This is a genomic window from Pseudomonas sp. Arb-4-2C (assembly GCF_055755015.1).
The window spans coordinates 4,093,249-5,015,994 of sequence record NZ_CM146899.1 but is presented as its reverse complement, the minus strand read 5'-3'; the positions used below and the strand labels follow the sequence as shown (position 1 = coordinate 5,015,994).

At 59.9% G+C, this 922,746-nt stretch carries 816 protein-coding genes, 21 tRNA genes, 3 rRNA genes, 1 other RNA gene, 16 pseudogenes and 2 riboswitches (2 of these 859 cut by a window edge); of the genes and pseudogenes, 454 read left to right on the top strand and 403 right to left on the bottom strand.

The window, feature by feature from the left end; all coding sequences use genetic code 11:
• The 3 genes in view from hemL to AC0J41_RS22730 are tightly spaced (at most 32 nt apart) and all read right to left on the bottom strand, a layout consistent with a single transcriptional unit that may run on beyond the window.
• On the bottom strand, positions 1-99 hold the start of the coding sequence (hemL, locus tag AC0J41_RS22740) for a glutamate-1-semialdehyde 2,1-aminomutase (RefSeq protein ID WP_473013670.1). It extends 1,185 nt beyond the left edge of the window; the window shows 99 of its 1,284 coding nt (coding positions 1-99); the start codon lies at positions 97-99; the stop codon falls past the left edge of the window.
• A gap of 32 nt (positions 100-131) precedes the next feature.
• The gene (thiE, locus tag AC0J41_RS22735) at positions 132-755 is read right to left on the bottom strand and encodes a thiamine phosphate synthase (RefSeq protein WP_025108711.1); all 624 of its coding nucleotides are present in this window, start codon (positions 753-755) and stop codon (positions 132-134) included.
• Between the two features lie 18 nt (positions 756-773).
• The gene (locus AC0J41_RS22730) at positions 774-1,571 is read right to left on the bottom strand and encodes a hydroxymethylpyrimidine/phosphomethylpyrimidine kinase (protein WP_007960553.1); all 798 of its coding nucleotides are present in this window, start codon (positions 1,569-1,571) and stop codon (positions 774-776) included.
• A gap of 303 nt (positions 1,572-1,874) precedes the next feature.
• Here AC0J41_RS22730 and AC0J41_RS22725 point away from each other — a divergent pair, with 303 nt between their 5' ends.
• The 4 genes from AC0J41_RS22725 (at position 1,875) to AC0J41_RS22710 (ending at position 8,358) form a co-directional block, all read left to right on the top strand.
• Complete coding sequence (locus AC0J41_RS22725) at positions 1,875-4,223, top strand: 7TM diverse intracellular signaling domain-containing protein (protein WP_473013669.1); 2,349 nt, start codon at positions 1,875-1,877, stop codon at positions 4,221-4,223.
• Between the two features lie 97 nt (positions 4,224-4,320).
• Positions 4,321-5,970 carry an acyl-CoA dehydrogenase family protein gene (locus tag AC0J41_RS22720; protein WP_473013668.1) on the top strand — a complete coding sequence of 550 codons (1,650 nt, stop codon included), beginning with the start codon at positions 4,321-4,323 and terminating at the stop codon, positions 5,968-5,970.
• Positions 5,971-6,150: 180 nt separating this feature from the next.
• Complete coding sequence (gene amn / locus AC0J41_RS22715) at positions 6,151-7,650, top strand: AMP nucleosidase (RefSeq protein ID WP_473013667.1); 1,500 nt, start codon at positions 6,151-6,153, stop codon at positions 7,648-7,650.
• Positions 7,651-7,722: 72 nt separating this feature from the next.
• Entirely contained in the window at positions 7,723-8,358 is a 636-nt protein-coding gene (locus tag AC0J41_RS22710; RefSeq protein ID WP_025108716.1) for a pseudouridine synthase, read from the top strand.
• On the opposite strand, the gene AC0J41_RS22705 is transcribed toward AC0J41_RS22710, so the two are convergent.
• A complete protein-coding gene (locus AC0J41_RS22705) occupies positions 8,353-8,562 on the bottom strand; it encodes a DUF2788 domain-containing protein (RefSeq protein WP_003228500.1) in 210 nt (69 codons plus the stop codon). The two genes, AC0J41_RS22710 and AC0J41_RS22705, sit on opposite strands and share 6 nt — an antisense overlap.
• Positions 8,563-8,779: 217 nt before the next feature.
• Positions 8,780-9,259 (bottom strand): Lrp/AsnC family transcriptional regulator, encoded by a 480-nt coding sequence (locus AC0J41_RS22700; RefSeq protein ID WP_007909658.1) that lies wholly within the window; start codon positions 9,257-9,259, stop codon positions 8,780-8,782.
• Between the two features lie 455 nt (positions 9,260-9,714).
• On the opposite strand from AC0J41_RS22700, the gene AC0J41_RS22695 reads away from it, so the two are divergent.
• Positions 9,715-10,776: a DUF6515 family protein gene (locus AC0J41_RS22695; RefSeq protein WP_473013666.1), complete on the top strand. Its 1,062-nt coding sequence runs from the start codon at positions 9,715-9,717 to the stop codon at positions 10,774-10,776.
• Here the strand turns inward: AC0J41_RS22695 and AC0J41_RS22690 are convergent.
• Together AC0J41_RS22690 and AC0J41_RS22685 are read right to left on the bottom strand one after the other, a co-directional pair.
• Entirely contained in the window at positions 10,770-11,678 is a 909-nt protein-coding gene (locus tag AC0J41_RS22690) for a cation diffusion facilitator family transporter (protein ID WP_473013665.1), read from the bottom strand. The genes AC0J41_RS22695 and AC0J41_RS22690 overlap by 7 nt on opposite strands.
• Before the next feature lie 15 nt (positions 11,679-11,693).
• Positions 11,694-12,113 (bottom strand): polyribonucleotide nucleotidyltransferase, encoded by a 420-nt coding sequence (locus AC0J41_RS22685; protein WP_473013664.1) that lies wholly within the window; start codon positions 12,111-12,113, stop codon positions 11,694-11,696.
• Between the two features lie 363 nt (positions 12,114-12,476).
• On the opposite strand from AC0J41_RS22685, the gene hrpB reads away from it, so the two are divergent.
• Positions 12,477-14,996: an ATP-dependent helicase HrpB gene (gene hrpB / locus AC0J41_RS22680; protein ID WP_473013663.1), complete on the top strand. Its 2,520-nt coding sequence runs from the start codon at positions 12,477-12,479 to the stop codon at positions 14,994-14,996.
• Positions 14,997-15,191: 195 nt separating this feature from the next.
• On the opposite strand, the gene AC0J41_RS22675 is transcribed toward hrpB, so the two are convergent.
• On the bottom strand, positions 15,192-16,106 hold the full coding sequence (locus tag AC0J41_RS22675; RefSeq protein ID WP_025108720.1) for a LysR substrate-binding domain-containing protein: 915 nt from the start codon (positions 16,104-16,106) through the stop codon (positions 15,192-15,194).
• Between the two features lie 222 nt (positions 16,107-16,328).
• On the opposite strand from AC0J41_RS22675, the gene AC0J41_RS22670 reads away from it, so the two are divergent.
• The 4 genes from AC0J41_RS22670 to AC0J41_RS22655 all read left to right on the top strand — a co-directional run bounded on the left by AC0J41_RS22670 (position 16,329) and on the right by AC0J41_RS22655 (position 20,794).
• Positions 16,329-17,819, top strand: a complete 1,491-nt coding sequence (locus tag AC0J41_RS22670) for an aldehyde dehydrogenase (protein ID WP_473013662.1) — start codon at positions 16,329-16,331, stop codon at positions 17,817-17,819.
• Positions 17,820-18,170: 351 nt separating this feature from the next.
• Positions 18,171-19,157, top strand: a complete 987-nt coding sequence (locus AC0J41_RS22665) for an ABC transporter substrate-binding protein (protein WP_025108722.1) — start codon at positions 18,171-18,173, stop codon at positions 19,155-19,157.
• Positions 19,158-19,166: 9 nt separating this feature from the next.
• A complete protein-coding gene (locus AC0J41_RS22660) occupies positions 19,167-19,970 on the top strand; it encodes an ABC transporter permease (RefSeq protein WP_025108723.1) in 804 nt (267 codons plus the stop codon).
• Positions 19,958-20,794: an ABC transporter ATP-binding protein gene (locus AC0J41_RS22655; RefSeq protein ID WP_473013661.1), complete on the top strand. Its 837-nt coding sequence runs from the start codon at positions 19,958-19,960 to the stop codon at positions 20,792-20,794. The genes AC0J41_RS22660 and AC0J41_RS22655 overlap by 13 nt, the downstream gene beginning before the upstream one ends.
• Before the next feature lie 129 nt (positions 20,795-20,923).
• Here AC0J41_RS22655 and AC0J41_RS22650 read toward each other — a convergent pair whose 3' ends face one another.
• The gene (locus AC0J41_RS22650) at positions 20,924-22,003 is read right to left on the bottom strand and encodes an endonuclease/exonuclease/phosphatase family protein (RefSeq protein WP_473013660.1); all 1,080 of its coding nucleotides are present in this window, start codon (positions 22,001-22,003) and stop codon (positions 20,924-20,926) included.
• A 74-nt stretch (positions 22,004-22,077) separates the two neighbouring features.
• On the bottom strand, positions 22,078-22,752 hold the full coding sequence (locus AC0J41_RS22645) for a YciC family protein (protein ID WP_473013659.1): 675 nt from the start codon (positions 22,750-22,752) through the stop codon (positions 22,078-22,080).
• Positions 22,753-22,930: 178 nt separating this feature from the next.
• On the opposite strand from AC0J41_RS22645, the gene AC0J41_RS22640 reads away from it, so the two are divergent.
• The 3 genes from AC0J41_RS22640 to AC0J41_RS22630 all read left to right on the top strand — a co-directional run bounded on the left by AC0J41_RS22640 (position 22,931) and on the right by AC0J41_RS22630 (position 24,994).
• Entirely contained in the window at positions 22,931-23,686 is a 756-nt protein-coding gene (locus tag AC0J41_RS22640; RefSeq protein ID WP_473013658.1) for a DUF2076 domain-containing protein, read from the top strand.
• Positions 23,687-23,867: 181 nt separating this feature from the next.
• The gene (locus tag AC0J41_RS22635) at positions 23,868-24,347 is read left to right on the top strand and encodes a LabA-like NYN domain-containing protein (RefSeq protein WP_007949802.1); all 480 of its coding nucleotides are present in this window, start codon (positions 23,868-23,870) and stop codon (positions 24,345-24,347) included.
• A 41-nt stretch (positions 24,348-24,388) separates the two neighbouring features.
• Entirely contained in the window at positions 24,389-24,994 is a 606-nt protein-coding gene (locus AC0J41_RS22630; RefSeq protein ID WP_025108728.1) for a 3'-5' exonuclease, read from the top strand.
• Positions 24,995-25,130: 136 nt separating this feature from the next.
• On the opposite strand, the gene AC0J41_RS22625 is transcribed toward AC0J41_RS22630, so the two are convergent.
• A complete protein-coding gene (locus tag AC0J41_RS22625; RefSeq protein WP_025108729.1) occupies positions 25,131-25,583 on the bottom strand; it encodes an Lrp/AsnC family transcriptional regulator in 453 nt (150 codons plus the stop codon).
• Positions 25,584-25,746: 163 nt separating this feature from the next.
• Here AC0J41_RS22625 and yedA point away from each other — a divergent pair, with 163 nt between their 5' ends.
• Positions 25,747-26,688 (top strand): drug/metabolite exporter YedA, encoded by a 942-nt coding sequence (gene yedA / locus AC0J41_RS22620; RefSeq protein WP_025108730.1) that lies wholly within the window; start codon positions 25,747-25,749, stop codon positions 26,686-26,688.
• 65 nt (positions 26,689-26,753) lie between these two features.
• Complete coding sequence (locus tag AC0J41_RS22615; RefSeq protein ID WP_473013657.1) at positions 26,754-28,094, top strand: DEAD/DEAH box helicase; 1,341 nt, start codon at positions 26,754-26,756, stop codon at positions 28,092-28,094.
• Positions 28,095-28,211: 117 nt separating this feature from the next.
• Here the strand turns inward: AC0J41_RS22615 and AC0J41_RS22610 are convergent, their stop codons facing one another.
• Positions 28,212-29,453, bottom strand: coding sequence for a TIGR03862 family flavoprotein (locus tag AC0J41_RS22610; RefSeq protein WP_473013656.1), 1,242 nt, complete (start codon positions 29,451-29,453; stop codon positions 28,212-28,214).
• A 293-nt stretch (positions 29,454-29,746) separates the two neighbouring features.
• On the bottom strand, positions 29,747-30,667 hold the full coding sequence (locus AC0J41_RS22605; protein WP_473013655.1) for a histone deacetylase family protein: 921 nt from the start codon (positions 30,665-30,667) through the stop codon (positions 29,747-29,749).
• 96 nt (positions 30,668-30,763) lie between these two features.
• Here AC0J41_RS22605 and AC0J41_RS22600 point away from each other — a divergent pair, with 96 nt between their 5' ends.
• From AC0J41_RS22600 to AC0J41_RS22590, 3 genes are all read left to right on the top strand, one after another.
• Entirely contained in the window at positions 30,764-31,333 is a 570-nt protein-coding gene (locus tag AC0J41_RS22600; protein ID WP_473013654.1) for a GNAT family N-acetyltransferase, read from the top strand.
• Between the two features lie 105 nt (positions 31,334-31,438).
• Positions 31,439-32,308 carry an acyl-CoA thioesterase II gene (gene tesB / locus AC0J41_RS22595; RefSeq protein ID WP_025108735.1) on the top strand — a complete coding sequence of 290 codons (870 nt, stop codon included), beginning with the start codon at positions 31,439-31,441 and terminating at the stop codon, positions 32,306-32,308.
• Positions 32,305-32,898 (top strand): HAD family hydrolase, encoded by a 594-nt coding sequence (locus tag AC0J41_RS22590; RefSeq protein WP_473013653.1) that lies wholly within the window; start codon positions 32,305-32,307, stop codon positions 32,896-32,898. The genes tesB and AC0J41_RS22590 overlap by 4 nt, the downstream gene beginning before the upstream one ends.
• Before the next feature lie 115 nt (positions 32,899-33,013).
• Here AC0J41_RS22590 and AC0J41_RS22585 read toward each other — a convergent pair whose 3' ends face one another.
• Positions 33,014-33,967, bottom strand: a complete 954-nt coding sequence (locus AC0J41_RS22585) for an alpha/beta fold hydrolase (protein ID WP_473013652.1) — start codon at positions 33,965-33,967, stop codon at positions 33,014-33,016.
• A complete protein-coding gene (gene ypfJ / locus AC0J41_RS22580; RefSeq protein WP_025108738.1) occupies positions 33,968-34,861 on the bottom strand; it encodes a KPN_02809 family neutral zinc metallopeptidase in 894 nt (297 codons plus the stop codon).
• A gap of 297 nt (positions 34,862-35,158) precedes the next feature.
• Between ypfJ and AC0J41_RS22575 the strand changes: the two genes are divergently transcribed.
• Entirely contained in the window at positions 35,159-36,037 is an 879-nt protein-coding gene (locus AC0J41_RS22575) for a DMT family transporter (RefSeq protein ID WP_473013651.1), read from the top strand.
• A gap of 115 nt (positions 36,038-36,152) precedes the next feature.
• Here the strand turns inward: AC0J41_RS22575 and AC0J41_RS22570 are convergent, their stop codons facing one another.
• Entirely contained in the window at positions 36,153-37,466 is a 1,314-nt protein-coding gene (locus AC0J41_RS22570) for an MFS transporter (protein ID WP_371262549.1), read from the bottom strand.
• 287 nt (positions 37,467-37,753) lie between these two features.
• Between AC0J41_RS22570 and quiC the strand changes: the two genes are divergently transcribed.
• Together quiC and AC0J41_RS22560 are read left to right on the top strand one after the other, a co-directional pair.
• The gene (gene quiC / locus AC0J41_RS22565) at positions 37,754-39,655 is read left to right on the top strand and encodes a 3-dehydroshikimate dehydratase QuiC (RefSeq protein ID WP_473013650.1); all 1,902 of its coding nucleotides are present in this window, start codon (positions 37,754-37,756) and stop codon (positions 39,653-39,655) included.
• Positions 39,656-39,757: 102 nt separating this feature from the next.
• The gene (locus AC0J41_RS22560; RefSeq protein ID WP_025108742.1) at positions 39,758-40,435 is read left to right on the top strand and encodes a TetR/AcrR family transcriptional regulator; all 678 of its coding nucleotides are present in this window, start codon (positions 39,758-39,760) and stop codon (positions 40,433-40,435) included.
• Between the two features lie 116 nt (positions 40,436-40,551).
• Here the strand turns inward: AC0J41_RS22560 and AC0J41_RS22555 are convergent, their stop codons facing one another.
• Both AC0J41_RS22555 and aroQ read right to left on the bottom strand, forming a co-directional pair.
• Positions 40,552-41,406, bottom strand: coding sequence for a shikimate dehydrogenase (locus AC0J41_RS22555; RefSeq protein ID WP_473013649.1), 855 nt, complete (start codon positions 41,404-41,406; stop codon positions 40,552-40,554).
• Positions 41,403-41,852, bottom strand: coding sequence for a type II 3-dehydroquinate dehydratase (gene aroQ / locus AC0J41_RS22550; RefSeq protein ID WP_473013648.1), 450 nt, complete (start codon positions 41,850-41,852; stop codon positions 41,403-41,405). Before aroQ ends, AC0J41_RS22555 begins: the two co-directional genes overlap by 4 nt.
• 232 nt (positions 41,853-42,084) lie before the next feature.
• On the opposite strand from aroQ, the gene AC0J41_RS22545 reads away from it, so the two are divergent.
• Positions 42,085-42,477 carry a DUF2442 domain-containing protein gene (locus AC0J41_RS22545; protein ID WP_473016032.1) on the top strand — a complete coding sequence of 131 codons (393 nt, stop codon included), beginning with the start codon at positions 42,085-42,087 and terminating at the stop codon, positions 42,475-42,477.
• 55 nt (positions 42,478-42,532) lie between these two features.
• On the opposite strand, the gene trmA is transcribed toward AC0J41_RS22545, so the two are convergent.
• Complete coding sequence (gene trmA, locus AC0J41_RS22540) at positions 42,533-43,612, bottom strand: tRNA (uridine(54)-C5)-methyltransferase TrmA (protein WP_025108747.1); 1,080 nt, start codon at positions 43,610-43,612, stop codon at positions 42,533-42,535.
• Positions 43,609-44,904 (bottom strand): NCS2 family permease, encoded by a 1,296-nt coding sequence (locus AC0J41_RS22535; protein ID WP_473013647.1) that lies wholly within the window; start codon positions 44,902-44,904, stop codon positions 43,609-43,611. Before AC0J41_RS22535 ends, trmA begins: the two co-directional genes overlap by 4 nt.
• Positions 44,905-45,126: 222 nt before the next feature.
• Between AC0J41_RS22535 and AC0J41_RS22530 the strand changes: the two genes are divergently transcribed.
• Positions 45,127-45,576 (top strand): DUF4879 domain-containing protein, encoded by a 450-nt coding sequence (locus AC0J41_RS22530; protein ID WP_473013646.1) that lies wholly within the window; start codon positions 45,127-45,129, stop codon positions 45,574-45,576.
• 67 nt (positions 45,577-45,643) lie between these two features.
• A complete protein-coding gene (locus tag AC0J41_RS22525) occupies positions 45,644-46,195 on the top strand; it encodes a DJ-1 family glyoxalase III (protein WP_025108750.1) in 552 nt (183 codons plus the stop codon).
• Positions 46,196-46,292: 97 nt separating this feature from the next.
• Here the strand turns inward: AC0J41_RS22525 and AC0J41_RS22520 are convergent, their stop codons facing one another.
• Positions 46,293-47,531 carry an MFS transporter gene (locus tag AC0J41_RS22520; protein WP_473013645.1) on the bottom strand — a complete coding sequence of 413 codons (1,239 nt, stop codon included), beginning with the start codon at positions 47,529-47,531 and terminating at the stop codon, positions 46,293-46,295.
• Between the two features lie 554 nt (positions 47,532-48,085).
• Here AC0J41_RS22520 and AC0J41_RS22515 point away from each other — a divergent pair.
• From AC0J41_RS22515 to AC0J41_RS22505, 3 genes are all read left to right on the top strand, one after another.
• Positions 48,086-49,528 carry a cytochrome ubiquinol oxidase subunit I gene (locus AC0J41_RS22515; protein WP_473013644.1) on the top strand — a complete coding sequence of 481 codons (1,443 nt, stop codon included), beginning with the start codon at positions 48,086-48,088 and terminating at the stop codon, positions 49,526-49,528.
• 3 nt (positions 49,529-49,531) lie between these two features.
• Positions 49,532-50,539, top strand: a complete 1,008-nt coding sequence (gene cydB / locus AC0J41_RS22510; protein ID WP_025108753.1) for a cytochrome d ubiquinol oxidase subunit II — start codon at positions 49,532-49,534, stop codon at positions 50,537-50,539.
• Between the two features lie 84 nt (positions 50,540-50,623).
• Positions 50,624-50,791 (top strand): DUF2474 domain-containing protein, encoded by a 168-nt coding sequence (locus AC0J41_RS22505; RefSeq protein WP_473013643.1) that lies wholly within the window; start codon positions 50,624-50,626, stop codon positions 50,789-50,791.
• 74 nt (positions 50,792-50,865) lie between these two features.
• On the opposite strand, the gene AC0J41_RS22500 is transcribed toward AC0J41_RS22505, so the two are convergent.
• The gene (locus tag AC0J41_RS22500) at positions 50,866-51,990 is read right to left on the bottom strand and encodes a methyltransferase (RefSeq protein WP_473013642.1); all 1,125 of its coding nucleotides are present in this window, start codon (positions 51,988-51,990) and stop codon (positions 50,866-50,868) included.
• 146 nt (positions 51,991-52,136) lie between these two features.
• Positions 52,137-52,865 (bottom strand): autoinducer binding domain-containing protein, encoded by a 729-nt coding sequence (locus AC0J41_RS22495; RefSeq protein WP_025108755.1) that lies wholly within the window; start codon positions 52,863-52,865, stop codon positions 52,137-52,139.
• A 329-nt stretch (positions 52,866-53,194) separates the two neighbouring features.
• On the opposite strand from AC0J41_RS22495, the gene AC0J41_RS22490 reads away from it, so the two are divergent.
• Positions 53,195-53,971 carry a ferredoxin--NADP reductase gene (locus tag AC0J41_RS22490; protein ID WP_473013641.1) on the top strand — a complete coding sequence of 259 codons (777 nt, stop codon included), beginning with the start codon at positions 53,195-53,197 and terminating at the stop codon, positions 53,969-53,971.
• 41 nt (positions 53,972-54,012) lie between these two features.
• Here the strand turns inward: AC0J41_RS22490 and mscL are convergent, their stop codons facing one another.
• Positions 54,013-54,426 (bottom strand): large-conductance mechanosensitive channel protein MscL, encoded by a 414-nt coding sequence (gene mscL, locus AC0J41_RS22485; protein ID WP_025108757.1) that lies wholly within the window; start codon positions 54,424-54,426, stop codon positions 54,013-54,015.
• A 286-nt stretch (positions 54,427-54,712) separates the two neighbouring features.
• Between mscL and katB the strand changes: the two genes are divergently transcribed.
• Genes katB through radA form a run of 3 tightly spaced genes read left to right on the top strand, consistent with a single transcriptional unit; the run spans position 54,713 to position 58,262 of the window.
• A complete protein-coding gene (katB, locus tag AC0J41_RS22480) occupies positions 54,713-56,254 on the top strand; it encodes a catalase KatB (RefSeq protein WP_473013640.1) in 1,542 nt (513 codons plus the stop codon).
• 60 nt (positions 56,255-56,314) lie between these two features.
• Entirely contained in the window at positions 56,315-56,851 is a 537-nt protein-coding gene (locus AC0J41_RS22475) for an ankyrin repeat domain-containing protein (RefSeq protein ID WP_473013639.1), read from the top strand.
• A gap of 43 nt (positions 56,852-56,894) precedes the next feature.
• Positions 56,895-58,262: a DNA repair protein RadA gene (gene radA, locus AC0J41_RS22470; RefSeq protein WP_007963764.1), complete on the top strand. Its 1,368-nt coding sequence runs from the start codon at positions 56,895-56,897 to the stop codon at positions 58,260-58,262.
• Between the two features lie 45 nt (positions 58,263-58,307).
• Here radA and AC0J41_RS22465 read toward each other — a convergent pair whose 3' ends face one another.
• Positions 58,308-58,676 (bottom strand): PilZ domain-containing protein, encoded by a 369-nt coding sequence (locus AC0J41_RS22465; RefSeq protein ID WP_473013638.1) that lies wholly within the window; start codon positions 58,674-58,676, stop codon positions 58,308-58,310.
• A gap of 159 nt (positions 58,677-58,835) precedes the next feature.
• Here AC0J41_RS22465 and AC0J41_RS22460 point away from each other — a divergent pair, with 159 nt between their 5' ends.
• The 3 genes from AC0J41_RS22460 to yjiA all read left to right on the top strand — a co-directional run bounded on the left by AC0J41_RS22460 (position 58,836) and on the right by yjiA (position 62,244).
• Positions 58,836-60,902: a carbon starvation CstA family protein gene (locus AC0J41_RS22460; RefSeq protein WP_473013637.1), complete on the top strand. Its 2,067-nt coding sequence runs from the start codon at positions 58,836-58,838 to the stop codon at positions 60,900-60,902.
• Between the two features lie 15 nt (positions 60,903-60,917).
• On the top strand, positions 60,918-61,115 hold the full coding sequence (locus AC0J41_RS22455; protein WP_003228401.1) for a YbdD/YjiX family protein: 198 nt from the start codon (positions 60,918-60,920) through the stop codon (positions 61,113-61,115).
• 151 nt (positions 61,116-61,266) lie between these two features.
• Complete coding sequence (yjiA, locus tag AC0J41_RS22450) at positions 61,267-62,244, top strand: GTPase (RefSeq protein WP_473013636.1); 978 nt, start codon at positions 61,267-61,269, stop codon at positions 62,242-62,244.
• A 233-nt stretch (positions 62,245-62,477) separates the two neighbouring features.
• On the opposite strand, the gene AC0J41_RS22445 is transcribed toward yjiA, so the two are convergent.
• The 7 genes from AC0J41_RS22445 to morA form a co-directional block, all read right to left on the bottom strand.
• Entirely contained in the window at positions 62,478-63,188 is a 711-nt protein-coding gene (locus tag AC0J41_RS22445; protein WP_025108764.1) for a GntR family transcriptional regulator, read from the bottom strand.
• 24 nt (positions 63,189-63,212) lie between these two features.
• Positions 63,213-63,917 (bottom strand): FadR/GntR family transcriptional regulator, encoded by a 705-nt coding sequence (locus AC0J41_RS22440; RefSeq protein WP_025108765.1) that lies wholly within the window; start codon positions 63,915-63,917, stop codon positions 63,213-63,215.
• Between the two features lie 49 nt (positions 63,918-63,966).
• Entirely contained in the window at positions 63,967-65,280 is a 1,314-nt protein-coding gene (locus AC0J41_RS22435; protein ID WP_473013635.1) for a C4-dicarboxylate transporter DctA, read from the bottom strand.
• 268 nt (positions 65,281-65,548) lie between these two features.
• The gene (locus AC0J41_RS22430; RefSeq protein ID WP_025108767.1) at positions 65,549-66,103 is read right to left on the bottom strand and encodes a hypothetical protein; all 555 of its coding nucleotides are present in this window, start codon (positions 66,101-66,103) and stop codon (positions 65,549-65,551) included.
• Positions 66,104-66,179: 76 nt separating this feature from the next.
• Positions 66,180-66,752, bottom strand: coding sequence for a hypothetical protein (locus AC0J41_RS22425; RefSeq protein ID WP_473013634.1), 573 nt, complete (start codon positions 66,750-66,752; stop codon positions 66,180-66,182).
• 271 nt (positions 66,753-67,023) lie between these two features.
• Positions 67,024-68,277, bottom strand: a complete 1,254-nt coding sequence (gene glyA / locus AC0J41_RS22420) for a serine hydroxymethyltransferase (protein WP_007963781.1) — start codon at positions 68,275-68,277, stop codon at positions 67,024-67,026.
• Positions 68,278-68,703: 426 nt separating this feature from the next.
• Positions 68,704-72,552 (bottom strand): cyclic di-GMP receptor MorA, encoded by a 3,849-nt coding sequence (morA, locus tag AC0J41_RS22415; protein WP_473013633.1) that lies wholly within the window; start codon positions 72,550-72,552, stop codon positions 68,704-68,706.
• Positions 72,553-72,838: 286 nt separating this feature from the next.
• Between morA and ettA the strand changes: the two genes are divergently transcribed.
• Both ettA and gdhA read left to right on the top strand, forming a co-directional pair.
• Positions 72,839-74,503, top strand: a complete 1,665-nt coding sequence (gene ettA / locus AC0J41_RS22410; protein ID WP_025108770.1) for an energy-dependent translational throttle protein EttA — start codon at positions 72,839-72,841, stop codon at positions 74,501-74,503.
• A gap of 347 nt (positions 74,504-74,850) precedes the next feature.
• The gene (gdhA, locus tag AC0J41_RS22405) at positions 74,851-76,188 is read left to right on the top strand and encodes an NADP-specific glutamate dehydrogenase (RefSeq protein WP_025108771.1); all 1,338 of its coding nucleotides are present in this window, start codon (positions 74,851-74,853) and stop codon (positions 76,186-76,188) included.
• Here the strand turns inward: gdhA and AC0J41_RS22400 are convergent.
• The 4 genes from AC0J41_RS22400 to AC0J41_RS22385 all read right to left on the bottom strand — a co-directional run bounded on the left by AC0J41_RS22400 (position 76,185) and on the right by AC0J41_RS22385 (position 79,763).
• Positions 76,185-76,679, bottom strand: coding sequence for a GreA/GreB family elongation factor (locus AC0J41_RS22400; protein WP_025108772.1), 495 nt, complete (start codon positions 76,677-76,679; stop codon positions 76,185-76,187). The two genes, gdhA and AC0J41_RS22400, sit on opposite strands and share 4 nt — an antisense overlap.
• 70 nt (positions 76,680-76,749) lie before the next feature.
• Entirely contained in the window at positions 76,750-77,106 is a 357-nt protein-coding gene (locus AC0J41_RS22395) for a hypothetical protein (protein WP_025108773.1), read from the bottom strand.
• Positions 77,107-77,324: 218 nt separating this feature from the next.
• Positions 77,325-79,178, bottom strand: coding sequence for an Lnb N-terminal periplasmic domain-containing protein (locus AC0J41_RS22390; RefSeq protein ID WP_473013632.1), 1,854 nt, complete (start codon positions 79,176-79,178; stop codon positions 77,325-77,327).
• A 96-nt stretch (positions 79,179-79,274) separates the two neighbouring features.
• Positions 79,275-79,763 carry a DUF3015 domain-containing protein gene (locus AC0J41_RS22385; RefSeq protein ID WP_025108775.1) on the bottom strand — a complete coding sequence of 163 codons (489 nt, stop codon included), beginning with the start codon at positions 79,761-79,763 and terminating at the stop codon, positions 79,275-79,277.
• Positions 79,764-80,063: 300 nt separating this feature from the next.
• Between AC0J41_RS22385 and AC0J41_RS22380 the strand changes: the two genes are divergently transcribed.
• Together AC0J41_RS22380 and AC0J41_RS22375 are read left to right on the top strand one after the other, a co-directional pair.
• Positions 80,064-82,502 carry a Lon protease family protein gene (locus AC0J41_RS22380; protein WP_025108776.1) on the top strand — a complete coding sequence of 813 codons (2,439 nt, stop codon included), beginning with the start codon at positions 80,064-80,066 and terminating at the stop codon, positions 82,500-82,502.
• Between the two features lie 310 nt (positions 82,503-82,812).
• The gene (locus AC0J41_RS22375) at positions 82,813-83,142 is read left to right on the top strand and encodes a PA4575 family protein (RefSeq protein WP_007963794.1); all 330 of its coding nucleotides are present in this window, start codon (positions 82,813-82,815) and stop codon (positions 83,140-83,142) included.
• A 6-nt stretch (positions 83,143-83,148) separates the two neighbouring features.
• Here the strand turns inward: AC0J41_RS22375 and AC0J41_RS22370 are convergent, their stop codons facing one another.
• Positions 83,149-84,981, bottom strand: a complete 1,833-nt coding sequence (locus tag AC0J41_RS22370) for a hypothetical protein (protein WP_473013631.1) — start codon at positions 84,979-84,981, stop codon at positions 83,149-83,151.
• A gap of 175 nt (positions 84,982-85,156) precedes the next feature.
• On the opposite strand from AC0J41_RS22370, the gene AC0J41_RS22365 reads away from it, so the two are divergent.
• The 3 genes from AC0J41_RS22365 (at position 85,157) to AC0J41_RS22355 (ending at position 86,825) form a co-directional block, all read left to right on the top strand.
• The gene (locus AC0J41_RS22365) at positions 85,157-85,645 is read left to right on the top strand and encodes a TIGR00645 family protein (protein ID WP_025108778.1); all 489 of its coding nucleotides are present in this window, start codon (positions 85,157-85,159) and stop codon (positions 85,643-85,645) included.
• 135 nt (positions 85,646-85,780) lie between these two features.
• Entirely contained in the window at positions 85,781-86,086 is a 306-nt protein-coding gene (locus tag AC0J41_RS22360; protein WP_025108779.1) for a DUF6482 family protein, read from the top strand.
• A gap of 121 nt (positions 86,087-86,207) precedes the next feature.
• Entirely contained in the window at positions 86,208-86,825 is a 618-nt protein-coding gene (locus tag AC0J41_RS22355; RefSeq protein ID WP_007963802.1) for an FKBP-type peptidyl-prolyl cis-trans isomerase, read from the top strand.
• Between the two features lie 132 nt (positions 86,826-86,957).
• Here the strand turns inward: AC0J41_RS22355 and AC0J41_RS22350 are convergent, their stop codons facing one another.
• The 3 genes from AC0J41_RS22350 to AC0J41_RS22340 all read right to left on the bottom strand — a co-directional run bounded on the left by AC0J41_RS22350 (position 86,958) and on the right by AC0J41_RS22340 (position 88,914).
• Entirely contained in the window at positions 86,958-87,215 is a 258-nt protein-coding gene (locus tag AC0J41_RS22350) for a PA4570 family protein (protein WP_025108780.1), read from the bottom strand.
• Between the two features lie 205 nt (positions 87,216-87,420).
• Positions 87,421-87,762 carry a zinc ribbon domain-containing protein YjdM gene (locus tag AC0J41_RS22345; protein ID WP_025108781.1) on the bottom strand — a complete coding sequence of 114 codons (342 nt, stop codon included), beginning with the start codon at positions 87,760-87,762 and terminating at the stop codon, positions 87,421-87,423.
• Between the two features lie 183 nt (positions 87,763-87,945).
• On the bottom strand, positions 87,946-88,914 hold the full coding sequence (locus AC0J41_RS22340) for a polyprenyl synthetase family protein (RefSeq protein WP_007963807.1): 969 nt from the start codon (positions 88,912-88,914) through the stop codon (positions 87,946-87,948).
• A 241-nt stretch (positions 88,915-89,155) separates the two neighbouring features.
• Here AC0J41_RS22340 and rplU point away from each other — a divergent pair, with 241 nt between their 5' ends.
• From rplU to AC0J41_RS22315, 5 genes are all read left to right on the top strand, one after another.
• Entirely contained in the window at positions 89,156-89,467 is a 312-nt protein-coding gene (rplU, locus tag AC0J41_RS22335; protein WP_003228361.1) for a 50S ribosomal protein L21, read from the top strand.
• Positions 89,468-89,502: 35 nt separating this feature from the next.
• Positions 89,503-89,760, top strand: a complete 258-nt coding sequence (rpmA, locus tag AC0J41_RS22330; protein WP_003228360.1) for a 50S ribosomal protein L27 — start codon at positions 89,503-89,505, stop codon at positions 89,758-89,760.
• Between the two features lie 192 nt (positions 89,761-89,952).
• Positions 89,953-91,176 (top strand): Obg family GTPase CgtA, encoded by a 1,224-nt coding sequence (cgtA, locus tag AC0J41_RS22325; protein WP_016773122.1) that lies wholly within the window; start codon positions 89,953-89,955, stop codon positions 91,174-91,176.
• A gap of 137 nt (positions 91,177-91,313) precedes the next feature.
• Positions 91,314-92,432 carry a glutamate 5-kinase gene (proB, locus tag AC0J41_RS22320; RefSeq protein WP_025108783.1) on the top strand — a complete coding sequence of 373 codons (1,119 nt, stop codon included), beginning with the start codon at positions 91,314-91,316 and terminating at the stop codon, positions 92,430-92,432.
• Between the two features lie 12 nt (positions 92,433-92,444).
• Positions 92,445-92,912: a CreA family protein gene (locus AC0J41_RS22315; RefSeq protein ID WP_025108784.1), complete on the top strand. Its 468-nt coding sequence runs from the start codon at positions 92,445-92,447 to the stop codon at positions 92,910-92,912.
• 182 nt (positions 92,913-93,094) lie between these two features.
• Here the strand turns inward: AC0J41_RS22315 and rpsT are convergent, their stop codons facing one another.
• Positions 93,095-93,367 (bottom strand): 30S ribosomal protein S20, encoded by a 273-nt coding sequence (gene rpsT, locus AC0J41_RS22310; protein WP_003228351.1) that lies wholly within the window; start codon positions 93,365-93,367, stop codon positions 93,095-93,097.
• Between the two features lie 252 nt (positions 93,368-93,619).
• Between rpsT and murJ the strand changes: the two genes are divergently transcribed.
• The 6 genes from murJ to ispH all read left to right on the top strand — a co-directional run bounded on the left by murJ (position 93,620) and on the right by ispH (position 101,121).
• Positions 93,620-95,158, top strand: coding sequence for a murein biosynthesis integral membrane protein MurJ (gene murJ / locus AC0J41_RS22305; RefSeq protein WP_025108785.1), 1,539 nt, complete (start codon positions 93,620-93,622; stop codon positions 95,156-95,158).
• Between the two features lie 129 nt (positions 95,159-95,287).
• On the top strand, positions 95,288-96,226 hold the full coding sequence (gene ribF, locus AC0J41_RS22300; protein WP_003228347.1) for a bifunctional riboflavin kinase/FAD synthetase: 939 nt from the start codon (positions 95,288-95,290) through the stop codon (positions 96,224-96,226).
• A gap of 13 nt (positions 96,227-96,239) precedes the next feature.
• Entirely contained in the window at positions 96,240-99,071 is a 2,832-nt protein-coding gene (gene ileS, locus AC0J41_RS22295; protein WP_473013630.1) for an isoleucine--tRNA ligase, read from the top strand.
• Positions 99,064-99,576, top strand: a complete 513-nt coding sequence (lspA, locus tag AC0J41_RS22290) for a signal peptidase II (protein ID WP_025108787.1) — start codon at positions 99,064-99,066, stop codon at positions 99,574-99,576. The genes ileS and lspA overlap by 8 nt, the downstream gene beginning before the upstream one ends.
• 7 nt (positions 99,577-99,583) lie before the next feature.
• Positions 99,584-100,021 carry an FKBP-type peptidyl-prolyl cis-trans isomerase gene (gene fkpB, locus AC0J41_RS22285; protein WP_174245140.1) on the top strand — a complete coding sequence of 146 codons (438 nt, stop codon included), beginning with the start codon at positions 99,584-99,586 and terminating at the stop codon, positions 100,019-100,021.
• A gap of 155 nt (positions 100,022-100,176) precedes the next feature.
• Positions 100,177-101,121, top strand: coding sequence for a 4-hydroxy-3-methylbut-2-enyl diphosphate reductase (gene ispH, locus AC0J41_RS22280; RefSeq protein WP_025108788.1), 945 nt, complete (start codon positions 100,177-100,179; stop codon positions 101,119-101,121).
• On the opposite strand, the gene AC0J41_RS22275 is transcribed toward ispH, so the two are convergent.
• Positions 101,078-101,647 carry a GspH/FimT family pseudopilin gene (locus AC0J41_RS22275; RefSeq protein WP_473013629.1) on the bottom strand — a complete coding sequence of 190 codons (570 nt, stop codon included), beginning with the start codon at positions 101,645-101,647 and terminating at the stop codon, positions 101,078-101,080. The two genes, ispH and AC0J41_RS22275, sit on opposite strands and share 44 nt — an antisense overlap.
• 130 nt (positions 101,648-101,777) lie before the next feature.
• Between AC0J41_RS22275 and AC0J41_RS22270 the strand changes: the two genes are divergently transcribed.
• Genes AC0J41_RS22270 through thiO form a run of 7 tightly spaced genes read left to right on the top strand, consistent with a single transcriptional unit; the run spans position 101,778 to position 108,540 of the window.
• Entirely contained in the window at positions 101,778-102,251 is a 474-nt protein-coding gene (locus AC0J41_RS22270; protein ID WP_473013628.1) for a GspH/FimT family pseudopilin, read from the top strand.
• Positions 102,248-102,697: a type IV pilus modification protein PilV gene (gene pilV, locus AC0J41_RS22265; RefSeq protein WP_025108791.1), complete on the top strand. Its 450-nt coding sequence runs from the start codon at positions 102,248-102,250 to the stop codon at positions 102,695-102,697. The genes AC0J41_RS22270 and pilV overlap by 4 nt, the downstream gene beginning before the upstream one ends.
• Entirely contained in the window at positions 102,694-103,407 is a 714-nt protein-coding gene (locus AC0J41_RS22260) for a PilW family protein (protein ID WP_025108792.1), read from the top strand. The genes pilV and AC0J41_RS22260 overlap by 4 nt, the downstream gene beginning before the upstream one ends.
• An 11-nt stretch (positions 103,408-103,418) precedes the next feature.
• Positions 103,419-103,898, top strand: a complete 480-nt coding sequence (locus AC0J41_RS22255; protein WP_025108793.1) for a pilus assembly PilX family protein — start codon at positions 103,419-103,421, stop codon at positions 103,896-103,898.
• Positions 103,885-106,965: a pilus assembly protein gene (locus tag AC0J41_RS22250; protein WP_473013627.1), complete on the top strand. Its 3,081-nt coding sequence runs from the start codon at positions 103,885-103,887 to the stop codon at positions 106,963-106,965. The genes AC0J41_RS22255 and AC0J41_RS22250 overlap by 14 nt, the downstream gene beginning before the upstream one ends.
• Before the next feature lie 15 nt (positions 106,966-106,980).
• Positions 106,981-107,382 (top strand): type IV pilin protein, encoded by a 402-nt coding sequence (locus AC0J41_RS22245; protein ID WP_473013626.1) that lies wholly within the window; start codon positions 106,981-106,983, stop codon positions 107,380-107,382.
• A 57-nt stretch (positions 107,383-107,439) separates the two neighbouring features.
• On the top strand, positions 107,440-108,540 hold the full coding sequence (thiO, locus tag AC0J41_RS22240) for a glycine oxidase ThiO (RefSeq protein ID WP_025108796.1): 1,101 nt from the start codon (positions 107,440-107,442) through the stop codon (positions 108,538-108,540).
• A 115-nt stretch (positions 108,541-108,655) separates the two neighbouring features.
• Here thiO and AC0J41_RS22235 read toward each other — a convergent pair whose 3' ends face one another.
• From AC0J41_RS22235 to AC0J41_RS22220, 4 genes are all read right to left on the bottom strand, one after another.
• Positions 108,656-110,002 (bottom strand): sigma-54-dependent transcriptional regulator, encoded by a 1,347-nt coding sequence (locus AC0J41_RS22235; RefSeq protein ID WP_473013625.1) that lies wholly within the window; start codon positions 110,000-110,002, stop codon positions 108,656-108,658.
• Positions 109,999-111,588 carry a sensor histidine kinase gene (locus AC0J41_RS22230; protein ID WP_025108798.1) on the bottom strand — a complete coding sequence of 530 codons (1,590 nt, stop codon included), beginning with the start codon at positions 111,586-111,588 and terminating at the stop codon, positions 109,999-110,001. The genes AC0J41_RS22235 and AC0J41_RS22230 overlap by 4 nt, the downstream gene beginning before the upstream one ends.
• Positions 111,578-111,811: a PP0621 family protein gene (locus tag AC0J41_RS22225; protein ID WP_025108799.1), complete on the bottom strand. Its 234-nt coding sequence runs from the start codon at positions 111,809-111,811 to the stop codon at positions 111,578-111,580. The genes AC0J41_RS22230 and AC0J41_RS22225 overlap by 11 nt, the downstream gene beginning before the upstream one ends.
• Positions 111,812-111,936: 125 nt before the next feature.
• Complete coding sequence (locus AC0J41_RS22220) at positions 111,937-112,956, bottom strand: outer membrane protein assembly factor BamD (RefSeq protein ID WP_025108800.1); 1,020 nt, start codon at positions 112,954-112,956, stop codon at positions 111,937-111,939.
• Positions 112,957-113,107: 151 nt separating this feature from the next.
• On the opposite strand from AC0J41_RS22220, the gene rluD reads away from it, so the two are divergent.
• From rluD to AC0J41_RS22185, 7 genes are all read left to right on the top strand, one after another.
• On the top strand, positions 113,108-114,070 hold the full coding sequence (gene rluD / locus AC0J41_RS22215; protein WP_473013624.1) for a 23S rRNA pseudouridine(1911/1915/1917) synthase RluD: 963 nt from the start codon (positions 113,108-113,110) through the stop codon (positions 114,068-114,070).
• A complete protein-coding gene (pgeF, locus tag AC0J41_RS22210) occupies positions 114,067-114,789 on the top strand; it encodes a peptidoglycan editing factor PgeF (RefSeq protein WP_473013623.1) in 723 nt (240 codons plus the stop codon). Before rluD ends, pgeF begins: the two co-directional genes overlap by 4 nt.
• 131 nt (positions 114,790-114,920) lie before the next feature.
• Positions 114,921-117,485: an ATP-dependent chaperone ClpB gene (gene clpB, locus AC0J41_RS22205; RefSeq protein WP_473013622.1), complete on the top strand. Its 2,565-nt coding sequence runs from the start codon at positions 114,921-114,923 to the stop codon at positions 117,483-117,485.
• A 296-nt stretch (positions 117,486-117,781) separates the two neighbouring features.
• Positions 117,782-117,857 (top strand) — tRNA-Asn (locus AC0J41_RS22200).
• A gap of 9 nt (positions 117,858-117,866) precedes the next feature.
• A tRNA-Pro gene (locus tag AC0J41_RS22195) sits at positions 117,867-117,943 on the top strand.
• 5 nt (positions 117,944-117,948) lie between these two features.
• Positions 117,949-118,024: transfer RNA gene (locus AC0J41_RS22190), tRNA-Lys, on the top strand.
• 97 nt (positions 118,025-118,121) lie between these two features.
• Positions 118,122-118,198 (top strand) — tRNA-Pro (locus tag AC0J41_RS22185).
• 178 nt (positions 118,199-118,376) lie between these two features.
• Here the strand turns inward: AC0J41_RS22185 and AC0J41_RS22180 are convergent.
• The 4 genes from AC0J41_RS22180 to AC0J41_RS22165 all read right to left on the bottom strand — a co-directional run bounded on the left by AC0J41_RS22180 (position 118,377) and on the right by AC0J41_RS22165 (position 121,114).
• Complete coding sequence (locus AC0J41_RS22180; protein ID WP_473013621.1) at positions 118,377-119,675, bottom strand: NAD(P)/FAD-dependent oxidoreductase; 1,299 nt, start codon at positions 119,673-119,675, stop codon at positions 118,377-118,379.
• 63 nt (positions 119,676-119,738) lie between these two features.
• Positions 119,739-119,912 (bottom strand): DUF3094 family protein, encoded by a 174-nt coding sequence (locus tag AC0J41_RS22175; RefSeq protein WP_003228304.1) that lies wholly within the window; start codon positions 119,910-119,912, stop codon positions 119,739-119,741.
• A 51-nt stretch (positions 119,913-119,963) separates the two neighbouring features.
• A complete protein-coding gene (locus AC0J41_RS22170) occupies positions 119,964-120,491 on the bottom strand; it encodes an MOSC domain-containing protein (RefSeq protein WP_025108805.1) in 528 nt (175 codons plus the stop codon).
• Positions 120,488-121,114: a DUF1780 domain-containing protein gene (locus tag AC0J41_RS22165; RefSeq protein ID WP_025108806.1), complete on the bottom strand. Its 627-nt coding sequence runs from the start codon at positions 121,112-121,114 to the stop codon at positions 120,488-120,490. Before AC0J41_RS22165 ends, AC0J41_RS22170 begins: the two co-directional genes overlap by 4 nt.
• 118 nt (positions 121,115-121,232) lie before the next feature.
• Between AC0J41_RS22165 and AC0J41_RS22160 the strand changes: the two genes are divergently transcribed.
• Both AC0J41_RS22160 and AC0J41_RS22155 read left to right on the top strand, forming a co-directional pair.
• A complete protein-coding gene (locus tag AC0J41_RS22160; protein ID WP_473013620.1) occupies positions 121,233-121,922 on the top strand; it encodes an energy-coupling factor ABC transporter permease in 690 nt (229 codons plus the stop codon).
• A 65-nt stretch (positions 121,923-121,987) separates the two neighbouring features.
• The gene (locus tag AC0J41_RS22155; protein WP_007909901.1) at positions 121,988-122,203 is read left to right on the top strand and encodes a hypothetical protein; all 216 of its coding nucleotides are present in this window, start codon (positions 121,988-121,990) and stop codon (positions 122,201-122,203) included.
• A 6-nt stretch (positions 122,204-122,209) separates the two neighbouring features.
• Here AC0J41_RS22155 and yacG read toward each other — a convergent pair whose 3' ends face one another.
• Genes yacG through pilB form a run of 5 tightly spaced genes read right to left on the bottom strand, consistent with a single transcriptional unit; the run spans position 122,210 to position 126,821 of the window.
• The gene (gene yacG, locus AC0J41_RS22150; RefSeq protein WP_025108808.1) at positions 122,210-122,410 is read right to left on the bottom strand and encodes a DNA gyrase inhibitor YacG; all 201 of its coding nucleotides are present in this window, start codon (positions 122,408-122,410) and stop codon (positions 122,210-122,212) included.
• Positions 122,407-123,030, bottom strand: a complete 624-nt coding sequence (coaE, locus tag AC0J41_RS22145) for a dephospho-CoA kinase (protein WP_025108809.1) — start codon at positions 123,028-123,030, stop codon at positions 122,407-122,409. Before coaE ends, yacG begins: the two co-directional genes overlap by 4 nt.
• Positions 123,027-123,899, bottom strand: coding sequence for a prepilin peptidase (locus AC0J41_RS22140; RefSeq protein ID WP_473013619.1), 873 nt, complete (start codon positions 123,897-123,899; stop codon positions 123,027-123,029). The genes coaE and AC0J41_RS22140 overlap by 4 nt, the downstream gene beginning before the upstream one ends.
• Before the next feature lies 1 nt (position 123,900).
• Entirely contained in the window at positions 123,901-125,118 is a 1,218-nt protein-coding gene (locus tag AC0J41_RS22135) for a type II secretion system F family protein (protein ID WP_473013618.1), read from the bottom strand.
• Between the two features lie 2 nt (positions 125,119-125,120).
• Entirely contained in the window at positions 125,121-126,821 is a 1,701-nt protein-coding gene (pilB, locus tag AC0J41_RS22130) for a type IV-A pilus assembly ATPase PilB (RefSeq protein WP_473013617.1), read from the bottom strand.
• Between the two features lie 226 nt (positions 126,822-127,047).
• Here pilB and AC0J41_RS22125 point away from each other — a divergent pair, with 226 nt between their 5' ends.
• Positions 127,048-127,488: a pilin gene (locus AC0J41_RS22125; RefSeq protein ID WP_473013616.1), complete on the top strand. Its 441-nt coding sequence runs from the start codon at positions 127,048-127,050 to the stop codon at positions 127,486-127,488.
• 297 nt (positions 127,489-127,785) lie between these two features.
• Entirely contained in the window at positions 127,786-128,142 is a 357-nt protein-coding gene (locus AC0J41_RS22120; protein WP_025108814.1) for a BON domain-containing protein, read from the top strand.
• 183 nt (positions 128,143-128,325) lie between these two features.
• On the opposite strand, the gene AC0J41_RS22115 is transcribed toward AC0J41_RS22120, so the two are convergent.
• The 16 genes from AC0J41_RS22115 to dksA all read right to left on the bottom strand — a co-directional run bounded on the left by AC0J41_RS22115 (position 128,326) and on the right by dksA (position 149,294).
• A complete protein-coding gene (locus AC0J41_RS22115) occupies positions 128,326-128,622 on the bottom strand; it encodes a DUF2845 domain-containing protein (protein WP_025108815.1) in 297 nt (98 codons plus the stop codon).
• Positions 128,622-131,570: a DUF748 domain-containing protein gene (locus AC0J41_RS22110; protein ID WP_473013615.1), complete on the bottom strand. Its 2,949-nt coding sequence runs from the start codon at positions 131,568-131,570 to the stop codon at positions 128,622-128,624. Before AC0J41_RS22110 ends, AC0J41_RS22115 begins: the two co-directional genes overlap by 1 nt.
• 220 nt (positions 131,571-131,790) lie before the next feature.
• Positions 131,791-132,807, bottom strand: a complete 1,017-nt coding sequence (locus AC0J41_RS22105; RefSeq protein ID WP_473013614.1) for a class I SAM-dependent rRNA methyltransferase — start codon at positions 132,805-132,807, stop codon at positions 131,791-131,793.
• Positions 132,808-132,951: 144 nt separating this feature from the next.
• On the bottom strand, positions 132,952-133,824 hold the full coding sequence (locus AC0J41_RS22100) for an oxygenase MpaB family protein (protein ID WP_025108818.1): 873 nt from the start codon (positions 133,822-133,824) through the stop codon (positions 132,952-132,954).
• A gap of 51 nt (positions 133,825-133,875) precedes the next feature.
• Entirely contained in the window at positions 133,876-135,813 is a 1,938-nt protein-coding gene (acs, locus tag AC0J41_RS22095) for an acetate--CoA ligase (RefSeq protein WP_025108819.1), read from the bottom strand.
• A 214-nt stretch (positions 135,814-136,027) separates the two neighbouring features.
• Entirely contained in the window at positions 136,028-137,692 is a 1,665-nt protein-coding gene (gene pgi, locus AC0J41_RS22090) for a glucose-6-phosphate isomerase (RefSeq protein ID WP_025108820.1), read from the bottom strand.
• Between the two features lie 230 nt (positions 137,693-137,922).
• Positions 137,923-138,303, bottom strand: a complete 381-nt coding sequence (panD, locus tag AC0J41_RS22085) for an aspartate 1-decarboxylase (RefSeq protein WP_473013613.1) — start codon at positions 138,301-138,303, stop codon at positions 137,923-137,925.
• A gap of 198 nt (positions 138,304-138,501) precedes the next feature.
• Positions 138,502-139,362: a pantoate--beta-alanine ligase gene (gene panC / locus AC0J41_RS22080; protein ID WP_473013612.1), complete on the bottom strand. Its 861-nt coding sequence runs from the start codon at positions 139,360-139,362 to the stop codon at positions 138,502-138,504.
• A complete protein-coding gene (panB, locus tag AC0J41_RS22075; RefSeq protein ID WP_025108823.1) occupies positions 139,359-140,159 on the bottom strand; it encodes a 3-methyl-2-oxobutanoate hydroxymethyltransferase in 801 nt (266 codons plus the stop codon). Before panB ends, panC begins: the two co-directional genes overlap by 4 nt.
• A 328-nt stretch (positions 140,160-140,487) precedes the next feature.
• Complete coding sequence (gene folK, locus AC0J41_RS22070; RefSeq protein ID WP_473013611.1) at positions 140,488-140,973, bottom strand: 2-amino-4-hydroxy-6-hydroxymethyldihydropteridine diphosphokinase; 486 nt, start codon at positions 140,971-140,973, stop codon at positions 140,488-140,490.
• A gap of 3 nt (positions 140,974-140,976) precedes the next feature.
• Positions 140,977-142,377 carry a polynucleotide adenylyltransferase PcnB gene (locus tag AC0J41_RS22065; protein ID WP_025108825.1) on the bottom strand — a complete coding sequence of 467 codons (1,401 nt, stop codon included), beginning with the start codon at positions 142,375-142,377 and terminating at the stop codon, positions 140,977-140,979.
• Positions 142,378-143,111: 734 nt separating this feature from the next.
• Positions 143,112-144,548, bottom strand: coding sequence for a sigma-54-dependent transcriptional regulator (locus AC0J41_RS22060; RefSeq protein ID WP_473013610.1), 1,437 nt, complete (start codon positions 144,546-144,548; stop codon positions 143,112-143,114).
• Between the two features lie 22 nt (positions 144,549-144,570).
• Positions 144,571-147,525 (bottom strand): sensor histidine kinase, encoded by a 2,955-nt coding sequence (locus AC0J41_RS22055; protein ID WP_025108827.1) that lies wholly within the window; start codon positions 147,523-147,525, stop codon positions 144,571-144,573.
• Positions 147,509-147,685: a hypothetical protein gene (locus tag AC0J41_RS22050; protein WP_003176118.1), complete on the bottom strand. Its 177-nt coding sequence runs from the start codon at positions 147,683-147,685 to the stop codon at positions 147,509-147,511. The genes AC0J41_RS22055 and AC0J41_RS22050 overlap by 17 nt, the downstream gene beginning before the upstream one ends.
• Positions 147,686-147,762: 77 nt before the next feature.
• Entirely contained in the window at positions 147,763-148,659 is an 897-nt protein-coding gene (gene gluQRS, locus AC0J41_RS22045; protein WP_473013609.1) for a tRNA glutamyl-Q(34) synthetase GluQRS, read from the bottom strand.
• 191 nt (positions 148,660-148,850) lie between these two features.
• Entirely contained in the window at positions 148,851-149,294 is a 444-nt protein-coding gene (gene dksA / locus AC0J41_RS22040; RefSeq protein ID WP_003228250.1) for an RNA polymerase-binding protein DksA, read from the bottom strand.
• Between the two features lie 333 nt (positions 149,295-149,627).
• Between dksA and AC0J41_RS22035 the strand changes: the two genes are divergently transcribed.
• On the top strand, positions 149,628-150,800 hold the full coding sequence (locus tag AC0J41_RS22035; RefSeq protein ID WP_473013608.1) for a pyridoxal phosphate-dependent aminotransferase: 1,173 nt from the start codon (positions 149,628-149,630) through the stop codon (positions 150,798-150,800).
• Positions 150,800-151,513, top strand: coding sequence for a DNA/RNA nuclease SfsA (gene sfsA / locus AC0J41_RS22030; protein ID WP_025108830.1), 714 nt, complete (start codon positions 150,800-150,802; stop codon positions 151,511-151,513). Before AC0J41_RS22035 ends, sfsA begins: the two co-directional genes overlap by 1 nt.
• Here the strand turns inward: sfsA and AC0J41_RS22025 are convergent.
• Positions 151,510-151,827 carry a Rieske (2Fe-2S) protein gene (locus tag AC0J41_RS22025; RefSeq protein WP_473013607.1) on the bottom strand — a complete coding sequence of 106 codons (318 nt, stop codon included), beginning with the start codon at positions 151,825-151,827 and terminating at the stop codon, positions 151,510-151,512. The two genes, sfsA and AC0J41_RS22025, sit on opposite strands and share 4 nt — an antisense overlap.
• Positions 151,828-151,990: 163 nt before the next feature.
• On the opposite strand from AC0J41_RS22025, the gene AC0J41_RS22020 reads away from it, so the two are divergent.
• From AC0J41_RS22020 to AC0J41_RS22005, 4 genes are read left to right on the top strand one after another with little or no spacing between them, the layout of a single operon-like run.
• Entirely contained in the window at positions 151,991-152,863 is an 873-nt protein-coding gene (locus AC0J41_RS22020; RefSeq protein WP_473013606.1) for a heme/hemin ABC transporter substrate-binding protein, read from the top strand.
• A 50-nt stretch (positions 152,864-152,913) separates the two neighbouring features.
• A complete protein-coding gene (locus AC0J41_RS22015) occupies positions 152,914-153,897 on the top strand; it encodes a FecCD family ABC transporter permease (protein ID WP_177327303.1) in 984 nt (327 codons plus the stop codon).
• Positions 153,897-154,664, top strand: coding sequence for a heme ABC transporter ATP-binding protein (locus AC0J41_RS22010; RefSeq protein ID WP_473013605.1), 768 nt, complete (start codon positions 153,897-153,899; stop codon positions 154,662-154,664). Before AC0J41_RS22015 ends, AC0J41_RS22010 begins: the two co-directional genes overlap by 1 nt.
• A gap of 20 nt (positions 154,665-154,684) precedes the next feature.
• Positions 154,685-155,533: a ChaN family lipoprotein gene (locus tag AC0J41_RS22005; protein WP_473013604.1), complete on the top strand. Its 849-nt coding sequence runs from the start codon at positions 154,685-154,687 to the stop codon at positions 155,531-155,533.
• A 225-nt stretch (positions 155,534-155,758) separates the two neighbouring features.
• On the opposite strand, the gene AC0J41_RS22000 is transcribed toward AC0J41_RS22005, so the two are convergent.
• The 4 genes from AC0J41_RS22000 to AC0J41_RS21985 form a co-directional block, all read right to left on the bottom strand.
• Positions 155,759-156,559, bottom strand: coding sequence for a Crp/Fnr family transcriptional regulator (locus tag AC0J41_RS22000; RefSeq protein WP_473013603.1), 801 nt, complete (start codon positions 156,557-156,559; stop codon positions 155,759-155,761).
• Between the two features lie 16 nt (positions 156,560-156,575).
• Positions 156,576-156,848 carry a TfoX/Sxy family protein gene (locus tag AC0J41_RS21995; protein ID WP_003228231.1) on the bottom strand — a complete coding sequence of 91 codons (273 nt, stop codon included), beginning with the start codon at positions 156,846-156,848 and terminating at the stop codon, positions 156,576-156,578.
• Between the two features lie 286 nt (positions 156,849-157,134).
• Positions 157,135-157,479: a pentapeptide repeat-containing protein gene (locus AC0J41_RS21990; protein WP_025108837.1), complete on the bottom strand. Its 345-nt coding sequence runs from the start codon at positions 157,477-157,479 to the stop codon at positions 157,135-157,137.
• Positions 157,480-157,570: 91 nt separating this feature from the next.
• The gene (locus tag AC0J41_RS21985; protein WP_025108838.1) at positions 157,571-159,127 is read right to left on the bottom strand and encodes a bifunctional aminoglycoside phosphotransferase/ATP-binding protein; all 1,557 of its coding nucleotides are present in this window, start codon (positions 159,125-159,127) and stop codon (positions 157,571-157,573) included.
• Positions 159,128-159,243: 116 nt separating this feature from the next.
• On the opposite strand from AC0J41_RS21985, the gene mrcB reads away from it, so the two are divergent.
• Genes mrcB through AC0J41_RS21970 form a run of 3 tightly spaced genes read left to right on the top strand, consistent with a single transcriptional unit; the run spans position 159,244 to position 162,675 of the window.
• On the top strand, positions 159,244-161,568 hold the full coding sequence (mrcB, locus tag AC0J41_RS21980; protein WP_025108839.1) for a penicillin-binding protein 1B: 2,325 nt from the start codon (positions 159,244-159,246) through the stop codon (positions 161,566-161,568).
• Positions 161,569-161,584: 16 nt separating this feature from the next.
• Positions 161,585-162,340: a tetratricopeptide repeat protein gene (locus tag AC0J41_RS21975; RefSeq protein WP_473013602.1), complete on the top strand. Its 756-nt coding sequence runs from the start codon at positions 161,585-161,587 to the stop codon at positions 162,338-162,340.
• Positions 162,340-162,675: a YqcC family protein gene (locus tag AC0J41_RS21970; RefSeq protein WP_215502122.1), complete on the top strand. Its 336-nt coding sequence runs from the start codon at positions 162,340-162,342 to the stop codon at positions 162,673-162,675. Before AC0J41_RS21975 ends, AC0J41_RS21970 begins: the two co-directional genes overlap by 1 nt.
• Before the next feature lie 18 nt (positions 162,676-162,693).
• Here AC0J41_RS21970 and AC0J41_RS21965 read toward each other — a convergent pair whose 3' ends face one another.
• Complete coding sequence (locus tag AC0J41_RS21965; protein ID WP_473013601.1) at positions 162,694-163,110, bottom strand: DUF4124 domain-containing protein; 417 nt, start codon at positions 163,108-163,110, stop codon at positions 162,694-162,696.
• Between the two features lie 398 nt (positions 163,111-163,508).
• On the opposite strand from AC0J41_RS21965, the gene AC0J41_RS21960 reads away from it, so the two are divergent.
• From AC0J41_RS21960 to AC0J41_RS21895, 14 genes are all read left to right on the top strand, one after another.
• Positions 163,509-165,233, top strand: coding sequence for an acetolactate synthase 3 large subunit (locus AC0J41_RS21960; protein WP_025108843.1), 1,725 nt, complete (start codon positions 163,509-163,511; stop codon positions 165,231-165,233).
• A gap of 2 nt (positions 165,234-165,235) precedes the next feature.
• Positions 165,236-165,727, top strand: a complete 492-nt coding sequence (gene ilvN, locus AC0J41_RS21955) for an acetolactate synthase small subunit (RefSeq protein ID WP_003205610.1) — start codon at positions 165,236-165,238, stop codon at positions 165,725-165,727.
• A 48-nt stretch (positions 165,728-165,775) separates the two neighbouring features.
• Complete coding sequence (gene ilvC / locus AC0J41_RS21950; protein WP_003228216.1) at positions 165,776-166,792, top strand: ketol-acid reductoisomerase; 1,017 nt, start codon at positions 165,776-165,778, stop codon at positions 166,790-166,792.
• 148 nt (positions 166,793-166,940) lie between these two features.
• On the top strand, positions 166,941-167,798 hold the full coding sequence (pssA, locus tag AC0J41_RS21945; RefSeq protein ID WP_025108844.1) for a CDP-diacylglycerol--serine O-phosphatidyltransferase: 858 nt from the start codon (positions 166,941-166,943) through the stop codon (positions 167,796-167,798).
• Between the two features lie 63 nt (positions 167,799-167,861).
• Positions 167,862-168,875: a protein-methionine-sulfoxide reductase catalytic subunit MsrP gene (gene msrP / locus AC0J41_RS21940; RefSeq protein WP_473013600.1), complete on the top strand. Its 1,014-nt coding sequence runs from the start codon at positions 167,862-167,864 to the stop codon at positions 168,873-168,875.
• Positions 168,875-169,486, top strand: a complete 612-nt coding sequence (gene msrQ, locus AC0J41_RS21935; RefSeq protein ID WP_473013599.1) for a protein-methionine-sulfoxide reductase heme-binding subunit MsrQ — start codon at positions 168,875-168,877, stop codon at positions 169,484-169,486. Before msrP ends, msrQ begins: the two co-directional genes overlap by 1 nt.
• A gap of 553 nt (positions 169,487-170,039) precedes the next feature.
• Positions 170,040-171,576, top strand: a 16S ribosomal RNA gene (locus AC0J41_RS21930).
• 124 nt (positions 171,577-171,700) lie between these two features.
• Positions 171,701-171,777 (top strand) — tRNA-Ile (locus tag AC0J41_RS21925).
• A 9-nt stretch (positions 171,778-171,786) separates the two neighbouring features.
• Positions 171,787-171,862, top strand: a tRNA-Ala gene (locus tag AC0J41_RS21920).
• Between the two features lie 227 nt (positions 171,863-172,089).
• Positions 172,090-174,981 (top strand): 23S ribosomal RNA (locus tag AC0J41_RS21915).
• Between the two features lie 159 nt (positions 174,982-175,140).
• A 5S ribosomal RNA gene (rrf, locus tag AC0J41_RS21910) occupies positions 175,141-175,256 on the top strand.
• Together the 16S, 23S and 5S rRNA genes with 2 tRNA genes alongside form the textbook arrangement of a ribosomal RNA operon.
• Positions 175,257-175,404: 148 nt before the next feature.
• Entirely contained in the window at positions 175,405-176,064 is a 660-nt protein-coding gene (locus AC0J41_RS21905) for a paraquat-inducible protein A (RefSeq protein WP_025109385.1), read from the top strand.
• Complete coding sequence (locus tag AC0J41_RS21900; protein ID WP_473013598.1) at positions 176,051-176,674, top strand: paraquat-inducible protein A; 624 nt, start codon at positions 176,051-176,053, stop codon at positions 176,672-176,674. The genes AC0J41_RS21905 and AC0J41_RS21900 overlap by 14 nt, the downstream gene beginning before the upstream one ends.
• Positions 176,667-178,970, top strand: coding sequence for a PqiB family protein (locus tag AC0J41_RS21895; protein ID WP_473013597.1), 2,304 nt, complete (start codon positions 176,667-176,669; stop codon positions 178,968-178,970). Before AC0J41_RS21900 ends, AC0J41_RS21895 begins: the two co-directional genes overlap by 8 nt.
• A 208-nt stretch (positions 178,971-179,178) precedes the next feature.
• Here the strand turns inward: AC0J41_RS21895 and mksF are convergent, their stop codons facing one another.
• From mksF to mksB, 3 genes are read right to left on the bottom strand one after another with little or no spacing between them, the layout of a single operon-like run.
• Positions 179,179-182,019, bottom strand: coding sequence for an Mks condensin complex protein MksF (gene mksF, locus AC0J41_RS21890; protein ID WP_473013596.1), 2,841 nt, complete (start codon positions 182,017-182,019; stop codon positions 179,179-179,181).
• Positions 182,016-182,717 carry an Mks condensin complex protein MksE gene (gene mksE / locus AC0J41_RS21885; RefSeq protein WP_473013595.1) on the bottom strand — a complete coding sequence of 234 codons (702 nt, stop codon included), beginning with the start codon at positions 182,715-182,717 and terminating at the stop codon, positions 182,016-182,018. Before mksE ends, mksF begins: the two co-directional genes overlap by 4 nt.
• Positions 182,707-183,987, bottom strand: a complete 1,281-nt coding sequence (gene mksB / locus AC0J41_RS21880; RefSeq protein ID WP_473013594.1) for an Mks condensin complex protein MksB — start codon at positions 183,985-183,987, stop codon at positions 182,707-182,709. Before mksB ends, mksE begins: the two co-directional genes overlap by 11 nt.
• A 220-nt stretch (positions 183,988-184,207) precedes the next feature.
• On the opposite strand from mksB, the gene AC0J41_RS21875 reads away from it, so the two are divergent.
• Positions 184,208-184,954, top strand: a complete 747-nt coding sequence (locus AC0J41_RS21875) for a hypothetical protein (protein WP_025109379.1) — start codon at positions 184,208-184,210, stop codon at positions 184,952-184,954.
• The gene (rimI, locus tag AC0J41_RS21870; protein WP_025109378.1) at positions 184,947-185,399 is read left to right on the top strand and encodes a ribosomal protein S18-alanine N-acetyltransferase; all 453 of its coding nucleotides are present in this window, start codon (positions 184,947-184,949) and stop codon (positions 185,397-185,399) included. Before AC0J41_RS21875 ends, rimI begins: the two co-directional genes overlap by 8 nt.
• Positions 185,400-185,507: 108 nt before the next feature.
• Here the strand turns inward: rimI and AC0J41_RS21865 are convergent, their stop codons facing one another.
• On the bottom strand, positions 185,508-185,912 hold the full coding sequence (locus tag AC0J41_RS21865; protein WP_473013593.1) for a serine kinase/phosphatase: 405 nt from the start codon (positions 185,910-185,912) through the stop codon (positions 185,508-185,510).
• Positions 185,913-186,053: 141 nt separating this feature from the next.
• Between AC0J41_RS21865 and can the strand changes: the two genes are divergently transcribed.
• The gene (can, locus tag AC0J41_RS21860) at positions 186,054-186,698 is read left to right on the top strand and encodes a carbonate dehydratase (protein ID WP_003228196.1); all 645 of its coding nucleotides are present in this window, start codon (positions 186,054-186,056) and stop codon (positions 186,696-186,698) included.
• Positions 186,699-186,704: 6 nt separating this feature from the next.
• On the opposite strand, the gene AC0J41_RS21855 is transcribed toward can, so the two are convergent.
• From AC0J41_RS21855 to AC0J41_RS21840, 4 genes and pseudogenes are all read right to left on the bottom strand, one after another.
• Positions 186,705-187,220 carry an SET domain-containing protein-lysine N-methyltransferase gene (locus AC0J41_RS21855; protein WP_473013592.1) on the bottom strand — a complete coding sequence of 172 codons (516 nt, stop codon included), beginning with the start codon at positions 187,218-187,220 and terminating at the stop codon, positions 186,705-186,707.
• Positions 187,221-187,401: 181 nt separating this feature from the next.
• Positions 187,402-188,583: a hypothetical protein gene (locus AC0J41_RS21850; RefSeq protein ID WP_473013591.1), complete on the bottom strand. Its 1,182-nt coding sequence runs from the start codon at positions 188,581-188,583 to the stop codon at positions 187,402-187,404.
• Between the two features lie 119 nt (positions 188,584-188,702).
• A pseudogene (locus tag AC0J41_RS21845) lies at positions 188,703-190,387 on the bottom strand (acid phosphatase).
• 218 nt (positions 190,388-190,605) lie between these two features.
• Positions 190,606-192,024 carry a short-chain fatty acid transporter gene (locus AC0J41_RS21840; RefSeq protein ID WP_473013590.1) on the bottom strand — a complete coding sequence of 473 codons (1,419 nt, stop codon included), beginning with the start codon at positions 192,022-192,024 and terminating at the stop codon, positions 190,606-190,608.
• Positions 192,025-192,247: 223 nt separating this feature from the next.
• Between AC0J41_RS21840 and AC0J41_RS21835 the strand changes: the two genes are divergently transcribed.
• Complete coding sequence (locus AC0J41_RS21835; protein WP_473013589.1) at positions 192,248-193,561, top strand: MFS transporter; 1,314 nt, start codon at positions 192,248-192,250, stop codon at positions 193,559-193,561.
• Positions 193,562-193,567: 6 nt separating this feature from the next.
• On the opposite strand, the gene AC0J41_RS21830 is transcribed toward AC0J41_RS21835, so the two are convergent.
• Positions 193,568-194,938 carry a GntT/GntP/DsdX family permease gene (locus AC0J41_RS21830; protein ID WP_473013588.1) on the bottom strand — a complete coding sequence of 457 codons (1,371 nt, stop codon included), beginning with the start codon at positions 194,936-194,938 and terminating at the stop codon, positions 193,568-193,570.
• Between the two features lie 236 nt (positions 194,939-195,174).
• On the opposite strand from AC0J41_RS21830, the pseudogene AC0J41_RS21825 reads away from it, so the two are divergent.
• From AC0J41_RS21825 to AC0J41_RS21810, 4 genes and pseudogenes are all read left to right on the top strand, one after another.
• Positions 195,175-195,903, top strand: a pseudogene (locus AC0J41_RS21825) (PAS domain-containing protein); the annotation flags it as partial.
• Entirely contained in the window at positions 195,883-196,491 is a 609-nt protein-coding gene (locus AC0J41_RS21820) for a methyl-accepting chemotaxis protein (protein ID WP_256214621.1), read from the top strand. The pseudogene AC0J41_RS21825 and the gene AC0J41_RS21820, both read left to right, overlap by 21 nt.
• Before the next feature lie 168 nt (positions 196,492-196,659).
• Positions 196,660-197,259, top strand: coding sequence for a flavin reductase family protein (locus AC0J41_RS21815; protein ID WP_025109369.1), 600 nt, complete (start codon positions 196,660-196,662; stop codon positions 197,257-197,259).
• 75 nt (positions 197,260-197,334) lie between these two features.
• On the top strand, positions 197,335-197,967 hold the full coding sequence (locus AC0J41_RS21810) for a LysE family translocator (protein ID WP_473013587.1): 633 nt from the start codon (positions 197,335-197,337) through the stop codon (positions 197,965-197,967).
• An 80-nt stretch (positions 197,968-198,047) separates the two neighbouring features.
• On the opposite strand, the gene ggt is transcribed toward AC0J41_RS21810, so the two are convergent.
• The gene (gene ggt, locus AC0J41_RS21805) at positions 198,048-199,880 is read right to left on the bottom strand and encodes a gamma-glutamyltransferase (protein WP_473016031.1); all 1,833 of its coding nucleotides are present in this window, start codon (positions 199,878-199,880) and stop codon (positions 198,048-198,050) included.
• 262 nt (positions 199,881-200,142) lie between these two features.
• Between ggt and AC0J41_RS21800 the strand changes: the two genes are divergently transcribed.
• On the top strand, positions 200,143-201,255 hold the full coding sequence (locus AC0J41_RS21800; protein ID WP_473013586.1) for a M14 family metallopeptidase: 1,113 nt from the start codon (positions 200,143-200,145) through the stop codon (positions 201,253-201,255).
• A gap of 151 nt (positions 201,256-201,406) precedes the next feature.
• Here the strand turns inward: AC0J41_RS21800 and AC0J41_RS21795 are convergent, their stop codons facing one another.
• The 9 genes from AC0J41_RS21795 to AC0J41_RS21755 form a co-directional block, all read right to left on the bottom strand.
• Positions 201,407-201,658 (bottom strand): bacteriocin immunity protein, encoded by a 252-nt coding sequence (locus AC0J41_RS21795; protein ID WP_473013585.1) that lies wholly within the window; start codon positions 201,656-201,658, stop codon positions 201,407-201,409.
• Positions 201,659-201,691: 33 nt separating this feature from the next.
• Positions 201,692-201,961, bottom strand: a complete 270-nt coding sequence (locus AC0J41_RS21790; RefSeq protein WP_473013584.1) for a bacteriocin immunity protein — start codon at positions 201,959-201,961, stop codon at positions 201,692-201,694.
• An 8-nt stretch (positions 201,962-201,969) separates the two neighbouring features.
• Positions 201,970-203,217, bottom strand: coding sequence for an S-type pyocin domain-containing protein (locus AC0J41_RS21785; protein ID WP_473013583.1), 1,248 nt, complete (start codon positions 203,215-203,217; stop codon positions 201,970-201,972).
• Between the two features lie 236 nt (positions 203,218-203,453).
• A tRNA-Met gene (locus AC0J41_RS21780) sits at positions 203,454-203,530 on the bottom strand.
• An 86-nt stretch (positions 203,531-203,616) separates the two neighbouring features.
• Positions 203,617-205,071 carry an amidase gene (locus tag AC0J41_RS21775; RefSeq protein ID WP_473013582.1) on the bottom strand — a complete coding sequence of 485 codons (1,455 nt, stop codon included), beginning with the start codon at positions 205,069-205,071 and terminating at the stop codon, positions 203,617-203,619.
• A 61-nt stretch (positions 205,072-205,132) separates the two neighbouring features.
• A complete protein-coding gene (locus AC0J41_RS21770; RefSeq protein WP_473013581.1) occupies positions 205,133-206,179 on the bottom strand; it encodes an ABC transporter substrate-binding protein in 1,047 nt (348 codons plus the stop codon).
• A 27-nt stretch (positions 206,180-206,206) separates the two neighbouring features.
• On the bottom strand, positions 206,207-207,013 hold the full coding sequence (locus AC0J41_RS21765) for an ABC transporter permease (RefSeq protein ID WP_025109361.1): 807 nt from the start codon (positions 207,011-207,013) through the stop codon (positions 206,207-206,209).
• The gene (locus AC0J41_RS21760) at positions 207,013-207,933 is read right to left on the bottom strand and encodes an ABC transporter permease (RefSeq protein ID WP_473013580.1); all 921 of its coding nucleotides are present in this window, start codon (positions 207,931-207,933) and stop codon (positions 207,013-207,015) included. The genes AC0J41_RS21765 and AC0J41_RS21760 overlap by 1 nt, the downstream gene beginning before the upstream one ends.
• Before the next feature lie 15 nt (positions 207,934-207,948).
• Positions 207,949-209,067: an ABC transporter ATP-binding protein gene (locus tag AC0J41_RS21755; protein ID WP_473013579.1), complete on the bottom strand. Its 1,119-nt coding sequence runs from the start codon at positions 209,065-209,067 to the stop codon at positions 207,949-207,951.
• 226 nt (positions 209,068-209,293) lie between these two features.
• On the opposite strand from AC0J41_RS21755, the gene AC0J41_RS21750 reads away from it, so the two are divergent.
• On the top strand, positions 209,294-210,196 hold the full coding sequence (locus AC0J41_RS21750) for a LysR substrate-binding domain-containing protein (protein ID WP_473013578.1): 903 nt from the start codon (positions 209,294-209,296) through the stop codon (positions 210,194-210,196).
• Here AC0J41_RS21750 and AC0J41_RS21745 read toward each other — a convergent pair.
• On the bottom strand, positions 210,189-212,246 hold the full coding sequence (locus AC0J41_RS21745) for a methyl-accepting chemotaxis protein (protein WP_473013577.1): 2,058 nt from the start codon (positions 212,244-212,246) through the stop codon (positions 210,189-210,191). The two genes, AC0J41_RS21750 and AC0J41_RS21745, sit on opposite strands and share 8 nt — an antisense overlap.
• Before the next feature lie 333 nt (positions 212,247-212,579).
• Between AC0J41_RS21745 and AC0J41_RS21740 the strand changes: the two genes are divergently transcribed.
• Positions 212,580-213,797 carry an MFS transporter gene (locus AC0J41_RS21740; RefSeq protein ID WP_473013576.1) on the top strand — a complete coding sequence of 406 codons (1,218 nt, stop codon included), beginning with the start codon at positions 212,580-212,582 and terminating at the stop codon, positions 213,795-213,797.
• Positions 213,798-213,982: 185 nt separating this feature from the next.
• Here the strand turns inward: AC0J41_RS21740 and ychF are convergent, their stop codons facing one another.
• From ychF to AC0J41_RS21700, 8 genes are all read right to left on the bottom strand, one after another.
• A complete protein-coding gene (gene ychF / locus AC0J41_RS21735) occupies positions 213,983-215,083 on the bottom strand; it encodes a redox-regulated ATPase YchF (RefSeq protein WP_025109355.1) in 1,101 nt (366 codons plus the stop codon).
• A 22-nt stretch (positions 215,084-215,105) separates the two neighbouring features.
• Positions 215,106-215,690 carry an aminoacyl-tRNA hydrolase gene (gene pth, locus AC0J41_RS21730; RefSeq protein WP_473013575.1) on the bottom strand — a complete coding sequence of 195 codons (585 nt, stop codon included), beginning with the start codon at positions 215,688-215,690 and terminating at the stop codon, positions 215,106-215,108.
• 170 nt (positions 215,691-215,860) lie between these two features.
• The gene (locus AC0J41_RS21725; RefSeq protein WP_025109353.1) at positions 215,861-216,463 is read right to left on the bottom strand and encodes a 50S ribosomal protein L25/general stress protein Ctc; all 603 of its coding nucleotides are present in this window, start codon (positions 216,461-216,463) and stop codon (positions 215,861-215,863) included.
• Between the two features lie 142 nt (positions 216,464-216,605).
• Positions 216,606-217,547 (bottom strand): ribose-phosphate pyrophosphokinase, encoded by a 942-nt coding sequence (locus AC0J41_RS21720; RefSeq protein WP_003171603.1) that lies wholly within the window; start codon positions 217,545-217,547, stop codon positions 216,606-216,608.
• A 45-nt stretch (positions 217,548-217,592) separates the two neighbouring features.
• Positions 217,593-217,667 (bottom strand) — tRNA-Gln (locus AC0J41_RS21715).
• 36 nt (positions 217,668-217,703) lie between these two features.
• Complete coding sequence (gene ispE / locus AC0J41_RS21710; protein ID WP_473013574.1) at positions 217,704-218,555, bottom strand: 4-(cytidine 5'-diphospho)-2-C-methyl-D-erythritol kinase; 852 nt, start codon at positions 218,553-218,555, stop codon at positions 217,704-217,706.
• Between the two features lies 1 nt (position 218,556).
• Positions 218,557-219,174, bottom strand: coding sequence for a lipoprotein insertase outer membrane protein LolB (gene lolB / locus AC0J41_RS21705; RefSeq protein ID WP_025109351.1), 618 nt, complete (start codon positions 219,172-219,174; stop codon positions 218,557-218,559).
• A gap of 3 nt (positions 219,175-219,177) precedes the next feature.
• Complete coding sequence (locus tag AC0J41_RS21700; RefSeq protein WP_473013573.1) at positions 219,178-220,902, bottom strand: tetratricopeptide repeat protein; 1,725 nt, start codon at positions 220,900-220,902, stop codon at positions 219,178-219,180.
• 182 nt (positions 220,903-221,084) lie between these two features.
• Here AC0J41_RS21700 and hemA point away from each other — a divergent pair, with 182 nt between their 5' ends.
• The 6 genes from hemA to AC0J41_RS21670 all read left to right on the top strand — a co-directional run bounded on the left by hemA (position 221,085) and on the right by AC0J41_RS21670 (position 226,457).
• A complete protein-coding gene (hemA, locus tag AC0J41_RS21695) occupies positions 221,085-222,371 on the top strand; it encodes a glutamyl-tRNA reductase (RefSeq protein WP_025109349.1) in 1,287 nt (428 codons plus the stop codon).
• Complete coding sequence (gene prfA, locus AC0J41_RS21690) at positions 222,368-223,450, top strand: peptide chain release factor 1 (RefSeq protein WP_025109348.1); 1,083 nt, start codon at positions 222,368-222,370, stop codon at positions 223,448-223,450. Before hemA ends, prfA begins: the two co-directional genes overlap by 4 nt.
• A complete protein-coding gene (gene prmC / locus AC0J41_RS21685) occupies positions 223,451-224,281 on the top strand; it encodes a peptide chain release factor N(5)-glutamine methyltransferase (protein ID WP_473013572.1) in 831 nt (276 codons plus the stop codon).
• The gene (locus AC0J41_RS21680; protein WP_025109346.1) at positions 224,275-225,030 is read left to right on the top strand and encodes a molybdopterin-synthase adenylyltransferase MoeB; all 756 of its coding nucleotides are present in this window, start codon (positions 224,275-224,277) and stop codon (positions 225,028-225,030) included. The genes prmC and AC0J41_RS21680 overlap by 7 nt, the downstream gene beginning before the upstream one ends.
• Complete coding sequence (murI, locus tag AC0J41_RS21675; protein ID WP_473013571.1) at positions 225,023-225,826, top strand: glutamate racemase; 804 nt, start codon at positions 225,023-225,025, stop codon at positions 225,824-225,826. Before AC0J41_RS21680 ends, murI begins: the two co-directional genes overlap by 8 nt.
• Before the next feature lie 112 nt (positions 225,827-225,938).
• Positions 225,939-226,457 (top strand): acyloxyacyl hydrolase, encoded by a 519-nt coding sequence (locus AC0J41_RS21670; RefSeq protein WP_025109344.1) that lies wholly within the window; start codon positions 225,939-225,941, stop codon positions 226,455-226,457.
• Positions 226,458-226,588: 131 nt separating this feature from the next.
• Here AC0J41_RS21670 and AC0J41_RS21665 read toward each other — a convergent pair whose 3' ends face one another.
• The 12 genes from AC0J41_RS21665 to AC0J41_RS21610 all read right to left on the bottom strand — a co-directional run bounded on the left by AC0J41_RS21665 (position 226,589) and on the right by AC0J41_RS21610 (position 236,729).
• Complete coding sequence (locus AC0J41_RS21665) at positions 226,589-226,894, bottom strand: YkgJ family cysteine cluster protein (RefSeq protein ID WP_025109343.1); 306 nt, start codon at positions 226,892-226,894, stop codon at positions 226,589-226,591.
• Between the two features lie 67 nt (positions 226,895-226,961).
• On the bottom strand, positions 226,962-227,453 hold the full coding sequence (locus AC0J41_RS21660; protein WP_025109342.1) for a DUF2878 domain-containing protein: 492 nt from the start codon (positions 227,451-227,453) through the stop codon (positions 226,962-226,964).
• A complete protein-coding gene (locus AC0J41_RS21655; RefSeq protein ID WP_025109341.1) occupies positions 227,446-228,711 on the bottom strand; it encodes an SAM-dependent methyltransferase in 1,266 nt (421 codons plus the stop codon). The genes AC0J41_RS21660 and AC0J41_RS21655 overlap by 8 nt, the downstream gene beginning before the upstream one ends.
• Complete coding sequence (locus AC0J41_RS21650; protein WP_473013570.1) at positions 228,698-229,513, bottom strand: DUF1365 domain-containing protein; 816 nt, start codon at positions 229,511-229,513, stop codon at positions 228,698-228,700. Before AC0J41_RS21650 ends, AC0J41_RS21655 begins: the two co-directional genes overlap by 14 nt.
• Positions 229,510-230,757: an NAD(P)/FAD-dependent oxidoreductase gene (locus AC0J41_RS21645; protein ID WP_473013569.1), complete on the bottom strand. Its 1,248-nt coding sequence runs from the start codon at positions 230,755-230,757 to the stop codon at positions 229,510-229,512. Before AC0J41_RS21645 ends, AC0J41_RS21650 begins: the two co-directional genes overlap by 4 nt.
• Positions 230,754-231,536 carry an SDR family NAD(P)-dependent oxidoreductase gene (locus tag AC0J41_RS21640; protein WP_473013568.1) on the bottom strand — a complete coding sequence of 261 codons (783 nt, stop codon included), beginning with the start codon at positions 231,534-231,536 and terminating at the stop codon, positions 230,754-230,756. The genes AC0J41_RS21645 and AC0J41_RS21640 overlap by 4 nt, the downstream gene beginning before the upstream one ends.
• Positions 231,533-231,955 carry a nuclear transport factor 2 family protein gene (locus AC0J41_RS21635; protein WP_025109337.1) on the bottom strand — a complete coding sequence of 141 codons (423 nt, stop codon included), beginning with the start codon at positions 231,953-231,955 and terminating at the stop codon, positions 231,533-231,535. Before AC0J41_RS21635 ends, AC0J41_RS21640 begins: the two co-directional genes overlap by 4 nt.
• Positions 231,948-233,393 carry a deoxyribodipyrimidine photo-lyase gene (phrB, locus tag AC0J41_RS21630; protein ID WP_473013567.1) on the bottom strand — a complete coding sequence of 482 codons (1,446 nt, stop codon included), beginning with the start codon at positions 233,391-233,393 and terminating at the stop codon, positions 231,948-231,950. The genes AC0J41_RS21635 and phrB overlap by 8 nt, the downstream gene beginning before the upstream one ends.
• A gap of 11 nt (positions 233,394-233,404) precedes the next feature.
• Complete coding sequence (locus AC0J41_RS21625; protein WP_473013566.1) at positions 233,405-234,346, bottom strand: MerR family transcriptional regulator; 942 nt, start codon at positions 234,344-234,346, stop codon at positions 233,405-233,407.
• Entirely contained in the window at positions 234,346-235,308 is a 963-nt protein-coding gene (locus AC0J41_RS21620) for a YbgA family protein (protein ID WP_473013565.1), read from the bottom strand. The genes AC0J41_RS21625 and AC0J41_RS21620 overlap by 1 nt, the downstream gene beginning before the upstream one ends.
• A 222-nt stretch (positions 235,309-235,530) precedes the next feature.
• Entirely contained in the window at positions 235,531-235,746 is a 216-nt protein-coding gene (locus AC0J41_RS21615) for a TIGR02450 family Trp-rich protein (RefSeq protein WP_025109333.1), read from the bottom strand.
• Entirely contained in the window at positions 235,743-236,729 is a 987-nt protein-coding gene (locus tag AC0J41_RS21610) for an NAD(P)/FAD-dependent oxidoreductase (RefSeq protein ID WP_025109332.1), read from the bottom strand. The genes AC0J41_RS21615 and AC0J41_RS21610 overlap by 4 nt, the downstream gene beginning before the upstream one ends.
• Before the next feature lie 197 nt (positions 236,730-236,926).
• Between AC0J41_RS21610 and AC0J41_RS21605 the strand changes: the two genes are divergently transcribed.
• On the top strand, positions 236,927-237,829 hold the full coding sequence (locus AC0J41_RS21605) for a TIGR01777 family oxidoreductase (protein ID WP_473013564.1): 903 nt from the start codon (positions 236,927-236,929) through the stop codon (positions 237,827-237,829).
• A 13-nt stretch (positions 237,830-237,842) separates the two neighbouring features.
• Positions 237,843-238,868, top strand: a complete 1,026-nt coding sequence (gene hemH, locus AC0J41_RS21600; RefSeq protein ID WP_473013563.1) for a ferrochelatase — start codon at positions 237,843-237,845, stop codon at positions 238,866-238,868.
• 107 nt (positions 238,869-238,975) lie between these two features.
• Here the strand turns inward: hemH and AC0J41_RS21595 are convergent, their stop codons facing one another.
• Both AC0J41_RS21595 and upp read right to left on the bottom strand, forming a co-directional pair.
• Positions 238,976-240,250, bottom strand: coding sequence for a uracil-xanthine permease family protein (locus AC0J41_RS21595; RefSeq protein ID WP_025109329.1), 1,275 nt, complete (start codon positions 240,248-240,250; stop codon positions 238,976-238,978).
• 2 nt (positions 240,251-240,252) lie between these two features.
• On the bottom strand, positions 240,253-240,891 hold the full coding sequence (upp, locus tag AC0J41_RS21590) for a uracil phosphoribosyltransferase (RefSeq protein ID WP_007912842.1): 639 nt from the start codon (positions 240,889-240,891) through the stop codon (positions 240,253-240,255).
• A 163-nt stretch (positions 240,892-241,054) separates the two neighbouring features.
• On the opposite strand from upp, the gene AC0J41_RS21585 reads away from it, so the two are divergent.
• The 3 genes from AC0J41_RS21585 to AC0J41_RS21575 all read left to right on the top strand — a co-directional run bounded on the left by AC0J41_RS21585 (position 241,055) and on the right by AC0J41_RS21575 (position 242,624).
• Positions 241,055-241,612, top strand: coding sequence for a hypoxanthine-guanine phosphoribosyltransferase (locus AC0J41_RS21585; protein WP_016987197.1), 558 nt, complete (start codon positions 241,055-241,057; stop codon positions 241,610-241,612).
• A gap of 181 nt (positions 241,613-241,793) precedes the next feature.
• The gene (locus AC0J41_RS21580) at positions 241,794-242,273 is read left to right on the top strand and encodes a hypothetical protein (protein ID WP_025109328.1); all 480 of its coding nucleotides are present in this window, start codon (positions 241,794-241,796) and stop codon (positions 242,271-242,273) included.
• Positions 242,274-242,336: 63 nt separating this feature from the next.
• Positions 242,337-242,624, top strand: a complete 288-nt coding sequence (locus AC0J41_RS21575) for a PA4642 family protein (protein WP_025109327.1) — start codon at positions 242,337-242,339, stop codon at positions 242,622-242,624.
• 233 nt (positions 242,625-242,857) lie between these two features.
• Here AC0J41_RS21575 and mqo read toward each other — a convergent pair whose 3' ends face one another.
• Together mqo and AC0J41_RS21565 are read right to left on the bottom strand one after the other, a co-directional pair.
• On the bottom strand, positions 242,858-244,366 hold the full coding sequence (mqo, locus tag AC0J41_RS21570) for a malate dehydrogenase (quinone) (protein WP_473013562.1): 1,509 nt from the start codon (positions 244,364-244,366) through the stop codon (positions 242,858-242,860).
• A 709-nt stretch (positions 244,367-245,075) separates the two neighbouring features.
• Positions 245,076-245,309, bottom strand: coding sequence for a hypothetical protein (locus AC0J41_RS21565; protein WP_003228102.1), 234 nt, complete (start codon positions 245,307-245,309; stop codon positions 245,076-245,078).
• A 204-nt stretch (positions 245,310-245,513) separates the two neighbouring features.
• Here AC0J41_RS21565 and AC0J41_RS21560 point away from each other — a divergent pair, with 204 nt between their 5' ends.
• Positions 245,514-246,098: a YajG family lipoprotein gene (locus tag AC0J41_RS21560; protein ID WP_025109324.1), complete on the top strand. Its 585-nt coding sequence runs from the start codon at positions 245,514-245,516 to the stop codon at positions 246,096-246,098.
• Positions 246,099-246,291: 193 nt separating this feature from the next.
• Here AC0J41_RS21560 and AC0J41_RS21555 read toward each other — a convergent pair whose 3' ends face one another.
• Positions 246,292-246,498 (bottom strand): hypothetical protein, encoded by a 207-nt coding sequence (locus AC0J41_RS21555; RefSeq protein WP_473013561.1) that lies wholly within the window; start codon positions 246,496-246,498, stop codon positions 246,292-246,294.
• 194 nt (positions 246,499-246,692) lie between these two features.
• Between AC0J41_RS21555 and AC0J41_RS21550 the strand changes: the two genes are divergently transcribed.
• Positions 246,693-246,971: a hypothetical protein gene (locus AC0J41_RS21550; RefSeq protein WP_007967709.1), complete on the top strand. Its 279-nt coding sequence runs from the start codon at positions 246,693-246,695 to the stop codon at positions 246,969-246,971.
• 65 nt (positions 246,972-247,036) lie between these two features.
• Here AC0J41_RS21550 and AC0J41_RS21545 read toward each other — a convergent pair whose 3' ends face one another.
• Positions 247,037-248,200 (bottom strand): 1-acyl-sn-glycerol-3-phosphate acyltransferase, encoded by a 1,164-nt coding sequence (locus AC0J41_RS21545; RefSeq protein ID WP_025109322.1) that lies wholly within the window; start codon positions 248,198-248,200, stop codon positions 247,037-247,039.
• A 142-nt stretch (positions 248,201-248,342) separates the two neighbouring features.
• Between AC0J41_RS21545 and AC0J41_RS21540 the strand changes: the two genes are divergently transcribed.
• The 3 genes from AC0J41_RS21540 to AC0J41_RS21530 are packed head-to-tail and all read left to right on the top strand — an operon-like array spanning position 248,343 to position 249,455.
• Entirely contained in the window at positions 248,343-248,525 is a 183-nt protein-coding gene (locus AC0J41_RS21540) for a CPXCG motif-containing cysteine-rich protein (RefSeq protein ID WP_020799766.1), read from the top strand.
• Between the two features lie 9 nt (positions 248,526-248,534).
• Positions 248,535-248,795: a putative signal transducing protein gene (locus tag AC0J41_RS21535; protein ID WP_025109321.1), complete on the top strand. Its 261-nt coding sequence runs from the start codon at positions 248,535-248,537 to the stop codon at positions 248,793-248,795.
• A 36-nt stretch (positions 248,796-248,831) separates the two neighbouring features.
• Entirely contained in the window at positions 248,832-249,455 is a 624-nt protein-coding gene (locus tag AC0J41_RS21530; RefSeq protein ID WP_473013560.1) for an SOS response-associated peptidase, read from the top strand.
• Between the two features lie 98 nt (positions 249,456-249,553).
• Here the strand turns inward: AC0J41_RS21530 and AC0J41_RS21525 are convergent, their stop codons facing one another.
• Positions 249,554-250,297, bottom strand: a complete 744-nt coding sequence (locus AC0J41_RS21525) for a methyl-accepting chemotaxis protein (protein WP_371262557.1) — start codon at positions 250,295-250,297, stop codon at positions 249,554-249,556.
• A 111-nt stretch (positions 250,298-250,408) separates the two neighbouring features.
• Positions 250,409-250,606, bottom strand: a pseudogene (locus AC0J41_RS21520) (HAMP domain-containing protein); the annotation flags it as partial.
• A gap of 1,353 nt (positions 250,607-251,959) precedes the next feature.
• Here AC0J41_RS21520 and AC0J41_RS21515 point away from each other — a divergent pair.
• Positions 251,960-252,778 carry a M48 family metallopeptidase gene (locus AC0J41_RS21515; RefSeq protein WP_007967719.1) on the top strand — a complete coding sequence of 273 codons (819 nt, stop codon included), beginning with the start codon at positions 251,960-251,962 and terminating at the stop codon, positions 252,776-252,778.
• Positions 252,779-252,915: 137 nt separating this feature from the next.
• On the opposite strand, the gene AC0J41_RS21510 is transcribed toward AC0J41_RS21515, so the two are convergent.
• The 3 genes from AC0J41_RS21510 to AC0J41_RS21500 all read right to left on the bottom strand — a co-directional run bounded on the left by AC0J41_RS21510 (position 252,916) and on the right by AC0J41_RS21500 (position 255,750).
• Positions 252,916-253,500 carry a TMEM165/GDT1 family protein gene (locus AC0J41_RS21510; RefSeq protein WP_025109317.1) on the bottom strand — a complete coding sequence of 195 codons (585 nt, stop codon included), beginning with the start codon at positions 253,498-253,500 and terminating at the stop codon, positions 252,916-252,918.
• A gap of 88 nt (positions 253,501-253,588) precedes the next feature.
• Positions 253,589-253,713: riboswitch (yybP-ykoY riboswitch) on the bottom strand.
• Positions 253,714-253,752: 39 nt separating this feature from the next.
• Complete coding sequence (locus tag AC0J41_RS21505) at positions 253,753-254,751, bottom strand: methyltransferase (protein ID WP_473013559.1); 999 nt, start codon at positions 254,749-254,751, stop codon at positions 253,753-253,755.
• Between the two features lie 33 nt (positions 254,752-254,784).
• Positions 254,785-255,750, bottom strand: coding sequence for a 2-hydroxyacid dehydrogenase (locus AC0J41_RS21500; protein WP_473013558.1), 966 nt, complete (start codon positions 255,748-255,750; stop codon positions 254,785-254,787).
• Between the two features lie 242 nt (positions 255,751-255,992).
• Between AC0J41_RS21500 and AC0J41_RS21495 the strand changes: the two genes are divergently transcribed.
• On the top strand, positions 255,993-256,622 hold the full coding sequence (locus tag AC0J41_RS21495) for a LysE family translocator (RefSeq protein WP_003228086.1): 630 nt from the start codon (positions 255,993-255,995) through the stop codon (positions 256,620-256,622).
• 126 nt (positions 256,623-256,748) lie between these two features.
• On the opposite strand, the gene AC0J41_RS21490 is transcribed toward AC0J41_RS21495, so the two are convergent.
• On the bottom strand, positions 256,749-257,513 hold the full coding sequence (locus tag AC0J41_RS21490; RefSeq protein WP_473013557.1) for an AraC family transcriptional regulator: 765 nt from the start codon (positions 257,511-257,513) through the stop codon (positions 256,749-256,751).
• A 100-nt stretch (positions 257,514-257,613) separates the two neighbouring features.
• Here AC0J41_RS21490 and AC0J41_RS21485 point away from each other — a divergent pair, with 100 nt between their 5' ends.
• The 5 genes from AC0J41_RS21485 (at position 257,614) to AC0J41_RS21465 (ending at position 267,150) form a co-directional block, all read left to right on the top strand.
• On the top strand, positions 257,614-258,798 hold the full coding sequence (locus AC0J41_RS21485; protein ID WP_473013556.1) for an MFS transporter: 1,185 nt from the start codon (positions 257,614-257,616) through the stop codon (positions 258,796-258,798).
• Positions 258,799-258,944: 146 nt separating this feature from the next.
• Complete coding sequence (locus tag AC0J41_RS21480) at positions 258,945-260,627, top strand: fatty acid--CoA ligase (RefSeq protein WP_473013555.1); 1,683 nt, start codon at positions 258,945-258,947, stop codon at positions 260,625-260,627.
• A gap of 337 nt (positions 260,628-260,964) precedes the next feature.
• The gene (locus tag AC0J41_RS21475; protein ID WP_473013554.1) at positions 260,965-262,854 is read left to right on the top strand and encodes a DUF1302 domain-containing protein; all 1,890 of its coding nucleotides are present in this window, start codon (positions 260,965-260,967) and stop codon (positions 262,852-262,854) included.
• A 28-nt stretch (positions 262,855-262,882) separates the two neighbouring features.
• Positions 262,883-264,247 (top strand): DUF1329 domain-containing protein, encoded by a 1,365-nt coding sequence (locus AC0J41_RS21470; protein WP_025109310.1) that lies wholly within the window; start codon positions 262,883-262,885, stop codon positions 264,245-264,247.
• A 170-nt stretch (positions 264,248-264,417) separates the two neighbouring features.
• Complete coding sequence (locus tag AC0J41_RS21465; protein ID WP_025109309.1) at positions 264,418-267,150, top strand: winged helix-turn-helix domain-containing protein; 2,733 nt, start codon at positions 264,418-264,420, stop codon at positions 267,148-267,150.
• Positions 267,151-267,247: 97 nt separating this feature from the next.
• Here AC0J41_RS21465 and AC0J41_RS21460 read toward each other — a convergent pair whose 3' ends face one another.
• A complete protein-coding gene (locus AC0J41_RS21460) occupies positions 267,248-271,549 on the bottom strand; it encodes a M10 family metallopeptidase C-terminal domain-containing protein (protein WP_473013553.1) in 4,302 nt (1,433 codons plus the stop codon).
• Between the two features lie 205 nt (positions 271,550-271,754).
• Between AC0J41_RS21460 and AC0J41_RS21455 the strand changes: the two genes are divergently transcribed.
• Both AC0J41_RS21455 and AC0J41_RS21450 read left to right on the top strand, forming a co-directional pair.
• The gene (locus AC0J41_RS21455; RefSeq protein ID WP_473013552.1) at positions 271,755-272,399 is read left to right on the top strand and encodes an MBL fold metallo-hydrolase; all 645 of its coding nucleotides are present in this window, start codon (positions 271,755-271,757) and stop codon (positions 272,397-272,399) included.
• 113 nt (positions 272,400-272,512) lie between these two features.
• Entirely contained in the window at positions 272,513-273,247 is a 735-nt protein-coding gene (locus AC0J41_RS21450) for a YiaD family glycine zipper/OmpA-like lipoprotein (RefSeq protein WP_473013551.1), read from the top strand.
• Between the two features lie 228 nt (positions 273,248-273,475).
• Here AC0J41_RS21450 and AC0J41_RS21445 read toward each other — a convergent pair whose 3' ends face one another.
• On the bottom strand, positions 273,476-273,910 hold the full coding sequence (locus tag AC0J41_RS21445; protein WP_007961596.1) for a Z-ring associated ZapG family protein: 435 nt from the start codon (positions 273,908-273,910) through the stop codon (positions 273,476-273,478).
• 144 nt (positions 273,911-274,054) lie between these two features.
• On the opposite strand from AC0J41_RS21445, the gene AC0J41_RS21440 reads away from it, so the two are divergent.
• From AC0J41_RS21440 to zapE, 3 genes are all read left to right on the top strand, one after another.
• A complete protein-coding gene (locus AC0J41_RS21440; RefSeq protein ID WP_473013550.1) occupies positions 274,055-274,684 on the top strand; it encodes an alpha/beta hydrolase in 630 nt (209 codons plus the stop codon).
• A gap of 24 nt (positions 274,685-274,708) precedes the next feature.
• Entirely contained in the window at positions 274,709-276,064 is a 1,356-nt protein-coding gene (locus AC0J41_RS21435; RefSeq protein ID WP_473013549.1) for a tryptophan--tRNA ligase, read from the top strand.
• A gap of 90 nt (positions 276,065-276,154) precedes the next feature.
• Positions 276,155-277,249 carry a cell division protein ZapE gene (gene zapE, locus AC0J41_RS21430; protein ID WP_025109303.1) on the top strand — a complete coding sequence of 365 codons (1,095 nt, stop codon included), beginning with the start codon at positions 276,155-276,157 and terminating at the stop codon, positions 277,247-277,249.
• Positions 277,250-277,445: 196 nt separating this feature from the next.
• On the opposite strand, the gene AC0J41_RS21425 is transcribed toward zapE, so the two are convergent.
• Positions 277,446-278,342 (bottom strand): GlxA family transcriptional regulator, encoded by an 897-nt coding sequence (locus AC0J41_RS21425; protein WP_473016030.1) that lies wholly within the window; start codon positions 278,340-278,342, stop codon positions 277,446-277,448.
• Between the two features lie 250 nt (positions 278,343-278,592).
• Between AC0J41_RS21425 and AC0J41_RS21420 the strand changes: the two genes are divergently transcribed.
• Positions 278,593-279,729 carry an acyl-CoA dehydrogenase family protein gene (locus AC0J41_RS21420; protein WP_003228064.1) on the top strand — a complete coding sequence of 379 codons (1,137 nt, stop codon included), beginning with the start codon at positions 278,593-278,595 and terminating at the stop codon, positions 279,727-279,729.
• Positions 279,730-279,830: 101 nt separating this feature from the next.
• Here AC0J41_RS21420 and AC0J41_RS21415 read toward each other — a convergent pair whose 3' ends face one another.
• Entirely contained in the window at positions 279,831-280,871 is a 1,041-nt protein-coding gene (locus tag AC0J41_RS21415; RefSeq protein ID WP_025109301.1) for an NADP(H)-dependent aldo-keto reductase, read from the bottom strand.
• Between the two features lie 245 nt (positions 280,872-281,116).
• Here AC0J41_RS21415 and rplM point away from each other — a divergent pair, with 245 nt between their 5' ends.
• From rplM to AC0J41_RS21380, 7 genes are all read left to right on the top strand, one after another.
• Complete coding sequence (rplM, locus tag AC0J41_RS21410) at positions 281,117-281,545, top strand: 50S ribosomal protein L13 (RefSeq protein WP_003228062.1); 429 nt, start codon at positions 281,117-281,119, stop codon at positions 281,543-281,545.
• A 14-nt stretch (positions 281,546-281,559) separates the two neighbouring features.
• Positions 281,560-281,952, top strand: a complete 393-nt coding sequence (rpsI, locus tag AC0J41_RS21405) for a 30S ribosomal protein S9 (protein ID WP_003228056.1) — start codon at positions 281,560-281,562, stop codon at positions 281,950-281,952.
• Positions 281,953-282,221: 269 nt separating this feature from the next.
• Positions 282,222-282,815, top strand: a complete 594-nt coding sequence (gene petA, locus AC0J41_RS21400; RefSeq protein WP_003228055.1) for a ubiquinol-cytochrome c reductase iron-sulfur subunit — start codon at positions 282,222-282,224, stop codon at positions 282,813-282,815.
• A complete protein-coding gene (locus AC0J41_RS21395; RefSeq protein ID WP_025109300.1) occupies positions 282,815-284,026 on the top strand; it encodes a cytochrome b in 1,212 nt (403 codons plus the stop codon). The genes petA and AC0J41_RS21395 overlap by 1 nt, the downstream gene beginning before the upstream one ends.
• The gene (locus tag AC0J41_RS21390) at positions 284,026-284,808 is read left to right on the top strand and encodes a cytochrome c1 (RefSeq protein ID WP_401069895.1); all 783 of its coding nucleotides are present in this window, start codon (positions 284,026-284,028) and stop codon (positions 284,806-284,808) included. The genes AC0J41_RS21395 and AC0J41_RS21390 overlap by 1 nt, the downstream gene beginning before the upstream one ends.
• Before the next feature lie 146 nt (positions 284,809-284,954).
• Positions 284,955-285,572 (top strand): glutathione S-transferase N-terminal domain-containing protein, encoded by a 618-nt coding sequence (locus AC0J41_RS21385; RefSeq protein ID WP_007917025.1) that lies wholly within the window; start codon positions 284,955-284,957, stop codon positions 285,570-285,572.
• A gap of 16 nt (positions 285,573-285,588) precedes the next feature.
• Positions 285,589-286,002, top strand: coding sequence for a ClpXP protease specificity-enhancing factor (locus AC0J41_RS21380; RefSeq protein ID WP_003228047.1), 414 nt, complete (start codon positions 285,589-285,591; stop codon positions 286,000-286,002).
• A 51-nt stretch (positions 286,003-286,053) separates the two neighbouring features.
• Here the strand turns inward: AC0J41_RS21380 and AC0J41_RS21375 are convergent, their stop codons facing one another.
• From AC0J41_RS21375 to AC0J41_RS21360, 4 genes are all read right to left on the bottom strand, one after another.
• The gene (locus AC0J41_RS21375; protein WP_025109298.1) at positions 286,054-286,632 is read right to left on the bottom strand and encodes a BON domain-containing protein; all 579 of its coding nucleotides are present in this window, start codon (positions 286,630-286,632) and stop codon (positions 286,054-286,056) included.
• Positions 286,629-287,222 (bottom strand): phosphoheptose isomerase, encoded by a 594-nt coding sequence (locus AC0J41_RS21370; protein ID WP_025109297.1) that lies wholly within the window; start codon positions 287,220-287,222, stop codon positions 286,629-286,631. The genes AC0J41_RS21375 and AC0J41_RS21370 overlap by 4 nt, the downstream gene beginning before the upstream one ends.
• Positions 287,223-287,326: 104 nt before the next feature.
• The gene (locus AC0J41_RS21365; RefSeq protein ID WP_025109296.1) at positions 287,327-287,689 is read right to left on the bottom strand and encodes a YraN family protein; all 363 of its coding nucleotides are present in this window, start codon (positions 287,687-287,689) and stop codon (positions 287,327-287,329) included.
• Positions 287,689-289,500 (bottom strand): penicillin-binding protein activator, encoded by a 1,812-nt coding sequence (locus tag AC0J41_RS21360; protein WP_473013548.1) that lies wholly within the window; start codon positions 289,498-289,500, stop codon positions 287,689-287,691. Before AC0J41_RS21360 ends, AC0J41_RS21365 begins: the two co-directional genes overlap by 1 nt.
• Positions 289,501-289,677: 177 nt before the next feature.
• Here AC0J41_RS21360 and rsmI point away from each other — a divergent pair, with 177 nt between their 5' ends.
• The 18 genes from rsmI to lpxC all read left to right on the top strand — a co-directional run bounded on the left by rsmI (position 289,678) and on the right by lpxC (position 309,266).
• On the top strand, positions 289,678-290,583 hold the full coding sequence (gene rsmI / locus AC0J41_RS21355; RefSeq protein WP_473013547.1) for a 16S rRNA (cytidine(1402)-2'-O)-methyltransferase: 906 nt from the start codon (positions 289,678-289,680) through the stop codon (positions 290,581-290,583).
• Positions 290,584-290,656: 73 nt separating this feature from the next.
• Positions 290,657-291,010, top strand: an RNA gene (rnpB, locus tag AC0J41_RS21350) — RNase P RNA component class A.
• Between the two features lie 401 nt (positions 291,011-291,411).
• A complete protein-coding gene (mraZ, locus tag AC0J41_RS21345) occupies positions 291,412-291,867 on the top strand; it encodes a division/cell wall cluster transcriptional repressor MraZ (protein ID WP_003205355.1) in 456 nt (151 codons plus the stop codon).
• Positions 291,864-292,811 carry a 16S rRNA (cytosine(1402)-N(4))-methyltransferase RsmH gene (rsmH, locus tag AC0J41_RS21340; RefSeq protein WP_473013546.1) on the top strand — a complete coding sequence of 316 codons (948 nt, stop codon included), beginning with the start codon at positions 291,864-291,866 and terminating at the stop codon, positions 292,809-292,811. Before mraZ ends, rsmH begins: the two co-directional genes overlap by 4 nt.
• Positions 292,808-293,101 (top strand): cell division protein FtsL, encoded by a 294-nt coding sequence (ftsL, locus tag AC0J41_RS21335; RefSeq protein WP_007956777.1) that lies wholly within the window; start codon positions 292,808-292,810, stop codon positions 293,099-293,101. The genes rsmH and ftsL overlap by 4 nt, the downstream gene beginning before the upstream one ends.
• Positions 293,101-294,840, top strand: coding sequence for a peptidoglycan D,D-transpeptidase FtsI family protein (locus AC0J41_RS21330; RefSeq protein WP_177327312.1), 1,740 nt, complete (start codon positions 293,101-293,103; stop codon positions 294,838-294,840). The genes ftsL and AC0J41_RS21330 overlap by 1 nt, the downstream gene beginning before the upstream one ends.
• Entirely contained in the window at positions 294,840-296,303 is a 1,464-nt protein-coding gene (locus AC0J41_RS21325; RefSeq protein WP_025109291.1) for a UDP-N-acetylmuramoyl-L-alanyl-D-glutamate--2,6-diaminopimelate ligase, read from the top strand. The genes AC0J41_RS21330 and AC0J41_RS21325 overlap by 1 nt, the downstream gene beginning before the upstream one ends.
• Entirely contained in the window at positions 296,296-297,663 is a 1,368-nt protein-coding gene (locus AC0J41_RS21320) for a UDP-N-acetylmuramoyl-tripeptide--D-alanyl-D-alanine ligase (RefSeq protein WP_473013545.1), read from the top strand. The genes AC0J41_RS21325 and AC0J41_RS21320 overlap by 8 nt, the downstream gene beginning before the upstream one ends.
• Entirely contained in the window at positions 297,663-298,745 is a 1,083-nt protein-coding gene (gene mraY, locus AC0J41_RS21315) for a phospho-N-acetylmuramoyl-pentapeptide-transferase (protein WP_025109289.1), read from the top strand. The genes AC0J41_RS21320 and mraY overlap by 1 nt, the downstream gene beginning before the upstream one ends.
• A gap of 5 nt (positions 298,746-298,750) precedes the next feature.
• Positions 298,751-300,097: a UDP-N-acetylmuramoyl-L-alanine--D-glutamate ligase gene (murD, locus tag AC0J41_RS21310; protein ID WP_473013544.1), complete on the top strand. Its 1,347-nt coding sequence runs from the start codon at positions 298,751-298,753 to the stop codon at positions 300,095-300,097.
• A complete protein-coding gene (gene ftsW, locus AC0J41_RS21305; protein ID WP_025109287.1) occupies positions 300,094-301,311 on the top strand; it encodes a putative lipid II flippase FtsW in 1,218 nt (405 codons plus the stop codon). Before murD ends, ftsW begins: the two co-directional genes overlap by 4 nt.
• Positions 301,301-302,371: an undecaprenyldiphospho-muramoylpentapeptide beta-N-acetylglucosaminyltransferase gene (gene murG, locus AC0J41_RS21300; RefSeq protein ID WP_025109286.1), complete on the top strand. Its 1,071-nt coding sequence runs from the start codon at positions 301,301-301,303 to the stop codon at positions 302,369-302,371. The genes ftsW and murG overlap by 11 nt, the downstream gene beginning before the upstream one ends.
• On the top strand, positions 302,364-303,824 hold the full coding sequence (murC, locus tag AC0J41_RS21295) for a UDP-N-acetylmuramate--L-alanine ligase (protein ID WP_025109285.1): 1,461 nt from the start codon (positions 302,364-302,366) through the stop codon (positions 303,822-303,824). The genes murG and murC overlap by 8 nt, the downstream gene beginning before the upstream one ends.
• Complete coding sequence (locus tag AC0J41_RS21290; protein WP_025109284.1) at positions 303,821-304,795, top strand: D-alanine--D-alanine ligase; 975 nt, start codon at positions 303,821-303,823, stop codon at positions 304,793-304,795. Before murC ends, AC0J41_RS21290 begins: the two co-directional genes overlap by 4 nt.
• A 4-nt stretch (positions 304,796-304,799) precedes the next feature.
• Positions 304,800-305,666: a cell division protein FtsQ/DivIB gene (locus tag AC0J41_RS21285; protein WP_025109283.1), complete on the top strand. Its 867-nt coding sequence runs from the start codon at positions 304,800-304,802 to the stop codon at positions 305,664-305,666.
• Between the two features lie 15 nt (positions 305,667-305,681).
• Positions 305,682-306,941, top strand: coding sequence for a cell division protein FtsA (gene ftsA, locus AC0J41_RS21280; protein WP_003228014.1), 1,260 nt, complete (start codon positions 305,682-305,684; stop codon positions 306,939-306,941).
• A 104-nt stretch (positions 306,942-307,045) separates the two neighbouring features.
• On the top strand, positions 307,046-308,242 hold the full coding sequence (gene ftsZ, locus AC0J41_RS21275) for a cell division protein FtsZ (protein ID WP_025109282.1): 1,197 nt from the start codon (positions 307,046-307,048) through the stop codon (positions 308,240-308,242).
• Positions 308,243-308,354: 112 nt separating this feature from the next.
• Positions 308,355-309,266 (top strand): UDP-3-O-acyl-N-acetylglucosamine deacetylase, encoded by a 912-nt coding sequence (gene lpxC / locus AC0J41_RS21270; protein ID WP_007961638.1) that lies wholly within the window; start codon positions 308,355-308,357, stop codon positions 309,264-309,266.
• Positions 309,267-309,441: 175 nt separating this feature from the next.
• Here the strand turns inward: lpxC and AC0J41_RS21265 are convergent, their stop codons facing one another.
• The 7 genes from AC0J41_RS21265 to AC0J41_RS21235 form a co-directional block, all read right to left on the bottom strand.
• A complete protein-coding gene (locus AC0J41_RS21265; protein WP_473013543.1) occupies positions 309,442-310,950 on the bottom strand; it encodes a sensor domain-containing diguanylate cyclase in 1,509 nt (502 codons plus the stop codon).
• Positions 310,951-311,145: 195 nt separating this feature from the next.
• Positions 311,146-312,462 (bottom strand): OprD family porin, encoded by a 1,317-nt coding sequence (locus tag AC0J41_RS21260; RefSeq protein ID WP_473013542.1) that lies wholly within the window; start codon positions 312,460-312,462, stop codon positions 311,146-311,148.
• 197 nt (positions 312,463-312,659) lie between these two features.
• Positions 312,660-312,881 carry a hypothetical protein gene (locus AC0J41_RS21255; protein ID WP_473013541.1) on the bottom strand — a complete coding sequence of 74 codons (222 nt, stop codon included), beginning with the start codon at positions 312,879-312,881 and terminating at the stop codon, positions 312,660-312,662.
• A 153-nt stretch (positions 312,882-313,034) separates the two neighbouring features.
• Positions 313,035-314,399 carry a heavy metal sensor histidine kinase gene (locus tag AC0J41_RS21250; RefSeq protein WP_473013540.1) on the bottom strand — a complete coding sequence of 455 codons (1,365 nt, stop codon included), beginning with the start codon at positions 314,397-314,399 and terminating at the stop codon, positions 313,035-313,037.
• Positions 314,389-315,066 carry a heavy metal response regulator transcription factor gene (locus AC0J41_RS21245; RefSeq protein WP_025109277.1) on the bottom strand — a complete coding sequence of 226 codons (678 nt, stop codon included), beginning with the start codon at positions 315,064-315,066 and terminating at the stop codon, positions 314,389-314,391. Before AC0J41_RS21245 ends, AC0J41_RS21250 begins: the two co-directional genes overlap by 11 nt.
• 9 nt (positions 315,067-315,075) lie before the next feature.
• Positions 315,076-318,189, bottom strand: coding sequence for a multidrug efflux RND transporter permease subunit (locus tag AC0J41_RS21240; RefSeq protein ID WP_473013539.1), 3,114 nt, complete (start codon positions 318,187-318,189; stop codon positions 315,076-315,078).
• Positions 318,186-319,343, bottom strand: a complete 1,158-nt coding sequence (locus tag AC0J41_RS21235) for an efflux RND transporter periplasmic adaptor subunit (protein ID WP_473013538.1) — start codon at positions 319,341-319,343, stop codon at positions 318,186-318,188. Before AC0J41_RS21235 ends, AC0J41_RS21240 begins: the two co-directional genes overlap by 4 nt.
• Positions 319,344-319,624: 281 nt before the next feature.
• On the opposite strand from AC0J41_RS21235, the pseudogene AC0J41_RS21230 reads away from it, so the two are divergent.
• From AC0J41_RS21230 to AC0J41_RS21210, 5 genes and pseudogenes are all read left to right on the top strand, one after another.
• Positions 319,625-319,711, top strand: a pseudogene (locus AC0J41_RS21230) (DUF6124 family protein); the annotation flags it as partial.
• 238 nt (positions 319,712-319,949) lie between these two features.
• Positions 319,950-320,255: a type 1 fimbrial protein gene (locus AC0J41_RS21225; RefSeq protein ID WP_473013537.1), complete on the top strand. Its 306-nt coding sequence runs from the start codon at positions 319,950-319,952 to the stop codon at positions 320,253-320,255.
• Positions 320,256-320,366: 111 nt separating this feature from the next.
• Positions 320,367-320,606, top strand: a complete 240-nt coding sequence (locus AC0J41_RS21220; RefSeq protein WP_025109273.1) for a hypothetical protein — start codon at positions 320,367-320,369, stop codon at positions 320,604-320,606.
• A gap of 149 nt (positions 320,607-320,755) precedes the next feature.
• Positions 320,756-321,037, top strand: a pseudogene (locus AC0J41_RS21215) (PAS domain-containing protein); the annotation flags it as partial.
• Positions 321,038-321,241: 204 nt separating this feature from the next.
• Positions 321,242-322,345 (top strand): methyl-accepting chemotaxis protein, encoded by a 1,104-nt coding sequence (locus AC0J41_RS21210; protein ID WP_473016029.1) that lies wholly within the window; start codon positions 321,242-321,244, stop codon positions 322,343-322,345.
• Between the two features lie 140 nt (positions 322,346-322,485).
• Here AC0J41_RS21210 and AC0J41_RS21205 read toward each other — a convergent pair whose 3' ends face one another.
• From AC0J41_RS21205 to norR, 5 genes are all read right to left on the bottom strand, one after another.
• Complete coding sequence (locus AC0J41_RS21205) at positions 322,486-323,235, bottom strand: YkgJ family cysteine cluster protein (protein WP_473013536.1); 750 nt, start codon at positions 323,233-323,235, stop codon at positions 322,486-322,488.
• Between the two features lie 83 nt (positions 323,236-323,318).
• Positions 323,319-323,645, bottom strand: coding sequence for a hypothetical protein (locus AC0J41_RS21200; protein ID WP_473013535.1), 327 nt, complete (start codon positions 323,643-323,645; stop codon positions 323,319-323,321).
• A gap of 147 nt (positions 323,646-323,792) precedes the next feature.
• Entirely contained in the window at positions 323,793-324,251 is a 459-nt protein-coding gene (locus AC0J41_RS21195) for a GNAT family N-acetyltransferase (protein WP_473016028.1), read from the bottom strand.
• A 27-nt stretch (positions 324,252-324,278) separates the two neighbouring features.
• Positions 324,279-325,181 (bottom strand): chemotaxis protein CheW, encoded by a 903-nt coding sequence (locus AC0J41_RS21190; protein WP_473013534.1) that lies wholly within the window; start codon positions 325,179-325,181, stop codon positions 324,279-324,281.
• A 176-nt stretch (positions 325,182-325,357) separates the two neighbouring features.
• A complete protein-coding gene (gene norR, locus AC0J41_RS21185) occupies positions 325,358-326,914 on the bottom strand; it encodes a nitric oxide reductase transcriptional regulator NorR (protein ID WP_473013533.1) in 1,557 nt (518 codons plus the stop codon).
• Between the two features lie 164 nt (positions 326,915-327,078).
• Here norR and hmpA point away from each other — a divergent pair, with 164 nt between their 5' ends.
• The 11 genes and pseudogenes from hmpA to AC0J41_RS21130 all read left to right on the top strand — a co-directional run bounded on the left by hmpA (position 327,079) and on the right by AC0J41_RS21130 (position 336,705).
• Positions 327,079-328,260: an NO-inducible flavohemoprotein gene (gene hmpA / locus AC0J41_RS21180; protein ID WP_473013532.1), complete on the top strand. Its 1,182-nt coding sequence runs from the start codon at positions 327,079-327,081 to the stop codon at positions 328,258-328,260.
• A gap of 218 nt (positions 328,261-328,478) precedes the next feature.
• Positions 328,479-329,039, top strand: coding sequence for an ester cyclase (locus tag AC0J41_RS21175; protein WP_025109265.1), 561 nt, complete (start codon positions 328,479-328,481; stop codon positions 329,037-329,039).
• Between the two features lie 25 nt (positions 329,040-329,064).
• Positions 329,065-329,574 (top strand): disulfide bond formation protein B, encoded by a 510-nt coding sequence (locus AC0J41_RS21170; protein ID WP_025109264.1) that lies wholly within the window; start codon positions 329,065-329,067, stop codon positions 329,572-329,574.
• A gap of 825 nt (positions 329,575-330,399) precedes the next feature.
• The gene (gene cyoA, locus AC0J41_RS21165) at positions 330,400-331,341 is read left to right on the top strand and encodes a ubiquinol oxidase subunit II (RefSeq protein ID WP_025109263.1); all 942 of its coding nucleotides are present in this window, start codon (positions 330,400-330,402) and stop codon (positions 331,339-331,341) included.
• A 3-nt stretch (positions 331,342-331,344) separates the two neighbouring features.
• On the top strand, positions 331,345-333,372 hold the full coding sequence (gene cyoB, locus AC0J41_RS21160) for a cytochrome o ubiquinol oxidase subunit I (RefSeq protein WP_025109262.1): 2,028 nt from the start codon (positions 331,345-331,347) through the stop codon (positions 333,370-333,372).
• A gap of 3 nt (positions 333,373-333,375) precedes the next feature.
• A complete protein-coding gene (gene cyoC / locus AC0J41_RS21155) occupies positions 333,376-333,999 on the top strand; it encodes a cytochrome o ubiquinol oxidase subunit III (RefSeq protein WP_003227982.1) in 624 nt (207 codons plus the stop codon).
• A complete protein-coding gene (gene cyoD / locus AC0J41_RS21150) occupies positions 333,999-334,334 on the top strand; it encodes a cytochrome o ubiquinol oxidase subunit IV (RefSeq protein ID WP_025109261.1) in 336 nt (111 codons plus the stop codon). The genes cyoC and cyoD overlap by 1 nt, the downstream gene beginning before the upstream one ends.
• A 10-nt stretch (positions 334,335-334,344) precedes the next feature.
• Complete coding sequence (cyoE, locus tag AC0J41_RS21145; RefSeq protein ID WP_025109260.1) at positions 334,345-335,232, top strand: heme o synthase; 888 nt, start codon at positions 334,345-334,347, stop codon at positions 335,230-335,232.
• 126 nt (positions 335,233-335,358) lie between these two features.
• Positions 335,359-335,704 (top strand): annotated as a pseudogene (locus tag AC0J41_RS21140) (toxin).
• Positions 335,701-336,015: a helix-turn-helix domain-containing protein gene (locus AC0J41_RS21135; RefSeq protein WP_025109259.1), complete on the top strand. Its 315-nt coding sequence runs from the start codon at positions 335,701-335,703 to the stop codon at positions 336,013-336,015. The pseudogene AC0J41_RS21140 and the gene AC0J41_RS21135 overlap by 4 nt, the downstream one beginning before the upstream one ends.
• 198 nt (positions 336,016-336,213) lie before the next feature.
• Positions 336,214-336,705, top strand: a complete 492-nt coding sequence (locus AC0J41_RS21130) for a RidA family protein (protein ID WP_025109258.1) — start codon at positions 336,214-336,216, stop codon at positions 336,703-336,705.
• A gap of 68 nt (positions 336,706-336,773) precedes the next feature.
• Here AC0J41_RS21130 and AC0J41_RS21125 read toward each other — a convergent pair whose 3' ends face one another.
• The 3 genes from AC0J41_RS21125 to AC0J41_RS21115 all read right to left on the bottom strand — a co-directional run bounded on the left by AC0J41_RS21125 (position 336,774) and on the right by AC0J41_RS21115 (position 339,825).
• Complete coding sequence (locus AC0J41_RS21125) at positions 336,774-337,478, bottom strand: hypothetical protein (protein ID WP_473013531.1); 705 nt, start codon at positions 337,476-337,478, stop codon at positions 336,774-336,776.
• A 119-nt stretch (positions 337,479-337,597) separates the two neighbouring features.
• Positions 337,598-339,118 (bottom strand): sensor histidine kinase, encoded by a 1,521-nt coding sequence (locus tag AC0J41_RS21120; protein WP_473013530.1) that lies wholly within the window; start codon positions 339,116-339,118, stop codon positions 337,598-337,600.
• Complete coding sequence (locus AC0J41_RS21115) at positions 339,115-339,825, bottom strand: response regulator transcription factor (RefSeq protein WP_473013529.1); 711 nt, start codon at positions 339,823-339,825, stop codon at positions 339,115-339,117. Before AC0J41_RS21115 ends, AC0J41_RS21120 begins: the two co-directional genes overlap by 4 nt.
• A 151-nt stretch (positions 339,826-339,976) precedes the next feature.
• On the opposite strand from AC0J41_RS21115, the gene msrB reads away from it, so the two are divergent.
• From msrB to msrA, 3 genes are read left to right on the top strand one after another with little or no spacing between them, the layout of a single operon-like run.
• On the top strand, positions 339,977-340,495 hold the full coding sequence (gene msrB / locus AC0J41_RS21110) for a peptide-methionine (R)-S-oxide reductase MsrB (protein ID WP_473013528.1): 519 nt from the start codon (positions 339,977-339,979) through the stop codon (positions 340,493-340,495).
• Positions 340,496-340,538: 43 nt separating this feature from the next.
• Positions 340,539-342,347 (top strand): cytochrome c biogenesis protein DipZ, encoded by a 1,809-nt coding sequence (locus AC0J41_RS21105; RefSeq protein WP_473013527.1) that lies wholly within the window; start codon positions 340,539-340,541, stop codon positions 342,345-342,347.
• Positions 342,348-342,362: 15 nt separating this feature from the next.
• Positions 342,363-343,067 carry a peptide-methionine (S)-S-oxide reductase MsrA gene (msrA, locus tag AC0J41_RS21100; protein WP_473013526.1) on the top strand — a complete coding sequence of 235 codons (705 nt, stop codon included), beginning with the start codon at positions 342,363-342,365 and terminating at the stop codon, positions 343,065-343,067.
• A gap of 10 nt (positions 343,068-343,077) precedes the next feature.
• Here the strand turns inward: msrA and AC0J41_RS21095 are convergent, their stop codons facing one another.
• Entirely contained in the window at positions 343,078-343,479 is a 402-nt protein-coding gene (locus tag AC0J41_RS21095) for a GNAT family N-acetyltransferase (protein ID WP_473013525.1), read from the bottom strand.
• A 55-nt stretch (positions 343,480-343,534) separates the two neighbouring features.
• Complete coding sequence (locus AC0J41_RS21090; protein ID WP_473013524.1) at positions 343,535-344,440, bottom strand: LysR family transcriptional regulator; 906 nt, start codon at positions 344,438-344,440, stop codon at positions 343,535-343,537.
• 102 nt (positions 344,441-344,542) lie between these two features.
• Here AC0J41_RS21090 and AC0J41_RS21085 point away from each other — a divergent pair, with 102 nt between their 5' ends.
• Positions 344,543-345,715: an acetylornithine/succinylornithine family transaminase gene (locus AC0J41_RS21085; RefSeq protein ID WP_473013523.1), complete on the top strand. Its 1,173-nt coding sequence runs from the start codon at positions 344,543-344,545 to the stop codon at positions 345,713-345,715.
• A 126-nt stretch (positions 345,716-345,841) separates the two neighbouring features.
• On the opposite strand, the gene AC0J41_RS21080 is transcribed toward AC0J41_RS21085, so the two are convergent.
• From AC0J41_RS21080 to AC0J41_RS21065, 4 genes are all read right to left on the bottom strand, one after another.
• The gene (locus tag AC0J41_RS21080; RefSeq protein ID WP_473013522.1) at positions 345,842-347,761 is read right to left on the bottom strand and encodes an alkaline phosphatase D family protein; all 1,920 of its coding nucleotides are present in this window, start codon (positions 347,759-347,761) and stop codon (positions 345,842-345,844) included.
• A gap of 72 nt (positions 347,762-347,833) precedes the next feature.
• Positions 347,834-348,574 (bottom strand): hypothetical protein, encoded by a 741-nt coding sequence (locus AC0J41_RS21075; protein ID WP_473013521.1) that lies wholly within the window; start codon positions 348,572-348,574, stop codon positions 347,834-347,836.
• A gap of 117 nt (positions 348,575-348,691) precedes the next feature.
• Positions 348,692-349,870, bottom strand: coding sequence for a hypothetical protein (locus AC0J41_RS21070; RefSeq protein ID WP_473013520.1), 1,179 nt, complete (start codon positions 349,868-349,870; stop codon positions 348,692-348,694).
• A gap of 92 nt (positions 349,871-349,962) precedes the next feature.
• A complete protein-coding gene (locus tag AC0J41_RS21065; protein ID WP_473013519.1) occupies positions 349,963-350,328 on the bottom strand; it encodes a hypothetical protein in 366 nt (121 codons plus the stop codon).
• A 119-nt stretch (positions 350,329-350,447) separates the two neighbouring features.
• Between AC0J41_RS21065 and AC0J41_RS21060 the strand changes: the two genes are divergently transcribed.
• Positions 350,448-351,203 (top strand): hypothetical protein, encoded by a 756-nt coding sequence (locus tag AC0J41_RS21060; protein WP_473013518.1) that lies wholly within the window; start codon positions 350,448-350,450, stop codon positions 351,201-351,203.
• Between the two features lie 34 nt (positions 351,204-351,237).
• On the opposite strand, the gene AC0J41_RS21055 is transcribed toward AC0J41_RS21060, so the two are convergent.
• From AC0J41_RS21055 to AC0J41_RS21045, 3 genes are all read right to left on the bottom strand, one after another.
• The gene (locus tag AC0J41_RS21055; RefSeq protein WP_473013517.1) at positions 351,238-351,567 is read right to left on the bottom strand and encodes a hypothetical protein; all 330 of its coding nucleotides are present in this window, start codon (positions 351,565-351,567) and stop codon (positions 351,238-351,240) included.
• 283 nt (positions 351,568-351,850) lie between these two features.
• Positions 351,851-352,246 (bottom strand): response regulator, encoded by a 396-nt coding sequence (locus tag AC0J41_RS21050; RefSeq protein ID WP_473013516.1) that lies wholly within the window; start codon positions 352,244-352,246, stop codon positions 351,851-351,853.
• Between the two features lie 1,070 nt (positions 352,247-353,316).
• On the bottom strand, positions 353,317-354,690 hold the full coding sequence (locus AC0J41_RS21045; RefSeq protein ID WP_473013512.1) for a transposase: 1,374 nt from the start codon (positions 354,688-354,690) through the stop codon (positions 353,317-353,319).
• A 237-nt stretch (positions 354,691-354,927) separates the two neighbouring features.
• Between AC0J41_RS21045 and AC0J41_RS21040 the strand changes: the two genes are divergently transcribed.
• The 3 genes from AC0J41_RS21040 (at position 354,928) to AC0J41_RS21030 (ending at position 357,624) form a co-directional block, all read left to right on the top strand.
• Positions 354,928-356,454, top strand: coding sequence for a TIR domain-containing protein (locus AC0J41_RS21040; protein WP_473013515.1), 1,527 nt, complete (start codon positions 354,928-354,930; stop codon positions 356,452-356,454).
• A gap of 224 nt (positions 356,455-356,678) precedes the next feature.
• Positions 356,679-357,230 carry a hypothetical protein gene (locus AC0J41_RS21035; RefSeq protein WP_473013514.1) on the top strand — a complete coding sequence of 184 codons (552 nt, stop codon included), beginning with the start codon at positions 356,679-356,681 and terminating at the stop codon, positions 357,228-357,230.
• A 49-nt stretch (positions 357,231-357,279) separates the two neighbouring features.
• Positions 357,280-357,624: a hypothetical protein gene (locus AC0J41_RS21030; RefSeq protein ID WP_473013513.1), complete on the top strand. Its 345-nt coding sequence runs from the start codon at positions 357,280-357,282 to the stop codon at positions 357,622-357,624.
• Between the two features lie 460 nt (positions 357,625-358,084).
• Here the strand turns inward: AC0J41_RS21030 and AC0J41_RS21025 are convergent, their stop codons facing one another.
• Positions 358,085-359,119 (bottom strand): DUF262 domain-containing protein, encoded by a 1,035-nt coding sequence (locus AC0J41_RS21025; RefSeq protein ID WP_422495524.1) that lies wholly within the window; start codon positions 359,117-359,119, stop codon positions 358,085-358,087.
• Positions 359,116-359,712, bottom strand: coding sequence for a hypothetical protein (locus tag AC0J41_RS21020; protein WP_463548985.1), 597 nt, complete (start codon positions 359,710-359,712; stop codon positions 359,116-359,118). The genes AC0J41_RS21025 and AC0J41_RS21020 overlap by 4 nt, the downstream gene beginning before the upstream one ends.
• Before the next feature lie 249 nt (positions 359,713-359,961).
• Between AC0J41_RS21020 and AC0J41_RS21015 the strand changes: the two genes are divergently transcribed.
• From AC0J41_RS21015 to AC0J41_RS21005, 3 genes are all read left to right on the top strand, one after another.
• A complete protein-coding gene (locus AC0J41_RS21015) occupies positions 359,962-361,335 on the top strand; it encodes a transposase (protein WP_473013512.1) in 1,374 nt (457 codons plus the stop codon).
• 412 nt (positions 361,336-361,747) lie between these two features.
• Complete coding sequence (locus AC0J41_RS21010) at positions 361,748-363,085, top strand: S-type pyocin domain-containing protein (protein ID WP_473013511.1); 1,338 nt, start codon at positions 361,748-361,750, stop codon at positions 363,083-363,085.
• Positions 363,082-363,339, top strand: a complete 258-nt coding sequence (locus AC0J41_RS21005) for a bacteriocin immunity protein (RefSeq protein WP_339449037.1) — start codon at positions 363,082-363,084, stop codon at positions 363,337-363,339. Before AC0J41_RS21010 ends, AC0J41_RS21005 begins: the two co-directional genes overlap by 4 nt.
• A gap of 76 nt (positions 363,340-363,415) precedes the next feature.
• On the opposite strand, the gene AC0J41_RS21000 is transcribed toward AC0J41_RS21005, so the two are convergent.
• From AC0J41_RS21000 to AC0J41_RS20950, 11 genes are all read right to left on the bottom strand, one after another.
• A complete protein-coding gene (locus AC0J41_RS21000; protein ID WP_473013510.1) occupies positions 363,416-363,781 on the bottom strand; it encodes a histone-like nucleoid-structuring protein, MvaT/MvaU family in 366 nt (121 codons plus the stop codon).
• A 64-nt stretch (positions 363,782-363,845) separates the two neighbouring features.
• Positions 363,846-364,034: a hypothetical protein gene (locus AC0J41_RS20995; RefSeq protein WP_473013509.1), complete on the bottom strand. Its 189-nt coding sequence runs from the start codon at positions 364,032-364,034 to the stop codon at positions 363,846-363,848.
• 54 nt (positions 364,035-364,088) lie between these two features.
• Positions 364,089-364,952 carry a hypothetical protein gene (locus AC0J41_RS20990; protein WP_473013508.1) on the bottom strand — a complete coding sequence of 288 codons (864 nt, stop codon included), beginning with the start codon at positions 364,950-364,952 and terminating at the stop codon, positions 364,089-364,091.
• 88 nt (positions 364,953-365,040) lie between these two features.
• Entirely contained in the window at positions 365,041-367,959 is a 2,919-nt protein-coding gene (locus AC0J41_RS20985; protein ID WP_473013507.1) for a DUF927 domain-containing protein, read from the bottom strand.
• Complete coding sequence (locus tag AC0J41_RS20980; RefSeq protein ID WP_085655302.1) at positions 367,956-368,228, bottom strand: DUF3077 domain-containing protein; 273 nt, start codon at positions 368,226-368,228, stop codon at positions 367,956-367,958. The genes AC0J41_RS20985 and AC0J41_RS20980 overlap by 4 nt, the downstream gene beginning before the upstream one ends.
• Positions 368,225-368,509, bottom strand: coding sequence for a hypothetical protein (locus tag AC0J41_RS20975; RefSeq protein WP_085655303.1), 285 nt, complete (start codon positions 368,507-368,509; stop codon positions 368,225-368,227). The genes AC0J41_RS20980 and AC0J41_RS20975 overlap by 4 nt, the downstream gene beginning before the upstream one ends.
• Positions 368,510-369,040: 531 nt before the next feature.
• The gene (locus tag AC0J41_RS20970) at positions 369,041-369,346 is read right to left on the bottom strand and encodes a hypothetical protein (RefSeq protein ID WP_473013506.1); all 306 of its coding nucleotides are present in this window, start codon (positions 369,344-369,346) and stop codon (positions 369,041-369,043) included.
• Positions 369,343-369,609 carry a helix-turn-helix transcriptional regulator gene (locus AC0J41_RS20965; RefSeq protein ID WP_473013505.1) on the bottom strand — a complete coding sequence of 89 codons (267 nt, stop codon included), beginning with the start codon at positions 369,607-369,609 and terminating at the stop codon, positions 369,343-369,345. Before AC0J41_RS20965 ends, AC0J41_RS20970 begins: the two co-directional genes overlap by 4 nt.
• An 88-nt stretch (positions 369,610-369,697) precedes the next feature.
• Positions 369,698-370,618: a hypothetical protein gene (locus AC0J41_RS20960; protein WP_473013504.1), complete on the bottom strand. Its 921-nt coding sequence runs from the start codon at positions 370,616-370,618 to the stop codon at positions 369,698-369,700.
• Positions 370,619-370,862: 244 nt separating this feature from the next.
• Positions 370,863-372,104, bottom strand: a complete 1,242-nt coding sequence (locus AC0J41_RS20955) for a tyrosine-type recombinase/integrase (RefSeq protein WP_473013503.1) — start codon at positions 372,102-372,104, stop codon at positions 370,863-370,865.
• A gap of 164 nt (positions 372,105-372,268) precedes the next feature.
• Positions 372,269-372,353: transfer RNA gene (locus tag AC0J41_RS20950), tRNA-Leu, on the bottom strand.
• Between the two features lie 108 nt (positions 372,354-372,461).
• Here AC0J41_RS20950 and queA point away from each other — a divergent pair.
• From queA to AC0J41_RS20920, 6 genes are all read left to right on the top strand, one after another.
• Positions 372,462-373,526 carry a tRNA preQ1(34) S-adenosylmethionine ribosyltransferase-isomerase QueA gene (queA, locus tag AC0J41_RS20945; protein ID WP_025109227.1) on the top strand — a complete coding sequence of 355 codons (1,065 nt, stop codon included), beginning with the start codon at positions 372,462-372,464 and terminating at the stop codon, positions 373,524-373,526.
• Positions 373,527-373,540: 14 nt separating this feature from the next.
• Positions 373,541-374,656 carry a tRNA guanosine(34) transglycosylase Tgt gene (gene tgt, locus AC0J41_RS20940; RefSeq protein WP_161794909.1) on the top strand — a complete coding sequence of 372 codons (1,116 nt, stop codon included), beginning with the start codon at positions 373,541-373,543 and terminating at the stop codon, positions 374,654-374,656.
• 43 nt (positions 374,657-374,699) lie between these two features.
• The gene (yajC, locus tag AC0J41_RS20935) at positions 374,700-375,038 is read left to right on the top strand and encodes a preprotein translocase subunit YajC (RefSeq protein ID WP_003227923.1); all 339 of its coding nucleotides are present in this window, start codon (positions 374,700-374,702) and stop codon (positions 375,036-375,038) included.
• A gap of 64 nt (positions 375,039-375,102) precedes the next feature.
• Positions 375,103-376,974, top strand: a complete 1,872-nt coding sequence (secD, locus tag AC0J41_RS20930) for a protein translocase subunit SecD (RefSeq protein ID WP_025109226.1) — start codon at positions 375,103-375,105, stop codon at positions 376,972-376,974.
• Positions 376,975-376,983: 9 nt separating this feature from the next.
• Complete coding sequence (gene secF, locus AC0J41_RS20925) at positions 376,984-377,898, top strand: protein translocase subunit SecF (protein ID WP_025109225.1); 915 nt, start codon at positions 376,984-376,986, stop codon at positions 377,896-377,898.
• A 121-nt stretch (positions 377,899-378,019) separates the two neighbouring features.
• Entirely contained in the window at positions 378,020-378,568 is a 549-nt protein-coding gene (locus AC0J41_RS20920; protein WP_025109224.1) for a glycine zipper 2TM domain-containing protein, read from the top strand.
• A 245-nt stretch (positions 378,569-378,813) separates the two neighbouring features.
• Here the strand turns inward: AC0J41_RS20920 and suhB are convergent, their stop codons facing one another.
• Positions 378,814-379,632 carry a type III secretion system regulator SuhB gene (gene suhB / locus AC0J41_RS20915; RefSeq protein WP_003227916.1) on the bottom strand — a complete coding sequence of 273 codons (819 nt, stop codon included), beginning with the start codon at positions 379,630-379,632 and terminating at the stop codon, positions 378,814-378,816.
• 145 nt (positions 379,633-379,777) lie between these two features.
• Between suhB and trmJ the strand changes: the two genes are divergently transcribed.
• From trmJ to AC0J41_RS20810, 21 genes and pseudogenes are all read left to right on the top strand, one after another.
• Entirely contained in the window at positions 379,778-380,548 is a 771-nt protein-coding gene (gene trmJ / locus AC0J41_RS20910) for a tRNA (cytosine(32)/uridine(32)-2'-O)-methyltransferase TrmJ (protein ID WP_025109223.1), read from the top strand.
• A gap of 3 nt (positions 380,549-380,551) precedes the next feature.
• Positions 380,552-381,328, top strand: coding sequence for a serine O-acetyltransferase (cysE, locus tag AC0J41_RS20905; protein ID WP_025109222.1), 777 nt, complete (start codon positions 380,552-380,554; stop codon positions 381,326-381,328).
• 218 nt (positions 381,329-381,546) lie between these two features.
• Entirely contained in the window at positions 381,547-382,038 is a 492-nt protein-coding gene (iscR, locus tag AC0J41_RS20900) for a Fe-S cluster assembly transcriptional regulator IscR (protein ID WP_003227911.1), read from the top strand.
• Between the two features lie 47 nt (positions 382,039-382,085).
• On the top strand, positions 382,086-383,300 hold the full coding sequence (locus AC0J41_RS20895; protein WP_003227909.1) for an IscS subfamily cysteine desulfurase: 1,215 nt from the start codon (positions 382,086-382,088) through the stop codon (positions 383,298-383,300).
• Positions 383,301-383,384: 84 nt separating this feature from the next.
• Positions 383,385-383,771 carry a Fe-S cluster assembly scaffold IscU gene (gene iscU / locus AC0J41_RS20890; protein ID WP_003227907.1) on the top strand — a complete coding sequence of 129 codons (387 nt, stop codon included), beginning with the start codon at positions 383,385-383,387 and terminating at the stop codon, positions 383,769-383,771.
• Between the two features lie 28 nt (positions 383,772-383,799).
• Entirely contained in the window at positions 383,800-384,123 is a 324-nt protein-coding gene (gene iscA, locus AC0J41_RS20885) for an iron-sulfur cluster assembly protein IscA (RefSeq protein ID WP_003227904.1), read from the top strand.
• 8 nt (positions 384,124-384,131) lie between these two features.
• A complete protein-coding gene (gene hscB, locus AC0J41_RS20880; protein WP_473013502.1) occupies positions 384,132-384,653 on the top strand; it encodes a co-chaperone HscB in 522 nt (173 codons plus the stop codon).
• A gap of 51 nt (positions 384,654-384,704) precedes the next feature.
• Positions 384,705-386,570 carry a Fe-S protein assembly chaperone HscA gene (hscA, locus tag AC0J41_RS20875; protein ID WP_473013501.1) on the top strand — a complete coding sequence of 622 codons (1,866 nt, stop codon included), beginning with the start codon at positions 384,705-384,707 and terminating at the stop codon, positions 386,568-386,570.
• The gene (gene fdx, locus AC0J41_RS20870) at positions 386,570-386,911 is read left to right on the top strand and encodes an ISC system 2Fe-2S type ferredoxin (RefSeq protein WP_473013500.1); all 342 of its coding nucleotides are present in this window, start codon (positions 386,570-386,572) and stop codon (positions 386,909-386,911) included. The genes hscA and fdx overlap by 1 nt, the downstream gene beginning before the upstream one ends.
• A gap of 14 nt (positions 386,912-386,925) precedes the next feature.
• The gene (gene iscX, locus AC0J41_RS20865) at positions 386,926-387,126 is read left to right on the top strand and encodes a Fe-S cluster assembly protein IscX (protein ID WP_008084655.1); all 201 of its coding nucleotides are present in this window, start codon (positions 386,926-386,928) and stop codon (positions 387,124-387,126) included.
• Positions 387,127-387,214: 88 nt separating this feature from the next.
• Entirely contained in the window at positions 387,215-387,640 is a 426-nt protein-coding gene (gene ndk, locus AC0J41_RS20860) for a nucleoside-diphosphate kinase (protein WP_007916882.1), read from the top strand.
• A 28-nt stretch (positions 387,641-387,668) separates the two neighbouring features.
• Positions 387,669-388,817 carry a dual-specificity RNA methyltransferase RlmN gene (rlmN, locus tag AC0J41_RS20855; RefSeq protein WP_025109218.1) on the top strand — a complete coding sequence of 383 codons (1,149 nt, stop codon included), beginning with the start codon at positions 387,669-387,671 and terminating at the stop codon, positions 388,815-388,817.
• 12 nt (positions 388,818-388,829) lie between these two features.
• Positions 388,830-389,588 (top strand): type IV pilus biogenesis/stability protein PilW, encoded by a 759-nt coding sequence (gene pilW / locus AC0J41_RS20850; protein ID WP_025109217.1) that lies wholly within the window; start codon positions 388,830-388,832, stop codon positions 389,586-389,588.
• Complete coding sequence (locus AC0J41_RS20845) at positions 389,588-390,613, top strand: RodZ domain-containing protein (RefSeq protein ID WP_473013499.1); 1,026 nt, start codon at positions 389,588-389,590, stop codon at positions 390,611-390,613. Before pilW ends, AC0J41_RS20845 begins: the two co-directional genes overlap by 1 nt.
• Before the next feature lie 3 nt (positions 390,614-390,616).
• Complete coding sequence (gene ispG / locus AC0J41_RS20840; protein ID WP_025109215.1) at positions 390,617-391,726, top strand: flavodoxin-dependent (E)-4-hydroxy-3-methylbut-2-enyl-diphosphate synthase; 1,110 nt, start codon at positions 390,617-390,619, stop codon at positions 391,724-391,726.
• Between the two features lie 36 nt (positions 391,727-391,762).
• Positions 391,763-393,052 carry a histidine--tRNA ligase gene (gene hisS, locus AC0J41_RS20835; protein ID WP_007964435.1) on the top strand — a complete coding sequence of 430 codons (1,290 nt, stop codon included), beginning with the start codon at positions 391,763-391,765 and terminating at the stop codon, positions 393,050-393,052.
• A 41-nt stretch (positions 393,053-393,093) separates the two neighbouring features.
• Positions 393,094-393,735, top strand: coding sequence for a YfgM family protein (locus tag AC0J41_RS20830; RefSeq protein WP_473013498.1), 642 nt, complete (start codon positions 393,094-393,096; stop codon positions 393,733-393,735).
• Positions 393,728-394,879 carry an outer membrane protein assembly factor BamB gene (gene bamB, locus AC0J41_RS20825; RefSeq protein ID WP_025109213.1) on the top strand — a complete coding sequence of 384 codons (1,152 nt, stop codon included), beginning with the start codon at positions 393,728-393,730 and terminating at the stop codon, positions 394,877-394,879. Before AC0J41_RS20830 ends, bamB begins: the two co-directional genes overlap by 8 nt.
• Positions 394,880-395,091: 212 nt before the next feature.
• Positions 395,092-396,564 carry a ribosome biogenesis GTPase Der gene (der, locus tag AC0J41_RS20820; protein ID WP_025109212.1) on the top strand — a complete coding sequence of 491 codons (1,473 nt, stop codon included), beginning with the start codon at positions 395,092-395,094 and terminating at the stop codon, positions 396,562-396,564.
• Positions 396,565-396,697: 133 nt separating this feature from the next.
• A pseudogene (locus AC0J41_RS20815) lies at positions 396,698-397,846 on the top strand (pyridoxal phosphate-dependent aminotransferase).
• The gene (locus AC0J41_RS20810; RefSeq protein WP_473013497.1) at positions 397,834-398,625 is read left to right on the top strand and encodes an amidohydrolase; all 792 of its coding nucleotides are present in this window, start codon (positions 397,834-397,836) and stop codon (positions 398,623-398,625) included. The pseudogene AC0J41_RS20815 and the gene AC0J41_RS20810 overlap by 13 nt, the downstream one beginning before the upstream one ends.
• A gap of 176 nt (positions 398,626-398,801) precedes the next feature.
• Here the strand turns inward: AC0J41_RS20810 and leuA are convergent, their stop codons facing one another.
• From leuA to AC0J41_RS20790, 4 genes are all read right to left on the bottom strand, one after another.
• Positions 398,802-400,481, bottom strand: a complete 1,680-nt coding sequence (gene leuA / locus AC0J41_RS20805) for a 2-isopropylmalate synthase (protein WP_473013496.1) — start codon at positions 400,479-400,481, stop codon at positions 398,802-398,804.
• Positions 400,482-400,946: 465 nt separating this feature from the next.
• Positions 400,947-401,771, bottom strand: coding sequence for a peptidoglycan DD-metalloendopeptidase family protein (locus tag AC0J41_RS20800; protein ID WP_473013495.1), 825 nt, complete (start codon positions 401,769-401,771; stop codon positions 400,947-400,949).
• Positions 401,772-401,774: 3 nt separating this feature from the next.
• The gene (xseA, locus tag AC0J41_RS20795; protein ID WP_473013494.1) at positions 401,775-403,154 is read right to left on the bottom strand and encodes an exodeoxyribonuclease VII large subunit; all 1,380 of its coding nucleotides are present in this window, start codon (positions 403,152-403,154) and stop codon (positions 401,775-401,777) included.
• A gap of 76 nt (positions 403,155-403,230) precedes the next feature.
• Entirely contained in the window at positions 403,231-404,172 is a 942-nt protein-coding gene (locus tag AC0J41_RS20790) for a LysR family transcriptional regulator (protein ID WP_473013493.1), read from the bottom strand.
• A gap of 100 nt (positions 404,173-404,272) precedes the next feature.
• Between AC0J41_RS20790 and AC0J41_RS20785 the strand changes: the two genes are divergently transcribed.
• The 4 genes from AC0J41_RS20785 (at position 404,273) to guaA (ending at position 409,036) form a co-directional block, all read left to right on the top strand.
• Entirely contained in the window at positions 404,273-405,040 is a 768-nt protein-coding gene (locus AC0J41_RS20785) for a sulfite exporter TauE/SafE family protein (RefSeq protein ID WP_473013492.1), read from the top strand.
• Between the two features lie 183 nt (positions 405,041-405,223).
• Positions 405,224-405,772 carry a hypothetical protein gene (locus AC0J41_RS20780; RefSeq protein ID WP_025109205.1) on the top strand — a complete coding sequence of 183 codons (549 nt, stop codon included), beginning with the start codon at positions 405,224-405,226 and terminating at the stop codon, positions 405,770-405,772.
• Between the two features lie 116 nt (positions 405,773-405,888).
• The gene (guaB, locus tag AC0J41_RS20775) at positions 405,889-407,358 is read left to right on the top strand and encodes an IMP dehydrogenase (RefSeq protein WP_025109204.1); all 1,470 of its coding nucleotides are present in this window, start codon (positions 405,889-405,891) and stop codon (positions 407,356-407,358) included.
• A 100-nt stretch (positions 407,359-407,458) separates the two neighbouring features.
• The gene (gene guaA, locus AC0J41_RS20770) at positions 407,459-409,036 is read left to right on the top strand and encodes a glutamine-hydrolyzing GMP synthase (protein ID WP_025109203.1); all 1,578 of its coding nucleotides are present in this window, start codon (positions 407,459-407,461) and stop codon (positions 409,034-409,036) included.
• Positions 409,037-409,118: 82 nt separating this feature from the next.
• On the opposite strand, the gene AC0J41_RS20765 is transcribed toward guaA, so the two are convergent.
• Positions 409,119-413,774 carry a dermonecrotic toxin domain-containing protein gene (locus AC0J41_RS20765; RefSeq protein WP_473013491.1) on the bottom strand — a complete coding sequence of 1,552 codons (4,656 nt, stop codon included), beginning with the start codon at positions 413,772-413,774 and terminating at the stop codon, positions 409,119-409,121.
• Between the two features lie 213 nt (positions 413,775-413,987).
• Here AC0J41_RS20765 and AC0J41_RS20760 point away from each other — a divergent pair, with 213 nt between their 5' ends.
• Positions 413,988-415,364 (top strand): multicopper oxidase family protein, encoded by a 1,377-nt coding sequence (locus AC0J41_RS20760; protein WP_025109201.1) that lies wholly within the window; start codon positions 413,988-413,990, stop codon positions 415,362-415,364.
• Positions 415,364-415,861 carry a tRNA adenosine(34) deaminase TadA gene (gene tadA / locus AC0J41_RS20755; RefSeq protein WP_025109200.1) on the top strand — a complete coding sequence of 166 codons (498 nt, stop codon included), beginning with the start codon at positions 415,364-415,366 and terminating at the stop codon, positions 415,859-415,861. Before AC0J41_RS20760 ends, tadA begins: the two co-directional genes overlap by 1 nt.
• A gap of 130 nt (positions 415,862-415,991) precedes the next feature.
• Here tadA and cmoB read toward each other — a convergent pair whose 3' ends face one another.
• The 9 genes from cmoB to AC0J41_RS20710 all read right to left on the bottom strand — a co-directional run bounded on the left by cmoB (position 415,992) and on the right by AC0J41_RS20710 (position 428,410).
• Positions 415,992-416,948 carry a tRNA 5-methoxyuridine(34)/uridine 5-oxyacetic acid(34) synthase CmoB gene (gene cmoB / locus AC0J41_RS20750; protein WP_025109199.1) on the bottom strand — a complete coding sequence of 319 codons (957 nt, stop codon included), beginning with the start codon at positions 416,946-416,948 and terminating at the stop codon, positions 415,992-415,994.
• Positions 416,945-417,724, bottom strand: a complete 780-nt coding sequence (cmoA, locus tag AC0J41_RS20745) for a carboxy-S-adenosyl-L-methionine synthase CmoA (RefSeq protein ID WP_177327309.1) — start codon at positions 417,722-417,724, stop codon at positions 416,945-416,947. Before cmoA ends, cmoB begins: the two co-directional genes overlap by 4 nt.
• A 115-nt stretch (positions 417,725-417,839) precedes the next feature.
• Positions 417,840-418,337: a hypothetical protein gene (locus AC0J41_RS20740; protein WP_473013490.1), complete on the bottom strand. Its 498-nt coding sequence runs from the start codon at positions 418,335-418,337 to the stop codon at positions 417,840-417,842.
• 145 nt (positions 418,338-418,482) lie between these two features.
• Positions 418,483-419,115 carry a lysoplasmalogenase gene (locus tag AC0J41_RS20735; protein ID WP_473013489.1) on the bottom strand — a complete coding sequence of 211 codons (633 nt, stop codon included), beginning with the start codon at positions 419,113-419,115 and terminating at the stop codon, positions 418,483-418,485.
• Positions 419,116-419,117: 2 nt separating this feature from the next.
• A complete protein-coding gene (locus AC0J41_RS20730) occupies positions 419,118-419,510 on the bottom strand; it encodes a protease inhibitor I42 family protein (protein WP_473013488.1) in 393 nt (130 codons plus the stop codon).
• A 438-nt stretch (positions 419,511-419,948) separates the two neighbouring features.
• Complete coding sequence (locus tag AC0J41_RS20725; RefSeq protein WP_473013487.1) at positions 419,949-420,935, bottom strand: hypothetical protein; 987 nt, start codon at positions 420,933-420,935, stop codon at positions 419,949-419,951.
• A gap of 164 nt (positions 420,936-421,099) precedes the next feature.
• Positions 421,100-423,517 (bottom strand): endopeptidase La, encoded by a 2,418-nt coding sequence (lon, locus tag AC0J41_RS20720; RefSeq protein WP_025109193.1) that lies wholly within the window; start codon positions 423,515-423,517, stop codon positions 421,100-421,102.
• Between the two features lie 902 nt (positions 423,518-424,419).
• Positions 424,420-426,831, bottom strand: coding sequence for a glucose/quinate/shikimate family membrane-bound PQQ-dependent dehydrogenase (locus tag AC0J41_RS20715; RefSeq protein WP_473013486.1), 2,412 nt, complete (start codon positions 426,829-426,831; stop codon positions 424,420-424,422).
• A gap of 217 nt (positions 426,832-427,048) precedes the next feature.
• Positions 427,049-428,410 (bottom strand): carbohydrate porin, encoded by a 1,362-nt coding sequence (locus AC0J41_RS20710; protein ID WP_025112433.1) that lies wholly within the window; start codon positions 428,408-428,410, stop codon positions 427,049-427,051.
• A 300-nt stretch (positions 428,411-428,710) separates the two neighbouring features.
• On the opposite strand from AC0J41_RS20710, the gene AC0J41_RS20705 reads away from it, so the two are divergent.
• Both AC0J41_RS20705 and AC0J41_RS20700 read left to right on the top strand, forming a co-directional pair.
• On the top strand, positions 428,711-428,941 hold the full coding sequence (locus AC0J41_RS20705) for a VF530 family protein (RefSeq protein ID WP_003227831.1): 231 nt from the start codon (positions 428,711-428,713) through the stop codon (positions 428,939-428,941).
• A gap of 1 nt (position 428,942) precedes the next feature.
• The gene (locus AC0J41_RS20700; protein WP_473013485.1) at positions 428,943-429,581 is read left to right on the top strand and encodes a Pr6Pr family membrane protein; all 639 of its coding nucleotides are present in this window, start codon (positions 428,943-428,945) and stop codon (positions 429,579-429,581) included.
• A 105-nt stretch (positions 429,582-429,686) separates the two neighbouring features.
• Here the strand turns inward: AC0J41_RS20700 and AC0J41_RS20695 are convergent, their stop codons facing one another.
• Together AC0J41_RS20695 and AC0J41_RS20690 are read right to left on the bottom strand one after the other, a co-directional pair.
• Complete coding sequence (locus AC0J41_RS20695; protein ID WP_473013484.1) at positions 429,687-430,475, bottom strand: siderophore-interacting protein; 789 nt, start codon at positions 430,473-430,475, stop codon at positions 429,687-429,689.
• The gene (locus AC0J41_RS20690; protein WP_025112429.1) at positions 430,472-431,047 is read right to left on the bottom strand and encodes a PadR family transcriptional regulator; all 576 of its coding nucleotides are present in this window, start codon (positions 431,045-431,047) and stop codon (positions 430,472-430,474) included. The genes AC0J41_RS20695 and AC0J41_RS20690 overlap by 4 nt, the downstream gene beginning before the upstream one ends.
• Before the next feature lie 516 nt (positions 431,048-431,563).
• On the opposite strand from AC0J41_RS20690, the gene AC0J41_RS20685 reads away from it, so the two are divergent.
• From AC0J41_RS20685 to AC0J41_RS20665, 5 genes are all read left to right on the top strand, one after another.
• Positions 431,564-432,043, top strand: a complete 480-nt coding sequence (locus tag AC0J41_RS20685) for a CS1 type fimbrial major subunit (protein WP_473013483.1) — start codon at positions 431,564-431,566, stop codon at positions 432,041-432,043.
• A 110-nt stretch (positions 432,044-432,153) separates the two neighbouring features.
• The gene (locus AC0J41_RS20680) at positions 432,154-434,676 is read left to right on the top strand and encodes a CS1-pili formation C-terminal domain-containing protein (protein ID WP_473013482.1); all 2,523 of its coding nucleotides are present in this window, start codon (positions 432,154-432,156) and stop codon (positions 434,674-434,676) included.
• Between the two features lie 35 nt (positions 434,677-434,711).
• Positions 434,712-435,980, top strand: a complete 1,269-nt coding sequence (locus tag AC0J41_RS20675) for a hypothetical protein (RefSeq protein ID WP_473013481.1) — start codon at positions 434,712-434,714, stop codon at positions 435,978-435,980.
• 59 nt (positions 435,981-436,039) lie between these two features.
• The gene (locus AC0J41_RS20670) at positions 436,040-436,783 is read left to right on the top strand and encodes a molecular chaperone (RefSeq protein WP_473013480.1); all 744 of its coding nucleotides are present in this window, start codon (positions 436,040-436,042) and stop codon (positions 436,781-436,783) included.
• A gap of 60 nt (positions 436,784-436,843) precedes the next feature.
• Positions 436,844-437,338 (top strand): CS1 type fimbrial major subunit, encoded by a 495-nt coding sequence (locus AC0J41_RS20665; RefSeq protein ID WP_473013479.1) that lies wholly within the window; start codon positions 436,844-436,846, stop codon positions 437,336-437,338.
• 31 nt (positions 437,339-437,369) lie between these two features.
• Here AC0J41_RS20665 and AC0J41_RS20660 read toward each other — a convergent pair whose 3' ends face one another.
• Together AC0J41_RS20660 and AC0J41_RS20655 are read right to left on the bottom strand one after the other, a co-directional pair.
• Entirely contained in the window at positions 437,370-441,905 is a 4,536-nt protein-coding gene (locus AC0J41_RS20660) for a dermonecrotic toxin domain-containing protein (RefSeq protein ID WP_473013478.1), read from the bottom strand.
• A gap of 415 nt (positions 441,906-442,320) precedes the next feature.
• The gene (locus tag AC0J41_RS20655) at positions 442,321-445,434 is read right to left on the bottom strand and encodes a transglycosylase domain-containing protein (protein ID WP_473013477.1); all 3,114 of its coding nucleotides are present in this window, start codon (positions 445,432-445,434) and stop codon (positions 442,321-442,323) included.
• A 630-nt stretch (positions 445,435-446,064) separates the two neighbouring features.
• Between AC0J41_RS20655 and AC0J41_RS20650 the strand changes: the two genes are divergently transcribed.
• The 4 genes from AC0J41_RS20650 to AC0J41_RS20635 all read left to right on the top strand — a co-directional run bounded on the left by AC0J41_RS20650 (position 446,065) and on the right by AC0J41_RS20635 (position 451,275).
• Entirely contained in the window at positions 446,065-447,483 is a 1,419-nt protein-coding gene (locus tag AC0J41_RS20650; RefSeq protein WP_025112421.1) for an amino acid permease, read from the top strand.
• 165 nt (positions 447,484-447,648) lie between these two features.
• Complete coding sequence (locus AC0J41_RS20645) at positions 447,649-449,139, top strand: glucosyltransferase domain-containing protein (RefSeq protein ID WP_473013476.1); 1,491 nt, start codon at positions 447,649-447,651, stop codon at positions 449,137-449,139.
• Between the two features lie 115 nt (positions 449,140-449,254).
• Positions 449,255-449,614 (top strand): GtrA family protein, encoded by a 360-nt coding sequence (locus AC0J41_RS20640; RefSeq protein ID WP_473013475.1) that lies wholly within the window; start codon positions 449,255-449,257, stop codon positions 449,612-449,614.
• Complete coding sequence (locus AC0J41_RS20635; protein WP_473013474.1) at positions 449,611-451,275, top strand: glycosyltransferase family 39 protein; 1,665 nt, start codon at positions 449,611-449,613, stop codon at positions 451,273-451,275. The genes AC0J41_RS20640 and AC0J41_RS20635 overlap by 4 nt, the downstream gene beginning before the upstream one ends.
• On the opposite strand, the gene AC0J41_RS20630 is transcribed toward AC0J41_RS20635, so the two are convergent.
• Entirely contained in the window at positions 451,184-452,803 is a 1,620-nt protein-coding gene (locus AC0J41_RS20630) for an FMN-binding glutamate synthase family protein (protein WP_473013473.1), read from the bottom strand. The genes AC0J41_RS20635 and AC0J41_RS20630 overlap by 92 nt on opposite strands.
• 171 nt (positions 452,804-452,974) lie before the next feature.
• Positions 452,975-453,775, bottom strand: a complete 801-nt coding sequence (locus tag AC0J41_RS20625) for a helix-turn-helix transcriptional regulator (RefSeq protein ID WP_473013472.1) — start codon at positions 453,773-453,775, stop codon at positions 452,975-452,977.
• A gap of 125 nt (positions 453,776-453,900) precedes the next feature.
• On the opposite strand from AC0J41_RS20625, the gene AC0J41_RS20620 reads away from it, so the two are divergent.
• Positions 453,901-454,722, top strand: a complete 822-nt coding sequence (locus AC0J41_RS20620) for a carbon-nitrogen hydrolase family protein (RefSeq protein WP_473013471.1) — start codon at positions 453,901-453,903, stop codon at positions 454,720-454,722.
• Between the two features lie 208 nt (positions 454,723-454,930).
• A complete protein-coding gene (locus tag AC0J41_RS20615) occupies positions 454,931-456,256 on the top strand; it encodes an APC family permease (RefSeq protein WP_025112415.1) in 1,326 nt (441 codons plus the stop codon).
• Between the two features lie 7 nt (positions 456,257-456,263).
• Here AC0J41_RS20615 and AC0J41_RS20610 read toward each other — a convergent pair whose 3' ends face one another.
• The 5 genes from AC0J41_RS20610 to AC0J41_RS20590 are packed head-to-tail and all read right to left on the bottom strand — an operon-like array spanning position 456,264 to position 464,605.
• A complete protein-coding gene (locus tag AC0J41_RS20610; protein ID WP_473013470.1) occupies positions 456,264-457,667 on the bottom strand; it encodes an ATP-binding protein in 1,404 nt (467 codons plus the stop codon).
• A complete protein-coding gene (locus tag AC0J41_RS20605; RefSeq protein ID WP_473013469.1) occupies positions 457,664-459,478 on the bottom strand; it encodes a DAHL domain-containing protein in 1,815 nt (604 codons plus the stop codon). The genes AC0J41_RS20610 and AC0J41_RS20605 overlap by 4 nt, the downstream gene beginning before the upstream one ends.
• Positions 459,475-460,428, bottom strand: coding sequence for a cytochrome-c peroxidase (locus tag AC0J41_RS20600; RefSeq protein WP_473013468.1), 954 nt, complete (start codon positions 460,426-460,428; stop codon positions 459,475-459,477). The genes AC0J41_RS20605 and AC0J41_RS20600 overlap by 4 nt, the downstream gene beginning before the upstream one ends.
• A 44-nt stretch (positions 460,429-460,472) precedes the next feature.
• Positions 460,473-462,344: a putative bifunctional diguanylate cyclase/phosphodiesterase gene (locus AC0J41_RS20595; protein ID WP_473013467.1), complete on the bottom strand. Its 1,872-nt coding sequence runs from the start codon at positions 462,342-462,344 to the stop codon at positions 460,473-460,475.
• Complete coding sequence (locus AC0J41_RS20590) at positions 462,341-464,605, bottom strand: EAL domain-containing protein (protein ID WP_473013466.1); 2,265 nt, start codon at positions 464,603-464,605, stop codon at positions 462,341-462,343. The genes AC0J41_RS20595 and AC0J41_RS20590 overlap by 4 nt, the downstream gene beginning before the upstream one ends.
• A 251-nt stretch (positions 464,606-464,856) precedes the next feature.
• Between AC0J41_RS20590 and nosR the strand changes: the two genes are divergently transcribed.
• From nosR to AC0J41_RS20570, 4 genes are all read left to right on the top strand, one after another.
• Positions 464,857-466,218 (top strand): response regulator c-di-GMP phosphodiesterase, NosR family, encoded by a 1,362-nt coding sequence (nosR, locus tag AC0J41_RS20585; RefSeq protein WP_473013465.1) that lies wholly within the window; start codon positions 464,857-464,859, stop codon positions 466,216-466,218.
• 66 nt (positions 466,219-466,284) lie between these two features.
• Positions 466,285-466,719, top strand: coding sequence for an NUDIX hydrolase (locus AC0J41_RS20580; RefSeq protein ID WP_025112414.1), 435 nt, complete (start codon positions 466,285-466,287; stop codon positions 466,717-466,719).
• A 24-nt stretch (positions 466,720-466,743) separates the two neighbouring features.
• Positions 466,744-467,382 carry a LysE family translocator gene (locus AC0J41_RS20575; RefSeq protein ID WP_473013464.1) on the top strand — a complete coding sequence of 213 codons (639 nt, stop codon included), beginning with the start codon at positions 466,744-466,746 and terminating at the stop codon, positions 467,380-467,382.
• 2 nt (positions 467,383-467,384) lie between these two features.
• The gene (locus AC0J41_RS20570; RefSeq protein ID WP_473013463.1) at positions 467,385-467,882 is read left to right on the top strand and encodes a GNAT family N-acetyltransferase; all 498 of its coding nucleotides are present in this window, start codon (positions 467,385-467,387) and stop codon (positions 467,880-467,882) included.
• Positions 467,883-468,034: 152 nt separating this feature from the next.
• Here AC0J41_RS20570 and metR read toward each other — a convergent pair whose 3' ends face one another.
• The 3 genes from metR to AC0J41_RS20555 all read right to left on the bottom strand — a co-directional run bounded on the left by metR (position 468,035) and on the right by AC0J41_RS20555 (position 475,341).
• Entirely contained in the window at positions 468,035-468,952 is a 918-nt protein-coding gene (gene metR, locus AC0J41_RS20565; RefSeq protein WP_025112411.1) for a transcriptional regulator MetR, read from the bottom strand.
• Positions 468,953-469,075: 123 nt separating this feature from the next.
• Positions 469,076-474,244, bottom strand: a complete 5,169-nt coding sequence (locus AC0J41_RS20560; RefSeq protein ID WP_473013462.1) for a dermonecrotic toxin domain-containing protein — start codon at positions 474,242-474,244, stop codon at positions 469,076-469,078.
• Positions 474,245-474,408: 164 nt separating this feature from the next.
• The gene (locus AC0J41_RS20555) at positions 474,409-475,341 is read right to left on the bottom strand and encodes a hypothetical protein (protein ID WP_473013461.1); all 933 of its coding nucleotides are present in this window, start codon (positions 475,339-475,341) and stop codon (positions 474,409-474,411) included.
• Positions 475,342-475,564: 223 nt separating this feature from the next.
• On the opposite strand from AC0J41_RS20555, the gene AC0J41_RS20550 reads away from it, so the two are divergent.
• Both AC0J41_RS20550 and AC0J41_RS20545 read left to right on the top strand, forming a co-directional pair.
• The gene (locus AC0J41_RS20550; protein WP_424800445.1) at positions 475,565-476,584 is read left to right on the top strand and encodes an alpha/beta fold hydrolase; all 1,020 of its coding nucleotides are present in this window, start codon (positions 475,565-475,567) and stop codon (positions 476,582-476,584) included.
• 725 nt (positions 476,585-477,309) lie between these two features.
• Positions 477,310-477,975: a DsbA family oxidoreductase gene (locus tag AC0J41_RS20545; protein ID WP_473013460.1), complete on the top strand. Its 666-nt coding sequence runs from the start codon at positions 477,310-477,312 to the stop codon at positions 477,973-477,975.
• 11 nt (positions 477,976-477,986) lie between these two features.
• On the opposite strand, the gene AC0J41_RS20540 is transcribed toward AC0J41_RS20545, so the two are convergent.
• From AC0J41_RS20540 to AC0J41_RS20515, 6 genes are read right to left on the bottom strand one after another with little or no spacing between them, the layout of a single operon-like run.
• Entirely contained in the window at positions 477,987-479,378 is a 1,392-nt protein-coding gene (locus tag AC0J41_RS20540) for a sigma-54-dependent transcriptional regulator (protein ID WP_025112406.1), read from the bottom strand.
• Positions 479,368-481,140, bottom strand: a complete 1,773-nt coding sequence (locus AC0J41_RS20535; protein WP_473013459.1) for a sensor histidine kinase — start codon at positions 481,138-481,140, stop codon at positions 479,368-479,370. Before AC0J41_RS20535 ends, AC0J41_RS20540 begins: the two co-directional genes overlap by 11 nt.
• Complete coding sequence (locus AC0J41_RS20530) at positions 481,137-482,264, bottom strand: GNAT family N-acetyltransferase (RefSeq protein WP_025112404.1); 1,128 nt, start codon at positions 482,262-482,264, stop codon at positions 481,137-481,139. Before AC0J41_RS20530 ends, AC0J41_RS20535 begins: the two co-directional genes overlap by 4 nt.
• 50 nt (positions 482,265-482,314) lie before the next feature.
• Positions 482,315-483,193, bottom strand: coding sequence for an alpha/beta hydrolase (locus tag AC0J41_RS20525; RefSeq protein WP_025112403.1), 879 nt, complete (start codon positions 483,191-483,193; stop codon positions 482,315-482,317).
• Positions 483,190-484,584, bottom strand: a complete 1,395-nt coding sequence (locus tag AC0J41_RS20520; protein ID WP_025112402.1) for an aspartate aminotransferase family protein — start codon at positions 484,582-484,584, stop codon at positions 483,190-483,192. The genes AC0J41_RS20525 and AC0J41_RS20520 overlap by 4 nt, the downstream gene beginning before the upstream one ends.
• Positions 484,577-485,287, bottom strand: a complete 711-nt coding sequence (locus AC0J41_RS20515; RefSeq protein ID WP_025112401.1) for an HAD-IB family phosphatase — start codon at positions 485,285-485,287, stop codon at positions 484,577-484,579. Before AC0J41_RS20515 ends, AC0J41_RS20520 begins: the two co-directional genes overlap by 8 nt.
• A 230-nt stretch (positions 485,288-485,517) precedes the next feature.
• Between AC0J41_RS20515 and AC0J41_RS20510 the strand changes: the two genes are divergently transcribed.
• Positions 485,518-486,279, top strand: coding sequence for a MipA/OmpV family protein (locus tag AC0J41_RS20510; protein WP_025112400.1), 762 nt, complete (start codon positions 485,518-485,520; stop codon positions 486,277-486,279).
• 72 nt (positions 486,280-486,351) lie between these two features.
• Complete coding sequence (locus AC0J41_RS20505; protein WP_473013458.1) at positions 486,352-487,218, top strand: fatty acid desaturase family protein; 867 nt, start codon at positions 486,352-486,354, stop codon at positions 487,216-487,218.
• Positions 487,219-487,267: 49 nt separating this feature from the next.
• On the opposite strand, the gene AC0J41_RS20500 is transcribed toward AC0J41_RS20505, so the two are convergent.
• The 14 genes from AC0J41_RS20500 to AC0J41_RS20435 form a co-directional block, all read right to left on the bottom strand.
• Positions 487,268-487,690 carry a DMT family transporter gene (locus AC0J41_RS20500; RefSeq protein ID WP_473013457.1) on the bottom strand — a complete coding sequence of 141 codons (423 nt, stop codon included), beginning with the start codon at positions 487,688-487,690 and terminating at the stop codon, positions 487,268-487,270.
• Positions 487,683-488,057, bottom strand: a complete 375-nt coding sequence (locus AC0J41_RS20495) for a DMT family transporter (RefSeq protein ID WP_025112397.1) — start codon at positions 488,055-488,057, stop codon at positions 487,683-487,685. The genes AC0J41_RS20500 and AC0J41_RS20495 overlap by 8 nt, the downstream gene beginning before the upstream one ends.
• A complete protein-coding gene (locus AC0J41_RS20490; protein ID WP_473013456.1) occupies positions 488,054-488,974 on the bottom strand; it encodes an arginase family protein in 921 nt (306 codons plus the stop codon). The genes AC0J41_RS20495 and AC0J41_RS20490 overlap by 4 nt, the downstream gene beginning before the upstream one ends.
• A 109-nt stretch (positions 488,975-489,083) precedes the next feature.
• Positions 489,084-489,413 (bottom strand): GlpM family protein, encoded by a 330-nt coding sequence (locus AC0J41_RS20485; protein ID WP_178082099.1) that lies wholly within the window; start codon positions 489,411-489,413, stop codon positions 489,084-489,086.
• Positions 489,414-489,421: 8 nt separating this feature from the next.
• Complete coding sequence (gene aauR, locus AC0J41_RS20480; protein ID WP_025112394.1) at positions 489,422-490,750, bottom strand: two-component response regulator AauR; 1,329 nt, start codon at positions 490,748-490,750, stop codon at positions 489,422-489,424.
• Positions 490,747-492,648, bottom strand: a complete 1,902-nt coding sequence (gene aauS / locus AC0J41_RS20475; RefSeq protein ID WP_473013455.1) for a two-component sensor histidine kinase AauS — start codon at positions 492,646-492,648, stop codon at positions 490,747-490,749. The genes aauR and aauS overlap by 4 nt, the downstream gene beginning before the upstream one ends.
• A 163-nt stretch (positions 492,649-492,811) precedes the next feature.
• Positions 492,812-493,546: an amino acid ABC transporter ATP-binding protein gene (locus AC0J41_RS20470; protein WP_025112392.1), complete on the bottom strand. Its 735-nt coding sequence runs from the start codon at positions 493,544-493,546 to the stop codon at positions 492,812-492,814.
• On the bottom strand, positions 493,543-494,214 hold the full coding sequence (locus AC0J41_RS20465) for an amino acid ABC transporter permease (protein ID WP_003227756.1): 672 nt from the start codon (positions 494,212-494,214) through the stop codon (positions 493,543-493,545). Before AC0J41_RS20465 ends, AC0J41_RS20470 begins: the two co-directional genes overlap by 4 nt.
• Positions 494,214-494,960 (bottom strand): amino acid ABC transporter permease, encoded by a 747-nt coding sequence (locus AC0J41_RS20460; protein ID WP_025112391.1) that lies wholly within the window; start codon positions 494,958-494,960, stop codon positions 494,214-494,216. The genes AC0J41_RS20465 and AC0J41_RS20460 overlap by 1 nt, the downstream gene beginning before the upstream one ends.
• Before the next feature lie 193 nt (positions 494,961-495,153).
• Positions 495,154-496,080 carry a glutamate/aspartate ABC transporter substrate-binding protein gene (locus AC0J41_RS20455; RefSeq protein WP_473013454.1) on the bottom strand — a complete coding sequence of 309 codons (927 nt, stop codon included), beginning with the start codon at positions 496,078-496,080 and terminating at the stop codon, positions 495,154-495,156.
• 439 nt (positions 496,081-496,519) lie between these two features.
• Positions 496,520-498,055 carry a glycerol-3-phosphate dehydrogenase gene (gene glpD, locus AC0J41_RS20450; RefSeq protein WP_473013453.1) on the bottom strand — a complete coding sequence of 512 codons (1,536 nt, stop codon included), beginning with the start codon at positions 498,053-498,055 and terminating at the stop codon, positions 496,520-496,522.
• A gap of 322 nt (positions 498,056-498,377) precedes the next feature.
• Positions 498,378-499,133: a DeoR/GlpR family transcriptional regulator gene (locus AC0J41_RS20445; RefSeq protein WP_007916700.1), complete on the bottom strand. Its 756-nt coding sequence runs from the start codon at positions 499,131-499,133 to the stop codon at positions 498,378-498,380.
• Between the two features lie 95 nt (positions 499,134-499,228).
• Positions 499,229-500,731 (bottom strand): glycerol kinase GlpK, encoded by a 1,503-nt coding sequence (glpK, locus tag AC0J41_RS20440; protein WP_025112388.1) that lies wholly within the window; start codon positions 500,729-500,731, stop codon positions 499,229-499,231.
• Between the two features lie 78 nt (positions 500,732-500,809).
• On the bottom strand, positions 500,810-501,661 hold the full coding sequence (locus AC0J41_RS20435; RefSeq protein WP_473013452.1) for an MIP/aquaporin family protein: 852 nt from the start codon (positions 501,659-501,661) through the stop codon (positions 500,810-500,812).
• 362 nt (positions 501,662-502,023) lie between these two features.
• On the opposite strand from AC0J41_RS20435, the gene ybaK reads away from it, so the two are divergent.
• Entirely contained in the window at positions 502,024-502,494 is a 471-nt protein-coding gene (gene ybaK / locus AC0J41_RS20430; RefSeq protein ID WP_400497216.1) for a Cys-tRNA(Pro) deacylase, read from the top strand.
• Positions 502,495-502,589: 95 nt separating this feature from the next.
• Entirely contained in the window at positions 502,590-503,372 is a 783-nt protein-coding gene (locus AC0J41_RS20425) for a PhzF family phenazine biosynthesis protein (RefSeq protein WP_473013451.1), read from the top strand.
• A 116-nt stretch (positions 503,373-503,488) separates the two neighbouring features.
• Here the strand turns inward: AC0J41_RS20425 and AC0J41_RS20420 are convergent, their stop codons facing one another.
• Both AC0J41_RS20420 and argF read right to left on the bottom strand, forming a co-directional pair.
• Positions 503,489-504,598: an ABC transporter ATP-binding protein gene (locus AC0J41_RS20420; RefSeq protein ID WP_473013450.1), complete on the bottom strand. Its 1,110-nt coding sequence runs from the start codon at positions 504,596-504,598 to the stop codon at positions 503,489-503,491.
• Complete coding sequence (gene argF / locus AC0J41_RS20415) at positions 504,595-505,515, bottom strand: ornithine carbamoyltransferase (RefSeq protein WP_025112383.1); 921 nt, start codon at positions 505,513-505,515, stop codon at positions 504,595-504,597. The genes AC0J41_RS20420 and argF overlap by 4 nt, the downstream gene beginning before the upstream one ends.
• A 403-nt stretch (positions 505,516-505,918) precedes the next feature.
• Between argF and AC0J41_RS20410 the strand changes: the two genes are divergently transcribed.
• From AC0J41_RS20410 to grxD, 3 genes are all read left to right on the top strand, one after another.
• On the top strand, positions 505,919-506,209 hold the full coding sequence (locus tag AC0J41_RS20410) for a hypothetical protein (RefSeq protein ID WP_025112382.1): 291 nt from the start codon (positions 505,919-505,921) through the stop codon (positions 506,207-506,209).
• A gap of 137 nt (positions 506,210-506,346) precedes the next feature.
• Positions 506,347-508,452, top strand: coding sequence for a molybdopterin oxidoreductase family protein (locus AC0J41_RS20405; RefSeq protein WP_473013449.1), 2,106 nt, complete (start codon positions 506,347-506,349; stop codon positions 508,450-508,452).
• Between the two features lie 97 nt (positions 508,453-508,549).
• Positions 508,550-508,891, top strand: a complete 342-nt coding sequence (gene grxD, locus AC0J41_RS20400) for a Grx4 family monothiol glutaredoxin (RefSeq protein WP_473013448.1) — start codon at positions 508,550-508,552, stop codon at positions 508,889-508,891.
• Between the two features lie 193 nt (positions 508,892-509,084).
• Here grxD and bfr read toward each other — a convergent pair whose 3' ends face one another.
• On the bottom strand, positions 509,085-509,561 hold the full coding sequence (gene bfr, locus AC0J41_RS20395) for a bacterioferritin (RefSeq protein WP_473013447.1): 477 nt from the start codon (positions 509,559-509,561) through the stop codon (positions 509,085-509,087).
• A 201-nt stretch (positions 509,562-509,762) separates the two neighbouring features.
• On the bottom strand, positions 509,763-509,981 hold the full coding sequence (locus AC0J41_RS20390) for a bacterioferritin-associated ferredoxin (RefSeq protein ID WP_003227725.1): 219 nt from the start codon (positions 509,979-509,981) through the stop codon (positions 509,763-509,765).
• A 313-nt stretch (positions 509,982-510,294) separates the two neighbouring features.
• On the opposite strand from AC0J41_RS20390, the gene AC0J41_RS20385 reads away from it, so the two are divergent.
• Positions 510,295-510,897 (top strand): peroxiredoxin, encoded by a 603-nt coding sequence (locus AC0J41_RS20385; RefSeq protein ID WP_003227723.1) that lies wholly within the window; start codon positions 510,295-510,297, stop codon positions 510,895-510,897.
• Between the two features lie 78 nt (positions 510,898-510,975).
• Here AC0J41_RS20385 and rnt read toward each other — a convergent pair whose 3' ends face one another.
• Positions 510,976-511,653 carry a ribonuclease T gene (rnt, locus tag AC0J41_RS20380; RefSeq protein ID WP_007963973.1) on the bottom strand — a complete coding sequence of 226 codons (678 nt, stop codon included), beginning with the start codon at positions 511,651-511,653 and terminating at the stop codon, positions 510,976-510,978.
• Complete coding sequence (gene pyrC / locus AC0J41_RS20375; protein ID WP_473013446.1) at positions 511,650-512,696, bottom strand: dihydroorotase; 1,047 nt, start codon at positions 512,694-512,696, stop codon at positions 511,650-511,652. The genes rnt and pyrC overlap by 4 nt, the downstream gene beginning before the upstream one ends.
• Positions 512,697-512,856: 160 nt before the next feature.
• Here pyrC and AC0J41_RS20370 point away from each other — a divergent pair, with 160 nt between their 5' ends.
• Both AC0J41_RS20370 and AC0J41_RS20365 read left to right on the top strand, forming a co-directional pair.
• Positions 512,857-513,765, top strand: a complete 909-nt coding sequence (locus tag AC0J41_RS20370) for a flagellar protein MotY (RefSeq protein ID WP_473013445.1) — start codon at positions 512,857-512,859, stop codon at positions 513,763-513,765.
• A gap of 129 nt (positions 513,766-513,894) precedes the next feature.
• The gene (locus AC0J41_RS20365; protein ID WP_025112375.1) at positions 513,895-515,112 is read left to right on the top strand and encodes an argininosuccinate synthase; all 1,218 of its coding nucleotides are present in this window, start codon (positions 513,895-513,897) and stop codon (positions 515,110-515,112) included.
• Between the two features lie 154 nt (positions 515,113-515,266).
• Here AC0J41_RS20365 and AC0J41_RS20360 read toward each other — a convergent pair whose 3' ends face one another.
• A complete protein-coding gene (locus AC0J41_RS20360; protein ID WP_473013444.1) occupies positions 515,267-515,851 on the bottom strand; it encodes a hypothetical protein in 585 nt (194 codons plus the stop codon).
• 499 nt (positions 515,852-516,350) lie between these two features.
• Between AC0J41_RS20360 and AC0J41_RS20355 the strand changes: the two genes are divergently transcribed.
• The gene (locus AC0J41_RS20355; RefSeq protein WP_025112373.1) at positions 516,351-516,977 is read left to right on the top strand and encodes a response regulator transcription factor; all 627 of its coding nucleotides are present in this window, start codon (positions 516,351-516,353) and stop codon (positions 516,975-516,977) included.
• Between the two features lie 86 nt (positions 516,978-517,063).
• Here the strand turns inward: AC0J41_RS20355 and AC0J41_RS20350 are convergent, their stop codons facing one another.
• The 8 genes from AC0J41_RS20350 to metG form a co-directional block, all read right to left on the bottom strand.
• Positions 517,064-517,243, bottom strand: a complete 180-nt coding sequence (locus tag AC0J41_RS20350; protein ID WP_102354951.1) for a PA3496 family putative envelope integrity protein — start codon at positions 517,241-517,243, stop codon at positions 517,064-517,066.
• Positions 517,244-517,350: 107 nt separating this feature from the next.
• Positions 517,351-517,989 carry an endonuclease III gene (gene nth / locus AC0J41_RS20345; protein WP_473013443.1) on the bottom strand — a complete coding sequence of 213 codons (639 nt, stop codon included), beginning with the start codon at positions 517,987-517,989 and terminating at the stop codon, positions 517,351-517,353.
• Positions 517,986-518,567: an Rnf-Nqr domain containing protein gene (locus tag AC0J41_RS20340; RefSeq protein ID WP_473013442.1), complete on the bottom strand. Its 582-nt coding sequence runs from the start codon at positions 518,565-518,567 to the stop codon at positions 517,986-517,988. Before AC0J41_RS20340 ends, nth begins: the two co-directional genes overlap by 4 nt.
• A complete protein-coding gene (locus AC0J41_RS20335; RefSeq protein ID WP_473013441.1) occupies positions 518,564-519,169 on the bottom strand; it encodes an RnfABCDGE type electron transport complex subunit G in 606 nt (201 codons plus the stop codon). The genes AC0J41_RS20340 and AC0J41_RS20335 overlap by 4 nt, the downstream gene beginning before the upstream one ends.
• Positions 519,166-520,149, bottom strand: a complete 984-nt coding sequence (locus AC0J41_RS20330; protein ID WP_473013440.1) for an RnfABCDGE type electron transport complex subunit D — start codon at positions 520,147-520,149, stop codon at positions 519,166-519,168. Before AC0J41_RS20330 ends, AC0J41_RS20335 begins: the two co-directional genes overlap by 4 nt.
• The gene (rsxB, locus tag AC0J41_RS20325) at positions 520,136-521,356 is read right to left on the bottom strand and encodes an electron transport complex subunit RsxB (RefSeq protein WP_473013439.1); all 1,221 of its coding nucleotides are present in this window, start codon (positions 521,354-521,356) and stop codon (positions 520,136-520,138) included. Before rsxB ends, AC0J41_RS20330 begins: the two co-directional genes overlap by 14 nt.
• Positions 521,353-521,922, bottom strand: a complete 570-nt coding sequence (locus AC0J41_RS20320) for an electron transport complex protein RnfA (RefSeq protein ID WP_025112367.1) — start codon at positions 521,920-521,922, stop codon at positions 521,353-521,355. Before AC0J41_RS20320 ends, rsxB begins: the two co-directional genes overlap by 4 nt.
• 114 nt (positions 521,923-522,036) lie before the next feature.
• Positions 522,037-524,088, bottom strand: a complete 2,052-nt coding sequence (gene metG, locus AC0J41_RS20315; protein WP_025112366.1) for a methionine--tRNA ligase — start codon at positions 524,086-524,088, stop codon at positions 522,037-522,039.
• A 224-nt stretch (positions 524,089-524,312) separates the two neighbouring features.
• Here metG and apbC point away from each other — a divergent pair, with 224 nt between their 5' ends.
• On the top strand, positions 524,313-525,407 hold the full coding sequence (gene apbC / locus AC0J41_RS20310; RefSeq protein WP_025113573.1) for an iron-sulfur cluster carrier protein ApbC: 1,095 nt from the start codon (positions 524,313-524,315) through the stop codon (positions 525,405-525,407).
• A 192-nt stretch (positions 525,408-525,599) separates the two neighbouring features.
• Here the strand turns inward: apbC and AC0J41_RS20305 are convergent, their stop codons facing one another.
• Complete coding sequence (locus AC0J41_RS20305; protein WP_473013438.1) at positions 525,600-525,776, bottom strand: hypothetical protein; 177 nt, start codon at positions 525,774-525,776, stop codon at positions 525,600-525,602.
• Between the two features lie 110 nt (positions 525,777-525,886).
• The gene (locus tag AC0J41_RS20300) at positions 525,887-526,645 is read right to left on the bottom strand and encodes an SDR family oxidoreductase (protein ID WP_473013437.1); all 759 of its coding nucleotides are present in this window, start codon (positions 526,643-526,645) and stop codon (positions 525,887-525,889) included.
• Positions 526,646-526,809: 164 nt separating this feature from the next.
• Between AC0J41_RS20300 and AC0J41_RS20295 the strand changes: the two genes are divergently transcribed.
• The 4 genes from AC0J41_RS20295 to groL all read left to right on the top strand — a co-directional run bounded on the left by AC0J41_RS20295 (position 526,810) and on the right by groL (position 530,332).
• Positions 526,810-527,541: a HugZ family pyridoxamine 5'-phosphate oxidase gene (locus AC0J41_RS20295; RefSeq protein WP_473013436.1), complete on the top strand. Its 732-nt coding sequence runs from the start codon at positions 526,810-526,812 to the stop codon at positions 527,539-527,541.
• 65 nt (positions 527,542-527,606) lie between these two features.
• Positions 527,607-528,083 (top strand): FxsA family protein, encoded by a 477-nt coding sequence (locus AC0J41_RS20290; RefSeq protein ID WP_025111692.1) that lies wholly within the window; start codon positions 527,607-527,609, stop codon positions 528,081-528,083.
• A 259-nt stretch (positions 528,084-528,342) separates the two neighbouring features.
• On the top strand, positions 528,343-528,636 hold the full coding sequence (locus tag AC0J41_RS20285; RefSeq protein ID WP_473013435.1) for a co-chaperone GroES: 294 nt from the start codon (positions 528,343-528,345) through the stop codon (positions 528,634-528,636).
• Positions 528,637-528,685: 49 nt separating this feature from the next.
• Positions 528,686-530,332 carry a chaperonin GroEL gene (gene groL / locus AC0J41_RS20280; RefSeq protein ID WP_025111690.1) on the top strand — a complete coding sequence of 549 codons (1,647 nt, stop codon included), beginning with the start codon at positions 528,686-528,688 and terminating at the stop codon, positions 530,330-530,332.
• A 257-nt stretch (positions 530,333-530,589) separates the two neighbouring features.
• Here groL and AC0J41_RS20275 read toward each other — a convergent pair whose 3' ends face one another.
• The gene (locus tag AC0J41_RS20275; RefSeq protein WP_473013434.1) at positions 530,590-532,539 is read right to left on the bottom strand and encodes an LTA synthase family protein; all 1,950 of its coding nucleotides are present in this window, start codon (positions 532,537-532,539) and stop codon (positions 530,590-530,592) included.
• 203 nt (positions 532,540-532,742) lie between these two features.
• On the opposite strand from AC0J41_RS20275, the gene AC0J41_RS20270 reads away from it, so the two are divergent.
• From AC0J41_RS20270 to AC0J41_RS20250, 5 genes are all read left to right on the top strand, one after another.
• Positions 532,743-533,426 (top strand): response regulator transcription factor, encoded by a 684-nt coding sequence (locus AC0J41_RS20270; protein WP_025111688.1) that lies wholly within the window; start codon positions 532,743-532,745, stop codon positions 533,424-533,426.
• On the top strand, positions 533,416-534,690 hold the full coding sequence (locus tag AC0J41_RS20265; RefSeq protein WP_025111687.1) for a sensor histidine kinase: 1,275 nt from the start codon (positions 533,416-533,418) through the stop codon (positions 534,688-534,690). Before AC0J41_RS20270 ends, AC0J41_RS20265 begins: the two co-directional genes overlap by 11 nt.
• A 305-nt stretch (positions 534,691-534,995) precedes the next feature.
• The gene (locus tag AC0J41_RS20260) at positions 534,996-535,664 is read left to right on the top strand and encodes a class I SAM-dependent methyltransferase (RefSeq protein WP_025111686.1); all 669 of its coding nucleotides are present in this window, start codon (positions 534,996-534,998) and stop codon (positions 535,662-535,664) included.
• A 4-nt stretch (positions 535,665-535,668) separates the two neighbouring features.
• The gene (locus AC0J41_RS20255) at positions 535,669-536,382 is read left to right on the top strand and encodes a lipopolysaccharide kinase InaA family protein (protein ID WP_025111685.1); all 714 of its coding nucleotides are present in this window, start codon (positions 535,669-535,671) and stop codon (positions 536,380-536,382) included.
• 2 nt (positions 536,383-536,384) lie between these two features.
• Positions 536,385-536,612: a hypothetical protein gene (locus AC0J41_RS20250; protein ID WP_025111684.1), complete on the top strand. Its 228-nt coding sequence runs from the start codon at positions 536,385-536,387 to the stop codon at positions 536,610-536,612.
• A gap of 167 nt (positions 536,613-536,779) precedes the next feature.
• Here AC0J41_RS20250 and AC0J41_RS20245 read toward each other — a convergent pair whose 3' ends face one another.
• The 10 genes from AC0J41_RS20245 to AC0J41_RS20200 all read right to left on the bottom strand — a co-directional run bounded on the left by AC0J41_RS20245 (position 536,780) and on the right by AC0J41_RS20200 (position 550,733).
• Positions 536,780-539,815 carry a multidrug efflux RND transporter permease subunit gene (locus AC0J41_RS20245; RefSeq protein WP_473013433.1) on the bottom strand — a complete coding sequence of 1,012 codons (3,036 nt, stop codon included), beginning with the start codon at positions 539,813-539,815 and terminating at the stop codon, positions 536,780-536,782.
• A gap of 13 nt (positions 539,816-539,828) precedes the next feature.
• Positions 539,829-540,977, bottom strand: a complete 1,149-nt coding sequence (locus tag AC0J41_RS20240) for an efflux RND transporter periplasmic adaptor subunit (RefSeq protein WP_473013432.1) — start codon at positions 540,975-540,977, stop codon at positions 539,829-539,831.
• A gap of 157 nt (positions 540,978-541,134) precedes the next feature.
• Positions 541,135-542,235 carry a DUF1513 domain-containing protein gene (locus tag AC0J41_RS20235; RefSeq protein WP_473013431.1) on the bottom strand — a complete coding sequence of 367 codons (1,101 nt, stop codon included), beginning with the start codon at positions 542,233-542,235 and terminating at the stop codon, positions 541,135-541,137.
• Between the two features lie 14 nt (positions 542,236-542,249).
• Complete coding sequence (locus AC0J41_RS20230; protein WP_025111680.1) at positions 542,250-543,314, bottom strand: imelysin family protein; 1,065 nt, start codon at positions 543,312-543,314, stop codon at positions 542,250-542,252.
• Positions 543,315-543,341: 27 nt separating this feature from the next.
• Positions 543,342-544,769 (bottom strand): di-heme oxidoreductase family protein, encoded by a 1,428-nt coding sequence (locus AC0J41_RS20225; RefSeq protein WP_473013430.1) that lies wholly within the window; start codon positions 544,767-544,769, stop codon positions 543,342-543,344.
• A gap of 278 nt (positions 544,770-545,047) precedes the next feature.
• Complete coding sequence (locus AC0J41_RS20220; RefSeq protein WP_473013429.1) at positions 545,048-546,391, bottom strand: imelysin family protein; 1,344 nt, start codon at positions 546,389-546,391, stop codon at positions 545,048-545,050.
• A 139-nt stretch (positions 546,392-546,530) separates the two neighbouring features.
• Positions 546,531-548,582: a putative bifunctional diguanylate cyclase/phosphodiesterase gene (locus AC0J41_RS20215; protein WP_025111677.1), complete on the bottom strand. Its 2,052-nt coding sequence runs from the start codon at positions 548,580-548,582 to the stop codon at positions 546,531-546,533.
• Between the two features lie 368 nt (positions 548,583-548,950).
• Complete coding sequence (locus AC0J41_RS20210) at positions 548,951-549,547, bottom strand: superoxide dismutase (protein ID WP_025111676.1); 597 nt, start codon at positions 549,545-549,547, stop codon at positions 548,951-548,953.
• A gap of 176 nt (positions 549,548-549,723) precedes the next feature.
• Complete coding sequence (locus AC0J41_RS20205; protein ID WP_473013428.1) at positions 549,724-550,326, bottom strand: LysE/ArgO family amino acid transporter; 603 nt, start codon at positions 550,324-550,326, stop codon at positions 549,724-549,726.
• Positions 550,327-550,331: 5 nt separating this feature from the next.
• Positions 550,332-550,733 carry an ACT domain-containing protein gene (locus tag AC0J41_RS20200; protein ID WP_473013427.1) on the bottom strand — a complete coding sequence of 134 codons (402 nt, stop codon included), beginning with the start codon at positions 550,731-550,733 and terminating at the stop codon, positions 550,332-550,334.
• A 97-nt stretch (positions 550,734-550,830) separates the two neighbouring features.
• Here AC0J41_RS20200 and AC0J41_RS20195 point away from each other — a divergent pair, with 97 nt between their 5' ends.
• The 4 genes from AC0J41_RS20195 to AC0J41_RS20180 all read left to right on the top strand — a co-directional run bounded on the left by AC0J41_RS20195 (position 550,831) and on the right by AC0J41_RS20180 (position 554,836).
• Complete coding sequence (locus tag AC0J41_RS20195) at positions 550,831-551,718, top strand: LysR family transcriptional regulator ArgP (RefSeq protein ID WP_473013426.1); 888 nt, start codon at positions 550,831-550,833, stop codon at positions 551,716-551,718.
• Between the two features lie 109 nt (positions 551,719-551,827).
• Positions 551,828-552,820, top strand: a complete 993-nt coding sequence (locus tag AC0J41_RS20190) for an NAD-dependent epimerase/dehydratase family protein (protein ID WP_473013425.1) — start codon at positions 551,828-551,830, stop codon at positions 552,818-552,820.
• 116 nt (positions 552,821-552,936) lie between these two features.
• Positions 552,937-553,791, top strand: a complete 855-nt coding sequence (locus tag AC0J41_RS20185; protein WP_473013424.1) for an ATPase — start codon at positions 552,937-552,939, stop codon at positions 553,789-553,791.
• Positions 553,792-553,987: 196 nt separating this feature from the next.
• Positions 553,988-554,836 (top strand): cache domain-containing protein, encoded by an 849-nt coding sequence (locus tag AC0J41_RS20180; protein WP_473013423.1) that lies wholly within the window; start codon positions 553,988-553,990, stop codon positions 554,834-554,836.
• 125 nt (positions 554,837-554,961) lie between these two features.
• Here AC0J41_RS20180 and AC0J41_RS20175 read toward each other — a convergent pair whose 3' ends face one another.
• Positions 554,962-556,479, bottom strand: coding sequence for an MDR family MFS transporter (locus AC0J41_RS20175; RefSeq protein WP_025111669.1), 1,518 nt, complete (start codon positions 556,477-556,479; stop codon positions 554,962-554,964).
• A gap of 80 nt (positions 556,480-556,559) precedes the next feature.
• The gene (gene pobA, locus AC0J41_RS20170; RefSeq protein WP_473013422.1) at positions 556,560-557,753 is read right to left on the bottom strand and encodes a 4-hydroxybenzoate 3-monooxygenase; all 1,194 of its coding nucleotides are present in this window, start codon (positions 557,751-557,753) and stop codon (positions 556,560-556,562) included.
• 177 nt (positions 557,754-557,930) lie between these two features.
• Between pobA and AC0J41_RS20165 the strand changes: the two genes are divergently transcribed.
• Positions 557,931-558,815: a helix-turn-helix domain-containing protein gene (locus tag AC0J41_RS20165; protein ID WP_025111667.1), complete on the top strand. Its 885-nt coding sequence runs from the start codon at positions 557,931-557,933 to the stop codon at positions 558,813-558,815.
• Between the two features lie 74 nt (positions 558,816-558,889).
• On the opposite strand, the gene AC0J41_RS20160 is transcribed toward AC0J41_RS20165, so the two are convergent.
• Both AC0J41_RS20160 and AC0J41_RS20155 read right to left on the bottom strand, forming a co-directional pair.
• Positions 558,890-559,066, bottom strand: coding sequence for a hypothetical protein (locus AC0J41_RS20160; RefSeq protein WP_007964044.1), 177 nt, complete (start codon positions 559,064-559,066; stop codon positions 558,890-558,892).
• Between the two features lie 132 nt (positions 559,067-559,198).
• The gene (locus tag AC0J41_RS20155) at positions 559,199-560,104 is read right to left on the bottom strand and encodes a LysR family transcriptional regulator (protein ID WP_218187652.1); all 906 of its coding nucleotides are present in this window, start codon (positions 560,102-560,104) and stop codon (positions 559,199-559,201) included.
• A gap of 114 nt (positions 560,105-560,218) precedes the next feature.
• Between AC0J41_RS20155 and AC0J41_RS20150 the strand changes: the two genes are divergently transcribed.
• Positions 560,219-561,097, top strand: coding sequence for an MBL fold metallo-hydrolase (locus AC0J41_RS20150; RefSeq protein WP_025111665.1), 879 nt, complete (start codon positions 560,219-560,221; stop codon positions 561,095-561,097).
• Positions 561,098-561,142: 45 nt separating this feature from the next.
• Positions 561,143-561,757, top strand: coding sequence for an NAD(P)-dependent oxidoreductase (locus AC0J41_RS20145; protein ID WP_473013421.1), 615 nt, complete (start codon positions 561,143-561,145; stop codon positions 561,755-561,757).
• 124 nt (positions 561,758-561,881) lie between these two features.
• On the opposite strand, the gene AC0J41_RS20140 is transcribed toward AC0J41_RS20145, so the two are convergent.
• Complete coding sequence (locus AC0J41_RS20140; protein ID WP_473013420.1) at positions 561,882-562,763, bottom strand: LysR substrate-binding domain-containing protein; 882 nt, start codon at positions 562,761-562,763, stop codon at positions 561,882-561,884.
• A 229-nt stretch (positions 562,764-562,992) separates the two neighbouring features.
• On the opposite strand from AC0J41_RS20140, the gene AC0J41_RS20135 reads away from it, so the two are divergent.
• From AC0J41_RS20135 to AC0J41_RS20110, 6 genes are all read left to right on the top strand, one after another.
• A complete protein-coding gene (locus AC0J41_RS20135) occupies positions 562,993-564,630 on the top strand; it encodes a 5-guanidino-2-oxopentanoate decarboxylase (RefSeq protein ID WP_473013419.1) in 1,638 nt (545 codons plus the stop codon).
• Positions 564,630-566,078, top strand: a complete 1,449-nt coding sequence (locus tag AC0J41_RS20130) for an aldehyde dehydrogenase family protein (RefSeq protein WP_473016027.1) — start codon at positions 564,630-564,632, stop codon at positions 566,076-566,078. The genes AC0J41_RS20135 and AC0J41_RS20130 overlap by 1 nt, the downstream gene beginning before the upstream one ends.
• 217 nt (positions 566,079-566,295) lie before the next feature.
• The gene (locus AC0J41_RS20125) at positions 566,296-567,399 is read left to right on the top strand and encodes an ABC transporter substrate-binding protein (protein ID WP_025111660.1); all 1,104 of its coding nucleotides are present in this window, start codon (positions 566,296-566,298) and stop codon (positions 567,397-567,399) included.
• A 169-nt stretch (positions 567,400-567,568) separates the two neighbouring features.
• On the top strand, positions 567,569-568,477 hold the full coding sequence (locus AC0J41_RS20120) for an ABC transporter permease (RefSeq protein ID WP_473013418.1): 909 nt from the start codon (positions 567,569-567,571) through the stop codon (positions 568,475-568,477).
• The gene (locus AC0J41_RS20115; RefSeq protein WP_473013417.1) at positions 568,474-569,322 is read left to right on the top strand and encodes an ABC transporter permease; all 849 of its coding nucleotides are present in this window, start codon (positions 568,474-568,476) and stop codon (positions 569,320-569,322) included. Before AC0J41_RS20120 ends, AC0J41_RS20115 begins: the two co-directional genes overlap by 4 nt.
• Before the next feature lie 13 nt (positions 569,323-569,335).
• Entirely contained in the window at positions 569,336-570,391 is a 1,056-nt protein-coding gene (locus tag AC0J41_RS20110) for an ABC transporter ATP-binding protein (protein WP_473013416.1), read from the top strand.
• 135 nt (positions 570,392-570,526) lie between these two features.
• On the opposite strand, the gene AC0J41_RS20105 is transcribed toward AC0J41_RS20110, so the two are convergent.
• On the bottom strand, positions 570,527-571,456 hold the full coding sequence (locus AC0J41_RS20105) for an AraC family transcriptional regulator (protein WP_025112729.1): 930 nt from the start codon (positions 571,454-571,456) through the stop codon (positions 570,527-570,529).
• 337 nt (positions 571,457-571,793) lie between these two features.
• On the opposite strand from AC0J41_RS20105, the gene AC0J41_RS20100 reads away from it, so the two are divergent.
• Together AC0J41_RS20100 and AC0J41_RS20095 are read left to right on the top strand one after the other, a co-directional pair.
• Positions 571,794-572,147 carry an antibiotic biosynthesis monooxygenase family protein gene (locus AC0J41_RS20100; RefSeq protein ID WP_473013415.1) on the top strand — a complete coding sequence of 118 codons (354 nt, stop codon included), beginning with the start codon at positions 571,794-571,796 and terminating at the stop codon, positions 572,145-572,147.
• A gap of 43 nt (positions 572,148-572,190) precedes the next feature.
• Complete coding sequence (locus tag AC0J41_RS20095) at positions 572,191-572,433, top strand: hypothetical protein (protein WP_025112731.1); 243 nt, start codon at positions 572,191-572,193, stop codon at positions 572,431-572,433.
• Between the two features lie 6 nt (positions 572,434-572,439).
• On the opposite strand, the gene AC0J41_RS20090 is transcribed toward AC0J41_RS20095, so the two are convergent.
• Both AC0J41_RS20090 and AC0J41_RS20085 read right to left on the bottom strand, forming a co-directional pair.
• The gene (locus tag AC0J41_RS20090; RefSeq protein WP_025112732.1) at positions 572,440-573,069 is read right to left on the bottom strand and encodes a flavin reductase family protein; all 630 of its coding nucleotides are present in this window, start codon (positions 573,067-573,069) and stop codon (positions 572,440-572,442) included.
• A gap of 260 nt (positions 573,070-573,329) precedes the next feature.
• Positions 573,330-573,605: a hypothetical protein gene (locus tag AC0J41_RS20085; protein WP_025112733.1), complete on the bottom strand. Its 276-nt coding sequence runs from the start codon at positions 573,603-573,605 to the stop codon at positions 573,330-573,332.
• A gap of 341 nt (positions 573,606-573,946) precedes the next feature.
• On the opposite strand from AC0J41_RS20085, the gene AC0J41_RS20080 reads away from it, so the two are divergent.
• Positions 573,947-574,705 (top strand): COG4705 family protein, encoded by a 759-nt coding sequence (locus tag AC0J41_RS20080; protein ID WP_473013414.1) that lies wholly within the window; start codon positions 573,947-573,949, stop codon positions 574,703-574,705.
• 140 nt (positions 574,706-574,845) lie between these two features.
• On the opposite strand, the gene AC0J41_RS20075 is transcribed toward AC0J41_RS20080, so the two are convergent.
• The 7 genes from AC0J41_RS20075 to AC0J41_RS20045 all read right to left on the bottom strand — a co-directional run bounded on the left by AC0J41_RS20075 (position 574,846) and on the right by AC0J41_RS20045 (position 591,486).
• On the bottom strand, positions 574,846-576,165 hold the full coding sequence (locus AC0J41_RS20075; protein WP_473013413.1) for an MFS transporter: 1,320 nt from the start codon (positions 576,163-576,165) through the stop codon (positions 574,846-574,848).
• Between the two features lie 315 nt (positions 576,166-576,480).
• Positions 576,481-577,812 (bottom strand): sigma-54-dependent transcriptional regulator, encoded by a 1,332-nt coding sequence (locus tag AC0J41_RS20070; RefSeq protein WP_025112736.1) that lies wholly within the window; start codon positions 577,810-577,812, stop codon positions 576,481-576,483.
• Positions 577,812-579,572, bottom strand: a complete 1,761-nt coding sequence (locus tag AC0J41_RS20065) for an ATP-binding protein (protein WP_473013412.1) — start codon at positions 579,570-579,572, stop codon at positions 577,812-577,814. Before AC0J41_RS20065 ends, AC0J41_RS20070 begins: the two co-directional genes overlap by 1 nt.
• Before the next feature lie 78 nt (positions 579,573-579,650).
• On the bottom strand, positions 579,651-582,479 hold the full coding sequence (locus tag AC0J41_RS20060; protein WP_473013411.1) for an RHS repeat-associated core domain-containing protein: 2,829 nt from the start codon (positions 582,477-582,479) through the stop codon (positions 579,651-579,653).
• 27 nt (positions 582,480-582,506) lie between these two features.
• The gene (locus tag AC0J41_RS20055; RefSeq protein WP_473013410.1) at positions 582,507-585,278 is read right to left on the bottom strand and encodes an RHS repeat-associated core domain-containing protein; all 2,772 of its coding nucleotides are present in this window, start codon (positions 585,276-585,278) and stop codon (positions 582,507-582,509) included.
• The gene (locus AC0J41_RS20050; protein WP_473013409.1) at positions 585,275-589,783 is read right to left on the bottom strand and encodes a SpvB/TcaC N-terminal domain-containing protein; all 4,509 of its coding nucleotides are present in this window, start codon (positions 589,781-589,783) and stop codon (positions 585,275-585,277) included. The genes AC0J41_RS20055 and AC0J41_RS20050 overlap by 4 nt, the downstream gene beginning before the upstream one ends.
• A 179-nt stretch (positions 589,784-589,962) precedes the next feature.
• A complete protein-coding gene (locus AC0J41_RS20045) occupies positions 589,963-591,486 on the bottom strand; it encodes a fumarate hydratase (RefSeq protein WP_127648340.1) in 1,524 nt (507 codons plus the stop codon).
• 519 nt (positions 591,487-592,005) lie between these two features.
• Here AC0J41_RS20045 and AC0J41_RS20040 point away from each other — a divergent pair.
• Genes AC0J41_RS20040 through AC0J41_RS20030 form a run of 3 tightly spaced genes read left to right on the top strand, consistent with a single transcriptional unit; the run spans position 592,006 to position 594,819 of the window.
• Positions 592,006-593,112, top strand: coding sequence for a GGDEF domain-containing protein (locus AC0J41_RS20040; protein WP_473013408.1), 1,107 nt, complete (start codon positions 592,006-592,008; stop codon positions 593,110-593,112).
• Positions 593,105-594,040 (top strand): iron-sulfur-binding ferredoxin reductase, encoded by a 936-nt coding sequence (locus AC0J41_RS20035; protein ID WP_473013407.1) that lies wholly within the window; start codon positions 593,105-593,107, stop codon positions 594,038-594,040. Before AC0J41_RS20040 ends, AC0J41_RS20035 begins: the two co-directional genes overlap by 8 nt.
• Positions 594,041-594,069: 29 nt before the next feature.
• Positions 594,070-594,819 carry an enoyl-CoA hydratase-related protein gene (locus AC0J41_RS20030; protein WP_473013406.1) on the top strand — a complete coding sequence of 250 codons (750 nt, stop codon included), beginning with the start codon at positions 594,070-594,072 and terminating at the stop codon, positions 594,817-594,819.
• Positions 594,820-594,911: 92 nt separating this feature from the next.
• Here AC0J41_RS20030 and AC0J41_RS20025 read toward each other — a convergent pair whose 3' ends face one another.
• Together AC0J41_RS20025 and pyk are read right to left on the bottom strand one after the other, a co-directional pair.
• Positions 594,912-596,225, bottom strand: a complete 1,314-nt coding sequence (locus AC0J41_RS20025) for an NHL repeat-containing protein (protein ID WP_473013405.1) — start codon at positions 596,223-596,225, stop codon at positions 594,912-594,914.
• 197 nt (positions 596,226-596,422) lie between these two features.
• The gene (pyk, locus tag AC0J41_RS20020; protein ID WP_025112747.1) at positions 596,423-597,874 is read right to left on the bottom strand and encodes a pyruvate kinase; all 1,452 of its coding nucleotides are present in this window, start codon (positions 597,872-597,874) and stop codon (positions 596,423-596,425) included.
• Positions 597,875-598,062: 188 nt separating this feature from the next.
• Between pyk and AC0J41_RS20015 the strand changes: the two genes are divergently transcribed.
• From AC0J41_RS20015 to AC0J41_RS19990, 6 genes are all read left to right on the top strand, one after another.
• Complete coding sequence (locus AC0J41_RS20015; protein ID WP_025112748.1) at positions 598,063-598,449, top strand: tetratricopeptide repeat protein; 387 nt, start codon at positions 598,063-598,065, stop codon at positions 598,447-598,449.
• Positions 598,450-598,678: 229 nt separating this feature from the next.
• Entirely contained in the window at positions 598,679-599,038 is a 360-nt protein-coding gene (locus tag AC0J41_RS20010) for a PilZ domain-containing protein (RefSeq protein WP_473013404.1), read from the top strand.
• A gap of 634 nt (positions 599,039-599,672) precedes the next feature.
• Complete coding sequence (locus tag AC0J41_RS20005) at positions 599,673-603,032, top strand: Ig-like domain-containing protein (RefSeq protein WP_473013403.1); 3,360 nt, start codon at positions 599,673-599,675, stop codon at positions 603,030-603,032.
• On the top strand, positions 603,029-606,655 hold the full coding sequence (locus tag AC0J41_RS20000; RefSeq protein WP_473013402.1) for a Tc toxin subunit A: 3,627 nt from the start codon (positions 603,029-603,031) through the stop codon (positions 606,653-606,655). Before AC0J41_RS20005 ends, AC0J41_RS20000 begins: the two co-directional genes overlap by 4 nt.
• Before the next feature lie 46 nt (positions 606,656-606,701).
• Positions 606,702-610,769 carry a Tc toxin subunit A-related protein gene (locus AC0J41_RS19995; RefSeq protein ID WP_473013401.1) on the top strand — a complete coding sequence of 1,356 codons (4,068 nt, stop codon included), beginning with the start codon at positions 606,702-606,704 and terminating at the stop codon, positions 610,767-610,769.
• Entirely contained in the window at positions 610,762-615,444 is a 4,683-nt protein-coding gene (locus AC0J41_RS19990) for an Ig-like domain-containing protein (protein ID WP_473013400.1), read from the top strand. Before AC0J41_RS19995 ends, AC0J41_RS19990 begins: the two co-directional genes overlap by 8 nt.
• A 60-nt stretch (positions 615,445-615,504) precedes the next feature.
• Here AC0J41_RS19990 and AC0J41_RS19985 read toward each other — a convergent pair whose 3' ends face one another.
• The 6 genes from AC0J41_RS19985 to AC0J41_RS19960 are packed head-to-tail and all read right to left on the bottom strand — an operon-like array spanning position 615,505 to position 622,221.
• Positions 615,505-616,833 carry a DUF58 domain-containing protein gene (locus tag AC0J41_RS19985; protein WP_473013399.1) on the bottom strand — a complete coding sequence of 443 codons (1,329 nt, stop codon included), beginning with the start codon at positions 616,831-616,833 and terminating at the stop codon, positions 615,505-615,507.
• Positions 616,830-617,831, bottom strand: a complete 1,002-nt coding sequence (locus AC0J41_RS19980; RefSeq protein ID WP_473013398.1) for an AAA family ATPase — start codon at positions 617,829-617,831, stop codon at positions 616,830-616,832. Before AC0J41_RS19980 ends, AC0J41_RS19985 begins: the two co-directional genes overlap by 4 nt.
• Positions 617,828-618,991 (bottom strand): DUF4350 domain-containing protein, encoded by a 1,164-nt coding sequence (locus tag AC0J41_RS19975; RefSeq protein WP_473013397.1) that lies wholly within the window; start codon positions 618,989-618,991, stop codon positions 617,828-617,830. The genes AC0J41_RS19980 and AC0J41_RS19975 overlap by 4 nt, the downstream gene beginning before the upstream one ends.
• Positions 618,988-620,535: a DUF4129 domain-containing protein gene (locus AC0J41_RS19970; protein WP_473013396.1), complete on the bottom strand. Its 1,548-nt coding sequence runs from the start codon at positions 620,533-620,535 to the stop codon at positions 618,988-618,990. Before AC0J41_RS19970 ends, AC0J41_RS19975 begins: the two co-directional genes overlap by 4 nt.
• Positions 620,522-621,499 carry a stage II sporulation protein M gene (locus AC0J41_RS19965; RefSeq protein WP_473013395.1) on the bottom strand — a complete coding sequence of 326 codons (978 nt, stop codon included), beginning with the start codon at positions 621,497-621,499 and terminating at the stop codon, positions 620,522-620,524. Before AC0J41_RS19965 ends, AC0J41_RS19970 begins: the two co-directional genes overlap by 14 nt.
• Positions 621,496-622,221: an RDD family protein gene (locus tag AC0J41_RS19960; protein ID WP_473013394.1), complete on the bottom strand. Its 726-nt coding sequence runs from the start codon at positions 622,219-622,221 to the stop codon at positions 621,496-621,498. The genes AC0J41_RS19965 and AC0J41_RS19960 overlap by 4 nt, the downstream gene beginning before the upstream one ends.
• 181 nt (positions 622,222-622,402) lie before the next feature.
• Between AC0J41_RS19960 and sbcB the strand changes: the two genes are divergently transcribed.
• Positions 622,403-623,833, top strand: a complete 1,431-nt coding sequence (sbcB, locus tag AC0J41_RS19955) for an exodeoxyribonuclease I (protein WP_473013393.1) — start codon at positions 622,403-622,405, stop codon at positions 623,831-623,833.
• Positions 623,834-623,936: 103 nt separating this feature from the next.
• Here sbcB and mvaT read toward each other — a convergent pair whose 3' ends face one another.
• The gene (gene mvaT, locus AC0J41_RS19950) at positions 623,937-624,314 is read right to left on the bottom strand and encodes a histone-like nucleoid-structuring protein MvaT (protein ID WP_003227581.1); all 378 of its coding nucleotides are present in this window, start codon (positions 624,312-624,314) and stop codon (positions 623,937-623,939) included.
• A 339-nt stretch (positions 624,315-624,653) separates the two neighbouring features.
• On the opposite strand from mvaT, the gene purU reads away from it, so the two are divergent.
• Positions 624,654-625,502: a formyltetrahydrofolate deformylase gene (purU, locus tag AC0J41_RS19945; RefSeq protein ID WP_025112763.1), complete on the top strand. Its 849-nt coding sequence runs from the start codon at positions 624,654-624,656 to the stop codon at positions 625,500-625,502.
• 87 nt (positions 625,503-625,589) lie between these two features.
• On the top strand, positions 625,590-625,766 hold the full coding sequence (locus tag AC0J41_RS19940) for a hypothetical protein (RefSeq protein ID WP_473013392.1): 177 nt from the start codon (positions 625,590-625,592) through the stop codon (positions 625,764-625,766).
• On the opposite strand, the gene AC0J41_RS19935 is transcribed toward AC0J41_RS19940, so the two are convergent.
• From AC0J41_RS19935 to AC0J41_RS19915, 5 genes and pseudogenes are all read right to left on the bottom strand, one after another.
• On the bottom strand, positions 625,750-626,748 hold the full coding sequence (locus AC0J41_RS19935; protein WP_473013391.1) for a lysylphosphatidylglycerol synthase transmembrane domain-containing protein: 999 nt from the start codon (positions 626,746-626,748) through the stop codon (positions 625,750-625,752). The two genes, AC0J41_RS19940 and AC0J41_RS19935, sit on opposite strands and share 17 nt — an antisense overlap.
• Entirely contained in the window at positions 626,745-627,521 is a 777-nt protein-coding gene (locus tag AC0J41_RS19930; RefSeq protein ID WP_473013390.1) for a DUF2334 domain-containing protein, read from the bottom strand. Before AC0J41_RS19930 ends, AC0J41_RS19935 begins: the two co-directional genes overlap by 4 nt.
• On the bottom strand, positions 627,514-628,605 hold the full coding sequence (locus tag AC0J41_RS19925) for a glycosyltransferase family 4 protein (protein WP_473016026.1): 1,092 nt from the start codon (positions 628,603-628,605) through the stop codon (positions 627,514-627,516). The genes AC0J41_RS19930 and AC0J41_RS19925 overlap by 8 nt, the downstream gene beginning before the upstream one ends.
• Before the next feature lie 275 nt (positions 628,606-628,880).
• Complete coding sequence (locus AC0J41_RS19920) at positions 628,881-629,645, bottom strand: methyl-accepting chemotaxis protein (protein ID WP_473016025.1); 765 nt, start codon at positions 629,643-629,645, stop codon at positions 628,881-628,883.
• Positions 629,646-629,738: 93 nt separating this feature from the next.
• A pseudogene (locus tag AC0J41_RS19915) lies at positions 629,739-630,770 on the bottom strand (HAMP domain-containing protein); the annotation flags it as partial.
• A 187-nt stretch (positions 630,771-630,957) separates the two neighbouring features.
• On the opposite strand from AC0J41_RS19915, the gene AC0J41_RS19910 reads away from it, so the two are divergent.
• Positions 630,958-632,445, top strand: a complete 1,488-nt coding sequence (locus tag AC0J41_RS19910; RefSeq protein ID WP_025112768.1) for a helicase HerA-like domain-containing protein — start codon at positions 630,958-630,960, stop codon at positions 632,443-632,445.
• A gap of 125 nt (positions 632,446-632,570) precedes the next feature.
• Here AC0J41_RS19910 and AC0J41_RS19905 read toward each other — a convergent pair whose 3' ends face one another.
• Positions 632,571-633,026, bottom strand: coding sequence for a DUF721 domain-containing protein (locus AC0J41_RS19905; protein ID WP_473013389.1), 456 nt, complete (start codon positions 633,024-633,026; stop codon positions 632,571-632,573).
• Positions 633,027-633,334: 308 nt separating this feature from the next.
• Between AC0J41_RS19905 and secA the strand changes: the two genes are divergently transcribed.
• The 4 genes from secA (at position 633,335) to AC0J41_RS19885 (ending at position 639,156) form a co-directional block, all read left to right on the top strand.
• Entirely contained in the window at positions 633,335-636,070 is a 2,736-nt protein-coding gene (gene secA / locus AC0J41_RS19900; protein ID WP_473013388.1) for a preprotein translocase subunit SecA, read from the top strand.
• A gap of 122 nt (positions 636,071-636,192) precedes the next feature.
• Entirely contained in the window at positions 636,193-637,410 is a 1,218-nt protein-coding gene (gene argJ / locus AC0J41_RS19895; RefSeq protein WP_025112771.1) for a bifunctional glutamate N-acetyltransferase/amino-acid acetyltransferase ArgJ, read from the top strand.
• 172 nt (positions 637,411-637,582) lie between these two features.
• Positions 637,583-638,215: a glutathione S-transferase family protein gene (locus tag AC0J41_RS19890; protein ID WP_025112772.1), complete on the top strand. Its 633-nt coding sequence runs from the start codon at positions 637,583-637,585 to the stop codon at positions 638,213-638,215.
• Positions 638,212-639,156, top strand: a complete 945-nt coding sequence (locus AC0J41_RS19885; protein ID WP_473013387.1) for a Nudix family hydrolase — start codon at positions 638,212-638,214, stop codon at positions 639,154-639,156. Before AC0J41_RS19890 ends, AC0J41_RS19885 begins: the two co-directional genes overlap by 4 nt.
• Positions 639,157-639,279: 123 nt before the next feature.
• Here AC0J41_RS19885 and AC0J41_RS19880 read toward each other — a convergent pair whose 3' ends face one another.
• Genes AC0J41_RS19880 through AC0J41_RS19870 form a run of 3 tightly spaced genes read right to left on the bottom strand, consistent with a single transcriptional unit; the run spans position 639,280 to position 642,867 of the window.
• A complete protein-coding gene (locus AC0J41_RS19880; protein ID WP_025112774.1) occupies positions 639,280-639,864 on the bottom strand; it encodes a cob(I)yrinic acid a,c-diamide adenosyltransferase in 585 nt (194 codons plus the stop codon).
• Positions 639,865-639,867: 3 nt separating this feature from the next.
• Positions 639,868-641,904, bottom strand: coding sequence for a sensor histidine kinase (locus AC0J41_RS19875; protein WP_473013386.1), 2,037 nt, complete (start codon positions 641,902-641,904; stop codon positions 639,868-639,870).
• Between the two features lie 45 nt (positions 641,905-641,949).
• Positions 641,950-642,867: a putative 2-dehydropantoate 2-reductase gene (locus tag AC0J41_RS19870; RefSeq protein WP_473013385.1), complete on the bottom strand. Its 918-nt coding sequence runs from the start codon at positions 642,865-642,867 to the stop codon at positions 641,950-641,952.
• A 140-nt stretch (positions 642,868-643,007) separates the two neighbouring features.
• Here AC0J41_RS19870 and AC0J41_RS19865 point away from each other — a divergent pair, with 140 nt between their 5' ends.
• On the top strand, positions 643,008-643,493 hold the full coding sequence (locus AC0J41_RS19865) for a YajQ family cyclic di-GMP-binding protein (RefSeq protein ID WP_025112777.1): 486 nt from the start codon (positions 643,008-643,010) through the stop codon (positions 643,491-643,493).
• A 151-nt stretch (positions 643,494-643,644) separates the two neighbouring features.
• Entirely contained in the window at positions 643,645-644,487 is an 843-nt protein-coding gene (locus AC0J41_RS19860) for a mechanosensitive ion channel family protein (protein ID WP_102355034.1), read from the top strand.
• Between the two features lie 116 nt (positions 644,488-644,603).
• On the opposite strand, the gene AC0J41_RS19855 is transcribed toward AC0J41_RS19860, so the two are convergent.
• Entirely contained in the window at positions 644,604-645,953 is a 1,350-nt protein-coding gene (locus tag AC0J41_RS19855) for an OprD family porin (protein ID WP_025112779.1), read from the bottom strand.
• 893 nt (positions 645,954-646,846) lie between these two features.
• Here AC0J41_RS19855 and AC0J41_RS19850 point away from each other — a divergent pair.
• Positions 646,847-647,272, top strand: a complete 426-nt coding sequence (locus tag AC0J41_RS19850) for an HIT family protein (protein ID WP_473013384.1) — start codon at positions 646,847-646,849, stop codon at positions 647,270-647,272.
• 3 nt (positions 647,273-647,275) lie between these two features.
• On the top strand, positions 647,276-647,482 hold the full coding sequence (locus tag AC0J41_RS19845; protein WP_025112781.1) for a SlyX family protein: 207 nt from the start codon (positions 647,276-647,278) through the stop codon (positions 647,480-647,482).
• Between the two features lie 72 nt (positions 647,483-647,554).
• Here the strand turns inward: AC0J41_RS19845 and AC0J41_RS19840 are convergent, their stop codons facing one another.
• Positions 647,555-648,157, bottom strand: coding sequence for a cold-shock protein (locus tag AC0J41_RS19840; RefSeq protein ID WP_473013383.1), 603 nt, complete (start codon positions 648,155-648,157; stop codon positions 647,555-647,557).
• Positions 648,158-648,467: 310 nt separating this feature from the next.
• On the opposite strand from AC0J41_RS19840, the gene AC0J41_RS19835 reads away from it, so the two are divergent.
• The 19 genes from AC0J41_RS19835 to nadA all read left to right on the top strand — a co-directional run bounded on the left by AC0J41_RS19835 (position 648,468) and on the right by nadA (position 663,519).
• Positions 648,468-648,938 (top strand): Dps family protein, encoded by a 471-nt coding sequence (locus tag AC0J41_RS19835; RefSeq protein WP_025112783.1) that lies wholly within the window; start codon positions 648,468-648,470, stop codon positions 648,936-648,938.
• A 185-nt stretch (positions 648,939-649,123) separates the two neighbouring features.
• A complete protein-coding gene (locus AC0J41_RS19830) occupies positions 649,124-649,459 on the top strand; it encodes a ribbon-helix-helix domain-containing protein (RefSeq protein ID WP_473013382.1) in 336 nt (111 codons plus the stop codon).
• 133 nt (positions 649,460-649,592) lie between these two features.
• On the top strand, positions 649,593-649,814 hold the full coding sequence (locus tag AC0J41_RS19825; RefSeq protein ID WP_025112785.1) for an FmdB family zinc ribbon protein: 222 nt from the start codon (positions 649,593-649,595) through the stop codon (positions 649,812-649,814).
• A gap of 100 nt (positions 649,815-649,914) precedes the next feature.
• Positions 649,915-651,690: an aspartate--tRNA ligase gene (aspS, locus tag AC0J41_RS19820; protein ID WP_134176736.1), complete on the top strand. Its 1,776-nt coding sequence runs from the start codon at positions 649,915-649,917 to the stop codon at positions 651,688-651,690.
• Between the two features lie 128 nt (positions 651,691-651,818).
• Positions 651,819-652,565, top strand: coding sequence for a YebC/PmpR family DNA-binding transcriptional regulator (locus tag AC0J41_RS19815; RefSeq protein WP_007912738.1), 747 nt, complete (start codon positions 651,819-651,821; stop codon positions 652,563-652,565).
• Between the two features lie 156 nt (positions 652,566-652,721).
• Entirely contained in the window at positions 652,722-653,249 is a 528-nt protein-coding gene (gene ruvC, locus AC0J41_RS19810) for a crossover junction endodeoxyribonuclease RuvC (protein WP_025112787.1), read from the top strand.
• A 114-nt stretch (positions 653,250-653,363) separates the two neighbouring features.
• Entirely contained in the window at positions 653,364-653,972 is a 609-nt protein-coding gene (ruvA, locus tag AC0J41_RS19805; RefSeq protein ID WP_025112788.1) for a Holliday junction branch migration protein RuvA, read from the top strand.
• Positions 653,973-655,034: a Holliday junction branch migration DNA helicase RuvB gene (ruvB, locus tag AC0J41_RS19800; protein ID WP_025112789.1), complete on the top strand. Its 1,062-nt coding sequence runs from the start codon at positions 653,973-653,975 to the stop codon at positions 655,032-655,034.
• A 127-nt stretch (positions 655,035-655,161) separates the two neighbouring features.
• Entirely contained in the window at positions 655,162-655,629 is a 468-nt protein-coding gene (gene ybgC / locus AC0J41_RS19795; protein WP_047599520.1) for a tol-pal system-associated acyl-CoA thioesterase, read from the top strand.
• Positions 655,619-656,314: a protein TolQ gene (gene tolQ, locus AC0J41_RS19790; protein ID WP_003227517.1), complete on the top strand. Its 696-nt coding sequence runs from the start codon at positions 655,619-655,621 to the stop codon at positions 656,312-656,314. Before ybgC ends, tolQ begins: the two co-directional genes overlap by 11 nt.
• Before the next feature lie 23 nt (positions 656,315-656,337).
• Complete coding sequence (tolR, locus tag AC0J41_RS19785) at positions 656,338-656,790, top strand: protein TolR (protein WP_177327371.1); 453 nt, start codon at positions 656,338-656,340, stop codon at positions 656,788-656,790.
• On the top strand, positions 656,790-657,854 hold the full coding sequence (gene tolA / locus AC0J41_RS19780) for a cell envelope integrity protein TolA (RefSeq protein WP_025112792.1): 1,065 nt from the start codon (positions 656,790-656,792) through the stop codon (positions 657,852-657,854). The genes tolR and tolA overlap by 1 nt, the downstream gene beginning before the upstream one ends.
• 17 nt (positions 657,855-657,871) lie before the next feature.
• Entirely contained in the window at positions 657,872-659,152 is a 1,281-nt protein-coding gene (gene tolB, locus AC0J41_RS19775) for a Tol-Pal system beta propeller repeat protein TolB (protein WP_177327372.1), read from the top strand.
• 52 nt (positions 659,153-659,204) lie between these two features.
• The gene (gene pal / locus AC0J41_RS19770) at positions 659,205-659,702 is read left to right on the top strand and encodes a peptidoglycan-associated lipoprotein Pal (RefSeq protein ID WP_003178634.1); all 498 of its coding nucleotides are present in this window, start codon (positions 659,205-659,207) and stop codon (positions 659,700-659,702) included.
• 6 nt (positions 659,703-659,708) lie between these two features.
• Positions 659,709-660,542: a tol-pal system protein YbgF gene (gene ybgF, locus AC0J41_RS19765; protein ID WP_025112794.1), complete on the top strand. Its 834-nt coding sequence runs from the start codon at positions 659,709-659,711 to the stop codon at positions 660,540-660,542.
• A 167-nt stretch (positions 660,543-660,709) separates the two neighbouring features.
• A complete protein-coding gene (gene queE, locus AC0J41_RS19760; protein WP_207847997.1) occupies positions 660,710-661,357 on the top strand; it encodes a 7-carboxy-7-deazaguanine synthase QueE in 648 nt (215 codons plus the stop codon).
• A 1-nt stretch (position 661,358) separates the two neighbouring features.
• Positions 661,359-662,051 (top strand): 7-cyano-7-deazaguanine synthase QueC, encoded by a 693-nt coding sequence (queC, locus tag AC0J41_RS19755; RefSeq protein ID WP_473013381.1) that lies wholly within the window; start codon positions 661,359-661,361, stop codon positions 662,049-662,051.
• Between the two features lie 62 nt (positions 662,052-662,113).
• Positions 662,114-662,189, top strand: a tRNA-Lys gene (locus AC0J41_RS19750).
• 271 nt (positions 662,190-662,460) lie between these two features.
• Positions 662,461-663,519: a quinolinate synthase NadA gene (gene nadA, locus AC0J41_RS19745; protein ID WP_025112797.1), complete on the top strand. Its 1,059-nt coding sequence runs from the start codon at positions 662,461-662,463 to the stop codon at positions 663,517-663,519.
• Positions 663,520-663,655: 136 nt separating this feature from the next.
• Here nadA and AC0J41_RS19740 read toward each other — a convergent pair whose 3' ends face one another.
• From AC0J41_RS19740 to gcvH, 6 genes are all read right to left on the bottom strand, one after another.
• A complete protein-coding gene (locus AC0J41_RS19740) occupies positions 663,656-664,144 on the bottom strand; it encodes an RDD family protein (protein ID WP_025112798.1) in 489 nt (162 codons plus the stop codon).
• Between the two features lie 97 nt (positions 664,145-664,241).
• On the bottom strand, positions 664,242-664,454 hold the full coding sequence (locus AC0J41_RS19735; protein WP_007934683.1) for a cold-shock protein: 213 nt from the start codon (positions 664,452-664,454) through the stop codon (positions 664,242-664,244).
• Between the two features lie 403 nt (positions 664,455-664,857).
• Positions 664,858-665,982 (bottom strand): glycine cleavage system aminomethyltransferase GcvT, encoded by a 1,125-nt coding sequence (gcvT, locus tag AC0J41_RS19730; RefSeq protein ID WP_473013380.1) that lies wholly within the window; start codon positions 665,980-665,982, stop codon positions 664,858-664,860.
• 51 nt (positions 665,983-666,033) lie between these two features.
• Positions 666,034-667,410, bottom strand: a complete 1,377-nt coding sequence (locus tag AC0J41_RS19725) for an L-serine ammonia-lyase (protein WP_473013379.1) — start codon at positions 667,408-667,410, stop codon at positions 666,034-666,036.
• A 207-nt stretch (positions 667,411-667,617) separates the two neighbouring features.
• Complete coding sequence (gcvP, locus tag AC0J41_RS19720) at positions 667,618-670,470, bottom strand: aminomethyl-transferring glycine dehydrogenase (protein WP_473013378.1); 2,853 nt, start codon at positions 670,468-670,470, stop codon at positions 667,618-667,620.
• Between the two features lie 11 nt (positions 670,471-670,481).
• Positions 670,482-670,865 (bottom strand): glycine cleavage system protein GcvH, encoded by a 384-nt coding sequence (gene gcvH / locus AC0J41_RS19715; RefSeq protein WP_025112802.1) that lies wholly within the window; start codon positions 670,863-670,865, stop codon positions 670,482-670,484.
• A gap of 612 nt (positions 670,866-671,477) precedes the next feature.
• Here gcvH and AC0J41_RS19710 point away from each other — a divergent pair.
• A complete protein-coding gene (locus tag AC0J41_RS19710) occupies positions 671,478-672,440 on the top strand; it encodes an IS110 family transposase (protein WP_473013377.1) in 963 nt (320 codons plus the stop codon).
• A gap of 29 nt (positions 672,441-672,469) precedes the next feature.
• Here AC0J41_RS19710 and AC0J41_RS19705 read toward each other — a convergent pair whose 3' ends face one another.
• The 6 genes from AC0J41_RS19705 to arcD (AC0J41_RS19680) all read right to left on the bottom strand — a co-directional run bounded on the left by AC0J41_RS19705 (position 672,470) and on the right by arcD (AC0J41_RS19680) (position 679,528).
• On the bottom strand, positions 672,470-673,978 hold the full coding sequence (locus AC0J41_RS19705; RefSeq protein WP_025112803.1) for a sigma-54-dependent transcriptional regulator: 1,509 nt from the start codon (positions 673,976-673,978) through the stop codon (positions 672,470-672,472).
• Between the two features lie 213 nt (positions 673,979-674,191).
• A complete protein-coding gene (locus tag AC0J41_RS19700; RefSeq protein ID WP_025112804.1) occupies positions 674,192-674,554 on the bottom strand; it encodes a DUF5064 family protein in 363 nt (120 codons plus the stop codon).
• Between the two features lie 62 nt (positions 674,555-674,616).
• On the bottom strand, positions 674,617-675,546 hold the full coding sequence (gene arcC, locus AC0J41_RS19695; RefSeq protein WP_025112805.1) for a carbamate kinase: 930 nt from the start codon (positions 675,544-675,546) through the stop codon (positions 674,617-674,619).
• A 183-nt stretch (positions 675,547-675,729) separates the two neighbouring features.
• On the bottom strand, positions 675,730-676,740 hold the full coding sequence (locus AC0J41_RS19690) for an ornithine carbamoyltransferase (protein WP_025112806.1): 1,011 nt from the start codon (positions 676,738-676,740) through the stop codon (positions 675,730-675,732).
• Positions 676,741-676,809: 69 nt separating this feature from the next.
• On the bottom strand, positions 676,810-678,066 hold the full coding sequence (arcA, locus tag AC0J41_RS19685) for an arginine deiminase (protein ID WP_025112807.1): 1,257 nt from the start codon (positions 678,064-678,066) through the stop codon (positions 676,810-676,812).
• A 34-nt stretch (positions 678,067-678,100) separates the two neighbouring features.
• Positions 678,101-679,528 carry an arginine-ornithine antiporter gene (arcD, locus tag AC0J41_RS19680; RefSeq protein ID WP_473013376.1) on the bottom strand — a complete coding sequence of 476 codons (1,428 nt, stop codon included), beginning with the start codon at positions 679,526-679,528 and terminating at the stop codon, positions 678,101-678,103.
• 438 nt (positions 679,529-679,966) lie between these two features.
• Between arcD (AC0J41_RS19680) and arcD (AC0J41_RS19675) the strand changes: the two genes are divergently transcribed.
• Both arcD (AC0J41_RS19675) and AC0J41_RS19670 read left to right on the top strand, forming a co-directional pair.
• A complete protein-coding gene (gene arcD, locus AC0J41_RS19675; protein ID WP_025112809.1) occupies positions 679,967-681,394 on the top strand; it encodes an arginine-ornithine antiporter in 1,428 nt (475 codons plus the stop codon).
• Positions 681,391-682,254: a DNA-3-methyladenine glycosylase family protein gene (locus tag AC0J41_RS19670; RefSeq protein WP_473013375.1), complete on the top strand. Its 864-nt coding sequence runs from the start codon at positions 681,391-681,393 to the stop codon at positions 682,252-682,254. Before arcD (AC0J41_RS19675) ends, AC0J41_RS19670 begins: the two co-directional genes overlap by 4 nt.
• Before the next feature lie 108 nt (positions 682,255-682,362).
• On the opposite strand, the gene AC0J41_RS19665 is transcribed toward AC0J41_RS19670, so the two are convergent.
• The 9 genes and pseudogenes from AC0J41_RS19665 to gap form a co-directional block, all read right to left on the bottom strand.
• Entirely contained in the window at positions 682,363-683,709 is a 1,347-nt protein-coding gene (locus AC0J41_RS19665) for a CoA transferase (protein WP_473013374.1), read from the bottom strand.
• 188 nt (positions 683,710-683,897) lie between these two features.
• A pseudogene (locus AC0J41_RS19660) lies at positions 683,898-684,425 on the bottom strand (methyl-accepting chemotaxis protein); the annotation flags it as partial.
• A 330-nt stretch (positions 684,426-684,755) separates the two neighbouring features.
• Positions 684,756-685,763 (bottom strand): annotated as a pseudogene (locus tag AC0J41_RS19655) (methyl-accepting chemotaxis protein); the annotation flags it as partial.
• Positions 685,764-686,248: 485 nt separating this feature from the next.
• Positions 686,249-686,644, bottom strand: a complete 396-nt coding sequence (locus AC0J41_RS19650) for a YbaN family protein (RefSeq protein ID WP_473013373.1) — start codon at positions 686,642-686,644, stop codon at positions 686,249-686,251.
• A 163-nt stretch (positions 686,645-686,807) separates the two neighbouring features.
• Positions 686,808-687,404: a biliverdin-producing heme oxygenase gene (locus AC0J41_RS19645; RefSeq protein WP_473013372.1), complete on the bottom strand. Its 597-nt coding sequence runs from the start codon at positions 687,402-687,404 to the stop codon at positions 686,808-686,810.
• Between the two features lie 113 nt (positions 687,405-687,517).
• Complete coding sequence (locus AC0J41_RS19640) at positions 687,518-690,103, bottom strand: TonB-dependent receptor (protein ID WP_473013371.1); 2,586 nt, start codon at positions 690,101-690,103, stop codon at positions 687,518-687,520.
• Positions 690,104-690,225: 122 nt separating this feature from the next.
• Entirely contained in the window at positions 690,226-691,191 is a 966-nt protein-coding gene (locus AC0J41_RS19635; RefSeq protein ID WP_473013370.1) for a FecR family protein, read from the bottom strand.
• Positions 691,192-691,300: 109 nt separating this feature from the next.
• Positions 691,301-691,828, bottom strand: coding sequence for an RNA polymerase sigma factor (locus tag AC0J41_RS19630; RefSeq protein WP_025112817.1), 528 nt, complete (start codon positions 691,826-691,828; stop codon positions 691,301-691,303).
• A gap of 191 nt (positions 691,829-692,019) precedes the next feature.
• A complete protein-coding gene (gap, locus tag AC0J41_RS19625; RefSeq protein ID WP_473013369.1) occupies positions 692,020-693,021 on the bottom strand; it encodes a type I glyceraldehyde-3-phosphate dehydrogenase in 1,002 nt (333 codons plus the stop codon).
• A gap of 220 nt (positions 693,022-693,241) precedes the next feature.
• Between gap and edd the strand changes: the two genes are divergently transcribed.
• The 11 genes from edd to AC0J41_RS19570 all read left to right on the top strand — a co-directional run bounded on the left by edd (position 693,242) and on the right by AC0J41_RS19570 (position 706,944).
• Entirely contained in the window at positions 693,242-695,068 is a 1,827-nt protein-coding gene (edd, locus tag AC0J41_RS19620) for a phosphogluconate dehydratase (RefSeq protein ID WP_473013368.1), read from the top strand.
• The gene (locus AC0J41_RS19615) at positions 695,065-696,024 is read left to right on the top strand and encodes a glucokinase (RefSeq protein ID WP_473013367.1); all 960 of its coding nucleotides are present in this window, start codon (positions 695,065-695,067) and stop codon (positions 696,022-696,024) included. Before edd ends, AC0J41_RS19615 begins: the two co-directional genes overlap by 4 nt.
• 179 nt (positions 696,025-696,203) lie before the next feature.
• Positions 696,204-696,935 carry a response regulator gene (locus AC0J41_RS19610; RefSeq protein ID WP_025112821.1) on the top strand — a complete coding sequence of 244 codons (732 nt, stop codon included), beginning with the start codon at positions 696,204-696,206 and terminating at the stop codon, positions 696,933-696,935.
• Positions 696,925-698,394, top strand: a complete 1,470-nt coding sequence (locus tag AC0J41_RS19605; RefSeq protein WP_025112822.1) for an ATP-binding protein — start codon at positions 696,925-696,927, stop codon at positions 698,392-698,394. Before AC0J41_RS19610 ends, AC0J41_RS19605 begins: the two co-directional genes overlap by 11 nt.
• A gap of 281 nt (positions 698,395-698,675) precedes the next feature.
• Positions 698,676-699,947 carry a D-mannose isomerase gene (locus AC0J41_RS19600; protein ID WP_473013366.1) on the top strand — a complete coding sequence of 424 codons (1,272 nt, stop codon included), beginning with the start codon at positions 698,676-698,678 and terminating at the stop codon, positions 699,945-699,947.
• Between the two features lie 118 nt (positions 699,948-700,065).
• Positions 700,066-701,367 carry an ABC transporter substrate-binding protein gene (locus AC0J41_RS19595; RefSeq protein ID WP_473013365.1) on the top strand — a complete coding sequence of 434 codons (1,302 nt, stop codon included), beginning with the start codon at positions 700,066-700,068 and terminating at the stop codon, positions 701,365-701,367.
• A 156-nt stretch (positions 701,368-701,523) separates the two neighbouring features.
• A complete protein-coding gene (locus tag AC0J41_RS19590; RefSeq protein WP_007917874.1) occupies positions 701,524-702,432 on the top strand; it encodes a carbohydrate ABC transporter permease in 909 nt (302 codons plus the stop codon).
• Positions 702,425-703,270, top strand: a complete 846-nt coding sequence (locus tag AC0J41_RS19585; RefSeq protein ID WP_025112825.1) for a carbohydrate ABC transporter permease — start codon at positions 702,425-702,427, stop codon at positions 703,268-703,270. The genes AC0J41_RS19590 and AC0J41_RS19585 overlap by 8 nt, the downstream gene beginning before the upstream one ends.
• Before the next feature lie 2 nt (positions 703,271-703,272).
• The gene (locus AC0J41_RS19580; protein ID WP_473013364.1) at positions 703,273-704,433 is read left to right on the top strand and encodes an ABC transporter ATP-binding protein; all 1,161 of its coding nucleotides are present in this window, start codon (positions 703,273-703,275) and stop codon (positions 704,431-704,433) included.
• Between the two features lie 192 nt (positions 704,434-704,625).
• On the top strand, positions 704,626-705,975 hold the full coding sequence (locus AC0J41_RS19575; RefSeq protein ID WP_025112827.1) for a carbohydrate porin: 1,350 nt from the start codon (positions 704,626-704,628) through the stop codon (positions 705,973-705,975).
• 114 nt (positions 705,976-706,089) lie between these two features.
• Positions 706,090-706,944, top strand: a complete 855-nt coding sequence (locus AC0J41_RS19570) for a D-hexose-6-phosphate mutarotase (protein ID WP_473013363.1) — start codon at positions 706,090-706,092, stop codon at positions 706,942-706,944.
• A 52-nt stretch (positions 706,945-706,996) separates the two neighbouring features.
• Here AC0J41_RS19570 and AC0J41_RS19565 read toward each other — a convergent pair whose 3' ends face one another.
• Entirely contained in the window at positions 706,997-707,857 is an 861-nt protein-coding gene (locus AC0J41_RS19565; RefSeq protein ID WP_473016024.1) for a MurR/RpiR family transcriptional regulator, read from the bottom strand.
• A 226-nt stretch (positions 707,858-708,083) separates the two neighbouring features.
• Between AC0J41_RS19565 and zwf the strand changes: the two genes are divergently transcribed.
• From zwf to AC0J41_RS19545, 4 genes are all read left to right on the top strand, one after another.
• Positions 708,084-709,550, top strand: a complete 1,467-nt coding sequence (gene zwf / locus AC0J41_RS19560; RefSeq protein WP_025112829.1) for a glucose-6-phosphate dehydrogenase — start codon at positions 708,084-708,086, stop codon at positions 709,548-709,550.
• Positions 709,537-710,250 carry a 6-phosphogluconolactonase gene (pgl, locus tag AC0J41_RS19555; protein ID WP_025112830.1) on the top strand — a complete coding sequence of 238 codons (714 nt, stop codon included), beginning with the start codon at positions 709,537-709,539 and terminating at the stop codon, positions 710,248-710,250. Before zwf ends, pgl begins: the two co-directional genes overlap by 14 nt.
• Positions 710,251-710,267: 17 nt before the next feature.
• Positions 710,268-710,933, top strand: a complete 666-nt coding sequence (locus AC0J41_RS19550) for a bifunctional 4-hydroxy-2-oxoglutarate aldolase/2-dehydro-3-deoxy-phosphogluconate aldolase (protein ID WP_016773539.1) — start codon at positions 710,268-710,270, stop codon at positions 710,931-710,933.
• 187 nt (positions 710,934-711,120) lie between these two features.
• Entirely contained in the window at positions 711,121-711,846 is a 726-nt protein-coding gene (locus AC0J41_RS19545) for an intradiol ring-cleavage dioxygenase (RefSeq protein ID WP_025112831.1), read from the top strand.
• Positions 711,847-711,851: 5 nt separating this feature from the next.
• On the opposite strand, the gene AC0J41_RS19540 is transcribed toward AC0J41_RS19545, so the two are convergent.
• Both AC0J41_RS19540 and AC0J41_RS19535 read right to left on the bottom strand, forming a co-directional pair.
• Entirely contained in the window at positions 711,852-713,033 is a 1,182-nt protein-coding gene (locus AC0J41_RS19540; RefSeq protein ID WP_025112832.1) for an aminotransferase class V-fold PLP-dependent enzyme, read from the bottom strand.
• Between the two features lie 30 nt (positions 713,034-713,063).
• The gene (locus AC0J41_RS19535; RefSeq protein ID WP_025112833.1) at positions 713,064-713,300 is read right to left on the bottom strand and encodes a DUF3820 family protein; all 237 of its coding nucleotides are present in this window, start codon (positions 713,298-713,300) and stop codon (positions 713,064-713,066) included.
• A gap of 206 nt (positions 713,301-713,506) precedes the next feature.
• Between AC0J41_RS19535 and AC0J41_RS19530 the strand changes: the two genes are divergently transcribed.
• Entirely contained in the window at positions 713,507-713,974 is a 468-nt protein-coding gene (locus AC0J41_RS19530; protein WP_473013362.1) for a ferritin-like domain-containing protein, read from the top strand.
• Between the two features lie 120 nt (positions 713,975-714,094).
• Here the strand turns inward: AC0J41_RS19530 and AC0J41_RS19525 are convergent, their stop codons facing one another.
• Both AC0J41_RS19525 and AC0J41_RS19520 read right to left on the bottom strand, forming a co-directional pair.
• Positions 714,095-714,565, bottom strand: a complete 471-nt coding sequence (locus AC0J41_RS19525; RefSeq protein WP_003227420.1) for a MaoC family dehydratase — start codon at positions 714,563-714,565, stop codon at positions 714,095-714,097.
• 42 nt (positions 714,566-714,607) lie between these two features.
• Positions 714,608-715,552, bottom strand: coding sequence for a lysophospholipase (locus AC0J41_RS19520; RefSeq protein WP_473013361.1), 945 nt, complete (start codon positions 715,550-715,552; stop codon positions 714,608-714,610).
• Positions 715,553-715,794: 242 nt separating this feature from the next.
• Here AC0J41_RS19520 and fadD2 point away from each other — a divergent pair, with 242 nt between their 5' ends.
• Both fadD2 and fadD1 read left to right on the top strand, forming a co-directional pair.
• Complete coding sequence (fadD2, locus tag AC0J41_RS19515; protein WP_473013360.1) at positions 715,795-717,483, top strand: long-chain-fatty-acid--CoA ligase FadD2; 1,689 nt, start codon at positions 715,795-715,797, stop codon at positions 717,481-717,483.
• Between the two features lie 354 nt (positions 717,484-717,837).
• A complete protein-coding gene (gene fadD1, locus AC0J41_RS19510) occupies positions 717,838-719,535 on the top strand; it encodes a long-chain-fatty-acid--CoA ligase FadD1 (RefSeq protein WP_025112837.1) in 1,698 nt (565 codons plus the stop codon).
• Positions 719,536-719,685: 150 nt separating this feature from the next.
• On the opposite strand, the gene AC0J41_RS19505 is transcribed toward fadD1, so the two are convergent.
• Positions 719,686-720,063 carry a hypothetical protein gene (locus AC0J41_RS19505; RefSeq protein WP_007951149.1) on the bottom strand — a complete coding sequence of 126 codons (378 nt, stop codon included), beginning with the start codon at positions 720,061-720,063 and terminating at the stop codon, positions 719,686-719,688.
• A gap of 196 nt (positions 720,064-720,259) precedes the next feature.
• On the opposite strand from AC0J41_RS19505, the gene AC0J41_RS19500 reads away from it, so the two are divergent.
• The 3 genes from AC0J41_RS19500 to def all read left to right on the top strand — a co-directional run bounded on the left by AC0J41_RS19500 (position 720,260) and on the right by def (position 722,107).
• Complete coding sequence (locus tag AC0J41_RS19500) at positions 720,260-720,451, top strand: CsbD family protein (protein WP_025112838.1); 192 nt, start codon at positions 720,260-720,262, stop codon at positions 720,449-720,451.
• 163 nt (positions 720,452-720,614) lie between these two features.
• Positions 720,615-721,565, top strand: coding sequence for a YihY/virulence factor BrkB family protein (locus AC0J41_RS19495; protein WP_025112839.1), 951 nt, complete (start codon positions 720,615-720,617; stop codon positions 721,563-721,565).
• Between the two features lie 2 nt (positions 721,566-721,567).
• On the top strand, positions 721,568-722,107 hold the full coding sequence (gene def / locus AC0J41_RS19490; RefSeq protein WP_473013359.1) for a peptide deformylase: 540 nt from the start codon (positions 721,568-721,570) through the stop codon (positions 722,105-722,107).
• A 39-nt stretch (positions 722,108-722,146) separates the two neighbouring features.
• Here def and AC0J41_RS19485 read toward each other — a convergent pair whose 3' ends face one another.
• Positions 722,147-722,557: a GNAT family N-acetyltransferase gene (locus AC0J41_RS19485; RefSeq protein WP_025112841.1), complete on the bottom strand. Its 411-nt coding sequence runs from the start codon at positions 722,555-722,557 to the stop codon at positions 722,147-722,149.
• 324 nt (positions 722,558-722,881) lie between these two features.
• On the opposite strand from AC0J41_RS19485, the gene AC0J41_RS19480 reads away from it, so the two are divergent.
• From AC0J41_RS19480 to AC0J41_RS19465, 4 genes are all read left to right on the top strand, one after another.
• Positions 722,882-723,823: a fatty acid desaturase gene (locus AC0J41_RS19480; protein ID WP_473013358.1), complete on the top strand. Its 942-nt coding sequence runs from the start codon at positions 722,882-722,884 to the stop codon at positions 723,821-723,823.
• Positions 723,824-723,880: 57 nt separating this feature from the next.
• Positions 723,881-724,672: a phosphate/phosphite/phosphonate ABC transporter substrate-binding protein gene (locus tag AC0J41_RS19475; RefSeq protein WP_473013357.1), complete on the top strand. Its 792-nt coding sequence runs from the start codon at positions 723,881-723,883 to the stop codon at positions 724,670-724,672.
• Positions 724,673-724,786: 114 nt separating this feature from the next.
• Positions 724,787-725,314 (top strand): sigma-70 family RNA polymerase sigma factor, encoded by a 528-nt coding sequence (locus AC0J41_RS19470; protein ID WP_473013356.1) that lies wholly within the window; start codon positions 724,787-724,789, stop codon positions 725,312-725,314.
• Positions 725,311-726,324: an ABC transporter substrate-binding protein gene (locus AC0J41_RS19465; RefSeq protein WP_473013355.1), complete on the top strand. Its 1,014-nt coding sequence runs from the start codon at positions 725,311-725,313 to the stop codon at positions 726,322-726,324. The genes AC0J41_RS19470 and AC0J41_RS19465 overlap by 4 nt, the downstream gene beginning before the upstream one ends.
• A 114-nt stretch (positions 726,325-726,438) precedes the next feature.
• Here the strand turns inward: AC0J41_RS19465 and gstA are convergent, their stop codons facing one another.
• Positions 726,439-727,032, bottom strand: a complete 594-nt coding sequence (gstA, locus tag AC0J41_RS19460) for a glutathione transferase GstA (protein ID WP_025112846.1) — start codon at positions 727,030-727,032, stop codon at positions 726,439-726,441.
• 99 nt (positions 727,033-727,131) lie between these two features.
• Here gstA and AC0J41_RS19455 point away from each other — a divergent pair, with 99 nt between their 5' ends.
• The 3 genes and pseudogenes from AC0J41_RS19455 (at position 727,132) to AC0J41_RS19445 (ending at position 729,750) form a co-directional block, all read left to right on the top strand.
• Positions 727,132-728,022, top strand: coding sequence for a LysR family transcriptional regulator (locus AC0J41_RS19455; protein WP_473013354.1), 891 nt, complete (start codon positions 727,132-727,134; stop codon positions 728,020-728,022).
• A 408-nt stretch (positions 728,023-728,430) separates the two neighbouring features.
• A pseudogene (locus tag AC0J41_RS19450) lies at positions 728,431-729,207 on the top strand (PAS domain-containing protein); the annotation flags it as partial.
• A 3-nt stretch (positions 729,208-729,210) separates the two neighbouring features.
• Positions 729,211-729,750 (top strand): methyl-accepting chemotaxis protein, encoded by a 540-nt coding sequence (locus AC0J41_RS19445; RefSeq protein ID WP_256214240.1) that lies wholly within the window; start codon positions 729,211-729,213, stop codon positions 729,748-729,750.
• A 126-nt stretch (positions 729,751-729,876) separates the two neighbouring features.
• Here AC0J41_RS19445 and AC0J41_RS19440 read toward each other — a convergent pair whose 3' ends face one another.
• The 3 genes from AC0J41_RS19440 to AC0J41_RS19430 all read right to left on the bottom strand — a co-directional run bounded on the left by AC0J41_RS19440 (position 729,877) and on the right by AC0J41_RS19430 (position 732,585).
• Complete coding sequence (locus AC0J41_RS19440) at positions 729,877-730,437, bottom strand: hypothetical protein (protein ID WP_025112849.1); 561 nt, start codon at positions 730,435-730,437, stop codon at positions 729,877-729,879.
• 156 nt (positions 730,438-730,593) lie between these two features.
• Positions 730,594-732,018, bottom strand: coding sequence for an MFS transporter (locus AC0J41_RS19435; protein WP_473013353.1), 1,425 nt, complete (start codon positions 732,016-732,018; stop codon positions 730,594-730,596).
• A 126-nt stretch (positions 732,019-732,144) separates the two neighbouring features.
• The gene (locus tag AC0J41_RS19430; protein WP_473013352.1) at positions 732,145-732,585 is read right to left on the bottom strand and encodes a PACE efflux transporter; all 441 of its coding nucleotides are present in this window, start codon (positions 732,583-732,585) and stop codon (positions 732,145-732,147) included.
• Between the two features lie 120 nt (positions 732,586-732,705).
• On the opposite strand from AC0J41_RS19430, the gene AC0J41_RS19425 reads away from it, so the two are divergent.
• The gene (locus AC0J41_RS19425) at positions 732,706-733,578 is read left to right on the top strand and encodes a LysR family transcriptional regulator (RefSeq protein ID WP_473013351.1); all 873 of its coding nucleotides are present in this window, start codon (positions 732,706-732,708) and stop codon (positions 733,576-733,578) included.
• A 153-nt stretch (positions 733,579-733,731) separates the two neighbouring features.
• Here the strand turns inward: AC0J41_RS19425 and gntR are convergent, their stop codons facing one another.
• Positions 733,732-734,763 (bottom strand): HTH-type transcriptional regulator GntR, encoded by a 1,032-nt coding sequence (gene gntR / locus AC0J41_RS19420; RefSeq protein ID WP_025112853.1) that lies wholly within the window; start codon positions 734,761-734,763, stop codon positions 733,732-733,734.
• Positions 734,764-734,979: 216 nt separating this feature from the next.
• Between gntR and AC0J41_RS19415 the strand changes: the two genes are divergently transcribed.
• Both AC0J41_RS19415 and AC0J41_RS19410 read left to right on the top strand, forming a co-directional pair.
• Positions 734,980-735,513, top strand: coding sequence for a gluconokinase (locus AC0J41_RS19415; RefSeq protein WP_025112854.1), 534 nt, complete (start codon positions 734,980-734,982; stop codon positions 735,511-735,513).
• Positions 735,514-735,595: 82 nt separating this feature from the next.
• The gene (locus tag AC0J41_RS19410; protein WP_025112855.1) at positions 735,596-736,948 is read left to right on the top strand and encodes a GntP family permease; all 1,353 of its coding nucleotides are present in this window, start codon (positions 735,596-735,598) and stop codon (positions 736,946-736,948) included.
• A gap of 177 nt (positions 736,949-737,125) precedes the next feature.
• Here AC0J41_RS19410 and alaC read toward each other — a convergent pair whose 3' ends face one another.
• Positions 737,126-738,343 (bottom strand): alanine transaminase, encoded by a 1,218-nt coding sequence (gene alaC / locus AC0J41_RS19405; RefSeq protein ID WP_473013350.1) that lies wholly within the window; start codon positions 738,341-738,343, stop codon positions 737,126-737,128.
• Between the two features lie 137 nt (positions 738,344-738,480).
• Here alaC and AC0J41_RS19400 point away from each other — a divergent pair, with 137 nt between their 5' ends.
• The 3 genes from AC0J41_RS19400 to AC0J41_RS19390 all read left to right on the top strand — a co-directional run bounded on the left by AC0J41_RS19400 (position 738,481) and on the right by AC0J41_RS19390 (position 740,520).
• Complete coding sequence (locus AC0J41_RS19400; protein WP_025112857.1) at positions 738,481-739,143, top strand: LysE family translocator; 663 nt, start codon at positions 738,481-738,483, stop codon at positions 739,141-739,143.
• 69 nt (positions 739,144-739,212) lie between these two features.
• Positions 739,213-739,707: a GyrI-like domain-containing protein gene (locus tag AC0J41_RS19395; RefSeq protein ID WP_025112858.1), complete on the top strand. Its 495-nt coding sequence runs from the start codon at positions 739,213-739,215 to the stop codon at positions 739,705-739,707.
• 324 nt (positions 739,708-740,031) lie between these two features.
• On the top strand, positions 740,032-740,520 hold the full coding sequence (locus tag AC0J41_RS19390; protein ID WP_473013349.1) for a GNAT family N-acetyltransferase: 489 nt from the start codon (positions 740,032-740,034) through the stop codon (positions 740,518-740,520).
• 151 nt (positions 740,521-740,671) lie between these two features.
• Here AC0J41_RS19390 and AC0J41_RS19385 read toward each other — a convergent pair whose 3' ends face one another.
• Entirely contained in the window at positions 740,672-741,157 is a 486-nt protein-coding gene (locus AC0J41_RS19385) for a GNAT family N-acetyltransferase (protein ID WP_473013348.1), read from the bottom strand.
• A gap of 139 nt (positions 741,158-741,296) precedes the next feature.
• Between AC0J41_RS19385 and AC0J41_RS19380 the strand changes: the two genes are divergently transcribed.
• From AC0J41_RS19380 to AC0J41_RS19370, 3 genes are read left to right on the top strand one after another with little or no spacing between them, the layout of a single operon-like run.
• Positions 741,297-741,722: a YybH family protein gene (locus AC0J41_RS19380; protein ID WP_473013347.1), complete on the top strand. Its 426-nt coding sequence runs from the start codon at positions 741,297-741,299 to the stop codon at positions 741,720-741,722.
• 40 nt (positions 741,723-741,762) lie between these two features.
• Complete coding sequence (locus tag AC0J41_RS19375; RefSeq protein WP_025112862.1) at positions 741,763-742,107, top strand: YciI family protein; 345 nt, start codon at positions 741,763-741,765, stop codon at positions 742,105-742,107.
• On the top strand, positions 742,100-743,329 hold the full coding sequence (locus AC0J41_RS19370) for an RNA polymerase sigma factor (protein WP_025112863.1): 1,230 nt from the start codon (positions 742,100-742,102) through the stop codon (positions 743,327-743,329). Before AC0J41_RS19375 ends, AC0J41_RS19370 begins: the two co-directional genes overlap by 8 nt.
• Positions 743,330-743,451: 122 nt before the next feature.
• Here the strand turns inward: AC0J41_RS19370 and AC0J41_RS19365 are convergent, their stop codons facing one another.
• The gene (locus AC0J41_RS19365) at positions 743,452-744,177 is read right to left on the bottom strand and encodes an SDR family oxidoreductase (protein WP_473013346.1); all 726 of its coding nucleotides are present in this window, start codon (positions 744,175-744,177) and stop codon (positions 743,452-743,454) included.
• 111 nt (positions 744,178-744,288) lie between these two features.
• Here AC0J41_RS19365 and AC0J41_RS19360 point away from each other — a divergent pair, with 111 nt between their 5' ends.
• Positions 744,289-745,125 (top strand): LysR family transcriptional regulator, encoded by an 837-nt coding sequence (locus AC0J41_RS19360; protein WP_473013345.1) that lies wholly within the window; start codon positions 744,289-744,291, stop codon positions 745,123-745,125.
• A 94-nt stretch (positions 745,126-745,219) separates the two neighbouring features.
• Here the strand turns inward: AC0J41_RS19360 and AC0J41_RS19355 are convergent, their stop codons facing one another.
• Positions 745,220-746,074 (bottom strand): LysR family transcriptional regulator, encoded by an 855-nt coding sequence (locus tag AC0J41_RS19355; protein ID WP_473013344.1) that lies wholly within the window; start codon positions 746,072-746,074, stop codon positions 745,220-745,222.
• Positions 746,075-746,163: 89 nt separating this feature from the next.
• On the opposite strand from AC0J41_RS19355, the gene AC0J41_RS19350 reads away from it, so the two are divergent.
• Positions 746,164-746,601 (top strand): multidrug/biocide efflux PACE transporter, encoded by a 438-nt coding sequence (locus AC0J41_RS19350; RefSeq protein ID WP_025112867.1) that lies wholly within the window; start codon positions 746,164-746,166, stop codon positions 746,599-746,601.
• 42 nt (positions 746,602-746,643) lie between these two features.
• On the opposite strand, the gene AC0J41_RS19345 is transcribed toward AC0J41_RS19350, so the two are convergent.
• Entirely contained in the window at positions 746,644-747,402 is a 759-nt protein-coding gene (locus tag AC0J41_RS19345; protein WP_473013343.1) for an SDR family NAD(P)-dependent oxidoreductase, read from the bottom strand.
• A gap of 121 nt (positions 747,403-747,523) precedes the next feature.
• On the opposite strand from AC0J41_RS19345, the gene AC0J41_RS19340 reads away from it, so the two are divergent.
• Positions 747,524-748,420, top strand: a complete 897-nt coding sequence (locus AC0J41_RS19340) for a LysR family transcriptional regulator (RefSeq protein WP_025112869.1) — start codon at positions 747,524-747,526, stop codon at positions 748,418-748,420.
• Positions 748,421-748,979: 559 nt separating this feature from the next.
• On the opposite strand, the gene AC0J41_RS19335 is transcribed toward AC0J41_RS19340, so the two are convergent.
• A complete protein-coding gene (locus AC0J41_RS19335) occupies positions 748,980-750,593 on the bottom strand; it encodes an inorganic phosphate transporter (RefSeq protein ID WP_473013342.1) in 1,614 nt (537 codons plus the stop codon).
• A 246-nt stretch (positions 750,594-750,839) separates the two neighbouring features.
• Positions 750,840-751,862 carry a transporter gene (locus tag AC0J41_RS19330; protein WP_025112871.1) on the bottom strand — a complete coding sequence of 341 codons (1,023 nt, stop codon included), beginning with the start codon at positions 751,860-751,862 and terminating at the stop codon, positions 750,840-750,842.
• A gap of 276 nt (positions 751,863-752,138) precedes the next feature.
• On the opposite strand from AC0J41_RS19330, the gene AC0J41_RS19325 reads away from it, so the two are divergent.
• Together AC0J41_RS19325 and AC0J41_RS19320 are read left to right on the top strand one after the other, a co-directional pair.
• Positions 752,139-753,761, top strand: a complete 1,623-nt coding sequence (locus AC0J41_RS19325) for a methyl-accepting chemotaxis protein (protein ID WP_473013341.1) — start codon at positions 752,139-752,141, stop codon at positions 753,759-753,761.
• 109 nt (positions 753,762-753,870) lie between these two features.
• Complete coding sequence (locus AC0J41_RS19320; protein ID WP_473013340.1) at positions 753,871-754,320, top strand: hypothetical protein; 450 nt, start codon at positions 753,871-753,873, stop codon at positions 754,318-754,320.
• Between the two features lie 121 nt (positions 754,321-754,441).
• Here the strand turns inward: AC0J41_RS19320 and AC0J41_RS19315 are convergent, their stop codons facing one another.
• From AC0J41_RS19315 to AC0J41_RS19305, 3 genes are all read right to left on the bottom strand, one after another.
• Positions 754,442-755,617, bottom strand: coding sequence for a GAF domain-containing sensor histidine kinase (locus AC0J41_RS19315; protein ID WP_473013339.1), 1,176 nt, complete (start codon positions 755,615-755,617; stop codon positions 754,442-754,444).
• A gap of 160 nt (positions 755,618-755,777) precedes the next feature.
• Entirely contained in the window at positions 755,778-756,083 is a 306-nt protein-coding gene (locus AC0J41_RS19310; RefSeq protein ID WP_473013338.1) for a PepSY domain-containing protein, read from the bottom strand.
• A 138-nt stretch (positions 756,084-756,221) separates the two neighbouring features.
• Positions 756,222-757,349: a glycerophosphodiester phosphodiesterase gene (locus AC0J41_RS19305; RefSeq protein WP_025112876.1), complete on the bottom strand. Its 1,128-nt coding sequence runs from the start codon at positions 757,347-757,349 to the stop codon at positions 756,222-756,224.
• A gap of 222 nt (positions 757,350-757,571) precedes the next feature.
• Here AC0J41_RS19305 and AC0J41_RS19300 point away from each other — a divergent pair, with 222 nt between their 5' ends.
• Positions 757,572-757,898, top strand: a complete 327-nt coding sequence (locus AC0J41_RS19300) for a DUF2025 family protein (RefSeq protein ID WP_025112877.1) — start codon at positions 757,572-757,574, stop codon at positions 757,896-757,898.
• Between the two features lie 322 nt (positions 757,899-758,220).
• Here the strand turns inward: AC0J41_RS19300 and AC0J41_RS19295 are convergent, their stop codons facing one another.
• Both AC0J41_RS19295 and AC0J41_RS19290 read right to left on the bottom strand, forming a co-directional pair.
• A complete protein-coding gene (locus AC0J41_RS19295) occupies positions 758,221-758,535 on the bottom strand; it encodes an antibiotic biosynthesis monooxygenase family protein (RefSeq protein ID WP_025112878.1) in 315 nt (104 codons plus the stop codon).
• On the bottom strand, positions 758,532-759,233 hold the full coding sequence (locus AC0J41_RS19290) for a CTP synthase C-terminal region-related (seleno)protein (protein WP_473013337.1): 702 nt from the start codon (positions 759,231-759,233) through the stop codon (positions 758,532-758,534). The genes AC0J41_RS19295 and AC0J41_RS19290 overlap by 4 nt, the downstream gene beginning before the upstream one ends.
• Positions 759,234-759,308: 75 nt before the next feature.
• Here AC0J41_RS19290 and AC0J41_RS19285 point away from each other — a divergent pair, with 75 nt between their 5' ends.
• Positions 759,309-760,250, top strand: a complete 942-nt coding sequence (locus tag AC0J41_RS19285; RefSeq protein ID WP_473013336.1) for a LysR family transcriptional regulator — start codon at positions 759,309-759,311, stop codon at positions 760,248-760,250.
• On the opposite strand, the gene AC0J41_RS19280 is transcribed toward AC0J41_RS19285, so the two are convergent.
• The 5 genes and pseudogenes from AC0J41_RS19280 to AC0J41_RS19260 form a co-directional block, all read right to left on the bottom strand.
• The gene (locus AC0J41_RS19280; RefSeq protein ID WP_025112881.1) at positions 760,251-760,784 is read right to left on the bottom strand and encodes a DUF1003 domain-containing protein; all 534 of its coding nucleotides are present in this window, start codon (positions 760,782-760,784) and stop codon (positions 760,251-760,253) included. It lies immediately after the preceding gene.
• A gap of 161 nt (positions 760,785-760,945) precedes the next feature.
• A pseudogene (locus AC0J41_RS19275) lies at positions 760,946-761,383 on the bottom strand (methyl-accepting chemotaxis protein); the annotation flags it as partial.
• 108 nt (positions 761,384-761,491) lie between these two features.
• Positions 761,492-762,175: pseudogene (locus AC0J41_RS19270) on the bottom strand (PAS domain-containing protein); the annotation flags it as partial.
• 274 nt (positions 762,176-762,449) lie between these two features.
• Entirely contained in the window at positions 762,450-763,544 is a 1,095-nt protein-coding gene (locus AC0J41_RS19265; RefSeq protein WP_473013335.1) for a diguanylate cyclase, read from the bottom strand.
• Positions 763,545-763,678: 134 nt separating this feature from the next.
• Positions 763,679-764,287: a TetR/AcrR family transcriptional regulator gene (locus AC0J41_RS19260; RefSeq protein WP_025112884.1), complete on the bottom strand. Its 609-nt coding sequence runs from the start codon at positions 764,285-764,287 to the stop codon at positions 763,679-763,681.
• A gap of 216 nt (positions 764,288-764,503) precedes the next feature.
• Here AC0J41_RS19260 and AC0J41_RS19255 point away from each other — a divergent pair, with 216 nt between their 5' ends.
• Positions 764,504-765,559: an MBL fold metallo-hydrolase gene (locus tag AC0J41_RS19255; RefSeq protein WP_473013334.1), complete on the top strand. Its 1,056-nt coding sequence runs from the start codon at positions 764,504-764,506 to the stop codon at positions 765,557-765,559.
• An 11-nt stretch (positions 765,560-765,570) separates the two neighbouring features.
• On the opposite strand, the pseudogene AC0J41_RS19250 reads toward AC0J41_RS19255, so the two are convergent.
• From AC0J41_RS19250 to AC0J41_RS19240, 3 genes and pseudogenes are all read right to left on the bottom strand, one after another.
• Positions 765,571-765,690 (bottom strand): annotated as a pseudogene (locus AC0J41_RS19250) (transcriptional regulator); the annotation flags it as partial.
• Positions 765,680-765,979, bottom strand: coding sequence for an XRE family transcriptional regulator (locus AC0J41_RS19245; RefSeq protein ID WP_473013333.1), 300 nt, complete (start codon positions 765,977-765,979; stop codon positions 765,680-765,682). The gene AC0J41_RS19245 and the pseudogene AC0J41_RS19250, both read right to left, overlap by 11 nt.
• A 93-nt stretch (positions 765,980-766,072) precedes the next feature.
• Entirely contained in the window at positions 766,073-766,840 is a 768-nt protein-coding gene (locus AC0J41_RS19240) for an AraC family transcriptional regulator (RefSeq protein ID WP_473013332.1), read from the bottom strand.
• A 112-nt stretch (positions 766,841-766,952) separates the two neighbouring features.
• Between AC0J41_RS19240 and AC0J41_RS19235 the strand changes: the two genes are divergently transcribed.
• The 4 genes from AC0J41_RS19235 to AC0J41_RS19220 all read left to right on the top strand — a co-directional run bounded on the left by AC0J41_RS19235 (position 766,953) and on the right by AC0J41_RS19220 (position 770,147).
• The gene (locus tag AC0J41_RS19235; RefSeq protein ID WP_473013331.1) at positions 766,953-767,768 is read left to right on the top strand and encodes a sulfite exporter TauE/SafE family protein; all 816 of its coding nucleotides are present in this window, start codon (positions 766,953-766,955) and stop codon (positions 767,766-767,768) included.
• A 42-nt stretch (positions 767,769-767,810) separates the two neighbouring features.
• Complete coding sequence (locus AC0J41_RS19230; RefSeq protein ID WP_473013330.1) at positions 767,811-768,176, top strand: hypothetical protein; 366 nt, start codon at positions 767,811-767,813, stop codon at positions 768,174-768,176.
• Positions 768,177-768,209: 33 nt separating this feature from the next.
• Positions 768,210-768,896, top strand: coding sequence for a DUF6933 domain-containing protein (locus AC0J41_RS19225; RefSeq protein ID WP_473013329.1), 687 nt, complete (start codon positions 768,210-768,212; stop codon positions 768,894-768,896).
• A 114-nt stretch (positions 768,897-769,010) separates the two neighbouring features.
• Entirely contained in the window at positions 769,011-770,147 is a 1,137-nt protein-coding gene (locus AC0J41_RS19220) for a hypothetical protein (protein ID WP_473013328.1), read from the top strand.
• Between the two features lie 3 nt (positions 770,148-770,150).
• Here AC0J41_RS19220 and AC0J41_RS19215 read toward each other — a convergent pair whose 3' ends face one another.
• The 7 genes from AC0J41_RS19215 to AC0J41_RS19185 all read right to left on the bottom strand — a co-directional run bounded on the left by AC0J41_RS19215 (position 770,151) and on the right by AC0J41_RS19185 (position 776,395).
• On the bottom strand, positions 770,151-771,134 hold the full coding sequence (locus tag AC0J41_RS19215; protein WP_473013327.1) for a hypothetical protein: 984 nt from the start codon (positions 771,132-771,134) through the stop codon (positions 770,151-770,153).
• A gap of 256 nt (positions 771,135-771,390) precedes the next feature.
• Entirely contained in the window at positions 771,391-771,621 is a 231-nt protein-coding gene (locus AC0J41_RS19210; protein WP_473013326.1) for a DUF7683 domain-containing protein, read from the bottom strand.
• Positions 771,622-771,658: 37 nt separating this feature from the next.
• On the bottom strand, positions 771,659-771,892 hold the full coding sequence (locus tag AC0J41_RS19205; protein WP_473013325.1) for a DUF7683 domain-containing protein: 234 nt from the start codon (positions 771,890-771,892) through the stop codon (positions 771,659-771,661).
• On the bottom strand, positions 771,889-773,082 hold the full coding sequence (locus AC0J41_RS19200) for an S-type pyocin domain-containing protein (RefSeq protein WP_473013324.1): 1,194 nt from the start codon (positions 773,080-773,082) through the stop codon (positions 771,889-771,891). The genes AC0J41_RS19205 and AC0J41_RS19200 overlap by 4 nt, the downstream gene beginning before the upstream one ends.
• Positions 773,083-773,266: 184 nt before the next feature.
• Positions 773,267-773,980, bottom strand: coding sequence for an HNH endonuclease (locus tag AC0J41_RS19195; RefSeq protein ID WP_473013323.1), 714 nt, complete (start codon positions 773,978-773,980; stop codon positions 773,267-773,269).
• Between the two features lie 339 nt (positions 773,981-774,319).
• Positions 774,320-775,570, bottom strand: coding sequence for a ribonucleotide-diphosphate reductase subunit beta (locus AC0J41_RS19190; RefSeq protein WP_025112897.1), 1,251 nt, complete (start codon positions 775,568-775,570; stop codon positions 774,320-774,322).
• 564 nt (positions 775,571-776,134) lie between these two features.
• The gene (locus tag AC0J41_RS19185) at positions 776,135-776,395 is read right to left on the bottom strand and encodes a DUF2790 domain-containing protein (protein ID WP_003227290.1); all 261 of its coding nucleotides are present in this window, start codon (positions 776,393-776,395) and stop codon (positions 776,135-776,137) included.
• A 464-nt stretch (positions 776,396-776,859) separates the two neighbouring features.
• On the opposite strand from AC0J41_RS19185, the gene acs (AC0J41_RS19180) reads away from it, so the two are divergent.
• The 7 genes from acs (AC0J41_RS19180) to argR all read left to right on the top strand — a co-directional run bounded on the left by acs (AC0J41_RS19180) (position 776,860) and on the right by argR (position 784,918).
• On the top strand, positions 776,860-778,815 hold the full coding sequence (acs, locus tag AC0J41_RS19180) for an acetate--CoA ligase (protein ID WP_025112899.1): 1,956 nt from the start codon (positions 776,860-776,862) through the stop codon (positions 778,813-778,815).
• A 724-nt stretch (positions 778,816-779,539) separates the two neighbouring features.
• Positions 779,540-780,313, top strand: a complete 774-nt coding sequence (locus AC0J41_RS19175) for an ABC transporter substrate-binding protein (protein WP_025112900.1) — start codon at positions 779,540-779,542, stop codon at positions 780,311-780,313.
• A 91-nt stretch (positions 780,314-780,404) separates the two neighbouring features.
• Positions 780,405-781,094, top strand: coding sequence for an ABC transporter permease (locus AC0J41_RS19170; protein WP_003227287.1), 690 nt, complete (start codon positions 780,405-780,407; stop codon positions 781,092-781,094).
• Positions 781,091-781,789: an ABC transporter permease gene (locus AC0J41_RS19165; protein WP_003227285.1), complete on the top strand. Its 699-nt coding sequence runs from the start codon at positions 781,091-781,093 to the stop codon at positions 781,787-781,789. Before AC0J41_RS19170 ends, AC0J41_RS19165 begins: the two co-directional genes overlap by 4 nt.
• Before the next feature lies 1 nt (position 781,790).
• A complete protein-coding gene (locus AC0J41_RS19160; RefSeq protein WP_473013322.1) occupies positions 781,791-782,903 on the top strand; it encodes a M14 family metallopeptidase in 1,113 nt (370 codons plus the stop codon).
• A gap of 23 nt (positions 782,904-782,926) precedes the next feature.
• The gene (locus tag AC0J41_RS19155; protein WP_003227281.1) at positions 782,927-783,691 is read left to right on the top strand and encodes an ABC transporter ATP-binding protein; all 765 of its coding nucleotides are present in this window, start codon (positions 782,927-782,929) and stop codon (positions 783,689-783,691) included.
• A gap of 234 nt (positions 783,692-783,925) precedes the next feature.
• Positions 783,926-784,918 carry a transcriptional regulator ArgR gene (gene argR / locus AC0J41_RS19150; protein WP_473013321.1) on the top strand — a complete coding sequence of 331 codons (993 nt, stop codon included), beginning with the start codon at positions 783,926-783,928 and terminating at the stop codon, positions 784,916-784,918.
• A 12-nt stretch (positions 784,919-784,930) separates the two neighbouring features.
• On the opposite strand, the gene AC0J41_RS19145 is transcribed toward argR, so the two are convergent.
• A complete protein-coding gene (locus tag AC0J41_RS19145; protein WP_473013320.1) occupies positions 784,931-789,958 on the bottom strand; it encodes a dermonecrotic toxin domain-containing protein in 5,028 nt (1,675 codons plus the stop codon).
• 310 nt (positions 789,959-790,268) lie between these two features.
• Here AC0J41_RS19145 and AC0J41_RS19140 point away from each other — a divergent pair, with 310 nt between their 5' ends.
• The 7 genes from AC0J41_RS19140 (at position 790,269) to astE (ending at position 798,140) form a co-directional block, all read left to right on the top strand.
• On the top strand, positions 790,269-791,489 hold the full coding sequence (locus tag AC0J41_RS19140; protein WP_473013319.1) for an aspartate aminotransferase family protein: 1,221 nt from the start codon (positions 790,269-790,271) through the stop codon (positions 791,487-791,489).
• A gap of 226 nt (positions 791,490-791,715) precedes the next feature.
• Positions 791,716-792,735 carry an arginine/ornithine succinyltransferase subunit alpha gene (gene aruF, locus AC0J41_RS19135; RefSeq protein ID WP_025112905.1) on the top strand — a complete coding sequence of 340 codons (1,020 nt, stop codon included), beginning with the start codon at positions 791,716-791,718 and terminating at the stop codon, positions 792,733-792,735.
• A 51-nt stretch (positions 792,736-792,786) separates the two neighbouring features.
• A complete protein-coding gene (astA, locus tag AC0J41_RS19130; RefSeq protein WP_025112906.1) occupies positions 792,787-793,812 on the top strand; it encodes an arginine N-succinyltransferase in 1,026 nt (341 codons plus the stop codon).
• On the top strand, positions 793,809-795,278 hold the full coding sequence (astD, locus tag AC0J41_RS19125) for a succinylglutamate-semialdehyde dehydrogenase (RefSeq protein WP_473016023.1): 1,470 nt from the start codon (positions 793,809-793,811) through the stop codon (positions 795,276-795,278). Before astA ends, astD begins: the two co-directional genes overlap by 4 nt.
• Positions 795,279-795,417: 139 nt before the next feature.
• Entirely contained in the window at positions 795,418-796,764 is a 1,347-nt protein-coding gene (astB, locus tag AC0J41_RS19120) for an N-succinylarginine dihydrolase (RefSeq protein ID WP_473013318.1), read from the top strand.
• Positions 796,765-796,826: 62 nt separating this feature from the next.
• The gene (locus AC0J41_RS19115) at positions 796,827-797,117 is read left to right on the top strand and encodes a hypothetical protein (RefSeq protein ID WP_025112909.1); all 291 of its coding nucleotides are present in this window, start codon (positions 796,827-796,829) and stop codon (positions 797,115-797,117) included.
• Between the two features lie 12 nt (positions 797,118-797,129).
• Complete coding sequence (astE, locus tag AC0J41_RS19110; protein WP_473013317.1) at positions 797,130-798,140, top strand: succinylglutamate desuccinylase; 1,011 nt, start codon at positions 797,130-797,132, stop codon at positions 798,138-798,140.
• A gap of 146 nt (positions 798,141-798,286) precedes the next feature.
• Here the strand turns inward: astE and AC0J41_RS19105 are convergent, their stop codons facing one another.
• Positions 798,287-798,796, bottom strand: a complete 510-nt coding sequence (locus tag AC0J41_RS19105; protein ID WP_473013316.1) for a 6,7-dimethyl-8-ribityllumazine synthase — start codon at positions 798,794-798,796, stop codon at positions 798,287-798,289.
• Between the two features lie 101 nt (positions 798,797-798,897).
• A riboswitch (FMN riboswitch) is annotated at positions 798,898-799,068 on the bottom strand.
• 276 nt (positions 799,069-799,344) lie between these two features.
• Here AC0J41_RS19105 and ltaE point away from each other — a divergent pair.
• The 8 genes from ltaE (at position 799,345) to AC0J41_RS19065 (ending at position 805,454) form a co-directional block, all read left to right on the top strand.
• Positions 799,345-800,349, top strand: coding sequence for a low-specificity L-threonine aldolase (gene ltaE, locus AC0J41_RS19100; RefSeq protein ID WP_473013315.1), 1,005 nt, complete (start codon positions 799,345-799,347; stop codon positions 800,347-800,349).
• A gap of 146 nt (positions 800,350-800,495) precedes the next feature.
• Positions 800,496-803,114 (top strand): alanine--tRNA ligase, encoded by a 2,619-nt coding sequence (gene alaS / locus AC0J41_RS19095; protein WP_473013314.1) that lies wholly within the window; start codon positions 800,496-800,498, stop codon positions 803,112-803,114.
• 90 nt (positions 803,115-803,204) lie between these two features.
• Positions 803,205-804,446, top strand: coding sequence for an aspartate kinase (locus AC0J41_RS19090; protein ID WP_025112914.1), 1,242 nt, complete (start codon positions 803,205-803,207; stop codon positions 804,444-804,446).
• 185 nt (positions 804,447-804,631) lie between these two features.
• Positions 804,632-804,820, top strand: coding sequence for a carbon storage regulator CsrA (gene csrA / locus AC0J41_RS19085; protein ID WP_002554426.1), 189 nt, complete (start codon positions 804,632-804,634; stop codon positions 804,818-804,820).
• Between the two features lie 62 nt (positions 804,821-804,882).
• A tRNA-Ser gene (locus tag AC0J41_RS19080) sits at positions 804,883-804,973 on the top strand.
• A 107-nt stretch (positions 804,974-805,080) separates the two neighbouring features.
• Positions 805,081-805,157, top strand: a tRNA-Arg gene (locus AC0J41_RS19075).
• Between the two features lie 71 nt (positions 805,158-805,228).
• Positions 805,229-805,305, top strand: a tRNA-Arg gene (locus AC0J41_RS19070).
• Positions 805,306-805,377: 72 nt separating this feature from the next.
• A tRNA-Arg gene (locus AC0J41_RS19065) sits at positions 805,378-805,454 on the top strand.
• A 19-nt stretch (positions 805,455-805,473) separates the two neighbouring features.
• Here the strand turns inward: AC0J41_RS19065 and AC0J41_RS19060 are convergent.
• Positions 805,474-805,992, bottom strand: coding sequence for a cell envelope protein SmpA (locus AC0J41_RS19060; RefSeq protein ID WP_473013313.1), 519 nt, complete (start codon positions 805,990-805,992; stop codon positions 805,474-805,476).
• 321 nt (positions 805,993-806,313) lie between these two features.
• Between AC0J41_RS19060 and mgtE the strand changes: the two genes are divergently transcribed.
• Positions 806,314-807,756, top strand: a complete 1,443-nt coding sequence (gene mgtE / locus AC0J41_RS19055; protein ID WP_025112916.1) for a magnesium transporter — start codon at positions 806,314-806,316, stop codon at positions 807,754-807,756.
• Between the two features lie 183 nt (positions 807,757-807,939).
• On the opposite strand, the gene AC0J41_RS19050 is transcribed toward mgtE, so the two are convergent.
• Positions 807,940-808,266 carry an Arc family DNA-binding protein gene (locus AC0J41_RS19050; RefSeq protein WP_003178899.1) on the bottom strand — a complete coding sequence of 109 codons (327 nt, stop codon included), beginning with the start codon at positions 808,264-808,266 and terminating at the stop codon, positions 807,940-807,942.
• 389 nt (positions 808,267-808,655) lie between these two features.
• On the opposite strand from AC0J41_RS19050, the gene phnN reads away from it, so the two are divergent.
• Complete coding sequence (gene phnN, locus AC0J41_RS19045; RefSeq protein ID WP_473013312.1) at positions 808,656-809,225, top strand: phosphonate metabolism protein/1,5-bisphosphokinase (PRPP-forming) PhnN; 570 nt, start codon at positions 808,656-808,658, stop codon at positions 809,223-809,225.
• Here phnN and AC0J41_RS19040 read toward each other — a convergent pair.
• A complete protein-coding gene (locus AC0J41_RS19040; RefSeq protein ID WP_025112918.1) occupies positions 809,200-809,379 on the bottom strand; it encodes a PA3371 family protein in 180 nt (59 codons plus the stop codon). The genes phnN and AC0J41_RS19040 overlap by 26 nt on opposite strands.
• A 20-nt stretch (positions 809,380-809,399) precedes the next feature.
• Positions 809,400-809,630, bottom strand: coding sequence for a hypothetical protein (locus AC0J41_RS19035; RefSeq protein ID WP_473013311.1), 231 nt, complete (start codon positions 809,628-809,630; stop codon positions 809,400-809,402).
• Between the two features lie 294 nt (positions 809,631-809,924).
• Here AC0J41_RS19035 and AC0J41_RS19030 point away from each other — a divergent pair.
• Together AC0J41_RS19030 and AC0J41_RS19025 are read left to right on the top strand one after the other, a co-directional pair.
• Positions 809,925-810,001: transfer RNA gene (locus tag AC0J41_RS19030), tRNA-Arg, on the top strand.
• 113 nt (positions 810,002-810,114) lie between these two features.
• Entirely contained in the window at positions 810,115-811,455 is a 1,341-nt protein-coding gene (locus AC0J41_RS19025; RefSeq protein ID WP_460063676.1) for a hypothetical protein, read from the top strand.
• Here the strand turns inward: AC0J41_RS19025 and AC0J41_RS19020 are convergent.
• Positions 811,433-812,050, bottom strand: a complete 618-nt coding sequence (locus tag AC0J41_RS19020; protein WP_256808928.1) for a recombinase family protein — start codon at positions 812,048-812,050, stop codon at positions 811,433-811,435. The two genes, AC0J41_RS19025 and AC0J41_RS19020, sit on opposite strands and share 23 nt — an antisense overlap.
• Before the next feature lie 176 nt (positions 812,051-812,226).
• Between AC0J41_RS19020 and AC0J41_RS19015 the strand changes: the two genes are divergently transcribed.
• Positions 812,227-812,877, top strand: coding sequence for a hypothetical protein (locus AC0J41_RS19015; RefSeq protein ID WP_473013310.1), 651 nt, complete (start codon positions 812,227-812,229; stop codon positions 812,875-812,877).
• Between the two features lie 79 nt (positions 812,878-812,956).
• Here AC0J41_RS19015 and AC0J41_RS19010 read toward each other — a convergent pair whose 3' ends face one another.
• From AC0J41_RS19010 to AC0J41_RS18970, 9 genes are all read right to left on the bottom strand, one after another.
• A complete protein-coding gene (locus AC0J41_RS19010; RefSeq protein ID WP_473013309.1) occupies positions 812,957-813,223 on the bottom strand; it encodes a hypothetical protein in 267 nt (88 codons plus the stop codon).
• A gap of 134 nt (positions 813,224-813,357) precedes the next feature.
• Positions 813,358-813,978, bottom strand: coding sequence for a tail assembly protein (locus AC0J41_RS19005; RefSeq protein ID WP_473013308.1), 621 nt, complete (start codon positions 813,976-813,978; stop codon positions 813,358-813,360).
• Between the two features lie 3 nt (positions 813,979-813,981).
• A complete protein-coding gene (locus tag AC0J41_RS19000) occupies positions 813,982-814,344 on the bottom strand; it encodes a hypothetical protein (protein ID WP_473013307.1) in 363 nt (120 codons plus the stop codon).
• Between the two features lie 52 nt (positions 814,345-814,396).
• Positions 814,397-815,227 (bottom strand): hypothetical protein, encoded by an 831-nt coding sequence (locus AC0J41_RS18995; RefSeq protein WP_473013306.1) that lies wholly within the window; start codon positions 815,225-815,227, stop codon positions 814,397-814,399.
• Positions 815,224-815,442: a hypothetical protein gene (locus AC0J41_RS18990; protein WP_473013305.1), complete on the bottom strand. Its 219-nt coding sequence runs from the start codon at positions 815,440-815,442 to the stop codon at positions 815,224-815,226. Before AC0J41_RS18990 ends, AC0J41_RS18995 begins: the two co-directional genes overlap by 4 nt.
• The gene (locus tag AC0J41_RS18985; protein ID WP_473013304.1) at positions 815,429-815,860 is read right to left on the bottom strand and encodes a hypothetical protein; all 432 of its coding nucleotides are present in this window, start codon (positions 815,858-815,860) and stop codon (positions 815,429-815,431) included. The genes AC0J41_RS18990 and AC0J41_RS18985 overlap by 14 nt, the downstream gene beginning before the upstream one ends.
• Positions 815,857-816,273: a DUF5681 domain-containing protein gene (locus tag AC0J41_RS18980; RefSeq protein ID WP_085730375.1), complete on the bottom strand. Its 417-nt coding sequence runs from the start codon at positions 816,271-816,273 to the stop codon at positions 815,857-815,859. Before AC0J41_RS18980 ends, AC0J41_RS18985 begins: the two co-directional genes overlap by 4 nt.
• A 718-nt stretch (positions 816,274-816,991) precedes the next feature.
• Entirely contained in the window at positions 816,992-817,324 is a 333-nt protein-coding gene (locus AC0J41_RS18975) for a DUF7957 family protein (protein ID WP_473013303.1), read from the bottom strand.
• Positions 817,325-817,462: 138 nt separating this feature from the next.
• The gene (locus tag AC0J41_RS18970) at positions 817,463-818,836 is read right to left on the bottom strand and encodes a PIN-like domain-containing protein (protein ID WP_473013302.1); all 1,374 of its coding nucleotides are present in this window, start codon (positions 818,834-818,836) and stop codon (positions 817,463-817,465) included.
• Positions 818,837-819,469: 633 nt separating this feature from the next.
• Between AC0J41_RS18970 and AC0J41_RS18965 the strand changes: the two genes are divergently transcribed.
• Both AC0J41_RS18965 and AC0J41_RS18960 read left to right on the top strand, forming a co-directional pair.
• Positions 819,470-820,168: an AbiV family abortive infection protein gene (locus tag AC0J41_RS18965; protein ID WP_473013301.1), complete on the top strand. Its 699-nt coding sequence runs from the start codon at positions 819,470-819,472 to the stop codon at positions 820,166-820,168.
• Between the two features lie 253 nt (positions 820,169-820,421).
• Positions 820,422-820,661 carry a hypothetical protein gene (locus AC0J41_RS18960; RefSeq protein ID WP_473013300.1) on the top strand — a complete coding sequence of 80 codons (240 nt, stop codon included), beginning with the start codon at positions 820,422-820,424 and terminating at the stop codon, positions 820,659-820,661.
• Positions 820,662-820,723: 62 nt separating this feature from the next.
• On the opposite strand, the gene AC0J41_RS18955 is transcribed toward AC0J41_RS18960, so the two are convergent.
• Both AC0J41_RS18955 and AC0J41_RS18950 read right to left on the bottom strand, forming a co-directional pair.
• Positions 820,724-820,990 carry a DUF6953 family protein gene (locus tag AC0J41_RS18955; RefSeq protein ID WP_473013299.1) on the bottom strand — a complete coding sequence of 89 codons (267 nt, stop codon included), beginning with the start codon at positions 820,988-820,990 and terminating at the stop codon, positions 820,724-820,726.
• A complete protein-coding gene (locus AC0J41_RS18950) occupies positions 820,990-821,289 on the bottom strand; it encodes a YodC family protein (RefSeq protein ID WP_473013298.1) in 300 nt (99 codons plus the stop codon). Before AC0J41_RS18950 ends, AC0J41_RS18955 begins: the two co-directional genes overlap by 1 nt.
• Positions 821,290-821,357: 68 nt before the next feature.
• On the opposite strand from AC0J41_RS18950, the gene AC0J41_RS18945 reads away from it, so the two are divergent.
• The 3 genes from AC0J41_RS18945 (at position 821,358) to AC0J41_RS18935 (ending at position 822,103) form a co-directional block, all read left to right on the top strand.
• Positions 821,358-821,582 (top strand): hypothetical protein, encoded by a 225-nt coding sequence (locus tag AC0J41_RS18945; protein ID WP_473013297.1) that lies wholly within the window; start codon positions 821,358-821,360, stop codon positions 821,580-821,582.
• Between the two features lie 93 nt (positions 821,583-821,675).
• Positions 821,676-821,861 carry a hypothetical protein gene (locus AC0J41_RS18940; protein WP_473013296.1) on the top strand — a complete coding sequence of 62 codons (186 nt, stop codon included), beginning with the start codon at positions 821,676-821,678 and terminating at the stop codon, positions 821,859-821,861.
• Entirely contained in the window at positions 821,858-822,103 is a 246-nt protein-coding gene (locus tag AC0J41_RS18935) for a hypothetical protein (RefSeq protein ID WP_473013295.1), read from the top strand. Before AC0J41_RS18940 ends, AC0J41_RS18935 begins: the two co-directional genes overlap by 4 nt.
• 727 nt (positions 822,104-822,830) lie before the next feature.
• On the opposite strand, the gene AC0J41_RS18930 is transcribed toward AC0J41_RS18935, so the two are convergent.
• Together AC0J41_RS18930 and AC0J41_RS18925 are read right to left on the bottom strand one after the other, a co-directional pair.
• A complete protein-coding gene (locus AC0J41_RS18930; RefSeq protein ID WP_473013294.1) occupies positions 822,831-823,232 on the bottom strand; it encodes a hypothetical protein in 402 nt (133 codons plus the stop codon).
• Positions 823,233-823,543: 311 nt separating this feature from the next.
• Complete coding sequence (locus AC0J41_RS18925; RefSeq protein ID WP_473013293.1) at positions 823,544-823,744, bottom strand: helix-turn-helix domain-containing protein; 201 nt, start codon at positions 823,742-823,744, stop codon at positions 823,544-823,546.
• A 116-nt stretch (positions 823,745-823,860) separates the two neighbouring features.
• Here AC0J41_RS18925 and AC0J41_RS18920 point away from each other — a divergent pair, with 116 nt between their 5' ends.
• The gene (locus tag AC0J41_RS18920; protein WP_473013292.1) at positions 823,861-824,394 is read left to right on the top strand and encodes a hypothetical protein; all 534 of its coding nucleotides are present in this window, start codon (positions 823,861-823,863) and stop codon (positions 824,392-824,394) included.
• Here the strand turns inward: AC0J41_RS18920 and AC0J41_RS18915 are convergent.
• Together AC0J41_RS18915 and AC0J41_RS18910 are read right to left on the bottom strand one after the other, a co-directional pair.
• Positions 824,386-825,597 carry a tyrosine-type recombinase/integrase gene (locus AC0J41_RS18915; RefSeq protein ID WP_473013291.1) on the bottom strand — a complete coding sequence of 404 codons (1,212 nt, stop codon included), beginning with the start codon at positions 825,595-825,597 and terminating at the stop codon, positions 824,386-824,388. The genes AC0J41_RS18920 and AC0J41_RS18915 overlap by 9 nt on opposite strands.
• A gap of 253 nt (positions 825,598-825,850) precedes the next feature.
• Entirely contained in the window at positions 825,851-827,194 is a 1,344-nt protein-coding gene (locus AC0J41_RS18910) for a lysozyme inhibitor LprI family protein (RefSeq protein WP_473013290.1), read from the bottom strand.
• A 234-nt stretch (positions 827,195-827,428) separates the two neighbouring features.
• Between AC0J41_RS18910 and AC0J41_RS18905 the strand changes: the two genes are divergently transcribed.
• The 4 genes from AC0J41_RS18905 to AC0J41_RS18890 all read left to right on the top strand — a co-directional run bounded on the left by AC0J41_RS18905 (position 827,429) and on the right by AC0J41_RS18890 (position 832,622).
• The gene (locus AC0J41_RS18905; protein ID WP_473013289.1) at positions 827,429-829,033 is read left to right on the top strand and encodes a response regulator; all 1,605 of its coding nucleotides are present in this window, start codon (positions 827,429-827,431) and stop codon (positions 829,031-829,033) included.
• Positions 829,030-829,722 carry a sensor histidine kinase gene (locus tag AC0J41_RS18900; protein WP_473013288.1) on the top strand — a complete coding sequence of 231 codons (693 nt, stop codon included), beginning with the start codon at positions 829,030-829,032 and terminating at the stop codon, positions 829,720-829,722. The genes AC0J41_RS18905 and AC0J41_RS18900 overlap by 4 nt, the downstream gene beginning before the upstream one ends.
• Positions 829,723-829,922: 200 nt before the next feature.
• Positions 829,923-831,164 carry a glutamine synthetase family protein gene (locus AC0J41_RS18895; RefSeq protein ID WP_473016022.1) on the top strand — a complete coding sequence of 414 codons (1,242 nt, stop codon included), beginning with the start codon at positions 829,923-829,925 and terminating at the stop codon, positions 831,162-831,164.
• A gap of 69 nt (positions 831,165-831,233) precedes the next feature.
• On the top strand, positions 831,234-832,622 hold the full coding sequence (locus tag AC0J41_RS18890) for an MFS transporter (RefSeq protein ID WP_025112924.1): 1,389 nt from the start codon (positions 831,234-831,236) through the stop codon (positions 832,620-832,622).
• A gap of 115 nt (positions 832,623-832,737) precedes the next feature.
• Here AC0J41_RS18890 and AC0J41_RS18885 read toward each other — a convergent pair whose 3' ends face one another.
• The 4 genes from AC0J41_RS18885 to flgA form a co-directional block, all read right to left on the bottom strand.
• The gene (locus AC0J41_RS18885; protein WP_025112925.1) at positions 832,738-833,484 is read right to left on the bottom strand and encodes a flagellar brake protein; all 747 of its coding nucleotides are present in this window, start codon (positions 833,482-833,484) and stop codon (positions 832,738-832,740) included.
• 92 nt (positions 833,485-833,576) lie between these two features.
• Positions 833,577-834,044, bottom strand: coding sequence for a flagella synthesis protein FlgN (locus AC0J41_RS18880; RefSeq protein ID WP_025112926.1), 468 nt, complete (start codon positions 834,042-834,044; stop codon positions 833,577-833,579).
• Between the two features lie 48 nt (positions 834,045-834,092).
• The gene (gene flgM, locus AC0J41_RS18875) at positions 834,093-834,419 is read right to left on the bottom strand and encodes a flagellar biosynthesis anti-sigma factor FlgM (RefSeq protein WP_473013287.1); all 327 of its coding nucleotides are present in this window, start codon (positions 834,417-834,419) and stop codon (positions 834,093-834,095) included.
• A gap of 159 nt (positions 834,420-834,578) precedes the next feature.
• The gene (gene flgA, locus AC0J41_RS18870; RefSeq protein WP_025112928.1) at positions 834,579-835,340 is read right to left on the bottom strand and encodes a flagellar basal body P-ring formation chaperone FlgA; all 762 of its coding nucleotides are present in this window, start codon (positions 835,338-835,340) and stop codon (positions 834,579-834,581) included.
• Between the two features lie 82 nt (positions 835,341-835,422).
• On the opposite strand from flgA, the gene AC0J41_RS18865 reads away from it, so the two are divergent.
• From AC0J41_RS18865 to AC0J41_RS18835, 7 genes are all read left to right on the top strand, one after another.
• On the top strand, positions 835,423-836,355 hold the full coding sequence (locus tag AC0J41_RS18865; protein ID WP_025112929.1) for a chemotaxis protein CheV: 933 nt from the start codon (positions 835,423-835,425) through the stop codon (positions 836,353-836,355).
• Between the two features lie 46 nt (positions 836,356-836,401).
• The gene (gene cheR / locus AC0J41_RS18860; RefSeq protein WP_025112930.1) at positions 836,402-837,229 is read left to right on the top strand and encodes a protein-glutamate O-methyltransferase CheR; all 828 of its coding nucleotides are present in this window, start codon (positions 836,402-836,404) and stop codon (positions 837,227-837,229) included.
• Between the two features lie 372 nt (positions 837,230-837,601).
• Positions 837,602-838,009: a flagellar basal body rod protein FlgB gene (gene flgB / locus AC0J41_RS18855; RefSeq protein ID WP_025112931.1), complete on the top strand. Its 408-nt coding sequence runs from the start codon at positions 837,602-837,604 to the stop codon at positions 838,007-838,009.
• Between the two features lie 3 nt (positions 838,010-838,012).
• On the top strand, positions 838,013-838,456 hold the full coding sequence (gene flgC, locus AC0J41_RS18850) for a flagellar basal body rod protein FlgC (protein WP_003227217.1): 444 nt from the start codon (positions 838,013-838,015) through the stop codon (positions 838,454-838,456).
• Between the two features lie 15 nt (positions 838,457-838,471).
• On the top strand, positions 838,472-839,200 hold the full coding sequence (gene flgD, locus AC0J41_RS18845) for a flagellar hook assembly protein FlgD (RefSeq protein ID WP_025112932.1): 729 nt from the start codon (positions 838,472-838,474) through the stop codon (positions 839,198-839,200).
• Positions 839,201-839,230: 30 nt separating this feature from the next.
• Entirely contained in the window at positions 839,231-840,565 is a 1,335-nt protein-coding gene (gene flgE / locus AC0J41_RS18840; RefSeq protein WP_025112933.1) for a flagellar hook protein FlgE, read from the top strand.
• A gap of 600 nt (positions 840,566-841,165) precedes the next feature.
• Entirely contained in the window at positions 841,166-845,686 is a 4,521-nt protein-coding gene (locus tag AC0J41_RS18835; protein WP_473013286.1) for a beta strand repeat-containing protein, read from the top strand.
• A 159-nt stretch (positions 845,687-845,845) separates the two neighbouring features.
• Here AC0J41_RS18835 and AC0J41_RS18830 read toward each other — a convergent pair whose 3' ends face one another.
• Positions 845,846-848,740 carry a ribonucleoside-diphosphate reductase subunit alpha gene (locus AC0J41_RS18830; protein ID WP_029977849.1) on the bottom strand — a complete coding sequence of 965 codons (2,895 nt, stop codon included), beginning with the start codon at positions 848,738-848,740 and terminating at the stop codon, positions 845,846-845,848.
• Between the two features lie 850 nt (positions 848,741-849,590).
• Between AC0J41_RS18830 and AC0J41_RS18825 the strand changes: the two genes are divergently transcribed.
• Both AC0J41_RS18825 and AC0J41_RS18820 read left to right on the top strand, forming a co-directional pair.
• Positions 849,591-850,313 (top strand): response regulator, encoded by a 723-nt coding sequence (locus tag AC0J41_RS18825; RefSeq protein WP_102354197.1) that lies wholly within the window; start codon positions 849,591-849,593, stop codon positions 850,311-850,313.
• Complete coding sequence (locus AC0J41_RS18820; RefSeq protein WP_025112936.1) at positions 850,310-851,920, top strand: ATP-binding protein; 1,611 nt, start codon at positions 850,310-850,312, stop codon at positions 851,918-851,920. Before AC0J41_RS18825 ends, AC0J41_RS18820 begins: the two co-directional genes overlap by 4 nt.
• A gap of 117 nt (positions 851,921-852,037) precedes the next feature.
• Here the strand turns inward: AC0J41_RS18820 and AC0J41_RS18815 are convergent, their stop codons facing one another.
• Complete coding sequence (locus AC0J41_RS18815) at positions 852,038-852,763, bottom strand: 4'-phosphopantetheinyl transferase family protein (protein WP_473013285.1); 726 nt, start codon at positions 852,761-852,763, stop codon at positions 852,038-852,040.
• A gap of 144 nt (positions 852,764-852,907) precedes the next feature.
• Positions 852,908-853,699: a dienelactone hydrolase family protein gene (locus AC0J41_RS18810; RefSeq protein WP_473013284.1), complete on the bottom strand. Its 792-nt coding sequence runs from the start codon at positions 853,697-853,699 to the stop codon at positions 852,908-852,910.
• A gap of 143 nt (positions 853,700-853,842) precedes the next feature.
• Here AC0J41_RS18810 and AC0J41_RS18805 point away from each other — a divergent pair, with 143 nt between their 5' ends.
• From AC0J41_RS18805 to AC0J41_RS18795, 3 genes are all read left to right on the top strand, one after another.
• On the top strand, positions 853,843-854,448 hold the full coding sequence (locus AC0J41_RS18805; protein ID WP_025112939.1) for a membrane protein: 606 nt from the start codon (positions 853,843-853,845) through the stop codon (positions 854,446-854,448).
• Between the two features lie 168 nt (positions 854,449-854,616).
• Positions 854,617-855,294, top strand: coding sequence for a response regulator transcription factor (locus tag AC0J41_RS18800; RefSeq protein ID WP_025112940.1), 678 nt, complete (start codon positions 854,617-854,619; stop codon positions 855,292-855,294).
• Positions 855,291-856,637, top strand: coding sequence for an ATP-binding protein (locus AC0J41_RS18795; RefSeq protein WP_025112941.1), 1,347 nt, complete (start codon positions 855,291-855,293; stop codon positions 856,635-856,637). The genes AC0J41_RS18800 and AC0J41_RS18795 overlap by 4 nt, the downstream gene beginning before the upstream one ends.
• Before the next feature lie 121 nt (positions 856,638-856,758).
• Here AC0J41_RS18795 and AC0J41_RS18790 read toward each other — a convergent pair whose 3' ends face one another.
• Positions 856,759-857,757, bottom strand: coding sequence for an AraC family transcriptional regulator (locus AC0J41_RS18790; protein ID WP_473013283.1), 999 nt, complete (start codon positions 857,755-857,757; stop codon positions 856,759-856,761).
• 350 nt (positions 857,758-858,107) lie between these two features.
• Between AC0J41_RS18790 and AC0J41_RS18785 the strand changes: the two genes are divergently transcribed.
• Positions 858,108-859,442: a dicarboxylate/amino acid:cation symporter gene (locus tag AC0J41_RS18785; protein ID WP_025112943.1), complete on the top strand. Its 1,335-nt coding sequence runs from the start codon at positions 858,108-858,110 to the stop codon at positions 859,440-859,442.
• A gap of 144 nt (positions 859,443-859,586) precedes the next feature.
• The gene (locus AC0J41_RS18780; RefSeq protein WP_025112944.1) at positions 859,587-860,768 is read left to right on the top strand and encodes a CaiB/BaiF CoA transferase family protein; all 1,182 of its coding nucleotides are present in this window, start codon (positions 859,587-859,589) and stop codon (positions 860,766-860,768) included.
• Between the two features lie 107 nt (positions 860,769-860,875).
• On the opposite strand, the gene AC0J41_RS18775 is transcribed toward AC0J41_RS18780, so the two are convergent.
• Positions 860,876-861,370, bottom strand: a complete 495-nt coding sequence (locus AC0J41_RS18775) for a SprT family zinc-dependent metalloprotease (protein ID WP_025112945.1) — start codon at positions 861,368-861,370, stop codon at positions 860,876-860,878.
• A gap of 148 nt (positions 861,371-861,518) precedes the next feature.
• Positions 861,519-862,121 (bottom strand): Yip1 family protein, encoded by a 603-nt coding sequence (locus AC0J41_RS18770; protein ID WP_007917515.1) that lies wholly within the window; start codon positions 862,119-862,121, stop codon positions 861,519-861,521.
• 324 nt (positions 862,122-862,445) lie between these two features.
• Between AC0J41_RS18770 and ttcA the strand changes: the two genes are divergently transcribed.
• Both ttcA and AC0J41_RS18760 read left to right on the top strand, forming a co-directional pair.
• Positions 862,446-863,270, top strand: a complete 825-nt coding sequence (ttcA, locus tag AC0J41_RS18765; protein WP_025112946.1) for a tRNA 2-thiocytidine(32) synthetase TtcA — start codon at positions 862,446-862,448, stop codon at positions 863,268-863,270.
• Between the two features lie 134 nt (positions 863,271-863,404).
• Positions 863,405-864,079, top strand: a complete 675-nt coding sequence (locus AC0J41_RS18760; protein ID WP_473013282.1) for a DNA-3-methyladenine glycosylase I — start codon at positions 863,405-863,407, stop codon at positions 864,077-864,079.
• 90 nt (positions 864,080-864,169) lie between these two features.
• Here the strand turns inward: AC0J41_RS18760 and AC0J41_RS18755 are convergent, their stop codons facing one another.
• From AC0J41_RS18755 to arsC, 3 genes are read right to left on the bottom strand one after another with little or no spacing between them, the layout of a single operon-like run.
• A complete protein-coding gene (locus AC0J41_RS18755) occupies positions 864,170-864,595 on the bottom strand; it encodes a DUF2069 domain-containing protein (RefSeq protein WP_473013281.1) in 426 nt (141 codons plus the stop codon).
• 3 nt (positions 864,596-864,598) lie between these two features.
• Positions 864,599-865,195, bottom strand: coding sequence for an NAD(P)H:quinone oxidoreductase (gene wrbA, locus AC0J41_RS18750; protein WP_025112949.1), 597 nt, complete (start codon positions 865,193-865,195; stop codon positions 864,599-864,601).
• Entirely contained in the window at positions 865,192-865,545 is a 354-nt protein-coding gene (gene arsC, locus AC0J41_RS18745; RefSeq protein WP_025112950.1) for an arsenate reductase (glutaredoxin), read from the bottom strand. The genes wrbA and arsC overlap by 4 nt, the downstream gene beginning before the upstream one ends.
• 114 nt (positions 865,546-865,659) lie before the next feature.
• Between arsC and AC0J41_RS18740 the strand changes: the two genes are divergently transcribed.
• Positions 865,660-866,127, top strand: coding sequence for a TlpA disulfide reductase family protein (locus AC0J41_RS18740; protein WP_025112951.1), 468 nt, complete (start codon positions 865,660-865,662; stop codon positions 866,125-866,127).
• A 66-nt stretch (positions 866,128-866,193) separates the two neighbouring features.
• Here the strand turns inward: AC0J41_RS18740 and AC0J41_RS18735 are convergent, their stop codons facing one another.
• Together AC0J41_RS18735 and AC0J41_RS18730 are read right to left on the bottom strand one after the other, a co-directional pair.
• Positions 866,194-866,598, bottom strand: a complete 405-nt coding sequence (locus tag AC0J41_RS18735) for an META domain-containing protein (RefSeq protein ID WP_007968709.1) — start codon at positions 866,596-866,598, stop codon at positions 866,194-866,196.
• Positions 866,598-867,032, bottom strand: coding sequence for a hypothetical protein (locus AC0J41_RS18730; RefSeq protein WP_025112952.1), 435 nt, complete (start codon positions 867,030-867,032; stop codon positions 866,598-866,600). Before AC0J41_RS18730 ends, AC0J41_RS18735 begins: the two co-directional genes overlap by 1 nt.
• Before the next feature lie 133 nt (positions 867,033-867,165).
• Here AC0J41_RS18730 and AC0J41_RS18725 point away from each other — a divergent pair, with 133 nt between their 5' ends.
• Positions 867,166-867,624, top strand: a complete 459-nt coding sequence (locus AC0J41_RS18725; RefSeq protein ID WP_473013280.1) for a hypothetical protein — start codon at positions 867,166-867,168, stop codon at positions 867,622-867,624.
• An 11-nt stretch (positions 867,625-867,635) separates the two neighbouring features.
• On the opposite strand, the gene AC0J41_RS18720 is transcribed toward AC0J41_RS18725, so the two are convergent.
• Both AC0J41_RS18720 and AC0J41_RS18715 read right to left on the bottom strand, forming a co-directional pair.
• On the bottom strand, positions 867,636-868,625 hold the full coding sequence (locus tag AC0J41_RS18720; protein WP_473013279.1) for a 2-hydroxyacid dehydrogenase: 990 nt from the start codon (positions 868,623-868,625) through the stop codon (positions 867,636-867,638).
• Between the two features lie 84 nt (positions 868,626-868,709).
• A complete protein-coding gene (locus AC0J41_RS18715) occupies positions 868,710-871,463 on the bottom strand; it encodes a response regulator (protein ID WP_473016021.1) in 2,754 nt (917 codons plus the stop codon).
• 220 nt (positions 871,464-871,683) lie between these two features.
• Here AC0J41_RS18715 and AC0J41_RS18710 point away from each other — a divergent pair, with 220 nt between their 5' ends.
• From AC0J41_RS18710 to AC0J41_RS18680, 7 genes are all read left to right on the top strand, one after another.
• On the top strand, positions 871,684-872,406 hold the full coding sequence (locus AC0J41_RS18710) for a response regulator transcription factor (protein ID WP_025112956.1): 723 nt from the start codon (positions 871,684-871,686) through the stop codon (positions 872,404-872,406).
• Positions 872,393-873,817, top strand: coding sequence for a histidine kinase sensor domain-containing protein (locus AC0J41_RS18705; RefSeq protein WP_473013278.1), 1,425 nt, complete (start codon positions 872,393-872,395; stop codon positions 873,815-873,817). The genes AC0J41_RS18710 and AC0J41_RS18705 overlap by 14 nt, the downstream gene beginning before the upstream one ends.
• A gap of 367 nt (positions 873,818-874,184) precedes the next feature.
• Positions 874,185-875,087 carry a cysteine synthase CysM gene (cysM, locus tag AC0J41_RS18700; protein WP_025112958.1) on the top strand — a complete coding sequence of 301 codons (903 nt, stop codon included), beginning with the start codon at positions 874,185-874,187 and terminating at the stop codon, positions 875,085-875,087.
• Positions 875,087-876,463 (top strand): 23S rRNA (uracil(1939)-C(5))-methyltransferase RlmD, encoded by a 1,377-nt coding sequence (gene rlmD, locus AC0J41_RS18695; protein ID WP_473013277.1) that lies wholly within the window; start codon positions 875,087-875,089, stop codon positions 876,461-876,463. The genes cysM and rlmD overlap by 1 nt, the downstream gene beginning before the upstream one ends.
• A 101-nt stretch (positions 876,464-876,564) precedes the next feature.
• Entirely contained in the window at positions 876,565-878,808 is a 2,244-nt protein-coding gene (gene relA / locus AC0J41_RS18690) for a GTP diphosphokinase (protein ID WP_025112960.1), read from the top strand.
• A gap of 134 nt (positions 878,809-878,942) precedes the next feature.
• Positions 878,943-879,776 (top strand): nucleoside triphosphate pyrophosphohydrolase, encoded by an 834-nt coding sequence (gene mazG, locus AC0J41_RS18685; RefSeq protein WP_473016020.1) that lies wholly within the window; start codon positions 878,943-878,945, stop codon positions 879,774-879,776.
• 25 nt (positions 879,777-879,801) lie between these two features.
• Entirely contained in the window at positions 879,802-880,344 is a 543-nt protein-coding gene (locus tag AC0J41_RS18680; protein ID WP_025112962.1) for a DUF2058 domain-containing protein, read from the top strand.
• Positions 880,345-880,414: 70 nt separating this feature from the next.
• On the opposite strand, the gene AC0J41_RS18675 is transcribed toward AC0J41_RS18680, so the two are convergent.
• The 6 genes from AC0J41_RS18675 to AC0J41_RS18650 all read right to left on the bottom strand — a co-directional run bounded on the left by AC0J41_RS18675 (position 880,415) and on the right by AC0J41_RS18650 (position 887,949).
• Positions 880,415-880,603, bottom strand: a complete 189-nt coding sequence (locus AC0J41_RS18675) for a hypothetical protein (RefSeq protein WP_025112963.1) — start codon at positions 880,601-880,603, stop codon at positions 880,415-880,417.
• 392 nt (positions 880,604-880,995) lie between these two features.
• A complete protein-coding gene (fabB, locus tag AC0J41_RS18670) occupies positions 880,996-882,216 on the bottom strand; it encodes a beta-ketoacyl-ACP synthase I (protein WP_025112964.1) in 1,221 nt (406 codons plus the stop codon).
• Between the two features lie 11 nt (positions 882,217-882,227).
• Positions 882,228-882,743, bottom strand: coding sequence for a 3-hydroxyacyl-[acyl-carrier-protein] dehydratase FabA (gene fabA / locus AC0J41_RS18665; RefSeq protein WP_003227150.1), 516 nt, complete (start codon positions 882,741-882,743; stop codon positions 882,228-882,230).
• Positions 882,744-882,990: 247 nt separating this feature from the next.
• The gene (locus AC0J41_RS18660) at positions 882,991-884,895 is read right to left on the bottom strand and encodes an ATP-binding protein (RefSeq protein WP_473013276.1); all 1,905 of its coding nucleotides are present in this window, start codon (positions 884,893-884,895) and stop codon (positions 882,991-882,993) included.
• A complete protein-coding gene (locus AC0J41_RS18655; RefSeq protein WP_473013275.1) occupies positions 884,892-885,824 on the bottom strand; it encodes an ABC transporter substrate-binding protein in 933 nt (310 codons plus the stop codon). Before AC0J41_RS18655 ends, AC0J41_RS18660 begins: the two co-directional genes overlap by 4 nt.
• Position 885,825: 1 nt before the next feature.
• Positions 885,826-887,949 (bottom strand): TonB-dependent receptor plug domain-containing protein, encoded by a 2,124-nt coding sequence (locus AC0J41_RS18650; protein WP_473013274.1) that lies wholly within the window; start codon positions 887,947-887,949, stop codon positions 885,826-885,828.
• Positions 887,950-888,145: 196 nt separating this feature from the next.
• On the opposite strand from AC0J41_RS18650, the gene AC0J41_RS18645 reads away from it, so the two are divergent.
• The 9 genes from AC0J41_RS18645 (at position 888,146) to AC0J41_RS18605 (ending at position 896,128) form a co-directional block, all read left to right on the top strand.
• A complete protein-coding gene (locus tag AC0J41_RS18645; protein WP_007968955.1) occupies positions 888,146-889,171 on the top strand; it encodes an NAD(P)H-dependent glycerol-3-phosphate dehydrogenase in 1,026 nt (341 codons plus the stop codon).
• A gap of 18 nt (positions 889,172-889,189) precedes the next feature.
• Positions 889,190-889,537: a DUF4389 domain-containing protein gene (locus AC0J41_RS18640; RefSeq protein ID WP_025112968.1), complete on the top strand. Its 348-nt coding sequence runs from the start codon at positions 889,190-889,192 to the stop codon at positions 889,535-889,537.
• Entirely contained in the window at positions 889,534-889,986 is a 453-nt protein-coding gene (sixA, locus tag AC0J41_RS18635; protein ID WP_025112969.1) for a phosphohistidine phosphatase SixA, read from the top strand. The genes AC0J41_RS18640 and sixA overlap by 4 nt, the downstream gene beginning before the upstream one ends.
• A gap of 202 nt (positions 889,987-890,188) precedes the next feature.
• Positions 890,189-891,844 carry an AMP-binding protein gene (locus AC0J41_RS18630; RefSeq protein WP_473013273.1) on the top strand — a complete coding sequence of 552 codons (1,656 nt, stop codon included), beginning with the start codon at positions 890,189-890,191 and terminating at the stop codon, positions 891,842-891,844.
• Positions 891,845-891,875: 31 nt separating this feature from the next.
• A complete protein-coding gene (locus AC0J41_RS18625) occupies positions 891,876-892,319 on the top strand; it encodes a hotdog fold thioesterase (RefSeq protein WP_025112971.1) in 444 nt (147 codons plus the stop codon).
• A gap of 119 nt (positions 892,320-892,438) precedes the next feature.
• Positions 892,439-893,245 (top strand): alpha/beta fold hydrolase, encoded by an 807-nt coding sequence (locus AC0J41_RS18620; RefSeq protein ID WP_025112972.1) that lies wholly within the window; start codon positions 892,439-892,441, stop codon positions 893,243-893,245.
• The gene (locus AC0J41_RS18615; RefSeq protein ID WP_025112973.1) at positions 893,242-894,096 is read left to right on the top strand and encodes an alpha/beta hydrolase; all 855 of its coding nucleotides are present in this window, start codon (positions 893,242-893,244) and stop codon (positions 894,094-894,096) included. Before AC0J41_RS18620 ends, AC0J41_RS18615 begins: the two co-directional genes overlap by 4 nt.
• A 115-nt stretch (positions 894,097-894,211) precedes the next feature.
• The gene (locus AC0J41_RS18610) at positions 894,212-895,018 is read left to right on the top strand and encodes a DUF4892 domain-containing protein (protein WP_473013272.1); all 807 of its coding nucleotides are present in this window, start codon (positions 894,212-894,214) and stop codon (positions 895,016-895,018) included.
• A gap of 69 nt (positions 895,019-895,087) precedes the next feature.
• A complete protein-coding gene (locus tag AC0J41_RS18605) occupies positions 895,088-896,128 on the top strand; it encodes an AI-2E family transporter (protein WP_025112975.1) in 1,041 nt (346 codons plus the stop codon).
• A 1,098-nt stretch (positions 896,129-897,226) separates the two neighbouring features.
• On the opposite strand, the gene xopAW is transcribed toward AC0J41_RS18605, so the two are convergent.
• From xopAW to AC0J41_RS18590, 3 genes are all read right to left on the bottom strand, one after another.
• Positions 897,227-898,078, bottom strand: coding sequence for a XopAW family type III secretion system calcium-binding effector (xopAW, locus tag AC0J41_RS18600; RefSeq protein WP_473013271.1), 852 nt, complete (start codon positions 898,076-898,078; stop codon positions 897,227-897,229).
• A gap of 230 nt (positions 898,079-898,308) precedes the next feature.
• The gene (locus AC0J41_RS18595) at positions 898,309-899,358 is read right to left on the bottom strand and encodes a sensor histidine kinase (RefSeq protein WP_473013270.1); all 1,050 of its coding nucleotides are present in this window, start codon (positions 899,356-899,358) and stop codon (positions 898,309-898,311) included.
• Positions 899,358-900,107, bottom strand: coding sequence for a response regulator (locus AC0J41_RS18590; protein ID WP_025112978.1), 750 nt, complete (start codon positions 900,105-900,107; stop codon positions 899,358-899,360). The genes AC0J41_RS18595 and AC0J41_RS18590 overlap by 1 nt, the downstream gene beginning before the upstream one ends.
• Positions 900,108-900,403: 296 nt before the next feature.
• On the opposite strand from AC0J41_RS18590, the gene pyrF reads away from it, so the two are divergent.
• Positions 900,404-901,102: an orotidine-5'-phosphate decarboxylase gene (gene pyrF / locus AC0J41_RS18585; RefSeq protein ID WP_007968913.1), complete on the top strand. Its 699-nt coding sequence runs from the start codon at positions 900,404-900,406 to the stop codon at positions 901,100-901,102.
• Between the two features lie 125 nt (positions 901,103-901,227).
• On the opposite strand, the gene AC0J41_RS18580 is transcribed toward pyrF, so the two are convergent.
• Positions 901,228-902,232: an NADP-dependent oxidoreductase gene (locus AC0J41_RS18580; protein ID WP_473013269.1), complete on the bottom strand. Its 1,005-nt coding sequence runs from the start codon at positions 902,230-902,232 to the stop codon at positions 901,228-901,230.
• Between the two features lie 238 nt (positions 902,233-902,470).
• On the opposite strand from AC0J41_RS18580, the gene AC0J41_RS18575 reads away from it, so the two are divergent.
• The 4 genes and pseudogenes from AC0J41_RS18575 to AC0J41_RS18560 all read left to right on the top strand — a co-directional run bounded on the left by AC0J41_RS18575 (position 902,471) and on the right by AC0J41_RS18560 (position 906,870).
• A complete protein-coding gene (locus tag AC0J41_RS18575; protein WP_025112980.1) occupies positions 902,471-903,232 on the top strand; it encodes an SDR family oxidoreductase in 762 nt (253 codons plus the stop codon).
• 192 nt (positions 903,233-903,424) lie between these two features.
• Positions 903,425-904,794, top strand: a pseudogene (locus AC0J41_RS18570) (aminotransferase-like domain-containing protein).
• A gap of 108 nt (positions 904,795-904,902) precedes the next feature.
• Positions 904,903-906,009, top strand: a pseudogene (locus AC0J41_RS18565) (HAMP domain-containing protein); the annotation flags it as partial.
• Positions 905,989-906,870, top strand: a complete 882-nt coding sequence (locus AC0J41_RS18560) for a methyl-accepting chemotaxis protein (protein ID WP_473016019.1) — start codon at positions 905,989-905,991, stop codon at positions 906,868-906,870. The pseudogene AC0J41_RS18565 and the gene AC0J41_RS18560, both read left to right, overlap by 21 nt.
• A 961-nt stretch (positions 906,871-907,831) precedes the next feature.
• On the opposite strand, the gene AC0J41_RS18555 is transcribed toward AC0J41_RS18560, so the two are convergent.
• Positions 907,832-908,590 carry a hypothetical protein gene (locus AC0J41_RS18555; protein ID WP_029977851.1) on the bottom strand — a complete coding sequence of 253 codons (759 nt, stop codon included), beginning with the start codon at positions 908,588-908,590 and terminating at the stop codon, positions 907,832-907,834.
• 385 nt (positions 908,591-908,975) lie between these two features.
• Here AC0J41_RS18555 and AC0J41_RS18550 point away from each other — a divergent pair.
• The 7 genes from AC0J41_RS18550 (at position 908,976) to AC0J41_RS18520 (ending at position 910,721) form a co-directional block, all read left to right on the top strand.
• Positions 908,976-909,051, top strand: a tRNA-Glu gene (locus AC0J41_RS18550).
• Positions 909,052-909,053: 2 nt separating this feature from the next.
• Positions 909,054-909,129, top strand: a tRNA-Gly gene (locus AC0J41_RS18545).
• Between the two features lie 104 nt (positions 909,130-909,233).
• Positions 909,234-909,309 (top strand) — tRNA-Glu (locus AC0J41_RS18540).
• Positions 909,310-909,312: 3 nt separating this feature from the next.
• Positions 909,313-909,388, top strand: a tRNA-Gly gene (locus AC0J41_RS18535).
• A 148-nt stretch (positions 909,389-909,536) separates the two neighbouring features.
• Positions 909,537-909,612, top strand: a tRNA-Glu gene (locus tag AC0J41_RS18530).
• A 3-nt stretch (positions 909,613-909,615) separates the two neighbouring features.
• A tRNA-Gly gene (locus tag AC0J41_RS18525) sits at positions 909,616-909,691 on the top strand.
• Positions 909,692-909,971: 280 nt separating this feature from the next.
• Positions 909,972-910,721: a hypothetical protein gene (locus AC0J41_RS18520; protein WP_473013268.1), complete on the top strand. Its 750-nt coding sequence runs from the start codon at positions 909,972-909,974 to the stop codon at positions 910,719-910,721.
• A 115-nt stretch (positions 910,722-910,836) separates the two neighbouring features.
• On the opposite strand, the gene AC0J41_RS18515 is transcribed toward AC0J41_RS18520, so the two are convergent.
• The 4 genes from AC0J41_RS18515 to AC0J41_RS18500 form a co-directional block, all read right to left on the bottom strand.
• A complete protein-coding gene (locus tag AC0J41_RS18515; RefSeq protein ID WP_473013267.1) occupies positions 910,837-912,576 on the bottom strand; it encodes a dipeptidase in 1,740 nt (579 codons plus the stop codon).
• Between the two features lie 200 nt (positions 912,577-912,776).
• Positions 912,777-913,415, bottom strand: a complete 639-nt coding sequence (locus AC0J41_RS18510; protein WP_473013266.1) for a LysE family translocator — start codon at positions 913,413-913,415, stop codon at positions 912,777-912,779.
• A 1-nt stretch (position 913,416) separates the two neighbouring features.
• Positions 913,417-914,187, bottom strand: a complete 771-nt coding sequence (locus AC0J41_RS18505; protein WP_025112987.1) for a 2OG-Fe(II) oxygenase — start codon at positions 914,185-914,187, stop codon at positions 913,417-913,419.
• A 90-nt stretch (positions 914,188-914,277) separates the two neighbouring features.
• A complete protein-coding gene (locus AC0J41_RS18500; protein WP_025112988.1) occupies positions 914,278-914,904 on the bottom strand; it encodes a serine-tRNA(Ala) deacylase AlaX in 627 nt (208 codons plus the stop codon).
• Positions 914,905-914,994: 90 nt separating this feature from the next.
• On the opposite strand from AC0J41_RS18500, the gene AC0J41_RS18495 reads away from it, so the two are divergent.
• On the top strand, positions 914,995-915,993 hold the full coding sequence (locus AC0J41_RS18495; protein ID WP_025112989.1) for a LysR family transcriptional regulator: 999 nt from the start codon (positions 914,995-914,997) through the stop codon (positions 915,991-915,993).
• A 64-nt stretch (positions 915,994-916,057) separates the two neighbouring features.
• Here AC0J41_RS18495 and AC0J41_RS18490 read toward each other — a convergent pair whose 3' ends face one another.
• Positions 916,058-916,465 carry a PA2817 family protein gene (locus AC0J41_RS18490; RefSeq protein WP_008087850.1) on the bottom strand — a complete coding sequence of 136 codons (408 nt, stop codon included), beginning with the start codon at positions 916,463-916,465 and terminating at the stop codon, positions 916,058-916,060.
• A 74-nt stretch (positions 916,466-916,539) separates the two neighbouring features.
• Complete coding sequence (locus AC0J41_RS18485; protein ID WP_473013265.1) at positions 916,540-918,987, bottom strand: acyl-CoA dehydrogenase; 2,448 nt, start codon at positions 918,985-918,987, stop codon at positions 916,540-916,542.
• Positions 918,988-919,235: 248 nt separating this feature from the next.
• Between AC0J41_RS18485 and AC0J41_RS18480 the strand changes: the two genes are divergently transcribed.
• The 4 genes from AC0J41_RS18480 to AC0J41_RS18465 all read left to right on the top strand — a co-directional run bounded on the left by AC0J41_RS18480 (position 919,236) and on the right by AC0J41_RS18465 (position 922,404).
• Positions 919,236-919,895, top strand: coding sequence for a transglutaminase-like domain-containing protein (locus AC0J41_RS18480; RefSeq protein WP_025112991.1), 660 nt, complete (start codon positions 919,236-919,238; stop codon positions 919,893-919,895).
• Between the two features lie 43 nt (positions 919,896-919,938).
• Positions 919,939-920,562 carry a glutathione S-transferase family protein gene (locus AC0J41_RS18475; RefSeq protein ID WP_473013264.1) on the top strand — a complete coding sequence of 208 codons (624 nt, stop codon included), beginning with the start codon at positions 919,939-919,941 and terminating at the stop codon, positions 920,560-920,562.
• Positions 920,563-920,695: 133 nt separating this feature from the next.
• Entirely contained in the window at positions 920,696-921,628 is a 933-nt protein-coding gene (locus AC0J41_RS18470; protein ID WP_473013263.1) for an ABC transporter ATP-binding protein, read from the top strand.
• The gene (locus tag AC0J41_RS18465; RefSeq protein WP_025112994.1) at positions 921,625-922,404 is read left to right on the top strand and encodes an ABC transporter permease; all 780 of its coding nucleotides are present in this window, start codon (positions 921,625-921,627) and stop codon (positions 922,402-922,404) included. Before AC0J41_RS18470 ends, AC0J41_RS18465 begins: the two co-directional genes overlap by 4 nt.
• A gap of 140 nt (positions 922,405-922,544) precedes the next feature.
• On the opposite strand, the gene AC0J41_RS18460 is transcribed toward AC0J41_RS18465, so the two are convergent.
• A protein-coding gene (locus AC0J41_RS18460; RefSeq protein ID WP_025112995.1) for a DUF2062 domain-containing protein crosses the window boundary here: on the bottom strand, positions 922,545-922,746 show its final stretch. It continues 317 nt past the right edge of the window; the window shows 202 of its 519 coding nt (coding positions 318-519); its start codon lies off the right edge, out of view; it ends in the stop codon at positions 922,545-922,547.

Sequence of the window (922,746 nt, the reverse complement as noted above, 5' to 3'; positions counted from 1 at the left end):
CGGCGTGCCGCCCACGCTCTTGAACGCGCGAACCGGCGAATTCACGCCACCGGGAATGTGTTTCTGGGCATTGGCAAACAGGGTTTCGGAACGAGACATGATCGGGCTCTCAAATCAGATTTCTAAGCGACTTAAATAGAAAGCAGTTGGTTGAACGCGCGAGCGCGGCGGGTCACTTCGGCGGTGCTGTCGGCACCGAACAGGCCATGCACCACGGCGAGCAGGTCGACCCCGTGGGCCACCAGCGGTGCGGCGTTGTCGAGGGTGATGCCGCCAATCGCGCAGATCGGCAGATGCAGTGTGCGTTTGGCTTCGTCGAGCAGATCGAGGCCGCAACTTGGCGCGCCGGGCTTGGTGCTGGAGTTGAAGAAGCGGCCGAAGGCGACATAGCTCGCGCCTTCCTTGGCGGCTTGCTCGGCCAGTTCGAGTTGCGCGTGGCAGGTCGAACCGATGATGGCTTTGGAGCCGAGCAGGGCGCGGGTCGGTGACAGCGGGCCGTCGGTCTGGCCCAGGTGCACGCCGACGTTCAGGCGCGCGGCCAGTTCGGCGTCATCGTTGATGATCAACTGCGTCTTGTAGCGCTCGCACAGGTCGCGCAGCGCTTCGGCCTCGCGCAGACGGCGGGCTTCGTCGCTGCTTTTGTCGCGGTATTGCAGCAGGGTGACACCGCCTTCCAGCGCTGCCTCCACGTACGACAGAAACTTGCCCGCCAGCAGTGTGCTGTCGGTGATGGCATACAGGCCACGTAGTTTCATCAGGCAGACCTCACGACGTTACGAGCAAAAATCCAGCGGCAGGCGACGCGGCACGAACTGGCCTTTGCCCAGTTGTTCGGCATCGCGCAGGGTGCGCCAGGTGTAATCCAGCGCGGTGCGTACGGCGCTGGCGAGGTTTTCACCCTGGGCCAGACGACCGGCGAGGGCGCTGGCCAGAGTGCAACCGGAACCGTGATAACTGCCTGGCAAACGCTGGCAATAGAAGGTTTCACGCAGGCCATCACGGCTGTACAGGCGATTGTGGATTTCAGTTTCGTCGCCATGACCGCCAGTGATCAGCAGGTTTTTGACGAACGGCAGGAGTTTTTCAGCGCACTCGTCCGCCGTGCCTTCGGGCAGTTCGGCGAGGATCCGCGCTTCAGGGAGGTTAGGGGTGGCAATGATCGACAGCGGCAGCAGGCGCTCGCGCATTGCATAACCGACTTCGTCCTTGCCCAGGCGTCCGCCGCCGCCGGCACGCAGCACCGGGTCGCAGACCACTGGCAGGTGCGGGTGCGCCGAAAGCAGTTCGACAACGGTGTCGACCATTTCCAGCGAACCGAGCATGCCCAGTTTGACCGCAGCGACTTCGGAGTCGTTGAGCACGGCATTGGCCTGGGCCAGTACCCACTCACGGTCGAGGACGCGGAAGTCAGTGACGTTGACGGTGTCTTGCACGGTCAGGGCGGTGACGGCCGGAGCCGCATGGCAACCCTGCGCGAGCAGGGCTTCGATATCTGCCTGCAAGCCGGCGCCACCACTGGGGTCGTGGCCGGAGAGACAGAGGACAACGGGGCGGGAGCTGTAGATATTCATGGTGCGCGAGCTTACCACCAAACCTGATTTTGGGGTTCAGTCCCGATCAGGCTCGTCGCCACAAAAGGTATTCACATATCGGATGTTGTCGTGAGCTGACCGACTCAACAGCTCTAGCCCGCTGCTTTGCTCTGAAACGCCCGTTCTAGAGCCTTTGTCGTAAATATTTTAATGGTGCTCAATGGCCATCAACGGCTATGCTAGTCTGGATCCAAACCAATAACAGGTAATACCGGTTTTACGTCTACTCAAAGGGAATGGGGGGCTTCCTGACACAACCGGACGAGCCACGCTGGGGCTTCAATGCGCTATTTGCTGATGTTGCTGTTCTGCTTGCCCCTCTTCGCAAGCGCCGTCGAGTTCGACGAAAATACCCAGAGCCTTCCCCTGGGTCGCTCCTTGCAGGTGTTCGAAGACCCGAGCGGTCAGGCGAGCATCGCCGACGTCCGCGCCCAAGCGGCGGCGGGCAATTTCAAACCCCACGATAAAGCCACGCTCAATGCCGGTTACTCACGTTCGGCGTTCTGGCTGAAGATCGACCTGCATTACCGTCCGAACAACCCGGCCGCGCAGCGCACCTGGCTGCTGGAGCTGGCGTACCCGCCGCTCGATCATCTTGATTTGTACAGGGCCGACGCCAACGGTGACTATCGCCTGATCCGGCAGACCGGCGACGCCTTGCCATTCGCCAGTCGCGAGATCCGTCAGAACAACTACCTGTTCGACCTCAGCTTCACCCCCGACCAGCAGCAGACCCTGTACCTGCGGTTGGCCAGTGAAGGCTCGATTCAAGCGCCGGTGACGTTGTGGTCGAGCACTGCGTACCTCGAAGACCAGCCGGTGCGCCTGTATGTGCTGGGGATCATTTATGGCGTGCTGCTGGGGATGCTGGTCTACAACCTGTTCATCTACCTGAGCGTGCGCGACACCAGCTACCTCTATTACATTTTCTACATCGCCTCGTTCGGCCTCTATCAACTGTCGGTGAACGGCGCGGCGGTCGAGTATTTCTGGCCGGACAATCCATGGTGGGCCAACGCCGCCACACCGTTTTTCATCGGTTGTGCCGGCCTGTTCGGCAGCCAGTTCGCCCGCAGTTTCCTGCAGACCAAAACCCACAGCCGTTGGCTCGACCGCTTGCTGATTGCGCTGATTGCGTTCGGCGCGCTGGTGGTCGGCCTGTCGCTGATGACCAGCTACGCGTTGTCGCTGCGTCTGGCGACAATACTGGCGCTGACCTTCACCGTGGTGATCTTCGCCGCCGGGATCCTCGCCTGGTGGCGCGGCCTGCGCGTGGCGCGTTATTTCATCATTGCCTGGTCGGCGTTTTTGCTCGGCGGCATCGTCAACACGCTGATGGTGCTGGGCTTGCTGCCGAACGTGTTCCTGACCATGTACGCCAGCCAGATCGGCTCGGCGATTGAAGTGGCATTGCTGTCGCTGGCGCTGGCCGATCGCATCAACGCCATGCGCGAGCAGCAGGCACAAACGCTGTTCGACGCCGGGCAGAAACTCGAAGTGCTCAACCAGCAACTGGCCCACAGCAACAAGCTCAAGGACGAATTCCTCGCGACCCTGACTCACGAATTGCGCACGCCGATGAACGGCGTGATCGGTTCGCTGGAGTTGATGCAGACCGTCGAGCTGGAACCTGAGCTGGAGCAATATCAGCAAACCGCCGCCGGTTCCGCCCGGGACATGATGCGCATGGTCAACGGCATCCTGACCCTCACCGAACTGCAGGCCGGCAAGCTTAAGGCGACACCGGGCAGCTTCAGCCTGCGTGCGGTGGTCGAGGCCTTGCGCGTGCAGTTCGACGGCAATGCCGCGAGCAAGTCACTGGATTTCAAGGTCGAGGTGCTGCCGACCTTGCCCGACCGCCTGCATGGCGACAGTGCCAAGCTGGCGCAGTGCCTGGAGTGCCTGTTGGACAATGCGATCAAGTTCACCCGGGTTGGCGGCCTGGCCCTGCGGGTGACCGGCAAACCGGGGGCGGACAACCGCTTGGCGCTGTCATTTGCGGTGATCGACACCGGCATCGGCTTCACCGATCTGGGCGAGGCGACGATGTATCAACGTTTCTTCCAGCTCGACGGCTCGATGACTCGCGAATACGGTGGCCTGGGCGTGGGGCTGGCGATCTGTCGGCAACTGGTCGAGCTGCTCGGCGGCAAGCTCACCCATCGCTCCGAGCCCGGGCGCGGCAGCCGCTTTCAGCTGGATGTCGAATTCGAACTGCCGATGGTCGAGGCGGCGCCGAGCCCGCTGCATGACCGCATTCGTGCGCCGCAGGACTGCACGGTGTTGCTGGTGGACGACAACAGCGTCAATCAACTGGTGATGCGCGGCATGCTGCTCAAGCTCGGTTTCCGCGTGCGCACGGCCGACAATGGCGCGGCGGCAGTCGATTGCCTGCAACGGGAAATCTTCGACGCGGTGCTGATCGATTGCCAGCTGCCCAGCCATGAAGGGGCGTCGTTGTGCTGCCAGATTCATGCGTTGCCCGGCTGCGCCAATCTGCCGGTGTTCATGCTGGCGCTGGGCACGGATCGCGAGCAATGCGCGCCCGGTACGCGCATCGATTACCTCAACAAACCGGTGAAATTCGAAGACCTGCAGACCGCACTGGAGCGTCGAGTGCTTAGCGCCTGATAGGGTGAAAGCGCCGACAGTTCGGCGCATATGACACTTTGATCAGCCACGGGGCGGTGCTTAACTGGATTCCTTGGCTGACCAAAGGAGCCCCGTCATGAACCTGCATCAGTTCGCCGAAACCCACGAAGTCACCAACCAGCCACCGTCGCTGGACGGTGCCAACCTGTACCGCATCGACCTGCCGCTGCAGGAGTGGTCGCGGCGTTTCGGCGCCGGTTGGGCCGAGTCGCGGATCGATGCCTACGGTGCGCTGGCCGGCGGGCCACTGATGGAAGCCGGGTTCCTCGCCAATCAGAACAAACCGGTGTTCGTCAGCCATGATCGCTATGGTCATCGCATTGATCTGGTGGAATTTCATCCGGCCTATCACGAGCTGATGCGCACAGCGATTGAACATGGCCTGACCTCATCGCCATGGACCCGGCCGCAGGACGGCGCGCATGTTGCCCGCGCCTCCATGAGCTATCTGCACAGCCAGGCCGAAGCCGGTAGCGGTTGCCCGTTGACCATGACCTTTGCCAGCGTCCCGGCGATGCGCTTGCAGCCGGATCTGGCCGAACAGTGGCTGCCGAAAATCCTCGCCACCGAATATGACCCGCGCAACGTCGGCATGGCGCACAAGGCCGGCGTGACCATCGGCATGGCGATGACCGAGAAGCAGGGCGGCACCGATGTGCGGGCCAACACCACCAGGGCTTATCCGGTCGGTGCCAGTGGGCCGGGCCAGGCCTATGAACTGGTCGGGCACAAGTGGTTCTGCTCGGCGCCGATGTGCGATGCGTTCCTGACACTGGCGCAGACCGACAAGGGTCTGACCTGCTTCCTGCTGCCACGTCATCGTCCGGACGATACACGCAATCAGTTCTACATCCAGCGTCTGAAAAACAAGCTCGGCAACCAGTCCAACGCCTCCAGCGAAGTGGAGTTCCGTGGCGCGCTGGCGTGGATGATCGGTGAAGAGGGGCGTGGCGTGCCGACGATCATCGAGATGGTGGCGATGACCCGTTTCGATTGTATGGTCGGCTCCAGCTCGCTGATGCGTCAGGCGCTGACCCAGGCCAGCCACCACTGCGCGCACCGCAAGGTCGGTGGCAAACTGCTCAGCGAGCAACCGTTGATGCAGAACGTGCTGGCCGATCTGGCGCTGGAAAGCGAAGCCGCGCTGGCCCTGAGCCTGCGCATGGGCCAGGCGCTGGATCATCTGGATGATCGTCACGAAGCGCAATTCGCCCGACTGGTGACGGCGGTGGGCAAGTACTGGATCTGCAAGCGTGCGCCGGCAATGATCAACGAGGCTGCCGAATGCATGGGCGGTGCCGGGTATGTCGAGGAGAGCATCCTGCCGCGCCTGTATCGCGAGGCGCCGGTCAATTCGACATGGGAAGGCTCGGGCAACGTGCAGTGCCTGGACGTGTTGCGCGCACTCTCGAAGGAGCCGGGTGTACTCGATGTGTTGTTCAGCGAATTGGGTGATGGTCATGGCGACAAGCGTCTGGCCGCGCATATCCAGCAGTTGCAGGCGCAGTTCAAGGACACCAGCGATATTCAGTACCGCGCGCGGCAGTTGACCGAGGATATTGCGTTGGGGCTGCAGGCCAAACTGCTGCTGGAGGCGGGGAATTCGGCGGTCAGTGATGCATTTATTGCCAGTCGCCTGAGCGGCGGCGGCCGGGTCTATGGCGCATTGCCGCGGGGGCTGGATGTCGAAGCCATTGTCGCGCGCTCGACGCCGCAAGGTTTCTGACCCGCCACAAATCCCCTTGTGGGAGCGGGCTTGCTCGCGAAAGCGGTGTATCAGTCAAATGGTTGGTGGCTGACACTACGCTTTCGCGAGCAGGCTCGCTCCCACAGGGATCTTCTTTATTCTGAAGATTAAGGTACAGCCACAACGCCACTGTTCCCGTGAGACCGCGATGCAGGCAAGATGAATCTCTGCAAGTCAGAACACAGGAAGCTGATCGTGACCGAAGCGTTTATTGTCGTTCAAACCGCCGAACAAGCCGTGGACCGTCTGGCCGAGCTGCACGAGCGGGCCACCACTGCGCTGAACTCGGCGCTCAAGCGTTACCTCAAGGATCGCGTCGAGCCTGACGCTGCGCAGCGCGCTCTGTTTCGTTATCCCGAACTGCGTCTGACCTACCTGTGCCAGGGCGAAGTCCCGCAGACCACCCGCGCCTACGCCAAGGTGCAACTGCCGGGCACCTACAGCGTCACCGTCACCCACCCCAAGGCGTTCCGCAAATACCTGCTGGAACAACTGGTGCCGTTGATGCACGACTTCACCGTGACCGTGGAAGTCGGCGTCAGCCAGCAGAACATTCCGTACCCGTATGTGGTCGAGCAGGGCGATGAGCTGGCCGGCTCCGGCGTCACCGCTGCCGTGCTGGCGCGGGTGTTTCCGAGTACCGACCTGTCTGCTGCCACCGATGGCATCGCTGACGGCCTCTACGACTGGGAAAACACCGATCCGCTGCCGCTGGCGCTGTTCGACGCCGCGCGGGTCGATTTTTCCCTGCGCCGCCTGGTGCACTACACCGGCAGCGACTGGCGCCATGTGCAGCCGTGGATCCTGTTGACCAACTACCACCGCTACGTCGACCAGTTCATCGTCCATGGCCTGGAACAACTGCGCAAAGACCCGCGTTTCGTGCGCATGGTCCTGCCGGGCAACGTGATCATCGAGAAGGGCATGGATCACGGCGAAGCCTCGGCGATTGCCGCCGGCGTGGTCTGGCACCGCTACCAGATGCCGGCCTATCACCTGATCGCCAGCGATGGCCATGGCGTGACCCTGGTCAACATCGGCGTCGGCCCGTCCAACGCCAAGAACATCACTGACCACCTGGCGGTGCTGCGTCCGCATTGCTGGTTGATGATCGGCCATTGCGGCGGCCTGCGTCAGTCGCAGACCATCGGCGACTATGTACTGGCTCACGCCTACATGCGTCGTGACGGGATCCTCGACCGCGTTGTGCCGCCGAACATTCCGATTCCGGCACTGGCCGAAGTGCAGCTGGCGCTGCAACAAGCTGCGGCCAACATCACCGGCGAAAAAGGTGAGGAGCTGAAAAAACGCCTGCGCACCGGCACCGTGCTGACCTACGACGATCGCAACTGGGAGCTGCGCTGGGCCCAGGAGCGTCCGCTGATCAACCTGTCTCGCGCCGTGGCCGTGGACATGGAAAGCGGCACCATCGCCGCCCAGGGTTATCGCCTGCGAGTGCCATACGGCACGTTGCTGTGTGTCTCGGACAAACCGCTGCACAGTGAGATCAAGCTGCCGGGCTCGGCCAACGCGTTCTACGAACGTGCGGTCAGCCAGCACTTGAAGATCGGCATTGAAGCGGTGGATCTGCTGCGCACCGAACTCAACTCGCTGCACTCGCGCAAACTGCGCAGCTTCGACGAGCCGCCGTTCCGTTAACGGTTAGTCGTGGTCATTTGGCGGTCGGGGCACTAGCATTGTCAGCCCCGACCGTTAGATGTTCTTTTCGCCATGTCCCGTCCCCAACGTCCACCTTCCCGCCGCCCCGGCGCGAAGCCGTCCCCTTCAGCCCCGCGTCGTGTCGCCAAGGCGCCACCGGCCGAGCCGAAGCTGATCCTGTTCAACAAACCGTTCGATGTGCTGACGCAATTCAGCGATGGCGAAGGGCGAGCGACGCTCAAGGATTACATCGACGTTCCGGGCATCTACCCGGCCGGACGGCTGGACCGCGACAGCGAAGGTTTGCTGCTGCTGACCAATGACGGCCAGTTGCAGGCGCGGATTGCCGATCCGAAGCACAAGCTGGCGAAAACCTATTGGGTGCAGGTCGAAGGCGTACCGACGGCTGAGCAGTTGCAGCGTCTGCGTGACGGTGTCGAACTGAATGACGGCATGACCTTGCCCGCCGAAGCGCGGCAACTGGATGAGCCCGAGCTGTGGCCGCGCAATCCGCCGGTGCGCTTTCGCGCGACGATTCCGACAACCTGGCTGGAGCTGGTGATTCGCGAAGGGCGTAACCGTCAGGTTCGGCGGATGACCGCAGCGGTCGGGCTGCCGACGTTGCGGCTGGTGCGGGTCAGGATTGGCGACTGGACAATCGAAGGGCTCGATCAGGGCCAATGGAAAGAAGTGCCGGCGCGTCTATAGCGCGCCGGATTCGATCAGGCCGATCACCACGCTCTTGATGATGAACGCGGCCACGCCCAGGCCCAGTACGAAGAACAGAATGAACGAGCCGAAACGCCCGGCCTTGGACTTCTTCGCCAGATCCCAGACGATGAAACCCATGAAAATGATCAGGATGCTGACCAGGCCAGTCATCATCCACTCTTCGAATACTGCAGGATCCATCGGGCATCTCCGGCGCAGGCGCGGCTGAAAGGGCTCGGCGATTATACGCCGAGGGTGGCAATAGCCGCATTGACCTGCGTCGGTGTGCCGCAGTTATGGGGTGCCTGTACCGGCCCCTTCGCGAGCAAGCCCGCTCCCACAGGTGATCTCGGTGGTACACAAATTGTGTGCTCGACGAAGATCAATTGTGGGAGCGGGCTTGCTCGCGAAGGCGGTTTCAGCTGCGCAGATGCGTCAGCGGCAATTCAGTGCTGTTGAGCACCTGATTCAGCACAAAGCTCGAGCGCACGCTGGTCACGCCCTCAATCCGGGTCAGGTGCCCCAGCAGCAGCTTCTGATAGTGATCCATGTCCGGCACCACTACTTTCAACTGATAGTCGGCATCGACGCCCGTCACCAGGCTGCATTCCAGCACCTGCGGCAGGGTGCGGATTGCCGCTTCGAAGTTCTCGAAACGCTCCGGCGTGTGCCGGTCCATGCCGATCAGCACGTAGGCGGTCAGGCTCAGGCCGAGCATCTTGCGATCGAGCAGGGCGACCTGGCGCGAGATGTAGCCGTCGTCCTCCAGTTGTTTGACCCGGCGTGAGCAAGGGGAGGGCGACAGACCGATGCGCTCGGCCAGTTCCTGGTTGGAGATGCGGGCGTCGCGCTGCAATTCCGCCAAAATGCTCAGGTCGTAACGGTCGAGTTTGCTCATGAATCTGTCCTTGGTTGTAACTATTGCGGAGGATTATCTATCCAGGGTTAAAAATTGCGCAAGTGATGTTTATTTGAGCAATCTTCGCAATCCTCTGTCGCGGCTCGCGGCCTATTCTTATCACCAGAATCACTGCTCGGTAACACAGTCCACTGCGGCCCGCCCAATCAGGCCCGCCGCGGCCGCCACCCCCACCGGGGATGTGCCGGCCCCCGAGCTGCACACTGTCCAGAAGACGGCGTGAGGTGAGCCGACGTCAAAAGCGTCGAGCCAGGACGAAGTTCTCTAGAAGGGAGGCCGACGGGTCTCCCTTTTTTCTTGCCTGCGATTTTTGTGCCTTGCAGCGCCGCCATCCTCAATAAATAAGTTTCGTGACTGATAACCTGTCGCAGAACCCGGTGTGTGTATTCCCGGTCTTAGTTACAAGCCCCCTATTACCCGCAGTGAGGAAAAGCATGAAGTCGCGCATCTGGCGTCTGGCCGGTGTTGGTTTGCTGTGTGTGAGTGTCAGTGCGCAAGCGCTTGCCGACGAGCCACAGAACCGTGGCCCCGAGAATAACGGGCACGGTGGTGAACATCAGGGCAATCAGGGGCATGGCGGCGAACATCAGCCCCACGGGCAGAACAACCCGCCGCCGCAAAATCAGCCGCGGCCGCAGAACAACGAAATCATTCGAGGCGACAACAGTCGCCAGTTCGAGCACAACGGCCAGCAGCACAATAATAACGGTCAATGGCAAAACAACGGTCAATGGCAGAACCAGAACCGCGCGCCGAACCCGCCTGCTCCGGTTCATCAGGCGCCACCGCCCCCGGCGAACAATCTGCCGATCCAGCCTCGGCCCGACGCCGTGCGTCAGACCCAGGAACCGCGCCAGGGTTACTACCGCGACGAGCGTCCGCAGAATGGTTACCACAACCAGCAATGGCAAACCGGCAACCGGCCCAATGACAATCGCTGGCCGGGCCGCCCGGACGGGCATGGCAATGGCTGGGGCCCAGGCCCGCAGTACCGCCCGGGGCATGTGATCGATCGTTTCCCGGATCGCGAATACCGTGTGCCGTATCGCGGTCAGGATTACTTCTATTCCGGCGGCTACTGGTATCGCCCGCAAGGCCCGCGCTACATCGTCGTGCAACCGCCTCGAGGGATTCGGACCCAGTATCTGCCGGACTATGCGCGTGAAGTGTGGATCGGCGGTGCGCTGCTGTTCCTCGCTGCCGGTTCCTACTATGCGTATGAGCAATCCACCCAGGATTACGTAGTGGTCGAGCCGCCGGTGCAGCAACCGCCGCAGCCGCAATCCCAGGGTTATGACGTCGAGGCTTATCCCGCTAACGGTCAGTCGCCGGAACAGGTCCAGCAGGACGGTTACCAGTGCTACCAATACGCGGTGCAGCAAAGCGGTTTCGATCCGCGTACCGCGACCTATCAACCAGCGCCAGAAGTGGTGCAGGCGTACCGTCAGGCTCAGGGCAATTGCCTGAGCAGTCGCGGTTATCAGGTGTCTTACTGAAGCCGGGTTTGCGCCCGTTCGGTCTTGACCACTTCCTGCGGGTCGGCGTGCACCAGCACCTCGGCTCGCGGGTAGGCGGCGTGAATCGCATCCGCCGCCTGATCGCTGATGCCGTGAGCGACTGACAGCGTCAGTTCTCCCGGCAACTCCAGATGCAACTGCACGAACCAGTGATTGCCCGAAATCCGCGTGCGCAGATCATGCGCGCCCAGCACGCCGGGGACGCCGCAGGCCAGTTCGAGCATGTGCTGACTGACGTCCGTCGGCAGCTCTTCATCCATCAGCACCGAAAAACTTTCCCGGGCGATCTGGATCGCACTCCACAAAATGTACCCGGCAATTCCCAAACCGAACCATGCATCGAGCTGATGAAAGCCCATCCCGGCGAGGATCAGCGCGATCAGAATGCTGCCGTTGAGCAGCATGTCCGAGCGGTAGTGCAGCGAGTCGGCGCGCACCGCGTTGGAGCCGGTCTGCTTGATCACGCGATGTTGCAGTGTCAGCAACGCGGCGGTCAGCAGCAGGGAAAACACGATCACGCCGATGCTCAGCCACGGTGCGCCCAGCGGCTCCGGTTGCTGGATGCGTTCGTAAGCCTGAAAGGCAATCAACACCGCACTGCCACCGATGAACAGCGCCTGCGCCATGCCCGCCAGCGACTCGGCCTTGCCGTGGCCGTAACGGTGATCGTCATCGGCCGGGCGCAGCGCGTAATGCACTGCCAGCAGATTGAGCAGCGAGGTGACGCCATCCAGCGCCGAGTCGGTGAGGCCGGCGAGCATGCTCACCGAACCGCTGAGCCACCAGGCGATGGCTTTGGCGATAATCAGCGTGCAGGCCACCGCGACCGAGGCGCGGGTCGCCAGCCTCAGCAGGCGGGCGTGTTCGGGGCTGGTGGTCATGTGAGTGCGATTTCCTTATGCGGCAGGTTGCAGGCCAAACATCGCCAGTTGTTGAGTACTGCCCTTGTGCTGGATCAGACGTGGATCGTCCAGTGGCAGGTTGCGGCCCAGTTCAGTTTCGAGAATAGCCTGCAACTTGAGGTTATCGACCTGACCGTCCGGGCCGATGGCTTGTTTCAGTTTGGCCGGATCGACCTGGGCGGTGTGGCCCGGTTCGAAATAGATCGCGCCGGTGGTGAAGTCGATCGCGAATGCGATCAGGCCGGGGATGACGTAGAACAGCAGGCCCACGGCGTCGAGCACGGCAATTGCCGGGTCGATCTTGCCGTCAATCTGACCGCGCCGGTCCGGGTAGAAAATCGAACCGCAGGCGGTGAGTTGAGTGAGCAGGGTGGCGACCAGTACACCGCCGATCAGGCGAGAAGGTAAGCGCATGGAAAATCTCCTGAGTCATTTGAAAACGAAGCGTCGTCATTGGAAATTAAGACCCTGACAAACGCCCGGCAGTTCGCCGTTATACTCGCGGCTGGCAGGGCATGCCCACAGTAAATTGCGGCCTCGTCTCACCCCTACCGAAATATGTTGAGGATTGAAGTTGTTTTCTCCAGATCGACACCGCGTGAAGGCTGATGAATCCTGTCGGGGTTCGGCCCTCCGGGCTAAAGCTGTGAGCACGCCATGCTGCGTTGCGGGACTTGGCAAGGAAACGACCCTTACCTGCGTCCCGCGCCTTGCCTGGCACGCTCACAGCTTTAACGCGACTCGCAATTTACGGTGGACACGCCCTGGGGAGCCAGCATGATTTCTTTGCCGATCGATGAAGTTTTACCCGCCCTGCGTGAAGCGTTGGCGACACGCCACGAAGCCGTGCTCGAAGCACCGCCCGGCGCCGGTAAAACCACCCGCGTGCCCTTGGCCTTGCTCGATGAAGCCTGGCTGGCCGGGCAGACCATCCTCATGCTCGAACCGCGCCGTCTGGCGGCGCGTGCGGCGGCTGAACGACTGGCCAGCGAACTGGGCGAGAAGGTCGGTGAAACCGTCGGCTATCGCATCCGCCTCGACAGCAAGGTCGGCCCCAACACCCGTATCGAGGTGGTCACCGAAGGTATTCTTACCCGGCGCCTGCAGGACGATCCGGCGCTGGAAGGCGTGGGCCTGCTGATTTTCGACGAATTCCACGAGCGCAGCCTCGATGCCGATCTGGCATTGGCGCTTAGTTTGAACGGTCGTGAACTGTTCCGAGCTGAACAGCCGCTGAAGATTCTGCTGATGTCGGCCACGCTGGAAGGCGAGCGTCTGGCCGGGTTGCTGGATGACGCGCCGATCCTGCGCAGCGAAGGGCGCATGTACCCGGTGGCGATGCGTTGGGGCCGGCCATTCCAGCCCGGCGAATACATCGATCAGCGCGTGACCCAGACCGTCCTCGAAGCCCTGCACGATGAAACCGGCAGCCTGCTGGTGTTCCTTCCGGGGCAGGCGGAAATCCGTCGCGTGCATCAGCAATTGAGCGATGCCATTGGCGAGCGAAGCGATGTGTTGCTCTGCCCGCTGCACGGCGAACTGGATCTGAATGCGCAGCGCGCCGCGATCGATCCGGCTCCCGCCGGCCAGCGCAAAGTGGTGCTGGCGACCAACATCGCCGAGACCAGTTTGACCATTGACGGCGTGCGCGTGGTGATCGACGCCGGGTTGGCGCGGGTGCCGCGTTTTGACCCTGGCAGCGGCATGACCCGACTCGACACCCAGCGCATTTCCAAGGCCAGCGCCACCCAGCGCGCGGGCCGGGCGGGGCGTCTGGAACCGGGTGTGTGTTATCGCTTGTGGTCGCAGGATCAGCACGAACAACTCGCCGCTTACGGCAGTGCGGAAATTCTTTCAGCGGATCTGGCGAGCCTGGCCCTCCAGCTCGGACGCTGGGGCGTGACCCCGGGCGAACTGGTCTGGCTCGATGTGCCACCGGCGGCGGCTTATGCCCAGGCGCAGGATCTGTTGCAGCGCCTCGGCGCGCTTGAAGGCGAAACGCTGACCGCGCACGGTCAGGCCATGGCTGAACTGCCGGCGCATCCGCGCATCGCCCATCTGTTGCTGCGCGGTCAGGCGCTGGGGCTGGCGAACATGGCGTGCGACGTTGCGGCGCTGCTCGGCGAGCGCGATATCCTGCGCGGTGCCGGTGCGGATTTGCACAGCCGATTGGTCCTGCTCTCTGGCGAGGAGCGCGCATCGCGCGGTGCTCAGGGGGGCGTGCAGCGAGCGCGGCAACTGGCGCGACAATATCGGGGTTATCTGCGCGGCAAGGCGAGCGCGCCGGTCAGCGATCCCGATCACCCGCGCTGGCTCGGTGCGCTGCTGGCGCTGGCCTATCCGGATCGCGTCGCTCAGCAGCGCCGCGCCGGTGGTGCGGAATATCGTCTGGCCAATGGTCGCGCGGCACTGTTCGCCGAAGCCGACAGCCTGATGAAGGAGCCGTGGATTGTCATTGCCGACCTCGGCAGCCGTCAGGGTCAGCGCGAGGAACGGATTTATCTGGCGGCGGATTTCGATCCGGCGCTGTTCGATTCAGTGTTGGCCGAGCAGGTCAGTGGCGTCGATCAACTGGATTGGGACGAGCGCGAAGGCGTGCTGCGCGCCGAGCGCCAGCGCAAGGTTGGCGAACTGATCCTCAGCCGCGAGCCGTTGACCGGTCTCGACGAAGCGGCGCGCAGTCAGGCGCTGGTCAATCTGGTGCGGCGCAAAGGTCTGGAGTTGCTGCCGTGGACGCCGGAGCTGCGCCAGTGGCAGGCGCGGGTCGCGCTGCTGCGGCAACTGGATCTGGCGACACAGACCGACAGCCAGTGGCCGGATGTCAGCGACGCGACGTTGCTGAACACCCTCGAGCATTGGTTAATGCCTTATTTGGGCAAAGTCTCGCGGCTCAGCCATTTCGCCAATCTGGACCTGTCGAGCATCGTCCGCAATCTGCTGCCGTGGCCGTTGCCGCAACGGCTGGATGAGCTGGCGCCGCATCACATCAGTGTGCCGTCGGGCTCGTCGATTCGTCTGGACTACAGCGAGCAACCGCCGATTCTCGCGGTGCGCCTGCAGGAGTTGTTCGGCCTGGCGGAGACGCCACGTATTGCCGGCGGCCGGCAAGTGGTCAAGCTGCACCTGCTGTCCCCGGCGCGGCGGCCGGTGCAGGTGACGCAGGATCTGGCCAACTTCTGGCGCAGCACCTATGCCGAGGTGAAGAAGGATTTGAAGGGGCGGTATCCGAAGCACTATTGGCCGGATGATCCGTTGGTGGCCGAGGCCACGGCGCGGGCCAAACCGCGCGGCACGTGAAGGTCAAAACATCACAACCTGCCATCCATTGACGGTGCGACATCGATCTACTGTGGGAGCGGGCTTGCTCGCGAAGGCGGTGTGCCAGCTAACGCATCCGTTGCCTGACACACCGCCTTCGTCGGATCGCCGCCCGGAGCAAACCCGCTCCCACAGGTGTACGCGGCATGACCCGCCGGCGGCGATCTTTTGCTTTCAAATACGCGCCTTGCCCGTCAGTTGTTCCCGGCAGTAATCGGCGAACAATTGCGCCGGCTTGGTCAGTTGCCCACGCTTGAGCCAAGCCGCCACCAACCCTGAGCCGGTGACATCTTCGGCAATCTCCACGCACACCACTTTCTTGCCGTCATAGGTGCATTCCGAATGCGGTCGGGTGACCAGCACCGAGAAGCCAAAGCCCTGGCCGACCATGCCGCGGACCATCTCGATCGACGGCGAGCTGAACTCGATGCGCGGGGTCAGGCCCAGTTCTTCGAACAGGCTGACGAAGTAGGTCCGGCTCGGTTGTACGTCCAGCAGAATCATTGGCTCCAGACACAGGTCACGCAGCGACACTTGCTTGTACTGGGCGAAACGGTGGTCGGCCGGCAGCAACGCGTACGGCCGTTGCGCCGGCATCAGTGGCTCGGTCTGGATGGTGGCGTCGAGTTCGTGCTCATAGAGGATGACCAGGTCGAACGTGCCCGAGGTCAGGCCCAGCACCAGTTCCTGTTGTTCGCCGTCGCGGATGCGGATTTTCACCCCGGGGTAGAGCGCGGAAAACCCGGCGATCAATTGCGGCAAGTACAACGGGGCGACGGTTTCGAAGCAGCCGATGTCGATCTGCCCGGCGACGATGTCATTGTCGGCCAGGGCGTTCTGCTCGAACTCCCGGGCCATGCGCAACAGCTCCTGCGCCTTGCGGAAAAACCGCGCACCGCTGGGCGTCAGGGAGACGCCCTGGGCGTGATGGCGGATCAGCAGCTGCACGGCGAAGCTGTCTTCCAGCCCCTTGATTGCCGTGGAGATCGCCGGTTGCGCGATGTACAGCTTGCGTGAAGCTTCGGCAACGCTGCCGCATTCGACGGTGGTGATGAAGTATTTGAGCTGACGCAAATTGTAGGCGGCCACGGCAAACCTCAGGACGAGCGGACTCGACTTCCAAGCAATTTTTGCGCCGCCGCGTCCGCTGCGCGACGTTGTTTTTGTCCTTGAACCTTAGTCATCCGTGCAGGTTTTGGGGAAACCGATTGAGCAGTTTTTTCATTGCCTGCGAAGACATTTTTACTGGTTTTAGCCCGCCGGGGCCTGAGCGACCATCGACTGCACAATAACGTCCAAGGAGCATCCGACGTGTTCGAGCTTGCAGAGTGGCAGCGCCAGGCCGTTGCATTGAAGTTTCCCGATCAAGCCGTGATCAACGGTCAACACTGCGCCGCGCAATCAGGGCAGACCTTCGTTGCGATCAATCCCGCCACCGGCCAGTTACTGGCCAATGTCGCCGCGTGTGGCGAGGAGGATGTGGACGCGGCGGTGTGCAATGCGCGACAAGTGTTCGAGGCCGGTACCTGGGCGCAGCGCCCGCCCGCCGAGCGCAAGCAAGTGCTGCTGCGCCTGGCTGATCTGCTGATGGAGCATCGAGAAGAATTGGCCCTGCTCGATTCGCTGAACATGGGCAAACCGGTGATGGACGCTTACAACATTGATGTGCCGGGCGCCGCCGGGGTGTTTCGCTGGTACGCCGAAAGCATCGACAAACTCTACGACCAGATCGCCCCGGGTGCCGCCAATGTGCTGGCGACCATCACCCGCGAGGCGCTGGGCGTGGTGGCGGCGGTGGTGCCGTGGAATTTCCCGTTGGACATGGCGGCGTGGAAGCTCGCGCCGGCGCTAGCGGCGGGTAATTCGGTGATCCTCAAACCGGCCGAGCAATCACCGTTTTCCGCGTTGCGTCTGGCCGAGCTGGCGCTGGAAGCCGGCCTGCCGCCGGGCGTGCTCAACGTGCTACCGGGGCTTGGCGAACAGACCGGCAAAGCCTTGGGCCTGCACCCGGATGTCGATTGTCTGGTGTTCACCGGCTCGACGCAGGTTGGCAGATATTTCATGCAGTACTCGGCGCAATCCAACCTCAAACAAGTGTGGCTGGAGTGCGGCGGCAAAAGCGCCAATCTGGTGTTCGCCGATTGCCGCGATCTGGATTTGGCGGCGGAAAAAGCCGCGTTCGGGATCTTCTTCAATCAGGGCGAAGTGTGTTCGGCCAACTCGCGGCTGTTGGTCGAACGCTCGATTCACGACGAGTTTGTCGAGCGTCTGAAATCTCAGGCTGAGCGCTGGCTGCCGGGTGATCCGCTCGACCCGCAAAGCCGTGCCGGTGCCATCGTCGATCACCGGCAGACGGCGAGCATCATGCGCGCCATTCGCGGCGCCGAGCAGTCGGGGGCGGCCCGGGTGTGTGGCGGTCAGCAGCGGCGTTTCAATGGTTCGGACAACTTCATCGAGCCGACGATTTTTACCGGCGTCAGCGCCGACATGCCGTTGTTTCGCGAAGAGGTGTTCGGGCCGGTGCTGGCGGTGGTGCCGTTCGACGATGAAGATGAAGCGGTGCGGCTGGCCAATGACAGTGTGTATGGGCTGGCGGCGTCGCTGTGGACCGATGATCTGCATCGCGCGCACCGCGTGGCCCGACGGCTGCGGGCGGGCACGGTGTCGGTCAATACCGTCGATGCGCTGGACGTGACCGTGCCGTTCGGCGGCGGCAAGCAATCGGGGTTTGGCCGCGACCTGTCGCTGCACTCATTCGACAAATACACTCAGCTGAAAACCACCTGGTTTCAGTTGCGCTGATACCGCGTCGCCCCTTTTCGCGAGCAGGCTCACTCCTACAGTTGACCGCGTTCCACTGTGGCAGCGGGCTTGCTCGCGAACGCGGTGGGGCAGTCACAGAAAACCCCTGATCTGCCCCCCCTTTGAGCACCCCCGCAAACCGCGCCCTTTAGCAGTGCGCACTACCCAGTTTTTTCATCATTTGCTGCCAACTATTTCCTGATTTTCCTCGGCCCGCACATGGGCCACCATCGATCTCGCCAGCCCGATGTTTCACGCCAGAGTCCAGCAGAGACCGCAGCGTGGATTACATCATCGGTGCCGGCCGTACTGCCCATGACAAAACTAAATCAACAGCGTCGGGAGTGCTCCATGATCAAGTCCTTGTGTATCCGTCTCACCCATCCTCTGGCGATCACCGCCCTGGCGGCCACGGTTGCGACCAGCGCCCAGGCCGGCACCCTGTCCATCGGCCATACCACCTGGGTCGGCTATGGCACGCTCTATCTGGCTCAGGACCTTGGCTACTTCAAGGAAAACGGGTTGACCGTCGAACTGCCGGTAGTTGAAGAAGCTTCGATGTACATGGCAGCCCAAGCCTCCGGTCAACTGTCCGGCTCGGCCTCGACCATCGACGAAGTACTCAAGTACCGCCCGCAGTTCTGCTTCAAGGCGGTTGCGGCGCTGGATGACAGCCATGGCGGCGACGGCGTGCTGGTCGGCAAGGACGTGAAGTCATTGCAGGAGCTCAAGGGCCAGGCCGTGGCGGTCAACGAAGGCTCGACGTCGCAGTTCTGGCTGTCGTACCTGCTGAAAAAGAACGGCATGAAAATGAGCGACATCACCGTGCAGAACATGACCGCCGACGATGCCGCCACCGCGTTCATCGCCGGGCGTGTACCCGCTGCCGTGACCTGGGAACCGCACCTGTCGATGGTGCGTGACAAGCAGCAGGGCAAGGTGCTGATCGACAGCAGCAGTACCCCGGGGGTGATCGTTGATGTGGTGGCGCTCAACTGCAGCGTCATCGAAAAACAGCCGCAGGACGTCAAGGCGTTGGTCAGCGGTTTGTACAAGGCGGTCAAGTACACCCAGGAGCACCCGGACGAGGCCTACGCGATCATGGCCAAAGGTGTCGGCGGCTACCTCTCCGATCCGAAGGAACTGGCCGCTGCCGCCAAGGGCGTGCGCTTCTACGATCAGGCCATGAGCGAAAAACTCCTCGGCTCGCCGGGCAAACCGGGTGACAGCGCAGCGCTGATCAAACTGGCCAACGAAACCGCCAGCGAACTGCAAGGCAAGCCCTACAACGTCAGCCATGACGATCTGGTCGACAACCGTTTCGTCAGCCCGCTTTAGGAGGTCTGCATGTTCAAGCGCAAATCATGGCTGAGCCGCTGCCTCACGCCCAAGACCGGGTTGCCGGTGCAAGTGGTGTGGAGCGCCAGCGGTCTGGCCTGGGTGTTGCTGGTCGGCCTGTGGGCCGGGTTGTCCTACGGCGGCATCGTGCCGGGGATGTTTCTGCCAACCCCCGGCGCGGTGCTCGAGGCGGCCGTGCGCCTGAGCCGCGACGGTACGCTTGGCACCCACGTGTGGGCCAGCGTCGAAGTGGTGATGGTCGGCTTCATTGTCTCGTCGCTGGTGGCGGTGCCGCTGGGCTTGCTGATGGGCAGCTTTCGCATCGTCCAGGCGTTCCTCGAACCGCTGGTCAACTTCATTCGCTACCTGCCGGTGACCTCGTTCGTGCCGCTGTTCATCCTGTGGATTGGTATCGGTCTGGAGCAGCGCGTGTCGGTGATTATCTTCGGTGTGTTCTTCCAGCAACTGGTGATGATCGCGGACGTGTCCAAAGGGATTTCCAAGGACCTGATCAACGCGTCTTACACCTTGGGTTCCAGCCGCCGTGACGCGGTGCTGCATGTGATCGCTCCGGCCTCGGTGCCCGGTGTGCTCGACACCCTGCGCGTGACCATGGGCTGGGCCTGGACGTATCTGGTGGTGGCCGAGCTGGTCGCGGCCTCCAGTGGCCTCGGTTACCTGAGCCTCAAAGCCATGCGCGGCTTTCAGGTCGACGTGATTTTCCTCGCCATCGCGATCATCGGCCTGCTGGGTCTGGTCACCGATCAACTGTTCCGTTTTCTCCGCTTGAGGGTTGCCGCATGGGCTCAGTAACCGCTGCCAATCACCGTTTCCTCGAACCGCGAGCCGCCGCGCCGCAAGCCGCCGCGCGCCTGCAAGTGGACAAGGTCAGCCTGCGCTACAAGAAGCCCGATGGCGGCACATTCACCGCGCTGGAACAGGTGTCGTTCGAGGTGCCGGATCAGCAGTTCGCGGTACTCGTCGGGCCGTCGGGGTGCGGCAAGTCGAGCCTGTTGTACCTGACTGCCGGCCTGGCCGAGCCGACGTCCGGCGAGATCTACGTTGGCGGTCAGCAAGTGCAAGGCCCCGGTGCCGATCGCGGCATGGTGTTCCAGAGCTACACGCTGTTTCCGTGGCTGACGGTGCGCCAGAACGTCGAATTCGGCCTCAAGCGGCGCGGCATGCCGGCGGCGCGGCGCAAGGAAATCGTCGACTACTACGTCAACGAAGTGGGCCTTGCCGGGTTTGCTGACAACTACGCCAAGCAGCTCTCGGGCGGCATGATGCAGCGCGTGGCGATTGCCCGGGCGCTGGCCAATGATCCGCAGATCCTGCTGATGGACGAGCCGTTTGGCGCACTGGACAGCCAGACTCGCTTGCAGATGCAGCAGCTGTTGCTGCGGGTCTGGGGCAACAGCAAGAAGACTGTGCTGTTCGTGACTCATGATATTGACGAGGCGATCCTGCTCGGCGACCGGGTCTACGTGATGGGCGCCAAACCGGGGCGGATCAAGCAGATCCTCGACGTGCCGATCGAACGCCCGCGCTCGCTGGACATGGTCATGGAGCGCTCGTTCATCGACATGAAACGGGAGATCTTCGGGCTGCTGCATGACGACCTCGAAGAAGTGCACTGACTTGGAGTCATGCATATTTCCCTGTGTGTGGGCTTGCTCGCGAAGGCGTAGTGTCAGCCGCCATCAACTTTGCAGACACACCGCTTTCGCGAGCAAGCCCGCTCCCACAGGAGGTCTTGTGTTTGCTGGCTATGGGGTAGCCGGTAGCAAGAAACGGGCGATGACCGGCAAGTGATCGGAAACGCGCAAGGTATCGTCCTGCCGCACCCTGGCCTCGACCCGTTTGATTTTCGGGCTGTAGAACAGGTAGTCGACCGTGCGATCCGGGCCATTGAGGCCTGGGTCGTTGGGGTAGTGAGTCAGCCAGTGGGCGCGGTCGATGCCGCTGGCTTCGTTGTTGGTCGGGATCATCGGGTACTTGTCCCACAACAGGTGCAGCGCGCTGTCGATCGAGTAGGGCGTGCGCTGCTCGGCGGGCAGGCGCTGATACTGGCCCAGCGGCAACAGGTTGAAGTCGCCGCCGATCAGCCACGGCAGGCCCTGGCTTTCGTATTTGTCGAGCACTTTGGCCACCGCGGTCACTTGCGCCTGCAAGGTGTCATCGGGTTGTCTGGCGCGATCCAGGTGTGTGTTGAACACCGTCAGCTGCCCGCCGTCACTCAGCGGCAGTTTGGTGACAAGCAGGGCGTCCTTCGGTTGGAACTGGCGGCTGATGAGGTTCGCCGGGGGCACCGGCAGTTGCAGGCGTTCGGCGTGTTCGATGCGGTAGCGGCTCAGGGTCGCCAGTTGTCGGCCAACGCTGCCGAAGATATGCGGCTCGGGGACGAAATCGGCCTTCCAGTCGAAAGCGTGGGCGCTGCACGGGTAGAGGTCGGTGACCCGCTCCTGCAGCAGTTTGAGCTGATTCTGGTAATCACTGGCCTTGGCACCGTCATCCAGTTCCTGCAGCAACACCACGTCGGGCTGCTCGTCGCGAATCACCCGCGCCACTTCGTCGAGGCTGAAGGCCATGTCTTCCGGCGTCGGCGCTTCATCGTCGCCTTGGGCCAGGTCGTTCCAGAACACGTAGCGCTTGCCGGCGAGGTATTGCACGTTCCAGGTCATGACTTTCAGCGCCTGCCCGGGCACCAGGTTCGGCGGCGTACCGGTGCAGGTGACTGGCAGGGTTTCGCGGGCATCGGGGCGCCAGGTCAAGCTGTAGATCAGCCCGCCGATCAGGACGATGGCGAGCAAACACGGCAACAGGGTGTAGCGCAGCAGACGGGGCATGGCTCGGCTTATCGCGTTACAAAAGTGACCCCGAGCATACCCGACCGCAGACGCTTGGCCCAAGGGGCACGAGGTCAGGCCACTCCGTTGCGTTTGTCGGGCAATTCACTGATCAGCATGAACAGGCGGAACAGCACCACACTGGTAAACAGTTGCAGGAAGCTGTGTGCACTGTCGATCAGTACCGCGATCAGCGGATTCTGCGGGTCGGGATACACCGCCAGCGTCGCGCCCTTGAGCAGCCACAACGGCCCCATCACGCACAGAATGCACAGCAGGATGCGCCAGAAATGCCCACGGGTCAGGCGCAGGCTTTCCTTCATCGCCTGCAACGGCCCCATGCCGCGCAGCACCAGCAGGTATTCAGCGAACGCCAACATCACCATCAACATCAGCCCTGGCAGGAAATACAGGGACAACCCGAGCAGAATCAGCAGCGTATTGAGCGCCGTGAGCAGGGCGAAGCGCGGCCACAGGCGGGCGGACATCGCCAGCAGGTCAAGGGTGCGCGGGGCTCCGCCGCGGGTGCGGGCGTCGAGGAACAGGATCAGCGCGGCGGTGTACAGCGGGTACACCAGCAGACCGACCACGACACTGGCGGCGGAGAAGCTGTCCGGGTCGGTGACATGGTCCACCACTTGCTGCAGCGCCGCTTCGAAGATCACCAGTGGCAGGCACAACTGCACGATGCTGGCCAGATGGCGTTTGAAAAAATACAGAGAGTCACGCAGTACATCGAAGGCATTCATCAGTCGGTATCGCAGGTCGAAAACAGTGGCTCACTTTAACCGATGATGCGCGGGCCGACACAAACGTAAACATTCGGTAAAGGTCGTTGAAACATCCTGTCACTGCCTCCATTACGGAGGAGCGCCTTGTCCACAGTGGACACGGGCAACGTTATCCCCGGCAATCTACGAGGTCGCCATGAACAGCGAAGAGCAAACCCTGATCGATGGACTGTTTTCCCGGCTGCAACAGGCCGAAACGGAGGCAGCCCCGCGCGACGCCCAGGCTGAGGCGCGGATCAAGGAACACCTGACCCGCCAGCCGGCGGCAGGTTATTTCATGACCCAGGCGATTCTGGTGCAAGAGGCGGCCATCAAGAGCCTCGACGAACAGAACAAGCAGCTGACCCAGCAAGTCCAGCAATTGCAGGCCGAACTGCAAGCGGCCAAGGCCCAGACTGCGGCCCCGGCGCCAAGCGGCGGCGGTGGTTTCCTGTCCAGCATCTTCGGTGGCAGCTCGCGTCCGGCGCCGATCCAGAGCGCTCCGGCTTCTACTGGCGGCTGGCGTGAACCGGCACCGCAGCAGAACTACGCTGCGCCACCGCCACAACCGAACTATGCCGCGCCACCGCCCAACTACGCGCAACAAGCAGCCCCGGCAGCGGGCAGCAGCTTCCTCGGCGGCGCCCTGAAAACTGCCGCTGGCGTGGCCGGTGGCGTGATGCTGGCACAAGGCATCAGCAGCTTGTTCCATCACAACCAGCAGCCTGAAGAAATCGTTGAGGTGATCAAGGAAGAGCCGGCGCAAGTGGCTGACCAGAGCAACAATGACTGGGGCAACGACCAGCGTATGGCCGGCAACGACAGCTTCGGTAACGATCAGGGTGGTCTCGCCGACACCGATTACAGCGACGACAACTCGTCGTTCTTCGATGACGACGATTCCTTCGTCTGACTGATCAGCCGCCCGTACCAACCTGTGGCGAGGGGATAAATTCCCTCGCCACAATCCACCATCCGTCCGGAGTGGTGGGTTGATTATTCGCGCCACCTTCCTGTGGACTGGCATACTGGGCGCCTTTTTCGGGCCTGGCGCCTGATCCCGCTTCGTGCGCTATGCGCTCACAGGAATCCCGGTGAAAAAAATCGCAGTGTTCGCCGACGTGCAGAACCTCTACTACACCGTGCGTCAGGCCTATGGTTGTCACTTCAACTACGCCGCATTGTGGGCAGACATCAGCAAGGACGGGCAGATCGTCGAGGCCTACGCCTATGCGATCGACCGTGGCGACAGCAAACAGCAGCAGTTCCAGCAGATCCTGCGCAACCTCGGCTTCACCGTGAAGCTCAAGCCCTATATCCAGCGCAGCGACGGCTCCGCGAAGGGTGACTGGGACGTGGGCATCACCCTCGACATCATGGACGCGGCCGACCATGTCGACGAAATCGTCCTGGCCTCCGGTGACGGTGACTTCGACATGCTGCTCGAACGCATCATCAGCAAACACGGCGTACAGGCAGTGGCCTACGGCGTACCCGGCCTGACCGCCAATTCGCTGATCCGCGCCGCCAGCCGTTACGTGCCGATCGAAGGCGCGTTGTTGTTGAAGAATTAAGCTGTTACTGAAGAATTGATTTGTACGGAGTTGAACCCGGTTTGGAACGCATTGCAGTCATCGACTTTGAAACCACCGGCCTGTCGCCGAACAGCAGCTGCCGCGCCACGGAAATCGCCGTGGTCATGCTGGAAAACGGGCGCATCGTCGAGCGTTACCAGAGCCTGATGAACGCGGGTGTACGCGTCCCGGCCTTCATCGAACAACTGACCGGTATCAGCAACGCCATGCTGCGCACCGCACCCTCGGCCGAGCGGGTAATGGAGGAGGTCAACGAATTCGTCGGCTGCACGCCGCTGGTCGCGCATAACGCATCGTTCGACCAGAAGTTCTGGGACTTCGAGCTTGGGCGGATCAAACGTACCCGTCTGCAGAATTTTGCCTGCTCGCTGTTGTTGGCGCGCCGCCTGATGCCAGCGGCGCCGAATCACAAGCTCGGTACTCTCACTGCATTCGCCAGCCTGCCGCACACCGGTCAGGCGCACAGGGCGATGGCGGATGCGGAGATGGCGGCCAATCTGATGGCGCATCTGGCGCAAGAGTTGCGGCACAAGCATGGGGTGCGTGAGCTGAACCACGACCTGCTGTGCAAACTGCAGAAAGTCCCGGCAGCCAAAGTCAGCGAGCACCTGCAGCGCTACCGCTGATCCCGAACCCAACACAAAATCCCCTGTGGGAGCGGGCTTGCTCGCGAAAGCGGTGTGTCATTCGGCAAATATGTTGTCTGACACGCCCTCTTCGCGAGCAAGCCCGCTCCCACATTTGGATCGTCTGAGTGCCTGATTACTTGCCGTTGTTTTCGATGAGCCCCAGCGGCACGCGTTTCTCGATCGCGCTCGACAGCACAATCGAAGTCTTGCTGAAGCCGAACTTCGCCACGCGGTTGATCAGCTCTTCCAGCTCCGGCATCGAGCCCACCGCGCCCTTCATCATCACGCACGGATCGCCCGTCACTCGAAAGCACTCGGTCAGTTGCGGAATTTTCACCAGTTCGTCGTAGACCTTCTGACTGCCGTTCTGGTGCAGGCGCAATTCGATCATGCACTGGATCGGCAAGCCGATTTTCGACAGGTCGATGTTCGCCTGATACCCGGTGATCACCCCGCACGCCTCAAGCTTGGCCACGCGCTCGGCCACAGCCGGAGCCGAAAGGTTCACCTTGCGCGCGAGGTCGGCGTAGGACGCGCGACCGTTTTCCAACAGGGCGCTGAGCAGCATGCGGTCGTATTTGTCCAAGACCAGACTCCTGAAATTGCCAGACTTTCGAAATCACGGTTTATCCCGATGATCTCCGTTATTTCAAAAGTGTACCGGCGCTATAAACAGGTTTTGTAACTTATTTTTGCTCGCAGGCCTTTCTAGAATAATCCACACCCTGCCTCTGACTGTCGAGCTGCCCATGCCTGCCTTGCGCCGTTTTTCCTTGCCGTTGATCGCCGCGTTTTTCGCGCTGTACGTGATATGGGGGTCGACCTACCTGGTGATTCGCATTGGCGTCGAATACTGGCCGCCGCTGATGCTCGGCGGGGTACGCTTTGTGATTGCTGGCAGCCTGATGTACGCCTTCCTGCGCTGGCGCGGGGCACCGGCGCCGACGTGGGCGCAGTGGAAAGCGGCGGGGATCATCGGGATTTTGCTGCTCAGCTTCGGTAACGGCGCGGTCAGCGTGGCCGAGCACACGGGCGTGGCTTCCGGCGTGGCGGCACTGGCGGTGGCGACGGTGCCGTTGTTCACCTTGCTGTGCGGGTATTTCTGGGGTGCGCGCAACACTCGACTGGAATGGGCCGGGGTAGCGTTGGGGATTATCGGCATCGCCATGCTCAACATGGGCTCCAACCTGCAATCGAGCCCGATGGGCGCGGCGCTGCTGATTTTTGCGGCGGCGACCTGGGCGTTCGGCTCGGTGTGGAGTAAACACCTGCCGCTGCCGCAAGGGGCGATGGCCAGTGCCGTGGAGATGCTGGTGGGCGGCGTGGTGCTGCTGATCGGCAGCGCGGTGAGCGGCGAACACCTGCAAGCCGTGCCGCCGGTGGAAGGCTGGCTGGCGCTGGCGTACCTGATTTTCTTCGGCTCGATCATCGCCTTCAATTCCTACATGTACCTGCTCAAGCATGTGCGTCCGGCGGCGGCCACCAGTTATGCCTACGTCAACCCGGCGGTGGCCGTGTTGCTGGGGATCGTGTTTGTCGGCGAGACCATCGGCCTGGAAGAAGCGCTGGCGATGCTGGTGATCATCAGTGCCGTGGTGCTGATCGGTCTGCCGCAATGGCGGCGCCCCGCGCAGCCACCCGTCGTGGAGGCGCCGAAGACAGCCATTCCAGCAGAGCAACGTGTGAATTAGGGTAAACTGCGCGCAATTGCACTCCTGTTTTGCGCAACCGCGCTGATTTTTCCTACGGTACTCCCATGACTTTCGCCACCCTTGGCCTGATCGAACCCTTGCTGCGCTCCCTCGAGACGCTCGGCTACCAGACTCCAACGCCGGTCCAGGCGCAAGCCATCCCGGCCGTTCTGGCCGGTCGCGACCTGATGGCTGCGGCCCAGACCGGCACCGGCAAGACCGCCGGTTTCGCCTTGCCGCTGCTGCAGTTGCTGGCCATGGAAGGGCCGAAAGTCACCGCCAACTCGGTGCGCGCACTGATTCTGGTGCCGACCCGCGAGCTGGCCGAACAGGTTCACGAATCCGTGCGCCAGTACGCTGAAAACCTGCCGCTGCGCACCTATGCGGTGTACGGCGGCGTGAGCATCAACCCGCAGATGATGAAGCTGCGCGGCGGTGTTGATCTGCTGGTGGCGACGCCGGGCCGTTTGCTCGACCTGTTCCGCCAGAACGCGCTGAAATTCAATCAGCTGCAAACCCTGGTGCTGGACGAAGCCGACCGGATGCTCGACCTCGGTTTCTCCGAAGAGCTGGCGAACATCTATCGCGCGCTGCCGAAGAAGCGCCAGACCCTGCTGTTTTCCGCGACGTTCTCCGATGACATCCGCCTGCTGGCCGGGCAGATGCTCAACGATCCGCTGAGTGTCGAAGTCAGCCCGCGTAACGTCGCGGCCAACACCGTCAAGCAATGGCTGGTGACGGTGGACAAGAAGCGCAAGCCGGAACTGTTCGTGCACCTGATGCGCAAGAACAAGTGGAAGCAGGTGCTGGTGTTCGCCAAGACCCGCAACGGCGTTGACGCGCTGGTGGAAAAACTCCAGGGCCTGGGCGTGAATGCCGATGGCATCCATGGCGACAAACCGCAGGCGACCCGCCAGCGTGCGCTGGATCGTTTCAAACTCAGTGAAGTGCAGATTCTGGTGGCCACCGATGTGGCTGCCCGGGGTCTGGACATCGAAGACCTGCCGCTGGTGGTCAACTTCGACCTGCCGATCGTGGCGGAGGATTACATTCACCGCATCGGTCGTACCGGGCGCGCTGGCGCTACGGGCGAGGCGATTTCGCTGGTGTGCGCCGATGAAGTGAACATGCTCTCGGCGATCGAGATGCTCACGCGTCAGACCTTGAAGCGCCAGAACGAGCCGGACTTCGAACCTGAGCACCGCGTGCCGGATACCGATGCCAGCGGTCAGGTGATCAAAAAGCCGAAGAAACCGAAAAAGCCGAAGACCTCCGGCGGCGGTGGCGGCAAGCGTAATCTCGGCAAGTGGGTCGACAGTGGCGATACCCAGGCGCCGGAGCCTTCGATCAAGCCTGTGCGTAAAGTGCCGGTGTTCAATACCGGGCCGCGTAAGCGCAAACCTTGATTTGATGCGGCGTCTGTAAGGACGCCTTCGCGAGCAAGCCCGCTCCCACATGGGTCTTCAGTGAAATGGAGATATCCTGTGGGAGCGGGCTTGCTCGCAAAGGGCGCACCGCAGTCTTCAGCCCTTGCGCTGCAACCACTCCAGCAGCCCAAACCCCGCAGTCCGCCCACTGGCAAAGCACCCTGTGAGCAAATAGCCGCCCGTCGGCGCTTCCCAGTCCAGCATCTCCCCCGCGCAGAACACCCCCGGCAACGCCTTGAGCATCAAGCACTCATCCATCGCCTCGAACATCACGCCACCGGCGCTGCTGATCGCTTCGTCCAGCGGACGGGTTTTCACCAGGGTCAACGGCAATGCCTTGATCGCCCGGGCCAACAGCGCCGGGTCGGCAAAGGTTGTCGCGTCAGTCAATTCACGCAGCAGCGCCGCTTTCACCCCGTCGATTCCGACCTGACTGTGCAGATGCTTGGCCATCGAGCGCGAGCCTCGCGGTTTGCTCAACGCGGCCTGCAATTTATCCACAGGCCGGCCCGGCAGCAGATCGATGTGCACCGTGGCTGAGCCATGCGCGTTGATCGCCTCGCGAATCGGCGCCGACAGCGCGTAGATCAGGCTGCCTTCAACGCCCGTTGCGGTGATCACGCATTCGCCCAAGCGCGGCACATCGTCGTTCAAACCGATGGCGACGTTTTTCAGCGGTGCGCCAGCGAATTTGCTGACAAGCAATTCGCTCCAGGCCTGCACTTCGAAGCCGCAATTACTCGGCTGCAACGGCGCCAGTCCTACGCCTTTTTGCTCCAGCGGCAGCATCCACGCGCCGTCCGAGCCGAGGCGCGACCAACTGCCGCCGCCGAGGGCGAGCAGGGTGGCATCGGGTTTGACGGTGATGTCGCCGTCGGGGCCGGCGATGCGCAGTGCGCCGTGTTCATCCCAACCAAGCCAGCGATGGCGGGTGTGGATAACCACGCCGCAGTCGCGCAGGCGCTTGAGCCAGGCACGCAGCAATGGGGCGGCTTTCATGTCGGTGGGGAACACCCGACCGGAGCTGCCAATGAAGGTCTCGATACCGAGGTCGTGAATCCAGCGGCACAACGCATCGGCGTCGAAGGCGCGCAACCAGGGTGCGATTTGCGGTGCGCGTTCGGCGTAGCGCGAGAGGAACGCCGGGTAGGCTTCGGAATGGGTGATGTTCATGCCGCCGACTCCGGCCAGCAGGAACTTGCGCCCCACCGACGGCATGCCGTCGTACAGATCGACGCGCACGCCGGCCTGGCTCAGCACCTCGGCGGCCATCAGGCCAGCGGGGCCACCGCCGATGATGGCGACGTGAGCGGAGAGGGGGGCGGATGTCTGGGTCATGGCGTGCGCTGTGGTATGGCGGGATAAGGCGCGCATTCTAACAGCGCAGATCGATGTGGGAGATCCCTGTGGGAGCGAGCCTGCTCGCGAAAGCGATGGGTCAGTCACTTTTATGTCGACTGTGCCGACGTCTTCGCGAGCAGGTTCGCTCCCACAGGGAAATCATGGTGGGTTCGGTATCTGGTTAAAAAACAACCATCAAGCTGTACGCCATGTTCGCTGTGGCCTGTAGTCCCTTTCGCTCAGGTTATCCACAGGCCGTTCCACAGCCATTGTGGGTAACGCAGCACAACTTAATGACAACCCAGTGACTGCCAGACTCGTTGCGCGCTGTGGTGCAGGATGCCGTGGCGGCGGGCGAGGGCGTGGCGATCCTTGCTGTAGCCGCCACCGATGACCCCGACCACCGGGATGTCACGGCCCAGACAATGGCGCATCACGCTTTCATCGCGGGCGGCGACACCGGCGTCGGTCAGTTGCAGATAACCGAGGGCGTCGTCCTTGTGCACGTCAACGCCGGCGTCATACAGCACCAGATCCGGTTGATACAGCGGCAGCAGGTAGTTGAGTGTGTCATCCACCACTTTCAGGTAATCGGCATCGCCCATGCCTTTGGGCAGCGGAATGTCCCAGTCGCTTTCGGCCTTGCGTGCAGGAAAATTCTTTTCACAGTGCAGGGAAACGGTGATCGCCTCTGGCGTGTCCTGCAGGATTCGCGCGGTGCCGTCGCCCTGATGCACGTCGCAATCGAAGATCAGCACCCGGCTCACCCGACCGCTTTGCAGCAGGTAATGGCTGATGATCGCCAGGTCGTTGAAAATGCAGAACCCGGCCGGGTAATCGTAATGGGCGTGGTGTGTACCGCCGGCCAGGTGGCAGGCCAGGCCGTGCGCCAAGGCTTTTTCGGCCGCCAGAATCGAACCGCCGACAGCCCGCACGGTGCGTCGGGCCAGTGCTTCGTTCCACGGCAGGCCGAGGCGCCGCTGGTCTTCGCGGGACAACTCGCCGCTCATGTAGCGTTCGATATAGCTACGGTCATGGGCGAGGGCGAGGATGTCGTTGGGGCAGATCTCTGGACGCAGCAGATCAGCGTCGCGGGTCAGGCCGCTGTCGACCAGGTGATCGCGCAGCAAACGGAACTTGTCCATCGGAAAGCGGTGATCCGCCGGAAAGTCGGGGCTGTAGTCTTCGTGGTAGATCAGCGGCACTGGCATGGTGATTTCTTATCAGTACTTGGGGTCAGGAACGTAGGAAAGCGTGAAGGATCCTACCAGCGATGTAGACTTGCGGCATGGAAACGGAGGGGCACGATGGAGCCGATACAGGAACTCGAAAGCGCACGCCTGTTGATGCGCCAGTGGCGCGACGAGGATTTGCCGGCATTTGCTGTGATGTGCGCCGATCCTCAGGTGATGCGCTATTTTCCGGCGCCGATGAGCCGCCTGGAAAGCGCGTCGATGATCGGCCGCGTGCGCGGGCATTTTGCCGAGCACGGTTATGGCTTGTGGGCGCTGGAGCGCAAGGACAGCGGCGAGTTCATCGGTTTTACCGGCCTCGGCGTGGTCGGCTTCGATGCGCCATTCACCCCAGCCGTGGAAATCGGCTGGCGTCTGGCCAAGGAACATTGGGGCCTGGGTTACGCCAGTGAGGCAGCCTGGACGGCATTGCGCGCAGGCTTTGATCGGCTGGCGCTGAGGGAGATCGTGTCCTTCACCGCACAGAGCAATCTGCCGTCGGAGAAAGTCATGCAGGCGATTGGCATGCATCACGACCCTGCCGATGATTTCGATCACCCCAAACTGGCTGTCGACCACCCGCTGCGTCGACATCTGTTGTACCGCATCACCCGGGAGCAATGGCTGCAGACCTTGCATGGCTAAGCCGACACGGACGTTTACAATGGCGCGACAGTGGCTCGCGCCAGAACCTGAATGGGCCGCCGCAGCCAAGACTGCGCGGCATAGCGTTGTGTGAGGAGAGTCTGAATGAGCCAAGTGTTGGATGATCTGGTTGACCTGCTGACCCTGGAGCCGATCGAGGAAAACCTGTTCCGTGGCCGCAGCCAGGACTTGGGTTTCCGTCAGTTGTTCGGTGGTCAGGTGCTCGGTCAGTCGCTGTCGGCGGCCAGTCAGACGGTTGAAGAGGCGCGTCATGTGCATTCGATGCACGGCTATTTTTTGCGCCCCGGCGACGCCAAGTTGCCGGTGGTGTATTCGGTGGATCGCGTGCGTGATGGCGGCAGTTTCAGCACTCGCCGGGTGACGGCGATCCAGAAAGGGCATCCGATCTTTACCTGCAGCGCGTCGTTTCAGTACGACGAGGAAGGCTTCGAACATCAGAGCCAGATGCCGGTGGTGGTCGGCCCGGAAAACCTGCCGTCGGAGCTGGAACTGACCCAGCAACGCGCGCACCTGATCCCCGAGCACATGCGCGAAAAGCTGCTGTGCCCGAAACCGATCGAAGTTCGCCCGGTCACCGAAAAAGACCCGTACAACCCGCAGCCGGCCGATCCGGTGAAGTACGTGTGGTTCCGCGCTGACGGTGCGCTGGCCGACATTCCGGCGTTGCATAAATACCTGCTGGCCTACGCCTCGGACTTCGGTCTGCTGACCACCTCGATGCTGCCCCACGGCAAGTCGGTCTGGCAGAAGGACATGCAGGTCGCCAGCCTCGATCACGCGTTGTGGTTCCACAACGATTTGCGCGCCGATGACTGGTTGCTCTACGCGATGGACAGCCCATGGGCCGGCAATTCCCGTGGCTTCTCCCGTGGCAGCGTGTACAACCGCGCCGGGCAACTGGTGGCGTCGGTGACCCAGGAAGGCTTGATTCGTCACCGCAAGGACTGGGCATGAGCCTGAGCGATGTGAAGCACTGGGTGTTCGACATGGACGGCACCCTGACCGTCGCGGTGCATGACTTTGCGGCGATCCGCGTGGCGCTGGCGATTCCGCCCGAGGATGACATCCTTACCCATCTCGCAGCGCTGCCGGCCGATGAAGCGGCAGCGAAGCATGCGTGGCTGTTGGAGCATGAGCGTGATCTGGCGCTGGGTTCAAAACCGGCGGTGGGTGCGGTGGAGCTGGTGCGCGACCTGCACGAGCGCGGTTATCGCCTTGGCATCCTGACGCGCAATGCACGGGAACTGGCGCATGTGACGCTCGAAGCGATTGGCCTGGCCGACTGCTTCGCGGTGGAAGATGTACTGGGCCGCGATGAAGCTCCGCCCAAGCCGCATCCTGGCGGGTTGCTGAAACTGGCCGAGGCCTGGAACGTGCCGGCCAGCGAGATGGTGATGGTCGGTGATTACCGCTTCGATCTGGATTGCGGGCGAGCGGCCGGGGCGCGGACGGTGCTGGTGAATTTGCCGGATAACCCGTGGCCGGAGTTGACCGACTGGCATGCGCAGGATTGTGTGGTGTTGCGGCAGATGCTTTCGGCCTGAGATCCTCGGCGCCTGCCAGATTGCCTTCGCGAGCAAGCCCGCTCCCACCTATGGAATGCATTCCCCTGTGGGAGCGGGCTTGCTCGCGAAGAGGCCAGAGCGGCCACCGCAGGGATTACTGATCGAACAGGGCTTTCTGCCCCTGCGGCGATGTCAGCATCCCATCGCCGTTATGCCCCACCCCCGGCACTTCAACCAGCCGCTGATTGACCCCTTCCGGATGGCGGCGCAGCAGGTAGCCGAAAAACAGTTTGCCGCGCTCCAGGCGATAAGCGCCCTGGGCTTCGGCGGCGCAACGCTTGTCCAGCGCCGGATGCTGCGGGTCGATGTCCTGTTGGCCGAGCAGATAAATCACCTCGCGCTTGATGTAACTGCTTTCAAGCTGCAACGGCGTTTGCCCACCGGCGTACACCGGCATGTCGCTCAGACCGTACTTCCAGCGATTGAAACCCGGGCACTGCGCGTGATCGAACGCCACGGGCCGCTGTTCGTTGAAATAAGCATACGAAGACGGATTGGCCACGACATACCGCAGACGAATGCCGTTGGCCTTCAGTGCCGGCTGATCCTTGGCGAGCAGGGCATAGCGCTGCACCACTTGGCCGCCACCGGAATGGCCGAAAATCACGATCTGCTGCACATCCGGGAACTGCTTGCGATCGCTGACCCGCGAGACGATTTCGTCCAGTGCAGCGTAGGAGCTCAGCGGATTCGGCCCTGTGGATAACCCGCCACCCATCCACTCGTTGCCTTTCCAGCGCAACAATGTGTTGGGCAGGGAGTACAGGGCGACGTCACTTTCGTTGAGAAACTGCGGGGCGATCACCAGCGTGTGCGCGGTTTGCCCGGCCAGTTCGGCGGCGCTCTCGGCGCTTTTGCGGTAGGTCTCGGCGTTGCGCAGACGACCGTGAATGACGATCAGCACCCGTTCGATCTTCTCCGGCGCCGGGCCGAGGCCGACAGCCATTTCCCCGGCCTTCAGTTGCAGACGCCCGGGACTGATCGCGTCGACACCGGCGGCCTGGGCACTGCCGCCGATGATCAGTAAAGCCAAAAGCCATTTACGCATTTAGAGGTTTTTCGCGGCGAAGGTATCGCACTGGCCGACCTGGCCCTGGGCGAATCCGGTTTTGAACCAGCGCACTCGTTGCGCCGACGTGCCATGGGTAAACGAGTCCGGCACCACACGGCCCTGACCCTGTTGTTGCAGTCGATCATCACCGATGGCGTTGGCCGCGTTCAAGGCCTCTTCGACGTCACCGGGTTCCAGCCAGTTCAGGCGCTTCTGCGCATGGTAGGCCCAGACGCCGGCGAGGCAGTCGGCCTGCAATTCCTGACGCACGAGCAAACCGCCATCGCCTTGCATCTGCCGGCCCTGCTGGCGGGCGGCCTGGATTTTTGCCGAGACGCCGAGCAGCGTCTGCACATGGTGGCCGACTTCATGCGCGATCACGTAGGCCTGGGCGAAGTCGCCGGCGGCCTTGAAGCGCTGGGCCATTTCCTGGAAGAACGCCATGTCCAGATAGACTTTCTGATCCGCCGGGCAATAGAACGGGCCAGTGGCCGAGGTGGCGAGACCGCAGGCGGAATTCACCCGGTTGCTGAACAGCACCAGGGTCGGATCCTTATATTGGCGCCCGGCCTGCTGGAAAATCGCGCCCCAGGTGTCTTCGGTGTCGCCAAGAATCGAGCGGACGAATTCGGCCTGCTGGTCATTGGCCGGTGGCGCTTGACGGGTTTGCGTTGTAGCGGGTGCCGATTGCTCGGTCATTTGCCCGGTGAGCTGGCCGAGGATCTGCAAAGGATCCTGCCCGGTGATCCAGCCGATGCCGACGATCAGCAGGATCGCCCCGAGGCTCAGGCCCTTGCCGCCACCGAAACGCATGCCACCGCCACCGCTGTCGCCCTCATCACCCCGGGCGTCGACGACGTTGTCACTGCGTCGGCCTTTTTTCCATAGCATGTGGGAATCCTCTATCTGTACCGGGTGAAAGTTGCGTGGTGATGAGTGTTGCTGGTGCGCAGGAGCGGCGCCAGTCCGGTCGTCAGACAGCCGGGCGGCGCGACGGTTCTGTCGCCGCCAGATTAGCGTTTTAGCCGCGTGCCCGGGAAGGTATCGTGTGCAGTGCGGTGGTTTCTACTCTGTGTGGAAACGCGGTGCGGGTGAAGTCGTGCGTTGTTCGCCCAGTATTTGGTTTGTCGTGTGTGAGAGTCTGACGCCTGGCTCTAGATTGTTGCGCAGTATTTACAAGGAGAGCTCATGACCGTCAGCACACCGTTATCCGGCGTCAACCAACCCTTCAGAGGGATCTTGCTGATTGTCCTGGCGACCTTTCTGTTTTCCAGCCATGACGCGCTGTCGAAATACCTCTCGGGTTTCTATCCGATCGTGATGGTGGTGTGGGCTCGGTATCTGGTGCACACCTTGCTGATGGCGGGGATCTTTCTGCCGCAGTCGGGGTTGCGGGTGCTGCGCACCAAGCGACCGTTGTGGCAGTTGGCGCGGGCATTGTGCCTGTTGGGCACCAGTCTGTTTTTCACCACCGCGCTGCTGTACATCCCGCTGGCCGAAGCCACGGCGGTCAACTTTCTCGCGCCGGTGTTGGTGACCGCGTTGTCGGTACCGTTGCTCAAGGAGCGGGTGACGCGCGGGCAGTGGATCGCGGTGATCTGCGGATTCATCGGCGTGCTGATCATCGTCCACCCGGGAGGCGAATTGTTCACCCCGGCAGTGCTATTGCCCTTCTGCTCGGCGCTGTTCTTCTGTTTCTATCAACTGCTCACGCGCAAGCTCAGCGAATTCGACAGCCCGACCACCAGCAACTTTTTCGCCGGCCTGTGCAACACGTTGGTGATGAGCGCGCTGGTGCCGTTCTTCTGGCAGGTGCCGAGCGTGGGGCATGGGGTGTTGATGCTGGCGCTGGGCACCTGCGGGATGACCGCGCACCTGTTTCTGACCCAGGCGTTCCGCCACGCCGCGCCGGCCTTGCTGGCGCCGTTTGGCTACTGCCAGATCGTGTTTGCGGGGTTGTTGGGCTGGGTGGTGTTCAAGCACACGCCGAGTCTTTTGACGGTGATCGGGATCGCGGTGATCTGCTGCAGTGGATTGGCGGCAGCGTGGCAGCAAAGCCGTCGCTGAAGAAACCGAGAACCCCTGTGGGAGCGGGCTTGCTCGCGAAGGCGGTTAATCAGTCAACATCAAAGTTGAATGTCAGTGCGTCTTCGCGAGCAAGCCCGCTCCCACAGGGGCGGGGTTACTCGGTGATCGTCGGAATCTTGCGCGGCGCCAGGAAGTACATCCACGCCAGTGCGATGAAGTACATCGCCGGAATCAGCGTGAACAGCACCGTGTAGTTGTTGTGGGTGACGGTCAGGATGTGGCCGACGATCTGGGTCATGAACATCCCGCCGATCGCTGCGCACATGCCGCCGAAACCGAACACCGTGCTCATCATGTGCTTGGGCGTGTAGTCCATCACCAGGCTCCAGATGTTCGCGGTCCAGGCCTGATGCGCGCCGATCGCCAGGGAAATTGCCGCCACCGCGACCCACAGATTGCTTGAACCGGCCGCCATCACCACGCCGATGATGCAGCAGGCAAACAGGAACATCGACAGCAGCCGTGCCTTGATCGGGTTCATCCCGCGGCCAATCATGAAGGACGACAGGATGCCGCCGCCGACACTGCCGAAGTCGGCCGTGACGTAGATGATGATCAGCGGAATGCCCATCTGGGTCACGTTGATGCCCAGGTTGTATTGCTGATTGAGAAACGGCGGCAGCCAGTACAGGTAGAACCAGAACACCGGCGCGGTCATCGAGTAGGCGAGGGCGAAGGCCCAGGTGCCACGCATGCGCAGGATGCGCGAGAACGGTACGCGGGCCTGCTCCGGTTCGACTTCCTGCTGGATGTAGTCGAGTTCGGATTTTTTCACGCTCGGATGGTCTTCCGGGTTGAAGTACTTCAGCCCCCAGAGCAGCAGCCAGATCCCGCCCAGTGCCGACATGCACAGGAACGCCGCCTGCCAGCCCCACACATGGAGGATCAGCGGCAGCAGCATCGGTGTGAACATCGCGCCAACGTTGGTGCCGGCGTTGAAGATGCCGGTGGCGACCGCACGTTCACCGGCCGGGAACCACAGGCGCGTGGTTTTCACGCAGGCCGGGTAGTTGGCCGCCTCGGTCAGGCCGAGGATGAACCGGCAGACCATGAAGCCGACGGCCGAGGTCGCCAGGCCGTGAGCGCCGGTGGCCAGGCTCCAGAGCAGTACCGCGCAGAAGAACACGCGCTTGACCCCGACCCGGTCGATCAGTCGCCCCTGCAGGACGAAGCCGATCGCGTAGCCCACCTGAAACCAGAAGTTGATGTTGGCGTAATCCATCGCCGTCCAGCTCATTTCCTTGGCGAGGATCGGCTGCATGACGCCCAGGGCGGCGCGGTCGATGTAGTTCAGGGTGGTGGCAAAAAACACCAGCGCCAGCATGCCCCAACGGGTCTTGCCGACGGCCATGGCGCCGCGGATCTTGTCGCCGATGCCACCCGTGGCAGTGCTCATGGCCGGAGCCATGTGGGAAGTCTGTGAAGGAATCATTGTTCCACCCGTTTTTGAATTTGTTATGTGGTGTTGTTTGCAAGGCACTGCGACCGAGCGTTCACGTCCGGACTCAATGTGCAGTCGATGTTGGGCAGTGGACGAAAAATCGTCAATTCGTCGAAACGCCTTAGTGTTCGATAATCGCACGCAAAACTAACCGGGTAGTACACTTTAAATTGCTGTGCGCAGTCATGCAGCCAATAATTTGCAGACGATAAAAACATCCCTGAATCAGAGCAGTGCAGACCGGGAGTTCAAGCATGCAGCGTTCCATTGCCACCGTTTCCCTGAGCGGCACCCTGCCGGAAAAGCTCGAAGCCATTGCCGCCGCCGGATTCGACGGCGTCGAGATCTTTGAAAACGATCTGCTGTATTACGACGGCAGCCCTCGGGAAATCAGGCAGATGTGTGCTGACCTGGGCATCGCGATCACTCTGTTCCAGCCGTTTCGTGACTTCGAAGGCTGCCGGCGCGAGCGTCTGGCGCGTAATCTGGAGCGGGCCGAGCGCAAGTTCGACTTGATGCAGGAACTGGGCACCGATCTGATTCTGGTGTGCAGCAACGCCTCTGCGGACTGCGTTGGCGACCGGCAGATCCTCGTCGATGACCTGCGCCTGCTGGCCGAGCATGCGGGCGCCCGCGGGCTGCGCATCGGCTATGAAGCGCTGGCCTGGGGCCGGCACGTCAATACCTATCAACAGGTCTGGGACATCGTGCGCCAGGCCGATCACCCGGCCCTCGGCGTGCTGCTCGACAGCTTTCACACCTTGTCGTTGAAAGGCGATCCGAGCGCGATTGCCGACATCCCCGGCGACAAGATCTTCTTCGTGCAAATGGCCGACGCGCCGATCCTCGCCATGGATGTGCTGGAGTGGAGCCGGCATTTTCGTTGCTTCCCCGGGCAGGGCGAATTCGATCTGCCGGGGTTCCTCGCGCCGATCATTCAGAGTGGTTACACCGGGCCGTTGTCGCTGGAGATCTTCAACGATGGTTTCCGCGCCGCGCCGCCACGGGCCAACGCCGCCGATGGTCTGCGTTCGCTGCTGTATCTGGAGGAGAAAACCCGCCAGCGCCTGGAGCAGCAGAGAGCACCGGTGAGCAACCGCGAAATCCTCTTCCAAACACCGAAGGCCAGTGAGTACAACGGGATCGAGTTTCTCGAGTTCGCCGTCGATGAAAGCCTGGGCGCCAAATTGACGAACTGGCTGGAACGCCTGGGTTTCGCCAAGGCCGGGCAGCACCGCTCCAAGAACGTGAGCCTGCTGCGTCAGGGCGATATCAACCTGATCCTCAACGCCGAACCGTATTCGTTCGGCCACAGTTTTTTCGAGGCCCATGGCCCGTCACTGTGCGCCACCGCCGTGCGGGTCAAGGACAGCGCCAGCGCGCTGGCCCGCGCGGTCGCTTACAAGGGCCAGCCCTATCGCGGACTGGTCGGCCCCAACGAACTGGAACTGGCCGCCGTACGCGCGCCGGACGGCAGTCTGATTTATCTGGTGGATGAGGCCGCGGACGTCTATGGCACGGACTTCAATCTGTTGCCGAGCGCTCAGGCTCGTGGCGGCCTCAAACGCATCGACCACATGGCCATGGCGTTGCCGGCCGACAGCCTCGACAGTTGGGTGCTGTTCTACAAGAGCCTGCTGGATTTCGAGGCCGACGATGAAGTGGTGCTGCCCGATCCTTACGGTCTGGTGAAGAGCCGTGCGTTGCGTAGCCGCGACAGTTCGATCCGTCTGCCGCTGAACATCTCGGAGAATCGCAATACCGCGATCTCTCATGCCCTGTCGAGTTATCGCGGCTCGGGTGTGCATCACATCGCCTTCGATTGTGAAGACATCTTCGCCGAAGTCAGTCGCGCCAAAGAAGCTGGTGTGCCGTTGTTGGATATCCCGCTCAACTATTATGACGACCTCGCTGCACGCTTCGATTTCGATGACGAGTTCCTCAGCGAACTGGCCTATTACAACGTGCTCTACGACCGTGATGCACAGGGCGGCGAGCTGTTCCATGTGTACACCGAGCCGTTCGAGGGACGTTTCTTCTTCGAGATCATCCAGCGCAAGAACGGTTACGCCGGTTACGGTGCGGCGAACGTCGCTGTGCGTCTGGCGGCAATGGCCAAATCACGCAGCGGTGCGGTGCGCCAGGCGAAGTTGTAGGAAATTCGTAAACGCGGGATTAAACACGGGCCACGTGGCTTCCTTCACTGTGCGACGCGGCCCATAATCGCCCACCTGTGCAGTGATGGCCGTGAGCCCGCAATGACAATGACATCAGAACTCCCCGCCGCTCCCGTCGTATCAGGCATCGAGCCGCGCAAGAGTCGCAAGAACAACCCGGAAAAGACCCGCGAGAACATCCTCCAGGAGGCGATCGTCGAGTTCGTCCAGCAGGGGTTGTCCGGCGCCCGCGTCGACGCGATCGCCGAGCGCATCCACACCTCCAAACGCATGATCTATTACTACTTCGGCAGTAAGGAGCAGTTGTACGTCGAGGTGCTGGAGAAACTCTACGGCGACATCCGCAGCACCGAAAACCGCCTGCACCTGGCGGAGTTGCCGCCGGTGGTGGCGATCCGGCGACTGGTGGAATTCACCTTCGATCACCACGACCGCAACGTCGATTTCGTGCGCATCGTCTGCATTGAAAATATCCACAACGCCGAGTTCGTGAAGCGTTCCGACGCGATCAAGGCGATGAACAACACCATCCTCGATTCGCTGGGCGAGATTTTGCGCCGTGGTGCCGAGGAGGGCGTCTTCCGTGCTGGCCTCGATGCGCTGGACGTGCACTTGCTGATCAGCTCGTTCTGCTTCTATCGCGTCTCGAACCGCCATACGTTCGGTGAGATCTTTCAGATCGACCTGCCGGACGAAACCATCAAGCAGCGCCATCGCGAGATGATCTGCGAGTCGGTGCTGCGCTACTTGCAGCCGTAACACTATCCAATGCGGGAGCGGGCTTGCGCGCGAAGGCGGCGTGTCAGCCGAAACATCTGGCGCCTGACACACCGCTTTCGCGAGCAAGCCCGCTCCCACAGGTTTTATATTGTTCTTCAGCCATTCATGCTTTGAAAATGCGTGAGCATTCGCTGCGTATCAGGCACCACGCCGCTGAACAGTTCAAACGCCTTCACCGCTTGAAACACCGCCATGTTGCCGCCGTCCAGCGTGCGGCAACCGAGGGCGCGGGCGTTGCGCAGCAGTTCGGTTTCCAGCGGAAAGTAAACAATCTCCGCGACCCACAATTCTTTGCGCAACAGTTCGATAGGCACCGGCATGCCCGGTAGTTTGGCCATGCCCATCGGCGTGGTGTTCACCAGGCCATCAGCCTTGTTCAGTGTGCCCGGCAGGTCTTGCCCGGCGACAGCGCGACCGAAGCCGAAATGCTGGTTGAGGTTGTTCGCCAGACTTTCGGCGCGCTCGCGGTCGACGTCGAAAATGCTCAGTTGCCGCACGCCCTCACTCAGCAGCGCGTGGGCAACTGCCGCACCTGCACCGCCGGCGCCCATCTGGACCACACGCTCTCGGGCAGCATCCTTGAAGCCGCGACGAAAGCCTTCGGCAAAGCCCAGGCAATCGGTGTTGTGGCCGATGCGTTTGCCGTCCTTGAGCACCACGGTATTGACCGCGCCGATGCCCCGGGCTTCCGGCGACAGTTCATCGAGCAGCGCGATGACTGCCTGCTTGCACGGAAAGGTGATGTTCAGGCCCGTGTAGTTCATCCGCTCCGCCGCCAGCAGCAAGTCGGGCAGGGCGTTGCTGTCCAGTTGCAACTGATCGAGGTCGATCAGGCGATACAGGTAGCGCAGACCTTGGGCGTCACCTTCATGCTCATGCAGTGACGGCGTGCGCGAAGCCTGAATGCCGGCGCCGATCAGTCCGGCCAGTATCACGTGCTTGCGGATCATGCTGCGCGCCCCTTCAGCCGTTGACTGAAATGTTCCAGGGCCAGGCGATAACCATGGCTGCCGAAGCCACATATCACTGCTGTGGCGATGGCCGAAACGAACGAGTGATGCCGGAACGGCTCGCGTGCATGGACGTTGGACAGGTGCACTTCGATCACCGGCAACTCACAGGCAACTAGCGCATCGCGGATCGCCACCGAGGTGTGCGTCCAGGCCGCCGGGTTGATCACGATGCCGGCACAGCGCCCGCGTGCCGCATGAATCCAGTCGAGCAATTCGCCTTCGTGATTGGTCTGGCGAAACTCCACCGCCAGGCCGAACTCCTCGGCCGCGCGACCGCATAGGGCAGAGATATCGGCCAGGGTTTCGTGACCGTAGGTCGCCGGTTCACGGGTGCCGAGCAGGTTCAGGTTCGGGCCGTTGAGCACCAGAACGATAGGGGGCATGGGGGGCAAACTCCACTTATTGTTGTTGGCTTGGGCCGAGGGTTTCAGCCTGCGGAGATAAAATGTACCAGATGGTTACCGTGGTCAAATGAAGTGCTTGAGCCTGGGAGTTTTGTGTTCGGTGATCGCACGCAAGCCATTTTTGTGGGCAGGGTTGTTCTAATTGTAACGACAGCTTTGCTTACGTTTTCCTTCGAATGTTTACCGACTCCTGACCCTCGCCAACGTTAGCCTGAGAGTGGTGAGAAGCAGCGCTTGTTGTGCAGCTCCGGTCGTCGGATTTGCTGTTTCGGTGAGCTTTGAAAAACCATCGCTGGTCATCCGTTTTGAAGACGGTAGCGGTGTGTTACTGCCGGTGAATCAGTATCCGGAGTTCGACGGGTTTGAGGCAGGCGACTATGAGGGACTGACAATCGGTTTCGCAGGCACCGTGCTTTGCCACGAGGGCAAAGACCTCGATGTTTCCATTGCGGGGATGATTTCGGCGAACCCGTCACTCATGAGGGTGGCGGCTTCTGTGGTTGCTTCGCGCAACGGTCGTCAAAGCAGTGCGGCAAAATCCGAAGCTGCACGAGCGAATGGCAAAAAGGGCGGGCGCCCCCGCAAAACCGATATCGCACCGTGACACCCACAAAAAAGCCGTCGATCACGACGGCTTTTTTGCATCCGGGAACCGGCAATCAACGCCGGGTCAGCAACACGCCTGACTCCATGTGATGCGTCCACGGGAACTGGTCGAACAGCGCGCAGCGGGTGATGCGGTGCGTGTCGTGCAGTTGGGCGATGTTGGCCGCCAGGGTTTCCGGGTTGCAGGAGATGTACAGGATGTTGTCGAAGCGTCGGGTGAGCTCGCAGGTGTCCGGGTCCATGCCGGCGCGCGGCGGGTCGACGAAGACGCTGCCGAACTCGTAGCTTTTCAGGTCGATGCCTTGCAGGCGACGGAACGGGCGCACTTCGTTGAGGGCTTCGGTCAGCTCTTCGGCGGAAAGGCGTACCAGCGTGACGTTATCCACAGCGTTTTCACTGAGGTTGCTCAGTGCTGCGTTGACCGAGGTCTTGCTGATTTCGGTGGCCAGCACTTTACGCACGCGAGTGGCGAGCGGCAGGGTGAAGTTGCCGTTGCCGCAGTACAACTCCAGCAGATCGTCAGTGCGATCGCCCAATGCTTCGTACGCCCAGTTCAACATCTTCTGGTTCACGGTGCCGTTAGGCTGGGTGAACGCACCTTCAGGCTGACGGTAGCTGAAAGTACGACCGCCGACTTCGAGCTTCTCGACCACGTAATCGAGGCCGAGCACTTCGCGTTTGCCCTTTGAGCGACCAATGACGCTGACATTGAGATCAGCGGCCAACTGGGTAGCGGCGGCATGCCAGTGTTCGTCCAGCGGACGGTGGTAGCACAGGGTGATCATCGCATCGCCGGCCAAAGTGGTCAGGAACTCCACCTGGAACAGCTTGTGGCTGAGCGCCGAACTGGCTTGCCACGCGGCCTTGAGTTGCGGCATCAACTGGTTGATGCGCAGGCTGGCAATCGGGAACTCTTCGATCAGGATCGGCGTGCGTTTGTCGTCCTGGGAGAACATCGCGTAGTGCCGTTCGCCGGCCTCGCGCCACAGGCGGAATTCGGCGCGCAGACGGAAGTTCTGCAGCGGCGAATCGAACACGCTTGGCTCGGGGGCATCGAACGGCGCCAACAGGTCACGCAAACGCGTGACCTTGGCTTCAAGTTGCTCGGCGTAAGCCTGGGAATCGAAAGTCATGCGTTGAACCAACCCAACTTGATCACGAACAGAATCGACAGAATCACCAGCGCCGGGTTCAGCTCACGGGCGCGGCCCGACAGCAGCTTGATCACGGTCCAGGAAATGAAGCCGAACGCGATGCCGTTGGCGATCGAGTAGGTAAACGGCATGGCCAGCGCGGTGACCACGACCGGCGCAGCGACGGTGATGTCTTCCCAGTCTATTTCCGCCAGGCCCGACGTCATCAGCACGGCGACGAACAGCAGGGCCGGTGCGGTGGCGAAGGCCGGAACACTGGCCGCCAGTGGCGAGAAGAACAGCGCCAACAGGAACAGCAACGCCACGACCACGGCCGTCAGACCGGTACGCCCGCCCGCGCTCACGCCGGCAGCGGATTCGATGTAGCTGGTGGTGGTCGAGGTGCCCAGCAGCGAACCGGCCATGGCCGCGGTGCTGTCAGCGATCAGTGCGCGACCCATTTTCGGCATGTGGCCATCTTTGCCCATCAGGCCGGCGCGCTTGGCAACGCCGATCAGGGTGCCGGAGTTGTCGAACAGGTCGACGAACAGAAAGGCGAAGATCACGCTGACCAGACCGATGTCCAGTGCGCCCTTGATGTCCAGTTGCATGAAGGTCGGGGCCAGCGAAGGTGGCATCGAGGTCACGCCGCCGAACGGAGTGAAGCCCATCACGATGGACACGATGGTTACCGCGAGAATGCCGATCAGCACCGCACCGCGCACTTTCAGGGCTTCGAGGGCAACAATCAGGGCGAAACCGAGGGTGGCGAGGATCGGAGCCGGGGCTTTCAGGTCACCGAGGCCGACCATGGTGGCCGGGTTGCTGACCACGATACCGGCGTTGTGCAGGGCGATCAGTGCCAGGAACAGGCCGATACCGGCGGCGATCGCCGAGCGCAGCGGCAGCGGGATGCTGTTGATGATCCATTCGCGGATGCGGAAGATCGACAGCAGGAAGAAGCACACCGCCGAGATGAACACCGCGCCCAGCGCCACTTGCCAGGTATGGCCCATGTGCAGGACCACGGTATAGGTAAAGAAGGCGTTCAGGCCCATGCCCGGTGCGAGGGCGATCGGGTAGTTGGCGATCAGGCCCATGATGGTCGAGCCGATGGCGGCTGCCAGACAGGTGGCGACGAACACCGCGCCCTTGTCCATGCCGGTCTCGCCGAGAATGCTCGGGTTGACGAACAGAATGTAGGCCATGGCCAGGAAAGTCGTGATACCCGCAAGAATCTCGGTACGCACGTTGGTGTTGTGTGCCTTGAGTTGAAACAGCCTTTCCAGCATGTCTGCTCCCCGTGGCGCGCGTGGCGCCGTGAATGTATCGACCTCAACAGCAAAGCACAGACCGTCGCAAGCGCCTGGAAAATTGTGGTGGGCCGGAAAAAGCCGCGCATCATACCAGTAGCGTGAGGAATATGGCGGTTGTTGGTGCCGAACGTCGTCGAAGTTTTGCCACAGGGGTAACTGCGCCATACTGCGCGCTGATTTTTTCGGGATGGACAACGCATGAGCAAGCGCGCGATGAAGGCTTTGGGTTTGATGGCGGTGCTGATGGCCGGGGCTCCTGCGGCGCAGGCCGCCTCGGCGGCGCCGTTGACGCAAGTGAAAGTCATCAAGGTCCAGTCGCCGGCCTGTGGCCTTGAAGACATTGGCGATGGACAGTCGCAGACTCAATGCAATCACGCCGGACCAAGCATCAAGGTGTACGTACTGGAAGTCGGCTATGGCCAGAACCAGCCGCACGCCACGCTGGACGGTTTCGAAGTGAATGGCACCCGGGCCCCAGTGTGTGCCTTCGATAACGGCAATCTGACCGAGTGCACGCCAGGCCGTAGCACCGTCGGTTCGCTGTATACCTTCGATCTGGCGGGCAAGCAGGAAGGCACTTTCACCTTCAGCAACACCTCGCTCAACGCCCCGCGCAACACGCTGTCGACCCAGCTTTACATCAAGTAACGGCTGTCACCGAACAGGGCAGGGCAAAGCTGACTACGCTTGAAAGATCACCCAGCGGATGGCGGCCATGACCTTTAGAGCCCTGATTACCCTCGCCGAGGGCATCGATGATCTGCAATGCGTGACCCTGATCGATGTGCTGCGCCGCGCCGGCGTCGAGGTGGTAGCGGCCAGCATCGAAGGCCGGCGCATGTTGACCTGCGCGCGCGGCACGCGCCTGACAGCAGACGGCATGCTGATCGACGTGCTGGCGCAGGCCTTCGACCTGATCGTCCTGCCCGGTGGCGCCATCGGCGCCCAACATCTGGCGGCGCATCAACCGCTGCAACAATTGCTCAAGGACCAGGCCAGCGCCGGACGCCTGTTCGCCGCCATCGCCGAGTCCCCGGCCATCGCCCTGCAAGCCTCAGGTGTATTACGCCAACGGCGCATGACCTGCCTGCCGGGTGCCAGCCATCAACTGTCAGGTTGTACATTTGTTGATCAACCAGTGGTGGTCGACGGCAATTGCATCACCGCCCAGGGTTCGGGCGACGCATTGGGGTTTGCCCTGACGTTGGTTGAGCAGCTTGGCGGCAAGGCGTTGCGGGCCAAGGTGGCGGGGGAGATGTTGGTTTGAAGGGATCAGGCGTGGACGACAATAGGCGGGTTGTGCATGGGCATGAGCCCGCCTCCTGTCGGTGATCGTCCACATAATTTGATTTCGCTGATGTGACTCAGACCTTCGCTTCTTCCACCGGCACATGCATCCGGTCGCGTTTGGCCAAGGTGGGGAACAGTTTGATCCACGTCCCGGTGACCACCAGTGTGCCGATCCCGCCCATCACCACCGCTGGCACGGTGCCGAACCAATGTGCGGTGAGGCCGGATTCGAATTCTCCCAACTGGTTCGAGGCGCCGATGAACAGGCCGTTCACCGCGCTGACCCGGCCGCGCATTTCGTCCGGGGTTTCCAGTTGGACGAAGGAGGCGCGGATCACCATGCTGATCATGTCCGCCGCACCCAGCACCACCAGCACCGCCAGCGAGAACCAGAACGAGGTCGAGAGGCCGAAGGCGATGGTTGCAACGCCGAACACACCGACGGCGGTGAACATCACTCGGCCGACATTGCGCTCTACCGCAAATCGCGCCAGAAACAGCGACATCCCCAGCGCGCCGACCGCCGGTGCCGAACGCAGCAGGCCCAGACCCCATGGGCCGGTGAGCAGGATGTCCTTGGCGAACACCGGCAGCAGCGCGGTGGCACCACCGAGCAGCACGGCGAACAGATCCAGCGAGATCGCCCCGAGGATATCCGGGCGGCTGCGGATGAAGCGAATCCCCGCCAACAGCGAGTCCAGTGTGGCTTTGCTTTTGTTCAGTGGGGTTTGCCGGGCGGGCAGGTTGAGCATCAATGTGCAAGCGATGACGTAGAGCAACACGGTCGGGCCATAGACCCAGACACTGCCGAACGCATAGAGCAAACCACCCATCGCCGGGGCGACGATGGTGGCCGACTGTTGCGCCGACTGCGCGGCGGCGACAGCCCGCGGGAACAACGCCGTTGGCACGATACTCGGCAACAGTGCCTGAGTGGTGGGCAACTCAAAGGAGCGTGCGCCGCCGAGCAGGAAGGCGAGGATGAAGATCATTTCCCGGGTGATGTGATCGGTGGCGCTGCCAATTGCCAGTGCCAGGGCGATCAACGCCTGCAACGACTGGCAGATGGCCGCGACCCGGCGCCGATCATAGCGGTCGGCGACATGCCCGGTGTGCAGCATGAACAGTACCCGTGGCGCGAACTCGACCAGACCGACCAGACCCAGGTCGAGTACGTTGCCGGTCAACTGATACAGATTCCAGCCGATCGCCACAGTGAGCATCTGAAAACCGCTGGCAGTAAAGATTCGTGCAAACCAGAACGCGAGAAACGGACGGTGGTGACGTAACAGCAGGGGCTCTTGGCTGGGCATCTGAAGGCAGGTCTGGCTCGAGGGGAATGGCGAGGTTATCACCAGTCTGTAACAGGAAGTTGCTATGACAAAAAATTTAGTTAGCCAAACATCTATCGTGCCCGGCACGCCTCATTTCGCTGTGGCGAGGGGATTTATCCCCGATCGGCTGCGCAGCAGTCGTAAAAAATCGACGAAGCGACCAGAAGACGCAGCCTGGAGGGATGCATCCAAGGACTGCTCCACAGCCCATCGGGGATAAATCCCCTCACCACAAGGGATCGCGCTGTCTCAGGGAATGTATTTCAGATCATTTCCCCAATCCTGAGGCAACTTGTCACGCGGCAAACGACCACGCGGTTCTTCGTCGGAAATGGGACTACTCTTTCAACGTTGCTTGATCCAGATCAAGACCCTCCCGGGCCATGGTCTGGTGGCCCGTTGGCCAGACTCCCTGCGTTGCGATGGCTGTTAAAAAAGAACGAATCAGAATTCGCCGCACTCCATATCCGTGGGGGCAGTAGGTACAGGGGCCACGAGCCCCAACGCCGGTATTACCTGACAGAGGAAGCCATATGTTCGGTTTAGAGGCACTCGATCTCGCCCGAATTCAGTTCGCGTTCACCATCTCGTTCCACATCCTGTTCCCGGCCATCACCATTGGTCTGGCGAGTTACCTGGCGGTGCTCGAAGGCTTGTGGCTGAAAACCCATAACGACACCTACCGAGACCTCTACCACTTCTGGTCGAAGATCTTCGCCGTCAATTTCGGCATGGGTGTGGTGTCAGGGTTGGTCATGGCCTACCAGTTCGGCACCAACTGGAGCCGCTTCTCGGACTTCGCCGGTTCCGTCACCGGGCCGTTGCTGACCTACGAGGTGCTCACGGCCTTCTTCCTCGAGGCCGGTTTCCTCGGAGTGATGCTGTTCGGCTGGAACAAGGTCGGGCGCGGCCTGCACTTCTTCGCCACGGTAATGGTGGCCATTGGCACGCTGATCTCGACGTTCTGGATTCTCGCCTCCAACAGCTGGATGCAGACGCCGCAAGGCTTCGAAATCATCAACGGCCAGGTGATCCCGACCGATTGGCTGGCAATCATCTTCAACCCGTCGTTCCCGTATCGACTGATGCACATGGCGACCGCTGCGTTCGTTGCCACGGCCTTCTTCGTCGGCTCGTCGGCGGCCTGGCACCTGCTGCGCGGCAAGGACAACCCGGCGATCCGCACCATGCTGTCGATGGCGATGTGGATGGCGCTGATCGTCGCGCCGATCCAGGCGGTGATCGGTGACTTCCATGGCCTCAACACCCTCAAGCATCAGCCGGCGAAAATCGCTGCGATCGAAGGTCACTGGGAAAACGTCGGCAACGAAGCGACGCCGTTGATCCTGTTCGGCTGGCCGGACATGAAAGAGGAGAAAACCAAGTTCGCCGTGGAGATCCCGTATCTCGGCAGCCTGATCCTGACTCACTCGCTGGACAAGCAGGTGCCGGCGCTCAAGGAGTTCCCGCCTGAAGACCGGCCGAATTCGACCATTGTGTTCTGGTCGTTCCGGATCATGGTCGGCCTCGGTTTCCTGATGATCTTCACCGGTCTGTGGAGCCTGTGGCTGCGCAAGCGCGATTCGCTCTACACCTCACGGCCGTTCCTGTACCTGGCGCTGTGGATGGGGCCGTCCGGCCTGATCGCGATCCTCGCCGGCTGGTTCACCACCGAGATCGGTCGTCAGCCGTGGGTGGTCTACGGGCTGATGCGCACGGCGGATGCGTCCTCCAACCACAGCTTCATGCAGATGAGCATCACCCTGATCATGTTCGTCGTGGTGTATTTCGCGCTATTCGGTGCAGGTCTGGGCTACATGATGCGTCTGGTGCGCAAAGGGCCGAAAACCGATGAGGGCAAGGAAACCAACGACGGTGGTCCCGGCCAGAAACGCACGCCGGCCCGGCCGATGTCCGCTGCCGACGACGACGGCGCCGATGCAGACCATCGCCCCAGCCTGACCAAGGAGATTTGAATCATGGGTATTGATCTTCCGCTGATCTGGGCCGTGATCATCATCTTCGGCATCATGATGTACGTGGTCATGGACGGCTTCGACCTGGGGATCGGGATTCTCTTCCCGTTCATCCCGGGCAAGACCGACCGAGATGTGATGATGAACACCGTCGCCCCCGTGTGGGACGGCAATGAAACCTGGCTGGTACTGGGCGGCGCAGCGTTGTTCGGCGCGTTCCCGCTGGCCTATTCGGTGGTGCTCTCGGCGCTGTACCTGCCGCTGATCTTCATGCTGATCGGCCTGATTTTCCGTGGTGTGGCGTTCGAGTTTCGCTTCAAGGCCAAGGACGACAAGCGTCACCTGTGGGACAAGGCGTTCATCGGTGGTTCGGTGGCGGCGACGTTCTTCCAGGGCGTGGCACTGGGGGCGTTCATTGACGGCTTGCCGGTGGTCAATCGGCAATACGCCGGCGGCTCACTGGACTGGCTGACGCCGTTCACGATGTTCTGCGGGGCTGCGTTGGTAGTGGCTTACGCCTTGCTCGGCTGCACCTGGCTGATCATGAAGACCGAAGGCAAGCTGCAAGAGCAGATGCACAATCTGGCGCGACCGCTGGCGTTCGTGCTGTTGGCAGTGATCGGCATCGTCAGTCTGTGGACGCCGCTGGCGCACCCGGAAATCGCCACGCGCTGGTTCAGCACACCGAATCTGTTCTGGTTCATGCCGGTGCCGATTCTGGTGCTGGTCACGATGTATGGCTTGATCCGCGCGGTGGCGCGCAATGCCAACTACATGCCGTTCCTGTTGACCCTGGTGCTGATTTTCCTCGGCTACAGCGGTCTGGGCATCAGCCTGTGGCCGAACATCGTGCCGCCGTCGATCTCGATCTGGGACGCCGCCGCACCACCGCAGAGCCAGGGCTTCATGCTGGTGGGTACGCTGTTCATCATCCCGTTTATTCTGGGTTACACCTTCTGGAGCTATTACGTGTTCCGCGGCAAGGTCACTCATGAGGACGGTTACCACTGATCTGCGCTCTGCTCACCCAGTGTGAGCGAGCCTGCCCGCGATGGTGTCGTCAGTGACGCCATCGCCTGACGGAGGAACGATGCAATGAGCGGCAAACATTCCCTGCACGAGATTGAAGAGGCCGAAAAAAAGCCGCTGTGGCAGCGGCTCGGCTGGTTGGCCCTGATCTGGATCGGTAGCGTCGGCGCGCTGTTCATTGCGGCCAGCTTGATGCGCATGTTCATGAACGCGGCCGGACTGACCACGCACTGATACATCCCGTCCCGTTGCCCTTGGGCACGGATTTATGACCCTCTGTACCGCGGAGGGTTTTTTTTGCCTGGCGTTTACTTGCGCGCCTTGAGAATCACGAATTTAGGGGTTGCCGCCACTTGCTCGACGCCACGGAACAGCCGAGCCAGTTTGCTGTGATAACCCAGGTGACGGTTGCCGACAATGTAGAGCGCACCGCCCACCACCAGCGCCTCACGCGCCTGCTGGAACATGCGCCAGGCGAGGAAGTCGCCGACCACCTGCTGTTGATGGAACGGCGGGTTGCACAGCACCACGTCCAGCGATTGCGGCTCTTGCCCGGCCAGACCATCACCGGCACGCACGATCACCTCGCGTTCGCCGAGCGCAGCGTGCCAGTTTTCAGCGGCCGATTGCACGGCCATGAACGATTCGTCGACCAGCGTGTATTGCGCATCAGGGTTCTGCAGGGCACTGGCGATGGCCAACACGCCGTTGCCACAACCGAGGTCGGCGACGCGAGCGCTGCCAAGGTTCTTCGGCAGATGCGGGATAAAGGCTCGGGTGCCGATATCCAGCCCTTCGCGGCAGAATACGTTGGCGTGGTTGAGCAACTCGATGGCTGGCTCGTCGAGCCGGTAGCGTGAAGGATAGGGCGAGGTCGCCGCGGCTTTGGCCTCGGGCGTGGCGATCAGCAGGCGGGCCTTCTTGATTGCCAGCGAAGCCTGTACCGGGCCAATGTAACGCTCCAGCAGGTCGCCGGCTGCACGTGGCAGATGCTTGACCATGGCTGCCGCCACCACTTCGGCACCGGGCGCCAGTTGCCCTTGCAGGCGAATCAGTTGTTCTTCCAGCAACGCGAGGGTCTTGGGCACTCGAATAAGCACTCGGTCAAACGGACCGACCAACGGTTCACTGGCTGCAATGCCGCGCACCGCATCGAATGCCAGGCCATTGCGCACCAGATTCTTTTCCAGTGCCTGGAACGCCAGAAACGAATCGCCACTGCTGCTGACCTGAACCTTGCCTGCCAGACTTGCTGCCAACGCCCCAAAGCTGTCGTTGAGTACCAACACCCGGGTGTCTGCCGCCGGTTGCTGCGTGGCCAGGTGATTGAGCAGGTATTCGTCGGCCGCATCGAATGCTTGCAGCGGTTCATTCTGCTGTTCGGGCTGGCGGATCAGGTCGAGTTGGGCGAAGGGCGTGTCGAGCAAAGGCATGATGCGGGAACTCTGGTTAATCAACGGGTGGCCCGCAGCCCGGAGTGTTGCGCAGCGGAACCGTCCGAGTGGAATACGACGTTTGATGTCATCACTCAGGAAGGTCGCAAATGGTACGTTTTTTTACGTCGAAATACTTGCAGCTTTTACGGGTTGGGCGCGTCGAGAAGACCGCAGCGGCTGGCGGCAATGACGGCGGAAATCTTGTTGCAGACGTTCAATTTGAGGATCACGTTTTGCACGTGGTAATTCACGGTCCGTTCGCTCAGACAGAGGATCCTGGCAATTTCATAGGCCGTTTTGCCGAGTGCCGAGAGTTTCAGCACTTCCAGTTCGCGCGGTGAGAGGTGCGGGTGTTCGGGCTTTTTTGGCGGTTTGGGCAGGGTTTTGGCGAATAGATCACTCAGATGGCTGGTGGCGTAGAACATGTAGCCAAAATGCTCGTACAACTCGAGCGGAGTCAGTGCGCCATTTTTTCTGGCGAGACTGAGTATGCTGCACAATCCGGTGGCTTCATGGTGGAAAGACTGGGACCAGCCATGTCTCAATCCATGCACCTGTTGAGCGTCCCACAGCAGTGGGGTTGGCGAAAACAGTTCTTCGGTCCAGACAATGGGCAGCATGGAGCGATTGCAATGGGTGACTACTGGATCAACTTTTCTGTAGCTTTCATTTTCGTAGAGTTGGTTCCACTCTTTGGGGTAGTTGTTGATTTGCAAGATTTTAAAGTCGGCGTTCCGATTGTTTGATGTCAATGAGATAGCACAAAAATTGAAACCAATGTTTTGGGCAAATCGTAACAATATCGGATAAGCAGTCTCTATTTCTCTTGCGAAAGTCAGTTGCTTTAATTGCGACTCCTTCCACATTTCCATCACAAACGCTCCATGAGTCGTTATGGGGGTGCAGGTTTGGATCCAAAGGATCCTGCACGGAGCCGAGTGTAGGACATGTCTTACAATGGGCGTTGAATTTTTTTGCTATTTTGAGCGGAGTTTGGTTGTAAGAAAGTAATTAGCCCGCAACAAAGCATTGTATTTAAGGTGACATGCAAATTTAGTTGGAAATGTGAGTGTGTTGTCATTAGTTGTATCTGGTGTTCTTTCTCATTTGCTTTGCTCAATGAAAAGACATTACAAAAGCAGTGGTGTTTTATGGTGCCGGTTTGCGCGAAACTGGCTGGGTCCTTTCAGTGGAGTGGCCCATGACTGTCAGCGCAGAGAAATTTACCACCCAGACCTTGCTCGACGTGCAGCCCTTGACCCCCAGCCTGTTTACCCTGCGTACCACCCGTGACGCCGGTTTTCGATTCCGCGCGGGGCAGTTCGCCCGCCTGGGTGTCACCAAAACCGATGGAAGCACGGTGTGGCGTGCCTATTCGATGGTCTCGTCACCGTTTGACGAATTTCTGGAATTCTTCTCTATCGTGGTGCCCGGGGGCGAATTCACCAGTGAACTAAGCCGTTTGCAGACGGGCGATACTTTGCTGGTGGATCGCCAGGCCTTTGGCTACCTGACGCTGGATCGTTTTGTCGATGGCCGGGATCTGTGGCTGTTATCCACAGGGACCGGAGTCGCACCGTTTCTGTCGATCCTGCAGGACTTCGAAGTGTGGGAAAAGTTTGAGCGAATCATCCTGGTGTACAGCGTGCGTGAAGCGCGGGAGCTGGCCTATCAATCGCTGATCGCCGAACTGGCCCAGCGTGATTACCTGGCAGAACACGCCCATAAACTGCAATTCATCCCTACGGTTACCCGCGAACATGCTCCTGGTGCGTTGCACGGGCGTATCACCGACCTGATCGAAAGCGGCGAACTGGAACGCGTCGCGGGCGTGGAACTGACCGCAGAGCATTCGCGCGTCATGCTCTGCGGCAATCCACAGATGATCGATGACACCCGGGCATTGTTGAAAAAACGCCACATGAGCCTGAGTCTCACGCGGCGGCCGGGGCAGGTGGCGGTGGAAAACTACTGGTAGAAAAACGGCGCCATCAGGCGCCGTTTTCATTTATGCAGCCGTCAAGGCCGGTTGTTCTGGGCTTTGAGCAGATCACGGATCTCGCCGAGCAACTCTTCTTCCTTGGTCGGAACCGGTGGCAGGGAAGGGGCCACGGCTTCTTCGCGTTTCAGGCGGTTGATGGCTTTGACACCCATGAAAATCGCGAAAGCGACGATCACGAAGTCCAGAATGCTCTGGATGAATTTGCCGTAAGCCATGACCACTGCGGGGGCGCTGCCCTCGGCGGCTTTTAGCGTGATGGCCAGATCACTGAAGTCCACCCCACCGATCAGCAGGCCGATTGGCGGCATGATCACGTCACCGACAAACGACGAAACGATTTTGCCGAAGGCGGCACCGATGATGATACCGACGGCCATGTCGACCACATTGCCTTTGACCGCGAAGGCCTTGAACTCACTTAGCACGCCCATAGGTTATTTCCTTGTTACAGATGAGGTTGGTGTACGCAGTGTAAATCAGCAAAACGCGTCCTGCGCGAAACACCTTCTTACAATGCCCGTTTTTATCGACACATGAATCGACGATTAGTTTGCAAAGTGCCACTAATCGCGCGCGAAATACGCCGTAACTCGCTGATCGGGAAGCCAAAATTTTCAATCGTCGAGTTACGAACTTTCTATTTATGTTCGCGGATATAGCGCTCTAGCCTCTGTTTGGCGCACCTGGATGCGCCCAAAAGAACCAGAGGAACCTGATATGAATTCCACTCTTGGACTGGGGGCTTTTCCCCATCGCCGCACCCTTGGCGTACTGACCGCCAGCCTGTTGACCTTCTCCGTGCACGCCGCGCCCCTGACCCGGGACAACGGCGCAACGGTCGGCGACAACCAGAACTCGCAAACGGCTGGCGCCAATGGCCCGGTGCTGCTGCAGGACGTGCAACTGATCCAGAAGCTGCAACGTTTCGACCGTGAGCGCATTCCCGAGCGCGTGGTACATGCACGCGGCACTGGTGCCCACGGTACTTTCACGGTGACCAACGACCTCAGTGACCTGAGCAAGGCCAAGGTGTTTGCCGCAGGCCAGGTGACGCCGGTGTTCGTGCGTTTCTCCGCGGTGGTGCACGGCAACCACTCCCCGGAAACCCTGCGTGATCCGCGGGGTTTCGCCACCAAGTTCTACACCGCCGATGGCAACTGGGATCTGGTTGGCAACAACTTCCCGACGTTTTTCATTCGCGATGCGATCAAGTTCCCGGACATGGTGCACGCGTTCAAGCCCGATCCACGGACCAACCTTGATGATGACTCGCGCCGTTTCGACTTTTTCTCCCATGTACCGGAAGCCACTCGAACGCTGACCGAGCTCTACTCGAACTCGGGCACGCCGGCCAGTTATCGGGAGATGGATGGCAATGGTGTACACGCCTACAAGTTGGTCAATGCCAAAGGTGAAGTTCACTACGTGAAGTTTCACTGGAAGAGTTTGCAGGGCATTAAAAACCTTTCGCCAAAACAAGTCGCAACGGTTCAGGGTCAAGACTACAGTCATATGACCAATGACCTGGTAACCAATATTAATAAAGGCAATTTTCCTAAGTGGGACTTGTACATCCAGGTGCTGAATCCGCAAGATCTGTCCAAGTTTGATTTCGATCCATTGGACGCGACCAAGATCTGGCCCAATGTTCCGGAACGGAAAGTTGGACAAATGGTGTTGAACCGTAACCCGGCGAATGTGTTCCAGGAAACTGAACAAGTGGCCATGGCTCCGGCCAATGTTGTACCGGGTATCGAACCTTCCGAAGATCGTCTGTTGCAAGGCCGAGTGTTCTCTTATGCCGATACGCAGATGTATCGTCTGGGCGCCAATGCTCTGCAACTGCCAATCAATGCGCCGAAAGTTGCCGTCAACAATGGCAATCAGGACGGTGCGATGAACGTCGGTGGCACCCAGTCTGGTGTGAACTATCAGCCGAGCCGTCTGCAACCGCGCGAAGAGCCGCAAAGTGCGCGTTACAGCGAGCTGGCGCTATCGGGCAGCACGCAACAGGCGAAGATCCAGCGTGAGCAGAACTTCAAGCAGGCCGGTGATCTGTATCGCTCGTTGAGCAAGCAGGAGCGTCAGGACCTGATCGACAGCTTCGGCGGCTCGCTGGCGACCACCGATGACGAGAGCAAGCACATCATCCTGTCCTTTCTGTATAAGGCCGATCCGGAATACGGGACCGGCGTGACCAACGTGGCCAAGGGTGACCTGAGCCGGGTCAAGGCACTGGCAGCGAAACTGGTCGACTGATCTCGACGCCCTGCAAAGCGGGGCCTGACTCAGGCCCCGCTTTGCCCAAGGAGAGTACATATGCGTCCTTGTCTTTTACTGTTGCTCGGCTGTCTGTCCCTTACTGCACAGGCCGGGCAAAGCCCTGAGGCGATCAAGGTTCAGTTGCAGGATTACTACTTTGATGCCGCCCGGCGCGGTGACGTGCCAATGCTCGAGACCTTTATCGAATCCGGTTACGCCCTCGATACCCGTGACAGCAAGGGCTACACCGCGCTGATTCTGGCGGCGTATCACGGCCAGGGCGCCGCCGTGGACCACTTGCTGGCGGCGGGTGCTGATGCCTGCGCGCAGGATCAACGTGGCAACACGGCGTTGATGGGGGCGATTTTCAAGGGGGAGGTCCAGATCGCCCGGCGGCTGATGGCTACCGATTGCAGCCCCGATCAGCGCAACGGCGCGGGACAAACTGCCGCGATGTATGCCGGCTTGTTCAAGCGGCTCGAACTGCTCGATGCGCTCAAGGCCAAGGGTGCCGACCTCAATGCCGAAGATCCGCTGGGCAACAGCGCCGTGCGTCTGGCCAACGGCGAAATCCATACCGCCGCGCCGCGCTGACCGGCGGCTGCGTTATCATCGCGGTTTTTGCCGGGGGATCCAGATGGCCAAGGCCAAGCGCATGTACGGCTGCACCGAGTGCGGCGCAACCTTTCCCAAGTGGGCGGGCCAGTGCGGCGAGTGCGGCGCCTGGAACACCCTGACCGAAACCATGATCGAGAGCGGCGGTGCCACGGCGCCCACCGGTCGTACCGGCTGGGCCGGGCAGCAGGCGCAGATCAAGACGCTGGCCGAAGTCAGCATCGAGGAAATTCCGCGCTTCTCGACCGCGTCCGGTGAGCTGGATCGGGTGCTCGGTGGTGGTCTGGTCGATGGTTCGGTGGTGCTGATCGGGGGGGACCCGGGCATCGGCAAATCGACGATTCTATTGCAGACCCTGTGCAATCTCGCCAAGAGCATGCCGGCGCTGTACGTCACCGGTGAAGAATCCCAGCAGCAAGTGGCCATGCGCGCCCGACGCCTGGGGCTGCCGCAGGACCAACTGCGGGTGATGACCGAAACCTGTATCGAAACGATCATCGCCACTGCCCGTCAGGAAAAACCCAAGGTGATGGTGATCGACTCGATCCAGACCATCTTCACCGAACAATTGCAGTCAGCCCCCGGTGGCGTCTCGCAAGTGCGCGAAAGTGCGGCGCTGCTGGTGCGCTATGCCAAACAGAGCGGTACGGCGATTTTCCTCGTGGGTCACGTCACCAAGGAAGGTGCGCTCGCCGGCCCACGGGTGCTGGAGCACATGGTCGATACCGTGCTGTATTTCGAAGGCGAATCGGATGGGCGTCTGCGTTTGCTGCGTGCGGTGAAGAACCGTTTCGGCGCGGTCAACGAACTCGGTGTGTTCGGCATGACCGACAAGGGTTTGAAAGAAGTCTCCAACCCGTCGGCGATTTTTCTCACCCGTGCGCAGGAAGAAGTTCCGGGCAGCGTGGTCATGGCGACATGGGAAGGCACCCGGCCGATGCTGGTGGAAGTGCAGGCGCTGGTCGATGACAGCCATCTGGCGAACCCGCGTCGGGTGACCCTGGGCCTGGATCAGAACCGCCTGGCGATGCTGCTCGCGGTCCTGCACCGCCACGGCGGCATTCCGACCCACGACCAGGACGTGTTCCTCAACGTGGTGGGCGGGGTGAAGGTGCTGGAAACGGCGTCTGATCTGGCGCTGATGGCGGCGGTGATGTCGAGCCTGCGCAACCGGCCGTTGCCGCATGATCTGCTGGTGTTTGGTGAAGTGGGCTTGTCCGGCGAAGTACGTCCGGTGCCGAGTGGCCAGGAGCGCTTGAAGGAAGCGGCCAAGCATGGCTTCAAACGGGCAATCGTGCCCAAGGGCAACGCACCGAAAGAAGCGCCGCCGGGGTTGCAGATCATCGCGGTGACCCGCCTCGAACAGGCCCTCGACGCACTCTTCGAGTAACACAGTGCCGTTGTAAGAGTGAGCCTGCATTTGATCTGGCGGGTTCTAGATTTCGATCAGGGCGCCCAATTCGCGCTCCAGCTCGGCCTCATCTGCCAGATTCAGCTCGATCAAGCGCCGCAGGCACTGGATCGATTCCAGGCTGATATGCCGGCAGACAAATCCCAGTTGCCCGTGATCTTCATGGGCCAGGTGCACATCCATCTGAATATCCACGTCATCGCTCAGATGAATGTCGACATGAAAATCATGCTCCTTATCCCCAAGCCAAGGCTCCGGTCGTTCGATCAACAGCCCCTTGAGTGACAGATCGATCAGCTTCACCGGCCAGATGTATTGCCCCTGACTCAGTTCGGTTCTGGCATCGAACGCAATACGTTTGAAGCGACGACGGTTGGCTGGGTGCTCGCTCATGGCGCAATCCTCCAAAGGTTCGCTGACTATAGACCCGCATTCTTCAACCGTGCCAGTGCATACGGGCGTCTAGACCAATGTCGGGGTATGGTCTTTGCCGCCAGTAGCGCTAAACTCGGGGTGGCTGTCTTTCTTGTCCACCCTGGCTGGAATAATAAAATGAAAAATAATAATAGCCTGCTGCGCCACTTACCCTGGCTAGTGCTGGCAATCGTAGGAGCGTGCGCCCTGGGCGTAGTGGCATTGCGCCGAGGAGAGGCGATCAACGCCTTGTGGATCGTGGTCGCGGCAGTGGCCATTTATCTGGTTGCGTACCGTTACTACAGCCTGTTCATCGCAAACAATGTGATGCAACTCGATCCGCGTCGGGCCACCCCCGCCGTGCTCAACAACGACGGTCTGGACTACGTTCCAACCAACAAACACATTCTTTTCGGTCACCACTTTGCGGCGATCGCCGGCGCAGGACCTCTGGTCGGGCCGGTGCTGGCGGCGCAGATGGGCTATCTGCCCGGCACGCTGTGGCTGATTGCCGGGGTGGTGCTGGCGGGTGCAGTGCAGGACTTCATGGTCCTGTTCATGTCTACCCGTCGCAACGGCCGTTCCCTGGGCGACATGGTGCGTGAAGAAATGGGCCGCGTGCCTGGCACCATTGCGCTGTTCGGCTGTTTCCTGATCATGATCATCATCCTCGCTGTGCTGGCGTTGATCGTGGTCAAGGCGCTGGCGGAGAGCCCGTGGGGCATCTTTACCGTGATGGCGACCATCCCGATCGCGATGTTCATGGGCATCTACATGCGCTACATCCGCCCGGGCCGCATCGGTGAAATCTCGGTAATCGGCGTGTTGCTGCTGCTCGGTTCGATCTGGCTGGGCGGGCAGATTGCGGCTGATCCGGTATGGGCCAAGGCGTTCAGCTTCACCGGTATTCAAATCACCTGGATGCTGATCGGCTACGGTTTTGTCGCGGCAGTATTGCCGGTGTGGCTGATCCTCGCGCCACGTGACTACCTCTCCACATTCCTCAAGATCGGCACCATCATCGCGCTGGCGATTGGCATTCTGGTGACCATGCCCGAGCTGAAAATGCCGGCGCTGACCCAGTTCGTCGACGGCACCGGCCCGGTATGGAAAGGCGGTCTGTTCCCGTTCCTGTTCATCACCATTGCTTGCGGTGCGGTGTCCGGCTTCCACGCGTTGATCGCTTCCGGCACCACGCCGAAGCTGCTGGATAACGAAACCAATGCCCGTTACATCGGTTACGGCGGCATGCTGATGGAATCGTTCGTGGCGATCATGGCGATGGTTGCCGCTTCGGTAATCGAGCCAGGCGTGTACTTCGCCATGAACAGCCCGGCCGCCGTGGTCGGTGGTGACGTGGCATCGGTCGCGCAGATGGTCAGCAGCTGGGGTTTTGCGATCACGCCTGAGGCGCTGCAAGCAGTGGCTCACGACATCGGCGAAACCACTATCCTGGCCCGTGCCGGCGGTGCGCCGACGCTGGCGGTCGGGATTGCGCAGATCCTGCACAGTGTCCTGCCGGGTGAAAACACCATGGCGTTCTGGTACCACTTTGCGATCCTGTTCGAAGCGCTGTTCATCCTCACAGCTGTGGACGCCGGCACCCGTGCCGGACGTTTCATGCTGCAGGACCTGCTCGGCTCCTTCGTTCCAGCGCTGAAACGCACCGAATCGTGGACCGCCAACCTGATCGCCACCGCCGGTTGTGTGGCGATGTGGGGCTGGTTGCTGTACCAGGGCGTGATCGATCCACTGGGCGGCATCAACACCCTGTGGCCGCTGTTCGGTATCTCCAACCAGATGCTGGCCGGTATCGCGCTGATGCTCGGCACCGTTGTGCTGATCAAAATGAAGCGTCAACGCTATATCTGGGTGACCCTGCTGCCAGCGGCCTGGCTGCTGATCTGCACCACCACCGCAGGGTTCATCAAGCTGTTCGACGCCAACCCGGCGATCGGCTTCCTGTCGCTGGCCAAGAAATACAGCGATGCCCTGGCCAATGGTCAGATCCTCGCGCCGGCCAAGAGCATCGACCAGATGCAGCACGTGATCTTCAACGCCTACACCAACGCAACGCTTACCGCGCTGTTCCTGTTCGTGGTCTTCAGCATCCTGTTCTATGCGCTCAAGATCGGCATCGCCGCCTGGGGCAAAAAAGAGCGTACGGATAAAGAATCGCCATTCCAGGCTCTGCCGGACGCGTAACCAGAGGATTGCACCATGTTCAATGACCTGAGTCGCCTCGGTAAATACCTCGGTCAGGCCGCGCGCCTGATGGTCGGCATGCCCGACTACGACACCTATGTCGAGCATATGCAAACCAAACACCCGGACAAACCGGTGATGAGCTACGAGATGTTCTTTCGCGAACGTCAGGAAGCGCGTTACGGCGGCAAGGGTGGGCCAAAGTGCTGTTGAGCTGACAGCGCACGGTTGAGGTAATCCCCTGTGGGAGCGGGCTTGCTCGCGAACGCGGTATGTCATCGAGCAATGATGTCGACTGACACGACCCCTTCGCGAGCAAGCCCGCTCCCACATTTGTTTTGTGTTTCTTTCAGGAGATCGTGTTTTGTCCTCTCCCATACCCGTAACGGTACTCAGCGGTTTCCTCGGTGCCGGCAAGACCACCTTGCTGCGCCATTTGCTCAAGGCCGAGCACGGCCTGAAAATCGCCGTGATCGAAAACGAATTCAGCGACGCCGGCATCGACACCCAGTTGCTGGGTGACGAACCGGTGCAAGTCATGACCCTGGCCAACGGCTGCGTCTGCTGCACCATTCACGCCGATCTGACCAAGGCCCTGTACCTGCTGCTCGAACGTCTGGACAGCGGCGAAATCGCCTTCGATCGGCTTGTGATCGAGTGCACCGGGCTGGCCGATCCGGCCCCGGTGGCGCAGACCTTTTTCATCGATGAAGAACTGCGCGAGCGCTATCTGCTCGACGGCATCATCACTCTGGTCGACGCCGCCCATGCCGATCTGCACCTGACCCAGACCATCGCCCAGGCGCAGATCGGTTTCGCCGACCGCTTGCTGGTGAGCAAGACCGATCTGGTGGACGAGGCGACACTCACCGCGCTGAGCGAACGTCTGACGCGAATCAACCGACGCGCGCCGATTCGCGTGGTCGAGCATGGCAACATCGATCTGGCGGAATTGCTCGATGTGCGTGGCTTCAACCTCAACGCCGATCTTGGTGGCGGGGTCAGCCTGCGACCGGTGAGCAAGGCGCCCTCGATCGACCGTATTTCCAGCCTGGTGCTGCGCACTGAACAGCCGCTGGATATCGATCAACTCAGCGAGTTCATGAATGAGCTGCTCGAAGAGCATGGCAAGCAATTGCTGCGTTACAAGGGTGTGCTGAGCATTGCCGGTGAGGATCGGCGGCTGGTGTTTCAGGGTGTGTTGAAACTTTACGGTTTCGACTGGGATACCGAATGGGCCGAGGGTGAAGCGCGGGAAAGTGTGATTGTGTTTATTGCCGATGATCTGCCGGAAGAGAAGATTCGGGCGGGGTTTGCCCGAGTGGCTGCACAGCAAAACTGAATTTGTGGCGGCTGGAAGGGCCTCCGCGAGCAAGCCCGCTCCCACAGCAGACCGCATTCTGTCAGGAGGAATGCGGTTCATTGTTCGGGAGGTGCTTGGGTGGCTGCACAGCAAAACTGAATTTGTGGCGGCTGGAAGGGCCTCTTCGCGAGCAAGCCCGCTCCCACAGCAGACCGCATTCTGTCAGGAGGAATGCAGTCTACTGTGGGAGCGGGCTTGCTCGCGAAGGCGATCTAACCAACAACACAATATCCAGGCTCTGAACCCAGCAGTGCCTGCTCAAGATGATCCAGATGCCGATTCATCAGCATCCCGGCCCTGGAAGCATCGCCTCGTTCCACCGCCTCTACCAACGCCAAATGCTCGTGCCATGCGCAACAGCTGTGCGTCTGGCACTCGCTTCGCGCAATTGCCAATGATGTCAGCGGTACCAGGCTGCCAAGAAAATGCGCCAACGGTGCATTTCCGGCCATCTTCGCCAATTGCAGATGAAACTCCCCGGACAGGCGAATAGCCGCAGCGCGTCGATCTTTATCCACGGCCTGGCGCTCGCGTTCGATCAACGCGCGCAGGCGTTTCAAGTCATCAGGTTGCGCGTGCTGACACGCCAGTCGCACTAACGTGTTCTCGGTCAAGCGTCGTGCGTGCAGGGTCTGCCGCGTCTGCTCTGTATCGGGCGCAGCCACCCGCGGCCGGTGATTGGAACGCAGCACAATCACTTGCTCATGGGACAACTGCGTCAACACCCGACGCACGTCCGCGCGGCTGACGCCGAACATTTGCTTGAGGCTGTCTTCGGTGAAGCGGCTGGCAGCATCGAGACGTTGTTCGAGAATCGCATCGAACAGCCGGGGATACAGATCATCCACCGGCGCGTGCAGGCGGGAGAAGGGCAGGGCCGTCGACATCTGGCGATTGTGCGACGACGTGGCGAGGCTGTTCATGGCCGGTCTCCAGAGTGAGTAAATTCAGTGGCTCAAGTTGTCTTCCGGAATATTCAATTCGATGCCCATCCGCTGGCCTTCGCGCAGGATGTGCCGACGCATTTCGGCACTGGCCTGCGCGCTGTTCTTGCTGCGGATTGCGCGCACCACGGCTTCGTTTTCCTCAAGGCGTTCGGCCAGGTGCTCAGGCGAGTTGCGCAGCACTTCGGCGCTTTGCTTGAGGGCATTGCTGGTTTGCTGCACCACGCTCTGGAAGATCGGGTTCGAGGTCAGAGTGAACAGCTCTTCGTGGAAGGCGATGTAGGCGCTGACCCCGGCTTCGCTGTCGCCCGCTTCAAGCGCTTCGCGCATGTCCATCAGGGTCAGGCGCAGTTGCCCGACCTCCTTGCTGCTGATTGACTGCGCAACCAGACCGACAATGAACGGCTCAAGGGTGTAGCGCAGTTGCAGCACGTCTTCGAGGCTGGCGCCGGCCACAGCGCTGTCGTGGCTCTGGCTGTCACTGAGCTGGGCGTCGAGCACCACCACGCCCTTGCCCGGCATCGAGCGGACGAGGCCGAGGGTTTCCAGCACGATCACCGCTTCGCGCAGGCTCGGGCGGCTGATGCCCAGTTGCTCGGCCAGTTCGCGCTGGCCCGGCAGCATGTCGCCGGAGCGCCACTGACCACGGGCCAGTGCGGCGCGCAGTTTCTCTACCACTGAGTTGACGACGGTTGATGTAGTAATCACGTATTGGCTCCATGCGCCGTGCCTGCGGTGGTGCAGGCACGGCGGTCATTCAGAATTCTTTGGCCGCCGCCTGGGCGAGCGGTTTTCTCGGCTGAAAGGTATAGCCCTGCTCGCCGTTGAGCACCTTGTTCGCGCGCTGCACATCGATGTCCTTTTCCCAGCGGGCAATGGCGACGGTGGCGACGCAGTTGCCGATCAGGTTGGTCAACGCCCGGCCGATGCCCATGAACCAGTCCACCGCCAGCACCAGCACCAGCCCGACCACCGGGATCGCCGGAATCGCGGTCAGCGTCGCGGCGAGAATCACCAATGCCGAACCGGGAATGCCGTGGGCGCCCTTGGAGGTGATCAGCGACACCAGCAATATCGTCAACAGATCGGTCATCGCCAATGGCGTACCGGTGGCATTGGCGATGAACACAATGGCCAGGGTCAGGTAGATCGAAAAACCGTCGAGGTTGAACGAGTAGCCGGTGGGAATCACCAGCCCGACTGTCGAGCTGCCGATGCCCAGGTGTTCGAGTTTGCGCATGATCTGCGGCAGCACGGCGTCGGAGGAGGCGGTGCCCATGACGATCAGCAGCTCTTCGCGCAGATACTTGAGCAACGGCCACAGGCGCAGGCCGGAGGCACGCATCACCAGACCGAGGATCACACTGACGAAGGCCATGCAGGTCAGGTAGAACAAGCCGACCAGACTGCCCAGGTGTTGCAGCGAGTCTAGGCCGTACTTGCTGGTGGTGAAAGCGATGGCGCCGAACACGCCGATCGGCGCCAGACGCACGATCATGCCCATGATCCGGAAGATCACGTGGCTCAGTTCGTTGATCAGGCGCGAGATCCCTGAAGCCGCTTCACCGACCAGATTCAATGCACTGCCGAACAGCACCGAGAACAGCAGCACTTGCAGGATGTTGTTGTCGGCAAAGGCGCCGATCACCGAGGTCGGGATCAGGTCCATCAGGAATTGCGTGGTGGTGTGCATGTGCTGGCCGCGCTCGGCGATGTCGCCCATGTCTGCGGCGGAAAGCTGCTCCAGATGGATATTCGCGCCGCTGCCGATCCCGGTGCTGAAGGCGAAGACCAGACCGATCACCAGCGCGATGGTGGTCAGCACTTCAAAGTAGATCACCGACTTGAGGCCGATGCGCCCGACCTTCTTCAGGTCGCCGGCACCGCTGATACCGCTGACCACCACGCAGAACACGATCAGGCCGATAAGCATCTTGATCAGTTTGATGAAGCCGTCGCCGAGCGGTTTGAGCTGGGCCGAGTATTCAGGAAGGGTCAGCCCGCAGACGATGCCGAGCACCAGTCCGAGAACCACTTGGAGGAAGATTGAACGCGAGCACCATCTGAGCATGGGAGGAATCCTGGTCGGTGTCCTGGCTGCCGTGTGCGGGGCACATCAGATTCAGGACTTAATTATTGTGGTCTTACCGGTATGTCCAGTGCAGGCGCAGTCTACGCTGGGGTTTTTCTGGAATACAAGGGGAAAACACAAAAATGGCATGACCGGTCTGACCGGTGGTGCTCCGCTCAGTGATTGCGGGAAAGACGTTCGAAATGACGGAAGCCCGGCCATGCACACCGGGCTGTTTTGGTGCTGAGACTACTGGTTTTTAACCTGCTCAGTAGGGCACGTTGCGTTGCAGGATATTCAGTTTGAAGTCCAGAACACCTGCACTGCGATTGAAATCGGTGCGAACGAAAGTGCCCACTTTGGGATCGTGTTTATTGCGACTTTGCCCTGCGCACAGCAGAGCGCCGCCTCGGGTTTGTATTCTGACGCTGGGGGTATCCGTGTCGATCTGATCGAGGGTGATGATGTTGCCTTTGGCGTTCAGCAAGTTGAACGTGGTCTGATCTCCATCTTCGGTTGAATAAGCATTCAAGAAGTCTTTTTCTTCACGGCTGATGGTTCTGTAGTAATACGCGCCCGGTGTGAAAATGTAGAGGGTGTAATAATCGTCGAGGCACCTGAAATAAAAGGTCAAGGCGTCGGGCGCTACATCGGGCTTGAGAAACAAATAGTGTGAAACATCTAAATGGTGGGAGAAGGCAAAGGCCTCGTAATCCGGGCGCGGAGTACTGATTGCCCTGCCATAGGTCAACTTCGGAAAGTGAGGGTAACCAAAACGAGTGCTAAGGGTTGCAGTAAAAGAATTTTCCTGGTCGGTGCTCATAAGTGTTTTCTTTTTTAAGGCGAATAGATAAGTCGCTTGGACGCAAGTGCGCGCAAGCATTCGAATGCTTGTGTTGTCAGATTTCGTCTGGATCACTGAGGAACGATGCGCTGCGTTCCATGATTCGCAGCGTGAACGGAATTCCGTCGTTATTGGTCCCGGCCAGGTAGCTGTAGGGTGCGCCTCGGCGACGAACGGCGCTGATCTGTTCGCCATTGCGTGCCTTGAGCCGAACCCGCTGGATATCATGGCCCATGTCCTCAAGAGTGATGGTCCGATTGTCCAGACTCAGCAGGCTGAAAGAGCTGGTGTCGCCGCCTGCCGGCAAGAAAGCACCCAGCACGCCGGCGGCATCCTTGCTGATGCAATGGCCGGTATGAGTGGCGTGGGATCGGATGTAGAGGTGGTAATAGTCATCGGTGCAGCGGAAGTAAATGGTCATGGGCGGAGCATTTTTTACTTCCCCGTGCGGACGGCGACCCAGTAGATGAGCGTCATTGGATTTTCTGGATGCTCCGGTATAAAAGCCACCCGAAAAGGATGTGTCGGCGCGCAGGATTGATGTTTCATATAACGCCCCGAGGATATCCAGATCATGATGGTCAAGTTCCAGTGTTGCTATAAAGGATTTCTTCCTGTTTGTGGTCATGAGCTCTTCCTTGAGTTCTGAGTGTTATGGTTTTAGTAATTGTTAAGAGGCTGGTTTATGAGTTTTCCAGTTGTTACTGGGCTATTCGTTTGTCTCGGGCAAACACTAACAACTAAGTTGGTTGATGGTCGTGTTTTTACTTGAGTTTTTGTTTCAAGTTCCAGTTGCAGAAAATAATGAGCCCGGAAGAGAGGGGGTATCGTATTCCTGCAGGCGAAAAAAAACCGGCCATCACTGGCCGGTTTTTCATGCTGCGGTTTTAGCGTCGCAATTAAGCGCCGTAGACCGGCAGTTTCTTGCAGATGGCTTTGACTTTCTCACGAACGGCGTCGATCACCGCTTCGTTGTTCAGGTCAGCCAGGATGTCGCAGATCCAGCCAGCCAGCTCTTTGCACTCTGCTTGCTTGAAGCCGCGAGTGGTTACAGCCGGGGTACCGAAGCGCAGGCCGGAGGTGACGAACGGCGAGCGTGGATCGTTAGGCACGGAGTTCTTGTTCACGGTGATGAACGCTTTGCCCAGCGCGGCGTCGGCGTCTTTACCGGAGATGTCCTGCTTGATCAGCGACAGCAGGAACAGGTGGTTCTTGGTACCACCGGACACCACGTCGAAACCGCGCTCGATGAACACTTCGGCCATGGCCTGGGCATTCTTCACCACTTGTTCCTGGTAGGCCTTGAATTCAGGCTGCAGCGCTTCCTTGAAGCAGATCGCTTTAGCGGCGATCACGTGCTCCAGCGGGCCACCCTGGGCGCCCGGGAATACGGCGGAGTTCAGCTTCTTCTCGATTTCGGCGTTGGCGCGAGCCAGGATCAGGCCGCCACGTGGACCGCGCAGGGTTTTGTGAGTGGTGGTGGTGACCACGTCAGCGAAAGGCACCGGGTTCGGGTAGACGCCAGCGGCGACCAGACCGGCCACGTGGGCCATGTCGACGAACAGGTAGGCGCCAACCTTGTCAGCGATTGCGCGAAAGCGCGGGAAGTCGAGGATCTGCGAGTAGGCAGAGAAACCGGCCACGATCATTTTCGGCTTGTGTTCAACCGCCAGACGCTCGACTTCGTCGTAGTCGATCAGGCCGTTGGCGTCGATGCCGTACTGCACGGCGTTGTACAGCTTGCCGGAGGACGAAACGCTGGCGCCGTGGGTCAGGTGACCACCGTGGGCCAGGCTCATGCCCAGAATGGTGTCGCCACCTTGCAGCAGAGCCAGGTAAACCGCGGCGTTGGCTTGCGAACCGGCGTGCGGCTGAACGTTGGCGTAATCGGCGCCGAACAGCTCTTTGGCGCGGTCGATGGCCAGTTGCTCAACAACGTCGACGTACTCGCAACCACCGTAGTAGCGCTTGCCTGGGTAACCTTCGGCGTATTTGTTGGTCAGGACCGAGCCTTGAGCTTCCATCACCGCTGGGCTGGTGTAGTTTTCCGAAGCGATCAGCTCAATGTGTTCTTCCTGGCGCTGAGCTTCTTGCTCCATGGCGGCAAAAAGGTCGGCGTCGTACTTGGCAATAGTCAAATCACGGCTGAACATGGCGGTCCTCAAGGATCGGGGGCAGAAAAGGGGGGCATTCTAACCCAATGGGTTTTGGATGGCATATGAAACGACATCATGTCGCAGACAAGTGGCGTTCATGACAGATGTGCGGTGCTTTTGCCGGCCCAATCGCCAGCAGGCTGGCTCCCACATTAATCGCGACAGCCTGCAAATTCCCTGACCGGCATCAATCCTTGTGGGAGCCAGCCTGCTGGCGATGGCAGCGCCGCAGATTCTTCAGGCGTCGGTGCCGGCCCTTTCGCGAGCAAGCCCGCTCCCACACTCAACCCGGTTTCTTCAGCAGAGATGTGGTCAACTGTGCAAGCAGGCCACTCCCATGATTACCTGGTTTCTTCAGGGCGATGCGGTCAACGGTGGGAGCGGGCTTGCTCGCGAAGGCGTCATGGGCAGCACCGCAAAAACTCAGTCGAACATGAACAGCGCATCATTGCTGAACTGCGCCTCGAACCGGCTCGCCGGCATCGGCCGGCCGAACAGATAGCCCTGCACCTCATCGCAACCGTGCTCGCGCAGGAAGTCCAGTTGTTCATGGGTTTCCACGCCCTCGGCGATCACCGCCAGGTTCAGGCTGTGGGCCATGGCGATGATCGCGCGTGCGATCTGCGCGTCCTGCTCGCCGGACGGCAGGCCGTCGACGAAGGTGCGGTCGATTTTCAGCACGTCGATCGGGAACTGCTTGAGGTAGTTCAGCGACGAGTAACCGGTGCCGAAGTCATCAACCGCGATGCTCAGGCCAAGGTTCTTCAGCCCGGCGAGAATCTGCATCGCCTCGCTGACTTCGCGCATCAGGATACTTTCGGTCAGTTCCAGCTCCAGGCATGCCGGCGGCAGGCCGGTTTCCTTGAGGATCGTGGCGATGCGCGTACCGAGCTGACCGTCGGAGAACTGCCGCGCCGAAATGTTCACCGACACCTTGGGAACGCGCACCCGGTTCTGATGCCAGGTCTTGAGCTGGCGGCAGGCTTCACTGATCACCCAGTCGCCGACATCCACCACCAGGCCGAGTTCTTCCAGCACCGGAATGAAATCCCCTGGCGGCACCAAACCGCGACGCGGATGACGCCAGCGAAGCAGCGCTTCGGCGCCGGTCAGGCGTTTGCCGTCACCGCTGAATTGCGGCTGGTAGTACAGGACGAATTCATTCTGCTCCAGCGCGTGGCGCAAGTCGCTTTCCAGCTCCAGACGCTCCAGCGCACTGGCGTTCATGTCGGCCTGATAGAACTGGAAGTTGTTCTTGCCACGCTCCTTGGCGTGGTACATCGCGGTGTCGGCGTTCTTCATCAACTGGCTGAGTTCGTTGCCGTCCTGAGGGCTCAAGGCGATGCCGATACTGGCGGTAACGAAGAACTCGCGGCCTTCGAGCACGAACGGTTTGACCAGGCTGGCGAGAATCTGCTCGGCCACATGAATCGCCCGGTTCAGCGCCAGTTCGCGGCTGGAGCGGTGTTGCAGGAGCAGCGTGAACTCGTCGCCGCCCATGCGCGCCACGGTGTCGTCATCGTCGACGCAGGCCAGCAGGCGCGTGGCCATGTCCTTGAGCATGCGGTCGCCGGCGGCGTGGCCGAGGGAGTCGTTGATCGGTTTGAAACGGTCCAGATCGAGGAACATCAGTACCACCCACGACTTCTGCCGCTCGGCCGATTGCAGCGCAGTGTGCAGGCGATCCTGGAACAGCGTGCGGTTCGGCAGGTGGGTCAGGGCGTCGTAGTAGGCGAGGCGGTGGATGCGTTGCTCACTGGCCTTGCGCTCGCTGATGTCGCTGAAGAAGCACACGTAACTGGCCAGATCGCCTTCATCGTCGAGCACCGCGGTGATGCCGACCCACGCCGGATAGTGCTCGCCGTTGCGCCGCTTGAGCCAGACTTCGCCTTCCCAGGTGCTGTGCTGATGCAGTTGCTTGAGCACGTAGCGCAGGTGCGCGTCCTGTTGCTCGTCGACGGTGAGCATGTTCGGTAACTGGTCGAGGACTTCGCTCACCGCGTAACCGCTGACCCGACTGAACGCCTCGTTGGCCTGGACGATGTAACCGGCCGGGTCGGTGATCAGAATCGCCGAGGTCGAGTGCTCGAAAACCGTGGCGGCCATGCGCAGGTCTTTCTCGGCACGGCGCTGCTGGCTGATATCGCGACCGACGCCAAGCACGCCTTCGAACGCACCGTGCTCGTCCCACACCAGCACCAGACGCAGCTCGATCGGGATCTTGCGGCCATCGGCGCGCAGGCAGTCGAACAGGAACAGTTGTGTCTGTACCTGACTGCGCAACAAGGCCAGTTGCTCGGGTTTGTCCAGTGCCTTGCTGACCCGGTCCATCAGGGTGTAGATGCCGGATAGCTGCTGCGGGTTGGCGATGGTCGACTGCCAGCCATTCTGGAAAATCCACTCGGCGTCGTAACCCAGCACCGCTTGCACCGACGGGCTGACGTAGTTCAGCGACAGTTTGCTGTCGGTGGAGAAAATCACGTCGCTGATGCTTTCGGCGAGCATCCGGTAGCGCTGTTCACTGTCGCGCAGCGATTCGCTGGCTTCGATCTGCTCGGTGATGTCCTTGGCCACGCCGATGATCCGCGTGACCTGATCGTGCTTGTCCCGGGCCAGCGCCTGCTCACGGATGTCGAAGCGCCGCCACTTGCCGTCGCGATGGCGGAAGCGCAGCTGGCATTGCAGCAACTGGCTGTAACCGGCGTGACGCTGCATCTGCCGCGAGCGGTGGTAATAGTCGGCGTCTTCCGGGTGCAGGAGGATTTCCCAGAAATACTCGCCCATCTGGTGCAGTTCGGTGCGGTTGTAACCGAGGGTCTGGCCCAAGTGGTGGTTGCTGAAAATCATCCGCTGGCTGATCACGTCCTGCACGTACAGATGATCCGGCACGGTACGCACCACGTCCGACCAGAAGCCTTCGCGCTCCAGCAACGACAGCTCGATCAGCTTGCGGCTGGTGATGTCGTTGATGCTGAGGATCACAGCCTTGTAGTCGTGCTGCTCCTGCGGCAGGCGCAGCACCAGCCACAGGTGCTGGTCGCGACCGTTGATGTCTGGCAGCCTGATTTCCAGTTCCAGCTGCTTTTGCTGCTGCAGAACGGCGTCGAGCACCTGGTTGCCGATAGCGCATTGGTGGTGCGGTTGACCGTCGATCAGCAGTTGCCAGGCGTGCTCGCAGGAATTGACGTTGAGCAGTTGCAGCGCCACCTGGTTGACCTCGGTGACGCGCAGCTCTTGCAGCAGTTGCTGGCGCTGGGCCGATTGGTCGAGCCAGGCCTTGAGCTGGTCGCTGGTCTGGATCTGCGCCTTGTCGAACACCTGCTTGAGGCCGGACAGGTCGAGCACGCACAACGCCACGCCGGTGCCTTCGAAAATATCCTGATAGCGCCGGCGGCCTTCATGCAACTGACGCTGACGGCGGCGCATGTTGAGCAGGGCGATCACCGGCAGCAACGAGAACGCCAGGCCCAGCAAACATTTGCCGATGAACGCCGGCAGCAGTTCTTCGAGTACGCGCTGGCGGTCGAACAACCCGCGCAACTGCCAGTCGCTGCTGCTCAGGGGCACGGTCAGCACGGTGTTGGCCATGTCGTCCGGGCTCAGCACGCCAGGCCTGGCCGCAGGCAGTGCTTCGTCGCGACTGATGATCTGATGGTTGAGGCGGTTTTCCACCAGCCACAACGGGCGGATGCCGGTTTCGCCCTGTTTGGTCAGTGAGTCGAAGAAGGTCGGGGTCAGGCGCAACGCCCAGTAGCCGCGCGTGTTGCCACTGGCCTGATGCAATAACAGATGCACCACCGAACCGTCGTCGGCGTTGCTGAAGTAATGCGCCTGGGCGCGGCTGCGGCGAACCAGTTCGCTGAGGTAGTCGGCGTCGTGGCTGTCACCGGCACTGTCGCTGATGATTTTCCCGGAGGGGCTGAGCAGGGCCAGGCTGCGCAGGTCCGGCAGCGATTGTTGGAGCTTGCGCAGCAGTGCCTGCTGTTCGTCGGACGATTGTGGCTGTTCGACGATCGGTAGCAGGTTGAGGGCGATTTGCGCATTCAGCGACATGTTCAGGCTGACCTGCGAGGCGAGGTCGGCGGTGTAGTCGATGGTGTACTGGCGCTGGTTTTTCTGGGTTTCGCGCAGTTGATCGAGCAGTTGCCAGAACAGCAGTGCCAGCAACAACAGCACGAGGGTCGCCAGTGCGCCTTTCAATGTTCCGCGCAGGGGCGAGCCGGGCGCCGGTTGGGTGCTGCTCACAGAGGCTGGCGGAGTGACATTGGACAAGCTGTAATCCTGCGGTTTGGCTGGACTGGCGCGACGTGCACTATAAGCCGGACGCCCGAAGGGCGGCTAGCATGCCTTGAGTTGTGGCGAAGTGCCAGCCCCACTCGGCTGGACTGCCACCGGTCATTCAGGTAGCTTTGCCGGTTACGCGGGAGCGTTCCAGCTCCTAGAATCAGACTTTTTTCAGCGCGCACGCATTGATCACCATTAAGTGAACGACGCGCATGGTCTGGCCGGGCATCGCCTGCGCTCCAATCATTCATCTGTCACTGACCCAAGGTTCTCCATGGCTCAATACGTATTCACCATGCATCGGCTGGGCAAAGTTGTTCCGCCGAAGCGGGAAATCCTGAAAAACATTTCGCTGTCGTTCTTCCCCGGCGCCAAGATCGGCGTACTCGGCCTCAACGGTTCGGGTAAGTCCACGCTGCTGAAAATCATGGCCGGCGTCGACACCGAGTTCGAGGGCGAAGCCCGTCCGATGCCGGACCTGAACATCGGTTATCTGCCGCAAGAGCCACAACTTGATCCGACCAAGACCGTGCGTGAAGTGGTCGAGGAAGCAGTCAGCGTGATCAAGGATGCGCAAGCGCGTCTGGACGAGGTCTACGCCGCTTACGCCGACCCGGATGCCGACTTCGACAAGCTGGCTGCCGAACAGGCCAAGCTCGAAGCGATCCTGCAGGCCAGCGATGGTCACAACCTGGAGCGTCAACTGGAAGTCGCGGCCGACGCCCTGCGTCTGCCGGCCTGGGACGCCAAGGTCGAACACCTGTCCGGTGGTGAGAAACGTCGTGTGGCCCTGTGCCGTCTGCTGCTGTCCGCCCCGGACATGCTGCTGCTCGATGAGCCGACCAACCACCTGGATGCCGACTCCGTTGCATGGCTTGAGCACTTCCTGCATGACTTCCCGGGCACTGTGGTCGCGATCACGCACGACCGTTACTTCCTGGACAACGTTGCAGGCTGGATTCTGGAACTCGACCGCGGCGCGGGCATTCCTTATGAAGGCAACTACTCGGGTTGGCTGGAAGCCAAATCCGACCGTCTGGCTGCTGAATCCAAGCAGCAGTCGGCTCACGAAAAAGCCATGAAGGAAGAACTGGAGTGGGTGCGCAAAGGCGCTAAGGCCCGCCAGTCGAAATCCAAGGCACGTCTGCAACGCTTCGAAGAAATGCAGTCGCAGGAATTCCAGAAGCGCAGCGAAACCAACGAGATCTACATCCCGGCCGGTCCTCGCCTGGGCGACAAGGTCATCGAGTTCAAGAACGTCACCAAGGGCTACGGCGATCGCGTACTGATCGACAACCTGTCGTTCTCCATGCCTAAAGGCGCCATCGTTGGCGTGATCGGTGGTAACGGTGCCGGTAAGTCGACCCTGTTCCGCATGCTGATGGGCAAGGAAACGCCGGATTCGGGCAGCATCGAAGTCGGCGAAACCGTGCAACTGGCCTGCGTTGACCAGAGCCGCGAAGACCTCGACGGCAGCAAGACGGTGTTCCAGCAGATCTCCGACGGTTCGGACCAGATCCGCATTGGCAACTACGAGATTCCGTCGCGTACCTACGTCGGTCGCTTCAACTTCAAGGGCGGCGATCAGCAGAAGTTCGTCAAGGACCTGTCCGGTGGTGAGCGCGGTCGTCTGCACCTGGCGCTGACCTTGAAGGAGGGCGGTAACGTCCTGCTGCTCGACGAACCGTCCAACGACCTCGACGTTGAGACCCTGCGTTCCCTGGAAGAAGCCCTGCTGGACTTCCCGGGCGCTGCCATTGTGATCTCTCACGATCGCTGGTTCCTGGACCGCGTCGCGACTCACATCCTGGCGTACGAAGACGACTCGCAAGCCGTGTTCTTCGAAGGCAACTACACCGAGTACGAAGCCGACCGCAAAAAACGCCTTGGCGAAGCGGCTGCCCAGCCACACCGGGTACGCCACAAGAAACTGGCCTGATTCGGGCTGGTGGCATGAAAAAACGGAGCCTTCGGGCTCCGTTTTTTTTTGCGTTTTTTTCAGGAAGACCGAGGTGCGGCCTTCGCGAGCAAGCCCGCTCCCACATTTGAAATGCTCCCCTGTGTAGGCGTGAGCCTGCTCGCGATAGTGGTGTAACTGTTGGTGCAAGCCTTGGATCTGCACTCCCTGTTCAGGTGCAAAAAATCCCGAAAAATGGTCGGGATTTATATCCTGTGCACCATTTAATTTCATAACTGCGACATTTTGCGCTGTTCCTGTGCGCAATTCGTTTGTTACAGTCCGGCTCAATCTCTTCCAACGACAATAAATTTGCCGAGACTTTTCCCATGATCGAATCCGTCGAATCCTTCCTCGCCCGGCTGAAAAAACGCGACCCGGATCAACCCGAATTCCACCAGGCCGTCGAAGAAGTTCTGCGCAGCCTGTGGCCGTTTCTCGAAGCCAATCCGCATTACCTGACTTCAGGGATTCTGGAGCGCATCTGCGAGCCGGAGCGGGCGGTGGTGTTCCGCGTGTCGTGGGTCGACGATCAGGGCAAGGTTCAGGTCAATCGCGGGTTCCGCATCCAGATGAACAGCGCCATCGGTCCGTACAAGGGCGGCTTGCGCTTCCATCCTTCGGTGAACCTGGGCGTGCTGAAGTTTCTGGCTTTCGAGCAGACCTTCAAAAACTCCCTGACCTCGCTGCCCATGGGCGGCGGCAAGGGTGGCTCGGACTTCGATCCGAAGGGCAAGAGCGACGCCGAAGTCATGCGTTTCTGCCAGGCCTTCATGAGCGAGCTGTACCGGCACATCGGTGCCGACGTCGACGTGCCGGCCGGCGATATCGGTGTCGGTGCGCGGGAGATCGGTTTCCTGTTCGGCCAGTACAAACGCCTGAGCAACCAGTTCACCAGCGTCCTGACCGGCAAGGGCATGACCTATGGCGGCAGCCTGATTCGTCCGGAAGCTACCGGTTTTGGCTGCGTGTATTTCGCTGAAGAAATGCTCAAGCGCCGCGAACAGACCGTCGAAGGCAAGCGTGTGGCGATATCCGGGTCCGGTAACGTCGCTCAGTACGCGGCGCGCAAGGTCATGGACCTCGGCGGCAAGGTGATTTCGCTGTCCGACTCCGAAGGCACGCTTTACTGCGAGTCCGGCCTGAGCGAAGAGCAATGGCTGGCGTTGCTGGAGTTGAAGAACGTCAAGCGTGGACGCATCAGCGAGTTGGCCGCGGCGTTCGGTCTGGAGTTCCGCGCGGGGCAGTTGCCGTGGTCGCTGCCGTGCGACATCGCGCTGCCATGCGCCACTCAGAACGAACTCGACGCCGACGCCGCGCGCACCCTGCTGCGCAACGGCTGCGTGTGCGTCGCCGAAGGCGCGAACATGCCAACCACGCTGGAGGCTGTGGATATCTTCATCGACGCTGGCATTCTGTTCGCCCCGGGCAAGGCATCGAATGCCGGCGGGGTGGCGGTGAGCGGTCTGGAGATGTCGCAGAACGCCATGCGCCTGCTGTGGACGGCGGGGGAGGTGGACAGCAAGCTGCACGCGATCATGCAGTCGATCCACCACGCCTGCGTGCATTACGGCGAAGAGAACGGGCGGATCAACTACGTCAAAGGTGCGAACATCGCCGGCTTCGTCAAAGTGGCCGATGCGATGCTCGCTCAGGGTGTGGTCTAGGCCGGTTCGATGCGAATCACTTCAATCACCTGATCGCCGGCGGGGCGTTGCCACAACACTTCGTCATTGAGCCGGGCCCCCAGCAGCGCCCGGCCCAGCGGCGAGCCCCAGTTGATCAGGCCTTGGCTGGCGTCGGCCTGATCTTCGCCGACCAGTTGCACCCGACGCTCGGTGCTGTGTTCGTCGGCGTAGGTCACCCAGCTGCCGATCTGCACCTTGTCGGTGGATGACGCAGGCGCGGCGACCTGTGCGCTACTGAGGCGCTGATTGAAATAGCGCAGATCCCGTTCCAGATCTGCCAGCCGTTGCTTGTCGGCCTGTTCGCCGTTGGCCGACTGCTCGGCGTGCAGGCTTTGCAGTTCGGCGACCTTGGCCTGCAGCTGCGCCAATCCTTGCGGTGTGACGTAATTGGGCTGCGCGCTGACCTGCCGTTCGACGGGCTGATCGGCTTGCGCAGCGGCGTTGTCTTCGTTGACGAAAGCGCGGCTCATGGTGTCCTCCTGTTATAGGAATTGGTCCATGGTCGCCGACGTTTGGTTTCACTGGATGTCTGGAAGCGACCTATTGCGAGCGATAAGCCCGCCCGGCGTCCTGATCTTTCTGCTGCTGCCAGGCGCGCTCGCGTTCGTCCCAGTGTTCGTTGCGATACGCTTCACGATCCTTGTTCTCCAGCATCGCCTGACACTGGCGGAAGCCGTCGGTCCAGCCTTCGGCGTATTGCTTGTCCTTGAGATAGCGCGGCACGTTCTTGCGAAACTCGCCACTGATCGAGCCGGCAGCCTGTCGTCCGCTGATGCAGCCATCGTCAAAGCCGTCGGCGAAGGCCGGTGGATAACCTTTGGCGATCAAGTCTTCGTGGGTGGTCTGGCAACCCCCGAGAAACAGCAAAACACCCAACAGCCCCGCACACCGCCACATCGCACTCTCCCGCGCCGACTCTCGGCTGATAGGGAAAGTCTAGAAGCGGATTCGTCGGGCGTTGGTGAAAGACATGTGAGTAATTCGTTGAACACCGGAGCCCCCTGTGGGAGCGGGCTTGCTCGCGAAAGCAGTGTGTCAGGGAACATTTGAATCGCCTGACACGACGCCTTCGCGAGCAAGCCCGCTCCCACAAGGGTTACTGATTGGGCTTCAGATCAGTAGTGATACCACTTCACTTCGAGCATTACCTCGGTTTCCGGGGTCGCCACATGACTGAATTCACGCTGCGCACTCAGGCGCAAACCCAGATTGCGCGACAACGCCCATTGCTGGTTCAGGCTCAGGCTGCGGCGCACTTCGCCGTTGGTGAAGTAATCGCCCTTGGCCTCGACGCTGAGATTGCCCAGCGGGTTTTTCCACAGCACGCCGGTGTTGAAGCCGCCGGCCGGAGCGACGAACCCGGCGAAGTCATTGTTGTGCTCGATGCGCACAGTGCCGAGGGCAAAACCGAGCGTGTCTTCGCCCAGTTGCCAGGTGCCGCCACCGCCACCGTTGACGTGGCTGACCAGGGTTTCGTCATCGTGCTTGCCCGGCACGCGCTCAAGACCACCGGTGACTTGCCATGACAGTGGCTGCAGCAACTCATTGCGTGGGGTCAGCGAACGGATGGTCGCCAGGTCCAGTTGCTGGAACTGCCACTGGTTGCCTTCGTACTGACGCAGCTTCATCTGCAGGATTTCAATCTGTGCGCCGAGGGGGAAACTTTCGGCGTTGTCGTTGAGGTCGTGATAGGCCATGCGCAAGCCGTACTCGCCAAAGGCGCGATCGCCCCGGGTGCCGACGCCGGCCTGCCAGGTGCGCGATTCGTGGCCGTCTTCCGGCAGGCCCGGTTGGGGAATCTGCAACTCCGGTGCCGGGTTCTTGTTGATCGCCCGCAGCAGTTCGAAGCTGCGCTGCGCCCGTTGCGCATCACGTTCCTGACCGTTGGCGCGGTAGCGCTCCAGGCGATACGCGGCATCGATGATCAGCGCTTGGCGATCCCGAGGCAGGGCCTTGAAGGTCGGCTCCTGCAGCACCTGCTGATCGGCGCTGACCTTCAGCACCCATTGCTGTTCGTCGCTGCTCAACGGCTCGGCGCGGCTGAGCAGTTCACGCTCGCGGGACGGGCGGTATTCGATACTTTCCACCAGCCCGGCTTCTTTCACCGCTTTGACCGTGTCGGTGGGAATGGCGGTCAGCGGGAATTGCTCGGTCAGGCGCAGGCTCGGGCGCGCCACTTGCAGCAGTTCGAGCAGACGATACGAACAGTTTTCGTCGAAGAAGAAATAGTCGAACTGGATCTGCTTCAACTCCCATACATGCTCGACCATGCGCGCGGTTTCTGCTTGCGTCAGGTTCAGCCGGTATTCCCACAGGTCGCGGTTCTCCAGGCTGCGGTACTCGGAGAGCTTTTCCTGATACGGCACCAGCGCGAACAGCCCCGGGTAGCCGCCCATCAAGCCTTTCCAGGCGTAAAGGATGCTGTTGTCGGAGCCTTCGATGTAGGCGCCGAAGTTGATCGCGTAGCTGAGCAGCGAGGTCTTGTCGGCCTGCACGTCAGCCTGATCGATACGCAGCAGGGTGTGGCCGAACATCGACGACGGGCTGTTGAGGTAAGCCGCCGGGAAGATCATCACCGCGCTGTGCGGCGAGACGTCCTTGAACCATTTGTTGAATTCGGCGCAATCGGGCGTCGGCAGATCACTGAGGTTGAGCTGAGCTTTCAGCCAGCGCGTGCGCGCCGGATAGACGCATTGTGCGTGTCGTTCGCCGAGGCTGGCCGGGGCGTACAGCGCTTGCACGGTGGCGGCCAGTTCATGGTCGGGGTGTTCATTGCCGTCGGGGGCGAGGAAGAACTTCTTGTCGCTGACATAGCTGCGCCAGCCACCGAGCTTGGCGGTTTCGTAGTGGCCGAGGGAAATCCAGAAGCGATCGTTGGCCAGTTGCTGCAAACGTTGAGGGTCGACGTGAGGCGCGGCGGACAGCGGGGCGCAGACACAGAGCGCCAGCCAGGCAAGGCGTTTGAGCATAGTCGGCAACTTGAACAGGACAGAAATAAAGACCCAGGGAGGGACGGGCCGAAAAAATAAAACCCGCTTCCCGAAAGAAGCGGGCGGGGGTCGAGCTTAAGCCTGAGTCGCGTACTTGGCCAGACGAGGATCTGCTTTCAGTACAGCCAGGGTGTTGGTATGCACGTCTTCGGCGGTCACGTCAGCCTTGCTGAAGATCTGCTGGAAGTGCTCGTGAGTGACGGCAGCGAAATGCGCACGGTCTTCCGGCGCCACGCCCAGTACCACGGCATAAGTCGTCAGCGCTTCGCCGTTGCCTTTTGCCATGTCTTCGGACAGCTCGTTCATCATGCCATTCATGGCGAACCAGGATTTACCGCCGTAAGTCAGCGACGCGTTGGTCGAGCAACCGTTGGTGCCGGAAGTCATACCGAACGTGGCGTTACCGGAAGTGCCGTTGGTGGTGGATGCCAGGAAGTGTGCCGGGGTGCCACGCTGACCTTCGAACAGCATGTTGCCCCAACCGCAATCCGGACCGCCTGGCGCTTGAGCCATGGCATTGAGGGAAACAACGGTGAAGAGAGTACCGAGAAGAATCCGTTTCATAGCTTTGTTCTCTTTGTGTGCATACCAATGGACAGGGTTCTGGCCCCCAAGTGCTGCCTAGACAGACCCTTTCGAAGCCAGTGGGCCGGTTATTAGTTCCAGCCGCGCAGTTTGGAGTTTAGGCACGTTCCCGTGGTTCCGTGATTTTTTGCTGATTATTCGTTGAGACTCCCGGTTTCACGGGGGCGGCTGTGCGACAGGGCGCTTGTCTATGCTTTGTCGCATGGCGCGCCTTGCCAGTGGGGCACGGGCAGCGCCAGAATGCCGCTATCTGCCCCGCCTGATTGTTAAGGAAGCCCGATGCCTGATCCTGTTGCTGCCAGCTTGCGTCTTGCGCCCGAAGCGCTGACCCGTCCGTTTTCCGCTGAACAGTTCAGCTTCACTACCACCAATGATCTGGAGCCCTTTCGCGGTGTGCTTGGCCAGGAACGTGCGGTCGAAGCCTTGCAGTTCGGTGTGGCCATGCCACGCCCCGGTTACAACGTCTTTGTCATGGGCGAACCCGGCACCGGTCGCTTCTCGTTCGTCAAACGCTATCTGAAGGCCGAAGGCAAACGCCTGCAGACCCCGGCGGACTGGGTCTACGTCAACAACTTCGATGAACCGCGCGAACCCCGCGCACTGGAACTGCCTTCGGGCACGGCCGGCGCGTTCATCGGCGACATCAACGGCTTGATCGACAACCTGCTGGCGACTTTTCCGGCGGTGTTCGAGCACCCGTCCTACCAGCAGAAAAAAAGCGCCATCGACCGCGCCTTCAACCAGCGCTACGACAAGGCACTGGACGTCATCGAACGTCTGGCGCTGGAAAAAGACGTCGCCCTGTACCGCGACAGCAGCAACATCGCCTTTACCCCGATGCTCGAAGGCAAGGCGCTGGATGAAGCCGAGTTTTCGCAATTGCCTGAAGCCGAACGCGAGCGTTTTCACGAGGACATTTCCGGTCTCGAAGAACGGCTGAACGAAGAACTCGCAAGCCTGCCGCAGTGGAAGCGCGAGTCGAACAATCAGTTGCGTCAGCTCAACGAAGAAACCATCACCCTGGCCTTGCAGCCGCTGCTGTCGCCGCTGTCCGAGAAGTACGCGGAGAACGCCGCCGTCTGCGGTTACCTGCAAGCGATGCAGGTGTACCTGTTGAAAACCGTGGTCGAGCAACTGGTCGACGACAGCAAGACCGACGCCGTAGCGCGCAAGCTGCTGGAAGAGCAATACGCGCCGAGCCTGGTGGTCGGTCATCCGGCCAGCGGTGGCGCGCCGGTGGTGTTCGAGCCGCACCCGACCTACGAAAACCTGTTCGGCCGCATCGAATACACCACCGATCAGGGTGCGCTCTACACGACCTATCGGCAGTTGCGCCCGGGTGCGCTGCATCGCGCCAACGGCGGGTTCCTGATTCTTGAAGCGGAAAAAATGCTCAGCGAACCGTTCGTGTGGGACGCGCTTAAGCGCGCCCTGCAATCGCGCAAGCTGAAAATGGAATCGCCGCTGGGCGAAATGGGCCGTTTCGCCACGGTGACCCTCAACCCGCAGCACATTCCGCTGCAGGTCAAAGTGGTGATCATCGGTGCGCGGCAGTTGTATTACACGCTGCAGGACCTGGATCCGGACTTCCAGGAAATGTTCCGGGTGCTGGTCGACTTCGACGAAGACATTCCGATGGTCGACGAAAGCCTGGAGCAGTTCGCCCAGTTGCTGAAGACCCGCACTTCGGAAGAAGGCATGGCGCCGCTGACCGCCGATGCGGTGGCGCGCCTGGCGACCTACAGCGCACGGCTGGCCGAGCATCAGGGGCGTTTGTCGGCGCGTATTGGTGATTTGTTCCAACTGGTCAGCGAAGCGGATTTCATCCGGCATCTGGCCGGCGATGATATGACCGACGCCGGGCACATCGAACGCGCGCTGAAAGCCAAGGCCACTCGCACTGGCCGTGTATCGGCGCGGATTCTCGACGACATGCTCGCCGGGATCATCCTGATCGACACCGACGGCGCAGCGGTCGGCAAGTGCAACGGCCTGACCGTACTCGAAGTCGGTGATTCGGCGTTCGGTGTACCGGCGCGGATTTCCGCTACGGTGTACCCGGGCGGCAGCGGCATCGTCGACATCGAGCGTGAGGTCAACCTCGGTCAGCCGATCCACTCCAAGGGCGTGATGATCCTCACCGGGTATTTGGGCAGCCGATACGCCCAGGAATTCCCGCTGGCGATTTCCGCGAGCATCGCGCTGGAGCAATCCTACGGTTACGTCGATGGCGACAGTGCTTCGCTGGGCGAGGCCTGCACGCTGATTTCGGCGCTGTCGAAAACTCCGCTCAAGCAGTGCTTCGCGATCACGGGTTCGATCAACCAGTTCGGTGAAGTGCAGGCGGTCGGCGGGGTCAACGAGAAGATCGAAGGTTTCTTCCGCCTCTGCGAAGCGCGCGGGCTGACCGGCGAGCAGGGTGCGATCATTCCGCAGGCCAACGTCGCCACGCTGATGCTCGACGAGAAGGTGCTGGCGGCGGTGCGTGCCGGGCAGTTCCACGTGTACGCAGTGCGTCAGGCCGATGAAGCGCTGAGCCTGTTGGTGGGCGAGCCGGCCGGTGAGCCGGATGCCGAAGGCCAGTTCCCGGAGGGCAGCGTCAACGCGCGGGTGGTCGAGCGCCTGCGGGTGATTGCCGAAATGATCAGCGAAGAAGACCTCAAAGAGGCCGAGAAGGAAGCAGCCCAGGAAGCCTTGGCCGAAGCCAAACCGGCGTAAGCCTTAACCCGGGCAAACTGTAGGAGTGAGCCTGCTCGCGATGGCAATTCATCAGTCACTGTTGCTTTGTCTGATACACCGCTATCGCGAGCAGGCTCACTCCTACATGTGTTTTTGCGGTGATCTTCAGGAAAAGTGCCACTACTCTGACGCCAATATTCACACAGTGACCATTCGGCGCCTTCTGGTTCTATCCGGCTTGCGCGGCAGACTTTTCTTCTATTCTCAGCTCAAGGACATCGACAGTATCACTGGATCGAAACAGCCTTCGCGTGAAGGCTGAATACAGGCTTTACCGAGGGTCGCCGCCATGTCGCGCAACCTCTGCCTCACCCGTCAATGCCTGGGTCTTGTGACCCGCATCGAATGCGCCATCAAGCCGTTGGCCGGCGATAACGGCATGTGGACCTTGCTCTTCGCCGCCGGCATGGCCGGTGAACAACCTTCCGCCATCAAGGCCCAGGGCCCGTTTCACGGGCCGGTCGCCGCCGAGTCCATTCTGGACACCATTGTTGAAAGCCTGACGATGCACGGCTATGAACTGGCCGACGACCCGCAGATCTGGAGCCTGCACCTGCAGGCACAACTGCGCCAGATCAACGGTGGGCGTGGGCGTACGGTCGGCGTGTTCGACCATTAGGCGTGATCACGGCGCGGTGTCGGTCTGCTGCGCCTTGTCGAGCTTGACCTCAAAGCCGTATTGCACGGTATTGAGGTCGGTTCGCTGATAGGTCTCCACGTGCGTTGGACGGCCATAGAAGTAATGCACGCCGAACAGTGCCGGGCCTTCTGCACTCGCGTCGTGGCTGACCGAGAGAATCTGTTTCAGGTAGTTGCCACTGTCGTCCTTGACGAAGAATCGCCAGGCGTTGGCCGGGAACAGTTTCAGGTCCACAACAAGCGTGTTGTTCTTGATCTCCAGGCCTTTGGGCAGTGACTTGGCGTCGTAGGTTTTCTTGTCCACGGTGGCGAGAAACAACGGCATCGAGCCCACGGCTATCGCCGGGGTTTCCGGGAACAGATTCAAATCGTAAGTGATGGTCGCCTGCAGCGGATCGACCTGATACGCCTCGGGCGGCAGTTCGATCGGCTCATCGAGTTTGCCACTGCGTTTTTCGGTGAAAAACGTCACCGGGCTGTCGCCGGGGCTGAAGTCATCGCCGAGCAATTCATCGTTGAAGGTGCGTCGGTGGGAGAACTCGATACGCGCAGCGCTGGGCTCCTCCACGGATTGATGGATGCGGATGCCGGCCTTCAGCTCTTCTTCAGTGAGGCTCGCACCCTTGAGCCAGTTCGGTGCCAGATCGTCATAGACCACCACCGCCGGGTCCAGCGGCTGGATGGCTTTGTCCGTGGTGTGCTGACTGAAGGTGCGCACTGGCAGATCCAGCGCCTTGCGGGTCACGGTCGCCGAGGAGAAGTCGAGCACGCTGACTTCCAGAGTATCGATAGGGCCGCTGAAATAGACCTTGTTGTAACGGCGCGGATGCTGCTGCTCGAAGGCGTGCTGTTCGTCCTCCAGCTGTTTTTCCAGGGTATCGCTCCAGGTTTTCTGCTGTTGCAGATACGCCAGTTGTTTTTCATAGAAGGTCACTTGTGCCGGGCTCTCGTTGATCGAACCGGCACGCACCAGGTATTGCCCGGTGGTGTCACGGGCCTGAACGATCAGCGGGTTGAGCTGAGCCCCCTCGACCTCGGGGGCCAATGGCTGATTATTGCTGAATTCGACTTCGGCGTAGTTCTTTGCAAGCTTCAGCAGGGTGACGCTGAGGTTGTCATCGGTGCGGGTCTGGCCGACGTCCTTCTGACTCAGGTCGAAGCTGACCAGGCGGCGCGGCGCGATGACTTCAACTTTGCCTTGCAGGCTCACCGGTTGCGGCTGGCTCTTCCTGTCCACGTCCAGGCCCTCGATGAATGGGTAGGTCACGGTCAGGTCATCGGGGTTGTTGACGTTGGAGCTGGATGGGCTCAACTGGATGCCTGGATCGGTTTCCGACCACTCCGGTTGATAGGCAATCACGCGTTTGTTGCTCAGCGTCACCGACTGCCATTCCACGCCATGGGGAAACAGAAAGCCACCGGGAATATTGAGATTGAAGGGGAATACCGGTTGCAGGTCGGTGAGGTAGTCGGAACTGGCGTCCTTGTGCAGTACGAACAGGCCGTTGATGAAGGTGTCGACCAGCGCCTGTGGGGAAGGGTAGTGTTTGAGGATGCCGAGGGTGTCTTCGCCGTAGATGGTTTTCAGCGGTGTGCTGTCGAGTTTGAGCTGTGCGCGTTCGAGCAGCAGCAGCGAACCGCCGAGCTCTGTCACGGCATCCTTGAGTTTCGGATCGGTGATGGCGTCCAGTGAATGTTCGAACGTCGCTGTCTTGGCTTCGAGGCTGACCGCAGGCTTTTTCTCTTCGCCGGGAGAGCAGCCACCCAGCATCAGAACGAGGCAAATTCCGGCAGTCGTCAACGGCAATCGCACATCCATTTCCAGTCGTCCTGTCCACTTTCGCTAGGCGGTCAATGGTTTGGACAGTAGCAGAAAAAAAATCACATACACACACGCAGGTTGCGGTGATTGGAGGTGCAAGCCGGGCGGTTTCTGGCTGTCACAGGTGACTGTTATACTCGCCCCCGATTACAACCCCCTTGTGTGAGATTCAATGGAACGCTTTTTCGAAAACGCAATGTACGCCTCGCGCTGGCTGTTGGCGCCGATCTACTTCGGCCTGTCCCTCGGGTTGCTGGCGCTGGCACTGAAATTTTTCCAGGAAGTCTTCCACGTCATCCCCAACGTGTTCTCGATGGCCGAATCGGACCTGATTCTGGTGCTGCTGTCGCTGATCGACATGGCGCTGGTCGGCGGCCTGCTGGTGATGGTGATGATTTCCGGCTACGAAAACTTCGTCTCGCAGCTGGACATCGACGACAGCAAGGAAAAGCTCAACTGGCTGGGCACCATGGACTCTTCGTCGCTGAAGATGAAAGTGGCGGCCTCGATCGTGGCAATTTCCTCGATCCACCTGCTGCGGATTTTCATGGACGCCAAAAACGTCGATCCCGAACACCTGATGTGGTACGTGATCATCCACATGACCTTCGTGATCTCGGCGTTCGCCATGGGTTACCTGGACAAGGTCACCAAGCACTGATCAACGATTGATCGCTGCAAAAATACCGCCCGTCTGTTGTGAAACAGACGGGCGGTGTCGTTTGTGGCTTGTGCTTTGGTGCGCGCGGGCATATCCCTGTAAAGGTCTTGGCTCGCCACCGCACGAGGTGCGTTCATGAACCTGCAAGAGTTGAATGCGTTTGCCATCGCCAGAAAGGTCGATGAGCTGAACCTGATCTCCATGGAGGGCGGGATTTATCTGCTCGAGGCGCGAATGCATGGGGCGGCGTATCCGCTGAGTGATCTCAAGGGCGAGATGCTGAAGTTGCGTTCGGTGGAGCATGCGCGCGATGTGCTGCATAACTTTCCGGTGCTGCCGTTCAACCTTGTACACACCTCGGTACACGATGAAATGTGCGGTCTGGGCGGCAGCGTTGATGAAAGCCTGAAAGTGCCGCTTGCCTGGCGCTCGGCCCTGTAGGCCTTGCGCCCCATCACCGGGCATCTGTGCTAGTCTGCTCGCCCTTTTGGTTCCGGGCGCGCCGGGACGCGCTGTGCACGCACGGCAAGTCCTGTGGCCGTCCGCACAGCGGAGCAGTGTCATGTCCGAAGTAAATCTGTCCACCGACGAAACCCGCGTCAGCTACGGCATCGGCCGTCAGCTGGGTGACCAGTTGCGCGACAACCCGCCACCGGGCGTTAGCCTGGACGCCATCCTGGCCGGCCTGACCGACGCGTTCGCCGGCAAGGAAAGCCGTGTGGGTCAGGAAGAGATGTCCGCCAGTTTCAAAGTGATCCGCGAGATCATGCAAGCCGAAGCCGCCGCCAAAGCTGAAGCCGCTGCAGGCGAAGGCCGTGCTTTCCTGGCTGAAAACGCCAAGAAAGAAGGCATTACCACCCTGGCTTCCGGTCTGCAATTCGAAGTGCTGACCCAAGGCGAAGGCGCCAAGCCATCCCGTGAAGACACCGTGCGTACTCACTACCACGGCATGCTGATCGACGGCACTGTATTCGACAGCTCCTACGATCGTGGCCAGCCTGCAGAGTTCCCGGTTGGCGGCGTGATCGCCGGCTGGACCGAGGCCCTGCAACTGATGAATGCCGGCAGCAAATGGCGCCTGTACGTGCCGAGCGAGCTGGCTTACGGCGCTCAAGGCGTTGGCAGCATCCCGCCGCACAGCGTTCTGGTATTCGACGTCGAGCTGCTGGACGTTCTGTAATCCCGGGCCTGCCTTGATGGCGGGCTAATGCAGGCGTGAGCCTGCTCGCGATGGCGTGTTGTCAGTCGACTGCTCAGCTGGCTGACACACTGCTCTCGTGAGCAGGCTCACTCCTACAGTTTTTACCGTATTTCATACTTCGATCTTGTGATGCAGCTCACTGGTCGGGCGCAACGCCCGGGCATAGCAGAACAGGAACAGATTGCGCACCAGCTCCTTGAGCACCAGCGGTTCGCTGGAATTCAGGCTGCTGACGTCCAGATCGCCTTGATCCTGCAACTCATGCAGGGCTTCTTCTTCCAGTACCGCACAGACCTCTCCGGTTTCCCGATGCAGGATTCTGAGGTACGGGTGTGGGCGATCCAGCCAGGCGTCGATCAAATAAGTCATGGGTATCTTCTCCTTGAAAGGTTTCAATGAGAATAATTCTTATTCGTCAAATAGCAAGTGCCTATTGGCGGATTGCGATTTTTTCCGGGTAAAGATTGCGTAAGGTCAAAACGGCTGGCTTCTGGCTATTACGCGTATATGCGGGGGCAAAGCGAGGAGGGCGAAACACCATCCCGCGCCGGGCGCGGGATGGCTGACAGCAGAATCAGACTTTTCTGACGAACTCGGACTTGAGCTTCATCGGGCCGATGCCGTCGATCTTGCAGTCGATGTCGTGGTCGCCATCGCACAGGCGGATGTTCTTGACCTTGGTGCCGACCTTGACCACCAGCGAGGTGCCCTTGACCTTCAGGTCCTTGATCACGGTGATGGTGTCGCCATCCTGCAGGACGTTGCCGACCGAATCTTTCTTCACGGCATCATCTGACGCCACTTCGGCTTCGCCGCTGGCCGACCATTCGTGGGCGCATTCAGGGCAGATCAGTTGGGCGCCGTCTTCGTAGGTGTATTCGGAATTGCATTTCGGGCAGGGTGGCAACGTGCTCACTAAGACTCCTTGAGGGATGTGGTTCGCTAAAAGTCGCACATTGTATAAGGTTTTTGCGGCGGGAGGGCGTATCGCAGAAACAACTGTGGGAGCGGGCTTGCTCGCGAAGGCGGTGTGTCAGTCAACAGTGATGTTGAATGACAGGTTGCTTTCGCGAGCAAGCCCGCTCCCACAGAAGGCGGATCAGTGCGTGCGGGCGACCGCAAACTCGCTCAGTTCCACCAGTGCATCGCGGTATTCGCTGGCCGGCAGCGCGTCGAGGCACTTGATCGCACGGGCCACGTAATCGCGGGCCAGTTGTGCGGTGTACTCCAGCGAACCCGAGGCTTCCACGGCGATGCGGATGCTTTCGAGGTCTTCGATCCCGCCTTTCTGGATCGCCTGGCGCACCAGGGCAGCCTGTTCAGGGGTGCCTTCGCGCATGGTGTAGATCAGCGGCAGGGTCGGCTTGCCTTCGGCCAGGTCGTCACCGACGTTCTTGCCCAGGGTTTCGGCGTCGCCCTTGTAGTCGAGCAGGTCGTCGACCAGTTGGAACGCGACGCCCAGGTGGTCACCGAAAGTACGCAGGGCTTCGCTCTGCTCGGCGGTGGCACCGGCCAGCGCCGCAGCGCTGTGGGTCGAGGCTTCGAAGAGCATCGCGGTCTTGCCGCGGATGACCTCCATGTAGGTTTCTTCGGTGGTGCTGGCGTCGCGCACCTTGGACAGTTGCAACACTTCGCCTTCGGCGATGATGCGCGTGGCCTGGGACAGGATCTTCATCACCGGCATCGAACCCAGTTCGACCATCATTTCGAACGAGCGCGAGTACAGGAAGTCGCCGACCAGTACGCTTGGGGCATTGCCCCACATGGCGTTGGCGGTCGAACGGCCGCGGCGCATGCCGGACATGTCGACCACGTCGTCATGCAGCAGGGTCGCGGTGTGCAGGAACTCGATGGTGGCGGCCAGCAGACGCAGGTCGTCGCCTTCGCGGCCCAGCGCCTTGCCACACAGCAGCACCAATAAAGGACGCAGGCGTTTGCCACCGGCCGAGGTGATGTAATCGCCGATTTTCGATACCAGCGGCACTCGGGAAGTCAGCTGCTTCTTGATGATGCCGTCGACGGCGCTAAAATCGTCCGCCACCGCGCGGTAGAAAGCTTGGGGTTGCATCAGCGACAGTTGCTCCAGAAGGGTTGCGCGGCATGCTAGGACCCCCACCCGGGCCTGTCAAGGCGCGATGGACGGCCACTTGCATGGCTGCGGCAGCTTGCGTACAATCGCGCACCCTGAACTTCCTGGGCAGCACCTGCCTTACGCAATTGCACTTGGGCCGTTCCAGCCCCATGCAGCCATGCCAGCCAATACCTCTTCTTATAAAGAGCTGGGTGAGCAGGATTATCGGAGAAATACCATGTACGCAGTAATCGTTACCGGCGGTAAGCAATACAAGGTCGCTGAAGGTGAATACCTGAAGATCGAAAAACTGGAAGTCGCTACTGGCGAATCCGTGACTTTTGACCGCGTTCTGCTGGTCGCCAATGGCGACGACGTGAACATCGGCGCACCTGTTGTTGCTGGCGCAACCGTCAAGGCTGAAGTGATCTCCCAAGGTCGTCACGATAAAGTCCGCATCATCAAGTTCCGTCGCCGTAAGCACCACATGAAGCGTATGGGCCACCGCCAGTGGTTCACCGAGATCAAAATCACCGGTATTCAGGCTTAATTACAGCCTAATTCCTCACTAGGAGAATTGAACTCATGGCACACAAAAAAGCTGGTGGTAGTACCCGTAACGGTCGCGACTCAGAAGCCAAACGCCTTGGCGTGAAGATGTATGGCGGCCAGGTCATCAAGGCCGGCAACATCATCGTGCGTCAGCGCGGCACCCAATTCCACGCTGGCTACGGCGTTGGCATGGGTAAAGATCACACCCTCTTCGCGAAAATCGAAGGCGTGATCAAGTTTGAAGTAAAAGGCGCCTTCGGTCGTCGTTACGTGAGCGTTGTCGCGGCTTAATCGCGAGATCGCTGGAAGAGCCCTGTCTTGCGACGGGGCTTTTTCGTTTGTGGGGTGAGTCTCTTGCAAAACTGTTTGTATGGGCTGTCGGCGTGCGATGCAGGTCGTGTTTGGGGTCGCTGCGCTCATTTTTGCAAGAGTCTTATGTCTTGATTGTTTTTCGGCTCGTCCGTATGGCGAGAGGCGTTGGTTATGAAGTTTGTTGATGAAGTATCGATTCGCGTAAAGGCTGGTGACGGCGGCAATGGCGCCATGAGTTTCCGTCGGGAAAAATTCATCGAAAACGGTGGTCCGAACGGCGGTGATGGCGGTGACGGCGGTTCCATCTACATGATGGCTGACGAAAACCTCAACACCCTGGTCGACTACCGTTACACCCGGCACTTCGATGCTGAGCGTGGCTCCAACGGTGGCAGCACCGACTGCACCGGCAAGAAGGGTGAAGATCTGATCCTGCGTGTACCGGTCGGTACCACGGTGATCGACTCTGCCACTCAGGAAGTGATCGGCGACCTGACCAAGGCCGGCCAGAAACTGATGGTGGTGCAGGGCGGTTGGCACGGTCTGGGCAACACTCGCTTCAAATCCAGTACCAACCGTGCGCCGCGTCAGACCACGCCGGGCAAGCCGGGTGAGCAGCGCGACCTGAAGCTGGAAATGAAAGTGCTGGCTGATGTCGGTCTGTTGGGCTTGCCGAACGCCGGTAAAAGTACCTTTATTCGTTCGGTGTCGGCGGCCAAGCCGAAAGTTGCCGACTACCCGTTCACCACGCTGGTGCCGAACCTGGGTGTGGTCAGCGTCGATCGCTGGAAAAGCTTCGTCATCGCCGACATTCCGGGTCTGATCGAAGGCGCTTCTGATGGTGCCGGCCTGGGTATTCGCTTCCTCAAGCACTTGGCGCGTACGCGTCTGCTGCTGCACCTTGTCGACATGGCGCCGCTGGATGACAGCAGTGCGCCAGACGCTGCAGAAGTGATCGTCAACGAGCTGATCAAGTTCAGCCCGTCCCTGGCTGAGCGTGATCGCTGGCTGGTGCTGAACAAGTGCGACCAGATCCTTGAAGAAGAGCACGATGCTCGCGTCAAGGAGATCGTTGATCGCCTGGAGTGGACTGGCCCGGTCTACGTGATTTCGGCGATCGCCAAGATCGGTACCGAGCGTCTGTGTCACGACATCATGCGTTACATGGAAGACCGTGCTGATCGTCTGGCGGCAGATCCTGCCTACAAAGAAGAGCTGGCCGATCTCGATCAACGCATCGAAGACGAAGCCCGTGCGCAGTTGCAGGCGCTGGATGACAAGCGTGCGCTGCGTCGCAGTGGCGTGAAGTCGGTCCATGACATCGGCGACGATGACTGGGACGAAGAAGATGTGGATGATGAAGACGGTCCGGAAATCATTTACGTGCGCGACTGATTCGTTGCAGTAAACTTAAGCGCCGCTCAATCGAGCGGCGTTTTGGTATCTGGAAATCGATCGTTGGTCACCAATAGCCACGATTAACGTCACGGGCAGCGCTGGGTCGCGCTGTCCTCAAGCTAAGGTTGAAGATGATGCGGAGCAAAGTGACAGGTGCGCAGCGTTGGGTCGTGAAGATCGGCAGCGCTTTGCTGACGGCGGACGGCAAGGGGCTGGATCGCAAGGCAATGGGTGTCTGGGTCGAGCAGATGGTGGCCCTGCATGAGGCGGGCGTTGAGCTGGTGCTGGTGTCTTCCGGTGCAGTGGCTGCCGGCATGAGCCGTCTGGGCTGGACCGCACGACCCAGTGCGATGCACGAGCTCCAGGCCGCTGCTGCAATCGGCCAGATGGGGCTGGTGCAGGCCTGGGAATCGAGCTTTGCCGAGCATGGCCGGCACACTGCGCAGATTCTCCTGACTCACGACGACCTGTCCGATCGCAAGCGTTACCTGAATGCTCGCAGTACGCTGCGCGCCCTGGTTGAGCTGAAAGTCATCCCGGTGATCAACGAAAACGACACCGTGGTCACTGATGAAATTCGTTTCGGTGACAACGACACGCTGGCGGCGCTGGTGGCTAACCTGGTCGAGGCGGATCTGTTGGTGATTCTCACGGATCGCGACGGCATGTTCGATGCCGATCCGCGCAATAACCCCGACGCGCAGCTGATTTATGAGGCGCGTGCCGATGATCCGGCTCTGGATGCGGTGGCGGGCGGTACCGGTGGTGCGCTGGGGCGTGGCGGCATGCAGACCAAGTTGCGTGCGGCGCGTCTGGCGGCGCGTTCCGGGGCGCATACGATCATCGTCGGTGGTCGCCTGGAGCGAGTGCTCGATCGCCTGAAGGCTGGCGAGCGCATCGGCACTCTGCTGTCGCCTGAGCGCGGCATGCTGGCGGCGCGCAAGCAATGGCTGGCTGGTCATCTGCAAACCCGCGGCACGCTGGTGCTCGATGAGGGGGCGGTGTCGGCGTTATCGCAGGGCAACAAGAGTCTGCTGCCGGTCGGCGTGAAGCTGGTGCAAGGCAGTTTCCGTCGTGGCGAAATGGTGGTCTGTGTGGCGCCGGATGGTCGTGAGATCGCCCGTGGCCTGGCCAACTACAGCGCCTTGGAAGCGCAAAAGATCATCGGTCAGTCGTCGGATGCGATTGTCGGCGTGCTGGGCTACATGGCTGAACCGGAACTGGTTCACCGTGACAACCTGATTCTGGTCTAGGGAAAAAACGCGATGCGCATGGCAAAAGGATTGTTGGGTCTGCTGATGGCGTTGCCATTGCTGGCCTCGGCCGAGGAAATCGGTCAGGTGTCGACGGTGTTCAAGTTTGTCGGTCCGAATGACCGGATCGTGGTCGAGGCCTTTGATGATCCAAAGGTTGATGGCGTGACGTGCTATCTGTCGCGCGCCAAGACGGGCGGGGTGAAAGGTGGTCTGGGGTTGGCGGAAGATCGTGCCGAGGCTTCCATTGCTTGTCGTCAGGTTGGTCCGATCAAGTTCAAGGGCGAACTGAAAGACGGTGACGAGGTGTTCAAGGAGCGCACGTCGCTGGTGTTCAAGACCATGCAGGTGGTGCGATTCCTCGACAAGAAGCGCAATACGCTGGTGTACTTGGTCTATAGCGATCGCGTGATCGAGGGTAGTCCGCAGAACGCGGTGACCGCAATCCCGATTCTGCCGTGGGTGCCGGTCCAGCAATAACACCGCAAAAACCAACTGTAGGAGTGAGTCTGCTCGCGATAGGGGTGTGTCAGTCAGCAAATATTTGTCTGTCTAACCGCTATCGCGAGCAGGCTCACTCCTACATTTTTTTGCGCTGGATTTGTTAAATCACAGGCAATAAAAAACCGACCCTAAGGTCGGCTTTTTAATGACTACGTCGATTAAGCAGCTTCTTTCAGTGCCTTGACGTGGCCATTCAGACGGCTCTTATGACGAGCAGCCTTGTTCTTGTGGATGATGCCTTTATCGGCCATACGGTCGATAACTGGCACAGCCAGAACGTATGCAGCTTGAGCTTTTTCAGCGTCTTTTGCGTCGATGGCTTTAACTACATTCTTGATGTAGGTACGAACCATGGAACGCAGGCTGGCGTTGTGGCTGCGACGCTTCTCAGCCTGTTTTGCACGTTTTTTGGCGGAAGGTGAGTTGGCCACCGTCGAGCTCCTCGAAAGACTTTTTAGGAAATAGCAAACAAAATAGGCCGCGAATCATGCCGATGAAGAGAAGTCTTGTCAAGGGCGCTTGAAACGTTCCGCTAAGTGGTAGGTGTAAAGAGGCGGGATATTTATTTCCGGCGCTTGACCTGTAAACTCGCGAGCTTTGGCTCTGTGCTGTTGCGGCGCAGAGTATCGCACAAGTAGGCGCATTGTTCGCCTGCTGTTTATCGACAGGCACACATTCCCTCAATGAATCTGCTCAAATCGTTGGCCGCCGTCAGCTCTATCACGATGCTTTCCCGGATTCTCGGGTTCGTCCGTGACACGCTCATTGCCCGTACATTCGGCGCCGGAATGGCGACGGACGCCTTCTTTATTGCCTTCAAGCTGCCTAACCTGCTGCGGCGAATCTTCGCCGAAGGGGCGTTCTCGCAGGCATTTGTGCCAATTCTGGCGGAATACAAAAATCAGCAGGGCGAAGAGGCCACTCGTACCTTTATCGCCTACGTTTCCGGTCTGCTGACCCTGGTGCTGGCGCTGGTCACGGCGCTGGGCATGATCGCCGCGCCGTGGGTGATCTGGGCCACGGCCCCCGGTTTTACCGATACGCCGGAAAAATTCCAGCTCACCTCCGATCTGTTGCGGGTGACGTTCCCTTATATATTGCTGATCTCCCTGTCCTCGCTGGCCGGGGCGATTCTCAACACCTGGAACCGCTTTTCGGTGCCGGCCTTTGTGCCGACCCTGCTCAACGTCAGCATGATTGTGTTTTCACTGTTCCTGACGCCGTATTTCGATCCGCCGGTCATGGCTCTGGGCTGGGCGGTACTGGTCGGCGGTCTGGCGCAGTTGCTCTATCAACTGCCGCACCTGAAAAAGATCGGCATGCTGGTGCTGCCACGCCTGAACCTGCGCGATACCGGCGTCTGGCGGGTGATGAAGCAGATGCTGCCGGCGATCATCGGCGTCTCGGTCAGCCAGATTTCGTTGATCATCAACACCATCTTCGCCTCGTTCCTGGTGGCCGGTTCGGTGTCGTGGATGTATTACGCCGACCGTTTGATGGAGCTGCCGTCCGGCGTACTCGGCGTGGCGCTGGGCACGATCCTGCTGCCGACATTGGCAAAGACTTACGCCAGCAAGGATCGCCACGAGTACTCGCGGATCCTCGACTGGGGCCTGCGCCTGTGCTTCGTGCTGGTGCTGCCGTGTGCGCTGGCACTGGGGATTCTCGCCGAACCGCTGACTGTGTCGCTGTTCCAGTACGGCCAGTTCAGCGCCTTTGATGCTTCCATGACCCAGCGTGCACTGATTGCCTATTCTGTCGGTCTGCTGGGGATTATCGTGATCAAGGTCCTGGCGCCGGGCTTTTATGCGCAACAGAACATCCGCACACCGGTAAAAATCGCAATTTTCACCCTGATCGTCACCCAGCTGTTCAACCTGGTGTTGATCGGCCCGCTGGCCCACGCCGGTCTGGCGCTGGCGATCAGTGCTGGCGCCTGCCTCAATGCGGGGTTGCTGTTCTATCAACTGCGCAAGCAACAGATGTATCAGCCGCAACCGGGCTGGTACATGTTCGGATTCAAGTTGGTCGTAGCCGTGGCGGTGATGTCGGCGGTACTGTTGCTCGGCATGCATTTCATGCCGGCCTGGGATCAGGGGCACATGCTTGAGCGCTTCCTGCGTCTGGGGGCGCTGGTGGTTGCCGGTGTCGTGGCTTACTTCGGTATGTTGCTGCTGCTCGGTTTCCGCCTGCGGGACTTCAATCGCAAGGCCTTGAGCTGAGGTTTCACCCTTTATAAACGGGCATGGGCCGGCAGTTTTGTCGGCTCGATCACTTTGCGTTACGGTGTTGCCTGTCGTCGACCGCCGGGTGTGGTTATAATCGACCACTTTATGAGCAAGAAGCGCGTTATGCAGCTGGTTCGAGGCCTCCACAACTTGCGCCCCCAGCATCGGGGCTGCGTCGCCACTATTGGCAACTTTGACGGTGTTCACCGTGGTCACCAGGCTATCCTGGCCCGGCTGCGTGAGCGTGCGCTCGAGTTGGGCGTACCCAGCTGCGTGGTGATTTTCGAGCCGCAGCCGCGGGAATTCTTTGCCCCCGAGACTGCGCCGGCACGTCTGGCCCGGTTGCGCGACAAGCTGCAGCTGCTGGCCGCCGAAGGCGTGGACCGGGTCCTGTGCCTGGCGTTCAACCAGCGCTTGAGCAAGCTCAGCGCCAGCGAGTTCGTCGATACCATCCTGGTGGACGGTCTCGGCGTTCAGCATCTGGAAGTCGGCGACGACTTCCGTTTTGGCTGCGACCGCCTCGGTGATTTCGATTTCCTGCTGCAGGCCGGACAAGTCCATGGTTTCACCGTGGAAGCCGCGCAAACCGTCGAGCTGGACGGCATTCGCGTCAGCAGCACCCAGGTGCGCAACGCGTTGGCCGCTGCTGACTTTGCCTTGGCCGAACGCCTGCTTGGCCGCCCGTACCGGATCGCCGGTCGCGTGCTGCATGGCCAGAAACTGGCCCGGCAACTGGGTACGCCCACTGCCAACATTCAACTCAAGCGTCGTCGCGTGCCGTTCACCGGGGTGTATCTGGTGGATGTCGACATCGACGGCAAGACCTGGCCCGGCGTCGCCAATATCGGCGTACGGCCTACGGTACAAGGTGATGGCAAAGCCCACCTTGAGGTCCATCTTTTAGATTTTGCCGGCGATCTGTATGACCGGCGTTTGACGGTGGTTTTCCACCAAAAGCTGCGTGAAGAGCAGCGCTTCGCCTCTCTGGAGGCACTGAAAACGGCGATCAACGCGGATGTCGCCGCCGCCCGTGCACTAGCCGCACCTAGCGCCCATCGCTAATGAAGAGCCTTAAATGACCGACTATAAAGCCACGCTAAACCTTCCGGACACCGCCTTCCCAATGAAGGCCGGCCTGCCACAGCGCGAACCGCAGATCCTGCAGCGCTGGGACAGTATTGGCCTGTACGGAAAGTTGCGCGAGATTGGCAAGGATCGTCCGAAGTTCGTCCTGCACGACGGCCCTCCGTACGCCAACGGCACGATCCACATCGGTCACGCACTGAACAAGATTCTCAAGGACATGATCATCCGCTCGAAGACCCTGTCGGGCTTCGACGCGCCGTACGTTCCGGGTTGGGACTGCCACGGCCTGCCGATCGAGCACAAGGTTGAAGTGACCCACGGCAAGAACCTGGGCGCGGACAAGACCCGCGAGCTGTGCCGTGCCTACGCTACCGAGCAGATCGAAGGGCAGAAGTCCGAATTCATCCGTCTGGGTGTGCTGGGCGACTGGGCCAACCCGTACAAGACCATGGACTTCAAGAACGAAGCCGGTGAAATCCGCGCCTTGGCTGAAATCGTCAAGGGCGGTTTCGTGTTCAAGGGCCTCAAGCCTGTGAACTGGTGCTTCGACTGCGGTTCGGCCCTGGCCGAAGCAGAAGTCGAGTACGAGAACAAGAAGTCCTCGACCATCGACGTTGCCTTTCCGATCGCTGACGAGGCCAAACTGGCTGCCGCGTTCGGTCTGCCGTCGCTGGGCAAGCCTGCCTCGATCGTGATCTGGACCACCACCCCGTGGACCATCCCGGCCAACCAGGCGCTGAACGTACACCCGGAATTCAACTACGCGCTGGTCGACATCGGTGACAAGCTGCTGGTGCTGGCTGAAGAGCTGGTTGAAGCCTGCCTGGCGCGCTATGGCGTTGAAGGCTCGGTCATCGCGACCACGACCGGTAAAGAACTGGAACTGATCAACTTCCGTCACCCGTTCTACGACCGCCTGTCGCCGGTGTACCTGGCTGACTACGTCGAACTGGGCGCCGGCACCGGTGTGGTTCACTCCGCCCCGGCCTACGGCGTGGACGACTTCGTGACCTGCAAGAAGTACGGCATGGTCAACGACGATATCCTCAATCCGGTGCAGAGCAACGGCGTGTACGTGCCGTCGCTGGAATTCTTCGGCGGCCAGTTCATCTGGAAGGCCAACCCGGCCATCGTCGACAAGCTGACCGAAGTCGGTGCGTTGATGCACACCACCGTCATCGAACACAGCTACATGCACTGCTGGCGTCACAAGACCCCGCTGATCTACCGCGCCACCGCGCAGTGGTTCATCGGCATGGACAAAGAGCCAACCAGCGGCGACACCCTGCGTGTGCGCTCGCTCAAAGCCATCGAAGACACCAAGTTCGTTCCGGCCTGGGGCCAGGCGCGCCTGCACTCGATGATCGCCAACCGTCCGGACTGGTGCATCTCGCGTCAGCGCAACTGGGGCGTGCCAATCCCGTTCTTCCTCAACAAGGAAAGCGGCGAGCTGCACCCACGCACCGTCGAACTGATGGAAGAAGTTGCCAAGCGCGTTGAAGTCGAAGGCATCGAAGCCTGGTTCAAGATGGACGCTGCCGAGCTGCTCGGCGACGAAGCGCCGCTGTACGACAAGATCAGCGACACCCTCGACGTCTGGTTCGACTCGGGCACCACGCACTGGCACGTGCTGCGCGGTTCGCACCCGATGGGTCACGAGACCGGTCCACGCGCCGACCTGTACCTGGAAGGTTCCGACCAACACCGCGGCTGGTTCCATTCGTCGCTGCTGACCGGTTGCGCCATCGACAACCACGCGCCATACCGCGAACTGCTGACCCACGGTTTCACCGTCGACGAAGCGGGCCGCAAGATGTCCAAATCGCTGGGCAACGTGATCGCACCGCAGAAAGTCAACGACACCCTGGGCGCCGACATCATGCGTCTGTGGGTCGCTTCGACTGACTACTCCGGTGAAATGGCCGTTTCCGACCAGATCCTGCAACGCAGTGCGGACGCTTATCGTCGTATCCGCAACACCGCACGCTTCCTGCTCTCGAACCTGAGCGGTTTCAACCCGGCCACCGACATCCTGCCGGCTGAAGAAATGCTCGCACTGGATCGCTGGGCGGTAGACCGCACCTTGCTGCTGCAACGTGAGCTGCAAGAGCACTACGGCGAATACCGTTTCTGGAACGTCTACTCCAAGATCCACAACTTCTGCGTGCAGGAGCTGGGTGGTTTCTACCTCGACATCATCAAGGACCGTCAGTACACCACTGGCGCCAACAGCAAGGCTCGCCGTTCGGCCCAAACCGCGCTGTTCCACATCTCCGAAGCGCTGGTGCGCTGGATCGCGCCGATCCTCGCCTTCACCGCCGATGAGCTGTGGGAGTACCTGCCAGGCGAGCGTAACGAATCGGTCATGCTCAACACCTGGTACGAAGGTTTGACTGAACTGCCGGCCGACGTTGAACTGGGCCGCGACTACTGGGAGCGCGTGATGGCGGTCAAAGTAGCGGTCAACAAAGAGATGGAAATCCAGCGTGCGGCCAAAGCCGTCGGTGGCAACCTGCAAGCCGAAGTGACGCTGTACGCCGAAGACGCGCTGAGCGCCGATCTGGCCAAGCTGAGCAACGAGCTGCGCTTTGTTCTGATCACGTTGACCGCCAGTGTTGCGCCTTTTGTCAGCGCGCCTGAAGACGCGGTGGCCACTGAAGTCAGCGGCCTGAAGCTGAAGATCGTCAAGTCGGCCTTCCCGAAGTGCGCCCGTTGCTGGCACTGCCGCGAAGACGTCGGCGTGAACCCGGAGCATCCGGAAATCTGCGGTCGTTGCGTCGACAACATCAGCGGCGCTGGCGAGGTTCGTCACTATGCCTAATGCCGTTGGCCGTTTCGGACGGTTGAGCTGGCTGTGGTTGAGCTTGCTGGTTCTGGTCATCGACCAGGCCAGCAAGTTCTACTTCGAAAACAAGCTCGAAATGTTCCAGCAGATCGTGATCATTCCTGATTACTTCAGCTGGACCCTGGCTTACAACACCGGCGCTGCCTTCAGCTTCCTGGCTGACAGCTCCGGCTGGCAGCGCTGGCTGTTCGCCCTGATTGCGATCGTGGTCAGTGCGGTGCTGGTGGTCTGGCTCAAGCGCTTGGGGCGCAACGATACCTGGCTGGCCGTCGCCTTGGCGCTGGTGCTGGGCGGTGCGCTGGGCAATCTGTACGACCGCATTGCTCTGGGCCATGTGATCGACTTCATTCTGGTGCACTGGCAGAACCGCTGGTACTTCCCGGCGTTCAACTTCGCCGACAGCGCCATCAGCGTAGGCGCGGTGATGCTGGCACTGGACATGTTCAAAAGTAAAAAAACCGGAGAAGCCGTTCATGACTGAACAGGTATTGGCTGAGCAACGCATCGGCCAGAACACGGAAGTCACCTTGCACTTTGCATTGCGCCTGGAGAACGGCGACACGGTCGACAGCACCTTCGACAAGGCCCCGGCGACCTTCAAGGTCGGCGACGGTAATCTGCTGCCGGGCTTCGAAGCCGCGCTGTTCGGCTTCAAGGCCGGCGACAAGCGCACGCTGACCGTCGAGCCGGAAAACGCGTTCGGCCAGCCGAACCCGCAGAACGTGCAGATCATTCCGCGTTCGCAGTTCGTCGACATGGAGCTGTCGCCGGGTTTGCTGGTGATCTTCAACGATGCGGCCAATACTGAGCTGCCGGGTGTGGTGAAAGAGTTCGACGACACGCAAGTGACCATCGACTTCAACCACCCGCTGGCCGGCAAGACGCTGACCTTTGACGTCGAGATCATCAATGTCAAAGCGCTGTAACTGACCATACGTGGTCAAAAATGTGGGAGCGGGCTTGCTCGCGAATGCTGACTGACATTCAACATCGATGTTGTCTGACTTATCGCTTTCGCGAGCAAGCCCGCTCCCACAGTCGTTATTCACTGTTTTTTCGCGCGCAAGACACGAGGCACAGCATGCAAATCAAACTCGCCAACCCCCGTGGCTTCTGCGCCGGCGTGGACCGGGCGATCGAAATCGTCAACCGTGCCCTGGAAGTCTTCGGGCCGCCGATCTACGTGCGTCATGAAGTGGTGCACAACAAGTTCGTTGTCGAAGACCTGCGCAGTCGCGGGGCGATCTTTGTCGAAGAACTGGACCAGGTGCCGGACGACGTCATCGTCATCTTCAGTGCGCATGGCGTGTCCCAGGCCGTGCGTACCGAGGCTGCAGGCCGTGGCCTGAAAGTCTTCGACGCGACTTGCCCACTGGTCACCAAAGTGCACATCGAAGTCGCGAAATACAGCCGCGACGGCCGCGAATGCATCCTGATCGGCCACGCCGGTCACCCGGAAGTCGAAGGCACCATGGGCCAGTACGACGCCAGCAATGGCGGCGCGATCTACCTCGTCGAAGACGAGAAAGACGTCGCCGAATTGCAGGTACACAACCCGGAGAAACTGGCGTTTGTTACCCAGACGACCCTGTCGATGGACGACACCAGCCGAGTCATCGATGCCCTGCGCTCGCGCTTCCCGGCCATCGGCGGTCCGCGCAAGGACGACATCTGCTATGCCACGCAAAACCGTCAGGACGCGGTCAAGCAACTGGCTGACGAGTGCGACGTAGTGTTGGTGGTGGGCAGCCCGAACAGCTCCAACTCCAATCGCCTGCGTGAACTGGCCGAGCGCATGGCGACCCCTGCCTACCTGATCGACGGTGCCGAAGACCTGCAGAAGAGCTGGTTCGATGGCGTCGAGCGTATCGGTATCACCGCCGGTGCTTCCGCGCCGGAAGTGCTGGTGCGCGGCGTGATCCAGCAATTGCAGGCGTGGGGCGCGACCGGTGCCGATGAACTGGCCGGACGCGAAGAGAACATCACGTTCTCGATGCCGAAAGAACTGCGCGTTCGCTCGATTTGACGCTTTTCGCTTTCTCGCACAGCGCCTGTCCGGTTTTTTCCCGGGTCAGGCGCACCCGACCGGTCGCCGCCAGCACCACCTGGAGTTGGCTGACCGGCTCGTGTGCCGAGCAGAGATGTAACGTTCCTGCCTGAAATGCCCGCCCGGGCATCAGCGGTTGCCCCAGACCGCTGAACCGCACGTAACGACTCACCGCCCAATTGCCGACAATCGGTATTCGCGCATCACTTGCCTGTTCCTGTAGCAGGGGATTGTCGCGGTCCTGCGGCCCTTTGCCGCTGATGTCCAGAATGATTCGCCAGCCCTGACTCCAGTCGCCGTCGATGCCGTGGATCACCACGTTCTGATTGCGTGTGATGGCTTGCGTGCGGGCATTGCGAATGCCGTCGAGCAACGACTGGGCCGCCTGGTCACGATGAGTCGATTCGGTGAAGGCGGCAAACGCCGGACTGACCAGTGCCAGAACAATCGCGCCAATCGCCAGTCCCATAAGCAATTCAATCAGACTGAAACCCTGTTGCGGCATGAGCACTTCCTCCCTGAAGCATGAGGCCAGACGCAATCCTTGCGCCGGGCAGGGCAAATCAACCGGCGCAGGCCGGTTGAATGTTCTAGTTTGTAGAGGCAGGTATAGCCGACGGCAACGGAGGGCATCGATGAATCATCGTACAAAAGGTTTCACGCTGCCCGAACTGCTGGCCGCGGTCGCCGTGTTGGTGATCCTCATCACCCTGGCGGTGCCGGGGTTCACCCGTTCGATCCAGAGCAGCAAGGCCGACACCGAAATGGGCGACCTGCAACGCGCCATCAACTATGCGCGGCTGGAGGCGATCGATCGCTGCGTGGTCACGCGGCTGCGGCCGAGCGCCGGTGGCAGCGTGTGGACCGGCGAGTTGTCGGTCTACGACAGTACTGGCACACCGGCCAATGTATTGCGGGTTGTTCCAGCGATGAGCAGCGGCGCGACTCTGACGCTACCCTCAGGAGTGACCGCGCTGGATTTCAACAATCTGGGCGGTCTGGCGGCACCGTCGACGGCGGTGGTCATCAGTTACGTGCTGGGAACGCAAAGCAGGACGCTGAACGTGTGTCTGAACGGACGAATTCAACTGGGTGGAAGTTGCGGATGAGGGCAGGGAGTACGCAAGCACAGGAGGGCATGTCGCTGATCGAAGTACTGGTCGCGTTGCTGATTCTGACCGTCGGAATATTGGGCGCGGCAGCCGTTCAACTGAATGCGCTGAAGTACACCGACAGCTCGCGGATGACCAGCCAGGCGAGCTTCATCGCCTACGACATGATGGACCGCATCCGCGCCAACGCTGCCGCCGATTACACGGTCACGCCGCCGACTTCGGGCAACCTCAGTGTCGCCCGCGATCAGGACCTCTACGACTTCACCACCAACATCGTCAATTTCGGCGGGCCGACCGCCACCGGCACCATCACCCTCAATCAGCGCGTGTACACCATCACCATCAACTGGAATGACTCACGGGCCGCGAATGCCACGGGCACCACGCGCAGTTTCGTCCTGAGCAGTCGTGCCACGGTCGATCCGGTGGCCACGCCATGAAACATTCCAACCGTGGTTTCGGCCTGATCGAAATGCTCATCGCCCTGGCGCTCGGGCTGATCGTGGTGCTGGGTGTGGTGCAGACGTTCCTCGCCGCGAAAAACACCTACGTCAGCCAGAACACGGCGGCAGCGATGCAGGAAGACGCACGTTTTGTGCTGAGCAAGATGATTCAGGAACTGCGCATGGTCGGCATGTTCGGCTGCCTTGGCACCATTACCGACGCGAGTTCTGCGGGGGATTTCAATGCGGCGCAGATCACCCCGATCAGTTGGGACAACAGCAACCTCAAGCTGACCCTGGTCACCGCCGATGTTGGCGGCAATGGCGGCACACCAACGTGGACGGTGGTCTCCGATTGCCGTAACAGCGCCACGGCCTATACCGGGCTGCGAGCCGCAGCGAGCGGGCAGGTCGCCTTTCCAATCCGCCGTTTGATCTACAGCTTCAGCAACAACCAGATCCTCATGGGCACCGGCAGCGGCACCCCGGCCCAACAAGTGTTGGTGAACAACGTCAGTACGTTCACCGTCATGTTCGGTCTGGCCACGTCCGCCACCGATGTCGCGGCGTCCTCTTACAGCAGCAACCCCAGCGATCCGGCGCGTATCCGCAGTGTGCGTTTGAGCCTGACCCTCACCGACCCGAACAACCGGGTGGCCAATCAAACCTTCAACGTGGTTGCCGCTTTGCGCAACCGCTTGCAGTGAGGGCCGAGACGATGAGGATTTCTTTGCACCAGAGGCAAGCGCAACGCGGCATGGTGCTGCTGGTCAGTCTGGTGTTCCTGTTATTGCTGACACTGGTCGGGCTGTCGTCGATGCAGAGCGCCAACCTGCAGGAAAAAATGGCCGGCAGTGTCAGTTTGCGCAATCAGTCATTCCAGACCGCCGAGGCCGCGCTGCGTATCGGGGAAAGTGCGGTGCAGCTCGACAGTTATTCGCTGGCGGTGTGCGCCAACGCCACACAATGTGCGCCGCCGGCCGAGTCTTCGCTGGTCAGCGCAGCAGGGCTCAACTCGACCTCGGGGGTGACGTGGATCGCCGCCGGCAACGGCTTCTATGGTGTACAGAACATCGGCACCACCCTGACGGCGGTGAACGTGCCGAGCAACACCTCGGCCACGCTGTATCGGGTCACCGCGGTCGGTATCGCCGGCACTTCGCGCAGTGTGGTGGAGAGTGTCTATGCGAAGTATTGAGCGCTGCTGGACTCTGTTGACGGGCCTGCTGCTGGGGTTGTATCTGGCGGCGCCGGCGTATGCGTTCACCCCGTCTGATTCGCCACTCCTGAGTGCAGCGGCGGTTCCACCCAACGTGATGTTGTTGATCGACGACTCCGGCAGTATGAACAGCATCATTTACGCGACGGGATTCGATCCGACCGTCACTCGCACACCAGCCCGGCAATGTAACGCCTTGCTCGGGCTGTGCCTGAGTTCGACGGCCATCACCGGGGACCCGGTGTTTCTCTCGAATCTGCCGACCGCTGGTTGCTCCGGCGGCGCCTTTGCCTTCTACAACAACAGCCTGGTGCCGCAGTGCCTGAAGCTGCCGGACCCGGTCGGCAGCGGCAACACGCGCTACACCGGTGACTACATCGCCTATCTGGTCGGGTTGGCGAATGGCAGCAACCGCGACTTCACCACGGGCTCGATCCCCAATGACTACCGGATCAACGTCGCGCGCAATGTGTCCAACGCGCTGGTCGCCAGTAACCGTACCTTGCGCATCGGCCTGTCGACCTTCAATCCGGTGACCAGCAACAACCCCGGCAATGGCGGTTATATCGCCCGTGCCATCAGCGACCTGTCGCCGGTCTCCGGCAGCGTGACCCAGGCGCAGGCCGACGCCAACTACAACGCTCTGATTTCTTCGATCAACGCGCTGGGTGCAGTGGCCAATACGCCGCTGGCGGAAACCTATTATGAAATCACCCGCTACATGCGCGGCATGGCGCCCTACTACAACAGCACACCAACCACTTACACCAGTCCGATCCAGTACCGCTGCCAGAAAAACTACGGCGTGGTGATCACCGACGGCCTGCCGACCTACGACCGCACCTTTCCGAGTAACGACCCGCTGGGCGGCAGTCGTCTGCCGAACTGGGATGGCATCAACAATGACGGCAACAACCTCAATGGCGACAACGAAGGGGACACGTTGTACCTGGATGACATCGCCAAGTTCGCGTTCGACATCGACATGCGTTCGACAGGCACTGACCTCGCCGGCAAGAGCTGGAGCTCGGCGGATTTTCCCAAACAGAACATGAACACCTACACCGTCGGGTTCACGGCCGACAACGACATGCTCTCGGATGCCGCCAGCTATGGGCAAGGCAAGTATTACCAGGCGACCGACAGCACTGGCCTCAATACCGCACTGTCCTCGGCGCTGAGCGACATCACCTCCAAGGCCGGCTCAGGTGGTAGTGGCGTTACCAGCGGCACCACGCTGGCCAGTGGCACCAGTTATTTCCAGACCAGCTACGACCCCAAGGACTGGCGTGGCACGATCAAATCCTTCGGTTTCACCGCGGCCGGCGTGGTGAATACTTCGGTAGCCTTGTGGACCACCGACACCACCATCGTTCCGGGCGCCACTGCGCCGATCTATCAAGCGTGGAACACCACCAGCAACACCGCCATAACCCTGGCCTACGGCAACTTTTCTGCTGCCCAGCAGACCTCGCTCAGTCAGAGCCTGCCCTCCGGCATCAGCGGCAGTGATCTGGTGGAGTGGAGCAAGGGCACCAACAAGAGCGGCCTGAGGGTGCGCAGCGTATTGCTCGGAGACATCATCAACTCGCCGCTGGTGCTGGCTTCGCCCAGCGACAAAACCGCTTCCGACCTGTCGGGTGACACCACCTACACCACTTACCTGACCACCAAAGCGGCAAACATGAACCCCAGCCTGGTGGTGAATGCCAATGACGGCTTCGTCAACGTGATCAACTCGGCCAACGGCACCCGGCGCTATGCCTACATGCCTTCCAGTGTGCTGCCGTCGCTGCGGCTGATTGCCGACCCTGCTTACATCAACGGCGTCAGCCACAAGTTTCTGGTGGACGGTCAGGTCGCTGTGTATGACGCGCAACTCAATAACGCCTGGAAAACCCTGGCCATTGGTGGCTCCGGTGCCGGCGGCAAGACCTTCTATGCACTGCAGCTTTTCGACGCCTCGGCCGGCAATGTGCTCAGTGCCCTGTGGGAGGTCAGCGCACCCGCCACCGCCAACATTGCCAATGCCTTTAATGATCTGGGTTACGCCTATGCACGGCCGGAAGTGGCACGCTTGGCCGACGGACGCTGGGCAGCGTTCATCGCCAATGGTTATGGCAGCAACTCGGGCGTGGCGGCGTTGTATGTGCTGGATGTGCGTGACGGTTCGCTGATCAAGAAAATCGTGATCGACAGCACCGAAACCACCAATGGCCTGTCGTCGGTCAAGCTCAAGGTCAACTCCTCGAACGTGGTGCAGGCTGCCTACGGTGGAGATTTGAAAGGGCGCTTGTGGAAATTCGACCTCAGCGCGACCACGACCGACAGCTGGGGTGTGGCATTTTCCGGCAAGCCGTTGTTCACCACGGCCGGCGGGGCGACTCAGCCGATCACGGCGCAGCCGCTGTTGGCGGACAATGCGCTGGGGGGCAAACAGGTATTCGTCGGCACCGGAAAATTCAACGAAACAGCCGACAAGACCAACAAGGATCTGCAGGCGTTTTATTCGGTGTGGGACGCCGACGGCGGTTCCGGCCAACTGACCGTCAGCAGTCTGCAGGCGCAGGCGGTGACCGGGGTGTTCACCGGTAGTTCAGGACAATTTGCCACGACCACTCAGAACGACACGACCTATCCGGCAGAGAAGGGGTGGTATCTGCCGCTCGTGTATAACAACGCGTTGGTCGGTGAGCGGGTGATCAATCAGGCCAGCCTGGTGCTCGGACGCATTTTGTTCACCACTGCGGGTGTTGACACCACCGACCCGTGTGCCAGTTTCGGTACGGGCAAACTGGTCGAACTCGATGCGTTCGGCGGTAAGATGCTCAACTACGCGGTGCTCGATACTAACGGGGATGGTGTGGTCGACAGTAACGACACGATTTCCAGTGGTGTGATATTTACGGGCGGCATTCCAACCCTGAATGCCATCGTCAATGGCGCGACGCGCAAGATAGTCAACGATTCCAGCGGCAACATCACCACTCTGGTAGAAAAGGGTGGCGGTGGCAGCCGTCGTATCATGTGGCGACAAATACAGTAAGTGAGAGTTTGAGGCATGCGCAGATTCAACCGAGGCTTCACCTTGATCGAAATCATGATCGTGATTGCGATCATCGGGATCATCATCACCATCGCTGCACCGAGCTACACCGAGTACCTGAAAAAGGGCCGTCGCGCCGAGGTGGTCTCGCTGCTCTCGGAGCAGGCGCAGATCCTTGAACGCTTCTATACCAAGAGCAACGTCTACACCGGCATTACCGGTTTGAGCACGGGCAATGACTTCTACACCATCACTCCGACGATCGCTGACCAGACCTTCCTGCTGACCGCCACCCGCAAGACTGGCACGACCATGGCGACCGACAAGTGTGGGGACTTCACCCTGACCAACACCGGCGTCAGAAGCATGAACAACGCTACCACCGGGCTGACCACCAAGGATTGCTGGGGCCGCTGAGGTACTTTCTTTCAGGCGCCTTTTGCGCCCACTGTCTTTTTTACGGTTGGATCAAACATGACCAGGCAACAGCAAGTGGTGATTGTCGGTGGCGGGGTGATTGGCCTGCTGACCGCCTACAACCTCGCCTCCGAAGTGCGCAGCGTGGTGCTGCTGGATCGCTCGAGCGTCGGCCAGGAATCGTCCTGGGCCGGAGGTGGCATCGTTTCCCCGCTGTACCCGTGGCGCTACAGCCCGGCGGTCACCGCGCTGGCGCATTGGTCTCAGGACTTTTATCCACAGCTCGGCGAGCGATTGTTTGCTGATACCGGCGTTGATCCCGAAGTGCACACCACTGGCCTGTACTGGCTGGACCTGGACGATGAAGCCGACGCACTGGCCTGGGCCGAACGGGAGCAGCGTCCGCTGCGGGCTGTGGATATCTCGGCGGCACATGACGCCGTCCCGGTGCTGGGCGGCGGGTTCTCACGGGCGATCTACATGGCTGATGTGGCCAACGTCAGAAACCCACGGCTGGTGAAGTCGCTGAAAGCGGCATTGCAGGCACTGCCTAACGTGACCCTTCACGAGCAATGCGAGGTCAGCGGGTTTGTCCGTGAAGGCGGGCGCGTGGTTGGCGTTGAGACGTCCAAGGGCCTGATCAACGGCGATCAGGTTGTACTGACTGCTGGTGCGTGGAGCGGCGATCTGCTCAAGACGCTCGGCCTGACGCTGCCGGTCGAACCGGTCAAAGGCCAGATGATTCTCTACAAATGTGCGGCGGATTTTCTGCCGAGCATGGTTCTGGCCAAGGGGCGTTATGCCATTCCACGCCGAGACGGGCACATCCTGATCGGCAGTACGCTGGAGCATGAAGGCTTCGACAAGACGCCGACCGATGTGGCGCTGGAGAGTCTCAAGGCTTCGGCGGTCGAGTTGCTGCCAGCGCTGGCGGATGCCGAGGTGGTGGGGCATTGGGCCGGTTTGCGCCCGGGTTCACCGGAGGGGATTCCTTACATCGGGCGAGTGCCGGGCTTTGATGGCCTGTGGCTGAACTGCGGGCATTACCGCAACGGGCTGGTGCTGGCGCCGGCGTCGTGCCAGTTGTTCGCCGATGTGATGCTGGGGCGCGCGCCGATTATTGATCCTGCGCCGTATGCGCCAGAGGGCCGCATGTAGTCAGGTATTTCTGTTGAGCCTGGCAGACCGCTTTCGCGAGCAGGCTCGCTCCCACAGTGGATCTTTGTCGTTCACAAAATTCAATGTGGGAGCGGGCTTGCTCGCGAACTGGCCCTCAATCCAGACCGAGTTTCTTCAGCCGATAACGCATCGACCGAAACGAAAGACTCAGCCGCTGCGCCGCCGCCGTGCGGTTCCAGCGAGTCTCCTCCAGCGCTTGCAGAATCAGCTTGCGCTCGACGTTCTCCAGATAATCCTCAAGGTTGTCGATCTGTGTCAGATCGGCAATGCCGCCCTCTACCGCGCAACTGCCTTCGCTCAGGCGCAAGTCTTCGGCCTCGATTATTTGGTTTTCGCACAGCGTGTGCGCACGTTCGAGGACGTTCTCCAGTTCCCGCACATTCCCCGGAAAGCGGTAACTCTTTAGCGCTTCAAGTGCTTGTGGGTGCAGGCGTGCTGCCAGTTGGCCGCTACCGCTGGCCAGACGCTGGAGCATGTGCGCGGCCAGTACCTCAATGTCGTCGCGCCGTTCGCGCAAGGAAGGCACGCGCAGTTCGATCACGTTCAACCGGTAATACAGGTCCTGGCGAAAGCGTTCGGCGGCGACTTCCGCGTCCAGATCCTTGTGGGTTGCGCAAAGAATGCGCACATCGACCACGGTTTCCTGCTGGCCGCCAACGCTGCGAACGGCTTTTTCCTGAATCGCCCGCAGCAGTTTGACTTGCATCGACAGCGGCAGATCCGCCACTTCGTCGAGAAACAGGGTGCCGCCCTGTGCGGCTTGAAACAGGCCTGGTTTGTCTTCCATGGCGCCGGTGAAGCTGCCTTTGCGATGGCCGAAAAACTCGCTTTCCATCAGCTCCGACGGAATCGCCCCACAGTTGACCGGCACGAACGGCTGATTGTTGCGCGGTCCCTGTTCGTGGATCAGCCGCGCGACCAGCTCTTTGCCGCTGCCGGATTCGCCGCTGATGTACACCGGTGCCTGGCTACGGGCGAGCTTGTCGATCTGTTTACGCAGGTTGCGCATCGGTTGCGAGTCACCCAGCAGCCGTCGGTCGATCGAGGTGACGTTGCCGCCGGCGACAGGCATGCGCAGCGCGGTGTTGACCAGCTCGCGCAGGCGGGTGAGATCAACCGGTTTGGTGAGGAAGTCGAAGGCTCCGGCCTTCAAGGCGTTGATCGCGGTTTCCAGACTGCCGTATGCAGTGATCATCGCCACCGGCACTTGCGGATAGCGTTGCTGGATGTGCTGCACCAGTTCCAGCCCCGTGCCGTCCGGCAGGCGCATGTCGGTCAGGCACAGGTCAAACGCATTGCGCTGCAACAGCGCCTGGGCTTCGCTGAGATTGCGTGCACTGAAGGTGTCGAGTTTCATCCGTCCCAGGGTGATTTCCAGGAGTTCGCGGATATCCGGCTCGTCGTCGACGATAAGGATTTTTTGCCGTGGGCTCGTGTTCAACTTTGTTTCCGTCCGTGAGCAAAGGTGATGCGAAAGCAGCCGCCGCCTTGGCGTGGTTTGAAGTCTAGGCGCGCCTGGTTGCTTTCGCACAGCTCACGGGACAGATAAAGCCCAAGGCCGGTGCCTTGGCTGCTGGTGGTGAAGAACGGTTCGAACAGATGCGGTTGCTGATCCAATGGTACGCCGGGGCCATTGTCCTGGACTTCGAGCACTGCCAGCTGGCTGTCAGGATCGATGAACAGCGCCAGCCAGACTTCGGCCGGATCGTGCAGCAGGGCGCTGTGGCGCCAGCCATTGCGTAACAGGTTGTCGAGAATTTGCGTGAGCTGGCCAGGGTCCATCAGCGTGACGAAGTCCCCGGAATTGATCCGCAAATGAATCAACTGCCGATCAGTCGCCTGTTCGTGGCTCTCGGCGACGAACTGTTCCAGCCACGGCTTGAGATCCAGCCGTTGCGGGGCACTCTGCTGGCGACGTGACAGTTGCAGAACGTTTTCGATGACTCGGTTCATGCGCTGGGAGTGGTCTTGAATGATCTGCGTCAGACGCCGATCCGCGCTGTCGAGTTCCTCGGACTCAGCCAATAGCTGCGCGGCGTGGCTGATAGCGCCCAGCGGATTGCGGATTTCATGGGAGATGCCGGCGGTCAGGCGCCCGAGAGCGGCGAGCTTGAGCTGCTGGGCCTGCTGCGCGACCTGCGCCAGATCTTCGAGGAACACCAGGGTTTGCTGGTTGGGGCTCTGGTCGAGGGCGATGAAGTTCGGTTGCAGCTCCAGGCCGTTGCCGGGAATCTTCAGGCTCTGCGGGCGCAGGGTCGGATTGTTCATCCACAACTGCAGGCGATCGACCAGCGCGCTGGAGTAGTCGTCGATCAGATGGCCTTCAAGGTGCGACTGGGACAGCAGGCTTTTGGCGCTGTGGTTGGCCAGTTGCACCCGGCGTTGTTCGTCGAGCACCAGAATGCCGGTGCGCATGCGTTGCAGGATCAGGGCATTGAGGGCTTCGAGGCTGATGACTTCGCTGGCGCGCTGTTCGGCGAGGTGCTCGCTGACTTCCAGGCGCCGAACCAGGCCCTGGACCAGCAACGACGCCGCAAAGCACAAGGCACCAAGAGTGCCGGCTTGCAGGTAGTCATTGGCGCTCAGGGGATGGCTGAAACTCAGCAGGAAGCTTGAGCCGACAATTCCTAGCGCGCCGATGGCGGCAATCAACAGGCCGATGCGCCGGCGTAGCAGGGTGTTGGCAATCGCTACCGAAACAATCAGCAGGTTGCCGATCGCGCTGGCCACCCCACCCGCCGCGTAGAACAAGCCGCACAGCAGCAGGACATCCACCAGCGCCAGGCTGAACAGTTGCGCCGGACGCCGGGTGTTCTCCAGAAACACTACCAGCAGGATGTTCAACACCAGATACAACCAGCTGCCGCTGCGCAGCAGATCGTCGTCGGCCGACGTCAGCAGGCGGTTGTCCATATTGCTGGAGATCAGCAGCACCAGTGTGATGCCGACGCTTAAACGGTAGAGATGATAAAGGCGCAGCAGGCGCTGGGCCTGTTTGCTGTCGGCGTTGGCGGCCTCAGCGATCACTGGCACCCGGGCCTTGCTCAAGGTGAGCCTGGCTGCAATACCACTGTTGCTGAAGGTTCAGGGCGCGGTCGCGGGGCAGGTGCACGCCGCAATGAGCGCAACGCACCATCGGCGCCGCGTCTTGCTCGCGCGGCGGTTGTGCAGACGAGGCGGGCGCCTTGAATTTGCGCCACAGCCAGACCGCAGCGAAAATCAGGACAATCCAGAACAGTAAACGAAGCATGATGAGCGGCTTTTCGGCTAATGATTCGGCAGTTTAGCCAAGGAGCCGGCAGGCGCACAGACTATTAACGCGCAGCCATAAAAAAGGGAGATCCGCAGATCTCCCTTTTTGTGTTGCCGGTGTGATCAGTCGAACACGCCGAAGGTCATGTAGCTGAACCACGAACGGTCGTCGTTGTTGCCGGCCGCTTGATGTTCTTCTTCGATCACTTCGCCATTGTCGTCTTTAGGCTTGAGCTCGTTCGGGATCGCGTCTTTGGCGTCCTGGAACTGCTTCTGCACGTCCTGGTTGGCGCGGGTTTCTCCCGGCGGCAGCGGTGGACGCGATTCGATCAGGCCCAGAGTGGCCTTGCTCAGCCACGAGCGGTTGTCGGCTTCGGCAACCGAAGGCACGAACTGACCGTCTTTCAGGCTTGGATGGTTCGGGTAGTTGAGCTTCAGGGTTTCCAGACTGGTGGCAGCCAGTTCGTCCAGGTGCAGACGCTGGTAAGCCTCGGTCATTACTGCCAGGCCGTCGCCGACCGATGGCGTTTCCTGGAAGTTTTCTACTACGTAACGGCCACGGTTGGCGGCAGCCACGTACGCCTGACGGGTCAGGTAGTAGTCCGCTACGTGGATTTCGTAGGCCGCCAGCAGGTTGCGCAGGTAAATCATGCGCTGCTTGGCGTCCGGCGCGTAGCGGCTGTTCGGGTAGCGGCTGGTCAGCTGGGCGAACTCGTTGTACGAGTCGCGAGCGGCGCCCGGGTCACGCTTGGTCATGTCCAGCGGCAGGAAGCGCGCCAGCAGGCCGACGTCCTGGTCGAACGAGGTCAGGCCCTTGAGGTAGTAGGCGTAGTCCACGTTCGGGTGCTGTGGGTGCAAACGGATAAAACGCTCGGCGGCGGACTTGGCAGCTTCCGGCTCGGAGTTTTTATAGTTGGCATAAATCAGTTCAAGCTGTGCCTGATCCGCGTAGCGACCGAACGGATAGCGCGACTCCAGAGCCTTCAGCTTGGCTGTGGCGCTGGTATAGCTGTTGTTGTCCAGATCGGTCTGAGCCTGCTGGTACAGCTCGGCTTCGCTCAGGTTTTCGTCTACGACTTCCTTCGATGAGCAAGCAGCGGTCAATGCGAGGATGGCGATCAGCAGCAGGTGTTTCACTTGCATGGCGGCTTGCGTCCCTATGACGGCCGCTGTCTTGGGCGGGGCCGTCCTGTTATGATGAGCGCCCCGTTGAAAAGCCTCGGGGCAAAAGACGCCGTATTTAACCACAAGCGCGCAGCCGAAACCAAAGGCTGTGCCGACGCCCAGTCAGAGCATGTCCGATAAAATTGAACTTCGCGCAGAGGTGCCGTCCGATTTGGGCGGCCAACGCCTCGATCAAGTCGCCGCCCAACTCTTCGCTGAGCACTCACGCTCGCGCCTTTCCGCCTGGATCAAAGAAGGTCGCCTGACTGTGGACGGGGCGGTCATCCGCCCGCGCGACATCGTGCATGGCGGTGCCATCCTTGAGCTGACTGCCGAGCAGGAAGCCCAGGGCGAGTGGATCGCCCAGGATATCCAGCTCGACATCGTCTATGAAGACGACGACATCCTGGTCATCAACAAGCCTGCGGGCCTGGTGGTGCACCCGGCTGCTGGCCACGCTGATGGCACCTTGCTCAACGCCTTGTTGCACCACGTGCCGGACATTATCAATGTCCCGCGCGCCGGTATCGTGCATCGTCTGGACAAGGACACCACCGGTCTGATGGTGGTGGCCAAGACCATTCAGGCGCAGACCAAGCTGGTTACTCAATTGCAGAGTCGCAGCGTGAGCCGGATCTACGAGTGCATCGTGATCGGTGTGGTGACGGCCGGTGGCAAGATCAACGCCCCGATCGGTCGTCACGGCCAGCAGCGCCAGCGCATGGCGGTGATGGAAGGCGGCAAGCCTGCCGTCAGCCACTACCGCGTGCTGGAGCGTTTCCGTTCGCACACCCATGTGCGGGTGAAACTGGAAACCGGTCGCACCCACCAGATCCGTGTGCACATGTCGCACATCAACTTCCCGTTGGTCGGCGATCCGGCGTACGGCGGTCGTTTCCGCATTCCGCCGGCGGCGAACCCGACGATGGTCGAATCGCTCAAGCATTTCCCGCGTCAGGCCCTGCACGCGCGCTTCCTCGAACTGGATCATCCGACGACCGGTGAGCGCATGAGCTGGGAATCGCCGCTGCCAGAAGACTTCGTCTGGCTGCTGACCCTGCTAAAGCAGGATCGCGAGGCATTCATCGGATGAACTGGCTGACGCCGGACTGGCCCGCGCCGGCCAGCGTCAAGGCCTGTGTCACCACCCGCGAGGGCGGTGTCAGCGAGGCGCCGTTCGACAGCCTCAATCTGGGCGATCATGTTGATGATCGTCCAGAGGCTGTGGCCGAGAATCGCCGGCGTCTGACCGATTACTTCTCTATACAGCCTGCCTGGTTGCAGCAAGTGCACGGGATTGCCGTGGCCCATGCTGATCCGGGCGTGGTTGCCACCGCCGACGCCAGTTGGACGGACACCCCGGGCGTTGCCTGCGCTGCGATGACGGCAGATTGCTTGCCGGCATTGTTCTGCGATCGTGCAGGCACTCGCGTGGCGGCGGCTCATGCCGGTTGGCGCGGGTTGGCGGCCGGCGTGCTCGAAGCCACGCTCGACACATTGGATGTTCCCGCTGCAGAAGTACTGGTCTGGCTCGGTCCGGCCATCGGCCCGAAAGCCTTTGAAGTCGGCCCGGAAGTACGGGAAGTCTTCGTCAATCAACTCGCTGAAGCGGCATCCGCCTTCGTCCCAAGCCACAATGCTGGCAAGTTCATGGCCGACATCTACCTGCTGGCGCGCCTGCGTCTGGCTGCACGGGGTGTCACTGCTGTTTATGGCGGTGGTTTCTGCACCGTGACCGATCCACGCTTCTTCTCTTATCGCCGTGCGTCGCGCACCGGCCGTTTCGCCTCCCTGATCTGGCTCACCCGCTAGACTTGCCTGACCTGAATCAACTCTCCGACGCTTGAATCTTCCAGAATCGACCGCATCTATAGCGGTATCTGGCAGGTTTCTTTATTCAGGATGGTTTTTTAGGTCCGGCCTGCTCAAAAGGAAGGTGACCCATGCGTATAGACCGTTTAACCAGTAAATTACAGTTAGCCTTGTCCGACGCCCAATCCCTGGCCGTCGGCCACGATCATCCGGCCATCGAGCCGGCGCATTTGATGCAAGCCATGCTTGAACAGCAGGGTGGTTCGATCAAGCCTCTGCTGATGCAGGTGGGTTTCGACGTCAACAGCCTGCGCAAAGAGCTGACCAAAGAACTCGACCAATTACCGAAAATCCAGAACCCGACCGGCGACGTCAACATGTCGCAGGATCTGGCGCGCCTGCTCAATCAGGCCGACCGATTGGCCCAGCAGAAGGGCGACCAGTTCATTTCCAGTGAGCTGGTGTTGCTCGCGGCGATGGACGAGAACAGCAAACTCGGCAAGTTGCTGCTCGGTCAGGGTGTGAGCAAAAAGGCCCTGGAGAACGCGATCAACAATCTGCGTGGCGGCGAAGCGGTTAATGACGCCAACCACGAAGAGTCGCGTCAGGCGCTGGATAAATACACCGTTGACCTGACCAAGCGTGCCGAAGACGGCAAGCTCGATCCGGTGATCGGTCGTGACGACGAAATCCGTCGCACCATTCAGGTTCTGCAACGTCGCACCAAGAACAACCCGGTGCTGATCGGCGAGCCAGGTGTGGGTAAAACCGCGATTGCCGAGGGGCTGGCTCAGCGCATCATCAACGGCGAAGTGCCGGACGGCCTCAAGGGCAAGCGTCTGCTGTCGCTGGACATGGGCGCGTTGATTGCCGGTGCCAAGTATCGCGGTGAGTTCGAAGAACGCCTCAAGGCGCTGCTCAACGAGCTGTCGAAGCAGGAAGGGCAGATCATTCTGTTCATCGACGAACTGCACACCATGGTCGGCGCCGGTAAAGGCGAAGGCTCGATGGATGCCGGCAACATGCTCAAACCGGCACTGGCGCGCGGTGAGCTGCACTGTGTCGGCGCGACCACGCTCAACGAGTACCGCCAATATATAGAGAAGGACGCGGCCCTCGAGCGACGCTTCCAGAAAGTCCTGGTGGACGAGCCGAGCGAAGAAGACACCATCGCCATCCTGCGTGGCCTCAAAGAGCGTTACGAGGTTCACCACAAGGTGGCGATCACTGACGGCGCGATCATCGCAGCGGCCAAGCTCAGCCATCGCTACATCACTGACCGGCAGTTGCCGGACAAGGCCATCGACCTGATCGACGAGGCCGCCAGCCGTATCCGCATGGAGATCGACTCCAAGCCGGAAGTGCTGGATCGTCTGGAGCGCCGCCTGATTCAGTTGAAGGTGGAATCCCAGGCACTGAAGAAAGAAAGCGATGAAGCGGCAATGAAGCGCCTGGAAAAACTTCAGGAAGAAATTGTCCGCCTCGAGCGTGAATACTCGGATCTGGAAGAAATCTGGAACTCGGAAAAAGCCGAGGTGCAGGGTTCTGCACAGATTCAGCAGAAGATCGAACAGTCGCGTCAGGAACTGGAAGCCGCACGCCGTAAAGGCGACCTCAACCGCATGGCTGAATTGCAGTACGGGGTGATCCCGGACCTGGAGCGCAGCCTGCAAATGGTCGATCAGCACGGCAAGAGCGAAAACCAGTTGTTGCGCAGCAAGGTGACCGAAGAGGAAATCGCCGAAGTCGTTTCGAAGTGGACCGGCATTCCGGTATCGAAAATGCTCGAAGGCGAGCGCGACAAGCTGATGAAGATGGAAAGCCTGTTGCACCAGCGCGTGATCGGCCAGGACGAAGCGGTAGTGGCCGTGGCCAACGCCGTACGGCGTTCCCGTGCCGGGTTGGCGGACCCGAATCGTCCGAGCGGTTCGTTCATGTTCCTCGGCCCGACCGGTGTCGGTAAAACCGAGTTGTGCAAGGCTCTGGCCGAATTCCTCTTTGATACTGAAGAGGCGATGGTGCGGATCGACATGTCCGAGTTCATGGAGAAACATTCCGTGGCGCGGCTGATCGGTGCACCACCAGGCTACGTGGGCTACGAGGAGGGGGGTTACCTGACCGAAGCGGTACGCCGCAAGCCGTACTCGGTGATCCTGCTGGACGAGGTCGAGAAGGCGCACCCGGATGTATTCAACATTCTGCTGCAAGTGCTCGAGGATGGTCGACTGACTGACAGTCACGGACGTACGGTGGACTTCCGCAACACCGTGATCGTCATGACCTCGAACCTCGGATCGTCGCAGATCCAGGAATTGGTCGGTGACCGTGAGGCGCAGCGTGCAGCGGTGATGGATGCGCTGACCAGTCACTTCCGCCCCGAGTTCATCAACCGGGTCGACGAGGTGGTGATCTTCGAGCCTTTGGCGCGGGATCAGATCGCAGGCATTACCGAGATCCAGCTGGGCCGTCTGCGCAGCCGTCTGGCCGAGCGCGAGCTGAAGCTGGAGCTGAGCCCGGAAGCGATGGACAAGTTGATCGCTGTGGGTTACGACCCGGTTTATGGCGCACGTCCACTCAAGCGTGCGATCCAGCGCTGGATCGAAAACCCGTTGGCGCAGTTGATCCTGTCAGGGCATTTCATGCCTGGCGACACGGCAACCGGCAAAGTGGTGAACGACGAAATCGTTTTCGGCTGAGCGGCAAAGCCAATGAAATAAGGAAGGCCTCGCTTTGCGAGGCCTTTTTTTCGTTAGGCTGTTGAACTCTAAGGAAAAGGCTTGTAAAGTGCGCCCCGCAGTCAGTCACCGGCAGCGTTTCAACTCACTGGGTTGAAAACTGAAATAAGTTGCAAATCATTAACTTGAAAGCAATTTAGGGGGTTGACAGAGGTGTTCTAGGTTGTAGAATAGCGCGCCTCAGACACACGAACGCAGCGATGCGAACGAGTGGCTAGATGCAGTAAGTTTCACAGTTGTAAATTGAAATATGTAGTTCCGTGATAGCTCAGTCGGTAGAGCAAATGACTGTTAATCATTGGGTCCCAGGTTCGAGTCCTGGTCACGGAGCCAATTTCAAGCCGGGGTATAGCGCAGTCCGGTAGCGCGCCTGCTTTGGGAGCAGGATGTCAGGAGTTCGAATCCCCTTACCCCGACCATTTTTGGGTCGTTAGCTCAGTTGGTAGAGCAGTTGGCTTTTAACCAATTGGTCGTAGGTTCGAATCCCACACGACCCACCATTTTTGAAACCAGTTAGCGCTGGGATCGAATCTTAAGATCAGAGGCCAAAAGCGCTGATCGAAGAAGGCGATCTTTGAAAGGTCGCCTTTTTTTTACCGGGGTATAGCGCAGTCCGGTAGCGCGCCTGCTTTGGGAGCAGGATGTCAGGAGTTCGAATCCCCTTACCCCGACCATATTAAAAATCCTCGTATCGAAAGATACGGGGATTTTTTTTGCCTGCGAAATATTGAACTGCACCGCAGAAACAAATGTGGGAACGGGCTTGCTCGTGAAAGCGGTGTATCAGTCATGAATGAATTGACTGACCCACCGCAATCGCGAGCAGGCTCACTCCTACAGGGTTTACGCCAATCAGTGCAGCTTCAGGCGTGGCTCGGTCCCGCGACCGATCTTGCTGCCCAGCATCAGCATCGCCGTGCGGAATGGCCCGTACAGCGCCATCTGGTGCATGCGGTACAGCGACACATAGAACATCCGCGCCAGCCAGCCCTCAAGCATCACGCTGCCGGTCAGGTTGCCCATCAAGTTACCCACAGCTGAAAAACGTGACAGCGAAATCAGCGATCCGTAGTCGGTGTACTTGTACTCCGGCAGGGATTTGCCCTCGATGCGCAGTTTCAGCGATTTGGCGAGCAGAGAAGCCTGTTGATGCGCGGCTTGCGCACGTGGCGGGACGTTTCGGTCCGAACCCGGTTGCGGGCACGCGGCGCAGTCGCCGAAGGCGAAGATGTTTTCGTCGCGGGTGGTCTGCAGCGTCGGCAGCACCTGCAACTGATTGATACGGTTGGTTTCCAGGCCGTCGATGTCCTTGAGGAAACCTGGCGCACGAATACCCGCTGCCCAGACTTTCAGACTGGCCTTGATCTCGTTGCCATCGGCGGTGATCAGGCTGTCGGCGGTCACTTCGCTGACCGACGCGTTGGTCATCACATTGACCCCGAGTTTCTCCAGCGTCTTGTGCACCGGGCCGCTGATGCGCTCCGGCAGGGCTGGCAGCACCCGTGGACCGGCTTCGATCAGGGTGATGTGCATGTTTTCCGGTTTGATTCGGTCCAGACCGTAGGCCGCCAGCTCGTGCGCGGCGTTGTGCAGTTCTGCCGCCAGCTCGACGCCAGTGGCGCCGGCACCGACGATGGCCACGCTGATCTGCTCGACCACATCGGTCTGCCCGGCGTGGGCGCGCAGGTAGTGGTTGAGCAGTTGCTGGTGGAAACGCTCGGCCTGTTTGCGGGTGTCGAGGAACAGGCAGTGTTGCGCTGCACCCTGGGTGCCAAAGTCGTTGGTGGTGCTGCCGACGCTGATGACCAGCGTGTCGTACGGCACTTCACGGGCCGGGACCAGTTCTATGCCGTTCTCGTCGTAGGTGGCCGCCAACTGGATTTTTTTCTGCGCGCGATCAAGCCCGCTCATGCGCCCCAACTGGAACTCGAAGTGGTTCCATTTCGCCTGGGCAACATAGTTGAGTTCGTCTTCGGAAGAGTTCAGCGATCCGGCGGCCACTTCGTGCAGCAGTGGTTTCCAGATGTGCGTCAGGTTCGCGTCAACCAGCATCACACTGGCGGTGCCGCGTTTGCCCAGGGTCTTACCCAGACGGGTAGCCAACTCCAGACCGCCGGCGCCGCCGCCGACAATAACAATACGATGAGACATGGGGATAACTCGCAAGGTTTTTAAAGGAAATCGGTGCGGTTACCCGAGCGAGCGCGAGGCAGCTCATAGCGTCAGGTAACTGATAAGTCGGCTCAGCAGGCCCAGACCAATGGTCACTGCCAGCACCAGCACCAGGAGCATCCACGGCCGGAAAGGCCGGCGCTCGACACGGTGTTGGGACAACTGCAGGTACTCTTCGACATGTTTCTGGTCTTCGGGGTTCAGGCGGCTGGTCATAAAGGCCTCGTCAGGTAGACGTTGCTGAAGGTTGGGAAGCTACAGCGGTTTTTATCCCGGGTTGAACGCAGCATAGCCACTGGTCGGAACCGGTTCGACAGAAACACCGTCGTCGAGGCGAATGATCCCGCTTTGTAACACTCGCGCGGTAATTCCGCCATGCCCGCGCACCGCTTGAAAGGTGCCGGGGCCGAGGTTGTTTTGCAGGCGCGCGCAGGGCTGACACCAGCCGGTAGTCTCGAAAATCGCCTGGCCAATGCGAAAGCGTCGACCCTTGAGACTAAACAGATTGATACCGCTGATGACGAGATTGCGACGCAGATCTTCAGGCCTCACGGGTTGATCTTCAGACCGGCCCAGCAGCGCATTGATGACCGCCAGGTGTTCGAACTGAATCAGTGTCACTTGCCGCGCGTTACGCACCCCCGGGCGGGCGTGATCGCCAGTCAGTCCGGCTTCGAGCCGCGCCTCGACGGCATCGAGTTCGAGCATCGGGCCACGGGACTCCGGGCGTACGCCGATCCAGCGCACACGGCCGGTCTGCGGTACGTCGGCAATCAACTGCTGCAGCGGCGTCACAGGCTGATCCCGACATCGAAGACGATGCTGCGCCCCAGGTTGCTGCGCAGGAAGTCCGGCGCATCAGGATGGGCAAACAGCACCCGGGCGAAGGTCGGGCCGACCAGCGACAGCGAACGCCAGCCCTGGCGCAGATATTCGGTTGGCGGCGGGAAATGGCTGTTGAGGTCCAGCACTTCACGCTTGAGGCTGGCGAAGGCAATGATGTCCAGCTCACCCAGGTCCATGCCACGCTCTTTGTAGTTATGCGCCTTTTTGCGCAAGGTCGGGGCCAGTCGCAACAGAAACTCGTTGGCCGGGATCCGCCGTGGCTTGGCTTCACGACGCACCAACTGGCTGAGAGAAAACGCGCTGCGCCGCCGCTGCAGTTCGTCGCGCCATTCGTCGTTGAGCCGCCGCCCCTCATCGAGGACGAAGAACACCTCGAAGTTGGCGTCGCGAAACAGCACGTCCGGCGGCTCGCCAGCGGGCGCGAACTCATCGACGCGGTAGGGAATGTTCAAGCCTTGCAGCAGGCGTTGGCAGACCCAACGCTCACGCTCCCACTTGCGGGCATTGGACAGGAACGCGTTGGCTTGCTCGGCCGCGATGGTCAGCAGGCGTAAATAATCTGAGTCATCCATAAGCCCAAGCTTAGCGTTCAAATGCGACAAACAGTAAGCGTTGCATCGGCTGATGCTCTCAGGGCGGCGGTGTAGACTGCGACGAAGGATATAAACCCACGGAAAAAATGAGGGAAAGATGATCGGTGCCGAACTGTTGTCATCCATGAGCCTGACGCTCGGTTGGCTGATTTACCTGCCAGTGCTGGTCTGGGCGATCTGGCGCGCGCCGTGGGTCGAGTTGTTCAGTGACAGTCGTCGGCAACATTTGCTGTTCGGCACCGTGTTCGCGTTGTTCCTGCTGTGGATGGTGCGCAGGGATTTCGACACCGGGGTTTCTTACCACTTCATCGGCATGACTGCGGTGACGCTGCTGCTGGACTGGCCGCTGGCGATTGTCGGTGGCCTGGTGGCGCAGCTCGGGCTGGTATTGCTCGGTCGTCAGGATCTGGTGGCGCTCGGGGTCAACGGTACGCTGCTGGTCCTGTTGCCGGTGTTGATCACCGAATGCGTGGCGATCGTAGTCGAACGCGCCCAGCCGCGTAATCCGTTTGTGTATATCTTCTGTTCCGGATTCTTTGCGGCGGCGTTGTCGGCATTGTTGTGTCTGGTGCTGAGCCTCGGCCTGCTCTGGTACGACGGCTTGTTCGCGATGCCGGAATGGCTGGAAGACTTCATTGGCTATCTGTGGCTGCTGATCTTTCCCGAGGCGTTTATCAACGGCATGGTGATCAGCGCGCTGGTGGTGTTCAGCCCCGAGTGGCTGGAAACGTTCAACCGCACCCGCTACCTTTCGGCGCCCTGGAAGGACGACGATCCCAAGTCTTGATCCACATCAAATCCGCCCCCCTCGTGGCATTTCATGCTCGGCCAAATCCCTTCAGGAGCAGTGGCATGAGTGTGTATGAGTGGGCGAGGCAGGAAACGCGGCAGAGTCTGGACATGGCACAGGAGGTGGGCTTCGATCCGGGCCTGAGCCTGCGCGCCTTGCTCAGTGCGGTGGTGCAACAGAGCAAGGCCGTGCGCAACGCCGAAGACCTGGCCGACGAGTTGCGTTTTCTCGCGGAAAACCTCGACGACGATCAGGACTACGGCTTCATGCGGCCCTGATTGTGATCAGTGGCGCGGGTCGAAATCGCCGGAGAACATTTCGTCTTCGGCATCCGGGGCCACCGGAATCTTGTGCTCTTCGGACGCCCAGGCGCCGAGGTCGATCAGTTTGCAGCGGTCGGAGCAGAACGGGCGAAACGTGTTCTCGGGGATAAATTCCACGGGAGCGCCACAGGTTGGGCATTCTACGGTCGGGATCGGGCTCATGACTGGCCTCCGGATAAAGTCAGGTAAAAGTGATGCAGACGTTCGACTTCGCTGTGCAGCCAGGCGAGGTCGCGGTCGTTGACCACCACATCGTCGGCACGGCTCACGCGGTCTTCGCGGCTTGACTGGGCCTTGAGGATCGCCTGGACCTGCTGTTCGCTGGTCTGGTCACGCTGCAAGGTGCGTTCGATCTGCAGTTGTTGCGGGGCGTCTATCACCAGGATGCGTTGGGTCATCGCGTATTGCCCGGATTCGATCAACAGTGGCGAAACCAGGATCGCGTAAGGCGATTTTGCCAGCGCCAGGTGATGGGCGATTTCCTCGGCGATCAACGGATGCAGCAAGGCTTCGAGCCAGCGACGTTGCTCCGGTACTTCAAAGATCAGTTGGCGCAGGGCGGCGCGGTTCAGCGTGCCGTCAGCCTGCAACACGTCCTGGCCGAAGTGCTCGGCAATCTTCGCCAGCGCCGGACGCCCCGGCTCGACCACCCAGCGCGCCGCATGGTCGGCATCGACCACATGGATTCCGAGGTCGATGAAGTGCTGGGCCGCAGCGCTTTTGCCGCTGCCGATGCCGCCGGTCAGGCCGAGGATCCAGGGTTTTTCCACAGGGGTATTCATTTCAAACCGACAAACTGCCAATAGAAGTCGGTTATTTGACCACCCCAGAGCAAGGCAATCCAGCCGGCAATTGCCAGATAGGGGCCGAAGGGGATCGGCGTCGAGGTTTTCTGCTCGCGCAGACGTAGCAGAATCACCCCGACAACCGCGCCCACGAGCGATGACAGCAGGATTGTCAGCGGCAGGATCTGCCAGCCGCCCCAGGCTCCAAGCAGCGCCAGCAGCTTGAAATCACCATGGCCGATGCCGTCCTTGCCGGTCAGCAATTTGAACAGCCAGAACACCGACCACAACGCCATATAACCGGCCACTGCGCCCCACAGTGCTGCGTGCAACGAGACGAACAGTCCGAAACTGTTGACGATCAAACCCAGCCATAGCAACGGCAGCACCAGCACATCGGGCAGCAGTTGATGTTCGGTGTCGATCAGGCTCATCGCCAGCAGCCCCCAGGTGAGGACGATCAACAGACCGGCCGGCCAGCCGAAACCCAGATGCCAGGCGACGAATGCCGAGAGCAGGCCGCAGGCCAGTTCGGTCAGGGGATAACGTTTGCTGATGGGAGCGCTGCACGCCGAACAGCGCCCGCGCAGGAGCAGATAGCTGAGCAGCGGAATGTTCTCCCACGCACGAATCCGGTGGCCGCAGTGTGGGCATTCGGAGTGCGGCAGCATCAGGTTGTAGGTCGGCAGCGGCGTATCGCCTGGTAGGCCGAGGACGTCCTGTGCCTGCTGGCGCCAATCGCGTTCGAGCATTTTCGGCAGACGCCAGACCAGCACGTTGAGAAAACTGCCGACCACCAGACCCAGCAACAGTGCGGTGAATACAAAGGCCAGCGGATACAGACTGAAAAGTTCGTCGATAGGCATGTCAGATCGCTGAGCCGAGTTGGAAGATCGGCAGATACATGGCCACGACCAGACCGCCGACGATGACACCGAGCACCACCATGATGAAAGGCTCCATCAGGCTGGTGAGGTTGTCGACCATGTTATCCACTTCACCCTCATAAAAACCGGCAACCTTGTCGAGCATGTCATCCAGCGCACCGGACTCCTCGCCGATGGCGGTCATCTGCACCGCCATGTTGGGAAACACCCCGGTGCTGCGCATCGAAAAATTCAGTTGCATGCCGGTGGCGACGTCCTGCCGGATGCGCAGCACCGCGCGCTTGAACACCACGTTGCCGGTGGCCCCGGCCACCGAATCCAGCGCCTCCACCAGTGGCACGCCAGCGGCGAAGGTGGTCGACAGGGTGCGGGCGAATCGCGCCACCGCCGACTTGTACATCAGTGTGCCCACCAGCGGCAGTTTCAGTAGCCAGGTGTCTTTGCGGTCGCGCAATGCCTGGGATTTTTTCAGCGCGTGACGTGTACCGAAAAATACGCCAACCAGTGCGCCAAGCACCGCCCACCACCATTGCTGCATGAATTCGGAGATGCTGATCACCATCAGCGTGAAGGCGGGCAGCTCCGCGCCGAAGCCGGAAAACACCGCCTGAAACTGCGGCACCACCTTCACCAGCAAAATCCCGGTGACCACCATCGCCACCAGCACCACGGCGGTGGGGTAGGTCATGGCTTTCTTGATCTTGGCCTTCAGCGCTTCGCTTTTTTCTTTATAGGTCGCGACCCGCTCCAGCAACGTGTCGAGCGCGCCGGACTGCTCGCCGGCATCCACCAGGTTGCAATACAGCTCATCAAAATACTGCGGTTTCTTGCGCAGGGCGGTGGCGAAGCTGTTGCCGGCGGCGACTTCCTGCTTCACCTCGTCCACCAGTTTGCGCATCGCCGGGTTGTCGAAGCCTTCGCCAATGATGTCGAACGACTGCAGTAGCGGCACACCGGCCTTCATCATGGTCGCCATCTGGCGGGTGAACAGCGCGATGTCCTGGGCCTTGATGCGTTTGCCAAAACTCAGCAAGGAGGCAGATTTTTTGCACACCTTGCCGGGGTTGATCCCTTGCTTGCGTAGCTGGGCCTTGATCAGCGCGGGGTTCTGCCCGCTCAATTCGCCAGTGACCTTGCTGCCTTTGCGGTCTGTGCCTTCCCAGGCGTAGATGCTGATTTTCGCTGCCTTGACCGCCATGTTCAGTCCTTGGTGACCCGGTTGATTTCTTCCAGGCTGGTGATGCCTTGCATGGCCTTGTGCAGGCCTGAGGTGCGCAGGTCGTCGAAACCGTCGCGACGCATCTGGCTGTCGATTTGCAGCGAGTTGCCTTCGGCCATGATCAGCCGTTGCAGCTCGGGGGTGTTTTTCACCACTTCATAAATCCCCACGCGTCCCTTGTAGCCGCCGTTGCAGAGGTCGCAACCGACCGGCTCATAGATCGTGAAACTGCCGATCTGTTCCTCGGGAAAACCCTCCTTGATCAGTGTTTCGCGGGGGATCTCGATCGGTTTCTTGCAGTGACTGCACAGCTTGCGCGCCAGGCGCTGGGCGATGATCAGACTTACCGAGGTGGCGATGTTGAACCCGGGGATGCCCATGTTGTGCAGGCGGGTCAGGGTTTCGGCGGCGCTGTTGGTGTGCAGCGTGGACAACACGAGGTGGCCGGTCTGCGCGGCCTTGATCGCTATCTCGGCGGTTTCCAGGTCGCGGATTTCGCCGACCATGATCACGTCCGGGTCCTGCCGCAGGAACGAACGCAGGGCCTGGGCGAAATCCAGCCCCTGTCGGGGATTGACGTTGACCTGGTTGATGCCTTCCATGTTGATCTCCACCGGGTCTTCGGCGGTGGAAATGTTGATGTCCACGGTATTGAGAATATTGAGCCCGGTGTACAGCGACACGGTTTTCCCCGACCCGGTCGGGCCGGTCACCAGAATCATCCCCTGCGGCTGCTTGAGCGCGGCCATGTACAGGTCTTTCTGTGCCGGCTCGTAACCCAGGGCATCAATGCCGATCTGTGCGCTGGACGGGTCGAGAATCCGGATTACCACTTTTTCGCCCCACAGGGTCGGCAGGGTGTTGACCCGGAAGTCGATCGACTTGCTCTTCGACAGGCGCATCTTGATTCGCCCGTCCTGAGGTTTGCGTCGTTCCGAGATGTCGAGGCTGGCCATGACCTTCAGGCGTGCAGCGATACGGCCGGCCAGCTGGATCGGCGGCTTTGCGACTTCGCGCAGGATGCCGTCGGTGCGCACCCGCACCCGGTAGTTTTTTTCGTAGGGTTCGAAGTGCAGGTCGGATGAGCCACTCTTGATCGCGTCCAGCAGCATCTTGTGCACGAAACGCACTACCGGGGCGTCATCGGCATCGAGTCCGCCGATCGGATCCTGTCGGTTGTCGTCCATCGACTCGACATCCACGCCGTCGAGGTCGACGTCGGCCATCTCTTCCAGGCCGCTGGTGTGGGTGTCGAAAAATTTCTCGATGGCGTCGGTGAGCTTGTCGTCTTCTACCAGGATGGCTTCGGTGCTCAACCCGGTGCTGAACTGGATGTCATTGATCGCCTGGTGATTGCTCGGGTCGGAAATGCCCACGAACAGCTTGTTGCCGCGCCGCCACAAGGGCAGGGCGTGGTGCTGACGTACCAGCTTCTCACTGACCAGGCCTTTGGGCTGGGTCTCCTTGTCCAGGCCATTGAGGTCCATGAACGCCATGCCGAAATGCTCGGAGGCAATCTCGGCCACCTGTGAGCTCTTCACCAGTTTGTTCTGTACCAGGTAGCTGACCAGCGACAGGCGATTGCGCTGCGCCTGTTGCCAGGCCTGCTGGGCGCTTTTTTCCGTAAGCAGTTCGGCCTGGACCAGTTGCTTGGCCAGACCGCTCAGAGCGATGTCATTCATGGGGATTCCGCACGCTTGCTGTTCATGACTTATAGCCTAGTCAAGTGACAGCGCCAAACACGTCGGGTGCAGGTGACAAAAAGTGTCAGATAGTGCGGTTAGCGGTTGTAGGAAGCTGCCTTGCACTGCGTTTGTGCCCAGCGTGCGGGGCTGGCAGCGGGTTGGCATGGGCTGTGCTGAGTCCATTGCAGATCATGAGATTCCGACTCATGCATGGAGCGTGTCTATGAAAAAACAACAGGGCTTTACTCTGATCGAGCTGCTGATCGTCGTGGCGATCATCGGCATTCTGGCGACCATCGCCTTGCCGCAATACTCCAAGTACCAGGCACGTTCGAAAGTGACTGCGGGTCTGGCGGAGATCAGTGCACTGAAGGTGCCGTTCGAGGACACCATCAATCAAGGCACTGATCCAACGCTGTTACTGGTGGCCGGTAGCGCTTCAGCGACCACCTCCAACTGCACACTGGCGGCGTCGGGAACCGCCACGACCGGTGCCGGCACTATCACCTGCACACTGGTGAATGCCCCAGGTCCGGTGCTTGGTAAAACCATTACGTTGACCCGTACCGGCGCTGCCACTGGCAACACCTCCGGCGTCTGGAGCTGTGCGTCGACCGTCAACCCGGACTACGCGCCTAAGGGTTGCGCAGGCACCGGTGCCTGATTGAGTCAGCAAGCGTCCTGAGATGCCCCGCCATGCGGGGCATTTTTTGTTTTCGGCCTTCAAAAAAAGCTTGAGGAATTTCAGCGTGTTAGGAACTTTCCGAAAAGCCGCAACTTGCATGTCGATAATGCACTTGTCATGCAAATTGCATGATTCCGAAAATTTGCATAATTCATAACTTTTTGATTTATAAAGATTTATTGTCTTTCGAAAAGTTGGCACAGCCTTCGCAATATCTCCGGTAACCCTGCTGACACGACAACCAGCAGACTTTCCAGAAAAACAGGAGTTACTCGTATGAAGAAGTTCGCTATCACTGCCGCTGCTGCTACCGCGCTGACCCTGACCATGGCTTCCGGTGCATTTGCACAATCCACTCAGGCTACCCAGGCTCCAATGACTCTGGCTGCCGGTGAAATGACCAAGGCTAAAGAAGCTACTTCCGATACCTGGATCACTACCAAAGTGAAAAGCGACCTGGTAACCGAGAAGGGCATCCCAGGTACTGACATCAAAGTTGAAACCAACAAAGGCGTTGTGTCCCTGTCCTCCACTGTTGCAGTGACCGAGGCTCAGAAAACCACCGCAGTGGCTATTGCCAAGAAAATCAAAGGCGTCAAAGCAGTCTCCGCTGACGGCCTGAAAGCCGAGTAAGGCATGACTTCTCGCCTGGACCGGGAGAAGGCGCGACAGACGGGCCGAGCAATACGTCTGCCGCAACTTTAGAGTTCATGCGAACGGTCACACGGATGTGACCATTACAGGCCCCGGCACTTGTGTCGGGGCCTGTTCTATTTCAGGGACCACACAAAACATCTGTGGGACAGATGTTGTGCTTCAGTTACCGCGCTTGCTGTTGATCTGCCGCAGGCGATTGCCTTCAAAACGCAGGTACTGGTACATGCCGTTGCTCGGGCCGTAGGTCCATTCCTCGACCTGAAACTCTTCACGGCGGTTGGCACTGCGCTTGTAGCCAAGGACATCGCGGCTGACCGGTTCGCCACACTTTTGCAGCACTTCACTGGAGCGGTCACCGAGACTGACCAGTTGGCTGCCACAGCGCAGCGTATCGGAGGCGAGGGCAGGGCTGGCAGCGAGCATCAGTGTCAGCGCAACCAGCCACTTATTGTTCATTACTCGGCGTCCAGGTGCATTTGCGTCACGACCCGGCCATCGCTCTCGGCCTCGCCAAGGTTGGCGTCGATGAAGTACACCCGGTCATCGGCCAGTTGCCCCTTGTCGACCAGATAGTCCTTGATGCTGCTGGCGCGTTCCTGACCCAGTTGCCGCAGCAGCACATCGCTGGAACTCCAGAACTTGATTACGCCGTCACGCATTTTCGCCGTGCGTTCTTCCTTGCCCAGGTCCTTCCATTCGGCCGGTGGCTGGGTTTTCAGACGGGTGCGGTAGATGCCTTCGAGCAGCGGGCCTTTCTCGTTTTCCGGCACTTGCAGCAGGGACGCCTGAGCCGGCACCTTGTCGCCACGGCGCTGCAGCATCTTGTAGTAGTTGTACTGGTATTCGCGCTCCAGACGCTGTTCGGCAATCAACGGGCCGTCGCTGCTTTGCGCAGCAGTGCCTTCGATTTCCAGACGCAGGGCCGGACGTTCCTTCAGGGCTTGGGACAGTTTGTCGAGGGCCGACTCGGCATCCTTGCTCAGGTCACTCGAGCCTGCTGCGAAGGACACGGTCCCGAGGTCTTCGGATCCGCCACCGTTGATCAGCCCGCCGATCATCTTGAACGGCGCCGCAGCGGCCTTGACGATCAGGTTGCGCAGGGTCTGCCAGACAATCGGCATCACGCTGAACTGCGGGTTGTTCAGGTCACCGGTGACCGGCAGTTCGATGGAAATCTTGCCGTCGACGTCCTTGAGCAGCGCAATCGCCAGTTTCAGTGGCAGGCTCACGGCGTCCGGGCTGTCGACCTTCTCGCCAAGTTGCAGCTGCTCGACTACCACTTTGTTTTCGGCCTTTAGCTGGCCCTTGGTGATCAGATAATGCAGGTCGAGGTTGAGCCGGCCCTTGCGGATGCGGTAACCGGCGAATTTGCCGGAATACGGCGTCAGGGTGGTCAATTCGACCCGTTTGAAACTGGTGGCGATGTCGAGGCTGGCCATCGGGTCGAACGGGTTGACCGCCCCTTTGATCGTCACCGGTGCATAACGGTCGACCTTGCCCTTGATGTCGACGCTGGCCGGTTTCGCCTGACGGCTGTCGATGGTACCAATCTGCCCGTTGAGCTGTTGGATCGCGGTGGCGAAGTTCGGGGTCAGGCTGAAGTCGGCGAAGTTGGCCGAGCCATCGTTGATCGCAATCGCGCCGATGTGAATACCCAGCGGCTTGTCCTTGCTGGCGGGTTTGGCCGCTGCGGTTTTTGCACCGCTGTCGGCGGGCTGCGGGATCAGCAAGTCGTCGATGTTGGTGGTGCGGTCATCGTTGATCATGAACCGCGCGTACGGCTGGAACAGGTTGACCTTGTCGATCGACAGGCTGTCACCGTGCTGGTAGTTCAGGCCTTCGACCACCACTTGTTGCCACTTGAGGAAGTCGCGGGTTTTCAGGGTGTCGAGGGTGTGCAGTTGATCGATCTGCGCCCGCCCGGTCACGCTGAGTGCCAGTGGTTCGGTACTCTTGAGGTTGACCTTCAAGTCACTGCCGAGCATGCCGCTGCGCAGTTCCAGGCGAATGAACGGATTGATGTAGGACTGCGCGACCCGCAGGTCGATGTCCTGGGTTTTCACATTGAGCTGAGCCGTGACCGGGGCGAGGTTGACCACGCCGTCGGCGCTGACCTTGCCTTGTTTGCCCAGGCCGGTGTCGAGCCTGACCTTGAAGGGCGAACCGTTGAGGCTGTCGAAATCCTGCAGATCGATGTTCAGCGGTGTGACATCCAGTGCCACCGCGGGTTTTGCCGAACGGTCGGCCAGATGCACCGTGTAATTGCGCAACTGCACGTCCTTGAGCAGCACTTGCCATGGTTTGCTCGGCGCGGGCGGTGCTTTCGGCGAGTCGGCGGCTGCCGGGGCATTGGCAGGTTCCGCTGCAGCCTTGGCGGCCGGTTTGGACGGCTGGCTGGCGAACAGCTTTTGCCAGTCCAGCTGGCCGTCGGCTTCGAGTGCGGCCCAGGTTTCCAGTTTGTTGCTGCGGATCTTGCCCACCACCACTTGCTGCTTGGCCAGGTCCAGTGAAGTCTCGCTCACGTCCAGGCGTTCGAGTTTTGCCAGAGGGCGTCCGTCCGGAGCCTTGATCGCAAACGGCGCAATGCTCACTGCGATGTTGTTCAGCAGCAGTTCGGTTTCTTTCGACAGATTGAGTTTGTACTCGGTGCTGAGGTTGATCACACCGTCTTCGAGAACCAGTGGCACCGCGTCGCGCACGTAGGGCCAGAAGGCTTTCATCTTGCCATCGGTGATTTTCAGCGTGCCTTCGGAGGTGAACGGGATCAGGCTGAAATTGCCCTTCCAGTCGATCTGGCCACCGGCCGGGCCGATGGCCACCAGCGTCATGTCGGCATTGTCTTCGGGCAGGGTGCTGAGGTTTTTCAGCTCGAAGTCGAGTTTGTCGTAGAGGAACTCGATCGGCTCGCTTGGCCGGGCGTCCTCGAAATGCACATTGCCACCGGCCAGTTGGATGCGGTCGATGCGCAGCGGGAACGGCTTGGCATTCGGGTCGGCCGGGGTCGGCTCGCTCGCGGGGAGTTTGAACAGGCCCAGCAGATTGAGCTGGCCGTCCTTGGCGAAGAGGATTTCGGTTTTCGGCTTGTCCAGTTCGATATCGGCCAGGTGCAGCGCTTTGGTCCACAAGCTATCGATTTGCAGGTTGGCGTACAGCCGCTCGAAACCGACCTGCTCCTTGCCCGGCTCGCCAATCACCAGACCCCACAGGGTGACTTCGAGGCTGAACGGATTGAGTTCGATGCGCTGGATATGCGCAGGCACTGTGGCGTAGTTGGCCAACTGCTGGTTGGCAATGCGCAGGGCGATGCCCGGCAAAATCAGAAACCCCAGCAGGCTGTAAAGGGCCAGAGCAGTCAACAAGGCGCCAATCGCGCGAATCAATCCTTTGGTCATGTGCGGCTTCATCTGTCTGAATCGGAGTGCCTTGGAGTATGGCACGCGATTCTGGTTCCGAAGTACATCGCTTGGTGCAGGATTGTTCAGATTGTTCTGTAGGATCGCAAACCTTGTGGGAGCGGGCTTGCTCGCGAAGGCGGTTTGTCAGTCAACCTCTTTGTTAGCTGATGCACCGCATTCGCGAGCAAGCCCGCTCCCACATTGGACAGTTGTCAGCCGCAGAGGAGGGTTACAGCTGCAGGATCAGGGTTTTCAGTGGCGGCTGTTGGTCCATCGACGGGAAGTCGGCGCCCGGGGTCATCACGCTCCATTCGCGTACGGGGCGCCCGGCCTTCTCGGCGCAGCGCAGTACCTGCTCGCGCCAGTCATCCATGCTGACTTTCGCCAGGTTGTTGCAGCAGATCAGCACGCCATTGTCGGCGGTGGTCAGCAGGGCGGGCTTGAGCAGGCTCTGATAGTCGCGCAGCAGGTCAACGGTGCCAAACGCGCTCTTGGCCCAGGCCGGCGGATCGAGCAGCACCAGATCGTACTGGCGCTGTTCGAGGCGCTGATAACTCGGCAGTTTCTGCCCGCGCCGCTGGCTGATGGGCAGGCCGGCGAGTTGGCGGATGGCCGGGAAATAATCGGACTGGATGAACTGCATCTCGGGCAATTGCGGGTTGAGCAGACCGTTTTCGCGGCCAACCGCCAGGTTGCCTTCGGCGAAGTCCAGATTGCACACCTCACGCGCACCACCGGCGGCGGCACTCAGGCCAACGCCACAGGTGTAGGCGAACAGGTTGAGCACACTTTTGCCCTTGGCGTGCTCCTTGACCCAGCCGCGGGTATTGCGCAGGTCGAGGAACAGCAGCGGATCCTGCCCGGCATGACGCCCACGCACGCGGTAGTTCAGGCCCCATTCGTGGCCGATCAGGTCGGCCAAGGCGGCGTCATCGGCCTTGTAGACGCTGTCTTCGCGATCGATGCGCGAGTTGCCGCGAGAGCGGTCGTTGTAGACCAGCAAGGTTTCCAGGCCCAGCGTTTGATTGACCATGGCGTGCAGTTGCAGCAGGTCTTCACGCTCGAGCGTCTGGTGGAAGCTCTGCACCAGCAACTGCGGACCGTAGCGATCGATGGTCAGGCCACCGGCGCCTTCCTGGCTGCCATGGAACAGCCGGTAGCAATCGGTGCCCTGGCTGTGCATTGCAGCGAGCAGGTCCTGGCGTTGATCGAGGGCGGCGCGCAGCGCCTGATTCAAGGAAGACATGCGGGCGCCTTGCTGGTGAGAATTGGGGCGCGGGAGTTTAGCAGTTTGGCGGGCAACCGAGTTAAGCCCTTCGCGAGCAAGCCCGCTCCCACAAGGGGTCTGATTTACACCATGGATTCCCTGTGGGCTTGATCGCGAAGCTTTTCAGGTCAGCAGTCCCATCCGGCGTTTGGCCCGCTGCACCGAACCGTTACGCATCGCCCAGCGCAGCATCGGCGCACTGCGCTTGACGCTGGCGCGAATCAACTGGCGTTGCAGCGAACTCTGCCGCACATCGAGCATTTCGCTGGCCCAGTCCGGCAGCAGGTCGATGCCGGCCTTCATCATCAGATCACCAAACGGCCGCGCCAGCACACTGGGTGCCGGTGCGTCGAGCAGCAGGCGCAGGACTTCGCGGCTGCGTTCGTCGCACAACAACTGCGGGCGCATGCGTTGCAGATAATCGGCCACCGCTTGCCGTGATTTCGGTACGTCCCGCGCGCCCAGTTGCTCCGCGACCACGGCGATTTCCGTGTAGTAACGATCCTGATCCGCCAGCGACAGCTGTGGATTGCGGTAACGCAAATGCGCAGCGAGGAAGTTACTGACCTCCGCCACATGCACCCAGGTCAGCAGGTCCGGATCGCTGGCCGCATAGGGTCGGCCATCCGGCGCGGTGCCGACCACTTGCAGGTGAATGGTGCGCACCTTTTCGATCAACCATTCGGCGTCGCGACGCGAGCCGAAGGTAGTGCCGGAGACAAACTGGCTGGTGCGGCGCAAGCGTCCGAGCATGTCCTGACGAAAGTTCGAATGGTCCCAGACCCCGGCCAGCGCCAGCGGATGCAGGGCTTGCAGCAACAAGGCGCTGATGCCGCCGATCAGCATGCTGCTGAAGTCGCCATGCACCTGCCAACTGATCGAGTCGGGGCCGAACAGGCCCGGATCGCCTTTGGGGTTTTCCAGATCGAGTTGACCGAGGGACAGACCGGTCAGGCTCATGAGTTGGTTTTCGATACGGCTGCGGATGAATTCCATGACAACTCATTGGGGATGGATGGGCGCGGCCGAGTGACCGCGCCGGAGACATTACTGATTGAGGCGCTTGTCGATCAAACCCTGCACCACGCTCGGGTCGGCCAGGGTCGAGGTGTCGCCCAGGCTGTCGAGTTCGTTGCAGGCGATCTTGCGCAGAATGCGCCGCATGATCTTGCCTGAACGGGTTTTCGGCAAGGCCGGCGCCCATTGGATCAGGTCCGGCTTGGCGAAGCTGCCGATCTCTTTGCTGACGTGGGCCAGCAGTTCTTTCTTCAGCTCATCACTTGGCTCGGCGCCGTTCATGGGCGTGACGAAGGCGTAGATGCCCTGGCCTTTGACGTCGTGCGGATAACCGACCACGGCAGCCTCGGCGATGCTGTCGTGCAGCACCAGCGCGCTTTCCACTTCGGCGGTGCCGATGCGGTGGCCGGAGACGTTGATCACGTCGTCGATGCGCCCGGTGATCCAGTAATCGCCGTCCTCATCGCGGCGTGCGCCGTCGCCGGTGAAGTAGTAACCGGGGTAGGGTTTGAAGTAGGTATCGACCATGCGCTGCGGGTCGCCGTAAACGCTGCGGATCTGTGCCGGCCAGCTGGATTTGATCGCCAGCACGCCGCTGCCGGCGCCTTTGATTTCCTTGCCGTGCTCGTCGAGCAGCACCGGTTGAACGCCGAACATCGGCTGCGTGGCGCAGCCCGGCTTGATCCGTTGCGCGCTGACCAGCGGGCTGAGCATGATGCCGCCGGTTTCGGTCTGCCACCACGTATCGACAATCGGGCAGCGTTGTTCGCCGACCACGTTGAAATACCATTCCCACGCTTCCGGGTTGATTGGCTCACCGACACTGCCGAGCAGTCTGAGGCTATGCCGCGAAGTTTCCTGCAGCGGCCCGGAGCCTTCACGCATCAACGCGCGCAGGGCCGTCGGTGCGGTGTAGAAAATGTTGACGTGGTGTTTGTCGATCACCTGCCAGAAACGCGAAGTGCTCGGGTAGCTCGGCACGCCTTCGAAAATCAGTGTGGTCGCACCATTGGCCAGCGGACCATAGACGATGTAGCTGTGCCCCGTGACCCAGCCGACGTCAGCGGTGCACCAGAACACTTCGCCATCGCGGTAGTCGAGCACGTATTTGAAGGTCATCGCCGCTTGCAGCAGGTAGCCGCCGGTGGTGTGCAACACGCCTTTGGGTTTGCCGGTGCTGCCGGAGGTGTAGAGGATGAACAGTGGATCTTCGGCGTCCATCGGCTCCGGTGGGCAGTCATCGCTGACATCTCGCACAGCCTGGTGATACCAGAGGTCGCGACCTTCAACCCAGTCGACCTTGCCTTGCGTGCGCTCGACCACCACCACCGTGCTGACGTCCGGGCAACTCTGCAGGGCCTTGTCGACGTTCTGCTTGAGCGGCACGAATTTGCCGCCGCGCACCCCTTCATCGGCGGTGATCACCGTGCGGCAATCGGCGTCGAGTATGCGGTCGCGCAACGAGTCAGGGGAGAAGCCGCCGAACACCACCGAATGAATCGCGCCGATCCGCGCGCAGGCGAGCATGGCGTAAGCGGCTTCGGGGATCATCGGCATGTAGATGCACACCCGGTCGCCCTTTTTAACACCACGGCTTTTCAGCACGTTGGCCAGGCGACAGACATGATGATGGAGTTTTTTGTAGGTGATCTGCGCCGATTCGGCCGGGTCGTCACCTTCCCACAGAATGGCCGTCTGCTCGCCGCGCTGCGCCAGGTGGCGGTCGATGCAGTTGTAGCTGACGTTGAGTTGCGCTCCGGCAAACCAGGAGGCCTCACCGGTTTTCAGGTCGTAGCGCTGGACGGTCTGCCAGGGTGTGCTCCAGTCGAGAAAGCGTGTGGCTTGCTCGGCCCAGAAGGCGCTGGGGTGTTCAATGGATTCGCGGTACAGGCGTTTGTAATCGTCCTGACTCAACTGGGCAGCCCGGCGGACGGCATCGGCTTTGGGGAACGTGCTGATATCGAACATGACGGTTCCTTATTCTTGTTGTGCGACAAGGATAAAGATGCGCCGAGAGCACCACAGGTTCAAGTCATCCCCAAAACAACTGTGGGAGCGAGCCTGCTCGCGAATGCGCAGTGTCAGTCAACAAAGATGCTGAATGACAAACCGCATTCGCGAGCAGGCTCGCTCCCACAGTGGAGAAGTGTTGCCCGCAGGATCTGTGGGCAACCCAGTCAAATCAACCGCGGTGACGACCGCGGAAGTAGTTGATCAGGCCTTGGGTGGAGGCATCGTCAGCGATGGTTTCATCGCTGCCGACCAGACGGTTGTAAACGCCTTTGCCCAGTTCCTTGCCCAGTTCCACGCCCCACTGGTCAAAGGCGTTGATGCCCCAGACCACGCTCTGTACGAAGACTTTGTGTTCGTACATGGCAACCAGTGCGCCGAGACGACGCGGGCTGATGCGTTCGACCACAATGGTGTTGCTCGGACGGTTGCCCGGGATCACCTTGTGCGGTGCGAGTTTGTGCACCTGTTCTTCGCTCATGCCCTTGTCACGCAGTTCAGCCTCTGCTTCCGGCAGCGTCTTGCCGAGCATCAGCGCCTGGCTCTGCGACAGGCAGTTGGCGTACAGCCACTGATGGTGGTCGGATACCGGGTTGAAGCTGACGATCGGCACGATGAAGTCGGCCGGAATCAGTTGGGTGCCCTGGTGCAGCAACTGGTGGTAGGCGTGCTGACCGTTGCAGCCGACGCCACCCCAGATCACCGGGCCGGTATCGGTCGACACCGAGGTGCCGTCCTGACGCACGCTCTTGCCGTTGGATTCCATGTCCAGCTGTTGCAAGTGCTTGGTGATGTTGCGCAGGTAGTGGTCGTACGGCAGGATCGCGTGGCTTTGCGCGCCCCAGAAGTTGCCGTACCAGACGCCGAGCAGGGCCAGCAGCACCGGCATGTTCTGTTCGAACGGCGCGCTCTGGAAGTGCTGGTCCATGGTGTAGGCACCGGACAGCAGTTCCTTGAAGTTGGACATGCCGATGGCCAGGGCAATCGGCAGGCCAATGGCTGACCACAGCGAGTAACGACCGCCGACCCAGTCCCACATCGGGAAGATGTTTTCTTCACGGATGCCGAACGCTACTGCAGCAGCGTTGTTGCTCGATACCGCGATGAAGTGGCGGTACAGCTCGGCTTCCGAGCCACCCTGAGCCAGGTACCAGGCACGTGCGGCCTGGGCGTTTTTCAGGGTTTCGAGGGTGTTGAAGGACTTCGACGAAACGATGAACAGCGTGGTCTCGGCGCGCAGCTTTTGCGTCAGTTCATGGAACTCACTGCCGTCGATGTTCGCCAGGTAGTGGCAACGCACGCCTTTCTGCGCGTAGGACAGCAGCGCTTCGGAGACCAGTTCCGGGCCGAGGAACGAGCCACCGATGCCGATGTTCACCACGTCGGTGATCGGCTTCTCGGTGTAACCGCGCCACAGGCCATCGTGGATGCGGCCAACCAGATCAGTGATCTGGTTCAGCACCTTGTGCACTTCGGGCATCACGTTGACGCCGTTGACCGACAGCTTGTCGCCCACCGGGCGGCGCAGGGCGGTGTGCAGGGCCGGACGGCCTTCGGAAGCGTTGACGATCTCGCCGTCGAACAGCGCTTTGATCGCGCCTTTCAAATCGACTTCATTGGCCAGACTCACCAGCAGATTGCGGGTCTGGGCGTTGATCAGATTCTTCGAATAATCGAGAAACAGTCCGCAGCTGCTGAGCGTGAATTGATTGAAGCGCTGCGGATCGGCGTTGAAGGCTTCGCGCATGCTGAAATCCTGCATGGCTTGGCGGTGATCTTTCAACGCTTGCCAGGCAGGCAGAGCGGTAACGTCGTGAGGAGTGCGGTAGTACGCCATCGCTGCGGTTTTCCTTTTTACTTGAACGGCCTTTTGAACACAGAACAGACCGATACGCCATGTTTGGGCGAGGGTCAAATGCGTCGACACGATTTTTCGACGCAGGGCGAATACAGTAAACCTCGCGCTGCGATCTGTCTTGACTTCTTCTGACCTGTTCCCTGTACTTTTTTAACATCAATACCGGGAACAAGCCGACCAACGGAGGGGGAGTGACGCGTCGAAGCGGCTCAGGCCACCTGAACCGGAATGGCGTTGCTGGTGTGGCTCAGCTCATTGCCAGGGGCCATGTACAGCATGCGCGGCTTGAAATTCAGCAGTTGCGCTTCGCTGTAATGGGCGTATGCGCAAATGATCACCCGGTCGCCGACCTTGGCCCTGTGCGCGGCTGCGCCGTTGACCGAAATCATCCGCGAACCTTCTTCACCACGAATGGCGTAGGTCGTGAAACGCTCGCCGTTGTCGATGTTGTAAATCTGGATCTGCTCGTATTCACGGATACCGGACAAGTCCAGCCACTCGCCATCGATGGCGCAGGAACCTTCGTAATCGAGTACCGCATGGGTGACTTCGGCGCGGTGCAGCTTGGCCTTGAGCATGATGGCGTGCATGAGGGATTTCCCGGGTTGGAATCGAACGGCGGGCAGTGTGCCCGAAGGCTTTGGGGGCGGCAATATGGTCTGTGTGGACACCAGAAACCAATGTGGGAGCGGGCTTGCTCGCGAAGGCGGTGTGTCAGTCAACGTATCTGCTGAATGACACACCGCCTTCGCGAGCAAGCCCGCTCCCACAGGGGGATCGCGGTGTTTTTAAACCGGGGTGTCGAGATTCAGGTGCAGGTTGTCGATCAATCGCGTGGTGCCCAGGAACGCTGCCACCAGAATCACCAGATCGCGGTCTTCAGCCGTCGCCGGACGCAAGCTCAGGGCGTGGCGGATTTCCAGATAATCCGGGCGCAGGCCAGCAGCTTCCAGCTGTTGCACCTGGGCTGCGATCAGCGCCGGGTAATCGCGCTCACCTTGCTTGATCGACTCGGCAATTGTGCTCAGGGTGCGATAGACCACCGGGGCCACGGCACGTTGCTGCTCGCTGAGGAAACCGTTGCGCGACGACAGCGCCAGGCCGTCGGCGGCACGTACGGTCGGCTCACCGATGATCTGGATCGGCATGTTCAGGTCATGCACCAGCGCACGGATGACGGCCAGTTGCTGGAAGTCTTTCTGGCCGAAAATCGCCAGGTCCGGCTGAACCATGTTGAACAGCTTGCTGACCACCGTCGCCACACCCTCGAAGTGCCCCGGACGGCTGGCACCGCACAGGCCTTCGGACAGTTGCGGGACGCTGACTCGGGTCTGCCCGGCCATGCCGTCGGGGTACATCTCTTCAACAGTCGGGGCGAACAGCAAATGGCAGCCGGCCTGCAGCAGCTTTTCCTGATCTGCCGCCAGGGTGCGCGGGTATTTGTCGAGGTCCTCGCCAGCGCCGAACTGCAGCGGGTTGACGAAGATGCTCGCCACCACGAAGTCCACCCGTTGTGTGGCTTTGGTGATCAACGCAATGTGGCCGCTGTGCAGGTTGCCCATGGTCGGCACGAAGCCGATGCGCTTGCCTTCGCTGCGGGCGCGCGCCACGGCGGCACGCAGTTCGCGTACGGTCTTTACGGTGTTCATGCAGAGAATCCGTGTTCGATGCCAGGGAAAGTAACGCCTTTGACTTCGTTGACGTAAGCCTTCAATGCGGACTGGATGCTGTCCTGATCTTGCATGAAGTTCTTGACGAATTTCGGCACGCGGCCAGTGATCGACAGGCCGAGCATGTCGTGCAATACCAATACCTGGCCGTCGGTATCGCTACCGGCGCCAATACCAATGACCGGAATTTTCACGGCCTGGCTGATTTCGGCGGCGAGTTCGCTCGGCACGCATTCGAGCAGCAACATGGAGGCGCCGGCCTGCTCCAGCGAGATTGCGTCGGCACGCATCTGCCGCGCCTGGTTCTCGTTGCGGCCCTGCACCTTATAGCCACCGAGAATGTTCACCGCTTGCGGAGTCAGGCCCATGTGCGCACAGACCGGCACACCGCGCTCGGCCAGCAGGCGGATCGACTCCGCCAGCCACAACTGACCTTCGACCTTGATCATGTGTGCGCCGGCCTGCATCAGCATGGCGCTGTTGGTCATGGTTTGTTCGAGGGTGGCGTTGGCCATGAATGGCAGGTCGGCCAGGATCAGGGCATCGGTGTTGCCGCGTTTGACGCAGGCGGTGTGGTAGGCCATTTCTGCGATGGTGACCGGCAGGGTGCTGTCGTGACCTTGCAGAACCATGCCGAGGGAGTCGCCCACCAGCAGCACTTCGACACCGGCCTCGTTGCAGGCGTGGGCGAAGGTCGCGTCATAGCAGGTCAGCATGGTGATCTTTTCACCTTTCTGCTTGAGGCTCTGGAGCGTGGTCAGGGTGATGGCTGGCATGTAAAAAATCCTCGTTCAGGCGCTCTGGAAACTACTGCGAGTAACGCGCGTGATTCTTCGTCTACTCAGGCGCACGCTCTTTTGTCGTGCTTATAAGGCCTGGATTGCGCCCGTATGTGCCGGGTTGGCGGCAGCGGGACGCCTATAGTCGTGAGGAGACCTCAGGAAGTCAATTGTGTGTTACCGCATTGTTACGAGGAGAGTGTTACCGGCGTTACTGATGCGATTCAGCGGAGCCGCGGGCCTGATTTGGCGATTTTTTGTCCGACAATATTCTGAATGTGGAGCGGCCCCCTGCAGGAGTGAGCCTGCAGGGGGCGGATTTGCGTCAGGCGTCAGCGAGGCGTTCGAGGCCAACGAACGGGCAGGCGGCGAGCAGGTCGGCGAGGGCGCGGCCATCGGCCAGGCGCAGGTCCTCGGGAGCCAGTTCAGCCAGCGGATAGAGCACGAACGCGCGTTCCTGAATCTGATAGTGCGGGACTTTCAGCCTCGGCACATCGATCAGCTGATCACCGAACAGCAGGATATCCAGATCCAGTGTGCGCGGGCCCCAGCGCTCCAGGCGCTCGCGACCCTGATCGTTTTCGATGGCTTGCAGCGCATCGAGCAGGTCCAGCGGCGCGAGGCCGCTGTCGAGGGCCGCGACCGCGTTGGTGTAACGCGGTTGTCCCGGCAGCAGTGAATCGCTCTGATAGAACGCCGAGACTCCGGCGAGGGTGGTCTGCGGCAATTGCCCCAGCGCGTTGAGCGCGCTGCGCAACTGTTCGGCCGGGTCAGCGAGATTGCTGCCCAGGCCGATATAGATGCGTTCCATGCCTTATTCGCCCGATGCGCTCGGAGCCCCGGCGCGTTTGCGCTTGGAGCCGCTGCTGCGGCGACGTTTGCGCGGCGCACCGCTGGCGTCATCACCTTTGCCGCTGAGGTCGCGGATCATGTCGCGCCGTTCGCTGTCGTTGGCATCCTGATAGTCGGTCCACCATTCACCCAGGCCATCGGTCTGCTCGCCGGCACTTTCACGCAACAGCAGGAAATCGTATCCGGCGCGGAAGCGCGGGTTGTCCAGCAGCAGGTCGGCACGTTTGCCGCTGCGCCGTGGCAGGCGCTCCTGCATGTCCCAGATTTCGCGAATCGGCATGGTGAAACGTTTCGGAATCGCGATGCGCTGGCATTGTTCGGCGATCAACTCGTGGGCGCCTTCCTGCATCGCCGGAATCGGCGGCATGCCGCGCTCTTGCAGACGCAACACGCGGGCCGGCAGGGCAGGCCACAGCAGTGCGGCAAACAGGAACGCCGGGGTTACCGGTTTGTTCTGCTTGATCCGCAGGTCGGTGTTGGTCAGCGCTTCGCTGATCAATGTGTGGGTGTATTCCGGGTTGTGTTCCAGCGCATCGGCACTGGCCGGGAACAGCGGGGCGAACAGTTGCAGATCGACCAGCATCTCGAAGGTGATCGCGCCGTGGCCGGAGAGGAACAGCTTGAGCACTTCTTCGAACAGACGGGCCGACGGGATCTCGCGCAGCATCGGCGCCAGTTCGCGGATCGGCTGCACGGTGTGCTTCTCGATGCCGAAATTGAGCTTGGCGGCGAAACGCACGGCACGCAGCATCCGTACCGGGTCTTCCTGGTAACGCTGCTTCGGATCGCCAATCAGGCGGATCAGGTGATTGCGGATGTCGTGTACGCCGTTGGCGTAGTCGAGAATGCGCTCACTGACCGGATCGTAATACAGGGCGTTGATGGTGAAGTCGCGGCGTTGCGCGTCTTCTTCCAGCGTGCCGTAGACGTTGTCGCGCAGAATCCGTCCGCTCTCGTTGCGTGAAGACTGGTTGCTGTCTTCGTCGTCTTCGTTTTGCGGGTGATTGGCGCGGAAGGTCGCGACCTCGATGATTTCGCGACCAAAATGGATGTGCACCAGTTTGAAGCGGCGACCGATGATCCGCGCATTGCGGAATTCGGCCCGGACTTGCTCGGGGGTGGCACTGGTGGCGACGTCGAAATCCTTGGGCGTGATGCCCAGGAGCATGTCTCGCACGCAACCGCCGACCAGATAAGCCTGGTAACCGGCACCTTGCAGGCGTTCGACGATATTCACCGCGTAGCGGCTGAATTGCGTTTTCTGCAGCGAATGTTGACCGCTGTTGAGCACTTCAGGGGTGCTGCGGATGTGTTGCGTACGACGCACGGGAGTTCGGAATGACTGGAACAGCTTCTTCAGCATGGGATGCACTGTTTGAAGGAATGTTCGGCCATACCAAAGAATGACCGCATGATGGGCGCAGATTCTAGCATTTAGTCGGGGGATGGTGTAGGACACAGCCGTTTTACGCTGGAAGCCGCAGGCTACAGGCTTCGAACTCGATAAACGCGGGGGATTTTGCCGGTAGGGAGAAACTACAAGGGGAGCCGAAGCTCCCCAAGAAGTAGTTGCGTGCTCTTTTTATTATTGATTCGGGCTTCTTGTTTTTGTTGAGTGCCCTCGCCACGAAGCTTTTCCTTCGTGACCCTCCCAATCGGGAGCCAAGAGCAAACGGATTGCTTTGGTCGCTGAATTGCAGTGATCTTTCGATCCAACCAGTACAGGCTCTGTCTTAGGACAGTTTTTGTTGTTCTCGGCCTGGTCGTGGGGCTAGCCCCAAATACAACGCCTCTCCAAAAGAATCAGTTAGCTGCGCCTCTCGCCGTCTTGTTTTTATTGTGCGTGAGTCGATTCGTCTTATTTTTATTGTCTTGTGCATTGCTTGTTATTGTTCTTGTACCAAACATATAGCAGGTGCCGTGCCAACTTTTGTGAAGCCCAATAAAACAAGGGGTTAGGTCGGTATAACCGTTTTCCAGGGACGAAAAAAAGCCGGGGTTTCGTTACCGATAACCCCGGCTTTTGTTACGTGAAAGGACTGAGGTAACAGTTTTTTCACATCTTCAAGCGTTACCCGCACACTCGACAGGTAACGTTCAGCTCTCGCTGGTGACTCCGGTCTTGCGCCGCGGAATGCCCAGCCGCTGCCGGCGTTCCCACAGGCATTTACGGCTGACGCCCAGTTTGCGCGCCAGTTCGGTCTCGGTCATGTGGTCCTGGTGCTCAAGGACGAAATGCTGGAAGTAATCCTCCAGCGACAGGTCTTCGGTCGGCTCATGGCTGCTGTTGCTGGTGTTACCTGCGGTTTGCGCCGGCAAGCCGATGAACTCGTCGTCTTCCAGGTCGCTCAGCTCAATATCGATGCCCAGCAGGTCGGCGGAGATTTCCGGGCTTTCGCTCAGGATCACCGCGCGCTCGACCGCGTTTTCCAGCTCGCGCACGTTACCCGGCCAGGAATAGTGCCGGATGGCCTGTTCGGCATCGGCGGCAAATTTCAGGTCGGTACGGTTGATGCGCGCACTCTGTCGGGCGAGGAATGCATTGGCGATTTCGTTGACGTCGGTGCCACGCTCGCGCAGGGCCGGCAGTTTCAGGGCGATCACGTGCAGACGGTAATAAAGGTCTTCACGGAACTGGCCGATTTTCGCCAGACTCTTGAGGTCGCGGTGGGTCGCGGCGATCAAGCGCACATCGACCTTTTGCGACTGCACCGAGCCCACGCGGCGAATTTCGCCTTCCTGCAACACCCGCAGCAGGCGCGCCTGAGCTTCCAACGGCAGTTCGCCGATCTCGTCGAGGAACAGCGTGCCGCCGTCCGCCGCTTCCACCAGACCGGCACGACCGGCGCTGGCGCCCGTGAACGCGCCTTTTTCGTGGCCGAACAGTTCGGACTCGATCAGGCTTTCCGGGATGGCCGCGCAGTTCACCGAAATCATCGGTGCCTTGGCGCGCTTGGACAGGTTGTGCAGGGCGCGGGCGACCAGCTCTTTACCGGTGCCGGATTCACCCTGGATCAGGACATTGGAGTCGGTGGGCGCGACTTTGCGGATCTTGCTGTACAGATCCTGCATCGGTGGGCACGAGCCAATGATGCCAATCTCGCCGTTGCTGTTGTCGACAGACGATTTGCCGCTGCCATTGGTCGATTTGCCGGCAACCACTTCGCCGGCGGAAGGCGCCGACTGGTGATCACGCAGGATCCGTGCGACGGCCTGAAGCATTTCATCGTGATCGAAAGGCTTGGCGATGTAATCCACCGCGCCCATCTTCATCGAGTCGACCGCCGAACGCAGGCTGGCGTAACTGGTCATGATCAGCACCGGCTTGCCCTGGCCAAGCTTGATCAGCTCGGTACCGGGGGCGCCAGGCAGGCGCAGGTCGCTGACGATCAGATCGAATGTGGGAATACTGAAGCGTTCTTGTGCTTCCTGCACTGAACCGGCTTCGCTGACCTGGTACTGGTTGCGTTCCAGCAGGCGGCGCAAGGCGGAGCGGATAATGGTTTCGTCTTCGACGATCAAAATGTGCGGCATTGATTCGATACTCTCGACGGTCTCAGTTCACAGCGGACGTCGCTTCGACATGGCGCGGTAAGGTCACCCGGATACGGGTGCCGCGCTGGCTTTGTACATCAGCCGGGCTGTCGATGGTGATTTGTCCATAATGCTCTTCAACGATGGAATAGACCAGTGCAAGGCCCAGACCGGTGCCTTCGCCAGGATCCTTGGTGGTGAAGAAAGGTTCGAACAATCGGTCCATGATGTTCTGCGGAATACCACTGCCTTCGTCCTCCACGATCAGATCGACCGTGTGTTCGCCGGCTTCACTCTTGACCCGCACCGCACTGCCCGCAGGCGATGCGTCACGGGCGTTGGAAAGCAGGTTGATCAGTACCTGGGCGAGCCGCTGCGGATCTCCTTCGACCCAGTGATCCGGATCGCACAGGTTATAGAACTGCACTTCGAAGTTGCGTCGGTTCAGGGCCAGCAGGCCAATCGCATCCTGCGCGACCTCGGCCAGACAGACGGGCTCGTCGCTGTGCTGATGACTGCCGGCATGGGCGAAGCTCATCAACGACTGCACGATGCGTGACACCCGCTTGGTCTGTTCGAGGATCTGTCCGCTGATTTCCGTGAGCTCGCCGTCTTCTTCGCGCTCTTCGCGCAGGTTCTGCGCCAGACAGGCGATACCGGTGATCGGGTTGCCGATTTCATGGGCCACGCCGGCTGCCAGGCGACCGATGCTGGCCAGGCGCTCGGAGTGCACCAGTTTGTCTTCGAGCATCTGGGTTTCGGTCAAATCTTCCACCAACAGCACCAGGCCGCTGTTGCCCGGTGCCAACGGTTCGTCGATCGCCGCTTTGTGCAGGTTCAGCCAACGGGTCTGGCCGTCGAGTGCCAGGTGCTGTTTGTGCAGGTGTTCGTCGGGCAGGTTGATGAAACCTTGCAGCAGTTGCTTCCACGGATCGGCGATGGTGCTCAGTCGCGAACCGACCACCCGCTGGGCGGCGATCCCGGTGAGTTCTTCCATCGCCTTGTTCCACATCAGGATCTCTTGATCCTTGGCCAGCGAGCAGACGCCCATCGGTAGCTCTTGCAGGGTCTGGCGGTGGTAGCGACGCAATGCGTCGAGTTCGGCGGCCAGCCCGGTGAGGCGTGAGTGGTAATCCTCGAGGCGGCTTTCGATGAAGTGGATGTCTTCAGTGACGTAGTTTTCGCCGCCGGCCTTGTACGGCAGGAAGGTTTCGACCATGTCCTGGGCCACGCTCGGACCCATCAGGCCGGAGAGGTTGGCTTCGATGCGGTCGCGCAGTCGGCGCAACGCATAGGGGCGGCGTTCGTCGAACGGCAGATAGAGATCGCGCAGGGCCTGCTCGACTTCCTTCTGTGCGGCCTTGGCGCCCAGGGGTTTGGCCAGTTGTGTGGCGAATTCCTGGGGGGAGGCGGCGTGCAGCTCGCGGCGTTGCGGACGACGCACGTTATCCACCGCGCAGGCTTCGGCGGCGCTGGCTTCTTCGGGGCTGGCGTTGGTGAACAGCGAGATCAGGGTGAACATCAATACGTTGGCCGCCAGCGAGGCGATGGCCGCCATGTGCCAACTGGTGTCGTCCAGCACGTAAATCATGTTCAGCAAGGGGATGTAGAAACCCTGCAGATTGCCGACCAGCGGCAGCAGCATGGTCACCACCCACACCAGAATCCCCGCCAGCAGACCGGCGATAAAGCCGCGACGGTTAGCGGTCGGCCAGTACAGCACCGAGAGCACGCCGGGCAGGAATTGCAGGGTGGCGACGAACGCGACGATGCCGAGGTTGGCCAGGTCTTGTCCGGCACCGAGCATCAGGTAGAAGCCGAAACCGGCCATGATGATCGCGACGATCAAGGCCCGGCGGGTCCACTTCAGCCAGCGATAGATGTTGCCTTCGGCGGGTGGCTGGTAGAGCGGCAGCACCAGGTGGTTCAGCGCCATACCCGACAGCGCCAGGGTGGTGACGATGATCAGGCCACTGGCGGCCGACAGTCCGCCGACGTAGGCCAGTAATGCCAGCGGCTTGCTGTTGGCGGCGATGCCGATGCCGAGGGTGAAGTATTCCGGGTCGGTGGTGGCACCGAGCTTCAGGCCGGCCCAGAGAATCAGCGGCACCGCCAGGCTCATCAAAAGCAGGAACAGCGGCAGGCCCCAGCTGGCGCTGACCAGCGAGCGCGGATTGAGGTTTTCGGTGAAGGTCATGTGATACATGTGCGGCATCACGATCGCCGAGGCGAAGAACACCAGCAACAGCGTGCGCCAAGGGCCCTCCTGCAGTGGCGTGTGCAGGGCGGCGAGGGCGGTCTGGTTCTGCAGCAGCCACAACTCGAGTTGTTGTGGACCGTCGAACACGCCATACAGCGCATAGAGGCCGACGCCGCCGAGGGCGATCAACTTGATCACCGACTCGAAAGCAATCGCGAACACCAGCCCTTCGTGTTTCTCGCGTGTGGCGATATGCCGGGAGCCGAAGAAGATCGTGAACAGAATGATCAGCGCACAGAATGCCAGGGCGACGCGGCTCTGGATCGGCTCGCCAGTGAGAATACCAATGGAGTCGGCCACCGCCTGAATCTGCAACGCCAGCAGCGGCAGTACGCCGATCAGCATGAAGATCGTGGTCAGTGCGCCGGCCCAGGTGCTGCGAAAACGGAACGCAAACAGATCTGCCAGCGACGACAGTTGATAGGTGCGGGTGATTTTCAGGATCGGATACAGCAGCACCGGCGCCAACAGAAACGCGCCGGACACCCCGAGATAGCTGGACAGAAAGCCGTAGCCGTACTGATAGGCCAGGCCGACCGTGCCGTAAAACGCCCACGCACTGGCGTAAACCCCCAGCGACAGGGTGTAGGTCAGCGGGTGGCGAATGATCGCCCGCGGGATCATGCCCCGTTCACTGATCCAGGCAACACCGAACAGCACCGCCAGGTACGCGGCGCTGATCAGGATCATCTGGGTCAGGCTAAAGCTCATCGGCATCTTTTTGGCTCTGCAGGATGAAGGTCACGACAATCAGGATCAACCAGAGCAGATACGGCCGATACCAGGCGCCCGTGGCGTCGATCCACCAATCCATGATGGCTGGAGAAAACAGATAGATTCCCACGACCAGAAGCAGGACCAAGCGATAGATGTACATCCCGGCCTCTCTTTTTTATGCGCGTGCCCGAAAACGTGCGGCGATGGTAACGGATGGGCGCGCCACTGCAAGTGCCGTCATTGCAGTTGCGCTTCGGGCAGGGTCAGTGTGCGCGGGATCCGGGTCGCATCCCAGTGGTTTGCGCCCCATTTCAGCAGCTCCTGCGGGGTGGCGTGAGCCAACTCGGGGCCGGGGTTCTGCCCCAGCGCGCGCAGGGCCCGCAGCAGCAAAGGGGTGGCTTGATCGGCCTCCAGTGGCGGCGAGCGGTAGGATTTGCCGAGCTTGTTGCCGTCCGGTTGCGTGATCAATGGCAGGTGCAGGTAGCGTGGCTGACGAAAACCCAGCAGTTCTTGCAGGTAGAGCTGGCGCGGGGTGGAGTCGAGCAGATCGGCGCCGCGCACGATGTCGGTGATGCCTTGCCAGGCGTCATCCAGCACGACTGCCAGTTGATAGGCGTACAAGCCATCGCGGCGGCGAATCACGAAATCGCCGACTTCGCGCCCCAGATGCTGGCGAAACTCGCCCTGCACCCGGTCGATGAAGTGATATTCCAGTTCCGGCACGCGCAGGCGGATCGCCGCGTCTTGCTGCTCATGCCCGGCATTGCGGCACAGCCCCGGATAAATGCCGTGATACGGCTCCAGTTGTTTGCGCGAACAGGTGCAGGCGTAGGCAAGGCCATGGTTGAACAGGCTGTTGAGGATTTGCGCGTAGGCCTCGTGCCGGTCACTCTGGCGCACCATTTCGCCGTCCCATTCGAAACCGTAGCTTTCCAGCGCCTTGAGAATCGCTGCCTGCGCGCCGGGCTCTTCCCGGGGCGGATCCAGATCTTCCATGCGCACCAGCCAGCGCCCGCCCACTGCGCGTGCGTCGAGGTAAGAGGCGAGGGCGGCGACCAGCGAGCCGAAGTGCAGATGGCCACTGGGTGTCGGGGCGAAGCGGCCAATGTAGGCGGGGGAGGTTTTGGCAGTCATGAGGACAATATAATTTTCAGGGTTCGCGCACACTACCCCCTGTGGGAGCGGGCTTGCTCGCGAATGCGTCGGATCAGACACGTTTATGTTGAATGACACATTGCATTCGGGAGCAAGCCCCCTCCCACAAAGGCAAAAGGCAGAAACAAAAACGGAGCGTTCGCACGCTCCGTTTTTCGTTCAAGTCGAGATTACTTGCCGACCTGCTTTTCCTTGATTTCCGCCAGGGTCTTGCAGTCGATGCACAGATCCGCGGTAGGACGGGCTTCGAGACGCTTGACGCCGATCTCGATGCCGCAGGACTCGCACCAGCCGTATTCTTCGTCCTGAATCAGTTCGAGGGTCTTGTCGATCTTCTTGATCAACTTGCGCTCGCGGTCGCGGGCGCGCAGCTCGAGGGCGAATTCTTCTTCCTGGCTGGCACGGTCGGCCGGGTCAGGGAAGTTGGCTGCTTCGTCTTTCATGTGATCAACAGTGCGATCGACTTCCTGCATCAAGTCCTGTTTCCACTTGTTCAGGATCTTGGTGAAGTGCGCGCGCATCGGGGCGCCCATGTACTCTTCGCCGGCCTTCGGAACGTAAGGTTCGAAGCCGCTGATCGTCGCTTGCTGCTGTTGCTTTGCTTGGGTGGGCATGAAATGGACCGCCTCTACTCTTGTAATCCATTGCGCAGGATTGCTCCATCACCGACACCTGCCGGCCCTGCGGCTGCAAGCGGGCGAACTTACCAGATCAATTCGGCCTGCGCTACTCCCGGATGTCGAGGCCCCGGCGGGTGGCGCTTGCAAATGTTTGGCAAGCCGTGTCTGGTGGTGTTGAAGACCTGTTCAATCACTGATTTTAGTCAATCCTGGAGCGTACGCTCATATCGTTACAGTCCAGCGTTCTTGAGGCTGTGACCGCGATGGGTTCTCGCTCGTTCCGGCAGATGAGTAGAATCGTTTCTTTTTCCCGTCGAAGGAAGGCCAATGGCTCAGCCCTACAGTGCGCGCAGTCGTGCGATCGAACCGTTCCATGTGATGGCGCTGCTGGCGCGGGCCAACGAATTGCAGGCTGAAGGCCACGACGTTATCCATCTGGAAATCGGCGAACCAGACTTCACCACGGCTGAGCCGATCATCCGCGCAGGCCAAGCGGCGCTGACGGCGGGCAAGACCCGCTACACCGCCGCGCGCGGCATTCCCGAGCTGCGCGAGGCGATTTCCGGTTTCTATCAACAACGTTATGGCCTGAACATCGACCCGCGACGGATTCTGATCACCCCCGGTGGCTCCGGCGCCCTGTTACTGGCCAGTGCCTTGCTGGTGGACCCTGGCAAACACTGGCTTTTGGCGGACCCCGGTTACCCGTGCAACCGGCACTTCCTGCGTCTGGTCGAAGGCGCGGCGCAGCTGGTTCCGGTCGGGCCGGACGTACGTTATCAACTGACTCCGGATCTGGTGGCGCGGCACTGGGATCACGACAGTGTCGGTGCGTTGGTGGCCTCGCCGGCCAACCCTACCGGGACGATCCTGACCCGTGATGAGCTGGCCGGGTTATCCACAGCGATCAAGGCGCGGCACGGGCATTTGGTGGTGGATGAGATTTATCACGGCCTGACCTATGGCACCGACGCGGCGAGTGTGCTGGAAGTCGATGACAGTGCCTTTGTGCTCAACAGTTTTTCCAAATATTTTGGCATGACCGGTTGGCGTCTCGGCTGGCTGGTGGCGCCTGACGCGGCAGTCGGCGAACTGGAAAAACTCGCGCAGAACCTCTACATCAGCGCGCCGAGCATGGCGCAGTACGCGGCACTGGGGTGCTTCGAACCAGACACCATCGCCATTCTTGAAGAGCGTCGTGCTGAGTTCGGCCGTCGCCGGGACTTCCTGCTGCCGGCCCTGCGCGAGTTAGGCTTCAACATCGCCGTCGAGCCGGAAGGGGCGTTCTACTTGTACGCCGATATCAGCCGGTTCGGCGGTGATGCCTTCGCGTTCTGCCGTCATTTCCTCGAAACCGAGCATGTTGCCTTTACCCCGGGACTGGATTTCGGCCGTTATCAAGCCGGCCACCATGTGCGTTTTGCCTACACGCAAAACCTCCCTCGCTTACAGGAAGCGGTGGAACGAATCGCCCGTGGCCTGAAGAGCTGGCAAGGCTGATGCGTTTTTATCCTGCTCTGGAAGAGGCGCGACTGATTCGCCGCTACAAACGGTTTCTCGCGGATGTTGAAACGATCAACGGTGAACTGTTGACCCTGCACTGCCCGAACACCGGTTCGATGCTCAATTGCCAGGTTGAGGGCGGCCAGGTGTGGTTCAGCCGTTCCAACGATCCCAAACGCAAGCTGCCCGGAACCTGGGAAATCGGCGAAACCCCGCAGGGCCGGCTGTTTTGCGTGAACACCGGCCGCGCCAACGCCTTGGTCGAAGAAGCCTTGCAGGCTGGGGTCATCAGCGAGTTGAACGGTTTTACCGCGCTGAAACGCGAAGTGGCGTACGGTCAGGAAAACAGCCGCATCGACTTTCGCCTCGAATACCCAAGCGGCCCAGCCTATGTGGAGGTGAAAAGCGTCACCCTGGGTTTCGACGGGACGAATGTGGCGGCGTTTCCCGATGCGGTCACCCAGCGCGGCGCCAAGCACCTGCGCGAGCTGGCGCATCTGGCCCGGGACGGTATTCGTGCGGTGCAGTTGTATTGCGTCAATCTCAGCGGGATCGAGGCGGTGCGCCCGGCGCAGGAAATCGATTCGGCCTACGCTGACGCACTGCGTGAAGCGGTGGCGTGCGGGGTCGAGGTACTGGCCTACGGCGTGCGCTTAAGCCACGAAGAGATGGTGATCGACCGGCGGCTGAACGTCCTGCTTAACGGTTAAACATCGATCCACAGCCCTTGTGCATCCTCGCGGCAAGGGATGGCGGTCAGGGATTGCCCGGCGCAGGGGCCGGCGACGCATTGGCCGTCCTCGATCAGAAACAGTGCGCCGTGGGTGGCGCACTGAATCAGGCTGTTGCTCGGGTCGAGAAACTGGTCTGGGTGCCATTCCAGCCCGACGCCGCGGTGCGGGCAACGGTTCAGATAGACATACGCCTGGCCCTCGCGGCGCACGGCAAACAGTCTGCTTCCGTCGATGTCGAACCCTCGGCTGCCGGCCTCGGCCAGATCGGCGCCCGCGCACAAAAACTTCATGGCTATCCTCAAGTGTCGGCTCGTCACGGGAGATGTCCGAGCTTGACGTATAAATGCAAACAATTATCAAATGGCCGCCTTCATCCGCCGTGCGGTGACCGATGCCTAGGATACTTGGCCCGTTGTCCCGATGCGCGGAAAAACCTGTTCAAGGAAGCTGTGTATGCGCCTGAAAACCCGCGTTGCTGTGCTGTGTGTCGGACTTTTCGTCAGCCACCAGGCTGCAGCGGCTGATTTGCCGCAACGCTGGGTGAGCGCCGGGGGCGGATTGTCGGAGTGGGTCAGTGCGCTGGGCGGCGAGACGAAACTGGTCGGCGTCGACACCACCAGTCAGCACCCGCAATCGCTGAAGGCACTGCCGAGCATCGGCTATCAGCGCAGTCTGTCTTCGGAAGGCATTCTCAGCCTGCGTCCGGACATTCTGATCGGCACCGAAGAAATGGGCCCGCCGCCGGTTCTGGCGCAAGTGAGGAATGCCAAAGTACAGGTGGAGCTGTTTTCCGCGCAGCCGGATCTGCCAACCCTGCAAAAGAACGTCACGCACCTGGGGCAGTTGCTCGGCGCCGAGGCGCAAGCGGCTCAACTGCTGCAAAGCTATCAACAGCAACTCGATGCGCTGAAACAGCGAGTCAGTCAATTGCAGGCCAATCACAAGGCGCCGGGCGTTCTGGTGCTGATCGGACATGCAGGTGGCAAGCTGTTGATTGCTGGCAAGGACACGGCTGCCGACTGGATGTTGCAACAGGCCGGCGGGCATAACCTGGCGACGCATACCGGTTACAAACCGTTCTCAGTGGAGTCGTTGGCGGGGCTCGATCCTGAAGTCTTGGTGTTCGCTGATCGCGCGTTGAGCGGTGAGGCGGCGAAAACGGCGCTGTTCAAGGAAAACCCTATTCTCGACTCAAGCCGCGCTGTCAAGGCCGGACGGGTGCTGGAGCTGGACCCGACGTTGCTGGTTGGCGGCCTCGGGCCGCGTGTGCCAGCGGCGTTGAAGACCTTGTCTGACGGTTTCTACCCGACCAAGGGCAACCCATGACCACATTGGTCAAACCCCGCAGCCTGTTTGTTGGCCTGACGCTGTTGTGTCTGCTGGCCATCTGGCTGTCGCTGGCGCTGGGACCGGTCAGCCTGCCGCTGTTCGATACCCTGCGCGCAGCGTTGCGCATGCTCGGTGTGCCGCTGGCGCCGGACGGTCTGGAGCAGGCTGAGCTGATTCTCGGGCAGATTCGCTTGCCGCGCACCTTGCTCGGGCTGGCCGTCGGCGGTGTGCTGGCGTTGTCCGGTGTGGCGATGCAGGGCTTGTTTCGCAATCCGTTGGCCGATCCGGGATTGGTCGGGGTGTCCAGCGGTGCTGCGTTGGGCGCGGCGATTGCGATTGTCGGCGGTGCGTTTTTTGGCGGCTTGCCGGAGTGGTTCGGGCCGTATTTACTGTCGGCGTGTGCGTTTCTCGGTGGGCTGGGGGTGACGGCGCTGGTCTATCGACTCGGCCGCCGCAACGGTCAGACCAACGTGGCGACCATGCTGCTGGCGGGGATTGCCCTGACTGCGCTGGCAAGCTCGGCGGTGGGGCTGTTCACTTATCTGGCGGATGACGCGACCCTGCGTACGCTGACGTTCTGGAATCTGGGCAGCCTCAACGGCGCCAGTTACGCACGGCTCTGGCCGCTGCTGATCATCAGCGCCGGCGTTGCGCTGTGGTTGCCGCGCCGCGCCAAGGCCCTGAATGCCTTGCTGCTCGGTGAGTCCGAGGCAGGGCATCTGGGTATCGATGTCGAGCGGCTCAAGCGCGAATTGGTGTTTTGCACCGCGCTGGGTGTCGGTGCGGCAGTGGCGGCGGCGGGGATGATCGGTTTCGTCGGGTTGGTGGTGCCGCATCTGGTGCGCTTGCTGGCCGGGCCGGATCATCGGGTGCTGTTGCCAGCCTCGGTGCTGGCCGGGGCCAGTCTGTTGTTGTTGGCGGATCTGGTGGCGCGGCTGGCGCTGGCGCCGGCGGAGTTGCCGATCGGCATTGTCACCGCGTTTATCGGCGCGCCGTTCTTCCTTTATCTGCTGTTGCGAGGGCGTGCCTGATGCTGCGTGCGCACAATATGCATATCCGCCGCGGCCGCAAGACGGTGCTCAGCGAGGTCAGCCTGCAGCTTGAACCGGGCGAAGTGCTGGGGGTGTTGGGGCCGAATGGCGCGGGTAAAAGCACATTGCTCGGCGCCCTCTGCGGTGAACTGGCGGTCAGCGAGGGCGAGGTTTCGCTGGATTGTCAAGCCTTGAGCTGCTGGACGGGTGCGCAACGCGCGCAACGTCTGGCGGTGTTGCCGCAGGTGTCGACGCTGGACTTTGCCTTTCGCGTTGAGGAGGTGGTTGGCATGGGCCGCTTGCCTTATCAGAGCGGTCGGGTGCGCGATGAGGAGATCGTTGCGGCAGCGCTGGACGCTGCGGATGCCGGGCATCTGAGCGGGCGCAGTTATCTGGCGCTGTCGGGTGGCGAACGTCAGCGTGTGCATCTGGCGCGGGTGCTGGCGCAACTGTGGCCGGGGCAGGCCGGGCAAAGCTTGTTGCTCGACGAGCCAACGTCGATGCTTGATCCGCTGCATCAACATACGACGCTGCAAGCGGTGCGCGAATTTGCCGATCGTGGCGCAGCAGTGCTGGTCATCCTGCATGATCTGAATCTGGCGGCGCGCTATTGTGATCGTGTGTTGTTGCTCGAAGGCGGGCGCCCGGTGGCGCTGGATACGCCGCAACAGGTCTTGCGACCGGATACGCTCAAAGCCGTGTTCGGTCTTGAAGTGTTGGTGCAGCCGCACCCGGAGCGTGGGCATCCGCTGATCATCGCCCGCTGATTTCTCATCGAGGTGATGGCATGCGCGGGATGTGGTTTTTGGCGGTGTTGTTGCTTGCAGGGTGTCAGCATGTTGCCGCGCCGCCGGTCAGTGGCGAGATTCGCGATCTGCACAGCGGCCAGGTGCTGACGGCAGAGGCGTTGCTGAAGCGTTTGGCCAGGCCGCAACACCTGATCATCGGCGAGCAACACGACAATGCCGATCATCACGCTGTGCAGTTGTGGTTGTTGCAGGCGCTCGGTGAGCAGCGCCTCCAAGGCAGTTTGCTGCTGGAAATGCTCACGCCTGATCAACAGCCGAAAGTGGATCAAGTCCGTCACGCAGCAGCGCCGTCCACTGATCTTCCCGGCGCATTGGCCTGGCAGGATGGTTGGGACTGGAGTCTCTATGGTCCGATCGTGCGGTTCGCCCTCACGCAGCCCTATCCGTTATTGGCAGCCAATCTGGATAGCGATGAAATCCGCGCCTTTTATCGACAGCCGTCAGGTTTGAGCGGAGTTCGCAGCAATGCGCCCGCGGTGAAGGCCGCGTTGCTTGAGCAGATCAGCGATTCACACTGCGGCTTGCTGCCCAAATCGCAAATGCCGGCGATGCTCGCGGTTCAGCAGCAACGCGATCGACGCATGGCCGAGCGTTTGCTGGCGGCGCCAACGCCAGCCTTGTTGTTGGCCGGTGCCTGGCACGCGCGCAAGGATGTTGGTGTACCGCTGCATGTTCTGGATCTGGGCGCAGCCCAAGCACCGACGGTGCTGCTGATGGCTGAGCAGGGGGCTGAGGTTACCGCAGCGATGGCCGATTATGTCTGGTACACCCAGGCGAAGCCGAATCAGGATTACTGCGCACAGATGCGCAAACAGTTTGGCCAATGACTTTTCCGCAGGCAAAAAAAGACCCGGTAGAACCGGGTCAAATAACCGTGATTAGCCTGATGAGGAGATAATCTGAGAGTCCGAACCAAGGGCTTTTCAGAATATCGACTGATCTCGCGACCAGTTGTGATAATCATAGCGATTCTCATTACCGAGTCAACCACTGTTTTTCCATTTACTTGATTTAGTCGTGAAAATGGCTGGAATGCCCCGGAAATACGGGACCTAACGCGGGCCTTTGCTGCCGATCAGTTGGGTAATCTGCTGGTTGAGCTGGCCGATACGTCGGGCCATGCTCTCAATGAGGCTGTGAGCAATTTTTGGATTGTTGCGGGTCATGTTCAGAAATTGATCGCCGGGAATCAGCATTACGGTGCTCGGCTCGCGAGCAATGACCGTAGCGTTGCGCGGCTCTCCCGTGAACACCGCCATGGCGCCGAAAATTTCGTCCTTGGGTACTTCGCCCACTTTATGCCCATCAACAAACGCTTCGGCATGCCCATCGATGATCACGAAAACGTGATCGGCCACATCGCCCTGCTGGATCAGCACTTCACCGCTTTCGACCCGTTTGAAGCCGTTGGTGCTGCGAAACTCGCGTGGTTTCAATTCGGCTACAGCGTGGGCCAGCATTGCCATCTGACCCAGCAGATACTCCAGTAACTGCTCGGCCTTGCCAGGTTCGGCAAACAAGTGGTGAAGAAGATCAGTTCGCCGATATGGCAGCAATCGTAAGGTCCCGTCACTGCACAAACGGCAATCAGCCCAGGCCTGGCCCTGCTGCAGACCGATCAAGTCGCCTTCCTGCCAGTAAAAAACCGCCCGACCGCCAATGCAGCCGTTGATCACGCCTTCTGTCAGCAGAAACAACTGATCGTCGGGTAACTGTCGCAGCAGATCGTCAGAGATTTCTGTCTCCAGCGCTGGCCCGCACGGCGCAAGCCCTTCGAGCCAGCGTACAGGCAAGCTCTGCAAGCGATTGATCAGTGCATCGACAGGTTCCGATTGTTCCCCGAGCAGATACATGGCGTCAGCGCCTATTTCAATTCTTGTGTCGAGAGGAAATAGCTTCGAGCTGCTTGTTCAAGGCGTCTTTGCGTTCGGCAGGGATGTCGTTCCAATGCACATCCATCAGCGCCCCTTCGATCGCATACAGCAACACCTTCGATGCGCGAAACCCGCGGGTACGCACGGCCCGGTAGGCGTCCACCGCCCCCAGGCGACGCAAGTCCGAAGCGCTGTGGATGCCCACGGCATGCAGCCACTGCGCCGACGTCTTGCCAAGATTCTTCAGGTGTTGCAGTTCATCATTCATCAAGCCTCCTTGCGACGGCCGAATGGTGCGTGGTCGAGCTTCTCAGGAGTGTAGCCATCAGTAGGAAAAGCGTGGTTGTTTGGTCGGATTCAACGCAAACGCTTCTAAGAAAGGGGCGCTTCAACGGTCTGCGAACGCAGATAAGGAGGGGGGAACAAAAAACAATGCAGGAGTGAGCCTGCTCGCGATAGCGGACTGGCAGGTACACATGTGTTGAATATCAAACCGCTATCGCGAGCAGGCTCACTCCTACAGGGAGGCGTTGTGTCAGGGAATAATGAGGCTATCAGCGTGTGCGATAACGCAAGCGCGTGCCGAAATTCATCGACATCAGAATCTCGTCGGCACTCAGCTCAACCGGGAAGTACGCGCCGGAAATCTGCGCATGAGCGAGGCTCGCTCCTTCAAGCGAAGCATTACGGAAATCGATGCCACGCAGATCGGCGGAACGGAAGTAGGCGTCCCTGAAATCCACGCCATCAGCATTCAGTTCACGCAGATCAAGACCGCGAAAGTCGCCACCGACCATATCGATCGGGCCGTCTTGCGGGCGCTCTTTGTTGAAACCTGTGATGTCGTCTTTGTGCAGCAAGGCATACAGCGGGGTGTCGAGAAGTTTCGGCTGGCTCATGTCAGATCACCTGTTGGTTTTATGACGCCAGTATAGTGCCACTATTTGGCGGCCGTGAAGCAAGCGAGGACTTCACGGCCGAAATAGTTTCTTACAGGCCCGGCAGGCGTTGACGGATCTGCGCGACCACGGTGTCCAGCGTGCCGGATTCATTGGTCTGTACGCGCTTGCTGCGCAGGATTTCTTCAGGCGTCAGTGCTTCGCGATTAGCCTGTTGCGCTTCGATCACTGCCAGTGTGGCATCGGACGGATCCTGTTTGTCCGCCTGACGAATTGCCAACCAGCTCTCGATCACCGCTTGTGGTGCGTTGCAGTCGAGGATCAGGAACGGCGTGCCGGTGGCTTCGGCGATTTTTGCGGCGCTGTCGCGTTGCTCACGCTTCAGGTAAGTCGCATCGATGACCACCGGGAACCCGGCGTGCAGGATCACTTCAGCGATTTCATGCAGGCGTGCGTAAGTCTTGGTGCTGGCGTCGGCGCTATAAATGCCGGCCTGCACATCATTGGCCACAGTTTGCTCGCCGAACAGGCGCTTGCGCTCAACGTCGGAGCGCAGGCGAATCGCCCCCAGTGCTTCGACCAGGCGCATGGCCACATGGCTTTTCCCGACTGCCGATACACCGTGGGTGATGGCCATGAAGCGCGAAGGAATGGTGCTGTAGCTTTCCGCCAGGTTGGCGTAGTTGCGGTACTGGCGCAGGGTGGTGGCGCGCTGCACTGGGGTGGCGTCCGCCGGCATGCTGAACAGGGCAACCTTGGCGCGAACCAGGGCGCGGTAGGCTTTGTAGAAGTTCAGCACTTCCAGGCCTTGATAGTCGCCGGTCAGCTCCAGGTACTGGCTGATGAAGCGACGGGCCAGGGATTTCAGGCCGCGGTCTTCCAGGTCCATGGCCAGGAAGCCGGTGTCGGCCCAGACGTCAGTGAAGCGGAACGGCTCGTTGAACTCGATGCAGTCGAAGATCACCACTTTGCCGTCGATGACGGTGGCGTTGCCCAGGTGGATATCACCGTGGCATTCGCGGGTGAAACCCTCGGCTTTACGCTGAGCGAACAGCGGCTTGAGGCGTTCGAAGCTGCTTTCGGCCCAGGCTTTCAGTGCTTCGAGTTGCAGCAAGTCGTTCTTGTCGCTGAGGAACGGCAGGATCTGTTCGAAGTTTTGCGAGACCGGGGCCATCACGCTGTCCGGTGTGCCGGCGTCATGCTCGGCCGGGACTTTCGGCGCGCTGAGGTGGAATTTGGCGATCTGTTCGGCCATTTCGTCGACGTGCCGAGTGGTCAACTCGCCGTTGGCTTGCAAGGTGCTGAGCAAACCGGTCTGCGGGAACTGACGCATTTTCAGCACATATTCGATTGCCGGGCCATCGCCGCCCAGTTGCGGCGCTTCGACGCTGCCGGTCACCGGCAACACTTCCAGATACAAATCATCGGTCAGGCGCTGGTTCAGGCGCAGTTCTTCGCCGCAGAAGTGCTCGCGCGATTCGAGGCTGGTGAAGTCGAGGAAGCCGAAATTCACCGGCTTCTTCACTTTATAGGCAAAGGGGCCAGTGAGGATCACCCACGAGATGTGGGTTTCGATGACCTGGAACCCTTCGACGGGGTGCGGGTAGAGGGCCGGGTTTTGCAGGGCAGCGATCAGGGACTGGCTCACGGGCGATCCTTCAGAGACTGGGAAATTCGAGGTCGCCATTATGGCCGCTCGCCAGCCCGACGCAAACCTCGGAGCGCTCCTGTTGAGTATGAATAAAGTGCGTATAATCCGCCGCCATGACTCGAACTCGATCCCCTCGTACCAAGAAAAAACCACCTGCCAGGGGCCTGCGCCCGTGGTTGGGTTGGGCCATTAAACTCAGCCTGGTCGGCCTCGTGGTGCTGGCCGGCTTCGCCGTTTACCTCGATGCCGTGGTGCAGGAGAAGTTCTCCGGCAAGCGCTGGACCATCCCGGCCAAGGTCTACGCGCGTCCGCTCGAGCTGTTCGTCGGACAAAAGCTCAGCAAGGATGATTTCCTGACCGAGCTCGACGCGCTCGGCTATCGTCGCGAAGCCGTGAGCAACGGTCCCGGCGCTGCCGCAGTCAACGGCAATACCGTCGATCTGAACACTCGCGGCTTCCAGTTCTATGAAGGTCTGGAAAAAGCCCAGCCGGTGCGCGTGCGCTTCTCCGGCGATTATGTGGCCGAGCTTTCGGGGCTCAATGGTTCGAAGCTGTCCGTGGTGCGGCTTGAGCCGCTGATGATCGGCGGCATTTACCCGAAAAATCTTGAAGACCGAATCCTGATCAAGCTCGATCAGGTGCCGCCGTACCTGCTGGAAACCCTGGTTGCGGTTGAAGACCGCGACTATTACAGCCACTGGGGCGTATCGCCGAAATCGATTGCCCGGGCCATTTGGGTCAACACCTCTGGCGGCAAGATGACCCAGGGTGGCAGTACGCTGACCCAGCAGTTGGTCAAGAACTTCTACCTCACCAACGAACGCAGCCTGAGCCGCAAGCTCACCGAAGCGATGATGGCGATGCTGCTGGAACTGCATTACGACAAGAAGGAGATTCTTGAGGCCTACCTCAACGAGGTCTTCGTCGGGCAGGACGGTCAGCGTGCGGTGCACGGTTTCGGTCTGGCCAGCCAGTTCTTCTTCGGCCAGCCATTGTCCGAGCTGAAACTGCACCAGGTAGCGCTGTTGGTCGGCATGGTCAAAGGCCCGTCCTATTACAACCCGCGTCGCAATCCTGAGCGCGCGCTCGAGCGTCGTAACCTGGTGCTCGACGTGCTTGAGCAGCAAGGCGTGGCGACTGCCGAACAGGTCGAAGCTGCGAAGAAAATGCCACTGGGTGTAACGACTCGCGGCAAGCTCGCTGATAGCTCATTCCCGGGCTTCATCGATCTGGTCAAACGCCAGTTGCGTGAAGACTATCGCGACGAGGACTTGACCGAAGAGGGCCTGCGGATCTTCACCAGTTTCGACCCGATTCTGCAGATGAAAGCCGAGGCCTCGGTCAACGACACCTTCAAGCGCCTGGCTGGACGCAAGGGCTCCGATGATGTGGAAGCGGCGATGGTCGTGACCAACCCGGAAACCGGCGAAGTCCAGGCAATGATTGGTAGCCGTCAGGCCAGTTACGCCGGGTTCAACCGGGCGCTGGATGCCGTGCGGCCGATCGGTTCTCTGGTGAAGCCCGCGGTGTATCTGACTGCACTGGAGAAACCGAGCCACTACACGCTGACCAGTTGGCTGTCGGATGATCCGTTGTCGGTCAAAGGCGCGGACGGCCAGGTGTGGAAGCCGCAGAACTATGATCGCCGCTCACACGGCACGGTCTTCCTCTATCAAGGGCTGGCGCACTCCTACAACCTGTCGACCTCGCGTCTGGGCCTGGAAGTCGGTGTGCCGAATGTGCTCAAGACCCTTGCGCGTCTGGGTGTGACCCGGGAATTTCCGGCGTTCCCGTCGATGCTGCTGGGGGCTGGCGGCATGACCCCGATCGAAGTGGCGACCATGTACCAGACCCTCGCCAACGGTGGTTTCAATACGCCGATGCGCGGGATTCGCAGCGTACTGACCGCCGAGGGCGAGCCGCTCAAGCGTTATCCGTTCCAGATCGAGCAGCGTTTCGATCCGGCGTCCATCTACCTGATCCAGAACGCCATGCAGCGGGTGATGCGTGAAGGTACCGGCAGCTCGGTTTATAACGTGCTGCCCAAGACCCTGACGCTGGCCGGCAAGACCGGTACCAGTAACGATTCGCGTGACAGCTGGTTCGCCGGTTTCAGTCAGGACCTGCTGGCAGTGGTCTGGCTCGGTCGTGACGACAACGGCAAGACCCCGTTTACCGGGGCAACCGGTGCATTGCAGGTCTGGACCAGTTTCATGCGCAAGGCCGATCCGCTGCCGCTGGACATGCCGCAGCCGGACAACATCGTCCAGGCGTGGGTCGATTCGCGTACTGGACAAGGCTCTGACGCCAACTGTCCGGGGGCGGTGCAGATGCCGTATATTCGCGGCAGCGAACCGCCACCCGGCGCCGCGTGTGCAAGCGAAACGCCTGCTTCGCCGGAGTCGGTGATGGATTGGGTCAAGGGCTGGATGAATTAAGCAAAGAGGGTTTCAAGTGAACAAGTGGTTGATTCCAGCGGTGACCGCCGTGGCTTTGCTCAGCGGCTGCTCTACCGTACAGCGTGGTTCGATCCCGGTGGTGGATTCCGGCACGACCGTGTCCAACAGCGAACGCCTGTCGGCCAGCGGCGGTTTCCGCAAGACGACGGTCAAGCGCCCAGTACAAGGCCAGGCGCAATCCCAGGCCATCCCCCAGGGTGATACTGGCGTAGTGGTGATGGTGCCGGGTGGCGGCGCCACGACTTCGGCTCCGATCAGCACCTCGCCGATCGTTCCGGGCCCGGCGTCCGGCGGTATCACGCCGGGGCCGTACACCCCGTCGCCGGTCGAGTCGGCGCCGATCAACACGGGCAGCTACAGCATGCCCTCGACGCCAAGCGGGATTCCTTCGGCCAGCAGTGCCGGTGGTCTGTCGGCGGATGAGCAACTGGATGGCCCGGTGCTCGCCTTGCTGACTACTGCACAGCAGCAACAGGCCGGCGGTGACCTCAACGGCGCGTCCTCCAGTCTGGAGCGCGCCCAGCGCGTAGCCCCGCGTGAGCCGCAAGTGCTTTATCGTCTGGCGCAAGTGCGCATGGCTCAAGGTGATGCGCCACAGGCCGAGCAGTTCGCCCGTCGTGCGCTGACCATGGCCAACGGTCGTCCGGACTTGCAAGCCAACCTGTGGGAAATCATCGCGCAGTCCCGTGAGAAGCAGGGCGACTCCGCCGGCGCGGCTCTGGCTCGTCAGAAGGCCAAGGTTTCGCTCTGATGGATACTCGTTTCCCGAAAATCGCTGATCAGTTGCTGCTGATCGAGCGTGAGTTGCGTACTCAAGGCTGGTGGGATGAGGTTCAGCCATCGGTAGAAGCCTTGAGCAGTGTCGAGCCGTTTTCGGTCGACACGCTGGATTTCGAGCAATGGCTGCAATGGATCTTCCTGCCGCGGATGAAGATGATCCTCGAGCAGGATCTGCCGCTGCCCAATGCCTCGGGCATTCAGGAAATGGCCGAAATGGTCTTTGCCCAGCGCAATCTGCAGGGCAAGGATCGACAGCTGCAGGTGCTGCTCAAAGAGTTCGACCTGCTGATCACTGCTTCGCGCTGAACCGCAAGCTGCCAGTACCTACTGGCAGTTCTGCGCAATCTGTTTCTGCGTTTCGCCGATGCGCTCCTGCCGTTGTGCATCGTCGAGGCGCCGCATTTCTCCCTCCACTTCCTCTCTCAAGCGTGGATTGTTCTGCAATTGCGCCAGGTTCGTCCGTGCCTGTTCGCAAAACGCCCTGAGCTGCGCCTGCTGCTCCGCCACCTGTTTCTTGACCTTGTCGTCGATGGTTTTCTGATCGCCCAGCGCGCCGCTGCCAGGCATTGCTGCAGGTTTCGGCGGGGGCGAGGAGGGCGTTTGCACGGTGGTGGCCGGCTGCCCTTGCGGAGGCTGCGCATCGAAGTGAGTGACGCCTTGGGCATCGACCCATTTGTAGATCTGAGCGGCCGAGCACCAGGGGCTGAGGCCGATCAGCAGAGTTAACAGAAGCGTTCGCATGCTGATTCCTTGGCAAAATTGCGCAATTGACGCTAACAGAGTAGCGGTTTTCAGGTTTTTTCTTGCGTTCTCATGTGCTTACCCACAATTAAGCACATTGACGGCTTGACTTGGAGAGGGCGAAACAGAAGAATCCAAAGTCCGCTGTAGAGGGACTGCCAGAAGCAGACCCACTCGGTAGATCATGAGGCGCATATCCGCGTCAACCTGTTACACCCGCAACGCGTTACCTCGCGCTGGGTGGGAAAGGCCCGCAACACTTGGGACGATCCCAATACTTGCTCAGTCAGTGCTGACGTAGTCGGCGACCACCGTCGCTCATGCTCTGCCGAGAAGTAAACCTATTAAGACCCGCCCCTTTTTGTGGACGGTATTCTGGCGTTTTAGAGGTGAACAACGTGGAGCTTTTATCTGGCGGTGAGATGCTCGTCCGCTTCTTGCGTGACGAAGGCGTCAAATATATCTACGGGTACCCGGGTGGTGCTCTCCTTCATGTTTACGATGCCCTGTTCAAAGAACCGGAAGTGACCCACATCCTGGTTCGTCACGAACAAGCGGCTACCCATATGGCTGACGGCTACGCCCGTGCCACCGGTAAAGCCGGCGTGGTATTGGTGACTTCCGGTCCAGGCGCCACAAACGCCATCACCGGTATCGCCACCGCCTATATGGACTCGATTCCCATGGTGATCATTTCCGGTCAGGTGCCAAGCACCATGGTCGGCACCGACGCGTTCCAGGAAACCGACATGATCGGTATCTCCCGGCCGATCGTGAAGCACAGCTTCATGATCAAGCACGCCTCGGAAATCCCGGAAGTCATGAAGAAGGCGTTCTACCTGGCGCAATCCGGTCGTCCGGGCCCGGTCGTGGTCGATATCCCGAAAGACATGACCAACCCGGCCGAGAAGTTCGAATACGTCTTCCCGAAAAAAGCCAAGCTGCGCTCCTACAGCCCGGCCGTTCGCGGTCACTCCGGGCAAATCCGCAAGGCGGCAGAAATGCTCCTGGCGGCCAAGCGTCCGGTCATGTACTCCGGTGGTGGCGTGATCCTCGGCAATGGTTCCGCCCCGCTGACCGAACTGGCAAAAATGCTCAACCTGCCAGTGACCAACACCTTGATGGGCCTGGGCGGTTTCCCTGGCACCGACCGTCAGTTCATCGGCATGCTCGGCATGCACGGCAGCTACACCGCCAACCTGGCGATGCACCATGCCGACGTGATCCTGGCTGTCGGCGCGCGTTTCGATGACCGTGTGATCAACGGCGCGGCAAAATTCTGCCCGAACGCCAAGATCATCCACATTGACATCGACCCTGCTTCGATCTCCAAGACCATCAAGGCTGACGTGCCAATCGTTGGCCCGGTGGAGAGCGTCCTGACCGAAATGGTCGCGATCCTCAAGGAAATCGGCGAGACCCCGAACAAGGAGTCCGTTGCCAGTTGGTGGAAGCAAGTCGATGAATGGCGCGGTGATCGCGGCCTGTTCCCTTATGAAAAGGGCGACGGCAGCCTGATCAAGCCGCAGACCGTGATCGAGACCCTGTGCGAAGTGACCAAGGGCGATGCCTTCATCACTTCCGACGTGGGCCAGCACCAGATGTTCGCTGCGCAGTACTACACGTTCAACAAGCCGAATCGCTGGATCAACTCCGGTGGCCTGGGCACCATGGGCTTCGGTTTCCCGGCGGCCATGGGTATCAAGTTGAGCTTTCCGGATGACGACGTTGCCTGCGTCACCGGCGAAGGCAGCATCCAGATGAACATCCAGGAGCTGTCGACCTGCCTGCAATACGGCTTGCCAGTGAAAATCGTCATCCTGAACAACGGCGTTCTGGGGATGGTTCGTCAGTGGCAGGACATGAGCTACGGCAGTCGTCACTCGCATTCTTACATGGAGTCGCTGCCTGACTTCGTCAAACTGGCTGAAGCCTACGGTCACGTCGGCGTGCGCATCACCGATTCGAAAGATTTGAAGTCGAAGATGGAAGAAGCGTTCGCCATGAAAGATCGTCTGGTGGTGATCGATATTTCGGTCGATACCAGCGAGCACGTCTATCCGATGCAGATCAAAGACGGCTCCATGCGCGATATGTGGCTGAGCAAGACGGAGCGTACTTAATCATGCGGCACATTATTTCCCTGCTTCTGGAAAACGAACCCGGCGCTCTGTCTCGCGTAGTCGGCCTGTTCTCGCAGCGCAACTACAACATCGAAAGCCTGACCGTGGCCCCGACCGAAGACCCGACCCTGTCGCGTCTGACGCTGACCACCGTTGGCCACGATGAAATCATCGAGCAGATCACCAAAAACCTGAACAAGCTGATCGAAGTGGTCAAGCTGGTGGACCTGTCGGAAAGCGCTCACATCGAGCGCGAGCTGATGCTGGTCAAGGTCAAGGCCACTGGCGCCCAGCGCGCCGAGATCAAACGCACCACCGATATTTACCGTGGACAGATCGTCGATGTCAGTGCCAGCGTGTATACCGTTCAATTGACCGGTACCAGCGACAAGCTCGACAGCTTCATTCAGTCCATCGGCACCGCATCGATTCTGGAAACCGTCCGCAGCGGCGTGACCGGCATTGCCCGCGGCGACAAAGTACTCAGCATCTAAACCAAATTAGCGAATGGCCTGAACGGCCTGGATATATAGGGGAAATTCATGAAAGTTTTCTACGATAAAGACTGCGACCTGTCGATCATCCAGGGCAAGAAAGTTGCCATCATCGGTTACGGCTCCCAGGGCCACGCCCAAGCGTGCAACCTGAAAGACTCCGGTGTCGACGTTACCGTCGGTCTGCGTAAAGGTTCGGCGACCGTTGCCAAAGCTGAAGCTCATGGCCTGAAAGTAACTGACGTTGCTTCCGCTGTTGCTGCTGCCGACCTGGTCATGATCCTGACCCCGGACGAGTTCCAGTCTTCCCTGTACAAGAACGAAATCGAGCCGAACATCAAGAAGGGCGCCACTCTGGCCTTCTCCCACGGCTTCGCGATCCACTACAACCAGGTTGTGCCGCGTGCTGACCTCGACGTGATCATGATCGCGCCGAAAGCCCCGGGCCACACCGTTCGTTCCGAGTTCGTGAAAGGCGGCGGTATTCCTGATCTGATCGCGATCTACCAGGACGCTTCGGGCAACGCCAAAAACGTCGCCCTGTCCTACGCAGCTGGCGTGGGTGGCGGTCGTACCGGCATCATCGAAACCACCTTCAAGGACGAGACTGAAACTGACCTGTTCGGCGAGCAAGCCGTACTGTGCGGCGGTACCGTTGAGCTGGTCAAAGCCGGTTTCGAAACCCTGGTTGAAGCTGGCTACGCGCCGGAAATGGCTTACTTCGAGTGCCTGCACGAACTGAAACTGATCGTTGACCTCATGTACGAAGGCGGTATCGCCAACATGAACTACTCGATCTCCAACAACGCCGAATACGGCGAGTACGTGACCGGTCCGGAAGTGATCAACGCCGAATCGCGTCAGGCCATGCGCAATGCCCTGAAACGTATTCAGGACGGCGAATACGCCAAAATGTTCATCAGCGAAGGCGCAACCGGCTACCCTTCGATGACCGCCAAGCGTCGTAACAACGCCGCTCACGGTATCGAGATCATCGGCGAGCAACTGCGCTCCATGATGCCGTGGATCGGTGCCAACAAGATCGTCGACAAAGCCAAAAACTAAGTCGTCGTTCCTTGTATAAAAAAACGCGGCCTCGGCCGCGTTTTTTCGTTTGAGCCGGCGCTTCTGGTATAAAGCTGCAGCGTTTGTGGCCGAACCGTCGTCCCAGACACCTGTCGAAACTTTCCAAATACGTTGCAAGGTAATGTCCATGAGCGAACGTCCCGAAGAGCCGAACCAGGCTTCTGACGCCGAAAGCCTGCTGCCCATCGATGAACACGTCGAGGAAGGGCACGACGCAGAAGGTCGTAAAGTCCGGCATCGTGGTATATATCTGCTGCCGAACCTGTTCACCACTGCGAACCTGTTTGCAGGGTTTTATTCCATCATCAACTCGATGAGTGCCCAGGCTGCCTTGAGCGCCGGGGACGCTACCAACGCGAGCAAGTATTTCGCCTTCGCCGCGATCGCGATTTTCGTCGCCATGGTGCTCGACGGTCTCGATGGCCGTGTCGCGCGCATGACTAATACGCAAAGCGCATTCGGTGCCGAGTATGACTCGCTCTCCGACATGGTTGCCTTTGGTGTGGCGCCGGCGCTGCTGGCCTTCGGCTGGGCGCTGGGCGACATGGGTAAGGTCGGCTGGATGGTCGCCTTCATCTATGTGGCCGGTGCGGCGTTGCGTCTGGCGCGTTTCAACACTCAGGTCGGTACAGCTGACAAGCGCTACTTCATCGGTCTGGCCAGCCCGGCGGCTGCAGGCGTGGTGGCGGGGATTGTCTGGGCGTTCAGCGACTACGGAATCCAGGGTTCTAAGATGTCGTTCCTGGTCGCCTTGATGGTGGCTGCTGCCGGCATGCTCATGGTCAGCAACATCAAGTACAACAGCTTTAAAGAGCTGGATCTGAAAGGGCGTGTACCGTTCGTGGCGATTCTTGCTGTCGTGCTGGTGTTCGCCGTTGTGTTCAGTGATCCACCTCGTATTCTGCTGCTGGTGTTCCTCGCTTACGCGGCTTCCGGCCCGGTGCAGTACCTGTTGCGCCTTCGTCGTCACAAAAACGCCGAGTGATGTAATTTCCCGCATACTCCGCAGTCTATGGGTGCATCTGTCCTCCAAAGCTGCGGAGTTGTCATGCTGATCAATATCCCCAAAGCGTCCGACTGCCATGAGTCGGATGTCACGCCTGAATCCATTTATCTTTCTCGTCGACAGTTGCTCGGAGCTACTGCGACCGGTATCGCCGTGAGCAGCATGCCGCGTTGGGCTGTCGCAGAAGATACGGCGCGCTACGCCGACGTCGAGTCGGGCAAGGCGCCTGCCTGGTTTAAAGAAAAGCTGCCTTCCACCAAGTGGGGTGCAGTCAACGTCAAGGATGAGGCGATCACGCCTTACAAAGACGCGACCCACTACAACAACTTCTATGAGTTCGGTACCGACAAGGGCGATCCGGCAGCCAATGCCGGTTCGCTGAAAACCGAGCCGTGGAGCGTGGTGGTGGACGGAGAGGTGGGGAAGCCCGGACGCTATGCGCTGGAAGACTTCATGAAACCGTACCAGTTGGAGGAGCGTATCTATCGCCTTCGCTGCGTTGAGGCCTGGTCGATGGTTATTCCGTGGATCGGTTTTCCGATCTCTGCGCTGCTCAAGCAGGTCGAACCGACCTCTAACGCCAAGTACATTCGTTTTGAGACCCTGCAGGATCCCAAGAGCATGCCCGGTCAGCGGTCTGGTTTTGCCTTGATTGACTGGCCATATGTAGAAGGCTTGCGCCTGGACGAGGCGATGAATCCCTTGGCGATTCTGGCCGTTGGCATGTATGGCCGCGAATTGCCAAATCAGAACGGAGCGCCGTTACGCTTGGTAGTGCCGTGGAAGTACGGGTTCAAAAGTGTCAAATCCATTGTGCGTATCAGTCTGGTCAGCGAGCAACCGAAGACGACCTGGCAGAGCATCGCGGCGGATGAGTATGGCTTCTATGCCAACGTTAACCCTACTGTGGATCATCCGCGCTGGACTCAGGCGCGGGAGCGTCGGCTGCCCAACAGCTTGTTTAAACCGAATGTGCGCGATACCCGGATGTTCAATGGTTATTCCGATGAAGTGGCTTCTTTATATACAGGGCTCGATCTGCGGAAGAACTACTGATGCGATATCCATACTGGCGTGCAGGTGTTTTCATCGTGGCGGCGATCTGGCCATTGCTTTGGTTCTATCAGGCGTTCGCGGATTTGCTCGGTCCCGATCCTGGCAAAGTGCTGGTCGATCGGCTGGGGTTGGGGACATTGGTGCTGCTGTTGATTACATTGGCCATGACGCCTCTGCAGAAGTTGACGGGGTGGGCGGGGTGGATTGCTGTTCGCCGTCAGTTGGGATTGTGGTGTTTTGCTTATGTGGTTTTGCACTTGTGCAGCTATATGGCATTTATTCTGGGCTTCGACTGGTCTCAGTTGGGCGTGGAGCTGCGTAAGCGTCCGTACATTATTGTTGGCACGCTGGGTTTTCTCGGCTTGTTGGCGTTGGCGGTAACGTCCAATCGCTACAGTCAGCGTCGTTTGGGTGTGCGCTGGAAGAAGTTGCATCGGTTGGCTTACGTGATTCTGGGTCTGGGATTACTGCACATGCTGTGGATCGTGCGGGCAGACCTTAAGGAGTGGACGATCTATGCCTTTATAGGTGCAGTGCTTTTACTGCTGCGTGTACCTATGGTTGCAAGGCGAATCCGGCGATTGCCGGCTAAAAAGCAGGTTTTGCAATAAAACTGAAATTAACGGTTGACGGCAGATTCTGGAGGTCTATAATTCGCCCCACTTCCGGCGCAGTCGAAACGGAAAACTCCTTGAGATTCAAAGAGTTACGCAGTTTTCGACAGCGGCTTGCTTCAGTTCATCGAAGCCTGGAAGGAGTTGAAAATGTCGGCATGTCTGGCGCTTTTAACGGTTCGATCTTCTCGGTCGAAAGCGGTGAAAAAAGGGTGTTGACAACAGCGAGTAACGCTGTAGAATTCGCCTCCCGCTAACGAGAGATAGGAAGCGCAAGTGGTTGAAGTTGTTGAAGAAATCTTCGAAAACTTCTGAAAATAATCACTTGACAGCAAATGAGGCTGCTGTAGAATGCGCGCCTCGGTTGAGACGAAAGATCTTAACCAACCGCTCTTTAACAACTGAATCAAGCAATTCGTGTGGGTGCTTGTGGAGTCAGACTGATAGTCAACAAGATTATCAGCATCACAAGTTACTCCGCGAGAAATCAAAGATGTAACCAACGATTGCTGAGCCAAGTTTAGGGTTTCTTAAAAACCCAAAGATGTTTGAACTGAAGAGTTTGATCATGGCTCAGATTGAACGCTGGCGGCAGGCCTAACACATGCAAGTCGAGCGGATGACAGGAGCTTGCTCCTGAATTCAGCGGCGGACGGGTGAGTAATGCCTAGGAATCTGCCTGGTAGTGGGGGACAACGTTTCGAAAGGAACGCTAATACCGCATACGTCCTACGGGAGAAAGCAGGGGACCTTCGGGCCTTGCGCTATCAGATGAGCCTAGGTCGGATTAGCTAGTTGGTGAGGTAATGGCTCACCAAGGCGACGATCCGTAACTGGTCTGAGAGGATGATCAGTCACACTGGAACTGAGACACGGTCCAGACTCCTACGGGAGGCAGCAGTGGGGAATATTGGACAATGGGCGAAAGCCTGATCCAGCCATGCCGCGTGTGTGAAGAAGGTCTTCGGATTGTAAAGCACTTTAAGTTGGGAGGAAGGGCATTAACCTAATACGTTAGTGTTTTGACGTTACCGACAGAATAAGCACCGGCTAACTCTGTGCCAGCAGCCGCGGTAATACAGAGGGTGCAAGCGTTAATCGGAATTACTGGGCGTAAAGCGCGCGTAGGTGGTTCGTTAAGTTGAATGTGAAATCCCCGGGCTCAACCTGGGAACTGCATCCAAAACTGGCGAGCTAGAGTATGGTAGAGGGTGGTGGAATTTCCTGTGTAGCGGTGAAATGCGTAGATATAGGAAGGAACACCAGTGGCGAAGGCGACCACCTGGACTGATACTGACACTGAGGTGCGAAAGCGTGGGGAGCAAACAGGATTAGATACCCTGGTAGTCCACGCCGTAAACGATGTCAACTAGCCGTTGGGAGCCTTGAGCTCTTAGTGGCGCAGCTAACGCATTAAGTTGACCGCCTGGGGAGTACGGCCGCAAGGTTAAAACTCAAATGAATTGACGGGGGCCCGCACAAGCGGTGGAGCATGTGGTTTAATTCGAAGCAACGCGAAGAACCTTACCAGGCCTTGACATCCAATGAACTTTCCAGAGATGGATTGGTGCCTTCGGGAACATTGAGACAGGTGCTGCATGGCTGTCGTCAGCTCGTGTCGTGAGATGTTGGGTTAAGTCCCGTAACGAGCGCAACCCTTGTCCTTAGTTACCAGCACGTTATGGTGGGCACTCTAAGGAGACTGCCGGTGACAAACCGGAGGAAGGTGGGGATGACGTCAAGTCATCATGGCCCTTACGGCCTGGGCTACACACGTGCTACAATGGTCGGTACAGAGGGTTGCCAAGCCGCGAGGTGGAGCTAATCCCATAAAACCGATCGTAGTCCGGATCGCAGTCTGCAACTCGACTGCGTGAAGTCGGAATCGCTAGTAATCGCGAATCAGAATGTCGCGGTGAATACGTTCCCGGGCCTTGTACACACCGCCCGTCACACCATGGGAGTGGGTTGCACCAGAAGTAGCTAGTCTAACCTTCGGGAGGACGGTTACCACGGTGTGATTCATGACTGGGGTGAAGTCGTAACAAGGTAGCCGTAGGGGAACCTGCGGCTGGATCACCTCCTTAATCGACGACATCAGCTGCTCCATAAGTTCCCACACGAATTGCTTGATTCATTGAAGAAGACGATAGAAGCAGCTTTAAGCTCCAAGCTGATAGCTCTTAGCTAATCAGTTACGCGCTCGAAATTGGGTCTGTAGCTCAGTTGGTTAGAGCGCACCCCTGATAAGGGTGAGGTCGGCAGTTCGAATCTGCCCAGACCCACCAATTTTGTATGGGGCCATAGCTCAGCTGGGAGAGCGCCTGCCTTGCACGCAGGAGGTCAGCGGTTCGATCCCGCTTGGCTCCACCATTAACTGCTTCTACTTGTTAGAGTTTAGAAATGAATATTCCAGTGCGAATATTGATTTCTAGTCTTTGATTAGATCGTTCTTTAAAAATTTGGGTATGTGATAGAAAGATAGACTGGATAACACTTTCACTGGTGTTTATTCAGGCTAAGGTAAAATTTGTGAGTTTAATCGCGAATTTTCGGCGAATGTCGTCTTCACAGTATAACCAGATTGCTTGGGGTTATATGGTCAAGTGAAGAAGCGCATACGGTGGATGCCTTGGCAGTCAGAGGCGATGAAAGACGTGGTAGCCTGCGAAAAGCTTCGGGGAGTCGGCAAACAGACTTTGATCCGGAGATGTCTGAATGGGGGAACCCAGCCATCATAAGATGGTTATCTTGTACTGAATACATAGGTGCAAGAGGCGAACCAGGGGAACTGAAACATCTAAGTACCCTGAGGAAAAGAAATCAACCGAGATTCCCTTAGTAGTGGCGAGCGAACGGGGACTAGCCCTTAAGTGGCTTTGAGATTAGCGGAACGCTCTGGAAAGTGCGGCCATAGTGGGTGATAGCCCTGTACGCGAAAATCTCTTGGTCATGAAATCGAGTAGGACGGAGCACGAGAAACTTTGTCTGAATATGGGGGGACCATCCTCCAAGGCTAAATACTACTGACTGACCGATAGTGAACTAGTACCGTGAGGGAAAGGCGAAAAGAACCCCGGAGAGGGGAGTGAAATAGATCCTGAAACCGTATGCGTACAAGCAGTGGGAGCAGACTTTGTTCTGTGACTGCGTACCTTTTGTATAATGGGTCAGCGACTTATTTTCAGTGGCGAGCTTAACCGAATAGGGGAGGCGTAGCGAAAGCGAGTCTTAATAGGGCGTCTAGTCGCTGGGAATAGACCCGAAACCGGGCGATCTATCCATGGGCAGGTTGAAGGTTAGGTAACACTGACTGGAGGACCGAACCGACTACCGTTGAAAAGTTAGCGGATGACCTGTGGATCGGAGTGAAAGGCTAATCAAGCTCGGAGATAGCTGGTTCTCCTCGAAAGCTATTTAGGTAGCGCCTCATGTATCACTGTAGGGGGTAGAGCACTGTTTCGGCTAGGGGGTCATCCCGACTTACCAAACCGATGCAAACTCCGAATACCTACAAGTGCCGAGCATGGGAGACACACGGCGGGTGCTAACGTCCGTCGTGAAAAGGGAAACAACCCAGACCGTCAGCTAAGGTCCCAAAGTTATGGTTAAGTGGGAAACGATGTGGGAAGGCTTAGACAGCTAGGAGGTTGGCTTAGAAGCAGCCACCCTTTAAAGAAAGCGTAATAGCTCACTAGTCGAGTCGGCCTGCGCGGAAGATGTAACGGGGCTCAAACCATACACCGAAGCTACGGGTATCACGCAAGTGATGCGGTAGAGGAGCGTTCTGTAAGCCTGTGAAGGTGAGTTGAGAAGCTTGCTGGAGGTATCAGAAGTGCGAATGCTGACATGAGTAACGACAATGGGTGTGAAAAACACCCACGCCGAAAGACCAAGGTTTCCTGCGCAACGTTAATCGACGCAGGGTTAGTCGGTCCCTAAGGCGAGGCTGAAAAGCGTAGTCGATGGAAAACAGGTTAATATTCCTGTACTTCTGGTTATTGCGATGGAGGGACGGAGAAGGCTAGGCCAGCTTGGCGTTGGTTGTCCAAGTTTAAGGTGGTAGGCTGAGATCTTAGGTAAATCCGGGATCTTAAGGCCGAGAGCTGATGACGAGTTACCCTTTGGGTGACGAAGTGGTTGATGCCATGCTTCCAAGAAAAGCTTCTAAGCTTCAGGTAACCAGGAACCGTACCCCAAACCGACACAGGTGGTTGGGTAGAGAATACCAAGGCGCTTGAGAGAACTCGGGTGAAGGAACTAGGCAAAATGGCACCGTAACTTCGGGAGAAGGTGCGCCGGTGAGGGTGAAGGACTTGCTCCGTAAGCTCATGCCGGTCGAAGATACCAGGCCGCTGCGACTGTTTATTAAAAACACAGCACTCTGCAAACACGAAAGTGGACGTATAGGGTGTGACGCCTGCCCGGTGCCGGAAGGTTAATTGATGGGGTTAGCTAACGCGAAGCTCTTGATCGAAGCCCCGGTAAACGGCGGCCGTAACTATAACGGTCCTAAGGTAGCGAAATTCCTTGTCGGGTAAGTTCCGACCTGCACGAATGGCGTAACGATGGCGGCGCTGTCTCCACCCGAGACTCAGTGAAATTGAAATCGCTGTGAAGATGCAGTGTATCCGCGGCTAGACGGAAAGACCCCGTGAACCTTTACTATAGCTTTGCACTGGACTTTGAATTTGCTTGTGTAGGATAGGTGGGAGGCTTTGAAGCGTGGACGCCAGTTCGCGTGGAGCCATCCTTGAAATACCACCCTGGCAACTTTGAGGTTCTAACTCAGGTCCGTTATCCGGATCGAGGACAGTGTATGGTGGGTAGTTTGACTGGGGCGGTCTCCTCCTAAAGAGTAACGGAGGAGTACGAAGGTGCGCTCAGACCGGTCGGAAATCGGTCGTAGAGTATAAAGGCAAAAGCGCGCTTGACTGCGAGACAGACACGTCGAGCAGGTACGAAAGTAGGTCTTAGTGATCCGGTGGTTCTGTATGGAAGGGCCATCGCTCAACGGATAAAAGGTACTCCGGGGATAACAGGCTGATACCGCCCAAGAGTTCATATCGACGGCGGTGTTTGGCACCTCGATGTCGGCTCATCACATCCTGGGGCTGAAGCCGGTCCCAAGGGTATGGCTGTTCGCCATTTAAAGTGGTACGCGAGCTGGGTTTAGAACGTCGTGAGACAGTTCGGTCCCTATCTGCCGTGGACGTTTGAGATTTGAGAGGGGCTGCTCCTAGTACGAGAGGACCGGAGTGGACGAACCTCTGGTGTTCCGGTTGTCACGCCAGTGGCATTGCCGGGTAGCTATGTTCGGGAAAGATAACCGCTGAAAGCATCTAAGCGGGAAACTTGCCTCAAGATGAGATCTCACTGGAACCTTGAGTTCCCTGAAGGGCCGTCGAAGACTACGACGTTGATAGGTTGGGTGTGTAAGCGCTGTGAGGCGTTGAGCTAACCAATACTAATTGCCCGTGAGGCTTGACCATATAACACCCAAGCAATTTGCAGGCTTTGAGCTGAAAAGCGAAAGGTCACCAGATTGCGGTGTGTGAAGACGAAACGAACCGAAAGTTCGAGAGAAACACACAAACTATCGCATACCCAATTTGCTGAAGCGTCGAAAGACGAGTCGGCACACCGAATTTCTTGACGACCATAGAGCGTTGGAACCACCTGATCCCATCCCGAACTCAGAAGTGAAACGATGCATCGCCGATGGTAGTGTGGGGTTTCCCCATGTGAGAGTAGGTCATCGTCAAGATTAAATTCCGAAACCCCAATTGCGAAAGCAATTGGGGTTTTGTTTTGCCTGCAGGAAAGTTTTTTACTTAGCCTGCGAACAAATTTGCACAGTTATTTTCGAATCAGAACACTAGAATAGCCCCTTCTTTTTCGGAGCCAGAGCCTTTATGTCAGAGTCGGTTGACGCCCCCGGGCTGTCAGATTTACCGCTGGAAGACCTGGTGGCCTGTCACGAGTGCGACCTGCTGATGCGCAAGCCCAAGCTTGCCCACGGCGAGAAAGCCCTGTGTCCACGCTGCGGTTACGAGTTGTATGCCCACCGCCATAACGTGGTGCAGCGCAGCTTGGCACTGGTCATCGCGGCATTGCTGTTGTTCGTGCCCGCGAACTTTTTACCCATCATGCAGCTCAATGTACTCGGACAGTCGTCGCAGGACACCGTCTGGAGCGGTGTGGTCGGGCTGTTCAATACCGACATGCGCGGCGTTTCCGTCGTTGTGTTTCTCTGCAGCATGGCGATTCCGTTACTCAAGTTGCTCTGCCAGTTATTCGTATTGCTGACGATCCGTTTCAACGTCGGGCGTAGCTATGGTTTGCTCCTGTATCGCATTTATCACCACCTCAAAGACTGGGGAATGCTTGAGGTTTACCTCATGGGCGTATTGGTGGCGATCGTAAAACTGGCAGACATGGCGGCCATCACTGTCGGCCTTGGTCTTGCGTGTTTCGTCGGTTTGTTGTTGGTTCAGGTCTGGCTGGAAGTGGTGATGTCACCGCATCAGATCTGGCAGGCGCTCTCAGGAGAAGACCCCCATGCGGGCGATTGATGCGGGCATTCTGATTTGTGCTGAATGTCACGAGTTGAACAGGCAGGAAAAAGGCTCAGAAGAGCAAACCTGCACCCGCTGCGGGGCGATGGTTCATGCCCGGCGTCCGAATAGCCTGGCTCGAACCTGGGCATTGCTGATCACCGCGGCGATTATCTATATTCCGGCCAATGTGCTGCCGATCATGACCGTCAGTTCTCTGGGGCAGGGTGATCCGAGCACGATCATGTCCGGTGTCATCCAGTTGGTGCAGCACGGCATGATTCCAATCGCCGCCGTGGTGTTTATCGCGAGCATCCTGGTGCCGACCTTTAAACTGGTAGGTATCGCGCTGCTGTTGTTTTCGGTGCAGCGACGCCAGCCATTGTCTGCACGACAGCGGATCTGGATGTACCGCTTCATCGAGTTCATCGGTCGCTGGTCGATGCTCGATATCTTTGTGATCGCCATTCTGGTGGCGGTCGTCAACTTCGGCCGGCTTGCCAGTGTCGAAGCCAACCTTGGCGCCATCGCCTTCGCCAGTGTGGTGATTCTGACGATGCTTGCCGCAGTAACTTTCGATCCCCGACTGATTTGGGATAACACGGAGTCGGACGACGACCATGACTGATTTGCCTGTAGCGAAAACCCGACCGGCCTCCAACTGGTCTGCGATTTGGGTACTGCCCTTGATTGCCCTGATCATCGGCGGCTGGCTGGGCTGGCGTGCCTATAACGAAACCGGCATCGAGATTCAGGTGCGTTTCGAAAGCGGTGAAGGCATCCAGGCCAACAAAACCGAGGTCATGTACAAAGGTATGTCGGTCGGTAAGGTGAAGACGCTGAAGCTCGATGACGAAGGCAACTCCAAAGGCGTGATCGCCACGGTGGAGATGAATAAGGACGTCGAGCAATACCTCAAGACCAGCACCCGTTTCTGGCTGGTGAAACCGAGCGTGACACTGGCCGGTATCACTGGCCTGGAAACCTTGGTCTCGGGCAACTATGTCGCCATCAGCCCGGGTGAAGGCGAACCGATCCGCAAGTTCAAGGCACTGGCCGAAGAGCCGCCGCTGTCGGATTCCAAGCCTGGTCTGCACCTGACCATCAAGGCAGATCGCCTCGGCTCGCTGAACCGTGGCAGTCCAGTGTTCTACAAGCAGATCAAAGTCGGGCAGATCAAAAGCTACGTGCTCTCCGAAGACCAGAGTACCGTTGAGCTCAAAGTGTTCATCGAGCCGACCTACGCCAAACTGGTGCGCAAACACACGCGCTTCTGGAATGCCAGCGGCATCAGCATCGACGCCAATCTGTCTGGGGTAAAAGTACGCAGCGAGTCCCTGGCGAGCATCGTCGCCGGCGGTATCGCTTTCGCTACGCCGGAGAACCGCAAGGACAGTCCGCCTACCGATCCAAGCCTGCCGTTCCGTCTCTATGAAGACTTCGACGCCGCCGCTGCCGGCATTCGGGTGAAGGTCAAACTCAGCGACTTCGAGGGCCTGCAGGCTGGCCGTACGCCGGTCATGTACAAAGGCATTCAGGTCGGTAACCTGAAAGCGTTGAAAATCGATCCGGATCTGAACAGCGCCACGGCTGAGCTTACTCTTGACCCTCTGGCTGAAGACTATCTGGTCGATGGCACGCAATTCTGGGTGGTCAAACCGTCGATTTCTCTGGCCGGGATCACCGGTCTCGAAGCACTGGTGAAAGGCAACTACATTGCCGTACGCCCCGGCGACAAGGGTGGCGCGCCGAAACGCGAATTCGAGGCCCGGCCAAAGGCGCCGCCACTGGATCTGCGCGCGCCGGGCCTGCATCTGGTGTTGTTCACCGACGTTCTGGGTTCGATCGAAGTCGGCAGCCCGATTCTGTACAAGCAGGTCAAGGTCGGCTCGGTACAAAGCTATCAGTTCTCCAAAACCAAAAAACAACTGGTGATTGGCGTCCACATCGAGAAGGAGTACGAAAATCTGGTCAACGCGTTGACCCGTTTCTGGAATGTCAGCGGCATCACCCTCACCGGTGGCCTGACCGGTGGGATTCAAGTGAAGAGCGAGTCACTGCAGACGCTGATGGCCGGCGGTATCGCGTTCGAAACACCGCAAGCCAAGGCGCCGTTGCAAAAGCGTATTCCGCGTTTCCGTCTGTTCGCCAACCATGACGAGGCCAATCAGAAAGGCACCGTGGTGACGATCAAGGTCGACCGCGCCGATGGGTTGCGTCCGGGCACGCCGATTCGTTTCAAAGGGCTGGATGTCGGCAAGATTGAAGACGTCGATCTGACCGATGACCTGCAATCGGTCATGATCACCGCGCGAATCACTGAAGTGCCGGAGCGCATTGCGCGGGTTGGCAGTCAGTTCTGGGTGGTCAAACCTGAGTTGGGTCTGATCAAAACCCAGAATCTGGAAACCCTGGTCACCGGGCAATACCTGGAAGTGCAACCCGCGGCGAAGAACCTCGGCCCGCAGAAGAACTTCATCGCGCTGGCCAATCCACCGGAGGTGTCCAGGCAGGAGGCCGGTTTGAGTCTGGTGTTGAGTGCGGCCCGTCGTGGTTCGCTCAAGCCAGGGGTGCCGGTGACCTACCGTGAAATCACCGTAGGCAAGGTCACTGGTTATGAACTGGGGCAGACTGCCGACCGGGTATTGGTGCACATTTTGATCGAGCCGAAATACGCGCCGCTGGTGCGCAGCGGTACGCGGTTCTGGAACACCAGCGGTGTCGGTTTTGACATCGGTCTGTTCAAAGGTGTGACGGTACGCACGGAGTCACTGGAGACGGCGATTCAGGGGGGGATCGCCTTCGCCACGCCGGATGGCGAGCGCATGGGCAACCCGGCGCGGCCTGAGCAGACGTTCCCGTTGTTCGACAAGTTCGAGGATGAGTGGCTGAGCTGGGCGCCGAAGATTCCACTCGGTAAATAATCCGGGAAATATGAGGCGTCGTTGAGGGCGCCTTCGCGAGCAGGCTCGCTCCCACAGTGGATGAGTGGTGCACACAACGTTTGTGTTCGGCCCGAAATCCTGTGGGAGCGAGCCTGCTCGCGAAGGGCATCAACACAAATCCCAGCCATGAAAAAGGGCCGCGATCCAATTGGATCGCGGCCCTTTTTTTGCCTTCAGCTAACGCCGATCAAACCGCATCCAGCTCCGGTTCATCCGCTTCAACATTGACGCTGGCTTTCACCGCGTCATGGCGACGGATGTACTTCCAGTCCGCCTCGTCAATGTAGATGCCCGCCGGGCCGCTGCCGCCTTCCAGGTCGATGGCGACACTGGCGCAGACCTGCGGCTTCACGCTCGCCAGAATCGGCACGAAGCCCAGTTGCAGGCTGGTTTCCAGCAGTGCCGCCTGGTTCTTCTCGTCGATGTCCGCCGCCTCGTCGAGGTAGTACGGCAGACGCACGCGACCGGCCAGGTCACGGTCCATCAAGTGCAACAACAGGTACATGTTGGTCAGCGCCTTGATGGTCATGGTCGTACCGTTGGACGCCGCGCCGTCAATGTCGGTGTGGATCACCGGCTGACCGTTGACCTTGGTGATCTCGAACGCCAGTTCGAACAAGTCCTTGAGACCGAGCTGGTTGTGGTTCGCCGCCACCAGCCGTGCCAGGTACTCCTTGGCCTCTTCGTTCTTGTTGTCTTGCTCGGCACTCTGGCTCAGATCGAACACCGACAGGGTTTCGCCTTCTTCGTACTGACCGGCGCTGTGGATGATCTGGTCGATGTGCTTGAGCGCTTCCTTGTTCGGCGCGAGCACGATGCGGAAACTCTGCAGGTTGGACACCTGACGTTTGTTGATCTCGCGGTTGAACAACGCCAGTTGATGCTCGAGGCTGTCGTAGTCGCTGCGGATGTTGCGCAGGGTCCGCGCGATGTCGGTGACCGCCGCACGACGGGCCTTGCCCAGGGTCAGCGCTTCATCAGTACGGTGCGCGTACGCGTTGATCAGCAGTGACAGGCGGCGTTCCATATCGTCTTCGCTGTCAAACTTGGCCACACCTTTGAGGCGCACTTGTGCGTACAGCGCTTCAATCTGACCGTCGGCGCGCAGCAGGCCCTGCCAGCTGTCCTGATAGTCGTTGAGCAGCGGCAGCAGGTTGTCCATCGAGTCGTTGACCGGATCCATGAACGGCGTGCCGAACGGCAGATCCGCCGGCAGCAACTGACGGCGGCGCAGAGCGTCGTCGAGGGTGCGTTGCTTGGCTTCCATGTCGGCGATCTGCCGGCCGACCAGTTGCAGCTTGGCCGACAGTTGCTGGACGCGCTCAGTGAACGCATCGCTGGAGCGCTTGAGTTCATCCTGCGCGCCTTCCATCTGCGCCAGTTGTTCGAGCTTGTCGCCTTCCTCGGCGCTCAGGGTCTGAGTGCGACGGAAGTCTTCCAGCGCTTTCTGCGCGTCCAGCACTTGCTGGTACAGCGCTTCGGTCTGGGTCTTGCTCGCAGCGCGGTCGGCGGCTACAGCCTGTTGGGTTTTCAGCTGCTTGAGTTCTTTTTCCAGACGCTCTTTCTGATCGCGCAATGCCGCGCGGTCGGCCAACGCCTGCAGAGCCGGCGGCTCGATGTGCGAGATGTCGATCGACAGGCCCGGTACTTCGAAACGTTCACCCTTGAAGCCATCAAGGATCAGCTCGACCGATTTCACCCACTCGCCATCATCGTCGAGGGTGATGCCGTGTTCGCCCAGCGGCAGGCTGAACAGCGCGCTGTTGAACAGACGCATCAGACGCTCGACGTCTTGCTGCGAGAACTCTTCGCGCAGACGAGCGTAGCTGTTGTTGTCGGCGTGATCGAGTTGCTGCTTCACCGACTTCAGGCGTTTTTCCAGATCGCGCACGCGCTCTTCCAGATCCTCGGCGCTGAACTGACGCGATTGCGCCAGGGCACCCGCCAGTTCGTCGTGGGCGTCCTTGGCCGCGAGCAATTGTTGCTCCAGCACTTTGACGTCATCGACCAGCGCGAAGCGGTTCTTCAGTACCGACAACTCACCGAGCCAGCGCTGGATACCGGAAATTTCCCGCTCCAGGCGCATCAATTCCTGGGTGCCGCCGCGCTGATCGTTTTGCAGGCTGTCCTGCTCGCCACGGTAATGGTCAGCCTGAATCGTCAGCTCTTCCTTGCGCGCACTGGCGTAGTCCGACCAAGTGCCAAGCAGCGAATCGAGCAGCGGCGACAGGCGATGCAGTTTGCCACGCAGCACGTCGCGCTGTTTCACGCCGTTGGCCAAGGCTTCAACCAAGGGGCCGGCCGCGACCAGCGAGTTGTAGTCCTGCTCCATCCGGCGCACGTCGCGGAAGGCTTCTTCGCATGCCGCAATGTAATCGACGCTGCCGGAACGCAGGCTGTGTTCGAAGGCATCGAGGAACAACTGTTTCAGTTTGGCCGCGGTGATTTCGCGCATGTGCAACAGGTTGATGAACAGCGCGCGGAAGGTCTTCAGGCTTTGCTCGCTGGTGGAGCGCAGCGGGATCAGGGTCAGGTCGAGCGGGATCGACGTGTGACCGCCAACCAGCAAACGACGCAGTTCATCCGGCTTGAGTTCGTAGGCTTTCAGGCCTTCTTTCTCAAGGTTGCTGAACAGCTCTTTCTGACGCAGGCAGGTGTCGTTCTTCTGGTAGTGCGCCAAGTCGAGCTTGCCGGCGTAGGCGAAGAACTGGTGACCGAAACCACCGCCCGGGCCGCGGCCGACCACGCCGATCACGTGCGGGCCGTGCGGCAGATTCACTTCGACGAGGATGTAACTGGTGTCGGACGCAAAGTAGAAGCGCCGCGATTGTTCCAGGCTGTACTTGCCGAAACTCATGTCCGACATGCGCGCCAGAATCGGAAACTGCAAGGCGTTGATCGACGCCGATTTACCGAGGTTGTTCGCGCCATAGACCGACAGCGGTTCTTCCAGCGGGAACAGGCCGAGGCTGTAACCGGCGGTGTTCAAAAGGGCAAAGCGGCGGATGCCGTAGCGTTCCTGGCTCATGCGTCGGACTCCTGTTCTTCGGCAATGGCGCGGGCCAGTGCGTCTTCTTCGCTTTCTTCTGCAAATTCGGACAAATCAAGCGGATCGTCGGTTTCGAGGAATTTGGCTTCGGCTTCTTCGTCGATCAGCACCGGCGCCGGCAGCGGCAGAACGCTGTGCACGCTGGCCGCCAGGTCGCGGTCTTGCTGCACCGACAGGCAGACGTCGAGGAAACGGTGCATCGGCGGCAGGAAGCGGTACACGCCGTTTTCTTCGCTGGCAAAACCGAGCTGAGTCATGCGGCGCATGATCTTTTCTTCGAGTTCTTCAACGGTCTGCACTTCGGCCTGGATGAACAGGTCGCGGTATTTCTCCAGCAACGATGGCAATTCTTCGCGACCGAGGCTGCCGCCGTCGAGCACGGCGATCGGGTCGCGGCCCTGGTCGGCCAGATGCTCGACGAGAATGAACGTGAACAGCGCCAGACGCTGGGCAGTCTTGTTCACCGCCGCAGCGGCCATGTCCGGTACGAAGTAGTAGAAACCACGGGTGTCGCAGACCAGTTCAAACCCCAACGCCTTGAACAGCGTGCGGTACTGATCCTGGAAGTTCGACAGTTGTGCGTACAGCTCCGGGTCGCGGCGGCTGACGTGGTAGCCCTTGAACAACTCGCGAAAGATCGGTGCGAGTTGCGACAGTTCGGAAAGATCAAGATGCATTGGGGATGCTCGCAGAATCCTCGGCGGCAGAGTCGCTGGCCGAGAGCAGGGCGAAGGAGCGCAGGCTGACCTGGTGCTCGTGAGTGTGGTATTCGCGGCGTTCCAGACGCTCGCGCTTGAAGCGTTTTTCCCGCGACAGGCGCGAGAACCAGTAGAGCAATTCGTCAGTGGCGCCGTCCGGTTCCTGCTCCAGCAGCCAGTTCATCAGATCCGGCATTGGCAAGGACTCTTCGCAACGCTCGACCATCTCGCGCACGGTGCGTGGCGCACGTGGGGCATCACCGGTTTTTTGCGTCTTGTGCGCCTTGGGGAAGCGTGCCGGTTTCGGCTCGAAGCGCGCCAAAGCGTAGACGTAGGCTTCGACCTGACTGGCGCTGCCGAGGAAGGTGCTTTGCGGCCGGGTGAACAGTGGCATCGCCGCTTGCGGCACGGCATCGATGCCTTTACGGCGAATCGCCGCCAGCGCCAGCGCGGCACCACGGGTCACGGCGTTGTGTCGGCGCGCTTCTTCACGCAGCGGCAGCAGCAGTTCGCGGGCATGACGCAGGGTCAACTGGGCGCTGGTCTGCATTTCGAGGATGCGCGCGTGGGTGCGCAGCAGCATGTCGTCATCGACCAGATGGCCGAGACGCTGCTGTTCGCTGAGCATCTTCAGCAGCACGGTTTCAACCTTGCGCACGCCTTGTTCGAAGGCGCCGTCGGCGTTCACCAGATCGATCATCGGCTCGACGTATTCGTCCCACGTCGCCAACACTTCGGCGTAACGCTGACGCAGCGGAATCTGTCGATCGCTGGTCTTCGCGCGTTCGGCCACGGCCACCAGTGCCTGCTCGTCGTTATCGAGCTTTTTCAGCACGTCACGCACGCGCATGTCGAGCAAGCGCAGCTGGCGGGCGAGGTCATGGCCGTCGCGAATGTCAAACGCGTCCTGAATGTAACCGGCCAGACGTTCGAGGTGGCGCAGGTAGGCTTCAATCTCCAGGCACAGGCCCAGGCGGTGCTCACGGCGCAGGTAGGCGAGGAAGTCGTGAATCTGTGCGTTGAGCTCGAAACGGTTCGGGCTTTTCGCGACAGGAATCAGAATATCGAGGCGAATCCACACGTCGAGCAGGCTGGTGATGTCCTGCGGCGTGCTGTCCAGTTGTTGGGCGGCCAGTTGCGTGCGCAGTTCGTTGAGGCTCAGGGTGCCTTGGTCGAAGTGCTCGCACAGTGGCTCCAGAAGTGCCCAGTGTTCAGCGAGGGCGCGCAAGACGCGCTTGGGTTCGATCATCGGAATGGCCGGCTGGTTGGCGATTAAAAGCCGCGATTGTACTGCATCACGAAGGATGCGATTCACTCTCGGGGACGGGCTGTCGCTTTCTTTAGGTCAAGTCTATCGATCAACAACGGGCGATCTTGAGCGAAGGGCGGTAGAATCAGCGCACTTTCAGTTATCCACAAGTGGCCGACCTTTGCTTATCGAGTCCCGCCGCCGCGCCTATTTGAACGCCATGCAGGTGGTCAACTGGCTGCCGCGCACCGAATTGCCTTTCGCCGCACCGTCGCGGCCCGAGCTGCTGGACATGCCCGAGCCTGAGCCAGAGGTCGCGGTGATGCCGGTTGTGCAGGCCGAAGCGGCGGTACAACCTGCCGCCCGTCCGGTAGAACGGCCGAAAATCGAAGTGCCGCGCCCCTCGCTCGCCAGTACCCGCAATGGCGCCAAGCCAGTGGAGGAGGTCGAAGAAGCGCCGGTCGTCGTCAAGCCCGCGCCGGTGCCACCACCGCGTTTCGCCCTGCAATTGCTGCGGGCCGGGGCTTGCCTGCTGCTGGTGGAGTTACCCACAGGCGAAGCGTTCCAGAGCCGCGATCCGGCCTATCTGCTGCTTAAAGACATGCTGCGTGCCGCCGGTCTGCCGGACGCGCCACAAATCGTCGGCGAGCCGGTGCGCTGGCCGTGGCTGAACCGCGGCACCATGGATCAAGGCCCGGAAGCCGCGCGCGACTTCGTGCAGGGTTTCCTCTCGGTACAAATGGAAGCGGCGCCTTGCGCCTGCCTGTGGCTGATCGGCCTGCCGGCAGTGCGCTTTGCCGGTGAAGCTGACGCCGAAGCGTTCAACAGTGAATTGCAGATTGAAGGCCTGGGCCTGGCCTGGGCCATTCCGGGTCTGGAATTGTTAATGGAAGAGCCACAGCGCAAGGCCGCTGTGTGGCAAGCCATGCGTCGGCTGATGGCGCGCTGGAAACCATCGAATGAGTGAAGCTGTATCGTTCCGCCCGATGACCGAGGCGGACCTGGACGCGGTATTGAAGATTGAATACGCGGCGTACAGCCATCCCTGGACCCGCGGAATTTTTCTCGACGGGCTGGGCAAGTACCAGATCTGGCTGATGTTCGAAGGCCAGCAGCAGGTCGGCCACGGGGTGGTGCAGATCATTCTGGATGAGGCGCACCTGCTGAACATTACGGTCAAACCGGAGAATCAAGGACGCGGGCTGGGCCTGACATTGCTCGAACACTTGATGTCGCGGGCCTATGCGGCGCAGGCGCGAGAGTGCTTTCTGGAAGTGCGTGACAGCAATACGGCGGCGTTCAAGCTGTATGAGCGCTATGGCTTCAACGAGATTGGCCGGCGTCGGGATTATTATCCGGCAGTGGGCGGGCGTGAAGATGCCGTGGTCATGGCCTGCACCTTGGTTGATTAAGCGTTAAAAGCTTCGCGAGCAAGCCCGCTCCCCCAGGGATTTGAGTTGTGCCTCAAATCCCTGGGGGAGCCGGCTTGCTCGCGAATGCGTCCTGACAGGCAATACAGATCAGCGGTTGCCGTCCAGCGGATCACGCCGCGCCAGCTCCGCTTCATCCAGACCATTGCCGCCGCCGATGTCATCCTCGTCGACAATGCTCAAATCCCAATCTGCCTGATTGCCTTCTCCGGCCTCTTCGGCATCGCGGGCGCCGTCTTCATGAATCAGCGTTTCCGGGCTCATATCATCGTCGGTGGGTTCATGGTCAGCGGTCGATGCGCCGGTAAACCCGGCCTCGCGCACTCGCTCGTCGGGCATCAGTTGCTCGCGTTCGCGCTCCGGAATCTCGTCGCCGATTTTCGCGCTGGGTTCGTCTTCATCGAAATCCAGCTCATGCACCGAGCCCATGCGGTCTTCGTTATCATCGATGGGTTCCGGTTGCACCGCATCGTACGGACGTCGTGAATCAGTCATGGCAATTCCTCATACTGTGGGCCTTACTGAGTGGACTCACCGGGCACACGAGAATTCCAAAGAAAAACACCTGCGGTTCTTGCGTGACCCCGACGTGCGGTCGTCTGTCATACCAGCGCATCTTTCTTGAGGCCTTACACCATGCACGACTTACAAGACCTGATTGATAACAACGAGCGTTGGGCTGACGCGATCACCAAGGAAGACCCGGATTTCTTCGCCAAGCTGGCGCGCCAGCAAACCCCTGAGTACCTGTGGATCGGCTGCTCCGACGCGCGGGTGCCGGCCAACGAAATTGTCGGCATGCTGCCGGGCGATCTGTTCGTACACCGCAACGTCGCCAACGTGGTGCTGCACACCGACCTCAACTGCCTGTCGGTGATCCAGTACGCGGTCGACGTACTCAAGGTCAAACACATCCTCGTCACCGGCCACTACGGTTGCGGCGGTGTGCGCGCGTCGATGCAGGATCGCCAGTTCGGCCTGATCGACGGCTGGCTGCGCTCGATCCGCGATCTGTACTACGAAAAACGTGAAGAGCTGGCGAAGCTGCCGACCGAAGAAGAACAGGTCGACCGGTTGTGCGAACTCAACGTCGTCCAGCAAGTGGCCAACGTTGCCCACACCAGCATCATCCAGAACGCCTGGCATCGTGGGCAGAGTCTGTCGATTCACGGCTGCATCTATGGCATCAAGGACGGTCGCTGGAAAAGCCTGAACACCACGATCAGCGGTTTCGAGCAACTGCCGCCGCAATACCGTCTACGCCCCGTCGGAGCGTTGTAAGACCGATCAGTGCGCACGCCGCCAGCGCTGCAGGAAGTGCTGGCCCTCGATACTGGGTGGGTCATCGTAACCGGTGACCCACCCTCGACAGCGTGGCCCGCCGCAGGTACAGGCAAACTGCTGCAGCAGGCGATCTTCGGTGGCGGCGAAGTCGATGGTCAGGTGCTCTCCCGGGTGAATATCGCGCAGTGCCCAGAGCCACAGTTCGCTCATGTCGAGGAACACATTCGGGTCGCAGGCGTGTTCGAGCAGCCCGCAAAAGCGCGGGTCATAGATATGGATCCCGGTCAGTAGCTGACGGGTCTGGCGACAGCGATAGGGCAACAGTTGCCCGGAAATACGGCACATTCGGGTGATGCGCAAGAACTCCCGGCGTGCCACCACTGCGGCGTGCCCCTGTTGATCCTGAACGATTTCGAAATCGAGCGTAGAAGGGAAGCCGAGGCGCACGGGCAACCTGGCGAATGGGTAGATGCCTGGCGTATCGGGAGGTAGGCGGTGCCGATGTGCGTGATTGCCCATAACGTTCCCTGTCATCAAGTGTTGTGACTTGCGTGGCCTGACGTCCTGTCAGTGCCGCAACCCGGTTTTTTGGATCCAATCATTTCTCGAATGCCGCATAGCGTCTACTGTCAGATCTGACAGGCGAAAAGAGCTGCTTCCCGCGTCAGCATTGACTGACACGAGAAGCCTTTTCAGCAGATCAGAGGTGGGGGGCAGGCACCGCAGTGGCCGGCAACTCGCCCTTGAGCTGTTGCAGCTGCGCCTTGATCGGCGTGGTCGAGCATTTCGCGGCCGCTTGTTCCGGGGTCAGGTTGCGGATCGAGGTGTAGAACAGCTCGCAGGTCTTGACCTTCTGCGTCACTTGCCAGGTCTGCGTGCAGCTGTTGAGCAGGGTTTTCGGGTCGGTGCCCGGTTTGCTGCCCATCCCGGCCTGCCAGCAGGCCGCGCTCAAGTCCTGGCCCATGACCTTCAGCCCGGCGGCGTCAGCCTTGGCTTCATCGCCGTTGTAGCTGGCCGGGTCAGCGGCGTACCAGATGTAGCTCGGATGGTTCGAGCCCAGCACCGGCACATTCACCCCGGTGCTCGGGCTGATGGTTGCCAGCCCCAAAACGCCGACAGTCGGCCCGTATTGCTGCTTGATCCAGTTACGCACCGGTGCGCCGAATGCGACCATCGGCAGGGTGGTGCCGGCGCTGGTCTGGCTGAACTGCTTGACCAGTGTGGTCTGGTAATCCTTGAAGTAGTCGTAGACCCCCTCCAGATCACTGCCGGCATTGGACGGCGCCGCGATCGGCGCGATGTCGATGATGGTTTGATAGGCCGGGGTCTGATCAGCCGGGATGCCGTTGTCGGTCAGCAGCGTGGCCCAGCGGTCGGTGGTGTTCGAGCGCAGGTAATCCTGTGCCTGGGTCAACGAATAGTCCGGCGGGAAGTGCAGCAACTCGACGCTCTTGCGATTTTCCAGGGCCATGCCCAGCGGCAGGAACAGGTACCAGCTGTAAGCCCATTTGCCATCGGCGTTGAGCTTGCTGGCGCCGTTGTAGGCCAGATCGCCGGCGTCGAGCAGTGCCGACAGCGGCTTGTCGTAGCCTTTCGGTACGCCGCTGATTTCGACATGGATCTGCCCGTTATCGTTCTTCACCAACACCTTGGCATTGGCGTAACCGTCGCGTTGCACGCTCTGGCTCAGGTAGTGGGCGACGGTTTGCTCCAGCGACCAGTTGCGATAGCAGATCACGCTGCAATTGTTGGGGTAGGCGAAGAGACGGGTGACGCGCTCGGTGCTGCCCAGTTTCAGGTCGACATCGGCGTGGGCCGCCGCGCTCAGCGTGAACGCGGCGAGCGCCAGTGCGGTGGGGGTAAGTCCTGCGAGTTTGAACATGCTCAGATCCTTTTCAGCGTGGGTTCCCCGTGATGTCGGGGCGCTTCATATTGGATCAGCCGTGGTGCACAGAGAAGCCGTCATTCACGGTTTTTTGCGTCAGCCCGCAGGGCTTGGTTTCAGGCCTGGAAATGCAGAGCGTTGGTCAAGTCGCCCATGGGTTTCTGGCCGCGGGCGATCATCGCCTCGTCACGCTGCTTGAGACCATCCAGGGTTTCGAGCTGGAACACTCGAGTGATCAGGCGCAGGATCGACGCCGTGTCGTAGACCGTGTGATCCACCGTGCCTTTGCGGGCAAACGGCGACACCACCAGCGCCGGCACCCGCGACCCTGGCCCCCAGCGATCGCCTTTGGGCGGTGCAACGTGATCCCACCAGCCGCCGTTTTCATCGACGGTGACGACCACCACCATGTTTTTCCATTGCGGGCTTTCGCGCAGCACCTTAAGGGCACGGACGATGTGCCGGTCGCCGGAAGCCACGTCGGCATAACCGGCGTGCATGTTCAGGTTGCCTTGGGGTTTGTAGAAACTCACCGCCGGCAGCTTGCCGGCCTCGGCATCGGCGAAGAATTTGTTGGTGCTCGACTCGTCCCCCAGGCCGGCATCGCGCAAGCGTTTACTGCGCTCTCCGGGCCTTGCTGCTTGAAGTAGTTGAACGGCTGGTGGTGATATTGAAAGTTGGGAATCTTCGGAATGCCGCCCGAGTCCTTGTATTGCTCCAGCGTCGCTTGCCACGCACCGGCGTACCACGCCCAGTCGATGCTCTTCTTCGACAGCTTGTCGCCGATGTGCTCGTGGGTTTGCGGCACCATCACATTGGGCAGATCGGCTTTTGAGTATTCCGGACGCTCCGGATCACGAATCCACGTCGGCCAGTACGGTGGCGCGAGGGTGTTCACACCAAAACCGTCCGGGGTCAGCGCGCTCGGGCCGAACTGCGGCGGACCGGTCATGGCGCTGGCCGGCGATTGCTCCAGCGGTTTCAGGCGCGGATCGGCCGGGTCGGCACTTTGCAGGGCGGCGATCTGACTCTTGGCCACCGAATTGGCTGCGTCCGGATAGAACGGTGCGGTGGCGCTGATCAGGTATTGGTGGTTGAGGAACGAGCCACCGAAAGCACCCTGGAAAAAGTTGTCGCACAGCACGAACTCCCGGGCCACGTCCCACAGACGCAGGGAATAACGGCTCTGGGCGTAGTGGCCCATGGTCAGGCCGCCGGAGTCGGCCCACGCGACGAAGCCGTCGTTCTTGCCGCCGTTGATCTGCATCTGGTTCTGATAGAACACGTGCCACAAATCGCGGGTGACCAGACCGAACGGCAAGTCTTCGGCATTCGGGCCTTTGAGGGCGAACGGCGCGTTGGGCAGATTCTCCTGAAACTGGGTGGCGCTGGGGTAGGTCACGCCATCGAGGGTTTGCGGACCGATCTGCAACACCCCGCCCCAGACAGGCGGCAAAGCCTGCAGCAGGCTGCCGTCGCGGTCACGTTGTTGATAATCGGCAGGCTTGAGGGCAGACAGCGGCTTTTCGACACCGGGAAAATCACCGAACAGGTTGTTGAAGCTGCGGTTCTCGGCGTAGATCACCACCACGGTTTTCACCTGGTCACGCAGGGCCTTGTCCAGCTCGGTCGGCGTCAGCGGGCGTTCGGCCGGTTTGCCCGGCTGATCGCTGGCGTTACCGCAGCCAGCCAGCGTGGCGCCCACACCCAGAACAGCGACTCCGCCGAGGAAGCGGCGGCGACTGGTGTCGGTGGGGTTGTCGGATTCAGGTGCGTCAGTGCCGTCTGTTTCGTCTTTCATCTGTCAGCCCGTTTTGCTTAATTGTTTCAGTTTGTTTCGGGCGGACGCTAGCAAGCGAATGTGACGTTTGGGTGACAATTTGAAGCGGGCGGTGCACCAGTGTGCGAACGAGCTTGCTCGCGAATGCGCTGTATCAGTCACATCACTGGTGAATGACACCGCGTATTCGCGAGCAAGCCCGCTCCCACAGGTTTTATGGTGTTGGTTTTTAAACTGGTTTACGGCATCACCGGCGGCGTATACGCCAATGTCGTCCCCAGCACCCACAACAAGAACAGCACCAGCGGCGTGTGCACCAGCAGTTGCACAAACGAAAAGCCGATCAGATCCCGCGCCTTCAGGCCGAGCACGCCCAGCAGCGGCAGCATGTAGAACGGGTTGATCAGGTTTGGCAGCGCCTCGGCGGCGTTGTAGATCTGCACCGCCCAGCCGAGGTGGTATTGCAGGTCGTTGGCAACCTGCATCACGTACGGCGCCTCAATGATCCACTTGCCGCCCCCGGACGGAATGAAGAAGCCGAGAATCGCCGAGTACACGCCCATCAACAGCGCATAGGTGTCGTGGGACGCGATGCTGACGAAGAAGGTCGAGATGTGATGCGCCAGGGTTTGCGCATCGGCGCCTTTGACCGTAGTCAGCAGCGCGGCGATCGAGCCGTACAGCGGGAACTGGATCAGCACGCCGGTGGTGGTCGGCACCGCACGGGCCACCGCATCGAGGAAGCTGCGCGGGCGCCAGTGCAGCAGGGCGCCGAGCATGATGAACAGGAAGTTATAAGTGTTGAGCCCGGAAATCGCGGTGATCGCCGGTTTGGTCGAGAACTCGTGGAACAGCCAGCCGGCCGCCAGCAGCACCAGCAAAATGATCAGCAGTGGGCTGTGTTCCAGCCATTCGCCGGGCCGGGTACGCGGTTGCAGTGGCGGCAGATTGAACGCCGGGTCGATGCCGCACTCCTTGGCATCGCGTGCGGAGCTCGGGCCGGGGGCGGTGGCGTAGGCGACGATGATCGAAATCACGATCAGTGCCAGCAGCATGGCGCCGGACTGCCAGAGGAAGATGGTCTGGGTGAACGGAATCACCCCGGTGATCGACAGGATCGACGGCGGCAGGCTGGCCGGGTTGGCCTGCAATTGCGCGGCCGATGATGACAGCCCCAGCGCCCAGACCGCGCCCAGGCCCAGATACGCCGCAGCACCGGCCGCGCGGTAATCCATTTTCAGATCGGAGCGGCGGGCGAGGGCGCGCACCAGCAAACCGCCGAACACCAGCGACAGGCCCCAGTTCAGCAGCGAAGCGACCATCGAGATCAGCGCGACCCAGGCCACGGCGGAGCGGCCGTTCTTCGGGATGCGTGCCAGTCTGTCGATCAGTTTGACCGCCGGCGGCGAGCTGGCGACCACGTAACCGCCAATCACCACGAAGGCCATTTGCATGGTAAACGGGATCAGGCTCCAGAACCCGTCGCCGAATGCCATCGCCGCATCGGTGGGTTTGGCGCCCATGGCCATAGTGGCCAACGCAACAATGATTACCGCCAATGCAGCGAATACCCAAGAGTCGGGGAACCAGCGTTCGGCAAAGCTGGAGCAGCGCAGGGCAAAGCGCGCGGAGCGGCTATCTTCGATCTCAACGGCCACAGGAAGTACCTCGGATTTTTATGGTTATTTTGGGTCTGCAGATCACTGAGTGCTTTGGGTGGGAGCTGGACCGTGGCTGCAGACAGGCCTCAACAGTAAATCAAGCCAAGCGCTTTTGTGAGCAGGTTTTGCAAAACCATGACTATGGTCTAACGGGTTGTCCCCAGGCGGATTTGCGTAGACCATGAGCGCCTTGGTTTTTTGCCTGCCAGAGTTCTTTGCCATGACTGCCCAATCCACAGCCCGACCGGCGCCGTTCAGCCGTTCCGACTACAAGACCCTCGGCCTTGCAGCCCTTGGCGGGGCGCTGGAAATCTACGATTTCATCATTTTCGTGTTCTTCGCCCTGACCCTCAGCCAGTTGTTCTTCCCGCCGGAAATGCCTGAGTGGCTGCGTCTGCTGCAAAGCTTCGGGATCTTCGTCACCGGTTATCTGGCGAGGCCGCTGGGCGGGATCCTGATGGCGCATTTCGCCGATCGGCTGGGGCGCAAGAAGGTCTTCAGCCTGAGCATCCTGATGATGGCGCTGCCGTGCCTGCTGATCGGGATCATGCCGACGTATGCGCAGATCGGTTACTTCGCGCCGCTGCTGTTGCTGGCGCTGCGCATCCTGCAGGGCGCGGCGGTCGGTGGTGAGGTGCCGAGCGCCTGGGTGTTCGTCGCCGAGCATGCGCCCACCGGGCATCGCGGTTATGCCCTGGGCTTTTTGCAGGCCGGGCTGACCTTCGGTTACCTGATCGGCGCGTTGACTGCGACGTTTCTCGCGCAGGCGTTTACCCCGGCGGAAATACTCGATTACGCCTGGCGTTATCCGTTCCTGCTCGGCGGAGTGTTCGGCGTGATTGGCGTGTACCTGCGCCGCTGGCTGAGCGAAACGCCGGTGTTCATGGCCATGGAAGCGCAACGCGAGGCGCGGGTCGAACTGCCGTTGCGCACGGTGCTGCGTGAGCATCGGCTGGCGATGCTGCCGGCGATGCTGCTGACATGTGTGCTGACCTCGGCGGTGGTGGTGTTCGTGGTGATCACCCCGACCATGATGCAGAAAACCTTCGGCATGACCGCCAGCCACACCTTTGCCCTGAGTGCATTGGGCATCGTCTTTCTCAACATTGGCTGCGTGATTGCCGGACTGCTGGTCGATCGCCTTGGTGCCTGGCGCACGGTCATGCTTTATAGCCTGCTGCTGCCATTGGGCATCGGCGTGCTTTACAGCTGTCTGATCATGGGCGGCAACTGGGTGGGGCTGGCGTACGCCATCGCCGGCCTGGCCTGCGGTGTGGTCGGCGCGGTGCCGTCAGTGATGGTCGGTCTGTTCCCGGCGCGTATCCGGGTGTCCGGCATTTCCTTCACCTACAACATTGCCTACGCCGCGTGGGCAAGCATCACACCGCTGCTGCTGATCGGTCTGATGCCATGGAGCCCATGGATCTGTGTGATGTTCTGCGCGGTGATGGGCGCGGTCGGCATCGTCAGCGCGGCGTACTTCGGTGTGCGCATGCCCGGGGTCGGGCGCCGTTCGGTAGCGCGCTGTTCCTGAAGGCCGTTACGTCAACCAGTGCCACCACAGCAAGGTCCCCACCAGGCCTACCACCGAGACGATGGTTTGCAGGATCGACCAGACCCAGATCGTCTGTTTCAGTTGCAGGCCAAAGTACTCGCGAACCATCCAGAAGCCGGCGTCGTTGACGTGGCAGAAGAACACTGAGCCGGCGCCAATCGCCAGCGCCACTAACGAGCTTTGCGTCGCGGCGAGGCCCGCCATCATCGGCGCCAGAATCCCCGCCGTCGTTGTGGTGGCCACCGTCGCCGAGCCTGTGGCCTGACGCAGTGCCACGGCAATCAGCCAGGCCAGCAGCAGATACGGCATGTGCGCGCCTTCGGCGACTTTGCTGATGGTCTGGCTGACGCCGGCATCCAGCAAGGTCTGCTTCAAGCCGCCACCGGCACCAATGGTCAGCAACAGTACGGCAATCGGCGCGAGGCTTTTGCGCAGGGTGCTACCGACGTGTTCACGCGGCATACCGTTGGCCCAGCCGAGGCAGATCACTGCCGCCATGACGGCAATGCCCAGCGCCACCAACGGCTCGCCGAGAAACTTCAGGGTCAGGGCGACGCTGCTTTGCGGGCTCATCGCGACTTTCGCCAGGGTGCTGCCGAGCATCAGCAGCACCGGCAACAGAATGATCAGCAGCGACATGCCGAAACTCGGCTGGCGCGGCGCTTTTGGCGGGGCGCTGAACAGCGCGCCGAGTTCTGCCGGCTCATCGACGTGCATGCGTTTCGACAGCCAGTTGCCGTAGATCGGTCCGGCCAGGATCACCGCCGGGATGGCGATGCTGAAGCCCAGCAACATGGTCAGCCCAAGGTCGGCGTGCAACGCGCTGACCGCGATCAACGGCCCGGGATGCGGCGGCATCAGGGCATGCAGCGTGGTCATCCCGGCCAGCGCCGGAATCGCGATTTTCAACAGCGGCTGACCGGAGCGGCGGGCCATGACGAAGATGATCGGTACCATCATCACCAGCCCCACTTCGAAGAACAGCGGCAGGCCGATCACCATCGCCACCAGCGCCATGACCCACGGCAGGGACTTGCCTTTGCCCAGCCCGAGCAAGGTCGACGCAATGCGGTCGGCGGCGCCGGATTCGGCCATCAGCGCGCCGAGCATCGAGCCCAGCGCGATGATGATCCCCGCCTCACCGAGAATTGCCCCGGCGCCTTTACTGAACGCCTTGGCCACGTCCTCAGGCGGTAAACCCGCGCCGACGCCGGCAATGAACGTGCCGATCAGGATCGATAGAAAGGGCGGAAGCCTGGTGACGCTGATCAACACGATAATCGTCGCGATCGCCAGTAGGCAGCAGAGAATCAGGCGGGTGTCGTGAACCATCCAGGCAGCGGTCGATAAATCCAAAACGGAACTCCTTATCGGGCGGATACCGGCAACATATTGTTGCAATTTGCCCTGAGAATACCTGATATGGCCGGGCCAGAGCGCCGGGTTTTGTATCCGTTCTGCGGGGGCGAATAAGACCAATGGCCCATTGAGATTATTTTTGACTGACCGGTCTCAATTGCTCTTCAGAAAAGTTTTCCAAGGCCGATGGTTAGGCTGCATCCCGCTTTCTACCCAGCCATCGGTACTTTCCCATGTTCAACAAACGCCTCAAGCAAGAGCTGGCGGCTCTTCGTGAAGAACTCTCCAGCCTGCTGCAAGTGAAGGAAAGCCTGGAAAGCGAGATGTTGGTGCTGACCCTGGAGGCCGATGGGCGGATCCAGTCGGTCAATCAGAACTTCCTCGCCGAAATGCTCTACAAGAGCCAGGACCTGGTGGGGCGCGCCATTGAAGACATCGTTCCGGCGCATGTGAAGGCCGATGAGTTTCACCATCGCTTCAAGGCCGCGCTGACCCGTGGCGAGCATTTCGCCGGGGCCGTGCGCCTGCTGCGCGGTAATGGCGAAGAGGCGTGGCTGCGCTCCATCGTGCAGCCGGTGCGCTCGTCGGATGGCCGGATCAAGCATTTCTCGATTTTCTCCAGCGATCTGACCCGTACCATCGAAGCCTCCCGCGAGCACGAAAACCTGATTGGCGCGCTGGTGCGTTCCACTGCGGTGATCGAGTTCGATCTCAACGGCAACGTGTTGAATGCCAACGAGCGCTTCCTCAGCGGCATGGGTTACAGCCTGGCGCAGATCAAGGGCAAGCATCACCGGATGTTCTGCACGCCTGAGGAGTACAACAGCGCCGAATACCAGAATTTCTGGCGTCGTCTGAACAATGGCGAGTTTGTGGCCGAGCGCTTCAAGCGTGTCGACAGCCATGGTCGTACCGTGTGGCTGGAGGCGTCCTACAACCCGGTGGTCGATGCCAACAACAAACTCTACAAAGTGGTGAAGTTCGCCACGGTGATCACCGATCAGGTCAATCGCGAACAAGCGGTAGCCGACGCGGCCAGCATTGCCTACAGCACTTCGCAGCAAACCGACAGCACCGCGCAACGTGGCACCACGGTGGTCACCGAGGCGGTGAATGTGATGCGTGATCTGTCGCGACACATGCAGTCTGCCGGCGAGGGCATCGAGGCGCTGAACGAGCAGTCGCAGGTGATCGGTACCATCGTCAAAACCATCAGCGGCATTGCCGAGCAAACCAACCTGCTGGCGCTCAACGCTGCCATCGAAGCGGCCCGTGCCGGCGAACAGGGCCGGGGCTTTGCGGTGGTGGCCGACGAAGTGCGGCAATTGGCTTCGCGCACCAGTCAGGCGACCGAAGAGATCGTCACCGTGGTGCGGCAGAACCAGGAGATGGCGCGCAACGCCGTAGCCCTGATGACCGACGGCAAGCTTCAGGCCGAACAAGGCCTGGCGCTGGCAGCAGAGGCGGGCACGGTGATCGTCGAGATTCAGGACGGCGCGCAGAAAGTGGTGGATGCGGTCGGGCAGTTTGCCAATCAACTTTCCCACTGACCTGCACGCCTCTCTCCTGTGGGAGCGAGCCAGCTCGCGAAAGCGGCGTGTCATTCAACATTGATGTGATTGACCTTACGCCTTCGCGAGCAGGCTCGCTCCCACAGATTCAGTGTTTCCTCAGCGGTGGCGCTACAATCGGCTCCTTTTTCTCCGGAGCAGATCCCCATGAGCGCTTCCCACCGCCGCCCGGTGCCCTTGAACAAAGCCTACCGTCTGCTCAATCACGGGCCGACCGTGCTGGTCAGCGCTGCCCATGACGGCCAACGCAACATCATGGCCGCCGCGTGGGCGATGCCGCTGGATTTCGAACCGCCGAAAGTCGCGGTCGTCCTTGATAAGTCCACCTGGACCCGCCAGTTGCTCGAAGCCTGCGGCACGTTTGTGCTCAACGTGCCGTGCGTCAATCAGGCCGACATCGTGCAAACCGTCGGCAATACCTCGGGTCTGCAGATCAAGCAGGATCAGGGGCAGGACAAGTTTCAGGCTTACGGCCTGCAGACCTTCGCTGGCGAAACCGTCGAAGCCCCGCTGCTCGAAGGCTGCGTCGCCTGGCTCGAGTGCCGCTTGCTGCCCGAACCGCGCAATCACGAGCAGTACGACCTGTTCCTCGCCGAGGTCATCGCCGCCCAGGCCGATGAGCGCGTGTTCAGCGACGGGCGTTGGCATTTCGACGGGCATGATGGTTTGCGTACGCTGCACCACGTGGCTGGCGGGCACTTCCTGACGATTGGCGATGCGGTGGACGGCAAAACCTTGCCGCAGTGACATTCGCCTGATGGAAAACCTGCGCCGAATGGAGCAAGGTGTGGGGCATTGTCGAACCGATCAGGCGCGTGCCCCATGGACCTTTCCCTTTCGAGTTATCTCGCCCCGCTGCTGTCACTGGCATTGTTGTGGACAGTCGCGGTGGTCACACCCGGTCCGAACTTTTTCAACATCGCCCAACTGGCGGTCAGCCGCTCGCGCCGCCATGGAGTGGTCGCGGCACTCGGTGTCGCCAGCGGGACGGTGTTGTGGGGCCTGGCTGGCGGCTTGGGCATCCAGTCGCTGTTCAGTGCAGCGCCGACGCTGTACCTGAGCTTCAAGATCGCCGGCGGCTGCTACCTGATCTATCTCGGGCTCAAGCAGTTCAAGCGCAAGGCGCCGATCATGCACGGGACGCTGGACACCTCGCAGCAGACCTTGCTCGGCGCCTACGGACGGGGCTTTCTGGGCAACATGACCAACCCCAAGTCGGCACTGTTCGTCGCCACCATCTTCGCCACCGCGATGCCGGCCCATGTGCCGCCGTTGTTGCTGGCGCTGGCGGTGCTGACCATGGCGACGTTGTCGTTCAGCTGGTATTGCAGCGTGGCGCTGTTCTTTGCCAGCCGGCGAATTGCGAGCGTTTACGAGCGGTCGCGGCAATGGCTGGATCGCTTGGCCGGTGGCTGCTATCTGTTGTTTGGGGCGCATCTGGTGGCTAATCGCTGAGCCGGGTGATCTTGCGAGTCAAACCCCTTGCACTAAAAAGGCTTACCCTGCGGTAAGCCTTTTCTCTTTACGTCGTAACCTCAATCCCCCAACGCTTCCCCTTCACGCCGTGGGTCCGCGCCACCCTCCAGCGTCGCTTTGCCCTGTGCATCCTTGACCCGCACGATGGCTTGCGTGCCGCTGGTCATGTCGATTTCGTTGACCGTGTGGCCCTTGTCTTTCAGCGCCTGAATCAGCGCCGGGCTGAACTGGCCTTGCTCCAGTTCGGTCGGGCCGTTGCGGCTGCCGAAGTTGGGCAGGCTGATGGCGCTTTGCGGGTCGAGGTTCCAGTCGAGCAGGCCGACGGTGGTCTTGGCCACGTACTCGATGATCTGCGAGCCGCCCGGCGAGCCGACGCTGGCGAGGAATTCGCCGCTGTTGCGATCGAAGATCAGCGTCGGCGCCATCGATGAGCGTGGGCGTTTACCGGGTTCGACGCGGTTGGCGACTTTCTGCCTGTTCTCTTCGGGGATGAACGAGAAGTCGGTCATCTGGTTGTTCAGCAGAAAGCCCTGAACCATCAGGTGCGAGCCGAACGCCGCTTCGATGGTTGTGGTCATCGATACGGCGCCGCCGAGGTCATCCACGGCGACGACCTGCGAGGTGGAGATGCGCAGTGGCGAGCGATCCGGCGCGTAGGCCACCTGCACGCCCGGCGGTGTGCCCGGCTTGGCGCTGCCCATGCTGCGTTCGCCGATCAGGCTGGCGCGACTGGCGAGGTAACCCGGGTCGACCAGACCTTTGACCGGCACCGGGACGAAATCGGTGTCGGCGACGTATTGCGCACGGTCGGCGTAGGCCAGGCGTTCGGCTTCGGCGATCAGGTGCACGGCTTGTGGTGCCGGCTCGATGCCGGCGGGTTTGTCGGTTTTCACCGGTTTGAGCGGCGTCAGCGATAGGCGCGGGTCGCGGGTTTCCAGTGCTTGCAGGGTACCGAGGATCTGCGCCACAGCGATCCCGCCCGACGACGGTGGCGGCATGCCGCAGACCTGCCAGCGTTTGTAGTCAGTGCACAGCGGTGCGCGCTCTTTGGCCTTGTAGCCTTGCAGATCCTTCAGCGACAGGCTGCCGGGGTTGGCGTGGCCTTGCACCTTGGCGACGATTTCTTCGGCGATCGGGCCTTTGTACAGCGCATCCGGGCCTTCGTGGGCGATGCGCTTGAGCACAGCGGCGAGCGCCGGGTTCTGCAGGCGCGTGCCCACGGCTTTGACGCTTCCGTCGCTGTTGAGGAAGTACGCGGCCATGTCCGGCGATTGGCGAATCACCGGGTCGGATTCCAGCAGCGAATGCAGTCGCGCAGAAATCGCAAAGCCCTGCTCGGCAAGTTTGATCGCAGGCTCGAACAACGTGGCCCATGGCAGGCGACCGTGTTGTTGGTGCGCCATTTCCAGTGCACGCAGCACGCCCGGTGTGCCAACCGAGCGCCCGCCAATCTGCGCCTGCGGGAACGGCATCGGTTTGCCGTCGGCTTGCAGGAACAACTGCTCGGTGGCGCCGGCCGGTGCGGTTTCGCGACCGTCATAAGTGCGCACCTGTTTGCCGTCCCACAGCACGATCATCGCGCCGCCACCGATCCCGGAGGATTGCGGTTCGACCAGCGTCAGCACCGCTTGCATGGCAATTGCCGCGTCGATGGCCGAGCCACCCTTGCGCAGCATCTCCCGACCGGCCTCGGCGGCCAGCGGGTTGGCGGCAGCGGCCATGTGTTGGCTGGCGTGGCGGGTCTGCAGATCGGTGCGGTAGCCCGAGGCGGCTTCCGGGGCCAGCGGCAACGTCGAGGAGGGCGGTGCGTTGCACGCGGTGAGGGTCAGGGCGCTGACAAGCAGGGTCAGTGCAGGCAGGCGAAAGCGGCTCAGGGGCAGGGCTGGAAACACGTGGTGCTCTCCGTCCGTGGGGTGAAAGGTCTGACGGACTTTATCGACCGGTTGGTCGCGACGCAAACCGGTGGGCATTTTTGTCTTTCTTTTCAGGGCGGATGTTCGCTAGGGTCAGCGTCAAATCCACAGACTTGAAATACGCCCCTGTGGGAGCGGGCTTGCTCGCGAAAGCGGTGTGTCAGCCAACCTGACTATTGAATGCGAAACCGCTTCGCGAGCAGGCTCGCTCCCACCAATACAAGATCAACAAGAGGCCGACATGCACAGCGAGTTTCCCACCGAATCCAGTTACCGCGATCAACGCGAACAGTTTCTTGCCGCGGCCAATGCTGTCGGAGCCACGCTCACCTCCTACGCACATCCACGTTGCGGGCCCTTCGGTGAACCCTTGAGCACCGACGTCGCCGTGCTCGGTGATCCGCAGGCCAAGCGGCGGCTGGTCGCAATCAGCGGCACCCACGGGGTCGAGGGGTATTACGGGTCGGAGTGTCAGATCGATTGGCTGAAGACTTTTGTGCCCGGCTCGCTGCCCAAGGATGTCGCGGTGGTGATGGTGCACCTGATCAACCCGTGGGGTACCGCGTGGTTGCGGCGGGTCAACGAGGACAACATCGACCTCAACCGCAATCACCTCGATTTCACCGGGCCGTTGCCGGACAACCGCGCTTACGCGGCATTGCACGAGATCTACGCCTGCACCGATCTGAACGGCCTCGAGCGCACGCGGGCCGATGCCCTGCTCGATACGCAGATTGCCGAACACGGCTGGCCGGCGGTGATGTCGATTGTCGAGGGCGGTCAGCACAGTCATCCCGATGGCCTGTTCTATGGCGGCCGCGCACCGAGCTGGTCGAATCGCACGCTGCATCAAATCATCGAAACGCATCTGGCCGGCGCTGAAACCGTGATGTGTTTCGACCTGCACACCGGCGCTGGCGAATACGGCCATCCGATGTTGCTGACTATCACCCAGGCGCCTTACCCGGCACTCGCACAGGCTCAGGCGATTTATGGCCCATGGCTTTACACGCTGCACACCGGCGCCGACACCTTGAGTGAAACCGGTGTGGCAGCGACGGCTACCGGGTACACCTCGCAGGCGTTGCTCAATGCTTTACCGGACGTGCAGTTGATGCCGTTCGTGATTGAGTGCGGGACGTATCCAGGGCCGGATGTGCATCGTTATTTGCGCGATGACCACTGGCTGCATCTGCATGGCGATCCGCTGGATGCGACGGGGAGGAGGATCAAGTTGAATCTGCTGGAGCAGTTTTATCCGGCTGATCCGGATTGGCGGGCGATGGTGGGGCAGCGCACTCGGCAGATTTGGGTGAAGGGGTTGGAAGCCCTATCGGCAGAGAAGCCTGAGTAGGTCAGGCATAGCCTTGTGGTGAGGAGGTTTATCCCCGATGGACTGCGCAGCAGTCCCATTCATTTGCACTGAAGAGGGGGGGCGCTTCGCACCCCATCGGGGATAAATCCCCTCGCCACGGGTTCGGTGTTGTCTCAAGGTATAAATGCGCTTATCGCTTGAAACCGGGCAGTCCATTCGCGGCATGCCATTCCTTTACAGTCTTCGTAACGCTCTCGGCAGAGTTGTCTTCTCCTTGCTCGGGATAAAAAATCAGGTCGGTTCCATCCGGGTGGCCAGTAAGCATCCTGAGGTGTGCCAGCAGTTCACCAAGCTTCGAATCCGATCCACTTTTGTTTGTTGCCCGTATTCTTTCGACGAAGCGGATAAATTCGGTTTCTGTGTCGCCGGATATTTTTACCAAGGCGTACTCACTGCTTTTTAAATTGATTGGGACTTATTGCTTGAACCCAGGCAGCCCGTTGGCTGCACGCCATGCTGCTACTGTACGAGCTATACCAGCGGACGACGTGTCAGCTTCAGGTTCTGGATAGTAAATAAGGTCCATCCCGCTTGGATGTCCAACAATCGAGTTGAAGTGCCGCACTAAAACATCTGCACGCTCATCAGTGGGCGCCTTATCTTCTTTTCTAATCTCGTCCACGAATTCAACGAAGTCTTGTTCGGTGTAGTCCGAAAAGCTGCGCTTGATGAATGGATCGTTCATGCTGTTCCCTATTCTTGGTGTATTTCGACGTGATTTTTTGGCGTGTGGATCCGCAGGTTATCAACGTTATAGACCTCGCCGCCTTCGGATATTAATTCCACGTGGTGAATCTCGTGAGAGATCCTCTTGCCCGCAGCATCCATCAAGCGAGCTCGCGGTGCCTTCCCGTTGCGCATACGTTCCATGCTGTCATCGCTAAACTGCCCAGCTACCGCACCATCTCTCGAGACAGCGGTCCAGAAGGCTCGTCTGAATGAATCAAAAGTAGAGTATTCGCGCCCTCTCAGTGAATCGGCGATAGTGGTTGGGATCGGTGCGCCAGATCCAGCCCGGGCATGTTCCAACCAGATCCCGGATACATCCTCACCAACCCCCGTCACTGTGCCCGGCGTCAGTCTGGCCGGTTTCGAAAACACCACATACAGCGACTTCAACCCAGTGTCCGCCGGGAACACCAGAATACAATCCTCGGCAGTAATGTCCTCGCCGGGCAGGCCTTCTATCTGGGTATCCGTGTTCTCGGGAATCGGATGAACAAGGATCGTGTTCAGTTGCTCGCCGTGTTCTGGATACACCAGCGGCGGCATTGATCCTAGGGGGCCGCGTTGTGGCGTCCACAAAATGGTAATGCCGTCGAGCTTGGCCTCCATCGCAGTCTTGTCGCTGTTCCACTCGACGTTGACTGTACGCACCGAGTCATCGCCCGAAGCGCCGGAGTGGATGCCGTAAACCTGCATGACCCCTTCGGCATCACGCCGAAACTGGAAGCGCACACGAGTGGGCGCGCGGCTCATGCGGCGCAGTTGTTCGTCGGTGTGCAGCGTGCCGTCGCCCATGCGGGTCGGCAGCATCCCGAGGACGAACACGCTGGCCGGCCCAGCAGCGCCGCGAATTGCCCAGTTGAGGCGTTGTTGCAAAATGCCGCCGCCCGCCAAACGCCCCAAGGCCAGATCGGCACCTATTGCCGTCGCGACAGCGGTGCTGGCAGAGGGCAAGAGCATGGCGCCGGCGACCATGATCTTGCCGAAATTGGCGGCGGATTCGAGTGCCGTGCCGGCGTCCGTTCGGCACCAGTTCTCCACAGTGCAGGACTTGGCGAACACCTGATCTTCGCGGGGCCTGGGCGTTGGCCATTCATCCTTTTCGATGTACACCGGCTCCGGTGCTTTAGGCACATACCACGAACCCCAAGAAGCGCCACCGTTGTAGCGTTTCCAAAGCCAGTCATCGTCGAAAAGGGATTTGAATCGAGCCATGACAACTCCCTGTATGGCTTTTGAATCGAGCCAGGGGAGCTTGTCGGTCAATGGGGAATTCGGGCAAATCGATGGGGTGAGTTACAGGCGTATGGTTTTACGAAAAATCTCTTTCGTACACCGTTAGCACCTTTTTCCTGCCGTGCTTTCTCGGGTCATTGACTAGGGAAGGGTGCCAGCACTTTTCTACGGGCATAAAAAAACGGCCTACCTTTCGGTAAGCCGTTTTTAGTACTTGGTGGCTACACAGGGACTTGAACCCCGGACCCCAGCATTATGAATGCTATGCTCTAACCAACTGAGCTATGTAGCCAAGTGGCGCGCATTATTCCCCTGAAATGGAAAAGCGTCAAGCGTAAATTTAAAAATTTTTTCTACGCTTTCAACCGTTTATCAAAATCATGGGCCGAGCAGGGGCGAAGGACAGCGTTCGAACCAGCGGCTGGCCTGTTCATACGCGTGCGCCAGTTGCAGAACCGCGAAGTCTGCCTGATGCCGGCCGATGATCTGCAGCCCCATCGGCAACCCCTGCGCATTGAACCCGGCCTGGACGTTCGCCACCGGACACCCGGACAACGTGCCGGGAATCACCACCTCCATCCAGCGATGATAAGTGTCCATGCTCACGCCCTCGATAGCGGTCGGCCATGGCTGTGACTTGTCGAACGGGAACACCTGCGCGCTGGGCAACAACAGGTAGTCGTATTGTTCGAACAAACGAGAGATCGCCCGATACCAGTCGCTGCGCACCACCGAGGCGGCAAACACTTCGCTGGCCGACAGCTTCAGACCGTTTTCCACCTCCCAGCAGGCTTCAGGTTTCAGCAACGCGCGCTTCTGCGGATCGGCATACGTCGCGCCCAAAGACCCCGCGACCATCCAATGCCTTAACGTCCGCCAACTGCTCCAAAGTCGCTCAGGCGCGAAACCAGGCTCAACCGATTCAACATGGCAACCAAGGCTCTCAAAATCAGCAAAGGCCTTCTCACACAACGACAGAACGCCTTGCTCCATCGGCAGATAACCGTTGAAGTTGCCGAGCCAACCCAACCGCGTACCTTTGAAATCACGCCCCAGCGGCGCCGCAAAGGCCTCACCAGATTCAGCGATGGACAACGGCGCCCGCGCATCACCGCCAGCCTGCACCGACAACAGCAACGCCGCATCCTTCACGCTACGCGCCATCGGCCCTTCGTAACCGAGCTGATCAAAAAACAGATCGGCACTGTCATCAAACGGCACACGACCCTGTGACGGACGAAAACCAAAGATGTTGTTGAACGCCGCCGGGTTGCGCAGCGAGCCCATCATGTCGCTGCCATCCGCGACAGGCACCAGATGCATCGCCAGCGCCGCCGCTGCGCCACCGCTACTGCCACCCGCCGTTTTACTCGGGTCGTAGGCGCAACCTGTCGCGCCGAACAGCGGGTTGTAACTCTGCGAACCGAGGCCGAATTCCGGGGTGTTGGTCTTGCCGATGATGATCGCGCCGGCGGCTTTGATCCGCTCGACCATGATGCCGTCGCGTTCGGGAATGAAGTCCTTGAACAACGGTGAGCCGAGCGTGGTGCGGATGCCACGGGTCAGCGACAGATCCTTGATCGCGTGGGGCAGGCCGTGCATCCAGCCGCGGTACTCGCCACGGGCCAGTTCGGCATCGCGTTCATCGGCCTGAGCCAGCAGTTTTTCAGGTGATTGCAGGCTGATCAGCGCATTCACCAACGGGTTGAAATGGTCGATGTGGGCAAGGTAAGTCTGCATCACTTCCCGGCAGGACACCTGGCGCAGGCGGATGCGTTCGGCGAGTTCATTGGCCTGCAGCAGGACCAGTTCGCTGATGTTATTGGAATTCATGACAACGGCGCCTTTCAGACGGCTGGAAAAACGCCCCGGCCCAACGCCGGGGCGGCAGGGATCAACGCATCAGATTGGTCCAGAGACGATCGGCCAGGCGGATCGCGCCTTCACCGCAGGTCTTGCTGAACACCACATTCGTGCCTTCGGGAATGTGCAGCTCAGGCGCGTCCTTGAGGCTCGCATCGAGGAACGGTTCGACGCCTTTGATCGGGCTTTGATGCTTGAGGAAGTTCTGCGTCATCGCCGAGTTTTCCGGCTGGCTGAGGAAGGCGATGAACGCCTTGGCGTTCGCCGGATTCTTGCTGCCGGTGGGGATGACCATGTTGTCGACCCAGGCCAGCACGCCTTCTTTCGGGTACAGGTATTTCAGCGTCGGCTTCATCTCGCGGGCACGCATCGACGAACCACCCCAGAACATCGACATGTCGATTTCACCCGAGGCGAGGTTCTCGCGGATCGAGCCGGCCTTGGAGCTGTACGTCTTGACGAACGGCTTCTGGGCCTTGAGCAGCGTGAGGATCTGCTGCATCTGCTTGGGGTCTTCGCTGCACAGCGGAATATTCAGGTACAGGCTGGCCATGTCGACCATGTCGCTGACCGAGTCGAACATGTTGATCCGCCCTTGCAGCTCGGCTGGTGGTTCGTACAGGACCTTGTAGCTGTCAGCCGGGCCTTGGTAGCGAGCGCTGTCGAGAACCACGCTGGTGGTGCCCCAGATGAAGGGTACCGAGTACGCGCCTTCGGGGTCCCAGCTCGGCTTTTTCAGGTTATCCACAACGCTGGCGTAGTAGGGCTCTTTGACCGGATCAAAGCGCTCCAACAGGTTTTCCTTGATCAGGATCGGGATGAACTGGTGCGATGGAATCGCCACGTCATACCCCGCGCCGCCCTGTTTCAGTTTGGCCAGCAGGGTTTCATTGGAGTCGTAGGAATCGACCGTGACTTCAATGCCGGTCTGCTTCTGGAACTTGGCGAGAATCTGCGGCGAGAAGTAACCGCTCCAGCTCACCACGTTGAGTTTTTCGGCGGCCTGAAGACTGCCGGCCATGGCCAGCGGCACAGTCAGGAACAACGAAGTGCCGACGCTTTTTATCCACTTGCTCATGCTATTTCCCCACAGTTCTTGGAAGGTTCAGGCGTTCTTTTTGCCCAGCAGGTAAGAGAGGCTGACGAACAGCACCGAGACGCCGAGGATCAGCGTCGACACGGCGTTGACATCGGGTGTGACGCCCATGCGCAACAGGCCGAAGATGAAGATCGGCAGGGTCGTGGTGCCGGCCTGCGAGACCATCATCGAGATCACGAAGTTATCCAGCGAGACGATGAAGGCCAGCATCAGCCCGGAGAAAATCCCCGGCATCAGCAGCGGCAGAGTGACCTTGCGAAAGGTTCGCCACGGGCCGGCATAGAGGTCGGCCGAGGCTTGCTCCAGCGACAGGTCCATGTCGTTCAGGCGAGCGCGGATCGGCAGGTAGGCGAACGGAATGCAGAACACCGTATGGGCGATGATCAGGTTGCCGTAACCCAGCGACAGGCCAATGGTCGAGAACAGCGCCAGCGTCGCCACACCGACGACGATTTCCGGCAACACCAGCGGCAACATGATCGCGCCCATCGACAATTGCAGGCCCTTGAACTTGGCGCCTCGCGAAGTGCCGAGGGCGGCGAGGGTGGCAATCGCCGTGGCGATCATGCTCGCGCAGACCGCGATCAACAGGCTGTTGCCGGCGGCCTGACGCAAGGCCTGATTGGCGAACGCGGCGCGATACCAGTCGAGGCTGAACCCGGTCCACACCGTCGCCGATTGATTGGCATTGAACGAGAACACCACCAGCACCACGATCGGCGCATACAGGTACAGATAGAACAGGAAACTGAAGCCGCCGAAGCCGGGGAAGTCCTGTACGCCCAACCCTTTGCGTTTGAATAGAGCGAGCATTACGCACCTCCCTTGGCGATGCGCTGGCGCTCGGCGCGCAGGGCATAGACCGTCAGCACCAACATCACTGCGGCCATCAGCACCAGCGACAACGCCGCACCGAATGGCCAGTTACGCGCATCGCTGAACTGCCGGAAGATCAGGTTGCCGAGCATCATCCGCGTGCCGCCACCGAGCAGTTCCGGGGCGATCATCGCGCCCAGGCACGGCACGAAAGTGAGGATGGCGCCGGCGAGAATCCCGGGTTTGGCAATCGGCAGCACCACTTTGCGTAAGGTGCGCACACGCCCGGCATACAGATCCTGAGCCGCTTCGAGCAGACGAATATCCATCTTTTCCAACGTCGCGTAGATCGGCAGCACCACAAACGGTGCGTAGGTATAAACCAGCCCCAGCAACACCGCGCCGTCGGTATACAACAGTTGCAGCGGCTCATGGATGACGCCCAGGCCCATCAGGCTGTTGTTGATCACTCCGGTGTTGCGCAGCAGCAGAATCCAGGCGTAAGTGCGAATCAGCAGGTTGGCCCAGAACGGCACAGTGATCAGAAAGATCAGCAGGCCACGGCGATGCGCCGGCTGCATGGCCAGCCACACCGCCACCGGAAAACCGATCAGCAACGTGATGACGGTGGTCAGGCCGGCGATGCCGACCGAACGCAGGGCGATGATCAGGTACGAGTCGGCGAAGGCCAGGCTGTCGTCCATTTGCCGTTCGAACAGCAGCGAGGTGTAGGCGTCGCTGCTGAAGACTTTGTTGACCCCGCCGTAGGGGTTGGCTTCCATCAGTGAATAGCCGATGACGATCAGGATCGGCACCAGCAGAAACAGGCCGATGGCGACCAGCGCCGGGCTGACCCCGAGGAAACTCTGGAAGGCCTTGCGGCGCTCCAGTGTGTTGGCAATCGGTAAGGCGTGCATGGCAACTCCTCGGGCTCAATCGTGCAGGACGCTGGCGCTTCCACGGTCGAACAACAGACCGGCCTGGCTGCCGACGGCGAAGCGCAGGCTCTGATCGACGCAGTTGGGTGTGCGCACGGTGAGACGCGACCCGTCGCCGAGGCTGACCTGATATTGCAGGTCTGTGCCCAGATAAATCTGCGCGTCGATCCGGCACGGCAGCGCGGCTTCGGTTGTGGCAGGCACCAGGTGCAGGCGCTCGGGGCGCACCGACAAGGTCACGTTGGCGCCGACGGCCACGTCGCTGCACGGTTGTGCCGGCAGCGGATGGCCGGCCGGTCCGGCGAACCAGGCCATGCCATCCTCGATCTTCGTGACGGTGCCCTGAATGAAGTTGGTTTCGCCGATGAAGTCGGCAACGAAGCGATTGCGCGGGCGTTCGTAGATGTCTTCCGGGCGGCCGACCTGCTGCACTTCGCCTTCGGACAACACGGCGATACGGTCGGACATGGTCAGCGCTTCTTCCTGGTCGTGGGTGACAAAGATGAAGGTGATGCCGGTCTTGGCCTGAATGCTTTTCAGCTCTTCGCGCATGGCCTGGCGCAGCTTGAGGTCGAGGGCCGACAGCGGCTCATCCAACAGCAGGACTTTCGGATGCGGCGCCAACGCGCGGGCCAGCGCTACACGTTGTTGCTGGCCGCCGGACAGCTGCGCCGGCTTGCGAGTGGCGAAGCGTTCCATCTGCACCAGCGCGAGCATTTCGCGAACCCGCTCGGCTATTTGCGCTTTGTTCATGACTTTGCCCATCGGGTGCGATTCAAGGCCGAAGGCCAGGTTTTCGGCGATGGTCATGTGCGGGAACAGCGCGTAATGCTGGAACACCGTGTTGACCGGGCGCTGGAAGGGCGGGCGGTCGGCGATGTTTTCGCCGTAGAGCAGGATTTCACCCTGAGTGGGAAATTCGAACCCGGCAATCATCCGCAGCAGCGTGGTCTTGCCACAGCCGGACGGGCCGAGAAGGGTGAAGAATTCGTTGTCGCGAATGTCCAGGTCGATATTTTTCAACGCCACCGGACCGGTGTTTGGATCACCGTAAACCTTGCGCACCGAGCGGATGGACACCGCCAGTGTTTGCAGCGAATGCAGGGCATTCATGCGTTACCTCCGATTCCCCCATCGCCTGCGATTGCGCTGCACATCAGCGTGTCGTCGGGCCATGGATATTATTTTTCTGGGCAGGATCGAGATTGCGTACGGGGTGAAACCAGCTGTTTTTTTGTTCTGCTGTGGCTCGATTATCAGCCAGGGGTTGCACGGGACGACACTTCAATTTAAACATGGCAGGTGTTAGTTAATTTAATAGCCAAAGGGGCCAGCAATCATGCCCGACCACCGTTTGCCGCCGCTCAACGCGGTGCGTGCCTTTGATGCCGCCGCCCGGCTGGGCAGCTATGTCGAGGCCTCGAAAGCCCTGCACGTGACCCAGCCGGCGATTGGCCGGCACGTGAAGTTGCTCGAGGACTGGCTGGGCATTCAACTGTTCGAGCGCACCTCGCGCGGGGTCAACTTGACGCCGGCGGGGGAGAAGTACCACCGCAAGATCAGCGCCGCGTTGCAACTGATCATCGAGGCGGGCAAGGAAGCTCGGCCGAAAGATGCCGAGCGTTGGCTGCGAATCATGGTGGTGCCGGGATTTGCCAAGCGCTGGCTGATGCCAAGGATCGAAGCATTGCGGCATCTGCGGCCGGGATTGAAACTGGCGATCGAGCCGAATTCCACCTTCACCGAAGTGGACGGCAAGAGTGCCGATCTGGGGATCGTCTACGGCCTCGACGGGCAGTATGCCGACTCACGGCAAGCGCTGATTTGCCCGCGGGTGTTTCCGATCTGTACGCCGGCGTATCTGGCCAGCATCGCACCGATCGACGGCCCGGCCGATCTGGTCCGTCACGAGTTGATCCACGTCGATGACGGCGAATGGTGGAATCTGTGGTTTGCTGCTCACGACCTCGATATCCACCTGAACTCGGACATGCTCTACGTCAACAATGACCACGCGCTGTCTGTCGCCGAGAGCGGGCAGGGCATCGCGCTGGCCAACGAGGTGCTGGTGCGCCATGAGCTCGCCAGCGGCAAACTGGTGCGCGCGGTCGATGCCCAAGTGAAGCTGGAAAGCTACCGGGTGCTGACGCCGTCCGCCGAACTCTCGGCGGATGTCGCGTGGTTTATTCAATGGCTCAAGAATGAGCTGGAAGCGGACTTCCCCGAAGCAGTGATCAACTGAGACGGAAGCGCGCGGTGTTGTCGCTCAGCGCCTTGCTGCCCTTGCTCAGGGTGTCCGCCGCCAGGTTTACCGCCCTGGCGCCTTCGAGCAAGCGTACGGCCGCCTGATCGACCTGCTGGATATTGCCGCTGACTTCATCGGCGGTACTGGCCTGTTCCTCAACCGCCGTGGCGATCTGCGCCAACGTGTCGGTGACGCTTTGCACGGCGCTGGCGATTTCTCCCAAACGTTCACCGAGGCCGGTGACCGACTCGGCATCGGTTTGCGCCTGACCGCAGGCGGCTTCCATCAAGCTTACGGCTTCGTTGACCGTAGCGCGCAGGCTGTCGACTGTGCCGGCAATCTGCGCAGTGGACGACTGCGTGCGCTGCGACAGGCTGCGCACTTCATCGGCGACCACGGCAAACCCGCGCCCCTGTTCGCCGGCGCGTGCCGCTTCGATCGCGGCGTTGAGTGCCAGCAGATTGGTCTGTTCGGCCACGCCGCGAATGGTGTCGACCACCAGTTGAATTTGCTGGCCTTGCTCGCTGACTCGGCCGAGTGCCGCTGCGGTGTCGTTCAAGCGCTGATTAAGCTGCTGGATACTTGCCGTGGTGCGCTGGCTGTCACGGCTGCTGTCGGCCGCGATGCGCCGGGTGTGCTGGGCGCTGCCGGAGGCTTGTTCGCAACTCTGTGCCACGCCTTGCGAGGTCGCGGCCAGTTGCGTGGCGGCGGCGGCGATCTGGCTGATCTGCAACTGCTGCGCCTCGACTTCGCTCAGTGCGCCGCTGGAATGCTCGTTGAGGCTGCGCACCGCGTTGCTCAGTTGCGAGGTCTCGTGATCGACCCCGAGCATACTGCTGCGCAGTTGCACCACGGCAACGTTGAGCGCAGTGCTGATCGCCGCCAGCTCATCGCGGCCCACCACCGGCACTTGCAAGCTCAGGTTGCCGTCACGCAAGGCCTCGGCGAGCAGAGTGATGCCGCTGGCGCTGCGCCGGATCGAGGCTTGCAGGCACACGAACAGATACAGCGCCGCCAGCAGCAGGCAACCGAACACGGCAGCGACCACGATGAACTGGCGAATCGCCGAAGCATGGTACGCATCCAGGCGTTGATCCAGCGACAGCAGCGATTGCTGGCGCAACGAGGCGAGATCGCCCAGCAGTGCATCGAGGCTGCGCTCGAAGTCTTCGGGCTTGAGCGTGATGCTGCCACCGAACACGCCGTCATCGAGTACCTTGAGACCGGCATCGAGGCGCTTGAGGCTGTCGTGGTATTGGCCGGCCCAGGTCTGCAGATCACTCGGCAAACGCGCTTCAAGCAGGCCGGCGGTTTTCACCAGTTGCTCGCGGGCATCGCCGATACGGCTGCGCAGGTCGCGCAGTTGCAGGCGACTCTGCAGGGTGAACTGGCCCGAGACCACTGAAGCCTGACCGACTGCAGCGAGGCGGCCGATGCGCTCGATCAGGTCCGGTGCGTGCTGCGTGGAGATCTGTGTCAGCAGATAGGTTTCCAGCCATGGCGCGAGGGTCAGGCGGTTGTCCATGACGATCTGCTCGCGCAAGGCTTGCAGGGCGCTGAGGGCGTTGGTGAAGCGGTCATAGCCGTCCGGCCACCAGCCGACGCTGCTGAGGCTTTTCGAATCCAGGCCACCGAGTGCGGTTTGCAGCGCTTGATAGCGGGCGAGGGTTTCGCCCTCGGCGCCTTCCTTGCTCAGCGCATTGCCCAGATCACGGGTGGCTTGCACGAGGGCGGGTTGTACGGCGTCGAACGCCGCCATGGCGGCGAGGGTGGCCGGGGTCGGCTGGCGATTGGTTTCAGTGGCGCGCCAGCGGGCTGCGCGATCGCGCTGGGCGGCGAGCAGATTGTCCAGCGCATCGAGGCTGAGCAACTGCCGCACGCCGGCACGTTCGCCGGAAATCAGGTTGAGCTTGTCGCGATAGTCCTGGCCGATCATCAGCAGGCTGCCGGCCAACGGCAGAATGAACAACAGAAACAACAGCTGAAATTTACGTGCGAAGCCAAACCGCCCCAGCAATTTGATCCCCGGTGAAAGGAAAGCCTGCATGCCCTATGACTCCTCTGGACACCACGCACCATCGGCGTGCATCGCGGTCGTGCGACCATGATGTTGTGCCCTGCTAAAAGGCCTCGAAAGTTCACTCTCGCCCGCTCTGTAGGCCGGCTCTGTAGCGAAACTTCCCATTCTCGGCCGCCTTTGTAAGGCCACCGCGTTCGAGGAGAGAAGCAAGGCAAGATTCAGACCATGGCGTTGCGCTATCACGTAACGCTCGACGACCAGGCAGTTAGTTAGCTGGCTAAGGGGATGGCGCTGGCGCACCGAAAAATGGCACATTGGCGCACCTGCCTGCGTGCACCCATCAGCTGTCCGGAAACTTCCATGGCTATCAGCAACGCTCAGACCGCCGCTGCCTCGGCGCCCGCTGCTCCGCAAAGCAGCCCACTGGTGATGCGTATCATCGGCGCCGTGGCGCTGGCGCATTTGATCAACGACCTGATCCAGTCGGTGCTGCCGTCGATCTACCCGATGCTCAAGGCCAACTACGGCCTGAGCTTCACCCAGGTCGGCCTGATCACCCTGACTTTCCAGTTGACCGCTTCGCTGTTGCAGCCGTGGGTCGGTTATCACACTGACCGGCATCCGAAACCGTGGCTGTTGCCGGCCGGTTCGATTTGCACGCTGATTGGCATCGTGATGATGTCGGTGGTCGGTAGTTTTCCGTTGATTCTGCTGGCGGCGGCGCTGATCGGTATCGGTTCTTCGACCTTTCACCCCGAGGCATCACGGATTGCGCGGCTGGCCTCGGGCGGACGCTTTGGTCTGGCGCAATCGACCTTCCAGGTCGGCGGTAACGCCGGTTCCGCGTTCGGCCCGTTGCTGGCGGCGGCGATCATCATTCCGTTTGGTCAGGGCAACGTGGCGTGGTTCGGTCTGTTCGCGGTGTTTGCGCTGTTTGTGCTGTACCGCATCAGCCGCTGGTACGCCCATCACTTGAACCTGTTCAAGCTCAAGGCCGGCCAGGCGGCGACTCACGGGTTGTCGAAGGGCAGGGTGACCAGTGCGCTGGTGGTGCTGGGGTTGCTGGTGTTCTCCAAGTATTTCTACATGGCCAGCCTCACCAGTTACTTCACGTTTTACCTGATCGAGAAGTTCGACCTGTCGGTGGCCAGTTCGCAGCTGCACCTGTTCCTGTTTCTCGGCGCGGTGGCAGCGGGGACGTTCTTTGGTGGGCCGATCGGCGACAAGATCGGGCGTAAGGCGGTGATCTGGTTCTCGATCCTCGGCGTGGCGCCGTTCACGCTGCTGATGCCGCATGTCGATCTGTTCTGGACCACCCTCCTCAGCGTGGTAATCGGCTTCATCCTCGCCTCGGCGTTTTCGGCGATTGTGGTCTACGCGCAAGAACTGGTGCCGGGCAATGTCGGGATGATTGCCGGGGTGTTCTTCGGTTTGATGTTTGGGTTTGGCGGGATTGGCGCTGCGTTGCTGGGGCATCTGGCGGATATTCACGGGATTGAGTACGTGTATTTCCTGTGCTCGTTCCTGCCGTTGTTTGGCGTGTTGGCGATCTTCTTGCCGCGCACCAAAAAGGCCTGATTCACACATTTCCCATTGTAGGAGTGAGCCTGCTCGCGATAGCGGTGTGTCAGTTACGGTTGAATTGACTGACACTCCGCTATCGCGAGCAGGCTCACTCCTACAGGGGATTGGTGGTGTGGCGGAAAATATTTCAGGCACAAAAAAGCCGCGTATCAAACGCGGCTTTTTCTTGGGCGTGTTGCTTAGACGTTGAAGCGGAAGTGCATCACGTCGCCGTCTTTGACGATGTAATCCTTGCCTTCCAGACGCCATTTACCGGCTTCCTTGGTGCCGGCTTCGCCCTTGTACTGGATGAAGTCGTTGTAGGCGATCACTTCGGCGCGGATGAAGCCTTTCTCGAAGTCGGTGTGGATCACGCCAGCGGCCTGAGGTGCGGTGGCACCGACCTTGACGGTCCAGGCGCGGACTTCTTCGACACCGGCGGTGAAGTAGGTCTGCAGGTGCAGCATTTCGTAACCGGCGCGGATCACGCGGTTCAGGCCAGGCTCTTCCAGGCCCAGGGCCTCAAGGAACATGTCCTTCTCTTCGCCGTCATCCAGCTCGGCGATTTCCGCTTCGATCTTGTTGCAGACCGGAACCACCATCGCGCCTTCTTCTTCGGCGATGGCCTTGACCACGTCCAGGTGCGGGTTGTTCTCGAAACCGTCTTCAGCGACGTTGGCGATGTACATGACCGGCTTGGTGGTCAGCAGGTGGAAGCCCTTGATCACTGCTTTTTCGTCAGCGCTCATGTTCTTCATCAGGCTGCGCGCAGGCTTGGCTTCGGTGAAGTGGGCGATCAACTGCTCCAGCAGGCCTTTCTGAACCACGGCGTCCTTGTCACCGCCCTTGGCGTTGCGCGCGACTTTCTGCAGTTGCTTCTCGCAGCTGTCGAGGTCGGCGAAGATCAGTTCAAGGTCGATGATTTCGATGTCGCGCTTTGGATCGACGCTGTTGGAAACGTGGATCACGTTGTCGTCTTCGAAGCAGCGAACCACGTGAGCGATCGCGTCGGTCTCACGGATGTTGGCGAGGAACTTGTTGCCCAGGCCTTCACCTTTCGAGGCACCGGCCACCAGGCCTGCGATGTCGACGAATTCCATGGTGGTCGGCAGGATGCGCTTCGGATTGACGATGGCCGCCAGTGCTTCCAGACGCGGATCCGGCATCGGCACGATGCCGCTGTTCGGCTCGATGGTGCAGAAGGGGAAGTTCTCGGCCGCAATACCGGATTTGGTCAGGGCGTTGAACAGGGTGGACTTGCCGACGTTAGGCAGGCCGACGATGCCGCAATTGAATCCCATGGTGTTTCCCCTCGGATAAGAGTCAGGCCTTCTGGCTGTGCAGGTTTTTCATCGCGCGGTTCCATTCACCGGCGAGGATATCCGGCAGCACGCCGAGGGCAAAGTCGATGCTGGCATCGAGTTTTTCCTGTTCGGCGCGTGGCGCACGACCCAGGACGAAATTTGAAACCATACTGGCGACGCCCGGGTGGCCGATGCCAAGCCGCAGACGGTAGAACGTATTCTGATTACCCAGTTGCGCGATGATGTCGCGCAACCCGTTGTGACCGCCATGGCCGCCGCCCTGCTTGAGCTTGGCGACGCCCGGAGGCAAGTCGAGTTCGTCGTGCGCCACCAGGATTTCTTCAGGCTTGATGCGGAAGAAACCGGCGAGTGCCGCCACGGCCTGGCCGCTGCGGTTCATGTAGGTGGTGGGAATCAGCAGGCGAACATCCTGACCCTGATGCGAATAGCGCCCGGTCAGGCCGAAATACTTGCGATCGGCCACAAGGTTCACACCTTGCGCGGCTGCGATGCGCTCAACAAAAAGGGCCCCTGCGTTATGCCGGGTCTGGTCGTATTCGGGGCCTGGATTTCCCAGGCCAACGATCAGTTTGATGGCAGTCACGATAGGGGCCCTTCCTTTGAGTGGTGAGTAACATCGCCGCGATCAGGGAAGGCGGCGAAAGTGGACGAAAATTGCTCATTTACCATGAATGTAAACTCCGCGTTCTCGCCCGCTTTCTCGCTACGTTCCAGTCCGCGATGTTACTGATCACTCAGGCGTTACAGAGTGAATTACTCTGCTGCGCCTTCTTCGGTAGCTTCTGGAGCAACACGTGGAGCGTGGACGTTGGCAACAGCCTTGTCATCGCCGTGTGCCAGAGCAACGAACTCAACGCCTTTAGGAGCTTTGAGGTCCGACAGGTGAATGATCGAACCGATTTCAGCGTTAGCCAGGTCGACTTCGATGAACTCAGGCAGATCTTTCGGCAGGCAGGTCACTTCGATTTCAGCAACAACGTGCGAAATCTCGCCGCCTTTCTTCACTGGAGCAGCTTCGTTGATGAAGTGCACAGGAACGATAGCGGTCAGTTTCTGGCCAGCTACAACGCGTACGAAGTCAGCGTGCATCACGTGGCCTTTGGCCGGGTGACGCTGCAGAGCTTTGATGATTACGTTTTGCTTGGTGCCACCAACGTTCAGCTCGATGATGTGGCTGTAAGCCGCTTCGTTTTCGAGCAGTTTGGCAACTTCCTTGGCCAGCATGCTGATGGATTCAGGGGCTTTTTCGCCACCGTAAACAACAGCTGGAACCAGGGCGGCGAGACGACGCAGGCGGCGGCTCGCACCTTTCCCCAGGTCGGAACGCACTTCAGCATTCAGAGTAAAATCGTTCATTTTGTATCTCCAAAATAGCCATGACCGGAGTGACGTTTGCGACCAGCGCCAAACACGGTATGGGCAAAAAAGCCCCGCCCCGGCAGGAATGCCGGGGCGGGGCGCTTTTCGTCAACGAGACATTTCGAGAAGGGCAGGGCCCTTAACGGAACATCGCGCTGATCGATTCTTCATTGCTGATGCGGCGAACCGCTTCGGCAACAACCGGTGCGATATCCAGTTGACGGATACGTGCACAGGCTTGTGCTGCAGCGGACAGCGGGATGGTGTTGGTCACCACCAGCTCGTCCAGCACGGAATTTTCGATATTCTCGATGGCCCGACCCGACAGCACAGGGTGTGTGCAGTAGGCAAAGACCTTGGCTGCGCCATGCTCTTTCAGGGCCTTGGCCGCGTGGCACAGAGTGCCGGCGGTATCGACCATGTCATCGACCAGAATGCAGGTACGCCCTTCGACATCACCGATGATATGCATCACTTCAGAGTGATTGGCTTTCTCACGGCGTTTGTCGATGATCCCGAGATCCACGCCCAGGGATTTGGCAACAGCCCGTGCACGCACGACGCCACCAATGTCCGGGGACACGATCATCAGGTTTTCGAAGCGCTGATCTTCAATGTCATCCACCAGAACCGGGGAGCCGTAGATGTTATCTACCGGAATATCGAAGAAACCCTGAATCTGGTCAGCATGCAGATCAACCGTGAGAACACGGTCGATGCCGACTACGGTAAGCATGTCAGCGACGACTTTCGCGCTGATAGCCACACGTGCGGAACGCGGGCGGCGATCCTGACGGGCATAACCAAAATAAGGAATAACAGCAGTGATACGAGTAGCTGAGGAGCGGCGGAAGGCATCAGCCATCACTACCAGTTCCATCAGGTTATCGTTGGTCGGAGCGCAAGTCGGCTGAATAATGAAAACGTCTTTACCGCGAACGTTTTCATTGATCTCGGCAGTAATTTCGCCGTCGGAGAACTTACCGACAGAGATGTCACCGAGAGGGATATGCAGCTGACGTACAACACGCCGAGCCAGATCGGGGTTAGCGTTCCCCGTAAAGACCATCATCTTGGACACGCGCAGTACCTAGAGGCTGAGGGTAACCTGGATGAGTATAGAAAATGGCAGGGGCGGCTGGATTCGAACCAACGCATGGCAGGATCAAAACCTGCTGCCTTACCGCTTGGCGACGCCCCTGTATCTGTTGCTTCAAGTGCCTGGCACCTGGTTCCTTTAGAGCAGACTTTGCAGCTTGCGATGCAACATCGAAACGTTGCTTCCTTTTGCTACAAACCCTGTAAGGGTCTCTGTCAGAAGGGCCGAGACTTTATCAGCTTCAGCTTTGCTTGGGAAGCCCCCAAACACACAACTTCCAGTTCCGGTGAGTTTTGCTTCGGTAAATTTACCTAACAAATCCAATGCGTTACGTACCTCTGGATAACGCCTTGCTACCACCGGCAAGCAGTCATTTCGACTGTTTCCCTCGGGAACGGGGCGCACTTTAATGGGCGGCGTGTTACGTGTCAACAAAGGATCGGAAAAAATTTCTGCCGTACTTACAGAGACTTGCGGCACGAGCACCAGATACCACGGTTCTTCGGGGTCGACCGGGGTCAGTTTTTCGCCCACGCCTTCGGCAAATGCCGCGTGACCACGGACGAAAACCGGGACGTCGGCACCCAGCGCCAGGCCCAGTGCAGCGAGGCGATCTTCATCCCAGCCCAGTTGCCACAAGTGATTGAGGCCGAGCAGGGTGGTGGCCGCGTTGGAGCTGCCGCCACCGATGCCGCCGCCCATAGGCAGAACTTTATCAATCCAGATATCGATACCGAGGGAGCAAGCGGATTGTTGCTGCAGCATTTTCGCTGCGCGCACGATCAGGTTGCTGTCATGCGGCACACCGGCGAACTCGGTGTGCAACTGAATCACACCGTCATCGCGTACGGCGAAAGTGATTTCATCGCCGTAATCAACGAACTGGAACAGCGTCTGCAACTCGTGATAGCCGTCTTCACGGCGACCGAGAATGTGCAGCATCAGATTGAGCTTGGCCGGCGACGGCAGCGTCAGGCGTGGAGCGCTCATGCTATTGCCCCAGCTTGCGCGGTTGCCAGGTCTTGATCACCAGCGTCACGTCCAGGTCGGTGCCGTGCAGTTTGATCCGCTCGGGCAGCCAGTAACCGTTTTGCTCAGCGTAGCTCAAGTACTCGACCTTCCAGCCATCCTGTTCGAGATTGGCCAGGCGACTGTCGTTATCGAGGGTCAGGCGGCTTTTGCTTTCCGGTGCCGGCAGGCCACGGACCCACCAGGCCAGATTCGATACCGGCAACTTCCACCCGAGCTGTTCTTCAAGCAACGCTTCTGGCGACTGCGCGTCGTAGCGGCCCTGATTGGCAACTTCCAGCGAGACCTTGCCCGGACGCCCGGTCAGTCGCGCTGCGCCACGACCCAGCGGGCCGGACAGGCGAATGTCGTAATAGTCCTGACGTTGCAGCCAGAACAGTGTGCCGCTACCGGAGTCTTTCGGTGCACGGATACCGATCTTGCCGTCGATCTGCCAACCATCGAGGGCGGTCAGTTGCTGTTTGTTCGCGGCCCATTGAGCCGGGCTGCCGTGGCCCTCGACCGATTCGCGAGCGCCGAAGCCCGCGCAACCGGCGAGCAGGGCAATGAAGCTGAAAACAATAACGTGGCGCAAAAACATGAGTTAGAGAGTCTCGGATCCGGTCAGGCGCTTGATGGTGCTGCGCAGAATGGTGCTGTCGGGCTGATCCTTGAGGAACTTGCCCCAGATTTGTTTGGCTTCGCGTTGATTGCCCTTGGTCCACAGGACTTCGCCCAGGTGCGCGGCGACTTCGTGATCCGGGAAACGCTCCAGCGCCTGGCGCAGGTATTTCTCGGCGTCATCCAGATTGCCCATGCGGAAATTCACCCAGCCGAGGCTGTCGAGCACGGCAGGGTCTTCCGGGTTGATCCGGTGCGCCTGTTCGATCAGATCCTTGGCTTCAGCGTAGCGAGTGGTGCGATCGGACAAGGTGTAGCCCAAGGCGTTGAGTGCCATGGCGTTGTCCGGATCGCGCTTGATGATCAGGCGCAGGTCTTTTTCCATCTGGGCCAGGTCATTGCGCTTTTCCGCGAGCATGGCCCGGGTGTAGAGCAGGTTCAGATCATCCGGGTATTGCAGCAGGGCTTGCTGCAATACTTTCCAGGCCTTGTCGTCGTGTTTGTTGGCCGACAGGGTTTCGGATTCGATCAGGTACAGCTGGATCGCATAATCCGGTTGCGCGTCGCGCTCGGCCGCCAGTTTGCTTTGTGCTTCGGCGGTCTTGCCGTTGTTCATCAGGATATCGGCCTGGCGCAGCTGTGCCGGCAGATAGTCATTGCCCGGGCCGACCTGGGCGTATTCGATCAGTGCGCCCTGCGGATCGTTGCGCTCTTCCGCGATACGGCCGAGGTTCAGGTGCGCCGAGTCGACGTGGCTTTCCCGCGCGATCAGGTCTTCCAGGTAACCCTTGGCCTCGTCCCAGGCCTTGGCTTCCAGGCACACCAGCGCCAGCGAGTACCGCAGCTCATCGTCTTCCGGGTATTGCTGAACGAGGGTCGAGAACTCGACTTTGGCGTCGTCCATCCGGTCCTGTTCGACCAGGGTGCGGGCATAGGTCAGGCGCAGGCGCTTGTCGTCCGGGTATTTCTTGATGCTTTTCTGGAGCAGCGGCACGGCTTCGTCGCCACGATTCATGCTTTGCAGCAGGCGCGCGCGCAGCAGGATCGGCGCGATTTCGCCTTCTTCCGGCGGGTTGTCTTCCAGCAGGGTCAGTGCGGCTTTGTTGTCGCCGTCCTGTTGCAGCAGCAGGGCCTTGCCGAAAATCAGCTGGCTGTTCTTCGGGTGACGCTGCAGCAGGCGGTCAAAACTTTTCATCAGACCGTTGCGGGTTTCCTGGTCGGTGTCGGCTGCCGACAGCGCGAGGAAGTCAAAATGGGTATCACCTTTGCCCTGCAGGACTTTCTCCATATAGACCATGGAGTCGTCATAACGCCCGGCGCGGGCCAGTTGCACGGCGGCGGCGCGCTGCGCTTCGAGGTCGTCCGGGGCGTTTTTCGCCCAGATCAGCGCAGTATCCAGCGCAGGCTGGTCGGCGCCCAGGTATTCGGCGATGCGGAACGCGCGCTCGGAAACCCCCGGATCCTGGGTGTTGATGGCCTGGGTCACGTAGTTGTCCAGGGCAATGTCGAAACGATTGCGCTGGCCGGCGAGTTCGGCGCTCAGCAGGCTGAAAACGGTTTCCTCGCTGAACGAGCTGTAAACCTTGGGCTTTTCAGGCGTGGGCGTGGTGTCTTCGACCGGCGGCGTGCCGTCCGGCGAAACGGGGGCCAAGGCCTGGCAGCCGCTGAGGAAGACAAAAGCAAGGAGCAACGCGGAAGATCTATTCATATAGGAAGAGGACGACTAACCTGCGGTCGGATCATCATGACACAAGCCTTCGGTCAAACATAACCGAGTCTCAGTTGTGGCCATTATAGGCACCAACGATTGGGACAATAGTCAGCGGTAGTTGTTCTGGATCTGACGAAGTAGGACAATTGCCGGCTTCACGTCACCATCAGCGACCTTGAATGGCCTTCCTTGCACTCGGTATTAACCACAAGACTGCTTCAGTAGACGTCCGCGAGCGCGTGGCCTTTACCCCTGAGCAGCTGGTGGAAGCCTTGCAGCAGCTCTGCCGACTGACCGACAGCCGCGAAGCTGCGATCCTTTCCACCTGCAATCGCAGTGAGCTTTATATAGAACAGGATCAGCTGTCGGCGGATACCGTGCTGCGCTGGCTGGCCGATTATCACCATTTAAGCCTCGATGAGCTGCGTGCGAGTGCTTATGTGCATGAAGATGATGCGGCAGTTCGTCACATGATGCGTGTCGCCTCCGGGCTCGATTCGCTGGTATTGGGCGAACCGCAGATTCTCGGCCAGATGAAATCGGCCTACGCTGTGGCCCGCGAGGCCGGCACCATCGGCCCGCTGCTGGGGCGCCTGTTTCAAGCGACGTTCAATGCCGCCAAGCAGGTGCGCACCGACACCGCCATCGGCGAAAACCCGGTGTCCGTGGCGTTTGCCGCCGTCAGCCTGGCCAAACAGATTTTCAGCGACCTGCAACGCAGTCAGGCCCTGTTGATCGGCGCCGGCGAGACCATCACCCTGGTCGCCCGCCATTTGCATGAGCTTGGGGTCAAGCGCATCGTGGTTGCCAACCGTACGCTGGAGCGCGCCAGCCTGCTGGCCGAGCAGTTCGGCGCGCATGCGGTGCTGCTCTCGGACATCCCGGCGGAACTGGTGCGCAGCGATATCGTGATCAGCTCGACCGCCAGCCAATTACCGATCCTCGGCAAGGGCGCGGTCGAAAGCGCGCTGAAGCAGCGCAAGCACAAGCCGATCTTCATGGTCGACATCGCCGTGCCCCGGGACATCGAGCCGGAAGTCGGCGAACTGGACGACGTTTACCTTTATAGCGTCGACGATCTGCACGAAGTGGTCGCCGAAAACCTCAAGAGCCGGCAGGGCGCAGCCCAGGCGGCGGAAGAGATGGTTTCGGTGGGTGCCGACGACTTCATGGTGCGCCTGCGCGAGCTGGCGGCGGTCGATGTGCTCAAGGCCTATCGCCAACAGAGCGAACGCCTGCGCGACGAAGAGCTACAAAAAGCCCTGCGTCTGCTGGCCAACGGCGGCAACGCCGAAGAGGTGCTCGGGCAACTGGCCCGTGGCCTGACCAATAAACTGCTGCATGCGCCTAGCGTGCAACTGAAAAAGCTTTCTGCCGAAGGCCGCCTCGATGCGCTGGCCATGGCCCAGGAACTCTTTGCCCTCGAGGGCTCACCGGATAGTTTTTCGGATAAAAAACCGCAATGAAAGCGTCACTGCTCAATAAGCTGGACATCCTCCAGGACCGTTTCGAGGAACTGACCGCGCTGCTTGGCGACGCCGAAGTCATTTCCGATCAAGCCAAATTCCGCGCCTATTCCAAGGAATACGCCGAACTCGAGCCGGTCGTGCAAGGCTATAAAAAGCTGCTCGGCGTACAAGGCGATCTTGAAGGCGCGCAGGCGCTGCTCAAGGACAGCGACCCGGACATGCGTGAAATGGCCGTGGAAGAAGTCCGCGAAGCCAAAGAGTTGCTGGTGACGCTGGAAGCCGATCTGCAGCGCATGTTACTGCCCAAGGATCCCAATGACGGTCGTAACGTCTTTCTCGAAATTCGCGCCGGCACCGGTGGCGACGAGGCGGCGATCTTCTCCGGCGACCTGTTCCGCATGTACTCGCGTTACGCCGAACGACGTGGCTGGCGTGTGGAGATCCTTTCGGAAAACGAAGGTGAACACGGTGGCTATAAAGAAGTCATCGCCCGCATTGAAGGCGACAACGTTTACGGCAAGCTGAAATTCGAATCCGGCGCGCACCGCGTACAGCGTGTACCCGCCACCGAATCTCAGGGCCGCATCCACACCTCGGCCTGCACCGTCGCCGTGTTGCCCGAGCCGGACGAGCGCGAAGCCATCGAGATCAACCCGGCGGATCTGCGCGTCGACACGTTCCGCTCCTCCGGGGCCGGTGGTCAGCACGTCAACACCACCGACTCGGCGATCCGTATCACGCACATACCGACCGGCACCGTCGTCGAGTGTCAGGAAGAGCGTTCCCAGCACAAGAACCGTGCGCGGGCGATGGCCTGGTTGTCGGCCAAACTCAACGATCAGCAAACCGCAGCGGCGGCCAATGCCATCGCCAGCGAGCGTAAATTGCTGGTGGGTTCGGGCGACCGTTCCGAGCGTATCCGCACGTACAACTTTGCCCAGGGCCGGGTCACTGACCATCGTGTCAACCTGACCCTGTACTCCCTCGATGAAATTCTCGCCGGTGGCGTTGAAGCGGTGATCGAGCCTTTGCTGGCCGAATACCAGGCTGACCAACTCGCAGCGATAGGTGAATAAATGACCATCATTGCCAGTCTGTTGCGCGCCGCCGAACTGCCGGACTCGCCCACGGCGCGTCTGGATGCCGAATTGCTCCTCGCGGCGGCACTGGGCAAACCGCGCAGCTTTCTGCACACCTGGCCCGAGCGCATCGTGCCGAGCGAAGCGGCGCTGCTTTTTGCCGAGTACCTGCAACGACGCCGTGGCGGTGAGCCGGTGGCCTACATTCTCGGTCAGCAGGGTTTCTGGAAGCTGGATCTGGAAGTGGCGCCGCACACGCTGATCCCGCGTCCGGACACCGAATTGCTGGTAGAGGCCGCGCTGGAATTGCTGCCGGCAACGCCGGCGAAAGTTCTCGACCTGGGCACCGGCAGCGGCGCGATCGCCCTGGCCCTGGCCAGCGAACGTCCGGCGTGGAAGGTCACGGCGGTGGATCGCGTGCTGGAAGCCGTGGCCCTGGCCGAACGCAATCGTCAGCGCCTGAACCTGAACAACGCCACGGTGCTGAGCAGCCACTGGTTCAGCGCCCTCGAAAACCAGCGATTCAACCTGATCATCAGCAATCCGCCGTACATTGCCGCCGCCGACCCGCATCTGGTCGAGGGCGACGTGCGTTTCGAGCCAGCCAGTGCGCTAGTGGCCGGTATTGACGGGCTCGACGATCTGCGCCTGATCGTCGCCCAGGCCCCGGGCCATCTGGAGGCTGGTGGCTGGCTGATGCTCGAACACGGCTATGATCAAGCCGAGGCCGTGCGTGACCTGTTGCTGACCAGCGGTTTCGAAGAAGTCCACAGCCGCACCGATCTGGGCGGCCATCAACGGATCAGCCTGGGGCGCCTGCCGTGCTGAATGATCAGGAGTTGCTGCGCTACAGCCGGCAGATTCTGCTGCAACACATCGATATCGATGGGCAACTGAAGCTCAAGGACAGCCGTGTGCTGATCGTCGGTCTCGGCGGTCTCGGCGCGCCGGTCGCGCTGTATCTGGCGGCGGCCGGTATCGGTGAGCTGCATCTGGCGGATTTTGACACGGTCGACCTGACCAACCTGCAACGCCAGATCATCCATGACACCGACAGCGTCGGCATGAGCAAGGTCGACTCGGCGCTCAAGCGCCTGGGCGCGATCAATCCCGAGATTCAACTGGTTGCCCATCGTCAGGCGCTGGACGAAGACTCGCTTGCCGCTGCCGTGGCTGCGGTGGACCTGGTGCTCGATTGCTCCGATAACTTTTCCACGCGCGAAGCGGTCAATGCCGCCTGCGTAGCGGCGCGCAAACCGCTGGTCAGCGGCGCAGCGATTCGTCTTGAAGGGCAGTTGTCGGTGTTCGACCCGCGCCGCCCGGAAAGTCCGTGCTACCACTGCCTGTACGGGCACGGCAGCGAGGCCGAGCTGACCTGCAGCGAAGCCGGTGTGGTCGGGCCGCTGGTGGGGCTGGTCGGCAGTCTGCAAGCGCTCGAAGCGTTGAAGGTACTGGTCGGTTTCGGCGAGCCACTGGTGGGCCGTTTGCTGCTGATTGACGCACTGGGTTCACGCTTCCGAGAGCTGCGCGTCAAGCGCGACCCGGGTTGCAGCGTCTGTGGTTCGCAGCATGCGTGAAGCACCGATCGCGGTGTTCGACTCCGGTGTCGGCGGCTTGTCGGTATTGGCCGAGATCCAGCGCTTGCTGCCTCAGGAGTCACTGCTGTATTTCGCCGATTGCGGACACATTCCCTACGGCGAGAAGACCCCGGAATTCATTCGCCAGCGCTGCAACGTGATGGCCGGATTTTTCCGCGAGCAGGGCGCCAAGGCCCTGGTGATCGCCTGCAATACTGCCACGGTGGCCGCGGTTGCCGATTTGCGCCGGGACTTTCCCCAATGGCCGATCGTCGGCATGGAGCCGGCGGTCAAACCTGCCGCCGCCGCGACCCGTAGCGGTGTGGTCGGCGTACTCGCCACCACCGGCACATTGCAGAGCGCCAAGTTCGCCGCGTTGCTCGACCGTTTTGCCACGGATGTTCGGGTTGTCACCCAGCCGTGCCCGGGGCTGGTCGAGCTGATTGAAAGCGGCGATCTGCACAGCAGCGAGTTGCGCGCATTGCTCAAGCACTATGTCGATCCGCTGCTGGCCAATGGTTGCGACACGATCATTCTGGGCTGCACCCACTATCCCTTTCTCAAGCCGATGCTCAAGACGATGCTCAAGACGATGATCCCCGAGAGCATCAGCCTGATCGACACTGGCGCGGCCGTAGCACGGCAGCTGCAACGGTTGCTGGCCGAGCGCGAGTTGCTCGCCGAGGGGCCGAACCGCCCGGTCAGATTCTGGACCAGTGCCGATCCCGAGTCCTTTCGCAAGACCCTGCCCCTGCTGGGCCAAGTCGCCGGCGTCGTTGAAAAATTCACCTTGTAAAAAAAGTGTGAAATATCTAAAAAGTCAGCTGAACTTCTGATCAAGCGCCGATTTCTATACGGCTGAGTTACCTAGAAAACCAAACGATCGTTCCGGAAAAGGAAGTTTCAACGTGAAGCGACTATTCTGCTTGGCCGCGATTGCGGCTGCACTGATGGGGCAAAGTTTTACTGCACAAGCGGCAAACGTTGAGTTTGCAGTGGGGGCGACCAGCGATTCGACGATGACGTATCGCCTGGGGATGAATTTCGATTGGGACAAGAGCTGGCTGCAAAGCGACGTCGGGCGTCTGACCGGCTACTGGAGCGGCGCTTACACTTACTGGGAAGGTGACAAGACCTCCAGCAACAACAGCCTGTCGTTCTCGCCGGTGTTCGTTTACGAGTTTGCCGGTCAGTCGGTCAAACCGTATGTGGAAGCGGGGATTGGTGTGGCGCTGTTCTCCGATACGCGCTACGAAGACAACAATATCGGCCAGGCCTTCCAGTTCGAAGACCGCCTCGGTTTCGGTTTGCGTTTCAACGGCGGGCATGAAGTGGGGATTCGCGCGACTCACTATTCCAACGCCGGTCTGAACAGCAACAACGACGGTGTGGAAAGTTACTCGCTGCATTATTCGATGCCGCTGTAACGGCTTGCAGATAACCCTGTGGGAGCGGGCTTGCTCGCGAATGCGGTGTATCAGTCGACAGCTGAGTTGATTGACCCACGGCTTTCGCGAGCAAGCCCGCTCCCACATTTGGTTTTGGGGTGTCTTCGGGATCAGCGGTAGGCCGTGGCAATGCCTTTGCGTTCTTCAATGCATTCCGGCGCACCCATCTCGAACTCGCGGCAGATCAGCGGGCGTTTCTCGTAGATCGTGCACATCATGCTGTCGCGATCCAGCGCGGCGCACCAGCCGTCGTCCAGACGCAACATCACCTCACCGCCCCACTCATCGGTATCGATAAAGCGCTCAGGCACGCCGGTGTCGGTAATCAACATCACTTCGAGCTGACAGCAACAGGCTGCGCAGGTCGAACACGTGACCGCTGGTTCGGCAATTTGCCGATGGGGAATGGTTTTCATGGTCGGCAGTGTAAGGCAGTGGCCGGTGACTGTGTGAAAGGCCTGACAGACGCTCAATGGATCGGGCTCAATGGCTCAGACGTCGCGCCATGGCATGCAGCAACGGAAATAGCAGTGACCACAGCAGAGCGATGCCGATCAGGGTCGGCAGTTCACCATAGGGAAATTGCACCCCGGCCAAATGTCCGCCGCCGTAATAGGACACGGCGCCACCCACTGCGCCGAGTACGCTGGCCAGCCACCATGGCCGGGCGCTCCATTGCAGGCAGTGGCGCAACGTGGTGGCGAGCAAGGCCCAGAGCAGCATCAGCCACAGCGGAATCAGCGGTGCCGGATCCTGAAAATCGAACACCCCCGCTGCGCGCAATACGCTGTCCACCGCGGTGCCGACAATCACCACGCTGAGGATCAGGCGACCTTCCGCCGCCCAACTGCTGATCCAGCCCAGATGGATCACCAACACCGCCAGGGCCAGCAGCAACCACAGGCTATTGCCGCCGAGCACGCAGGCCAGCCAGCCGATCTGGAACAGCGCTGCGTTGCATAGCCGCTCAAGCATCGAAGCGCCCGAGCAGTGGCGCCGGCATCGCCGCAGGTTTAGCCAGAAGCAGTTGCGCCGTGCCGATGGTGCGTTCCAGGAATCCGCCCTCGCAGTAACACAGATAAAACTCCCAGAGCCTGAGGAAGTAATCGTCGTAGCCCAGCTCGCTCAACCGCCCGTGGGCGCGGCGAAAGTTCTCGTGCCACAGGCGCAGGGTGCGGGCGTAATGCAGGCCGAAGTCTTCCATGTGCAGCAGGTTCATGTCGGTGTCGCGACTGACGATCTCGAGCATCTTCTGCACACAGGGCAGGGCGCCGCCGGGGAAGATGTAGCGCTGGATGAAGTCGACACCGCGCCGGGCCTGTTCATAGCGCTGCTCGCGGATGGTGATCGCCTGCAACAGCATCAGGCCGTTGCTCTTGAGCAGGTGCGCGCATTGCTTGAAGTAGGTCGGCAGGAAGCGGTGGCCGACCGCTTCGATCATTTCGATCGACACCAGTTTGTCGTATTCGCCGGTGAGGTCGCGGTAGTCCTTGAGCAGCAGCGTTACCCGATCCTGTAATCCCAGTGCCTCGATACGCTGGGCGGTAAACGCGTACTGCTCTTTCGACAGTGTCGTGGTGGTTACATGGCAACCGTAATGCTGCGCGGCGTAGAGCGCCATGCTGCCCCAACCTGTGCCGATCTCCAGCAAGTGGTCGGTGGGCTTGAGCGCGAGTTTCTGGCAGATCCGTTCCAGCTTGTTCAGTTGGGCCTGTTCCAGACTGTCCTCGGGGGTGAGGAACTGCGCTGCCGAATACATCATGGTCGGGTCGAGAAATTGCTCGAACAGATCGTTGCCCAGGTCGTAGTGCGCGGCGATGTTTTTCTGCGAACCCTTGCGCGTGTTGCGGTTGAGCCAGTGCAGGCCTTGCACGAAGGGGCGACCGAGGCGGGCCAGTCCACCCTCCATCGCGTCCAGCACGTCAAGATTGCTGACGAACACTCGCACCACGGCGGTCAGGTCAGGCGAACTCCAATAGCCATGAATAAACGCCTCGCCTGCACCGATCGAACCGTTGCTGGCGACCATGCCCCAGGCGGCTGGGTCCTGTATGTGGATTTCGCCCAGCAACGCACTGCCCGGGGTGCCGAACAGTGTTTGCTCACCGTCCTCGATCAGCAGCAATTGGCCGTGTTTGAGCTGGCCCAACTGGCGCAACACACCGCGACGCAGCAGCGAGCCGGTCAAACCATTGGTATTGAGGCGACTGACTGACAGGCTAGAGGATTTCATGGCGTTGCTCCTTGGGAGGCGCAGTGGCGATCTGAAAGCTGCCGTCGGCAGCCTGATGAGCAAAAATCGGGGCACGCTTGAGCAGCAGGCGCAGGGCTTGCCAATAAATCGCCAGGCAGGTTTTCGCGGTCATCCACGGAAAGCGCCACAAGTAGCGGTGCAGGCTGCGGCGGTCGAGGGGCTCGCGCTGCAAGTTCAGCGTGGCGTCGAACAGTTTCTGTTCGCCCTGCCAGTCGGCCATGTGCACACCCAAGGTTTGTGCTGCCGGGCTGAAACTCATGCGGTACTCAAGATCACGCGGCAGGAACGGCGAGACATGAAAGGCCTTGGCCACGGCGAAGTGCTGGTGAAAGTCCTGCAGATCGACCGGAGTACGGGCCGGCAGCACGTAGTGATAACGCTCGCGCCACGGCGTGTTGGTCACTTCACAGAGAATCGCTGCCAGTTGGCCGTCGGCCTCGTGGCAATAAAAGAAACTCACCGGGTTGAACGCCAGACCCCAACTGCGTGGTTGGGTCAGCAGGCAGACCGATCCTTGCGGTTCATGGCCGAGGGCGGCGCCGACCTGCTGGCGCACCGCATCGATCAGGCGCATGCCGCTGCCGGTGAAGGTTTTCAGGTAGTCGGTTTCACGGAATGAAAACGCTGCAAAACGGCTGCGACTGGCAAGTGCCGAGAGCTCGAACACCGCGTCCTGTTCGGCCAGATCGAGGTACAGCAGACCGATCCGGTAACGGAACTCATGGCGTCTGGGCGCAAAGCGTCGGTGGCCGATCCAGCCGCTGTACAGGGCGCTGTTCATAAGCTTTCCCCGAACGCCTCGGCCACGCGCAAGGCGCTGACCACGCCGTCTTCATGAAAGCCGTTGGCCCAGTAGGCGCCGCAGTAATGGGTGTGTTGCTGGCCGTCCAGTTCGGCCCAGCGGTTTTGCGCCGCCACCGCCGCGAGGCTGAATTGTGGATGGGCGTAAGTGTATTTGGCGAGCACCTTGAACGGACTGATGCCGGCGCTCTGATTGAGGCTGACGCAGAACGTGGTGTCGCTCGCCATTCCCTGCAGAATGTTCATGTCGTAGGTGACAGCGGCATGCGTATGGCCGGCACCGCTCAAGCGGTAGTTCCAACTGGCCCAGGCCAGTTTGCGTGAGGGCAACAGGCGGGTATCGGTATGCAATACCACTTCGTTATCGGCGTAGGGCAGGGCGCCGAGGATCGTCCGTTCTTCGTGGCTGGGAGTGGCCAGCAGTTGCAGGGCCTGGTCGCTGTGGCAGGCGAGCACGACTTTGTCGAAGCGTTCGATGCCGGCCGGGCTGTGGATCACCACGCCGTGTTCGTCGCGATCGATACGGGTCACTGGGCAACTGAGGCGGATCCTGTCGTTGAATGCTGCAGTCAGTGGCGCGACATAGGCACTTGAACCGCCCTCGATCACCTGCCATTGCGGGCGATCACTGACCGACAACAACCCATGATTCTTGAAAAAACGCACGAAGAACTGCAGTGGAAAATTGAGCATCTCGGCCATCGGCATCGACCAGATCGCCGACCCCATCGGCACGATGTAATGCAGGATGAAGCGTTCGCCGTAACCGCCGGCCTTGAGGTAATCGTCGAGCGTGGTGTCGGCGGCGATCCGTTGTTCAGCAAGATCGCGCTGGGCTTCCTTATTGAAACGCAGGATGTCGCGCAACATGCCCCAGAATCCCGGCGACAGCAGGTTGCGGCGCTGGGCAAACAGGCTGTTGAGGTTGTTGCCGTTGTATTCCAGCCCCGTGTCCGGGTCGGTCACCGAGAAGCTCATTTCGGTCGGTTTGAACGACACCCCGAGCTGGCCAAGCAAACGAATGAAGTTCGGGTAAGTCCAGTCGTTGAACACGATGAAACCGGTGTCCACGTTGTATTCGCGGCCATCGACGGTCACCTGCACGGTGTGCGTGTGGCCGCCGACCCAGTCGCTGGCCTCGAACACCGTGACGTCATGTCGGCGATTGAGCAGGTAGGCGCAGGTCAGGCCCGCGATCCCGCTGCCGACGATGGCGATTCTCATGTTGGGTCCCGCAACGGTGGGCTGCTGCGCACCATGCGCTTGCCGATTGCCAGTTGCAGGCGCGCCGGCAGCTTCGACAGTGGCCACAGTGCTGCCATGAACAGTGCCGGAAAGGCGATTTCCAGAGGACGATCCTTGAGCTTGGCGAAGATGTGTCGTGCTGCTTTATCCACAGGCCAACTGAGGGGCATCGGAAAATCGTTCTTTGCCGTCAGCGGTGTTTCGACAAAGCCTGGGCTGATGATGGTGACTTCTATGCCTTCGTCCGCCAGATCGATGCGCAGCGATTCAAACAAGTAGCGCAGCCCGGCTTTCGACGCGCCGTAGGCTTCGGCCCGAGGCAGCGGCAGATAGGTGACGGAGCTGGCCATGCCGATCAGATAGGGCGCGGTGCCTTTGCGCAGCAATGGCAGGGCGGCTTCAATGCAGTAGCTGCTGGCGAGCAGGTTGGTGCGCACCACATGTTCGATGATCGAGGCGTCGAACTGCCGCGCATCAACATACTCACAGGTGCCCGCATTGAGGATCACGCTATCGAGCGAGCCCCAGGCGTGTTCGATCTGCTGGCCGATCTCGCGCACGACCTGACTGTTGGTCAAGTCGCCTGCCACAATCAGCACTTGCCCCGGATAGCGTTGCGCCAACACCTTGAGTGGTGGCAACTGGCGCGAGCTGACGGCCAGATGCGCGCCGCTTTTCAGAATCTCTTCGGCCAGCGCTGCGCCGATGCCACTGCTGGCACCGGTCAGCCAATACCGCCGTGGAGGTGTACGACTCATCCCATTCTCCTTTTCAGCCAGGCAATCACCCGGCCCAATACGGGTAAATGTTCATACAGCATCGCCCCGGCATCGAAATAATCCCGGTGGCGATAGACCTTGTCGCGCCACAGCAGGTGCGAACACCCGGCGACGCGAATCAATCGGCCACCCGCCAGGCGCGGGTGGCGGTAACTCATGACCCAGCGCAGGTAGCCTTCACAGTCACCGATCTGGTCGAAGCCGTGGAAGTCAAAGCGCAGCTCGTTGACGTTGGCATACAGCTCGCTGAAGTAATGCTGCAGTTGCGCCAGCCCCTGGACTTCGTGCAACGGGTCGGTGAAGTGAATGTCATCGCTGTACAGCTCGCCCAGACGTTGCAGGTTGCCTTTGTTCAATTCGGCAAACTGGCGAGCGAAGCGGCGCAGAAATTCACTCATGGCCCTCTCCCATGGACGAGCGCGACGGCAGGTTCTTGAAGGCCGCCAGCGCCCGTTCGCGCGACGCCCCGAGATTGACGATCGGCAACGGATAATCCGCGACGCCGAACAGCCCGCCAGCACTGGCCGGGTTGTGCACTTGCTTTTTGTTCAAATCGGCCAGCTCAGGCAGCCAGTGCTTGATGAACAGGCCTTCGCTGTCGAATTTTTCCGATTGGCTCAGCGGGTTGAAAATGCGGAAGTACGGCGCCGAATCGGTGCCGGTCGATGCGCTCCACTGCCATCCGCCGTTGTTCGCCGCCAGGTCGCCGTCGATCAGGTGCTGCATGAAAAACCGTTCGCCTTCGCGCCAGTCGATCAGCAGGTTTTTGGTCAGGAACATCGCCACTACCATCCGCAGGCGGTTGTGCATCCAGCCGGTTTCCAGCAGTTGGCGCATGGCCGCATCGATGATCGGCAACCCGGTGCGTGCTTCTTGCCAGGCAGCGAGTTCGTCCGGTGCATCGCGCCAGGCCAGGGCCTCGGTTTCCGGGCGAAACGCACGGTTGCGCGAGACGCGGGGATAGCCGACCAGAATGTGTTTATAGAACTCGCGCCACAGCAGCTCGTTGATCCAGGTCACCGCGCCGACCTTGCCGCTGTCGAACTCGCCTTGATTGCTTTGCAGGGCGGCGTGCAGGCATTGGCGCGGCGAGATCACCCCGGCGGCCAGATAAGCCGAAAGTTGACTGGTGCCGGGCTTGGCCGGGAAGTCGCGCTCGCTCTGGTAGTAGTCGATTTGCGCGTCGGCGAAGGTATCGAGACGGCGCCGGGCTTCCTGTTCGCCGGCCGGCCACAGGGCGCGCAATGACCCACTTGGTGTTGCAAAACCTTCGATCGAAGCAGGCACCGGATCGCTGGCGATGTTGAGCTGCGCCTGTTTGCCGGGTGCTTTTACCAGCGCAGGCATCGAGCGATGCAGGCGCTCGTAGCACACCTTGCGGAACTGGCTGAACACCTGAAAGTAGGTCTCGGTCTTGGTCAGTACCGTGCCGGGTTTGAACAACAGTTGGTCAAGATAACTGTGAAAAGCGATGCCTTTGGTGTTCAGGGCCTGGGCCACCGCCGCATCACGACGGCTTTCGTGGACGCCGTATTCTTCGTTGGCGTGCACGGCCTCGATGTTCAGTTGCCGGCATAGTTCGAGCAGCACGGCCGGGGCCTGATCCCAATGAGCAGCTGTGCGCAGCAGCAACGCAATGTTCAGTTCACCGAGGCGTGCGCTCAGTTCACGCAGATTACGCAGCCAGAAGTCGACCTTGCACGCGGCGTCGTCATGCTCGCGCCACTGCTGCGGGCTCAACAGGTACACGGCAACCGTCGGGCCGCGCGCTGCGGCGGCGGCGAGGGCGGTGTTGTCATGTTGGCGCAAGTCGCTGCGCAGCCAGATCAATTGCATCGCGGTTTCCATTAAATCAGCCCACGCTGAACGAGTGCCTGATGTGCCGAGAGCGGATCTTCGGCCAGGGACAAATCAGCGATCTCACGGGTTATTACGGACAACTCGGTCTGGTGGATGCATACCGTTGGTCCGACCAGCATTTTCGGAGCACTGACGCCATTCAGCAGTTTTGGCAACTGCGCCAGGTTCATCGCCTTGCTCGAATACAGCAGTACGCCACGCGCTTGCAGATGCTCGACCGCCAGCGCCAGTTCTCCGGCCGGTAGCGGCCAGTCGAACACTTGCACCGGGCAATCGGCACTGCTGATCAGCCACGCGCATAGCCACAGGTGCGGTTCCAGTGGCAGGTCGGAGTGATTGATCAACAGCAGCGGCGCAGCGTGTAGTTGCCGATTGTTATGGTAGATGCGTGCGCCGAATTTGCTGCGTAACCACGAATAAAAGAACACCCGCTCCATTTGCGCCCCGAACTGGCCTTGCCAGCGCTGTTCAAGTTCGGCCAGCAGCGGCAGCAGCAATTGCTCGCACAGGGTGCGCGGTGGATACAGGGCCATGGCCTGGTTGATGCTGTCGTCGAGGTTACGTTCGTTGAGCTGGGTGACGGCGTTGAGCAGGGCGTGACGCAGGCGTTGCCAGTCGTTCTCCACCGTTTCGGTAAAGGCTTGTGGCGTGTCGAGCAGCGGTTTGACCTGACTGACCGCCACGCCCCGGTTGAGCCAGGTGAGAATGGTCAGGATCCGTTGCACATGCTCGCTGGAGTACAGGCGATGGCCCTTGGGCGTGCGTTGCGGCACGATCAGCCCATAACGGCGCTCCCAGGCGCGCAGGGTGATTGCGTTGACGCCGGTCTGCCGCGCGACCTCGCGGATCGGCAGCCAACCCTCGTCGAGGGCTTTCTTGAAGTCGGCGCCGAGGTCTTCCTGGGCGCTGGTGTCGAGTGTGTCGTTCATCAAATGGCGTTTCGCAGGCTGAGGTTTTCCGGATGCGGCTGCAGGTAGACCTGTTGCGCAATGTACGGATCCGGGTGTTGGCGAAAGTGGTGTTTGAGCAACGTCAGCGGCACCACCAGCGGCACGATGCCGTGACGGTACTGGCCGATGACATGCTGCATTTCCTGTTTGTCGGCGGTGCTGATCGCCCGTTTCAGATAACCGCTGATGTGCTGCAGGACATTGCTGTGGGTACGGCGGGTGGCGCATTTCTTCAGCGCACTCATCAATTCGCTGAAGTAGCGCGGGCCGAGTTCGACCGGATCGGTCTGGCCCATGTTGCCCAACAGTTTGCCCAGGGCCTTGTACTGCTCCGGGTTGTGGGCCATCAGCAGGTATTTGTAGCGCGAGTGGAATTCGGTCAGTGCGCGGCGGCTCAAACCCTGTTTCAGCACTTGCTGCCATTGGCTGTAGGCGAGTACGCGGGTGATGAAGTTTTCCCGCAGCACCGGATCGTTGAGGCGCCCGGCTTCTTCCACCGGCAGGTCCGGATGCTGCGCGCAGAACGCCTGGGCATAAATACCACGGCCGCCGCCGTTCACCGGTGCGCCGTTGGCGTGATAGACCTTGACCCGTTCCAGACCGCACGAGGGCGATTGCTGCATGAAAATGTAGCCGCAGATGCCATCAAGTTCGCCAGCCATTCGCTTGCCGTAGGCGGCCAGCGGTTCGGTGACATTGATGTGCGGGTTGACGGTGCCGATGGCTTCGGGGGTGTCCGGATTCCCCACCAGCCTGATCGGCTCGCGAGGAATGCCCAGGCCAATGGCGACTTCGGGGCACACCGGGACGAACTCGAAATACTCGACAAGGGTGCGGCTGCACAGCCGCGATTCCTTGTGCCCACCGTTGTAGCGCACTTCGGCGCCCATCAGGCAGGCGCTGATGGCGATTTTTGGCCGGGAGACAGTAAGGTCGGACATGCACACCTCGAATCTATTCCTGTACAGGTTGTTATTTCTGTACAACTTTCAATCAGCATAGATTCGTACGTGTACAAGTCAACTCATTTGTATAAGTTTTTCCGGGTTTACATTATTGGCCGTGGGAGCGGGCTTGCTCGCGAAGGCGTCAGGTCGGCTGGATTGATGTGACTGACTCACCGCTTTCGCCAGCAAGCCCGCTCCCATGAGGGATGGGGGGGGCTATTTCCAGCCCAGTAGCCAGTGATCGTTGTTCTTCAGCGTCTGCCAATCGAGGCGCTCGGCGCGCTGCGTGAGCACCGCCTGCAATTCGATCTCCAGCACCGTACCGTCCTCGTCGCGGATCAGTTCGGTCACCAGAAAGTGCTTCTCACGATTTTGCGGGTGGGCTGCTGTCCACTTCGACAGCAGCAGTTTTTGCGGATTGATGCGGTTCACTGCAGGTTCTCGTGCAAGCGGCGCGCGGCTTCCTGACCGCTGAGCCAGGCCCCTTCGACGCGCCCTGACAGACACCAGTCGCCGCAGGCATACAGGCCCAGATCGGCATCGGCCAATGTGCCCCATTCGTGGCCGGTGGCAGGCCGTGCATAGAGCCAGCGGTGGGCGAGGCTGAAGGTCGGGGCGGGCATGGCGCTGTGCAGCAGTTCGGCAAAAGCACCGTGCAGTTGCTCGATCACCGCTTCCTTGGGCAGGTCGATATGCTGCCGGCTCCAGGCACTGCTGGCGTGCAGCACCCAAGTGTCGCAGGTGGTATCGCGTCCCGGTTTGCTGCGGTTGCGTGCCAGCCAGTCGAGGGGGCTGTCCTGCACAAAGCAACCTTCGATCGGGGTATCCAGCGGCGTATCGAAGGCGAGGGCGACGGCCCAGGTCGGGTCCATCTTCACCCCGGCTGCGGCGCCGGCGAGTTTCGGTGCGGCGGCCAGCAAGGCGGTGGCTTGCGGTGCCGGGGTGGCGATCACGACATGGCTGAAGGGGCCGTGAGTGAAACCTTCCGCGTCCTGCAGATGCCAATGTTCTTCACCGCGAAAGACTTCAGTGATGCGGCAGGCGAAATGCACTTCCAGGCCGTTGAGCAAACCACGGGTAATGGCGCTCATGCGCGGCGTGCCGACCCAGCGGGTCTGCTCGTCCGGCGACAGGTTCAGTTGCCCGCCCTGATAGGTGTAGAGCTGCGGTTGCCATTCGGCGACCCAACCCAGGCTTTGCCAGCGTTGCACCTCGGTGACGAAGCGTCGGTCGCGGGCCGTGAAATATTGCGCGCCCATGTCCAGAGAACCGGCGTCGCTGCGTTTGCTCGACATGCGTCCGCCGCTGCCGCGGCTTTTGTCGAAGAGCTGGACGGTATGTCCGGTCTCTGTCAGCGCCTGCGCGGCGGAGAGTCCGGCGATGCCGGTGCCGATGATTGCGATAGGTACAGTCATAGGGGCCTCGTTTACCTTTCTGTACAGACTACGCCGTGATTGAAACCTGTACAATTTTGTTTTTTGGTATAACTTCTAGCGTTCTCGTTCTGACAGCTTGGCCTATTGTTAAACAATAGAGCCTGCCCGATAGAAAAGATCCCTGCTTATAAAAATAGACTAGTGATCCGGGTAAAACGCCACGCGAGGAAGATGTCATGCGCATATTGCTGACCGGCGGTACTGGTTTGATAGGTCGTCAGCTCTGTCGCTATTGGTCAGGGCAGGGGCACCAGTTGACGGTGTGGAGTCGGCGCCCGGAAACAGTCGCGAAAATCTGTGGTGCGCAGGTGCGTGGGATTGCGCGTCTGGAAGATCTCGGTAACGAGCCGCTGGACGCGATCATCAACCTGGCCGGCGCGCCGATTGCTGATCGGCCATGGACCCACCGGCGCAAGGCGTTGTTGTGGAGCAGCCGCATCACCCTGACCGAAACACTGCTGGCCTGGCTGGAAGCACGCGAGCAGAAACCGCAGCTGCTGATCTCTGGCTCGGCAGTCGGCTGGTACGGCGACGGCGGTGAACGTGAGCTGACAGAAGATTCGCCGCCGGTGATCGACGATTTCGCCAGCCAGTTGTGCATCGCCTGGGAGGAGACTGCGCAACGTGCCGAAGCACAGGGCATTCGTGTGGTGCTGGTGCGGACCGGGCTGGTGCTGTCGGCCGAGGGCGGCTTTTTGTCGCGGCTGTTGCTGCCGTACAAACTCGGGCTGGGCGGGCCGCTGGGCAATGGCCGGCAGTGGATGCCGTGGATACACATCGAAGACCAAATCGGCCTGATTGATTTTCTTCTGCACCGCAATCAGGCGAGCGGTCCTTATAATGCCTGCGCACCGAAACCGGTGCGCAATCGCGAGTTTGCCAAGACATTGGGCAGTGTGTTGCACCGCCCGGCATTCATGCCGATGCCGGCACTGGCGCTGAAAGTCGGGCTTGGCGAAATGTCATTGTTGTTGCTGGGTGGCCAACGGGCCATGCCGGCACGCTTGCTGGAAGCGGGTTTCACTTTCCAGTTCACGGATTTGCGCGCGGCCCTGGATGAGCTCTCCGGCCGCCTTTGAAATAGGACGATGCATGACCGATCACGCCTTGCTTCTGGTCAACCTGGGTTCTCCGGCCTCTACCTCGGTGGCCGATGTACGCAGCTACCTCAATCAATTTCTGATGGACCCGTATGTGATCGACCTGCCGTGGCCGGTGCGGCGTCTGTTGGTGTCGCTGATTCTGATCAAGCGTCCCGAGCAATCGGCCCACGCCTACGCCTCGATCTGGTGGGAGGAGGGCTCGCCACTGGTGGTGCTCAGCCGTCGCCTGCAACAACAGATGACCTCGCAGTGGTCCCATGGTCCGGTGGAACTGGCGATGCGTTATGGCGAACCGTCGATTGCAACGAAGTTGCTGCAGTTGGTGGCTGCGGGGCACAAGCGCATTACCCTGGCGCCGCTTTATCCACAGTTCGCCGACAGCACCACCACCACGGTGATCGAAGAGGCCAAGCGGGTGATCCGCGAGCATAAACTCGATGTGAAACTCTCGATCCTGCAACCGTTTTACGATCAGCCGGAATACCTCGACGCCTTGGTTGCCAGTGCGAAACCGCATTTGCAGCAGGACTACGATCATTTGCTGCTGAGCTTCCACGGTTTGCCCGAGCGGCACCTGACCAAGCTCGATCCGACCGGCAAGCACTGCTTCAAAAACGCGGACTGCTGCAAGAATGCTTCGCCGGCAGTCCTCGCCACCTGCTACCGCGCCCAGTGTTTGCGTACGGCAGCCGAGTTCGCCAAGCGCGCGGGCGTTGCCGATGGCAAATGGTCGGTGTCGTTTCAGTCGCGGCTGGGGCGAGCCAAGTGGATCGAACCCTACACCGAAGCGCGGCTCGATGAGCTGGCAAAAAACGGGGTGAAGAAGATTCTGGTGATGTGCCCGGCGTTTGTCGCCGATTGCATCGAGACACTGGAAGAGATCGGTGATCGCGGCAAGGTACAGTTTCGCGAAGCAGGGGGCGAGGAGTTGGTGCTGGTGCCGTGCCTGAATGACGACCCGCAATGGGCGAAGGCATTGGCCACCTTGTGTGAACGAGCGCCGTTGGCCCTTTAAAAGTCAAAAGCTTCGCGAGCAAGCCCGCTTCCACCGGTACAGCGTGATCCAGGTGGGAGCGGGCTTGCTCGCGAATGCTATCGGTCAGACAACAAGGATCTAAAACCTTAGATCAGCGGTTCATCCGCCTTCTTGTTCTTCCAGCCATCGTTACCCGGCAGAATCAGGTTCAGCGCAATCGCCACCACCGCGCACAGCGCGATGCCTTTGAGGCCGAAGTCGTCCGGGCCAGTGCCGGTGCCGACCAGCACACCGCCGATACCGAATACCAGCGTCACCGAAACGATCACCAGATTGCGCGCCTCGCCCAGGTCGATCTTGTGACGGATCAGGGTGTTCATCCCCACCGCCGCGATCGAGCCGAACAACAGGCACAGAATCCCGCCCATCACCGGCACTGGAATGCTTTGCAGCAGCGCGCCGAACTTGCCGATGAACGCCAGGGTGATGGCGAAGATCGCCGCCCAGGTCATGATTTTCGGGTTGTAGTTCTTGGTCAGCATCACCGCGCCAGTCACTTCGGCGTAGGTGGTGTTTGGCGGTCCGCCGAACAGGCCGGCTGCGGTGGTGGCGATACCGTCACCGAGCAGGGTGCGGTGCAGGCCTGGCTTCTTCAGGTAATCGCGACCGGTCACGCTGCCCACGGCGATCACGCCGCCGATGTGCTCGATGGCCGGAGCCAACGCCACCGGAACAATGAACAGAATCGCCTGCCAGTTGAACTCCGGCGCGGTGAAGTGCGGAATCGCAAACCATGGCGCAGCGGCAATCTTCGCGGTATCGACCACGCCGAAATAGAACGACATGGCGAAACCGACCAGCACGCCGGAAATGATCGGCACCAGACGGAAGATGCCTTTGCCGAACACTGCCACGATCAACGTGGTCAGCAGCGCCGGCATCGAGATCATCATCGCGGTCTGGTAGTGGATCAGTTCGGAACCGTCGCCAGCCTTGCCCATCGCCATGTTCGCGGCAATCGGCGCCATGGCCAGGCCGATGGAAATGATCACCGGGCCAATCACCACGGGCGGCAACAGACGGTCAATGAAGCCTGTGCCCTTGATCTTCACGGCCAGGCCCAGGAAGGTGTAGACGAAACCGGCTGCCATCACGCCGCCCATGGTCGCGGCGAGGCCGAACTGGCCCTTGGCGAGAATGATCGGGGTGATGAAAGCGAAGCTCGACGCGAGGAACACCGGCACCTGACGCCCGGTGACGATCTGGAACAGGATCGTTCCCAGACCTGCGGTGAACAGTGCCACGTTCGGGTCCAGGCCCGTGATCAGCGGCATCAGCACCAGAGCGCCGAAAGCCACGAACAGCATCTGGGCGCCGGACAACACCGTACGCCAGAGCGGATCGTTGAACTCTTGCTGCATGGTTACGCGTCCTTCTGCTTGGTGCCGAAGATCTTGTCACCCGCATCGCCAAGCCCAGGAATGATGTAGCCGTGCTCGTTCAAGCGCTCATCGATGGACGCGGTATAGATGGTCACGTCCGGGTGAGCTTTTTCTACTGCAGCAATACCTTCCGGCGCGGCAACCAGCACCATCGCGCGGATATCCTTGCAGCCAGCCTTTTTCAGCAGGTCGATGGTCGCAACCATCGAGCTGCCGGTGGCGAGCATCGGGTCGATGATCATCGCCAGCCGTTCGTCGATTTCTGGAACCAGTTTCTCCAGATAGGTGTGCGCTTGCAGGGTCTCTTCGTTGCGGGCAACGCCCACAGCGGAAACCTTGGCCCCCGGGATCAGGCTCAGCACGCCTTCGAGCATGCCGATACCGGCGCGCAGGATCGGCACGACGGTGATCTTCTTGCCGGCGATTTTCTCGACCGACACGGTGCCGCACCAGCCTGCAATATCGTAGGACTCCAGCGGCAAATCTTTTGTAGCTTCATAGGTCAACAGGGCGCCGACTTCCTGAGCAAGCTCACGGAAATTCTTGGTGCTGATGTCAGCGCGGCGCATCAGGCCGAGTTTATGGCGGATCAGCGGATGGCGGATCTCGAGGATGGGCATGGAAAAACTCCGGCGGCAGGCAAAAAAACCGGCCTAGATTAATCTATCCGAGGGTGATGTCCTATAGGACATACAGTACGTTAGTCCATAAAGGCTTGATTCGGCCTCGATGGATGCGTACCTTTGCCCGCTTTTCCAATTCCGCCACCCCCTGGAGAGCGCCATGTCCGCTGATCTCGAGCATATCCGTCAAATCATGCGAGAGGCTGACTGCCTGTACACCGAATCTGAAGTCGAGGCGGCCATCGCCCGTGTCGGTGCACAAATCAACGAACAACTGGCTGACAGCAACCCGGTGGTGTTCTGCGTGATGAACGGCGGCCTGATCTTCTCCGGCAAGCTGCTGACTCACCTGCAGTTCCCGCTGGAAGCGTCCTACCTGCACGCCACGCGTTATCGCAATGAAACCAGCGGTGGCGACCTGTTCTGGAAGGCCAAGCCGGAAGTTTCGTTCATCGACCGTGACGTGCTGATCATCGACGACATCCTCGACGAAGGTCACACCCTGGGCGCAATCATCGACTTCTGCAAACACGCTGGCGCGCGCAAGGTGCACACCGCTGTGCTGATCGACAAGGATCACGACCGCAAGGCGCGTCCTGATCTGAAAGCAGACTTCGTCGGCCTGCCGTGCATTGACCGTTACATCTTCGGTTACGGCATGGACTACAAAGGCTACTGGCGCAACGCCAACGGGATCTTTGCCGTTAAAGGCATGTAAGAACCCTGCAGCATCCCCCTGTGGGAGCGGGCTTGCTCGCGAAGGCGTCGTGTCAGTCAGCATCATTGAAAGCTGACACACCGCTTTCGCGAGCAGGCTCGCTCCCGCAGTTGTTTTGTGTGTGCTGATCCATCCGCGATACCCATGCTAGAGTGCTCGGCCCCGCCCTCCGGAGCCAGTCATGCGCCTTCTGACCCGCAGCTTTGCCGCCCTCTTGCTGACCCTCAGCCTGCCGCTGGCCGCCGCGCCGATGCATAGCCAATTCCTGCCGCCGGACGACCTGACCCTGCGCGATGCTGAACCGGAACAGCAACAATTGCTGCAAGTCACCGATTATTCCGTGGTGGTCGGCGCACAGCGCCAGTCCAATCAGCAACCGATCCCGGTCACTTCGCCGCTGATGATCCGCCTCAAGGGCAAGTCCCTGAACAAGGGCGCGACCATCACGCAGGTCCTGCTCAACTTCGATGGCGAAAGCAAAAGCCTGAAAAAACCGGTGTACGACGACAAGCGCAAAACCCTGACGCTGTATTACCCGCTGGCCCAGTACCGGGTGGTGATCGATCTGCTGCGCAACGACACGGTGTATGTGCAGTTCCTCGGTTACGCCAACGGCCATATCTGGGCCGATTTGCACACCGGGGCCGTTCGATCGCGTTGAGCCGGGCGCCCGGGCAGGGGTAAACTGCCCGCCCCGTGTAATGTCTGCGAGCTGGAGTCGGCAATGCGTAAAGATAAGAAACAGGTGATTGGTGACGAGATCGGCGATGAGCAGATCAAGCTGTTCCTCGATTTTGAGCCGGTCGACGCCACTTCGCCGTCGCTGCACAAACTGATCAAGGCTTACCGTGGCCTGCGCATCGACGACTTCGAGCGCTTTCTGGGCTTCTTCGTCGAGGCCGGTTATGACGTTGATGGCAAAGACGAGCAGGGCAAGACCTTCGTTGACCTGATCGCGGATCAGCGCAATGCGCCGGACTACATCGAGCTGATCGAAAAGTCCCGCACCTGACCGTTGGCTCAACAGATTTTTGCCGGATAGGCTGGTATTGGTTCTGAGCCCTTCGCGAGCAAGCCCGCTCCCACGGTGGATCTCCTGTGTACACAAGATGTGTGGCAACAGAGATCAAAATGTGGGAGCGGGCTTGCTCGCGAAAGCGATGTAACTCACACCATGGATTTTGTGGCTGACTAAAAAAAACGCCCCGCACTCACTGAGTACGGGGCGTTTTTCATGCGGCGTGATCAAGCGAAGCTTGGGGTCTCGCTGCTTTCTTCAACCAGTTCCAGCGCGATGTTGTTCTGCGTGTTGATCTTGCGATACAGCGCAGCATCGGTCTCCAGGACTTTCTCGCGGGCCGGGAAGATCTCGGCCAGTTTGGCAGCCCATTCACCCTTGGCCTTGGCCGGGAAGCATTTCTCGATCAGTTCCAGCATGATCGAAACGGTTACCGAAGCACCTGGCGAAGCGCCGAGCAGGGCGGCGAGGGAGCCGTCCTTGGCCGCGACCAGTTCGGTACCGAATTGCAGGATGCCGCCCTTTTTCGGGTCTTTCTTGATGATCTGCACCCGCTGACCGGCCACTTCCAGGCGCCAGTCTTCGGCTTTCGCCTCGGGGTAGAAGCGGCGCAGCGAATCCAGGCGCTGCTCCATCGATTGCATCACTTCGCTGACCAGGTACTTGGTCAGGTCCATGTTGTTTTTCGCCACGGCCAGCATCGGCCCGATGTTGCCGGCGCGCACCGACATCGGCAGGTCCATGAAGGAGCCGTGCTTGAGGAACTTGGTGGTGAAACCGGCGTATGGTCCAAACAGCAGGGATTTCTTGCCGTCGACCACGCGGGTGTCCAGGTGTGGCACCGACATCGGTGGCGAACCCACTGCGGCCTGGCTGTAAACCTTGGCCTGGTGCTGTTTGACCACTTCCGGGTTGTCGCAACGCAGCCACTGGCCGCTGATCGGGAAGCCGCCGAAGCCTTTGCTTTCTTCGATGCCCGAAGCCTGCAGCAACGGCAGCGCCGCACCGCCAGCGCCGAGGAAAACAAACTTGGCATCGACTTCACGGCTGCTGCCGCTGTTGACGTCCTTGATGCTGACGGTCCAGCCGGCGCCGTTACGCTTGAGGCCGGTCACGCGCTTGCAGTATTTGACCTGGGTGTCGGGAGCGCTGGTCAGGTGCTTGAGCAACTGATTGGTCAGGGCGCCGAAGTTGACGTCGGTGCCGTTCATCACGCGGGTGGCGGCCAGCACTTCATCCGGCGAGCGGCCCGGCATCATCAGCGGCATCCACTCGGCCATTTTGGCCTTGTCTTCGGTGTACTCCATATCGGAGAACGCGTGATGCTTGTGCAGCACGTCAAAACGTTCCTTGAGGAAGGAAACGCCTTTGTCACCCTGCACGAAGCTCAGGTGCGGCACCGGGCTGATGAAGGATTTGCACGAGCCAAAGGTGCCTTTCTTCGTCAGGTATGACCAGAACTGCTTGGACACTTCGAACTGGGTGTTGATGTGCACGGCTTTCTTGATGTCGACGCTGCCGTCGGCCGCTTGCGGCGTGTAGTTCAGCTCGCACAGGCCGGCGTGGCCGGTACCGGCGTTGTTCCACGGGTTGGAACTCTCCGCCGCACCGGAATCCATCAACTCGACGACTTCCAGCTTGATCGCCGGGTCGAGCTCTTTGAGCAGTACTGCCAGGGTGGCACTCATGATGCCGGCCCCAACCAGAACTACGTCGACTGCTTCGTTATGCGCCATTTAACGCGTCTCCAAAATCTGCAGCACCAAATTGTCGGCATGGCTGCCAGGGAGTGACGGGGCAGGTCAGTTGCGCCCCAGATACCCATGGCCAGGTTCGCCATGTCCGAATCTTCGCAATTTTTCGCAACTTCGACGGATGCGTGCGGCCTGGCTTCAAGAGCTCCATGAACTCATTTCAGCACGCGGCTGGCAATTCGACTTATGGTCGAGACATCCGTTTTTGTGCAACCAAATCCGTAGCGGACAGGCTTCAGGCTCCGATATTCGAGGTATACCCGGTCCCGTGTCGTTGGGCTGTTTCAGACGCTAATGGTGCATGTTCAGACGCAAAACTTTTCATTTGCTCGCCACACTCTTGTGAAGTTGTGAAAACCCGTTTTTTTCACGCTCTTTTGAAGACGTGAACCTCAAAAAAGGGCTGTCCAGGCCTGGCACCCTGCCCGCAAGGGCAAAACAACGCGGTGGCCGAGCGTCATGACAGCTCTGCAGATTCGCGAAAAGCGGGGTTTTTGCCGGAAGAACAGGCAAGCGCGCCAACTTCACTCGATCTGTGTGGGCGGCTCTCTGTGGGCGATTTTGATGTCGATGCAAGCGCATTGACGCTGTTGCGGGGCCCGATCAGGAGACGTCCTTATAATCGGGGGGAGATTGTATCGAAGAAATGCGGGCAGTTGCTCGTGTTTAATGACTTTTATTAGGCATCCGGTCAGATGCTCAACATCGCCTGTACCCGTGCGCGGGGCTGCGACGGTATGACGCGGGCGCTGGCGGGCAGTGGTTGGTGCAACCAGTTGAGGCGGATTTCTTCGATTTCCACCCAACCGTCGCCCATCGGTTGCAGGCTGCACTGCTTGAATGCCTGGCAGTGGCCGTTGCGGTCGAGCAGGGCAAAGCTGCGGTGCAGCGGACGTGGGGCGAACAACGAGATCAGATAACGCATGGCGAGTACCTTGTTGGAGGACTGCTTTGAAGCTTGCCAGGCAGCCGTGACGCCAAGGTGTATGGGCGGTGAATAATCTGTGACAGGAACCGCTTTCCCAAGGGTTTGTCAGACATTTGAGTATTCACTGTCGAGTGCTGGTGACCCACAGTGGCCCACCGCTATACTGCCGGCCTGTTTGTGCCTGATTCTGGAGAAAAGAGCATGTTGCAACGCCTGTTGTTCGGTTTGATCACTGTGACCAGTTTGACGCTGGTTGGCTGCGCCCACAGCCCGCAACAACTGAGCCCGGAACCGAAGCTGACCACGCAGCTGGCGCCGGTCGGTCATGGCCAGCAAGTGGTGGTGCGCGTGGTTGACGGTCGTCCGTCGCCAACCCTCGGCACCCGTGGCGGCCTGTACCCGGAAACCAGCGCCATCACCGTGCAGCGCGAGCAGATCCTGCCCAAGTTGCAGGCTCAGGCTGAAGCCGCCGTGCGTCTGCTCGGCTTCACCCCGACCAGCAACGCGATGAACGCGCCGCAGCTGACCGTGACCCTGACCGAGCTGAAGTACCAGTCGCCCAAAGAAGGCATGTACGTGACCGAAGCTACCATCGGCGCGACCTTCCGTTCCGACGTGCAGAGCGGCAACCGTCGTTACAGCGGCCGTTACGGTGCTTCGCTGGACCAGCGTTTCGGCATGGCGCCTAACCAGGAAACCAACACCAAGCTGGTCAGCGACGTGTTGAGCGACGCCTTGACCCGTCTGTTCAAGGACCCGACCGTGGGTCAGATCCTCGCCGAATAAGCTTTTCGGCAGCTGTAAAAAAGCCCGGTGCCAGCAATGGCCCCGGGCTTTTTTGCGGCCACAGAGTTCGAATCTGCACAATTCCTCTGTGGGAGTGGGCTTGCTCGCGAAGGCGGTGGGCCAGTCGAAATCAGTGTTGAATAACACGACGCCTTCGCGAGCAAGCCCGCTCCCACAAGGGGATTTGGGTTGTTCAGGCGGCTTGTGAATAGAAGTCGAGAACACTCACACCCGCCAGCAGATCAGCCTCCGGCAAATCCGCATGTTGATGCCCGCCGAGGGCGCAATACACCAGCCAATGACGATCCTGAACATTGAAGGCGAGGCTGCCGACGAGGCTCTGTTGTTCGTCGGTCGGGGTGATGAGGTACAGGCGATCCTGGTTTTCTGCGTGAAGCATGTCGCGTTCCATGTGTGTTTCGAGGCGCGCATGGTGGCCGATCCAAATGACGAAGCAGTGACACAGGACAGCCATCGGTCGATTGTCAGGTTATTTGTCGCAAAGGCTAGGGTAGTGCAGGAGGGTTTCGGTAGAATCCGCGCCGCAGTCGTCGAACGGGCGTCTGCCACACCGATTCAGTTCCGAGGTCTGTGATGTCGCTGCACTTGATGACGCTGTTTACCGCCCATCCCGCCAAATTGATCAACCTGCTGGCGCTGGCACTGGCCTTCCCGGGCAGTTGGCTGCTGCACGCGACCCGTCGTCGTGAACAACGCGCCATGGCCAGCATCGCCGCTCAACGTCAGGCCCAACCGAACGCCGAGCCGATTCTGGATTGGGCGACGTTGCGCATGAACCGGTTCTTCTACCGCTTTGGTTTTGCCTGCCTCGGCCTGGCCCTGATCGTCTCCTGGATCAGCACGCGCTTCTGAAGCGAATGCAAAACCCTGTGGCGAGGGGATAAATCGCCTCGCCACAAGGGCTGCGCTATGCGTGCTTACAGCGGCAACCCAGCCTTGACCCGGTACTGATTGCGCACCGGCGTCGCATATTGCAGCACCAGATACGGACGGTGCTCTTCAGGGCAGGCGTCCAGTCGGCTCTGCCATTCTTCCTGTGCCTTGGCCAGTTCATCTGCCGGGAACACCTCGGCCGCTTTCGGCACGTTCAGTTGCGGATCGGCATCGGCCCACTGCGCGTACGCCAGGTAATGCACCGGGAACAGGCGGTAACCGCCGAGAATCTGCTTGTCCATCTCGACCGCCAATTGCTTGGTGTCTTCGAACAGCTCGCTGATCGGCGCGGCGAAGTTCACGTGCACCCGGCCCTTGTAGCCGGTGATGCCCTTGGCAATGCTCACGTCATCCTCGCCCGGCGCCTTGGCGTAGGTGCCGGTGGTGGCGCGGATGTACAGCTCGCGGGCCTTGGCCTGATCGCACGGGTCGTATTCGTAGCTGATCGACACCGGGGTCAGGTTCAGCGACTGGATGACTTCGCCGAACGGCTCGTCCTTGCGGCTCATGTGGAACATCTTGAGGATCGCCGACTCGGTACGGTCATCGCCGTCCTTGGCCCGGCCTTCGGCCTGAGCGATCCAGATCGAGGCGCAATCGTTGCGGATCGAGTGGTTGATGTACGCCGACAGCAGCTGATACGCGGCCATTTTTTCGCGACGGCCGGTGATCGAACGGTGCACGATGAAGCTCTTGTTCAGGCGCATCAGGTCGCTGACAAACGGCTTCTGCAGCAGGTTGTCGCCAATCGCGATGCGTGGCGTCGGCAGGCCGGCGTGGTACACGGCGTAGTTGACGAAGGCCGGGTCCATCACGATATCGCGGTGGTTGGCGATGAACAGATAAGCGCTGCCGGACTTGAATTGCTCGACCCCGGTGTAGGTCACGCCATCGGTGGCGCGCTCGATGGTGTGGTCGACGTAGGACTCGACCTTGTCCTGCAAAGTCGCCACCGAAGTCACGCCGGCGAACTCACGACGCAGCCGATGGGCTATAAGTGGTTTGAGCATCCAGCCGAAGGCACCGGCAAAACGCGGGAAGCGGAAGTGGGTGAGGATATCTAGAAACGCCTTGTCGCCGAGCAGTCTTGCCAGTACCACAGGTACTTCGCTGTCGTCGTAAGGTCGGATGGCATCGAATTCGCCCATCATGCTCTCTTGTTGGAAACGGCTAGGGTAAGTAAAGGTTTTGATCGAAAAGCCGCGGGGCACGGTCTGAAAAAGTAGCCAGACAAAAATAGCCCTGCAAATAGACCGGCGATTATACGCACAAGTCACTTGGGAGACCGCGATGCTGGAGAGCGCACTGTACGAATGTCCGTATTGTGGTGAGGAAGTCGAAACGACTGTCGATCTGTCCGGCGGCGATCAGACCTACATCGAGGACTGTCAGGTGTGTTGTCGACCGATCACGTTTGTGTTGCAGGTTCACGGCGAGGACTGGTTTCTGGAAGTTTTCAGCGAAAACGAGTGAGGGGCGCCCATGCAGCGAATCTACGAGCCGGAAAACCTGATGGAAGGCGAAATGCTCAAGGGCATGCTTGCCAGCGAAGGCATCGAGGCGCATCTGGTCGGCCGCGATCTGCTCGGTGGTACGGGCGAGTTGCCGATCTTCGGATTGCTGGGATTGTCTGTCGATAACGATCAGGCCGAGTACGCCCGCGAGCTGATCACCGCGTACAATGCCGCGCTGCCGCTGCCCGGCGATGAACCGGAGAGCTTCCCCGGCACGTTGGTCTGTTAGGCTGGCGTTCGTTTTACTTCTGAGTCGTGTTGCCCCATGTGTGGACGTTATGCCCTGTTTCGCTGGAACCGTGACTTCGCGGCCCTGCCTGGTTTTCCCGCCGATCAGCAGGCGCAGTGGAACATTTCCCCCAATGATTCGGTGTTGATGCTGCGTGCCGAGGCCGATGGCCAGCGCACGCTGGCCCGCGCCCGTTGGGGCCTGACGCCGCCGTGGCTGACCGATCTGTCGAAAACCCCCGCACATGCCCGGGCCGAGACGGTGGCCGAACAACCGATGTTTCGCGAAGCGCTGCGCCTGCGTCGCTGCCTGCTGCCGGCCAATGGTTTCTACGAATGGCGCGGCACCGTGCGCAAGCGCCCGTACTGGTTGACGCCGGGGGAGGGCTCTTCGCTGTTTTTCGCGGCGATCTGGGAAGCGTATCCGGTGCAGGAGCAGGTGTGGCTGAGCGCGGCAGTGATCACTCAGCCGGCGGCCAGTCAGCGTCGACCGCTGATTCTCGATGAGGCGGGGCAAGCGGCCTGGCTCGATCCCGAGACGCCGCTGCATGTGTTGCAGGGCTTGCTGGCCAGTGAACCTGCCGCATTGCGCGAGCGGGTGTTGGCGAACCTGGTGAATGATCCGAAACTCAACGGGCCGGAGTGTCTGACCCCGGGTTGATGCATTGTCCGTGCGGGCCCCTTCGCGAGCAGGCTCGCTCCCACATTGGAATGCATTTCAACTGTGGGAGCGAGCCTGCTCGCGAAGGCGATTTCGGATCAGACCTTGAACTGGTTGATCAACCGCCGCTGCTGTTCCGCCAGCTTGGTCAGATCGGCACTCGCCGAACTCGACTCATCCGCACCCCCCGCCACTTCATTCGCCACCTGGCCGATATTGATCACATTGCGGTTGATGTCATCCGCCACCGCGCTCTGCTCTTCTGCCGCGCTGGCGATCTGCGTGTTCATGTCGTTGATCACCGACACCGCCTGGGTAATCGTCTCCAGCGCTTGCGCGGCTTTCGCCGCGTGCTGCACGCTTTCGTCGGTGCGGCTCTGACTGTCTTCCATGACCCGCACCACGTCGCGGGTACCCTGTTGCAGTTGCTGGATCATGGTCTGGATTTCTTCGGTGGCCTTCTGCGTCTTCTGCGCCAGATTGCGCACCTCGTCCGCCACCACCGCAAAGCCGCGCCCCTGTTCGCCGGCACGCGCCGCTTCGATCGCCGCGTTCAGCGCCAACAGGTTGGTCTGTTCGGCGATCCCGCGAATGGCAGTGAGGATCGCGTTGATGTTCTCGCTGTCCTTGGCCAGGGTCTGCACCACGTCCACGGCCTTGCCGATTTCCACCGCCAGCACGCCAATCGAATTCGAGGTGTCACGGACAATCTGCATGCCTTGTCCGGCCGCCTGATCCGCGTGGCTGGCGGCTTGCGCGGCCTGGGTGGCGTTGCGCGCGACGTCTTGCGCAGTCGCGGTCATTTCCTGCACGGCGGTGGCGACCTGATCGATCTCGGCCATTTGTTTCTGAATGCCGATGTTGGTGCGAATGGCGATGTCGGCGGTGTGTTCGGAGGAATCGCTGACGCTCTGCACCGACGTCACCACCTGCGTGATCATCGCCTGCAGCTTGGCGAGGAAGGTGTTGAAACCCTTGGCAATCGAACCCAGTTCGTCGCTGCGATCACTGCTCAAGCGACGGGTCAGATCGCCTTCACCCTTGGCAATGTCATCCAGCATGGCGACCATTTGCTTGAGCGGTCGGGCGATACCGTGGCCCACCAGCCAGATCACCAATAGGCCGACGCCTGCGATGATCAGACCGACCATGGCCATGCCGAACGTATCGGATTTGCGCTGGGCATCAAGGTCGGCCTGGAGTTTCTGCAGATCCGCCATCACTGCGTTCAGCGGCAATTGCAGCATCAAGGTCCAGCGGGCGTCGGTCTGGCCGATGCCGAACGGCAGGTACAACTCGATGCGGCCCTTGTCCTTGTTGACCGAGTAGGTGACTTCGCCGCGCTTGAGATTGGCCATGTTGGCGATCTGCTCGGCGTCGAGAATGTCGCTGACCTTCTCGCCGAATTTGCTCGGGTCCTTGGTGTAGGCGACGATCCGGCCGTTGCCGCCGATCAGGGCCATCTGCCCGGCGCCGCTGTACAGTTTCTGGTTGGCAGCGAGGAGCATTTCCTGGATGAAGTTCACCGACAGGTCGGCGCCGACAATGCCCTGGAACGCACCGTTGAGCATGATCGGTTCAATAAATGAGGCGAGCATGACGATCTTGTCGCCGACCTTATAGGGCGCCGGATCGATCACGCAGGCTTTCTTGCTCTCTTTCGAGCACAGGTAATACTCGCTGGCGCGCACGCCGGTGGAGAGGACTTTCTGGTCGTTGACGTCCACCAGTTTGTCCAGGCCGAGGGTGCCGTCGTCATTGCGGAACCACCATGGCAGGAAGCGCCCGTTCGCCGCATCGATGCCGACCACGCTGGTGCCGACGTAGGCCGCATCATTGTGGTCCAGTGCGTTCTTTTCCCAGCCGATGTAGGTGCCGAGAATCTTCGGGTTCTTCTCGACGTTCTCCTTGATCAGACTGATCAACTGCTCGCGGCTGACGGTCAGGCGCGGCTGACCATCGGCGCCCGGTGTGCCGAGCAGCGCGTTGACGCGCACCAGTCCGCCAGCAATCAGCAGCGGCGCCTCGAGTTCGCGCTGGATCTGGCTGACCTGGGTCTGGGCCAGCGAGGTCAGGCGTTGTTCGATGACTTGTTCGAACTGTGCCTGAGTGCGCTGTTGCACCATGTCCTGGGTGCGGGCGCCGGAAAACAGCGCGTACAGCACCAGCGCGGCAACCACGCTGAGGACGATGGCGCCGGCCAGGGCGGCGACGGAAAACTGGATCGACTTGAACTTCATGGGAGCTCCGCACGCAAGAGGACGTCTGCGCTGTTGTATCGGCAGCAGGCATTGCGCCATGAGTGCTGAGCGGAACTATGGATAGAGGATGTCGCAAATGGATCAGTGCGCGACGCAGTTGCAGAGGGCGCTGCGCGGCCCTGTGAATTTTTTCCTACAGGGTCAGCCGACGACTTCTGAAAGTGCATGCAACACGTCTGTTGTATCTGGCGTCGATACAATTACCCGCCTAGGATACGCGGCATGTTTTCAGGGAGCTTTTGAATGAACAAGACATTGGTTGTAAGTGCACTGAGCGCAGCGCTGTTGCTGGCCGGTTGTCAGTCGGTCAACACCACCAGCGGCGGAGCCGTGGGCGTGGAGCGCAAGCAGTACATGTTCAGCATGCTGTCCTCGCAAGAGGTCGACCAGATGTATGCCCAGTCCTATCAGAAGACCGTTGGCGAGGCGTCGAGCAAAGGCGTGCTGGACAAGACCAGCCCCGAGGCCAAGCGGGTTCAGGCGATTGCCAACCGGCTGATTGCCCAGGCGCCGAACTTCCGCCCCGATGCCGCGCAATGGCAGTGGGAAGTCAACCTGATCAAGAGTGATGAACTCAACGCCAACTGCGGCCCTGGCGGCAAGATCATTTTCTACACCGGGCTGATCGATAGCCTGAAACTCACTGACGATGAAATCGCCGCGGTGATGGGCCATGAAATCGCCCACGCCCTGCGCGAGCACGGTCGTGAAGCGATGTCCAAGGCTTACGGGATCGAGATGGCCAAGCAGGGTGCTGGGGCGTTGTTCGGTCTGGGTCAGGACAGCCTGGCGCTGGCTGACACCGTTGCCAACTACGGCATGACCTTGCCCAACAGCCGCGCCAACGAAAACGAAGCCGACCTGATCGGCCTCGAGCTGGCGGCACGCGCCGGGTACAACCCGAATGCGGCGATCACCTTGTGGAACAAGATGAGCAAGGCCTCGGAAGGCGCACCGCCGGAATTCATGAGCACGCACCCGGCATCAGCCAGCCGGATCGCCTCGTTGCAGGCGGCGATTCCGAAGGTGATGCCGCTGTACGAGAAAGCTCCGAAATCCTGATGGATTTTCAGGGCTGCTGATGGCCCCTTCGCGAGCAGGCTCGCTCCCACTTTGAAATGCATTCCATTGTGGGAGCGTGCTTGTCTCCGGGCGGAGTTCCGACGAAGAACGATGACGCGGTCTATCGACTGACGCCGTTAAACCCAGCCACTGCTCTGCATCGCCTTGTACACCGCAACGATCGCCAGAATGAAGAACGCCGAAGCCGCCAGGCGACGGATCAAGGTCAGCGGCAATTTGTCAGCGGCAAAATTACCCGCCAATACCACCGGCACGTTGGCAATCAACATGCCCGCCGTCGTACCGATAATCACCAGCCACAGCTCCGGATATTGCGCCGCCAGCATCACCGTGGCGATCTGCGTCTTGTCACCGATTTCGGCCAGGAAGAACGCGATCAGCGTGGTCAGGAAGGGGCCGAACTTGCGCGCGGTGCTGGCTTCATCGTCGTCCATCTTGTCCGGGACCAAAGTCCACAGGGCAGTGGCGGTGAAGCTTGCAGCGAGAATCCAGTGCAGCACCGCGTCTGAGAAGAAACTGCCGAACCAGGCGCCTACCGCACCGGCTGCCGCGTGGTTGGCCAGGGTCGCGGCGACGATACCGGCAATGATCGGCCAGGGTTTGCGAAAGCGAGCGGCGAGAATCAGCGCGAGCAGTTGCGTCTTGTCGCCGATTTCGGCCAAGGCAACGATTGCGGTGGGAACGAGTAACGAGTCCAGCATCAGGATTTTCCTAAGGGGCGGGTCGACACGGCTATGACACGTACAGCCTTCCCGCCCCGGGTAAGGTGTGCGTGTCATAGGTCTTGTCAAACCCTGCGATCCGTCTGGTGCGGACGCTTGGGTCGCATACGCCATGATCTGAGGATCAAGTATGTTGACGTATGCCGGACGAGCTTGGCGCTCGTGGGAGACTACTCCCCTAGGACGGAGCGGATTCTGCCTAGGCAGAATCCATTCGGCAAGTGCTAATTTTCAGCCACGCTTGGCGCGGTAGATGCGGAAACCATTGCCCTCGGCCTTGATCGCGCACACGCCCAGATGCTCTTCGATCAGTGGCTGATATTTCAGGAAGCTGTTCGCGACCAGCCGCAGTTCGCCGCCGTTTTTCAGATGTTTAGCTGCTTTTCGCAGCAAGTTCTCGGTGGCGAAATAATCGGTGTGCACCCCGACGTGGAACGGCGGATTGCTCAGAATCGCGTTCAAACCCATAGGCGCGGCATCGATGCCGTCACCGGTCAGCACCTCGGCTTCCAGACCGTTGGCGGCCAAGGTGAGGCGGCTGCTGGCGGCGGCGAAGGCATCGACGTCGAGCAAGGTCACCTGATTGTGCGGGTAGCGACGCTTGACCGCCGCGCCCAGCACACCGGCACCGCAGCCGAAATCGAGCAAGTGTCCGCTCGGCAGTTTGTCCAGATGCTCCAGCAGCAGGGCGCTGCCGCGATCCAGTCGGCCATGGCTGAACACACCCGGCAGGCTGATGACTTTCAACGGGCCTTCGGCCAAGGGCAGCTCATAAGTCTGCGCCAGGCTTTCCAGCGATTTGGCTTCAGGCGCATTGGCCACGGTGACTTGCCATAGTTGGCAGTGACGGGCGCTGTCGAGTTTGCGTGGCTTGCCGATCGGGTTGAGCTGTTTCGATGCGCCTTCGATACCGCTGCGCTTTTCCCCCACCAGAAACACCTCGCGCCCGGCCAGACGCGCGGCCACGGCGTTGAGGATGTAATCGGTCAAATCCTTGGACTTGGGCAAAAACACCACCGCGCTGTCGAACTCGCGCTCCGGCACGTTCACGCCGAAATGGCTGCGGCCTTCGAAGCGCGTGTCGAGTGCGGCCTGATCGCCGGCATGCCAGCACCAGCCGAACGCATTGGGCAGACGCCCGAGCAAATCGTCGGCGGGCAGACCGGCCAACAACAGCGAACCCTGGAATAACTCGGCCTGACGAAGCAGTACTTCACTGCGCGGATCCATAACTGCTCCTTGGAAAAAAAGTGCCGCAGTTTATCAACTGACGACCCGCAGCGCTTTACCGCTGAAGAACGCCTGCGCGTTTTCGGTCAATTGGCCGACGATGCGCTGCCGCGCCTCGCGACTGCCCCAGGCGTTGTGCGGGGTGACGATCAGCCGCGGGATATCGGCGGCCAGCAATGGATTGCCGTTGACCGGTGGTTCGACGCTCAACACATCGGTGGCCGCACCGCCGAGGTGACCGTTGCGCAAGGCGTCCGCCAGGGCTTGCTCGTCGATCAAACCGCCACGGGCGGTGTTGACCACAAATGCGCCGGGCTTCATCGCCGCCAGTTCGCGGGCGCCGATGAAGTGGCGGGTGTGTTCGTTAAGCGGGCAATGCAGGGTCAGGGCGTCGATCTGCGGCAGCAATTCGTTCAGCGGCAGGCGATCCGGTCGGGCAGGTCGGCCCGGAATCTGCCCGAGCAGGACCCGCATGCCAAACGCTTCGGCCAGTCGTGCGACGGCGCCGCCGAGTTCGCCATGACCGAGCAGGCCGAGGGTTTTGCCTTCCAGTTCGACGATCGGGTAGTCGAGCAGGCAGAACTGTTTCGCCTGCTGCCAGCGACCTTCGCCCACCGCGTTCTGGTAATCAGCCAGGCGCGTGGCGAGGTTGAGCAGCAACATGATCGTGTGCTGCGCCACCGACGGCGTGCCGTAACCCTGACAGTTGCACACGGTGATGCCGTGGCTGCGGGCCGCGTCCAGATCGACGTTGTTGGTGCCAGTGGCGGTGATCAGGATCAGCTTCAGCTCGGGGTTGGCGGCCATGGCGGCGGCGTCGATGCGGATCTTGTTGGTGATCGCCACCGTGACACCCTGCAGACGCTCGCTGACCTGTTCGGGCAAGGTCTGGGCGAACAGTTGCAGGTCGCTGAAGCAGGCGCGCAACGGGCTGAGGTCGAGATCGCCGAGATCCAGAGACGGGTGATCAAGGAATACGGCGCGGCGCGGGTTCGTCATCAACTGTACCTTTTGTGCGGTGAACGGAAGGCGTAATCTGCCGAGCCTACCAGATGAAACAATTGGTTACTCAGTGCCCGAGGCGCTCACAAGTCCTGTGGGAGCGGGCTTGCTCGCGAAGAGGGCGTGTCAGGTCAATAAAGGTTGTCTGACACAACGCCGTTCGCGAGCAAGCCCGCTCCCACAGGGAAACGCAGTCGGGTGATGTGTCCAAACTGATGATCGACCCCAGAGGAGCCTCCATGTACTGGACCGAATTCTTGACCGTTGCACTGATCCATCTGCTGGCCGTGGCCAGTCCCGGCCCGGACTTCGCCGTGGTGGTGCGTGAGAGCGTGACCCATGGCCGACGTGCCGGTACCTGGACGGCACTGGGTGTCGGCACGGCGATTTTCCTGCATGTCGGTTATTCGCTGCTGGGCATCGGCCTGATCGTGTCGCAATCGATCGTGCTGTTCAACGCCTTGAAATGGGCCGCCGCCGCTTACCTGCTGTACATCGGCTTCAAGGCCTTGCGTGCGCAACCGGCGAAAACCGTCACCGACGATCTGCACAAGGAAGCCGGTGTGCGTACCGCGCGCGGCGCTTTCACGTCGGGCTTCGTCACCAACGGTCTGAACCCGAAAGCCACGCTGTTCTTCCTCTCGCTGTTCACCGTGGTGATCAACCCGCACACCCCGCTGGCAGTCCAGGCCGGTTACGGGGTTTACCTCGCGGTGGCGACAGCAGTCTGGTTCTGCCTGGTGGCCATGCTGTTCAGCCAGCAACGTGTACGCGCCGGTTTCGCCCGCATGGGTCACTGGTTCGACCGCACCATGGGCGCGGTGCTGATCGCCATCGGCGTGAAACTCGCGTTCACCGAGATGCATTAAGGACTGGCTGCGATCAAAATGTGGGAGCGGGCTTGCTCGCGAATGCGTCGGATCAGTCGACTTCATAGGTGACTGGAAGACCACTTTCGCGAGCAAGCCCGCTCCCAGAGGGGAGCGAGGCGATTCCTACACAAGTTCGCTGAGTTTGCTCAGGGTGTTGAGGTATTCGCGCGGATTCTCCCCGAGCAAACGGCGAAACATCGCGCTGAACGCCCGCGCGCTGCCGTAACCCAGGTCTCGCGCCACGCTCTGCACGCTGTCCCCGGCGAGCAGGCGCGGCAGGGCTTCCATCAGGCGCAGTTGCTGGCGCCAGGCGTTGAAACTCATCTTCAGTTGTCGCTGGAACAGCCGCGCCAGGGTGCGTGAGCTGGCGCCGACCTGCTGCGCCCAGTCTTCCAAGGTGTTGGGGTGATCCGGTGTGTGCAGCAACGCCATGCAGATGTTTTGCAGGCGCCGGTCAGTGGGCATCGGAATGTGCAGCGGCAGGTACTCCAGGCTGGCGAGTTCTTCCAGCATCAATTGCTGGATCAGCGGATTGTCCGCATGCGGCGGGCCCTGCACGGCGCGCAGGATCAGCTCGCGCAGCAGCGGCGTCACCGCCAGCACGCAGCACTGTTGCAGGCTGGGTGGTGACAACTCGGGGGCGATGAACAGCGAGCGCATCTGCACATCGCCGGACATGAATATCTCGTGCGCGACATGCGGTGCAATCCACACCGCGCGGCTCGGCGGAATCACCCAGGCACCGAGGTCGGTGACCACCCGCATGATCCCTCGCACGGCATACAACAACTGCGCCTCGCGGTGCAGGTGCAGCGGCTGGTGTGCGCCGTCCAGATAATCCCGGGGATAGGCGCTCACCGGGCCGTGTTCGAAATGGGTGATTAACATGTCTGATTCAATGATCTGGTTGGCAGGTATGCGCTTTTTCGCCAACTTAGCATAGGGCCGCTGACAACAATCCGCTCATCACAAACACAAGCGTGCCGCCATGAATCAATCTCGAAACGTCATACGCTACGTCAACGCCGCCCATGTGATCGACCACATGTTCATGCTGATTTTTCCCGCTGCCGTGCTCGGCATGACCCAGGCCTTCGGCCTCGACTACGCCGCGCTGATCGGGCTGTCGCTGGGCGGCTTCATTGCCTTTGGCGCGTGTTCGCTACCGGCCGGCTGGCTGGGCGATCGCTGGAGCCGACGGAAGATGATGCTGGTATTTTTCTTCGGCATCGGCGCCTCGGCGATCTTCACCGGGCTGAGCAACGGCCCGACGATGCTGGTGGCGGGGCTGACCCTGATTGGCATTTTTGCCGCGATCTACCACCCGGTGGGCACCGCGATGCTGGTGGCCTACGCGCAGAATCGCGGGCGGGAAATTGGCATCAACGGCATGTGGGGCAACCTCGGCGTGGCGTTTTCGGCGCTGATCACCGGGTTGCTGGTGGCGCAGTTCGGCTGGCGTTCGGCCTTCGTGTTGCCGGGTGTGGTGGCGATTGTGCTGGGAGTCGGCTTTGCCTGGCAGGTGCGTGAGGAGCCGATCCCGCAACGTGCGCACACCGCCCTGAAAGGCGCTGCGGGGCAACGGATTTCGATGGTCACGGTGTTCACCGTGCTGGCGCTGGCCACTGCCACCGGTGGCGTGGTGTTCAATGCCACGACCATGACTTACCCGAAGCTGTTTCAGGAGCGTCTGCATGATCTGTTCGCCTCGCCACAAACCCTTGGCGTGGTGGTCAGCCTGGCGTATGCCTTCGGGGCAGTGGCGCAATTGAGCATCGGCCAGGTGCTGCACCGGGTCAGTTTGAAATGGCCGTTTCTTGTCTTGACGCTGTGTCAGGCGCCGCTGTTGTACGCCATGGCGTATGTCGATGGCTGGGCGGTGATCGTGCTCGGTGCGGCGTTCATGTTCGTGGTGTTCGGCCAGGTGACGGTGAACGACTCGATGGTCGCCAATTTCGTTGCGCCGCAGTGGCAGTCACGGGTATTCGCCCTGCGTTACTGCCTGTCGTTCGGTGCCAGTGCGACGGCGATTCCGCTGATTGCCTATGTCGAACCGCGCCATGGTTTTGTCGGGCTTTACTTGATTCTGGCGGGCTTTGGCGTATTGACCTTCCTCGCGGCCGTGGTTTTCCCACGCACACCCTCCGAAGCGGCTGTAGGGCAAACGGCCTGATCGACGCTGAATACCGGCAAATGCTGGCGCAAAGCTAGCATTTGTACGGCTCTGCAAATCATTCCTTTGGCTGATTTGGCTGGGGTATAACGGCTCTAGAGTAATGCTCTCTACGCCAACACCGTGCAGCCAGAAAAGGGATTCATATGTTGCAGACTCGCGTCATTCCCCCGGCCGATGGGGCCTACCAGTATCCATTGCTGATCAAACGGCTGCTGATGTCCGGCGCCCGTTACGAGAAAACCCGCGAGATCATCTACCGAGACCAGTTGCGTTATAGCTATCCGACCCTGATCGAGCGTGTGGCGCGACTGGCCAACGTGTTGACGGCGGCCGGTGTGAAGGCGGGTGACACCGTGGCGGTGATGGACTGGGACAGCCATCGCTACCTGGAATGTATGTTCGCCATTCCAATGATCGGCGCCGTGATTCATACCATCAACGTGCGCCTGTCGCCGGAGCAGATCCTCTACACCATGAACCACGCCGAGGACCGCTTTGTGCTGGTCAACAGCGAGTTCGTCGGGCTGTACCAGGCCATCGCACCGCACCTGACCACGGTGGAGAACACCCTGCTGCTGACCGATCTGCCGGAAAAGACTGCCGAGTTGCCGAACCTGGTCGGCGAATACGAGCAACTGCTGGCCGCCGCGAGTCCGCGGTACGACTTTCAGGATTTCGACGAAAACTCGGTCGCCACCACGTTCTACACCACGGGCACCACCGGCAATCCGAAGGGCGTGTATTTCACCCATCGGCAACTGGTACTGCACACCATGGGCGTGTCGACCATCATGGGGGCGATCGACAGCGTACGCCTGCTCGGCACCAACGACGTGTACATGCCGATCACCCCGATGTTCCACGTGCATGCCTGGGGCCTGCCCTACGTGGCGACCATGCTCGGGCTCAAGCAGGTTTATCCGGGGCGTTACGACCCCGAATTCCTCGTCGAGCTGTGGCGCAAGGAGAAGGTCACGTTCTCCCACTGCGTGCCGACCATCCTGCAGATGCTGCTCAATGCCAAAGGCGCGCAAGGCACCGATTTCGCTGGCTGGAAAATCGTCATCGGCGGCAGTGCGCTCAACCGTACGCTGTATGAAACCGCCAAGTCCCGGGGCATTCAGCTGACGGCAGCGTACGGCATGTCGGAGACCGGGCCGCTGGTGTCGTGTGCGCACCTGAACGACGAACTGATGGCCGGCACCGAAGACGAGCGCACCACTTACCGGATCAAGGCCGGTGTGCCGGGGCCGCTGGTGGAAGCGGCGATCGTCGACAGCGAAGGCAACTTCCTGCCCGCCGATGGCGAAACCCAGGGCGAACTGGTGTTGCGTGCGCCGTGGCTCACCGAAGGCTATTTCAACGAGCCGCAGAAGGGCGCCGAGCTGTGGGCCGGCGGCTGGTTGCACACCGGTGATGTGGCGACGCTCGACAGCATGGGCGTGATCGACATTCGCGACCGGATCAAGGACGTGATCAAGACCGGCGGCGAATGGATCTCCTCGCTGGACCTCGAAGACCTGATCAGCCGTCACGCGGCGGTACGTGAAGTAGCAGTGGTGGGGATTGCCGATCCGCAGTGGGGCGAGCGCCCGTTTGCGCTGCTGGTGATCCGTGAAGGGCACGAGATCGGCGCACGCGAGCTCAAGGAACACCTCAAGCCGTTCGTGGAATTGGGGCACCTGAGCAAGTGGGCGATTCCGAGCCAGATCGCCCTTGTTACTGAAATTCCCAAGACCAGTGTCGGCAAACTCGACAAGAAGCGCATCCGCCTCGACATCACCGAATGGCAGGCCAACAACAGCACCTTCCTCTCGACGCTCTGAGCGTCTGCTGGCGCGCCGAAAACGGCGCGCCAGCCCCACCAAGCAAGCGCTTGGCTTGTTAAATCCGAATTTTCAGCCATCCTTGCGGGGCCGACATGTGTCGGACTGGCGAAAGGACTGTTCCAGAGTGGCCGGCAGCTGCAAATCACACTTTAGAGGGATCAAGCAGTACCACCTGCTGGCTATAGTCCGCTCAAGGATTTTTAAGAACGGGGCACACGCACAACACGGGGCGATGCAACTTTGGAGTGACGTCGGGCGGCTACTGGCTCCCGGTCTTCCAGGCGTTTTTAAAAGTACTCACTGCCATAACAATAATGCACATGGAGTAGCGTCGATGACATCAGTAAACCAGTTCTGGCGCCGGGCTAAACTGCCTCTGGCCGTCAGTCTTGCCTCTACGCTCGCCGGGCCCGCATTCGGCGTCAGTTTCAACGTCGGTGAAATCGAAGGTCAGTTCGACTCCTCGCTCTCCCTGGGCATGAGTATCTCGACTCAGCAGCCGAACAAGGATCTTATTGGTGTCAACAACGGCGGCAAGGGCTTGTCCCAGACCTCCGACAACGGTCACCTGAACTTCAAGAGCGGCCAGGCCTTCTCGAAGATCTTCAAGGGCATCCATGATCTCGAATTGAAATACGGCGACACCGGGGTCTTCGTCCGGGGCAAATACTGGTACGACTTCGCGCTGCAGAATCAGGACCTGGAATACAAGGACGTCAGCAACCACAACCGCGATGTCGCGGCGCGCTCTTCCGGCGGGCAGATCCTCGACGCCTTCGTTTACCACAACTACTCGATTGCCGATGAGCCGGGTTCGGTGCGTCTGGGCAAGCAGGTGGTGAACTGGGGTGAAAGTACCTTCATTGGTGGCGGTATCAACTCGATCAACCCGATCGACGTTTCCGCGTTCCGTCGTCCAGGTGCCGAGATCAAGGAAGGCCTGATCCCGGTCAACATGTTCTACGTGTCCCAGAGCATCACTGAAAACCTCTCGGCCGAAGGCTTCTATCAGATCGACTGGCAGAAGACCGTGACCGACAACTGCGGCACATTCTTCTCGCAGCCGGACATCGTGACCACCGGTTGCGATGACAACCTGCGGGTGCTGAACAAACGCTCGACGATTCCGGGCATTGCGCTCGGCCCGTTGGCCAACGCTGGCGTCGATGTCAACGAAGAAGGTGTGCTGGTGCGCCGTTCGCCAAACCGCAACGCGCGTGACAGCGGGCAGTGGGGCGTTTCCGCCAAGTACATGTTCGATCCGCTGGCCACCGAGTTCGGCGCCTACTTCATGAACTATCACAGCCGTGCGCCGATCTTCAGCGCCACCGGTGCGCCTCAGTCGATCTATAACGGCGTCAAGGCGTTGCCAGGTCCATTCCAGGCACTGGGGCCGCTGGTGGTCGCGGGCAACTCGGAATACTTCATCGAATACCCTGAGGACATTCGCCTCTACGGCCTGAGCTTCTCCACCACCCTGCCTACCGGTACGGCGTGGAGCGGCGAGGTCAGCTACCGGCCGAATGCCCCGGTGCAGTTGAACTCCACCGACATTCTGTTTGCCGGCGTACGTCCATTGGGCGGGGCGTTGACCAACGCGTCGATTCTCAACGGTGTGCCGGGGCAGGACCTGCACGGTTACAACCGCAAGGAAATCACCCAGCTGCAAACCACCCTGACGCACTTCTTCGATCAGGTGATGGGCGCCAACCGGTTGACCCTGGTGGGTGAAGTCGGCGTGACCCACGTCGGTGGGCTGGAAAGCAAATCCGAAGCCCGCTACGGCCGCGACCCAGTGTTCGGCCCGGGTGAGCTGCCATCGACCGGTGGCCTCAACACCTGCTCGCAGATCCTTAACACCTCCACCATCAACGGTGCCGGCCCAGGGGCTTCGCGCGACAACGTTTCCAGCAACTGCAACAACGACGGTTTCACCACGGCCACTTCTTGGGGCTACCGCGCTCGTGCAATCTGGGATTACAGCGACGTGTTCGCCGGTGTGAACCTCAAGCCGAACGTGGCCTGGTCCCATGACGTGAAAGGTTACTCGCCAGGCCCTGGCGGCAACTTCGAGGAAGGTCGCAAGGCCATCAGCCTCGGTCTGGATGCCGAATACCAGAACACCTACACCGCGAGTCTGGCCTACACCAACTTCTTTGGTGGCGACTACAGCACAGTGGATGATCGTGACTTCGTTGCCCTCAGCGTTGGCGTGAACTTCTAAGCAGAGTTTTTTCAGGACGAACATACATATGAAAATAACAAAGAGTCTGTTCCACGCCGGTGTTCTGGGATTGTCGTTGCTGGCGACCAGCGTCATGGCGGCCGTTCCCGCCGCCGAAGCCGACAAGCTGGGCAAGAGCCTGACCCCGATGGGCGCCGAAATGGCCGGTAACGCCGACGGTTCGATCCCGGCCTGGAAACCGCTGCCGAAAAATGCCGGCACGGTCGACAGCAAGGGCTTCCTGTCCGATCCGTTCGGCAGTGAAAAACCGCTGTTCACCATCACTGCGCAGAACGTCGACCAGTACAAGGACAAGCTCGCCCCGGGCCAGTACGCGATGTTCAAGCGCTACCCGGACACCTTCAAAATGCCGGTCTACCCGTCCCATCGCGGCTCGACCGTGCCGGATGACGTGTTCGCCGCCATCAAGAAAAACGCCACCACCACCAATCTGGTCGCTGGCGGCAACGGTCTGGAAAACTTCGATACCGCCGTGCCGTTCCCGATTCCGAAAAGTGGCCTGGAAGTGATCTGGAACCACATCACCCGTTATCGCGGTGGCAGCGTGACCCGTCTGGTGACCCAGGCGACGCCGCAAACCAACGGCTCGTTCAGCCTGGTGTATTTCCAGGATCAGTTCGTGTTCCGCGACAAGATGAAGGACTACGATCCGGCCAACCCGGGCAACATCCTGTTCTACTTCAAGCAGAAAGTGACCGCACCGGCGCGTCTGGCCGGTACCGTGCTGCTGGTGCACGAAACCCTCGACCAGGTGAAGGAGCCGCGCAAGGCGTGGGTCTACGCCACCGGTCAGCGCCGCGTGCGTCAGGCACCGCAAGTGTCCTATGACGGCCCGGGTACTGCCGCGGACGGTCTGCGTACCTCCGACAACCTGGACATGTACAACGGTGCACCGGATCGCTACGACTGGAAGCTTGAAGGCAAGAAAGAAATCTACATTGCCTCCAACAGCTACAAGATCGACTCGCCGACCCTCAAGTACACCGACATCATCAAGGCTGGTCATATCAACCAGGACCTGACTCGCTACGAGCTGCGTCGTGTCTGGCACGTGGTGGCAACCCTGAAACCGGGTCAGCGTCACATCTATGCCAAACGTGACTTCTACATCGACGAAGACACCTGGCAGGCAGCCGTCATCGACCACTACGACGGTCGCGGTCAGCTGTGGCGTGTGGCCGAGGCGCATGCCGAGGATTACTACGACAAGCAAGTGCCGTGGTACGCGCTGGAAGCCTTGTACGACCTGCAATCGGGCCGCTACCTGGCACTGGGCATGAAGAACGAAGAGAAATCGGCGTATGACTTCGGCTTCTCTGCCACCAAGAGCGAATTCCAGCCGGGCAACCTGGGCCAGGACGGTATCCGCTAAGCTGTCACCAGAGGCCGCATCCTCGAAAAAACGCCCCGACTGGTTCGGGGCGTTTTTTTTGCGTTGCGATTTTGTAGCCATTTGTAGCAACAACTTCATATGCACGCCGTTTAAGGCTAGTCTGCGGACATCTGCTACGCCGCCAACAGCCATTCAAACAAGAGCCGGCCATGACTGATCTGTCCCCGCTACCGGGTCCTGCAAGCGTTGCCGTCGCGACACTGGACGGGCGTTTCTTTCGCCCGCCGTTGCCTGACGGCTACGTATTGCGACCGCGTCTGTGTGAACGCCTGAGCGCCGGACTCGGTGGACGTCTGTTGCTGGTCTGCGCACCTGCAGGTTTCGGCAAGAGTTCGCTGGCGGTGGAGTTTTGTCAGAGCCTGCCAGCGCACTGGCAGAGCCTGTGGTTAGGTCTCAGCCCGCGGGATAACGACCCGGGACGGTTTCTCGAACGGTTGCTGGAAGGGCTGCAGGACTACTTTCCAGACCTGGGCAGTCGCGCGCTCGGGCTGTTGAAAATGCGCCAGCGCCATCAGCCGTTTGCCTTCGAAGAATGGCTCGACGGTTTGCTCGATGAGCTGGCGCTGCAGTTGCAACCGACCGCGCCGCTGTTGCTGGTGCTCGACGATTACCATCTCGCCCAAGGGCCGGTACTCGACCGTTGCCTGCAGTTTTTCCTCAATCATTTGCCCGACGGCTTGCTGGTCATGGTCACCAGTCGCCAGCGCCCGGACTGGCATCTGGCGCGCCTGCGCCTGTCACGCCAGTTGCTCGAACTGCATGAGCAGGATCTGCGCCTGACCCATGATGAAGCCCTGACGCTGCTCGATCGGCACAGCAGTTCATTGCGCGGCGAGGCGTTGGAGAACCTGATCCAGCGCAGTGAGGGCTGGGTGGCCGGGTTGCGCTTCTGGTTGCTCGCGGTCTCCGAGGCCGGCAGCGAGGCGGCGTTGCCACCGGCACTGAACGGCGGGGAAGGGCTGATCCGCGATTACCTGCTGGAAGAAGTCATCGATTGCCTGCCGGCCGAGGTACAGTCATTTCTTTATGACACCGCGCCTCAAGAGCGTTTCTGCAGCGAACTGTGCGATGCAGTGCGCGAAGCCCATGACAGCGCCGAGATCCTGCGGTTTCTGTTGGCGCATCAGGTGTTTCTGGTGCCACTGGACGAGCACGGTCACTGGTATCGCTACCACCATCTGTTTTCCGATCTGCTACGCAGCCGACCCGTGGCCCAGACTCTGGTGCCCGCCGCGACATTACATCTGCGTGCCTGCCGCTGGTTCAACGCCCAAGGCTTGCTGGATGAAGCGGTGGAGCAGGCCTTGCGCGCGGGGCATCTGGATGTGGCGGCGAATCTGGTGCAGAACCTGTCCGAGGAACAACTGCTCGCCGAGCAGAACGTCGGCATGTTGTTACGCTGGAAAATGGACTTGCCCGACAGCCTGCTGATCAGCACGCCTCGGTTGATCGTGCTGTACAGCTGGGCGCTGGGGCTGGCCTGTCAGCTCGATGCTGCCGAAGAGTTGTCGAGTCATCTGAGCCGCTTCCTGCCGGCACCCTCGGCCTCCGCGCAGAAGTCGATGCTCGCGCAGTGGCTGGCGCTCAGCGGAATCATCGCCCGTGGGCGCGGGCATCGTGAGCTGACCCAGCGCTATTGCAGCGAGGCGCTGGAAAGCCTGCCGGTCAAGCGTTATGGGCAACGGCTGATGTGCCTGTCCACGTTATCCAATCTGGCGATTGCCGACGGCGACCTGTGGCGGGCCCGGGGCTTGAATCGAGAATCCCTCGAGCTGGCGCAACGCGTCGGCAACCCGTTGTTCGAGGCGCTGGCGCATTACGACCGGGCGCGGGTGTTGCAGGCGCGCGGGGAAATTCTGCGTGCGCTGGATGAAGTGCATCAGGGCCTGGAACGGTTGCGTGGTTTGTCCCCGCAACGTTTGTACGCGGTACGTGCGCGACTGACGCTGTATGAAGGTTTTCTGTTGTCCATGCGCTTGCAACCCCAGCAGGCGCGGGCTCGATTGCTGACTGGCCTGGCAGAAGCGCGGGCTTGCCGCGATATCAGCGTATTGATCGGCCACTGCGTGATCGCCCGTCTGGACGGTAGCGCCGGTGAGTTTGCCAAGGCCTTCGCCGAACTCGCCGAAGCTGAACGCCTGATGCACATCTGGGACGTGCCGCCGATCTACTATCTGGCGATGATCACCCTGGTCAAATGCGAACTGTGGCTGGCGCAAGGGCGCACCGATCTGGCTGAAGCCTGGCTGGCGCGACTGGGCCAGACCTACACCGGCGAACGCGCAGCGGCACCCCCCGAGTTTCATCCACAACTGCCATTGCACGTCGAGTTGCAACAGGCGTTGCTCGATGTGATTCAGGGACAGCCGATGCTCGCGGAAGGGCGGTTGAACGTGTTGCTGGAAAACGGTCAGCAAACCGGTCGGCAGTTGCTGTGTGTGATGGCGCTGGCGCAGAAGGTGATGTTGCTGCTGGGCAATGGCCGCGAACCCGAGGCGCGCAGGGCGTTGGGCCAGGCGCTGGAAGCGGCGGCTGGCGGCGTGATGCAGCCGTTTGACGCCCTGCTCAGAGAGCATTCGGACTGGTTGCGCAGCCAATTGCACAACTCACCGGCGCTTGCGGGACAGCAGTTGCTGGCGCATTTTCCGCAGGTGCCAGCACGGCCGGTCATTGAGTCCGCGGCGGCCGAACAACTCAGCAGTCGCGAACTGGCAGTGCTGCGTTTGATTGCCCAGGGCTGTTCGAATCAGGAAATCAGCGAGCAGTTGTTTATCTCGCTGCACACGGTGAAAACCCATGCCAGCCATATCAACAGCAAACTGGGGGTTGAGCGACGCACGCAGGCGGTGGCGCGCGCCAAGGAAATGGGGATGTTGACCTGAGCCTTGAAGCGCTACACCGAAGCAAACAAAAACGCCCCGAATAAATCGGGGCGTTTTGTTTGTTGCCTGACCTGCAAGCAGGTGCGGCGGGGAGGAATCAGGCCATCAGGTCATTGGCGCTGAAGCTGTTCACACCCACCAACTGGATCTCGAAGTCCGCACCGGCGTGCCCGGTGACGTTGCCCGACAGCACATGATCGACGAAACGCAGTTGGCCGGCGCCGGTGAAGTCGGCAGAGCCGATGAAGGAGAACGCATTGAGGCCGTCTTGCAACAGGTTGGCGTCAAACATTCTCAGGTCGATCTTGTCGCCCTCCAGACTGTTGAAGTCATTGATGACGTCACTCAGGCTTCCGGTTCCCACTTCGTTCAAGTTGCTGAAGACAAACTGATCGCTGCCGGCACCACCGATCAGGGTGTCCTTGCCGCCGCCGCCGAGCAGAATATCATTGCCGGCTCCGCCATCGAGCTGGTCATTGCCTGCACCGCCACTCAGGTAGTTGGCATCGGCGTTGCCGAACAATTTGTTGTCCTGGCCGTTGCCGAGCACACTGAAACCGCCAGTGCCGTTGATCCGTACGCTTTCCACGTTCAGCAGATTGCTCAGGTTCAGATCGACCACACTGTTCTGTTTCGCGTTGTACTGAATGCTCAACAAGTCGCGGCCAGGATCATTACCTTCCTGGATCAAGGCGAGCTCGGCAGCCTGATCCAGAATGTAGGTGTCATTACCCGCGCCGCCGATCATGGTGTCGATGCCGGTGCCACCATCCAGCACGTTGTTGCCGCTGTTGCCGGTCAACACGTTGTCCAGATCGTTGCCGGTCAGATTGAGCGCGTCACTTCCCAACAACAGGCCGTCTTCGACACTGTAGGACAGTGTGTAACTCACGGAGGTCTTGATCAGATCGTGACCATCCCACGGGGTTTCCTGAATGGTGTCGTTGACGTTGTCGACAATGTAAATGTCATCGCCAGCGCCACCGTTCATTCTGTCGGCACCGGCACCGCCGTCCAGTACATCGTTGCCGGCCCCGCCGTCCAGGGTGTTGTCGTAGGCATTGCCGAACAGTTTGTTGTCCAAGGCGTTACCCATCACCCAGAATGCCCCGGCACCCAGGACCCGCACACTTTCCACATTTTGCAGATTGGACGCGTTGAGGTTGATCACGCTGCTGTTTCTGTCAGTCGAATATTCGATTGTCAGCAGGTCTCGCCCGCCATCGGCATTCTCCTGGATTCGCGACAGCTCCGAGGAGTCATCAAGGAAGTAGGAGTCATTGCCCGCACCACCGATCATGGTGTCGATGCCGGCCCCACCATTGAGGATGTTGTCGCCGTCGTTGCCGATCAGCACGTTATCCAGTGCGTTGCCCGTCAGGTTGAGCGCTGCACTGCCGAGCAGTTGCGCGTCTTCGAGGTTGGCCCCCAAGGTGTAGCTGATCCACGATTTGACCTGGTCTCGACCTTCGTCCGCCAGCTCGACGATGGTGTCACCGATGTTGTCGATCACGTAGATGTCATCACCGGCGCCCCCCGTCAGGGTGTCGACGCCTGCGCCGCCGTCCAGAACGTTGGCATCGGCGTTGCCGAACAGTTTGTTGTCCAGGGCATTGCCGGTCACGGTAAACGCGCCCGCACCGGTAAGGCGCACGCTCTCGACGTATTGCAGGTTGCTCTGGGACAGATTGACCACGGCGTTCTGGGCTGCGTTGTACTGGATGTCCAGCAGGTCCCGACCGGTCTCGTCCGCTTCCTGGATCAGTGCCAGTTCTTCCGCTTGATCGAGGATATAGGTGTCATTGCCGCTGCCACCGATCATGGTGTCGATGCCGGCTCCGCCATTGAGCGTGTCATTGCCTGCACCACCGATGAGGGTGTTGTTGCCGTCGTTACCGGTCAGCACGTTGTTCAGCTCGTTGCCGGTCAAGTTGATTGCGGCGCTGCCCAGCAGTTGACCTTCCTCGAGGTTGGCACCCAGCGTGTAGCTGATTGAGGACTTGACCTTGTCATAGCCTTCGCCTGCCAGCTCGACGACGACATCTGCGATGTTGTCGACCACGTAAGTGTCATCGCCTGCGCCACCAGTGAGGGTGTCGCTCCCGGCACCGCCATCCAGATAGTTGGCCTGGGCATTGCCGAACAATTTGTTGTCCAGTGCGTTGCCCAACAGAGTAAAGGCGCCCGAGCTATTGATGCGAACGCTTTCGAAGTTCTGCAGGTTGCTCTGGTTCAGGTCAATGACGCTGTTTTGTGTTGCATCGTAGTAGATGTTCAGCAGGTCGCGGCCCGCGTCGGCATCTTCTTGCACGAGCGCCAGCTCGGCAGCCTGATCCAGGTTGTAGGTGTCGTTGCCGGCCCCGCCGATCATGGTGTCGACGCCGGCACCACCATTGAGAATGTTGTTGCCGGCGTTGCCGATCAGCACGTTATTGAGATCATTACCGGTCAGGTTGAGGGCGGCATCACCCAGCAGTTGGCCGTCTTCAATGTTGGCGCCCAGGGTGTAGTTGATCGAGGCCATGACTTTGTCGCGACCTTCACCAGCAAGCTCGACAACGATGTCGCCGTAGTTGTCCACCACATAGGTGTCATCACCGGCACCGCCAGTGAGGGTGTCGACGCCGCCACCTCCGTCGATCCAGTCATTGCCGGCATTGCCGAACAGTTTGTTGTCGAGAGCGTTGCCCAGCATGGAGAACGCACCCTCACCGTTGATCCTCACGCTTTCCACGTTGATCAGGTTTGCCTGATTCAGATCGACGACGTTGGTCGAAGGGCCAGCGGCGTAGTTGATCAGCAGCAGATCGCGGCCGGGATCATTACCTTCTTGCACGAGAGCGAGTTCAGCCGCCTGATCCAGGTTGTAAGTGTCATTGCCGGCGCCGCCGATCATGGTGTCGACACCGGCGCCACCATTGAGGATGTTATTGCCGGCGTTGCCGATCAGCACGTTGTCGAGTTCGTTGCCGCTCAGGTTGAGGGCGGCGTTGCCCATCAACTGGCCGTCTTCGATATTGGCGCCCAGACCATAGGTGAGCGTGGTCATGACCTTGTCGCGGCCTTCGCCGGCGAGTTCGACGACGACATCGCCATAGTTATCGACCACGTATGTGTCGTCACCAGCACCGCCGGTGAGGGTGTCGGCACCCGCGCCACCGTCAAGCCAGTCATTGCCGGTATTGCCGAACAGCTTGTTGTCCAGTGCGTTGCCCTGCAGGGCGAAGGCGCCGGCGCCAGTGATCCGAACGCTTTCTACGTTGACAAGGTTTGCCTGGTTCAGATCGACGACGTTGGTAAGGGGCCCGGCAGCGTAGGTAATTGTCAGCAGGTCGCGACCCGGATCGGTATCCTCGTAAATCAACGCCAGCTCAGCGGCATTGTCGAGGATGTAAGTGTCGTTGCCTGCACCACCGGCCATGGTGTCAATGCCGCCGGCGCCGTTGAGTACGTTATTCAGGGCATTGCCGATCAGCACATCATTGAAGTTCGAACCGATGGCATTTTCTATCTTGGCGCCATAAGCGATGGCCAGCCCATCGTTGATCGCGGTTTGGGACGTGAGATCGACGAAGGCTTTGCCAATGTTGCTGTAAGCGCCTTCGTTGAGATTGATGCTGACGGAGGCGAGCTGGTTGCTGGCATCGATCGTGTCGTTCCCGCCGGCATCCCAGATCGTTTCGAAAATTGACTGATCCGGCGCCCACTTGTAGACGTTGTCCCCGGTCTGCCAGGCAGTATTGGCGCCATAAAGGCTCTGGATCGCGAGGATGTCCAGCACCATCGGCGTCGTCGGCTGATAGGAATAGTTGCTGTTGTAACTCATCACCGTGAAGTGAACGTCATCCAGAGCAGGCGTCAACAGCGTCTTGTTGGCTGCACTGGTATCGAACGGGTGCTTGAGACCCAGCGCATGACCGATTTCATGAACGAACGTCAGGTAGTCGTAAGTGCCGTTGACCGGGTTCGGGTCGTTGGTTTCAGTGCCGACCCAGACATCACCGGCAGCAGGAAGGTTGTCAGGAAAGTAGGCCCAGGCTGCGGTTTTATTGTCCATCAACCGATAGCCGCCAAAGCGCAGATCGCCAACGTTATTGATGTCGTCGCTGGTCAGCGTGAACGTGATGTTGGCAACGGCACTCCATGCACCCAGGGCATTGGTGATTGCAGTCTTCTGTACAGCCGTCAGCTCATACAGCGCGTTGTATTCGTTTTTCGGACTGTAGCTTGTGGGGAAATACGAAGTCCCCGGTGCCATGAAACTGTAGCTGAGCGTTGTTTCCCCGCCGAAAGGCCAGTTCGGTCCTGTCCAGTATTTGCCGGCGATAAGGCTGTCGACGATAGCGACGCCAGTCAGCTTGGCAGGTAACGCGAGGGTATAAGTCGTGGGCGTAGGCATGCGGGGATTTCCTGAGTGCGCTGCGGCCCTTCCTGAATGCGACCGCTACAAAAAAATGCGATTTTGCACCAGAAGCAGATGCTTTGACATCATTGGGCCACTATTTTTCTGATTAGTGGCGTCAAATTACTGACCGGGCGATCTGTATCGGCTTGTGAAGTAGAATTCTGAAACAAGCCCCACTACCGTTCGTCCAGGACTCTCCATGACTGCATCCAGCCCAACGCTGATTCGCGAGACTTTCCCCGTCGGCCCGCTCCAGTGCAACTGCACGATCATCGGCGACCCGATCAGCAAAAAAGCCATCGTCGTCGACCCGGGCGGCAACCCCGACCTGATCATGGCGCGCCTCGATGCCCTGGGCCTGAAAGTCGTCAGCATCATCCACACCCACGCGCATCTCGATCACTTTCTCGCCTCCGGGCAGATGAAAGAAAAAACCGGCGCGACCCTGCATCTGCACAAAGAAGATCAATTTCTGTGGGACAACCTCGAGATGCAGTGCCAGATGTTCGGCGTGCCTTACACCCCGGTTCCATCGCCAGATCGCTGGTTGAGCGACGATGAAGAACTGGCCTGCGGCTGCGGCGTGGCGCTGCATACACCGGGTCATACACCCGGTTCCATGAGCTTTTGGTTTTCCGAGGCTAAGCTGTTGATTGCCGGCGACACGTTGTTTCGTCGCGGCGTAGGACGCACGGATTTGTGGGGCGGCGATCAGGCGACCATCGTGCGATCGATCAAGCAGCGGCTGTACACCCTGGACGAAGACGCAACAGTGATTACCGGACATGGCCCGGACACGCGTCTTGGGGATGAAATGCGGGAAAACCCGTTCGTGCGCGCCTAAACATTTTGTCACGAGTGTGCGGCGGAATTTTTCGGCATTGTCATGATCCAACGCCCGCAAAGGTCTATTGCCTAGGGCCGCTGCCACACAGAATGCGAAACCAGGAGCTCTTCATGTTCACCACGCCTCGTTTGATTATTGTTGCTACCGCTGTGGCCATGTTGGCCGGCTGCGCCTCGCCCAACCCGTATGACAATCAGGGGCAGGCCGATGGGGGCTCGCAAGGCATGAGCAAAGCCGCCAAGTACGGTGGTCTCGGCGCTCTGGCCGGTGCCCTGGCGGGTGCTGCCATCGACCACAACAACCGCGGCAAGGGTGCCTTGATCGGCGCGGCGGTGGTCGGTGCTTCGGCGGCCGGTTACGGTTACTACGCCGACCAGCAAGAGAAAAAACTGCGCGCCAGCATGGCCAACACCGGGGTTGAAGTGCAACGTCAGGGCGATCAGATCAAGCTGATCATGCCGGGCAACATCACCTTCGCCACCGATTCGGCGAACATCGCACCCAGCTTCTATCAGCCGCTGAACAACCTGGCGGGCTCGTTGAAGGAGTTCAGCCAGAACCAGATCGAAATCGTCGGCTACACCGACAGCACCGGCAGCCGCCAGCACAACATGGACCTGTCCCAGCGTCGTGCGCAGAGCGTGGCCACCTACCTGACGTCGCAAGGTGTCAGCGGTGCCAACCTGTCGGCCCGTGGCGCTGGTCCGGATAACCCGATTGCCAGCAACGGTGACGTCAATGGCCGTGCGCAGAACCGCCGCGTTGAGGTCAACCTGAAGGCGATTCCGGGTCAGCAGTATGGTGGTCAGCAGCAACAGCCGGGTACGGTTCAGCAGTATCCGTAACTCAATGCTTGAGTGAAAAAATGCCCGGTCCTGTGATCGGGCATTTTTTTGTGTGGCCTGTGCCGGCACCTTCGCGAGCAAGCCCGCTTCCACGGGGGAACGCATTTCAAAATGTGGGAGCGAGCCTGCTCGCGAAGGCGCCCGACCCCACCCTAAAATCATCAGATACAAAAAAGCCCCCGGACAAGCGAGTTGTCCGGGGGCTTTTTGTTTGCAGCGAAGACTGAATTACTTCTTCAAGCCATAGTGCTCATCAAGCATGCCTGGCGAGTTCGGGGCTTTCGGTGCGTAGTCGCGTGGCGGCTCCTGATCGCGCGGCGGCGTCAGGCGTTCGCGCGGTGCCTGCGCGGCATCGGCGTGCAAAGCGGCGATCAGGCGTTGACGGGTCTGCTCGTCCAGGGCCAGGCGGTTGGCACCCTCGGCGAGATGATCCTGCACCTCCTGATAGCTCTGGGTCAGCTTCTTGACCAGCATCGCGGTGCTGTTGAAGTGGGTGACCACCTCGTTTTGATAGCTGTCGAAACGCTCCTGGATATCATCCAGTTGACGCTGCGTACGGCTCGGCGCGGCATTCGGTGCGACGCGAGCGATCAGGAATCCAATGGCGACACCCACAACCAGGGCAAGAGTCGGTAACAACCAAACTAAGAGCGAGTGTTCCACGAGTCCTTCCTCTATAAACGGCTTTGCTTTACGTTAACGGCTCGAACCTGCGCTGTATACCGCGATTCACTCGCAATAGATTGGCACAGACAATTTGCTAGACGAGTCGACCCGATTCGAGGTCACGGAGTTCCTTCCTTGCTGATGCGTGAAACCCCTGTAGTGATTGCCGGCCCAGTCGGCCAGATTGAAGCACTGTACCTGGATAATGAGCAGCCACGCGGCATCGCGTTGATCTGCCACCCGAACCCGGTGCAGGGCGGCACCATGCTCAACAAGGTCGTCTCGACCCTGCAGCGTACCGCGCGTGACGCGGGACTGATCACCCTGCGTTTCAATTACCGTGGCGTGGGTGCCAGCGAAGGCGCACACGACATGGGCAGCGGTGAAGTCGACGATGCTCAGGCCGCCGCCGCGTGGCTGCGCGAGAAACACCCTGATCTGCCGCTGACCCTGTTCGGTTTCTCTTTCGGTGGATTTGTTGCGGCAAGTCTCGGCGGTCGTCTCGAGGCGCAGGGCGTGCAGCTCAAGCACCTGTTCATGGTGGCGCCGGCGGTGATGCGCCTGGGCGATCAGGATCAGCTGCCGCAGCACGGCGAGCTGACCGTGATCCAGCCGGAAACCGACGAAGTGATCGATCCGCAGTTGGTCTACGACTGGTCGGAACAACTCCAGCGCCCCCATGAGCTGCTGAAAGTGGCAGAATGCGGACACTTTTTTCATGGCAAGCTGACCGATCTCAAGGATCTGATCCTGCCGCGTCTCTCGAATTGATTGCAGTCTGACAAGCGATTACCCATGACGAACCGTACCCGAATCCTTACCGGCATCACCACCACCGGCACGCCGCACCTGGGCAACTACGCCGGGGCCATTCGCCCGGCGATCCTCGCCAGCCGCGACAGCAATGCCGATTCGTTCTACTTCCTGGCCGACTACCACGCCCTGATCAAATGCGATGACCCGCTGCGCATCCAGCGCTCGCGTCTGGAAATCGCCGCGACCTGGCTGGCCGGTGGCCTGGATGTCGACCGCGTGACGTTCTATCGTCAGTCCGACATCCCGGAAATCCCCGAGCTGACCTGGCTGCTGACCTGCGTCGCGGCCAAGGGCCTGCTCAACCGCGCGCATGCCTACAAGGCTTCGGTGGACAAGAACGTCGAGACCGGTGAAGACCCGGATGCCGGCATCACCATGGGTCTCTACAGCTACCCGGTGCTGATGGCGGCGGACATCCTCATGTTCAACGCGCACAAGGTGCCGGTCGGTCGTGACCAGATCCAGCACGTGGAAATGGCCCGTGACATCGGCCAGCGCTTCAACCATCTGTTCGGCCAGGGCAAAGAGTTCTTCACCATGCCCGAAGCGCTGATCGAGGAAAGCGTGGCGACATTGCCAGGCCTCGACGGGCGCAAGATGTCGAAGAGCTACGACAACACCATCCCGCTGTTCTCCAGCGCCAAAGAGATGAAGGACGCGATCTCCCGTATCGTTACCGACTCCCGCGCGCCAGGCGAAGCGAAAGATCCGGACAACTCGCACCTGTTCACTCTGTTCCAGGCGTTCGCCACGCCGGCACAGGCTGACGAGTTCCGCAGCGAACTGCTCGGCGGCCTGGGTTGGGGCGAGGCGAAGAATCGTCTGTTCCAGTTGCTGGATAACGAACTGGGCGAGTCCCGTGAGCGTTATCACCAACTGATCGAGCGCCCGGCTGATCTGGAAGACATCCTGCAACACGGCGCGAAAAAGGCCCGTGCCGTGGCGACGCCGTTCCTCAACGAACTGCGTGAAGCGGTCGGCCTGCGTTCGTTCGTCAATCAGGTGCAAGTGGCGGCGACCACCAAGAAGAAAGCCGCGAAAGCTGCACGCTTCGTCAGCTTCCGTGAAGCTGATGGCAGCTTCCGTTTCCGTCTGCTGGCGGCCGATGGCGAGCAACTGCTGCTGTCGCGCAACTTCGCCGACGGCAAAACCGCAGGTCAGGTGACCAAGCAACTGCAATCCGGCCAGCCTCTGGATGTGCGCAATGAAGACCTGAGCTTCAGCGTATGGCTGGAAGGCGAGTGCGTCGGCGACAGCCCGGCCTTCGCTGATGCGGCTGCGCGGGACGCGGCCATCGAGGCCCTGCGCGTTGCGCTGACCCCGGTTCAGGACTAATCCGCGGCGCGGCCCGACCAAGGGCTGATTGCCATTCCTACGGGCCGTCGCTACAGTGACGGCCCGTTTTTGTTGCCTTGCTAACGAATTATGACGCCCCTAGAACGATACCAAGCTGATCTGAAACGCCCGGACTTCTTCCATGACGCCGCGCAGGAAACTGCTGTTCGTCATTTGCAGCGCCTGTACGAAGATCTGATCGCCGCTGACCAGAACAAGCCGGGCCTGCTGAGCAAGCTGTTCGGCAAGAAGGATCAGACGCCGGTCAAGGGTCTGTATTTCTGGGGCGGCGTGGGCCGCGGCAAGACTTACCTGGTCGACACCTTCTTCGAAGCGCTGCCGTTCAAGGAAAAGACCCGCACCCACTTCCACCGCTTCATGAAGCGTGTGCACGAAGAGATGAAAACCCTCGGTGGCGAGAAAAACCCGCTGACCATCATCGCCAAGCGCTTTGCGACCGAGTCGCGAGTGATCTGCTTCGATGAATTCTTTGTCTCCGACATCACCGACGCGATGATCCTCGGTACGCTGATGGAAGAGCTGTTCAAGAACGGCGTGACTCTGGTCGCGACCTCGAACATCGTTCCGGACGGCCTGTACAAGGACGGTCTGCAACGTGCGCGCTTCCTGCCGGCCATCGCGCTGATCAAGCAGAACACCGAAATCGTCAACGTCGACAGCGGTGTCGACTACCGACTGCGCCACCTCGAACAAGCGGAGCTGTTCCACTATCCGCTGGACGAAGCCGCTCATGAAAGCCTGCGCAAGAGCTTCCGTGCGCTGACGCCAGAGTGCACCGCAGCGGTCGAAAACGATGTGCTGATCATCGAGAATCGCGAAATCCGTGCCCTGCGCACCTGCGATGACGTGGCCTGGTTCGACTTCCGCGAACTGTGCGACGGCCCTCGCAGCCAGAACGACTACATCGAACTGGGCAAGATCTTCCACGCCGTGCTGCTCAGCGGTGTCGAGCAGATGAGCGTCACCACCGACGACATCGCCCGGCGCTTCATCAACATGGTGGACGAGTTCTACGACCGTAACGTCAAGCTGATCATTTCTGCCGAAGTCGAGTTGAAAGACCTGTACACCGGCGGACGCCTGACGTTCGAGTTCCAGCGTACGCTCAGCCGTCTGCTGGAGATGCAATCGCACGAATTCCTGTCGCGGGCGCACAAGCCTTAAACAGATTTCGAATATGAAAAAGGCCTGCTGATGCAGGCCTTTTTTATGTGCTGAAGATCGTTCGGATTCACCACAAACCCCTCTGTGGGAGCGGGCTTGCTCGCGAAAACGGTGTGTCATTCAACATGAATGTCGACTGATGCGCCGTCTTCGCGAGCAAGCCTGCTCCCACAGGAGATCTTCGTATAGCCGAAGGTTAAGCTGCCTGCTGGAACTGCTGCCGGTACTGGTTCGGCGACAGCTCGGTGTGCTGACGGAACAGCCGCGCAAAGAAACTTGCATCGTCGTAGCCGACCTCATAACTGATGGTCTTGATGCTCTTGCGGCTGCCGGACAACAGGCCCTTGGCGGTCTCGATGCGCAGGCGCTGCAGATAGTGCAGCGGCTTGTCGCCGGTGGCGGTCTGGAAGCGACGCATGAAGTTGCGGATGCTCATGCCATGCTCGCGCGCCACGTCTTCGAAGCGGAACTTGTCGGCGAAGTGCTCTTCAAGCCAGTGCTGGATCTGCAGGATGATCACGTCCTGATGCAGCTTCTGGCCGCCGAAACCGATGCGCCCCGGCGAGTAGCTGCGTTGCACTTCATAAAGGATGTCGCGAGCCACGGCCTGCGCCACGTTGGCGCCGCAGAAGCGTTCGATCAGGTAGATATAGAGGTCGCACGCTGACGTTGTGCCGCCGGCGCAATACAGATTGTCGGCGTCGGTCAGGTGCTTGTCCTGATTCAGGTACACCTTGGGGAAACGCTCGGCGAAGGCATTGAAGAAGCGCCAGTAGGTGGTCGCTTCCTTGCCATTTAGCAGCCCGGCCTCGGCCAGCCAGAAGACGCCGGTGGCTTCACCGCACAGGACGGCGCCGCGGGCATGCTGTTCGCGCAGCCATGGCAGGATCTGTGGATAACGCCCGCACAGCGTTTCGAAATCGTCCCAGAAGGCCGGGAGGATGATGACATCGGCGTTTTCCAGGCCGCCGTCCACCGGCATCACCACGTCACTGAAGCTGTTCACCGGTTTGCCGTCGGGGCTGACCAGGCGGGTTTCGAACGCCGGTGTCAGGCCGTGGCCCAGCTGTTTGCCATAACGCAGGCTGGCCAGATGGAAGAAATCCTTGGCTTGCATGAGAGTGGATGCGAAAACCCGGTCGATTGCCAGGATGCTGACGCGCCGCAAGGGCGTGGAGACTTGCTTGGACATAATTCAACTTTTGTTTTGTTTTTATAAGGGAAAGTGGTCACCAGACGGCTGGATCGTCTTATTTTTTGTCGGATGTGTCCAGTGTCCTGTATCGGAAGTGGGGCTTAGTCTCTGAGGAACACATCCCTTCAACAAGAAAGAAAGGTGCCGCATGATCCCCAGAACCTTGTTCAGCTCCGAGCACGAATTGTTCCGTGACAGCGTACGAACCTTCCTCGAAAAAGAGGCCGTGCCGTTCCATGCGCAATGGGAGAAACAAGGCCATATCGACCGCAAGCTGTGGAACAAGGCAGGGGAGGCGGGGATGCTCTGCTCGCATCTGCCGGAAGAGTACGGCGGCCTGGGTGCGGACTTTCTGTACAGCGCAGTGGTGATCGAAGAAGTCGGTCGTCTTGGTCTGACCGGCATCGGTTTTTCGCTGCACTCGGACATTGTGGCGCCGTACATCCTGCATTACGGAAGCGAGGCACTGAAGCACAAGTACCTGCCGAAACTGGTCTCGGGCGAGATGGTCAGTGCCATCGCCATGACCGAGCCGGGCGCCGGCTCCGATCTGCAAGGCGTCAAGACCACCGCAGTGCTGGACGGCGACGAGTACGTGATCAACGGTTCCAAGACGTTCATCACCAACGGTTTCCTGGCTGACCTGGTCATCGTCGTCGCCAAGACCGATCCGAAGGCCGGCGCCAAGGGCACCAGCTTGTTTGTGGTAGAGGCAAATACGCCGGGCTTCGAGAAGGGCAAGCGCCTGGAAAAGGTCGGAATGAAGGCCCAGGACACGTCGGAATTGTTCTTCCAGGACGTACGTGTGCCGAAGGAAAACCTCTTGGGGCAGGCCGGGGCAGGGTTTGCCTACCTGATGCAGGAACTGCCGCAGGAGCGCCTGACCGTGGCGATCGGTGGTCTGGCTTCAGCCGAGGCTGCGCTGAAGTGGACGCTCGATTACACCCGTGATCGCAAGGCATTCGGCAAGGCGATCGCCGACTTCCAGAACACGCGCTTCAAGTTGGCGGAGATGGCTACCGAAATTCAGATCGGCCGGGTCTTCGTCGATAAATGCCTGGAGCTGCACCTGCAAGGCAAGCTCGATGTGCCGACGGCGGCGATGGCCAAATACTGGGGCACCGACCTGCAATGCAAGGTGCTCGACGAGTGCGTGCAGTTGCATGGCGGCTACGGCTTCATGTGGGAATACCCGGTCGCCCGGGCGTGGGCGGATGCGCGGGTGCAGCGGATTTACGCCGGCACCAATGAAATCATGAAGGAGATCATTGCGCGGTCGCTCTGATCTTCGTTGTCTTGGCGGGCCTCTTCGCGAGCAGGCTCGCTCCCACAATGGATCACTGTACCTGTGGGAGCGAGCCTGCTCGCGAAGCTTTTAGCGGTCGATCAAGGCGCCGGATTCGGATGATCCTGGTGAATCGCCTCAATCCCGGCCAGCACTTCGTCGGAAAGCTTCAGATCGAAACTGGCAATGTTGCTATCCAGTTGCTCAAGCGTCGTCGCGCCAATGATGTTGCTGGTGACGAACGGTTGTTGAGTGACGAACGCCAGGGCCATTTGCGCCGGGTCCAGCCCATGCTCGCGGGCCAGGGCCACATAACGGCTGCAAGCGGCTTCCGATTGTGCGTTGAAATAGCGGCTGAAGCGGCTGTAGAGGCTCAGGCGGCCTTTCGGTGGGCGGGCGCCACCTTCGTACTTGCCTGACAGGAAACCGAACGCCAGCGGCGAATAGGCGAGCAGGCCACACTGTTCGCGGATGGCGATTTCCGCCAGGCCGATCTCGAAGCTGCGATTGAGCAGGTTGTACGGGTTCTGGATCGACACCGCACGCGGCCAGCCCCGGGCTTCGGCCAGGGCGAGGAAACGCATGGTGCCCCATGGCGTCTCGTTGGACAGGCCGATGTGGCGGATCTTGCCGGCCTTGACCTGCTCGTCGAGAGCTTCAAGGGTGTCTTCGAGCGGCGTCAGGTTGGCTTCGATCTTGTGTTTGTAACCCAGTTGGCCGAAGAAGTTGGTGCTGCGCTCCGGCCAGTGCAATTGATAGAGGTCGATGTAATCGGTCTGCAGGCGCTTGAGGCTGGCGTCCACCGCTGCGGTGATGTGCTGGCGATTGTGGCGCAGGTTTTTGTCACGGATGTAGTCGATGGTGTTGCCGGGGCCGGCGATCTTGCTGGCGAGGATCCAGTCGGCGCGGTCGCCACGGCTCTTGAAGTAATTGCCGATGTAGCGCTCGGTGGTGGCGTAGGTTTCGGCTTTCGGCGGCACCGGGTACATCTCGGCGGTGTCGATGAAATTGATCCCGGCCTCTTTGGCCCGCTCGATCTGCGCGAAGGCTTCAGCTTCAGTGTTTTGCTCGCCCCAGGTCATGGTGCCGAGGCAGATTGCACTCACGTTCAGGTCGGTACGGCCTAGCTGGCGATAGTCCATCGGGTGCTCCTTGGGCAAAACAATCATAAAAGCAGGTTGAAAATTTTTTCGCAATCTGCATAATTGCCGACCTCTTTCTGCAGTGGAAGTGATGCGCCGCCGCCGAAGAATCTTGCCGTTGAACGGACGCGCCGACCCGAGCCCCCGAAAGCGTCTGTATCCGGCTGCCTTTGACTTGTCAAAGTACGCACTATTCAGTAAGATCCGCCGTCTAATTTACAGGGCGGCCCCTGAGGCTATAAAGAATGAAAACTTTTACTGCTAAACCAGAAACAGTAAAGCGCGACTGGTTTGTCGTCGACGCTGCTGGTCAGACCCTGGGTCGTCTGGCCACCGAAATCGCGAGCCGTCTGCGTGGCAAGCACAAGCCTGAGTACACTCCTCACGTTGACACCGGCGACTACATCGTCGTAATCAACGCCGAGCAGATCCGTGTAACCGGTGCTAAAACCACTGACAAAATGTACTACTCCCACTCCGGTTTCCCGGGCGGCATCAAGTCGATCAACTTTGAAAAGCTGATCGCTAAAGCCCCTGAGCGCGTGATCGAGACCGCGGTTAAAGGCATGCTGCCTAAAAACCCGCTGGGTCGTGACATGTACCGTAAGCTGAAAGTCTATGCGGGCGCTGCACACCCTCATACTGCTCAGCAGCCCCAAGAACTGAAGATTTAACGGAATAGTTCATTATGTCGGCGACTCAAAATTACGGCACTGGCCGTCGCAAGACCGCAACCGCACGCGTTTTCCTGCGTCCGGGTACTGGTAACATCTCCATCAACAACCGTTCGCTGGATAACTTCTTCGGCCGCGAAACTGCCCGCATGGTAGTTCGTCAGCCGCTGGAGCTGACCGAGACTGTCGAGAAATTCGACATCTACGTCACCGTGATCGGCGGTGGTGTAAGTGGTCAAGCTGGCGCAATCCGCCACGGCATCACTCGCGCTCTGATGGACTACGACGAAACCCTGCGTAGCGCTCTGCGCAAAGCTGGCTTCGTTACCCGCGACGCCCGTGAAGTTGAACGTAAGAAAGTTGGTCTGCGTAAAGCGCGTAAGCGTCCGCAGTACTCGAAGCGTTAATTCGTTTCCACGTTCAAAAAAGAACGCCCGATTCCTCACGGAACCGGGCGTTTTTTTATGCCTGCGATTTATTAAAGAATTGCGCTGTGACAACTTGCCACATTCGTAGACCCCCTATACTACAAGGCTTGAGGGTGGGAGCCCCGGGTAATTCCCTTGTCAGAATTGGGGCTTTTCATTACCATCTCGGCAAAATTTTTATAAGTAACATTGATTTATTTAGTAGATGCCTGATTTAACAGGCCACAAAGCTGATGGGAGAGGACTGAATGAGCAATGACGGCGTGAATGCAGGCCGGCGTCGCTTCTTGGTAGCAGCCACATCCGTGGTGGGTGCTGCAGGAGCGGTGGGGGCTGCGGTCCCGTTCGTGGGGTCATGGTTTCCCAGTGCCAAGGCGAAAGCCGCCGGTGCACCGGTGAAAGTGAATGTCAGCAAGATCGAGCCAGGACAGCAGATGATTGCCGAGTGGCGCGGCCAGCCGGTGTTCATTGTCCGCCGTACTGCGGAAATCCTGGGGAATCTCAAGAAGATCGAGGGCCAGCTCTCCGATCCGACTTCCAAAAACTCCACGCAACCTACCTATGTCGACCCTGAAGTGCGTTCGATCAAGCCGGAAATTCTGCTGCTGATCGGGATCTGCACTCACCTGGGTTGCTCACCAACCTTCCGTCCCGAAGTGGCGCCTGCCGATCTGGGTAAAGACTGGGTCGGTGGCTATTTCTGCCCTTGCCACGGTTCCCACTACGATCTGGCTGGCCGCGTCTACAAGTCGCAACCTGCGCCTTTGAACCTGCCAGTTCCCCCGCATTCCTATGAGACCGATGACCTGATTGTCATTGGCGTCGATACGGAGAAAGCGTGATGAGCAAGTTCATGGATTGGGTTGATGCACGCTTCCCCGCCACCAAAATGTGGGAAGACCATCTCAGCAAGTATTACGCTCCAAAAAACTTCAACTTCTTCTATTTCTTCGGTTCGTTGGCGCTGCTGGTGCTGGTCAACCAGATTGTCACCGGTGTCTGGCTGACGATGAGCTACACCCCGTCGGCAGAAGAGGCATTTGCTTCCGTTGAATACATCATGCGCGATGTCGAGTACGGCTCGATCCTGCGTCTGTTGCACTCCACCGGCGCTTCGGCGTTCTTCATCGTGGTTTATCTGCACATGTTCCGTGGTCTGCTCTACGGTTCGTACCAGAAGCCTCGTGAGCTGGTGTGGGTCTTCGGCATGCTGATCTACCTCGCGCTGATGGCTGAAGCGTTCATGGGTTACCTGCTGCCGTGGGGCCAGATGTCCTACTGGGGTGCCCAGGTGATCATCTCGCTGTTCGGTGCGATTCCGGTCATCGGCAACGACCTGACCCAGTGGATTCGTGGTGACTACCTGATCTCCGGGATCACCCTCAACCGCTTCTTTGCCCTGCACGTGGTAGCCCTGCCGATCGTGATTCTCGGTCTGGTGGTGCTGCACATTCTGGCGCTGCACGAAGTCGGTTCGAACAACCCTGACGGCGTCGACATCAAGAAGCATAAAGACGAAAACGGTATTCCGCTGGACGGCATTGCCTTCCACCCGTACTACACCGTGAAAGACATCGTCGGCGTGGTGGTCTTCCTGTTCATCTTCTGCTTCATCGTGTTCTTCTTCCCGGAAATGGGCGGCTACTTCCTCGAAAAACCGAACTTCGAGCAAGCCAACCCGTTCAAGACGCCTGAGCACATTGCGCCGGTCTGGTACTTCACGCCGTTCTACGCGATCTTGCGTGCGATCCCGGACAAACTCATGGGCGTTATCGCCATGGGAGCCTCGATTGCTCTGCTGTTCGTGCTGCCATGGCTTGATCGCAGTCCGGTCAAATCGATGCGCTACAAGGGCTGGATGAGCAAAATCTGGCTGGTGGTGTTCTGCATCGCGTTCGTGATCCTCGGCATTCTGGGCGTACTGGCCCCGACTCCGGAGCGTACGTTGGTGTCGCAGATCTGCACCTTCCTGTACTTCGCCTACTTCATTCTGATGCCGTTCTACACCAGGCTCGAGAAGACCAAACCGGTTCCGGAAAGGGTGACTGGCTGATGAAAAAGTTATTTTTTGCTCTGATTTTTGCTGCTTTGCCTGTGCTGTCTTTCGCCGCCGAACATGGTGGTCCGGAGCTGGAAAAAGTCGATATCGACGTGTCCGACAAGGCTGCCCTGCAAGATGGTGCGCGTACCTTTGCCAACTATTGCATGGGTTGCCACAGTGCCAAGTTCCAGCGTTACGAGCGGGTTGCCGATGACCTCGGCATCCCCCACGAAATGATGCTCGATAAACTGGTGTTCACCGGTGCCAAGATTGGCGACCACATGAACATCGGCATGCAGCCGGCGGACGCCAAGACCTGGTTCGGTGCTGCGCCGCCGGACCTGACCCTGGTGGCGCGTGTGCGCGGCACTGACTGGCTCTACGGTTACCTGCGCTCGTTCTACGAAGATCCTGCACGTCCATGGGGCGTGAACAACAAGGTCTTCCCGAACGTCGGCATGCCTAACGTGCTGGTCGGCCTGCAAGGTCGCCAGGTGGTTGGCTGCAAACAGGTACAGATCGTCGAAGACGGCAAGAAGCAATATGATCCGCTGACCGGTACGCCGCTGACCCATGAAGCGTGCGATCAGTTGACCATCGTGCCGAAAACCGGTGCTCTGAACGAAGAGCAGTTCGATGAGAAGGTCAAGAATCTGGTAACCTTCCTGGCTTACTCGGCTAACCCGGTTAAGCTGCAACATCAGCGCATCGGTACTTACGTCTTGCTGTACCTGGCGTTCTTCTTTGTGTTCGCCTACCTGCTCAAGCGTGAATACTGGAAAGACGTGCACTGATACGCTTCAAGCATTGCTGTTAATCGCGCGCGCCCAAGGGCGCCTCCGATAACGCAACGTCTGGTCAGCCAGGTGTTGCGGGAGGCGCCCTCTGGGCGCGCGCGTTTTTCCGGTTCCGATAATTTCAACAAGCGAGGAGGATCGCCATGGGCGTGACCAATCGGTTGGCCTGTTACTCCGACCCCGCCGACCACTATTCCCACCGAGTGCGCATCGTGCTTGCAGAGAAGGGTGTCAGCGCCGAAATCATTTACGTGGAAGCTGGTCGCCAGCCGCCTAAACTGATTGAGGTGAACCCTTACGGCAGTCTCCCGACGCTGGTCGATCGCGACCTGGCGTTGTGGGAGTCGACCGTGGTGATGGAATATCTGGATGAGCGTTACCCGCATCCGCCACTGATGCCGGTTTACCCGGTGGCGCGTGCCAACAGCCGTCTGCTGATTCACCGTATTCAGCGCGACTGGTGTGGTCTTGTGGATCTGATTCTGGATCCGAAAAGCAAGGAGGCCGCGCGTGTCGTGGCGCGCAAGGAATTGCGTGAAAGCCTGACGGGCGTGTCGCCGCTGTTTGCCGACAAGCCGTTTTTCCTCAGTGAGGAACAAAGTCTGGTGGATTGCTGCCTATTGCCAATACTCTGGCGTTTGCCGATTCTGGGTATTGAACTGCCGCGGCCGGCCAAGCCGCTGCTTGATTATATGGAGCGCTCGTTTGCGCGTGAGGCTTTCCAGGCGAGTCTGTCTGGTGTCGAACGCGATATGCGCTAAGGCTTAAGGAGCCGCTATGAACTCCAGTCGACCTTATCTGGTCCGCGCGCTCTACGAGTGGATTGTGGATAACGATTGCACCCCGCACATGCTGGTCAATTCTGAATACCCGGCGGTGCAAGTGCCGCAGGGTTTCGCCAGTGACGGGCAGATTGTCCTGAACATCTCGCCCAGCGCCGTGCGGCATCTGCACATGGACAACGACGTGGTGACCTTTGAAGGTCGCTTCGGTGGTGTCCCGCACAGCCTGTACGTGCCGATCAGTGCGATCCTGGGTATCTACGCCCGGGAGAACGGTCAGGGCATGGTGTTCGATCTCGAGTCGCCGATGGATGACGAAGACGATATCGAGCCGGATGACGATTTGCCGCCGCCGGACAGCGAGCCGCCGCGCCCGAGTGGCCGGCCAAGCCTGAAAGTGGTGAAGTAATAAAAAAGGCGATCCGGATGGATCGCCTTTTTTGTGTCTGCGTGTTGGGCGTCAGTCGATGTATTCGAACAGCTTGACGATCTTCTGTACGCCAGAAACGCCTTGCACCAGGTTGGTCGCTTGCGTGGCTTCCTGTTTGGTCAGCAGCCCCAGCAGATAGACGATGCCGTTCTCGGTCACGACTTTGATGCGCGAGCCAGGGATGTTTGGATCGGTGAGCATCTGGGTCTTGATCTTGGAGGTCAGCCAAGTATCGTTCTGGCGAGCCAGAAAGCCGGACGGTGGTATGACCTGCAACTCGTTGTGAACGGTTTTCACACGCTGGACGGCGGCAGCGGCTTGTTCAGCCTTGGCCTTCAAGTCTGCGCTGGGTGTTTGTCCGGCCAGCAATACGACGCCGTTGAAGCTGGTGACGACGATGTGCGAGTCCTTGTCCAGTGCGGGGTCGGCTTTGTTCACGTTGACGCCGACCTTGGTCTCGATCAGCGAGTCATCGATCTTGCTGCCGAAGGTGCGGGTGCCGCGATCATCGTCAATCGGCGCTTCACGGCTGGCGCTCACCACCGAGGTGCAGCCGCTGATGGCCAGGCACAGGGTCACGGCCAGCAGGCCAAGGCGATTAGGGGTCATTCTTCACTCCCGAACAATTGGCTGTCGATCAAATCGCATAGGCAATGGATCGCCAGCAGATGGACTTCTTGAATTCGTGCGGTGACATGAGCCGGTACACGGATTTCGACGTCTTCAGGCAACAGCAGTGATGCCATGCCGCCGCCGTCGCGGCCAGTCAATGCTACGACAACCATTTCGCGATCATGTGCGGCCTGAATCGCTTGAATAATGTTTGCCGAGTTACCGCTGGTCGAAATAGCCAGCAATACATCGCCGGGCTGACCGAGTGCGCGGATCTGCTTGGAGAACACTTCGTTGTAGCTGTAGTCGTTGGCGATCGAGGTGATCGTCGAGCTGTCGGTGGTCAGGGCGATCGCCGGCAGGCTCGGGCGTTCACGCTCGAAGCGGTTGAGCAGTTCGGAGGAGAAATGCTGGGCGTCGCCGGCCGAGCCGCCGTTGCCGCACGAAAGCATTTTGCCTTCGTTGAGCAGGGCGTTGACCATGATCTGGCTGGCTTGCTCGATGTGCGGTGCAAGTACGTCCATCGCCTGTTGCTTGGTGTCGATACTGGCCTGGAAAAGCTGGCGAATTCGGGATTGCATGTCCATCTGTGTGACCTTAAGTGGCGCGGCTGTTCGGCACGTGAATGTGCAGCCCGCAAAGCAAAGAGCAAAAATTGTCGGTGAAAGTGTCCGGGGTGGTGTGCAGAGAATCAACCATCGAACGCATTCTGCAACCAGTTCAACTGATCCGGGTGCCTGTCGATGGCCACCACGTCGAAGCGGCAAGGGGAATCGGCCCAGCGTGACTCGCGCTGAAGAAAATACTGCGCGGCAAAAATCAGTTTCTGCCGTTTGCGCTCATCGATACTAGCGAGCGCGCCACCCCATTGAGTATTTTTTCTGTAGCGGACTTCAACGAATACTACTGTATCGCCATCAAGCATGACCAGATCAAGCTCGCCGCGTTTGCATGACCAATTCTGCGCCAGCAGGCGCAGACCCTGGTGTTGCAGATGCTCGAGCGCTTGGCGCTCGGCATCTTTACCGCTTTGCAGGTGCGAGCTGTCGGGCATCAGCGCGGGGTGTCCGGCAGGCGCTGAACCTGACCGCTGACGAACTGCGCCCAAGGCAGCTGGCGCACAACGCGCTGAGTCTGGGTCATGCCGAGGCTGCCCGATTCGCCTTCGATACGGCTGTCCGGCAGGGCTTTGAGTTGACCCAGGCGCGGTGCCAGGCGATAGGCATCCACACCCATCGCGTACAGGCGGCCGAGGCTGCCGGCAGCTTGCGGCCACTGTGCGACCACTTGCTGACGCAGCGGATCGCTGGTCTCCAGCAGCCACGGAGTTTCGCAGAAGCGAATGCCGTTCATGTCGTTGTACTGATTCACGTCGCCGCTGGCGCTGTAGACGTGGGAGGTGGCGTAGACCGGAACGTCACCGGCGTACTGGAAGTTCAGGGTCGGCTTGATCTGCTGCGCCTGTTGCGGGGTGGCGGCGAGGAAGATGAATTCGATGTCCTGACGACGCGAAGGCTGTGCAGCGACGTTGGTGCCGGCAGCGTTCTGCAGGCTCTTGGCGCGGGCTTCGCTTTGACGCAGCTGGAACATGTCGGCGATCTGCTGAGCCAGTTGCACTGGCTGATCAACGCGTTCGGTGGCGACGATGCTGCCGCCGTTGGCCTGCCAGTCCTGGCTGAACGCTCGCAGTACGCGCTCGCCCCATTCGCCTTTCGGCACCATGATTGCGGCGCGGTGCAGGCCGTCGGCACGGGCACGGCGCGAGACTTCGCGGGCTTCGTCTTCAGCGGCCAGACCGAACTGGAACAGTTGCGCCGGGCCTTGATCGCCTTCGCTGTAGTTTAGCGCGAGGGTGGTGATCGGCAGTTGCGGGCGAGTGCTCAGTTGTTTGACCAGTGGCTTCTCCAGCGGACCGACCACCAGTTGCACGCCGTCGGCCTGGGCCTTGCGGTAGAACTCGTCCATCGAAGTCAGTTTCGAGCTGTCATAGAACTCGATGGCTGGTGGCTTCTGTCCGGCTTGTTGGGCCTGGTAGTGCGCCGCCATGAAACCTTCACGCAGTGCCTTGCCGACGGCAGCCAGAGGGCCGTCCTGCGGCAGCAGCAGCGCGATCTTGCTCAGGGGCTGGCTGGCCAGTTCCTTGAGTTTGGTCAGCGGCAACGGCAGGTTGATCGCGGCCGGGTGCTTTGGATTCTGCGCGCGCCAGGCATCGATCGCGGCTTGCTGCTGCTCCAGGGTGCCGGCGGTTTTGACTGCCAGAGCCAGGCCCATCCAGCCCCCGAGATCGTCGGAGGTGTTGGGTTGCAGTTGATCAGTCGGCAACGAGGCGATCAGGGTCCAGATCGCTTCGTGGTTCTTGCTGGCAGCTTCACCTTTGAGCATCGGTGCAATGAAGATGCGTTCGCGAGCGGCAGCCAGGGTCTGACCGTCGGCTTCCAGGGCGCGGGCGTGCACGGTGCCGGTACGCACCTGCTGGTCTTCTGGCATCTCGCTCAGATGTTGCAGGCTAGGATGGCTCAGAGCGGTCAGCGCAGCTTTCGGCTGGTTGCGGGTCATGGCCAGTTCGGCGGACAGGGTGCTGGCAAAGATCTGCTGGCCCGGCTTCAGGTGCTCCATTGGCACTTGTTGCAGGATCTGCGCGGACTGGCCGGCGTTGCCCTGGCGATAAGCCAGGTCTGCCGCGCTCAGGCGCAGCAGGGCCGCTTTTTCCGGGGTCTTGGCCTGGGTAGCCTGTTCGAGCAGTTGCTCGATGCTGGCATCCGGGGTCCGTGGAAGTTCGCCAAGGCTGGAAGAGGGAGAGCTGGCGCAGGCCGCCAGCAAGGCAGCGAGGCAGAGGGCAGTGAACAGCCGCAGGCAAGCGATCATGTAAGTGTTCCTGATACTCGATCAAATTAGCGTGGAATTGTACCCAAGCGCTGGCCGGGGCGCGATGTTACTGGCGTGAAACCGTCAATTTAGCTGAAGCAAATGTTGCGGCGTTGCACAAAGACGCGCAAAACCGGCGTTGTCCGGAAAGCATCGCAAGCCTCGTGACGCGTTACAATGCCGACTTTTACCGATCATGAGGTGTGCGCTTTGACTGCTCCAGGTCCTTTGAATTCCGCTGCTGGCTCGCTTTATGTGGTGGCGACGCCCATCGGCAACCTGGACGACATCAGCGCCCGGGCCCTGAAAATCCTGCGTGAAGTGGCACTGATCGCCGCTGAGGACACGCGCCACTCGGCGCGGTTGATGCAGCACTTCGGCATTGCCACGCCATTGGCAGCGTGCCATGAACACAACGAACGAGATGAAGGTAGCCGCTTTATTACCCGTTTGCTGGCGGGTGATAACGTCGCGCTGATTTCCGATGCCGGTACGCCGCTGATTTCCGATCCGGGGTATCACCTGGTGCGTCAGGCGCGGGCGGCGGGGATCAATGTGGTGCCGGTGCCAGGTGCCTGCGCGTTGATCGCGGCGCTGTCGGCGGCGGGGCTGCCATCGGATCGCTTCATTTTTGAAGGGTTTCTGCCGGCCAAGTCGGTGGGGCGCAAGGCGCGCCTGGAAGCGGTTAAAGAAGAGCCGCGCACGTTGATTTTCTACGAGGCTCCGCATCGCATTCTCGAATGCCTGCAGGATATGGAAGCGGTGTTCGGTGGCGAGCGTCAGGCCTTGCTGGCCCGGGAAATCACCAAGACCTTCGAAACGCTTAAGGGGTTGCCGTTGGCCGAGCTGCGGGCATTTGTGGAGTCCGACAGTAATCAGCAGCGTGGCGAGTGTGTGGTGCTGGTGGCGGGATGGTCGGCGCCGGAGTCCGAAGACGCCGTCAGCAGCGAGGCGATGCGCATCCTCAATCTGTTGCTGGAAGAGATGCCGCTCAAGCGTGCAGCGGCGCTCGCCGCGCAAATCACCGGTGAGCGCAAAAACGTGCTGTATCAGGTTGCGCTGGACCAGCAGAAGGGCGAGTAACCCGTCGCGCAGACAGGTTTCGCGGCTATTAGCGCTTGTTCTTCGGGCGCTCTGCCGTTAACCTGCGCGGCGGAGAGTCGATCGGACAGTCGCTGCCCTCTATGAAAATTAGGGGGGGGAGGAAAGTCCGGGCTCCATAGGGCGAAGTGCCAGGTAATGCCTGGGAGGCGTGAGCCTACGGAAAGTGCCACAGAAAATAACCGCCTAAGCGCTTCGGCGCCGGTAAGGGTGAAAAGGTGCGGTAAGAGCGCACCGCACGTCTGGCAACAGTTCGTGGCTAGGTAAACCCCACTTGGAGCAAGACCAAATAGGGTCCCAAGGCGTGGCCCGCGCTGGGACCGGGTAGGTTGCTAAAGATGTCCAGTGATGGCCATCGTAGACGAATGACTGTTCAAGACAGAACCCGGCTTACAGATCGACTCTCCACCTTTTTCTTTCCCTGCTTGAATCAAAGGCATCAGGGCTGTGTATTATCGGCAGGCCTGCGCTAAAGTTCGGCAGCGGCAAATGCAGTAATAGCCATTTCCCACCTTGCTTCAATCAACAGCAGAAGCGCTTTTGTAATACCGAAAAAATCTTACTCTTAACAAATTACTTTAACTTCCGAGCGCAGCTATCCGTGCTGCATCAGGTTATTGGTCGAAAGTATCCGTCAGATTCTCGTTACCCCTCCTTTTAAGCTCCTAAATCTCCGTTCTGTAAGGGTTTTCCTTTAATCCGCGCCTTGACGGTGTGGTGGGCGCATTCCTATAGTGTGCGCAAGTGGCGGAAAGTGGCATGAAGTGGGTTTTTTGAGCTCAAAACGATAAAAATTGGAGAAACGCTGACGTGTTTCGCGGAGCTAACGCTATCAGTCTCGATGCAAAGGGCCGTCTCGCCATGCCGAGCCGGTACCGTGACGAGCTCGTTTCGCGTAGTTCCGGCCAGTTGATCGTGACCATCGATGCCGTTGATCCGTGCCTGTGTGTCTACCCGCTCGACGAGTGGGAAATTATTGAAACCAAGTTGCGCGCACTCCCTTCGCTTCGCGAAGAGAACCGTCGCCTGCAACGTTTATTGATTGGTAATGCCGTCGACCTCGAACTCGATGGCAGTGGTCGTTTTCTGGTTCCACCGCGTCTGCGCGAATACGCCAAGCTTGATAAACGCGCGATGCTGGTAGGCCAACTGAACAAGTTCCAACTGTGGGACGAGGATGCATGGAACGCGGTATCTGCCGCTGACCTTGCTGCTATTCAACAACCGGGCGCCATGCCTGACGAACTGCGTGATTTGATCCTGTGACTATTGATAGCGGCTTTAACCACATCACCGTACTGCTTGACGAAGCCGTCGAGGCTCTCGCCGTACGTCCTGATGGCTGCTATCTGGACGGTACGTTCGGTCGCGGCGGACACAGCCGCTTGATCCTCAGTCGACTGGGGACGGACGGTCGACTCATCGGGTTCGACAAAGATCCACAAGCGATTGCCACCGGGCAAACGCTAGCGGCCGAAGACGGCCGCTTTGTCGTTGTGCAGCGCAGCTTTGCCGAGCTGGGGTCGGAAGTCGCCGAGCGCGGTCTGGCTGGCAAGGTCAGCGGTATCCTGCTCGACCTCGGCGTGTCTTCGCCGCAGCTTGACGACGCCGAACGTGGCTTCAGCTTCCTCAACGATGGCCCGCTGGACATGCGCATGGACCCGTCCCGTGGCATCAGCGCCGCCGAATTCGTCAACACTGCGCCGGTGGAAGAAATCGCCCGGGTGTTCAAGGAATACGGCGAAGAACGTTTCTCCGGTCGCATGGCCCGTGCCGTGGCCGAGCGCCGCGATATCAAGCCGTTCGAACGCACCGCCGATCTGGCCGAAGTGTTGAAAGTCGCCAACCCGGCGTGGGAGAAGGGCAAGAACCCGGCTACCCGTGCGTTCCAGGGGTTGCGCATTCACGTCAACAACGAACTGGGCGATCTGGAAACCGGCCTCGAAGCCGCGCTGGATGCGCTGGAAGTGGGCGGCCGCCTGGTCGTCATCAGCTTCCACTCGCTGGAAGACCGCATCGTCAAACTGTTCATGCGCAAGCTGGTAAAAGGCGAAGCCGACAACCTGCCGCGCAACCTGCCGGTTCGCCATGTCGCGTTCGAACCGAAAATCAAAATCCATGGCAAAGCGCAGACGGCCTCCGACGCCGAACTCAAAGCCAACCCACGTTCCCGTAGCGCTGTCATGCGTGTCGCGGAGAAGTTGCGGTGAGCAAGCTTTTCGCCAAGCCCCTGCCGGGCGGCAGCTTTTTCATGCTGCTGCTGTTTATCGGCGTGCTCGTGTCGGCCATCGGCGTGTCTTACAGCGCGCACTGGAACCGGCAGCTGCTCAACACCCTTTACAACGAACTCAGCGTGCGCGACAAGGCGCAGGCCGAGTGGGGGCGCCTGATTCTCGAACAAAGTACCTGGACCGCGCACAGCCGTATCGAAGTGCTGGCCACCGAACAACTGAAAATGCACATCCCCGGCGCGGCTGACGTGAAGATGGTGGCGCCATGATGAAACTCGAAGGGGCACTCTTCCCGTGGCGCTTCCGTCTGGTCGTCGGTTTGCTCGGCGTCATGGTGGCCGCGATCTGCTGGCGCATCATCGACCTGCAAGTGATCGATCGTGACTTCCTCAAGGGGCAGGGTGACGCGCGCAGTGTTCGTCATATTCCGATTCCGGCACACCGTGGCCTGATCACCGACCGTAACGGCGAACCCTTGGCCGTGAGTACGCCGGTGACCACGCTGTGGGCCAACGCCAAGGAAATGCAACTGGCCAAGGAAAAGTGGCCGGCGCTTGCCGCTGCCTTGGGGCAGGACCCGAAAGCCCTGGCCGAACGCCTCGAAGCCCAGGCCAACAAAGAATTCATTTATCTGGTGCGCGGGCTGACTCCCGAGCAGGGTCAGGCCGTGCTCGACCTGAAAGTGCCGGGTGTCTACGGCATCGAAGAATTCCGCCGTTTCTATCCGGCCGGTGAAGTCACCGCGCACATGGTTGGCTTTACCGACATCGACGATCACGGGCGCGAAGGCGTTGAACTGGCCTACGACGAGTGGCTGGCCGGGGTGCCGGGCAAACGGCAGGTCATCAAGGATCGGCGCGGTCGGCTGATCAAGGATGTCCAGGTCACCAAGAACGCCAAGGCCGGCAAGCCCTTGGCGTTGTCGATTGACTTGCGCCTGCAATACCTGGCCAACCGCGAACTGCGCAACGCGATCATCGAGAACGGCGCCAAGGCCGGCAGCCTGGTGATCATGGACGTGAAGACCGGCGAAATTCTCGCCATGGTCAACCAGCCGACTTACAACCCGAACAACCGTCGCAACCTGCAACCGGCGATGATGCGTAACCGCGCGATGATCGACGTGTTCGAACCGGGTTCGACCATGAAAGCGATCTCGATGAGCGCGGCCATCGAGTCCGGCCGCTGGAAACCGACCGACACCGTCGAGGTGTACCCGGGCTCCCTGCAGATCGGTAAATACACGATCAAGGACGTTTCGAAGACCGAAGGTCCGGTGCTGGACATGACCGGCATTCTGATCAATTCCAGTAACGTCGGCATGAGTAAGGTCGCGTTCGATATCGGCGGTGAAACCATTTACCGTCTCGCGCAGAAAGTCGGCCTTGGTCAGGATACCGGCCTCGGCTTCCCGGGCGAGCGCGTCGGCAACCTGCCGAACTATCGCGACTGGCGCAAGGCTGAAACCGCGACGCTGTCGTACGGCTACGGTATTTCCGTGACCGCGATTCAACTGGTGCACGCGTTCTCGGCGCTGGCCAACAACGGTCGTCTCGCGCCGCTGACCCTGATCAAAACCGACAAGCCGCCGCAGACCACTCAGGTGTTGCCTGAAGCCGTCGCAAAAACCATGCAGGGCATGCTCACCCAAGTGATCGAAGCGCCGCGCGGTGTGTTCCGTGCGCAGGTGCCGGCGTATCACGTGGCCGGCAAGTCCGGTACTGCACGCAAGACCTCGGTGGGTACCAAGGGCTACGCCGAAAACTCCTACCGCTCGCTGTTCGCCGGTTTCGGCCCGATGAGCGATCCGCGTTACGCCATCGTTGTGGTGATCGATGAACCGTCCAAGGCCGGTTACTTCGGTGGTCTGGTATCGGCGCCGGTATTCAGCCGTGTGATGTCCGGCACCCTGCGTCTGATGAACGTGACGCCGGACAACCTGCCGACCACCCAACAGGCCAACGCTACCCCGGCCGTTCCGCTGAAAGCCAATGGAGGGCGCGGCTGATGTCTCTGAGTCTGAACAAGATATTTCCTCATGCCGGCCACGATCTGTTGATCCGCGAGTTGGCGCTGGACAGTCGCAACGTACGTGCGGGTGATTTGTTCCTCGCCGTGCCGGGCGGCAAGTTCGATGGCCGTGCGCACATCGCCGATGCCTTGCAGCGCGGCGCGGCGGCGGTTGCTTATGAAGTGGAAGGCGCCACCGTGCTGCCAATCACCGAAGTGCCGTTGATTCCGGTCAAAGGCCTGGCTGCACAGCTGTCCGATATCGCCGGGCGTTTTTATGGCGAGCCGAGTCGTCACGTGAATCTGGTTGGCGTCACGGGCACCAACGGCAAAACCAGCGTGACCCAACTGGTCGCGCAGGCACTTGATCTGCTTGGGCAACATTGCGGCATCGTCGGTACTCTGGGCTCCGGCTTCTATGGCGCGCTGGAAAGCGGCCTGCACACCACGCCGAACCCGATTGCCATGCAAGCGACACTGGCCGACCTGAAAAAGGCCGGGGCCAAAGCCGTGGCCATGGAAGTCTCGTCCCACGGCCTGGATCAAGGCCGGGTCACCGCGTTGGCGTTCGACGTGGCGGTGATGACCAACCTGTCCCGCGATCACCTGGATTATCACGGCACCATGGAGGCGTACGCCGAGGCCAAGGCCAAGCTGTTCGCCTGGAATGATTTGAAGTGCCGTGTGGTCAACCTCGACGACGATTTCGGCCGGCAACTGGCCGCTGAAAAACGTGAGTCGCGTTTGATCAGCTATAGCCTGCTCGACAGCAGCGCCTATCTGTATTGCCGTGAAGCGCAGTTCGATGACCACGGCGTGCGCGCCACGCTGGTGACGCCGCAGGGCGAGCACCATCTGCGCAGCACGCTGCTGGGGCGTTTCAATTTGAGCAACGTGCTGGCAGCCGTTGGCGCCTTGCTCGGCTTGGACTACGCCCTCGATGAAATTCTCAAGGTGCTGCCGAAACTCGAAGGCCCGGCCGGACGCATGCAGCGTCTGGGTGGCGGTACTCAGCCGCTGGTGGTGGTCGATTACGCTCACACTCCGGATGCCTTGGAAAAGGTTTTGACCGCGCTGCGCCCACACGTCAAAGGCCAGTTGCTGTGCCTGTTCGGTTGCGGCGGTGATCGCGATCGTGGCAAGCGTCCGCTGATGGCCGAAGTGGTCGAGCGTCTGGCTGACCGCGTGCTGGTCACCGACGACAATCCGCGCACCGAAGACCCTGCGGTGATTTTTGATGACATCCGCGCAGGCTTCACCGCAGTGGATAAAGTCACTTTTGTTGCCGGCCGTGGTCAGGCGATTGCCCAACTGATCGCCGCTGCTTCGGCGGATGACGTGATTGTCCTGGCCGGCAAAGGTCACGAGGACTATCAGGAAATCAACGGCGAGCGCCACGCTTTCTCCGATCTGGTCGAAGCCGATCATGCCCTTACTGCATGGGAGGTGGCCCATGCTTAAGGCCCTGAAGTTGAGCGAGCTGACCAACGTGCTCGACGCACGCCTGATCAGCAGCGATGCCAGTTTCGACGGTGTCAGTATCGACAGCCGTGCGATCAAGCCCGGCCAACTGTTTATTGCTCTGACCGGTCCGCGTTTCGACGGTCATGACTACCTCAACGACGTTGCCGCCAAAGGCGCCGTTGCTGCACTGGTCGAGCGCGAAGTGCCCGACAGCACCTTGCCGCAACTGCTGGTCAAGGACACCCGTCAGGCCCTCGGCCAGTTGGGTGCGCTGAACCGTGCTGCGTTCACTCAGCCGGTCGCTGCCATCACCGGCTCCAGCGGCAAGACCACGGTCAAGGAGATGCTCGCCAGCATCCTGCGCACTCGCGGTGCCGTGCTCGCCACTCGCGGCAACCTGAACAACGATCTGGGCGCGCCGCTGACCCTGCTCGAACTGGCCCCGGAGCATACGGCGGCCGTGATCGAACTGGGCGCCTCGCGCCTGGGTGAAATCGCCTACACCGTCGGGCTGACCAAGCCGCATGTGGCGATTCTGAACAATGCCGGCACCGCACACGTCGGTGAGTTCGGCGGCCCGGAGAAAATCGTCGAAGCCAAAGGCGAGATCATCGACGGTCTGGCGGCGGATGGCGTTGCCGTGCTCAACCTCGACGACAAGGCCTTCGGTATCTGGAAGACCCGCGCCGGCGCTCGCAAGGTACTGACCTTCTCTCTGAGCAACCCTCAGGCAGACTTCCACGCCAGCGAGCTGAGCACCGATGCCCGTGGTTGCCCGGGCTTCAACCTGCATTCACCTGAGGGTATCGAGCATGTTCAATTGAACCTGCTTGGCACTCACAACGTCGCCAACGCCATGGCTGCCGCCGCTGCCGCTCACGCCTTGGGCGTGTCGCTGTTCGGCATTGCCACCGGGCTGGGCGCCGTGCAACCGGTCAAGGGGCGCACTGTCGCGCAACTGGCGAAGAACGGCATGCGCGTGATCGATGACACTTACAACGCAAACCCCACCTCCATGTGCGCGGCCGTTGATATACTCGCCGGCTTTTCCGGCCGCACCGTCCTGGTGCTCGGAGATATCGGCGAGTTGGGCGACTGGGCGGAGCAGGGGCACCGCGACGTGGGCGAGTATGCCCGGGGCAAGGTTTCCGCGCTTTACGCGGTTGGGCCAAACATGGTTCACGCCGTAAACGCATTCGGTAAAGAGGCGCATCACTTCGGCACGCAAGCCGAGCTGATCCAGGCCCTCGACGCCGAGCAGGACACAAACACCACCATTTTGATCAAGGGTTCGCGCAGTGCAGCGATGGAAAACATCGTTGCGGCTCTGTGCGGGTCCAGTCTGGAGAAACATTAATGCTGCTGCTGCTAGCGGAGTATCTGCAACAGTTCTACAAAGGCTTCGCGGTCTTCCAGTACCTGACCCTGCGCGGGATCCTCGGTGTGCTGACCGCGCTGGTTTTGTCGCTGTGCTATGGCCCGTGGATGATCCGCACTCTGCAGAACCGTCAGATCGGCCAGTCCGTTCGTAATGACGGCCCGCAATCGCACCTGTCCAAGTCGGGTACACCGACCATGGGCGGCGCACTGATTCTGTCCTCCATCGGTGTCAGCACCCTGCTGTGGGCTGACCTGAGCAACCGCTACGTGTGGGTCGTGCTGCTGGTGACCCTGCTGTTCGGTGCCATCGGCTGGGTCGACGATTACCGCAAGGTCATCGAGAAGAACTCCCGTGGCTTGCCAAGCCGCTGGAAGTATTTCTGGCAGTCGGTGTTCGGCCTGGGCGCAGCGATCTTCCTTTATATGACCGCGACCACGCCGGTCGAAACCACGCTGATCCTGCCAATGCTCAAGGACTACAGCATTCCGCTGGGCGCCGGCTTCATCGTGCTGACCTACTTTGTCATCGTCGGTTCGAGCAACGCGGTCAACCTGACCGACGGCCTCGACGGTCTGGCGATCATGCCGACGGTCATGGTCGGCGGCGGTCTGGGCATCTTCTGCTACCTGTCGGGTAACGTGAAATTCGCTGAATACCTGCTGATCCCTTACGTGCCGGGCGCAGGCGAACTGATCGTGTTCTGCGGCGCGCTGATCGGCGCCGGCCTGGGCTTCCTGTGGTTCAACACTTACCCGGCGCAAGTGTTCATGGGCGACGTCGGCGCACTGGCGCTGGGCGCGGCACTGGGTACCATCGCGGTGATCGTCCGTCAGGAAATCGTCCTGTTCATCATGGGCGGCGTGTTTGTGATGGAAACCCTGTCCGTGGTTATCCAGGTTGCTTCCTTCAAGTTGACCGGGCGCCGTGTGTTCCGCATGGCACCGATTCACCACCACTTTGAACTCAAGGGCTGGCCCGAGCCACGTGTGATCGTCCGTTTCTGGATCATCACCGTGATTCTCGTGCTGATCGGCCTTGCCACCCTGAAGCTGAGGTAGAACGAGTGTCTCTGATCGCTTCTGACCACTTCCGCATCGTTGTCGGCCTCGGCAAGAGCGGCATGTCCCTGGTTCGCTTCCTGGCGAACCGGGGTGTGTCGTTTGCCGTCGCCGATACGCGGGACAATCCACCGGAACTGGGCACGCTCACGCGTGACTATCCGCACGTGGAAGTGCGTTGTGGCGAGCTGGACGTCGAATTCCTGTGCCGTGCCGACGAGCTCTACGTGAGCCCCGGCCTGGCGCTGGCGACCCCGGCCCTGCAAGCCGCTGCCGCCCGTGGCGTGAAAATGTCCGGTGACATCGAGCTGTTCGCGCGTAACGCGCAGGCGCCGATCGTGGCCATCACCGGCTCCAACGCGAAAAGCACCGTCACCACCCTGGTCGGCGAGATGGCGGCCGCGGCCGGCAAACGCGTTGCGGTGGGCGGTAACCTCGGCACACCGGCGCTGGACTTGCTGAGCGACGATATCGAGCTGTACGTGATGGAGCTGTCGAGCTTCCAGCTGGAAACCACCGACCAGCTCAACGCCGAAGTGGCCACCGTGCTGAACATCAGCGAAGACCACATGGACCGCTACAGCGGCCTGCCGGCCTACCACTTGGCCAAGCACCGGATCTTCCGTGGAGCGAAGCAGTTCGTGGTCAATCGTCAGGACGCGCTCAGCCGTCCGTTGATCGGCGAAGGTCAGCCATGCTGGACCTTCGGCCTGAACAAACCCGATTTCAAGGCGTTCGGTCTGCGTGAAGAGAATGGCGAGAAATACCTGGCCTTCGAATTCCAGAACCTGATGCCGGTGCGCGAACTGAAAGTTCGCGGCGCGCATAACCAGTCCAATGCCCTGGCGGCACTGGCGCTCGGTCATGCGGTCGGCCTGCCGTTCGACGCCATGCTTGAGGCACTGCGCAACTTCACCGGTCTCGAACATCGTTGCCAGTGGCTGCGTGATCTGGACGGCGTCGGCTACTACAACGATTCCAAGGCCACCAACGTCGGTGCAGCGCTTGCGGCTATCGAAGGCCTGGGGGCGGACATCGACGGCAAGGTCGTGCTGATCGCCGGTGGCGACGGCAAGGGCGCCGAGTTCAACGATTTGCGTGCTCCGGTGGCGGCCAACTGCCGCGCCGTGGTCCTGATGGGCCGCGACTCCGACAAGATCGGCGAAGCCATCGGCGACGCCGTGCCGCTGATTCGCGCCACATCGCTGGTCGACGCCGTCGAGCAATGCCGCGCGATCGCTCAACCGGGTGACGTGGTACTGCTGTCGCCGGCCTGCGCCAGTTTCGACATGTTCAAGAATTACGAAGACCGTGGTCACCAGTTCGTCCGCGCCGTGGAGGATCTGGCATGAGCCTGCGCAATATCATCAAGCCGTACCCGTCGCCGATCATCACTGGCCGTGGCATCGATCTCGACTTCCCGATGCTCGCCGGCTGCCTGGCACTGCTGGGCCTGGGTCTGATCATGATTGCCTCGGCGTCCACCGAAGTGGCGGCGGCGCAATCGGGCAGCGCGCTGTACTACATGATTCGCCACCTGATCTACGTGGGGCTGGGCCTGGGTGCCTGCATCATCACCATGATGATTCCGATCGCCACCTGGCAGCGTCTGGGCTGGATGATGCTGATCGGCGCATTCGGTCTGCTGGTCATGGTGATCGTCCCCGGGATCGGCCGTGAAGTGAACGGTTCGATGCGCTGGATCGGTTTCAGCTTCTTCAACGTGCAGCCGTCGGAGATCGCCAAGGTGTTCGTGGTGATCTACCTCGCCGGTTACCTGGTGCGTCGCCAGAAGGAAGTGCGCGAGAGCTGGATGGGCTTCTTCAAGCCGTTCATCGTGCTGCTGCCGATGGCGGGCCTGTTGCTGATGGAACCGGACTTCGGTGCCACCGTCGTGATGATGGGGGCCGCAGCGGCGATGCTGTTCCTTGGCGGGGTCGGGTTGTTCCGCTTCTCGCTGATGGTGGTGTTGGCGGTCGGGGCCGTGGTCTTGCTGATTCAAATGCAGCCATACCGGATGGCGCGTCTGACCAACTTCGCCGACCCGTGGGCCGACCAGTTCGGCGCCGGCTATCAGTTGTCGCAGGCGTTGATCGCCTTCGGTCGCGGTGAGTGGCTGGGCGTTGGCCTGGGCAACAGCGTGCAGAAACAGTTCTACCTGCCTGAAGCGCACACGGACTTCGTGTTCTCGGTGCTGGCCGAAGAGCTGGGCGCTGTCGGTTCGCTGTGCACCGTCGCGCTGTTCGTCTTCGTGTGTATCCGTGGCATGTACATCGGGCTGTGGGCCGAGAAGGCCAAGCAGTTCTTCGCCGCTTATGTAGCGTACGGTCTGTCGTTCCTGTGGATCGGTCAGTTCCTGATCAACATCGGGGTGAACGTCGGCCTGCTGCCGACCAAGGGCCTGACCCTGCCGTTCCTCAGTTATGGCGGCAGTTCCCTGGTGATCTGCTGCGCCTGCCTCGGCTTGTTGCTGAGGATCGAGTGGGAGAGTCGAACCCACCTGGGCAGTGAAGAGATGGAGTTCCATGAGAGCGACTTCGCCGAGGAGCCGAACCATGGGCGCTAACGTATTGATCATGGCCGGCGGCACCGGCGGCCACGTGTTCCCGGCGCTGTCCTGTGCCCGCGAATTTCAGGCGCGCGGCTACACCGTGCACTGGCTCGGCACGCCACGCGGGATTGAAAACGATCTGGTACCGGCCGCAGGCCTTGAACTGCACCGCATCAATGCCACGGGGTTACGTGGCAAGGGCAAGCTGTCGCTGCTCAAGGCACCGTTCATGTTGCTCAAGTCGGTGTGGCAGGCGCGGGCGGTGATTCGCAAGCTGCGTCCAGTCTGCGTGGTCGGCTTCGGTGGTTATGTGACCGGCCCTGGCGGGATCGCCGCCAAACTGGCCGGTGTGCCGGTGATCGTTCACGAGCAGAACGCTGTGGCCGGCACCGCCAATCGGTTGCTGGTGCCGTTCGCCGCCCGGGTGTGTGAAGCGTTCCCCGACACCTTTACTCTGTCGGACACCCGCCGTACCACCGGAAACCCGGTGCGCAGCGAGCTGTTCCTCGAAACATCGCGACCAGCCCTGGCCGGTCGCAAAGCGCGTTTGCTGATCCTTGGCGGAAGCCTGGGCGCAGAACCGTTGAACAAGTTGCTGCCTGAGGCCCTGGCGCAAGTCGCTGCCGATTTGCGCCCGGAAGTGTTTCATCAGGCCGGCAAAAACCACGATGAAGTGACTGCAGAGCGCTATCGCGCCGCCGGCGTGGATGCGCAGGTGCAGCCGTTCATCAAAGACATGGCCCATGCCTATGGCTGGGCTGACCTGGTGGTGTGCCGCGCTGGCGCGCTGACCATCAGTGAGCTGGCTGCCGTCGGTCTGCCCTCGATGCTGGTGCCTTTGCCCCACGCGATCGACGATCACCAGACCCGCAACGCCGATTATTTGGCCCGTGAAGGCGCTGCCTTCGTGATGCCGCAAAGAACGACTGGTGCCGCGGACCTTGCCGCGCGCCTGACAGAGGTCTTGATGCAACCGCAACGACTCGAAGAAATGGCCCAAGCGGCCCGCCGTCTGGCCAAACCCGATGCCACCCGTAGCGTGGTCGATACCTGCCTGGAGGTGGCCCATGGTTGAGAATCAGAAAGCCATGCCACAGCCGGAAATGCGCCGCATCCGTCGCATCCACTTCGTCGGCATCGGCGGCGTGGGCATGTGCGGCATCGCTGAAGTGTTGTTGAACCTGGGCTATGAAGTGTCCGGTTCCGACCTGAAAGCGTCGCCGGTGACCGAGCGTCTGGAGTCGTTCGGTGCGCACATCTATATCGGCCACCGTGCCGAGAACGCCGCGACCGCCGATGTGCTGGTGGTTTCGAGCGCCGTCAACACCTCCAACCCGGAAGTGGCGACCGCACTGGAGCGCCGCATTCCGGTGGTGCCGCGTGCCGAAATGCTCGCTGAGCTGATGCGCTATCGCCACGGCATCGCCGTTGCCGGTACCCACGGCAAAACCACCACCACCAGCCTGATCGCTTCGGTGTTCGCTGCCGGTGGCCTGGATCCGACCTTCGTCATCGGTGGCCGTCTGAACGCTGCGGGCACCAATGCCCAGCTCGGCACCAGCCGCTACCTGATTGCCGAAGCCGACGAAAGCGATGCCAGTTTCCTGCACCTGCAACCGCTGGTGGCGGTGGTGACCAACATCGACGCCGACCACATGGCGACCTACGACGGTGACTTCAACAAACTGAAGAAAACCTTCGTCGAGTTCCTGCATAACCTGCCGTTCTACGGTTTGGCGGTGATGTGCCTGGACGACCCGGTGGTGCGTGAAATCCTGCCGCTGGTCAAGCGTCCGACCGTGACCTACGGCTTCAGCGAAGACGCTGACGTGCGTGCAATCAATGTACGCCAGCAAGGCATGCAGACCTTCTTCACCGTGCTGCGCCCGGATCGCGAGCCGCTGGATGTTTCGGTAAACATGCCAGGCAATCACAACGTGCTCAACTCGCTGGCGACCATCTGCATCGCCAGCGATGAAGGCGTCAGCGATGAAGCCATTGTCCAGGGCCTGTCCGGGTTCCAGGGTGTTGGCCGACGCTTCCAGGTCTACGGCGAACTGCCGGTGGACGGCGGCAACGTGATGCTGGTCGATGACTACGGTCACCACCCGACCGAAGTCGCCGCGGTGATCAAAGCCGTACGCGGTGGCTGGCCGGAGCGCCGTCTGGTGATGGTCTACCAGCCGCACCGTTACAGCCGCACCCGTGACCTGTACGACGATTTCGTCAATGTACTGGCCGACGCCAACGTGCTGCTGCTGATGGAAGTCTATCCGGCCGGCGAAGAGCCGATCCCGGGCGCGGACAGCCGCAAGCTGTGCAACAGCATCCGTCAGCGCGGTCAGCTCGACCCGATCTACATCGAGCGTGGTGTCGACCTCGCGCCGCTGGTCAAGCCACTGCTGCGTGCGGGCGACATCCTGCTGTGCCAGGGCGCCGGTGATATCGGCGGTCTCGCGCCGAAGCTGTTGAAAAGTGAATTGTTCGCTGGCGCCGTTGCGGCGTCGGTCGAGGGGAAGTTGAAATGACTGCTGCCTACGCCAACCTGTTCTCCACCATCGCGCCGAAAGACTTCGGCCGTGTCGCCGTGCTGTTCGGTGGCATGAGTGCCGAACGTGAGGTTTCGCTGAAATCCGGTAACGCGGTGCTCGACGCGCTGCAAAGCGCCGGCGTGGACGCGTTCGGGATCGACGTCGGCGAGGATTTTCTGCAGCGTCTGCTGAACGAAAAGATCGACCGCGCGTTCATCATTCTCCACGGTCGTGGCGGTGAAGACGGCTCCATGCAGGGCCTGCTCGAATGTGCCGGTATTCCGTACACCGGCAGCGGCATTCTCGCCTCGGCACTGGCGATGGACAAACTGCGCACCAAGCAGGTCTGGCACAGCCTCGGGATTCCGACGCCGCGTCACGCCGTACTGTGCAGCGAGGCCGATTGTATTTCGGCAGCGACGGAACTGGGCTTCCCTTTGATCGTCAAACCGGCGCATGAAGGTTCAAGTATCGGGATGGCCAAAGTGAGTTCTGCGTCCGAGTTGATCGACGCATGGAAAGCGGCCAGTACCTACGATTCGCAAGTCTTGGTCGAGCAATGGATCCACGGTCCGGAGTTCACCATCGCCACCCTGCGTGACCAGGTGTTGCCTCCTATCGCCCTGGGCACGCCGCACACGTTCTACGACTACGACGCCAAGTACATCGCCAACGATACCCAGTATCGGATTCCGTGCGGGCTGGATGCCGCCAAGGAAAAAGAACTCATGGACCTCACGGCGCAAGCCTGCGAGGCACTGGGTATTGGTGGGTGGGGCCGGGCGGACGTGATGCAGGACGCCGATGGCAAATTCTGGTTCCTGGAAGTCAACACAGCTCCCGGCATGACCGATCACAGCCTGGTACCGATGGCGGCGAAAGCGGCCGGTCTGGATTTCCAGCAACTGGTCCTGGCCATTCTGGCCGCCAGTGTCGATGCCGACGGCAAAAAAGAGGCGCGAGGTTAAGACCATGCAAGGCGCTCAGCTCAGACATCAGCCACCCGCACCCGGCCGCAAGCCGGTGCCGCGGGGTGCCAGCCGAATGGTGGCCAAAGAGCCGATGTCCGTGCGCCTGCCGAAAGCCAATTTCGGCTTTCTGAAAAGCCTGTTCTGGCCGGTGCTGCTGGTGGTGCTGGGTTTTGGTACGTACGAAGGCGCGCAGCGTTTGTTGCCTTACGCCGACCGCCCGATCACCAAGATCGCGGTGCAGGGCGACCTGAGCTACATCAGCCAACAAGCGGTGCAGCAGCGGATCGCCCCGTACGTGGCGTCGAGCTTCTTCACCATCGACCTGGCCGGTATGCGCACCGAGCTTGAGCAGATGCCATGGATCGCCCACGCCGAAGTACGTCGGGTGTGGCCGGACCAGGTGGTGATCCGCCTCGAAGAGCAACTGCCCGTGGCCCGCTGGGGTGACGAGTCGCTGCTGAACAACCAGGGCCAGGCGTTTACGCCAAAGGAACTGGCGAACTACGAACACCTGCCTCAGCTGTTCGGCCCACAACGGGCCCAGCAGCAAGTGATGCAGCAATACCAGGTGCTGAGCCAGATGCTCAGGCCGCTGGGCTTCTCGATTGCACGCCTGGAATTGCGTGAACGCGGTAGCTGGTTCCTGACCACCGGTGCCGGCAGTTCCGGCCCCGGCATCGAGTTGCTGCTGGGACGCGGCAACCTGGTGGAAAAGATGCGCCGCTTCATTGCCATCTATGACAAGACGCTTAAAGACCAGATTACGAACATTGCGCGCATCGATCTGCGCTACGCCAACGGCCTCGCTGTTGGCTGGCGGGAACCTGTAGCGCCGACGACAGACAAACCCGCTGTCGCAAAGAATTAAGAAGAGGCAGGACCCATGGCAAACGTGCAAAGCGGCAAAATGATCGTCGGTCTGGATATCGGCACCTCCAAGGTGGTGGCGCTGGTAGGCGAGGTCGCGGACGACGGCACGCTGGAAATCGTCGGTATCGGTACTCACCCCTCCCGCGGCCTGAAGAAGGGCGTGGTGGTGAACATCGAGTCCACCGTGCAATCGATCCAGCGCGCGATCGAAGAAGCCCAGCTGATGGCGGGCTGCCGCATTCACTCGGCGTTCGTCGGGGTGGCGGGCAATCACATTCGCAGTCTGAACTCCCACGGCATCGTGGCGATTCGTGATCGTGAAGTCAGCTCGGCTGACCTTGAGCGTGTACTCGACGCCGCCCAGGCCGTGGCGATTCCGGCTGACCAGCGCGTGCTGCACACCCTGCCGCAGGATTACGTGATCGATAACCAGGAAGGCGTGCGCGAGCCTCTGGGCATGTCCGGCGTACGTCTGGAAGCCAAGGTTCACGTGGTCACCTGCGCTGTCAACGCCGCACAGAACATTGAAAAATGCGTGCGCCGCTGCGGTCTGGAAATCGACGACATCATCCTCGAGCAACTGGCGTCGGCCTACTCGGTGCTGACCGACGACGAAAAAGAGCTGGGCGTGTGCCTGGTCGACATCGGCGGCGGTACCACCGACATCGCGATTTTCACCGAAGGCGCGATCCGTCACACCGCGGTGATCCCGATTGCCGGCGACCAGGTGACCAACGACATCGCCATGGCGTTGCGCACCCCGACCCAGTACGCCGAAGAGATCAAGATTCGCTACGCCTGCGCCCTGGCCAAACTGGCCGGTGCCGGTGAAACCATCAAGGTGCCAAGCGTCGGCGACCGTCCACCGCGCGAGCTGTCGCGTCAGGCCCTGGCCGAAGTGGTCGAGCCGCGCTACGACGAACTGTTCACCCTGATCCAGGCCGAACTGCGTCGCAGCGGCTACGAAGACCTGATCCCGGCGGGCATTGTCCTGACCGGCGGTACGTCGAAGATGGAAGGCGCCACTGAGCTTGCCGAGGAAATCTTCCACATGCCGGTCCGTCTGGGCGTGCCGCATGGCGTGAAGGGCCTGGATGACGTGGTGCGCAACCCGATTTACTCCACTGGCGTTGGCTTGTTGATGTACGGCCTGCAGAAGCAGTCCGACGGGATTTCGTTCTCGGGCATCGGCAGCCGCGACAGCTACAGCAACGATGAGCCGCAGGCGCCGTTGCTGGACCGATTGAAGAAGTGGGTTCAAGGCAACTTTTAACAGCAGCTGGAAGCGTCAAGCTTCAAGCGGCAAGCAGTAGCAGTAGATGCACCGCGACAAAAATGCAGTAGGCGAAAAAACTAGAGAATGTAAGGAGAGGGAAAATGTTCGAACTCGTAGACAACATCCCCGCAAGCCCGGTAATCAAAGTTATCGGTGTTGGCGGTGGCGGCGGCAACGCTGTCAACCACATGGTCAAGAGCAACATCGAAGGCGTTGAGTTCATCTGCGCCAACACTGATGCTCAAGCGCTGAAAAACATCGGCGCGCGCACCATCCTGCAACTGGGCACCGGTGTGACCAAGGGCCTGGGCGCTGGCGCCAACCCGGAAGTCGGCCGTCAGGCTGCGCTGGAAGATCGCGAGCGCATCGCTGAAGTGCTGGCCGGCACCAACATGGTGTTCATCACCACTGGCATGGGCGGTGGTACCGGTACCGGTGCTGCGCCGATCATTGCCGAAGTGGCCAAGGAAATGGGCATCCTGACCGTTGCGGTCGTGACCCGTCCGTTCCCGTTCGAAGGCCGCAAGCGTATGCAGATTGCCGACGAAGGCATCCGCATGCTCTCCGAAAGCGTCGACTCGTTGATCACCATTCCTAACGAGAAGCTGCTGACCATCCTCGGTAAAGACGCAAGCCTGCTGTCGGCTTTCGCCAAGGCGGACGATGTACTGGCCGGTGCCGTGCGCGGTATCTCCGACATCATCAAGCGTCCGGGCATGATCAACGTCGACTTCGCCGACGTGCGTACCGTGATGAGCGAAATGGGCATGGCGATGATGGGCACTGGCTGCGCCAGCGGTCCGAACCGTGCACGTGAAGCCACTGAAGCGGCGATCCGCAACCCGCTGCTGGAAGACGTGAACCTGCAAGGTGCACGCGGCATCCTGGTGAACATCACTGCCGGTCCTGACCTGTCTCTGGGTGAGTACTCCGACGTGGGTTCGATCATCGAAGCCTTCGCTTCCGAGCACGCGATGGTCAAGGTCGGTACCGTTATCGATCCGGACATGCGCGATGAGTTGCACGTGACTGTGGTTGCCACCGGTCTGGGCGCGAAAATCGAGAAGCCTGTGAAGGTCATCGACAACACCGTTCACACCTCCATGGCCGCTGCTCAGGTTCAACAACCGGCCCCTGCGCGTCAGGAAGCACCGGCGGTGAACTATCGCGATCTGGACCGTCCGACCGTCATGCGCAACCAGGCTCAGGCCGGTGCTGCGACTGCCGCGAAGATGAATCCGCAAGACGATCTGGACTACCTGGACATCCCGGCATTCCTGCGTCGTCAGGCCGATTGATGGAATGTATCAGGGCTATGACGGTGATTGGTGTTCAGCAAAGGCTCGGTCTGCTATTATCGCCAGCCTTTGTTGATACCAGTTCGCAATTTGCGCTGAAGCGGCCCAAGCCATGATTAAACAACGCACACTGAAAAATATTATCCGTGCCACAGGTGTAGGCCTGCATTCCGGGGAGAAGGTCTACCTGACCCTCAAGCCTGCGCCTGTCGACACTGGCATTGTGTTTTGTCGCGCTGACCTCGACCCTGTGGTGCAGATCCCTGCCCGCGCGGAAAACGTCGGTGAAACCACTATGTCGACGACGCTGATCAACGGCGACGTCAAAGTGGACACGGTAGAGCACTTGCTCTCGGCCATGGCTGGCCTGGGCATCGATAACGCCTACGTCGAGCTCTCCGCGTCCGAAGTCCCGATCATGGATGGCAGCGCTGGACCGTTCGTATTCCTGATTCAATCGGCAGGCCTGGAAGAGCAGGACGCCGCCAAGAAATTCATCCGCATCCTGCGTGAAGTGACAGTGGAAGACGGCGACAAGCGCGCCACTTTCGTCCCTTTCGAAGGGTTCAAGGTGAGCTTCGAGATCGACTTCGATCACCCGGTTTTCCGGGACCGCACCCAAAGTGCAAGCGTGGATTTTTCCAGCACTTCGTTCGTAAAAGAAGTCAGCCGCGCCCGTACCTTTGGTTTCATGAGTGACATCGAGTACCTGCGCAAGCACAACCTCGCACTCGGCGGCAGCGTTGAAAACGCGATCGTGGTGGATTCCGATGGCGTACTGAACGAAGACGGCCTTCGCTATGAAGACGAATTCGTGAAGCACAAGATTCTTGATGCGATTGGCGACCTGTACCTGCTGGGCAACAGCCTGATTGGTGAGTTCAAAGGCTTCAAGTCCGGTCATGCACTGAACAACCAGCTGCTGCGCAAGTTGATTGAGCAGACAGATGCGTGGGAAGTCGTGACGTTCGAAGACGCCAGCACTGCACCGATCTCTTACATGCGCCCGGTTGCGGCGGTGTAAGTAAAAAACCTCTCTAGTTTTTTGAAGGCCATCCTCGGATGGCCTTTTTTTATGCCTGCAGGTTTTGTATTGCCTGAACTGGCCCTATCGCGAGCAGGCTCACTCCTACAGGGGAACGCGTTTCAATGTAGGAGTGAGCCTGCTCGCGATAGGGCCGGTAAGGCCGAAACGAAACTCAGGCAGCCACCACCACCCGATTGCGCCCACCTTCCTTGGCCTGATACAGAGCCTTGTCCGCCGCAAAAAACAGTTGCTCCAGCGACATCTCGACCGCCGCCGTCCAGGTGCTGATGCCGATACTGACGGTCATCGCCACATCCGCTCCCTCGACCCTCGGCATCTGCTCGATTGCCTGGCGGATATGTTCGGCAATCTGCCGTGCGCCGGTGCTGTCGGTTTCGGCGAGGATCACCGAAAACTCTTCGCCACCATAACGGGCGACCAGATCCGCCGGACGTCGCACGTTCGCGCTGATCACCTTGGCCAGCTCGCGCAGTGCCTGATCGCCGGCCTGATGCCCATGGCGATCGTTGAAGGCCTTGAAGTGGTCAGCGTCGATCATCATCACCGACAGCGGCTGGCCCGAGCGCTGGGCGCGGAACCATTCGTGGCGCAGCGACAGATCGAGCATTCGTCGGTTGGCTACACCGGTCAACGCATCGGTGGCAGCCAGTTGCGCCAGTTCGCGCTCGGCGCGTTGGCGCAAACGCAACTCACGGGCGAGCAGCCAGGTCAGCCACAGCAGACCGGCACAGAGCACGCCGGTGGCACCGCTGATCAACATCGCAGTGCGGCGCCAGGTGCCGAACACTTCATCGCTGGACAGCGCGACCATCACCGTCAGCGGCAAGTTGCCGACCCGCGAATAGGTGTAGAGGCGCTGCTGGTGATCCATGCTTGAGGTGCTGGTGAAACTGCCATTGCCATCCTTGTCGGCCAGGATCCGTACCACGTTGGGCCGGTTGCCGAAGCTCTTGCCGATGGAGTCACTTTGCAGATACGGCTTCTGCGCCAGCAGGATGCCGTCGCTGTCGATGATGTTCAGCGTGCTGTCTTTGCCGATGTCGAGGCTGTTGAACAACTGATCGAAGTAGTCGAGCTTCATCGAGGCCACGGTCACGCCGGCGAACTCACCGGTGCCCGAGGAGATTCGCCGGCTGAAGCTGATGCGCCACTGGTTGGCTTCGTCGCAGTCGCAACGGGTCTTGAACGGGCGGCTGATGAACATGCCGGTGTCGCGGTTGAAAGCGTGGGCGAGAAAGTAATCGCGGTCGGCGAAGTTGCCCGGCTTGGGCTCGACCCGCGATGAGTCGGCGACCACATCGCCATGTTTGTCGAGCAGCAGGATGTCGCCTTTGAAGCGCGCGGTGGTCGAGCGGTCGAACAGCGCCAGGTGGCGGATCTGCGGAGTGACGTCGCGCAAGTCATCGCGCTGCGCGGCGGCGATCAGGCCTTGCAGGGTCAGGTCGTACAGCTCGACGGTGCGCAGGACGTCAGCGTCGATCAGTTGTGCGATGGTGGTGGCACTGCGGGTGGCTGATTCCTGAGCGTTGGCGTGCTCGCGGATCAGCAGAAACGTGACGATGCACAGAATCGCGATCACGGTCAGCGAACTGCCGCAGATCAGCAGCAATTCGGGACGTCCGGTCTTGCCCGCCACAGGTGGGGTACGGCTCGCGATCATGATGGGGCTGTCGGTTGGGGAGTCTTATAAGCGTAGTTGCATGAAGTCAGTGACGGTATTCCAATGTGGGAGCGGGCTTGCTTGCGAAAGCGGTGTGCCATTCAACAGGAATGTTGACTGATACACCGCTTTCGCAAGCAAGCCCGCTCTCACAGGTAAATCAAAAAATTCAAGACGGGTGCTGTAGCACCGATCTTAGAAGACGTTGATCGGGTAGTCGACAATTACACGGTATTCATCGGTGTCCGTATCAATCGCGCCGTAACCGTTGCCGCCACGGTTGGTCGCCCACTGCAGGCGTACCGCGAGATCTTTCGCCTGGCCGCTCTGGACCACGTATTTCAAGTCGATGTCGCGCTCCCAGTGCTTGGCGTTGCGGCCGTCGGCGCTGTACCACGAAGCGTAGCCCTTGCTGTCCGGATCGACCTTGGTCAGGTCTACGGTGCCGCGCGAGTACGACACTGCGGAGGTCAGCCCAGGAACGCCCACACCGGCGAAGTCATAGGCATATTTGAGCTTCCACGAGCGCTCGTTCGGGCCGTTGAAGTCCGAGTACTGCTGCGAGTTGTCGAGGTAAACGCTGTCGCCCTGGCTGATGTAGTCGAACGGCGTGTTGCCGTTCACGCGCTGGTACGCGGCAGTGACGCTGTGGCTGCCGATGCCGACGGTGAAATGCAGGCTGTAGGTGTTGTTGTCGATGTTGCCCAGCAGTGCGTCGCCGGTGTCTTGCGTGTGATAGAAGTGCAGGCCCGGGTTGAGGCTGACCAGATCGTTCAGCGCCCAAGTGTAGTCGAGGTCGTAGTAGTACTGGTTCCAGATGTCCTTGAGCTCGGCGGCATACAGGTTGCTGGTCAGCCCTTCGACGCCGCTCCAGGACACCCCGGCCCAGTTCAGGTGACGGCTTTCGTCGCCATCGGCCAGTTTGCCGTAGGACGTGCCGATGCGCTGGCGCCCGCTCTGGTTGTAAGGCTTGGTGAAACTCGCCTGGCCGCCTTCGAACATCCAGCCGTCGAAGCTGTGGTTGGTCAGGCTGACGCCACGGAAGGTCTGCGGCAGCATGCGGCTTTCACCGCCGGCAATCACCGGGTTGGTGAGGAACAGGTCGCCGGCCTTCAGTTCGGTGTCGAACGCGCGCATTTTCAGGGTGCCGCCCGCAGTCGAGAACGAGCCCGGCGCTTTGCCGTTACCGTCGCTGACCGGCAGGATGCTCGAGCCATCGGTACCGCCGCCGCCGTCGAGCTTCAGCCCGAGCATGGCATGGGCGTCGATGCCGAAGCCGACCGTGCCTTCGGTGTAACCCGACTGGAAGATCCCGAGAAAACCCTGGCCCCATTCGATGTTGTCGTCCGTCTGCTGTAGACGGTTGCGATTCATGTAGTAGTTGCGAGCATTGAGGTTGAGGCTCGAACCTTCGACGAAGCCTTCCTTGGCGGCTTCGTCGGCATGGGCGGCGGGTGCAATCGTTGCGGCAATTGCAATGAACAGCGGGGTGAAGCTGACTGGGTAACGCACTTGCGATGGAGCTCCTTGGGTCAACTGACACTTCAATGTCTTGAGGTGCGGGATGTTTCTTGTTGTTACAGACGAACCAAACAGCTTTCAGACCACAACGAAAAAAGGCCGCTGAAAGGCAGCGGCCTGGAATGACGACGGTTGAACGGGAAGAGCCAAACAACCGCGTCGAGGGAAAATTTTTCGCGGTGCGCGACTCAGCTGTCTTTCTCGGACGCTTGAGCTTGGGAAGTGGCGGCCTGAGGGGCTTGCGAGGCGTCTTGCGACTTGGCCATCACTTCTGCCTGAGACTGTTCGAATGCGTGAGCGCGAGCGGCATTCTGCGCTACGAACGACTGCGATTCTTCAGCCATCGCCATGGGCGACAGGATCAATGAGGACAAAACGAACGCGCTGGCAATACCCATACTGTTGGACATCTTGAAAACCTTCTTGCTTGGCAAGTGCTGTTTGGTGCGGGCAAAGATAAAGTTGCCGGGCGTTGGGAAACAGCATGATTTTCATAAATGACTGTTACAGCAACAGCAACGATTGCCCCCTCTCCCAACGGGAGAGGGGCAGGGGGAGGGCTTTCAAACCGGCAAATGAATCCCGAAGGTATTCATCCCCCGATCACTGCGCACAAACACATCGCCACCATGCATCAGCGCAATTGCCTTGACGATCGCCAGCCCCAGCCCATGGTTATTGCCGCTGTTGCTGCGTGACGCATCGACCCGATAGAAGCGCTCGAACAACCGCGGCAAATGCTCGCTGGCAATCGGCGATCCCGGGTTGGCCACGCCGATGCTGACCTGATGTTCTGCAACCTCGATGCGCACTTCGATCACCTTGCCAGGCTCGGTGTGCTGCACGGCGTTACTCAGCAGATTGATCAACGCCCGACGCAAATGCGCGATCTCGATCCGTACTTGGGCATCACCACTCACGTGCACCTGCACTTGCGCGTCTTCGAGGATGAAGTCGAGGTACTCCAGCGTGGTCGCGACTTCATCGGCCAATGAAGTTTCGGTGAGTATGGTCGCCTTGCTGCCCTGATCGGCGCTGGCGAGGAACAGCATGTCGTTGATGATCGAACGCAGGCGTTCCAGCTCTTCGAGGTTGGATTGCAGCACTTCGAAGTAGTGTTCGGCGGAGCGTCCGCGCGTCAGTGCGACCTGGGTCTGGCCGATCAGGTTGGTCAGTGGCGAGCGCAGTTCATGGGCCACGTCGGCATTGAACGATTCCAGTCGCGAATAGGCCTGTTCGACCCGTTCCAAGGTTGAGTTGAACGATTCGACAAACTGCTCGAGCTCCGGCGGCAACGGTGACATCCGCAAGCGTCCGGCGCGCAGTGGCGGCGCCAGGCGCTGGGCTTCGTGGGACAGTTTGATCAGCGGCTTGAGGCCGATCCGCGCGACCCAGTAACCCAGCGCCGAGGCCAGCAACACACCGATAATCGCCAGGCTGACCAAGGCGATCAGCAAGTTGTGCTGAGTCTCGTGGAAGGTCTCGGTGTCGATGCCGATCATGAACCGCAGCGGCGGGCGCTGATCCTTGGCCGGCAGTTCGGTCAGCAGCACTTTCAGCGGATAGGGGTGGTCGGGCAACTGCAGGTCATGCATGCCCGTCGGGCCTTTGGCGAAGGCGCGGATCGGGGCGTCCGGCTCGCCATACTCGTAACCGGGATCACCGCTGACCACCCAAAAATGGATGCGCTTGTCTTCCTCGCCGAGCAGCTTGAGTTTGGCGTTGATTTTCACCCAATGCTCGGGTGTGCCGTAACGGTTGAGGGCCGACTCAAGCACGCTGTAACGCGCATCCAGCTCGGCCTCTGGCAGCAGGCCCAGGCCCTTGTCGACCTGCTGATACAGCGCGCCGCCGATCAACAGAAACACCAGCAGCGCCACCAGCGTGAACATGCCGCTGAGGCGCAGGGCGATCGAATTACTGGACACCGCGGCTCTCCAGCACATATCCCATGCCGCGAATGGTGTGCAGCAGTTTTTCGTCGAACGGCCCGTCGAGCTTGGCGCGCAGGCGTTTTATCGCGACTTCGACAACGTTGGCATCGCTGTCGAAATTGATGTCCCAGACCATCTCGGCAATCGCGGTTTTCGAGAGGATTTCCCCCTGACGCCGTGCCAATACGCTGAGCAGCGAGAACTCTTTCGCTGTCAGGTCCAGCCGCGTGCCGGCGCGAGTGGCCTTGCGGCTGATCAAATCTATCCACAGGTCGGCGATGCTCACCTGCACCGGTTCATGGCCGCCGCTGCGCCGGGTCAGCGCCTGCAGGCGCGCCACCAGTTCGAGGAAGGAAAACGGTTTGCCGAGGTAATCGTCGGCGCCGTCGCGCAGGCCCTTGATCCGGTCTTCGACCCGTTCGCGGGCGGTGAGCATGATCACGGGAGTCTGCTTGCGTGCACGCAGCGCACGCAGCACGCCGAAGCCGTCCAGGCCCGGCAGCATCACGTCGAGGACGATCACCGCATAGTCGCCTTCAAGCGCCAGGTGCAGGCCCTCGACGCCGTCGCGGGCCAGGTCCACGGTGTAACCCTGTTCCGTCAGACCGCGGTGCAGATAATCCGCGGTTTTTTCCTCGTCTTCGATAATCAGAACGCGCATGACCCTGCCTCAGTCTGTGGTCGCCAGTGCCGGTGGGGGCGATGATGCTTCTGGGTGTGAGCGTCGGTGAAACAGCCGCTCAAGCCACAAGTATATGACTGGCGTGGTAAACAGCGTCAGCATCTGGCTGACCAGCAAACCGCCTACCACCGCGATCCCCAGCGGCTGGCGCAGTTCGGCGCCGGTGCCATAGCCGAGCATCAGCGGCAGGGCGCCGAGCAGGGCGGCGAGGGTGGTCATGATGATCGGCCGGAACCGCGTGATGCACGCCTCGTAAATCGCGTCCTGCGGTGGCAACCCACGATTGCGCTGCGCTTCGAGGGCAAAGTCGATCATCAGGATACCGTTTTTCTTGACGATACCGATCAGCAGCACCAGCCCGATCAACGCCATGATCGAAAAGTCCTGACCGCAGATCCACAGCATGATCACCGCCCCTAGACCGGCCGCCGGCAGCGTCGAAATGATCGTCAGCGGATGCACGAAGCTCTCATAAAGCACGCCGAGAATGATGTACACCGCCACCAGCGCCGCGAGAATCAGCCACGGCTGACTGGCCAGCGAACTCTGGAACGCCTGTGCCGCGCCCTGGAAGTTGCCGCTGATCGCGGTCGGCATGCCGATTTCGGCCTTGGCCTGATTGAGCAGAATCACCGCGTCACCCAACGCCACGCCGGGCGCGAGGTTGAACGACAGGTTGGCGGCCGGGAACATGCCGTCATGGGCAATCGACAGCGGGCCGATGGTGGGTGCATCGAATTTTGCCAGTGCCGACAGCGGCACCATTTCCCCGCTCAGCGGTGAACGCAGGTAGAAATAGTTGAGGCTTTCGGCCTTGCCGCGTTGCTGGGTGTCCAGTTCCAGGATCACGTTGTACTGGTTGACCTGGGTCTGGAATTCATTGATCTGCCGCTGACCAAAGGCGTCGTAAAGCGCCTCGTCGACATCGCTCGCGGTCAGGCCGAAACGCGCCGCTGCACTTCGATCAATGCTGATGTGGGTGATGCTGCCGCCCAGTTGCAGGTCGTTGGAAATATCGCGGAACGCCGGGTTGCTGCGCAGCTTTTCCGTCAGGCGCTGGGTCCAGGTGGCGAGGGTCGCGCCGTCATTGCTCTTGAGCACATATTGGTACTGCGCACGGCTCGGGCCGGAGCTTAAGTTGATGTCTTGCCCTGCGCGCAGGTACAGCACGATCCCCGGGACTTTCATCAGCTGCGGACGAATCCGGTCGATGAACTGACTGGCCGAGACATCGCGGTCGCCGCGTTTTTTCAGGGCGATCCAGAAGCGGCCGTTGGCGATGGTCTGGTTACTGCCGGACACACCCACCGAGTGTGAAAACGCCTGCACGGCGGGATCGGCGGCGACGATTTCGGCCATCGCCAGGTGTTTTTTTACCATGTCGCCGTAGGAGATATCCGCAGCGGCTTCGGTGGTGCCGAGGACGAAGCCGGTGTCCTGCACCGGGAAGAAGCCCTTGGGGATAAAGATGTAACCGGCAATCGCCATCGCCAGCGACAGGCCGAACACGCCGATCATCAACTTTTGATGGGCAAGGGCTCGGCGCAGGCCTTTTTCGTACCATCCGAGCAGGCGTTCGCTGAAACCCGGTTTGTCGTGAGCGTGATGCACCGGTTTGCGCATGAACAGCGCCGCCAGTGTCGGCGCCAAGGTCAGCGACACCACCACGGAAATCATGATGGTCGACGTCGCGGTCAGGGCGAATTCCTTGAACAGCCGCCCGACCACGCCGCCCATGAACAGCAGCGGAATGAACGCCGCCACCAGCGAGAAGCTGATCGAGACCACGGTGAAGCCGATCTCGCCGGCGCCCTTGATGGCGGCCTCGCGCATGCCGTCGCCGGCTTCCAGATGCCGATGAATGTTCTCCACCACCACAATCGCATCGTCCACGACAAACCCGACCGCAACGACAATCGCCACCAGCGTCAGGTTGTTCAGGCTGAACCCGAGCAGGTACATCAGGGCGAAACTGGCGGTCAGCGACACGCCGAGTACGGCCGACACGATCATCGTCGCCGACAACTGGCGCAGGAACAGCGCCATCACCGCCACCACCAGCAGGATCGCGATCAACAGGGTGATCTCGACCTCGTGCAGCGAGGCACGGATGGTCTGGGTGCGGTCGATCAGGGTTTTTACCTGCACCGAGGCCGGCAGCATGGCTTCGAGGCCGGGCAGGGCGGCTTGAATACGGTCCACGGTTTCGACGATGTTCGCCCCCGGCTGGCGCGAGATGACCAGGTTCACCCCCGGTTGATCGCCGGCCCAGGCCTGCACGTAGGCATCTTCCGAACCGTTGACCACTTTGGCGACATCGCGCAGGTGAACCGGTGCGCCATCCTTGTAGGAAACGATGAGTTGGCTGTAGTCCTCGGGGTGGAACAACTGGTCATTGGTCGACAGCGTGGAGATGCTCGATTCGCCGTACAGCGCACCTTTGGCCAGGTTGAGGCTGGTCTGCTGGATCGCCAGACGGATGTCGGCCAGGGTCAGGCCGATTGCTGCCAGTTTGTCGGCCGAGGCTTGCACGCGGATCGCCGGACGTTGCTGACCGGTGATGTTGATCTGGCCTACACCGTCGATCTGACTGATCTGACGTGAGAGCAGGGTTTCCACCAGATCGCTGAGTTCGGTGCCGGGCATTTGTGTCGAGCTGACGCTGAGAATCAGCACCGGGCTGTCGGCCGGGTTGACCTTCTTCCAGGTCGGCAGCGTCGGCATGTCTTTGGGCAGTTTGCCGGCGGCGGTATTGATCGCCGCTTGTACTTCCTGGGCGGCGGTGTCGATGCTTTTATCGAGGGTGAATTGCAGGGTCAGCAGGCTTGAGCCGAGCGCACTGCTGGAGGTCATCTGGGTCATGCCGGGGATGGCGCTGAATTGCACCTCCAGCGGCGTGGCCACGGATGAGGCCATGGTGTCGGGGCTGGCGCCGGGCAGCTGTGCCGAGACCTGAATCGTCGGAAATTCCGCTTCCGGCAGCGGCGCAATCGGCAAGCGCGGGAAGGCAATCGCACCGACCAGCACCAGCGCGATCGTCAGCAGAATCGTCGCGACCGGGTGATCGATGCACCAGGTGGAGACGCCTTTGTGTTCCTTCATGGTTTCGGCTCCGCTTGCACCACCTGCGCCGGCTCGGTCATGACTTGCACCGTGGAGCCGGGTTTGAGCCGCGACTGGCCGTCGGTGACCAGCACGTCACCGGCCTTCACACCTTTGATGATGTCCTGGCCGCTGCCCTGATAAACCATCTGCACTTGTACGGCTTCGACCTTGTCGCCATTCACCCGATAAACGAAGTGTTGGTCGAGGCCGCGTTGTACGACGGTGGGTGGTACCACCAACGCATCCTTGTCCAGCGCCGTCTGAATTTTTACCGTCACCAGCAAGCCCGGCCAGAGCTTCTGGCTGGCGTTGTCGAACTCGGCCTTGGCGCGGATGGTGCCAGTGTTGGCGTTGATCTGGTTGTCGATGAGGGTCAGGTGGCCTTCGCCGAGCAGGTTGCCGGTTTCGCCGTCGGTGTCGGCGCCGATGTAGGCCTTGACCTGTGCTCGCTGCGGATCGTTGATCAGGCCTTGCAGGGTCGGCAGCATTTGCTGGGGCAAGGAGAACTCGACGGCGATCGGGTCGATCTGGGTCACGGTGAACAAGCCTGCGGCGTCGGTCATGCGCAGGAAGTTGCCTTCGTCGACGGTACGAATACCGACACGGCCAGTGACCGGAGAGCGAATCTGCGTGTAGGACAGCTGAACTTGTGCGGCGTCGATGGAGGCCTGGTTGCCTTGGGCGGTGGCTTTCAATTGATTGACCAAGGCTTGTTGCTGATCGTAGGTCTGCTTGGAGACGCCGTCGTCGACGCTGAGCAGTTTGTAGCGTTTGAGGTTGACCAGGGCGACTTGCAGTTGTGCCTGGCTTTCGCCCAGTTGCGCGCGGGCCTGGTCGAGGCTGGCGCGGATCGAGCGGTCGTCGATGGTGGCGAGCAGGTCGCCTGTTTTGACGAGTTGGCCTTCTTTGACGAGGATTCTGGTGAGGATGCCGTCTATCTGTGGGCGTACGACGACGCTGTGCAGTGAGAGTACGGAGCCGATGCCGCTGGTGTAGCGGGGGACGTCTTTTACGCTGACGGCGACGACGCGGACCGGGATGGCGGTCGGGGTTGCCAGTTTGCTCGGGGCGGGTTTGCTTGCCCACCATATGCCTGCGGCGGCCAGGGCGATCACTAGGGCTAGCAGGGTTTTGTTTTTCTGGATTCGCATGCGATGGGGCGCCAGGGGCTGGAGTTTGGGCAGGTTGGGTCTTTATAAACTTGTTTGGGGGTCAGGAGGGTGACGGCTAGCTGTCAGCGCTGTCAGTTTCGTCGGGTGTCGATATCCGTTGCTGCGTGGGTATAGCCTTCGCCTGCTGGCGATGGCAGCCTGTGAGCCGACCATCTCCAACTGAATACGCCCAATCCAGACTGTGGGAGCGAGCCTGCTCGCGAAGGCGGCCTGCCAGCCGCCCCATCTCCAACTGAATGCACCCAATCCAAACCCCGGCCAGCACTGCCTTGGCGATCCAGCAGATCGTCATGCGCGCCGAGCTGGCGGTAAACCGGGCGTTGGATCGGGTTGACTCGCACACGTAATCCGTCCGAACACCGCGTCATCGTTCATCGCGAGCAGGCTCACTCCTACAGAGAAACGGATTCCACCTGTGAGAGGGAGCTGGCTCGGGATGGCGGCGTAACCGTCCCCAAAAAAAGGACCGATCATTCCCCATTCGGGACTTATTTGCCGACTACGCTTCTCAAGATCCAGCCCCGTGCGCGGATAAACAGTGTGTAGCCCGGGTTTCGCTGGGCCTCACATCGGGAGTGTCTGGTTATGAAGCTGAAAATCGCAATGCCGTGTGTGCTTCTCCTGCTTCCACTCACTGCGTTCGCCGCGCCTGGCAGTCAATCCGGCGAGATCCGTTTCACCGGGCAAATTGTCGATTCCGGCTGTGCAGTTGAGCGAGCCGGGGCATTGTCTTCCACTGAATCGCGTCGGGTTGAAATCAAGCCCGGTGTGAACGTCGATGTAGACACGTATCGCAATGCTTGCAGCCATCAGGCGCTGCCGGTATCCATGTCGTATGAACCGTTGAAGACCTCAACCGACAAAGGCATCGTCACCATCACCTACCTGTAAACCGTTCGGCGTGCGCTGCAAATCTTCAGGTGCCGAGGCCGGGCGCGCAGGTATACTGCGTGCCTTCGCGGCTCACTGTTCGGGCCCGACTTTTTGCTTTGCGGAGCTTCTATGACTTCCCCGATCCAACCGCCGGTTGACGACGCCGTGAGCGATGTCCCGGCCGAGCTTGCCGACGCCAGCGAAACCAAACCCGAGATCCCGGCTTTCAAGTTCCCGTTCAAACCGGGTGAGCTGGCGGCTGCCAAGGGTTCCAACCAGCCGTGGTACAAGAACGGCGCCAAGAACGGCCACACAAAAACCCCGGGCATGGCGCCGCCGGGGACCCGTCGTTCGATGGGCAAGCGCTGAGTCAAATCCCGCCTTTGGCCATCGACTGCGATTTTCGGTCGCAGTGATGGCTAAGTGCTCAGATCCTGAGCCAGATCAATAGTTAACCAATTGGTGCGCTTAGAGTCAGCAGCCCTGCCGACTCTTCCAATAAAACGAGCGCGCTTTCCATGAAGATCAATCTCCCGGTAACCGGCCGTAACGTCGATGTGGCGCTGGACGCGAACATTCTTTCGACCACCGATCTGACCAGCGCGATCACCTACGCCAACGACGATTTCATCAGGATCAGCGGTTACAGCCGTGAGGAATTGCTCGGCACGCCACACAACCTGTTGCGTCACCCGGACATGCCGGCGCAGGCGTTTGCGCACATGTGGCAGACGCTCAAGCGCGGGCGCTCGTGGATGGGGCTGGTGAAGAATCGCTGCAAGAACGGCGATCACTATTGGGTCAGCGCTTATGTCACGCCGGTCACGCAAAATGGCGTGGCGGTGGAGTATCAGTCGGTGCGTACCCGGCCTGACACGCGGCAAGTGGCGGCGGCGGAGCGGGCGTATGCGCAGTTGCGCGGTGAATTGAAGGGGCGGCGGCCACTGCCGCGTCTCGGTTTGCGCGGCAGGATCACGGCGTTGGCCAGTGCGTTGCTGGGGCTGGTGCTGGGGATCGAGGCCTGGTTGCGTCCGGAGTCTGTGTGGATCGATGCGCTGGCGTTTGTCGCCGGTAGCAGTCTCTGCGCGTTGGGCGTGCGCTGGATTCTGCGGCCACTGGAGCGTCTGACCGAGCGAGCGCGCCAGATCGCGGACAATCCGTTGAGCCAGAACATCTACACCGGGCGTGGCGATGAAATTGGCCAGATCGAGTTCGCCCTGCAGATGCTCGAAGCCCAGGTCGGCGCGGTGGTCGGACGCATTGGTGATGCGTCGCAACAGTTGGCCGGGCACGCGGCGCAATTGGTTGATCACCTGCAAAGCAGCCACAGCAGCTCGTTGGCCCAGCAGGCCGAAACCGATCAGGTGGCGGCGGCGATTCATCAGATGGCCGCCAGTGTGGCGCAGGTCGCCAGCCATGCGCAGCAGGCCTCGGTGGCGGCTGACATGGCCGGGACGGAAACCCGTGAGGGACATTTGCTGGTCGGTGAAAGCCGCAGCGCGGTACTGCGCCTGGCCGAAGAATTGGCGCTAGCGACCGAAGTGATCCATCAGCTCGAAGGCCGCAGCACTGAGATTTCCGGGGTGCTGGAGGTGATCCGCAGCATCGCCGAACAGACCAATCTGCTGGCGCTCAATGCCGCGATCGAAGCGGCGCGGGCCGGAGATGCCGGGCGCGGGTTTGCGGTGGTGGCCGATGAGGTGCGTGGGTTGGCGCAACGCACGCAGCAGTCGACCAACGAGATTCAACGGATGATCAGCACCTTGCAGAACGGCGCGCGGGACGCGGTGCTGGTGATGCAACAAAGCAGCGAGCATGTGGATAACAGTGTCGAACAGGCGCAACGCGCGGCGCGGGCGCTGGACGGGATCAGCGAGCGGGTCGAGCAGATCACTGAGATGAGCCTGCAGATTGCCGCCGCCGTGGAGCAGCAGAGCGCGGTGAGCGAAGACATCAACCGTAATATCGTCAGCATCCGCACGGCGTCCGAATTGACGGTGGATGAGGGACGGCAGAGCCAGCGCAATTCTGAGGATGTGGCGGGGCTGGCGGGGGATTTGAGGTTGCTGGCGCGGGAATTCTGGGGGCAGCGGCAGGTTCGGGATTGAGGTTGCCTGGGCCGGCCTGTTCGCGAGCAGGCTCGCTCCCACAGGTCTGTCGGTTGCTCACTTATTCTGTGTACAACTCAGATCCTTGTGGGAGGGGGCTTGATCCCGAAGGGGCCATTGCGGCCACTCCAAATTCCGGATCAAGCCGCGCGCAGAGAAATAAACGCATACGTCTGCGCCGGCTCCGTCACCACCTGCGCCCCGGCCGCCACCAACTGCCCGGCGACATCATCACCGGACAAATGAAACAGCCATTCGCTGCACGCTTCACTCAGCGGTTGCGCAGAAACCTGATCGATCACCGCCGCAAACGCGCTCATGTTCGGCAAGTACGCGGTAAACCCATCGCCCTTGAGCGCCGTGGTGCGAATACCCAGCGCGGCGCAGATCGCATCCTTGGTGCGGATGTCATCCCGATCGGCCTGGCGTGAACGCTGGATCAGTTCCAGCAGTTCCTGATCGACCAACTCGCCACCGACAATCAGCAATGACCCCTGTTGCCACGACTCCGGTGGGCAATCCTTGGCGGCCGGGTTGAGCGGGATGTGCGGGTTGATCTCTGCCGGGTAAATCCTGCACACCAGCGGCCGGCGTTCGTAGATGCGGCACCGGTTGTCTTCGTCAAGATTCCGGCAGCGACCGACGTTGTAGGCGGCGAAGGTGATGGCCACGTGAGCATCCGTCGAGCCGCTGCGCACCACCACCGAACGTCGTTCGGCGTGTTCACGCTGCTGCGCCGGCAAACCCAGGCCGTTGCCGAGAAAAGCCTCCACCAGCACGATCACCTGCCCGCCATCCGCTGCCCACATGCGGGCTTCGGCGAGGGTCAGAGGCACATGGTGGTCGGTGCAGCATTTGCCGCAACCGACGCAGGAAAACGTCGTATTCATCGAACGATCAATCTTCAATCAAGGTGTGAAACGGCGACGTAAAGCCGCCATGCAGGACCGGATCGAAGCAAGTTATGCGCCATTCACTGCGCCTTGGCGCTTGGGCGGATCGAGTCCCATTCGGTGACGAACGCGGTTTTCGACTTTTTGTTGTACAGGCACAGCTCGGTGCCTTGCTGGCCTTTCATGTGTTTTTGCGGGTATTGGCCTTGCAGCAATACGGCGGTGTAGCCAACGCGGTCATCGAATTGCGCGGGTGTGCCGACGGGTTTGGCGTCTTTGAGGCCGCTGGCCTTGGTGCAACTGGCGGGCACGGTTTTGTCGTAGGCGGCCCAGGCGTCGGGGCTGGAGGCGTGAGCCTGGGAGGCGAGGGCGGTGAGGCAGAGCAGGCTTAGGGTGAGGGCTTTCATGGCGGGGCATCCTTGGGGTTTGGCCAAGGTTGGAGTATGCCTGATGGTTGGAAGTTGCCTGAGCCGGCCTCTTCGCGAGCAAGCCCGCTCCCACAATTTGGAATGCGTTTCCCCTGTGGGAGCGGGCTTGCTCGCGAAGGCGGTAGATCAGATGGGCACCATTTCCCGGCGAACCACATACATCCCGGCACTTTCATACAAACGCTGCGCCCGCAGGTTGTCCTCCAGCACCTTCAGATCGACAAAGCCTTCACGGCGTTGCTGAAACACCTTGAACGCATTGAGCAGCAACGCCCGCCCCAGGCCGCGACCCTGCATGCGCGGATGCACGACCAGATTCTTGATGTACGAACTGGTCCAACACTGCGCCACGCCGACCACGCCTTCGGCATCGCGGGCGATAAAGCACAGTTCGGGATCGTATTCGGGGTCGCTTTCAAACCGTTGTTGCCACTCGTTCAGTGCGGGCACGCGACCGCCGCCTTCGCGGTAGCCGAGTTGCATCAGTAGATGCACGGCCGACGCCAGTTGCGGGCGGTAGGTGCTCAGTTCAACACCATCCGGCCAATGAGTCGGCGGCACGGCTTGGCGCAGGTCGCGCCGCATCAGGAAACAGTAGCTGTTGGTCAAGACTCAGTGACCGTTGGCCGCGACGTGTTTGGCCGCTTCGATCAGACGCTGGGTCAGCTCTGGCGAAGAGAACTTGGTCAGCACCGCATTGGCGCCGGCCAGGCGGGCTTTTTCGCTGTTCATCGCACTGTCGAGCGAGGTGTGCAGCAACACGTAGAGGTGAGCGAAGTCCGGGGTCTCGCGCAGGGTGCGGGTGAAGGCGTAGCCGTCCATCTCGGACATTTCGATGTCGGAGACGATCAGGTTGATCTGCTGCGCGGTGCCTTGCAGATCGAGCAGGCAATCGATGGCTTCCTTGGCACTGCGCGCGGTGTGGCACTGCAGGCCGAGATTGCGCAGGGTGTGCACCGATTGCTGCAACGCCACCTGGCTGTCGTCGACCACCAGAATCCGCGCATTGCCCATTACTTCGGCGTCTTCCATGCTCAGATCGGTCGGGGCCATTTCGATCTGCGCCGGGGCGATGCTGTGGATGACTTTCTCGATGTCGAGCACTTGCACCAGCGTGCCGTCAACCGAGGTCACGCCGGTGATGTAGGCGCGTGAACCGCCGGAGCCGAACGGCGGTGGTTTGATGTCGGTAGTCAGGCAATGGACGATTTTGCTCACGGCCTGCACGTGCAGACCCTGCTTCGAACGGCTGACGTCGGTGACGATCAGGCAGCCGCCGTTCGGGTCTTCCAGCGGCCGTTCGCCGATGGCGCGACTGAGGTCGATCACCGACAGCGACGCGCCGCGCAGGGTGGCGATGCCTTTGACGTGCGGGTGCGACTCCGGCAGCTTGGTCAGCGGCGGGCAGGGGATGATTTCACTGACTTTCAGCAGGTTGATCGCCATCAGCTTGCCGCTGCGCAAGGTAAACAGCAGAAGCGAAAGTGAATCTGCGCGGGCTTTGGTGGAAGACATATAAACCTTCTGTGGAAAAAGGTGATGGGCGAGGGTGCAAATCGCCAGAAACTATTGATGCCGGGTTATCGGCGTCAAAAGGTTGGGCTTTAGGTCCGTTGTCGGGTGGCGTCAGATCCAAAGCCCCTCATCGGAGCGCCGCCCGCCCAGCCCTCTCCTTCCGGGAGAGGGTGCTTTTAGCTTTTTATGCCCAGCCGTTTCGCCATCCGCCCAAGATTCGCCCGATCCAGCCCCAACTCCCGCGCCGCACTTGCCCAGTTATCCTGATGGCGCGCCAGGGCTGCACTGATCAACTGCCGCTGATATTGCTCGGTCGCACTGCGCAGGTCGCCGATCGGCAATGGCGCGGTATTCAAGTCAGTGAAAGGCGCGGGCGAGTTATCCACAACCTCGCGCGGTAAATCCAGATCTGCCGCATTCAGGCTGAGAATCTTCGGCCGCACCTTGCAGTTGCCCAGCGCCTTCAGTGCGCTGCGGCCAATCAGGTGCTCCAATTCACGCACGTTGCCCGGCCAAGTGTAGGCGAGCAGCGCCTCCTGAGCGTCGCTGCTCAGGCGCAGGCTGTTGAGGCCCATGCGTGAGCGGTTCTGTTCCAGAAAGAAGCCGCTGAGCAGCAACACGTCGCGCCCGCGATCGCGTAGCGCCGGGACTCGCAGCGGGTACACGCTCAAACGGTGATAGAAGTCGGCGCGGTAGCGGCCGCTGCGCACTTCTTCGGCCAGATCGCGGTTGGTCGCGGCGATCAGACGAACGTCGACCTGATGCTCCTTGTCCGAGCCGAGCCGTTGCAACTGGCCACTCTGCAGCACCCGCAGCAACTTGGCTTGCACAGTCAGCGACAGTTCGCCGACTTCATCGAGAAACAGCGTGCCGCCATTGGCCAGTTCGAACTTGCCGCGCCGGTCGCTGGTGGCGCCGGTAAAGGCGCCGCGCACATGGCCGAACAGTTCGCTCTCGACCAAGGTGTCGGGCAGCGCGGCGCAGTTGAGGCTGATGATCGGTTTGTCGGCGCGCGGGGAGGCCGCGTGGATCGCCTGCGCCACCAGCTCCTTGCCGACTCCGGTTTCGCCGGTGATCAGCACGGTCAGGTCGCTGCCGCCGACCAGGTTGATTTCTTCCACCAGACGTTTGTGCGCTTTGCTCTGGCCGATCATTTCGCGTTGCTGCTGGCCGCTGGCCTGACGGTAGACCTCGGCGCGCTGATGCTCGTCCTCGGCGCGCAATGCCAGGCGTTCGATGCGCTCGGCAGCGTTGACCGTGGCCGAGGCGAGGCTGGCGAAAGCTTGCAGGGCATCAAGCTCGATCGGCTCGAAACGCTCCGGGTCGAGGGCGTCAAGGGTGATCAGGCCCCAGAGTTTTTCATCGACGAACAGCGGGCAACCGAGGCAGTCGTGCACTTCAAGATGATCGCCCTGGCCGTCAACCAATCCATCGTAAGGGTCAGGCAAGTCACTGTCGGCAGCGAACCGGGTCGGCCCGGCGCCCTCCAGCAGGATCTCGAAACGTGGGTGGTCACTGACCTTGAAGCGCCGGCCGAGGGTGTCGGTGCTCAAGCCGTCCACCGCCAGCGGCACCAACCATTCGCCGTCCAGACGCAGCAACGCGGCGGCGTCGCACGGCAGCAGGGCGCGCATGGCGTCGAGCAGGCGGCGGTAGCGCTCGCCTTCGGGCAGTTCGCGGGACAGGTCGGCGACCAGCGGCAGTAGAGCGGTCAGCAGGGATTTGGCGGTCATGGTTTTGTAGTCAAAGAGACAAGATGTAGTCGAGATGACTATAAGGCTGCTTGCGTCATTATGACTACATTAATTTCATATCATTGATTTATAAGGATAAATTAATTGGCACGAAAACTGATAAGCCTAAGGCAACTTTTCAAAGAAGCTCAGGAGTCAACCTTATGCTTAGCGTCCAGGATCGTGCCATCGTCAAATCCACCGTTCCCCTGCTGGAAAGCGGCGGTGAAGCGCTGATCACCCACTTCTATCGCATGATGCTCTCTGAATACCCTGAAGTTCGCCCGCTGTTCAATCAGGCGCACCAAGCCAGTGGCGACCAGCCGCGCGCCCTGGCCAATGGCGTGCTGACGTACGCCCGGCACATTGATCAGCTCGACCAGTTGGGCGATCTGGTGGCGAAGATCATCAACAAGCACGTGGCCCTGCAGATCCTGCCGGAGCATTACCCGATTGTCGGTTCGTGCCTGCTGCGTGCCATCTCCGAAGTGCTCGGCGACGAGATCGCCACACCGCAAGTGATGAGCGCGTGGGGCGCCGCTTACGGGCAACTGGCCGATATCCTGATCGGCGCTGAAACCGCGATCTATGACCAGAAAGAGCAGGCGGTCGGCGGCTGGCGCGGGGCGCGGGAGTTTATCGTTGCGGCCAAGGTCGAAGAGAGCGCCGAGATCATCTCGTTCTACTTCGAGCCGGCGGATAAAGGTCCGATCCTGGCCGCAGAGCCGGGTCAGTACATCGGCATGAAACTGGTCCTCGACGGCGAAGAAGTCCGTCGCAACTACTCGCTGTCGGCGTTGGCCAATAACGGTCAGTACCGCATCAGCGTCAAACGCGAACCGGGTGGTCGTGCGTCCAACCACTTGCATGATCAACTGCATGTCGGGGCGAGCATTCTGTTGTTCCCGCCATCGGGCGAGTTCACCCTGACCGCCAGTGACAAACCGCTGGTGCTGATCAGCGGTGGTGTTGGCATCACCCCGACCCTGGCGATGCTCGAAGCGGCACTGGAAACCGAGCGCCCGGTGCACTTTATCCACTGCGCGCGTAACGGCAGCGTGCATGCGTTCCGCGACTGGATCGATGGCTTGGCCGCGCGTCATCCGCAACTCAAGCGCTTCTATTGCTACGCCGAAGACGACGGCGTAAGCCCGGCGGCGGACAAGGTCGGGATGTTGAGTCAGGAGTTGCTCGGCGAGTGGTTGCCGGCGCAGCGTGACGTCGACGCTTACTTCTTAGGGCCGAAGGGCTTCATGGGGGCGATCAAGCGCCATTTGAAAGCACTGGGCGTGCCGGAGAAGCAGAGTCGTTATGAGTTCTTTGGGCCGGCTTCTGCCCTGGAATAATCCAGCACCGAGTTGCCTTCATTCGCGAGCAGGCTCGCTCCCACATTGGATTGGCGTCGAACGCAGATCCTGTGGGAGCGAGCCTGCTCGCGAAGGCCGTTATACGGTGCTGATTCTTAAATTCTGTTTAAAGGTTAATCGTTTCTTAACCGGTTTATCGTTTATTCCCCGATGCTGATGATAGGCGCTCGTTCGTTCAACTGATCAGGATCGCCCCCATGTCGCACATCATCTTCTCTTCTCGTTTGAGCCTGGTAACGCTGGGTCTGTCGGCTGCGTTGCTGGCCAGTCCTGTTGCCTTCGCCGAATCAGCCTTGATCACACCGCAGAGCCTGATCGTCGATCAAAGCCTGCCCAAGGTACAACGTGAAGCCATGGAACTGGCGGCGCGGCGTTATGGCAGTTTCTGGAACAGCGGAGAAGAGGCCTTGGCCACGGCAGCCTTGTCGCCGCAGTTTGTCGACAAGACACCGCCCGAAGGTCGGGTGCAGGGGCCGACCGGGCCGTTGCTGGCGTCGAAGTTCTTTCGCACGGCGGTGCCGGACCTGAGCTGCGAGATCGAGCAGATGATCGTCGCCGGTGATCGCGTGGTGGTGCATCTGCACTTTCGCGGGCACTTCAGCGGTACGTTCAAGGCTCTCAAAGGGCAGGGCCAGCGTGTAGACTTCCGGGCAACCGATATTTATCAGATCGACAACGGTCGCATCGCGGCCAATTGGCATATCGAAGACAACATCAGCCTGATGGCGCAACTGCAAGCGCAGCCGCCGGCCAGCTGAACCATGGACATACAAGGGAAACGCGATGAGCGAGGAAACGATTCGACTGGGACGTGAGCGGCGCTTTCTGGTGCTGCTGGGCATCATTTGCCTGGCGTTGATTGGTGGCGCGCTGTACATGCAGATCGTGCTGGGCGAGGCGCCATGCCCGCTGTGCATCCTGCAGCGTTATGCATTGCTGCTGATCGCGCTGTTCGCCTTTATTGGCGCGGCCATGCGCACTCGACGCAGCATCACGGTGTTCGAAGTGCTGGTGGTGATCTGTGCGATCGCCGGCGCCGGTGTCGCCGGGCATCATGTGTACACCCAGTTCTATCCGGCGGTGAGCTGCGGCATCGATGTGTTGCAGCCAATTGTCGACGACCTGCCGCTGGCGAAGATTTTCCCGCTGGGCTTCCAGGTCGACGGTTTCTGCTCGACGCCGTACCCGCCGATTCTCGGTCTGTCGCTGGCGCAATGGGCACTGGTGGCCTTCGTGCTGGTGGTGATCCTGGTGCCGCTATTGACCTCGCGTAACCGAAAAGCACTGCGCTGAATCAACTCTTCGGCTGATTGGCCGATACAGAAAACGCCCCGATTTGCGGATCAGCCGATCGGGGCGTTTGGCATTTCAGAGTGTGTGTGAAATCACCGTGACGAACGGCAACGGAGAGTGCGACAGGTGTGCGACATGTTGTCACACGCGCCCTGTCGCAGGGCATTTCGCCGACACGGATCGCTGCGTTGTTACAAAAAAGGATTGGTCTGTTTCGGCATTTTTCTGGTTTTGCACGCGTGTGCCAGATCAGGCAGTTTTAACAAGCTCTGGCAGATGGCCAGAGGCCTTGGAATATCGGGGTTTGCGCCGATTCGGCGCTGGGAAAAATCGCTCAGAGCTGTCTGAACTGAGGTGGATAGACCTACATTTTTTGGTGTTTTTGTTGAGAATTGATTTCGATAACATGCGGAGCTTTTGCAAAAACGGTGATGGATTGTTGCTCTGGGCGATAAAAATTATTTCGGGATAAGACATGGTGTATAGGGCGCTACCTATCTACAATCGCCCGCACTGAATTCCCGGCACTGTTCAGCCTTTATTAAGGAGGCGAGCAGGAAGTCGGGTGTCGAGTGAGTCGAAAGGCTTTCAAGACACCCAGGTGTCGGTGCCTTCCAACTTTCCGCACCAAATGGAATTGGTCTGTAACAAGGCCTTTGACCACGAATTCGAATAAGAACTGACCGCTGTCCCAGGTTTTGTCGAGCGTCTGACGCGCGACGGGCGGCCCTTATTCAATCCAAAGAAAATGCCAACCCTTGGCAGGGTGAAGTGTTGGCGATCAAAACCCAACTGCATTGCGCAAGCTGCTTTAGAGGTCGTGAGATGAGTAAAAACAGGTACCCCAGATTACTAGGCCTAGTGCCGCTGCTCGGCACGTTGTTGCTGGGAGGCTGCAACATGACCCTGCTCAATCCAACGGGCCAGGTCGGCCTGGAACAGCGCAACCTGATCATCACCGCCACGCTGCTGATGCTGTTGGTCGTTGTGCCGGTTATCGTCATGACCTTCCTGTTCGCCTGGAAGTACCGCGCGTCCAACAAGGATGCCGTCTACACCCCGAAATGGTCGCACTCGACCAAAATCGAAGTGGCAGTCTGGACCATCCCGGTCCTGATCATCATTGCCCTGGGTTACATCACCTACATTTCGACCCACAAGCTGGACCCGTATCGTCCGATCGAGTCTGACGTCAAGCCGGTGACCATCGAAGTGGTCGCGCTGGACTGGAAGTGGCTGTTCATCTACCCGGAACAAGGCATTGCCACGGTCAACAAGATCGTGTTCCCGGCGCACACGCCAATCAACTTCAAGATCACCTCCGACGCCGTGATGAACTCGTTCTTCATCCCGGGCCTGGGCGGCCAGATCTACGCGATGGCGGGCATGCAGACCAAACTGCACCTGATCGCTGACCGCAACGCTGAAATGGACGGTATCTCCGCCAACTACAGCGGTGCCGGTTTCACCGGTATGAAATTCAAAGCGATCGCAACTTCCCAGGAAGATTTCGACGCCTGGGTAAGTGAAGTCAAGAAGTCACCTAAACAGCTTGATCAAGCTGAATACGCAGCCCTTGCCAAGCCGAGCCAGAACAACCCAGTCGAGCTCTACTCCTCGGTCACGCCGAACCAGTTCCAGATCATCGTCGACAAGTACGAAGGTATGAAGCCGGGCAAGCCGCTGAAGCACGAGAAGAAAGAGAAAGAAGTGGCGGCCACGGAAGTGGACTCGAGTTCGCATTCAGCTGCCGGTGCAGAGGAGTAAACGATGTTTGGTAAATTAAGTTGGGAAGCGATCCCGTTCCACGAACCGATTGTGATGATTACCATCTCCATGATCGCGCTCGGTGGTCTGGCGTTGTTCGCTGCAATCACCTACTTCAAGAAGTGGACCTATTTGTGGACCGAGTGGCTGACGTCGGTCGACCACAAGAAAATCGGCGTGATGTACATCATCGTCGCCATGGTCATGCTGCTGCGCGGTTTTGCCGACGCCATCATGATGCGTACCCAGTTGGCCATGGCCACCGAAGGTTCGCCTGGCTACCTGCCACCTGAACACTATGACCAGATCTTCACCGCTCACGGTGTGATCATGATCATCTTCATGGCGATGCCATTCTTCACCGGCCTGATGAACCTTGCAGTGCCGCTGCAGATCGGCGCGCGTGACGTTGCGTTCCCGTTCCTGAACTCCCTGAGCTTCTGGCTGCTGGTATCCGGCGTTGTGCTGATCAACCTGTCCCTGGGCGTCGGCGAATTCGCCAAGACCGGTTGGGTTGCCTATCCGCCGCTGTCGGGTCTGCAATACAGTCCTGGCGTGGGTATGGACTACTACATCTGGGCGCTACAGCTATCCGGGTTAGGTACGACGCTGACGGGGGTTAACTTCCTCGCGACCGTGCTGAAAATGCGTACCCCTGGCATGAAACTGATGGACATGCCGATCTTCACCTGGACCTGCACCTGGGCAAACGTTCTGATCGTGGCTTCGTTCCCGATCCTGACCGCTACCCTGGCACTGCTGACCCTTGACCGTTACATGGATTTCCACATTTTCACCAATGAACTTGGTGGCAATCCAATGATGTACGTCAACCTGTTCTGGGCGTGGGGCCACCCTGAGGTTTACATCCTGATCCTGCCGGCATTCGGCATCTTCTCGGAAGTGATCTCGGCGTTCACCGGCAAGAAACTGTTCGGCCATCACTCGATGATCTACGCCTCGGGCGCGATCTCGGTACTGGGCTTCATGGTTTGGCTGCACCACTTCTTCACCATGGGTTCGGGTGCCAGCGTCAACGCCTTCTTCGGTCTGGCGACGATGCTGATTTCCATCCCGACGGGTGTGAAGCTATTCAACTGGCTGTTCACCATCTACCAGGGCCGTCTGCGCTTCACCAGCCAGGTTCTGTGGACCCTGGGCTTCATGGTGACCTTCGCCATCGGCGGCATGACCGGCGTACTGCTGGCCATCCCGGGTGCTGACTTCGTTCTGCACAACAGCCTGTTCGTGATCGCGCACTTCCACAACGTGATCATCGGCGGCGCAGTATTCGGCTACATCGCAGGTTTCGGCTTCTACTTCCCGAAAGCGTTCGGTTTCAAGCTGCACGAAGGCTGGGGTAAAGCAGCGTTCTGGTTCTGGATCTCGGGCTTCTTCGTTGCGTTCATGCCGCTCTATGCACTGGGCTTCATGGGCATGACCCGTCGTCTGAACGCCACCACCAACCCTGAGTGGGTACCGTACCTGTACGTTGCCATGTTCGGTGCGGTGATGATCGCTGCCGGTATCGCCTGCCAACTGATCCAGCTGTACGTCAGTGTGCGCGACCGCAAGAAGCCAGAGAACGTTTGCGATCACGGTGACCCGTGGAATGCGCACACTCTGGAATGGTCGACCTCGTCGCCACCTCCGTTCTACAACTTCGCTGTGCTGCCTAAGGCTGACTGCATCGACCCGTTCACCGAAGCCAAGGAAAACGGTACCGCGTACCAGACTCCGGCCAAGTACGAGCCGATCCACATGCCGAACAACACCGCTACCGGTGTGGTCATGGGCGCACTGCTGACCGTCTTCGGTTTCGCGATGATCTGGCACATCTGGTGGTTGGCGATCGCCAGCCTGGCCGGCACTGTCATCTACTTCGTGATCCACGCCGCACGTGACGACCAGGGCTATATGGTTCCGGTTGAAACGATCGAGCGCATCGAAGCCGAGCAGCACAAGCGTCTGGTCGCGGCAGGGAAAATCCCGGCTGATGCCACCCGTGTAACCTCGTTGGAACAGGCTTAAACCATGTCGAACTTAGTGACCAATGTTGGACACGCCCATGGTGACCATGGGCACGATGACCATCACCACGACTCGGGCGAGATGACCGTATACGGTTTCTGGCTCTACCTGATGACCGACTGCATTCTGTTTGCGTCGATCTTCGCGGTGTACGCAGTACTGGTAAACAACGTTGCCGGTGGCCCATCGGGCCACGACATCTTCGAACTGCCATACGTGCTGGGCGAAACCGCTCTGCTGTTGTTCAGCTCGATCACCTACGGCTTCGCCATGCTGGCGTTGTACAAAGGTAAAAAGCAGCAGGTCCTGGGCTGGTTGTTCATGACCTTCCTGCTCGGCGCAGGCTTCATCGCCATGGAGATCAACGAGTTCCACCTGCTGATCTCCGAGGGCTTCGGTCCTAGCCGTTCGGGCTTCCTGTCGGCGTTCTTCACCCTGGTCGGTACCCACGGTCTGCACGTGTCCGCAGGTCTGATCTGGATGGGCATCATGATGTACCAGGTCAACAAGCACGGCCTGACGGCGACCAACAAGACCCGTCTGAGCTGCCTGAGCCTGTTCTGGCACTTCCTGGACGTGGTGTGGATCTGCGTATTCACCGTTGTTTACCTGATGGGGACTCTGTAATGGCTAATGCACACTCCCATGACAGCCATGATGCTGGCCACGGCAGCGTAAAGTCGTACGCCATTGGCTTCATCCTGTCGGTGATCCTGACCGTCATCCCGTTCGGCCTGGTGATGTTCCCGACCTTGCCGAAGTCGACCACGCTGGCAATCGTCCTGCTGTTCGCGGTAATCCAGGTGATCGTTCACCTGTACTACTTCCTGCACCTGGACCGCTCCGTGGCGCAGCGTAACAACGTGATCGCGTTTGTCTTTACGGCCATCGTGATCCTGCTGCTGGTTGGCCTGTCGCTGTGGATCATGTTCAGCATCCACACGTACATGATGGCGAAGTGAGGTAGACCCGATGTCGCTCAAGCACTTTATCCAAATCACCAAACCGGGGATCATTTTCGGTAACGTGCTTTCTGTGGCAGGCGGGTTCTTCCTGGCCTCGAAAGGGCATGTAGATCTGGCGGTGTTCCTGGCCGCCATGATCGGCACTTCCCTGGTCGTGGCCTCCGGTTGCGTGTTCAACAACTGCATCGACCGCGACATCGACCTGAAGATGGAACGCACCAAGAACCGGGTGCTGGTGCAGGGCTTGATCTCCCTGAAACTGGCCCTGGTCTACGCGACCATCCTTGGTGTTCTCGGCGTTGCACTGTTGTACAAGGTGGCCAACCCGTTGGCCGCCCTGTTCGCGGTAATCGGCTTCATCATCTACGTCGGCTTCTACAGCCTGTACCTCAAGCGCAAGTCGGTTCACGGCACGCTGGTGGGCAGTCTGTCGGGCGCCATGCCGCCAGTGATCGGTTACGTTGCCGTAACCAACAGCTTCGACATGGCCGCACTGACCCTGCTGGTGATGTTCAGCCTGTGGCAGATGCCGCATTCCTATGCCATCGCGATCTTCCGCTTCAACGACTACCTGGCCGCATCGATTCCGGTGCTGCCAGTCAAGCGCGGAATCAAAGTGGCCAAGAAGCACATCCTGCTCTACATCCTGGCGTTCCTCGTGGCGACCTTGATGCTGACTTTCAGCGGTTACGCCGGCATGAGCTACCTCGCCGTTGCCGCGGCCATGGGCATGTACTGGTTGTACATGGCCTGGACCGGCTACAAGGCGGTGGATGACACGGTCTGGGCACGCAAGCTGTTCGTGTTCTCGATCTTCACCATCACCGCACTGAGCGTCATGATGTCCCTGGACTTCAAGGTGCCGGCAGAGTTGCTGCTGACGTACGCGCCGTAAGGCTTGATGGCTTCAAGAAAAACCCCGCACATTGAGAGATGTGCGGGGTTTTTTGTTGATCGAGTGTTTATCAAAAATCGAATTTGTTGATAGTCTGGCTATAGGCAAGTTGCCTATATTTCGCCAATGCGAACCGTATTTTTTGAAACCACAGTATTTACCGCGAGCGTTGGTCGTTATCTGACGGACGATGAGTATCGGGGAGTTGCAGTGCTATCTGCAGTGCAATTCAGTGGCGGGCGACGTAATGCCGTGAACGGGTGGCTTCCGAAAATTACGCTGGTCTGATGCCCGACGTGGCAAAGGCCGACGAGGCGGCTTGCGGGTTATCTACTATTGGCTTATGAATGATCGTCAGTTTTGGATGTTTGCGATTTATGACAAAGATGAGCTTGAGAATCTGTCCGCCGAGCAAGAGAAAGCGCTCAAAAAAGCCATTGAAATAGAGTTGAAAAAACGAGGTACCCCATGAAAAAGCGCGACCTGTTTGCGGAATTGATGCAGGGCGTTGAAGAGATGGCCGCCCATCGCGAAGGTAAAATTACGTTGCGCAATACAGTCGTCGAGGACAAGCCGGTTCCCGAGGTTGGTGCTAAAGAGATCGTTGCTCTGCGTGAAAAATTGCACATGTCACAAGCGGTATTTGCAAAGCGAATCAGGACCAGCCCAAGCACATTGAGAAATTGGGAACAGGAAAAGTCAAAGCCCAATGCTCAGGCGGCATTGTTGATCCGCTTGGTGGAGAAATTCCCTGATATGGTTGAGCGGTTAGGGGCTGTTTAGATTGTTCGTTGATATACATCCTTAAGCCCCGCGATTCTAAAGAGTCGCGGGGCTTGTCGTTCAGGGCGACAGGTTGCGATATTGCCGCAAACCTCCTAGATTTGGATCCAACCTTCAGTGATAGCGCCATGCCATTCCCCCGGCGCTCAACTGTTTTACTCCGCGATACTTCATGCATCGATCAAAAGGCTGGGCGAAATGACTGAGAGGATGACCTGTGATGAACGCTTCATTGCCCTGGCACAAGAGCTGAACTACGACATCTATGGCGAGAACACCGCCGGCGGCAATTACGCGCCGCTGATCCGCCATCGCGATGAGTTGTACGTCAGCGGCATGGTGCCGAGGGTCAATGGCAGGATTGTGTATCCGGGTCGTGTAGGGCTGGAACTGACGCTCAAGGATGCCCAGGCCGCTGCGAGCATCAGCGCCATGCGCTGCCTGGCGCTGATCGTCGATGCGGTGGGTTCGCTGGACAAGATCCGGGCGTTATTGCGGGTCACGGTGTATGTGAAGTCCACCCCGGACTTTGTCGACCTGAGTGAAGTGGCCAACGGCGCATCGGACGTCTTCAGTCATGTGCTTGGCGATGCCGGCCGGCACACTCGTACCACGGTTGGCGTGTATCAGTTGCCGAAGAACGCGGCAATTGAGGTCGACATGATCGCCGCAGTGCACGCGGAGGCCTGACTCCCCGCGTTGCCCGACAAAAAGCCCCGCCTGAATCTCAGAGCGGGGCTTTTTCGTCTGTGCGGGGCTTACTGCGCGGCGATGCTGTAGCCATCGAACGCGGTCTGCTGTTGCAGGGCGGTGATGATGTTCTTGCGATTTACAGCCTGCTCGGTGCCGGCGTTGTCGACGAAGGTATCGCTTTCCAGCTCGGCTTCTTCGCCCTCACCGACGAAGGTGAAACCGAGGAACTCCAGCGCTTCACGGTCAACGCTCAAGCGCGAACGAGGAGTGCGCAGGGGCAGGGTCACGCTGCTGCCGTCCTTGCTGATGGTGAAGATTTCGACTTCTTTCTTGGCGCGGGCCGCTTTGCTCTTGCCGCCGCTCGGGTTGCTGATCGCCTGGTGGGTCTGGTTCAGCACTTTGAGGGCCAGGCCGTAGACGATTTCCTGGAACGCCGGATCGTCCTTGAAGCTGGACAGGATGCGGCCGATCGAGAACTTGCTGCTCAGGTCTTCCAGCGCGGCGATGTCGGCAGCTTCGGCGTCTTTCAGAGCCTTGAGTTCGCCCATCAGCTCGTAGGCCTTGTCGTCATCGAAGCGGTCGTGCGCTTGACGGATCGCGGCGCGCAGCTCACGGATCTGGTCGCTTTCGCGGGTCGACTGGAAGGCGTCCAGCACCATCTCGCTGATGATTTTGGCTTGTGGAAGGTGTTGTGAAAGATTGATGGAGTTTTCGTATTCCGCTTTGGACGATTCGGTGACTACGGATTCAGCGGTGTTGAAATCGGACATTGAAATTTCACTACTTTTTTAACTTGAGTGGAGATGAGAAAGCGCGAGGTCTTTTTCAGGCCGGTTAATTTAGGGGAGCGCGGCGGTGTTGTCACGGAGCAACAGGCCGGCGGTGCGGATTATTTGCCCGGCGTGTCCGAATTCATCGAGCGCATCATCCACTGTTCGGCGGTTTGCGGATCGGTCGGCAGCGAGAAGCGAAAAGTCGCGCCGCGCCCCGGAACATCCAGCAACTGAATCTCGCGTCCGTGCAGTTGCAGGATGCGGTGCACGATGCGCAGCCCCAGGCCACCATCGCGCCGCGCTCCGCCGATATTGAACGGACGCAGGAACAGGCCTTCGCGTAACTCGGGTGCGATGCCGGGGCCGGTGTCACTGACCGTGACCTCAACCAATGCGCCATGGGGTTTCAAATCAAGTTCGATTTCGCCGCCCTGAGGCGTATGGCGCAGGGCGTTGTCCACCAGGTTGGTCAGCACCCGTTCGATCAGGCCGAGGTCGGCGCAGACCGTCGGCAGGTTCGGCACGAAGCCAGCCTTGAGTTCAACGTGGCGGGCTTCGGCGGCCAGTTCGAACTTCTGGAAGATGTCCTGTAGCAGATCGATCAGGGAGAAACGCTCCAGCACCGGCTGTACAAAACCGTGTTCAAGGCGTACCAGCTCCAGCAGCGATTGCGCCAACCCGCCGACCTTGCGGCTTTGATCCAGCGCGATGCCCAGATAGCGGCGGCGTTCTTCGGGTGTGAGCGTGGCGTCCTTGAGCGACAGGGTTTCCAGGTATCCGTGCAGCGAGGCCAACGGCGTGCGCAGGTCATGGGAGATGTTCGCCACAAGCTCGCGGCGTTCCTGATCCTGGCGGGTCAGCGAGCGCCACTGTTCACCGAGGCGGTTTTGCATCTGCCGGAAGGCGGCGTCGAGCACGGCAATTTCATCCGGGTCAGCGCTTTTATCCACAGCCGTTGGTGCAACAGGCGCAGATTGCGGCGCGCCGTCGATGTCGAAACGGCTGACGGTGTCGGTCAGTCGGCGTAATGGCCGGGTGATCAGGTTGAATGCCGTGAGGCCAGCGATCAGGCACAGCAGCGCGACCAGACCGATCGACAACAATGCCGTGTTGAGCGCGGCACTGGTCGCACCGCGTTCGGCGAAACGATCGTGTTCTTCACTGAGCAGCACCACGTACAGATAGCCGGCCGGTTTGCCATTGACCTTCAATGGCGCGGCGCTGAACACCTTGCGGCCGTCGATGCTGCGTGGGTCATCACCGAGGATCGGCAACGGCTGATCGGCGAGCAGGCGCTGAACCGGAGCGAGGTCTACCTTCTCGCGCCGCAACCGGCCTTCGGGGGCGGCATTGCCGACAATCCGCCCTTCGGTGTCGAGCAGATACACCTCGACGCTCGGGTTGACCAGCATCAACTTGCCGAACAACTCGTGCACGGCACCGGGCATCAGGCCGTTGCTGTCCATCAGCACCGTGTCATGGGCGATGTGCTGTGCCAGATCCCGCGACAGGCCTTGCACGACTTCCAGTTCATGCATCTGGCTGGAGCGCACCTGCAGCCATGCCGAGGTGCCGCAGCACACCAGCAGCAACACGGCGAACACCAGCGACAGGCGCTGCGACAGGGTCAGTTTCATGGTTGTTCCGTGCCGAATTTGTAGCCACGACCCCACACGGTGAGGATGCGGGTCGGTTGAGCCGGATCGCTTTCGATTTTCGCCCGCAGGCGATTGATGTGGGTGTTCACCGTGTGCTCGTAACCTTCATGGCTGTAACCCCACACCGCATTGAGCAGGTCCATGCGCGAGAACACCTTGCCCGGTTGCCGGGCGAAGAAATACAGCAGGTCGAATTCCCTCGGCGTGAGGTCCAGACGGGTGCCATTGAGGGCGACGTCGCGGGTGATCGGGTCGATGCTCAGACCCTCGAGGCTCAGGCTGCCGGCGTCCATTTTCAGGTTGCGCGCCATGGCGTCGACGCGGCGCAACAGGGCTTTGACCCGGGCTACCAGTTCGAGCATCGAAAACGGTTTGGCCAGGTAGTCGTCGGCACCCAGCTCCAGCCCCAGGATGCGGTGCAGTTCGCTGGAGCGTGCGCTGGTGATGATGATCGGCGTGTAGCGCGCCATCGCCCGGGCGCGGCGACAGATTTCCAGGCCGTCGACCCCCGGCAGCATGAGGTCGAGGATCAGCGCATCCCATTGTCCCTGTTGCAACAGGCGCATGCCTTCGTCGCCGTCGGCGCAGTGCACGACGTCGTAATGCTCATCGCGCAGGTGCAGGCAAATCAGGTCGGCGATGTGTTGGTCATCCTCGACCACGAGGATGCGTCTGGTCGGTTCCATCAAGCTCAATCCTTCGGCGCAGTGAGCGCATTGTGCGACTTTTCCTCGGGGTGAGTTATCACGAATTCGTTAACTTCCCGTGAGGATTTGGCGATCAACCCAAGCCTAGGCTGTGTTCCATGACAGGCACCTGGAATTTTAGGAGACGGCCATGTTTTCACGGCGACAGATTCTCGTAGCGAGCGGCGGGCTGGGGGTTGCAGCCCTGGTGGCGGGTGTATTGCCAAAATTTTCCTCTGGCATCGCGCTGATTGATCAAGCCCATGCCGATGAGGTGTTTGAGGTCACCCACAGCGACAACGAATGGCATGCACTGCTTTCTGACGAGCAATACGCAATCCTGCGTGAAGAAGGCACCGAGCGGGCCTACACCAGCGCGCTCAACGATGAGCATCGCGGTGGCACATTCGCCTGCGCGGGCTGTGAGCTGGCGCTGTTTTCATCGGCGACCAAGTTCGACAGCCACACCGGCTGGCCGAGTTTCTGGGCGCCGCTGGAACACGCGGTGGCCACGCGTCAGGACCGTTCCTTCGGCATGTCGCGCAATGAAGTCCACTGTCGGCGCTGCGGTGGGCATCTGGGGCATGTCTTCGACGACGGTCCGAAGCCCACCGGCCTGCGCTATTGCATGAATGGCCTGGCGATGACGTTCAAGCCCGTGGCGGCATGAGCCATGGCACGTATTCGATTTTCACTTTCTACAGGACGACGCCATGTGGCTCTTGATTCTCGCTTATCTGGGCGGTGTGCTGACGATCGTCAGTCCGTGCATCCTGCCTGTTCTGCCTTTTGTCTTCGCTCGCACCGGGCAGCCGTTTATCAAGAGTGGCTTGCCGCTATTGGCCGGGATGGCGCTGACCTTCGCCCTCGTCGCCACGTTGGCGGCGGTGGGCGGCGGTTGGGTGGTGCAAGTCAATCAGTACGGTCGCTGGCTCGCGTTGCTGTTCGTTGCACTGTTCGGGCTGACGCTGCTGCTGCCGCGCTTCGCCGAGCGCCTGACCCGGCCGCTGGTGTCGGCCGGCAGCCGCTTGTCCGAGGCCGCCGGGCAGGACAACCGTCCGCGTCCCGGCGCGTCGTTTCTGATCGGCGTCGCCACGGGGCTGCTCTGGGCACCGTGCGCCGGGCCTGTTCTCGGCTTGATTCTGACCGGCGCCGCGTTGCAAGGGGCAAGCATCGCCACCACGCTGTTGTTGCTCGCCTACGCGGCGGGCGCCGCGACTTCACTGGCCGCGGCGCTTTTACTGGGCGGTAAGGTGTTTGCGCTGATGAAGCGCTCGATCGGCACCGGGGAGTGGATCCGGCGTGGTTTGGGCGCGGCAATGCTCGCGGGTGTCGCGGCGATTGCACTGGGCCTGGATACCGGTTTGCTGGCACGGCTGTCGACGGCTTCCACTGGCGGGATTGAACAAGCGTTGGTCGGCAAGCTCTCTGGCAAATCTGCCGCGGGCAACGGGACAATGATGGCGCAGATTCCTGCAACGGATGACGCGGCTAACGGCAGCATGAAGGCCACGGGCGCGCTGATGAAAATCGCCGACAAGGTGCCGGGAACGCTGCCGGTCGAAGGCCAGTTGCCGCCGCTCAATGGCGCCGTGCAATGGCTCAACTCGCCACCGCTGGACGTCCAGGCACTCAAGGGCAAAGTGGTGCTGGTGGATTTCTGGACCTACTCCTGCATCAACTGCCTGCGCACGCTGCCGTATGTCAAAGCCTGGGCCGAAAAGTACCGCGATCAGGGCCTCGTGGTGATTGGCGTGCACGCCCCGGAATTCGCTTTCGAGCGTGACGTGGGCAACGTCACCAAAGCCATGAAAGAGTTGGGTATCAACTACCCAGTGGCGATCGATAACGACTACAAGATCTGGCGCGCCTTCAACAACGAGTACTGGCCGGCGCACTACTTTGCCGACGCCCAGGGGCGCATTCGTTACCACCATTTTGGCGAAGGCGACTACGCCGAATCGGAACGGGTCATCCAGCAGTTGTTGCGTGAGTCCGGGGCGAAAAGCGTCACTGACGGCTTGATCAACGCCGACGCTCAAGGGGTGCAACTGGCGCCGGACATGCATCAGGTGTTGTCGCCGGAAACCTATGTCGGCTACCAGCGTGCGGAGCATTTCGTACCGCAAACCAGCCTGGTGCCTGACAAGGTCGCCACCTATAACCCACCGGCCAACCTGACCCTGAATGACTGGAGCCTCGGCGGCCAATGGGCCGTCGGTGCCGAGCGCGCCACCGCCAGCGCGCCGGCCAGTCGCATCGTCTACCGCTTCCACGCCCGCGATCTGCACCTGGTGCTGGGGCCGGGCGCGGATGGCAAACCGGTGCGTTTCAAAGTGTCGATTGACGGACAGGCGCCGGGTGATGCCCACGGTGTCGATGTCGCTGCGGATGGCAGCGGCCGCGTGACTGAACAGCGCCTGTACCAACTGGTGCGGCAAACCGATGCGGTGAAGGATCGTACCTTCACCATCGAATTTCTTGACCCGGGCGTATCGGCCTACGCCTTCACCTTCGGCTGATCGGGAGTGCGCAACATGAAAACTCAAAACAAATGGCGGTGTGGGTTGCTGGGTGTTGCGCTGGCCGGGGTGATCGGTCAGTGTTCGGCGTTTTCCTTCGGGGCTGAGGACGCGGTAGTCATTCCGCCGCCGACCCTCGACGAAACCTCTCAGGCGCACAGTGAAACCGCGGTGTTCGCCGGTGGTTGCTTCTGGGGCGTGCAAGGGGTTTTCCAACACGTAAAAGGTGTGCAGAAAGCCGTCTCCGGTTACGCCGGCGGGGCAGCGAACACGGCGCAATACGAGCGGGTCAGCGAAGGCGACACCGGGCATGCCGAGTCGGTGCAGGTGACCTTCGACCCGACGCAAGTCAGCTACGGCAGCCTGCTGCAGATCTACTTCTCGGTGGCCCACAACCCGACCGAACTCAACCGCCAAGGCCCCGACAGCGGCACGCAATACCGCTCGGCACTGTTCCCGGTCAACGCCGACCAGCAACGCGTGGCGCAGGCCTACATCACCCAGCTCGATGCGGCACATGCCTACAGCCAACCGATCGTCACGAAACTGGAAAGCTACAACGGCTTCTACCCGGCCGAGGACTACCACCAGGACTTCCTGACCGAGCATCCAACCTATCCGTATATCGTGATCAACGATATGCCGAAGGTCGCGCAGTTGAAGCAGTTGTTTGCGCAGCGTTATCAGGAGAAGCCGGTGTTGGTGAAAAGCGGGGGGTGATCCAGGCGCGTTACTTGAGCCTTGGTCGTTCCATGGCAATCACCGATGTTTCAAACCCCAAACTGGCAAAAAACGCCTCCGCGCCTTCGCGTCCGGCGCGCAGCACCCAGGTGATGTCGGGGTTGTCGCCCATGACCTGCTCGACCAGCGCGCGGCCGACGCCTGCGCGCCGATGCTGGTCGTCGACCACAACCATCGACAGATAGCCGTTGGACAAACCATCGGTGATGCCTCGGGCGAAGCCGATGATCTGCTTGCCGCTCAGCGCGACGGCAGTGCGTTGCGAGTTTTCGATGAGTTGGGCGAAGTGGTCGCTGGAGCCTGTTCGGTGGCCCCAGCCGTGTTGCCCAAGAAACTGCCGCACTGGCTCCACTTCTACGGGCAACAGATTACGTACGGTGATGTTGTTCATTGGCTGGCAGCGTCCTTGGTGGCAGTTATTCGAGCGTAGTTGATCGCGACCGGCGTCAGGACCGGCCCCACGTCTGCATCGCAAACTCGACGAAGCGCCGCAGCTTTGGCAAGCGATAACGATCCGGGGCGTACAGCAGATGCAACGGGCGACTCGGGGGCTGGTAATCGGGGATCACTGTCACCAGTTTGCCATCGCGCAGATCCTGTTCCACCAGCGCATCGGGCAGCATCACGATGCCCATGCCGGTGCGTGCTGCCTGATGCAGGCCGGCGGAGGTGTTCATCAGCATCGGCCCGCTGACATCCACCAGTATCTCGCCGTCGGGGCCGCTGAGGCGCCAGCGTTTTTCCACCGATTGCCAGTCGTCGCCGGCGGGGTAGGCGAACGACAGGCAATCGTGTTGTTGCAGGTCTTGCGGGGTGATCGGCATGCCGCGTCGGGCGACGTAGGCCGGGGAGGCGCACACGGTCAGGGTGTAGTCGATCAGCGGCCGGGCGATCAGGTTCGACTGCTCGAAATGCCCTAGCCGAAACGCCACGTCGAGACCACTTTCCAGCAGATCCGGGCGGCGGTTGGTCAGCACCACATCCATTTTCACCTGCGGGTATTGCAGGGAAAACTCGCTGAGCGCCGGTGCCAGACGTTCGACACCAAAGGTCAGCGGCGCGGTGATGCGCAGCAGCCCGCGAGGCTCGTCGAGGGCCTGTTCGGCCAAGCGCTCGGAGTCGGCCACGAGTCCCAATACATCCAGGCAACGCTGGTAGTAAACGCTACCGAATTCGGTCAACCGCTGCCGGCGGGTGGTGCGCTGCAGCAGCTGTACGCCGAGCCGTTGCTCCAATGCGCGCAGGTGATTGCCGACCATGGTCGTGGACATTTCGCACTGCAGCGCGGCCGCCGTCATGCTTCCGGTTTCCACCACCTTCACGTACACGCTCATCGCCTGCAACAGGTCCATTATCAAGCTCTGCTTTTAAATGATTGAAGTTCTGCCGAGTTTATCCAGTTCTGGTGGCTAACCATACTGCAAACACACCGACCTTCACTGGAGTTTGAAGTCATGACCGCCGCCCTGATGAACACCTACCAACCGTTGGCCCTGAGCTTCACCAGAGGCCTGGGTACGCGCCTGTGGGATCAGGCCGGTCGCGAGTACCTGGATGCCGTCGCTGGAGTGGCGGTGACCAATGTCGGCCATTCGCATCCGCGCATTGTCGCGGCCATCAGCGAGCAGGCCGGAATGCTGCTGCACACCTCCAATCTGTACAGCATCGACTGGCAGCAACAGCTGGCGCAGAAACTCACGCAGCTGTCGGGAATGGATCGTGCTTTTTTCAACAACTCCGGTGCCGAAGCCAATGAAACCGCATTGAAGCTGGCGCGTTTGTACGGCTGGAGCAAAGGCATCGAACAGCCGCTGGTGGTGGTCATGGCCAACGCGTTTCATGGCCGCACGCTGGGGACGTTGTCAGCCAGTGATGGCCCGGCGGTGCGGTTGGGTTTCAATGATCTGCCGGGGGATTTCGTCAAGGTGCCCTTCGGTGATCTGGCGGCGCTGGATCAGGTGCAGCAAAAGCATGGCGAGCGGATCGTGGCGATTCTGGTCGAGCCGATTCAAGGCGAAAGCGGCGTGCAACTGGCGCCGCCCGGCTACCTGAAAGCCCTGCGCGAACTGTGTAATCGGCACGCCTGGCTGCTGATGCTCGACGAAATCCAGACCGGCATTGGCCGCACCGGCCAGTGGTTCGCGTTCCAGCATGAAGGCATCGTTCCGGACGTCATGACCCTGGCCAAAGGCCTCGGCAACGGCGTGCCGATTGGCGCTTGCCTGGCGCGGGGGCGGGCGGCGAATCTGTTTACCCCCGGCAGTCATGGCAGTACGTTCGGCGGCAATCCGCTGGCCTGCCGAGTCGGCTGCACGGTGCTGGAAATCATCGAGGAACAGGGGTTGCTGGAGAACGTCCGGGTGCAGGGCGAACGCCTACTGACCCGCCTGCACGCCGAGCTGGCGGACAATCCTGACGTGTTGGCAATTCGTGGGCAGGGCTTGATGATCGGCATCGAGTTGAAGCAACCGATCCGCGATCTGACGTTGATTGCAGCGCGGGATCATGGGTTGCTGATCAATGTGACGCGCGGCAAGACGATACGGCTGCTGCCGCCGCTGACGATTGATGAGCGGGAGGTGGAGATGATTGTCAGAGGTGTGGCTCGCGCCTTGGCCGCGCACTGACAAGCAACCGATACGCCCTTGTGGGAGCGGGCTTGCTCGCGAATGCGATTGATCATTCAACAACCATGTCGACTGACCAGACGCTTTCGCGAGCAAGCCCGCTCCCACACTCAAAAAGGCGTCGTGTCAGTCCGGATAATCCGCCAACTGCGGCGCCAGCATCCGCGTCTTCACCGCCCCGTTCGAATTGTGCTGAATGATCTCGCTCGGCTGTCCTTGCGTATTGAAAAACACCTGCCCGATCCCCGCTGAATTCCACAACCGCTCACCGGCTTCGGCATGCTCCGGGGTGTACGGCACGATGCGCATGCGCCGGCGTTTGGTAAACCAGTTCAACGGCGAGCGCGGCGAGTAGAGCCAGCGGTTAAGGCGGTCGAACCATTCCAGCAGGGTTTTCGGAAACTCGTTCTTGATCCCGCTGCTGGTGATCTGCCAGATCCGTGGCCCCGCCTTGCGGTGTCGGATCAGCACTTCGTAGACGAAGGAATAATGCACATCGCCGGACAGCACCACGTAGTTTCCGGGTGTGCGGGTGTGTCGGAAGATGTTCAGGATCACCTGCGCTGCGCCACGGTGGGCCATCCAGTTTTCGGCGTTGACCAGCAGCGGATAACCGCACCAGCTGAAAATTTTCTGCACGGTTTCGATCAGCTTCACGCCGAAGATCGGCGCCGGTGAAACGATGATCGCCGAGGGGTGATCGAGCAGTTCCTGCTGCAGTTCGCTCAACGCCTCCCAATCCAGAAGCCCTGACGGTTGCTTGAGCGCCATCTCGCTGCGCCAGCGCCGAGTGCGGGTGTCGAGCACCACCAGCGCGGGGCTGCTCGGCAACACGAAATGCCAGTTTTGAAAGCGCAGCAAGTCATCGATCAGCGCGTCCTGCACCGGGCTGTCGAGATAGCGATCATCACCGCTGGCGCTCAGGCGTCGGGTGTCCTCCAGCGGATCCTTGAACGCATCCGGATTGTTGCCCCAGCCCTGGCACAGCATGTAGGCGATCAAGGCATTGCCGATGATGCGTTTGGAGAACGGATGGCCGTAGGCCGTTTCCTCCCATTGCGCGGACAGATTCCAGTCATCAGTGATGTCGTGGTCGTCGAAAATCATCAGGCTCGGCAGGTGCGCCAACGCCCGGGCGACATTGCCCAAACCGGCCTTGAAACCATCGATGCGGGTTTGTTCGAGGGTGTAGCGCTTCAAGCGTTCAGGCGTCAGCGATGGCACTGTCGGACTGATCAACGTCCACGCAACCGGCGACCACACCAACAAGTACATCGCCATGACTTCGGCGAAGGTCACCAGGTGATTGTCGGCGCTGCTGCTGGTGAAAATCGGCTTGCGCGCGCCGCCGAAAAATCGCTCACGCAATGTCTCGTTGCTCTCAAGCGCCGGTAACAAATCTGCACGGTGGTAGTAACTGGCCGGGTGTTCATAGAGCTTGGCGCTGTCGCTGACCACGGCTCCGTCGAGGTGTTCGTCGAACAGGGCGAGGCGTTCGATCAAACTATGAATGGCTCGCAGCATCGGCCCGGCGACGTCATCAGCGTAGATCTGATCGCCGCTCATCATCAGCAGGGCGGCGCGTTGTTGCGGATCGGTCTCTGCCGCCAGCAACTGATCGACACAGAGCAGACCGTCTGCCGCCGGGTGATGAGGTTTACGGCAGGAGCCGTGCAGCAACTGATCGATGCGCGAGCGCACGACAAGATTCGGACAGTGGGCGTTGCCATACAGCAAATGCGGCGCCCAGTTGGCGATGGGCGTCTGGCCATCGATCAGCAGGTCATAGTCGATGCGCGTGTCGAAGGGGAGGGCGCTGTCGAGGGCAACGTCGATCAGATGGATAAATGCTTGGCTGCCTACAGGGATGACTGTGCATTTCCCGGCATCGAGAGGAATGTCTCCTACACCTTGCAGGTGCAGGGTCAGCGCCAGTTCGCGGGTACCGACCAGCCACAGCACCAGCCGCGTCGGTTCCAGTCGTCGCAATAGCGGGCCGGCCAAAACGGGAGGCAGCGGGTTAAGGTCAGCAGGTATCGGGGACATTCGGGGGCGAAGCTCAAGGCGCACAAGCCGGCGATGATAGCGCAGCCGGCGCCTTGAACCCTTAAACGAGGCTTAAGACTCGATCTTCTTCATTTTCAGATCGAGCAGTCGCCATGCGGCCTTGTCAGTATCGTTACCGTCCATTTGTTGAACTGAGCAGTCGAAACCGTAGCTGACATCGTCGCCCAACATGTTGCGAGCGCTGACGGTGCTGCTGATGGTATAGGTCTGATCCTTGAAGCGTTGGCTGCTCGCGCTCTTGGCATTGGCAATCGCTGTCGACGCTGAAAAGCGCATGGCACTCTTGATGAAGGGTTCGCACATCATGAACGCCATCATGGATTTGTCCGCGTTCGGATGAGTGCCGGCCAATCGGCGCGAAACGGTAAAGTCGTTATGCGCGTTGTCCTTGAAGTCCTTCTCCAGCAGTGAGGCGGGCAGGCGCTTGCTGTAGTTCGGCAGAAGTGCGGACTCGGGCGGAGAAGGCTCGTTCTGTGGTTCGCTGGCGACATAGGTCGCAAGGTTGTCGGACTCGGCAGGGGTGGATGCGATCACAGGTGTAGGCTCCATTGCCGGTTCCTGCTCAGGCATGAGTGCCGCCGCCGCGCTCTGTGTCTCGCTGCTTTGTGTTTGCGCCGGCGCCGATGGAAACAACGACAGCGTGATCGACAGCACCACCATCGCCACAATAAAACCACCCGCCGCGCCAACGATGTTGCCGTAGAAAATATTCCAGCTACCGCGGTTCTTCACCACCCAGCGCCACATGAAACCCCAGGCTGCGACAAACGCCAGAAAACGCAGAAACTCCATTCGATCCTTTCCTTAAACCTGCAAAAACGCTCAAGGCAGCACGCTTCGAGCCCGCTGCAATAATGGGCAGCCAAGATAACAAAATAGAAGCGTCGCGCCTCTTGCTCATCGAGCCGATCAGCTACCGGTCAGTTCGAAGCGCAGATCCAGCAACTTCCAGTCGTCAAAACCTTCGTTCATGGTTGGCAAAGCCTGCAGGGTGCATTCGAAACGATAGGTCAGATAGTTTTTCGCAGCGTCCTGGATCTTCATCATACTTGTGCTGGTATAAATCTGATCTTTGTAACGCTGAGTCGAGAGAGCCTTGTCGTCGGCAAACAAGGCCAGTTCCGGCTGACGCAGAACGCTGCGTAAAAACGGCTCGCACATCTGGAACGCGATCAGCCTTTTGTTGGCGTCCGGCCCGCCAATGAGCCCTTTTCGCAACTGCGCATGAGCCAGAGTCTGTTGCGCAGTCATCCCTTGAACCGTCGCCAGTTCAGAACGGGTTGTCGGTATTTCATTGAGATAGTTTTCCACCAGGCCGGACTTGAGCGGTTCTGGCGTAGCAGCAGGCGCATCGGCGACATACTCGGGCAATGCTTCCCCGGACGACGTGTTGGCAGAACCCGCAGGGCCTGATTTTCCTTGCATGGTCAACTCCAGCAGGCGCCATTGGTCATCCTTGATCCCGTTGCCGGAGACGAACTGCACGGCGCAGTCATAGCCGAGACTGACCATCGTGCCTTCCATGTTTTCGCCACTAATCCTGCTCGTGACGAGGTAGGTTTGGGATTTGTAGCCGTCGAATCGAAAGTCTTCAGCCTCGTCGAAGGAGGCGGAGTCCGGAGTGCGTAGCGTGGATTTTGCCGCTGACCGACAGATCAGCCCCGCCAGACTTCCGTTGACCCCGTTGACCATATTTGCGCTGGCTCGCCATTGCGCGTATTGGCTTCTCCACTGTGGATCGAGACTGGCGGCAAGCAGCGGTGTAGAGAGCCGTGGATAGCGCGGGCTGTCGGTTGGCAGCAACGGCGACGTCGGAGCGGATGCGCGACTGACCGGCGTGCGTGGGACAAAGGATCTGAGCTGGCTTTCGTTGGCGATTTGCGGCTGAGTGCCGCTGGATGTCGCTGGGGTGGATTTTTCGGGCAGTAGTCCGTTGACGATAACGTACACCACGGCTGCCACGATAAACCCGGCAATCAGGCCGGCGAAGTGGCCAAAGAATACCGGCCAGGTTCCACGATTCTTGACGACCCAGACCCACATCCCTGCCCAGACCAGCAAAAACATCATGATCAACGATGTTTTCATCCCATCCACTTCCTTTCTTTAATTCGTGTCAGCTCTACTGAGTAGATCCGCCGTTGGGGGCGGCAAGATAGCAAAACAATCACACCCTCCGTTCACATGTTGGGGAAATAATTCACAGCAAGCACCAGCAGGGTCGCCATGCCGGCGGCAAAGCCACACACCGCGCCCAGCAACTGGCGTGCAATCGGATGTTCGGGTTGACGGCGATTGGCAATCCACAACCATACCCCCGCCAGAACGCCCGCGCTTGTGGTGAACACCACCAGACTGCGATCCAGGTTGGGTGTCGCCATCGATGTACCAATGACTGCGTCGTAAATCAGCGTGAACACAATGCCGGTTACCACGCTACTTCCGGCGCCAGCAAGGTTGCCGAGTAGCAAGTTCCACTCACCCCGTTGCTTCACCACCCACAACCAGGTTCCGGCCATCACTAGCAAGCACAACAAAGCATCCATTGGTTTATTCCCGAGTGCGCGATAACAGAGGCGGTTGACAGACCTCCAGCGAGAGTGGACGGCAAGATATCAAAATAGTAGCTTCGCGCCACTTTCTTCAACTGCGTAACGGACTACACATGCCTACCGTTTCTTCTGTCCCGCGCCTGCTCAGCGCTTTCCTCCTCTCTACCGTAATGACCCCGGCACTTGCCGGCTGGGATGAAACCCCGGAGGTCGCCTGGAAAGAATACCTCTCCGATTGTCAGAGTTTTCAGCAAGTGGTGAACAACGTTCAAAACGGGGTCATGACGACCAGGCAAGCGATGGACCGCGTCGACAGCTTGAATCGCACTGTTTACGTCCATCGCGATCACCTCGCCCAGGAAAGCCTTACCTCTCCCGAATATGCCCGTTGCGAAAACGTCATTGCTCAAGCGTTCGTGATCCGTAACAAGGAAGAGGAGGTCCTGGTCGCGGAGCTTCAACAGCAATACTTCAAGGCTCAGGCCGAGCACGAGAAGTCACCGGAATACAAGCGCGCCCTCGATCTAGGCTTCAGCGACGTCGGCGGAATTGGCAAGCTCAATGAACTCGCCGAGGAATCGGAAACGGATGGCGAAGCGTATCTGAAGACCTTGATGATCACGGTCGATTGGGGCTGCGGCCGACATTTCCGCGCCGTGCGATACGTCAAACCCTATGTGATCTACACCGCCCATCCCGATGAGGGCAGTTGCGCCGTCTATAAGGAAGTTGCGGTGCTGGGCGGAGAATTGGTGGAGAGGGGCGAAACCATCGATCGGGAGGCGATTTTTCAATACGTGGGATGGAAGAAGCTGGAAGGGCCGGGTGGGTTTCCCATCGACATTCGAGTGGTAAAAGTGCGGCAGTAATCCGAAGGGCTGTTTCTACAGATTGCGCGTCTGATTACAGAATGTCTTTCAAATAACCCTTGAGCGCGAGGAGCGGCTGATCGAGCTGCTCCAGCGACTGCGCCTGCCTGAAGTCGGCTGACAACTTGTGCAGTTCCCGCCCCAACGGTTTCTCGACACCGCCCAAGGCGTCCATCGCCAACCTCAGGCACTCGTTCATTTTGAACTGGATGCTCTCGACATCCCCGCGCCGCACCAGCAATTCGAACACGTCTTTCTGATAGTCACCCATGACCATGTCATCCCGCAGAATCGGGCTCAGGCCTTCTTCCTCGTAAGCGAGTTTGAGAGAGAAAAGGGCGACTGTTTCCAGTGACGTTTCCATGGGTGAACCTTTGTAGGAACTCGCCGGCGGCCAGCAGCACTTTCCGGCAGACGAAAAAAAAGGCCTTGCTAAGCAAGACCTTTCTTGATTTTGGTGCCCCGAGGGAGACTCGCTTCCTCCAGATAAATCAAGGTCTATAGCTTGATTGCAGCGTCTGGGATACACGTCGGGATACACAATAAAGTTTGCTAGTTAAGGCTCAGTCTAAAAGACCCTCATTCAGATATCGAGAATTTCCTGGGTACGAGGCGCAGTGGATACTCCTCGGCTGGACCTAGCGGTCTCAATTTTGCTCTGGGGAATTAAGAACTGTGGCGATCGCTGTCTCAAGGTCGTCAATCGACCATGGCTTCTCCAAATATAACGTCGAGGGAGGAACGACCACTGGCTCTAAGCCGTAACCAGATACCAAGATTGCGGGTACGTGGGACCACTGGTCGTGAACATCTCTAACGAAATCGGCCCCCGAAAGGCGACCGGGCAGGCCGTAATCTGTGATTATGAGCGGACACTGCTTTTCCGTTTGTTGCAGGTAGTTGAAAGCGTCATCAGCACTGGCAAATGAAATAGACGGGACGCCGAACTCCTCAAGCACCGTGCTCATAAGCACGCGCAAGGTGGGATCATCCTCAATGACGATCACATCTCCCTGTAGGCTTGCCAGCTCTTTCTTATTCACTCGGTGGATCCTGACCCGGGGCAAGACGAATAGCTGTTTGCTCTGCGGAAATATTCTGCATCCTCCTCCACAGCGCTTGCCAGCCCTTTTTCCTCAACTTCGGCTTTCTGAACATTAATTCTAGACGAGCCTCTTCGATTGCCAGACGACGGTGGCCGATAGCGCTGTAGGATCGTGCGAACACTATGCTGCCAAGGGACTGCATGTGCGAAGCACTGCTGAATGGGGTTGGCCCAGCCAAAAGACCGCCGGGGACCCTGAGGATATTTGAAGGGTACGGGGTCGGAAACCCGCGCGACTTTGGTAGCGGGAGGTGATCCAGCTTACTGAAATTCAATCGTTGAAATTGAAAGGATCTTGAAGAAAAAGAGGCATCGTTACCGGAACGGTAACGGTGATCTCTGAGCGGTCATTTCGTAGGGCAAATGCACAGGTGAACAGACAGTTCACCGAGTTCACCTGTTCACTAAGCTGGGAGTTCTCCCGCTAACAAGGTTCCGCGGGTTTCCGACCCCGTGTCTAAAGGAAAACCTCAGGGGCCCTGGCGCACGGAGGGGCACACCTGACGTTCGCTGGTGGGATTGATGCTTCCGGGGGGCGGGGGATACATCCCTCCAAATGTGGTGTAACTCATGTAACTGGTGTAACGAGTATTGTTAAGTGCTTGTATTTGTTGAGTATTTCGTAAGTTACACCGACTTCGTACACAGTCGTGAGGCGTGTAACTCTGCTATCTGGTGTAACACTTCTGATGCACGAGAAATGAATGAGAGAGGTCACGCCTATGATGCAGAAGGACAGAGTGCTCCCGCTCTCGGCCTGCTGCAATAAATGCGGTTAGCGGTCTTTAATCATCAGGCAGCAAGCTATGCGAGCGATTGGTCAACAGCAGCAACAGGCTGCTTTCGGCCGATTCTGTTGAAAAAGTCGGATTTTCAGCTCGCCAGAGCTCAGGCATGGCTACCACCGGAGAACCCACTCACCACATTGAGTGGTTTCTCGGCCCTTCGTTGATCTTTGCTGCTCTGTTAGTGGGTTGGTTTGAGGTTTTTTGCTTCGTGCAGGCGCACCTATCCCGTAGAAGGTGGCCCTTGAGATGCAAGTTTGGCCAGACGTCGCAGGTTCTGTACCGCGGCCGCCAGCGTGAACTCATCGGACGCGCCACTCATGCCACGTAGTCGCAAGCGATCCAGTTTCAGGATGCGTTTGAGGTGGGCAAACAACATTTCGACCTTCTTACGTTCGTGGCGAGAGCGCACGTACTCCGGCGTCGCTGCGATGCGTCGAGCCACATCACGAGCGGCTTCATGGACGCTGCGGACGATCTTGCGAATCGAAGTGTTCGGGCAGCACTTGGCTTTCATCGGACATGTCGCGCAGTCGGTCTGTCTGGATCGGAAGATGATGGTGTTGGCTTTTGTGACGTGCGAACGCTCGCTCTTGAAGGCTCGCCATTCACTGCGTAATACGTTGCCGGCTGGGCAGCGGTATTCCTCAGCCTCTTCATTCCAGTGGAAATCGTTACTCGAAAAGCTGTCGTTCTTGCGCTCGGTTTTGTCCCACACCGGCACATGCGGTTCGATGTCTTTTTCCTCCACCATCCAGGCCAGCATCGGCGCAGTACCGTAAGCGGTGTCGCCAATGAGGCGCTCTGGCTTGATGTCGAACTGCGCTTCGACCCGATCGATCATCGTCTTGGTGCTCTCGACTTCGGCGGTTCGATGAGCCGGTGTGGGTTCCACATCCATGATGACGCCGTGCTCGGTATCGATCAGATAATTCGTGGAGTAAGCGTAGAACGCTGGTCCGCCTGGAGCAGCTGTCCAGCGGGCTTGAGGATCCGTCAGCGACAGGCGCTTCGGTAGCGTTTCGGCCAAAGCCTCTTCATCGAGGCCTTCAAGGTACTCACGCACGGCGCGGGTGCTCAGGGCCGGATCGCTCCAGTTGACCTGTTCATCACCCGGTACGCCGCGCTGCCGACTCGCATCCGCTTTGATGATGCTGGCGTCCACGGCAAATCCTTCGCCTTTAACCAGGCCTGCGTCCATGCAGCGACGCAGCACTTCATTGAACAACCAGCGAAACAGATCACTGTCCCGAAAACGGCCGTGTCGATTTTTGGAAAAGGTCGAGTGGTTGGGGACTTCATCTTCAAGGCTCAACCGGCAGAACCAGCGATACGCCAGGTTCAAATGGGCCTCTTCGCACAACCGCCGTTCGGAGCGGATGCCATAGCAGTAGCCGACGATCAGCATGCGGATCATCAGTTCAGGATCAATCGACGGACGCCCAATCGGGCTATAGAAATCGGCGAGGTAATGGCGCAGGTCGCTCAGATCAAGACACCGATCAATGCTGCGCAGAAGGTGATTGGCTGGAATGTGATCTTCAAGGTTGAACGAGTAAAACAGCCGCTCCTGCCCACTCGATAACTGTCCCATCATGCTGCGTGCTTCCCTGCTGGCCAATGCAGAGATTTTGCCGCAGGCCAGACAGGGGAGCTACTTTTTCAACAGAATCGGCCAAAAGCAGACTTCGCAGAAGGATTGAAGTTGGATCGTAAGTCGCTCGCTTAGCAATCTTCATCCGTGTCACCTTGTGCATTGTTTTTTCTCGCCGTCGCGCTAATCTGAGTTCATCCAGATCCCAGCACATAAAGGATTTCATCCATAGGAGTAACAATGTCAAAACCTCGTGTCTTCATCGGCTCATCCGTTGAGGGACTCAGTGTCGCTTATCCGGTACAGCAGAACTTATTGCACGAAGCGGAAGTCACCATCTGGGATCAAGGCGTTTTTGAGTTGTCTCAAACTACGATGGAGAGTTTGACTAAGGTCCTCTCGGAAAGTGACTTCGCTATATTCGTATTTTCACCGGACGATTTGGTCCGGATCAGGAATTTAACTGCACCTGCAGTTAGGGATAATGTACTTTTTGAGTTCGGCCTTTTCATCGGAAAACTAGGACGAGAGCGAGTTTTTTTCATTCTGCCATCGGATGGTGATCTACATATCCCTACTGATCTTTTAGGAGTTACGCCTGGTAGATATGAGTCAACACGCGAAGATGGCAGCATGCAGGCGGCTACCGGTTCTGTGTGTTACCAAATCCGGCTCCAGATGAAGAAGCTCGGGATTGCTCCTGGTCGGATTATCGTAGAGGAAAGCACAGAAGGCGGCATAGTAGAGGAATTGGAAAGACGCGATTGGTTAATCGACTTTGTAGAAGAAAAGTATGACCAAGCCAAGGCTACGCTCCAGAGTGAAGTAGAGAGCATGTCGGGAGAAGCAGCGCTTACCAGAAAAGCTTGGATTCTTTACTGCGAGTTCAAGCTAAGTAACGATGACAACATCGATGCATTAACAAACTACGCCAACGAGCACTTTGAGTTTTCAGGTGTTCAATCCATTGTCGCAACATTCCTTCGCTGGGAAGGCAACGCCAGCAAAGCAATCGAACTCTTGTCTGCCGTCCAGGAAAAAAGGCCGAAGGATTCCGAAATTGCTATGGCGCTTGCGCTGTGTCATTCGGATGAAACTGACAGTGCTAATGCAATCGCTGAACTGCAGCGTATTGGACCGGATGATTTTCCAGAAGTAGCTATCCGTTTGGCTGAGACCCTTGAGCGAGAGGAAAAAACGAACGAAGCATTATCAGTTATTCTGCGTTGCTACGCGAAGCATCCAAGCCACAAGGGGCTTCGATTCAAGTACGCCCGCTTGGCTCAGGAGCTTGGCCAAGATCATATTGGGGCACACTTACTTGATCGCCTGACACATGAGGACCCCAGCTCAATTGAATATTGGGGATATCTTGGGAACTCCTGCCTCCAACTCGATCTATACGATAAAGCGCTATATTCCTATCGTAGAGCAGAAAAGCTAATGAATGCAGAGAGCTCTTCGCAGTGGATAATCGCTAACATAGGTAACTTACTGATTAATAAAGACCTACCAACTGAGGCGTGTGAATACTTGGAGCGTGCAGTCAAGTTTGAGCCTCACTCTGAGTACGGCCATGAAAGATTAGCTTCTGCTTTAAGAAAAAAGGCTTCCGAGGCCAAAGAGTTCAAGAAGAAATGCACCGAAGGACAACGCCAGGTGCGTGAAGCTATAAAAAAGGTTCTCAATCCTTCGACTATTGAATCCGATGCCCCGCGCGGCCTGCTGAGCAACTTGCTTCTGACTAGCTCACCCCCCTCAAAATGACTGCTCTGGGTCGATTGCTGCTCTCCCGATTAACCGAAATTGGCCGATTACCGTCGCCCACGAATGACTGCTTTCGACCATGTCCTTCTGGTAGCGGTACAACGTACCTGCGCGATGACCCAGGTATAATCACGGATTGGCTGTGGTTGCCGATTATAGAAATGGGTGATGCAGTGAGTGAAGTGAAAAATGAATAGTTATATGAATTTATTAAGGAATCTTATATGGAAGCTGCATTAATCGGGATGATTGGCGTGATCGTCGGGATATTTTTTAATGAGTTTATAAGAAGAAAAAATCGAATTGAAAGTTATGCCCAAAAGACGTTCGACAAGCGTCTCGAAATATTTGATGAGCTTTATCAGCGTGTTTCCGAGTGCGGATCCCTCGGTCAACGAGTAATCAGCGAAATTGAGTTGCCTTCAGAAGAGCGACATGAGTTGATAAGTGATGCGATTATAGAATTTGCAGGATGGTGCGACAACCATGGTCTATATTTGCCCGAAGAGGTAAGCCTTCATTGCATGACACTGCTGATGGGGGTAGAAGATATTCCGGACATTGAAGACGAAAATCAGAAGCTGGAACGAATTAAGAATTTCCAAACGCAATTGCGGTATGCGAAAGAAATGATAAGAAAAGAATCGGGCATAGAGGATATAAATAAAACATTCGCATCCATGACCAAAGCCAAATATAGCAGCCCAATAATCGAATACTATCGCGCACAAAAGAAAGCCATGCTTAAATCAAAAAAGCAAAAAAACATTAAGTAGTGAATTTGATTGTAAAAAATTAATCGCCGCACACTATTAGGAGTAAAATATGATTTACGTAGACTCATCGGGGCGGATTACAAAAGGCAATTCAGAGCTTGAGCGTATTCTCTTAGAAAAATCTGACTGCAAGCACATTGAGGATGCACTTCCCAAACTAAAGTACCATCCGGCGATAAAAGTCGGGAAGGAATTCGTGGCATTGCTGGAGCTTTTCATCCACGAAGATCCGGAAGAAAGTCTTTCGGCCATAGCATTTGTGACTCTAGGTGAGTTCTACGAAACATATTTCATCGAGACTCGCCATGCCGCACTACTTTTTTTAAAAGAGTTCACCCCAACTATCAAGTCCGTATGTGAACTAAGCAGTGGTGATGAGGAGTTAGAGGATTAATTCACTGTGGGGAGGTAGGTTATGAGAAAGTAGCCTGATCCTAAAAAAGTAAAGGCGCCTTCGGGCGCCTTGTTCTTACTTATCCTACATAGTTCTATATCAATGGGCTTCGTCGCTGCTGGGTATGAATCGCCCCGGGTTTCGTAGACACTTCTAAGCCTCAACATAGGCCTGCTAGGGCACCCTTTGCAACAACTGCTTTGACAGCTAGCGCTCACTTGCAAGCGTCCGCTTATGGCGATAGCTGCCGCTTGCGAACGACCGCTTCAGGCTGAGAGCCGCCATTGCTGTTTAGGGCAAAATTAGGGCTTATGGGAGGCCGCTTGAGCCCACTGTACGCCAACGGCGAAGCGCGAAAGCGCCGTTTTTGGTGGGCTCACGCGGCCTGAGAGGACTCAAGATCAAAACCCGATGAAGGCAAGTTAATTGAACTGCGCCGCGAGGATCATGAAAGTGAATGTTAAAGGCCCTGATTACGCAGATCCGTCATAATGTGTTCTGCTTCATCATTCAAAAGAACGCCGTGGATAATAATGCCTCGACGGAGACGATTGATACGATCGTTAGAAGCTTGAAGCGCTGCTTTGTAATATATTGAATGGATGGTCGGCTCGTTGATTGCTGAAGATTCCACAGTGTCGTAAAAATCTGTCAGTCGTTCCACTGCGTCTGAAGGATTTAATTCAGGGTTCTCATTCTCCAGAATATGATCTAGCTCAATTATCAAGCTGAGTAGGTCTGCCTTCTTCCAAGCGCGGCACTTATCGTTGAGCGCAAGTTCATCAATAAAATTTCTGACTCTCTCAAACCTCAGTTTAATCTCGTCTTCGATAAGAAAGTCGTCATTGTAGCGACTGAGAAGCTCTTCAAATGCATCGTCTCGATTGAAATAGCCCTCTATCATCGTTCCTATCATGGTTAGCGTAAATCTAAGATCCCCCATCCGTTTGAAGTCGAGCGCGTTGAAAATATTGTGCCCGACAAAAAAATCGGTGACTGCCAATTCTTCAGCAAATTTCTTTAGTTTTCCGCTGTAAATTGCGTTATTCACTTCTATATCGAGCAGTGAATACTTCGTTGCGTTTAGCCTTTTGAACGCTTCAACAATCTGGGCTTTACTAATATTGCCTAGGTCTCGGACTGATACATCGTATTGCAGGAAGTCTCTTTTTTGTGTTTCGTTAAGATCGGCGTAAGGAGGAACAGTAGTGAGGCGCAAGGATGAGTCGCCATCGAAATACTGAACCAATGTACTGATACGCTGTAGACCATCGACCAACAGCTGAGATCCTTCGCCGCTATCAAGATCCACATCACCATCTGCAAGGTAAATTTCAGGAAATGGAAAGCCGTTAAGAACGCTATCGATAAAGTGGTTTTTATCCTCTCTTGACCATACTAATCGGCGTTGAAACTCTGGTCGAGGAATTATTGTTTCGCTCTTGACAAGAGTAATTAGCTCTCTGACTTTCTTGTTCGTTGAAGAAGTTCTCATGCTAGCTCCAGGGATTTTTTACAGGCGTTGATTCCGCGCTCTTGGTATTTGGTAATAAATTCTACATTTCGATAAAGAGCGCCACTAATTTTTCTCCTCCCTAGAAGCCTGTCTCGTTTAAGGGATCGGACTTTATCATTCCAGCGATCAAAGTTTAGAAGCCTTATACCTTTGGGGAAATGGTCAGGCCTTAACCATCCATAGACCAAGTAGTCACCTAGTCTATTTATCTTTGCGGGAAATCTTGACTGTGTGTGAGCAAATGAGGTGAGTTCATGCCAAACGAGGTCGAATAATTCGGCAGATGCAAAGGCGATATCTATATCCGATTCAGCGTCAAAAGGCCTAAAGGCCGGCAGAATATTTCCTTCGCTTGTGGTTTTTGCGTGTAAGCCGAACCCAAGCTTCGCTGAACCTACAACAAAAATTTCGTCATCCTTTATCTGTACGCCAGTTGCTTCGGATATAGTTTTTTGGACGTGCTTGAGCTGTTCCTCAGTGAAGTGGGGGCAGTCTCTTATGAGAACTTTAGTCTGCACGAATTCACTTGCAGACGTATTGCGAATGAGTGTTTTGAATTCTGCCGCGTCCATGTGCTTTTTCATTTGAGATTGGAATATTGGGCGATGCCATTTTGACAACATAACAGTCGCCTTGTTGGGCTTCAAGCGGGCGTGATCAGTATCGTTGGGCAGATTGGCGCAAAATTGGTACAGAGTGAATCGGTCCTTCTTCCGTAGACGCTTTCAAAGGACCGCTATTGGCCGATTCTGTTGAAAAAGTAGCTCCCCTGTCTGGCCTGCGGCAAAATCTCTGCATTGGCCAGCAGGGAAGCACGCAGCATGATGGGACAGTTATCGAGTGGGCAGGAGCGGCTGTTTTACTCGTTCAACCTTGAAGATCACATTCCAGCCAATCACCTTCTGCGCAGCATTGATCGGTGTCTTGATCTGAGCGACCTGCGCCATTACCTCGCCGATTTCTATAGCCCGATTGGGCGTCCGTCGATTGATCCTGAACTGATGATCCGCATGCTGATCGTCGGCTACTGCTATGGCATCCGCTCCGAACGGCGGTTGTGCGAAGAGGCCCATTTGAACCTGGCGTATCGCTGGTTCTGCCGGTTGAGCCTTGAAGATGAAGTCCCCAACCACTCGACCTTTTCCAAAAATCGACACGGCCGTTTTCGGGACAGTGATCTGTTTCGCTGGTTGTTCAATGAAGTGCTGCGTCGCTGCATGGACGCAGGCCTGGTTAAAGGCGAAGGATTTGCCGTGGACGCCAGCATCATCAAAGCGGATGCGAGTCGGCAGCGCGGCGTACCGGGTGATGAACAGGTCAACTGGAGCGATCCGGCCCTGAGCACCCGCGCCGTGCGTGAGTACCTTGAAGGCCTCGATGAAGAGGCTTTGGCCGAAACGCTACCGAAGCGCCTGTCGCTGACGGATCCTCAAGCCCGCTGGACAGCTGCTCCAGGCGGACCAGCGTTCTACGCTTACTCCACGAATTATCTGATCGATACCGAGCACGGCGTCATCATGGATGTGGAACCCACACCGGCTCATCGAACCGCCGAAGTCGAGAGCACCAAGACGATGATCGATCGGGTCGAAGCGCAGTTCGACATCAAGCCAGAGCGCCTCATTGGCGACACCGCTTACGGTACTGCGCCGATGCTGGCCTGGATGGTGGAGGAAAAAGACATCGAACCGCATGTGCCGGTGTGGGACAAAACCGAGCGCAAGAACGACAGCTTTTCGAGTAACGATTTCCACTGGAATGAAGAGGCTGAGGAATACCGCTGCCCAGCCGGCAACGTATTACGCAGTGAATGGCGAGCCTTCAAGAGCGAGCGTTCGCACGTCACAAAAGCCAACACCATCATCTTCCGATCCAGACAGACCGACTGCGCGACATGTCCGATGAAAGCCAAGTGCTGCCCGAACACTTCGATTCGCAAGATCGTCCGCAGCGTCCATGAAGCCGCTCGTGATGTGGCTCGACGCATCGCAGCGACGCCGGAGTACGTGCGCTCTCGCCACGAACGTAAGAAGGTCGAAATGTTGTTTGCCCACCTCAAACGCATCCTGAAACTGGATCGCTTGCGACTACGTGGCATGAGTGGCGCGTCCGATGAGTTCACGCTGGCGGCCGCGGTACAGAACCTGCGACGTCTGGCCAAACTTGCATCTCAAGGGCCACCTTCTACGGGATAGGTGCGCCTGCACGAAGCAAAAAACCTCAAACCAACCCACTAACAGAGCAGCAAAGATCAACGAAGGGCCGAGAAACCACTCAATGTGGTGAGTGGGTTCTCCGGTGGTAGCCATGCCTGAGCTCTGGCGAGCTGAAAATCCGACTTTTTCAACAGAATCGGCCGAAAGCAGACTTCCGCGGGCGCCATATTGAGCCGAGAGCCGCCAGGGTTGAGATGGTTGGCGTATTAGGATGTTGGCTCGGTTTGGCTATATGCCATCACTCGACTAACTCAATGCAGCGGTTATCCTCTCTCATCGAGGTTATTACCCTGCAAATGGGCTGGCTCGGCGGCTCACCTCGCTGCTCACCGCAGTATTTCGCCAGCACCATGCTGTCTTTCAGGATGAAAAGGATTTCAGGAATCAAGGAATGAGTGGATACGTCCCCAACCCGCCGAAGGGTTACCGCAATAGCGGCACCGAGCCCGTCGATATACACGCCCAGCGCTGGGCTGAATACAAAGACCTCCCGACGAAGAACGAGACGAAACCTGCCAGCAAAGGCTGTGTATTCGCCAAGAGCTGCGATCTCGCGGACGGTGTGATCGATCACAAAAAGCCTGCCGGATTTATCCCCGTCGAGAGCCTGGCCAACTACGGAGAGTTCTCCCTCCTCGGCGGTCGCGAGACTGATGCCGCGGGAAATATCCCACTGAAAAAAATCACCGGGAATGCCTTACCCGCCACCCTAGGAACTCTCCTATTGGGTGGCGCGGGCGCTGCGGCTGCCTCTTGTGGCGGGCTGTGTACGGCTGGAGCTGCTGGAGGCGCAAGTGTTGCAATCGGCTCTGCTGCAACGGGGGCTGCTGGTGGTACCGGCGTTCTCACAGCCGGTGTGGCCGCTGGTACATTGGCGGGGATAGTCGCTCTACTGTGGCCGTCGAACCTTGGTGACAGCTCCCTCTACACGGAAGACCAACTTCAGTCGCTGGAGAAGGCCCGTACTCGCGTCCGCCTCCATGTTGAGGAGCAGGCTGACGGAACACTGAAGGGGTACGGGTACAACACCCAGAAGCGCAGTGACTGGGAAATGGTTCCTGTCGTGCAATTCGTCCAGCAGGGATCTCAGCAGGTTGCCGACTTCGGCGACGGCGTAACCCTCATCTGGACGCCGGCGGTTGATACCTCGAGCACCTCTGGAATCCCGCCATTAGAGGGCGCACCTCAAGCGCCGCAGATCTGGATTTACCCACCTACCGAACAGGCCGATAGCATCATCGTCAGCCCGATCTACCCCGACCAATACAAAGACTTCATTCTCGTATTCCCGGCTGATTCAGGTGTGCAGCCGCTGTACATTGTGATGAATGTGCGCCTCAACCCGGGCACCGTTACCGGGCAGGGAGCGGACGTGACAGGCATCTGGCTCGCCGGCGCTAGCGTCGGCCTGGGGTCGCCTGTGCCGACGCGAATCGCGGATCAGTTGAGGGGAAAGAGCTTCAGCAGCTTCGATGCTTTCAGAAAGGCATTCTGGATTGCGGTAGGGAACGATGCGGAGCTCGCCAGCCAATTCAACGACAGCAATAAAGCCCGAATGCTTGAAGGCATGGCGCCCCGAGCACGGGCAATCGATACCGTGGGTAAGCGCCGATCCTTTGAGCTTCACCACGGGATTCCAGTTTCCGAAGGTGGCGAGGTTTACGATGTCGACAACCTCAGCGCTATGACACCCAAACACCATATTGATACACATCGGAGCTCGAAATGATCGCACTCAAAAGCAGCCTTTCCGAATACTCAGAAAGCGAGTTTCTCGAACTGATCAAAGAAATCTGCAGCGCCGCTGGCACCGAAGACTATCAGGACGAGTTGCTGGAAAATTTCATTGAGGTAACTGGCAATCCTGCCGCCTCTGACTGGATTTATTATCCAGAAGACGGCGAGGACGATTCGCCGAAAGGCATTCTCGAAACCGTCAAAGCTTGGCGGGCATCACAAGGTTTGCGAGGCTTAAAAGAGTAAGGAAGGGGAAGGGTGCTATTGAAGGAAAGAATAACTAAAAAGGGCCCGGTTGGGCCCTTTTTCAGGTGACGCTGGTTTACTTTTTCAGCCAGCTCTCAACTTCATCGGCTCCGTGCTTGGTTTTCCATTCTTTCAGTGTCTTGTGATTGCCGCCTTTGGTTTCAACCACTTCACCAGTATGCGGGTTCTTGTAGACCTTTGTTTCACGGGGTTTACGCTTACCTGGTGCCGCCGCTGGAGTCGGACCGCGCTTCGTGCTCTGCGGATCCAGCAGGTTGATGATGTGCTTGAGGCTGAAGCCGTACTGGTCGAGCAACTCGTGCAGCTTGGTTTCGAACTCGATTTCTTTTTTCAAAGCGCCGTCGCTCTTCAGTGCTTCCAAAGCCTGAAGCTGTTCGGCGAGGTGTTTTTCAAGCTGACGGTATTCGGCGAGTTTAGACATGTGCATTCCTTGTGTTGTGTTTTAGCGATATCTATCTGAAGTGCATTACAGCACGGAGTTCAGCTTACTTTCGCCCCTTCAACTGGTCTTCGATGTAGCTCATTTCGTTCTTGATTAAGTTGACCGTCAGTGTTTGAACATTTGAGACCTTGCCGGTTTTGATGTCCACGATTTTCATCAGCCCATTCAGGTGGTTTTTGCGCGCCTTCAAGGTGTCGGTCCAGTTCGCACTGCTCAGAATTGGAGTGATCATGATCTTTGTCCTGATGTGGTTCTAAACAGCCCGCGTGAGCGGGCTGCTTCGGGTTCAAGCTGCCAGCAGATCCTCTGCGCTGATGGCGCCGGCTGCGTTTGCGAGGTCTGAACGGCGTAGAGTCGAATGAAATGGACCGAATCGAGGTACATCAAGGTCGGAAAAGCCGTACCCTGTGTTCCCCTTTGCGTAGTCCACCGCAAGGATTCGCGCGCCCAAGACTACTAAGTGTTCCGCAGCGGCATTCCACTGCTCTTCCAGTGTCAGCTCTACAGCGTTCAGGGCTGAACGTCTGGCTTCGTCTTCGCGCTGTTTAGCATTGGCGATTTGTGCTTCAAGGGAGTCGAGTTCAGCCTGTAAGGCTTCCATGATGAGTTCTTGCCGTCTGACGTGCTCATCAGTGGCAGCGAGTTGTTTGGCTGCTTTCTGCATTTCACTATTAGCGGATTTCTCTCCGTCGCTATCACCACTCGCCATGCTGCGTGCATACAGGCTTGCAGCATCTCGTTCTGCCTGCTGTGCTTTCTCCAGCGATTGCTGCGCATCCGATTGAATGGTCTGAAGGCGTTGGCTCAGATGCGATTGTGTCTGCTTCAGCGCGTCGACTTCGGCGGCCGCTTCGGACATGGTCTGGATCGACTTTGCTTTGATGTCGTCGACTTGTTCAATTCGCTCCAGGTAAGCCATCTTTTCTTCGATACGACTGATCGAGGATGGAATTGCTCTGAGTCGGCATTCGGCACTGGAATAACGATCCATTGCTGCACTTTTTTCAGGGCTTCCGATCATGTTGCCGATTGGACTGTAGTTGCTAGGCGCATTGCGCCACTCGGCTTCCAGCGTAGGAAGGCTGTTTTCAATGGCTTCTTTCTCGGCAATCAATTCGGCAAGTTGCTGTTTCAATTCATTCATTGTCATGTTCGTTGTCCTTGATGAGTTCAATTGGGTTGATTCGGCTGGCGAGGCCGGGAATGAGCCGGCGCTACCTCGATCAGCAGAGATGCCCTCAGGCAGCCCGAGCCTCGCCGTCATCCGTTCCCGGAATCGCCTTCACGATGTAGCAGCGTTGTTGGCCGAGGCCGGGCAAACGAACCAGACTCGATGCTTTGCCGTCACTGCTCGGTTCCAGCACACCGCGCTGCAGTAGCTCCTTGTTCACTGCCGTTAAGTTCATGCCTCGGAAGATCTCCGAGCGCCACGCCTCGGTCAGCACGTAATAGGTGTTGGTGGTGTGCATGGTGTCGCCCATGCCGTGCTCGAGTGTCTTGCGAAAGCCGAGGCGGTCGATGGTGCGCGGGCCGTGTTCGTCGATCTTCGCTGCCGCCGATTCCCAGCGGGTGAAGCGGCTTTCACCAAAGCGTTCGATGACCTGGCGTAGGCGGGTGAGAATCGCTTCGCCCTCGAAATTACCTGCACCACCGCGCTCGTTCAGCCATGCGTTCAGGCACACACGTGCGGCGGTGGTGGCCGTGCCATCCGGCCAGCCAGTGATGCCCATCGCGGTCGCAAGCTCGCCCGCTGCGGCAGCGAGGCCGAAGCGAGCGGCAGCACGGTGCGCCTGTCCGCTGGCAGAGGCGGGGAGCGACTTGGCTATAAATCCTTCCAGCGTGCGGCGCAGGATCGCAGCCCAGCCGTGGCGTTTGCCCGGCTCGCACAGGGCGGTGAGGAACGCGGTGATCGGTGTGCCGTAGTAGTTCGCCACCCGCGCTTTGAGTGCGTCGGACAGAGCGGCGGCGTCTTCGAAACCGTTGAGCGTGTCGAACATGCCAAGGCCTTTGCTGGCATCGGCCGGAACGGCGAGCATGCGCACCTCCATGCCCGCTTTCAGCTCCTTGTTGGCTTCGGCCATGTGCTGCGCCAAGGTCTTCTCGCCGGTGGAGAGAAACAGCAGGCGCCATTCCTGCACCTGCCGGCCTGCTTGGCCTCGATCATTGGCTCGTGCCTTGCCGGTGCCGTTGCCGAGCATGTATACCGTTTCGCCGATGATGCGGGCATCACACATGCCGATTTCATCGAGCACCAGAAGCCCGTCGGAATGCGCGGCAGCGATAGACTCGAGCGCGTTGTCGGTCGAGCGCCACGAACGCACCAGACGCGGTCCGCCATAGATCGAGGCGGCAACTTGCAGATGCGTGGTCTTGCCGCCGGAGCTGTCGCCGTACAGGTGAAAGCCGCCCGATTCGTGGCCGAGCATGTGCAGAAGGGGACCGGCGAAGGCCACGCCGACGACAAACGCCAAGCGATGGTTACCGATGCATAGCGCGCCGATCTGCTGTTGCCATTGTTCCAAAGTGCCTGCTTCGCTGATCGGAGGAAGCTGTGCACCAGCTTCGTAGAAATGCAGGTGCTCGCTATGCATACCGACCTGTTGCTCAGGCAAGAGAAACGCGCTGTCATGCCAGCCCAAACGGGTGACCAGACGCGCACGTTGTGCGCTGTCGAAGCCGCCCAGGTAACTCTGCAGATCGTTGCGAGCGTTGCGCCCTGAACGACTGCCGGCGAGACGCAACCCCATGTCCACCAACGGACCGAGAACGTCCTTTCCGAAGTCGCCGGTCATGGTGCGCGCCGGTATGTTCCAGCGCTTCTTGGTGCCGTCGGGATCGTCGAACTCGACCAGCAAGCCCCAGTTGTGCCCCTTCTCGTCGCGGGTACGCGCGAGGATTGCCAGCGGCGAACACACCGGGCGTGCTTCACCGTCATCGCCGGCATAAAACACACCTTCGGGCGTCAGGCGAAAGCCACCGGGCATCAAGTCGGTTTTCGATTTTGCCGGGCGCTTGGCTGTTGCTTTGGGTTTCGCTTCTGGCTCCGGTTCTGGCTTGGGTTCTACCGGGGTAACTAGCGTTTTTTCTTCGATCACACCGAACAGTTCGCCATTGCTCTCCAGCGCTGTGATGTGGCCGGCGGTCCAGCCTTTGGCGAGCGCATCGGCGGCATCGTCGCCGTCATCCCATTGACCACCTTTGGCGAACGCGGCGTGGTCGTTCTTCAACGTAGGCTTACGTTTGAATACCTCCAGCGCGATGACTCGGACCGAGGCGGCGCCGATTTCACGCAGCTTCTCGGCGACGGTGTCCATGCAGGTTTTACCACTGTCGTCGTTGTCCGGCCATAACACCACGTCGCGTCCCTTGAGCGGCGTCAGGTCGGCTTTGTGCCAGGAGTTGGAGCCGTTCGGCCAGCAGGTGGCCACGTAGGTCGGCAACAGCTCGGCGGCGGCATCGGCCGCTTTCTCGCCTTCGCACAGAACCACTGGTGCGTCAGCACTCTGGGCCAGTTCATCAAGGCGTAGGAGTGGACGCGGATCCGGCAGACCCTGCCAGCGCCATTGTGTGGTTTGACTATCGGAGCGCTGACACCATGTCAGAGGCGCAAAGACCTTCTTCGGCTTGCCGTCTTCATCGGGGCCAAGGTCGAAGCGATACAGCGCCATGAGCGGCTGACCCTGCGCATCGCGATAGATCCAGACCTTGGACGGCACACCATGATCACGGTGCTTGGCCGGGCACTTGTTCATGGCCTCGGTCGGGATCGGCTGGATGGTGTTCCATGTCGGCGCCTTGGGCTTGGTCGGTGCTGCCATTGTCTTGGCGGCGCCCGGCGCGACGTTTAGGAGGTCGGCCAGTTTGTTGCAAGCCTCGACGTCGGTGCCACCGTCCAAGTAGCGCACCAGATCGATCAGGTCGCCGCCTTTGTCGCCAGTGGCAAAATCCGCCCATGTACCCTTGCTCAAGTTGACCTTGAGCGAACCGGCGCGCTTGTCGCTGCGGGTCGGATTTGGAGCGGTGTATTCCTTGCCGCCATCCACGCGTTTTCCGTTGGGCAGCCAGTGCGACAAGACACGATCAATGTCTTTGAACGCGGCGGCTTTCACGTCGGCGAAGCTTGGACGTTTCGCGGTGCTGTTCGGGCGTTGGCTCATGTGTCAGCCCTCGGCAGAAACAACGCGTCGTTGATGTCGTCGATCAGCGCTTTCGCCATCTCGCCCAGGTACAGGGCGGGCCAACTGAAACGCTCGCCGTGGTCACTCATTGCAGCGTCGAAATTGAGCTGGTTTGCGTGATGCTGTAGCAACGACACCATCTCCAGTGCGTCTTCGACGGGTACCCCGGCATTCACCCGAAACAGCTTCAGGTCGGTGGCATTAACGCGAGAAAAGGTGGCGTGGCCCGGTGTGGTGGAAATGCTCATAGCGCACCGCCTTTCTGCACCGCAGGGGCCGAAGTGTTGTCACCGTGCATAGCCAGCGTTTTGATCAAACCGAGGGTGCCGCGTACGTCCCAGAGGACGGCGGCGATGACGTGATTGGCAAGGCGTGAGGATTCGTTTTCGAAGTGATCTTCCAGCAGCGTGAGTACCGAGTCAGCGCGGTCGATGGCGCAGGTGATGGCGTCGATAGGTACGCCGGCTTCGGCGGTCGGATTCACACAGAGCAGGTCTTCGGGCAGGGCAAAACTCAGGGCGTTATTCATTGGGCACCGCCTGCGGTTTCGAGCGCGCGGGCTTTGACCATGTGAGCGTTGTAGCGGGAGAGGCGTGTAGCGAGGCTGGAGTTGGCGTGTAAAGCGGCGAGAGCCATTGCACGGTGTGCAGCGGCGCGAACTTTGGACGGATTGAGGGCGTGCATTGGTGAAGCTCCTGTATGTGAGGAGCTGCCACTGATCGTCGCCAAACGATGTAAGGGTGGCAGCTGTGCGCGGGTTGGCGAACCGGGCATACAGGACCCCGGCAGACCCGAAGGTCTCCCACGCACAGCCGCCATAAAGCAGGAATGCGGGCACAAAAAAAGCGCCTGCAATCGGTATGGGGGCGCCTGTGCGCCTGTATGAGCTCGGGTCGCCAAACCCGGTCGCTGAATTTGCAGCGACGGCCAGAGAGTAACGTCCGTGTTTCGAAAGTGCAACTGCGCTGATGGCTTGCGGTTTTTTCAGGTGCGGCATAAATTGTTCGGGCATTTAGATTGACCTCAACGCCTCCGGATCGCCCCCGGAGGCGTTTTCGTTTCAGGCAAGGGCTTCCCAGCGCAGGGATAGAAGAGGCAGGAAGCCGCCGCTGAGCATGGAGCGGGCGTCTTCGTAAGCGTCGACCTGCTGGCCTTCGTCGACGACAACAGCCCCGTTCTTTTCGCAATGGAGGGATAGGGCGCACCAAGTGCCGTCGGCCCAGCTGAGCACGCTGACCACGCGACCTAATTTGTCCTGCTTGCTGCGATAGCGCTCGAGGCGCTGCATAAGGCGAGGTGAAAACCCGATTTGACGCAGCACTGAAAACGGATGCATCAAAGCTTTCTCTGCGATTTTGCGATTCATGCGGCCACCTGATCACGCGCCTCAATGCGGCTGCGTGCCCATGCTTGGATTTCGGAAAGAACCCATGCCACTGGCGCTCCGCGTGCGGTGCTTGTGCTCAGTTTTACCGGGCGTGGAAAGCCACTCTTTGGGCACTGCATTAGCTTGTAAATAGTGGGGCGTGCCAGGCCAACGATAGCCATGACTTCGCATATTCTGATCAAGGTTGTCGCGGGGTCGCGATAAGGAATTTGGTTGATTGTTGACGCGCGGGAGTTAGACATAGTCGTGCCTGTAAGGTGAGAGACAGGCGCAGACTAAAAGACGAAAAAAAAGCAAACATGGTTTGCTTTTCGTCGGTACAGCGAAATTTTATCTAGGGAGAAATTTACCTTTTCTCAGGTATTTTCTAACGGTTGGTGCTGATGCCTTGCCCAAGTCGACTAGCGCTTTGACTAATTCAGTTTCCGTTATGTTGGGGTTAGAAGAGATTTGGCTTTTTGCCGCTTTGCTTATGTCCTCCAAAAGCTTCTTGGTGTTCTCTTGTTTGATTGTGCCTGGCTTGGCGTTAGCCTTTCCGGCCGCTTTGCCCTTTTCCGACGCTTTTGCGGCAAAAGCCTTTTCCAGCGCTCTTCGCAGAAAACCTGATGCGCTAAAGTCATTGCGCGAAATGTCCGCCCAGTCCGCTTGTTGATAAAGTGAAGCAAGCATCAAAGTCTTGGAGGCCTCGCCATTGAAATCAGCAAACTCCTCTCGTGCCTCGATTTCGAAGTCGCTCTTTCGCTTTCGTTCTCTCTGAATGAGGAGAAGGTATTGTTTGGGGTCGGTCTGTCTGATCTGCTCCACCAGATCTAGATCCAGATCGTAGAGGGAGCGTTCTAGGTCGAATAGCCAGTTCGCAAGGACTTCAACCGCCTGCACAGCTTGAATAAGCGCATAAGTCGCTACGAGTTGCGTGTCGCTTGCGGGATGATCAATACCAAGGAAGCGGCGAACGACTCTGGGCAGTGAGGTTGGTTCGGAAAAGTCGAAATGCTCTTCAATAGGGTCGCGAAGTCGAAACATTGTCTTTGTCGCTGATTCAGCACAGTCAGCGTATTGGCCGTCCTTGAGCCAGAAAGATGTTGCATTGTGGATGCAGGTAAACGCATCACGGAAGTGCTCGGAGAATTGGCTGTATAGCGCCAACTCACGGACAGCGAGTTCGACCTCATCAAGATCCCAAAGCAGGCAGCCAACGTCTACCCCGGCAATCTCAAGCTCTAAAGCTTCGGTGCCAAGATTCCTGTTCATTAAGATACCCCTCGCCCCGTACCGTGCGTACTGCCCCAGCGAGGTGTATCTGGCAAAACAGCTGCCAGCAGGGGGCTTGTGGTTCGATGACGGTTACACACGTCAGCAGCGTTACACGCGGAGTTTGTCGAGCTCGGATCCGGTGTAACTTTAAGAAAGCCTAATATTTTCAATAGGTTGGGTGGTGTTGTTACACGAGTAACACCCGTTACACCGGTTTTAGAGATAGTCTGGGTAAGTGATCTCATACTGCCTTTCCAAACTGGGCTTGCACTACATTGCCAGCTGCGATTCCATCAAGATGATCGGCATACCACTGCATCATCGTTACGCGTTGCTCAAGGTATTGGGCCTTGTTGTATACCCCTGAGATGCCTTCCTCTTTGTGAGCCAGCTGCGCTTCAACATGCTCCTTCGGCCAGCCATGTTCTCGAAGCAACGTGCTTGCGGTGTGCCGAGTACCGTGTCCAACAAGGCGACCCTTGTAGCCGATGGTTGCAAAGACTTTGTTGATTGTGTTTTCACTAATCGTTGGGTTCTTGGCTCCTACGCCGGGGAAAAGCCAGCGACTCCGTCCTGTTAAGCAGTGCAGATCCTTCAGAGCGATAACAGCTTGATGGGGAAGGGGGCATACAAAATCCCGACGCATCTTCATCTTGGCAGCAGGTGTCGTCCAAATAGCTTTCTCAAGGTCGAACTCTTTCCACTCAGCCAAGCGGACCATGCCAGGGCGCGATGCTGTCCAGACACAAAGCCAAGCGGCGGTGCGGGCTGTCAGTCTGCTTGGTGTGTTTTTGAGTGCGTGGAGGAATTCAGCCAGCTCAGGTTCCAGTAGGTGTGGATGCTGCTGAGTCTTGGGGGCTTGGGCTGCAATGTCACGGAGGCGACTACCCGGATCGTTTTCGGTGAGCCCTAAGCCGATGGCTCGGCCGAAGATCTGATTGATCCAGGTGCGACACTTTTCCGCCACGTTGTGTGCGTTTCGCGCTTCGAGGGATGCCTGGAGGTCTGCGCAGTCGGTACGGGTGATTTCGTCGAGGGGCTTATTTCCCAATGCCGGGAGGATGTCCTTATCGAGGTAAGTGCGGATTTTGTTGAGAGTGGAGGGAGCGAGGCCCTTTTCTTCTTTGGCCTTAAGCCAAGCTTCCGCAGCAGCTCTGAAGGTCCTAGTCCTGGCAGCGTCAATGGCAGCTTTGGCAGAGCGTTTCTGTTCGAGAGGATCGGCCCCGCTGCTAACTACCTTGCGTAGTTCGGCAGCTTTGTCCCGCGCCAACGCACCACTCACTTCCGGGTAACCCCCTAGCCCCATCCAAGCCCAATTGCCCGCCGGACGTTTGTAGCGGAGCTGCCAGGATTTACCACCATCAGGTTTAACCCTGAAGTAGAGGCCGTTTCCGTCCAGCTCCCGGTATTCCTTTGATTCCGGCTCCAATCCCGCAAGTGTCGTGTCAGCGAGAGGGCGGCGCTTGATGTCTGCGCGCTTCATCCTTGTATCCCAAAGTTAGGTATTTTTCTCAGGATACAAGCAGGGATACAGGGATACAACAGATAAGGGGAGACAGGGGTAGTCAAGCAGGCACAAAAAAACCGGCCAAGTGGCCGGTTTCTTTGGGTCTGAGAGGCTGGTAGAGACTCTCAGATACTGCTATGTGGTGCCCCGAGGGAGACTCGAACTCCCACTCCTTTCGAAAACGGATTTTGAATCCGCCGCGTCTACCAATTCCGCCATCAGGGCTCAATGGCGGCGAAGTATAGAGAGGTGATTACCGTTGGTCAATCACGTTTCATGGTCAATTTTCGATATTTCCGCTAGACTTTCCGGCCCTGCTAGACGAACCCCATCATGCGCGTTGCTGACTTTACCTTCGAGCTTCCTGATTCGCTGATCGCCCGCCACCCCCTGGCCGAGCGTCGCGGTAGTCGCCTGCTGACCCTTGATGGGCCGAGCGGCGCCCTTGCACACCGTCAATTCACTGATTTGCTTGAGCATTTGCGCCCGGGCGATTTGATGGTGTTCAACAATACCCGGGTGATTCCGGCGCGGCTGTTCGGGCAGAAAGCCTCGGGCGGCAAACTGGAAATCCTCATTGAACGGGTGCTCGATTCGCACCGCGTGCTGGCCCATGTGCGCTCCAGCAAGTCGCCGAAGCCGGGGTCGAAGATCCTTATCGACGGCGGAGGCGAAGCCGAGATGCTCGCGCGTCACGATGCGCTGTTCGAGTTGGGCTTCGATGAAGACGTGCTGCCGTTGCTCGATCGCGTCGGGCACATGCCGTTGCCTCCTTATATAGATCGCCCGGACGAGGGCTCGGATCGCGAGCGCTATCAGACCGTGTACGCCCAGCGCCTTGGCGCGGTGGCGGCGCCGACGGCGGGGCTGCATTTCGATCAGCCGCTGATGGAGGCGATTGCCGCCAAAGGCGTCGAGACTGCGTTCGTGACCCTGCACGTCGGTGCCGGCACGTTCCAGCCGGTGCGCGTCGACAAGATTGAAGATCACCACATGCACAGCGAGTGGCTGGAAGTCGGCCAGGATGTGGTCGACGCCGTTGCCGCGTGCCGTGAGCGTGGCGGTCGGGTGATTGCCGTGGGCACCACCAGCGTACGTTCGCTGGAAAGTGCTGCACGCGATGGCGTGCTCAAGCCGTTCAGTGGCGACACCGACATCTTTATCTACCCGGGCCGGCCGTTCCATGTGGTCGACGCTCTGGTCACCAACTTCCATTTGCCGGAATCCACGCTGTTGATGCTGGTTTCGGCGTTCGCCGGTTATCCCGAAACCATGGCCGCCTATAAAGCCGCCGTCGATAACGGGTACCGCTTTTTCAGCTACGGTGATGCGATGTTCATCACCCGTAATCCCGCCCCGACTGCCCCTGAACAAACAGGCCCAGAGGAAACAGAATGAGTCGCGAATGTCGCATGTCCTTTGAACTCCTGGCCACTGATGGCAAGGCCCGTCGTGGTCGTCTGACCTTTCCGCGTGGCACCGTCGAGACCCCGGCCTTCATGCCGGTCGGCACCTACGGCACAGTCAAGGGCATGTTGCCGCGTGACATCGTCGCCACTGGCGCAGAAATCATTCTGGGCAACACCTTCCACCTGTGGCTGCGCCCGGGCACCGAGGTGATCAAGGAACACGGCGACCTGCACGACTTCATGCAGTGGAAAGGCCCGATCCTCACCGACTCCGGCGGCTTCCAGGTGTTCAGCCTGGGCGCGATGCGCAAGATCAAGGAGGAGGGCGTGACTTTCGCCTCTCCGGTCGACGGCTCGAAAGTGTTCATGGGCCCGGAAGAGTCGATGCAGGTGCAGCGCGATCTGGGCTCCGACATCGTGATGATCTTCGACGAATGCACGCCGTACCCGGCTGACGAAGACGTCGCTCGCGTGTCGATGGAGTTGTCGCTGCGCTGGGCCCAGCGTTCGAAAAATGCTCACGGTGACAACACCGCGGCGTTGTTCGGCATCGTTCAGGGCGGTATGCACCAGGACCTGCGCATGCGCTCGCTGGAAGGCCTCGACAAGATCGGCTTCGACGGCCTGGCCATCGGCGGTCTGTCGGTAGGCGAACCCAAGCACGAGATGATCAAGGTGCTGGATTACCTGCCAGGCATGATGCCGGCTGACAAACCTCGTTACCTTATGGGCGTTGGCAAACCGGAAGATCTGGTTGAGGGTGTGCGCCGCGGTGTGGACATGTTCGATTGCGTGATGCCAACCCGTAATGCCCGCAATGGGCATCTGTTCATTGATACAGGCGTGCTGAAGATCCGTAACGCGTTCCATCGCCATGATGATTCGCCGCTCGATCCGACCTGCGATTGCTATACCTGCCAGAACTTCTCCCGCGCTTATCTGCATCACCTGGACAAGTGCGGCGAAATGCTGGGAAGCATGCTCAATACCATCCACAACTTGCGCCATTATCAGGTGCTGATGGCTGGTTTGCGCGAGGCTATTCAACAGGGTACATTGGCCGCCTTTGTCGATGCCTTCTACGCCAAACGCGGGCTCCCCGTTCCGCCTTTGGACTGAGTTTTCTGACCCCAAGATTCAACATTTGCAACTGGAGTGCTAAATGAGCTTTTTTATCTCTAACGCCATGGCTGACGCAGCTGCACCGGCTGCTGCCGGCCCAATGGGCGGCGGCTTCGAGTGGATTTTCCTGGTCGGCTTCCTGGTCATCTTCTACCTGATGATCTGGCGTCCACAGGCCAAGCGCGCCAAAGAGCAGAAGAACCTGCTGAGCAGCCTTGCCAAGGGCGACGAAGTGGTCACCACCGGCGGCATCGCCGGCAAGATCACCAAAGTGGCCGATGACTTCGTGGTTCTGGAAGTTTCCGACACCGTGGAAATGAAGTTCCAGAAGGGCGCCATCGCCGCCACGCTGCCAAAAGGCACGCTGAAAGCGATCTAAGGGCAACAACTTCTACTCAATCGACGGGGCGCGCAAGGCGCCCCGCGTCATAACGGGCGGCGTGATGCTGAACAAATATCCTCTGTGGAAATACATTCTGATCCTGGCGGTGCTGGCGATCGGTCTGATTTATTCCGCTCCGAATCTATACCCCGATGACCCGGCCATTCAGATCAGCGGCGCCAGCACGGCTCTGCAGGTGAATCAGGCCGATCTGGATCGCGTCAGCACGGCGCTGCGTGAGTCCGGAATCAACGTCAAGGCTTCGAGCCTGGCGGCCAACGGCAAGGGCGGCCTGATCCGTCTGACCAAGGCTGAAGACCAGTTGCCGGCCAAAGACGTTGTACGCAAGGCATTGGGTGATGACTACGTCGTCGCATTGAACCTGGCACAAACCACCCCGCAATGGCTGCGCAATCTGGGCGCGCACCCGATGAAGCTGGGCCTGGACTTGTCCGGTGGTGTGCACTTCCTGCTCGAAGTGGACATGGACAAAGCCCTCGATGCACGCCTGAAAGTCTACGAAGGCGACGTCAAGAGTCTGCTGCGCAAAGAGAAGCTGCGCTATCGCAGCCTGCCGCAACTGGGCGGTGCCATTCAGTTGGGCTTCAGCGATGCTGATTCCCGCGAACAGGCCCGTGCGCTGATCCGCAAGAACTTCAACGATTTCGACATTGTTCCGGCCGACCTCAACGGTCAACCGGTGCTGCGTCTGGCGATGACCCCGGCCAAGCTGGCGGAAATCCGTGAATACTCCATCAAGCAGAACTTGACCACGGTACGTAACCGCGTCAACGAGCTGGGTGTTGCCGAGCCGATCGTCCAGCGTCAGGGCGCCAACCGCATCGTGGTTGAGCTGCCGGGCGTGCAGGACACTGCCGAAGCCAAGCGTATCCTCGGCAAGACAGCCAACCTTGAATTCCGTCTGGCTGCAGAGCCGGGTGCTTCGAAAGCCACCTCCGAAACTTTCGAGTTCCGTGAAGGCAAGCGTCCTCCGGTACAGATCGAGCGTGGTTTGATCATCACCGGTGACCAGGTGACCGACGCCAAGGCCGGTTTCGATTCGCAGCACGGTACACCTGAAGTGAACATCCGTCTGGATGGTCACGGTGGCGAGCTGATGAGCCGCGCGACCCGTTCGAACGTGGGTCGCAGCATGGCGGTGATCTTCATCGAACAGCGTCCGGTGACCACCTACGTCAAGCAGGTTGTGGACGGCGTCGAGAAAGACGTCGCGGTACAGACGTTCAAGGAAGAGAAGAAGATCATCAGCCTGGCGACCATTCAGTCGCCGCTGGGTGCGCAGTTCCGCATCACCGGCCTGAACGGCCAGGGCGAATCGTCCGAGCTGGCGCTGCTGCTGCGTGCTGGTGGTCTGGCGGCTCCGATGTACTTCGCTGAAGAGCGCACAATCGGTCCGAGCCTGGGTGCTGACAACATCACCAAGGGTATCGATGCATCGCTGTGGGGCATGCTGTTCGTCTCGCTGTTCATCATCGCCATCTACCGCTTCTTCGGCCTGATCGCCACCGTCGCGCTGGCGGTGAACATGGTGCTGCTGCTGGCGCTGATGTCGTTGCTGGGTGCAACGCTGACCTTGCCGGGTATCGCCGGTATCGTGTTGACCATGGGCATGGCGGTCGACGCCAACGTGCTGATCTTCTCGCGAATCCGTGAAGAGATCGCCGCGGGCATGACCGTGCAGCGTGCAATCAACGAAGGCTTCGGCCGGGCATTCACCGCGATTCTCGACGCCAACCTGACCACTCTGCTGGTCGGCGGCATCCTCTTCGCCATGGGCACCGGCCCGGTGAAGGGTTTCGCAGTGACCATGTCCCTCGGGATCTTTACCTCGATGTTCACGGCCATCATGGTGACCCGCGCGATGGTCAACCTGATCTTCGGCGGACGTGACTTCAAGAAGTTGTGGATTTAAGGGGCTGCCATGTTACGTACAATCAACTTCATGGGCGTTCGCAACTTCGCGTTCGGCGTCACAGTGTTTCTCACGTTGCTGGCTATTTTCAGCGTCGTCCACAAGGGCATGAACTGGGGCCTGGACTTCACCGGCGGTACGCTCATCGAGCTGACCTACGAGCGTCCGGCTGACGTTACCAAGGTGCGCGAGCAGCTGGTGACTTCCGGTTATCACGAAGCCATCGTGCAGAACTTCGGTGCGACCACCGACCTGCTGGTGCGCATGCCGGGTGAAGATCCGCAGCTGGGTCATCAGGTCGCAGCAGCGCTGCAGAAAGTCGGCGGCGACAACCCGGCTACCGTCAAGCGCGTCGAATTCGTCGGCCCGCAGGTCGGTGAAGAACTGCGCGACCAGGGCGGCCTCGGCATGCTGCTGGCGCTCGGCGGCATCCTGATCTACCTGGCTTTCCGCTTTCAGTGGAAATTCGCGGTCGGCGCCATCGTTTCGCTGATTCACGACGTGATCGTGACCGTCGGTATCCTGTCGTTCTTCCAGATCACCTTCGACCTGACGGTGCTGGCGGCGGTGCTGGCGATCATTGGTTACTCGCTGAACGACACCATCGTGGTATTCGACCGGGTTCGTGAGAACTTCCGAGTGCTGCGCAAGGCTTCGCTGATCGAGAACATCAACATCTCGACCACCCAGACCCTGCTGCGCACCATGGCGACGTCGATCTCCACCTTGCTGGCGATCGCGGCGCTGCTGTTCTTTGGTGGCGACAACCTGTTCGGTTTCTCCATCGCGCTGTTCATCGGTGTTCTGGCGGGTACCTACTCGTCGATCTACATCGCTAACGTGGTGCTGATCTGGCTGAACCTGAGCACCGAGGACCTGATTCCTCCGGCCAACACCGAGAAGGAAATCGACGACCGTCCATAACGGCCATCGTTTCCCCGGTTGTCAGCCCGAAAAAGGCGCGAGTTGAACTCGCGCCTTTTTTTATGCTCCAAGGCTGGGAGAAGCGCGGGCGCGTCCCGCATGTGATGGTCAGGAGGTTCATGTGAACAAGTCGTTGCTGGTTGGTGCGGTATTGGGTGCTGTCGGTGTGACTGCCGGGGGTGCTGTTGCCACCTACAGCCTGGTTAAAAGCGGCCCTGAGTATGCGCAAGTGTTGGCCGTTGAACCGGTTAAAACACAGATCAAGACTCCACGTGAAGTGTGCAAGGATGTGGCTGTAACCCGTCAGGCGCCGGTCAAGGATCAGCACCAGATCGTGGGTACGGTGCTCGGTGCGGTAGGCGGTGGTCTGCTGGGTAATATGGTCGGCGGCGGTAACGGCAAGAAGATTGCTACTGTTGCTGGTGCGGTCGGTGGCGGTTACGCCGGTAACAAGGTGCAGGAAGGCATGCAGAACCGCGACACCTACACCACCACTCAGACTCGCTGCAATACAGTGAATGACATCAGTGACAAGGTTGTAGGTTACGACGTGCGTTATTCGCTGGATGGCAAGGAAGGCAAGGTGCGGATGGATCGTGATCCGGGCAACCAGATTCCGGTCGACAAGGAAGGCAAGTTGATTCTGTCGCAGAATCAGCCGGGTCAATAACGAACGACTGTTTAAACAAGAAGCACCCTGCGGGGTGCTTTTTTGTGCCTGCGATTTCAGTCTTCACCCCAATCCACGGTGGGAGCGGGCTTGCTCGCGAAGGCGGCGCGTGAGTCAACATCAATTCTGGATGGTAGACCGCATTCGCGAGCAAGCCGGCTCCCACAGGGTCTTTGTGGAGGGGCTGAAATCGCGGGCATAAAAAAAGCACCCCGAAGGGTGCTTTTTTGCGTTTCGCGGGAAGCTTAGCGCTTCAGCGAAGCCGGCAGGTGCGGCTGGATCGCCGTCAGTACTGCTTTGAAGCATTTGGTGTTGCCGGCAACGATGTGGCCTTTTTCAAGGAAATCGTGACCGCCGGTGAAGTCGCTCACCAGACCGCCTGCTTCCTGGATCAGCAGGGCGCCTGCAGCCATGTCCCACTCGGACAGGCCCGACTCCCAGAACGCGTCGAAACGGCCGGCAGCCACGTAGGCCAGGTCCAGGCTGGCGGAACCGGCGCGGCGGATGCCGGCAGTCTGGCCAACCAGGGCGCGGAACATGCCCAGGTAGTTATCGAGGTTGTCCATCTGGTCATCGCGGAACGGGAAGCCAGTGCCGAGCAGGGCGCCGTCGAGGCTGGTGCGACCGCTGACGCGCAGGCGACGGCCGTTCAGTTGAGCACCGCGACCACGGCTGGCGGTGAATTCTTCCTGGCGAACCGGGTCCAGAACCACTGCGTGTTCCAGGCGACCACGGTATTTGCAGGCAATGCTGACAGCAAAGTGAGGAATGCCACGCAGGAAGTTGGTGGTGCCGTCCAGCGGATCGATGATCCACAGGTACTCTTCGCCTTCGATGCCGTTACCGACGTGCATGCCGGTCTCTTCACCCTGGATCGAATGATTCGGGTAAGCCTTGCGCAGGGCGTCGATGATTTTCTGTTCGGCGGCGCGATCCACCTCGGATACATAATCCTTGGCGTCTTTTTCGTCGACCTTGATGGTATCCAGGCGCTCGATGGAGCGGAAGATCAGTTCACTGGCGCTGCGGGCGGCGCGCAGCGCGATATTCAGCATGGGCTGCATGGATGTGTCACCTAAGGTTGTTAAAGAAAGCCGCGCATTCTATCAGAACTTTTCTTCAGGTGAAGGACGCTGTTCGCTTTCATAGCTTAACGGTAGGCTGTTCTGTAAGATTTGCACCCCTTTCCTGTGTCCGAGAGCGCCTCCCTTGCTGCAGAACATTCGTGTTGTCCTGGTCAATACCAGCCACCCCGGCAACATCGGCGGGGCCGCGCGCGCCATGAAAAACATGGGTCTGTCGCGGCTGGTGCTGGTCGAACCGCGGTTGTTTCCGCATCACGAAGCCGATGCGCGCGCTTCCGGTGCCGGGGACATCCTTGAAAACGCGCAGGTCGTTGCCACCCTGGAGGACGCTCTGGTTGGCTGCAATCTGGTGCTGGGCACCAGCGCCCGTGACCGTCGCATTCCCTGGCCGCTGCTCGATCCTCGCGAATGCGGCAGCAAAGTGGTTGAAGAGGCGGGGCAGGGGGCGGAGATCGCTCTGGTATTCGGTCGTGAAGACTCCGGCCTGACCAATGACGAGCTGCAGCGATGTCACTTTCACGTGCACATCCCCTCCGATCCTGAGTTCAGCTCGCTGAACCTCGGGGCGGCGGTGCAGGTGTTGAGCTATGAAGTGCGCATGGCCTGGCTGGCCGCTCAAGGGCAGCCGACCAAGATCGAGAAAGAAGAAGTGGCCTCGGTGAAAAGCGCCGAGCTTGCGACCATGGATGAGCTGGAGCGCTTCTATGAGCATCTGGAGCAGACGCTGGTCGCCATCGAGTTTCTCGATCCGGAAAAACCACGGCACCTGATGGCGCGCCTGCGCCGGTTGTACGGACGCAGCTCGGTCAGCCGAGCGGAAATGAATATTTTGCGTGGCATTCTCACGGAAACCCAGAAAGCGGCCCGTGGTGAGCTTCTTAAGCGGAAGGACTGAATGATGTTTGAACGTTTGCGTGAAGATATCCAAAGCGTATTCCATCGAGACCCGGCGGCGCGTAACGCTTTTGAAGTCCTGACCTGCTACCCCGGCATGCATGCGATCTGGATTCATCGATTGGCTGGCATGTTGTGGCGTAACGAGCTGAAATGGCTGGCGCGACTGGTGTCCAACTTCGGTCGCTGGTTGACCGGGATCGAGATTCATCCGGGCGCCAAGGTCGGCCGGCGCTTCTTCATTGATCACGGCATGGGCATCGTCATTGGCGAAACCGCCGAGATTGGTGATGACGTGACCATTTATCAGGGGGTGACCCTCGGCGGCACCAGCTGGAACAAAGGCAAGCGCCATCCGACATTGGGTGACGGTGTGGTGGTCGGTGCCGGCGCCAAGGTGCTCGGGCCGTTCACTGTTGGGGCTGGCGCCAAAGTCGGTTCGAATGCCGTGGTGACCAAAGAAGTGCCGCCGGGTGCCACGGTGGTGGGTATTCCAGGCCGGATCATCGTCAAGTCCGATGAAGAGCAGGATGCCAAGCGCAAGGCGATGGCCGAGAAGATCGGTTTCGATGCCTATGGTGTCAGCGAAGACATGCCCGATCCGGTGGCTCGCGCCATTGGTCAGCTGCTCGATCACCTGCAGGCGGTGGACGGGCGGCTGGAAGGGATGTGCGGTGCGCTGAAGGATCTGGGCAGTAACTATTGTGCGAAAGATCTGCCTGAGCTGCGTGAAGAAGATTTCGCCTGTGTGAAAGGCAAGGATCAGAGCCAGGCCAGCTAAACCGGGTCGCCCCTGCAATTGAAATGCATTCCCTTGTGGGGGCGAGCCTGCTCGCGAAGAACGATGGCGCGGTACTGCTGGCTGTACGCCGCCAGCCTTTGCTATGATGCGCGCGCTCTTTTGCGGGTAAACCCGACTAAAGCACTAGGTCTTATAGTTGACTTAAATGCTCGGGAATTGCATACTCCCGCCCATTCCGAACTCCGTGGTAATTGTCCATGCGACTGACTACAAAAGGCCGATACGCCGTGACCGCCATGCTTGACCTGGCGTTGCACGCGCAGCACGGGCCGGTGTCCCTGGCCGATATCTCCGAGCGCCAAGGCATCTCCCTGTCCTATCTCGAACAGCTTTTCGCCAAGCTGCGCCGCAGTAACCTGGTTTCCAGTGTTCGCGGTCCAGGCGGTGGTTATCAGCTGTCCCGCGACATGCAGGGCATCCAGGTGGCTCAGGTGATCGATGCGGTCAACGAATCGGTCGATGCGACCAAATGCCAGGGCCAGGGCGATTGCCATTCCGGTGATACCTGCCTGACTCACCACTTGTGGTGCGACCTGAGCCTGCAGATTCACGAATTTCTAAGTGGTATCAGCTTGGCTGATCTTGTGACTCGCCGTGAGGTGCAAGAAGTAGCCCAGCGTCAGGACCAGCGCCGTTGCAACAGCAAGGCGCCACGCCTGGACAAGATTGAAGCGTCCGCCGTCGAATGACAGCCGAAGAGCTAGCGGAACGCCAGCCCTGATTTAGGAGATAGTCCATGAAATTGCCGATTTACCTTGATTACTCTGCGACCACCCCGGTCGATCCGCGCGTTGCGCAAAAGATGAGTGAATGCCTGCTGGTCGACGGAAACTTCGGTAACCCGGCGTCCCGCTCCCACGTGTTCGGCTGGAAGGCTGAAGAGTCCGTCGAAAACGCTCGTCGTCAGGTGGCCGATCTGGTCAACGCCGACCCGCGTGAAATCGTCTGGACCTCTGGCGCCACCGAATCCGACAACCTGGCAATCAAGGGTGCTGCGCATTTCTATGGCTCCAAGGGCAAGCACCTGATCACCAGCAAGATCGAACACAAGGCCGTCCTCGACACCATGCGCCAACTGGAGCGCGAAGGTTTCGAAGTGACTTACCTTGAGCCGACCGAAGATGGCCTGATCACTCCAGCCATGATCGAAGCGGCACTGCGCGAAGACACCATCCTGGTGTCGGTCATGCACGTGAACAACGAAATCGGCACCATCAACGACATCGCTGCCATCGGCGAATTGACCCGCTCCAAGGGCGTTCTGCTCCATGTCGATGCGGCTCAGTCCACCGGCAAGGTCGAGATCGACCTGCAGAAGCTGAAAGTCGACATGATGTCGTTCTCCGCCCACAAGACTTATGGCCCTAAAGGCATCGGCGCGCTGTACGTCAGCCGCAAGCCGCGTGTGCGCATCGAAGCGACCATGCACGGCGGCGGTCACGAGCGTGGCATGCGCTCCGGCACCCTGGCGACCCACCAGATCGTCGGCATGGGCGAAGCGTTCCGTGTAGCCAAGGAAGACATGGCTGCCGAAAACGTGCGCATCAAGGCCCTGAGCGACCGTTTCTTCAAGCAGGTCGAGCACCTGGAAGAGCTGTACGTCAACGGCAGCCTGACCGCCCGCGTTCCGCACAACCTGAACCTGAGCTTCAACTACGTTGAAGGCGAGTCGCTGATCATGGCCCTCAAGGATCTGGCGGTATCGTCCGGTTCGGCGTGCACTTCGGCTTCCCTGGAGCCTTCGTACGTACTGCGTGCCCTGGGCCGCAACGACGAACTGGCACACAGCTCGATCCGTTTCACCTTCGGCCGTTTCACTACCGAAGAAGAAATCGACTACGCCGCGCAGAAAGTCTGCGAGGCCGTTACCAAGCTGCGCGCTCTGTCGCCGCTGTGGGATATGTACAAAGACGGTGTCGACATTTCGAAAATCGAGTGGGCGGCACACTGATTTCAAGTCGCCGCGAACCAGCCCTGTGAACTTCCGGTTCCGGGGCTTAAAGAGCGACTCTCTGATGAGTGAGGATTAAGCACCATGGCTTACAGTGAAAAGGTCATCGACCACTACGAAAACCCGCGCAACGTCGGCAAGATGAACGCGGAAGACCCGGATGTCGGCACCGGCATGGTCGGCGCTCCGGCGTGCGGCGACGTGATGCGTCTGCAGATCAAGGTCAACGACCAGGGCGTTATCGAAGACGCCAAGTTCAAGACCTACGGCTGCGGTTCGGCCATCGCTTCCAGCTCCCTCGCCACCGAGTGGATGAAGGGCAAGACTCTGGACGAAGCCGAGACCATCAAGAACACTCAGCTGGCCGAAGAACTGGCCCTGCCGCCAGTGAAAATCCACTGCTCGGTACTCGCTGAAGACGCCATCAAGGCGGCCGTTCGCGACTACAAGCAGAAGAAAGGCTTGATCTAAGCATTGCGCGACGAGTAAGGAGTCAACGATGGCTATCAGCATGACAGAAGCGGCTGCTCGACACGTGCGACGCTCCCTCGACGGGCGCGGCAAAGGTGAAGGGATTCGTCTGGGTGTTCGCACCACGGGCTGTTCCGGCCTTGCCTACGTGCTGGAGTTTGTCGACGAGGTGGTTGCAGAGGATCAGGTGTTCGAAAGTCACGGCGAGAAAGTGATCATCGACCCGAAAAGCCTGGCGTACCTGGACGGCACCGAACTCGATTTCGTCAAGGAAGGGTTGAACGAAGGCTTCAAGTTCAACAATCCCAACGTACGCGGTGAATGTGGCTGCGGCGAAAGCTTCAACATCTGAGGCTTGTCGTGGGTATTCCTTGTCATTTCGCTTTATTCGAGCTGCAACCGAGTTTCCGTCTGGATCTCGAGCAGTTGGCCACGCGCTATCGTGAGTTGGCGCGCGGTGTTCATCCTGACCGCTTTGCCGACGCTCCCGAGCGTGAGCAGCGGGCGGCACTCGAGCAGTCTGCGCGGCTTAACGACGCCTACCAGACGCTCAAGAGCCCGGCCCAGCGTGCACGCTACCTGCTGAACATCAGCGGGCATGAAGTGCCGATGGAAGTCACGGTCCATGACCCCGAGTTCCTTCTGCAGCAGATGCAGTGGCGCGAAGAGCTCGAAGACCTCCAGGACAGCGCCGATCTCGACGGTGTCGCGGTGTTCAAGCGTCGCTTGAAAGTCGCTCAGGAACAATTGAACGAAAGCTTCGCAGCCTGTTGGGATGATGCAGCGCAACGCGAACAGGCCGAACGCCTGATGCGGCGCATGCAGTTCCTCGACAAGCTCACCTACGAAGTGCGCCAGTTAGAAGAGCGCCTCGACGATTAACCCAGTGCCGCTCCGGTCGCACGCCTGATATACAGATAAGTCCTGATCACGATGGCCCTACTGCAGATCGCCGAACCCGGCCAAAGTCCTCAACCGCACCAGCGTCGTCTGGCTGTGGGGATCGACTTGGGCACTACCAATTCGCTGGTCGCTGCGTTGCGCAGTGGTCTTTCCGAGCCGCTGGCCGACGCTGACGGGCAAGTCATCCTGCCGTCCGCCGTGCGTTATCACGCCGATCGCGTCGAGGTTGGCGAGTCGGCCAAGCTGGCTGCGTCCTCCGATCCCTTGAACACTGTGCTGTCGGTCAAACGCCTGATGGGCCGTGGTCTGTCCGACGTCAAGCAGTTGGGCGAGCAACTGCCGTACCGCTTTGTCGGCGGCGAATCGCACATGCCGTTCATCGACACCGTGCAGGGTCCGAAAAGTCCGGTCGAAGTCTCCGCCGATATCCTCAAGGTGCTGCGTCAGCGTGCTGAAGCGACGTTGGGTGGCGAACTGGTCGGTGCGGTGATCACTGTTCCAGCCTATTTCGATGACGCTCAGCGTCAGGCCACCAAGGATGCGGCAAAGCTCGCGGGTCTGAACGTGCTGCGTCTGCTCAACGAGCCGACCGCCGCCGCCGTGGCTTATGGTCTGGATCAACATGCCGAAGGCCTGGTCGCGATTTACGATCTGGGCGGCGGTACGTTCGATATTTCGATTCTGCGTCTGACGGGTGGTGTTTTCGAAGTCCTGGCCACTGGCGGCGATAGTGCGCTGGGCGGCGACGACTTCGATCACGCGATTGCCAGCTGGATCATCGACAGCGCGGGTCTGTCTGCCGACCTCGACCCGGGCGCACAACGCAATTTGCTGCAAACCGCCTGCGCGGCCAAAGAAGCCCTGACCGACGCGGACAGCGTGGAAGTTGCCTACGGTGACTGGAAAGCGCAGCTGACTCGCGAAGCCTTCGATGCACTGATCGAGCCGATGGTCGCGCGCAGCCTGAAAGCCTGTCGCCGCGCCGTACGTGATTCCGGTGTTGAGCTGGAAGACGTGCACGCGGTGGTCATGGTGGGTGGTTCGACCCGCGTACCACGTGTTCGCGAAGCAGTCGCCGAAGCCTTCGGTCGTCAGCCATTGACTGAAATCGACCCGGATCAAGTGGTGGCCATCGGGGCTGCGATCCAGGCCGATACGCTGGCTGGCAACAAGCGCGATGGTGGCGAACTGCTGCTGCTCGACGTGATTCCGTTGTCCCTGGGGCTGGAAACCATGGGCGGGCTGATGGAAAAGGTGATTCCACGCAACACCACCATCCCGGTCGCCCGCGCTCAGGACTTCACTACTTATAAAGACGGCCAGTCGGCCATGGCGATCCACGTGTTGCAGGGCGAGCGCGAGCTGATCAGCGATTGCCGCTCTCTGGCACGCTTCGAACTGCGCGGCATTCCAGCGATGGTGGCCGGCGCGGCGAAGATTCGCGTGACCTTCCAGGTCGATGCCGACGGTCTGCTCAGCGTGTCTGCCCGTGAATTGGGTTCGGGCGTTGAGGCGAGCATTCAGGTCAAGCCGTCTTATGGTCTGACCGACGGCGAAATCGCCAGGATGCTGAAAGATTCGTTCCAGCACGCCAACGATGACAAGGTCGCTCGTGTTCTGCGTGAACAACAAGTCGATGCCCAGCGCCTGATCGAAGCGGTGCAGGGCGCTCTGGAGGCTGATGGCGAGCGTTTGCTCGACGCCGAAGAGCGCATGGTCATCGACCTGCAGGTGCAGGAACTCACTGAACTGATGAAGGGCACTGATGGTTTTGCCATCGAGCAGCAGACCAAGCGTCTGTCGCAAGTGACCGATGCTTTTGCTGCCCGCCGCATGGATCTGACGGTGAAAGCCGCTCTGTCGGGGCGCAACCTGAATGAAATCGAGGATATTTGATGCCGCAGGTCATTTTTCTGCCCCACGAGAAGTTCTGCCCTGAAGGCATGGTGGTCGAGGCTGATCCCGGCATTTCGATTCTCGAACTGGCTCACGAACACCACATCGAAATGGAAAGTGCCTGTGGCGGCGTTTGCGCCTGCACCACTTGCCACTGCATCATTCGCGAGGGTTTCGACTCGCTGGAAGAGGCTGACGAGCTGGAAGAAGACTTCCTCGACCGTGCCTGGGGCCTGGAAGCGCAATCGCGCCTGGCCTGTCAGGCGATCGTCGGTGAAGAAGACATTACCGTCGAGATTCCGAAATATTCGCTTAACCATGCGGCCGAAGCGCCGCACTGACTGGTAAGACTGTCATGAGCTACGGTTGGAATGATGTTCAACGCATTGCAGAAGAGTTGGCCGAAGCCAAGCCGGGTGTAGATCCGTTTTCTGTCAATTTCGTCGATCTGCAGCAATGGATCAAAGAGCTGCCGGATTTCGACAATACCTCTGGTCGTGTTGGCGAGAAGGTGTTGGAGGCGGTTCAGACACTTTGGGCCGAAGAATTGGACTGATCGTCCCCGCAGGTTAGGCAATACCCAAGAACCCGCGTATAATTCGCGGGTTTAATTTTTCGCAAATTACCGTTTCTGGAGTTACACCATGGCTGTTCAACGTACTTTCTCCATCATCAAGCCTGACGCTGTTGCAAAAAACGTCATCGGCGAGATCACCACTCGTTTCGAAAAAGCAGGCCTGCGCGTTGTAGCTTCGAAACTGAAGCAACTGTCCAAAGCCGAAGCTGAAGGCTTCTACGCTGAGCACAGCGCTCGTGGTTTCTTCGGCGACCTGGTTGCTTTCATGATCTCCGGTCCTGTTGTTGTTCAGGTTCTGGAAGGCGAAAACGCTATCGCTCTGAACCGTGAGCTGATGGGCGCTACCAACCCTAAAGAAGCTGCTGCCGGCACCATCCGCGCTGACTTCGCTGATTCCATCGACGCCAACGCTGTTCACGGTTCGGACTCCGAAGCCGCAGCTGCTCGTGAAATCTCGTACTTCTTCGCAGCTACTGAAGTAACCACTCGCTAAGCATTGGCTTAAGAGTGAAGGTGAATCCATGACTACATCGACTGTAAAAACCAACCTGCTGGGTCTGACTCAACAGGAAATGGAAAAATTCTTCGACTCGATCGGGGAGAAGCGTTTCCGTGCCGGTCAGGTAATGAAATGGATTCACCACTTTGGCGTCGATGATTTCGACGCAATGACGAACGTCAGCAAGGCCTTGCGCGACAAGCTCAAGGCTATTGCCGAGGTCCGTGGTCCCGAAGTCGTCAGCGAGGACATCTCCAGCGACGGCACCCGTAAGTGGGTGGTGCGCGTGGCGTCCGGCAGCTGCGTCGAGACCGTGTACATTCCCCAGGGCAAACGCGGCACTCTGTGCGTTTCGTCCCAGGCAGGCTGTGCCCTGGATTGCAGTTTCTGCTCCACCGGCAAGCAAGGCTTCAATAGCAACCTCACCGCCGCCGAAGTCATCGGTCAGGTGTGGATTGCCAACAAATCTTTCGGCAGCGTCCCGGCAACCGTCGACCGTGCCATCACCAACGTGGTGATGATGGGCATGGGTGAGCCGCTGCTGAACTTCGACAACGTCGTCGCCGCGATGCATCTGATGATGGATGACCTCGGCTACGGGATCTCCAAGCGCCGCGTGACCCTGTCCACGTCGGGTGTGGTGCCGATGATCGATGAGCTGGCCAAGCACATCGACGTGTCCCTGGCGTTGTCCCTGCACGCACCCAATGACGCATTGCGTAACCAATTGGTGCCGATCAACAAGAAGTATCCGCTTAAGATGCTGCTCGAGTCGTGCCAGCGCTACATGTCCGCCCTTGGCGAGAAGCGTGTGCTGACCATCGAGTACACCTTGCTCAAGGACATCAACGACAAGGTTGAGCACGCGGTGGAAATGATCGCGCTGCTGAAAGACATTCCGTGCAAGATCAACCTGATTCCGTTCAACCCGTTCCCGCATTCCGGGTACGAGCGGCCGAGCAACAACGCCATTCGTCGGTTCCAGGATCAGTTGCATCAGGCCGGTTTCAACGTCACTGTCCGCACCACCCGTGGCGAAGACATCGACGCTGCATGTGGTCAATTGGTAGGGCAGGTGCTGGATCGCACCCGTCGCAGCGAACGTTACATCGCCGTGCGCGAGTTGAGCGCCGATAGCGATCTGGCACAGAACGCCGCGAACACTAACTAAGAGAGGATCTCTATGTCCCTGCGCTTTGCGCTGCTGTTGCTGATGGCCAGCCTGTGTGCTGGTTGTGTCCTGTCGGGTGACTACAACCCGATGAAGACCAGCAAGGGCCGCGATGAAGCGCGGGCTGCCTACGTGCAGTTGGGGCTGGGATACCTGCAGCAGGGGATGACCGAGCGGGCCAAGGTGCCACTGAAGAAGGCGCTGGAGCTGGACGGTTCCGATCCTGATGCCAACGCCGCCCTCGGATTGGTGTTCCAGGCCGAAATGGAACCCAAACTGGCCGACGAACACTTTCGCAAAGCCTTGTCCTCCCGTCCCGCCGATGCGCGCATCCTCAACAATTACGGCAGTTTTCTCTACGAAGAGCAGCGTTACAAGGAAGCCTACGAGCGTTTTGAACAGGCCGCCGCCGATACGCTGTATCCTGAGCGTTCGCGCGTGTTCGAGAACCTCGGCATGACCGCGGCAAAGCTCGGGCAGCGAGAACTGGCGCAGCAGCAACTGGAAAAAGCCCTGCGGCTGAACCGTCAACAACCGCGCGCTTTGCTGGAAATGGCTGAGTTGTCCTTCGAAGACAGGCATTATGTGCCCGCGCGTGACTATTACGACCGTTTCAGCCTGCTAACCGAGCAAAATGCACGTAGTCTATTGCTCGGCGTTCGGCTGGCAAAAGTGTTTGAAGATCGCGACAAGGCCGCCAGTTACGGCCTGCAATTAAAACGACTCTATCCCGGTACGCCGGAATATCAGCAATACCTGTCGGAGCAATGATGAAAGCGGCGCATCCCGAAGTTGTAGCAGCGACTCGCGTTAATCCCGGTGAGACCTTGCGCCAGGCCCGCGAAAGCAATGGCTGGTCGCTGGCCGAAGTGGCCCTCAAGCTCAACCTCACCGTGACTTCCCTGAGCAATCTTGAAGCTGGCGCTTTCGACAAGTTGCCAGGGCATACCTTCGCTCGCGGTTACATTCGCGCTTATGCCAAATTGCTTGGCATGGACCAGACGGTTCTGGTTCAGCAATTCGACCAATCCACCGGCACCGACTCGCAGGGCAGCAACGTGCATGCGCTGGGTCGTATCGAAGAGCCTGTGCGGGTTTCCCACACCATTTTGCGGATCGTCAGCCTGTTGTTGCTGATTGCGGTCATCGGCGGCGGTTTCGTCTGGTGGCAGGATCAGACCTCGCTGCGCACCAAGGACGTGACCAGCCTCGCCCCGGAACACGTTGAAGTCGAAGGCGCCGACGGCACCACGCAGATTCACCCGATCGACGAGCCGGAAGACCAGGCCGTTGCCGAAGGCCAGACCGAGGGCGCGACCGCTCTGGCGCTGCCACAGTCGGAAACTACCGCTGAAGCGACCGGCGCCGAGCCAGCCGTTCCGGCCACTGCTCCGGCCGTGACGCCCGCTGCACCGGTTCACACCCCGGCCCCGGCTGTCGCCACCCCGGCTACCCCGACTCCGAACGTTCCGGCCACTCCAGCACCGACCGTGACTGCGCCAGTGGCTGCGGCCACCGCTGCGCCAACCGCAGAAGCAGCTGCTCCAGCTGCCGGCGACGGTCAGGTGCAACTGCAGTTCACCGCCGATTGCTGGGCACAGGTCACCGACGGTCGCGGCAAGGTGTTGTTCAGCGGTCTGAAACATAAAGGCGACAGCGTCTCGGTTTCCGGCAAGCCGCCACTGGCGGTACGCCTGGGTGTGGCTCGCGCCGCACAGGTCAGCTACAACGGCCAGCCGGTCGATATCGCTCCGTTCACCAGTGGCGAGACTGCTCGCCTGAAGTTGGGTCAATAAGTCATGCACGGCGAATCTCCAATCAAACGTCGCGTTTCGCGCAAGATCTGGGTCGGTAACGTGCCTGTCGGCGGCGATGCGCCTATCGCTGTGCAGAGCATGACCAACAGCGACACCAATGATGTTGCTGCCACCGTCGCCCAGATCAATCGTCTGGAAGCGGCCGGCGTCGACATCGTCCGCGTTTCGGTACCGGACATGGACGCCGCCGAGGCGTTCGGCAAGATCAAGCAACTGGTCAAGGTGCCGCTGGTTGCCGACATCCACTTCGACTACAAGATCGCTTTGCGCGTCGCCGAACTGGGTGTGGACTGCCTGCGCATCAACCCGGGCAACATCGGTCGCGAAGACCGTGTGCGCGCCGTGGTCGATGCGGCCCGTGACCGCGGGATCCCGATCCGCATCGGCGTCAACGCCGGTTCCCTGGAAAAGGATCTGCAGAAGAAGTACGGCGAGCCGACGCCTGCTGCGCTGGTCGAGTCCGCGCTGCGTCACGTCGAGCACCTTGAGCGCCTGAATTTCCAGGACTTCAAGGTCAGCGTGAAAGCCTCCGACGTGTTCATGGCCGTCGAAGCCTACCGCTTGCTGGCCAAGGAAATCGTCCAGCCGCTGCACCTGGGCATCACTGAAGCTGGTGGTTTGCGTTCGGGCACAGTGAAATCCGCCGTGGGCCTAGGTATGCTGCTCGCCGAGGGGATTGGCGATACTATCCGCATCTCGCTGGCGGCCGACCCGGTCGAGGAAGTGAAGGTCGGTTACGACATTCTCAAGTCTTTGCATCTGCGTTCCCGTGGCATCAACTTCATCGCCTGCCCGAGCTGCTCGCGGCAGAACTTCGATGTGGTCAAGACCATGAACGAGCTGGAAGGGCGCCTTGAAGACCTGCTGGTGCCGCTGGATGTCGCGGTGATCGGTTGTGTGGTCAACGGCCCCGGCGAAGCCAAGGAAGCCCATATCGGCTTGACCGGCGGCACGCCAAACCTGATTTACATCGACGGCAAGCCGTCGCAGAAACTGACGAATGACAATCTGGTGGACGAGCTGGAAAAGCTGATCCGCGAGAAAGCGGCCGAGAAGGTCGAAGCTGACGCAGCGGTTATCGCACGCGGCTGACCTGACTGAAGCGCCGAACGAATTTAAGGATTTAAAGTGAGCAAGTCTCTGCAAGCCATTCGTGGCATGAACGACATCCTGCCCGAACAGACCCCGCTGTGGCGTTATTTCGAGGGCACTGTCGCACGTCTGCTGGATAACTACGGTTACAAGCAGATCCGCATGCCGATCGTCGAGTTCACCGAGCTGTTCAAGCGCTCCATCGGTGAAGTGACCGACATCGTCGAAAAAGAGATGTACACCTTCGAAGACCGCAACGGCGACTCCCTGACCCTGCGTCCGGAAGGCACTGCGGCGTGCGTGCGTGCGGTGCTGGAACACGGCATCACCGGCGGTGGTCAGGTTCAGAAGCTCTGGTACATCGGCCCGATGTTCCGTCACGAGCGTCCGCAGAAAGGCCGTTATCGCCAGTTCCACCAGATCGGTCTGGAAGTATTCAATCTCGACGGTCCGGACATCGACGCCGAGCTGATCATCATGACCTGGCGCCTGTGGGGCGAGCTGGGCATCCGTGATGCGGTCAAGCTCGAACTCAACAGCCTGGGCACCAGCGAGTCCCGGGGTCGCTATCGTGAAGCGCTGGTCGAGTACCTCTCGGCGCACCACGACAAGCTCGACGAGGACAGCCAGCGTCGCCTGAAAACCAACCCGTTGCGTGTACTCGACACCAAAAATGCCGACACTCAAGCGGTGCTGGTCGATGCGCCGAAAATGGCCGACTACCTGGATGACGAATCCCGTGCGCACTTCGAAGGTCTGAAGGCGCGCCTGGACGCGGTCGGTATTCCGTACGTGCTCAACCCGAAACTGGTGCGCGGCCTCGATTACTACAGTAAAACCGTATTCGAATGGGTCACCGACAAGCTCGGTGCCCAGGGCACTGTCTGCGCGGGCGGTCGTTACGACGGTCTGGTCGAGCAGATGGGCGGCAAGCCGACCACTGGCGTTGGTTTCGCCATGGGCATCGAGCGTCTGGTGTTGATGCTCGAAACCCTGGAGCAGATCCCGGAAGAAATCTCCCGTCAGGTTGACGTCTACCTCTGCGCTTTCGGCGAACAGGCCGAACTGGCCGGTCTGGCCCTGGCCGAGCGTGTGCGTGACCAGCTTCCAAACCTGCGTCTGCAAGTCAATGCCGGCGCCGGCAGCTTCAAAAGCCAGTTCAAGAAAGCCGACAAGAGCGGTGCACTGTACGCACTGATCCTGGGTGACGACGAAATGGCCCAGCAAGTGGTAGGTTTCAAACCCCTGCGTGGCCAGGGCGAACAACAAAGCATTGCCTGGGATGCGCTTGCCGCTCACCTGGCCACCTGCGTCGTGCAGGGTTGAAGCTGTCTAAACAGCCGATTTAGCGATTAAGGAGTATTGGGGTGTCGAGTACCGAAGACGAACAGTTGGCGGATTTGAAGGACTGGTGGACACGTAACGGCAAACCTCTGGTCACCGGCGGCCTGTTGGCGCTGGTCATCGTGTTCGGCTGGCAGGCTTTTCACAAGTATCAGAGCAACCAGTCGCAAGGCGCCTCGGTGCTCTATCAGCAACTGCTGGAAACCACGCTGACCCCGGACGGCAAGCCTGACGCTGCGCGCGTTGCAGATCTGGCCGGCAAGCTCAACAGCGAATTCGGCGGTACGGCGTATGCGCAGTACGGCAGCCTGTTCGTGGCCAAAGTGGCCGTCGACAGCGGCAAGCTGGACGACGCAGCGACCGAACTCAAAGCCATTGTTGCCAAACCGGCGAGCCCGGCGCTGGGCGAAATCGCCCGTCAGCGTCTGGCGCAGGTGCTGGGTGCGCAGAACAAGGCCGATGAAGCTCTGAAGCTGCTCGACGGCGATGCCGACAAGGCGTTCCTGGCCACTCGTGAAGAGCTCAAGGGCGACCTGCTGGTGCAGTTGGGTCGTACCGACGAGGCGAACAGCGCGTATCAAAAAGCCAAGGCGGCACTGTCGGATGAAGCGGCAGTCGGCGGCCTTCAAATCAAGCTCGACGACCTGGCCAAAGGGGATGCGTGACGTGATCCGTTGGAAGCATGCAGCATTGCTGGCTCTGGCCATTCTGGCCGCGGGTTGCAGCAGCAACAGCAAAAAAGAATTGCCACCGGCCGAGCTGACCGACTTCAAAGAAGAAGTAGTCCTGCAGAAGCAGTGGAGTCGTTCGATCGGTGACGGTCAGGGCGAAACCTACAACATGCTGGTGCCGGCGATCGACGGTGACACCATCTACGCGGCCGATGTAACCGGCGTGCTGATGGCCATGGATCGCAGCAATGGCGACGTGAAGTGGAAAAAGGATCTTGACCTGCCTGTCTCCGGCGCCGTTGGCGTGGGTTACGGTCTGGTCACGATCGGTACCCTGAAGGGTGAAATCGTTGCTCTCGACGCCATCAACGGCGAAGAGAAGTGGCGCGCCCGGGTGTCCAGCGAAGTCCTCGCGCCGCCGGCCAACAACGGTGACGTGGTGGTGGTGCAGACTCAGGACGATCGTCTGATCGGCCTGGACGCGGCTACCGGCAACCGTCGCTGGACCTACGACAGCACCCCTGCGGTACTGACCCTGCGCGGCACCAGTGCGCCAGTCGTGACCAACCGCCTCGCGGTGGCTGGGCTGTCGACCGGTAAAGTGGTCGCCCTGGACATTTCCAACGGTGTGCCGGTCTGGGAGCAACGCGTCGCGATTCCAACCGGTCGTTCGGAACTGGAACGCGTGGTCGACATCGACGGTGGTCTGCTGCTGTCCGGTGAAACCCTGTACGTCGCCAGCTATCAGGGTCGCGTCGCGGCACTCGATCTGCAAAGCGGCCGTCAACTCTGGCAGCGCGATGCGTCGAGCTATGCCGGTGTTGCCCAAGGTTTCGGCAGCGTCTACGTGAGCCTGTCTTCGGGCACCGTTGAAGGCGTTGACGAGCGTTCCACCACAGCACTGTGGAGCAACGACTCGCTGGCTCGCCGTCAACTGTCGGCTCCGGAAGTGTTCTCCAGCTACGTAGCCGTCGGTGACCTGGAAGGTTACCTGCACCTGTTGAGTCAGGTGGACGGTCGTTTTGTGGGTCGTGAGCGTATCGACAGCGACGGCCTGCGTGCCCGTCCGCTGGTGGTGGGCAACACGATCTATGTGTATGGCAACAGCGGCAAACTGGAAGCCCTGACCATCAAGTAACAACTATGCTTGGGGTTAACACCCCCAGGCAGCCTCACTTGTGGGAGCGGGCTTGCTCGCGAAGGGCGTCAACGATGACGCGTACAGGCTGAATAAACGCGGTGCTGCTACGGTTTTTCGCAAGCGGCCCGTTCCCACAGTGTTGCCCCGAGCACCAGCCGCTGCCTCGCAGCGGCTTTTGTATTTTCTGAAATAACGAAGTGGAGAGCCGCATGGTTCCCGTAATCGCCCTGGTGGGCCGACCGAACGTCGGCAAATCCACCTTGTTCAACCGCCTGACCAGGACGCGTGACGCCATCGTCGGCGACTTGTCCGGTCTGACCCGTGATCGCCAGTACGGTGAGGCCAAGTGGCAAGGGCGTTCCTACATTCTGATCGACACCGGTGGTATCTCCGGTGACGAGCACGGTATGGACGAAAAAATGGCCGAGCAGTCGCTGCTGGCCATTGAAGAAGCGGATGTTGTGCTGTTCCTGGTAGATGCCAAGGCCGGTTTCACCGCCGCCGACCAGATGATCGCCGAACATTTGCGCAAGCGTAACAAGCGCTCCCACGTGGTTGCCAACAAGGTCGACAACATCGATCCGGAAATGGCCCGCGCCGAATTCGCCCCGCTGGGCATGGGCCACGCGATCCCGATCGCCGGTGCTCACGGCCGTGGTATCACTCAGTTGCTGGAAGCGGCACTGAGCGATTTCCCGCGTGACGAAGACGAGCCGCAGGAAGGCGAAGAGGAAGAGATCGTCGCCGAAGGCGAGGAAGCCAAGCGTATTCCTGGCCCGAGCGAAAAAGACGGGATCAAGATTGCCATCATTGGCCGTCCGAACGTCGGCAAGTCGACCCTGGTCAACCGCATGCTCGGTGAAGACCGGGTTATCGTCTATGACCAGCCCGGCACCACCCGCGACAGTATCTACATCCCGTTCGAGCGCAATGACGAGAAGTACACGCTGATCGACACCGCCGGTGTGCGCAAGCGCGGCAAGATCCACGAAGAAGTCGAAAAGTTCTCCGTGGTCAAAACCCTGCAGGCGATCAAAGACGCCAACGTGGTGATCTTCGTGATGGACGCCCGCGAAGGCGTGGTCGATCACGACCTCAACCTGTTGGGCTTCGCGATCGAATCCGGTCGTGCGCTGGTCATCGCGATCAACAAGTGGGACGGCATGACGCCAAGCGAGCGCGACTTCGTGAAAGTCGAGCTGCAACGTCGCCTGTTCTTCGTTGATTACGCCGACATCCACTTCATCTCGGCGCTGCACGGTACTGGCGTGGGCAACCTCTATGCCTCGGTACAGAACTCGTTCAAGTCCGCGGTAACCCGCTGGCCGACCAGCCGTCTGACCCAGATCCTCGAAGACGCGGTCAGCGAGCACCAGCCGCCGATGGTCAACAGCCGCCGGATCAAGCTGCGTTACGCTCACCTGGGGGGTGCTAACCCGCCGATCATCGTGATCCACGGTAACCAGATCGAGAAAGTGCCGAAGTCGTATGTGCGCTATCTGGAAAACACTTACCGTCGTGTTCTGAAGCTGGTTGGTACGCCGATCCGCATCGAGTTCAAGGGCGGCGAGAACCCGTATGAAGGCAACAAGAACACGCTGACCGACCGCCAGGTCAACAAGAAGCGTCGTTTGATGTCGCACAACAAGAAAGCCAGCAAGAAGCGCCGCGACAAGAAGTAATTCGCCGCTTTGAGTCGGGTTTGACAGAAGAAAGGGTGCTCACCAGAGCGCCCTTTTTTTATGAGCGTCGGATGGGCTATTCTCGGGCACTCCCGCGCCGTTGACAGAGCCGGGTGTTGAGCAGGGAACCCCGATGATTACCAGTAAGCTGCCGAATGTCGGCATCACTATTTTCACGCAGATGTCTCAGCTCGCGGCGCAGACCGGAGCGATCAATCTTTCCCAGGGTTTTCCCGATTTCGATGGTCCGCAGTCGCTGCGCGACGCGGTAGGTTGACATATTGCCAGTGGGCATAACCAGTATTCACCCATGACCGGTTTGCCGGCACTGCGTCAGCAGATCGCGGCAAAGATCGCCCGTAGCTACGGTGCACGAGTGGATGCGGACACCGAAGTAACCGTGACGCCCGGCGCGACCCAGGCGATCTTCTGTGCGATTCAGGCGGTTATCCACAGCGGCGACGAAGTGATCGTGTTCGACCCGTGCTACGACAGCTACGAACCGGCGACGGAGTTGGCGGGCGGTCGTTGCGTGCACGTACAACTGAGTCCGGACGATTTCTCCATCGACTTCGACAGGCTCGCCGCGGCCCTGAGCCCGCGCACGAAAATGATCGTCATCAACACCCCGCACAACCCGAGCGGCGCACTGATCAGCCGTGCCGAGCTGGATCAACTGGCAGAATTGATCCGTGGTCGCGACATCTACCTGATCAGCGACGAAGTCTATGAGCACCTGGTGTTCGACGGCGTGCCGCACGTCAGCGTGCTGGCCCATGAAGAGTTGTATCAGCGTGCCTTCGTGGTCAGCTCGTTCGGCAAGACCTATCACGTCACTGGCTGGAAAACCGGCTATGTCGTTGCTCCGCCGGCGCTGACGGCAGAACTGCGCAAGGTGCACCAGTACGTCAGTTTCTGCGGTGTCACGCCGCTGCAATATGCTTTGGCCGACTACATGGCCGAGCATCCGGAACACGTCGAAGAGCTGCCGGGTTTCTATCAGGCCAAGCGTGATCTGTTCTGTGATTTGCTGGCGCCGTCGCGATTCACCTTCACCCGTGTCACCGGCACCTATTTCCAACTTGTCGATTACTCGCAGATTCGTCCCGACTTGAATGACGTCGACATGGCGATGTGGATGACCCGCGAACACGGCGTGGCGAGCATTCCGGTGTCGGTGTTCTACCAGAATCCACCCGCAGGCCAGCGCCTGGTGCGCTTGTGCTTTGCCAAACGCGAGGAGACGCTGCGCGAGGCAGCGGCAAAACTATGCGTGATCTGAGTGCATTGCCCGATCTCAATCTGGCGCTGATCCAGACCAGCCTGGCCTGGCACGATCGTCAGGCCAACCTTGAGCACTTCGACGCGCTGTTGGAGCAGGCCCAAGGGGCAGACCTGATTATTCTGCCGGAGATGTTCACCACCGGCTTCTCGATGGAGTCCGAGACCCTGGCTGAAGCCGAGCATGGCCCGACCAGCAAGTGGATGAAGGCGCAGGCGGCGAAGCTCAATGCAGTGATTACCGGCAGTGTGATCATTCAGGCGGCGGACGGCAGCCATCGTAATCGCCTGTTGTGGGCGCGGCCGGATGGTGAAGTCTGGCACTACGACAAACGCCATCTGTTCCGCATGGCCGGCGAGCACAACCATTACACCCCCGGCGAACGTCAGGTGCAGTTCGAGCTCAAAGGCTGGCGGATTCGGCCGCTGATCTGCTACGACCTGCGCTTCCCGGTGTGGAGTCGCGACGCTCAGGACACGGACCTGCTGCTGTACACCGCCAACTGGCCGGGCGCGCGGCGTCTGCACTGGAACCGCCTGTTGCCGGCACGGGCGATTGAAAACCTGTGCTACGTGGCCGCCGTGAATCGCGTCGGCACTGACGGCAAGGGTTTTGCCTATACCGGCGACAGTCAGGTGCTGGATTTCCAGGGTGAGACGTTGCTGGCGGCGGGGGAGGCGGACGGAGTGTTCAAGGCCGTGCTGGAAGCGGCGCCATTGGCGGCTTACCGCGAGCGCTTTCCGGCGAATCTGGATGCGGACACGTTCGAGTTCACCTGATATTCGCGTCGCCTGAGCGACCACTTTCGCGAGCAAGCCCGCTCCCACAGGGGAATGCATTCCAAATGTGGGAGCGGGCTTGCTCGCGAAGAGGCCCGATCAGGCAACACAAACCTGCCGGCATAAAAAAGGCCTCGGAGTTCGCACTCCGGGGCCTTGTGCATTTCAGCGATCGCTTACGCCGCTTTCGCTTCCGGCTGGCTCAACGAGCGGTTCAGTGCACTGAACAGCGCCTTGAAGCTGGCGGTGGTGATGTTTTCATCGATACCCACGCCGTGCACCGCACGCTCACCGTTCACCCGCAGCTCGATGTAAGCCGCTGCCTTGGCGTTGGTGCCCGCGCCGATGGCGTGCTCGTTGTAATCCATGATTTCCACCGGGATCGGCAGGCCGGCCACCAGGGCTTCCAGCGCACCGTTGCCCTTGCCGCGCCAGTGCAGGTTGGTTTCGCCCTGACCCTTGCTCGCCACTTCCACTTCGACGGCGCTGTTGCCGTTTTCTTCCTGCAGGCGATGGCTGACCAGCGCGTACGGGGTGTTGGCTTGCAGGTATTCGCTGATCAACAGCGAGTGGATCTGCTTGGCGGTCATCTCCAGACCCAGACGGTCGGTTTCACGCTGCACAACCTGGCTGAACTCGATCTGCATGCGACGCGGCAAGCTGATGCCGTATTCCTGCTCCAGCAGGTAAGCGATACCGCCCTTGCCCGACTGGCTGTTGACGCGGATCACCGCCTCGTAGCTGCGGCCGATGTCGGCCGGGTCGATCGGCAAGTACGGCACTTCCCACAGGGTGTCCGGTTTCTGCTGGGCGAAGCCCTTGCGGATGGCGTCCTGGTGCGAGCCGGAGAATGCGGTATGGACCAGGTCGCCGACGTACGGATGACGTGGGTGTACCTGAATCTGGTTGCACTCTTCGACGACTTTGCGCACGCCGTCGATGTCGGAGAAGTCCAGCTCAGGGTCGACACCCTGGGTGTACATGTTCAGTGCCACGGTGACCAGGTTGACGTTACCGGTGCGCTCGCCGTTGCCGAACAGGCAGCCTTCGACGCGATCCGCACCCGCCATCAGGCCCAGCTCGGTGGCGGCGACGCCAGTGCCACGGTCGTTGTGGGTGTGCAGGCTGATGATCACGCTGTCACGACGGTTGATGTTGCGGCCGAACCATTCGATCTGGTCGGCGTAGATATTCGGCGTTGCGCATTCGACCGTCGCGGGCAGGTTGAGGATCATCTTGTGCTCGGGCGTCGGGTTCCAGACCTCGATCACCGCATCACAGACTTCCTTGGCGAATTCCAGCTCGGTGGCGCTGAAGGTTTCCGGCGAGTATTCGAAGGTCCACTCGGTGTCCGGCTGCATCGCTGCGTATTTGACGAACAGCTTGGCCGCGTTGACCGCGATGGCCTTGATACCGTCCTTGTCCTGGTTGAACACGATGCGACGGAAAGAAGGCGAGGTGGCGTTGTACAGGTGAACGATGGCTTTCTTCGCTCCGCGCAGGGACTCGAAGGTACGCTCGATCAGGTCTTCACGGCCCTGGGTCAGCACCTGAATGGTGGTGTCGTCCGGGATGTGGCCTTCTTCGATGAGGGTCCGCACGAAGTCGAAGTCGGTTTGCGAAGCGGCCGGGAACGAGGCTTCGATTTCCTTCACACCCACTTGAACGAGGGTTTTCCAGAAGCGCAGCTTCTTCACCGCGTCCATCGGCTCGATCAACGACTGGTTGCCGTCACGCAGGTCGGAACTGCACCAGATCGGCGCGGCGTCGATGGTTTTCGACGGCCAGGTGCGATCCGGCAGATTGATGACGGGGAACGCGCGGTATTTCGAAGACGGGTCTTTGAGCATGCTCATCGGGAAAATCCTTATTGTCTGGGCCGAAAAGAGGCGGCCTGCCGGTGGAACGAATGTTCGGGGAAACGCTTGGGACGAGGCGCAGCGATTCAGCCCGGCAGTCGTGCGCTGACGAGGCACAGACTGCGGTGCTGGCGAAGCTGAATAAGGGTGTGAGAGGTTTTCATGTCTTCAACCCTAACCGCGAGGGGAGAGGATGGCAAGCAGTCGAAAAAAATTGAGAGGAATACTCGAAAAGCGGGGATTTGCGCGATTTTATTGTGCGCCAGGCTGCAGATCGTTTTGATGTTTGCGCAGGGTTTGATTGGGGCGCAATTGAAGCTGGTGGGGTGTCAGCGGTATTTTGCGGTGTGGGATCGGGCGCCTTCGCGAGCAAGCCCGCTCCCACAGTTGATCGTGTTCACGACACAAACTCTTTGTAGGAGTGAGCCCGCTCGCGATGAGGCTGGTCAGCTCAATCAACAATCACGGTTGAAACGCACCAATGAAAATCGCCGGATCCACCCGTGCATCGTTCAGGCTGATGTTCCAGTGCATGTGCGGCCCGGTCGCGCGACCGGTGGAGCCGACCTTGCCGACCACTGCGCCACGGGCCAGTTGATCGCCGACTTTCACATCGATTTTCGACATGTGGCAGAACATGCTGATAAAGCCCTGCCCGTGATCGACAAACACCGTGTTGCCATTGAAGAAGTAGTTGCCGGTGAGGATCACCTTGCCCGCCGCCGGGGTCTTGATTGGCGTGCCGGCCGGTACCGCAAAGTCGAGGCCGGCATGCGGGTTGCGCTCTTCACCGTTGAAGAAGCGGCGTACACCGAACTTGCTCGACAGCGGCCCGTTGACCGGTTTGTCCAGCAGCAGGTTGCTCGGGGTCGTCGGGCTGAAGCTGCGGTAGGCCTTGATCTGTTCGGCCAGTTCGCCCTCGATGCGCTTGAGGTTGGCCGGGTTCGGGTTGACCTGCTGGGTGTTCTTCAGGGTGATGTGCTGTTCCGGGTACTTCTTGTTGCCGACCGTGAACGGCAGATTACGCCCGCCGCTGCTGATCTGCTGACTGCCGGGTTTAACGCTCAGCGGCACGCCGACAATTGCCAGCCAGTTGTTCTGTTCCTTGACCACCAGCACCGGTTTGCCCTGATAGGTGGCTGTTGGCGCCTGCGCGGCGCTGCCCAGATCAACCACCGCCACGCCGCCCGGTACCGGCTTGTTCAGCAGGCGGGTGATGTAGCTGTCGGCATGCGCATTGAGGGTGGTCAGGCACAGCAGGAGTAGCGGAGCGAAAAAAAGCGGCATGGATCAGTCCAGTAAAGAGAGGGTGACGGGCGTCAGGTGATTGTCCTCGACGCGCACTTGCAGCTCGCCTTCGCCGAGTCTGGCTTTCAGGCGTTGGCCGGTGTGAGTCTGCGCGGCGTTTCGGATCGCCTGGCCGCGTTCATCCAGCAGAATGCTGTAGCCACGACCGAGAGTCGCCAATGGGCTGACCACATGCAGTGTCTGCATCTGGCTGTGCAGTTGCAGGCGACGACTTTTCAGGCCTTCACGCATGGCCCGGGGCAGGCGCTCGGCAAGGCTGTCGAGGCGTTGGCGCAACATCGCCAGTTGGCGTCCCGGGTGCTGTCCGGCGAGGCGGGTTTCCAGACGGATCAGCCGTTCGCGACGGGTATTGAGTTGACGCTCGAACGCCCGGCGCATGCGCATGTCCAGGTCATCCAGACGCTGAGCCTGCTGGCGCAGACGCTCGCCGGGGTGACGCAAACGGCGTGAGATGCCTTCCAGGCGCAGACGATCCCGCATCAGCCGGTCGCGCATGCGCATCACCAGCCGGCGATGCAGGCTTTCGACCCGGCGCACCAGGTCGCTGGAATCCGGAGCGAGCAATTCGGCGGCCGCGGAGGGCGTGGGGGCGCGGACGTCGGCGACAAAGTCGCTGATCGACACATCGGTTTCATGCCCGACGGCACTGACGATCGGCGTGACGCAGGCATCCACCGCGCGGGCCACGGCTTCTTCGTTGAAGCACCAGAGGTCCTCCAGCGAGCCGCCGCCCCGGGCAAGGATCAGCGCGTCGAAACCACGGGCATCGGCCAGTTTCAGTGCGCGGACGATCTGCGCCGTGGCTTCGCGGCCCTGCACGGCGGTGGGGATCAGTGTCAGTTGCACCTGCGGCGCCCGGCGGCGGAACACGCTGATGATGTCGCGAATCACCGCGCCGGTCGGCGAACTGATGATGCCAATGCGTTGCGGATGCGCTGGCAACGGCACTTTGCGTTCGGCACTGAACAGGCCTTCGGCGCTGAGCTTTTCCTTCAGCGCATCGAAGGCCAGGCGTAGCGCACCGTCACCGGCGGGCTCCACGGTGTCGAGAATCAGCTGATAGTCGCCGCGCCCTTCGAACAGTGAGACCTTGCCGCGTACTTTCACCGCCAGGCCGTCCTTCAGCGCCTGACGCACCCGCGCCGCATTATTGCGGAACAACGCGCAACGCACCTGCGCACCGCTGTCCTTGAGGGTGAAATACACATGGCCGGACGCCGGGCGAGCAAGGTTGGAGATTTCACCTTCGACCCAGATGTTGCTGAACACGTCTTCGAGCAACACCCGCGCGCGGCCGTTGAGTTGGCTGACGGTCAGGACTTCACGGTCAAGGCCGAGCCTTGAAAAGGGATCTTTAATCATGGGGCGCAGTTTAAGGGCATTCGCCAGGCAATCACCACCAATCCAATGTTGGGGCGGGCTTGATCGCGAAGGCGGTTTAGCATTCAACGTCTCCAGTGACTGACACTGCGCCTTCGCGAGCAAGCCCGCTCCCACAGGATTTTTTGAAGGACTGGAGGAAGTTGTTGACCAGGGGGGTGGGGTTTTGCCGGTAGGCGAGGGCGACCGTACTTTGGCAATCGGGATCGGCCAGCGGCAGAAATCGTACGCCGTCGGGCGCAATGTCCTGCATCGATTCGGGCAGCAGGGCGATGCCGAATCCAGCCTGAATCAGTTGCAACTGAGTGGTCTTGCGCGACATCACCCGCGCCGCTTTGGGGAAGAAACCCTGGCGCATGCACAGGTCGGCACACAAATAGCTGAGTCCGCCGCGCTGTGGATGCGGAATCGAAATGAACGGCTCGTCCCTCAGTTGCGCCAGTTCGACCGAGGCTGAATCGGCCAGGCGATGACCGGCCGGCACCGCCAGCAGCAGGCGTTCGGTGAATAAAGGCAGCACCTGAACGCCTTCTCGCTGCCGCAATACCGGCAGGCGCAACAGGCCTATGTCGAGACGACCTTCAGCCAGCTCCTCAAGCTGCGCCTCGGAGGACAGTTTGCCGATGTCCAGCGACACGCCATTCTGCTGCTCAAGATACGTGCTGATCCGGCGTAATAAATGTCCGCTGAGCGACACGGTGCTGGAGTGGCTCAGGCGCAATGTGCCCCGTTGGCCGTTGCCGACTTCGGTTGCCATCGCGCTGGCTTTGCTCAGTTCGTTGAGCAGGTTTCTGGCTCGCGGTAAAAACGCCTCGCCTGCCGCCGTGAGCCGGGGCTGGCGTGCAGTGCGTTCGAACAGCGGCGTTTGCAGGCGGGTTTCCATGTCCTTGATCTGCCGGCTCAGGGCCGATTGCGCGATGAACAGGCGTTCGGCGGCAGCACTGAAGCTGCCGCACTCGGCAATTTCCACGAAGTAGCGCAATTGACGGGTCGATAGCACCTGATATGCCTTTTCGAGATGAGTAAGCGACATTGAACATATTAGTCGCAACGCTCGGCGCTGGCTAAAGTCATCTCAGGCTAATAAAGGAAGTGGGTCGATGAGTGTGCTGGGGTTGTTGAGCGAGTGGTCGTGGGGTGCGGGTGGTTGGGTTGTGATTGGCTTGGGCATCGCGCTGGCCTATATCGTGTTCGGGATTGCCGGATTCGGTACGGCGCTGGTCGCGGGGCCGATTCTGATTCTGTTCATGCCCCTGTCGAAAATCGTGCCGTTGCTGGTGCTGCTGGATTTTGTCGCGGCGTTCGGCAATCTGCTGCCCTCGCGGCGGGATGTGGCCAAGCCCGAGTTGTTGCGGCTGCTGCCGTGCATGGCCGTGGGCTGCACGTTGGGGGTGATTTTTCTGCTTAACCTCAAATCCGATCTGTTGTTGCTGTTGATGGGGCTGTTTATCAGTGCCTATGCGGTTTACAGCCTGTGGGTGAAGGCCCGGCCGACGCAGTTGTCCGCCGGTTGGGCACTGCCGATGGGCACGGTGGGCGGGCTGTTTGGTGCGCTGTTTGGCAGCGGCGGCTTCTTATATGCAATCTATCTCAACAGCCGCTTGCCTAAAGACGCGGCCCGGGCCACGCAAAGTGCGCTGATCAGTTGCAGCACGGTGGTGCGCTTGAGCCTGTTCGCCATCGCCGGAGTCTATGCCGAGCTACCCTTGTTGATGCTGGCGCTGTGTCTGTTGCCGGCCATGGCGCTGGGGTTGTGGATCGGGCGGCGGTTGACCATGCGCTTGTCGCGCGAGGCGTTTGTGCGGCTGGTGACATGGCTGGTGCTGGCGAGCGGTCTGGCGTTGATCGGGCGCTATCTCAGCACTTGACCGGATTTTGTCAGGGATTAAGCTGCCGGCCGCACTGACGTCTTCGCGGGCAAGCCCGCTCCCACAGGTTTCTCTGGTGTACACAACATTTGTGATCGTCGAGATCCCTGTGGGAGTGGGCTTGCCCGCGAAGGCGGCGGAGTGAGCACCGCAGAACTTCCATTTGACGTCGCAGGCTGCACCATGAATTCGCAAAGCATCATCGTCCCGAAAATCTCCACCCTGCCGGTCCACGAACCCCGGGCGCGGGCGATCGTGCGCTGGCTGGTGCGCAAGAACATCATCGAAGAAGAGTTGACCACCTGTGGTCGCACCGGCAATCGCATGGGCCATGCGATTGCCGATGGCGCGCGTGCGGTGGTGCTGCACCCCGAGGCGCTGCCTTTCGGTGAACCGATCAACGGGCTGGAGATCATCGTCAAGCGTTGCATCTACACCCCGGCCAAGGGTTTTCTCGAAGAGGCCGGTTGCGCCGAGTGCCGCCGCGAAGTCGGTGAAGCGCTGTTCGAGAGCCTGGAAGACTGGATGCCCGGGCGCACCGACAATTTCACCTGCCCTGAATGCGGGCATGAAGACGACATCAACGGCTTTCTGTATTTGCAGGAATGTGCGTTTTCCAACCTGGGTTTCATCTTCAATAACTGGCTGGAGGCCGGGTTCAAGCAAAGCTTTATCGATGAGTTTGCTGATTGGCTCGACCAACCTGTCTCTTGGGTCAAGGTGGAGCTGTAGACGCGGGGATCCCCGTACATCAGCAACATTGATATTAAGCTGAGTTTTACATTGAACAGCGGGGGGTGTCTGACTATAATGGCGCGCTTCCATTTTCCCGCTCGGGAGCCCCCGCGATGCTGCGTATCAGCCAAGAAGCTCTGACATTCGACGACATTCTCCTAGTGCCTGGTTATTCCGAGGTGCTTCCTAACGAAGTCAGTCTCAAGACCCGCCTTACCCGTGGCATCGAGCTGAATATTCCACTGGTTTCCGCTGCCATGGACACCGTCACTGAAGCCCGTCTGGCAATCGCCATGGCTCAGGAAGGTGGTATCGGTATCATCCACAAGAACATGACCATCGAGCAGCAAGCTGCCGAAGTGCGCAAGGTCAAGAAGTTCGAAGCCGGCGTCGTCAAGGACCCGATCACCATCGAGGCTGACGCCACGGTTCGTGATCTGTTCGACTTGACCCGCATGCACAACATCTCCGGCGTTCCGGTTCTGCACGATGGTGACCTGGTCGGCATCGTCACTTCCCGTGACGTGCGCTTCGAAACCCGTCTGGATGCCACCGTACGTGAAGTGATGACGCCTAAAGAGCGTCTGGTCACCGTACGTGAAGGCGCCAACAAGAACGAAGTCCGCGAGCTGCTGCACAAGCACCGTCTGGAAAAAGTCCTGATCGTCGACGACAAGTTTGCCCTCAAAGGCATGATGACCGTCAAAGACATCGAAAAAGCCAAAGCCTACCCGCTGGCCAGCAAGGACGACCAAGGTCGTCTGCGCGTTGGCGCTGCTGTCGGTACCGGTAAAGACACCGGTGACCGCGTAGCGGCTCTGGTCAACGCCGGTGTGGACGTGGTGGTGGTCGACACCGCGCACGGTCACTCCAAAGGCGTGATCGACCGCGTTCGCTGGGTCAAAGAGAATTTCCCTGAAGTACAGGTGATCGGCGGCAACATCGCCACCGGCGCAGCTGCCAAGGCCCTGGCCGAAGCCGGCGCCGATGCCGTCAAGGTCGGTATCGGCCCAGGCTCGATCTGCACCACCCGTATCGTCGCCGGTGTCGGCGTGCCGCAAATCAGTGCCATCGCCAACGTTGCTGCTGCCCTTGAAGGCACTGGCGTTCCGTTGATCGCCGACGGCGGCATCCGTTTCTCCGGTGACCTGTCCAAGGCCATCGTGGCCGGTGCTTCCTGCGTGATGATGGGCTCGATGTTCGCCGGTACTGAAGAAGCGCCGGGCGAAATCGAACTGTTCCAGGGCCGTTCGTACAAGGCTTATCGCGGCATGGGCTCGCTGGGCGCCATGTCCCAGGCTCAAGGCTCGTCCGATCGTTACTTCCAGGACTCCTCTGCAGGCGCCGAGAAGCTTGTACCTGAAGGGATCGAAGGCCGTGTGCCGTACAAAGGCACCCTGAGCGCGATCATTCACCAGTTGATGGGCGGTCTGCGTTCCTCGATGGGCTACACCGGTAGCGCCAACATCGAAGAAATGCGTACCAAGCCTGAGTTCGTGCGGATCACCGGTGCCGGTATGGCCGAATCCCACGTTCACGACGTGCAGATCACCAAAGAAGCGCCAAACTACCGCGTAGGTTGAGGCTTCAAGCAAATCATCAAGCAACCGGGGCTGTTTTATTCAGCCCCGAGTTGTTTCTGAATCACGACTGTTTCTGAATTACTTAAGACGAGACTGAATCATGGCCCTCGACATTCACGCTCACCGCATCCTGATCCTCGACTTCGGTTCGCAATACACCCAACTGATCGCCCGCCGCGTGCGCGAGATCGGTGTGTACTGCGAACTGCACCCGTTCGACATGGACGAAGATGCGATCCGCGAATTCGCACCTAAAGGCGTCATCCTCGCCGGCGGCCCCGAGTCCGTGCACGAAGCCAACAGCCCGCGTTGCCCGCAAGCCGTGTTTGACCTGGGTGTACCGGTTTTCGGTATCTGCTACGGCATGCAGACCATGGCCGAGCAACTGGGCGGCAAGGTTGAAGGTTCCGAGCTGCGTGAGTTCGGTTACGCCCGCGTTGACGTGGTCGGCAAGAGCCGCCTGCTCGACGGCATCGAAGACCACATCGACGCTGACGGCCTGTTCGGCCTCGACGTATGGATGAGCCACGGTGACAAGGTCACCAGGATGCCGGAAGACTTCCACATCCTGGCCAGCACCCCGAGCTGCCCGATCGCCGGCATGTTCAACGATGATCGCGCTTACTACGGCGTGCAGTTCCACCCGGAAGTGACCCACACCAAGCAGGGCGGCCGCATCCTGTCGCGCTTCGTTCTGGACATCTGTGGCTGTGAAGCGCTGTGGACCCCGTCGAAGATCGCTGAAGACGCCATTGCCAATATCCGCGCACAAGTCGGTACCGACAACGTGCTGCTGGGTCTGTCCGGCGGCGTTGACTCCTCGGTCGTTGCGGCGCTGCTGCACAAGGCCATCGGCGATCAACTGACCTGCGTCTTCGTCGACAACGGCCTGCTGCGCCTGCACGAAGGCGAGCAAGTGATGGCCATGTTCGCCGAGAACATGGGCGTCAAAGTGATCCGTGCCAATGCTGAAGAACAGTTCCTCGGCAATCTGGCCGGCGAAGCTGATCCAGAGAAGAAGCGCAAGATCATCGGCCGCACCTTCATCGACGTGTTCGATGCCGAATCCTGCAAACTGGACAACATCAAGTATCTGGCGCAAGGCACCATCTACCCGGACGTGATCGAGTCGGCTGGCGCGAAAAGCGGCAAGGCGCACGTGATCAAATCGCACCACAACGTGGGCGGTCTGCCGGAAGAGATGAACCTGAAACTGGTCGAGCCACTGCGCGAACTGTTCAAGGACGAAGTCCGTCGTCTGGGTCTGGAACTCGGCCTGCCGTACGACATGGTCTACCGTCACCCGTTCCCGGGTCCGGGCCTGGGCGTGCGGATCCTCGGTGAAGTGAAGAAGGAATACGCCGACCTGCTGCGTCGTGCCGACCACATCTTCATCGAAGAACTGCGCAAGGCCGACTGGTACCACAAGGTCAGCCAGGCGTTCGTGGTGTTCCAGCCAGTCAAATCGGTTGGCGTGGTCGGCGATGGCCGTCGTTACGCCTGGGTTGTAGCACTGCGTGCCGTAGAAACCATCGACTTCATGACCGCACGTTGGGCGCACCTGCCTTACGAACTGCTGGAAACCGTCTCCGGCCGTATCATCAATGAAATCGAAGGCATCTCCCGCGTCACGTACGACGTGTCGAGCAAGCCACCGGCGACGATCGAGTGGGAGTGATCCTGCGCAAGCCGTAAAGGCTTGATCGCTGCAACTGAAAAGCCGTGTGAAATCCGTTTCACACGGCTTTTCTGTTTTTGCATTACAGCGGTTGTGTCCAGCCGCCCAGTTGCATGCCCATGTCATCCAGTGCCTGCAACAGCGTTTTCATGCTGGGGTAGCGTTTGCCGCTGACCGAAGGCCAGTTCGGGCGTTCGATGTAGTAGCGGCCGCTATCCGTTTCGATGCGCGTACGGACAAGCGCCCGGTTGCGGCTGCGGTGAACCAGATAAGTCGTCCCGGGTTCTTGTTTCAAGGTGTACATGCCGTGTCGGGACAACAGGGGGTCGATTTCTGCCATTGATCTGGCAGCCCAAGGCGTCTCGACTTGCAGTTGCAAGTCACCCTGGACCAATGCCGTTTCATCCCCCAACCCGCCAATCGGCAGGATTTTGCCCGGATCCACAGTGATGCCGGTGGATAGATTCTCGGCAACGTCTTCGATGCGGATTCCGATGGCTTCTTCCAGCTCACTGACCCCGGCGACGCCCTCGTAGGTGTTGGCGTGGGAGTTGCCCATGAGGGCGATCCATTTGTGAGCGCCGCGTAGCGACTGATCGGCGCGAATGATCGAGCGGGCGTAGTAGTTCATCATTTTCTGTCGTGCGGTTGCTTGAATGGCCGGCTCCAGCGATCCGATTTTTTCCATGCCGTTGAGTCGATAGCTCGCCATGCAGTCGATCGCCTGCACCCGAATTCTGTATTGGCGGGCTTGCTTGACCAGCTCCAGAAAGGTGTAGCGCTCAAGCGGATCAGTCATGTTCCCGACGTCGAGGGCTTTGAGGTAGTTCGCCAGATCCGTGGCCATCACCCCAGTTTCGAAGAAGGCATCCAGGGCGGCTTGATGGAAGTCGGTCAGCAGGTGTTCCATGTACAGCGTCTTCACGTTTTTGCCGGTGAGCAACGCCATGTTCTCGATCAGCCATTGCTTGCTGCCGATGGAGCCGTGGCTTTCGCCGATGATCAGGCCTCGGGCATGCTCGAGGATCTTGTCGATAATTTCCTCGGCGCTGGCGTCGGGACTGAATGTTGGAATGGGCGGGCGGCCGGGCAACTTCAGCTCGGCATAAAAGCGGATGGCATCCCGATACAGGCGCTTTCTAATCGCTTTGAAATCACGGTAGGCATCGAACTCGTTGAGGCTATCGTAGTAATCGCGCAGCGCCTCATCGTTTAACCCGGCCGCGCCATCCTCAAGTTCCGGTCTCAGTCGGGTGGGGACGTCATACTCCGAGGCGGGCAGGTGCGGCGCCGGTGTCTTGCCGCCACCCTTGAGGCCGAGGCGCGGCAGGGTCTCCCATTCAGCTTCGGCGTTAAGGCGCACGGGGATCGAGTCAGCCAAGGCATGCGGATTTTCCGGGTCGATGATTGCCCAATGCCCACCGCCGTTGGCGTCAGCTTCATAGCGCACGTAGTACGCAGTGTCGTCCATCATGATGGCGGTGGCAGGGTTTGAGTCGAGTTGATAAATGCCCTGAAATTTTCCTGAATCGCTGATGGGCGTTTGCCCTTCGAGCAGTTCATTGGCTTGCCAGTTGGACGGTACGGTCGGGCGCTGGATTCCCGGGCGTGCTGGCGCGAGGTCCCCCAGCAATGAAGATGCGCCTTCAGCTTCACCGGCCAGCTCTGGCCAGCCCATTGGCCGCATGCCTCTGGCGATCAGTTGTTGTTTCAGCTCATCGAGATTGGCCACCGTCATGGTGTCGTAGGCTCGCCCGAGCGGGGTATCCAGATTGATCCTTCCACCCGGTGTCGGTCTGACGACACTGTCCGCCATGCGCAGGCTGGCGTTGCGATACACCACCAGGATGCTGCTTCTATAGCGTTGAAAGGTGAACATCCCCGGTTCCGGCAACAGCGCTCGCAGTTCTTGTGAGGTTCTGTACGCCCACGGGGTTTGCATCTGCACGCGCCAGTCGCCCTTGATCAGTGACTGGAGGCTGTCGGGGTCGCTCAAGCCCTCTACCTCAAAGGCAGGGGCATCGGGATAGTCCGCGTATTCCATCGTTACGCCGGGATCAGCCGTGATGGAGTGTGCCGATCCAGGTTGTGCATCCACGACACGTATGCACAACGCATCGGTCTGTTCGCTGATGCCCTGATAGCCTCTGAAAGCTGCCATGTTTTCCTGATCGACCAGCGCCACCCATTTGGCCGGGCCTTTCAATTCCTGATTGAAACGGATGACCTCGCTTGCAAAAAAACTGCGCGACATTTGAGTGTCGGGTACTGGATGGAGAGGGTCTTTATTGATGTTGTAGGTTGTCGACATGTCGATGGCCTGGACCCGGATACGCTGGGCATTGGCAGCTTTCACCAGTGACAGGAGATTGAATTTTCCTTCGGGGTCGTTTCCGGCCTTGATGTCGAGCCGGGTCAGATAATTTTCCAGCTCCTCGGACATTTCTCCGCTACGTGCGTAGGCGTCCAGATCGAGTTGGTTGACGTTGGCCAACAGTTCCTGGAGGTACAGGGTTTTCACTCCGGTACGGGCCAGGTTCGGCATCTCCTCGATCAGAAGCGTCTTGCTGCCGATGCTGCCTCGACTTTCACCGATGACCAGCCTGGGCTTTTGCGCCAAGGCTGTCTCCAGCAGTTCGGTCGGTGTGGGCGCTGTGGCCAATACGGGCGGGCGAGGTGTTGGCGGGTGCAGTTCGTAAAAGGCGCGGGCATCGTTGATCAGGTTTGTGCGAGGTTCTTCCTGAGCCAGATCGAACTCACTCAACGTGATTATTTGTTCGTCTGCAGGGGCCATCAGCGCACTACGGGCACCGTCACTCTCGAGATCGGACTCGACCACACTGCGCACATCTATGCCACCCAGCGTCCATACCCGCCGGAATTGGCCCTGGACATCTGGCCCCCCCAATGCCCATGCCCTCATTTCGGGATCCTCAAGACCGGGCACATACACACCGGGTGATTGCGCCCATTCCTCGACAACGCGTCCCCCAGCCGTGCTTTCTACGGTGGAAGGCAAGACGTCCATGCCACCCTTCAGCCCCAATCGCGGGATGACTTCCCACTTGCCTTCGGCGCCCATGCGGACAGGAATCGAACCCGAAAAAGCATCAGGGTTTGCCGGGTCGATGATTGCCCAGTGACCGCGGCCATTGAGGCCGTTTTCATAGCGCACGTAATAAGCGTTGTCGTTGAGTTTGATCGCGGTCGACGGGTTCGATGCGAGCCGGTACGTGCCATGAAACTTGCCCGGTTCACGCACCAAGGCGTTTTCGCTGAGCGGTTCCTCAATCTTGAAGGACGCTGGTACTTCTGCGTCTGGCGCGATCACGGTCGGCTGTTCAATCGTGATGTCAGTTGCCGTTTTGGCCGGTTGCGTCGACTCAACCAGATCGGCCATTTCCTGCGCTTCGGCCGCATCAATCTCGGGGCCGATGTCCTGTAGCGATCCCGGGCCTTTGAGCATCAACAGATTGAAAAGCAGGTCGATGCTGCTCAGCACTGACCCCAGGATGCCGGCCTTGCGATCTTCCGGGGTTTTGCCGTTGGCGGCCTGATCGATATTCAGGCCCAGGCTCGCCAGGCTGGCGCCGACCACCGGCAAGGCGACCGGCCAGCCGACTACGGCCATCGGGCCGAACAAGCGCAGCCCGGCGCTGAGGTAGCCTTTCCAGAGTTTTTTGCGTAGATCGCCATTGGAGGTTAACGACAGCGCAGAGTCGGCAAACATCGTGTCTTTGGCCGCGTCTCGCAACCAACTGAAGGCATCACCTTCAATGACGTGGTTTTCCTGATTGATCAGGTGATGGTCATAGGTGCCCCACATCGCCACCAGCTGGTTCATGATGTCGCTGATGTTTTCGCCGATGACCTGGCGATTACGCAGAGAGTAGTGGCTCATGAACACCTTGCGCGCCGCGTCTGTGTTCAGTTGCTGGAGCATCCAGAAGTGCATGTCGGTGATGGTCTCAACGACTGCAAAAGGTTTGTGCTCGCCGGGAAGGTAAAGAATCTGCCGACCTTTGGGGAGCACGAAACGCAAAATGTTGGTGGCAACGTAACCGGCGAAATCCAGGGTACGAACTCCGTCGCAAGTGTGCTGCGCTTGCAGCAGTTGCAGGCTGACAGGCCAGGTGATGGGGCCGATCACGGCGTTGGTCACGTGCTGGAAGTCGTCGTCGCTTAACTGGCCTTTGTCCCGCGCTTGCACCGCGTCACTGAGGAAGGTGCACTTGGTCAGCGTGCGGAAGTCGCTGGCATTGTCGTTCCAGAACGCCGTCAACCTGTCGGTGTAGAGGGCGCTGAAGTCGATGTTCCAGAAGTCATTCAGCACCTCATTGCCATGCAGGTGGACTTCATTGGTTTCGTTGAAGGTGTCGACCTCCGGACCTGCCGTGTAGAAGCCTGCGTAGACATCGAGCAGGTCCGCGTTGTCCTGGTCGGAAACGCGAAAACGCTGGATCACCAATTGAGTGAGGGTCAGGGTGGTGGCGGGCTTTTCGTACAGGTGCTCCCAACCGGTGAATGTCCTGGTGCTGCTTTGCGCAGCATCGAAGCGATGGAAATAGACCTTGTCCGGGTCGAGGTGGGCGAGGCCGTATTTCTTCAGCAGACCGCCGGCGACTTCATAAGCGGTGTCGCGCAGGCCGGGGCAAGTCTTGACGATGGTGGTGGCGATGGCTTTGAGGGCAGCCTTGTCGGCGGCATTGGGCAACGGGCGGGCTTCGATGGCGTTCATACACTCTCTTTCCTTGAGAATCGGGCAGCGAGGATGACCCGTTGGCTCAAGGTTTGTGCACTACATAGTTATGCCTGTCGAAAATATCTGGGCGCAGCCCTTGTTGGCTGTGACCAGTCGCCGCGCTGCCCTTACTGTTTCGCAACCGCAGGTGTATCGTATTCGCCTTTTGCGGGTCTTGGGCCTGTTGCTGATAGTGAGGTAGTTGAGTTCATGTCCTTTACCCGTCGACAAATCCTCGGTGGTCTGGCCGGTCTTGTGGTGGTTGGCGTGGGGGCCGGTGGCGCGTCGCGCTACTGGCTGGGCAAGATGGCCGACGCTGACGCAGGCCACGACTACGAGTTGATCGCCGCGCCGCTGGACGTGGAGCTGGTGCCGGGGCACAAGACCGAGGCCTGGGCGTTCGGCCCTTCGGCACCTGGCACCGAATTGCGCGTGCGTCAGGGTGAATGGCTGCGAGTGCGCTTCATCAACCATCTGCCGGTGGCAACCACCATTCACTGGCACGGTATCCGTCTGCCGCTGGAGATGGACGGCGTGCCGTACGTGTCGCAATTGCCGGTATTGCCCGGTGAATATTTTGATTACAAATTCCGCGTGCCGGACGCCGGCAGCTACTGGTATCACCCGCACGTCAGCAGCAGCGAAGAATTGGGGCGCGGGCTGGTCGGGCCGTTGATCGTCGAAGAGCGCGAGCCGACCGGGTTCAAGTACGAAAAGACCCTGAGCCTGAAGAACTGGCACATCGACGATGAAGGCAATTTCGTCGAATTCAGCATCCCTCGGGAAGCGGCGCGTGGCGGCACGGCGGGACGTCTTTCGACCATCAACGGTGTGCCGGCGCCGGTGATCGAGTTGCCGGCCGGGCAGATCACCCGGGTGCGTCTGCTCAACCTCGACAACACCCTGACGTATCGCATCAACATCCCTGGCGTCGAAGCGCAGATCTATGCGCTGGACGGCAACCCGGTCGAGCCGCGGCCGCTGGGCAAGGAATATTGGCTGGGCCCGGGCATGCGCATTTGTCTGGCGATCAAGGCGCCGCCGGCCGGTGAAGAATTGTCGCTGCGCAACGGCCCGGTACGCCTGGGTACATTGCGCTCGGTGGCCAACAATGATGCGCCGACGGACTGGCCAAAAGCCCTGCCGGCCAACCCGGTGGCCGAGCCGGATCTGGCGAATGCCGAGAAACTCAACTTCAATTTCGAATGGGTCGGTTCGGTGTCGGTCAACGTCGACAACGGCAAGCCGCCGAGCCTGTGGCAGATCAACGGCAAGGCCTGGGACATCACCGACAAGACCTGCGCGGACCGGCCGATCGCCAGCCTGAAACTGGGCCAGAGCTACATTTTCGAATTGAAGAATATGACCCAGTACCAACACCCGATCCACCTGCACGGCATGAGCTTCAAGGTAATTGCGTCGAACCGGCACAAGATCGTTCCGTATTTCACCGACACCTATCTGCTGGGCAAGAACGAGCGTGCGCAAGTGGCGCTGGTGGCGGATAACCCGGGCGTGTGGATGTTCCATTGCCACGTGATCGACCACATGGAAACCGGCCTGATGGCCGCCATTGAGGTGAAGTGATGCGCCAGATTCGCCCCGCCGCGATCATCGACCGCAGCCGTGACCGGGATTTCATGCGCGAAGCTCTGGCCCTCGCTGCCCAAGGCGCAGCCCTTGGCGAAGTGCCGGTGGGTGCGGTGCTGGTGCAGGATGGCGAGATCATCGGTCGCGGCTTCAACTGCCCGATCAGTGGCAGCGACCCGAGTGCCCATGCGGAAATGGTCGCGATTCGTGCGGCCGCCCAAGCGGTAAACAATTATCGGCTGCCGGGCAGCACGCTCTACGTGACGCTGGAGCCGTGCAGCATGTGTGCAGGGCTGATCGTGCATTCGCGGATTGCCCGGGTGGTGTATGGCGCGCTGGAGCCGAAAGCGGGGATTGTGCAGAGTCAGGGGCAGTTTTTTACCCAGGGCTTTTTGAATCACCGGGTACTGTATGAAGGCGGGGTGCTGGCGGAGGAGTGTGGCGCCGTGCTGACCGAGTTCTTCAGGGCGCGCCGCGCAAAATCCACTGAATAAAAACAAAACAAATGTGGGAGCGGGCTTGCTCGCGAAGAGGGAGGGCCAGTCGACATTGATGTCCCTGACACACCGCTTTCGCGAGCAAGCCCGCTCCCACAGGGGGATCTCCTTTTAAGGGGAGGTCGGGTTATTTCTTGGCGACGATCACCGCGCGCATCGGCGCCGGCAAGCCTTCGATGGTCTTGCTGTGATCTTGCGGATCAAGAAAGTCGCTCAACGACTGATACTTCATCCACTCGGTGCCGCGCTGTTCTTCAACCGTCGTGGTGCTGACGTCTACGCAGCGAATGTCGGTGAAGCCCGCTCGGCGCAGCCACAACTCCAGCGCTGGAACCGAGGGCAGGAACCACACGTTGCGCATCTGCGCGTAGCGGTCTTCCGGCACCAGCACCTGGTGCTTGTCGCCTTCAACCACCAACGTTTCCAGCACCAGTTCGCCACCCTTGACCAGGCAATCCTTGAGCGCCAGCAAATGCTCGATCGGCGAGCGGCGGTGGTAGAACACGCCCATGGAAAACACCGTGTCGAAACCTTCGAGGTTCGGCGGCAGGTCTTCGAACGGGAACGGCAGATGCCAGGCGTTTGGCTCGGACAGGTAACGCTGCACCGCCTGGAACTGGCAGAAGAACAGCCAATTCGGATCGACGCCGATCACGCTATCAGCACCGGCGCCCAGCATGCGCCACATGTAATAGCCGTTGCCGCAGCCGACGTCGAGGATGCGCTTGCCCTTCAGATCAAGGTGTGGAGACACCCGCGACCACTTCCAGTCCGAGCGCCATTCGGTGTCGACGTGCACGCCGAACAGGTCGAACGGGCCTTTGCGCCACGGTGACAGCCCCATCAGCGCGGTGCGCATTTGGGTGCGGGTTTCGTCGTCGCACTCGGTGTCGAGTTTCAGGCCATTGAGCAGATCGACTTCGCTCGGCTGGATCTTCGGCAGCGCGTCCAGCGCACTTTGCCAGCGCTCCAGATCGCCGTGGCCCTTCTCCATTTTCTTGTCGAGTTGCACTTGCAGGGTATTGGCCCAGTCGGCCAGCGGGGTACCGGCCAGACGGCGGGCGAGGGGGGACAGATCAATCATGGCAAGGCAATCAACGAGGCAAAGTTAAGACACTGGAACCACGGCACGACTTTCGAGAACCCGGCGGCCAGCAGGCGTTCGCGGTGTTCTTCGAGGCTGTCGGGCTTCATGACGTTTTCGATGGCGCTGCGCTTCTGGGCAATTTCCAGTTCGCTGTAGCCGTTGGCGCGTTTGAACGCGACGTGCAGATCGGTGAGCAGCGCGTGCTCTTCGGCATCGTTGAAGCGCAGCTTCTCCGACAGGATCAATGCGCCGCCGGGCAGCAATGACTGGCGGATACGCGACAGCAGTGCGGTGCGCTGCTCCGGAGCGATGAATTGCAGAGTGAAGTTCAGTGCCACCACCGAGGCTGGTTTGAAGTCGAGCGCGAGGATGTCGCCTTCGATCACATCGACCGGCAGCAACTCCTGAAACATCGAGTCCTGACCATTGAGGTATTCGCGGCAGCGCTCGACCATCGCTGCGGAGTTATCCACCGCGATCACCCGACAACCGTCGGTGCGCACGTGGCGACGCAGGGCCTGAGTCACTGCGCCGAGCGAAGCGCCAAGGTCATACAGCACGCTGTTCGGCTGAGCGAATTGCGCCGCCAGCACACCGAGGTTTTCGACAATGGTCGGGTAACCCGGCACCGAGCGCTTGATCATGTCCGGGAACACCCGCACCACGTCCTCGTTGAAGGCGAAGTCAGGCACCTGGGCCATCGGCTGGGCGAAAATGCGATCGGGTTCTTTGCTCACGGCGGTTCCGGCGGTGTCGGTGGAAAAGGCCGGCATTTTAGCCAAAAGGGCGCGGAGATGCTTGGGTTGTCTGATAAAGCGTGAAACAGCTGAGGAAAAATCAATGGACAAGCGCAAGGACGAGGCTTGGCCATTGATTATTTGACGTTGATTAATCGGAATCGATTAACACAGTGTAGTCGGATGTGCCCTTGATATTTAGTTCCCGATTACGTTTGTCCACGCCCTTGAAGTTGAAGTTGAGTTTGTATTTTAATTGTTCGGAATCTACGGCTGCGCTTTCAATAGTAATGGAGCCGCTTTTTGCATCATAGTTACGAGACTTGACATCACCCGGGCGGGTGCCGGTTTCAAAGTAGTAGGCGTTAAGGAAAGGGAAGTTCGGATCGGTCACAGTATAGGTGCCGGGTTTAATGTTTTTGTTGAATACCAGCACCAGACCTTTTTTACATCCGCGTGAGTAGTCTGAAGCGTTCGCACGAGTGACCAATGCAATAATGTCGCTACCGCAAGGGTCGGGTTCGTACGCAACAATCTGGCTCTCGAATTTTACTCGACCAGAGATTGTGGCAATTGTCTCAGCGCTAACAGTGATGTAAGAATCTACAGCGTTGGCAGAAATTGCATTATTGCTTTTGAAGAAGGTCATGAAGGTCTTCCTTGTATTGTCAGAATGGTTGTTGAAGCCATCTGCATACTAGTAAGGCCGGTTAAGGTTAACTACTGTCATTTCTGACAGTCTCTTATAATCTTTCGTTATGGTCGCAGACTTTTACGTTGTGAGTTTGGCAGCTTTACTTGTTTTTGTTGAATGCCGAGGCGGTAATGCCCCACTGCCCGAGCCAGTAACTGAGGATGATCGCGTACGGCGCGGCATGGAATGGCGCCACAAAGCGGTCGATGCCAATGACACTGTCCGAGAACACGAATGCCACCGCGCCACCCGCTGCCAGCAACGCTGAACGCTGAGGCACGTTGCTGCCAAGGCGAGCGAGGGCGCGCCAGAGCATGGCGCTGATTGCGCTGCCATAGACGATCACCGGCACCAGCAACGGCCCCAGCCCACCGGATATCAGAATGCCCAGCAGAACGCCCCCGAGGCCGAGGGCAAGCACCAGCGGCAAGAGCGCCAGACGCTTGCAGTCGCTGAGATACGCCTTGAGATACGCCAGGTGCGCGAGCAGAAACGCGCCGAGGCCAAATACAAACAGATCCCCCGGCCACGCCAGCAACACATCGCCGAGCACAGAGAAAATCAGACCGAGGCTGATCCAGCGGCGATAGTCGCTGGGCGGCGCATCATGCAGCCAGCCAAGCAGCGCCAACACCGGTAACGGTTTGACCAACAGGCACAGCAGCGCCGCATGGGTGCTCACACCGTAGAGAAACGTCACCGCGCCCATCAGCGCCAGAATCAGCCAGCCCACGATCAGTTCACCGAGATCGCGCAGTCGAAGGTTTCCGCTGGCGTGACTTCAGGCTCCCATGGCTGTTGCGAAGTCAGGCGCAAACGGCCGGTTCCGGTGGCGAATGCCTGGAAGCGCCACGTGGAAAAGCCGCCCGCGCCAACCATGCCGGAATCTTTCGGGCTGCTGTAAACCTCGGGGCTCAGCGCACGCAGTACGCCACCGGCCGAATCCTGAATCGCCCAGCGATAACCGGTGGTAGGGTTGCTCGGAAGCATGACGATCAGGTTTTGCCCGTTGGTCAGCCGCACGGGGCATTCGCTCTGTTTTTCCACAGTCACGTTCTGTTTGGGCTGCGTGGCGCAGGCGGCCAGCAGAGAGAGGGCGAGAGGTACAAACAGGCGAGTGGGGGACATAAGGTCAGCGGCTCCGACGTTGGCGACGAACGGCGAGCATAACTGAAGATGAGACAAAGTGTGACAGATGCGGTGCTACCCATCTCGGCTGAGTGTTCTGATACCTCGGGCTCCATTGGGGGGCTTGAAGTATTCAAGGTCCAGTAGCGTAGCCACCAGAGTTGTTAGCTCCGATGGTGTATGTTCCAGTAACGATTCTCGCGTCCATGCCAAAAAACTTTGCATGTTGGTAGTGCTAGCGCCATTTGCAGAGAAACTGATGTCCAGACGTTCGGAACACTGTAGTTTTAGATTGGAAAGTTTGTTGAGGGAAAAAGTACCCGTTTTCAGTACTGAAGTTGATGGTTCCGTTCATGACGGTTTCCATAGGCCAGCTCCTGGTATTAGCTATTCTTGAGGGCGCTGTATTGTTTGGCTGCTGAGTCGGAAGCGCTTTTTTTATTCGTTCGTCAAATAAATTTTGAAATTGGATTCGATGATGAGCATAGATCCGCTGCTTGTCTGGACCTTGATGTTGAAATCGTTTGATGAGTAGCAGAGTCCGTCGCTCGAGATCTTTAAGTCGAGGGTTGCTTCGAGTGCGGTAGTTGAAATTAATTGGTGGTTTTTAGTTATGTCCGAATAACGTATTTCTGCATACTGGACGTCAAGGATACTGCCGGGAACACCCTGTTTGAATGTATGAGTGCCGGACGAAATATCTTTTTTCAGCTTGAGCAGGAATTCGCGTCGATCACTGGCATAACGGGGTTGTAAGGCGGTGTCACCTGCAATGGCACGGAGTGAAAGATAGTCGTCATCTTCGAGTGCATGATTTTGAATTGATCGGGATGTATAAGGCGCCCTTGAATCCTGCCCATTTATATTCAGGAATCTGGCATTGAACTCGCCAGTTATGTTTTGAAGTCTGGCAGCCAGTGCGTTGATGTTGGGGCGCAGGGTATCCAGTGTGACATTACCCTGTGCGACGATGAGATTGCCAGCCAACACTCGGGTTTCTGCGTTACCTTGAACGGCTTTGATGGAAATGCTGAAAGTATTTATTTTGTAAATGCGCTGTCCGGTGCCTGAGTCCTCAACCGCGATAGTCAATGAGCCACTTATGCCTTCGGAGCTTAAACTCTGATATGTGTCTTCGTCTGTTTTTAACTGCTCAAGATAGTGGGCGCCGATAAAGTTGCCAAGTCTGTCTAGTGGGTAGGTTCCTGACGTGATTTTATTTGAAAGTGTAATTGAGAACGTTTGTCTTTGAGTGTTAGTGATTGTGTTGAGAGAAAAAGTGAACGTTGTGTTTGTCTTGTCTCTGCTAGCGTAAGTTTCAAGTTGCGATGATGTGATTTCGACTTGCCTTTCTGTCTTTAATTGAAGGGTTCCTTCAATGCGCTGGAGGTCACGAACTGCGGAGCTGCCGGTGTTGGCTGTCATGGTGATCTTCTTCCGTGTGAGAGGGGCACGGAAAATAGTGATCGCCAGGGTCGGACTTGGCTACTGTCATATATGACAGGTTTTTATATTGATTATGTTGGATAACAGGTGTTTTATGGCGGATTGGCGCTAACAGCTCATGACTGAGAGCGCCATACCTCCAATCAGAACAATACCTTCGCTACATCCGCAAACTTCTTGGCAAAATGCACGGTGATGCCGTCCTTCAGGTAGTCAGGCAACTCCTCGAAATTGCCACGGTTCGGCTCCGGCAGAATCAACTCGAAGATCTTCTGCCGGCGCGCCGCAATCACTTTCTCACGTACCCCGCCAATCGGCAGTACATGCCCGGTCAGGGTCAGTTCGCCAGTCATTGCCACGCCCTTTTTCGGCGGCTGGTTGCGGGCGAGCGAGAGCAGGGCGCTGGCCATGGTCACGCCGGCGCTCGGGCCGTCTTTCGGGGTCGCGCCCTCCGGCACGTGCAGGTGAACGAAGGCTTCGTCGAAGAACTTCGGATCACCGCCGAACGCCTTCAAGTGCGAGCTGACGTAGCTGTAGGCGATCTCGGCCGACTCTTTCATCACATCGCCCAGTTGCCCGGTGAGTTTGAACCCACGGTTGAGTGTATGAATCCGCGTGGCTTCGATCGGCAGGGTCGCGCCGCCCATGCTGGTCCAGGCCAGACCGGTGATGACGCCGGTACCGGACAGCACTTGCTCATTGCGAAACACCGGATGGCCCAGCGAGGCTTCCAGATCTTTCGGCCCGAGCTTGATCACCGCTTTCGGGTCTTCGATCAGTTTCATCACCGCTTTGCGCACCAGTTTGCCCATTTGCTTTTCGAGCTGGCGCACACCGGCTTCACGGGCGTAACCGTCAATCAAGGCCTTGAGCGCGCTGTCACTGATGCTCAGGCTGCCCTTGGACACGCCGGCCTTTTCCAACAGTTTCGGCCACAGGTGGCGCTTGGCGATGGCGACTTTTTCTTCGGTGATGTAGCCCGACAGGCGAATCACTTCCATCCGGTCCAGCAGCGGGCCGGGAATCGAATCCAGGGTGTTGGCGGTGCACACGAACAGGACTTTTGACAGGTCCATGCGCAGGTCGAGGTAGTGGTCGAGGAATTCGACGTTCTGTTCCGGGTCGAGGGTTTCCAGCAGCGCCGAGGCCGGGTCGCCCTGGTAGCTCTGGCCCATCTTGTCGATCTCGTCGAGCATGATCACCGGGTTCATCACTTCGACGTCTTTCAACGCCTGCACCAGTTTGCCCGGCTGTGCGCCGATGTAGGTGCGACGGTGGCCCTTGATCTCGGCTTCGTCGCGCATGCCGCCGAGGCTGAAGCGATAGAACGGCCGGCCGAGCGATTCGGCGATGGATTTGCCGACGCTGGTTTTACCCACGCCCGGCGGGCCGACCAGCAGCACGATGGAGCCGCTGATTTCGCCTTTGTAGGCACCGACTGCAAGGAACTCGAGGATGCGGTCCTTGATGTCGTCCAGACCCGCGTGGTGTTTGTCGAGCACCTTGCGCGCGTGTTTGAGGTCGAGTTTGTCCTCGCCATACACGCCCCACGGCACTGAAGTCGCCCAGTCGAGGTAGTTGCGGGTGACCGCGTACTCCGGCGAGCCGGTTTCGAGGATCGACAGCTTGTTCATTTCCTCTTCGAGGCGTTTTTGCACTTGCGCCGGCAGGACTTTGCCTTCGAGGCGCTGTTCGAACTGTTCAAGGTCGGCGCTGCGGTCGTCCTTGGTCAGGCCGAGTTCCTGCTGGATGACCTTGAGTTGTTCCTTGAGGAAGAACTCGCGCTGATGCTCGCCGATCTTGCGGTTCACTTCAGCGGAGATTTCTTTTTGCAGGCGCGCGACTTCGACTTCCTTGCGCAGCATCGGCAGGACTTTTTCCATGCGCTTGAGCATCGGCACGCAGTCCAGCACTTCCTGCAGCTCGGGGCCGGTGGCGGAGGTCAGGGCGGCGGCAAAGTCGGTCAGCGGTGACGGGTCGTTGGGGCTGAAGCGGTTGAGGTAGTTTTTCAGTTCTTCGCTGTACAGCGGGTTGAGCGGCAGCAGTTCCTTGATCGCGTTGATCAGCGCCATACCGTAGGCCTTGACCTCGTCGGTCGGCTCGGTGGGCTGGTGCGGGTATTCGACTTCCACCAGGTACGGCGGGCGGTGGTGCTTGAGCCAGGTCTTGATGCGCACACGGCTCAGGCCCTGGGCGACAAACTGCAGTTTGCCGTTTTCGCGGCTGGCGTGGTGAACCTTGACCAGCGTGCCGTATTCGGGGAGGGCGCCGGTGTTGAAGTGGCGTGGATCTTCCTGGGGCGTGTCCATGAAGAACAGGGCCAGGGAGTGGTGGTCGGATTTGCTGACCAGATCGAGGGTTTCGGCCCAGGGTTCTTCGTTGACGATGACTGGCAGCACTTGGGCCGGGAAGAACGGGCGGTTGTGGATCGGGATGACGTAGACCTTGTCCGGCAGGTTCTGGCCGGGCAGGGCCAGGCCTTTGCCGGAGGAGGTGTGTTCGATGTGTTCGGCTTCGGTGTAGTCGTCTGGGTTGTCCGGGAATTCTTGCTGGTCGCTCATGGGGCACCTGCGCAATGGGGTATGGGTCTTAGATGGGGCGGGGGGTGGGTGGTTTCAATGGGGGGGGATGTTTCTGCTTGTGTGTTCAGGGTTTTGACAGGGTTTCTTTGGACTTGGCGGCCTCTGGGCCGACCATGTTCTTTTGGGGTTGGGGGGTATATCCGTTGCTTCGGGTGGTGCGGCTGGCGGTTCCGCTCTTACAGCGGGTCACTTTTTCAGACGCCAAAAAGTAACCAAAAGGCTGGGCCCCGGCGTTCGGCCCTCGCTTAGGCTCGGGTTCCTTCGTTACGGGGTTCATCCGGGGGCATCGTCTACGGTTTGCTTCGCTGCACCTCCTCTCGATGTGTTTGGCTGCGCCAAACGGTCGCTGCGCTCCCACCCCCGGATAAACCCCTCCACTCAGCCTGCCGAAGGGGCCTTGCAGATCAAGATCAAGAGCTGCAGCCGAGCTTGCGCTCATCCTGTTGAGTGGGGCGGCTTTGCCGCGTGCGGTGCACACAAATCTAAACTGCAGACTTTCGCCTGCTCGCGATGGCGGCCTACGAGCCGACCAATCCCCACCTGAACACACCCAAATCCAATTGTGGGAGCTGGCCTGCCAGCGATGGCGGCCTGACAGCCGACCACCCCCCAACTGAACACACCCAATCCAATTGTAGGAGTGAGCCTGCTCGCGATGGCGGCCTACGAGCCGACCAATCCCCAACTGAATACACCCATTCCAACTGTGGGAGCGAGCCTGCTCGCGAAAGCGGTGTGTCAGTCACCGCAAGTGTTGGATGTGCTGACGCCTTCGCGAGCAAGCCCGCTCCCACAGGTTTTTCAGCGAATTCAGAGCAGTTGTATGCAAAAAAGGCGATGCCCCTCACGAGACATCGCCTTTCTATTACCGCCGCTAAAGCTTATTCCGGCAGTTTGTACGCAATCACATAGTCACCCATTTTGGTGCCCAGCGAGCCGTGACCGCCGACGACGAGCAGGACGTATTGCTTGCCGTCCTTGCCGGTGTAGGTCATTGGCGTGGCTTGGCCGCCTGCAGGCAGACGCGATTTCCACAGTTCTTTACCGGTGTTCACGTCGTAGGCGCGCAGGTACTGGTCGAGGGTGCCGCTGAGGAAGCCGACGCCGCCGGCGGTGACCATCGAGCCACCCATGCTTGGTACGCCCAGGGTGAAGCCGATCGGAATTGGCGAGCTGTCGCGGCTGGTGCCGTTCTTGCGTTTCCACACGACTTTGCCGGTGGTCAGGTCGATACCGGCGACGTAGCCCCAGGCCGGGGCCTGGCACGGTACGCCGAATGGCGACATGAACGGGTGCATGGTCACGGCGTATGGCGCGCCGGTGTTTGGCTGGATACCGGCAGTTTCGCTTTCGCGCTTGCTGTCGGCGGCCACTTCGGCGCGCGGGATCATCTTCGAGACGAAGGCCATGTAGTTCGGGCTGGTGAACAGCATCTGGCGAACCGGGTCGACCGATACGCCACCCCAGTTGAATACACCGACGTTACCCGGGTAGATCAGGCTGCCTTGTTCCGACGGAGGCGTGTACTGGCCTTCGTAGCGCAGTTCCTTGAACTGGATGCGGCACAGCATCTGGTCGAACGGGCTGGCACCCCACATGGCTTTTTCGGTCAGTTCCGGAGCCAGCAGGTTGAGGTCCGAACGGGCCTGGGTCGGTGCGGTGTGGTCGCCTTTCACGGCGCCTTGCGGTACCGGGATTTCGCGGATCGGAATGATCGGCGTGCCGTCACGACGGTCGAGGACGTACAGGCTGCCCTGTTTGGTCGGAGCGATCAGCGCAGGTTTCACGCCGTCGGCGGTTTTCATGTCGAGCAGGGTTGGCTGGCTGCCAACGTCCATGTCCCACAGGTCGTGGTGGGTGAACTGGTAGTTCCAGCGCACTTTACCGGTGGCCAGGTCGAGGGCGACGATGCCGGCGCTGAATTTCTCGGCGCCCGGGGTGCGGTCAGCGCCCCACTGGTCTGGGGTCTGGTTGCCCAGTGGCAGGAAGACCATGCCGAGTTTTTCGTCGACGCTGGCCAGCGACCACATGTTGGCCGAGTTGCGGCTGTAGATTTCGCCCGGGGCCAATGGCTCGGTGGCGTCCGGCTTGTCGCTGTCCCAGTTCCAGACGAGGTGGCCGTCGCGCACGTCGAAGGCGCGGATCACGCCCGATGGCTCGTTGGTCGATTCGTTGTCGGTGACGTGACCGCCCATGATCACCAGATCACGGGTAATCGCCGCTGGCGAAGTGGAGTAGTAGCCGCCGGCGGTGAACGGGCCGATGCCTTGGGTCAGGTTGACCACGCCGTTTTTGCCGAAGCCTTCGCAGATCTTGCCGGTGTCGGCGTTCAGTGCGATCAGACGGGCGTCAGCGGTTGGCAGGTACAGGCGACGCGGGCAGGCCTGGGCAACGGCTTTGCCAGCTTCGGAGATAACGGCCGACGCGGCGTTTTCAGACTTGGCGTAAGCGGCTTCGTCGTAGTACGACACGCCACGGCAGGTCATGTGGGCGAAGCCCTTGAAGCCCACCGGGCTCTTGATCTGCGGGTCGAAACGCCACAGTTCCTTGCCGGTGTCCGGGTCCAGCGCCAGCACTTTGCTGTGCGCGGTGCAGGCATAGATCATGCCGTTGGCTTTGAGCGGGGTGTTTTCGTTGGTCAGCTCGACCGGGTCATCGGCGGTCGGCAGGTCGCCGGTCTGGATGCGCCAGGCTTCTTGCAGCTTGCCGACGTTGGCCGGGGTGATCTGCTTGAGCGGCGAGTAACGGTCACCGAATTCGCTGCGGCCGTAGGCCTGCCAGTCGCCATCGGGCATGGCTGGCGCGGTGCTGGTCATGTCCGCGGTGTCGCGGCCCAGTTCGCCGAACGTTTCGCCCGGGTGGGTGAACAGGCTGGCCAACGCGGTGATGCCGGCCAGAACCACGGCCACACTCAGACCACCAGTGCCCATCGGCGCCGGGCCTGCGAGCAGCAATGGACGACGGAACCACGGCAGCAACATCACGATGCCGAGAACGAACCACAGGGCCAGACGTGGCACCAGTTGCCACCAGTCCAGACCGACTTCCCACAAGGCCCAGACCGTGCTGGCGAACAGCACGATGGCGTACAGGCCCAGCGCTGCACGACGACGCAGCAGCAACAGAATGCCGGTCAGCGCAATGCCGATACCGGCCAGCAGGTAGTACAGCGAGCCGCCGAGCATGCTCAGCTTGACTCCCCCGGCCAACATGGCCAGGCCCATCAGTAGAAGCAGTATGCCGAGCAGGCTCGGTAGCAGACGGCCCCGACTCGAAGCACTTTCGGTGCTCATAGTGTGATTCTCCGTGACGTTTCAAGTAGTCCCGCGCAGTAGTCACTGTAGATGACGATTGGGCGCAGGCATGGTTCAGATAAAACTTGTGTAGCTAACGAAATTCTTTTGTGGGAGCGGGCTTGCTCGCGAAAGCGGTGTTTCAGAAGGCTGATGTGTTGACTGACACGACGCCTTCGCGAGCAAGCCCGCTCCCACAGTGGGTATTTGCCAGCTCTTAGAACGACGACTGGATCTTGATCCCCGCAATCAGGGCATCGTCGACGTCGTTCACGCCACCGGGATGGCGGATGTATTGCAGGTTCGGGCGCACGGTCAGCCAGTTGGCGAGGTGCACGCCGTAATACAATTCGGCGCTGTATTCGGTGTCCTGCGGCGGCAGGAACGACGGATCGTCATAGTCGTAGACGGCGTTGGCCTGATTGCTCGCCTCGGCGTTCTTGCGAAAGGCCGGATTGACGTGAACGCGGGCCAGGGCGAAACCGATGTCGTCCTTGGCGCGGGCATCGAACGGGCCTTTGTAGACGACGCCGGCCTGCACGTAGTTGTCGATCGCGTTGGTTTTCTTGTCGTGCATCGTGGCGTTGGCGAACACGCTCAAGCCGCGCGAGTGGTCGCTGGCGATGCTGGTGACTTGCTGCTGGGCACCGAACCACACGCCGTGCTTGCTCGACGCGCTGCGGTAGGCTTCGCCGCTCAGTGCAGCAGGCTGGCCGTTCTGGTCTTTATAGACGTCAGATGCCTTGGCGCTGCTGTAGTAGTAGCCGGCGCGGTATTCGCCCGGCAGACCATTGAGCTTGGGTGTCCAGACCAGTTCGACCGGCAACACGGCGCCCTGGGTGCCGCTGCCGCTGAGTTTGAAGCCGTTGCCGCGATCGAGGTTCGACGGGTTTTGCTCGTAAGCGCCGACCTGAGCGTACAGCTCTGGTGTCAGGTGATATTTGACCCGCAGCGCCCACTGGCTGACCGGCCAGTTGTACCAGATGCCGCCGACCCAGTTGCCGACTTGCGAGCCGCAGAACGCCAGGTTCTGGAAATCGCACGGAAAGCTGTTGAAGTCTTCGCCTTCACCGAAACGGCCGACCTTGATGTCGAGCTTCTGGTCGAAGAATTTCTGCTGATACCACATCTGCGTCAGGCGCGTGGTCTGGCCACGGCCCCAGACTTCCTGCGCGGAGGTGAAGCCGCCGACGCGCGGATCGTTGATCCGGTCGTTGCTGATGTTGTTGCCGCTGCGCTTGGTGACGGTCAGTTGAAACTCGGCGTCGTCCCAGCCGAGGATCTTTTGCAGGTCCAGGTGCGTGCCCAGACCGAACTGGTCGCTGTAGCGCGCGGTGCGGTCGTGGTCGTAGCCGCCGTGCAGGTTGCTGCCCATTTCGCCGGTGTAATCGAGTTTGAAGTCGTAGCCTTTTTCCGAGAGTTCGGTACGGGTGCCGTTCCAGTCACCGAGCATCCACGGTGAGTCGCTGTCGAAGGCGGGGGCCGCCTGGGCGTAGGTGGCGAAGCCGAGCGCGGTGCAGCCGCCGAGCAGGCGCAGGGCTGAGATAGCGCTGTCTCGGGAGAAGGAAAAATCAGGCATGGATCAGTCTTTTTTTGATGTTTTCTGGGGGTAAACCGAGCGCTTCAATTTGCCGCAGGCAGTGAAGCGATTCAGCTGAAGGGCGGCAGGATAATGATCTGTAACAAAAAGACAAAGGGCTTTTGCAGACATGCAGCGTTTCGCATTCGGTAACAGTGCGTCAAACGGGCGCATTGTGGGCAGGTTCGCAGGCTGCGATCTTCTCGGGTTGGCCTACATTTGATGCAAGGCCTTCCACCTGACCGGCCCCTCGGCTAAGGTGCGCGGCTTGTGCATTTTCACTCCGTCCAAAGGCCTGGCATGAACGACCACACTCCCGATCCGCTGCATGGCGTAACCCTCGAACAGATCCTCAATGCGCTGGTGGCGCATTACGAGTGGTCGGGGTTGGCCGAGCGCATCGATATCCGCTGCTTCAAGAGCGACCCGAGCATCAAGTCGAGCCTGACGTTCCTGCGCAAAACTCCGTGGGCACGGGAGAAGGTCGAGCGCTTGTATGTGAAATTGATGCGTACCAAGCGTCCGCTCTGAGATGGACGCCGTTTTGCGGCGACGCCTGATCATGCTCATCGCCAGCCTCGGCTGGGCCGGGTTGAGCATTCAGCTGTACCTGATTTTCCTTGCGCGCCTGAGTGTCGACGCCAGTCTGCTGGGCGGGCTGGTGAGCTTCTTCAGTTACTTCACGGTACTGACCAATACCCTGGTGGCGAGCGTGCTGACGAGCGCGGTCACCCGGCGCGAATCCGCTGTGCAACGCTGGTTTCTGCTGCCTTGGGTCAGTAGCGGGGTGGCGGTGAGCATCGCGGTGGTCGGCCTGGCCTACAGCATTTTATTGCGACATTTGTGGCACCCCGAGGGGTGGCAGTTTATCGCTGATGAATTGCTGCACGACGTGATGCCGCTGCTGTTTCTGGGCTATTGGTGGTGCTGCGTGCCCAAAGGTACGTTGCGCTTTTGGCACCTGCCGCTGTGGCTGATTTACCCGCTGGTGTATTTCGGTTATGCCTTGCTGCGCGGGCATCTGCTGGGCGCGTATGCGTACCCGTTCATTGATGTGGCCATGCTGGGTTATGCACAGGTGTTCATCAATGCCGGGGGGATATTGCTGGGGTTTGTGCTGATAGGTTTGCTGGTGATCGGCCTCGACCGCTGGCGGTCAGCACGGCATTGAAACCCATGTGGAAGCGGGCTTGCTCGCGAAAGCGTCGGGTCAGTCAACATCATTTTTGAATGAACCACCGCATTCGCGAGCAAGCCCGCCCCACAGGGAGGCATCTCATTCCTCTTCGGGAGTACCTTCGGCACGCCAGTAGCCGACGGCCTTGATGAGCTGCTCGTCCAGCCCATGCTCATCAATCAATACCCGGCGAATCTGCCGCGAGACCTTGGTCTCGGTCGCTACCCACGCATACAGATTGCCCTTGGGCACTTGCAGCTGTTTGACGGTGGTCAGCAGGTTGTCCTTGCCACCTTCACGCAGCACCCAGATCACATTGACCTGCGCCGCACTTTGCAGCGCCTGTTGCTCGGCACCGTTCTCCACCTCGATCACCACCAGCGCCTTGCGATTGGCCGCCAGGCCTTCGAGGCGACGGGCGATGGCAGGCAGGGCGGTTTCGTCGCCGATCAGCAGGTAGCTGTCGAAGATATCCGGCACGATCATCGAGCCACGCGGCCCGCCGATGTGTAGCAATTGCCCAGGTCGGGCCTGTTCGGCCCAGGTCGAGGCAGGGCCGTCGCCGTGCAGGACGAAGTCGATGTCCAGTTCGAGCGTTTCCAGGTCGTAACGGCGCGGGGTGTAGTCGCGCATCTCGGGCAGCGGCACGTCACTTTTGCCGGCGCCAAGCACCAGTGTCTCCAGCGCGGCGGTTTGTTCGGCGTTCTGCGGGAACAGCAACTTGACGTGATCGTCCGTGCCCAGGCTGATGAACCCGGCCAGTTCTGGCCCGCCGAGGGTGATGCGGCGCATGCGCGGGGTCAGGTTGACCACGCGCAACACCTCAAGCTTGCGGCGTTTGATTTCGTGCATGACGCGGTGAATGGTTTGGGTATCGACTGCAGTCATTCGGCTTTCTCCGGAGCAAATTGAACGGCGGGACCGTCGACAATGGCTTTGGCGGTGTCGTTGAGCAGATCACGCACGCGCAGAATTTCTTCGGGACTCCAGCGCCCGTGGTGCATCTGCAACGCGTGGCGCAGGTTGTGTACGGCTTCGTGGATTTCCGGCGGCCGATCGTGGCCACGCAGCGAGCGTTTGCTGACCTCGATGCGCATGCGCACGCCGTCCAGTGCGATCGCTTGTTCGCTTAAAGACAAACGACCGGCATCGGTCACGCTGTAGCGCTTTTTGCCGGCATCGGCGTCGCCGCTGATCAAGTCGCTTTCTTCCAGAAAGGTCAGGGTCGGGTAGATCACGCCGGGGCTGGGGCTGTAGGCACCGTCGAACATGCCTTCGATCTGGCGGATCAGGTCATAGCCATGGCACGGCTGTTCGGCAATCAGTGCCAGCAGCAGCAATTTCAGGTCGCCGGGGGCGAACACCCGTGGGCCGCGACCGCCGCGTTCGCGTCCGGGGCGCTTCTCGAAGCCGTCGCGGCCGTCACCGTGCTCGCGGTGGGGGGAATGATGGTCTCTCATTTTTGCTTTCTCTCTCGTCGTATTTAGATACAACTTAAGATATATCTTTAGGTGTCTGCAAGGCCTCCTGACCGACGGTTGTCGTCCTTCAATCGAAATATCGGGCGCTGATTACGGCAAACGATCAAAAAAAAGCGGTATTAAATCGCCCGGCAAAGGCGCAGTTTAGTGCTAACTCTCTAATAGTCGGCGTCGGCCTTTATTATCGGCAGGGTGTGGTATGTGTCTTACGGAAGTTGCTGTGAAAGTTGGCGCGTTCAGACAGATTGCTGGCGCGTTGTAGCCTGTCTCTTACAGCAGGACTGAAACTTTTATGGTTTTCGTGGTTTTTTCTCTCTTGGTTAGAGGTCACTGGGCTACACGCTTGTCGGAACTTGCCTGCTTACTTTCAAAGGGAATTGCTTGATCATCTTTCGGCGTTGAAAGTTCAGTTGGGTCAATAACTGCTCGTGACGGTTTTGCTCATCAATAACTTTTGACTCTCCTTCGATTATTTTAAATAACAGGTACTGAAAGATGTTCAAGAAAATCGCGTTTGCTGCTCCTGTGGCTGCTCTGGCACTGAGTGCTTCGATGGCTTTCGCCGCCACTGATGCCAGACACTCCATCAGTCTGGTCGCTACTGTTTCTTCCGATGAATTCTACGCGGTACCGGTTGACTACGACCTGGTCAACAAAGACCAGGACATGAGCTACAACCCGGGCACAGACTCCATGCGTACCATCGATGGTCACTTTGACGTGCTGCACACGGCGGGCAAGGTTCATGCACGACTGGAAGGTGTGCCCAAGCTGATTGCCGGCAACAAGACCATTGATTTGAAGGTTGAACTCAATGGCAAGACGTTGACCACCACGTCGCAAGAAGTGGTTAACGCCACTGATTCCAACACGCGCTATCGTGCGCCGTTCAAGATCAGTGCCGTCACCACCCAAAAGCCTGACGCGGGTGAATACACCGGTGTTGTCACGATGGTTGTGGAACCTTCCGTCTAAGTAATACAGATGACGGAAAACGTTTACTTGTCTCAAGTGGCGTTCCCGGTCGGCAAACTTTCCGGTTTGTCGGCCGAGCGTTGATTTCTTGGTAATCAGAGTATTAGTTCATGTTCCCGATGACGCCCATCGCGACAGCGCTTGCGCTGTTGTTATGTAGCAGTGCATTTGCGGCAACCTCTTCTATTGATAATACGCCACGAAGTTTGCTCGCTCAGGCCAAAGGCCTGCCGGCAGAGTTTGAAGAGCATTTTTTTGATGTTCCGCTGGCGGTACGAGTGGAACTCGACCAACAACCTCTCGGCGAGGCCATGATCGTGTTGTCGCGCGATGACCGGGTGACCTTGCTCGAATTCACCGATACCAGCGAAAGCCGCTTCGATGCCAGCGAGCGCGAGACCTGGGCAGACGTTCTCAAGCCCGGTGTGAGCCTGGGAGCCTGCACGGCTCAGTGCCCTGCGCAGATGCTGGCGGTTCACTACAACCTGGAAAACTCGTTGCTGTCGATCGTGACCGAAAATGCCGAGCGTGAGATTGGGGCCAAGCGTTTTCACGATCAGCCGCCTGGGGGTAGCCGTGGCTTGATCGTGCGCAACCAACTCAACCTCAACGGTGGTCAGGAGCAGGACCTGGGTGGTCGATTCGGCCTGGAGGCCAGCGGCAGTCTGGGCAACTGGAGCCAGAGCTTGAACCTGCAGCTGTCGCGACTGGGCAGCCCGGATGACAAGACTTATCACGCAGTACATGAGCTCTATACCCAGCGCGAAATGGAGGGCAATTTTTTTCGTCTGGGCTACTTCACCCCCAACTCCGAGGGCCTGATGCGTGAACCCCGAGCCTTCGGCAACAGCCCGGATACGGCGGTGGGGCTGATGTACGGAAGCTCCGACAGTCTGGCCATCGACAGCCCGAAACCCAGCGTTTATCCGGTGTATGTCACCGCCAATCGCCAGGCCTCGGTGGAGATCTACCGGGATGGGCTGCTGATTAACACCCAGGCAGTGCCGGCGGGGTTGCAGACGCTCGATACACGAGCGTTGCCCGGTGGCATCTACGAAGTGGAAGTGCGTCTGATCGAAGACGGCCAGACCACCTCGACCACCCAAGAGTTGATCTACAAACCCAACAATTGGCGCAACCACGACGAACGCTGGCGCTATAACCTGTTCGCCGGTCAGGAAAGCAAACTGCTCAGCAACTGGGAGCAGCAAAGCAGTGGTGATGCCACGGCCGGTGCGGCGCTCAACTACCTGCTGCACCCGCGGGTGATCCTCGGCCTTTCGGCGCGCCAAGTGCGCGAAAAGCTGCAGTACGGCAGTTCGATCGACTGGAGCCTTGGCGAGCGCACCAGCCTTTACGCCAACTTGTATCAGACCGAAGACCATGGCACCGGCGCCGACTTCCAGGGGTTATACAACTATGGCGCCGGCAGTCTGGTGGTCAGTCACAACCGCAGTTGGCTCGACACGACCAACACCTACGACACGCTGCCTGATGGCACCCGCGTGCGCCAACGCAATGTGTTTACCGGGCAGACCAGCAATTCTTCGCTGGCGCTGAACCACCGGATCAGCCGCCAGAGTTCGCTCAATGGCAGGGTGTCGCACAGCGAGGGCAACGTCGAAGGGGTAGGCGTTGACCTCGGCTGGACGCAACGCACGGTGGTGTTTGGCAATGATGCCAACTGGCGGTTGTCGCTGTTCGACCGTCCGGGCAGTTACAGCAGTAGCGAGGCACGCAATCGCGGAGTCGACCTGAGTATCAACCTGGCGCTGGGCCGCCCGGGGCAGCAGATATCCGGCAGCATCGGTAGCCGCACGGCCCGCGATGGCCGTCGTGACAACAATGGCTCACTGGGCTTTCGCCAGGACTTGCAGGACCACGTGTTGCAAAGCGTCTCGGTGACCGCGCTCACCGACACCTATGGTGTGGGCCTGTCGAGCCTGGCGAACTTTCGCACTGATGTGGTCAACGGTGACGGATTCCTTCAGCGCTCATCGTTCAACGACAACTTCACCGGTGGCTTGAACCTCGACAGCACCCTGGTGATCGGCGGCCAGCACATGGTGTTGACCAGCCAGCATCAGGGTCGCGGTGCGGGAATGATCGTTGACGTCGAGTCGGACATCGATGGCATTGCGCTGCGTGCCGATGACCTCAGCGGCGGCAGTGCGGCGTTGCGCCCCGGGCGCAATTTCATCGCGCTCACGGCCTACAAAAACAGTTCGGTGAGTTTCGATTTCGAAGGCAACGACGTGCCCGCAGCCAGCATCGAACCGGCGCGAACCCGCTATCACCTGAACAAGGGCGGTGTGGAGTATCGCAAGGTGCGGGTCATGAAGACCCTTACCGTGCTCGGTCGACTGCTCGACCCGCAAGGCCGGCCGCTCAAGGGACATCACGTGATCAACCATGCCAGCCGCGGGGTCAGCGAAGTCGATGGCTTTTTCTCGATGGAAATGAACGCCGGCTCGCCAACGCTGGAAGTCCGGTATGCCGACCAGTTGCTGTGCCAGTTCCGCCTCGATATCGATCAGTACCGTCGTGAAAACAGTGTGCTGATGATCGGTGATCTGCGGTGTTCGCCGGACACCCTGGCGGATGCCACGTCCAACCGGAGCTCGGCCGGTTGAACCGTGCCAGGCCCGATGTTCTAGAGAGTGTGATCATGAATCTGACTTTGACCTGCTCCAGTCTGCTGCGTCGCAGTCGCTGGCTGGGGATGCTGGCGGTCATTGCCGCGCCTTGCGCGCAGGCTGTGAATCAGGAGATCCGGGCGTTGTTCACCCCCGACTCGGCCAATCCGCAACGTAACATGTTCATCAACAAGACCCCGGTCAGTGGCTATTGTGCAGACCAGCCGAGCGAGTGCCGGGACAACGAAACCTTCAGTATCCGTCTGCCCATCCGGTTCGATTCGGCGAGCCCCATGCAGCCCAATGCGTCGCCACGCAACAGTGCAATGTTCAGGGTTCCTTCTCTGTGGCGTCCGTTGACGGTGACCCATCGGGAAACCGGAGAAACGGAAACCGTCGAGGTACGCATTGCCGGCTTCGGCTCGCGCTACATCCTGAGCGATACCGCAGCCAACCTGACTGGGGCGCCGACGGCCCTCGAGGGGCATCGCGCTTTATGGGGGGGGGCGGGTAGCAGTTGGGTAAATTCGGCGCCCCCCTGCACCTACAGTGGTGTCGGAGTGTTTTCGCACGACTACTACCAATTCTTCTGGAAGACGCCAGTGCAAGGAACTTGCGTCAAGACGGCCAGTTTTCCCATCCCGGCCATGAAGTATGACGATCTGGATGTTTCGTATGAACTGAAAACCCCCAATCCGTTGAAAATGTCATCCGGGCTCTATACCGGGGATTTGAGTTATCGCATTGGTCCCGGAGGCGACTTTGACATGGGGGATGTGATGCTGCCGAGCGACCCGGACCTGACCCTGAATTTTGTGCTGGATGTTCAGCACACGCTCAAGGTCGACATCCCGCCCGGCGGCGAGAAAATTGCACTGGTGCCTGCCGGTGGCTGGCAAGGCTGGCTGCACGCAGGGCGCAAACCGGAGCGGCTGTTCCGCGATCAGCCCTTCCATATTTCGGTGTCGTCGCGTTTCAAGATGCAGCTGGAATGCGAGTTTCTTCAGATGTTCAACTGCTTGATTCGCGACCCCGTTTCCCAGCGCACGGCGGTAGTACAGGTCAGTGTCAGCCTGCCCAATGGCTTGACCGATTTTGCCGGGCGACCGGTTCAGCGGCGCCCGCTTCGGGTGAACTACGGGGAGGAAAGCATGAAGTTCCAACCCGGGGCTTATCTCGACCGCGCGCCCGGAATCCTGCACTTCGAAATGTCGCCGTTCTGGGTCAATGAAATCGTCAAGTCCGGTGAAGGGGGGCGTTTTTCAGGAAATATCACAGTGATCTGGGATTCGGAAGTCTGATGGCCCGCGTATCGATGGTGCGTGTTTGTGCTGTGTTCAATGTGATGAGGTTCAAGGGTATGAAACGTCTGTGGGCACTGGTGGGGTTGAGCGGTTTTTCTCTGGTCATTCAGGCCGGGCCGCAGATCAACGTCGGAACGGTTTACGACTATCTGGATGGCGACAAGAGTACATACCTCAAACGTGTGTTCAACAGCGGCGACAGCACGGCGTTCGTCAAGGTCAACATCCTTGAAATCGTCTACGACGCCGATGGCGGCCACCAGGAGGTGGCGGTGAAAACGCAGACCGATGGCAGCGGTCGTGACGGCTTGATGGCCAGCCCGGCACGGCTGATCGTGCCGGCCAAAGGCATGCAGGGCACACGTCTGTTGATGATGGGCGAACGTGACACCGAGCGTTACTTTCGCGTGCGTTTCATCCCGGTGGTGCCGGAGAAGGAAGACGAGTTCGCCGTCTCGGCTGAAGAACGGGACGTCTACAAGCAAAATCTCTCGGCCGGGGTCAATGTGATGACCGGGTTTGGCACGGTGTTCTTCGTGCGTCCGAAAAACGCCCGGTTCGACACTGCGATCGATGACAGTCCCGGTGTTTACCGGCTGCGCAACAACGGCAATACCGTGGTGCTGATCGATGAGTTTCGTAATTGCTCGCTGAAAAACGAGACCGAGTGTGAGCCAGTCACCAAGCACCATGTCCTGGCGGGTAAAACCTTCGAATTCGAGAAAAAGTCCGGTCGCGAATACCGCTTCAACCTGGTCGAGGGCGCGTCGAAAAAAGCGCTGCGCATCGCCAGCCAATAACACCGCCGGGGCGGGCTATTGCGGTGGCTCGCGGTTTCCTGACGCAACAAGGTAACTGACATGATCAAGCAATCGGCCATCGCCCTGTGGGCGGGCGTCGTTGTGCTGGCAAGTGCCCAGGCGTTTGCCGCGCGCGAAGAACGCGTGTTCGAGGTATCGCTGGATATCCCGACTCTGGGGTTTTACGTGATACCCGCCGAGATGAACTGGATACATCTGCAGCAGACGTTAGTGTGGGATACCCACACCAGGACGCTGGGCGGGCTGCGCAAGAATTTCGACGTCAAGCACGACACCAGTGCCATTGAAGCGCGACTGGAGTCCGAGCCCTACCTGTCCAATGGTCGCGACGAGCAGAACATTTATCTGCGTGTCAGCTTCAATGGCAAGGAGTTGAGCCATGCCCCGCAGTCGCAGGTAGTGGTGAGTGCGGCCCAGGCAATGACCGGAGGCCGCTTCCCTTTGGAAATCCAGCCGAAGGCGCCGGTCGGCGGTTACAAGCCAGGTCAGTACTACGGCAATGTTCAACTGATCTTCACGGCCGCCGCGCCCTGAGACGCGACAGCGTGATGTTGTCGTTTCGTGATTACTGACCGGCCTCGAGCAGGGCTGCACGGGTCAGGCGTCGAGCCAGTTCTTTTTCTTCATCCCACAGGTCGGTCAGCAAACGGTCAAACGTGCTGTCGCTGATCGCCTCATCGGCGAAGACCACCGTGGCCGGGACGGGTAATTCGTTCATCAGCTGCCCGAGTCGGCTGTGCAGTTGAGCACGCTGGACATCGTCGAGTGAGCGGGTTGCCCATTCACGCTGAACCTCGCGCAGGGTTTCCAGGCGTTCATATTTATCCAGGTAGAGGCGTTTGTTGCTCTGCAGGCGTACCGGCCAGGTCTGTTCCATAAACTCCTTCCAGAAGTCCTGGTCCAGCATCCGGTTGACCAGACCATCGCCTTCGCTCAGCGCCTGCACGGTGGTGAAGGCCTGATCGATCATGGCATCACTGACACCGGCGACTCGCCGGTAGAGCATGGTCTGTGACTGCCATGGAAGGCTCAGGCGTTGCGCCAGGCCAGTCTGATAGGCCAGATAGACTTCCACCTCATCGGGGTTGCCACCGCGGGACTGGACATCCGCACGCGCCACTTCGTTGACCAGATCCAGGCGCGCCGCACCTTTGGCGAGGGTGACCAGTTGCTTCTCGATTTGCGTGGTATCGGTGTTGTAGAGGTAGACCTCGCTGGCCAGAACGTTGATACCCATGCTGTTGAACATCTGCGCGCCGGCGTCGGCACAATCCACCGGTGCCGACGCCATGGTGAAGAGTTTTTCCCGCAGGCGCGTATCGGTGTGCACGGCATCGAGCATGCGCCAGACCCGCTGCATCAACTGATCCTTGATGGCGCCGCCGGCGCGGTAATCGGAATACTCGCGTACCCCCAATAACACTTGCATGAACGGCTGGGCTGCGGGCTCCTCCACCAGCTCTGACCAAGGTGTTTCCCGATCAACGCCCCAGCCCGGTACATCGCTCCAGAAGTCGTCACCGTAGTTTGAGACGATGGCCCTGTTTTCCTCCTCGGGCGCAAAGACCGGTTCTGCTGGCAGCCCCACCGAACGGCGATAGGCCTGGTATTGAATCTGGTCGGTCTCTGACAGCGTGCCGACATCCAGCCGCGTCCGAGCGACCAGCCACTGCGCTGGCGAGCCCTCGTTGACCTCGGGAATCCGGTTGATCGGGTTGTTCCGCAGATCGAGAAGAAAACCGCGTGGTCGGGTCCTGGCCAGCGTGCCGTCGGGCCAGGTCTGCAGCCCGGTGTTTTTCAGGACGAGGACCTTCAACCGCGGCATGCGCGAAATGTCAGGTGGCAGCGTCAACGGGTTGTTTTCCAGTCTCAGGACTTCCAGGTACGTCAGGTCGCGCAACTGTTTGACCGCTGCCGAATCGAGCACTACGTGGTTGTCGCTCAGTCGCAGGCGTTCGAGCCGGTGCATTGTGGTAGCGATGTGTCGGGGCAATTGCGTTAATTCGCAATGTTTGACACTGAGTTCCAGCACATTTGGAAAGTCCTTGAGCAGGCCGTTCAAGTCAGCGGAGAAGCGCGTGTTGTCGAGCTTCAATACGGTGACTTTATCAAACAGTTTTTTCATGGCCGGGCGCTTGGACCACCAGGTTTGCAGATCCAGGGGGAGCAGCTCTCTGGATAGATCCAGGGCATAGGTGGAGGGATCGCTACGTTGCCCCAGCTCCGCGTTCTTGCGTTCGATACAGTCGAGCAGGCGCTCGAAGATGTGCAAGCCACCGCCATCGCGAAAGTTCTGACTGTCAGGGCCCCAACTGTCCGGCTGTTGATAGCGCCAGCGATGCACGATCTGACGATATTCGTCGAGCTCGTTCGCAAGTGTTTCGATGGCGCGGATGGGCTCGCCCTGTTCGGTCAGGGCATTGGCGAAGGTATCGATTTCGAGGCGGCTGAAGTGCGGATACACGTCCTCGATCCGCTCATGCAGGGTGACCGCGTATCTGCTCAGGCGCGGGCCATTCAATATCTGTTGGGTTTCGAAAGGTACCACCGGGCGCACAGGTGGCTGCCTGAGCACTGCACGGCGTTCACTCGGCGTGGTGGTCTTGGCGATCACCCATTGCTGAAACTGGTCGGCATCGCTCGGTCGATAGCCCAACACACTGCGCCCCTGATGGTCTGTGGCATGCAGGATCGCCTCATACAGGCCGCACGCTTCATGGATCGGCTGGTTCGCGCCATCGCGCACCCGGTAATGGTCCTGGCTTTCGTGCACCAGTACACGAATCCGGGTGGCCGTGTCGCTACCGGCACTGCTGCGCAGTTCTCCATCGAAGGCGGCCTCGCGGATTTCGATGCGCAAATCACCAAACGCATCGGTGTTTTGCCGCAGGGCGCCGAGGATCAGTCGTTCGCTGTCAATGTTGCTCAGGCGAGTCTGCTGCAACCCTTGAGCAGCCCTGACCGATTGCAGTTCGAATTGCAGCTCGCGGGCCGTGGTTTTCAGGCGTAATGGTACCCGCCGGTGCAAGGTGAGCTGCTGCAGTTCCAGCGGTGTGGCGTGAGCGACGACTCTGTCAGCGAGCACGGACGTCAATTGCGGGCACACTTGCAGAACCTCGTCGGTGGCAGGTGAGCTTGTTGGAGGCAGCGTCGCATCGGGCGCATTGCCCAGGCGTTGCAGGGTATCGATGAGCAGAGGCGGGGGCGCAGTGTTGTCCACATGCATGCGGCGCAACGCGCCCTCGTCAGTGCCACAGACCTGGCGTAGCAATTCCAGTTGCTCGTCGCTATAGGCGTCGGCAACGGGCCCGAGGCGACGCATCAGGATCGAGCCAGCCCACTCGCGCGGGTTTTCCGTTTCAATGACCCACGCGCCGTGACTGTTGTGACGCAAGGTGGGCGCGTAGGCCTCGGATCGTTGCGGGTGGCGGATGCGGTATTGGCCGGTGGCCGAGTCTTGCTTTACTTCGAACTGCTGACCTTGCAGGCGCAGCACCTGCTTGCCCTCAAGCAGGTGAATACCCTGTGCATCAGGTCTGGCGTTTGTCGGCAAGGCAAGGTCTGGCTGATGGTAGGGGGTAAGATCCGGATGCCACAAACGGCTCTGGCCGTTGGCCGATTGCACCGGTTTCAAACCTTCATAAAATGACGAGAGCTTCGCCCGCGCGATGCTTCCAATGGCACCCGCCGCCGCAAACGCGCCCAACTGGACCACGCTTTGCAGCACATTGAGGGTTTGCTCCAAGGCTTCGGCAAAGTGTCCTTCTGCCAGATCGACAATGCCTTCGACCACTTCATCGGTCAGTTGGTAAGCGGTGTACGCCATCATCAAGGGGCCGAGGCCTGGCACGAGCGGAATCGCCACCAGTAGCGCGACATTGAAAATATCCGCCAGCATTTTCTGCAGATTGTCCCACCAGGCCCAGCGGGCCATGCGGTCGACGTAGGCGGTGGAGATTGCGATTTGCTGTGCGTCGTTGAGTATCTGGTTGAGTTTCTGTTCGTGCAGGTAGGCCCACAAGTCGTTTTGGTAAACGGTGCTTCTGTCGCTCTTGATGTTCGATGCGCGAAACTGCAGATAGGGACGGTCTACCGGCGTTTCACGCCAGCTGGGCATGTTGGAACCCGGGGGCGCCGGTTGCCATTTCACCTGGCTCATGCGTTCGTTCAGCCTGGAAAAGAACATGCCGCGCTGCTGATGGGGCACGAACTGGCTGAAGAACCGCTGGTAGTTTCCAGGTGAGGTTTTATCGCGTAACTGGCGGGTCAGCTCCTCCATGAACTGGAGCGACGAGGAGTACTGTTTGAGCGGGTGCTGCGGATCATGGGGGACGTAGGCAAGCACCGGAACCGCACTGGAGGCGTTAGCGGCTTCAGGGGCGATCAGCACGATGCCGCTCAGTTGGGTGTCCATGATCGACAGGTTGTAGTAGCCGACCGATTGCCCGTTCCATTTCAATGGCCCGCGTTTGTTGAACATGCCCAGCACAACGTCGTAGGCACTCTGGTCGATGTCGTTGTGTAGCCGGGCAATGTGCGCCGCCACGTTGAGCGCAGCCTTGTCGCTGAGCGTCACCTTGTGACGCAGAATATTGGCGGCCACCGGGTTGGGCGAGCGCAAATAATTGTTGAGGTGCGCCAGGTATTGCGCGCCGATGTCCAGTTCCCGACACAGGGATTTGAACTGCTCGATACTCATCTTGTGCTTGATACGCTTGACCTGAAAATGCTCGCGGGCGTCGGGGCGAGTAATGAACTCGCTGTCCTGGGAAAACTGCTCGTCTCGGGCAAAGTTGTGCAAGGCCGCATCGAGCAGAGAAACCGTTCGGCTGTTCGTCCCGCCTGAAAAGTCGTGCACCCACCACGCGGTTTTCACGGGTGAATACAAACGCAAGCAGGTCTGTTCGACATCGTCCTCGACGCCAAAACGGCTCTTCAATGCCTGTTGCAGCAGCGGTCTGGCGAAGCTATAGACGTCCTGCAATTGCTCAAGTGCGCGGTCGATATCGTTCTGCGCCGTCCAGTTCAGTCCGATGGCTTTCTTCAGGCGCTGTTCCAGGGTCCTGATGGCCTCTGACTGTGGGGCTGGTGTCGATGACACGTCGTCTGTTGTTTCAGGAATTGCTGGCCCCGTAATCGTTTCTTTCATGCGTTGTCGGATGGCCCGCAAGGCTTCCCACTGAGGGTCGGAAACATCGATTCGGTCAGGTCTCAATCGGTTGATACGGGAGGGCAACGCATCGGTGAGCCAGGAGGGAAGTGCCTGGCTGACGTGTTCAAAGTGAACACTGTTGTTGCTCGAATCGCTGGCGGGCGGAATCTGCTTGGGGTTTGCATCATGCATTGACTGATCGTCCGTGGATCAACTGTGGAGCGATCAGACTAGGTAGGCGCACGCCTCAAAAAAAGCGTAAAGATCTGTTCGGTACACCCGTGGTTTTCGGCGCAAGGGCGCAAAATCAGGGAGTGAAAAGTAGCCGGCTACCACCACCGCCGGCGTATGAGGTGATCCACGCTCAACGGCTGGCGGTGGTTTGATTCGGCTGGCACAGGGTGTGCGTCCCCGGTTGCAGGTACGGCGACAGGATCGGCGCCATACCCTTGAGCACCTGCACCGGCAGTGCCGAGGTGAATTTGAAGTTTTCTGCCGAGCGTCCGGGCACAAATGCGGTGAGTGTGCCGAAATGGTTATTGCCGATGTAGAACACGAAGGTTGCGGTGCGGTTGATCGATTTGGAACTCAGGATGCGCCCGCCGGAGCCGATCGCTTCAATGCGGTTGTCGCCGGTACCGGTCTTGCCGCCCATCACCAAGGGTGTGCCGTCGGCGGTCTTGAAGCTGCCGGAAACGCGTTTCGCTGTCCCCGAGTCCACTACTTGCGACAGCGCCTCGCGCATGGCGGTGGCGACTTGCGATGGCATGACCCGTTTGCCCACGTGAGGGTCGTTGCTCAAGCGCGTTTCATACGGTGTGCCGGCGGCAAAGTGCAGGCTGTCGATACGCAGGGTCGGCATGCGCACGCCGTCGTTGAGGATGGTCCCAATCAGTTCGGCCAGTGCCGCAGGGCGGTCGCCGGAGCTGCCGATGGCAGTAGCCAGTGACGGCACCAGATGATCGAACGGATAGCCGACTTTCTGCCAGCGCTGGTGAATCTCGAGGAACGCTTCGATCTCGAGCATGGTGCGGATGCGGCTGTCGCGGGCACCCTTGTGCTTGCTCTTGAACAGCCAGCTGTAGACTTCCTGGCGCTCGAACTGGCTGGCCTTGACGATCTGGCTGAAGGTCGCGTCCGGGTTATGCAGCAGGTAACCCATCAGCCACAGATCCAGCGGGTGAACCTTGGCGATGAAGCCCTGATCCGGCAAGTCGTAGGTGCCCGGGCCATAGGCGTCGTACAGCCGGATGAGGCGGTCGTCGGTGAGTTTTTCGGTGAGCTTGGCGCCCTTGAGGTGCGCGCGCACAAAGGTGTTGAAGTCTTCCTGGCTGGCGTTGGGCAGCAAGTAACGGTGCACCGCGGCCATGCGGATCGGGGTCGGGCGCATGCTGTCGAGGAATGTGTCGAGGCGGGCCTGGGTGTCCTTGTTCTTGTACTTCTTCCAGAACTTGAGCAGGAACGAGGTGCCTTCGCGATCAGCAAAACTGGCCAGGTATTCCTGACGTCGCGGGTCGCGGTCATCCTTGAGCAACTCGGCACTGCTGTTTGGGCCGGAGTAGGTGACGTAGCGCACCACATCGCGCATCAGGCGTATGAACGGCAGGTTGATCGACTCACGCAGGGCGTCGCGCAGGGTCGGCATGCGGCCGTTGTCTTCCTTGCGAAAGTTGTGGAACACGTGCAGGCCGCCACCGGTGAAGAACGCCTCACCGGGGCTGGCGGAGTACTTGCGGTCAAGCGCGGCGCCGAGCATTTTCGACAGGTCGTGATCCTTGTTCTGGATCAGGTAGTCGATCACCCATTGGCTGAGGCGGTCCTGATCCGGCACCTCGACTTTCTTCAGCTCCGGCACGCTCATGGCGCCGTACTTGTCGTGCAACTCGGAGATGATCTGCAGGTAGGTGGTCAGCACACGCATCTTCGCTGTCGAACCGAGTTCCAGCTTGCTGCCTTCGTTGATGTCGAACGGCTGGTCGGTGCTGTCAGTCTGCACGCGCACCCGCGAGCCGTCCGGGGTCAGTTCGAACAGGGTAAAGCTGTAACGCACCTGCGTGGTGCTGGTGGGGGTGAGCAGGCGTTCACCGATCAGGCCGATCTGCCCGGCAAACGCGGGGTCGGCGAGTTTTTTCAGGTATTCGGTGGCTTGGGTTTGCAAGTCGCCCTGCAGGGTGCTGGTGGCCGACAGGTCGAGGCGGTCGAGGTCGTACAGCGGGCGATTGAGCATGGTTGCCAGCCGGCTGCGGGCGACGCTGATGCCCTTGTTGGTTTCGATTGGCTGAATGGTCGGCTGGGTCTGCCAGTCGCGGTAGGTGACCTTGCTCGCCAGCGCGGCATCGGCCAGGGCATTGTCGATCACCCCCCCCTGTTTGAGCAGACGCAGGTGGCTGTCGGTGAGCTCGGCAAGTTCTTCACGGCCCTTGGTCAGGTAATGCGAAGGCCGGCGCTGGGCGATCATCAGCGAGAGCATTTCGCGCAGGGCCAGGCCTTTGTCGGCCATGGTTTTCGGATCGGTGGCCGGGCTGTTCAGTTGTTCATTGGCCTGATTGAAATCGCTGCCGTACCAGACCCGCAAACCTTCGGCCATGCCATGTACCTCACCGTGACCCGGTACGGCGGAGAGCGGCACGCTGTTGAGGTAGTCGCGAATGATGTTCTGCCGTGCGCCAAGGGTTTGCGGCCCGGGCTGATAGGCGCGCACGCTGGCGGAAATCATCTGGCGGATCTTCTCGGCGCCGGACACCGTCAGGCCATCGGGCGAATGCCGGTACTTCTCCAATTGCGTGGCCAGCGTACTACCGCCTGCCGATTGCCCCGGCAGGTGCAGCAACTTCGCCACTTGCGACCACGCTGCCATGCCGAAGCGCGGCCAGTCCACGGCCGGGTTGGCCAGCGGTTGCCTGGGGTCGAGCAGAAAGCGGTTTTCGATGAACAGCAAACTGCTGACGACCACTGGTGGAATCGCTGCAAAACTCGCATACAGCTGCTGTGGGTACTTGTACTGATACAACGGTGCGGCACGGCAATCGGTGATCGACAGCCCGGCCTGAATCTTTTCCGAGTAGGGCACGAACAGGCCTCTGTCGGTGTAGCTGAGCAGCGCCGGAGAAAAGCGTGTCTGCTCGGTGATCACGTAATCGCGCTTGAGCAGGCGCGGCAGGAATTCATCGAGGGAGCTGTAGCCCAGACGCAAATCGAACGGCCCGTTGCCCGGGTAGCGGATGGCTTCGCTGGGGCCGGGTTCAAGCTGATATTTGAGCGACGCTGCGTATTGGCTCAGCTCCCGGGACTGAAAGCGCGAGGTGCGCATTTCCTTGCTCGCAGCCAGGCCAACGACAATCGCGATAATCAGTAGCAACAACCAGAACGCCTTCCAGCCGTGCCGGTTGCGGCGTTTTTTGGGGGGGACAGGCGCTTCATCCACACGTTCAGTCGGAACCACGGCTTTACTCGAATCGGTTTGCCACAAAGCGCCCATAGTCGATTGATCCATTCACGCAGATTGATCGGACTTGACTGAAGCTTAGACGGTGGTTGGTGATGGGGGAAAAAATGTGCTGGGGCAATCGTCTGAACAAAACTGAAGTCGATGGCAGTTGTTTGAGGCTTCATCTGTGGGGAAGGAATTCATCTATGCCGAGGGGATAGATCTGTGGTGAGTGTATTTGTCTGTGGCGAGGGGATAGATCCCCTCACCACAGAGAGTCCTTCTAAAACAGGAAATATGAATCTGATCTGAGCAGGTTGGCGTAGATGGCCGGGCTAGAGCTATCTACAGCGCAATACCACCCACGCAGGGGCATGACGCTGCACCATTGTCGTGCAATACTCGGCGGCCTTTTTTTGTGGTGAATATTCCTACGGGTATCAGGTAATATCTCTCCGCAAACCGGCTTATTTCCGAGACTTAACGCTGAATGTTGTGATTTATATAGTGAAAAGCCCTGTCATCGGCTTTTTATACTGCACGCCCCGCTGATCTTGCAGGTTGGGACCTGCGAGACGCGTTTGCCCACGAGGCTGGCGCGGTTTCGGGAAGCTCCGGCCTATCGGTCGAGGCTTCGACACTCGGTGGTCATATCCAATAACAAGACGAGGTTGTATCCCTATGCCAGTCGGCAATCACCTGCCCCATGGCGAGACCGCTCACGGCGGCCCGCTCAAACGCGAACTCGGTGAACGGCATATTCGCCTGATGGCGCTCGGCGCCTGTATCGGCGTCGGCCTGTTCCTGGGTTCGGCCAAGGCCATTGAAATGGCCGGTCCGGCCATCATGCTGTCCTACATTCTCGGCGGTCTGGCGATCCTGGTGATCATGCGCGCCCTGGGTGAAATGGCCGTGCACAACCCGGTGGCCGGCTCGTTCAGCCGCTACGCCCAGGACTACCTCGGCCCGCTGGCGGGCTTTCTCACCGGCTGGAACTACTGGTTCCTGTGGCTGGTGACCTGCGTCGCGGAAATCACCGCCGTCGCCGTGTACATGGGCATCTGGTTCCCCGACGTACCGCGCTGGATCTGGGCGCTCGCGGCGCTGATCAGCATGGGCTCGATCAACCTGATCGCGGTGAAAGCCTTCGGCGAATTCGAATTCTGGTTCGCCCTGATCAAGATCGTCACCATCATCGCAATGGTGATCGGTGGCGTCGGCATCATCGCGTTCGGTTTCGGCAACGACGGCGTCGCGCTGGGGATTTCCAACCTGTGGGCGCACGGCGGCTTCATGCCCAACGGTGTGACCGGTGTGCTGATGTCGCTGCAGATGGTGATGTTCGCCTACCTCGGTGTCGAGATGATCGGCTTGACGGCAGGTGAAGCGAAGAACCCGCAGAAGACCATTCCCGATGCGATCGGCTCGGTGTTCTGGCGCATTCTGCTGTTCTACGTTGGCGCATTGTTCGTGATCCTGTCGATCTACCCGTGGAACGAGATTGGCACCCAGGGCAGTCCGTTCGTGATGACCTTCGAGCGTCTGGGCATCAAGACTGCCGCCGGCATCATCAACTTCGTGGTGATCACCGCGGCCCTGTCGTCGTGCAACGGCGGCATCTTCAGCACCGGACGCATGCTCTACAGCCTGGCGCAGAACGGCCAAGCCCCGGCCGGTTTCGCCAAGACGTCCAATGGCGTGCCACGTCGCGCGCTGCTGCTGTCGATTTTCGCCTTGCTGATCGGCGTGCTGCTCAACTACCTGGTGCCTGAGAAAGTCTTCGTCTGGGTGACGTCGATTGCCACCTTCGGCGCGATCTGGACCTGGGTGATGATCCTGCTGGCGCAACTGAAATTCCGCAAAGGCCTGAGCGCCAGCGAACGTGCCGGCCTGAAGTACAAGATGTGGCTGTACCCGGTCAGCTCGTACTGTGCGCTGGCGTTCCTGGTGCTGGTGGTCGGCTTGATGGCCTACTTCCCGGACACCCGCGTGGCGTTGTATGTGGGGCCGGTGTTCCTGGTGCTGCTGACCGTGTTGTTCTACGTGTTCAAGCTGCAACCGACCGGTGAATCGCAGGGCGCGGTACGTTCGATGTCGTAAGTCGAGCGCGCGGCAACAACGAAGCCCCGGCCATTGGTTCGGGGCTTTTTCATGGGCGTCACCCGTGTATTAACCGCCGGTCTGAAAGCGCGATACAAAGCCCGCTGCAAGGCTCAAACCTGTATCACTTTGCAATCTCGCGCAGCCGTGAACAGAGGCGCAGACATGAGGACCAGCGCATTTCTTGAACGAGAGCTCAGCCAGCGGCAGGTCGTGCTGTTCTTCCTGTTCGCAACACTGCTGTACGTCTTGCCACTGATCCTCGCCGACTTCCCCTACATCGACGACAACTGGCGCACGCTGGCCGCCGGTAACGCTTGGGCCGGGCAGGGGCGATTGTTTGCCGACTGGTTCTATCAGGCGCTGACTTTCACCGGCGCCGCACCGAATATTTTTCCCTTGCCGCTGCTGCTGGCCACTGTGGGGATGAGTCTGGCGCTGAGCCGCCTGACTGTTCACTACTTCGCTGAACCGACGCTGGCCTGTTGTCTGGTGCCGTTGCCGCTTTGGTACAACCCGTTCCTGCTGCAAAACCTGTCCTATCAATACGACGGCCCGATCATGGCCCTGAGCCTGGTCGCGGTGATCTACGCGATCACGTTCGAGGGCGCGTCACGGATACAGCGCTGGCTGGTGCCATCGGCGCTGTTGGCGTTGGCGATCGGTCTTTATCAGATCAGCCTCAATGTATTTGTCGGCCTGTGTTGTGTGGAACTGCTCAGGGCCGTTCACCGGCCAACCCGATGGCCGGAGATCCTGCAGATGCTGGGCTGGAAATTCGCGCAATTGGGCCTGGGCATTCTGATCTACAGCGTCACGGCCTATCCGTTCATGGACACGTTGCGCAAAGCCGAGCTGCTGACCCTCGACGGCCAGCCACTGCTGCAGATCGGCATCAACCTTGAGCGCATAGCGGGAAAAGTCGCGCTGTTGTTTCACGGCGGCTACCCGTGGGTGTTCGCTGTGCTGGTGTTGTGCGCGCTCATGGGGTGCGTGCGGCTTGCACGGTCTGGGCGGCAGCCGCTTTGGCAATCCCTGCTGGCGTGCTTGATCACGTTGCCGATGCTGATATTGCTGGTGCCCGGGATCACGCTGCTGTTTCGTGATTTCAATGAAGGTGCGCGGACCCTGATGGGGTTCGGCGTGTTGCTGGTCGGGTTGTTCTATCTGGCACACCTGGCGTTGGCGTTCGGGCATCGTCGATTGCCGCTGCTGCTGATGATCCCGCTGCTGGCGGCACTCTCGCTGTCCTTTGCGTATGGCCGGGTGCTGACCCTGCAAAAAACCTTCACCGACAGCGCGCTGTACAGCCTGAGCCACGACATTGCCGAGCATCGCGAGCTGCGCGAGGCCAAGCGGATTTACCTGTCGGTGAGCTACTCCGATCGCTGGCTGGTCAGCGCGGCCGGTTCGTTCAAACGGTTGCCGGTCCTCCACTATCTGCTCAACGTCGATTACTTCGTCCTCGCGGAAAACCTGCCGTCAGCGGGCATCACCAACGTGGTCGCCGAGCGCGAACGACGCAATGCCAGCCACGTTGGCTATCAGGGTTTCCCCGCATTGGTGGACAGCCTGTATTACCGGATTTATCTGATTGGCGATTACGCTTTCATCGTCATGAAAGAACCGCCGCACGGCAGGTTGCTGCAGTGGTAAGGTTTACCACCCGTCGTAATCCACCCCCCCACCTGTAATTTCTGACAGTAGACCGCTCACGTGCCATGCCCTAGTTTCGAAAGTCAGCCGGACGAAGCCATGGCAAGGAACTGCAATGAAAGGATTTCCTGCGCTGACAGTGATTGGAATGGCCGATGCGCTTATCCACTGGCAGGTGTTTTTCGTCCTGTGCAGCGCTGTCGGACTGACCCAGGCCGCCAGTAACTTCGCCGCATTCTGTATGGCGGCGGCGTTCTCGTTTTACGTGAACATGCTCTACACCTTCGACAGCAAGATGTCGGTGTTCGGCTATTTGCTGTTTATCGGTTTGATGGCGGGAGCAAGCTTGGGCATCGGCTCGATTGCCGATATGCGTGGCTGGCATGGCTTGCTGACGGTGACGGTGTTCACTGCGCTGAACCTGACGTTGGGTTACTGCTTTTTCCGCTTTTTGCTGTTTCGTGGCCAACGATGAAACCCTTGTTGGCCGTTCCTTTGCTCAACGCAGCGCGTGCGTCAGCGAGCATCGATCGGCTCGCTCTGCTGGCCGTTCTGGTGATTGCGCTGGGCGTGCGGTTCTACTCAATCACCGTTCCGGTTATTTGGTATGACGAGGCCTACAGTCTGCTGCTGGCGCGAGAAACGCCGACACGCATCTGGGCAATGACTGCGCTGGATGTGCATCCGCCGCTCTACTATGTATTGCTGCATTACTGGGGGATCGTGTGGGGCGATTCTCCATTGGCGGCTCGTGCATTCAGTGTGCTGGCAGATGTCGGCACGTTGTTGCTTTGCATCAAGCTGATGAGCCTGATTGCGACCCGCCGGGCCACCTGGATCGCCGCGTTGCTGTTGGCGCTGCTGCCGATTTCTGTGCGTTATAGCCAGGAAGTCAGGATGTACGCCCTGCTTGGTTTCTTGCTGATGAGCGCCACCGTGGCACTGGTGTGTTGGGCGAGGGCGCCAGAGCAAAAACGCTACGCGGTGGTTTATGTACTGCTCATGACTGCTGCGTTTTATACCCATTACTTTGCAGGGCTATGCGTACTGGTGCATTGGTTGTTCTGGTGGCGTAACCGCAGCATGCATGCCGAGAAGGCAATCGCATTCAGGGAGTGGTTTCTGGCAAACACTGCCATCGTATTCTGGTACTTGCCCTGGACTCCCCATCTCCTCTACCAATTGAATGATACGGATGTTTTGAATTGGATAGAGCCCGTGACGTTGCAGAAAGCCTTGGCGCTTGTCTGGCAGTTCACAGTGATGGGCGACGACATTCTCCAGTCACCGATGGGGAAGATGATTCCACTGGTGTTCCTGCTGCTGTGCGCCGCAACAACCATTTCAAGCAGGTCCATAGAGCGGCGTTTTGGCTGGCTGCTGGTCAGTTATTTTTTTGTGCCATTGGCAGCCCTGTATCTGATTGCCTTGGTGCTTGGACTATTCGTATCTCGATACCTGCTATTTTCAGCGCCAGCCTTGGCAATGATGGCTGCGGTCGCGCTGGATAGATGGGGAACGCGTCGAGCACTGTTGACCAGCGCAGTCTTAGTGCTTTGTGTTGTTGCGCAACTACACGGGCTGACGATGGTTTACCGACAAACCGATGGCCTGGAAGGTACTGGCGCACGAAGAGAGAGCGAGTTCCGCTCTCTGATGTCCGAACTGAATCACAACGCTCGCTCGGGGGACGAAATTATTGTCAGCATGACGTACTGGTTTACCTCGGTCGACTATTACAACTCGACAGGTATCAGGCCGAAAATTGCTACTCGATTATCGATCGACAATTTTCTGAAACAGACGAGGCGTGGCCCATTGAGTCTGATCGATGATCCGGCTGCGCGAGTCTATATCGATGGTGTAACGGATCCGGGTTTTCATAACCGAAGAATTTGGTGGCTTACCTATTCGAGCTTGCCTGATGGCTGGCCTATCTTTGCGCAGGAGAGGACACCCACGATTGCGTTTGATGGCGTAGGTTTTGCACTCTACCTGTTCACGACAGACGCACCAGCCGTGCAAGCCGGCACGTCTGCAACAACTATGCTGCCGCTATCTCCTGCGGCTCAAAACTGTCCGCCCGCGCCATCTGCCACATCCGCGAATAGAACTCGCCGTTCACTTCCCCAGTGAGCAATTCCCCCGGTTTCAGAAACACATGCAGCTGCGAGAACAGTTTGATTTCAGTCGCCGACATGCGCCGTACCAGATGTTTGGCCGACAGTTGCGATGGATGCTCCAGGCCGGCGGCGGCGAGCATTTCGGCCAGTGCCTTGAGCGTGTTGCGGTGGAAGTTGTAGACGCGTTGGGCCTTGTCCGGGACGACGAGGGCGCGCTGGCGCAGGGCGTCCTGGGTGGCGACGCCGGTCGGGCATTTGTTGGTGTGGCAGCTTTGCGACTGGATGCAGCCGATGGCGAACATGAAGCCGCGCGCCGAGTTGGCCCAGTCGGCGCCGATGGCCAGCACGCTGGCGATGTCGAAGGCGCTGACGATCTTGCCGCTGGCGCCGAGCTTGATCTTGTCGCGCAGGTTCAGGCCGACCAGGGTGTTATGGACAAACAGCAGGCCCTCGCGCATCGGCACGCCGATGTGGTCGGTGAATTCCACGGGCGCAGCGCCGGTGCCACCTTCCTTGCCGTCGACCACGATGAAGTCCGGGAGGATGCCGGTTTCCAGCATGGCTTTGGCGATGCCCATGAACTCCCACGGATGACCGAGGCAGAACTTGAAGCCCACCGGCTTGCCGCCGGACAGTTCACGCAGTTGCTGGATGAAATGCATCATCTCGATCGGTGTGGAAAACGCGCTGTGGCGTGACGGCGAGATGCAGTCTTCGCCCATCTGGATGCCGCGGGTGTCGGCGATTTCCTGTGTCACCTTGTGCTTGGGCAGAATCCCGCCGTGGCCAGGTTTGGCGCCCTGGCTCATCTTGATTTCGATCATCCGCACCTGCGGGTTCTGCGCCTGGGTGGCGAAGCGCTCTGGGTCGAAACGGCCGTCGCTGGTGCGGCAGCCGAAGTAGCCGCTGCCCAGCTCCCAGGTCAGGTCGCCGCCGTTTTCGCGGTGATACGGACTGATGCTGCCTTCGCCGGTGTCATGGGCGAAGTTGCCGAGCTTGGCGCCCTGGTTCAACGCGCGAATGGCATTGGCGCTGAGCGAGCCGAAGCTCATCGCCGAGATGTTGAACACCGACGCCGAATACGGCTGGGTGCACTGCGGGCCGCCGACGGTGACGCGAAAACTGTTCGGGTCGCTCAACGGCGCCGGGCGCATCGAGTGGCCGATGAATTCGAAGCCCGACTGATACACGTCGATCAGCGTGCCGAACGGTTTGTCGGCGCTTTCATTCTTCGCTCGCGAGTACACCAGTGAGCGTTGGGCACGGGAGAAGGGCAGGGCATCGCTGTCGGATTCGAGCAGGTACTGGCGGATTTCCGGGCGGATGCCTTCGACCAGATAGCGGATGTTGCCCAGGATCGGGTAGTTGCGGCGCACTGCGTGCGGGCTCTGCATCAGGTCGAACAGACCGAGCAGGCTCAGCACACCGGTGACGGCGGTGATCGGCCACAGCCAGTCGTGGTCGAGAAAGGGCAGGCTGGCGAGGGTGAAAATCACGCAGACGGCAAAGAAGGCGTAGCGGCTCAGGAGTGACAGGCTCATACGGTTTCCTTGGGTTCGGACTCAATAAATTCAGCAACGCAGGTCCCCTGTGGGAGCGGGCTTGCTCCGGGCGGCGATCCGACGAAAGCGCTGTGCCAGATGACCTCATGTTGGAAGTGATGGGCTCTTCGCGAGCAAGCCCGCTCCCACAAAAGCTGTTCCACGTTGCAGTCAGGCATTTTGTGCCTGGAGAAAAATCGAAAACAGCTCGGACTGGGATTTGATTCCCAGCTTGCTGTACATGTGTTTCTTATGGACTTTCACGGTTTCTACGGAGATTTCCAGCTTACGGGCGATTTCTTTACTGGAGCAACCGCTGAGCATCAAACGCCCGACATCCAGCTCCCGGGCGGTCAGTTGCGCGCCCTTGAGTTGCTGCACCGACGCTTCCAGTTGCACCCGCCAGTCGGCCGGTGCAGGTGCGGCAGCGAGGGCTACGGTTTCGTTGATCTCGTACGGCAGGCGCTGGCGCAACAGGCCCAGCACCCACGGCTGGATCAAAGACAGCAAGGCGATCTGTTCGCCAGTGAAACGTTTTTCACTGCCCAGCGACAGGCACAGCGTGCGGTCACCTTCGAGCTGGCAATTGAACTGGATTTCGTCGGCGACCACATTCAGACGAAAGTATCGCTGGTAATACTCGGTCAGCTCGAAATGCTCCGGCGCCACCTCGGACAGGCGGTACAACCCGGTGCGCGACTGCTCGCGGCAGGCGATGTAGAACGGGTCGAGCAGATACAACCCGCGCAGATAATCCTGAAACAGTTGGTCGGGACTGCCGTCCTCGCCAGGGCATTCGGCGAAGACCTGCGGGTGCTGATCGGCGCTGAACAGCAGCGCCACCCAGCTATCGAACGCCACGTACTGGTCGAGCAGGCGCACCAGTTGCGCCCAGAAATTGGGCTTGTCGAGCGCGTCGATCAGTTGGCCGACGGCGCGGTGCCAGGTGATGTCATCAAACGAAACGGTCATGGATCTACCCCTATCGGGTTACCCCGGCCGCGTGATTCCCTGACCGGTTGCTTGCTGCGCATACTGGCCCACAGACAGCCACCGGGCAATCTTTCAGCGCCCGATGCTCATCACAAGGAATCTTCATGAAAGTCGAACTCGCCCAACTGGCGGGCCGTGACAAAGACACGGCGTACAACCTCGAACGCGCCCTCGCGGCGATTGCGGCGTGTGCTGCCGACACGCAATTGATCGTGTTCCCGGAAACCCACCTGATGGGCTTCCCGACCGCCGACACTGTGGCGCAGATCGCCGAGCCGGTGGACGGCCCGACCGTCGGCGCCGTGCTGGCCGCCGCCCGCCAGCGCAACATCGGCGTGGTGATCGGCATGGCCGAGAACGACAACGGTCGTTTCTACAACACCACGCTGCTGATCACCCCCGAAGGTATCGCCCTGAAATACCGCAAGACCCACCTCTGGGCCTCGGATCGCGGCGTGTTCGAGGCCGGCGACCGCTATGCCACGTGTCTGTTGAACGGGGTGCGCGTTGGTTTGTTGATCTGCTACGACATCGAATTCCCCGAGTCCGCCCGTGCGTTGGCGCAACTGGGCGCCGAGTTGCTGATCGTGACCAACGGCAACATGGACCCGTACGCGCCGACCCACCGTACCGCGATCATGGCCCGCGCCCAGGAGAATCAGGCGTTTGCGCTGATGGTCAACCGCGTCGAGGCCGGGGATGACGGCTTGATGTTCGCCGGCGGCAGTGCGCTGGTCGATCCGCTGGGGACGTTGCTGTTCGAGGCCGGGCGTGAAGAAGGGCAGTTCAGCGTCGAGCTGGATTTCGCTCAACTGGAGATTGCGCGCAAGGATTACCGCTATCTGGATGACCAGCGCTTGAAGCTGCCGGGGGAGGTGCTGGCGCACGCTGGTGGTTTGCACGAGTTGCTGATTCCTTCGCGCTGATCCGATTTTTTTCATCGACTGTACCGGCCCTATCGCGAGCAGGCTCGCTCCTGCATCGACCGCGTACACCCTGTAGGAGTGAGCCTGCTCGCGAAGAGGCCCGCCCAGACAACACACCTGTTTGATCCAAAAACAACAAAGCCACACCCGAAACATTCGCCGAACTCGGCTCTGCCATAAATCCAATAAAATTCGGAGTAAGTCGCTCATGGCTCGTTTGCAACGCACCCTGTCATTAGGGTCGGTGGTGCTGTTCGGCATCGCCTACATGACGCCGATCATTGTCCTCGGCACCTTCGGCATCCTTGCTCAATCCACCGCCGGCATGGTCCCGGCCGCGTATCTGGCAGCACTGGTGGCGATGTTCTTCACTGCCATGAGCTACGGACGTATGGCCGCCGCGTTCCCGGTCGCCGGTTCCGCCTACAGCTACGTGCGCAAGGCGATCAGCCCTAAACTTGGCTTCATCGCCGGTTGGGCGGTGCTGCTCGATTACCTGTTTCTGCCGATGGCGATCTGGCTGATCGGCGCGGCGTACCTGGGGTCGGCGTTCCCCTCGATTGCGCAGTGGATCTGGGTGCTGGCGTTCATTGGAATCACCAGTGCGATCAACATCATTGGCCTGAAACTGGCCAACGGTATCAACGCCTTGCTGATGCTGGTGCAGTTTCTGGTGCTGATCGCTTTCGTCACCTTGTGCGTGCACTACGTGGGGGGCGATGCGAGTACGCCGCTGTGGTCGATCAAACCGTTCTTCAACGGCGACATGCAGATGCCGCTGATCATGAGCGGCGCGGCGATTGCCTGCTATTCGTTCCTCGGTTTCGACGCCGTGAGTACGTTGACCGAAGAAACCCGCGACCCGCGCCGCACCATCCCGCGGGCGATCATGTTGATCACGCTGATCGGCGGTCTGATCTTCGTCGGTGTGTCGTACTTTGTGCAGATCGCGCACCCGTCGTTCCAGTTCGACAGCGTCGACTCGGCGGCCTATGAAATTGCGCGCAATATCGGCGGAGATCTGTTCGTCTCGATCTTCCTCATCGGCCTGATCGTCGGCCAGTTCGCCTCGGGGTTGTCCGCTCAGGCCAGCGGCTCACGCCTGCTATTTGCCATGGGCCGCGACGGTGTGTTGCCCAAGTCGTTTTTCGGCACCTTGCACGCGCGCTTCGGCACACCGGTCAACAGCATCCTGCTGTGTGCGGTGGTGGCGTTGCTGGCCCTGAAACTTGACGTGACCACGTCCACTTCGTTCATCAACTTCGGCGCATTCCTGGCGTTCAGCCTGGTCAACCTGTCGGTGATCTTCCATTACTGGATCGGTGGCGAGAAAAAAGGCCCGCGCGAACTGCTGCTGTTTCTGGTGTGTCCGTTTATCGGGCTGGTGGCGGACTTGTGGCTGATGGTCAGCCTGGATCACCTGGCGGTGTATCTGGGCCTGAGCTGGCTGGCGGTGGGCGTGGTGTATCTGGCGGTACTTACCGGCGGCTTTCGTCGTCAGCCGCCGGAGATGGATTTCCAGGAAGCGACCTGAGGCGTCTTCAGGCTGCGGGCCGGCTCTGGCGCATCGGCAATTCGACGCGAAAGGTCGTGCCCACGCCCGGTTCGCTGCGTACCGAAATGTCGCCACCGTGCTTTTTCACGATGCCGTAGGACAGGGACAGGCCAAGCCCGGTGCCCTGGCCGACCGGTTTGGTGGTGAAAAACGGATCGAAGATTTTTTGCAGGATGTCCGGCGCGATCCCCGCGCCGGTGTCGGCGACCTCCACCCAGGCCGTGTCCTGTTGTTGCCCGGTGCGCAAGGTAATGGTGCCGCGCTCGGGGCCCATGGCCTGAGCCGCGTTGACTACCAGGTTCATGATTACCTGATTGATTTGTGACGGCAGGCACTCGATGTCCGGCAGTGGCTGATACTCCTTGATCAGGTCGGCCTTGTACTTGAGTTCGCTGGCGACGATGTTCAGGGTCGACTCTATGCCTTGTTGCAGATTGGCCCACTGCCATTGCTGATTGGTATCGACCCGGGAGAAGTCTTTCAGGTCCTTCACGATCTGTCCGACCCGGCCTATGCCTTCCTTGGATTCGCGGATCAGCACCGGGATGTCTTCGAGCAGAAAATCCAGATCAATGTCTCGGCGCAATTGCTCAAGCCGCGCCACGGACTCGTTGTCCAAAGCGTGCCCGAGTGTCTGGAACGCATCGAACAGGCTCAGCAATTGTTTGAAGTAGCCATCCAGCGTGCCGAGGTTGGAGGAGATGAAGCCAATCGGGTTGTTGATCTCATGGGCCACGCCCGCCGCCAGTTGGCCCAGTGAAGCGAGTTTTTCCGACTGCACCAGCTGACCTTCCAGTTGCTTGCGTTCATCGATTTCTCGCTGCAGCTCTTCGCTGGCCTGCTTGAACTGGGCGGTGCGCTGATCGACCAGATGTTCCAGGTGATGCATCTGCAACGAGGCCCGTTCCGTCATCTGCCATTTGGTCAGCAGGGTGTTGGCCATCTGCTGCACTTCGATGTTGTCGAACGGCTTTTTCAGAATCAGCAAGCGGTCATGCGCTTGCAGACGCTCCAGCAGTTCATCCCAGGAATAATCCGAGTAGGCGGTACAGACCACCACTTGCAACAGCGGGTCCTGCTGCCACAGATGCTCGATGGTTTTCGCGCCATCCCAGCCATCGGGCATGCGCATGTCGACGAAGGCCAGCGCGTAGGGGCGTTGTTCCTGCAAGGCCTGCACCAGCTTGCCCAGACCTTCTTCGCCGCCGTAGGCGGAATCGAGCTCGAATAGCGGGCGCTGGGGGCGTGCCGGAGCACCGAACAATGCGGCCTCCATTTCGTCCAGTTCCAGCGAATGCGCGGCATCCGGGGCGAGAATCTTGCGGAAGTCTTCATGAATCGACGGCATGTCGTCGATCAGCAGAATGCGGCGGTTCGAAAGCTCGCTCATGCGTTCTCCGTGACGCTGATCAGAGGAATCTGCAAGGTGAACAACGCACCTTTACCCGGACCATCACTGTGCGCGGTGAGGTGTCCGTTCATCTCGATGGCGGCCAGGGCGCAGCTGTGCAGACCGAAGCCGTGGCCTTCCTTGCGGGTGGTGAAACCGTGGGCAAAGATCCGCGTCATGTTTTCCGGCGCGATGCCTTCGCCATCGTCCTTGACGCTGATTTCGAGAAAGCTGTCATCGGCGATTTTTACCGCCAGGGTCATGGTGCGGGGGCGGTTGCTGAGGTCGGACATCGCGTATTTGGCGTTGCTGATGAGGTTGATCAGGATCAGCAGCAAGCGGTGTTTGTCGCCCATCACCTGCGGCACGTCGGCGTACTCGCGGACCACTGTGACATGGTGCCGGGTCAGGGCCCCGGCGTTCATGCGCAACGCGTCTTCGAGCAATTCGTTGATGAACAGCGGTTCGGTCATGCTGTTGGCGCCGGCATAGGACTGCTGGGTGGCGACGATGTCCTTGATGTGATCGACGCTTTTGTTCATCTGGTTCAACTCGTCGACCACTTCCTGCTGTTCCTGGGCAATCGCGCCCACCAGTTGGTTGAGGTAGCCGGGGAGCAATTTGCCCTTGGCGTCTTCGCTGAGGAACGCACCGAGGTCATGCGGATGCTCGTTGATCAGTTGCATGGCTTTGCCCAGGCCCTGGGCCTTGCTGGTGCGTAGCTTGCGTGCGATCAGGTCGCTGGAGATGTTCACGCTGTTGAGTACGTTGCCGACGTTGTGCAGCACGTTGGTGGCGATTTCCGCCATGCCGGCCTGACGAGCTGCGCCGAGCAGTTCGCTCTGGGCATCCCTGAGTTCCCGGGTGCGCTCCTCGACCCGTTGCTCCAAGGCATCGTTGGCGGTGTGCAGGGCGCTATTGACCCGGTTGATCTCGGCGAAACTGCCGATCAGGCGGATGCCCAGCCACACCAGCGACAGCATCAACAGGACCGAGAACAGCAGCAGATAGAAGTGGTATTGGCGGTCGACCAGATCGGCGCGCTGCTGATCGCGATCGAGCATGGTGGTGATGTTGTCGAGGCGGTCGGCCACGGGAATGTTTTCGATGCTTTCGAGCAACTGATTGACCAGTGGCTGCTCGCGAGCAATCAGGGTGATGTGGTTGCTCATGATCATGACCGGGGTCTGAAAGGCTGGCGGCAGGCGTTGTGCGTTCACCTTCAGTTTGTTCAGGCCGACCTCGATGTCGGCGGCCCTGTCGTCGGAGGTGACCTGGGCGAACTCCAGTGCGCTGAGCAGCAGGTCGTAGGTATCGGTGGTGATGTTTTGCAGCTGTAACTTATCCAGGTCCGACAGGTTGGCCAGTTGCTCCTGGATGTCGTCTTCAGCGGTGGGCAAAAAGGCCAGGGAATTGCGTAACAGTGCGTTGTGCGATTTGAACTGTTCGACCAGACGGGTCTTTTCCTGCATCGCCTGCAGGTAGCCCTCGTGCGCGTCGTTCCATTGCGCCGAGTCGTTGCGACCATGCCCGGACTCTATCGCGTCGAAGCGCTCCCAGAGCCGGTTCATCTCGTTCATCGGCGAGACCAGCGGGTCGTAGTTGTGGGTGAGTGCCACGCGGGCCTTGAGAATTTCGTTTTCCCACTGCGAATTCTGCTGTTTGATCTGCCGGATCAGATCCCGCGACTCGGTGTACGTCATGGTCTGGTCGGAGCTGGATTTGAAGTACAGAAACAACAGGATCGAGGCCAGCGCCAGGGCGACCAGGGTCAGTAACAACAGGCTGCGTCGCCGCGAGATGTTGATCATGGCTTGCCTGCCCATTGGCCGGTGAGAGTCGTGAGAAACAGAATGATCAGTCGTTTGTCCTCATCGCTCGGTACGCGTCCCAACTGATACTTGAACATTACATCCACGGCCTGTTCCAGAGTGGCCGCCGAACCGTCGTGAAAATACGGTGCGGTGATCGCGACATTGCGCAGGCTCGGCACCTTGAACACGGTCCGGTCCGCTTCGTCGGCGGTGACGTTGAAGCGGCCCTGATCGGCCACCGTCGGGTTGCCGCGGTCGGCAATGTAATCGCCGAACACACCGAACTTCTGGAACATGTTGCCGCCGATGTTCACCCCCTGATGGCAGGCGATGCAGCCGTATTCCTTGAAGCGCTGGTAACCGTACTTCTCCTCCAGGGTGAGGATGTCGGTGTTGCCCAGCAGGTATTGATCGAAGCGTGAGTTGGGCGTCAGCAAGGTGCGTTCGAAACTGGCCAGCGCCTGCTGGACATTGGCCTTGGTCACGCCGTCCGGGTAGGTGGCGGCGAAATCGCGATGGTAGTCGGGGTCGTTGGCGATCCGCTCGATAACGGTGCTCCAGTCGCTGCCCATTTCATGCGGACTGGTGATGACGACGTTGCTTTGCTCCTCCAGCGTCTCGACGCGGCCATCCCAGAACTGGCGGAAGTTGAGGGCGGCGTTGAACACGGTCGGCGTGTTGACGGCCACCGGTTTGCCGTCGAAGCCCAGCGACAAGGTACGGCTGTCGGCACCGTTCTTGTCCAACTGGTGGCAGCTGGCGCAGGACAGTGTGTTGTTGATCGATAACCGTGGCTCGTGGAATAACCGCTTCCCGAGTTCCACGCGCCGGGCATCCTGCTGCGGCACGCCGGGCAAGGGTTTGAGGGGCTCGTCCAGCGGATCGGCACTGGCCCCGGCGCAGAGTCCGCACAGCAGCAACGCCATGGCGTGGTGGAAAAGGCTCATCGGCAATCGTCTCCCTGACTCAAGGCCGGTTTTAAAGGTGTTGATCAAATCGTCCACGGCGCAGACTCGGTGCCGGCCAGCAAGCGAGCAAACGCGTCTGCCGGCAGGGCTTTGCTGAAAAAGTAGCCCTGACCTTCCTCGCAGTGATGCGCCTGGAGAAAGGCCAGTTGTTCGGCGGTTTCAATGCCCTCGGCGATGACCTTCAACCCAAGATCCTTGCCCAGGTTGATGATGGCGCTCACGAGCGCGGCATCGTTGCGGTCGTCGCTCAGGCCGCGAATGAACGACTGGTCGATCTTCAGCACATCGATGGGAAACCGGCGCAGGTAGCTCAGGCTGGAATAGCCGGTGCCGAAGTCGTCGATGGCCAGATGGGTGCCCAGCGCCTTCAGGTGATTGAGCGCAGTCATCGTCGCGTCGACGTTTTGCATCAGAACGCCTTCGGTGATTTCCAGCTCCAGCCATTCGGGCGCCAGACCTGTCTGTTTGAGCACGCGCTCGACGCCTTCGACGAAGTCACGCTGGCGAAAATCGATGGGCGACATGTTGACCGACATACGAATCGGCGGCAGCCCGGCCGCTTGCCAGGCACAGGTCTGACGACAGGCCTCAGCCAGGACCCATTTGCTCAGCGGCACGATCAGGCCGCTGTCCTCGGCCACCGGGATGAAGTCCGAAGGGTAGACCCAGCCATGCCCCGGTTTTTGCCAGCGCACCAGCGCTTCGGCACCGACCACTGTGGCCGTGCGCAGCTCGATTTTCGGCTGATAGTGCAGGACGAATTCATGCTCGTGCAGGGCGCGGCGAATGCCCGATTCGATGCTGTGCTGTTCCCGGGCGTGCTGGTTCATGGCCTCGATAAAGAAGCCGATGTTGTCGGGGCCGTGCTCCTTGACGTTGCGCATCGCGGTCTCGGCCTTCTTGATCAGCTCGATCGCCTCCAGTCCGTCATCGGGATAGATGCTGATGCCCAGGCTGGCGCTGACGCTGACGTCATGGCCGGCAATCGTCTGCGGCAGACGAATGGCAGCGAGCAGCTTTTCGGCGATGCCATGGGTTTGCTGCGGGTGGTTGATGTCGCCGAGGATCACCACAAATTCGTCGGAGCCGTAGCGAAACACCGAGTCCGAGTCACGCACGCAGGACAACAGTTGCCGCGCGGTCCGCTTGAGCATCTCGTCGCCCGCCGGATGGCCCAGCGCATTGTTGATGCGTTTGAAGCGATCCAGGCCGAGAAACATCACCACCAGTTGTTTGTCATGGCGCCGGCACACGGCCAGGGCCTGGCTAAGGCGATCACCCAGCAGGGTGCTGTTGGGTAGCCCCGTGAGGCTGTCGTATTGCAGCAGGTGCGAGACTTTGAGCAATTCATGCACCCGCGCCTCGATGGTTCGCTCCAGGCTGAGCATCTTCAACGCCGCATCCTGTGCCAGTTGCCACTTCCAGGTCAGGGCGTTGGCCATCTGGCGGATTTCCAGACTGTCGAACGGCTTTTTCAGGATCAGCAACTGGTCGCCGAACTCCAGCCGTTCGGCCATCGCCTCCCAGCTGTAGTCGCTGTAGGCGGTGCACAAGGCAATTTGCAGGTTCGGATCGACCCGCCACAGTTGCTCGATGGTTTCCAGGCCGTCCCAGCCGGGCGGCATGCGCATGTCGATGAAGGCCAGCGCATAGGGGCTGCCACTGGCCAGCGCGTGTTTGACCAGGGCCAGGGCTTCCTGACCCTGATAGGCAGAGTCGAGCTGGAAGCTCAAGTGTGGCGCCTGGCGGGTGCTGAACAGCGTCTGTTCCAGTTGATGCAGATCGGCTTGGTCCTCAGCCAGCGGGGCGAGGATTTTGCGAAAGTCATCGTGAATCGCTGGCGTGTCATCAATGATCAGGATGCGCCGGTTGGTCTGGGGAAAGGGGGTTTTCATGCCTCATCCTCCTTCGGGGAGGGAGTCGGACGGGGGCCGTCCTTGAGCAGTCGTCCAGCCTGCTCGGCGCTGACCGCCTCGCTGAAATACAGGCCTTGTGCGCTGGGCAGCGGAGCTCCGGCGTTGGGGGTATCCTGCCGACTCAGTGGCGTGTGACCTTCGGCAATGATGCCGATATTCAGATCCCGGGCGAAGTTGACGATGGCGCGCAGCGCGTTGGCACCGGTCACATCCTGAGTCGCACTGTCGATGAAGCTCTGGGCCAGTTTGAGGTGATTGACCCGGTAGGTTTTCAGGTAATCGAACGAGGAGTACTCGGTGCCGAAATCATCGATGGCGATGGTCACGCCCAGTTCACGCAGGCGCGGCAATGCATCGTTGTGCGTCCACTTGGTCTGGGCCAGCGTGGCTTCGGTGACATCGAAGCGCAGATCCCAGGGGGCGAGTTCCCAGCGGGCGGTGGTGCGCAGCACGTTGTAGATGAGTTCCGGGCCGCTTTTGAGTTGCGCCAGGGAAATCTTGATCGCCATCACCGGCGGCGCCACCCCTTCATTACGCCACAGATGCATCTGGTGGCAGGCGTGATCCAGCACCCAGCGCCCGAGAGGAATGATCGCGCCGGTTTTCTCCGCTATCGGCACGAATTCGGATGCCGGCAGCAGGCCGAGACGGGGATGTTGCCAAAGGATTTTCGCCTCCATGCCCAGAATCCTGCCGCTGTGCAGATCAACTTCTGGCGCGTAATGCAGCCGCAGCTCATTGCCTTCAAGGGCGGTCATCAATTCGCTGACGAGGGTCATGCGCTCGGCCACTTCCCGAGAGATTTCCTCGGAGTGGAAGTGATATTGGTTGCGGCCCATTTCCTTGGCGCGGTACAGCGCCATATCGGCCTGCCCGAGCAGGCTGTCGGCATCGAGGCTGAGGTCGCTGTAACTGCTGATGCCGATGCTGACTGAAATGTGCAGCGCATTACCGGCCAGGTTGTAGGGCGCCAGCAGCGTGTCGCGGATGTTGGCGGCCATCGTGGCCGATTGGGTCGGGTCACTGACGTCCAGTTGCAGGATCGCGAATTCGTCGCCGCCCAGGCGCGCCACCACGTCGCTTTCGCGCACGCCGAACTTGATGCGCCGGGCGACTTCCTGCAGCAGCAGATCGCCAACCGGGTGGCCCAGGGTGTCGTTGATCCGCTTGAAGTGGTCCAGATCCAGATAAAACACTGCAAACGGCATGGCGCCGCGCCGCGCGGCGGCAAACGCCTGATGCAGGCGTTCGATCAGTGTGGCGCGATTGGCCAGGCCCGTCAGGCCATCGGAGCGGGCCAGCAACGCCAGTTTGTCCTCGGCCAGGCGACGTTCGGTGATGTCGAGGATGATGCCTTCGACTTCCAGCAGTCGGCCGTCATGATCGCGCACCGGGATGTAGCGGTTCTCCACCCAGCGCCAGGTTCCCTGGCCGGTGCGCATCCGGAATTCGATGGAAGCGCCCGACGCATGCCGATCCAGCACTCGGGCCATGGCGGCATCGACGCTTGCCTGATCGTCCGGATGAATCAGTTCCTGAGCCCAGTTGGGCGAGCGCACCAGATCGGCGGCGACATGCCCGTAACGGGTGATGTTGTGAGAGATGTACATCAGAGCAAACGAGGGATCACCGCGCAACCGGTAAAGGATGGTCGGGCTGTTCTGCACAATGATGTTGGCGTCGGACAGCTCCCGGGTGCGCTCCTGCACGGCGTTTTCCAGCAGGTTCATCTTCAGTTCGGCGTCTTCGGTCATTTGCCATTTGACCGTGAGGGCGCTGGCCATCTGCCGGATCTCGATCGCGTCAAAGGGCTTTTTCAGGATCAGCAGCCTGTCGTTCAGGGCCAGACGCCGGTCGATGTCTTCCCAGGAATAGTCGGAATAGGCCGTGCACAGCGCGACTTGCAGCTTGGGGTCGACTTGCCACAGCCGTTCGATGGTCTCCAGGCCATCCCAGCCTGGTGGCATGCGCATGTCGATGAAGGCCATGGCGTACGGGCGGTTTTCAGCCAGCGCGGCTTCGAGTTTGTCCAGCGCTTCGCGGCCCTGAAAAGCCGAGTCCAGTTCGAAGTGTTGGGTTTGTTTGGCGGATGGGCTGCCGAACAACAGATTCTCGGTTTCGCCCAAGCCATCGTCGCCGGGGATGACCGGGCTGAGAATCTTGGCGAAATCGCCATGAATCGCCGGACTGTCGTCGACGATGAGCACGCGGCGATTGATCTGCGCGATTGGCAGGTTCATGTCGCACCCCCCACGAAGAGGCGTGCTGTGGTCATCCGGGGCATCCTTTTCCCTCGCCATTTGCCTGTTCGACAGCCGATGGAGTCCTGCGCCGTGTTCAGCATAGTCGGCCCCTCGTTACTGCGCGTTGGGCCCCGAGTGAAGATTTGCGTGAATGCACTGAAAAATCATCTAGCCTTTGACTCAGGTGCGGGCCAGTGCGGCGGTCGGTCGGTGCGTCGTTAACCTCTGTTTTCGCTTGAGGCCATGCCATGGAAGAGCAATCCGCCCCGTTGCCGACGCATCGACCGACGGTGCTGCTGGTCGATGACGAGGAATCGATCCTCAACAGCCTGCGCCGCCTGCTGCGCGGTCAGCCCTATGAAGTTCTGTTGGCCACCAGTGGTGCCCAGGCGCTCGATATGCTCGCGCAGCAGCCGGTGAACCTGGTGATGAGCGATGCGCGCATGCCGAGCATGGACGGGGCTTCGTTACTGGCCCATGTCCGTCAGCTATATCCTGCGTCTGCGCGGATCATGCTCACCGGTTATGCCGACCCGGGGGCGATCATCAAAGCCATCAATGATGGGCAAATTCACCGTTACATCAGCAAACCGTGGAATGACGAGGAGCTGCTGCTGATCCTGCGTCAGTCCCTCGAGCACCAGCATTCCGAGCAGGAACGCCAGCGTCTGGAGCGCTTGACCCAGGTGCAGAACGATCAGCTCAAATTGCTCAACAGCACCCTGGAAAAGCATGTGGCGGCGCGCACGGCCGAACTGCAGCAAACCGCCGACATGCTCGATCTGGCTTACGAAGAGCTCAAACACAGCTATGTCACCGGCACTGAAGTGTTCTCGCTGCTGGCCAATCTGCGTTTACCACCTGCCAAGCAGACCAACCGGCAGATCATCGAACTGGTGCGCAGCTACTGCAAACAGCACGGCCTGGACGAGGCCACCAGCCGCGACCTGACCATGGCCGCGGCGTTGTACAACGTCGGCAAGCTGAGCTGGACCGACGGCATGATGGTCACGCCCTCGGATTTGCTGCGCCATACCGATCGCGAGCGTTATCGCAGTTACCCGAAGCAGAGCGAATCGTTGCTCATGACGCTGGACCCGATGAAGGATGCGGCTCGTCTGATCCTGCATCATCAGGAACGCTGGGACGGCAGCGGGTTTCCCGACCGGCTCAAGGGCGAGGGTATTCCGTTCGGTTCACGCCTGCTGAAACTGGCGGTGGATTTTGTCGAGTTGCAGCGTGGCTTGATCCTCGAACGGCAGATGAACAGCGACGAAGCGCTGCTGTACCTGCGTCAGTACGCCGGGCGTTTGTACGACCCTGATCTGGTCGAAGACTTCATTCAGGTGTGTGCCGAATTCCTTAGCGACGTCACGCTGGCCGATCCGTCGGTCAAGGTGTTGACCACTCGGGATCTGGCCGCCGGGATGATTCTGGCGCGTAATCTGAATGCCGATAACGGCATGTTGCTGCTCAACGCCGGCAAGGTGCTCAGCGCGCTGTTGGTGGAAAAGCTGATTGCGTTCGAAGCCATGGAGGGCGGCAAGTACAAGATTTTCGTCAAGGTGCCGGAGGAGGTTGAAGCCGCGCTCAAGGCCCTGGGGGAATGATCTGTGAGGTGACGGCATAGGGCAGGCATGGGATCCTTGCGCCTTTTCCAGGACGGTAGCTGCCCCATGACCTCTGCATCCGTTGTATCTCCACGCCTCATCCGTATTGCCGCCGCCTTGTTGCTTAACACTGAAGGCCAGACCCTGCTGGTGCGCAAGCGCGGCACCACGGCGTTCATGCAACCGGGCGGCAAGATCGAAGCGCATGAGTTGCCGGTGCACGCGCTGGCCCGTGAGCTGGAGGAAGAGTTGGGCCTGCAGATCGATCCGGCGCAGGCGTCTTTTCTCGGTCAGTTCTCGGCGCCCGCCGCCAACGAGCCGGGGTTTGTTGTTCAGGCCCAGATCTTTCAACTGACTATCGACACCGATGTGACTCCGGCTGCCGAAATCGAGGAAGTGCTCTGGATCGATCCGGCCACTGACGGTGGTCTGGTGCTGGCGCCATTGACACGCGACCTGATCCTGCCGTTTTATCGAGCCTCGCTCAGCGAAACCGCCTGATCATCCACGCACAGGACGTCATCCATGATCCCGCTTCAAGACCTGCTGATTTTTGCTGCCGCCGCGCTGTTGATGGTACTGACGCCGGGGCCGAACATGATTTACCTGATCTCGCGCTCGATCTGTCAGGGGCGCAAGGCCGGGGTCACCTCGTTGCTCGGCGTGGTGAGTGGATTCTTCGTGCATATGTTCGCCGCGGCTGCCGGCTTGACCGCGGTGTTTCTGGCGGTGCCGATGGCCTATGAGGTGCTGAAGTGGGCCGGCGCGCTGTACTTGCTGTGGCTGGCTTGGCAAGCGGTCAAACCCGGTGCGCGCTCGCCATTCGAAGCGCAGCAATTGCCGCCGGACTCGTCGCGCAAACTGATCACCATGGGTTTTCTCACTAGTGCGTTGAACCCGAAAATCGCGGTGTTCTACCTCTCGGTGTTTCCGCAGTTCATCAGCCCCGAACACGGCTCGGTGTTCACCCAGAGCATCATCCTCGGCCTGACCCAGATCAGCGTCAGTTTCAGCGTCAATCTGCTGATCGCGTTGTTTGCGGCAGGCATTGCCTCGTGGTTCGTGCGCAACCCGACGTGGCTGGCAATTCAGCGCTACTTCATGGGCTTTGTGCTCGGTGCCCTGGCTGTGCGCCTGATGCTGGAACAACGCAGGACGGCCTGAGCATGTGGATCGAACGGCTCGACGCCAGCCACGCGCTGGCCTACCGCGAATTGATGCTGGAGGCTTACGATCGCCATCCACAGGCGTTCACCTCAAGCGTGCGCGAGCGCGCGGTGATGCCGTTGAGCTGGTGGGAAGGGCGCCTGACCAGCAAGCTCGATGTGGTACTGGGAGCATTCGAGGCCGGAGTGCTGGCTGGCATCGTTGGTCTGGCCTTCGAGCCCCGGGAAAAGGCACGCCACAAGGCCACCCTGTTCGGCATGTACGTGTCAGCTGATTTTCGTCAGCACGGTCTGGGCCATGAACTGGTCCAGGCCGCCCTGGCCGAAGCGCAAAATCATCCTGCGCTGAAAGTCATCCAGCTCACCGTCACCGCCGGCAACGACGCCGCGTTCAACCTGTACCAGCGCTGCGGCTTCATCCAGTTCGGGCTTGAGCCGCTCGCGGTTCGGGTAGGCGAAGACTACTTCGACAAGATTCACATGTGGCGCCAACTTTGATTTCACACTGAACCCCTTGTGGGAGCGGGCTTGCTCGCGAATGCGGTGTGTCAGATAGCTCATTTTTGCCTGACTTGACGCTTTCGCGAGCAAGCCCGCTCCCACAGGTGAAGGTGGCGTTGCTGCAGGCTGCGATCTTTTGCTTTGCAGCGTCAGCGTACGGCGCTGACCCCATCCAGCGTCGAGAACGACGTGTCCTTGGCCGTCAGCAGGAAATCGCGCATGTACGGCGCATCCAGCATGTCGGCGCGGATCGCTGCGTACAGCGTGGCAAACAGACCCTTCTCGCCCAGTCGTTTGGCCTTCACATAGCCGCGCGAACTGTATTCATGCAGCGCCCAGTGCGGCATGCCGCAGACGCCACGGCCGCTGGCGACCAGTTGCATCATCATCACCGACAGTTCCGAGGTGCGAACCTGCGCCGGTTCGATGTCGGCCGGCTCCAGGAAGCGGGTGAAAATGTCCAACCGATCGCGTTCCACCGGATAGGTAATCAGGGTTTCGGTCAGCAGGTCCTCGGGGACGATATAGGGTTTGCTCGCCAGCGGGTGCTGGTTGGCGACTGCGAGCATCGCTTCGTAGGTGAACAGCGGCACGTAGGTGATGCCGGCAATTTCCAAGGGGTCGGACGTCACGACCAGGTCCAGGTCGCCACGGGCCAGGGCTGGCAGCGGGGCGAAGGCGAAACCCGAGGCCAGGTCGAGCTCGACTTCCGGCCAGGCGTCGCGGAACTGGTCGATGGTCGGCATCAGCCACTGAAAACAGCTGTGGCACTCGATCGCCATGTGCAGGCGCCCGGCGGTGCCACCGGCCAGTCGGCTGATGTCACGTTCAGCGGCGCGCAGCAGCGGCAGGGTTGCGTCCGCCAGTTGCAGCAGGCGCAGGCCGGCACTGGTGAAGCGCACCGGTTTGGTCTTGCGCACAAACAGCGGCATGCCCATGCGCTCCTCCAGTTCCTTGAACTGGTGGGACAGCGCCGATTGGGTCAGGTGCAGGCGGTCGGCGGCGTCGACCAGGCTGTCGGCTTCGCGCAGGGCATGCAGGGTTTTCAGATGACGGATTTCAAGCACCGCATGGCTCCATGAAGAAAATTTGTGATCGAGGCGAAGGCGGTGAGTTTGTCTCATGTTGGCGGGACTGTCGACCGCTGAAGGTGTGGCAGGGCACCTCGCGTGCCCCACCGTTTTTCTGTCTTAGAGGTTGGCGAAATGCTGGATGCCCAGCGGTTTTCCGATATCACCGCGCCAGATCGCCTCGACCTGAGCGCCGCTGGCGGCTTGGGCCTGCTGCCATTGCAGGCCTAGATTGCGCTGCGCTGGAAGTTTCAGATGAGCTTTGACGAAGTCGTGGAACGGGACGGTGTCCGAGGTGTAGTGAAAGTGTGCGTACCACAGCGTGTTTGGCGGGGTGGCGGTGAGGTCGCGCACCTCATATTCCTGGAGAAAGTCCTTGCGTCCGTCAGTGCGTTTGCCAAGCGGCCGAAGCGAACCTTCCTTGCGGATATCCACCACTTGCTCTTGCAGCAGATAGTCCAGATAGCCTTCACCGGGCGTCTTGCTGCGCAGTGACTGCTCGATGCGCAAGGTGCGTCCCGCTCGCCGCATATCGCGCGCCTTGTCGCGCAATTGCTGCACCACCGGCTCGGCCGGCGACAGCCGCTCGATAGCTTGCGCGCGGGTGCTCAACTCCGTGGCTTCGCTGCCAAGCATGTGCTCCAGATCTACCGGCAGCATGTTCTGGCGGGCGTAGCCCTGCACCTTGTTGCTGTAGGCCGTGACTGCGGTGAGCCGTTGCCTGGCTTCGACCAGCAAGGGGCGAACATCGGTGGGTAGCGACGGTGTGGAAGGGGGCGATTGCACTTGCAGATGAAACTTGCCGCTGGAGCGCGGTAGCCAGGTTTCGCGAAAACCATCGAGGCCTTCCACGGTGAAGCGTCTCTGGCGAGTGCCGGCATCGATTATCTCTGTGCCGATCAGCAACTGGTTGTCCTCGGTTTCGAACAGTTGCCTGCCGCCAGGCTCTTTCGCCTTGATGGGTGGACGTTGTCTGATCGCATGGCGTGCCTGTTTTTCGACCTTGGTCAAACCATCGAGAAACAGGCCGATTTGCTCCTGGTCCAGATGCTGCGCATAGCCAAGCGTCCAGGCGTTGAGCTGGCGCCGGAAACCGGCGTAGATCTCAAGGCAATCTTCGATCACCCGATTGCGCTGGGCCAGACTGGCGTGAACCTCGGACAGGTGATGCAGGGTCAACAGCGCACGCCCGACCTTGACCCGCGCGCCTTTCATCTGGGTATGGAAATACACCCAGGACAGATCAGCGACAGCGTCGTAACGGGTAATGATTTCCAGCAGGTGCGCGGTTCTGAGGTAATCGTGCGTGCTTTGGCCGAGGTCACGGTTGATGGCGGTCATGTCTTTTGCCATTTTGGCTTTCTGGGCGCGGAGGGTGATGCGGTTATTCCACAGGTTGGCCTGCTCGGTGAGCACATGCAGGTGATCGAACTCGCTGAGGAATTTCTTGCGTATCAGCTTGCGCCGAGCCATCAGCTGGATATGGGTGGCGATGTCGTCAAACCGTGTGGCGTCGGATTCGGCGACCAGATCGTCGATCCGGTTCAGGTGGTCGAGCAAGCGGTCGCGGGCGACGCTGATGCGCTGAATGGCGCGGTCTACCACGATCCAGGCGCAGCGGCTCCGGATGTCCTCGATTTGCAGACGTTTGCGGCCGTGGCTCAGGGGCAGAAGTTCGGTCAGGTTCTGGTACTGGGCGATGGCAATGTCGAGGTCATTGACGCACGCCGCGTCGACGGCTGCCTGCAAGGGCTTGCGCTCGCTGAAAGCGAGTTTCTGGTAGTGCTCCAGCAACTGATTGGTGGCGCGGGTCTGGGTATCGAGGCGCCGGATGTAGGCGTCGGCGGTATTGGTCAGGGTCAATTGTCTGCGCAGTTGCCGATCAGTCCACCAGCGCGGCAACCACTGGCGGATCGGGGCAGGCCAGAGCGGGTCCATGCCGTCGGCCAGATGCCCGAGTACGGCGCCACCGCCTGCACCGCCGCCCTCCATCACGGTGCCGAACACTGCGTAGTGAGTGTTCCACTGGCCGCTTTCGTCGAGGGCGATCGGCTGTTTGTAGCCGCGAATCCACGTGCCGTAGAGTCTCCAACCGCGTGGCGCATCGCTGAGCTGGACCCGATAGATACGGCCCTGACGGACGATGAAGTCGCCATCGGCATGGCGGTAGACGTTGCGGTACACGCCGTGGGTGTTGGCGCGCAGGCCGGCCAGGGAAATTTCGTGTTCGTACTCGTAGCCCTTGAAGCGGTCGAGTGACTGTCGGGACCATTGCCAGGAGGTCGGCAGTGCGGCTGTTTTACCCAGTGCTGCACGTTGCCGACTACGGGTTGCCAGACGTGCGGCTGCGGGGACCGAGACCGTCCCCGGAAGCACGTCCATTGCTGCATCGATCAGTGACAGCAGCACCGCCTCCACCTCGGCCAGACCCTGGCCGATCTCACCTCGCAAGAATGCCGCCACGGCCAGATTGGCGCTGTTCCAGGCGTCATACAGGGCCACTGCCGTGCCGATGAACGGCAGCATGCCGATGGCCATTTTCAGGTAATTGAACAGCGCGCCGGACTTCAAGGCGCAGCGCTCCAGATGCAACGCATCGTTGGAACGCGAACTGCTGCGATGGGCTTCCAGCAACCGGCCCATGTGCACGTTCAGCAGATGGTCAGCCAGCGATGTCGTTGCGGGCCACGCTGCCCCGACGCCGATCAGGGCATCGAAGTTGCGCAGTTGCGCCTGGTCGATCCGGCTGACGTGACTGGCAAAATCGCCGTTCAGGACGCGTCCGGCCAGATAGTTGACCATTTTGCTGTCCACGCAACGCTTGAACAGGTCCAGACGCGCCTGTTCCAGTGTTTCGTACTGGCGCAGGAAAATGGCGTCGCTGCTGTCAGGCAGATACAGCAGGGTCAGGCCGGCGGTCTGTTCGACAATGAACGTCACGCCGGTGAGCGTGCTCGGTCCCTGATGCAGGGTGTCCTCACCGCCGACCGTCAGGTGCGCCGGCAGCAGCGCGATGCGCTGGTCATCGACCGCATAAGCCTCAGGTGTTGCCGCGTCGATAGCGATCTTCAGCACGTCATGGCCGGCCGTGTCGATGTGCCCTTGCAGCCAGGCGAACTCGCCTTGCAACTTGAGCATCAGGCGCCACGGTTCGCTCAGGCATTCGCGGCGCCAGGCCTGTTGGAATGCAGGTTCTGCCGGCGCGCCGAAAAACGTCTGGCGAATCAGCGTTTCGTAACGTCCGGCCAGATCCAGTTCCGTCACCAGTTTGCGCAAGTAGATCGGGTTGAGCCCGGCCTCGACGTTCCGCCGATCGGCGTCGTCCCCGGCGCTGACCTTGACCTGCATGAACGACAGGCGCCACCACATGTCCTGATCGATGTTGTCCTGGGCCAGTTGTTCGAGGCTGATGTCGCTGCGCCTGGCACTGGCCGTCAGGATATTGCGTTGCGGTGTGCCGGGTGCTGCACCCTCGATCACGGTTTTTTGCCAGGCCGTGGCGTCGGGCAGATCAAGGCTCACGGTCACACTTGTACCCAGCGAGAAGTCTGTGCGCAATCGGGCGTCGAGGCGTTTTTCGGCGAAGGCCTGGCGCGGTGGAAGTTCGCGCTCGAACAAGGCATGGGCGCGTCGCATGGCGACGAGGTAGCGGCTGATCAGCACTTTGATCCGTGTACGGTGCGCGCCGTCCACGTTGTTGAACCATGCGGGCAGGTTGCCGGCGAGCTCGGCGCTGTGGTCTTGCTCCTGGCGCTCGGCAAATGCCCGTTCACGGGCCTGTGCGAGCGGCAGCGTGAGGCGCGGCAAGTGTTGTTCGCGCAGCTTTTCGATTTCGCTGTTGCGCTCGCGTGCATGTGTGGGCAGCGGTTTGTCGTGCAGGATCTGCGCGGCTTGTTGTTCGCACTGATAGAGCTGTTGATCAAGCGACCAGGCGAGCGGGTCGCCATTGAGTGGCGTCAGGTGCAGGGCCAGTTCGTGATCGTTGGACGAACTCTTGAACAGGTTCTGCTCCAGCGCCAGACGCGAATCGAAGCGCTGCAGTCCGCCGAACTGACCCGGCCAGTAGAGCAGCAGGCTTTCGGTCGAGCCTGGCTGCAGCGCCAAAGCCGTGGCGATGACCAGTACGCCAGGCAGGTCCTCGATGTGGGTAAGCTCCTGGTCTGCCGCCGACAACGACACCCGTGCGACCACCCCGTCGGCCAACTGAGGGTTGCGCTCGGGCGCATCCAGCAACGCGATGACTCGCCGGTGCTCCTCGACGGTCAGGTGATTGAGTAGCCGTTGCAGTTCGACCTCGATGCGCAGCCCCGCGATTCGAGCCTGCAGCAGGGCGTGGTAATGCACATTTGCGACATGGCGCAGTTCGAGCATTTTCAGTGGGTCGCGGCTGTCGAGCAGTGCCGAGGCTGCATCATGACCGGCTTGGCGGGCTTCGCTCAGCGCGTCGAACTGCTGCGCCAGTTGCTGGCGTTGCGCGCTGTTTGGCTCGCTGTCACCCAACCAGCGGTCGAGCGCGTGCTGTTCAAGCGCCAGCGTTTGCCGGCGCAGATCCAGGGGAATGTCGGCAACCAGCAAGCCGAATGGCGCGACCTCATCGACGGTTTGTCCGGCACTCGGCGGCAGAGTGCGCGGGACAGGGAAAAATGTGTCGAGCATGGTCCAGTTGGCGCCGGTGATTGCCGACGTGGACATCAATGGTTCAACTCCCCGGTTGAGCGGATCGTTGCCGAATTCGATGAGGTCCAGCGAGGTGGTGCGTAGCGGATTTGGGTGCTGGTCAATCAGCCAGCGTTCAAGATCGGTCTGCTGCTCGAAACGGATCAGTGGTTGTGGGTGTGCGGGCAGATACAGCAGCTGCACCGTTTCCTCCAGCTGGATCATCAACGTGCCGTACAAGCGCAGACGGCTGTTATCGACACGATTGAGTACCGGTTGTGCGACCCGCAGGCCCTGCGCGATTTTGTTCGAGGGTGTGAGAAGTTGCGCCAGCCTGTGTCGTTGTGCGGTGTCGAGCTTGCCGTCGGCCCCCGCCAATTGAATCGCGGCCTCGAAATGCAGGTGATAGAGGCTCAGGGCATGCTCGCGACGCGACAACGCAGTGCCGGGCGCGCGGGCACCCCACCAGGCGCTTTCGGGCTGCTGGGGGTGATGGGCCATGAGTTCCAGCCATTGCTGGTGACAGTCGTTCAAGCGAGCCGTCGCCAACAGGTGAAGATTTTGATCGACGTTTGGCTGTAGCCGTTGATCAAGGCCGAAATCGACCGTTTCAGGGGGCAGTGCGTGGGACATGCGACAACGCTCCAAAAGGCATGCAGGCCGGAAATCCCGGGCATACATGCCATTAGAAGCGAGCCGTCACAGCGCCTTGCGGTACATAGTTATCGCTTGATCGCGCATTCGTTTCGGTGGGTGTCCACCTCAGGTCATGGGCGATCAGCAATGACCTCGGGTGATCAAGGCAAGTGGGACTCAGCGACGTCCTGATCTTGTTGTCGGAATTCAAACCGCGCCTTCTGAGTAGAGGTCGGCATCGTCAGTTTTATGATCGGGACGATTTTGCCTTTTGATTCGTTGTAGAAGTCGCGTTGGTTATGCTTCGCCACGGCCAGCCCGTTATCTACATAGAAGAACGCTTCGATGGGCAGTTTTGCCGGGATACCTGCCGGCCAGGTTTCGATGATGAGTTCGCTGAAATCATTGAACGCCGGCAGCCCGACGGGCTTCAGCGCGATCGCGCGGATGGCTTGATAAAACGAGTTGGCGGCGAGTTCATTCATTTGGTCGCGCACATCGAAGCTGCACTGATAGCGGAAATAATCGACGTTTGGGGTGAAGCTGTGGCGGACCCACTGTTCGGCCGTGGTGATGTTCTGGGACTGGCAGCGTCTGCTGACGACGGGGTAAACATCGGATGCACCACAGCCCGGTTTATCCCGGCCCCATGTCGCGCCGTCGATGGGAAACACACACAGCACCATGGTTTGCAAGGTACCCACCGGGCGTTTCAATACCGGGTAAATGATGTAGCCGTTGTTTCGGTCCCAGGGCATTTTTCTGAAACTGGCGTCTGTGCGGAAAAAGGAGAACGACATTCCGCCCAGCTTGATGGCGCCGGGACTCGGGTCCCAGACATGGAAACCGTTCGGGATATCGGTGGCGCGTAACATCAGGCCGGAGCAGAGAAAGGCTGGCTGGCTGGGGGCGCCGTTACACATTCTGATGGTTTCGTCATAGCGCTTTTGCAGTTCGGCAGCGACCCCGACCCCGGCCCCGACCCCGAGGTCGCCCCCGCCCCCCGAGCGCGTCTGCACTACCTGAGTGACCTCCATCGGTGGGGTGCTGCAAGCAGAGAGCAACAGTGCGAGTGCAACTATCCAGATTCTCATCAACTTTCCTCCAGGACTGATTGTGGTGTCCTGGTCTCAGTTCAACGAAAAGCCGGTATGTGCACTACTGACAGAAATGACAGTTGCGACGGACGGTTGCGGCTGACGGAAAAAATGACCGCTCGGCAATCTTCATTAAACTGTCACGCAACTGTGGCAGCGCGCTTGAACAAACTTCATCAGACTCGCGCTCTACTGGGGTTCTGCGTTTCGGTGTTTTTCCATGCGTTTATTTTTTCTGTTGGCCGCGCTGCTGTTCGGCCTGCCGTCGATGGCGGCTTCGCGTTGCGACGTCAATGTACCGACCGAGCGGGTCGATCTGGCGCAGGTGAGCCTGGCGTACCAGAGCATTGGCCGTGCTTCGGATCCGGCACTGTTGCTGGTCATGGGGCTGGGCGGGCAGTTGATCCACTGGCCGGACGAAGTGGTGGTTGCGTTGTGTCAGCAGGGTTTCCGGGTGATCCGTTACGACAACCGTGACGTTGGCTTGTCGACCTGGCGCCAGGCGCCGGCCGAGGCCAACCTGACCTTTGAAGTGCTGCGCTACAAGCTCGGCCTGCCCGTGTCTGCGCCGTATTCGCTGACCGACATGGCCGATGATGCGCTGGGCTTGATGGACGCGCTGCACGTCGAGCAGTTCCACGTACTGGGCGCGAGTATGGGCGGGATGATCGCCCAGCATCTTGCAGCAATGGCACCGCAACGGGTGGAAAGCCTGACGCTGATCATGACCAGTTCCGGCGCCGAAGGCTTGCCGGCACCGAGTGCGGCGCTGGTGCAACTGCTGGCGCGACGCGGTGCGCCGAATCGCGAGGTGGCGCTGGAGCAGCAGGCTGATCTATTGGCAGCACTCGGCAGTCCGGCGGTCACTGATGACCGACAGGCGTTGCTGCATCAGGCAGCGGTGGCCTATGACCGGGCGTTCAACCCTGAAGGTGTGAAGCGCCAGATCATGGCGATCCTCGCCGAGCCGAGTCGGGTGGCGTTGCTCAATCAGCTGCGGGTGCCGACCCTGGTGGTGCACGGCACGGCCGATCCGTTGCTGCCGGTGATGCACGGCGTGCATCTGGCGGCGCATATTCGCGGCAGTCAGTTGAAACTGATTCCGGGCCTGGCCCATCGTTTTCAGGAGGCGTTCAAGGCGCCATTGCTGGCGGCGGTGTTGCCGTATCTGCAGCAGCACCGTGAAGACACCTCGCACTGGGCGCAGATCGAACCGGTTGCAAGCGGTAACTTGCTGTAGGCGAGGTTTTGGCGGTGTTGGTTCGGGCCTCTTCGCGAGCAAGCCCGCTCCCACAAGGGCACCGCATTCCAATGTGGGAGCGGGCTTGCTCGCGAAGGGGGCATGACTGTCAGTGCAATGCCGGGCAGGTGCATCGCCCAGACGTTTCCGCCCGATTTCCGTCCGAGCGGTAACCTGCTGTAGGCGTGGTTTTGGTGGTGTTTGTTCGGGCCTCTTCGCGAGCAAGCCCGCTCCCACAGGGGCACCGCATTTCAATGTGGGAGCGGGCTTGCTCGCGAAGGGGCCATCACTGTCAGTGCAATGCCGGGTAGGTGCATCGCGCAGACGTTTCCGCCCGATTTCCGTCCGAGCGGTAGCCTGCTGTAGGCGAGGTTTTGGTGGTGTTGATTCGGGCCTCTTCGCGAGCAAGCCCGCTCCCACAGGGGCACCGCATTCCAATGTGGGAGCGGGCTTGCTCGCGAAGGGGCCATCACTGTCAGCGCAATACCGGGCAGGTGCATCGCGCAGACGTTTCCGCCCGATTTCCGTCCGAGCGGTAGCCTGCTGTAGGCGAGGTTTTGGTGGTGTTGGTTCGGGCCTCTTCGCGAGCAAGCCCGCTCCCACAAGGGCACCGCATTTCAATGTGGGAGCGGGCTTGCTCGCGAAGGGGCCATCACTGTCAGTGCAATGCCGGGCAGGTGTATCGTGCAGACTTTTCCGCACGTTTTCCGTCTGCGAGGTGTGTGATGAGTTCCGCTCTGAAAATCGATTTTGTCAGCGACGTGTCCTGCCCCTGGTGCGTTGTCGGTCTGTACGGGCTGCTGCAGGCGCTGGAGATCCTGCGCGATGAAGTGCAGGCCGAGATTCATTTCCAGCCGTTCGAACTGAACCCGAAGATGGGCCCCGAGGGGCAGAACATCACCGAGCACATTCAGCAGAAATATGGCTCGACCGCCGAGCAGTCGCAGAAGAACCGCGAAGCCATCCGTGCCCGTGGCGCCGACGTCGGTTTCGCTTTTCGCACCGATGGCAACAGCCGCATCTACAACACCTTCGATGCACACCGGCTGCTGCACTGGGCCGGGCTTGAAGGTTTGCAGTTGCCGTTGAAGGAGGCGCTGTTCAAGGCCTATTTCACCGATGGCGGCAATCCGTCTGATCACGCACAACTCACGCAGATTGCCGAAAGCATCGGTCTGGATCGGCAGCGCGCGGCGGCGATACTGGCCTCCGACGAGTTTGCCGAGGAGGTGCGCGAAGAAGAGCAACTCTGGCTGCAACGCGGCGTGAGTTCGGTGCCGACCGTGGTCTTCAACGGTCAGTACGCCGTAACGGGCGGGCAGCCGGTGGACACCTTTGTCGGGGCGATCCGGCAGATCATGAGTGAAGCCCGGGGCGGCACCGTCAGCTAAAGCCCCAGCCCTCAACGCACGATCTTGTCGACGTGGATCCCGAGCTTCTTCAGGCGATACCAGAAGCTGCGCTCGGAGATCCCGATCAACTGCGCAGCGGCGGCCTGGACTCCGTTGCTCTGTTGCAGGGCCGCGAGAATATAGGCTTTCTCGACTTCGGCCAGCGCCGCGTCCAGATCCGCCGGCACACCGTTGATTTCGCTCAGCGGGCCACTGCTGTCAGAGGCTTGTGCGGCGAACAGGTACGCCGGCAGATCCTGCTCTTCGATGATGTTGGCGGACGCGACGATGGTCGCGCGCTCCACGCAGTTCTGCAGTTCGCGAATGTTCCCCGGCCATGAATAACGGGTCATGGCCTGCAAGGCTTGCGCGCTGAAACCGCTGATGCGCTTGCCGGCGGCGGCGCCCAGCGTGAGGGCGAAATGCCGGGCCAGCGGCGCGATGTCCTCGACCCGTTCGCGCAGCGCCGGCAGGGGAATGGGAAAGACGTTGAGGCGATAGTAGAGGTCCTCGCGAAACTCCTTGTTGGCCACCGCTTGCAGCAGGTCTTTATTGGTGGCGGCAATCACCCGCACATCGACTTTGCGTTCCTTGGTATCGCCCACCGGCTCGATCACCCGTTCCTGCAGGGCACGGAGGATTTTCGCCTGCAGCGCCAGCGGCATTTCGCCGATCTCATCAAGAAACAGCGTGCCTTTGTCGGCCTGCTGAAAACGCCCGATGCGATCAGCCACGGCGCCGGTGAACGCGCCTTTGCGGTGGCCGAACATCTCGCTTTCGAGCAGCCCCTCGGGAATCGCCGCGCAGTTCACTGCAACGAACGGTTTGTCGGCGCGATTGCCATGTTTGTGGATGGCCCGGGCGACCATTTCCTTGCCGGTGCCGCTTTCGCCGCTGAGCAGCACGGTCGCAGTGCTCTCACGCACCGAGTCCACCGCTTGCAGCACGCTGCGGAAACTCGGGCTGTCGCCGATCAGGCTGTCGATCTGCTGATGTTCGTCGAGTTCGGCGCGCATGCGCTGGTTGTCTTTGAGGATGTCGCGAAACTGCAGGGCCTTGCTGACGGTGATGTCCAGTTCGTCGATGTCGAACGGCTTGGCGATGTAGTCGAACGCGCCGTTGCGCATCGATTCCACGGCATTTTTCACCGTGCTGTAGGCGGTCATGACAATCACCGGCATCTGTGGATAGCGGGTTTTCACTTCCGCCAGCAATTGCGGGCCCCCCATGCCGGGCATGCGCCAGTCGCTGATGAGCAGGTCGATGTCTTCGCTCTCCAGCACCTTGAGCGCATGCAGGCCATTGCCGGCGGTGAACACGCTGATGCCGTTCTGACCGAGGGCCGAGGCCAGCAGGTCACAGAGTTTCGGTTCGTCGTCCACCACCAGAATGTTATGCGTCATCGTCGGTCTCGTCGAAATCCTCGCCATTGGCCGGAATGTACAGGCTGAAGGTGGCGCCGGCATCTTTTTCGCTGACGCACTCGACGCGCCCGTTGTGGTTTTCCATGACCGAAAACACTTTCGCCAGCCCCAGGCCGGTGCCCGAAGCCTTGGTGGTGACGAACGGGGTGAAGATCCGTTCGAGCATGTCGGCCTCAATCCCCTGGCCGGTGTCCGCAACGCTGATGATGGTGTATTTGGCATCGCTGGCGATGCTCAGGGTCAGGCGCCCGCCATCGGGCATCGCGTCGATGGCGTTGACGATCAGGTTCAGGCCGGCCTGTTTCAGCTGCTTGGCGTCGGCGTAGAGCGTGGCGCCGGGTGCCTGATCGTCGATGTGCAGGTCGATGTTGTGGCTAGCCAGTTCCGGCTCGCAGAACCCGGCCAGTTCATCCACCAGTGCACGGGCTGACTGGGTGGCACGGATCGGCGCGCTGGGTTTGGCGAAGTCGAGGAACTCGGTGATCAGGTCGTTGATCCGGCTGACTTCCTTGACCACGTATTCGAGATGACGCTTGTCGGTTTCCGGCAGGTCAGCACGTCGATGCAGCAGTTGCGTGGCGGTCTTGATGATGCCCAGCGGGTTGCGGATTTCATGGGCCAGGCCCATGGCGACTTCACCCAGTGCATGCAGGCGATCGCGGCGGCGCAGTTGCGACTCCAGATGCTGCAACTCTTCCAGACGCTCGCTCATGTGGTTGAAAGTGCTGCTCAGTTCTGCCAGTTCGTCGCCGCCATTCACGCGCAGGCGCTGATGGTAATCGCCTGCGATCACTGCTTGTACGCCTCTGGCCAGCCCACGCAACGGTTTGGTCAGACGCTGCGAGACCAGCCAGCCGACCGCCAGTGACGCCGCCGAGCTGAGCAGGAAAATCAGGATGAACAGGTTGCTCTGGTTGACCAGGCCGACGAGGCTGGTGTGGCGCAGCAGACCGCTGAAGATCACCCCTTGCAGCTGGCCGTTTTCGTTGAAGATCGGGCGGTAGATACCGCTGTAGTTATTGGTGAATTGTTCGAACGGGCCTTTGGTTTCGCGCAGGGTCTGCTCGATTTTCTTCGGCACTTGCGAGGGGTGATCCTGGAAGCGCTGGGTCGAGAAAATCTCCGAAAAGTCATCGCCCTTGGCCAGGTACAGACGCAGGTCCAGCGAGTGCACATCGGCCACGCTGGTCAGAAAACTGTTGTCCAGATAAGTGCCGATGATCAGCTTGTAGTCGACCCCGCCCTGGTCGGTTTCGAAGGTTGAAATCACCGTGCCGGTGGCCACGCCGGCGACTTGCAGGGTCTGCAGTACGGCCTTGGGCGCGGTGCTGATCTGACTGACGATGTTGTCGTCGGCGGTACTGAACACCACTTTGTTATCGCTGTTGCGGATCAGCGTCACCACATCGATGCCCATGGAGTCGGCGATGTCGGCGGTCAGTTTGTCGTGCCTGGCGGACTGGCGATCGGAGGGCGGGCGAGTGTGGCGCATGAACAACTTCGCGGCGCGGGCGTTTTCGCGCAGGATTTCACTGATTTCGTCCTCGACGATCTTCGAGGATTCCTGCAGCCAGATACGCACGTTGCTGTCGAAGATCTGCGACAGCGTGGTGGCCGCCAGCTCCGCGGCGATCATGGTCGGAATCACGCTCACCAGCCAGAACGCGAGCACCAGTTTGCGTTGCAGGCTCCAGCCTGAGAGGGCGAAAGGTCGGGGCGTGGCGCGTCGGTCATTGATCATTGGATTTCGCTTATTGCAGCAGCCATGGCAGGGTCGGAGCGATCCGGTCGAACAAACATTTTCACCAGTCTCAACAGTCGGTCGACCAATGGATTGCGGTGGCGGAAGAACACCGTGTTACCGACAAACGAGCAACCCAGGCGCAGCTTACTGGCATAGCCGGCCTGTCCGCATGCGTAGATCGCCAGTTTGTGTTCAATACAGTAGTCGACATTGAACAGCCAGCTACGGGTGTACAGGTTGTACTGGCGCGTGCGGGCCAGATCGTGGGCAAAGAACTTGTCGACCATCCGACGCCCGTCGAGCAGCACCAGATTGAACGCCACCAGTTCGTCACCGACCCAGTAGAGCACGCACGCTGCCCGCTCATCGAGGTGATTGAGCACTTCGCGAAAGTACGCCGCTGGCAGGCATTCGAAGGCCAGGTCACTACGTGCGAGTGTGGCTTCGTAGAGTTCCATCATCCGTGGCAGCAAGTCGTGCACCGAACGTCGCCATTCGATGCGCGGGCCGTGGTTGCGCAAGGTTCGGCGCAGGTCCTTGCGCGTGGATTTACCCAGGCTGCCCAGGTACGCATCCACCGAGGCGAAACTGATCGGCAACTCGGCGCCGGGCAGGCCCGGCATGCTTTGCAAACCGGCCTGGCGGCACACCTTGAGCCACTGGGGATCGCGATGCGAGGCATCCTTGACCGCGAACAGGCCGATGCCGAGCTGATCGGCGTCCTGTTTCGCCAGCGCCAGCAATTGCGCGAGGAACGAGGGGCGCTGAGCCTGATCAACGTGCGATGCCGTACCCACATGGCATTGCTCGGCTACTGGCGAGCCGAGGGCATACAGGCGAATGTCGAACAGCCCGGGCAGGCGCCGACGCAGCCATTGGCTGACGCGTTTGCCCGTGCCCTGCAGCGTGGTGTCCAGCGAGTAGGCGGTGGTGAACGCCACGGCCGCCGCGATCAGCCGGCCGTCTTCGTGCAGGGTCAGATACCGCCAGTGAAAACCGTCAATCCCCGCCCGTTCGACCGCGCGGTAGTAATCCCAGTCTTCCAGCTCATCGGCGAAGCAGTCATTCCAGTCAGAGCGATCGATTGCTTCGATGGTTGAAAAGGCTTGAGCGGTGATCACGTCGGTTCCTTGTGTCGGCGAGTCGCATTGATACGGACGGCGGCGACTGCTCAAGCCAGTTGCCGGGTTTCCAGCGGCGAGACTCCGGGATCAGCGAGCGGCGGCATCACGCCACGCTGGATGAAATCGGCGCTCAATTCCACGACACGGCGGTACTGCAAATCCACGGTGATCATGTGATAGCAGTCGTCGAGCAACACTTTGGTCACCGGCCCGCCGAGTTTGCGTTCGACGTAATCGGCATTCCAGCGGCTGGTGATGTCGTCCTCGATGGAATGCAGCACCAGCGCCGGCGTGGTGATCGACGGCATGCTTTTTTTCACCACGGCGTTGAGCCGGTGCAGTTCGCGCACCGTGACGCCTTCCATGGTGAGCAATCCGGCCTGGCTGCTTTGGCCTTCCTTCATCTGGCGTTCGACGATGGCGCGCAGGCGCTCGTTCTTGATGCCATAAGGCGGTTTTTCCTCGAAGCTGCACAAGTGCACGCCGAACGGGATTTTCATCAGCAACGGGGTAAGGAATGCCAGTTTGTTGATGCTCCAGCCGTCGTAACGCAGGGTCGTCGAGTACAGCAGCAAGCCCTCGATCTGCCCCGGGTGTTCGGCCGCCAGGTACATCGACAGCACCGCGCCCATGGACAAACCACCGACGTAGACCTTGCGGTGCTTGCGGCGCACGCCAACGAAGGTGTTGCGCGCGCTTTCGTACCAGTCGCGCCAGCCAGTGGCCTGCAGGTCGGCATTGCCGCCGCAGTGCCCCGCCAGGGTCGGCACGTAGACCGTGTGCCCGGCTTTCGCCAGGCCCACGGCCACCCGACGCAGTTCCGTCGGGGTGCCGGTGAGGCCGTGGATCAACAACACCGCGACCTCGCCACTGCCGAGAACGAAACCGGCGTTGCCTTCGCCCATGTCGATCTCAGAGTCGATCATCGTTTCATCGCCCGATGCAGGAGGCGATCGAGCAGGGCCAGGCCCAGATCGATTTCCGGGTAGCTGATTTCCAGCGACGGCGCGAGGGTGATGACGTTCTTGTAGTAGCCACCCACATCGAGGATCAGGCCCAGACGGCGGCCGTCGATTTCGATGTCGCCCTTCATGCCTTCCTCGACCATGAAGTCGAGCGTGGCCTTGTCCGGAGTGAAACCGTCTTCGGTGCAGATCTCGCAGCGCAGCGCCAGGCCCAGACCGTCGACATCGCCAATGATCGGGTAGCGTTTTTTCAGGTCCTGCAGGCCGTCGAGGAAGTATTTGCCCTTGGCCATGACCATTGCGCCGTAATCGACTTCGCTGGTCATCTTGAACATTTCCAGGCCCACCGCCGTGCCCAACGGGTTGGAGGCGAAAGTGGAGTGGGTCGAGCCTGGCGGGAACACTTTCGGGTTGATCAGCTCTTCGCGGGCCCAGATGCCGCCCAGCGGGTTGAGGCCGTTGGTCAGTGCTTTGCCGAAGACGATCACGTCGGGTTTGACGTCGAAGTGCTCGATCGACCACAGCTTGCCGGTGCGATAGAAACCCATCTGGATTTCATCAACGACCATCAGGATGCCGTGCTGGTCGAGCACGTGCTTGAGTTCGCTGTAGAAGTTCATCGGGGGAATCACGTAGCCGCCGGTGCCCTGGATCGGCTCGACGTAGAAGGCTGCGTATTCGCTCTGGCCGACTTTCGGGTCCCAGACGCCGTTGTATTCGGTCTCGAACAACCGTGCGAATTGCTGCACGCAGTGGCTGCCGTACTCTTCTTTGGTCATGCCTTTCGGGCCGCGGAAGTGATATGGGAACGGGATGAACTGTGCACGCTCGCCGAAGTGGCCGTAGCGGCGGCGATAGCGGTAGCTGGAGGTGATCGACGAAGCACCGAGGGTGCGCCCGTGGTAGCCGCCCTCAAAGGCGAACATCAGGCTCTTGCCGTTGGTGGCGTTGCGCACGACTTTCAGCGAGTCCTCGATCGACTGCGAGCCGCCGACGTTGAAGTGCACGCGGCCGTCGAGACCGAACTTGTTCTTGGCATCGACCGCGATCATTTCCGACAGCTCGATCTTGCCCTTGTGCAGGTACTGGCTGGCAATCTGCGGCAGGGTGTCGATCTGTTGTTTCAGCGCGTTGTTCAGGCGCGGGTTGGCGTAACCGAAGTTGACTGCCGAGTACCACATCTGCAGATCGAGGTAGGCCTGATCTTCGGTGTCCCAGACGTAGGAGCCCTCGCAGCGGCTGAAGATGCGCGGCGGTTCGATGTAGTGAACGGTGTCGCCGTAGGAGCAGTATTTGGCTTCTTTTTCCAGAAGGACCTGGTCTTCGGCTGTCGCAATGCGGATATCAGACATGGTGCAGGGTTTCCTGTGCTTCAGAAGTGGATTCGGTGCTGAAAGAAACGGCGTTGGCAGCCGGGGCCAGAGGCAGGCGGGCCAGCAGTTGGGGCAGTTCGGCGAAGCTGTCGAAGCGCGCGTAGGCAATGCCGTTGCGCTCGCAGTGCTCGGCCAGGCGATCCTTGGCGAATACGAAGTCGGCGGTGGAGGCCACGCACATGTCGGATTGGCCGTCACCGATCACCAGCACGCGTTTGCTGCTGGGGGTGGACTTGCATTTGCAGTTGCCGGACGCGGCGCGGCAGGCGTCGCTGGCATAAGGGAAGTCGATGCGCCACTTGTCGTGGTCGATCTGCCGCAGGCGGTTGGCGAGGATCGGCAGCAGGGTCACGTAGTTGCGCGCGAGGATCCGTGCGATGCCTTGCTCGATGCCGTCGCTGACCACTTCCAGCGAAGCGCCGAGGCCGATCACGTGGTCGACGAAATCAGGGAAGTCGGGATCGATCTCGATGCTGTCGAAAAATTCGAGCAATTGCGCAGGCGTGGCCTTGATCAGCGCCAACTGACGGCTGAGGCATTCACGGGAACCGATCCTGCCCTCCAGCCATTCGTTTTCGATGGCTTCCCAGCTCGGGTCAGCGAAGCGTTCAAGGATGCTGTCGATCACATCGGTACGGGTGATGGTCCCGTCGAAATCACACACGATATGCCAGTCAATCATCTGCAGTACCTGTAGGGTCGAGGCAGTTGTCAGGGTGCGCGGTCTGCGCCTGGCAAGGGTGGGAGCAGGGACTGTGCCAATTGGCCAAAGCCCCGTGCTGGCGGGGGCGATGCGCGGTTTTCGTAAAGTGGAGCTACAATTTTTGTAGCTTGCTACAAACAACATGAGTGCTTGCGCCAAGGGCTCTATCCGGGGATTGATGCGCGCAAGTTCAGAAAAGGAATGACCTCATGCAGAGGAAGACACTGGCGTTATTGAGCGCACTGGCCTGCTTTTCCGGGGCCGCACTGGCGGATGGCATTACAGGTGAAGCAGGAATCGGGGTGGGATATCAACCCCATGATCCGACCGGCAGCCGTTATGAAACCCGGCCGATCCCGTATCTGGATCTGGACTGGGGCGATGTCAGCCTCGGGACTGACGATGGCCTGACCTGGAGTGCCTTGAAAACCAATGGTTTCAGTGCCGGGCCGTATCTGAATTACTTGTCCGGGCGCACCGCCAACGGCGAGTTGCGCGGCCTGCGTGATGTGCCCGACATGGCCGAGGCTGGCGGCTTCGTGCAATACGCTCCGGCCGATTTCTGGCGCGTATTCGCCTTCGTTGGCCAGGCCGTCGGCGGTGGCAGCGGGCAGGGCGGCGTGTTTGGCAAAGTGGGCGGTGAAATTGGCTATCCACTGGGCGGCGGGGTGATCGGCAGCAGCAACCTGACCGCGCATTTTGCCGATGCGCAGGGCACCCAGACCTTCTTTGGTGTCAGTGATCGCGAGGCGCAGGCCTCGGGCATCCGCGCGTACAACGCCGGCGGCGGTTTGCAGAACGTGGCGCTGACCCAGAGCTTCGAATTTCCCCTGGCGCCACACTGGTCGCTGGTCACCAGCGCGAGCTGGATTCACCTGACCCGTTCGGCGGCGGACAGCAGCATCGTCAAAGCGGTGGGCGATACCAATCAGGGCGAAGTGCAGGCGGCCATCGCCTACAAGTTCGACTGATTACGCGCGCGGGCGAATTGGTCTGCGGTTTGCAGACAGCCATGTCGAATCCATTCCTTCAGGATGTTCTTCATGGCTCGCCCTGCTTACCGTCTGCTGGCTCATTCGTTGTGGGACTTGATCCCCATCACTTTGGGCCTGGCCCATTTCGCTTTCGTCCTGTGGCTGGTTGCGGCCTTTCACGACCTGTCCTGGTGGGCGTTTGTGCCGCTGGCGCTGGGCTATGCGATCAGCCTGTCGTGGAGCATCAACAGCATTTCCCACAACCAGATCCACAACGCCTATTTCACTGCGGGGTGGATGAACCGGGCGTTCGACCTGCTGTTGTCGCTGACCATCGGTTTTTCGCAAACCCTCTATCGCGATATCCACAACCGGCACCATCGGGGCAACTCGGATCGGCCGGGGGCGGATGGCAAGACCATTGATCCGCTGTCGATTTATCTGCGCGGCAAGAACGGTCAGCCGGAGAATCCCTGGTCTTACACCTTTCTGAGTTTTTTTCGCGACGATCCCAAACCGATCTACGCCCAAATGCGCCGCAAACGCCCGAAGGACGCGCGCTGGGTTCAGGTCGAAATCTATATGACGGTGGCGTTTTATCTGCTGCTGGCGGTGTACGACTGGCAAGCGGTGCTGGTGCTGCTGCCGTTCTGGTATCTGGGCCAGGCGCTGTCGTCGCTCAATGGCTATTACGAGCATTTTGGCGGCAACCCGGACTTGCCGATCGCCTGGGGCGTGAGTGCCTACAGTCCGTTGTATAACCTGTTGTGGATGAACAACGGCTATCACGCCGAGCACCACTACCGGCCGAAAATGCACTGGACGCAGGTCAAGGCTTATCACCGGCAGATTGCGCGGCAGCAGCAGGAGGCGGGAGTGAAAGATATTGCGCTGGCGCACGGATTGGGTTTTCTGCTGGATCACCGCAAGGAGTGATCCCGCCGGTAAACCGCTCTCGCCGGGAGCGGTTTACCGGTCATTGCGTTTAGTGCTCTTCGCCTTCGGCAAGCAGGGCAATCCCACCCATGATCACGGCTACGCCAACCCAGTGCAGCAGGCTGATCTGCTCGCCCAGCCCCAGCCACGACCCCAGCAGCACACCGACAAATACCAGCGAGCTCAAGGGGAACGCCAGTGACAGGCTGCTGCGTCGCAGGATCAGCATCCAGACGAAAAACGCGCCGATGTAGCAGGCAATCGCCACCCACACGCCGGGCGTCATGACGATGCCTTGCAGCCATTGCAGGGTGAAGTCGACCTGGCCCAACTGATCGCCGCCGACCTTGCTTGCGATCTGCCCGCCACTTTCCAGAATAATCAGCAGCGCCCAAAGCACAACGGTGCCCAGGCGCCCGTGCAGCCAATGCATCGCGTCGTTCCTTTGCAGTTCCAGGCGAACTTCAGACATGGCCGGCACACACGAGCATGACGCCCGCCGTAATCACCAGAGTGCCCATCCAGCGCCGCCGGCTGACGGTTTCACCGAGCACCAGTTTGCCTGCCAGCACCACACCGCAATAAGCCAGTGCCGCTGCCGGAAACAGCAGGCTCAGCGGTGCCCGCGACAGGGCTGCGAGCCAGACGAAAAACTCCACGGCGTAAGCACCGATCCCGGCCCACAGCAGCGGCGCGTTGAACACCTGCCCCCAGAAAAGCTGAAGGCGAAAACCACCTTCCAGCTCCGGTATCCGGTCCAGGCCCAGTTTGAAACAGAGCTGGCCAACCACGTCCAGAACGATGGACAGGGCCACCAGCACAATCACGGTGAACGTCATGGAAACAACTCCTCGAACAGCTCGATCAAGGCTTGATTGGTCGCCGAATTGCGCAGGATATCGGCGTCGCTCCAGCGCTCGGCCGGTGGCTGGTCGGTCTTCGCCTCCCAGCGTTTGAGCAGGTTGCTGAAGGCCGGTCGGGCGTACTCGCCGCAGATGTCGATGCCGATGATGCGCTTGCTCGCCGCCAGAGCGCGCAGGGCCTGGAGCATATGGCTCAAGCGCATGCCGCCCTGATCCCAATTGGTCGCGGCGTCTTCGCTGGCGAGCACGTCTTTGTCGATGGTGATCCACACCGCATCGGTCGGCAGGCTGGCAATCATGTTGTCGAGGAACAGGGGCCAGTCCACTTGCGACAGGTTGTGCCAGTGCAGCATGTTTTCCTGCTGTGCATGCCCGGCGCCGTCACCGATGCGTCCCCAGACTTTGGAGGGCGCGTGCTGCCACGGAAACAGTTGCAGAACCCCACGTCTGAGGGCCGCGAGGTTAGCGCCCTTCAACTGCGGGTTTTGCAGGTCATCGCTGCACGGCCCCAGGGTCACGATGCGGCGGATGTTCGGCAGTTTCAGCGCCTGATTGACCCATGAACCGCAATGCCGGCGCGGCGCGAAACGCACCCAGTCGGGGTGGTTGTCGAAGTGGATCAGGCTGACCGGCTCGGGCAGGTCGGTGAGAAACGCCGGGGTCAGGTGATGATAATCACCGGAGCCGACGAAGAAGATTTCCGGCGTCGGGCCGCTGTGCCGCGGTCGTTGCTGCAAGCGTTCGGCAAAACGCCGCCAGGTGCGTTCGCTGGACCAGAGCCTGAGTTTCGGGCCGAGGTCGAGCAGGTCCAGGCGTTTGGCACGGCCACTGTCGAGCAGTCGCGCAATGGGCGCCTGGGCAGTCAGGCTGTGGTCGAGATCTAAAATGTTCAAGGTCGCTATTCACCCTTGGCAGACCCTGCCAGACACCGGCCTCATCGATCATGAGCGCCAGCCGGGCAGGGCTTTGGGGGTAAATGCAAGGGACGGGCCAGCCGCTGCCTCAGGCGTGCAGGCGTACCCAGACCGAGACCAGCACGGTTGCCGCGATCAACCAAGCGACAACCGCCACCGCGAGTGAGGCCTCCAGCCGCATCCGGTCAACCATCACGTACAGCGTCGCCAGATAGATGAAGTACGGAATGATCGACCACATGCCAAACACGATGGTCGCCTTCAGATCGTCGATCGAGCGGCCCTTGCCGACGATGTAGTGGGCGATCAGGGCAAAGGTCGGAAACAGCGGCACCAGCCCGGCGATGTAATAGTTTCGGGTTTTCGACAGCGCGGCGAGAATCACCACCACTGCCGCGCCAAGGGCGGCTTTGAGAATCAGATCCATCAGTGGCTCAACCCGTACTTTTTCACTTTGTCGAACAGCGTGGTCTTGGCCATGCCCAGTTCCAGGCTGGCCTGGGTCAGGTTGCCGCCGCTGCGCTGCAGGGCGTCGTTGAGCAGATTGCGCTCAAACGCTTCCACCGCTTCGGCGAACGCCAGGCCCTGGCCGCCACTGCTGGCGCCGGATTTCTTGAACGCTGGCAGGCCAAGGGCGAAGCGCTCGGCGACGTTGCGCAGTTCACGCACGTTGCCCGGCCAATCGTGGCTCATCAGGTTCGACAGGGTCTGGTTGTCCAGATCCGGCAACACCCGGTCGAAACGCAGCGCCGACTGCTGGGTAAAGTGTTCGAACAGCTGCAGGATGTCTTCGCGACGCTCGCGCAGTGGCGGCAATTCCAGGGTTACCACGTTGAGGCGGTAGTACAAGTCGCTACGGAACTCACCGGCCTTGCTCGCCTCGTCGAGGTCGGACTTGGTCGCTGCAATCACTCGGCAATCCACCGCCACGCTCTGGTTCGAACCGAGGCGTTCGAGGGTGCGTTCCTGCAAGACGCGCAGCAATTTGATCTGCAACGGCAGCGGCATGCTTTCCACTTCGTCGAGGAACAGCGTGCCGCCGTCGGCGTGTTCGATCTTGCCGATGCGCCGCTTGCCAGCGCCAGTGAAGGCGTTGGCCTCGTGGCCGAAGATCTCGCTTTCGAACAGGTTTTCCGGCAGGCCGCCGCAGTTCAGCGCGACGAACTGCTTGGTGTGGCGGCGGCTGAAGTCGTGCAGGCAACGCGCGACCAGTTCCTTGCCGGTGCCGGTTTCGCCTTCGATCAGCACGTTGGCCGAGGTGTCGGCGACGTTGGCGATCAGTTCGCGCAGGTTCTGCATCGCTGGCGAACGGCCGATGATGCGGCCCTCAAGAGAATCGCGTTCGGCCAGTTGTCGCCGCAGCGAGGAGACTTCCCGGGCGAGGCTGCGTTGCTCCAGCGCACGCCGGGCGACGTCCACCAGACGCTCAGGCGAGAAGGGTTTTTCCATGAAGTCGTACGCGCCTTTCTGCATCGCGCCGACGGCCATGGAGATGTCGCCGTGGCCGGTGATCAACACCACCGGCAGGCTGCGGTCGCGTTGCTTGAGGCGGGTCAGCAGTTCCAGGCCATCGATGCCGGGCAGACGGATGTCGCTGATGACAATGCCGGCGAAGTTGTCGCCGACCCGCTCCAGCGCTTCTTCGGCACTGCCGACGCCGATGCAGGGGATGTCTTCCAGGGTCAGTGCCTGCTGACAGCCGAGCAGCACATGGGGGTCGTCTTCGACGATCAGCACACTAAGGTCGTGGTTCATATTGGCTCGGCAGGAATAGGGCTTACCAACGGTAAACTGAGGACGAAGGTGGTGCCACCGCTGGCCGGGTGTTCGACACCCAGGTGGCCGCCGGTGGCGGCAGCGAGGCTGGCGGAGAGGGTCAGGCCGAGGCCCAGACCCTGTTCGCCGGGTTTGGTGGTGAAGAACGGTTCGAACAGGTGCTTGCGCGCTTCGGCATCGACGCCGTGGCCGTTGTCACGCACTCGCAGGCGATATTTGCCGTTGAACTCTTCACCTTCCAGCCACAACTGCGGCGAGGGTTGCGCCTGCATGGCGTCGAGGGCGTTGCCGATCAGGTTGACCAGAATCTGCTCTAGGCGAGTCTGGTCGATCTGCACCTGCACGTCGATGAACTGCCGGTGCAACTGCAGCGCCATGCTGTCCACCCGCGCCCCGAGCAATTGCAGCGCCGCCTCCACCGCTTTGCCGAGACTGGCCTGGCCCTTGTCGTCACCGCGCCGGGCGAACGAGCGCAGGCTGGCGGTGATCCGGCCCATGCGGTCGATCAGGTCGTTGATGGTCTTGAGGTTGGTGCTGGCGATGTCGAGCTGACCGCGTTCGAGGAAACGAATGGTGTTGCCCGACAGCGTGCGCATCGCCGCCAGCGGCTGGTTCAATTCATGGGCAATGCTGGTCGACATCTGGCCGATCGCCGCGAGTTTGCCGGCCTGCACCAGTTCATCCTGGGCGCGGCGCAGGGTTTCCTCGGCCTGGCGCCGCTCGCGAATCTGACTCTTGAGGCGTTCGTTGCTGGCGCGCAGGTCGGTGGTGCGTTCGGTAATCCGACGCTCCAGTTGATTGTTGGCTTCCTGCAGGGCTTCGCGGGCGGCGAGGCGGGTGGCGATGACCTTGCGCCGCTCGTTCCAGGCGATCAGCAGGAACGCCACCAGGGCGAAGGCGACCGACACCAGAATGCCTTGGTTGATCGCCTCGCGCCGCAAGTCCTGCAACGGCGTGAGCAGGGTGAAATTCCACGGTGTGTCACTCAGCGGCCGGGTCTGCGCCAGATAGCTGATGCTGTCGTCGTCGGCGCTCAGTTCGCTGTTGGCGGGGAAGGTCAGTTTCTCCACGCCTTCGGCCAGGGTCTCGCGGGCCAGCGGTTGCAGTTCGTTGAGCGGGAACCAGTAGTACTGCAGGCTGCGGGCGAGTTTTTCCTTGGTCTCGTCGCTCAGCGGCACGACGGATTTGAGGCGCCGCGCCGGATCACTGGAAAGAATGATGATGCCGTTCTCGTCGCTGACGAAGGCTTCCAGGCGCGCCCGTTGCCAGCGCTCCTCCAGCGCTTCGAGACGCACCTTGACCACGGCGACGCCGATGATCTTGCCGTGTTCTTCCAGGCCATGGGCCAGGTAGTAACCGGGTTCGCCGCTGGTGCTGCCGATCCCGTAGAAACGCCCGGGTTCGCCGCGCACGGCTTTCTGGAAATAGGCGCGAAAGGACAGGTCTTCACCCAGATAACTGTCGACGTCGCGCCAGTTGCTGGTGGCCATCACGCGGCCGGTGGTGTCCATCACGTAGATCGCCCGACTGCGGCTGCGCCGGTTCAGGCCTTCGAGGTAAGCGTTGACTGTTTGCCGGTGTTCCGGGGTCGGGTCGGCCAGCAGTTGCGGGACACTGGTTTCCAGTTCCAGCAGGCTGGGCAGGTAGGTGTATTTGCTGATCTCGCTTTCGACCGTGCGCGCATGCAGTTCCAGCTGGCGCTGGCCGCTTTCGCTGAGGCTGCGGATGCCGAAGTGTTCACTGGTCCAGAAGCCGGCGTAACCCAGTCCGATCATCAGCACGATGATCAGTGGCGGCAAGAACAGATGGCGAATCAGACGGGGCTTCACGGCAAGTGATGGCGGCGCTGCGCGATAGAGATTGGGGTCGCATTTCATCACAGTTGCCTTGGGTCAACCACAACACAAATCTCAGGATCATCATTGATCCAATGCGGGAACGGGCTTGCTCGCGAAAGCGCTGGATCAGTCAACGCAGTTGAAAGTGCCGGCCTCTTCGCGAGCAAGCCCGCTCCCACAGTTGGGGAGCGGTGTGTCGCTTTTAGTGCTGCAGGATTTTCTCGAGGAAATGCTGCGCACGTTCGGAGCGGGCGCTGATGTCGCCGAAGAACTCCTCTTTCGGGCAGTCTTCGATGATCTTGCCGGCGTCCATGAAGATCACGCGGTCGGCCACTTTGCGCGCAAAGCCCATTTCGTGGGTCACGCACATCATGGTCATGCCTTCGTGGGCCAGTTGCACCATCACGTCGAGCACTTCGTTGACCATTTCCGGGTCCAGCGCCGAGGTCGGCTCGTCGAACAGCATGACGATCGGGTCCATGGCCAGTGCGCGGGCAATCGCCACACGCTGTTGCTGGCCACCGGACAGTTGCCCCGGATGCTTGTGGGCGTGCGCCGACAAACCTACGCGCTCCAGCAGTTGCAGGCCTTTCCTGGTCGCCTCTTCCTTGCTGCGGCCGAGTACCTTGATCTGCGCGATGGTCAGGTTTTCGGTGATGGTCAGGTGCGGGAACAGCTCGAAATGCTGGAACACCATGCCGACGCGCGAGCGCAGTTTCGGCAGGTTGGTCTTGGAATCGGCAATCGAGGTGCCATCGACGACGATGTCGCCTTTCTGGAACGGCTCCAGCGCGTTGACGCACTTGATCAGGGTCGACTTGCCCGAACCCGACGGGCCGCAGACCACGATCACCTCGCCTTTCTTGACCTCGGTGCTGCAATCAGTCAGCACCTGGAAGTCCCCATACCACTTGTTGATGTTTTTGATAGAGATCATACGGCGAACCTTTTTTGCAGACGCTTGACCAGCAGCGAGGCGGAAAAGCTGATGATGAAGTAGACGACACCGGCGAAGATCAGGAACTCGTTGGAACGACCGATGATGTCGCCGCTGGAGCGGGCGGAGTTGAGGAAGTCCACCAGGCCCACGGTGTAGACCAGCGAGGTGTCCTGGAACAGGATGATCGACTGTTGCAGCAGCAACGGGGTCATCTTGCGGAACGCCTGGGGCAGGATGATCAGACGCATGGTCTGGCCATAGGTCATGCCCATCGCTTGCGCCGCGGCCATCTGGCCTTTGGGGATCGACTGCACGCCGGCCCGGACGATTTCGCAGAAGTACGCGGCTTCGAACATCATGAAGGCCACGACGCAGGAGGTGAACGCGCCGATCGGAGTGTCTTCACCGGTGATCCAGCGCAGCACGAACGGTACCGCCAGGTAGAACCAGGTGATCACCAGCAGCAGCGGGATCGAACGGAAGTAGTTCACATAGGCGCCGGCCACGCGCGACAGCAGTTTGCTCGACGACAGGCGCATCAGGGCGAGGATGGTCCCCAGCACGATGCCGCCGACCACGCCCATGACCATCAACTGCAAGGTCATGACCATGCCGTTCCACAGGCCCGGGATCGCGGGGATGATGCCGCTGAAATCGAAGTCCATTATTTACCCCCCACGGAGATCAGGCCGGGCACCGCGACTTTCTTCTCGACCAGGCGCATCAGCAACATCAGGCTCATGTTCAGGGTGAAGTAGATCAGCGTGGCCAGGGTGAAGGCTTCAAACAGGTTGGCCGAGAATTCGGCGGTCTGTTTGGTTTGCGCCAGCAGTTCCATCAGGCCGATCAAGGACGCCACGGAGGAGTTCTTGAACACGTTGAGGAATTCGGAGGTGAGCGGCGGAATGATGATGCGGTAGGCCTGGGGCAGCAGCACGTTCCAGTAGATCTGTGGCAGCTTGAAGCCCATGGCGCGGGCGGCGGATTCCTGGCCGCGAGGTAGCGCCTGGATGCCGGTGCGCACCTGCTCGCAGACACGGGCGGCGGTGAACAGGCCCAGGCACACGACAACGCTCAGGTAGGCCGAGGTGGTCGGGTTGAGGTCCTGCTTGTACCAGTCCTGCAAGTTCTGCGGCAGCAGGTCGGGCACCAGGAAGTACCAGATGAACAGCTGAACCAGCAGCGGCACGTTGCGAAACAGTTCGACGTAGCAGGTCGCGATGCCTGATACGAGGCGGTTCGGCACGGTGCGCATGACCCCCAGAATGGAGCCCAGCAGCAAGGCGATAATCCATGCCACGATGGCAATGGCAATGGTCCAGCCCAAACCGGTGACGTACCAGTCGAGATACGTCTCGCTGCCAACGCCGGTGGACTTGAAGAACACGCCCCAGTCCCAGTTGTAATTCATTAGGGTCTCCCCTCGAAATCGATCGATGTACAAGCACCCGCTTGGGGAAGATCCTTTCCCGCCCGACGTTGAACGTCGGGCACACGCGATCGGCTCGAAAACCGCCAGGTCGAGTGTTCCACAGTGAAGCCAGCAGGTAGTAACAGACGCCTGAGGGAAGGTCGCTCCCTCAGGCGATAAGGTTAGTCAGGAATCAGATTTTTACGTCAGGCGCCGGCTTGTCGCTCGGGTTGGCGATCAGATCCTTGACCTTGTCGCTCATCGGGAAGTTGAGGTTCAGGCCTTTTGGCGGGACCGGGCTTTCGAACCACTTGCTGTAGATCTTGTTGATCTCGCCAGACTTGTACAGGCCAACGATGGCGTCATCGACAGCTTTCTTGAAGGCCGGATCGTCTTTACGAACCATGCACGCGTAGGCTTCGAAGGATTGCGGCGTACCGGTGATGATCCAGTCGTTCGGCTTCTTGGCCTTGGCTTCTTCACCGGCCAGCAGGGCGTCGTCCATCATGAAGGCTACGGCGCGACCGCTTTCCAGCATGTTGAAGGATTCGCCGTGGTCTTTGGCGGAGATGATGTTCATGCCCATCTGCTTGTCGGCGTTCATCGCTTTGATGATGCGCTCGGACGTGGTGCCGGCGGTGGTCACGACGTTTTTGCCTTTCAGGTCAGCAAAGTCCTTGTAGGACGGGTTGCCTTCCTTGTCTTTCTTGACCAGCAGACGGGTGCCGATTTCGAAGATGTTGACGGTGAAGTCGACTTGCTGGGCGCGTTCGGCGTTGTTGGTGGTGGAGCCGCACTCGATATCCGCGGTGCCGTTCTGGATCAGCGGGATACGGGTTTGCGAGGTCACCAGGTTGTATTTGACCTGCAGGTCTGGCTTGTTCAGGTCTTTTTTCAGGGCTTCAACGATGGCCACTTGAATGTCGTGGGAGTAGCCCACGGGTTTACCGGAAGCATCCGCGATGTAGGAAAACGGGATGGAGCTGTCACGGTGAGCGAGCGTGATGGTGCCCGAATCGTTGATTTTCTTCAGGGTGCCGGTGAGTTCGGCGGCGAAAACTGGTGTGCTGATCAGAGCGGCAGCAATGGCTGCGCCCAGGATATGGGGAACGATGCGCATCAAATTTTCCTCGAATTGTTTTTTTTATGGAGCCAGTTCGTCGGCCCTTTTGTGCTTCGAATGCCTGACGGCTCCTGAAGTGTTGGCACGGCAGGCATTCGTCGGAGAGTGTAGAGCATGAGTCGTGCCAGACCAGTTGCTACTAGCTAATCGCTTGATTTTTAAGGTGATTAAAGTTTTGTGTCGGTGTTTTTGGCTGAAACTGATCCGGTTATCCGAATTGACCGGGAGGTCGCATTCGGAAAACCGAACGCAGTTCAGTGATAACCGATGCCCTGCAGGAGTGAGCCTGCTCGCGATCGCGGTGGGTCAGTCAAATAGATGGTGTCTGATGTATTGCAATCGCGAGCAGGCTCACTCCTGCAGGGGAGGGAGTACGACCTATAAAAAAGCCCCTGAATCGTGAGATTCAGGGGCTTCTTATCAATCGGCCAGTGGATCAGGCCGCTTCAATCTTGCGGTTCTGCTCGACCTTGCCCAGGTACGCTGCCAGCTTCTCTTGCTCAGCCGGGGTGGTGAACAGGCCCAGTTTGCTGCGACGCCACAGAATGTCGTGCGCAATGGTCGCCCATTCTTCGCTGCACAGGTAGTCGACTTCACGGGTGTAGAGCCCGCCGCCGAGGTGTTCGCCCATGTCGGCCAGGGTTTCCACACCTTCGAGCATGCGCCAGGTGCGGCTGCCGTAGGTGGTGGCCCAGCGGCGGGCGATCTCGGTCGGCACGAAGTCGAACTTGTCGCGGATCTGCGCGCTCAAGGCTTGCGGGGTGGTCATGTCTTCACCGCCGGGCAGGGTGGCGGTGGCGGTCCAGCTCGGACGCATCTGAGTGAAGTACGGCATCAGCTGGGCCATCGCCGATTCGGCGAGCTTGCGGTAGGTGGTCAGCTTGCCGCCGAACACCGACAACAGCGGCGCTTCTTCCGCGCTGCCGGACAGGGCCAGGGTGTAGTCGCGGGTCACGGCTGACGGATTGTCGGATTCGTCGTTGCACAGCGGGCGCACGCCCGAGTAGCTGTGCTGGATGTCGTCGCGGCTGATCTGCTTCTTGAAGTGGGCATTGACCACTTTGAGCAGGTAGTCGGTTTCGCCGTCGGTGATCGCCACTTTGGCCGGATCGCCAGTGTATTCGCGGTCGGTGGTGCCAATCAGGGTGAAGTGGTTCAGGTACGGAATGGTGAAGACGATGCGCTGATCTTCGTTTTGCAGGATGTGCGCGTGATCACCTTCGTACAGTTTTGGCACGATGATGTGGCTGCCCTGAATCAGACGGATGCCGTACGGTGATTCCATCTTCAGGTCGTCACGGATGAACTTGGCGACCCACGGGCCGGCGGCGTTCACCAGCGCTTTGGCGGTGATCGAAAACAGGCTGCCGTCGGCGCGCTCCAGGTTCAGGTGCCACAGGCCTTTGGCACGGCGGGCGCTGACGCAACGGGTCTGGGTGTGGACATGGGCGCCTTTTTCCCGGGCGGCCATGGCGTTCAGCACTACGAGACGGGCGTCATCGACCCAGCAATCGGAGTATTCGAAACCCTTGGTGATTTCACTTTTCAGCGCGCTGTCAGCGCCGAACTTCAGGCTTTTCGAACCCGGCAGTTTTTCGCGCTTGCCGAGGTTGTCATAAAGGAACAGGCCGGCGCGGATCATCCATGCCGGACGCAGGTGCGGACGGTGCGGCAGCACGAAGCGCATCGGCTTGACGATGTGCGGCGCCTTGGCCAGCAGTACTTCGCGCTCGGCCAGTGCTTCACGCACCAGACGGAATTCGTAGTGTTCGAGGTAGCGCAGGCCACCGTGGATCAGCTTGCTGCTGGCCGACGAGGTGTGGCTGGCCAGGTCATCCTTTTCGCAAAGGAACACCGAAAGACCGCGACCGGCGGCATCCGCTGCGATCCCCACTCCATTGATCCCGCCGCCAATCACGGCAACATCGTAGATCTCGGCGATAGGGGGCGTACGCAAGGTAGATGTGGACATCGGCTGGCCTCGGGCTCTTTTGATTTTCTGTCTTGGAAATCGAACATAAATGTTCATTTGCGAAAATGGTAGCCCATAAAGACGTGCACAGCCAGTCGACTTCGATTGAAAAAACTCATCGAAGGACGGCTAAAAGAAAATTTTCGAACATGAGAGGCGCGCAAGAGCGCTAGAGATGTGCTGTTTGTAAGTACCTCTTCGCGAGCAAGCCCGCTCCCACAGGGATTTGAGCCAGCCACAAGATTTGTCAGCCCCTCTCATCCCACTGTGGGAGCGGGCTTGCTCGCGAAGAGGCCCTTGCAAACAGTGAAGCGTAAAAGGGTTAAACCACTTCCAGGCGAATCTTGTGCTGGCTCAGCAGCTGGGCCAGTGCCGGCACCGGCTGCTGATCGGTCACCAGGCAATCGATCAGGCTGATCGGGCCGAGGCGAATCATCGCATTACGCCCGAATTTGCTGGAGTCGGCCGCCAGGATCACCTGCCGTGCATTGGCGATGATCGCTTGAGAGACGCGCACTTCCTGATAATCGAAGTCGAGCAGGCTGCCGTCTTCGTCGATGCCGCTGATGCCCACCAGCGCAAAATCCACCTTGAACTGATTGATGAAGTCCACGCTCGCCTGGCCGACCACACCGCCGTCACGGCGCACGTTACCGCCGGTCAGCAGCACATCGAAATCATCCTTGGCACTGAGCATCGACGCCACGTGCAGGTTGTTGGTGATGATTTTCAGATGATTGTGGTTGAGCAGGGCGCGGGCAATCGATTCGGTGGTGGTGCCGATGTTGATGAACAGCGAGGCGTGATCGGGGATTTGTGCCGCGATGGCTTCACCGATGCGTTGTTTTTCATCGCGCATCTGATCGGCGCGCATCGCATAGGCGGTGTTTTCGACGCTGGAATCGTACGCGGCGCCGCCATGGTAGCGACGCAGCAGATTGGCTTCCGCGAGCTGATTGATGTCACGGCGGATGGTTTGCGGGGTAACAACGAACAGCGTGGCCATTTCCTCGATGCTCACATAGCCGCGTTCGCGGACCAGCTCGAGGATTTGCTGCTGACGGGGAGGCAGATTCATGGGGCTTCCTTTGGGCTGCCGTGCAAAATTTGCCCATGATGCCGCAGGAATCCGCTCCCTACCAGTTAGATGCCTGTCTGGATCTGAAGGTTGGCTTATTCAGCGTCTTCGCGCGCCCAGTCACGGGTACGGCTGACGGCTTTTTTCCAGCCTTTGTACAGTTTCTCTTTCTCGACTTCGTCCAGGCTCGGTTCGAACTCGCGCTCGATCACTGCCTTGCCGCGCAGTTCTTCCAGGCTGCCCCAGAAGCCGCACGCCAGACCGGCCAGATACGCTGCACCGAGTGCCGTGGTTTCGCGCATTTGCGGGCGTTCAACTTGAGTGCCGAGGATGTCGGCCTGGAACTGCATGAGGAAGTTGTTCGCCACCGCACCACCGTCCACACGCAGGGCCTTGAGGCGTTCGCCAGAGTCCTGTTGCATGGCGTCGAGGACGTCACGGGTCTGGTAGGCGATCGATTCCAGCGCGGCGCGGATGATGTGATCAACGCGCACGCCGCGGGTCAGGCCGAACAGCGCGCCACGGGCATACGGGTCCCAGTACGGAGCGCCCAGACCGGTGAAGGCCGGCACCAGGTACACACCGTTGCTGTCCTTCACTTTATTGGCGAAGTATTCGGTGTCGTGGGCGTCGTTGATGATCTTCAGTTCATCACGCAGCCACTGCACGGTCGAACCGCCGTTGAACACCGCGCCTTCCAGCGCGTAGGCCACTTCGCCACGCGGGCCGCAAGCGATGGTGGTGAGCATGCCGTGCTGGGATTTAACCGCTTTGTCGCCGGTGTTCATCAGCAGGAAGCAGCCGGTGCCATAGGTGTTTTTCGCCTGGCCCGGCTCGACGCACATCTGGCCGAACAGCGCGGCTTGCTGGTCACCGGCAATACCGCCGATGGCGATGCCGCTCTTGGTGCGGCCGTAGATTTCCGAAGAGGCTTTGACTTGCGGAAGCATCTCGCGCGGGATGTCGAGGATTTCCAGCATCTTCGAATCCCATTCCAGCGAATGGATGTTGAAGAGCATGGTGCGCGAGGCGTTGGTGTAGTCGGTGACGTGCACTTTGCCGCCGGTGAATTTCCAGATCAGCCAGCTGTCGACGGTGCCGAACAGCAGTTCGCCGTTGCGCGCACGCTCGCGGCTGCCTTCGACGTTGTCGAGGATCCACTTCAGCTTGGTGCCGGAGAAGTACGGGTCGGTGACCAGACCGGTGTTGTCGCGGATGTATTCTTCGTGGCCGTCACGCTTGAGCTGCTGGCAGATCTCGGTGCTGCGACGGCACTGCCAGACGATGGCGTTGTACACCGGACGGCCGGTGGTCTTGTCCCAGACCACGGTGGTTTCACGCTGGTTGGTGATGCCGATGGCGGCCACCTGGTCGTGATGCAGACCGGCCTGGGCCAGCGCTTCAACCATCACCGCGCTCTGGGTGGCGAAAATTTCCATCGGGTCGTGTTCGACCCAACCGGCTTGCGGATAGTGCTGAGCGAATTCGCGCTGGGCGGTGCAGACCACGTTCGCATCGCGGTCGAAAATGATCGCGCGGGAGCTGGTCGTACCCTGATCGAGGGCAATGATGTAGTTCTTATTCTGAATGTCGGTCATGTCGATTGCCTTGGACGAAATAAGGGAGAGTGGGCCGTGGCGCGGGCTCGAAATGGGCAGGAACCCGCGCCGACTGTTTCAAGAAGTTCTTGGTTTGCCGTCAATGGCCGGTTCTGCATCCTTTGTAGCAGGTGTGGCGCCGGTCAGGTGACGGGCGATGAGCCCGCGATACCCGGCAGCGCCGAGGCAGGCACCGACAATCGGTGCAAAAATCGGAATCAGGAAGTACGGAATATCACGGCCGCCAGTGAAGGAAATTTCACCCCAGCCGGCGAAGAAAGTCATCAGTTTAGGACCGAAGTCACGCGCCGGGTTCATCGCAAAACCGGTCAGCGGGCCCATCGAGCTGCCGATCACCGCGATCAGCAAGCCGATCAGCAGCGGTGCCATCGGGCCTTTCGGCAGGCCGTTGTTGTCGTCGGTCAAGGCCATGATCACGCCCATCAGGATCGCGGTGATGATCATCTCGACCAGGAACGCCTGGGCGGTCGACAGCACTGGATTGGGGAACGTCGAGAACACCGAGGCCAGCTCAAGGCTGGCGGCTGATCCGCGAACCATGTGATGGGTTTGTTCGTAATCGAAGAACAGGTTGCTGTACAGCGTGTAAACCAACAGCGCGCCGCAGAAGGCGCCGGCGATCTGCGACAGGATGTAGAACGGCAGTTTGCGCTTTTCGAAGTCAGCGAAAATGCTCAGGGCAATGCTCACGGCAGGGTTCAGATGCGCGCCGGAAACCCCGGCGGTCAAGTAGATCGCCATGCTCACGCCGACGCCCCAGATGATGCTGATTTCCCACAGACCAAAGCTGGCGCCCGCGACTTTGAGCGCGGCGACACAGCCGGTGCCAAAAAAGATCAGAAGTGCAGTACCCAGAAATTCGGCCAGGCATTGGCCGCGGAGCGATGGTTGCTGTAAAGCAGTTGTCATTGAAAACCTCGATTTTTGTTGTTGTCTGACGCGTTTGCCGACAAGGCAGAGCGCGATTTTCCCCGAGGCAGGATCCCCATCCTGTTCCCGGTTTACTGCTGGGTGCTGCGATGATGATAATTCTTACATTATTCAGATTCGAAAAAATATAGACAAGAAACAAACCTGTCAAAGGTCGAAAGTGAACCATCGGTCACAATTAAACTATCAGTCGCCTGAATGATCTCGCGGATGACTGCGGCGGTAGCCCTACGCTGTGCCTGCGAAGCCCGGGAATCGGGGCTTGTGGTAGAGCCTTTTACGGTGTGATGGCCTAGAATCCGGCACAGGTTTTTTCTGTTGATGCCGAGCCTGGAGCTGCCATGACCCCTGCGTTGGACTTGTTGAAAAAAGTTCGTGCCGAACATCGCGTGCACAGTTATGAACATGACCCCAAGGCTGCGTCCTATGGGCTGGAGGCCGCGGAAAAACTGGCATTGGAGCCTGCGCAGGTGTTCAAGACGCTGCTGGCCGCCAGTGAGAAAGGTGAATTGCTGGTGGCCGTCGTGCCGGTCGTCGGAAGTCTCGACCTCAAGGGCCTGGCACAGGCGGCAGGGGTGAAGAAAGTCGAGATGGCCGACCCTGCCGCTGCACAGCGTTCCACGGGTTATCTGTTGGGCGGCATCAGCCCGCTGGGACAGAAGAAACGCCTGCGCACCTTCATCGATAACTCGGCTCAGGGTTTTGCGACTATTTATGTCAGTGCCGGCCGGCGTGGGCTGGAAGTCGAACTCGCGCCAGCCGTGCTGGCCGAACACACTCAGGCCAAGTTCGCCGACATCGGTCGCGCCTAGTGCTCATTGCTGTATGAAGAAAATTGACCGGTTCTGTCACTGGCGCCGATCTGGCCCGGGCTGCATGCTCTGCCGACTGACTTAGGGAGAAGGTTATGCAGCTCGAGTTTTATCAGGTGGACGCGTTCAGTGACCAGCCGTTCAGTGGCAACCCGGCCATGGTCTATCGCCTCGATGCATGGCTCGCGGATGAGTTGATGCAGAAGATCGCCGCCGAACACAATCTGGCGGAAACCGCTTTCGTGGTGCGCGAAGGGGCGGTGTGGCATATCCGCTGGTTCACCCCGACCACCGAAGTGCCGTTGTGCGGGCATGCGACGCTGGCCAGCGCCTATGTGTTGTTCGAGGTCCATAAGGAGCAAGCCGAGCGTCTGGACTTCATCTGCAAGTCCGGACCTTTGAGCGTCAGTCGCGAGGGTGATCGCCTGTGGCTGGACTTCCCGTCGATCGTGCCTTCGGAAATCGGCGTGACGCTGGATGTCGAGCGCGCGCTGGGGGTCGAGGCGGTGGATGTGCTCGGTTCCAATGAGTTGTTCGTGGTGCTGGAGTCGGAGCAGGCAGTGCTCGACTGCAAGCCGGACATGGTCGCGCTGGCCAAACTGCCTTGGCTCGGCGCGATCGTGACGGCGCGCGGTAATCAGCATGATTTCGTCTCGCGCTACTTCGCTCCGGCGATCGGCATCAATGAAGACCCGGTGACCGGCTCGACGCATTGCAGCCTGATTCCGTACTGGTCCAAACGCCTGGGCAAATCGAGCCTGACCGCATGCCAGCGTTCGGCGCGGGGCGGGGAGTTGTTTTGTCGGTTGGAGGGTGAGCGGGTGAAGATTGGCGGGAATGCGACGCTGGTGGCGAGCGGCACCCTGATCCTCGGTTAACGCAAACCCCCTGTAGGAGTGAGCCTGCTCGCGATCGCGGTACATCAGTCAAATCATCTGTGACGGATGTACCGCGATCGCGAGCAGGCTCACTCCTACAGGGGGATGGTGTTGGATCAGAGGGCGGCGCTGTAGCGGCGGACGCCGTTTTCCGCAGCCGGGATTTGTGCCGCGGTACTGCCGCTGGCCTGGAACAGGACGAGGTGTTCGGCGGCAACACGTATTCCGACATCCGAACCCACCTGATGATCCGCATGGCTCGGAAAAATCGATTCCAGCTGCGCGCCCGTCGGCAGTTGCAGGCGGTACAGGGTCGAGGCGCCGAGGAAGGTCTTGCCGACGATCCGTGCTTTGAGTGCACTGTCGGGCGCATAAACGATGTCATCCGGACGCAGCAACACATCCACCGCACCGCCTACTGGCCAGGTGTAAGCCCGGTTGCCGCGCAGTTCGCCCAGTTCAGTCTGCACCGATTCCGGGCTGCCGAGCTGGCCGCGAATGAAGTAGCCCTGGCCGATGAAGCTTGCCACGAACGGTGTCGCCGGCTCGTGGTAGAGGTTGTAAGGCGTATCCCACTGCTCCAGCCGGCCTTCCTTGAACACGCCGACGTGATCGCTTACGGCGAAGGCTTCTTCCTGGTCGTGGGTGACCAGAATCGCACTGGTGCCACGGGCCTTGAGGATGTCGCGCACTTCGTGGCTGAGCTTGCGCCGCAGCTCGCCGTCGAGATTGGAGAACGGCTCGTCGAGCAGCAGCAGTTGCGGTTCCGGCGCCAGGGCGCGGGCGAGGGCGACACGCTGTTGCTGGCCGCCGGACAGCTCGTGCGGGAAGCGCTTGCCGAGGTTTTTCAGGTTGACCAGTTCCAGCAGCTCTTCGGTAACGCGCTCCTTGTTCGGGTGCTTGCGGATACCGAAGGCGATGTTGTCCGCGACGCTCAGGTGCGGGAACAGCGCGTAGTCCTGGAACACCATGCCGATCCGGCGTTTCTCCGGGGCCAGGGTGAAACCGGCGCTGGAAATGGTCTCGCCACCCAGCTGGATTTCCCCTTCGTGCACCGGTTCAAAACCGGCGATGGCGCGCAGGGTAGTGGTCTTGCCGCAGCCGGACGAACCGAGCAGGCAGCCGATGTCGCCGGCGTTGAGGTGCAGATTGAGGTTCTGCACCACGCGTTGATCTTGATAGCCGCAAGCGAGGTTGCGCAGGTTCAGCAGTAATTCATGGCTCATGCGTGGTGATATGCCGGTTCGACGAGGAACTCGAGCAGGGCCTTCTGTGCGTGGAGACGGTTTTCTGCCTGATCCCAGGCGACGGAGCGCGGGTCATCGAGCAGGTCGAGGCTGATTTCTTCGCCGCGGTGGGCAGGCAGGCAATGCATGAACAGCACATCCTCCGCCGCGAGATCGAGCAGGGCGCGGTTCACCTGGAACGGTGCGAACAGCTTCAGGCGCTTGGCGGTTTCTTCTTCCTGGCCCATCGAGGTCCAGACGTCGGTGCTCACCAGATGTGCGCCGCGCACGGCGTCCTTTGGATCGCGGACGATGGTCACGCGATCGCCGGCCTTGGCCACGAATTCAGGGTTCGGCTCGTAGCCTTCGGGGCAGGCAACGCGCAACTGGAAGTCGAACTGGATCGCCGCTTCTATATAGCTGTTGCACATGTTGTTGCCGTCGCCGATCCAGGCCACCGTCTTGCCCTGGATCGAGCCACGGTGCTCAAGGAACGTCTGCATGTCGGCCAGCAACTGGCACGGGTGCAGGTCATCGGACAGGCCGTTGATCACTGGCACGCGCGAGTTGGCGGCGAATTCGGTCAGGGTGCTGTGGGCAAAGGTACGGATCATCACCGCATCGAGCATGCTCGACATGACGATGGCGCAGTCGCCGATCGGCTCGCCACGGCCCAGCTGGGTGTCACGCGGCGACAGGAAGATCGCCTGGCCACCGAGCTGGATCATGCCGGCCTCGAAAGAGATCCGGGTACGGGTCGAGGATTTCTCGAAGATCATCCCCAGGACGCGGTTTTTCAGAGGCTCGAACAGTACGCCGCGGTTACGCAGGTCCTTGAGCTCAACGCCTCGACGGATCACGCTGACCAGCTCTTCGGGCGTGCAATCCATCAGGGAGAGAAAGTGCCTTGCGCTCATCATTGACTACCTTTTGCTACAAACCGCAGATGCTCAAAGCCTTGTTTAAGTGAACAACGGGCGAGACCTGCGGCGTAAGCCGCACGGGGCGACGAAATAGGGGAAGGCGCGATATTGACACTAAATGTCGCGTTTTTCCAATAGGCTACGGTTTTTGCGGGATTCGGAGGGCGAACCGCCGTGGGCAGTCACGCGTTTGAAGCCGGGTTCAGGACAGCAGCGAGCCCCTTTGTACACTGGCCCCGGCGGGCTTGGCAATCCGGCGTGGCGGGGATGATGTCACTCGGGTCGGTTCAAGACTGCGCGGTTGCGGTTTCGCTTGGTCGGATGCTCAGGCTGAAACATTTGCTAAAGCAAAGTGCTGAGTTATAAATAAGTTTCGAGCGACGCAGGAAGCCTCCGCATGGAATCGAAAGAAAAACTGTTAATGGAATTGCTGGGCCACACGGCTCGCTCACTGACCCATCTCACCGCGTCGGTCACGTCGATGTCCTTCGAGCTGTTGCGCAGCGACGACGAAGTGGTCAAGACCGCTGGCCGTCACATGATCGATCGCATGGCGACCATCAGTGCCGGGCTCGACGAGCACTGGCGGCTGATCGGTGAACTCACTGGCGTGCACGTCGCTCACGAGCAGATTGAAACCATTCAGGAAATCCAGCTGCAGGCGCCGCCCCAACTGCCATCCAACTGATCCTGACGGGCTATCGGCTCGCCTGATAGCCGTCGATTCACAAGACGAACGTCGCTGGCGTCGCTTGCGCACTCGGGCCATAGTTTTGTTCCCGCAGGCTTCACCGTTGCCTGCCCAGAACAAGACAGAGACTGGCCATGACCAAGACTCTCCATCACCGTGCCTGCCACCTGTGCGAAGCCATCTGCGGTCTGACCATCGAGACCACAGAAACCGAAGGCCACATCGCGATCACCTCGATCAAGGGCGATGCCCTCGATACTTTCAGTCGTGGTCATATCTGCCCGAAGGCTGTGGCCTTGCAAGACATCCAGAATGATCCGGACCGCTTGCACCAGCCGATGCGCCGGGTTGGCAGTCAATGGCTGCCGATCGAGTGGGACGAGGCCTTTGCGCTGGTGGCCGAGCGCCTGGCGGCGATTCAGGAGCGTCACGGGCAGAACGCGGTGGCGGTCTATCAGGGCAATCCGAGTGTGCATAACTACGGGCTGATGACCCACAGCAACTACTTTCTCGGCTTGTTGAAAACCCGTAATCGCTTCTCCGCGACCTCGGTCGATCAACTGCCCCATCACCTGAGCAGTTACCTGATGTACGGGCACGGCTTGCTGCTGCCGATCCCGGACATCGATCACACCGATTTCATGCTGATCCTGGGCGGCAACCCGCTGGCTTCCAACGGCAGCATCATGACCGTGCCCGATGTCGAGAAACGCCTGAAAGCGATTCAGGCTCGTGGCGGCAAAGTGGTGGTGGTCGATCCGCGTCGCAGCGAAACCGCCGCCATGGCCGATCAACACCTGTTCGTGCGCCCTGGCGGCGACGCGGCGCTGCTGTTCGGGGTGCTCAATACACTGTTCGGCGAAGGGCTGACGCGTGACAGTCATCTGCCGGTCGAAGGCCTTGATGAGGTGCGCGCGGCGGTGGCGACGTTCACCGCTGAGGCCATGAGTCCGCTGTGCGCCGTGCCGGCCGAGCAGATCCGCCAACTGGCGCGGGATTTCGCCGCCGCGCCGAGTGCGGTGTGTTACGGACGCATGGGGGTTTCGACCCAGGCATTCGGGACCTTGTGTCACTGGGTGGTGCAATTGATCAATCTGGTCACCGGCAACCTCGACCGGGTCGGCGGCGCGCTCTGCACTGAACCGGCGGTGGACCTGGTGGCATCGACCTCGGGCGGGCATTTCAACAAGTGGCAGAGCCGGGTCTCCGGGCGGCCCGAGTACGGCGGCGAACTGCCGGTGTCGGCGCTGGCCGAAGAAATGCTCACCGACGGCGAGGGGCAGATTCGTGCGCTGATCACCGTGGCTGGCAATCCGGTGCTGTCGACACCGAACGGGCGGCAACTGGAGCAGGCGCTGGACGGGTTGGAGTTCATGGTCAGCATCGACCTGTACATCAATGAGACCACGCGCTACGCCGACCTGATCCTGCCGTCGACCTCGGCGCTGGAGAACGATCACTACGACACCACGTTCAACCTGTTCGCGGTGCGCAACGTCAGTCGCTTCAATCGGGCGATCCTCGCCAAGCCAGAGGGTGCATTGCACGACTGGGAGATCTTTGTCGGCCTGGCCAAGGCCTTTGCCGAAAAGACCGGCAAGGAACTCAAACCGACGATGCCGCCGGCGAAGATGATCGACATGGGCCTGCGCATGGGGCTGTATGGCGATGCCTCGACGCACCAGCTGTCGCTGGCGACGCTGTTTGATCATCCGCATGGCATAGATCTGGGCGCGTTGAAGCCAAATCTGGCACCGCGTCTGAAAACGCCGAATCAGCGCGTGCAGGCCGCTCCGCCAGAGATCCTCGCTGACCTCGCACGCTTCGCCGCCTTGCAGGCGCCTGCCGCCGACGAGTTGCTGATGATTGGCCGTCGCCACGTGCGCAGCAATAACTCGTGGATGCACAACTATCACCGTCTGGTGAAGGGCAAGCCGCGCCACCAACTGCTGATGCACCCGGATGATCTGGCCAGCCGTGGGCTCAACGATGGTCAGTTGGTGCGCGTCAGTTCTCGGGTCGGACAGATCGAAGTGGAAGTACTTGGCAGTCTCGACATGATGAAGGGCGTGGTCAGCCTGCCGCACGGCTGGGGTCATGCAAGGCCGGGCGTGCAGATGGCGATTGCCAGCGGCCAGCCGGGCTCGAGTGCCAATGACCTGACCGATGAATGTCAGCTTGATGAATTGTCGGGCAACGCGGCGCTTAATGGCGTGCCAGTGACGGTGGCGGCGGCCTGAACGTGACTGTCGGGGAGACCGAGCATGGCGCTCGGGATTCCGTTACAATGCGTCACCGTGCCGACCCATGAGTCGGAAAGTTCAGCCGAGGTGCTCCATGGATATCATCGAAACGATTAAAGAGCAGATTGCCAACAACACCATTCTGCTTTACATGAAAGGCTCGCCGAATGCCCCACAGTGTGGCTTCTCCGCGAAAGCTGCGCAGGCTGTGATGGGCTGTGGCGAGAAGTTCGCCTACGTCGACATCCTGCAGAACCCGGAAATCCGCGCCAACCTACCGAAGTACGCCAACTGGCCGACTTTCCCGCAGCTGTGGGTGGGTGGCGAGCTGGTCGGCGGTAGCGACATCATGGCTGAAATGTTCGCCAACGGTGAGCTGCAAAGCACCATCAAGGCGGCTGTTGAAGCGGCTGCAGCGAACAAGTCCGAAGCCTGATTGGGCTTTTGTGGGAGCGAGCCTGCTCGCGAATGCTTTCTGCCGGTCACAATGTTGCCGGCTGACATGACGCTATCGCCAGCAGACTGACTCCCACAGGGATTTCAGCATTGACTGAAATCCCGGCAATAAAAAGCCCCGCCTCTCGAAAGAGGGCGGGGCTTTTTAGTGTATCGAGTTTAGCGCTCGCTAATTACTCGTCTTCGCCCATCTGCGATTGCAGATAGTTCTCAAGACCGACTTTATCGATCAGGCCCAGTTGGGTTTCCAGCCAGTCGATATGTTCTTCTTCGGATTCAAGAATATCTTCAAGCAGTTCGCGGCTGCCAAAGTCGCCTACCGATTCGCAATGCGCGATGGCGGCTTTCAGGTCGGCGTGGCCGCTCTTCTCGATCCGCAGGTCGCACTCCAGCATTTCCTTGGTGTGCTCGCCGATGTGCAGCTTGCCCAGGTCCTGCACGTTCGGCAGACCTTCGAGGAACAGGATGCGCTTGATCAGCTTGTCCGCGTGCTTCATCTCGTCGATGGACTCGTGGTACTCGTGCTTGCCCAGCTTGTTCAGGCCCCAATCTTCATACATGCGTGCATGCAGGAAGTACTGATTGATCGCGACCAGCTCATTGGCAAGGATCTTGTTGAGATGCTGGATGACTGTAATGTCGCCTTTCATGATGGGAGTCCTGCCCTGTAATAGCTGTATATAAGGCGGAGTTTGAGCTTGGTATTTATAAGTGTCAAACCTAAGTTATTGAATAATAAATGAAATTAAATCTGAATAAGAATGTTTGTGTTCCGCGTCTAGCGCCTAACCGTTTGATTTGCGGGCATAAAAAAACCGGACATATGTCCGGTTCTTTGAAATGAGGGGTATTCAAGCAGCCGTAAATTCTACAGGGTAGGGGATCGCAGCCTGGGCGGTTTGCAGCTTGGTCAGGGTTTCGCGCACCACTTCCTTGGCAAGGCAGGCACATTTGCCGCATTGGCTGGCGACGCCGGTGGCCTGGCGGACTTCTTTGTAGCTGCAGCAACCTTCATAGATCGCTTCGCGGATCTGTCCGTCGGTGACGCCAGTGCAGAGGCAAACATACATAAGTGAGAACCGTCGCTGGTTGTGACTCAATTGCGATGGATCTTAATGTTAACGAGAATGATTGTCAAAGTGCTTTCTGAACGCTTCAGCTGATTGACAGCCGTGACCGACGAACGGCGATTGCTGGCTTTTTGCCTGGCCCTGCAAATGCAGCACCGTTATCCGCTTTGGGTAAAAAACCGTTAAGGACAGGCCAAAAACGCAGTGTATGATGGTCGGCCCTTGCGAAGAGGGTTCGTGTCACAGGGCTGTCGCCTGAGGGTGGCAGGCTGGCCCGGACCCTGAACTTCAAGTTATTCACCAGGAGATATCCATGAGCGTACTCGTAGGCAAACAAGCCCCTGACTTCACTGTCCCGGCCGTACTCGGCAATGGCGAGATCGTTGACAGCTTCACTCTGTCCTCGGCCATCAAAGGCAAATACGGTCTGGTGTTCTTCTACCCACTGGACTTCACCTTCGTCTGCCCGTCCGAGCTGATCGCTCTGGACAACCGCATGGCCGACTTCAAGGCACGCAACGTAGAAGTGATCGCCGTTTCGATCGACTCGCACTTCACCCACAACGCCTGGCGCAACACCCCGGTCAACAATGGCGGCATCGGCCAGGTGAAATACACCATGGCTGCCGACATGAAGCACGACATTGCCAAGGCCTACGACGTTGAGTCCGAAGGCGGCGTGGCTTTCCGTGGCGCGTTCCTGATCGACGACAAAGGCGTTGTCCGTTCGCAGATCATCAACGACCTGCCGCTGGGCCGTAACATGGAAGAGCTGATCCGTCTGGTCGACGCTCTGCAATTCCACGAAGAGCACGGCGAAGTCTGCCCTGCCAACTGGAAGAAAGGCGACAAAGGCATGAACGCTTCGCCAGAAGGCGTTGCGGCGTACCTGACCGAGAACGCTGCGGCCCTGTAAGGCGCAACGTCGAGGTACAAAAAAACCGGCCCAAGTGGCCGGTTTTTTTATGCGCGGGATTTGCCCGACGATGATCAATCAGTCGTCGAAATCTTCCCAGCCGCCCATTTGTTTCCAGCGGTTGACGATGCCGCAGAACAGCTCGGCCGTCTTCTCGGTGTCGTACCGCGCCGAGTGCGCTTCACGGCCATCGAAGTCGATGTCGGCGGCCTGACAGGCCTTGGCCAGCACCGTTTGACCGTACGCCAGGCCAGCCAGCGTCGCGGTGTCGAAGCTGGAGAATGGATGAAACGGGTTGCGCTTCATGTCCAGTCGGGCCACGGCGGCATTCAGGAAGCCAAGGTCGAAGCTGCTGTTGTGGCCGACCAGGATCGCCCGTTTGCAGCCGTTGGCTTTCAGTGCCTTGCGAATACCACGGAAGATGTCGGTCAGTGCGGTTTCTTCGCTGACCGCCATGCGCAGCGGATGATCAAGCTTGATCCCGGTGAACTCCAGCGCTGCTGCTTCGATGTTGGCGCCTTCAAACGGCTCAACGCGGAAGAAATAGGTGTGGTCCGGGTAAACGAAACCCTTTTCATCCATGGCGATGGTGGTCGCGGCAATCTCCAGCAGAGCGTCGGTGGCCGAATTGAAGCCCCCGGTCTCTACGTCAACGACAACTGGCAGGTAACCGCGAAAACGCGCTGCCATTGGATGACGGGAACCGCCGCCGCCACCTTGACCGTCCAGTTCGTCGTCGAAATGGTCTTCACTCACGCGTGTTCCTCCAGCAGGCGCCAGCGCAGTTTTTCACCGGCGCGCAGCGGGATAACGTTCAGCTCGCCGAATGGCAGGCTGGTCGGGGCGGTCCATTCTTCACGGACCAGGGTGATGCGATCGGTATTGGTCGGCAGGCCGTAGAAGCGCGGGCCGCTGAGGCTGGCGAACGCTTCGAGCTTGTCCAGCGCGTTACGCTGTTCGAAGGCTTCGGCGTACATCTCGATAGCGGCGTAGGCGGTGTAGCAGCCGGCGCAACCGCAGGCGGCTTCCTTGGCGTGCTGGGCATGCGGCGCCGAGTCGGTGCCGAGGAAGAACTTCGCGCTGCCGCTGGTGGCGGCGTCGAGCAGGGCTTCCTGATGCGTATTACGCTTGAGGATCGGCAGGCAATAAAAGTGCGGCCGAATCCCGCCCACCAGCATGTGGTTGCGGTTGTACAGCAGGTGGTGCGCGGTGATGGTCGCGCCAACGTTGGACGAAGCCTCGTTGACGAACTGCACGGCGTCGCCGGTAGTGATGTGTTCGAACACCACTTTGAGCGTTGGGAAACGCTCGACCACACGGCGCATGTGTTCATCGATGAAAATCTTTTCGCGATCGAAAACGTCGACATCGCCACGGGTGACTTCACCGTGGATCAGCAGCGGCATGCCGACTTCGGCCATGGCTTCCAGCGCCGGGAAGATCTTGTCGATGCTGGTCACCCCGGAATCGGAGTTGGTGGTGGCGCCGGCCGGGTACAGTTTGGCGGCGTGCACGAAACCGTTGGCCTTGGCCTCACGAATTTCTTCGGGCTGGGTGCGGTCGGTGAGGTACAGCACCATCAGCGGTTCGAAGCGACTGCCGGCCGGGCGGGCAGCGAGAATCCGCTGGCGATAGCCGTCGGCTTCGGCGGCATTGCGCACCGGTGGTACCAGGTTGGGCATGATGATGGCGCGGCCAAAGGTGCGCGCAACATCGGCAACGGTATTGGTCAACACGGCACCATCGCGAAGATGAATGTGCCAGTCGTCGGGACGCAGCAGGGTCAGGCGGTCGGACATGAGGGGATTCCAGGCGGGTCAAACTGAGGGGAATGCTACCGGAAAAGACTCTTGCAGGCACTCGCTATCAAGTTTTGCGGGAACCTTCCGATATCCCGTAGGTATGCCGTAAACATAGTGTGAATCGGTCTTTGTGTTACAGAAGCCAATGGAGCCTCCCGTGCGCCAGCGATATTTAGCCTTGCTCAGTGTGTTTGCCAGCCTTCCCGCGATGGCGCTCACCTACCAGACTCGTCTGGAGAACATTGAGTGGACGGTCGAGGGCGACAAGTTCGAGTGCCGCCTGACCCAGCCGATCACCGATTTCGGCTCGGGCCAGTTCGTGCGCAAGGCCGGTGAGCAGGCGATTTTTCGCCTGAATGCCTACAACGCCATGCTCGGCGGCGGTTCGGCGACCTTGCTCGCGGCCGCCGCGCCATGGCAGCCGGGGCGCAACGACATCTATCTGGGCAGTGTCAGGATCGGCACCGGCAACGTGCTGTTCAACAGTTCGCAATCTCAGGCCGGTGGCTTGATCAGCGGCTTGCTCGACGGTCGCAGCCCGGTGGTGCGCCGTGCTTCCGGCGATGGCCGGGTGTCTGAAGTACGCCTGCTGCCTGTCAAGTTCAGCAAGGCTTTCAACGACTACCAGATGTGTGTGGCGAAATTGCTGCCGCAGAATTTCGATCAGGTCAAACAGTCGCAGATCGGCTTCCCCGGTGAAGGTACCGACCTGGATGCCGATGCCAAGGCCAGGCTGCAAGTGATGCTCGAATACATGAAGGCTGATCCGACGGTCAATCATATCGAACTCGACGGCCACTCCGACAACAGCGGCAACCGTCTGACCAACCGTGAACTGTCTCGCCGTCGTGCGCTGGCGGTGGTCGATTTCTTCAAGGCCAACGGCATCGCCGAATCGCAGATCACCGTGCGTTTCCACGGCGAGCAATACCCGCTGGTTCCGAACACCAATGCGGCCAACCGGGCGAAGAATCGCCGGGTCAGCGTGAAGCTCGCGCGGGTGGCGCCGACCGCCGCTCCAGCGCCGCAAGCCAGCACGCCAGGCAATACTGCGGCAACTTCCTGACCTGCCGGTCATCGTCGCGCTCTCGACAGATTCTGTCGCTTTGTCGTCTTAAGCTGTCGCGCCTCTGTAAATTATCGCATTTGAGCGGTAGACTCCTCGGCTTTCCGTAGAACCCCGTGGAGTGATGGCATGGCGGACGTAAACAAGGTCGTTCTGGCGTATTCCGGCGGCCTGGACACTTCGGTGATCCTCAAGTGGCTGCAGGATACTTATAACTGTGAAGTGGTGACCTTCACCGCTGACCTGGGTCAGGGCGAAGAGGTCGAGCCGGCTCGCGCCAAGGCTCAGGCCATGGGTGTCAAAGAAATCTACATCGATGACCTGCGCGAAGAGTTCGTGCGCGATTTCGTGTTCCCGATGTTCCGCGCCAACACCGTTTACGAAGGCGAGTACCTGCTGGGTACTTCCATCGCACGTCCGCTGATCGCCAAACGCCTGATCGAAATCGCCAACGAAACCGGTGCTGACGCCATTTCCCATGGCGCTACCGGCAAGGGCAACGACCAGGTGCGTTTCGAACTGGGCGCCTACGCGCTCAAGCCAGGCGTGAAAGTGATTGCTCCATGGCGTGAGTGGGACCTGCTGTCCCGCGAGAAACTGATGGACTACGCCGAGAAGCACGCGATCCCGATCGAGCGTCACGGCAAGAAAAAATCCCCGTACTCGATGGATGCCAACCTGCTGCACATCTCCTATGAAGGCGGCGTGCTGGAAGACACCTGGACCGAGCACGAAGAAGACATGTGGCGCTGGACCGTCTCGCCAGAGAACGCTCCTGACAAGCCGCAGTATCTGGAACTGACTTACCGTAACGGCGACATCGTTGCGCTGGACGGCGTTGAAATGACCCCGGCCACCGTATTGGCGACGCTGAACCAGATCGGTGGTGCTCACGGTATCGGTCGTCTCGACATCGTTGAAAACCGTTATGTGGGCATGAAGTCTCGTGGCTGCTACGAAACCCCGGGCGGCACCATCATGCTGCGCGCGCACCGCGCCATCGAATCGATCACCCTGGACCGCGAAGTCGCTCACCTCAAAGACGAGTTGATGCCCAAGTACGCCAGCCTGATCTACACCGGCTACTGGTGGAGCCCGGAGCGTCTGATGCTGCAACAGATGATCGACGCTTCGCAGGTCAACGTGAACGGTGTGGTTCGCCTGAAGCTGTACAAGGGCAATGTGATCGTGACCGGCCGCAAGTCCGACGATTCGCTGTTCGATGCCAACATCGCGACGTTCGAAGAAGACGGCGGTGCTTACAACCAGGCCGACGCGGCGGGCTTTATCAAGCTCAACGCGCTGCGCATGCGCATTGCTGCCAACAAGGGCCGCAAGTTGTTCTAAGCCTCGCAGGCCTGTAGGAAATGGCGGCTGGTCCCAGTGACACAGCCGCCATTTTTTTGTTCTGTACTTGCCTGACCTTCTTCCACTCGCGCTTGTGGCTATGTTCAATCCCGCCATTTTCTTGATTGTCCACATCTGTCCTCGACCCGGGGCATCACACCTCCCCCAGAATCGCAGTGCTCAGCGTATTCACGTTGTGAGCAATAATGGTTACTCCGCCTGTGCCTTTCTTCGATTGTTTGAGGAGGCTGAGCGTGATTTGCCTGAACAGAATGTCAGATGCAGGATCGGTCAGAAGTAACACTGCCTCGGCCGATTGTTTGTCGGGACGCGGAAAGTGTTCGGCCATATTTCTGAACGCCTGTGCGCTGCTCAGCGGGCGAATGTCTATGGTACGCAACGTGCCGATCCGCTTGGGCAGTCGAATGCTGTGCTCAATCCATGGCGGGTCTGGCGAATACGCGCTGCTCCTGATGCTCTTCAACTCGTCGGCGATCTTCAAGAAACTGTCGTCCTTGTTGAAGTCCGAAGGCGCATACAGTGAACGGTAGTTGAAGTTGAGAGTCACGAAAAACAGCAGTAGCAGGTAAAACGGAAAGCTGATTAAAAACCAGACATAGATTTCCCGTTCATTACTGCCAAGAAAGGGCAGGGAAATGGCCGCCGATGATTCGGAAATAAATGCAAATATCACAATTACAGTCATGGGATTGGTGATTTTCTTTTTGATTTTTATCATGGTGTTTGCTCATTAGTGTATTTTCCATTGTGGTTGTTGAATGGGTTGTGGGGAGTTTAAAGTTCTACGGATGGCGGTCTTTTTTATATTAAAAAAGTCAGTTGGGTAGAAGTGTCTTGTTTCAGGTGTTTATTGTGAGGCGCGCGGTTCGTTGTTTTATTGTCTACCCAATCGGGTGTTGTCTGGCGCTACGCTGATTCATCCATGAGGCCTCGCATCGACAATGCAATTTCCGGCGTCTTTCGATGATTAGCTGGCCCGAATGAATTGTGCAGGCAGGGCTGTCAGATCGTAGTATTTTCCACATCAAAATACCGCTCTGAGAAATACCAACGCCATGCCGATAACTCTGGTGTTGGTTTTTTTGTAGGAATAGTCTTTATTTGTTGTAGGGAATGTCTTTGGCGGGGCGTGTAATGGAACTCTCTTGTGCCATGTCGCAAGTGACTGGGCTATTGTGCCGGTTCTAAAAATTCGAACAGCGAAACTGGACTTGCCCATGAATAAAGTGTTGATCGTGGATGATCACCCCGTCATTCGTCTTGCTGTGCGTATGCTGATGGAACGTCATGGCTACGAAGTTATTGCAGAAACAGATAATGGTGTGGATGCGTTACAACTCGCACGCGACCAGATGCCGGATATTGTCATTCTGGATATTGGAATACCGAAACTTGATGGGCTGGAAGTTATTGCGCGCCTGAACTCGACGGCGATGCCATTGAAAGTTCTGGTGCTGACTTCACAGGCGCCGGGGCATTTTTCGATGCGCTGCATGCAGTCGGGGGCGGCGGGATATGTCTGTAAACAACAGGATCTGACAGAGTTGCTCAGTGCGATCAAAGCCGTTCTGTCCGGTTACAGCTACTTTCCAAACCAGGCCCTGCATACCGTGCGTACCAGTCTGGGGAATGCCAGTGAGTCCGATATGGTGGATCGTCTTTCGGGGCGCGAAATGATGGTCTTGCAACAATTGGCGCGTGGCAAGACCAACAAGGAAATTGCCGATGGCATGTTTCTCAGCAACAAGACAGTCAGTACCTACAAGACCCGTCTGTTATTGAAGCTCAATGCCCGGTCGCTGGTGGACCTGATCGAGCTGGCACAGCGCAACGGGCTTGTCTGATGGTCCGGACTGCCGAAGGATCATGGGACGCCGGTGACAGGTTCTTCAGACAGTAAAAAGCCTCCGGTTCGGGAGGCTTTCAAGTGTCAGAGATCAAAATCGTAATCGGCCAATTGCTTTTGCAGTCGGCGCTCCTCAAGCAGGTTATCGATGGTGCGGCGTTTGCTCAGGTTGGTCTTGGCGACTTCGACCACCGGTTCGGCGTCGTCGGTTTCCGCAGCGGTGAAATCCTCATCTACATCCAGTTGTTCTTTGCTGTCAGTCATAAGGTGAACTCCAGGCTAAGACTGCCTTTGGCGCTCCTTATATCGATATTCCTGCTGCGGGTAAAAAAGATTTTTTCAATCGACGAATCAATAATTCCAATAGCCACTCAATCGTCCGAGGTTTTGTGTTTGTACTCACACAAATCTTCGATCCGACAGCTGCCACAGCGCGGCTTGCGGGCAAGGCACACGTAGCGACCGTGCAGAATCAACCAGTGGTGAGAATCCAGCAGGTAGTCTTTAGGTACAAACTTCATCAACTTCTTTTCCACCTCGACCACATTTTTACCCGGGGCGATGCCGGTGCGGTTGCTCACGCGAAAAATGTGCGTGTTGACCGCCATGGTCAACTGGCGGAACGCGGTATTGAGCACCACGTTGGCGGTCTTGCGGCCCACGCCGGGCAGGGCCTCCAGCTCTTCACGGGTTTGCGGGACCTCACCATTGTGCAATTCGACCAGCATGCGGCAGGTCTCGATCACGTTCTTGGCTTTGCTGTTGTAGAGGCCGATGGTCTTGATGTATTCGGACAGTCCTTCGACGCCCAAGGAGTGAATCGCTGCGGGGGTATTGGCAACCGGGAACAGTTTGGCTGTGGCTTTGTTGACGCCGACGTCTGTCGACTGCGCCGATAGAATCACCGCAATCAGCAATTCGAAGGGCGAGGAGTAGGCAAGTTCGGTTTTCGGCTCGGGATTGTCTTCATGCAGTCGACGAAAAATCTCAAGGCGTTTTGCGGCATTCATGGGTGATGTGTTTCCTTGGAGAGAGCGTTCGAGCGAGTCCATGCCTGGCGGGCAGCCAGCAGCAGTCCCAGCAGTATGAGAGCGCCGGGGACCAGTGTGACCAGGTGCAACCCTTCGTTGAACAGGATCAGACCTTGCCAGTGTTCTGACAGACCACCACCGAGATGGCCCTGACCGAACAGCTCACGCAAGACCGCCAGCATCAGTAGCAGTCCACTCGACAGGCCAAAAAGCTTCAGGCGCTCGACCAGCGCCTGACGAAAGAATCCATTGTATTCCAGCACCACGCATTGCAAGGCGATCAGCCCGGCGTAGATCCCGAGTGTCTGGTGCCACTGCAACCCCCAGCGCTGCGCGAGAATATTGGCGCAACTGGTCAGGGTGGCGGCCAGCAGCAAGCTGGCCAGCAACGCAGCGCTGTCAGACAGTCGTGAACGCAGTGGAGCGATACACACCGCGTAAACCGTCACGACAACGCTCGACATCAACAGCATCCCCAGCGCGCCGGCCAGCGTGGTGCTGGTACCCAACAACAGTGCCAGCACCAAGGCGTTGCTCAGATTCGTCGGCCGGTTCATGGTGTGATCCCCAGCAAGGTTGACCGGTGCTCATCAAAGTAGCGCAGGGCGTCATGGATGGCATCGACGGTGGCACGGGAAGTGATGGTTGCGCCCGCCAGTTGGTCGAACTGTCCCTGATCCCTTTTCAATGCCCAGCCCGCATCTTCGGGTGCACTGCGAGATTTCCCGGAAAAACCGGCCAGCCAGTTGTTCGGCCAGTCGCCGACGTGCCCGCCGAGCGCTGGCGTTTCGTTTTGCCGCAGGGTTTTCACGCCCAGCAGTCTGCCATTGGCATCAATGGCGATCAGCAATTCGATGGTGCCGGCATACCCCTCGGTCTGCGTGCGCAACAACACCGCCACCGGCAGCCCGGCTTTGCTGGCGCGGTAACCACCCAGTAGCGTGCTGCGGCGCAACGTCGTGTCAACCAACGCCAGCGGTTGCTCCAGCGGCTGATTGTCGTAGGCATCAGTGGCGAGCACATCCAGCAGCTTGCGACTGTCGAGCAGGCGTTGTTCGATGGCAATCTGCGGGGCACTGGCGCGTTGCAACCCATAGACCAGGCCGAGACCGGCAGCGGCTATCAGCACCAGTGTGATGACAGAGGCCGCGCGGTTCATGAGTTCACCTGTGCCTGGCGGGCGGCGGCAAAACGTTCCAGTGCCGGTACACAGAGGTTCATCAGCAACACGGCAAACGCAACGCCGTCCGGGTAGCCGCCCCAGGTGCGGATCAGATAGGTCAGCAAGCCGGCACCGACGCCGAACAGCAGTCGGGCCAGCGGGCTTTTTGCCCCGGACACTGGTTCAGTAATGATGAAGAACGCGCCGAGCATGGTCGCGCCACTCAGTTGATGAAACAGCGGCGAGCCATGGGAGTCTGAGCCCGAGCCGTTCCAGAAGAGCAGGCTGACGACAAACAGGCTGGCCAGCATGCCGACTGGCGCCTGCCAGCCAATCACCCGACGTTGCAACAGCAACAGCCCCCCGGCGAGAAACGCCAGATTGACCCACTCCACGCCGAGCCCGCCGAAACGCCCGAATGCCAGGTTGGTGGCGAACAGCTCATCCATGGTCAGGCTTTTATTGATGCGCAGGCTGTCCAGTGCCGTGGCCTGAACCCAGGCGTCCGGCGCCTGACCTGCGTTGAACACCTGATCAAACGCTGCCAGCAGATTCATCCCGTGCGCCGGCCAGTGCGTCATCGGTTGCGGGAACAGCACCATCACCAGCACAAAACCAAGCATGGCCGGATTGAACGGATTTTTGCCGATGCCGCCGTACAAGTGCTTGCCGAACAGCAGTCCCGAAGCGATCGCGATAACGGTCAACCACCACGGGCAATAAGGCGGCAGGGCAGCCGCCAGAAGGGTGGCACTGACCAGCGCGCTGCCGTCGCTCAGCGTTGGTTGCAGCGGTTGTCGGCGCAGGCGGGTGACGCCCGCCTCGACGAGTAACGCGGCGCTCACCGCCAGCATCAGATTGATCAACACGCCCCAGCCGTAGAGCCAGAACAACGCCAACAGCCCCGGCAGCGTGGCGAGCAACACCCATTTCATCGCCTGTTGCAGGCGCTCATCCGGTGCTTCACGGGGCAACATGGTCATGTACCTGACGCTCGGCGTCTTGCAGGCGAGCGCGGGCCTTGTCGAGGGCTTCGCTCGGCGTGTCGGCACGGCGTTCGAGTTTGCTCAGGTCGGCGCGGGCGTAGGCCAGTTCGGTTTTCAACTGGCGGAGCTGGCTGTCGATCGGACGTTTTTCCACGCGCACGAGCTCAGGCGCCGGCTGTTCACTGGATGCTTCGGCAGTGTGCAGGGCTTGCTCGGCGTCACGCAGAGCCTGTTCCAGCGTGGCGATCTGTTCCGCTGGCGCCTCGGCGGTCTGGGCTTTTTTCAGTTCGGCGCGACGCATGGCCAACTGGATTTTTGCTCGTTTCAGGTCCGCGTCTTTCGCCGGGGCTGTGGCCGTAGCCGTAGCCGCTGGAGCGCTGGGGGTGCTGCTTTCGAGTTTCGCCAGCGCCTGCTCGGCAGCTTCGAACTGCTGTTGCAACACGATCAGTTGCGACTGCTGCTCGAAAGTCGGTGGATGGCCGAAGGCTTTCAGCGATTTGTGCAATTGTGCGCGGCTCATGGCGACGTCGATCTTGGCTTTTTTCAGTGCCGCGTCGGCGGTCGCGGCTTTCTGCGCGCGGACGCGTTCCAAGGCTGCCTGCACCGGATCGAGGGTGGCCACAGCCGGTTGCGCCGCCCGTTGCGCCCGGGCTTCGCGCTCAGCCTGTTTCTGTTGTTCTTCGCGTTGCAGGCGGGCGTTGCGTCGCTCAAAGCGCTGGCGCGCGTGGTCACGTTTGGCGGTACGTGCGCGCTGTTCTTCAAGGCTGGACGCCAGACCGCCGACCACCGGCAAGGTGCCGAGCGGCAACGGATGCATCTCGATGCAATCCACCGGGCAAGGCGCCACGCACAGGTCGCAACCGGTGCATTCGTCGATCAGCACGGTGTGCATCAGTTTCGCGGCGCCGACGATGGCGTCGATCGGGCAAGCCTGAATGCACTTGGTGCAGCCGATGCACTCGGCCTCGCGGATGTATGCCACTTGTGGCGGTGCCGAACCTCGGCTGATGTCCAGTGCCAGCACTGGCACATTCAGCAGCTCAGCCAGGGCGGTAATGGTTTCGTCGCCGCCCGGTGGGCATTTGTTGATCGGTTCGCCATCGACGATGCCTTGCGCATAGGGCTTGCACCCGGGGTGGCCGCATTTGCCGCACTGGGTCTGCGGCAGGAGGGCATCGATGAGTTGAATCAGACTCATGTTTTGATCAGTCCACTGAAGCCGAGAAAAGTCACTGCGATCAGTCCGGCGCCGATCAGGTCGATCGGCAAGCCGCGAAAGGGCAGGGGAATGTCGTTGTCGGCCGTGCGCTCGCGCAAGTCGTTGAACAGGCTCAGTACCAGCCAGAAGCCCAGTCCGGCGCCGATGCTCAGTGCTGTTGCCTGCAGCAGGCCCCGATCATTTTGCGCATTGATCAAGGCCAGGCCCAGCACGCCGGCATTGCCCAGCAGCAGCGGCCACAGTCCGTCGAACGGCCAGTCGGGCAGCGCATGCGTCAGCAGTTTCAGGATCGGCGCGATCAGCAACACGCTGAGCGGCAAGAACACAAACAGGTGCAGCGCCTGCAGTTGCAACGGCACCAGCAGCCAGTGCCAGATCAAATAACCGATGACCCCCGTCACCAGCATCAGGCATGTCGTCGCCAGCCCCAGCGCATGCACCTGACGCCGGCTGCCGGCCAGCAACGGATCGACGCCCAGCGGCCAGTGCAACACGAAGTTGTTGAGCAGGGCGGCACTGATCAGCGTAAGCACAAGTTCAGTCATGGTTCTGCCAGCGAAACGGGCGAGTGTCTCTTAAGGTTAGGCATTATCCGGCCAGATATGAAAAATCCCACAGGCCTGCGGAACATGCCTGTGGGATCGTTTTACCGCTGGGCCTTACTTGATGCGTTGACCCGGCTTGGCGCCGCTGTCCGGGCTCAGCAGGTAGATTTCTTCACCGCCGGGACCTGCGGCCATCACCATGCCTTCGGAGATACCGAACTTCATTTTCCGGGGCTTGAGGTTGGCGATCATCATGGTCAGGCGACCGTCGAGTTTCGACGGGTCCGGGTACGCGCTCTTGATCCCGGAGAACACGTTGCGTTGCTCGTCACCGATGTCCAGCGTCAGGCGCAGCAGCTTGTCGGCGCCTTCCACGTGCTCGGCCTTGACGATCAGGGCGACGCGCAGGTCGATGGCGGCAAAAGCGTCGAAGTCGATTTCCGGCGACAGCGGATCCTTGGCCAGTTCGCCGTTGCCCGCAGGTGCGGCAGCGCCGGTGTCGGTCTGGCTGGCGGTCAGGTCTTCTTTCGAGGCGTCGGTCATGGCTTGTACTTTTACCGGGTCGATGCGGGTCATCAACGGTTTGAATTCGTTCAACTGATGGTTGGCCAGCAGCGTGGTGTGGTCGTTCCAGGTCAGCGGGGCGACGTTGAGGAACGCCTCGGCATCGGCGGCCAGCAATGGCAGTACCGGTTTGAGGAAGATCACCAGTTGGCGGAACAGGTTGATGCCGGTGGCACAGATCGCCTGGACTTCATCCTGCTTGCCTTCCTGCTTGTTCAACGACCACGGGGCCTTGTCGGCGATCCACGCGTTGGCGCGGTCGGCCAGGGCCATGGTTTCACGCATGGCGCGGGCGAAGTCACGGGCTTCATAGGCGTCGGCGATGCTTGGCGCCGCGGCCAGGAACGCTTCGGTCAGCTCTGGCGCGGCGTTGTTGTCCACCAGCAGGCCGGCGTTACCCTTCTGGATGAAACCGGCGCAACGGCTGGCGATGTTGACTACTTTGCCGACCAGGTCGGAGTTGACCTTCTGCACGAAGTCTTCGAGGTTCAGGTCGAGGTCATCGACGCCACGGCCCAGTTTGGCCGCGTAGTAGTAGCGCAGGTATTCCGGCGACAGGTGATCCAGGTAGGTACGCGCCTTGATGAAGGTGCCGCGGGATTTGGACATCTTCTGGCCATTGACCGTCAGGTAGCCGTGCACGTTGATCCCGGTCGGCTTGCGGAAGCCGGCGCCTTCGAGCATGGCTGGCCAGAACAAGGCATGGAAGTTGACGATGTCCTTGCCGATGAAGTGGTACAGCTCGGCAGTGGAGTCCTTGCCCCAGAACGCGTCGAAGTCCAGCTCCGGCGTGCGGTTGCAAAGGTTCTTGAAGCTCGCCATGTAGCCGATCGGCGCGTCCAGCCACACGTAGAAATATTTGCCTGGCTCGTCCGGGATCTCGAAACCGAAGTACGGTGCATCGCGGGAGATGTCCCACTGTTGCAGGCCGGCGTCCAGCCACTCGGCGATCTTGTTGGCAACGGCGTCCTGCAGGGTGCCGCTGCGGGTCCAGGTCTGCAGCATCTGCTGGAAGTCTGGCAGTTTGAAGAAGAAGTGCTGGGAATCCTTGAGCACCGGGGTGGCGCCGGAAATGGCCGACTTCGGATCCTTCAGATCGGTCGGCGCATAGGTTGCGCCGCATTTTTCGCAGTTATCGCCGTACTGGTCTTCGGTGCCGCATTTCGGGCAGGTGCCCTTGATGAAGCGGTCGGCCAGGAACATTTTCTTTTCCGGGTCGAAATACTGGGTGATCGAGCGTTGGGCGATGTGCCCGGCGTCACGCAGCTTCAGGTAGATCTGGCTCGACAGCTCACGGTTTTCTTCGGCGTGAGTGGAGTGGAAGTTGTCGAAGTCGACCAGGAACTCGGCAAAGTCGGCGCTGTGTTCAGCCTGTACGTTGGCGATCAGTTGTTCCGGGGTAATGCCTTCCTTTTCTGCACGCAGCATGATCGCCGAACCGTGGGCGTCGTCGGCGCAGACATAGATGCACTGGTTGCCACGATGCTTCTGGAAGCGCACCCACATATCGGTCTGGATGTATTCCAGCATATGGCCAAGGTGAATCGAACCGTTGGCGTAGGGCAGGGCGCTGGTGACGAGGATCTTGCGTGGTTCGGACATGTGGGGCTTCGCTACTTGATGAAACGGAGGTCGGCCACTATAAAGCGCTGGCGCATATTTTTCACCCTGTGCGCCTGTTTCATTGGATGAGCAGACAGAAAAGATCGCCGCCTTCGGCAGCGCCTGCAAGAGATCGGCGTACATCTGCAGGCGCTGCCGAAGGCGGCGGTCTTTTAAGGTACGATACCCGCCATCTATTCCCAGTCTTGTTATCGGAGTTGCCCATGAGTGCCGTCACTCGCGCAGCGGTGGAAGCCGTCCTCAGCCAATACACTGACCCTTACCTGAACCAGGACCCGGTCAGCGCCGGTTGCGTGAAGCACATCGAGATCGATGGCGACCGCGTCAAGGTTCAGCTGGAAATCGGCTACGCCGCCGGTCTGTTCAAGAGCGGCTGGGCGCAATTGCTGCAACTGGCGATCGAGAATATCGATGGCGTGGTCATTGCCAAGGTCGAGGTCAACAGCGTGATCGCCGCGCACAAGGCCCAGGCGCAGATTCCGGGGCTGGCCAACGTCAAGAACGTGGTCGCCGTGGCGTCCGGCAAGGGTGGTGTGGGCAAGTCGACCACTGCGGCCAACCTCGCGCTGGCCTTGGCCCGCGAAGGCGCCAAGGTGGGGATTCTCGATGCCGACATTTATGGCCCGAGCCAGGGCATCATGTTTGGCATCCCCGAGCGCACCCGTCCTGAAGTCAAGGACCAGAAGTGGTTCGTGCCGCTCAAGGCCCACGGTGTCGAAGTCATGTCGATGGCGTTCCTGACCGACGACAACACGCCGATGGTCTGGCGCGGGCCGATGGTCTCCGGCGCGCTGCTGCAACTGGTCACGCAAACCGCGTGGGGCGATCTGGATTATCTGGTGATCGACATGCCGCCAGGTACTGGCGATATCCAGCTGACCCTGGCGCAGAAAGTCCCGGTGGCCGGTGCCGTGATCGTCACCACCCCGCAGGATCTGGCGCTGCTGGACGCGCGCAAAGGCGTGGAAATGTTCCGCAAGGTCAACATTCCGGTGCTGGGCGTGGTGGAAAACATGGCGGTGCACATCTGCTCGAACTGCGGTCATGCCGAGCATCTGTTCGGTGAGGGCGGAGGTGAGAAGCTGGCGACTCAGTATGGCGTTGAGCTGTTGGCCTCGCTGCCGCTGTCGATGCTGATCCGTGAACAGGCCGATGGCGGCAAGCCGACGGTGATTGCCGAGCCGGACAGCCAGATTGCCATGGTCTACCAGGAACTGGCCCGCCACGTCGGCGCGCGCATTGTGCTGCAGGAAGCGGCGACGCCGGCGATGCCGAATATCACCATCAGCGACGATTGATTGGCTGACTGAATGCAATCCATTGTGGGAGCGGGCTTGCTCGCGAAGGCGATGTGTCATTCAACTCATCAGTTGTTTGATCCGCCGCCTTCGCGAGCAAGCCCGCTCCCACAGTGGTTTTGTGGTGACGCTGCTGGATGCGCAACCCGCCATCCATCTCCAGAATCCGCCTGGTGTAGTGATCGATCACCATCAGCGACGATTGATTGGCTGACTGAATGCAATCCATTGTGGGAGCGGGCTTGCTCCCACAGTGGTTTTGTGGTGACGCTGCTGGATGCGCAACCGGCCATCCATTTCCAGAATCCGCCCGGTGTAGAGATCGATCACCATCAGCGACGATTGATTGGCTGACTGGATGCAATCCATTGTGGGAGCGGGCTTGCTCGCGAAGGCAATGTGTCATTCAACTCATCAGTTGTTTGATCCGCCGCCTTCGCGAGCAAGAGCGCTCCCACAGTTGTTTTGTGGTGACGCTGCTAGATGCGTAACCCGCCATCCATCTCCAGAATCCGCCCGGTGTAGTAGTCGTTTTCAAAGATGTATGCCGCCGAATGGGCGATCTCTTGCGGCTTGCCCATGCGCTTGAGCGGAATTCCCGACGTCATTTTCTCCAGCGCTTCCGGCTTCATGCCCAGGGTCATCTCGGTTTCGATGAAGCCCGGGGCGATGCCCGCAACGCGAATCCCGTAACGTGCCAGTTCCTTGGCCCAGGTCACGGTGGCTGCTGCCACGCCAGCCTTGGCGGCGGAATAGTTGGTCTGGCCAACGTTACCGGCACGCGAGATCGACGAGATGTTGATGATCGCGCCGCTGTTCTTCAGCTCGACCATTTTCGCCGCGACTTCACGGGTGCACAGGAACACGCCGGTCAGGTTGACGTCGATCACTGCCTGCCACTGGGCGAGGCTCATCTTAGTCATTTCGCCGTCCTTGACCTTGAGCAGCAGGCCATCACGGAGGATCCCGGCGTTGTTGATCAGGCCATGGATCGCGCCAAAGTCTTCGGCCACCTGAGCGACCATGTGCTCAACCTGTTCTTCATTGGCCACGTTGCACAGATAGCTGCGCGCCTCAACGCCCTTGGCCTTGCAGGCAGCTACCGCGTCGTCGAGTTTTTCCTGATTGAGGTCCACCAGGGCCAGCTTCGCGCCTTTGCCGGCGAAATACTCGGCCATGGAACGGCCCAAACCCTGGCAACCGCCGGTGATAATGATTACTTTGTCGTTGAGTTGCATTCGCATGCCCCGATAGCCGGTCTGAGTGGTTTTTGTTATTGGCGCCGCTCGATCTGCAGCGGGCGTGGCCCGAATGCACATACGCAGTGCCCGATGGCGTGACCGGTACCTATCCCCGGGCGCCTGTCCGTTTTTTCGACGGATTCTATATAAGGAGTCATAAATTGAGCGTTGAAGCGGCCAAGAATGCCCGAGAATTGCTTCTCAAGGAATACCGTGGCGTATTGTCCACCCACTCCAAATCGATGCCCGGTTTCCCGTTTGGCTCCGTGGTGCCCTATTGCCTGGACGAGGAGGGCCGCCCGCTGATCCTGATCAGTCGTATCGCCCAGCACACCCATAACCTGCAAAAGGACGCGAAATGTTCGCTGTTGGTCGGTGAGCGCGAGGCCGATGACGTTCAAGCCGTTGGTCGCCTGACCTATCTGGCCGAAGCGCAAAAGCTCGAAGATCCGCTCGCCATTGAAGCGGCTGCCGAGCGTTACTACCGTTATTTCCCCGATTCGCAGAACTATCACAAGGCCCATGACTTCGACTTCTGGGTGCTCAATCCGGTGCGTCATCGCTATATCGGCGGTTTCGGCGCGATCCACTGGGTCGATCAACTGACGTTGGCCAACCCGTTTGCCGGCAAGGCCGAGATCAGCATGGTCGAGCACATGAACAGCGACCACGCCAAGGCCATCGCGCATTACGTGGAACTGACTGGCCTGCCGCAAACCGTGCCGGCGCAACTGGCCGGGATCGACAGCGAAGGCATGCACCTGCGCATCGGCCAAGCGCTCTACTGGTTGCCGTTTCAAGCCCCTTGTCATACGCCGATACAAGTGCGCGAAGCCTTGGTTTCTCTGGCTCACGCCGAGGTCTGGCCAAAAAATGCGGTGGCCGACGCTTGAATTCACGAAAGGGCGACGTCATCTAATGCTTACTGCAGGGCATTTCTTGCGTTGAGGAATCTTTGATGCGCCCTTTTTTGTTGCTCTTTCTGCTGTTTCCGGTGCTGGAGCTGTTCGTATTCGTCAAAGTGGCAGGGGCTATCGGGTTCTTCCCGGCCCTGCTGCTGATCATTCTCGGCTCGATGTTCGGCGTGTTTGTGCTGCGCATCGCCGGTCTGGCCACGGCCCTGCGTGCCCGTGAAAGCCTGAACCGCGGTGAACTGCCCGCGCAGACCATGCTTGAAGGCCTGATGCTGGCATTGGCCGGCGGCCTGTTGATCCTGCCAGGCTTCGTCAGCGACGTGGTCGGTCTGGTGATGCTGTTGCCGTTCAGCCGTCGTCTGCTGGCGAACAAAATGCGCCAGCGCGCCGAAGAACAGGCCATGCGTCAGCGTGCCTTTGCCGACGACCTGCAACCCCGCGGCGGTCCTGCACCGCGTCAGCCTCTTGGCCGCGAGGGCGATGTGATCGAAGGTGAGTTCGAACACCGCGACAGCAAGTAACCCCTGCATCGACACGGCACCTTCGGGTGCCGTTTCTTTATGCGCGGCATTCAAGGGGCAAATCGATGAAAAATTTTCTGCCCCCGCCCTTGTAATAAGCTTATGCGCCCTTATGTATCGGTCACCGAAAGGTTTCCGACATTTGAGTCGGACAGACTTCCGCGGCTCGCTTGACGAACCGCAACCGGCGCAGGCCGGATTTGTTAAACCCGCCGGGACTACACCGGCCGATGAAAACCACAATTAGGAGAGATCGACAATGAAGCTTCGTCCTCTGCATGACCGCGTCGTCATCCGTCGCAGCGAAGAAGAAAAGAAAACCGCTGGCGGTATCGTCCTGCCAGGTTCGGCTGCTGAAAAAGCCAACCACGGTGTGATCGTCGCTGCTGGCCCAGGCAAGACTCTGGAAAACGGTGAAGTGCGTGCGCTGGCCGTTAAAGTCGGCGACAAGGTTGTGTTCGGTCCTTACTCCGGCAGCAACACTGTGAAAGTCGACGGCGAAGAACTGCTGGTAATGGCTGAGAACGAGATTCTCGCTGTACAGGAAGGCTGATTTCCCGCTCATTTTCCCGCTACTACAAAGTATTTAAGGAATATCGATCATGGCTGCTAAAGAAGTTAAGTTCGGCGATGCCGCCCGCTCCAAGATGCTCAAAGGCGTCAACGTCCTGGCTGACGCGGTAAAAGCGACCCTGGGCCCGAAAGGCCGTAACGTGATCCTCGAGAAGAGCTTCGGCGCTCCGACCATCACCAAGGACGGCGTTTCCGTCGCCAAAGAAATCGAACTCGAAGACCGTTTCGAAAACATGGGCGCGCAGCTGGTCAAAGACGTTGCCTCCCGTGCCAACGATGACGCTGGTGACGGTACTACCACCGCTACCGTTCTGGCTCAGTCGATCGTCAACGAAGGCCTGAAAGCCGTCGCTGCCGGCATGAACCCGATGGACCTGAAGCGCGGTATCGACAAAGCGACCATCGCGATCGTCAAAGAGCTGAAAGCCCTGTCCAAGCCATGCGCTGACACCAAGGCTATCGCTCAGGTAGGCACCATCTCCGCCAACTCCGACAACTCCATCGGCGACATCATTGCCGAAGCCATGGAAAAAGTCGGTAAAGAAGGCGTGATCACCGTTGAAGAAGGCTCGGGCCTGGAAAACGAACTGTCGGTTGTAGAAGGCATGCAGTTCGACCGTGGCTACCTGTCCCCGTACTTCGTCAACAAGCCGGACACCATGGTTGCCGAGCTCGACGGCCCGCTGATCCTGCTGGTCGACAAAAAGATCTCGAACATCCGCGAAATGCTGCCAGTGCTGGAAGCCGTTGCCAAAGCCGGCCGCCCACTGCTGATCGTTGCCGAAGACGTTGAAGGCGAAGCCCTGGCGACTCTGGTAGTGAACAACATGCGTGGCATCGTCAAGGTTGCAGCCGTCAAGGCTCCAGGCTTCGGCGACCGTCGCAAGGCCATGCTGCAGGACATCGCCGTTCTGACCGGCGGTACCGTCATCTCCGAAGAGATCGGCCTGAGCCTGGAAAGCACCACTCTGGAGCACCTGGGTAACGCCAAGCGCGTCACCCTGTCCAAGGAAAACACCATCATCGTTGACGGTGCTGGCGTTGAAGCCGACATCCAGGCGCGTATCGCTCAGATCCGTGCTCAGGTTGCCGAAACTTCCTCGGACTACGACCGTGAAAAACTGCAAGAGCGTCTGGCCAAGCTGTCCGGCGGCGTTGCAGTGATCAAGGTTGGCGCTGGTTCCGAAGTTGAAATGAAAGAGAAGAAAGCCCGCGTTGAAGACGCCCTGCACGCTACCCGTGCAGCCGTTGAAGAAGGCGTGGTACCTGGCGGCGGCGTTGCGCTGATCCGTGCTCTGGAAGCCCTGACCGAACTGACCGGCGACAACGCTGACCAGAACGTCGGTATCGCTGTGCTGCGTCGCGCTGTTGAAGCGCCGCTGCGTCAGATCGCTGCCAACTCCGGCGACGAGCCAAGCGTAGTCGTCAACGAAGTGAAGAACGGCAAAGGTAACTTCGGTTACAACGCTGCTTCCGGCGAATACGGCGACATGATCGAAATGGGTATCCTGGACCCAACCAAGGTAACCCGTTCTGCTCTGCAAGCTGCAGCCTCGATCGGCGGTCTGATCCTGACCACCGAAGCTGCTGTTGCTGATGCGCCGAAGAAAGACGGCGGTGCTGGCGGCGGTATGCCAGACATGGGCGGCATGGGTGGCATGGGCGGCATGATGTAAGCCAGCCTTACCCCGAAACGAAAAACCCCGCCTGCGATGAGCAGGCGGGGTTTTTTATTGCCCGGATATCAGGCTTCACACCGTCCCCTGTGGGAGCGAGCCTGCTCGCGAAAGCAATCCAGCGATCACTACAGCTGTGACGCATACACAGCATTCGCGAGCAGGCTCGCTCCCACATTGGGATCTGTATTTCCTGTGATAACCGGTTGCGCAAAAAAAAGCCCCGGTGCATCAGCCCGGGGCGTTTCTATTGACGGTTACTGTTCGCTGACCTGGACAGTGCTGTCCTTCGCCGGCTTCCAGCTCAACAGCTGCTGTTTGAAGCCATAACTGGCGGTCTGGTAATAGGTGATCGCCCGGCTGACCAGCGGGTCGTCGCTGGTGACACGCGATTCACGGCTTTCGGTCAGCGCATCGTCATGCCGACGCAAGCCCTGGCGCGGACTGAGGATCGCCAGATCCTTGCCATCGAACAAGCCCAGGTGCTGGTAGTTGCCGACGACCACGCGCGGTGGCAGCGGGTTGTCCTGCAACAGGTTGCGACCGAAGAACGTCGAGGTGTAGTCCAGATTCAGCAAGCCCAGCAGTGTCGGGGCGAGGTCGATCTGGCTGGCCAGTTGCGCGCTCTCGCGTGCTTCAATCATTTTCGGCGCGTAGATGAACAGCGGGATCTGATAGTTGGCGATCGGCAAGTCTTCTTTACCGGCGCTGCCAGCGGTGTGGTCGGCGACGAAGATGAAGATCGTGTTGTCGAACCACGGTTTCTGCCGCGCCTGCTCAAGGAACTGACCAATCGCGTAGTCGGTGTACTTCACCGCACCATCACGGCCATTGCCGGATTTGATATCGATCCGGTTGTCCGGGTAGGTGTAAGGCCGGTGGTTGGAGGTGGTCATCAATTGCAACAGGAACGGTTGCTGTTTGGCGTAATCGGCATCCGCCAGCTTCAGGGTCTGGCGATACAGATCCTCGTCGGCCATGCCCCAGGCGTTCTTGAAGTGAATCTCGGCTTCATCGACGCTGCTCTGGTCGACGACGCGATAGCCGTTGCCGCTGAAGAACGCGTTCATGTTGTCGAAGTAACCGCGTCCGCCATAGACAAACACGCTGTCGTAACCCACGGCGCTCAATTGTTGGCCAAGGCTGGCGAAACCGCTTTCACGGCCGATGCGCTTGACGATCGAGCGACCCGGCGTCGGCGGGATGGCCAGGGTGATGGCTTCCAGGCCACGGTCGGTGCGGGTGCCGGTGGCGTAGAAGTTGTTGAAGTACAGACTCTGTTTGCGCAAGGCGTCGAGATTCGGCGTCAGGTTGCGACCGTCACCGTTGCTGCCCAGGTACTTGGCGCTCAGGCTTTCGATGGTCACCAGCACGATGTTCGGTTTGCGCGCGGTGCCGGGGTTGTCGATCACCCGGCGGATGTCCTGCGGGTCCTGGCCGATGAAACGAGCATTGCTTTCACTCAGTTCGGCGCGGATCTGGCTGGCGACTTTTTCCGCTGGCAGGCTCTTGTAGAACTGGGTGTAGTCCAGTTCATTGTTACGGAACGCGGCGAAGAACTGATAGGGGCCGTTGCTGGCCAGTTCGTTCTGGTAAGCGTTGCCGCCCTGAGCGCGGGGTGCGTCCTGGCTGAGCAGTTGCAGGCTCAAACCGGCAACGATCAACAGGCCCAATGCATTGAGCAGACGCGCGCGCAGCGGTGGCAGCGGGGCATTCATGGCCGCATTGAACGGCTTGCGCAGCGCAACGCTGATCCCCACGGCCAGCACGGCGAGCAGGCTCAACAGTTTGCCGATCGGGTAGGACTCGAGGACGTTGTTCAGCACTTCGTCGGAATACACCAGGTAATCGACGGCGATGAAGTTGAAGCGCACGCCGAACTCGTCCCAGAACAGCCATTCGGCCACCGCCACGAACAACATCGCGAACAGGCTGATGGTCAGCAGGACCCGCAGGAACCCGCGATGCCCGCGACGCCGCCACAGGCCCGGTGGGCAGAGCAGCAGGTACAGGCCCATCGGCAGCGCCGCGTAAGCCAGGAACCCCAGGTCATAGAGCGCGCCGATGCCGAACACGGAGAGGGCGAAGCCACCGGCTTCATCCAGGTGAGTCAGCAGCAAGACCGCTCGGGTGAGGAGAAAAATGACCAGCCAGGCGCCGGTGATAAGCAGCAGAAAGCGCATGGGCGCTGTCTTGAAAGAGTCCATTGTCTCGTTTTCCTTATATCAATGGCGCGCGAGTGTCGCGGCGCCACTGTAATCAGGTTGTGAATCGATAGTGAAAACTTTGTTAAATATTTAATTTGCCTGGGCAAATGGAATTGCACGCTTGCCGGCCCTAGCCCTGAACCGGCGTTGGCCTTAAGCTGCGCGGGCCATGACGGCCGTTACTGTGTACGGAGGAAATGCCAATGCGAATTCTATTGGTCGAAGACAACCGCGATATCCTGGCCAACCTGGCCGATTACCTGGGGCTCAAAGGCTATACCGTCGATTGCGCCCAGGACGGCTTGTCGGGCCTGCATCTGGCCGCCACCGAGCATTACGACCTGATCGTGCTCGACATCATGCTGCCCGGGATCGACGGCTACACCCTGTGCAAGCGCCTGCGTGAAGATGCCCGGCGCGACACGCCAGTGATCATGCTCACCGCCCGCGATCAACTGGACGACCGCTTGCAGGGTTTCAAATCCGGGGCCGACGATTACCTGGTCAAGCCGTTTGCACTGTCCGAACTGGCGGCACGGGTCGAAGCGGTGATGCGTCGCACCCAGGGCGGTGGCCGTCGTGCGCTGCAGGTCGGCGACCTGACTTATGACCTCGACACGCTGGAAGTGACCCGCGAGGGCAAGCTGCTCAAGCTCAACCCGGTCGGCTTGAAACTGCTGGCGGTATTGATGCAGAAAAGTCCGCACGTCCTGCGCCGGGAAATTCTCGAAGAAGCACTGTGGGGCGATGACTGCCCGGACAGCGACAGCTTGCGCAGCCACGTCCACCAATTGCGCCAGGTGATCGACAAGCCATTCGCCAAACCGCTGCTGCAAACCGTGCACGGTGTGGGTTACCGCCTGGCCGAGGGGCGTGATGGAGTTTAAGCAAAGCCTTTCCCAGCGGATCATCATCGCCTTTGCGCTGATGAGTGCGCTGGTGGCCGGGGCCTTCGCCATGGGCATTGTGGCGACGGTGCACCTGGTGGAGGAAAAACTGATTTCGGCGGGGCTGGGCGGCGACCTGCAGCGCCTGTTGCTGATGGACAACGTGTCGGACTGGAGTCATCGCCCGGAACCGGATCAACTGTTCTACTTCAGCGGCGGCCCGGGTGATTTCGAGCTGCCCAAAGACCTGCGTCACCTCGATGCGGGTTTCCACGAAGTGTTCCGCGAACAGCTGTCGTATCACGCGATGGTCGAGATCGTCGACGGTCGCCGCTATGTGCTGCTGCAGGATCAAAGCGATTTCGAGGAGCGCGAACGCGTGCTGTTCGCCGTGGTGCTGGTGGGCTTCGTGCTCAGTCTGGCGCTGGCCGTGTTCCTCGGCTGGGTGTTGGCGCGCAAGGTCATGGCGCCGGTGGTGCGACTGGCCCGGCAAGTACGGCACCGCGATCAACTGCTCGGTCTGGCGCCACCGCTGGCACCGGATTATGCCGCTGACGAAGTCGGCGAGCTGGCGGTGGCATTCGATGCCACGCTCGGGCGTCTGCGCCAGGCGCTGACTCGCGAGCGACTGTTCACCAGCGACGTCAGTCATGAACTTCGAACACCGCTGATGGTGCTGGCCAGCTCCTGCGAGTTACTCCTCGAGAACCCGGGACTGGATCAACGCGGTCGGGCCCAGGTCGAACGCATCGCCCGGGCCAGCGAAGAAATGCGCGAGCTGGTGCAGACGTTCCTGATGCTCGCTCGCGCCCAGCGTGAAGATGCCGGTTCAGCGCCGCAGCAGAACCTCGGCCAAGTGGCTGACGGCCTGCTGAACGTCTGGCGTGAACCGATCGAGTCCAAAGGGCTGCAGCTGATGTTCGAGCCAGGCAATCCGCCGGACACCCGCTTCAATGCCACGCTACTCGGCGCCGTCATGGGCAATCTGCTGCGCAACGCCTGCCACTACACCGAACAGGGATTCATTCGCCTGACACTCAACGACAACGGGTTTGTCGTCGAAGACTCGGGAGTCGGTATTCCCGAAGAAAAACGTGAAGCCATGTTCCAGCCCTTTGTTCGCGGCAATGAAAAACGCGGCGAGGGTCTCGGGCTGGGGTTATCGCTGGTGCAGCGGATCTGTGAGAACCAGGGCTGGGAGGTGACGTTGAGCACCATGGAACCCAATGGTTGCCGCTTTGAAGTCACGCTGGGACTGCGTTGAACCACAGACCAAAGCGGCCGTGCCCTGAGTGCTGACCTTTGATGACGCCTTCGCGGGCAGGCTCGCTCCCACAGCAATAGACGCTACACCGTGGGGCGCGAGCCTGCTCGCGAAGGGCATTGAACGGCGAAATTGAACCATCAGTGCCCCCCAGAATCAGTTAATGGCCCCGCGCTATTGCTTTCTCCGTGTAAAAACCTGTAATAGTTTGTTGGTTTACCTGACGTATTTTTCACAAAGGGACGACCTGACGCTGACATGCCACTACCTATGGTAGGGGTATCAGTAATTCAGGAGCCCTGATGATGAGCAGACCGATCAAGCTCGATTTTTCCGAAAAGTATGATGACCAGCATGCACAAAAATATTTGCGCAAGCATCAGGACGGCCTCGGTCGTCGGTTGTCTCACTGGCGGGACGAGCAGTTGGCTCGCAAGGCGCTGACGCTGGCCGGCGAGCCGGGGCTGGTCCTGGACCTGCCTTGCGGCGCAGGACGCTTCTGGCCGTTGCTGGCAGAGAAGCCCAACCGGGTGATCATTGGCGCGGACAATTCCGAATCGATGATCAAGACCGCGATGCAGTCGCAACCGGCCGATGTGGTGAAACGGGTACAACCTTTGCACACATCTGCGTTCGACATTGCCTTGCCGGATAACGCCGTTGACAGCATTTTCTGCATGCGTTTGCTGCATCACATCGGTGAGGCCGAACATCGGCGGACGATTTTGCGCGAATTCGAGCGTGTCACCCGCGACAGTGTGATTATTTCGTTGTGGGTCGACGGTAATTTCAAGGCCTGGAAACGCAAGCGCGCCGAGCAGCGCCGTGGGCAGGAAGGTTACCAGAACCGGTTTGTGTTACCGGCTGTGACAGTGGAAAAAGAATTCGAAGAAGCAGGTTTTCGCATTCAGGAACAACTGGACTTTATTCCGCTCTATGCCATGTGGCGGGTTTACGTATTACGCAAGAGGTAACAGGATGGCGGTGCAAACAGCAGCAGAAACGGAAGTCGCTCCCCAGGATCGCTTCGACTACTTCTGGAACCAGCGCGGTGAATGGGTGGAAGAACCCAACGTACGCCGTGGTGGTGAAAGTGGTGTGCAACGAGTCATGGGTCGAGACGGCCAGTTACTGTATGCCAAGCGCCAGACCGGACATATCTACCGCAGTTGGCTGCATCCCTTCGGTCGCCCGACGGTGCTGCGCGAACTGGATGCCCTGACCGGCGTCAGCCGACTCGGTGTGCGCGTACCGCAAATCGTGTTCTGCGGCGCCCAGCCCGATCCGCAGCACAAGTGGCGCGCCTTGCTGGTGACCAAGTCGCTGGATGGTTTCGATGAACTGGAAAAGTGGGAAGCCGCTGGTGGTCGCGCGCAATACGGCGAAGCCGTTTATGAACGCGTCCTGAAGGACCTGGCACAAAACCTTGCGCGCATGCACAAGGGCCGTTGGCAGCACAGCTGTATCTACATCAAACACGTGTTTGTACGGGTGACCGGCGAGGGTGATTCGGCCCAGGTCGAGGTGGCATTGATCGATCTGGAGAAATGCCGTCAGCGTCTGACCGCTCATCGCGCGGCCGCCCATGACATGAAGCAATTGCGTCGCCATTCGTCGTTCAGCGACACGGACTGGAAAAAACTCGTCTATTTTTATGAGACGGCGTTTGGCAGCGCTATCAAAGGTTTATAGCGATGAAACTCGAAATTGCACGAGGTTTGTTCTTGGTTGGAGCCTTGGCAGTTGCGTCATTGGCGGTGGCGGCCTGGGAGCAGCCCCGCATGCAGGTGATCGGAGCCACCACCGGCGATGCTCACTGCGCAGTACCACGGGTGGCGAAAGCCTCCGTGGCGACTAAACCTGACCATGATTTGTTGTTGTTCATGTTTGGACTTTCTCAAGGGATGAGGCCACAGAGTTGAACCGATTGAAGCCCACGTAAAAGGCCTCGCAGTTGCGAGGCCTTTTTTATTGCGTGTTTCCAGGGATCACACCATTTCTCTGTGGGAGCGGGCTTGCTCGCGAAAGCGATGTATCAGTAAACAAATTCTTCAACTCACACACCGCCTTCGCGAGCAAGCCCGCAGGGTTATGTGGTTTGTTTGGGATCGGGTTTGGCCAGCAGCGTGTAGATGCACGGCAGCACGAACAGCGTAAACAACGTCCCGATCGACATGCCCGTGGCAATCACCATGCCGATATCAAACCGGCTGACTGCACCCGCACCGGTCGCCAGAATCAACGGCACCATGCCGAACACCATGGCCGCCGTGGTCATCAACACCGGCCGCAGCCGAATCGCCGCCGCTTCCTCGACCGCCTCGCGTGCGGTCAGTCCTTTGTCCTTGCGCAGTTGGTTGGCGAATTCGACGATCAGGATCCCGTGCTTGCTGATCAGCCCGATCAGCGTCACCAGCCCGACCTGGGTATAGATGTTCATGCTCGACCAGCCCAGGAACAGCGGAATCAGCGCCCCGCAGATCGATAACGGCACCGTCACCAGAATCACCAACGGATCGCGGAAGCTTTCGAACTGCGCTGCCAGCACCAGGAAAATGATTGCCAGCGCGAGGGCGAAGGTCACCCACAATGCGCTGCCTTCCTGCACGTATTGGCGTGAGGCGCCGCCATAGTCGAAGGCAAAACCGGCCGGCGCTTCTTCCCGGGCGATCTGCAATACGGTGTCGATTGCCTCGCCCATGCTGACCAGCGGGAATCCAGAGATCTTCGCGGCATTGAGTTGCTGGAACTGGTTGAGCTGACGCGGTCGTGCCCGGTCAGTGACCTTGATCAGGGTAGACAGTGGCAGCAGCTCGCCCTGAGTGTTTTTCACGTAGTAATTGTTCAACCAGCCAGGGTTCTCGCGAAACGGTCGCTCGACCTGGGCAATCACCTTGTAGCTGCGGCCTTCGATGGTGAAACGGTTGATTTCCGCCTCGCCCAGCAATGTCGCCAGGGTGCTGCCCAGATCCAGCATCGACACGCCCATCTGCGCGGCTTTGGCGCGATCGATATCGACCACCACTTCCGGCTTGTCGAACGCCAGGTCAAGGTCGACGAAGGCGAACTTTCCCGACTCCATGGCGCGCTTCTTGATTCGGTCCGCGACTTGCAGCAGCAATTCGTAGTCATTGGCCGTGTTGACCACGAACTCGAACGGCAAACCTTCACCGGTGCCGGGCAGGGAAGGCAGGTTGAAGCCGAAGATCTGCAGGCCCGGGATGGCGCCCAGTTTGCCTTGCACCTCGGGCAGGATCTGCATCTGCGTGCGGCTGCGTTCGTTCCACGGCTTGAGCAGGAAGCCGCCGATGCCCGATTGCACGCCGTTGTAGCCGTTGATCTGGAACGAGGAGTAGTACTCCGGAAACTCCTTGAAGATCTTGATGAACTCGTCGGTGTAGGTGCTCAGGTAATCGAGGTTGGTTGGCTGCGGCGCGTTGGCCATCATGAAAATGATGCCCTGGTCTTCATCAGGCGCCAGTTCCGACTTGGTGAACTTGAGGAACACCGGGATCAGGCACAGCACGATCACCGCAAACACCAGCACCACCGGGCGGGTGTTGAGCGTGCCGTGCAAGACGCTTTGATAGCGGCGCTTGAGGCCATCGAAGATGCGGTCGAGCCGGTGCGCCAGACCGCTGGGGTTTTGCTCGTGGCGCAACAGCAAGGCGCACATCATCGGCGACAGGGTCAGGGCGACGATCCCGGAAATCACCACGGCGCCGGCCAGGGTCAAGGCGAACTCCTTGAATAGCGCGCCGGTCAGTCCGGTGAGGAAGCCGATCGGCGCATACACCGCCGCCAGGGTGATGGTCATCGACACTACCGGCATGGCGATTTCCCGTGCGCCTTCCAGTGCGGCCTCCAGCGGCGTCTTGCCTTCCTCGATGTGGCGATGGATGTTCTCCACCACGACAATCGCATCGTCCACCACCAGCCCGATCGCCAGCACCATCGCCAGCAGGGTCAGCAGGTTGATCGAGTAACCCATCATCTGCATGAAGAACATCACGCCGATCATCGACAGCGGGATGGTCACCACCGGGATCACCACCGAGCGCAATGCGCCGAGGAACAGGAACACCACCACAATCACGATCAGCACCGCCTCGAACAGGGTTTTCACCACTTCGTCGATCGAGGCCTGAATGAACAGGGTGGCGTCGTAGGCAATCTCGCTCTTGAGGTTGGGCGGCAACTGGGCTTCCAGCTCCGGCATCAGCTTGCGCACTTCCCGGATCACGTCCAGCGGGTTGGCCCCGGGTGTGGCCTTGATGCCGATGTACACCGACGGCGTACCGCCGAAGGAACTGATCGAGTCGTAGTTTTCCGCGCCCATCTCGACCCGCGCCACATCGCTGAGCAGCACGCGGCTGTCGCCACTGACCTTGAGCGGAATCGCCGCGAAGGCTTCGGCGGACTTCAGCTCGGTGTTGGCGTTGATGCTGGTGACCACGTACTCGCCTTTCACTTCGCCGGCGGCGGAGAGGAAGTTGTACTGGCGCACCGCGTTGGTCACGTCGCTGGCGCTGAGGCCGAAACCGGCGAGCTTCACCGGGTCGAGCCACAGACGCATGGCGAACACCTGATTGCCGAGAATCTCCGCCTCGGCCATACCCGGCAGCGTCGCCAGTTTCGGCTGGATCACCCGCGACAGGTAGTCGGTGATCTGTGGGTTGCTCAAGTCCTTGCTGAAAAAACTGATGTACATGAGGGCCGAAGCGTCGGCCGATTCCTTGCTCAGCACCGGGTCTTCGGCGTCCTGCGGCAGCTTGTTTTTCACCTCGTTGGCCTTGGCCAGCAGCTCGGTGAACAAACGGTCGGTGTTGGAACCGATGCGCGCGTAGATCGAGATCACCGAGAAGTTCTGACGACTGACCGAGGTCATATAGTCGATGCCCTCGGCGCTCGCCAGGCTCTGCTGCATCGGCTGGGTGATGTAGCCCTGAATGGTCTCGGCGTTGGCCCCGGGGTAGGCGGTGGTCACCGTGATCAGGGCATTTTCCATTTGCGGGTATTGGCGCAGCGGCAGTTTGCTCCAGGCCTGGAAACCCAGCAGCACAATCAGCAGGCTGACCACGGTGGCGAGCACCGGGCGGCGGATGAACGGATCGGTAAAAGCCATGGGGATTCCTTGATCAGTCGGCGCGAGGCGGACTGTTCTGCTCGCCGAGGGTCTTGTCGTCGCTGATGGCAATGTGTGCGCCATTGTCCAGTTTGATCTGGCCGGCGGTCACCACTTGTTCGCCGTTCTGCACGCCCTTGTTGATCATCACCAGGCCATCACGGCGTTCACCGGTCTCGATGAAGCGCCGCTCGGCGATCAACACTGGCTGGCCCTTGTCGTCTTTTACGACGCTGCCGTCCTCGGCTTTCTTTTGCCCGACCACGTACAGCGAGTTGCCGTAGAGGGTGTAGGTGATCGCGCTTTCCGGCACCACGATGTGTTTCTGCGGATCGGGGAGCAACACCTCAAGGCTGGTGAACATGCCGGGCAGCAACTTGCCGTCGGGGTTGGCCAGGGTGGCGCGGACCAGAATGTTGCGCGTGGTGCTCTCGACAATCGGGTTGATCGCGCTGATCGCACCGGGGAAATTCTGCCCGGGATAGGCCGCGACGCCGATCTGCACCGGTTGACCGATGGCCAGTTTCGGCACCGATTGTTCAGGTACGTAAAAGTCGGCGTAGAGGCTGCTCAGATCCTGCAGGGTGGCGATTCGGGTGCCGCTGGCGAGATAGTCGCCGACATCGACCTGACGAATGCCGATGGTGCCGCTGAACGGCGCGACGATGCGTTTTTTTGCCAGTGCAGCATTGAGCTGATTGACCGTGGCCCTGTCCTTTTGCAGGACCGCCGAGAGCCGGTCGTATTCACCTTTGGAAATGGCGCGGCTGTCGATCAACTGGCTGCCACGACCGAAGTCCAGTTGCGCCAGACCCAGGTCGGCCTTGGCGGTTTCCAGCAGGGCGGTTTCGACGGCGCTGTCGAGTTGCAGCAACGGTTGCCCGGCCTTGACCTTCTGCCCGGATTCGAACTTGATGTCGGTGACGGTGCCGGCGACTTCCAGGCTCAGCTCGACGCCTTGCAGCGCCTTGAGCGTGCCGACGGTCGGCAGGCGCATCTGCCACGGCCGTTCGCTGGCGCTGGCCACGGCGACACTGATCGGCGGTTTGGGTTTGGCAAAGCCCTGGATCATGGTGTAGATCGAAAAGGCTTTGTATCCGCCCAATACCAGGACGACCAGCAAGACAACACCCAACATGATCAGCATGCGGCGACGCAGCATATTCCAGTTCCTTGGATAAATCAGGTGAGACAGTCGGGCACATTACTCCGAGTCAGGTGGGGATTCCAACTGCCAGTTTTTACAGGCGAAGGCGCCGACAAATCCGGTGGTGAGGGGCTTGCCCCCTCGCCACAGGTACGGCGTTCTCTCTGGTGGGTCAGGCCATCAAGTGCAGATGGTTGTCCCAGAGCCCCGCCGGCAGATCCAGCGGTTTGGCCAGCAGCTCATCCTGGCGGCAATCGTAGTAACGGCAACGACCCTGACCCGAGGTCACGACAAATCCGTCCTTCACCGCACCGACGCCGGCGCAATCGGGCAGCGGTGCGTCGAGGCGCACTTCGCCACTGTCCAGGTCCCAGATAAAGAACCGGTTGCCGCGTGGCGCGGTCAACGCCACCAGGCGCAGTTCGCTGTGCACGGCGACGCTGGCGGTGTAATGCCCCATCGACTGCAACTGATGATCCGGCACCGGGAACGCCACGAACGGCTGGCCCGGGCGCTTGATTGCGAGCAGCTCCGAGCGCTCGTGAGAAGCCCCCATGAACTGCTGACCGGCGACAATGGTGCCGTCGCTGGCGATCCCCAGATGACGCACGCTGTTCATCTGCTGGGCCAGGGTTTCCTTGCTCAGCAGGGTGCCGTCGCGCTGCATCAGCACCAGGCTCGGCTCCATGGCGTTGAGGTTCATGTCGACGCGGCTTTCCGCCTCGGTACGAATCCCGCCGTTGGCCACCACCAGGGTTTCGCCGTCGGGCATCCACGACACTTGGTGCGGACCGAGGCCATGGGTGGAGATCTCGCCGCTGTGCACCAGCCGCTCGCCTTCGAACCTGTACACCCCGAGCAGGCCGCGCCCCGGATCGCGGGTGTCATTCTCGGTGGCGTACAGGTATTCGCCGTCCTTGTGCACCACCGCGTGGCCGTAGAAATGCCGGTTCGGCTGCGACGTCACGGTTTGCAGCAACGCCCCGTCGCGCAGGTTGATCAGATAGCTTTCGGTGCCCGGGCGGCGGGCAACGAACAGCGCGATCGGCAGCGTCGGGTGGTTGATGATGTCGTGACAACGCTGGCCGACTTCGGTGGCGAACACTCGGGTGCCGTCCAGCCGATAACCGACGGCGTAATGCTTGCCATCGGTGTCGTCGCGCGCCGAGAGCAACAGCGGGCTCTGATCCTTGCGCTTGAACAGCGTCCAGCCGCCCAGAGTCACTGCTCCCAGCAGCACACTACCTAAAGTCAGAGCCTGGCGTCGCAGCATGGCACTTGCCCTCATCAGTCACCGTCGTTGGCGTTGAAGCCCAGTTGAATGCCCAGCGCCTTGGCCAGCTCGCCTTCGTGCAGGCGATGGACAACGTTGAGGCTGTCGTAGAGATCATTGAGCTGCTGGCGACCGGCGTCGTCCTGGAGCATTTCGGTCAGCGAGCGCTGAGTGCTGCCGAACAGTTTCAACGAAGCGGCGTACGCGGCGTCGATCTTGTCTGCCAACGGTTTCTGCTCGGCCGGTAACAGACCACGCAGGCCTTTGTTATCGACGCCTTCCCACACGGTTTTGGCGGCGGCGAGGCTGGCTTCCAGCGCGGTCAGCGACGACTGGCTGCGCCATGCATCAGCCTGGAACGGTTGCGGCACACCCTTGCTCTGGCGGCCCATTGGCGTGCCGAGTTTTTTCTTCAGAGTGTCGAGGGCGGTGACCTGTACACGCAACAGATCGGCGATCGCTTCGTGGGAGTCGGCGTAGCGCTGGTTCGGGAACTTGCTCATTTGCGCAAGCATGCCGTCGGTGGTGTTCCAGCTTTGCAGAATCTCTTCGGCCAGTTGCTTCTGGCGCTCGCCGATGGCGATCAGCAACGGGCAGTATTTGGCTTTCTGTTCGTCATTGGCGACGTCAGGCTTGGCATCGAACAGGATGTATTCGTAAGCCGACAGGCCTTGCACCACCACGCTCGACTTGGCCAGGGCAGCGGCATCGATCTGCGGCTGGGCGACGACCAGTTGCTCGACCTGACGGCCGACGAGGTTTTTCTTGTCCGGCCAGAACTGCACCTGCCACGAACGGTTGCCTTCAGCCAGCGGGCCGATCAGCAACGGTTGCAGCTCGGCCCAGGCTTTCTGCGCGTGCAGGAAGTCGGCGCGGGCGGTCTCCAGGTTTTCTTTGCCCTGGCAGTAGGCGAGGGCGCTGACGGCCAGTTGCTTGTCGGCCTCGACCCAGCGGGTGTAGGTCGGCAGGATCACCGATTTGGCGATGGCCGCCGAGGTGACCGCTTGCGGATCCTGTGGCGAGCAGGCGCCGAGTGCCAATGCGGCAAGGCTGGTGAACAGTAGCTTGGGACGGAACATGTCGGGCTCCCGATTCTTTATTAGTGTTTAAAGTGAGTTCAAAAACGCCAGCAGCGCGGCACGCTGTTCGGCGTTGAAAGACAAAACCTGTTGCTGCGCCTTCTGTGCTTCGCCGCCATGCCAGAGCACGGCTTCGAGCAGATTGCGGGCGCGGCCGTCATGCAGAAACTGAGTGTGGCCACTGACCGCCTGCGTCAGGCCGATCCCCCACAACGGCGGGGTGCGCCAGTCGCGGCCGGAGGCCTGGAATTCAGTGCGGTTGTCGGCCAGGCCATCGCCCATGTCATGCAGCAGCAGATCGCTGTACGGGCGAATCACTTGATTGGCCAGTTCAGGTTCGGCCGCGTTGGCGGCGGTGGTGTATCGGGGGGTGTGACAGGACTGGCAACCGGCCTGGAAGAACAGGTTCTTGCCGGCCAGCACTTGTTCGTCGTTGACGCCACGACGTGCCGGCACCGCGAGGTTGCGGGTGTAGAACAGCACCAGGCGCAGGATGTTATCGCTGACTTCCGGCTCGCCATCCGGACCATTGCCGTTCGGCGCCTGTTTGCAGGCGGTTTGCGCGTCGGTGCAGTCATCGAACGGTCTCAGGCTGGTGGTGAGGCCCATATCACCAGAAAACGCGTGAACATTCTGTTGATTGAGGTTCGGCTGCCCTGCTTTCCAGCCAAATCGACCCATGACGGTCTTCTGCAACGCGTCATCCCACACCCGGTTCGGGCGCCCATTGATACCTTCGTTGTCTTCGGCTTGGGCGGCTGCGTTGGCGAGAATCGCTTCTTCCGGGATCGCTTCGAGCAGGCCGAGACCGATCATCGGCGGCGCGACGCGGGCCGAGAAACGTGTGTCCGGGTGCATCGGGCCGTAGCCCAGTTGGCTGAATTGCAGAACCGGTTTACGCAGTTCCACTTCAGTGCCGTCCTTGAAGCGAATCGGCACCGGCGTGTACTCGACGCGCACCTTGCCTTCAGGTGTGACACCGGGCACGGCCATGTCCTGGAACTGCCCGCCGTAGACCGGCTCCGGCACCACGCCAACCTGTTCGATGACTTTGGCAAACTGCGCTGTATTGGGGATCGACAGTCTGACCAGCATCGACACGGCGTTGGGCGCGTCGGGCGGTGGTGGATGGCCGCGGCCATCCTTGATATGGCAGCCCTGACAGGCATTGGTATTGAACAGCGGGCCGAGGCCATCGCGGGCGGTGGTGGTCGACGGGGCGATCACCCACGGGCTGCGGAAAAAACTGTTGCCGACACTGAAGTCGACCCGGCGCGACGGCGGCAGGTTGGCCGAGGGCAGGGAAAACGCATTCTGATCAGTCTTGCGCACGGTCGCCGCACCACCCGAACGTGCTTCACCCGGCTCGGCCTTGGTAAAACGCGGGGCGTCATCGCAGGCACTCAGGCTCAGGGCCAGAAACAGTGCGGACAAGCGAAGAGGCAGCGAGGGCATCAGACATCCTGCGGACGGGCGAAAATAAAGGCGCAAAGTCTAACAGGGCGAGGGGGTTTGAATAAGAGGAATTATCGTTTGCTTGATACAGCGCAGTGATTTGGAGATACGCAGTCGCCTCTGTGGGAGCGGGCTTGCTCGCGAAAGCGGTGTGTCAGTCAGCTCATCTGTGTCTGACCCGGCGTTTTCGCGAGCAAGCCTGCGCCCACAGGGTTGTGTGTATGGCAGGCATGAAAAAGGCGACCCGAAGGTCGCCTTTTTTGACGCAGACGCTGTGATCAGAACTCGTGATCAGCGTTGTCCGGGTTCAGGTCGCTGATGCCCAGTTTGCCGGCAGCGGCTTCGATCGAGCCGGTCTGCTTGACCAGCGAAGCGATGGCGTCACGCACGATCTGGTTGCCCGCCGTGTTGCCCGCGGCGATCAACTGGTCGTAGTGCTCGCCCTTGTTGGCGTGATCGACCATGACCTGGATCTTGGCTTCAGTCGCGGCCAGATCGGCTTTCAGCGCGGTGTCGGCAGCCGGGTCGGCCTTGGCCACCAGCGACGACAGGCTGGCGCCGGTCATTTTGGTGCCATCGACACGGGTGTACTCGCCCAGGTACACGTTACGAATGCCTTTGGCGTCGTAGAAGTGCGAGTTGTGGGTGTTGTCGCTGAAGCAATCCTGTTCGTCTTCCGGCGAGTTGGCTTCCAGGGAAACCTTCATGCGCTCGCCCGCCAGTTCACCCAGGGACAGGCTGCCCATGCCGAAGAGCATTTTGCGCAGACCGCTTTCGGCCGGTTCGGCTTCCAGGGTGGCGCGGTAGTTGTCGGCCACGTTCGGTTTCCAGTTGCCGACCATCTCTTCCAGGTCGCTGACCAGCAGTTGGGTCACGGCTTTGAGGTACGCACGGCGACGATCGTTGTGACCGCCGGTAGCGCCGGCGCCTTCCAGGTAGTCCGAAGCCGGACGGTTGCCAGCGCCCGGGCCGGTGCCGTTCAGGTCCTGGCCCCACAGCAGGAATTCGATGGCGTGGTAGCCGGTGGCGACGTTGGCCTCGGAACCGCCCAGCTCGTTGAGGCTGGCGAGTTTTTCCGGGGTGATGTCTTTCACGTTGACCTTGTCTTCGCCGACCTGGACTTCAGTGTTGGCGATGATGTTGGCGTTGGCGCCCGGGTTGCCCAGTGCATGCTCGTAGGATTTGTCGACGTAGTCGATCAGGCCTTCGTCCAGTGGCCAGGAGTTCACCTGACCTTCCCAGTCGTCGATGATGGTGTTGCCGAAGCGGAACACTTCGCTCTGCAGATACGGCACGCGAGCGGCAACCCAGGCAGCGCGAGCGGCTTTCAGCGTCTCGGCGTTCGGCTTGGCGAGGAACGCGTCGATAGCGGTTTGCAGGGTTTTCGCGGTGGATTCGGCATCGCTGTAGACGGCGAAGACCATGTCGGCGTAGTGCGCGACCACAGCCTTGGCGGCGGCTTCATCGACTTTACCGGCGGCGGCAGGTGCTGCTGCAGCGGCGGTGCTGGCGGCCGGAGTCGGCGCGGCCGGGGCGGCAGCCTTGTCTTTGCCTTCGCCGCAACCGGCGAGGGAAATAGCGATGGCCAGCAGACTGGCGGTAGCCAGAGGCATACGAATCATGGCGAACATCCTGCTTCGGTAATTGAATGGACAGGGCGCGGGGGTGCGCAAAGCTGCGACATAATGCAAATCTTTCGCATTATGTGTAAAGGGCTGTGGCTGGAAATATTTCTTGTTTAGCCGAGGGTTATGCGCTGCATCAAAGGATCGCTGCGTTGCTGCGCTGGGCTTGTTTGAGATAGGCGCTCAGTTCCCGGGCCGGCAGCGGCTTGCTGTAGTGATAACCCTGACCTTCGTGACAGCCTTCGGAGATGATGTAGGACTCTTGCTCGGCGGTTTCCACGCCCTCGGCGATGACCTGCATGCCCAGGCTCTTGCCCAGTTGAATGATCGCGCGAACGATGGTCGCATCGTCGTCGTCATCCAGCAGGTCCTGGACGAAGCTCTTGTCGATCTTGATTTTGTCCAGCGGCAGGCTTTTCAGATAGCTGAGCGATGAATAGCCGGTGCCGAAGTCGTCGATGGCGATCAGTGCCCCGGAGCGGCGCAGGCTCAGCAGATGCTGTGCGGCCGTGCTGATGTCTTCCATCAGGCCGGTCTCGGTGACTTCCAGTTCCAGGCTGCGCGGCGGCAGGCGGTATATCTGCAGCAGGTTGTTGACCACCCGTGGCAACTCTGCGTGGTGCAGTTGCACGGTGGACAGGTTGACCGCCATGCGCAGATCGACGAAACCCTGATCGTGCCATTCGCGCAATTGCTTGCAGGCCTGATCGAGTACCCACTCGCCGATCGCGATGATCGTGCCGTTCTGCTCGGCCAACGGGATGAACAGGTCCGGCGGCACCAGCCCGTGTTCCGGGTGCTGCCAGCGAATCAGCGCTTCGACCCCGACCACACGGTGATCGCGGTAGCTGATCTGTGGTTGATAGACCAGATAGAACTGATCGCGAATCAGCGCATCGCGCAGGTCTTTTTCCAGTTCGCGGCGGCGGCGCATTTCGCTGTCGACGCTGGCGATATAGAACTGATAGCGGTTGCGCGAACGGGTCTTGGCCAGCGTCATGGTCTGCTCGGCCTTCTGCAACAGCTTCTCGGTGCTGTCGCCGTCCTCGGGGAACAGGGTAATGCCGATGGTCGCGCGCAGGCGGATTTCCTGATGGTCGAGGGCAAACGCCGCTTCCAGATCATCGAGGATGCTCTGCGCCAGTTCCGCCGCCTCGTAAGGCTGTTCTATATCGGCCTGCACCAGGGCGAACTGGTCGCCACCCAGACGGGCGAGGGCGCCGAGGCGGCCACTGTGGGCGCGCAGGCGATCGGCCAGTGCCAGCAACAACTGATCGCCAGTCTGGTAGCTGAACTGCTCGTTGATCCCCTTGAAGTCATCCAGCCCCACACACAACACCGCGACCCGGCGTTGCAGCTTGCCGGCATCCACCAGAATCTTGTCCAGTTGCTGCTGCAATTGCTGGCGGTTGGGCAGGCCGGTGAGGAAGTCGTACTGGGCCATGCGCAGCAGGCTGTTTTCCGCTTCATGGCGCAGATGGGTGTTGCGTTCAATGGATTCGAGCAACTGGTTGGCCGTGTTGATCCAGATGCCGAGTTCGTTTTTCTCGTGGCCCTTGAGCTGCGGAATCTTGTGCTCGCTGGGGCGATCCGGATTGATTTCGGTCAGGTGCTCAATGATCCGCGACAGCGGTTTGGTCAGCAGCCAGTGATAGACCAGGTACAGGACCAGGCCCATGGCCAGGGCGCGCAATACGCCGGAAATGAAAATGATCACCGAACTGACGATGAAGCTCTCGCCGTAAGTGGCGGTATCGAGGGTGATGCTCAGGTCGCCGTAATACTCGCTATAGGGACCGCGCCCGACCAATTGTGTGGTGAAGGTGCGTTCCTGGCCGAGGATCAGGTCGGTCAGCCAGCGGCTGTTGGAATGCTGCAACTCACGGGATTTTTGCGCGAGCATCGCCTCGTTGGGATGGCCGATGGAGGCCTGACGCACGGCATCGTCCTGAAACAGGCCTTCGATCACCTGCATGCCCATCTCCCGGTCCAGGCTGTAGACGGCCTGGGTCGATGGGTCACGGAACATGTCGAGGATCCGTTGGGCGTCGCCGGCCACAGCCTGGCGGGTCTTGTAGGCGTCGAAGACGATCTGGGCACAGCTCAAGACAACGCCGACGATCAATGCCGAAAGGAGCACGACCCGGAGCAACTTCACCGACAAGCTGTTCTTGAGTTCCAGCTTCAAAGGGTTATTCCTTGTTCCGTGCGGGTAGCGTCAAGTTGCCATGAGTATTGGCAATCCCGTGTTGGCAGTCAAAGGGACAATCAAGCCCAGGGATATTTGCCTGTGGCGTTGGCCGAAATGCAGCTGCCTGGAGTTCTTACCCTGATCGTACTGTGTCGGTAGTTTGAGCCTGCAACTTGAGGGGAACGGGAGAAAATTTCCTCTGTTTGATGTTAGCCCGCCATGGCGTGGCGGCAAGGGGACGAAGGCTGCTTTCCTGGTAGGAAACACGCTACCCACTGATCAAGATCGCAGCCTGGGGCAGCGTCTGGAGAAACCAAAGGCATAAAAAAACCCGGCAATGCCGGGTTTTTTGACTCGCACGCAGCTTAAGCGGTGAAGGCTTTGCCTTCGAACTGCTCAGCAACGAACTTCCAGTTGACCAGGTTCCAGAACGCTTCAACGTACTTCGGACGCAGGTTACGGTAGTCGATGTAGTAAGCGTGTTCCCAGACGTCGCAGGTCAGCAGCGGGGTGTCGCCGCTGGTCAGCGGGTTGCCGGCGCCGATGGTGCTGGCCAGGGCCAGGGAACCGTCAGCCTTTTTCACCAGCCAGCCCCAGCCGGAACCGAAGGTGCCGATCGAGGTTTTGCTGAACTCTTCCTTGAACTTGTCGAACGAACCGAAAGCAGCGTTGATGGCATCAGCCAGTGCGCCGGTTGGTTGACCGCCGGCGTTTGGCGCCAGGCAGTTCCAGTAGAAGGTGTGGTTCCAGACCTGAGCGGCGTTGTTGAAGATACCGCCCGAGGAAGATTTGACGATTTCTTCCAGAGTCTTGCCTTCGAACTCGGTGCCTGGCACCAGGTTATTCAGGTTCACGACATAGGTGTTGTGGTGCTTGTCGTGGTGAAATTCCAGGGTTTCCTTGGAAATGTGCGGCTGCAGGGCATCGTGTGCGTAAGGCAGCGGCGGCAATTCGAAAGCCATGATGATTCTCCTAATCAGGTCTGTTGCGGTGAGCGCAAGGCCGATCACGGGCGGCCAGAAATGCACCGACGAGTTTTTACTCTTTGCGGCGCAGGGTTCGGATCATAGCACCGGGGTCAAGGCTTAACCACGCAACAACTGTGTGGGATAGAGGTTCCAGAGCTGTTTGGAATAAATCAGCTCGCCAATATCAATTGCCCCGCTACCGTGAACATCATCAGTGCGACCACCAGATCGAGAATCCGCCAGGTACTCGGCCGGGCCAGCCACGGTGCAAGCCATGCCGCGCCCAGCGCCAGGGTGAAAAACCACAACAGCGAGGCACTCGCCGCACCCACCACATAAGCCCCCGGCACCGATTGCTGCGCGCCGAGCGAGCCGATCAGCAACACGGTATCCAGATAAACGTGCGGGTTGAGCAGCGTCACCGCCAGCGCACTGAGCATCACCGCCCGCAGCGAACGCACGGTCTGATTTTCGCCCTGATCCAGACTCTGTTTCGAGCATGCACGTCGCAGCGCCTGGCTGCCGTACCAGATCAGAAAGACTGCACCGCCCCAGCGCGCCACTGCCAACAATGTCGGGTTCTGCGCAAGGATCGTCGCCAGACCAAACACTCCGGCGGCCACCAGCAGCGCATCGCAGGCCACGCACAGTGCCGCCACCGGCAGGTGGTGTTCGCGGCGCAGGCTCTGGGCAAGGACAAAGGCGTTCTGGGTGCCGATCGCCATGATCAGCCCGAACGCCACCAGCAAGCCGTTCACATAGCTTTGCCACATAAGGTTCACTCCGCGTTGGCTGCGAGATCGCGCAGAACGTGCATGGCACGTTCGGCGTCGGCCTGACCGACAAACAAATGATCGTGGTAGTAGCCGGCGATCACGTTGCAACTGATCCCGGCCTTGCCCAGTGCCGTGGCAAACGCGGCGGTAAGCCCGACTGCCTCCAGCGCCGAATGCACGTTCAGGGTGATCCACGCTGCCACGTAGTCGAAACTGAAGCCGGCGCGTTCAGCGTTGGCGCGGTCCAGGATCACGGTCAGGCCTTCCTGTTCGCGAAAGCTGCCGACAATCTCCAGGCCGTTCGGCAACTGGCCGTCGCGCAGGGTGCAGAACACGTATTCGCCGGCGTTGAGCTGCGGGCTCATGCTGCGCAGCAAGGTCGTGAGTGAGGTTTCGCCAGCCATTGGAGTTGATCCTTGATAAAGAGTGCTTGCTGGCTATTCTCCGGTTGAAAGCGGTATAAGAAAAACCAATAGTGCTGATCGCTCATTAGGAAAACTGATGTTCGACTACAAATTGCTTTCCGCTCTGGCCGCCGTGGTCGAGCAGGCCGGATTCGAACGTGCCGCGCAGGTGCTGGGCCTGTCGCAATCGGCGATCTCGCAGCGAATCAAACTGCTGGAGGCGCGGGTTGGCCAACCGGTGCTGGTACGTGGCACGCCACCGTCACCGACCGAGATCGGCCGGCGTTTGCTTAACCATGTGCAGCAGGTGCGCCTGCTTGAACGTGATTTGCAAACGCTGGTGCCGGCGCTGGATGAAGCAGGGGTGCCGGAACGCCTGCGCATTGCGCTTAATGCCGACAGCCTCGCCACCTGGTGGGCCGAGGCGGTGGGGGATTTCTGCGCCGCACAGCATCTGTTGCTTGATCTGGTGGTAGAAGACCAGACGGTTGGGCTCAAGCGCATGCGTGCCGGTGAAGTGGCCGCGTGCCTGTGCGCCAGTGAACGACCTGTCGCCGGTGCGCGCAGCGTGTTGCTCGGCGCAATGCGATACCGCGCGCTGGCCAGTCCGGCGTTCATCGAGCGGCATTTCCCCGACGGCGTGCGTGCCGAGCAACTGCCACGCACCCCGGCGCTGGTGTTCGGCCCGGACGACTTCCTCCAGCATCGTTACCTCGCATCGCTCGGCGTCGATGGCGGATTCGAGCACCATTTGTGCCCGTCCTCCGAAGGTTTCATCCGCCTGACCGAGGCCGGCCTTGGCTGGGGGCTGGTGCCGGAACTGCAAGTGCGCGAGCAACTGCAACGCGGGGTGTTGCGTGAACTGTTGCCAGATAAACCGATCGATGTGCCGTTGTACTGGCATCATTGGCGCAATGGCGGTCAGTTGCTGGGGTTGCTGACCGAGCAATTGGTACGTTCTTCACCACAATGGCTGGTGGCTTGAAAGCAGCTGCGAGCGTCAAGCTGCAAGCGGCAAGTAAAGCGCTGCGCACCGTTTTAGACTTGCAGCTAGAGGCTTGATGCTCGCAGCTGCTTTTTTGTTGGAGTTTTGCATGAAAATTCTGGTCACCGGCGCAAGCGGCTTCATTGGCGGACGCTTTGCGCGTTTCGCTCTGGAGCAGGGCCTGGACGTGCGGGTCAACGGTCGCCGGGCCGAAAGCGTCGAGCATCTGGTGCGCCGTGGTGCGGAGTTCGTCCCGGGCGACCTCACCGATGCGGATCTGGCGCGCGATCTCTGCGCCGACGTCGAAGCGGTGGTGCACTGCGCCGGTGCCGTCGGCTTGTGGGGGCGTTATCAGGACTTTCATCAGGGCAACGTGCAGGTCACCGAAAACGTCGTTGAAGCCTGCCTCAAGCAGCGCGTGCGCCGGCTGGTGCACCTGTCGTCGCCGTCGATCTATTTCGATGGCCGCGATCACCTTGGCCTGACCGAAGAGCAAGTGCCCAAGCGCTTCAAGCATCACTATGCCGCAACCAAGTATCTGGCTGAGCAGAAGGTCTTCGGCGCGCAGGAATTCGGTCTCGAAACCATTGCCCTGCGTCCGCGCTTCGTTACCGGCGCTGGCGACATGAGCATCTTTCCGCGTCTGCTCAATATGCAGCGCAAGGGGCGTCTGGCGATCATCGGCGACGGCCTGAACAAGGTCGATTTCACCAGCGTGCAGAACCTCAACGAAGCGCTGCTCGGCAGTCTGCTGGCGGCGGGTTCGGCGCTGGGCAAGGCCTACAACATCAGCAATGACGCACCGGTGCCGTTGTGGGACGTGGTCAATTATGTGATGCGCAAAATGGATGTGCCGCAGGTCACCAAGTACCGCTCGTACGGCCTGGCCTACAGCGTTGCTGCGCTCAACGAAGGCGCCTGTAAACTCTGGCCGGGGCGTCCGGAACCTACGCTGTCGCGATTGGGCATGCAGGTCATGAAGAAAAATTTCACCCTCGACATCAGCCGCGCCCGGCATTATCTGGACTACGATCCGAAAGTCAGCCTGTGGTCGGCCCTCGATGAGTTCTGCAGTTGGTGGAAAGCTCAGGACATCCGCTGATACAAGTCGGCCGGCCGGCAATGAACCGCTCTGCCGCTTGAGGGTCAATCCCTGCGGCTGCGGCAGTTATACTTCGCAGCATTTAGCCATCACTGCGTTCCACAAAGGTTGCCTCAATGTCCATGCGTAACGATGCCAACGACGATTTCGACGATGTACCGAGCCTGCGGGCCGACACCTTTGACGACGATGACATTGCGCCCACCGCCCGCACGGCCGTGCACTCGCGCACGCCACCGGTGGTCAAGGTCAAGGCCGCAAGTACCGGGCCGCTGTGGGCACTGGTCGGCGCGTTGTTCTTCGCCTTCATCGGTCTGGCCTGGTGGAGCTTCCAGCAGATTTCGCTGATGGAGCAGCAGTTGGTCGCCACCCAGGAAAGCTTTGCGCGCATCAGCGAGGAAGCAGCGGGGCGCCTGCAGGACATTTCCGGCAAGGTGGTGGCGAGTCAGAGCAACGTCACCAGCGACAGCGAAGCGTTGAAGCTGCAGATCAAACAGCTGGAAGACAAGCTGGTGGATCAGAGCAAGCAGCAACAGGGCGTGGTCGGCCAGGCCAGCGATCTGGACAAGCGCCTGGCGCAGATGACCGCGCAGACCACTGAGCAACAGAACGCCAACACCCAGTTGCAGGCTCAGGTCAAAGCCTTGAGCGCCGAACTGGCGGCCCTGAAAACTGCACCGGCCGACACTGGCAAGGTCGACGCGCAGCTCAAGAGCTATGACGCCCAGCTGAAAAGCCTGGGCGCTGATATCACCGCGCTGAAAAAGCAGGGCAATTCGAACGCGGCGATCGAGCGTCTGGAGCAGGAAATCGTGGTCCTCAAAAGCGAGCAGGACAACCGCCCGGCAACGCCACAGGGTGGCGGCAACACCGCTGAGTTCGATGCGTTCCGTGGCCAGATGACCCGTAATCTCAACACCCTGCAAGCGCAGATCCAGAACCTGCAGCAACAGATCAACGCCCGGCCATAGGGCCTGAGTCAGCCACACCTGAGGTGGAAATATCTTCGTGGTAAAGATACCTCTGTGGTGAAGCTGTTTCTGTGGTGAGCGGGCAAGCCCCCTCGCCACAGACATCTGCTGCAATCTTTCGACTTGCGCTGAATATCCATGCATCACCCCAAGCCGTCTACGCTCTTGAAACACCAACAAGAACGAGGGATGCGTTATGGGGTTTTTGCATAAAGTGGCGTGGCTCGGTGTGATGCTTCTGGTGGGGGTGGGACAGGTCAGCGCCGCCACTGCGCAAAAGGACGACAGCAAGGCGGCCATCGCTTTGCTGGAAAAGGCCCTGGCCTATTACCACGACAACGGCGACAAGGCCTTCGCCGCATTCAGCCGTCAGGGCGAGTTTGTGGACAAGGATCGCTACGTGTTCGTGCTCGACACCAAAGGCGTGATGCTTGCCAGTGGCGGGCCATCCTCTGCCTTGATCGGTCGCGATGTGAGCGAAGTGCTCGGGCCGGATCTGCAAAAGGCCTTCAAGGATGCGTTGCTGGTGCCCGAAGGCAATGGTATCCAGCAAGCCGAGTACCGCTGGCAGAATTGGGCGGACGGCAAGGTCGAGCGCAAGCACGTCTACTACCAGCGCATCGGCCAGCGGATCCTCGCGGTCGGCTATTACCTGCCGCGAGCTTCGGCGGAACAGGCCAAGGCGCTGCTTGATAAAGCCGCGACTGACCTGGGCAAGGACGAGAAGGGCACGTTGACGGCAATCAACTCGCTCAAGGGTGGTTATCTGCAGGATGACCTGTACGTGTTCGTGGTCGATCTGGATACCCGGCGCTACGTGGCCCACGGCACCAACCTGCGGCTGATCAACACTGATTTCAGCAAGATCAAGGACCCGGAAGGCAAACCGGTGGGCGAGCCGATTCTGGCGCTGATCGCCAAGCAGGATGACGGCGAATACGAATACCGCTGGAAAAACCCGGTGACCGGCAAGGTCGAGGACAAGCATGCCTACCTGAAGAAGGTCGGGCACTTTCTGGTGGCGGTGGGTTACTACAGCCCTTGAGTGAAACACTTTCCCCTGTGGGAGGGGGCTTGCTCCCGAATGCGGTGTGTCGTTCAACAGTCATGTCGACTGACACACCTTCATCGCGAGCAGGCTCACTCCTACAGGGGATCGCGGTGTTGCTGCTATTTGGCGCCGTGCTCCCGCCCGCGCAACAGCTTGTTCGGCATCGCGATCGCTGCCGCCAGCCCCAGCAACGACACTGCCGTGCTCACCCACAGCAAATGCCGGAACGTCACCGAAAGCTCTGCGCGCAAGGCGTTCTGCGCATCGCCCGGGGCCGCGTTCAAACCGTCGAGCAGTACGTTGCCCGAGTGCCCTTCGCTGATCAGTGAATTGCTCGCCAGATGGGCGAAACTCGAATCCTGCAACAAGGCCAGCAACAGCGCCGACATCAACGCCACCCCCACTGCGCCACCCAATGAGCGGAACAGGTTGGTGGTGCTGGTGGCGACGCCGATGTCGCGTTGTTCCACCGAGTTCTGCGTGCCTACCAGTGAAGTCGGGAACTGCATGCCGCCGGCAATACCGCTGAGCAACATGAACAGACTGCTGACCAGCGTTGCATCCGGTGGGGTGAACGCCATGCCGAGTATCGAGATCGGCATCAGCATCGCGCCCGTCAGAATCTGCGGTTTGTAGCGCCCGGTCACCGAGGTCCGACGCCCGGCGAAATAGGCGCCAATCGGCAGCCCCATCGCCAGCGGCAGCAAGTGCAACGCCGCCGCATCGGCGCCGGCACCGGTGACGCTCTGGAAGCGCAGCGGCATCAACACGATCAGTGATATCGCCTGGAAACTGGTGAAGAAAATCGTGCACCAGCACAGCAGCGCGTTGCGATTGGTGAACAGATGCATCGGCAGCAAAGGCTCACGCGCGCGGCGCTCATGCCAGACGAACACCGCCAGCACCAGCACGGCACAGGCGAACAATCCAAGCACTTCGCTGCTGCGCCACGAATGGCCCTGGCCGACCTGAGTGATGCCCAGCAGCAACGCAGTCAGGCCGATGATCATCAGCAGGGTGCCGAGATAGTCGATGATCGGCTTGCGTTGCGGTATCGGCAGCCCACGCAGGTTGCGCCGCGCGACCCAATAGGCGCCAAGCCCCAGCGGCAGGTTGATCAGAAACACCCAGCGCCACGACAGGTATTCGGTCATGTAGCCACCGAGCACCGGCCCGGCGACGCTGGCCACCGCGTACATGCTGCTGAAGTAACCCTGATAACGGCCACGTTCGCGGGGCGGAACAATGTCGCCGATGATCGCCTGGCTGACCGAAATCATCCCGCCGGCACCAATGCCCTGGAGAATCCGCGCCAGCACCAGTTGTTCCATGCTTTGCGCCATGCCGCAAAACAGTGAGGCCAGGGTAAACAGGCCCATGCCGAACAGCATCAGTTTGCGCCGCCCGTACAAATCGCCGAGCTTGCCGTAGATCGGCACGGCCACGGTCATCGCCACCATGTACCCGGAAATTACCCAGGCCAGCAGGCTGACGTCTTTGAATTGTGCCGAGATGGCGGGCATCGAGACGGCGACGATGGTCTGGTCCAGCGCGCCAAGAAAGATCGCCAGCATCAGCGCGACCAGCACGCTGCGAATGGCCGGTTTGGGTGTTTCAGGCTGGTGAAGATTGGTCACGGGCGGAACCTGCGTGCAGTGATGATCCCGCAGGTCGCAAGGCGAGCGGGAGATGCTCGCCAGTGTAAGTCGATAGCAGGCTATTCGATAGCCTCATACGGAAGTCCGACGTAATTTTCTGCAATGGTTTTTCGACCCGCTTCTGAACTGACAAAGTAGTCCAGTTCCGAGGCGCTGATCCGCTGGCTGAAATCGTCATGCTCGTCGAAGCGGTGCAGCATCGAGGTCATCCACCAGGAAAACCGCTCGGCTTTCCATACCCGGCGCAGGCAGATCTGCGAGTACTTCTCCAGCAGGTCGGTGCGGCCCTCGCGATAGACCTTCAGCAGAATATTGAACAGCGTACTGACATCACTGGCGGCCAGGTTCAGACCCTTGGCACCGGTGGGCGGAACAATGTGCGCGGCATCGCCGAGCAGAAACATCCGCCCGTACTGCATCGGCTCGACGACAAAACTGCGCAGCGGCGCGATGCTTTTTTCGATCGACGGGCCGGTGACCAGTTTTTCGGCGAGCTCCACGGGCAAGCGTGTTTTGAGTTCATCCCAGAAGCGTTGATCGGACCAGTCTGCGACGTTTTCTTCGGCCGGCACTTGCAGGTAGTAACGGGTGCGCGTGGCCGAGCGCATGCTACACAGGGCAAAGCCGCGTTCGTGGCGGGCGTAGACCAGTTCCTCGTGCACCGGCGGGGTGTCGGCAAGAATCCCCAGCCAGCCGAACGGATAGACCCGTTCGAAAATCTTCAGGCAGTCCTCGGGAATCGACTGCCGGGCTACACCGTGAAAACCGTCGCAGCCGGCGATGTAATCGCAATCGACGCGCCAGGTTTCACCATCCTTTTCGAAGGTGACAAACGCTTCGTCGCTTTTCATGCCGTGAGGAACGACATGGCTCGCCTCGTAAATCGTCGGCGCACCGGCCTCCCGACGAGCGGCCATCAGGTCGCGAGTGACCTCGGTCTGACCGTAAACCATGACGGTTTTTCCCCCGGTCAAACCCTGCAGATCGATGTGGGCCAGACGCCCGTCCAATGCCAGATCGAAGCCGGCGTGCACCAACCCTTCAGCATCCATGCGCGCGCCCACTCCGGCCTGACGCAACAGCTCTACCATGCCTTGTTCAAGCACGCCGGCGCGAATTCGCCCGAGTACATAGTCGGGTGTCTGGCGTTCAAGAATCAGGGTGTCGATGCCAGCGTTGTGCAGCAACTGGCCGAGGAGCAATCCGGAGGGGCCGGCGCCAATGATGGCGACTTGGGTTTTCAGCGTTTTCATTGTTTTTATGACTCGCAAGCTTCACGCGGTATGAACCGGAGAATGATTTTTATGGATCGAGTGCTTGCATTTTTCCCTTGCGGGTCTGTCAATTGAAGGTGAAAACTGAGCCGATACCTGTACATTCTGCCAATCGGTGCGATTATCGCCCGCAACCTCGAGGCCTGGATTGAAGTGATGAACAAGCCTGACCTGCCTTCGATTCCGGTGTTCAAGCTCTACGGTGAAAGCCTGGACTGGCCGACCCCTGACTTGCTGCACTGTGAAACCATTTCCAAACGCAGCCGCGAACATCAATGGGAAATCAAACCCCACCGCCACGCCGATTTGTGCCAGTTACTCTTCGTTTTCAAAGGTCAGGCAGAGCTTGAAATCGAAGGTCAACGCACGCAGCTCAACGAACCCGCCATTCAAGTCCTGCCACCGTTGTCGGTGCATGGCTTTCGTTTTTCCGAGGACGTCGAAGGTTTTGTCGTCACCCTCGCCAATCCGTTGATCCACCACCTGCAGGCGCAACTGGGCAATTCGGTGCACGCCCTGGCCCAGGCCGAGCACTACCCGGCGGGCAAGGATGCGCAGTACCTGAACAGTCTGTTTTCTGCGTTGCAGGCCGAGTACAACGGCCATCAACCTGCGCGGGAAATGCTCATGCATTCGCTGGTCAGCGTGATCATGGTCTGGGTCAGCCGTCAGGCGCTCGTGCGCCACAATGCCAGCCAGCGGCCGCAACGCCAGCGCGAATACCTCAACGGTTTCATTCAATTGGTGGAAGAGACGTACCGCCAGCATGTGAAGGTCGAAGACCTCGCTCATCGCCTCGGTATCTCGGTCTCGCACCTCAACGGTACTTGCCGGGAACTGGCAGGGCAGCCAGCGCTGCAGATAATGCACGAACGCCAGTTACTGGAAGCCAAACGTTTGCTGACGTACACCAGCATGACCATTTACGAGATGTCGGAGCTGTTGGGGTTTTCCGATCCGACCAACTTCACGCGCCTGTTCCGGCGCCGGGTGGGGATTTCGCCAAAGGCGTTTCGTGACCGGCTGAAGGCCGATCAGTGATCGTGTAAACGCTGCAAAGTCCTGTGGGAGCGAGCAGGCTCGCTCCCACAGGTTCGCATTCCAGCCAAGGTCGATCAGCGCAACGCATTGAGCGTCGCGTTGTGCGGAATGCAGCGCTCGAAATTGCAGCTCGCATACTCGCGGGGCAGCTGTCGCAGTTGCTCGACCCGCCAGGCCGCAGTGCCGTACAGCGCCAGTGTGGCGGCGCAGGTGATGAAAATCGCGAAGTACCTTCTTGTTCTGATGTTCATGGCGTGGACCTCTGAACGCATACCCTGCGGTATTACTTTCAGCATAGGTCAGCGGCACAGAGTTTCCAGCCACGGCGCCCGCGTAGGTGACATCCCATTCAGAATACGGATAACACCCTGGGGGAATCGGATTTACAGGCCCATATCCCATTCGGGATTTTCCGGGAATCGTTCGACGAGAAAATCCAGCATGCTGCGCAGCGCCGCTGGCATGTGCTTGCGCGAGGCGTACACCGCGTAGATGTTCATCTGCCGCGGCTCGGCGTCGGGCAACAGGCGCACCAGTTCACCGGCATGCACGTGCACCCCGGCCTGATAGGTCGGCAGCATCGCCACGCCTGCACCGGCCAGCGTGGCGCGCAACAGGGTGCTGGCCTCGTTGGCGCTGATGTTGCCTTGCACCGGCACCGACACCGGTTCGCCGTGCTCTTCGAAATGCCACAGGCTCTTGCCGAAATACGAGTGGGTCAGGCAATTGTGCCGGCTCAGGTCCTCGACCCGTTGTGGTGGCGGATTGTCCCGCAGGTAGGCGGGCGCGGCGCAGACCAGCGATCGGCACACCGTCAGGCGCCGGGCGATCAGGTTCGGGTCCAGGTCATTGCTGGTGCGGATCGCCAGATCGATGCGCTCATCCACCAGGTTCACCGTGCGGTCGAGCATCTGCATGTCGATGCTGACCCCGGGGTAGCGCTTGACGTACGCCGCCATGGCATCGGCCAGTTGCGCCTGGCCGAACGAGGTACTGACGCTGATGCGCAGCAGCCCGCGCGGTGCGTCGTGGGGTTCGCTGACCGCCGCCTGCATGTCGCTGGAGAGTTCGAGCATCTGCCGGCAGCGCGGCAGGATCTCGCTGCCAGCGGCCGTCAGGCTCAACTTGCGTGTGGTGCGGTGCATCAGGCGCGCGCCGACCCAGTCCTCCAGCTCCGCCAGATAGCGCGACACCACCGGTCGCGACAGGTCCAGATGATCGGCCGCGGCCGACTGGCTGCCGAGGTCGACTACCGTGACAAACACCCGCATTGCTTGAAGACGATCCATGATTTGCCCGCTTTCAGAAACAAACTATGTTCAAGCATCGCATTTTTTGTACCGAGTCAGGCAACTAAGCTCTGTCCCATCGCCAAACACGGCATTCAGACAACGGAGCAACAGATGATCGGCTTCACTACCCTCAAGCGCGTTTTGCTGGCCACCGCCACCCTCGGTTTCGCGGCCCACGCCGCTGCCGCCAACCTGAGCCTGGATGTCTACAACCCTGGCACTCAGGCGATTTTTCCGGTGACCTCGGTGTTGGTCAGCGGCGAGAAAGACGCGATTCTGGTCGATGCCCAATTCGGCAAGGCCCAGGCCGAGCAGGTGGTGGAAAAGATCCGCGCCAGCGGCAAACACCTGACCACCATTTACATCAGCCACGGTGATCCGGATTACTACTTCGGCCTCGACACCCTGACCAAAGCCTTCCCGGATGCCGAAGTGCTGGCCTCGCAACCGACCGTGGATCACATCAACAAAACCGTCGAAGGCAAGCTCGCTTTCTGGGGCCCGAAAATGGGCGCCGACGTGCCGGCCAAAACCATCGTGCCGGGCGTGCTCAAGGGCGACAGCCTGATGCTCGAAGGGCAGAAACTGCAGGTGGTGGGTCTTGAAGGCAAACAGCCGGATCGCAGCTTCGTGTGGATTCCGTCGCTCAAGGCCGTGGTCGGTGGCGTCGTGGTGGCCGAGAACATCCATGTGTGGATGGCTGATACCCAGACCGCGCAATCCCACGCCGACTGGCTGGAAACCCTGCACTCGATCGAAACCCTGAAGCCGAAAACCGTGGTGCCGGGTCACTACCTGGGCGAGAGCAGCCGCTCACTGGCCAGCGTGAAATTCACCGCCGACTACATTAAGGCTTTCGACGCCGAAACCGCCAAGGCCAAGGATTCCGCCGCACTGATCAAAGCCATGCACAAGCGCTACCCGAAACTCGGCGAAGAAAGCTCGCTGGAGCTGAGCGCCAAAGTCGCCAAGGGCGAAATGCAGTGGTAAGCCGATTCTGAAAACGCAGCACTCTCAAGCCAACTGGAGAATGTCATGAGCAAGATCGCAATCATTGGTGCCACCGGCCGTGCCGGTAGCCAACTGCTGGAAGAAGCCCTGCGTCGCGGCCATAGCGTGACCGCTATCGCCCGTGATACCTCGAAGATCGGCGCGCGTGCCGGTGTGGTCAGCAAGAATGTCGATGTGCTGGATTCGGCAGCGCTGCAAGCTGCAGTGGCCGGTCACGACGTGGTGATCAGCGCCGCGCATTTCGCCACCGTACCCGCCAGTGCTGTGGTCGGGCCGGTGAAGCAGGCGGGCGTGCAGCGTCTGTTGGTGGTCGGCGGTGCCGGTTCGCTGTTGCTGCCGGACGACACCCGCGTGATCGACAGCGCAGGATTCCCGGCCGAGTACAAAACCGAGGCCAGCGCTGGCGCGGCATTCCTCGATGCGTTGCGTCAGGAGAAGGATCTTGACTGGACCTTTCTGTCGCCGTCGGCAGAGTTTGTCGAAGGTGAGCGCACCGGCACCTTCCGTGTCGGCAAGGATCACTTGCTGGTGAGTGCCGCAGGGCGCAGCTGGATCACCTTTGCCGATTACGCGATTGCGCTGATCGACGAAGTGGAAACGCCGAAGCATTCGCGTCAGCGGTTTACTGTCGGGTATTAAGCAACGACGCAGAACAAATGTGGGAGCGGGCTTGCTCGCGAAGAGGGAGTGTCAGTCGACCTCAACGGTGAATGACACACCGTATTCGCGAGCAAGCCCGCTCCCACAGGTTTTTTGGGGTGTTTCAGCGGGTATGCGCCTGCTCCACCAGCCAGATCATCAGTTCCTCCAGCTGCGGCGAGGCTTCCACGCCCTGCGGCATCACCACGTAGTACCCCAGTCCTGTCTTCACCTTCAACTCAAACGGCATCACCAGCCGCCCGGCGCGCAGGTCATCGCCGATCAACGACCAGTCGCCAATCGCCACCCCCGTCCCGTGGGACGCCATCGACATCGCCTGATCCAGTGTTTCGAAATGCTGGCCCATGTTGACGTTGCTCAACTGCAATTCGGCGGCGGTCAGCCACACGGTCCAGTCCTGGGTATCGCGGGTCGGATGCAACAGCAGATGCTGTTGCAGATCAGCCGGCTCGGACAGCGCCGGAGGACCCTTCAATAGCGTTGGCGAACACACCGGGGTCAGTTGCTCATCAAACAGGTGCAGCGCAGTCGACGAGTTGGCCGGCGACGTGCCGTAGACCACGGCGGCATCGAATTGCTCGCGCTGAAAATCCACCCCGTGGGCCAGCGTGGTGGTCAGTTTGACCGGCACGTCCGGGCGTTCCTTCTGCCATTGCAGCAGGCGCGGCACCAGCCAGCGCATCACACAGCTGGGTGCCTTGAGCTGCAGGGTTTCGCGCTTGAGACCGATCTGCTCGGTCGCTTCGCTGATCAGGCCGAAGATTTTTTCCACCCGTGGCAGCCATTCACTCCCTTCGGCGGTCAGCTCCAGGCCTCGGGCCAGACGGATGAACAGCTCATACCCCAGATGATCCTCCAGCCCGGCGATCTGCCGGCTCACCGCACCCTGAGTGATGTGCAACTGCTCGGCTGCCCGAGTGAAGTTGCAGCACTGCGCGGTGATCAGAAACGTGTGCAGGGCGGGCAGGGGAGGCAGTCGTTTCATGTGGATCCAAGGTATGACGTGAGGACATGGCTAGTATGACTTTTAATCGATTGTTGCCGCTACCTGCCACCCGTTCAATGAGCCCATTCCACGGCCCCCTGTGGAAGCGGGCTTGCTCGCGAATGCGGTGTGTCATTGCCCATTGATGTTGGCTGACATACCGCCTTCGCGAGCAAGCCCGCTCCCACCAAGGGCTCTGTGTTTCAACCGAATATAAAGGGCAATCGACATGGCGACGTGTGGCGAAGTACTGGTCAAGTTACTCGAGGATTATGGGGTCGAGCAGGTGTTCGGCATTCCCGGCGTGCACACCGTGGAGCTGTATCGCGGGCTGGCCCGTTCGAGCATCAACCACGTCACTCCACGGCATGAACAGGGCGCCGGTTTCATGGCCGATGGCTATGCGCGCACCAGCGGCAAACCCGGTGTGTGCTTCATCATTACCGGCCCGGGCATGACCAACATCACCACCGCGATGGGCCAGGCGTATGCCGACTCGATCCCGATGCTGGTGATCTCCAGCGTACAGACGCGCAGCCAATTGGGCGGCGGTCGCGGCAAGCTCCACGAGCTGCCGAACCAGAGTGCGCTGGTCGGTGGCGTCGCTGCGTTTTCCCACACCCTGATGTCGGCGGCGGAATTGCCGGGCGTGCTGGCCCGGGCCTTCGCGCTGTTCCAGGCCGGGCGTCCGCGTCCGGTGCACATCGAAATTCCACTGGATGTTTTGGTGGAAGAAGCCGATGCGCTGCTCGCCAGTGTTGCGGTGAATATCGACCGCGCCGGGGCTGCGCCGGTGGCCGTACGGCGCATGACTGAACTGCTGGCCGGCGCCCAGCGTCCGCTGATCCTCGCCGGTGGCGGTGCCATCGATGCCGCCGCCGAACTCACCGAACTGGCCGAGCTGCTCGACGCTCCGGTGGCGCTGACCATCAACGCCAAAGGCATGCTGCCCTCCAGCCATCCGCTGCTGATCGGCTCGACGCAAAGCCTGGTCGCGACCCGCGCACTGGTGGCCGATGCCGACGTGGTGCTGGCGATCGGCACCGAGTTGGCCGAAACCGATTACGACGTGACCTTTGCCGGCGGTTTCGAGATTCCCGGCAAGTTGCTGCGCATCGACATCGACGCCGATCAGACCGTGCGCAACTATCCGCCGCACGTGGCGCTGGTCGCCGACTCGCGCAACGCCGCGCAGGCACTGCTCAGCGCGTTGTCGCATCAAGCGCTGGCCGAGCGTCGCAACGATTGGGGGCAGGTACGGGCGGCGCGTTTGCGTGATGATCTGGCCGCGACGTGGGATGCGCCAACACTGGCCCAGACGCGTTTCCTCGAAACCGTCCTGCACGAGTTGCCGGATGCAGTGTTCGTCGGCGACTCCACGCAACCGGTGTACACCGGCAATCTGACGTTCAATCCAGAACGTCCGCGCCGCTGGTTCAACTCGTCGACCGGTTACGGCACCCTCGGTTACGCCTTGCCGGCGGCAATCGGCGCATGGCTCGGCGGCAGCCTTGAGGGCGGCGTTCGCCCGCCCGTGGTGTGCCTGATCGGCGATGGCGGTCTGCAATTCACCTTGCCGGAACTGGCCAGCGCCGTCGAAGCGCGCACCCCGGTGATTATCCTGCTGTGGAATAACCAGGGTTACGAGGAGATCAAGAAGTACATGGTCAACCGTGCCATCGAGCCGGTCGGCGTCGACATCTACACCCCGGACTTCATTGGCGTCGCCAAGGCCCTGGGCTGCGCTGCCGAAGCGATCAGTTCGGTTGAGCAATTGCGCGGCGCACTGCGTGCCGCAACCGATCGTCAGGGCCCGACCCTGATCGAAATCGACCAGACCCAGTGGATGCAGGCGGTGGCCCAATGATCAATTTCCCAACCACACTCGACGGCCTGTACATCAACGGCCAATGGTCGGCCGGTCGCGAGCATCTGCGGGTGATCAACCCGGCCACCGAAGCGCTGCTGACCACGGTTAATGGCGGTGATGAGCACGCGGTCGACCAGGCGGTGAGCGCTGCCACTGCGGCGTTCAAGGAGTGGTCGCAAACCACCGGTGCCGAGCGCGGCGCAATCCTGCGCAACATTGCCAACGGCGTACGCAACGGTCGTGATCACTTGATGCAGTTGCAGTCGAGCAACAACGGCAAACCGCAATTCGAAGCGGCGATCGACGTCGACGACGTGATCGCTACCTTCGAGTACTACGCCGAGTTGGCCGAAGGTCTCGACGCCAGACAGGACAGCAACGTGGCGCTGCCCAGCGACGATTTCAGCGCACGTTTGCGCCGCGAACCGTGCGGTGTGGTCGGGCTGATCGTGCCGTGGAATTTCCCGATGGTCACCACCGCATGGAAACTTGCACCGGCGCTGGCTGCCGGCTGCTGCGTGGTGCTCAAACCGTCGGAAGTCACGCCGCTGCCGGAGCTGGAACTGGCGGCGATCATCGCTGAATCCGGCCTGCCCAAAGGCGTGTTCAACCTGGTCTGCGGCACCGGCCTGGCGGTCGGTGCACCGCTCTCGGCTGACCCGCGTATCGCCAGGATTTCCTTCACCGGCAGCAACGCCGTCGGCGTGCAGGTGATGCAGCGCGCCGCGGAAACCGTGAAAGGCGTGAGCCTGGAACTGGGCGGCAAATCTTCGCTGCTGGTGCTGGCCGATGCCGATCTGGAACTGGCGGTGGAGCTGGCTTGCGGCGGCGGTTTTTTCAACGCCGGGCAGATGTGCTCGGCCACCAGTCGGGTGCTGGTCGCCGATGAGCTGGCCGAAGAGTTTCTTGAACGCCTGAAAAAACGTGCGCAAGCGATTCGCGTGGCTGACCCGTTCGACCCGGAGGTGGAGATGGGCGCGCTGGTGAATCAGGCGCAATACCAGCGCGTGCTTGGCCACATCGACCGAGGCTTGAGTGCCGGGGCCAGGCTGCTGTGCGGCGGCAATCGTCCGGCGGATCTGCCGCGAGGATATTTTTTGCAGCCGACTGTGTTCACCGACGTGCCCCTCGACAGTGCGCTGTGGTGCGAAGAGATTTTCGGCCCGGTGCTGTGCGTGCGCAGTTTCAGCAGCGAAGCCGAGGCGATCGCCCTGGCCAACGACAGCCAGTTCGGGCTGGTCGCCAGTGTGGTGACGCGTAACGCCGAGACCGCCGACCGGGTCGCCAACGCCCTGCAGGCGGGGCTTGTGTGGCTCAACGCGCCGCAAGTGATCTTCCCGCAGACGGCGTGGGGCGGCTACAAGCAGAGCAGCATCGGCCGCGAATTGGGGCCGTGGGGCCTGGCTGCTTTTCAGGAAATCAAACACGTGATCCGGGCGCTCTGAATGCCCGAAAACGGTGAGCGCATGCCTCGCAACGAGGCATGCGTGGGTGTCATGGCTTCGATGAGTTTTTATCGATAGTCAGGTGTATTGCACGACCTCAGGATGAACCCGTCGGCAGCGCTGCAGGCCTTTGAAAACAAGGGCTGCAGCGGATCCGGCCGCGCGGATGCAACGGTTGCGACCAACCTCATACTTAAAAGAACAAAGGGAGTCCTTCATGGGCGAGCATGATCTGAACAGGCGTCAATTCATTAAAACCGTCGGCGTCGCCTCGGTAGCGGCGGCGGCCCTGAGCATGCCCTTCATCCGGGCCAGCGCCAGTGACACGCGTTTTGCCGGCAAGACCCTGCGTTTACTGACTTGGTCGGATGACACTGGCCTCGCCGCACTGCGCAACATTGCCGCCACGTTCGAAGCCAAGACCGGCGCCAAGGTCATCGCCGACCGCACTGGCAGCACCTCGGAAATGGTCGCCAAACTCAAGGCCGGCGGTGACCGTGCGCAGTACGACATCATCACTCTGGCCGGGGTCGGTGCCGAAGGCCTGGCCGCCGCCGGGCTGCTGGAAAAACCTGACCTCAACCGCATTCCCAACCTGATCGACGTACCGGAAAAGTACCGCACCGGGGCTAACGGCCACGGCATCGGTTACCTGCTGTGGTGCAACAGCCTGGTCTACAGCACCCGCACCCTCAAACAGGCGCCGGACAGTTACGCCGCGTTGTGGGACGCCGATCTGGCACCGAATATTTTCCTGCCGCCGCCGAACTGGACCGAGGCCATGGACTTGATCATCATCGCCGCGAAACTGGCGGGCGGTGACGAACACAACATCGAACCGGGCTTCAAGAAACTCGCCGAGCTGAAGGATCGTGTGGTCACCCTGGGCGAAAACCCGAACCAGATTGCCGAGCTGTTCCGCACCGGCTCGCTGGACATGGGCGGCTTGTACGCACCGGCATTCTTCCCCAAGCAGATCCGCGATCCGAACTACGGCCTCGGTGCCACGTTCGGCATGAAGGAAGGTTTCTACACCGACCTGATGCTCTCGGTGATGCCGAAGAACCGTCCGGGCGACACCGATCTGGCCTACGCCTTCATCGACCACTCTCTCGACCCGCTGGTGCAGGGCAAGATGGCCGAAGACATCTTCAACGGCCCGGTCAACGCCAAGGCAATCATCTCCGCCGAAGCACGCAAGAGCCCGTACATCCTCACGCCGGAGCAGATTGCCGAGAAGGCGATCATGCACGACAACGCCTTCCTGGCCACCGTGCATGACCAATGGATTCGTCGTTACACGGAAATTTTTTCTTCCTGACGCCGACCCTCCAGACACCACAGATCCCCTGTGGGAGCGGGCTTGCTCGCGAATGCAATCTGTCAGTCGCCAAAGTGTTTGACTGATCCACCGCTTTCGCGAGCAAGCCTGCTCCCACAGGAGACTGAGGTGTTTGGGAGATTCGCTTTCCATTGACGAGATCATTGCTATGGAACATCAATCCCTGACCCAACCGGTCGGCGCCGCTGACGTGCGACCGGCGCGCGGTATTTCGCCGACCGCCCGGGCGTGGTTTTTCCTCACGCCGTCGATGCTGTTTCTCGGTGTGCTGATCGCCGCCAGTCTGCTGGTGCTGCGCATGAGTGTCGGCACCAAAGGCGCGGAGTGGAGCGGGTTCAGCCTCGCCAGCTACGCGCAATTGCTGGAACCCTATTTCCTCAAGTCGCTGCTGCTGACCCTGCGCCTGGCGTTGATCAGTGCGGTGATCGCCGTGCTGCTGGCGATCCCGGTGGCGTACACCATGTCGCGGCTGACCTCGCCGTTCGTGCGGCGGATTTTCCTCGCGGCGGTGTTATTGCCGTTGCTGGTCAACCTGCTGCTGCAAAGCTATGGCTGGCTGGTGATTCTCGGCCCGGGCGGGATGCTCAACCAGACGCTGATGGGCCTGGGCCTGATCAAGCGTCCGATCATGTTGCTGTACAACCAGAACGGCGTGCTGATGGGCCTGGTGCAAACCGCATTTCCGCTGGCCGTGCTGCCGATTGCCAGCGCCATGCGCGGCGTCGCCCGCACTTACGAAGAGGCCGCCGCAACGCTGGGCGCCAGTCGTTTTCAGGTGTTCCGTCAGGTGGTGTTGCCGATGAGTCTGCCGGGGATCATTACCGGGGCGACGCTGGTGTTCGCCTACAACGCCAGCAGTTTTGTCGTGCCGTTGCTGCTCGGTGGCCGCCGTGTGCCGATGCTCGCGGTGATGGTGCATGACCAGATCGCGCCGCTGATGAACTGGCCCGCCGCGTCGGCGGCCGGGGTGGTGCTGATCGTCACCACGCTGGCGATCATGACCCTGTCCGAATACATCACCGGCCGTCGTCGGCGCCTGCTGGAGGCTTCGCAATGAGTACCCTGACCAAGAAGCGCATGGCGCTGTTGCCCGGCGACACCGGCAAGTTCGCCGGGATCCTTTCCGGGTTCATTCTGCTGCTGGCGGTGTTGCCGATCCTGACCATGATCGTGATGTCGTTCAGCGGTGCGTCGAACCTCGACTTCCCGCCGAGCAGCTACAGCCTGCAATGGTACAAAGCGGCCTGGCACACCTTCGTTTCGCCGGACGCCAGCGATGTGCTGAGCCTCGGTCAGGCGATGGCCACCAGCCTGCTGGTGTCGTGCCTGACCATGCTGTTTGCCACGCTGATCGCGGTGCCCGCCGCCTACGCACTGACCCGCTGCGAGTTCCGCGGCAAAGCCGTGGCGCTGCAACTGATGTCACTGCCGCTGGTGTTTCCGATGGTGGTGTTGGGCCTGGCGTTGTTGCTGGTGTTCGACAGTCTGCCGTTCCACCTGACCACCTCGCGGCTGGTGATTGCCCACGTGATTCTGGCGCTGCCGTTCGTGGTGAAAAACTGCACCGCCGCGATGCTCTCCATCGGCAGTGAAGTCGAAGAGGCCGCGCGGATGCTCGGCGCCTCGCCGCTGCGGGCGATTGTCGACGTGGTGGTGCCGTTGATGAAGTCGGGGATTCTGGCGGGGATGCTGCTGGCATTCATCGTCTCGTTCAACGAATTCACCGTGACCTATTTCCTCTACACCATCGACGTCATGACCGTGCCGATCTGGATGTACAGCCGCACCGTGTCATCGCTCGACCCTACCGTGTTCTCGTTTGCCGTGCTGATCGTGCTGATCGACTTCGTCCTGATCTGGGCGCTGGAGAAGCTGGTGGGCGAGGGCGGCGTTTCCTTTTGATTTGAGGTGCAACATGACTGGTCTGATTCTGGAAAACGTCGAGAAATTCTACGGCTCGGCTTGCGCGGTACAAGACGTCAACCTGCATTTGCCGGAAGGCAAACTGGTGTGTTTTCTCGGCCCGTCGGGCTGTGGCAAAACCACCTTGCTGCGGATGATCGCCGGGCTGGAAACTCTCACTGGCGGCGAGATTCGCCTCGATGGCGAGAACATCGGCCACACCCCGGCGCACCTGCGTAACTTCGGCATGGTGTTTCAGTCGCTGGCGCTGTTCCCGCACATGACCGTCGGCGAAAACATTGCCTATCCGCTGAAACTGCGCGGTGTGAGCAAGGCCGAGCAGCAGGCGCGGGTGGTGGAACTGCTGGAGCTGATCCAGTTGCAAGCGATGATCGACCGGCCGGTGGCGAAGCTTTCCGGTGGGCAGCGGCAGCGGGTGGCGATTGCCCGGGCCATCGCCTCGCGGCCGAAAATTCTTCTGCTCGACGAACCGCTGTCGGCACTGGACGCCAAGCTGCGCGAGTCGATGCAGGTGGAAATCCGCCAACTGCAACAGCGCTTGAACATCACCACGATCATGGTTACCCACGACCAGCGCGAAGCCATGACCATGGCCGACATCGTCGTGGTGTTGGGTGAGCACAAGGTGCAGCAGGTGGGCACGCCGATCGAAATCTACCGGCATCCGGCCAACGAGTTCGTTGCCGACTTCATCGGCTCGGGCAACATTTTCCCGGCCACGGCGCTGGGCGATGGCAAGGTCAGCCTGCCGGGCGGTGACGCGCTGCAAGTGCCGATCTGCAGCAGCATCGTGGTGGGGCAGAAGGTGAAAATGCTGATTCGCCCCGAAGACCTGCAACTGTCCGCGCCACAGGCGACGGCGGGCAATCGCTTGCTGGGCAAGGTGACGTTCGTGCGCGACATCGGCGCGACCATCGAGACCACGGTGGAGTGTTCCGGGGTGACGTTCACGGCGTTGAGCACGCCGTGTCAGGGGATTGGATTGGGGATCGGGCATCCGGTGTCGGTGACGTTGCCGAGCGAGGCGTGTCGGGTGTTGGGGGCTTGATCCGGATTTGTTGGTGGCCTCACTGACCTCTTCGCGAGCAAGCCCGCTCCCACAGGGGATTTGCGTCGGTCACAGATCCAATGTGGGAGCGGGCTTGCTCGCGAAAGCGTCAGTCGATACAGCGCAATATCCGGATCAGACAGAAAGCCGCAACCGCGCCAGATCCCTTAACGGCGGCGCACCAAACAAGCGGCTGTACTCGCGGCTGAACTGCGACGGGCTTTCATACCCCACTCGATACCCCGCGGCCGACGCTTCCAGCCCTTCGGTCAGCATCAGGCGTCGCGCTTCCTGCAGGCGCAACTGCTTCTGATATTGCAGCGGACTCATCGCGGTCATTGCCTTGAAGCGGTGATGCAGGGTCGAGACGCTGAGGTTCACTTCCTTCGCCAGATCATCGATGCGCAGCGGTTGCTCGAAGTTGCCGTTGAGCCATTTGATCGCCTGGCTGATGCGGTGGCTCTGGCTGTTGGCAATCGCGATCTCATACAAACGATGGCCCTGCGGACTGCGCAGCAGGCGGTAGAGAATCTCCCGGCGAATCAACGGCGCGAGCATGGCGATGTCTTTCGGGGAGTCGAGCAACCGCGCCAGGCGCAGCACTGCATCGAGCATCGCGCTGTCGATCTGCTCGACATACAGGCCACGCCCGGTCGGTCGGGTTGGCACACCCATCGGGCCGGCGTCGGCGATCAGCGCGGTGATTTCGGCCGGGTCGATGTCCAGGCGCACGGCGAGGATCGGATCCTCTGGCGAGACATTCACGACCCGTCCGCTGAGGGGCATCGAGACCGAGACCACCAGGTAATTCAGCGGGTCGTAATTGAAGTATTCATCCGCCAGCCGCACCTCTTTGCGGCCCTGAGCCATGATGCACAGCGCCGGTTGCGCCAGCACCGGGGCAAAGTCGTGGGACTGGGTGTGGCGCGACATGAACAGCGAGCCGATGGCGGTCTGGTAACTGCCGTCGTCCGTGGTGTTGCGGCGGATGATCGCCGCCAGTTCTGCACGCTGTTTCTCCATGTCGGCATCGGGCGGGGTTTGGAAACGATCGAATGACGTCATGCACGGCATCCTCGGCAAGGGAGGTGGAATGGGGCAGAGCATAAGTTTGTGCAAGCGCAAGCGGTAGACACATCCTGTCAAATGCTTGCCTGATTCTGCATCGGCTTGCCGGCGTGCTCAGCCATAGCAGGACGCGGGCCATTAAACTTGCTTGAAACCGGTATGACAGCTGTGTGACAGGTTTTTACCCGGTGTAGCAGGGTGTGTCTGCAGTCTCGCAGGATTGTGCAACGCAGAGGCAGGAATCGACTAACGGCGCAGTGTGTTCGGCCCTTAACCTTGGATCCTGTCGCAGCCCGTCCCCCGGCTGCCACGCGACTCCCTGGGAGGGTTGAACATGTCCAAGCAGATTCCCGTCAGTCATATGGCCTTCGTTCGAGCGCGCGCCGGACGCTCCGCCGAACTGGGTGTACGCCTCAGTACCTTGATCGAACCGTCGCGCACCGCCCCCGGTTGCCTGAGCTTTGCCCTGCAGCATTCGCAATGTGATCCGGACTTGTGGCTGGTCTCCGGTTTCTGGAGCCATCAACAGGCGATGACGGCGTATTTCAACAGTCCGTCGATGCAGGTCTTTGCCGAACTGGTCCAGGACCTGGTGGTCAACAGCCTGGATTTCCACACGTTCAAAGAGGTGTCGGCGGCCCAGGCGTTGGGACAATGCCCTGCACCGATACACAAACTTGCCGGTTGAGGGTTTAATGTCCGGCTTATTCATCTGAGCCGGGATGTGTGCCATGGCACGTAAAGAGTTCGAACACTTCGAAGCAGTCTCCGCAGTCGTCCCCGTCGAGTTGGGCGGCAACAAGGGTTATCACGCGGCAATCGCGGTCAAGGCCCTGGTCGATGGCGGTGCGCCACGCTTTCACAAACTGCTGGGTGATCAGGTGTTCCCTGGCGCCATCGCTGCCGATGAGGCAGCTACCCAAGAGCTGGACCGTCTGCAGGGCGTCACTGATGACGCCGAGCTGATCTGGTAACTGCGTTTATTTGCCGGCGCCCGGGCGCCACATCTTGAACAAGGCCTCTGGCCCCAACTGGAAATAATCCGCCGGGCCGCCGCCGCGCAGAATCGGTTCTGCCGCGGCGGTGTCGTAGATCCCGTCCTTCAACAGCCACTTGGCGATATGCACGGCGACCACTTCGCCGAGTATCAACCAGCTCGGCACGGTTTCGCCATTGGCGCGCTGCAACTGAATGATCTGCGTGACCTTGCACTCGAAGGACACCGGGCTTTCGGCCACCCGTGGCACCGCAATCACCTTCGACGCCACGGGCGTCAGTCCCGCCAATTCAAACTCGTTGACCTCAGGTGCGACCATTGCGCAGCTCTGGTTCATCTGCTCGGCCAGTGGCCGGGTGGCGAGGTTCCAGGCGAATTCACCGGTCTGCTCGATGTTGTTCAAGCTGTCTTTGCGCCCGACACTGGAAAAACCAATGATCGGCGGAATGTAGTTGAACGCGTTGAAGAAGCTGTAAGGCGCCAGGTTCAACCGGCCATGGGCATCCTGCGAAGAGATCCAGCCGATGGGACGCGGGCCGACGATGGCGTTGAACGGATCGTGGGGCAGGCCGTGGCCGTGGGCGGGTTCGTAGAAGTGGATGTCATCGGACATGGCAGGGGTTCCTGGAGGGCGTTCGTAGACGGCTAATAGTGCAAGTCTGAAACAGCATTTTCCAGTCACGCAAAGATATTCCAGTTGATGCAATTTCCCTTGTGGGAGCGGGCTTGCTCGCGAATGCAATCTTTCAGTTGCCACAGTGGTTGACTGACCCACCGCTTTCGCGAGCAAGCCCGCTCCCACTGGGGATATTTGTGATGCCCCAGAAATGACTAAGCCCGGCCGAAGCCGGGCTGTGGGGAGACTGCCGATGATCAGCTGATGGCTGCAGCAGTACCGGTTTTGTCGAAACCGTCAGAGGCAATGGCGGCTGCGGTGCCAGTCTTGTCAAAGCCATCGGCAGCCACGGTTTTGCCGATGTTGGTTTTGTCGAAACCGTCAGCGGCGTAAGTGCCCGAATGGCTGGTTTCAATGGCGGCGCTGGCGCCGGAAATGAAGTCGGCCGATTTGGTTTTGTCCGAGCCATCGGCGGCGAAGGTGTTGGCGGCCAGTACGGACAGGGTCAGGGCGAGGATCAGTTTGGTTTTCATGTTGGTTACTCCGGATTCGTTGGCGATGTGTTTTGCTTGGATTGAATGCTACGCCAAATAAATTGATTAAAAAGCGCAAATTAATGCTAAAAACAATCGATTAAATTGATATTAAGGGCGGCGCATTAATTGGCTTCCCATGCCGGGAGCGAACGTCGCGCAGGTAATCGATCAGGTGAATGCAGGATGCAAGGGCAGCATTAATGGGGGATTAATCGCTGATTTTCGCGATATGACAGATTTTTCATCTACTGCCGACCGGTTTTTCACCGGTGCAACGCCAGTCTGCCCACGGCCAGAAAACCAAGAACCGGCCGTCTCACACTGGAGCTTTGCTTGCGATGAATAAACTGCCTCAAATTACCCTGGCGTTCTGGGTCATGAAAATCTGCGCGACGACCCTGGGGGAAACCGCCGGGGATTTGCTGTCGATGACCCTCAACGTCGGGTACGCCCTCAGCTCACTGATCCTGATCAGCGTGTTCGTGCTGACGCTGATCACCCAATTGATGGCCAAGACCTACAAGCCGCTGCTGTACTGGATCGTGATTCTGTCGACCAGCACTGCCGGCACCACCATGTCCGACTTCATGGACCGCACTCTCGGGCTGGGTTACGCCACCGGGTCGATGATCCTGATTGCGATTCTGCTGGCGATCTTTGCGGCCTGGCGCCTGAGCGGCGATTCGCTGAACGTCAGCAAGGTGCAGACCTTCCGGGGCGAGATGTTCTACTGGATGGCGATTCTGTTTTCCAACACCCTGGGCACCGCGCTCGGCGACTACCTGGCGGATGATTCGGGCCTGGGCTTTGCCGGTGGCGCGCTGCTGATCGGCTCGACCATTGCGGTGGTGGTCGCGCTCAAGTACTTCACGAAGATTTCGTCGGTGCTGCTGTTCTGGGTGGCATTCGTGCTGACCCGGCCGTTCGGTGCGACCTTGGGCGACTTGATGACCAAGTCTCACGAGAAGGGTGGCCTGGACTTCGGAACCATCGGTTCGTCGGCGGTGCTGGCGGGGATTCTGCTGGTGATGATTGTCGGTGCGTCGTATGCGCAGAAGCGTTATGGCAAGCAGGGCGTGGCTGCCGAATTGTCCTGATGGATCTGAAACCGGATTGAGGCATTCGCGAGCAGGCTCGCTCCCACAGAGGATTTGTGTTGATCACAGATCCAATGTGGGAGCGAGCCTGCTCGCGATGGGCCATGACAGCCACCGTTGCAGTGGCTGCATAAACCCGATCAGTCAGTCACGATCCGCGAGTGTTTCTGCGTGTCCTTCATGGTCACATAAACCAGCAGCGACACCGCAATGCACGCGGTCACGTACCAGTAGTAACCGGTTTCCATGCCGATGCTCTTGAACCACAGCGCGATGTATTCGGCGGTACCGCCGAAGATCGACACGGTGAGTGCGTACGGCAGGCCGACGCCCAGGGCGCGGATTTCGGTCGGGAACAGCTCGGCCTTCACCACCGCGTTGATCGAGGTGTAGCCGCTGACGATGATCAGCGCCGCCATGATCAGGAAGAACGCACCCCACCAGGTCTGGATGGTGTGCAGGGTCATCAGGATCGGCACGGTGAAGATCGTCCCCAGCACGCCGAAGGCGATCAGGATCGGGCGACGACCGATTTTATCGGACAGGCCACCGATGATCGGTTGCAGGCACATGAACAGGAACAGTGTGGCGGCAGAAATGGTGGTCGAATCGGAGATGCTCATGCCGACGGTGTTCACCAGGTATTTCTGCATGTAGGTGGTGTAGGTGTAGAACGCCAGCGTACCGCCCATGGTCAGGCCGACCACGGTCAGCAGTTCCTTTGGATGGCGCATCAAGGTGCGCATTGCGCTTTCCCTGGACTTCTCTTTCTTGGTAAACGACTCGGTTTCTTCCATGCCGCGACGCAGGTACAGCGCGACGACTGCGCACAATGCACCGATGGCAAACGGAATACGCCAGCCCCACGCGTACAGCTGTTCAGTGGTCAGCAGGTTCTGCAGCACGATCAACACGCCCAGCGCGATGAGCTGGCCGGAGATCAGGGTCACGTACTGGAAGCTGGAGAAGAAGCCGCGACGCTCCTTGGTCGCCATCTCCGACAGATAGGTGGCCGAAGTGCCGTACTCGCCGCCGACCGACAGGCCTTGCAGCAGTCGCGCGAACACCAGCAGGATCGGCGCGCCGATGCCGATGGTTTCATAGTTGGGGCTGAGGGCGATCAGCAAGGAGCCGAAGCACATCAGGTACACCGAGGCCATCAAGGCTTTCTTGCGACCGACCTTGTCCGCGTACAGGCCCATCAGCCAGCCACCGATCGGGCGCATCAGGAAGCCCACGGCGAAGATCGCGGCGGTGTTCATCAGTTGGGCAGTGGTGGAACCGGCGGGGAAGAAGGTCTTGGCGAAGTACAGCGAGAAGGCGGCGTAGACGTACCAGTCGTACCACTCGACCATGTTGCCGACAGAGCCGCTGAAGATCGATTTGATCCGGCTGGCGGTGGTTCTTGTCTTGGCAGGCGCAGCAGCCGACCCAAGAGGCAGGGCGTTGGAGTTATCCATTGAAGGATCCTTCGTTTAATTGTTTTTGTGGAGCGCGTTAAAACGCAGCCTGCCGGGGCTATAGCAGGAGCTGTGCCAACGGGAAGAGGGCCGGTTTAGAGGGGGCGGGGAGATTGGATGAGCGGAAATCCGCTTATTGATTGTGATTGGTGAGCGGAAAACTGCTTATCTGGCACAGGGGGGTGTCAGTTCTGGCCTCTTCGCGAGCAAGTCCGCTCCCACAATGGTCGGTGGTGTTCACACATTCTGTGCTCAGCACAAAAACCTGTGGGAGCGGGCTTGCTCGCGAAGGGGGCGGGACCTGCGCAGTCAACATTAGCTGTCCGGAACAAACATCTCCCGGCTCAACCCATGCCGCTGCAGCTTTTCATTGAACGTGCGGCGCGGCAGTTGCAACTCTTCCAGCACCGCTTTCACATCGCCCTTGTGCCGGGTCAGCGCAGCGCGCAGGCACTGGGCTTCGAAGGCTTCCTGCTGCGCCGCGAGGGACTGGCCGGGGTCGATGCCTTGCACCGGTTCATCCAGCCCCAGCACCTGGCGCTCGGCGACGTTCGCCAGCTCACGCACGTTACCCGGCCAGTCGTGGCTGAGCAGGTGGCTCAATTGCGTGCCGCTCAATGGCGGGAAGGTGCGCCCCAGGCGCTGGGCGGCGCTGAAGGCAAAGGACTCGAACAGCAGAGGAATGTCTTCCCGACGATCACGCAGCGGCGGCAGGCGCAGCTCGGCGACGTTCAGGCGATAGGCCAGGTCTTCACGAAAGCGTCCGGCCCGGGCTTCGTCGAGCAGGTCGGGCTTGGTCGCGGCAACGATCCGCAAGTCGACGCGAATACTCTGGTTCGAGCCCAGGCGCTCCAGCTTCTGCTCCTGCAATACCCGCAGCAGTTTCACCTGCTGGGCCAGCGGCATGCTTTCGATTTCATCGAGAAACAGCGTGCCGCCGTCGGCGTATTCCAGCTTGCCGATGCGCTTGCCAGAGGCGCCGGTGAACGCGCCGCTCTCGTGGCCGAACAACTCGGCCTCGAACAACTGCTCGGGAATTGCTGCACAGTTGAGCGCCACAAACGGCTTGTCCGCGCGCGGGCCGAAGTCGTGCAGGCAGCGCGCGATCAGTTCCTTGCCGCTGCCGGTTTCGCCGCGGATCAATACGTTGACCGGCAGAGCCGCCAGTTCCAGCACCTGCCGGCGCAAGGTCTGCATGCCCCGGGACACACCGAGCAGCGTGGCATCGAGTCTGGCGCGATGGTCGGCCTGCTCGTGCAGGGCGCGGTTTTCCAATACCAGACGACGCTTGTCGAGCGCCCGGCGCAGGCTGCCGAGCAGGGTTTGCGGGCTGAACGGCTTTTCAAGGAAGTCGTAGGCGCCGTCGCGCATGGCTTCTACCGCCATCGGCACATCGCCGTGACCAGTCAGCAGAATCACCGGCAGATCGGCATCACGCCGCTGCACTTCGGCCAATAACGCCAGACCACTGAGGCCGGGCATGCGCACATCGCTGAGGATCACCCCGGGGAAGTGCGCGGGCAGCGCCGCCAGGCAATCTTCGGCGCGGCTGAACAACTGCACCTCGAACCCCGACAGGCTCAGCCACTGTTCGACAGCGTTGCGGATGCTGCCTTCGTCATCGACCACTATCACTGAGTTGAGCATCAGATATGCGCCTCCAGATCGATCGGCAAGGTCAGGGTGAACACCGCGCCGGCCTCGCCATTTTCGACGCTCAGGCGCCCGCCGGATTCATGCACGATTGCGAAGGACACCGCCAGCCCGAGCCCCAGACCGTCACCCACAGGTTTTGTGGTGAAGAACGGATCGAACACCTGGTTCAGGTGTTCTTCGGCAATCCCGCCGCCATTGTCGATCACGCTCAGGCGCCACAGTTGTTCGTCCACCTCCAGGCGAATTTCCAGGCGCTTGCACGGTTTGCCCTGCATCGCGTCGAGGGCGTTGCGCAACAGGTTGATCAGCACCTGTTCGAGGCGGATCGCATCGCCACGCACCCAGGCGGGACGCGTCAGGTGCAGCACCAGACTGACCTGTTCATCACGCAGACGGGCGTCGAGCAATTGCAGCGACTGGTCGATCACGGTCGCCAGATCCAGCCGCTCGCGAAGGCCGCTGGGGCTCTTGCGGGCGAAGGTCTTCAGGTGACCGGTGAGCGACGCCATGCGCGTGAGCATCTCATCCACCGGTTTGAGCGCCTTGTAGGCGTCATCGACACGGCCATGGTCGAGCAGCAGGCGCAGCGTTGCCAGTTGCATGCGTTGCGCAGTCAGTGGCTGATTGATCTCGTGGGCCAGCGCCGCAGACATCTGCCCCAGCGCCGCGAGCTTGGCCGACTGCACCAGACCGTCCTGAGCAGTGCGCAGGTCGCGGGTGCGTTCTTCGACCAGTTGTTCGAGTTCTTCACGGTTGCGCTGGCGGATTTTCGACAGGCGCCAGCGCTGGTTGAGAAACAGCAGCAGAAACACCAGCGCCAGCCACACCCCGGCAGCGGCCAGCCCGGCGTTGCGTAAATCTTCGAAGGCTACTTGCGGGCGGCGCAACAAGTGCAGGGTCCAGCCTTCAGCGGCGAGCGGCAGCGATTCCCACAAATAGTCCGCCGTGCCTTGCGGGCCTTCGACCCGGCGCAGGTCACTGTTGTCGTCGAAGTGGCGCAGCGACAGATGCGTCAGCGGGCTCAGCGATTGCTTGTCGTACTGACGCGTGCGCTTGATCTCGGCCATGTCGCGGCTGTCCAGCGGCCGCAGCGAGCGATAGCGCCAGCCGGGCTGGTTGGCGATGAAAACGATCCCGCGTGCATCGCTGACCAACAGCGTGTCGCTGCCTTGGCTCCATTCGCGCTCCAGCTCCGGAAACTCCAGCTTGACCACCATCGCCCCGAGGAACTCGTCGTTGTCACCCAGCACCGCGCTGGAGAGAAAATAGCCGGGGATGCCACTGGTCACGCCCACCGCATAAAACCGCCCGCTGCCCTGGGTGCGGGTCTGGCTGAAGTACGGACGAAAACCATAGTTGTGGCCGACATAACTGCTGGGCAGGCGCCAGTTGCTCGCCGCCACCGCGAGACCGGTGTGATCAAGCAGTTCGAGGGTCGAGGACTGCGCCGCGCCGTTGATCTTTTCCAGTTTCAGATTCAGCACGTTCTGCTGCTCGGCCCCGACCGGCCCGGCCAGCGCGCCGCGCAGTTGCGGGTCCAGCGCCAGCACGGCGGGGAGGGCGCGATAGCGGTCGATCAGGGTGTGCAACGAATTGGCGTACAGCGCCAATTGCTGGCTGGCGCGGGTGGCGTCTTCCTCCAGCGCCTGACGTTCGGCGTGGCGGATCGCGAGCGTGGCGGCGATGGCCGCACCGGCGATGATCAGCAGGGTGTACAACGACAGACGCAGGGTACGGGAAGTCGGCAGCATGCTGGGCTAATGGATAAAGGGACGGGCGGGCACGATAGCATGCGCCCGCCCGTCCTGTTTGCCTGACGCATCGGCTCATCAGACATGGCTGAACTTGTGCGAATTCGAGAGCAACAGGGTTCTGGCGTAGGTCAGTTCGGTGATCACGGCTTGCGTTGCCTGTGTAAGGCTTTCGACGCTGTCGCCGAGGCTGTCCTTGAACAGACCAAAGGTGTGAACGGCATTGATGCCGCTCGTGTTGAATTGATTGACGACATCGGACAGATTGCTTTGCAGGGCGTCGATCAAGCCCGTCAGGTTGCGCTCGCCCTTGGCGATTTTTTCCGCTGACAGGTCTCCCATGGCACCGGTGATTTCATGGCTGATTTCCACGGCGCCCAACAGGGCGCTGGCGGTAGCACTGACTTCGCTGGCCATCGTCGGCGCGAGCTGTTTGGCCCCCAGACTGATGGCGGTGCTGGTGCCTTCTTTCAATCCCTTGAGGGCGCCTTTTTGTGTGCTGGGGAGCATTTTTGCGTACTTCTGCTCCATGTAGCTCAGGGGCGACATGGTCTTGTATTCGGCCTTCCTGATGATTTTTTCCGACGATACCCGGCTCGCCTTGAATTTGATCGAGGCGCTGGCGCCGGTGCGTTCGGCTGCGTAGTCCCACAGCGTACTGATGGTTTTTTTAGCGGCGAATCCGATCGCAACCCCGGCTAAATTGCCTACGCCGGGGGCGGCAACGCCCAGCGCCTGGGCACCGATGCCCACTGCGATTGCGCCACCGTAGGCGATCACCTGTCCGGCGATATGCGTTGCACCGCGGCGCAGAGTCGAGCCGGCGAACTCAGATGTCGAGCGGTGATTGAGAATCTGCTGTTGAGCATCCAGACCACGGCGTAACGACAGGGCCAGAATGTTCAAGTGTCGATCAACCTGATATGACAACTCCCGTCGTGCTCGGCGTCGTCCATTCTGCGCGGCACTTTGCGCCTTTCTCAGGCCACGTTCCTCGCGAGTTTCGGCCTGAAAGGCATCGCTCAGAGCCTGGCCATCGGTGTCGATGTAACCTGCCGGATTGTTACCGACAAAGGCATACAGATTCAGTCCATCGATATCCCCGGCCGGGTCGGCACTGACCCAGCGTTGCAGCCACGGTGCGTAATAGCGGGCGCCGTAATAATAGAGACCGCTGGCGTCCATCTCCTGACCCGAGTAACGGATGGTTTTGTAACTGGCTTCGAGCGCCGAACGGGCGGCCCACCATGCAGTGCCACCGAACGGGTAGTAATGCTCCAGACTGATGACGCCGGCGCGGTGGTCCAGCTCCAGCGCGCAGGAGCCGAGGTGATCGTCGAGGCTGTAACGCAGTTGGTCGTCTTCCAGTCCGGGTGGTCGGCCGTTGAGCCAGTGCAGACACCGAGCGCCGGACAGGACGATGACGTGCAGCTGCTGGCCGTCGCTGCGGGTGTGGATTTCCAGGCCGGGCAAGTAGCGTACTTCACGACGATGAGTGGCGGACAAGGTATGGCTCAGCCAGCACTTATAGACGCGCTCACCCTGGCTGTAGCGATAGCTTTCCTCATCGTCGGGCAGGCCATTGCTGTGTTGCAGCAAGGTCACGCGTGCCAGTTGATCGTGGCTGTCCCACACCAGTGGCAGGGTGCCGGGTTGTAGCCGCAATTGATTGCCGTGCAGGTCGAAGTGTTCGGCGAAGACCGGATCGGGATCACCGCTTTCGCAGCGAACGGCCCGGTTGCTGTGGGGATCGATGATCATGTGTTGGGTGAAATTATGGCCTGCACGCACGTGCTGCAACTCGACAAGATTGTTGCCCTCGTCGTACCGGTAATATTCGCTGTAGTTGAAGCGTCGCCCGGGATCGATGGGGGAAATCGGCTGTGGCAGCCCCGGCGATTGCTGGGGGATTTCACCCTCCAGGCCACGGCTTTCGATCAGCCGATACAACGAGTCGTAGACGAAGTGGCGATTGCCGTCGACCCGTTGATTGGCAAAGTACACCGTGGCCAGGCTGTGGTCTTCGATGCGCAGGATGTTGCCTGCGGGGTCGTAGACATAATGCAGATCCTGGAGCGGGGCTGCCTGATCCTTGCACGCCAGCGAATGGAGCAGCCGTCCATCGACCGGATCGTAATGCTGGCTGCGGCGAACACCGTTGCCGGCCAGTTGCCCGATCAGCCGACCCTCGGCGTTGTAGCGTGTTTCGCTGACCACCGTTTGCGCTGTACTGGCGCCCGCCAGCTGTAACGACAGTTGCAGCAATTGTCCGGCGACGTCGTATTGCGACTGTTGCCGGTGGCCGCCGGAGTCGGTGAGCTGCAACACATTGCCTTGCGGGTCGTAATGTCGATGGGTGGTGAAGGTGTCGGGTGCGTCGATGAAGGTGCGGGTTTCCCTCATTCCGTGGCCGAGCAGGCTATAGCTGCTGAAGACCACGTTGCCGGACGGATCTGTCTGTGTGGTCAATGCACCGCGCAGGTTAAACCCGGCGTTCGCGTTGTGGTCGGCATAGGTGTAGCGCTCGATCCCGATCTGCGAGTTTTCAGTGACGGCGATCACCCGCAGCAACAAGTCATGGTCATACCGCCAATGGTTGCCGCGCTGGTCCCAGCGTTGCCGTTCTTCACCCGCGAGGCCCGGCAACGAAAGTCGCCAGCCGGCGTCGACGCTGTCGATTTTCAACGCCTCGCCATTCAGCCGGCAAACCGTGGTCAGGCACGGCACATGAAGGCGTGGGTCCCATTGCTCGATCAGGCGTCCGCTCGTGTCGTGCCGTTGGCGGGTAATCTGGCATTCGACGTCGGCGCCCGCCACGGTGCGCAGGTAAGCCACCTTCCTGGCCGGCAATCCCCTGGGGTCGTGAGCCGACAGGGCAGGCGTTCGCCAGTGAACGGAATATGTCATGTCCGCACATCCGCGCAGTGGCTCATGTCAGGCAGCATTCTTCTGGGCTCGCCGCTGCGCGAGCAGGAACTGATTGTCGGTCGTGCCCATTTCTTTGTACCGCGTCATCATGGCTTGGGTGCGCTCGATATGGGACAGCGTGAAAAGGGTCTGGCGTCGCAGGGCAGTACGATTGATGGGCGCCAGGGTCTCTGCGGAGGTCATGTGGTTGATGTTTGGCAGCGAGTCAGCCGGGTAAACGGTGTCCGTGCCCAATGCATCGAACGCATTTTCAGCCCAGCCGGCACGCTGTTCGACTGCCGCTTTCCAGTCGCCAAGCAGGGTCTCGATTTTCTGGATCTTCACGGGGGTGAGCCGGTTCTTGATGTCCTCGGCTTCGATCGCCCGGGCAAACATGTTGATGGCTCCGGGAATAATCGATATCCACGAGGCCATGAGCCGGCCCATCACGAAGGAAGGGTTGAACACCGCGTTCAGGCCTGGATGAATCAGCTCATCCTTCATGTCTCGCCAGGACTTGATCTCCTTGACGGAACCCTTGATTCCCAGCCCCTCATCAATCGCGCTGACGGATATCTGCGAGGTCTGCGGAATCAGGGGTCCCATGCCGATCCCCACGCCATTCGCCACCGGGTCCACCATGGCCGTGGCCACATCGCCGCCGATGTTGCCGCCAACCATTCCGCCACTGGTGGTGTAGGGCGTGGTGAAAGGCACATTGGGAAACGCGAGATCAACTTGACCGCTGCCCGCAACACCACCCTCGTAGCCGACGACCCCTCTGACGACTTCGCCTGCCAGGTTCAGTGCCAGATTCGTTGCCACGCCTTCATCATGGAGAATGTTGTGGATTTGCCCGATCACCTGCGTGGCGTGTCCCTGGACCGCTGAAATAAACGCCGCATACAGCATGATCACCCCCTCTGCCCGGGTGTTGCCGCCAGGGTCGACATAGCGCAACGGGTTGTTCCCGACAAAACCGTACGGATTGAGCCCGTCGGCATCCCCCGCCGGATCGGCGCTGACCCAGCGCTGCAACCAGGGCGCGTAATACCGGGCACCGTAGGCATAAAGTCCGCTGACATCCATTTCCTTGCCTGAATAGCGCACGGTCCTGTAACTGACTTCCTGCGCCGATCGGCCGACCATCCATGCGGTAGCGCCGAACGGGTAATACCCCTCGTGACTGATCAGGCGCGCCTGCTGATCGAGTTCCATCACGCAGGAGCCCAGGTGATCGCCGAGGGTATAGCGCAGTTGATCGGCCTCGACATCGGTTGGCTGGCCCGCCACCCAGTGCAGACAGCGGACACTGCTCGAGCCGCCCGCGATAGAGATGATGTGCAGTTCTTCACCATTGTCACGCCGGCGGATTTCCAGCCCCGGCAGGTAGCGTACTTCCTCGAAGTGGCTGACGGTCGCGGTGTGTCGCTCATGGCGTTTGTAGAGTCGGGCACCCTGGCTGTAACGGTAGTATTCCCGGTCATGGGCGCCGTCATCGCGCTGTACCAGCGTCACTTGCGCCAACTGGTCTCGGGCATTCCATTGCAGGGGCTGGCCGGGTTGCAGGGCGAGGAGGTTGCCGTGGCGATCGAACAGGCTGGCGAAGTCCGGAGGCGGGTCGCCTTGCTGCCAGCGCACGCCGCGATTGCTGAGCGGGTCGATGACCATCTGGCGGGTATGGCTGGCACCGTCACGTACATGGATGAGCTCGGTCAGGTTGTTGCCTGGATCGTAGGTGTAGGTCTGGCTGTAATTGAGCCGGTTGCGCGGATCGGTGAGTTGCGGCAAACCGGGAATGTCGGTCAGCGGGCCGTCGTCGTAACCGCTGGCACTGTGCAGCCGGTACAGCGAGTCGTAGCTGAACCGGCGCTCACCGTCGATCCGCTGATTGGCGAAATGGCTGACCCTGAACGCATGGTCAATGATGCGCGTGATGTTGCCGCTGGGGTCGAAGATGTATTCGAAATCCTGGAGGGCAGGTTGCGTGCCTGTGTCCGAGGATTGCCTGTGCAGGCGACCATCGGCCGGGTCGTAACCCCAGCGGCTGACGACGCGATTGTCGGTGCGCTGTTCAATGATCTGCCCGGCGGCGTTGTACTGGGCGTCCTGCAACAGCGGTTGCCAGTCGTGGTTGCTGCTCAGTCGAAGCTGGCTGAAACGCAGTTGTCCGGCGATGTCGTAGCGCAACTGTTGCCGGTGTCCGCCAGCATCGATCTGTTCCAGCAAGGTACCCAGCGGACTGTACGTGCGACGTGTGAGAAAGGTCTCGTGGTCGTCGAGTCGGCGCGTCTCCTGCAAAGGCTGGCCGGCCAGTGCGAAGCTGTCGAACTGCAGCAATCCCGTCGAGTCCTGCAGCGCGAGCAGTTGTCCGCGAAGGTTGAACGCCGCACTGGCCGTGGCGTCGGCGTAGAGCCAGGTTTCGTGTTCCGGCTGCGTGGTGTTCTCGCTCGTTGTTGGCCGCAACTGCTCGTCGAACCTGTTACGCCAATGGTTGCCGCGTGCGTCCCAGCGCTCGAGCGCTTCGCCGGCAAGGCCAGGCAAGGTCAAGCGCATGCCGGCGTCGATACTGTCGATTTTCAGCGGCTCGCCGCTCAAGCCATATAACGTCACCCGGTTGGCAACCGGCAAGCGCGGATCCCATTGCGCAACCCTGCGTCCGGCGACGTCATGCTGCTGTCGACTCAGCAGGGCCACCGGCGTGTCTGCAGCGAAGGTGCGCAGGTAAGCGACCTGACGTACCGCCAGGCCGCGGCTGTCATGCGCCGTCAGTGCCGGTGTGCGCCAATGGACGTTCATGGCTGTGGTTCCGATTCGTCGGTGTCGTTGAAGTCTTCGCTGATGTGGTACCAGGGGTGATACGTCTCTCGAGAAAAATAGCCTTTGGCATTGACCAGCCTGATCGGGCGGCCGAGCACGTCGTAGAACAATTGATCGAAATACCCGTGTTCGCGCAGGGAGGCGTCGTTGATGTAGCGATGACTGTCGGCAAAGAACGGGCGGAATTGACGTACCGGCAGGCCCTTGTTGTTGTATTCGACCCGTTCGCTGATGCGCCAGCGCGGGTCGGCGTGTCGCACCAGCAGCTTGCCGCCCTCGACGACCAGCGCACCGTTTTCATCAACCACGTAAGCCTCTGCGGGTTCGACCAGTTGCTGGGTTTGCAATGATCGTCCGAAGCCATCGAAGCAGAGCTTGATAATTTGAAACTGGGCGGCAATCGGGTCATCGGGATAGCGGTCGGCACTGAGCAAGACGCTGTGCACCGGCTCGCGCGTACTGCTGGCGATGGCCGCCTGCAGTGCCTGCTGCATCGTGCTCGGTGCGCTGTTCTGCGCCAGTTGCCGTCGGGCGCTGGCGCGGATATGGCCGCTGGGCAGGACCAGACCGGCATCGACCCATTCGCGAAAAAAGCCGCTGGCCTCGCGCAGCATCAGCGGCAATTGCCCCATCCAGCTGAACAAGTCCTTGCGAAGCGTGCTGGCGGCTTTCTGCACGGCCTGCGCCGGGTCCGCGATGGCCGGGTCCGGGCGATGATCTTCCTGTCGCCGGTATTCGCTCAGCGGTCTGAAACCTGCCGCCTGAGCATTTTCAGTGCCATGAAACGTGGTGGTCAGTGGTTGTCCGGAAGGCTCGTAGATCGCCTCTTGTACGTTGTCATTGGCATCGATGATGCGCAGCGGTTGCAGTGCGTGATAGTCGTATTCGACACGGGTGGTGCAGCCGTCCGGCAGTTCGACGCGGATGAGCGCCAGGCTGTAAGGATCGTATTGCGCCTTGGTCACGCCATGGCTGGGGGTCTGGTGGTATTCGAGCACCCTGTGGAAACCTTCGGCCCCGGCGTATTGCGCAAAGTTGTAAAACGATGACCAGAGGTTCTGTTCGGCGTTTGCGGCGGGCGTCGTTTCGAACAAAAACGACATCGGCGTATAACCGATATTTTTCAACTCCACCCGGATGTCGAACGGGGGTGGCAGGTTGGCGTAGGTCTCCAGTGCAGTCTCGTCCAGTTGCGCGATCTCCAGCGGCCCGGCCAGCGCTTCGAAAGCGGCCTCGCCGTCCGGCAGCGCCGACTGGTCGGCACTCTGGAGATAACGCTGCACCGATTGCAGGGTGAGCACACGCAGAGCATTCCACTCGGGCGAGTCCTGATGCTGCGTCAGTTGCTCGTGGCTGACCTGATCAGGGGTGAGACCGTCCGGCAACGAACCGTTGGCAAGGTTCAGGGCATTGCCGCGCTGCTGCCAGGGAAGTCCCAGGCGCCAATGTTGCAGGTCCTGGTCCAGGTCAATGTAGCGGTTGCGAGTTTCGCTCAGATACCACGATTGCTGCGCTTCATCGTGGGCGTCGCGCCACCACTGTTGTTCGTCGGGATCGCTGTAGGGCGGCGCGTCCGAGACCTTGCGCCGACGTGGGTAGTTGAGGGTCATGGTGTGGGTCGGCATACCGTAGGGGTTGGCACACAGCGTGATGTCATGGGCGCACATCGGATCGTCGGCCAGACGTTCGTAGGCGTAGCTGATGTTCTCCAGCGGCAGCGGCAGCAGCACCGTGTCGGAGTAGTCGCCGCGCGGTCGCACTTCGCGCACCCGATAACGGTGTTCGACTACCGCATAGGGACAGGCCGTGGCCGGGTCATCAGCGCCAGCCCAGGTTTCGCTGCGGGCGACGGAGCCGGCCAGCGCCCGGGCAATTTCGTATTCGGTGGCGGCGTCGGGTGGTGTCACCGGTTCATCACATTCGTCTGCCGGGTGATAGCGGCTGAACAGGGTGTTGCCCAACGCAACCGCATCGGCGTCGCGGTTGAAATAACCTTCGCGTGAGCGCTCCATGGCCTGCCCGGTATGGAACCAGGTGCACACCCGCACCGGCGCGGTGAAACCGCTGTCGTCGTCACCGGCGGCTGATTCACTGTCGTACTGCTGCAGTCGGCCGAAGCCGCGGAACTCGCGCTCCTGACCGTCGTAGTTGCCCTCACGGTATTCGAATTCTTGCGTCAGACGGTTGCCGGTCACTTCGTCCAGCTGCAACTGCTGGCTGACCAGTTGCATGGGGAACGGCAAATGGCACGCCGGGATCCGGCCCGGGTCCTGGGCGAGCTGCTCGTATTTTTCGTCGAGCCACGCCTGTGCCGAGCTGCGATAGTGCACCTGTGAGCTACAGCCCATGTTGTTATTGCTGGCCGTCAGCAGATAGGGCTTGGCCGATACGAAGTCATAACGCCAGTGCCGCGGTGTCATGTGCGGTATGGTCAGAATCAGGCTGGCGCAACCCAGGCCTTGCAGGTCGGCGAAGGTGACCTGGCACAGGCGGTCGTAGCGCACGCCCGCAGGCCACGGGACGCGCACCGCCTCCGTCTGCAGGCCGTCGCCGCCGCGGTTCAAGTAAATGTCGAAACCATCCGAATTCAGATAGATCAACGCGGGTGCGCCGGATCCATCGAGGTCGGCGATCCGTACCCGTGCCGCATCGAAGGGTGTGTCAGTGAACACCGGGCCGCTGATTCGCCGGCTTTTGCCGAACCGGCCATGACCCAGGTTCGGCCAGCAGCGGATCTCGTCGTGACGGATGCGGCACAGCTCGGTCATGTCGCTGCCCAGCAGGTTGCCGAGGAAAACCAGTTCGTGACGAGCGTTGCTCAACAGCGGCAAGCGGTCATCGACCGGCAGGTGGTCAATCTCGGTCGCCGCGCTGAACCCTGCTTCGCGACGGTTGGCATACAAACGCACGGCCTGCGGGCCGACCATCGCCAGAGAATTGAGCCCATCGCCAGAGAAGTCGCCCAGTTGCGACAGGTTGTGAAAAAACTCGAGGGGGAATCCATCAAACTCAGTGAACGGTTCCCAGCTGCGATCCGCGTTCAGCGTACGAAAACCGCTCATGCCCGGCATCGCGATGATCCAGTCCAGGCGCCCGTCACCGGTCAGGTCGGCCAACAGTTGCTGCGCGGCTTTGTTGCGGTTGGCCACCGGCAACTGCTTCAGGGATGTCCATGCGTCGTAGGTGATTGCATCCGCCCCGGCGCTGGCACGTAACGGCTCGCGGTAATACCAGCATTGGTCATAGCGGCAGAGAAAACCCGGCAAGCCCTCGCCGAACAGATCGACGCAGTGGTAAGGCTGGTCATCGATGCCCGGTTGCGTCTCCAGTTCGAGCAAGCGACGCGGTGTCGGGTCAAGGGTGAAGGGCGAATGCTCGAACTCGATCGGCGGGGTGTCTTCCACGAAACCGTCGGCATCCCGCGCCTGATAGTGCGCAGCCGTGAGTTGACTGAATGGCGATTGCGGCGCGACCGGCGAATATTCAAACAACAGACGGCGCACCAGCACCGGGGTGGCGCCGGTGTGTTCGGCAAAATGATGGAACATCAACACCTGTCGGCACAGGCGTCGGGTGCCCAGTTCAAAGCCCTGGCCAAAGGTCGAAAAAGGGTCGGGTCGCGGCTTCCAGGGTTGCGAGGGATTCTCGGCGTACTCGGGCATTTCGGTCAGCGAAGTGCTGCGTTCGCCATAGTCGAACAACAAATGAAAATGCCAGTCGCCCTCGGCCGGACTTTCCTGCGTCCAGCCATACAGATCCGGGCTGGCGCTGGCATTGCCGTAGAACACTGCACGCAAGTAGCGCTGGGCGCGACAGTCGCGATCCGGGTCGCAGGCCTGTTCGTCGGCCTGATCGTCAGCCTTGTAATCGAAACCGATGTGTTCACCGTGGGTGTTCATGCTTTCGCACAGCAGCCAGTTGATCACTCGTAGCGGGTCATCGGGATCGGCCCGGCGTGCGGCAGCGGACTTGCCATACAGGTGCAGCGAACCATCGGCACCGTGGATCAGCCAGAATCCGGGCTGTACGCCGGTCTGCGGCTGCCAGTACTCGCGCAGGGCAAAATCGCTTTCCACACGTGGCCAGTAACGCACCACGTCATGTGGGCCGATGTCCACATTGTTGTAGCGATTCTCGCGGCGGGACAGGATCTGGCAGTTGTCGTCGAGTTCCGGCATCCACACCTGGCCGTCATGTCCGATGATCTCGTCATGGGCGGTGTAGTGCGGCACGCCTTTGTGGGTGCGACGGCTGATAGCGCCGAGGCCCAGGCTCCAGCCGACACCGAACGGGCCGTTGCCGGCCTGACTGCTGTAGGCCAGCGACAGTTGCGGATCCCAACCGCGACCGGCCGACAGCGGCAACGGCAGCTCGAAAGACGCCGCGCCCGTCTGCCCCACGGCCCCCCAGCTCTTGCCGATGGTGGCAATCGTCGAGCTCTTGGCAATGGACGGTGTTGTAATACTGAGGTCTTGATCAGCCATGGTCATATCCATTGCACACGTGAAGACGCGGGTGGATTGACGCTAGCAATAATCGCGAAAGCGGACACCTGTCAGATTTGACAGGTGCGATCGGGCCAAAGGTGTGAGTTTTTCTCTCAGGCAGAAAAAAGGCCGGCCCGTCGTGTGACGGGCCGGCCTTTTCTGCAGCTGCGGAACGCTTACTGCACTTCTACCGCCAGGCTTTCGGCGATCTTCTGTTGCCAGATCGCCGGGCCGGTGATGTGTACCGACTCACCGTTGCTGTCCACCGCGACGGTAACCGGCATGTCCTTGACCTCGAACTCGTAGATCGCTTCCATGCCCAGCTCGGCGAATGCCAGCACCTTGGACTTCTTGATGGCCTGGGCCACCAGGTAAGCGGCGCCGCCCACGGCCATCAGGTACACGGCCTTGTTGTCCTTGATCGCTTCGATCGCGGTCGGGCCGCGCTCGGACTTGCCGATCATGCCCAGCAGGCCGGTCTGCTCGAGGATCTGACGGGTGAACTTGTCCATCCGCGTGGCCGTGGTCGGGCCAGCCGGGCCAACCACTTCGTCACCGACCGGATCAACCGGGCCGACGTAGTAGATGAAGCGACCCTTGAGGTCTACCGGCAGGGTTTCGCCCTTGTTCAGCATCTCGACCATGCGCTTGTGCGCAGCGTCGCGACCGGTGAGCATCTTGCCGTTGAGCAGGACGGTTTCGCCCGGCTTCCAGCTCTGCACGTCTTCCGGGGTCAGGGTGTCGAGGTTGACGCGGCGGGCCGACGGACCGGCTTCCCAGACGATTTCCGGGTAGGCGTCCAGCGATGGTGCTTCCAGCGAGGCCGGGCCGGAACCGTCGAGCACGAAGTGCGCGTGACGGGTGGCGGCGCAGTTCGGGATCATGCACACCGGCAGGGAAGCGGCGTGGGTCGGGTAGTCCATGATCTTCACGTCGAGCACGGTGGTCAGGCCACCGAGGCCCTGGGCGCCGATGCCCAGCTGGTTGACCTTCTCGAACAGCTCCAGACGGATCTCTTCGATGCGGTTCTGCGGGCCACGGGCCTTGAGCTCGTGGATGTCGATGGATTCCATCAACACTTCTTTAGCCATGACCGCGGCTTTCTCGGCGGTGCCGCCGATACCGATGCCGAGCATGCCCGGTGGGCACCAGCCGGCGCCCATGGTCGGAACGGTCTTGAGCACCCAGTCAACGATCGAGTCGGACGGGTTGAGCATGGCCATTTTCGACTTGTTCTCGGAACCGCCGCCCTTGGCCGCCACGTCCACTTCCACGGTGTTGCCCGGGACGATGGAGTAGTGGATCACCGCCGGGGTGTTGTCCTTGGTGTTTTTACGAGCGCCCGCCGGGTCGGCGAGGATCGAGGCACGCAGCACGTTTTCCGGCAGGTTGTAGGCGCGGCGCACGCCTTCGTTGATCATGTCGTCCAGGCTCATGGTCGCGCCATCCCAACGCACGTCCATGCCCACGCGCACGAACACGGTCACGATGCCGGTGTCCTGGCAGATCGGCCGGTGGCCGGTGGCGCACATGCGCGAGTTGATCAGGATCTGCGCGATCGAATCACGGGCCGCTGGCGATTCTTCGCGCAGGTAGGCTTCGTGCATCGCCTGGATGAAATCCACGGGGTGGTAGTAGGAAATGAATTGCAGGGCGTCGGCAACGCTCTGAATCAGGTCATCTTGCTTGATCACGGTCATGAGTCGCGCTCCTCTAAAAGACGGGAACATTCAATAAGGTGCCTGCGGCTTGGGTGCATCGGTCGGTCGCAAGCACCTTTCAAGGCACGCCGGGGCTGCTGGCGCGACGCTAAAAAGGCGCGGCAGTATACCGCGCCTCTTCAGGGCATACACGCGCCGGCAGTCATTCGTTGGTCGCATGGTTGGGCGAATATCGAACATCGGGTGCGCACTTCAATACCCACCCCCTCACCCCAGCTCTCTCCCCCAAGGGGGCGAGGGGGGAAGGGAGCCGATTTGTGGCGAATTCAAAACCTGAGTCCGGCTTGATGTATCAGGTCGGCGTATCGCAAATAAACAATGCGGTCAGTTCCCTCTCCCTCGGGGAGAGGGCTAGGGTGGGCCTTTTGAGGCCACACTTTTGACGTCAATTTTCGAGCCCGAAAATCGGTGGTCATTTATCGACCGCCCCTCTAAAGTGGCATCCGGTCTGTAGAGTAGGACACTCGGTCAGCCTCCTATCGCACGGTGAGTCAACGATTGACCCATAACGCCATACAACGTCTTTTGCTCAAACGCTTTGCCCTCGCTGCAGCCACCTACGGATTGGCTTTGCTGCTGCTGTGGCTGGCGTTTTTCACTGGTCATTACCCGCAGTCATTGAACAGTGTGGCCATCGGCAGCGCCTTGGTGGTCATCAGTCAGGCGACGCTGTTCGCGCTGTTCTGGTCCGGGCGCAACCTGCGTTTTGCCGATCCCAGCCTGACCGAGGCGCAAGTGCTGCTCGGGCTCGGCTGGCAGACCTGGCTGATTGCCCATCTGGACGAGGCCCGCGGTGCGTTTCTGGTGTTCTACGTGCTGATCCTGCTGTTCGGCCTGTTTCATTTATCCCGGCGTGCGTTCATTCGCTGCGCGCTGCTGGTGTTCTTCAGTTTCTGTGCGATCACCCTCTGGGATGGCTACCACTTCCGCTTGCCGGATCCGGCGCTGGCAGCCTTGCAGGTATGCATTCTGGCGATGGTGCTGGCGTGGCTGGTGATCTACGCGCGGTTTGTCCAGGTATCGCGGCAGCGTCAGCGGCAGCGCCGGTTTGCCCTGCAGGCGCATCAGGACACCCTGCGCGGCATGATGCGTCAGCTCGAAGACCTGGTGGCCACCGATGAGCTGACCGGGTTGTTCAACCGTCGGCATTTTTTGCGCCTGGCTTCCCGCGAACTCAGTGCGATGGACCCCGGCGTGGTCCATGGCCTGGCGCTGATTGATCTCGATCACTTCAAACGCATCAACGATTTGCACGGCCATGCTGCCGGCGATCAGGTGTTGCAGGCGTTCGCTGGAGTGGCCGGCGCCTGCCTGCGTGACGGCGACGTGCTGGCGCGTTACGGTGGTGAGGAATTTGTGGTGTTGCTGCCCGACTGCGATGCCGAGCGCCTGACCGCCTGTTGCGAACGCCTGCGCATTGCCTTCACGGACGTCGAACTGATGGGCCTGAACGTGCGCAACCTCAGCCTTTCGGCGGGCATGACCCTGCTGGAGTTGGGCGACGATCTGGACGATGCCCTGCAGCGTGCCGATCAGGCGCTGTATCGGGCCAAGCGCGACGGGCGCAATCGCTGCGCAGCCGCGTGGGAGAATGTGGATGCCTGAACTTCGTGTGGGTGAACAGCAGTGGTCGGTGGCGGCGGGCAGCAACCTGCTCGATGCCCTGAATCAACACGGCGTTGCGGTGCCTTACAGCTGCCGCGCCGGCAGTTGCCATGCGTGTCTGGTGCAGTGCGTGAACGGCTTGCCTGTCGACAATCGGCCGGATGCCCTGAGCGCTGAACAGCGTCAGCAGGGCTGGCGCCTGGCCTGCCAGTGCCAAGTGACCGAAGACTTGCAGGTGCACACCTTCGACCCGGTTGCGGACGGTCAACCGGCGGTGGTCGAGGCGCTGGACTGGCTCAGCGACAACGTGCTGCGCTTGCGCCTGACCCCGCAACGACCGCTGCGCTACAGTGCCGGGCAACATCTGGTGCTGTGGATCAACCATATCGCCAGGCCGTATTCGCTGGCGAGCCTGCCGCAGGAAGAGCGCTTTCTTGAGTTTCACCTCGACTGTCACCAGCCCGGTGAATTCAGCGATGCAGCGCGGCGCCTGCAGATCGGCGACCCGATCCGTCTCGGTGAGCTGCGCGGCGGCGCGCTGCATTACGACCCCGACTGGCACACGCGACCGCTGTGGCTGCTGGCGGCCGGCACCGGGTTGGGGCCATTGTTCGGCGTGCTGCGCGAAGCCTTGCGCCAGGATCATCAGGGGGCCATCCGTGTCATTCACCTGGCCCATGACGAGCGCGAGCACTATCTGGCCAAACCCCTTGCGGCGCTGGCTGCGCAGCGCGAAAACCTCAGTATCGAGCTGTGGACGGCGGCCGAGTCAGCCGCCGCTTTGGCGCAACTGCGCCTTGTTTCCCGGCAAACCCTGGCCTTAGTCTGCGGCTCACCGACCAGCGTCGATGCCTTTGCCAGGCGTCTGTACCTGGCCGGATTGCCGCGCAATCAACTGCTGGCGGACGTCTTTCTGAGCCGTGGTTGAGCGCTGACTTTTCAGACGCGAGACCTGCCATGACCGATGCTATCCAAGTAGAACGTGAACGCGGCCTGTTGACCCTGCGCCTGAATCGCCCGGACAAGAAAAACGCCCTGACCCGCGCGATGTACAGTCGTCTTGCCGAGGCCCTGAAGCAGGCCGACAGCGATCCTGAAATCAACGCCGTGCTGATCACCGGCAGCGCCGAATGCTTCACCGCCGGCAACGACATCGCCGATTTCGTCCAGCAACCGCCGAGCGACCTCGACAGCCCGGTGTTCCACTTCATGCTCAATCTGCTCGAATGCCGCAAACCGGTGATCGCCGCCGTGGCCGGTGCAGCGGTGGGCATCGGCACCACGTTGCTGCTGCACTGCGATCTGGTGTACGTCAGCCGCGATGCGCGGTTGCGCATGCCGTTCGTCAACCTGGGGCTGTGCCCGGAGTTTGGCTCCAGCCTGATCCTGCCGCGCCTGCTTGGCCAGGCCAAGGCTGCCGAGTTGTTGCTGCTGGGTGAAGGGTTCAACGGTGAGCAGGCGGCGGCCTGGGGCATTGCCACCCAGGCATTGCCCAGCGGCGAAGCGGCCTTTGCCAAGGCGCGGGAGATGGCGCTGCGCTTCGACAAACTGCCACCCGAAGCGGTGCGCATCAGCAAACAGCTGATGAAGGCGCCGGATAGGGAGTTATTGCGCAAGGTGGTCGAGGAGGAAGGCAAGCTGTTCGTCCAGCGCTTGCGCTCGCCGGAAGCAATTGCGGCACTGATGGGGTTTATCAACCGGGGGTGACCGGGGTCGGCCCCGGTCCCGCAATCATTGAGTTGGAAAGCAAAGAGCCCTGCCATTCACAGGGCAGGGCTTTTGTTTCTCGGCCGTCGCGCTCACTGAGCCGGGCCAGCGTCTGGTATCAACCCACGCATGACCCTGACGAAGTTGCTTTTTGTCCAGGTTATGAACAAAACCTTACCCTCCATAAAGGCAAGGGGCAGCACGGCGAGACCGGTAGTGTCGGCGAAACGCCAATATCCGGTACCGTTACCGAATGAAGTGTCCAGCGCGCCATTGTTCAGAAAACGCGCAACTACGACGTTACCGCTGATGAGTGGATCTAATTCGTCGCCCGCTCTTCCCGCCACTAGAAACGTGCCGTTTCCGAGGACCTTACCCGACAGCCAGTTTGTCTTTCCTTGATCCAGGATGGTATCAAGCGGCTCGCCTCCATTAAATTGAATGTTTGGTGTACCGTCCGGCTCTCGACTGATCAACAAACCTCTGACGCCGACACTGATGCCAATGCCCAGGATGCGTTCGTTGGGCTGAGTGACCAAGTCACGGATCTGATAGTCAGCATATTCCCCGCCGATAAGCACATAACCCCCGTCCCCAAATGAGGTATCGAGCTCGCCTTTATCATCCAGCTGAACGAACAGTGCCTTTTGGGTAGAGATGGGGAGCGTTTCGACGACCCCCGCGCCAACGAACTTGCCCTTCGCCGTTCGCATGAGGGACCACAGAAAGACATTTCTGGCATCTTTAGGTTTGGCTTCAAAAAAACCGCTTCCATTGAAGTTTGTGTCGGGTGAACCATCGCTGTTTAAAACATTGATGTAGTCGAAATTTTTCCCTTCTTGAATCAACAAAATGCGGTTGTCAGGCAAACTCGAAAGCTGTGTGCGACCGGTGTCTGCGCTGTGTGGAGTCTGAGCACTCGCAAGCGCTGAGATGCCTTGTGCATTGTCGGGCGGCAGATCAATGATTCTTATCCCTCCCTCCCCGAACGCCGTATCCATTTCTCCATTCAAATGAAGGCGTACCAGAGAACTTCTCCACCCAGCCCCCGGGGCTAAAAAAAATCCGACAAGTAAAATCCTCTTGCTCCCGTCGATATCCACCAGCAGGATCTGCTGCGAACTATTGCTTATAGAGCTTTCACTCCCGTCAAACGACCCCACGACGTAGCCATTTCCCCCGAAGTCTTTATCGAACTGGCCATGTTCATTTAGATGAAAACATGCATACAGGCTCCGGTTTTCAAGGTCTTGTACGCTGCATAAAAAGTAAGCATCTCCGGAGGGGCCAAGCGTAAGGAACCGCGGAATAATGTTTTTGATGCCTTCAGAGGGAGGCGCAGTAAAAATCCCGTCCTCTGCAAAGGTCTTGTCCAGTTGTGCGAGGTTCGTGAGCTGAATTGCCATTGTGTCACTCCTTCTTCAGCGTATTCACTCATTGGTATCAGGGTGAGTGGATGCGCGAATGAACGGTGGTTCTACTGTCAGAGTTGACAGTTACGACGAGCGGTAATGGCATCAGTGACCGCTGAAAACGGCCATTTGGAAACGCAAAAGCCCCGCCATTCTCATGGCGGGGCTTTTGTTTTTCAGCGCGGGACGACTCAGACCATCTTGTCGCCAACGTGCAGGATTTTCATGCCGTTGGTGCCGCCAGTGGTGTGGTAGCTGTCGCCCTTGGTCAGGATGACCCAGTCGCCTTTTTCCACGACGCCGCGCTTGACCAGTTCGTCGATCGCTTTCTGGCTGACTTCGTTCGGTGCCAGCGACGCCGGGTCGAACGGCACGGTGTACACGCCACGGAACATCGCTGCGCGAGCCTGGGCTTCGCGGTGCGGGGTGAAGGCGTAGATCGGCACCGAGGAGCGGATACGCGACATGATCAGCGGGGTGTAGCCGCTTTCAGTCAGCGCGATGATCGCTTTCACGCCCGGGAAGTGGTTGGCGGTGTACATGGTCGCCAGGGCGATGCTTTCGTCGCAGCGCTCGAATTCCTTGCCGATACGGTGGCTGGAGGTCTTGCTGGTCGGGTGCTTTTCAGCGCCGACGCAGATACGCGCCATCGCCTGAACGGCTTCCAGCGGGTACAGACCGGCAGCGGATTCGGCCGAGAGCATCACGGCGTCGGTGTAGTCGAGCACGGCGTTGGCCACGTCGGACACTTCGGCGCGGGTCGGCATCGGGTTCTGGATCATCGACTCCATCATCTGGGTCGCGACGATCACTGCCTTGTTGTGGCGGCGTGCGTGCAGAATGATTTTCTTCTGAATGCCCACAAGCTCGGCGTCGCCGATTTCCACACCCAGGTCACCACGGGCAACCATCACTGCGTCGGACGCCTTGATCAGGCCGTCGAGGGTTTCATCATCGGCCACGGCTTCGGCGCGTTCGATCTTCGCCACCAGCCAGGCCGTGCCGCCGGCTTCGTCACGCAGTTGACGGGCGTAGTTCATGTCGGCAGCGTCACGCGGGAAGGACACCGCGAGGTAGTCGACTTCCATTTCAGCGGCGAGCTTGATGTCGGCCTTGTCTTTTTCAGTCAGGGCCGGTGCGGTCAGGCCGCCACCGCGACGGTTGATGCCTTTGTGGTCGGACAGCGGGCCGCCGATGGTCACGGTGCAGTGCAGTTCGGTGGCGGTAGCGGTGTCGACGCGCATCACCACACGGCCGTCGTCGAGCAGCAGCTCGTCGCCCACGCCGCAGTCTTTCACCAGATCCGGGTAGTCGATGCCGACCACTTGCTGGTTGCCTTCGGTCAGCGGATGGCTGGTGGAGAAGGTGAACTTGTCACCGATCTTCAGCTCGATGCGCTTGTTGGCAAATTTGGCGATACGGATTTTCGGGCCTTGCAGGTCACCCAGCAGGGCGACGAAGCGACCGTGCTTGGCAGCCAGGTCACGCACCAGCTTCGCGCGAGCCTTGTGCTCGTCGGGGGTGCCGTGGGAGAAGTTCAGACGGGCGACGTCCAGACCAGCCAGAATCAGCTGTTCGAGAACTTCCGGCGAGTTACTGGCCGGGCCAAGGGTAGCGACGATTTTGGTACGACGGACGGACATGCAAAGACTCCTGAGTTCAAGCGCTAGCAGAGGCTACTATGCTCTTGGGGTGTAGTCATTGTTCGTTTGCACTACTTTTTGTGAAGAGCTTCGTTATTGTTTTCTTTATTGAACGCGACAATCGGCGCAAACGCTTCTGAAGATTTTTGGCAGCGGGTCGATACACTGCTCAAGACAGGAGAACCCTCATGCGATTGTTGCCCATTGCCGCCCTTGCCCTCAGCGCCCTCGCTGCCACGGGATGTACCCGTTGGGCGATGAACCACCATCTGAACAACGCCTACAGCGCCTATGACCGAGGCAATTGCGAGCAGGTGATGCTCGAACTGTCCAAGGTCGAGCGCGACAGCCGGGCCCGCCCTTATGTGTGGCCGGAAGTGTCGATGATGCGCGGTCAGTGCCTGGAACGGCAAAAAATGTACATCGACGCGGCGCAGACCTACCAGTTCATCATCGCCTCGTACCCCAACAGCGAATATGCCTTCCGCGCCCGTGCGCGCCTGGAAACCCTGCAGAGCCTGGGCCACTACCCGACGCGCAGTGCAGCTGCAGTGCCGAGTCCGCAACGCTTCTGATGCTGGTTGTCATACAAACGCTGGCTGACTGTATAAGGTGAGCTATAGTCCAGTGATCCGGTTCAGCGCCTGGCGTCTGAACCGGGGCAACACCTGCGACTGGTCGTTGTTGAGGTGATGGCGTATTGGCGACCATCCCACCGGAAGCGGGGAGAGCACGTCTGCGATACAGGCGTGTTCCGAAGCAAAGGTGCGGCTCTGTGATGGAGCCTTGCATGGCGTACTGCGCATGTTTACCGACCGTCGAATCGAACGGCACCAGTTGCCGTACTTCCTCCGGGTGTTCAACAGCGTCACCGACAAACCCATCGGTTTTCTGGGCAATGTGTCCGAAGACGGGCTGATGCTCATCAGCCAGTTGCCGATGATGATCGGTGTCGATTTCAGCCTGCGTCTCAAGCTCCCGTGCGGCGATGGCCTCCAGCAGGTGATCGACCTCACCGCGTGCTGCCTGTGGTGCCATGAAGACGCGACCCCGATGCATTACGACGCCGGCTTCAGCCTGCAGCGTCCGCCGCCGGAATATGCGCAACTGGTCGAGGCGTTGCGTCAGTACTTCAGTTTTCAGCCATTGCCGGCCTCGGCCTGACTTCATACCGCCAAAAGCTTCGCGGGCAAGCCCGCTCCCACAAGGATCGCTGGTGCACACAATTTTTGTGATCAGCACGGGCCACTGTGGGAGCGAGCCTGCTCGCGAAAGCGTCAGTACAGACGCGCCGTGATCAACGCCCGGGCCGCCGCAATCGCCCGCTCACTGTCCAGCGCCTGCTCCGCCAGCAACAAACCCATCTCGCTCAATTGATAAATCGCCATCGCGAGGGTGGCGGCTGCAAGCAGGTCAGTCGACCGGGAGGCATACGAAATACCGGCGCGCCCGAGGGCGCCCTGCGAACAGCCACCATCAAGTGCGGGGATAGGGAGTACCCGACTTGATGACGCTTATGCACGTTCGTCTACCCCCGGGCGACTGAACCCGACCACTGATTGGCAGCGGCACGGACCACGTTACGGGTCATCAGCAAAGCGCACAAGCCAGCGGATTCTGGCGGATCTGTAGGCAAAGGCGCATGGCGTTGTAGCCTCCCGGCGAGCTGGGGGAAACGCCGCGAAATACTCGTTACCGTTCGTCAGTACTGTCAGATTTTACAGGTAGGCAACCAGGTACCTCAGGCGTATCAACTCATTGTGCCGTATCAATCCTGGCATCACCCGAGAGATCTCTCATGGCAGACGATAATGAACAATCCGGCTCTGACAATAACCCCGAAATTACGCCTGGGGTTACTGCAGATGAACAATCGATAGCGCGGCCGGCGCCCCTTGTTCATAAGCCGTCCTCCATGAGTTACGCGCTGGTATCACCCGTGTATTTTCATATTGAGGCGGGTGAATTTGGCGTTCACGAATATCAGTTGGTAGACCAGTATGGAGGTCAGAGCTATACGGGAAATACCGATGGCCTTGGCGTGTTGTTCAGAAGTGTGCCCGCCACCGATCGTAACGGTCAGGGCCGTTTCGGTTTCCGGGCAAAATTGAGAGGTGAATGGCAGAGCTGGGGTTATGTGGATTTCATCCTCGCAGCCAAGCCGCTTATGACCTCCTTCCAGAGTGGTGCCCAATTGGGTGCCAGGCCGATTATCAGCGGTACTAAAGATGCCAGGGCGTCGGCGGTTGTTCGTGTACTTTTTGATAACGGTTCGAGTTACGGCGTAACCGTGCCAGCTCCAGATAAATGGAGTTATCAACGTGCGTCGGACCTCACCCCGGGGCCGCATATTTTCTCTGTCGAGTACTACATCCCTTGGGGGGAGCAGGACACGGGACGTACAGATTATCCCTTCACAGTTGTTTACGACCCGGCGCAGATCACTCTCCCTAAAGAAAATGATGTGATACGTGAACTTAGACCGGAAGTCTCTGGTACAGGGCCCAACGACGGTGTAACGGTCACGATATACAGAGAGGGCGGGAGCGGGGGATCCTACGGGCAAGCAACCGTCAGAAACGGCTTATGGAAGGTAAACCTTAGCCAGGATTTACCCGAGGGGCCCTTTGTTTTTCATGCTGATTCAAGTTTCCAGGGCACGCACATCGGGTATTCAAACAAGGTGCCCGTGACGGTTTACTTGCGGCCGGCCACACCTGCAATTACCTCGCCTGCAAATGCCTCGCAGCAGGCAATGACCTTTACGGTGTCAGGTAACGAGGGCGAAGCAGGGGCTATAGTTATTCTGTTAGAAGACTTGGGTTCTGCCCAAGTGGGCCAGAGCAATGTTTTGACTGGAGCGCAATGGAGCGCGTCCGTCACGCTGCCCCCCGGGCCTGCTTCTCTGGTTGCCAAGCAAATCAAAGGAGGTCTGGAGTCGGGACGGAGTGTGCCGCGGTTGTTTAAAATTCGCCCCCCAGCCTTGACCACAGTCAGTGTTGTCTACCCGACCCTCACCACAATCGAGTTTTCCGGCGCTGGCTTCACCGGCGCCACGGTCGAGATCACGATCGTGAAAGGCCCGGCCGGCGCAACACCGCCGTCTAGCGTGACCGTGCAGGGCGGGCGCTGGACCGCCAGCTCACAAAACTGGCCCATCGGCGATTACGATCTGAAGGCTGTCCAGAAAGTCTCCGATAACGCGGGTGGCTGGATTCCTTCGCAGGAATACCTGTTCAAGGCGTCATCAACACTGCCGCCGCCCACGGATGTGACCCACACCATTACCAGTTACACCCCGACATTCAGCGGTAGGGGCGTTACCGGCGCGTCGGTCGAGATTACGGACAAGGCGGACAACAGCGTGGTCGCCCCGTCGGCAACCGTCACGGCACAGGGCTGGTCGACCCGGGCGTCGCAGGCCTGGGCACCGGGTTCGACACGCACAGTGCGTGTGCTGCAGAAACTGGGTGATGCGGTGTCGCAAGCGGTTGAACGGATCGTCAACATCGACCGTTTTCCATCACCGACTGAGCTGGCTTATACCGTGGTCGATTACACGCCGATCCTGACGGGCAAAGGGGTGATCGGAGCCACGGTGCATGTGACGGACAGGACGACCGGCGCGCCGATTGCACCGATGGCACCGGTAACGGCCCAGGGCTGGCGGGCACAGGCTTCAGCACGTTGGGAGCCGAACACCACCAAGGTTGTGCTGTTGGTGCAAAAAGACGGTTCTGTGGCCTCCGACTCTGTGGAAATGACCATCAGCGTGCCGCTGCTGGCACCGCAGATCACTGCTGTCGAGAATGACGGCCTGTCACCAAAAATCTCCGGCACCTGCTGGCCCGGCGCGACGCTCAGCCTGAAATACAGCGACAGTACAAACGAACACACACCCAGTGGCAGCAGCGGCACCTGGATCTTCAAGCGCGAGGCTGGGTTTGCGCCGGACAGGGAACATACCGTCACGGTGATTCAGACCGTTGCAGGGCGCGCATCGCCCCCGGCATCGCGAGCATTTTCGGTCAGTCCGGAGAAACCGGTGATCACCGAACCGAATGAAAACGCAGATGCCCACTACGACCTGATCGTGCGCGGAACCAACGGGTTCAATGGTGCCACGCTGCAACTGCGCGACGCGCAATTCGGCCGGGTATTGGGCCAGCCGAAACGGCTGACGGCGCATGGTGCCTGGTTCATCGAACTGAAAAAACTCGAGATTCGCAAATACCAGATCGACGCCACGCAAACCATCGCCGGCAGGGAATCCCTGCGCAGTGATGTGCGCAGCTATTTTGTGGTGCTGTTGCCGCCGGTCATCGAGGTGCCGGCACACAATCAGTCACTGGCGCGAACCTCCAGGTTTTCCGGTACCGGAGAACCCTATGGTCAGGTGACGCTCTGGCGTGAAAATCCGAGCGAGATCCTGCTCGAAAAAGTACCGGTCAGTGCCGAGGGTAAATGGGCGGCCGAGGTGACGCTACCGATTGGCAACTACACCGTGAAGGCCAGGCAAATCTTTCAGACCCATGAATCGAAGGACACCCTGTCACGCATTTATAAAGTGGTGCCGGCAGCGCCGTTCATCGAAAGCCCCGGCCGGGGCGTGCATATCGGTCGATCGGTTGTCGTGTCCGGATTCGGCTACCCGGGGGACACCGTTACGGTCACGCTGACGGGCAGCAAGGGCGCGCTCTTCGGGCGCAGTCCGGTGCTTGGGGATCGTACCTGGTCATTGACGCTTGAAGCGGATCAGCCCGCCGGCGCCTGCGATGTGGTGGCGGTGTCCTCGCGTGACGGCTTCGAATCTGCCGCTTCAGCCGCGCACCCTGTGGTGCTCGGCACTTACCTGCCCGGTATCGACGAGCCGGCGCCGGGACGCTGGGTCGAAAATCCGCTTCGTTTCGTCGGTAAAGGCCGCGTTGGCGTCGGGCGTGTGGTGACCTGGTACGACCCTGAGCAAGCCTTGAGCGCCAGCCTTGCCGTCACTGTTCAAGGCTGGCATGGCGAGGCGACGCAACCCGTGCTTCCAGGCGGCCATTGGTGCCGCTTCCAACAGACCCTCACCGACGGGGCGGATGGCGCGAGCCTGTCCGATTGGGTTGAAAGCGAGCGCTTTGACATGACTTCGATCCCACCGGGAGCCCGACCATGACCGATCCTGTGACGCGCCCCGTGCTGCAGTTGCTGGCACAAGTGTTCAGCGATGATCAACGCCAGACCTATGCCGAGTTTTGCGCTTATCTTGAAAACGGTGGCTCGATTTTCCCTTTGGTCGAGCATGGCGTGCAGGGGCTGGTCAGGGCTTACCGGATGACCCCCGACGATGCGCGGGCCTTTCTGCGTGCTGCGAACAGCCTGGCGATTTGTATCCGGCGCCAGTTTATCGAGCACTCGTTGAGTGGCTCTGCGGCGCAGGTCACTCGCTGCAAAAGCGGTCTGCTGTCGTTCGTTCAAGGGCCGAGTTACGAGCAGTTATTCGAGCCGGATTTCGATACCCTCTGTCCTCCGCAAGCGCTGGAGTCGTTCACCTCGCCGGTGGCTTATCTGATTGAATTGTTACGCTGGATCGATGAGCGGATCTACAACGTTGGCAGCGCCGAGAAACTGGATTTGCACGACCGGCGCCAGGATCTGAAAAAGCTGCTGGTCGACTTCAACGCGGTGCATCAGGCGGTGTCGGCGGTGGACATTATCGTCCCGGTGCTCGAAACATTTATCGAGAAAAACAGCAGCGGCCCGCCGGATCTGGAAGAGGCGCTGATCCAGGCCCGCTATCCCAACGGCCTCCCTTACTATCAGCATTGGGTCACCCTCGATTTTGTTGCCCGTCAGCATGGCCTGTCGGTGGGCAATTTCGCCCACATGGTGGATTTGGCCTATCCCTATTTCCTGCAGCCCGAGGCGTGGGATAACGATGCGGGGCGTGCTTTTACCCATGCTTCGCGACTGGGGCCTTATCAGCGTGAGTTGTTGACCGAGGCGCCTACAGCTGCGAAAGACCGCGATGCCTATTACGAGCGCAATTTCGGTGCGCATGGATTGGAATGGCAAAACCTCAATCAGGTGCCGTTCTTTGGCGAGCGCACCCGGCTGGACGCCCGGGGCATCGAGGCGTTGTTGTCGATACGCGAGTTCGCCCCGACGCGTTCGGCCAACGTCACCGTGTATGAACCCGTGCAACCGGGAGCTGACGAGAGTCAGCGCTCCGGCTCGGTGTATCTCAATGCCGCCGCGAGTCCGGCACTCGATATTGATTACAAGGACGACGACGCAGCCTTCCTGCATCGTCTGACGCAAGACCCGAGCACCATTGACCGCTACGAGCGCATGAACCGCAAGCTACGTCTGGATCAATGGCTGGAATTGCCCACCGAGCAGGTGGATGCGTTGCTGACAGCAGCGATCAAGGCCCAGGCACGGGGTGCTGAGCCGCCAGCCCCGTGGTGGATTTCCTCCCATCAGGTGCATGCCCTGGGCTTGTTCCAGTCACTGCGTGAACGTTATGGCTGCGCGGCAGAAGACTTTGCGGCATTCATCGATGAAATGTCGATTTATGGTCGCGCCGAGGTGTTGTCACTGTTTGACCGCACGTTCAACAGTTCGGGCAATTATCGCCAACCGCTGAAGCTCGACGGCGCAACGTTTGCGACGCTGCCGGCGCAGGGTGTCCCCGAGTTGACGGTCACTCAATTGTGCAGCGGTTTAAACATCGATCTACAGACTTACAGCTATCTGGCGACGGCGATCGAGCGCGCACATGGGCAAACGGGCACGCTTACGCGTACACCGGCGATCATTTCGAGTTTCTATCGGCTGGTGAAGCTGCCGCGGTTGCTGGGTATTACCCCGGTCGAAGGCCTGCTGATGCTGACCCTGCTGGGCGGGGAAAGTTGGGTCGACGGGCTGGCCGGTCCTCCGCGCATTCAGGAACGCCGTAACAGTGAGACCACACCGGACGTACTCAACCTGATTTATGCGCTGCACTCCTGCGTGTCCTGGTGCAAGGACCGCGAGCTCCCCGTGCTGTGGATGTTGCAACAGGTATCACCGCCGCAGGCATTGGCGGTTGCCACGCAGGTCGAGCGCCGCTTGTTTGATCAGATCCGTAATTTGCTGCCTGCCACGCTGTTCAACAATGCCGGGTTGGCGATGGCCGGCGTGCCCTCGCTGGAAGGCCTGGACTGGCTGCAATTGTTGACCGAACTGGTGGATAGCACAGGGCTGGTCATCGACCTGCAGTTGCCTGAGCCGCAGTACCTGAATTTTGCCCGGGAAAAGCTCGATGAGGCTGTCAGGGAAGGACTTGGCGAGAACGATGTCAGCGTACGGGGAATCATCGTCGAGCGAATGCTGGGCGTGCTGTTGGAGGCTCGTGAGGCGCAGGTCTCGGTCGTCAGGGAGTGTCTGGCGGTTTACACGGGCCTTGATGCCAAGCGCGGGTTACAGATGCTGACGTGGGCGCAGTTCACCGCCTATCAGTTGTTGTTACATGTCAGTGAAAGGGCCGAGCGCGATGCACTTGAAGACATCCGGTCCGGAGCGCACGCCTCTGAAAAACCAGACCCGTTGCTGAGCCTGTTAGCCGATGTCCGGCGGCGTAGTGCTGTAACCATCAAACTGGACTTGAGCGCTTTGCTGCTCGAAGACTTTCTGCAATACGGTCACCAGGCATGGATGGATCAGGAGGATCGGCATCTGTTGTCGATACGCGTGCTGTATTACCTGAGTTCGCTGAGCCGGGCGTTTGAATTGAGTGAACAGCCCGCCGCCAACCTGCTGGATTACCTGCGTCAGGTCAATGCGTTGCCGAGCCCTCTGACAGGTGACGCACTACGGTTGGCGCAGCAGGCGGCATCGGTGCGGCTCGCAGCGTTTTTCGACTGGAGCGTGCATGAAGTGCGTGAATGCGTCAGCCGCATCGACCCGACCCTGAAGATTCTGAAGAACCTGTCCCAGCTCGACTTGCTGATGCGCATCCGCGTACTCGCCCGCCACAGCGGCATGGACGCCTTGACGATTTTTCTGGTGGGCAACCTGCCGGAAACCGTTGAGAAGGATGCTTATCGAATCGCCGCCGAGCGCGCTGTGCTCAGCCTTTCGGATGCGCATGCGCCGCTGGTTGCTTTCGCCGATGAAGTTGTGCAACCGCTTGTCACCATGACCTGTGTCGTGGACAAGACCGAGGTGGTGGCCAACAAGCCGAACGAGAAGATCATCTTTACCGTGACCCTCAAGGATGCCGACGGCAAGCCACTGAGCGGCGTCAATGTGTACTGGTCGGCCAGTCTGGGCACGATTCAGACAAAAGCCACCGAAGTCGACGGTACGGTAACGGTCGAGTACCTGCCGGGCAAGGTCATGGGGCGGGAAGTTCCGCTGTTCTGGCTGGACCTGATCGACGCACAGCAGGCCCCGGCGATCAGCGTCACCGACGACGCGCTGTCGCTGTTCTTCCCGGGGCCGCTGATGGCCCAGGTCCCGCTGGGGCCGGTTCCATTGGGGCAGGAAGTCGAGCTGTACGCCACGTTGCGCGATAACTATCGAAACCCTGGGCGTCACCGTCTGGTGCGCTGGTTCGCCACGGCTGAGGGCGGCAACGATGATTCGGTAGTGATCCGCCCCGAGCAGAGTTACACCGATGGCGAGGGTATTACGCGGGTGTTCGTGTCCAGCCCGTCCGGCGGCACGTTCACGATCAGCGTGCGCTCTGAGGCCAACGACGCTGAATCGCTTTTTGACCCCATTACGTTTGCCAATGCGTCGACGCCCCAGTGAAGGTCCTCGTTGATGGTGTGTGCGTTTCAGAATGCTGGAGAAGACCATGACTCAACGCAATCTGGCTCAATTGTTGGAAAAACGCCGTACAGCGTTGGTCGAGTACTGCATCGGCCAGGTTTCCAGCGAGAAATATCCTTTCGTGAAAACGGCACAGGATCTATTCGAATTGCTGCGCATGGACCCGCTGGATAACTACCCGGTGCAAAGTTCATGGGTGGCCGAAGCGACCAGCTGCGCTCAGCAATTCATTCATGCGGCCTATCGCAAGCTTGAGCCTGGTTACGAGACGGTAGAGTTTGACCAGGCGGATCTGAAACTCTGGGAGCTCTACAGCAATTATCCTGACTGGGCGGCGATCTCGTTGATCGCGGTCTATCCGGAAAACTTCATCAATCCCTTTGTGCGACAACGCAAGACCCGGCTGTTCAAAGCGCTTGAGAATGACTTGAACCAGACGCGCCTGAGTGGCGATTCGGTGCAGCGCGCCTTGCAAGGGTACCTCAAGGTGTTTGAGCAGACCTGCAACCTGGATGTCATCAGCGCCTGTCTGGACGGCGATTCGGCAACGCGCGCGACTTACTATTTTGTCGGTCGTGAGCGAGTACAGCCGTTCCAGTATTTCTGGCGCAAGGCCGAGATTGAACTCACATCTGCCGGTAACCCGGTCAACCCGGCGGCGTGGGGCGAATGGCAGCCGGTGGATATTCCAGTAGGGAACAGGGTCCTGGACTTGCGGCCGCTGTTCTGGGCTGGACGTTTATGCCTGGTGTGGGCCGAATGGCGTGACCAGATGGGCAGCACGCAAGACGAGGCTTACTTGCCGCACCGGCTGGACATCAATCTGGCGTTCATGAGTCAGAACTCGGAATGGTCGGCACCGCTGAGCCTGTATAGCGCCGACCAGGGCAGCGACACCAGCGCCGGTGCCCGGCTGGTCGCGACGACGTTGGCTGATGCCATTCACCCCAAGGGCCGTTTGGGCGTATTGCTCACCAACGACAAGACTGACGCCGCTGGCCTGAATGTTCTGGCAACCCGTGATGTGCTCTTTCGTCCGATGGCCGAAGACGACGGCAGCTGGCTTGAGCATCTGGCCAAGCGTCGCTTCACCGATGCTTTGGTCGTACAACATCCGCTGACGCCGAAGAATCAGCCGACGGTTGCGATCAAGGGTGAAACCTCGGGAGCGCTGACGGCTTACTACGCCTTGCAGGCGGTGTTCTCGGAAGTGGAGGGGCAGGACTTTCTGTGGGTCAGGGGGCTGTGCCGGGCGAGGCGCGAGGTCATCACCCAGACCACGGAGTTTGAGCTGAAAATCAACAATGGCGCGGCAGACGACCCGGACCCTCTCAAGGAATCAAAACCCCTTGCCGGAGGCTGGGCCACCGGTTGGATGGAGCTCAAACGCACGAAAGGAGGCTTTGTCAGCCCGGTCGAAATTTCCTTGAGCAACGCTACTGAAGGCAGCAAGACCTTTACCGTATCGCTGACCGATATCACCCGTTTCGTGCCGCCCGCGCTGGAAAAAAACGCGCTGGATGCCGCGCAGTTCATCGGGTTTCGGCAGGCCGGAATGTTGCCTCGTGCGCGCCTGAACTCATTGTTCGGCCCGGAGCTGGTGCAGCGTAGCAATATTTCCGTGGATGCCGTACTGGACTGGGACACCCAGTTCCTGGCGGAGCCGCCGCCAGCCTCAGGCCCGATCACAGAGCCGAACGGGGCATTCGACGGCGCCAACGGCTTGTATTTCTGGGAACTGTTTTTTCATCTGCCGCATCTGGTGGCGGCCCGCCTGCGGGCCGAGGATCGCTATCTGGAAGCGCAGAACTGGTGGCATTACCTGTTCGATCCGCAGGCTACTGAAACCTTCGTCGAGCCGAAGAAACCTCGCTATTGGCGCTGCCGCCCGCTGGCGGATGTGGGGAATATGGGGCACGAAGCAAAGATGCCGACCGATCCGGATGCGATCGCCTACGCCGCACCACGGCACTACAAGATTCTGGTGTTCACCGAATACGTGAAAAATCTGGTCGCCTGGGGTGACTGGTATTACCGCCAGCTCACCCGGGATGCACTGGTGGCGGCAAAACTGTGTTACGTACAAGCCGAGTTTCTGATGGGCAAGCCGCCTGCTGCTCGGGCGGTGACCCGCTGGCAAACGCAGACGGTAGAAGACTTGTTGAAACAGAGCAAAACACGGCCGGCGCTCGAGCAGTTTGAGCAGGAACTGGTGTTTTCCCTGGCCGACATTCCACCGGCCGCAGAAACCTCGCCGTTGATGGGCATGCTGGCGAATGAACCGTTCAAAATTTCCGCCAATCAACAGTTGCTCGACCTGTTCGACTGGCCGGGGCAACGCCTGAACAACTTGCGCAATAACCTGACGCTGGACGGTAAACCGCTGAACGTTCCATTGTTCAGCCCGCCGACCGATCCCGATCAATTGTTGCGCGACCTGGCCGCTGGCGGCGTCGGTACCCCGAGGCCGATGGGCGGGCGTCTGGTGGTAAGTGCGTTTCGTTGGCGTATTACCTACGAGGCTGCGTTGCGGGCGGTGCAGACTCTGCAGGAGTACGGCAGCCAGGTATTGCGCCTGATTGAACAGCGTGACCGGGCCGAGCAGGAAGAGTTGCAACAGGAGCATCTCAAGGAGCTGGGCCTTTACGCTCGTACCGTTCAAGAACAGTCGATTGCCCAACTGCAAGCGAATGTCACTGCGTTGAGCCAGAGTCGCGCCGTGGCTCAGCAACGGGCCGACCGGTTCAAGGCCTGGTACGACGAGAACGTGAGCGATGCCGAATATCAGGTCATGGAAAAGCTGCAGACAGCCAAATGGATGAATGTGGGAACGCACGCGATCAAGACGGGGGGGGCGGTGGTGGCCTCGCTACCGAACATTTTCGGTTTGGCCAACGGTGGGCATCGTGTGGAAAAAATAGCCGATGCCGTGGTCTTCGGCATGGAAATCGGTGCGATGGTTTTGCAGATCGACGCGGATAAACAAGCCCTCACCGAAAGCTACCGTTTGCGTCGCCGAGAGTGGGAGTTGCAACGTGATCAGGCGTTGGCCGAAGTCGGCGCGATCGAGGAACAGATCACCGCGCAAACGTTCGCGCTCCAGGCTGCCAGAACCAGCCTTGAGCAAACCCTGCGCGCCAATAGTCAGGCGTTGGCGCTCTATAACTACCTGAAAAAACGTGCCTCCGGCGCCGAGTTGTTCGGCTGGCTGCTGGGGCAACTCAAAGCCTTGCACTATCAGGCTTACGACGCAGTGGTCAGCCTGTGCCTCAGTGCCCGGGCTTCGTTGAGCGCAGAAACCGGTGATTACGAAAGCGCTGATTCGTTACCGCAGGTATGGCTGGACAACCGTCACGGGCTGACGGCGGGTGAACATCTGCGCGAATACCTGCTGCGCATGGATCGCCTGTACCTGCAAAGCCATGAACGTCGCCTGGAACGGATCAAGACCATTTCACTGCGACGCCTGTTCGATGACAAGGTTGATCCGCAGACGGGGTTCTCCGACTGGAGCCGGGCATTGGCAGACCTGATCGACAAGGGCACGCTGGAGTTCCAGCTGACGCAGTTGTCGTTCGATCGCGATCATCCGGGGGAATACTGTCGGCTGATCAATCTGGTGGAAGTCGATCTGCCGGCGCTGGTTGGCCCTTATCAGGATGTACAGGCGACGCTGCATCAGATCGGCAGCATGACCGCCACCCAGGCCACGGCACGGTCGGTCGAGTACCTGCATCAGCCGGCGGGCAAGGTGGCGCCTGCCGAGGTGCTGTTCAATCTGCGCAGTGGCCAGCAGATCGGTTTATCGGTTGGGATCGCCGACACCGGCATGAACGCCAGCAAACTGGATGAAGGCTTGCTCAACCCGTTCGAGAACACCGGGGTGGTATCGCGTTGGCAGTTGCACTTTCCCTGGCCCAAGAGTGAGCGGCAAACATCAATGCTCGAGTCGCTTACCGACGTCATCGTGCGCATCCGATACACGGCCAAGGCCGGTGAGCCGACCTTCACCCTTGCCGTCAAAGACCTGGTGACGCGGTCAATGACTGCCCATCAGTCACGCGCTGTCAAAGGAGCCGGTAATCATGTTTGATCCAGTCGTTCAGGCCAATGACAGTCTGGTACTCAATGGCGATTTCAGCCAAGGCATGAGCGACTGGACGCGGGGGGCCAACCCGCGCGAGGTCACAGTCGTCGGCGAGGAGTATGACGGTATACAGGTCAGGCTGCTTTCTGCGGGAAACCTTGGCTCTGCCTGGCAGCAGGTCACTGTACCTGTAGAGCCGGGTGCCAGCGCCAGGTATGTGCTGAGCTTTCTCCATGAAACGCGGCATACCGACGCGGGCCGCATGCTCATCACGGCTGAAGATGGAACCGTGTTGAGCGAAATCCTGTTGCCGCCGGGCAGGCCTCGCGACCTTGCAGAGGACCAGGCACGGATCGCCAGCGGACAGCCGCTGGTATTCAAGCCGATTCAGTACGACGCTCCGTTCGATCTACCGCTGCAGCGCCTGGACAAGATCCGCGTCACGGTGGTCGCTCCGGCCAATGCTGATCCCGAGGACTATCACCTGAAGGTCCTGATCACGCGCATTCATCTGGCGCTGCACCTTGAGCCAGTGGTGCTGCAGACACTGAAGCTGGACGAGGAGCAATTGCCGGCCGGCGGCCCGCTCTACCTGTGCCTTGGCGCGGACGGTGGATTTCAGCATCGGCTTGAATGTGTTCCCGAACCCGACAGTCCCTGGCTCTACACCAAGGCTGCGCTGATCAGCGACGACAACCCGCAAGGCGCCGTTACCGCGACGCCTGACTGGGGCGTCGATCAACCGCTGGATTCACCGTGGCTCCTGCAGTGCCCATTGATCGGTGATCAGGATCCGTATCTGTTCACGGTCAAACTGCTGAACCAGTACACCGCTGCGCCTTATCCGGTGCAGGTCTCGCTGGGCCATCACCGGCTGGTGTTTCGCGAGAAGCAGCAGGCTGCGTATTACCCGGTGCTGGAGTTGGCGCAATCAGTGCGGCTGGGCGTGCGAGTGGCCTCTTGGTACACCGGTCAGTTTCTGGCCGGGCGCACGGTGACCTGGGCGGTCGACGGGCAGGGGCTTTTGAGCACGACACCCACCGATCCTGAGGGGTGGGCGTATTTCGATTATCTGCCCACGGCGGCAGGCGATTTCAGCGTCGTCGCCTCGGTAACAAGTCCCTACTATGCCAGCGGGGTCGAGACTACAACGCTGGGTGTTCGGGTGCTCGCGACCGATCCCTGGAAGGACGTTCTGGCGGTGGTCGAGGGTAACGCCTTGCCCTGGGCGCAAAAGACCGGATACCCCAATCGTGGTTCGACCTATCAGGTGAGTGTTCGAGTGCCCGAGGTGTTGCGCGGCACTGAGTTGGCCATGCGCTGGGAAGGCGATTCTGCGGCACAGTTGGGCGTGCAGGTACGCCCGGAGCTGGAAGCGCCGGTACCCGCCGGCGTAGTGGATTCGACCTGGGAGTTGATCTGCCGGGACGAGCTCGATGGTCGCTTCCGGTTGCAATTGTCATGTTCGAAGCTACTGCTGCCCTCAGACAGGAAACCGATGTCATTGGCACGCAATCTGGTGCGCATCGGCGATGTTCAGGAGGCCAACAAGTTTCCGGTGGTGGATGAACGCGAAAGCGTCCTGCTGCGCGTGCAAGTGGTGCACGTGGTCACCAGTGGTGACGGCGATCCGGTCAACAACGCGTTGGTCGACTGGCTGACGCCCGAAGGCACGATCCCGACCCAATCGGGCAGCGGTGGTTGGGCCAGCGTGCTTTACCAGCCTTCTCGTGGTGGCGACCTGGTGGTGACAGCCCGCGTCAGGGCGCACGCTGATGCGGTGGCAATGGAGCGGCCGTTTGCGGTCAAGGCACTGCCGAGCAGTCCCTGGAAGAATCAGATCAGGATCTTGTTCGATAACACTGAAGTGGATCTGATCGAACTGGGGCTGCTGTGTTGGCGGGGGGATTCGCACACCTTGCGCATTGAAGCGACGCCAGGCAGTCCGTTGCTCGATCAGCTGGTAACGCTGCAATGGCGTGGTGAACCGCCAGAAATCGGGCTGACCGTCGCAGGTATTGGCGTGCCCTTGAAGCTGGAATCGAAGGGGCTGGAATGGACGTTCAGTTCACAGGTCGCATCGAGTGCCAGCAGCCTGTTCAGTCTGGTGTTGAGCAGCCCGGTGCTGGCGTCACCCCGAGAGTTGTTCGGTCGGCTGATCGCTACGCAGCTGTTTGACGAGTTGACGGTGATGCTGGATCAGGTGACCGCGACACTCGCCAGCCAGAGATTGTTTCCATGCATCGGTGCCAGACACAACGTGCGCTATTTGCCCCATGCGTTGAGTCCGTTGGTGGGGTTGCAGGGAACGTTGATGTGGCTGGGAACACCAGCCGACGACCTGGATGCAAGCGTTGAGCCGCCGCTCGATATTTCCCAGACACTCAGCGACGGTGGCGTTGGATGGGGGCTGGACTTCACTGCGAGCAAGGTCTCCGGCAGCTTTACGCTCGGGCTTTTCTTGCCTGCATTGAATCTGTCCATGACCGCCAATCCGATGCAGCTCGCTCACAATAAATTGCGAATGGACGACTGGCGCGAGCCTGCGGTTGATGCCGTCATCGGCAAGGATAAGGGCTGGAGCTGGGTCAGGGTGGTTTCGGCATTTACCGGCCAGGCGGTGGCGCAGGTGGCGGTGCAGTGGAAGACGGCGGCCGGTCTCGAAACAGTTGCCAGCGATGACCTTGGCTGGTCGGGCTTTGGCTTGACGCCGGGCACCGCCGGTCAGCAAGAGGTGGTAGCCAATGTACGCAGCCCGTTCGACGGCTACGAAGAGCAGCGCGCCTTGTCTTTTATCGCTCTCGCCCGTGACCCTTGGGAGGGGGTGCGGGTGCGCTTCGATGGGCACGACGAACAGCCGTGGGGCAGTCAAACTTTCTTCCCGCGGCGCCGAGGCACTCATGTCCTCGAAGTGCTGTTCGAGGACGACAGTCCATTGTTCGAGCAAAATCTGGCCTTGGGATTGACCGGTAGCGGTCCTGCGGAGCTGGGTCTGCGCTTCGAACCCGCGCTCGGCGCTGTGCGCCGGCCCTCGGCCCTCGGCCTGCGGTATTCCTTGCGCTGTGATGATGTGAAGGACGGCGGTTTCGCGCTACGCCTGGGCGCCGAGCGATTGGCGCGCCTGTCACCGGCTAACGCGATGTCGTTGGGCGTGGGCGCGCAAGTGTTGAAAGTCCTCGCCAGTGGCAGCGTTCAGCAGGTGCTGGAGTGGGAGCAGGAGCTCGTCGAGCAGGTGACCGTGGTGTCATCCATCACTGGTAAAGGCATCGCCGGGGTGGTGGTGACCTGGCGCAACATGGATCTGGGCACGGTGACCAGCCTGACCGACTTTTATGGGGTGGCCCGTGTGCGGTTCAAACCGCAGACACCGGGTGCGGCGGTAGTGGCGGCCACGTTAGAGGGTGCGGCGTATCTGGAGTCGATTGAGTTGCCGTATACACTTGAGGAACCGCGGGAAATTAGAGCGCTGATCAACAGTGATCCTATCGGTTATCCCGGCAAGGAAGTTTGGGCCGAGGCGATGGTGGTATCGGCAATGACAGGAGCGCCGCTAGCGGATGTCGAGGTGATGTGGAATTACCCCTCTATCAAAATAGCCCCGACGAAAACCGGTCTCGATGGCAAAACCCGAGTTTTTTTCAGGCTGCCGGCGGTCAGAGAGGGGGTCCTGCAGGCCTCCGTTCGTGGCGGGTATGGCGGTTGGGATAACAGGATCAATGTGTTTATGGCGCACCCGAACTCGGATACGTGGTTGCAGGAGTTCACACTTTGGCTGAACGGTAGAGAAGTGGATCTGGTTGATGGCAGACTGAACTTATCTTCGGGAGAAGACTACGAACTGGAGTTACGGACCGATGAAAGTAGCTGGTTGATAGGCTGGGTCGGTATTGCATTGGAAGACTTGGTCGGCAGCGAAGCGCTCGGCCTGAAAATTGACCCTCCCAAGGGAGTCCTTCAGGCCGTGGACGGCGCGCCGATACGTTGGTCTCTTTCTTCTATCGATACCGGGCAAAGCGGCGAATTTAATTTGAAGTTGACCAGCCCGGATCTTCCGGCACATCCGTTGTCAGGTGAGATGATCAGTTTTACCGGGGCAGTAGAGTTGCGCTTCGATGCGTTCCAGATGAAGTTCGGAAGTGGAAGTGCATATCCCTGCCAGGGGGCAACCCATACGGTTACCGTGCTACCCACCCCAGACAGCCCACTGTTGGGCAGGGAGGTGAAGCTTGTGTGGAGTGGTCAGCCGGGCACAGAACTCGGAGTGGTGGTGACACCTGAGCTGGAGGAGGCCCAATTGCTGAGTTCGGCAGGGACGAGCTGGGTACTGGACTGCACTGCAAGTAACACTGGCGGCCTTTTTTCATTGCGACTTCAGGTCCTGGACTGGGATGAGTGTTCGTTGCCGCTGCCTATGTCGCTAGGGCATAACCTTGTAACGGCCGAGCATTGGCAGACAGAGGTTCCGGTTTTCCCGGGATACCCTCAGCAATGGGTATATGGAGTGCGTGCGACGTCTTCGTTTTTACTGACACCTGCGCCTGGTGTTCAAGTTACCGTTTTAAGGGATGACCCCAATCGCCCGATTTACGAAAACACTCGTACGAACGGTGAGCTTACCTTTCGAACTGAGGGGTATCTCAGAATGTTTATCGTCAACCAATACGACGGAAGTGTTGTTTGAAATCTGTTCTGCCAAGGATGATCGAAGGGTTATTTGTTTGGGCCAGTTCGGACGCAGGTTTTAAGCTCCCGTTTTCTTCCATGCCAGATATCGGGTCAAAAGTTCGACATTCATGACTTCGGGGCGAGCGTCCAGCACCATTACGTCATGAGCCTGCATCCGCTCATGCAATTCAGCCCGGGCGTTGAGGTAGTCGACCGTGCCGCAATAGGCCAGTGCTTCAGGCAGGGTTTGCACCGGGGTCTGACGCAACTGGTCGAGCGTTGCTTCGCGCAGACTGACCACCAGCACTTGATGCTGACGGTTCAGGTGTTCGACTGCGTTGGTCAGTTCGCCTTGCTCTTCATCGCGCAGATTGGTCACCAGGATAACCAGCGCTCGGCGTTTCTGACGGGTCAGTAGCTGCTGCGCAGCTGTCTGGTAGTCAGCCGGACGTTGGCTGCTCGCCAGATCGTAGACGGCGTTAAGCAAAACGTTGAGTTGCCCGGCGCCTTTTGACGGCGCTAGATATCGCGGTTGATCGCCGGCAAAGGTGCTCAATCCCACCGCATCACCCTGACGCAGCGCGACGTAACTCAGCAGCAGACAGGCATTCAGCGCATGGTCGAAATGCGACAACTCGCCATCCTGGCTGCGCATTTGCCGGCCGCAATCGAGCATGAAGATGATTTGCTGGTCGCGCTCGTCTTCGTATTCCCGGGCGATCGGCGTGCGCTGCCGGGCAGTCGCCTTCCAGTCGATCTGGCGCAAGCTGTCGCCTTCGCGAAATTCGCGCAGTTGATGAAATTCCAGGCCTTGCCCGCGACGCTGGCGCTGGCGCACACCGAGCTGGCTGAGCCAGTTGTCCACCGCCAGCAACTGCCCGCCGTAGAGCTTGGCGAAGTCCGGGTAGACGCGAATCTCGTCGCTCACCTCGAGCAGGCGTTTGCCTGACCACAGACCCAGCGGGCTGGGCAGGTTGATTTCGCAATGCCCGAAGGTGAAGTGACCGCGATTGAGCGGGCGCAGGCGATAACCGACCTCGCTGAACTGGCCGGGTTGCAGCTCGAGCGTCAGCGGCAGGTTTTCGAAACTCAGCCCCGGTGGCACGTGATCGAACATCTCCAGCGTTACCGGCTCATTGAAGTCGTGACTGACCTGCAGCCGAACTTCGCTCCAGCGGCCGAGTGCGAGGCTGCCGGGCATCTGCCGTCGTACGAGGGGCGAGGGCAGGCGCTGCAGGCGGATGGCGTCGAGCAGCGCCAGCACCAGCAGGGCCAGCAGCAACCCCCAACTGATCGCCGACAGGCTGGCAGGGGTCGGGATGTCGAGTGCCTGCACGGTGCCCAGCAGCGTGCCGATGGCCAGCAGCACTGCCAGCCAGATCAACAGCAGGCGTGACGGTTTCACAGGCGCGGCGCCGGTACTTGGTCGAGCAGTTGCTGCAGCACTTGATCGACCTGCAGACCTTCGATGTCCAGTTCGGGCGCCACCCGTACCCGATGGCGCAGCACCGAGAGCGCGCAGCCCTTGATGTCATCGGGGATCACGAACTCGCCACCGCGCAGCAACGCACGGGCGCGGGCACAACGCACCAGCGCGATGGACGCTCGCGGCCCGGCGCCGAGGGTCAGGCCGGGCCAGGAGCGGGTGCTGCGCGCCAGCCTCACGGCGTAATCGAGCACCTGATCGTCCAGTGGCAGATCACTGGCAATGCGTTGCAGAGCCTGCACATCCTTGGCTTGCAGAACCGTGCGCAGCGGCTGCACGTCGAGCATGTCGGCGCGGGTCGAGCGGCTGACCTGACGCACCATGCTCAATTCCTGCTCGGCATCCGGGTAGTCCATGCGCACCTTGAGCATGAAGCGGTCGAGCTCGGCTTCCGGCAGTGGGTAGGTGCCTTCCTGTTCGATCGGGTTTTGCGTGGCGAGCACCATGAACGGCTGGGCGATGGGCAGCGCCCGCCCTTCAAGGGTGACCTGACGCTCCTGCATGGCTTCGAGCAACGCCGCCTGGGTTTTCGCCGGTGCACGGTTGATCTCGTCGGCCAGTAGCAGGTTGGTGAACAGCGGCCCCTTGCGCAGTTTGAACTGCTCGGTGTGCAGGTCGTACACCGCGTGGCCGGTGACGTCGCTGGGCATCAGGTCCGGGGTGAACTGGATGCGCGCGAACTCACCGCCGAAGCACCGCGCCAGCGCCCGCACCAGCAAGGTTTTGCCCAGCCCGGGGACGCCTTCGAGCAGCACATGGCCGCCGGCAATCAGCGCCGTCAGAACGTCGTCGATCACCGCGTTCTGACCGATCAGGGCCTTCTGCAATTCACCGCGCACCGCTTGCGCCAGCTGGCTGGCGCGCTGGCGTTGCTGGGCGGCGTGGCTGGCGCTGCCGGGCTCGATGTGTTCAGTCATAGCGTGTTCCTCAAGGTTTGCAGGTGGGCCACCTGGCGGCTGAAATCAGCGCTGCTCATGCGCTGTTTCGGCACCGGGCTCAGGGCCTGGCTGATGGCGCGGGTCGGCTGGCGGGTCAGGCGCGACAGCACCAGCCATTGCTCGGCCACGTTCAACTGGTCGAAGCCGGGATGGCGGCGTCGGGCGCGGCGCAGCACGTCCTGTTGCAGGGCTTGCAACAGCGTGTGCTGGCCATTGTGGCGCAGGATGAAATCGGCGCTGGCACGCAGGTGTTCCTGCAACTGCCGACGGCCACGGGGGGCGGGCGCGAGCAGTGGCCCGTGGCGCACAGCGACGTGCCACAAACCCAGGGCGATCAGTGCCAGCAGGGCAACGATGGCTTGCGGGAAATAGCGCCAGAGCAGGGTCGGCAGGCCGTCGTGGGCGGTGTTGAAAATCAGCGTGACGTCGGTGTCGGCGCTCAGGTACCAGAGCAGCCAGGCATTGTCGTGTTGGCTGATGGCCGAGGTCTTCCACAGCTCGGCATCGGTGACCACGGTGATCGAGCCGAGGCCGTAGGCCAGTTGCATCATGTGCGTGGCCTTGGCGCTGTTGGCCCAGGCTTGCGCGAGATTCTTCGGGTCTTCCAGATGAAACGCGGTGTCGAAACCGGCGTAGGCCGGGGCGTCCTCGTCTTCCAGATAGAGTTTGGTCAGGTTCGGGTACGGATCATCGGCCAGCTCCGCCGGTGGTTCCTTGAGGTTCTTGCTCAGTGACTGGTGCAGTTGCACCCGGTCCAGCAACAGGTCATCGCTTTGTCTGGCCTGCTCATCCCATAGCGCTTCGGCGACGAACACCAGGCGTCCGCCGGCGCGGGCCCAGTTCAACACCTGATCGACCTGGCGCGGGGTCATCCGTGAGCGCTCACCAAACAACAGCAGGGTGTGCCGGCGCGGGTCGATGTCGGGCAGCACCGCCAGCGTTTCAGCATGGCCGACGTTGAGGCCGCGCTCGCGCAGGAACATTTCAGCGGCCAGATACGGGTTGGCCTGGGCCTGGGGCGAAGGGCCGTGATCGATCACTTCCTGATAAGGCCTGGCCTTGAGGTACAGATAGACAATCAACGCTGCGAGCAGGGCAACGATCAGCCCGCTGATCAGCCACGCGTTGCGCCGGTTCAAGCGCGCGCTCCCGGGCCGAACAGGGCACGCCAGCCATCACACAGTTCCTGTTGCAGATGCACCGCCGGCACGCGATGCCCGTAGGCCATGTTCTGCCAGTGCAGCGTCAGGGTACGGCTGAACGTCAGCAGTTCAGGACGCTGCAATTGTTCGACCCGCTGCAGCACCTGATGCTCGGTATCGGCGGGTTTCAACGTCAGGTCAAAGTCGTGCAGCAGGCGGCTGAGCAAGCCGCGATAGAGCAGCCCCAACGCGGCGCGTGGCTGGTCTTGCCAGAGTTGTTCGGCGCTGGCGGCGATGTCATCGGGCAGGGATTGCGGGTTCAGGTCCAGGCCGAATGCCTGCTGCGGCGCGGGTGGCTTGCAGCGCGCGGGCAGCTTCGTCCGGCGACTGACGAAGGTGCGCAGAAACTCGCGATAGCGCCAGATCAGCCAGCCGACAGCAGCGATCAACGCCGCCCACAGCAACACCTCAACCAAGGTGGCCAATGCATTGAAACGTTGACCGTCGAGCCATCCGAGCAGCGTTTTCAACCAGGGTGGCGCCTCACCGGGCGTGACCTCGGCCGGGGTGGCCGGGTCGTCGCCGAAGCGATAACGGGTCACGGTTTCCTTGTTCTTGAACGGTGGTTGTTCAAGCAACGCCTTGATGCTGTCGTGTGAAGCCTGACTGGTCAGCGGTTGGTGCAGCAGTCGTGGCGCCTGCGGGGCGCTGGCGGGATCGGTTGCGGCCCATACGGGTGGCACCGCCGGCAGCAAAAGGCAGACGGCCAGCAGCCAACCCAGAACGCTGCTGTTCAGACGCTGGCGCAAACGGCGGAACACTAACTCGATGTCCCAGGCTTCGAGTGTGGTGCGCCGATTCAGATACAGGCTGAAACCGCAGGCGACATACACCGGTTCCCAGATCACCAGCACCAGCGAGTAAAAGGCGTTGGTCAAGTGCTCCAGCCAGCGCCAGTGGTGATCGGCATCGAGGATCAAGGACTGCCAGTCCCAGTCGGTTTCGATCTGCTGTGGCAGCAGCATGTAGAACAGCACCATCAGGCCGATCCACAGCGCGGTCTCCAGATGCACGCCGATGATCGTCAGCCATTGCGCGGCGCCGGCATTGCGTTGCAGCAGCACCTGCAGGCGTTGCTGGCGGGCCGTGCCGTCCAGGCCTTCGAGCTGCAGCACCGGCAGCAGAAAGCTGCGGCTCAGGCTCAGACGACGCCAGGTCAGGCTGGCCAGCAGTTGCGGTTTGAGCAGCCGGGGAAATTCGCGCAAGGCTTGTTTCAGTGTGGGTGTTTCACCGAACAGGGCCTTGGACAGGATGTACAGCGGCAGGCGTTCGCAGGCCGGTTTAAGCCACCAGAAAATGAACACGGCGAGTGACGGCGAATCCCACAGCAACAACGTCAGCAGGGCGAACAGCGGCAGGGTGACGATGGCCCAACTGGTCATCAGCAGGCGCCGGTGCTGCTGACTCATGAGCACACCCAGGTCCATGGCTTCCCACGTGCTGCGCGGGCGGATTGCTACGCTGGCATCACTCAGGCGCATGGCGGGTCCTTCCGGCAAACAGCAGGTAGACCGCCACCGCAATCCATAAAGATGCACCGACCGCGTACTTGGTCCGCGGGGCGATCCCGGTCTTCGATGACCAGTACGCTTCAATGAACGCCGCGATCAGCAGGAACAGCATGACCCCGCAAACCAGCAGGACGCTTTTGCGCGCGGCGTGTTGCAGTGCTTCGCCGCGCGTCAGGCGGCCGGGAGCGATCAGTGCCCAGCCCAGTTTCAACCCTGCAGCTCCCGCCAGGGCAATGGCCGTCAGTTCGAAAGCACCGTGGCCGATCACGAACGACCAGAACGTCTGGCCAAAACCGATCTCGGTCAGATGCCCGGCCACCGCGCCGATGATCAGCCCGTTGTAGAGCAGGAAAAACGCACTGCCCAGGCCCAGCAGCAAGCCACTGGCGAAAGTCTGGAAGGCGATCCCGATGTTGTGCATCACGTAGTACCCGAACATCACCCAGTCTTCACTGGCAGCGCGTTCGGCTGAGCGTCCGAGGTGGCCGGCCACCGGGTCGTACATGCTCTGCATCTCGCGCACCTGTTCGGCGGGGATCAGGTTATAGACCAGCTCGGGATAGCCATACACCAGCAGCGCAAAACCGATCAGGCTGCCGAAAAACAACAGGCCGGCGGCCAGCACGAACGGCCATTCGGCGCGCACCAGCCGGGGGAAATCAGCGAGGATGAACCCCAGCAGGTTGGCGCCGAATCGACTGCGGTGCCGATACAACTGCTGGTGGCCGCGCAGCACCTGTTGCTGCAGCGAGTCGATCAGAAAGCTGCTGTAGCCGCGTTCCTGGGCCAACGCCAGATGCTGGCACAGACGTCGATAAGCCTTGGGAAAGCTCGCCGCCTGCGAGGTGTCCTTGCCGTGTTCGAGGCGTTCGAGGGCCAGCGTGAAGCGCTCCCATTCGGCCTTGTGGCGGGCTTCAAAAAGACTCTGCTTCATGTCGGCCCCAACAAGCCGCGGGCGATGCCGTTGAGTTCGCTGACCGCTTTGGGTGCCGAGAGGTGCAGCGGCTGGGCCAGCAGGGCGGCGAGTTCATTGACCCGCGCCGGCGACAGTTCAGCCTGGCGTTCGGCGAAGGCCAGCAGCGCGCGTTGCTCGCTGAGATTGAGCGGTACGGGCGAGCTGCGCGGTTGGGCGTCAGGTAGTTGCGGACGGAGCAGGGGACGCTCGCTGTAGACCACCAGGGTGCCGGCGGCGATGTCGCCCAGGCGCTTGAAGGTCGGGTGGTGCAGGCAACTGATGGCACCGAGGAAATAGCCGAACGGCAGCAGGTCGACAAATCGCAACAGGTTGCGCAGCAGTGAGGCCGACCAGCCGATCGGTGTGCCGTTATCGTGAATCACCCGCAGGCCCATCCATTGTTTGCCCGGCGAGCGGCCCTGACGCAGCACTTCGAACAGCACCATGTACCACCAGCTGATGACAAACAGCAGCAGCGACCCGAGGCCCATGCCGAGCTGGCCGAGAAATGCCAGCGCCACGAACAGCACACCGATGAGCGCACCGCGAATGCCCAGGTCGATGCCAAATGCGAGGGTACGTACCATCAGACCGGCCGGGCGCAACGGCAGGTCGATGCCCTCCGGGGTTTCCACTTGATAGCGGGTATCGAGTGGCGGGTTCAGCGGTGCTTTCCGTGGCGCTGCTGTGTTCTCGAGCATGGGCTACCTGATGGGGCCTGATCGGGATGCGAAGTCTGCCCGATGCTAGCAGCCTCTTGGGGGGAAACGACATAACTATGTATTGCACATCGTGTGATGCGCGATGGTTGAATGACAGAGCGCTGGCCGCGATGGCGGTTCAACGCCTAGACTTCGCCGATCTTCAGTTCAGGAACCGCCCGTGACTTCAATCTTCTGGTACGACTACGAAACCACCGGCATCAATCCCCGCAGCGACCGCCCGCTGCAGGTCGCGGGGATTCGCACCGACCACGACCTCAATGAAATCGACGAGCCGGTCAATCTCTACTGCCAGCCCAGCGAAGATATCCTGCCGCATCCCGCAGCGTGCGCGATCACCGGCATTACCCCGAGCCGTCTCGCCGAGCAGGGCCTGAGCGAAGCCGACTTCATGACCCGGGTGCACACGCAACTGGCGGCGCCCGGCACTTGCGGCGCGGGTTACAACACCTTGCGTTTCGACGACGAGATGACCCGCTACAGTTTGTACCGCAACTTTTTCGACCCGTACGCACGCGAGTGGCAGGGCGGCAACAGTCGCTGGGATCTGATCGATGTGGTGCGCGCCGCTTATGCGCTGCGCCCTGATGGTCTGGTCTGGCCGACCGATGATGAAGGCAAGGTCACCCTCAAGCTCGAACGCCTGACGGCCGCCAACCATATCGACCATGGGCATGCCCACGAAGCACTGTCGGACGTGCGCGCCACTATCGCTCTGGCGCGGTTGATCCGTGAGAAACAGCCGAAGTTGTATGACTGGCTGTTTCAACTGCGCAGCAAGCAGAAGGTCATGGACCAGATTCGCCTGTTGCAGCCGATGGTGCACATCTCCGGGCGCTTTTCGGCGGCTCGCCACTATGTCGGTGTGGTGCTGCCATTGGCCTGGCATCCGCGCAATCGCAATGCCCTGATCGTCTGTGACCTGCACCTTGATCCGCAAGGCTTGCTGGATCTGGACGCCGAGACCCTGCGCCAGCGCCTTTACACCCGTCGTGACGAGTTGGCCGAGGGCGAACTGCCGGTGCCGCTCAAACTGATCCACATCAATCGTTGCCCGGTGGTGGCACCGTTGTCGGTGTTGCGCGCCGACGATCAGCAGCGCCTGGGCCTGGACATGGCGCTCTATCAGGCGCGCGCGCTGCGGCTAAGTGACGCACAACAAGTTTGGAAAGATAAAGTTGCGGCGATTTACGCCAGCGAAGACTTCACCCCGAGCGAAGACCCGGAACAGCAGTTGTACGATGGATTTATCGGTGATCGCGATCGGCGTCTATGCGAGCAAGTGAGGACGGCAGATCCGGCGCAATTAGCGCAAGAGCACTGGCCGTTCGATGATGAACGTTTGCCTGAATTACTCTTTCGATATCGCGCACGCAACTTTCCCGATACGTTGAATTCTGCAGAGCAAGAGCGCTGGAGAATATTCTGCCAGCAGCGTTTGTCCGACCCACAAATGGGCGCACCTAATACCCTGAGCTCTTTTGCCGACGCCGCGCAGCAATGGGCGCTTAGTGCTACGCCGATACAGGGTCAAGTGCTCAATGAGTGGCAGAATTATGTCGAGGCATTGCGCAAACGTTTGAATCTTTGAAATCGAACATAGTGTGCCCATGAAAGGCCGCGCATAAAAAAACGCCAGCATATGCTGGCGTTTTTCATGGGCCACCGAATCAATCGGCGACCGGCGTGGCGGCTTAGCCCAGCAGGGTAGCCCAGCCTTCAACCACGTCACCGCCCCACTTGGCTTTCCACTCTTTCAGAGTCTTGTGGTTGCCACCTTTGGTTTCGATGACTTCGCCGTTGTGCGGGTTTTTGTATTGTTTAACTTTGCGTGCGCGCTTGGTGCCAGTAGTTTTTACTGCGGCGCCACGGGTGCCCTTGGTTTTCGATTCTGGATCCAGCAGGGCGATGATGTCGCGCAGGGATTTGGAGTATTCGCCCATCAGGGTGCGCAGTTTGCCTTCGAATTCCAGCTCGGCTTGCAATTTGTCGTCTTGCGACAGGTTCTTCAAACGGGCTTGCAGCTCTTTGATTGCTTCTTCAGTGGCACGATATTCGTTGATCAAGGACATGGTAACTACCTTATGCGGATGTGTTGAATGGCAGGGGACAGTGCCGCAATAATAGTCAGGCTGTTTCATCAAGTAAACATTTAACCGGTTTTTTTATTTGAATTAGTTGCGTGAAATAACCGGTAAATTGAATGCGCATTTAAATAAATGTGATGCAGTCATCACGAATATTCACAATTATCTGTGCGGGCAGTGCCACTGAGCGTCGTGACCTTGGTGCGCGTGACGCCGAGAAGCGCTGAATCCCGCCTTCCAGGAGGGATATGGTCATCAATACTGCAGTTTGCGCGCGCAGTCGCTAGAATGGCCGCCTTTGCGAAGTTCTGGAGTTTTCCCCCCATGCGCACCTTTCGGTTGGTGATTTCCTGCCCTGACCGCGTTGGCATCGTTGCCAAAGTCAGTAACTTTCTGGCATCCCACAACGGCTGGATCACCGAAGCGAGCCACCATTCGGACAATCAGAATGGCTGGTTCTTCATGCGTCACGAAATTCGTGCCGATTCGCTGCCGTTCGGTATTGAAGTGCTGCGCGAGAAGTTTGCGCCGATCGCCGAAGAGTTCTCGATGGACTGGCGCATCACCGACACCGAGCAGAAAAAACGCGTGGTGCTGATGGCCAGCCGCGAATCGCACTGCCTGGCTGACCTGCTGCACCGCTGGCACAGTGATGAGCTCGACTGCGAAATCTCCTGCGTGATTTCCAACCACAATGACCTGCGCAGCATGGTCGAGTGGCACGGCATTCCTTATTACCATGTCCCGGTCAATCCGCAGGACAAGGAACCGGCATTCGCCGAAGTGTCGCGTCTGGTCAAACAGCACGACGCCGAAGTGGTGGTGCTGGCGCGCTACATGCAGATCCTGCCGCCGTCGCTGTGCCGCGAATACGCGCACAAGGTGATCAACATTCACCACAGCTTCCTGCCGTCGTTCGTTGGCGCCAAGCCGTACCATCAGGCGTCGCTGCGCGGCGTGAAGCTGATCGGCGCGACCTGCCACTACGTCACCGAGGAGCTGGACGCCGGTCCGATCATCGAGCAGGACGTGGTGCGTGTCAGCCACAGCGACAGCATTGAAGACATGGTGCGTTTCGGCCGTGACGTCGAGAAGATGGTGTTGGCCCGTGGCCTGCGTTATCACCTCGAAGATCGCGTGCTGGTGCACGGCAACAAGACCGTGGTGTTCTGATCGAACCCACGCATGCTTGAATAATGAAGGGCCTGGGCGTTCAATCGTCCCAGGCCCTTTTTCGTTTCAATCCTTGAGGAACTGCCCGTGAGCGATCCACTGGACAAAGCCACTTCGCAAGCGCCTGCCACTGTGGGCGAGGGCTGCCTGAGCCGCTATGACCCGGATGACCTGAGCCCGGAAGACGGCACCGAGTTTTCCGGCGCGGCAGAACTGTGGGAACAGCTCAGGGAGGAACCGGATGAGCCTAAGAAACCTGCCTGATCTTCAGCAGCTTTTTGAGCAGCGGCCGTCCCAGCATCAATAGAAATACCGGGCCGCCCACCAGCAGATAGAAGTAGAACGTCACCACCCGCCAGATCAGGATCGCCGCTGCAGCGGTGGATTTGCCGACCATCGGCGCCAGCAGCGCCGCCGACGTCAGCTCCGCAGCGCCCGCGCCACCGGGCAACAGGCTCATCTGACCGGCGCCCAGCGAGAGCATCTGCACCAGGAAACTCCAGGCCCATTGCAGCTCCGCGCCCAGCCCGCGCAAGGCCAGGTACAACACGCTGTAACGCAGCAGCCAGTGCATGCAGGTCAGGGCGAACACCTTGACCAGGGTCTGCCACGGCAGCTTGAGTGTGTCGATAAACGCATCGAGAAAGTGCAACAGCTTGCGCGCCCAGCGCCTGCGCGTCGCGGGCTGCACGTTCAGGCGGGCGAGCAGGCGCCCGCTCAGGCGGATCAGGCGACGGTGGTAGCGCGCCAGCAGCACACAACTGAACAACCCGCTGAACAGCGACACGGCGCTGACTATCAGCAACCATTCCAGGCGGTCGTTGAGGTGCTGAAACAATGCATAAATCAGAATGCCGCTCAAAGCGCAGAGGAAGAACAGCAGGTCACTCAACTGATCCATGGCAAACACCGCGCTGCCCCGGGCCGGGCGCACGCCGCAGCGGGCCAGCAACGCCATGATCGTCAGTGGCCCGCCACTGCCACCGGGAGTGGCGCAGTAGGCAAACTCCGCCGCCATGACCACGCCGAGGCTTTTCAGCGGTGTTACCCGCTCGCGTTGATCGCCCAGTAAAAGACGCAGGCGCAGGGTGTTGATGCCCCAGCAGAGCAGGATCATGCCGAACATGATCAGCAGCCATTGCAGCGGAAAGTTCTGCAGCCGCGCGCCGATCTCACCGCCGCCGAGCAGCACCGGAATCAGGATGGCGGCAAGCAGGCCGATCAACAGCACAATGCCGCGACTCATGCCGCGCGCCCCATGCACTCGCGTTGATGGGTGAGCCAGTCGATTTTGCTCATGGGCTTGCGTCCTTCCGCCAGCAGTCGTTCAAGGGTGTGCAGCCAATAGTCGCGCGCGAACCGGTGGCGCATGTCCACCGGGTGCAAGCCTAGACGAATCACCGCGGCGTCGCGCCAGTGCTGTTCACGCTGCTCGCAGACGAGTTTCGACACGCCCCGGCGCCAGGCACTGCGTGCGCTCCAGACCAGGCCCGGAGCGTCGATGGGGGTGAAATCAGGCAATTGAAAAAGATGTTGCGGGTCGCTGGTGTAGCGCAATGGCAACTCGCGAAGGGCCAGGCGCGTCCCCTCGCTCATCAGCCAGGCCGGGGCGACAAAACCGTGCAACGGCCAGTTATTGCGCTGGAACAGCTCGATGCCGGCGCGCAGACGAGCCAGCGCGGCGTCGCGCGACAAACGATAAAATTCGCCTTCATGGGTGTAGATCCGGCGCATGAACCAGTCGCGGGGCGTGGTTGGCGTTGGCTCGCGGTCATCATGGTAGTAGCCGTGCAGGGCCAGTTCATCGCCACGGGCAAGCCGCTCGCCAAGCATTCGGCAAAACGCTGGATGATCCTCAAGTGCGTCGTGTCCATGGAAGTCCGGAACCACAAGCCAGGTCATCGGTACGCCGCCGATCGCGTCGACGGCTTCGACAAACGGCCGATAATCCGCCCACGTCGACGGCGCTACGTCGTGCAGCACCAGCAGCACGGCGTGGCAGTTGGTGGAATCAGCCATTGGCCACCCGTGGCAATGATTGGCCAAGGACCGCGTGGTAATGACCGAGCAGGCTGTCGACCACGCTGTCCCAGGCGTAATGCCGTTCGACATGTTGCCGCGCCTGCTGGCCGAGTTTCACGCAACCGCGACTGAACAGTTCGCGCACGGCGTTGGCCATGGCTTGCGGGTTATTCGGCAGACACAGCACGCCGCAGTCTTCGTGAATGATTTCCTCGAACGCCCCGGCGGCCACCGCAACAACCGGAGTGCCGCACGCCATGGCTTCAAGGATCACCAGGCCAAAGGTTTCCTGATCACCGGCATGCAGCAGGGCGTCGGCACTGGCCATCAAGCGGGCGACGGTGGGCGCGGGGCAGAACGAATCGATGACGCTGACATTGTCCGGGACCACCACTGGCATCGACGAGCCAACCAGCAGCAGGTGATAGCGCGGGCCGAGACGTTGCAGGCACTTGAGCAGTACGGGCAGGTTTTTCTCTTTGGAACCGCGCCCGGCAAAGATCAGCAGACGCGTGTCCTCGGCAATGCCCAGTTCAGCGCGCAGGCCGCTGTCGCGGGCGTCAGGGTGGAAAGTTTGCAGGTCCACCCCCAGCGGCTGCACGAACACGTTGCGCACCCCAAGGCCCGTGAGCTTGTCGGCCATTACCTGGCTGGGCGCCAGCACCCGGTCGAAGTTGCCGTAGAGTTTGGTGACGTACGCCTCGACATTCGGCGTGAGCCAATGGCCCATGCGGTTGCCGACCAGCAACGGCAGGTCCGAGTGGTAAAAGCCGATCACCGGCACATCCAGTTGGCGCCGTGCGTCCAGCGCCGCCCACGCGGTGAGATACGGGTCGCCGACTTCAATCAGATCCGGCTGTAAATCCTGCAGAACGTTGCGCCACGGCGCGAGGCGCAGCGGGAAGCGATAGCCTTTGCCGAAGGGCAGGGCAGGCGCGGGCACCGTGTAGACACCGTCGTGTTCACCCAAATGCGCGCCGGGAATCAGCAGGCTGTGGCGAATTCCGGGTTTGACGCTCAAGCGGCGGTGCTTGGCGTCCAGATAGGTGCGTACGCCGCCGCTGGCCGGGGCGTAAAACATGGTGATGTCGGCGATGTGCACGGTGATCAACCCTCCGCTGCGTTGCACTCCCTTGGTTGACCTTTATCCAGAATAGATGTTCGGTCGGGAATACGCGGTGCAGCTGAAGTGCCCCTCACCCTGACCCTCTCCCGGAGGAGAGGGGACTGACCGAGGTGTTTTGGCTTTACCTGAAAGTCGGAGTCGAGCTCAGGTTTGAAAAGCTTGAAGATCGGCTCCCTTCCCCCTCGCCCCCCTAGGGGAGAGGGTTGGGGTGAGGGGGAAGGCTTTTGATCTTAGATGCGGAAACTGCCTACCAGCTGCTTCAGACGCGCAGCCTGTTGCTCCAGATCCGAACAGGCGCGCAACGTTGCCTGCAGGTTTTCCACGCCTTCCTGGTTCAGTGTGTTGATTTCGGTGATGTCGACGTTGATCGACTCGACCACCGCGGTCTGTTCCTCGGTCGCGGTCGCCACCGACTGGTTCATCCCGTCGATCTCACCGATGCGCAGGGTCACGCTGTTGAGGCGCTCGCCGGCGAGGTTGGCGATTTCCACGCTGTCCTGGCTATGGCGCTGGCTGTCGCTCATGGTGCTCACCGACTCCCGGGCGCCGACTTGCAGCTCCTCGATCATGGTCTGTACCTGCTGCGCCGATTCCTGGGTGCGATGCGCCAGGTTGCGCACTTCGTCCGCCACCACCGCAAAACCACGGCCAGCCTCACCGGCACGCGCCGCTTCGATGGCGGCATTGAGGGCCAGCAGGTTGGTTTGCTGGGAGATGCTGGTGATCACTTCCAGGATCTGCCCGATGTTCACGGTCTTGCTGTTCAGCGACTCGATGTTGCTGCTGGACGCGCTGAGCATGCTCGACAGTTGATTCATCGCCTTGATGCTGCGATCCACCACTTGCTGGCCGTCTTCGGCGAGGCCACGGGCGTCGCTGGCCTGGTTCGAGGCTTGCGCGGCATTGCGCGCGATTTCCTGAGCGGCGGCGCCCAGCTGATTGATCGCGGCGGCGACGCTGCTGGTGCGCGAGGCTTGCTGATCGGAGTTGTACATCGACGAGTTGGACGCCGCGACCACGCGCAGGGCGACCTCGTTGACTTGCCCGGTGGCGGAAGACACTTCGCGGATCGAACCGTGAATGCGCTCCACGAAACGGTTGAATGCGGTACCCAGCACACCAAATTCATCGTTATTGACGATGGTCAGGCGTTTGGTCAGGTCGCCTTCGCCGTCGGCGATGTCTTCCATGGCGCGGGTCATGACGTGCAGCGGCTGGATCAGCAGGCGAATCAGCATGCCCAGCAGCGCAATGATGATGACCACCGCGATCACGGTGGCGATCACTGCCGAGGTGCGGAACTCGCTGAGCATCGAGAAAGCTTTGTCCTTGTCCACCGACAGACCGATGTACCAGTTCACCGATGGCAGGCCCTTGATCGGCGTGAAGCTGACGATGCGGGTCTTGCCGTCGACAGTGATTTCACTGAAATCGCTGCTGATGCGCGGGGTGTCCTGCGGGTAGGCCTCTTTCAGCGACTTCATCACCAGCGCCTTGTCCGGGTGCACCAGGATCTTGCCGTCGGCGCTGACCAGGAACGCGTAACCCATGCCGGAAAAGTCGCGGGCGGTGAGGGTATCGACCAGGGTTTGCAGACTCAGGTCGCCGCCGACCACGCCAACGCTCTGGCCGGCCTTTTTCGAAGCGGTGGCGATGGAGATGATCAACTGGCCGGTGGCGGCATCGATGTACGGTTCGGTCAGCGTCGAGGCGCTGCTGCTCTCGGCGCCTTTGTACCAAGGGCGAACCCGAGGGTCGAAACCGTCCGGCATCTTCACGTCCGGACGGATGGTGAAGTGGCCGGTGGCATCGCCCAGGTAAGTGGCCATGAACGTCGAGGTCAGGGATTTCTGTTCCAGCAGGCTGGCGACGTTGGCCGGTTCCGGATTGATGGCGATGTTCTGGGCGGCGTTCTCCACCAGCAGAATGCGCCCGTTGAGCCAGGTCTGAATGTTGTCGGCAGTGACTTCGCCCATCTCGTTGAGATAGTTGTTCAGGTCATCGCGGATCGCGTTGCGTTGCAGCCAGTCGTTGTACAGCGTGAACGAGGCGAAGGCGGCGATGACGATGAGGGCGGCGGCAAGCAAAATTTTATGGCTGAAGCGCAGATTTTTGTTCATGGCTTGGGGTTCCGCTAAGGTCTTAATGTCCTGGGCGTGCTTTTATAAAGACGCGCAATATGGGCAAGGGTGAAAACCAACTGATATTTCCGTCTCTCCTTAGGGAAATGTCCGACTCGACCTTTCGGTCGGGTACTCGCCTTGTTTATCGGCCATCGCGAATTAAAGATTAACCATAGGTGACAAAATGCCTGACACATCGCAACTCGTTATCGGTGCCGATCTGGCGGGGCAACCGATTGCTCAGGCCATGCGCCTGGCGAACCGGCACGGGCTGATCGCCGGCGCGACCGGAACCGGCAAGACAGTGACCTTGCAGCGCCTCGCCGAGGCGTTCAGTGACGCCGGGGTGGCAGTGTTCGCCGCTGACATCAAGGGTGACCTGTGCGGCCTCGGCGCTGCTGGCAATCCGCAGGGCAAGGTCGCCGAGCGCATCGCCGGGATGCCCTGGCTCGACTACAAACCGCAGGCTTATCCGGTGACGCTGTGGGACATTCACGGTGAGTCCGGTCATCCGTTGCGCACCACCTTGAGTGAAATGGGCCCGCTGCTGATCGGCAGCCTGCTGGAACTGACCGACAGTCAGCAGTCGGCGTTGTACGCGGCCTTTAAAGTGGCGGACCGCGAAGGCCTGCTGTTGCTGGACCTGAAAGACCTCAAGGCGTTGCTCAATCACCTCAAGGACAACCCGCAACTGCTCGGCGAAGACGCTGCATTGATGACGACCGGCTCCAGCCAGGCGCTGTTGCGACGGCTTGCGACCCTGGAACAGCAGGGCGCTGAAGCTTTGTTCGGCGAACCGGCGCTGCAACTGCAAGACATTCTGCAGCCGGCAGCTGACGGTCGTGGGCGCATTCATTTGCTTGATGCCAGTCGTCTGGTACACGAGGCGCCGAAGGTCTACGCGACGTTCCTGCTGTGGCTGTTGGCCGAATTGTTCGAGCAGTTGCCGGAGCGGGGCGATGCCGACAAGCCGCTGCTGGCGCTGTTTTTCGATGAGGCGCATTTGCTGTTCGGCGATACGCCCAAGGCGTTGCAGGACCGGCTGGAACAAGTGGTGCGGCTGATTCGCTCGAAAGGCGTCGGCGTGTATTTCGTCACCCAATCGCCGGGCGACCTGCCGGATAACGTGCTGGCGCAGCTTGGCCTGCGGGTCCAGCACGGCTTGCGCGCGTTTACCGCCAAGGAACAGAAATCCCTGCGGGCGGTGGCCGATGGCTTCCGGCCGAATCCGGCGTTCGACACGTTGTCGGTATTGACGGAACTGGGCATCGGCGAAGCGCTGGTCGGTACGTTGCAGGAAAAAGGCACACCGGAGATGGTCCAGCGCGTGCTGGTGGCGCCGCCGCAATCGCGGATCGGGCCATTGAGCGAAACCGAGCGCACGCTGCTGATCGCCGGCTCGCCGTTCAAGGGGCGTTATGACAAGCCGATCGATCGCGAGTCGGCGTATGAAATCCTGATGGGCCGTAAAGGCTTGGCGCCGGAGGCTGAAGCCCCCGTGGGCAAGCCGGCCGCCGAGGAGCCGAGCCTGGCCGACAGGGCAGGGGAATTCCTCGGCACCGCCGCCGGCCAAGCGCTGAAATCGGCCATGCGCCAGGCTGCCAATAATCTCGGCAAGCAATTGGTGCGCGGTTTGATGGGGTCGTTACTCGGTGGCAGCAAGCGCCGCTGATCCCTGCTTGCAGCAGATCCAATTGTGGGAGCGGGCTTGCTCGCGAAGAGGCCGTGTCAGACGCCATCTTGGTTGAATGACACACCGTTTTCGCGAGCAAGCCCGCTCCCACACTCAGAAAGCTGTCAGGTCTTGTCTTTGGCGTGCGCCGCCAGGCGCTCAAGCGCTGCACGCAAACCCGGATCGCTGATCCCGTCGGCCGTCGACTGAATGGTCGCTGCCGCATCACTCGACAGGTCCATCGTGTGCCCGGCAGCCCCGTGCTGCACGATCGGTGGTCGTACCGTGAATTTGATCCGCGTCAGGCTGGCGAATTCTTCGAACAGTTGCAGTTGCCGTTGCAGGCGTTTTTGCTGGTAGCGCAGGCGCGTGGCCCAATGGCCGTCAGTCACAACCAGTGACAGTTCGCCTTCACGCCACTTTGCCACATGGCAGTGCGCGCGAGCGGCAGGTTGCAGTTGGCTTTCGAGCAGGCGTTGCAGATGACCCAGGCGTTGGGCATGGCCGAGGATGGCTTTTAGCGGCCTGGCTTCGCGAAGCAGAGCGGCGGGAGCTCTGGCTGTAAGCGGGCGAAATGCCATGATCGAACACCTGAAGTAACAGAATCGCCATGGTAGCAGAAAGGCCGAAATCACTCGCCCATTGCTTTTGCCCCCGCTTTACCCATTAAATCAACGACTAACTTCTTCCTTGTATGACTTGAAGTTGAGCAAAACGCCCCTATTTTAAGTGAGCCCCGTCAAAGCGCAGTGCCAGCATCGTGGAATATCGCCACTTTCCTCACTTCCGTTTCCGGGTAGAATGCTCGTTCGCATGCGGCCATGAGGGCTGCACGGGCGACGCTCACGGGGCCGCCCTCCATCCCTTTAGTGTGGAAGATCCTGCCGATATGTTTGCGCCTTTGTTAAAGAAACTTTTTGGAAGCAAGAATGAGCGTGAAGTCAAACGCATGCTCAAGACGGTGCAGCTCGTCAATGCCTTCGAAGAGCAAATGGTGGCCCTTTCGGACGATCAATTGCGCGCCAAGACCAATGAGTTCAAGGCCCGCATCGCCAAAGGGGAAACCCTCGACAAGCTGCTGCCAGAAGCCTTTGCGGTCGCCCGTGAAGCCGGCAAGCGCATCATGGGCATGCGCCACTTCGACGTACAGCTCGTCGGTGGCATGACCTTGCACGAAGGCAAAATCGCCGAAATGCGCACCGGTGAGGGTAAAACCCTCGTAGCGACCCTGGGTGTTTACCTCAACGCGCTGTCCGGCAAGGGCGTGCACGTTGTGACGGTGAACGACTACCTGGCGCGTCGTGACGCCAACTGGATGCGTCCGCTGTATGAATTCCTCGGCCTGACCGTCGGCGTCGTGACGCCGTTCCAGCCGCCGGAAGAGAAGCGTCTGGCATACGCCGCCGACATCACCTACGGCACCAACAACGAATTCGGTTTCGACTACCTGCGCGACAACATGGCGTTCAGCATGGAAGAAAAATTCCAGCGCGAACTCAACTTTGCCGTGATCGACGAAGTCGACTCCATCCTCATCGACGAAGCGCGTACTCCGCTGATCATCTCCGGTCAGGCCGAGGACAGCTCCAAGCTGTACATGGAGATCAATAAACTGATCCCGCAGCTGGAATTGCATGTTGAAGAGGTCGAAGGCGAAGTCACCAAGGCTGGCCATTACACCGTTGACGAGAAGACCCGTCAGGTCGAACTCAACGAAGCCGGTCACCAGTTCATCGAAGACATGCTCACCGGCGTCGGCCTGCTGGCTGAAGGCGAGAGCCTGTACTCGGCACATAACCTGGGCCTGCTGACCCACGTCTATGCCGGTCTGCGTGCGCACAAACTGTTCAATCGCAACATTGAATACATCGTGCAGGATGGCCAGGTCGTACTGGTTGACGAACACACCGGTCGTACCATGCCGGGCCGCCGTCTGTCCGAAGGCCTGCACCAGGCGATCGAAGCCAAAGAAGGCCTGAACATCCAGGCCGAGAGCCAGACCCTGGCGTTGACCACGTTCCAGAACTACTTCCGTCTGTACACCAAGCTGTCCGGCATGACCGGTACCGCCGACACCGAAGCGTTCGAATTCCACCAGATCTACGGTCTGGAAGTGATGGTCATTCCGCCGAACAAACCGTTGGCGCGTAAAGACTTCAACGACCTGGTGTTCCTGACCGCCGAAGAGAAGTACGCGGCCATCGTTGCGGACATCAAGGAAAGCATGGCGGCCGGTCGTCCGGTGCTGGTGGGTACTGCCACCATCGAAACCTCCGAGCACATGTCCGCATTGCTCGTGAAAGAAGGCATCGAACACAAGGTCCTGAACGCCAAGTTCCACGAAAAAGAAGCTGAAATCATCGCGCAGGCCGGTCGTCCGGGGGCTCTGACCATTGCCACCAACATGGCCGGTCGTGGTACTGACATCCTGTTGGGCGGTAACTGGGAAGTTGAAGTTGCGTCGCTGGAAGACCCGACCCCTGAGCAGATTGCCCAGATCAAGGCCGACTGGCAGAAGCGTCACCAGCAAGTGCTGGAATCCGGCGGTCTGCAGGTAATTGCCTCCGAGCGTCACGAATCGCGTCGTATCGACAACCAGTTGCGTGGCCGTGCCGGCCGTCAGGGTGACGCCGGTTCGAGCCGCTTCTACCTGTCGCTGGAAGACAGCCTGATGCGTATTTTCGCCTCTGACCGGGTGAAGAACTTCATGAAAGCCCTGGGCATGCAGCCGGGCGAAGCGATCGAGCACCGTATGGTGACCAACGCGATCGAGAAGGCGCAGCGCAAGGTTGAAGGCCGCAACTTCGATATTCGTAAGCAACTGCTCGAGTTCGATGACGTCAACAACGAACAGCGTAAAGTGATCTATCACATGCGTAACACGTTGCTGGCCGCCGACAACATCGGTGAAACCATCGCCGATTTCCGTCAGGACGTACTCAACGCCACCGTCAGCGCCCACATTCCGCCGCAATCGCTGCCAGAGCAGTGGGATGTGGCCGGTCTGGAAGCGTCGATTGCCAGCGACTTCGGGGTGAAACTGCCGATCCAGCAATGGCTCGACGAAGATGATCACCTGTACGAAGAGACCCTGCGCGAGAAGCTGATGGTCGAGCTGATGGCCGCGTACAACGAGAAAGAAGACCAGGCCGGTGCCGAAGCGCTGCGCTCCTTCGAGAAGCAAATCGTACTGCGCGTCCTGGACGACCTGTGGAAAGACCACCTGTCGACCATGGACCACCTGCGTCACGGCATCCACCTGCGTGGCTACGCTCAGAAGAACCCGAAGCAGGAATACAAGCGCGAGTCGTTCACGCTGTTCTCCGAGCTGCTGGATTCGATCAAGCGCGACTCTATCCGTGTGCTGTCGCACGTTCAGGTGCGCCGCGAAGATCCGGAAGCCGAAGAGCAACGCCTGCGTGAGGAAGCTGAAGCACTGGCCGCCCGCATGCAGTTCGAACACGCTGAGGCCCCTGGTCTGGACCAGCCGGAAATACTCGGTGAAGAGGTCGATGTGGCCCTCGCCACCGCGCCGGTTCGCAACGAGCAGAAGCTGGGCCGCAACGAACTGTGCTACTGCGGTTCGGGCAAGAAGTTCAAGCATTGCCACGGGCAGATCCAGTAAACCCCGTTTCAATCGCTGAAATACCCGCGCCGCGACCGGCTCCTGCCGTCGCGGCGTTTTGCCATTTAAACCACCGCCATCACTGTGAGCGGTGCTGACATCATTGAGTAAGGAGCGCATTCATGGCTGTTGGTCTTGGTCCTTTGCCAACGTTGCACCCGGTTGCCGGTTTTGAACTCGGTATCGCCTCGGCCGGCATCAAGCGCCCCGGGCGCAAGGATGTGGTAGTGATGCGCTGCGCCGAAGGTTCGACCGTGGCCGGCGTGTTCACGTTGAACGCCTTTTGTGCCGCTCCGGTGATCCTGGCGAAAAAACGTGTACAGAACGCCGTGCGTTACCTGCTGACCAACACCGGCAACGCCAACGCCGGCACCGGTGAGCCAGGCCTGGCTGCCGCCGAGCGCACGACCGCGAAGCTGGCTGAACTGACGGGCGTCGATGCCAGCCAGATTCTGCCTTACTCCACCGGCGTGATCGGTGAGCCACTGCCCGTCGAGAAGATCGAAGGCGCACTGCAAGCGGCGCTGGACGACCTGTCGGAAAACAACTGGGAAGCCGCCGCCACCGGCATCATGACCACCGACACCCTGCCAAAGGGGGCCAGCCGCCAGTTCCAGCATGACGGTGTGACCATCACCGTCACTGGTATCAGCAAAGGTGCGGGCATGATCCGTCCGAACATGGCGACCATGCTCGGTTACATCGCCACTGACGCCAAGGTCTCCCGTGATGTGCTGCATAACCTGATGCTCGACGGCGCCAACAAGTCGTTCAACCGCATCACCATCGATGGCGACACCTCGACCAACGACTGCTGCATGCTGATTGCCACCGGCAAGGCTGCACTGCCGCAAATCACCCGTGCTGAAGGAGAGCTGTTCGCCAAGCTCAAGCAAGCGGTGTTCGAAGTGTGCATGGACGTGGCACAGGCGATCGTGCGTGACGGCGAAGGCGCGACCAAGTTCGTCACCGTTGAAGTGAATGGCGGCGGCAATCATCAGGAATGTCTGGACGTCGGCTACACCGTAGCGCACTCGCCGCTGATCAAGACCGCGCTGTTCGCTTCCGACCCGAACTGGGGCCGCATTCTGGCTGCCGTTGGTCGTGCTGGCGTGCCGGATCTGGATGTGAGCAAGATCGACGTGTTCCTCGGCGACGTGTGCATCGCCAGCCGTGGCGCTCGTGCAGCGACCTACACTGAAGCGCAGGGCTCGGCAGTGATGCAGCAGGAAGAGATCACCATCCGCATCGAACTGGGTCGTGGCGATTGCAGCGAAACCATCTGGACCACCGACCTGTCGCATGAATACGTGAAGATCAACGCCGAGTACCGCACCTGATCCAAGACCGAGTCGTGGCTTTCGCGAGCAGGCTCGCTCCCACACGGTTTTCTGCCGTACACACAGTTTGTGTGCACTGAAGATCCTATGTGGGAGCGAGCCTGCTCGCGAAGACGGTGGTCCAGACACCGCAAGTCCCAACGCTTTTCCACTGACGAAAAGGCGCCACACCATGTCCCTGCACCTGATCATCGGCGACAAACTGCTTTCCTCCTGGTCACTGCGTGCCGCACTGGCCGTTGAGCTGACCGGCGCACCCTACAGCGAAGAACTGATCAAGCTCGGCAAGCCCGACACCCGCGAACGGCTGCTCAAGCATTCGCCGACCGCCAAGGTACCGCTGCTGCAAACCGCACGCGGCACGATTGCCGACTCTCTGGCGATCGCCGAGTATCTGGCCGAACAGTTCCCGTCCGAACAGCTCTGGCCGAGCGATCTTTTCGCTCGCGCCCAGGCCCGTTCTGCGTGCGCGCAGATGCACAGTGGTTTTTTCGCCATGCGCAATCACATGCCGTTCAACCTGAGCCACGACGCGCCGCTCAACCCGGTGCCGCCGGAGGTCAAGGTCGATATCGAGCGCATGCTCGCGCTGTGGGCGGAATGCCGTGCTGTTGCCACTGAGCCGGGGCCATATCTGTTTGGTCGCGTGAGCCTGGCCGATGCGTTCTTCGCACCGATTGCCGTGCGTCTGCGTACCTATCAGGTGCAGTTGCCAGCCATCGATCAAGCTTATGTTGAAACCGTCTACCAATGGCCCGCCTTCAAGGCGTGGCAAAAGGCCGGACTGGAGGAGTTGAACCCGTGAAACGCGTACACGTCGCCGCCGCCGTCATTCGTGACGACAGTGGCAAGATCCTGATTGCCCGCCGTGCCGACACTCAGCATCAGGGTGGTCTGTGGGAATTTCCCGGCGGCAAGGTCGAGGCTGACGAATCCGTCGAGCGCGCGCTGGCTCGCGAGCTTCAGGAAGAGTTGGGCATCGTCGTCGGTGCTGCTCGTCCGCTGATCAAGGTTCGCCATGACTACCCGGACAAGCAGGTGTTGCTGGATGTCTGGGAGGTGTCGAGCTTCAGTGGCGAACCGCACGGTGCCGAAGGTCAGCCACTGGCCTGGGTGACTGCGAAGGAGCTGGTGGGCTACGAATTTCCGGCTGCCAACCAGCCAATCGTCGCCGCCGCGCGTCTGCCCGGCGAATACCTGATCACCCCGGACGATCTGGAGACACCGGCCTTGTTGCGCGGCATCCAGAAGGCGATTGCCGGTGGGATCAAGCTGATCCAGTTGCGTGCGCCGAACGGCTATGACCCCAAATACCGCGACCTGGCGGTGGATGCGGTCGGCCTGTGTGCCGGCAAGGCGCAGTTGATGATCAAGGGGCCGTTCGAATGGCTCGGCGATTTCCCGTCGGCCGGTTGGCACATCACCTCGGCTCAGTTGCGTAAATACGCAGCGGCGGGGCGGCCGTTGCCGGCGGAGCGCTGGCTCGCGGCTTCGTGCCATAACGCCGAAGAACTGGCGCTGGCCGAACAGATGGGCGTGGATTTCGTCACCCTGTCGCCGGTACAGCCAACCTTGACCCACCCGGATGCGCAGCCGTTGGGCTGGGAGCAGGCGTCGACGTTGATCGAGGGCTTCAGCAAGCCGGTGTTTCTGCTCGGCGGGGTAGGCCCGGCGGAGCGGGAGAAGGCCTGGGGTGTTGGGGCGCAGGGTGTGGCGGGGATTCGGGCGTTCTGGCCAGAAGCTTGATTGTGTATTGAGGCTGATGGCCTCTTCGCGAGCAAGCCCGCTCCCACAGTTGATTGCAGTCCAACTGAAGGAATCCGATCAACTGTGGGAGCGAGCCTGCTCGCGAAGGCGTCTTGACCAGCGCTACACCTCTGAAGGTTTTGCCGCCGGCTGCCACAAAATCTCTGCAATCCCCTGCCGCCGCGCAATCAACCGCGCCGCCACAAACAGCAAATCCGACAACCGATTGATGTACGCCAGGCCAACCCCGGCCAATGGCTCTATCGCGTTCAGATGCTGACAACGCCGTTCGGCACTGCGCGCCAGGCTGCGGCACACATGGGCCTGGGCGATCAGCATTGAGCCGCCGGGCAGAATGAAATTCTCCAGCGGCCCCAACTCCTCGTTCCACACATCGATTGCCGCTTCCAGGCGTTCGATTTCCGCTGTGTTCAGCGCCTGATATTCCGGCATTGCCAGCTCACCACCCAGATCGAACAAGCGATGCTGGCAGGGGGCGAGCACTTCAATCAGCTCATTCAACCCCGCAAACGCCTCGCGCTCGGCGAGCAAACCGGCCAACAGCACGCCGACCTGACTGTTCAGTGTATCGACTTCACCGATGGCTTCGATTCGCGGATGGTCCTTGGGTACGCGGCGGCCATCGCCCAGGCCGGTTTCGCCTTTGTCGCCGGTGCGGGTGTAAATCTTCGACAGGCGAAAGCCCATGGGTTACCTCGTCAGTTGATTGGTTTCGGCCGCGATGGCTGCAGGCTGCGACAGGGGCAGGCGTAAGGTGAAGCAGGTGCCCTGGCCCGGTGTGGACTGCACTTCCATCTGCCCTTTGTGATTGTTGGTGATGATGAAGTACGACACCGACAGCCCCAGCCCGGTGCCCTGGCCGATTTCCTTGGTGGTGAAGAATGGCTCGAAGGTGCGTTTGCGCACGTTCTCGCTCATGCCGATGCCGTTGTCCTCGACCTGAATCTCGGCCCATGGCGGGTTCAGCCGGGTGCGCAGGGTGATCCGCCCCGGCTCGCTGTCGTCTTCGCGCTGGTGAATGGCTTGCGCAGCGTTTTTCAGCAGGTTGAGCAGCACTTGCTCCAGTTCGTTGGCAGTGCCTGGCACCGGGCCTAGCGCCGGGTCGAACTGACGGATGATCGCCTGGCCCTTGAAGTCGAAACCGATCGCCAGATCGAAGTCGTTGCCGGCAATCTCCACCGCCTGATCGATCAGCGCCGGCAAATCGCACGGTGCCATTTGCCGCGTACTGCGCCGGCTGAAACTGAGCATATGGGTGACGATTTTTGCCGCCCGGGCGCCGGCCTGCTGGATGCCGTCGAGCAGTTTCGGCACTTCGCGGTTTTGCAGGTACAGGTTGACCGTGTCCAGTTCGATGCCGAGTTGTTCGGCGGTTTCGAGGTTTTTCGGCAGGTCCGGCGACAGCCGTCGGCGAATGTTCTGCACGTTGTGCAGGATCGCGCCGAGCGGGTTATTGATCTCATGCGCCATGCCGGCGGCGAGACCACCCACCGAGAGCATCTTTTCCGACTGCACCATCATTTCTTCCAGCGACAGGCGCTGAGTGATGTCATCGATACGGATCACCACGCCACGCCCGGCGCCACCCATCAGCGGGTAAAAGGTCAGGGCGTAATGCTTGGGTTCATCATCCTTGAACCAGGTCACCCGCTCGATCTTCGCCACCGTGTGTTCTTCCACGGTCTGCTTGAGTTGCGGCAGAAACGGTTTGAGCGGCTCAAAGGCGAGGAAGATCGGCTGGTTCAACGCCTCATCCAGGCGCGTCCCGGAGAGCGCGCTGGCCTCTTGGTTCCACTGGGTCACGTAGAGCTGTTCGTCGAGGGCGATCAGCGCCGAGGGCATGGAGTCGATGATGCTGTTGAGGTAGTTCTGGAATCCGGTGAGTTTCTTCTCGATCTTGCTGCGCACCTGGACTTCCAGTTCCAGCTTGCGGTTGGTGTGGCGGGTTTCTTCGGCAAGGCCCTGAGCCTGATCGTAAGCGGCTTGCGAATCGTCACGGGCGCGTTTGAGTTGCTGTTCGCGGGCTTCGATGCGCGAGAGCATGGTGTTGAACGCTTCGGCAAGGCTGCCGATTTCATCATGGTTGCCGCGTGAGGCGCGCAGGGCGTAGTTCTCCTCGCGGGTGACCTGACGCGAGAGTTCTTCCAGTTGATGGATCGGGCGAGTGATGAGGCGTTTGATCTGCCGGGCAATCACCAGCCACAGCAGCACACTGAAAATCAGGATGCCGAGACTGGCGGTCAATGTGCCGGTGTAGAACGCCATCGGCAGTTCACTGCTGGCGACCAGCAGCAGATGCCCCGGCTCAGTCCCCGGGCGGGGCAGGGTAATCAACTGATTGCTGCGAAATTCGGTGAGTTGCCAGGCTTCGACATGCCGATAGCGTTCCGGCAGATTGAGCTTGTCGCCGCGCTGAACCTGAGCGATCCGGTCGCCCTTGCCGTCGTACAGCGCCGCCGCGCGCAACGGCGAGTAGCTGTCGAGTTCCTTGAGCAGGCGTTCGGCGCTTTGCGGTGACTCCAGGGCCTGTGCAACGAGGCTGGGGTTGGATATCAGCCGGCCGATGGTCTGCAGAGCCTGCGGCGCCATGCTTTCCTGGGAGATGTAATAGGCGGCGCTGATAAAGGTCAGGTTGGCGACCAGCAGAACGGTGGTCAACAACACCAGCAGGGCGGCCAGCAGTTTCTGGCCGACCGGCAGGTTTTCAAGGCGCTGGCGCAATGGCATCAGGTTTATCGCAGCAAAGGAACAAGTGGCCAGCGTAGCCGCTGCTCAGTCGCTGGGCAATCCAAGGCTGTGCAGATGGCCGACCAGACGCTGCTGCAATTGCTTGAGGTGCGGCAGGTTCAGTTGATGGCGCGTGGCGACTTTGCAGGCGTGGCCCAGCAAGTAGCTGATTTCGGTACGGCGCTGGTTCGCTACGTCCTGATACATGGAGGAGTAATTGGCCGCCGTGGCGTGGATCACCCGCTCGACTTCCTGTTGCAGATTGACCGCCGCCGCCGGTTGGCCACAGCGCTCCAGCAACTCGGCCAGCTCATTGCACAGCGTGGCGACTTCGCACTGATGCTGCTCAAGCCCGCCGTTACGGCAGTTGTGGAGCACGGTCAACGGATTGATCGCGCAATTGAGCGCCAGTTTGCGCCACAGGCGGGTGAGGATGTCGGTGCTCCATTCGTGGGGGATTTTCGCTGCTTGCAGGTCGTCGAGCCAGATCGGTGCCACCGGGTGCCCGGCATCACCCAGCCAGGTGAAACCATGACCGGCGAACACCACGCGCCAGTCACCGTCGCGGAACGCGCCTTCGGTGCTGGAGGCGCTGATACAGCGCGCCTGCGGTACCAGTGCTGCGACGGCGTCCTGACTGCCGAGGCCGTTTTGCAGCAGGATCAGTTCGGCATCTGCCGTCAGGCGCGGGGCGAGGCGGGCGACGGCGCTTTCGGCGTCATAGGCCTTGCAGGCGACCAGCAGGCGGCGGATCGGTTCTGCATCGTCCGGCGTTTGCGCGGGGACGGCATAGGTGTTGGCCTCGCCGTGTTCGACCAGGGTCAGGCCATCCGCCGCCTGATAGTCGCGCAAACGCTGGGCATCACGCACGATCAGGCGCACCGGCAGACCGGCCCGGGCCAGGCGCGTGGCCCATAGCGTGCCGAGACTGCCGGCGCCGAGAACGTGCCAGGGGGTGGACATCAGTTTTTCACTCGGTAAGGTACTGGCATGCAAGGCTCGCCGTATCGGTGGGAAAAGACCCGTTATAATGAGCCGGATTTTAACCGCAAGCCAAGCGCGCTCCATCCTGATCGAGCGCGACTTTTTATTGGAGAGATTACATGCCGTCGTTCGACGTGGTATCCGAACTGGACAAACACGAACTCACCAACGCGGTCGAGAACGCCGTGAAGGAACTCGATCGTCGTTATGACCTGAAAGGCAAAGGCAGCTTCGAGTTCAAGGAAAAGGACCTGACCGTCAACCTGACCGCTGAAGCCGGGTTCCAGCTGGAAGCGATGATCGAGATCCTGAAGCTGGCCCTGACCAAGCGCAAGATCGACGTACAGTGCCTTGAAGTAAAAGACGCTTACGCCTCGGGCAAGCTGATGAAACAGGACGCGATCCTCAAGGAAGGCATCGACAAGGAGCTGGCGAAGAAGATCGTCGCTCACATCAAGGAGGCCAAGCTCAAGGTACAGGCCGCCATCCAGGGCGAGCAGGTACGTGTGACCGGCAAGAAACGCGATGATCTGCAGGAAGCCATTGCTGCCCTGCGTGCCAAAGAGTTCGGCATGCCACTGCAGTTCAACAACTTCCGCGACTAAGCTCGGTCAGATGACCTGTGGGAGCGGGCTTGCTCGCGAAAGCGGTGTGTTCGGCAACTCATTGCTGAATGACGCACGGCTTTCGCGAGCAAGCCCGCTCCCATTTTTAATTTGTAAACAGCCCGGGTAGCCGGAAATCAGGAGATGGAAGATGGATTTGAACGCTGAAGTAGACAACCTGGTCAAGGCATCCCAGGCGTGGATTCCGATGATTATGGAGTACGGCAGCCGCGTGCTGCTGGCGGTCATTACACTGGCGATCGGCTGGTGGCTGATCAACAAGGTCACGCAAAAGCTCGGCGGCCTGCTGGCTCTGCGCAACGCCGACCTGGCGCTGCAAGGCTTCATCAGCAGCCTGGCGAACATCATTCTCAAGGTGCTGCTGATCGTCAGCGTGGCCTCGATGATCGGTGTCGAAACCACCTCGTTCGTGGCGGCAATCGGTGCTGCAGGTCTGGCCATCGGCCTGGCGTTGCAGGGCAGTCTGGCGAACTTCGCCGGCGGCGTGCTGATTCTGCTGTTCCGTCCGTTCCGTATCGGTGACTGGATCGAAGCGCAGGGCGTGGCGGGTACTGTCGACAGCATCCAGATTTTCCATACCGTGCTGCGTACTGGCGACAACAAGACCATCATCGTGCCGAACGGTAACCTGTCCAATGGCATCATCACCAACACCAACCGTCAGCCAACCCGTAAAGTTGTGTTCGATGTGGGTGTGGATTACGAGGCTGATCTGCAGAAAGCGCGTCAGGTGCTGCTGGATCTGGCCAAGGATGACCGTGTAATGCAGGACCCTGCACCGCAGGCAGTGATTTCGACGCTCGGTGACAGTTCGATCACTGTTTCCCTGCGTGTCTGGGTTAAAACCGCAGACTACTGGGATGTGATGTTCATGTTTAACGAACAGTCGCGTGATCGTTTAAAGACTGCCGGTATTGATATCCCGTTTCCACAGCGCGTGATTCGTGTGGTTCAGGAGTCGGCAACACAATGATAGGTTGCTAATTAAATGCCTGACTTGTTGGTCAGGCATTTATTACAAGTGACAGGCAATAAAAAGGCCCATCCGAAGATGGGCCTTTTTTATGCTTCCAAACTAACCACTGGCAATTACAGAATGTTCAGTGGGTATTCGGTGATCAGGCGGAACTCTTTAACGTCGCCTTCGCCTTCATCAGCGTTAGCAACGTGCCAGGCTTGACGAATACGGAAGGACAGATCTTTCGCAGGGCCAGACTGAACAACGTACTTGGCTTCGAAGTTGGTTTCGTGGTGTTTGCCATCTTCACCGTAAAGACCGGCGTAAGCGCTACCCGCTGGAGTGTGGGTACCGTCGATATCCCAACCTTTAACGTAGCGAACCATGAAGCTCAGACCAGGAACGCCATACTCGGCCATTTTCAGGTCGTAACGGGCTTGAAGGGATTTCTCGCCTGCACCGTTAAAGTCGGAGTACTGGATGGAGTTGGCGAGGAAGATCGAGTCGCCACCACGGTTGTTCTTGCCCACGCCGATGTAGTCGAACGGGGTGTCGCCGTTGACCTTCTGGAAGGCCAGGGTGAAGGTGTGTGCCTTCAGGAACGACAGGGCGGTTGCCAGCGAGAAGGCGGTGTTGCTGATGTCGCCCGCTTTGGCGCTGCCGGTGTCGGTGGTGCGGTAGATGTTGAAGTCGGTGTTCAGCGAAGTATCACCACCGAACGGTGTGGTGAGGTTCACGTTGGCGTAGTACTGGTTCCAGATGTCTTCCAGTTTGGCGCCGTACAGCGATGCAGTCAGGTTGTCAGTGATGCCGTATTTACCACCGAAGTAGTCGATGTTCTTGGCTTCAACGCCGGCGTAGGTGGCGTAAAGGCCGCCATCACGGGCGTTTTTGTCCTGGCTGGTAGCCGAGTAGAAGTGACCCGCTTCGAGGTCCAGATCTTTGACTTCGCTGCTCTGCAACTGGAAGCCAGTGGCAGTTTGCGGAAGGATACGGGAGCCGCCAACGGCGAATACAGGGGCAGTGCTTGGCTGCATGTCACCGAATTTCAGTTCGGTTTTGGAGACGCGGAACTTGATGGCAGCGCCGGCTTTGCCTTGGCTTTCATCAACGTCGTGGGCATAACCGTTGGCCTTGACGGAGTCGCTACGGCTCATGTTGCCAGTACCGGAAGTACCATCACCGCCATCCAGTTTTACCGCCAGGTAACCGAATGCATCGATACCGACGCCTACGGTGCCTTGGGTGTAACCGGAAGTGAAGTTACCGAGAAAGCCCTGGGTCCAGTCTTTCTGGTCGTGGCCGCCGTTCTTGTTGTCGCGGTTGAAGTAGTAGTTCTTCAACGTCTCGGTGAGTTTCGCACCTTCAACAAAACCTTTGGCTTCTGCCTGGTCATCTACAAACGGTGCGGCCGTAGCCAACTGAGTACTGGCTGCTGCTGCAACGGCCAGTGCGATTGTGCTCCACTTCATCACGCGCATCGTGATTTGCTCCTTTGGTTTTAGAAGAGTACTGCCGTCCCACCTGTTTTATTATCTGGGCGGCTCTTTCTTTTTGTGTCGGCGCAAACTTATATCACGCCGACAATGTTGGCGATACTTGCACATACAACCTTTCACGTTCTTTACGACGACGTCGCAAATGGCTTGGTTGATGTCGCAAATTCACAGTACCAATGCAGCCGGACTGACAACTTTATCGCTGTTTCTGGGCCTTTTTGCATCGGTAAAAAAGAGTCCCTGGCAAAACACTTGAATCTCCATTGGGGCAACCCTGCCACCGTATTTGTTGGTCTCAAGCCCCCACTTCCCGTGGTGCGCTTATAGACCATGTGTGTCTCAATGCAACAAGCGTGCACAAATCGCCAAGTTGTCGCGTTTATTTTTCCGAACAGCTGCCTGTGCCTGTGAAAACCTTGTGAAAACGGGGGTTCAAGCCCTTTTGTATCAGGAGCTTGACGCACTCCCTTGCATGGTGTTGTCACGTTGGAATTGGGGCGTGACAACCAAAAACGTTACCGGTTCACCCCATTGGTGAGTATTCGGCGGATGCTCGACGCACTGAGCGTAGACGCACTGTGCGGTTTTGGTGCAAAAAAATTACACGCTGTACAGGATTCATACAGTTCAGCGTGAGCGTGCAGTCAGGTGCAGCAGGTGTTTTCGGGTATTTTTGGCTGTTCGATGGCAATCCTGGCTCTGTGATGGTGCGCGGTCTCTTCAGATGTCTCTTGTCGGGGCTGTGCCGGTATGGGCAGCACTGTCATCGTGAAGCCCGGCGCATTCGCAGGTATGCTGCCTGCCTGTCGCTTGGTGCGTTGTCCGTCGGGACGGCCGCTAAGCTCAATGATGTAGATCAGCCGGGAGTGCACCCAGTGTTTGCTTTAGATTCACGACTTCAACAGGACACCCTGACCATCGGCGACTTCCCGCTGTGCCGACTGTTGCTGTCCAATGATGCCAATTACCCGTGGTTCATCCTGGTGCCACGCCGCGACGATATCAGCGAGTTGTTTCAGTTGGATGTCGCTGACCAGCAGCAGTTGTGGCAGGAAACCACCGCGCTGGCTGAGCTGCTCAAGGATTTGTTCGACGCCGACAAGCTGAACGTCGCGACCTTGGGCAACGTCGTCAGCCAGCTGCACATGCATGTGATTGTGCGTAAACGCGACGATGCGACATGGCCGGCACCGGTCTGGGGCAAGCACCCGGCCAAACCCTACAGCGCAGAGCAGGTAGCCGCCATTCGTGAGCGGCTGCGTCTGGTGCTGACCGAACATTTCACGTTTCTGGAGGGCTGAATCATGAGCCTTGAAGAGCGCGTTACCGATCTGGAAAGCCGTCTGGCCTTCCAGGATGACACCATTCAGGCGTTGAACGACGAGCTGGTGGCGCAGCAGCGTGTGATCGAGCGTCTGCAGCTGCAAATGGCGGCACTGCTCAAGCGTCAGGAGGAGATGGTCGGGCAGTTTGACTCTTTCGAGGAAGAGGCGCCGCCACCCCATTACTGATGTCGGTACGTTTGTGCGGGCGTAAAAAAACCGCGAACAGCCTGGCTGTTCGCGGTTTTTTGTTGCCTTGGATCAGCGACGCGGCAGGGCGGCGATCACGTCCTCGGCTTGCAGACCTTTATCGCGGTTCATCACCGAGAACTCCACGCGCTGGCCTTCGACCAGAACACGGTGGCCTTCACCACGGATTGCACGAAAGTGCACGAAAATATCATCGCCGGAATCCCGGGAAATAAAGCCGAAGCCTTTAGAAGTGTTGAACCACTTGACGGTCCCGGTATCGCGGTTGCTCATGTCATAGTTGACAGGTGCAGCCGCCGGCGAAGACTTGTAAAAGCTCACGGCCAGGTGCAGGACCACGGCAACCAGGGCAATCACCAGGCTGAACAGCACGGCTGGTTGGCCGGCGATGACCGGCATCGGTGCGATGAGGGTCAGGGTTTGCAGGACGACAGTCAGCACGAGAAGAGCGCTGACGAGGTTTTGCAGATGCTGGCGCGGGCCTTTGTTCCAGTAAGGAATCACTGGAGCGATGACCAGGTTCAGCAGGCCGAAAAAGGCCAGGTAAAGTGCGTCGGGTTGTTGCAGGTAAGGAACGGCTTCGGATTTCAAGCTGGGTATGAACGACAGCAGCAAGGCCGCTGCGCCCATTAGCAGGTGGACGATTTTCAACATTTTGATTGGCTCACGTTATGACGGCTCACAAGGAAGAGCTGAAGGCGCACGGTTCGCTTCGGAACAATAAAGAGGCGTTGGACACGTGCCCGGCATCAGCCTATGCGCCACACCCCCGAAAAATGGGGCGTAGCGACACGCTGCCTATTTAACAGCAAAGCCTGCAGCTACTCAAATCACCCCGGCCAGCGGCACCTGCCCGGTCGATTTGTCGCACCGCGCGAGCCGATTGCTGGCTGCGAGGTGGCGGTTGCCTTGCTAGAGTGGGTCTGCACCTGCTGGATGAATTCAATCGCCTTAGGGGGTAAACATGGCAATCGATATCGGTATCAGTGAAGAAGATCGCAAGTCCATCGTCGAGGGGCTGTCGCGGCTGCTGTCGGACACCTACGTGCTGTATCTGAAAACCCATAACTTCCACTGGAACGTCACAGGTCCCATGTTCAGGACCCTGCACCTGATGTTCGAAGAGCAGTACAACGAACTGGCGCTGGCCGTGGACCTGATCGCCGAGCGCATTCGCGCCCTGGGCTTTCCGGCGCCGGGGGCTTACGCCACCTACGCGCGTCTCTCTTCCATCAAGGAGGAGGTGGGCGTGCCGAGTGCCGAGAACATGATCAAGCAACTGGTCGAGGGGCAAGAAGCGGTGACGCGCACCGCGCGTGGCATCTTCCCGCTGCTGGACAAGGTCAGTGATGAGCCCACGGCCGACCTGCTGACCCAGCGCATGCAGGTGCATGAGAAGACCGCCTGGATGCTGCGCGCGCTGCTGGAGGCCTGATCGCCCGGTGCGCGGACGTCCCGGGGTGGTGGATGTCCGCGTGCTGGTTCAAATCTTACTGATTATGTCGGCTTATCCTACGCAGATGGGCAACTAGTCATCTGGCGCTAACTTTGCGTCTGCGTTTTTATGAGGGCACAGGAAGTTGCCTTTATAAGCAGTGATGACAAAGGAGTGTCAGCGATATGGTAGGTGGAGACAGGCGAAGCGAACATACCGGTTCGCATCAGGAGATGAAGGTCGATCCGTTTGTCAGCGATTTCGACTTCGAGTTGATCCGGCCGCTGTCCAGGTCGGTGCGTTTGAATGGCTTTGCGACTTGCTTGAGGCTCGAGCAGGTTTACTGGAACATTCTTGGCGGTATGGCCGAAGACAACGGCTGTTCGGTCAGTACGCTGCTGTCCCATGTGGACCGCGAAGTGCACCTGCGCCATGGCGGGGTGAAAAACTTCAGCGGTCTGGTGCGGGTGGTGTGCGTGATGAACGGCCTGCGTGATACCCCGTCGGCCGTCATGCCCTGAACGGGCAATACTTGAAATGACGTGGCGGGCTGTGCAGTCTTACGGCTGCACAGCCCGCATTTAATGGATATAATCCCGCTCTTTCGCCGCAAAGCCCTGCGCGCGGTGGCAATCTGATCGCCGAGACACCCCCATGCCGATGTACGATTACCAATGTGCTTCCTGTGGTCATCAGTTGGAAGCCATTCAAAAGATCAGCGAGGCACCGCTGGTCGACTGCCCTGCCTGTCAGGCGCCAGAGCTCAGGAAACAGCTGTCCATGCCGGGTTTTCGCCTCAGCGGCAGCGGTTGGTACGAAACCGATTTCAAGACCGGAGCCAAGAAGAACCTGGCCGGTGGCGACAAATCTGACTAGGGTTCAGGCCCAGGTCGAACGACACGCGTGAGATTTCGCAATGCTTGATGGCGACGGGATCTCCACCGAATTTCGAATTACGAGAAGCGAAACCACTACCATGATGCGCAGCCATTATTGCGGCCAACTGAACGAAAGCCTGGAAGGCCAGGAAATTACCCTTTGCGGATGGGTTCACCGTCGTCGCGACCACGGCGGGGTGATTTTCCTCGATATCCGTGATCGTGATGGTCTGGCCCAGGTGGTATTCGATCCGGATCGCGCCGAGAGCTTCGCCGCTGCCGATCGCGTGCGCAGCGAGTACGTGGTGAAGATCACCGGCAAGGTGCGTCTGCGTCCGGCCGGCGCCACCAACGCCAACATGGCGTCGGGCATGATCGAAGTGCTGGGCTACGAGCTGGAAGTGCTGAACGAGTCGGAAACCCCGCCGTTCCCGCTGAACGAGTTCTCCGACGTCGGCGAGGAGACCCGCCTGCGCTATCGCTTCCTCGACCTGCGTCGTCCGGAAATGGCCGAGAAGCTGCGTCTGCGTTCGCGCATGACCACCAGCATCCGCCGCTTCCTCGACGAAAACGGCTTCCTCGACGTTGAAACCCCGATCCTGACCCGTGCCACCCCTGAAGGTGCACGTGACTATCTGGTGCCAAGCCGTACTCACGCCGGTTCGTTCTTTGCGCTGCCGCAATCGCCGCAGCTGTTCAAACAGCTGCTGATGGTGGCCGGTTTCGACCGTTACTACCAGATCGCCAAGTGCTTCCGCGACGAAGACCTGCGCGCTGATCGCCAGCCTGAATTCACCCAGATCGACATCGAGACCAGCTTCCTCGATGAAAAAGAGATCATGGGCCTGACCGAAGAAATGATCCGCAACCTGTTCAAGGAAGTGCTGGGTCTGGAATTCGGCGACTTCCCGCACATGACTTTCGAAGAAGCCATGCGCCGCTACGGTTCCGACAAACCAGACCTGCGTAACCCGCTGGAACTGGTCGACGTTGCCGATCAACTCAAAGAAGTCGATTTCAAAGTATTCAGCGGCCCGGCCAACGATCCGAAATGCCGTATCGCCGCACTGCGCGTTCCAGGCGGGGCGAGCATGCCGCGCAAGCAGATCGACGATTACACCAAGTTCGTCGGCATCTACGGTGCCAAGGGCCTGGCGTACATCAAGGTCAACGAGCGTGCTGCCGGTGTTGAAGGTCTGCAATCGCCGATCGTGAAAAACATCCCTGAAGACAAGCTGAACGTGATCCTTGACCGCGTTGGCGCAGTCGATGGCGACATCGTGTTCTTCGGTGCCGACAAGGCCAAGATCGTCAGCGAGGCCCTGGGTGCGCTGCGTATCAAGCTCGGTCACGACCTCAAGCTGCTGACCTGCGAGTGGGCGCCAATGTGGGTCGTCGACTTCCCGATGTTCGAAGAAAACGACGACGGCAGTTTCTCCGCGCTGCACCACCCGTTCACCGCGCCGAAGTGCTCCCCGGAAGAGCTAGAGGCCAACCCGGCCGGCGCTCTGTCCCGCGCCTACGACATGGTGCTGAACGGCACTGAGCTGGGTGGCGGTTCGATCCGTATTCACCGCAAGGAAATGCAGCAAGCAGTATTCCGTCTGTTGGGTATCAACGAAGCAGAACAGGAAGAGAAATTCGGCTTCCTGCTCGATGCGCTGAAGTACGGTGCACCGCCGCACGGTGGTCTGGCCTTCGGTCTGGACCGTCTGGTGATGCTGATGACCGGTGCCCAGTCGATCCGTGAAGTGATCGCCTTCCCGAAAACCCAGAGCGCTGCCGACGTGATGACGCAAGCACCGGGTGTGGTGGATGCCAAGGCACTGCGCGAGCTGCATATTCGTTTGCGCGAAACGCCAAAGGCTGAGTAAGACGGGCCTGAAGGCGCATCTTCGGATGCGCCTTTTTTCTATCTGTAGAGAGCAGGTCGAGATTTTTAGTTTGCTGGCCGCTGCATGAGCAGGGCGGGCAACGTTTCAAAGAGAATTCGGAGCGAGTTATGGCAGGTCATTCCAAGTGGGCGAACATCAAGCACCGCAAAGAACGTCAGGATGCCAAGAGAGGCAAGATCTTCACCAAGTGGATCCGTGAGCTGACCGTTGCGGCCCGTCAGGGCGGTGGCGATCCGGGCTCCAACCCGCGTTTGCGTCTGGCGCTGGACAAGGCGCTGAGCGCGAACATGAGTCGCGACATCATCGACCGTGCCGTGGCGCGTGGCGCCGGTGCGACCGAGGCGGACAACGTTGAAGAGCTGACCTACGAAGGTTATGGCCCGGGTGGCGTGGCGGTAATGGTCGAGTGCATGACCGACAACCGCAACCGTACCGCTGCAGCTGTACGTCATGCATTCAGCAAGTGTGGCGGCAATCTCGGCACCGATGGTTCGGTGGCGTATCTGTTCGAGCGCAAAGGCCAGATCAGCTTCGCGCCGGGCGTCGATGAAGACGCATTGACCGAAGCGGCGCTGGAAGCCGATGCCGATGACGTGGTCAGCCATGAAGACGGCTCGATTGACGTGTTCACCTCGTTCACCAGCTTCTACGCCGTGCGCAACGCGCTGGAAGCGGCCGGGTTCAAAGGTGATGACGCAGAAATCGTCATGCAGCCGACCACCAGCGCCGAGCTGGATCTGGAAGGCGCGGAGAAGGTGCTCAAGCTGATCGACATGCTTGAGGATCTGGACGACGTGCAGAACGTCTACTCCAACGCGGATATTCCCGAAGACGTGGCCGCTCAGCTCGGTTAAGAGCGACTAGGCTTGAATGTGGGAGCGGGCTTGCTCGCGAAGGCGGCTTATCAGCAGACATAATGCTGAATGACCCACCGCCTTCGCGAACAAGCCCGCTCCCATATTGGTTATTCGCTGATTTGATTTTGTGTTTTTACCGACTCCGCAGGCGTTATGACTCTAATTCTTGGTATCGACCCCGGCTCGCGCATTACCGGTTACGGGATTGTTCGTGATACCGGACGCGGCGGCTGCATCTATGTCGCCTCGGGCTGCATCCGTACCGGCGCCGGTGAGCTGCATGAGCGGCTGCAAATCGTTTATCGCGGTGTGCGGGAAATCATTCAGACCTATGGCCCGGTGACCATGGGCATCGAAAAAGTGTTCATGGCGAAAAACGCCGACTCGGCGCTGAAGTTGGGGCAGGCGCGCGGGGCCGCGATTGTTGCTGGCGCTGAAGAGTGCCTGGAGATTGCCGAGTACACTGCAACCCAGGTCAAGCAAGCCGTGGTCGGCACCGGCGCTGCCAATAAGGAGCAGGTGCAGATGATGGTCATGCACATGCTCAAGCTGACCGCCAAGCCGCAAATCGATGCCTCGGACGCCCTCGCTATCGCTATTTGTCACGCGCACACCCGCTCCAGTCTGTTGCCGCATGGTCTGGGCGCCGCACGCAGTCGTGGCGGGCGCCTGCGTCTCTGATAGCATCAGCAATCAATTTTCCGGTATATGGGTTTTGTGCCTGGGTCGTCGGCCCGAATCCGTATTCCGTTTTGTCGCCAGCCCCCGGCTGGTCAACGCTCAAGGATCTGAAACGTGATTGGACGCTTGCGCGGCACCTTGGCTGAGAAACAGCCGCCGCACCTGATTCTGGATGTAAACGGCCTCGGGTATGAGCTGGAAGTGCCCATGACCACCCTTTATCGTCTGCCGTCGGTCGGTGAACCGCTGACGTTGCACACCCATTTGGTCGTACGCGAAGACGCGCAGTTACTCTATGGCTTCGCCGGCAAGCGTGAGCGAGACTTTTTTCGCGAGTTGATCCGTCTCAATGGTGTCGGGCCGAAACTGGCCCTGGCCTTGATGTCGAGCCTGGAAGTCGATGAGTTGATCCGCTGCGTGCAATCCCAGGACACTTCGGCACTGACCAAGGTCCCGGGTGTTGGCAAGAAAACCGCCGAGCGTCTGCTGGTCGAACTGAAAGACCGCTTCAAGGCCTGGGAAACCGTGCCGGCGATGTTCGCCCTGGTGCCGAACCAGCCGGACGGTCCGGCGCCGGTCAACACCGCCGAAAACGATGCGGTCAGCGCGCTGATTTCCCTGGGCTACAAGCCGCAGGAAGCGAGCAAGGCGATTTCCGCCATCAAGGACAAGAACCTGAGCAGTGAAGACATGATCCGCCGCGCCCTGAAGGGAATGATTTAAGTGATTGAAGCTGATCGTCTGATCGCCGCCGCGCACAGCCCGCGCGAGCGCGAAGAAGTCCAGGACCGGGCGATTCGCCCCGTCAGCCTGGCCGACTACATTGGCCAGCCGACGGTCCGCGAGCAGATGGAACTGTTCATCCAGGCCGCCCGTGGCCGTAACGAATCCCTTGATCACACGCTGATCTTCGGCCCCCCGGGGCTGGGAAAAACCACGCTGGCCAACATCATCGCCCAGGAAATGGGCGTGTCGATCAAGAGCACTTCCGGCCCGGTGCTGGAGCGCCCGGGCGATCTGGCGGCGTTGCTGACCAATCTGGAACCGCACGACGTGTTGTTCATCGATGAAATCCATCGTCTGTCGCCGATCGTGGAAGAAGTGCTGTACCCGGCCATGGAAGACTTTCAGCTCGACATCATGATCGGCGAAGGGCCGGCGGCGCGCTCGATCAAGCTGGATCTGCCACCGTTCACCCTCGTCGGCGCCACCACCCGCGCCGGCATGCTGACCAATCCGTTGCGTGACCGCTTCGGCATCGTCCAGCGTCTGGAGTTCTACAACACCGCCGACCTGTCGACGATTGTCAGTCGTTCGGCGAGCATTCTCGGCTTGCCGCTGGACCCGGAAGGTGCCTTTGAAGTGGCCCGCCGCGCCCGTGGTACGCCGCGGATCGCCAACCGTCTGCTGCGTCGGGTGCGGGATTTCGCTGAAGTCCGGGCCAAGGGTCACATCACCAAGGCCGTGGCCGATCTGGCGCTCAATCTGCTGGATGTCGATGAACATGGCTTCGATCATCAGGACCGGCGCTTGCTGCTGACCATGATCGAGAAGTTCGATGGCGGTCCGGTCGGCATCGACAGCCTGGCGGCAGCGATCAGCGAAGAACGCCACACCATTGAAGATGTGCTGGAGCCGTACCTGATTCAGCAGGGTTACATCATGCGCACGCCACGGGGCAGGGTGGTGACACGGCATGCGTATCTGCATTTCGGTTTAAACATTCCGTCACGAATGGGCGAGATGCCCGTGGTAGACGAGTTTCTCGATGCGGTAGACGATTAGTACACATTTATTGTCGATTTATTCAGCGTTTGTACTGTCACAGGACGGTACTTTTGCGGTAAAGCCTTTGAACAATGAAAAACAGTTGCCTGGCTGGATTGGCAACCCGAGGAGTAAGCACTAGAGTATGCGCGCGCAAAACGGGCTTGAGCCGTTCGCACATCGTTGTCGCGTTTATTACGAGGACACCGATGCCGGCGGCATCGTGTATTACGTTAATTACCTCAAGTTTATGGAACGGGCTCGAACCGAGCGGCTCCGAACGCTGGGCTTTGCCCAGTCGGAACTGGCAGGGGAGGACCTGTTGTTTGTCGTGCACTCCAGCGAAGCGCGCTACCACGCGCCGGCGCGACTGGACGACGAACTGCTGGTAAGCGCTGATGTAATCGAATTGAACCGTGCCAGCCTGCGCTTCAAACAGCAGGTCAGGCGGGCCACGGATAATGTGCTGCTCTGTGAAGGGCAGTTTCTGGTGGCCTGTGTGCGCACCGAAAGTTTGAAACCCCGGGCCATGCCCGAATCCTTGCGTGCGGCCTTTGCCGACGCGGGCGGCACGGGTACACACTCAAAGCAGGAGATAAAGCGTGGAAGCTAACGTCGTCGACCATTCCTCCATGTGGAGCCTGGTCAGCAATGCCAGCATCGTGGTGCAGTTGGTAATGTTGACCCTGGTGGCCGCATCGGTGACCTCATGGATCATGATCTTTCAGCGCAGCAATCTGCTGCGCGCCGGTCGACGCGCCCTGGAGAGCTTCGAGGAGCGCTTCTGGTCGGGTATCGACCTGTCCAAGCTGTACCGTCAGGCCGGCAGCAACCCGGATCCGGATTCGGGCGTGGAGCAGATCTTCCGTGCCGGTTTCAAGGAATTCTCCCGTCTGCGTCAGCAGCCAGGCGTCGATCCTGAAGCGGTGATGGAAGGTGTGGCGCGAGCCATGCGCGTTGCCATTTCCCGTGAAGAAGAGAAGCTGGAGCAGAGCCTGCCGTTTCTCGCCACTGTTGGTTCCGTCAGCCCGTACATCGGTCTGTTCGGTACCGTATGGGGCATCATGAACTCCTTCCGTGGTCTGGCTCAGGCCCAGCAAGCGACTCTGGCCACTGTGGCCCCGGGTATCGCCGAAGCCCTGATCGCCACGGCGATCGGTCTGTTCGCTGCGATCCCGGCCGTTATCGCTTACAACCGTTTCTCTGCCCGCAGCGAAACCTTGCTGAGCCGCTACTACACCTTCGCCGATGAGTTCCAGGCGATCCTGCACCGCAAAGTGCACACCAGCGAAGAATAAGCAGGTATTTCCCGATGGCTTTAATCGCTCGAGCCCGAAACAAGCGCAAGCCGGTCGCCGAGATGAACGTGGTGCCATACATCGACGTGATGCTGGTGCTGCTGGTTATCTTCATGGTGACCGCGCCTATGCTCAATCAGGGCGTGAAAGTGGATCTGCCCAAGGTTTCCAGTGAAGCCTTGCCGCAGGACAACAACACTCAGGTGCTGACCATTTCGATCAAGGCTGACAAGACCTACTACTGGAACCTTGGCAGCGAAGTCGACACTGAAAAGCAGCAGGACAGGGCCATGACGCTGCCGCAGATGACTGACGCGGTGACCAAGATCATTCGCGCCGGCAACGAAGGCGGCAAGCACACCCAGGTGTTCATTCGTGGCGACAAGTCGGTCGACTACGGCGCCGTCATGGGCGCGATGGGCGGGTTGCAGAAAGCCGGGGTCGGTAATGTTGGCTTGATTACCGAGGCGCCCTGATGCAGCAACAGCGAGAGCCGTCCGCCTCGGAAAGCTACTTCTGGCCTAGTGTCCTGGCAATTGGCTTGCACGTGCTGGTATTCGGCATGCTGTTCGTCAGTTTTGCCCTGACACCGGAGCTGCCGCCGGCCAAGCCGATTGTCCAGGCAACCTTGTACCAACTGAAATCGAAAAGTCAGGCAACCACCCAGACCAATCAGAAGATTGCGGGTGAGGCGAAGAAATCCGCCGCGCGCCAGACCGAAGTCGAGCAGATGGAGCAGAAAAAGGTCGAGCAGGAAGCGGTGAAGGCTGCGGAACAAAAGAAAGAAGAAGCGGCTCAAAAGGCCGAGGAAGCCAAGAAGGCCGACGAGGCGAAGAAAGCGGACGAGGCGAAAAAGGCGGATGACGCCAAGAAAGCCGACGACGCGAAGAAAGCCGAAGCCAAAAAGGCCGAAGAGAAACAATTGGCTGATATAGCCAAGAAGAAGGCTGAAGAAGAAGCTAAGGAAGAGGCCAAGAAAGAGGCCGCTGAAGAAGCCAAGAAGAAGATCGTCGAAGACGCGAAGAAGAAAGCCGCCGAAGACGCCAAGAAGAAAGCTGAAGCTGAAGAGGCGAAGAAGAAAGTCGCCGACGAAGCGAAGAAGAAAGCTGCTGCCGATGCTGCGAAGAAGAAAGCGCAGGACGCGGCACGTAAATCTACCGAAGACAAAAAGGCTCAGGCCCTGGCAGATTTGCTTTCCGACACGCCGCAGCGTCAGCAGGCCTTGGCCGATGAGCAGGGTGACGAAGTCGCGGGCAGTTTCGATGACCTGATTCGTGCGCGGGCAGCAGAAGGTTGGGCACGTCCACCTTCGGCACGCAAAGGCATGACGGTCGTGCTGCAAATCGGCATGTTGCCGGACGGTACGGTGACCTCGGTCAGCGTGGCCAAGTCCAGCGGCGACGGTCCGTTCGATGCTTCGGCAGTCGCGGCGGTCAAGAATATTGGACGTTTGACGGAAATGCAGGGAATGAAGCCGAGCGATTTCGCTCCGTATCGTTCATTCAAGATGACATTCACACCTGAGGATCTAGCCTTGTGAGAAACCTTCTTCGAGGAATGCTGGTCGTGATCTGCTGCATGGCAGGGATCGCGATGGCTGATGAAAAGAACATTCTGGTCACCAGCGGCAGCGATCGGGCAACGCCGATCGCCGTCGTACCATTCGGTTTCCAGGGCGGTGCAGTGCTGCCGGACGACATGGCAGAAATCATTGGTAATGACTTGCGGAACTCGGGCTACTACTCGCCGATTCCAAAGCAGAACATGATTGCCCAGCCAAGCCAGCCGAGTGAAATCATCTTCCGTGACTGGAAGGCGGTGGGTGCTCAATACATGATGGTCGGCAGCATTGTTCCAGCGGGCGGTCGCCTGCAGGTGCAATGGGCGCTGTTCAACGTGGCCACCGAACAGAAAGTGGCTGACGGCAGTGTTTCCGGTACCACCGAGCAACTGCGTGACATGGCGCACTACATCTCCGACCAGTCGTTCGAAAAACTTACCGGCATCAAAGGTGCGTTTTCGACCCGTCTGCTGTACGTGACAGCCGAGCGTTTCTCCGAGAAGAACACTCGCTACACCCTGCAGCGTTCGGACTACGACGGTGCCCGCGCCGTGACCCTGCTGCAATCGCGCGAGCCGATCCTGTCGCCGCGTTTCGCACCGGATGGCAAGCGTATCGCCTACGTGTCGTTCGAGCAGAAGCGTCCGCGCATCTTCATGCAGAACATCGACACCGGTCGCCGTGAGCAGATCACCAACTTCGAAGGCCTGAACGGCGCGCCTGCCTGGTCGCCGGATGGCAATCGCCTGGCCTTCGTGCTGTCCAAGGACGGCAACCCGGACATCTATGTGATGAACCTGGGTTCGCGTCAGATCACTCGCGTGACGGCAGGGCCTGGCATCAACACCGAACCGTACTGGGGCAAGGATGGTTCGACCATCTACTTCACCTCGGACCGTGGCGGCAAACCACAGATCTACAAAACCAGCGCCAGTGGCGGCGGTGCGGAGCGAGTGACCTTCATCGGTAACTACAACGCCAACCCGAAGCTTTCGGCTGATGAAAAGACCCTGGTGATGATCCATCGTCAGGACGGTTTCACCAATTTCAAGGTGGCGGCTCAGGATTTGCAGCGCGGAAGTGTAAAAATCCTAACTGATAGCACTCTGGACGAGTCGCCTACTGTTGCGCCCAACGGCACCATGGTAATCTACGCCACCCGCCAGCAGGGCCGGGGAGTCTTGATGCTCGTGTCCATTAATGGACGCGTGAGGCTCCCGCTTCCTACCGCTCAAGGCGAAGTCAGAGAACCGTCCTGGTCCCCTTACCTGAACTGACGCGGCGCTACACGTTTTACTTAACACACTGGGGTTCATTAGGAGTTTCACGATGGAAATGCTGAAGTTTGGTAAATTTGCTGCGCTGGCTCTGGCCATGGCTGTAGCTGTAGGTTGCTCGTCCAAAGGCGGCGACAACGCCGGTGAAGGCGCTGTTGATCCAAACGCTGGTTACGGCGCAAACACTGGTGCCGTTGACGGTTCCCTGAGCGAAGAAGCTGCTCTGCGCGCAATCACCACCTTCTACTTCGAATACGACAGCTCGGACCTGAAGCCAGAAGCCATGCGCGCTCTGGACGTTCACGCCAAAGACCTGAAAGCAAACGGCGCTCGCGTTGTTCTGGAAGGCAACACCGACGAACGTGGTACTCGTGAGTACAACATGGCACTGGGCGAGCGTCGTGCGAAAGCCGTTCAGCGCTACCTGGTACTGCAAGGTGTTTCCCCAGCTCAGCTGGAACTGGTTTCCTACGGCGAAGAGCGTCCAGTTGCTACCGGCAACGACGAGCAGTCCTGGGCTCAAAACCGTCGCGTCGAACTGCGTAAGTAATTCGATATGCGAACGTGCCGTCGTGCTGTAACTGTTCTGGCTCTCAGCCTCGCGCCGCTTGCGGCGTGGGCTGCGGTTCCTGTGGTCGATGACAACTCCGGTTATAACAATAGCGGGAGCAGTTATCCGCCTGCAGGTTACGGTACGAACGGCGCCTATGCCGGGGGAGCGGCTTCGGCCCCTGCCTCGGCACAGGGCATGCTGTTCAACCAATTGCAACAAATGCAGGATCAGATATCGCGCCAGCAAGGTGTGATCGAAGAACTGCAGAATCAGGTTGCGCGCATGAAGCAAGAGTCACTGGAGCGATACCAGGATCTTGATCGGCGCATAGGATCCGGTGCTGCACCTGCCGCGACTCCTGAGAATTCTTCTGCCGGTGGCGATGCAAGTGCTGCTGCCGGTGCTGCCGCTGGCGCCGGGGCTGCTGCCCAGGCACCTGCTGCGAGCAGTGAACCGGGTGATCCGGCCAAGGAAAAGCTGTATTACGATGCGGCTTTCGATCTGATCAAAGCCAAGGATTTCGACAAGGCCAGCCAGGCTTTCTCGGCATTCCTGCGCAAATACCCGAACAGCCAGTACGCGGGCAATGCCCAGTACTGGTTGGGCGAAGTCAATCTGGCAAAAGGCGATCTGCAAGGTGCGGGTCAAGCGTTTGCCAAGGTTTCGCAACTGTATCCCAAGCATGCCAAAGTGCCGGATTCGCTGTACAAGCTGGCTGACGTAGAGCGCCGCCTCGGTCACACCGACAAGGTCAAAGGCATTCTGCAGCAGGTGGTTTCCCAATACCCGGGGACCTCCGCAGCCCAGTTGGCCCAACGCGATCTGCAACGTATGTAATTGAGCTTCACCCCGTTTGGAAGAAACCCGCGCTTGTCGCGGGTTTTTTCGTTAGAATTCACGCCCTTTTTCTGAAACACGCTTCTTATGGCCTGCGCGTTGGCGGGGTTATCTGAAGTGCCTGACGGAGGCGGACAGCCTGTTTAGCTGTTACGCCCGTGGCGACTATGCAAGACACATTGAGAATCACCGAAGTTTTCTACTCGTTGCAGGGGGAAACGCGGACTGCCGGGCTGCCCACGGTTTTTGTGCGCCTGACCGGTTGCCCATTGCGTTGCCAATACTGCGACAGCGCCTACGCGTTCACTGGCGGTACGATCCGCACCCTCGACGACATCCTTGAGCAAGTGGCCGGGTTCCGCCCGCGCTATGTGTGTGTCACTGGCGGTGAGCCGCTGGCACAGCCCAATGCCATTCCCTTGCTCAAGCGCTTGTGTGATGCCGGTTACGAGGTCTCGCTGGAAACCAGCGGTGCCCTCGACGTTTCGGCAGTCGACTCGCGAGTCAGTCGCGTTGTCGACCTGAAGACACCCGGCTCGAAAGAGGCCCATCGCAACCGTTACGAGAATATCGAGCTGCTGACTCCCAACGACCAGGTGAAGTTTGTCATCTGTTCGCGGGAAGACTATGACTGGGCAGTTTCCAAACTGATCCAGTACGGGCTCGATCGACGTGCCGGCGAAGTTCTGTTTTCTCCAAGTCACCATGACCTCAACGCGAGGGATCTGGCGGACTGGGTGGTGGCAGATAATCTGCCAGTGCGGTTGCAACTGCAGCTGCATAAATATCTATGGAATGATGAGCCGGGGCGCTGAGATGACTGAACAAATGAACACGAGTGAAAAACGCGCAGTAATCCTGCTGTCCGGTGGCCTGGACTCAGCCACGGTCGTGGCGATGGCCCGGGCTGAAGGTTACGCCTGCTACACCATGAGCTTCGATTACGGTCAGCGTTCTCACGCTGAACTGCACGCCGCCGCCCGTGTTGCCCGTGATCTGGGTGTGGTCGAGCACAAGGTCATTGGCCTGAACCTGAACGGCATGGGCGGTTCGGCCCTGACCGATACCAGCATCGACATTCCTGAGGCGCTGGGTGAGGGCATTCCGGTGACTTACGTGCCGGCACGCAACACGGTGTTCCTGTCGCTGGCATTGGGCTGGGCTGAAGTGCTCGGCGCCCGTGACATCTTCATCGGCGTCAATGCGGTGGATTACTCCGGTTACCCGGATTGCCGTCCCGAGTTCATCGAGTCGTTCGAGCGTATGGCCAACCTGGCGACCAAGGCGGGCGTGGAAGGCAATGGCTTCCGCATTCAGGCGCCGCTGCAGAACTTGAGCAAGGCGCAGATCGTCCAGGCCGGCGTGAAGCTGGGTGTGGATTATGGTCTTACTGTTTCCTGCTATCAGGCCGACGATGAAGGCCGCGCATGCGGTAAATGCGACAGCTGCCGCCTGCGTGCAGAGGGCTTTGCGGCCGCTGGTGTGGACGACCCAACACATTATTTTTGATTTTTTTCAAAAAGGTGTTGAATAGTCCTTAAAAATCAGTATTATACGCGCCACCACACAGCGGGTCGTTAGCTCAGTTGGTAGAGCAGTTGGCTTTTAACCAATTGGTCGTAGGTTCGAATCCCACACGACCCACCATATTTGGCGGTTTAGAAAATCCGGAAGGCCCACGAAAGTGAGGATTTCCGGGTTTTTTTTTGCCTGCGATTCGGGTGAGCATTTCCTCAGCGCCGTCGGTGCTGACACAGGTCAGAATCATCTTTTGTATCAACGGGATATTCTGTAGCCTTGCGCAGCTTCAATGCTGTCCGTGCCTGATAATACTCACTCTCCCGGCGGTACCCTCAAGCGGTCCGGAGCCGGGTGTATACTCGACTTTCGCGCGAAAGCGCCTGCAGGTCTTGCGAACATGACGCAGATTTCCGAACGCCTTCTGGTTCAAGCCCACCTCGATGCCAAACAGCCCAAACCGCTGAGTGCCGAGGAAGAGGCCTATTACCGTTCCGCCATCGCTGCCGAGCTCAAGGCTCAGGACGCGGTGCTGGTTGCCCACTTCTATTGCGATCCGGTGATTCAGGCCCTGGCCGAAGAGACCGGAGGCTGTGTATCCGATTCCCTGGAGATGGCCCGCTTCGGTAACGCCCATCCGGCCAAGACCGTGGTGGTCGCCGGCGTGAAATTCATGGGTGAGACCGCGAAGATTCTCAACCCGGAAAAACGCGTGCTGATGCCGACCCTCGACGCGACGTGCTCGCTGGACCTGGGTTGCCCGGTAGATGAGTTCTCGGCGTTCTGTGATCAGCACCCGGAGCGCACGGTGGTGGTGTACGCCAACACCTCCGCAGCGGTCAAAGCCCGGGCTGACTGGGTCGTGACGTCGAGTTGCGCGCTGGAGATCGTCGAAAGCCTGATGGACAACGGCGAGACCATCATCTGGGGCCCGGACAAGCATCTGGGTACTTACATCCAGCGCAAGACCGGTGCCGACATGCTGCTGTGGGACGGCGCCTGCATCGTTCACGAGGAGTTCAAGTCCAAGCAGCTTGAAGACATGAAGGCGCTGTACCCGGACGCCGCCATTCTGGTGCACCCGGAGTCGCCGACCTCGGTGATCGAACTGGCGGATGCCGTCGGTTCGACCAGCCAGTTGATCGCTGCCGCGCAAAGCCTGCCGAACAAGACCCTGATTGTCGCTACCGATCGCGGCATCTTCTACAAGATGCAGCAGCTGTGCCCGGACAAGGTCTTCATCGAGGCGCCAACCGCCGGTAACGGCGCCGCATGCCGCAGTTGCGCACATTGCCCGTGGATGGCCATGAACACCCTTGAGCGAACGCTCAAGAGCCTCAAGGAAGGCACGAACGAGATCTTTGTTGATCCGGCGCTGATTCCGCAGGCGATCCGGCCTTTGAAGCGCATGCTGGACTTTACTCAGGCTGCGCGGATGAAGCTGGCGGGTAACGCCTAAGCTCTAAAGGCAGCATACAAAACCTGTGGGAGCGGGCTTGCTCGCGAAGGCGTCATATCAGTCAACATCTAACTCGACTGATACGATGCCTTCGCGAGCAGGCCCGCTCCCACAGTTGTTTCTGCGTTTTGGAGGGTTATTTGGTTTTCTTCGGAATCCGTACCAGGCGGGTATCGGAGTAGATGTCGTGCCAGGTGCGCTTCTGTTTGTCGTACAGCGACCAGAAGAACCCGAGCCCTGCGCACAGCCACGAAGCGATCGACACCATGAAGCGCAGCAGTGCCTGCCACAGGCTGATCGCGCTGCCATCGGCGTTCTGTACGCGAATCCCCCACACCTGCATGCCCAGTGTCTGGCCGCCATGGGTCCAGAACTTGGCGAAGAACGCAAACAGCACCAGCAGCAATACAGTGGAGTACAGCGGATCGCCATCCAGTTTGCCGGCATCGGTCATTGCGCGCAGACGCTCTTCGCCGATGATCGCTGCCTGGATCAGTTTGTAAACGAAGCCGGTCACGATCAGCAGGGCGGTGCACAGCAGAAAGTCATAAAACATCGCGGCCAAACGTCGACCGAGGCCTACGGCAGGAAAATCGCCCTGGGGAGTGAGCAGGTTTTTCGACATGGCAGCCTCTGGACGCAAAATGAAGCGCCATTTTACGGATTCGCGCGCACAAAAAAGCCCCTGATATCAATATCAGGGGCTTTTTCGTTACAGAAGATTAGCCTTCTGCTTGTACTTCGTCAGCCTGCATGCCTTTCTGGCCTTGCACTGCAACGAAGGTCACTTTCTGGCCTTCTTTCAGGCTTTTGAAGCCGTTGCCCTGAATAGCGCGGAAATGCACGAACAGATCCGGACCGCTTTCTGGAGTGATAAAACCAAAACCTTTCTCGTCGTTAAACCACTTGACGGTACCGCTCTGACGTTGGGACATTTCTTATTTCCTTTGACGCAAAAATTAATGACAGTCTCTTCCTCATGAAAGAGTACTGGGGCTGGTTGCAGGAGAGTAAGAAGACGTCGAACGGGATGTAGCTAACTTGTAGGCTACTGCCCAGGTCACGATTCCAAGCTGACCCATGCAAACACAGTGGACAAACTCTACGCCAACTACGGGAGAAAAAACAAGCCCCGCGAAGGCCCCGGTTTTCCTGCCCCTGCTGGCAGTTAGTCAGTTCACTAGTGCGGCTTGGACGATTAGCGGGTTCAATTGTTTTCGATCGTTATAAGCAAAGTTCATATTCGAATCGAATGTTAGAAAATGCACTTTTTTGTGGCGATTGCGTTACACATTAGTGCACGCATAACGCAATCGCGTTACTTATAGAAACAGTCAATCAACCGCGGTAGTAGCGTTGTGGAACAAATGGCATTTTGCTTACAAGCATTTGCACCTTTTTCCCACGGACGATGGCCCAGACTGGTGTGTCGAGGGTGACATAAGCGCTGTCGAGGTAACCCATCGCCAAAGGGCCGCCCAAGGTCGGCCCGAAGCCGCCGCTGCACACGCTGCCGATGATCTCGCCGGCTTCGTTGACGATTTCTGCGCCTTCACGCACGGGTGTGCGTTCTTGTGGCAGCAGGCCGACGCGTTTGCGGGCGACGCCGTTCTGCTGCTGAGCAAAAATGCTTTCTGCCCCCGGAAAACCGCCGGCCCGCGCGCCGTCGGCACGGCGAGGTTTGGACATCGCCCACAACAGGCTGGCTTCGATGGGTGTGGTGTCGGTGTTCATGTCGTGGCCGTACAGGCACAGGCCGGCTTCCAGGCGCAGCGAATCGCGGGCGCCGAGGCCGATGGCCTGGACCTCAGGCTCAGCGAGCAGAGCGCGGGCGAGTTTTTCCGCGTCAGCTGCAGGTACCGAGATCTCGAAACCGTCTTCACCGGTGTAACCGGAACGGCTGACGAAGCAATCCACGCCCAGCAGATTCACGCGGGCGAACTGCATGAAGGTCATCTTCGCGACTGCAGGCGCCAGGCGGGCCAGTACGGTGACGGCTGCCGGACCTTGCAGGGCGAGCAGGGCGCGCGCTTCGAACAGCTCCGTGATGGTGCACTGATCGCCGATGTGTTTTTGCAGATGCGCCAGGTCCTGATCCTTGCAGGCGGCATTGACCACCAGGAACAGTTCGTCGTTGCCGAGGTTGGCGACCATCAGGTCGTCGAGGATGCCACCGCTCTGGTTGGTGAACATCGCATAACGCTGCATGCCCACCGGCAAGTCGATGATGTCAACCGGTACCAGGGTTTCCAGGGCCTTGGCAGCGTTGGCACCGGTCAGACGGATCTGGCCCATGTGCGAGACGTCGAACAGTCCGGCTTGCTCACGGGTGTGCTGGTGTTCTTTCATCACGCCGAGCGGGTATTGCACCGGCATGTCGTAGCCAGCGAAGGGCACCATGCGGGCGCCAAGTTCGAGGTGCAGAGCGTGCAGCGGGGTTTTCGACAATGGTTCGGTGGACATGCGGAACTCCTTGATTCACTCCAACCCTCTCCCCAAGAGAGAGGGGGCTAATTAGCATTCGATAATGTTGACCGCCAGACCGCCACGGGCGGTCTCCTTGTATTTGCTTTTCATGTCGGCGCCGGTCTGGCGCATGGTGCGGATGACCTTGTCGAGCGAGACGAAGTGTTGTCCGTCGCCGCGCATCGCCATGCGCACCGCGTTGATCGCCTTCACCGAGCCCATCGCGTTGCGCTCGATGCACGGTACCTGCACCAGCCCGCCAATCGGGTCGCAGGTCAGGCCAAGGTTGTGTTCCATGCCGATTTCCGCAGCGTTCTCGACTTGCTGCACGCTGCCGCCGAGCACTTCACACAACGCGCCGGCCGCCATCGAACAGGCGACGCCGACCTCGCCCTGACAGCCGACTTCGGCGCCGGAGATCGAGGCGTTTTCCTTGTACAAAATGCCGATAGCGGCGGCGGTCAGCAGAAAGCGCACCACGCCGTCGTCATTCGCACCCGGGATAAAACGCATGTAGTAATGCAGCACCGCCGGGATGATCCCCGCCGCGCCGTTGGTGGGCGCAGTCACCACGCGCCCGCCGTTGGCGTTTTCTTCGTTGACTGCCAGCGCGTACAGGTTGACCCAGTCGAGCACCGACAGTGGATCGCGCAGCGCCGACTCCGGGTTCTTGCACAATTGCCGATGCAGCGCCGCCGCCCGGCGCTTGACCTTCAGCCCGCCCGGCAGGATGCCTTCGTTGCGGCATCCGGCAGCCACGCAGTCCTGCATCACTTGCCAGATCTTCAGCAAGCCGGCGCGGGTCTCCGCCTCCGGACGCCAGGCGCTTTCGTTGGTCAGCATCACCTGGCTGATCGACAGCCCATAAGTGGCGCAATGGCCAAGCAAGTCCTTGGCGCTTTTGAACGGGAAGGTCAGCGGCGTGGCGTCTTCGACGATGCGGTCGGCACCGGCGGCATCCTCGTCGACCACGAAACCACCGCCGACCGAGTAATACTCGCGGCTGCGGATCTGGATTCCCGCCGCGTCGAACGCACGGAAGATCATGCCGTTGGGGTGATAGGCCAGCGGCTTGCGGATCATTGCCAGGTGTTCTTTTTCGTTGAACGCGATGCTGTGTTCACCGAGCAGCTTCAGCCGGCCGTTGCCGCGAATCTCTTGCAGGCGCGTGGCGACGGTTTCGGTGTCGACAGTGTCGGGGTGTTCGCCCTCAAGGCCGAGCAACACGGCTTTGTCGCTGCCGTGCCCCTTGCCGGTGGCGCCGAGCGAGCCGTACAGCTCGACTTTGAGGGTGCTGGTTGCAGACAACAGGTCGTCCCGGCGCAGGCCTTCGGCGAAGCGCGCAGCGGCACGCATCGGGCCGACGGTGTGGGAACTGGAGGGACCGATGCCAATCTTGAACAGGTCGAACACGCTTAACGACATGAGTGGTTCTCCGGTTTCTTGTTATAGGAATTGGCGCAAGCTCAAGGCTGGACACAAATCCCCTGTGGGAGCGGGCTTGCTCGCGAATGCGGTGTGTCAGGCAACATTGATGGCGACTGATACACCGCATTCGCGAGCAAGCCCGCTCCCACTTTGGGATCTATGGTTTTGCTGAAATCGGGGCAGGTCAACCCGCCCCTCATCCGGTTAAGCGTAGCTTTCGATCGACGGGCAGGCGCACACCAGGTTGCGATCGCCGAACACGTTGTCGACACGGCCGACCGGCGGCCAGTATTTGCCTTCGATCAACGACGCCACTGGATACACCGCTTGCTCGCGGCTGTACGGGTGGGTCCACTCGCCAACCAGTTCTGCTGCGGTGTGCGGGGCGTTCTTCAGCGGGTTGTCGTCCTTGTCCAGGGTGCCGTTTTCCACTGCGCGGATTTCTTCGCGGATACGGATCATGGCGTCGCAGAAGCGGTCCAGTTCTTCCTTGGATTCACTTTCGGTCGGCTCGATCATCAGCGTGCCCGCTACCGGGAACGACATGGTCGGGGCGTGGAAGCCGAAGTCGATCAGGCGCTTGGCGACGTCATCAACGCTGATGCCGCTGCTGTCTTTCAGCGGACGCAGGTCGAGAATGCATTCGTGCGCCACCAGACCGTTGCTGCCGGTGTACAGCACCGGGTAGTGCTCTTCGAGGCGACGGGAAATGTAGTTGGCGTTGAGGATCGCCAGTTGCGAAGCACGTTTGAGACCCGCGCCGCCCATCATGCGAATGTACATCCAGGTGATCGGCAGAATGCTCGCGCTGCCGAACGGTGCTGCGCAGACCGCGCCTTCCTTGCGTTCCATCTGGCCATGGCCCGGCAGGAACGGAGTCAGGTGCGACTTGACGCCAATCGGGCCGACGCCCGGGCCGCCACCGCCGTGTGGAATGCAGAAGGTTTTGTGCAGGTTCAGGTGCGAGACGTCGCCGCCGAACTTGCCTGGTGCACAGAGGCCGACCATTGCGTTCATGTTCGCGCCGTCGATGTATACCTGGCCGCCGTTGTCGTGAATGATCCCGCAGATTTCGCGGATACCTTCTTCGAACACGCCGTGGGTCGACGGGTAGGTGATCATCAGCGCGGCGAGGTGTTCGCGGTGCTCGATGGCTTTGGCGCGGAGGTCTTCGATGTCGACGTTGCCACGCGCATCGCACGCGGTCACGACCACGCGCATGCCAGCCATGTTGGCGGTGGCCGGGTTGGTGCCGTGGGCGGACGAGGGGATCAGGCAGATGTCGCGGCGCTCATCGCCACGGCTCTGGTGGTAGGCGCGGATCGCCAGGAGGCCTGCGTATTCACCTTGCGAACCGGCATTCGGTTGCAGCGAGATCGCGTCGTAACCGGTGGCGGCGCAGAGCATCGCTTCCAGTTCGTCGGTCAGTTGCTGGTAACCGGCACTTTGTGCGGCTGGGGCGAACGGGTGCAGGGCGCCGAATTCGGCCCAGGTCACCGGGATCATTTCGCTGGCGGCGTTGAGTTTCATGGTGCACGAGCCCAGCGGGATCATGGTGCGATCCAGGGCCAGGTCCTTGTCCGCCAGCTTGCGCAGGTAGCGCATCAGCTCGGTTTCGGAGTGGTAACGGTTGAACACTGGATGGCTGAGGATTGGCGACTGACGTACCAGCGCGGCCGGGATGGTGCTTTGCACCGAGGCGGCCAGTGCGGCGAAGTCCGGCAGGGTCTTGCCGTCGGCGAACAGGCGCCACAGGGTTTCGATGTCAGCCTGAGTGGTGGTTTCGTCCACCGACAGGCCCAGACGCTGAGCGTCGATCACGCGCAGGTTGATCTGCGCAGCGTGCGCCTTGTCGTGCAACGCGGCGGTTTGTGCGCCGGTGGCCACGGTCAGGGTGTCGAAGAAACTGGCTTGTTCGACATTAGCGCCCAGTGCGCTCAGGCCCTTGGCCAGAATCGCGGTCAGGTGATGCACGCGGTTGGCGATCTGCGTCAGGCCTTTCGGGCCGTGGTAGACGGCGTACATGCTGGCGATGTTGGCCAACAGCACCTGTGCCGTGCAGATGTTCGACGTGGCCTTCTCGCGGCGGATGTGTTGCTCGCGGGTCTGCATCGCCAGACGCAGGGCCGGTTTGCCGAAACGGTCAACCGAGACGCCGACCAGACGGCCCGGCATGTCGCGCTTGAACGCATCCTTGGTGGAGAAGTACGCGGCGTGCGGGCCACCGAAGCCCAGCGGCACGCCAAAACGTTGCGCAGAACCGATAGCGACGTCGGCGCCAAACTCGCCCGGGGCGGTCAGCAGCGTCAGGGCCAGCAGGTCGGCAGCCACGGCCACCAGCGCGTTGGCGGCGTGGAAGCGTTCGGTCAGTTCGCGGTAGTCGAACACATCACCGTTGCTGGCCGGGTATTGCAGCAGCGCGCCGAAGAACGGCGTCACGTCGCTCAGTTCACGCTCGTCGCCCACGACCACATCGATACCCAGCGGCTCGGCACGGGTGCGCAGCACGTCGAGGGTTTGCGGATGGCTGTGGATCGAGGCGAAGAACTGGTGGCTGCCCTTGTTCTTGCTCAGGCGTTTGCAGAAGGTCATGGCTTCGGCAGCGGCGGTAGCTTCATCGAGCAGGGAAGCGTTGGCGATCGGCAGGCCGGTGAGATCGCTGATCAGGGTCTGGAAGTTCAGCAGCGCTTCGAGACGGCCCTGGGAAATTTCTGGTTGGTACGGCGTGTAAGCGGTGTACCAGGCCGGGTTTTCCAGCAGGTTGCGCAGGATCGGTGATGGCGTGTGGCAGTTGTAGTAGCCCTGGCCGATGTAGGTCTTGAACAGCTGGTTTTTGCCGGCGATCGATTTGATCATCGCCAGGGCGTCGGCTTCACTCAGGCCATCGTCCATGCCGAGCACGCTGGTGCCCTTGATGCTTTCCGGGATGACGCTGGCGCTCAGGGCTTCGAGCGAGTCGAAGCCGAGGCTGTTGAGCATGGCCTGCTCGTCACCGGCGCGCGGGCCGATATGACGGGCGATGAATTCGTTGGCGGTGCCGAGGTTTACTTGGGTCATGGCGCTACTCCTCAGGCTTCGGCTTGGGCTTTGATCAGACGGTCGTACGCATCCTGATCCAGCAGTTTCGCCACGGCCGATGCGTCGCTTGGTTTGAAACGGAAGAACCAGCCTTCGCCCAGCGGATCTTCGTTGACCAGTTCTGGAGCGTCTTCCAGCGCCGGGTTGACTTCCAGCACGTCGCCATCGAGGGGCATGTACACGCCGCTGGCGGCTTTCACCGATTCCACGGTGGCGGCTTCAGCGCCTTTTTCGTATGCCTGCAGCTCAGGCAGTTGCACGAACACCACGTCGCCCAGGGCGTTCTGCGCGAAAGCGGTGATGCCGACAGTAACGCTGCCGTCAGCTTCGGTGCGCAGCCATTCGTGATCTTCAGTAAAACGCAACTCGCTCATGGAAACTCCTAAGGGGGCCAGACTCGTCTGGTGGACGCGGTGGAAGGCTGGGGCGGTAATGCCCTGATTTTATGAGCGGTTACTTAGCAAGAACGCGGCCATCTTGAATTTATCTTTATAAAACAATGAGTTATTGGATTTAGCTGAGGACGGAGGGACGAGGCGTGTAGCGAAATCGCTACAGATCAGGGCAGGTAAAAAAGCTGAAGCGGATCAAAGCCTTGCACAGCGGTCGTTGAAGGAGGGTGTAGCGATATCGTTCCGCTGTAGCGCTTTCAGTACAGATTGAGGTCGTTTTTGAAAGGATTTCCAATCCGCCACATACCCTGTGGGAGCGGGCTTGCTCGCGAAGGCGTCGGGTCAGCCAGTATTTATGGTGACTGACACACCGCATTCGCGAGCAAGCCCGCTTGTATGTTTAGACTTGAAGGGGTGGGCGGGACTAAAAGCTCGATTCCGACTCTAGCCAGTACGGACCGTGGGAGACTTCTCGTTCCGCCCCTTCTACCTAAAGCGCCGATAAAGAATTCATCGGTAGAACCGACGATAGAGGCAAGCCAGCGCTACGGTAGACCCCAACAAGCACCTAAACCCTAGCTCCGAGGATTCGTCATGACAATCCTTACCTCGCCAACGGTAGTTGGTATCGATGTCGCCAAGGCCGAAATCGTCGTTTACCGCGAAGACTTGAAAAATATCCAGTTCATCAGCAACGATCGCGCATCGATTGGCCGCTGGCTCAAGACCCTACCTGCTCATAGCTCGATTGCCCTGGAGGCCACGAGCCTTTACCACCTCGATACGGCTGAGCTGGCTCACGGCATGGGGCACCGTGTTTATATTGTGGACCCTTACCGGGTGAGCCATTACCGCGAAGGTGTTGGTCAGAGAGCAAAAACTGACCCCTGCGATGCGCGCCTGCTGGCGCGTTATCTTTCCAGCGAGCAGCAACGACTGCGGGTCTGGAGTCCACCTCCTCAGCTCTATACCGTGCTGAAAAGCCTGCTTAATAAGCGTGCACAGCTGGTAAAAAACCACGCTGGCCTCATGCTGAGCTGGTCAAGCGAACCTCTTTTGAAAGAACTCTCGGTCCAAGAGCGGGAACACTTCAAACGCTCTGAACAGGTGATTCAGAAATTGCTGCGCGAAATCAGCGAGGAGGCGGGCATCACCGAAAATATCCGGCGCTGTAAGGCGATTGAAGGGATCGGTGAGTTGACGGCCACGGGCTTGGCTACCACTTTTATGCGTGGTGATTTCGCCAGCGCCGACGCTTTTATAGCCTTTTTGGGGATGGACTTGAGGGCAAAGGACTCAGGGAAAAAGCACAGTCCTCGCCACCTGAGCAAAAAAGGTGATGGAGAGTTAAGGCGTCTTGCGCACAATGCCGCAATGGCTGCCTGCCGGTCTCCTGTTTGGAAACCGTTCTATGAGTCCTACTTGGCAAGAGGTCTGGCCAGAACTCAAGCCTTGGTCATCCTCGCCCGCAAGCTCTGCCGAGTGGCATTCGCTCTCATGAAAAATCAGAGCGAATACCAACCGAATGTGAGGTTGCAGGGTTCCCCTGCAACATAGAATCTCCCACATTTTTGACCGAGTCCGGTTCAGGGCTTGTTGGGAATGCCGTATTTGCGTAGCCGATGAGCAATCGCCGTGTGCGAAGTCTGCAGGCGGCTCGCCAGTTGGCGGGTCGAGGGGTAGCTGACGTAGAGTTTTTCCAGCAGCGATCGCTCAAACGCTTCCACAGCTTGTTCGAGGCTGTCGACGTCGCTGTCGGTTTGCCGTGCGACCGAGGTGCCGGCGATGTCGAGATCGCCGATATCCACCAGGCTGCTTTCGCAAATCGCGGCGGCGCGGAAGATCACGTTCTGCAATTGCCGCACGTTGCCCGGCCAGCGGTTGCCAAGCAACGCCGGATAGGTGCCGGGGGCGAGGCGGCAAACCGGACGCTGAATCTGCGCACAGGCTTGCTGCATGAAGTAGCGCGCCAACAGCAGAATGTCCTGACCGCGTTCGCGCAGCGGCGGCACTTCAACGTTGAGCACGTTGAGGCGATAGAACAGGTCTTCGCGGAACAGGCCTTCGCTGACCATTTTTTCCAGATCGCGGTGGGTCGCGCTGAGAATGCGCACATTGACCTTGACCTCACGATCACCGCCAACGCGGCGGAAGCTGCCGTCGTTCAAGAAACGCAGCAATTTCGCCTGCAAGTACGGTGACATTTCGCCGATCTCATCGAGAAACACCGTGCCTTGGTTGGCCAGTTCCATCAGCCCCGGTTTACCACCGCGCGCCGCGCCGGTGAAGGCGCCTGGGGCGTAGCCGAACAGTTCGCTTTCGGCGAGGTTCTCCGGCAGCGCTGCGCAGTTCAATGCCAGAAAAGGCGCGCTGTGCCGCGCACTGATCGCGTGGCAGGCACGGGCGACCAGTTCTTTACCGGTGCCGGTTTCACCTTGAATCAACAGCGGCGCATCCAGGGCGGCAACGCGTTGAGCGCGCGCCTTGAGGGTGCGGATCGCCGGGGACTCGCCCAGTAACGCATCGAAACCTTCGGCATGGTCGTGGTGCAGTGCGGAAAGTTGTTCGCCGATGCGGTTCGGCTGATAGAGGGTCAGCAGCGCGCCGGCGTCGGTGATCGGTGTGGCGTCGAGCAACAGAGTCTGGCCGTTGACGGTGATTTCCCGCAGCGGCAGACGGAAACCTTGTTCGAGCAGGGTTTCCAGCAGGCCAGGATCGTTGAACAGTTCCGCGACACTCTCACCGGCCGGTTCGCGGCCGTACAACGCGATCAGCGCCGGGTTCGCCAGCAATACTTTCCCGGCGCTGTCGAGGGCGAGTACCGGGTCGGTCATCGCCGCCAGCAATGCATCAAGCTGCAAGTGCCGACGCTGGCCGGGGAGGATATCGACCACGGTCACCGCCTCCACACCGAGCACCCGAAACAGCGCATCTTTGAGTTCTTCGAGCACTTGCGGGCTCAAGGTCGGCGCGTCGATGTAGACGTTGGGCGGAATCATCTCCACCGCATCCAGATTGAGATTACGCCCACCGAGGATAGCCAGGACTTCCTGGGTGATGCCGACGCGGTCGATGAAGCTGACGTGGATACGCATGGGGCGGTTCAGTGTTCTGCAGTGCGGAGGGTGGCAAGTATGCCTTGGGGCGGGGCAATGGTGAAATGTATGGCGCTTTTCAGCGCTACACAGATCTCTTGTGGGAGCGGGCTTGCTCGCGAAGGCGTCAGGTCAGACAGCATGTATGGTGACTGACCTGACGCCTTCGCGAGCAAGCCCGCTCCCACAGGGGGGGAGTGTGCTGTGTTCGGGTTATTCGAAGTGTTCGATGTTCACCGGGTCGCCGGATTTCATATTCAACTGCACCCGGATGTCTTCAAACATCAGATCGTAATGCTTGTGCACCGAGCCGATCTGGCTGTGCGTCCTGGGAATCCCGTACTTCTCGGCAATTCGTGTCACGTTGTTGGCAAAGTTGTACGCCTCCTCCTTGGGCAGGAAGAAGGTCTCTTTCATGTCCTTGCCCTGGATGCTGCCGTGCAGGGTGAACTGGATGCCTTTGCCTTTTCCAGGATCGGTGAATAACTCATAGTCGAGGTGCACGTTGTAGCTGACGTCATCCGGCGTCAACGCATGCCGCTCAATATGCAAATGACCGGGTTCGAATTGGGCCATGGGTTTCTCCTTTCAAGGCATGGGAGAAGGGCAGACCCTGAGCCTGCCCCCGCAGTTTCTAATTATCGATAGCTGATGCCGGGCTTCGCGGTGGTCACGCGAGTACCGGCAGTGCCCTGGACAATCGCTTCGATGTCCGCCAGCGAGCCGATCACCGCGACCTTGCCAGTATGGCGCGCGAATTCGCAGGCTGCCTGCACCTTCGGTCCCATGGAGCCGGCGGCAAAGCCAAGGCGTTCGAGTTCGTCCGGATGCGCTTCGGCGATGGCTTTCTGCGTCGGTTTGCCGTAGTCGATGAACGCCGCGTTGACGTCAGTGGCGATCACCAGCAGGTCGGCTTCCAGTTGTTCGGCGAGCAGCGACGAGCACAGATCCTTGTCGATCACCGCCTCGATGCCCTTGAGGTTGCGGTGCTCGTCGTACAGGGTCGGAATCCCGCCGCCGCCGGCGCAGATTACGATGCTGCCCTTGTCCAGCAGCCACTTGATCGGGCGGATTTCGAAGATCCGTTTCGGCCGTGGGCTGGCGACCACACGGCGGAACTTGTCACCGTCCGGGGCGATGGCCCAGCCTTTTTCGGCGGCGAGTTTTTCCGCTTCGGCCTTGTCGTAGACCGGGCCGATCGGTTTGGTCGGGTTCTGGAACGCCGGGTCCTTGGCGTCGACTTCAACCTGGGTCAGCAAAGTGGCGAACGGCACCTCGAAGTCCAGCAGGTTGCCCAGTTCCTGTTCGATGATGTAGCCGATCATGCCTTCGGTTTCGGCACCGAGCACGTCCAGCGGGTAAGGGGTGACGGAGGTATACGCCGCCGCCTGCAGCGACAGCAGGCCGACTTGCGGGCCATTGCCGTGGGCGATGACCAGTTGGTTGCCGGGGTGGATCTTGGCGATTTGCTCGGTGGCGATGCGGATGTTGGCGCGCTGATTGTCAGCGGTCATCGGTTCGCCACGGCGGAGCAGGGCGTTGCCGCCCAGAGCTACGACGATACGCATGGTGCATGTCCTTCTAATCAGAGGAGAGGCAAACGACTCGGTCGTACTGCCAGAACCGGGGGCCTTGGTGGGAGGGGGCTTGCTCCCGAAGGTGGTGTGTCAGGCTCCATGAATGTTGCCTGATATGGCCTCTTCGCGAGCAAGCCTGCTCCCACATTTGGATCCGGTTCCTTCAGTGAGTTGTTACAGGTCAGCCAGGGTCGAGACCAGGATCGCCTTGATGGTGTGCATGCGGTTTTCCGCTTGCTCGAAGGCGATGCAGGCTGGCGACTCGAACACGTCGTCGGTCACTTCGATGCCGTTGGCCAGGTGCGGATACTGTTCGGCGATCTGTTTGCCGACCTTGGTATCGCTGTTGTGGAACGCCGGCAGGCAATGCATGAACTTGGTGCGTGGGTTGCCGGTGGCTTTCATCAGCTCTTTGTTGACCTGGTACGGCAGCAGTTGCTGGATACGCTCGGCCCACGCTTCAACCGGTTCGCCCATCGACACCCAGACGTCGGTGTGGATGAAGTCGACGCCTTTGACGGCAGCTTTCGGGTCTTCGGTGAGGGTGATGCGTGCGCCGGATTCTTCCGCGTATTTCTTGCAGCGATCGACCAGATCATCATGCGGCCACAGGGCTTTCGGCGCGCAGATGCGCACGTCCATGCCGAGTTTGGCGCCGACCAGCAGCAGCGAGTTGCCCATGTTGTTGCGCGCATCGCCAAGGTAGGCGTAGCTGATGTCATGGATGGGTTTGTCGGCGTGTTCACGCATGGTCAGCACGTCGGCGATCATTTGTGTCGGGTGATATTCGTCGGTCAGGCCGTTGAACACCGGTACACCGGCGAACTTCGCCAGCTCTTCGACGATTTCCTGTTTGAAGCCACGGTACTCAATGGCGTCGTACATGCGACCCAGCACGCGGGCCGTGTCTTTCATGCTTTCCTTGTGACCGATCTGCGAAGAGTTCGGGTCGATGTAGGTGACGTTGGCGCCTTGGTCATACGCGGCCACTTCGAACGCGCAGCGGGTGCGGGTCGAGGTTTTTTCGAAGATCAGGGCGATGTTGTTGCCCTTGAGGTGTTGCTGCTCGGTGCCGGTGTATTTGGCGCGTTTCAGGTCGCGGGACAGGTCGAGCAGGTAACGCAGCTCACGTGGGGTGTGGTGTTCCAGGCTGAGCAGGTTACGGTTGTGAATGTTGAACGCCATGATGATTCTCCTTGGATTCGGTAATCGGCCCGGCCGCTACGGGGTGGGTGCGGCCGGGGAGATGGTCGTTTAGTAATCGATTGGGTCACGCACGATCGGGCAGGTCATGCAGTGGCCGCCGCCGCGGCCGCGACCGAGCTCGCCGGCGCTGATGGTGATGACTTCCACGCCGGCCTTGCGCAGCAGGGTGTTGGTGTAAGTGTTGCGGTCGTAGCCGATGACCACGCCCGGTTCCACGGCCACCACGTTGTTGCCGTCGTCCCATTGTTCGCGTTCGGCGGCGAAGCTGTTGCCACCGGTTTCCACCACGCGCAGCTTCGGCAGGTTGAGGGCTTTGGCCACGGTGTCGAGGAAGGTGCCTTCTTCGCGGCGGATGTCGATGCCGCCTTGTTTGCTTTCGTCAGGGCGCAGGGTGAACGCGACGATCTGGTTCACCACTTCCGGGAAGATCGTCACCAGGTCGCGGTCGCAGAAGCTGAACACGGTGTCCAGGTGCATCGCGGCGCGGGATTTGGGCAGGCCGGCCACGATGACTTTTTCCACGGCCTTGTTCTTGAACAGGTTCAGCGCCAGTTGGCCGATGGCCTGACGGGACGAGCGTTCGCCCATGCCGATCAACACCACGCCATTGCCGATCGGCATCACGTCGCCGCCTTCAAGCGTCGAGCTGCCGTGCTCCTTGTCCGGGTCGCCGTACCAGATCTCGAAATCGGCGTTGGTGAACTGCGGGTGGAATTTGTAGATCGCGGTCGCCAGCAGGGTTTCCTGGCGACGCGCCGGCCAGTACATCGGGTTCAGCGTCACGCCACCGTAGATCCAGCAAGTGGTGTCGCGGGTGAACTGGGTGTTGGGCAGTGGCGGCAGAATGAAGCTGGAGTGGCCGAGGAAGTCGCGGAACATCTGGATGGTCTTGCCACCGAAGCTGTCCGGCAGATCATCGGCGGACACGCCACCGATCAGGAATTCGGCGATGTGCCGTGGCTCAAGGCTTTTCAGCCAGGATTTTACTTCGCTGATCAGGCCCAGGCCCACCGAATCGGCGGTGACCTTGCGCTCAAGAATCCAGTCCAGCGCTTCAGGGATGGCGACGATGTCGGTCAGCAGGTTGTGCATTTCCAGCACGTCGATCCCGCGTTCACGCATCTTGGTGACGAAGTCGAAGTGGTCGCGCTTGGCCTGGGCAACCCACAGCACATCGTCGAACAGCAGTTCATCGCAGTTGTTCGGGGTCAGCCGCTGGTGGGCCAGACCTGGGGAGCAAACCATGACTTTGCGCAGTTTGCCGGCTTCGGAATGGACGCCGTACTTAACTTTTTCCGTGGTCATTGCAGTGATCCTCCAGAGATAAAACTTTGGGCAATTACAGGGTCAGGAAGCCGTCGTAGAGACCGTAGGCCGCCACCAGGGCCCCCACGATCACCGCGGCGAAAATCAGCTTCTCGACGTTGGTGAAAACCGCTTGTTTGAGTTCGAGCTTGGCCTTGGCGAACAGGATCGCGCCGGGGGCATACAGCAGGGCCGAGAGCAGCAGGTACTTGACCCCGCCGGCATACAGCAGCCAGATCGCATAGATCAGCGCGATCCCGCCGATGATCAGGTCCTTGCGTCGCTCGGCCGCAAAGCCTTCGTAGGTTTCGCCGCGCACCGCCAGCAGCAGGGCATAGGCCGCCGACCACAGGTACGGCACCAGAATCATCGAGGTGGCGAGGTAGATCAGCGACAGGTAAGTGCTGGCCGAGAACAGGGTGATGATCAGGAAAATCTGCACCATCGCGTTGGTCAACCATAGGGCGTTGACGGGTACGTGGTTGGCGTTTTCCTTGCGCAGGAACTCCGGCATGGTGTGGTCTTTGGCGGCGGCGAACATGATCTCCGCACACAGCAGCACCCACGACAGCAGCGCGCCCAGCAGCGAGATGATCAGACCGACGCTGATCAGCACGGCACCCCAGTGACCGACCACGTGCTCAAGCACGGCGGCCATCGACGGGTTCTGCAGTTTGGCCAGTTCTGGCTGGGTCATGATGCCCAGCGACAGCACGTTCACCAGCACCAGGAACAGCAGCACGGTGATGAAGCCGATCACAGTGGCCTTGCCGACGTCGGAACGTTTCTCTGCCCGTGCCGAGAAGATGCTCGCGCCTTCGATGCCGATGAACACCCACACGGTGACCAGCATCATGTTGCGCACCTGGTTCATCACGCTGCCCAGATCCGGGTTTTTCACGCCCCAGATGTCAGCGGTGAAGATGTCCAGTTTGAAAGCGAAGATTGCGATCAGCACGAACAGCAGCAGCGGCACGACCTTGGCGACAGTGGTCACAAGGTTGATGAATGCCGCTTCCTTGATCCCGCGCAGCACCAGGAAATGCACGGCCCACAGCAGCACGGAGGCGCCGATCACCGCCGCAACCGTGTTGCCTTCGCCGAACACCGGAAAGAAATAGCCGAGGGTGCTGAACAAGAGAACAAAGTAACCAACGTTGCCCAGCCAGGCACTGATCCAGTAACCCCAGGCGGACGAAAAACCCATGTAGTCGCCGAAACCGGCCTTGGCGTAGGCGTAGACACCGCCATCCAGGTCAGGCTTGCGATTGGCCAGGGTTTGAAAGACAAAAGCGAGGGTGAGCATGCCGACAGCGGTGATGGCCCAACCGATCAGCACCGCGCCGACGTCGGCGCTGGCGGCCATGTTTTGTGGCAAAGAAAATATCCCGCCACCGATCATCGAGCCGACTACCAATGCAACCAGTGCACCTAGTCGTAGTTTTCCGGGAGCTTCAGACATTGCATGACTCCATTGCAGGAGAGAAGAGATCACAGCGTAGTTCTGTTGTCTGTTCAAACAGCTGACTTAGATCAGTTCATGGTCACATTCCATTGTTAATGAATGACTTAGGAAATCACTGATGGCATAAAGCTTTCGTCTGAAAGGCCCGTCCCAGAGGCTTTCTGGTGGAGTGGTTGGGAATGGCTATTATTACTTTCGAATTATCACGCTAGTTCTTTTTCAGCTTTTGGCAAATTTTCCCCATCTGTTTTCAGTACAGAATTGAATTATCAGGATCAGCGCACAAAACTGTCTTGACGTGCTAGGCGTTAGCGTTATCCGCTATATATAAATGGGCGTTTTTCGGTATTACCTGATAAACGTGATCAGGCTTTATCCGTTTAGTTAATAGTTGTTACAAATAACAACTCACGACGCACTTGAATGGAGACTCAGATGTCGCAACCGACGCAAAAGCTGCGATTAGGCGCGTTGATCGCCCTGGTGGTGGGTTCGATGATTGGCGGGGGGATTTTCTCGCTGCCGCAGAACATGGCGGCCCGTGCCGATGCCGGGGCGATCCTGATCGGTTGGGGCATCACGGCGATCGGCATGTTGACCCTGGCGTTCGTGTTCCAGACTCTCGCCAACCGCAAGCCCGAGCTGGATTCCGGCGTCTACGCCTACGCCAAGGCCGGATTCGGCGACTACATGGGTTTCTCGTCTGCCTGGGGTTACTGGATCAGCGCCTGGCTGGGCAACGTCGGTTACTTCGTTCTGCTGTTCAGCACCCTCGGCTATTTCTTTCCGGTGTTCGGTCAGGGCAACACGCCGATCGCCATCGGCTGCGCGTCGGTGCTGCTGTGGGCCGTGCACTTTCTGGTGATGCGCGGGATCAAGGAGGCGGCGTTCATCAATCAGGTGACCACGGTCGCCAAGATCGTGCCGTTGATCATGTTCATCGTCATCGCGGCAGTGGCGTTCAAGGCCGACATCTTCACCCGTGACATCTGGGGCCACAGCAACCCGAGCTTCGGCGGGGTGATGGATCAGGTGCGCAACATGATGCTGGTGACGGTGTTCGTGTTCATCGGCATCGAGGGCGCCAGTGTGTACTCGGCACGGGCGGAGAAACGCACCGATGTCGGCCGCGCCACGGTGATCGGTTTTATCGGCGTGCTGGCACTGCTGGTGCTGGTCAACGTGTTGTCGCTGGGGATCATGAGTCAGCCGGAACTTGCGAACCTGCAGAACCCGTCGCTGGCGGCGGTGCTGGAACACATCGTCGGGCCGTGGGGCGCATTGCTGATCAGCCTCGGTCTGGCGGTTTCCCTGCTCGGCGCATTGCTGTCGTGGGCGTTGCTGTGCGCCGAAATCCTCTTTGCCACGGCCCGGGACAAGACCATGCCGGCGTTCCTGAAAAAGGAAAACGCCAATCATGTGCCGGTCAATGCGCTGTGGCTGACCAACGTGATGATTCAGATTTTCCTGCTGATCACGCTGTTTTCCGCCGGCACCTACACCAGCCTGATCTACCTGGCCTCGTCGATGATTCTGGTGCCGTACCTGTGGTCGGCAGCGTACGCGGTGCTGCTCAGCGGACGCGGCGAAACCTACGAGCACGCCTCGGCCGAGCGCACCAAGGATCTGCTGATTGGCGGTATCGCCCTGTGTTACGCGGTGTGGCTGTTGTACGCCGGCGGGGTGAAATACCTGCTGCTGTCGGCGCTGCTGTATGCGCCGGGGGTGGTGTTGTTTGCCAAGGCCAAGCATGAGCAGGGCGAGCCGTTGTTCACGCATGTCGAGAAGGTGATCTTCACCTGCGTGATCATCGGCGCCGGGCTGGCGGCGTATGGCTTGTACAGTGGTGTGCTGTCGCTGTGAGGTTGGCGCTGGCGTATCAGCCGCCCTATGACTGGGACGCGATGTCGGGATTTCTCGCCGCGCGGGCGGTGGTCGGGATGGAGACCGTGGTTGATGGCGTTTATTCGCGCAGCATCGGCTTGCGCGGCGTGCACGGCACGGTGTCTGTGTGGGTGGGTGCTGGGGATGCGCTGGACATCGAGCTGGATTTTGCTGAGCCGGCCGCGGTGCCCGAGATAGTCCTGCGCTTGCGCCGACTGTTTGATCTGGATGCCGACCTTGCGTTGATGCAACGGCATCTGGCCCACGATCCACTGTTGGCGCGGTTGCTCGCCGAGCGCCCGGGGCTGCGCGTGCCGGGTGCGTGGGACGGTCTGGAACTGGCCTTTCGCGCAGTGCTGGGGCAGCAGATTACCGTGGTCGCGGCGATTCGCCTGGCGGGAAAACTGCTCGCGCACCATGGCGCACCATTACGCTCGACAGTGCCGGGTGTGACTCACGTATTTCCCGAGGCGCAGGTGCTGGCGACGGCCGATCTGGCGGCGCTGGGCATGCCGAAAAGTCGTGGGCGGACGCTCTCGGGCGTGGCGCAGGCACTGCTGGAGGATCCGTTGTTGTTCGAGCCGAATCGCGAGGGCGGCATTGCGCGATTGCTCGCGTTGCACGGGATTGGCGAGTGGACGGCGCAGTACATTGCGCTACGGCAGTTGCGCGATATGGATGGGTTTCCCCATGGCGATGTCGGGTTGTTGCGGGCGCTGGAAGAGCTGGAAGGGACTCGACCCACGGCGCGGGCATTGGCTGATCGGGCTGAGGCTTGGCGGCCCTTTCGGGGGTATGCGGCGCAGGTGTTGTGGACGTCTTTGAGCCGGGCTGACTGATCCTGATTTCATGGTGTCAGTTCTGGCCTCTTCGCGAGCAAGCCCGCTCCCACAGGGGAACGCATTTCAAATGTGGGAGCGAGCCTGCTCGCGAAAGCGGTCAGAAGGTCACCACTGGGCTCGATGCGAACCCAGTTCAGTGGCCGGCAACGCCCACTGCAGCGGCGTCCCGCTGATCTTCACTGGCGCCAGCAAGCGGTGCGCCGGCCCCCACGGTGTCTGTTCCAGCTGCGAGCTTTGATCCTGCGCGTCTTCAGCGCGCAACGCTTCGCTCGACCCCGGCCCCTGCTCGATCAGCAGCTTGGCGGTTCGCGCCAGTGACAAACGCGCCGAGCCACCCCAGCCGTTCTGCAAACGTTGTGTCAAAAGACAGATCGCACTCGCTGCCATCAGATAACCGGTTGCATGGTCTAGCGCCTGCACCGGCAGCGGAGTGGGTTTGTCGGCGTGCTTCCAGCGCTGTCCGGCCTCGGCGATGCCGCTGCTCATTTGCACCAGGCTGTCGAAGCAGCGGCGGTTCTGCCATGGGCCGCTCCAGCCGTAGGCGTTGAGGCAGACGTCGATCAGCCCCGGTGCCAGTTGCCGGCGGCGCTCGCTGCCGAAACCGAGGTGTGTCAGTGCATCGGCACGGTAGCCGTGCAGCAGTATGTCGGCGTCCTTCAACAAATCTTCAAACAGCGCACGATCGGCCGCTTGATGCAGGTCCAGCCGTGCGCAGCGTTTGCCGAGGGTGACTTCCGGCACCACGCCCGGTTCGTTCCAGGTCGGCGGATCGATGCGCAGCACGTCGGCCCCGAGGCCCGCGAGAAAACGGCTGGCGGTGGGGCCGGCGAGCACGCGGGTCAGGTCCAGCACCTTGAGTCCGGCCAGCGGTCGCGCCACCGACCCGGACCACGCTGGCGCAACTTCGTGCTGATCAGCGCTGAAGTGCACCAATGGTTCAGCATTTACCGCCAGCCCCTGCGGATGCTGCTGCCACTGCGCCCAACTGCGCATTTGCGCGGCACAGCCCTTGGCGTCGACCACCGCTTGCTCCAGCTCGGCGCTGCTCCATTGCGCGACTTTCGCTGCCATCGCGGCACGGTCGGCGCAGGCCCCCAGCACGCTTTCGGCGGCGGCGCGGTGATGCGGGGCGTTGGTGTGCAGGCGGATCCAGCCATCCTGGGTGGCGTAGTCGCCGGCGACGGGATCCCACAGCGGCGGCACTTCCCAGCCAATCGGACGCAATGAGGTGGCAAACCAGAACGAGGCCAGACGCCGGTCGACTTCGACGGCGGGCGGGTTCCCGGTCTGTTGCCGGAGCAGTTCGACGACGGCCTGACCGGCAGCGGCGATGCTGGCGCAGGCCAGGTCGGTGACCGCGAACGCCGAGGGCAGGGCGCCACTGGCGGTGAACGGAATCGGCGTGTGAGGCAAGCCGAGCGCGGCTTGAATGGACGTGAGTAAATCAGTCATCGAAGGCCCTCCGGAAGAGAGGACGATGATAGTGCAAAAAAATCCTGAGCCAGATGAAATTCCCGAACAACGAACACGGCCTCTGTGGGAGCGAGCCTGCTCGCGAATGCGCTGTATCAGTCACTGTTATTGGCGCTGACACACCGCTTTCGAGCAGGCTCGCTTCCACAATGGGGCGGTGGTGAGGTTCAGACGCGGAACTGATCCATCAGCTTCATCTGCTGGCTCGCCAAGGCATTCAGTTGGCTGCTGATCGCCGCCGACTCGGTGGCTTGCTCGGTCAACGTTTCAGTCACGGTGCGAATCGCCGAGACGTTGCGGTTGACCTCTTCGGCCACGGCGCTCTGTTGCTCGGCGGCGCTGGCGATCTGCAGGTTCATGTCGCTGATCACCGTCACCGCATCGCTGATCTTGCCCAGTGCGTCCACCGCCTGACGGATCTGCCCGGCATTGTTGTGCGCCTGGGTCTGGCTCGAATGCATGGTCGCCACCACGCCACGGGTGCCGGTCTGGATGCGCTCGATCACGATGCGGATTTCTTCCACCGAATCCTGGGTGCGCTTGGCGAGGTTGCGCACTTCATCGGCCACCACCGCGAAACCACGCCCGCTCTCACCGGCCCGGGCCGCTTCGATGGCAGCGTTGAGCGCCAGCAGGTTGGTCTGTTCGGCGATGCTGCGGATCACTTCCAGCACCGAGCCGATCTGCTCGCTGTTGACCGCTAGCGCTTCGACTTCGGTCACGGCTTTGCTGACTTCATCAGCCAGTTGATTGATGTCGCGGGTGCTGCGCTCGATGATCGACATGCCGTCCCTGGCCGACTGATCGGCGCCCTTGGCAGCGTTGGCCGCGTTCGATGCGCTGTTGGCGACATCGTGGGCGGTGGCGCTCATTTCGTTGGAGGCGGTGGCAACCTGGTCGATCTCGCGGAACTGCACCTGCATGCCTTCACTGGTCTGGCGGGCGATTTCCGAAGACTGGTCGGCAGTGCCTCGGGCCTCGGTAATGCTCTGTTTGATCTGGGCGATGGTCGGTTGCAGCTTGTCGAGGAAGCGGTTGAACCAGTTCACCAGCTCGCCCAGTTCATCCTGCTTGCTGTAGTTCAGGCGTTGAGTCAGGTCACCTTCACCGCTGGCGATATTTTTCAACATGTCGGCGACGCTGTTGATCGGCCGGGTCACGCCCGACGCGGTGAGCCAGATCAGCAACAGACCGACCAGTCCCGCCACCACGGCCACCAGCAGCGCGGTGATCAAGCCGGTTTTCTGGGCGTCGTCGAGCACCGCTTGCAGTTTCACCGAGTCGGCCAGCAGCACCTGTTTCGGCAGGTCGATGACCACGCCCCAGGCCCGCGAGTTGCCAATCGGATCGACCGGGTACACGGCACGAATCAGGTCACCCTGTTCAAGGATTTTCGGCGTGCCGCTGCTGACCAGTTGCAGCAGGTCTTTGCCGTCTGCGCCGAGGGTGTCGCTGATCTTTTTGCCGACTTTGGTCGCGTCGGAACTGTCGGCCCCGAGCACACCGCTGCCGGAGACGATCAGCATGTGCCCGGCGTTGTTGAAGAGGTTGCGCTGGGAATCCACGGCCGCCGCTTGCAGGGCATCGAGGGCGATGTCGACGCCGACCACTCCGATGGCCTTGCCGTCGACGATCAGTGGCACCGAAATGGTGGTCATCAACATTTCCTTGGTGCCCACGGTGTCGGCGTACGGGTCGAGCAGGCAGGTGCGCTTGTTGTCGCGAGGGCAGGTGTACCAGCTGTTGTACGGCGTACCGCTGACGCTGAGGGTGGTCTTGGTCATGTCTTCTTCGACCATGATCGTGTTCAGCGCGGAACCGGCAGCGCGGCTCCAGTAGGTCGCAAAACGCCCGGCTTCGTTGGACTGGCGCGCAGCGTCGTTGACGAACTCGCTGTCCTTGCCATCCAGCCCGTTGGGTTCGAAGGCGAGCCAGATGCCGAGCACCTTGTCGTTGCGTTCGAACGCGGTTTTCAGGCTCTGGTTCAACTCCTCACGCAGGGCACCGGCGTCCAGCGAACGCTTGGTGGCCATCGCACGCATGTCCTTGATCTGGTCGGCCAGCGCGGTGATCACCGTCAGGCTTTCGCCAAAGGTCTTCTGCACCCGCACCGCTTGCTCGGCAGCCTTGGCCTGCAACAGGTTCTGCACACTGGCGGTGAGCATCTTGCTGCTGGAGTCGCTGACGAGTTCGTCGTTCTGGTTGGTCTGGTAAATGTTCATGCCGACGATCAGCGCGACCACACCGAGCAGGCACAGACCGGAGAGCAGGACGATTTTCAGGCGAATGGAGAGAGAGTCGAACATGGGGCGATCTCGTGAATGAATGAGCAGGTGGCCCGGGCGGAGTAACCGGTTCGCCAAATCCATTCAGCGCCATTCAATGCTCATCGGCGTCGGACGAGGGCGCATGAGGCGCTGGCCGACGAACGGTCAGCGCTAAACGTTTGCGCAGGGGATTGTGCTGAAAAGGCGATTAATTACAGGGAAGTTTCAGCCTGATGAACGGCTGATGGTGTTCAGGAAGGGGGCGGCAAGGCTTCCGGGCGCGACCAGATCCACAGATTGCCCAGTGTCATGCCGGCAATCGCCAGGTACACCGGCCAGCCGTGATCGAGCATCACCAGCATCAACGTCGCGCACAGCAACATGCTGATTGTGGCGCTGACCTTGGCCTTGCGCGCGATGATCTTGCCGTTGCGCCAGTTGCTCAGGATCGGTCCGAACAGCCGATGGTTTTCCAGCCAGGCACTCAGGCGTGGCGAGCTGCGGGTCGCGGCCCAGGCGGCGAGCAGGATGAACTCGGTGGTCGGCAGGCCGGGCACGACGATGGCAATCAGGCCGATGCCGAGGCTGACGTAGGCCAGGAGGCCGAACAGCAGACGGGCGAGTTTGGAGGAGGCTGGTTGCGGCATGGGTTCAGCGGTGGCTTCTGAAGCGGAATCGGGATCTTACAGGTTGTTGCAGTTCCCATGTGGGAGCGAGCCTGCTCGCGAAGGCGGTGGATCAGTCACATAGATGTTGAATGTGCTGCCGTCTTCGCGAGCAGGCTCGCTCCCACAAGGGATACGTGTTGCTTCAGGCAAGTTCGGCTTCGGTGGCGTAAGCCTGTTCCAGCAGCACGGTGAAGCGGTTGAATGCATCCAGCGCCCCTTGCTCGACTTCGGCTTCCTCTTCGGCCGTGAATGGCAGCGAGTCGAGGGTGCGCACGAAGCTTTTCCAGCCTTCGGCACGACCGCCCTCGGGCTCGCCCAGGTGCCGCGCACCGAAGGTTTCGCTCAGCTCCAGCGCCACGGCACGTTTGATCAGGAACGCTGCGCCGAGTTTCGAACCCTCGGAGACGAAGATCCAGCCCAAGGCACGGGCCTTGCTCGGGTTTTTCAGCGCACCGGCCACCGGTGCCGGGATGTGGGTGTGCAGATCCGCCAGGTCAGCCTTGGCCGCTTCAGCACGGCAACGGGCCGGCAGGTCAGGGACGATGGCGGTCAGTTCGGCGTTGTTGTAGAGATCAACCAGCTCCGATTGGAACAGATATTGCGCGACGACGAAGCGCGCAAAACTGGCACGGGTTTCGAACGGCGCGTGGGCCTTGACCAGTGCGTCGAGCTTGCTGTGCGGCTCGTGGGTGATCTGGTTCAGGCGTTGTGAACGCAGGGCTTTTTCCGAAGTGGTCATGAGATGTCCTTGATAAAAGAGGCGCTTGATAACGAGACGAACGGGCAAGTGCCGGACAGTAAAAAAAGCCCCGCGACACGCTGATCAATGCGCGCGTCGCAGGGCCGTCCGGATCAGATGTCCCAGACCAGATTGATCGCGAAATTGCGGCCCGGTTGGGTCAGGCGATCGAGGTTGGCCGGTTGCGTCACCGAGGCTTCGCCGACGCTGTCGTAACCGCGCACGTCATCCCATTGCCAGTACTTTTTGTCTGTCAGGTTGTAGATGCCGCCGCTGACGGTGACGTCGTCGGTGACCTTGTAATAGCCAGCCAGATCGAGAATGCCGAAGCCTGGGGTCTTGAACTGGCTGCTGACGCCATCCGGTGACTTGAAGTTGCTGTCGTCGACGCGGTCTTTTTTCTTCACCACGGTCCAGCTCAACAGGCCGCCGTAGTTGTCCTGGTCGTAACCCAGACCGAAGACGCCGGTCAGCGGATTGACGCTGTTGAGCGGCTCGCCGTTGTCGTTGTTGCGGCCGTAGGCGTAGGAGATCGAACCCTGTGTGTACAGGCCTTGCGGTGCGCCGAACGAATCCAGATTCAAGCGGCCTTTGACTTCGGCACCCTTGATGGTCGCGTGCTTGATGTTGCTCGACTGGAAGGTCAGCTCGTCGTAGCCCGGGGTGACCGCGTCCTCGTTGATGAAGTCGCGGTACTTGTTATAGAACACCGCCACGTCGAACGAGCCTTGCTCGAAGTTGCCGCGCAGGCCGGTTTCGTAGCTTTTGCTTTTCTCCGGTTCAAGGTTCGGGTTCGGCGCCACGTTGTAGCCGGTGGTGCTGTTTTCGAAGCGGCCATACAACGCTTTTGCGGTCGGGGTCCGGAAGCCTTCAGCGTACTGGCCGTACCAGGTGTAGTTGTCGGTCAGGGCGTAGGTCAGGCCAAACTTCGGCGAGACCTTATGCCAGGTCTTGTTCTCGTCGCTGACTGTACCTTTGCCATCAGCAGCCACGGTGTTGAGGAATTCCTGGGTGATGTGCGGCTTGAGCTGGGTGTAGTCATAGCGCAGGCCCGGCAGGAAGGTCCATTTGTTCCAACTGATCTGATCCTGGGCGAACAGGCTGTAGGTGTTGATGGTCGGGTCCGGGAAGTCGCTGGACTTCTTCAGTACATCCGCTGCGCTGGTGGCGCCGATGGCGGTGCAGCCACGACCGACTGCCAGGCACTTGCCGTCGCCGCTGCGCGAACCGGTGACTTTCTGCTGTTTGATGGTGGTGCCGTAGGTCAGCACGTGATCGGTGTCACCGAGGGCAAACGCCTTGTCCAGTTGCGCATCGAATACCCACTGCTTTTCCTCGTAGATCGTGTCGCGAGTACGCAAGACTTTGCGCGACATCGGGTAATAGAACTCTTCAGTGCTTTGGTCGGTCTTGGCGATCTGGTGGTTGAGGCTCCACTTCACGTTGTCGACCAGCAGGCTGTCGAGGGCGAAGCGATGTTCGATGCCGAAACGTTCACGAGTGATGGTGTCGTTGCCGGTGCGCCACTGGTACATGCCGCCGGGCAGCATGCTGTCGGGAATGGTCGGGGCGCCGTTGAAGTACGGGCCGCCGTAGGCGCTTTTCTGGTCGGTGTCGCGATCGTCCTTGTACTTTTCGTAGGTCAGGCCCAGGCGCGAATCTTCGTTGTAGTTCCAGCCGATCTTGGCCAATACGTTGCTGGCTTTGACGTCTTCCGGGTTGGCGGCGGTGCGCTCAAGGCCGGTGCCGTTGTTGCTGCCGTAGGAGTCGGTTTCATGACCGTCGCGCTGGCTGTAATGCAGCAAGCCGTCGAACTGCTCGGCGCGGCCGGCGACGGTGGCGGACTTCAACCAGCTCTCATCGGCGGAGCTGTAACCGGTTTTCAGGCGGGCGCCGACGTCTTTACCGGGCTTGATGATGTCGTCCGGGTCGAGGGTGTAGTAGCTGACGGCGCCGCCGATGGCGTTGCTGCCGTACAGTACCGAGGCCGGACCACGGAGGATTTCCACGCGTTTGACGATTTCCGGATCGACGTAGTTGCGCTGGGTCTTGGCGTACGGGCCGTTGAAGAAACCGTCTGGTACTTCGACGCCATCAACCTGGGTCAGGATGCGGTCGCCGTCGATGCCTCGGATGTTGTAGCCGCTGATCCCGCCGCGCTGGCCGGCGCCGCCGACGGAGACGCCCGGTTCATAGCGCACCAGATCCTTGATGGTGTTGACGTTGTTGCGATCCAGATCCTCGCGGGTCTGCACGGTGACGGTGGCCGGCACGCTGTTGACCGACTGTTCCTGACGGGTGGCGCTGATGGTCACTTGATCCAGATTGAGTGTGCCGCTGTTGTTGCGCTTTTCCAGCACCACGTTGTTGTTGCTCAGCTTGCGGACGCTCAGGTTGGTCCCCACCAACAGGCGCTCCAGGGCTTTTTCCGGCGGCAGCGAACCGCGCACACCCGGCGACGACACGCCCTGACCCAGTTCTGCTGGCAAGCCGATCTGCCAGCCAGTCACGGCGGTGAAGGCATTAAGCGCTGACACCAGCGGCTGCTGGCCGATAGAGAACGAATAATTGCCCATGCTGCGTGCCGGCTGTTCGGTGGCAGCCATCAGCGGTGCGGTGCCGGCCATCAGAATGGCGGCCGTCAGCAACGACAATACGCGGGAAGGGGAAGCAGTCTGGCGGGTAAGGCGAGAGGACATCGATAGCGCTCCGTGTCGCACGAATCTTTATAGGTGCTGATTCACGTCAGAAGATGCGAATCAATTGCATTGGCTATAACGAGACGAACGGGATTCGGCTATCGAGTAAAAATAATTCTCATTTAGTTCAGAATCACCAGTGCGGGGAATTCCTGCAAGCGCGCCGATGTGATGTGGGCGAGGGAGCGCACTACGTCCAGCGGCTGGTCGAGGCGGTAGTTGCCGGTGACGTTGACGTCGGCCAACTGCTCGTTGGTGTTGATGATCCAGCCCGGGTAGTAGCGGCGCAGTTCGGCCAGCACCTTGTCGAGCGGGCAATTCTCGAAGATCAACCGACCTTGTACCCAGGCCAGATCCGTGGCGGCATCGAGTTTGACCGGACGATCGAAACCGTTGGGGCCGATGCGGATACTCTCCCCGGCGGACAAACGCACCCGCGCATCGTTGTGCGTGGCGCGCAGATCGACATCGCCGCGTTGCACGTTGACCTGCGCCACGCCGTCCAGATAACGCACGGCGAACGCAGTGTCGCGCACGCTGGCCTGTACCGGGCCAGCGTCGATTTCCAGCGGTTGAGCCCGGTTGGCGGCAATCTCGAAAAACGCTTCGCCCTGATACAACCGTGCGACGCGCTGGCGTTCATTGATGGTGCTGGAGAACGCCGAGTTGGTGTTGAGCAACACCTTGGAACCGTCTTCCAGTTGCAGGCGTTGGCGCTCGCCGACCACGGTCAGGTGATCGGCCTGAATGCGCATCGGCAGATTGCTGAAACTGAACAGGCCGAGGATCAATACGGCGGCGGTCGCCAGCGGCTTCCAGTGCGGGCGCAGACGTTTGAGCAAGGTTACTTTCGCAGGCTTTGCGGCGAGATTCTGCGCACATTGCACCACTTGCGGGCCATCCCAGATCGCCTGCGCCTTGGCGAACGCCTCGGCATTCAACGGATCGGCCGCCAGCCACGCGTGAAACTGCCGGGTCTGCTCATCGTCCGGACTGCCAAGCACGATGAGCCAGTCCAGAGCCTGGTCCATTGCACTGGCGGCATCCTGCGCCGTGTCGGGCGAAAGCGAGCGGTGGGTGTCCGTCACGGTGGGTCCTCGAGCTTTTGCAAAGCAGTTTCAAGTTTCACGCTACAAGCTGCAAGCTAAAGCTCGTTCCCGCGTCGAGACTTTCATTCTTTGGCTTGCCGCTCGAAGCTCACAGCTTGCCGCTGCCGTCATGCCGTTCGGCGACACCGATGCAGATCGACATGATCAGTTTGAGTTCCTTCTGCACGGTACTGAGCGACACGTTCAGCTCGTCGGCGATTTCCTGGTAGCTGTGCCCGTGCAGGCGGCTGAGGATGAAAATCTGCTGCTGGCGTGGGCTGAGTTGACTGAGGCTCACGTTCAGGCGCTCCAGCAATTGTTCGGCGTGGGCGGCGTCTTCGGCGCTGCTGGTGGGGGCGGCGATGCTGTGCACCACGTCCTGCGGCACGTCATCGACCATGGTGCGCGAACGGATCTTGCGCGCACGCAAGTGATCCAGCGCCAGGTTGCGCGCGGTCTGGAACACAAAAGGTTCAAGGTGATCGATGGCGCGTTCGCTCAGCGCCCGCGTGACGCGCAGGTAGGTTTCCTGCAGCAGGTCTTCGGCGGTGCTGTGGTTGTTGACCATCCGCTCGATCGTGCGCAGCAGGGACGTGCGCTGAGAGAGGAAGACGTGATTGAAGCGCGATTGACTCACGGGGGAACCTGATCCATTTCGAGCGAATGATAATGCTTATCATCTAGTCGAATGGTCAAGTGTTGATTTCAGATTGAAATCAAAAACCTGTGGGAGCGGGCTGGCTCGCGAAAGCGTCGTGTCAGGCAACAAATGTATTGACTGACCTACCGCATTCGCGAGCAGGCTCGCTCCCACATTGGGATTGGGGATTACTCCGCGTTGCACAGCGCCAGGCAGTTATCCAGCATGCGGTTGGAGAAGCCCCATTCGTTGTCGTACCAGGCCAGCACTTTCAGCAGTTTGCCGCTGGCTTTGGTGTGGTTGGCGTCGAAGATCGACGACAGCGGGTTGTGATTGAAGTCGCTGGAAACCAGCGGCAACGTGTTGTAACCCAAAATTTTCGAGTGCTGGCTGGCAGCCTTCAGCAGCGCGTTGACTTCGTCGGCCGAGGCTTCACGCTTGAGCTGCACGGTCAGGTTGACCAGCGACACATTGATCACCGGCACCCGCACGGCCATGCCGGTCAATTTGCCGGCCAGTTCCGGCAGCACCAGGCCCACTGCTTCGGCGGCACCGGTCTTGCTCGGGATCATGTTCTGCGTGGCCGAACGCGCGCGGTAAGGGTCGGTGTGGTAGACGTCGGTCAGGTTCTGGTCGTTGGTGTAGGCGTGAATGGTGGTCATCAGACCGCTTTCGATTCCCAGCTCGCGATGCAGCACCTGCGCCACGGGCGCCAGGCAGTTGGTGGTGCACGAAGCGTTGGAGATGATCTGGTGCGACTGGCGCAGAATGTCGTGGTTTACACCATAAACGACGGTGGCGTCCGCGCCTTTGGCCGGTGCCGAGATGATGACTTTGCGCGCGCCGGCAGTAATATGCGCGGCCGCCTTGGCGCGGTCGGTAAACAGACCGGTGCATTCGAACACCACATCAATCTTTTCCGCAGCCCATGGCAGTTCGGCCGGGTTGCGGATGGCGCTGACCGAAATGCGGTCGCCATTGACCGTCAGGCTTTCGTTGTCATGGGCCACTTCGGCGTCGAATGTGCCGTGAACGGTGTCGTATTTGAGCAGATGGGCGTTGATGGCGCTGTCGCCCAGGTCGTTGATGGCGACGATCTGCAAATCCTGTCGATAGCCTTGGGTATACAGTGCGCGCAGGACATTACGGCCGATGCGGCCAAAACCATTGATTGCGATTCGAAGAGTCATTGAACAGCGCCGCCGTCGTTTTGTTGTTGGAATTACAAGATTATTCGCATAAAAATAGAAAACAAGCCTTTTTAGTGGCAATATTTTGTTTTATCTACAACGAGTGACCTGAATCAACTGGTCCGAATGGTCAAAAAAGCCGTCTGTCATTCCAACAACAACGGCGTTTGATCAGCATAGACAATCAGGTCGCCACATCCGTTAGCCTGGAGTTCTACACATGCATCCCCGCGTTCTTGAGGTCACCGAACGGCTTATCGCCCGCAGCCGCGCCACGCGTCAGGCTTACCTTGCACTGATTCGCGGCGCCGCCACTGACGGGCCGATGCGCGGCAAGCTGCAATGCGCCAACTTCGCCCACGGCGTGGCCGGGTGTGGCAGCGAAGACAAGCACAGCCTGCGGATGATGAACTCGGCGAACATCGCCATTGTTTCTTCCTATAACGACATGCTCTCGGCGCACCAGCCGTACGAAGTGTTCCCTGAACAGATCAAGAACGCCCTGCGCGAAATCGGCTCGGTCGGCCAGTTCGCTGGTGGTACGCCAGCGATGTGCGATGGCGTGACCCAGGGCGAGCCGGGCATGGAGCTGAGCCTGCCAAGCCGTGAAGTGATCGCCATGTCCACGGCGGTGGCGCTGTCGCACAACATGTTCGACGGCGCGCTGATGCTCGGCATCTGCGACAAGATCGTGCCGGGCCTGATGATGGGCTCGCTGCGCTTCGGTCATCTGCCGACGATTTTCGTCCCGGGCGGGCCGATGGTCTCGGGGATTTCCAACAAGGAAAAAGCCGACGTGCGGCAGAAGTACGCTGAAGGCAAGGCGACCCGCGAAGAGCTGCTGGAATCGGAAATGAAGTCCTACCACAGCCCGGGCACCTGCACCTTCTACGGCACCGCCAACACCAACCAGTTGCTGATGGAAGTCATGGGCCTGCACTTGCCGGGCGCGTCTTTCGTCAACCCGAACACCCCGCTGCGTGAGGCCCTGACCCGCGAAGCCGCGCATCAGGTCACGCGCCTGACCAAGCAGAGCGGCAATTTCATGCCGATCGGCGAAATCGTCGACGAGAAGGCGCTGGTCAACTCGATCGTCGCGTTGCACGCCACCGGCGGTTCGACCAACCACACCCTGCACATGCCCGCCATCGCCATGGCGGCGGGCATTCAATTGACCTGGCAGGACATGGCCGACCTCTCCGAAGTCGTGCCGACCCTGAGCCACGTCTACCCGAACGGCAAGGCCGACATCAACCACTTCCAGGCGGCGGGCGGCATGTCGTTCCTGATCCGTGAACTGCTCGAAGCGGGCCTGCTGCACGAAGACGTCAACACCGTGCTCGGCCATGGCCTGAGCCGTTACACCAAAGAACCGTTCCTCGATAACGGTGAGCTGGTGTGGCGCGAAGGCCCGATCGAAAGCCTCGACGAAAATATCCTGCGTCCGGTCGCCCGAGCGTTCTCGGCCGAGGGTGGTCTGCGGGTGATGGAAGGCAACCTCGGACGTGGCGTGATGAAAGTCTCCGCCGTCGCGCTGGAAAACCAGATTGTCGAAGCACCGGCCATGGTGTTCCAGGATCAGCAGGATCTGGCCGATGCGTTCAAGGCTGGTTTGCTGGAGAAGGATTTCGTTGCGGTGATGCGCTTCCAGGGCCCGCGTTCCAACGGCATGCCCGAGCTGCACAAGATGACGCCGTTCCTCGGTGTGCTGCAGGATCGCGGCTTCAAAGTCGCGCTGGTCACCGACGGGCGCATGTCCGGCGCGTCGGGGAAAATCCCGGCGGCGATTCACGTCAGCCCTGAAGCTTATGTCGGCGGCGCTTTGGCGCGGGTGCAAGAGGGCGATATCATCCGCGTCGATGGCGTCAAAGGCACTTTGGAACTCAAGGTTGACGCCGCCGAATTTGCAGCGCGCGAACCCGCCAAAGGCCTGTTGGGCAACAACATCGGCAGCGGTCGCGAACTGTTTGGCTTCATGCGTTTGGCCTTCAGCTCGGCGGAGCAGGGCGCCAGCGCCTTCACTTCTGCCCTGGAGACGCTTAATTGAAACTGGCTTTGGTCGGTGATATCGGAGGCACCAACGCGCGGTTCGCGTTGTGGAAAAACCAGCAACTGGAATCGGTTCAAGTGCTGGCCACGGCCGACCACGCCAGCCCGGAAGAGGCGATCAGCCTGTACCTGAGCGGCCTCGGTCTGGCGCCGGGGGCGATCGGTTCGGTGTGCCTGTCGGTGGCGGGGCCGGTGAGTGGTGATGAATTCAAGTTCACCAACAATCACTGGCGCCTGAGCCGCACGGCGTTCTGCAAGACCTTGCAGGTCGAGCAACTGCTGCTGATCAACGACTTCTCGGCGATGGCGCTGGGCATGACCCGCTTGCAGCCCGGCGAATTTCGCGTGGTCTGCGAAGGCACGCCGGAGCCATTGCGTCCGGCGGTGGTGATCGGCCCGGGCACTGGCCTGGGCGTCGGCACGTTGCTCGATCTGGGCGAAGGCAGGTTTGCCGCATTGCCGGGGGAGGGCGGCCACGTCGATCTGCCGCTGAGCAGTCCGCGAGAAACCCAACTCTGGCAGCACATCCACAACGAAATCGGCCACGTCAGCGCGGAAACCGCGTTGAGCGGAGGTGGATTGCCACGGGTTTACCGGGCGATCTGTGCGGTGGATGGTCATGAACCCAAACTCGACACTCCAGAATCGATCACCGCAGCGGGCCTCGCTGGTGACCCGGTTGCGCTGGAAGTGCTGGAGCAGTTCTGCTGCTGGCTTGGCCGCGTGGCTGGCAACAACGTGCTGACCACTGGTGGGCGTGGCGGGGTGTACATCGTTGGCGGGGTGATTCCACGCTTTGCCGACTTCTTCCTCGAAAGCGGTTTTGCCCGCAGCTTCGCTGACAAGGGCTGCATGAGTGATTACTTCAAGGGCATTCCGGTGTGGCTGGTGACGGCGCCGTATTCCGGGCTTGTCGGTGCCGGTGTGGCGCTGGAGCAATCAATCCCTGCCTGAAACACGATCAAAATTGTGGGAGCGGGCTTGCTCGCGAATGCGGTGTATCAGAGACATTCAAGGTGACTGACACAGCGCTTTCGCGAGCAAGCCCGCTCCCACAGTGGTTCTGTGGTGTTTGCAAGTTCGATGCTTAAGGCATAATCCGCCCCAATTCCAACAACAAGGATGCCTTCGAAGTGAGCTCAGTCAACAAGTCGATATTGTTGGTCGATGACGACCAGGAAATACGCGAGTTGCTGGAAACCTACCTGACCCGTGCCGGGTTTCAGGTACGGGCCACGGCCGATGGCGCCAGTTTCCGCCAGGCACTCAACGAGGCGCCCAGCGATCTGGTGATCCTCGATGTGATGCTGCCCGACGAGGACGGCTTCAGCCTGTGCCGCTGGGTGCGCCAGCATCCGCGTCAGGCGCAGGTGCCGATCATCATGCTCACCGCCAGTTCCGACGAGGCCGACCGGGTGATCGGTCTGGAGCTCGGCGCTGACGATTACCTCGGCAAACCTTTCAGCCCCCGCGAACTGCAGGCGCGGATCAAGGCGTTGCTGCGTCGTGCGCAGTTCGGTCAGGAGCGCAGCGGCAGTGAGGTGCTGGCCTTCGACGAGTGGCGGCTGGACATGGTCAGCCATCGGCTGTTTCACACCGACGGCGAGGAAGTGATTCTCTCCGGCGCCGACTTCGCCTTGCTCAAACTGTTTCTCGATCACCCGCAGGAAATCCTCGACCGCGACACCATCGGCAACGCCACCCGTGGCCGTGACCTGATGCCGCTGGATCGCATCGTCGACATGGCGGTCAGCCGCTTGCGCCAGCGCCTGCGCGACACGGAAAAACCGCCACGCCTGATCCGCACCGTGCGCGGCAGTGGCTACCAACTGGCAGCCAATGTGGTTGCCGGCAATGGTCACTGAGTCCCTGCGTCGGCTCGCCAGCAGGGTGCCGGTACCGCGTTCGCTACTCGGACGAATGCTCCTGCTGACCTTGTTGGCGGTGCTGTTTGCGCAGACGCTGTCGAGCGTGATCTGGGTTTCGCAACTGCGCGCGACCCAGCTCGAAGGCCTGGTCACCAGCGCCCGCAGCCTCGCTCATTCGATGACCGCCAGTGTCAGTTATTTCCGTTCGCTGCCGGTGGCGTACCGCCCGCTGGTGCTCGACCAGTTGCGCAGCATGGGCGGCACCCGTTTCGTGGTGACGCTCAACGACAAACCACTGGGCATGGACGTGCTGCCCGTCACACCGCGCAAGGCCGCTGTGATGCAAGCAGTGGACGAAGTGCTGCGCCAGTCGCTCGGCCATGACACCGACATCTCGGTCAGTTTCGTCAGCCCCGAGGATCTGCGGATCTTCAACGCCGGGCTGAAACTCGACGAACTGCCGCGCTCCTGGGCCCATTACGCGCTGACCCTGGAGCCGGTCAATCCGCCGGTACTGGTCACGCAGATCCAGATGGCGCCGGGAGAATGGCTGTACATCGCGTCGCTGTTGCCTGAGCCCTACACCAGTCTTGAAGAACAAGGCCTGCCGGCGCAGCAGGTGTGGTTCATCGTCCTCACCAGCGGCTTTTTGCTGTTGTTCATCGGTCTGCTGGTGCACTGGCAGAGCCGACCGCTCAAGCGTCTGGCGCGGGCGGCGCGGGATCTGTCGCTGGGGGCCGATGTCGAGCCAGTGGCCGAGGGCGGCGGCAGTGAAGTGGTGGAAGTGGGTCGTGCCTTCAACACCATGCGTGAGCGCATCAGCCGTTACCTGACCGAACGCAGCCAGTTGTTCAGTGCGATTTCCCATGATCTGCGCACGCCGATCACCCGCCTGCGCTTGCGCGTCGAACTGCTGGAGGATGAGCAACTGCAAGCCAAGTTCGGCCGCGATCTGGATGAGCTTGAGTTGCTGGTCAAAGGTGCGCTGCAGTGCGTGAAAGACACCGACATCCACGAGAACATCGAGCCGGTGGACTTGAACCATGTGCTCGACTGTCTGGTGGAGCCGTATCTGGCACCCAACGGCAATGGCCGCGTGACCCAGCAAGGCAAGGCGCTGGCGGCGTATCCGGGCAAGCCTTTGGCGTTGAAGCGTTGCATCGGCAACCTGATCGACAACGCGTTGAAATACGGGCAGAACGCTCATCTGCACATCGACGACGATGAGCGCGCGTTTGTCCTGCACGTCGACGATGAAGGCCCGGGTGTGCCGGAGCAACGGCTGGAGCAGGTGTTCGAGCCGCACTTTCGCTTGGCGGGGCAGCAGCAGGGGTATGGTCTGGGGTTGGGGATTGCACGCAACATCGCTCACAGCCATGGCGGCGAGGTGACGCTGCAGAATCTGCGTGAAGGTGGGTTGCGGGTGACGTTGCAGTTGCCGCGCAGTGTTGATTAGTCAGACCGCGTTATCGTTCTTCGCGAGCAGGCTCGCTCCCACAGGTGATTGTGTTCCATCTGGAGGAATACGATCGAATGTGGGAGCAAGCCTGCGCCCACAGGTGATGGCGCTCCATCTGGAGGAATACGGTCAATGTGGGAGCGAGCCTGCTCGCGAAGGCGCCAGCCGATACACCATAAATGTCACGGACTGGTGACAAAACCCGCCCCCTTCGTTACATGACCACCCCGGCCCGTTGTTTAGACTCCCCGCAGTCATAACAACAAAAAAGGCCACCCATGGATCTTTTTCACCCAGGCTTCAGCAGTTGGCTGAACGCCCCTGCCCACCAGCAATGGCTCGCCGACGAAGGTCTGCGCCTGCTGGCATTCGCCAGGAACTCCAGACTGCCCGAAGGTTTCGGCAACCTCGACGAGCGCGGCCGTTTGCCTGCGCACGCGCACGCCGAAACCATGAACACCGCGCGCATGACCCACAGCTTCGCCATGGCCCATATTCAGGGGCTGCCGGGGTTCGCCGAACTGGTCGATCACGGCATCGCGGCCCTGCGCGGCCCGTTGCGTGATGCGCTGCATGGCGGCTGGTTTGCGGTCGCCGAACACCGCGATGGCAACACCGGCAAGAATGCTTATCTGCATGCCTTCGTGGCGCTGGCAGCCAGCTCTGCGGTGGTCGCGCAACGTCCCGGCGCGCAAGCGTTGCTGGATGACGCCATCGACATCATCGACACTTATTTCTGGTGCGAAGAAGAGGGCGCCATGCGCGAATTCTTCAACCGCGACTGGCGCGAAGAAGAAGCCTATCGCGGCGCCAACAGCAACATGCACGCCACCGAAGCGTTCCTTGCGCTGGCGGACGTCACTGAAGATCCACGCTGGCTGGTGCGCGCGCAACGCATCGTCGAACGGGTGATTCACGGTCACGCCGCTGCCAACGGATTCATGGTCATCGAACACTTCGACCGTGACTGGCAACCGCTGCGCGAGTACAACCACGACAATCCGGCCGACGGCTTCCGTCCTTACGGCACCACGCCGGGCCACGGTTTCGAGTGGGCGCGGCTGTTGCTGCACCTTGAAGCGGCGCGGGTCCAGGCCGGCATGCTCACCCCCGGTTGGCTTGCAACCGATGCGCAGAAACTCTTCGAGCAGAACTGCCGCCACGGCTGGGACGTCGATGGCGCACCGGGGATCGTCTACACCCTGGACTGGGACAACAAAGCCGTGGTGCGCCATCGCCTGCACTGGACACATGCCGAGGCCAGCGCCGCTGCAAGTGCCTTGCTCAAGCGCACCGGCGATGCGCAATACGAAACCTGGTACCGGCTGTTCTGGGAATTCTGCGATAGCCATTTCATCGACCGTTGCGACGGCAGCTGGCACCACGAACTCAACCCGCAAAACATGCCAAGCGCCGATATCTGGGCGGGCAAACCCGATCTCTACCACGCGTGGCAGGCGGTGCTGATTCCTCGTCTACCCTTGTCACCCAGTATGGCCACTGCGCTGGCGCAGTCGTCCCAGAGCGCTGCCCTGCACCGGCATGTGTAACCATGTGGTGACATTTGCGCGTCCCTTCGTTACCTGCGAAGGGAATCGCCCTGTTTAAACTCCTGTGCAGCGCAAGCACCAGACTTGCATGCATAACAACAAGAAAGGTACATCTCAGATGAATGCGATTTCTCGCCTCGCTACTGTCATTTCTGTCGCCTCCCTGTTCCCGCTCGCAATTCTGCCTCTCAGTGTTTCCGCTGCCGAATCCAAAGGTTCGGTCGAAGTCGTGCACTGGTGGACGTCCGGTGGCGAAAAAGCCGCCGTTGATGTGCTCAAGGCCCAAGTCGAAAAAGACGGTTTCACCTGGAAAGACGGCGCTGTCGCCGGCGGTGGCGGTGCAACTGCCATGACTGTGCTGAAAAGCCGCGCCGTGGCCGGTAACCCGCCAGGCGTCGCCCAGATCAAAGGCCCGGACATCCAGGAATGGGCGTCCACCGGTCTGCTCGACACCGACGTGCTGAAAGACGTCGCCAAGTCGGAAAAGTGGGACAGCCTGCTCGACAAGAAAGTCTCCGATACCGTGAAGTACGACGGTGATTACGTGGCCGTGCCGGTGAACATTCACCGCGTGAACTGGCTGTGGATCAACCCGGAAGTCTTCAAGAAAGCCGGTATCACCAAGAACCCGACCACCCTCGAAGAATTCTACGCCGCCGGCGACAAGCTCAAGGCTGCGGGCTTCATCCCGCTGGCCCACGGCGGTCAACCCTGGCAGGACAGCACCGTGTTCGAAGCCGTGGTGCTCTCGGTCATGGGAGTTGATGGCTACAAGAAAGCCCTGGTCGATCTGGACAACAAGGCGCTGACCGGCCCGGAAATGGTCAAGGCCCTGACCGAACTGAAGAAAGTCGCAACCTACATGGACCAGGACGGCAAAGGCCAGGACTGGAACCTGGAAGCGGCGAAAGTCATCAACGGCAAGGCCGGCATGCAGATCATGGGTGACTGGGCCAAGTCCGAATGGACCGCCGCCAAGAAAGTCGCCGGCAAGGACTACGAGTGCGTAGCGTTCCCGGGCACCGACAAGGCGTTCACCTACAACATCGACTCCCTTGCTGTGTTCAAGCAGAAGGACGCGGGCACCGCGGCCGGTCAGCAGGACATCGCCAAAGTGGTGCTGGGTGAAAACTTCCAGAAAGTCTTCAGCATCAACAAAGGCTCGATCCCGGTTCGCAACGACATGTTGAACAACATGGACAAGCTCGGCTTCGATTCCTGCGCCCAGACCGCTGCCAAGGACTTCCTGGCGGACGCCAAGTCCGGCGGCCTGCAGCCAAGCATGGCGCACAACATGGCGACCACGCTGGCCGTGCAGGGCGCGTTCTTTGATGTCGTGACCAACTACATCAACGACCCGAAAGCCGACCCGGCCGATGCTGCGAAGAAACTCGGCGCAGCGGTGCAGTCAGCCAAGTAACCGTCAGTAGCGCAGGCCCCTCCCTGTGAGAGCGGGCTTGCTCGCGAAGGCGTCGTGTCAGTTGCTCCATCCGTCGACTGACACACCGATTTCGCGAGCAAGCCCGCTCCCACAAGGGAACTCACCGTAGTTTTATTCCCTGTACTGGATTTTCCCATGAGTTCTGTTGCTGTGTTCAGCAAGGCCTCGCCGTTCGATGCGCTGCAGCGCTGGCTACCGAAACTGGTGCTGGCGCCGAGCATGTTCATCGTGCTGGTGGGCTTCTATGGCTACATCCTGTGGACGTTCGTGCTGTCGTTCACCACCTCGACCTTCCTGCCGAACTACAAGTGGGCGGGGCTGGCGCAATACGCACGGCTGTTCGACAACGACCGCTGGTGGGTGGCGAGCAAGAACCTCGCGGTGTTCGGTGGCATGTTCATCGGCATCACCCTGGTGATCGGCGTGCTGCTGGCGGTGTTCCTCGACCAGCGCATCCGTCGCGAAGGCTTTATCCGCACCATTTACCTGTACCCGATGGCGCTCTCGATGATCGTCACCGGTACCGCGTGGAAATGGCTGCTCAACCCGGGCATGGGCCTGGACAAATTATTGCGTGACTGGGGCTGGGAAGGTTTCCGTCTCGACTGGCTGATCGACCCTGATCGCGTGGTCTATTGCCTGGTGATCGCCGCTGTGTGGCAAGCCTCGGGCTTCATCATGGCGATGTTCCTTGCCGGCCTGCGTGGCGTTGATCAATCGATCATCCGTGCGGCGCAGATCGATGGCGCGAGCATGCCGACCATCTACTGGAAAGTGGTGCTGCCAAGCCTGCGTCCGGTGTTCTTCAGTGCGGTAATGATCCTGGCGCACATCGCGATCAAGAGCTTCGACCTGGTCGCGGCGATGACCGCCGGTGGTCCGGGTTATTCCTCCGACCTGCCAGCGATGTTCATGTATTCCTTTACCTTCAGTCGCGGCCAGATGGGCATGGGCTCGGCCAGTGCAATTCTGATGCTCGGTGCGATCCTCGCGATCATCGTGCCTTACCTGTATTCCGAGCTGAGGACCAAGCGCAATGACTAGTCTCGCTGCCAAACCTGCCTTCAGCCTGAGCCGCGTGGCGATCTACGCGGTGCTGATCCTCGCGGTATTGCTGTACCTGATCCCGCTGGTGGTGATGCTGCTGACCAGCTTCAAGACCCCGGAAGACATCAGCACCGGCAACCTGCTGAGCTGGCCGACCGTGGTCAGCGGCATCGGCTGGGTCAAGGCCTGGGCCACAGTCGACGGTTACTTCTGGAACTCGATCAAGATCACCGTTCCTGCGGTCATCATCTCCACCGCCATCGGTGCGTTGAACGGTTACGTGCTGTCGTTCTGGCGCTTCCGTGGTTCGCAGTTGTTCTTCGGTCTGCTGTTGTTCGGCTGCTTCCTGCCATTCCAGACCGTGTTGCTGCCGGCGTCGTTCACCCTCGGCAAGATGGGCCTGGCAAGCACCACCACTGGCCTGGTGTTTGTCCACGTGGTTTACGGTCTGGCGTTTACTACGCTGTTCTTCCGTAACTACTACGTGAGCATTCCTGATGCACTGGTCAAAGCTGCACGTCTGGATGGCGCGGGTTTCTTCACGATTTTCCGCCGCATCATTCTGCCGATGTCGACCCCGATCATCATGGTCTGCCTGATCTGGCAGTTCACCCAGATCTGGAACGACTTCCTGTTTGGTGTGGTGTTCTCCAGCGGTGATTCGCAGCCGATTACGGTCGCGCTGAACAACCTGGTCAACACCAGCACCGGCGCCAAGGAATACAACGTTGATATGGCAGCGGCGATGATCGCCGGGCTGCCGACCCTGCTGGTCTATGTGGTCGCAGGCAAGTATTTCGTGCGCGGGCTGACGGCCGGCGCAGTCAAGGGGTAATCATGGCAACGCTCGAACTTCGCAACGTAAACAAGACCTACGGTGCCGGCCTGCCGGACACCCTGAAGAACATCGAACTGTCGATCAAGGACGGTGAGTTCCTGATCCTGGTCGGTCCGTCGGGCTGCGGCAAGTCGACCCTGATGAACTGCATCGCCGGCCTCGAAACCATCACTGGCGGCGCGATCATGATCGGCGATCAGGACGTCAGCGGCATGAGCCCGAAGGATCGCGACATCGCCATGGTGTTCCAGTCCTACGCGCTGTACCCGACCATGAGCGTGCGCGAGAACATCGAGTTCGGTCTGAAGATCCGCAAGATGCCGCAGTCGGCGATCGATGAAGAAGTGGCACGCGTAGCCAAGCTGCTGCAGATCGAACACCTGCTCAATCGCAAGCCGGGCCAGCTCTCCGGCGGCCAGCAACAGCGTGTGGCGATGGGCCGTGCGCTGGCGCGGCGGCCGAAGATTTATCTGTTCGACGAACCGCTGTCCAACCTCGACGCCAAGCTGCGCGTCGAGATGCGCACCGAAATGAAACTGATGCACCAGCGTCTGAAAACCACCACGGTCTACGTGACCCACGACCAGATCGAAGCGATGACCCTGGGCGACAAAGTGGCGGTGATGAAGGACGGGATCATCCAGCAGTTCGGCACGCCGAAAGAAATCTACAACGACCCGGCCAACCTGTTCGTGGCGAGCTTCATCGGTTCGCCGCCGATGAACTTCATCCCGCTGCGCCTGCAACGCAAGGACAGTCGCCTGCTGGCGCTGCTCGACAGCGGTCAGGCGCGTTGTGAGTTGCCGATGAGCATGCAGGACGCCGGGCTGGAAGATCGCGAAGTGATCCTCGGCCTGCGCCCGGAGCAGATCGTCCTGGCGAATGGCGAGGGTAATGGCCTGCCGAGCATCAAGGCCGAGGTGCAGGTCACCGAGCCGACCGGTCCGGACACTCTGGTGTTCGTCAACCTGAATGAAACCAAGGTCTGCTGCCGTCTGGCACCGGACGTGGCACCGCAGGTGGGCGAGACCCTGACACTGCAGTTCGATCCGTCGAAAGTGTTGTTGTTTGATGCCAAGACTGGCGAGCGTCTGGGCGTTGCGGGCCAGGCGCAAACCGAAGCGCGGTCGGCGAACGTGGCGCAATTCAAGGGCCGCTGAAGAACAAGGTGGGAGCAGGCTTGCTCGCGAAAGCGGAGTGTCAGGCAATACATATGTCGACTGACATGACGCCTTCGCGAGCAAGCCCGCTCCCACAGGGGAAAAGTGGTGTTCGGCCTGTCGTTCACCGCACTTTTATGTAAACCACGTTGGAAAAAAACAGTTAATAACAATAAAGACGAGGATGTAGGGATGAAAAAGAAACACGTCAATGCCCGGTTGATCTGCCAAGTGTCAGCTGCGGCGGCATTGGTGCTGGCCGGCAATGCAATGGCTGCCGATGCATTCAGTTCCGATTCGAAATGGATGACTGGCGACTGGGGTGGCGAGCGTACCAAGCTGATCGAGCAAGGTATCGACATCAAGGCTGATTACGTCGGGGAAATGGGCGCCAACCTGCATGGCGGCTATAACGACGACAAGACCGGCCGCTACAGCGACCAGTTCGGTCTGGGCGTGGCGCTGGACCTGCAAAAACTCTGGGGCTGGGACAACACTCAGGCCAAGATCCAGCTGACCAACCGTAACGGTCAAAACATCTCCAACGACCGTGTTGGCGATCCGCGTGCCGGCACCTTGTCGTCGTCGCAGGAAGTCTACGGTCGTGGCCACATGGTGCGTCTGACCCAGTTGTGGATTCAGCACCAGTTCTTCGACAACAAGCTCGACGTCAAGGCCGGTTACTTCGGTGAAGGCGAAGACTTCAATACCTTCCCGTGCGAATTCCAGAACCTGGCGTTCTGCGGCTCGCAAGTGGGTAACTGGGCGACCAACATCTGGTACAACTGGCCTGTCAGCCAGGCCGCGATCCGCGTGAAGTACAACATCAACGACGAGCTCTACGCACAAATCGGCGCGTACAACCAGAACCCGTCGCAACTGGAACACGGCAACGGTTTCAAACTCAGCGGCAGCGGCACCGCCGGTACTGTGTTGCCGGTCGAGCTGGTCTGGTCGCCTAAGGTCAACAGCCTGCCGGGCGAATACCGTGTCGGTTACTACAAGAGCACCGCTGACGCCAATGACGTGCGTGAAGACGCCAACGGCAACGACGCTGCGACCACCGGTGATGCCTACCGCGTACACAACAGCAAGCACGGTTACTGGTTCGTCGCGCAGCAGCAACTCACCAGCCACAACGGTGATGCGACTCGCGGTCTGAACATTGCCGCCAACGCGACCTTCCACGACAAGGACACCAACTTCATCGACAACTACCAGTCGCTGATGTTTGTCTACAAAGGCCCGTTCGACGCTCGTCCGAAGGATGACGTTGGCATCGGTGCGGCGCGTATCCACGTCAACGATGATGTGAAGAAAAACGCCGAGCTGCTGAATGCTTCCAACGGTGTTTCGGACTACGACAATCCGGTGTTCTCGCCAATTCGTGATACTGAATACAACTACGAGATCAACTACGGCTTCCACGTCACCAACTGGCTGACGGTGCGTCCTAACCTGCAATACATCACCCATCCGGGCGGTGTTGATGCGGTGGACAACGCTTTGGTCGCTGGCCTGAAAATTCAGTCGGTGTTCTAACGCGTCTGCGATAAGCTCCTCTCTATGTGCGCATATTTGCGGACGGCCAAGGCTGTCCGCTTTTTTTTGGGGACAGGCGCCCCCCTGTGAAAGACGAGTTCAGGACCGTGGCCAATGCATGAGCATCCGCTGCAACGCTTCTTCAAATCCCTGCGTGAACAACCGGTGTTCGCCTGGGAGCGCTATCAGATGCGCGATGTGCTGGTGATTGATCATCCGCTGTGCCAGGCGGTGTTCAGTCGTCAGGGCGCGCAATTGCTGCACTTTCAGCCACGCGGACAGAAACCGTGGTTGTGGTGTGCGGCGAAGTGGCCGCATGTCGGTGCCATTCGCGGTGGCGTGCCGGTGTGCTGGCCGTGGTATGGCCGTCATCCGAGCGAAAACGCCTGGCCGTCCCATGGCTGGGCGCGGCTGCTCGACTGGAAACTGATCGACAGCAGCAGTGCCGACGATGGCGTGCGCCTGCATTGGCAGTTGCAGTTGTGCGACTGGCAGGTGGACCTGCACGCCCACCTGGGCGAACGCATGGACTTGCGCCTGAGCACCGAGCATCAGGACGACATGCCGTGCCAGTTGAGCCAGGCTTTGCATGCTTACTGGCGTATTGGCGATGTCGGTGAGATAGCGCTGTCTGGGCTCGAAGGCGCGCAAGGATATGACCAGTTGAGCCGCCAGTCTTGCCAGCAGGAAGGCGAATTGCGCGTCGATGGCGGTTGTCAGCGGGTGTTTCAGCATGACGGCGAATTGCAGCTGAAAGATCACGCCTGGCAGCGCGAGCTGTGCATTGATACGGGCGACAGCGCCGACACGGTGGTCTGGCATCCGGGTTCGCGGCCGTTGCTGGGCGTGAGCTGGGATGAGGTGAGCGAGTTTGTCTGTGTCGAAGCGGCGGCGGGCGGGACGGACAGCCTGCATCTGGCGCCGGGAGAGAAAGCGCATTTGAGCTTGCAGGCGTGGGCGGCGGCCTAGATTTGCGGTGAGTCGGCTGACCCCTTCGCGAGCAATCAGCCGAGATTCTGGATCAGTTGAACTCGTCACCCACCGGATACCGGCTGGCATTCAAACTCTCTTTGATCTTGCGCAGATGCGGCTGGAAATCCACGCCACGACGCAAGGTCATCCCGGTCGCCAGCACATCAAGCACGGTCAACTGAATGATCCGCGACGTCATCGGCATATAAATGTCGGTGTCTTCCGGCAGCGGAATATTCAGGCTCAAGGTACTCGCTTTGGCCAGCGGCGAATTCTCCGCCGTCAGACCCAGCACCGAAGCCCCGTTCTCCCGAGCAATGCGTGCCACTTCCACCAGTTCACGCGTACGCCCGGTGTAGGAAATGATCACGAACAGTTCGCCGGTGTGCGCCACCGACGCAATCATTCGCTGCATCAGCACATCGGCATGCGCGGTGACCGCCAGATTGAAACGGAAGAATTTGTGCTGCGCATCCAGCGCCACCGGCGCCGAAGCGCCGAGGCCGAAGAAGTGGATCTGCCGGGCCTGAATCAACAGGTTGACGGCGCGGCTGATCAGGTTCGGGTCCAGCGCCTGGCAAGCGCTGTCCAGCGAGGCGATGGCGCTGCCGAAGATCTTCTGCGTGTACGCCTCGGGATTGTCATCGGCCTCGACCGCACGGCTGACATACGCCGCGCCACTGGCCAGGCTCTGCGCCAGTTGCAGCTTGAGTTCAGGGTAGCCGCTGACACCGAACGAACGGCAGAAACGGTTGACCGTCGGCTCGCTCACCGACGCCGCCTGGGCGAGGGCGGCGATGCTGAAGCGGGTGGCCTGCTGCGGGTTGAGCAGGATCACCTCGGCGACTTTGCGTTCGGCCTTGTTCAGCTCTTCAAGGCGACTCTGGATCTGTTCCAGTAAATTTCGCACGCGGTCCATATGGAATTCCTAATTCACCTGCGCAAAGGTGCGCCGGGCTATGCAAATTGGGCCTTTGATGTGGCCCGTGACGGTGGCCTATCCTACTGATGGCTCCGACCGACCACCACCCGGAATCTGTATTTTGCGAAAATGTTGTGGTTATTACTACATTTTCCCTTGAGTGATGCCTTGAAAAAAGGTATTTGTAGCTTAACTTGATAAAAGAACAAACATCATGCCTTCGATTACGGTTGAACCGTGCACCTTTGCCTTGTTCGGCGCTCTCGGCGATCTGGCCCTGCGCAAGCTGTTTCCTGCCCTTTATCACCTTGATGGCGCCGACCTGCTGCATGAGGACACGCGCATCATCGCGCTGGCCCGTGAAGACGGTACCGAGCAGCAGCACCTGGCGTTCATCGCCGCCGAATTGCGCCGTTACGTCGGCAAAGAGCTGGACGAGGCCGTGGCCGAGCGCTTTCTGGCGCGCCTGAGCTACCTGCACGTCGACTTCCTCAAGGCTGAAGATTACGTGGCGCTGGCCGAACTGGCAGGCAGCGCCCAACGCATGATTGCCTACTTCGCCACCCCGGCGGCGGTGTACGGCGCGATCTGCGAGAACCTGGCGAAAGTCGGTCTGGCAGAAAATACCCGCGTGGTGCTGGAAAAGCCGATCGGCTCCGATCTGGAATCTTCGCGCAAAGTGAACGACGCCGTGGCGCAGTTCTTCCCGGAGAACCGCACCTACCGCATTGACCACTACCTGGGCAAAGAGACCGTCCAGAACCTGATCGCCCTGCGTTTCGCCAACAGTCTGTTCGAAACCCAGTGGAACCAGAATTACATCTCCCACGTGGAAATCACCGTGGCCGAGAAGGTCGGCATCGAAGGCCGTTGGGGCTATTTCGACAAGGCCGGCCAACTGCGCGACATGATCCAGAACCACCTGCTGCAGCTGCTGTGCCTGATCGCCATGGACCCGCCGGCCGACCTGTCCGCCGACAGTATCCGTGACGAGAAGGTGAAAGTGCTCAAGGCCCTGGCGCCGATCAGCCCGGAAGGCCTGACCACGCAAGTGGTTCGCGGTCAGTACATTGCCGGTCACAGCGAAGGCAAGTCCGTCCCGGGCTACCTGGAAGAACCGAACTCCAACACCCAGAGCGACACCGAAACCTTTGTTGCCCTGCGTGCCGATATCCGCAACTGGCGCTGGGCCGGCGTGCCGTTCTACCTGCGTACCGGCAAGCGCATGCCGCAGAAACTGTCGCAGATTGTCATCCACTTCAAGGAACCGTCGCACTACATCTTCGCGCCGGAACAACGCCTGCAGATCAGCAACAAATTGATCATCCGTCTGCAACCGGACGAAGGCATTTCCTTGCGCGTGATGACCAAGGAACAGGGCCTGGACAAGGGCATGCAACTGCGCAGCGGTCCGCTGCAACTGAATTTCTCCGACACCTGGCGCAGCGCGCGGATCCCCGACGCCTACGAGCGGTTGTTGCTGGAAGTGATGAACGGCAATCAGAACCTGTTTGTCCGTAAAGATGAAATCGAAGCCGCGTGGAAGTGGTGTGACCAGTTGATCGCCGGGTGGAAAAAATCCGGTGACGCGCCCAAGCCGTATGCGGCCGGGTCGTGGGGGCCGATGAGCTCGATTGCACTGATCACGCGGGACGGGAGGTCGTGGTATGGCGATATCTGATGTGAAACTGCCTGCGGGCGTGCACGCCCACCAGTTCAAGAACCCGGCGCTGTTGGCCGAAGGTCTGGCGTTGAACGTGGCCAAGCAACTGAATGAAGCCATCGGCGCTCGCGGCAACGCGGTGCTGGTGGTGTCCGGCGGTCGCAGCCCGGTAGCGTTTTTCCAGCACCTGGCCAAGCAGGAGCTGGACTGGTCGAAGGTCGTCGTGACCCTCGCCGACGAGCGCTGGGTGCCGGTCGAGCACGCCGACAGCAACGCTGGTCTGCTCAAGCAGTATCTGCTCAAGGGGCCGGCCGCCAAAGCGCAGTTCCTCAGCCTTTACAGCGCGGCGGCCAACGTCGAGCAGGCTGCTGAACAAGCCGACCGCTTGCTCGCCGAACTGCCGCCGATCGATGTGCTGGTGCTGGGCATGGGCGATGACGGGCATACCGCGTCGCTGTTCCCGGACAGCCCGAACCTGACTGAAGCGCTACAGGCGGACGGTACCCGTCGCTGCTGGCCGATGCTGGCGCCAAGTGTGCCGCGTCAGCGCCTGACCATGAGCCGCGCGCTGCTGGCTTCGGCGAAGCACAGGATTCTGTCGATTTCCGGTCAATCGAAACTGACCACCCTGAATGCCGCACTGGCATCCGACGACGTCGCGGCCATGCCGGTTCGCGCGTTTCTGCAACCTACGTTAGAGATTTACTGGTGCCCATGAGCCAAGGAACAGCCGCTATGACAACCCCATCCCCGACCGTTTCCATGGCGGACAAAGTTGCCCTGATCGACAGCCTCTGCGCCAAGGCGCGGATCCTGCCGGTGATCACCATCGCCCGTGAACAGGACGTGCTGCCGTTGGCCGACGCCCTGGCGGCCGGTGGCCTGACGGCGCTGGAAGTGACCCTGCGTTCGCAGTTCGGTCTCAAGGCGATCCAGATCCTGCGCGAGCAGCGTCCGGAACTGATGACCGGCGCCGGCACCGTGCTCGATCGCAACATGCTCGCGGCTGCCGAAGCGGCGGGTTCGCAATTCATCGTCACCCCCGGCATCACCCGTGACTTGCTCGAAGCCAGCGTCGACAGCCCGATCCCGCTGTTGCCCGGCATCAGCAACGCCTCCGGCATCATGGAAGGCTATGGTCTGGGTTATCGCCGCTTCAAGCTGTTTCCGGCTGAAGTCAGCGGCGGTGTGGCGGCAATCAAGGCGCTTGGCGGCCCGTTCGGCGAAGTGAAATTCTGCCCGACTGGCGGCGTCGGCCCGGCCAACATCAAGAGCTATATGGCGCTGAAAAATGTCATGTGCGTGGGCGGTAGCTGGATGCTTGATCCTGAGTGGATCAAGAACGGCGACTGGGCGCGCATTCAGGAATGCACCGCCGAGGCCCTGGCGCTGCTGGACTGATGCTGCTGGATTGAAAGTTTTACCTGACACTTCGTTGTGTGTTCTACGGCTTTACGGTGCGCTTGGTCGGTGCACCGTTTTTTTTTGCCCGGAAAAAGTCATGAGACATGGCGCGATACATAGTTACCGCACCGAGAGCCTCGTGCGTCGTTAATCTGCGTTCATCTTATGGAAGAGAGAACGTGTCATGGAACGAGATACTTCAGCCTCATCGCCACAACCGATCTATCAGTTGGCCCCCGAGCAAATCGCCGGGCCGTACTTCCGCAATCCCAAGCTGCTGCGCCGCGACATCAGCGAAGGCGCCGAAGGGTTGCCATTGCTGCTGCGCCTGAGCATCGTCGACGCCATGACCGGCGAGCCGGTGAGTGGGGCGCTGGTCGATATCTGGCACTGCAACGCGCGGGGCGCCTACTCGGGATGGAGTCGGATCAATCCGGATCTGGAAGTCGGCACCGATGCCATCGGTTCGATCCCGCGCACCGACGATGACACCTACCTGCGCGGCAGCCAGTTCTGCGATCACCTGGGACGGGCACGGTTCACCACGATCTACCCGGGGTTCTACGCTGGTCGCGCACTGCACATTCACGTCGCGGTGCGCATCGTGGCCGGCAGTGAATATCTCGAGGAGCGCAACGTCGCCTGGGTCGGGCAGCTGTATTTCCCTGAAGTGGTTTCCCGCTCGGTGCTCAATGCCCGGGATTATCGCGGGCGGGCTTCGGCCCCCTTGAACAATGCCGAAGACAGCTATTACGCGAACGGTGGGGGCGAAGCTTCGACCCTGATCGTGTGGCCGATCGGCCGTGACTCTCACGAGGACGGATTTTTCGGACACTTGACCATCGGCATCGACACCTTTGCCGCCTCATCGCAGATCAAACCCGAAGACTTCGACAAGTACACCGTGTGAGCGGATCAGCGTAGCTCGTTGAGGGCGCGGGTCAGCGTCTGCATGTCGGCAGCGGTGGTGGTCAGCCCAGGTGTAATGCGGATGCTCGGCCCGCTCGCCGCACCGTTGCGCACCACGGTGAACAGGTTGTACTCGTTGAGCAGTCGCTCGACCATCGCCTGTTGGTCGGCGTGGCGGGTGAAGCGCATCGAGGTGATGCCGCAATACAGGCGGTGATCGTCCGGGGTCATGACTTCGATCCCCGGCAGGTGCCGCACCGCGCTGACCCACAGGTTGCGCAGGTAATTGAGTCGCGCGCCTTTGGCCGCCGCGCCGCCGAGCGAGCGGTGCTCCTCGAACACCAGTGGCAGGGTCATCAGCGCCGGAATGTTCGGCGTGCTGTACGGCGTACGGGCGCGGATATCGCTGGCCGGAAAGTGCATTTCGCCCATGTCCGGATCGATGTCGGCAAGGCGTTGTGGGGCGATGTACAGAAAACCCAGGGTCAGCGGCGCGCCAATCCACTTGTGCAGGTTGAACCCGGCAAACGAGATGCCCAGTGCTTCGAGGTTGAACTCGATCTGGCCGAGGGCGTGGGCGCCGTCGAGGATGATGTCCACCCCGTGTTGTTTCGCCAGCGCGGCGATCGCCTGTACCGGCATCACCAGTCCGGTGCGGTGGGTGACATGGGTCAGCGCCATCAGCTTGAGTTTCGGATAACGGATGAAGGTTTCGCGGTACGTGTCCAGCAGGCTGTCGAAACTGGCCGGGTGGGTGTGGCTGATTTCGATCACGTCCACGCCGCGATGCCGTGCCAGCCAGCGCATGGCCCCTTTGACCGTGTCGTATTCGAGGTCGCAGATCAGCACCTGGTCGCCGGGTTGCAGACGGTTGTAATTGCGGATCAGCGACTGCAGCGCATCACTGGCGTTGCGGGTGAAGGCCACGCTCTGCGCTCGCACGCCGATCATCTCCGCCAGTTGCGCACGGATGTCGAGGCTGTCGTGCTGTTCGAAACGCTGGCGCACATACACCGAGTTGCTGGTGTTGATCTGCTCGATATTGCGCTGGTAGTCCTCGATCACCGTGCGCGACATGCGTCCGAAATAACCGTTCTCCAGGTTCAGCGGGCCGGTTTGCGCTTCATAGCGGTCGGCGAAGGTCTGCCAGAACGCTTCGTCACGGGCACGGCGGGTGTTGTCAGGCATGATCGGCTCGGTTCCAGGGAGGAGGGCGCTTCAGTGGCGCGGGGCAGGTTTGCCATGTTTGGCGCGTAGTGGTTCGAGCAGGTCAGACAAACCGTTATGGTCGATTTCGTGCATCAGCGCCAGTAGCCCGCCGAGTTCACCGTGCGGGAAGCCTTCGCGGGCAAACCAGTTCAGATACGGCCCCGGCAGGTCGGCAATGATCCGGCCCTTGTACTTGCCGAAGGGCATTTCACGGGTGATCAGCAGTTCAAGCTTTTCAGGATTCATCAGCGACAATCATCGGGTTTCAAGACAGTCTGGAAAATACAGGCATTCTGCATGCAGGCCAAATGACAGTTCATGCAAATAACCGTGATACAGATGGTTCATTTATTTTTAAGTGATTGATAAATAAAGGAAAAAATCAATTTTAAAAGCTGGCACGCACACTGCAATAACCCTTGCATCTTCCACCGATCGCAAGGAATTGAAAAATGACCGACATGAATAAAGAAGCCATCTCCGTACTCAACGACCTGATCGAAACCAGCAAGGACGGTCAGGAAGGGTTCAAGACTTGCGCTGAAGACATCAAACATCCGGAACTCAAGGCGCTGTTCGCCAGGCGCTCAGCTGATTGCGCTACAGCAGCGGCTGAACTGCAGGCAACCGTGCGTTCGATGGGCGGTGATCCGGAAACCTCTACCAGCGTCAGCGGCGACCTGCACCGTCGTTGGGTCGACGTCAAAGCCATGTTCACCGGCAAAGACGAGGAGGCCGTACTCAATGAAGCCGAGCGCGGTGAAGACCACGCCCTGAAGGCTTATCGTGAAGCCATCGAGAAAATCAACAAGCACAATCTGGTCGGTATTCGTGATCTGGTCGAGCGCCAATACCATGGTGTGCAACGCAATCACGATCAGGTCAAAGCCCTGCGTAATCAGGCTCGCGCCCGTTCGTAAGCTTCACTGAAAAACCTGTGGGAGCGGGCTTGCTCGCGAATGCGGTGTGTCATGCAACGAGGTTGTTGCTGACCCGGCCCTTTCGCGAGCAGGCTCGCTCCCACTTTTTTGCGTAACTGCTTAACCGATGCTGATCGCCGGCAGAGTCGGCAGCGTCACGGTCTGTTGCTTGCGCGGCGCGAGAATCTCAGCCTCGCCATCCACTACCAGCTCATCACGCTGGTTGAACACGCGCGTGGCGATGCGCACGCGAAACTTCGGCAGCTTCTCGAGAATTTCCAGGCGCACGGTCAGGGTGTCGCCGATCTTTACCGGCTTCTGAAAGCTCATCTGCTGACCGATGTAGATGGTGCCCGGCCCAGGCAGCTCGCACGCAACGGCAGCGCTGATCAGTGCGCCGCTGAACATGCCGTGAGCGATGCGTTCCTTGAACATGCTGGCGGCGGCGAACTCGGCGTCCAGGTGCACCGGGTTGTGGTCGCCCGACATCGCGGCGAACAGCTGAATGTCGCGCTCTTCGACGGTTTTGCTGTAGCTGGCGGTCTGCCCGACTTCGAGGGCTTCGTAAGGGATGTTGGTAACCTGGGTCATCGGTCTTGATTCCTGTGACGGATTAAAGTGAATCCACAAAAATTATTCGCTGCGGTGAGGCCGACGATGGCTCAGCGCCTGGTCGATCCAGGTCAGCACATCGGCAATCACTTCGTCGCGATTGGTTTCATTGAACAATTCGTGCCGCGCCTGCGGGTAGATCTTCAGTTGCAGGTTCTGGCTGCCGGCTGTGCGCAACGCACCGGCCAGATCTGTCAGACGCTTGCCTTCGCTCACCGGATCACATTCACCGCCGATCACCAGCAGCGGCAGGCCCGGGTCGATCTGGGCGAGATTGGACGCTTTGCTGATTTGCTGCAAGCCACCGAGCAGATCGATCCACAATTGATTGGTGCAGCGAAAGCCGCACAACGGGTCATTGGCGTACAGGTTGACCTCGACCGGGTCGCGGCTCAGCCAGTCGAACGGCGTGCGCGCCGGTTTGAATTTTTTGTTGAACGAGCCGAACGATAACCACTCGATCAACGCACTGCGCCCTTTGGCGCCCTGACGCAGTTTCTCGAGACGGGCGATCTGCCGCGCCGCGCCATAGAGCGCCACCGACTGAAAGTTCGAGCCGCTGAGAATCGCCCCGTGCAGGCTGGCGCTGTGGTGCAGCAGATAGCCCTGGGCGAGGTAGCTGCCCATACTGTGCCCGAGCAGGATGATCGGCACGTCGGGATGTTGCTGGCCGATGTGCTGATTGAGGCTGGCCAGATCGCCGATCACCTTGCACCAGCCATCGTCATCGGCGAAATGCCCGAGTGTTCCGTGGTTGGCGGTCTTGCCATGGCCGCGCAGGTCCGGTGCGTAGACACCGTAACCTTGTGCGCAAAACGCTTCTGCCAGCCGCTCGTAGCGTGCGCTGTGTTCGGCCATGCCGTGGGCCAGCAGGATCACCGCCTTCAATGGCGCGGCCGGCAGCCACTGGTTGACGAACAGGCGGCTGCGGTCACTCGCGTCCAGCCAGAAGGCGTGGTGGATCATGGCAATTCCTTTTTATCGAGCGGTAACGGCCCGCAGTCGTTGCATTGTATAGCGCGTCCGATCAGCCCACGCCACGGCAGGAAGATTCATACGATCAATGTCGCCATCGCCCATATTTGCCTCAATGGCCATAACTGCTAGTGTCCGTGAAGCTCCGCTTTGTGCTTTTTGCTTTTAAGGAACAAGAGCAAAACGACAGAAAAGCGGCTCCCGGATCGATTCAGGTAAAGAGGACAAGAACAATGCAACCTGATTTCTGGAATGATAAACGCCCCGCTGGCGTACCGCTGGACATTGACATGGGCGAGTTCAAGTCGGTGATCGAGGTGTTTGAGCGTTCCTGCAAGAAGTTCGCGGACCGTCCGGCGTTCAGCAACATGGGCGTGACCCTGACTTACGCTGAGCTCGAACGCCAGAGCGCCGCCTTCGCCGGTTATCTGCAAGCGCATACCGATCTGGTGCCGGGCGATCGCATTGCGGTGCAGATGCCCAATGTCCTGCAATATCCGATTGCCGTGTTCGGTGCCTTGCGCGCCGGGCTGATCGTGGTCAACACCAACCCGCTGTACACCGCGCGTGAGATGCGCCACCAGTTCAAGGACTCCGGTGCCCGGGCGCTGGTGTACCTGAACATGTTCGGGCAAAAGGTCCAGGAAGTGCTGCCCGACACGGACATTCAATACCTGATCGAAGCGAAGATGGGCGACATGATGCCCGCCGCCAAGGGCTGGCTGATCAACACCGTGGTCAGCAAAGTGAAGAAAATGGTTCCGGACTATTCGCTGCCGCAGGCGATCTCGTTCAAGAGTGTGCTGCGCCTGGGTCGTGGTCTGGGCATCAAGCCGCTGAAAGTCGGCCTCGACGACATCGCCGTGCTGCAATACACCGGCGGCACCACCGGCCTGGCCAAAGGCGCGATGCTGACCCACGGCAATCTCGTGGCGAACATGCAGCAGGTGCGTGCGTGTCTCGCGCAGTTGGGGCCTGACGGCCAGCCATTATTGCGCGAAGGGCAGGAAGTGATGGTGGCGCCGCTGCCGCTGTATCACATCTATGCCTTCACCGCGAACTGCATGTGCATGATGGTTTCCGGCAACCACAACGTGCTCATCACCAACCCGCGGGACATCGCAGGCTTCATCAAGGAACTGAAGAACTGGCGCTTCTCGGCGCTGCTGGGGCTCAACACACTGTTCGTTGCGCTGATGGATCACCCGGACTTCAAGACCCTGGATTTTTCCAGCCTCAAACTGACCAATTCCGGCGGTACTGCGTTGGTCAAGGCCACCGCCGAGCGCTGGGAGCAGATCACCGGTTGCCGCATCACCGAAGGTTACGGGCTGACCGAAACCTCGCCGGTGGCCTGCACCAACCCGTATGGCGACAAGTCGCGTCTGGGCACGGTCGGTCTGCCGGTGCCGGGCACGCTGCTGAAAGTCATCGATGACGAAGGTGTCGAGCAGCCGATGGGCGAGCGCGGCGAACTGTGCATCAAAGGCCCGCAGATCATGAAAGGCTACTGGCACAAGCCCGAAGCCACCGCCGAAGTGCTGGACGCCGAGGGCTGGTTCAAGTCCGGTGACATTGCGGTGATCGACCCGGACGGTTTCGTGCGCATCGTCGACCGCAAGAAGGACATGATCATCGTCTCCGGTTTCAACGTGTACCCCAACGAGATCGAAGACGTGGTGATGGCCCACCCGAAAGTCGCAAACTGCGCGGTGATCGGTGTGCCGGACGAGCGATCAGGGGAGGCGGTGAAGCTGTTTGTGGTGGCGCGGGAAACCGGGATCAGCCTCGAAGAACTCAAGGCCTACTGCAAAGAGAATTTCACCGCTTACAAGGTGCCGAAACACATCGTGCTGCGCGAGTCGTTGCCGATGACGCCCGTCGGGAAGATTCTGCGGCGGGAGTTGCGCGATATCGCGTAGCCCTTGATGGCTGCGCTTCGCGCATTCGCAAGCAGGCTCGCTTCCACAGGGATAGATGTAGTCCCTGTGGAAGCGAGCCTGCTTGCGAATTTTTGTTTGATGACCCCGAAAACCGGGGCTTTCAGGGCTTTATAGGATTTTTGCTCTAAAATGACTGTTAGAAAGTCTTGAGTCATCAAAGTGACCATGGAGGCCGCTTTTGGCTCTAGTCGGCCCTCGGCAAAGCTGCTACTCTCGGCGCGCTTTGTGACTTCTCGGCCTATCTAAAAGCCAGATTCACCAATACAAAACACACACCAATAATAATCGCATCAAATGCGGTGAAGAATTCGCGTTGCTGAGGAGTGGGCTTCCATGATCGAAGACTTTTGGAAGGATAAATACCCGGCTGGAATTGCTGCCGACATCAATCCAGACGAGTACCCGAATATTCAGGCAGTGTTGAAGCAATCTTGCCAACGCTTCGCCAACAAACCGGCTTTCAGCAACCTGGGCAAGACAATCACCTACGGTGAACTGTACGAATTGTCCGGTGCATTTGCCGCGTATCTGCAACAGCATACCGACTTGCAGCCCGGTGATCGAATCGCCGTGCAACTGCCCAACGTTCTGCAGTACCCGGTCGCCGTCTTCGGTGCGATCCGCGCCGGGCTGATCGTGGTCAACACCAACCCGCTGTACACCGCGCGGGAAATGGAACACCAATTCAACGACTCCGGTGCCAAAGCCCTTGTCTGCCTGGCAAACATGGCGCACCTGGCGGAAACCGTGGTGCCGAAAACCGGCGTCAAGCACGTCATCGTCACCGAAGTCGCCGACCTGCTGCCGCCGGTCAAACGCCTGTTGATCAACAGCGTGATCAAGTACGTGAAAAAGATGGTGCCGGCCTACCACCTGCCCAAGGCCGTCAAGTTCAACGACGTGCTGAGCAAGGGCCAGGGCCAGCCTGTGGCTGAAGCCAACCCGCACAGCAGTGATGTCGCGGTGCTGCAATATACCGGTGGCACCACCGGCGTGGCCAAGGGCGCGATGCTGACGCACCGCAACCTCGTCGCCAACATGCTGCAGTGCAAGGCGCTGATGGGCTCGAACCTCAACGAAGGCTGCGAGATCCTGATCACGCCGCTGCCGCTGTACCACATCTATGCGTTCACTTTTCATTGCATGGCGATGATGCTGATCGGCAACCACAACATCCTGATCAGCAATCCGCGCGACCTGCCGGCGATGGTCAAGGAACTGTCGAAGTGGAAGTTCAGCGGCTTTGTCGGCTTGAACACGCTGTTCGTGGCGCTGTGCAACAACGAAGGCTTCCGCAAGCTGGATTTCTCCAACCTGAAAGTCACCCTGTCCGGCGGCATGGCCCTGCAACTGGCCGCAGCCGAGCGTTGGAAAGCGGTGACCGGTTGCTCGATCTGCGAAGGTTACGGCATGACCGAAACCAGCCCGGTGGCCACGGTCAATCCGATCCAGAACATCCAGATCGGCACCATCGGCATTCCGGTGCCGTCGACCCTGTGCAAAGTCATCGACGATGCCGGTGTCGAGCAGCCGATGGGCGAAATCGGTGAACTGTGCGTCAAAGGCCCGCAAGTGATGAAGGGCTACTGGCAGCGTCAGGAAGCCACCGACGAGATCCTCGACAGCGAAGGCTGGCTGAAGACCGGTGACATCGCGCTGATCCAGCCCGATGGCTATATGCGCATTGTCGATCGCAAGAAAGACATGATTCTGGTCTCCGGTTTCAACGTCTATCCAAACGAACTGGAAGACGTGCTGGCGACGCTGCCGGGCGTGTTGCAGTGCGCTGCCATCGGTGTGCCGGACGAGAAGTCGGGCGAGGCGATCAAGATTTTCATCGTCGCCAAGCCGGGCGTGACCCTGACCAAGGAAACCGTGATGGAGCACATGCGCGCCAACGTCACCGGCTACAAGGTCCCGCGTTCGGTGGAGTTCCGCGATGCGCTGCCGACCACCAACGTCGGCAAGATCCTGCGCCGCGAATTGCGTGACGAAGAGCTGAAGAAGATCAAGGCGAAGTCCGCCGCCTGAATAAAAAGCCCCGCAGATGCGGGGCTTTTTGTTGGGGCTGGCGGTAGATTTGTAGTGACGGTGAGGCCGTCTTCGCGAGCAGGCTCGCTCCCACATGTCAGTTGGAATACCGTCAAATATGGGAGCGAGCGTGCTCGCGAAGCTTTGCTGTTACTGGCGGAACGGCGCGAAATTCACGTTGGTCCCCGCCGGACGCATGTCCTGTAGATACGAATCCTTGTCTGCACTCAGTTCCAGGCTCAATGCCGCCTTGCGCTTGCCTTCATTGCGAATCACCAGACCTTCGAGTTTTTCCCGCAGGAACACTGTTGGCACTTTCAGGTGCAGCAGTTCGTCGGTGGCCGGGGTGTGCATCAACAGGTGAATCCACTCGTACTGACCGATCGCCAGGCGCGACACCGGCAGGTCGAACCACCAGATGTTGCGGTTGCGGTTCAGTTCGGCGAAGTGGCAGTTGTTGGTGCCGAGCACAGCACCGCCCAGTTCCTGGTTGCGACGGGCAATGGCCTGCTTTTTATCGAGTTTCATAACATTCCTGCGGGATCTGATCGTTGGCGCACGGCGCCCATAGGTGCGCATTCTCGGGGCTTGCGGGGCAAACATAAAGCCCAACCTGTGTTGCACGACGAAATGAAGGGCAAAAATAAATGAAACTCGCGGCAAACCCGCCCGGTCAATCATTACGTACTGACTTTTCCCCTTCAATGCACCAAGGAGAAACACCATGAGTAGCACTGGCGATAAAGTAAAAGGCATGGCCAACGAAGCGGTCGGCAACATCAAGCAAGGTGTTGGTAAAGCCACTGACAACACCAAGCTGCAGGCCGAAGGCAAGGTTCAAGAGAAAAAAGGCGAAGCCCAGCAAGCCGTTGGCAAAGCCAAGGATGCAGTGAAGAAAACCATCGACAAGGCGTAATCCAGCCTTGAACGAAACACAGGAACGGCCATCCAAGGATGGCCGTTTTTGTGTCAAAACCCCACGGTCATCCACGAAGGTCGCCAAGTAGGCTACCGTGATGTAAAAAACGGCCCCTGAGTCGCCACGACTTGAACCTGTTTTGCGGCGAAAGGAGACGCGAATGATTTTTCCAGACATGAAAGGTCTGCCCTTGCACCGGGTGATGGTGCGCACGGTGACTGAATTCATCGACGACGAGATGTCAACCTACGCCTCGGCACTGGCCTACCAGATGCTGTTCTCGCTGTTCCCGTTCATTCTGTTCCTGATTGCCCTGATCGGTTTCCTGCACCTGCCGGACTTCTTCACCTGGCTGCGTCTGCAATCGGAACTGGTGCTGCCGCCGCAGGCGCTCGAACAGGTCAACCCGGTGATCGATCAGTTGCAGCAGTCCAAGGGTGGCTTGCTCTCGGTCGGTATTGTCATCGCCCTGTACACCGCCTCTGCCGGCGTACGCCTGATGATGAGCGCGATGAACGCGGCCTATGACGTGGTCGAAGGCCGGCCGATCTGGAAGCGCTTTCCGCTGTCGATTTTCTACACCGTCGGAATCGCCGGCATGCTGTTGGCCGCCGCTGCGCTGATGGTGCTCGGGCCGCAGGTGATGGGCTGGATTGCCGCGCAGGTTGGCCTGGAAGAAGTCATTGTCACGGTGTGGACGATCGCGCGCTGGCCGGTGATCGTGATTCTGATGATGGTCGCCGTGGCCCTGATCTACTACGTGATGCCCGACGTCAAACAGGAATTCCGCTTCATCACCCCAGGCTCGGTGCTGGCTGTGGTGGTGTGGATCGTCGCCTCGCTGGGCTTTGCGTTCTATGTCAAAACCTTCGCCAACTACAATGCAATGTATGGCAGCATCGGGGCGATCATCGTGCTGTTGCTGTATTTCTATATTTCCGCCGCCGTGCTGCTGCTTGGGGCCGAGATGAATGCGGTGATTGAACACATGTCCAGCGAGGGCAAGGATGAGGGCGAGAAAGTCCCCGGCGAACTCGATGAACACCCCAAACAACATGTCTCGGGCCTGGGACGCGACCACTCGCTCAAGCCGGACACTGACGAAGCCTGATCATGATTCGTGAAATCCTCAAAATGGGCGACGAACGCCTGCTGCGCATCGCCCCGCCGGTGCCGGCCGAGATGTTCGACAGCCCGCAGCTGTGGCAACTGATCGATGACATGTTCCAGACCATGGAAAGCGTCGGCGGCGTTGGGCTGGCTGCGCCGCAGATCGGCGTCGATCTGCAACTGGTGATCTTCGGTTTCGAGCACAGCGAACGCTATCCCGAGGCTGAAGCAGTGCCGCAGACAATCCTGATCAATCCGCTGATCACGCCGTTGAGTCCGCTGACAGAAGAGGGCTTCGAAGGTTGCCTGTCGGTGCCCGGTCTGCGTGGTGCGGTGGATCGTTATCAGCAGATTCGCTACGAAGGCTTCGATCCCAAGGGCGAGCCGATCGTGCGCGTGGCGTCTGGCTTTCATGCGCGGGTGGTGCAGCATGAGTGCGATCATCTGATCGGCCGCTTGTACCCGTCGCGCATTACCGACTTCAGCAAGTTCGGTTTTACCGAAGTGATGTTCCCGGATCTCGATCCCGCTGCGGACGACTGATTCTGAGAACCTTCATTCCAATGCCCCACATTTTGATCTTTATGGCTCCAGCCCCATTGCAATCATCGGCTTGCTCCGTGCATACCGGCTCAACCGTTCCGCCATCGCCTGGGGCAGGGCAGGGTCGAAGCTGAAGCCGCGGCGTTCATAAAACCCGCGCAAGTCCGGATGGCAGAACAGCCACACCGGCTCTGTCACACCCTGCACGGCCGCCGCGATCAACTCGGCGGCAATCCCCTGCTCACGACACGCGGGATCGACAAACAACCCCGTCAACCAGCGTCCACCCGCCACCGGGCGCAAGCACAGCGCGGCAACGATCTCTTCGCGGCGTGCCACCCACAATTGCGCATCGCGTACCGCCTTCATCGACGATTGGTGGCTGCGGTAAAACTTGTTCATCAACGGCCACAAAGGCTCGTCGAGCAGGACGTACTGGGTATCGGACATGGGATCGGACTGTCGGCGGGCAAAGCGCCGATTATAAAAGAACGGGCGACGCAGGATAGGTGTATACCTGAGCCTACATTCCTGTGAGTGGAGTACGCATCATGTCCAAAGGTATGGATTCAAAGAAAGCCGCGAAGAAAAAACCGGCCAAGACCGCCATTGAAAAGCGTGCGGAGAAGAAGGCCAAGAAAGTCGATATTTTCGGTCATTGATCATGTCCCTCGGGGGCCCGGTTCTCGGGCTCCCGTTCAAGCGCAAAAATAATCTGCAAGATTCAGCGGCCTCGTTGCACAGAAGGGGAAGACTCCCGTTCCGAGCCACGCCATGTCCCATTACTTCGACGCCGATCACCGGCAACAGATCGAAACCCTGCGCCAACGCTTCACCGCCCGCACCGAATGGCCTACCTGGTTGCTGCTGATCGGCGTGTACGCCGGTTGGTTCGCCATCCTGCTCAACAGCCAGTGGCTCGGTCGAAGCGTGAGTACATTGCTGCTGATTCCGCTGCTGGTCCTGTGGCTGTCGGTGCAGCACGAGTTGCTGCACGGTCATCCGACGCGCTGGACAGGGCTCAACAAGCTACTCGGCTACGCACCCTTTGCCGTGTGGTATCCGTACACTTTGTACCGTGACAGCCATCTGTTGCATCACCGCGATGAAGACCTGACCGTGCCCGGTGTCGACCCGGAAAGCCGTTACCTGACAGCGGCGCGCTGGCAGGGCAGTTCGCTGTTCGAGCGCAGCTTGCACTGGTTGAACAAGACCGTGCTCGGGCGCTTTTTGCTCGGTGCGCCGCTGGCGTTACTGACGCTGGCCGGTGAAGAGCTGCAACGCCTGAAGAACCGCGAACGCCAGGCCTGGCTGATGTGGTTGACCCACGGCGCGTTCACCTTGTTGATGCTGTGGTTCATCGCCCGCTACAGCGTGTTGCCGGTCTGGCATTACTTGTTGCTGATCAGTGTGCCGGCGCTGTCGATTGCGCTGATCCGCTCCTACTATGAACACCGCCCGCACGCGCAACCGGAGCAGCGCACCGTGCTCAACGAGGCCGGTTGGCCGTGGCGCTGGCTGTTTCTGAATCTGAATTTTCATTTGGTGCATCATGACCTGCCGAAGCTGGCGTGGTACGACCTGCCCCAGGCTTACCGGATGCGCCGCGAGCAATGGGTGGCGCGCAGTGGCGGGTTTCTGGTGCAGGGGTATGGGCAGTTGTGGCGGCAGAACGGGTTCAGGCCGATCGACAGTCCGCAGCATCCCTTCCACTGATCCGAAGAACACCACCGCCCCCCCCCACAGGGTTATTGATTTGCAGGGACACTGTGTATGCCCCAACACCTCGCCGAACTGCTGATGTACACCGCCCCCGAGCCCATTCGTGCGGCCAGCGAACGCTGGATCACCCGCATCCTCGAGCACCTCGGCCATGCCCGCCTGAATGCAGAAGGCCTGTCGCTCCCCGATATCTGGTTGTCACCCAACCTGTTGCTGACGCAAACCTGCGGCTATCCGCTGATGACTTTGCTGCGCAATCGGGTGCGCATCGTCGGGCGTCCACGTTACGAACTGCCGGACGCCAGTGCCGGCAATCACTGCAGCCTGATCCTCAGCCGTGCTGACGATGCACGCAGCACCCTGGTGGATTTTCACGGCAGTCGCGGGGTGATCAACAGTGACGACTCCAACAGCGGCATGAACCTGTTGCGCCAGCGTCTGGCGCCGTTGCACCGCGATGGGCAGTTCTTCGCCACTGTCGGCATCAGCGGGGCGCACCGCGAGAGCCTGCGCTGGGTGCGCGAGGATCGCGGCGATCTGGCGGCCATCGACAGCGTGACCTATGCGTACCTTGCGCAATATGCGCCGGATGAGGTCAGCGGTTTGCGGATCGTGGCGCGCAGTGCATTGAGCCCGACCCTGCCGTTCATTACCGCTGCCACCGCCACGGATGAGCAGATCGAGCAGTTGCTCCGGGTGATGAATCAGTCGCTGGATGAGCTGCCCGACGTCGCGCGCACCCTTGGACTGCCTCACGTATTACCAGCCAGCGAAAGCGATTATGAAGTCCTGCTCGGCTATCAACGCGAGGCCCAGGCACAGGGGTATGACCTACTTCGCTAATTTCTTTATGGAATATAAAGATTCTTTTTAAGTATTTTTAACGAATAAGGCGCCTTGCTACGATCGCGCCACCGGATCACCGGACATTCAGCGACCCCTTGCCAAGGAGCCCCTATGTCCGGCGCCGATCCATTCCATCGCCACACCGTTGACGGCCTGTTCCGCGCCCACTACCACTGGCTGCGCAACTACCTGAGCCGCCAACTGCAAGACCCGGCGAGTGCCGAAGACCTGACGTGCGAAACCTTCGTGCAACTGCTCGAAGCGCCCGCGCTGACCGCCATCCGCGAACCCCGCGCCTTGCTCACCACCATCGCCCAACGCCTGCTCTATCAGCATTGGCGGCGTGCCGATCTGGCGCGGCGCCATGCGCAGCACGTCGAGGCCGAGTGTGCCGCTTCGCCGGAAGAACTCACGCAACAGCGACAAACCCTGAGCCGCCTCGACCGCAGCCTGCAGCGCCTGCCCGGCAAGGTCCGTTCGACCTTTCTGCTGGCGCGCGTCGATGGCCTGACCTACCCGCAAATCGCCGCCGAACTGGGCATCTCGCAACGTTCGGTCAGCGTGTACATGAACCGCTCCCAAGCCCTGTGCGACCGCCACAGCGCCAATCAAATCCTGACAGACAAGAGGTCCGCATGAGATTGATCAAAACCTTGCTCGGCAGCTCGCTGCTGGCGCTGAGCCTGAGCGTCGGCGCCGTTGCCGCCACGGAGAAAACCGCGCCGATCCACTTCGGTGACATCACTTGGGAGAGCGGCAGCTTCATCACCGAAGTGCTGCGGCTGATCGTCGAAAAAGGCTACGGCTACCCGACCGACACGCTGCCGGGCAGCACCGTCAGCCTGGAAGCGGCGCTGGCGAAAAACGACATTCAAGTGATCGGCGAGGAATGGGCCGGGCGCAGTCCGGCGTGGGTCAAGGCGGCGGCTGAAGGCAAGGTGTTCGGCCTGGGCGACACGGTCAAGGGTGCGACCGAGGGCTGGTGGGTGCCGGAATACGTGATCAAGGGTGACCCCGAGCGCGGGATCAAACCGTTGGCGCCGGAGCTGAAGTCGGTGGCCGACCTGCCGCGCTACAAGGAGGTGTTCCGCGATCCGGAAGACCCGAGCCGTGGGCGTTTCCTCAATAGCCCGACCGGCTGGACTTCGGAGATCGTCAACAGCCAGAAGCTCAAGGCCTATGCGCTGACCGACAGCTTCGTCAACTTCCGCACCGGCTCAGGTGCGGCGCTGGATGCCGAGGTGGCGTCGTCGATCAAACGGGGCAAACCGGTGCTGTTCTACTATTGGTCGCCGACGCCGTTGCTGGGCCGCTTCAAACTGGTGAAGCTCGATGAGCCGCCGTTCGATGCCGAAGCCTGGAAGACCCTGGCCGATGCCAATAACCCGAATCCCAAGGGCACCCGTTCGATGCCGGCGAGCCTGGCGATTGGCGTATCGGCGCCGTTCAAGGCGCAGTACCCGGAGCTGGTGACGTTCTTTGAAAAGGTCGATCTGCCGATTGATCTGCTGAACCGGACGCTGGCCGCAATGAGCGAGAAACGCCAGCCACCGCGTCAGGTCGCCGAAGCGTTTTTGCGCGATCAGCCGCAAGTGTGGAAGGGGTGGGTGCCGGGGGAGGTGGCGAGCAAGGTGAGTGGGAGTCTGTAAGGGGTTTTGTGTTGAATGACCGATAGCTTTCGCGAGCAAGCCCGCTCCCACAGGGGTTTGAGCACACCACAAATCCAGTGTGGGAGCGGGCTTGCTCGCGAATGATCCAAAGGCCTACGCCGCTTCCGCCGCCAACGCCGCCATCACGGTCGGCCGCCGCTCAATCCGTGCCTGAAACCGCGCCAGCGCCGGCCACTGCTCCAGCTCAATCCCGAACAACCCGGCCCAGCGCAGCACCACAAACAGCAGCGCATCGGCCACGCTGAAGCCGCCCGGCAGCAAATAATCCTGCTGCTCCAGCACCGCGACCAATACCGCAAAACGCTTGAACAACTTCTCCTTGATCACCTCGGCCGGCATGCGCTCGTCGAACAGGGCGCCAAGTCCGCCATGGATCTCGCTCGAGACGAAGTTCAGCCACTCCTGCAAGCGCACCCGCTCGAAACTGCCCGGCACCGGGGCCAGCCCCGATTGCGGTTGCAGATCCGCCAGATACTGCAGGATTGCCGGGCCTTCGGTCAGCATCGCGCCGTTGTCCAGTTGCAGGGCCGCAACATAACCCTTGGGATTGATCGTGAGGAAGTCTTCGCCACTGGCAGTGCGCTTGCTGCGGTTGTCGACACGGATCAACACGAAGGGCAGTTTCAGTTCACGCAACACAATGTGCGGCGCCAGCGAACAGGCTTGCGGGGCGTAATACAGCTTCATCGGCAGCTCTCTGGTGAGGATTTGGCGCCAGTGTCATAGTGCAGCGTTCGCTCGGTAAAATTAATCTTTCAGAAAGCAGCCATAAGGACAGCTACTGGCATGATGAACCTGATGCATTGGCGGCTGGTAGTCGCCGTGGCCGATCACGGCAACATCACTCGCGCTGCCGAACGGGTCGGCATGACGCAGTCCGGCGCCAGCCAGGCCTTGGCGTTGATGGAAGAAACCCTGGGTGTGCAACTGTTCAGCCGCGAAAGCCGCCAGACCCTGCCCACCGCCATCGGCCTGCCGGTGATCGAACAAGCGCGGCTGATGCTCGGTGCGCTGGAGACCATTCGCCAGACCGTCGACAGCGTGCGCCCGATGCTGCGCGGGACAATTCGTCTGGCGAGTTTTCCCATGGTCCTGGCGAGTTTTCTGCCGCCGCTGCTACGCCAGTTCAATCGCCTGTACCCGGGCATCGAAGTGGTAGCGCTGGAGGTCAGCGACGACGAGGTCGAAACCCTGTTGGCGGCCGGTCTGGTAGATGTCGGCGTGGTGCTCAACCCAACACCTGAGCGCAATGCCGGGCCGTTGGGGCGTGATGCCTGGGTCGCGGTGGTGCCGGCGGGGCACCCGCTCGCACTGCGAGGAACCGAGCAGGGCGTGAGCCTGCAAGAGTTGGCGGCGTTGCCGTTTGTGCTGGCCACCGGCGGTTGCTCGACCAATGCCCGCAGCCTCGCCGCCAGTGCCGGGTTGCAGTTGCAGGATGTGCGGGTCGAGGTGCGCGAATGGAACAGCGCTTTCACCCTGGTGCGGGAAAACCTCGGCGTGAGCCTGGTGCCGGAAATGACCTTGCCGGCTGACAGACAAGGGCTGCGAGTCATTGCTCTGGCGCCACCCATCGAACGGGTGTTTTCGTTGGTGCTGCCAGCGGGACAGACGCCCTCACCGGCGGTGCAGGCCTTGATGGATCTGCTGGCGGATACGGCTCGCGCAACCACGCGCTGAACCGATTCTTGTGCAAAAAGTGCCAGATACTGGCCGACTAGTGGCCTTGCGCAAGGCTTTGCGCTGGCTATGCTGAGCTGTAACTAACTATGTCGACCGTCATCTGTTAGCCGTGATTTCAACGCTGCCAGAGTGCGCAATCAAAGGCACCGGACACTGAACCAACAAGGAGCCTGTTTTACATGGAAGTTCTTCTGCACGTTAGGGCTGGCCCGCTCGCGGGTTATCAAGAGAAGGATGTCTTGATTAGAGCGTCGCTGCATGGACTCTCCGATTAAACGTCATTTATCACCTGACAACTTCCTCCTGTGGAGGAATGCGTGTGCCTGTTCTGTGGAACGTAGTGGTGGATTCTGAAAGACCCGAACTTTCATCAAATCAAAAGACCGCGCGGAAGGTGATACAACCATGTTCAACCTACATCACAAGGCTGACCTGCAGGAAATCGAGCGTTTCAGCTGCGCCTTGACCGAAGCCAACGCCAGACTCGAAGCGATCAGCCGCTCGATGGCGATGATCGAATTCACGCCCGAAGGCATTGTTCTGAATGCCAACGAAAACTTCTGCAAGACCATGGGCTACAGCGCCGAGGAAGTGCGTGGCAAACATCACCGGGTGTTTTGTGAGGAAGCGTTTTACCGCAGCGAGGAATACGCCAGGTTGTGGCGTGACCTGGCGCGGGGTGAACCGATCAGCGGGACGTTTCTGCGCTTGAACAAATCCGGCAAGGAGATCTGGCTCGAAGCCAGCTACATGCCGGTGTATGGCCCGGATAAACAAGTCAAAAGTGTGATCAAAGTGGCGGCGGACATCACTGCACGGATCAACAAAGAGCACGAAGAAGAAAGCATGCTGGCGGCGATCAGTCGTTCGATGGCGGTGATCGAGTTCACCCCGGATGGCAACGTGATTACCGCCAACGACAACTTTCTCAAAACGATGCAGTACTCGCTCAACGAAATCGTCGGCCATCACCACAGCATGTTTTGCCACCGTTCCGAAGCCGAATCTGCGCAATACAAGGCGTTCTGGGCATCGCTCAATCGCGGCGAATATCACTCGCACCGTTTCGAACGCAAGAACAAGTCCGGGCAGATGGTCTACCTCGAAGCCTCGTACAACCCGCTGTTCGACACCAAGGGCCGCTTGTACAAAGTGGTCAAGTTCGCCAGCGACATCACCAGCCAGATGACCACGTTGCAAAACGCCGCGGAATCGGCCCACAGCACCTCGGTACAGAACGACGCCTGCGCGCAAAAAGGCTCACAGGTGGTGCAGCAAACCGTGCAGATCATTCAGGACATTTCCCGCGACCTAAATGAAGCGGCGCTGAGCATCGATGCGGTGAGCAAGCAGTCAGACATCATTGGCACCATCGTCCAGACCATTCGCGGGATTGCCGACCAGACCAACCTGCTGGCACTCAACGCCGCCATCGAAGCGGCCAGGGCCGGTGAGCATGGGCGCGGGTTTGCCGTGGTCGCGGATGAGGTGCGCAGCCTTGCGGCACGCACCAGCCAGGCGACGCTGGAGATTGTCGAAGTGGTGCGCAAAAACCATGACCTGTCGCTGAGCGCGGTGTCGAGCATGCAATCGAGCCTGAGCCGCACCGGGTTGGGTGTGGAACTGGCGAATGAGGCGGGGGAGGTGATCCTGGAGATTCAGCAGGGATCACGGCACGTGGTGGATGCGATCGGGCAGTTCAATGCGACGCTGCAGTTGAACTAGCTGCAACGCATAAATGTGGGAGCGGGCTTGCTCGCGAATGCGGTGTATCAGTGACATTTGTACCGATTGACACACCGCATTCGCGAGCAAGCCCGCTCCCACATTGGTTGCTGCGCAATCTTCAGATCAAAGCGCGGCGAGAAACTTGTCCGCCAGCTTGTCACTGTCCTTGACGTCATTGACGTTCGCTTTGTCCGACTGCGCCAGCTGCATCTTGTCCTGCAAGCGCTGGGCGATCTCTTTACCGACGGCCAGTTGTTTCTCCGGCGGCATGGCCTGGATGTCCTCCTCGGTAATGCCCATGTCCTTGAGGATGCTGTCGCGCAGACGCTGTTCCGGCGACTTGCTCATGTAGTCCTTGAACGCGTCGGTAGCCGAGGTGCCGGTGGTGCTGCCGGCAGCCGTGGCGTCGGTGGTTTGCAAACCAACGCGGGTCTTGGCGAAAGCCTCGTCGACATTGTCGCTGATGCGCGCGGCGGCGGCGACCTGTTGGGTGGCGATCTGCGTGGCCGAATCCTGCACCTTGGACGTTGCATCGGTGGCTTGTGACTGGGCCTGATTCTGCATCGACTGCAGCATGGCGCCGTGCAGGCCGCTTTGCAGACCGGCAGCGGCGGTCGTGGTCGCATCTTCCGCCAGTCGCTTGGGCAGGTGGATGAGTTGCTGCTGTTTTGCACTGACCAACATCATGATGAGGACCTATGAATAATTGCTGACGGGCGTATCAGAGCAATTACCGTGCCTTTCAGTAATATCCTTTTGTTTCAATGGGTTGGATGTTTTACGCGTTAGGTGCAGCGGTCATCCCTTGCCGTCGGGCGGCAGAGGATGACCGCGCGGCCGTCAGCGATGGGCAATGTTTTCCAGTGCCAGGTTGCGCGTGCGCGGGCCAAAGTAGCCGATGGTCAGCATCACGATCAGCATGCTGCTGACGATGAACGCCAGCACCCCGGGCGTGCCAAAGTGGTCGAGGAACATCCCGATCAGCAGGCTGCTGAATACCGTCGACAAGCGGCTGAACGAATAGCAGAACCCCACCGCCCGCGCACGGATGTTGGTCGGGAACAATTCGCTCTGGTACGAGTGGTAACTGAAGCTCAGCCAGGCGTTGCAGAAGGTGATCATCACGCCGCAGAAGATCAGGCCGAAGGCACTGGTCTGCAACGCAAACAAAGTGCCGAAGGTCATGGCACCGAGAGCCGAGCCGACGATCTGCCACTTGTTCTCGAAACGATTGGCGAACTTCACGAACAGCAATGGCCCGAGCGGGTAGGCGAGGGTGATGATGAACGCGTACATCAGGCTGTGGGTGACGCTGACACCTTGCCCCGAGAGCAACGCCGGCAGCCAGTTGCCGAAGCCGAAGAAACCGATGGCCTGGAACACGTGAAAGACGATCAGCATCAATGCCCGACGCCGATACGGTGGCTGCCAGATATCAGCGAAACGGCCCTTGCCCTCAACGTCGACGGGTACTGCTTCGGGGGCGTCCAGCGGTTGGCGGTGATCTTTCTCGCAGCGTGCTTCGATGTCGTCGAGAATGCGCCTTGCCTCATCGAACCGGCCATGTTGCGCCAGCCAGCGCGGTGACTCCGGCAGACGCTTGCGCAGCCACCAGATGAACAGCGCAAACACCGCGCTCGCCAGCACCACCCAACGCCAGCCCGAGACGCCGAACGGCGCCTGCGGCACCAGCCACCACGACATCAACGCCACCGCCGGCACTGACAGAAACTGCACAAAAAAGGCAAAGGCAAACGCCGAGCTGCGCATGCGTTTGGGGACCAGTTCCGAGAGGTAGGCGTCGATGGTCACCAGTTCGATACCGAGGCCGATGCCCACCAGAAACCGCATGCAGATGATCCCCGGCGCCGAGCTTTGAATGCCCATCAGCACTGTGGCGACCGTGTACCAGACCAGCGCAAAGGTGAAGATCGCGCGCCGGCCGAAACGATCGGCCAGCGGGCTGAGCAGGCTGGCGCCAAGGAACAGGCCAAGGAAGGTCGCCGAGGCAAACGCCGCCTGATCGGAAAAACCGAACACGCCCTGATTGCCGGTGGCGAAGATCCCGTCACGGATCAGCCCGGGACTGATGTAGGCGGTCTGGAACAGGTCATAGAGTTCGAAGAAACCGCCAATCGACAACAGCGCCACCAGCCGCCAGATCGTGGCGACGGCAGGGAGGCGGTCGATGCGGGCGGAAATCTCGGCGGCGCGTATCGGGTCGATGCCGTCGCGTTGCGCGGCGGCGGGGGCGTGAGCAGTCATGGCGCTGATCCATTTTTTATTGATGGAAAAGCTTAGCCTGCTACCGGAGTTCACGGATTGTGAATATCGGCGGTTTGCCGGGAAGAACCGCCGATTTCTTGCAAAAACCGTTTAGCCATTAACGATTTATGCCGCGGCGGCGGAATCGGGCAGCGCCGAAGCCGGCAAGCCGAAGACGCGATCGAACAGCCAGTTGAAGGCGAACGTGTAGCACGGGATGAAGATGATCAGCGCCAGGTCCAGCAGGAACGCCTGCACCAGACTGATGTTCATCCACCAAGCGATCAGCGGGATCAGGAACACGATCAGCGTCAGTTGAAAACCGATCGCATGGGCGATGCGCCGTTTGACTGTGCGCGTGCGCGACGGCTGGCGGCTTTCCCAATGCTCGAACAGCGAGGTGTAGATGAAATTCCAGGTCACGGCGATGGTGGTGATGATCACCGCCAGCGGCCCGGTGCTGCCGGGCGAGGTGCCGGACAACAGCGCCAGGCCGAGGGCGGAGAAGGTCATGCCGATCACTTCGTAGAGCGACACATAGACCAGTTTGCGTTTGACGCCTTGCATGCGGATTTGCCTCTGTCTTGAAATCGATGGCCAGCGGGACTGGCGGAGGCGGCGAAAGATAGCTTCAATAGTGGTGACAGAAAAAGTCAGTAGCTTTCAGTTTTGGTGATAGGTGGTGGTGTGAATTTCAACAGTGACAGCATCGAATTGTTTCTCGCGGTGATCGAGCGCGGCTCGTTTTCCGCCGCTGCCCGAGCGCTGGGCCGGGTGCCGTCGGCCGTCAGCATGGGCATCGGCAATCTGGAGGCCGAACTCGGTTATCCGCTGTTCGACCGCAGCCATCGCGAACCGCAGCCGACCGCCATGGCGCTGTCACTGGTGCCCCATGCGCGGCTGATTGCCGAGCAGCTCAAGCAGCTGCAAGTGCACGCGGTGGAGTTATCGCTGGGGCTGGAGAGCAAGTTGTCGATCGGTGTGGTCGCAGACATCGACCGCCGCCGCTTGCTCACCGCGATCAAGGTGATCTGCGAGCGCCATCCGCTGCTCGACATCGAAGTGCTGACCGCACCGCAGGACGACGTGCTGGCGATGCTGCACAGTGGCCGCGTCAGCGTCTGCCTGGCGTTCGCCGGCTTGAGCATGAACGTGCTGGAGCGTTTTCAGTTTGTCGGCAGCGAACGGATGATCGCCACCCTGGCGGCGGACAGTCCGTTGTTGCAGGGGCAGGATCTGTTTCTTGAGGACCTGGTGCACGTGCGGCAGATCTTCGTCGCCAGCCGCGACCTGCCGATCAGCGAAACCCGGCCGCTGGTGGCCGAATCCCCCTGGCGCACCGACACTCTGGAGGCGGCGCTGGAGATGGTCGAGGCGGGGCTGGGCTGGGGCAATTTCCCGCTGTCGGTGGTGCAGCCATGGCTGGACAGCGGGCGTTTGAAACGACTGAATTTCCGCAACATCGAGAACGGGCTGGTGCTACCGGTACATGCGGTGTGGCTCAAGAGCCAGCCGCTGCAGAAAGGCGCTTTGGCCCTCGTCAACATGCTCAGCCACTGAGCCCACGCAGAGCCCATTGTGGGAGCGGGTTTGCTCGCGAATGCGGTGTGCCAGATAAGCAAATGCCAGCTGACACGCCTTCGCGAGCAAGCCCGCTCCCACAGGGGTTGGGTTTCAACCCGGCATTTGTGACCACCACGGGGACTTCAGAGGTCAGGTGCTTTCACGGACTTTCAGTTCAAAGCCCATGTCTTCCACCGGACGTGCAACATTGTTGCCCGCCATCAACGTCAGCATCTGCTCTGCCGCGCGCCGGCCGATCGCCTCTCGTGGGGTATTGATGCTGCTCAGGCGCGGCACCATGTGTTCGGACATCGGCAAGTCGTTGAAGCCGAGGATCGCCACCTGTTCGGGGATCTTGATCCCGTTGCGCAGCGCTTCGAGCAGGGCACCCTGCGCGAGGTCGTCGTTACCAAAGAAGATCGCATCGACGTCCGGATGCGCCGCCAGCAGTTGCAGGAACAGCTCACCGCCCAATCCCACCGACGATGAACGCGGGGTCAGCACTTCCAGGTCCGGGTCATAGCGACCGGCCTTCTGCAGGGCTTTGCGGAAACCCTCGCCGCGCAACAAAGTGCGCTGATCGAGTTGTGCGCCAATGTAGGCCAGACGCTTGCGCCCTCGGGAGAGCAAATGTTCGGCGGCCGTTTCACCTGCGCTGAGCTGGGAGAAACCCACGCAGTTCACTCCGGCGGCGCTGTCCAGTTCCATCATGTACACGCAGGGAATGTTGCTGGCCTCGATCATCCGCCGCGAACTTTCCGTGCGATCAAACCCGGTCAGCAGCAAACCACGGGGCTGATAAGCCATGTAGTTGCGCAGCAGGTTTTCTTCTTCATCACGCGAATAGTGGAAGTTGCCGATCAGCACTTCGAAGCCCTTGGGCGTGAGCACCCGATGAATGGCTTCCAGCGTATCGATAAACAACAGGTTGGACAGCGACGGCACCAACACCACCACCGAATGGCTCTGCGCCGAGGCCAGCGCGCGGGCGGCCGGGTTGACCACGTAGTTGAGTTCGAGCGCGGCTTTCTGGACTTTTTCCACCAGTTCGGTGGCCACGGTGCTGACCCCACGCAAGGCGCGGGAGGCGGTAATCGGACTGACACCGGCGAGGCGAGCAACTTCATTGAGTGTGGGACGGCCGGTGGTGCGGGTATTTTTATCGTTTTTAGGGGTGGTCATCGGGCGGCTTGCCAAACAAAAATCAAGGCACTAAGGTAGCGCTGTCCTGATGCAGCTGCAAATGCGTAAGCGAGGTCCTGCCTGATCCTCGCTTTTTGGCGTTGGGCGAAAACCTGCTGCAACCCAAAAAAACGACAAGAAGGCGTCGGCAACTTCTGCCTGTGCACTAGAGTCATAGCTAGCAAAGGTAGCGCTGTCTGCGCGCTGAGGTGTTATATGAGTCATCCCATCACCGCCCTGGTCATCATGGGCGTTGCCGGTTGCGGCAAGACGTGCGTCAGCGAGGCCTTGTGCCAATTGAGCGGCGCCACTGCCATTGAAGGCGATACTTTTCATCCGGCCGCCAACATCGAAAAGATGAGCGCGGGGATCCCCCTGAACGACGAAGACCGTGCCGGCTGGCTCGACAGCCTGTGCGTTGAATTGCGTCGTGTCGATGCACTGGGCGAGCGTCCGGTGCTGACCTGCTCGGCCCTCAAACACAGTTATCGTGAAGTGCTGCGCAGTGCCTTGCCGGGCCTGGGCTTCGTGTTTCTTGAGCTGACCCCGGAAGTGGCCGCTGACCGCGTGTCCCATCGTCCTGGCCACTTCATGCCGGCGACGTTGATCGAAAGCCAGTTCGCCACGCTTGAATCGCCAGTCGGCGAGCCGCTGACCCTGGCGCTGAATGCGTCGATCCACAGCGTCGATGAGCTGGCGTCCCAGGCGCACGTCTGGTGGCAGGCCCATGGTCTGAAACAGGCGGTATGAGTGTGTTGAAAGAGCTAGCGCTGTCCTCACGAATTCTGTTTAACCCGCTTTAATAACAACAACAAGCCAGGAGACACCCCCAATGTTTGGCATGTCCCACGACACGTTCCTGCTGCTCGATGCAGTGGTCACGGTAATCGGGCTGATTGTCCTGATTACCAAATTCAAGATTCACCCCTTCATCTCCCTGACCATTGCGGCCGCGTTCCTTGGCCTGACGTCCGGCATGCCGATCGGCACCATCATCAAGGCGTTCCAGGACGGCTTCGGTGGCGTGCTCGGTTTCGTCGGCATCATCCTCGCGCTGGGCACCATGCTCGGCAAAATGATGGCCGAATCCGGTGGTGCCGATCAGATCGCCCAGACCCTGATCCGCGCCTTCGGCAAGGACAAGGTGCAGTGGGCGATGATGTTCGCGGCGTTCCTGGTGGGCATTCCGCTGTTCTTCGAAATCGGCTTCGTGCTGCTGATTCCGCTGGTGTTCATCGTTGCCCGTCGCACCGGTGTGTCGATCATCAAGATCGGCATCCCGCTGCTCGCCGGCCTGTCCGCCGTACACGGTCTGGTGCCACCGCACCCGGGGCCGCTGCTGGCGATCGGCGTGTTCGGCGCCGACATCGGCAAGACCATCCTCTACGGTCTGATCGTTGCGCTGCCGACCGCCATCATTGCCGGTCCGATCTTCGGTACTTTCATCGCCAAGCACATCCCCGGTCACCCGAATCAGGAACTGGTCGATCAATTGGCCCGTGAAACCGATTCGACCAAACTGCCGAGCTTCAGCATCACCCTGATCACCGTTCTGCTGCCGGTGTTCCTGATGCTGCTGAAAACCTTCGCTGACGTGGCGCTGCCGGACGGTCACTTCTTCCGCACGTGGATGGACATGATCGGTCACCCGATCTCGGCACTGCTGCTGGCGTTGCTGCTGTCGCTGTACACCTTCGGGCACAAGCAGGGCATTGGTTCGCAACAGATCCTCAAGTGGCTGGACGCAAGCCTGGCACCGACGGCCGCGATTATCCTGATCATCGGCGCCGGTGGTGGCTTCAAGCAGATGCTGGTGACCAGCGGTGTGGGTGACGTGATCGGCCACATGGCGGTCAGCGCACAGATCTCGCCAATCCTGCTGGCGTGGCTGGTGGCGGCGGTGATTCGTATCGCCACCGGTTCGGCGACGGTGGCGACCATCACGGGCGCAGGCATTGTGGTGCCGGTGGTGGGGATGATCCCGGGCGTCAACCGTGAGCTGCTGGTGCTGGCCACCGGTGCCGGTTCGCTGATTCTGTCGCACGTCAACGATGCCGGTTTCTGGCTGGTGAAGCAGTACTTCAACATGACCGTGGCCGAGACGTTCAAGACCTGGACGGCGATGGAAACCATCCTCTCGGTGGTTGCGTTGGGCTTTATCCTGCTGTTGTCGCTGTTCGTCTAAACAGCTTCCTGCAGACACAAAAAAACCGCAGCGATGCGGTTTTTTTGTGGGCGAAATCTCAAGGCCAGACACATTCCCTTGTAGGAGTGAGCCTGCTCGCGATAGCGGTCAGCCAGTGCCGCTTATGGTAACTGACACACCGCAATCGCGAGCAGGCTCACTCCTACAGGTTTTGCGTTAGTTGCCAGTCTTTGCGACTAATCCATCCGCCCGGAACATCCCGCGAATCCCGCGCACGGCCTGACGAATCCGGTCCTGGTTTTCGATCAGCGCGAAGCGCACATGGTCATCACCATACTCACCAAAACCAACCCCCGGCGAGACGCAGACCTTGGCCTCGGCCAGCAGTTTCTTGGCGAATTCCAGCGAACCGAGATGCGCGTAGGCCTCGGGAATCTTCGCCCAGACATACATCGACGCCTTCGGGTTCTCGACCATCCAGCCCAGCTCATGCAGGCCTTTGACCAGCACGTTACGGCGCTGGCGATACTGATCGGCGATGTCGCGCACGCATTGCTGATCGCCTTCCAGCGCGGCAATCGCCGCCACTTGCAGCGGGGTGAACGTGCCGTAGTCGTGGTAGCTCTTGATCCGCGCCAGGGCGTTGACCAGCTCCGGGTTACCGACCATGAATCCGATGCGCCAGCCGGCCATGTTGTAGCTCTTGGACAGGGTGAAAAACTCCACCGCGATGTCCTTGGCGCCCGGCACCTGCATGATCGACGGGGCTTTCCAGCCGTCGTAGACGATGTCGGCGTAAGCCAGATCGTGAATCACCAGTACGTCGTACTGCTTGGCGAGGGCGATCACCCGCTCGAAGAAATCCAGTTCCACGCACTGCGCAGTCGGGTTCGACGGGAAGCCGAGGATCATCATTTTCGGTTTCGGAATCGAGCCGCGGATCGCCCGTTCCAACTCATCGAAGAAGTCCACGCCTGGCACCAGCGGCACAGAACGCACCTGGGCGCCGGCAATCACCGCGCCGTAGATGTGAATCGGGTAGCTGGGGTTCGGCACCAATACGGTGTCGCCCTGATCCAGAGTCGCCAGCATCAAATGCGCCAGGCCTTCCTTGGAGCCGATGGTGACAATGGCTTCGCTTTCCGGGTCGATGTCGACCGCGTAGCGTTCCTTGTACCAGTTGGAAATCGCCCGGCGCAGGCGTGGAATGCCCTTGGACGTGGAGTAACCGTGGGTGTCTTCGCGCTGGGCGACCTGGACGAGTTTTTCGACAATGTGCGGCGGCGTGGCCCCGTCGGGGTTGCCCATGCTCAAGTCGATGATGTCTTCACCACGACGCCGCGCGGCCATCTTCAGCTCGGCGGTGATGTTGAAAACGTAAGGGGGGAGTCGATCAATGCGCGCAAAGCGGCGCGGCGAACCTTGTTCAGCCATTGTTGCCTCGGATAACGTAAGCGCCCGGAACCGTCCGAGCGACGCTGGTCACTGCGGTGACCTGTGGCGGAAGATAAGGGCAGCGATGGCCGACTGTCCAGCGTGCATGACAATAATTTTTCCCAAGGAAATGCTTAATGGAATTCACCAGCGGCTTCTTGCTGAGCCTCTCGCTGTGCCTGGATATCGGCGTGGCCAACATCGCGATGATCACCCTGGCAATGCAGCGCGGTTACTTTCAGGGCTTTGCTCTGGGCCTCGGTACCTGCGTCGGTGACTTGATCTATGCAGTGCTGGCACTGGCCGGGATGACCGTGCTGCTGCAGTACGAAAGCGTGCGCTGGGTGCTGTGGATTGGTGGTTCGGCGCTGCTGGTCTACTTCGCGGCGAAGATGATTTACTCGGCGATCCATCACGAGGCGCAACTGGCCGCGACCGCTGAGGTGGGGCAGAACTCGCATCGCAAGGAGTTCTTTCGCGGGATCTTCCTTGCCATGTCCTCGCCGAGCGCGATTCTGTGGTTTGCCGCGGTCGGCGGCACGTTGATCGCCCGTTCCGGTGGCGGTGGCCCGCTGAGTTCGGCGCTGTTTCTCGGTGGTTTTCTCTGCGCCGGGCTGCTGTGGTCAGCCGGTCTGTGCTTTGCCGCGAGCCATGGCGGCAAGTTGCTGGGCGACAAGCTTTTGCGCTATTCCTATATGGCATCTGCAGCGATCTTCTGCTATTTCGCGGTGTACGTGATCGTTTCTGGTTATAACGAGTTTATTGGCTCCGCTGCCGTCGAGCAGTTGCACGCGCTATAACAGTGCGAAACGGATGGGGCTTTCTATACTCACCAGCCGAGCCCCCATTTTTGTTCCAGGAGTCGAGTCATGGATGAGCAAAAACGCGTCGAAGTGGCTGAACCTCGCTTCGAACATGGACACTTCCTGCTGATTGCAGGATTTCGTGGTCGATTTACCCAGGACACTGCCAAGGACATCCCCGCGCTGTGGGAAAAGTTCTTGCCGCACCTGGGAAAGATACAGGGACAAAAAAACGAAGTGACCTACGGGGTGTGCAGTAATTTCGACGGCAAGGGCGGCTTCGATTACATCGCCGGGGTGGAAATCAGCAAGCTCGATGACCTGGACCAGAAGGTCTACCAGTGGGTTGAAGTGCTGCCGCGCCAGTACGCGGTGTTCGAGCACAAGGGCCCGCTCGAACAATTGCCGCAGACTCTGCAGTACATCTACAAGACCTGGCTGCCGGCTTCCCACTACGTGGAACTCAATGCCCCGGAGCTGGAACGCTACAGCGCCGATTTCAATCCGAAGCAGCGCACCGGCAAGCTGGAAATCTGCGTCCCCGTCGACAGTAAATCCTGAGCCGACAACGATGAGGCGGATCACTGATCCGCCTCATGTTGCTCAACCGCGTTTACCCTTGCCCACCCGTCGCGCCCGCAACAGGTCGATGCCCAAGGTGATAAAGCCGAACGTACTGATGCCCAATACCATCAACAGGCCGATTTCAACGCTGCTCATAAACGGTTTTCCCCAAGGGTGATCAGAGACACACCGCAGAAATATCCCGTCGCCCGTGCGAAGAAAAGCGCTTATACGCAGGCTTTACGCTGCCCGCGCGGATCGATATGAACACCTTATTCCTTTATGCTTTCGGCACTTTCTTCTGCTGATTTTCGAGCCGCCATGAACACCGTCATCCGCAACGTCACCGCCGCCGACCTGGATCGCTGCTACGCCATCGAAACCGTTGCCTACGAAGGCGATGAGGCCGCCACCCGAGAAAAGATCGCCACGCGCATCGCCACCTGGCCGGACGGCTTTATCGTGGCCGAGGTGGACGGTGTGGTCGCCGGTTTCGTCAATTCGGGCGCGGCGTTTGACGTGCAGATGTCGGACGAGGCGTTCAAAGAATTGGTCGGCCATGATCCGAAAGGCCCCAATGTGGTGATCATGTCGGTGGTGGTGCACCCGGATTATCAGGGGCAGGGCCTGGCCAAACGCCTGATGGCCGAGTTCATCGAGCGCATGCGCGGGCTGGACAAGGCGACGATTCATCTGATGTGCAAGGAACAGCACATCCCGCTCTATGCCGGTTTCGGCTTTGCCTACATCAAACCCTCGGAGTCCGACCACGGCGGGATGGCGTGGCACGAGATGATCCTCACCCTCTGAACTTCCCCGGTGGGAGCGGGCTTGCTCGCGAATGCGGTGTATCAGTCAGCATTGATGTGTCCTGACACTCCGCATTCGCGAGCAAGCCCGCTCCCACAGGTGGATCGTCGTTGGTGAGCGGCTGTACTGGCAGAGGATTCCCCCGGATGACTCAGAAAAACAGGCCCATGCGCCGCTCGTAACCGATCCGCCCCTTGTACGCTTCGCCGCTGTCGACGAAACCGTGTTTGGCGTACAGCGCGATCGCCGCTTCGTTATCGGCGTCCACCGACAGCTCCAGGCCCTTGATCTGCGGCCACGCCTGACGCGCGGCTTCGGGCAGCGCCTGCAGGCAGGCCTTGCCGTAACCTTTGCCTTGTGCCCGGTGATCGACCTGCAAAGCGTGCAGGGTGGCGCTGTGTTCATCGGCCCAGGCCGGCAACACCGGCGGGCGCTTGAGCAGCAGGAATGCCACCGGCACCTGATCGGCCAGCAGCGCGAAACCCTTCACGCCGGGGCCGGGTTTGGACAGCAGCGTATGCAACGCGCCGTGGATATCGCCGGAAAACTTGATTTGCTCGGGATGGATCTCAATCGCCTCGACTTGCTGGCGCTGCAAGGCGTTCAGGCTGTCGTACGGCACGAGTTGGGCTGACACGGGAATTTCCTTTTTCCTACAAAGATGAGTCTGGATTCTATCGATTTTGTCTTTGCCGGAAATTTTTTGTTTTGCCTGTCGATCTGCTCGACAGCTGAACGACTAAGGGTGTCTTCACAACAAAAAAACGGAGAACACCATGAGCGCACAATCTGCAATCCAGACCCTGATCAACACCTACCGCGAAGCGGTCATGACCAAGAACGTCGAGAAAGTCATGGCGTTGTACGCCGACGACATCGTCTCTTTCGATGCGATCAAGGCCCTGCAATTCAAGGGCAAAGTGGCGTACCGCGCACACTGGGAAGCCTGCATGGAGATGTGTTCCGGCCCGCACATTTTCGAGTTCCACGAGATCGCCATCGAAACCGCCGACAACCTCGCCTTCGCTCATTGGGTGACGCATTGCGGCGGCACCAACGACAAGGGCGAAACCCAGAGCTGCTGGATGCGCGCCACTGCGTGCTATCGGCAGGTCGGCGGCACGTGGAAAATCGTCCACGAGCACTGGTCGGCCCCGTTCGATCCGATGAGCGGCGCGACGCTGTTCGATGTACAGCCCTGATCTTCAGCCATAGTTGATCCGATCGAATCAGGAGAAAACCATGAAGTATCTATGCTTGGTCTACAGCGATGAGCGCCTGCTGCATAGCTCGCCCGACAGCCCGGAAGACGCCGAGTGCTGGGCCTACGCCGAGTCGATTCAGGGCAGCGGGCGGATGGTCGCGGCGCAGGCGCTGGAGTCGGTGCAGACCGCCACCACGGTGCGCATGCGCAACGGCAAGTTGTCGATCACCGATGGCCCGTTTGCTGAAACCAAGGAGCAGTTGGCCGGGTTCTACCTGATCGATGCCAAGGATCTCAACGAAGCGATTCAGGTCGCCGGCAACATTCCGGCGGCCCGGGTCGGCAGCGTTGAAGTGCGCCCGGTGCGGCAGCTGAATGTCTGAAGTTCGGGCGCGGGTCGAGCAGGTCTATCGCGAAGACTCGCGGCGGATACTTGCGACGCTGATTCGCCTGCTCGGTGATTTCGACCTCGCCGAAGAGGCGTTGCACGAGGCGTTCTTCGTCGCGGTCGAGCGCTGGCAGCGCGACGGCGTGCCCGACAACCCGCGCACCTGGCTGGTGTCCACCGGGCGCTTCAAGGCGATTGATGTGTTGCGGCGGCGGGCACGCTTCAAGGCCTCGCAGCCGCTGTTGCTGGCGCAACTCGAAGAGCTGGAACAGGCCGACTGGAGTGGCGAAGACGTGGAAGACGACCGCTTGCGGCTGATCTTCACCTGCTGTCACCCGGCATTGGCGGCAGATGCGCAAGTACCGCTGACCCTGCGTGAAGTCTGCGACCTGACCACTGAGGAAATCGCCCGGGCTTTTCTTTCGGCACCGGCGGCGATTGCCCAGCGCATCGTGCGGGCGAAAGCGAAGATTCGTGACGCGAAAATCCCCTATCAAGTACCGAGCCTGAACGAATTGCCCGAACGCCTCGACAGTGTGTTGCGGGTGATTTATCTGGTGTTCAACGAGGGTTATTCGGCGTCGGTCGGCGCTGAGTTGACCCGCGAGGATCTGACGCGTGAAGCGATCCGGCTGGGGCGGTTGTTGATGGAGTTGCTGCCGGAACCGGAGGTAATCGGGTTGCTGGCGCTGATGCTGTTGCACGAATCGAGACGGCCAGCGCGGACTTCGCCCAGTGGTGAACTGGTGCTGCTGGACGATCAGGATCGTACGCAGTGGGATGTCGAGCTGATTGCCGAAGGCTGTGCGCTGGTGGAGCGCGCGCTCACCACACGGCGGTTCGGGCCGTATTGCCTGCAAGCGGCGATTGCCGCGGTGCATGCCGAAGCGCCGTCAGCGGCGCAAACGGATTGGCAGCAGATCGTCGGGCTGTACGACGTGCTGCTGCGGGCGGTGCCGTCGCCGGTGATTGAGTTGAATCGCGCGGTGGCGGTGGCCAAGCGCGATGGCGCGTTGGCCGGGTTGATACTGATCGAGGGGATTCTGGATCGCGGCGAGTTGCAGGATTACCACCTGGCGCATTCGGCGCGGGCGGAATTCTCTCGGCAGTTAGGGCGGGTGGAACAGGCGAGGGCGGCGTATCGGCGCGCGTTGGAGCTGACACGGCAGGAGCCGGAGCGGCGGTTTATCGAGGCGCGATTAGCGGCGTTGGGCTGATCCGAGAGAATCGGTGGCAGTGTCGGCCTCTTCGCGAGCAAGCCCGCTCCCACAGTGACCGCTGCAGAACCTGTGGGAGCGGGCTTGCTCGCGAAGAGGCCCGTTCAGCCAACCTCAAATCATCAGGCCTGTTGCCGGGTCGCTGCCAAAACGATCTCTCGAATGCACACGCCCTGCGGCTGCTCATACGCATAAGCAATCGCCGTCGCCACGTCCTCGGCGCTCAACACCGTGCCGCCCATCTCCTGTTTCCACGCCTGATACCCGGTCTTGATCGCTTCATCGGTGGTGTGACTCAACAACTCGGTCTCCACCGCACCCGGGGCAATGGTGGTCACGCGCACGTTGTGCGGCGCCAGTTCTTCACGCAGATTTTCCGACAAGCCGTGCACCGCGAACTTGGTGCCGACGTACGCCACGTGGTTGGGAAAGGTCTTGCGTCCGGCCACCGAGCTGACGTTGATGATGGTGCCGTGCTTGCGCTCGACCATGCCGGCAACGACGGCGTGCACACCGTTGAGCAGGCCTTTGACGTTGACGTCGAGCATCTGCTCCCACTGCGCCGGATCCTGCTCGCTCATCGCGCCCAGCAGCATCACGCCGGCGTTATTGATCAGCGCATCGGCCGGGCCGAATCGGGCTTCGGCTTCGGCAACTGCCGCGAGCAACGCTGCACGATCAGTGATGTTGACCTGACGGCTGAGGCTGTTCGGCAGCTCCAGTGCTTGAAGGCGTTCAACCCGGCGTGCCAGCAGTAACAGTGGATGGCCGGCAGCGCTCAAACGGCGGGCGGCGGCTTCGCCAATGCCCGAACTGGCTCCGGTGATGATGATCAATGGCTTGCCCATGGTTGAACTCCTGAAATAAGAAAATCAAATGACTGAATGCTGGGCGCAGTATATTTAGCCTGTCAGCGGCTGAAAAATGCCTTATTCCTCTGTCTGTTATCGGAATCATCTATGGATATCCGTCATCTCAAAGCCTTCCTCGCGGTGTTCGAGGAACGCAACATCACTGCGGCAGCGCAACGCCTGTTCATCAGCCAACCGACGCTGTCGGTGACGATCAAACAGCTTGAAGAAACGCTGGGTGTGAGCCTGTTCGTGCGCCAGCCGCGCGGTGTCGAGGTCAGTCAAGAGGCGCGGCTGCTGTACCCGCAGGCGCGGCGCATGGTGGCTGAGTCCGAAGCGCTGAGCCGGATGTTTCGCGGCGGCGAAAACCGCGTGGCGCTGTCCTTGGGCATCGAAGGCGACATCGCCGCCAGCCATATCGAAGCCTTCGTGCGCATGGCTCATCAGGCCTTGCCCAATCTGCTGTTGACGCTGGAGGAGGGCTGTCACGGTGACGGTCGCCTGGCGGTTGAGGAAATGTGCTGCGAGGACGAACTGTTCCTGGCGCTGTGGGAGGAACCCTATGTGATGGCGCTGCCGCTGGCGCATCCGATGGCGGCAGCGCAGGCGGGCTGGGCGCCGATTGAGGACTGGATCACCTGCCCGCAACATCCGTCGCATCAGCGTTTGATGGCGTTGTATGGGCGTTCGCCGGCAGCGGTGGCGGGGTATGCCGGGTCGTTACAGCAGGCGTTGCATATGGTCGCGGCGGGCGTGGGGGTGGCGATGTTGCCGCAGTCGCTGGTGACCGGGCATGCACGAGTGGTGGTGCGCACGTTGCACTTGCCGGCACCGACTCGTCGGGTCGGATTGTGCTATGCGGCGCAGGCGCTGGAGTTGCCGGCGATGCGCGGGCTGCAGGCGTATTTTCAGGAGAATCGGCCAGTGGAGATCGCGGCGGTCTGATTGGCCGCCTTCGCGAGCAGGCTCGCTCCCACAGGGTTTGGTGAACGACGCAGATCCAATGTGGGAGCGAGCCTGCTCGCGAAGAGGCGCACCGCTATTCCAGCATCTTGCTCAGCAACCAGCTCCCCGCCGGCCCTGGCGGGTAAATCCGCGACCACAACGCATCGACATACACCGGCCGCGGCCAGCCGCGCACCGTCAATTCCACCAGCGTATCGTTGCCGAAACGTCCCACCAGCCAGCGTGGCAGCGCCGCCCAGCCGAAACCCATTTCCGCCATTTCCATCAGCATCAGGTAACTCGGCGCCGACCACACGCGGCCCTTTGCACGACTGTCGTACGGATTGACGATGGTCGCCAGGCGCAATTCCCGATGCTGCTCCAGCACTGGCTGGTCGACATGTTCGACGCCGGTCAGCACATGATCACGTTTGACGAACAGCGCGATGTCGGTGCGTTCGGCGACCGTCGAAGTCACCAGATCCGGTGGATAGCTGTCGCGCATTTCGGCGAAGGCCAGGTGCGCGCGGCCACGCTGGACCAGTTCGATCAGGTCGTCGCACTCGGCGATCAGACATTCCAGTTCCAGGTCCGGATGACGCTGCTCGAAGTCGACCAGTGCCGCTTCGAAGCGCGCCGATTGGTAGGTATCGGAAATCGCCACGGTGAGCTTCGGTTCGACGCCTTGGCTCAGCTGCCGGGCGGTCATTTCCAGACGACTGGTGGCCGCCAGAATCGCCTCGGCCCGTTGCAGCATCACGTGGCCGGCCGGGGTCAGGGTCGGCTTGCGACTGCTGCGGTCGAACAGGATCAGGTCGAGGTCGATCTCCAGGCTGGCCACCGCCGCACTAATGGTTGACTGGCTGCGCCCCAGTTTGCGCGCCGCCGCCGAGAACGAACCCTGCGTCGCTGCTTGAACGAATGCCAGCAGCACTTCCTGCGAAGCCATGAACTATCGCCTTGATCGATGGTTATTGGTTATGAAGTATCGGTTCGAGAGTGGATCATGGCAACCATCTTCACTCAAGGAGTCAGGCGATGACTGCTAACAAATCCATTGTTGAACGTATTTTTCAGGCCATCGGTTTCGAGTTTCTGGCGATCCTTATTTGCACGCCGTTGCTGGCGTGGATCATGGACAAACCGCTGCTCGACATGGGCGCGGTGACGGTGTTGATCGCCATGCTGGCGCTGGCCTGGAACGTAGTGTTCAACGGTTTCTTCGACCGGACGCTCAAGCGCCTGAATATCGGCCATAACGCCTGGACGCGGGTGGTCCATGCGCTGCTGTTTGAAGGTGGGTTGATCGTGATGGGCGTACCACTGATTGCCTGGTGGCTGTCGGTCAGCCTGTGGCAGGCGTTCTTGCTCGACATCGGCGTGCTGCTGTTTTTCCTGCCGTACACCTACGTGTATCACTGGGGGTATGACGTGGTGCGTGCGCGGTTCATGACCCGCCACACCTGCCCGAACTGACCCATCCCTGTGGAGCTGCCGGCGGCAGCTCCACAGGATCGTTCAGAGGAACATTCCGCCGGACGCTTCAACCCGTTGACCATTGATCCACTGCGCCCCCGGCGACAGCAGCAACGACAGGGCTCCACCAATGTCATCCGGCTTGCCGGCACGGCCCAGCGCGGTGTTTTCGGCAACCATCGCATTCACAGCCGCATTGTCGCGCACGGTACCGCCGCCGAAGTCGGTTTCGATCGCACCTGGCGCCAAGGTATTCACGGTGATCTGCCGTGCGCCCAACTCTTTGGCCTGATAACGGGTCAGGACTTCAATCGCACCTTTCATCGCCGCATAAGCACTGGCGCCCGGGATGCTGAAACGCGCGAGCCCGCTGGAGATGTTGATGATCCGCCCGCCGTCGTTCATCAGCGGCAGCAGTTGCTGAGTGAGGAAGAACGGCCCTTTGAAGTGTACGTTCATCAGCATGTCGAATTGCTCAACGGTGGTCTCGGTGAAACTGGCATGCAGACCGAACCCGGCGTTGTTGACCAGAAAATCGAAATGCTCGCGCTCGAAGGTGTGTTGCAGCGCCTGTTCGACCTGCGTGCCGAACGCGGCGAAGGTTTCACTGCGGCCAACATCCAGTTGCAGCATCACGGCTTGGGCGCCGAGTTGTTCCAGTTCAACCACCAGTGCCTGCGCTTCGTCGGCACGGCTGTTGTAAGTGCCGATGATGTCTACGCCCTGAGCGGCGAGGTGCAGGGCGGCGTTCTTGCCCAAGCCACGGCTGGCGCCGGTGATCAATGCGATTTTGCGGTTCATGTGATGTCCTCGATGGGTGGTGAGTGGTGATGGAACGAAGTTTATTTATCCGCCCTGAGGTGATAAACAGAGCAAAACCGGAATCACTGGTCGGATCAGTCGAACAATCAGCGAGTGGCTCATGAACAAACTGGAATTGCTGCGCACCTTCGTCCGGGTCAGCGAGTTATCGAGTTTCACCCTCGCCGGGGAAAACCTCGGCCTGCCGCGCTCCACGGTGTCCGAGCATGTGCAGGCGCTGGAAACTCTGCTCGGCACACGCCTGCTGCAACGCACCACGCGCAAGGTGCAAGTGACGCAGGACGGCCTGGTGTTGTACGAACGCAGCAAGGATCTGCTTTCGCACATGGACGAAATAGAAGGCTTGTTTCGTCAGGATGAGGCGTCGCTGACCGGGCGCATTCGTGTCGACATGCCAAGCATTCTGTCGCGGCGGTTGATCATGCCGAGGATGCCCGAGTTCATGGATCGCCATCCCAACCTGGAGCTGGAGATCAGCAGCACCGACCGCCGCGTCGACCTGCTGAGCGAAGGCTTCGATTGCGTGGTGCGCATTGGCGCACAACCCGATCAAACGGTGGTGGCGCGACACTTGGGCGACCTGCCCATGATCAACTGCGCGAGTGCGGCTTATCTGGAGCGTTACGGTGTGCCGCAAACACTGGAAGACCTGGCGCAACATCGGCTGGTGCATTACGTCGGCGTACTGGGTTCGCGCTCGGAAGGGTTTGTGTATGAGCAGGACGGGCAGGTTCACCGATTGCCGATGGCCGGCAGCGTGACGGTCAACAGCACCGATGCTTACAAGTTGGCGTGCCTGGGCGGTTTTGGTCTGATTCAGGTGCCACGCACCGGGATGAATGCCGATCTGGACAGCGGCGAGATTGTCAGCGTGCTGCCGCAGTACACCGCGCCGGCGATGGGGATTTCGATCCTGTATGCGCGGCAACGGCACTTGCCACTGCGGGTGCGGGTGTTCATGGATTGGCTGGGCGATTTGATCCGTTCGGAGCTCTAAAATCCATGGAGATCCAGTGTGGGAGGTGGTGAAGTATCCGGGGCTGGCCGCTATCCGGGGTGGGAGTGGGCTTGCTCACGAAGAGGGCGTGTCAGGCAACACTGAGCTGACTGGTTAGACGCTTTCGCGAGCAGGCTCGCTCCCACAGGGGGTTGGTGGTGGATGAAGTATCCGGGCTGGCCGATGTTCAGGGTGGGAGTGGGCTTGCTCACGAAGAGGGCGTGTCAGGCAACACTGAGCTGACTGGTTAGACGCCTTCGCGAGCAAGCCCGCTCCCACAGGGGGTTGGTGGTGGATGAAGTATCCGGGCTGGCCGCTATCCGGGGTGGGAGTGGGCTTGCTCACGAAGAGGGCGTGTCAGGCAATACTGAGCTGGCTGATCTGACGCCTTCGCGAGCAGGCTCGCTCCCACAGGGGATGGGGGGAGGTGAAGTATTCGGGCTGGCCGATATCCAGGGTGGGAGTGGGCTTGCTCACGAAGAGGGCGTGTCAGGCAACACTGAGCTGACTGATCTGACGCCTTCGCGAGCAAGCCCGCTCCCACAGGGGGGCGTGTTGTTCAAAAGATCTGGGTGAACAGCCAATACAGGCTGCCCGACAGTAGAATCGCCGCCGGCAATGTCAGCACCCACGCCATCAGCAGATTGCGGATGGTCTTCATCTGCAAGCCACCGCCATTGGCAACCATGGTCCCGGCCACGCCCGAGGACAGCACGTGGGTGGTCGACACTGGCAAGCCGAACATGTCCGCCGCGCCGATGGTCAGCATCGCTACGGTTTCTGCCGAGGCGCCTTGAGCGTAGGTCAGGTGGGTCTTGCCGATCTTCTCACCCACCGTCACCACAATCCGCTTCCAGCCGACCATGGTGCCCAGCCCCAGAGCGATGGCCACGGCGATCTTGACCCACAGCGGAATGAACCGCGTGGCGTTGTCGATCTGCTGCTTGAACAGTTGCAGCTTGCCGTTGGTGTCAGCGTCGAAGTTGCCGACCTTGTTCTTGTCCATCAGGCGAATGCTTTCGCTGGCCAGGTACATGTCGTTACGCACGTTGCCCATGGCTTGCGCCGGGACTTTGGCCAACGAGCCGTAGCCTTTGACTTCTTCGCCGATGTGCCCGGTGAGGGAGGCGAGGGCGGGGATCAACTGCGGCGTGGCTTCCTTGCTGCGTACGTAATCGGAGAGCACTGCGCGTGGGTCGGCGGGTGCCGGCAGCGGCGCACTTTTCACCAGCGCTTGCTGGGTCACTTGCGCGACGGCGGCGAACTGCAGCGATTGTTCTTCGGGCATGGTGCGGTTCAAGGCGTACGCCATCGGCAGCGTACCGACCAGAATCAACATGATCAGGCCCATGCCTTTTTGGCCGTCATTGGAGCCGTGGGCGAAGGACACACCGGTGCAGGTGAGGATCAGCAAGCCGCGAATCCACCACGGTGGCGGGGTGTTGCCTTCCGGTGCCTTGTACAGCGAGCGATTCTTCACAAACGCACGCAGGGCCAGCAGCAACAGCGCCGCACAACCGAAACCTACCAGCGGCGACAGCAGTAAGGCGTAACCGATCTTGGTCGCTTGCGCCCAGTCCACGCCGCTGGTGCCGTCGCGCCCATGCATCAGGGCATTGGCGACGCCTACGCCGATGATCGAGCCGATCAACGTGTGCGATGACGACGCCGGCAGACCTAGCCACCAGGTGCCGAGGTTCCACAGGATCGCCGCGATCAGCAGGGCGAAGATCATCGCGAAACCGGCGGACGAACCGACCTGCAGAATCAACTCCACCGGTAGCAGGGCGATGATGCCGAACGCCACGGCGCCGCTGGACAGCAGCACCCCGAGGAAGTTGAAGAACCCCGACCAGACCACCGCGACATTCGGCGGCAGCGAGTGGGTGTAGATCACCGTCGCCACGGCGTTGGCGGTGTCGTGGAAACCGTTGACGAACTCGAAGCCCAGCGCAATCAGCAACGCCACACCGAGCAGCAGGAACGGGGTCCAGGTGGTGACCACCGTGCCAAGTTCGTGCATGTCGTGCATCAGGCTGTAGGCGGTGAACAGCATCCCCATCGCGAGCACCGCGAAAAAGATCACGTAGGTGAACGGGCTGGTTTTCTTGTCGAGGGCCGGCCGGCCGCTGGGGGCGGACGCCTGGTGGGCGGTCAGGGAGGGAGTAGCCATGAGCGGACAATCCTGAGCGAGGGAAGGAGTGTCGGTCATGATCGTTGCTAAATATTACAGAGAGACTGCGGCAGGTCAGTGTTTGGGGTTTTAGCCGACCATTGATCTGGAGGGCAACGAACAACCCTGTGGGAGCGAGCCTGCTCGCGAAGACGGAATGTCAGACACCATCCTTGTTGAATGGCACACCGCTTTCGCGAGCAGGCTCGCTCCCACAGGGGGAATGTGTTGGCAACGAATGTGGAGTCAATAATCCCCGCGCTTGCGAAATGCCCAGCGCCCGGCAATCACGGTAAACGTCACCACCAGCGCCACCAGAATCCAGAACCCCTCCGGATCCGTCGCCAGCGGTACGCCGCCGACGTTCATGCCGAAGAAACCGGCAATGATGTTGATCGGCAGCGCCAGCACCGTCACCACCGTCAGGGTAAACAGCGTGCGGTTGCTCTGTTCGTTGAGGTTGGCGGCGATCTCTTCCTGAAGCAATTTGATCCGCTCACCAAGGGCAGTGAGGTCGTTGATGATCAGCGCGAACTCCTCGGTGGATTTGCGCAGCTCCTTGACGTCCTCCTTCTGCAGCCACGGGGGCGGGCGGTTGAGCAGGCGCAGCAACGACCCCGGCTCCAGCGCCAGCAGCCGTTGCAGGCGCACCAGCACCCGGCGATTGGCGCCGAGTTCGGCGCGGTTGGTCGACAGGCGTGAGGAGAGCAATTCATCTTCCACCTGGTCGACGCTCATGCTGGTCTTGCGCACGATTTGCGTCAGCACTTCGCCCTGATCGCGCAACAGGTGCACGAGCAGTTCCGACGGCGAGCGAAAGCATTCGCCGGCCTTCACCGACGAGCGCAGTTTGTCCACCGAGTGCAGCGGTTGCAGGCGCGCGCTGACGATCAACTTGCTGCGCACGCAGACCCACAGCGTCGACACGTCGGAGGAGACCATGCTGCTGAGGTTGAACACCACGTCGTTGACCACCGCCAGCAAGGCCGAGTCAACGTGTTCGATGCGCGTTGAACGCGAACCTTCGTGCAACGCTTCAAAAAATTCTTCGGGCAATTGCAGGTGGCTTTTCATCCAGCGTTCGCACGCTGCGTGGGCCAGGTTCAGGTGCAACCAGAGGAATTCATCACCGTCGCTGTCGTCTTGCAGGCAGCGCAGGGCGGTCGCCGAATCGACTTCGCGGCCACGTTCGCCCGGGCGGAAACGGAAACCGTAAAGCAGGCCGAACAAGTCAGGGTCGCGATGACTGATATCGAGGCTGTGGTTCATGGAGGCTCGCTGCGAGGAGGGCGCGTCGGTCGCGGAATGGCAGGTTCACTGAGCCGCATCATCGCAAGCGCATATGACACTTGTGTGACGACTAAATGACGCCAGATCAATGTCTTACCGGCGGTCGGATTTTCTTCAAGAAGCGCTCTGGTGCGCCGATCACGCTTAGGTTACGTTGCGCGCGCTTGGCCATGAGCCAAGGCTCGCCGACACGGATGTCCGGCAAAACTCCACGCCTCACCGGGCGTGCCTCATCCCTGTCCTGAGTATCTTGCGATGCTGCAAAAATCCCTGAGAGCGCAAATTCTCGCCCTGCTGAGCGGCAGCCTGCTGGCGATGTTGTTGATCGCGCTGGCCTGTTTTCATTTCCTGTCCAACGGCGTGCAGAACTACAGCCAGTTGATCGCAGGTCCCTTGCACACCTCGCAGTTGATCGACGAGGCCAACCTGCAATTCAAGGTGCAGGTACAGGAATGGAAGAACGTCCTGCTGCGCGGCAAGCAACCGGCGGACCTGGCCAAATACTGGAGCCAGTTCGAAGATCGCCAGCGCGATGTGCAGAACATCCTCGGTGAACTGGCCGGCCAGAAAGGCATCGAGCCGGCGCTGAAAAGCCGCATCGAACGCCTGCGTGACGAGCACCGTCAACTGGGCAGCGCCTACCAGAAAGGCCGTGATGCCTACGTGGCGGCCGGTGGCGATCCAACCGCTGGCGACACCGCTGTCAAAGGCGTAGACCGTGCCACCAGCGATCAGATGAGCGAACTGGTGGCCGAGCTGCGCAAGCACGGCAACGAACAGTCGGCGCAGATCAGCGCCAGTGCCGACAGCACCGTATTGCTGGGCATTCTGGTGATGCTCGGCTCGGGGCTTCTGATCGGTCTCTTGAGCCTGTGGCTGGTCAACCGCAACCTGATCGAACCGATCCGCAAGCTGATCGATTACGTCACCCAGTTGAGTCGCGGGCGCCTCGCCGAACGTGTTGCCAACAACCGCCAGGACGAGTTGGGCAACCTTGCGGCCGCCGCCAATACCCTGCGTGACTTCCTTGCCGAAACATTCACCCACCTGCAACGCAGCGCCAGTGATCTGGACAGCGCCAGCGGCGAGCTGAACGCCATTGCCACGACCATGGCCGGCGGCACCAACGAGCAGTTCAACCGCACAGACCAGGTGGCGACGGCGATGAACGAAATGTCCGCCACCGCCCAGGAAGTCGCCCGTCACGCGGCGGACGCGGCGCGCGCGGCCGACGATGCCGACCAGTCCGCCCAGCAGGGTGAAACGGTCATGCAGAGCACCATCCATACCATCACCCAGATGCGCAGCGAAATCGCCAACACCGCCACGGTCATCCGTCGTCTGGAAGCTGACAGCGGGCGTATCGGCAAGGTGCTGGAAGTGATTCGCGGCATCGCCGAGCAGACCAACCTGCTGGCGCTCAATGCGGCGATTGAAGCGGCGCGGGCCGGTGAGGCCGGACGCGGTTTTGCCGTGGTTGCCGACGAGGTGCGCAACCTCGCGCAACGCACGGCGGAGTCGATCATCGAGATCAACCAGATCATTCAGAGCGTGCAGACCGGCGCGGTGGACGCTGCCCACGCGATTGAAAGCGGTCAGGCGCGCAGCGATGAAAGCGTCGAGCAAGTGACCCAGGCCGGCGCCATGCTTGAGCGCATCACCCATGCGGTGGAAGCGATCCGCGACATGAACCGCCAGATCGCCACCGCTGCCGAAGAGCAGACCTCGGTGGCCGAAGACATCTCGCGCAACCTGACCGAGATCACCTCGATTGCCAGCACCAACCTCAACAGCGTGCAGCGCACCGAAAGCGCCAGCCAGAACCTGCATGGCCTGTCCGGGCAACTCAATGAGGTCACCGCGCGCCTGAGCGCCTGATCGAGCCTGGGTGTACCGATTCGGTTACCGAGTCGGTACACAGTCGATCTCAAATCAGGGCGAGCGCCGCCGATGGCCGATTATTCATAACCGGCATCGGAGCCTTCCCATGGTCAGCATCACCTCTGTTTCAATCAACCAGACCCTCAGCACCGCCACCAGCAAAACCAAAATCAGCGACGCTACCGAGGACGCCTCCAGCACCACCGCCACGGCCAGCAACGGCGTCAGCGCGGATACCGGCAAAGTCGCTGCCGGTGAGGGCGCTGCGCCGGCGGGCGACAGCAGTTCCGACAGCAGCGATGAATCGGATTCGGTGAAAGAACTGCGCAAGCAGATTGCCGAGCTGCAAAAGCAACTGCAGGAACAGCAACAGGCTTTGCAGGCGGCCCAGGCCAAGCAGGAAGACGCTGATGCCAAGGCAGCCGATGTGGCGTCCGCCGAATCGCAGATATCCAGCACGTCGGCTTCGTTGCAGACGGCGACGGCGGCGTTGTTGCAGGCGTTGCAGCAGTCGGGTTCGAGCAGCTCGGGCTCGCTGGTCAGCACTTCGGCCTGAACATCACGTTCCCCTTGTAGGAGTGAGCTTGCTCGCGACAGCGGTATGTCTGCCATATTCATGGTGACTGACACATCGCTATCGCGAGCAGGCTCACTCCTGCAGGGAACTGTGGTGTGTCTCAGGGGGTGGGCAGGCTGAAGGTGAACAGCGTGCCGCTTTGAGCGGTGGACGCGACATGCAGGCGCCCGCCGTGGGACTGGGCAATCTGGCTGGCGATATACAGACCTAGACCGAGGCCGGCCTGGGGCGTGCTGCCGACCGGGCGTGAATAGGGCTGGAACAGATGCGGCAGGATCGCTTCGGGAATATGCCCTTGGTTTTTCACCGCCAGCATCAACGCACCGTGCTCGACTTGAGCGATGACTTCGATGTCGCCCGCCGGGTCGCCATGGGCCACGGCATTGGCCAGCAAGTTCGACAGCAGTTGGGCAATCCGGGCACGGTCGCAATGCACACCCTGCAAGTCGCCAATGGACGCGCTGATCGTGCGTTCCGGGTGCACGTTGCGGATCTCCGTCACCACCTGCTGCACCGCTTCGGTCAGGTCCGCGCAGCGCTGGATATCCACCGGAATGCCATTGCCCAACCGTCCGCGAGCGAAATCAAGCACGTCATCCACCAGCCGCGTCGCCCGTTGCGCACTGCCAAGAATGTTGCGCACGCGCACGTCGATGGCCGGGTCCGGGTGCTTGCGCAAGAGCATTTCGGCACCGGCGCTGATGGCAAATAGCGGGTTGCGCAAATCGTGGCCGAGCACGGCGATGAACTGTTCGCGCAGCTCACTGTTTTCCCGTTCGGCCTGCAACTCGGTTTCGGTGCGTTGCAGGTTTTCTTCGGCTTCGATCTGCAGCGCGAGCATCCGCGCGAAAGACTCCATGGTGCTTTGAATCGTGCTGGATTTCAGTTGCGCAGGAATCGGGTCGAGGGCGCAGATGGTGCCGAAGAAACGTCCGTCGGTGCGAAACACCGGGACCGAAATGTAGCTCTCGAATTTGTACAGGCGCGGGGTGTGATGCTCGCGGTAGAGCGGGTCTTCGCTGGCCTTGTCGATCACCACCGAGACATGCGACTGACGGATTTCGTGGCACAGCGTGGTGACCACGTCCAGTTCACCGCCGACCTGCAAGCCGAACGCCAATTGATCGAGCACCGCGCAGGTGGTCCACGAATCCTCGGTAACCCGCGCCACCGCGGCAAAACGCAGGCCCGTCAGTTCGCGGATCACCTGAAGGATCGCCGGAACCGCGCTGATCCGGCCGATTGTCGCGATGTCTGCTGCCGCTGTCTGCCCCATGCCCATCGCTCTCGTCTGCTGTCGTTGATCGATCTGCGCCCATACTAGCGGGCTGCCGGGGGCTTGGCGCGCATTGATTACGCGGCTGAAGCGATCAGCCTGAGGCCAGACGCGAAAAAGCCGCACGATCCTTTGATCGTGCGGCTTTTTCGGCGGTGTATCAGGTGTCTTGCTTGTTGCTCAGGACCTTGCCGGTGGTGGCATCGAAGTCCACGTCGAACTCTTTGCCATCGGCGGTTTTCAGCTCGACTTCGTACTCGTAACCGTTGAAGTGGTTGTCCAGATCGGTGTCGGTGATGGTCGCACCCGGGTGCAGTTTCAGCGCCTCGGCGTTCATCGACTCCAGCGACTTGATCTTGCCTTCCTTCACCAGTTGCGGGATCTGGTTGACGCGGACGTCAGCCTGGGCCAGGCCGGCGGTCAGTGTCAGGGCAGCGGCGGTAAACAGGGCAGTCAAAGTTTTCATCGGGTCATTCCTTGGGTTGTTCGTTGAAGTGGGCTCAGGTTAACCACTGCAACTTAATTCACCCTTAAAACCCCGCATCGCGTGCAGGGCTCTTGTAGGAGTGAGCCTGCTCGCGATGCGGACCACCCGGTTGACCGATCAGAACCCGTTGTTCTTCAACACCTGATCAACACTGGCACTGGCCGGGCGCTTGTAGAACTTCAACAGTTCGCTGGCGCGGTTGGTGAAGATGCCATCGACACCCGCCGCCATGACTTTCTCGAAGTCCACCGGCTCATCGACGGTATACACGTGCACCAGCATGCCCTGATCGTGGGTGTACTGGTTCATCCACGGCTGTACCAGATCCGAATAGCTCTGGTCGCCGCCCTTGGTCAGCCTGGCCGAAGGGCCGGTGCCGATGGCGCCCTGAGCCTTGGCGAAATCAACCCACTGTTTGAACTCGGCTTCGGACTTCGGCTCCTGCTTGCCGTAGAACACGTTCTTGTCTTTTTCGCCGGACTCGGCAAAGGTCACTGCCGATTTCGGCTCGATGCTGCCTTCGCCGACCCACAGCAGCAGGATCTTCGGCACCTGCGGCATTTCCTTTTGCAGCAGTACGAGGCTGTTCTTCTCGAAGGTCTGCAGGATCACCTTGCCTTTGCCCTGGCCGACGCCCAGCTCACTCTTCGCCAGTTTCGAACCGGCCGGGCTCAGCCAGCCGCGATCCTGCAGCTTCTCTTTCAGGTCGTGCTCGATCCCGGGGAACAGCTGCGGTTCTTTGGTTTCGATGTACAGGCCCGGCTTGTGTTTCGGGTTGGCCTGGGCGATGTCGATGATTTCGTCCAGGGTCAGGATTTTCAGCCCGGCGTAGGTCGGACGCGCGCGATCCGGGTAAGCCTTGTTGTACCAGCTGCCGGCGTCGAGGGTTTTCAGTTCGGCCATGGTGAAGGCCGTGGCCGGGCTGTCCTTGCGCTCCGGGAATTTGGTCGCGACGTCGGTGGTGCGTTGCAGGTTGTTATCGTGCAGGGCGAACAGCACACCGTCCTTGCTGCGCTGCAAGTCCATTTCCAGGTAATCGGCGCCGAGGTCGCGGGCCAGTTTGTAGGAGGCGGCGGTGGATTCCGGTGCATCGAAGGACGCGCCACGGTGGGCGATCACCGCCGGATGCGGGATGCCGTGGGCGGCGGCCAGCGCATCGATGTTGGTCTGGGCGGCGGCGTGGGCCTGGCCGAGACCGAGCATCAGGCTCAGCATGAGGGCGCTTTTGGTGAAAGTGGCGGGCATGTTCGAGTTCCTTTCGCAGGGCATTTTCAAAGACGTACCTTTTAACAACTGAATCGATTGCGTGCTATCGCCAGACCGACATAAACGTATTAAAAGCGATTTTTCCTGCACTTTTGTGGCGCTGTTTGCAGTACGCTTGCCTCTGGCAGACGCCCCGGCAGAGGGCGCGCCGATTGTTTTGCCCTGCGTGTAAACCATCGATGATTTTTCGTGAGGTTTACCATGCGCATCACTTCCCAACTCATCTGCCAGGCGGCCGACGACCTCAAGGGCTTTGTCGGCCTCAACCGCAAGACCGGTCAGTACATCGTGCGTTTCAGCGAAGATTCGTTCGGCATGGACGTGGCCGATGACGGCATTATTCCCACCAGCGAGTTTGTCTGGGCTGCGGCCTCTGAGACGACCATGACCTTGAAGCGTGAGCTGATTCAGTTGCTGCTGGATCAGAACATCGATGACCGGATCAACATCAGCGAGCCGCTGCGGGTGTACATGAGCAAGGTTGAGGTGCCGGAGATTGTGGCGGTGCGCAGTCTGGTGAAGGGCTGAAGTTATGTAGTGGCTGCTGCGGCCCCTTCGCGAGCAAGCCCGCTCCCACAAATTGTGCTCTACCTGTGCGAGCGAGCCAACTCGCGAGAGGCCAGTGCCAACCCCACCAGACTCACAGCCCAAACGCCGTACCTGTGGGAGCGAGCCTGCTCGCGAAGAGGCCAGTGCAAGCCCCACCAGACTCACAGCCCAAACGCCGTACCTGTGGGAGCGGGCTTGCTCGCGAAGAGGCCAGTGCAAGCCCCACCAGACTCACAGCCCAAACGCCGTACCTGTGGGAGCGAGCCTGCTCGCGAAGAGGCCAGTCGGTACGCCGCAGTCATCACTGCCCGAACCGATACTCCCGCTCCACCCGACACACCCGCGTCTGAAACTTCGAATACCACTCGGCCCGCCCACGCGCCTGAATCACCCGGTGCTCGGGATGCTCGCGCCAGGCCAGAATCGCCGCTTCGCTCTCCCAATACGAAATGGTGATCCCGACTCCGTCTTCCCCGCGAATCGAATCAATTGCGAGAAATCCCGGTTGCTGGCTGACCAGCTCCATCATGCGCTCCGACGCCGCCGCGTAGCCGTTGTCACCCTCGGTGCGGGTCGAGGTGAAAATCACCGCAAAACAGGTCGGGTCCGGTCTCATTGGCGCGGCTCCACGCAGGCTTCGACGAACGCCCGCACCAGCGGCGGCACCTGACCCTTGAGCGCCGCACGTTCCGGCTGGAACAACGTGGCGACAAAAAATACATGGTCGGTCAATTCGATTGCGCGCAAGTCGCCCGTCGAGTCGTGGCCGACAGCGCGTAGCCGATGGGTCAGCAACGCTTGTTGAAACTGCGGATTCACGCCAAACCGGCAGTGATAGCCTTCATGAATCTCGGACGTTTCGTACGCTTTGGCGATCAACGAACCTGCGACCAGATGAATACTGTCCACCGCTTCCACCAGTGAACAGGTCAGCGGCGTGAGCACCGCTCGCTCCGAATCGGGTGACGTCTCGCCATGTTCGGCATCGGCCCAGCCCAGCACATTGCGCGAAAACTCCAGCACCGCATGCTGAAAGCCACCGCAGGTGCCGAGGAAAGGGCGCTGTTGTTCGCGGGCAAAACGAATCGCGCGCAAGGCGCCTGCTTCGCTTTTGTAGGGACTGGCCGGGACACACCAGAAACCGTCGAAGTGATCCAGCGCGGTGTCGGCGTGGATGTGTTCGGTGGGCAACCATTGGAATTGCACATCGCGGCCAGTCTGCTCGGCGATCATCCCGAGTGCGACGGGGATCGCCTGGTGGGCGGTGACTTGCGGGTCGTAATCGCCGATCAGGGCGATGGAAATGGCGTCCATGGGATTTCCTTTATTGAATAATACGGCGTGTTTTTGTGGCGAGGGAGGCAGCTCCCTCGCCACAGTGATTGCCTGTTGTTGATTGATGGGGCTCACTATAGATTGGCGTTCACGCACTCAATATTGGCGTTTCCCCAAGTGATCAATGCAGCGACGCACTATCGACTCGACTACCCGGATCTGACGCTGATTCTCGCTCTGGTGCGCGGCGGCTCTCTGGCCCGGGCTTCGCAGTTGCTCAGGGTAGACGTGTCGACGGTGTTTCGCGCGGTGCGGCGTCTGGAGTCGGCGCTGGGTCAGCAGTTGTTCGAAAAGAGCCGCACCGGCTACCTGCCGACCACGCTCGCGCAGTCGCTGGCCGAGCAGGCCGAGTGCGCCGAGCAGGCACTGGAAGCGGCGCGGATCGGTGTCGAGCAGGGTGGGGAAGTGGTCAGCGGCACGGTGCGCCTGACCTGTACCGATTCGGTGCTGCAAGGGCTGCTGTTACCGGCGCTGGCGCAGTTCATGCCGAACTACCCGGCGCTGACCATCGAACTCAGCACCTCCAACGATTTCGCCAACCTCAGCCGACGCGATGCCGACATCGCCCTGCGCCTGACGCGCACGCCGCCCGAGCATCTGGTCGGACGCCAACTGGCGAAGATTTCCTATCGGGTCTGTGCCAATGCGCGTTATCTGCAAAGCGTTGATGCGACGGATCTGGCGGCGCTGACCTGGATCGCCCTGGACGAGTTTCTGCCGGATCACCCGACCGTCGCCTGGCGCCGGCAGCAGTTGCCCGGCGTGATCCCGGCTTATCGCTGCAACAGCATGCTCTCGGTTACCGAGCTGGTGCGCGGCGGACTCGGCGTGGCGGCGTTGCCGGACTTTCTGATCACCGAAGGGGTGCAAGCCCTCAGCGAACCACTGCACGGCTATGACACCGCGCTGTGGTTGCTGACCCGCCCGGACTGCCGGGCGTTGCGCTCGGTGGTCACGCTGTTCGACGAGCTGGGGCGGGCGCTGCGTTTGCCCTGATCAGGGCTGTCGGGTCTGGCACATGTGCTCGTGCAACTCGCGCGTCAAACCCTCGATGCGTTCGGTCAGGCTCTTGGTCATTTCGGTGAGGCGGGTGTTCTGCTCCAGCAGTTCAAGCAGTTGCGTGGTGTTCTTCGCCGCTTGCGCTTGGCGCTCGCTGTTGGCCGTCGCCAGCGCTTCACGGTGTTGCGCGTCGGCGTCCGCTTGCGCCTTGTCCCGCGCGGCCTGGCGAGTTTGTGCCAGCAGGATCAACGGCGCGGCGTAGGCCGATTGCAGGCTGAACGCGAGGTTCAGCAGAATGAACGGGTACACGTCGAACGTGGTGATGCCCGTCACGTTGAGTAAAACCCACAACAGTACGATCAGGGTTTGCGCGCCAAGAAACGTCGGCGTGCCGAAGAATCGCGCGAATGCCTCGGCGCGCAGGGCGAACTTGTCGTCGCCGAACGTGGTGTTCAGGTGAGCGTGGGGGCGATGGAAGCGCAGGTGATCGACGGGGGCAGTGGCGGGTGTTTCGGGTTTTTCTGTGGTCATGATGGACTCGGCAGGCTTCAGGGCTATTGATCACTATAGCCCTGTGCCGAGGCTGGCGGCCCCTTCGCGAACAAGCCCGCGCCTACATTGGAGTGCGTTGCCCTGTGTGAGCGGGCTTGCTCGCGAAGGCCGCGACGCGGTCTAACACCCCGACACAGCGATCACCCAGGTGCACGCTCATTGGCAAACATGCTCACCGCCTGCACCGCTTCGCTGGCGCCATCGCGGATCTGCAGAATCACACTGCCGGCCTGATCCGCCAGTTCAACGCCTTGTGCCGCCCGGCCACGGGTGCCTTCCATGCTCTTGATCGCCTGGCGGGTTTCGCTCTGGATCAGACCGATCATGCTGGAAATCTCTGCTGTCGAGCCGCTGGTGCGCGCCGCCAGTTGCCGCACCTCGTCCGCCACCACCGCAAACCCGCGCCCCTGATCGCCGGCGCGCGCCGCCTCGATCGCCGCGTTGAGCGCCAACAGGTTGGTCTGGTCGGCAATCGCGCGGATCGTGTTGACGATCGCCGTGATCTGCTCCGAGCGTTCGCCGAGCTGCGCGATCAACGTAGAAGACTGGGCGATGTCGTCAGCGATTTCACGCATTTCGCTGGCCGCTTGCTGGATCACCTGGGTGCCTTGCTCGGCGACTTTCCGGGTCTCGACGGAGATGTGATAAGCCGCGCTGGCGCTGCGGGCATCCTGTTCGTGCTGCTCGACACGGGCGCTGACGTCCGTGGCGAATTTCACCACTTTGCACAGGCGTCCGGAGGCGTCGTACACCGGGTTGTAGTTGGCCTCCAGCCACACGGTCTGGCCGCGTTTGTCGACGCGTTCGAACTGGCCTTGAAACAGCTCCCCCTGATTCAACCGCCGCCAGAAATCCTCGTAGGCGCTGCTGTTGACCAGTTCCGGGCGGCAGAACAACCGGTGATGTTTACCCTTCAATTCAGCAAGGGTGTAACCCATGCGCGTCAGAAAATTCTGGTTGGCCGTGAGAATACTGCCGTCGAGGTTGAATTCGATCACCGCCATCGCCCGATCGATCGCCTGAAGCTTGGCGTTGGCTTCGCTTTCCTGCTGCACCTTGATCGTCACGTCCATGGCGTACTTGACCACTTTGACCACCCGCCCCGATGCATCCTTGATCGGGTTATAGCTGGCTTCCAGCCAGATCGGCTGGCCTTGACTGTTGACCCGCTCGAAGGTCCCGGACTGGAACTGGCCATTTTTCAGGCGCGACCACAGCTCGGTGTATTGCGCGCTGCGGCCAAATGCCGGGGTGCAGAAACACCGGTGAGGCTGGCCAATCACCTGTTCGGCGCGGTAGCCGGTGGTCCTGAGGAAATTGTCATTGGCACTTAGTACCACGCCGTCCAGATCGAACTCAATCACCGCCATGGAGCGGTTGATGGCTTCAAGCAAGCCGTTCTGTTGGGTGATGGTGTGTTGAAGGTCATTGAGGGCGGACTGGTGGCGATTGAAAAACATGTGAGCAGTACCTGGAAGTAGGGAAAGACGAGGTTTGTGTCCCTGTTTCCGCGCTGCCAGAGCCAATGCAGGGTAGGCATTGGCCGTTGACTTCAAAATGCCAGCATCCAGGCTGACGAGCAGATCTTATACAAACTAATTGTTCTTGTACAAGAAAGTGCGAGCCAACATGTTTACAGTTTTTTCAAAGGCTGAATTGGCTGGCGTCGTTTGAGCTCGGACGGCCCAGCGCCACGCTGATCGTGTTGCGCCCCGTGTGTTTGGCGGTATAGAGCGCCTTGTCGGCGTCATCCAGCCAGGCGACGGCATCGCTGTAGGCCGGCTGAAAACGCGCCAGGCCAATACTCAGGCTGACCCGCAGTTCCGGCACATCGGGATGACGGTACTGATGCAACGCCAGACGCAGTTGCTCCATCCGTGCCTCGGCCTTGTGCAGGGGCTGATCGGGCAGGATCACGCAGAACTCGTCCCCCCCATAGCGGCCCGCCGGTTCACCTTCGGCCAGTTGCTTGAGCGCGCGGGACAGATGCCGCAGCACCGCGTCGCCGATGATGTGTCCGTAGTTGTCGTTGATGGACTTGAAGTGATCAATGTCGATCAGCGCCAGAATATCCAGGGTGTGGCGCTGCTGGCAGTGCTCGAACTTGCTGTGCAGCAGATCTTTCCACGCGCCATGGTTGAGCAGGCCGGTGAGGCTGTCGGTGCGGCTGAGGGCGCTCAACGCACGTTTGTGCTGGGCAAGTTTGATCGCCAGTTGATAAGAGACCAGACCCAGCGCCAGTGGATACAGGGTGAGCATCGGCAGGCAGGCCCAGACCTGGATCTGCGTCATGGTCAGGCTGAACTTGAACCCGAAGACTGCCCAGCCCAGCAGTACGCCGGCGAGTTGGGCGAGGGCGCCGAACAGGAACAGTCGACGTCCACCGGCGGCGACGTTGTTCATGGTCATCATCGACAGAATGGTCACGGTGGTCAGCGGGTTGAACTGAAAACACGCAGTCCAGAAGCCACCGCATAACGAGTCGTACAACAGGTTGCGACGTTCGGCGTGGTAGGGGAAGGTCGAGTGCGTTGACACCTGATAAGCCAGATGTGGCCAGACAAAACCGTTGAACACCAGCAGCGCCCAGAGCCAGGTCGGCATGTGCAGCGGATACAGCGCTGCCGCGACGCTGAAAAAGCCGACGCCCAGACCGATGGCCCTTGGCAGATAGATGCGTCTGGCGAATGACAAGCCTTTGCCGCGTTGGTTTTCCATGATGTCCTGCGCCAGATTCATCCTGAAATACTTTGCAGTATTTGTTTCAGGTTGACCGTCCGTCGGTCAATTGCGCACATTGTCATTTATTCCAGCGGGAATGATCAGTGTCCTTTCGAGCCATTTAATTGTGGCGGGCGCAGGAGATAGGCGGTTTAGCGCTGGTATCGCGCCAGAAACATCTCCAGTGCCGACTCGGCCACGGCTTTCCGGGTTGCCGCATCCAGTGGTGGCTGGCCCATGGAAATCTGTGGCCAGAAACCGAACGACTTCAGCAGTCCTTGCAACTGCTGTGCGGCGAACTCCGCGTCCACGGCTTTCAGCCGGCCATCCGCCTGAGCAGCGCGAATCCACACCGTCAGACCTTCTTCCCGTTCGCCCATGCGCGCCACCATGTCCTGCGCGCGCTCCGGGGAATGGATGGTGGCGGCAATCGCCACCCGGGCCAGACCAAGGAAATTGTCATCGGCCATCATCTGCAATTTAGCCAACAGCATCTGCTGCAGTTGCTCGCGCAGCGGCTGATCCGCGCGATAGGTCACGGCCTGCTCGGCGGTGATGCGTGCCCAGAGTTGGTTGAGAATTTCGGCGAACAGCTCTTCCTTGCTCGGGAAGTGGTTATACACCGTGCGCTTCGACACCCCGGCGGTGGCCGCGATCTTGTCCATGCTGGTGATCTCGAAACCGTTGGCACGGAATTCGGCAATCGCCGCCTGGATGATGGCTTCGCGTTTGCGGTCGGTAAGGCGCTTTGGAGCTGTCATAAGTACGCTTCGGCAGAAAAAAGGTGAAATTACACTTGGCAGTTTACTTGTCGCCGCGTTTGATGCAACCTAGAAACTACACCGCCCAGTGTAATGTTGCGTTAATCCTCGCAACCTAAAAACCAGAAAGTTCGGCTGATGCGTGCGTGCCTTGGCCATTTATCGTCCCACCGTGAAAAACCGTGAATTGCGCGGTTTTTCTGGAGTCATTCAGTCATGGCCAATCCAGTGCTCTCTGCGGATCAAACTTCCACGCCTGAAGCCTCTCGCCAGGATCAAGGGCTATTCCGTAACCATGCCCCGGTGCAGCGCGAAGGTTTTCGCAAGATGCTGCGGATCATGTGGAACATGATCTTCCACAAGCCGCGCAATACCCGACCGGCCGCCGCGATCCCGGTGCAACCGTTGACGCGTGAAGACCTGCTGGCAGCGCCGAACCACAGCGTCTACCGCCTCGGGCACTCGACCTTGCTGCTGAAGATGCGCGACAAGTTCTGGATCACCGATCCGGTCTTCGCCGAGCGCGCTTCGCCGGTGCAATGGGCCGGCCCGAAACGCTTCCACCAGCCGCCGATCAGCATCGACCAGCTACCGCCGATTGAAGCGGTGATCCTGTCGCACAATCACTACGACCACCTCGATTATGAAGCGGTGCTGAAACTGGCCGCCAAGACCAACTACTTCCTGACCCCACTGGGCGTCGGCGACACCTTGATCAAATGGGGCATCGACGCCAGCAAAGTCCGCCAGTACGACTGGTGGCAGGGCACCGAAATCGCCGGCATCCGCTTCGTCGCCACGCCGTCGCAGCACTTCTCCGGTCGTGGCCTGTTCGACGGCAACAGCACCCTGTGGGCCTCGTGGGTGATGATCGACGGTGAAACGCGGATCTTCTTCAGCGGCGACAGCGGTTACTTCGACGGCTTCAAACGCATTGGCGAACAGTACGGCCCGTTCGACCTGACCCTGATGGAAACCGGCGCGTACAACGTCGAATGGCCACACGTGCACATGCAACCGGAAGAAACCCTGCAAGCCCACATCGACCTCAAGGGCCGCTGGCTATTCCCGATCCACAACGGCACCTTCGATCTGGCGATGCACGCCTGGCATGAACCGTTTGACCGGATTCTGTCGCTGGCGTGGGAGCGCAGTGTTTCGATTACTACGCCGCAGATGGGGGAGGCGTTCAACCTGATGCAGCCGCAACGTGGTGAAGCGTGGTGGTTGGCGGTTGAAGGGGAGAGTGAAGGGGTGGTGCAGAACGCTTAACGAATTTCAGGTTAAACGAACACCACTTCAATTCGGCCCTCCTTCCGTGATCGGGGGGCCGCTTTCACAACGATCTGCACGTCTCGTCCAAGATGGGAGAGGCACTCCATCATCTTGGCTTCACTGATGCCCCAGTGACTCCGACGCTGAGTTCATGGCACTCACCGATCGCCCCGGCGCAAACCCGGGAAAGAACACCAGCCCCTGCGCCTCAAACCGATAAGCCAGCGCCAACCGCGCCGCATCCGAAACGTCCTGTTGCGCTTCAAACCGCTGAATGTTGTCCACGGCAACCTCCGCTTCGCGCGACAACTGCTCCATGCTCCAGCCCAGCATCGCTCGGGCCTGGACGCAGTGCGTCGGGGTGAACTGGAAAAGGGCAATGCGTTCGAGGATGTGGTTCATCGCAAGAGAGGCCATGGTGTGCTCCGGGCTCAAGAGTGCTGATTGAAAATGTACTGTGTTTTTGTACAGTTGTTTTCGGCCGGGATCAAACGCATTTTTTGATTTGCCCTAGTTCGCCGCCTCCAACCAGACGGACGGTGCCTGCCCGAGGATGCGCCGAAACATCGTCGAGAACGCCGCAGGGCTCTCATAACCGAAGTCCAGGGCGATCCGCGTCACCGCTTCACCGGCTGCCAGACGTGCCAGTGCCAACACAACGCAGGCCTGCTGCCGCCATTGGCTGAAGCTCAGCCCGGTCTGTTGCCGAAACAGTCTGTTGAAGGTGCGCAAGCTTATGTGCAACTGCTCGGCCCAGTGTTGCGGCGATTGATGGGCGTTCGGTTGATGCAGAAAGGTCTGACACAAAGACAGGAGCTTTCCGTCAGTCGGCAGCGGAATGTGCAAGGGCAGGGGCGCACTGCGCGCCAGTTCATGCAGCAGCAAGTCGATCAGCACACCGTCGCGCCCGGCGAGTTCATAGGTCAGCGGCACTTCTACCGCTTCCATCAACAAGTGCCGCATCAACGGCGAAACGCTGATCACCTGGCAATGCTGCCCCAAGTCCACCGCCCCTGGCTCGATGTACAAGCTGCGCGTGCTCACCCCCAGCATCAACACCTCATGCGACACCCCCGGCGGAATCCATACCGCCCGCTGCGGCGGCACCACCCAATTACCGTCATGGGTGCGAACCTGCATCACCCCGGTCGCGCCGTATAGCAATTGCGCCCGTCGATGCGTATGAAATGGCAACAGATGGCCGTGGGAATAATCCGTACCGATCGCCACCACCGGGCGCGGCGTGTCATCCAGCAGATTGATTGAGACATTGCGCATCGAGCGTTTCCCGGTCGTTGGCGTGAACGCGAATATTATTGGCTGAGTTGCTGAAGCAGGCCAAGCCATGTCGCTCTATCGTCGATAGCTTCCCACCACCGGAAGACGCGCCATGCTCTACCTCCTGCTGACTCTCTTCGGCTGCCTGACCGGCATTACCGCCGTGCTCTTCGGTTTCGGCGGCGGCTTTGTCGTCGTGCCGCTGCTTTATCGCATGCTCACCGCCAGCCACGGCGCCGACGACCCCATCAGCCAATCAGCGATGCACATCGCCGTCGCCACCTCGACGTGCGTGATGATCGTCAACGCCCTGATCGCCACCGACAAACACCGCCGTGCCGGCAACCTGATCCGCCATTATCTGTGGCCGTTAGGAGGCTTCATCGCCCTGGGCGCGATCATCGGCGCGATGGCAGCGGTGTGGGTCAGCGGTGACATCATTCGCTACGCCTTCATCGCCTACCTTGGCGTGACCATCATCGATTGCTTGATCAGACGCGGATTCCTCACACGCACGGAAGGCGTCATCCCACGTCGACTCGGAAATACAGAAACGTCCGGCGGCGGTGTAGGCATCGGCGCCATCGCCACGTTCCTCGGCGTAGGAGGCAGCGTCATGACCGTGCCGCTCCTGCGCCGTTGCGGACTGAGCATGTCCCAGGCCACGTCCATGGCGAACCCGTTGAGCGTGCCGGTGGCAGTGGCCGGGACACTGACCTACATGGCGCTGGCCGGTTTCAGCGAGACGGATCTGGGGGCGTGGTTTGTCGGGTATGTGGATTTGCTGGCGTTTGCGATGCTGACGTTGGGGTCGTTGGTCGGGATTCGATTGGCCACGCCGTGGATCGGGCGGATACCTGATCGGGTGCATGTTTGGGTCTATATTGGATTGCTGATTCTTGTTTTGCTGGGCATGTCTATAAGATGAGGCCTTCCCCGGCTCCACTGAAAATTGCTTCGCGGAGGAAATATGGCGATCTTGGAAAGTGACTGGAAGACATTCAAGGAGCTGCGCAAGTTGGCGCTGGATCGATTTTGCCAAGGCGTACTGACGGAGACCCAGATCGTCGCTCAAAACAGTACGCTGTCAGCGCACGCCCGCTACCTGACGCTCTATCGCATGATTCGAAGTCGAGACAAGGATATGGCAGCGGTATTCGATGGTCGGATGAGTCGCTCAAACGTAATGCTGCCTCTGATGTTGATGGTCGCGCATGACTTGCTGACCGACGCGGAATTGTCAGCGCTCAGTGAAGATATGCGGGAGCGTATTTCAGGCGCCGTTCGCCAGCCTTATGAAATTGAATGGGCCGAAGAACGCAAATATGACTTCTGAGTGTCGTTGACCCGTATTTAGCAGAGAACCCAGATGTTGATCTTCAATTGTACCGAGGCCGCCAGTAAGTTCTTTAGCCATGTGCATAAAGGCAAAAAGCTCACGCCGGTAGATCCTGAACCACCGTCATCAGTTATTGAGGATGATGAGCACGCCCCTTTCGTCGAGCAGTGGCTGGTACACGCCATAACCGTGCAGCGTAAGCATGTACTGTTCGTCATCCACGTGGAAACTCGTTATTGCATGATCTTTGCCGATGCCAAGAAGGGTGACACTGAAGGTTTTGTTGCCTGGTTTGCTGACCGTTGGCGTGAAGGATTAATGCGCGATGCGATCAATCACGACCTCATGAACTGGGTCGATGCCGGCATCATGCCGCAGCGAATGGAGGAGGCCCGTCGCGAACACAGGTTTTATCGACGTAGCCATCGCAGTGCGCAAAAACACATCGATGAGATTGCCTGGTTTTTTCAGGATTGTGCAGCGGAGTGGGGGTGTTTACCGCAGGGCGAACGGGCCGCCATTGGCTTCGATGCGCAGATGAACGACACGCCCAGAAGTAAAGGCCAAAAAGAGTGTTTCTGGCCGGATAAAGAAATGATTGCTCACTGGTTGCGTCAGTATTGCTCAGTGGATGAAGCAGACATTCGCGCCGCTTTAAAACGGCGCAGAAAGGCGAAACAGGAGATTAGTGCTTTTGAAGAATCGCTGCAGCGCTGAAATTTTTGGTCGCACTCGATTCCTGAGAAAGTCCCCGCCATAATCCGCCGCGAAACTGACCTGCGCCGATCTATACATAACGGCGCAACCTTCGACTCACTCAGGGATCGATCCATGCTCAAGGGACTGCTGCGCCTGGCGCCATACGCTGCGGCGCTGTTTACACTGATTTCCACCGCCCATGCCGAAGATGGCCGGCGTGTGTTCACCGGTACGTTGGGCAAGATGCCGATTGTGCTGGAACTCAACACCACGCAGCAGGACGAAGTCACCGGCCGCTACTTCTATGAGAAGTATCACCGCGACCTGGAACTCAGCGGCTCGCAGCAAGACAGCACGTTGAACCTTGTTGAAGGTAACAACCGTTATGGCGATGACAAGCCGCTGCCGACTTTGAAACTTAAGTCCACCGCCAACGGTTGGCAGGGGGAATGGCAAAACCCCAAGGGCAAGAAGCTGCCGGTGCAACTGACCGAAGCCAAACTTCCCGCGCCAACTGCAACGACGTTGCCCTTTATTGCCACTTTGCCAAAGAGCGAACCCTACGAGTATTTGCGCCTACAGGGGCTCAAGCTCAAACCGGGGAAGAAAGAAAACTTCATGGGCTACGACCTGCAATGGTGGACGGAGCCTGAGTCGAAGATATTGTTGTTCAGTGTCGAGTCCGGCTACACGAAAGAAGAGCAGCAGCGCATCAACGACCACTTGCTCGGACGACTCTGGACGGAGGTTATCGACTATCACCGCTGCATGATGGATGGTGGGGAATACGCCGAGTTCGATCAAGGTGCCGCCCCTGAGTTTCTCTCGCCCGACGTGGTCAGCCTGGACATCTCCACCGGTTACAGCTGCGGCGGTGCCCATCCGGACTTCGGCAGCTCGCCGATCAACCTGGATGTTCACACTGGCGAGTTGTTGAAACTAAAAGATGTACTGTGGATTGGTGAACCCAATAGCGCGGCCACCGAATACGATCAGATGAAAGTCATGGCGCCTTGGCTGGTCAAACAGTTCACCACGCTGTACCCCGAAGAAATGAAGAAGCCCGCCGAAGACGACGGCAGCTGCGATTACACCGATGAAAGTGTCTGGGGTTATTCCAACTGGCACTTCACGCCGAAGGGCATTTACCTGGGGGCTTACTTCGCCCGTTACCAACGTAACTGCGACGACCCTGATTGGTCGGTGCTGCCGTACTCGCTGGTCAACCAGCACCGTGGTGAAGCGAAACTGCAATTGCCCAAAGGCTAAGCGTCACGCCAACCCCGGCGCTTCCCGCACAATGAAGTGATCCAGGTTCTCGATATTGGCACTGAACACCCCGAACCTCTGTTCGGGGTTCTTCTTGCTCGGCACCTGCTTCAACTCCGGCGTCACGCCATAGAAGAAACAGAACAACTCCTTGTCACTGTCGATCGCGTGCTTGATCTCTTCCAGAAACGCCTTGCGCTTGCGGTAGTTGTCGATCAACTTCTTGCTCAAGTACACGTTCACCGAATACGGCTTCTTCTTCGCCTCATCCGCCTGCTTGAACCAGACCTTCTGCTCGAAATCGATGCGAAAACTCAGGGTGTAATCCTTGATCTCCTTGATTTTGCCCCAGTAAATCAGCCCCTTGTTGTCCGTCAGATACTCGATCTTCTTGAAGAACGAACCATAAGGCGCCGTGTGCTCGCCGATCTTCAACGGCATACGCTTGAGCAACTCCTTGTCGGCGAAGTTCGACACAAAACACTCCACCGGATGGGCGAAGACACTGGTCTTGTCCGGCGCCGTCTCATGCCCCGGCGACTCCTTGGAACTCACCTGCGCCACCCGCACCGGATCATCCCGCAACACATCCGCCGCCCCCGCAGGCGCAGCAGGCTTGCGCACATACTCACGCCGCGTCAGCAACAACTCCGACGGAAAATGCTCCTCCCGCCCGTCATCCACCTCGCCCTCCGCCGCCTCAACCCCCGACGCCGACGCCTTCAAACTTACATACGGACAACCCACCACATGCTGCGTCGTGGGTAGATTCTTGAAGTGCGGTGTGCGCACGTAATTCACGTTCTTCGCGTTGAACGTGCCCAACTCGTTGGACGCATCAAACGCCAAACGACAGGCATCGTTGGGACACTGGAAATGCTCCTTGGCCGAATCGAACGCCACCGTCTCATCGAAATTGAGATCGCGAACGTCATAGATCGACAACTTGTCGTCGAGGCTGAGGCAGTAGGCGAGATCGAATTTCATGGTGGGGCTCGGGTCCTTGAGTGGGGGAGGGGTATTAATAGCGGGAGGCGGGGCGGGTTGCACTGATTGTTTTCAGGATGATGCGAAATCTGCGGGAGCCAGCCTGCTGGTGATTCCAGGCATCAACTAGATTTCAATCCTCACACCGCCACTGCAGGCAGCACATCACCCCTGTGGCGAGGGAGCTTGCGGAGCGGCCCCAAATCCGGTGAACGCGCGGCCGGTTTGTTCTGCTCACCGGTGTCAGAACCAGCGGTTACACATTGCAGCTGAGCTGGAATTTATAAGCAGGGTTATAAATTTCCTTCCCCAGTAGTCTTTCCAGCGCTCCAAGCTGTTCGTGCGAGAGATCGTATCCCTCCCATCCTTCCTGCTCCACCGTCCATCCCATGATGGTTTTTATAGACTGATCCGATGCATTTGGGAGTTTCTCTTCAAATGCCATGAAACCGCTGTCTTTATCAAATGCCTCGATTAGATAGATCATGGACTGTCCTCGTGCCGTCACTGGGTGCCCTGAACTTTTAATCCCCGTAGCTAGCCAGTTGGTAATCGTATTGAGGATCGTAGAAGGATCTTCCGGTTAACGTTTCCAGTTGTGCTAACTGCTGAGAGTCAAGATCGTAACCGTAGAGTTCGTCTTCTGCGTCATTCCATTTCATGATGATTCGCAGCTGCTCGATATGCTCCGCCGAGATAGAAACTTCGAAAATCAGGGCTTCGGTTGATCGATCAAACGCATAAATAACGTGAGTCATGGTTCTATCCTTCTCTTTGGATCGGCCGGTTTGTTTTGCTCACCAGTGTCAGCGTCGAATTCGCCCAGATGCCGACCGCGTTTGTCGTACATCTCTACTGCTCCATGTTGATAATCCCATTCCAGAATTAGCCCATCCTTGGTTTTCCAACGCATACGAGTACCTCGTCCTTTGACCCTGGTCTTCTGTTTTGCAGGTGTTGAATCGGGAAACGCACTCAATCCTTTGGGTGCCGGATGATATTTGTGATCAGAAACACTCACCACAATATAAACCGGTCTTACCCCCGAACTCTCCGGAAACACCAGAATGAAATCCTTGTACTCCGGCGGGTAAACCGGATTTACAAGGATGTCGTTCGCCGCTTTCGTTGGCGGATAAACCCAGATATGCGGGGCCTGTGGGGCGGCTTCGAGAGCAGGAATGCCGAGAATGTCGGAGCCGTCTACGGCAGGTGTCCAGATCAGCTCGACGCCTTCACCCAGATTGGCGATGTACTGACTGTCGCGGGTTTCCAGTTTCACGACATCGACCATTTCCCAGTCGCGATGCTTGCCGGTGTAGAAGGCATAACCTTTGAGAGTACCGTCGTTTTGTTGCTCGATGCGCAGACGAACACGGGTGCGGGCTTGCTTGAGGGCGCGCAATTGTTCCTCGGTGTAGAGAGCGCTGTCACCCAGGCTGGGCGTCCAGAGCAAAGCGACCATGCCGGTTATGAGTGCGGCACCGGTAGCGCCGATGGTGGCACCTAGACCTAGTGTTGGCGTGACGAGTGTCGGGCTTCGAAGAGCAAGGCGCCCGAGGCCGAGTGAAACGGTATTGCCGCTGATGGTTTGCAGGTTCCGCAGCCCGGCGTCATCGACCTCACGGGTACCGAGCAAAGCGAATTCGCCGTAATCCCTCAGGCTGTCGGTCGGCACCATCCCGGAGGGATTCGAGTAATCAATGATCGCGTCCGGCAGCTTGCAAGACTTCGCGAACACGCATCCGGCCCGAACCGCCTCGTCTTTTTTGACAACGATCTGCCGGCTGCGCTCAAACGCATCCTGCCGGGCCAGCATGGCCTCATAAGCGCTTTGCCTGGCGTCGCGCTCAGCCAGTTCGGTCGCGTTCATGAACCGGTAGGTGACGTGATGCCCATCGCCCGAAGGTGGGCTCCTGACCCGGGGAATATCCGTTTTGCCAGCCACTGATCATCCTTTCGTTCATTTTTCGGTCACACCGGAAAGAAGCCGGGCGACGTTAACGAAGGTGATGCATTGAGGCTGTAGGACGGGTCTTGGATCAGGTTGGGAATTGTCGCTGTTTGATTTGGGTGTCAGTGCAGAGTCTTCGGTACGGTGGGATTCCTCGGCACGGGTTTGATGCAATCCACTATTCAGGCCTCAACCGCTCGACTCTTTTATAAAACTCAGCGGTGAACTCTTTTTTGTCGCTGGAATGATGGCAACGGCGATGGCAGTTCGGACACAGCGCAACCGTGTTGCATATGCGGTCGGTTCCGCCATCAATAAGGTGCTTAACGTGATGGACTTCGAGAAACGGACGGCCGTTTGCGCTAGTGAATGGTGCGATTTGGCCGCAGCCTTCACAAATGCCTTGGGAGTACTTGAGTACCCATTTTTTTACGCTCTGGGCGCGGGCAAGTCTCACGACAGTGGAGGTCGTCTCTTTAGGGTTTAGAACACCCACGGGCGCTTCATTTTGCTGAGGTGCAGTGACCTCGACCAACTGAAGCGGAGTAAATGTAATGCCCCGCTGTTCGCCTTGTCGTAATGCCTCGATGCCCTTCTTCGCGAGGATTTCCTTGATTCGTTTACTAACGCCAGAGCCAAGGTTCTTTGCCGAAACGTAGCCAGTAATTCGCTGCAGCCCCAATTGCTCCATCACCGCAGAGATGTTCTGCATGCGGTACTCGACGGAGGAGGCACTGCGTCTGCTGAGTGGACCTTCACGCAAAAGACGGTTTTCGTCTGCCTTTTTGAATGGCTGATTTTGCTGCTCCAGAGCCAACATCTTCAGGTAAGCGTCTACCGAAGCCTCTAGCTCCTCATCGCTCCAGCCAGTCTTTTCTTTCGAGGTATCCATACAGTCGCCGAGAGTTGAAAACCCTCGGACGATACTGAGTGGCCATTACTGCTGTCTACGAAAATTCCTACAGAAAGAAGCGACTAATCTCGCGCGCTCCTACAAACCTGACCAAGCTTTCTATGTTGGGCGTTTATTAGGCACCTGCAATAGAGCTTAGTAGGCTCGTAGCAGGCTTCAATGGAAGCGGCTGTAAGTGCTGAAGAGGATTGAACGCTGTGACGTGACGTAAAAAGGGTTACCAATTGCTCATAAAAAAGCCCCGATAAAATCGGGGCTTTTTACTTTCTCGATTCGCCGACTCAAACAGCAATCGTCAAATCGTGCCAAGCGAGACTATTAATCCCAGCTCAACGCCCCACCAGTCTGATACTCAATCACTCTCGTCTCAAAGAAATTCTTCTCTTTCTTCAAGTCCATAATCTCGCTCATCCAAGGGAACGGGTTAGTCGTCCCTGGATACTCTTCCTTCAAACCAATCTGGCTCAAACGGCGGTTAGCGATGAACTTCAGGTAGTCCTCCATCATCGCCGCGTTCATGCCCAATACCCCACGAGGCATGGTGTCACGCGCGTATTCAATCTCCAGCTGCGTACCCTGCAGAATCATCTGGGTCGCTTCTTCCTTCATCTCGGCATCCCACAGGTGTGGGTTTTCGATTTTGATCTGGTTGATCACGTCGATGCCGAAGTTCAGGTGCATGGATTCGTCGCGCAGGATGTACTGGAACTGCTCGGCGACGCCGGTCATTTTGTTGCGACGGCCCATGGAGAGGATCTGGGTGAAGCCGCAGTAGAAGAAGATGCCTTCCAGAACGCAGTAGTAGGCGATCAGGTTGCGCAGCAGTTCTTTGTCGGTTTCGACGGTGCCGGTTTCGAACTTCGGATCGGAGATCGAGCGGGTGTATTTCAGGCCCCAGGTGGCTTTTTTCGCGACCGATGGGATCTCGTGGTACATGTTGAAGATTTCGCCTTCATCCATGGCCAGCGATTCGATGCAGTACTGGTAGGCGTGGGTGTGGATCGCCTCTTCGAAAGCCTGGCGCAGGATGTACTGGCGGCATTCCGGGTTGGTGATCAGGCGGTACACGGCCAGCACCAGGTTGTTGGCAACCAGGGAGTCGGCGGTGGAGAAGAAGCCGAGGTTGCGCATGACGATGCGGCGCTCGTCGTCGGTCAGGCCTTCCGGGTCTTTCCAGAGGGCGATGTCGGCGGTCATGTTGACTTCTTGCGGCATCCAGTGGTTTGCGCAACCGTCCAGATACTTCTGCCAGGCCCAGTCGTACTTGAATGGCACGAGTTGGTTGAGGTCGGCGCGGCAGTTGATCATGCGCTTTTCGTCAACGGCGACACGGGCGGAGGCGCCTTCGAGTTCGGCGAGGCCTTCGGCGACGTCGAGAGTGTTCAGTGCAGCCTTGGCGCGGGCCACGGCGGCCGAGTCAGATGCGGTGACGGCGCGGGCTTCCAGCGCTGCGGCGCCGCCGGCGTTGTCCAGGCGGTCCATGTTGGCTTCAGTAGCGTGGCCGGCGTTGGCGCCTTTCACTGCTGCTACTTCACTGTCTTCTTTGTCGAATTCGTCCCAGCTCAGCATGACGTGTCGTCTCCTGCGTGAGGGCCTGTCGCCCCGTGTGAAACCTGATTGGATGGTTTTTCACACGGTCGTACAGACCGCGTTGGATCTTAAGGAATCGTTTTTTGCAGCAGCTAAGGCAGGCAATAAAACAGAATTTTGTACGGGTTTCCGAGAGCCTCTGACGGGCGCAGATCAGCGTTGACGCTGCTGCGGGGCTTCAGAATGGCTTTGATCCCTGTAAGGGAATATTGCTGACCCGATTAGGGCGGCATTATAGGGAAAAAAACACGGGCGTGGGGGAGGGCGAAACACCGCAGGGCGTTCGATCGGCCGGGTGATTTCGATCGGAGCGAGGGTTTACAGGGCTTTCGCTGGGGTTGGCCTGCGAGAATTTTTTTTCATTAATTTTTTTGCGAGGCTTTGGTTGCTCAAGAAATGAGCAAAAAACCGGGTTTTTCACTATATCTTGTGTTTTGCAACCCTTTTGAGCGACTCCAGACACAACTGAGCCCGACCGAAGCCGGGCTGGAATCGACCCTCAAATGAGGCGCTGAGTGATCCGATTCGGTGCAGTCTCAATCATCAATTGGTGCAGCCGTTACCCATGACGCTGTAACGCAGGATGTGGCGCTGACCCTTGGAATCGTCGTATTCCATTTTCATCGGAACAACTTCGCAGACGTTTGGAACTTCGCTCATGGAAACGACGTTGGCGATGTCCAGGTGGGTCGAGTAAGTGTATTCCTCGATAGCCGGTTGTTGCTGTGCGACATCAGTCGGGACCTCGTCTGCCATGGCGGTTGCGCACAGACTGCTGAGGGCCAGAACCAATAAAGCTTTCATTTCAAATTTACCTTTTTGAGGTCGAGTGGGGTCACGCAACCTTTTTAGGGTTGCGTGTGGAACTTCATCGTTTGCAGTTATTACTTGAGAGCTGGATTAACGGCCTTCGTGGGGGCTGTAACGTTGTTAATCGGTTTGCCTTGTCGGCGAGGTGGATTTTAGGGAGGTGGGGTGGGGGTAAACAGAGCGGGTTTTGATAAACACCTTTGGCAGATTTGGTAACAATCCCTTGAGATGGAGATTGATAACCGGGTGTTTTATCTGTGGGGCCGAGTTGTCTGAATCGCTTGCAGGCAAGCTCCCACAGGGGTTCTGTGGTGTTTGGGGGATCGGCTTAGGGCATGGGTGCGGGGTAGGTGGATAATTTGTAGGGGCTTGTTACTACCATCGTCGAATGGTTCTATGGGCCCGGCCCGGCTACAACGGGGTCATACAAAAACAACTATTCCACCGAGGTAAGAAAGATGAGTGCGGCTTCTCTGTATCCCGTTCGTCCCGAGGTTCTGGCCAATACGCTGACTGACGAGGCGACCTACAAAGCCATGTACCAGCAGTCGGTCGTCAACCCTGACGGCTTCTGGCGCGAGCAAGCCAAGCGCCTCGACTGGATCAAGCCTTTCACCACGGTGAAGCAGACTTCCTTCGACGATCACCATGTCGACATCAAATGGTTCGCCGACGGCACCCTGAACGTTTCCTACAACTGCCTCGACCGTCATCTGGCCGAGCGCGGCGATCAAGTCGCGATCATCTGGGAAGGCGACGACCCGGCTGACAGCCGCAACATCACCTACCGCGAACTGCACGAACAAGTCTGCAAACTGGCCAACGCCCTGCGTGGTCAGGACGTGCACCGTGGCGATGTGGTGACTATCTATATGCCGATGATCCCCGAAGCCGTGGTCGCCATGCTGGCCTGCACCCGGATCGGCGCGATTCACTCGGTGGTGTTCGGCGGCTTCTCGCCGGAAGCCTTGGCGGGTCGGATCATCGACTGCAAATCGAAAGTGGTGATCACCGCTGACGAAGGCGTGCGCGCCGGCAAGAAGATCCCGCTGAAGGCCAACGTCGACGACGCGCTGACCAACCCGGAAACCAGCAGCATTCAGAAAGTCATCGTGTGCAAACGCACCGGCGGCGACATCAAGTGGAACCAGCATCGCGACATCTGGTACGAAGACCTGATGAAAGTGGCGGGCACCGTGTGTGCACCGAAAGAGATGGGCGCTGAAGAAGCGTTGTTCATCCTCTATACCTCCGGCTCTACCGGCAAGCCGAAGGGCGTGCAGCACACCACCGGCGGTTATCTGCTGTATGCGGCGATGACCCACGAGCGCGTGTTCGACTACCGCCCGGGCGAAATCTACTGGTGCACCGCCGACGTCGGCTGGGTCACCGGCCACAGCTACATCGTCTACGGCCCGCTGGCCAACGGTGCGACCACCGTGCTGTTCGAAGGCGTGCCGAACTATCCGGACATCACCCGGGTGGCGAAGATTGTCGACAAGCACAAGGTCAACATTCTCTACACCGCACCGACCGCAATCCGCGCGATGATGGCCTCGGGGCAAGCCGCCGTTGAAGGTGCCGATGGCAGCAGCCTGCGTCTGCTCGGTTCGGTGGGTGAGCCGATCAACCCGGAAGCCTGGGACTGGTACTACAAAAATGTCGGCAAATCGCGTTGCCCGATCGTCGATACTTGGTGGCAGACCGAGACCGGCGGCAACATGATGAGCCCGTTGCCGGGTGCTCACGCGCTCAAGCCCGGTTCGGCAGCGCGCCCGTTCTTTGGTGTGGTGCCGGCGCTGGTCGACAACCTCGGCAACATCATCGAGGGCGAGGCTGAAGGCAATCTGGTGATTCTCGATTCGTGGCCAGGTCAGGCGCGTACGCTGTACGGCGACCACGACCGCTTCGTCGATACCTACTTCAAGACCTTCCGCGGCATGTACTTCACCGGTGACGGTGCGCGTCGTGACGCTGATGGTTACTACTGGATCACCGGGCGCGTGGACGACGTGCTCAACGTCTCCGGCCACCGTATGGGGACAGCCGAGATCGAAAGCGCGATGGTCGCCCACCCGAAAGTCGCCGAAGCGGCGGTGGTCGGTGTGCCGCACGACATCAAGGGGCAGGGCATTTATGTCTACGTCACTCTGAAAAACGGCGAAGAGCCGAGCGAGCAACTGCGCCTGGAGCTGAAGAACTGGGTGCGCAAAGAGATCGGCCCGATTGCTTCGCCGGACGTGATCCAGTGGGCGCCGGGGCTGCCGAAGACCCGTTCGGGCAAGATCATGCGCCGGATTCTGCGCAAGATTGCTACCGCTGAATATGAGGGGTTGGGCGATATCTCCACCCTGGCGGATCCGGGTGTGGTGCAGCATTTGATTGATACGCACAAGACGATGAATGTGGCGTAAGCGTTAGATTCGTAGAAGCCCCGTTCGGTGATTTGCCGGGTGGGGCTTTTTTGTGTCTGGAGGGTTTGTGGTGGCCGTGCTGGCCTCTTCGCGAGCAAGCCCGCTCCCACAGGGGATCGCATTTTATCTGAAGGACCGCGGTCAAAAACTGTGGGAGCGGGCTTGCTCGCGAAGGCGATCTGTCAGGCGCCGGTGCAGTCCGCTGTCGGAACCCAAACCGACCCAGCCAATAATTATCGATTTCTCGCGCAAGGCCTTTCCCGCTGTTACCCGCCCTCATCCGAGTAACCAAATGTGTAACCGCCCGCCCCGCGGCGGGGCGAAGGGAAACGCAACGCCCCGTTTTAGAGCCTCAAAACCCCCGGTGAAAAATAAGACACAACGCTGCGCTTGCCGGATTAGAAGGGTTTGCGAATAATAGGCCCGCAATTTGCAGCATAGATCGGTTCACTGTCTTTCGCTCTTGCATGAATTTGCAAGGCTGTCAATGTGCTCAAGCGGGTTTCTCTGTGCATCTGTAATTAGTTGTCGCATTGAAGAAATATCGGCTTCGGGCCTGTCGTTAGAATGCCGATCACTCGCTCATCGTGGCTGACGTTGAAACCCCTGATGGTTTCAATGGGAAATTTCCCACCGATGCTGCGCCGCTTTCCCGATTCACCCATTCGCATATTGGGCTGTCGCTCACTCTGCCGTTTTTGCCCTTTACCGATGGAGTCCCAAGATGAAGAAACTTGTGCTGCTTGGCGCCCTGGCACTGTCCGTGCTGTCGCTGAATTCCTTCGCTGATGAAAAACCTCTGAAGATCGGTATCGAAGCGGCTTACCCTCCGTTCGCTTCCAAAGCGCCGGATGGCAGCATCGTCGGTTTCGACTACGACATCGGCAACGCCCTGTGCGAGCAGATGCAGGTCAAGTGCGTGTGGGTCGAGCAAGAGTTCGACGGTCTGATCCCGGCACTCAAAGTGCGCAAGATCGACGCGATCCTGTCGTCCATGTCGATCACTGAAGACCGCAAGAAGTCTGTGGACTTCACCAACAAGTACTACAACACCCCGGCCCGTCTGGTCATGAAGCAAGGCACTGTTGTCAGCGACAACCTGTCTGAGCTCAAGGGCAAGAACATCGGCGTGCAACGTGGTTCGATCCACGAGCGCTTCGCCCGCGAAGTCCTGGCCCCGCTGGGTGCCGAGATCAAGCCATACGGCTCGCAGAACGAAATCTACCTCGACGTGGCCGCCGGTCGCCTCGACGGTACCGTGGCTGACGCCACCCTGCTGCAGGACGGCTTCCTGAACACTGATTCCGGCAAAGGCTTCGCCTTCGTGGGTCCGCAGTTCACCGACGTCAAATACTTCGGCGACGGCGTAGGCATCGCTGTGCGCAAAGGCGACGCGCTGAAAGACAAGATCAACTCCGCCATCGCGGCCATCCGCGAAAACGGCAAATACAAAGCTATCCAGGACAAATACTTCGCCTTCGATATCTACGGCAAGTAATACGTCTCTGCGACAAGTCAGAAATGGCGCAAGCAACAGGATCTCTGCGGTTTGCGCCATTTTTTCATCCCAACTTTCGAGGACCTGAATCATGTTGAAAGGCTACGGGGCTGTCATCCTCGATGGCGCATGGCTGACGCTTCAGCTCGCCTTGTCGTCCATGGCCCTGGCCATCGTTCTCGGGCTGATCGGGGTCGCGTTGCGCCTGTCGCCGATTCGTTGGCTGGCGTGGCTGGGCGATCTGTACTCCACGGTGATCCGCGGGATTCCCGACCTGGTGCTGATCCTGCTGATCTTCTACGGCGGTCAGGACTTGCTCAACCGTGTGGCCCCGATGCTCGGCTATGACGACTACATCGACCTGAACCCGCTGGCCGCCGGTATCGGCACCCTCGGTTTCATCTTCGGTGCGTACCTGTCGGAAACCTTCCGTGGCGCCTTCATGGCGATTCCTAAAGGTCAGGCCGAAGCCGGCATGGCGTACGGCATGAGCAGTTTTCAGGTGTTCTTCCGGGTGATGGTGCCGCAGATGATTCGTCTGGCGATTCCCGGCTTCACCAACAACTGGCTGGTGCTGACCAAGGCCACCGCGCTGATTTCGGTGGTCGGTCTGCAAGACATGATGTTCAAGGCCAAGCAGGCGGCGGATGCCACTCGCGAGCCTTTCACCTTCTTCCTCGCAGTGGCGGCGATGTACCTGGTGATCACCAGCGTCTCATTGCTGGCGCTGCGTCACCTTGAGAAGCGCTACTCGGTAGGCGTAAGGGCGGCTGATCTATGATCTTCGACTACAACGTCATTTGGGAGGCCATGCCGCTGTACCTCGGCGGGCTGCTGACCACCCTCAAACTGCTCGCGCTGTCGCTGTTGTTCGGTCTGCTGGCGGCACTGCCGCTGGGCCTGATGCGCGTCTCTAAGAACCCGATCGTCAACGGCGCTGCCTGGCTCTACACCTACGTGATCCGCGGCACGCCAATGCTGGTGCAGCTGTTTTTGATCTACTACGGTCTGGCCCAGTTCGAAGCGGTACGTGAAAGCTTCTTGTGGCCGTGGCTGTCCAGCGCAACGTTCTGTGCGTGCCTGGCATTCGCGATCAACACCAGCGCCTACACCGCCGAAATCATCGCCGGTAGCCTCAAGGCCACGCCAAACGGCGAGATCGAAGCGGCCAAGGCCATGGGCATGTCGCGCTTCAAACTGTACAAGCGCATCCTGCTGCCATCGGCCCTGCGCCGTGCACTGCCGCAGTACAGCAACGAAGTGATCATGATGTTGCAGACCACCAGTCTGGCGTCCATCGTGACCCTGATCGACATCACCGGCGCGGCCCGTACCGTTAACGCGCAGTATTACCTGCCGTTCGAGGCGTACATCACTGCCGGCGTGTTCTACCTGTGCCTGACCTTCATTCTGGTGAAGCTGTTCAAGCTGGCCGAGCGTCGCTGGCTGAGCTACCTGGCCCCGCGGAAGCACTGATATGGAACGCATCGACCACGTATTGCCGTGGAGCCACTTGGGCAGCGAGCGCAAGATCTCGGTGTTTCGGTTCGGTAGCGGCGAGCGCAAGGCTTACATTCAAGCCAGCCTGCACGCTGACGAATTGCCCGGCATGCGCACCGCCTGGGAGCTGAAGAAGCGCCTTGGCGAACTCGAAGCCCAAGGCCTGCTCAACGGGGTGATCGAGCTGGTGCCGGTTGCCAACCCGCTGGGCCTCGGCCAATTGCTGCAAGGCAATCATCAGGGGCGTTTCGAGGCGGGCAGCGGCAAGAATTTCAACCGCGATTTCGTCGAGCTGAGCGCGCCGGTTGCGACGGCATTGGCCGACAGCCTCGGTGACGATCCGCACGCCAATATTCGCCTGATCCGTCAGGCGATGGCTGATCATCTGACGGCATTGCCCGAGGCGAGCAGCCAGTTGCAAGGCATGCAGCGCGTGCTGCTGAGTCACGCCTGCACCGCTGACGTGGTGCTCGATCTGCATTGCGACGCCGAGGCTGCGCTGCACATGTACGCGCTGCCGCAGCACTGGCCGCAGTGGCGTTCGCTGGCCGCGCGCCTGAACGTGAAGGTCGGTTTGCTGGCGGAAGATTCCGGTGGCAGCTCCTTCGATGAAGCGTGCTCGTTGCCGTGGCTGCGCCTGTCGCGGCAGTTCCCGGACGCGCAGATTCCGCTGGCGTGCCTGGCGACCACCATCGAGCTGGGCGGTCAGGCCAATACCGACCGCGCGGACGCGGTGGCGTGGGCCGAAGGCATTCTGGCGTTCCTTGCCGAGCAGGGCCTGATCACCGGCGAGTGGCCGAAACCGGCACACGAAGCCTGTGAAGGCATGCCGTTCGAAGGCACTCAATTGCTGTTGGCTCCGCACCCCGGTGTGGTGAGCTTTTTGCGTAAACCCGGCGAGTGGGTCGAAGCCGGTGATGAGATTTTCGAAGTGATCGATCCTGTGTCCGATCGGGTCAGCACGGTGTGTGCTGGTACCTCCGGGGTGCTGTTTGCCATTGAACGGCTGCGCTATGCCCAACCCGGTTTCTGGCTGGCCAAGGTGGCGGGGCGCGAAGCGCTGCGTCACGGGCGCTTGCTCAACGACTGACTGTTTTTGTGAGAACCGACCGCATGTACAAACTTGAAGTCCAAGACCTGCATAAACGCTATGGCAGTCACGAAGTGCTCAAGGGCGTGTCCCTGAAAGCGGCAGCCGGCGATGTGATCAGCATCATCGGCTCCAGTGGCTCCGGCAAAAGTACTTTCCTGCGCTGCATCAACCTGCTCGAGCAGCCGCACGCGGGCAAGATCCTGCTCAACAACGAAGAGCTGAAACTGGTGGCAAACAAGGACGGCGCGCTGAAAGCTGCTGATCCGAAACAGCTGCAACGCATGCGTTCGCGCCTGTCGATGGTGTTCCAGCACTTCAACCTGTGGTCGCACATGACTGCGCTGGAAAACATCATGGAAGCGCCGGTCCACGTACTCGGCGTGTCCAAGGCCGAAGCGCGCGAGAAGGCCGAGCACTACCTGAACAAGGTCGGCGTGGCGCATCGCAAAGACGCGTTCCCGGGGCACATGTCCGGTGGCGAGCAGCAGCGTGTGGCGATTGCCCGTGCGCTGGCGATGGAGCCGGAAGTGATGCTGTTCGATGAACCGACTTCGGCCCTCGACCCGGAACTGGTCGGCGACGTGCTTAAAGTGATGCAAGCGCTGGCTCAGGAAGGTCGCACCATGGTGGTGGTGACGCACGAAATGGGCTTCGCCCGTGAAGTGTCGAACCAGTTGGTGTTCCTGCACAAAGGTGTCGTTGAAGAAAGCGGCAATCCGCGCGAAGTGCTGGTCAATCCGCAATCGGAGCGTTTGCAGCAGTTCCTGTCGGGCAGCCTCAAGTAATCGCTGCCGTTATGCACCAAATTAGGTCATGCTTCGCGACCTGAAGACTGGCTCGATCCCCCCTTGTGGGAGCGGGCTTGCTCGCGAAAGCGGTGTATCAGTCGACATCATTGGTGTCGGATCTACCGCATTCGCGAGCAAGCCCGCTCCCACAATGGATCTGCGACAGCTTCGATTACGGGCTAGCATTGGCCCATGCCTTCATCACCGTTCTTCGTTTCGGATTGCCCGCCCATGACTGCCCATCGAATTGGTTTCCTGATTTGGCCCAGCACTAAAGCTCTGACGCTGGCGCTGGCGGAGGAGGCCTTGCGCGTTGCTCAGCGGGTACACCCGGAGGTGGTTTACGAACTGTCGTTCCTGCAGGCCGAAGCCGTGACAGAAACGGCGGCCGCAGGTGTCTGGCAACTGCCCGGCGAGGCCTGGGCCGGCAAGCTGGAAAACTTCCAGAAACTGTTCCTGCTCGCTGACGAGCCGCCGACCACCCTGGCCCCGGCGCTCAGCAGCGCGCTCAAGCAACTGGTACGTGCCGGTTGCGTGATCGGTGGTTTGTCGGCCGGTGTCTATCCGCTGGCGCAACTCGGTTTGCTCGACGGCTATCGCGCCGCCGTGCACTGGCGCTGGCAGGACGATTTCGCTGAACGTTTTCCGAAAGTCATCGCCACCAGCCATCTGTTCGACTGGGATCGCGATCGCCTGACCGCGTGTGGCGGAATGTCGGTCCTCGACCTGCTGCTGGCGGTGCTGGCCCGTGATCACGGTGCGGAACTGGCCGGTGCAGTCTCCGAAGAACTGGTGGTCGAGCGCATCCGCGAGGGGGGCGAGCGTCAGCGCATTCCGCTGCAGAACCGCCTCGGCTCCAGCCATCCGAAGCTCACCCAGGCGGTGTTGCTGATGGAAGCCAACATCGAAGAGCCGCTGACCACCGACGAAATCGCCCAGCACGTGTGCGTGTCCCGTCGCCAGCTGGAGCGGATCTTCAAGCAATACCTCAACCGTGTGCCGAGCCAGTACTACCTGGAACTGCGCCTGAACAAGGCCCGGCAGATGTTGATGCAAACCAGCAAGTCGATCATCCAGATCGGCCTGTCCTGCGGTTTCTCTTCGGGGCCGCATTTCTCCAGCGCCTACCGCAACTTCTTCGGCGCCACGCCGCGTGAAGATCGCAACCAGCGGCGCAGCAGCAGCCCGTTCGAGTTGTCCTCTGTCCCTCCCGAGCGCGGCTGAGCCTGACGCGAATCACTCGTCGACTTCAGAGTCCTCGGAAGTCGACACCTCCATTTCTGCGCTATCGATCACCGCAATCACACCAAAGTCGACATTGGTCCGCCGGAAGTAGGCGATCAGCCGCTGCACGCTTTCCTCGTCAAGCGGATTGTCCCGCAGATTGATTTTTCCGGCGAACTCCAGAGGCAATTCCAGAATGTCGCTGGGGATATGGGCAATGGCATTGTCGTTCAGGTTAGCGACTCTCAGATTTTTGAGCTGTAGCAGGCCGTGGGGCAGTTCACTGATGTCGGTGCTGTCCAGCAGCAGCACGGTGAGATCGGTCATTTGGCTGATGTCAGGTGTTCGCCCCAGCGGGTTGTCGCTCAAATCCAGAAGGTCGAGGCGCTCCATCTGCGCGAGTTCGAGGGCGGTTTGCTCGGTCAGGGTGATGTGGCAGCCTGAAAGCGCCAGGTGTGTCAGGTCAGCCATTCGGAAAATCGCTTCGGGTATGTTGCCGAGCTGGTACTCGTAGATCGTCAGGTGCTTGAGGTTGGGGAAGCGCTCCAGAAATCTCGTGGCCCCCGAGGTCCGGCCCCGTCGGCTCCTCATGTACAGGTGCGTGACATGAGCAAAGTCGGCAGGCAATTCGGGCAACTCGCCTGTAATGCCTGCCGACAGATTCAACTCGTAGATGGGCGGCTGCGGCGGATCGATATCTTCGGGATCGCTTTCCCGGCGCCAGCACTGTTCCAGACGGTTTCTAAATTCATCCCGGATCAAATGTTCGTTCGACAGTTGGTGCGGGGTAAAGGGCTGGCCGCTAATCGGATGTATGGCGGGAACATCCGCGGTCCAGGCTGCAAGGCTGTCTCTGAGGGCGCTGTATTCGTTTTCCAGGCGGGTGATTTCAACCTTGCCGTCGGCCAATGTCCCGGGTAACAGATAAACGAACTCACTGGCCTGCTCTCGATCCATTTGTGTGTAGAGCGTTTGAACGCGAAGGAGGTCATCCTGGTCGGCCAGCACTCCAAAATCATGACGAGTCCGGGCGAAATGGCTTTTGATCCGTTCATGGTCTGACGCGGTAATCGGATTGCCCCCCAGATCAATGCCCTCGGTGATGCTGTCGGGAAGTTCGAACAGTGTGGTGGGGAGTACTTCGAGGCGGTTGTCATTGAGCAGCGCGGTTCGAATGCGAGGGTGATTCAGCAAGCCGGTCGGGAATTCGGAAATCCCCGTTGCCGAGACGTTGACGTAATCGAGCCGCGGCATGCGTTCGAGTCGCGGCATCAAACCGAGCGGATTCTTGTACAGATCCAGCGTCGTCAGTTGATCTAGTGCAGACAGTTTCATCAGGCTTTCGGCGGTGAGGGTGATTGCGCAGTCGCTCAGAATCAGTTCGCTGAGTCGTGGTGACTGGTCGATGGCTTCGGGCAAGAAACCCAGGTTGAAGGTACGCAAATCGAGGTGGCGCAGACCAGAAAAGTGCTTCAAGAACTCATGCACGCCTCGCGTTTCGCTATGGCCACCCATCATCAGGGAGTCCACCCGGTTGAAGTTGATGCTCAGGCGGGGTAATTCGCCGAGTATCGGTCGCCAGAACCTGAACTCGATCGTGTTTTCAGAGTGGTCCGGATAGGTTGCTTGCTGCCTCCAGCAATCGTATATCTCTCGGCGCAGGTACCGACGATTTTGTCTCTGGATCGCGAACTGTTCGGTGGTAAGTCTGGTACGGGTATTGGGGTCGATCTCTGGAATATCGTCAGTCCAGGGATTCAAAATGCTGCTGAGCTGGTCGTGCTCGGCAAACAGTCGGCTCAGTTCTGCCCGTGGTCCGTCCGGATGGCGTTGCAGTTTTTCGACAAAGGCGAGCAGTTCTTCAGCGGACAGCTGGGGGAACAATCGTTGCGCATGAAACTGCAGGGGAGGCGTGTTCACGGGGATATGGCGATAGCCATCGGTGCCGCCCAGCAAGCGCATGAAGGTGGGGTCGTAAGCAGGTTTGAGGTTTGGATGTTGCGCCAGCAACGAACGCAGGTCGTCGCGGTTCAAGGCGTGGTCGCGAATCCGCTGCTTGAGTATCTGTTCTTCGCCTATGCGAATATTCAAGGCCTGCCGCTCGGCGTCCGGCAGTGCCCGTAGAAGGCTGGGGTAAAGCCCGCCCGCACCGCTGAGCTCCTGCCCAGCATGGTCGAACGCCTGATATTCACCCAGCTCGGTCAGGACCAATACCTTGCAGGTCGGGGCATTTTTCGGGCCGATGCTGTCGAGAAGTGGCCCTTCATGGGCGTAATGCCGGATCTCCAGTCGCAGCTGCTCCGGCCAGTCGGGTAATCGTGGCAGTGAGTGCAGAGCCAGCCGTTCCGTGTCGCGGTTGCCGGCGCTCGACTGTAACTCCAGTCCTTCATAGGCGCGGGCCATGCGCACTTGCATTCTGGCTTCCTGGATCATTTCGGCCAGGCGTTTGGACGGCTTGGAGCGTTGCAGTTGTTGCCGTTCCTGGGCGCTGGTCGAGTCGAGGATCGCTTCGGCGACGCTGATCGGAAGGCTGCGATCGCCGCCCATGATTTCTCGTACCTGCGAGTCGGCGCCACGTTCGAATTTGCGATAGCGCTCATCGAATAATGACGCTCTCCTGCGCTCGGCAAGCTCTGCCAGTGTGCGACGCAGGGTGCGGGTTCGGGTTTCAAGCGCGAGAGAGGGATGGCCGAACGCTTCGCCGGACATCGCTCTGATTTCAGAGTCCGAGAGTGCCAGAAGAAAGGTTTTGAGCAGGTCGCCCTGGTGCAGTTGAGCGGTGTCGAGCCGTATGCCCGGTGCGTCGCGTAGATGACTTTGCCAAAGGATGTGCGCCTTGCCGTCGGTCAACTGCAGGTTTTTGTTTTCCGGCCAATAGCCGTTTTCCTTGAGTATCTGGAGTTGCAGGACCGGGTCGGCCTTCAGGTAGTCATCCGTCGTTTCGCTGCCGATCTGCTCAATGAAGGTTTGAATGTCGCGGTCGATCTTGAAGCGCTTGAGTGTGTCGGCCAGTAGCGGTGGTACCTGCTCGGCGTTCACATGCATTTTGCGCAGAGCGTTGGCGTCACAGCCGCTGATGGTGAGCATGCGCTCGCGTTCACTGGCCGAAAAACGCTCCATGTCCGGCCCCATACGGCGCAGCGCGGTGGCTTGATCCCAGCTCAGTGGCTGGTCGAGTTCGGTTAGCCAGGCCCCGGCGCCGTTGGTTTCGAGCAGTGGTTTGTACGCATCGGGTCGGCTGGGATGATCAATACGGTGCTGGCTGGTGACGGTATCTTTGCTGACGACATAGCACTTGTTGTCCAGTACCAGCAGGGTTTTGCCTTGGTGTGAGTGCAGGCCGAGTGTGTCGGGCTTTGACTCGCCGGGGCGTTCGAGAACGGAGTAGGTGCTCAGATCGGGTTTCCAGTAACGGGTTTTGCCACTCGGTCGTTTCACCCAATTGAAGCGGTCAATGAACTGAACGATTTCCCGAGGCAGCAGTGCGCGAAACTCACCCGCCGCAATGACCCCGCCTGCTGCGAAGGTGCCCAGTTGCACCGCCGATTGAACCACTTCCATGAAATGTCCGAAGGCTGTTTTGGCCTCCCCCTCCGCCCAATCAATGATGCCTTCGAAGGTTTCATCGAGCAGTTGGTAGGCCATGTAACCCAGCATCAATTCCCCCAGAAAGGGCACGAACGGCAGGGCGATGAACGCGGCGATGTTCAGGAGTGTGGAGGTGATTTCGCTGAACGAGTCCCAAAGTGCCCAACGGGCTCGTTGGTCGACCGTGGCGGTGGGCACAGCGATCACCCGCGCATCATTGAGGATCTTGTTGAGCTTGCTCTGATAGAGGTGTGTCCATAACTCGCCAGTGATGGCCGCCGACCTCAAATGCAGGCCGGGTCGCCGATTGGGTTGTTCTCGCCAGGTCGGACGGGGGTCACCTCGCTGCACGGGCTGCCAGGTGATGGGCGCGAGCTGATCATTCAACTGGGCAAAGAAGTGGCCGCGCTCCTGATGGTCAATGAAGCGGCTGAAAAAAGCCTGATAGTCAGGCTCGCGCAATCGTCGGCCAAGCTCCTCGGCGAAAGCGGCAGACGAGGGGTATTGTTTGATCGGGTGTGCCGGGTCGTCAGGCAGGTAGACCACCACACTGACGACCTCTCGGGCCTGCTCCGGCTCCGGTGCAAACATCAGGATGCCGGTCAGGCGGGCATTCATGAGGGTCAGCTCACGACACCCCCAGTTTTGCCCGCGCAAACGCAGATGCGGCAGATTGTCGAGCAGGCCGAGAATCAGTTGGTGGGCATCGCCGGCCAACAAATTCTGCATGTGCGCCATGTGCAAGGCTGCCGTCAGCGCAGCTCGCTGGCTGTCTTTGAGGGCAGGCTGCAGGAGGGCTGCAGTCACCGGATTGCTGATGCCCAGATTGTCTTCCAGATACTCTTTATAGCGCTGGCCAATGTCCAGTTCCCGGCACAGGCGGGTGAATGTCGCAATGGGCATTTTCTGCAGGATCTGCGGCAGCGTATCGAACTGTCCGGTGGGGGAGGCGGGGGTGGTGTAGGTCGAGGCGGGTTCGAACGCATCCTGTTCGGTTTCGCTGTTTTCAAAGTTGTGCAGCGCTGCGTCCAGCAGCGAGAGGGTCCAGATGCGCGCCGCCCCCGATTTCATTCGCAACCAGGGGACATGATCAGGCAGATAGAGGCGCAGGCAGGTTTGGCGAACGTCCAGTTCCAGTCCGCAGCGCGTTTTTATCAAGGCTTGCAGCAGTGGCTCGGCGAAGTCGGCAGGATTGCGCAGGTTTGCCAGGAGTCGATCCGTTCGGTTCTGGCTCAAGGCATGCGCTGTGACAAGGGTGTTCAGCGCCGCGTGTTGATGGGGTGGGGCATGCCTGAGTGTCGCCGGCAACGTTGGCGTCACCTTGCTCAGTTCGGTGCGTCGGTGGGGAAGGGCTTGGCGAAGCCAGGGCGCAATCGCACTGTGCAAATGCTGATAATGGCTATCCGGCCGGAAAACGTCGGGGATGTCTGTGGTAGTCGGTTCGGTATTCATGCGTACAAATTTGTCGTCGTGTTTGAAAGGCCTCTAGCAGAACCCGGGATCAACGACGATGTGCGGTACATATATACCGCACCCCGTAAATCGACATGAGTTACAAAGGAACAGGTCTGCCGCAATCCCTTGCCGCCAGTTAAACTGCGCCTTTGCGACGCTATATGTCGCATTGCCGTAAACCCGGGAAAATCCGGGGTTTGCGCTATAAGAAGTTGTCGCTTGGCGGCAAGGCCGGGCTGAAAACTGTCCTTACAATCCCCCCATCGCTCGCCAGTTTCAGGCGGGTGGCCCTCATCAGGAGACTCCGATGTCCGTTGAGCACGCTGCGGTACAACGCGCCGATTTCGACCAGGTAATGGTTCCCAACTACGCGCCTGCCGCTTTCATTCCGGTGCGTGGCGCCGGTTCCCGCGTCTGGGACCAGGCCGGCCGCGAGCTGATCGACTTCGCCGGCGGCATCGCCGTCAACGTATTGGGCCACGCGCATCCGGCGCTGGTCGGTGCGCTGACCGAGCAAGCGAACAAGCTGTGGCACGTCTCCAACGTGTTCACCAACGAGCCGGCCCTGCGTCTGGCGCACAAGCTGATCGACGCCACGTTCGCCGAGCGCGTGTTCTTCTGCAACTCCGGCGCCGAAGCCAACGAGGCCGCCTTCAAGCTGGCCCGTCGCGTGGCGTTCGATCGTTTCGGCAGCGAGAAGTACGAAATCATCGCCGCGCTCAACAGCTTCCACGGCCGGACCCTGTTCACCGTCAACGTCGGTGGCCAGTCGAAGTACTCCGACGGTTTCGGCCCGAAAATCACCGGCATCACCCACGTGCCTTACAACGACCTGGCTGCGCTGAAAGCTGCCGTTTCCGACAAGACCTGTGCGGTCGTGCTGGAACCGATCCAGGGTGAGGGCGGTGTGCTGCCGGCCGAACTGGCTTACCTGCAAGGTGCCCGTGAACTGTGCGACGCGCACAACGCGCTGCTGGTGTTCGACGAAGTGCAAACCGGCATGGGCCGTACCGGCAATCTGTTCGCCTACCAGCATTACGGTGTGACCCCGGACATCCTGACCAGCGCCAAGAGCCTGGGCGGTGGTTTCCCGATCGCTGCAATGCTGACCACCGAGGCGCTGGCCAAGCATCTGGTCGTCGGCACCCACGGCACCACTTACGGCGGCAACCCGCTGGCGTGCGCAGTAGCCGAAGCGGTGATCGACGTGATCAACACCCCTGAGGTGCTGAACGGCGTCAATGCCAAGCACGACAGGTTCAAGACCCGCCTGCAGCAGATTGGCGAGAAGTACGGCCTGTTCACTCAGGTGCGTGGCCTCGGTCTGTTGATCGGTTGCGTGCTGAGCGACGCCTGGAAAGGCAAGGCCAAGGACATCTTCAACGCCGCTGAAAAAGAAGGCCTGATGATTCTGCAGGCTGGCCCGGACGTGATCCGTTTCGCCCCGAGCCTGGTGGTGGAAGACGCCGATATCGATGCTGGTCTGGACCGCTTCGAACGCGCTGCAGCAAAACTGACGCAAGCCTGATAGACCTTTCGACGCCTGAGGATTTCGGGCGTCGATCAAAATTTTAATGCCGGGCTGGATTAAATGTGGGAGCGGGCTTGCTCGCGAAAGCGGTGGGTCAGACAGCGGAAATGTTGACTGATACAGCGCTTACGCGAGCAAGCCCGCTCCCACACTGATCTCTGTTCAAGCAGCGCGAGCCCGGCTATTTCTTCAGTAAATTTTTATAAGAGAAAGGAGTGACACCATGCTGGTGATGCGCCCTGCGCAAATGGCTGATCTGGGCGAGGTACAGCGTCTGGCTGCGGACAGTCCGATTGGTGTCACTTCCTTGCCGGATGACGTGGAACGTCTGAGCGACAAGATCGCCGCGAGCGAAGCCTCGTTTGCCGCCGAAGTGAGCTTCAACGGTGAAGAGAGCTACTTCTTCGTCCTTGAAGACACTGCCACCGGCAAGCTGGTGGGCTGCTCGGCCATCGTCGCCTCGGCCGGCTACTCGGAGCCGTTTTACAGCTTCCGCAACGAGACCTTCGTTCACGCCTCCCGCGAGTTGAAGATTCACAACAAGATCCACGTGCTCTCGCAGTGCCACGACCTGACCGGCAACAGTTTGCTGACCAGTTTCTACGTGCAGCGCGAGCTGGTGGGGTCGCCTTGGGCCGAGCTCAATTCCCGTGGTCGCTTGCTGTTCGTCGCCAGTCACCCGGAGCGTTTCGCTGATTCGGTGGTGACCGAGATCGTCGGCTACAGCGACGAGAACGGCGACTCGCCATTCTGGGATGCGATCGGCCGCAACTTCTTCGACCTCAACTACGCCGAGGCCGAGCGCCTGTGTGGCCTGAAGAGCCGCACGTTTCTCGCCGAACTGATGCCGCATTACCCGATCTACGTGCCGCTGCTGCCGGACTCCGCTCAGGAAGCGATGGGCCAGGTACACCCGCGTGCGCAGATCACCTTCGACATCCTGATGCGCGAAGGCTTCGAGACCGATCACTACATCGATATTTTCGACGGTGGCCCGACCCTGCACGCACGCGTTTCGGGGATCCGTTCGATCGCCCAGAGCCGTGTCGTGCCGGTGAAGATCGGCGAGCCGGTCAAAGGCGCCGGGCGCCAGTACCTGGTGGCCAACGCGCAGTTGCAGGACTACCGCGCGGTGTTGCTGGAACTGGACTACGCGCCGGGTAAACCGGTGACCCTTGATCTGGAAGCAGCCGAAGCCCTGGGCGTCGGTGAAGGTGCCAGCGTGCGCCTGGTGGCGGTTTAACGCCTTAGCGAGTTTCACGGGTGGCGAAGGCGGCCCGTTTGAGGAGATAGCATGATTGTTCGTCCCGTACGCAGCAGCGATTTATCCGCGCTGATCGACCTGGCCCGCAGCACCGGCACCGGCCTGACCACTTTGCCGGCCAACGAAGAACGCCTGACCCATCGGGTCGGCTGGGCCGAGAAGACCTTTCGCGGCGAAGCCGGCCGTGGCGATGCGGACTACCTGTTCGTGCTCGAAGACGACAACGGCCGTGTGGTGGGGATTTCCGCCATCGCCGGTGCCGTCGGTCTGCGTGAGCCGTGGTACAACTTTCGCGTCGGTCTGACCGTCAGCGCCTCGCAGGAGCTGAACATCTATCGCGAGATCCCGACGCTGTTCCTCGCCAACGACCTGACTGGCAACTCCGAGCTGTGCTCGTTGTTCCTGCATGCCGATTACCGCACGGGGCTGAATGGCCGCATGCTGTCCAAGGCGCGCATGCTGTTCATCGCCGAGTTCCCTGAGCTGTTCGGCAACAAGATCATCGCCGAGATGCGCGGCGTGTCCGACGAAGCTGGCCGTTCGCCGTTCTGGGAAAGTCTGGGGCGGCATTTCTTCAAGATGGAATTCAGCCAGGCCGACTACCTGACCGGGGTTGGCAACAAGGCGTTCATCGCCGAACTGATGCCGAAATTCCCGCTGTACACCTGCTTCCTTTCGGAAGACGCGCGCAACGTGATCGGCCAGGTTCACCCGGACACCGAGCCGGCGCTGGCGATGCTCAAGAGCGAAGGTTTCAGCTATCAGGGCTACGTCGACATCTTCGACGCCGGTCCTGCCATTGAATGCGAAACCAGCAAGATCCGTGCGGTGCGTGACAGCGAAGCGCTGGTGCTGGCCATCGGTACGCCGGGCGATGACGCCACGCCGTTCATCATTCATAACCGCAAGCGCGAAGACTGCCGCATCACGGCTGCGCCGGCCCGTCTGGCCGCCGGCACACTGGTGGTCGATCCGCTGACCGCCAAACGTCTTCAACTCAACGCTGGCGATCAAGTGCGCGCCGTGGCGTTGTCTGCTGCTCGGGAGTCGAAATAATGAATTCGCTATACATCGCAGGTGAATGGCTGGCCGGTCAAGGCGAAGCCTTTCAGTCGCTGAACCCGGTAACCCAGCAAGTGCTGTGGTCGGGGGAGGGCGCTACCGCTGCTCAGGTCGAGTCCGCCGTGCAGGCTGCACGTCAGGCATTCCCGGGGTGGGCGCGGCGTTCGCTGGACGAGCGCATCAGCGTCCTTGAAGCCTTCGCCGCTGCGCTGAAAAACCACAGCGACGAACTGGCTCGCACCATCGGTGAGGAAACCGGCAAGCCACTGTGGGAGGCCGCGACCGAAGTCACCAGCATGGTCAACAAGATTGCGATCTCGGTGCAGAGCTACCGCGAACGTACCGGCGAGAAGAGCGGCCCATTGGGCGACGCCACCGCTGTGCTGCGCCACAAGCCACACGGCGTGGTCGCGGTGTTCGGCCCTTACAATTTCCCCGGTCACCTGCCGAACGGGCACATCGTCCCGGCGTTGCTGGCCGGTAACAGCGTGCTGTTCAAGCCAAGCGAACTGACCCCGAAAGTCGCCGAACTGACGGTCAAGTGCTGGATCGAAGCCGGTCTGCCGGCAGGCGTTCTGAACCTGCTGCAAGGCGCTCGCGAAACCGGTATCGCACTGGCGGCGAACCCGGGCATCGACGGCCTGTTCTTCACCGGTTCGAGCCGTACCGGCAATCATCTGCATCAGCAGTTCGCCGGGCGTCCGGACAAGATTCTTGCGTTGGAAATGGGCGGCAACAACCCGCTGGTAGTCGATCAGGTCGCTGATCTGGACGCGGCGGTGTACACGATCATTCAGTCGGCCTTCATCTCCGCCGGCCAACGTTGCACCTGCGCCCGTCGTCTGTTGGTGCCGCAAGGCGCATGGGGCGACAGCCTGCTCAAACGACTGGTTGAAGTCAGTTCGACGATTGAAGTCGGTGCGTTCGATCAGCAGCCGGCACCGTTCATGGGGTCGGTGATTTCCCTCGGCGCGGCGAAAGCGTTGATGGAAGCTCAGGAACATCTGTTGGCCAACGGCGCTGTGTCGTTGCTGGAAATGACTCAGCCGCAAGCGCAATCGGCCTTGCTGACCCCGGGCATTGTCGATGTGACCGCAGTGGCCGAGCGTGCGGACGAAGAATTGTTCGGTCCATTGCTGCAAGTGATCCGCTACGCCGATTTTGCCGCAGCGATCAGTGAGGCCAACGACACGGCTTATGGCCTGGCGGCTGGTTTGCTGTCCGATTCCGAGGCGCGTTATCAGCAATTCTGGCTGGAAAGCCGTGCCGGGATCGTCAACTGGAACAAACAGCTGACCGGTGCTGCGAGCAGCGCGCCGTTCGGCGGTGTCGGGGGGTCGGGCAACCATCGCGCCAGCGCCTACTACGCGGCGGATTACTGCGCGTACCCGGTGGCCTCGCTGGAAACGCCGAGCCTGGTGTTGCCAGCCGCTCTGACCCCAGGCGTGAAAATGGCGTAACGCCCATTCGCGAGCAGGCTCGCTCCCACACTGGAATGCATTTCCCTGTGGGAGCGAGCCTGCTCGCGAAGGCCGCGCCTCGGTCTGACTGAATTGTTACTTGAAGCCTATAACAACAGATTCTCGTGGAGCCTCGCTGATGAAATCCTATGAAGTCAATTTTGACGGTCTAGTGGGGCCGACCCATAACTACGGTGGTCTGTCCTACGGCAACGTTGCGTCCCAGAGCAACAGCCAGCAATCCTCGAACCCGAAGGAAGCGGCGCTGCAAGGCCTGGCGAAAATGAAAGCGCTGATGGACATGGGCTTTCAGCAAGGCGTACTGGCGCCGCAGGAACGTCCGGACGTAGCCGCGTTGCGCCGTCTGGGTTTCAGTGGCACCGACGCGCAAGTGATCGAGCGGGCTGCGAAAGAAGCCTTGCCGTTGTTGGTTGCCAGTTGCTCGGCGTCGAGCATGTGGGTGGCCAACGCCGCCACGGTCAGCCCGAGTGCCGACACCGCTGACGGTCGCGTGCATTTCACCGCCGCCAACCTCAACTGCAAATACCACCGCAGCATCGAGCATCCGACGACCAGTCGCGTGCTCGGCGCGATGTTCGCCAATCAACAGCACTTCGCCCATCACGCCGCATTGCCGGCGGTGGCGCAGTTCGGCGACGAAGGCGCGGCCAACCACACGCGTTTCTGCCGTGAATACGGCGAAGCCGGTGTCGAGTTCTTCGTGTTCGGTCGCAGTGCGTTCGACACCCGTTACCCGGCGCCGCAAAAGTACCCGGCACGCCAGACTCTGGAAGCCTCGCAAGCTGTTGCGCGTCTGCATGGTCTGCGTGACGACGGCGTGGTGTACGCCCAGCAGAATCCGAACGTGATCGATCAGGGCGTGTTCCACAATGACGTGATTGCCGTGGGTAACGGCGAGGCGCTGTTCTATCACGAGGACGCGTTCCTCGACACCGAACAGATGCTGGCAGAGCTGCAAGGCAAGCTCGCCAAGGTTGGCGGCAATTTCCAGTCGATCTGCGTGCCGCGTTCGGCGGTCACCGTGGATGACGCGGTGCGCTCCTACCTGTTCAACAGCCAGTTGCTGTCGCGCCCTGATGGCTCGATGTTGCTGATCGTGCCGCAAGAGTGCCAGGCCAACGAGCGCGTGTGGGCTTACCTGCAAAGCCTGACCAGCTCCGGCGGCCTGATTCGTGAAGTGAAAGTCTTCGACCTCAAGCAGAGCATGCAGAACGGCGGTGGCCCGGCATGCCTGCGACTGCGCGTCGCGCTCAACGAAACCGAGCTGGCGGCAGTCAACCCAGGGGTTATCATGACCGCACCGTTGTACGGTTCATTGACCGCATGGGTTGAAAAGCACTACCGCGACCGCCTGAGCGAAACCGATCTGGCGGACCCGCAATTGCTGCTTGAATGCCGGACGGCACTGGATGAACTGACGCAAATCCTTAAACTGGGCTCGGTTTATCCATTCCAGATCAATTGATGGCCAGCGCGTCGCCTGAACGCGACGCGCGGCTTTTCTCCCTGACAGAGCGTAAAAAAGACATGAGCGATTCCCTGCGGCTGATCCTTGAAGACACCGACGGCAAGCAACTGGAAACTTCCTGCACCCGCGTCGCGGTCATGTGGCAAGGCAAAGAACTGTGGATCCAGCAGGACGGTCGCGGCCAGTTGCTGATCGGCGTGGACGTCGAAGAGGGTGACGAAGAGTACGCCAACCTGCTGCTGCGCCCATTGGCAACTAATCTGGTAAGTCTGCAACTGGAAATGGAACCGGCTGACGTCGGCGACGACGAAGACCACGTGCACGGCCCGGATTGCAACCACGACCACTAAGGAAACCGCTCTATGCTCGCCCTCGGCAAACTGCTTGAACTGACCCTCGCCGGCCGCGAACCGGCGGAGAAGACTCAACTGACTGTCGAAGGCGTGCGCATGCGCTGGTTGAGCGAGGGTGCGCTGGAAGTCCGGCCACCCGAAGCGCGTGACAATGGCCTGGATCTGCTGCTCTCGGCAGGCATCCACGGCAATGAAACAGCGCCGATCGAATTGCTCGATCGACTGCTGCATGACATCGCTCGCGGCGATCTGAAACCGCGTGCACGCATTCTGTTCCTGTTCGGCAACCCGGAGGCGATTCGCAAGGGCGAACGCTTCGTCGAGCAGGACGTCAATCGGCTGTTCAACGGCCGTCATGAACAAACCAGCGGTTCCGAAGCCATACGTGCCTGTGAGCTGGAGCGCCTGGCAGCGAGCTTCTTCAACCTGCCGGATCGTCAGCGTCTGCACTACGACCTGCACACGGCGATTCGCGGCTCGAAGATCGAGCAGTTCGCTTTGTATCCGTGGAAGGAAGGTCGCCAGCATTCGCGCCGCGAACTGGCGCGCTTGCGTGCCGCCGGCATGGAGGCGGTGCTGCTGCAGAACAAACCTTCGATCGTGTTCAGCGCCTACACCTACGACAAGCTGGGGGCCGAGGCCTTCACACTGGAGCTGGGCAAGGCGCGGCCGTTCGGGCAGAACCAAGGGGTAGATGTGTCGCGGCTGGAAACCCGTCTGAAGCAGATCATCGAAGGCACTGAGCCTGATATGGCTGAAGAAGGCCTGGACGGCTTGCAGCTGTTCAGCGTCGCGCGGGAAATCATCAAGCACAGCGATGCCTTCCGCCTGAACCTGCCGCAGGACATCGAGAACTTTTCTGAATTGGATGTGGGTTATCTGCTGGCCGAAGATCTGGCCAATACCCGCTGGGTCATCGAGGAAGAGGGCGCGCGGATCATCTTCCCTAATCCGAAGGTCAAGAACGGCCTGCGCGCCGGCATCCTGATCGTGCCGAGCACTGACGAACACTTATCCTGAGAACGTCTCAGACCCGATGTGGGAGCGGGCTTGCTCGCGAAAGCGGTGTTTCAGTGACGAATCTGTGTACTGATACACGGCTTTCGCGAGCAAGCCCCACATTTGGATTTGAGTGAGGTTTGGGGCCTCACTCGATCCGGATAGGGTCAGACCGCTACAGCCCGTGGCTCACTGCGACGCAGCGCGCGGACCTTGTGCAGCGTATCGGCGCAGGTTCTGGCCGCTTCCTGACCCTTGTGCACAAAGTGCTCGAAGAAGAACTTCTGATGCTCGTCACCGGCATGGAAGTGATGCGGGGTCAGGGATACCGAGAACACCGGCACTTCGGTTTCCAGTTGCACCTGCATCAGGCCACTGACCACTGACTGGGCGACGAACTCGTGACGGTAGATGCCGCCGTCCACGACCAGGGCTGCCGCGACAATACCGGCATAACGACCGGTCTTGGCCAGCAACTTGGCGTGCAGAGGCATTTCAAAGGCGCCGCCGACTTCGAAGATGTCGATGTCCGATTCCTGATAGCCCAAGGCAATCATTTCGGCGACGAAGCCTTTACGGCTCTGGTCGACGATTTCCTTGTGCCAGCAGGCCTGGATGAACGCGACGCGCTCGCCGTGAGGGTGTTTGGATTTGCTGTCGATAGCGGTGGGTTGCATGTTCTGACTCCTGTTTGTGTGAAAAACAGGGCGTTATGAATCGAAAGGGATTCAAGGGTGCGCGCGCGCACAACATCGCGCGGACGGCCCTTTGGCGTTAATCCCGTTCTCTCTTCATCCGGACTATGACCGTCGGCCCCGGAATCACACCGGGTCTGCTGACCTTGCCGCCGTGCACCGCAAATGCCGTGTCGTCGCCAAGCGCTCGCGGGCTATGCGCATTGCGCGCAATTACCGCCGGTGGGGAATTGCACCCCGCCCTGAGAACGTTTTGGCCGCCCTTTCTCGGGCGGCGCAGCGTTTTTATCACATATTTTCAGGGCTTGCACAGAACCTGTGGGAGCGAGCCTGCTCGCGAAAGCAATGTGTCAGTCAGCAGATGTGTCACTGACAAACCGCTTTCGCGAGCAGGCTCGCTCCCATATGGATGTCGCGTTCTCAAGAAGTAACCTGACCTTTTTGCGCTGAAGGGTTGATTAATCGGTGCGAGAACCGCAGTAATTGACCTTCGTAAAGGGATTTCCCCTGCTGACTCTGAGGCCAGGTTCATGAGCGTTATCGATCTTCGCAGCGACACCGTCACCCAACCGACTCCCGCCATGCTCGAGGCGATGACTGCCGCCGCCACCGGTGATGACGTGTACGGCGAAGATCCGACGGTCAATCGTCTGGAAGCGGAACTGGCGAAGCGCCTGGGTTTCGCCGCCGCGCTGTTCGTGCCCACCGGCACCATGAGCAACCTGCTGGGCCTGATGGCCCATTGCGAGCGCGGTGACGAATACATCGTCGGCCAGCAGGCGCATACCTATAAGTACGAGGGCGGTGGTGCGGCGGTGCTCGGTTCAATCCAGCCGCAGCCGCTGGAGTTGCAGGCCGATGGTTCGCTGGATCTGGAGCAGGTGGCCGCAGCGATCAAGCCGGACGACTTCCATTTCGCCCGCACGCGTCTGCTGGCGCTGGAAAACACCATGCAAGGCAAGGTGCTGCCGCTGGAGTATCTGGCCCGGGCGCGTCAGTTCACTCAGGACCGTGGCCTGGCGCTGCACCTGGACGGCGCGCGCCTGTACAACGCGGCGGTCAAGCTGGGCGTGGATGCCCGGGAGATCACCCGGCATTTCGATTCGGTGTCGGTGTGCCTGTCCAAAGGCCTCGGTGCGCCGGTGGGCTCGGTGCTGTGCGGTTCAGCCGAGTTGATCGGCAAGGCTCGTCGTCTGCGCAAGATGGTCGGCGGTGGCATGCGGCAGGCCGGATTGCTGGCGGCGGCGGGGCTGTATGCGCTGGAGCACAACGTAAAGCGCCTGGCGGACGATCACGCCAATGCGCAATTGCTGGCCGAAGGCTTGCGCGAAGCCGGGTTCAGCGTTGAACCGGTGCAGACCAACATGGTTTACGTGCAAATGGGCGACCAGGCCGAAGCACTCAAGACGTTTGCCGCCGAGCGCGGGATCAAGTTGAGCGCTGCTGCGCGTCTGCGCATGGTTACGCACATGGACGTCAATCGCTCGCAAATCGAGCAGGTGATCGCGACATTCGTCGAGTTTTCGCGCAAGTGACAGCGTTAGCCGTCCAATTGACCGTTACTATCGTATAAACACGCTGTACCCCGCGCGAAGGGCCGATATAATGCGGCCCTTTGCCGTCGTTTCGTCTGTTGACGTTTCGTACAGGCCTTTGGCCGCAGCCTCCGTGGAAGAACCTAATGAAAAGCGCAGAAATCCGTGAAGCCTTCCTTCGCTTCTTCGAAGAGCAAGGCCACACCCGTGTAGCCTCCAGCTCTTTGATTCCGGGCAACGACCCAACCCTGCTGTTCACCAACGCGGGGATGAACCAGTTCAAGGACTGCTTCCTGGGCCAGGAAAAGCGCGCGTACACCCGCGCAACCAGCAGCCAGAAGTGCGTGCGTGCCGGTGGCAAGAACAGCGACCTGGAAAACGTCGGTTATACCGCTCGTCACCACACATTCTTCGAAATGCTCGGTAACTTCAGCTTCGGCGACTATTTCAAGCACGATGCGATTACCTTCGCCTGGACCTTCCTGACCGGCGTGTTGAAGCTGCCGAAGGAAAAACTCTGGGTCACCGTGTACGCCTCTGACGACGAAGCGTATGACATCTGGACCCAGCAAATCGGCGTGCCGGTCGAGCGCATGATCCGCATCGGCGACAACAAAGGCGCGCCTTACGCGTCCGACAACTTCTGGACCATGGGTGATACCGGCCCGTGCGGCCCATGCACCGAGATTTTCTACGATCACGGCGACCACATCTGGGGCGGCCCACCGGGTTCGCCGGAAGAAGACGGCGACCGTTACATCGAGATCTGGAACAACGTTTTCATGCAGTTCAACCGCACCGCCGATGGCGTGTTGCATCCGTTGCCAGCGCCGTCGGTCGACACCGGCATGGGCCTGGAGCGGATCAGTGCGGTGATGCAGCACGTCAATTCCAACTATGACATCGACCTGTTCAAGAACCTGCTGAAGGCATCGGCCGAAGCCATCGGTTGCGAAAATGGCGATCAGTCTTCGCTGAAAGTGGTTTCCGACCACATTCGTTCGTGCGGCTTCCTGATCGCCGACGGCGTACTGCCATCCAATGAAGGTCGCGGCTATGTGCTGCGCCGGATCATTCGTCGCGCCTGCCGTCATGGCAACAAACTGGGCGCCACCGGCAGCTTCTTCTACAAGATCGTTGCCGCGCTGGTCGCCGAGATGGGCGAAGCCTTCCCGGAACTGAAGAAGCAGCAGAGCAACATCGAGCGCGTACTCAAGGCCGAAGAAGAGCAGTTCTCCAAGACCCTGGAGCATGGCCTGAAGATTCTCGAGCAGGATCTGCTGGAACTCAAAGGCACCGTGGTGCCTGGCGACGTGGTGTTCAAACTCTACGACACCTACGGTTTCCCGATGGACCTGACCGCTGACATCGCTCGTGAGCGCGGCCTGACTGTCGATGAAGTCGGTTTCGAGCGTGAAATGGAAGCCCAGCGCGTTCGTGCGCGTTCGGCCAGTTCGTTCGGTCTGGACTACAACACCCTGGTCAAGGTGGATGTGGCCACCGAGTTCACCGGTTACACCGACACCAGCGGTTCGGCGAAAATTGTCGCTATCTATAAAGATGGCCAGTCGGTTGACGTCTTGAATGAAGGCGAAGAGGCGGTGATCGTTCTGAACCAGACGCCGTTCTACGCTGAATCCGGCGGCCAGATCGGCGACTGCGGTTTCCTTCAGGCAGGCAGCGCACGTTTCGACGTTCGCGACACCACCAAGACCGGCGGCGCATTCCTGCACCACGGTGTGCTGGACTCGGGCAGCCTGACCATCGGCGCTCCGGTGGAAACCCACGTCGATGCCGACGTGCGTCATGCGACTTCGTTGAACCACTCTGCTACTCACTTGCTGCACGCTGCCCTGCGTCAGGTCCTGGGTGAGCACGTTCAGCAGAAAGGTTCGTTGGTGGACAGCCAGCGTCTGCGATTCGACTTCAGCCACTTTGAAGCGATCAAGCCTGAGCAAATCAAGGCACTGGAAGACATCGTCAACGCCGAGATCCGCAAGAACTCGGCAGTTGAAACCGAAGAAACCGATATCGAGACCGCCAAGCAGAAAGGCGCGATGGCGCTGTTCGGCGAGAAGTACGGTGACAACGTGCGCGTGCTGAGCATGGGTGGCGATTTCTCCGTCGAGCTGTGTGGCGGTATCCACGCCAACCGTACCGGCGACATCGGCCTGCTGAAAATCATCAGCGAAGGCGGTGTGGCATCGGGCGTGCGTCGTATCGAGGCAGTCACCGGTGCTGCGGCACTGGCCTACTTGAACGCCGCTGAAGAACAACTCAAGGAAGCGGCCAGCCTGGTCAAGGGCAGCCGCGACAACCTGATCGACAAGCTGTCGGCAGTGCTGGAGCGCAACCGCGCACTGGAAAAACAGCTCGAGCAGTTGCAAGCCAAGGCTGCCAGCGCCGCGGGCGACGATCTGTCGAACTCGGCAGTGGACGTCAAAGGCGTGAAGGTTCTGGCTGCACGTCTGGAGGGTCAGGACGGCAAGGCGCTGCTGGCGCTGGTCGATCAGCTGAAAAACAAACTCGGCCGCGCAGTGATCCTGCTCGGCAGTGTCCATGAGGAAAAGGTCGTACTGGTTGCAGGTGTAACCAAGGACCTGACTGGCCAACTCAAAGCCGGTGATTTGATGAAACAGGCTGCTGCGGCAGTGGGCGGGAAGGGCGGTGGTCGTCCGGACATGGCGCAGGGCGGCGGTGTCGACGCCGGCGCACTGGATGGCGCACTGGCGCTGACCGTTCCATTCGTCGAGCAGGGTTTATAAGACGGCCCGTCGGGCCCGCAGTCTAGTGGCGGGCCCGGCGGCTGTTCGAGTGATTATTGGGCGCCCTTCATGGGCAGAGGCGGCTTTGAAATGGCTTTGATCGTACAGAAATTTGGAGGCACCTCGGTCGGTACTGTCGAGAGAATCGAGCAGGTCGCCGACAAGGTTAAGAAATTCCGCGATGCCGGCGATGACCTGGTGGTTGTGCTGTCTGCAATGAGCGGCGAAACCAACCGTCTGATCGATCTGGCCAAGCAAATCAGTGGTGACGTGCAGCCGGTTCCGCGTGAACTGGACGTGATCGTTTCCACTGGTGAGCAGGTGACGATTGCCCTGTTGGCCATGGCGCTGATCAAGCGCGGTGTGCCAGCGGTGTCGTATACCGGTAATCAGGTGCGGATCCTGACGGACAGTGCGCACAATAAAGCGCGTATCTTGCAGATTGATGACCAGAAGATTCGCGGTGATCTGAAAGCAGGTCGCGTGGTGGTTGTCGCCGGTTTCCAGGGCGTCGACGAGCACGGCAACATCACCACCCTCGGCCGTGGCGGTTCCGACACCACGGGCGTGGCACTGGCTGCGGCGCTGAAGGCTGATGAGTGCCAGATCTACACCGACGTCGATGGTGTGTACACCACTGACCCGCGTGTGGTGCCGGTCGCTCAGCGTCTGGACAAGATCACCTTCGAAGAGATGCTGGAAATGGCCAGCCTCGGTTCCAAGGTGCTGCAGATCCGTGCGGTGGAATTCGCCGGCAAGTACAACGTTCCGCTGCGCGTACTGCACAGCTTCAAGGAGGGTCCGGGCACCCTCATTACTATTGATGAAGAGGAAACCATGGAACAGCCGATCATCTCCGGCATCGCTTTCAACCGCGATGAAGCCAAGCTGACCATCCGTGGCGTGCCAGACACCCCGGGCGTGGCGTTCAAGATTCTCGGCCCGATCAGTGCCGCGAACATCGAAGTCGACATGATCGTGCAGAACGTTGCGCACGATAACACCACTGACTTCACCTTCACCGTGCACCGCAACGACTACCAGGCCGCACAGACCGTGCTGGAAAACACCGCTCGCGAGATCGGTGCCCGTGAAGTCGTAGGCGATACCAAGATTGCCAAGGTCTCGATCGTCGGCGTCGGCATGCGTTCCCACGCAGGCGTGGCCAGCCGCATGTTCGAATCCCTGGCCAAGGAAAGCATCAACATCCAGATGATCTCGACTTCGGAAATCAAGGTTTCCGTGGTGATCGAAGAGAAGTACCTGGAACTGGCCGTGCGCGCCCTGCACACGGCTTTCGAACTGGACGCTCCCGCCCGTCAGGGCGAATAATCCGGTCACCTGAAGGGCGCGGTCTGACCGCGCCCTTTATTTTTTGAATGGCGCGAGCCCTGAACTGTTCTTTTGCTCGCGCTGGTCAATACTCAGGCATGTAGGGCTACGATCGCTCCGGTTGTAGGTCGGGTGCCTTTTTTTTGCAGACTGTTGTCCCTGAAGAATTGCGTGAGGAGAAAGGTATGCTGATTCTGACTCGTCGGTGCGCAGAAAGCCTGATTATCGGTGATGGCGAAATCACCGTGACCGTGCTCGGCGTTAAAGGAAATCAAGTGCGTATCGGCGTCAACGCCCCGAAAGAGGTTGCCGTGCACCGTGAGGAAATTTACCTGCGTATAAAGAAAGAGAAGGACGAAGAACCAAGCCATTAATTTTTATCGATTTTTATGTTTGCAAACGGGGAAAAGGTTGGTTAAGATACGCCCCGTGTTGCGGAGAGCTGGCCGAGTGGCCGAAGGCGCTCCCCTGCTAAGGGAGTACACCTCAAAAGGGTGTCGGGGGTTCGAATCCCCCGTTCTCCGCCATTATTTGCTTAGTACGTTGTAATCTGGCTTTTTCTGTAAGTTGTTGAATTTATTAGAAAAAGTGGTTGGAATAGAGATTAGACGGGCTATAATGCGGCGCAACAAATGCACTCGTAGCTCAGCTGGATAGAGTACTCGGCTACGAACCGAGCGGTCACAGGTTCGAATCCTGTCGAGTGCACCATTTAAGAGTTGTTTATAGCAATATAAAGAACTCGGCTTCAGCCAGTTGTGGTCTGGTTTAAAAACACAAATGCACTCGTAGCTCAGCTGGATAGAGTACTCGGCTACGAACCGAGCGGTCACAGGTTCGAATCCTGTCGAGTGCACCATTTTAGAGTTGTTTATAGCGATATAAAGAACTTGGCTTCAGCCAGTTGTGGTCTGGTCTAAAAACACAAAATGCACTCGTAGCTCAGCTGGATAGAGTACTCGGCTACGAACCGAGCGGTCACAGGTTCGAATCCTGTCGAGTGCACCATATACCAAAAAGCCCGCGTTTAACGCGGGCTTTTTGCTGTCTGCGATTTGGCTTTTCCTTTCACGCATCCCTTCTCGTCAAAATCGACTTGAGCACTGCGGCCTCGTTTCAGGTCGTATCGATAGCTCGTTGTCGATGTCCGAATATTCACCTTGTCCGGTTTGCCGAGCGCGCTTTCGACATCCTGTTGGTTCATGCCGGCAATGACGCGTTGATTGATGATTGCTTCACGGCGCTGCCGGGCATCGATCAGGTTGCCGCATTTGTCCTGCATGCGACCAACGATACCCGGCTCTCTGCCCCTGGTTTTCATACCGGATGTTTCTTCGTGGTTGTGCTCCGGCATGATCGCCACGACAGATCCGGGCGAGTAGGGGTGAACTTGCTGTACCGAAAGCTGTTCATCGCTCGCGCAACTCAGACTGGTGAAGGTGATGCGGCCACCGGGTGCCTCGCATCGATGCAGGGTGGTCGCGGCCCCGGCGGGCGGCAGGCAGAGCAGGGTGATGAGTAAAAAACCGGTTGTTGCAGAGTGCATTCGACGTCCTCCTTGACGGGCTACGCTCAAGGGTAGTCGCTACATTTTTCAGTGGCGGTGTGTTTTCTTTTCAGGATGAGTCGTCGCATTTGCAAGGATCAGGACAGCGCTCAGGTTTGTTTCGCAAGCGCTTGTTTCGGCCGCGATTTTTTAACGTTTAAAACCGTCAGGCGGTGTATCATTGCGCCCGTCAGCCCCGCCGGGGCTTGTGGAAAACCTCCATGGACTTACCCAGTAGTTATTCAGTAGCCCGTTTTACCAATCATGAATTGACTGATTGATCCTTCCGGCGTGCCCCGCTGCTGGGAGTGGAGTTCGCCTATGTCCGAAATCGAAGTAAAGAAAACACAGGAAAGCCTGCAGGATCGCCTGGCTCAGGTCGTTGAGCTGCTGCAGCGCCAGAAGGTCGTCGAAGACCTGACTCATCGCCAGGAAGGCGCGCACCAAGACCGGGTCGAGAACCTGGTTCACCGGCAGAACCTCGTCGAGCTGCAACGCAAACTCGATGATCTGCACTCCGCCGACGTTGCCTACATCCTTGAAGCCCTGCCGCTGGACGATCGTCTGACGCTCTGGCAACTGGTCAAGGCTGATCGCGACGGCGACATTCTTCTCGAAGTATCCGATTCCGTTCGTGAAACGCTGATCGCCGACATGGACGATCACGAGCTCCTGGCTGCCGCCAAGGACATGGACGCCGACGAACTTGCTGACCTGGCTTCCGAGCTGCCGCGAGACGTCGTCCATGAGCTGATGGAGACGCTCGACCAGCAGCAACGCGAGCGCGTGCGTTCGGCCCTGTCCTATGACGAGGAGCAGGTCGGTGCGCTGATGGACTTCGAGATGGTGACCATCCGTGAGGATGTCAGCCTCGAAGTGGTTCTGCGTTACCTGCGTCGTCTCAAAGAGCTGCCGGGCCATACCGACAAACTGTTTGTGGTCGATTACGACGGCGTGCTCAAGGGCGTGCTGCCGATCAAGCGTCTGCTGGTCAATGACCCGGAGAAGCAGGTGGCTGAAGTCATGGCCAGCGATCCGGTGAGCTTTCACCCGGACGAAGACGCCTATGACGCTGCTCAAGCGTTTGAACGTTACGACTTGATCTCGGCCCCGGTGGTCGACAAGAACGGCAAACTGATCGGTCGTCTGACCATCGACGAAATGGTTGACCTGATTCGTGAGGAGAGCGAAAGCGAAGTCCTCAACATGGCCGGTCTGCGCGAAGAGGAAGACATCTTCGCCTCGGTGTGGAAATCCCTGCGCAACCGTTGGGCGTGGCTGGCAATCAACCTGATTACCGCGTTTGTCGCGTCGCGGGTGATTGGCCTGTTCGAAGGTTCGATCGAGAAGCTGGTGGCGCTCGCGGCGCTGATGCCGATCGTGGCGGGTATCGGCGGTAACTCCGGTAATCAGACGATCACCATGATCGTGCGCGCCATGGCGCTCGACCAGGTCAGCACTGGCAACACTTCGCGCCTGATGCGCAAAGAGCTGGCGGTAGCGTTGATCAACGGTCTGGTTTGGGGTGGGGTGATCGGCGTGGTCGCCTATCTGCTTTACGGCAGCTGGTCACTGGGAGTGGTGATGACGGCGGCGATGACCCTCAATCTGTTGCTTGCGGCGCTGATGGGGGTGTTGATCCCTATGACGCTGGCCAAGATGGGTCGCGACCCGGCGATGGGTGCCAGTGTGATGATTACGGCCATGACCGACAGCGGCGGCTTCTTCATCTTCCTGGGGTTGGCGACAATCTTCCTGCTCTAACCGGCCGCAAACAAAAAGCCCGCCAATATGGCGGGCTTTTTTGTGCCTGTTCCATGCCTGATCAGTAACCGGTGGTGAGGGGATAAGTCCCCTCGCCCTGAATGCATTGCCAGGCGGCCAGCGGGTCAAATCGCAGGCAAAAAAAAGCCAGCAATCATGCTGGCTTGAGATGTTCGGTGTGGCTCAGGACGCGTCTGCGGCCATCTCGGCGTCGTGAGCGATCAGCGACACCAGAGCGTTCTGTTGGCGGTGAGACAGCTGACGGAAGCGTTGCAGCAACTCGCGCTCGTGCAATGACAGCTCCGGACTGTCCAGGCGCATGCTCAACTCTTCGCCCAGTGCACCTTCCTGAATAAGACTCTGCTCAAGGCGCGCAATGATCTCGGAGTTCATGCTGCGATGATGATTGCGAGCCACCTCGGCAATGCGTTCACGCATTCCGTCTGGCAGACGTACGACGAACTTGTCAGCCGTACGGCTGGAATAAATTGCCTGTTTCAATGGGCGCATATATTTAACCGGTTAGTTCAGGGGAGCGGTTCTCGGGATTGGCCGCAGGATGTGTGGTAGGACAAGCATCCGCGCCAAATGGTTCAACCTGAATTGTTAAGAGGCCCGCATCATGCCTCAAAATTGCCAGATCATTGGCGTCAATTCTGTGACAAATATTGAGCTGGGTAAAGGCGTAATGCCAGCACCAATTATCAGAAATGCGGACTGGTTTGAAAACTTTGCCTCTGCCCGTATCACTGCCCGCTTCCTGGTGCACATCTGTTGATGTCGTGAGACCTCAGAACGTGCATGCTATGCGGCTTTCAATCCTTGTTCCTTACCTGTACAGGATAGTGGCAATTTGCCGATTTACTAGGGGTAAACACCCGTTGGAGGGCGTTTTCAGGATGGATGGCAGGCTTATTTATCTGATGGGACCTTCCGGTTCAGGCAAGGACAGCCTGATCGAGGCTGCACGTGAGCCATTGCGGGCGATGAACTGCGAAATCATCCGTCGGGTGATTACACGATCAGCGGAATCGGTCGGTGAAGACGCCGTCGGCGTGACGCCCGAAGAGTTCGATCGACGTCAGCGCGCAGGCGATTTTGCCTTGGCCTGGCACGCCAATGGTCTGGCCTATGGTATCCCGTTAGAAATCGACGAATGGTTGAACACCGGACGCCATGTGCTGGTGAACGGTTCGCGCGCCAATCTGCGCCAGGCGTTTGAACGCTACCCGACGCTGCTGCCGGTGCTATTGACGGTCAGGGATGAGGTCTTGCGTGAGCGCCTGCTCAGGCGTGGTCGAGAGACGCCTGAGCAGATCGACGCCAGGCTGGCGCGCAATGCGTTATTCAAGGACAGACGGTCAAGCGACTTGCCTGTGCACCTGATCGACAATTCGGGTGCGTTGGCTGACGCCGTCGACCAACTGCTCGCGTTGATCCGGCTCAGCGCAATACCGGATCGAACTTGATCTTGCGCCCGGCCACCAGCGCCAGCACAAACATCACCGCAAACACGCCGCAGCCAATCAGGGGCAGGGTGACTTCGGTTTCCTCGAACAGCGAAAAATGCACAACGCCACTCAATAAGGCGAGGATCAGAAATCCCGCGGCTGATCTGGACATGCTGTACTCCTGAAGATATTTCAAAAAACCAGACGTTCGGTAGCGCGCGTCGGCAGTGACTGCTCGGGCGTACTGACCGCCTGTGCTGCGAAGTCGCCGTGATCGCTCAGCACCGCCCACTGCGGCGCTTTCTGCACCTGCAAGTAATGCGGCATGCGCTGGGCTACCGGTTCAGTACCCACGGGGACGAAATGAAAGCCCACCAACACTGCCAGAGCGATTGCGTTTGCAAGCAAGAGAGCGCTGTTCATGAGTCCGACTCCGATTGTTCTGTTATACGAACAGACAAAGCAGCCGTCATGCCAACAGTCTAACCGCTGTGAAGTCCTTTAAAAACAAGCATTTGGAAGGGTTTTTCAGCAGGTGCAGGTTGCAATCTGCAATGATGGCTTTTTGGGGTAGTGCAAAATGCACGGTAAATGTTCCCGCAGCCATGCAAGGCGCCTGCCTACACTTAAAAAGCCCAAGGACGACATGACAAATCAAGGGCTGGCCGTTAACATGCACGCCGTCCGTCGCGCCGTGTCCGGCCGTGGCAACTCAGTGTCTCAGTAGCTCAATTGGATAGAGCATCCCCCTCCTAAGGGGAAGGTTGGCAGTTCGAACCTGCCCTGGGACACCATATTATTCAATGCTTTGAGCGTTTACCTACCCTCCAGTTAAAATCCCAAGGGTGCATGGCGGGTGCAGTTATTGATTTCTGTCGATGTCCTACTGCTTACTAAGGAGGGTTAAATGCACAAGGTTTTTACTGAAATTCTCTCTGAGCTCAATGCGATTGGAGAATTCATCGAGTCAACCGTTCCTGCGAATGTTCCTCTAGGACAAGCGGTTGGACATTGGGGCGTGGCTGCGGTTAGTCGATCCAATCTCCACTCCTGGATAAAATCAATTTCCGCAAAGCTACTTTCGGCCGATCCGGATGATCCAGGTAGCGATTTGCCAGAGCTCACCGAGTTCGTTGCTGCGCTTCAATGGACGCGGGCTAACAGCTTGACGCAAGTTGTTTCGCAAAACGCGACATCGGCCCTTCCTGCGCTCGTGATCACCCTTCAAGCTTTAGAGAGGCTGTTGCTTCCATTTACTGAACCCAACAGCAAGCAAGCACTAGAAAATAGTAAAGCGCTTCGAAAAGCCGCTACTCAAATCAGAGGGATGGAAAGCCGTCTTAGGGAGATTTCGCCTAAAGCTGCCTCCGTTCAGACAATGGTGGAGGGGATTGAGCGGGCATATGAAGCCGCAGATCAGCTACCCGCTGACCTTGAGATGTTGAGCGAGGCAAGACACAAGATTGAGTCTATTTCTGTTGAAGCGGAAAAAGACAGGGCTCAGATCTTGGCCGCTCGTGAAGAAATCATGGCGCTCAAAATCGCTCTGGATGCGGTTAATGCGCAAGCTGGCGAAGTATTGAATAAATGTGAGTCTGTTTACTCTTCAGCCACGAGCGTTGGGTTGGCAGCGGCCTTTACCGAACGCTCAGCTTCACTCGATAAATCTATGTGGCTTTGGTTGGGTGGGCTGATCACTGCGCTTGCCGTAGGAGGGATTGTTGGCACAGGTCAGCTGAAAGCTTTGACTGTGTTGATTACTCAGCCAGGTGGCGCGCCAGTTTCTCTTATAGTTCTGAATATGACTCTTGCTGTTCTCTCAGTGGGTGCGCCAGTCTGGTTTGCATGGCTAGCAACGAAGCAGGTCGGCCAGCGCTTCCGTCTTTCTGAGGACTATGCGTTCAAGGCTTCAATATCCAGAGCGTACGATGGCTATAGCCGAGAGGCCGGGCGAATAGATCCCAAGCTTCAAGCGAAGCTTTTGGATTCGGCACTATCTAGGCTGGATGAGCAACCTTTGCGCCTCGTAGAGAACGCAAGCTACGGCAGCCCTTGGCACGAGTTGTTCGCGTCGGATGTGGTCAAAGACGCTATGAAATCAATTCCCAATTTCGCGAGCCAAATGAAGGATTTCGCGAGCGATGCGCTGGGTAAGCTAAAAGCTCGGCCAGAAAACGTCGCTGCGAACTCAGCCCAAGTGGTAGTACCGCCAGGCGAAGAAAAGCCTAGCTCGGCATCGAATCCCTAATCCGTAACACAGTGGTTGTGGAACAGTTTGCATGCCTGGCTGTTGCACGAATGCCTATTCCTGCAGCGAGTAATTCATTTACTCGCTTGTGCAGATCGACATCCACTGGTCTCCCTTGGTATTTGCCCGCGGCCTTTGCTTTCTCGATTCCTTGGGCCTGTCGTTCGCGGCGCTGCTCGTAATCCTTGCGCGCGATCGCCGCCATCATCTCCACCAGCATCGAATTAATCGCGCCCAGCATCCGACCGGTAAACTCGTCGCCTTTGTTGTCCTGCATTCCTTGGTGACTCGTTGGTAGATCGAGCGCGACGATGCGCAGGCCCGTGGAGTCGATCGCGGCCTTGAGCTTCTTCCAGTCCTCCACAGGAAGCCGTGAGAGGCGGTCTATCGACTCCACCAGCAAGACGTCACCCTTGCGCGCATCTTTGAGCAGGCGCAGCAGCTCAGGGCGGTCCGCCGACGCGCCGCTAGCGTTCTCCAGGTACACACTCGCGATTACCTTATTGTGGTCTGTGGCGAATTGCTCGAGCGATGCCCGGGCGCGGCCGGCGTCCTGCTCTTCGGTCGATGCTCGGAGGTATGCGCGGATGAACATAATGTGCGGCCCGTATCAGTTAAGGTGTTCTACTAATACTGTTACACTATGAGTGTTACTTATCAAGCGGAATGCGCAAATAAAAACGAATTAGCGCGTATCAGCTCAGGCATACCATAGAGAACACCACTGGCAGCAAGTATCATGGCTGTTCGATATCCTAGGTTCTTCATCCAATGAAAAATCCTTATGCCGTTGGTTTTTACGGCCTGCTCGTGGCATTCATCGTCATAATTTGCGGAGTTTTCTACGCTACCTTCACAGATGGCAGGGTGGAGAGCGCGGACAAGGCTTATAGCTTCATCAACTCCGTGTCCGCGCTCCTCCAAGCGATAGCCGCTGTATTCGTAGCTGGGTTGGCTTTCAAGGGGTGGAATAGCTGGAAGCTGCAGCTCATTCACGGCAAGGCGCTGGGTGTGGTGTGGGATGCAAATGTTGCTTTTCGGGAAATTGAGGTGAGCCTCAATATTCTGCGAGCGAAATGGATACGCTCCTATGATCAGGGTGTTGATCTTCGATCAGAGATTGAAGCGGCAGGAAGCGTCGGTGCCGCATTGGAGAAATTCAAAGGCCATTGCATCTTGCTGGACAAGGTGGTCGTTAAGAATCAATGGGAGTGGCAGAATCGAGCAACAGAACTCAAGGGGGCAATCGTTCAGCTAGCTACTGAGCAAGCCAAATCAACTTGGCGTGAAGGCTCAGGATTGAGAGGCCTTTTAACATCTAAAACAGAGAAATCTATAGCTGAAAAAAGTGCAAGTCTCCAAGCCGTCATAGATTCTATCGCGTCAAAGCTAGAGGCTCTCGAGGTTAAATACTCAGCCTGATTCATCGCCTGGAGAAAGGCTCAATCCCGATTGATCGGAGGATTGCGGAAGCAACACGATGTGAACGCCCCAGATCAGCTCAGAGGCAGGACTTGGCGCTGGCGGCACGGCGGTCAGATATCCATCCCATGCTACTGTCGGAGAAGAACTCAACTTTTGTTCGGCCGTTGCTACCGGTGACGTTGACCATCTCACGGTAGTTGGCGCTGACGACAGTCCTGCCGCCGCCCGGCTTGGGCTGAAGGCTCACGGGGTAATGAACTCCTGCCAGTGATTCATTCTGCCAAGCATAGAGGATGCACTCGGCCACCTGCTGTTCAGGCTTTGCAGACGTGTAAGTTTTCATCGGGCCGTCTGCTCTCATCTCTTGAGGTGAGGCGGTACACCCTGCGAGAGCCGAAGCGATGGCTCCTACGGCGAAAATCCTTTGCATGATCTTTTCTCCTCGAAACGGGCGAATGTATCACCATCGGGGGAAATTTACGCTTTGTCCTCAGCGACAATCGACGCCGAAATCACAATCCCGCCCCACCGGCGTTCGCCGATGCAAATCGGGACAGGGTTGCCGCTGGCCGTCGTGTTCTTCGCGCTTCCGAAGGCGTAGGACGGCGCGTTTTCTGGCGATGTGCTGAGCTTCAACCCAGAGGCCTGAGGGCTGAGCATTTGAATAACGCCGCCGGCGGCCATGGATGCGCCGGCTGCCCCTACGGCACCCCAGGCACCGCCAGCCGCAAAACCACCGAACCCTCCGGTGGCAAACGTTGCGATCGCGACCAGTGCTATTCCGATGACCGTCTGCATCATGCCGGCGCGCTTGCTGCCGCTGATCACGGGTACGATTCGAATTTCACGGGCACCACCCATCTGCAGCTCTTTCTCGCCGACGTTCTTCCGATTCCGGAACACGGCGAACTCTAGACCCTTTCGTTTTGCATCAGCGAGGTACTTCGCAAACCCGGGATGGTTGACGTCGATCGCCTTCACGGCTTCCCGCGTGTCGCCGGTGGAAAGCTCGTAAATGTGTTCACGCCCGAACAGCTTGCCGGCTGAGCCGCCCAGCAGGATTCGGGTCTTGGTGCCGTAGTTGGTGGCCATTGCCATGGTTTACTCCTTGGCGCCTTCGGCGCTTTTGTTGGGCACCGAAACGCCCAGTCGGATGGCGAGCAGCGAGCGCGACATACGCGCCTGGTCGACCGTCACCTGTTCGTGACGCGGGTCGTAGTTCCAGATCCGGTCGTAAATCCCCTGGTAGGCCCTGGCACCCCGGAAGGTGCCGCGTAGAAGGTCGGCCGAAACCCGAGCTTCGTCCTCGGTGAAGAACGGCCCGTCTATCGTCACCTTCTGGCCGTCGCGGACGTGCTGGACATCCCATACGACGTAGCCAGAGTCAGGGCCTTGTTTCAGCGTGTAGGGTGCAAAGCGGGTTGTCTTGCAAGCCTCGGCGAAGCGCTCCTGGTAAGTGGTCAAGGTATTTGCCCCCAGTTGGCGGCCGCACCGTGACGGCCGCAAGTCGAACCGCTTACGCGGCTTCGGATTCTTCCTCTGCTTTTGGTTTTCCTCGGGCCGGGATCTTGTCCAGCCAGGCGCGCAGAGCTTCGGAGCCCTCGCAGCCGGATCGCCATTTTTCGAATCGACCTGCGTAGCCTGTCGAGTTTGCAATCATCCCGCTGAGCGACACACCGACCTGCGAGGTGGTGGCGAGCACATCGTCGTAAACGGCCAGCATTTGACGGAGAGCGTCAATGTCATCTGCGCGAGAGGCGGCGATGCCCGCCCGCGAAAGGCTCGCTGCTGCTTCAAAGTTGAGGCCAGAAAGCATCGGATTTGCTCTTAGCACTGCTTCGACGATATCGGGGTGGCCACCCTGGCGCGCTTCTGACATGAGGTTGCGGCGTTCTTCCGGACTGAGGCCTCGCACAAGGGCTCTCAGTTCTTGGTCTGCGAGAAAGCCTGCGATATCGCTACTCGCGCGCGGAGTGACAGGAGAGAAGCCTTTGGTGACGGTTTCGGCCAGGGTGAGCATATCCTTCGCGACCGACTGCATTGCAGGAAGTAGGGCGTCTGTCACGCCTGCGATTTTCTCTTTGCTCAAGCGCTCGATCGCGGACGAGTTGAAATCTTTGTTTTCCCGGATCGAGACGATCTCTTCGCCGAAGTCTTTGAAGGTCTCCAGCGCCAGTGTTTGAAGCTGGCGAGCGGACTTCATCAAACCGCCGGCTTGCCATACTCCTTTGGTCCCGTCCGGACGCTGGATAGAGAAGGTGTGAGACTCAATGCGGGAGTGCTCGTATTCGGAGTAGTGGAGGTGGGCCAAGCCGACCTTGAGAACTGAGCGTTTGCCGATTTTCATTGCGTTACCTTTGGATTGTTTGGGATTGGAGTCGGGCGGTCGGAGCACGTAGAGGCGTTGAGAATTTCGAGGAGAGACGTTTCCCCAATAGCGGCGCCGCCGACGGCTTCGGCGCTCAACTCGTCCATCAGCTGACTGATCTGCCGAACGTCGCTACTAAACTGGGAGTCGCCGGCGGTCTGCTTCAGGCGGGCGATTTGGTTACGGATGTTCATTGCGTGCCTCCACGATCCGCTGGTATTGCTCTGCAGCGTGTTGCTCAACCGTGACCCCTTCAGGAGGCCTCGTAACGATCCAAGCCCCTTCCTCGGGGGCGACGCGCATATCGAGAATGCCGACTTGAGCTGTCCGGCCGGCGCGCTCAATTTGTCGAGTGTGAAGAATGATGGCTTTCGCCATTTGCTCACCCTGGTCGCTATCCATCTCTGCGAAGGGGAAGAACAGCGATACGTTCCGCCCCTGAATTCGATAGTCGACTTGGTGCCCAGCGGTTTTCGGAAAGTCTTCTTCCGCTTGGATCTCTCTGGTATTCGCTCGGATCACTGCGAGCACAATCAGCAGCACTGTTTCATCTGCGGCGCCGATCTTCTGGGCGATCCTTTGTAGTTCTGCCTTCAATGACTTGATGCTCATTGCTGCATTCCCTCCATTTGCGTGCGGAGTTCTTCGACGGCCTTTTGAAGCTCGGCGACCTCGATCACTCGGGCGACGGCGCCCAAGCCTTCTATGAGTGACTTGCCTTGGTCGGGCGCGAGTTGTCCGCCGGCAACTGCACGCATGATTGATTTGGCTGCGCTCGGTAGGTCCGTATCGTCGAGTTCAAATTGCACCGGCTCGGAGGTCGGTTTGATTGGCGGGACAAGGCGTTCAAGGATCAGTCGGCAGGCTTGCATATCGCCCTTCTTGGCAGCCGCGAGCACCTTCTTTGTAACTGCGTCCGCACCCTCGGCAAGTCGAGCGCGAAGTTCCTGTGTTTGCCCGGAGCGCCCACCTGGGTTGCCTGACTGCCCGGGCTTCCATTTCCCGCTCTTGTCGCGCTCAGTCATGCGGCGGGCGATTCCATGGCAATGACCGGTTTGTTTTCCGCAAGCGCGATGAGGAGGGCGGATGCCTGGATGCTTCCTTCGCTGGCAGCGTCGCGCAGGCGACCCCACGCCGCGGCTACCTCTGAGCGAGTCGGTTTGTGTTGTCGACCTCGAGCGGTCTTGGCTGTGTTCATGGGCTGGCCTCGAGTGGATTTGAATAGCTTCAAACCCACATTAGGCATGATCTGATCTTATATCCAGTGTTTTTTGGGTGCACCTCAGATGCTACACAGAACGGGACGAAATGGGACTGAAATAGTTGGTTTTGGGGGATCGGAAGGAGGATTTTTTGTTGCAGTAAGTCGATAGTAGGCAAAGTGATACAGCTGCTCAGGTGAACTCATCGTTCACCCTCAACCTGAGGTCGGATAATTACGGGGAAGTGGCGGGACTTCCTCAATTTGAGGAACAACCCCCAGTGGGGGAAGTTGAACGATCCAACCCACGTTGGGGGCCGGATCTGCCATCCCATTTCGGTATGGCAGGTGTCGCGACACGTTTTGCGAATTATGAAAACGTGTCGCGTACTCGATGCGCTCAGTTTTGAGCACATCTTCCCCCAGCGGGGTAATACCCCGGATATGAGGGGGTTCGAACTACCGAGAGATCCTCGGCCGTTCGCGGACAGGGCAAAGTGAGAAAATCCCACATCTGTATGAATGGCCCAAAAGTGAGCCAGTCATTTCGTAAATCGAGTCTCTAGCACCTGGCCAGACGCTTCATCGATCCGGCAACTGAAGCCAGCAAAGTTCCCAACCCACAGCGGCTCCTCGTTCGTCACGCCGGTATAGGCATCCACGATCCCCATATCGATGTCTTGCGCGCGCCATAGAGGGTTGCCGGATTGGTCATAGCAGAAGAGGTTTCGAGCAGGAATATCCCTCTCAAAGGCCATCCAGTCGAATGTCACAATCACTCGCTCGTCGATCATCACAGCTTGAAGGGCGGGGTACTCGGCATCGAAGCTGATCCCGTTGCCAAAAATCCGTTTGCCGCTGACGTTGAGTTGCATTCGACTTCTTCCTTTCCCTGAATGCTGCGATGCAGCTTCCCCAAGATACCCGCTGCGACGAGATTGCCCTGCTCTAGCCTGCTGTCAGGATGATCTAGACGAAGTCGAAGGTGGCGATTTTGTGGCAAGCCGCTTTGATCAGAATGGTGGCAGGTTGTTGTAGTTCGATTCTGTGTAAATATGTAGGCTTCCGGTATCGCCTACGATTCTAATCTGTCCTATTGCAATGTAAATATTATCTTCGGTTGTGTCGATTTGATTTTTGAAAAGGTGATCGAGTAATTTTTCGCTTTCGCGCTGGCTGTCGACGATGAATACCAATGTTACTGTTGTAAAGGTGCTTATCATGCTTGTATGGATGGCTTTCTTAATCAAGTGCAAGATATCGAGCGTTGAAGAGTTTTTCACTAGATGTACTATGTAAGCATGTTTTCTATGGCTGTCGTCTGCAACGAAGTCGGGGAAGCCACCTGATAAATCGTCAAGCATTGGATATTTGTCTAGAATCCAACTAGCGACTGCCAAGTATGTCGTTGAGTTTGGGTTGTTCTTATCAAATAATATTGTTTGTCTTTTCTTGTTTTCTAATGATATGTCACGAACCTCAAGCATGGTTTCTTCTGATACTTTGGCTGCTAGAAACTCATTAGCGTACTTTAAAAATCCATCAGGTTTGTACATGAGAAATGTGTCTAATTTGCCGACTCTATGAGCTTCATCAATTAGCTCCGCACGAGGGCCGATGGTTTTCGGTCCGTCAAAATCTATCTGCTGCCACCAATCCTCTTTCGCATCATCAGTAATGAATATAAGTTTTTTTTGCTGGCTGTTAGCGGCGTGCTTTAATAATTGGTTCCAGACGAAGTAGTCGCCAAATTTTTTTTTGTAAGTTATGCCGTTGTGATAGAAGTCGTCTGGTCCATCTTTGTCTTTATCACTATCTTTGTACCCTGGTGGAATTTTTGATTTATATCTTGCTTCGGCCTCTTTATGTATTTTGTCAACGTCTGCTTGGGATTGGAATGCTGCGCCTACTTTTCCGTCGAAAATTTCTTCGATCTTTGTTTTTATAGGGTCGGGTGCAGTGAGCGTTTGCTGGCTCTCTTGAAGTTTGTCCAGTTCAGCCAGAAAAGTTGAAGTAAGATTCTCAAATCCAGTTGTCAATGGTTCTGGATTGATCAAAGCGTGTCTTTTGGTGAGTTGCAGGTTGTTAATGCTGTTTGCAAGGTCGGTCTTTGCTTTTTCAACGACTTTCCGAATATCGGAAAAGCGGCGGCCTTGTGCAGCAATTACTGTAAGTCGGTTGCGCTGAAACTCTAGAGCAACGTGGTGTGGTATCCAGATGCGCTCAGCTAGTTTGTCTAAGGTTTCGAGCAACTCCTCACGAGTGCGCTCATGGTATCGATATAAATTGAGAAGCACATTGGTATCGAAAACGAAGAGAGCAGTTTTCCACGTTTCGGCGTGATCGGCAGATGCTGTGTAATCGTACTGCGGAAAGAGTCCCTTCATGTGCCCTCCAGGCAAGTCACACCCAGCGTGAGTGGGTGGCCATCGATATGGCATCATCTTGCAGGCTTTTGGTTCCATTGTCGAAAGCCTTCAGTAGCGATTCCGTCCCGATCCGGCGGTTCTGCTCGAAACGGTCAGCCCTGCGCTTTCCTGCGTAATGAAATCGAGGTTCTCATCTATCGTTGAAGCAGCCAGCACACGTTTTCACTTGACGCCAATTGACTGCCACCAATGCTCTATGTCGGCCGCAAAGCGATAGCTCAATGGAGGAATGCATATGCTTACCCACTGGATTTTCGTAATGTTCATCGGCGGTCAGCCGGTCATGACAGAGCAGAAGGCTTCTGAGGCGGACTGCAATCGGACGCTCGTCCGCGTTGTTGCATTGACCCGTACCACGGGCAAGGACGCGATCGGTGCCTGCTACCTTCGTGCAACGTCAGATTAAGACGGAGCGGGGGGGAGCAAACCGCTTCACTGAGATCAAAACGTCACACTCCACGAAATCTCACTGGTTGGACCGGAGCTTCGCAGGCTTTTACTAGACATGGGTGGTCTAGATTACGGAGGTCTGGTATTGGTTTTGGCCTGCCGCTCGCGCACAATGACTTTTTCAAAGGGAGTCAGCTTGAAATGGCACTAACACAGGAGCAGGAGGCATTTGCAGTTGGTCTCATTGATGGTGCACAGAGAGTATTCGAAAACGCCGATCGGCTTTTCTATGAAGCAGGTGTACTGGCTGATGTAGGGGCATTTCCTAGAGCGTACCTGTTACATCAGATTTCACTCGAAGAATGTGGGAAAATCGAGATATTAGGTGCCGCTATCGTCTCTCACCTAATTGGAAAAGAGGTGGATGTTAAATCCCTATCTAGGGTTTTTAGGCGTCATGAAAGCAAAAATAAAATGAATGCGTACTTTCTTCCTTTCTCTGAAGAAGAACAGGTGGCGGAAGAAAGTAATGATATTGCGGCAGCAGTTAGCGCATTTAAAATAGTTCAGGAGGAGTTTCATAAGGCATCAAATGATTTAAAAAACTCTTCGTTATATGTTGATTTTAATGGTGCTTTTACTTCCCCGGTAGATGTCATCTCTCAAGACGATTACGAAAAGATTCGAGCGCAAAACTCGACGTTTATGGGACTGACAAATCTTAAGGTGCAGATGTTATCTAGGTGGCTGGGGGATCTCAACGGAGCGGTGAAAGAAGCGCAAGAGATTCTTAAGCTGTTGGATGAGGAAAATCTGGGCAAAAAACCTCTGGCGGAAGTTCGTGATGTGATGACTCAGCGTTTAAAAGATATAGCTAGAGAGCGGAATAATCAGCAATAGCGCTATCCGCCGGCGCCGATCCTCGCCAGGTCATTCGGCAGATGCGCCTGTAGCTCCCACCATCGGTGGAAGTCTAGGGTATTCCACCAATGGTGGAGTACCGAGGTTTCCACCATTGGAGTAAACCTCCCATGCTTTCTACGACCTTGTCGCGAAAGTGTCGGTGAGCCCAAAACGGAAAATACCGCTTTGGCGTCTATCTACGCTGTGTTGATGTAATATTGCCATCATCAACCACGAAAGGAGACTCGATATGGATGAAGATATGATGCGCAAGGTGCGGGAAGCAATCGACAACTTCCCACCGCGGCCGGACCTAGACGCACTGATCGAAAGTGGCGATTTAATCAAAGTTGTTGGCGGGTACCAAGCTCCGACGGAGAAGGGCCGCAAAGCAATTGAGAAATACACAGTCGGCGTCACGATCAGCAATAAAGGAAAGCCTCCGGTTTATCGCCTCAGCATCCAACGAAAGCGTAAGACCTCCGTTTGACGCCTTTTGTCCGCTGGAGATGCGAGCAATAGTGCTCACATCTCGCGGCACAGCTAGTTATTTCACCCACGGGCATCTCGTCCAGGATCGTCCTCTGCGACTCTAAAGCGCCAGTAGCGATCTGGTTTTACCCAGACAACGTTATCGGGTGTGAGCTTGCGAAAGGCCGCCAGTAGTCCTTTATCGAGAACTTGGTTGCCGTCGGCGTTCTCGGTCAGAAGCTCCTCATGCCCAGCTTTAACGATGTGATCAACGACATCGTCCTGGTAGACGCACGCGTTGCGCTCGATCTCCGAGAGCATCCATTGCGCAACAGACGAGGAATCCATTAACTCGCCCCAGGGGTTTTGGGCTCGAGAGACTCGGCTTTGAAATCACCGCTTTCGAGTTTCTTCCCAGCAAACCATTGGCATGTGTAATAAAAATAACCCTTATCCCAGCGTTGAACGGTCATATCGGGGCCGCCCGATTTCAATTTGACGATATCGCCAACCGCGAATTCTGTTCCTGTAGCCATGATTTGCAAGCCCTCATAAGCAGGGGACATCCCTGTGCTTTCCATATGGGGGGCTGGCCATTTGCTTTCAAGTGTTGCTGGCGTATCTGCCGGGGTGCAATTTTTTTGCATCCCTTCTCTTGTGTCAGCACTAACGCTATGACAATATGCTTTTGCGTCAGCACTAACAGGAGGCAAGCATGGAAGATCAGGACAAGGGAAAGCGCACTGGGGCGGATCGACAGAGAGAATTCGCGGAGCGCCAGAAAGCAGCAGGTTACAAACGCACCACGGTGTGGATTCACGAAGAGACGGCAAAGGAGGGAATCAGGGCGGCAAGGGCAGGGGAGCCGTTGGAGCCGATGGGATCAAAAGACCCGATGAGCTGGGCGGCGGGCTGGATCAGCGAAAAGGGCAAGCAGTAACTGGCTGAGGATTTAGCCGATTGAGAAGGTGGCCAACCCGGTGTTCGAGCACCGGGAGGGCCTATCACACGACGAAACTTGAAGGTACACGTCATGCAATTTAAACAGAATACCATCCAAATTTTAGACGCGCACGGTCAGGTCATCACCACCATGGTGCTGCCGGCCAATATCAAGCTGGCTCAATTGGCACCACTGAAGATACTCGGCGACATCAGTGTCAAAGTTCTATCAGGCGCCGCGCCATTTCGCGGGATCTGTGTAGGGGGTGTGCAATGAGCCAGCCAGCCGCTCGGATCGCCGACGAAGCTCTTGAGTTATTGCGTGCCACGCACGAACGCCTCAGCAATATGCGCGTGTTGTTCAACGCCATCACGAAGGACCTGAAGCACGGCAAGTCGCACGATATCGAAGAGCTGGCCAGCCTCGGCAGCTTCCTTGGCTACGACTGGGCCAACTACGTCGATAGCGAAGTCGAGCAGATGCAGAAGTCGCTCGACGCGGTGGAGGTGGCCCAATGAGCGTCACGTGCCTGGGGACTGGGAAAAGGGTATCGCTTGCTTCGATGTCGAGATTTCCGAACTGGCTGCTCACGACGAAACGGAGGCGTTCCATGCGATCCAATTCGCGATCGTGGGGATGGGAGGGCGATGTACAAGTCTGGAAACGGGATTCATCGATCGCGTAGCCCGGGCGGCGGTGATTGGTCTCCGTTCGCTGCGTGCCGGTGCTGAGCAGTTCACTCCTGTAGACGTTGACTGACAAACTACGAAAGCTTCGTGGTATCCAAGGCACTACCCCGTTACAGGGTGGTGCCTTTTTCGTTGTTGGATGGACCGGCGATTATCGACCTTAGCCCTTTTCAATTTGGTAGATCAAATCCGTCCTCACTTCTTCCGCACACGGGCGACACATACCTATCAGCGTCCAAGGAAGGAAGTCGAGAACAAGAAAGGTGAAGCCTCCAACACGTTTACATTTGACTGTGTGACCATGCGTGCAGCGAGACTGTTTGTAGGTCTTGATGCCCATATAAATAAACCCGGTGGTGGTAATTTAATAAGACTGGGATTTTTTCCGTTTACTGCTATGCCCTGAAAGCCCCGGTTTACGGGAAAACCACTGGGAAAAAATCCCAGTAGATGCTCGGTACGCCTGAACGACCGGACGCAACCAGACATTTCGCCAATGCTGAGTGGGATAAAATCCCAGTAGCAGGCGGAAAAAATCCCACCGAAAAATTCGAAATCAGATGAACTTGAATGTGGGGGGACCTGGTCTCACTTCCAGATCTTTCCCCGGGCACTCGTCTATCGCCGCCCAAGTGATCGCGTACAACGCACAACGCGCCATTCCTTTTTCGCGGCCCTTCCTGTACTCCCGCGTGCGAACGATAAGTCCAGCGTCCAGAAGCTCCTGTAAAGCAGAAGCGAGTGTTTTTGCATCCATAGGCCTTCCTTTGGCCAGCATTTCGGCGGTGCACGAGAGATCGCCGTTGTTCCGTCCGTTGTAATTTCGGGCCAGCTTTATGAGTACGGCAATCGCTTTAGGCGTTAGATTGTCGAATGCGGAATGAGCCAGTAGCCGATATGGAAGCGCCAGTACACGACCGCCACCGAAATCAACCTTGTAGCCTTTCTTTCTGGCCATTAGAAGCTCACAGGCAGGTGCGAGTGCTCGCCCCAAAGCAGGGGTAAGCACCGCAAATCTGAATTAGGAAACTTCACGTATCGCGACGAATTTCATATCGGGGGAACGCGGACGGCGCACTTCTGAGTTTTGGTATGCCTGCGGTTTATTCCGAGGCGCTTTCTGGCTACCGCATTGCTGGCGAGTTGAGGCGCTGGTATTCGTCCGGGTGCGGGCAGTAGAATCGATTTGTCTCATCTGTGGCTTCCCAAAGCATTCCGATGTGATACGTCGAGTCAGTGGTGCAAACACTGACTCGACACTTCTCCCTCTCATCGCGCACCTTCTCGGGCAGCGCGCTCGATCCAAGCTTTAAGTTCAGTCATCAGAATCAAGCGCCTCCGGCCTAGCTTGAATGCTTTCAGGTCTCCGCTAGCTATTAGTTCGTATATCCCGGAACGCGAGTGGCCGACGATTCTTGCGGCATCTTCAACGCTCACCGACAGCGGTGCGAACTGTTCTGCTTGGCTCATATGTTTATCCTTGATCGATGGGGCGGACTGTACGATACTCGTCCGGACGTAAACATCGTATTTGTAAGTAACACGATCTGCAAGCAAAATTCTTGCAGGCTTTGAGAGGCTCGCAGATGGCTAACCGTTCCAAAAAGGTCGTGCTTTCGACCCGAATTGCTCCCCATCTCAAGGATGGCCTAGAGCTATTCGCGCGCGTAAAGAACATGAAGATTGTTGAAGCGATCGAAGAGCTCATTGATGTGGCGCTAGAGAGCTACCACATCGAATCGCCCTTACGGGATATGGATGGAAAGAGGGGAAAGGTTCCAGTCTCAACTCTGATTAGCTGGCTCTGGTCGGAAGACCCAATAATCTACAAGTTACGGCTTGCTTATTTGGGGCATCAATATGTCGATGAAGAGACTTTCATTATCGCCGCTCAGGTGATGGGAGACAGGTTCTCAGGTGACTTTGACCTTTTTGAGTACACTCGGAAAGCGGCGTCCCACAGGCGGCCACCGGAGGCCAGGGCCATAGATATTGATAAAGTTCGATTGGAATGGAACTCCCTCACGTCATATGCGAAATTCGTCGTTTCAAACAAGCCGTTAGTAGTGGATTACGACGATTTTGTAATCATGTTGGGAAAATCTAAAAAGTTAAATTAACTCAACTGCCGCAGCCTTCGTGCCGGGCGCGAGGTGGGCATACCTAAGTGTCATCTTGATATCGGCGTGCCCCAGCAGATCCCGTACTGTGTTGAGCGGTACGCCGGCCATCACTAGACGTGACGCGAAATCGTGACGCATATCGTGCCAGCGGAACCCTTCGATATCCGCTCGCTTTAGCAGCTTGAGCCAGGCGCTTTTAACGTCCTCCAGACGGCCGCCTTCCTGACTCGGGAAGACGTATCGAGATTTGCCGGCCAGCTTCTTCCATTCCTCCAACACACGCACCGTTTCCTTGTTCATAGGGATGTGTCGTGTGTCGCTTGTTTTGGTTGTGGTGCCGGCGGCAGTAATCGTCTTCGTTTGGAAGTTCACCGCGGACCATTTCAGGTCGAACAGCTCTCCGCGTCTCATGCCAGTATTCAGCGATACCAGGACCATAGGCTTTAGGTGGTCGGTGAATGGGACCTGCAGCAAGCTCGGCATCGGTTCCTTGCCGCGATCCGCTCTCCACTTGTTCGCACTTTCGCGCTCCACCCGCGCTTCGTCTTGACGGGCGTCGAGTGCTTCCCGAAGCCGTTTTGTCTCTTCAGCATCCAAGTAGCGGACCAGTCCCATCGAGTCGACTTTTAAAGCTTTGAGCCTGTCCATTGGGTGGGCATCGATGTACTCCCATTCAACTGCTCTGCTGAAAACCCCGCTGATGGAGCCCATTTTTCGATTGACCGTCGACGGCTTGTTGCCTGACTGCATCCATCCCGTGCGGATCAGGTCCAGGTCGCGGCCGGTGATAGCGTCGAGACGCTGAGGCATGATTGGCTCGAAATTGTTGTTGAGCGTGTGCAGGGTTTTCTCATGCCCTTTGTGGTGAGTCTTGAACCAGGGCATGTAGGTGTCATCGATGAACTCGCGTAAGGAGGGGAGGGTGGCGCCTCTTCGTCCTTGGCTAACGACTAGCGGTTCCCCTAGCGATCTAGCCTCTGCAAGATACTGAGTAGCCTCTGCTCGCGCTTGCTCCAACGTCAGTATGCCAATACGACCTAAAGTCTTCTTGCGGCCCCTAGCCCAGGTCACTACATAGGATTTGGCGCCGGCGGCAGTGACGCGCACGAACAGACCGCCGACGGTGGTATCATGGACCTCATATTCGTGGCCGGTTATCTGCAGGGACGCCAGCAGCTTGGCGGTGAGCTTCTCTTTCAATTTGTTCCCATGGGTGCATGGTGGGTGCAAAAAGAACTATACGGCGTCGTTTTCACGGACACAACCGGACGAAAAACCCAATAAATGCGGGGTTCGGCCAGTGTTTGTTGGGGTTTGGATAGCCCTCCTAAGGGGAAGGTTGGCAGTTCGAACCTGCCCTGGGACACCATCATTCAGAGCCTTGCAACAGCTCGCAAAAAAAAGCCCCGTGCAGGATGACCTGCCGGGGCTTTTTCATGCTCGTATCAATGGCTCAGTTCGCTGCGCCACCGTCAGCCTTGCCAATCGAGGTGCTGACCTCAGTCACATGTCGCCGCCCGTTGACCTCGTAACTGCGCCCGTCTGCATCAGCGTCCGGTTTGCGCAGTGCCAATTGTGCAAACAAACCATGTTTTTCGTCGTAGCTGCCAAACCAGTCAACCAGTTTTCCGATGTAGCAGTCGTTACCGATTATCACCGGCAGGTCGAAAACGTCTTCCACTGAGTAATGCACCGGGCCGTAGCTGTAGTAATCGTTCTCGCCTGCGCCGTTTGCAGGAATCGGGCAAAGAGGCGTGCGCTGAGTGTCCACGCTACCGGTCTGCGCTTCGTTCGCTTTGGTGATTGCCCGATTGAGCGTAAGCCGCAGATCAGGCTCCAATTCGAAGGTACTGGTGCCGTCATCCTTGTGTTGAGTGGTGGGCACATTCAGGGAGTAGCTGTATCGCACCGTCACGGTGGGTACTTCACGATTGATCTTCAGCGGATTGAGCAAGTAGATGTGATCAGCACCGTAGGCACCGTTGCGGTAGGCGACGTAGATATTGCCGCGAGCCTTGATCCAGTACGCCGATTGGTTGGCACCACGATCATTGGTGTAGAACAGCGCGCTTTCAGGCTCGGAGGACCTTTTGATAAACCGGTCACCGTCTCGGCGCCAGGTTTCCACGTAGGTAAACATGCCGGTGCCACCAGCGTAGGTCTGGACGATCAGGTCTCGCTGCCCGTCGCCGTCCATGTCCAGCAACGAGTAGGAGGTTTGCCCGGTTTCTGCTGCCGCGTCGATGTCGCTGGCGGTCAATGCCTTCCATTCATCCGGTGTAACGTCTTTGGGGATCGTCGATGGAAAGTGCGTTTGCTCGCTGGGGTTGTCTTTGTCAGAGTCGCCTGAAAACGATGTCTCTCCAGAATTGATCACCAGTGAAGCCAGCACTCGTTCAACCGCCACCTCTCGATTGCCGCCCTCGCTGGCTGCCTGAATGCTGCGTTGCAGATCTTCCAGTACCTGTTTGTCGATGCCGGTAGGTCTGTGCGCCACGGCATCCATCTGTTGCGCCTGTAATAACTTCAGTCGGTCGCGATAACTTTGCTCAAGGCAAGCAACGTCCGCTTCGCACTGATTACGTGTCTTGAGCCACAACCGTTGTGTGCGTTTGAGTTCAGGTTGCCTTTCACCGGTGATCTTCATCAGTTCCCGATAAACCGCGCTCATCTGCGCATCCAGTTCATACACGCTCTTACTGGCACAAACAGCGTTCTCCACCGCACTCACCGCTTTCGCACAATCCATTCCAGCCGCCATCGCCTGCTGGAAAAACAGCAGCGCACAGGCGGACACGATGCAACGTCCTTTGATGTACACGAGATAAACCTTGTAGTGGAAAGGTAAGAAGTCGCGCAGGGTAATTGCTGCGCAAGGAATCTTGAAGTGCTCGCTTCAGGGAACGTCACTTGTGGCCGATAACCCACTCGGTGACTTAAAAGTCGCGCGAAATCGCTTGATAGCATTTGGCCGGCAGCTATCATCTGCGCGCCTGAAATTGCCCTCACTTCAATTGCCTGGAAATCCTCGATGCTGTCGTATCACCAAAAGAGTTTTCTGATCGTCGATGATTTCTCGGATTTCCGCAGTTCCGTGCGTTCGATGCTGCGCGAGCTCGGGGTCAAGGATGTGGACACCGCCGACACCGGCGAGCAGGCGCTGAAGATGTGTGCGCAGAAGTCCTACGATTTCATCCTGCAGGATTTCCACCTCGGCGACGGCAAGAAGAACGGCCAGCAGGTGCTTGAAGACCTGATGTCGGAAAAGCTCATCAGCCATGAAGCGGTGTTTGTCATGGTGACGGCCGAGACCAGTCAGGCGATGGTGCTCAGTGCCCTGGAGCACGAGCCGGATGCGTACCTGACCAAGCCGTTCAACCGCTCCGGCCTGGCCCAGCGCCTGGAGCGTCTGGAGCAGCGCAAGACGTTGCTCAAACCGATTCTGCAAGCCCTTGATCGGGGCAAACCGGTCGAGGTGCTCAATGCCTGTATTGCGCTGTGCAAGCAGGACATCCGCTATTCGCCGTTGTGCCTGCGCTATCGTGCCGATGCGCTGCGCGACATGAACCAGAACGAGGCGCTCGAACGTCTTTACGACAGCATCATTGCTGACCGGCCGTTGCCGTGGGCGTTTGCCGGGCTGGGCAAATTGCTGTTCAAGCGTGGGCAAGTGGCGCAGGCCAAAGGCGTCTACGAAAAAGCGCTGAAGGTGTTTCCGATGATGCCGGCGCTGTATGACGGCATGGCCGATGTGCTGGTCGCCGAGGGCGATACCAAAGGCGCGCAGCGGGTACTGGAAGAGGCGATTCGTTTGTCGCCGCTGGCGGTGCGCCGGCAAGCGCTGCTCGGCAAACTGGCGATGGCCAACGAAGACTTCGACACCGCGTCCCGGGCCTATCGTCAGGCGGTGGCGCAGGGCGCGCAGTCGCGCTTCAAGGACCCGGAAAGCAACCTCGGTCTGGCCCATGCCTTGATCAGCAAGGGCAGTGAGCGCGGTCTCGACACCCGCACGCGGCTGGAGATCAACACCACCCTCAGCGCTGTGGCGAAAGAGAACCCGAGCGACCCCGGCCTGCAGATTCGCGCGCGCCTGATGAAGGCCACCAGTCTGTTGCTCAACGATGCCGAAACCGCCGACAAGCTCACCGAGCAAGCGCTGCTGCGCCTCGACGGCATGGAGCAGTTCATGAGTCCTGAGGCGGCGTTGCTGGTCGCCAAGCAATTGCAGATGCTCGGTCAGGCCGAGGCGGGCACCTCGATGCTCAAGAGCTGCGCGGAGATCTACGGTGATGACCCGGCGGTGATGAAAGACATCGCCAAGCTTACCGACGACCCGACTATCCTCAGTTCGAGCAACGCCGCTGCCGACCTCAATCGCCAAGGCGTGCGCGTGTACAAGACCGGCAACCTGGTGGAGGCCCGTGAGGTATTCCGCAAGGCGCTGAAGATGCAACCGAAGAACATCAGTATTGCGCTGAACATGGCCCAGTCACTGCTGCACGGCACCGACACCAACGTGCCGTCGGCGGAGCTGGAAGAATGTCGGGCCTGCCTGAAACTGGTTGGCCTGATGCCCGACACCGACGCGCGTTTTGCGCGTTATCAGAAGCTGAAAAGCAAGGCGTTTGGCGAATGAACCACTTTGATCCGGCTCTGGACTTCTCCACGGTGATTGCCTCCACCGTTCACGACATGAAGAACTCATTGGCGATGCTGATGCAGGCTCACAGCCAGTGGCTGGCGCGTTTGCCTCAAGAGCAGTGCGGCGGGGCGGAGCAGGGTGTGATCGACTTCGAGTTCGCCCACCTCAACGGCATGCTGGTGCAGTTGCTCGGGCTGTACAAACTCGGCGTCAACCAGATGCCGCTGCAACCGGCGTATCACGAGCTCGATGATTTCATCGAGGCGCAATTGGCGGCGCATCAAGAGGTGTTCGCCAGTCGCGGGATCATCGCCACCTATGAGGTCGATCCGCTGAGCCCGCTGGGTTTCTTTGATCGCGAGTTGATAGCGTCGGTGCTGGGCAACTGCATCAACAACGCGATTCGTTATGCCCGCGAGTCGCTGCTGATCACGGTCAGTGACGAGGCCGGGCAGTTGGTGTTGAGCATCAACGATGACGGCGACGGCTACCCGGCCGAGATGCTCGAGCGTCAGGCCGATTACGTGCAGGGCATCAATCACAGTAGTGGCAGCACTGGGTTGGGCCTGTATTTCGCCAACCGCATCGCGGCGTTGCATCAGCGCAATGGCGTGGTCGGGCATACCGAAATACGCAACGGCGGACCACTGGGCGGCGGGGTGTTCAGCCTTTATCTGCCGTGACCCGGGTTTTTGTTTGACGCTGCTTGATATTCCGAACAGCCGGAGCCTATTTTGTACGGGTCGCCGTTCGCGGCTCGCACAATAACAAGGATTGCGTCATGACAACCGATGGCCAGCGTTCACTCGCGCAGCGACTGACCGGCATTGATGAGATTGAATGTGTCACGCCGGATTTGAACGGCGTGCCGCGAGGCAAGGTGATGACCGCCGAGGGTTTCCTCGAAGGGCGGCGTTTGCAGATGGCGCGGGGTGTGCTGCTGCAATGCATCATGGGGGGGTATCCGGCGGCGCGCTTTTACGGCAGCGATGACGGCGATCTGGCGCTGGTCGCCGAGCCCTCGATGATCCATCCACTGCCATGGAGCGACGAGCCACGCGCCCTGGCGATTTGTGATGCCGATGAACTCACCGGTGAAAGCTCCAATCTGTCGACCCGTGGTCAGCTCAAGAAGGTCATTGCCCGTTACGCGGCGCGTGGCCTGGCGCCGGTGGTGGCGACCGAACTGGAGTTCTTTGTCTTCGCCCCGAACACCGATCCGACCCAGCCTTTCCGTCCGCCGGTAGGCCTTGATGGGCGTCGAGAGGATGGCCAATCGGCGTTCAGCGTCAGTTCCAACAATGGCCTGCGGCCGTTTTTCAGCGAAGTCTATAAATGCATGGCAGCCCTCGGCTTGCCGCGCGATACCTTCATGCATGAAATGGGCGTCAGCCAGTTCGAGATCAACCTGCTGCACGGTGATCCGCTATTGCTGGCCGACCAGACCTTCCTGTTCAAGCACCTGCTCAAGGAAGTTGCGCTCAAGCACGGCCTGACTGTGGTGTGCATGGCCAAGCCGCTGGCGCACACACCGGGCAGTTCGATGCACATTCACCAGAGCATCGTCGAGATCGCGACCGGCAACAATGTGTTCAGCGACGAGAGCGGCCAGCCGACGGCGATGTTCCGTCACTTCATTGGTGGGCAGCAGGCGGGCATGGCGGATTTCACCGCACTGTTTGCGCCGAACGTGAATTCCTATCAGCGTCTGTGCCACCCGTATGCGTCGCCGAACAATGCCTGCTGGTCGCACGATAACCGTGCGGCAGGGCTGCGAATTCCGGCCAGCTCGCCGGTGGCCCGACGCGTGGAAAACCGTTTGCCCGGCGCCGACGCCAACCCGTACCTGGCGATTGCCGCGAGCCTGGCCGCCGGCTTGCATGGGATCGAACATGAGCTGGAACCGACTGCGGCGATTCAGGGTGAGTTCGAAGTGCCGGACAATCTTTCGCTGCCGTGTACCTTGCATGCCGCGCTCGAACGTCTGAAACGTAGTCAATTGGCCAGGGAACTGTTCGGACAGGAGTTCATCGAAGGCTACATCGCTTCGAAGACCATGGAGTTGACCAGCTTCTTTGATGAAATCACTCCCTGGGAACGGCGTGTTCTAGCAGCCCAGGCCTGACGAACCGTCGCCATCGGGCTATCGTTTGGATAGCCCGATACTCACTGCAAGGAGCCGCTCGGAACGCCGATGCGCCAAATCTGGAAATCCTTTCGAGCGCTGTATTTCGCCTCGCTGATGATGTTGATCGGCTCGGGCCTTCTATCTACTTATCTGGCGTTGCGCCTGGCCGCTGACCATGTCGACGGACTGTGGGTTGGTGCGCTGATGGCGGCCAACTATTTCGGCCTGGTGCTGGGCGGCAAGATCGGTCACCGACTGATTGCCCGGGTCGGGCATATCCGGGCGTATTCGGCGTGTGCCGGGATCGTCGGTGCGGCGGTGCTCGGGCATGGCCTGGTCGACTGGCTGCCGGCGTGGCTGGTGCTGCGGACCATCGTTGGCCTGGGCATGATGTGCCAGTACATGGTGATCGAGAGCTGGCTCAACGAGCAGGCCGACGCCAACCAGCGCGGTCTGGTATTCAGCGGCTACATGATCGCTTCGTATCTGGGGCTGGTGCTCGGTCAACTGATTCTGGTCATGCACCCGGGCCTCGGTCTGGAACTGCTGATGCTGGTCGCCCTGTGTTTCGCCCTGTGTCTGGTACCGGTGGCGCTGACCCGGCGGATTCACCCGGCGCCGCTGCATCCGGCACCGATGGAGCCGCGTTTTTTCATCAAGCGGGTGCCGCAGTCGTTGAGTACGGTGCTGGGTGCCGGTCTGATCATCGGCTCGTTCTACGGTCTGGCGCCGCTGTATGCCTCGCAGCAGGGGCTGTCGACCGAGCAGGTCGGTCTGTTCATGGGTAGCTGCATTTTTGCAGGCTTGCTGGTGCAGTGGCCGTTGGGCTGGTTGTCCGACCGTTATGACCGGGCGCTGCTGATCCGCTGCTTTGCCGGGTTCCTGGCGGTGGCGGCGTTGCCATTGGCAATCTTGCCGCAGGTGCCGCTGGAGGTTTTGTTTGTTGTCGGGTTCATGTGCTCACTGGTGCAGTTCTGTCTGTATCCGCTGGCAGTGGCGTTCTCCAACGATCACGTCGAAGGCGATCGTCGAGTGTCGCTGACGGCGATGCTGCTGGTGACCTACGGGGTTGGCGCGAGTATCGGGCCGCTGCTGGCGGGTGTGCTGATGAAGCTGTTCGGCAGCCAGAGCCTTTACGCGTTCTTCAGCTTCTTTGCTCTGGTGCTGGTGTGGCGCATTCGGCCGAAAGCGGTGACCAATCTGCATCAGGTCGACGATGCACCGCTGCATCACGTGGCGATGCCGGACAGCATGTCCAGCTCGCCGTTGGTGGCAGCCCTCGACCCGCGCGTGGATGAACAGGTGGTGCAGGAGCAGATGCAGACTACGGTCACGCCGGAGCCAGAGCCGCAACCTGATTCCGGGCTTGGGAAAGGACCTGAGTCTGAGCCGGCAACAAGCCCTGATGATGAGGGTGACAGACCCACGCCGGATATCAGTGGCGCCAGACCTTAACGGGCGCCGATGGCGTTCCACTCGCCACAGGTGCCCATGACAGAAGCTGCTATTCGGGTTGGAAATAAAAAAGGGCAGTCCCGCCAAGGACTGCCCTTTCTTTTTTGCGTTCGAATCAGAGATCGTCTTTATCGAATCGGCGTGCTTCACGCTGCAACTGATAGACAAAACGCTCGACGTTGCGCGCGGCCTGTCCACTGATGTTGTGGAAGCGCAGACCGGCGAAGGTAATGTTGAGCTTTTCTTCGAAGTGCAGATAACGCAGTTCGACCGAGGTCGGCTGATTGCCGAACAACGGGGCGGCGATCAGGCGGTCATAGACCTGGCCCAGTTGCAGGCGGTCGGTGATGTCGCCTTCAAAGCGCAGCTTGCAACCGGTGGCGGAAATATCCAGCAGTTTGCCGTTGATCGGCGCCTTGAGTTTTTCGCCGCCGAGTTCGACGCTGACCAGATCGGTCAGCTTCAGCGCTGCACGAAAGGCGTTGCGGCGCTGGTGGTAAACCACTTCGGTCGGCAACTCGCCGGTGTAGAAGCGATCACCTTCGGATTCTTCGATGTTCAACGTGCCGGTGCATTCCCAGGCAATGCGCACGCCTTCGTGGAAGCCTTCGACCCTGAAGGGTTCACCCGCCAGCAGAAAGCGCTCGCCATCGCGCGGGATCATTTCGTCCAAGGCGATGGTTGCGGTTTCGCGGTCGACCTTGATCAGGTAGCTCTGGAAACGCTGACTGCGCTCATGGAAGGTGATGATCAGCGGGTCGTGGCTTTCTTGCAGCTGGCGCAGGTTGCTGGAGATTTCCAGGGGCGTGGTCAGCACCTTTGGTGGCTGCGGAGTATCATCCGCGCTTAGGGCGTTTGGCACGTTTTCTCAATCTCCAGACAAAATTTGACTACGACTAGCCAGCATTTTGCCAGCATGTTTCGCGGGTTGATAGTGCAGGCACATCGAATGGCTCACGCCTGGCTGAGCGTACGCGGCTTGGTGGGTTTGGCGAAAGTGCCAGTGGCGTCATACAGCGCCGGTGGCTCGCCCCCGGTGAGGATTTTCAGCTGATTGGCCGTGGTGGCCTGCTGAATCTGGATCGACTGGCCGTTCTTGACGTTGGCGGCCTGGCACTGGGCAATCAGGTCGGTCAGTACATCGCTCTGGGACAGCAACTGATCGCCAATGCTCGATTGGCTGGCCAGTTGCTCCAGACCCTGGCGGTCGAGCGGCAGGTTGAGGCTGGCAAGGATTTCACTGCGCTTGCGGCCATGCTGTTCAAGCAGAATGATCAATGCCTGTTTGCGCGCCAGAATATCTTCGAGCAAGGGCATGTCGCGACCGTGCAAGGCGAGGGACTCGGTTTGCAGTAACTCCAGCAATTGTTGAGCTGGAGCAAAGTCGTCGGTGATCAGTTGCAATAAATTAGTGTCGTGCATGGCTGGCCTTGGGTTCTAAGCGTCCAAAAGCCTGGCGCCGGCAAAAGCCTAGCGCTGGGCTTCGAAGTTGAGCAGTTTGCTGGCTACACGGTTGCTGTCGACTTTGTAGCTGCCATCGGCAATCGCTGCTTTCAACTCGGCCACACGGGCTTTGTCGACGGCAGGCTGATCACGCAGCTTGTCAGTGACCTTCTGCAACTGTTGAGCCTCATTGCTGAGGTGTACCGATTCCCCGCTTTTTGCGGTACTGGCCGTTTCGGCCTGGGTATTCAGCGGTGCAGAGGTGCCGGTTTCGGCGTTTTCCTTTGGCGCGCTGGTACGCGTACTGCCTGTAAGTGACGAGGAGCTGTTCAAACGGCTGAAATCGATGACCATGTTAAAAACCTCTGGGAATTTGGACGCTTGCCATGTTTTCGGCCATTCCCTGGAAAACTTTAGGCTCATTTGCAATGAGCTGTCTGCGCCGAAGCGTGCCCTGCTGCGGCACAGTTTAGGGAAGCAACGGGGCTGGCGCCAGTTTTCTGCGTGAGCGTTTTACATGGCCACTTCCACCTGGCCCGGCGCGATGACTTGCGCCTTGATCACTCGGTTGGAGTTGAGGTTTTTCACTCGAATCTGTTCTTTCAGGCCGCCATTGGCCAGGGCCTCGCCGGGCATGCGCACGGCGAGCGTACCGCTGCGGGCGATGATGACCACTTGATCACCCTTGCGCACCACTTCTGCCTGTTCCAGGTGCACCAGCGTAATGACCTGATCGGCTACCGTTGGTCGGGTCAATTTCTGTCCGATGGCTTCATCCACCGACGTCAAAAAACCTTGATTGATCTGACTGACGTCGCGTTCACGCAAGGTCACGTCCTGCGGTTCGATAATCCCGGCACGTTTGAGGGGTCGGGTAGTGGTGACAATCTCGCGAAACAGGCGGACTTGAGCGGGCACGAACACCGTCCACGGCGAGCTTCCCTCGCAGCGAACCTTGACCGTTACCCGGCCCAGCGGACGTGCCGGACTCTCCAGCGACGCTGTCAATTCCTTGTCGCACATAGGCATGCGCATACGCGGGTCGAGCTGGTTGACCTCGATTTCGTAGCGGCCTTCCGTTTGACTGGTGGCCAGATAGTCTTCTACGGTGAACTCAAGAAAGCCCTGAGTGACGCCGATAAGCATGTCAGGCAAGGTAACCGTATCAGCACCGGCAGGGCTGCCAGCGAAAAAGAAGCAGACGGCGGACACCGCGCACAGCGCTTTGCGGGTGCGGGAGGTCAGGCGTCGAAAAAATGTCGTTTGAGCGTTCATACGAGTTAAAAAGCAAGCGCCGTGCCGTTTAGCAATGAATGTGCGTCGCAACAACACTTGGCGTTGGTGTAGGAGTCTGGGCATGGCTGGTGTAATGGATTCGGTGAACCAGCGCACGCAACTGGTGGGGCAGAATCGCCTGGAGCTGTTGTTGTTCCGTCTCGACGGTCAGCAGCTCTACGGAATCAACGTGTTCAAGGTGCGGGAAGTGCTGCAATGCCCGTCGCTGACGTTGATGCCCAAGTCCAGTCCTGTCGTGTGCGGGGTGGCGAATATCCGGGGGGCGACCATTCCGATCCTTGATCTGGCAATGGCGACCGGCTCGGGTGCGTTGAAAGACAAGAACAACCCGTTCGTGATCATCACGGAGTACAACACCAAGACCCAGGGTTTCCTGGTCCGCTCGGTGGAACGCATCGTCAACATGAACTGGGAGGAGATCCATCCGCCGCCCAAGGGCACGGGTCGCGATCACTACCTGACGGCTGTGACTCGGGTCGACAATCAGTTAGTCGAAATCATCGACGTCGAGAAGGTGCTGGCGGAAGTTGCGCCGACGCCGGAAGCGATTTCGGTCGGCGTGGTCGATGTCGAGACCCAGAGCAAGGCGCTGTCGCTGCGGGTGCTGACGGTCGATGACTCGTCGGTGGCACGCAAGCAGGTCACGCGTTGCCTGCAGACGGTCGGTGTCGAAGTGGTGGCGCTGAACGACGGCAAGCAGGCGCTGGATTACCTGCGCAAGCTGGTCGATGAGGGCAAGAAACCGGAAGACGAGTTCCTGATGATGATTTCCGACATCGAGATGCCGGAGATGGACGGGTACACCCTGACGGCGGAAATCCGCAACGACCCGCGCATGCAAAAGCTTCATATCATCCTGCATACTTCGTTGTCGGGGGTATTCAATCAGGCGATGGTCAAGAAAGTCGGTGCCGATGACTTCCTGGCCAAATTCCGTCCTGATGACCTGGCATCCCGGGTAGTCGACCGGATCAAAGCAGCAGATATCAGCTAGGGGCCTTCTGCCCCTGGCGGTCAACACGATTTAAGAGGCGGCATCATTGTCTACGGGTAATTTGGATTTCGAACAGTTCCGGGTCTTCCTGGAAAAAGCCTGTGGCATTTTGCTCGGTGAAAACAAGCAGTACCTGGTCTCGAGCCGTCTCAACAAACTGATGGAGCAGCAAGGCATCAAGTCCCTGGGTGAGCTGGTACAGCGCATCCAGACCCAGCCGCGCAGCGGTTTGCGCGAGCAGGTGGTCGATGCCATGACGACCAACGAAACCCTGTGGTTTCGTGACACCTATCCGTTTGAAGTCTTGAAGAACAAGGTGCTGCCTGAAGCGATCAAGGCCAGTCCCAACCAGCGTCTGCGGATCTGGTCGGCGGCATGCTCGTCGGGGCAGGAACCGTATTCGCTGTCGATGTCGATCGATGAGTTCGAGCGGAGCAACCTCGGCCAGTTGAAGATGGGCGTGCAGATCGTTGCCACGGACTTGTCCGGCAGCATGCTGACCAACTGCAAGACCGGCGAGTACGACAGCCTGGCAATCGGTCGCGGTTTGTCCGCTGATCGACTGCAGCGTTACTTCGACCCGAAAGGGCCGGGGCGCTGGGTGATCAAGGCGCCGATCAAGAACCGGGTGGAATTCCGTTCGTTCAACCTGCTCGACAGCTATGCAGCGCTGGGCAAGTTCGACATCGTGTTCTGCCGCAACGTGCTGATCTACTTCTCCGCCGAGGTGAAGAAAGACATCCTGTTGCGCATTCACGGCACGCTCAAGCCTGGCGGGTATCTGTTCCTTGGCGCCTCCGAAGCGCTGAACGGTTTGCCGGATCATTACCAGATGGTCCAGTGCAGCCCGGGGATCATTTACCAGGCCAAGTGATTGGCGGCGGCAATACAAAAAAACGGGAGGCCCTCAAAGGCCTCCCGTTTTTTGTGCCCGGCGTTTAATCCCCAATCACCACAAGCCCCTGTGGGAGCGAGCCTGCTCGCGAATGCGGTGTGTCAGAAAAACAGATATCGACTGACTCGACGCTTTCGCGAGCAGGCTCGCTCCCACAGTGGGTCTGTGGTGTGGGTGAGAGGGGAGGGCAAGCGGCAGAAAAGCGGCAGCCAGCGGAAACCGGTTGCCGCTTTTCTGGCATTGCCGCGTTGCCGATTGCTCGCAAAGCCCCGGTTTATGGGGGTTTTTCTGTTTGGCACGGCGCTTGCTAAAGCTCAGATACGAAAAACCGGTCACCCGAAGGTTCCCGACATGAGCATCAGCTTCGACAAAGCGCTCGGCATTCACGAAAAAGCACTGGGCTTCCGCGCCCAGCGTGCTGAAGTCCTGGCCAACAACATCGCCAACGCCGATACCCCGAACTACAAGGCTCGGGATCTGGACTTCTCCAAAGTGCTCGAAGCACAGAGCCAGAAGAACGCCAACGGCACCATCGCCCTGAACATGACCAACAGCCGTCACATCGAAGCTGAAGGCCTGGGCAATGGCGACGAGTCGCTGATGTATCGCACGCCGATGCAGCCTTCGATCGACCAGAACACCGTGGACGCTCAGCTGGAACAGTCCAACTACGCGGAAAACGCCGTCGGCTTCCAGGCCAGCTTCACCCTGCTCAACAGCAAATTCAAAGGGCTGGTGTCAGCCCTGCGCGGAGAGTAATCCATGTCCCTGTCCAGCGTTTTCAACATTGCCGGCAGCGGCATGAGCGCACAAACCACGCGTCTGAACACCGTGGCTTCGAACATCGCCAACGCCGAAACCGTCTCCTCGAGCATCGACCAGACCTATCGCGCCCGTCACCCGGTGTTCGCCACCATGTTCCAGGGCGGTCAGAACAGCGGCAGCAACTCGCTGTTCCAGAGCCAGGACGCCGCGGGCCAGGGCGTACAGGTGCTCGGCGTGGTCGAAGACCAGAGCAACCTTGAAGCGCGCTACGAGCCGAACCATCCGGCTGCTGACGCCAAAGGCTACGTCTACTACCCGAACGTCAACGTGGTGGAAGAAATGGCTGACATGATTTCCGCGAGCCGGTCGTTCCAGACCAACGCCGAAATGATGAACACCGCCAAGACCATGATGCAGAAGGTACTGACCCTCGGTCAGTAATAAGGGACGACTGCGATGAGTGTTTCCGATACCAGCAACACCATAAGCATGAAGGATCTGCTGTCCAACTCGTCGAAAAAGACCAGTGGATCAACAGTGGATGGCATTGCTTCAGCGACTAACAGTTCCACCGGCGGCCAGGCTCTGGGCAAGGATGCGTTCTTGCAATTGCTGGTGACCCAGCTGAAAAACCAGAACCCGCTCGATCCGCAGGACAACAGCGCATTCGTTGCGCAGTTGGCGCAGTTCAGCAGCCTTGAGGGCATTACCACCCTCAACAGCACGGTCAGCTCGCTGGCCGGCAACTACAACTCGTCGCAGGCGTTGCAGGCGTCGTCGCTGGTGGGTCGCAACGTGATCGTGCAGACCAATACCGCGCAGCTCGACGACCCGAGCAAAGGCCTGACCGGTTCGGCGACCGTGCCTTCGTCGATTGCCGGCGGCACCGTGACGATCACCGACAGCACCGGCGCAACTGTGCGCACCATTGATCTGGGCAGCCGCGCAGCCGGCAGCGCCAGCTTCACTTGGGACGGCAAGGACTCGTCCGGCAATCTGGTGCCCGTGGGTACTTACACCTTCAAGGCCAACGCGCCGATCAACGGCACCGCGACGGATCTGGCCACCTATCTGCCGGCCACCGTCAACAGCGTGACCATCAGCCAGACCGGTGGCGAGCTGATGCTCAACCTGTCCGGCAAGGGCTCCGTCGCCCTGTCCAAAGTACAAACCATTGGTATATAGAGCCGATTAACCGGCACAAAGGAGTGGAATATGTCTTTCAATATCGGCCTTAGCGGTCTCTATGCAGCCAACAAACAACTGGACGTGACGGGTAACAACATCGCCAACGTCGCGACCGCCGGTTTCAAATCGTCCCGTGCGGAATTCGAAGACGTTTATTCGGCAACTCGCTTGGGTACTGGCAGCAAAGTGATCGGCAATGGCGTGCGCCTGGCCAACGTTTCGCAGCAATTCACCCAGGGTGACATCAGCAACACCGGTAACGTGCTGGACATGGGCATCAACGGTTCCGGCTTCTTCACCATGAGCAACAATGGCTCGATCTCCTACACCCGTGCCGGTACGTTCAAGGTCGACGATAAAGGTTTCATCACCAACACCGACTACACCTCGCGTCTGCAGGGTTACGGTGTGGATGCCAACGGCAAGATCATCAACGGCGTGCTGACTGACCTGAAGATCGACACCTCGAACCTGGCACCGAAGTCGAGTTCGACGGTGACGTCGAGTATCAACCTCAACTCGTCGGCCCCGGTGATCAACGATACCGGCGCCAACGCCGTGGTATTCGATCCAAACACGCTGGCAACTTACACCAAGTCGTTCAGCACCCCGATCTATGACACTCAGGGCAACTCGCACGTCATGGATCAGTACTTTGTGAAGACGGGTCAAAACACCTGGAAGGTTTACACCCTGGTAGACGGGCGCAACCCGGATGCTACCGGTAGCGATCCGAAAACCACCCCGCCGGTGGCGTCCACCATGACCTTTGACTCCGCAGGCAAACTGACTCAGATCAGCACACCTAATCCGGCGACTCCGGGCACCCCGACGATCAGCAGTGACCTGACCCTGAAAAACTGGAAGCCAGGCACAGTGACCAACGGTGTCTTTACGCCTAACGGCGCATCGGCAAACACCAATGGTGTGACCATTTCCATGGCCCTGACCACTCAATACAATGCTGATACCACGCGCACCATCCCGACTCAGGACGGTTATGCCACTGGCCAGATCACCAACCTGAGCATCGACGGTACCGGTACCTTGTTCGCCAACTTCAGCAACAATCAGAACAAGGCCATCGGCCAGGTTGCGCTGGCCAGCTTCACCAACGAACAAGGCCTGCAGGCTATCGGTGGTACCAGCTGGAAAGAGACGTTCGCGTCGGGTATTCCAGGTTACGATGCGCCGGAAACCGGTACTTTGGGTTCGATCTCGTCCAACTCGCTGGAAGAGTCCAACGTTAACCTGACCAATGAGCTGGTAGACCTGATCAAGGGCCAGAGCAACTATCAGGCAAACGCCAAGACAATCTCCACTCAGAGCACCATCATGCAGACCATCATTCAGATGACTTGATGTGATCTGATCGCAGCACCGAAAACCGACGCCCCAAGGCGTCGGTTTTTTTATGCGCGTTATTTGGGACGTGTGTTCAGTTTTCTACCGTTCGTCGGTCGCTGTGGTGCGGAACTTGCACTCTCGCGGAGCAGTGGTGGCGCGCGTCAAACTTTCATTCGCAGCGCATATTTTCAAGCCGGGCTCAGGGTTCGGTGGCTCGGAAGCCGTCATTAGTCATCAGGGATGCGACACGTTGAACAGTCATAAAGCCGTCAGTGCGCCCGCCGCGGTGCCAATACCTTACGTCGCCGGTCTGGCTCTATACCCCCGCACTGTCCGGGCATCGCCGATTTTCCTGTCGGTGATGCCTCATTCAAGCCAATTGAAACCATTTCTCCTGTTGCCGGCTGCACGCCGCAACCATGGCGCAGCCGTCGTGCGCGGTGATTTCCCTGACCGTGTCGCGCATGACCGACCCAGCACAAATCCGTCGGATTTTTCGCGATGCTCAAGCCTTTTCGCAACCAGGCCTTGCGTGCACAAGAGAGGGTGACCCCCGTAGCACCGGGCAATTCAACGCAGTTTCCAACACAAACACACTCACACAAGGAAGATGTAATGGCGGTAATTTACGGGTCCAATGGTGCAGATACGCTGGCAGGTACCGCCGGCGATGACCAGATACGTGGTTTGGCAGGTGATGATGTGTTGAATGGTGGGGATGGCAACGACCTTCTCATCGGCGGCGAAGGGGCTGATCAGCTCAATGGCGGCGCAGGTTTTGACACGGCCAGCTACGAAGACGCCAACCAGGGCATCGGCGTGACGATCAACCTGAAAACCGGGGTTCACACTGGTCTGGCGGCGGGCGATACGTTCGTCGGTATCGAGGCGTTTCGTGGTACCAGCTACACCGACAACTTTGTCGCCGATGCCTCGGCCAACTCGTTTGATGGTGTGATCGGCTACGACACCTTGAGTTACGCCACCTCCGAGCAGGCAATCAACCTGACATTGACGGGCGCCAACGGCACCGGTCTGGGCGGTGATGCGCAGGGTGATACATTCAGCAACATGGACCTGGTCATCGGTACGGCATTCGATGATGTCTTTACCCTGAACTCTGGCAGCACCAGCGTCAGTGGTGGCGCCGGCAACGACGTCTATATCCTCAATGGTCCCTGGGCAGGTGGCATCGGTGAAGCCGTTGGTGGCGGTGACGATGAAATCCGCACCAACCAGCCCAAAGTGTCCATGCCTGGCGAAATCGAGCGCCTGACGTATACCGGCACCGGTAACTTCAGCGGTACTGGCAACGCGGGTAACAACATCATCACTGGCGGCGTCGGTAATGACGTGCTGATCGGTGGTGCAGGTGCTGACCAGTTGATTGGCGGCGCAGGTTTTGACACGGCCAGCTACGAGGACGCCAACCAGGGCATCGGCGTGACGATCAACCTGAAAACCGGGGTTCACACTGGTCTGGCGGCGGGCGATACGTTTGTCGGTATCGAGGCGTTTCGTGGTACCAGCTACACCGACAGCTTTGTCGCCGATGCCTCGGCCAACTCGTTTGATGGTGTGATTGGCTACGACACCTTGAGTTACGCCAGCTCCGAGCAGGCAATCAACCTGACATTGACGGGCGCCAACGGCACCGGTCTGGGCGGCGATGCGCAGGGTGATACATTCAGCAACATGGATCTGGTCACCGGTACGGCATTCGATGATGTCTTTACCCTGAACTCTGGCAGCACCAGCGTCATTGGTGGCGCCGGCAACGACGTCTATATCATCAATGGCCCTTGGGCAGGTGGCATCGGTGAAGCCGTTGGTGGCGGCGACGATGAAATCCGTACCAATCAGACCAGCATGGGGATGAGCGGCGAAGTCGAGCGCCTGACGTATACCGGTACCGGCAACTTCACCGGTACTGGCAACGCGGGCAACAACATCATCACTGGCGGCGCTGGCAACGATGTGCTGAGCGGCGGTGCAGGTGCCGACCAATTGATTGGTGGCGCCGGCATCGACACTGCCAGCTATGAGGACAGCCTCGCAGCGGGTGTCACGGTCAACCTGAAAACCGGTGTGCACACCGGCTTCGCCGCAGGCGATACCTTCTCCGGTATCGAAATCATTCGTGGCAGCAAGAACGGTGACACGTTCTTCAGTGGCACGGAGGCCAACATCTTTGATGGCGGCACGACAGGTGGTGTCGATACCGTCGATTATTCGTTGTCGACGCAGGCGGTGAACATCACCCTTACCACGCTCGGCACTGGCAGCGGTCAGGGTGGTGACGCGCAGGGCGATACGTTTACCAACATCGAGAAAATCGTCGGTTCGGCCCAGAACGATGTATTCACCACTGGCTCCGCAGCTTCCCTGTTCGAGGGCGGGGCGGGGAACGATCTGTACATCATCAACGGCTCGCCCAATCAGTCGATAATCGAACTGGCGGGGGGTGGTGATGACGAAATTCGCACCTCGCTGACTACCATGACCTTGAGTGCCGAAGTCGAACGCCTGACCTATACCGGCACCGGCAACTTCACCGGTACAGGCAATGCTGGCAACAACATCATCACCGGTGGCATTGGCAATGACCTGTTGATGGGAGGGGCGGGCGCCGATGTCTTCATCGGTGGTGCGGGGATCGATACTGTCTCCTACGACGATTCCACTGTGGGCGTGACCATCAACCAGAAAACCGGTGTTCACACGGGCATTGCCGCGGGCGATACCTTTGATGGCATCGAAGTCATTCGCGGCTCCAAATACAGTGACACGTTCCTGGCCGGTGTTGGTGTCGACAAGTTCGATGGCGGTACAACGGGGGCGGACAACATGGATATCGTCGACTACTCGCAATCTGGCGCTGCCATCAACCTCACGCTGGTCTCCGGAAGCGGCACCGGAGCCGGTGGTGATGCCGAAGGCGATTCGTTCTCGGGTATCGAGAAGGTGATCGGTTCGGCGTATGACGATGTGTTCAACTCCTCGACGTCCGGCTCCTTCACCTTGCAGGGAGGCGCGGGCAATGACGTCTACATCGTCAACACCGGTGCATCGGCAGTGATTGTCGAAGCGCAGGGTGGCGGCGACGACGAAGTGCGTACCAACCAGCTCAGCATGGGGCTGCACAACAACGTCGAGCGTCTGACTTACACCGGTACTGGCAACTTCACCGGTCGCGGCAATGCCGGCGACAACATCATTACCGGTGGCGTGGGCAACGATACCTTGATGGGCGGCGCAGGCGCGGACAGCTTTTTCGGTGGTGCCGGAACTGACACCGTCAGTTATGACGACAGCACTGTGGCGGTTACGCTCAATTTCAAGACGGGCGTATACAGCGGCATCGCGGCAGGTGATACCTACACCGATATCGAACTGATTCGCGGCACGCAGTACGCCGATACGTTTATCGCCGGCGCTGGCGCGGACAAGTTCGATGGTGGTACTGGCGTTGATGTGGCGGATTACTCGCAATCCGCCCAGGCCGTGACACTGACGTTGGGGGCTTCCGGTGTCGGCTCTGGCACGGGCACTGGTGGCGATGCCGAGGGCGACAGCTTTTATGGTATCGAGAACATCATCGGCTCGGCCTACAACGACGTCTTCATCGCCAATGCCAACTCGACCGGTTTCACCGTGCAAGGCGGCATGGGCGACGATGTTTACGTCCTCAACAATGCAAACTATGGCGCGATCATCGAACTGGCTGGCGGCGGCAATGATGAAGTGCGCACCAATCAGTCCTACTACCTCATGAATGCCGGGATCGAGCGCTTGACCTTTACCGGTACCGGGATGTTCCAGGCGCGAGGCAATGCGCTGGATAACGTCATCACGGGCGGTGCCGGGGATGACATATTGATGGGCGGCGATGGCGGCGACACGTTCATCGGTGGCGAGGGTTTCGATACTGTCAGCTATAACGACATTGGACCGGTGGGGGTGGTCATCAATCTCAAGACGGGTGAGCACACCGCGATTGCCAAGGGCGATACCTTCCAGAGCATCGAGAAGTTCGTCGGCTCGGGACGCGACGACACGTTCATCGGTAACGATCAGGTCAACAATTTCGACGGAGCATTTGGGCGCGACACGGTCAGCTTTGCCTTTGAAAGCTCGGCCATCACCCTCGATCTCACTCAGCCACTGACCGGTGCCGCAGCGGGCGACACTTACACCAACATCGAAAACTGGGAAGGTACTGCGTTCAACGATACGTTGATCGGCGGCGCCGGCTCCGAGACGTTCATTGGTGGCAAGGGCGCTGATTTTATCGATGGCGGTGCGGGTGTTTCCGACGAAGCCTGGTACATCGGCAGCTCGGCGGCGGTGCAAATCAACCTGCTGGCCAATACGGTCACTGGAGGCGATGCGAGCGGTGATGTACTGGTCAATATCGAAGGGCTTCACGGCTCGTCATTCAATGACACGCTGACCGGTAACGCCGGCTGGAACGTTCTCTATGGCGGCGAAGGTAATGACCTGGTCTATGGCGGAGATGGCAACGACTCGATTTACGGCGGCAACTACGAGCCCTATGCCATCAATGGTCCGGATCGCAGCGGCCCGGCCGAGGCGGATCAGCTGTTTGGCGGCAATGGCAACGACAGCATGTTCAGCGCCAACAACGATGTCGGCAGTGTTCTGCATGGCGATGCCGGTAACGACGACATCACCGTGTACGCCGGTACCGCATACGGTGATGACGGCAGTGATTCGCTGGTAGGTACGGGGCCTGAGTATCAGCTGTTTGGCGGCGCCGGTTCCGACACGTTGATTATGCTCGGCGGTGGTTTCGCCTACGGGGGTGAAGGCAGCGATACCTACAAGGTGTATTCCTCGACCAATGTGATGATCAAGGATGATGGCCTTCAGGGTGGCGATAAAGTCGAGCTGACGAATATCAAGTCGTATGCGGATGTGATCATCAAGACCGACGGTACCAATGCCTACATCTTCAACGCCGTGGAGTGGAATGCGGGCAAGCAGAACAACGCGGTGATTCTTGCTGACTGGTATGCGGGTTCAAACACCATCGAAACCTTTGCGACAGCCAATGGTGAGACGTTCACCATTCCGGTTGTGGGGCAGGCAATGGCCGGGTCGTTTATGGTCTGAAGTTAGCTTGCCTTAATAATTAACGGCGAAGCCTGTCACCGGGTTTCGCTGTTTTTTGACGGAGCAAAAGAAAAAACCCCCGACAAACCAGAAGTCTGTCGGGGGTTTTCTTTTGCCTGGAATGTATCAGGCGTCTCGCAACGCCTGATTCAGCTCAGCTTATTGGCAAGCTTCGCAATCCGGCTCGTCGATCGCGCAAGCCTTTGGCACTGGCGCCGGACCGGCAGGCGCTGCCAGAACCGAATCGTCGCCGTGGTTGCCGCCGCTGGAAACAGCGTTCAGCTTGCCGGTGTTGATGGTCGACTTCTCGGTGCTGGTCGCGGCCAGGGCACGGAGGTAGTAAGTGGTTTTCAGGCCACGGTACCAGGCCATGCGGTAGGTCACGTCGAGCTTCTTGCCCGATGCGCCGGCGATGTACAGGTTCAGCGACTGGGCCTGGTCGATCCACTTCTGACGGCGGCTGGCGGCGTCAACGATCCACTTGGTGTCCACTTCGAACGCGGTCGCGTAGAGCTCTTTGAGTTCTTGCGGGATGCGCTCGATCTGTTGAACCGAACCGTCGTAGTACTTCAGGTCGTTGATCATGACCGAGTCCCACAGGCCGCGAGCCTTGAGGTCGCGAACCAGGTACGGGTTGATCACGGTGAATTCGCCCGACAGGTTCGATTTCACATACAGGTTCTGGTAGGTCGGTTCGATCGACTGCGAGACGCCAGTGATGTTGGCGATGGTGGCGGTCGGAGCGATGGCCATGATGTTGGAGTTACGAATGCCTTTCTGTACACGGGCGCGAACCGGTGCCCAGTCCAGGGTTTCGTTCAGGTCAACGTCGATGTACTTCTGGCCACGAGCCTCGATCAGGATCTGTTGCGAATCCAGCGGCAGAATGCCTTTGGACCACAGCGAGCCTTTGAACGTCTCGTACGCGCCGCGCTCGTCAGCCAGGTCGCAGGAAGCCTGGATCGCATAGTAGCTGACCGCTTCCATCGACTTGTCGGCGAACTCGACGGCAGCGTCGGAACCGTAAGGAATGTGCTGCAGGTACAAGGCGTCCTGGAAGCCCATGATGCCCAGACCGACCGGACGGTGCTTGAAGTTGGAGTTCTTCGCTTGCGGCACCGAGTAGTAGTTGATGTCGATCACGTTATCGAGCATGCGCACGGCGGTGTTCACGGTGCGTTGCAGCTTGGCGGTGTCCAGCTTGCCGTCGACGATGTGGTTCGGCAGGTTGATCGAACCCAGGTTGCAAACGGCGATCTCGTCCTTGTTGGTGTTCAAGGTGATCTCGGTGCACAGGTTCGAGCTGTGAACCACGCCGACGTGCTGCTGCGGGCTGCGCAGGTTGCACGGGTCTTTGAAAGTCAGCCATGGGTGGCCGGTTTCAAACAGCATGGAGAGCATTTTGCGCCACAGGTCTTTGGCCTGGATGGTCTTGAACAGCTTGACCTTGCCCGGGTATTCGGTCAGGGCTTCGTAGTACTCGTAGCGCTCTTCGAAGGCTTTACCGGTCAGGTCGTGCAGGTCCGGTACTTCGGATGGCGAGAACAGGGTCCACTTGCCGTCATCGAAGACGCGCTTCATGAACAGGTCAGGGATCCAGTTGGCGGTGTTCATGTCGTGGGTACGACGACGATCATCACCGGTGTTCTTGCGCAGTTCGATGAACTCTTCGATGTCCATGTGCCAGGTTTCCAGGTAGGCACACACAGCGCCCTTGCGCTTGCCACCCTGGTTAACGGCTACAGCGGTGTCGTTCACTACTTTGAGGAACGGAACCACGCCTTGGGATTTGCCGTTGGTGCCCTTGATGTACGAACCCAGAGCGCGCACAGGCGTCCAGTCGTTGCCCAGGCCGCCAGCGAATTTGGACAACATGGCGTTGTCGTGGATCGCGTGGTAGATGCCCGACAGGTCATCCGGAACGGTGGTCAGGTAGCAGCTCGACAGTTGTGGACGCAGGGTGCCGGCGTTGAACAGGGTCGGAGTCGACGCCATGTAGTCGAAGGACGACAACAGGTTGTAGAACTCGATCGCACGCTCTTCCTTGTTCTTCTCTTCGATCGCCAGGCCCATGGCCACGCGCATGAAGAAGATCTGCGGCAGTTCGAAACGCACGCCATCCTTGTGGATGAAGTAACGGTCGTACAGGGTTTGCAGGCCCAGGTAGGTGAATTGCTGATCGCGCTCGTGGTTGATCGCCTTGCCCAGTTTTTCCAGGTCGAAGGTGGCCAGCACAGGGTTCAGCAGTTCGAACTCGATACCTTTGGCGACGTAGGCCGGCAGAGCCTTGGCGTACAGGTCGGCCATTTCGTGGTGAGTGGCGCTTTCGGCCACTTCGAGGAAGCCCAGGCCTTCGGCGCGCAGGGTGTCCATCAGCAGGCGGGCGGTGACGAACGAGTAGTTCGGCTCACGTTCAACCAGAGTGCGAGCGGTCATCACCAGCGCGGTGTTGACGTCGGTCAGGGCCACGCCGTCGTACAGGTTTTTCAGGGTTTCGCGCTGGATCAGGTCGCCGTCGACTTCAGCCAGGCCTTCGCAGGCTTCGGTGACGATGGTGTTCAGGCGGCCCATGTCCAGCGGCGCGAGGCTGCCGTCGGCACGGGTGATGCGGATCGACGGGTGCGCGTTGACTGCTTCTTCGACCGGGGCGTGGGCAGCACGTTCTTTCGAACGACCGTCGCGGTAGATCACGTAGTCGCGGGCAACTTTCTGCTCGCCGGCACGCATCAGGGCCAGTTCGACCTGGTCCTGGATTTCTTCGATGTGGATGGTGCCGCCCGAAGGCATGCGACGCTTGAAGGTCGCGGTGACTTGTTCGGTCAGGCGGGCAACGGTGTCGTGGATTCGCGACGAAGCGGCAGCAGTGCCGCCCTCAACTGCGAGAAACGCTTTGGTGATAGCGACGGTGATCTTGTCATCGGTGTAAGGAACGACAGTGCCATTACGCTTGATCACGCGCAGTTGACCAGGCGCGGTGGCGGCCAGATCCGAATTCGAATCGGCGGCCTGCGGCAAGGTGCCCTGCGGGTTCTCGCGAGTTGTGTCGGTTTGCATGGGTGTCTCCACGTTCTCTATGTTTGTTTGGGCACCATCAAGGTGCCCACCGTTCCGTCCTGAAGCACTACAACCGGCACGCGCCGGGCATAACGACTTCGGGACAGTTCAGGAAGGGGGCCTTGTGGGCGCCGCTTCCATGCCGAAGTCTTCGGTTCGCGCGATACGCGTGAAACCGCATTCCTTTCGGGGGCAGGTTCGTCACTGCAACACCCGTACCGTTATCGTCGTGGTCGACTGAAAAACGGTAGCCATCCGCAGGCGCGGTTTGGGCTTCTGAAAATACGTTTGGTTCAACCCGACAATGGCAATAAAAAGCCTTGAATTCACTGTCCGGTTTGTGTTTGGTTTTTTAGGGTCAAACCCTACATGTAGGGTTTTTTTACGCCCGGGCTACAAGATAATGCGTTTTGGTGGGGGATTGCAACGTACTACCTGTGGATAAACCTGTGCGTAAATTGTGTGTGAAACGGGGAATTGGCGTGTAGGCCGCGAACCTGCTGAGCTAGACCGTTTGTCACTGTTTTTCACTCGGGAAAAACGCTTCAGCGGATTTTTAAGGGCGCGAACCCTACCACAAAAAACCGCCTTGTCCGAACGCATTTGGCGACTTGTGTTCTGGCTGTACGCCGTTTATACAATCGAGCGGTGTCTCGCCATTCTTATCCTCCCAAAAGATGACAAAAAGACGGGAGGATTGTGGGAGCGGGCTTGCTCGCGAATGCGTTGTGTCAGGCAGCATTGATGTTGAACATGCCACCGTCTTCGCGAGCAAGCCCGCTCCCACACGGGAATCGAGTCAGGCCGAGCGTTCTTCCTTATTAATAAAAACAGCAAGCAGAGGTCACCGGTGGAGCAAGAAGCGTGGCAGGTATTGATAGTCGAGGACGACCAGCGTCTGGCCGAACTCACCCGCGAATACCTGCAAGCCAATGGATTGCGCGTGGAGATCGAGGGCAACGGCGCGCTGGCGGCGGCGCGGATCATCAAGGAACAGCCGGACCTGGTGATCCTCGACCTGATGCTGCCCGGTGAAGACGGTCTGAGTATTTGCCGCAAGGTCCGCGACCGTTACGACGGGCCCATCCTGATGCTCACCGCACGCACTGACGATGCCGACCAGATCCAGGGGCTGGACCTCGGCGCCGACGATTACGTGTGCAAACCGGTGCGTCCACGGCTGCTGTTGGCGCGGATTCAGGCCTTGCTGCGACGCAGTGACACAGCCGAACCCCTTGCGGAAAAAAGCCGTCGCCTGCAGTTCGGCCCGCTGGTGGTGGACAACGCCTTGCGCGAAGCCTGGCTCAGCGACAGCGGTATCGAACTGACCAGCGCCGAGTTCGACCTGCTCTGGCTGCTGGTATCGAATGCCGGGCGGATCCTGTCTCGCGAAGAGATCTTCACCGCGCTGCGCGGCATCGGCTACGACGGCCAGGACCGTTCGATCGATGTACGCATCTCGCGGATCCGCCCGAAAATCGGCGACGACCCCGACCACCCGCGACTGATCAAGACCATCCGCAGCAAAGGCTACCTGTTCGTTCCTGAAGCCTGCGTGGATCTTGCCCTGTGAACTCGATCTTCCTGCGCATCTACGGCGGCATGTGCGCGGCGCTGATTCTGGTGGCGGTGCTCGGTGTGCTGGCGCTGCACCTGCTCAATCAGGTGCGCAGCGAGCAGTACCGCGAGCGCCTGGCCCATGGCACGTTCTCGCTGATGGCCGACAACCTGCAACCGATGAACGAAACCGAACGTCATCGGGCGCTGCTGGTGTGGGAGCGTCTGCTGGGGATTCCACTGGCACTGAAGACGTTTTCCGAGACCGGTCTCGATCTGTCCCAGCGCACCCGTGTGCAGCGCGGCCAGGCACTGGTGGAGCAGACCGGTCCGCACGCGGCGCGGGTCTATCGGCTGGTCAGCGATAAAGAACAATTGGTGCTCACCGGTGACGTGCAGCAGATCAGCGAGCAATTGGCGCGGGCGACTATTTACCTGCTGGCCGATGAGCTGGTGCGCGTGCCGGTCGGCGAACAGCCCAGGCGGCTGGCGCAGTTAAAGGAAGAGAAGGGTTTCGGTTTCGACCTGCGCCTGGTCACGGTGGACGAGGCCGACATGGACGAAGACCAGAGCCGACGAGTGTCCGAGGGCGATACGGTGATGGCGCTGGGCAAGGGGGGGGACTCGATCCGGGTGTTTGCCGGCATGGTCGGTACACCGTGGGTGCTGGAGATCGGCCCGCTGTATCAGATGAATCCCTACCCGCCGCAATGGCTGGTACTGATCGCCGCCCTCGGTCTGAGCCTGATCGGTCTGATCGTTTATCTGCTGGTGCGTCAGCTCGAACGGCGTTTGCGCGGCCTTGAAGCAGCGGCCACGCGCATTGCCAAGGGCAGTCTGGAAACCCGCGTGCCAGCCCGCGGCGCGGACTCGGTGGGGCGCCTTGCGTCAGCATTCAACGGCATGGCCGAGCACTTGCAGCAGTTGCTGGCCATCCAGCGTGAACTGGTGCGTGCGGTGTCCCATGAACTGCGTACGCCAGTGGCGCGCCTGCGTTTCGGGCTGGAGATGATCGGCTCGGCGACCACTGCGCAGGCGCTGGAAAAGTACCGTGAGGGCATGGACCACGACATCGAGGACCTCGATAAACTGGTCGACGAGATGTTGACCTACGCGCGACTGGAGCAGGGTTCCCCGGCGCTGACCTTTCAACGCATCGATCTTGATGCACTGGTCAATCAGGTGATCGAAGAGCTGGCGCCGTTGCGTGCCGAGGTCACGGTGCAGCGTGGGTTGTGTCTGTCTGCGGCGGACAACGACGGCGCCTGGGTCGAGGCCGAACCGCGCTTCCTGCATCGGGCGTTGCAGAACCTAGTGAGCAACGCGATGCGCCATGCGCGCTCGAAGGTCACGGTGAGCTATCAGGTCGGGCAGTTGCGCTGCCGGGTCGACGTCGAGGATGACGGGCCGGGTGTGCCGGAGTCGGCGTGGGAGCGCATCTTCACCCCGTTTCTGCGTCTGGATGACAGCCGCACGCGGGCGTCAGGCGGGCATGGTCTGGGGCTGTCGATTGTGCGGCGGATCATCCACTGGCACGACGGCCGGGCGCTGATCAACAAGAGCAAGAGTCTGGGTGGGGCTTGCTTCAGCTTGAGCTGGCCGAGGAATCAGGAACGCCGCTGAGTGTTGTGGTGGCAGGCATGCAGCCTTCGCGAGCAGGCTCGCTCCCACAGGGGAGTGCATTTCAACGTGTGGGAGCGGGCTTGCTCGCGAAGGGGCCCTCTCAGGCACCGCAAATCTTCAGGCAGGAATGCTCATCAGACTCAACAACTGCCCGTCCTGCACACCAAATTGCGCCTCCAGTTCGGTGCCATGGCGCCACTCACCGGACAGATCGGTCAACAGCCGCAAACGCACCTGACCCTGCTGCGTCCACTCCAGTACCTCGGCGTGCTCGAAGTAGAAGCGCTTTTGCACGATCGGATACAGCGCCTTGAACAGGCTCTCTTTCACCGAAAACGTCAGCGTCACCCACAACCCCAGAAGCTCGCGCGAACCGGCGGCCATGCGCTGCAGTTCCGCGGGGGTCAGGATCTCTCCGGCCAGCCGTTCGGCGCGGTCGCTGTCGAGCAGGTTTTCCAGGTCCATGCCCAGACCGCGCCAGTGCTGTTTATTGGCGACAATCGCCGCTGCGCGCCCGGTGCTGTGGGTGATCGAGCCGCAGATGTGCGCCGGCCAGACCGGCGCGCGGTCTTCGCCAATCGCCGGGATCACGCTCGAGCCTTCGAGCTGCTGCAGCGCGGCCCGGGCGCAGATCCGCCCGGCGAGAAACTCGGCCTGACGCTTGGCCACCGAGCGCTGAATACTCGGCGGCGGCTCGATGGCGCTGCGCTGGAAATCATCGCCCAGCAGTTGTTTCGGGTCGAAACGGGTGCTCAGCAGGACTGTGTCGGACAGCACGTTTGGCAACGGCCAGTGGGCGTCGAGGGGGGTGCAGCAGGTGGGGAGGGGCGGGCTGGAGTTCATGGCGGGCATTTTGCCGGTTCACAGGGGCAAGGTCGAGATCGGCGGTGCGGCTTTCGCAAGCAGGCTCGTTCCCACATTGAATCTGCGCCGATCACAAATCCCTTGTGGGAGCGAGCCTGCTCGCGAAGGCCGCGCCGCAATCCATCAGCCAAAGATCTTCTGGAAGAACGCCTTCATGTCTGCCCAGGATTTTTCATCGGCGGCCTTGTTGTAACCGATATCCGGGCCACCGTGATCGCCGTGGCTCAAGCGATCGGCGTCGGGATTGGTGAAGCCGTGCTTGGCGCCGTCGAGGCTGACGAATTTGTAGTCGGCGCCGGCCTTGTCCATTTCACTCTTGAACGCGGTGACGTTGTCAGCGGTGACCATGCTGTCCAGTGCGCCGTGCTCGACCAGAATCTTCGCCTTCACACTGCCGGGGGTGGCCGGGGTGGTGGTCGCCAGTGCGCCATGGAAACTGACCACGCCCGCCAGCGGCTCGCCTTGACGCGCCGCGTTGAGCACCACGCCACCGCCGAAGCAGTAGCCGATGGCTGCGATTTTATTCACGTCGGTCTGCGGCTGTTTTTTCAGCAGGTTCAGTCCGGCCTCGAAGCGCTTGCTCGACGCGGCGGCATCCTTGGTCGCAGCCTGCATGAACGCCATCGCATCTTTCGGGTGCTCGGTGTTCTTGCCTTCGCCGTACATGTCGATCGCCAGCGCGCTGTAGCCCAGTTCGGCGAGGTCGCGGGCGCGACGCTTGGCGTAATCGTTCAGGCCCCACCACTCGTGCACCACCACCACGCCCGGGCGCTTGCCCTTGATCGCGTCGTCGTAGGCGTAGTAGCCGATCAGTTTTGTGCCGTCGGCGCTCTGGTAGGGAATCTCCTGAGTCTTGATCGCAGCGTTGGCCAGACTGCTGGCAGCGAGCAGGGCGAGGGCGAGGAACAGGCGCATGGTCGGTCTCCTTGTTTGAAAAGTGGTCAGGACAGCCTAGTCGATTTGATTCAGCGCAGGTTCAGAGAGTGTTCAGGGGAGGTACAGGGGCAGGTCAGTAACCTTGCGCCATACCCAAACAGCACTGAGAAAGAGGAAACTCGATGACTCGTCTGAACAAACTGCTGCTGGCTTTCACCTTGTTGGGCTCCAGCATTGCGGCACATGCCGATGACACCACCAACTTCGCCGGCCTGACGTTCGGCCAGACCAGTGACAAGGTCAAAAAATCCCATGCGCTGAACGACAACCTCGGCCACCCGGACGCCAGTGGCGCGATCGACGGCAACAACACCTACGGCGTGCGCCTGGGGCAGCAAAATTCGCAAGGTCGCTACTACGCCACCTACGACAACGTGTCCGGTTCGCACAATGGCATTAAACTGCGCCAGGAAAACCTGCTGGGCAGCTACGATCTGTTCTACCCAGTGGGCGGCAGCACCAGACTGTTCGGGGGCGCAACGGCCGGTTTGACCAAATTGACTCAGGAGTCGCCAGGCTACAGCCGTGACAGCGACATCGGTTACGCCGTCGGCGGTCAACTCGGTGTGCTGCAGCAAGTGGCGCAAAACGTTTCGGTCGAACTCGGTTACCGTTACCTGATGAGCAACGCCAGCACTGAAATGAAAGAACGCGGCGGCAGCAAACAAGGCTCGCTGGACTTGACCAGCAGCGCCCAGACTTACCTGTCGGCCAACTACGCTTTCTAGAAAAGCGATTCGCGAGGGCAAGTGCCAGGCGAAATCAGGGTGGGAGCGGGCTTGCTCGCGAAGGTGATGGTTCAGTCGACATCTACGTTGACTGAACCACTGCTTTCGCGAGCAGGCTCGCTCCCACAGGTGTGTTGTTGGCGTTATCGATTTACCCGGGAGAGCGTTATGAAACTGTTGGTCGTCGAAGATGAAGCGCTGCTGCGCCATCACCTGCAAACCCGCCTGACGGAGAGCGGTCACGTGGTCGAGTCCGTGGCCAATGCCGAAGAGGCGTTGTACCAGACCGGCCAGTTCAACTTCGATCTGGCGGTGATCGATCTCGGCCTGCCGGGCATGGGCGGTCTGGATCTGATCCGGCAGTTGCGCTCGAGCGGCAAGACGTTTCCGATCCTGATCCTCACCGCGCGCGGCAACTGGCAGGACAAGGTCGAAGGCCTCGCCGCCGGTGCCGACGACTACGTGGTCAAGCCGTTCCAGTTCGAAGAACTCGATGCGCGACTCAACGCCTTGCTGCGCCGTTCCAGCGGTTTCACCCAGTCGACCATCGTTGCCGGCCCGTTGCTGCTGGACCTCAATCGCAAACAGGCGTCGCTGGATGAAGAACCGCTGGCACTGACGGCCTACGAATACCGCATCCTCGAATACCTGATGCGCCACCATCAGCAAGTGGTGCCCAAGGATCGCCTGATGGAGCAGCTCTACCCCGACGACGACGAGCGCGATCCGAACGTGATCGAAGTGCTGGTCGGTCGCCTGCGTCGCAAGCTGGAAGGCCCGGCCGGGTTCAAGCCGATCGACACCGTGCGCGGTCTCGGCTACCTGTTCAATGAGCGCTGCACTTGATTCGTTCGCTTCGTGTTCGCTTGATGCTCGCCGCCACCACGTTGGCGGTGTTGTTCATGCTCGGCTTGCTGCCGGCCATGCAGGGGGCGTTCAGCCTGGCGCTGCAGGATTCGATCGAGCAGCGTCTGGCCTCGGATGTCACCACGCTGATCTCCGCAGCGCGCATCGAGAACGGCCGCCTGATGATGCCGGCGCAATTGCCGGATGAGCGTTTCAATCTGACTGACAACCGTTTGCTTGGCTACATCTACGACCGCGAAGGCAAACTGGTCTGGCGGTCGAAAGGCACGCAGGAAGAGCAGATCAACTACAAGCCGCGCTACGACGGCATGGGTAACGAGTTCGCGCGGATCCGCGAAAGCAACGGTCAGGAATTCTTCGTCTACGACGTCGAGGTCAAACTGCTGGGCGGCAAAAGTGCAGCGTTCAGTATCGTTGCTCTGCAACCGGTGCGCGAATACGAAAACACCCTCGAAGGCCTGCGCGACAATCTCTACCTGGGCTTCGGCGCTGCGTTGCTGGTGCTGCTGGCGCTGTTGTGGATCGGCCTGACCTGGGGCCTCAAGGCGTTGCGCCGGCTCAGTCAGGAGCTCGACGAAATCGAAAGCGGTACCCGCGAAAGTCTCACCGAAGAGCACCCGCGCGAACTGCTGCGCCTGACCGGTTCGCTCAACCGTTTGCTGCACAGCGAGCGTCAGCAGCGCAGCCGCTACCGTGACTCACTCGATGACCTGGCGCACAGTCTGAAAACCCCGCTGGCGGTGTTGCAAGGGGTCAGTGAAGACATGGCCCAGCGTCCCGAAGATCGCGATCAGGCCTGGGTGCTGCAAACCCAGATCGAGCGCATGAGCCAGCAGATCAGCTATCAACTGCAACGGGCCAGCCTGCGCAAAAGCGGTCTGGTGCGCCATCAGGTGCGCCTGCAACCGGTGCTCAAAAGCCTGTGCGACACGCTGGACAAGGTCTACCGCGACAAGCGCGTGCGGGTGGCCTTCGATCTGCCGGATCAATGCTATGTGCCGATTGAGCAGGGCGCGCTGCTGGAGATGATGGGCAACCTGCTGGAAAACGCCTATCGCCTGTGTCTGGGCGAAGTGCGCATCAGCGTGCGCGAGACCCTGGCCGGCATCGAGTTGTGCATCGAGGACGACGGCCCCGGCGTGCCACCGAACCAGCGAGCGCGGATTCTGGAACGCGGCGAACGCCTGGATCGTCAGCACCCGGGGCAGGGGATCGGGCTGGCGGTGGTCAAGGACATCATCGAGAGCTACAACGCCAAGCTGGCGCTGGGCGATTCGCCGATGGGCGGGGCGGCGTTCAGGATTCATTTTCCTGCGGTCTAGTCGCAGGTCTTGCCGGCCTCTTCGCGAGCAGGCTCGCTTCCCACATTGGATCGGCGGTGTTCACAGCCCCCTTGTGGGAGCGAGCCTGCTCGCGAAGGCGCCAGTCGGTTCACCGCGCCACTCACTGCTCCTGCGCCCGATAAGCCCCCGGTGTCAGCCCCGTCCACTTCTTGAACGCCCGATGAAACGCCGACGGCTCGGAAAAGCCCAGTTGCTCGGCAATCTGTTGCAACGACAGATCCGCCCGGCCCAAATGGTAAATGGCGATATCTCGCCGCAACTGATCCTTCAACTCCTGAAAACTGGTGCCTTCCTCGCGCAAATGCCGGCGCAGGGTCTGCGGGCTGATGTGCAGGTGTGCGGCCACCGCTTCCAGGTCCGGCCAGTGCGCGCTGTCGCGGCTGAGCAAGCGGCGCAGGCGGCTGCTCAGGCTGTCGCCGTCATCCGGTCGCGACAACAGGTCGGCGGGTGAGCGTTCGAGAAAGTGTTTGAGGGTGCGTTCGTCCTGCAACAGTGGCATGTGCAGATAGCGGCTGTGGAACAGCAGGCTGCTGTGCTCGGCAGAAAACACCAGCGGGCAGGGGAACAGCAGGTCGTATTCGGCACCGTGCGCCGGTTTCGGATAGCTGAACGTGGCCTGCTCCAGACGAATACGCTGGCCGATCAGCCAACTGCCGAGGCGATGCCAGATCACCAGCAGGCTCTCGCTGAGAAAGTGATCCGGGTCCCATAACTGCGAATCATCGAGGCTTAGCCGCACCCATTCGTCTTCGCGCTGCAGGCTCAGGCGCGGGGCCTCGGGGAATAGGCTATAAAACAATAAACCGCGTTGCAGCGCCTTCTCCAGATTGCGGCAGTGGATCAGGGCGTGGCACATCATCGCGAAGCTGCCGGGTTTGCTCGGTGCGTTGCCAAAGCCCAGGTATTCGTCATCAAGGGCCAGCCACAGGTTCTGCAACAGTTCGGTGAATTGCTCGGGGGCGATGCGTGCTCGCGGCTCATCCAGCAACTGCGGGCTGATGCCCAGCTGTTGCAGCAGCGGCAAATAATCGAACCCCGAACGGCGTGCGCCACCGAGGGCGGCACGGGCGAAATGACTGGCGATGGTACGTTCGCGCATAAGCGGCAGATCCTTCCTCAGGCGCCGGATGGTAGCCGGGGGCAGCATCGTCAACAAGGCGGATTTCCGCCAAATTGTAGGACGAGATCCGGCGAGTTGGCGGAAATCCGCCACACTGACGTCACCAGCCAGTGACAAAAAACCGCCTGCATGCCCTGATATCAAAAGGCTTGCAGGCAATTGCACCAAAGTGGCACGAGGTTTGCGATAAGAGCGACAGAAGTGTGCGTTTATCCCGTGGGTAAAGCGCCGCTCGACACAACAAATCCCTCCAGTGCAGGAGGGTTCGCAATTCAGGTTTTGCGGTCAACAGACGGATGTTGGTCGCGGGACGCTTGAGGAAGCTTGCAATGACGACTCGTCAGCCACTGTACAAATCCCTGTATTTCCAGGTGATCGTCGCGATCATCATCGGTATTGCTCTTGGTCACTACTACCCGCAGTTCGGTGTCGCGGTAAAGCCGCTGGGTGACGGGTTCATCAAACTGATCAAAATGATCATCGCCCCGATCATCTTCTGCACCGTGGTCAGCGGTATCGCTGGCATGCAAAGCATGAAGTCGGTCGGCAAGACCGGTGGTTACGCACTGCTGTACTTCGAAATCGTTTCGACCATCGCTTTGCTGGTCGGTCTGATCGTGGTCAACATCGTGCAGCCGGGCAACGGCATGCACATCGATGTCAGCACACTCGACGCTTCGAAAGTCGCCACCTATGTGGCCCAGGGTGCTGATCAGAGCGTTGTCGGCTTCCTGCTCAACGTAATCCCGACCACCATCGTCGGCGCGTTCGCCACAGGCGACATCCTGCAAGTGCTGATGTTCTCGGTGATCTTCGGTTTCGCCCTGCATCGCCTGGGTGACTATGGCCGTCCGATCCTCGACTTCATCGATCGCTTCGCCCACGTGATGTTCAACATCATCAACATGATCATGAAGCTCGCGCCAATCGGTGCCTTCGGTGCCATGGCGTTCACCATCGGTGCCTACGGTGTCGGCTCGCTGGTGCAGTTGGGTCAACTGATGGCCTGCTTCTACATCACTTGCGTGCTGTTCATCCTGATCGTGCTCGGCGCTATCGCCCGCATGCACGGCTTCAGCGTGCTGAAGATGATCCGCTACATCCGTGAAGAGCTGCTGATCGTCCTGGGTACTTCCTCGTCGGAATCGGTACTGCCACGCATGCTGATCAAGATGGAGCGTCTGGGCGCGAAGAAATCGGTAGTGGGTCTGGTGATCCCGACCGGTTACTCGTTCAACCTCGACGGCACCGCGATCTACCTGACCATGGCCGCTGTGTTCATCGCTCAGGCCACCGACACGCACATGGACATCACGCACCAGATCACGCTGCTGGTGGTGTTGCTGCTGTCCTCCAAAGGCGCCGCCGGTGTGACCGGTTCGGGCTTCATCGTGCTGGCAGCCACTCTGTCGGCGGTCGGTCACCTGCCGGTGGCGGGTCTGGCGCTGATCCTCGGTATCGACCGCTTCATGTCCGAAGCCCGTGCCCTGACCAACCTGGTCGGTAACGCCGTGGCGACCATCGTTGTCGCCAAGTGGGTCAAGGAGCTGGACACCGATGTGCTGCAATCCGAGCTGGCCTCGGGCGGTCGCGGTATCGCCGATACCCGTCCTGAAGATGATCTGGGTGTGGCTGAAGGCCCAACCCCGAGCAATGTGAAGTAAGCATCGCTTGAATAAAAAACCTGCTTCGGCAGGTTTTTTATGGCCTGCGATTTGAGCATTACGGTCACTGCCGCTGACGTATCCGGTGATTGCTGTACGTGGCTTCGCTGCCTAGGCTGGAAGCATCGCTCAAGGAGATTGCCCATGTCCGCGCCGTTGGCTTCGCTGAAGATTCTGGATTTCTCGACCCTGCTGCCAGGGCCGTTCGCCTCGCTGTTGCTCGCCGACATGGGCGCCGAGGTGCTGCGCATCGAGTCGCCGACTCGCCTGGACCTGTTGCGGGTGTTGCCGCCGCACGATCGGGGGATGTCGGCCAGCCATGCTTACCTGAACCGCAACAAGCGCAGCCTGGCGCTGGATCTCAAGCAGCCCGAGGCGCTGGAGGTGGTCAGGCAGTTGCTGACCGAATACGACATCGTGCTCGAACAGTTCCGTCCCGGTGTGATGGAGCGGCTGGGCCTGGGCTATGAGGCGCTGAAGGCGATCAACCCGAAGCTGATTTACGTGTCGATCACCGGTTACGGCCAGACCGGGCCGTACAAGGATCGCGCCGGGCACGATATCAACTACCTCGCCCTGGCCGGGCTTGCCAGTTACACCGGGCGTGCCGACAGCGGCCCGCTGCCGTTGGGCATGCAGGTGGCGGATGTGGCGGGCGGTTCGCTGCACGGGGTCATCGGTCTGCTGGCGGCGGTGATCGCCCGGCAGCAAACCGGGCAGGGCACTCACCTGGACGTGAGCATGACCGATTGCGCTTTCAGCCTGCATGCCATGGCCGGGGCCGCTTACCTCGCTTGTGGCGAAGAACCGCATTGGGAGGATCAGATGCTCAATGGTGGCAGCTTCTATGACTACTACCGCACTCGCGATGGCCGCTGGCTGTCGGTGGGCAGCCTGGAACCGGGGTTCATGCAGCAACTGTGCACGGCGTTGGGCCGGCCGGAGTTGGCGGCGCAGGGATTGTCACCGAAACCCGAGCAGCAGACGTTATTGAAGGACGCGCTGAAAGTCGAATTCGAAAAACATGACTTTGCCCAACTGTGTGAATTGTTCGCCGGGGTCGATGCCTGTGTCGAACCGGTTTTGAATCTGAGCGAGGCAGTGCAGCATCCGCAGTTGCAGGCGCGCGAGCTGGTGACACAGGTGCCGCGTGGCGATGGTTCCAGCCAGGCGCAGATCGCCTGTCCGTTGAAGTTTGCCGAGGCGCTGCCGGCGCCGCGACATGTTGGCGCGGTGCTGGGACAGCATACGGAGCAGGTGTTGGGGGAGTTGGGCTTTGGATCAGAGCGGATTGCCGAGTTACGGCGTGCCAAGGTCATTCTTTAGCGTCTGTGCCGGCCCTTTCGCGAGCAAGCCCGCTCCCACAGGGGAACGTTCCAAATGTGGGAGCGGGCTTGCTCGCGAAGGCGTCGGCAGCGACAACACAAAACTGACTATTCGACGCGCATCTCACCACTGAACACCAAGGTGTTGCGGCAGCGCCGGCACAAATACCGTCGCCCCTGCCTGACCAGGCTATGACGCTGCGCCGAAAACGGAAAATCACTGTCGGCGCACGGGCATTTATAGATGTAGCGCGTCACGCTGCGGCGCTTGATTGCATAGGTGTGGCAGCGATCCGGCGGCAGCTCGTAGACCCCGCGCATGATCAGTTGCCACTCCTCGCCGTGGGGCTGGATGCGGTCGCCGAACAGTTGATGGGCGATCAGGTGCGCGACTTCATGGGCCACGGTCTGTTTGAGGAAATGTTCGGTGTTTTCCCGGTACAGCTGCGGGTTGAAGCGCAGCAGGTTCTCGTGCAGATGCGCGACACCGGCTTTTTGCCCGCGCAGCTTGAGGCTGACGACGGGGCGTTGGAAATGGCGTTTGAAAAAGGATTCAGCGAGTTGGTAACAGTCTTCGACGCGGGTATTGAGTTGCTCGGGCATGCTTGATGGATCTCCAGAGGCGTCGAGTATGCCGCAACCTCCAGGACTTGCGAATCGCTGACCTGCCGAATGGTCATCCGCCAAACGAGAAGGCCGCCTTGCGGCGGCCTGTATTGGCAGATCTTGTTTTTCTCGGGGGTGAATCATGTCAGTTGGTATACACCGGCCCCACGCCGAGGCCCCAGACAATCACGGTGAACGCCATGATGGCCACCAGCACCACCAGACCCACCGCCAGCACTGAGCTGGAGAACAGAAAACCTTCGTCCGACGGAATGTTCATGAACGTCGGCAACCCGACGTACAACAGATACACCGTGTAGCAGATGGCCGCCGTGCCGACGATCATCCCCAGCCACATGTGCGGATACAACGCCGCCAGCCCGCCGACGAACAGCGGCGTCGCGGTGTAAGTGGCGAACGCCACGCAACGCGCTAGGCTCGGGTTGGCGTCATAGGTGCGGGCCATCCAGTGTACGAAAGCGCCCATGACCGCGACCCCGCCGAGCATCGCCAGGTACGACATCACGGTCATCCAGATGGCGCTCTCCACGGTGAGCATCACCGGGGCGCGGTTGCCGATCACCCAGCCGACCTGAGTGGTGCCGATAAACGCCGAAACGGCGGGAATCGCCGCCAGGATCAGCGTGTGCGTCAGGTACATGTGGCTGATGCTTTCCTCTTGGTCGCCACGGATTTCCTTCCATTCCTGATCGGGGTGGGTAAAAAGTCCCACTACGTGATGGATCATGCCAGTCACTCCTCTTGTTATTGCCATCGCCCCCCAGCGGAGCGCCTACGGGCCAAGGTGGCCGAGCAAATACAGGTCTTCAGATGTGTGCGACCTTATGTCGCAGTATAGAAAGGACTTAACCGCACAGGGACTAGGGGCTTAGAGCAAATCGCGCTGTAAACACAGGGCTTAATCGCCGCAGGCTCTTGCGATCATGTGGTGCAGGATTACTAGGGCTCCCTCGCAACAGCGGCAGACAGCCAATGCGACCGCGGCCCTTCGCCCCCACGGCGTTTTTGCGTAAAATGCCGGCCTTTCGTCACACCTCACGGATTTCGCGTCATGGGCACTCTTACGGTCAACCAGAACAAACTGCAAAAGCGCCTGCGCCGCCTGGCCGGCGAAGCGGTCGCCGATTTCAACATGATTGAAGACGGCGACAAGGTCATGGTCTGCCTGTCCGGGGGCAAGGACAGCTACACCATGCTCGACGTGCTGCTGCACCTGCAGAAGGTTGCGCCGATCAAATTCGAGATCGTCGCCGTGAACATGGACCAGAAGCAGCCGGGCTTCCCCGAGCACGTGCTGCCGGCCTACCTGAAAGAGCTGGGCGTCGAGTACCACATCGTCGAGAAGGACACCTATTCGGTGGTCAAGGAATTGATCCCGGAAGGCAAGACCACCTGCTCGCTGTGCTCGCGCCTGCGTCGCGGCACGCTGTACACCTTCGCCGACGAAATCGGCGCGACCAAAATGGCCCTGGGTCACCATCGCGATGACATTGTCGAGACGTTCTTCCTCAACATGTTCTTCAACGGCACCCTCAAGGCGATGCCGCCGAAACTGCGCGCCGATGACGGGCGCAACGTGGTGATCCGTCCGCTGGCCTACTGCAACGAGAAAGACATCCAGGCCTACTCGGACCTCAAGGAATTCCCGATCATCCCGTGCAACCTCTGCGGTTCGCAGGAAAACCTGCAGCGTCAGGTGGTCAAGGAAATGCTCCAGGACTGGGATCGCAAGACCCCGGGCCGCACCGAAAGCATCTTCCGCAGCCTGCAGAACGTGGTGCCGTCGCAACTGGCCGACCGCAATCTGTTCGACTTCACCAGCCTGAAGATCGACGAGACGGCGGCTTCGCGCTTCGTTAACGTCGTTAACTTGTAAACACCTTTAAATGTGGGAGCGAGCCTGCTCGCGAAAGCGGTGCGTCATTCAACTGATGTGTTGACTGATACTCCCACTTCGCGAGCAGGCTCGCTCCCACATAGGGTTCTTTGTTTCATTCAACAGGAGAGGGCATGCGCGATTACAAGTGGCTGCACGAATACTGTCTGAACCGCTTCGGTTCGGCGGCTGAACTGGAAGCCCATCTGCCCGTTCCCAAGACCCCGGCGCAATTGCGCAAGATCAGCGACGACCGCTACCTCTCGACCATGGCCCTGCGCGTATTCCGCGCCGGGCTCAAGCACAGTCTGGTGGACGCCAAGTGGCCGGCCTTCGAAGAAGTGTTCTTCAGGTTCGACCCGGAAAAAGTCGTGCTGATGAGCGCCGAGCATCTCGAGCGCCTGATGCAGGACGCGCGGATCATCCGTCACCTGGGCAAGCTCAAGAGCGTGCCACGCAATGCGCAGTTCATCCTCGATGTCGAGAAAGAGAAGGGTAGTTTTGGTGCGTTGATCGCCGACTGGCCGGTGACCGATATCGTCGGTCTGTGGACTTACCTGAAAAAGCACGGTCATCAACTGGGCGGCTTGTCCGCGCCACGCTTCCTGCGCATGGTGGGCAAGGACACGTTCGTGCCGAGTTATGACGTGGTCGCGGCGCTGAATGCGCAGAAGATCGTCGACAAGGTGCCGACCAGTTTGCGTGATCTGGCGATTGTGCAGAATGCGTTCAACCAGTGGCATGAAGAGAGTGGCGGGCGGCCGATGAGCCAGATTTCGATGATGCTGGCCTACACCGTCAACCATTGATACCGCATTGTCCCATTCGCGAGCAGGCTCGCTCCCACATTTTGGAGTGCATTCCCCTGTGGGAGCGAGCCTGCTCGCGAAGGCGTCCGCTCAGGCGACGCTGATTTCGCCTTCGCCAGCCAACTTGCGATTCAACTGATACCGCCACCGCACATACAGCAGCGCCGAGCAGAACAGCGCCAGGCTCGCGACCATCTCCAGCACCCCGAACAGCTGTCGGCTCGGGTCATAGGCCGCCAACGCGCCCTTGATGAAATACAGATTCACCACAAAGCACATCCACGAATGCCCACGTGCGCTGCCCTTGATCATCGCGGGCGCAAGGACGATCCACGGGATCAGTTCGACCAGCAATATCACCCACGGCCGCGCGCCGTGCAGGTCGGCGAACACCAGATAGTAAGCGGCAAGCAGCCCGGCGAGGCCGAAGAAGCACAGCAGGCTGATGAGCCGCATCGCCTTGACGCGGGGTTCGAGCCACTCGATGGAGGGCAGGATTTTCGGCTTCTTCGCCACCCCTCAGCCCTCCAGTTTTTGCGCGGTCTTGGCCAGACGCAGACCCAGTGCGCGACACAGCGCCACCTCGTGGGCATCCAGGCCGCTTTTACCGTCAGCCCCGGCATGATGGCTGGCGCCATACGGCGTGCCGCCGCCCTGGGTTTCCAGCAGCGCCGACTCACTGTACGGCAGGCCGGTGATCAGCATGCCGTGGTGCAACAGCGGCAGCATCATCGACAGCAGGGTGGTTTCCTGGCCGCCGTGCAGGCTGGCAGTGGAGGTGAACACGCCGGCCGGTTTGCCGACCAGGGCGCCGGTCAGCCACAGGTTGCTGGTGCCGTCGAGGAAGTACTTGAGCGGCGCGGCCATGTTGCCGAAGCGGGTCGGGCTGCCAAGGGCGAGGCCGGCACAGTTCTTCAGGTCATCGAGGGTAGCGTAGAGCGCGCCTTCCTCGGGGATGTCCGGGGCCACCGCTTCACACTCGGTGGAAATCGCCGGCACGGTACGCAGGCGCGCTTCGAGGCCGGCCTGTTCGACGCCGCGGGCAATCTGCCGGGCCATCTCGTTGGTCGAGCCGCTGCGGCTGTAATACAGCACAAGAATGTACGGCGCGCTCACGGCAGCAACTCCAGAATCTGCTCCGGCGGACGGCCGATCACGGCCTTGTCGCCGACTTCGAGAATCGGCCGTTCCATCAGTTTCGGGTGCGCGGCGATGGCGGCGATCAATTGCGCCTCGCTGAGGCTGGCGTCGGCCAGCTGTAGCATTTTGTATTCATCTTCTCCAGTGCGCAGCAGTTGCCGCGCGCTGATGTTCAGCTTGCCGAGCAAGGCCTTGATTTGCGCGGCGTCCAGCGGGGTTTCCAGGTAGCGCACCACGTTCGGGGCCAGGCCACGGGCCTCAAGAAGTTCCAGCGCACCGCGGGATTTCGAGCAGCGCGGATTGTGATAAAGCGTCAGATCGGTCATGGCGGGTCGCTTCTGGCGTAAAGTGGCGGCTATTCTAACTGTGCAGCGCGCAATCCAGAACCTTCAGAGGCGATGGGTCGCAGGCGCATTCAATTTTTGACCAGGGAACACGACATGACACGGCGATTGGCAGCGGCATTGACGATGATCGGGGCGTTGATGCTGGGGGGCTGCGGGAACGACTACGGCACAGACCAGAATGGACAGAAGGTGGCCTCCGAGCGTCTGGACAAGCAATGGGTCGTGCTCAATTACTGGGCCGAATGGTGCGGCCCGTGCCGCACGGAAATTCCCGAACTCAATCATTTGGCAGACGAGTTGAAGGGCAAGAACATCGGCGTGTTCGGGGTCAACTTCGACAACGTGCAGGGCGAGGATCTGAAGTCTGCCAGCGAGAAGCTGGGCATCAAGTTCACCGTGCTGGCGCAGGATCCGGCGGACCTGTTCGACCTGCCGCGCAGCGAGGCCTTGCCGGTGACTTACATCATCGACAACAAGGGCAAGGTGCGTGAGCAGTTGATGGGGGAGCAGACGGCGGCGGGAGTTTTGGCCAAGCTGGAGGCGTTGCAGGCTGCCAAGTAGAACACGTGAGGTTTTGTGGTGAGGGGATAAGTCCCCTCGCCACAGGGTAGTCTCAGCAGCAGAGGATTAACCCTCTTCCAGCCACCAGCGCAACGGCTTGCCTTCAGCCGGCCAGAAGCGCATCTGTTCGATCGGCGAGATGTCCCAGCGCTCGACACCTTGCAGGGCCTGCAGGAAGCGTTGTTCCTGCTCCATCAGCGCTGGCGCGCAGAGTTTGCGGGTCTTGCCGATCGGGCCGAAGCTCAGCTTGTCGCCATCGAGGGTGTACGGCGCGAACCAGTGGTTGCAGCCGCCGTTGCCATACGCGCGGCCATCGTCGCCGAGGGTCACGGTCAGATGGCTGTAATCCATCAATGGCCGCTCGCCAATCCATTCCAGAATGTAGCTGCGGTTCTGCTGCAATTGCACAGGCTCTGCGGCACAGCCCACCAGAGCGGCACCGACCAGCAAGGGCAGGGCAAGGCGTTTCATCACGCAGGCTCCTGGCATTTCGGGCAGAGGTGCTTGTCGCCGACGGCTTTCCAGCCCAGCTCGGCGATGCGCGCGGTGGCGGCCGGTTTCTCGGCGGTCTTGCCCAGCTTGGCGTCGACCGCGAACTCGAAGTTCAGCTCTTTGGCGCAGCTGTCGCAGTTGACCTGCCAGGTGTGGATCGCCAGTTCGCCGAATACCGGGCCGGTGGTCATCGCGGTCCATTGGCCCGGCGGATTGATCAGGTGGCGCACGGTGTCGACGGTCAGGCGCATGGACAAGTCCTTGCTGCCTTTGAGGGTGACCAACAGGACGTCACCGTTGCGGATCGAGCCACCATTGCCGGTGACCTGATAGCGGCCCGGTACGAGGGCGCGGCATTCGGTGAGGGTGTGTTGCGGGTTCATCAGGGTGTAGCGGAAATCGTGTTCGACCATGGGTCCTCCAAATATGCGCGACATGCTAGCACGGGCTTGATTGCAGGATGGCGTACGCGTGCGACCTTCGATCCGGTTCAAATTGGTTGACGCTCATGGCAAACTGCCGCCCTTCACTCTGAGGGAACGGAACATGGCGCTGATCGAATGTTATGAATGCAAGCGGAGTATCAGCTCTGAAGCGAAGGCGTGCATTCATTGTGGTGCTCCGAGGGCGCAGCAGCACGAGCGCACTCCGGCGCAAACAGCGGCAGCCGCCGCAACAGCGACCATTTCATTTGGCAGCCTGCCGCGCAATAAATCCGTGCCCGAGGCGTTTGTCCCGCCGCCAGCCCCCGAGCCCGCGCCGAGAGCGACACCCGCTGCGGTCGGTCGCCGCCGTCGGCAATCGGAATCAGCACCAGTTCCTCAACTTCAGGCCAACGCCGACGGTTCGCGTCCGGTGGAAGGCTGGTTGAAGATCATGGTGTTTCTGCTGCCGATGGTCTTTGCCTGGTTCCTGCTGCGTAACGGTCACTCGATGAAGCAGCGCTTTTTCGGGTTTGGCTGGCTGGCGCTGCTGATCCTGGCCTCGTCGCTGTCGCCCAAATAGTCGACAAGCCTTCAGCCTTCGACCTGGTTCTGCGGCGCGCCTGCGGCCCAGGTCGCGATGTTGTGCAGAGTGGTCGCGGCAATCGCGCCCAGAGCTTCATGGGTCAGAAACGCCTGATGCGCGGTGATGATCACGTTTGGAAACGTCAGCAACCGCGCCAGCACATCGTCCTGCAACGGCAGGTCGGAGCGATCCTCGAAAAACAGCTGCGCCTCTTCTTCATAGACATCCAGACCCAGATAGCCCAGTTGGCCGTCCTTCAAGGCGTCGATCAGCGCCGGTGTGTTGACCAGCCCGCCGCGCCCGGTGTTGATCAGCATTGCTCCGGGTTGCAGGTGCGCCAGTGACTCGCGGTTGATCAGGTGTTTGCTCTGCGCGTTGAGCGGGCAGTGCAGGCTGATGATCCGCGACTGCGCCAGCAGTTCCGGCAGGCTCAGATAACGCGCGCCCAATGCCACAACCTCAGGGTTGGGGTACGGGTCATAGGCCAGCAACTCACAACCGAAACCGTGCATGATTTTCGCGAACGTGGCGCCGATCTGCCCGGTGCCGACAATCCCGACGGTCTTGCCCACCAGATCGAAACCGGTCAGGCCATGCAGGCTGAAATCACCTTCGCGGGTGCGGTTGTAGGCGCGGTGCAGGCGCCGGTTGAGCGCCAGAATCAGCGCCACGGCATGTTCGGCCACCGCATGCGGCGAGTAGGCCGGCACCCGCACCACGGCCAGCCCGAGGCGTTTCGCCGCGACCAGATCGACATGGTTGTAGCCCGCCGAGCGCAGGGCGATCAGCCGTGTGCCGCCGGCAGCCAGGCGCTCCAGCACCGGTGCACTGAGGTCATCATTGATAAAGGCGCAGACCACGGCGTGCTGCTCGGCCAGGGCTGCCGTGTCGAGACTGAGCCGGGCCGGCTGAAACTGCAGCTCGATACCGGCCGGGCAGTCAGCAGCGAGGAAACTGTCGCGGTCGTAGGTCTGGCTGCTGAAAACGATCGTGCGCATGCATTCCTCCTGGAGCGGGGTGGCGAGTCAGCGTTGACTCGCTCTCACTTTAGCGTGCGATAGCGCGGGCGACATTGCCGTGGATCAGGCGCTTATCCTGGCCTGCGCCGCGAGGCGATTGATCGCCCGCTCCAGTTCTTCCAGCGCCGCCACGGCTTTGGGGTCGCCCTGTTTGAGCAGGGTTTCACTGCGCTGACAGGCCGCGCGCAACTGCGGTACGCCGCAATACCGGGTTGCACCGTGCAGGCGATGCACGCGTTCGATCAGCGCGTTTTGGTCACGTGCTTCGCTGGCGGTGCGAATCGCTTCACGGTCGGCTTCCAGCGAAGCGAGCAGCATCGCCAGCATGTCTGCGGCCAGATCGGCCTTGCCAGCGGCCAGGCGCAGGCCTTCCTCGTGGTCGAGCACCGGCAGTTCGTGGCTGCCCGCTGCACTGTCGCTGACCCGCTCCGGTCCCTGATTGCGCAAGGCCAGACCGGTCCACTTCAGCACCACTTGCGCCAGTTGCCGCTCGCTGATGGGTTTGGTCAGGTAATCGTCCATGCCGCTTTGCAGCAAGGCGCGTTTCTCGTTGGCCATGGCATGGGCAGTGAGGGCGACGATCGGCAGCGGCGTGCAATGCCGTTCGCTTTCCCACTGGCGGATGGTTTCAGTGGTCTGACGCCCGTCCATGCCCGGCATCTGTACGTCCATCAGCACCAGATCAAAGGATTCGGTTTGCACGGCTTTGACGGCGGCGTAACCGCTTTCGACGGCGAGCACTTTGGCCCCCATGTCTTCGAGCAGGGTCTGCACCAGCAACAGGTTGGCGGGGTTGTCGTCGACGCACAGCACTTTCGGCGCACGGCTCGACAGCGGTTCGCCCGGTTCGTTGCGCGGCTGGCGCGGGTTGGCCAGATCCGCCAGCGCCCGGCGCAGTTTGCGCGTGCAGGCCGGCTTGGCCTGCAGTTGACTGTGCGGGTTGGGCACCGACAGGTGGAACAGCGTCTGCTCGGTGGTCGGGCACAGCACCAGCACTTTGCATCCCAGGTGTTCGAGATCCCAGATGTGCTGGTTCAGGCGCTCCGGGAGCATGTCGTTGCTGGTGATGCCGAGCACGGCGAGGTCGATCGCCTGATCGGTCTGGTGGGCGCCGGTGACGCCATTGGTCAGGCTTTCCAGGGTGTTGAATGGCGTGACGTCGAGGCCACAGTCTTCCAGTTGATGCTGCAGGGCCTGACGCGCCAGTTCGTGATTTTCCAGCACTGCCACCCGGCGCCCGAGCAGCGGCGGGGCGGGAAGGTCGTCGGTGTCGTCGCGGGTTTTTGGCAGGCTCAGGCTGATCCAGAATTCCGAGCCTTCACCCGGGGTGCTGTCGACGCCGATTTCGCCGCCCATCTGTTCGATCAGGCGCTTGGAAATCACCAGGCCAAGGCCGGTGCCACCGGGCTGGCGCGACAACGAGTTGTCGGCCTGGCTGAAGGCCTGGAACAACGCGCGCACGTCCTGACTCGACAGGCCGATGCCGGTGTCCTGAATGCTGATGCGCAGTTGCACGCTGTCTTCATGCTCTTCTTCGAGCATGGCGCGGGCGACGATGGTGCCTTCGCGGGTGAACTTGATTGCGTTGCTGACCAGGTTGGTAAGGATCTGCTTCAGGCGCAGCGGATCGCCGACCAGCGACAGCGGCGTGTCGCGGTACACCAGACTGACCAGTTCAAGCTGTTTGGCGTGGGCTGCCGGCGCAAGAATCGTCAGGGTGTCCTGCAACAGGTCACGCAAGTTGAACGGAATATGGTCGAGCACCAGTTTGCCGGCCTCGATCTTCGAGAAATCGAGGATCTCGTTGATGATCCCGAGCAGGCTGTCGGCGGACTTTTCGATGGTGCCCAGATAGTCGAGCTGGCGCGGGGTCAGTTCGCTTTTCTGCAACAGATGAGTGAAACCGAGAATGCCGTTGAGCGGCGTGCGGATCTCGTGGCTCATGTTGGCGAGGAATTCGGATTTGATCCGGCTCGCTTCCAGCGCCTCTTTGCGCGCCAGGTCCAGTTCGATGTTCTGGATTTCGATGGTTTCCAGGTTCTGGCGCACGTCTTCGGTGGCCTGATCGACGCTGTGCTGCAGCTCTTCGCGAGCATTCTGCAGGGTCCCGGCCATGCGGTTGATGCCCGAGGCCAGCTCGTCCAGCTCCTGACTGCCGAGCGGCGGCAGGCGGGTTTCCAGATGACCGTCCTTGAGCTGGGCGACCGCGTGTTTGATCTGGCTCAGCGGGCGGTTGATGGTGCGGCCCATGCGCAACGCGAGCAGGGCTGCGCCGGCAAGGCCAGCGGCAATCAGCAGCAGGCTGGCAAACAGGCTGCGGTAACCGCGCAACAGCATGCCGTTGTGCGACAACTCCAGTTCGACCCAGCCGAGCAGGCGCTCGGATTCTTCCGGGATCAGGTCGCCGGCAAGGTTGCGATGCTTGCCGAACACCGGCATCAGGTAACGCGTGGCGTCATTGCCACTGCGCCGTTGCAGTTGTGCACTGTCACCGCTGGGCGCCTGATTGAGCATGGTCGGGCCGGCGTGCGCCAGCGGTGTGCGGTCGGGGGCGAGGAAGGTGACGGCGCGCACGTCGGGCTGCTCGAGGGACTGCGTGGCGATGCGTTCCAGCAGGTCGGTGTTGCCGTGACCCATGGCGGGCGCGACCAGAGGGGCCAGTTGTTCGGCGATCATCTCGCCGCGCTGCATCAATTGGGTCTGCAGGTCGGACTGTTGCATCCAGGTGAAATAGCCACCGAGCACCAACGCCATCAGGCTGGTTGGCAACAGGGTCAGCAACAATACGCGACCTTTGATTCCCAGTTTCTTGAGCACACCCATCTCCTGCATCCCGCTGAACTGTTGACTCGCACGTGCGTCCGGCACGTGGCATGGGCGCAGTGTAGCGATTTGCAGGCAGGCAATCTTCGGAAAAATCATCTCGGCATCGGTCTGCCCGAGGCAGGCGCGTTTGTCCGGCCGGTCAAGCTTGGGTTGCCCGATGGCCGGCAATCTTGAATAATCACTCTCAACTGAGAATTACTTGCAGATACTCATGACTCCTGTTTCCACTGGTCAGCCACGCATCCTTTCCATCGAAGACGATCCGGTGCTCGGTGCCTATGTCCACGAACATCTGGGCCGCAGCGGCTTTGCGGTGACCTGGTGCCAGAACGGTCAGGACGGCCTGAACATCGCCCGCCACCAGCCGTTCGATGTGGTGCTGATGGACATTCTGCTGCCGGGACTCGATGGTTTGAAGGTGCTCACACAATTGCGCCAGAGCCATTCCACGCCGGTGTTGCTGATGTCGGCCCTGGGCGCCGAGGCCGATCGCATCAGCGGCTTCCGTCTGGGGGCTGATGATTACTTGCCCAAGCCGTTCAGCATGGCCGAGCTGCATGTACGGATCGAGGCGATTTTGCGGCGGGTGGCACTCGATCGGCGCCCGGCAGCCATTGCGCCAGCCACGGTCAGCGGCGCGCTGCGTTTCGACGATGAGCAGTGCGAAGTCTTCCATAACGAACAGGCAGCCGGCCTGACCCGCAGCGAATACCGGTTGCTGGAAACCCTCAATCGCAACGATGAAGAGGTGCTGAGCAAGGCTTTCCTCTATCAGCATGTGTTGCAGCGCGGCTATGCGGCCCACGACCGCAGCCTCGACATGCACATCAGCCAGATCCGCCGCAAACTCAAGGCCATCGGCTACACCGAGCGGGAAGTGCGTACGGTGTGGGGCAAGGGCTATGTGCTGAGTGCGTCCGATGAAAGTCTCTGATCTGCCGGGGCGGCATTCGCTGTTCTGGAAACTGGCGTGTCTGTTGGTGGCCTTCTGTCTGCTGATGATCTGGTTGAGCTGGTCCTGGGGCCGTTACATGGAGGAGCGCAACCAGTTCCTCTCCGACGAGGCCCGCGGCACGCTGAGCCGATATGCCGCCGAGGCGGAAGGGGCGTGGCAGCGCGGCGAGCGTGACGCAATCGATAACTGGTTGCAGAGCATGGAGCTGCGCGAGGCGGGCTGGGTCGGGGTGATCGACCGCAATCTGCAGTCGTTGAGCAGCGATCCGCTGAATGAACAGGAAATCCAGCACCTGACCTTCTTGCGCGGGCTCGATTGGCCGATCCACAAACAGGGGCGGCCGTGGCTGCGCGTGCCGTTTCCCAAGGACCCGTCCGCCGGCAGTCTGGTGATCGAGTTGCCCGAGCGTTTCCTGCCGGGGAAGTACCGGGTGTTCTGGCGGGTGATCACCAACGGGGTGATTCCCGGGCTGTTCACCTTGTTGCTGTGTATCGGCCTGTACCGCTTGCTGGTGGTGCCGCTGAACAACTTGCGCGAGCAGGCCAACGCCTGGCGCGCCGATCAATTGAATGTGCGCCTGTCGAGCGGCATCACCCAGCGCCCGGACGAGCTCGGCGAACTGGCGCGGGCCTTCGACTCGATGTCCGAACGCCTGCAATCCACCGTCACCCTGCAACAGCAGTTGCTGCGCGACTTGTCCCACGAACTGCGCACGCCGCTGAGCCGACTGCGGGTGGCCAGCGAGAGCGAACAGGATCTGCTGCAACTGCGCGAACGCATTGGCCGTGAAGTCGATGGCATGCAGCGGCTGGTCGAGGACACCCTGCAATTGGCCTGGCTCGACACCGAACGTGCGCCCCTGCCTGACGAAGCGATCCAGATTCAGGCGCTGTGGGAGATGCTCACCGACAACGCCTGTTACGAAAGCGGCTGGCCGAGCCTGCAATTGCAGTGCGCGGTGCCGTCGTCGTGCTGGGTGCGCGGCCACCTCAACACTTTGGCGCAGGCGCTGGAGAACATTCTGCGCAATGCCATTCGTCATTCGCCCGAGGGCGGTATCGTCCGGCTGGAGGGGCGGCGTGAGGGTGACTACTGGCATTTGTGGCTGGAGGATCAGGGCGGTGGCGTGGCCGAGGGTGATCTGCAGCGGATCTTCTCGCCCTTCACCCGCCTTGACGGCTCGCGCCCGGGGGATGGCGGGTTTGGTCTGGGGTTGAGCATTGCGAGGAACGCGGTGCAGAGGCAGGGCGGGATGTTGTGGGCGCAGAATGCCGGATCCGGGTTGCGTCTGAATCTGCGGCTGGTGGCTGATACCAGCGTCATCAGCACTGACGCCTTCGCGAGCAAGCCCGCTCCCACAGTGGATGTGTGTCGTCCGCAGATTGTGTGAAGGCCCGGCCCCCTGTGAGATAGCAGTGTCGTCGGCACTGAGGCCTTCGCGAGCAAGCCCGCTCCCACAGTGGATGTGTGTCGTCCGCAGATTGTCTGAAGGTCCCGGCCCCCTGTGAGATAGCAGTGTTGTCGGTACGGACGCCTTCGCGAGCAAGCCCGCTCCCACAGTGGATGTGTGTCGTCCGCAGATTGTGTGAAGGCCGCGGCCCCCTGTGGGAGCGGGCTTGCTCGCGAAGAGGCCCTTCGATTCACCGCTGGACTCTGCTTATTCCCATAAACCATAAGCACCGCACTTTGCGTGATATGGCCTGCGCGGGTTTGCCGGTATGATAGGCGCCCCCGCACGTCTGGATTGCGAATACGCCATGACCCTGCAGTACCCAACCATCGCCGATTGCGTCGGCAACACTCCGCTGGTGCGTTTGCAGCGCCTGCCCGGTGCCACCAGCAACACCCTATTGCTCAAGCTCGAAGGGAACAACCCGGCGGGTTCGGTCAAGGACCGTCCGGCGCTGTCGATGATCACCCGTGCCGAACTGCGCGGGCAGATCCACGTCGGCGACACGCTGATCGAGGCGACCTCGGGCAACACCGGCATTGCACTGGCCATGGCCGCCGCGATCAAGGGTTACAAAATGATCCTGATCATGCCGGACAATTCCAGCGCCGAGCGCAAGGCCGCCATGACCGCCTATGGCGCCGAGCTGATCCTGGTCAGCCAGGAAGAGGGCATGGAAGGCGCTCGCGATCTCGCTCAACGGATGGAAGCCGAGGGTCGTGGCAAAGTGCTGGACCAGTTCGCCAATGGCGATAATCCTGAAGCCCACTACACCACCACCGGCCCGGAAATCTGGCGCCAGACTCAGGGCACCATTACCCATTTCGTCAGCTCGATGGGCACCACCGGGACCATCATGGGGGTCTCGCGCTACCTCAAAGAGCAGAGCGACAGCGTGCAGATCGTGGGTCTGCAACCGATGGAAGGCTCGGCCATTCCCGGCATCCGTCGCTGGCCGCAGGAATACCTGCCGAAGATCTACCAGGCTGATCGTGTCGACCGCATCGTCGACATGGCGCAAAGCGAAGCCGAGGACGTCACCCGCCGTCTGGCCCGCGAAGAAGGCATCTTCTGTGGCGTGTCCTCGGGTGGTGCGGTGGCAGCGATGCTGCGCCTGTCCAAAGAAGTTGAAAACGCGGTGATCGTCGCGATCATCTGTGACCGTGGCGACCGTTACCTGTCGACCGGCATTTTCGACGCGCCCAACTGATGGCCAAGCACGAGAGAGGCCTGCGCTTTCAGCCCACCGGTGGCAGCAAGGCCCCACAAATTCCGACCGGCAAAAAACAGCGCTTGACTATCGAGCGCCTGGCCAATGACGGTCGCGGTATCGCGTTTTTCGAAGGCCGCACCTGGTTCGTTCTTGGCGCCCTGGCGGGTGAAGAAGTCGAAGCGCGGGTGCTTGGCGCCCACGGCAAAGTGGTCGAAGCGCGTACCGAACGCGTGTTCAAGGCCAGCGAATTGCGCCGTCCGGCCGCTTGTCAGCACGCCGGCCGCTGCGGCGGTTGCAGTGTTCAACACTTGCCCCACGACGAACAGCTTGCCCTGAAACAGCGCATGCTCGCCGAGCAGTTGTCGAAGGTCGCAGGCGTCGCGCCTGAAGAATGGGCCGCGCCATTGAGTGGCCCGGAGTTCGGCTATCGTCGTCGCGCGCGGATCGCCGTGCGTTGGGACATGAAGGCGAAGCAACTCGAAGTCGGTTTTCGCGCCGCCGGCAGCCAGGACATCGTCGCGATCAGCGAGTGCCCGGTGCTGGTACAGCCCTTGCAACCGATCATGACCCGTTTGCCACAGATGCTCCGTCGTTTGAGCAAGCCGCAAGCATTGGGGCATGTCGAGTTGTTCAGCGGTTCATCGCTGGCCGTGCTGCTGCGGCACATGGCGCCGTTGTCCGAAGCGGATCTGACGATTCTCAAGGAATTCTGCCAGTTCCATGAAGCGCAGTTGTGGCTGCATGGTGAGGGCGAGCCGCAACCGGTCGATGCTACCCAGTCGCTGGGCTATCGTCTGGAACAGTGGGATCTGGACCTGGCTTGGCGGCCGGGAGACTTTATCCAGGTCAACGCCGGAGTCAACGAGGCGATGGTGGCGCAGGCGCTGGACTGGCTGAAACCGCGCGGCGACGAGCGCGTGCTGGACCTGTTCTGCGGTCTGGGCAATTTCGCCTTGCCGCTGGCCAAAAGCGTGCGCGAAGTGGTGGCGGTGGAAGGCGTGCAGACCATGGTCGACCGCGCCGCCGCGAACGCCGCTAGCAACAATTTGCATAACACAAAGTTTTTTCAAGCCGATTTATCCCAGCCTTTGACCGATGCCCAGTGGATCGGAAACGGCTTTTCTGCGGTACTCTTGGACCCACCGCGTGACGGTGCTTTCGAGGTGGTGCGCAAGCTCGCGACCCTGGGTGCCGAGCGGTTGGTGTATGTGTCGTGCAACCCTGCAACTCTGGCGCGCGATACGGTCGAATTGATCAAGCAGGGCTACCGGTTAAAACGTGCCGGGATTCTCGATATGTTTCCTCAGACGGCGCATGTCGAGGCCATGGCGTTATTTGAAGCGAGCCAGGATGGCTCGTCTGAATCTGTCTGATCTGTCCGCGCAGCGCTCGCTTTGGCCCCGCGAGCGCAAACGGACAATGAGGATCAGCGATTTGACGCATTGAATCTGCGTCGTAGGGAAGGTAAAGCAAGATGGTACAGGTGAGAGCACACCAGCCGATCAACACCGACGGCAGTATCAATCTCGAGGCTTGGCTCGATCACGCGGTCAGTGTCGACATGGCACTGGATCGCGAAGCCTTGAAAGAGGCCTGCGAGTTCGCTCGCGAGGCCGAGCAGCAGTCCAACGCCGCAAAGAATCTGTGGGCCGAGGGCAGCGGCAGTTTCAGCACCGGTCTTGAGATCGCCGAGATTCTCGCCGACCTCAAGCTCGATCAGGACTCGCTGGTTGCGGCGGTGCTGTACCGTGGCGTCCGTGAAGGCCAGATCGAACTTGCGGCGGTCAGCCAGCGCTTCGGCCCGGTGGTGGCCAAGCTGATCGACGGCGTGCAGCGCATGGCGGCGATCAGTGCCAGCCTCAGCCCGCGCCAGTCGATGGTGATGGGCACTCAGGGCCAGGTGGAAAACCTGCGCAAGATGCTGGTGGCAATGGTCGACGACGTGCGCGTCGCACTGATCAAGCTCGCCGAGCGCACTTGTGCGATCCGCGCGGTGAAAACCGCCGACGACGAAAAACGCAACCGGGTCGCCCGGGAAGTCTTCGACATCTATGCGCCGCTCGCGCACCGCCTCGGCATCGGTCATATCAAATGGGAATTGGAGGACTTGTCCTTCCGCTACCTGGAACCGGATCAATACAAACAGATCGCCAAGTTGCTCCACGAGCGGCGGCTGGATCGTGAGCGTTTCATCGCCGACGTGATGACCCAGCTCAAGGACGAATTGCAGGCCACCGGCGTCGACGCCGACATCAGCGGCCGGGCCAAACACATCTATTCGATCTGGCGCAAAATGCAGCGCAAGGGTCTGGAGTTCAGCCAGATCTACGACGTGCGTGCAGTGCGCGTGCTGGTGCCGGAAATGCGCGACTGCTACACCGCGCTCGGTATCGTCCACACCCTGTGGCGGCACATCCCGAAAGAGTTCGACGACTACATCGCCAACCCGAAAGAGAACGGCTACCGCTCGCTGCACACCGCAGTGATCGGCCCTGAGGGCAAAGTGCTTGAAGTGCAGATCCGTACGCACTCGATGCACGAAGAGGCCGAACTTGGTGTGTGCGCGCACTGGCGCTACAAGGGCACCGACGTCAAATCCGGCTCCAACCACTACGAAGAGAAAATCTCCTGGCTGCGTCAGGTCCTCGAGTGGCACGAAGAACTGGGCGACATCGGTGGTCTGGCCGAACAGCTGCGGGTCGACATCGAACCGGATCGGGTCTACATCTTCACCCCCGACGGTCACGCCATCGATTTGCCGAAGGGCGCGACGCCGCTGGACTTCGCCTACCGTGTGCACACCGAAATCGGCCACAACTGCCGTGGTGCGAAGATCAACGGGCGCATCGTGCCGCTCAACTACAGCCTGCAGACCGGTGAGCAGGTCGAGATCATCACCAGCAAGCACGGTACGCCGAGCCGCGACTGGCTGAACTCCAACCTCGGGTACGTCACCACCTCGCGGGCGCGGGCGAAGATCGTTCACTGGTTCAAGTTGCAGGCTCGCGATCAGAACGTTGCGGCCGGTAAAACCCTGATCGAACGCGAACTGACGCGTCTCGGCCTGCCGGCGGTGGATTTCGACAAGCTGGCCGACAAGGCCAACATGAAAACCGCCGAAGACATGTTCGCCGCCCTCGGCGCTGGCGACTTGCGCCTGGCGCAACTGGTCAATCTGGCGCAGCAACTGGTCGAGCCGGAGCGCGGCAACGAACAGCTGGAGCTGATTCCGCGCAAAGCCACCGGCTACAAACCGGGCAAGCGCGGCGACATTCAGATCCAGGGCGTCGGCAACCTGATGACGCAGATGGCCGGCTGCTGCCAGCCGCTACCGGGCGACGCGATCGTCGGCTACATCACCCAGGGCCGTGGTGTGAGCATTCACCGTCAGGACTGCGCCTCGGTGCTGCAACTGGCCGGGCGTGAGCCGGAGCGGATCATTCAGGTCAGCTGGGGCCCGGTGCCGGTGCTCACCTATCCGGTGGACATCGTCATCCGTGCTTACGACCGTTCCGGTCTGCTGCGTGACGTCTCGCAGGTGCTGCTCAACGAGCGCATCAACGTGCTGGCGGTCAACACCCGCTCGAACAAGGAAGACAACACGGCGCTGATGTCCCTGACCATCGAGATTCCCGGACTGGATGCGCTGGGACGCTTGCTGGGGCGGATTTCGCAGTTGCCGAACATCATCGAGACGCGGCGTAACCGTACCCCTTGAAGACCGGCGCTGATCAACTGTGGGAGCGGGCTTGCTCGCGAAGAGGGTGTGTCAGTCGACATCATTGTTGCAGGCACAGCGCTTTCGCGAGCAGGTTCGCTCCCACAATGGTTTTGTGGTGAGACAGAAAAATGATCTATAGCCTTGAAGACCTGCTCCACCTGATGAACCGTCTGCGCGACCCGCAGTTCGGTTGCCCGTGGGACATCAAGCAGACCTACGCGACCATCGTCCCGCACACCCTTGAAGAAGCCTACGAAGTGGCCGATGCCATCGAGCGTGGCGACTTCGATCATTTGCAGGGCGAGTTGGGCGATCTGCTGTTTCAGGTCGTCTATTACAGTCAGTTGGCCCGGGAAGAAGGGCGCTTCGAATTTGCCGGGGTGGTCGACAGCATCACCCGCAAGCTGATCCGTCGTCATCCGCATGTATTCCCGACCGGCGATCTGTATGCGCCGCTGGACGTGCCGCGTCTGAGCGAGGAGCAGGTCAAGCAGCGTTGGGAGGAGATCAAGGCCGAAGAGCGCGCCGAGAAATCCGCCGCGCCCGAGCAACTGTCACTGCTTGATGACGTGCCTGCAACGTTGCCGGCGCTGTCCCGTTCGGCCAAGTTGCAAAAGCGCGCCGGACAGGTCGGTTTCGATTGGCCGGATGCGCTGCCGGTGCTGGACAAGGTGCGTGAAGAACTCGATGAGGTCCTCGAAGCCATGTCCGAAAACGATCCCGTCGCCGTGGCTGACGAGATCGGTGACCTGCTGTTTTCCGTGGTCAACCTGGCCCGGCATCTGAAGGTCGATCCGGAAACCGCGCTGCGGGGCGCCAACGGCAAGTTCGAAAGACGTTTCCGATTTATCGAACAGGCATTGCGCGACACCCATCGTCCCATGGAAGATTGCACCCTCGAAGAGTTGGACGCCCTGTGGGGTGAAGCCAAACGTCAGGAAAAGAATGCGCCCAGCTGCGGCTGAGCAACTGCCCAAGTGAGTAAGCCCCATGAGTATTTCCCTTCGCGACCAGTTGCTCAAAGCAGGCCTGGTCAACCAAAAGCAGGCCAAGCAGGTCAGCAAAGACAAGCAGAAGCAACAGCGTCTGGCCCACAAGGGGCAGGCCGAGCTGGATGATTCGCAGCAGCGCGCCGCCCAGGAAGCCATGGCCGAGAAGGTCAAGCGCGACCAGGAGCTGAACCGTCAGCAGCAAGAGAAAGCCGAGGCCAAGGCCCGTGCCGCGCAGGTCAAGCAGTTGATCGAAGTCTCGCGTCTGCCGAAGCTGACCACCGAGGACTACTACAACTTTGTCGATGACAAGAAGGTCAAGCGCATCTCGGTCAATACGCTGATGCGCAACAAGCTCAGCAGCGGCTCGCTGGCAATCGTGCACCATGCCGGTGGCTACGAAGTGATCCCCCGTGAAGCGGCCCTGAAGATCCAGGAGCGCGACCCGCAGCGCATCGTCCAGCTCAACGTGCAGACCGAAGAGGTCAATGCCGAGGACGATCCGTACGCGGCCTATCAGATCCCTGATGACCTGATGTGGTAAATCGATAAAGCTGTAACAACGACAAACCCCGCTCATGGCGGGGTTTGTCGTTTTCAATGCTGTGGTTGATTCAGGAGGAGCGGGCTTCGCGTTGTTGCTCCAGCACTTCCAGTTCGGCCTTGTAGTTGTGGGCATCGATCTCGTTATGGAACATGCCGACCAGCAAGTCTTGTTGATGCACATCCCAGATTCGTACGCCGGCGGCTACGCCTTCATGGGACATGTGTGAATCGTCGCGTTCAGTTACTTTTACAGTCATCTGCTAGCTCCAAATCTCAAGTTATCTGCAGCAAGGCGTGTGCAGGACTCTTTTATATGATTTGTTAGCTTGCTAAGTAAACGGCTGATTTGTGCAATGTATTCTTGCGAAAACCGCAACAGTGCTACAGCCCGCTAAATCCGCGACATTCGGTCGCAGGATGGTAAGTTTCATGACAGAAGTTTCATCTCCAGACGCACTAAAAATCCCCTGTGGGAGCGGGCTTGCTCGCGAATGCGGTGGATCAGGAGTGAAGATGTTTACTGAAAAAACGCATTCGCGAGCAAGCCCGCTCCCACAGGGTATTGCGGTGTGGCTGCTACTTTCTGCAGGCCAAAAAAAACGCCCCGAACCAGTCGGGGCGTTTTCATGTGTGGCTCAAGCGGGAGGAATTACTTGCCTTCCCAGCGCTTCAGTACCAGCGTGGCGTTGGTGCCGCCGAAGCCGAAGCTGTTGCTCATCACGGTGTTGATGGTGGCGTTTTCGCGGGTCTTGGTCAGCACCGGCAGATCGGCCACTTCAGGGTCCAGCTCGTCGATGTTGGCGGAACCGGCAATGAAGTTGCCTTCCATCATCAGCATGCAGTAGATCGCTTCGTGAACGCCGGCGGCGCCCAGGGAGTGACCGGACAGGCTCTTGGTCGAGCTGATCGCTGGAGCCTTGTCGCCGAACACTTCACGCACACCTTTCATTTCCGCGACGTCACCGACCGGAGTCGAGGTGCCGTGGGTGTTCAGGTAGTCGATCGGGGTGTCGACGGTGGACATTGCCATCTGCATGCAGCGGATCGCGCCTTCGCCACTTGGGGCAACCATGTCGTAGCCGTCGGACGTTGCACCGTAGCCAACGATTTCAGCGTAGATCTTGGCGCCACGGGCCAGAGCGTGTTCCAGCTCTTCAACCACGACCATACCGCCACCGCCAGCGATGACGAAACCGTCACGGTCGGCGTCGTAGGCACGGGAAGCCTGTTGCGGGGTGTCGTTGCGCTTGCTGGACAGGGCGCCCATGGCGTCGAACAGGAACGACTGGCTCCAGTGCTCTTCTTCACCGCCACCGGCGAAGACGATGTCCTGCTTGCCCATCTGGATCTGTTCCATGGCGGTACCGATGCAGTGAGCACTGGTGGCGCAGGCAGATGCGATGGAGTAGTTCAGGCCCTTGATCTTGAACGGTGTGGCCAGGCACGCGGAAACGGTGCTGCTCATGGTCCGCGTTACACGGTATGGACCAACGCGTTTCACGCCTTTTTCGCGCAGGATGTCCAGCGCTTCCATCTGGTTCAGGGTCGACGCGCCGCCGGAGCCGGCGATCAGGCCGGTACGCGGGTTGGACACTTGCTCTTCGGTCAGGCCGGAGTCAGCGATGGCGTCTTTCATGGCCAGGTAGGCATAAGCCGCTGCGTGGCCGACGAAACGATAGATCTTGCGATCGATCAGTTCTTCAAGGTTGAGGTCGATGGAGCCGGAAACCTGGCTACGCAGACCCATTTCAGCATATTCCGGGTTGAACCGGATGCCAGGGCGGCTTGCACGCAGGTTAGCGGAGACGGTCTCTTTGTCATTGCCCAGGCACGAAACAATGCCCAGACCAGTGATAACGACGCGGCGCATGCGAATAACCCTTAGAAGTTGTCAGTGGAGGTGAACACGCCGACGCGAAGGCCTTCGGCGGTGTAGATTTCGCGACCGTCGACAGTCACCGAACCATCGGCGATGGCCAGGTTCAGCTTGCCCTTGAGGACGCGTTTGATATGAATGTTGTAGGTGACTTTCTTGGCGGTCGGCAGCACCTGGCCGAAGAATTTCACTTCGCCCGAACCCAGCGCACGGCCGCGGCCCGGCAGGCCTTGCCAGCCCAGGAAGAAGCCGACCAGTTGCCACATGGCGTCCAGACCCAGGCAGCCCGGCATCACCGGATCGCCTTCGAAGTGGCACGCGAAGAACCACAGGTCAGGGTTGATATCCAGCTCGGCGACCAATTCACCTTTGCCGTACTTGCCGCCTTCTTCGCTGATCAGGGTGATGCGATCCACCATCAGCATGTTCGGGGCGGGCAGTTGCGCGTTACCCGGGCCGAACAGCTCACCGCGACTGCAGCGCAGCAGATCTTCCCGAGTAAAGGCGTTTTGTTTGGTCATGCGAGCTCCTCAATAATCCCATGCGGCAGGTGGGGCAAATCTTCCCGGCCGATCGACGCGTTCATGCCTCGTACCGGCAGCCTACTCATAGACTATTGCGTTGTGGTGAAAGTCACAGCACCAAGGACATGAATGTACACTTGTGCACTGAAATTTTTATTCAAGCCCCTTTTGAGGCTCGTTCGGGTGCCTAAGACTGCCGCACTTTCGCTTTTCACGCCAGTCGCAGATGGTCGAAAAACCGTCACTACTGCACCCAGCGCTGCAGAATCTGTTGTAGGTCATTGCGTTTGAACGGCTTCGCCAGATAATCGTTCATGCCCGCCGACAGGCAGGTTTCGCGGTCCCCCTGCAACGCGTTGGCGGTCAGCGCGATGATGGGCACGTCACTGCGTCCGGGCAGCAGACGGATCTGCCGGGTAGCCTCATACCCGTCGATGATCGGCAGACGGCAATCCATCAGAATCACTTCAAAATCATTGCCTTCGGCGCTGCGTACCGCCTGCGCGCCGTCGGTGGCGACGCTCACAGTAAAGCCCAGGCTGCGCAACATTGCCTCGATGACGGTCTGGTTGACCGGATTGTCCTCCACCAGCAACACATTGCGCCCCTCACCGTGCCCGTTGCCATTGGCCGCACGCGGTGCCGCCAGTTGCGGCAACGTCTGCTTATATAAGGCCAGCGGGATTTCCAGGGTGAACACCGAGCCCCGGCCTTCTTCACTTTGCGCACGCAACGTTCCACCCATGCGTTCGGCCAGGGTACGGGCGATCGGCAAGCCGAGTCCGGTACCGCCATAACGCCGCGAAATCGAACTGTCGGCTTGCTGGAACGCGTCGAACATCAACTCCAGGCTTTGCGAGGAGATCCCGATGCCGCTGTCGCGCACCGAACAGGTGAACCACAGCAGTTCGTGATCCAGCGACTGCCACTGCGCCTCGATGCTGACCCGGCCGCGCTCGGTGAACTTCAAGGCGTTGCCCACCAGATTGACCAGAATCTGCCGGATCCGCGTCGGGTCACCCTGCACCTGCAAGTCGCGCATGTCATCGGGAATCCGCAGGTTCAGGTCCAGGCCCCGCTGGGCTGCGCTGTGCTGGAACGACTGGGCGCAAGCGCCGATCAGGTCGGCGAGGTTGAACGGGATGTGCTCAAGCTCCAGCTCCGAGCGTTCGATCCGCGAGAAGTCGAGAATGTCGTTGATGACTTTCAGCAGATGCTCGGTGGACTCCGAAGCGAGCGCTGCATACTCGATCTGCTCCTCGGTCATTTCCGTGGTTTCCAGCAACTGCAACATGCCCAGCACCCCGTTCATGGGCGTGCGCAGTTCGTGGCTCATCATCGCCAGGAAATCGGATTTGGCGTTGTTGGCTTTTTCCGCTTCTTCGCGGGTCTGGATCAGTTGCGCCATCGCCTGATGCTGTTCGCGGCTGGCCTGCTCCAGTGCCTGGGCGAGGTTGTTGATGTGCTGCGACAGGGCGCCTAGTTCGGTGTCATCGACAATCGGCAGCGGGGTTTTGTAGTCACCCTGTTGAATCGCCTTGACCGCGTTGCCGATATCGCGAATCGGCGCCGACAGGCTGCCGGCCAGACGCCGCGCCAGAACAAAAGTGAAGAGCAGGGCGAACAACGCCAGTATCCCTGCCTTGAGCAGGATTTCCTGTTGGCGCTGACTGAAGGCATCGTTGGACAGGCCGACGATCACCCGGCCCAGATAATCCTCGCTGGTCACGTTGATGCTGGCTTTGGCGTCGTGGAAAAAATCGCTGTTCAAGGCGATCCGTTGCAGACGCACCGGTGCCTGGAACACTTCGACCTGATGCGGTCGGTTGTGTGTGTCAGAGGCTTGTTCAACGTAGGCCAGAATCCGGTTGGCGCTGTCCTGCACCTCGATGAAGCGAACGTTCGGTGTAGCCAGTGTCGCTTTGAGCAGGCTTTCCAGCACTTCGTTGTTGCCGGAAATCACCCCGTACTCGGTGGCGGGGGCCAGTTGATTGGCGATCAGTTGCCCGGTGTGATTGAGCTCCTGACGCAAATCCTGGATGCGCACGAAGGTAAAGAAACTGATCAGCAACAGCGTGAGCAGCAGCGCAGGGCCCAGGCTGATCAGTTGCGTGCGGGTGTTGATGTCCCAGCGGCGACGCAGATTCATGGGTGGCTTTCTCCTTCAGCCAACTGGCGGGCAACAGACGCTTCATCGATTGGCTCGATACCCAGGGAACGAGCGACCTGCGCATTACTTGAAACTTTAAAACGTTGCGGATACAGGGTTCGCGGCCACGTGGCCGGAGGGCGGTCGAGCAACTCGTCGAGGATCGCCAGCCAATCGGGCTGATCGCTGTACGTGCTGGCCAGGCTGCCGGCACGGACAAACGCCGCGTTTGGCCCGACCAGGGCGATTTGCCGCGAGTAGCTGCTGAGCAGCAGGTTTTTCGCGGTTTTCGGGTTGTACAGGTCCGGGTCGTCGAGGCCCAGCAGCACGTCACTGTTTTTCAGCACTGTCTGCAACGGGCGGCTGTCCTGAGTGTTGTCCCAGCGCTGGCTGACGATCTGCAGATTGAGCGGAACGGCGGCCTGGCGCAGCTCCTTGAGCAGGAATTCGCTGTGTTGGTCGAACAGCACGCCGACCCGCCGCGCCTGCGGCAGAATCCGCTGGATCAATTGCAGTTGCCGGCCCAGCGGTGGATCGCTCCACAGCAGGCTCAAGTGCGCCGGTTGCGCGCCCCCCAAGCGCTGCCGGGCTTGCAGGCGGCTGATGCGCAACACCAGCGTCGCCGGTCCCTGAGGCTCTTTAAGGCGCCAATCGAGGCTGGGCAGGTCGAGCAGAATCATCCGCAGGTTGTTCGGCAACTTGCCCGGCGCCGGCAGGCTGGCCAATGGCTGGAACCGCACGTTATCGGTGGGGCGCAGCTCGCTCAAGGCCTGGACGAAGGCCTGCACGCCAGGACTTTCTTCGGCGCCGGTCAGCAGAATATCGGCCGCTTGCACCGCCACGCCGTGAAGCCACGCGGTCAAAAACAGACAGGCACCGGCCAGCCAGTGGCCAAGGGTTGGCGTCTTGTTTGCCGTGCCGTAGCGCACCTTAGAACTCCAGCTCGGCGCTGAAATACATCACCCGGCGCTCGTCGTAATTGTTGTCGACGAAGGTGGTCGGCTCGTTATCGAGTCGCTGTTGCAGGACGCCGGCCAGTTGCAATTGAGCCTTGCCTAAAGCGATGCGTTTGGCGATGCGCGTGTCGACTCGCTCGAAGCGGTAGCCGTTGAGCGCGTTGTCGCCGTAATAGAAGAGGGCGCTGTTCCAGCCGTGCCCCCAATCGCGCAGCCAACCGGCGGAGCCGCTGTTGCGTGAGGTGAATTGCTGATCCAGTGGATTGCTTGCCTCGGCATCGACGAAAGCGTACGTGAAGCGCAGGCGATCGATCATGCTCAGGCGCCAGTCGAGCTGGGTTTCAGTGCCGCGAAAACGTGAGCTGTTGGCGTTGCTGGCGATGTACTGGTTGTTGCGCAGCGGCTCGCTGATCATCCCGGTGATTTCGTCGTAGAACAGCTTCACATCGACCGCCAGCCCCAGCTCGGCGAAATAGCCGTTGTAGCCCAGCTCGCGCGAGCGCATGTGCTCCTGATCGAGATTGCCCGGGCCGCGGGTCTTGACGAAGTAGCGGGCTGAAGACTGACCGTAGGCCGAGGGCCGCAGGTTGCTCACCTGATAGCTCCAGTTGACGTTGTTCTCGAACATGTCCGGCGAGCGGATCGCCTCCGAGTACACCGCGCGCAGGCCATGGCGCGGATTGATCAGGTAATTGACCGCGAACCGGGGCGTCAGCGAACTGCCGATCAGTTGGGTGTTTTCGAACATTGCGCCGCCCTGCAACAGCCAGTGTTCGCTGGCGCGCCATTCCAGTTGGCCGAACGCACGCCAAGTGGTGTCGTCCAGCGTGCCGTTGAAGTAGGTCTCGGAATCGGCCCGGTCGTAACGATAGTTCATGCCGCTGACCAGTCGCAGACTGTCGGACAGGCTGAGGGTGTCCTGCAATTCGAGGTCGTAGCGCGACTCGCGGGCGCTTTGGTCAATGTCGCCGCACAGGGTCTGGCTGGCACCGTTGCGCCACTGATCCAGCACTTGATTGGCCAGGGCCATTTCCTGTGGGGTGCCAGCCTCCGGGCCGGGGCCGGTGAAGCGGGTGATGTTGCGCGCCAGGCGTTCGGTGTAGTTCGGGTTCAGCTGCCACAACTGCGTCAGCTGCGGGCTGAACGACACTTCGGCATCGCAGGCGCGCCACACTTGCTGGCGATCCCAGTGCTGGGCCGAACCTTGTATATAAAGGCTGTGTTGCGGATTGATGTCGAGATTCCAGCGCACCGAGCCGGCGTAATCCTTGGCCACCACGTCAGAATTGTTCCCGGCAGCGGTAATCCCCGAGAACACCGGGTGGTAGGTGTAAGGTCGCTGATTGGTGCCATCCTTCGCGTTGACCTGCCAGTCGAGGCTCTGGTTGTCGCTCAGGGTATGGCTGACGGCGAGGCTGAAGCGGTTCAAGCGACGGCTGTCACGATAATCGGCGCCAGTGCGGTCGCTGTCGAAGCCGTTGTCTTCCTGGCCGGACAGCGACAGACGCAGATCGCCGCCATTCCAGCCGGTGCCCTGGCTGGCATAGAAATCGTTGATGCCGCGCTGGCCGCGGGTGTACTTCAGTCGCGTGCCGTGGCTGTCCGCCGGGTTGCGGGTGATGATGTTGACCACCGCCATCAGCGCGTTGGCGCCATAGCTGACGGTGTTCGGCCCACGGAAAACCTCGATGCGCTCGATGTCTTCCATGGCCACCGGAATGTCGCTCCAGTCCACCGTGGCGAGGCCCGCGCGGTACACCGAGCGGCCATCGATCAACACCTGCATGCGTCGCGCTTCACTGGCATTGGTCCCGTGATAGTTGACCGCCGCCTGATTGCCGCTGATGTTGCCGACCATCATCCCCGGCACCAGGCGCAGCAGTTCGCTGATGTCGCGGGCGCCGCTGGCGTTGATCAATTCACTGTCGATGACGGTCATGCTCCCCGGCACTTCCGCTGGCGTCTGTTTCAGGCGCGTGGCCGTCAGCACCTGCGGCAGCGTTTCGCTGTCGACAAACAGGTCGTCCGCCTGCAATACCGGGCTGAACAACAGCGCCAGTAACAGGGACGAACGCGAAGGGTGAGAGCCAAAAGACACGACACAGCCTTGATCACAATGAATTGGCGCGCATGTTAACCGAGGGCAGCGAGTTTTCCAGTCACGATGCGGGCATTTTCCTCGGTTTTATTGGTCTTCTTCCTACAAGTGCCGGTAATTGACGCAGGGGCTGGCCGCGACCCGGTCGCCCCGTATAATGCCGGCATCGCCACTGGTATGGATTAACGGATTGCATATGACTGAACAGCGCCCGATTGCGGTCCTGGGAGGCGGAAGTTTTGGTACCGCCGTGGCCAATCTTTTGGCCGAGAACGGCCATCAAGTCCGGCAGTGGATGCGTGACCCCGAGCAGGCCGAGGCCATCCGGGTCAATCGCGAAAACCCGCGTTACCTCAAAGGCATCAAGATTCTGCCGGGAGTGACCGCCGTCACTGACCTGCAGGCAACCCTCGACGCCTGCGAACTGTGCTTCGTCGCGCTGCCATCAAGCGCGCTGCGCACGGTGCTGGCCGCCCATGCCGAGCGCTTGAGCGGCAAGATGCTGGTCAGCCTGACCAAGGGCATCGAAGCCCACACGTTCAAACTGATGAGCCAGATCCTCGAAGAGATCGCCCCACAGGCGCGTATCGGCGTGTTGTCCGGGCCGAACCTGGCGCGTGAGATCGCCGAGCACGCGCTGACCGCCACCGTGGTCGCCAGTGAAGACGAGGAACTGTGCAAACAGGTGCAGGCCGCGCTGCATGGTCGCACTTTCCGCGTTTACGCCAGTGCCGACCGCTTCGGTGTTGAACTGGGCGGCGCGTTGAAAAACGTCTATGCAATCATCGCCGGCATGGCGGTAGCGCTGGAGATGGGCGAGAACACCAAGAGCATGCTGATCACTCGCGCCTTGGCCGAGATGACCCGGTTTGCGGTGAATCAGGGCGCGAACCCGATGACCTTCCTCGGGCTGGCCGGGGTCGGTGACTTGATCGTCACCTGCTCGTCGCCCAAGAGCCGTAACTATCAGGTCGGGTTTGCCCTCGGTCAGGGCTTGAGCCTTGATGAAGCGGTGTCGCGCCTGGGCGAAGTGGCCGAAGGCGTGAACACCCTGAAAGTGCTCAAGGCCAAGTCCCAAGAAGTTGGCGTGTACATGCCGCTGGTCGCCGGGCTGCATGCGATCCTGTTTGAAGGACGCACGCTGGAACAGGTGATCGGTCTACTGATGCGTGCCGAGCCGAAAACCGATGTCGACTTTATTTCCACCAGCGGTTTCAACTGATTCAACAGGAAGCGAGCCATGAACGATCCGAAAACCGAAGCCAAGTACGAATCCATCCTCCTGCGGGTGCTGTGGATGATCGTCTACGTGCTGGTCTGGCAAGTGGCGCAGTTCATCCTCGGCGCGGTGGTGCTGGTGCAACTGATCTATCGTTTGATTTATGGCGCGCCGAGCGCCGGCCTGATGAATTTTGGCGACAGCCTGAGCCAGTTTCTGGCGCAGATCGGCCGCTTCGGCAGCTTTCACAGCGACCAGAAACCGTGGCCGTTCGCCGACTGGCCAACCCCGCGCGCCCCGGAAGGTGAAGCGCCGCACGCCGTGCCGCCAGCACCGCATCCGGCCCGAGATGAGGAACCCAAGCTATGAAACTCTGGGTATTGCGTCACGGTGAGGCCGAGCCTTATGGCTCGCGACCCGACTCCGAGCGGGAGCTGACCGAGCACGGTCGCAAGGAAGCCTTGAGCAGTGCGGCCCGGTTGATCGGCCAGCCGCTGACCGCGATCTACGCCAGCCCTTATCTGCGTGCGCAGCAGACCGCGCAGATTGTCCGCGAGGCGCTGGGTTTCGAGCCGGAGATTCGCACTGTCGAGTGGCTGACGCCGGAGACCGACCCGGACAAGGTCACCGATCAACTGGTCTCGGTGAGCAATGTGCTGCTGGTCAGCCACAACCCGCTGGTGGGCAATCTGCTCAGCTATCTGCAGCATGGCGCCGGGTATCCGCCGGAGAAGGTCAGCACCGCTGGCCTGGCTGAGCTGGAAAGCCCTGAACTGCTGATCGGCTCGATGACGCTTAACAGCCTCAAGCACCCCTGACGCTGATCCCTTGTGGGAGTGGGCTTGCTCGCGAATGCGGTGTATCAGTGACATTTACAGTGGCTGACACAGCGCATTCGCGAGCAAGCCCGCTCCCACAGGTGACCTCATAGTCAGTTGAAATTATTTGTTTGAATTTTCCAACCAAGCACTTGCTTGGTTGACTACGCTTGCTCCAGACCTAAAAACAGGAGCGAGTCGCATGTCTGCCGCATTCCGTTTGCCGCTGGACGTGTTTTACGAACGTGAGGCCCGGCACCCGCGCCAGAGTTTTCTCGTGCAGCCCACCGGCGGCGGGCAGGTCGAGACCCTGACCTGGGCCGATGTCGGCCATCAGGCCCGTTGCGCCGCGCACTGGCTGCGCGCCCGGGAATTGCCGCAAGGCAGCCACATCGCGCTGATCTCGAAAAACTGCGCGCACTGGATCATTGCCGATCTGGCGATCTGGATGGCCGGGCACGTCTCGGTGCCGCTGTATCCCAACCTCACAGCAGACTCCGTGGCTCAGGTCCTCACGCATTCGGAGAGTGTGCTGGCGTTCATCGGCAAACTCGATGACTGGCCCGGGATGTCCAAAGGGATTGCGTCGGGGCTGCCAACCATCAGCCTGCCGCTGCATCCGCCCGGCACGTTCGATTTCAGTTGGGACGAGCTGCTGAAGCGCTCGCCGATCCAGGACGATCCGCGCCCGGCGGCCGACCAACTGGCAACCATCATCTATACCTCCGGTACCACCGGGCTGCCCAAGGGCGTGATGCACAGTTTTGCCAATCTGGGGTTTGCCACCACTCGTGGCACGCAGCTGTTCGGCCTCAACGAGAACGACCGGCTGCTGTCGTACCTGCCGCTGTGCCATGTCGCCGAACGGATGTTCGTCGAGCTGGCCTCGATCTACACCGGGCAAACCGTGTTTTTTGCTGAAAGCCTCGACACCTTTATCACCGATCTGCAGCGGGCGCGGCCGACGGCAATGTTCGGCGTGCCGCGGATCTGGACCAGGTTCCAGATGGGCGTGTACGGCAAAATCCCGGCCAAACGCCTGGATTTCCTGCTGGGCCTGCCGTTGATTGGCAAGCGGGTAGGGCACAAGGTGTTGGCCGGGTTGGGGCTCGACGCATTACGCGTCGCCCTGTCCGGTGCGGCGCCGGTGCCACAGACCTTGCTCACCTGGTATCAGAAGCTTGGCCTTGATGTGCTGGAGGTCTATGGCATGACCGAGAGTTGCGGCTACTCGCATATCTGCCTGCCGGGCCAATACAAACAAGGCTGGATTGGCAGGCCGTGTCCGGAGGTCGAAGTGCGTATCGACGAGTCCGGCGAGGTGCAGGTGCGCAGTCAGGCGAACATGCTCGGTTATTTCAAGGAGCCGCAGAAAACCGCCGAAACCCTCACCGAGGACGGCTTCCTGCGTACTGGTGACAAGGGCGAGCAGGACGCCGAGGGGCGCCTGCGCCTGACCGGGCGGCTCAAGGAGATCTTCAAGACCAGCAAAGGCAAATACGTGGCCCCGGCGCCGATTGAGAACCGTCTGGCGGTGCACTCGCGAATCGAGCAGGTCTGCGTGGTGGGCGATGGTCTGAGTGCGCCGCTGGGCTTGTGCGTACTCTCGACGGTCCATCAGGAAGAGGGCCGGGCGAGTCTGCATTCGAGCCTGGAGAAACTGCTGGAGGAGGTCAACGCCGTGCTCGACAAGCATGAGCGGCTGCGGCGACTGGTGGTGGTCAAGGACAGCTGGGCGGTGGAAAACGGCTTTCTCACGCCGACGTTGAAGATCAAGCGCAATGTCATCGAAGACACCTACGGTGCGCAGTTTGCAGAATGGAGCGAGCGCAGCGAGGCGGTGCTGTGGCAGGATTGAGTAACGATCAAAACAACAAAGGAAGCCTGCGATGACCTTGTGGCGCACCACTCCGAACATCGAGCAGTTGAACGCAATCCAGAAAAACACCATCGGCGAAGTGCTGGATATCCGCTTCGAGTCTTTCGACGAAGAATCGCTGACGGCGAGCATGGTTATCGATCATCGCACTCACCAGCCTTACGGTCTGCTGCATGGCGGCGCCTCGGTGGTGCTGGCGGAAACCGTTGGCTCGATGGCCAGTTACCTGTGCATCGATGCCAGCAAGTTCTATTGCGTGGGCCTGGAGATCAACGCCAACCACTTGCGCGGCTTGCGCAGTGGGCGAGTGACGGCGGTGGCCAGGCCGATTCATATCGGCCGCACCACGCATGTCTGGGACATCCGCCTGACCAGCGATGAAGGCAAGGCCAGCTGTGTCTCACGCCTGACCATGGCGGTGGTGCCGCTGGGCGAGCAGCCGCCGGCACGTTGAAGTCCGATGCATCCATAGCCGTGACCGGACTGTCATCATTCCTGGCAGTTACGGTCATTGCTCAGGGGCGCGCTCTTGCGGACAATCAGCGGCATGTTTCCGCTCATGGATTTACCAGCATGTCGCAGCCGATCTTTTTCACCCACGCCAACGGGTTTCCCTCGGGCACCTATGGCAAGTTGTTCGCGGCGCTGGCGCCCGAGTATCGGGTCGCGCATCTGGAACTGCATGCTCATGACCCGCGTTTCCCGGCGGACGACAACTGGTACAACCTGGTTGACGAACTGATCCACCATTTGCAGCAACAGGATCAACCGGTGTGGGGCGTCGGTCATTCCTTTGGCGGCGTGTTGCACCTGCACGCGGCGCTGCGTTGCCCTGAGCTGTATCGGGGCGTGGTGATGCTCGATTCGCCGGTGCTGACCCGCACCGACCAATGGGTGATCCGCGCCGCCAAGCGCTTCGGTTTCATCGACAAACTGACCCCCGCCGGCCGCACACTTGGCCGCCGCGAAGAGTTTGCCGACCTCGCCAGTGCGCGCAGCTACTTTGCGGGTAAAACCCTGTTCCGCGGTTTTGATCCGGAGTGCTTCGATGCCTACCTGCAACACGGTTTGCACCAGGTCGGCGACAAGTTGCGCCTGCGCTTCGATCCGGCCACCGAAATCAGCATCTATCGCGGCGTGCCGCACACCAGTCCGGGCCGCACCCGGCAACTGAAAGTGCCGCTGGCGGTGGTACGCGGGCATAAGAGTCGCGTGGTGATGCGTCATCACGGCAGTTTCGTTTCGCGCCTGCCGCAGGGTGAATTACTGAGCATGCCCGGCGGGCATATGTTTCCGCTGGAACGTCCGCAGGACACCGCACGACTGCTGAAGAATCTGTTCAATCGCTGGGAAGGTCGTCAGGACAAGGACTGCGCATGAACCCGTCCTTCGAAGAAGTGCGCCTGAGCCTGCCGCATATCGAACTGGCGGCGCATTTGTTCGGTCCCGAGGACGGCCTGCCGGTGATTGCCCTGCATGGCTGGCTCGATAATGCCAACAGCTTTGCGCGGCTGGCGCCCAAGCTCAAAGGCCTGCGCATCATCGCGCTGGACATGGCCGGGCACGGTCACTCCGGGCATCGCCCGAACGGCGCCGGCTATGCCTTGTGGGACTATGCCCATGACGTGTTGCAGGTCGCCGAACAACTGGGCTGGAAGCGCTTCGGCCTGCTCGGGCACTCGATGGGCGCTATCGTTTCGCTGGTGCTGGCGGGCTCGTTACCGGAACGCATCAGCCATCTGGCGTTGATTGACGGAGTGATTCCGCCTACGGACAAAGGCGAAAACGCGGCCGAGCGCATGGGCATGGCCCTGCAGGCGCAACTGGACCTGCGCGAGAAACGCAAACCGGTCTACAACACCCTCGACCGCGCCATCGAAGCGCGGATGAAAGGCCTGGTGGCGGTCAGTCGCGAAGCCGCCGAACTGCTGGCGCAACGCGGCTTGATGCCGGTACCCGGCGGTTATACCTGGCGCACCGACAATCGCCTGACCCTGCCATCGCCGCTGCGCCTGACGCAGGAACAGGCCATGGCCTTCGTCCAGCGCATCACCTGCCCGGCACAACTGGTGGTCGCCGCCGACGGCATGTTGGCCAAACATCCCGAGTTGCTGGAACGTCTACCCTTTAGCCAGGAACAGCTGGCGGGCGGGCACCATTTGCACCTCAACGATGAGGCCGGTGCCGACCTTGTCGCAGACTGTTTCAATCGCTTCTTCGCCATTCCTTGACTTGCACCGGGCAACTGTCGAGGCTGGGCGGGTTGAAATGGGAGACAAACACGATGGATTTCTATACTGCTGCGACCCCGACCCGCCAAGCCATGCCGATCCGATGAGCCTGACTATGCGGTCACTCAGTCTGTTGGCGCTGTGCTGTTTCAGTCCCTTTCTATTCGCTGCCGATGTGCCTGGCAGCCAGGATCTGCAGATCGTGCCGCGTCTGGCCGATGCGCAGATCGTCGACTATCGCCCTCCTGTGGAACTCGAGCGGATCTACCCGCTGGGGTCGATCCGCAAGATCAGCGGCCAGTTGCGCTTCGACGGCCAGGTCACCGCACGCGGCCAGACCACTTCGGTGACCTACGAGTTGCCACCGGAACACGCCGCCACCGAAGCCTTCACCGCTGCCCGCGAAGCCCTGCAAAAGCAGGGCGCCGAGTTGCTGTTCTGGTGTCAGGCCCGCGACTGCGGCGAAAGCAGCCTGTGGGCCAACGAGGTGTTCGGCAATTCCAAACTGTACGGCGCGGACGAGCAACAGGCTTATCTGCTGTTGCGCCTGGCAGCCCCGAAGGACAACACCCTGGTGGCGCTATACAGCATCACCCGCGGCAATCGCAAAGCCTACCTGCATGTCGAGCAGTTCGAGGCGAGCGCGCCACTGGGCGAGTTGCTGCCGACCTCGGCCACGCTGTTGCGCCAGCTCAAGAGCACGGGCGAGCTGAACCTGCCCAAACTGGTGGGCGACCCGGATGACACCTGGCTGCGCCTGATTTCCCGTGGTTTGAACCTCGACACCACTCAGCGGGTGACGATTTCCGGGCCGAAGGCCGAGGCCTGGCGTCAGGCGCTGATCAGTCAGGGTGTGCGTGCGGCGCGGATGGAGGCGGGGAGTGCCGACACCGCGGGCCTGCGCATCGATCTGTTGCGATAAGCTGTATCGGGCGAGCACGCGTGGCGTGTTCGCCTACTCTTTGACTGACTGACTTTTTCGAGACTCTACATGCTCAATAACGATCGGCTGTTGGTGCAAATCCTCCTGCTGGTGCTGTTTGGTGCCAGTTTCTGGGTGATGGCGCCGTTCTGGTCGGCGCTGTTCTGGGGCGCGGTGCTGGCGTTCGCCAGTTGGCCGCTGATGCGCCTGCTGACCCGTTGGCTGAATGGCCGCGAGTCACTCGCTGCAGCTATCTTGACCCTGGGCTGGATGTTGCTGGTGGCGGCGCCGCTGGTGTGGCTGGGGTTCAACCTGGCGGATCACGTGCGTGATGCCACGGCGTTCATCAAGGATGTGCAGGTCGACGGTCTGCCGGAGGCGCCGGTCTGGCTCGGCACCGTGCCGCTGGTGGGTGAACGGCTGGTCGGGGTCTGGAACAGCATCGATCAGCAAGGCGCGGCGTTGATGGTGTCGATCAAGCCGTATCTGGGGCAGGTCGGTAACTGGCTGCTGGCGCGCAGTGCGCAGATTGGCGGCGGGATTCTCGAGCTGACCCTGAGTATTGTTTTCGTGTTCTTTTTCTACCGTGACGGGCCGCGGCTGGCGGCGTTTGTGCACAGTCTGCTGGAACGGCTGATCGGTGAGCGGGCCGGGTATTACATCGAGCTGGTGGCCGGCACCGTGCAACGGGTGGTCAACGGGGTGATCGGTACGGCGGCGGCGCAGGCGATTCTGGCGTTGATCGGGTTTCTGATTGCCGGGGTGCCGGGGGCGCTGGTGCTGGGGATCGTGACGTTCCTGCTCAGTCTGATTCCGATGGGGCCGCCGTTGGTGTGGATTCCGGCCACGGCCTGGCTGGCGTGGAAGGGTGAGTATGGGATGGCGGTGTTTCTCGGGATCTGGGGGACGTTCATCATCAGTGGCGTGGATAACGTGTTGAAGCCTTATCTGATCAGCCGTGGCGGGAATCTGCCGTTGGTGATTGTGTTGCTTGGGGTTTTTGGGGGGTTGATTGCCTTTGGGTTTATCGGGTTGTTTATTGGGCCTACTTTGTTGGCGGTGGCTTATAGTTTGTTGACGGATTGGAGCAAGAGTCAGGCTCGGGTTTAGGTTTGGCTGGGATGCTTTGACTTGGCGGCCTTTGGGCCGACCAGGTTCTTGGGTTTTGTGGGCATATCCGTTGCTGCGGTAATGGCTACTTATGGTTTCGCCCTTACGGCGAGTCCCTTTTGACAAGCGCCTCAAAAGGAACCAAAAGGGCTTGCCCCGGCGTTCGGCCCTCGCCGTGGCTCGGGTTCCTTCGTTACGGGATTCACCGGGGGCATCGCCTCCGGTTTGCTTCGCTGCACCTCCTCTCGATGTGTTCGACTACGTCGAACGGTCGCTGCGCTCCCACCCCCGGATAAACCCCTCCACTCAGCCTGCCGACGGGGCAGGTGGATCAAGAGCTTTCGGCGAGCTGACACTCGGCCATTTGAGTGGTGAAGAGCACGGCGGCGTCACCGCTTTGCTTTCCTGTAGGAGCGAGCCTGCTCGCGATGGCGGCCTACGAGCCGACCACCCTCCAACTGAATCCCCAAAATCCAACTGTGGGAGCGGGCCTGCTCGCGAAGACGGCCTAACAGCCGACCAATCCCAACTGCCTCCCCAAAAATCCAACTGTAGGAGCGAGCCTGCTCGCGATGGCGGCCTACGAGCCGACCACACTCCAACTGAATCCCCAAAATCCAACTGTGGGAGCGGGCTTGCTCGCGAAGATGGCCTAACAGCGACCAATCCCAACTACCTCCCCACAAATCCAACTGTAGGAGCGAGCCTGCTCGCGATGGCGGCCTACGAGCCGACCACCCTCCAACTGAATCTCCAAAATCCAACTGTGGGAGCAGGCTTGCTCGCGAAGACGGCCTAACAGCCGACCAATCCCAACTGCCTCCCCAAAAATCCAACTGTAGGAGCGAGCCTGCTCGCGATGGCGGCCTACGAGCCGACCACACTCCAACTGAATCCCCAAAATCCAACTGTGGGAGCGGGCTTGCTCGCGAAGACGGCCTAACAGCCGACCAATCCCGACTGCCTCCCCAAAAATCCAACTGTGGGAGCCAGCCTGCTGGCGAAGAGGCCCTCTCAGCCAACCACTCTCTCGCGAATGCATTCAAATGACCGTTCCCACACCACCCCATGGAAACGATCACCCTTCACCACATCAACTCAAGTCGCCACATTCAGGTATTTGCCCACCGGCGCGGCATTGTCGAGTGAGTACTGTTTGCTCAAGTTGGCGATCATCCGGTTCAGCGCCTCGGTGGTGCTCTGAGTACTGGCGGTCTTTTCCTCAGGTGGGCGTTCCCGTCCGGCTTGCAACGCCGCTTTCAGTTCGTCGCTGCTCACGCCGCCGCTGCTGTCGCTGTCCAGCACTTTGAGCAGTGCAGCGCTGGTGTCGGTGCTGTTCGTTGAGGTGTTGTCGCTGGTCTGTAGCGCGCTGCTCAGTTCGGTGGCGCTGATGCTGCCGTCGCCGTCTGCATCCAGTTGGCTGAACAGTTCATCACTGGAGGTTTGCTGCGGTGGTGGCGGTGGAGTCAGGCTGGCGGTGAGTTCGTCCTGGCTGACGGTGCCGTCCTTGTTCTTGTCCAGGGCCGAGAAGATTTGGTTGCTGTCGGCGCTGCTGCCGGCGCTGGTCAGGCCGTTGCTGAGTTCGTCGCTGCTGATGGCGCCGTCACCATTGGCGTCGAGGGCGCTGATCAGGGCGTCGGCCAGGTCAGTGTTCGGGGCCTGATCCTGTGGTGGTGGCGGTGGGGGCGCCATGGCAGTCATTTCTTCGGCGCTGAGGCTGCCGCTGTCGTCGCTGTCCAGGTCACCGAATTGCTTGCTCAGGTTGACCAGCAGGCCATCATCGGACTTTTGCGACAGGGCGCTTTTCAGTTCGTCCTGATCCACCGCGCCGTCGCCGTTGCTGTCGAGTTTGGCGAACAGTTCCTTTTGCAGTTGCTGGCTGCGGGCGTTCTGGGTTGAGGTGGTGCTGGTGCTGGTATAGCTCGTGTAGTTGCTGACGCTACCGATCATGGGCTCACTCCTTGGACTGTAAAACCGGTGGGCGTACCGGCTTGTGCAGACTCACGGGGCAAATTGTCCTGGGTATTTTGGCTTTGTACCGGTGGGTACACAGATTGGCAGCACAGGCAAACCTTGTAGGAGTGAGCCTGCTCGCGATGGCGGTGTATCAGGCAACATTGATGCTGACTGACCTGGCCTAATCGCGAGCAGGTTCACTCCTACAAAGATCGGTGTTCTTCTCAGGTGCGGGGCAGGCGGATGACGGCGGTCAGGCCGCCGCCGGGTGTTTCTTCCAGGTTCAGGTATCCGCCCAGCCGCTGTGCCGCCTCGCGGGCGATGGTCATGCCCAGGCCGACGCCACCGGAGTTGCGGTTGCGTGAGCCTTCCAGGCGATAGAACGGTTCGAACACCGCTTCACGCTTGTCTTCGGCAATGCCCGGGCCGTGGTCGATGACGAGGATCAGCAGTTGCTCGCGTTGATCCTGCAGTTCGATGCGCGCCTGTCCGGCATAGCGCAGGGCGTTGTCCATCAGGTTGTTGATGCAGGAGCGCAGCGCCATAGGCTGTACCTGCAACGGCGCGCAATGGCCGCTGACCTGGACGTCCGCGCCTTGATCCTGAGCGTTCTCGCACAACGATTCGACCAGCGCCTGCACGTCCATCAACTGCAGGACTTCGCTGGTGCGCTGTTCGTGCAGGTAGGTGAGGGTGGCGTCGAGCATGCCGATCATGTCGTTGAGGTCTTGGCGCATCTGGCCTTGCAGTTTGTCGTCGTCGATCTGTTCCAGCCGCAGTTTCAATCGTGACAGCGGGGTGCGCAGGTCGTGGGAGACGGCGCCAAGCATGCGCGCCCGTTGCTGTACCTGCTCGCGAATGCGTTGTTGCATCAGGTTGAAAGTGTGCGCTGCCTGCCGCGCTTCACGCGGGCCGGATTCGTCCAGTGGCGGGCTGTCGAGGTTTTCGCTCAGGCGTTCTGCCGCGTCGCTCAGGCGCTGGATCGGCCGGCTGAGCAGTTTGGCGCCGTACCAGGCGGCGATCATCAGCGAGATGAACTGGAAGGTCAGCGGCACCAGCGGTCCGCCGAACCAGGGCCGTGGCGGACGATGGGCAAAGCGAGGATCCGGCGGTGGCCGTTGGCCGTCGATGCCCTCGGCAAACTCCGGCGGGGGCGGCGGTGGAGGCGGGCCGTAGTGGTGAAACCAGGCAAAGGCCAGCAAGTGCGCCAGGACGATCGCCACGAACAGCATGCCAAACAGGCGGCCGAACAGCGTGTCGAAGCGCGCTCGCATCAGCCGATGTCTCGGGCGTCGAACAGGTAACCTTCGCCGCGCACGGTTTTGATCAACTGCGGGGCTTTCGGGTCGTCACCGAGTTTTTGTCGCAGGCGCGACACCAGCAAGTCGATGCTGCGGTCGAAGGCTTCGATAGAACGGCCGCGTGCGGCGTCCAGCAGTTGTTCGCGGCTGAGCACCCGGCGCGGGCGTTCGATGAAGACCCAGAGCAGGCGGAATTCGGCGTTGGACAACGGCACCACCAGGCCATCGTCGGCAATCAATTGGCGCAGGACACTGTTCAGGCGCCAGTTGTCGAAGCGAATGTTGGCGCGCTGTTCGGTGCGGTCATCGCGCACCCGGCGCAGAATGGTCTGGATCCGCGCCACCAGTTCCCGTGGCTCGAACGGTTTGGCCATGTAGTCGTCGGCGCCCAGTTCGAGGCCGATGATGCGGTCGGTCGGTTCGCAGCGGGCGGTGAGCATCAGGATCGGGATGTCCGATTCGGCGCGCAGCCAGCGGCACAGGGACAGGCCGTCTTCACCGGGCAGCATCAGGTCGAGGACCACCACGTCGAAATGCTCGGCCTGCAGCGCCTGACGCATGGCCGCGCCGTCGGTGACGCCGCTGGCGTGGATGTTGAAGCGGGCCAGATAGTCGATCATCAGCTCGCGGATCGGCACGTCATCGTCGACGATCAGCGCGCGGATGCTCCAGCGCTTGTCATCTTTATGCTCATCAGTCACGGTCGTTTGGGTGTTGTGCATGAGGCTGTTCATCTGCCAGTAGGCCGCCAACCACAAAGATGGGCTGCGAGGTGGTGGTTTCAGCATAGGCGTCCTGCCGTGAGGCGGGAAGTGCTGATGTAAGGACGTGTTGCGGCTGGCGAGGCTAGCGTGGGCGCTTGTTGGCGGCGTGTCGGTTGTGTATCGGGTTCGACACAATAGCAGCGAGCGCTATGCTGATCCCGTTTGCGGCGACGATTTTACCGATCATCGGGTGCCGCGCCGCCGTCGCTTCCGCTACAATGCGCGCCGATTTCGACTTGCCTGAGAGCCCATCCATGTCCGCCTGCCAGACTCCTATCATCGTCGCCCTGGATTTTCCCACTCGTGACGCCGCACTGAAGCTGGCCGACCAGTTGGACCCGAAACTGTGCCGGGTGAAAGTGGGCAAGGAACTGTTCACCAGTTGCGCCGCGGAAATCGTCGGCACCCTGCGTGACAAAGGCTTCGAGGTGTTCCTCGACTTGAAATTCCATGACATTCCCAACACCACCGCGATGGCCGTGAAAGCCGCTGCCGAGATGGGTGTGTGGATGGTCAACGTGCATTGCTCCGGTGGCCTGCGCATGATGGCGGCCTGCCGTGAAGAGCTTTCCAAGCGCAGCGGCCCGCAGCCGTTGCTGATCGGTGTGACCGTGCTGACCAGCATGGAGCGCGAGGACCTGGCCGGTATCGGTCTGGACATCGAGCCGCAGGAGCAGGTGCTCCGTCTGGCCGCGCTGGCCGAGAAGGCCGGGATGGACGGTCTGGTGTGCTCGGCGCTGGAAGCCACCGCACTGAAGTCGGCGCACCCGTCGCTGCAACTGGTGACCCCGGGGATTCGCCCGGCGGGCAGTGCGCAGGACGATCAACGCCGTATCCTGACCCCGCGTCAGGCGCTGGACGCCGGTTCCGATTATCTGGTGATCGGCCGTCCGATCAGCCAGGCGGCGGATCCGGCCAAGGCCCTGGCGTCGGTTGTAGCCGAAATCGCCTAAGTAACACTGAAGATTCAAATGTGGGAGCGAGCCTGCTCGCGAATAGGGCGTGTCAGTCGAATCATTGCCGACTGATCCACCGCTTTCGCGAGCAGGCTCGCTCCCACATTGGTTTCTGAGTGGTTTTAGATTTTCAGCACCAACTTGCCGAAATTCTCCCCGCTGAACAATTTCATCAGCGTCTCCGGAAAGGTCTCCAGGCCTTCGACGATGTCTTCCTTGCTCTTGAGCTGTCCCTTGGCCATCCAGCCGGCCATTTCCTGCGCCGCACTGGCGTACTGGGCGGCGTAGTCCATCACCACAAAACCTTCCATGCGTGCACGGTTGACCAGCAGTGACAGGTAGTTGGCCGGGCCTTTGACCGCCTCCTTATTGTTGTACTGGCTGATGGCGCCGCAGATCACCACCCGGGCTTTCGGCGCCAGGCGGCTGAGTACCGCGTCGAGGATGTCGCCGCCGACGTTGTCGAAGTACACGTCGACACCTTTCGGGCACTCACGCTTGAGGCCGGCCAGCACGTCTTCGTGCTTGTAGTCGATGGCGCCGTCGAAGTCCAATTCATCGATCAGGTATTTGCACTTGTCGGCACCGCCGGCGATACCGACGACCCGGCAGCCTTTGATTTTGGCGATCTGCCCGGCGATGCTGCCCACCGCACCGGCAGCTCCTGAAAGAACCACGGTGTCGCCAGCCTTCGGCGCGCCCACGTCGAGCAAGGCGAAGTAAGCCGTCATGCCGGTCATGCCCAGCGCGGACAGGTACACCGGCAGCGGCGCCAGTTTTGGATCGACCTTGTAGAAACCTCGGGGCTCACCGAGGAAATAATCCTGCACACCCAAGGCGCCGTTGACGTAGTCGCCGACGGCAAAACCCGGGTTGTTCGAGGCGATGACTTTGCCGACGCCCAAGGCGCGCATGACTTCACCGATTTCTACCGGCGGGATGTAGGACTTGCCCTCGTTCATCCAGCCGCGCATGGCCGGGTCGAGAGATAAGTACTCGTTCTTGACCAGGATCTGCCCTGTCGCAGGTTCGCCGACCGGTACTTCCTGGTAGGTGAAGGTCTCACGGGTGGCGGCGCCCACCGGGCGTTTGGCGAGCAGGAACTGGCGATTGGTCTGGGTGGTCATGGCAGGCACTCGAACTGAATGAAGCCTTGTTGATAGACCCTCGAAGCCAATGCTGCAAGGTTGGCTGATGCGGCGAATGCGCAATGATCCAGTGCAGTGATAGTCCCCCAGCGGGTTTTATCACTGTGACGGATGAAGGCATAAACAGCCTTCTGATAGTGCTGACGCGGGGCGGGCCCCGGTGGCTATGCTGCGATTCTGCAAATCCCTCCTGCATCTCTCTTTCGAGGACATAACAATGAGCATGACGTTTTCCGGTCAGGTTGCCGTAGTCACTGGCGCGGCCAACGGCATTGGCCGTGCGACCGCCCAGGCGTTCGCCGCCGAAGGCCTGAAAGTGGTGGTGGCCGATCTGGACGCGGCGGGGGGCGAGGGTACGGTGGCGCTGATTCGTACAGCCGGTGGCGAAGCGACCTTCGTGCGCTGCAACGTCACCGTTGAAAGCGAAGTGAAGAATCTGATGGACGAGGTGATCAATACCTACGGTCGTCTCGATTACGCCTTCAACAATGCCGGGATCGAAATCGAGCAAGGCAAGCTGGCCGACGGCTCGATGGATGAGTTTGACGCGATCATGGGCGTCAACGTCAAAGGCGTCTGGCTGTGCATGAAATACCAGCTGCCGTTGCTGCTCGCCCAGGGCGGCGGGGCAATCGTCAACACCGCCTCGGTGGCGGGGCTTGGGGCGGCGCCGAAGATGAGCATCTATGCGGCGTCCAAGCACGCGGTGATCGGCCTGACCAAATCGGCGGCGATCGAATACGCGAAGAAGAAAATTCGCGTCAACGCCGTGTGCCCGGCGGTGATCGACACCGACATGTTCCGCCGCGCGTACGAAGCTGACCCGAAAAAAGCCGAGTTTGCCAACGCGATGCACCCGGTGGGGCGTATCGGCAAGGTCGAGGAAATCGCCAGCGCTGTGCTGTATCTGTGCAGCGATGGCGCGGCGTTCACTACCGGTCACTCGCTGGCCGTGGATGGCGGCGTCACCGCTTTCTGACGCCCTATCGCATGGCATGAGAAACCCGCCTTCGTGCGGGTTTTTTCATGGCGGGCTGTCAGTTCCGTGAATCCGCTAAACAATGTGTATCAAAGGATTAGAACGGCAGCTTTTGACGGTGTTGTCGCACAGTCTGTACGGCGTGGCTGTGATTTACTGCCGCCAGCAAAACGGACAGGAGTTTGCTTGCTCATGGAATTGAGAATTGACCGACAGGCAATGGTGCCGGTCGTACAGCAGATTGTTGATGGAATGACCGACTGGATCTTGCGAAGTGGCGTAGCACCAGGCACACGCCTGCCCTCCGTCAGGCAAATTGCGCGCTCCAATCTGCTCAGCCAGTCGTGTGTGGTCGAGGCCTGTGAGCGGCTTGTCGCGCAAGGCCTGCTGTCCGCACGTCAGGGGGCGGGGTTTACGGTGGCTGCGGCGCGGCCAAACGCCGGGTGCAGCAGGGGATCGGCGGCCGGTGACGGCGGGCAGGTGGAGAATGGGTTGCAACTCGGCGAGGGCGGCCTGCCGCAGAGCTGGCGTGAGTCCGATGACCTGAGCTACGCGATCCGTCAGGTCGCCGTGCCGACATGGCAAGTCTGTTCAATTACAGCAGCCCGCGGGGGCTGCCGGCGCTGCGCGAGCAGATCGGCAAACGCCTCAGGCTGCTCGACATCCGCGCCGCTGATGAGCAACTGCTGACCACCGCCGGTGCCAGCCACGCGCTGGATCTGCTGGTGCGCACGCTGCTCAAGGCTGGCGATTGTGTGGTGGTGGAGAATCCGGGTTATGCGCCGCTGTTCGAACTGCTGCGCCTGCACGGTGTGCAGTTGCTTGAAGTGCGCCGTACACCGAGCGGCCCGGATCCCCAGGCGCTGGAGGCATTGTTGCGGCAGTTTCGGCCGGCCGCGATGTTCATCAACAGTCACCATCACAATCCCACCGGTTCCTGCCTGACCCCGGGCGTGGCGCAACAGATCCTGCAGTTGTGCACCGCTAACGATGTTCAACTGATCGAAGACGATGTCTACGCCGACCTGCACAATGGCAACGGTATTCGTTTGGCAGCACTCGATGAGCGGGTGATCTACGTCGGCAGCTTTTCCAAGACTCTGAGCAGTTCGTTGCGCGTCGGCTTCATCTGCGCCGGGCCTGCACTGATTGCGCGTCTGGCCCGGGTCAAGATGATCAGCAGCAGGGGCGCGTCAGGTTTCAATGAGGCGGTGCTGGCCAACCTTCTGGCCAGTGGCGCGTATCGAAAAATGGTTCAGCGCCAGCGTCAGCGGCTCAACACCGATCGGGCTGCCGCGTTGCAGGCGCTGGAAGACGCTGACTGGGAAGTGTTTGGCAAACCCTGTGGCGGGCTGTTCATCTGGGCTCGTTCACCACTGCGCGATTTGGCCCGATTGCAGCATCAGGCCCAGAGCTGTGGCGTGCACCTTTGCTCTGCGGGGGCTTTCAGTCCGAATGGCGAAGCGGGTGAGTGGCAGCGGATCAATGTGGCCTATGCCTGCGATCCGCGGGCGCGGCGGTTTTTTCACAGTACTCGCGCGAATCGACCTCAAGCGTTCTGAAAACGACGCGTGCGTAGCTTTTTGCCATTATTCCGACGCCAGAGACTTGTGCTGGTCCAAGGCCGTTGCGAATCTTCGTCAACAGACTTTGGCAGGGGACTACGCGCAATGATTTCGGCCGTGCAAGGACGTTTTGCCAACCTCGGTATGGCGAAAAAACTGGGTGTCGGATTTGTACTGGTGCTGCTATTGACCGCGTTGGTGGCCGCCATCGGGGTCTGGTCCCTGCAGACCATCAGTCAGCGTTTCGACGGGCTGAAACAGATGTCGGCGCTTAACAGCGCCTTGCTCAAGGTACGGCTGCTGGAGCAGGACTACGCGCTGCACAGCAACCCGAAAACCGTCGATGCCTTGCACGAGGGCGTGGACGGCTTGCTGGCCCATGCCGGGCAACTCAAGGCGCAGTCACCGGCGAATGTGGTGGTGATGGGCGATGTCGAGCAGTCACTGGGTGCCTATCGCAAGGCATTCGACGAGTTCGTTTCGCTGACCCAGGCCAAGGATCTGGCGCTGGAAATGGCCAGTTGGTCGGTGTCCAGCGTGGCCAACAACCTGGATGTGCTGCAAGCCGGACTGGCCGATGATGGCGCGTATACCTTGAAGGACACCGAAGGCAAGGATGGTGCGCAGTTCATCGAGCAGGCCGGTCAGGTCAGTCAGGTGTCGCGGTTGATGCTGCAGGCGATGAGCGAGGCGCGGGTGCGTCTGGACCAGAGCCGCAAGGGCGATGCCGACAGTGCCGGCAAGGGCAACATTGAACAGGCGGCTCAGGCCCAGGCTCAGGCCGAGCAGTTGAAGACCACGGTCAAGGATGAGGGCTATCTGACGGTCCTCAATGAAGTCTCCGGGCACATCGCCGGGTTCAACGACAAACTGGCCGAGTACACCGGGCTGCTGGCCCAGGAAAAAACCGTCTACGAACAGTTGCACCAACGTGCGGCGCAGGTGATGGAGCGCGTCGATCAGGCGTATGTCGCCGAGGACGGCGCGATGCAGGCGGAATTGAAGAAAAACTCGGTATTGATCATTGGTTCTTCGGCGCTGGCATTGCTGGTCGGGCTGATCGCCGCGTGGGTCATCACCCGGTTGATCGTCGCGCCGCTGCGCAGTGTGATGCGGGTGGCGCAGCAGATTGCCGCCGGAGATTTGAGTGCGCGGGTTGAAGTCACCCGCCAGGATGAAATCGGCCAGCTGATGCTGGCGATGCAGCAGATGGGTTCCGGGCTGAGCACGATCGTCAGCGGTTTGCAGGCAGGAATCGAACAACTTGCCAGTTCTGCGCAATCGCTGTCGGCGGTGACCGAGCAGACCAATCTGGAAGTCAGCAGCCAGAAGGAAGAAACCGAGCAAGTGGCCACGGCCATGAACCAGATGACGGCCACTGTGCACGACGTGGCACGTAATGCCGAAGAGGCCGCGCTGGCCGCACAAACCGCGGATGGCAAGGTCGAGAGCGGACAGCAGGTGGTGCGCCAGAGCATGGCGCGGATCGAGCAGTTGGCGGATTCGGCGACTTCGGCGAGTTCCAGTATCGAAAGCCTCAGTGCCGAGATTCAGAATATCGGCACGGTGCTTGAGGTGATCAAGAGCGTTGCCGAGCAGACCAATCTGCTGGCGCTCAACGCGGCGATCGAGGCGGCGCGGGCCGGGGAGCAGGGTAGGGGGTTTGCGGTGGTGGCCGATGAGGTTCGCGCGTTGGCGCGGCGTACCCAGCAATCGACCGAGGAAATCGAGCGGTTGGTCAGTGCGTTGCGGGCGGCGGCGCATTCGTCGGTGCAGCAGATTCAGAGCAGTGGTGAACTGGTGAAGCTTGCTGTCAGTGATGCGCTGCAGACGGAGAGTGCGTTGGGGAGTATTGCGGTGGCGGTGTCGTTGATTCAGCAGATGAACCAGCAGATTGCGGCGGCGGCCGAGGAGCAGAGTTCGGTGGCTGAGGAGATTAATCGCAGTGTGACGAGTATTCGTGCGAGTGCTGATCAGTCTTCGATTGCGATGCGGGGGAATGCGGTTTCGAGTATTGAGCTGGCGCGGTTGGGGAGTGAGCTTAAAGGAATGGTTGGCCACTTTCGGCTTTGAGCCTTGAGCCTTGGCGGCCTGTGGGCCGACCAGGTTGTTGGGTTTGGGGTGAATATCCGTTGCTTGGGGTGTTGCTGATGGCGGTTTCGCCCTTACGGCGAGTCACTTTTTCAGACGCCAAAAAGTAACCAAAAGGCTCAGCCCCGGCGTTCGGCCCTCGCTTAGGCTCGGGTTCCTTCGCTCCGGGATCCATCCGGGGGCATCGCCTACGGTTTGCTTCGCTGCACCTCCTCTCGATGTGTTTGGCTTCGCCAAACGGCGCTACGCGCCCACCCCCGGATGAATCCCTCCACTCAGCCTGCCGAAGGGGCCAGCAGATCAAGAGCTGCAGCCGAGCTAACGCTCATCCTGTTGAGTGGTGAGAAGCGGATGCGGTGTGCTTTTTCTTTCTGTAGGAGTGAGCCTGCTCGCGATGGCCGCCTACTAGCCGACCAGAATCTAACCGACTACACCCGATCCAATTGTAGGAGTGAGCCTGCTCACGAAGGCGGCCTGACAGCCGACCTATATCTGACAGGCTAAAAACGAGCCCCACTGTAGGAGTGAGCCTGCTCGCGATGGCGGCCTACGAGCCGATCAGAATCTGACCGACTACACCCGATCCAATTGTGGGAGTGAGCCTGCTCACGAAGGCGGCCTGACAGCCGACCTATATCTGACAGGCTAAAAACGAGCCCCACTGTAGGAGTGAGCCTGCTCGCGATGGCGGCCTACGAGCCGACCAGAATCTAACCGACCACACCCGATCCAATTGTAGGAGTGAGCCTGCTCACGAAGGCGGCCCGACAGCCGACCTATATCTGACAGGCTAAAAACGAGCCCCACTGTAGGAGTGAGCCTGCTCGCGATGGCGGCCTGACAGCCGATCAATTTCTGACTGAATGCACCCAATGCCTTGCTGTGGGAGCCAACCACCAACAAAAAAGCCACCTCTCGGTGGCTTCTCTCTACCTGTCGACCATCAGTCGTAGATCACCTTCTTTTTCCAGTCCGCATCGGCTTCGACTTCCTTGAGGCCTTCGGTCAACTGGTTCACTTCGCCTTCGACCGGTGCAATCTTGTCCATGACCTGGGCGTTGGCGCGGGCCAGGAGCTTTTCCAGATATTGCAGCTGTTCCGAATACATCTTCGGATCCTGCTGTTTGCGCAGGTATTGCACGCCGCGTTCGAACGCTAGGCGAGCCTGGCCGGGCTGGTTTTGTTGCAGGGACTGTTGGCCGAGGTTGTTGAAGAACTCGATGTGCAGCAACACCAGAATATGCCGGACTTCCTTGATCCAGTGTTTGGCTTCGTTCGGTGGCAGGAAGCCGTCATGGGCGGCGCGGGTGATCTGGCCGTGCAGGGCTTCGAGCAGGAAGCGTACGTCTTTGGCCTTGGCTTCGGTCAGGATCGGCGCCGGCGGGTTGTTGACCGGGATTGATTCGCCCTGGGCGACCAGTGCGCTCAGTTCGGTGATGCGTGCCTTGGTCGTGGCGCTGGTTTTTTCCAGGTTCAGCAGACGCTGGCAGACGTTCAGTTCCAGGCGGGTCAGCAGCAGCTTGAGCGCCGGCGTCATGAACTGGCCCGGAAAGGTCTCGGTCAGTTCGCCGCAGCGACGCAAGCGGTCGTTGAGTTCGACTTTGGTGCGGGCCTTCTCCAGTTTGTTGTTTTCCACCACATGGTTCATGTAGCCAATGGCGATCAGAATTGCGATCCCGGCTATGACTAGCAGGGTGATCATGAGTGGTGTCACCGGTAAGACCTCTTTATAGGGTTCGCATGCGAGTGTAGTGGCTGGGGCATTTATGCGCCTAGCGCCGCTCGACGAGTTGGATCGGCAGGTGCAATCTGTATCGGCCGCATGTGGCTTACATGAATGCTGGCGCTTGATGTGCAGATTGCCATCACTGTGTTGCGGACTATAACGTCTTGGCGAGTGGCGGAATATAGGCGTCAATCGTCGGGCGACGGAAAACCCCGATTGCTTCCACAAAGCAGGTCGAAGTCATTGATTTAAATAAATTTATATCAGGGGGTTGACGACCTCTCAATCCATCCATAGAATGCGCGCCACTTGCAGCGTAAAGCACACAGCGAAGCGCGGCAGGGAGTGAATGTTGTAGTGTGTCCCCTTCGTCTAGTGGCCTAGGACACCGCCCTTTCACGGCGGTAACAGGGGTTCGAGTCCCCTAGGGGACGCCAATGCGGGAATAGCTCAGTTGGTAGAGCACGACCTTGCCAAGGTCGGGGTCGCGAGTTCGAGTCTCGTTTCCCGCTCCAATTTTAAACAGCACTGCTTTCGGGCGGGGCTGAGTGAAACCAGAACCCAGTCTTCGGATGCGGATCTGGACACCGAAACACACACCATGTGTTCCGGGTAGCGTGTCCCCTTCGTCTAGTGGCCTAGGACACCGCCCTTTCACGGCGGTAACAGGGGTTCGAGTCCCCTAGGGGACGCCATTTGCGGGAATAGCTCAGTTGGTAGAGCACGACCTTGCCAAGGTCGGGGTCGCGAGTTCGAGTCTCGTTTCCCGCTCCAAATTCAAATAAAACGCCGCTCAGTGATGAGCGGCGTTTTGTTTCCGGCTTCACAGCGCTGCTTTCGAGCGGTGCTGAGTGAAACCAGAACCCAGTCTTCGGACGCGGATCTGGGCACCGAAACACACACCATGTGTTCCGGGCAGCGTGTCCCCTTCGTCTAGTGGCCTAGGACACCGCCCTTTCACGGCGGTAACAGGGGTTCGAGTCCCCTAGGGGACGCCATTTGCGGGAATAGCTCAGTTGGTAGAGCACGACCTTGCCAAGGTCGGGGTCGCGAGTTCGAGTCTCGTTTCCCGCTCCAATTTCACAAAAACGCCGATCAGTGATGATCGGCGTTTTTGTTTTTGCAGTATTTGTCGCGCAACAAAAAAGGACCTTCGGGTCCTTTTTTTGTAGGGTATTTCATCTGGAGCCGTTAGTTGCCCATGGTGCCATTGTCTCGTTTGCCTGTCGGGATCAGAATCCGTCAGGACATTGCCAGCTTCACGGAGCATGGATGATTTCGTTGGGCAGATGGGTGAGGGCAAAGTGCGCAGTGCACAACATGCATCGCCATAACCACATAAAAAGGAAGCAAGACGTTGAGTTGGGAAAAAGTCGGGAAAACGCTGGTGACCTTGATTAGCTGCATTGGATCAATTGTGGCTATCTATGCGGTGCTCAAGGACGATACCAAGCTTGAGGCCTATCTCAGCTACGATTATCAATCCTATCCCCGTCAATTTTCCGAGCGCGTAAACAAAGCGAGTGACAAGCTCGATTACGGCTATCTCTATGATGGTATCAAGGGTGTCGCCAGCGATGCGCTCACTCATGAACAGATCGACAAGATAGTGAATCTGAGCCAGGCGCCTTATCTCCATATTTTCGATGGTCCTTTCAAAAAAGGGCCAGACGTTTATCCGGCGGGTCTCTACATCTATCTGACGAATACCGGTGAGAAGGTGGTTAAAGATGTGCATATCAAGCTGCCTGCCAAGGGGCTGGTCCGCATCAGGGATGACTCAGGCAACGAAACGGTAATGGAAGAGCCGACCAGTCGCGTGATCATCCCATCGCTTGTTCAGAACGGCATCTACAGGGTCTGGGTCTATTTTGATGGAGACCTCAAGGCGCTCAAGAAAGAGGGAGTGCGAATTGGCTACAGCGATGGCGTGGCAAAAATTGAGGTATTTGAGGAGTTCTCGGGTCTTGAGGCTGAGGTGGCGAAATACAGCGCTGAGTTGTTAACTCTTCTGATGTTACTGGCGATGCTCCTGATTTTTGCGGTCGTTGTACTCTTTATGGTTTTATCCGATGGCAGAAGTCAGGCGGACACAGCGGCTAGTTGAGGTCAGTTGAAGACTTGTGTATCGCAACGTTAGATGCAAAAAAGGACCCTCGGGTCCTTTTCTGTTTTCGCGCCATTGAGTGACAGGCCCGCTGGATCAGCGGGCACATGCCGCTTCAGAGCTTCGGCAATTGTCCGACACGCCCCATCATTTCAGTGACAATCTGCAGGTCCAGCAAAAACTGGTCAACCGTCTTGAACTCGCCGTCGGTGTGACCGGTGTATTTGACTTCAGGTCGGGCCAGGCCGAATTGCACGCCGTTCGGCAGTTCGTGCACCGAGGTCGCGCCGGCCGAAGTGCCGAATTCGTGCTTCATGCCCAGGTTCTCACTGGCCACCGCCAGTAATGCTTTCACCCATTCGCCTTCCGGATTGCGGTACATAGGTTCGGCGATCGAGTAGGTGAAGTTCACGGCAACGTGGGATTTCTTGCTCCAGGCCGCGAGCTTGTCAGCGATTTCCTTCTTCAGCACTTCCGGGGACTTACCCTTCGGCACGCGCAGGTTGACCGCCAGTTTGAAGGCCTTGTCGTCTACGCCCACGTAAGTCAGCGAAGTGGTCAACGGGCCCATGAACGAATCGGAGAAGCCGACACCGAGTTTTTTGCCCAGGTAATCCAGGCCCCAGTTGGTGGACGCATAGCGAGCAGCATCGGTGATCTGGTTGTGCTTGAACGCCACCTTGCCGTCGAGGCTGTTGATGAAGTCGAGCATTCGTGCGACCGGGTTGACGCCGGATTCGGGCTCGGAGGAGTGCGCAGACACACCGGTGACGGTCAGTTTGACGTCTTTGCCGTCAACTTTGGCCGCCACTTCGAAGTCGCCGCCGTGTTTTTTCGCGTATTCGCTGCCGGCTTTCTGCAGGCTCGCGGCCAGTTGCTCAGGCTTGTCGGTGACGAGGGTGGCAACCGACACCGATGGAATCTGGTTGGTGGCCAGGCCGCCAGTCATCGAGATGATTTCTGCGCCACTGCCTTCAGCCTTGCGCAGCGGGAAGTTGGCCATGACCGTGCCGTAGCCTTTTTCGGCGATGACCACCGGGTAGCCGCCATCCAGCGCCATGTTGTAGTTCGGCGTCGGGTTGTGTTCGAAGTAGTACGGGATCGCATCGCCGGTGGTTTCTTCGGTGGTGTCCACCAGCAGTTTGAAGTTGCGCGCCAGTGGCAGCTTCTCTTCCTTGATGACTTTCATCGCGTACATGGCAACGACGATACCGTTCTTGTCGTCTTCGGTGCCGCGACCGTACATGCGGTCGCCGATCAGCGTGACTTTGAATGGATCGAGTTTGGTGCCGTCTTTCAGTACCCAGTTTTCCGGAGTGACCGGCACCACGTCGGCATGCGCGTGAATACCCACGACTTCGTCGCCGCTGCCGTCGAGGGAGATTTCATAGACGCGGTTGTCGACGTTGCGGAACTTCAGGTTGAACGAGTCGGCCAGGTTCTTGATCTTTTCGGCGATCTTGATGAACTCGGGATTGTCGTGCTGGGCCACGCCTTCTTTCTGGAAGGTCGGGATTTCCACCAGTTCACGCAGGGTTTCCAGCGCAGCCTTGCCGTACTTCACGCGGGTGTAGATGCCCAGCAGGCGGTAGATCTCGTTCTGCTGTTCAGCGCTCGGCGTCTTGTTGTCGAGAAAGGCATTGATCGCCGGGCCGAGGTTGTCGGTTTTGCCCAGGTCGCTCTTGCCGACGGCGCCCAGGAACTGGCGGAAGTCGGTGACGCTGGCATCATCGAAGCTCTTGAGAATGGCCGCACTCTGTTGCGGGGTGATATTGGCTTGTGCGGGCAGGGCGAACGCAGAAAAGCTGGCCAGAATCAGGCTGGTAGCGGCCAGGCGCTTGAGAGAAAAATTCATTGTGAAGGGCATTCCTTTGCAGGCAGTTGAAAGGGAAGTGTTTGAAAGTTGAAACAAATCTTTTCCAAACTAACACCACGAAGGTGTTGAAGGGGAGTCCTGAAAGTGGGATCCGTCGCACAGAAATGCAAAAGCGGCGCACAAACGAAAAAGGCCCGACCGGTGTTCAACTGATCGGGCCTTTTGTTTGAGCGCAGCGTTTACATCGACAGCACGAGCCTGCCAGCGAACAGAATCAGGATCACGCCCATGCTGCGTTCGAACCAGTGGCCCATGCGCATGAACAGGTTGCGCACCCGGCTGCTGGAGAAAAACAGCGCGACGATCACGAACCACAGCGCGTTGACGAAGCACATCCACACCCCGTACAGCGCCTGGATGTTCAGCGGCGTGCTGGCACTGATGATCGTGGTGAAGATCGCCAGGAAAAACAGTGTGGCCTTGGGGTTCGTGGCATTGGTCAGAAACCCGGTGCTGAAGGCCTTGAACAGCGACTGCTCGACCAGCGGTTCGTCGGTATTTTTCTCGCCCTCAAGCGTGGTTTTCGGCTTGCTGCGAATCAGGCTGATGCCGAGGTAGAAGATGTAGGCACCGCCGACGACCTTGGCCACCGTCAGCAACCAGGGCGTGGTGTGCATCAGGGCGCCAACGCCGAGCAATGTGTAGAGAACATGCACGGAAATGCCCGCACCGATGCCCAGTGCCGTGCAGATGCCCACCAGTCGGCCGAAGCGTACGCTCTGGCGAATGGTCACGGCGAAATCCGGGCCGGGAGCAACCACGGCCAGAAAGTGAATGGTGGCCAGCGCCAGAAACTCGCCCAGGTAGTTCGATAACATCTCAGCTCCAGAAGGTCAGGGGTGAAGCATTGCCGCGATAGCCGACAAAGAAGGAAAGGCTCAGTCGCGGATCCGCCACGCCCGGGGTCACCGAGTGCATGCAGCGCGAATTGAACATGATGAAATCGCCCGGCTCGGGTCGTACTTCAAGGGTTGGCGGGCCGAGCAACGCCGGGTCGATGCCGTAGCTGTCGCCACGCATCTCGTCGAACTGATCCGGGGTGATGTCGTCGTCCCACATCTGCAGCGCACCACCCTCGGTCGGCATGTTCAGGTACACGTTGCAGGCGAACTGCGCCTCCAGGCTGCGGGCCTGAAAGCTGTCCGGGGCATCCTTGGCGAAAATGTCGTGATGGGCGAGGAAGCACACGCCGGGCTTGACCACGCGCGACAGGCCGACATACATCTTGCGGCCATAGAGGTTTTCCAGATGCGCACCGGCCGGCCATGATTCGTCGAGCATGCAGCGCAGGGTGTCGACCGGCGAGGAGTAAGGCGCACAACGCTCGCGCAGTTCGGCGATGTTGCTGGTGGCTCGCTCGAAGTAATCCTCGATCAGCAACGGCTGGTTTTCCGCTTCGTAGAACGCCATGCCGATCCGACCGATGCTTGGCGCGTTGATGTAGCCCTCGAATCCCGGAGCAAGAATCTTGTCGCCAATCTGGATCGCCAACGGCTCGGGCAAAAAGCCTTTGACGCGGATAGCGAGGACTTCTTCGTTGGCCAGTTTTTTTATGCACGTCTCATCGAGACGCTCGACGTCTAGCATCATTGTTTTTAGGTCCATCTATCGATAGTCAACAGAACCTGCGAGTGCGGTTCCCCCGGCGTCGGACGCTGCGCGATGCAGCGTCCGAAATGCTCAATCCACGCTGTAGTGGACGGATAACGTGCCTTTCTTCTGCGAAAGGGAGGCGATCGTGACTGTGCCCAAATCCTTCAGGCTTCGTACATGGGTGCCACCGCAGCCATAGGCGGGCAGTTCGCCAAAGCCGATTTCCCGCGCGCCTTCACGCAGCGAAGTCAGGCGTGGCAGATCGTGCTCTATCCACTGACTGATACCGTATTGAACGGTGGGTGCGTCGACTTCCTGTGCGGCATCGCCCGGTTTGAACTGCACCCGGCCCTCGTCTGGCCAGTGGTGCGCCTTGATCGGCGTCCAGCCCATGGCCTGAACGAAGTGCCCGATCAAGTGCCCGGCCGAATGCATGCGGGTGTTGTAGCGGCGACGTTGTTCATCGACGTGGATGCAGGTCATGCCGAGTTTTACCGGGCGATCGACGTAATGGACGATCCGATCCGGTTCCTGCACCACGCGTAACACCTGGCTTTCGCCGATCATGCCGGTATCGCATGGCTGACCACCGCCCTGCGGATGAAACAGGGTGGCGCGCAGCACCACGGCAAATTCGTTCTCGTGGGGCGTGCAGTCGAGGACTTCCACATTAGCCTTGAGGTCATCACTATGGAAAAAGAGGCGAAGCGTCATATTCCATGCCCTTATTAAAGTTTCTTTTTTTATTATATGAATCGTGCAATAACGTGATAATCCGTTCAAACATCAAAGGACTTGTGCGCTGTGAGCATCAATCTCCCGCTGCCACTGCTCGGTGAAATGGCGATCTTCGTCAAGGTCGTGGAGACCGGCAGCTTCTCCGAGGCGGCTCGCCAACTGGGTTCTTCGCCCTCGGCCATCAGTCGCAGCATTTCCCGCCTGGAAAAGGCCTTGGCCACGCGTTTGCTGCAGCGCACCACGCGTAAACTGCGCTTGAGTGACGGTGGCGAAGAGGTGTTCAAACGCTGTCAGGAAATGGTCAGCGCCGCCAAGTCAGTGATGGAGATCAGCGGTCAGTTCACTCATGAGGCGGAAGGGCTGGTGCGGGTCAGCGTGCCGAAAGCGGTCGGGCGTTTCGTGATTCATCCGCACATGCCCGAGTTTTTGCGGCGTTATCCCAAGGTCGATGTCGAGTTGCTGTTGGAGGATCGCCAGGTTGATCTGATCGACGATCATGTGGATCTGGCGATTCGTATCACTGACCGTCCGCCTGCCGGACTGGTCGGGCGTCAGTTGCTGACCATCGACCATTTGCTCTGCGCCACCCCGCAATACCTGGCCGAACATGGCACGCCGACGCACCCGCATGACCTGCTCAATCACAGCTGCATCTATCTGGGGGAAACTCCCAGCGATGCGCGCTGGAAATTCAAGAAGGGCAGCAAGGCCGTGACCGTCGGCGTGCGTGGCCGCTATGCCGCCAACCATACCGGCGTGCGATTGGGCGCGGTGTTGCAGCACATCGGTATCGGCAGCCTGCCGTACTTCACCGCGCGTTACGCGCTCGAGCAGAAATTGATTGTGCAGGTGTTGCCGGAGTGGACGTTCCTGGCTTCGTACCACGGTGGACTGTGGTTGCTGCACTCACCCACGCGCTATCTGCCACCGAAATTGCGGGTGTTCATCGACTATCTGGTGGAGTGCCTGGAGAAGGAACCGACGTTGAGCAAGCCGGGCAAGGCGGGCGCGCCGAACAACCTGGCGATGGCATACGAGCTGCCTGAAAGTGAAGGATTGTTGTAATCGCCGCACAATAAAAAAGGCCCGCATGGATCTCCATGCGGGCCTTTTCATTGCCGGGAGAAAATCAGTGCTTGCTGTCTTGTGCAGACATCGCCAGCAGCTGTTTTTCCTGGTTCCAGTCGAACGGTTCGTCATTCTGTTCGGCTTCGTAGCGACGTTCTTCCAGTGCCTGATACATGTCGATTTCTTCATCGGACAGGTAGTGCAGGCAGTCACCCGCGAAGAACCACAGCAGGTCCCGTGGGATCAGATGGGCGATTTGCGGATAACGGGTAATCACCTGGGTCAGGATGTCCTGGCCCAGATACTGGCTTTCGATCGGATCGATCGGCAGGGACGCCAGCAATTCATCGAAGCGCTCCAGAAACAAGGCATGGCTTTCTTCGGGAACCTGTTCGGCCTCACCTACGGCGACCAGAATACTGCGCAGGTGGTCGAGTAACACAAGATGATCGGCAACGACGTTGGACACGAGATAAGTCCTCAAGAGCAAAACGGGCGCGGGAGTATAAAGCTCCTGCGCTCGCTTGGACATGGTTGTCAGGATCAGCGGACTTTGCCCTCTGCCTGTTTCAGCTCCTCCTTGTCGAAGTCATCGACGTCGATCACCTTGCGTCGTGCCGCTTCGGCATCGCGCAGGGTCTGCGCTTCCACCGCTTGCAACACCCCGGCCTCCAGCGCGGCATCGATCGCGTGTTCGCCCGCCACCGGTTTGACCTGACCACTCTTGAGCGAAGTGTGCAGTTTCTTGTGCAGCGGTTGGGCGGCGTTCAGCAGATCGCTGGCATGTTGCAGGGCACCGACGGCATCGTCGGCGGACTGCGGGCGATAGCAGCCGGCGAGCAGCTCTTCGAGGGTCGGATCGCCTTTGGCCCGGCCGATCACCGCGGCCACTTCGGCGCCGAGCTTGTCCGAGGGCCCTTTGTGGCGGCGACCGAACGGGAACACGATCACTCGCAACAGACCGCCGAACACCCGGTTCGGGAAGTTGCTCAGCAACTCGTCCAGCGCTCGCTCCGACTGGCCGAGGCTTTCTTCCATGGCCCAGCGGAACAGCGGTTCCATGTGCGCTGGCGAATCCAGGTCGTGATAACGCTTGAGCGCGGCGGAAGCCAGATACAGGTTGCTCAACACATCGCCCAGCCGCGCCGACAAGCGTTCACGGCGTTTCAGCTCGCCGCCCAGCAACATCATGCTGAAGTCGGCCAGCATGGCGAATGCCGCCGCCTGGCGGTTGAGCGCGCGGAAGTAGCCCTGACTGATCTTGTCCCCGGGTGCATGCTCGAAGTGGCCGAAACCCAGGTTCAGCACCAGGGTGCTGGCGGCGTTGCCCACGGCGAAACCGATGTGCTTGAGCAGCAGGCCGTCGAACTCTTTCAGTGCCTGTTCCTTGTCCTCGCGCCCGGCGAGGGCCATTTCCTTGAGGACGAACGGATGGCAGCGAATGGCGCCCTGACCGAAGATCATCAGGTTGCGCGAGAGGATGTTCGCGCCTTCCACGGTGATGAAGATCGGTGCACCGTTCCAGCTACGCCCCAGATAGTTGTTCGGGCCCATGATGATGGCCTTGCCGCCGTGCACGTCCATGGCGTGGCTGATGCACTCGCGGCCGCGTTCGGTCAGGTGGTACTTGAGGATCGCCGACAGTACTGACGGTTTTTCGCCCAGATCCACGGCGTTGGCGGTGAGCATGCGCGCCGCGTCCATCATCCAGGCGTTGCCGCCGATGCGCGCCATGGCCTCCTGAATGCCTTCGAAGGCCGACAGCGGTACGTTGAACTGTTCACGAATCTGCGCGTACTGACCGGTCACCAGACTGGTGAACTTGGCCGCGCCGGTGCCGACGGCCGGCAGCGAAATCGAGCGCCCGACCGACAGGCAATTCATCAGCATCATCCAGCCCTTGCCGAGCATTTCCTGGCCACCGATGAGGAAGTCCAGCGGGATGAATACGTCTTTACCCGAGTTCGGGCCGTTCATGAACGCGGCGCCCAGCGGCAGGTGACGGCGGCCGATCTCCACGCCCGGCGTGTCGGTGGGGATCAGTGCCAGACTGATCCCCAGGTCGTCCTTGTCGCCCAGCAGGTGATCCGGATCATAGGCCTTGAAGGCGAGGCCGAGCAGGGTGGCCACCGGACCCAGGGTGATATAGCGTTTTTCCCAGTTCAGGCGCAGGCCGAGGACTTCCTGACCTTCCCATTCGCCCTTGCAGATGATCCCGGTGTCGGGCATCGCGCCGGCGTCGGAGCCGGCCAGCGGGCCGGTGAGGGCGAAGCACGGAATGTCGTCGCCACGGGCCAGTCGCGGCAGGTAGTGATTGCGTTGTTCATCGGTGCCGTAATGCAGCAGCAGTTCGGCCGGGCCGAGGGAGTTGGGTACCATCACCGTCGAGGCGAGGTCGCCGCTGCGGGTGGCGAGCTTCATCGCCACTTGCGAGTGGGCATAGGCGGAAAAGCCCTTGCCGCCGAATTCCTTGGGAATGATCAGGGCGAAGAAGCCGTGCTCCTTGATGTGGCTCCAGGCTTTGGGCGGCAGGTCCATCGACTGACCGATCTGCCAGTCAGTGACCATCGCGCAGAGCTCTTCGGTCGGGCCGTCGATGAACGCCTGTTCTTCCTCGCTCAACTGCGCCTTGGGATAAGACAGCAGCTTGTCCCAGTCCGGACGGCCGCTGAACAGTTCACCGTCCCACCACACCGTGCCGGCATCGATGGCGTCGCGTTCGGTCTGCGACATCGGCGGCAGGGTTTTCTGGAACCAGTTGAACAGCGGCGCAGTGAAGTGTTTGCGGCGCAGGTCAGGCAGCAGCAACGGCGCCGCAACCAGCGCAAGCACAACCCAGAACACCAGCATCAACCAGCCCGGGGCGCGGCTGAAAATGCCCATCGCCAGAAGGTAAATGGCGACGATACCCAACGCGGGCAGCGGGGCGATGCGGCGATGGGCGAGGTACGCCACACCGACGATCAGAACCAGTATCCACAACAACAGCATATGTAATCCTCCGTGAACCAAGGCAAACCGACCCTCCAGAGCTTAGACGGCATCTGTAAAACGGGGTGGTCAGAACAAGGTGATTGAACTCGTGGGAAACCCTGGATGACTTTTGTAGGTTCGGTGGGCAACACCCGTGGGAAATCGTTCGCTATTCCCGCGTCTTTGCGTGCATGTTTGGCCGAAACGTCGTTATCTCTGTGCTTGAGCTGTCGCTAGACTCGGGGCTCACCCAGGAGAAAATCGTCATGCGCGAGTATCTGAGTCCCGGCCGCTTCATCGATAGTGACCACCCGGCGGTGGTGGAGTTCGCCGAACAGCACCGTGGGGTCAGCCGCGACCCGCTCGCGCAGGCGATCAGTCTTTATTACGCCGTGCGCGAAGCGGTGCGCTACAACCCGTATACCTTCAGCCTCGACCCGCAAACCCTGTGTGGCAGCTACGCCTTGGCAACCGGGGAGAGCTATTGCGTGCCCAAGGCCACGTTGCTGGCCGGGTGCGCGCGGCATTGCGGCATTCCCGCGCGAATCGGTCTGGCTGATGTCAGGAATCACCTGTCGACCCCGCGTCTGCTGCAATTGCTGCGCAGTGACGTGTTCGCCATGCACGGCTACACCGAGCTGTTCCTTAACGATCGCTGGGTCAAGGCCACGCCGGCCTTCAACCAGCAACTGTGCGAATTGTTCAACGTCGCGCCGCTGGAGTTCGATGGGATCAACGACAGCGTTTTCCACCCGTACAACCGCGATGGCGCGCATTTGATGGAGTATCTGGTTGATCACGGGCAGTTCAGCGATGTGCCGGAAACCTTCTTCTTCGAACACCTGGAAAAGTGCTACCCGCATCTGTTCGGCGAACAACAGGCCAAGACCCTGGGCGATATGCAGAGTGATTTGAGCCGTGTCTGATCCGGCGTATGCTGCTCGCCCACGCATTTGAAAAGAGGCGGTCATGCTGAAGATCTGGGGACGGAAAAATTCATCGAATGTCAGGAAGCCACTGTGGGCCGCCGAGGAACTTGGCCTGGCCTACGAGGCGATTGATGCCGGTGGCGCCTTCGGGGTGGTTGATACGCCTGAATATCGGGCGATGAATCCGAACGGCCGAGTGCCGGTGATCGAAGATGACGGTTTCGTGCTGTGGGAATCCAACGCCATCGTGCGTTACCTGCTGGCCAGGCATGCGCCGAACAGCGCGTGGTACCCGGCAGATCCACAAGTCCGGGCGATCGCTGACAAATGGATGGACTGGACCACCTCGAGTTTCGCCGGGCCGTTCCGCACCGTGTTCTGGGGCGTGCTGCGTACGCCGGCAGACCAGCAGGACTGGCCGGCAATCAACGCTGCGATCAAAGAGTGCACGGCGCTGTTGGCCATGGCCGATCAAGCCCTTGCCGGCCAGCCGTATTTGTCCGGAAACGAAATCGGCATGGGCGATATCCCCCTCGGCAGTTTCATTTATGCCTGGTTCGAGATGCCGATCGAGCGCGCCTCGCAGCCGCACCTGGAGGCCTGGTACGCACGTTTGAAGCAGCGTGCGGCCTATCAGAAAGCGGTCATGACCGCGTTGACTTGATAATAACTATCGACACACTTGACTGTACTTGTGTGGCGGCGGCAAGCACCATTGCGCTCATGCGCCGTGGTTGTTTTGTTCGCCGCCCGGCCTGACCTTTCCTTTTCTTCCTTTCTTGGTGCGTAAATCAGATATGAGTTCCGCTCTGTCCATCCGGCAGCTAACCAAAACCTACGGCAACGGGTTCCAGGCCTTGAGTGGTATCGATCTGGACGTTGCCGAGGGTGACTTCTTCGCCTTGCTCGGCCCCAACGGTGCCGGCAAATCCACGACCATCGGCATTCTTTCGACCCTGGTCAACAAGACCAGTGGCACGGTGAATATCTTCGGCCATGACCTGGACAAGAACCCGGCGGCGCTCAAGCGCTCGATCGGCGTCGTGCCTCAGGAATTCAACTTCAACCAGTTCGAAAAAACCTTCGACATCGTCGTGACCCAGGCGGGTTACTACGGCATCCCGGCGAAGATCGCCAAGGAGCGCGCCGAGCAGTACCTGACCCAGCTCGGCTTGTGGGACAAGCGCGACGTGCCGTCGCGGTCGCTGTCCGGCGGCATGAAGCGGCGCCTGATGATTGCCCGCGCGCTGGTGCATGAGCCGCGCCTGTTGATCCTCGATGAACCGACCGCCGGGGTCGACATCGAACTGCGTCGCTCGATGTGGACGTTCCTCACCGAGCTGAACCAGAAAGGCATCACCATCATCCTCACCACGCACTATCTGGAAGAGGCTGAGCAGTTGTGCCGCAACATCGGCATCATCGACCATGGCACCATCGTCGAGAACACCAGCATGAAACAACTGCTGGGCCAACTGCACGTCGAAACCTTCCTGCTGGACCTGAAAAACGACTTGAACGCCGCGCCGCAATTGCTCGGCTATCCGGCTCGCTTGCTCGACAGCCATACCCTGGAAGTCCAGGTCGACAAATCCATGGGCATCACCGCGCTGTTCACCCAGTTGGCGCAGCAGCAAATCGAAGTGCTGAGCCTGCGCAACAAAACCAATCGCCTCGAGGAGCTGTTCGTGTCCCTGGTGGAGAAAAATCTGTCGAAGGTGGCGGTATGAGTTCCGAGTTCCGGCCCAACCTGGTCGCCCTCAATACCATCGTTTACCGCGAAGTCCGGCGCTTTACCCGGATCTGGCCGCAGACCCTGCTGCCGCCGGCGATCACCATGGTTCTGTATTTCGTGATCTTCGGTAACCTGATCGGCCGACAGATCGGCGACATGGGTGGCTTCACCTATATGGAGTACATCGTGCCGGGGCTGATCATGATGTCGGTGATCACCAACTCCTACGGCAACGTGGTGTCGAGCTTCTTCGGCAGCAAGTTCCAGCGCTCCATCGAAGAGCTGATGGTTTCGCCGGTGTCACCGCACACGATCCTGATCGGTTACACCATCGGCGGCGTGCTGCGCGGCTTGATGGTCGGGGTCATCGTGACCATTTTGTCGCTGTTCTTCACGCACCTGCAGGTACACCATCTCGGCGTGACCTTGCTGGTGGTGATTCTGACCGCGACGATCTTCTCGCTGCTGGGCTTCATCAACGCGGTGTTTGCGCGCAACTTCGATGATATTTCGATCATCCCGACGTTTGTGCTGACGCCGCTGACCTACCTCGGTGGGGTGTTCTACTCGATTACCTTGCTGCCGCCGTTCTGGCAGACCGTGTCGCTGGCCAACCCGGTGCTGCACATGGTCAACGCATTCCGTTACGGCATTCTTGGCGTGTCGGATATCAAGATCGGCATCGCGATCACCTTCATGCTGGTGGCGACTGTCGTGCTGTATCTCGGTTGTGCGCGGTTGCTGGTGAGCGGGCGTGGGATGCGGACCTGATTCCAGACCGCATTACTGCCATCGCGAGCAGGCTCACTCCTGCATTGGAATGCGTTCCTCTGCAGGAGTGAGCCTGCTCGCGATGGGACCCATCCAGACACCCCAATAAAACGGCCTCCCTTGCGGAGGCCGTTTTGCATTCATGCCTTGCGGTTTTTCTTGCGCCGCGCCCATTGCCGGGCCACCCACCAGCGCCAGTACAGCATCACCGCAAAGTAGGCGAGGGCGCCAAGGACCAGGCCACACACCACCGACCCCAGCAAAAACGGTTGCCACAACGTCGACAGTTCGCCGCTGATCCATTCCCAGGTCAACGAGTCGGGCAAGGTGCGGGCGGGCACG

Coding starts and splice junctions, on each gene's coding strand:
- cyoE (WP_025109260.1), top strand. CDS start 334,345: ATGTCGCTCAAGCACTTTATCCAAATCACCAAACCGGGGATCATTTTC.
- AC0J41_RS19330 (WP_025112871.1), bottom strand. CDS start 751,862: ATGAACCACAGCCTCGATATCAGTCATCGCGACCCTGACTTGTTCGGC.
- aruF (WP_025112905.1), top strand. CDS start 791,716: ATGCTGGTGATGCGCCCTGCGCAAATGGCTGATCTGGGCGAGGTACAG.
- AC0J41_RS20895 (WP_003227909.1), top strand. CDS start 382,086: ATGAAATTGCCGATTTACCTTGATTACTCTGCGACCACCCCGGTCGAT.
- AC0J41_RS21475 (WP_473013554.1), top strand. CDS start 260,965: ATGACATCAGTAAACCAGTTCTGGCGCCGGGCTAAACTGCCTCTGGCC.
- AC0J41_RS22120 (WP_025108814.1), top strand. CDS start 127,786: ATGAAGAAGTTCGCTATCACTGCCGCTGCTGCTACCGCGCTGACCCTG.
- AC0J41_RS20245 (WP_473013433.1), bottom strand. CDS start 539,815: ATGGCTTTTACCGATCCGTTCATCCGCCGCCCGGTGCTCGCCACCGTG.
- yajC (WP_003227923.1), top strand. CDS start 374,700: ATGAGCTTTTTTATCTCTAACGCCATGGCTGACGCAGCTGCACCGGCT.
- AC0J41_RS20525 (WP_025112403.1), bottom strand. CDS start 483,193: ATGATCGACTCTGAGATCGACATGGGCGAAGGCAACGCCGGTTTCGTT.
- AC0J41_RS18890 (WP_025112924.1), top strand. CDS start 831,234: ATGCGCCAAATCTGGAAATCCTTTCGAGCGCTGTATTTCGCCTCGCTG.
- AC0J41_RS22385 (WP_025108775.1), bottom strand. CDS start 79,763: ATGAAACGGATTCTTCTCGGTACTCTCTTCACCGTTGTTTCCCTCAAT.
- mscL (WP_025108757.1), bottom strand. CDS start 54,426: ATGGGCGTGCTAAGTGAGTTCAAGGCCTTCGCGGTCAAAGGCAATGTG.
- AC0J41_RS20425 (WP_473013451.1), top strand. CDS start 502,590: ATGCAGCTCGAGTTTTATCAGGTGGACGCGTTCAGTGACCAGCCGTTC.
- AC0J41_RS21815 (WP_025109369.1), top strand. CDS start 196,660: ATGAGCGCTTCCCACCGCCGCCCGGTGCCCTTGAACAAAGCCTACCGT.
- msrP (WP_473013600.1), top strand. CDS start 167,862: ATGCTGATCAATATCCCCAAAGCGTCCGACTGCCATGAGTCGGATGTC.
- AC0J41_RS18645 (WP_007968955.1), top strand. CDS start 888,146: ATGACTGAACAGCGCCCGATTGCGGTCCTGGGAGGCGGAAGTTTTGGT.
- AC0J41_RS20510 (WP_025112400.1), top strand. CDS start 485,518: ATGCAGAGGAAGACACTGGCGTTATTGAGCGCACTGGCCTGCTTTTCC.
- AC0J41_RS18640 (WP_025112968.1), top strand. CDS start 889,190: ATGAACGATCCGAAAACCGAAGCCAAGTACGAATCCATCCTCCTGCGG.
- xopAW (WP_473013271.1), bottom strand. CDS start 898,078: ATGATCGGTAGCGTCAGCAACTACACGAGCTATACCAGCACCAGCACC.
- AC0J41_RS19605 (WP_025112822.1), top strand. CDS start 696,925: ATGGTCACTGAGTCCCTGCGTCGGCTCGCCAGCAGGGTGCCGGTACCG.
- AC0J41_RS22125 (WP_473013616.1), top strand. CDS start 127,048: ATGAAAAAACAACAGGGCTTTACTCTGATCGAGCTGCTGATCGTCGTG.
- rlmN (WP_025109218.1), top strand. CDS start 387,669: ATGACTACATCGACTGTAAAAACCAACCTGCTGGGTCTGACTCAACAG.
- AC0J41_RS21605 (WP_473013564.1), top strand. CDS start 236,927: ATGCGCATATTGCTGACCGGCGGTACTGGTTTGATAGGTCGTCAGCTC.
- AC0J41_RS21265 (WP_473013543.1), bottom strand. CDS start 310,950: ATGATCGCGAGCCGTACCCCACCTGTGGCGGGCAAGACCGGACGTCCC.
- cysE (WP_025109222.1), top strand. CDS start 380,552: ATGTTTGAACGTTTGCGTGAAGATATCCAAAGCGTATTCCATCGAGAC.
- AC0J41_RS20145 (WP_473013421.1), top strand. CDS start 561,143: ATGAGCAAGATCGCAATCATTGGTGCCACCGGCCGTGCCGGTAGCCAA.
- AC0J41_RS18900 (WP_473013288.1), top strand. CDS start 829,030: ATGAACCACTTTGATCCGGCTCTGGACTTCTCCACGGTGATTGCCTCC.
- AC0J41_RS20780 (WP_025109205.1), top strand. CDS start 405,224: ATGAATTCGCAAAGCATCATCGTCCCGAAAATCTCCACCCTGCCGGTC.
- AC0J41_RS20990 (WP_473013508.1), bottom strand. CDS start 364,952: ATGACAATGAATGAATTGAAACAGCAACTTGCCGAATTGATTGCCGAG.
- AC0J41_RS21285 (WP_025109283.1), top strand. CDS start 304,800: ATGCAAGGCGCTCAGCTCAGACATCAGCCACCCGCACCCGGCCGCAAG.
- AC0J41_RS22575 (WP_473013651.1), top strand. CDS start 35,159: ATGACCGTCAGCACACCGTTATCCGGCGTCAACCAACCCTTCAGAGGG.
- AC0J41_RS19230 (WP_473013330.1), top strand. CDS start 767,811: ATGGCGATCTTGGAAAGTGACTGGAAGACATTCAAGGAGCTGCGCAAG.
- AC0J41_RS21115 (WP_473013529.1), bottom strand. CDS start 339,825: ATGGAACCGACCAGACGCATCCTCGTGGTCGAGGATGACCAACACATC.
- gcvP (WP_473013378.1), bottom strand. CDS start 670,470: ATGACCCAAGTAAACCTCGGCACCGCCAACGAATTCATCGCCCGTCAT.
- AC0J41_RS22610 (WP_473013656.1), bottom strand. CDS start 29,453: ATGACCCAGACATCCGCCCCCCTCTCCGCTCACGTCGCCATCATCGGC.
- mgtE (WP_025112916.1), top strand. CDS start 806,314: ATGTCCGAAATCGAAGTAAAGAAAACACAGGAAAGCCTGCAGGATCGC.
- thiO (WP_025108796.1), top strand. CDS start 107,440: ATGACCAGGCAACAGCAAGTGGTGATTGTCGGTGGCGGGGTGATTGGC.
- AC0J41_RS21225 (WP_473013537.1), top strand. CDS start 319,950: ATGAAGCTGAAAATCGCAATGCCGTGTGTGCTTCTCCTGCTTCCACTC.
- AC0J41_RS22490 (WP_473013641.1), top strand. CDS start 53,195: ATGACTGTCAGCGCAGAGAAATTTACCACCCAGACCTTGCTCGACGTG.
- AC0J41_RS19355 (WP_473013344.1), bottom strand. CDS start 746,074: ATGGCTTCGCAGGAAGTGCTGCTGGCATTCGTTCAAGCAGCGACGCAG.
- AC0J41_RS21620 (WP_473013565.1), bottom strand. CDS start 235,308: ATGTCCGACCTTACTGTCTCCCGGCCAAAAATCGCCATCAGCGCCTGC.
- AC0J41_RS19540 (WP_025112832.1), bottom strand. CDS start 713,033: ATGCCTGACAACACCCGCCGTGCCCGTGACGAAGCGTTCTGGCAGACC.
- flgA (WP_025112928.1), bottom strand. CDS start 835,340: ATGAACGCTCAAACGACATTTTTTCGACGCCTGACCTCCCGCACCCGC.
- AC0J41_RS20260 (WP_025111686.1), top strand. CDS start 534,996: ATGAGCAGACCGATCAAGCTCGATTTTTCCGAAAAGTATGATGACCAG.
- AC0J41_RS22570 (WP_371262549.1), bottom strand. CDS start 37,466: ATGGCTCCGGCCATGAGCACTGCCACGGGTGGCATCGGCGACAAGATC.
- amn (WP_473013667.1), top strand. CDS start 6,151: ATGAATCTCTGCAAGTCAGAACACAGGAAGCTGATCGTGACCGAAGCG.
- AC0J41_RS20560 (WP_473013462.1), bottom strand. CDS start 474,244: ATGTCCCACGCACTGCCCCCTGAAACGGTCGATTTCGGCCTTGATCAA.
- AC0J41_RS21075 (WP_473013521.1), bottom strand. CDS start 348,574: ATGGAGTTTCTGCGTTTTCTGGCGTTTGTCGCAGCCTGGGGTTTCATG.
- zwf (WP_025112829.1), top strand. CDS start 708,084: ATGCCTTCGATTACGGTTGAACCGTGCACCTTTGCCTTGTTCGGCGCT.
- AC0J41_RS22455 (WP_003228401.1), top strand. CDS start 60,918: ATGTTCAATGACCTGAGTCGCCTCGGTAAATACCTCGGTCAGGCCGCG.
- AC0J41_RS20695 (WP_473013484.1), bottom strand. CDS start 430,475: ATGACTGCAGTCGATACCCAAACCATTCACCGCGTCATGCACGAAATC.
- AC0J41_RS21120 (WP_473013530.1), bottom strand. CDS start 339,118: ATGAAACTGACCCTGTCGCAGCGCCTGTCGCTGGTGTTCGCCGTGTTG.
- ilvC (WP_003228216.1), top strand. CDS start 165,776: ATGAAAGTTTTCTACGATAAAGACTGCGACCTGTCGATCATCCAGGGC.
- hemH (WP_473013563.1), top strand. CDS start 237,843: ATGACCGATCACGCCTTGCTTCTGGTCAACCTGGGTTCTCCGGCCTCT.
- ltaE (WP_473013315.1), top strand. CDS start 799,345: ATGAGCGTTATCGATCTTCGCAGCGACACCGTCACCCAACCGACTCCC.
- AC0J41_RS19990 (WP_473013400.1), top strand. CDS start 610,762: ATGTTTGATCCAGTCGTTCAGGCCAATGACAGTCTGGTACTCAATGGC.
- AC0J41_RS22660 (WP_025108723.1), top strand. CDS start 19,167: ATGTTCAAGCGCAAATCATGGCTGAGCCGCTGCCTCACGCCCAAGACC.
- leuA (WP_473013496.1), bottom strand. CDS start 400,481: ATGAGCATGCTCAAAGACCCGTCTTCGAAATACCGCGCGTTCCCCGTC.
- AC0J41_RS20320 (WP_025112367.1), bottom strand. CDS start 521,922: ATGACTGAACTTGTGCTTACGCTGATCAGTGCCGCCCTGCTCAACAAC.
- csrA (WP_002554426.1), top strand. CDS start 804,632: ATGCTGATTCTGACTCGTCGGTGCGCAGAAAGCCTGATTATCGGTGAT.
- AC0J41_RS22710 (WP_025108716.1), top strand. CDS start 7,723: ATGTCCCGTCCCCAACGTCCACCTTCCCGCCGCCCCGGCGCGAAGCCG.
- AC0J41_RS20730 (WP_473013488.1), bottom strand. CDS start 419,510: ATGTCCCCCACTCGCCTGTTTGTACCTCTCGCCCTCTCTCTGCTGGCC.
- AC0J41_RS19185 (WP_003227290.1), bottom strand. CDS start 776,395: ATGAAAGCTTTATTGGTTCTGGCCCTCAGCAGTCTGTGCGCAACCGCC.
- AC0J41_RS20410 (WP_025112382.1), top strand. CDS start 505,919: ATGGAATCGAAAGAAAAACTGTTAATGGAATTGCTGGGCCACACGGCT.
- AC0J41_RS20650 (WP_025112421.1), top strand. CDS start 446,065: ATGCCAGTCGGCAATCACCTGCCCCATGGCGAGACCGCTCACGGCGGC.
- AC0J41_RS20685 (WP_473013483.1), top strand. CDS start 431,564: ATGTTCAAGAAAATCGCGTTTGCTGCTCCTGTGGCTGCTCTGGCACTG.
- AC0J41_RS19390 (WP_473013349.1), top strand. CDS start 740,032: ATGAACACCGTCATCCGCAACGTCACCGCCGCCGACCTGGATCGCTGC.
- aspS (WP_134176736.1), top strand. CDS start 649,915: ATGATGCGCAGCCATTATTGCGGCCAACTGAACGAAAGCCTGGAAGGC.
- AC0J41_RS22180 (WP_473013621.1), bottom strand. CDS start 119,675: ATGTCTCATCGTATTGTTATTGTCGGCGGCGGCGCCGGCGGTCTGGAG.
- AC0J41_RS22590 (WP_473013653.1), top strand. CDS start 32,305: ATGAGCCTGAGCGATGTGAAGCACTGGGTGTTCGACATGGACGGCACC.
- AC0J41_RS21365 (WP_025109296.1), bottom strand. CDS start 287,689: ATGCCCGACAGCTCGCACCTGCAAAGCGGTAAAGATGCCGAGCGCCAA.
- AC0J41_RS22135 (WP_473013618.1), bottom strand. CDS start 125,118: ATGGCGGTCAAGGCAGCGAAAATCAGCATCTACGCCTGGGAAGGCACA.
- mraY (WP_025109289.1), top strand. CDS start 297,663: ATGCTGCTGCTGCTAGCGGAGTATCTGCAACAGTTCTACAAAGGCTTC.
- ispE (WP_473013574.1), bottom strand. CDS start 218,555: ATGAGCGCTCCACGCCTGACGCTGCCGTCGCCGGCCAAGCTCAATCTG.
- murC (WP_025109285.1), top strand. CDS start 302,364: ATGGTTGAGAATCAGAAAGCCATGCCACAGCCGGAAATGCGCCGCATC.
- AC0J41_RS19155 (WP_003227281.1), top strand. CDS start 782,927: ATGTACAAACTTGAAGTCCAAGACCTGCATAAACGCTATGGCAGTCAC.
- ruvC (WP_025112787.1), top strand. CDS start 652,722: ATGACTCTAATTCTTGGTATCGACCCCGGCTCGCGCATTACCGGTTAC.
- AC0J41_RS18615 (WP_025112973.1), top strand. CDS start 893,242: ATGAACCCGTCCTTCGAAGAAGTGCGCCTGAGCCTGCCGCATATCGAA.
- AC0J41_RS21235 (WP_473013538.1), bottom strand. CDS start 319,343: ATGCGAATCCAGAAAAACAAAACCCTGCTAGCCCTAGTGATCGCCCTG.
- AC0J41_RS20365 (WP_025112375.1), top strand. CDS start 513,895: ATGGCGGACGTAAACAAGGTCGTTCTGGCGTATTCCGGCGGCCTGGAC.
- AC0J41_RS18725 (WP_473013280.1), top strand. CDS start 867,166: ATGGCGCTGATCGAATGTTATGAATGCAAGCGGAGTATCAGCTCTGAA.
- edd (WP_473013368.1), top strand. CDS start 693,242: ATGCATCCCCGCGTTCTTGAGGTCACCGAACGGCTTATCGCCCGCAGC.
- AC0J41_RS22020 (WP_473013606.1), top strand. CDS start 151,991: ATGCGCCTGAAAACCCGCGTTGCTGTGCTGTGTGTCGGACTTTTCGTC.
- cyoD (WP_025109261.1), top strand. CDS start 333,999: ATGGCTAATGCACACTCCCATGACAGCCATGATGCTGGCCACGGCAGC.
- AC0J41_RS19905 (WP_473013389.1), bottom strand. CDS start 633,026: ATGGCATTTCGCCCGCTTACAGCCAGAGCTCCCGCCGCTCTGCTTCGC.
- AC0J41_RS19980 (WP_473013398.1), bottom strand. CDS start 617,831: ATGACTGAACACATCGAGCCCGGCAGCGCCAGCCACGCCGCCCAGCAA.
- AC0J41_RS20645 (WP_473013476.1), top strand. CDS start 447,649: ATGAGGACCAGCGCATTTCTTGAACGAGAGCTCAGCCAGCGGCAGGTC.
- AC0J41_RS19345 (WP_473013343.1), bottom strand. CDS start 747,402: ATGAACCGCAAAATCGCATTGATCACCGGCGCCAGCCGTGGCTTGGGC.
- arcC (WP_025112805.1), bottom strand. CDS start 675,546: ATGCGTATCGTCGTAGCTCTGGGCGGCAACGCCCTGCTCCGCCGTGGC.
- AC0J41_RS19995 (WP_473013401.1), top strand. CDS start 606,702: ATGACTCAACGCAATCTGGCTCAATTGTTGGAAAAACGCCGTACAGCG.
- AC0J41_RS19165 (WP_003227285.1), top strand. CDS start 781,091: ATGATCTTCGACTACAACGTCATTTGGGAGGCCATGCCGCTGTACCTC.
- gdhA (WP_025108771.1), top strand. CDS start 74,851: ATGATCGAATCCGTCGAATCCTTCCTCGCCCGGCTGAAAAAACGCGAC.
- AC0J41_RS20105 (WP_025112729.1), bottom strand. CDS start 571,456: ATGACGTCATTCGATCGTTTCCAAACCCCGCCCGATGCCGACATGGAG.
- AC0J41_RS20385 (WP_003227723.1), top strand. CDS start 510,295: ATGAGCGTACTCGTAGGCAAACAAGCCCCTGACTTCACTGTCCCGGCC.
- AC0J41_RS22430 (WP_025108767.1), bottom strand. CDS start 66,103: ATGAGCACCGACCAGGAAAATTCTTTTACTGCAACCCTTAGCACTCGT.
- AC0J41_RS20085 (WP_025112733.1), bottom strand. CDS start 573,605: ATGAAAACCAAACTGATCCTCGCCCTGACCCTGTCCGTACTGGCCGCC.
- AC0J41_RS20515 (WP_025112401.1), bottom strand. CDS start 485,287: ATGATTGACTGGCATATCGTGTGTGATTTCGACGGGACCATCACCCGT.
- grxD (WP_473013448.1), top strand. CDS start 508,550: ATGGATATCATCGAAACGATTAAAGAGCAGATTGCCAACAACACCATT.
- astE (WP_473013317.1), top strand. CDS start 797,130: ATGCTCGCCCTCGGCAAACTGCTTGAACTGACCCTCGCCGGCCGCGAA.
- hmpA (WP_473013532.1), top strand. CDS start 327,079: ATGCTTAGCGTCCAGGATCGTGCCATCGTCAAATCCACCGTTCCCCTG.
- AC0J41_RS19175 (WP_025112900.1), top strand. CDS start 779,540: ATGAAGAAACTTGTGCTGCTTGGCGCCCTGGCACTGTCCGTGCTGTCG.
- AC0J41_RS22640 (WP_473013658.1), top strand. CDS start 22,931: ATGAACAGCGAAGAGCAAACCCTGATCGATGGACTGTTTTCCCGGCTG.
- AC0J41_RS20760 (WP_025109201.1), top strand. CDS start 413,988: ATGTCCTTTACCCGTCGACAAATCCTCGGTGGTCTGGCCGGTCTTGTG.
- prfA (WP_025109348.1), top strand. CDS start 222,368: ATGAAAGCGTCACTGCTCAATAAGCTGGACATCCTCCAGGACCGTTTC.
- AC0J41_RS19040 (WP_025112918.1), bottom strand. CDS start 809,379: ATGTCCAGATCAGCCGCGGGATTTCTGATCCTCGCCTTATTGAGTGGC.
- AC0J41_RS19210 (WP_473013326.1), bottom strand. CDS start 771,621: ATGATCTATCTAATCGAGGCATTTGATAAAGACAGCGGTTTCATGGCA.
- AC0J41_RS21320 (WP_473013545.1), top strand. CDS start 296,296: ATGCTTAAGGCCCTGAAGTTGAGCGAGCTGACCAACGTGCTCGACGCA.
- AC0J41_RS18905 (WP_473013289.1), top strand. CDS start 827,429: ATGCTGTCGTATCACCAAAAGAGTTTTCTGATCGTCGATGATTTCTCG.
- AC0J41_RS21190 (WP_473013534.1), bottom strand. CDS start 325,181: ATGTCTTCCACCAAAGCCCGCGCAGATTCACTTTCGCTTCTGCTGTTT.
- AC0J41_RS22530 (WP_473013646.1), top strand. CDS start 45,127: ATGAGCAAGCGCGCGATGAAGGCTTTGGGTTTGATGGCGGTGCTGATG.
- AC0J41_RS22495 (WP_025108755.1), bottom strand. CDS start 52,865: ATGGAAATGTGGAAGGAGTCGCAATTAAAGCAACTGACTTTCGCAAGA.
- AC0J41_RS18720 (WP_473013279.1), bottom strand. CDS start 868,625: ATGCGCACGATCGTTTTCAGCAGCCAGACCTACGACCGCGACAGTTTC.
- AC0J41_RS22175 (WP_003228304.1), bottom strand. CDS start 119,912: ATGACCAGCCGCCTGAACCCCGAAGACCAGAAACATGTCGAAGAGTAC.
- AC0J41_RS20445 (WP_007916700.1), bottom strand. CDS start 499,133: ATGAATCTGCCTCCCCGTCAGCAGCAAATCCTCGAGCTGGTCCGCGAA.
- AC0J41_RS22340 (WP_007963807.1), bottom strand. CDS start 88,914: ATGCAACCCCAAGCTTTCTACCGCGCGGTGGCGGACGATTTTAGCGCC.
- AC0J41_RS18500 (WP_025112988.1), bottom strand. CDS start 914,904: ATGACGCTTCGCCTCTTTTTCCATAGTGATGACCTCAAGGCTAATGTG.
- AC0J41_RS21865 (WP_473013593.1), bottom strand. CDS start 185,912: ATGACTGATTCACGACGTCCGTACGATGCGGTGCAACCGGAACCCATC.
- AC0J41_RS21970 (WP_215502122.1), top strand. CDS start 162,340: ATGGATACTCGTTTCCCGAAAATCGCTGATCAGTTGCTGCTGATCGAG.
- AC0J41_RS22730 (WP_007960553.1), bottom strand. CDS start 1,571: ATGAATATCTACAGCTCCCGCCCCGTTGTCCTCTGTCTCTCCGGCCAC.
- AC0J41_RS20690 (WP_025112429.1), bottom strand. CDS start 431,047: ATGAGAGACCATCATTCCCCCCACCGCGAGCACGGTGACGGCCGCGAC.
- AC0J41_RS19970 (WP_473013396.1), bottom strand. CDS start 620,535: ATGCGCCTGAGTGATGCCAGCGTAGCAATCCGCCCGCGCAGCACGTGG.
- AC0J41_RS21485 (WP_473013556.1), top strand. CDS start 257,614: ATGAATCAATCTCGAAACGTCATACGCTACGTCAACGCCGCCCATGTG.
- AC0J41_RS18805 (WP_025112939.1), top strand. CDS start 853,843: ATGACTCGTCTGAACAAACTGCTGCTGGCTTTCACCTTGTTGGGCTCC.
- AC0J41_RS22160 (WP_473013620.1), top strand. CDS start 121,233: ATGATCGGTGCCGAACTGTTGTCATCCATGAGCCTGACGCTCGGTTGG.
- norR (WP_473013533.1), bottom strand. CDS start 326,914: ATGACCGCCAAATCCCTGCTGACCGCTCTACTGCCGCTGGTCGCCGAC.
- ftsA (WP_003228014.1), top strand. CDS start 305,682: ATGGCAAACGTGCAAAGCGGCAAAATGATCGTCGGTCTGGATATCGGC.
- AC0J41_RS21745 (WP_473013577.1), bottom strand. CDS start 212,246: ATGCAGGCTTTCCTTTCACCGGGGATCAAATTGCTGGGGCGGTTTGGC.
- AC0J41_RS21290 (WP_025109284.1), top strand. CDS start 303,821: ATGACTGCTGCCTACGCCAACCTGTTCTCCACCATCGCGCCGAAAGAC.
- AC0J41_RS21220 (WP_025109273.1), top strand. CDS start 320,367: ATGACTTCCCCGATCCAACCGCCGGTTGACGACGCCGTGAGCGATGTC.
- AC0J41_RS22615 (WP_473013657.1), top strand. CDS start 26,754: ATGACTTTCGCCACCCTTGGCCTGATCGAACCCTTGCTGCGCTCCCTC.
- AC0J41_RS21330 (WP_177327312.1), top strand. CDS start 293,101: ATGAAACTCGAAGGGGCACTCTTCCCGTGGCGCTTCCGTCTGGTCGTC.
- AC0J41_RS19525 (WP_003227420.1), bottom strand. CDS start 714,565: ATGACCCAGGTTACCAACATCCCTTACGAAGCCCTCGAAGTCGGGCAG.
- suhB (WP_003227916.1), bottom strand. CDS start 379,632: ATGCAGCCCATGCTGAATATCGCGCTGCGCGCCGCCCGCAGCGCCAGT.
- nosR (WP_473013465.1), top strand. CDS start 464,857: ATGGAAGAGCAATCCGCCCCGTTGCCGACGCATCGACCGACGGTGCTG.
- AC0J41_RS18580 (WP_473013269.1), bottom strand. CDS start 902,232: ATGACCACCCAGACCAATCGCCAGTTCCTGCTCGCCAAACGCCCGGTG.
- AC0J41_RS20235 (WP_473013431.1), bottom strand. CDS start 542,235: ATGCTGCGACGCCAGGCTCTGACTTTAGGTAGTGTGCTGCTGGGAGCA.
- AC0J41_RS21530 (WP_473013560.1), top strand. CDS start 248,832: ATGTGTGGACGTTATGCCCTGTTTCGCTGGAACCGTGACTTCGCGGCC.
- gap (WP_473013369.1), bottom strand. CDS start 693,021: ATGACTCTTCGAATCGCAATCAATGGTTTTGGCCGCATCGGCCGTAAT.
- cmoB (WP_025109199.1), bottom strand. CDS start 416,948: ATGATTGATCTGTCCCCCCTCGCCCGCCGTCTGGCCGGTACCCCGCTG.
- AC0J41_RS22100 (WP_025108818.1), bottom strand. CDS start 133,824: ATGGAATTCATCCGCAGCCGTATCGAAAACCAACTCATGAGCCTGACC.
- mvaT (WP_003227581.1), bottom strand. CDS start 624,314: ATGTCCTTGATCAACGAATATCGTGCCACTGAAGAAGCAATCAAAGAG.
- iscA (WP_003227904.1), top strand. CDS start 383,800: ATGGCTATCAGCATGACAGAAGCGGCTGCTCGACACGTGCGACGCTCC.
- AC0J41_RS20255 (WP_025111685.1), top strand. CDS start 535,669: ATGGCGGTGCAAACAGCAGCAGAAACGGAAGTCGCTCCCCAGGATCGC.
- quiC (WP_473013650.1), top strand. CDS start 37,754: ATGCAGCGTTCCATTGCCACCGTTTCCCTGAGCGGCACCCTGCCGGAA.
- AC0J41_RS22365 (WP_025108778.1), top strand. CDS start 85,157: ATGGAACGCTTTTTCGAAAACGCAATGTACGCCTCGCGCTGGCTGTTG.
- AC0J41_RS21025 (WP_422495524.1), bottom strand. CDS start 359,119: ATGAGAACTTCTTCAACGAACAAGAAAGTCAGAGAGCTAATTACTCTT.
- cysM (WP_025112958.1), top strand. CDS start 874,185: ATGACCCTGCAGTACCCAACCATCGCCGATTGCGTCGGCAACACTCCG.
- alaC (WP_473013350.1), bottom strand. CDS start 738,343: ATGGCTGAACAAGGTTCGCCGCGCCGCTTTGCGCGCATTGATCGACTC.
- AC0J41_RS22355 (WP_007963802.1), top strand. CDS start 86,208: ATGTCCGAAGTAAATCTGTCCACCGACGAAACCCGCGTCAGCTACGGC.
- yedA (WP_025108730.1), top strand. CDS start 25,747: ATGCCTGCCTTGCGCCGTTTTTCCTTGCCGTTGATCGCCGCGTTTTTC.
- AC0J41_RS19640 (WP_473013371.1), bottom strand. CDS start 690,103: ATGTCCTCTCGCCTTACCCGCCAGACTGCTTCCCCTTCCCGCGTATTG.
- AC0J41_RS18610 (WP_473013272.1), top strand. CDS start 894,212: ATGCGGTCACTCAGTCTGTTGGCGCTGTGCTGTTTCAGTCCCTTTCTA.
- AC0J41_RS21495 (WP_003228086.1), top strand. CDS start 255,993: ATGTACTGGACCGAATTCTTGACCGTTGCACTGATCCATCTGCTGGCC.
- pgi (WP_025108820.1), bottom strand. CDS start 137,692: ATGGCGTACTACCGCACTCCTCACGACGTTACCGCTCTGCCTGCCTGG.
- def (WP_473013359.1), top strand. CDS start 721,568: ATGATTCGTGAAATCCTCAAAATGGGCGACGAACGCCTGCTGCGCATC.
- AC0J41_RS20080 (WP_473013414.1), top strand. CDS start 573,947: ATGAATAAACTGCCTCAAATTACCCTGGCGTTCTGGGTCATGAAAATC.
- AC0J41_RS19445 (WP_256214240.1), top strand. CDS start 729,211: ATGACCACGTTGCAAAACGCCGCGGAATCGGCCCACAGCACCTCGGTA.
- AC0J41_RS19195 (WP_473013323.1), bottom strand. CDS start 773,980: ATGGATACCTCGAAAGAAAAGACTGGCTGGAGCGATGAGGAGCTAGAG.
- AC0J41_RS21555 (WP_473013561.1), bottom strand. CDS start 246,498: ATGCTTCACGCAGAAAACCAGGATCGCCTGTACCTCATCACCCCGACC.
- AC0J41_RS20330 (WP_473013440.1), bottom strand. CDS start 520,149: ATGTTGCCCCGTGAAGCACCGGATGAGCGCCTGCAACAGGCGATGAAA.
- AC0J41_RS19590 (WP_007917874.1), top strand. CDS start 701,524: ATGAGTTCTGTTGCTGTGTTCAGCAAGGCCTCGCCGTTCGATGCGCTG.
- AC0J41_RS21065 (WP_473013519.1), bottom strand. CDS start 350,328: ATGGATGCTTTGTTGTGCTTGCTAGTGATGGCCGGAACCTGGTTGTGG.
- AC0J41_RS19115 (WP_025112909.1), top strand. CDS start 796,827: ATGAGCGATTCCCTGCGGCTGATCCTTGAAGACACCGACGGCAAGCAA.
- AC0J41_RS21660 (WP_025109342.1), bottom strand. CDS start 227,453: ATGCTTGAGCGGCTATGCAACGCAGCGCTGTTCCAGATCGGCTGGCTG.
- AC0J41_RS21455 (WP_473013552.1), top strand. CDS start 271,755: ATGACTGCATCCAGCCCAACGCTGATTCGCGAGACTTTCCCCGTCGGC.
- AC0J41_RS18475 (WP_473013264.1), top strand. CDS start 919,939: ATGCTGAAGATCTGGGGACGGAAAAATTCATCGAATGTCAGGAAGCCA.
- AC0J41_RS19215 (WP_473013327.1), bottom strand. CDS start 771,134: ATGAAATTCGATCTCGCCTACTGCCTCAGCCTCGACGACAAGTTGTCG.
- AC0J41_RS20070 (WP_025112736.1), bottom strand. CDS start 577,812: ATGCTCAACTCAGTGATAGTGGTCGATGACGAAGGCAGCATCCGCAAC.
- AC0J41_RS21515 (WP_007967719.1), top strand. CDS start 251,960: ATGAACAAGACATTGGTTGTAAGTGCACTGAGCGCAGCGCTGTTGCTG.
- ispH (WP_025108788.1), top strand. CDS start 100,177: ATGCAAATCAAACTCGCCAACCCCCGTGGCTTCTGCGCCGGCGTGGAC.
- AC0J41_RS22500 (WP_473013642.1), bottom strand. CDS start 51,990: ATGCCTTTGCTCGACACGCCCTTCGCCCAACTCGACCTGATCCGCCAG.
- AC0J41_RS21005 (WP_339449037.1), top strand. CDS start 363,082: ATGATCGCACTCAAAAGCAGCCTTTCCGAATACTCAGAAAGCGAGTTT.
- tolB (WP_177327372.1), top strand. CDS start 657,872: ATGCTGGTCGTGATCTGCTGCATGGCAGGGATCGCGATGGCTGATGAA.
- AC0J41_RS19370 (WP_025112863.1), top strand. CDS start 742,100: ATGTCTGAAGTTCGGGCGCGGGTCGAGCAGGTCTATCGCGAAGACTCG.
- AC0J41_RS21755 (WP_473013579.1), bottom strand. CDS start 209,067: ATGAATGCCCTGCATTCGCTGCAAACACTGGCGGTGTCCATCCGCTCG.
- AC0J41_RS22275 (WP_473013629.1), bottom strand. CDS start 101,647: ATGCCGCAACAGGGTTTCAGTCTGATTGAATTGCTTATGGGACTGGCG.
- AC0J41_RS19035 (WP_473013311.1), bottom strand. CDS start 809,630: ATGAACAGCGCTCTCTTGCTTGCAAACGCAATCGCTCTGGCAGTGTTG.
- ybgC (WP_047599520.1), top strand. CDS start 655,162: ATGCGCGCGCAAAACGGGCTTGAGCCGTTCGCACATCGTTGTCGCGTT.
- AC0J41_RS21875 (WP_025109379.1), top strand. CDS start 184,208: ATGCAGGTGGTCAACTGGCTGCCGCGCACCGAATTGCCTTTCGCCGCA.
- AC0J41_RS20710 (WP_025112433.1), bottom strand. CDS start 428,410: ATGCCTGATTTTTCCTTCTCCCGAGACAGCGCTATCTCAGCCCTGCGC.
- msrB (WP_473013528.1), top strand. CDS start 339,977: ATGTTTTCACGGCGACAGATTCTCGTAGCGAGCGGCGGGCTGGGGGTT.
- AC0J41_RS22250 (WP_473013627.1), top strand. CDS start 103,885: ATGCGAAGTATTGAGCGCTGCTGGACTCTGTTGACGGGCCTGCTGCTG.
- AC0J41_RS19960 (WP_473013394.1), bottom strand. CDS start 622,221: ATGCTCGAGAACACAGCAGCGCCACGGAAAGCACCGCTGAACCCGCCA.
- AC0J41_RS20740 (WP_473013490.1), bottom strand. CDS start 418,337: ATGACCTTCTTCAAAAGCAATAATGCAATTTCTGCCAACGCTGTAGAT.
- acs (WP_025108819.1), bottom strand. CDS start 135,813: ATGTTCGATATCAGCACGTTCCCCAAAGCCGATGCCGTCCGCCGGGCT.
- cyoA (WP_025109263.1), top strand. CDS start 330,400: ATGAGTAAAAACAGGTACCCCAGATTACTAGGCCTAGTGCCGCTGCTC.
- arcD (WP_025112809.1), top strand. CDS start 679,967: ATGTCGCAACCGACGCAAAAGCTGCGATTAGGCGCGTTGATCGCCCTG.
- AC0J41_RS19145 (WP_473013320.1), bottom strand. CDS start 789,958: ATGAATACCGAACCGACTACCACAGACATCCCCGACGTTTTCCGGCCG.
- AC0J41_RS20615 (WP_025112415.1), top strand. CDS start 454,931: ATGGCTCGTTTGCAACGCACCCTGTCATTAGGGTCGGTGGTGCTGTTC.
- AC0J41_RS19315 (WP_473013339.1), bottom strand. CDS start 755,617: ATGGGGCAGACAGCGGCAGCAGACATCGCGACAATCGGCCGGATCAGC.
- bamB (WP_025109213.1), top strand. CDS start 393,728: ATGCGTGACGTGATCCGTTGGAAGCATGCAGCATTGCTGGCTCTGGCC.
- AC0J41_RS19305 (WP_025112876.1), bottom strand. CDS start 757,349: ATGCCCGCCACTTTCACCAAAAGCGCCCTCATGCTGAGCCTGATGCTC.
- AC0J41_RS21625 (WP_473013566.1), bottom strand. CDS start 234,346: ATGAACGACACACTCGACACCAGCGCCCAGGAAGACCTCGGCGCCGAC.
- AC0J41_RS22525 (WP_025108750.1), top strand. CDS start 45,644: ATGACCTTTAGAGCCCTGATTACCCTCGCCGAGGGCATCGATGATCTG.
- AC0J41_RS22000 (WP_473013603.1), bottom strand. CDS start 156,559: ATGTATCTGCTCGGGGAACAATCGGAACCTGTCGATGCACTGATCAAT.
- nth (WP_473013443.1), bottom strand. CDS start 517,989: ATGAATGCCGCAAAACGCCTTGAGATTTTTCGTCGACTGCATGAAGAC.
- AC0J41_RS19105 (WP_473013316.1), bottom strand. CDS start 798,796: ATGCAACCCACCGCTATCGACAGCAAATCCAAACACCCTCACGGCGAG.
- AC0J41_RS22110 (WP_473013615.1), bottom strand. CDS start 131,570: ATGAAGCCGCACATGACCAAAGGATTGATTCGCGCGATTGGCGCCTTG.
- AC0J41_RS20120 (WP_473013418.1), top strand. CDS start 567,569: ATGGAACATCAATCCCTGACCCAACCGGTCGGCGCCGCTGACGTGCGA.
- AC0J41_RS20640 (WP_473013475.1), top strand. CDS start 449,255: ATGAAAGGATTTCCTGCGCTGACAGTGATTGGAATGGCCGATGCGCTT.
- AC0J41_RS21420 (WP_003228064.1), top strand. CDS start 278,593: ATGATCCCCAGAACCTTGTTCAGCTCCGAGCACGAATTGTTCCGTGAC.
- AC0J41_RS19465 (WP_473013355.1), top strand. CDS start 725,311: ATGAGATTGATCAAAACCTTGCTCGGCAGCTCGCTGCTGGCGCTGAGC.
- AC0J41_RS20185 (WP_473013424.1), top strand. CDS start 552,937: ATGTCCATGCGTAACGATGCCAACGACGATTTCGACGATGTACCGAGC.
- AC0J41_RS18960 (WP_473013300.1), top strand. CDS start 820,422: ATGGATGAAGATATGATGCGCAAGGTGCGGGAAGCAATCGACAACTTC.
- AC0J41_RS19520 (WP_473013361.1), bottom strand. CDS start 715,552: ATGATCCACCACGCCTTCTGGCTGGACGCGAGTGACCGCAGCCGCCTG.
- AC0J41_RS18935 (WP_473013295.1), top strand. CDS start 821,858: ATGAGCCAGCCAGCCGCTCGGATCGCCGACGAAGCTCTTGAGTTATTG.
- AC0J41_RS20165 (WP_025111667.1), top strand. CDS start 557,931: ATGAACAAGCCTGACCTGCCTTCGATTCCGGTGTTCAAGCTCTACGGT.
- rsxB (WP_473013439.1), bottom strand. CDS start 521,356: ATGAGTCTGATTCAACTCATCGATGCCCTCCTGCCGCAGACCCAGTGC.
- AC0J41_RS18735 (WP_007968709.1), bottom strand. CDS start 866,598: ATGAAACGCCTTGCCCTGCCCTTGCTGGTCGGTGCCGCTCTGGTGGGC.
- AC0J41_RS18505 (WP_025112987.1), bottom strand. CDS start 914,187: ATGATGCTAGACGTCGAGCGTCTCGATGAGACGTGCATAAAAAAACTG.
- AC0J41_RS21575 (WP_025109327.1), top strand. CDS start 242,337: ATGCGTAAAGATAAGAAACAGGTGATTGGTGACGAGATCGGCGATGAG.
- AC0J41_RS21385 (WP_007917025.1), top strand. CDS start 284,955: ATGGGCGTGACCAATCGGTTGGCCTGTTACTCCGACCCCGCCGACCAC.
- AC0J41_RS20595 (WP_473013467.1), bottom strand. CDS start 462,344: ATGAAAACCCCCTTTCCCCAGACCAACCGGCGCATCCTGATCATTGAT.
- AC0J41_RS18760 (WP_473013282.1), top strand. CDS start 863,405: ATGCGCGATTACAAGTGGCTGCACGAATACTGTCTGAACCGCTTCGGT.
- AC0J41_RS19925 (WP_473016026.1), bottom strand. CDS start 628,605: ATGTTTTACGCCCCGGCCAGCGGCGGCGTACGCACCTATCTGGACGCC.
- AC0J41_RS19575 (WP_025112827.1), top strand. CDS start 704,626: ATGAAAAAGAAACACGTCAATGCCCGGTTGATCTGCCAAGTGTCAGCT.
- AC0J41_RS19600 (WP_473013366.1), top strand. CDS start 698,676: ATGGATCTTTTTCACCCAGGCTTCAGCAGTTGGCTGAACGCCCCTGCC.
- AC0J41_RS20420 (WP_473013450.1), bottom strand. CDS start 504,598: ATGAGCCATGAATTACTGCTGAACCTGCGCAACCTCGCTTGCGGCTAT.
- phnN (WP_473013312.1), top strand. CDS start 808,656: ATGGATGGCAGGCTTATTTATCTGATGGGACCTTCCGGTTCAGGCAAG.
- AC0J41_RS22390 (WP_473013632.1), bottom strand. CDS start 79,178: ATGCTCAAACGCCTTGCCTGGCTGGCGCTCTGTGTCTGCGCCCCGCTG.
- AC0J41_RS22115 (WP_025108815.1), bottom strand. CDS start 128,622: ATGAACAATAAGTGGCTGGTTGCGCTGACACTGATGCTCGCTGCCAGC.
- AC0J41_RS19860 (WP_102355034.1), top strand. CDS start 643,645: ATGGATTTGAACGCTGAAGTAGACAACCTGGTCAAGGCATCCCAGGCG.
- AC0J41_RS20800 (WP_473013495.1), bottom strand. CDS start 401,771: ATGCCGCTTTTTTTCGCTCCGCTACTCCTGCTGTGCCTGACCACCCTC.
- AC0J41_RS19480 (WP_473013358.1), top strand. CDS start 722,882: ATGTCCCATTACTTCGACGCCGATCACCGGCAACAGATCGAAACCCTG.
- argF (WP_025112383.1), bottom strand. CDS start 505,515: ATGAGCGCAAGGCACTTTCTCTCCCTGATGGATTGCACGCCCGAAGAG.
- AC0J41_RS22535 (WP_473013647.1), bottom strand. CDS start 44,904: ATGCTGGAAAGGCTGTTTCAACTCAAGGCACACAACACCAACGTGCGT.
- AC0J41_RS19840 (WP_473013383.1), bottom strand. CDS start 648,157: ATGTTGAAAATCGTCCACCTGCTAATGGGCGCAGCGGCCTTGCTGCTG.
- AC0J41_RS21535 (WP_025109321.1), top strand. CDS start 248,535: ATGCAGCGAATCTACGAGCCGGAAAACCTGATGGAAGGCGAAATGCTC.
- AC0J41_RS20270 (WP_025111688.1), top strand. CDS start 532,743: ATGCGAATTCTATTGGTCGAAGACAACCGCGATATCCTGGCCAACCTG.
- AC0J41_RS21765 (WP_025109361.1), bottom strand. CDS start 207,013: ATGCTCGCTCTATTCAAACGCAAAGGGTTGGGCGTACAGGACTTCCCC.
- AC0J41_RS20390 (WP_003227725.1), bottom strand. CDS start 509,981: ATGTATGTTTGCCTCTGCACTGGCGTCACCGACGGACAGATCCGCGAA.
- AC0J41_RS20550 (WP_424800445.1), top strand. CDS start 475,565: ATGCGTTTATTTTTTCTGTTGGCCGCGCTGCTGTTCGGCCTGCCGTCG.
- AC0J41_RS18990 (WP_473013305.1), bottom strand. CDS start 815,442: ATGAACATCCGTAACCAAATCGCCCGCCTGAAGCAGACCGCCGGCGAC.
- AC0J41_RS20305 (WP_473013438.1), bottom strand. CDS start 525,776: ATGGATTGCATCCAGTCAGCCAATCAATCGTCGCTGATGGTGATCGAT.
- AC0J41_RS19965 (WP_473013395.1), bottom strand. CDS start 621,499: ATGAAGCAGAGTCTTTTTGAAGCCCGCCACAAGGCCGAATGGGAGCGC.
- bfr (WP_473013447.1), bottom strand. CDS start 509,561: ATGAAAGGCGACATTACAGTCATCCAGCATCTCAACAAGATCCTTGCC.
- AC0J41_RS22400 (WP_025108772.1), bottom strand. CDS start 76,679: ATGAGCCGCGCTTTCGTCAACGAAGACAACGCCGCTGCGCAAGCCGAT.
- AC0J41_RS18465 (WP_025112994.1), top strand. CDS start 921,625: ATGAGTTCCGAGTTCCGGCCCAACCTGGTCGCCCTCAATACCATCGTT.
- AC0J41_RS19855 (WP_025112779.1), bottom strand. CDS start 645,953: ATGCGCGTGATGAAGTGGAGCACAATCGCACTGGCCGTTGCAGCAGCA.
- AC0J41_RS21200 (WP_473013535.1), bottom strand. CDS start 323,645: ATGAAAGCCCTCACCCTAAGCCTGCTCTGCCTCACCGCCCTCGCCTCC.
- fdx (WP_473013500.1), top strand. CDS start 386,570: ATGCCGCAGGTCATTTTTCTGCCCCACGAGAAGTTCTGCCCTGAAGGC.
- AC0J41_RS21435 (WP_473013549.1), top strand. CDS start 274,709: ATGACGAACCGTACCCGAATCCTTACCGGCATCACCACCACCGGCACG.
- AC0J41_RS22650 (WP_473013660.1), bottom strand. CDS start 22,003: ATGCCCCGTCTGCTGCGCTACACCCTGTTGCCGTGTTTGCTCGCCATC.
- AC0J41_RS19865 (WP_025112777.1), top strand. CDS start 643,008: ATGCCGTCGTTCGACGTGGTATCCGAACTGGACAAACACGAACTCACC.
- AC0J41_RS22685 (WP_473013664.1), bottom strand. CDS start 12,113: ATGCGCTTACCTTCTCGCCTGATCGGCGGTGTACTGGTCGCCACCCTG.
- AC0J41_RS22690 (WP_473013665.1), bottom strand. CDS start 11,678: ATGACCACCAGCCCCGAACACGCCCGCCTGCTGAGGCTGGCGACCCGC.
- AC0J41_RS21665 (WP_025109343.1), bottom strand. CDS start 226,894: ATGAAAACCATTCCCCATCGGCAAATTGCCGAACCAGCGGTCACGTGT.
- ybaK (WP_400497216.1), top strand. CDS start 502,024: ATGACCCCTGCGTTGGACTTGTTGAAAAAAGTTCGTGCCGAACATCGC.
- AC0J41_RS18785 (WP_025112943.1), top strand. CDS start 858,108: ATGACGACTCGTCAGCCACTGTACAAATCCCTGTATTTCCAGGTGATC.
- rpmA (WP_003228360.1), top strand. CDS start 89,503: ATGGCACACAAAAAAGCTGGTGGTAGTACCCGTAACGGTCGCGACTCA.
- AC0J41_RS20520 (WP_025112402.1), bottom strand. CDS start 484,584: ATGTCTGATATCCGCATTGCGACAGCCGAAGACCAGGTCCTTCTGGAA.
- AC0J41_RS20675 (WP_473013481.1), top strand. CDS start 434,712: ATGAATCTGACTTTGACCTGCTCCAGTCTGCTGCGTCGCAGTCGCTGG.
- ybgF (WP_025112794.1), top strand. CDS start 659,709: ATGCGAACGTGCCGTCGTGCTGTAACTGTTCTGGCTCTCAGCCTCGCG.
- AC0J41_RS20655 (WP_473013477.1), bottom strand. CDS start 445,434: ATGGGCGCTTTGTGGCAAACCGATTCGAGTAAAGCCGTGGTTCCGACT.
- AC0J41_RS20355 (WP_025112373.1), top strand. CDS start 516,351: ATGAATAAAGTGTTGATCGTGGATGATCACCCCGTCATTCGTCTTGCT.
- arcD (WP_473013376.1), bottom strand. CDS start 679,528: ATGTCTGAAGCTCCCGGAAAACTACGACTAGGTGCACTGGTTGCATTG.
- AC0J41_RS19475 (WP_473013357.1), top strand. CDS start 723,881: ATGCCCCAACACCTCGCCGAACTGCTGATGTACACCGCCCCCGAGCCC.
- AC0J41_RS18485 (WP_473013265.1), bottom strand. CDS start 918,987: ATGCTGTTGTTGTGGATACTGGTTCTGATCGTCGGTGTGGCGTACCTC.
- AC0J41_RS20010 (WP_473013404.1), top strand. CDS start 598,679: ATGTTTACCGACCGTCGAATCGAACGGCACCAGTTGCCGTACTTCCTC.
- AC0J41_RS19160 (WP_473013322.1), top strand. CDS start 781,791: ATGGAACGCATCGACCACGTATTGCCGTGGAGCCACTTGGGCAGCGAG.
- AC0J41_RS20015 (WP_025112748.1), top strand. CDS start 598,063: ATGCGATTGTTGCCCATTGCCGCCCTTGCCCTCAGCGCCCTCGCTGCC.
- AC0J41_RS22705 (WP_003228500.1), bottom strand. CDS start 8,562: ATGGATCCTGCAGTATTCGAAGAGTGGATGATGACTGGCCTGGTCAGC.
- AC0J41_RS20360 (WP_473013444.1), bottom strand. CDS start 515,851: ATGATAAAAATCAAAAAGAAAATCACCAATCCCATGACTGTAATTGTG.
- AC0J41_RS19650 (WP_473013373.1), bottom strand. CDS start 686,644: ATGCCGCAACCAGCCTCCTCCAAACTCGCCCGTCTGCTGTTCGGCCTC.
- AC0J41_RS21245 (WP_025109277.1), bottom strand. CDS start 315,066: ATGCGCGTTCTGATTATCGAAGACGAGGAAAAAACCGCGGATTATCTG.
- AC0J41_RS19835 (WP_025112783.1), top strand. CDS start 648,468: ATGGCAATCGATATCGGTATCAGTGAAGAAGATCGCAAGTCCATCGTC.
- AC0J41_RS21035 (WP_473013514.1), top strand. CDS start 356,679: ATGGAAGCTGCATTAATCGGGATGATTGGCGTGATCGTCGGGATATTT.
- AC0J41_RS22035 (WP_473013608.1), top strand. CDS start 149,628: ATGGCTCAGCCCTACAGTGCGCGCAGTCGTGCGATCGAACCGTTCCAT.
- guaB (WP_025109204.1), top strand. CDS start 405,889: ATGCTGCGTATCAGCCAAGAAGCTCTGACATTCGACGACATTCTCCTA.
- AC0J41_RS21015 (WP_473013512.1), top strand. CDS start 359,962: ATGATGGGACAGTTATCGAGTGGGCAGGAGCGGCTGTTTTACTCGTTC.
- cyoC (WP_003227982.1), top strand. CDS start 333,376: ATGTCGAACTTAGTGACCAATGTTGGACACGCCCATGGTGACCATGGG.
- AC0J41_RS22380 (WP_025108776.1), top strand. CDS start 80,064: ATGCCTGATCCTGTTGCTGCCAGCTTGCGTCTTGCGCCCGAAGCGCTG.
- AC0J41_RS19255 (WP_473013334.1), top strand. CDS start 764,504: ATGGCCAATCCAGTGCTCTCTGCGGATCAAACTTCCACGCCTGAAGCC.
- AC0J41_RS22050 (WP_003176118.1), bottom strand. CDS start 147,685: ATGTACATCTATCGCTTGGTCCTGCTTCTGGTCGTGGGAATCTATCTG.
- AC0J41_RS20190 (WP_473013425.1), top strand. CDS start 551,828: ATGAAAATTCTGGTCACCGGCGCAAGCGGCTTCATTGGCGGACGCTTT.
- murJ (WP_025108785.1), top strand. CDS start 93,620: ATGAATCTGCTCAAATCGTTGGCCGCCGTCAGCTCTATCACGATGCTT.
- AC0J41_RS21390 (WP_401069895.1), top strand. CDS start 284,026: ATGAAAAAGTTATTTTTTGCTCTGATTTTTGCTGCTTTGCCTGTGCTG.
- AC0J41_RS19190 (WP_025112897.1), bottom strand. CDS start 775,570: ATGCTGAGCTGGGACGAATTCGACAAAGAAGACAGTGAAGTAGCAGCA.
- AC0J41_RS19500 (WP_025112838.1), top strand. CDS start 720,260: ATGAGTAGCACTGGCGATAAAGTAAAAGGCATGGCCAACGAAGCGGTC.
- AC0J41_RS18710 (WP_025112956.1), top strand. CDS start 871,684: ATGACTCCTGTTTCCACTGGTCAGCCACGCATCCTTTCCATCGAAGAC.
- aauS (WP_473013455.1), bottom strand. CDS start 492,648: ATGAAATGCGACCCCAATCTCTATCGCGCAGCGCCGCCATCACTTGCC.
- AC0J41_RS19470 (WP_473013356.1), top strand. CDS start 724,787: ATGTCCGGCGCCGATCCATTCCATCGCCACACCGTTGACGGCCTGTTC.
- AC0J41_RS19710 (WP_473013377.1), top strand. CDS start 671,478: ATGACAATCCTTACCTCGCCAACGGTAGTTGGTATCGATGTCGCCAAG.
- AC0J41_RS20285 (WP_473013435.1), top strand. CDS start 528,343: ATGAAGCTTCGTCCTCTGCATGACCGCGTCGTCATCCGTCGCAGCGAA.
- AC0J41_RS18810 (WP_473013284.1), bottom strand. CDS start 853,699: ATGCGCCTGTTCCTCGCCCTCGCCCTGCTCGCTGCCAGCAGTCTGGCC.
- AC0J41_RS21740 (WP_473013576.1), top strand. CDS start 212,580: ATGGCTATCAGCAACGCTCAGACCGCCGCTGCCTCGGCGCCCGCTGCT.
- iscR (WP_003227911.1), top strand. CDS start 381,547: ATGCGACTGACTACAAAAGGCCGATACGCCGTGACCGCCATGCTTGAC.
- AC0J41_RS20095 (WP_025112731.1), top strand. CDS start 572,191: ATGGCACGTAAAGAGTTCGAACACTTCGAAGCAGTCTCCGCAGTCGTC.
- astA (WP_025112906.1), top strand. CDS start 792,787: ATGATTGTTCGTCCCGTACGCAGCAGCGATTTATCCGCGCTGATCGAC.
- glpK (WP_025112388.1), bottom strand. CDS start 500,731: ATGACCGACATTCAGAATAAGAACTACATCATTGCCCTCGATCAGGGT.
- AC0J41_RS18930 (WP_473013294.1), bottom strand. CDS start 823,232: ATGGCCAGAAAGAAAGGCTACAAGGTTGATTTCGGTGGCGGTCGTGTA.
- AC0J41_RS21325 (WP_025109291.1), top strand. CDS start 294,840: ATGTCTCTGAGTCTGAACAAGATATTTCCTCATGCCGGCCACGATCTG.
- AC0J41_RS21395 (WP_025109300.1), top strand. CDS start 282,815: ATGAGCAAGTTCATGGATTGGGTTGATGCACGCTTCCCCGCCACCAAA.
- AC0J41_RS19375 (WP_025112862.1), top strand. CDS start 741,763: ATGAAGTATCTATGCTTGGTCTACAGCGATGAGCGCCTGCTGCATAGC.
- AC0J41_RS22155 (WP_007909901.1), top strand. CDS start 121,988: ATGAGTGTGTATGAGTGGGCGAGGCAGGAAACGCGGCAGAGTCTGGAC.
- AC0J41_RS22555 (WP_473013649.1), bottom strand. CDS start 41,406: ATGATCCGCAAGCACGTGATACTGGCCGGACTGATCGGCGCCGGCATT.
- AC0J41_RS21895 (WP_473013597.1), top strand. CDS start 176,667: ATGACTGATTTGCCTGTAGCGAAAACCCGACCGGCCTCCAACTGGTCT.
- AC0J41_RS21470 (WP_025109310.1), top strand. CDS start 262,883: ATGAAAATAACAAAGAGTCTGTTCCACGCCGGTGTTCTGGGATTGTCG.
- AC0J41_RS20590 (WP_473013466.1), bottom strand. CDS start 464,605: ATGAACCTGCCAATCGCGCAGATCAATCGCCGCGTGCTCATCGTCGAC.
- AC0J41_RS19435 (WP_473013353.1), bottom strand. CDS start 732,018: ATGACTGCTCACGCCCCCGCCGCCGCGCAACGCGACGGCATCGACCCG.
- AC0J41_RS18995 (WP_473013306.1), bottom strand. CDS start 815,227: ATGAAAATCGGCAAACGCTCAGTTCTCAAGGTCGGCTTGGCCCACCTC.
- AC0J41_RS18555 (WP_029977851.1), bottom strand. CDS start 908,590: ATGATCACCCTGCTAGTCATAGCCGGGATCGCAATTCTGATCGCCATT.
- pyrC (WP_473013446.1), bottom strand. CDS start 512,696: ATGTCCGACCGCCTGACCCTGCTGCGTCCCGACGACTGGCACATTCAT.
- AC0J41_RS21560 (WP_025109324.1), top strand. CDS start 245,514: ATGTTGCAACGCCTGTTGTTCGGTTTGATCACTGTGACCAGTTTGACG.
- clpB (WP_473013622.1), top strand. CDS start 114,921: ATGCGTATAGACCGTTTAACCAGTAAATTACAGTTAGCCTTGTCCGAC.
- queA (WP_025109227.1), top strand. CDS start 372,462: ATGCGCGTTGCTGACTTTACCTTCGAGCTTCCTGATTCGCTGATCGCC.
- AC0J41_RS18625 (WP_025112971.1), top strand. CDS start 891,876: ATGACCTTGTGGCGCACCACTCCGAACATCGAGCAGTTGAACGCAATC.
- AC0J41_RS19225 (WP_473013329.1), top strand. CDS start 768,210: ATGTTGATCTTCAATTGTACCGAGGCCGCCAGTAAGTTCTTTAGCCAT.
- AC0J41_RS20200 (WP_473013427.1), bottom strand. CDS start 550,733: ATGGCTGGCGAAACCTCACTCACGACCTTGCTGCGCAGCATGAGCCCG.
- AC0J41_RS20540 (WP_025112406.1), bottom strand. CDS start 479,378: ATGACGCATAACATTCTGGTGGTGGACGACGAACCGAAACTCTGTGAC.
- AC0J41_RS20065 (WP_473013412.1), bottom strand. CDS start 579,572: ATGCTGCCGACTTCCCGTACCCTGCGTCTGTCGTTGTACACCCTGCTG.
- AC0J41_RS20960 (WP_473013504.1), bottom strand. CDS start 370,618: ATGAACAGGAATCTTGGCACCGAAGCTTTAGAGCTTGAGATTGCCGGG.
- AC0J41_RS19410 (WP_025112855.1), top strand. CDS start 735,596: ATGTTTGGCATGTCCCACGACACGTTCCTGCTGCTCGATGCAGTGGTC.
- AC0J41_RS18740 (WP_025112951.1), top strand. CDS start 865,660: ATGACACGGCGATTGGCAGCGGCATTGACGATGATCGGGGCGTTGATG.
- AC0J41_RS18480 (WP_025112991.1), top strand. CDS start 919,236: ATGCGCGAGTATCTGAGTCCCGGCCGCTTCATCGATAGTGACCACCCG.
- hemA (WP_025109349.1), top strand. CDS start 221,085: ATGGCCTTCCTTGCACTCGGTATTAACCACAAGACTGCTTCAGTAGAC.
- AC0J41_RS20555 (WP_473013461.1), bottom strand. CDS start 475,341: ATGAGAATCTGGATAGTTGCACTCGCACTGTTGCTCTCTGCTTGCAGC.
- AC0J41_RS19740 (WP_025112798.1), bottom strand. CDS start 664,144: ATGTCGAAAAACCTGCTCACTCCCCAGGGCGATTTTCCTGCCGTAGGC.
- AC0J41_RS19060 (WP_473013313.1), bottom strand. CDS start 805,992: ATGCACTCTGCAACAACCGGTTTTTTACTCATCACCCTGCTCTGCCTG.
- AC0J41_RS19245 (WP_473013333.1), bottom strand. CDS start 765,979: ATGGCCTCTCTTGCGATGAACCACATCCTCGAACGCATTGCCCTTTTC.
- AC0J41_RS22140 (WP_473013619.1), bottom strand. CDS start 123,899: ATGCCTATCGACGAACTTTTCAGTCTGTATCCGCTGGCCTTTGTATTC.
- AC0J41_RS19455 (WP_473013354.1), top strand. CDS start 727,132: ATGATGAACCTGATGCATTGGCGGCTGGTAGTCGCCGTGGCCGATCAC.
- AC0J41_RS20100 (WP_473013415.1), top strand. CDS start 571,794: ATGTCCAAGCAGATTCCCGTCAGTCATATGGCCTTCGTTCGAGCGCGC.
- secF (WP_025109225.1), top strand. CDS start 376,984: ATGTTACGTACAATCAACTTCATGGGCGTTCGCAACTTCGCGTTCGGC.
- AC0J41_RS20505 (WP_473013458.1), top strand. CDS start 486,352: ATGGCTCGCCCTGCTTACCGTCTGCTGGCTCATTCGTTGTGGGACTTG.
- AC0J41_RS20465 (WP_003227756.1), bottom strand. CDS start 494,214: ATGGACTTCGATTTCAGCGGCATCATCCCCGCGATCCCGGGCCTGTGG.
- AC0J41_RS19495 (WP_025112839.1), top strand. CDS start 720,615: ATGATTTTTCCAGACATGAAAGGTCTGCCCTTGCACCGGGTGATGGTG.
- AC0J41_RS21995 (WP_003228231.1), bottom strand. CDS start 156,848: ATGAATGATGAACTGCAACACCTGAAGAATCTTGGCAAGACGTCGGCG.
- AC0J41_RS19025 (WP_460063676.1), top strand. CDS start 810,115: ATGCACAAGGTTTTTACTGAAATTCTCTCTGAGCTCAATGCGATTGGA.
- tolA (WP_025112792.1), top strand. CDS start 656,790: ATGCAGCAACAGCGAGAGCCGTCCGCCTCGGAAAGCTACTTCTGGCCT.
- AC0J41_RS20605 (WP_473013469.1), bottom strand. CDS start 459,478: ATGATCAACATCTCGCGGCGACGCAGCCTGTTGTTACTGACCCTGGTC.
- AC0J41_RS20160 (WP_007964044.1), bottom strand. CDS start 559,066: ATGAACATCAGAACAAGAAGGTACTTCGCGATTTTCATCACCTGCGCC.
- AC0J41_RS21130 (WP_025109258.1), top strand. CDS start 336,214: ATGACTGAGAGGATGACCTGTGATGAACGCTTCATTGCCCTGGCACAA.
- flgE (WP_025112933.1), top strand. CDS start 839,231: ATGTCTTTCAATATCGGCCTTAGCGGTCTCTATGCAGCCAACAAACAA.
- AC0J41_RS20125 (WP_025111660.1), top strand. CDS start 566,296: ATGGGCGAGCATGATCTGAACAGGCGTCAATTCATTAAAACCGTCGGC.
- AC0J41_RS22655 (WP_473013661.1), top strand. CDS start 19,958: ATGGGCTCAGTAACCGCTGCCAATCACCGTTTCCTCGAACCGCGAGCC.
- AC0J41_RS19430 (WP_473013352.1), bottom strand. CDS start 732,585: ATGCAAGGCGTCAAACGCAAACTGGTCTATGTGTCGCTCTACGAAGTG.
- AC0J41_RS18775 (WP_025112945.1), bottom strand. CDS start 861,370: ATGCCCGAGCAACTCAATACCCGCGTCGAAGACTGTTACCAACTCGCT.
- AC0J41_RS18560 (WP_473016019.1), top strand. CDS start 905,989: ATGCTGGCGATGCAGCAGATGGGTTCCGGGCTGAGCACGATCGTCAGC.
- AC0J41_RS21465 (WP_025109309.1), top strand. CDS start 264,418: ATGACTGATCTGTCCCCGCTACCGGGTCCTGCAAGCGTTGCCGTCGCG.
- aauR (WP_025112394.1), bottom strand. CDS start 490,750: ATGAACCACGACCTTAGTGTGCTGATCGTCGAAGACGACCCCCATGTG.
- AC0J41_RS19875 (WP_473013386.1), bottom strand. CDS start 641,904: ATGCCATTGCGCCAGCGCCTTGAAAACCTGCCGGTCGGCCAGAAACTG.
- AC0J41_RS18800 (WP_025112940.1), top strand. CDS start 854,617: ATGAAACTGTTGGTCGTCGAAGATGAAGCGCTGCTGCGCCATCACCTG.
- AC0J41_RS21490 (WP_473013557.1), bottom strand. CDS start 257,513: ATGTTAATCACCCATTTCGAACACGGCCCGGTGAGCGCCTATCCCCGG.
- AC0J41_RS20005 (WP_473013403.1), top strand. CDS start 599,673: ATGGCAGACGATAATGAACAATCCGGCTCTGACAATAACCCCGAAATT.
- AC0J41_RS20155 (WP_218187652.1), bottom strand. CDS start 560,104: ATGGATCGTCTTCAAGCAATGCGGGTGTTTGTCACGGTAGTCGACCTC.
- AC0J41_RS20045 (WP_127648340.1), bottom strand. CDS start 591,486: ATGACCGTGATCAAGCAAGATGACCTGATTCAGAGCGTTGCCGACGCC.
- AC0J41_RS19350 (WP_025112867.1), top strand. CDS start 746,164: ATGACTGCTAACAAATCCATTGTTGAACGTATTTTTCAGGCCATCGGT.
- AC0J41_RS20225 (WP_473013430.1), bottom strand. CDS start 544,769: ATGCCCTCGCTGCCTCTTCGCTTGTCCGCACTGTTTCTGGCCCTGAGC.
- AC0J41_RS19690 (WP_025112806.1), bottom strand. CDS start 676,740: ATGGCGTTCAACATTCACAACCGTAACCTGCTCAGCCTGGAACACCAC.
- AC0J41_RS22700 (WP_007909658.1), bottom strand. CDS start 9,259: ATGAGCAAACTCGACCGTTACGACCTGAGCATTTTGGCGGAATTGCAG.
- AC0J41_RS21055 (WP_473013517.1), bottom strand. CDS start 351,567: ATGGAAACGTCACTGGAAACAGTCGCCCTTTTCTCTCTCAAACTCGCT.
- alaS (WP_473013314.1), top strand. CDS start 800,496: ATGAAAAGCGCAGAAATCCGTGAAGCCTTCCTTCGCTTCTTCGAAGAG.
- der (WP_025109212.1), top strand. CDS start 395,092: ATGGTTCCCGTAATCGCCCTGGTGGGCCGACCGAACGTCGGCAAATCC.
- AC0J41_RS18590 (WP_025112978.1), bottom strand. CDS start 900,107: ATGCACAACACCCAAACGACCGTGACTGATGAGCATAAAGATGACAAG.
- AC0J41_RS20600 (WP_473013468.1), bottom strand. CDS start 460,428: ATGAGCCTTTTCCACCACGCCATGGCGTTGCTGCTGTGCGGACTCTGC.
- AC0J41_RS21175 (WP_025109265.1), top strand. CDS start 328,479: ATGTCGCACATCATCTTCTCTTCTCGTTTGAGCCTGGTAACGCTGGGT.
- AC0J41_RS19220 (WP_473013328.1), top strand. CDS start 769,011: ATGCTCAAGGGACTGCTGCGCCTGGCGCCATACGCTGCGGCGCTGTTT.
- AC0J41_RS21360 (WP_473013548.1), bottom strand. CDS start 289,500: ATGATCGCTTGCCTGCGGCTGTTCACTGCCCTCTGCCTCGCTGCCTTG.
- AC0J41_RS19870 (WP_473013385.1), bottom strand. CDS start 642,867: ATGTCCACCCCCTGGCACGTTCTCGGCGCCGGCAGTCTCGGCACGCTA.
- AC0J41_RS19010 (WP_473013309.1), bottom strand. CDS start 813,223: ATGAAAACTTACACGTCTGCAAAGCCTGAACAGCAGGTGGCCGAGTGC.
- AC0J41_RS20405 (WP_473013449.1), top strand. CDS start 506,347: ATGACCAAGACTCTCCATCACCGTGCCTGCCACCTGTGCGAAGCCATC.
- AC0J41_RS18510 (WP_473013266.1), bottom strand. CDS start 913,415: ATGTTATCGAACTACCTGGGCGAGTTTCTGGCGCTGGCCACCATTCAC.
- AC0J41_RS18835 (WP_473013286.1), top strand. CDS start 841,166: ATGGCGGTAATTTACGGGTCCAATGGTGCAGATACGCTGGCAGGTACC.
- AC0J41_RS19735 (WP_007934683.1), bottom strand. CDS start 664,454: ATGTCCCAACGTCAGAGCGGTACCGTCAAGTGGTTTAACGACGAGAAA.
- AC0J41_RS19260 (WP_025112884.1), bottom strand. CDS start 764,287: ATGACAGCTCCAAAGCGCCTTACCGACCGCAAACGCGAAGCCATCATC.
- pilB (WP_473013617.1), bottom strand. CDS start 126,821: ATGAATGACATCGCTCTGAGCGGTCTGGCCAAGCAACTGGTCCAGGCC.
- AC0J41_RS20575 (WP_473013464.1), top strand. CDS start 466,744: ATGATCCCGCTTCAAGACCTGCTGATTTTTGCTGCCGCCGCGCTGTTG.
- AC0J41_RS21170 (WP_025109264.1), top strand. CDS start 329,065: ATGAGCGAGGAAACGATTCGACTGGGACGTGAGCGGCGCTTTCTGGTG.
- AC0J41_RS18705 (WP_473013278.1), top strand. CDS start 872,393: ATGAAAGTCTCTGATCTGCCGGGGCGGCATTCGCTGTTCTGGAAACTG.
- AC0J41_RS19280 (WP_025112881.1), bottom strand. CDS start 760,784: ATGACCACAGAAAAACCCGAAACACCCGCCACTGCCCCCGTCGATCAC.
- can (WP_003228196.1), top strand. CDS start 186,054: ATGCACGACTTACAAGACCTGATTGATAACAACGAGCGTTGGGCTGAC.
- AC0J41_RS21440 (WP_473013550.1), top strand. CDS start 274,055: ATGCGTGAAACCCCTGTAGTGATTGCCGGCCCAGTCGGCCAGATTGAA.
- AC0J41_RS21240 (WP_473013539.1), bottom strand. CDS start 318,189: ATGAAGGAACACAAAGGCGTCTCCACCTGGTGCATCGATCACCCGGTC.
- gluQRS (WP_473013609.1), bottom strand. CDS start 148,659: ATGACTGCCAAAACCTCCCCCGCCTACATTGGCCGCTTCGCCCCGACA.
- AC0J41_RS18945 (WP_473013297.1), top strand. CDS start 821,358: ATGGAAGATCAGGACAAGGGAAAGCGCACTGGGGCGGATCGACAGAGA.
- AC0J41_RS19485 (WP_025112841.1), bottom strand. CDS start 722,557: ATGTCCGATACCCAGTACGTCCTGCTCGACGAGCCTTTGTGGCCGTTG.
- AC0J41_RS18920 (WP_473013292.1), top strand. CDS start 823,861: ATGGCTAACCGTTCCAAAAAGGTCGTGCTTTCGACCCGAATTGCTCCC.
- fadD2 (WP_473013360.1), top strand. CDS start 715,795: ATGCAACCTGATTTCTGGAATGATAAACGCCCCGCTGGCGTACCGCTG.
- AC0J41_RS20150 (WP_025111665.1), top strand. CDS start 560,219: ATGATCGGCTTCACTACCCTCAAGCGCGTTTTGCTGGCCACCGCCACC.
- AC0J41_RS21010 (WP_473013511.1), top strand. CDS start 361,748: ATGAGTGGATACGTCCCCAACCCGCCGAAGGGTTACCGCAATAGCGGC.
- cmoA (WP_177327309.1), bottom strand. CDS start 417,724: ATGCCGGCCTTTTCCACCGACACCGCCGGAACCGCCGTGAGCAAAGAA.
- AC0J41_RS21045 (WP_473013512.1), bottom strand. CDS start 354,690: ATGATGGGACAGTTATCGAGTGGGCAGGAGCGGCTGTTTTACTCGTTC.
- AC0J41_RS21375 (WP_025109298.1), bottom strand. CDS start 286,632: ATGACCCCTAATCGCCTTGGCCTGCTGGCCGTGACCCTGTGCCTGGCC.
- AC0J41_RS19365 (WP_473013346.1), bottom strand. CDS start 744,177: ATGGGCAAGCCATTGATCATCATCACCGGAGCCAGTTCGGGCATTGGC.
- AC0J41_RS21415 (WP_025109301.1), bottom strand. CDS start 280,871: ATGGACTATCGCCAGCTAGGCCGTACCGACCTGAACGTGAGTGCAATC.
- AC0J41_RS19920 (WP_473016025.1), bottom strand. CDS start 629,645: ATGTACAACTCCGATCAGCAAGCCTCGCGCACCAGCAGCGTCGCCGCC.
- proB (WP_025108783.1), top strand. CDS start 91,314: ATGCGGAGCAAAGTGACAGGTGCGCAGCGTTGGGTCGTGAAGATCGGC.
- gntR (WP_025112853.1), bottom strand. CDS start 734,763: ATGACCACCCCTAAAAACGATAAAAATACCCGCACCACCGGCCGTCCC.
- aroQ (WP_473013648.1), bottom strand. CDS start 41,852: ATGCCCCCTATCGTTCTGGTGCTCAACGGCCCGAACCTGAACCTGCTC.
- AC0J41_RS22645 (WP_473013659.1), bottom strand. CDS start 22,752: ATGAATGCCTTCGATGTACTGCGTGACTCTCTGTATTTTTTCAAACGC.
- AC0J41_RS20610 (WP_473013470.1), bottom strand. CDS start 457,667: ATGAGCGAGCTTTCGAACCGCCGCATTCTGCTGATCGACGACATGCCG.
- pilV (WP_025108791.1), top strand. CDS start 102,248: ATGAGGGCAGGGAGTACGCAAGCACAGGAGGGCATGTCGCTGATCGAA.
- ilvN (WP_003205610.1), top strand. CDS start 165,236: ATGCGGCACATTATTTCCCTGCTTCTGGAAAACGAACCCGGCGCTCTG.
- AC0J41_RS18515 (WP_473013267.1), bottom strand. CDS start 912,576: ATGAATTTTTCTCTCAAGCGCCTGGCCGCTACCAGCCTGATTCTGGCC.
- AC0J41_RS20000 (WP_473013402.1), top strand. CDS start 603,029: ATGACCGATCCTGTGACGCGCCCCGTGCTGCAGTTGCTGGCACAAGTG.
- mksB (WP_473013594.1), bottom strand. CDS start 183,987: ATGATCGAACCCAAGCGCGTCTTGCGCGCCCTCGCTGAACACTGGGCA.
- fabA (WP_003227150.1), bottom strand. CDS start 882,743: ATGACCAAACAAAACGCCTTTACTCGGGAAGATCTGCTGCGCTGCAGT.
- AC0J41_RS18955 (WP_473013299.1), bottom strand. CDS start 820,990: ATGGATTCCTCGTCTGTTGCGCAATGGATGCTCTCGGAGATCGAGCGC.
- mksE (WP_473013595.1), bottom strand. CDS start 182,717: ATGCATCTTGATCTTTCCGAACTGTCGCAACTCGCACCGATCTTTCGC.
- rpsI (WP_003228056.1), top strand. CDS start 281,560: ATGTCGGCGACTCAAAATTACGGCACTGGCCGTCGCAAGACCGCAACC.
- AC0J41_RS19320 (WP_473013340.1), top strand. CDS start 753,871: ATGGTCAGCATCACCTCTGTTTCAATCAACCAGACCCTCAGCACCGCC.
- AC0J41_RS22165 (WP_025108806.1), bottom strand. CDS start 121,114: ATGGATGACTCAGATTATTTACGCCTGCTGACCATCGCGGCCGAGCAA.
- AC0J41_RS20580 (WP_025112414.1), top strand. CDS start 466,285: ATGACCTCTGCATCCGTTGTATCTCCACGCCTCATCCGTATTGCCGCC.
- AC0J41_RS19570 (WP_473013363.1), top strand. CDS start 706,090: ATGCATGAGCATCCGCTGCAACGCTTCTTCAAATCCCTGCGTGAACAA.
- AC0J41_RS22315 (WP_025108784.1), top strand. CDS start 92,445: ATGCGCATGGCAAAAGGATTGTTGGGTCTGCTGATGGCGTTGCCATTG.
- AC0J41_RS18780 (WP_025112944.1), top strand. CDS start 859,587: ATGTCCGCGCCGTTGGCTTCGCTGAAGATTCTGGATTTCTCGACCCTG.
- AC0J41_RS20460 (WP_025112391.1), bottom strand. CDS start 494,960: ATGAATTACAACTGGGACTGGGGCGTGTTCTTCAAGTCCACCGGCGTT.
- rluD (WP_473013624.1), top strand. CDS start 113,108: ATGTCCGATAAAATTGAACTTCGCGCAGAGGTGCCGTCCGATTTGGGC.
- gcvT (WP_473013380.1), bottom strand. CDS start 665,982: ATGTCCACCGAACCATTGTCGAAAACCCCGCTGCACGCTCTGCACCTC.
- AC0J41_RS20470 (WP_025112392.1), bottom strand. CDS start 493,546: ATGATCTCTATCAAAAACATCAACAAGTGGTATGGGGACTTCCAGGTG.
- AC0J41_RS19935 (WP_473013391.1), bottom strand. CDS start 626,748: ATGAGTCGCGGCATTGTGCTGTTGATCGGCCTGCTTGCCGCCATCCTG.
- trmA (WP_025108747.1), bottom strand. CDS start 43,612: ATGACTTTCGATTCCCAGGCTTACGCCGAGCAACTTGAAGCCAAGGTC.
- AC0J41_RS21635 (WP_025109337.1), bottom strand. CDS start 231,955: ATGAGTGAATTTCTGCGCCGCTTCGCTCGCCAGTTTGCCGAATTGAAC.
- AC0J41_RS22600 (WP_473013654.1), top strand. CDS start 30,764: ATGGAGCCGATACAGGAACTCGAAAGCGCACGCCTGTTGATGCGCCAG.
- AC0J41_RS19240 (WP_473013332.1), bottom strand. CDS start 766,840: ATGCGCAATGTCTCAATCAATCTGCTGGATGACACGCCGCGCCCGGTG.
- AC0J41_RS22375 (WP_007963794.1), top strand. CDS start 82,813: ATGTCGCGCAACCTCTGCCTCACCCGTCAATGCCTGGGTCTTGTGACC.
- AC0J41_RS20625 (WP_473013472.1), bottom strand. CDS start 453,775: ATGACCGTTTCGTTTGATGACATCACCTGGCACCGCGCCGTCGGCCAA.
- AC0J41_RS22350 (WP_025108780.1), bottom strand. CDS start 87,215: ATGACTTATTTGATCGACGCCTGGCTGGATCGCCCACACCCGTACCTC.
- AC0J41_RS18630 (WP_473013273.1), top strand. CDS start 890,189: ATGTCTGCCGCATTCCGTTTGCCGCTGGACGTGTTTTACGAACGTGAG.
- AC0J41_RS18730 (WP_025112952.1), bottom strand. CDS start 867,032: ATGGTCGAACACGATTTCCGCTACACCCTGATGAACCCGCAACACACC.
- AC0J41_RS20845 (WP_473013499.1), top strand. CDS start 389,588: ATGAAAGCGGCGCATCCCGAAGTTGTAGCAGCGACTCGCGTTAATCCC.
- AC0J41_RS21595 (WP_025109329.1), bottom strand. CDS start 240,250: ATGCAGCAAGAGTTCAACGATCCGCTCTGGCGTACGGTGTTGTCCGGC.
- AC0J41_RS20030 (WP_473013406.1), top strand. CDS start 594,070: ATGACCGATGCTATCCAAGTAGAACGTGAACGCGGCCTGTTGACCCTG.
- AC0J41_RS21510 (WP_025109317.1), bottom strand. CDS start 253,500: ATGCTGGACTCGTTACTCGTTCCCACCGCAATCGTTGCCTTGGCCGAA.
- panB (WP_025108823.1), bottom strand. CDS start 140,159: ATGCCAGCCATCACCCTGACCACGCTCCAGAGCCTCAAGCAGAAAGGT.
- ftsW (WP_025109287.1), top strand. CDS start 300,094: ATGAGCCTGCGCAATATCATCAAGCCGTACCCGTCGCCGATCATCACT.
- AC0J41_RS20290 (WP_025111692.1), top strand. CDS start 527,607: ATGCGCCCTTTTTTGTTGCTCTTTCTGCTGTTTCCGGTGCTGGAGCTG.
- AC0J41_RS21135 (WP_025109259.1), top strand. CDS start 335,701: ATGAAAAAGCGCGACCTGTTTGCGGAATTGATGCAGGGCGTTGAAGAG.
- fabB (WP_025112964.1), bottom strand. CDS start 882,216: ATGCGCCGCGTCGTTATCACTGGTCTGGGCATTGTTTCGTGCCTGGGC.
- AC0J41_RS21480 (WP_473013555.1), top strand. CDS start 258,945: ATGTTGCAGACTCGCGTCATTCCCCCGGCCGATGGGGCCTACCAGTAT.
- AC0J41_RS21905 (WP_025109385.1), top strand. CDS start 175,405: ATGTCAGAGTCGGTTGACGCCCCCGGGCTGTCAGATTTACCGCTGGAA.
- AC0J41_RS18575 (WP_025112980.1), top strand. CDS start 902,471: ATGAGCATGACGTTTTCCGGTCAGGTTGCCGTAGTCACTGGCGCGGCC.
- AC0J41_RS22270 (WP_473013628.1), top strand. CDS start 101,778: ATGAATCATCGTACAAAAGGTTTCACGCTGCCCGAACTGCTGGCCGCG.
- groL (WP_025111690.1), top strand. CDS start 528,686: ATGGCTGCTAAAGAAGTTAAGTTCGGCGATGCCGCCCGCTCCAAGATG.
- AC0J41_RS20275 (WP_473013434.1), bottom strand. CDS start 532,539: ATGGACTCTTTCAAGACAGCGCCCATGCGCTTTCTGCTGCTTATCACC.
- AC0J41_RS21785 (WP_473013583.1), bottom strand. CDS start 203,217: ATGGCTCGATTCAAATCCCTTTTCGACGATGACTGGCTTTGGAAACGC.
- AC0J41_RS20435 (WP_473013452.1), bottom strand. CDS start 501,661: ATGACAACTGCTTTACAGCAACCATCGCTCCGCGGCCAATGCCTGGCC.
- AC0J41_RS21640 (WP_473013568.1), bottom strand. CDS start 231,536: ATGAGTCGTACACCTCCACGGCGGTATTGGCTGACCGGTGCCAGCAGT.
- AC0J41_RS19930 (WP_473013390.1), bottom strand. CDS start 627,521: ATGGCTGATTCCACCAACTGCCACGCCGTGCTGCTGGTGCTGCACGAC.
- iscX (WP_008084655.1), top strand. CDS start 386,926: ATGAGCTACGGTTGGAATGATGTTCAACGCATTGCAGAAGAGTTGGCC.
- AC0J41_RS21655 (WP_025109341.1), bottom strand. CDS start 228,711: ATGAAATCCTCTAGCCTGTCAGTCAGTCGCCTCAATACCAATGGTTTG.
- AC0J41_RS20075 (WP_473013413.1), bottom strand. CDS start 576,165: ATGGATAACTCCAACGCCCTGCCTCTTGGGTCGGCTGCTGCGCCTGCC.
- AC0J41_RS18790 (WP_473013283.1), bottom strand. CDS start 857,757: ATGCGCGAACGTACCATCGCCAGTCATTTCGCCCGTGCCGCCCTCGGT.
- AC0J41_RS22060 (WP_473013610.1), bottom strand. CDS start 144,548: ATGCCGCACATTTTGATCGTCGAAGACGAAACCATTATCCGCTCCGCC.
- coaE (WP_025108809.1), bottom strand. CDS start 123,030: ATGAATACCCCTGTGGAAAAACCCTGGATCCTCGGCCTGACCGGCGGC.
- AC0J41_RS20455 (WP_473013454.1), bottom strand. CDS start 496,080: ATGCGCATCGTTCCCCATATCCTGGGCGCAGCCATTGCTGCCGCTCTG.
- AC0J41_RS22260 (WP_025108792.1), top strand. CDS start 102,694: ATGAAACATTCCAACCGTGGTTTCGGCCTGATCGAAATGCTCATCGCC.
- AC0J41_RS18770 (WP_007917515.1), bottom strand. CDS start 862,121: ATGATCCATCACGTAGTGGGACTTTTTACCCACCCCGATCAGGAATGG.
- AC0J41_RS22695 (WP_473013666.1), top strand. CDS start 9,715: ATGAAGTCGCGCATCTGGCGTCTGGCCGGTGTTGGTTTGCTGTGTGTG.
- AC0J41_RS20195 (WP_473013426.1), top strand. CDS start 550,831: ATGTTCGACTACAAATTGCTTTCCGCTCTGGCCGCCGTGGTCGAGCAG.
- AC0J41_RS20050 (WP_473013409.1), bottom strand. CDS start 589,783: ATGGCTGATCAAGACCTCAGTATTACAACACCGTCCATTGCCAAGAGC.
- AC0J41_RS18880 (WP_025112926.1), bottom strand. CDS start 834,044: ATGCACGACACTAATTTATTGCAACTGATCACCGACGACTTTGCTCCA.
- AC0J41_RS19020 (WP_256808928.1), bottom strand. CDS start 812,050: ATGTTCATCCGCGCATACCTCCGAGCATCGACCGAAGAGCAGGACGCC.
- AC0J41_RS22460 (WP_473013637.1), top strand. CDS start 58,836: ATGAAAAATAATAATAGCCTGCTGCGCCACTTACCCTGGCTAGTGCTG.
- tesB (WP_025108735.1), top strand. CDS start 31,439: ATGAGCCAAGTGTTGGATGATCTGGTTGACCTGCTGACCCTGGAGCCG.
- dksA (WP_003228250.1), bottom strand. CDS start 149,294: ATGCCCACCCAAGCAAAGCAACAGCAGCAAGCGACGATCAGCGGCTTC.
- radA (WP_007963764.1), top strand. CDS start 56,895: ATGGCCAAGGCCAAGCGCATGTACGGCTGCACCGAGTGCGGCGCAACC.
- AC0J41_RS19830 (WP_473013382.1), top strand. CDS start 649,124: ATGGTAGGTGGAGACAGGCGAAGCGAACATACCGGTTCGCATCAGGAG.
- AC0J41_RS19015 (WP_473013310.1), top strand. CDS start 812,227: ATGAAAAATCCTTATGCCGTTGGTTTTTACGGCCTGCTCGTGGCATTC.
- msrA (WP_473013526.1), top strand. CDS start 342,363: ATGAAAACTCAAAACAAATGGCGGTGTGGGTTGCTGGGTGTTGCGCTG.
- acs (WP_025112899.1), top strand. CDS start 776,860: ATGAGTGCGGCTTCTCTGTATCCCGTTCGTCCCGAGGTTCTGGCCAAT.
- rimI (WP_025109378.1), top strand. CDS start 184,947: ATGAGTGAAGCTGTATCGTTCCGCCCGATGACCGAGGCGGACCTGGAC.
- AC0J41_RS22370 (WP_473013631.1), bottom strand. CDS start 84,981: ATGGATGTGCGATTGCCGTTGACGACTGCCGGAATTTGCCTCGTTCTG.
- AC0J41_RS21090 (WP_473013524.1), bottom strand. CDS start 344,440: ATGGACCTGTTGCAGGCGATGAGCGTGTACGTGAAGGTGGTGGAAACC.
- AC0J41_RS21775 (WP_473013582.1), bottom strand. CDS start 205,071: ATGAATTCCAATAACATCAGCGAACTGGTCCTGCTGCAGGCCAATGAA.
- AC0J41_RS18830 (WP_029977849.1), bottom strand. CDS start 848,740: ATGCAAACCGACACAACTCGCGAGAACCCGCAGGGCACCTTGCCGCAG.
- AC0J41_RS20955 (WP_473013503.1), bottom strand. CDS start 372,104: ATGAAGCGCGCAGACATCAAGCGCCGCCCTCTCGCTGACACGACACTT.
- sixA (WP_025112969.1), top strand. CDS start 889,534: ATGAAACTCTGGGTATTGCGTCACGGTGAGGCCGAGCCTTATGGCTCG.
- AC0J41_RS19645 (WP_473013372.1), bottom strand. CDS start 687,404: ATGACCACTTCGGAAAAAGCCCTGCGTTCACAACGCCTGAACCAGATC.
- tgt (WP_161794909.1), top strand. CDS start 373,541: ATGTCCTTTGAACTCCTGGCCACTGATGGCAAGGCCCGTCGTGGTCGT.
- AC0J41_RS19290 (WP_473013337.1), bottom strand. CDS start 759,233: ATGGACGCCATTTCCATCGCCCTGATCGGCGATTACGACCCGCAAGTC.
- AC0J41_RS20665 (WP_473013479.1), top strand. CDS start 436,844: ATGATCAAGCAATCGGCCATCGCCCTGTGGGCGGGCGTCGTTGTGCTG.
- folK (WP_473013611.1), bottom strand. CDS start 140,973: ATGGAACGCATCTATATCGGCCTGGGCAGCAATCTCGCTGACCCGGCC.
- AC0J41_RS21540 (WP_020799766.1), top strand. CDS start 248,343: ATGCTGGAGAGCGCACTGTACGAATGTCCGTATTGTGGTGAGGAAGTC.
- gcvH (WP_025112802.1), bottom strand. CDS start 670,865: ATGAGCGAGTTGCGTTTTACTGAAGATCACGAATGGCTGCGCACCGAA.
- AC0J41_RS19910 (WP_025112768.1), top strand. CDS start 630,958: ATGCCTGACACATCGCAACTCGTTATCGGTGCCGATCTGGCGGGGCAA.
- pobA (WP_473013422.1), bottom strand. CDS start 557,753: ATGAAAACGCTGAAAACCCAAGTCGCCATCATTGGCGCCGGCCCCTCC.
- AC0J41_RS19325 (WP_473013341.1), top strand. CDS start 752,139: ATGCTGCAAAAATCCCTGAGAGCGCAAATTCTCGCCCTGCTGAGCGGC.
- AC0J41_RS20350 (WP_102354951.1), bottom strand. CDS start 517,243: ATGACTGACAGCAAAGAACAACTGGATGTAGATGAGGATTTCACCGCT.
- rplU (WP_003228361.1), top strand. CDS start 89,156: ATGTACGCAGTAATCGTTACCGGCGGTAAGCAATACAAGGTCGCTGAA.
- ftsZ (WP_025109282.1), top strand. CDS start 307,046: ATGTTCGAACTCGTAGACAACATCCCCGCAAGCCCGGTAATCAAAGTT.
- AC0J41_RS19340 (WP_025112869.1), top strand. CDS start 747,524: ATGAACAAACTGGAATTGCTGCGCACCTTCGTCCGGGTCAGCGAGTTA.
- AC0J41_RS21450 (WP_473013551.1), top strand. CDS start 272,513: ATGTTCACCACGCCTCGTTTGATTATTGTTGCTACCGCTGTGGCCATG.
- AC0J41_RS18965 (WP_473013301.1), top strand. CDS start 819,470: ATGGCACTAACACAGGAGCAGGAGGCATTTGCAGTTGGTCTCATTGAT.
- AC0J41_RS21095 (WP_473013525.1), bottom strand. CDS start 343,479: ATGAACAACATCACCGTACGTAATCTGTTGCCCGTAGAAGTGGAGCCA.
- AC0J41_RS20180 (WP_473013423.1), top strand. CDS start 553,988: ATGGGGTTTTTGCATAAAGTGGCGTGGCTCGGTGTGATGCTTCTGGTG.
- lon (WP_025109193.1), bottom strand. CDS start 423,517: ATGAGCGACCAGCAAGAATTCCCGGACAACCCAGACGACTACACCGAA.
- AC0J41_RS19535 (WP_025112833.1), bottom strand. CDS start 713,300: ATGAATCCTGAAAAGCTTGAACTGCTGATCACCCGTGAAATGCCCTTC.
- AC0J41_RS19395 (WP_025112858.1), top strand. CDS start 739,213: ATGGATGAGCAAAAACGCGTCGAAGTGGCTGAACCTCGCTTCGAACAT.
- AC0J41_RS21000 (WP_473013510.1), bottom strand. CDS start 363,781: ATGTCTAAACTCGCCGAATACCGTCAGCTTGAAAAACACCTCGCCGAA.
- AC0J41_RS21585 (WP_016987197.1), top strand. CDS start 241,055: ATGTCCGCTGATCTCGAGCATATCCGTCAAATCATGCGAGAGGCTGAC.
- AC0J41_RS21255 (WP_473013541.1), bottom strand. CDS start 312,881: ATGTCCAACAGTATGGGTATTGCCAGCGCGTTCGTTTTGTCCTCATTG.
- flgM (WP_473013287.1), bottom strand. CDS start 834,419: ATGGTCATCGATTTCAGCCGTTTGAACAGCTCCTCGTCACTTACAGGC.
- AC0J41_RS19400 (WP_025112857.1), top strand. CDS start 738,481: ATGGAATTCACCAGCGGCTTCTTGCTGAGCCTCTCGCTGTGCCTGGAT.
- AC0J41_RS21505 (WP_473013559.1), bottom strand. CDS start 254,751: ATGGATCCGCGCAGTGAAGTACTGCTTCGTCAGGCCGAGTTATTCCAG.
- msrQ (WP_473013599.1), top strand. CDS start 168,875: ATGCGATATCCATACTGGCGTGCAGGTGTTTTCATCGTGGCGGCGATC.
- AC0J41_RS19295 (WP_025112878.1), bottom strand. CDS start 758,535: ATGAGACCGGACCCGACCTGTTTTGCGGTGATTTTCACCTCGACCCGC.
- panC (WP_473013612.1), bottom strand. CDS start 139,362: ATGAACACCGTAAAGACCGTACGCGAACTGCGTGCCGCCGTGGCGCGC.
- AC0J41_RS18925 (WP_473013293.1), bottom strand. CDS start 823,744: ATGAGCCAAGCAGAACAGTTCGCACCGCTGTCGGTGAGCGTTGAAGAT.
- AC0J41_RS20680 (WP_473013482.1), top strand. CDS start 432,154: ATGTTCCCGATGACGCCCATCGCGACAGCGCTTGCGCTGTTGTTATGT.
- iscU (WP_003227907.1), top strand. CDS start 383,385: ATGGCTTACAGTGAAAAGGTCATCGACCACTACGAAAACCCGCGCAAC.
- AC0J41_RS21770 (WP_473013581.1), bottom strand. CDS start 206,179: ATGAGCAAGTGGATAAAAAGCGTCGGCACTTCGTTGTTCCTGACTGTG.
- AC0J41_RS21790 (WP_473013584.1), bottom strand. CDS start 201,961: ATGAACGATCCATTCATCAAGCGCAGCTTTTCGGACTACACCGAACAA.
- AC0J41_RS21500 (WP_473013558.1), bottom strand. CDS start 255,750: ATGACGAACCCGCGCCGCGCCGTATTCCTTGATCACCCGTCTCTGGAT.
- AC0J41_RS19825 (WP_025112785.1), top strand. CDS start 649,593: ATGCCGATGTACGATTACCAATGTGCTTCCTGTGGTCATCAGTTGGAA.
- AC0J41_RS20035 (WP_473013407.1), top strand. CDS start 593,105: ATGCCTGAACTTCGTGTGGGTGAACAGCAGTGGTCGGTGGCGGCGGGC.
- AC0J41_RS20210 (WP_025111676.1), bottom strand. CDS start 549,547: ATGGCTTTCGAATTGCCGCCGCTGCCTTACGCACACGATGCCCTGCAG.
- AC0J41_RS21610 (WP_025109332.1), bottom strand. CDS start 236,729: ATGACTGTACCTATCGCAATCATCGGCACCGGCATCGCCGGACTCTCC.
- AC0J41_RS22425 (WP_473013634.1), bottom strand. CDS start 66,752: ATGACCACAAACAGGAAGAAATCCTTTATAGCAACACTGGAACTTGAC.
- argR (WP_473013321.1), top strand. CDS start 783,926: ATGACTGCCCATCGAATTGGTTTCCTGATTTGGCCCAGCACTAAAGCT.
- AC0J41_RS21205 (WP_473013536.1), bottom strand. CDS start 323,235: ATGAATACGACGTTTTCCTGCGTCGGTTGCGGCAAATGCTGCACCGAC.
- AC0J41_RS19170 (WP_003227287.1), top strand. CDS start 780,405: ATGTTGAAAGGCTACGGGGCTGTCATCCTCGATGGCGCATGGCTGACG.
- AC0J41_RS19880 (WP_025112774.1), bottom strand. CDS start 639,864: ATGGGCTTTCGCCTGTCGAAGATTTACACCCGCACCGGCGACAAAGGC.
- hscA (WP_473013501.1), top strand. CDS start 384,705: ATGGCCCTACTGCAGATCGCCGAACCCGGCCAAAGTCCTCAACCGCAC.
- AC0J41_RS19580 (WP_473013364.1), top strand. CDS start 703,273: ATGGCAACGCTCGAACTTCGCAACGTAAACAAGACCTACGGTGCCGGC.
- AC0J41_RS20715 (WP_473013486.1), bottom strand. CDS start 426,831: ATGAGCACCGAAAGTGCTTCGAGTCGGGGCCGTCTGCTACCGAGCCTG.
- queE (WP_207847997.1), top strand. CDS start 660,710: ATGCAAGACACATTGAGAATCACCGAAGTTTTCTACTCGTTGCAGGGG.
- AC0J41_RS18895 (WP_473016022.1), top strand. CDS start 829,923: ATGACCGCCGAGGGTTTCCTCGAAGGGCGGCGTTTGCAGATGGCGCGG.
- sfsA (WP_025108830.1), top strand. CDS start 150,800: ATGCGTTTTTATCCTGCTCTGGAAGAGGCGCGACTGATTCGCCGCTAC.
- relA (WP_025112960.1), top strand. CDS start 876,565: ATGGTACAGGTGAGAGCACACCAGCCGATCAACACCGACGGCAGTATC.
- AC0J41_RS20810 (WP_473013497.1), top strand. CDS start 397,834: ATGCGTGATCTGAGTGCATTGCCCGATCTCAATCTGGCGCTGATCCAG.
- AC0J41_RS20535 (WP_473013459.1), bottom strand. CDS start 481,140: ATGATCAATGACCGACGCGCCACGCCCCGACCTTTCGCCCTCTCAGGC.
- AC0J41_RS19265 (WP_473013335.1), bottom strand. CDS start 763,544: ATGAATCTGGCGCAGGACATCATGGAAAACCAACGCGGCAAAGGCTTG.
- AC0J41_RS21645 (WP_473013569.1), bottom strand. CDS start 230,757: ATGAGAATCGCCATCGTCGGCAGCGGGATCGCGGGCCTGACCTGCGCC.
- glyA (WP_007963781.1), bottom strand. CDS start 68,277: ATGTTCAGCCGTGATTTGACTATTGCCAAGTACGACGCCGACCTTTTT.
- upp (WP_007912842.1), bottom strand. CDS start 240,891: ATGCCCATCCTCGAGATCCGCCATCCGCTGATCCGCCATAAACTCGGC.
- AC0J41_RS21040 (WP_473013515.1), top strand. CDS start 354,928: ATGTCAAAACCTCGTGTCTTCATCGGCTCATCCGTTGAGGGACTCAGT.
- AC0J41_RS18595 (WP_473013270.1), bottom strand. CDS start 899,358: ATGCGAGCGCGCTTCGACACGCTGTTCGGCCGCCTGTTTGGCATGCTG.
- AC0J41_RS21580 (WP_025109328.1), top strand. CDS start 241,794: ATGCGCCTTCTGACCCGCAGCTTTGCCGCCCTCTTGCTGACCCTCAGC.
- tadA (WP_025109200.1), top strand. CDS start 415,364: ATGCGCCAGATTCGCCCCGCCGCGATCATCGACCGCAGCCGTGACCGG.
- zapE (WP_025109303.1), top strand. CDS start 276,155: ATGACGCCCCTAGAACGATACCAAGCTGATCTGAAACGCCCGGACTTC.
- AC0J41_RS21525 (WP_371262557.1), bottom strand. CDS start 250,297: ATGGCCGAGATCGATCAGGTCGCCACCGCCGTGCAGGAAATGACCGCG.
- arsC (WP_025112950.1), bottom strand. CDS start 865,545: ATGACCGATCTGACGCTTTATCACAATCCGCGCTGCTCGAAATCCCGC.
- AC0J41_RS18605 (WP_025112975.1), top strand. CDS start 895,088: ATGCTCAATAACGATCGGCTGTTGGTGCAAATCCTCCTGCTGGTGCTG.
- AC0J41_RS21725 (WP_025109353.1), bottom strand. CDS start 216,463: ATGAACGATTTTACTCTGAATGCTGAAGTGCGTTCCGACCTGGGGAAA.
- AC0J41_RS19440 (WP_025112849.1), bottom strand. CDS start 730,437: ATGTTGGTCAGTGCAAAACAGCAGCAACTCATCCACCTGCCCAAGCGA.
- AC0J41_RS21380 (WP_003228047.1), top strand. CDS start 285,589: ATGAACTCCAGTCGACCTTATCTGGTCCGCGCGCTCTACGAGTGGATT.
- AC0J41_RS19700 (WP_025112804.1), bottom strand. CDS start 674,554: ATGGCCCAATTCGAACCCGGTCATTTGCATATTGAGCGGCATGCGTTG.
- AC0J41_RS19665 (WP_473013374.1), bottom strand. CDS start 683,709: ATGACTGATTTACTCACGTCCATTCAAGCCGCGCTCGGCTTGCCTCAC.
- AC0J41_RS18970 (WP_473013302.1), bottom strand. CDS start 818,836: ATGAAGGGACTCTTTCCGCAGTACGATTACACAGCATCTGCCGATCAC.
- AC0J41_RS20340 (WP_473013442.1), bottom strand. CDS start 518,567: ATGAACCGGCCGACGAATCTGAGCAACGCCTTGGTGCTGGCACTGTTG.
- AC0J41_RS19725 (WP_473013379.1), bottom strand. CDS start 667,410: ATGTCGTTAAGCGTGTTCGACCTGTTCAAGATTGGCATCGGTCCCTCC.
- AC0J41_RS22585 (WP_473013652.1), bottom strand. CDS start 33,967: ATGCGTAAATGGCTTTTGGCTTTACTGATCATCGGCGGCAGTGCCCAG.
- AC0J41_RS20500 (WP_473013457.1), bottom strand. CDS start 487,690: ATGTCTGAAGTTCGCCTGGAACTGCAAAGGAACGACGCGATGCATTGG.
- arcA (WP_025112807.1), bottom strand. CDS start 678,066: ATGACCACGGAAAAAGTTAAGTACGGCGTCCATTCCGAAGCCGGCAAA.
- AC0J41_RS22435 (WP_473013635.1), bottom strand. CDS start 65,280: ATGCTCAGATGGTGCTCGCGTTCAATCTTCCTCCAAGTGGTTCTCGGA.
- AC0J41_RS21760 (WP_473013580.1), bottom strand. CDS start 207,933: ATGCACGCCTTACCGATTGCCAACACACTGGAGCGCCGCAAGGCCTTC.
- astB (WP_473013318.1), top strand. CDS start 795,418: ATGAAATCCTATGAAGTCAATTTTGACGGTCTAGTGGGGCCGACCCAT.
- xseA (WP_473013494.1), bottom strand. CDS start 403,154: ATGATTAAAGATCCCTTTTCAAGGCTCGGCCTTGACCGTGAAGTCCTG.
- AC0J41_RS20230 (WP_025111680.1), bottom strand. CDS start 543,314: ATGTTCCGTCCCAAGCTACTGTTCACCAGCCTTGCCGCATTGGCACTC.
- AC0J41_RS22560 (WP_025108742.1), top strand. CDS start 39,758: ATGACAATGACATCAGAACTCCCCGCCGCTCCCGTCGTATCAGGCATC.
- AC0J41_RS21900 (WP_473013598.1), top strand. CDS start 176,051: ATGCGGGCGATTGATGCGGGCATTCTGATTTGTGCTGAATGTCACGAG.
- AC0J41_RS20055 (WP_473013410.1), bottom strand. CDS start 585,278: ATGAACGTCCATTGGCGCACACCGGCACTGACGGCGCATGACAGCCGC.
- ndk (WP_007916882.1), top strand. CDS start 387,215: ATGGCTGTTCAACGTACTTTCTCCATCATCAAGCCTGACGCTGTTGCA.
- pgl (WP_025112830.1), top strand. CDS start 709,537: ATGGCGATATCTGATGTGAAACTGCCTGCGGGCGTGCACGCCCACCAG.
- AC0J41_RS19005 (WP_473013308.1), bottom strand. CDS start 813,978: ATGGCAATGGCCACCAACTACGGCACCAAGACCCGAATCCTGCTGGGC.
- AC0J41_RS22505 (WP_473013643.1), top strand. CDS start 50,624: ATGAGCGGCAAACATTCCCTGCACGAGATTGAAGAGGCCGAAAAAAAG.
- AC0J41_RS20635 (WP_473013474.1), top strand. CDS start 449,611: ATGAAACCCTTGTTGGCCGTTCCTTTGCTCAACGCAGCGCGTGCGTCA.
- AC0J41_RS20025 (WP_473013405.1), bottom strand. CDS start 596,225: ATGGCAATTCAGCTCACGAACCTCGCACAACTGGACAAGACCTTTGCA.
- AC0J41_RS18865 (WP_025112929.1), top strand. CDS start 835,423: ATGGCTGGTGTAATGGATTCGGTGAACCAGCGCACGCAACTGGTGGGG.
- AC0J41_RS21810 (WP_473013587.1), top strand. CDS start 197,335: ATGGACCTTTCCCTTTCGAGTTATCTCGCCCCGCTGCTGTCACTGGCA.
- phrB (WP_473013567.1), bottom strand. CDS start 233,393: ATGCAATTGATCTGGCTGCGCAGCGACTTGCGCCAACATGACAACACC.
- ychF (WP_025109355.1), bottom strand. CDS start 215,083: ATGGGATTCAATTGCGGCATCGTCGGCCTGCCTAACGTCGGCAAGTCC.
- pyrF (WP_007968913.1), top strand. CDS start 900,404: ATGTCCGCCTGCCAGACTCCTATCATCGTCGCCCTGGATTTTCCCACT.
- AC0J41_RS22720 (WP_473013668.1), top strand. CDS start 4,321: ATGAACCTGCATCAGTTCGCCGAAACCCACGAAGTCACCAACCAGCCA.
- AC0J41_RS21020 (WP_463548985.1), bottom strand. CDS start 359,712: ATGGACGCGGCAGAATTCAAAACACTCATTCGCAATACGTCTGCAAGT.
- AC0J41_RS21855 (WP_473013592.1), bottom strand. CDS start 187,220: ATGGGCAATCACGCACATCGGCACCGCCTACCTCCCGATACGCCAGGC.
- AC0J41_RS20250 (WP_025111684.1), top strand. CDS start 536,385: ATGAAACTCGAAATTGCACGAGGTTTGTTCTTGGTTGGAGCCTTGGCA.
- thiE (WP_025108711.1), bottom strand. CDS start 755: ATGAAACTACGTGGCCTGTATGCCATCACCGACAGCACACTGCTGGCG.
- AC0J41_RS18980 (WP_085730375.1), bottom strand. CDS start 816,273: ATGACTGAGCGCGACAAGAGCGGGAAATGGAAGCCCGGGCAGTCAGGC.
- AC0J41_RS19360 (WP_473013345.1), top strand. CDS start 744,289: ATGGATATCCGTCATCTCAAAGCCTTCCTCGCGGTGTTCGAGGAACGC.
- ttcA (WP_025112946.1), top strand. CDS start 862,446: ATGGGCACTCTTACGGTCAACCAGAACAAACTGCAAAAGCGCCTGCGC.
- cgtA (WP_016773122.1), top strand. CDS start 89,953: ATGAAGTTTGTTGATGAAGTATCGATTCGCGTAAAGGCTGGTGACGGC.
- queC (WP_473013381.1), top strand. CDS start 661,359: ATGACTGAACAAATGAACACGAGTGAAAAACGCGCAGTAATCCTGCTG.
- AC0J41_RS22025 (WP_473013607.1), bottom strand. CDS start 151,827: ATGAAGTTTTTGTGCGCGGGCGCCGATCTGGCCGAGGCCGGCAGCCGA.
- AC0J41_RS19335 (WP_473013342.1), bottom strand. CDS start 750,593: ATGGCTACTCCCTCCCTGACCGCCCACCAGGCGTCCGCCCCCAGCGGC.
- AC0J41_RS22220 (WP_025108800.1), bottom strand. CDS start 112,956: ATGCAAGTGAAACACCTGCTGCTGATCGCCATCCTCGCATTGACCGCT.
- AC0J41_RS19585 (WP_025112825.1), top strand. CDS start 702,425: ATGACTAGTCTCGCTGCCAAACCTGCCTTCAGCCTGAGCCGCGTGGCG.
- rplM (WP_003228062.1), top strand. CDS start 281,117: ATGAAAACTTTTACTGCTAAACCAGAAACAGTAAAGCGCGACTGGTTT.
- AC0J41_RS19545 (WP_025112831.1), top strand. CDS start 711,121: ATGGAACGAGATACTTCAGCCTCATCGCCACAACCGATCTATCAGTTG.
- nadA (WP_025112797.1), top strand. CDS start 662,461: ATGACGCAGATTTCCGAACGCCTTCTGGTTCAAGCCCACCTCGATGCC.
- AC0J41_RS19845 (WP_025112781.1), top strand. CDS start 647,276: ATGAGCCTTGAAGAGCGCGTTACCGATCTGGAAAGCCGTCTGGCCTTC.
- AC0J41_RS22255 (WP_025108793.1), top strand. CDS start 103,419: ATGAGGATTTCTTTGCACCAGAGGCAAGCGCAACGCGGCATGGTGCTG.
- AC0J41_RS21650 (WP_473013570.1), bottom strand. CDS start 229,513: ATGAACAGCGCCCTGTACAGCGGCTGGATCGGCCACCGACGCTTTGCG.
- yacG (WP_025108808.1), bottom strand. CDS start 122,410: ATGAGCCCGATCCCGACCGTAGAATGCCCAACCTGTGGCGCTCCCGTG.
- AC0J41_RS22005 (WP_473013604.1), top strand. CDS start 154,685: ATGCGCGGGATGTGGTTTTTGGCGGTGTTGTTGCTTGCAGGGTGTCAG.
- AC0J41_RS19140 (WP_473013319.1), top strand. CDS start 790,269: ATGTCCGTTGAGCACGCTGCGGTACAACGCGCCGATTTCGACCAGGTA.
- lolB (WP_025109351.1), bottom strand. CDS start 219,174: ATGTTTTTGCGCCACGTTATTGTTTTCAGCTTCATTGCCCTGCTCGCC.
- AC0J41_RS19890 (WP_025112772.1), top strand. CDS start 637,583: ATGTCCCTGCACCTGATCATCGGCGACAAACTGCTTTCCTCCTGGTCA.
- AC0J41_RS20785 (WP_473013492.1), top strand. CDS start 404,273: ATGAGTGTGCTGGGGTTGTTGAGCGAGTGGTCGTGGGGTGCGGGTGGT.
- argJ (WP_025112771.1), top strand. CDS start 636,193: ATGGCTGTTGGTCTTGGTCCTTTGCCAACGTTGCACCCGGTTGCCGGT.
- AC0J41_RS22465 (WP_473013638.1), bottom strand. CDS start 58,676: ATGAGCGAGCACCCAGCCAACCGTCGTCGCTTCAAACGTATTGCGTTC.
- AC0J41_RS21750 (WP_473013578.1), top strand. CDS start 209,294: ATGCCCGACCACCGTTTGCCGCCGCTCAACGCGGTGCGTGCCTTTGAT.
- AC0J41_RS20965 (WP_473013505.1), bottom strand. CDS start 369,609: ATGTCTAACTCCCGCGCGTCAACAATCAACCAAATTCCTTATCGCGAC.
- cyoB (WP_025109262.1), top strand. CDS start 331,345: ATGTTTGGTAAATTAAGTTGGGAAGCGATCCCGTTCCACGAACCGATT.
- AC0J41_RS18470 (WP_473013263.1), top strand. CDS start 920,696: ATGAGTTCCGCTCTGTCCATCCGGCAGCTAACCAAAACCTACGGCAAC.
- panD (WP_473013613.1), bottom strand. CDS start 138,303: ATGCACGCCATCATGCTCAAGGCCAAGCTGCACCGCGCCGAAGTCACC.
- AC0J41_RS19705 (WP_025112803.1), bottom strand. CDS start 673,978: ATGCGTATCCACGTCAGCTTCATCGACCGCGTCGGCATCACCCAGGAA.
- prmC (WP_473013572.1), top strand. CDS start 223,451: ATGACCATCATTGCCAGTCTGTTGCGCGCCGCCGAACTGCCGGACTCG.
- AC0J41_RS20110 (WP_473013416.1), top strand. CDS start 569,336: ATGACTGGTCTGATTCTGGAAAACGTCGAGAAATTCTACGGCTCGGCT.
- AC0J41_RS19815 (WP_007912738.1), top strand. CDS start 651,819: ATGGCAGGTCATTCCAAGTGGGCGAACATCAAGCACCGCAAAGAACGT.
- AC0J41_RS18675 (WP_025112963.1), bottom strand. CDS start 880,603: ATGACTGTAAAAGTAACTGAACGCGACGATTCACACATGTCCCATGAA.
- AC0J41_RS22515 (WP_473013644.1), top strand. CDS start 48,086: ATGTTCGGTTTAGAGGCACTCGATCTCGCCCGAATTCAGTTCGCGTTC.
- AC0J41_RS19310 (WP_473013338.1), bottom strand. CDS start 756,083: ATGAAAACTTTGACTGCCCTGTTTACCGCCGCTGCCCTGACACTGACC.
- murI (WP_473013571.1), top strand. CDS start 225,023: ATGCGTGAAGCACCGATCGCGGTGTTCGACTCCGGTGTCGGCGGCTTG.
- AC0J41_RS20630 (WP_473013473.1), bottom strand. CDS start 452,803: ATGAGCCTGTCACTCCTGAGCCGCTACGCCTTCTTTGCCGTCTGCGTG.
- AC0J41_RS19050 (WP_003178899.1), bottom strand. CDS start 808,266: ATGCGCCCATTGAAACAGGCAATTTATTCCAGCCGTACGGCTGACAAG.
- AC0J41_RS22665 (WP_025108722.1), top strand. CDS start 18,171: ATGATCAAGTCCTTGTGTATCCGTCTCACCCATCCTCTGGCGATCACC.
- AC0J41_RS20220 (WP_473013429.1), bottom strand. CDS start 546,391: ATGATTCGTATGCCTCTGGCTACCGCCAGTCTGCTGGCCATCGCTATT.
- AC0J41_RS22395 (WP_025108773.1), bottom strand. CDS start 77,106: ATGTGGCGGTGTGCGGGGCTGTTGGGTGTTTTGCTGTTTCTCGGGGGT.
- AC0J41_RS18815 (WP_473013285.1), bottom strand. CDS start 852,763: ATGAACTCCAGCCCGCCCCTCCCCACCTGCTGCACCCCCCTCGACGCC.
- AC0J41_RS19505 (WP_007951149.1), bottom strand. CDS start 720,063: ATGAAACTCGATAAAAAGCAGGCCATTGCCCGTCGCAACCAGGAACTG.
- pgeF (WP_473013623.1), top strand. CDS start 114,067: ATGAACTGGCTGACGCCGGACTGGCCCGCGCCGGCCAGCGTCAAGGCC.
- AC0J41_RS20115 (WP_473013417.1), top strand. CDS start 568,474: ATGAGTACCCTGACCAAGAAGCGCATGGCGCTGTTGCCCGGCGACACC.
- pyk (WP_025112747.1), bottom strand. CDS start 597,874: ATGTCCGTCCGTCGTACCAAAATCGTCGCTACCCTTGGCCCGGCCAGT.
- AC0J41_RS22225 (WP_025108799.1), bottom strand. CDS start 111,811: ATGCTTCGTTTACTGTTCTGGATTGTCCTGATTTTCGCTGCGGTCTGG.
- murG (WP_025109286.1), top strand. CDS start 301,301: ATGGGCGCTAACGTATTGATCATGGCCGGCGGCACCGGCGGCCACGTG.
- AC0J41_RS20240 (WP_473013432.1), bottom strand. CDS start 540,977: ATGCTGCGTCGCCGCATGCTGATCATGTTGGGTGTTGTCTTGCTGGTC.
- AC0J41_RS20700 (WP_473013485.1), top strand. CDS start 428,943: ATGGACGCCGTTTTGCGGCGACGCCTGATCATGCTCATCGCCAGCCTC.
- pal (WP_003178634.1), top strand. CDS start 659,205: ATGGAAATGCTGAAGTTTGGTAAATTTGCTGCGCTGGCTCTGGCCATG.
- katB (WP_473013640.1), top strand. CDS start 54,713: ATGAATTCCACTCTTGGACTGGGGGCTTTTCCCCATCGCCGCACCCTT.
- mrcB (WP_025108839.1), top strand. CDS start 159,244: ATGACTCGAACTCGATCCCCTCGTACCAAGAAAAAACCACCTGCCAGG.
- AC0J41_RS20205 (WP_473013428.1), bottom strand. CDS start 550,326: ATGTGGCAAAGCTATGTGAACGGCTTGCTGGTGGCGTTCGGGCTGATC.
- AC0J41_RS19415 (WP_025112854.1), top strand. CDS start 734,980: ATGAGTCATCCCATCACCGCCCTGGTCATCATGGGCGTTGCCGGTTGC.
- AC0J41_RS20970 (WP_473013506.1), bottom strand. CDS start 369,346: ATGAATCGCAAAATCGCAGAGAAAGCTTTGATGCATCCGTTTTCAGTG.
- pssA (WP_025108844.1), top strand. CDS start 166,941: ATGAGCGAACGTCCCGAAGAGCCGAACCAGGCTTCTGACGCCGAAAGC.
- AC0J41_RS20765 (WP_473013491.1), bottom strand. CDS start 413,774: ATGAACGCCATCGAAGCCCGCCCGTTGCCCAATGCCGCCGACAAGGCT.
- ettA (WP_025108770.1), top strand. CDS start 72,839: ATGGCTCAATACGTATTCACCATGCATCGGCTGGGCAAAGTTGTTCCG.
- rsmI (WP_473013547.1), top strand. CDS start 289,678: ATGCCGACTTTTACCGATCATGAGGTGTGCGCTTTGACTGCTCCAGGT.
- AC0J41_RS18985 (WP_473013304.1), bottom strand. CDS start 815,860: ATGAGCATCAAGTCATTGAAGGCAGAACTACAAAGGATCGCCCAGAAG.
- petA (WP_003228055.1), top strand. CDS start 282,222: ATGAGCAATGACGGCGTGAATGCAGGCCGGCGTCGCTTCTTGGTAGCA.
- AC0J41_RS20300 (WP_473013437.1), bottom strand. CDS start 526,645: ATGCAACTCAACGACAAAGTAATCATTATCACCGGCGGTTGCCAGGGT.
- mksF (WP_473013596.1), bottom strand. CDS start 182,019: ATGAGCCAGGAACGCTACGGCATCCGCCGCTTTGCCCTTTTGAACACC.
- AC0J41_RS20335 (WP_473013441.1), bottom strand. CDS start 519,169: ATGAACCGCGCGGCCTCTGTCATCACACTGGTGCTGATAGCCGCTGCC.
- AC0J41_RS21085 (WP_473013523.1), top strand. CDS start 344,543: ATGACCGCCGCCCTGATGAACACCTACCAACCGTTGGCCCTGAGCTTC.
- AC0J41_RS22055 (WP_025108827.1), bottom strand. CDS start 147,525: ATGCCGATGAGCTTTAGCCTGACCCAGATGATCCTGATCAGCGCCGCG.
- AC0J41_RS22010 (WP_473013605.1), top strand. CDS start 153,897: ATGCTGCGTGCGCACAATATGCATATCCGCCGCGGCCGCAAGACGGTG.
- AC0J41_RS20570 (WP_473013463.1), top strand. CDS start 467,385: ATGTGGATCGAACGGCTCGACGCCAGCCACGCGCTGGCCTACCGCGAA.
- flgB (WP_025112931.1), top strand. CDS start 837,602: ATGAGCATCAGCTTCGACAAAGCGCTCGGCATTCACGAAAAAGCACTG.
- AC0J41_RS18950 (WP_473013298.1), bottom strand. CDS start 821,289: ATGCAAAAAAATTGCACCCCGGCAGATACGCCAGCAACACTTGAAAGC.
- AC0J41_RS19205 (WP_473013325.1), bottom strand. CDS start 771,892: ATGACTCACGTTATTTATGCGTTTGATCGATCAACCGAAGCCCTGATT.
- fadD1 (WP_025112837.1), top strand. CDS start 717,838: ATGATCGAAGACTTTTGGAAGGATAAATACCCGGCTGGAATTGCTGCC.
- AC0J41_RS21060 (WP_473013518.1), top strand. CDS start 350,448: ATGCCTACCGTTTCTTCTGTCCCGCGCCTGCTCAGCGCTTTCCTCCTC.
- AC0J41_RS20265 (WP_025111687.1), top strand. CDS start 533,416: ATGGAGTTTAAGCAAAGCCTTTCCCAGCGGATCATCATCGCCTTTGCG.
- ileS (WP_473013630.1), top strand. CDS start 96,240: ATGACCGACTATAAAGCCACGCTAAACCTTCCGGACACCGCCTTCCCA.
- AC0J41_RS19235 (WP_473013331.1), top strand. CDS start 766,953: ATGCTCTACCTCCTGCTGACTCTCTTCGGCTGCCTGACCGGCATTACC.
- AC0J41_RS21700 (WP_473013573.1), bottom strand. CDS start 220,902: ATGAATAGATCTTCCGCGTTGCTCCTTGCTTTTGTCTTCCTCAGCGGC.
- AC0J41_RS22245 (WP_473013626.1), top strand. CDS start 106,981: ATGCGCAGATTCAACCGAGGCTTCACCTTGATCGAAATCATGATCGTG.
- AC0J41_RS22105 (WP_473013614.1), bottom strand. CDS start 132,807: ATGTCTTCCTTGAATCAGGCGCTGCGCGCCGCCCTCGATCAACGCCAG.
- cydB (WP_025108753.1), top strand. CDS start 49,532: ATGGGTATTGATCTTCCGCTGATCTGGGCCGTGATCATCATCTTCGGC.
- AC0J41_RS19595 (WP_473013365.1), top strand. CDS start 700,066: ATGAATGCGATTTCTCGCCTCGCTACTGTCATTTCTGTCGCCTCCCTG.
- AC0J41_RS21545 (WP_025109322.1), bottom strand. CDS start 248,200: ATGGGCGAATTCGATGCCATCCGACCTTACGACGACAGCGAAGTACCT.
- gstA (WP_025112846.1), bottom strand. CDS start 727,032: ATGAAGCTGTATTACGCCCCGCAAGCCTGTTCGCTGGCGCCGCACATT.
- AC0J41_RS21565 (WP_003228102.1), bottom strand. CDS start 245,309: ATGCGTTATCTGATCTCGTTGTTCGCCCCACGTCCGCTGCACCGCAGC.
- AC0J41_RS21370 (WP_025109297.1), bottom strand. CDS start 287,222: ATGGACATGCAATCCCGAATTCGCCAGCTTTTCCAGGCCAGTATCGAC.
- AC0J41_RS19090 (WP_025112914.1), top strand. CDS start 803,205: ATGGCTTTGATCGTACAGAAATTTGGAGGCACCTCGGTCGGTACTGTC.
- AC0J41_RS19300 (WP_025112877.1), top strand. CDS start 757,572: ATGCGCATCACTTCCCAACTCATCTGCCAGGCGGCCGACGACCTCAAG.
- AC0J41_RS21460 (WP_473013553.1), bottom strand. CDS start 271,549: ATGCCTACGCCCACGACTTATACCCTCGCGTTACCTGCCAAGCTGACT.
- mqo (WP_473013562.1), bottom strand. CDS start 244,366: ATGGCGCATAACGAAGCAGTCGACGTAGTTCTGGTTGGGGCCGGCATC.
- AC0J41_RS18975 (WP_473013303.1), bottom strand. CDS start 817,324: ATGCAACTCAACGTCAGCGGCAAACGGATTTTTGGCAACGGGATCAGC.
- AC0J41_RS20980 (WP_085655302.1), bottom strand. CDS start 368,228: ATGAGCATTTCCACCACACCGGGCCACGCCACCTTTTCTCGCGTTAAT.
- AC0J41_RS18660 (WP_473013276.1), bottom strand. CDS start 884,895: ATGAATCTGCGTCGCCGCTGGGACATCAACACCCGCACGCAACTGATC.
- AC0J41_RS22475 (WP_473013639.1), top strand. CDS start 56,315: ATGCGTCCTTGTCTTTTACTGTTGCTCGGCTGTCTGTCCCTTACTGCA.
- AC0J41_RS20135 (WP_473013419.1), top strand. CDS start 562,993: ATGGCGACGTGTGGCGAAGTACTGGTCAAGTTACTCGAGGATTATGGG.
- AC0J41_RS22725 (WP_473013669.1), top strand. CDS start 1,875: ATGCGCTATTTGCTGATGTTGCTGTTCTGCTTGCCCCTCTTCGCAAGC.
- AC0J41_RS20975 (WP_085655303.1), bottom strand. CDS start 368,509: ATGAATAACGCCCTGAGTTTTGCCCTGCCCGAAGACCTGCTCTGTGTG.
- secD (WP_025109226.1), top strand. CDS start 375,103: ATGCTGAACAAATATCCTCTGTGGAAATACATTCTGATCCTGGCGGTG.
- AC0J41_RS21030 (WP_473013513.1), top strand. CDS start 357,280: ATGATTTACGTAGACTCATCGGGGCGGATTACAAAAGGCAATTCAGAG.
- pilW (WP_025109217.1), top strand. CDS start 388,830: ATGTCCCTGCGCTTTGCGCTGCTGTTGCTGATGGCCAGCCTGTGTGCT.
- ribF (WP_003228347.1), top strand. CDS start 95,288: ATGCAGCTGGTTCGAGGCCTCCACAACTTGCGCCCCCAGCATCGGGGC.
- AC0J41_RS18680 (WP_025112962.1), top strand. CDS start 879,802: ATGAGTATTTCCCTTCGCGACCAGTTGCTCAAAGCAGGCCTGGTCAAC.
- AC0J41_RS21125 (WP_473013531.1), bottom strand. CDS start 337,478: ATGTCCGATTTCAACACCGCTGAATCCGTAGTCACCGAATCGTCCAAA.
- AC0J41_RS20090 (WP_025112732.1), bottom strand. CDS start 573,069: ATGTCCGATGACATCCACTTCTACGAACCCGCCCACGGCCACGGCCTG.
- ypfJ (WP_025108738.1), bottom strand. CDS start 34,861: ATGCTATGGAAAAAAGGCCGACGCAGTGACAACGTCGTCGACGCCCGG.
- hrpB (WP_473013663.1), top strand. CDS start 12,477: ATGATTTCTTTGCCGATCGATGAAGTTTTACCCGCCCTGCGTGAAGCG.
- guaA (WP_025109203.1), top strand. CDS start 407,459: ATGGCCCTCGACATTCACGCTCACCGCATCCTGATCCTCGACTTCGGT.
- secA (WP_473013388.1), top strand. CDS start 633,335: ATGTTTGCGCCTTTGTTAAAGAAACTTTTTGGAAGCAAGAATGAGCGT.
- AC0J41_RS20140 (WP_473013420.1), bottom strand. CDS start 562,763: ATGAAACGACTGCCTCCCCTGCCCGCCCTGCACACGTTTCTGATCACC.
- ispG (WP_025109215.1), top strand. CDS start 390,617: ATGCACGGCGAATCTCCAATCAAACGTCGCGTTTCGCGCAAGATCTGG.
- lpxC (WP_007961638.1), top strand. CDS start 308,355: ATGATTAAACAACGCACACTGAAAAATATTATCCGTGCCACAGGTGTA.
- AC0J41_RS22445 (WP_025108764.1), bottom strand. CDS start 63,188: ATGAACAGCCTCGCCACGTCGTCGCACAATCGCCAGATGTCGACGGCC.
- AC0J41_RS18620 (WP_025112972.1), top strand. CDS start 892,439: ATGTCGCAGCCGATCTTTTTCACCCACGCCAACGGGTTTCCCTCGGGC.
- apbC (WP_025113573.1), top strand. CDS start 524,313: ATGAGTGCCGTCACTCGCGCAGCGGTGGAAGCCGTCCTCAGCCAATAC.
- AC0J41_RS21990 (WP_025108837.1), bottom strand. CDS start 157,479: ATGAGCCAGCCGAAACTTCTCGACACCCCGCTGTATGCCTTGCTGCAC.
- metG (WP_025112366.1), bottom strand. CDS start 524,088: ATGTCCGAACCACGCAAGATCCTCGTCACCAGCGCCCTGCCCTACGCC.
- AC0J41_RS22360 (WP_025108779.1), top strand. CDS start 85,781: ATGAACCTGCAAGAGTTGAATGCGTTTGCCATCGCCAGAAAGGTCGAT.
- AC0J41_RS19550 (WP_016773539.1), top strand. CDS start 710,268: ATGACAACCCCATCCCCGACCGTTTCCATGGCGGACAAAGTTGCCCTG.
- AC0J41_RS22605 (WP_473013655.1), bottom strand. CDS start 30,667: ATGCCAGTGCCGCTGATCTACCACGAAGACTACAGCCCCGACTTTCCG.
- flgD (WP_025112932.1), top strand. CDS start 838,472: ATGAGTGTTTCCGATACCAGCAACACCATAAGCATGAAGGATCTGCTG.
- AC0J41_RS19530 (WP_473013362.1), top strand. CDS start 713,507: ATGACCGACATGAATAAAGAAGCCATCTCCGTACTCAACGACCTGATC.
- AC0J41_RS22065 (WP_025108825.1), bottom strand. CDS start 142,377: ATGCTGAAGAAGCTGTTCCAGTCATTCCGAACTCCCGTGCGTCGTACG.
- lspA (WP_025108787.1), top strand. CDS start 99,064: ATGCCTAATGCCGTTGGCCGTTTCGGACGGTTGAGCTGGCTGTGGTTG.
- AC0J41_RS21850 (WP_473013591.1), bottom strand. CDS start 188,583: ATGTTCAAACTCGCAGGACTTACCCCCACCGCACTGGCGCTCGCCGCG.
- AC0J41_RS21105 (WP_473013527.1), top strand. CDS start 340,539: ATGTGGCTCTTGATTCTCGCTTATCTGGGCGGTGTGCTGACGATCGTC.
- AC0J41_RS21800 (WP_473013586.1), top strand. CDS start 200,143: ATGCACAGCGAGTTTCCCACCGAATCCAGTTACCGCGATCAACGCGAA.
- flgC (WP_003227217.1), top strand. CDS start 838,013: ATGTCCCTGTCCAGCGTTTTCAACATTGCCGGCAGCGGCATGAGCGCA.
- AC0J41_RS20670 (WP_473013480.1), top strand. CDS start 436,040: ATGAAACGTCTGTGGGCACTGGTGGGGTTGAGCGGTTTTTCTCTGGTC.
- AC0J41_RS21195 (WP_473016028.1), bottom strand. CDS start 324,251: ATGCGGCGCGACCTGCGCCAAGCCGTGCCGCCGACTCATTGGCCGGAT.
- purU (WP_025112763.1), top strand. CDS start 624,654: ATGCGCACCTTTCGGTTGGTGATTTCCTGCCCTGACCGCGTTGGCATC.
- AC0J41_RS20985 (WP_473013507.1), bottom strand. CDS start 367,959: ATGAGCCAACGCCCGAACAGCACCGCGAAACGTCCAAGCTTCGCCGAC.
- glpD (WP_473013453.1), bottom strand. CDS start 498,055: ATGTCCACATCTACCTTGCGTACGCCCCCTATCGCCGAGATCTACGAT.
- AC0J41_RS20545 (WP_473013460.1), top strand. CDS start 477,310: ATGAGTTCCGCTCTGAAAATCGATTTTGTCAGCGACGTGTCCTGCCCC.
- AC0J41_RS20060 (WP_473013411.1), bottom strand. CDS start 582,479: ATGACATATTCCGTTCACTGGCGAACGCCTGCCCTGTCGGCTCACGAC.
- AC0J41_RS20725 (WP_473013487.1), bottom strand. CDS start 420,935: ATGACAGCCAACACCGGCAGCTCCGCAGTTCGTGACCTCCAGCGCATT.
- AC0J41_RS21080 (WP_473013522.1), bottom strand. CDS start 347,761: ATGTCCCCGATACCTGCTGACCTTAACCCGCTGCCTCCCGTTTTGGCC.
- AC0J41_RS21550 (WP_007967709.1), top strand. CDS start 246,693: ATGTCGCTGCACTTGATGACGCTGTTTACCGCCCATCCCGCCAAATTG.
- AC0J41_RS22520 (WP_473013645.1), bottom strand. CDS start 47,531: ATGCCCAGCCAAGAGCCCCTGCTGTTACGTCACCACCGTCCGTTTCTC.
- AC0J41_RS21835 (WP_473013589.1), top strand. CDS start 192,248: ATGACTGCCCAATCCACAGCCCGACCGGCGCCGTTCAGCCGTTCCGAC.
- AC0J41_RS20995 (WP_473013509.1), bottom strand. CDS start 364,034: ATGATCACTCCAATTCTGAGCAGTGCGAACTGGACCGACACCTTGAAG.
- AC0J41_RS20495 (WP_025112397.1), bottom strand. CDS start 488,057: ATGACGTTCACCGTGATTGTGCTGGTGGCCCTGTCCATCGTTCTGGAC.
- AC0J41_RS21070 (WP_473013520.1), bottom strand. CDS start 349,870: ATGAAAACATCGTTGATCATGATGTTTTTGCTGGTCTGGGCAGGGATG.
- rlmD (WP_473013277.1), top strand. CDS start 875,087: ATGGCCAAGCACGAGAGAGGCCTGCGCTTTCAGCCCACCGGTGGCAGC.
- AC0J41_RS19380 (WP_473013347.1), top strand. CDS start 741,297: ATGAGCGCACAATCTGCAATCCAGACCCTGATCAACACCTACCGCGAA.
- AC0J41_RS18940 (WP_473013296.1), top strand. CDS start 821,676: ATGCAATTTAAACAGAATACCATCCAAATTTTAGACGCGCACGGTCAG.
- AC0J41_RS21965 (WP_473013601.1), bottom strand. CDS start 163,110: ATGCGAACGCTTCTGTTAACTCTGCTGATCGGCCTCAGCCCCTGGTGC.
- AC0J41_RS20620 (WP_473013471.1), top strand. CDS start 453,901: ATGAAAGTCGAACTCGCCCAACTGGCGGGCCGTGACAAAGACACGGCG.
- AC0J41_RS20705 (WP_003227831.1), top strand. CDS start 428,711: ATGAACGACCACACTCCCGATCCGCTGCATGGCGTAACCCTCGAACAG.